This window comes from Bacillus sp. MT(2024) (assembly GCF_036362845.1).
Taxonomy (GTDB): domain Bacteria; phylum Bacillota; class Bacilli; order Bacillales; family Bacillaceae; genus Bacillus; species Bacillus velezensis.
Genome location: NZ_CP143632.1, coordinates 2,989,311 through 3,912,056, shown reverse-complemented (window position 1 = coordinate 3,912,056; position 922,746 = coordinate 2,989,311). Strand labels below are relative to the sequence as shown.

Sequence of the window (922,746 nt, the reverse complement as noted above, 5' to 3'; positions counted from 1 at the left end):
AAGTAGGCGGCTGTATAAAGAAGCGGAAACAGGATGACAGTCTTTTTCATATTTTTATATAACAAAGCACCGAAGACGAAATTCCCGGCTATCATAATCACCCCGAAACTCATCAGCATGAAGCTGACCCATGTGCCGTTCATATGGGACACCCGCCCGAGGTATTCCGCAAAATAGCTGTAGACAGAAAACATGGCCGCAAAGAGACAGGTGACGGCAGCGATATTGAGCCACAAAGCCGGTTTGCGAAGAATGCCGAGCTGGCTACTGAAAGACATTTTTTCTGTGACCGGCATGGATGGCAAAAAGAGAAGAATGCCCGTGAACGCGATGAGACTGATGATAGCGCCGAATAAGAAGGCGGCTTCAAGGGAGAGACGATCCGCCAGATAAGACGTGAAAGGCACGCCGAACGCAAAGCCGGCGGTGATGCCTGAAAAGACTTTCGTTACGGCTTTTCCGGATTGGCCGGCGGGGACAAGCCGGGCCGCGGCCGCAAGCGCTACAGAAAAGAACACCGGGTGGCATAAAGCCGGAATGATCCGAAACGCCAGCATGACACTGAAATGCGCCGTATACGCGTAGACCGCATTTGAAACGGCAAACATCAGCACCGCTAAAAGCAGAATGTATTTCCGGTTTATACCTGAAGCAAGCAAGGTCAAAAACGGTCCCGACACAGCGACGATGAACGCGAAAATACTGACAAGCCATCCCGCTTTTGAAGCAGAAATATGAAATCTGTCCGCCACTTGCGGAAGAACCCCGATGATGCCCATCTCGGTCGTAATAATTCCGAAAACCCCTAATGCCAAAAATAGAATGAAGATGGAACTGCTTTTTTTCATTGTTATGTATGCCTCCTTTTATAACTACATATATAGAAAAATAGATATGTTAGAACAAAAAAAGCCCTCCTTTCATGGTTATAGCTGGTGCTGGACATAGTCAGCAAAGGCTTTAATTTGTTTTTCATTTCTTCTGTAATAGGTCCACTTTCCGATTCGTTCGGATTCCAGCAGGCCGGCTTTTTGCATGGTCAGCAGGTAGCTGGAGATGACGGACTGCGCAAGCCCTGACTTTGCCTGAATATCACCGACGCAAATTCCGGTGCGGAAACTGAGTCCCTGATCAAGATAAGGCCTTTCATCAAAATGGTCTTCCGGGTGTTTAAGCCACGTCATAATATCACTTCGTGTTTTGTTAGATAACGCTTTATGAATCAATATCGGTTCCATAACGTTTATTATATCTATTTTTCTGGATTTGTAAATTCATTTTTAACAAAACATTCTCAAAATAACTAAATATCGTGCTAAAATATAACATATTATCAGATTACCGGTAAAAAAGCCGGGTTATTGTCAGGAGGATATTCACATGAATCAAAAGAAAAAAGGTGCGGTTGCAGTGACCTTGCTTTCCGCTCTGATGTTTTGTTTATTGCCGGTCCTCGTCTCGCTTTCTCCGCTTGCAGAAACGGGGCCGAACGCGAATCGTTTTAATTCCGCGGGCATGTGGGCCGCCGTCGGCCAGATCCTTGTTATATATGCGGTCCCGCTCATTTTGTATATTCTCGGTGTTCGTGGCATGAAAATCATCATGGCCGTTTTTTGCGGAATCGGGCTTATCATTTGCGCGGCTGTCTTGTTGGTGGCGTTATTGACCGCAATTTCCTTAGGGCAGGAGCTGTCTCTTTATTACGGCCTTTTCGTTTGGTCAGGCGCGGCTTTCATCGTCAATGTGGTGTGGTATATTGCCGCGTTTCGATCCTCCCCGAAGCATCAGCAGGCTATGTGACATTTGTTCTATAAATCTACCGAAAATACAAATATTTCATAGGATGATTATGGTATGATGAAAGCGGTATAGCAGTTTTTAATAGAAACGGGAGGAACTGACATTGAAAAAAAAGACAGCTTCATTGCGAATGAAAACATTGGCGGCCGGCGCTGCGGTTGCTGCGGCTTTATCTGTGGGGGCGGTTTCTGATCTGCCGGGGGCAAAATGGCTGCATCCGGCGGCTGCTCAAGCTGCGGAAACGGTATTTAAACAAAATCATGCGGCATCCGGTTTCTTGGCGGGACGGTATGACGCGCAGGCGATGTCTCCGACGATGTTCAACTGGTCAAGAGAAAGCCGGTTTACAAGCACTGCCGATGGCGCGTTAAAATGGGAAAAGAATGTTCCGGCCACCCCTCAAAACGGTGCGGGAGCCGCGGTTGACGGGGACGGCACCGTATTTATTCAATCAAAGGACGGGAAGCTGACGGCGTATCATCCGGACGGTACTGTGAAATGGGTGACGGAAAACCTCGGGACGACCTATACGCTGACTCCGGTGCTCGGAACAAACGGTGTCATTTATCTTCCTTCTCACGATAAAAAACTGTATTTCATCGACAAAGAAACCGGAAACATTTTAACATCGGTTCCGCTGAGCGGAGCGCCGAGTTCCGATGCGGCTATCGGCTCTGACGGCACGCTGTATGTGTCGACGCTGGATAACTATATCTATGCGATTAAACCGACGTCGCCTTCGACATGGACGCAGAAGTGGAAGTTTAAAACAAACGGCGTGGTCGGTTCCGCTCCCGTGTTAGCATCAAACGGCACTCTGTATACGGCAACGTATAATAATATCTTTTACGCGATCAATTCCGGAACGGGCCAAGTGAAATGGTCAAAAACGACGTCCAACGGGTTTAAAGGTTATCCGGTTATTGATAGAGATGGCACCGTTTACGCCGGAAACCAGGACGGCAACTTATACGCCTATACATCAACGGGTGCTGTAAAGTGGACGTTCCCGTTAAACGGTTTCTCCAGCTCTTCATTAGCGATCGACCATAACGGCAATGTGTATATCGGTTCCGGAAGCGGCGAGCTGTTTTCCATCAGCAAAACCGGCAATATGAACTGGTCTTTCTATACGGACGGGCCTGTGAGAACAGCGCCGCTGATTGATGCGGACGGCAATGTGTACTTCGGTTCTGACGATAAAAACGTCTATGCGGTTGACGCTGACGGTAATGAAAAATGGCGCTATCAAACAGACAGTAATGTCATTTCCTCCCCGGTTCTGGCTGAAGACGGCACGCTTTATGTCGGCACTTATACGAAACTGCTCGCATTCGGGGCAAAAAAATAATAAAAAAGAATCCGCGCACGCGGATTCTTTTTTATTTAGAGGCTTGAATGAATACGCCTTTTTCATGAGAGAATTCTTTAAAGCCGTACACACCGTGATATGAACCGATCCCGCTCGTATTGACACCGCCGAACGGAAGGTTGACGTCAGTGAAATGAACGACGACATCATTGACAGAAGCATTGCCGGACGTCGTATGCTGCAGAACATAATCGATCAGCTCCTGATTATGGCTGAATACATACAAGGCAAGCGGCTTGTCCCGTTCAGTGATGTAATCAATGGCTTCACTGATATCTTCGTAATTCATAATCGGCAGAATCGGTGCGAAGATTTCTTCCTGCATGATCTTCATATCAGGCGTGACGTTTGTCAGCACGGTCGGAGAAATCGTGCGGTCATGCGCATCAAATACACCGCCGAACGCCGTTTTCGCCCCTTTTTCAATGGCATCATCATACAGAGCTTTGACACGGTTAAAGTTGCGGACGTTGACAATCTGCGTGAATTTGTTGCGGTCAACCGTATGATCATCCTCCATAAAACCTGCATTGACAATGGTCTGGAGAAGATCTGTAAAGGTGTCCTGTACATCTTCCTTCATAAGAAGATAGTCAGGAGCGATACATGTTTGCCCTGCATTGACAAATTTGCCGACGGCGATTTTTTTCGCCGCGTCCATCAAATCATAGCCGCTGTCGATGATCGTCGGGCTCTTTCCGCCAAGCTCAAGCGTGACGGACGACAAATGCTTCGCCGCTGCCGTCATGACGATTTTACCGACATTCGTGCTTCCGGTGAAGAAAATGTGGTCAAACGGCTGGTCGAGCAGTTCTGTCGCGACATCGACCTCACCTTCAAAAATGGCGACTTCTTCTTCGTGAAATGCCTCGCGAATAACTGTCGCGGCGATATGGCTCGTCTCCATCGTAAAATCGGACAGCTTCACAATCGCGCTGTTGCCGGCCGCAATGGCAGCCGCAAGCGGAGCCATCGTCAGCATAAACGGATAATTCCATGGGCCGAGAATTAAGGTAAGGCCTTTTGGCTCGTACATTAATACGCCGTCAGCGCCGGGGCTGACGGATGAGCCGACGCGTTTCGGCGCCATCCAGGTGTCGAGATTGTTCATATTATCTTTAATCGCCTTGATCGTTCCCTGCGTTTCCGCTCTTTTCACCTCATGATAAGGCTTGCGGACGTCCCGTCTGATCGCCTCGATGATTTCTTCTTCATGTGCGGTGACGGCATCTAAAAAGCGCTGAAGCTTTTCTCTGCGCTGCCCGGCTGTTGAAGCACGCAGCGTTTTTTGATTTTTTTTCTGAAGCGCAAAGACGCGTTTGATGTCTGCTTTTATATGCTGATCCATCGGTCTTCCTCCTCTGGTTGCTTTTTTGTTTCTTCAGGGCCTATTATAATGTGATGTGATTTTGCGGCAAAGACAGCGTAAACGCATCTATACGTTACAGTACAAATTGCCGTGATCTGTCTAATGAAAGGAGTGTCTCTTATGCCGGATTCTGTGACAAATGACATCAAACAAGCGCTTTTGGCCATGCTTGGAGAGCGGGATATCCGACGTGTGACCATGAAGGACATCGCCGAACGGGCGCGTGTGAGCCGGGGGACACTGTACCTTTATTACGAAGATAAATATGCGATTTTAGAGGATATAGAGGAAGAAATGAAAGACGGGCTGAGCGAAGCGCTGTATGATTCGCTGAAGAATAAAGATGTGCTTCATTTACAGGGCGGATGGCAAAAAGTGCATCCGACACTGTCTTTTGTTGACCGGCATCGGGTGTTTTTTCAAACGATGATGGACCGTCATAAAATGCCGTATTTTCACTTTCATGCTTTTTTAAAAGATGTGTTCCGGCATGATGTGCTGCTGTCACCGGTCAATGCGGATTTCTCGCCGACTGAACAGGATATGTACATTCATTACCGCGCTTTATACACGTATGCCATTGTGTGGTACTGGCTGAATGAGGAGCCCGGGGCATCCCCGGAAGAAATCAGCGGACAGGTGTGGGATTTGATTTCTCAAAAACGGTTTTACTGGCTGTTTGGCCGCCGGGTGCCGGAACAAGAAGAAAAAAAGCCCGCCGACCGCCGGGTGATCCGAACGAGGCAGGCCTTGCAAGAAGCCATGATCGGCTTAATGGCGGAAAAAAAAGAGTACGCGGCGATTACGATTTCCGATATTGCCCGTCAAAGCAACCTCCGCCGTGCCACTTTTTATGACCATTACGCCAACAAAGAAGCATTGCTGAAAACGATCATCCATCAATCATGCCGGGATCTGATCGGATTATTGACGGTAAAAGGAGATCCTGCCGACTGCTCCGTGGAAGAAGCGGAAGCCGCGCTCGTCCGTCTCTTTTCGGCACTGTCGGACGGCCTTCCGCTCGTTCATTTTCTGAGAGAGGGTTCCGAAGTGCCTGACGTCATCCCGGAAATGTTCAGAGCGCTGCAATCGTTTTATCTTCATCAGCCTCTGCACATTCAGGCGGGCAAAAAGCTCTATGCATACTATGTCGCGTCCATGCTCGTCGGCCTGATTCAATATCGTCTTCATGAAGGAAAAGACCACGCGCCGGATATGCTGGCCCGGGAGTTTCTGCAGTTTTTGGATGTGAAGAAGTATCGGGTGATTTTGCTGTGAGGATGATGAAAAAGAACTCGGCCGGAAAACAGGCCGGGTTCTTTTTTGCTGTTTTCTTTGAGAAGTGCCGATATGAAAGATACCTTCCATATGGCGCCTGATCAGCATTCTGCCGCCAAACATGACAAATGTCATATTCGGGGCATGATGGCTGCTACTACAACCGCGTCGGGCGCCCCGTTATACTTGAGATCATAATGAAAAAGAAGGGACATGACATTCATGATCAATCACGCCGCAACTCAAAAACAAGCGTCTTTAAAAAAGCAGGTTGCCGCATTTTCCGGCGCCGATACAAAGCATAGTATCATTCAGCTTTTCAACACGTTTGTGCCGTTTTTTGCCCTTTGGTTTCTTGCTTACTTCAGCCTCAATATCTCCTATCTTCTGACCCTCGCCTGTACTGTTATAGCAGCGGGATTTTTGACAAGAATCTTTATTATTTTCCACGACTGCTGCCATCAATCCTTTTTCAAACAAAAGAAGCTGAACCGGCTGTTCGGGTTTATTTCAGGTGTTCTGACACTGTTTCCGTTCCTTCAATGGCAGCGAAGCCACTCCATTCATCATGCGACAAGCAGCAACTTAGATAAACGGGGCACCGGCGATATTTGGATGATGACCGTCAAGGAATACAATGAAGCGTCAGCCTGGACAAAAATACGCTACAGACTTTATCGCAATCCGTTTATTATGTTTATTCTCGGTCCGATTTACGTATTTCTGATTAAAAACCGTTTCAATGTAAAAGGCGCCCGCCGCAAGGAGCGCTGGAACACCTATTTCACGAACGCGGCGATTGTCTTATTGGCTGCTGCGACGTGCCTGCTTGTCGGCTGGGAAAACTTTTTGCTTGTTCAGGGTCCGATTTTCCTTATTTCGGGGTCAATCGGCGTCTGGCTCTTTTATGTTCAGCACACGTTTGAGGATTCTTATTTTGAAGCCGATGAGCATTGGGATTATGTGCAGGCCGCGGTAGAAGGAAGCTCCTTTTACAAGCTGCCGAAGCTTTTGCAATGGCTGACGGGCAATATCGGCTACCATCATGTCCACCACTTAAGCCCGAAAGTGCCGAACTACAAGCTGGAAGCGGCTCATGAGGGACACGAGCCTTTAAAAAACGTACCGACCATTACGCTTAAAACAAGTCTTGAATCCATGAAATTCCGTCTGTGGGATGAGGACGAAAAGCAATTTGTCACCTTTCGGGAGGCGCGGAAAACACCGGCGCCCCATCCGGTGCCGAAAGAACCTTTAAAGAAAAATGCCTGATACGGCGCACGGCTCTTTCTCTTATCAGAAAGAGCCTTCTCTTCATGCGTGAGGGTGCAATGAAGGCGGTGTTTTGATAAAGTGATGGTAGACACAAGCAGCAGAAGGTGGAACAAAGATGAAGAAGTATTTTAAATTTCAAAAACTGAACGGGATTTCTCCTTATATATGGACGATTTTTTTCATCCTGCCTTTTTATTTTATTTTTAAAAGCTCTTCTACCTTCGTCATCGTGGCCGGCATCATTTTCACGCTCGTTTTCTTTGGCGCATACCGCTTTGCATTTGTTGCAAAAGGCTGGCCGCTTTACTTATGGGCGCTTCTTCTGATCGGCATATCGACCGGCTCAGCCATGCTGTTCAGTTATATTTATTTCGCCTTCTTTATCGCCTACTTCATCGGCCATATCCGAGACAAAGTTCCATTTTACATCTTATATTACATTCATATCATCAGTGCGGCGGTTGCCGTCAACTTCAGCCTTGTTCTGAAAAAAGAATGGTTTTTGACACAAATTCCGTTTATCGTCATTACATTGATCAGTGCCATCCTGCTTCCGCTCAGCATTCGAAGCAGAAAGGCACGGGAGCGCCTTGAGGAGAAATTAGAATATGCAAATGAGCGAATTGCCGATCTTGTGAAGCTGGAAGAAAGGCAGCGTATCGCCCGGGACCTTCACGATACACTTGGACAAAAGCTCTCCTTAATCGGACTGAAAAGCGACCTCGCCCGAAAGCTGATATATAAGGACCCTGAACAGGCCCGCGCTGAGCTGAAAAGCGTGCAGCAGACGGCCCGCACCTCTTTAAATGAGGTCAGACAAATCGTCTCATCGATGAAAGGCATCCGATTGAAGGATGAGCTCGGCAATGTTCGGCAAATTCTTGAAGCGGCAGGAATTGAATTTGTGTATGAAGAAAAAGAAGCGCCCAAACATATCTCTTTGCTGAACGAAAACATCGTCAGCATGTGCATTAAAGAAGCCGTCACCAATGTCGTGAAACACAGCGGCGCCAAAGTATGCCGCATCACCATTCAGCAGCTTTGGAAAGAGGTCGTCATTACGGTAGAAGACGACGGCAGCTTTCAATGCAGAGAAGACCGCTTTTTTTCAAAGGGGCACGGCCTGCTTGGAATGAGGGAACGTCTTGAATTCGCAAACGGCAGTTTAGCCATCGATACAGCCGCCGGAACAAAGCTGACCATGAGAATCCCGAATGATTCAAAATCAAAAGAAAAGGATGGTAGCAGATGATCAACATCTTCATTGCCGAGGATCAGCAAATGCTGCTCGGCGCACTCGGTTCGCTGTTGAATTTAGAAGAGGATATGACGGTTGTCGGCAAAGGCACAAGCGGCCAGGATGCCATCGATTTCGTGGAAAAACATGCGCCCGACATCTGTCTGATGGATATCGAAATGCCCGGGAAATCAGGTCTTGAAGCGGCAGAAGAACTCAAGGACAGCGGTGTGAAAATCATCATTTTGACGACCTTTGCCCGCTCCGGCTATTTTCAGCGGGCGCTAAAAGCAGGCGTCAGCGGGTACATGCTCAAGGACAGCCCGAGCGATGAGCTCGTCAGCGCCATCCGCAGCGTCATGAAAGGGAGACGCGTCTATGCACCTGAATTAATGGAGGACATTTATAGTGAAGAAAACCCGCTGACCGAACGGGAAAAAGAGGTGCTCGAGCTTGTCGCAGACGGAAAAAACACGAAAGAAATCGCAAACGCCCTCAGCATCAAAAGCGGCACAGTCCGCAATTACGTTTCGATGATTCTGGATAAACTAGAAGTGAAAAATCGAATTGAAGCCATTACCCGATCAAAGGAAAAGGGCTGGTTTAAGTAACCCGCCCTCAGCTTGTTCAGCCAGTGTTTTTGCACTGGCTTTTTTTATTATCTATCGTCACTCCGTCTCTTCCTTCCACTTCTTATCAATCAGCATTTTCCCCGGCCAAGTGTATGCCATGATGCCGCCGTCTGCGGTGATGTCTTCTCCCGTGACGTAAGAGCTGTCGTCTGAAGCGAGGAAGAGCGCGACAGCCGCCATTTCTTCCGGTTTTCCGAGCCGGCCGAGCGGCGTGATCCATTTGTTGGCTTCACGGAACGCCTCGCCCATTTCGTCTTCTTTCGTGCCTGCCAATTTATCAATGAGCGGCGTTTCAATTGTGCCCGGCGATAAGGAATTGACGCGGATTCCGCTTCTGGCGTAATCAATGGCCATCGCTCTCGTCAGGTTCGTGATTCCGCCTTTTGCGGCGTTATAACCGGAGCGGTCAAGGTCTGCGGCCCGGCCGGACATGGAGGAGGTGTTGATGATGGAGCCTCCTTTTTCGAGCATGAGCGGAATCAGGTATTTGCTGCACAGAAATGTGCCGCGCAGATCGACGGCGATGATCCGGTCAAACAGGTCGACCGGGTATTCATGGACTTTGCCGCCCTCTTGGTCAACACCGGCATTGTTAAACAGAATATCAATTGTTCCGTACTTTTGCTGAATGCCGTCTGCAAAAGACTTTACGCTTTCTTCATCTGATACATCAAGGTGAAAGGCTTCTGCTTCTCCGCCGTTTTTTCTGATGGCGCTGACGGTTTCATTCAGTTCGCTTTCATTGATGTCACCGCAGATCACGCGGGCGCCTTCATCGGCGAAAACCCGTGCCGTCGCTTGTCCGATGCCTGTCGCGGCCCCTGTGATGATTGCGGTTTTGTCTGTTAATCTTCCCATATTGCGATTCCTCCTTTTTCTATACCTGTTCCCGCTGAATAGGGGGATAAACATATGGAGGTTTGTTTCTAAATACCTATTAAATATGTTAATATTATGTATATACATCATTGGGAGGTTTACATATTTTGAAGATACAGCATAAGAAGGAGATAGCGTTTTATTGTTATGCCATTGTTCCTATGGGATTTGTGATTTACACCGTTATCTCTATTCTGTTTCAGGACATCACGTTTCCTCTCACTGTAAGAAATGTTCTGCATGAGTCTTTGCGAAACTTGGGATCTCTTATCTTATTTAGTTTGTTTTTCTACCCGTCATACATATGGATGAAGAAGGAATTCGGCCGCCGGAAAGAAGCAGAGAGGAGAGGATGATCAACATTCTCTCTTTTTTATTGATAAAATGGGTGAAATGAATCCATTAACATGTTAAATTTACAATATATGCATCTGCTAATCCTAGTTGACAATTGTCACTGTATATGATAAATAGATGCTGAAAAGATTTTACATAACATCAAAGCATAATTAAAGGAGAGATCTGAAGTGCGGAAAAAAAAGTTTAAAGCGGAATCCAAGCGATTGCTGGACATGATGATTAACTCCATTTACACGCAGAAGGAAATTTTTCTCCGCGAGTTAATTTCCAACGCGAGCGATGCGATTGACAAAATCTATTACAAGGCGTTAACCGATGATTCATTAACGTTTGATCAAGACAATTACTATATAAAAGTGACGGCGGACAAAGAAGCGAGAACGCTCACCGTCACAGATACCGGTATCGGGATGACAAAAGACGAGCTTGAACAGAATCTCGGCACGATTGCGAAAAGCGGTTCACTCGCTTTCAAGCAAGAAAATGACTCGAAAGACGGCCATGACATTATCGGCCAGTTCGGCGTCGGATTTTATGCGGCGTTTATGGTGGCTGATAAAGTCACGGTGAAAAGTAAGGCGCTCGGCAGTGACGAGGCGTATGTATGGGAGTCGGAAGGGGCCGCCGGCTACACGATCGCGCCGTGTGACAAGGAAACCGTCGGTACGGAAATCACCCTGAAAATAAAAGAAAACACAGAAGATGAAAGCTATGATGAGTTTTTAGAAAACTACCGCATCAAAGCGATCGTGAAAAAGTACTCTGATTTTATCCGCTACCCGATCAAAATGGAAGAGACGGTCAACAAGCCGAAAGAGGGCAGCGAGAACGAATTTGAAGAAGTTCAGGAAGAACAGACGGTCAACAGCATGGTGCCGATCTGGAGAAAAAACAAAAGCGAGCTGACGGATGAGGATTACGAGGCTTTTTACGCTGAAAAGCATTATGGCTTCGATAAACCGCTGACCCACGTGCACATCAGCGTCGATGGAGCGGTGCGCTACAATTCGATTTTGTTTATTCCGGAAAACATGCCGTTTGACTATTATACGAAGGAATTCGAAAAAGGATTGGAGCTGTATTCCAACGGCGTGCTGATCATGAACAAATGCGCCGACCTGCTTCCGGATCATTTCAGCTTTGTAAAAGGCATGGTGGACTCTGAGGATCTGTCGCTGAACATTTCCAGAGAGATGCTGCAGCACGACCGCCAGCTGAAGCTGATTGCGAAAAACATCAATAAAAAAATCAAAGCCGAGCTGAAGAGCCTGCTGAAGAACAAAAGAGAAAAATACGAATCTTTCTATGAATCTTTCGGCAGACAGCTGAAATTCGGCGTCTATAATGATTTCGGCGCGAATAAAGACGTCTTAAAAGATCTGCTTCTCTTCTATTCATCTAAGGAGAAAAAGCTCGTCACTCTGGACGAATATGTGTCCAGAATGCCTGAGGATCAAAAATATATCTATTACGCGTCCGGCGATTCATATGAGCGGATTGAAAAGCTGCCGCAAACTGAAATGGTGGCGGACAAAGGCTACGAGATTTTATATTTCACGGAAGATATTGATGAATTCGCGATCAAAATGCTGACAAGCTACGAGGAAAAAGAGTTCAAATCCGTCTCAAGCGCCGACTTAGGCATCGACAGTGACGAAGATGAAAAGCAGACTGAAGCCGAAGAAAACGAATATAAAGACCTGTTCGAAAGCATGAAAGAGATTCTTGCGGATAAAGTCAAGAACGTCAGAGCATCGAAACGCTTAAAATCCCATCCGGTCTGCTTTGCGACAGACGGCGAAGTGACGATCGAAATGGAGAAAGTATTAAACGCCATGCCTGACAGCCAGCAGGTCAAAGCGGAAAAAGTGCTGGAAATCAACCCGAACCACGAAGTGTTTGAGACGTTAAAGAACGCGCACGGGCAAGATCGGGAAAAGCTTGCTTTATACACAAACCTGCTGTACAATCAGGCGCTTCTGATTGAAGGACTGCCGATCCATGATCCAGTCGAGTTTACGAATGACATCTGCAAAGTTATGGTATGACGCCAAAAAGGAATCGCCCAGCGGGGGCGATTCCTTTTTTGATTACAGTGTGCGCTGTTTAAGAATTTGATTTTGTTTGCTGCGCTTCTTTAAGGAGAACCGTTTTTTCAAGTGCGTTTCGATTTCTTCTAAACTTTTGCCCTTCGTTTCAGGAACGATGTAAGCGGCGAAGAAGAAGGATGTGAGGCAGATGACTGAGAATATTCCGAATACCCAGCCGATGCCCATGGCGCTCAGCATAAGCGGGAATACCAGTGAAACGACCAGGTTTGTTGCCGACAGAATCAATGTCGTAAATCCGGTTGCGGCTCCGCGTGCGTTTGACGGGAACAGCTCCGGCATCAGGACCCATACGACGGGACCCCATGTCGCCTGATAAAAGACGATATAGATTCCGAGAAACAGCACGGTCAGCCAAGCTGTTGAAGCTGACAGGCCGGCCAGAAGGAGAATGGCTGATAGTGACGCCAGGCTCAAGGTAATGCCGACACTTCCCCACATCAGCAGTTTTTTCCGGCCGATCCGGTCAATTAAGATCATGGCGGTGATACACATGATGACGTTTAAGACACCGATGCCCATCGTGCCGAGAACGGACGCCGAAGTGCCGAGTCCGGCCTTTGTAAAGATGGTCGGCGCATAGTAAATTACCGTGTTGATCCCGACCGCCTGCTGGAAGATGGCGAGGCCGATCCCGATCAGCAGCATAGGGCGGATCCATTTTGCTTTCAGCAAGCCGAGTGTAGATTCTTTTTTCTCAGCTTCTCCTTGTTTCATTTCCGCCAATTCAACGGCGATATCCTCTTTGTCGTGAGTCATTTCCATGACTTGTCTGGCTTCCTGCTCACGGCCGCGTTTGACGAGCCATCTCGGAGATTCCGGCATAAACGCGATTCCGATTAATAAAAGCGCCGCCGGTACTGCCGCGAGACCGACCATCCAGCGCCAAGCTTCAAACGGGGTGAATATGTAATTCACAATATATGCGAGTAAAATTCCGGTCACAATCATTAAGTTATTCAATGTGCCGAGCGTTCCGCGTATTTTTGTCGGCGCCATCTCAGATAGATAAACGGGAACCAGCGCCGTTGAGCCTCCGACGGCTAACCCGAGAATGACACGGGAGATAATCAGCATAGTGACGGTTTGCGAAGCCGCACAGGCAAGCGCGCCGATAATAAAAATGAGTGAAAGGACGAAAACCACTTTTCTCCGGCCCCATCGGTCAGAGCATGTCCCGCTTAAGGCGGACCCGAAAATCGCACCGAGCAGCAGCATGCTGACGACCAATCCCTCGGTCAGCGTGTTTAAAGGAATATCATTGTTAATAAATAACAAAGCCCCTGAAATCACACCGGTGTCATAGCCGTAAAGCAGCCCGCCCAATGCTCCGAAAAAGTAAATCAGGTATTTTTTGGTGTTTTTCTTCACAGATGATCCTCCTCATCTTTTGGAACGCATAATAGTTTATTTAGATAACTATTTCATTCCCCGAAGAGAAAAATATAAACATAAAAAACACGCCCTTTCAAAAAGGCGTGTTTTTTTCTTATGAAAACAGCTTATCAATAAACGCGATTTCTTCAGCAGATAGCGTAATGGAGGCTGCTTTCACGTTGTCTTTTAATTGATCCGCGCGTTTGGCGCCCGGAATCAGGATATCGATTTCAGGTCTCGCCAAGTACCAGGCAAGCACGATATGCGCCGTATCGGCATTGTGCTTTTCGGCAATCGGTTTGAGCTGGTTGACTTTTTTGATGTTTTCTTTAAACTGCTCCCCTTGGAAATGCGCCTGATCATTGCGCAGGTCGCCTTCCGGGAAGGTTGTGTTCTCGTCGTATTTGCCGGCCAGCAGTCCGGATACGAGCGGGAAGTACGGAATGAATGAGATGCCGTGTTCTGTCGTATAAGGGAAGAAAGTCTTTTCCGCCTCACGGTTCAGCAGGTTGTATTCTCCTTGAACCACGTCGACTAAGCCGTCTTTATTGGCTTCTTTCAGCTGCTCCAAAGAGAAATTGGATACGCCGATGGAACGGATTTTTCCTTCTTTTTTCAGCTCATTCAATGCTTGAACGGCTTCGTCCTTCGGCGTGTGCTCATCCGGGAAATGGATGTAGAATAAATCGATGTAATCAGTCTGCAGGCGTTTCAGGCTGTCTTCGACTGATTGTTTCAAAAAGGCCGGTGAGTTGTCGAAAACAAAGTCATTGCCTTCTTTTCTGTGAGCGGCTTTTGTGGCGATGAAGACATCCTCGCGGTTATATTCTTTCAGCACCTCGCCGATCAATTCTTCAGAACGGCCCACACCGTAAATATAGGCAGTATCTAACATGGTAACGCCGCTTTTAATCGCTTCCCGGACCAATTCTTTTCCCGTCTCTTCATTCAGATTCGGATAGAGATTGTGCCCGCCGACCGCATTTGTTCCCAAACCGATCGGAAATACCTTTAGGTCAGTTTTGCCGATTGTTACTTTGCTCATGTTTTCGCCCCCTGAAAAAATTGGATATCATAGCGCCTGCCGGAAAAATACGGCAGCGTTCTCTATTAACTATAACGCTATGCCAAGTGAATGTCGATTTGGTGCTCTTGGCAATACTTCGTATATTCCTCATCGAGCTGCTGAGAAGTGACAATGCTGTGAAGCCGGTCGAAAGGCGCGTATGTCAAAAGCGTGGATTTGCCGAATTTGGAATGATCCGCGAGCAGATACACTTCGTTCGCCTTTTCGGAAATTTTCTTTTTCACCTCGTATTCCAGTAAATCGGAATTCGTCAGGCCGTGGGTGATCGTTGTCCCTGTAGCGGACATGAACGCCTTGTTAATGTTGTATTTATTGAGGGTGCTCGGATCATCAATGCCGACAAACGACCTTGTCTTCCGCTTGTAGTTATTGCCGATGATGATCAGGTCGATATTTTTCATGGATGAAGCGGCGTTAATAATATCAAGGCTGTTCGTCAACACCGTTACATTCTTATCCGGATCAAGCGTCTCCAGCATCGATTTGGTCGTCGTGCCGGAATCAATAAATACAAGATCGTGATCCTCGATAAACCGCGACGCATAGCGGGCGATTTTGATTTTTTCATCCTGATGTTGAATGGTGCGGTTCTCAAAAGGGACGAGCACAGATTTTTCTGCTGACGTCACGCCGCCGTACACCTTTTTGATCACCCCTTTTTCCGCAAGCTTATTAATATCGCGTCTGACCGTGTTTTTAGAGACGTTGAATACCTCGCACAGCTCATCCAGCGAAGTGGCTCCGTGTTTGAGAATGTATTCTTCCATCTCCTGAATCCGCATCAGTTTCATAAAAAAACTCCTTCTAGAATTCTTAAAGTAATTAAAATATATAATAAACACCAAGAGTTAATCAATAGTTACTTAACAAATGATAAAAAAGAGGGTTCCCACCGTACGATTCGACACGGTTCTCCAAGTTCCTGTTTTCCCGCTCAAAAAAAGTACGATAAAAATAATGAAAAAATTTTGATTTTTTAGATTGACTTGAAGGTGTGTTGGGCTTACAATGTAACCAAGAAATGACCAAAATATAACCTGTAAAATCAAAAGTGAAAGATGTAACCGTTTGCTTTATCCGGCACATGACCAACTTTTACATGAAAAGATTGGGAGTCACCATCATTTTAGCATTTGTAAGCGTTTAATTCATGTCTTTTATATGAAAAAGATGAATATATTCATCCGTTATTATCCAGCTGACAGGATGTTTACTATTTAAGGAGGCAATGAGAATGGCAGAGATCAGAAAACTGAAAAACTACATCAATGGTGAATGGGTTGAAAGTAAGACAGATCAATATGAAGACGTTGTCAATCCGGCGACAAAAGAAGTGATGTGCCAGGTTCCGATTTCTACACGGGAGGATGTGGAATACGCCGTCCGCTCAGCGTCAGAAGCGTTTAAAACATGGTCGAAGACGGCGGTGCCGCGCCGTGCGAGAATTCTATTTAACTATCAGCAGCTTCTCCAGCAGAACAAAGAAGAGCTTGCCCGTCTGATCACTTTGGAAAACGGTAAAAACACGACAGAAGCACTCGGTGAAGTGGGACGCGGAATTGAAAACGTCGAATTCGCAGCGGGAGCGCCGTCACTCATGATGGGCGATTCACTTGCCTCTATCGCGACGGATGTAGAGGCGGCGAATTACCGCTATCCGATCGGGGTGGTCGGCGGTATCGCACCGTTCAACTTCCCGATGATGGTCCCGTGCTGGATGTTTCCGATGGCGATTTCGTTAGGAAACACTTTCATTCTGAAGCCTTCTGAGCGCACGCCGCTGTTAACGGAAAAACTGGCAGAGCTGTTTGAACAGGCCGGTCTGCCGAAGGGTGTCTTCAATGTCGTGCACGGCGCGCATGACGTCGTAAACGGCATTCTTGAGCATCCGGAGATTAAAGCCATCTCATTCGTCGGTTCAAAACCTGTCGGCGAGTATGTTTTCAAAAAAGGCAGCGAACATTTGAAACGCGTGCAGGCGTTAACGGGCGCAAAAAACCATACGATCGTGTTAAATGACGCCCACCTTGAAGATACGGTCACAAACATTATCGGCGCGGCATTCGGTTCGGCAGGAGAGCGCTGCATGGCATGCGCGGTCGTGACGGTTGAAGAGGGAATCGCCGATGAGTTTATGGCGAAATTACAGGAAAAAGCAGCGGACATCAAGATCGGAAACGGACTGGATGACGGCGTATTTTTGGGACCGGTCATCCGCGAGGACAACAAAAACCGCACGCACAGCTATATTGAAAAAGGCATCGAAGAAGGAGCGAAACTGCTTTGTGACGGCCGTGAACATGTAACGGAAGACGGCTATTTCGTCGGACCGACGATTTTTGACAACGTGACGACGGATATGACGATCTGGAAAGATGAGATCTTTGCGCCCGTTCTGTCGGTCATGCGTGTGAAAAATTTAAAAGAAGCGGTTGACATCGCCAACCAGTCTGAATTTGCGAACGGCGCCTGCCTGTTCACGTCAAATGCGAACGCGATCCGCTACTTCCGTGAGAATATTGACGCGGGAATGCTCGGCATCAACCTTGGCGTCCCGGCGCCGATGGCATTCTTCCCGTTCTCGGGCTGGAAGTCTTCTTTCTTCGGCACATTGCACGCAAACGGAAAAGACAGCGTCGACTTCTATACACGTAAAAAAGTCGTGACGGCACGATACCCGTCTCCTGACTTCAATTGATCAGACAGCCGGCCCGGACGGCTTTGTGATTCCGTCCGGGTTTTCTTTTACCATCCATTAAGGAGGAATAAACATGAGTCATTTGCTGCGCAAACCGCAGGCCGATGAGATTTCTCAAGGTGTGACCATCATACATGACGTCACTTCAGCCAATTCAGACCTCAAATATGTCGGATTTAAAGTCGTTGATCTCGCTCCCGGCTCAACATATACAGAAGATTTGAAAAAGACGGAGTGCTGCATCGTTGCGGTAACGGGAAAAGTTACCGTCACTGATTATGATCAGACATTTGAAAGCATCGGCACCCGTGAAAGCGTATTTGATAGAAAACCGACGGACAGCGTTTATGTGTCCAATGACCGCTCTTTTGGAATCACAGCCGTCAGCGGGGCGAGGGTCGCGCTGTGCTACTCTCCGTCCGAACACCAGCTTCCGACAAAGCTGATTAAAGCGGAAGACAACGGTGTGGAACATCGCGGCAAGCTGGCAAACAAACGAACCGTTCATAACATTCTCCCCGATTCAGATCCATCGGCAAACAGCCTTCTCGTTGTTGAAGTTTACACGGACAGCGGCAACTGGTCGAGCTACCCGCCTCATAAACATGACCAAGACAATCTGCCGGCTGAATCCTTTTTAGAAGAAACCTATTACCATGAAACGGACCCGCCGCAGGGATTTGTCTTCCAGCGTGTGTACACGGACGACCGCTCGATTGACGAGACGATGACCGCAGAAAATGAAAACGTTGTCATCGTGCCGGCGGGCTATCACCCGGTTGGTGTTCCGGACGGGTATACCTCTTACTACCTGAATGTAATGGCGGGACCGACACGAAAATGGAAGTTTCATAATGATCCGGCCCATGAATGGATTCTGGAACGCTGACAAGTGAGGAGTGGCAGATAACGATGAAATATACGTTTAATGAAGAAAAAGAGTTTGATATTGTCGCGATCGGACGCGCGTGTATTGATTTGAACGCGGCGGAATACAACCGGCCGATGGAAGAAACGATGACGTTTTCTAAATATGTCGGCGGCTCCCCGGCAAATATTGCGATCGGCAGCGCCAAGCTCGGATTAAAAGCCGGTTTTATCGGCAAAATCCCGGATGACCAGCACGGCAGATTTATCGTTTCTTATATGCAGGAAAAGGGCGTTGATACGTCACAAATGACCGTTGACAGAGAAGGGCGCAAAGCGGGGCTCGCTTTTACGGAAATTCTCAGTCCCGAAGAGTGCAGCATTCTGATGTACCGGGATGACGTGGCGGATTTGTATCTAGAGCCGTCCGAAGTCAATGAAGGCTACATCGCAAACGCGAAAATGCTGCTCGTATCAGGTACGGCGCTTGCGAAAAGTCCGTCGCGCGAAGCCATCTTAAAAGCGGTGCAAATCGCAAAAAAACATGGCGTAAAAGTCGTGTTTGAGCTCGACTACCGTCCGTATACATGGCAATCGGCAGAAGAAACAGCCGTGTACTACACGCTGGTGGCGGAACAATCCGATATCGTCATCGGTACGCGTGACGAATTTGACGTAATGGAAAACCGCAGCGGCGGAAATAACGATGAAACCGTCCGCCATTTGTTTGCGCACTCCGCCGACCTTGTCGTCATTAAGCACGGCGTTGACGGATCATACGCATACAGCAGATCGGGGGAAGTTTTCCGGGCGCACGCCTATAAAACAAAGGTGCTGAAGACCTTCGGAGCGGGTGATTCCTATGCGTCAGCCTTCATCTACGGACTGGTCAGCGGCCGGGATATTGAAACGGCTTTAAAATACGGGAGCGCTTCCGCTTCCATCGTCGTCAGCAAACACAGCTCCTCAGAAGCAATGCCGGCTGCCGGTGAAATCATCGAACTGATTGAAGCGCAGCACAGTCTTAACGGTAAATAGAACGTATAAAAGGTGGGATCGTTTGTGGGTAAGACCATTCGCTTAACGACAGCACAAGCGCTGATTCAATTCTTGAACCGGCAGTACATTCATGTTGACGGAAAAGAAGAGCCGTTCGTTGAGGGCATCTTCACGATTTTCGGCCATGGAAATGTGTTGGGGATCGGGCAGGCGCTCGAGCAGGACGCCGGGCACCTGAAAGTCTATCAAGGCAAAAACGAACAAGGCATGGCGCATGCCGCGATGGCATACAGCAAGCAGATGCTGAGAAGAAAAATTTACGCGGTATCGACATCGGTCGGTCCGGGTGCCGCTAACTTGACAGCTGCCGCGGGTACGGCGCTGGCCAATCATATTCCGGTGCTGCTGCTTCCGGCCGATACCTTTGCAACGAGGCAGCCTGACCCGGTGCTTCAGCAGGTGGAGCAGGAATACAGCGCCGCCGTCACAACAAACGATGCGTTAAAGCCCGTGTCCCGCTATTGGGACCGCATCACCCGACCTGAGCAGCTGATGAGCAGCTTAATCCGGGCATTTGAAGTGATGACAGATCCGGCAAAAGCGGGCCCGGCCACCATCTGTATTTCTCAGGATGTAGAGGGAGAAGCATTTGATTTTGATGAAAGCTTCTTTGAAAAACGCGTTCATTACATTGACCGGATGCAGCCTAGCGAGCGTGAGCTGAAAGGCGCCGCGGAGAGAATTAAGGAGAGCAGCCGTCCCGTCATTTTAGTGGGCGGCGGCGCGAAGTACTCCGGCGCGCGTGAGGAATTAATCGCGCTTTCTGAAACATACGGCATTCCGCTTGTCGAAACGCAGGCCGGCAAGTCAACGGTTGAAGCCGATTTCGCCAACAATCTGGGCGGCATAGGCATCACGGGCACACTCGCCGCAAACAAAGCCGCCCGCCAGGCTGATCTGATCATCGGTGTCGGCACACGGTACACGGACTTTGCGACATCCTCGAAAACAGCGTTTGATTTTGACAAAGCAAAATTTTTGAATATCAACGTCAGCCGCATGCAGGCATACAAGCTTGACGCGTTTCAGGTCGTAGCCGATGCGAAAGTGACGCTCGGCAGGCTGCACGGCTTATTAGACGGATATAAAAGTGCATTCGGCACGGCGATTAAAGATTGGAAAGATGAATGGCTGGCTGAACGGGACCGGCTCGGCAAGATCACTTTTACACGTGACGCGTTCAAGCCGGAAATTAAAAACCATTTCTCACAGGACGTGTTAAACGAGTATGCCGACGCGCTCGAGACTGAGCTGCCGCAAACAACGGCGCTGTTGACCATCAATGACACGATTCCTGAAGACAGCGTCGTCATCAGTTCGGCGGGATCTCTTCCGGGGGATCTGCAGCGGCTGTGGCATTCCAATGTCCCGAATACGTACCATCTGGAGTACGGCTATTCCTGCATGGGATATGAAGTATCGGGCACGCTCGGCCTCAAGCTGGCTCATCCCGACAAAGAAGTCTATTCACTCGTCGGCGACGGAAGCTTTCTGATGCTGCACTCAGAGCTGATTACCGCGCTTCAATATAACAAAAAAATCAATGTCCTGCTCTTTGACAACTCCGGGTTCGGCTGTATCAACAACCTGCAGATGGATCACGGGAGCGGCAGCTATTTCTGCGAGTTCCGCACAGAGGACAATCAGATTTTAAACGTTGATTACGCGAAGGTGGCAGAGGGCTACGGCGCTAAAACATACAGAGCCAATACGGTTGAAGAACTGAAAGCGGCGCTTGAAGATGCGAAAACGCAAGAGGTATCCACTTTAATTGAAATGAAGGTTCTGCCGAAAACGATGACGGACGGCTATGACAGCTGGTGGCATGTCGGCGTGGCGGAAGTGTCGGAGCAGGAAAGCGTTCAGCGGGCATACGAAGCGAAAGAGATGAAGCTGAAGTCTGCGAAGCAGTATTAGAGGGGAGGCATCACGATGGGCAAACAAAATATTTTGTGGGGCATCGCTCCCATTGGGTGGCGAAATGACGATATGCCGGAAATCGGAGCCGGGAATACGCTGCAGCATTTGTTAAGCGATATTGTTGTCGCCGGTTTTCAAGGTACGGAAGTGGGAGGGTTTTTCCCTGAACCCTCCGTCCTCAATAAGGAGCTGGCTCTCCGGAACTTGCGGATTGCGGGGAAATGGTTCAGCAGCTTTATCATTCAAGACGGTATTGAAAAAACGGCTGAACAATTTACAGAACACTGTGATTATTTGCAGAAAGTCGGAGCGGATGCCGCCATCGTTTCTGAACAGACGTACAGTGTCCAAGGCTTGGACATTGATGTATTTAAGAAAAAACCGCACTTCTCAGATGAAGAATGGGATACACTGTGCCAAGGCTTGAACCGTCTCGGGAAAATCGCTGACGAATACGGGCTGGATCTCACGTTTCATCATCATCTCGGCACAGGCGTCCAGACGGCGGAAGAAGTTGACCGGCTGATGGATGGAACGGACCCGCGGTATGTCCATTTACTTTATGATACCGGCCATGCCTATATCTCGGACGGAGACTATATGACGATTCTCAACAAGCATATGGATCGGATCAGACACGTTCATTTCAAGGACGCGCGGTTTGACATTATGGAGCGGTGCAGACAGGAAGGAAAGTCATTCAGGCAGTCATTTTTACAGGGCATTTTTACGGTTCCCGGAGACGGATGCATCGATTTTACAGAAGTGTACCAAACGCTCGTCCGTCATGATTATTCAGGCTGGATCGTCATTGAAGCCGAACAAGACCCGGCAGTCGCCAATCCGCTTGAGTACGCGCTGATTGCGAGAAAGTACATCGACAGTGAACTGCTTGATCCTGCAAATTAGAGGGGGACTTATATGAATCGTGCCAAGGCGGAATCAGCTTTCAGCAAACGGACCATCGCCGCAGCATTAGCAAATTACATTGATGCAGGTTCCATCGTGGCAGGATCAGCGGGTTTATCTATGTGGGTCAGCTATTTGAAGCTGTCCGACAGTCAGATCGGATTGCTCGGCGCCTTCAGCGCAAACGCGATATCAGCGGCCATCGGAGCGCTGCTCGGCGGGTATTTGGCTGATAAGGTCGGCCGAAAAGCTGTATATACAAACAGTATGCTCGTCTACGCTTTAGGAATTTGTTTGGTTTTGTTTGGATTCAACTTTCCCATGCTGTTATGCGGATACATGATTATCGGGATTTCTGTAGGCGCGGATATTACGGCTTCATGGACCATTATCGCGGAAAACGCCCCCGAAAAAAACCGGGCGAGGCATTGCGGAGTGGCGCAGGTGGCGTGGGCCGCAGGAGCCGTTGTGGTCCTGCTGTTATCCGTTTTGGTCGGTGACCTCGGGCTTTTAGGAAATAAAATTGTCTTTGCGCATCTATTGGTGATCGCCCTGATCACATATGTGATAAGAAAGCGTTTACCTGAGTCGGATGCCTGGAAAAACAGTGAAGAGCGCCCTGCCGCCGTGAAAAAAACATCTTATTTTGACTTGCTTCAGCCGAAATTTTTCAAGAACATTTTGTTTTTAATGGGTGTGTTTCTCGTATGGAATCTCGCCGCGGGCGTCATGGGATTCTTTATGCCGTACATCTACCAGCAGGTCGGCGGCGTATCCGCAAATACGGCCAACATTCTGCAGATGGCCCTGTTTATCTTCACCGGTCTCGGCGTCGCCTGTATCTTCATGCCTTTTGCAGATCAATATCGGAAAACGGTGTTCGGAATCTGCGCCTTTATGGCTGTTGTCGGCTGGTCGCTGTTTTTGCTGCCGTTTCAGGGGCTCCCGATGCTGCTTTTGTTTGTTTTAGCGATCGGCATCAATAACGGAGCCGGCCAGCAGGCGAACTACCAGCTGTGGGCAAGCGAGCTGTTCCCGACAGAACACAGAGCGTCAGCACAAGGGCTCATGTTCTTTCTCGTCCGTATTTCAATCGGCATTTGGAGTTTATTTGTGCCGGTCATCATGTCACAATTCGGCATCGGTTTTATGGCCGGTATTCTGCTCATATGTGTGACGGCCAGTATGATCATCGGGCTTGTTTTCGCACCGAATACGTCCGGCAAGTCGCTTGAACAGATACAGGAGGAACTGTACGGTGCTCCTCAGGACGGCAGCGGGAAAAAAAAGACGAGAACCATTATTTGATTATCAGAAGGAGTGGCGATCAATGAATTTACGTATAGGTGTTATCGGAACCGGTGCTATCGGAAAAGAGCACATCAACCGCATCACAAATAAGCTGTCCGGAGCGGAAATTACCGCTGTCACAGATGTGAATGAGGAGGCCGCGCAGCAGACCGTTCAGCATTTCAATTTGAATGCCTCCGTTTATCCTGATGACGACAGCCTCCTCGCTGCTGAAAATGTGGATGCCGTCTTAGTGACAAGCTGGGGCCCGGCTCACGAATCCAGCGTGTTGAAAGCGATTCAGCACGGCAAGCACGTGTTTTGTGAAAAGCCGCTTGCGACAACGGCAGAAGGCTGTATGCGCATTGTCGAGGAAGAAATGAAGACGGGAAAACGATTGGTGCAGGTAGGTTTCATGCGCAGATATGACAGCGGTTACGTTCAGCTGAAAGAAGCGATCGACAACCGTGCGGTCGGCGAGCCGCTGATGATTCACTGTGCGCACCGCAACCCGACAGTCGCATCGAATTATTCAACGGACATGGCCGTCGTCGATACGCTCGTTCATGAAATTGATGTCCTCCACTGGCTTGTCAATGACGACTATGAATTCGTACAGGTCATCTATCCGAAGAAATCAAAAAATGCGCTGCCACATCTGAAAGATCCGCAGATGGTCATCATCGAAACAAAAGGCGGCATCGTCATCAATGCAGAAATCTACGTGAACTGTAAATACGGCTATGACATTCAATGTGAAATCGTCGGGGAAGACGGCGTTATCAAGCTTCCGGAACCGTCAAGCATCAGCTTGAGAAAAGAAGGGAAATTCAGCACCGATATTCTGATGGACTGGCAGCGCCGATTTGTGGCTGCGTATGATGTGGAAATTCAGGACTTCATTGATTCGATCCGGAAAAAAGGCGAAGTCAGCGGTCCGACGGCATGGGACGGTTATATTGCCGCGGTGACAACAGACGCGTGCGTAAAAGCTCAGGAATCCGGACAGAAAGAGCCAGTGGTGTTGCAAGAGAAACCGGCATTCTATCAATCATTTACGACTGTGAACAAATAATAGATTTGGAGTGAAAGCAATGAGACTGGCCTTAGATCCATCCATGTACCGCGATGATTTAACGTTAGAGGAAATGGTCTATAAAACGGCGGAACTCGGATACGAATATATCGAACTGTCCCCGCGTGAGGATTTTTGTCCTTTCTACAAATATCCGAAAGTCGATTCAGCAAAAATCAAACAATTGAAGCGCCTTTTAAAGGATACAGGTGTGAAGCTGTCCTCTCTTCTTCCGCTTTACCACTGGGCGGGTCCTGATGAAGACCGCCGCCAGGCCGCCGTGCGCAACTGGAAACGGGCGATCGAAATTGCGGTTGAACTTGAAGTGGATTTGATGAACAGTGAATTCAGCGGTTCAAAGTATGATCCGTTGACAAGTGAAGAAAAATTCATCAAATCCATGGATGAGCTGCTGCCCGTCTTTGAAAAAGAAGGCGTTAAACTCAACCTTCAAGCCCATCCATACGATTTTATCGAAACGCACAAAGGTGCGATGGATATGATCCGCGCGCTCGATAAGGATTGGATCAACCTTGTCTACTCGACTGCGCATACGTTCTTCTATGATGACGGCAAAGGCGATATCGAAACCATGTTTGATGAAGCCGGCGACCGCCTCACGCATGTTTTATTTGCAGATACTTTTAATCATAAAGCGGCGCACGGCCTGCGTTACATCGTCAATCCGCCTGACGCGAAAGTAACGGTGCACCAGCATTTGGATATCGGGCAAGGCGAGGTCGATTTTGAGACGATTTTCAGAAAGATGAGAGAGATGAAATTCGACGGAATTGCAACGAACGCCGTGTTTGCTTGGGTCGGCGAAAGAGCGGATGAATCAAGCCGGATCATGCTTAAGAAATTAAAAGAAGAACTGGGTATGGCATAAGCTGAGTATGGAGTTCGGCGGATCGGAGTAAAAATGCCCTCCAGCCGGACTCCCTTCATATCGAAAATGCGGATGGGAGAGGCTGACATGAAACTTTGCTTTAATGAAGCGACTACGCTGGAGAATTCAAACCTGAAACAGGATTTAGAACTGTGCGAAAAGCACGGCTATGATTATATTGAAATCCGCACAATGGATAAGCTGCCGGAATACTTAAAAGACCATTCACTGGCCGATCTGGCGGAATATTTTCGAACCCATCACATTAAACCGCTTGCCCTGAACGCACTGGTTTTCTTCAACAACCGTGATGAGAAGGGCTATAGGGAGATCATTTCGGAATTCAAAAGCATGATGGAAACCTGCAGGACGCTCGGCGTGAAATATGTGGTGGCCGTGCCGCTTGTGACAGAGCGGAAAATCTTGAAAGAAGAGATCAAAAAGAGCAGCATAGAGGTGCTGACTGAGCTTTCGGACATCGCGGAGCCGTACGGCGTAAACATTGCCCTTGAATTTGTCGGCCACCCGCAATGCACGGTCAATACATTTGAACAGGCGTATGACATCGTGAACGCTGTCGGCCGCGATAATGTCGGACTGGTGTTTGACAGCTTCCATTTCCACGCGATGGGCTCCAATATTGAGAGCTTGAAGCAGGCGGACGGAAAGAAAATTTTCATCTATCATATCGACGATACAGAAGACTTTCCGATCGGCTTTTTAACGGATGAAGACCGCGTCTGGCCTGGGCAGGGTGCGATTGACTTAGACGCCCATCTGTCAGCGTTAAAAGAAATCGGATTCAATGATGTTGTCTCCGTAGAGCTGTTCAGACCTGAATATTATAAGCTGACTGCGGAGGAAACGATCAAAACGGCAAAGGAAACAACGGAAGCCGTCGTATCAAAATACTTCATGAAGGAGGCGTGAACATGGCTTTTGTCACCATGAAACATCTTCTTGCAGAAGCGAAACGGGAGCATTATGCAGTCGGTCAGTTTAATATCAACGGCCTCCAATGGACGAAGGCGATTCTGCAAGCGGCGCAAAAAGAGCAATCGCCGGTCATCGCCGCGGCTTCCGATCGTCTGGTCGACTATTTAGGCGGGTTTAAAACAATTGCCGCCATGGTCGGCGCGTTAATGGAAGAAATGGCGATTACCGTTCCCATCGTGCTCCATCTTGATCACGGAAGCAGTGCGGAACGCTGCAGACAGGCCATTGACGCCGGATTCAGCTCAGTGATGATTGACGGCTCCCATCATCCGATTGATGAGAACATCGCGATGACAAAAGAAGTCACCGATTATGCCGCAAAGCACGGCGTCTCAGTAGAAGCAGAAGTCGGCACGGTCGGCGGCATGGAAGACGGGCTGGTCGGCGGGGTCCGCTATGCCGATATCGCCGAATGTAAACGGATCGTGAAAGAAACCAATATCGACGCTCTGGCCGCCGCCCTCGGCTCCGTCCACGGCAAATATCAGGGCGAGCCCAATCTCGGATTTAAAGAAATGGCGGCTATCTCCCGCATGACTGATATTCCCCTCGTTCTCCACGGAGCATCCGGGATTCCGCAGGATCAGATCAAAAAAGCCATCACGCTCGGCCACGCGAAAATCAATATCAACACGGAATGTATGGTAGCCTGGACAGACGAAACACGACGCATGTTTCAGGAAAACGGCGATCTGTACGAACCGCGCGGCTACATGACACCCGGCATTGAAGCCGTGGAAGAGACGGTGCGAAGCAAAATGAGAGAGTTCGGATCAGCCGGTAAAGCCGTAAAACAGCAGGTCGGCTGATGAAAACGGAAACCGCCAAGATGGCGGTTTTTTTGTGCGGTGTTGCGTCCGTACGCCCGAAACGATTATGATGATGGCAGCAGCGTAAGAAACGGGAGTGGTTCAGTTTGAATAAAATCATGATTGTGGAAGATAGTGAAGACATTCGCGGACTATTGCAGAATTACCTTGAAAAATACGGATATCAAACCGTGGCCGCTGCGGATTTCACGGCTGTTCTTGATGTCTTTTTGCGGGAAAAGCCTGATGTGGTGCTGCTTGATATCAACCTGCCGTCTTATGACGGCTATTATTGGTGCCGCCAGATCCGCCAGCACTCCACAAGCCCGATCATTTTCATCTCAGCCAGAAGCGGGGAAATGGATCAGGTGATGGCGATTGAAAACGGCGGAGATGATTATATCGAAAAACCGTTTTCCTACGATATTGTGCTGGCGAAAATCAAAAGCCAGATCCGCAGGGCATACGGAGAGTACGCCGCCAAGCAGGGTGAGAAAGTGGTTGAATATGCCGGTGTGCAGCTCTTTGTGGAACGGTTTGAACTGCGCTTTCAGGACGAAAAAAGCTTGCTTTCTAAAAAAGAAAGCAAGCTTTTGGAAGTGCTGCTGGAGCGGGGAGAAAAGGTGACGGGTCGGGACCGGCTCATGGAAAAAACGTGGGACACCGACATTTTCGTCGATGATAATACGCTTAACGTGTATATCACGCGGCTCAGAAAAAAACTGCGGGAGCTGAACGCGCCTGTTTCCATTGAATCGGTGCGGGGCGAAGGCTACCAGCTGAGGGCGCTGTCATGAAGCTGTTTCTCCGGTCTCAAGCCGTGCTGATTCTGCTTTTTCTCCTTCAAGGGCTGTTTGTCTTCTTTTATTACTGGTTTGCGGGTCTCCATTCTTTTTCCCACCTGTTTTACATATTGGGCGTGCAGCTTCTTATTTTGGCGGGGTATCTTGCCTATCGCTGGTACAAAGACCGCGGTGTGTATCATTGGCTCAGCTCGGAGCAGGAAGGGACGGACATCCCGTATCTCGGTTCTTCAGTGTTCTGTTCAGAGCTGTATGAAAAGCAGATGGAGCTGACCCGGCTACAGCACCAGAAGCTCCATGAAACCGAAGCCAAACTCGACGCGCGGGTGACGTATATGAATCAATGGGTGCACCAAGTAAAAACGCCGCTGTCGGTCATTAATTTAATCATTCAGGAAGAGGATGAGCCCGTCTTTGAACAAATCAAAAAAGAGGTCCGGCAGATTGAATTCGGGCTGGAGACGCTCCTTTATTCATCAAGGCTTGACCTGTTTGAGCGGGATTTTAAAGTCGAAGCGGTTTCCTTATCAGAGCTTCTCCAATCGGTCATTCAAAGCTATAAACGATTTTTTATTCAGTACCGCGTCTATCCGAAAATGGATATTCGCGATGATCATCAGATTTACACCGATGCCAAATGGCTCAAATTTGCGATCGGCCAAGTCGTCACAAATGCGGTCAAATATTCGGCAGGCAAGAGTGACAGACTGGAGCTGAATGTCTTCCGCGATGAAGACAGGACGGTGCTTGATGTCAAAGATTACGGTGTCGGCATTCCCTCGCAAGATATCAAGCGGGTGTTTGACCCTTATTACACCGGCGAAAACGGGCGGCGTTTCCAAGAATCTACGGGAATCGGCCTCCATCTCGTCAAAGAAATTACGGGCAAGCTCAATCATACGGTGGACATCAGCTCGTCCCCCGGTGAAGGGACTTCGGTCCGATTTTCATTTCTTACAAAAATGTAAGACTGCGTTAAGAAAACAACATAGCTCATTCTGTTTCCCCTTGATAACATGGATTTACGTCAAGGGGATTTTTTATGCTGAATGCCCCGGCACTACATGAAAGCAGCCCAGATCAACAAGAATAAAACCATAAGGAGGATTCTCATGGCGAATATGCTTGAAGTCAAACATATAAATAAAACCTATAAAGGACAAGTATCCTATCAAGCTTTAAAACAAATTTCATTTTCAATAGAAGAAGGCGGGTTCACGGCGGTGATGGGACCGTCCGGCTCCGGAAAAACAACACTTTTGAATATCATTTCAACGATCGACCGGCCGGATTCAGGCGATATCCTGATTCACGGAGAAAACCCGCACCGGCTGAAGCGGACAAAGCTCGCTCATTTCCGCCGAAAGCAGCTCGGGTTTGTGTTTCAGGATTTCAACCTCCTGGACACGCTGACAATCGGTGAAAATATCATGCTGCCGTTAACGCTTGAAAAAGAAGCGCCATCTGTCATGGAAGAAAAACTGCACGGCATCGCGGCAAAGCTCGGAATCGAAGACCTGCTCAGCAAACGGACGTTTGAAGTATCCGGCGGACAGCGCCAGCGGGCCGCCATCGCAAGAGCGGTCATTCATAAGCCGTCACTTATTCTGGCTGATGAACCGACGGGAAACCTTGATTCCAAAGCGTCAAAAGATGTCATGGAAACGATGCAGAGCCTGAATCAGGATGATCATGTCACGGCTTTGATGGTGACCCACGATCCGGTTGCGGCAAGCTACTGCCGCCGCGTCATCTTTATAAAAGACGGCGAACTGTTTAATGAGATTTACCGCGGGGAAAACCGCCAAGTCTTTTATGAGCAGATTCTTGATGTGCTGTCTATGCTGGGGGGAAACGCAAATGACCTTTCTTCAGTTCGCTTATAAAAACGTCACGAGAAACAAAAGGGCCTATCTTGCATTCTTCTTGAGCAGCGCCTTTTCCGTTTTGATTTTCTTTACCTTTGCGATGTTCCTGTTTCATCCGGCACTAAAGGAAGGCTACCTGAATAACATCGCCAAAAAAGGCTTAACCGCCGCGGAATGGATGATCTTTGTTTTTTCTTTCTTATTTGTTCTGTATTCGGTTAACGCATTTTTGAAATCGAGAAATAAAGAATTCGGTATTCTGCTGATGCAGGGTATTACGCCGGTGCAGCTGAGAAAGCTCATTACGGCGGAAAACATGATCATCGGCGTCATGTCGATCGCAGCGGGGATTATCGGAGGCTTCATTTTTTCGAAAACGTTCTTTACGGTCGGCGCTTATATTTTAGAAATGGACGCGCTGCCTCTGTACATGCCTTGGAAAGCGCTCGGCATTACGGCCGGCGGATTTCTGCTCTTATTTTTCCTTTTATCGCAGTTCACGATCCTTTTTGTCAGATCAAATACGGTGATCAAATTAATAAAGGGCACTGACAAGATCAAGCCGGAGCCGAAGCCGTCCGTGCTTCTGTCCTTATTCGGCATCGCCTGCCTGTGCGGCGGGTACGGCATGGTTCTGAAAGGCAATGTCCACGGGACCGAGCCGTTCATCATTTTACTGCTTACCGTCATCGGCACGTATTTCTTTTTCAGCCAAAGCAGCATCTGGATTCTGCGCGCGCTGAAGAAGTGGAAAACCTTTTATCTGCGCGGGAAAAACGTCATTTGGGTTTCTGATCTTGTTTATCGTTTAAAAGACAACGCCCGCCTGTTCTTTATCGTCAGCATTATTTCCGCGGTTGCCTTTACGGCGACGGGCGTGCTCGCGATGTACAAATCGACCGTCGGGGCGGAAGAGTCCGCCTATGAGATGGAGTATTTATCTTTCAGCAATAACCCGAAAGAACAGACTCATTTGAAAGATATTGATCATGAACTGAAAACACACGGCTTTACGTATAAGAAAGACAAAATAAATGTTTCCTATGTCCGCTATCAGGAAGGAGGTACTGTTCCGCCTGTTTACATGATCAGCGAATCGGATGTGTCAACATACTTCCATGTCAAGCTGAACGGGCTGAAACATAATGAGGCTGTCTATTTCCCGGGCACGTATGACCGCAATTTCAAAAACGACGCGCCGGATCAGCTGAAGCTGCTGAACCAAAAAGGCAAGCCGTCTGACCAAAAACTGACGGTAAAAGAAGTCAAAAAACCGCTGATTTCACTGAATGCCATCATCGCGGTGAACGATCAAACCTTTGATCAGCTGAAATCACTCGGTGAGAAAGCGTCATTATACGGCTACAGCTATGATCATTGGAAAGACAGTCTTGGGATCAGCCAATCCTTGAAAAATGAGATTTACGGCAACTATATCGACGTGCATTCTGATTTTATGGCAAAAGCCGGGACGTACTATGATACGGTGCAGCTGCCGAGCCTGAGTTTATTCATCGGCCTGTTTATCGCGATCGTCTTCTTTGTCGCGGCAGCGAGTTTCTTATATTTCAGGCTGTTCACCGATTTAGATGAGGACCGGGAGCGCTACCGTTCATTGGCCAAAATCGGTCTGAGTGAGCGTGAAATGGCACAAAGCGTGACGATACAATTGGCGATTCTCTTTTTCTTTCCTTTCGTCATTGCCGTCATGCATACGCTGTTTGCTTTGAGAACATTGGCGATGGAAGGCTATTCCGATGTAGCGGGGCCGCTCAGTCTGACCATCGGAGGGTTTTTCATCTTTCAGCTTCTGTTCTTCCTCGCGGTGCGGACAAGCTATTTGAAAAAAATGAACAAGTAAGGGGAGTGCACAGATGAAAAAAGCATTGGCAATCCTGGCCGTCTTGGCGGCCGCTGCCGTCATATACGGACTTCTCTTTTTTCATAATGATGTTACAGACAGATTTAATCCGTTTATTCACCAGCAAGATGTTTATGTACAGATTGATCGAGATGGCAAACATCTTAGCCCGGGCGGTACTGAGTATACATTAGACGGATATAACGCATCCGGGAAAAAAGAAGAAGTGACCTTTTTCGCCGGGAAAGACCTTCGGAAGAACGCGTATTTGAAGGTGAAGGCGAAAGGAAAGTATGTCGAGACCTGGGAAGAAGTCAGATTTGAAGATATGCCAGGCTCCGTACAGTCAAAATTAAAGTGAACATGAAAAACGGCACAGTGTCATGACTGTGCCGCTTTTTTTATTTTTTATTTTCTTCAGCCCGTTTGATCAGCATGTCGGTGATGATATCCATCTGTTTGCTGACGGCAATCGGGTCATACGGATAGAAGGTGTTGAAATCGTTGATAAAGACACGATTGTTCTTTACGGCATCGAGATTTTTCCAAACGGATGAATCTTTCAGACGCTCAAATGTTTTGCTTTCTCCATTCGGATTGTAATCGGTAATGAACATATAATCAGCCGCATATTGGGGAATGACCTCTTGGGAAACCTGTTTCATGGCGCCCGTTTTCATGATGTCTTTTTCGATTTTGGCCGGCGCTTTCAATCCGAGCGCGTTATAAACGGCTTGGCCGCCGCGGCCGGAATTGTCATTGAAAATCCAGATTTCGCCTTTATCCGTCGTTTCATAAAGGCCGACTGTCTCGTCTTTGCCGATCACGTTTTTGAGGCGCTTTTGATCGGCTTCGGCCTTTTTGTTGAAGTCTGCCATAAAGCTTTTGGCTTTATCCTTCGCCCCGGCAATGTCACCGAATAGGCTGACCGTATCTTTCGTATTCTTTGCGGTGTTAAAAGGAATGACAATCGTCGGTGCGATTTTCGATAGTTTCTCGTATTGGTCATCCTTCATCAGCACGATTAAATCAGGCTTCAGCTGCATCACTTTCTCCACATTGACGGGATTGCCGATGTCCGTGGTGTTTTTCAGCTGTTTTTTGATAAACGGATTTTTGAAAGCCCATGAGCCCGCCCCGACGACATTTGCGTCAACGGACAGCAGCTCACCCGCATAAAAGTCAGTGACGATCCGTTTCGGATGTGCGGGTATGTCAATATTTCCTTTTGTTGATTCATATGTACGCATGTCTGTCTTTCCTTTGCCTGATGCCGATCCGTTGTTTTCCTTCGCGCCGCTGCAAGCGCTTAATGCGAAAACAAGCAGAAGTGCCAGGCCGATCAGCCATGATTGTTTCTTCATAATGATCCCCCTATTTCGGTGATAATGATTATCATTATTAATATAGCAGGAAGACGTCATTCCGTCTATGTTTTTTATAGAAAACCTTCCTTGATTATCCATGTTATAGTAGTAAAGGAGGAGGAATGAATGTTGATTACGAAAAGAGGGACTTGGTGGGAAGTGCTGCACAGCTGGTGGCTGCTGCTGACTTTCGCGCCGTTTGGGCTGACCGCTTTCTTGGCCTTTTTCTATATCGGCTACCGGGCCAAGAACAAAAAATGGCTGAAATACGGACTTATCTATTTTATTATTTTAGCAATTGCTTTTGTGCTGCCGAGCACGCCGGGCGTGTATATCGTGCTGCCTTTATGGGTCATCTCCATCATCCACGGGCTGAAAGTGCGGGCGGCTTACTTAATACAGCTTGATGTGTTTAAACAAAACGTCGAAGCAAGAGCGTTTGAAGCGGTAAGGCATGAGGCGGAGGAAAAATTCGGCGGAAAACCCGCTCAACGCATTGATCTGACAAAACAGAGATAAAAACAAATGACAAAGCCGGTATCTCGCGCTTTGTCATTTGCATGACCGGCCTATTGCTGGTATGAATGCTGCTGAAACGGTGTGTGATGCTGTGTTTGCGGGAATGAAGAAACATTAGCGTTTGCCATCGGTGCAGGCATGTGTCCGCTTACTTCCTGCTGAAGCTGATTGCACACATTCACGATTTGCTGGCATTTCTGAATGGCCAGTTCATGCCCCTGCAGCGCTTGCTGAATGGTATGAACGGCATGCTGTTCATGGTTAAGCATCTGCTGAAGCATTTGAATGTTTTGCTGTTCCTGCTGGAGCATTTGCTTGTACTGCTGACTGCTTTGCTGTGTCTGCTGAATAAGCTGCTGTGCTGTTTGGCGGCATTGCTGCAGCTGATTTCCGCTGTATTGGTTTTGATACATCATGAAGACCTCCTGAAGTGATTGATTTTACACATTTATCATGTGAAAGAATAGGAGAGGCATTCATGCAAGAAGGGGATTCAAATATTTACCTGTTATGTACAGAGCGGAATACAAGGCTCGGGATGGCCTGTCGAGCTTTGTATTCCGGCCCTTTTTCTCAGAAGCCGCCTTCTGTAGCGTGAAAAGGAATATTGAGTCTGTTTTCGACTGCGCGCAGGCGCTGATTCAAACGGTTTAAGCGGCGGGTATGGATTTCAATGGACTGGCTCAGACGTCTGATCTGCTCATTCATACGCGTGATTTCCCGGTTTTGGCGCTGGTCTTCTTGTGAGAGGCGGGTGAGCTCTCTCGTTTGCTGGGCGTTTTGTCTTTCAAGCTGGGCGACTCTCCGTTCTAAAGCCGTAGGCTGCCGCTCTTCAGACTGAGGGGGCGCATAATAATAGCTTTCCTGCTGCTGATACGGCTCATACTCAACGGGGCTCACTTCGTATTCCTGCTGCTGAGGGAAATAGGCAGATGGGGTGTAGTACTGATATGGGTTCATTCATCATTCTCCTTATCTAGTGAAGTCTTTATACACTATGTAGTCAATTGCACAGTGCCACGGCATCCGCCTAACTTACAGGCGTAAAAAAAGCTTCAAAAGAAGGTGATCATGTTGCGGAACATACGGATTTTCATCATGACGGTTCTTGTTATCGGATGCGTCATGATAACAGGCTGCTCGCAAAAGAAAGCAGACGAACCCCCTTTTTATTACGGGACATGGGATGCGGGGCTGAAACCGGGCCCGATGGACGGGGTCAGATCTGAAACCGTTACGTTTACGAAAGACAGCGTGCTGACAAAGCAGGTCATTAAAGGCCGCGGCGAGGTTCCCATGCCCTCAGATGTTTACAAGGTGATCTCACAAAACACGGACGGAACGATCGAGATTGAATACCTCGGACATCCGCACCCCGTCAAAAGCACGTTGAAAAGAGGAAAAAACGATACGCTCATTTGGAAGATATACGGAGAAACAAAAACAATGACAAGAATAAAAACCGGCGGGGAGGATGCACATGAGAAATAAGGCTGCCGACAGACTCGTTTTGACGGGTGTCATCGTACATATCATTCAATGGTTTTCACTGTTATGGTTATTTTTTATGCTTTTTGATCAGTTCGGGCGTTTTACCATTTATAATCCCAATGTCGTCAACGGCAGCATGCAGTCTTTTTCATTCTTTGATATGATGCGCGCTCTTCTGTTTTCCGGCACGCTGCGGAATACGCTCCTGCTGTTTCTGTTTGCGGCGATGCTCATTTACTTATGGGTGAACGCTCTGTTTATCCTGCTGGAAATCGTTTCTTATATCATGATCAGGCGGAACAGCCGTTCATTATGGGCATACTTTCCCGCAGCGATGGGAATAAAGCTTGCCCTTCTGGACATAGCGGCCGTCCCTTTCTTTGCGGCGGGGCTGATGCTCTTGAAGCAGAAAACAGATGACAGCGGCGAACAAGCTGACAAGGGGAAAAGACGGCCCCGCATCCGGAGGCAGGCCCGGTATAGGAAGAGAAGGCGGAGAAACTTGTCCGTTTGATTTTTCATTGAAACGAAAAAACGATATGATGAAAGCATAAGCAGAAAAGGATACAAAGGAGATGCAGGATGTACAAGTTAATCGCAATAGATATGGACGGAACACTATTAAACGATCATCATGAAGTGACGGCTGAAGTCCGCGGGGCGCTTGATGCCGCCAAAGCGGAAGGGGTCAATATCGTCCTGTGCACGGGCCGGCCGATCGGCGGCGTGCGTCGGTATTTGGAAGAGCTGAACTTACAGGAAGAAGGAGACTTTGTGATTGCCTATAACGGCGCACTCGTCCAAAATACGTATACAAACGGTGTCGTGGCCGAGCAGTCATTAGGCTTTGAAGATTTGGAGTCGCTTTACGAGCTGAGCTTACAGCTGGATACCCCGATGCATTACTTTGACACAGCCAATCTGTACACGCCGAACCGGGATATCAGTGAATACACGGTTTACGAATCATATATCACGAAAGTGCCGCTTCATTTCCGCACGATCGATGAAGTGCCGAAGGATATTCTGATTCCGAAAGTCATGTTCATTGACGATCCGGACAAGCTGGAGAAAGCGATCGCTTCCATTCCGGAATCATTCAGGGAAACATACACAATGGTCAAAAGCGCGCCATTCTTCCATGAGATTCTTCATCCGAAAGTCAGTAAAGGAAACGCGGTCAAGCTGCTGGCCGAAAAACTCGGCATTGAACAGAAAGACGTCATGGCAATCGGCGATAACGGCAACGACATGTCCATGATTCAGTGGGCCGGCTGCGGTGTGGCAATGGCCAATGCCATCCCGGAAGTAAGGGAGATTGCTGATTTTGAAACGAAATCAAATAACGAACACGGCGTGGCGCATGCGATTCAGGAGCTTGTGCTGAAAAAATAGGCACCCCATCAGAGGGTGCTTTTTTACCGCGTGTTTTGGTGATATGATAAGCGGAGAGGGGAGGCGCGACATGGATCGTGAAAAACAGCAGCTCAGCATAGAAGCGGCAAAACTATATTATCAATCAGATTACAGCCAGCAGCAGATCGCCGAACGGCTTAATCTGTCACGCCCCACCGTTTCAAGGCTGCTTCAGTACGCAAAGGAAAAAGGGTATGTTCAAATTCGCGTCATGGACCCGTTTGAGGATCTGGACGAACTCGGCGCAAAGCTGGAAGAAGAATACGGGCTTCTTGAGGCGCACGTCGTCTTTTCTCCAAGCGACGATTACCAGGCCATTACACATTACTTAAGCCGCTATGGCGCAGACTATATGCATAAAACCGTAAAGGACGGCGATATACTCGGCGTAAGCTGGGGGACGACGATGTACCAGATCGCAAGCCGCATGGAGCCGAAGCAGGTAAAGAGCGTTGAAGTCGTGCAGCTGAAAGGCGGCATCAGTCATTCCAATGTCAATACGTATTCGTCAGAAACGATTCAGCTGTTCGCCGAAGCATTTCAGACCATGCCGAGGTATTTGCCGCTGCCGGTTATATTTGACAGCGCTGATGTGAAACAGATGGTCGAGCGGGACAGGCATATTAAGCGGATCATTGAAATGGGCAGACAAGCCAATATCGCCCTGTTTACGGTCGGAACCGTCCGGGATGAGGCGCTGCTTTTCAGACTCGGCTATTTCCGGGAAGAAGAGAAACAATTGCTGAAAGCACGCGGAGTCGGCGATATTTGTTCGCGCTTTTTTGACGAGGAAGGCAGGATTTGCAGCAGCAGCATTAACGGCAGGACGATCGGAGTTGAGCTCAGCGACTTGAAAATGAAAGAGCGTTCGATTCTGGTGGCGGGCGGCAGCAGAAAATGCAAAGCCATTCACGGTGCCCTGAAAGGAAAGTACGCCAACGTTTTGATTACCGATCAGCATACGGCCAAAAAACTCATTCAAGAATTGTGACAATTCATGAACAGAATTTCAATTACCAATTTACATATGTTCAAAATTCGGTTATTCTAAACGTATCCTAGGAAAAAGGAAGTGCATACAATGTCAATTGCAAGTCAAATAGACCATACTGCTTTGAAACCGCATACACAAAAAGCGGATATTTTACAACTGATAAAAGAAGCAAAAGAATATAAATTCGCTTCCGTTTGTGTGAACCCGACTTGGGTCAAACTCGCAGCGGAGGAACTGAAGGGCACGGGAGTTGACGTTTGCACCGTTATCGGATTTCCTCTCGGCGCAACGACATCGGAAACAAAAGCATTTGAAACGAAGGATGCCATCTCAAAAGGAGCCACTGAGGTTGACATGGTCATCAATATCGGCGCATTAAAAGACGGCGATGATGAAGCGGTTGAAGCTGATATCCGCGCGGTAGTTGAAGCAGCTGATAAAAAAGCGCTCGTCAAAGTGATCATCGAAACATGCCTTTTGACAGATGAAGAAAAAGAGCGCGCGTGCCGCTTGGCGGTATCCGCAGGCGCCGATTTCGTCAAAACGTCTACCGGTTTTTCTACAGGCGGGGCAACGGCTGAAGATATCGCTCTCATGAGAAAAACAGTCGGACCGGACATCGGGGTCAAAGCATCAGGCGGCATCAGAACAAAAGCGGATGTTGACAGCATGATGGCTGCGGGCGCGAGCCGGATCGGCGCAAGTGCGGGCGTCTCTATCGTGAGCGGCGGAGACAGCGGCAGCAGCGACTATTAATCAGCAGTGCGGAAGCCGAAAGCTTCCGCCATCCTCTTTCTTTGTTGATGCATAAAAAATTGTAAGCGAATACAAATAAAAGGAGAACACATATGAAGTATCTCATCGGAATTATCGGAATCATTGTGTTTTTAGGTCTTGCCTGGCTTGCCAGCAACGGCAAAAAAAGAATCAGAATCCGGCCGATCGCCGTCATGCTCGTGCTGCAGCTGATTCTCGGTTATATTCTCCTCAACACCGGTATCGGGAATTTTCTTGTCGGCGGTTTTGCAAAAGGATTTAACTACTTGCTGGAATATGCATCAGAAGGGATTAACTTTGTATTCGGCGGGCTTGTGAATGCGAAACAGACGACGTTCTTCATGAGCGTGCTTCTGCCGATCGTCTTTATATCCGCTTTAATCGGAATTCTGCAGCATTGGAAGGTCCTCCCCTTCATCACGAAGTATATCGGTCTTGCGTTAAGCAAGGTGAACGGAATGGGGAAAATCGAATCTTACAACGCTGTCGCATCCGCGATTTTAGGGCAATCAGAAGTCTTTATCAGTTTGAAAAAACAGCTCGGCTATCTTACTGAACAGCGCTTATACACGCTTTGCGCGTCCGCAATGTCGACGGTCTCGATGTCGATCGTCGGTTCTTACATGATGATGCTGAAGCCTGAATACGTCGTGACGGCGCTTGTGCTGAACTTATTCGGCGGATTTATCATCGCTTCTATCATCAACCCGTACACCGTCAGCAAAGAAGAGGATTTGATCGTCGTTCCTGAAGAAGAAAAGCAATCCTTTTTTGAAGTGCTCGGTGAGTATATAATGGATGGATTCAGAGTCGCCGTTGTCGTAGCGGCGATGCTGATCGGATTTGTCGCACTCATTGCCCTGGTCAACGGCGTTTTTAACGCGGTCTTCGGCATTACATTCCAGGCGCTGCTCGGATATGTATTCGCGCCGTTTGCGTTTTTAACCGGTATTCCGTGGAATGAAGCGGTGAGCGCCGGAAGCATTATGGCGACGAAAATGGTATCGAATGAATTTGTGGCGATGCAGACGCTCTCATCCGGCGATTTCCATTTCAGTGCGCATACACAGGCAGTGGTATCTGTATTCCTTGTCTCATTCGCGAATTTCTCCTCTATCGGGATCATTACCGGTGCGGTGAAAGGGCTGCATGAAAAACAAGGAAACGTCGTCGCGCGGTTCGGGCTGAAGCTGCTGTACGGCGCAACGCTCGTCAGCTTCCTGACAGCGGCGATCGTCGGATTGATTCACTGAACATAAATGAAGGACAGGTGATAGATCATGAGAATGGTAGATCTTATTGTGAAAAAACAAAATGGAAAAGAACTGACAACAGAAGAAATTCAATTTTTCGTAAAAGGATATACGGACGGAAGCATCCCTGATTACCAGGCAAGCGCCCTTGCTATGGCGATTTACTTTCAGGATATGACGGATCAGGAGCGCGCCGATCTGACAATGGCGATGGTCAATTCAGGGGAAACGATTGATCTCTCCGCCATTGAAGGCATTAAGGTCGACAAGCACTCTACGGGCGGGGTCGGCGACACGACAACTCTCGTACTCGCTCCGCTCGTCGCGGCGCTCGGCGTTCCCGTCGCTAAAATGTCCGGCCGGGGCCTTGGCCATACGGGGGGAACCATTGATAAGCTGGAAGCGATCGAAGGCTTCCACGTGGAATTGTCAAAAGATGAATTCATCAAGCTTGTGAACCGCGACAAGGTAGCCGTCATCGGACAAAGCGGGAACTTGACGCCTGCTGATAAAAAGCTGTATGCGTTGCGTGATGTAACGGGTACGGTGAATTCCATCCCGCTGATCGCAAGCTCAATTATGAGTAAAAAAATCGCCGCCGGAGCAGATGCCATCGTGCTTGACGTCAAAACGGGAGCCGGCGCGTTTATGAAAACGGATGAAGACGCCGTGAACCTCGCCAAAGCAATGGTCCGCATCGGAAACAACGTCGGCCGCCAGACGATGGCCGTGATTTCTGACATGTCGCAGCCGCTCGGTTTTGCGATCGGGAATGCCCTGGAAGTACAAGAAGCCATTGATACATTAAGAGGGGAAGGCCCTGAAGACTTAAACGAACTCGTCCTCACGCTCGGCAGCCAAATGGTCGTATTGGCGAAAAAAGCTGAGACATTGGAAGAAGCGAGAACGAAGCTTCAGGAAGTCATGAAAAACGGCAAAGCGCTTGAAAAGTTCAAAGAGTTCCTGAGCAATCAGGGAGGAGACGCTTCCGTCGTTGACGAACCGTCCAAACTTCCGCAGGCGGCGTACAAAATTGACGTTCCGGCAAAAGAAGCGGGTGTCGTTTCAGAAATCGTCGCTGACGAAATCGGCGTCGCAGCGATGCTGTTAGGCGCGGGACGTGCGACAAAAGAGGACGAAATCGATCTTGCCGTCGGCATTATGCTCCGCAAAAAAGTCGGTGACAACGTCGAAAAAGGCGAGCCGCTCGTCACCCTTTACGCCAACCGCGAAAACGTTGACGACGTGACTGCCAAAGTCTATGACAACATCCGCATCTCAGAAAAAGCGGAAGCGCCGAAACTGATTCATACGCTGATTACGGAATAAGACAAAAAAGGCACATACCTCATCAGTATGTGCCTTTTTTTATGGCATGGTTTTATCCAAATGAATGTCACGGACGGATTGTTTCGGCTGTTTCTTTCTCAAAAAACGAATGAGATAGCACAGGATCATACAAGGAATTCCGCAGAAGAGGGCGATTCTTTGATTGGGATCAAATGCAAGGCCTACGCATGAAGCGAAACATAAGATCACAGCGGCGATCGGAACGAGAGGGTATAACGGTGTGCGGAAGGTCAGATCCGCGACGCGTCCGCCGTTTTTCACATAATGTTTTCGAAATAACAGCTGAGACAGGGCGATGCTCATCCACACCACGACGCCGGCAAATCCGGCTATTGCCACGAGCACTACGTAGACCGTGCCCGGGGCGGCGATGCTTGAGATCAAGGATATGCAGGAAACGGCCATGCTGGCGAGCAGGGCATTCAGCGGAATGCCTTTCGGCGTGACTTTTTTGAACCGGGCGCTGATCATGTTTTCATTCGCAAGAGACCACAGCATCCGGGTGGAAGCATACAGTCCGGAGTTGGCGACCGAAAGCAAAGCGGTTAAAATCACGAAGTTCATGATATCTGCGGCGTATGGAATTCCGATTTGGGAAAAGACCGCGACAAACGGACTTTCAATCACACCGGCTTCCTTCCAGGAGATCAGTCCGGACAGCACAAAAATGGCGCCGATAAAAAAGATGACCGTTCTCCAGGCGACATTTCGGATCGAACGCGGAATATCTTTTGCCGGATTGGCGGTTTCACCCGCTGTAATTCCGATCAGCTCCGTCCCTGAAAAGGCGAAGCTTACGGAAATCATTGCGATGAAAACCGCAAGAAAGCCGTTCGGAAACAGTCCGCCGTGTGAGGTGAAATTCGACAGCATCGGAGCTTCACCCGAACCGTGCAATGAAATCAAACCGAACATTGCGGCGCCGCCTAAGATGATAAATAAAAGGATGGTAACGATTTTGACGCTGGAAAACCAAAACTCCGTTTCTGCAAACAATTTAACGGAGAATGCATTGGCGGCAAAAAGGAGAGCCGCGAAAATCGCGCTCCACATCCAGACGCTGCTGTGGGGAAACCAGCGCTGCATGAGGATACCGGAAGCTGTAAACTCCGATCCTACCGTCACCACCCAATTCACCCAATACATGATACCGACCATAAAACCCGTGGACGGCCCGATAAACGTTGTCGCATACGTTTGAAATGAACCGGTCACAGGCATGGCTACTGACAATTCTCCGAGACACTGCATGACAAGATACATCATCAAGCCGCCGATCAGGTAAGCGGCGATCGTCCCGCCCGGCCCGGCCTGGCTCAATGTATACCCTGTGCTCAAAAACAGCCCCGTGCCGATGACCCCTCCCAATGAAATCATAAATAAGTGCCTGCTTTTCATCGTACGCTTTAGTTGATTGCCGCCTTGATCAACATCCATCGTGATCTCCCCCTTTTTGCGTGGCATGAGAATCTTCCGGCAGCCGAGAGCACGCGTGCCGGATTTGACTTTAACGTGACAATTTAAATCCCTTCAATGCATGTAAAATGACGTGTGCGGCTGCCCTGCTTGTCATATCGCGAAAATCAAGTGTCGGATCAACCTCAACGATCTCAATACCCGAGATGTCAGCCTCCTGGGCTAAATACCTGACAGCCTGAAGCAGTTCCTCGGTATACAGGCCTCCGGGGCCGATCGCAGGACAGCCGGGCGCATGAGCTTGATCCAGCACATCCATATCAACCGAAATAAAAATGGCGTCGGCTCTTTTTTGAACGGCCGGCAAAGTGTCTTGTATCGTTCGGAGAAGCCCTTTCTCCCGGATCATCTCCATTGTATGCACGTCTGCCTGACGTTCTTTTACATATTGTTCGTATGCCAAGCTGTTGCTGAACTCCCTGATTCCAAGCTGAATCAGGTTTTGTCCGCTTATGATGTTTTCATCTAACAGACGGCGGAACGGCGTGCCGTTTGTCGGCCCTCCGTCTTCTGTGTTGCGGACGTCGTGGTGGGCGTCGAATTGAAAGACGGCTGTTGTTCCTTTCGTTTCCGCAATGGCTTTAATGGCGGAATAACTGATGGAGTTGTCGCCGCCGAGAATGACGGGCACCCAGTCAGGCTGGTCCGTCAGAATATCATAAATGGTCCGATAAATGTGTTCATGAGATTTGACGACATCCGTGACGTGAATCTGAATATCGCCGATATCGTACAGATGGTCAATGACATGCTCCCGCAGCTCCGCGGAATATGCGGAAATGCCGCCGAGCGCCCGGCGGATCGCACCGGGTGCAAAGCAGGCGCCGGAATGGCTGATTGACGACTTAGAAAGCGGAACGCCGATCAAAGCCGGCCCTTTGATCGTTTGTCCCGCCCACGCTTCCGTCACATCGCCGATCCTTGTCACATGGCGGTCGTTGAAGAGGGAGCCGGCTTTTTGCAGAAACGGATACTTAGCCAAGAGCGGCTCCCTCCCTTGAAACGACCGTCTTTCCGTTCTTGATGACACAGCGGACATGATTGACGCCGTAATGATACGGGATATACATGTAATTCGGCGCTTCCCAAATAACAATGTCAGCCGCCCGTCCGGCTTTAATTTGTCCGGCCTCTTCGCCTTTTCCGATCGCATACGCGGCATTAACGGTGACAGCGTGCCAGATTTCTTCTGCGGTCATTTTTAAATGAAGCGCGGCAATTGACATGATGAGCTGGAGATTTTCCGTCGGTGAGCTGCCCGGGTTGAAGTCAGTCGCCAAACTGACCCGTACGCCCGCATCAATCATCTTCCGGGCTCTCGCATAAGTGTGTTTGCCGAGATAGAAAGTCGTGCCCGGCAGCAGGACGGCGATTGTTCCGGACTCCGCTAGCTTTTCGATGCCTGCGTCAGACGCCCCCACCAAATGATCGGCAGAAACAGCATGCAGCTCTGCCGCCAATTCCGCGCCGCCGAGCGGGTCAATCTCATCAGCATGAATTTTCAAGCCGAAACCAGCTTCAGCCGCCTTTTTCAGGTAGTCCCGTGACTGGCTGACGGTAAAGACGCCTGTTTCTGTGAAAATATCGGCAAATTGCGCAAGGCCTTTTTCTTTTATGTCAGGCAAAAGCTGCAGCATGCGATTCAGAAATTCGTCAGGGCTGTTCCGGTACTCAGGCGGAATGGCGTGTGCTCCCATAAAGGTCGTGACAAGGTCGACCGGCTGGCGCTCACCCAGTTTTTTCGCCGCGATCAGCTGTTTCAGCTCCGTGTCTTTGTCGAGTCCGTACCCGCTTTTTACTTCCGCGGTCGTGATGCCGTATGACAGCATGCGTCCGAGGTGAAAAAGCCCTTTTTCAATCAGTTCTTCTTCGGAGGCGGCTTTCGTGTCTCTGACCGTTGACAAAATACCGCCGCCTTGCGCCAGAATATCCAAATAAGACATGCCCTGAATTTTTAAATTCAGTTCTTTTTCGCGGGACCCTCCGAATACAAGATGGGTATGGGGATCGACGAGGCCGGGGGTGACGAGCCGTCCCCCGCAGTCGATAATGTCTCTTGCCTCGTATCCTTTCTCCGCTCCTTGATGTCCGGCAAAAACAATGCGCCCGTCGTGAACGCCGATGACGGCATTTTCCGTGACATGAAGATCCTGCATGCTCCCGCCGAATCGGGGGCCGCCGGATTCCATCGTCAGCAGCTGGCCGATGTTGGTGAGTATGGTATCTATTTGTTTCGGCATGTTACCGCTCCTTTTTCATCGGTATTATAATGTCTTGTTCCTCGGCGACTTGAACCGCTTTTTCATAACCTGCGTCCGCATGGCGGATGATGCCCATACCCGGATCGCTTGTCAGAACGCGGGAAAGCCGTTGTTCCGCAAGGATGCTGCCGTCAGCGACCGCGACCATTCCCGCGTGAAGGGAATACCCCATGCCGACGCCCCCGCCGTGGTGAAAAGAAACCCAGCTTGCGCCTGAGGCCGTGTTGATCAGCGCGTTCAGCACCGCCCAATCGCCGACCGCGTCGCTTCCGTCTTTCATCGCTTCTGTTTCCCGATTCGGAGAGGCGACAGATCCGCAGTCTAAATGGTCTCTTCCGATGACGATCGGGGCTTTCAGCTCGCCGTTTCTGACCAATTCATTGATGGCGAGCCCCATCTTTTCCCGTTCACCGTAGCCGAGCCAGCAAATACGGGACGGCAGGCCTTGGAACGTGACTTTTTTCTGCGCCATGTCAATCCAGCGGTGGAGGGCTTGATTTTCTGGAAACAGCTCTTTTAATAAAGCGTCCGTGCGGTATATATCTTCAGGGTCACCGGACAGCGCAGCCCAGCGGAACGGCCCTTTTCCTTCACAAAATAAAGGCCGGATGTAGGCCGGAACAAATCCCGGAAAATCAAAAGCATCGGCGAGACCCTCATCTTTGGCAGCCTGGCGGATGTTGTTGCCGTAATCAAAGACGATAGCCCCTTTTTTCTTGAAGGCGAGCATGGCTTCCACATGCTTTTTCATACTCTGCTTGGAAAGCCTTACGTATAATTCAGGCTGATCCCGGCGCAGGCGGTCGGCCTCTTCAAGTGAGTATCCTGCCGGAATATAGCCGATCAGCGGGTCGTGAGCGGAAGTCTGATCGGTCACGATGTCAATATGGACGCCGCGGTTCAAAAGCTCATGATGCACCTCTGCCGCATTGCCGAGAAGGCCGATCGATAAAGGTTCTCCGGCTTGTCTGGCTGTTTCGGCCCAGCGCAGCGCTTCGTCAATTGATGCGGTTTTCCGGTCGCAATAGTTTGTTTCTATCCGTTTATCAATCCGTGTTTCATCCGCTTCAACGGCGATGACGACGCCATCATTCATCGTGACGGACAGCGGCTGGGCGCCTCCCATTCCGCCAAGTCCGGCCGTCAGCGTAAGGGTTCCTTTCAGACTGCCGCCGAAATGCTGTCTCGCAAGCTCCGCAAAGGTTTCATAGGTGCCTTGCAAAATACCTTGTGAACCGATATAAATCCAGCTGCCGGCGGTCATTTGCCCGTACATCATCAGTCCTTTTTTCTCAAGGTCATGGAAATGCTCCCAATCCGCCCATTTCGGCACGAGGACCGAATTAGCCAGCAGGACGCGGGGCGCGCGGCTGTGCGTGCGGAACAGTCCGACCGGTTTTCCGGATTGGATCAGCAGTGTTTCATCATCTTTTAATGTTTTGAGGGAGCGCTCAATCGCGTGAAAAGCATCCCAGTTTCGCGCGGCCTTGCCTATGCCGCCGTATACGATCAGATCCTCCGGCTTTTCGGCAACCTCCGGGTCAAGGTTGTTTCGGAGCATGCGGAGCACGGCTTCCTGCTCCCATCCTAAGCATTCAAGTTCGGTGCCGCGGCCGGCGCGGATTGATTTCTTTACATCAGTCATCTTGTAAGTCCCCCTTCATTGGTCATCAGTTTTTGGTGATGCTCATTCGGCAGAAAAGACTCCTTCTTTAGCCAGTCACTCAGATGTTCGATGTCATAAGAAAACACGCGGTCTTCTTGTATGGACGGCACGATGTTTCTCATTTCGAGATAGAGCTGTTTTGTGTACGAGGCGCAATGTTCCGCACCCCGGTATTCCACGGCCTGCAGCGCGCAAATGGCTTCAACGGCAAGCACCCGTCTCGTATTCGCGATGATCTGGTAGGCGTGCCTTGAGGCGATGGTTCCCATGCTGACGTGATCCTCCTGGTTTGCCGATGAAGGAATGGAATCGACACTGGCGGGATGGGCCAGGGTTTTATTTTCTGACACGAGGGAGGCCGCCGCATATTGCATGATCATCGCTCCGGATTGTAAGCCGGGCTGAGGGCTCAGAAAGGGCGGCAGGTCATTCAGCTGCGGATTCACAAGCCGTTCAATACGGCGTTCAGAAATATTCGCAAGCTCGGCCGCCGCTACTTTGAGAAAATCCATGGCAAAGGCGATCGGCTGTCCGTGAAAGTTTCCGCCTGAGATGATTTTGGCGCCGTCTTCGAAAATGAGCGGGTTATCTGTCGCGGCATTCATCTCAATTTCTAATTTTTCTTTTACATACGCTAATGTCTGCCATGATGCGCCGTGGACCTGAGGGATACAGCGGATCGAATAGGCGTCCTGGACACGCAGCTCCCCTTGGACGGTCGTCAGCTTGCTGTCTGACAAGTAATAGCGGATTCGCTCTGCGACATCCATCTGTTCCTGATATCCGCGGGCGGCATGAATGTCCTCGTCAAACGCATCGATAATGCCCTGAAGGCCTTCGATCGTTAAGCTCGCGATCCGTTCCGACTGATAGGCCAGCTTTTCGGCCTCGAGATAAGCGATCAGCCCCATCGCGGTCATGGCCTGCGTTCCGTTGATCAGCGCGAGCCCTTCTTTAGAGGTCAGGACGGCCGGCTGAAGGTTTGTCTTTTCCAAAGCATGAGCTGCCGGCATCCGGGCCCCTTCGTAAAAGACTTCGCCTTGCCCGATAAGCGCCAGTGCGAGATGAGAAAGCGGCGCCAAATCTCCGCTCGCCCCCAGTGACCCTTGCTGCGGGATGACCGGGTGAATGCGATGATTGAGATACGCGAGCAGTTGATCAATCAGCTCAGTCCGCACGCCGGAAAAGCCTTTCAGCAGGGCATTGGCGCGCAAAAGCAGCATGGCCCGCGATACAGATTCCGGAAACGGATCACCGACGCCGCACGCGTGAGAAAGAATCAGATTCAGCTGCAGATCCGCGGCGTCTTCTTTTTGAATCAGCACATCGCTGAACTTGCCGAACCCCGTCGTAATCCCGTAAATGGTCTTCTCTTCTTGAACGATCCGTTCAACCGCCGCCCTGCTTTTTTTCACACGTTCCATGCTTTCGGCAGATGCCTGAACCTCTTCAAAATCAAACAGCACACGCTGGGCATCTGCGGTTGTCAGTGAGGAACCGTCTAACGTTACCATCATTTCAACCCCTTTTTCTTTACTTTGGTAAAGCGCCCATACAAAAAGGAGCTATGCCATGAAAATGATGTTTCATGCATAGCCCCCTATCATCTGAAATCTATGGGCTGATTCATATGTGATTAATTCCGACTCCGAATGTTTCGTGCTCAAGCCCCTTAATCGGAGCTCCGATCGTACCGTAAAGGGAAACGGCGATCCAATCGCCTTCCGCCTCGCTTTCATACGGATTTCCCCGCAAGACGGCAAACTTCAGGCCCACGGTACGAAGCAGCGAGCCAAGCAGCATTTCGCCCCGCGTCACTCCGTGCAAAGCTTCCATTGTGGCATGATACAGCGCATGTGATTCGCGATAACCCTCAGATTGAATGACGCCGCTCTTTTTGGAAGCGGTTTCAATTGCAGCTACCACCTTATGCGCATCCATTGAACCCACCCTGCCGAGACAGACTTTCCAGCCGTCCCGTTCCAGCCGGCTGATCTGCTGGTTTTCTTCAGTCTCATGAAGCAGAAGAAGGACGGACAATCGCCCGATGCGGCGGTCTTTGTGTAAGGTCATATATGCTTCACTCAATTCTTAAATATTCTGATAACTAGTAACTGTTTTTTATATTAAGTGTTTGCGAATCAGAAGTCAAAACTTTTTTTCCAGTCTTTCACAAATCAGATTGCTATTGTATTAAAGCGGTACATCGGGAAGCCAGCGCTGTTGATCACATATTTCCGCCATCCGCGTCATAAAATGGAGCGTTGTCTTGAAAGCGTTTTAAGAAAAGAAGAGAGCGAGGAGATTTCAGAAAATGAAAACCAGTTTCTTTCGTGTGTGCCTGGTCTCAGCAGCGGTTATCGGGTTCACTCTGCCGCAGGCAAAAGCCCAGCATCCCGTTTTTTCAGAGGTCAGCGTGCATGATCCGTCCGTCATCAAAACAGGCGATACATACTATGTATTCGGCTCGCATTTGGCTTCCGCCAAGTCGAAAAACCTGATGCAGTGGCAGCAACTGTCTTCAAGCGTCAATCCCAATAATCCCCTGATCCCGAACGTCTACTCCGAATTAAAAGAGACATTCGACTGGGCCCAGTCTGATACGCTGTGGGCGCCGGATGTGGCTCAGCTGGCTGACGGGAAATATTACCTGTACTATAACGCCTGTAAAGGAGACTCGCCGCGATCCGCTCTCGGTGTCGCCGTGAGTGACAAAATTGAAGGACCCTACAAAAACAAAGGCATCTTTTTGAAATCAGGCATGGAAGGAAAAAGCGAAGACGGCACGACGTATCATGCAAACGTTCACCCGAACGTCGTAGATCCGCAAACGTTTTTTGACCATAAAGGCAAGCTCTGGATGGTGTACGGCTCTTACTCCGGGGGGATTTTTATACTGGAAATGAATCCGAAAACCGGTTTCCCGCTCCCGAACCAAGGCTACGGAAAAAAACTGCTCGGCGGAAATCACAGCAGAATCGAAGGCCCGTACATCAGCTACAATCCGGAAACGAAATATTACTATCTGTATCTGTCATTCGGCGGACTTGATACAGCCGGCGGCTACAATATGCGTGTGGCGCGTTCCCAAAATCCGGACGGTCCGTACTATGACGCCGCAGGCCATAACATGCTTGACGCCAAAGGAAAAGACGGCAGTTTCTTCGACGACAAAGCAATTGAACCGTACGGGGTCAAACTCATGGGCGGCTACAGCTTCGCCTCACAATCTGAAAAAGGCACGGGCTACGTCTCTCCGGGACACAACTCCGTGTTTTACGACGGGAAAACGAAACGATCATACCTCATTTTCCACACCCGTTTCCCGAACAGAGGAGAAGAGCACGAAGTCAGAGTGCATCGGCTGTACATGAACAAAGACGGATGGCCCGTTGCAGCGCCGTACCGCTACGCGGGAGAACCGGATACACACATATCGGCAGCCGCCGCATCCGGAGCCTACAAACTCATCCAGCACGGAAAAGACATTACAGCTACGATCAAAACCCCAAAAACCATCCGGTTTAACAACGACGGCACCATTTCCGGGGAAATGACCGGAACCTGGACAATAACCGACAGCAGCAAAGCCCGAATCAACCTGAACGGCACAAATTATGACGGCGTCTTCCTGAAAGAATGGGACTCAGCGAGGGAGAAGGAAGTTGTGACGTTTAGTGTGCTGAGCGGTGATGGGGAGGCTGTTTGGGGAGTGGAGTAGTTTAATCAGAGACGTTATTTAGAATAAAAAAAACTCTTTTTCGTTGATATCTTCCTCATACGTAAAAGAGTTTTTTAAATTGTTATCTATCTTAGATATTGTAATGTGGACTTATGTTCCTTTTTGAATTCATCCCAACAGGCTTCTTGTTTAGCCCATTGTGTAACATTACGTTCTCCAGCAGAATCCCTTAAATAATTTAAAGTAACATTCGCGATAGTTGCAATGATGGGGTTCCAAACATCTGATAATTTTTGGTTTTCCCAAACTTTAATTAGGTTTATTTGATCATCATATATTTCTTTCAGGATTGCTACAGAATAATAAACAACGTTAGCTCTGTACCCTTTAAGTTTTTGTTCAGATACAATTTCATGTACTCGCATGTTAATAATAACTCGCGCTATTAATTTTTTATAATCATCAAGGCTTAAACTTTTTCTATCTTCTTCATTTTTTTCAGTTTTCCAATAAGGCGAATTGTGTTCCATGAATTCCTTAAAAGCTGCTTCCCCTCCTTTACTTGAAATGTGAGGAAAACCTTCCCAAGACATAAAATACTTTGCTAGGTCTACTTTGGAAAGCACTTTATCTGAAGGATTTTGTTTTTTGAAGTTATTAGATCCTTTATCTTTCTTGAATCTGTTAACATCAACCATATATTGGCCTCTAGTACGTTCAAAATACCATTTTTCACCCGCTTTACGTCCATCATGTACAGGTATCCACGTGCTTCTGGAGAACATTTCAATCTCTGACATAAATCGAGTATTAGCTAGAAGGTCCGACTTATTAATTTTGTTTTGAGTGTTGGCAAATTCCGATATTTTAGCAACCATTTTATCTTCTAATTTAATTCGCTCGTCTTCATTTTTACTGCTTACCTTTAATATTGTTAATTTAGTTTGTATGTAGACTTCACTTAGATCGATACCTTCCAAATAAGCTCGGTGAATAGAAGCCGTAGTCTGTCCGCCGTTTACAATCTGCCATCCGTCAAGCCCTTTAATAGTAAAGAGGTTGATGCCTTCAGCAGATTTTTCAATGTCCCCGCTTCTGGCCACGGAAGATATCCCATTGTTGTAGGCTACAAACATCTTGCGCTCCTCAGGGTTTTTGAGTGTATCTCTAATTCCTCTATTTGTCTGTGCACGTGCCTGCAGGAAGGAACGAACGTTTCTTTCAACCAATTTTGGCCCCCAAAAATTATAGATTTTGGCTAAAAGTTCTGCAGGGATAAAACCAATATAACATTCAAAATTATTAGCTGTATTGTCCGGTACATACATCATTTCAAAAGTTTCGTCAAACTGATTTTTAAAATCAATAAAAGTTAGCTGATCCCCATTGTCGGCGGAGTATAGTTGATAGGCTCTTTCAACGTCCCATACATGAACATGGACCTCATTAATACCCGGTATGTTTAACTGGACCATTTTATTTGATCTGTAAAACCTGTTTGTTACAACTATAATATCAATAATATTTATATCATTCTCTATAATTGTTCTTGCGAGAGAATGGGATTCTTGAGACGAATCTATGTTGTTAAAAAGCAATTTTGCATTTGTGTAGAAACGTTTTGCTTTTTCAGCTATAGAATTTATTTCAGACATAGTTATAGTCAGCATCTCATCTTCACTTTGTTCATTATCATAATCTACTACATATAACTGAAGTCTGCTTTCCTCCTTAATGTTGGAATAAGCATTTACTAAAATTTTTTTATGTGTATTTTTATAGGGAGGATATAAAATATTAGGGTCATTTTCGCAATCAATATACTTAAGCATTTCATTTAGAAAAACATTCTGAAACATTCCTTCTTTTGTGGCTTTATCTAGTACTACATTTAATAGATTACCTAAAAAATTTCTTTCTAGCTGTCGTTCCAACATATTAATATTCAGCTCCATTTTATATTGTATGCATGGTTTTCTCGTAATAAAAACTCTTCACAAGCTTTTAAATCTATAGAATAACTAACATGAGATACAGCAGAGTGAAGAGATTCAGGCAAAATACGGGGAAACTTCTCATTTGCATCATAGACTTCAACGCTGTTAATTGCAAAGAGATTCTCAGCATACTCCCCATCACGATAACCGGCCTTTATCAACAGTTCATTAAATACCAGTAATATTTCTTGAGACATGCTTTCAATTAAGTCTCTAATAATATTAACCATTGAATCAAGCGATGTACCATGGGTCCGGCTATTCTCAATAAAGCAAACATACAAGTATATAGATTGTACGGCCTCTGTTAAGTTTAGTTGCTTCTCATTGGAAATCTTCACTTTCTTACCTATTTTTTCTGTTACTGTTTTTATTTCAATACAATGGTGTAACATATTAAAATCCAAACGACCTGTTAAGGGGCCTTCCCAGCAATTTATTAAAGTTGGAGGAATTCCAGGGTTTTTTTCAATCCATTTTTTTATATAGTAAAGTTCGCCGAAAAGTCCTTTTTGTTGTTCCTCTGTTAATTTTTTAAACCCACCTTTAGAAAAGAAAGCTTTCCACTTATCTAAAGTTCGATATAATAAAGGATATAATTCTTCTGTTTCAGCCTTTAAAGTGATTGTTTCTAGGACATTTTGCAAAACAGATACAAATACATCTGTGTCATACCCTTTTTCTTGGCTGATAGCTACAACATATTCGTTTTCAAAAGGTCCAATCTTAGAGTGGAAATCAAAGCTAATAGTCATGCCTTTCCACTTAGGTAATGATATAATTTGTTCTTTTTTCCATGATTTTTTTCCAGCAGTAATAAATAAAATCCTTTGTTCTGAACTTGGATTGATGCCTGCAAAAACAGCAACGGGATCGACCAAAACAAGCCTTAGTTTGAATGGAGAAGGCTGAACAGGATGAATTGATTCATTAAACATTTCTGTAAAATCATTTTTTATTGAAACCATTATGTTCTCCTTGAACCTGCTGTACTGTGCTGTTTATTTGATAGACTTTATCATTTTCAATATTAGTCCCGGGAAAAGAAAGGGCAACTCCTATCGGTACGAGTTCTTCGCTGAAGTTTATTTCTAAATCACTAAATATTTTTACGTTTGGATTTAAAGGATAAATCATAAGAAAGCCTTGAGTTTTGTCTCTTTCTTCACGCATTTTCCTCTTTGATTTCGAGGTAAAAGGTTTTCTTTTATCCGAATCTAGAAATTCTTGGTTATCCGCTACAATTGCCCGTATATCTACTAGCTCTCTGGATTTATTGTATTCATGTGCTTTCTCTCCACGCATAACGGTATTTGATAGATATAAACTTCCTAATTTAACCGGATGGCTAGGTACAATATGATCTGACATTTGACCTTCAAATACTGCTACTGTCCAATTTTCCAGCTCATTATTTTCTTTATTAGCTAGGGCTATATAATTTGATAGTAAATTTGATTTAACTATTGTTGCATGATCACTAGTTTGGTAATCTTGAAAGAATTTCAATATAGTATTTACATTTACATTTTTGGCTAAGTGATATAAAGATTTTTTTCTCTTAATTGAAGAAAAAGTAAGATTAGACACAAGATCTGACACAGCTTCCATGTTCTTGCGAAAGAAAGTTTCAGAAGCATTAAAAACTCTTGTCTGCTGCAGACTTGCATCAAAACGAGCATTATAATTAGTCGCCATTTTCATTTTTAATACACTTGTTAATCTCATTGTTTCATGACTTAACATGCGTACTGCATATTGCATTGGTGTTTTGTTTTTTTCTGCCATATAATCAAGTTCCTCACGCAACTTTTGCATAGCAATGGCCAAATGTTCAAAATGGTTTGCTATTGTCTCTGAAGTATAAATCCGGCAAAGGTCTATATAACCTTCTCGATAACCAAACCAACGGCCCATTTGCATTAATGTATCATACATAAGAGTATTGCGTGTATAGTATGTAATGCTTAATCCTTCAAGGGTAAGGCCCCTTGAAAGCTTGTCTCCTCCAATTGCAATAACATTTAGTCCGTCTTCTTTATAGCTATGATAATCTAAAGCATCGCTACTGTCGCCATTAATTGCAAATAATTGTACCGTTATAATGCTTTTTTTTATTTCTTTCAATACAGTGTTCCATTCAAAGGTCTTGATACTGTTATCCCATTCTTCCGTTGTTTTAGTTATTTCATGATCATAAATAAATTTAAGTTCATCTATTATAGGGCTGTTTTGGTCATAAAGTATAGAATCTGTATAAGCCGCGAATTCTTCAGCGATTACAGCTTTAATATAGGTTTGAACACCCTTTAATCTGGAGATATGGATGAGCATTGAATTATGCTTTTTTTTCTGGCCTCTTAGATTTCTTACCGCAATAGTGATTAAAAAGGATAAAATCGCTTTTTTCATTTGTTTTGGAACGGAATCAAATATTTCTATATCGTCCACTTTTTTTATTGACCCAATGAGTTTCTCTTCATCACTATCTAAATACTTAATTAAACTAGGTTTACTATAATTGGAAATTTCTTCGGTGTTAAAAAACTCTTCAGGCCCACAATATCCTGCTGGTTTTGGCAGACCAATTAGAAAATCTTTAGGATAAAGATCCTTGCCTTCAGCCTCTGTTTCAGAAGTTACATCGATTAACAAGTTTGCAAAAGGAGTAGCAGTGTAACCGACATAATTTCTGCGTGGAAAAATATCTAATAGCTGTCTAATTAATTTATTAATTGTTTTTGGTTCTTCTTCTTTTATCTTGTCCGCCGTATCAATTGAGGCTTGATCTGCTTCATCATCAATTATTATGACCGGTATATCTAATTGATAAAGTCTTCTATGATTGATTAATTGTTCAATAAGTGTTTCCAATACTGACTTGTTTTTCTTAACGACCATTAAAGTTGGCTTATTCAGATGGGACACTTGAGGGGTTGTGCGAGCAGATATATCATGCTTTTCGGTAGTCCATGTTCCAATAATATGATCATCATTATTAGGGCTGATTTCAGCTACGCCAACTGGGCACCCGCTCTTATCTGTACGATTACCAACAACTTCTTCTTCCAATCTTATTTGGGTCTGAGTCCGCAGATCGTTATGAATTCCTGCGAGGACAATGATTAATTTATAACCGACATCAAATGCTTTATTTATGAGACCTGTAAAATTTGCAGTTTTTCCTGATTGAACATATCCTAAAACCAGCCCTCTTTTGTCAAAAGGACTCAGGTTCTCAGGATTACCGAGGAATTCTAGTATCTTATCAGTTGATTTATCAATAGAATCAACAGTTTCAAAATCCCATTGTTTTTTATCGAGCAAATATCTTCTATATCGATTCCAAAAGTAAAAAGTTGCTTTCTTTGATGGTGAATACCAGTTATCTCTGTTCTTTCCGTCTAACACACTAATTTTATTTGGTAACTCCATCCCAATTTTGTATTTGAAAAAGATTTTTGCTTTTGCTTTCTCTTTCTCAGTTTGAGAAATTTCTTTTATATTGAGAATGTTTAAGGCATAATCAAAAGCTTCTTCCGCAGCTTGATCTCGATTATGGCCGTGTGCTTCCATACTGGAGTGAATTGTCTGGAAATGAAAATCCAATAAGTTGAAATTTATATTCATTCTTTGCTCTCCTTTTCTAGAATATATTTCAGTGTGCTTTTATTAAACATCTCAAAACCAGGTTGAGCCATTAGTGCTTCAATAATTTCTTTTTTTGTATTCAAAAGGCCAAGTTGTGTCATTGTTTCAGTAAAGCGATGAACCATTTCTAACTGTTGGCCTGTAAAATTTTGAATTTCGTTTTCTGATTGTGGTACTGCTATAATATTTACAGGTGAACCTACTTCAATTAATTTCAAAAAAAAGTTCAGCATTCGCGCTTGTTCTTCATTCAACTGCTTTAATAACTCTAAATAAATTGGATGACTTTTATTTAAAACAAAAGGGGATTGTGAATCTTTTCCAGACTGTTCCCAAGTATTTAAGCTGCCTTTAATTTTGCCTCCAGCTATTGAAGACTGTGTCCTGAAGTAATATATCTCTCTAGAGATATCTCTTGCTTCTTTGGCAATTGGACGTAAGATTTTTATGGCTTGTTCGGGTATTGTAACCATTGACTTCTTAACATCAACTTGCCAATCAGAATCCGCTGCATTAGTGATGTCAATTCGTACTCTGGCTAATTGAGATTGAGTATCCTTTGGGAAAAGGTTTCTCCAATCTCCATAGTGTAATAAGCGATTTTCCCTATATATGTATAAACCTTGATGATCTCTCCATCCTCTTTCTCCGCCTGCTTTTTTAAATTCAGTGCGATTAAGTTTGGAGGCATGGGGAAGAATTGTATACTTGACTTTCATCTTATGTCCATCTAATTTCCATAGTGTTTCTTCTCCTTCAATTATTGAGGGATGTTCAGTCATAAAAGGGTCCCAAGGAGTTAATTCCACCCCGTTTATAGAAATAATAATCTTGTTATTGTCTATAAGATCATGAAAAACAAATTCAAGATGTTTTTGAATTTGAGCGGTTTTGGCAAAAAAAGTTTTTCTTTGTATTTTTTTATTGCGCATATAACGATCAAGTTTATCAATTATTATGACAGTACCACTAGATCCATTAATTTCTCCCGCCACTTCTTTAACCGGAGTAGGTATAGAAGTTAACAGGTTCCATTCGTTGCATTCAGATACGTAATCGAGATCCCAGCATCTCTCATGGTATACTCCGTCTTTCTTTGTTATAACGCTTAAGCGTTTTCCTAATGAAAATGAGGCAGTTTTTAACCCCATTCCAAAACGACCTAATTCATTTGGTGATCTTTTAGTTCTAGGATCTTTTGCTCCTATATTCATTGCAGTCTGTATTTCTTCTTCGCTCATACCGTTCCCATTATCTTCAATTTTAATATAGCCATTAAGTTTATCATATTCAAAGTGTAATGTGATTTTTGAGGCCTGGGCATCAATTGCATTATCAACTATATCTGCAATTGCAGTTTTTGCTTTATAACCTATTGATCTTAGTGCATGAAGTACTGGTGCAGCTGATGGCCGTGTTAGTATAATGTTCATAAATCCTCCTGTTTTTCAATTTTTAATATAATTATAATAAAATAAGTTATTTCAAACGTATATCTTTCTAAAAAGATTTAACAAGGATTATCAAAAAAGCTTGACGATATACTGATTTTATCGTCAAGCTTTTTACTATTTTAAATCTAATAATTCATTTTTAAGTGAGGTAGTGGGTTCAACACCCATAGCATTTAATAATGCCTCGGCTGCTGCACGTGCAAGTAAAGGGGGAACTGCATTCCCTACTTGTTGATATTGCTGATCTTTTGTCCCTCTAAATTTAAAATTGTCTGGAAATGACTGCAGACGGGCTGCCTCGCGAATACTTATTGCTCTAGCTTTTTCTGGATGACTCCACATTGATTTTCTTACGTTAACGACTGTAGGAGATGGACTGTCATAATCTAGTCTTAAATAGATTGTATTCTGTGTTCTAGACACATCAGAGTAGGTTGTTTTTAACTCATCATTAAGACTGTGAAAATTTTTACCTTTCGATTGAAGTATTGCTTCAAAACGAGTTTTACTTAGCTGACGGCTTTCAGTATTTATATGATTATCAATCAACCCTTTATCAGCATCTTTTCTGAAATATCGAAGCATAGGCGATGCCTGCTCATCTGATTCTATATAATCTAATGGTTTAGCTTTTTCCATATCTGTAAGGGGCGTTATACCAGCTAAATCTTGTATTGCATCTCTTACTGTAAAAGGCGTTGAGTCTACCAACGCATCGGGAAGTTTCGGACTATTCTCAAATAAATCATTTCTAACACCAAGGATGATAAACCTTCTTCTTATTTGTGGTACGCCAAAGTCTGTAGCTGTTAAGACCCCGAAATCAGTATTATATCCAATTTGGTGGAATGCCATTTCAAGATATTTTACAATATTATAAGACCAAACCTTTGCAATGATTTTAATATTATCCTTAAGTGTATCATCTATATAAAGCTCATATTTAATTTTTTCATCATTTAGTTCTTTTATTCTTAACAGTAACAGATTGACACTTATAAAGTTAGTGATATCTTTTTTAGCGCATTTATCAAATTCCTCAGTATCCTCAAGCAACAATTGTAGTGCTGATTTTCCACGAGAAACTATATCTTTAGTGCTTAAGCGATCTCCATCTGTTTGGAAAGTTTTCAGTTGGTGATTAATCAACTCAATAATTCGAATAATATCTTTTTTTTCCTTTAGTGACAAACTAGGATTACCTGCTGTCTTAATAATTTTTTTTGATATACTTCTCAAGCGGGATAAGTAGTTATGATCCCTAATTATTGGTTTAGGGGGAGTTGACCCATCGATAATTTTTCTCCAAATATGACTTAGTGATATTTCAACTGACTCCATTAGAATTATCTTATCATCCATTAAAAACTTATTTTCAATCAAGTTTTCTTTTGATGTATTAAATAAGCAAGTTAAATGTTCTAAAGAGCTATATGCAAAGCGCGAATTATCCAAATGTTTTGTGATGAAAAATTTATGTTTATCTGAATTCATCGATGGCACATTCTCCATAAGAAATGCAGCTGGCCGAATCTCATCAATAGCACGGAAAAACTCTATAACAAGCTGATTATTTCCTGATATCAGATAATTTTTCTGCCTATTAGCATTGGAAAATCCTTGACAAGGAGGCCCACCAATAATTGTTAATAAATTAGGATCAATGTTTTTGCTCTTTTTCCATTTACGGAAGTCGATTTTACTAATGTCACTGGTATCACTATCGTCCGGTCTAATAATAATGTCTCTGTTTCCGCCGTGGTTATAAACATAAGTTTCAATAGCTGCTTGATTTATTTCTACCGCTCCAATTGTTTCAAAGCAGCCAGTTTGCTCAAATCCTTTGCTTAGACCTCCAGCACCAGCAAATAAATCAACTAGTTTAAATCTCTTATTATTGCTGTTCATTTCTTTCAACTCTTTCTGCTTATAGGAAATATATTCTCTGTTTTTCGGTGTTTCTTTCTATAGCAGCATACCCTTTTTTATGCTTACGTTGCAAGTTTATTTTTTAAAAAAATTGACGGTTATTGCTCTTAATATAGGGAAGAAATATATTAATTATTAAAAGAGAGGTTAAAGCCAATGGGTGATACTCATACAAGAGAGCAAAGAAGAAAAAACATGCAAGCAATTAAATCTAAGTCTAAATTAGAGGATAAGGTTTCTTCAGAATTATGGAGAAGGGGTTTAAGGTTTAGAAGGAATGTAAAATCTCTTTTTGGTAAACCAGATATAGCGATAAAAAAATACAAAATTGTGATTTTTATTGATTCTTGTTTCTGGCATGGCTGCAGTATTCATGGGAATAAACCAAAGAGCAATTCAGCTTATTGGGAGAAAAAGCTACAGAGAAATAAAGAAAGAGATAAAGAAGTAAATTCCTATTATCAAGTAATCGGCTGGCATGTATTAAGAATATGGGAACATGAATTAAAAGAGAATTTTACGGAAACAATTAATCATATTGAAGCCTTTATCAGAGAGAAAAAAGGCAAAAATGAGTTATAGGGCCAGAGCATAGCTATCTATCTCAATCTGAATTTTATAATAACGGGTTTTTGATTTCTGGAAGCTGAAACGAACCAGATATGAAATACACATTTGACCCTTGAGTTTTCAGATATTAACTATTTGAGCAGATAGCCTCATTGTTGCCGTATACGTGGAAGAGAAGGCTTAGTTTTGCGTATAACTTAGACTTTAATTTGTTTCAAGTAACAATAATGTTTCAAGAATATCAAAATGTAAGCGTTGACACCCCATAAATCCAGTGCTAAAGTATACATATCAACCCAATATCATTCACCTAGGATTGTTACTGCAAACCGCAGGCAAAACCTAAATTGCGTCAGACAGGGGAAGACCCCCGTGTGCTGTGCAGTTTAGGTTTTTTTTATACCCTTTTTTGGAGGTGATGCTGATTTCATAACAAAAAAGCCGGAGAAAGGCGGCCACCTTTCGTCCGGCAGTTCCCCCATTTTTAAGGAGGTATACTCATGGACTATCATAAAATATCAAAAGAGATTTTACAACTTGTCGGCGGGGAGGAGAATGTTCAGAGTGTCATCCATTGCATGACGCGGCTTCGTTTTAATCTGTATGACAATGCGAAAGCAGATCGGAGCGGGCTGGAACAGACGGAAGGCGTGATGGGGACAAATATCAGCGGCGGGCAGTTTCAGATCATTGTCGGCAATCATGTGCCGAAGGTGTATCAGGCTTTGATGGAGAGCAGCGGGCTCAGTGATGAAAGCGCAAACAAAACATCAAAACAGAAGAAAAATGTGCTGAGTGCTGTATTTGATGTGATTTCCGGCGTGTTTACGCCGATTCTGCCGGCCATTGCCGGAGCCGGCATGATAAAAGGGCTTGTCGCGCTAGCGGTGACATTCGGCTGGATGTCGGAGAAGAGCCAGACTCACAGCGTTCTCACGGCTGTCGGTGACGGTGCGTTTTATTTTCTGCCGCTTTTGCTTGCGGTAAGCGCGGCGAGAAAATTCAGATGTAATCCGTACGTGGCGGCCGCTGTGGCGGGTGCGATCCTGCATCCGGATTTAACGGCCCTGCTTGGAGCAGGGAAAAGCATCTCCTTTATCGGTCTTCCTGTAACCGCTGCCACGTATTCATCGACAGTTATCTCGATTTTGCTGGCGATCTGGCTGATGTCCTATGTGGAGAAGGGAATCGACCGAATCACTCCTTCATCTTTGAAATTGATTGCCGTTCCGATGCTTACGCTTGTGATCGTCGTGCCTGTCACCCTGATCACAGTCGGTCCGCTCGGCGCGATTCTCGGAAATTATCTGTCTGTCGGCGTCAATGATTTGTTCAATCATGCGGGCATTGCCGCGATGATTCTGCTTGCCGGCACGTTTTCGCTCATCATTATGACGGGGATGCATTATGCGCTTGTGCCGATCATGATCAATAACATTGCCCAAAACGGACATGATTACATTCTGCCTGCGATGTTTTTGGCGAACATGGGGCAGGCCGGCGCGTCATTTGCGGTTTTCTTGAAATCAAAAAACAAAACCTTCAAATCACTCGCGTTTACGACGAGCATTACGGCATTGATGGGCATAACCGAACCTGCCATGTACGGCGTCAACATGAGATTGAAAAAACCGTTCGCGGCTGCATTAATCGGCGGCGCGGCAGGCGGCGCTTTTTACGGTGTAACGGGTGTCGCTTCTTACATTGTGGGCGGAAACGCCGGTCTGCCGAGCATTCCGGTCTTTATCGGGCCGACGTTTCTTTACGCGCTGATCGGGCTTTTTATCTCGTTTGCGGCGGGTATGGCGGCGGCACTTCTGATCGGGTTTGAGGATGTACAGTCTGAACGGGACAAAGCATCTGAAACGCCGGGTGTGACGGCAGGCGGAGAAATCATTCACAGCCCGATTAAAGGCGAAGTGAAAGCATTAAGCGAAGTGAACGACAGCGTCTTTTCCGGTGGAATGATGGGAAAAGGTTTTGCGATTCTTCCTGAAGAGGGTGCAGCGGTTTCTCCCGTAGAAGGCAGGGTGACAGCCGTATTTAAAACAAAGCACGCCATAGGCATTACGAGCGCCCGGGGAGCCGAAATTCTCATTCATATCGGGCTTGATACGGTACGGCTGGATGGCAGGCATTTTGAAATGCACGTTAAAGAAGGCGATGCCGTCGCGCCGGGAGATCTGCTGATTACTTTTGATATCGAAGAGATAAAGGCTGCCGGTTTTGACGTGATCACGCCGGTCATCATTACGAATACGGATCAATATTCATTTACAGACGTGAAAAAAAGCGGAATGGTCAAACCGAACGAAGCGCTTCTGGCGTTATCCTGAAAAAGAGGTGGAGAAAACATGAAGAGATTTCCGGAAGGTTTTTTATGGGGCGGCGCAACGGCTGCCAATCAGATTGAAGGAGCTTATAAAGAAGGGGGCAAAGGACTTTCTACGGCGGATGTCTCCCCGGACGGCATTATGTCTCCGTTTCATGAGACGGATGATGCGCTGAATCTGTATCACGACGCGATTGATTTTTATCACCGCTATCAAGAGGATATCGCCCTGTTTGCAGAGATGGGCTTTAAAGCGTTCCGCACCTCCATTGCGTGGACGAGAATTTTTCCGAACGGCGATGAAACAGAACCGAACGAAGAAGGGCTGCAATTTTACGACCGTTTGTTTGACGAATTGAGAAAACATCAGATCGAACCGGTCGTCACGATTTCTCACTATGAGATGCCGCTCGGTCTTGTGAAAAACTACGGCGGGTGGAGAAACCGCCGGACGGTCGATTTCTATGAGCGGTATGCCCGGACGGTTTTCACCCGTTATAAAGACAAGGTGAAATATTGGATGACCTTCAATGAAATCAACGTTGTTCTTCATGCTCCGTTTACAGGCGGCGGTCTTATATTCCGGGAAGGAGAAAATAAACAAAACACGATGTACCAAGCGGCCCATCATCAATTTGTGGCGAGCGCGCTGGCGGTAAAAGCCGGCCACGAGATCATCCCGGATTCCCAGATCGGCTGCATGATCGCCGCGACGACGACGTATCCGATGACGCCAAAGCCGGAGGATGTATATGCGGCTTTGCAAAAAGAGCGGAGCACGCTGTTCTTTTCTGATGTGCAGGCGAGGGGCAGCTATCCGGGCTACATGAAGCGCTTCTTTAAAGAAAACGGAATTACGATCGAGATGAAGGAAGGAGACGAGGCGCTCCTGAAAGAACATACGGTGGATTACATCGGCTTCAGCTACTACATGTCGATGACGGCCAGCACGGCGCCTGAGGATCTGGCGCAATCTAAGGGAAATCTCCTCGGCGGCGTGAAAAACCCGTACCTGAAATCTTCCGAATGGGGCTGGCAGATTGATCCGAAGGGCTTGCGCATCACCTTAAACACGCTGTACGACCGTTATCAGAAACCGCTCTTCATCGTCGAAAACGGGCTCGGCGCGGTTGATCAGCCGGAGGAGGACGGAACCATTCAGGATGATTATCGAATCAATTATCTGCTTGATCATTTAATAGAGGCAAGAGAGGCGATTGAAGACGGCGTCGACCTGATCGGCTACACGTCGTGGGGGCCGATTGACCTCGTCAGCGCCTCAACGGCAGAAATGAAAAAACGCTACGGCTATATCTATGTCGACCGCGGCAATGACGGAAAAGGCACGTTTGAAAGAAAGAAAAAGAAAAGTTTTTATTGGTATAAAGACGTCATCGCCACAAACGGAGAAAGTCTGTAAGCGCAATGTTCCGGAGAAAGCCGGCAAAATTGACATTCAGCAAAGAGAGGAGGACAATAAAAGCAGAAAGGCGGGATTCATATGTTTAAAAAAATTCTTGCAGCAGTAGACGGTTCTGACATGAGCAGCAAAGCTTTGGACGCAGCGATCCATCTGGCGAAAGAACAGCAGGCTGAACTCACCATTCTCTATGCGGGACGTGAAGCCGTTGTCTCCACATCAGCCTTAACAGGGATTGTCTATGTTCCGGAAAACTTCATTGAAGACATCAAACATGAAGTCGAGCAAAAAGGAGCGGCCATTCTGGAAGAGGCCAAGCAGAAAGCGGCTGAAAGCGGGGTAAATGCGGAAAGCCTGTACGTCCAAGGCGAACCTGCGCATCAAATTTTAAACATAGCGAAAGAACAGCATTTCAATCTGATTGTCGTTGGAAGCCGCGGAATCAGCGGATTTAAAGAAATGATGCTCGGAAGCGTGAGCCATAAGGTCTCACAATTGTCTCCTTGTCCTGTACTGATCGTTCATTAAACAGAAAGCCCTGCTGACGCGGGGCTTTTTTTAATGAGAAAAGACCGCCGTCTTTCGAAAAACAGGATGAAATCTTCCTCTGAATCAAGTAAAATGGCTGTTAGTATTTGTCTGAATAAACAGTCAATGATATGGGGGAAGCGAATCAATGCAAGCTGAACAAACATCAAATGCCGTCATCAAAATGGTCATTTCCATGGTCATTTTCGGATCAATCGGCTTTTTCTCGGAACATACGAATGTGCCTTCAATTGAACTGGTCTTTGTGAGATGTCTGTGCGCCTCATTGTTTCTGGGCGTTTGCTGGTTTGGTTCCGGACGGTACCGCACCGAACAATGGAACCGGCGTGAGGTGCTGCAGACACTGGCCTGCGGATTTTTTCTCGTGCTGAACTGGGTGTTTTTATTTAAATCATTTGAGGAGACATCAGTGACGATAGCGATTTCCGTTTATCATCTGGCTCCGGTTCTCGTCCTTCTTCTAGGGAGCCTTATATACCGGGAGAAACTGCATATTGTGTCCGTCACTTCCATCGTGATTTGTTTTCTGGGCACCGCCCTGATTTCCGGCATCAACGGAAGTACATCATTTTCTCAGCTGATGGGATCGGGTATTATTTGGGCCGTGCTGGCCGCCCTTTTTTACGCCTTTACGACACTGGCCGGGAAAGGCATCAACAGTCTCAGTCCATATGCGGTCACCTGTTTGCAGACCGGGTTGGGCGTTATCATTCTTCTCCCGTTCGTCCGTTTCGGCGCTTTTTCTGATTTGTCGCATGTGAACTGGATCATGATTGTGTCAACCGGTATCATTCATACGGGAATTGTGTATTTGCTCTTTTTTGACAGCTTGCGGTTTTTATCCACCCGGTTTATTTCAATCATCGTATTTCTTGATCCGGCGGTGGCGATTGTGCTTGACACCGTATTTACGGGATTTCGCCCCGACCTTTATCAATCTTTGGGGATTGTGATGATTTTTGCGGGGATGGCGATGTCCTTGATTCGAAAGCAAAAAGCCGTGCCGGCGGAAACTCATGCAGACAGCACCCGTATATAGGCGGCCGTATCGGCTGCTTTTTTTGTTTTGGGGCTTTTCAGCCATAACGAAAAAGCAGACAAACAGATCATGGAAAAAGAGGATAGTAATTGTATAATACTTCATGTGTTTACAATTTAAGAGATTAAAGGAGTGAAGGGCATGAAAAAGAAGACGCGTCATCTCGCTTTCTTGGCTGCACTCGGCTTTGCGCTTTGTCTGGCCATCGTATGTTCCGCATCCAAGCAGGCAGAAGCGGCAGCGGCTTATCCGGATGTGATGCAGGGACTTACCGGATTCGCTGGCAATGCGAAGGATCATAACGGAAAAGCAAAATCCGCCGTATCGGGAGGCCAGGGCGGCCCCGTCGTCTACGTCAGCAATCTCAATGATCTGAAAAACAATGCGGGCGGAACGGACCGCAAAACCATCGTCATCACAAGTGATATTTCTTCCCCGGGTAAAGCCGTTGTGACAGTCGGCGCCAATAAAACCATCGTCGGCTCTTATACCAGCCACAGGCTGACCAACATCTATCTGACCACCGGCTCCGGCTCAAACAATGTGATTTTCAAAAATCTCATTATCAGCCATAATGCCGCCATTACAGGCAACAACGACATTCCGATGTACATAGCGAACGGACAGAATTACTGGATTGACCACGTGTGGTTTGAAGGACACAGCTACAATCCGACCAGCCACAGCGATTTGGGAAAGCTTCTGTATGTCGGCGCCAAAGCGGATTTTGTGACACTGTCTAACTCTAAATTCACAGACCATCTGTACGGCCTGATTCTCGGTTATCCGAATGATGATAACGAAGGACGCAATTATATCGGCTATCCGCATATGACGATCACCAACAACTATTTTAATAACGTCTATGTGCGTTCACCGGGCCTGATGAGATACGGCTATTTTCACGCAAAAAACAACTATGTGACCAATTTTAATTTAGGATTCACCATTCATACAAACGCGACTGTCTTCTCAGAAGCCAACTATTTCGGTAACGGAAATGAAAAAGGCGGAATGATAGACGACTACGGGACGGCCCAATTCACCGACATCGGTTCATTCCCGTCGCTCAAAGCCCCGAAATCACCGCGCACCGGCTGGAATCCGAGATCAAATTACAGCTACGGCACGCTTTCAGCCCAGGACGCCAAAAACTTCGCCCAATCCTACGCGGGAGCGCAAAATACAAATCTCCGCTATCCATAATACGAAAAACCGCCGGCAGCCGGCGGTTTTTTTATATGAATAAAAGGTTCAAAATTCCTATAATCCTTAAAATAACCTTAAATACCTAGGAAAATATTGATAAACAATTTCAATAATATTACTATTGTTAAGCCTATATTACAAAAGAAGGAGGAGAACCTATGAAAATAGGAAAAAAGAACAAGTGGAAAAAATGGCTGGCCGGCACTCTTGCGGCAACGCTGATGATTTCCATTGCGCCTGCCGATGTGTTTGCGGCAGAAACGCGTGAAAAACAAGATCAAGCGAAAACCGCCGCCATTCCGGCCGCAGACCCGGAAAAAGATCTTCCGGCGGAAAAAGCATCTGAGCAGATGCCTTTTGATCAAAAAGATATCAATCAAGACGGTGAGATCACGTCTGAAAGAACTGAGAATTCAAAGCTTTACTATGAAGGCGAGGGTGTGTACAAACAGGAAATCTACACAGACCCCATTCATACGAAAGAAACCGCCAATGCGGACTGGGAAGACATTTCTCCTGAATTGAAAACCGGCTCAAAGGATGTCGGGACGGAAAATACAGTGCTGAACTCCGATTTTCTGAAGCAAATGAAAAACGGATTATACGCTACATTTGAACACGGTGATCATAAGCTCACATACTCATTAACCGGCGCAAAAGGCCCCGATCAGGCTGCAATCACTCCGACAGATGCCTCAGCAAAAGTGAAGGAAGACAGCAACGAGCTTACGTATCAGCAAGTGTTTCCTGCTATTGATTTACAAACCTACACATTTAACGAAAACATAAAAGAAGACCTTGTGCTTCACAAATATGAAGGCTACAATTCCTTCACCTTTCAAATCAAAACCGACCTTCAGGCTAAAGAACAGGAAGACGGCTCGATCGCGTTTTCTGATGACAAAGACAATGTCGTCTACACCGTGCCGAAGCCTTTTATGACCGACTCAGATCTCGATGAAAAGTCAGGTGAAGTCAGCAGGTCAGAAGATGTCAGCTTCAAGCTTGAAAAAAACAGCGAAGGCTGCTTGCTGCATGTAACGGCCGATGAAAAATGGCTGAAAGATCCAAAGCGGGTTTATCCGGTATCTATTGATCCTTCCACATCAGTATCCGTGTCATCCGATACCTTTGTCATGAGTGCGTACCCGACGACAAACTACTCTGCCGCGTCGCAGAAATGGGACGCCGGATTGAAAGCGTACGTGCTGAAAACAGGTTATTATGACGGCACAACTGGAACGAACTACGCATTTATGAAGTTTGATAATCTAAAGCCGATCAAAAACATGACGGTGACAAAAGCGACGCTTAAAGCATACACAGCCCACTCCTATTACGGATCAAAGGCGACGGGGCTTTGGCTCGACACCGTAAACAGCAATTACGACAATGCCAAGATCACGTGGAAAAACAAGCCGGTCTCCAAAAACATCGGCAAAGCCGAGGTCTATAAAGGCCAATGGGCAAGCTTCGATGTCACATCCGCAGTCAAGTCGTGGAACAGCGGCGGCGCCAATTACGGCTTTAAGCTTCACACAAACGGAAACGGAAAAGAATATTGGAAGAAGCTGATGTCATCAGCAAACTCTGCTAAAAAACCATACATTGAAGTGACATACACGATTCCGAAGGCGGACACGCCGTCTGTCAAAGCGTATCATAACGGAGATTCGACAGGGTTTTTCAATATCAGCTGGAAAAAAGCTGAAGGCGCCAAAAGCTATAAAGTGTGGCTTTATAACGGGAAAGAATATCAGGCCATTTCTGTCGGCAATGCAACCTCTTGGAGCACAAAAGGAAAAAACATCTGGCCGACAAAAGCGGAAATCGACTCCGGCAAATATAAGCTGCATACAGACGGAAAAGGCGGAACTGAATTAGCGCTTAATCCTTCGCCGGTCTATAAAAACGCCGGCGGCAGCTATCCGGCAAGTAAAAATTACTGGGTCGCGGTCAGCGCAGTGTTTGACCAGGGAGAGGGCGCCATGTCTGCGGCCGCCAAGCCCGTCATTCCGAATATCGGAAGAGTTCAGAAACCAAGCACGAAAGGCTTTAATAACAACAACGCCACAGGCTGGTTTGATCTTTCCTGGAAAGCCGTATCAGGCGCAGCCGGGTATAAAATGCAAGTCTTTAACGGCAAAGGCTTTGAAACGCTTGACCTCGGAAATAAAACATCCTGGTCCACAAAAGATCAAAACATCTGGCCGACAAAGGCGGAAATCAGCGCCGGAAAATATGCGCTTCACCTGAAAGACAAAAAAGGCGCGGAATTGCCGATCAACCCGGGCCCCGTTTATAAAAACGCCGGCGGAGATGCGAACCGGAAAACCTACGGATTTAAAGTCATTGCTTATAACAAAGACGGAGAAGCGATCGCCTCACCGGAAGCGAGTCCGGCGCTGCCTGATATCGCAAAGCCGAAAAACCTGACAGGCTATGTCTATACGAACACGAAATCGAGCCAAACGGGTTATGTCAATCTCATATGGGATAAGGTCAAAAACGCCAAAGGCTACAAAATCAACATTTACAACGGAAAAGACTATCAATCATTCGATGTCGGGGATACCGATCATTGGACGACCCAAAACAAACACATCTGGCCGTCAGCCGATGAAGTGAAAGCGGGAAAATTCCAGCTTCACACGGACGGAAAGGGCGGCGAACTGGCGCTTGACCCTTCACCTGTTTACGAAAACGCAAACGGCAATTACAAAGGGAAGAAGAACTATTCCTTTACGCTGACCGCCTATGACGCAAATGGTGACAGTATACCGACGGCACCTTTTAACCCTGTTTTCCATGAAGGTGCGGAATTCCTCGGAACGGAAGAATTCTGGTCTATTATCGACATTCCGGACGGACAGCTGAACGGCGCGACGGGAAATGTCATCGTCAATGAAGAAGATATGTCAATCGACGGACGCGGGCCGGGGCTCGGACTCTCCCGGACCTTTAACAGCCTTGACAGCTCTGACCATATGTTCGGCCAAGGCTGGTATGCCGATGCGGAAACGTCGATCCTTTCTGAAGACGGCAGAGCCGTTTATATTGATGAGGACGCGACAACACATGTCTTCACGAAAAAATCTGACGGCACGTATCAGCCGCCGACGGGTGTTTATCTCGAACTGACAGAAACAAGCGACCAATTTGTATTAAAAACAAAGGATCAGACGAACGCTTATTTCAGCAAAAAAGGCGGCAAGCTTCAAAAAGTCGTTGACGGACACAACAACACAACCGTATACGAATATAACGACAGCAATCAGCTGACCGCCATAACAGACGCATCAGGGCGCAAGCTGACATTTACCTATGATGAAAACGGCCATGTCACATCTCTTACAGGGCCGAAAAACAAAAAGATTTCGTATTCATATGACAAAGACCTTCTCAAAAAGGTGACGGATACTGACGGCAGCGTCACAAGCTACGACTATGATGCCGAAGGGCGCCTCGTCAAGCAGTATTCCGCAAACAGCACGGGTGACAAACCGCTGTTCACTGAATACCAATACAGCGGCCACCGTCTGACCAAAGCCGTCAATGCGAAAAAAGAAACGTATGACTACAGCTATGACGCGGACAAAAAAACGCTGCTCATGACGCAGCCGAACGGCCGCAAAGTGCAGTACGGCTATAATGAGGCGGGCAACCCGATTCAGCTGATCGATGATGCCGAAGGGCTGAAAATCACGACCAACACTGTATACGAAGGCAACAACGTCATTCAGGACACCGATCCGAACGACGCGGATGCGGGCAAAGCGACAGAAAGCTATCAATATGATAAAGACGGAAACGTCACAGCCGTAAAAGACAACTACGGCACCGAAACGTATCAGTACAACAAAAACAATGACGTGACGAAAATGAAGGATACCGAGGGGAACGTCACTGATATTGCGTACGACGGACTTGATGCTGTTTCTGAGACGGATCAAAGCGGAAAATCCTCATCCGCCGCCGTGTATGACAAGTATGGAAATCTCATTCAATCAAGCAAAGAGCTGGCAGCTTCGGCAAGCCTGCTGAAAGACGGCAGCTTTGAAGGAACAAAGCTGGGCTGGAATCTCACCGCTACGAGAGACAGCGGAAGTATTGCATCTGTAAAAGCAAGAAGCGGCGCGCTGTCCGGACAAAAAGCACTGGAGATCACCTCACAATCCGCTTCAGCCGGAACAGAGCACGGCCATGCGTCCGCAACGCAGGAAGTGCAGCTTGAGCCGAATACGACGTATACACTCAGCGGCCAGATCAAAACGGATCTGACAAAGGCGAGAGCGTATTTCAACATTGATCTGCGTGACAAAGACCAAAAACGCATTCAATGGATTCACAATGAATCAGGCGCATTAGCCGGAAAGAATGACTGGACGAAACGGCAGATTACCTTTACAACACCGGCCAATGCAGGAAAAGCCATCGTCTATATGGAAGTGGATCATAAAGACAAGGACGGCAAAGGAAAAGCGTGGTTTGATCAGGTTCAGCTGGAAAAAGGCGAAGTCTCTTCAAGCTATAACCCGGTTCAAAACAGCAGTTTCACGGCTAAAGCAGATGGCTGGAGCACAAGCGGAGCCGCCGCTGACCTTGATGAAGGCTTCGATGATGACAGCTCATTAAAAGCGTCCCGCACAAATGCATCACAAGCCAATGCGGCCGCAAAACAAACCATTACATTAGGCCAAAGCGCGGACGATAAGCCGGTATATATTACGCTGACAGGGATGTCCAAGGCAGACGGCGTAAAATTAACGAACGACAATGATTACGCGCTTCAGGCCGGCGTCACTTATGCGGACGGCACGACAGGCATCTACACCGCCAAATTCCCGCAGGGGACACAGGAATGGAACCGGGCAGCGGCAGTCATTCCGAAAACAAAGCCGATCAATAAAATCGAAATCAGCATTCTGTTCCAAAAAAGCGCCACGGGAACGGCGTGGTTTGATGACATCCGATTAATCGAAGGAAGCATCCTGACGAAAAACACCTATGACGAAAAAGGAAACTACGTCACAAAAGAAGAAGACGAACTAGGTTATGCAAGCACTGCTTCATATGACGAGACTGGCAAGAAAATGTCTGAAACCGACGCGAAAGGCGAAACAACCGCCTACGAATACGATCAGGCCGACCAGCTGACAAAGCTGACCCTGTCAAACGGCACATCCATCCTTCACAGCTATGACAAGGAAGGAAATGAGCTGACAAAAACGATTCGGGCCGGCGCAGACCAGACCTATCAATATGAATATGACGTCATGGGCAAGCTCGTCAAAACAACCGACCCGCTCGGCAATGTACTGAAGAGTGAATATGACGCCAACAGCAACCTGACGAAAACCGTTTCCGCCAACGGCAATGAAGTGTCGCTGACCTATGACGGCACCGACCGGGTTAAGTCAAAAGCGTATAACGGCACTGAAAAATACAACTTTACCTATGACAAAAACGGCAATGAAACGTCAGTCACAAACAAAGAACAAAATACAACGAAGAAACGCACCTTTGACAACAAAAACCGCCTGACCGAATTAACCGACCGCGGCGGCAGCCAAAGCTGGACGTATCCGGCTGATTCAGATAAGCTGAAAACTTTCTCATGGAGCCACGGCGGCCAAAAAGGAACAAACAGCTTTACGTACAACAAACTTGATCAAATGATTGAAATGAAAGACGGCACTTCAGCCTATACATTTGATTATGATGAAAACGGCAATGTCCAGACATTCATCAGCGGAAATGAAGTCGGCACGAGCTTCTCATATGATGAGCGGAATCTTGTCAGCTCTCTTCATATCGGAGCGAAAAACGGCGGCAGCATCTTCCGGGAAAGCTATGAATACGACGCCAACGGCAACCGCACGGTCATCGACAGCTCAGCGGGCGGAAAGGTGCAGTACGAATACGGCAAGCTCAACCAGCTCGTCAAAGAAACCCATGAAGACGGCACCGTCATTCAATATACGTACGACGGCTTCGGCAACCGGACAAACGTCACCACCACAAAGGACGGCGCAAGCAAATCAGTCAACGCATCCTTCAACATCATGAACCAGCTGACGAAGGTGAATGACGAAGACCTGTCCTACGATAAAAACGGCAACCGCACATCTGACGGTAAATACACATATACGTGGGACGCGGAAGACAACCTGACCGCCGTCACGAAAAAAGGCGAAGACAAGCCGTTCGCAACATACAAATACGATGAAAAAGGAAACAGAATCCAAAAAACCGTCAACGGAAAAGTTACGAACTACTTCTACGACGGAGACAGCTTGAACGTTCTGTATGAAACAGACGCCGACAACAACGTCACAAAATCATACACGTACGGTGACAGCGGCCAGCTGTTATCCTATACAGAGAACGGCAAGAAATATTTCTATCACTACAACGCACACGGTGACGTCATCGCGATCTCAGACAGCACCGGAAAAGCCGTTGCCAAATATCAGTACGATGCGTGGGGAAATCCGACAAAAACCGAAGCAAGCGAAGAAGTAAAAGACAACCGCTACCGCTACGCAGGCTACCAATACGACGAAGAAACCGGCTTGTACTATCTCATGGCCCGCTACTACGAACCAAGAAACGGCGTATTCTTATCACTCGACCCAGACCCGGGCAGCGATGGGGATTCCTTAGATCAGAATGGATATGCATACGGAAACAACAACCCAGTCATGAACGTCGATCCGGATGGGCATTGGGTGTGGCTTGTGGTAAATGCCGGATTTGCAGCCTATGATGGATATAAGGCATATAAATCAGGTAAAGGATGGAGAGGTGCAGCCTGGGCAGCGGCTTCGAACTTTGGTCCTGGGAAGTTATTTAAGGGTGCTAAAAGGGTTTATAGGTTTGCAAAAACAGCAGGCAGACAAGGAAAACAAGCTAAGTTAAAATCTTTATTAAAGGATCATAAACAGCCTAGGCATGTTAGAGGGTGGATAAAAAATGAAATTAGACATAAGAAATACAAAAACAGAAAATCGATACGTGTTCCAAAAGGGTATGAACTAGCTCACAAACGTGGTTACGAGGCAAGAAAAGGTGCGAGCTACAAGCATTCTGATTTACAAGTAATAAGAAATCATAGGTTACAGCATTTTCATGATGGTTATGGTAAAGGAAGAAAAAATAAAAATACCCGATGGAAATATAGAGGATAATAAGGAGAATAAAAAAATGAACGAAAAAGAACTTGAAATGACATTAAAGTTGGATCCCAATAAAAGGTATCGTTATTTTATTAAGAAAGTTGCTGACTATGAAGAAGTCTGGTCATTGAGTAATGATAGAGGGTGGGTTACATCTGAAGACGACAATGGGAAAATACAACTTCATTTTTGGCCAACAAAAGAGCATGCAAAGTATTGTGCAATTGAGAAGTGGAAGGATACAAATCCGGAATCAATTAGTTTAGAGGATTTTGTAGAGAATTGGCTTCCTGGTATGCTTGAGGATAATGTCGGTATATCCATTTTTTATAATAATACTGATTCAATTTCAATACCGATTCCTCAGGTTTTTTCTGATATCGAGGATGAATTAGAAAACTATTAATAACTAAAAACTTATTAAGAGAGACAATTTTCTGTCTCTCTTAATTTAAATTCCCTGTGAAAGAGTTTTTCTTTTGATAACAAAAAGAGAAATTTTGATTGTTTTTGAATAGCTGAATCTAATGTAAAGAATATTGGTTACTGGCTATTCAATGCTTTCAAATAGAAGCTAAAGGACCTTTTCTAGATCTTCATCTCTACAGTAACTGTTTAACAGATAAATACAAATCGATAATAATTGATGACTTCGCCCTGAAGACTGAAGCAGGTGAGAAAATAACATATCGTGAAAGTGAATTTCAACAATTAAGCGAAGTAGTGGAAATTGAAATTAAAGAGTCTCGTTATTGCGTAACTATTCACCAAAGAAATGAATTCCAAAAGAGTACAAAAGAAAGGGCTTGGAAAACTTATTTCAGGAATTTGTTTGAGGATGCTTCTTTTAGAGAGGCGCTTTGGATAAAGCCAAAAAAACTATTAAATATACTGGATCTAAAAAGCGAAGCAGAAGGAGTATTCGAAACAGAGAATTGGGAATATCCTGATTATCTAACAGATCCAAGCCAATTAATTTCATTTGCACTATATCTTGAAAAAGGCACAGGTTCAGTTGATTTAGGTGAAGTAAATAACAACTGGAGGGAGTGGGAGGATTACGATATTGAGTGAGTTATGAAGGAAACCTTTTTTAACCTCTGCGCGTACAGAATTCAAACACGCTATTATTCAGGGTATGAGCGGTATGAAATAGAAAAGAAAGAAGGCCGTTCTATTGGGATATTGGGAAGAAGAATATAAAAACAAGAAAGTTTTACTTAGTGATGAAGGCTTAGATATATGTTTTGATGCTGTAGAAAAATTTTGTGAACGATATAAGAGAGATCTGGGCAGAGAACCGATATTAGAAGAATTCTTAGCAAATTTAGTTACCGTAATGAATACAAATGGAGATTCTTCTTTCACGGAGTTAGTTGATAAGCGAATAGTAGAAATAAAGGCAACAACCAGGAAAGCGAAATCAATAGCTAAAGTAGTACCGGGAGCGGTTATTCAAATACCTTTGGATAAGATCGGGAAGTATACTTATGCTTGGGTCATTGAAGGTGATCTATCAAAAAACAAAGACGATGACATTCTTATTCAGTATTATAATATTTTCACTGAAAATACACTTAGCAGAGAAGAAGTCATTCGTCTAATGAAAGAAGAAAATAAGAAAATATTTGCGGCTAATACTGGGCACACAGGTTTTCTGCAAGGAGATTGGAAAGTAATATCCAAGATGCCTCAAGAGATGATAGAGAAAAACAGTCATTCTCAATTAAAATTTGTTTTATATGAAGACGGTAAATATCTCGTGAGTGAAGGCGATTCATTTGCATCAGAAGATGAATTAGCAGAGGCAGATGAGAAAACAGGCAAGGACATCCCAAACCCATTAGGTATATTTGGAATTCATCTGTAGAATCTATTCTATGTAAATATTTTGAAGGGATGACAATGGAGGAAATCATAAAGAATGAATTGTAAAAGACTGATTCCTTACATTCTTGCAATCAATGTTAGAGGATACTTACTATACAGATACTGACAGTAGTAAGTGTGTTTTGAATTCTAAACGAGGTGTAATATGAAAAAAATCAACCTGAGTTCTATTACACAAAAAGAGATCTTGCAAATAGAAAAACAATTTGAACGAATCGCATTAAACAAAATAAGAAACAATCAAGAAAAGTTTAGAAAAATGGAATTGAAAATTGAAGCTGCTTTTGGGAGAGTCGGAGACGAAAAAGTAATAGGAAACGAAGTACAGCCTTCAGATTGTTTTGAGAATAGTTATAACTCATTAATATTTTTTTCTGTAGCTTATTTGGATGGTACCGACTTTCATGATAATGAAGATGGCTATTGTATAGACCATTTAGATATATGGATTTGTGAAAGAAGGTTGTTTTCGGGGAAAGTGGGATATTTAACAGATTTAGAAAGTGAAGAGGAAATAGCAAAAGAAATCCAAGGTAAGATAAATCAATTGTTTTTAGAAGCTACAGATATAATAAAAAAATTAAAAGAATGATTTATAGCTTCTTTTAGTTATTTTTAGAGAAGAGATTTAGAGAGGTTACCAGCCTCTCTTATCTTATATGATAAAAACCAAACTACACACGGAACATGTGGGAATAACATACTGCTGAGACGAAGTAAAAGACAAGCGCTACCGCTAACAGGCTATCAATACGACGAAGAAACTTATTCTATCTCATGCCGTTTACAGTGTATAAAAGATAGAAGGAGAGAATTAAATGTACTATTTTTATGAAATATCAACTCTCAATGACTATGATTCGGTTGAAAAAGAGTATAAAACAATAGAGGATTTAATATTTGTTATATTAAAAAATATGGAAAATAAACAATATGCAATGTATTCTTACTCTGTTTCAAATAAAGATAGTGATACTTGTATATTCTCAGCGAGCTTAAAAACAAATACTTTGTTTAATAAAAAAATCTCATTTATAAAAACCTCAGCAGAAGAGTACAAAAATACAATAATTGCGCATGAAAATATAATCTTATTGGAAAAAGATGTTGAGTTAAAAGATATATTAAATGGAGCTTCTTTAGCAGAGAAAACAATTATTAAAGATTTACTGGATTATGTTCTTTATCATATAGAAATAACAGATTCCGAGACAATCAGAATAGGATCTAGACATAGAGAAAATATTACAAACATTATTAAATAAGGGCATTAAATAAAAAATAGATGAGCCTGTTGATCATCTTTTGGTCAACAGGCTTTTTTAAAAAAAATTATAGATAATAAGTGGGTAGGTGATTAGAACTGAGACAGTAAAAGGTGAACAATCGATTGAAACTTAGCTTGAATTCCAGAGCGTCATTCAAATCATTTACTAATAAATTAAAGCTATTAAGTAGAGAACGAGGAGACAGCATGGCCAAAATCGGAGACGGTTGTCTGGAACTTGAAATAACACCGAGAAGGTATCAAGAAGCAGAGGATGATCCTTTTATCTCAACAATGTTTGAACTGTTGGAACATAATAAAGCAATCGTTCGCGATTACTCTGCCGTTTTATTAGAAAGTGAATATAAAATGCTGATATCAGATATTGAAGCATTATCAGCAGGCAATCAAGACAGGATACGTTTAGAAACAATTGAACCATTTTTTATACTAAGTATTGATAAAGAAAACGAACATTACAGATTTATCATTAGATTTATGGAAAATCATTCAAATACAACCTTCTATAAATTGAACTGTAATGAAGAAAAGCTAGAAATTTTCGTGAAGACTTTAAAATCAGATCTCAAAGACTCCAAAACTTTATTAGGGAGATAAACGATGTACAAAACAATAAATGAATGGGTAGATTACATAGATGGGGGGTGCGCTGTCCTTCATTTTGATTTTCAAGTGTTTAAAAAAGAACTTTCACTTAAGATTCAGGTCGTTGAAAATAAAGCCGAATATACGCATAACATTCTTTTTCAAAATGTAGCATCTGTTTATTTTAGTGCAGATATTGGTGATATGAGATTAGAAAAAATAGATCCTGAAGAATACAATTGGCAAGTATTTGAGATGAGTTACCACCCGGAAGGAATCGGTAATCTATCAAATGCTGTAATTCCGGAGTATCAATCAAATGCTAATTTTCTCATTGACATGAACAGAATGCTGATTGCTGTAGAAGCTGAAACAGTTCGCTTTGACGACCAATCATTTTATGCGTATCATTCAAAATCATAAATAAACAAATAAGAGAGGTTCCCAGCCTCTCTTTTCTTACATAACGAAATCGTTCGCGGAGGCAAACATGAACACTCCTTTAAATTTACAAAAAGAATCATTGAGGGCTATAGGGAATCTGGATGTGATTAATCCGCTTAAATACAATTCGATTTATTCATGTGATCTAGTGAGTAAAGATACTTTTTCTCAATTAATGAATGACTTAGAATTCGAAACAGTTCTGATAGAAGTAATGGCATCACCTTCTTTTATTGAAGAATGGAAGAAGAAGGTTGAAAAGAAAATGATAAATATGAATACTGTATCGAAAAAGTTCATTCATATTGAATGTGCCCTAACCAAAGAAGAATTGATGGCAGATCACTTATTAGATGAATTATATTTTTTAGCATCGATCAATGACTTTGTTGTTATAATAGCAAATACTTCCAAAAATAAGTCCTATATGAACCTGAACACTCAAAAGGTTGATGTAACTACTGAAAATAATGAAAAAATCATTTGGTTTGAATTTGATGCAGCAGATTTATATATCATTGATTAATTTGATATAAATTCCAGATTCTTAATCTATGGAGTGTTGCTGATGTTGAAACTTACCGCGGAGCGGGTTGGTTCATATGAAAGGGAAAATATTATTTATTTCAATGCGGGCAGGGATGATCAAGTGTTTATTGTGTCCGTGCACGATCACAAAGTAATATTGGAGGTTATGAAAGGCAGCTCTCTTTTAATCCAAAAAGAGTTATGCGGATTTTCTGAAGATGCCCATTTCTATCTGGTTGATTCGTATGATAACACAATCGTTATCGTTTACCTGGAAAATCATACGTGTCAATTGGCCGCATACTGCATAATCAGTAATAAAATCAATCCGATTTGTTCTTTTCTATTAAGCGCCAATGTATTTCATCTGGGTGAGGATGGTTTATTATGGATCGGATTAACGGACGAGGGTATGTATGATGAGAGAAATCCTCAAGGAAAAGCGATATTTGCTTTTCATACAGAAGACAGAACGTTTTATTTTGAAGACGATTTTAAAGAAATGATGCATGAATGCTATGCCGTACAATCGATCAAATCTGATTTGTATGTATGTTTCGAGGGAGAGGATTGCTGTGTCATCGGTCATTATCAGATTGGACGGGACAGAATTCGTACTGTTGCAGAATATGTGCTGGACGGCGATCAATACTCCTATTGTGATCAGCTATCCGTTTCGAAAAAAAGGGTGCTGCTGATTCAGAGCCACGAGGATACCCTATTTGCATTTCATGAAGAGCACAAAGAGACTGACGTCATGATACACGGTATTGATAGAAAAGGAGAAACAACGTACAGAGCCGTACAGGATCGCATGTTTATCTTTAGTGATAACGATTTATATCTGGTGAAGTATTGATTACTTCTATGCAGCATACATGCCGGCAGAATGAAAATATCCTGTAAGGAAGTGTTCAGTGATGAGAGAAAAGTTAATTGACAAGCTTGAGGAAAACAAGAGGCATTTTTTAATGAAACAGGTGTGTGCCTCGCTAAGATCTTGTGAAGAATCAGGGTTTGTTTATCAATTAGCTGAGGCAGAACAAAGCAGGCAGATATTTGAGACTATATTATCGAATTCTTTCCCAAGTGCAGTGCGTGAAGTTGATATAAGCGACAAGGAGACAGCCATATCGCTTATTTTAGAAAACATTGCGGATACGGGGGTTGAACGGATGAATGATATTGTTTATCTGTTTCATCCGTATAGTAATGAAGTCGGTGCTATCAAATGTGCGCTGAAGGATTGTGCAAGTCATCTGCACTGTCTCATGGATTTTATAGATTTTGAAGGCCGGCTGCTTTCTAACAGCTTTATTTTAGTGGAGCCGTCCTTCTCATTTTCTCTCTGTTTATTTCACACAGAATACGGCTGTGAGCTTGTGTGTAAACCGCCGAAAAGAGGTACAAGATGCATCCCTTTTTTATAAAGAACACAAAGGAATCGGCAGTCTTTCAATTTCAAATATATTCTTTATTTCATGAAGACAAAGCGTTGCCCGAACAAGTTTTTAAACAACGAAAACATTATTATCTATTCGAAGAATTCCACTGGGTCTTGTCTGAAGAAGGCTGGGAAATGCTCAAAAGTTTGGCGCATCATCATCACGATGAATTTATCTTAATGGCTGTTCTGACACAACCGGATGATATGAATCGGTTTTAATAGGAATTCGGATATTTTAACTGGTTAAAGATTCCTTTAAATATAACCGAAGATGAATATCTTTCAATCTTAACTGATTATCCAAAGCACAGTAAAAATGACAGCATAATGAATATTGCATCCCGCGTCGTATGGGCTTCACCGACTTTAAAGTGGGCGATTTACGGAGAGAGAGATTTTGAAATCTGTATTCTAGGTATTGATCAGGAGATTGCGGGAAAAACGTTAGGATCATGGAGGCCCTTAGACGACCGTGTTTTAGACTGGGTATCTGTTGTATTCCCGGATCAGACTGTTCCGGATGAATTTCAAAAAAAGCTCACCGCGCATTATAAATACAAGGGGCAATGACATGAAAATAAAAATGAACAAGATACATGACGAATCAATAAAAGGGCGTTTCTTCCATTTTGATAACTGCGGGCGTCTGTATCTCGGACGGCATCAGAATGGCGGGCTTTCGATTACGATCATCGATGAATCAGGTGATATTCGAGTGATTCTGAGATGTTAAAATCCAACAGATATTCTTTAAATGATGACGTCATCCGAAACCTGAAATTATACAAAAAAGAATTAGAGGGGCCGCTGCCTTCAGATGCAGGGAGATTCGAAGAAGACTTTGAGGGTGCTGCCTGCGCTGGGGATTTTTATGAATACTTCGCACTTGTCTGCGGCAGCTTAGATTTTGTGTTGGCGAATAAACAAATCCCTGCGCGGCAGCGTAAAGCCTTATATAAATCCTTTTTTGAGCTGTATCCGCAATATGCGCAGCTGAAAAACGCTTTAACGGATTATCCGGAGCTCAGCCGGGAAATCGGGCGGCATGAACGGGCCAGGAGGCTGTTAGTCAGCATTTTAAACAAAAAATGAAAGGCAGGCTTCTGACGTGAAAGAACCAACAATAGCAGAATGTCTGAAGAAGGCTGGTCTGATCCTGAACGGTCAAGCGGCGAGGGAAGAAGTGTCGGATTGGGCGTGCGAGTACGTGGCTGCAGATGATCCGGCGGTTGAGGACGAAACCGTTTGGGAGATGCTCGTATATTTGAGCGGGCTTGATCTGAAAGATTCGCCTGATGCGTATCTGCATACGTTAGAAGAATTAAGAGATTGGGTGCAGGAATATAAAAAAGTTCATGGGGGTTTGTAAGAAAAATTCATTTGAGTCAGACATGTCAATTCAGGTGAAAAAAAGGAGGCGCAAAATGGAGTAGCACAAACATGAGAAAGCAGTTCTGCTGGGGCCGGATTCGCCGGGTTGTTTTGAATTGACGGAGTTTACGTTCTATACCGGGTATAACGAGTATTATGATAAAATCCCGGTGTTTGAGCTGAAGCTGACTGACGGACAGTATGATGCCGTGCTGCGGTTTGAGGATGTGAGGTCTGCCCGGCTGGATGATCTTGAAAGCATCACCGACATCCATCTGGATATCAGCCCGGTCGACGGCGGCTGGGAATCGATCCGCTACTATGTCGATGACGGGGAAGGAAGCATGAGCTTTTATCTCGCCAAATGGGTCGTGCTCGACATGAGGAAAAAGCAGTCATCCGAACGGCCCGGCAAAACGTCAGGGTAAAGCGGCGGCATTTCGCGTATAATGAGGGGAGCCGGACAGAGAAGGAGTTTAGTCATGAATGAGTTTAATGAATATGCGATCAGCCCCGAGATCCGACGGGCGCTGAATGGCTTGCAATACACCGAGCCGACTGAAGTGCAACGGCGCGTCATCCCCGCCGCGCTGCAAAAAAAAGACCTCGTCGTCAAATCGCAGACGGGCAGCGGCAAAACCGCGGCTTTCGGCATTCCGATCTGCGAGCTTGCGGAGTGGGAGGAAAACAAACCGCAGGCCCTGATTTTAACGCCGACCCGCGAGCTTGCGGCGCAGATTAAAGAAGATATCACGAATATCGGCCGTTTCAAACGGATAAAAGCCACGGCGGTTTTCGGAAAAGCTTCTTTTGACAAACAGAAAACCGAACTGAAGCAAAAAAGCCACGTCGTTGCCGGAACACCGGGACGTGTGCTTGATCACATAGAAAAAGGGACGCTGCCGCTTGAGCGGCTGGCGTATGTGGTGATTGACGAAGCGGATGAAATGCTGAATATGGGATTTATTGAACAGGTGGAAGCCATCATTCAGCATCTGCCGAAAAACAGAGTCACCATGCTGTTTTCAGCGACGCTGCCGGATGACGTCGAGAAGCTGAGCCGCACATATATGAAAGACCCTGAATTGATTGAAGTAAAAGCGGAAGGCCTGACGACAAAAGACATCGAGCATTTTGTCACCAGAATAGAAGAAGAGGACAAAACATCTTTGCTGCGTGATGTTCTGATCACCGAAAACCCGGACAGCTGCATCATATTCTGCCGGACAAAAGAAAGGGTCATCCAGTTAACCGATGAGCTGGACAGGCTGGGCTACCCTTGTGATAAAATTCACGGCGGCATGGTGCAGGAAGACCGCTTTGACGTCATGAATGAATTCAAGCGCGGCGAGTTCCGCTATCTCATTGCGACCGACGTTGCCGCCAGAGGAATTGATATCGAAAACATCAGCCTCGTCATCAATTATGATATTCCGCTTGAAAAAGAAAGCTATGTGCACCGCACAGGCAGAACGGGCCGCGCCGGACACCGCGGACTGGCCGTTACGTTTGTGACGCCGTCTGAATCGCGGTTTCTGAATGACATTGAGACATATATCGGTTTCCGCATCCAAAAGCGGGAAGCGCCGTCGGAAAAAGAAACAGCGGAACGGAAAGCGGCATTTGCGGAAAAATTGAACGCCCGCCCCGATGTCAAAACAGACAAAAGCGAACAGTTAAACAAAGACATCATGAAACTGTATTTTAACGGCGGGAAAAAGAAAAAACTCAGAGCGGTCGATTTTGTCGGGACGATCGCGAAAATCGACGGCGTTTCAGCCGATGATATCGGGATTATCACGATTCTGGACAACGCATCGTACGTCGAAATTCTGAACGGCAAAGGCCCGCACGTTCTTGACATCATGAAAAATACGACGGTCAAAGGCAAAAAACTGAAAGTCCATAAAGCCAAGAAATAAAAAAAGAAAACCTGCTGCGTGCAGGCTTTTTTTACGCCGTTTCCTCAGGCACAAATGCAAGGATGGCAATGCCGATCACAAATAACAAAATCAGGCTGAACACGGCGGCTGACGAATTTCCGGTCAGCTGGGCGGTGACGGCAATCAAAAGCGGGCCGATAATTGAAGCGAACTTGCCGAAAATATTATAAAAGCCGAAAAACTCATTGGCGTTCTGTTTGGGGACAAGCTTGGCAAAGTAAGAGCGGCTCAGCGCCTGAATACCGCCTTGGGAAGTGGCGACAAGCATAGCCAAAACCCAGAAATCAAAAGCGGAATCCATAAAATAAGCATACGTGCAGACAATCATATACACGCCGATGCCGGCATAAAGCATTGTTTTTCCCTTAAACCGTTCGGCCAGACGCCCGTACAAAATCGAAAAAGGCGCGGCGACGACCTGTGTGACAAATAAAACAATCAGCAGATTTGCCGCGCTGATGCCGAGGTCAGCCCCGTATGACGTGGACATCGTAATGATGGTGCCGACCCCGTCGATGTAGAAGAAATAGGCGAGCAGAAACAAAAACAGCGCCCGGTGCTTCCTGATCTGCTTCAGCGTGCCGGCCAGCCGTATAAAACTGCTGATCACAAGCCGCGGCTCCCTCTCGATATAATAGCGCTGGCGGACGCGGAGAAGGAGCGGAATCGAAAACAGCCCCCACCATGCCGCCGTAATCAAAAAGGCAATGCGGCTCGCAGTCTGGGCGGACAGCGGAATCACCTCCGCTTGTGCTGACAGAATCACGGCAATGCTGAGGAGAAAAGGGATTGTACTGCCGATATAGCCCAGCCCAAATCCCCTGGCGGACACCATATTCATCCGCTCCTTTGCGGCCACATCAACGAGAAACGCATCATAAAACACATTAGATCCGGCAAAGCCGATCGTGGAGATCGTATAACAAATTAATAACAGCATCCAAGATTCGCCGGGAATCAAAGCCAGCGCGGCGGTGCCCGCCACACCGATCAGAAAAAAGAAGGCAAAAAACCGTTTCTTGCATCCTTTGTAGTCGGCAATCGTTCCTAAGACGGGGCTGAGCATCGCCAAAATAAAAGTCGCGGCGGCAATCGTATAGCCCAAATAAGCGGTGGAATCAGCCGCGCTGACGCCGTTTTCCGCCGCCGCCGCTTTAAAAAACAAGGGGAACACCGCCGTCATAATAATGACCGAATAAGCTGAATTGGCCCAATCATACAGCATCCAGCTGCTTTCTTCTTTCGAAAACCGTTTCATCACACACGCTCCTTCCCAAAAACCGGTTCTCTGCATTATATGCGCCGCTGCCTCATCGTTGGACAATGATTTCTGAACGGCGTTTTCTGATTGACCTGGAGATATTGACCTAGTACAAAAAGGATGTACAATCAAGGTGTAGCAGGTAAATGGTCAGGCGGGAGGGAGACGGAATTGAAGATTGCGAAAGTCATTAATAATAATGTCGTCAGTGTGCTCAAAGAAGGCAATCAGGAATTGGTCATCATGGGTCGGGGCATTGCTTTTCAAAAGAAAACGGGAGATCCGGTAGATGAAGCCCGCATTGAGAAAGTGTTCACCCTCGATAACAAAGATGTATCAGAAAAGTTCAAAACCCTTTTGTATGATATTCCGATCGAGTGTATGGAAGTATCTGAGGAGATTATCAGCTATGCGAAATTACAGCTCGGCAAAAAGCTCAACGACAGCATCTATGTGTCGCTGACCGATCATATTAACTTTGCGATCCAGCGCAATAAGAAAGGGCTGGATATCAAAAACGCCTTGCTGTGGGAAACGAAACGGCTGTACAAAGACGAATTTGCAATCGGCAAACAAGCGTTGGCCATGGTGAAAAACAAGACTGGCGTGTCTCTGCCGGAGGATGAAGCAGGCTTTATTGCGCTGCATATTGTAAATGCCGAGCTGAATGAAGAGATGCCCAATATCATCAACATTACAAAAGTCATGCAAGAGATTTTGAGGATCGTAAAATACCATTTTAAGATTGAATTCAACGAAGAATCGCTTCACTATTATCGATTTGTCACCCACTTAAAGTTTTTCGCGCAGCGTCTTTTTAACGGCACACATATGGAAAGCCAGGACGACTTTTTGCTGGAGACAGTGAAAGAAAAATACCATCGGGCGTATGAATGCACGAAGAAAATCCAAACATGCATTGAGAGGGCGTATGAGCACAAGCTCACCAGTGACGAGCTGCTGTATTTAACGATTCACATAGAAAGGGTAGTCAAACAAGCATAATGAAAGCGTTGGCATTTTTGTTCTTGTATTCATTTTTTCTTACATTCACATATGATCTTGTTAGGATTGTTACTCATAAGCAGGCAAAACCTAAATTACAATGAGTGCGGATCATCTCTTACTGTGCTGATGGTAATTTAGGTTTTTTTAAGATTCGTTATTATCATTATTCTGACCGATGTTCCCTTTTAACAGAATCATGTATCATCGATAAAGAAATCGCTTTCAAAGAAAGGGGAATGCCGACATGTTTTATCGTATGAAACGAGTGCTGCTCATTCTTGTCACTGGATTGTTTTTGAGTTTGTGTGCGATCACTTCTGCTGCATCAGCTCAAACAGGCGGATCGTTTTTTGAACCTTTTAACAGCTATAACTCCGGTTTCTGGCAAAAAGCAAATGGTTACTCCAATGGAGATATGTTCAACTGCACTTGGCGTGCAAATAATGTATCCGTGACGTCATCAGGTGAAATGCGTTTGGCGCTGACAAGCCCGTCTTATAACAAGTTTGACTGCGGGGAGAACCGCTCCGCTCAAACCTATGGCTATGGACTTTATGAAGTCAGAATGAAACCGGCTAAAAACACGGGGATCGTTTCATCGTTCTTCACTTATACAGGTCCAACGGATGGTACCCCTTGGGATGAGATTGATATCGAATTTTTAGGAAAAGATACGACAAAGGTTCAATTTAATTATTATACAAATGGCGCGGGAAACCATGAGAAGGTTGCGGATCTCGGATTTGACGCGGCCAATGCCTATCATACGTATGCGTTCGATTGGCAGCCGAACTCTATTAAATGGTATGTCGATGGGCAATTAAAACATACTGCGACAAGCCAAATCCCGACAACACCGGGAAAGATCATGATGAACTTGTGGAATGGGATAGGTGTCGATGACTGGCTCGGTTCCTACAATGGTGTAAATCCGCTATACGCTCATTATGACTGGGTGCGCTATACAAAAAAATAATGTACAGAAAAGGATTTCCGCCAGCGGAAATCCTTTTTTAATTAAAACGAAATAATCCCAATCAAAAGCGCCGCAATCGTCATCACAATCGTTGTTCCCACGGCCCATTTAATAGTGAATTTTTGATGGTCGCCAAAGCTGACGCCTGCCATTCCGACCAATAGATAGGTGGATGGCACAAGCGGGCTGAGCAGATGCACCGGCTGTCCCAGCAAGGAGGCTCTTCCGATTTCAGCGGCGTCTATTCCGTAAGCGGAAGCGGCTTCGGCGATGATGGGAAGAACACCGAAGTAAAAGGCGTCATTCGACATGAAAAAGGTGAAAGGCATGCTGGCAATCGCCGTGATCAACGGCAGATGCGGGCCCATGGCATCAGGGATGAGGGAAACGAGAGAATGCGCCATCGCATCGACCATTTTTGTGCCTGAGAGAATGCCTGTAAATATGCCTGCCGCAAATACCATTGAGACAACGTTTAACGCATTACCCGCATGCGCCGAAATCCGTTTCTGCTGCTCTTTGACATTTGGGTAGTTGACCATCAAGGCGATGGCGAACGCGATCATAAAAAGAACAGGGATGGGAAGCAGGCTGGTGATCAGCGCGGCCATCAGAGCGACAGTCAGCAGCAGGTTAAACCACTGGAGAGCGGGACGCTTCAGCGGCGCCGCCTCCGGATCAGAAGACGGCGCGTGTTCAATCGAAATGATGCCGAGCCGCTTCCGTTCTTTTTTTCCGAGGAGATAAGCAACGGCGATCACCCAGAGAACGCCGGCGATCATAGCGGGAATCAGAGGCGTAAAAACTTCTGACGTGTCCAATTTCAAGGAAGCCAAAACCCTCGCCGTCGGCCCGCCCCACGGAATAATATTCATGACGCCCGAACCGAGCATCGCAATCCCCGCCAGCACCAAACGGTTCATGCCGAGCCGTTTGTAAAGGGGCAGCATTGCCGCAATCGTAATCATATACGTTGTTGTCCCATCTCCGTCCAGCGAAATGGTCATCGTCAGAACCGCTGTGCCGATGGCGATTTTTAACGGATCCCCTTTGACAAGCGATAGGATTTTGGCAATGAGGGGATCAAACAGACCTGAGTCAATCATAATGCCGAAATAAAGGATGGCGAATAACAGCATGATCCCGGTAGGAGCGAGGTCTGTAACGCCCTGAATCATCATCCCGCCGAGATCTTTGCCAAATCCGCTGATCAGGGCAAACACAACAGGAACGACAATCAAAGCAATAAGAGCGGAAAGCCGGTTAGACATAATAAGATACATAAAGACAATCATCATCACAAAACCGAGTATGGCAAGCACGATATGACCTCCCCTGTTCAACAGCTGTTTTGGTAAGCGTTTTCACATTTTGTTTCTGTGAAAAGGGCTTATTTCAAAATGTGTATGACCGCATATGTAAATACAGACCTAAAATCCTAATGAGCGGATCAGCAGTTTATTTGAAGAACGCCGCGGGTAAATGTGCTGTAGAATGTTTCGTTTTAGAAGGGGGAACTGACATGAGTGATGATCAAAACAAACGAGTAAATGAACACTCAAAGGACGAACAGCTGGAGCAGTACCGATCTGATAACAGCGGCAAAAAAATGACGACCAATCAGGGGCTTCGCGTGTCTGAGGATGAGCATTCTTTAAAAGCGGGCGTCCGCGGCCCCACGCTGATGGAGGATTTTCATTTTCGTGAAAAAATGACGCACTTTGACCACGAGCGGATTCCGGAACGGGTTGTTCATGCACGCGGGTACGGCGTTCATGGGCATTTTCAGGTGTACGAACCGATGACGGAATATACACGGGCGAAATTTTTGCAGGACCCGTCTGTCAAAACACCTGTTTTCGTCCGTTTCTCAACAGTGGCGGGCTCCAAGGGGTCAGCTGACACCGTCCGTGACGCCAGGGGATTTGCGACGAAGTTTTATACTGAAGAAGGGAACTATGACCTCGTCGGAAACAATATTCCGGTGTTCTTCATTCAGGACGCGATCAAATTCCCGGATCTCGTTCACGCCATAAAACCGGAACCGCACAATGAAATGCCGCAGGCTGCGACGGCTCATGATACGTTCTGGGATTTTGTCGCAAACAATCCTGAATCCGCGCACATGGTCATGTGGACGATGTCTGACCGCGGCATCCCGCGAAGCTATCGGATGATGGAGGGCTTCGGCGTGCATACGTTCCGTTTCGTCAACGAGAAAGGGAAAGCGCGCTTTGTCAAATTCCACTGGAAACCCGTGCTCGGCGTTCATTCCCTCGTATGGGATGAAGCGCAGAAAATTGCCGGGAAAGATCCCGATTTCAACCGCCGCGACCTGTGGGAAACGATTGAAAACGGCGGCAAAGTCGAGTATGAGCTCGGTGTTCAGATGATTGACGAAGAAGATGAATTTAAATTTGATTTCGATATCCTTGATCCGACGAAGCTGTGGCCGGAGGAGTTGGTTCCCGTCAAGCTGATCGGAAAAATGACCCTCGACCGCAATCAGGACAATGTCTTTGCGGAAACGGAACAGGTCGCCTTTCACCCGGGAAATGTCGTGCCGGGCATTGATTTCACCAATGATCCGCTTCTTCAAGGCCGGCTTTTCTCTTATACAGATACACAGCTCATCCGTCTTGGCGGGCCGAATTTTCACGAGATTCCGATCAACCGGCCGGTCTGCCCGTTCCATAACAACCAATACGACGGCTACCACCGGATGACGATTAATAAGGGACCTGTCGCCTATCATAAAAATTCCCTGCAGAACAATGATCCGTCGCCGGCCTCAGAAGAAGAAGGCGGATACGTTCATTACCAGGAAAAAGTAGAAGGCAGAAAAATCCGCCAGCGCAGTGAGAGCTTCAATGACTATTTTTCTCAGGCGAAGATGTTCTGGAACAGCATGTCTCCCGCTGAAAAAGAACATATCATCTCCGCGTTCTGTTTTGAGGTCGGAAAAGTGAACAGCAAGGATGTGCAGCAGCAGGTGGTTGACGTCTTCAGTCACGTCGACGCCGGGCTTGCTGAGCGTGTTGCGAAAGGAATCGGCGTGAACCCGCCGCCGAAGGACCGTGAATCTGATGAAACGTTCACTTCCCCGGCCTTAAGCCAGGAAAACACGGTGAAGACGGCAGCGACAAGGCAGGTTGCGGTTTTAACCGACCACGGGTTTTCTGATGAGAAAGTCAAACAAGTGCTTGACGCATGCAAACAGGCGGGAGTCAGAGCCGATATCATCAGTCCTGTGCTTGGAACCATCAAGGGAGAAAACGGTACGGAGCTGAAAGCGTCAGCCACTTTCCTGACAGCGGATTCTGTCCTGTACGACGCTGTTTTCATTCCGGGCGGAAAACAAAGCACAGACAGCCTCAAAGCCCAAAAATCGGCCAGAGACTTCGTCAACGAAGCTTTCAGCCATTACAAAGCGATCGGCGCCTCCGGTGAAGGAAAAGAACTTCTCGCCCTCGCCGCCGGAACCGAAAGCGGCCCCGGTCTTGTTCCGGACGGAAACCATGAACAATTTCTGAAAGCCGTGGCTGAGCATCGGCATTGGGACAGACACATATAAGAATGAAAAAGCGCCTTTGATGAGAGGGGCGCTTTTTTCTTGTGAAAGAATATTGGGAGAAAACGAAATTGTCCGTGCGAATCCGTACCTTCCGCTGTCCTGGACATTCAGACAACAGTTTTAGAGAGTCAGGGCATGCGCTATTTAAAGCAGGCGGGTTGATGAAATAATATGTTTCACCCTCTTTGGTTTACTTCCGCCCTGTGTTTGTGTATCTTAGGGGTAGATTTTCTGGAGGAGCGATTGATAGTGAAGCCGTTTACCGAAAAACAACTTGAAGAATATTACCGGCGTGACGAAAACATGATGATTTTGGTGTTCGCCCAATGGTGTGTCAATCATGACCTTGATCCGATGGCCATTTACAGCAAGGCTTACCCCGGACAGCCTTTAAACGAAGAGCTGCGAAAAACGGCTGAAGAGCTTGTCGTGCCGAAGGAGGAATCAGAACCGATTCCTGATCAAACCGTCATCGGCGTTTTGGAGATGTTCGGCAACTCCGATTTGGCGGAAGCCGTTTATGAAGCCATTGCACAAAGACCTTCACGGTAAAAGAGGCGTGGATTATCCATGTCTCTTTTTTTCATGGAGAAAATGTGAAAGAAGGCCCAGAAACAATTTGCTGATCTGCGCTGTCTATAGAGTGTAAACCGTTTTCAAAAAGGGAACGGTAATGAAAAGGAGGAGTTGTGATGAAAAAGGCATTCAAAATGATGGCGGCCGTGCTCTTAACAGTGCTGACAGCCGCGCCGTTCGGAGGTTTCGCGCCTTCAGCCGAGGCCGCGCAAACCGCAAAGCCCGTCGTCAAAAGCCAGACGTATAAGCATGTAAAGCAGCTGACCTACCCCGAGGTCACAAATACGGGAAACGCATCTTTTGAAAAGAAAATCAATCAGGACTTCAAACGCTATATTGAAAACTCGTACAAAGAATATGTAAAAAACAAAAAAGACGGTGAAAAACAAGGCTACAAAGCGGAATACCAGGCAGATTTCAAGGTGAAGTATAATCAAGGCGGCAAGCTCAGCATTCAGACGGAAAACTACAGTTACACAGGCGGCGCACACGGGCTGACAGCCGTTCAGACCTTTAATTACGACCTGGCCGCAAAAAAACGGGTCACACTCAATGATGTGCTGAATACAAAAACGAAAGCCAACAAAACGAGAGACTATCTTTACGGCTACATTAAGAAACATAACGATCTGTTTGACCAGGACGTCAAAAAACAAGAGATCATCCTCAATAACGAAAGACCTTTCTTCTTTACGAAAAACGGCATTGCCGTTGTGTTCGGACAATATGATCTCGGACCGTACGCGGCAGGAATCCGGGACGTTTTCGTGCCTGCATCCGTCTATCAATAAAAAAAAGCGATATCACTCCAAAACGGAGCGGTATCGCTTTTTTTCTTTTACCAGACAAACAATCCGACAATCGCCGCGCTCAATAAGGAAACGGCAATTCCGCTGACAAGCAGCTTCCAGACGTTTTTCCCGATGATGGCTGATTTTTCACCATCAAGCAGAGATTGATAAGATCCGTAGATCATACCGATGGTGCTGAAGTTTGCAAATGATGTCAGGAATGTCGTAGCCACGGCAATCGTGTGCGGCGGAAGTGATTTCAGCTGCCCTTTCAGATCGGCCATTGCCACAAATTCATTCGTCGCGAGCTTGATGCCCATCAGCTGTGCGACATACATCGCGTCATGTACGCCTAATCCGAGAAGGAAGGCAAACGGACTGAAGATGTATGAGAAAATCTTTTGAATGGTCAAACCGTGCATGAACAGTCCGAGTACGCCGTTTAACGCAGCCGTTAACGCCACATATCCGATTACCATCGCTAAAATAACAATGACCATGTTCATGCCGACAAGCATACTGTTAGAAATCGTGGAGAAGAAGTCTTTTTTCTCCGCTTTTGAAGGAACGTAAATAATATCATCCTCTTTAGAAACGTCCACGGGATTCAGCATATTGGCGATTAAAAGCGCGTTTAAGCAATTCAGCGGGATGGCTGTAAACACATAAGTGGACGGAACCATCGTCAAGTACGATCCGATGATCGAACCGCTGATGCTGCTCATGCTCATCAGCCCGAATGTCAGAAGCCGATTGTTGCTGACGGCGGCAAGCTGCTGGCGGATGACGGCTAAAGCTTCCGTATTTCCTAAAAACATCATCTGGATGGAGAAAAAGCTCTCCAGCTTCGGCAGACGGGATATTTTAGAAATCAGCCAGCCGATTTTATCAATGAGCCACGGCAGAATACCGAAATACGACAGCATATCAAAGAAGGTCACGACGAAGATAATCGGCAGCAATGCGCTGAAGAAAAAATCAACCGTCGGGTTCGCCATGACAGACGGAAAGGCGAACGCAATCCCTTGACTGGCGCAGGAAATCAGCCATGTAAAGAACGCGCCGATCTTCCCGATGACAAAGCCGCCGACTTTTGTCCCTAACATAAACCAAGTAATCAGAAACTCAAAGACGAGGAGCATGACAATCGGACGCCATTTAATCTTCTTCTTGTTGGGAGAGCATAAGAAAACAACAGCCATGACAACAATGAGACCGACAATGTTCAATAAAAAGTACATGTGAGCAACTCCTATAAGGGTATTATGGAAATAAAAAAAGCTCTTATTCGTCACAAATTCCTGAAAGCCAGAAAGTGTGATAAATAAGAGCCAAAAGAAAAGAATAGACTGACAGCATCATATGCTTTTCACTCGTTCAAATTTATGCAAACTTTCTTGTAGTCTAGTCTTTTACGGCACTAGGTAGAAACAATCAGACCATATTACTGATCATATACAAGAATAACGATATTACATGAGATAGCAGTATTTTATCGTTTCAATTTTTGAAAATCAACCTTTTTAGATATTTTCAAAATAATAAATTTATATTATAAATAAAGAAAATAAAGGATGTTCACAAGTAATTGGATTAAAAAGGTATAAAAAGCCCCCGAAAAACAGTTCCGGTTCATTGTAAAGACGGGATGCAGCTGATAAAATGGATCTGAGGGCACCGCCTTCAAAAGACGGCAGAGAAGGGGTCATTTTCATGATCATTCAGTTCATTCGTTACAGATAATGAGAGGTATAGATAAATAGGTTAAACTTCCAATTTTGCGAGGTTTATTTGTCTATGCCTTTTTCATTTCATCGGAATAACGAATGAATGAGGTGTTTTTATTGACGTCTATAAAAAGAAAACGCGCGGAATTACTGCAATCATGCCAGTCCGTATTCAGGTGTCCGCTATGCAATTCGGCCATGGCGGTCTCACAATACAAAAGCTTGATGTGCGGGCACGGGCATACATTTGATATATCAAAGCAAGGATATGTGAATTTCCTCAATAAATCGGTCAAAACCCGCTATGACAGGCAGCTGTTCGAAGCGAGACGCGCTCTTTTTGACAGCCGGGAATTTTTTGGGCCGGTTCAAAAGGAGATCGCCGCCATCATCAGCCGCATTCAATCTCCGCAAACAACGGCGGCGATATTGGATGCGGGATGCGGAGAAGGCACTCATTTAGCCGCCGTATGCAAATTGCTTCAGCCCGCTTTTTCCGTGACGGGAATCGGCATTGATCTCTCGAAAGAAGGTGTGCTGCATGCCGCAAAGGCCTTCGGGGATCATTTTGTTTTTGCCGTCGCTGATGTGGCGGATGCGCCGTTTGCCGACAGCTGTTTTGATGTCGTGATGTCTGTTTTATCACCTTGGAATTACAAGGAGTGCAGCAGGCTTTTACGAAAGGGCGGCACAGTCATTAAAGCGGTGCCGCGGCGTGATTATTTGAAGGAAGTAAGGGAATTCTTCTTCGGAGACAGTCCTCGGCGGAATGACACCGCCGATTCTGCGGCCGGACGATTCCAAGCGGGCTTTCAAACCTTTGAGCGCAAACGGCTGTGTTACACGAAGACCTTATCGCAGCCTGACCTTGAGCGGCTTGTGAAAATGACGCCCTTAACATGGAAATGTACTGATGAAAGCATCCGGCGGTTTATCAGCCGGAAAGCGGCGGATATTACGATAGATATCGATATTTTAATCGGAACCGGTCCTCTGTAAACAGAAAAGACACGCTGATCGCGTGTCTTTTTTTTATTTCCAGACTTCACCGGCAATGTTGACGACATGGCGCAGTTTCGCCCATTGCTGTTCTTCTGTGATCAGGTTTCCTTCCTCAGTGGAGGCGAATCCGCATTGCGGGCTGAGGCAAAGCTGATCCAGGCTGACATATTGTGAAGCTTCTTCAATCCGGCGTTTAATCGCGTCCTTGTGTTCAAGTTCGCCATGTTTTGATGTAATCAATCCAAGCACAAGCTGAAGATCAGAGCGTTTGACATAGCGGAGCGGTTCAAAGCCGCCGGAGCGGGAATCATCATATTCCAGGAACAATCCGTCAAGGTCAAGCCCGTCAAAAATCGTTTCAGCCGCTGCATCATAGCCGCCTTCAGCCGTCCATGTGGATTGGAAGTTGCCGCGGCAGATATGCATCGTAACCTTCAGATCGTCAGGGCGGTCCTTGATCGCGTCATTAATGGAAGCGGCAAACAGCCTGCGCAGCTCATCCGGCGTTGTGCCGAAATCTTCAATCTGACGAAGCCCCGCTTCCGATAAGAAAACGGCCCATGCGGTGTCATCAAGCTGAAGGTAGCGGCACCCGGCGTCATAGAAAGCTTGAATCGCTTTTTTATACGCCTTTGACACATCGTGCTGAAATTGTTTGTAATCATTCTGGTAGGCCGCTTTTTCCAATTTTCCGCGGAAAAACAGCATATTCGGACTTGGGATGGTCATTTTCGGAACAGCATCGCCGGCAATGCTGTGCAGGAATTTATAATCTTCGAGCATCGGATGCTGAGAAAAATCAATATCTCCCGTTACTTTAATGCCGCGCGCTTTCGTCTGTACGTTGTGAAACTGAATGCCGCTTTCAGGCGTAAATGCCTCAACCCCGTCTAAATTTTCGAGAAAATCAAAATGCCACCAGGCACGGCGGAATTCGCCGTCAGTCACGACATTGAGGCCGGTTTCTTTCTGCTTTTCCACGCTGCGGATGATTTCTCTGTTTTCGATTTCGCGCAGCTGTTCTGCTGAAATCTCACCTGCCGCTCTTTGCAGGCGGGCTTGCTTCACAGCCGCCGGCCGCAGCAGGCTTCCGACCTGATCCGCGCGAAACGGCGGGTTTTTTCTTAGAAGAGTATGCAATGGTTGTTCTGTGTTTTGCTGTGACATGAATGATTCCTTCTTTCCTGATGAAATATAAAAAAACTCTTCCCTCGGATAGGGAAGAGCTTGCGTCCGCAAATCTCAACCTTATCTTCAGGATTTAGCACCATTCTGCTGAACAGCGGTTGCCGGGTATCATAGGGCCAGTCCCTCCACCTCTCTTGATAAGGAAATATGCTATTTTTCAGAATAAACTGTAATACTCTTAATCTTAGTATGTTTTCTCATATTGTCAATATATTTCGATAAATATTTTTATTTGTCACCCTCAAATAGAATCATATCTATCACGATGGCGATCGCAAGACAAAGAGCAATATCCTCTTCCTTTTCAATCTGCAAATGATAGGAATCGCCCCAGCTCATCCATGATTTGGTGACGGTCATCCGGTTTGATTTTCCGTCTGTCACTTGAAAATTCCGGCCCCACACATCGCCGGTAAGATCCCAGCCGAGTCCGGAAATTTCAAATTTCGGTTTGAAAAACGTGACTTTCTTGATGACTTGGCAGACGGGTTTGCCGCTGACGGAAATCTCGTAACGGGGAACGAGCGACATCAGTTTCTGATTGACGCTGGCGAGCGTGCGGCCGTCCAAATCAGTCAGCTTCAGTTCATCACCGAATGAAAACAGCTTTCCTTCAACATTGTAGACTTCTTTTCCGCTTTCAAGAAACACTTGAAAACGATTCTTAAACGTAAACATTCGCTCTTTGATGTAAAAATGGTACATAAAAAAACTCCTTTTTTATGTTGTACGAAAAAAGGAGGCGGAAGGTTTCATATCGGCCGGGTGCATAAAAAAAGGCTGCCGATTTTGCGGCAGCTGTCGTTTTTATGATAGCGGCATCCGGCGTTTTTGACGGATCGCATTTAAGTCAATGATGTTATTCGTGTCGGCAGCTGTCACCAGCGGGCTTGTCTTTGGCGTTTTCCGGCGGTTGTCCTTACTGAAAGAGAAAACAAGATACCCTGTCAAAGCAGCGAAAATAAGTAGCATCATTTTACATACCTCCCAAAAAAAGTTTTGGTATTATTATTGTACGAAAAAACAAACGAAAAGTATTCAAACAATTGTCACTTTTTTAAAAAATAACGTCATTTTCCGTAAAAATGACTATGGGTTGAAGAAATTTTTCTCTTGTTGTGATTCTATAGATTGTATCGGATGATGAATGATGAACGTTTATATAACTTTTTCACTATTTTTTGTAAGTGTCTAATTAACTACTTCAGTGTTTTCGTTTGCCTTGTGTTATTCAGTACCCTAAAAAACCGTATGATATGCAAAATAACTGCTTCTAACAGATGGCTGCGAGTTGACAGCGCTTTCTTTATTTTTTTAACGAAAACGAGATGTTATCTTAAAAAAATCGTTTGAACATTTTCCGCAGTTTTTTAAAAGGATTTGATTTCGTCTCCAGAACACGCGGGTCTTTTAAGGTTTTTTTCAATTCTTTCGCTACAGTCCCTCTTGCCATAGTCTTCACTCCTTCTTTCCATTTCATACCTTATATACGGAAAGAAAGAAGGAAAGGTTTCATGTGAAAGAAAAAAACCAAAGCAGGGGGCTTTGGTTTTAAGCGCGCTCTTCAAAGAGCCTGGCGATTTCAACAATGACGTTTACCGCCTTTTCCATATGATCGACGGAAATGTATTCATATTTTCCGTGGAAGTTTTGGCCGCCCGTGAAAATGTTCGGTGTCGGCAGTCCCATGTAAGAGAGCTGTGAGCCGTCGGTTCCGCCCCGGATCGGTTCGATAATCGGTTCGATGTCGAGGTTTTTCATGGCTTGATACGCGACATCGACTATCTCTTTGACCGGTTCGATTTTTTCTCTCATGTTGTAATATTGATCACGCAGTTCAAGCTTGATGCTTTCCTTGCCGTATTTGGCCGCTAGCGCATCGGCGGTTTTCTGCATATATTCTTTTCGTTCTGCAAAGCGGTCTCTGTCAAAGTCTCTGATGATGTACGACAGGGCGGCTTCAGAAACGTCTCCGTCCATGGAAAGTAAATGATAGAAGCCTTCATACCCTTCCGTATATTCCGGCGCTTCTTCTTTCGGCAGCGCGTGATGAAATTCCATCGCGATTTTTGAAGCGTTGACCATTTTGTTTTTCGCCGTCCCCGGGTGGACGCTTTTTCCGTAACAAGTAAGCTTTGCGGCGGCTGCGTTAAAGCTTTCATATTGCAGTTCGCCGAGGGGGCCTCCGTCTATCGTGTAGGCGAACGCGGCGTTGAAGCGGCCGACATCGAATTTGTGAGGGCCTCTGCCGATTTCTTCATCAGGCGTGAACGCGACCCGGATCGTTCCGTGCTTGATGTCCGGATGTTTGATCAAGTACGCCATTGCCGTCATGATTTCGGCAATGCCCGCTTTGTTGTCGGCTCCGAGCAGCGTCGTGCCGTCTGTTGTAATCAGCGTCTGGCCTTTATAGCGGGAAAGCTCCGGGAATTGCTCAGGCGACAGGACGACATTGAGTTTGTCATTCAGAACGATATCATGACCGTCGTAGCTTTCAATAATCTGAGGATTCACATTTTTTCCGGTAAAATCGGTCGCGGTGTCCACGTGAGCCAGAAAACCGACAGTCGGCACGTCTTTATCCGTATTCGCCGGCAGAGTCGCCATGACGTACCCGTTGTCATCGACTGTGATTTCTGTCATGCCGATCGACTTTAATTCATCTGCCAGCATGTTGGCCAATGTCAGCTGGCCGGGGGTTGAAGGGCAGTTTTCATTGTTTTCGTCAGACTGTGTATCGACTTTTACGTAAGAGGTAAAGCGTTCAATGATTTCATTTTTCATACCGTCATCTCCTTTGTCTTATCTTACCATGCGCGGGGGAGGGATTTCTATTTCACAACCCGTTTGAATCGAGGGCTCTGTTTTTTACGCGAATGAAAATAAATTATGAAGAAACGATGACTAAACGATTAAACTTTTTGGAAATGGATGATTGAGGAAGAAAAAACCGATATAATATGGTCAATTCATTCAATAGGGGAGGCTTTCTTCATGGCGATTTTAGTGACAGGCGGAGCGGGTTATATCGGCAGCCACACATGTGTCGAGCTGTTAAACGGCGGCTATGACATCGTGGTTCTGGATAATCTGTCAAACAGTTCACCGGAAGCATTGGAGCGTGTGAAAGACATTACCGGAAAAGGGCTTGTGTTTTATGAAGCGGATCTCCTTGACCGTGACGCCGTTCACCGTGTGTTTGTTGAAAATGAGATTGAAGCCGTCATTCATTTTGCGGGATTAAAAGCCGTCGGTGAGTCTGTGGCTGTTCCGCTCCGTTATTATCATAATAATCTGACGGGAACGTTTATTTTATGTGAAGCCATGCAGGCACACGGTGTGAAAAAAATCGTCTTCAGTTCTTCAGCGACGGTTTACGGCGTTCCGGAAACAACGCCGATCACTGAGGATTTTCCTTTAAGCGCCACCAATCCTTACGGGCAGACAAAGCTGATGCTGGAACAGATTTTACGCGATCTGCATAATGCGGACTCTGAATGGAGCATTGCGCTGCTCCGCTACTTTAATCCGTTCGGCGCGCACCCGAGCGGCCGGATCGGAGAAGACCCGAACGGCATCCCGAATAATTTAATGCCGTACGTCGCACAAGTCGCTGTCGGCAAGCTTGAGCGATTGCAGGTGTTCGGCAATGATTATCCGACAAAGGACGGCACCGGCGTGCGGGATTACATCCATGTCGTTGACCTTGCCGAGGGCCATGTCAGAGCGCTCGAAAAGGTGCTGAACACAACGGGCGCCGACGCCTATAATCTCGGCACGGGAAGAGGCTACAGCGTTCTGGAGATGGTCAAGGCGTTTGAAAAAGTATCGGGAAAAGAAGTGCCGTACCGTTTTGCAGACCGGCGCCCGGGAGACATCGCCGCATGCTTCGCAGACCCGGCAAAAGCGAAGGCTGAATTAGGCTGGGAAGCAAAGCGCGGGCTTGAAGAAATGTGCGCCGACTCTTGGAAGTGGCAGTCCTCCAATGTGAACGGGTACCAAAAGGCGTAAAAAGAAAGAGACCTTCAAATGATGAAGGTCTCTTTTGTTATGATGATTATTTAATTTTCACTTCAACATCGTTGCTGAACTTTAATTTCCAAGTGCCTTTAGAGTATGCGTCTTTATCAACTTCAAAAGCTTTTACGTCAGTCACTTTAATGTTCGGGTTCAAGTCACTTAAAATTTTACTGTTGTCTACTTTTGTTTCTGTTGCATAGCTTGAAGAAGCATCAATATCTGAATCATAAGATGTTCCTTTAGAATCTACTAATTTCGCTCTTGGAATGGAGAAAGAGCTTAACGGCTTGTTTGAAACATTTTTAACCGTGTATTGAACAGCTACGATAACGCCGCCGTCAGACGCTTTTTTCTCGACAAATTGAGAGCCTACTGAATCCCTTTTTTCCACTTTGGTAACAGTAACTTCAGTTTTCTCAGTCTTAACAGTGTCACCGATGTTATACAGTTTTTCTTTAGATTCCGCAGCTTTTGAAGACGCAGTTTTAGATGATGAAGAATCGCCTCCGCCGCCGATGTTTACGAGAATGATAATAACCACCACTGCCAGAAGCAATGTGATGATTTTATGTCTCATGAAAAAGTTTCTCTGATCTTTACCGCAGTTTGGGCATTTTTTAACGCCTTTAGCGATTTCTTTGCCGCATGCCTTACAAGACACCAGGTTGCCTGCCATAATATTTCCTCCTATGTAAACTATTTCTTAAAAACTACATACTATAATGCCTGTAAAATAACCTATAGTCAATAATATTTTGAAAAAAAAGTATTTTAATGATTTTTTAGTCATGTATTTTAAGGTCCTTTTTAGTATCGGCAGATCGTTCGCATTTTCCATAGGTTTATTGAAAAAAGAGTGGTTGAACATGTTCGTGATTTCCCGTATAATCTTGAAAGATAATATAAAAACTGAACATAAAAAACAGTGGTTTTCTAGGGTTCCGCAATCTGAATTGGTCTGGACCGAGAGAAAACACACAGCAGGTTCCTGCTGTGACACGTTGGGATAAAAGCCCGGGAGTTTCTGCTCTTTTAATGAAGAGTGCTCTCCCGGGCTTTTTTGATTTTATAAAAAAGGGAGTGTCTGGGATGAAAAAGAGATTGCTGGATGTGCTGATGCTGATTATTGGAGCTTTTATCTTTGCTTTGGCCGTTAATTTATTCGCCATTCCGAATGATCTTGGAGAGGGCGGGGTAACGGGAATCACCCTGATCTTGTACTATGTGTTTGAATGGTCGCCCGGGGTGACGAATATCATTTTGAATGGGATCTTATTGATAATCGGATATAAATTTTTAGACGGAAAAACAACGCTTTATACGATCATTACCGTTGTCGCCAACTCACTGTTTCTGCATCTGACGCATGATTGGCACTCGCCTTCACATGAACTCATTATTAATACTATTTTTGCGGGTGTGTTTGCCGGTGTCGGAATCGGGATCATTATTCGAGTCGGAGGCACGACTGCGGGTTCTGCCATTTTGGCGAGGATTGCGAACAAATATCTCGATTGGAATATCAGCTATGCGCTTTTGTTCTTTGATCTGATTGTCGTCTTCAGTTCTTATTTCATCATCGGTGCGGAAAAAATGATGTTTACCATTGTTATGCTGTACATCGGAACGAAGGTGATGGACTTTATCATTGAAGGCCTGAATACGAAAAAAGCGGTGACGATTATATCTGAGCATAAGCACGAAATCGCCGAACAGGTCAACACGCTGATGGACAGAGGGGTTACGCTGCTGTCGGGTAAAGGAAATTACACGGGGCAGTCGAAGGAAATTTTATATATCGTCATCCAGAAACAAGAGCTTTCCATGCTCAAAAAAATCATTAAAAGCTGTGATACAAAAGCGTTTGTCATTGTTCATGATGTGCGTGATGTCTTTGGTGAAGGCTTCGTCGATATCTCTAAATAAAAAGGATCCCTCTGCCGGCGCGGAGGGTTTTTTCTTATGCCGGCAGAAGCGGTTATGATTCGTTTCCCGGGAAATAGCCTGAAAGCTGTTTCTTAAAACGAAGTGGATACAATCGGCTGGACGTTTTATACTGAAAATATGATAGAGCGATAGAAAGGAGCGCATATGAACCCGTTATTGGCAATTTACCCGAGGGCTGTGTTGTCTGATACGTGCTGTACGGCGGAGGATGTCTTTTGCTTTTATGATGAGAAAAGGCGGGTCTATGTCGCCATTCCGAAGGAGGATATTGCCCCGAAGGAGAAACTGCTTCTGGAATCATTTTTGACGCCCGCTGAAGAAAAAGGCGTTTTTTTTCCGGAGACGGCGGCAGCAAAGAGGTGGCGGCGTTTTCTGCTGGAAGAAGGTCCGGTGCCTGATGTCAAGGAGCCGCGTGTCCGTTTTATCCATTATGACTTATTGGGAGAACGGGACTGGGGGGCATTTACGGAAGCGCTGCGCCATTTCTGGCCGGTTTCATATACAGTTGTCCGGACGGGGAGGGATCATGGCGTAATTGTGGAGGAAGAAAAGCTGGAAGCGCCAGATTCGGATGACATCGCATCTTTTGTGAAGATTCTCGAAGGCGATTTTTATTTCAGTGCCCGTTTTTTCGTCGGAAGGTATTACTGCAAGGGGGAACGTCTGCGCCTTCATTATCAGAGAGAACAGCAATATTGTCAGATCGGCCGGCGTCATCTCCCGCAGCTGAGCACGCTGACCGCGGAAAGGGTATTTCCGGCCATGCTCACGGAGGAAAGCAGAGAAAAGCTCTCAGCCTTGCTTCACGAAGAAGCGGCGCTGCTGTTTCAGAAAGAACCGGAGCTGAAGCATACGATTCAGACTTTTATTGAACATAACTCGAACATGTCGCTCACATCGAAAAAACTGCATTTGCACCGCAACAGTCTTCAATATCGGATTGATAAATTTGCGGAACGCTCAGGTATTGATATTAAGACATATCGGGGCGCCCTGCTGGCTTATTTCATTTGTCTGCAATATGAAAAATCACATTAAATGGGAAATGTGCACGAAGGCAGCGGACTTTTTTTATGAACATTGCCTATATCCGCCGCCGTCTGACGCTGTTACAATCCTATTTAAGAAAGCGTTTACAAATAAAGGGGGATATACATGGCGGAACTTCGGCTCGAGCATATTTATAAGTATTACGATCAAAAAGAAGCGGCTGTCGATGATTTTAACCTTCATATTAAAGATAAAGAGTTTATCGTGTTTGTCGGTCCGTCGGGGTGCGGCAAGTCGACAACTTTGCGGATGGTAGCCGGGCTGGAAGACATTACGAAGGGCGATTTCTATATCGGTGACACGAGAGTGAATGACATCGCTCCTAAAGACAGGGATATCGCCATGGTGTTTCAAAACTATGCGTTATATCCGCACATGACGGTCTATGATAATATCGCTTTCGGTCTGAAGCTGAGGAAAATGCCGAAACCGGAGATTAAAAAACGGGTCGAAGAAGCGGCGAAAATGCTGGGGCTCACAGAGTATCTGCACCGCAAACCGAAGGCGCTCTCCGGCGGGCAGCGGCAGCGGGTTGCATTAGGCCGGGCGATTGTCAGGGACGCCAAAGTGTTTTTAATGGATGAGCCGCTGTCAAATCTGGACGCAAAGCTTCGGGTGCAGATGCGGGCAGAAATTATTAAGCTCCATCAAAGGCTGCAAACAACCACAATCTATGTGACGCACGACCAAACAGAAGCACTGACGATGGCGACACGCATCGTAGTCATGAAGGACGGAAAAATTCAGCAGATCGGCACCCCGAAAGAAGTGTATGAACATCCCGAAAACGTATTTGTCGGCGGGTTTATCGGCTCTCCGGCGATGAACTTTTTCAAAGGAAAGCTGACGGACGGCGCCATTCAGATCGGTTCAGCCGCTCTCAGCGTGCCGGAAGGGAAAATGAAAATGCTCCGGGAAAAAGGGTATGCCGGCAAAGATATCATCTTCGGCATCCGCCCGGAAGACATACATGACGAGCTGATTGTAGTAGAATCCTATAAGAATTCATCCATCACAGCTAAAATCAATGTCGCGGAATTGCTCGGGTCAGAAATTATGGTTTATTCCCGGATCGGGGATCAGGATTTTATCGCCCGGATTGACGCCCGCCATGACATTCGTGCCGGTGAGGAATTGACCGTCGCTTTCGACATGAATAAGGCTCACTTTTTTGACAGTGAAACAGAAATCAGAATCCGCTCATAATGCAAAGCCGGACAGCTGGATGTCCGGCTTTTTTGATGTAACAATTTATGACGCATAACCGATATAAAAAGTAAATAGAAGACAGAAAGCAGGAAAACGATGAAACGCATGATCATGTGCATGTGCCTTTTGGCTGCCGTGTTTACGCTTGCCGCCTGCTCGGGCCATGAGGCAAGCGCCGAACAAAGCATTCCGAAGGCAGAAGCGCACAGCGAAAAAAAGTCCGTAAAGCGGCAAATCAAAAAAGAGCCGGATACGTCCGCCTGGGTTCAAACGAAAGGAACGGCAAGACTGCCGATTCTGATGTATCACAGCATTTCAGAGGGAAACAGCCTGCGTGTGCCGAAGGAAGAATTCCGGCAGCATATGAAGTGGCTTCATGATCACGGTTATTATACGATGACTCCTGAAGAAGCCTATCTGATGCTGACGGAGGATAAGGAGCCGCGTGAAAAATGTGTTCTGATCACATTTGATGACGGCTATACCGACAATGTGAAAGCGGCCTATCCCATTTTAAAGAAATACAAGATGAAAGCGACAATCTTTATGATCGGAAACTTTATCGGGCATAAGAATCATCTGACTGAGAAGCAGATGAAGGAGATGGCCGCCCACGGCATTTCCATTCAGAGCCATACGATGAACCATCTCGAATTGAACGGGCTCACACCGCAGCAGCAGCGACGTGAAATGAAGGACTCTAAGCGTTTATTTGATCAAATGTTCGGGCAGCGGACGTCTATGATCAGCTACCCTGTCGGACGATATAATAAGGAAACATTAAAAGCCGCCTCCTCGTCAGGCTACCGTATGGCGGTCACGACGGAGCCGGGAGCGGCGTCAAGAGATCAGGGGCTTTACGGGCTTCACCGCGTCCGTGTGTCGCCGGGCATGTCCGGCGCGGCATTCGGCTCTTATATTCAAAATGTGATGAAATAACAGAGCCTCCGCATATGCGGAGGCTTTTTTCAGTTTAATAGAATTGATGAAGCAGCAGAAGAGTGACGCTCACGGTAATCGCTCCGCCGATTCTGGTCGACACTTGGGCGAACGGCATAAGCTCAAGCCGTTCAGCGGCGCTCAAGATCGCGACGTCGCCGGTGCCGCCCTGGCCGGAATGGCAGGCATTAATAACCGCCGTCTCAATCGGGTACAGATTCAGCCATTTTCCGGTCAGAAAACCGACGGCCATCATCGTGACGACGATTGATAAAATGGTAATGATGTTGCTGATCGTAAACGCCGCAATCAGCTTGTCCCACGGTGTCATTGAAACGCCGATCGCAAATAAGAGCGGATAGGTCACGGCTGTCGAGAAAAAGCGCGAGACGCCGAAGGCTCCGTTTTCAATCGAAGCCGGCGCCAGCCTGAACAGCTTAATGAGAACGGCAAGGACGAGCATCACGACAGGAGCCGGAAGCTGAAAGAAATCATGCGCCAGCATGCCGACCAAATAGAGGGAAACCGCTAAAATACCGCCCGAAGCGAAAAAGGACAAATCAAACGTTTTATCATCGGCCGGCTGTTCCAATGCGGGAGCGGAATGATCAGACTTATCAACCTTCCCGTTGCCCGTCCATTCCGGTTTGCGTTTCCCGATGACATTCAGCAAACCCGATAACATAATAGCGCACAGGCTGCCGAGCATGATGGACGGCAGCACAAGCGCAAAGGCGTCTCCCTGGGACATCGGCATAATATCGGAGTAGCCGATGGATAAAGGAATCGCGCCTTCACCGACACCCCCCGCCATAATCGGAACGACGATATAAAGCAGCGTGTGCTGAAAGCCGAGCCCGAGCAGCGTCCCGACGCATAAGCCGACGGTGGCGGCCGCGATCGAGCCGGCGATCAGCGGAATAAAAATCTTAACGAAAGCTTTGACGAGCGTCTCTCTTTTCATCCCGAGAATACTGCCGACGACGATACCGGCAATAAATAGATAGAGAAAGTTGGAGCTTTCCGTGAATTCTGTTGTTGAAGTAATAATGTCTTTCGGAAGCAGGTGGTAGTAGACGACAGCGGATGGAATAAAGGTTGCGAGAATCGCAGGGCCGCCGATGGACCGCACGATCGGAATGGATTTTCCGATCTGGCCGAAGGTAAATCCGAAAAAACTCATGACGGCAATTGATGTCAGAATGTCGCTTTTTACATCACGGCTCATGACAAACACCGTAATAAGCAAGAAAAGCAGGATATAGATAGGAAGAGGAATAATGCCGATTCTTATATTCATTGCTCTGGCAAACCAGTTATCAGTCCGTTCCTGTTTTTGGATTGAATCCGTTTGCAATTTTGGTTGAAGTTCTCCCATGCTTGTTCCCCCAGTCGTTATGTAGTGAAAAAATATCCCCATTTAAAGTATACTAAAAAATTTAAATTGTTCATATATTATGAATTTACTAGAGGACATGCTTTCTTCACATTTTCTTTCTCAAAATGGCGATTTGGCGGGCTTTTTCGACGAGAAAAGCATTTTGTTCGCCACACGAATAAAAAAGAGGTACGATATCAAAGGGACAAATATCCTAGGTGCTGACATAAAATCTCTACAAATCCGACAATAATCAGTCACAATTTCAGCCTGATTTTAGGTATATTGATCTTTTTTTTTAGGCTGAATCGTTGTAAAGTAATGATATTGAATCATTTCTATGACAGCCGCTGACCCCCAGGGTGTACAGGCTGATATTTCAATAGTTTTGACGAATTTGTGAAACATTGAGCAAATATATCATTTTTTGTGAAATACCGAGCAATGATTCCGCTATGTTTGTGAAATGTTGAGCAATTTACCAGATTGGAGGAAAAACATCATGAGTGAGTTGGTATTAGCCCGCATTCAATTTGCATCTACAACATTGTTTCACTTCTTGTTTGTGCCTATGTCTATCGGGCTTGTGTTTATGGTTGCTTTGATGGAGACGCTTTACGTTGTCAAAAAACAAGAGACCTATCTCAAAATGGCTAAATTTTGGGGGCATCTCTTTTTAATTAACTTTGCTGTCGGCGTCGTCACAGGGATTCTTCAGGAATTCCAGTTCGGATTGAACTGGTCTGATTATTCCCGTTTTGTCGGGGACGTATTTGGGGCTCCGCTTGCGATTGAAGCGCTTTTGGCGTTTTTTATGGAGTCTATTTTTATCGGATTATGGATTTTCGGCTGGGACCGTTTATCTAAAAAAGTGCATTTGCTTTGCATTTGGCTTGTATCCTTCGGAACGATTATGTCATCTTTCTGGATTTTGACGGCAAACTCATTCATGCAGGAGCCGGTCGGCTTTACGATTAAAAACGGCCGCGCGGAAATGAATGACTTCGGAGCGCTTTTGACAAACCCTCAGCTTTGGGTTGAATTCCCTCACGTCATTTTCGGAGCGCTTGCGACGGGTGCTTTCTTTATCGCCGGTGTCAGCGCATTTAAATTATTGAAGAAAAAAGAAGTGCCTTTCTTCCATAAATCTTTCAAGCTTTCGATGATTGTCGGTCTGATCGCCGGTATCGGCGTTGCGTTCAGCGGACACATGCAGGCTGAACATTTAATGGAATCGCAGCCGATGAAAATGGCCGCCAGTGAAGCGCTTTGGGATGACAGCGGTGATCCTGCCGCGTGGACGGCTTTTGCGAATATTGATACGAATAAAGAAAAAAACACATCAGAAATTTCAATTCCTTACGCACTCAGCTACTTGGCTTACCAGAAGTTCAGCGGCAGTGTGAAAGGGATGAAAACACTTCAAAAAGAATATGAAAAAACGTACGGAAAAGGCGACTATATCCCGCCTGTCAAAACGACGTTCTGGAGTTTCCGCATTATGGCGGGCGCGGGCGCGCTTATGATTTTTGCCGCGATTGCAGGCTTTATTCTGAACCGCCGCAAAAAGCTCCATACGAGCAAGTGGTATTTACGGGGCATGATCGCACTGATCGCATTCCCGTTCATTGCGAACTCTGCCGGTTGGATTATGACTGAAATCGGCCGCCAGCCGTGGACGGTTATGGGGCAAATGACAACCGCACAATCCGTTTCGCCTAACGTAACGACGGGATCTCTGCTGTTTTCAATTATCGGTTTCGGCGTCATGTACTTGATTTTAGGCGCGCTGCTTGTCTTCCTATTCGTTCGTGAAATTAAAAAAGGTGCGGACCATGATGATCACAAGGATGTTCCTGTATCAACGGATCCGTTCAGTCAGGAGGTCTACCATGGGGTCACTTCATGATCTTTGGTTTGTACTCGTTTCAGTTTTGTTTGTCGGATTTTTCTTTTTAGAAGGTTTTGATTTCGGTGTCGGCATTTCGACCCGATTTCTTGGCCATAATGAATTAGAACGCAGAGTGCTGATTAACACCATCGGCCCGTTCTGGGATGCGAATGAGGTATGGCTGCTGACAGGTACGGGAGCGATCTTCGCGGCATTCCCGAACTGGTATGCGACGATGCTGAGCGGATATTATATTCCGTTTATCATCATCCTTCTTGCTTTAATGGGCCGCGGGGTGGCGTTTGAATTCCGCGGAAAAGTGAATCATTTAAAATGGGTCAAAACATGGGACTGGGTGATTTTCTTCGGCAGCCTTATCCCGCCGTTTGTATTCGGCCTTATCTTCACAAGCTTGTTCCGCGGCATGCCGATTGACGGCCATATGAATATGCATGCGGGTTTCTCAGATATTGTGAACGTGTATTCCGTCCTTGGCGGAGCAGCCGTCACCCTTCTTTCATTCCTGCACGGTTTAATGTTTGTCACACTGCGCACGATCGGTGATTTACAAGAGCGTGCGAGAAAAATGGCAAAACGCGTAATCGGTGTTATCTTTCTTGTTGTACTTGCTTTCTTTGCGATGTCTGCATACGATACGGATATGTTTACACGCCGGGCAAACATCACGATTCCGGTATTCGTGCTGATTGTCATCTGCAACGTTCTTGCTGTTGTGTTCATGAGCAAGAAAAAAGACGGCTGGGCATTCGGTATGACCGGCGGGGGTCTTGCTTTGACAGTTGCGATGATTTTTATCTCTCTGTTCCCGCGCGTCATGGTCAGCTCGCTGAAAAGCGCGTATGACTTAACAGTAGCTAACGCGTCATCCGGTGATTATTCACTTAAAGTCATGACAATTGCCGCACTGACTCTGCTGCCGTTTGTCATCGGCAGTCAGATCTGGAGCTATTATGTCTTCCGGAAACGCGTCAGCCATAAGGAGCCTATGACTTATTAATGGGAAAAGACCTGTTTCTTTATAAAGGAATGAAGCGGATTCTTGCGATCATTACGGGATTAACGATTATACAAACGGCCGCCATCATCTTGCAGGCGGAATGGCTGAGCCAGGCGGTAACCGGATTATTTAACGGGAAGCGGATTGCTTCTCTTTATCCGGTTATCGGCTTTTTCCTGCTTGCGTTTTTGGTCCGGCATGCGGTGACAGCGGTCCGGCAGAAAATCGTATACCAATATGCCGCGCAAACCGGCGCAGACTTAAGAAAAAGATTTCTTGAGCAATTGTTCCGTCTCGGCCCCCGCTTTGCGAAAAAAGAGGGGACAGGCCGGATGGTGACGCTGGCGATGGAAGGCATCAGCCAGTTCCGCCGTTATTTAGAGCTGTTTCTGCCGAAAATGGTCAGCATGGCGATTGTGCCGGCGGCTGTTGTTATTTACGTGTTTTTTCAGGATAAAACATCGGCTTTGATTCTGATTCTTGCGCTTCCGATTTTGATTGTATTTATGATTCTGCTCGGACTTGTCGCACAGAAAAAAGCCGATCGCCAATGGAAGTCCTATCAGACGCTTTCCAATCATTTCGTGGATTCGCTCCGCGGACTGGAGACATTGCGGTTTTTAGGATTAAGCAAATCACACAGTAAAAACATCTTTCATGTCAGTGAGAGATACCGCAAGGCGACGATGAGCACGCTCCGGGTCGCGTTTTTATCATCATTCGCCCTGGATTTCTTTACGATGCTGTCGGTGGCGACAGTGGCGGTGTTTCTCGGCCTGCGGCTGATAGACGGACAAATTCTGCTCGGTCCGGCATTGACCGCGCTGATTCTCGCGCCTGAATATTTTCTCCCGGTCCGCGAAGTGGGAAATGATTACCACGCGACGTTAAACGGGCAGGAGGCGGGGAAAACCATTCAAGCGATTTTGGCGCAGCCCGGTTTTAAAGAAGAAAAGCCGCTCGAACTTGATACGTGGACTGACGGGGATGAATTACAGCTTACGCGTTTGTCCGTCCGAGAATCGATGTCTGAATTTCATCTGTCCTTTAAAGGGAAGAAGAAAATCGGAATTATCGGGGAAAGCGGTGCGGGAAAATCGACACTCATTGATGTGCTGGGCGGCTTTTTAGAGCCTGCGTCCGGTGAGATCAAGGTAAACGGTGAATCCCGCTCGCATCTTCAGTCGGACGGCTGGCAGAAGCAGCTGCTCTATATTCCGCAGCATCCGTACATTTTTGATGACACGCTTTTGAATAATATCCGGTTTTATCATCCTGATGCTTCCCGTGAGGAAACGGCGCGCGCCGCTGATTCAGCGGGTCTTTCCGGACTGATCCGCGATCTGCCCGGCGGTCTTGACGGCCGGATCGGCGAGGGCGGACGGACGCTCAGCGGAGGGCAGGCTCAGCGTGTCGCGCTGGCCAGAGCCTTTTTAGGAAACCGGCCGATTCTCCTTTTGGATGAGCCGACCGCTCACCTTGATATTGAAACAGAATATGAAATAAAAGAAACGATGGAAGACCTGTTTGAAAACAAACTTGTCTTTCTGGCCACTCACCGTCTTCACTGGATGCTTGAGATGGACGAAATTATCGTGCTTGATGACGGCGCGGTGGCGGAAATCGGCACCCACGACGAATTGATGGCGAAACAAGGCGTATATGCCAAACTTGTAAAGGCGCAACTGGGGGAAAGAACATGAGAAAAGAAGAATGGATTCTGCCGTATATAAAGCAAAATGCCCGTTTGTTTGTTCTTGTGATTTTTTTAGGCGCGGTGACGATTTTTTCGGCGGCCTTTCTCATGTTCACTTCCGGTTTTTTGATCTCTAAGTCGGCGACAAGGCCTGAGAATATCCTGCTGGTGTACGTTCCGATTGTGGCCGTGCGCACCTTCGGGATTGCCCGTTCAGTCTCACGGTACGCCGAGCGCCTGACGGGGCACCATATCATTTTGAAAATCGTGTCCGATATGAGGGTGCGGCTTTACAATATGCTGGAGCCGGCCTCGCTCATGCTTTCATCCCGTTTTCGGACGGGCGACATGCTCGGCATTTTGGCTGAGGATATTGAGCATTTGCAGGATGCGTTTTTAAAAACGATTTTCCCGGCGGTTTCCGCTTTGCTGCTGTATGCGGCATCCGTTATCGGACTCGGCTTTTTTTCCTGGCCGTTTGCCGCTTTTGCGGCGATTTACCTGTTTATATTGGTTGTATTGTTTCCGGTTGTGTCGCTTCTTGTGACGAGAGCGAAAAACATGAGGCTGAAAAGCGGCCGGAATACGCTCTACAGCCGGCTGACAGATGCCGTGCTCGGCGTGAGCGACTGGATGTTCTCGGGACGCCAGGCGGCCTTTATTTCCTCTTATGAAGAGAAAGAGAAGGCATGGTTTATCCTTGAAAGCAAACGTCAGCGGTTTACGAGATGGCGTGATCTCGCCGCGCAATGCCTCGTCGGCGGCTTCATATTGATCATGCTGTTCTGGACGGCGGGTCAGTATGCGGACGGCAGCATCGCCAACACGATGATCGCGGCCTTTGTGCTTGTCGTATTTCCATTGACGGAGGCGTTTCTGCCCCTTTCGGATGCGCTGACGGAAGTGCCTTCTTATCAGGATTCCATCAAAAGAATGAGTAAGGCGGCTCCGGAGTTGCGAAGTCATGAGGTGAAGCAGACCGATGAGAAACTGGATGTATCTGATGTGACACTTACATTTGATAACGTGACGTTTTCTTATGATCAGCACAGTCATGTGCTTGACCGTTTTTCCTTCACTCTCCGCCAGGGGGAAAAAATGGCGCTGCTCGGCAGGAGCGGCTCCGGTAAGTCGACCTCTCTCGCTTTAATTGAAGGCGCCTTAGTTCCCGATTCGGGCAAGGTGATGCTGAACGGGCTGGAAACTGCGGCCGTGCAGGAGCAGATTTCCTCAGCGGTGGCCGTTTTGAATCAGAAACCTCATCTCTTTAACACGAGCATTATGAACAATATCCGGCTCGGAAACGGCAAGGCGAGTGATGAAGATGTTAAGCGTGCGGCTCGGCAAGTGAAGCTGCATGATTATATTGAATCACTGCCTGACGGATATGAAACGTCCGTGCAGGAGACGGGGATTCGTTTTTCAGGCGGGGAACGGCAGCGGATCGCGCTTGCCCGTATTCTGCTCCAAGACACGCCGGTCATTATCCTTGATGAACCGACGGTCGGCCTTGATGCGGTCACTGAACGTGAATTGCTTGATACGATTTTTGATGTTTTTAAAGAGAAAACGATCCTCTGGATTACACACCATTTAGCGGGTGTGGAAACAGCTGATAAAATCGTCTTTTTAGAAAATGGAAAAGCAGAAATGGAAGGAACCCATCAAGAGCTGCTTGCAGAAAACGAACGGTACCGGAAGCTTTACCGTCTTGATGTTCCGATCAGAACATAAACAGCCGCAAACGAGCGGCTGTTTTTTTTGGGCGGTTTAAAATCTCTTCTTGTTTGGAATATAAATAGGAGACAGAAGAGGAGGTACAGAGATGAATATAATGGATTGGACGGAACAGGATGTGAAAGATACGCTGCCGAAACGGGAGGCGGACAGCCATAAAGGAACGTTCGGGACGGCGTTATTGCTGGCCGGGAGCGATGACATGCCGGGAGCCGCCCTTCTGGCCGGATTGGGTGCGATGAGAAGCGGTGTCGGCAAGCTCGTCATCGGTACATCGGCAGGCGTCATTCCGCTTATCGTCCCGGTGCTGCCGGAAGCCACGTACTGGCGGGACGGCTGGAAAAAAGCCGCGGCGGGCCAGCCCGGGGAAACCGTCCGGGCCGCTGCCATCGGGCCGGGCCTTCCCCAAACAGACGAAGTGCAGCAGGCGGCTGATCAGCTGCTTTCTGGCGATTATCCCGTCATACTGGACGCGGGCGCCATTACGAAAAGAACCTATTCAAAGAGGAAAGCTCCCGTGATCTTGACGCCTCATCCCGGCGAATTTTCCAGAATGACAGGCCTTCCGATTCAAGAGATTCAGCAGAACAGAGCGGAATATGCCGCGGAATGGGCGGAGCGGCTTCATGTCACGATTGTCCTGAAAGGAAACGAAACCATTATCGCTTTTCCCGACGGGGAATGCCGCAGGAATACAACCGGAAACGGCGCGCTTGCAAAAGGCGGGACCGGCGACACGCTGACGGGAATGATTCTCGGCATGCTGTGCTGTCATCAAGACCCGAAGCATGCCGTATTGAACGCCGTCCGCCTTCACGGCGAATGTGCGGAAGTATGGACGAAAGAGCGCTCCGCCCATACCTTATTGGCGCACGAACTTTCTGAACTGCTGCCGCGTGTATGGAAGGAATATGAATAAAGAAAAGGCGTCTTCATAGGGAAGGCGCCTCTTTTTGTTTTACCCTTGATTTCATCAGGACATAATACAGCAGCGACGGAACGGCCAGGCCGATGACCCAGGCAATGTCGCCTCCGCCGAATATTTCAGCGAGCGGCCCGATGTAAAAGGAGGTATTGATGAACGGGATTTCTAATATAATCGACAAAACGAAGGCGGCCGCTGTAATCCAATTGACCCTGCCGTATTGCCCGTTGACGTCAAACATCGATTTGACGTGGTATTTTCCGCGGCGGATAAAATAGTAATCCACGAGGTTGATCGCCGTCCATGGAATTAAGAAATAACTGATGAAAAAGATGAAATTTAAAAACAGTTCCATGAAATTGCTTTGGCCCAAGAGACTTAATACAGTACCCGCTGCCGTCACACAAAGGATCATTACCACTCTCGTTTTCGGCGTCACCTTCAGTTTTAAAAACGGCTCCAAGGTAGTCGTGGTTGACATAAAGGCTCCGTATAAATTAAAGACGTTGATCGCCATTTGCCCGAACAGGACGATGATCAGCATAATAAAGGAAAACGGACCGAACAATCGGACAATCTCATTTCCCGCATTAGCGGTAAATTCCGGGAGCGCCGTCGTCAAAATGGCGCCGAGAAGCATCATCCAGATGGAACTGACTGACGTACCTGCATAGCTGTACCAAAAAGTATGCGATGCCGGTGTTTTGACCGGCAGATAACGGGAATAATCTGCGACATATGGCGCGTATGCCAGCTGCCATGTGGCCACCGCGCTGACCGCCACTAGAAAAACAGGCAGATCTAATGAGCCGGGCACCCAGCTTCCTGAAGGAATCGGCAGTTGAAAAATAAGAATCGTTGCAGCAAAAAAAACGGCAAAGGAGGTCCAAGAGAGGATTTTCTGCATTTTGTGAATCAGATCATGACCGTAGATCGTGAGTAAAAAACAGATGGCGCTTAAGCCGATAATACACCATGAAGCCGGAATCGGGACAAAGCTGCTCAGTGTACCGGCTGCGAGAATCGTACTGCTCGCAAAGAAGCCCAGGTAGATAAACATGACCAAAAAGAGGGGCAGAATCGCTCCGATCACGCCGAATTGCGCGCGGCTTTGAATCATTTGCGGAATTCCGAGCTGAGGTCCTTGTGCGGAATGAGACGCCATAAAGATTGCGCCGATAAAGGTTCCGATCACAATGGCGGCGATACTCCAAAAGAGATCGAGTCCCATTGTAACAGGCAGTGTGCCTGTGACTAACGTCGTAATATGCATATTCGCCCCGAACCAGACGGGGAATAAATCTTTGGCCTTTCCGTGTCTTTCGTCATGCGGAATATGTTCAATCGTTCGCCTTTCTACTTTCAATAGATAATCTCCTCCGTATGTTCTTCTTTAACATAAAGACATAGCTTAACAGATTGACCTGCCGTTTACAAATTCCAGCATACAGGAAAAACATTGTAAAGCCCCGCTGACAGCCGTTCAAAGTTTTTTTGAAAAACGGTACAAACACTGCCGCCAAAACGATTTGCCAGAGTTTAAAAGGCATGGATATGATTACGGACTAATATGTATGAAGGAGAAATGTGTCAATCTTTTGACGAATGGAGCCATTATTCGTTAAGCTGAAAGAATAGTTTACTTTGTGTAAATTTCATTAATGAAAAGGGGATTGATGATATGTGTACAAGTCTTACATTGAAAACGACAGACGGTAATCACCTATTGGCGCGAACGATGGATTTTGCATTTCAGCTCGGTACGGACGTCGTGCTTTACCCTCGTCAGTACAGCTGGAAAAGCGAAGCTGACGGCAGGATGCATAAGACGAAATACGCATTTATCGGCATGGGGAGAAATCTCGGCAATGTTCTGTTTGCCGACGGTGTAAATGAAAAAGGGCTGTCGTGTGCGACGCTGTATTTTCCGGGCTTTGCGGGATACGAGAAAGCGGAACGGGAGGGAACCTGTCACATCGCTCCTCATGAGTTTGTCACCTGGGCCTTATCAAACTGTGAATCTCTTGAAGACATAAAGGAAAAGCTCTCAATGCTGACGATTGTAGAGAAGAAGTTAATGTTATTGGATACGGTGCTGCCTCTTCATTGGATTTTATCAGACCGCACGGGCGGCTGCATTGTCATCGAGCCGACACCGGAGGGAATGAAAGTATATGACAACAAACCCGGAGTGATGACCAACAGTCCGGAATTCCCTTGGCATGTGACCAATCTGCGCCATTATATCGGAATCAGGCCGCAGCAGTCAGAAAGCAAAACATTGGGCGGAATGACATTAACCGCTTTCGGCCAAGGATCTGGAACGATCGGCCTTCCCGGTGATTACACGCCGCCATCCCGGTTCATCAGAGCCGCTTATCTGAAAGAGCATTTAGAGCCTGCCGCCCATGAAACGGATGGCGTTACGGCCGCTTTTCACGTGCTGTCCAATGTGAATATTCCAAAAGGCGCGGTGATCACAGAGGAGAATGAAATTGATTATACGCAGTATACGTCGGTCATGTGCTGTGACACCGGAAACTACTACTTTCATCTGTACGACAACCGGCAGATTCACAAAGTAAGTTTATTCCATGAAGATCTTGACCGTCCGGAGCCGAAAGTATTTGCGGCCGCGGCGGAGCAGAATATACAGGAGCTGAATTAGCTCAAAAAAAACAGGACGCGATTGTCCTGTTTTTTTATTTAATACGGATCAGACGGATGGCTTTCCTGTTCAGCCTGTTTTGCGGCTTGTGCCGTATCAGTAGTGCCGATCGGCCCGCCGCTGCTGCTTTCGGAGGCTTTTTTCAGCCCTTCCGCAACACGTTTTCCGTAGTCCGGATCTGCTTTTGTGAAATTCTCAATCATTTGATCCTGAATGTCTTTCCGGCAGGAAGAAAGCGTATTGACCAGGTTTGTGATCAATTCGTGCCGTTCAAATTCCGAAAATCTGCGGTATGTTTCTCCGGCCTGGCCGAAATTATTCGGCCGGTCGATCGCTTCCCGCTTCACATCGCCTACGACATGAGGTGTATGGTCTTTCCCATCCTGCTTTGCTTCGGTGAGTCCTCCCATAATGGACGGCTCATAGTTGACGTGCGGGTTTTGTCCTTCTGCCCGATCGACACGATACTGCATTTGCCCGCCTTCCTGGTTGGTGGCGACATGCTTTTTCGGCGAGTTGATCGGAAGCTGCAGGTAATTTGCGCCGACGCGGTACCGCTGGGTATCTGAATAGGCGAATGTCCGCCCCTGAAGTAATTTGTCATCTGAAAAATCAAGGCCGTCCACAAGCACGCCCGTTCCGAATGATGCTTGTTCCACCTCGGCATGGTAGTTTTCCGGGTTTTTGTTCAGAACCAATTTACCGATCGGCTTCCAAGTGAAATCGTCTTTATACCACAGCTTGGTCGGATCAAGCGGATCAAAATCCAGCTCGGGGTGCTCGTCATCAGTCATGATTTGCGCATACACTTCCCATTCAGGATAATCGCCTTTTTCAATCGCTTCATACAAATCCTGTGTCGCATGGTTAAAGTTTTTCCCCTGAATCTCTTCCGCTTCCTTCTGTGTCAGGTTGCGGATGCCCTGTTTCGGTTCAAAGTGATATTTGACGAGCACGGCTTTTCCTTCTTCATTGACCCATTTGTAGGCATGGACGCCTGAGCCCTGCATCTGCCGGTAGTTGGCCGGGATGCCCCACGGCGAAAACAAGAAAGTGATCATATGAGTCGCTTCCGGTGATTGGGAAATGAAGTCGAAAATACGCTCGCCGTCCTGAATGTTCGTAACGGGATCAGGCTGAAATGCGTGCACAAGATCCGGGAACTTCAGCGGATCACGGATAAAAAAGATTTTCAGGTTGTTGCCGACCAGATCCCAGTTGCCGTCTTCGGTATAAAGCTTAACGGCAAAACCCCGGGGATCACGCAATGTTTCCGGGGAATGCTTCCCGTGGTTGACGGTAGAAAACCGCACAAACGCCGGAGTTTTCGTTCCTTTCTTTTGAAACACTTTCGCTCTTGTATATTTAGAAATCTCCTCGTCTCCAAAACTTCCGTACGCCTCAAAGTATCCGTGTGCGCCGGCGCCGCGCGCGTGAACGACGCGCTCGGGAATCCGTTCGCGGTCAAAGTGGCTGATTTTCTCCAAAAAATCATAATTCTCCAATGTCGTCGGTCCTCTATTGCCGACTGTCCTGACATTCTGGTTGTCAGTGACCGGATGGCCCTGCCGGTTTGTCAGCGTGTCTTCTGACTCGCCTTTACCGGTCGTCTTACTGGAAAGCGTTTCTTCGCTGTTTTTGTTATTTTCCATTGTTGAACCCTCCTTTTTGAACGGTAACAATATGCCCAGCAGAGCCGTTTTTTAAAACCGATTTTCAAAAGAAGCGGTTATTCCGCGATCGGCGTCAAGGACCCGCCGTTCCATATTTCGCCCTTGTTCAGCGTCCAGCTGTTTTGATAAAGGCTTTGCGCGCCTTGATTGGCCGCCGGACTTAATTGTTCATCCCATGTCAAAAAGTACGTGGTCTGAGGGTATTTTTGCCTGATCGCATTAATAAAAGCAGCATAATCAAAGCTTCCGATATTGCCGGACGGACCGGTTTCGGCAAAGGCAAACGGTTTTTTCAGAGACAGCATTTCATCATAGCCTGATATCGCATACGGATCAGTGAAGTAAGCGTCCAGACCGGTAATATCCACATAAGATGAGCCTGGGTAGAAGTCTGTTTTAAAGTCTCTGTTGGCATCCGGCGAATACACCCACAAAAGGTTATCCAATCCTCTTGTTTCTGTCATATAGCGGTATATCTTCTTGTAAAGCTCTTTGTACAGCGAGATTCTCTCCGTGTCTTTTTGGTTGTAGCCTGTCAGCCCCCACCAGAACCACTCGCCGTTCATTTCATGCAGCGGTCTGAACAGAACGGTGACGCCTTGATTTTTCAGCTGAGTAAGGCCGTCGGCGATTTTGCTGAGCAGCGCCTCAAGCCGTTTTCCTTCCACAGTTGAAGGGTCCAGGATGTTTTTGTACTGGCTGTTTGAGATGGCCGTTTTATAGTTTCCGGATGGAAAGGCCGGATTTGCGAGATGCAGGCTGACCTGAGGGAGGCCGCCGCTTTTCCAGTATGAGATTAAGCTGCTGTTGCAGCTGTAATCGATAGTATCGGTGATATCCGCTGTTTCCAGCCACCCTCTCCCATAGTCACAGCCGTAGATGGCGGGAGACTGTCCCGTCGCGTTTTTCAAGCGGTTTTCCTCTGTCATTGAAAAAGTGACATCGCTGTAGCCGCCGAACGCTCCGGACATGACCCTGTTTTCTGAACGGTTGGGCAGGTGCGCCAGCCAGTTCATGATATCTTTTGTCGTCTGCTGGGCATTTGGGTTGACGGGATAAACGGTGTGAGCCGATATCGGACTGGCGGCTCCTAAGAGTAATAAAACGATAGACAGGCAGACTGCTAACTTTTTAAGCATATAAAAGACCTCCTGATTTTTAAGATGATGAAGGATGTGAAACGATAACCTCACAATCTCCTTCTATAACAAAATCTCCGGAATCCGCCGGCATGATAAAGTGATCGCCTTTGTGAACGGGGCATCCATCCAGTTCTCCGCGTCCTTTAATGACGCTTGCGAGTAAATACCGGCCGGGTGCGGGGAATGATGCTTTCCCGCTCACATCCCATTGATAAACTGAAAAGAAAGGTGTTTCGGCGAGTATCGTAATAAGAGCATCTCCGATCCGATGCTTTGTGCTTTTTACATTTTCATCGGTATGGGGAATGTCTGTTACGTCAATTGCTTTCTCAAGATGAAGCTCGCGTTTATTCCCGTTCCCATCCGTCCGGTCATAGTCGTAAAGCCGGTAGGTGGCATCAGAGCTTTGCTGGATTTCAAGAACGAGCGAACCTTCACATAAAGCATGCAGTGTGCCGCTCGGGACATAGAAAAAGTCGCCGGGCTTAATGGGGATGCGGCGGAGCAGGTGATCCCACTCGTTTCGTTCAATGAGCCGAACGAAATCTTCTTTTGTTTGGGCGCGGTGCCCTAAAATGAGCTCTGCGTCTTTTTTGCAGTCCAACACGTACCAGCATTCCGTTTTTCCGAGTTCTCCGTTTTCATGCCGATGTGCATATGCGTCATCCGGATGAACCTGCACGGATAAGTCCATATTTGCGTCAAGAATTTTTGTGAGCAGGGGAAAAGCGTCTTCTTTCGGATGTCCGAACAGGTCAGGGTGTTCATTCCAGAGACGGTGTAATGATGTTCCGGAAAAAGGCCCGTTCCGCACGATGGATGTACCGTGCGGATGAGCTGAAATCGCCCAGCACTCTCCCGTCCGCTCAGAAGGAATCTCATACCCGAATGTATCGCGCAGCTTCGTCCCGCCCCATAATCTTTCTTTAAAAACCGGTTCCAAAAATAAGAGTTTCGTCATTTTCCCGCCTCCCGGTTTGCCGTCTCTAATGCGCGCTCCGCCAATACGAGCGAACCGGCCGCGCCGGAGTGAATCCCTAATTGAGGGGGAACGATGAAGTGTTCAATGTCGGGCAGGTCAATATATTGATTCAGCCGCTTTTTCACGTGCTGACGGATATAAGAGAACAGCTGATGCTGCTTCATGACGCCCCCGCCGAGAATGATCTTTTCAGGCGAAAGTATGAGAATATACTGCACAAGCGCTTCAGCAATATAAAAGCCCTCAAGCTCCCACACTTCCTGCTGATCCGCCAGCAGATATGCTTTTTTCCCCCAGCGTTTCTCAATGGCGGGGCCTGCCGCGAGGCCTTCCAGGCAATCTGTATGGTAAGGACAATTGCCTTTGTAGCCGTCGTCCGGGTGTCTTCTGACATAAATGTGGCCCATTTCAGGATGAGACAGCCCTTGAACAAATCTGCCGTTCATGATGGCGCCCGCTCCGATGCCAGTGCCGACCGTCAAATAGAGGCAGCTGTCCGCGTTTTTGGCCGCGCCGAAAGAAGCTTCTCCGAGCGCCGCCGCATTAACGTCGGTGGTGAAGCCTGCGGGAATATCCAGAGCGCTTTTGATCGTTTGAAGAATAGGGCAGTTCCGCCAGGCTGTCTTCGGCGTCGCGGTGATGCACCCGTATGTTTGACTGTCGGGACGGATGTCAATCGGTCCGAACGACCCGATGCCGATGGCTTCTATCGGGAAATCTTTAAAGTAACGGATGACCTGTCTGAGTGTGTCATCCGGTTCTCCCGTCGGAAACTCCGCTCTGTCCAGAATGGTTCCGTCTTTTTGTCCGGCGGCACAGACAAATTTCGTGCCGCCGGCTTCAATACCTCCAAGCATGGCCGTACCTCCTCATCTGTTAAAATCCGTTTTGATCGGAAACGGCTTTGAACCAGCGGCCGCTTTTTTTGACGGTCCGTTCGCCCCCGTTTTCCAGATTGACAGATACAAAGCCATAGCGGTTTTTATAAGCATTTGTCCAAGACCAGTTGTCCATGAAAGTCCAAAGATGATAGCCTTTAACATTTGAACCTTCTCCGATGGCCCGATGCACCCATTTGAGATGTTCCTGGATAAATTCAATCCTGTAATCATCCTGAATGATGCCGTTTTCATCGCGGAAGCGTTCCTCGCCTTCAACTCCCATGCCGTTCTCGGAAATAAAACATTCGATATTTCCGTAATGTTCTCTGAGATTGGTGAGAATGTCATAGATTCCTTTTTCGTAAATTTCCCACCCGCGGTGAGGGTTCATTTTCCGTCCGGGCATGACGTACGGATCGAAGAAACGCTCAGGCAGGAAAGGGGCATGCGGATTCGGAACATGTTCTTTTGCCTTGACGCGTCTCGGCTGGTAGTAGTTCACGCCTAACAGGTCAACCGTATGCTCCTGAATGAGGCGGAGATCTTCTTTCTCATAACGCGGCAGAAAGCCTTCCGCCTTGAGAATCTCGACAAGCTCCTCAGGAAATTCGCCCTTTACGGCGGGATCTAAAAATGAGCGGTTGAAAAAGGCATCGGCAATCCGGGATGCTTTCAGATCTTCAGGATGTGAGCTTCTCGGATAAGAAGGGGTGAGATTCAGAATGATTCCGATTTGTCCGTCCTGTTTCAATTCTCTGTAGGCTTTGACAGCCCTTGCATTCGACAGCAGGGTATGGAAGCCGGCCTGCACCGCTTCTTGAAAATTAACGTGATTCGGGTAGTGAAAGTCGTATAAGTAGCCGCCTTCAATCGGCACAATCGGCTCGTTGTGAGTGAACCATTTTTTCACTTTGTCACCGAATAGCGAAAAGCAGGTTTTGGCGTAATGTTCAAACGCGTAAACGGTGTCCCGGCTGACCCAGCCTCCCTTACGCTGAAGGGCAAGCGGCATGTCGAAGTGGAACAAATTGACAAACGGCTCAATGCGATGGGCAAGCATTTCATCGATGACGTCCTGATAAAACGCGACCGCTTTCTGATTGACCTCGTCAGTTCCGTCCGGAATCAATCTTGACCAGGAAATAGACAGCCGGAAGGAGTTGTGGCCGATTTCTTTCATCAGCCGGATATCCTCCTTGTATTGATCATAAAAACGTGACGTGTCGCCGGGGCCGACGCCGTTAAAAAAACGGCTCGGCTCTTTTTCATACCAGTAATCCCATATGTTTTGGCTTTTTCCGTCTCTGTCAGCGGCGCCTTCTGTTTGGGTGGCGGAGGCGGAAGACCCCCACCAGAATCCTTCCGGAAAACGATATTGAATATTTGATTCAGTCAATTGATTTCTCTCCCTTACTGCGATTTTGATTACATACTCATGCTGTCATCCCGGGCATGCTGCTCGGTCTCGGCTTCTTTTTCCTTTGCCATATTTAATTTGTCCAGCGCTTTAAGAAACGGGAACCAGATGACAAAGACAATACAGAGGTTGACCAGCTGCATAATGCCGCCCATGACGGAATTGGTCGCCATAATCCCGTTAATGAAAAGGGGGACGGTCCAGGGCACGGTCACGCCGGTAGGAGGGGGCACGATCCCCGCCGACATGGCCAGATAGGTGACGAGCGTGACAACCATCGGCGCGATCACCCACGGAATGATAATGATCGGGTTCATCACGATCGGCAAACCGAAAATAACCGGCTCATTGACGTTGAAAATACCTGGCGCGAGACCGAGTTTGGATATCTGTTTCATCTGTTTGCTTTTCATAAAAAGCAAGATGGTGATCACTATGGCCAATGTCATTCCGGTTCCGCCCATTCCGACGGTGTAAATCTCCATAAACGGCTTAGAAATAATATGGGGAATCTCTTTTCCCGCTGTATACGCAGCCAAATTTTCGACCTGTAATGTATTCCAGATCGGGTCCATCACGGAATTGATAATGATCTGTCCGTGAAGTCCGAAAAACCATAAAATCTGAATAAAGAAAACAGCGATTAATGTAGGAATGATGCCGCTTCCAAGTCCGACAAGCGGGGCTTGAACCGTATGATAAATGACATCATGCAGATTGGTGTGAAAGATCTGGGTGACAGCCGCATTGATCAAGAGGAAGACGGTAAGCGTGATAAAAGCCGGAATCAATGCGGCGAACGATTTAGCAACAGCCGGAGGAACACCGGCAGGCATCTTAATCGTTAAGTTTCTCTGGACGATTCTTCTGTAGATTTCACCTGACAAAAACGCGGTCATCATGCCGAGAAACATTCCTTTTGCACCAAGCCGGTCAACCGGAATGACGCCTGCGACCGCTTTGCCCGTTTCCGGCTCTAAGACGAAAGGGGTGAGCAGCAGAAAAGAAACCAATGCGATCGCTCCGCCGAATACGGCCTCCACTTCGTAGCTTTTGGAAAGGTAATAGCCGATCCCGAAGACGACAAAAATAGACATAATCCCCATCGTCGCCGTTGAAGCGCCGCCAAATCCGGATTGAAAGACAGACAGGGCGGAGCTGCTCATGATTTTGTTTAAAAACGGCAGGTTCGTCAGCACGACGAACACCGAACCGAAAATGGTCAGCGGAAACGCCAGCATAAAAGCATCCCGTAAAACTTGCAAATAGCGGTTATTGTTTAATTTGCCCGCGATCGGAACAAGGAATTGGCTGATTTTCTCAAACACGTCTTCACCCCCGGCTTTTTATAAATTTTTTGATTGAAATAAGTCGAGCATTTCTTTGACGAGCTCTTTCATTGAAAGCGCTGACATTAAGTGATCTTCAGCATGCATAAAAAGCAGAGAGACATCCGTTTTGGCGCCGCCGGCTTCTTTTTGAATCATCTGAAAATGGATGTCGTGCGCTTTTCCCAGTTCTTCTTCAGCCTTTGTCAGAAAGGTGTCTGACTCATCTGGCCGGCCGTCTTTATAAGCGCGTATCGATTGAATAATACAGCTGCGGGCATTGCCGCTGTGAAGAATCAGCTGAAAACTGATCTGTTCATCCGTGTACGTTTCCATGCTTATCGCCTCCTTTATTTGTTCTCTATCAAGGCAACGGCCTGTTCGTATGCTTTTTTGCCGTCTCCCATGCCGTATGCCATCATATCAATCACATCAACGGTGATGTGAAGCGGGTCCGCCTCTTTTTGAAGCTCGCCTTTTAAAAAACTCATCTGCGGGCCGATCAGTACGACATCTGCGTCTTTCATCGCTTCTTTTGCTTTATCCTGTCCGACTGCCCAAATCTCGGCCTCCTCACCGATGGAGCTGGCGTAATTCTGCATTTTCGTGACAAGAAGGCTGGTGGACATGCCTGAGCTGCAGGCTAATAAAATTCTTTTCATGAGGAATCCCTTCTTTCATAAAGTTAAAACGTTTTCATGAATATTATAATCTTTTGAAATTAAATGTCTATGCTTTTAAAATATAAAAGTTTAACTTTTCGGATTTTTGACACAAAAAAACCTTTTAAGATTCAACTTAAAAGGTTTTTCATCTCAAGCGAGCCATAACAGCCATAAATAAAGTCCGATCAGGGTGATGAATAACGTCGGAATGGTTAATATCAGACCTGTTTTGAAATACATTCCCCAGGAAATTTTCACGTTTTTCCGGCTCAGCACGTGGAGCCATAACAATGTCGCCAGCGACCCGATCGGCGTGATTTTCGGCCCGAGGTCAGAACCGATAACATTCGCGTAAATCAGTGCTTCTCTCATCAGCCCGTGAGTGTCCGTTCCGCTGATGGCTATGGCGTCAATCATCACCGTCGGCAGGTTATTCATAACGGAGGAGAGGATCGCAGCGATAAAACCCATTCCGAGTGTGCCCGCAAACAACCCGTGATCCGCCGCTTTCTGAATAAGCTGAGAAAGAAGATCCGTCAGTCCGGCATTCCGCAAGCCGTACACGACAACATACATGCCGACAGAAAAAAACACGATGGCCCACGGGGCGTCCTTGATGACTTGTTTCGCAGGGACGGCGGGGCTTCGCTGCGCCAGAATGAGAAAAATGACCGCGATGGAACCGGCAACGAAGGAAACGGGTATCGACAGCAGCGCGCTGACGAAATACCCGATCAATAAAACGGCCAGCACAGCCCATGATAACCGGAAAAGGCGCTCATCCTTAATGGCGGATGCAGGATGTTTCACAAGGCTGGTGTCAAACCGTTTCGGAATGTTTTTTCTGAAATAGAGATACAGCACCAAAATGCTTGCCGCCAAAGAAAAGAGGTTGGGCACCAGCATGCGTGATGCATATTCAATGTATCCGATATGAAAGTAATCGGCGGATACGATATTGACCAAATTGCTTACAACGAGCGGGAGCGAGGTGGTGTCGGCGATGAATCCTCCGGCGATAATAAACGGAAAAACCAGTTTTTCAGGTAAATTCAAAGCCCGCACCATCGCCAGTACGATCGGCGTCAAAATGAGCGCCGCTCCGTCATTGGCAAACAGGGCGGAGACAACAGCCCCTAAGACCGACACATAGAGAAACATCCGCAGCCCGCTGCCTTTGGCCGCCATGGCCATATGCAGCGCGGCCCACTCAAAAAAACCGATACTGTCAAGAATTAATGAAATGATAATAATGGCGATAAAGGCGAGTGTCGCATTCCAGACGATCCCCGTCACTTCCGCGATATCGTGCAGGCTGACTGCTCCGGCGATCAAAGCGAGGACCGCTCCGCCGCAGGCAGACCAGCCGATTGATATATGTTTCGGCTGCCATATGACAAACACAAGTGTCAGCACAAAAATCAGCGCTGATAAAACCGCAACTCCCAAGAATATATCCCCCTTACCGGCATGTAACAGTGACTTCTTTTTGCCGCAATGTCTGTAAAACTTCGTCCTTTTCATCTATCTGCTGCAGAATCGAGCAAACCAGCGCGTATTTCGGTCCGGACGGATGAATGGCATAGTACCGCCATTGGCCCTCGCGTCTTTCCCGCACAAGGCCGGCGTTCTTTAATTTCCGCAAGTGCTGGCTGATGCCGGGCTGACTTATATGAAAAATAGCCGTCAGCTCGCAGACACAATATTCCTTATCCTCCAGAAGCTTCAGCATCAAAAGCCTCGTCGGGTCGCTTAGAAGTTTGAGGCACTGGCTGATCCCTTCGGAACTTAAAGCATTATGCCGCCGTTCCATGCGCTCACTCCTTTTTTACACTATTATATAAGCAGATATTTATATAAGTAAACGGCAATATAAAAAAAGCCGGTCTTGCACTTTTCGCAAAACCGGCTCATGTTTATTTTTGGAACAGTTTTTTCGCTTCATCCATTGCTAATTTATTTCCCAGTGCCGAATAATCAAGCCAAGGCTGATCGGCAATTTTATAGACATGGTTTGCTTTCACGGCCTTAAGCCCTTTCCATACAGCGCTTTTTTGCAATTCTTTATAGGCTTGCTGTGACTTGTCGTCTCTGTTAACGACCACGAAAATCGCATCCGCGTTGTAATCAGGCAGCACTTCTTGAGAAATGACTTCATAAGGGCGGGAGGTGTTCATTTCTTTAATGCCGTCAGCCGGTTTCAGCTTCAGATCGTCAAACAGAATCGGTCCCATCGGGCGGCGTGTGCTGAAGACGCGAAGCTCTTTTGCGTTCACGCGGATCGCCATGACTTTGGCGTTTTTCCCTAATTCCTTATTCATCATGGATCTGACTTGTTTTGTTTCATCTTCGTAATCTTGAATAAATGTTTTCGCTTCTTTTTCACGGTTGACGATTTTTCCGATGTCTTTTAAATGATCGCGCCATGTGCCTTTATCAAGGTCGAAAACGTGTGTGTTTCCGATTTTCTTGTATTTTGACACATCTTTTCCCGCAAATTCTTTATCAAGATAAATGTTGTCTGGATTCAGCTCAAGTAAAGCTTCCATATCCGGGTCTGATGCAGGTCCGAGTTTTTTCGTGTCTTTCAGCTGATTTTTCACATGAGGGAGAAAATCTTTTAATTCTCCGCCCACGACGGAACCGGCAGGTGTAACGCCGAGAGCCAGCAGATCATTTGTCAGGTGAATGGACATCGAAGCGATTTTATGATCGCCGGATTTCTTTTTTGACTCCGGCTGTGATGAATCGGATTGGCAGGCAGCCAGTAAGAAAATACACATGAAACTGATGAGCGCAATTGTTTTTTTCATGGGAATACTCCTTGTTTTATGATTTGATTTTCATGACGAGATAGAGAAAATACGGCGCGCCGATGGCTGCCGCAACCACGCCGGCCGGAATGGCGTTCGGCTGAAACAAAGACCGGCCGATGGTGTCTGCCGCGACAAGAATGACAAGGCCGATTAATCCCGCAATCGGAATAATATGCTGATGCATGGTGCCGACGAGCCGTCTTGCCAAGTGAGGGGCGGCAAAGCCGATAAAGCCGATTCCGCCGGCCATCGCGACGCTCGCGCAGGACAAGCCGACCGCTATGGCGATCAGCATGATCCTTTTTCTCTGCACGTGTGCGCCGAGCCCCGCGGCTGCCTGGTCACCGAGCATTAAAATATTCAAAGACCGGGCGTTCAGCCATGCAAGCGGTGCGAGAATGCCGATCCAGGGCAATAGCGACCACACGTGAATCCAATCTCTGCCCCAGACGTTTCCCACCAGCCAGCGGGAAGCGAATGTATAAGTTTCTTCATTCAGGCGCAGCGACATAAACAATGTAACGGCGCTGAAGCCCGCGGAAACGGCGATCCCGACCAACAGCATGCGGATCGTTAAAAAACCGTTCAGCCTGTCGTACGTAAGCACTACGATCAGCAGGGCGGCGAGTGTTCCGCCCGCAAACGTAAACAGCGGGATGAACATCGACGCCTGCGCCTCCAGGGAATGAAAGAATGTGATATACATCATCAAACCGAAGGAAGCGCCGGCATGCAGTCCGAGAATGCCCGGATCGGCAAGCGGATTTCGGGATACACCCTGCAAAATAGCGCCCGACACGCCTAAGCCGATACCGGCCAGCATCGTCACCAGAATCCGGGGGAGCCGGTAATCGAATAAAACGGTCGTGCTTTGAAACGTGCCGTATCCGAACAGCGTTTTTCCCACGGTGAGGGGAGAAAGCCGGAATGAGCCCGTATGCAGCCCGATCAGAATAATGCAAACGGCGATGACCAGCAGAACGAGACCTGCCGCCGCCGCTTTTTTTGTTTCTTTCTGCACTTTCATTTATAAGTCTCTCCCTTCCTTGCGGGCAATATAAAGAAAGAAAGGGACACCGACAAGTGCGACCATGATGCCTATCGCCAATTCTCTCGGGGGACTGACCGTGCGTGAGGCCAAGTCGGCCAAAATCAAAAGAATCGCCCCAAGCAACGCGGACATCGGAATAATCAGCCTGTACGTAACGCCGACGATCTTTCGCGCGATATGAGGAATGACCAGCCCGACAAAGCCGATCGCGCCGGCAGCGGAAACAGACACACCGGCAAGAACGACGGCGATCATTAATCCGGCGGCACGCGTCAGAGCCGTGTTCACCCCTAAATTCGCCGCCACGTCATTTCCCATTGAGAGAAGGGTGACGGACCGGCCCATGAATGTCGCGAGAATGATGAAGACCGCAATCACGGGAACAAGGACTTGTAAATGAGCCCACTTGATCCCTGACACCCCGCCGGCGTACCAGAAGGCCAAATCCTGGCTTAAATCGTAATAAATCGCCACACCGGTACTGAGTGAATGTAAGAGCGCGGCCACGACCGCCCCGGCAAGCGTCACCTTTAAAGGTGTCATGCTGCTTTTTCCCGCCGCACTGATAAAGAAAATCAAGCCGGTGCTTGCCAGTGCTCCCAAAAATGACATCACCATCAGCAGGGCATATGACAAATGAGGGAAAAAAGCAAAGCTGAGCGCAACAACAAACATGGCGCCCGCGTTTACGCCTAAGACACCCGAATCGGCAAGCGGATTTCTCGTGACACCCTGCATGAGGGCGCCGGCTGCGGCAAAAGCGGCTCCTGTAACGGCCGCGCCGAGCACTCTCGGAAGACGCAATTCATGAATGATCTGCTGGCCCGTTATGTTCGGATTGTAATCAGCAACAGCCGACCAAACCGTATGTAAAGTAATGTCTTTCGCGCCGAATGAGACGGCGAAAAAAATAGAAACAAGCAGCCCGACCACCGCGATCAGGAAGAAAACCCCGTTTTTTAAGATGCTGATCAGACGGCTTGCGGACGTGACAGAATCGCTCAAAAATCAATTCACCTACTTTTATGATCATTGTCCGGCATTTATTGAATATGAGAATCATTTTCATTTGAACCATCATATTATACCGGGCCGATTTTCAAAACGCAATAGAGTGTTCAACAATGATGCCCTTTTTTCTTTCATGTTTATATTGTAAAAAAGAAGTGAAAAACGTGAAAGAGGAAATCGCTATATTCAGAAAGGAGGGAGGCAAATGGCGGGAGAACGAAAGCCTTTGCCGATTGAATTTTACCAAAGGCCGTCAGTAGAGCTTGCCCCTTTATTGCTCGGCTGTCTCTTAGTAAAAGAGACGGATGAGGGAACGGCTTCAGGTTTTATCGTGGAAACGGAAGCTTATATGGGAGCGGATGACCGGGCGGCGCACAGCTTCGGCAACCGGCGCACGAAACGGACGGAAATTATGTTCCATGAGGCGGGCCGCATTTATACATACGTCATGCACACTCATACATTAATGAACGTCGTCGCCGCGGACATCGGCATTCCGCAGGCCGTGTTAATCAGGGCGGCGGAGCCTCATGAAGGACAGTTCCTGATGGAGAGCAGGAGACCGGGCAGACCCCCGAGAGAGTGGACAAACGGCCCGGGAAAACTGACGAAGGCGATGGGCATTTCAATGAACGACTACGGCGGCATGATCACGGAACCGCCGCTGTATATTACGGAGGGCTTTACGCCTGAACATATATCAACAGGCCCGAGAATCGGGATTGACAACAGCGGAGAAGCCCGGGATTATCCGTGGCGCTATTGGGTGACGGGGAACCGGTATGTCTCACGCTGACCATGTTTATAAACGCTGATAACAGGGGAAAGACAAGGTAAAAGAAAGGGGATTCAGACATTGAAAAAATTTTTCAAAACGATTATCAAATGGGCGCCCGTCATCTATCCGATCATCAGAAAAATCATAAAAGAACGGAAGGCATCTAAGCGGAACCGCATGTCCGCATCCCGAACAGCCGGCTGATCCGGCTGTTTTTTTTACGGGCTTGGCATCGGATTGCCGCATTGACTTGAAATCCTCCCCAGTATAGAATTTACATACATTTACCCCTTCCTCATTCTTTTTGCCCATTTTTCACGTCTGCATCTGATCTGATAGGAGGTTTTTCTCATGCTTCATGGGCGGCTTCGTGAACTTCTGCGCTTGCTTTTAGCTGCTGAAACACCGGTTACAAGCTCAGTCATCGCTGCAAATGTAAAGGTAACGACGCGGACGGTCCGCAATGACATAAAGGAACTGCAAACCATTGTAGAAAAACACGGCGCATCCATTCAATCTGTCAGAGGGAGCGGCTATAAGCTGCTGATCCGGAATGAGCAGCCGTTTAAAAACTGGCTTCAGGACAATTTCCAGCAGAACAGCACCGTGCCGATTTTTCCCGATGAACGGATAGATTACCTGATGAAAAGAATGCTTCTGGCCGACGGCTACCTCAAGCTGGATGACTTAGCGGAAGAACTGTTCATCAGTAAATCCACACTTCAATCTGATTTAAAAGAAGTCAAAAAACGGCTCCGCCCCTATGACATCATTTTGGAAACAAGGCCGAACTACGGCTTTAAGCTGCGCGGCGAAGAGCTCCGCCTCCGTTATTGTATGGCGGAATACTTAGTGGACGACCGCGAGCCCGAGCCTGATCTCCTGAGTGAAAAGGCCGGTATTCTGCCGAAAGACGACATTCATGTGATCCGCACAGCCATTATGAAGCAGGTTCGAAACCATAAGATCCCGCTTTCTTTCTTCGGCCTGAACAATCTCATCATCCATATCGCCATTGCCTGCAAACGAATCCGGACAGAAAACTATGTATCTCTCATTCCGGAAGATCTTCATGATATTAAGCTCGAAACAGAATATCAGTCAGCGGAAGCCATCGTAAAAGAGCTTGAATCGGCACTTTCGGTCACCTTTCCTGAACAGGAAACAGCCTATATCGCCATTCACCTGCTCGGGACAAAGCGCATGACCCAGTCACAAATGGAAGGAAAAGAGCTTACAAGGCTGATAGACGGGGAAACCAGCCGTTTGACGGAGGCCATGATTGAAGCCATTGAGCGGGAGCTGAAGCTCGGAATCACGGACGACAATGAGCTGAAAGCGGGTCTTGCGCTCCATATCAAGCCGGCGATTAACCGAAACCGGTACGGAATGAACCTGAGAAACCCGATGCTCTCCGCCATAAAGGAGAATTATCCGCTCGCATTTGAAGCGGGAGTGATTGCGGGAATCGTAATCAAGGAGCAAACCGGCATTGATATTCATGAAAATGAGATCGGATATTTGGCGCTTCATTTCGGAGCCGCCATTGAAAGGAGAAAGACGGAACGGCCGCCTAAACGCTGTCTGATTGTCTGTGCGTCCGGCGCCGGCAGCGCGCAGCTTTTAAGAGAAAAGCTCCGTTCCCGGTTCGCAAAGCGTATTGAAATCGTCGGAACGGCTGATTACTGCAGCCTTGACCAGCTTTCCTTTGAGTCGATTGATTTTGTGGTCAGCACCGTGCCGATCAAAAAAGACCTGCCTGTTCCCGTATTGAAGGTTCATACGCTGTTGGGCGGCGGGGATTTTACAAAAATCGACGCCATGCTGGAAGAAAAGCGGGAACAATTGAACTTTCTGAAACCGGAGCTGGTATTTTTGCAGCAGGATCTGGAGACGAAGGAGGACGTCATCCGTTTTCTCGGACAGCAGGTTGCAGAAGCCGGCCTCGCTTCTGATTCTCTGACCGATTCTATTTTTGAAAGGGAAGCGATTTCTCCTACGAGTTTCGGCAATCTTACGGCGATTCCGCACCCGCTCGTTCCGCAGACAGACACGACGTTTTGGGCGGTATGCACGCTGAAGAAGCCGATTGACTGGGCGGATAAGCGTGTCCAATTTGTCTGCCTGCTCTGCGTCGAGAAAGAAAGCAAAGCCGACCTCCAGCATATGTACAAATGGCTCGGCGGGATGTTGGATGATCCGGCCGCGGTAAGCCGTCTCTTAAAATGCACAACCTATCAGGAGGTTTTACGAGTATTCAGAGACAAACGATCAGCACCTTTTTTCCGTTAGCAGCGGAAAAAGCCTGAGTAGTTATGAAAGCGATTTCATAATATGATGGTACTAACATCGAGACATACAAAATATCAAACTTTCAGGAGGTCTTTTACATGAATATATTACTCGTTTGTGCAGCAGGGATGTCAACAAGCTTACTCGTCACCAAGATGGAAAAAAGCGCGCAGGAACAAGGAAAAGAATATAAAATCTGGGCGGTGTCAGGCGATTCAGTCAACCAGCATATTGATAAAGCGGACGTATTGCTGCTTGGGCCTCAAGTCCGTTATTTGCTTCCGCAGCTGAAAAAATTGGGTGAATCAAAAGGAGTGCCGGTTGAAGTCATCAATACCGTCCATTACGGCACTTGCAACGGAGCGGAGGTTCTGAAATCAGCGGAACAGCTCGGAAACGCATCGTAGAAAGGGGCGGGCCGTGTGAATAAGGTGAACCAGTTTTTAGAAGAGAAAGTCATGCCCATTGCCGGAAAAATTGCCTCCCAGCGGCATCTGCAAGCATTGCGTGACGGAATCATCCTCACCATGCCGCTTATCATCATCGGTTCGTTTTTTCTGATCATCGGCAACCTGCCGATTCCGGGATATGCGGATTTCATGGCAAAGACGTTCGGAAGCGCCTGGTCTCAAAAACTGCAATATCCGGTTGATGCGACCTTTGAAATCATGGGCCTTGTCGCCGCTTTCGGAATCGCCTACCGCCTGGCCGAAAAATACGGGGTGGACGCATTATCGGCCGGTGCGATATCTTTGGCGGCGTTTCTCTTGGCAACGCCGTACAAAGTTCCGTTTCTGCCTTCCGGCGCCAAAGAGGAAATCATGGTGGGCGGCGGCATCCCGCTGTCTCTCATGGGAAGCAAAGGGCTGTTTGTCGCGATGATCATCGCCATGCTGTCGACGGAAATTTACCGCCTGATCATCCAGCGGAATTTCGTCTTCAAAATGCCGGACGGCGTGCCTCCCGCGGTCAGCAAATCATTTGTCGCTTTAATTCCCGGCTTTGCCGTCATCTTTCTGATCTGGGGTGCGCGTTTAATTGTCGAAGCGACGCCGTTTGAAAGCCTTCATAACATTGTAAGCGTTGTACTGGGGACGCCGCTCTCGATTCTTGGGGGAAGTCTCGGCGGAAGCCTGGTAGCCGAAGCGGTTCAAATGCTCTTGTGGGCGTGCGGATTACACGGGGCGAACATTGTCGGCGGCGTCATGGCGCCGATCTGGTTCGGAGCGATGGATGCCAACCGGATTGCGTTTCAGGCGGGCGATGCGCTGCCGAATATTTTCACCCAGCAGTTCTTTGAAATCTGGATCAACATCGGCGGAAGCGGCGCGACACTGGCGCTCGTGGTCACCATGTTTCTCCGTTCGCGAAGCAAGCAGATGAAGCAGCTTGGGAAACTCGCCATCGGGCCGGCTGTCTTTAATATTAATGAGCCGATTATTTTCGGAATGCCGATCGTCATGAACCCGATGCTTCTCATTCCGTTCATTATCACACCGCTTGTCACACTGGTCTTTACCTATATCGGCATGAGCACTGGCCTCGTCGCCAAACCTGCCGGCATTGCCGTCCCATGGACGATGCCGCCGATTTTCTCCGGCTATCTTGCCACGGGCGGAAAAATATCAGGGGCTGTCATGCAGGCGATTAATATCATCACAGCCTTTATCGTGTACTATCCGTTCTTCAGAATGTGGGATTCGCAAAAGCTGAAAGAAGAAAACGAACTTGAACAATCGCAGGCGCCAGCCGTACAGGGAGACGAAAAAGCCGTGCTGTAGAGAAAGGGAGTGAAACACATGAATGAAAAAATGGAACAGACCATTTTTCAGATCATCCTGCATGGCGGCAACGGAAGAAGCGCATCAATGGAAGCCATTGCCGCCGCAAAGCGGGGGGACAGAGCCATGGCCGAGGAAAAGCTTCAGGAAGCCGCAAGGGAACTGACAGAAGCCCATCATTACCAGACAGAATTGATCCAAAATGAAGCCGGCGGAGAAAAAACAGACATGACGCTTTTAATGGTGCATGCGCAAGATCATTTAATGAATGCCATGACCGTGAAAGACTTGGCCGTTGAGTTAGTCGAAATTTACGAAAAAGTGAGTCTGCAAGGGGGAGCAAAAATATGACAAAAGGAATTAAAATTGTAACAATCGGCGGAGGTTCAAGCTATACACCGGAGCTTGTGGAAGGCATCATTAAGCGCTATGAGGAACTGCCTGTCAGAGAATTATGGCTCGTCGACATTCCCGAAGGCGAGAAAAAACTCAATATCGTCGGCACGCTTGCAAAACGCATGGTCGAAAAAGCGGGCGTTCCGATAGAGATTCACCTGACGCTTGACCGGAGAGAAGCTTTGAAGGATGCTGATTTCGTAACGACTCAATTCCGCGTCGGTCTCCTTGAGGCCCGCGCCAAAGACGAACGGATTCCGTTAAAATACGGCGTAATCGGCCAGGAGACAAACGGTCCGGGCGGTTTATTCAAAGGGCTGCGCACCATCCCGGTTATTCTGGAAATCGCGAAAGACATCGAAGAGTTTTGCCCGAATGCATGGCTTGTGAATTTCACAAACCCTGCCGGCATGGTTACCGAGGCCTTGCTCCGCTACTCGAATCTCACAAAAGTCGTCGGCCTCTGCAATGTGCCGATCGGCATTAAAATGGGCGTCGCAAAAGCATTGGATGTGGATGTCAGCCGGATCGAAGTGCAGTTTGCCGGACTGAATCACATGGTCTTCGGATTAGATGTTTTCTTAGACGGCGTCAGTGTGAAAGATCAAGTCATCGAAGCGATGGGAGACCCGGAAAACGCCATGACGATGAAAAATATTTCCGGAGCGGAATGGGAGCCTGAATTCCTGAAGGCGCTCGATCTGATTCCTTGCGGCTACCACCGCTATTATTTCAAAACGAAAGAAATGCTCGAGCATGAAATAGAAGCGTCACAGACGGAGGGCACACGCGCCGAGGTCGTGCAGAAGGTTGAGAAAGAACTGTTCGAACTGTACAAAGATCCGAATCTCGCCATCAAACCGCCGCAGCTGGAAAAACGGGGCGGAGCGTACTACAGTGACGCGGCCTGCAACCTGATCAGCTCCATCTATAACGACAAACATGATATCCAGCCCGTCAATACGATAAACAACGGCGCGATCGCCAGCATTCCGAATGACTCAGCGGTCGAAGTGAACTGCGTCATGACGAAAGACGGTCCGAAACCGATCGCCGTCGGTGATCTGCCGGTGTCTGTCCGCGGACTCGTCCAGCAAATCAAATCATTTGAGCGCGTCGCCGCTGAAGCAGCCGTCACGGGAGATTATCAAACGGCGCTTCTTGCGATGACGATCAACCCTCTTGTCCCGTCAGACTCCGTGGCAAAGGCCATTCTGGATGAAATGCTTGAGGCCCACAAAGAACATCTGCCCCATTTCTTTAAGTCGATTGAAGCATAAGAGCAGTAAAAAAACCCGGATTCGCTTCCGGGTTTTTTGCTTATTTTGATTCGCTTAGTGAGGCGACTTTCGTCGTCCAGCCGAACACGTCGGCTTCCGCGCCTTTTTGAATGCCTGTAATGGTATCGTACAATTTCTTCGAGATCTCTCCGGTTTCACCGCTGCCGATGACAAGACTTTCATCATTCCAGATCAGTTCGCCGACCGGAGAAATGACCGCCGCCGTACCGGTTCCGAATGTTTCTTCCAATCGGCCGTCACGATGCGCCTGGATGATTTCATCGATCGAAATCTTCCGCTCAGACACAGTCAGTCCCCAATGTTTGAGAAGGGTGATGACGGAATTTCTCGTAATTCCTTCAAGAATGCTTCCGTTCAGCTCCGGCGTCACGATCTCGCCGCTGATTTTGAAGAAGATGTTCATGCTGCCGACTTCTTCGATGTATTTTTTCTCAATGCCGTCAAGCCATAGAACCTGGGAAAATCCCTTCTCTTCCGCAACCTGCTGCGCTTTCAGGCTTGATGCGTAGTTGCCGGCGGTTTTCGCGTTTCCGGTGCCGCCTTTGACGGCGCGCACGAATTCGTTTTCCACGGCGATTTTTACCGGTTTAATGCCTTCTTTGTAATAAGAGCCGACCGGGGAAAGAATGATAAACAGCTTGTACGTGTGGGATGCCGCTACACCGAGGAAAGGCTCAGTCGCAATAATAAACGGACGGATATAAAGGGAAGTGCCTTCCGCTTTCGGAATCCAGTCTTGGTCGATGGCTACGAGCTGTTTCAGGCCTTCAAGAACAAGCTCTTCATCAATGAGCGGGATGCAAAGGCGGTCATTTGACTGGTTCAGGCGCTCCATATTTTTCTCCGGTCTGAACAGAAGCACTTCCTGATCCTTCGTTACATACGCTTTAAGCCCTTCAAAAACGGTTTGGCCGTAATGATAAACCATGGCCGCAGGATCCATTGAGATGGACTGATAAGGGATAATTCTCGGATCATACCATCCTTGACCGGCGTCGTAATCCATAACAAACATATGGTCGGTGAAAATTCTGCCGAACGCAAGGTTATGGGGGTCCGGTTTCGGTTTTTTGGCTGAAGTCAATTCAACACGAATGTCTTGTTTCATAATGTTCTGTCTCCCTATTGGTGTTATTGTCAAACTTATTTGAAAATAATTTATATTCTATTGTATACCTTCAACAAATATTCGCAATAGTTTTCCTCAAATTTGTGAAAAAATCAAATCACATAAAAAGCAGGGGAGAGAATGCCCCCTGCGTGTTCGTTTTTACGTATTCTGTCATCACCGTGCTCAGTGAACCGTCACCTTGCCGGTTTTGTAAAACTGCTCCATTGCTTTATCGACGTACACCCAGCCCTTCCAGGCGATATGGATGGTGTCTTTCATAAAGTACGGATCATATTCGTGCCCGGATAAGTCGGCAACCTGAAAGCCCTTCGCTTTAATTTGCTTAGTGACTTTTTTGTAGTAATCAGTCCGGCCTTTTTTCGGGAAGCCGGTGTAGTCATACCATTTTCCGTTGACCGGAATAACCACGAACATCGGTTCAGCGCCGGCATCTTTCAGAATGTCCAGCATATCCTCAAAGTCGTGATATTCGACTGATTTGGCGTACGTTCTTCCTTTGTTGATTCCTTTCACTCTCTTTACTTTCTTCTTAATCTTTTTATAAGAAGCGTCATCGATATAGAAAGGATTGGACTTGGAGCTCCGTTCTCCTAATTGAGCGGCGGCTGTTTTTAACTCTGACCACGATTTCCCTTTCAGGTTTTCAGAGATCGTCCGTTCAGGGCCCTTGGTTTCTCCCATTGAATAATAAAGATCTTTTTTCTCAAGCAGAGAATAATAAGCTTTGGCAGCCGGCATGACCGCTTTCACTTTCCATGATTGTCCGTTGACCATTCCCTTGTATAATTCAGAAAGGACGGCATCATGCTGAACGACTTTAAAACGGAGCATGCGCTTCATCATGTTCTTTTTGACCGCGGGATCAATCTGGTTATTAAATGCTAAATCCAATGCCTGAAGTGATGAAAAATTCGGCGCAAAGTGCTGTTCATCAGAACCTTTTTTGATAAACCATTGCGGAGAAACAATGAATACCAGCTTTTTGCCCTTCAGCTGCTGATAATGCGCCGCAAAGTTCACGGCGTGTATCAAGGATTGGTCCCCGCCTTTTCCGACAAGATAAGGCGTAAAGCCTTGGTTGTTCACTTGGAAATAGTTGGACGGGTGAAACTCATCCAGTCTTGAAAGCTCGGAAGAACCGAAAATCGGCATATACTTCGAGTCTTCGAACATTTTGTTTTGCAGATAGAGCCCCTGGAACATATTCGGATTTAAGGCCGCCGCCGACTCTTCGACACGTTTTTCAGGAATGAAGCGCGTAAGCCATGAAGCCGGAACTGCGATAGCTCCGACAAACAGGACAAACGCTAAAATAATTGGTCCAAAGAAACGCTTTTTCATTTACTTCAACTCAGTCAGTTTGTTTACAATGTTGTTTGGCGTATTCCACTCGTCACGGTCAAATTCAGTGATCGGCACTGTAATGCCGAAGCGGTTTTCGATGGCGACCAGCAGTTCTACTGTTCCGAAAGAATCAAGCAGTCCTTCTTCAAAGATTTCAATATCAGGATTTTCTTTCACAGCGTCCTCCTGACAAACTTCAGCTAATACGTCTAATACTTCCTGTTTAAATTCCATGTGTTTTCAATCTCCTTTAGTGATGAAATGGTTTTCCTGAGAAAATATAAAATCCGAAACATACGAAATGGAATGTGATGACGATGGCTAAAAAGGCCGTAAAACGATTGGCAGGCAGCCACTTGTATTTCTTATTCCATTTCTCAAAAAAGTTATACCCGGTCATTAATACGGCGTGGTACAGGCCGTATACAATATATTGCAGGGCGAGTCCGTGCCAGACGCCCATCAGCATGAACAGCAGGAAATACCCGATGTTCGAGACGGCCATCCGGTTCTTTATCCATTTTTTCTTTGTCATCCAGAATACAAAGCGCATAAATACGTAGTCTCTGAACCAGAAGGATAAGGACATGTGCCAGCGGTTCCAGAAGTCTTTAATGTTTTTGCTGATAAACGGCTTATTAAAGTTTTCCGGAGATTTGATACCCATGATATAGCTTACACCGACGGCAAACATCGTGTAACCCGCAAAATCAAAAAACAGGTACAAGCTGTATCCGTACATGTACAGCACATTACCCCACAGTTTGCTGTGGGTGATATGAGACAGATTCATAATGAAATACGTGTTAATCGCATATCCGATAATGAATTTGTACAAGAAACCGATAAAAATTTTATGAATGCCAGTATACAGTAAATCAGCGTATTCTCCCTTTGTCCATACTTTCTGTTCGTCCTTGGCAAATCTGCGGTATCTGTCGATCGGACCGGAAGAAATGGTCGGGAAAAACATAATAAAGTACAAAAGGCGGTGAAGCGGCATTTTTTCTTTAATCAGTCCGTCTCTCGTTTCCATGATCAGCTGGACGCCTTTAAATGTCAAATAAGAAATTCCTAAGAAACTGATCAGGTTATGAACCGGATGATGAGGCGCCGGCGGGAAGAAAAACGGCCATAATTTAGATAAAAACAGGGGTAAAATGGACGCGATCACGGCCATACTGAAGACAAAGCCGCTGTTGGCTTTCAGTCTGTAAGCGAGATAACCCCTGATTAAAAGCACCTGCCACAGCGTAAAGATACATAGTGCGATCACGCCGTGCAGATCATGCGCGAAAATCAAAGCCAATACGATGATGGATATAAACATGTTGTATCCTTGGAATCTCTTGCCGTTCAGCCCTAAAATAATCGTCGGCAAAAGAAGGATTCCAAGTAAGATAAAGAAGAAAAACGAGCTGTAAGGCGTCATACAAGAACCTCTTCGCCAATGCGTTTACGGTCGATTTTTCCGTTCGCAGTCATTTGAATGTGATCCTGATAAATGAATTTTCTCGGGATCATGTAGGCCGGAAGCGAAGCGGCCAGTTCTTTCTTAATGGCGCTTGTCAGCTGGAATTCTTTTTCAAAATCATGTTTTTCAGGCACGATGGCGGCAATTAAATATTCGACTGGTCCGTTAGGCTGATACGGGATGACAACCGCCGTGCGCACATATTGAGACTGCCTTACATGTACTTCGATTTCCTCCAGCTCCATGCGGTAGCCGTGAAGCTTAATCTGGAAATCAAGGCGTCCTTGGCAGAAAATCTGACCATCCTGAACATAACCGGCATCACCCGTGTGATATGCCCACTGGCCGTCAATTGAGAAAAACGCTTTTTCAGTCAGAGACGGTTCACCGAGATAGCCTTTGCTCACGCTCGGGCCGGCGATGATGATTTCCCCTTTTTCTCCGTCCGGAAGCTTATTCCCGTTTTCATCCATGATGAAGATATTCATATCGGGTTTTGCAAAACCGACGGGCAGGGATTCATTTTCATCGATGATCTGCTGCGTGATTTCAACGGAGGTGACGGCAACCGTTGTTTCAGTCGGGCCGTATGTATTGAATACGCGGGCCTTCGGAAAACGGTTTAACAGTTCCTGTGCCACGGCAGCCGGAAGCGCTTCTCCGCAAAACATAAATACTTCTGCCTCAGGCAGGAGCTCCTGCGTAAAGCCGGGGTCCATCAGACACATTTGGACGAAAGACGGCGTCGATGTCCAGACGTTCAGTTTGGATTTCTCCAGCTCTTCAAATAGTACTTTCGGTTTATTGATTTTGTCTTTCGTTACGCAGTGCAGCGTACCTCCCGTTTGAAGCGACGGGAAAATGTCCATGACAGATAAATCAAAAGAAAACGGAGCTTGGTTTAAGAATGTCTTCCCCCCGCCCGCAGGAAAATCCCTGCAGATCCAGTCAGTGAAGCTTTGCAGGTTATCAGCCGATATCTGTACGCCCTTCGGATTTCCCGTGCTGCCGGACGTGTAAATAATATAAAACGTATCCAGCTCTTTTACCCAGTTCTCACGGCTGAGGTCTGCATCTCCGTCAGCTGCAAGCTCTTCGGGCGTAACGGTTTTAATCAGATTGCTTCCCGTATCGACTGCATCGCCCGATACGCTGATAAGCAGCTCTGCGCCTGAGCTTTCAATGATTTTGACGATCCGCTCCGCCGGAATGGAAACATCGACAGGGATGTAAGGGCGGCCCGCTTTGACGCTTCCCAAGAAAGAAACGATCATATTCGGCTCCATATGTCCGTAAACCAGGACAGGCGCTTTCGAACCGTCAGCTGTATGTTTTTGAATGCCGGACGCAACCCGCTCCGACAAATCCCATAATTCCCCGTAAGTGAGGGAATGATCTAAGGAACGAAACGCTATGGCCTGCGGCTTGGCGTCTGCGTATGTTTTTATAGCATCAAGTAGTTTCATAGTTATCCTCCCCGATTAGAAATCGTTGTAAATATAAGTGCCGGTATTCGCTGTATGAAATCCATACATCCAAAAGAGCAATACTAATATCAGAAAATAAAAGCCCGTATGAAACGTCCATTTGATCAATGTATTTTCATAAGCACGTTTTAATTTTTGCATCATATTCAAAATTCCTTCCCCGCGTATTCAATAATTACACCAGTATATGACGATTAGATTAACAAAAAGTTTCAAAATATGTCTAATATCCTAAGCTTAAAATTTCCTTAAAAATGAATGAGAAACAAAAGGATGGAAAACACGCATGTATAAATTGGAAAATGATCATACTAAAAAAGCACTGTTCAGGCGGGATTTTTAACTTATCGTAAATATAAACGAGGTAAAAAAATTTTGGCGGCTTTTTCTTAAGCAGGCTTGTGCCGAACCCCAATGGAGAAGGGCGAAAAGCCGTTTCCGGCAGGATAGCTGATAAAGCGCCGCATCTTGTGAAATGAGGAAGAAATTATTATGATAGATAAGGTAGCAGAAAACGTGAAAACCCCAATTCAACACTACTGTTATCGGCTGACTGTGAAAGCCTTTTAATAGAAAGGAAGAGGAAAATGAATCAAAACAATATGGGGGGCAGCCAAAAGACGCCCGAGAAAGAAAGCATGGGCCGCATTTTGTGGCAGCTAACCCGCCCTCATACATTGACGGCATCGTTTGTGCCCGTGCTTCTCGGCACCGTATTGGCGATGTTTTACGTAAAGGTTGATTTCCTGCTGTTTTTGGCCATGCTGTTTTCCTGCCTTTGGATCCAGATCGCCACGAACTTATTCAATGAATATTACGATTTTAAACGCGGTTTAGATACGGAGGATTCCGTCGGTATCGGCGGAGCGATCGTCCGCCACGGCATGAAGCCGAAAACAATTCTGCAGCTGGCGCTCGGCTCTTATGCGATTGCCCTCGTGCTCGGTGTTTATATCTGCATGAGCAGCAGCTGGTGGCTTGCGGCTATCGGCCTTGCCGGCATGCTGATCGGCTATCTGTATACGGGCGGCCCGCTGCCGATTGCGTATACACCGTTCGGGGAACTGTTCTCCGGCATTTGCATGGGCTCTGTATTTGTCCTTATTTCTTTCTTCATTCAGACAGGCAGAATTAATGAGCAGAGCATTTTGATTTCCATCCCGATCGCCATCCTGGTCGGAGCGATTAACCTGTCCAACAATATTCGTGATATTGAGGAAGATAAAAAAGGCGGACGTAAAACGCTGGCCATTTTGATGGGGCATAGAGGGGCCGTCATGATACTGGCCGCATCTTTTGCCATCGCTTACATCTGGATCGTCGGTCTTGTCATCATGGGTTACACAAGCCCGTGGCTGTTCCTGGTCTTTTTGAGCGTGCCGAAACCCGTTCAGGCCGTGAAAGGCTTTGTGAAAAACGAAATGCCGATGAACATGATTATTGCGATGAAATCAACGGCGCAAACCAATACATTCTTCGGATTCCTGCTTTCAATCGGACTCCTGATCAGTTATTTCCGCTGATCAAATGAAAGGGCAAATGCCATAACCGGCATTTGCTTTTTTTTATGACATAATCTTCACGATATTGTAAAGAACCTGACCGCGGACTGACCCGTCTCATATATGGACAGCAAAGCAAGGAGATGAAAAAAATGGACTTGTCAACAGCCCATATGGATGATTTAAAAACGGTCATGGAAGATTGGAAAAATGAATTATTAGTTTATAAATTCGCTTTAGATGAGCTGGATACGAAGTTTTCTATCATCAGCCAGGAATATAATCTGATTCACGGGCATAACCCGATCGAGCATACAAAATCACGCGTGAAGAGTTTTGAAAGCATCGTCAATAAACTGATGCGCAAAGGCTGCGATGTGACGACGCAGGAAATGAAAGAGCATATTCATGATATCGCAGGTGTCAGGATTATCTGTTCCTTTATTTCCGATATTTATAATGTCGCTGAGGTTCTGAAGCAGCATAAGGACCTGAAGATCGTAAAGGTGAAGGATTATATCAAACATCCGAAGCCGAACGGCTACCGCAGTCTGCATTTGATTATTGAAATTCCCGTTTATTTGACGAATCGTGTGGAATATGTGAAGGCGGAAATTCAAATCCGCACCATCGCCATGGATTTTTGGGCGAGCCTTGAACATAAAATTTATTACAAATTAAATAACGAAGTCCCAAAGCATCTGACCGACGAGCTGAAGGAAGCGGCGGACATCGCCCATTATTTAGACGAAAAGATGCTTGGGATTAAGAAAGAAGTCGATTAAACGATTGACCCGTCACAACCAGCCGGACCGCTTTTATACGCAGTCCGGCTGGTTGTTTTTATGTTTACGCGTTTTTGCTTTCCCGCACGATGTATTCTGACGATGATTCAGGCTGAAATTCTGATTGAATTTGAACAGAGAATGCAATAGATATCAAATCGCAAACAGCACATTCCCGCAGAAAAAATGTGTAAGATCGAGGTTTACTTTTTTAAAAAAGGGAAAGACATTTGTACAACAAAAAGGGAGATGAATATCAGTGGGAAAGAATGAAACAATGCATATCGTATCATGTGCCGATGATAATTATGCTCGTCATTTGGGTGGGATGTTCGCTTCTTTATTGATGAATATGGATAAAACAAGGAATGCCAAATTATATGTGATCGACGGCGGAATTACTGCCGAAAACAAGGACAAGCTTGAACAGACCGCGATGTCATTCGGGACGCCGCTTGAATTTTTAGAAGTGGATGCTGATCAATACAAGCATGCAGTCGAAAGCAGCCACATTACAAAAGCGGCTTATTACCGCATTTCTATCCCTGATTTAATTAAGGATGAGTCCGTAAAGCGGATGATTTACATCGATTGCGATGCAATTGTGATGGAAGATATTTCGGTTTTATGGGACTTGGATATTTCCCCGGCAATAGTTGCGGCGGTAGAAGATGCCGGACAGCATGAAAGACTGAAAAAAATGAATATCAGCGACACTGCCAAGTATTTTAATTCCGGTATTATGATTATAGATTTCGAACCTTGGAGAAAACAGAATATTTCTAAAAAAGTGATTGATTTTATCAATGATAACAGCTCGGAGGATTTTCTCGTGTTTCATGATCAGGACGCGCTTAACGCGATTTTATATGATCAATGGCATGAACTGCATCCGCGCTGGAACGCGCAGACGCATATTATCATGAATGAGAAAACGCCTCCTGAACTGATCGACCGTATACGTTACAGAGAAACACGTGCCGAACCGGCCATCGTCCATTTCTGCGGCGGGGACAAGCCTTGGAATACAGGCACTTCGCACCCGTATCGTGATCATTATTTCCGATATATGTCCTTTACGAAATGGAACACGATTGACCGCCCGGCCATGAACCAATAGGCAGGTGTGATGAAAACGCTTGTGAAGCCGTTGACCGGCTCACAAGCGTTTTTTTATTATTTCACCCGAATCGCACGCACGCGTTTTTGCAGGCTGGTCTTTTCGGCAGACGGCTTCAATCGGCTGACTGCCGTTTGCGCCGCTGATTTTGCTTTTTTCGTCTTGGTTTTTTCCGCCGTTTTTACTTTGTCCCTTGCCTGCTGCCGGTTGAGTTTATCTTTTATCCGGCCAAGCCGTTTTTCCAGAGCGGTTTTTTCTTTTCCCGGCTGGATTTCGCTGACTGCTTTTTGGGCTTTTGCGGTGTTGGCTTCAGAGGTCTTTTTTTCCGCCTGCTTGACGCTGGCCTCAGCTGTTCTCAAAAGGCTTGAGTTGACAGCGTTCAGCCGCTTTTGCAGCCCTTTTTTCTCTGAACCGGCCGGTAATTTGCGGATGGCGCTTTGTGCGGCGTGGACGGCGGTTTTTTTCTTTTGTTTTTCGGCAGTCCGGACTTTGTCTCTTGCGTCCGTTACATTTCTTTCCGTCTGAACTTTATTGATCCGCGCCTCGAGAGCGGTTTTTCCTTTTGACTTGGACAGTTTGCTGACTGCCGTTTTTGCTTCATTGATATCTGCTTGCTTTTTCGTTTTTTCCGCTTTTATTACGGCCCGTTCGGCAAAGCTCTTTTGCTTTGTGTGATATTGCGCCAGTCCGTACCCGAATCGGCTGTCACGTCCGGGAGCGCCCAGATCTTTGACGTTTTGCTGCATCTGCTGCCGGAGCTGTGTATTTGTTTCCTCCGGATATTTCTGCCTGAGCAGCGCGAACATGCCGGTGACGTGCGGCGCGGCTTGAGATGTGCCGTCAGCCGTGGCGTACATTTGATTCAGATATGTGCTCGTAATATTTGTGCCGGGTGCGGCAAATTCAATTTGTTTTCCGGTCGTGGAAAAAGACGCGAGCCCGTTTTTTTCAGTTGACGCTGAGACTGCCGTTACGCTGCTGTAGGCGCCCGGATAATTGACGGGTTTTTTGTTGCCGTCGTTTCCTGCGGCGGCTACGATCACGATTCCTTTTTTGTAAGCTTTGTCAACGGCGTCGTGAAGACTTTTGCTGTCTGCGTTTGTCCCGAGGCTCATATTGATGATGTCCATTTTATTGGCGATCGACCAGTCGATCGCTTTAAGAAGGCTTTTAAGATCTCCCGCACCTTTTCTGTCTAATGCTTTAACCGCGTATAACCGGACATCCGGCGCGATGCCGTCAATGCCGTATCCGTCATGTTTGGCCGCAATGATTCCGGCGACATGCGTCCCGTGTCCGTTGTCATCTTTGTATGAGGAAGTATAACTGACTGCGGAATAGCCTCCGGCAATGGAAAGGTCATCATGAGGGTAAATGCCGCTGTCAATGACAGCCACTTTCACCTTTTTCCCCGTCAAGCCTTCTTTCCACGCCTGCTTGACCTGAGTCGGTTCTATATCCCATTGCGGCAGCGCATAACTGCTGCTTTGGGCCGCTGATAACGGGCGGATATCAGAACCGCCTGCTGCCTGAAAGGATACATTGTCTTCTACATATAAGATGTCACGGTCCTGCTTCAGGTCTTTCACCGTTTGTGAATCGGCTGATACGGCGACTGCCGGGAGATGCTGATAGGTCTGTTCCACATCCGCTCCGCTGTCTATGGCGGATTCCTTGCCGTTTTGATTTTTGTACACCACGATAACGTCCCGGTCGTGCGTCTCGGCGTGCGCGGGCGCCGCGGCGGAGAACAGGCTGACGCACAAGGCCGCGGCCATTATCGGTTTCAGGGTGTGATACATTGCGATTCCCCCTTTTTCTTTATATATCGGCAGTGCGGAATTCTTTTTTTCCTGAGGGATAAGGAAAATTTCTGTATGCAAATGTAAGCGTTTCCAAAATATGATGGAGAAAATGCTTTAAGACATCTGCGCAATGAACTCAAAAAGGGGGTTTTTGATAAATGAGTACGTTCAATCGGGTCATGGAAGAAAAAATCATGCCAGTCGCCGGAAAAGTCGCCGGCCAAAGGCACTTAAGAGCTTTGCGGGACGGCATTATTTTGACTATGCCGCTTATCATTATCGGATCGGTTTTTCTGATTCTGACGAGTCTTCCGATTCCCGGTTATGCCGATTTTATGGCTGGTCTTTTCGGTGAAAATTGGGTTGAAAAGCTCGGGTATCCCGTGAATGCGTCCTTTGACATTATGGCGCTTGTCGCCGCCTTTGGGATTGCTTACCGGCTTGCGGAAAGCTATGAGGTGGATGCCCTGTCGTCGGGAGCCATTGCCCTTGCCGCCTTTTTATTGGCGACGCCGTATCAGATTCCGTTTATCCCTGACGGCTCGTCAACAGAGATTATGGTGGGAGGCGGCATTCCGATTTCGCTGCTCGGAAGCAAAGGTCTGTTTGTCGCGATGATCATTGCAATGCTGTCTACGGAAGTGTACCGGTTTATTATACAAAGAAATATCGTCATTAAGATGCCTGACGGAGTGCCGCCTGCGGTCAGCAAATCGTTCGTTGCGCTCATCCCCGGTTTCATTATTATTACGCTTGTATGGCTGGCCCGTCTGTTTATTGAAATGACTCCTTTTAAAAGCCTCCACAATGTCGTAGGCGATTTGCTGGGCACCCCGCTGTCTATTTTGGGCGGGAGTCTCGGCGGAAGTCTTATCGCCGAATTCGTGCAAATGCTGCTTTGGTCGTGCGGCATACACGGCGCGTCCATAATCGGCGGCGTCATGTCGCCGATCTGGTACGGGGCGATGGACGCCAACCGTTTGGCTTTTCAGGCGGGAGAAGCGCTGCCGAGCATTTTTACGACACAGTTCTTTCAAATATGGATTAATGTCGGCGGAAGCGGAGCGACGCTTGCCCTTGTGCTGACCATGCTTGTGCGATCCAGAAGCAAACAGATGAAACAGCTCGGCCGTCTCGGCATCGGGCCCGCGATTTTTAACATTAACGAACCGATTATTTTCGGGATGCCGCTCGTCATGAATCCGCTGTTAATCGTGCCTTTTATTGTTGCGCCGCTCTTGACCATTACGGCGACGTACATCGGGATGAGCACGGGGATGGTGGCAAAACCGGCGGGAATCGCCGTGCCGTGGACGATGCCGCCGCTGATTTCCGGTTATTTGGCGACGGGCGGGAAAATCTCCGGTTCGGTCATGCAGCTGATCAATCTCCTGATTACATTTATCATTTATTATCCGTTTTTCCGAATTTGGGATCTTCAAAAATGGAGAGAGGAACGGGCGGCGGAACAAAACGTCACAGAAGAAACATAAAAAAAACGGGCGCTTTCGCCCGTTTTTTTAACGCTGGAAAAATTCGATCCATTCGCCGTCAGGTCCTTCAATGTAAAAGTAGCGGTACCCGTTCGGAAGTGTCGTGATTTCTTCATCAATAAATACGGCGCCCTGACGCTTCGCATGCGTGAACTCCGCTGCGATATCTTCAGTCAATAAAGCGACATGGTGCACTTTTCCTTCTGCGGGAAGCTCGCTGCTGTAGCCCTGGATCAGCTCAATTTCTGTCTCCGGCCCTTCTTGAAAACCGAGAAAGGCAAGTTCAATAATGCCGTTCGTATGAGTGATACGATCCTTTAACTGCATACCGAGAACGTCTTGGTAAAAGGCGATGGATGTTTCAATATCTTTGACCATAATGCCTGTATGGTCGATTCTTTTGGCTGTCATGGTTTTCCCCCTGTTTTGAATTTTTCGGGACAATGCGGTGTTGATCATGTTTTATGGTACGATAAGAGAAAGCAAAACGAAAGAGGAATGCACAATGAAGCTACTTACAGTGAAAGATACATTTGCCGGAAAGCTGAAAAAAGGATTCCCCCTGATTGAAAAAGACGCTCTGTCCGGAAGCTCGGCTCATTTAACAGAGGGCGATCTTTTTGATGTGACATCCGAGAAGGGTGAGTTTATCGGAAAAGGCTATTACGGTTTGCAGAATAAAGGAGTCGGCTGGGTGCTGTCCCGCGCGAAAGATGAACGGATCGACGGACGTTTCTTTCTGGACAAGCTGAAAAAAGCGGCTGAAGCAAGAGCTCATCTGTTTAAGGCGCCCGATACGACGGCGTTCCGGCTTTTCAACGGTGAGGGCGACGGCATCGGCGGCGTCACGATTGACTTTTATGACGGTTATCTGCTGATTCAATGGTACAGTAAAGGCATTTACGCTTATAAGGACAGCATGATTGAGGCGATTGACGGACTGGAGCTTTCTTATAAAGCGATCTATGAAAAGAAACGATTCGATACTGCCGGGCAATACGTGGAAGACGACGATTTTGTCAAAGGCGAAAGAGGAGATTTTCCGGTCATTGTTCAAGAAAACGGCATACGGTATGCGGTGGATTTAAACGATGGGGCGATGACGGGCATTTTCTTAGACCAGCGTCATGTACGCAAAGCGATTCGGGACAAGTATGCAAACGGCAGACGGGTGCTGAATACGTTCTCTTATACGGGGGCATTTTCCGTCGCGGCGGCGCTTGGCGGAGCTGAGAAAACGACCAGCGTCGATGTCGCCAACCGCAGTCTCGCAAAAACGATTGAACAGTTCAGCGCCAACGGAATTGATTATGAGGCGCATGACATTAAAGTCATGGATGTTTTCAAATACTTCGGCTATGCGGAGAAAAAAGGGCTGGCGTTTGACCTCATCATCCTTGATCCGCCTTCTTTCGCCCGCACAAAAAAACGGACGTTCAGCGCGGCGAAAGATTATAAAAACCTGCTGAAGGAAACGATCGCCATCACCGCAAAAAACGGCATCATCGTCGCTTCGACAAACAGCAGCGCCTTCAATATGAAGAAATTTAAAGGTTTTATAGAGACCGCCTTTAAAGAAACAAATGAGCGTTACGACATTTTGGAAGAATACACGCTTCCGGAAGATTTCAAAACGTTTCCCGCGTTTAAAGAAGGGAACTATTTGAAGGTTGTTTTCTTGCGGAAAAAATAGGATGATCATTTATAGCGTGGAAAGAGGGGAAAAGAAAACCCTCTTCCATCGCTCTAATCCGGGATAAATAATCTTTATATCTTACTGTTTAAAGAAAAAACCCGCTATTACTTAGTATCTCATCTGTGCCGAGTAAAGTGGCCTCACTAATCCCTCCGCCCAATTGTATCCTCGATAATGATTTTAATGGGTGCCACCCTTTTTTTGATGATCTATATAAATTGTAATGGCCTCACTCATGAGCTTCGCCAACCCTTCACCATACCGGTCGATGTTCTTAGTGAAGCGTTCATCTTCAATATAGAGTTGACCTAATCCGTAAAAGGCATCAAAAGAATATTCACCAAAATTTTCATTGAGAAAATCAAACCACTCTTTGATAGCGGTTTGTACGTCTGGGGACTCGGGAGATTGGTTAATAAGGAGTGCAAATTTATTGAACATTGCAGTCCACTTATCAGATAAATCTTTTTGTTCACCATCAGTCATGTTTTTCAATCTAATATTTACCTTATCGACAGGTTGATCACCCCACCGTTTGCGGGCTTCTTGCTCATAAAAATTATGATTGAAGTTCATTCCCTCAAACCGCTCTTTGTTCGTCATGCAAATCTCTCCCATCATATGTTTGATTGATTTATCGATGGTTTCAATCATCTTATCGACTCTATTCCGTTTCTCAATCAACATTTTCTTTTGTAAAATGAATGCTTCCCTTCGGTTAAATGAAGGATTAGTAATGATTTCTTTAATCTCTTTTAAGGAGAAATCGAGCTCCTTGAAAAATAGTATCTGCTGCAGCTGTTCAAGATTCTCTTCAGAATAAAGCCGATAACCGGAATCGGTCGTTTCTTGAGGAGTCAATAATCCGATTTGATCGTAATGATGGAGAGTGCGTATGCTTACTCCAATCAGTTCAGCTACTTCTTTTACTTTCATACCCATCACGTTTGCCGCCTCCTTAATGGCTACTCTAAAGTATTACGCAACGTAAGAGTCAATAGTTGGTTAAAAATTTTTTGTATATAAAGGGAGAACATATGAGGATTTCATTGCTGAAATTAAAGAAAAAAAGCCGGGCGTGAAGCTCCGGCTTTTTTCTATTCAATAATGTGCTGCACCCGGCCGATTCGCCCGTCTTCAAGGCGGACCTTAATGCCGCGCGGGTGGAAGCTTGAGTTCGTCAAAATATCCTTGACGATTCCTCTTGTCAGCTTTCCTGAACGCTGATCGGCTTTCAGGACGATATCGACTTCAAGTCCTTTTCTGATGCTGCTTCGCTGCTGGCCGTTCATATGACACATCCGTTCTTCAGTCTTTTCACTTCATGTCTTATCATATCGTGTTTTCGTATTTTTATGAAGGACAGACAAATCAATTCTTCATGGCAACTAAAAAAAGACCGCTCTGTAAGGAGCAGTCTTTTATGACATAAACGAAAGCAAAATCGGGGCCGCGCACAGTGTCATAATCGCGGCGAGGATCATCGACACGCTTGAGATCGTTCCTGATACGGAGCTGAGCTCAAATGCTTTAGATGTTCCCGCTCCGTGCGCGCTAGTTCCGAGCAGCACGCCCCGGGCAATTTCGTTATCAATGCGGAAATAGCGGATGACCATCGGCCCGATGATCGTTCCCAATAAAGCCGTTAAAATGACGAAAACCGCTGTAACGGCCGGCATCCCGCCGATCATTTCTGAAACGTTCATGGCAATCGGCGTCGTCACGGATCGCGGCACGAGACTGTCGACTAAGCTGCTGCCGAGATGGAACCATTTTGCGATAAAGGCTGTTGACAGAATGGCGATACATGAACCGACCGCTACGTTCAAAATAATTTCCACGGCGTATTTCTTTAAAATCGGGAAATATTTATAAAGCGGGATGGCGAACGCCACTGTTGCCGGCTGAAGCATATCGGTCAGCAGTCCGCCGCCGAGATTGTATGTCTGATACGGGACATTGACAAGAAGCAGCAGGACGACCAAAACAGCGGGCGTAATCAGAAGCGGCGACGTATACACCCGCGGAAAACGAATGTAGAGTTTTTTCGCGCCCAAATACACTAAGACAGTTAAGAATAAACTTATGATTCCGATGAACACGTTTGTTTTTTCTCCTTTCTTTTTGCTATCAGCTGTGTAAGCGTACCTGTTGAAACCATCACGACAAATGTGCTGATGACGACGACAAGTAAAATGCTTACGCCGAATTTAGACATAATATCTCCGTATTCAATCACTCCGACGGCAGACGGGATGAAAAACAGCAGCAGCTCACCGAGGAGCCATGCTGCGCCAAGCTCAATCCATTCAAGTTTGATAATCTTGAAGTGCAATAATGTGAAAAGAATCACAATCCCGATTATACTGCCGGGAATATTTATATGAAGAGCCGCCGTGACCCAATTGATCAGACGCGCAAATATAAACAGCAGAGCGATTTGAATAACGGTAAGCAGCAATTTTTTCATAATGATGCCTCCCTTATATTTATATTGTACAGAAGGTTTTGCTATAGGTAAAATACATATAAAGAATAATATGTATTCCTTTTGTCTATAGAAAGGATGAAATGTAATGGATATACGGCACTTAACGTATTTCTTGGAAGTGGCCCGTTTGAAAAGCTTTACGAAGGCTTCGCAGTCGCTGTATGTTTCACAGCCGACAATCTCAAAAATGATTAAAAACCTGGAGACGGAGCTCGGCATTAAGCTGTTTTATCGCAATGGCCGGCAAGTTGAACTGACTGACGCCGGGCAGAGCATGTATGTGCAGGCGCAGGAAATCACAAAGTCATTCCAAAACCTGACGTCAGAGCTGAACGATATTATGGAAGTGAAGAAAGGGCACGTCCGCATCGGTCTTCCGCCGATGATCGGGTCCGGCTTTTTCCCGAGAGTGCTCGGTGACTTCCGCGTCACATACCCCGATGTGACGTTTCAGCTTGTTGAGGACGGCTCTATTAAAGTGCAGCAAGGGGTGGAGGACGGCTCGCTTGATATCGGGGTCGTCGTCCTTCCCGCGAATGAAGAGATTTTTCATACCTTCACAATCGTCAAGGAAACCCTTATGCTCGTCGTGCATCCGTCACATCGGCTCGCTGACGAGAAAGAATGCAGTCTTCATGAATTGAAAGAAGAGCCGTTCATATTTTTCAGGGAGGATTTTGTCCTTCATAATCGAATTATGACGGAATGCGTGAAAGCCGGATTCAGGCCGCACGTCATTTATGAAACGTCACAGTGGGACTTTATCAGCGAAATGGTATCCGCCAATCTCGGTATCGGCCTGCTGCCGGAAAGAATCTGCCGCGGTCTTGATCCTGACAAAGTCAGAACCATTCCGCTCGTTCATCCGGTCATTCCGTGGCATTTAGCCATCATTTGGCGGAAAGACCGCTATATGTCCTTTGCCGCCAGAGCCTGGCTGGAGCATACGAAATCGTATTTATGGAATCCGAAAAAGAGAAAAAAGGATGATTAAGCATGGACGCACAAACCGCAGCTCAACACTTGAGTAAAGTGCGGGATCAAAACCCGCTCGTTCACAGTATCACCAATAATGTCGTCACGAACTTCACCGCTAACGGACTGCTCGCGCTCGGCGCATCGCCCGTTATGGCTTATGCAATTGAGGAGGCCGCCGACATGGCGAAAATCGCCGGAGCGCTCGTCCTGAATATAGGCACCCTCAGCTCGGCGTCGGTTGAAGCTATGATCGCAGCCGGAAAATCGGCCAATGAAAACGGTGTTCCGGTCATTTTTGATCCGGTAGGCGCCGGCGCCACGCCGTTTCGGACGGCATCAGCCCGCAAGATCATACAGGAGGTCCGCTTGTCCGTCATTCGCGGAAATGCCGCGGAAATCGCCAATATTGCCGGCGCCCCTGATTGGAAGATAAAAGGCGTGGATGCGGGGGAAGCCGGAGGAGATGCGGTTCAGCTCGCTAAGACGGCTGCAAGCAGGCTGAAGACGGTCATTGCGATTACCGGAAAAACCGACGTCATCTCCGACGGCACCGACACATACGCCGTACATAACGGTGATAAACTGCTGACGAAGGTGACGGGGGCGGGATGCCTGCTGACGTCTGTAATCGGGGCCTTCTGCGCAGCGGGGCAGGACGTTCTGCAAGCGGCCGTTTCAGCCGTTTCTGTATACGGAAGCGCCGCTCAGCTTGCCGCTTTGGACACCTCCCATAAGGGGCCGGGCAGCTTCCAGATTGAGCTTTTAAACAAGCTGGCAAGCATCTCAGAACAAGAAGCGGCCGAGCTTGCCGCAATTGAAAGGGTGATAGAAAAATGACGCGTATTTCTCGGGAAATGATGAAGGATATGTTATCGGTTTATTTTATTATGGGATCAAACAATACAAGCGCAGACCCGGTTTCCGTGGTGAAAAAAGCAATTGAGGGCGGCGCTACGCTTTTTCAATTTCGGGAAAAGGGGAGCGGTTCTTTAACAGGGGATGAACGTGTCCTGTTCGCGAAGCGGGTGCAGGATGTCTGCAGGCAGGCCGGGATTCCTTTCATCATTAATGATGATGTCGAATTGGCCTTGCGCCTTGAGGCGGACGGAGTGCATATCGGACAGGATGACGCAGACGCCGAAGAAACGAGAGCGGCAATCGGCGATATGATTCTCGGTGTGTCAGCACATAACGTCTCCGAGGTGAAGCGGGCGGAAGAAGCCGGAGCCGATTACGTCGGAATGGGCCCGGTCTATCCGACCGAAACAAAAAAAGATGCTGAAGCCGTGCAGGGCGTTACATTGATTGAAGAGGTACGGCGTCAGGGCATCACCATTCCGATTGTAGGAATCGGCGGCATTACGGCTGACAACGCGGCGCCCGTCATTGAAGCGGGTGCAGACGGCGTCAGCATGATCAGCGCCATCAGCCAAGCCGAAGATCCAAAAGCGGCGGCGCGGAAGTTTTCAGAGGAAATTCGGCGCTCCAAAGCAGGGCTGTCCCGATAGGGCGGCCCTTTTTCTGTGTGTGCAAAAAGGCAGTGACGGACTTGGAGAATATAAGCCGTATGTCAAGAACAGAGCAATCAGCTTGCAATATCGACCGAAGCGTTTGACGGCTCTATCGCTTCTCTCAAAGTGACGCCTGAACCAATCACCGCCGGCGCCGAAGGCTCAAAAGCCCTCTATAAAACAGTGAATAGCGCGCAGTGAGAGATCATTTCGAGGTCACGGAAAAACTTAATGCGGAATTCAGCGAATTTGAAGTTTTGATGTCGAAATACAAAACGTGCGATCAATGTTTACGTCTTGTGATACATTAAGTACAGATCAAATCAGAGAGATAAGCACGAAGCTGACGGCCCTTTCTGAAACCATGTCGAAGATTGCCGATGTGCTTTAAAAGGAGTTAAGACACAGCATGAGCGATGAACATAACAAGGAAAAACAGATCCACAGACGGGATGTCCTGAAGTGGGGCGCCGTCGCGGGCGCAGCCGTCGCTGTCGGAGCGAGCGGCCTCGGAGGACTCGCGCCGCTCTTCAAACCGGCGGCCACCGCTTCAAAGAAGAATGATGAAAAACATGATCGTGATCAAATCGTTCCTTTTTACGGAAAGCACCAAGCAGGAATCACAACAATGCATCAGACGTATGTGTATTTTGCAGCGCTTGATGTCATGTCAAGCGACAAAGCCGATGTCATCTCCCTTTTCAAACAATGGACAAGCTTGACGCAGCTGCTGACTTCAGGCGCCGTCCCGTCAGGCGAACAGAAAAATAAATATATGCCTCCGCAGGATACCGGGGAGTCGCAGGATCTGGCACCGGCGAATTTGACCGTTACCTTCGGCTTTGGCCCCGGGTTTTTCGAGAAAGACGGGAAGGACCGCTTCGGACTGAAAGATAAAAAACCGAAGCACCTCGCCGATATTCCCCCGATGCCTAACGACAAGCTCGATAAGAAACAAGGCGGCGGTGATATCGTCATACAGGTCTGCGCGGATAATGAACAAACGGCGTTTCACGCGGTGCGCAACCTGATGAAACAGGCATCGGGTGTGTGTGAAGTCCGCTTTCTCAATAAAGGTTTCTTAAGCGGCGGAAAAAACGGAGAAACACCGCGCAACCTCTTCGGATTCAAAGACGGCACCGGCAACCAAAGCACGAAGGATGAAAACCTGATGAATTCGATCGTTTGGGTTCAATCAGGAGAGCCGGACTGGATGACGGGCGGCACGTACATGGCGTTTAGGAAAATTAAGATGTTTTTAGATATATGGGACCGTTCATCCTTGAAGGAACAAGAGGACACGTTCGGGCGGGTGAAAAGCTCGGGCGCGCCTTTCGGACAAAAAAAGGAAACCGATCCCGTGAAGCTGAATCAAATTCCCGCCGACTCGCATGTCAGCATGGCAAAATCAACCGGCAGACAGATTCTGCGCCGGGCATTTTCCTATACGGACGGAATTGATCCGAAGACGGGCTATGTTGACGCAGGCCTGCTGTTTATCTGCTTTCAAAAAGACCCGGACCGCCAATTTGTCCCGATGCTGAAGGCTTTGGCGGCAAAGGATGCGCTGAATGAATACACACAAACGATCGGCTCTTCCTTATTCGCCTGTCCCGGGGGCTGTAAAAAAGGAGAATATATCGCCCAAAGGCTGCTGGAATCGTGACACCTTCCATATGGAAGGTGTTTTTTAAAAAAACACTTGTAACTATAAAAGTTACAACTTAAAATGATAAGGAAAGGAGACTTACAATGACACTGCAGATTAAAGTATATTCGGATTATGTATGTCCGTTTTGCTATGTCGGCAAAACGGCGTTTGAAGAAGCTATCAAAGACAAGGACGTACAGGTGGAATGGATGCCGTTTGAATTGCGTCCGAGCCCCTCGCCGAAACTTGATCCGGTGAATGATCCCGCCAAGCGGCAGATGTGGAAAAACTCCATTGAGCCGATGGCGCAGTCGTTAGGCGTTGAAATCACGTTCCCCCGCGTGTCACCGCATCCTTACACGGATTTGGCATTTGAAGGCTTTCATTTCGCAAAGGAACATGGGAAAGGAAGCGAATACCATACACGCGTTTTTCAGGCGTTCTTTCAGGAAGAACAAAATATCGGTGACGTTGGCGTGCTGACAAAGCTTGCGGAAGAAGCCGGACTTGACGGTGCTGCCTTCAAAGAGGCGCTTGAGACAAGAGCGTACAAGGACGTACAGCGGGAAGCGCTCCGCCATGCTTATGAGGAAGCCGGCATTACGGCAGTGCCGACGTTTATCATCGGCGATGAGAGAATCCCTGGCGCGGCGGGAAAGGAAACCTTTGAACAAATCATTGAGCGGGAACTGAATAAACGTTAGTAAAAAGCCCTCTTTGCATCAGCGAGAGGGCTTTGCCATATAGTGTTTGACAAATGTTTGTCTGTCCGCTTCATATGCCGCGGCGTCAAAGGAGTCGCCGCAAAAATGAAGGCACCAAGGGTCTTTCTGGCAGGCGACGCCGACTTGATAGCCGTGTTTTTGAAATTCGAGCGACTGTGATGTGTCGTAAAAATGAAAGCCGCGAAACAAATCCTCCCGCCACTCCACGTCATATTGAGCCGCCATTAACAAGCCGTCAATGGCGTCAGCGGGCGTAAACAGGCCGTCTTCATCACCGTGCTCAAAATCCAGCGGGTGATAAGCATTCCCCCGGTATTCAATCACTTTTCCCATCCGCTGTCCGCTTTCCCACCAAATGCCGTTCGGCGGCAGGGTTTTGCAGCCGGCGACACCAAGAAGGCCGAGCTCCTGATGAGATTGAAAGATATGAAGCATGTCATGAAGGAAATGCTGATGAATGATAAAAGTATCCTGATGCAGATAAATTTTATATTTGGAGGGGTGTTTCAGCGCTTTGTTGTAGGACGAGGCCATGCTTGCTGAATCGTATATCGGCATGATATCAACGGAGTATGAAGGGGGGACGGTAAGCTGCATGATATGGCTCTTGCACCGGGAGTACAGCGACTCATCATTCACACAGACGACAAACAGAAATGAATGTGAATCCATTACATGCTCCTCTCGGCCTCAATCACATATTGATAGGCCGATGCTTCTGTCATAAAGTCATGCCTTATGCCAAGCTGTACGCATACTTCGTGCAATGATGCGATGGCTTTGTGGTAAGAAGGGTGATCAACGCGGATCGCCTCAATGCGTTTCACCTCATAGCCGGCGGCTTTAAATAATGAAAGAGTCTCTTCCCGGGTAAAAAAACGCAGGTGGGTCTGATCCATTAATCCGGCGTCACTGTAAGTCCATTTGCCGGCTAAAAGCTCCAGCACCACTGAGATGTGGCCGACATTCGGTATGCATGCAAGCACAGTGCCGTCTTTTTTTACATAAGGACGAAGCTTTTTCAGCACTGTCCACGGGTCGATAAGATGCTCAAGAACGTCTCCGAACAGCATGCAGTCGAATTGCTCTGATTCGTACGGAAGAATGGCGGATTCAATGTCGCCGCAAAGCACATGGCTCAATTTGCTTTCCGCCTTTTTTGCGGCTTCGGGATACGCTTCAATGCCGTAAACCGTTATTCCGCGGTCTTCGATCGCCGCTCCTAAATTGCCCGTTCCGCAGCCGACATCAAGCACTGTCCGCCAGTTTTCGTCTATTTTGTTCAATAAATAAGGATTCAGGCCTTCGTAGTAGTTCTGTTGTTTTTCATCATAATAGGGATTCGTATCCATCTGTGTATCACCTCATAAATGGGCATAATACACAAGATATGCAGCGGGGGGATCTCATATCACCATGTTTGGCTGTTCAATTGCGGAATACGGACGGGAATGGTTGTCCGGTATACGGTTTGTTCTCTGATTCCCCTCTTATTGCGGGTGTTCCTTTGAAAACTCGGGTGCGGGCGGACTGTGGCAGGTCATATAGTAAAAGGATCCGCCTGTAATCTTACCGCTGGCGGATGGTGTTTTTCATTGGTGTTTTTTTCTTCACCGCTTTTTCAGTATTTAAGAAGCGCCTCACATCGTCAATGTTCAAACCCATGATTCTAGCCTCTTGAATTAACAATTGCCAATCTTGATCTATATCTTTCATTACATGAGTTTTCATAAGAACCTCCAATTGAAAAATTGATTTGCCCAGCTACAGCAGCCAATGTATAACAAATATCACACATAGTTGGCCGGTAATCCCAAATTGAAGATGAATTCACCTACCTATTCCCTAAGAAAATGACTGAAATAACCAAAATCCTTCAAGAATTCTTACATATAATAATAAACAAATAAATACTGACTGGATAGTATGCAAATAAAAATAAACCATATGACCTATTAATATTTACCCTCAAAACGTCGAATAGCATATTGTTTTTGCATAAAAAATACCGCAAAAGAATGATTCGGTGTAAGATAAAGTGAATGATCAAACAGCTGGGGTAAAAAATGAAAAAAAACAAATTTCAAATTAAGAGAGAAGAAACATTTGAAAGTTTTATTGACGCAGGCCTTCATCTCCTGATTGAAAGAGCTTACGATTCAGTCTCAATCGATGACATCAGTAAAGCGGCGGGTTTCAGCAAAGGGGCGTTTTACGTTCATTTTGAAAGCAAGGAAGATTTTCTGAAGCATTTGTTAGAGAGGCGTCAGATTAAAAAAAGGATCATCACTGGCTATCTCGACGAACTAGAAAAGCAAACAGAGCGGCCGTTGACGCTTTGTGAAGCCGCGGCCAGCGCGGCCAGCCTGTTGATGCGGTTTGTAAACAGCAAGCCTGCCTGGAATGTTGTGTCTTTTGCCGTTCATATGCCTACTTACAAAGTCGTCAGTGAATATGAAGCTTATATCCGTCTGTATAAGTTATGGATAGAAGAAAGCACCATGTACATAAATTGGCTCAAATCGAGAAATTTAATAGAAGACCATATAGATACCGAGCATACCGCTAATATGATGTGCGCGCTCATCGACGGGATGATTAAGCAATCCAATGTGCTGGGAAGGCCGGTTACTTTCCGCAGCATGTTTGACGCGCTCTATGTTTTTGTCAGCGGCAGAAAATCAGGGTAACGTTCTTCTTGATTTGACAAAAGGTTTAGAAAAGTCTTTCAGAAAGCGAGGAACTGCCATGCGCTACAGAGAAATTATGATGTATATCATTATGGGGATATTCACGACCATCGTGAATATCGTCAGTTTTTACATTCTGACGTCGGCATTCGAGATGGATTACAAGGCGGCGACTGTCGCCGCTTGGATTCTGTCCGTTCTATTTGCTTATGTTACGAATAAACGGTATGTCTTTCAGCAAAAGACCGCGGGGATGCGGAGTCTGATGAAAGAATTAACGGCCTTTTTCAGCGTGCGGGTGCTGTCTCTCGCCATCGATCTCGCCATGATGATTCTTCTGGTCAGTCAATTTCATATGAACGAAACATTGGCGAAAATCGCCGATAACGTCATTATCGTAGTCGTCAACTATGCGGCCAGCAAATGGATTGTCTTCAGAAAAGCGAAAGAAGAGGGCGTGTCATAACGGTTTTTTTCTGCGCCCTGGGGGGAAAGTGTAATGGTGGAAGAGGATGCGTATGAAGCACAAAATAAAGAAAGCGTTTGCTGATGTATTCGGGGAATCGGAGGACCTGCGCGTTTTCTTTGCGCCCGGCAGAGAGAATCTCATCGGAGAGCTAACGGGGCCCGCTATGAGGAGAAGACAGGGAGAAAAGCTGACTTTTACACGGCGGATATCGGAGCCGGAGCGAGAGAACTAAAGGGGGATGACGATGGCAATTGAGCGGCACGTGGAACGTTTAATCCGGTACGGATTGCAAAAAGAGCTGATTTTATTTCTTGATATTGAATATACAAGAAACCGTTTATATGAAACTTTGCATATTACCCATCCGGAGGCTTCAGAACAGAAAGAAAATGAATCGGCGGCATCATTGCCGGACATATTGGCCCCGATTTATGAATGGGCGGCAGAAACGGGCCGGATGGCAGCCGATACAGACACCTATCGCGACCTGCTGAGCGCGAAGATCATGGGCTGCTTTGCCCCGCAGCCGTCCGAGATTGTGCGTCGTTTTGAAGAAACAAAGGCGGTGCACGGGCCGGAGCAGGCGACAAAGGCGTTTTACCGATTTTCAGAGGATGTGTATTATATCCGTTCGGACAGAATACAGCGGAATGTCGGGTGGACGGCTGAGACGGCTTACGGAAAGCTGGACATCACGATCAACCTTTCAAAACCGGAAAAAGATCCGAAAGCAATTGCCGCTGCCAAAGAGCAGCCTCAATCCGATTATCCGAGATGTGTTCTTTGTAAAGAAAATGTCGGGTACGAGGGGAGACCGGATCACCCGGCGCGTCAAAACCTTCGTGTCATTCCGGTCATTCTCGGCGATGAGCAGTGGTTTCTGCAATTTTCTCCGTATGTGTATTACCGGGAGCATTGCATCGTTTTGAAAGACCGGCACGAACCGATGAAGATCAGCAAAAAAACGTTTGACCGGCTGCTGTCGTTCGTCAGCCAGTATCCTCATTATTTTCTCGGTTCCAATGCTGATCTGCCGATTGTCGGCGGCAGTATTTTAAGCCACGACCATTTTCAGGGGGGCCATTATGAATTCCCGATGGCGCGGGCGGAGACAGAAAGCCGGTACAGGCTGCCTGACTATCCGAAAACGGTGCTGGGAATTGTGAAGTGGCCGATGTCGGTCATCCGCCTGCAGAGCGAGAGCGCGTCTGAGCTTTCCGGCGCGGCGGATGCCATCCTGCGGGCATGGCGCGGTTATTCCGATGAGGCGGCTGATCTCCTCGCCTGTTCAGGAGAAACACCGCACAATACAATTACGCCGATTGCCCGGCGGAGAAACGGTTTATTCGAATTAGATCTCGTCCTCAGAAATAACCGCACCTCTGATGAGCATCCGCTGGGAATTTTTCATCCCCATCAGGAAGTTCATCACCTGAAAAAAGAAAATATCGGACTGATTGAGGTAATGGGGCTTGCGATTCTGCCGGGCCGCCTTGAACAAGAAATGAAATACACGGCTGAAGCGCTGTGCTCCCCGGACCCGGAAGCGGTCTTAACGGCAGACCCTTCTGCGGCAAAGCATAAAGATTGGGCGCTCAGTGTGCTGCATAAGCGGAAGGTAACGAAAGAAAACGCGGAACAGATTCTGAAAGAGGAAATCGGCCATGCCTTTGCGCGGATACTGGAGCATGCCGGCGTCTTTAAACAGACAGAAGAAGGCAGAGCGGCTTTCCGGCGGTTTATCCGCCATTTGGGCGCTCTACCGGAAAAAAGCCCCATCCCATAAGGGACGAGGCTTTTTTTTATCCTCTGCTTCTGGCGATCAGGCTGAATAAGAATACCACGATCGCAGCTCCGATGATTGCCGGAATGATGGCAAAGCCGGCAAGGTGAGGACCCCATGTGCCGAGCAGTCCGTGCCCGATCCATGCGCCGATCAGACCGGCGATCATTGACCCGATGATTCCCCCGGGCATACTGCCTTTTACAAATAAACTTCCGATCCAGCCGATAATAATAGCGACAATCAGAGATACGATAAAACCCATAAATATCACTTCCTATTTTTTATTATTTATGCCTATATGTTTCCTTCGTTTTGTCCATATTAAACATATGAATGCGTTTTTTATAATGAACATATCAAGGCGCGTTCCGGTCTTTTTTTTCACAATGCGTTGCGTTAAAATGGAAACCGTGTGAAAAGGTGTGAGCAAAGGAAAAAATATTTCTTTTGTAGAATGTTTAACAAAATGAAACTTTTTGTTGACCAGCGATTTTTATTATGGTAAACCTTTATTTGGTATTATTCGTTCTCGCTATCTTTTTTCTCTATATATGCTAAATGATCTAAAACTTTTTATGTTTGATTTACGCAAGTGGAAAAAGTTCATGCATTTTTTGACGATTTTGTGACATTAGGTCGAAAAAAAGATGAACTTTAGAAAAAAATAAAGCTAATAAGTGCAGATTTTGATAGCATAACAAGGTAGATAGAGAAAAGATTTTGAGAAAGTACATTTCAGATTCACTACATCAATAGGAAGGATGGTGATCTTCTTGTTCAGAGCATTTAAACCGTTACTTTTATTAGCGATGTTGGCTGTTGTTTTCGTACTGGGCGGATGCAGCGACATTTCCGTTTTAGATCCGAAAGGACCTGTAGCAGACCAGCAGAAAGATCTGATTCTCTTGTCAATCGGATTTATGCTGTTCATTGTCGGCGTCGTATTCGTACTATTTACAATCATTTTAGTGAAATACCGCGACCGCAAAGGCAAAGACAGCGGAAATTACAAGCCCGAGATGCACGGCAACACGTTCTTAGAAGTAGTCTGGACAGTGATCCCAATTTTAATTGTTATTGCACTTTCTGTGCCTACCGTACAGACGATATATTCGTTAGAAAAAGCGCCTGAAGCGACAAAGGATAAAGAGCCTCTTGTTGTTTATGCTACTTCGGTAGACTGGAAATGGGTATTCAGCTACCCTGAGCAGGATATTGAGACGGTTAACTACCTGAACATTCCTGTAGACCGTCCGGTTTTATTTAAAATTTCTTCAGCAGATTCAATGGCATCGCTATGGATTCCTCAGCTTGGGGGACAAAAATACGCGATGGCGGGAATGCTGATGGATCAATACTTACAAGCTGACAAAGTGGGAACATATGAAGGCCGCAACGCGAACTTCACCGGCGAACACTTTGCCGACCAGAAATTCAACGTAAAAGCTGTTACGCAAAAAGACTTTAACAGCTGGGTGAAAAAAGCCCAAAGCGATTCTCCAAAGCTGACGAAAGAGAAGTATGACGAACTGATGCTTCCGGAGAATGTCGGAAAATTAACGTTCTCTTCTACACACTTAAAATACGTTGACCACGGCCAAGATGCCGAATATGCGATGGAGGCGCGCAAACGCCTTGGCTACAAAGCCGTATCACCGCACTCTAAAACAGACCCGTGGGAAGATGTAAAGAAAAACGAATTTAAAGTATCCGACGATAAACAAGATTGAAATTGAACAAGAAAGGAGGAAGCCCGAATGAAATTGAGATGGGATGAATTTTTTGTAACAGGTGACCCATTAATTCTGGGCGCACAAGTTTCCATTGCGCTTTCCACTATCGCTATCATCGTTGTACTCACATACTTCAAAAAGTGGAAATGGCTCTGGTCTGAATGGCTGACGTCTGTAGACCATAAGAAACTTGGAATCATGTACATTATCTCTGCTGTTATCATGCTGTTCCGCGGCGGGGTCGACGGCTTGATGATGCGCGCCCAGTTAGCGCTTCCTAATAACAGTTTTTTAGACTCAAACCACTATAATGAGATCTTTACGACTCACGGTACGATCATGATTATCTTCATGGCGATGCCGTTTTTAATCGGTCTGATCAACGTTGTCGTACCTTTGCAGATCGGTGCGCGCGACGTAGCATTCCCTTACTTGAACAACCTGAGTTTCTGGACGTTCTTTGTAGGTGCGATGCTTTTCAATATTTCTTTCGTTATCGGAGGTTCTCCGAACGCAGGCTGGACGAGTTACATGCCGCTGGCAAGCAACGATATGAGTCCCGGGCCTGGTGAGAACTTCTACCTGCTCGGTCTTCAGATTGCCGGTATCGGTACGCTGATGACGGGTATCAACTTTATGGTGACGATCCTGAAAATGCGTACAAAAGGCATGACGCTGATGCGTATGCCGATGTTCACATGGACGACGCTGATTACAATGGTTATTATCGTATTCGCCTTCCCTGTTTTGACAGTGGCATTGGCGCTGTTATCATTTGACCGTTTGTTCGGCGCTCACTTTTTCACGCTGGAAGCCGGCGGTATGCCGATGCTTTGGGCTAACTTGTTCTGGATTTGGGGACACCCTGAAGTATATATCGTTATCTTACCGGCATTCGGTATTTTCTCTGAAATTATTTCAGCGTTTGCAAGAAAGCAGTTATTCGGTTACAAAGCGATGGTCGGCTCAATTATCGCCATTTCCGTCCTGAGTTTCCTAGTATGGACCCATCACTTCTTCACAATGGGGAACAGTGCGTCTGTTAACTCTTTCTTCTCGATTACAACGATGGCGATTTCGGTTCCGACCGGGGTTAAAATCTTTAACTGGCTCTTTACGATGTATAAAGGCCGGATCAGTTTTACAACACCGATGCTGTGGGCGCTCGCGTTCATCCCGAACTTCGTTGTCGGCGGGGTAACAGGGGTTATGCTTGCGATGGCTGCAGCGGATTATCAATACCATAATACGTACTTCCTCGTATCTCACTTCCACTATGTGCTGATCGCGGGTACGGTATTTGCATGTTTCGCAGGATTTATTTTCTGGTATCCGAAAATGTTCGGCCACAAGCTGAACGAAAGAATCGGAAAATGGTTCTTCTGGATCTTTATGATCGGATTTAATGTATGTTTCTTCCCTCAATACTTCTTGGGGCTGCAAGGTATGCCTCGCCGTATTTACACTTACGGACCGAATGACGGATGGACTGCATTAAACTTTATTTCAACTGTCGGAGCCTTCATGATGGGTGTCGGATTCTTAATCCTTTGCTACAACATCTACTACAGCTTCCGCTATTCTACTCGCGAGATCAGCGGAGATTCATGGGGCGTGGGACGTACGCTTGAGTGGGCGACTTCATCTGCGATTCCGCCGCATTACAACTTTGCGGTGCTTCCAGAAGTGAAATCTCAAGATGCGTACCTGCAATTGAAAGAAGACAAAACGGATATTCATCCGGAAAGCAAGTTCAAGAAAATCCATATGCCGCATAACTCCGGAAGACCGCTTATTATGTCAGTGGCATTCGGTATTGCTGGCTTCGGACTTGTGTTTGAATGGTTCTGGATGGGCATTGTCGGCTTGATCGGCATTCTGCTTTGCATGGTGCTTCGTTCATTTGAATATGACAATGGCTACTATATACCTGTTGAAGAAATAAAAGAGACGGAAAGAAAGATTTCCGAATAAAGGAGGCGTGATTTATGGAACATGCAGAACACGGCAATTCTAACGCGCCTATGGAATATCAATCTGAAACCGGCAGACTCAATATTCTCGGGTTTTGGATCTTTTTAGGGGCAGAGATTGTGTTGTTCTCAACACTATTTGCAACCTTCTTCGTTCTTCAAAGAAGAACAGCAGGAGGAGTCTTACCGGCTGAATTATTTGAAGTGAAGCTTGTCATGATCATGACATTCCTGCTTCTGATCAGCAGTTTCACCTGCGGGATCGCTGTTCATGAAATGCGTCGCGGAAGTTTAAAAGGCGTCGTCATTTGGACGATCATTACGCTTCTTCTCGGTGCGGGCTTCGTCGGATGTGAGCTTAACGAGTTCATCCACTATGTACATGAAGGAGCATCTCTCGGTACAAGTGCTTTCTGGTCTGGATTCTTCGTCCTTCTGGGAACGCACGGAACACACGTAACGATCGGTATCTTCTGGATTGCCGGCATCTTACTGCAATTGAAGAAACGCGGATTAACGCCGCAGACGTCTTCAAAAATCTTTATCTCAAGTTTATACTGGCACTTCTTAGACGTTGTTTGGATCTTCATCTTTACAGGCGTCTATCTCATCGGATTGGGGGGACTATAATATGGCAAACAAATCTGCTGAACACAGCCACTTTCCGTGGAAGCATATCGTAGGTTTTGCGTTGTCTATTATTCTGACCCTGCTGGCCCTTTGGGTTGCGGTATATACGGATTTAAGCTCATCAGCAAAACTGTGGATCATTTTCGGATTCGCATTTATCCAAGCCGGCCTTCAGCTTCTCATGTTCATGCACATGACAGAAAGCGAAAACGGCGGAATTCAAGTCGGAAACACGCTCTTCGGATTTTTCGGAGCGATTGTTATCATCCTTGGTTCCATCTGGATCTTTGCGGCGCACTACCATCACGGTGACCATATGGATGGAAACCCTCCGGGCGGTGCGAAGCATCATTCCGAACATCAGGAATAAAAAGAAACCCTCTTCGTTCAGGCGAAGAGGGTTTTTTGTGCCTTTATTGGCTTCTTCTCCGGCGCAGGCGCGGAAGGCCGTAAATGATAAAGGCGGCGATATGGGCAACGATGACGTTGACGGCAAACAGGATGATCATGAGTGTGTGGCCGAGAGGGGACAGGCTGCTGGTTGCGTAAAAGTAGAAGAAAACCCACATGAGAATAATTGGCGGTATGGCCGAAAGAGCGACTTTTTTGTTATCCAGCCAGATAAAGAGGGGTGTTGCGCTTGCGACCAGTAAATAAGCAAAAAACATGTCCATCTTACATGTCTCCTTTCATTTTATGGCAGCGTTTCCAAAATGAAATGCAGAGAATAAAATGTGTCTGTTTTGTGGTCGTTTTTTGAACATTTTGTTACAATTATTATACCATGTTTTCCAATTTTTGATACCGCTTTTTCGAGAAATGTATTGCAACTATTGCCTCATTTTTGGATAGGTACAAGAAACCGGAAAGGTCAAATACCCTGTTACATTTCCGTACAAGGGAATGGCACAGGCTGTGAACCTTTGCTATGTTCAAAGAAAACATGCACAGCAAGGGTGGTTTTGAAGTGGACATAACAAAAGACGATGTCACAGCGCCGGACGTCATTGCGCTTTTGCAGGAGCATCTGAAGAGCATGACCATGCATTCTCCCCCGGAAAGTATACACGCGCTCAATGCGGCCCGGCTGCGTCAGCCTGACGTTACGTTTTGGAGTGCGAGGGAAAACGGCGTCCTGCTCGGCTGCGGCGCCTTAAAGGAGCTAAACAGCCGGCACGGTGAGATCAAATCAATGAAAACCTCTCCGAATCATATCAGAAAAGGCGCAGCCAACCGGATCCTCCGCCATATGCTTGAAGAAGCAAGGCGGCGGGGCTATGAGCGGATCAGCTTAGAAACCAGTTCTATGGAGGCTTTTCTCCCCGCCAGACGCCTGTATGAAAAAGCAGGGTTTCAATATTGTGATCCGTTTGCACATTATAAAGAGGACCCGAACAGCTTGTTTATGACGTTAAACATAAGCTGAAACCCCTTTTCTGACGAGAAGGGGTTTTTTATCGGAAAAGTTTTATCATGACCGAAACATTTCCTTTTCTGACACGTCATATGTCGTGTAGTCCCCAAACCGTAAAAAATAAAAAGGAAGCAACCTCATCATGTTTTCTTGAACGGTGTTCATGTATAATAAACAATAGTGACTTCCGATGAAAATGTAAGGCGGGATAGAATGAGTCGATATAAGAAACAGCAAAATCCCTATTATCAGGGGGATTTGATTTTTATATTTGGTGTGTTTTTAATAATTAGTGTTGCGGCGATTTATGCGGCCGGACAGTTCGGGCAGTACGGAGGCAGTGCCTGGATGAAACAGATTGTCTTCTATGTTATAGGTGCGGGATTCATCGGATTATTGCTGTACTTTGATTTAGAGCAGCTTGAGAAACTGAGTCTGTATGTATTGATTGCCGGCGTGCTGTCGCTGCTCCTTCTGCGTGTGGCGCCGGAATCCATCGCGCCGATTAAAAACGGAGCGAAGAGCTGGTTTCAAATCGGAAACTTTACCCTCCAGCCCTCTGAGTTTACGAAAATAGGAATTATGATGATGGTCGCGTCCATTATATCGAAGGCGGGCCCGAAGGATCAAAGATCACTTCGGGAAGATGTGAATCTGCTTTTGAAAATTGCGGCATGGACGGTTATTCCGATCGGGATGATCGTTTTGCAGGATGCCGGAACGGGTGCGATCTGTCTGTTTATCGTTATGGTGATGGTGTTTATGTCAGGTGTAAACTGGAAGCTGATCACCATCATCGGCGGTTCGGCCGCGCTTGTGCTTGGCCTATTCTTAGTGCTTGTAATTGAATTTCCCCATGTGGCGAATTCGATCGGTATTGCGGATTATCAAATTAACCGGATTACATCGTGGATGTCTGACTCCAGTGCGGCAACGACTCAGGCCGAGAGCGATAAAAGCTGGCAGGTGGATCAGGCCGTTATGGCGATCGGATCGGGCGGCATTACCGGAAACGGCGTTCATAATCTGAAAGTGTACGTACCTGAGGGACAGACTGACTTTATCTTTGCGATTTTGGGTGAAAGTTTTGGGTTTTTAGGTTGCGCCATTGCGGTTGTCATGTTTTTCTTTTTAATTTACAGGCTTGTGGTGCTGATTGACCGCTTGCATGCGTTTAACCGATTTGGCGCGTTTTTTTGCGTCGGATTTACTGCACTTATCGTGATTCACACCTTCCAGAACATCGGGATGAATATCGGCATTATGCCGGTTACAGGTATTCCGCTGCTGTTTGTCAGCTATGGAGGGAGCTCGGTGCTTTCTACATTAATCAGCTTCGGGATCGTATATAACGCAAGTGTGCAGCTGACGAAATATAAAAGCTACTTGTTCAATTCTTAATGTGAGACGGCTCGTTTTTCGGGCTGTCTTTTTTTGTTTAGAGCATTTCACTTTTGGCATGATACTCTTTCGGATATGATATATAGAGAAGGAGGCTTTATATATGAACAATACCATCGAAACCATACTTAATCATCGGTCGATCCGATCATTTACTGACGAGCTTCTGACAGCAGAAGAGATAGATACATTAGTGAAAAGCGCCCAGGCGGCGTCAACGTCCAGTTACGTGCAGGCTTACTCCATCATCGGCGTAACCGATAAGGAGAAAAAGCGGAAGCTGGCGGCACTGGCCGGAAACCAGCCTTACGTCGAAAATAACGGGCACTTGTTTGTGTTTTGCGCTGATTTGTACCGCCATAAAAAACTTGCTGAGGAAAAAGGCGAAAACATTACCGAGCTTCTTGAGAATACGGAAATGTTTATGGTCAGCGTTATTGATGCCGCACTTGCCGCACAAAACGTAAGTGTTGCCGCGGAATCAATGGGACTCGGCATTTGTTATATCGGAGGCATTCGAAATGAACTTGATCAGGTGACGGAAGTGCTTGGTACACCTGACCATGTGCTGCCGCTGTTCGGTTTGGTAGTCGGTCATCCCGCTCATCCGTCCGGTCAAAAGCCGCGCCTGCCGAAACAAGCCGTATATCATGAAAACACGTACGATACGAATGAAGAAAACTTCCGCAGTTATATGAAGGAATATGATGAAACCATTTCCGATTATTATGATAAACGGACAAACGGCAAGCGGGTTGAAACGTGGTCTGATCAAATCCTGCAGTTCATGAAACAAAAACCGAGAACCTATTTAAATCAATATGTAAAAGATAAAGGTTTTCAAAAGAATTAAGAAAAAACCTCTCCTGACCGGGAGAGGTTTTTTTATGTTTCACGTGTAACATATTTCGACAAAATGGAACAAGGTATATAAATGTTTATCATCAGGGATGCTTATAAGCATACAGAAAGAAAAAACGGCTTAGCAGTGGTACGATGTTGATGAGGTGACAGTGATGATTTCATTAAGTATATTGGATCAATCTCCTGTATCAGAAGGGTGTTCTGCGGAAAGTGCACTGCGGAATACAGTAAGACTGGCGCAGGAGGCGGAAAAGCTCGGATATAAGAGGTTTTGGGTGTCAGAGCATCATTTTTCAGAGCGGTTGGCGGGTTCAAGCCCTGAAGTGCTGATCAGCCATATTGCGGCGAAAACGAATGACATTCGGGTAGGATCAGGCGGTGTGATGCTTCCGCATTACAGCGCATATAAAGTGGCGGAGAATTTCCGAGTGCTCGAAGGGTTGACGCCGGGCAGAATCGATCTCGGATTAGGGAGAGCGCCGGGCGGAATGCCGATCGCATCATGGGCGCTGAATGACGGCGGGAAGCGTAACGCTGATCAATATCCGCAGCAGCTTCGTGAGCTGGCGATGTATTTGCATGATGCAGCTGATGACAATCACCGTTTTCCGAATCTGACCGCATCACCCCTTATTAAGACGGCGCCGGAAGTCTGGCTTCTCGGTTCTTCGGGGGAAAGCGCGCTTCTGAGCGCAGAAATGGGAGCAGGCTATATGTTTGCCCATTTTATTAATGGAGAAGGCGGAGAAAGCACGACAGCACAATATAAGCGCAGATTTAAACCTTCTGTATTAGGAAAAGAACCAAAAACAGCCGTGGCGGTGTTTGTACTGTGCGCGGATACGGAGGAGAAAGCGGAGGAACTCGCGGCTGTCATGGATTATACGCTGCTTGCAGGTGAACAGGGGATTCCGCTTCACGGCGTACCGTCTTACGAAACCGTCCGCGGCAATACGTATACACCGTATGAACAAAGACGAATTGCCGATAATCGGAATCGGATGATCATCGGAACGAAGCAGCAAGTGAAGGAACAGATTCTGGCTCTCAGTAAAGCATACGGAACAGAAGAAGTAATGGCTGTGACCATTACTCATCATTTTGAAGATAAACTTCAGTCATACCGTCTGCTTCGAGAAGCTTTTGCCGAATAGTCAGAAAGAAACCCTGCTGATGCTCCAGCAGGGTTGTTCGGTTATTCAATGATAAAAGGTTTTTCAGTCAGCACCTGGCTTGATTTCCCTTTGTTCGCGGCATAGGCCAGCATATAATATTCTCCTGCCGGCAGTGCGGTGTCACCATTGACTTTGCCGTTCCAGTCGAAATATTGATAGCCTTTATCCTGCTTTTTGTAGATGCCGGCTTGGCCGACAAAGTCAAGATTACTGTCATATACAAGGAAGGCAAGCTCTTCGGCTCCCGCCGGAAGATAGGTTTCAATTTGGTAGGTTCCCTGCGTTGTGCCGTCCTGTACGTCGATTGACGTCACGCGCGGATAGTCCGGCTCTTTTACAATCAGCAGCGTCGGCACTTTTGCGACTGTTTTTCCGCCTTCACGCACTGTGACGGTTCCCTCATAGGTGCCCGCCTTTACTTTTTTGGCATTGACCTTTACTTTCGCATTGACCTTTCCGGTTTGATGAGCGGGGATCACGACCCGGTCTGTGCCCGAAACGGTAATGCCCGTGCCGTTGAAAGAATACTCGAGCTGATATGATTTTCTGATGGACGATTGGTTTTCAATCGTAAAGGTTTCTTTTTTCGTTTCATTGCCTTTGTCTTTCATAAACGTTCCGTAAGAATAACTTCCCGGGGCGACAAGGGAGTCTGCTTTGATCGCCTTCATGATTCTGATGCTTCCGGCGCCTTGCGCATTATGCGGGTATACGTCACCGTCCGCGTCCGTTAAGGTTTCCGCCGTGTTCATGAGAGCGGCTTTTATTTGTTCCGGGCTCCATTTCGGTTTGGCCTGCTTGATGACGGCAGCTGCGCCGGCTACATGCGGGGAAGCCATGCTCGTTCCCTGCTTCGATCCGTAGCCGTACGGGTCGGCCGGATCATGGGTCGGAATGGTGCTCACGATGTTTACGCCGGGAGCGGAGACGTCAGGTTTAATCATCCACGTGTCCATAACCGGGCCGCGTGACGAAAAGTCTGCCATTTGTTCAGTGAGCGATTTAGCGACGGATAAATGGAATGTCGCTTTTGTGCCGCCCGCTTTTAATTGGCTGACGAGTTTTTCGCCGTCTTCTGATGAAAGCTTAACCGTCGGCACGGACATGCCCGGTACATTGGCTTCAATTTCTCCCGGAGCATTGTTATACACAACCATACCGATCGCGCCCGCTTTTTTGGCGTTGTCTGCTTTATCCACAAAGGCGATGCTGCCCCGTTTGACGACCGCGACTTTTCCTTTCAGATCTTTGCCTTCAAAATCCTTTTGCTCGCCGATACCCGCCTCTATGAGCTCTGTTTCTTTTTTATTCAGTGCTTTTATGTCATCTTCTTTGTTGTACCCCATTACTTTCGCTGAGGAATAGGAACCGAAGGAGACGGCGTACTCGTTCAGCGGCAGCTGTGTCGCTCCGACGGAGATAGCTTCTCTGGACGTTCCCGGAGAGCCGACGGTCCAATTGTTCGGCCCGCTGTTTCCGTTTGATGTAACGGCCGTGACGCCTTCTGACATCGCCCAGTCAAGCGCCGTGCTTGTCGCCCAGTCTGGGTTATTCACAGAATTGCCGAGAGAAAGGTTCATGACATCCGCTCCGTCCTGTACGGCGCGTTCAATGCCGGCGATGACGTTCTCCGTTGTTCCGCTTCCGCCCGGACCGAGCACACGGTAGGCAAGGAGTGTAGCATCCGGCGCTACGCCTTTAATCGTTCCGTTTGCCGCTACCGTGCCCGCGACATGGGTTCCGTGGTCAGTCGACGCGCCTCTCGGATCACCGGACGGCGTTTCTTCAGGATCGTAATCGTTATCCACAAAATCGTATCCTTTATATTGTCCGAAATTTTTCTTTAAGTCAGGGTGTTTATATTCGACACCGGTGTCAATAATGGCCACCTTGACGCCTTTCCCCGTATAGCCGAGCTTCCACGCGTCATTTGCCCCTATATAAGGGGCGCTGTCATCCATCTGCGGAGACACGGCATCCTTAGATAGGGTGATGTCTTTATCTTTCAGCTGATCGGTATGATAGGTGACGTTCGGATAAACCGCTTTGACATCCTGATCACTCAGCAGTTTCGGAATTTCATTTGCCGGGAGTTTCATGGAGAAGCCGGAAAACACTTGCTCATATTCCCTGTTGATTTTTCCGTGTTTAATGGTTTTGAGCGCTTTCTTTTTCACCTTTGAGCGTTCGCTTTTCAGCTTGCTTTTTGTCTGTGCTTTGCCGAGTTCCTTTGCTTCCGCCAGTGACTTTTCCTTCAGCTCGACGATGACTGTCGTTTGTTTGCCGGTGGTCATATCAATGTCACCAAATACCTCAGCCTTCTCAAGATCAGGAGTTTGCGGTTTTGAAGCCGGCGCAGCCTGTGAACTTGTGGATAAGGTAAAGGATAAGACAAAAGCCGGAAGCAGATAACGGATGATTCCTTTTTTCAATCGTGTTTCCCCCTTTTTCTTTATCTAAATTAGAAATCTAGTATATATTTCTTGAAAATTCAAAATAATCCTTGTGACATATGACTCATTTATGGAAATTGGTCTGTGAATAAGGAGGGAGTTATACACAGAATCCTGTGTATAACTGAATAAAAATGTGTATATATATTGTTGGGAACGAGTGTTCCTATACAAAATATAGATCGAGTTTGTGGATATGTGGATATACCCTGTGTTTAAGCTGTGCTTAACCAAGGGATAAGGTGTGTATAACTTTTTTTATCGGCTTTTCCATTTTTCAGGTCATTTCCATCAGCTTTCAACAAAACTTCTGAAAACTAGTTTGTTTTTTCACTCATATTGTGACAAACAATTCGCCCGGCCGCGTCTATCATAGAGTCATAGGGTTGCTAGACCCGCTAGTTTTTAGCGGAGAAGGATCGGCCGCCTTTTCCGTTAAAGCGGAGAGAAAAACAGGCCTGCGAACAAGCTGTCTGTCAAAAAGAAGCGGAGGGATGATTTGCAATGAAACGTTTGCTAGTATCTTTACGGGTATGGATGGTCTTTCTGATGAACTGGATGGCGCCGGGTAACGGAAGATATCCATTAGCCGCCGTGTACGGAAACCAAGCGGCTTATCATAAGAAAGCGAAGCGGACGGCTGGGGCTTTTTCGTTTGTGAGCCGTGTCCGATCGGCGGATTTGACCGATGAAACGAAATCGGCCCGCGGCAGGCTGGATAAAAATCGATGGATGCCTGTCCGCAAAGAATTGCCGAAACGGGAGCGCGCGGGTCCGGCACCTTTACATCATATGAAAAAGAGGGTACAATCCCACTAAACATATGAACGGGAGCGAACCTCTTGAGAATAGACAAAGTATTAAATAACAATGCGGCGTTAATAAAAGAAGACGGACGGGAAAAGATCGTAATGGGTCCCGGAATCGCTTTTCAAAAGAGAAAAAATGATGTGATTCAAAAACATAAAATTGAAAAAATATTTGTCGTGCACGACGAAAATGAAAAGTTCAAACAAGTGTTAGAAACGCTTCCCGAAGAGCATATAGAGGCGGCTGAAGATATCATCAGCCATGCGGAGGGAGAGCTTGCGGCACCTTTGAACGATCACATCCACATTGCGCTGGCGGACCATTTATCCTTTGCGATCGAAAGGATTCAAAACGGCCTTCAGGTGCATAACCGATTGCTTCATGAAATTAAGGCGCTTTATAAAAAAGAATATGAAATCGGCCGCTGGGCGGTTGAACACGTGAAACAAACCCTCGGTATATCATTGCCTGATGATGAGGCGGGGTATATCGCGCTTCATATCCACACTGCCAAGGCGGATGCCAAAAGCATGTATTCGGCGATGAAGCATACAACCATGATCAAAGAAATGATCGAAAAGATCGAATCCTTTTTCGAACAGAAGGTGGATGAAGACAGTATTTCCTATCAGCGCCTCGTCACGCACTTGCGGTATGCGGTCAGCCGGTTGGACTCAAATGAAGCACTCCATTCCATGGACGAGGAGATGCTTTATTTCATCCAAAAAAAGTATCCGTTTGCTTATCGGTGTGCGCTTGAACTGGCGGCGTTTTTAAAAAATGAATATGATTTGGAACTGCCGGAATCCGAGGCCGGCTATATTACGCTGCATGTCCAGCGTCTGCAAAAAAACCCGGAATAACGCGTCTGTTTCGAGAAACAGACTTTTTTTTTGAAAACATATTGACGAAAGCGCTATCATGAAATAAAATGAAAGCGCATTAAAAAACTGAATCGGCGGGATTGTGACTGGTAATGCAGGCAAGACCTAAAATTTGCGTACATGAAAAAGGGATCATGCTGACCTTTTTCGTTGGCGAATTTTAGGTCTTTTTTGATTTTAGAAAGGGGGATACATCATGAATTATCAAGAAACGGCAAAACAGCTTATCAAACACATCGGAGGGAAATCAAATATCATCAGCGCGACACATTGCGCCACACGGCTCAGGCTCGTCATTCAAGATGAACAGAAGATCAGCCAGGCCGATATTGAAGAGACAGAAGGAGTAAAAGGGGCTTTCAGCAGCTCGGGGCAATATCAGATTATATTCGGCACCGGCCTTGTGAATAAAGTGTATGACGCTTTTTCAAAAGAAGCCGATTTGGAGCGGGAGGATCGTGAGACACATCAGGACGCAGCGAAAAAAAAGCTGAATCCGGCCGCAAGATTTGCGAAAACACTGTCTAACATATTCGTTCCCATCATTCCGGCTATCGTGGCAAGCGGACTTTTAATGGGGCTGCTCGGCATGATGAAGGCTTTTCACTGGGTGTCTGAACAATCATCGCTGTTTAAGCTTTTAGACATGTTTTCAAGCGCGGCGTTTATCTTCCTGCCCGTATTCATCGGGTTCAGCGCGGCGAAGGAATTTGGCGGTAATGCCTATCTCGGTGCCGTGCTCGGGGGGATTATGATCCATCCGGCGCTATTGAATCCGTGGGGGCTTGCGGATGCATCGCCTGATTTTATGCAGCTCTTCGGCTTCGACATTGCGCTGCTCGGCTACCAAGGGACGGTCATCCCCGTACTGTTAGCCGTTTACATTATGAGCAAAGTGGAAAAGGGCACGAGAAAAATTGTGCCTCACGCATTCGACTTATTGGTCACCCCGTTTGTCACGGTGATTGTCACAGGATTTATCACCTTTATCGCAATAGGTCCTCTTGGCAGGGCAATCGGATCAGGCATTACCGTCTCGCTGACATATGTGTATGATCATGCGGGCATTGTTGCCGGACTTCTTTTCGGCGGTCTTTATCCGCTTATTGTGCTTACCGGTGTGCATCACAGCTTTCATGCGATTGAGGCCGGCCTCATCGCTGATTTGGGCAGAAACTATATCCTTCCTATCTGGTCGATGGCGAATGTCGCTCAGGGCGCGGCGGGACTGGCTGTATTTTTCCTGACGAAAAAAGCGAAAATGAAAGAAATCGCCCTGCCTGCCGCATTTTCCGCTTTTCTCGGCGTAACCGAACCAGTCATTTTCGGTGTGAACCTAAGGTACCGTAAGCCGTTTATCGCGGGAATGATCGGCGGAGCGCTGGGAGGGGCCTATGTCGTGGTGACCGGTGTCGCAGCCAATGCTTACGGTCTGACCGGAATTCCGATGATTGCCATCACGGCTCCGCTCGGTTTAGGAAATCTTATAAACTATCTGATCGGAATGGGCATCGCCTCTGTTTCGGCGTTTATTGCCGCTTACATTATGGGAGCTAAAGAAAAGGAGGCCGTCAAATGAGGACACCGGATCAAGAGCTGCGCCTGCAGGCTGAGGAAGCGAAAAAGAAGCGGCAAGAAACAGCCGCGTCAGATCCATACCGCCAGAACTATCATGTTATGCCGCCGGTCGGGCTTTTAAATGATCCGAACGGCGTGATCCAATGGAACGGCGTATATCACTTGTTTTTTCAATGGCAGCCATTTCATACGGGGCACGGCGCGAAATTTTGGGCGCATGTGACGACGAAGGATTTCGTTGAGTGGAAAGAGGAAGAAATCGCGCTTGCGCCGGGTGAGTGGTATGACAAAAACGGCTGTTATTCCGGAAGCGCCATCGAAAAAGACGGGCGGCTCTGCCTGATGTACACAGGCAATGTCCGTGACGGAGAAGGAAATCGGGAAACGTATCAATGCCTCGCCGTATCCGAAGACGGGATCGTATTTGATAAAAAAGGAGTCGTCGCGCGTCTCCCAAAAGGCTATACCGCTCATTTCCGTGATCCGAAGGTGTGGGAGAAGGACGGGGCGTATTACATGGTGCTCGGCGCGCAGACAGAAAAGCTCACCGGAAGCGCTGTATTGTTCACATCAGAGAACTTGACGGATTGGACGTTTCTCGGTTCGATTGCGGGGGCGGACTCGGGCGGTCTCGGGTCATTCGGCTATATGTGGGAATGTCCCGACCTGTTTTCCCTTGACGGAACCGACGTGCTGCTCGTATGTCCGCAGGGGCTTGAAGCCGACGGGATAAAATATCATAACAGCCACCAGGCGGGCTATTTCCTCGGCAGGCTGCATACAGAGCCGCCAGAGTTTAAGCACGGTGAATTTACGGAGCTTGACAGAGGATTTGATTTTTATGCGGCGCAGACGCTGGAAGATGATAAGGGACGGAGGATTCTCTTCGCGTGGATGGGCGTTCCGGATCAGCATGAGGACAAACATCCGACACATGCGTATCACTGGATTCACTGCTTAACGATGCCGAGACAGCTGTCACTGTCCAACGGCAGAATCATACAGCGCCCGCTCCCGGAAATGAAATCCCGCCGCAGGGATGAACAAAAGCGCCGTCTTCAATTGAATTGCTCGTCTGTAAGCCTCCCGGTGAAAGATGCGTCCCGGGCTGAAGTGCTGCTGGAAGACATCACTTGCGAATCCTCCGGTTTTGAAATCTCAATTCGGGGCGCGGCCCGGTTTATATTTCATCAGGAAGAGGGGCTGGCTGTGCTGGAGCGCACTGCTTTCAGCGGAGAAGAAAAAGAAAAGAGAAGCTGCGCCATCAGCGAGGTGCATTCCGTGCAGCTCTTTCTGGATGCATCCTCCATTGAATTGTTTTTGAATGATGGAGAAGAGGTATTCAGCGCCAGATATTTTCCTTTCCCGGGAAATGATGACGTAACCGTCACTTCGGTTGGAAAAACGGAAATAAATGCCTCAATTTGGACACTTTTGTAGAAAATCGTTCTTTTTTCTTATGTGAAACCTATGCCATCTGTGCTATTCTTCAAACGAAAGCCTATGATTCCAGGAATAAAAGGAGTTGTTTTCTCAGTTTTGAAAAATCAGAAGATGACGCCGAAATGTTTACTTGTCAAAGCCGCAGAGCAAGTGGAAGATAAGCGGGAAGAATATAAAGAAGTATTGCTTCAGCTGAATCGCATGCTCAAGAGGGCTGAGCCGCACAATGAATGGAGTGATCGGCTGAGGCATACATATGAACAGATGAAGGAATATGCGCTGTTTGTGCAATCGATTGAGATGTTTTTGCGGTCATCCGCGAAAAAAATGAAATAATCCCCCTCGATCATGAGGGGGATATTTATTTTATTTTCCGCTAAGACGCATCGCCGAATGTTTAGTCGGTCCGATGTATTGGTTCAGCGGGAAAGATTCTTTGATTGCCGCAGTGATAAATTCTTTTGCCGCATAGATGGCTTCCTTCACTTCAGCGCCTTTGGCCAGTTCGGCCGTCACGGCGGCGGAGAATGTGCATCCGGCTCCGTGCGTGTAAGGCGTATCAATCATTTCGCTTTCTAATACTTCAGCGGTTTCTCCGTCATACAGCACGTCGATCGCTTTTTCATGTTTCAATTTGTCTCCGCCTGTAATCAATACATATTTCGCGCCGAGTTCGTGAATTTTCTTGGCCGCTTCTTTCATGTCTTCCACTGTTTTTAATTCATCCATACCGCTCAGCTGGCTTGCTTCAAACAGGTTTGGCGTGATGACGGTGGCCAGCGGCGCCAATTGGGTGCGAAGCGCTTCGGCATGCTCCGGATACAGCACTTCGTTCGCTCCTTTGCAGACCATGACAGGATCGATAACGACATTCTTCAGCTGTTTTTCTTTAATCGTTTTCGCCGCAAGCTCTATGATCTCCACGGTAGGGAGCATTCCCGTTTTCATGGCGTCTACGCCGATTCCGTCAACAATCGTCGCCAGCTGTGCGCGAATCGTATCGGCATCAACCGGAAATACTTGATGATCCCAGCTGTTCTCCGGGTCCATCGCTACGATCACGGTCAAAGCCGTCATTCCGTATACGTTTTTTTCTTGAAATGTTTTTAAATCGGCCTGAATTCCCGCGCCGCCGCTGGAATCAGAACCGGCAATAGTAAGTGCTTTGTGCATTGACATATCAATGGCCTCCATCAGTGTTTTATATCTCATTATAGTTAGATTTTCTCCCGATCACAATACGGAAGGCTTGGAGGAATGATTTGACAGCCGCGGGGGATGTGCGTACAATACCTACATAAGATTACTAGGTAAGGGTGAGAAAATAAATGCTCAACAGGGAGCTTGTAAAGGGAAGCACGGTCATTCTGGTGCTGACGCTGCTGAATGAACGGCCCATGTACGGGTATGAACTTGTGAAAGAAATGGAGAAAAGAAGCGGGAATGAACTGCAAATGAAGGAAGGCACGCTGTACCCATCGCTTCATAAGCTTGAACGCCAAAGCTATATTTCTTCTTACTGGGAAAAGCAGACCAAAGGGCCCGACCGAAAATATTACCGGATCACCGATGAAGGAAAAAACATTCTAGCCGAACGGACGAAGGAATGGAATCTGTTCTCCGCTCTGATGGACCGGATGCTGAAGCGGGGCGGGCAGAATGGATAAGGACCTTTATGTGCAGGAAATCAGAAAAGGGCTGGAAGGCAAGGCCGGAAGCCGTGAATTATTAAAGGAAATCGAAAGCCATATTCATCATGCCATTTGTGATCATCTGGAAAAAGGCAAAACCGAAAGCGAAGCGATGGAGCTTATTCTGCGGGAAGTGGGGACTCCGTCTGAGATTATCTCTGCTTTTCAAAAAGCTTCGGCGGTGCCCGCGCGGACTTTTATGCTCTTTTATCTGTTCTGCAACTGCGGTCTTTTTGTGATGGGGGCGATGATTACGATGATGCACGCGTGGAGGGTTCATCCCGCAGTTGACGCGCTGTGGAAAGGGATTTCCGTGTCAGTATGGCTGATTATGATCGGTTATGTATTGTATTGGTTCCAAATCGGCTATCAAGCTGGCAAAGAGTTCGGGGCAGGCGGCAAAAAGCTTGCTGAGCGGACGGTATGGGCTTCAATGGTGCCGAATCTATGTTTTATGTTTGTCTTTTTGTTCAATCTGGTTCCGGCTAGGCTGTTTCCTTCGGCGGTCACACCGAGTTTTGCGGCAGTATGCGCCGTTGTGACGGTATGTTTTCCGTTTTGCGGCAAAATGGGTTTTTACGCAGGCAGGCAGAGACTTGCCTGATCTTTTTCACTATATACATAGGGAATCTATATAGGGGTGTTAAAATGAGATTAGGTTCGTGGATGTACGGTGCGTGCGCCCAAATAGCCGTTACCGTATTTACCGTCTGCGGCTTGGTTCTTGCATTGCCCGTTGTGAGTCTTTTTATTATGTTTCTGAATGGGATGCAAGACGCTATTTTTGTTGTTTTCAGTATTTTGCTTCTTCTATTGTTTTATGCGCTGGGATGGATTTGGGCCGTTTCGTTTGCGCGTGAGTGGAAGGTGAAGCTTTTCGAGCTGCAGATCAGCTCGCTCATTCCGCTGGCGGGTATATTATACTTGTACATTGACAGCGGGGTGAGTATACCGGAACTGATTCATGATTGGCATGAGGATGGATGTGCGCTTGTCCCGCCGGCTTTTGTCTGCTTGTGCACATGCTATGCGATGGTGCTGGTGCCTGTTTATCAATCAAAACTTTGGAATGCCATGGATGCGGGCAGACTTAATGCCAAGGCGGTATGCACTGTTTGGGGAGACCTTCTGATCATTCTGGTTTTGCTGGCGGGGATGACCTGGATTTGTTTCTGAATGGGCCGAAATCAAAAATCCCCCCTGATCTCTCCGCCGCTTTATGTTTTAATAGAACATGAGAAAAAGCAGAAGGAGCGGGTCATGAATATATCAATTGTCATAGTCACGTATAATCGGATTCCGGCTTTGTGTGAACTGCTGGAGTCGATTTCCAGGCAGACCATTAAGCCTTATGAAGTCATCATCGTAAATGATGCCGGGGAATCGGTCGAACAAGCGAAGCAGCTGTACAGCGATCTGCCGATTCAGATTATTGATTTAGAACAGAATGCCGGACATGTGGAAGCGCGGAACGCAGGTGTGAAAAAAGCGTCGGGTGATTATATCATGCTGTGCGATGATGATGATTTCATTACGCCGGGCCATTTGGAAAGAATGGCGGCTACACTTGCTGATGCGGATTTTGTCCATTCTGACGCGGAAATTGTGTCATTTGAAGAACGGGGCGGCACGAGATACCCGGTGTCACGAAAGCCGTTCGCCTATACGGCGGATTATGCGGATATGCGGGTATTTTCCACGTACGTTCCGTCAGGCAGCATGTACAGACGTTCTCTGCATGACACGTTAGGGTATTTTGATCCGGATGTCCATAATTATTGGGATTGGGACTTTTATTTGCGCGCCGCGAAACAGCACTGTGTGAAGCGTGTTCCTTGCGCAAGCGTCATATATGCGTTTTTTGAGGGAGGCGGCAATCAGTCCGCGGATCTCGGCGGCAAACGGAAGCGGTACTTAGACCGGTTAAGCGAAAAGCACGGTCTTGGGGAGCTCCCGACGAAAAACTTCGCGGTTCTTCTTGGAGAGCCGGACATGAAGAGGCGGGAGGCGCCGACTGACATTGTGTGGGACGGAAAGCCCGTCCATTCAAGACTGCACAGTTCATAAGGGGGACGGACAGTTTGAAACAGCTTTTAAAAGACAGCTGGTGGAATCAGCTGAAAGATGAATTTGACAAACCGTATTATCAAGAGCTGAGAGAGATGCTGAAACAAGAATACAGCAGCCAAACGATTTATCCTGACAGCCATGATATTTTTAACGCCTTGCATTATACGCCCTATGAGGATGTAAAAGCGGTCATTCTCGGACAGGACCCGTATCACGGGCCAGGACAGGCGCATGGGCTTAGTTTTTCCGTTCAGCCCGGGGTCAGACAGCCGCCGTCTTTGAAAAATATTTTCATAGAGCTTCAGGACGATATCGGCTGCTCCGTACCGAACCACGGATCGCTCGTCAGCTGGGCGAAGCAGGGAGTGCTTTTGTTAAACACAGTGCTTACGGTTCGCCGCGGGCAGGCCAATTCCCACAAGGGCAAAGGGTGGGAGCGGCTCACTGACCGCATCATTGATGTAGTGAATGAAAGAGAGAAGCCGATTGTCTTTATCCTGTGGGGGCGTCACGCGCAGATGAAAAAAGAGCGCATTGACACATCGAAACACATTATTATTGAATCGACTCATCCGAGCCCGTTTTCGGCAAGGAACGGTTTTTTCGGGAGCAGACCGTTTTCCCGTACAAACGCCGCCCTTGAAAAAATGGGGGAGCAGCCGATCGATTGGTGCATCCCCGACCTGCCGCAATAAACGGTTTTTTGAGGCGCTTCCGCCCGGCGGGAGCGTCTTTTTTGACGTTCCGGGCGGTATGCTGTCAGAAAAAATAACAAACTCCATTCTGCGATTCGCTCAGAAATTTGATAAAATGCAGGAAGAAGACAAATTACTGCTGGAGGATTTACTCATGAACATACATATTTCTGCTTTGATTCAGAAGATGGAAGAAGAACTGAGGCAGGCGAAAACGGCGACCCGCACCGAGGAGGTCAAAATGCACGCGGCCGCCATCCGCTCTCTGTGTGATGTCGTGCTCGGCACTCAGACGCACACCGCTCCGGCGCCTGTGCAGAATCCGATTCCGAAAGCGGCGCCGAAACCTTCCGCGTCTCCTTCGACAGACCCGCTGCTGCTTGAAAAAATGATGGGCAGCGCCGGGCTGAACCAATATCAGAAAAAAGCGAAAGACGAACGTGAGGAAGACGGAAACGGGGATTCCATTTTCGATTTTTAACAGGAGAGGTTGATTGACTTGAAACTGATACTCGGGGGTTTGCAATGGACGGCATTTATGATTGCGGCTGCGATTGTAGTTCCTGTCGCCATCGCACAATCATTTCACTTGAACCATGCCGATTCTGCCGCATTGATTCAGAGCACATTTTTTGTGCTTGGCGTCGCTGCGGTCATCCAATGTCTCCAGGGACATCGTCTGCCGATTAATGAAAGCCCGGCAGGCTTATGGTGGGGCGTATACACGATTTACGGCGGACTGACGGGCACGGTGTTTGCGACATTCGGCGAGACGCTGCGGGCGCTGCAGGGGGCGCTGTTATTAAGCGCTGTCTTTTTCTTTTTGTTCAGCCTTTTTAAAGTGATTGAACGGCTGGCCGTGCTGTTTACGCCGGTTGTGACCGGTGTGTATCTGCTGCTGTTGGTCATGCAGCTGAGTCAGCCGATTGTGAAAGGCCTTTTGGGCATCGGCTATTTAAAAAACAGCGTCGACGGCCTTGTATTCGGGCTCGCCATGGTTGTGACGGCGGCGATGTTCATCATGTCCCGATCGAATGTTACGTTCTTAAGACAGTATGCGATTCTCCTTTCGCTTGCCGGCGGATGGATCTTATTCGCCGTCTTCGGCGCTGCCAAACCGATTCAGATACCGGATCGCGTGATTCAGCTGCCGGTTCTTTTTCCGTTTGGAAAACCCGTGTTTGACAGCGGCTTGATCATTACGTCACTCTTCATTACCGTGCTTTTGATTGTCAACATGCTCGCGAGCATCCGGGTTGTAGAAGCGGCGGTGAAAAAATTCGGCGGCACCGTTGGGAAACGGCGTGAGCGTCCGGCAGGGTTTGCGGCTTCGATCAGCCACCTTTTGAGCGGGCTGTCAGGGGGCATTGCGCCTGTGCCGATTTCAGGGGCGGCCGGTTTTATTGAGACGACGAAGCTTCCTTCGAAAAAGCCGTTTCTTTTGGGAAGTGTATTTGTCATGATCATCAGTATGATCCCGCTATTTATGAATGCGTTTGCGAGTCTGCCCTCACCGGTCGGCTTTGCGGTAAACTTCGTCGTTTTCTCCACGATGGCGGGTCTTGCCTTTACAGAGTTTGACTCTTATGAGAAAGCGGAGCAAAAACGAATCCGCTCCATTATCGGTCTGGCGCTCCTCACGGGGGTCGGCGTAATGTTTGTGCCGGAGAGCGCGTTATCAGGGATGCATCCGATCCTGATTTCGCTCTTAAGCAACGGCCTTGTGCTCGGGACGCTGCTGGCGATAGCGATTGACCGAATCCAGCTTATCAAAAAGAAAAAATCCGACAATCTCGTGTCATCGGATGACGGACGTTGAATTTTGCCGATGTTGGGTTATGATTGAATTGGAAACTTTAACGAAAAGGCGGGAGAAAAATAGATGAAAGTGTTTATTATTCTTGGTGCGATTAACGCTTTATTGGCCGTGGCGCTGGGCGCTTTCGGCGCGCATGGGCTTGAAGGGAAAATCCCCGATAAATATTTGCAGGTGTGGCACACAGGCGTGCAATATCATATGTATCACGCGCTCGGTCTTCTGGCTGTCGCGTTTTTGGCCGAAAAGCTTTCTGGCGCAGGCAGTGTTTCTGTCGCGGGCTGGCTGATGTTTGCGGGCATCGTTCTGTTTTCAGGAAGCCTGTACGTATTGAGCGTGACGCAGATTTCCATTCTCGGCGCGATTACACCGCTCGGCGGCGTGGCGTTTATCATCTCTTGGATTATGATTATCGTCGCGGCCGTCAAATATTTATAAAGAAAAAAAGCCAATCCTCTGTCAAGTGAGCGATTGGCTTTTTGATTTATCTCGGAGAATAAGAAGACATGGAGTACGGATAAGTATAAGCGATTTCCTCATCAAACGTGATGTAATCAAGGTAAATGGTCAGAAGCAGATAGCGGGTGCCCGTTTTCGGATCGCTGATGATGATATGGTCACGTCCCGCCGCCTCAATCACACCGCGGAAAATCTTTGAATTCCATTCTTTGCTGTTTTCAAATGTCATATAAATCGTCGCCGTTTTGCCCCGGTTCAACCGCAGAATATTTTCAATGTATGACTCTTCAATCGGCAGCATGCCGGGAACGTTTTGTGACGATGATGGACCTGACGGGATTTGAAAGCTGCCGCCGCCCTGCTGCTGCGGCTGGCCGGGGAACCCCCCGCCGAAGCCCTGCTGGCCTTGCTGCATCGGCATTGTCATTTGCTGCTGCATCGGCATCATTTGTGATCCTTGGCCCTGAGGCTGCGGATAAGGATTAGGCCCGAGCTGCGGCTGGAATCCTTGCATATCCATTCCCATCCCCATCCCCTGCATTTGCTGATATTGATTCTTTTTCGGTTTCATATTGTTCCTCCTTTGATGAAAACCTCTTGATGCTGAAACCTCCTGACAAGTATCAGACAGCCGACAGAGCGGCTGCTGTTTTTATCTATTCCACCATATGAGCCCAAAGAAAGATTTATGCGAAAAAAGAAAATACGATCCAATGTTTCCGGACATCAGAGCCGGCTTTTTTTGTGCGCGCAATGCTGACTTTTCACATAATAGTCTGTATTCCTAGCGCATCTTCCGCATAAGGAACATATGATAGCGGTAGTTTCAGGTGCGAAAAGGGGGTGACGAGTTGCCTAAAGTGTCAGTGATCATGACGAGCTATAACAAAAGTGACTATGTGGCCCGCTCTATTAAAAGTATTCTGTCTCAGACGTTTACAGACTTTGAACTGTTCATTATGGATGACAACTCAAATGAAGAGACATTGGCGGAAATACGTCCTTTTCTCACGGATGACCGCGTCCGGTTTTATCAAAGCGATGTATCGGGCGTCAAAGAAAGAACGGAAAAAACACGCTACGCCGCTTTGATTAATCAGGCAATAGAAATGGCGGAGGGCGAGTACGTGACGTATGCGACCGACGACAACACGTATGTGCCGGAACGGCTTGAGAAAATGGTGAAAGAGCTTGATGAAGACCCGGAAAAAGCCGTCGTGTATTCAAGTTCCAAAACCTATCATCTGAATCAGCGGAAAGAGACGGTGAAGGAGACGGCCAGGCCCGCCGAACGGATCGTGTGGAACGCGCCGTGCGCCATTGACCATTGTTCGGTCATGCACCGGTTTTCCGTGCTGGAACAGGTCAAATCGGCATTCGGTTCCTATTGGGATGAAAGCCCCGCGTTTTACCGTATCGGTGACGCCCGTTTTTTCTGGAGAGTGAATCATTTTTATCCGTTTTACCCGATTTCTGAGGAGCTTGATATCAATTATATTACCGATCAATCCATCCATTATCAGCTTTTCGCGGCGGAGAAAAACGAGTTTGTGAACAGCCTTCCGCAGCAGACCACGTGCCGGGAGCTGAGGGAATCATTAAAAAAGCTTGGAAAGGGGTGAGGGCTTGTCGGCATACTTAGCGAATTATTGGGTGCTGTACCGGCAGTATATTGACCTTTTTCAGTCACTTCGCTACAAAGACATCCCGCTCGCATTGATCAGTAATTTTTATCAATATATCAGTCCGGCGCTTCGGGAGAGCATGGAGCAGAACCCAGAGCTTTTCGGTCCGGCGGATCAGCATATTCCTGAAGCCGGTATTCAGCCTTATTATGATCAAAAAAGGCAAAACATTAAGAAAACAGATGAGAAACCGGTAAACGGAAAAGTCATTCTGCATTTCGATCATCTTCGGTTCACCGAGGGAAATTACCGGCAGTTTGATCCGGCAAAAACAGCGGTACTGGCCAGATGGAGTCTGCCTGACCATCATGGGCTGCCCGTTATCTGCAAATTGGAGCTGACGGTAATGGGGCAAAAAGGGAACCCCGTCCCTTATATTGAAAAAGCCCATTCCATTTTGAAAGAGCTTCACAGCCATCCCGCTTTCGGAAACAGAGAATTTCAGGAACGTTTGTATAAAGACATCCCGTTATTTATTGAAGCGATTGACGCCGTTGATATTTTGTTTACGGCCGAGAAGATTTCCGCCGTTGTAGTCGGCACGACGGAGGATATTTACAGCCGTGTGCTGGCGCTGATGTCCGCCAAAAAAAACGCCGTCAGCATCTGTCTGCAGCACGGAGCGCTCATGGGAGATGAAGCGTTTCTGCCCGTATTTACGGACTATCAGGCCGTATTCGGGGCTTATGAAGCGGAGTGGTATAAAGCAAAAGGCTGCAGGGAGGAACAAATCATCATCACGGGGCATCCCCGTTTCGACGAGATTTTCTCAAGAGAGCCGATAGATCGGGACACGTTTTACCGCAAACTTTCTTTTCTCCCGTCACAGCGGACGGTGCTGATCGCCACGCAGCCGTTTTCTGATGAATTTTATACGGGAGTGCTTGAAGAGCTTGCCGGCCAAAAGAACATGCAGCTCATTATTAAACCTCATCCGTGGGAAATCGGCAAAAACAAGCTGGATGCTTACAATCAGGTGCTGCGGAAATATAAAGCAGGCAAAATCATCAAAAAAGAGATGGAGCTGTATGATATTCTCCCGTATGTTGACGCTGCGGTGACACAGACATCAACGGTCGGTCTTGAAGCGATGCTGTTTCAAAAGCCCGTGCTGATCGGAAAATCAGCGGGAACCCGCCGATACCCTTATTATCATTCACTTGGAGAATTTGTCTTTGAGGACCCGCAGGCACTCGCTCAGGAATTAATCCGGATATGCGAAAGCCCCGCAGCATATCAAAAAGCGGAACAGGCGCGCCGTGCTTTTGTCGCCGCGAACTACCCGGTTCAGGATTCGCTTGCCGCTTTATGTCAAGTGCTTCAGGAAAAAACCGGAGTCAGCTTCAGACGGGTTGACCCTTCATAAAAAAGATAGGAGCGCAAAAAAAATGGTGCAAAAAAGATCAGCTTTTCTTCCCTATTCATTGCCCATGATCGGGAAGGACGAAATTCAGGAGGTTATTGATACACTTGAATCGGGCTGGCTTTCAAAGGGACCGAAAGTAGAGGCGTTTGAAAAAGCCTTTGCCGCCTGGACGGGGGCAAAGCATGCGATCGCGCTGAACTCATGTACCGCCGCTTTGTTTTTGGCCCTGAAAGCGAAAGGGATCGGTCCCGGTGACGAGGTCATCACGTCTGCCGTGACGTTCAGTTCAACAGCCAATACAATCGTGCACACAGGCGCCGTTCCGGTGTTTGTTGACATCGATCCGCTTACGCTGAATGCAGACCCTGAAAAAATTGAGGCGGCCGTCACCCCGAGGACAAAGGCGATTGTGCCCGTTCATTTCGCCGGCCAGTCGTGTGATATGGATCGGATTCTGGACATCGCCGAAAAGCATCAGCTGTTTGTCTTAGAGGATGCCGCACATGCCGTGTATACCACTTATAAACAGAAAATGATCGGATCAATCGGTGATGCGACGGCATTCAGCTTCTACGCGACAAAAAATCTGGCAACCGGTGAAGGCGGCATGCTGACGACGGACGATGACGGGCTTGCCGATCAGATCAGGGTGCTCAGCCTTCACGGCATGAGCAAAGGCGCGTGGAACCGCTATTCTTCAAACGGAAGCTGGTACTACGAGGTCGAAACGCCCGGCTATAAAATGAATATGTTTGATCTTCAGGCAGCGCTTGGGCTTCATCAGCTGAAACGGATTGACAGCATGCAGCAAAGAAGGGCTGACATTGCAAGCCGCTACCAGGACGCCTTCAGACACATGAAAGGGCTGACCATCCCGCATGTCAGTAATGACGGGCGGCATGCATGGCATCTGTATGTTCTTCAAATAGAGGAGCAGGAGGCCGGGATCAGCCGGAACGATCTGATTTCCGCTTTGAAAGACCAATATAATATCGGCACAAGTGTTCATTTTATTCCGGTTCCGTTCCATCCGTATTATCAAAAAACGTACGGATATAAGGAAACTGATTTTCCGGCCGCGGCCGCGTATTATCACCGCACCGTATCACTCCCTCTTTATCCGTCAATGACAGATGATGACGTTGAATACGTCATTGCAGCCGTTACGGATATCGTCAAAGGGGCTGATTAGGTGTACAGACTGAGGGAAAATCTTGCGCAGGACATGATTCATGCCTTCCTGCATCAGAAGGGCATTCAGCCGGAAGCCTATGAATCGTCGCTCTGTTTATTGGAAGAAAACAGCCTTCAAGGCGTGATTTTATATGAAAACTCTTCGTGGGAAAGTCAATTGTTCCGAAAAAATATCATCAATGTGAAGCTTGCAGCCGCAAACAGCACCGGACAGCTCAAAAGGCTGTTTCAGGAATTTTACGCGGCAAGGCGGGCGGACGGCACTGATTTTATATTTATTAAAATACCGGCTGAAGATATCGGCGCGATGCAGGTCGTGCAGCAGCTTCCGAACGCTTATTTTGTAGGGAGTCTTCTCAAGCTCGTCAGTCCGGTGCGTGTATATAACAGCACGCCGCCGTTTGAGATTACAGAAGCCGGACCCGGTGACACGGAAGCGATCAGCCGGCTGGCCCGCGACGCCTTTACAAAAAGCAGGTATTATCAAGACCCCCATCTCAGTTATAAAAGTGCAAACCGCCTGTTTGAAGAGTGGGCGCGGAATAACGCGGAAGGAAGAGCTTCGTTACAATTCCTCGCCAAATATAAGGGAGAGACCGCGGGCTTTGTTCAGGGGCTGTCTAAAGGCGATGAATTCGTCCTTGATCTGATGGCGGTAAAGCCGGGCTTTGAAGGAAAAGGAGCGGGATACCATTTAGCTGCGCACGTGATTGAACAATCATTGCGTTTTCAGCATAAGACTGTATCAGCGGGAACGCAGCTCCACAATGTAAGAGCCGTCCGCCTGTATGAAAGAATGGGATTTAAAGCGGATGCGTCCTATTACTACTATCATGTGTGGCCCGGGAAGGAGGCGGACTGATGGCATCATGCAAAATCGGAACGAAGTCAATCGGCGAAGGTTCGCCCGTATTCATCATCGCCGAAGCCGGAATTAATCATGACGGAAAACTGAGCCAGGCGTTTGAATTGATAGATGCGGCCAGTGAGGCCGGCGCGGACGCGGTCAAGTTCCAAATGTTTCAGGCTGACAAAATGTATCAGAAAGACCCCGGCTTATACAAAACAGCTGCGGGAAAAAACGTCTCTATTTTTTCTTTGGTGCAATCAATGGAAATGCCCGCTGAGTGGATCGAACCGCTGCTTGAATATTGTAAGAAAAAAGGCGTGCTGTTTTTAAGCACGGTATGTGACGAAGGCTCTGCCGACTTACTGTATGCGACTTCCCCTTCAGCTTTTAAAATCGCCTCCTACGAGCTGAACCATCTGCCGTTATTGAAATATGTCGCGGGGCTGAAGACCCCGATTATCTTCTCCACCGCGGGCGCTGATATTTCAGATATTCAGGAGGCTTATCAAACCATTACCGGCGAGGGGAACAAAGAAATTGCGATCATGCATTGTGTGGCGAAATATCCCGCGCCGCCTGAATACAGCAATCTGAGCGTCATTCCCATGCTTGCCGCCGCATTCCCGGATGCAGTGATCGGTTTCTCCGATCACAGCGCCCATCCGTATGATGTGCCGTGCGCGGCTGTCAGGCTCGGAGCGAAACTGATTGAAAAGCATTTTACGATCGATAAAAACCTGCCCGGTGCTGATCACTCCTTCGCCCTCAATCCGGATGAATTAAAAGAAATGGCTGCGGCGATCCGCTCAGTTGAAGCGGAGCTGCGGCAGGGGCATCACGCTCCGGTGCCGGAAGTGCTGTCGGGAAGTTCCCATAAAACGACGACACCGATTGAAGGGGATATCAGAAGGTTCGCTTACAGAGGCATTTTTTCAACAGCGCCGATTCAAAAAGGCGAATGTTTTACGGCGGAAAACCTTGCCGTCCTTCGTCCCGGCCAAAAACCGCAGGGGCTTCACCCGAGATATTTTGAGCTTTTAACTGACGGCGCGCGTGCGGTCAGGGATATCCCCGCCGACACGGGCATCACTTGGGATGACCTTTTGACGAAAGGCAGCCCATATGATGACTGACATTTTGTTTATCATTCAGGCGCGGATGGGAAGCGGGCGTCTTCCCGGCAAAGTGCTGAAACCGATCGGCGGGTATACGATCCTCGATATGATTGTCAAAAGGGTTCGGCAAAGCGCGTATTATGATCAATCACGGGATAATCTGATCGTCGCCGCGTCTGACAGCAAGACCGACGACATTCTGTCTGCGCACTGCCTCAGCAACCGCTACCGTGTGCACCGCGGCAGCGAACAGCGTGTGCTTGACCGGTTTGCACAAGTCATCGAACAAGTAAAACCGGACATCGCAGTCAGGCTGACGGGGGATAACCCGTTTGTCGACCCTTCGCTGCTTGATTTTCTGATTCAATCGCATTTAGATCAGCACGCAGACTACACGTATATCTGCGGTACACCGCTCGGGATTGGCGGCGAAGCGGTAAACGCGCGCCTTTTAACGGACATCAATGCCGACAAAACGCTGGCGGACAAATATCAGGAGCATGTCACCCTTTTAATAAGAGAATCTCCTGAGAGGTACCGGCTTCTCTTTCCTGAGCCCCCGCAGGAACTCCGGGCTCCTCACTTGCGGATGACCGTCGATACAGAAGAGGACTACAGGCTGGCTCGCGAGCTGTACGTAAAAGCGGGCTCGCGTCCTGATATTCCGGCAAAAGAATTGATCCATCTGCTGAATCGTGATCCGGAGCTCAGGGCCATTAATCAAATGATCCGGCAAAAAGAGGCTGATTAGCATGCGGGTTTTGATTTTCGCGGACGGGGGCCGTGACATCGGCATGGGGCACGCGGTCCGGATGAAGCTGCTTGCCGGTGCCATTAAGAACAATTGCTCAATAACGTTCTACACAAATAAAGAGGCTTCTTCTTATCTGTCATCTGATCAATGGGAAGTGATCATCAAGCCTGACAAGGGACAGAAGGAATTTATTGTCCGGGAAATAAACAGGCGGGCTCCCGACCTTCTCATATTCGATCTGCTCGATATGCCGTGTGACTGGCTGGAGGAAATCAAAAAGCATTCATCGGCTCGTATCGTCTTATTTGAAGAAAAACGGGAACATGTCATTCATTTATGCGATGCCGTTATAAACGGCATTTACGGCGGGCTGAAAAGCCGGACGGTTCAAATAGGCAGCGCCGCGGTATATGAAGGCCCAGATTATATGATTCTTCATCCGGGTTTTGAAAAAGCAAAACAGCTTTATCAGCTGAATAAAGAATGCCGGACCATATTGGTCTCATTAGGAGGAAGCGACCCGAAGAAGCTTGTCTTTAAAGTGATGGAAGCATGCCGCCGCATCCCCGGCATTCAGCGGAAACGAGTGATCATCGTCATGGGCGGCGCCGCGCCTCATGCTGATGACGTGCGCGCGTTGATCACACAAATGCCTTATGCCGAGATGGTAAGGCAGACAAATGACATGGCCGCGCTTCTCACGAGAGCTGATATGGCCGTCGTGTCCGGCGGGATCACTTTATATGAGACCATTTGTACAGGTGTGCCCTGCATCGTACTTTCTCAAGTGGAGCATCAAACTGAGACGGCTGAAAAATTCGCCGCACGGGGCGCCGCCGTTCATCTCGGCCTGGGAGAACACACCGCGGCGGACGTGCTCGCTCGGCATATGTCTGAGCTGGCCGCTGATTATCCGATGCGGACCGGACTTCATCAAAACGGAAAGCCGCTGGTTGACGGCAGGGGCATTAAACGGGCGGCGGCGATTCTTTATGATTTGTGATAAAACCACACGTAAGGAAGTGTTCATGTGAAAGGTGTTATCTTAGCCGGAGGCACCGGCTCACGCCTTATGCCGCTGACAAAAGCGGTCAATAAGCATTTACTCCCTGTCGGTCCATATCCGATGATTTACTGGTCGATCATGAAGCTGGAAGAAGCGGGGATTACGGATATCTTGCTGATTACGCAAAAAGAATATATTCCGCAATTTCATAAACTTCTCGAAACCGGAGAAGAGCTCGGCGTCTCAATCACATATCAGGTTCAGCCAGCCGCATCCGGCATTTCCGACGGTTTATCATACGCAAAGCGGTTTACCGGGCGCGATCCGTTCGTTCTGCTTTTGGGAGATAATATTTTTGAAGATTCATTAAAACCTTATACGGAGCGTTTCGCAAAGCAGGGAAAAGGAGCGAAAGTGCTGCTGAAAGAAGTTGACGATCCGGAGCGCTTCGGCATCGCCGAGATTGATGAGGAAAACAAACGGATCAAGTCGATCATTGAAAAGCCGGTGCAGCCGCCGACCAGACTATGCGTCACGGGGATCTACATGTACGACGCAGAAGTGTTTTCTTATATTGAACAAATTTCTCCTTCAAAACGCGGCGAACTGGAAATTACGGATGTCAATAATTTATACATTGAACACAGTGAGCTGACGTATGATGTGTTAACGGGCTGGTGGGTGGATGCGGGCACGCATGAATCGCTCTATCTCGCCGGAAGCCTGGCGCATCAGGCATTACAGAAAGGACAGGAGCATTAATCATGCCAAAATCATATTTAATTACAGGGGGCGCCGGATTTATCGGCCTTACCTTCACAAAGATGATGCTGAAAGAAACAGATGCGCAGATTACCGTCCTGGATAATCTCACGTATGCAAGCAGGCCGCTTGAAATAGAAGCCTTAAAAAAGAACGGCCGTTTCCGTTTTATCAAAGGTGACATTTCTGAAAAAGAGGACATTGACAAAGTCTTTTCCCAAATGTATGACGCTGTCATTCATTTTGCGGCTGAATCCCATGTGGACAGAAGCATAAATCAGGCAGAGCCGTTCATCACAACAAATGTAATGGGCACATACCGACTGGCGGACGCGGTGTTACAGGGAAAAGCCGGCAGGCTGATTCACATTTCCACAGATGAGGTGTACGGAGATTTGGCGCCGGATGATCCCGCTTTTACAGAGACGACGCCGCTTTCTCCGAACAATCCGTATTCCGCCAGCAAGGCAAGCTCAGACCTGCTTGTCATGTCTTATGTGAAAACCCATAAGCTTCCTGCCATCATTACGAGATGCAGCAACAATTACGGGCCGTACCAGCACCATGAGAAAATGATTCCGACCATTATCAGGCATGCTGTAAACGGCACGCCGGTTCCGCTGTACGGCGACGGGATGCAGATCAGAGACTGGCTGTTTGCCGAAGATCATTGCCGCGCCATTAAGCTCGTGCTGGAAAAAGGAACACTCGGCGAAATTTACAATATCGGCGGAGGAAATGAACGGACGAATAAAGAGCTTGCGTCATTTATCATGAAGGAGCTCGGTGTCGAGGAACAGTTTGCTCATGTCGAAGACAGAAAAGGGCATGACCGCCGTTACGCCATCAATGCTTCAAAGCTGAAAAATGAGCTGGGATGGCGGCAGGACGTCACATTTGAAGAAGGAATGAGAAGAACCATTCGCTGGTATACAGACAGCCAAGACTAATCGGAAAGAAGGGGATCCGATTGACGAAGGTATTAGTAACCGGAGCGGCCGGTCAGCTGGGGCGGGAGTTATGCCGCCAGCTGAAGCGGGAAGGGTATGAAGTGATCGCCTTGACAAAAGCGATGATGAACATATCCGACCAGCGTTCGGTGCGGCACTCGTTCAGCCATTACAAGCCGGATATCGTCGTCAATACGGCGGCATACACCTCCGTTGACAAATCTGAAACGGAGCTCGACAAAGCGTATTTAATAAACGGAATCGGCGCTTATTATGCCGCGCTTGAGGCTGAAAACACCGGCGCGAAATTCATTCACATCAGCACCGATTATGTCTTCAGCGGCAAAGGAACACGGCCATACCAGACCGATGATCCCGCAGATCCGGGCACGATTTACGGAAAAAGCAAAAAACTCGGCGAAGAACTGATCCGGTTAACGGGAAAAAACCACACCATTATCAGAACGTCGTGGGTGTACGGCAGCGGCGGGCACAACTTTGTCAATACGATGCTGAAACTTGCGGATACACATGATCAGGTTCGTGTCGTTAACGATCAAGTCGGCGCACCGACGTACACAAAGGATTTAGCCGAAACGGTGATCGGTCTGTTTGACAGGCCGCCGGGCTTGTACCATGCCGCAAACAGCGGAGTGTGCAGCTGGTATGAATTTGCCAAGGCTATTTTTGAAGAAAGCGGCAGAACCGCCGCCGTGCTGCCCGTCACGACGGAGGAATACGGAAATGAGACGCCGCGCCCCGCTTACTCGGTGTTGAGCCTTGAGTCGATTGAACGGCAGGGGCTCGGCATGAGGCATTGGCGGGAAGCGCTGCAGGATTATTTACAAAGGGAGGGACAGTGCAAGTGATCGAAGGCGTAAAAATTAAAAAGCTGATCAAACACAGCGATGACCGGGGTTTTTTCTCAGAACTCGTCCGTGACGATGAACATCTCTTAGAGCGTTTCGGGCAGGCTTCCTGGTCCAAAAGCTATCCCGGCGTCATTAAAGCGTTTCACTATCATGAGAAACAGGATGACCTGTGGTTTTTCCCGACAGGCCACGCCCAGGTCGTGCTGCATGACCTTCGCGAAGAGTCGGCAACCAAGGGAGAAACGGATGTCTACTACATGGGAGAAGACAATCCGATGCTCCTTCTCATTCCCAAAGGCGTCGCACACGGGTACAGAGTGCTGGGCGAAACCCCGCTGACCATTATTTATTTCACGACAATGTCCTACAATCCGGATCAGCCTGACGAAAAAAGAATTCCGTGGAATGATGACACCATCGGATTTGACTGGCAGACGGCTCACCGGTAGCGCACAAGACGAAGACAGCGGATGTCTTCGTTTTTTTGTGCTGATTCATCTCGCGAAAAATAAATGATTGAATATTCTAAAAAATAATTTACTTCCATGGATAAAGGTGGTAGATTATTCTCAGGAAAAGAGAAACCCAATTCGCGAATGGAATCATCAGACACGCTTTTCCGGCAGAGGACGCTCTGAATCCTATATGATCTGGAGGAATTCATGATGTTAAAAAGAAAATCATTTTCTGCCTTTCTCATCAGTGCTGCGGTATTTTCAGCTGTGTTCTTGCCATCTTTTCATGCGAACGCCCAATCTGCCGTTATTGAAGCGAAAACCGTCAATAGTACGAAAGAATACGCGACGTCTGATATTGAAGTCACATACAAGCCGAATGCGCTGCTTGCCGTCGGTGCCGTTGAATTTCAATTTCCTGACGGGTTCAACGCCACTGTGAGGGACTCTGTAAACGGAAGAACACTGAAAGAAACGCAAATTCTCAACTACGGAAAAACGGTCAGACTTCCGCTTACCCTTGACTTATTGGGCGCGTCTGAATACAATCTCGTCCTGGTGCGTAAAAACCTTCCGCGCGCGGGCACGTATACAATTAAAGGCGATTACGTAAACGGTTTGGGGGCCGGCAGTCTCTATGCCGAAACAAAGCTGGTTATTGACCCGCGTTAATCCGGGATGAAAGAGGCTGACAACAGCCTCTTTTTTATGCGCAAAATCCTGGCATGAATCTTGCATATAAAAAGGGGTGTAACGACAATGTGAAAGGGATTGATGGGTTTTGGTGTAAAAGCGCTTACATTTCGTTCTGCCGGTAATTGAAGCTTACACGTAAAATACGATGAGGTGATAAAACATGTCAGCCAACCCGCTTTCTAAAAGCACTCAGAAAGATGAAGAAAAAGAAGTTCTTAATTTGTTCTTGTCCACACAATCGATCATAAAAGAGGCCCTGCGCAAACTGGGCTATCCTGACAATATGTATGAACTGATGAAAGAGCCGATGCGGCTATTGACCGTACGCATCCCCGTCAAAATGGACAGTGGTTCAGTACAGGTTTTCACGGGCTACCGCTCACAGCATAATGACGCAGTCGGCCCGACAAAAGGGGGCGTGCGGTTTCATCCGGAAGTCAGTGAAGAAGAGGTTAAGGCGCTTTCCATCTGGATGACTTTAAAATGCGGCATCACAAATCTTCCTTACGGGGGCGGAAAAGGCGGCATCATCTGTGATCCGCGGACGATGTCATTCGGAGAGCTGGAACGGCTGAGCCGCGGATATGTGCGCGCGATCAGCCAGATCGTCGGTCCGACAAAGGATATCCCGGCTCCCGACGTATATACCAACTCGCAGATTATGGCATGGATGATGGACGAATACAGCCGCCTGAGAGAATTTGATTCACCGGGATTCATTACGGGCAAACCGATTGTTCTCGGCGGTTCACAGGGGCGGGAGACGGCGACCGCGCAAGGCGTCACGATTTGTATTGAGGAAGCCGTTAAGAAAAAAGGGATTCCATTGGAAAATGCGCGGATCATCATTCAGGGGTTCGGAAATGCGGGGAGCTTTCTCGCTAAATTTATGCATGACGCCGGCGCCAAGGTGATCGGCATCTCAGACGCCCACGGGGCTTTGTATGACCCTGACGGCCTTGACATTGATTACCTGCTGGATAAGCGGGACAGCTTCGGCACGGTGACGAATCTCTTTTCTGATGTCATAACGAACCGGGAGCTGCTGGAAAAGGACTGTGATATTCTCGTGCCTGCCGCAATCTCCAATCAGATAACGGCTGAAAACGCACATCACATTAAAGCCTCAATCATTGTGGAGGCGGCGAACGGCCCGACAACGATAGACGCCACGAAAATCCTGAATGAAAGAGGCGTGCTTCTCGTGCCGGATATTTTGGCAAGCGCCGGCGGCGTGACGGTGTCTTATTTTGAATGGGTGCAAAATAATCAAGGCTTTTACTGGTCTGAAGAGGAAGTCGCCGGAAAACTGCGCAGCGTCATGGTGAATTCGTTTGAATCCATTTATCAGACAGCGCATACCCACAAAGCCGATATGCGTTTGGCCGCCTATATGACAGGCATCAGAAAGTCGGCTGAAGCGGCCCGGTTCCGCGGCTGGGTATAAGTGTTATCCGCAAAGAGATTTTGCATCAGTTATATAGCGGATTGCAAAATTTCTTTGCGTTTTCAGATTGCAGCTGACAGATTCGGACAAGCTTTCGGCAAAGATTTTCTTTTTTTATCACAAATTGCTATGCTGGTATGCTTCTTGCATCTTTATTAAGCGTGAGCACACATTACAAAATACGGGGAGGAATTCTAATGACAGTTTCATACGCACACGAACCATTTACAAATTTTCAGGAAGAGACAAATAAACAATCGTTTCAGGAAGCGCTGGCTTATGTGAATTCACAGCTCGGCAAGCATTATCCGCTTATCATTAACGGTGAAGCGATTGAAACGGATAAAAAGATCATTTCCGTCAATCCGGCAGATAAAAAAGAAGTGATCGGTTCTGTATCGGCAGCCGGAAAAGAACTTGCGGAAAAGGCCATGCAGGCTGCGCTGCAGGCATTTCAAACATGGAAAAAAGTACGGCCGGAACACCGCGCGAATGTGCTGTTTAAAGCGGCGGCGATCATCCGCAGAAGAAAGCACGAATTCTCCGCGTATCTAGTGAAAGAAGCGGGAAAACCGTGGAAGGAAGCGGATGCGGATACGGCGGAAGCGATCGACTTTTTAGAGTATTACGCCCGTCAGATGCTGAAACTGAAAGACGGTTCTCCTGTAAAGAGCCGTGACGGAGAATATAATCAGTATCACTATGAGCCGCTTGGGGTGGGAATCGTCATTTCTCCATTCAACTTCCCGCTTGCGATCATGGCGGGAACGGCGGCGGCAGCCATCGTAACAGGCAACACGATACTTCTGAAACCGGCGGATGCGGCGCCTGTCGTGGCGGCGAAATTCGTTGAAGTAATGAAAGAAGCGGGCCTGCCGGACGGCGTGCTCCAATTCATACCGGGCGACGGAGGAGAAATCGGCGACTATCTGGTTGAGCATCCGAAGACGAGATTTGTGTCGTTTACAGGCTCCCGCGCGGTCGGATGCCGCATCTATGAACGCGCCGCAAAAGTACAGCCGGGCCAAAAGTGGCTGAAACGGGTCATTGCCGAAATGGGAGGGAAAGATACGGTGCTTGTAGACAGAGATGCTGATCTTGATCTTGCCGCTTCCTCAATCGTGTATTCCGCCTTCGGATTCTCAGGCCAAAAATGTTCAGCCGGTTCGCGTGCGGTCATTCATCAGGACGTCTATGATGAAGTTGTTGAAAAAGCCGTCGCTTTAACAAAATCACTCACCGTCGGAAGTCCGGAAGATTTTGATACATACATGGGGCCAGTCATCCACGAAGCATCTTATAATAAAGTCATGAGTTATATCGAAATCGGCAAAACAGAAGGAAAACTCCTGACGGGAGGCGAAGGTGATGATTCAAAAGGATACTTTATTCAGCCGACCATTTTTGCGGATGTTGATGAAAACGCCCGCCTGATGCAGGAGGAAATTTTCGGCCCGGTCGTCGCGATCTCAAAAGCCCGTGATTTCGACCATATGCTTGAGATTGCCAATAATACCGATTATGGACTGACGGGCGCTCTGTTATCGAAAACCCGCGCGCACATTGAACGCGCCCGCGAAGATTTTCACGTCGGAAATCTATACTTCAACCGCGGCTGTACGGGAGCGATTGTCGGATACCAGCCGTTCGGCGGCTTCAATATGTCAGGAACCGATTCGAAAGCCGGAGGACCTGACTATCTGATTCTTCATATGCAGGCAAAAACAACGTCTGAAGCCTATTAATCTTTCGGAAATAGCGCGATGAAAAAAGAGTCGCGCTATTTTCTCTATATGAGGGTAAGGAGGATGGAATATGTATCAGCAGCTCAGCAAAATGCTTCCGGAGGAGAAAATAGAAGCCATTACGAAATCACTGGTGGCCTTAAACAGCATCAACGGCACATTGGGAGAAGGAAAAAAAGCCGACTATATCAAAGATATGATCAAGAGCTTTCCCTACTTTCAGGAGAATCCGTCACATGTGTGGGAGCAGGCGATTCCTGAGGACCCTTACGGCCGCAAAAATATTTTCGCATTTATTGAGGGAAACGGCGAAAGCCTGAATACGGTCATTTATCACGCTCATCTTGATACGGTCGGCATCGAGGATTTCGGCCCTTTAAAAGATATCGCTTTTGATTCCGACCGTCTCGCGGAATATTTCTCAAACTATGAATTTGATCGGGATGTGCAGCGGGACGCCCGCTCAGGCGAGTGGATGTTCGGAAGGGGTTCGGTTGATATGCAGAGCGGTATTGCCGTTCATCTCGCCAATCTGCTTCACTTTTCTGAACGGCGCGATCAGCTGCCGGGCCATATTCTGTTCATGGCAAACCCGGATGAAGAAAGCCAGCATTCCGGCATTTTAACCAGCATTTCTGAATTAAAACGGCTGAAACAAGAAATGCAGCTTCGTTATTTAGCAGCGATTAATAACGATTTTATCACGCCGCTGTATGAGGGTGACACGACAAGGTACATATACACGGGCGCGGCAGGGAAGCTTTTGCCTTGCTTTGCGATTTACGGGCGGGAGGTGCATGTCGGAGATACGCTGTCCGGCATCGACCCGAATTTGATCGCGTCAGAAATCACCAGAAGAATTCACAACAATATTCATATGGCGGAAAACATTGAAGGGGAGCTTGTGCTTCCGCCGACCTGCCTCTACCAGCGTGACAATAAGGAAGCGTATAACGTGCAGACCGCCGTCAGCAGCTATGTCTATTTTAATTATTTTATTTACGAGAAAACCGCCAAAGAAGTCATGGATCAGCTGACCGCCGTGGCTGACGAAGCCTGCAAAGAGACAGAACAAAAATTATCTGATTATTACGACGAATACTGTGAGAGAACGAGCCTGCCGAAAAAAGAGATGTCATGGAACGTTCAAGTGTACAGTCTGGAAGATTACCTGAAAAGGCTGAGAAGCCGCGGGATAGACCCTGCACAGTGTATCGGGCAGGCATTTAAAACATATGAACATCTTGAACTGCGGATGAGATGTTTTAAAGCCGTCGAAGAACTGCAAAAACTCGATCCTGAGCAGGGAGCTAAAGTCATTATTTTCTATGCGCCGCCTTATCTTCCGCACAATTATCTGAAGGAAGAAAGCACACGGGACCGGCTTTTACAGCATGTCATTCAAGAAGCGGTCGATAAAACAGCGGCATCAACCGGAGAAACATTCGTCTTTAAAAAGTTTTTCCCTTATTTAGCGGACGGAAGCTTTTTATCGCTGCATGAAACAGACGAGGAGGTCTCCGCCTTTACCGATAATTTTCCGGGCTGGGATGTCATCGGGACGATTCCTTTTAAAGAAATCAGGGAATTGAATATTCCGTCGGTCAATATAGGGGTATACGGAAAGGACGGCCATAAATGGACGGAACGCGTGTACAAACCGTACACATTCCATGTGCTGCCGGAACTCATTCAGCAGACGACAATGCATCTTTTGCACAGCTACCGATTAGACATACGCACAAATGGCTGACATAACGGAATAAGGGGGATGTATATGCAGGGAGATACCAATCAAAATGAATTGCAGCGCACGATGAAGGGCCGGCATTTGTTTATGATCGCCCTCGGCGGCGTGATCGGGACAGGGCTTTTTCTGGGCTCCGGTTTTACGATCAGTGAAGCGGGACCGATCGGCGCGATATTGGCTTATGTGATCGGCGGATTTTTAATGTATCTGGTGATGCTTTGTTTGGGGGAGCTCGCGGTTGCCATGCCGGTCGCAGGATCATTTCAGGCGTATGCCGCAAAGTTTCTCGGGCCGTCGACGGGATTTACGATCGGATGGATGTACGCATTCAGCTGGGCCAATACAGTGGGGCTTGAGCTGACGTCGGCGGGGATTTTAATGCAGCGATGGTTTCCGGCCGTTCCGATTTGGGTGTGGTGCCTGGTATTCGGCGTCGTCATTTTTTCCATTAACGCGCTGTCTGCACGGAGTTTTGCGGAAATGGAATTTTGGTTTTCCAGCATTAAGGTCATGGCCATTGTATTGTTTATTATTCTCGGCTGCGCTGCGGTATTCGGCTTTGTCGGTTTTAACGGCGGGCAGACGGCTCCGTATCTGTCAAACTTTACGACGGACCAAGGGCTTTTCCCGAACGGTGCCCAAGCCGTGCTGTTTACCCTTGTCATGGTGAATTTTTCATTCCAGGGTACCGAACTGGTCGGAATCGCCTCGGGAGAAAGCGAAAATCCGGAAAAGACGCTTCCCCGCTCGATCCGAAACGTCATATGGCGGACGCTGTTTTTCTTCGTGCTGGCGATGTTTGTTCTCGTGTCCATTTTGCCGTATCAAACGGCAGGCGTCATCGAAAGCCCGTTTGTGGCTGTGCTGGATAAAATCGGCGTTCCTTATGCGGCTGATATCATGAACTTTGTCATTCTGACCGCCATGCTGTCGGTGGCGAATTCCGGGCTGTACGCTTCGTCCAGAATGATGTGGTCCCTATCAAAAACTAAGATGGGCCCCGCTTCCTTAACGAAACTGACGAAAAAAGGCGTGCCTCTGAAAGCTCTTTCCATCACCATCGCCATCTCCGGTTTATCCCTGCTGACAAGTGTAGTCGCGGCTGAAACGGTGTATGTGTGGCTCATTTCCATCTCCGGTATGATTACCGTCGTCGCGTGGATGTCAATCTGCGCTTCACAATTCGTTTTCCGGAGACGCTTTCTTGCTGAAGGAGGAAATCTGAAAGACCTGGCATTTAAAACGCCTCTTTATCCGATTGTGCCGATTCTCGGATTTTCGGTTTACGGTCTTATCTTAATCAGTCTCATCTTTATCCCCGACCAGCGTATCGGTCTGTACTGCGGCGTCCCGCTGATGATCATCTGTTACGCGTATTATCACTTCGGTATCAAAAAACGCCTGAAGCGTGAGCCGGCTTCTTCGGGAAAAGGCGCTGCCGGATAAGAAAAAAAGCCCTTCGCTTAAAGCGGCGGGCTTTACTTTGTGTTTCGTTTGGCCGACAGAACATAGGATAGAACGGCACAGAACTGAAAACCGAAAATGCTGACGGCCATCGGCCAGGCATTTTCTTCTCCGGCAATACCGACAAGGGGAGCGGCAGCCGCACCGCCGATAAAGGGCAGGAGTCCGAGAAGAGCCGCAGCGCTTCCCGCGCCTTTCTCCTGTTTCTGCATAGCCAAAGAAAATCCCGTCGTCGTGACGATCCCCACAGAAGAAACAATGATGAATAAAGAAATGCAGACTGCCGCCAGGCCTAAACCAAACGCAAGTGATAAAAGCAAAGCGATGCTCCCGATGACGGCAATCATCAGACCGGAGACAAACAGCTTCCGTTCATCATGTGTTTTGGCCATCCGTCCGGTGATTTGGGTGGCGCATATGATTCCCGCACCGTTTACGGCGAACAGCAGGCTGAACATTTGGGCCGATACGCCGTAGATGTTTTGCAGTACAAACGGCGACCCGGCAATATATGCGAACATGCCGGTCATCACAAATGCCTGGCTGAGCGCAAATCCCATAAACATCCGGTCGCCAAGCAGGCCGCGAAACGTCATCAGCGTCTCCCGGAGTCCGCCGCTTGTCCGCTTTTCCGGCGGGAGTGATTCAGGCAACGCCGTAAGCACGGCGGCAGAAATGATACAGCCGATTACCGCCAGCACGATAAATACGATTTTCCAGCCGGCGAACTGAAGGATAAATCCCCCTGTAATCGGCGCTAAAATCGGCGCCGCCCCATTGACGAGCATCAGTAATGAGAAAAAAGCCGTCAATTCTTTTCCGGAATACATATCGCGTGCGGAAGCCCGTGCGATGACGATTCCGGCCGCCCCGGTGAATCCTTGAATAAACCTCATGACAATTAAAAACGAAACAGAAGGGCTGAAGGCGCATAATAAAGAAGACAGCGTATAAAGCAGCAATGACAGAATCAGCGGCTTCCGGCGCCCGATCATATCACTGAGCGGCCCGACAACGATCTGCCCGACCGCCAGCCCCAAAAGACAAAACGTCAGGCTCAGCTGCGCAAGTGACGCTGTCGTATGAAGATCGGCCGCCACTTCAGGCAAAGCGGGCAGATACATATCGAGCGAAAGCGGCCCGAATGAAGCGAGCGTCCCGAGAATCAGTACCATGCCGAGGCCTGCGCGGGCGGCCTTTGAATCAGCGTTATTCATTTCATAACCCCCCACCTTAACAAATGATTCTATCACTATAGCATAACCAGACGGTGTATTTTATATCATTTATTGAATATAAACTAAATATTTTATTTAAAATCTGAATGTAAATAAAAAATCAGAATTAGTTTTCATGTGAAATGTAAAATGAAATATAAGGATGCTAAACTATAAAACAACAAAAGGTAGAAAAGTTTTACGGAAGAGGTGTTCAAAGAGCATGAACAGCAAACAAACCGATCACATCGAAACGAAACGCCGATTTCCGGTCTGTCTCGCGCTTGCTTTGACATTAGGGGTATTTGCCGCGGGTTCTGAAGAGCTGGTGATTTCTCCGCTGCTTCCGGATTTAGCGCGGGCTTTCAGCTCGGATGTCAGTGTGCTGGCGCTTTCCATCAGTATTTACGGAGTGATGATTTTTATCGGGGCGCCGCTTCTCGTTCCGCTGGGAGATAAATATTCCCGGGAACTCAGTCTGCTGGCGGGACTGCTTATATTTACGGCCGGCACGGTGATCTGCGCGCTGGCGCACAATCTCTTTTTCTTCTTTCTGGGCAGGGCGCTTTCCGGGCTTGCGGCGGGTGCGTTTGTGCCGACAGCATACGCGGTGGTCGGCGACCGTGTGCCTTATGCGTACCGCGGCAAGGTGATGGGTCTGATCGTGTCAAGCTGGTCGCTCGCTTTGATTTTCGGCGTTCCGATCGGCTCTTTTATCGGCGGCGTTTTGAATTGGCGGTGGACGTTTTGGATTTTCGCCCTCATGTCTGTCCTCGTTGCTTCGCTCATTTTCATTGAGGCGCGCCGCAGCACGGCGGATGGGAATAAAACAGAAGAGGAAAACGGACGGCAGGCAGGCACTTTCCGGGATGCGCTGAAGGTGCCCCGTGTCCCTGTATACCTCACGATCACTTTTTGCAACATGATCGGTTTTTACGGCATGTATTCCTTTCTCGGCACATATCTTCACCGCGTGCTGCCGGGGGGGAATACAGCTTCAGGGCTGCTGATCATGGTGTACGGAATCGGTTTTTCCATGAGCGTGTTCACCGGAAAAATCGCAGATAAGGCGGGGAAAATGCGCTCTTTGATCGCGGCATTGGCCGTGATCAGCATATGGCTTTCCTGTCTCGCCTATGCGCCGTCATCAATGCCGTTTTTGGTCATCGGGTTATTCGTCTGGGGGTTGATGCAAAGCCTGACGGTGACCTTGCTCAGCACTATTTTAAGTGATTGCTCACAGAGCCGCCGGGGCAAAATCATGGCATTTTACAGTCTGGCGTCCAATTTGGCCGTCACCTTGGGTTCTGCTGTCATGGGTCCGGTCTATGTCGGATACGGATATGCAGCTGTCGGATTTATCTGTGCGGCCGTCACCCTCATCGGCTTTGTCCTCAGCGTTTTCGCATACAGAAGGTATGGAAAATATGAGCATAAGACCGACCAATCATTGTATCGGTAAAATAAAGTTTCTATAATTTTGTAAATGTTAATTTTTAACACCTTATATCATAAGGTGTTTTCTAATATATAGGAATAATTATCAATATTTTCAAATAATATTGACAGCTTGAACGTCTATGGATAATATTTACTTAAAATTTAACAGATTGGTTGGTGCTCATGATTATATTGGATAATAGCATTCAAACAAAAAGCAAGGCTTATTCAATATCTAAACTGATTACGATCAACACGCTCGGTCCTGAAGGGACAAGCAGTGAGTACGCAGCAAAAAACTTCATCACCAATTTCACCCTTCTCCAAGGGGTGAACAGCAAATTATCACTGCATGATACATTTGAATCGTGCATTGAAAAAACGCTTCAAAGTCCGCTGGAATACACAATTGTGCCTCACGCGTATGACGGCATTAAGCACTTCTACATGAGACCGGATCTGCAGCTTCTGCAAATTTTCAGGTGCGACACCCCGATGTACGGCCTGGCTGTCCGGCCCGGTTTTGAATATACGGATGACATGCTTGATAAGACTGTCATCGTATCCCACCCGTCTCCTATCAATTTGATTAAGTATTTTACCCGTAAAGATGTCACGTTTGATCTGGTGAACTCAACGAGCGCAGCCGCGAAAAGAGTGAAGGACGGTTTGTCCGACATCGCGCTGACAAATGAGCTGGCCAGACAAAAGTACGGCCTTCACTTTGTCAAAACATTTAAAAGCATTCCCATGAGCTGGTCATTATTCGGAAAAGGAGAGATTCATGATGAAAACTGAACAAGATTTGCAGGAACTTTATTTCCCGACGCCTAAATTAATAGAATGGGATAACGGAGTAAGACAATATTCGTCCGTCAGAGGCGATACGGAAGTTCTGCTTTCTTACGTTCCGCCGCATACAAACGTGGAACCGCATCAGCATAAGGAAGTCCAAATCGGCCTTGTCGTTTCCGGCGAGCTGTCCATGACTGTCGGAGATGTCACAAGAAAGATGACAGCGCTGGAATCAGCCTATATCGCGCCTCCTAACGTGCCTCACGGCGCAAGAAATGAGACGGATCAAGAAGTGATCGCCATTGATATTAAACGCCTGAAAGCCGGTGAAACCTATACAAGCCCTGAGGATTATTTTTTGAATATTTTTAAAACAAGAGACTTATTGCCTGGGATGGAAGTCACGTTCTTCGTGGAAGACTGGGTGGAAATCATGCTTGCCAACATTCCGGGCAACGGAGGAGAAATGCCGTTCCATAAACACCGCAATGAACAGATCGGCATCTGCATCGGCGGCGGCTATGATATGACCATTGAAGGCTGCAAAGTGGATATGACATTCGGCACAGCTTATTTCTGCGATCCGAGAGAAGATCACGGCGCCATCAACAGATTTGAAAAAGATTCAAAATCAGTCAATATCTTTTTCCCTCCGCGCTATAACAGAGCAAAAGCGAAAAAATTAGAGGCGAAAGAGTCATGAACCTGACGGATAAAACCGTCCTCATCACAGGGGGCGCATCAGGCATCGGTTATGCCGCGGTTCAGGCGTTTCTGAATCAAGAGGCGAATGTGGTCGTCGCGGATATTGATGAGGCGCAGGGAGAAGCGATGATCCGGAAAGAAAACAATGACAGGCTGCATTTTGTGCAGACGGATATTACAGATGAACCGGCATGTCAAAATGCCATCCGGTCAGCGGTTGACAAGTTCGGCGGATTGGATGTGTTAATCAATAACGCCGGCATCGAAATTGTCGCCCCGATTCATGAGATGGAGCTGAGCGATTGGGACAAAGTGCTCAACGTCAATCTGACGGGCATGTTTCTTATGAGCAAGCACGCGCTCAAGTATATGCTCAAAAGCGGCAAGGGCAATATCATTAACACGTGCTCCGTCGGAGGAGTAGTCGCATGGCCCGACATTCCCGCATATAACGCTTCTAAAGGCGGCGTATTGCAGCTGACGCGTTCGATGGCCGTCGATTACGCCAAACACAACATCCGCGTCAATTGCGTGTGCCCGGGAATCATTGACACACCTTTGAATGAAAAGTCGTTCCTTGAAAACAACGAAGGCACGCTTGAAGAAATCAAAAAAGAAAAAGCGAAAGTCAATCCGCTGCTGAGACTCGGCAAGCCTGAAGAAATAGCGAACGTCATGCTGTTTCTCGCTTCGGATTTATCAAGCTATATGACCGGAAGCGCGATCACCGCAGACGGTGGATACACCGCACAATAGAGAAGGAGTGTTTACATATGGAGAGAAAAACAGTATTGGTTATCGCTGACCTTGGGGGATGCCCGCCGCATATGTTTTACAAAAGCGCAGCCGAAAAATACAACCTCGTCAGCTTTATTCCGAGACCTTTTGCAATTACAGCCTCTCATGCGGCATTAATTGAAAAATACTCGATTGCGGTCATTAAAGATAAAGACTATTTTAAGAGTCTGGCTGATTTTGAGCATCCCGATTCGATTTACTGGGCTCATGAAGATCATGACAAACCTGAGGAAGAAGTCGTCGAAGAAATCGTCAAGGTGGCTGACATGTTCGGGGTTGACGCCATTACGACCAACAATGAACTGTTTATCGCTCCGATGGCAAAAGCGTGTGAACGTCTCGGCCTGCGGGGAGCGGGCGTACAGGCCGCTGAAAATGCCAGAGATAAAAACAAAATGAGAGCCGCCTTCAACCGGGCCGGCGTCAAGTCCATCAAAAACAAACGGGTGACGACGCTGGAAGATTTCCGCGCCGCGCTTCAGGAAATCGGAACGCCGCTCATTCTGAAGCCTACATATCTGGCGAGCTCCATCGGCGTGACGCTCATCAAAGAGAGGGAAACGGCAGAAGCAGAATTTAACAGAGTCAATGAATACCTGAAGTCGATTAACGTACCGAAAGCGGTCACGTTTGAAGCGCCTTTTATCGCGGAAGAATTTTTGCAGGGCGAGTATGACGACTGGTACGAAACAAGCGGTTATTCCGACTATATCAGCATAGAAGGCATCATGGCCGATGGGGAATACTTCCCTGTGGCGATTCATGATAAAACACCGCAAATCGGATTCACGGAGACATCCCATATTACGCCGTCCATCCTGGATGATGACGCAAAGCGGAAAATCGTCGAAGCTGCCAAAAAGGCGAATGAAGGACTCGGCCTCGAAAACTGCGCGACACATACAGAAATAAAATTAATGAAAAACCGGGAAGCCGGATTGATTGAATCAGCGGCACGATTTGCGGGATGGAACATGATTCCGAATATTAAAAAGGTCTTCGGCGTCGATATGGCGCAGCTGTTATTGGATGTTCTCTGTTTCGGAAAAGAAGCCGATCTGCCGAAAGGATTATTGGAGCAGGAGCCGTGCTATGTCGCCGACTGCCACTTGTATCCTCAGCATTTCAAAGAGAACGGCCAGCTGCCTGAGACGGCTGTCGATTTCGTCATTGAAAGCATTGACATTCCCGACGGCGTCTTAAAGGGAGATACCGAAATCGTTTCTTTCTCGGCGGCCGAGGCGGGTACGTCCGTGGATCTGCGGCTGTTCGAAGCGTTCAACAGCATTGCGGCGTTCGAGCTGAAAGGAAGCAATTCGGGTGACGTGGCCGAATCAATCAAACAAATTCAGCAGCAGGCGAAGCTGACTGCAAAGTATGCGTTACCGGTATGAAACAGCTGAAACCGAACTCTAAGTATTTGCTTTTCGGGCAGGCGCTTTCGTTTATGGGAGACTATTGCGTTCTCCCGGCCCTGCTCATTTTGTCTACATACTATCACGACTACTGGGTGACGTCCGGCGTCATCGCGGTCCGCAGTATTCCGATGGTGTTTCAGCCGTTTTTAGGCGTGCTCGTGGACCGGCTCGACAGGGTGAAAATCATGCTGTGGACGGATGTGATCAGAGGTGTCATCTTTTTGGGGCTGACATTTCTCCCGAAAGGCGAATATCCGCTGCTTTTTCTGGCGCTGCTGTTTATTTCTTACGGAAGCGGCGTGTTCTTTAACCCGGCACGTCTCGCGGTCATGTCGTCTTTAGAAGCGGATATTAAAAATATCAACACTTTGTTTGCAAAAGCCACGACGATTTCGATTATTGTCGGCGCTGCAGCCGGCGGACTTTTTCTGTTAGGCGGTTCTGTGGAGCTTGCCGTCGCGTTTAACGGGGTGACCTATCTTGTCTCCGCGTTTTTCATCAGACGCATTAAGCTTCAATACGTGCCGATTCAGTCAGAAAACGTAAGAGAAGCTTTTCAGTCGTTTAAAGAAGGCCTGAAGGAAATCAAAACAAATGCTTTTGTGTTAAACGCCATGTTCACGATGATTACGATGGCGCTTTTGTGGGGTGTCGTCTACAGCTATTTCCCGATTGTCAGCCGCTTTTTAGGCGACGGGGAAATCGGCAATTTCATCCTGACGTTCTGTATCGGCTTCGGCGGCTTTATCGGCGCCGCTCTTGTCAGCAAATGGGGCTTTAACAACAATAAAGGGCTGATGTATTTTACAGTGTTATCGATCGTCTCGCTTGCGCTGTTTTTGTTTACCCCGATTTTCGCCGTGTCAGTCATTGCCGCCATTCTTTTCTTTATCGCAATGGAATACGGTGAGGTGCTGGCGAAGGTCAAAGTTCAGGAGAACGCGGCGAACCAGATTCAGGGCCGGATCTTTTCGGTGGCGGAGGCGTCCATCGGATTGTGCATCGCCGTCGGTTCCATGCTGATCAACATTATAGACGCGGCAGTCATCATGGCATTTATCGTCCTTTTGGTCAGCGGGCTGTTTCTGCATACAAAACTGGTCAATAAATCCTTTTCAGAACGGAATAACGAATCAGAGCAAATTCATTTATAAGGAGCCTTTCAGATGGAAATCATACCGTCCGACGTCATCAAGACACTTCCGAAACAGGAATTTTCGCTCGTTTTTCAAAAGGTAAAAGAGATGGAGAAAACAGGAGCCCAGATCATTAATCTCGGGCAGGGGAATCCCGATCTCCCCACTCCGCCGCATATCGTTGAAACATTGCGGGAGGCTGCGCTGAATCCTTCGTATCACGGATACGGCCCGTTCAGAGGCTATCCGTTTCTGAAAGAAGCCATCGCGGAATTTTATGAGAGAGAGTACGGGGTATCGGTCAATCCGGAGACAGAAGTCGCGCTGTTCGGCGGAGGGAAAGCTGGTTTGTACGTTTTGACGCAATGCCTGCTGAACCCCGGCGATATCGCCTTAGTCCCGAACCCCGGCTACCCTGAGTATTTATCGGGAATCACAATGGCCAGAGCGGAGCTGCATGAGATGCCGCTTCATCCGGAAAACGGCTATCTGCCGGATTTTGAGGAGATTGATCCCGCCGTCCTGAAAAAAGCCAAGCTGATGTTTTTGAATTACCCGAATAACCCGACGGGCGCGACTGCGGATCAGGCGTTTTATGAAAAAGCGGCTGCGTTTGCAAAAAAACATGACATCCATCTTATTCACGATTTTGCATACGGCGCGTTCGAATTTGATCAGAACCCGGCCAGCTTTCTTCAGGCGAAGGAAGCAAAAACAGTCGGCGCGGAGCTTTATTCATTTTCGAAAACCTTCAATATGGCAGGCTGGAGAATGGCATTTGCCGTGGGGAATGAGAAAATTATTCAGGCGGTCAATGAGTTTCAGGATCACGTCTTCGTCGGCATGTTCGGCGGCCTTCAGCAGGCGGCAGCGGCGGCGCTGTCAGGAAATCCTGAGCATACGGAGCGTCTGAAGCGCACATATAAAGAACGGATTGATTTTTTCACGGCGTTATGTGAAAAGGAATTAGGCTGGAGCATTGAAAAACCGAAAGGGACTTTTTATGTCTGGGCTGAAATTCCGAATGAATTCGAGTCTTCACACCAGTTTTCGGACTATCTGCTGGAGCATGCCCATGTTGTCGTGACGCCCGGCGAGATTTTCGGCAGCGGCGGAAAGCGTTATGTCAGAATATCAATGGTGGCAAAACAGGGCGATTTAAGGGAAGTCGTGCTGCGGATTCAAAAGCTAGGTTTGTCCTTTCCTTCATTACAAGAAACATCCCGCTGAGAGCGGGATGTTTTTATTATATGCTTTTCATGCTACCGCCGTCGGCTGACACTTGCTGTCCGGTAATATAGGAGGCTTCTTCAGAGGCAAGAAAGGCAGCCAGCGCCGCGGTTTCTTCCGCAGTTCCGACACGCTTCATCGGGACGCCTGAGGCAATCCGTTCCTCCGCTTCCGCTTTAGAAATGCCGTTTTGCTTCATGACATTCTTCACGAATTGGTGATAACGGTCTGTGGCGATAAATCCGGGATTCAGACAGTTGACAGTAATGTGAAAAGGCGCAAGCTGAATGGCGATGTTTTTGCTGGCATTAATTAAAGCGGCGTTCATCATGCTGTTGGTAAACATATTGGCGCCGGGTTCTTTCCATAGGTTTCCGACGATATTAATGATTCTGCCGAATTCGTGCTGTTTCATGATCGCTGCGGCCGTTTTCATAGAGTCGATATAGGCGATCGTTTTATTCGTAAAGGTATTTGTCATATCCTCTATATCGCAGTTTTCAAAGGTATCCGGCGAGCCGCCCGGAATGTTGTTGATCAATACATCAAGCCGTCCGCATTGTGATCTGATTTCTTCAAAAATGCCGGCTCTCGCCTTCTGGTCCGACATATCGCCGGCCAGAACGGTGACGCCCGCATCCGGATGTTTGGCGAGGATCTCTTCTTTTACCGATTCGATATTTTCGGGAACTCGTGAATTAATGACGGTATGAAAGCCATTGTCAGCCAGTTTCAGAGCGATCGCTCTGCCGATCCCCTGACTGGCTCCCATAATAAATGCGGTTCGTTTTGACAACTGTCTGCACCCCTTTACCAAAATGGAATCTCCTTTACATCGTAAAAAAAAATGATAAAAATAGCAAATTTTATTTAAATTCTGACAAAGAAAAAATAATAAGCGAACTTAACCTTAGTTGAAATAAAAGTTTCATTAATCAGCATAGCATCAATTTTGAAATAATTTATTAAATGTTAAAAAATACCCTTTTATTAAAAGAGTCCTTACGTTAGCATATAAAATATTCAAAAAACAAACCGGGAAAGAGAATAAAGAATTAAAAAGGAGGTTAGTTTTAATGAAAAAAAGGAGCGCATAATTATTGTAATATCAATCCTCATAATATTTTGTTCATTGATAGCAGTTGCATCAAATATCTATCAAAAAAATGATAATTTATATGCTGGACAGGCTACTACAAATGAAGTGAGAAATGCAATAAAAGATCAAAATCACGTATTTGTATACTATTATCAAATAAATTGTCTTCATTGTAAAAGGGTTTCACCATATCTTATTCCGATGGGAGAGAAAATGAACGGAAAATTCCTTATATTAAACATCGAAGGTGATCAAAAATCTTGGGAAAGTTATAAGATAAATCAAACACCGACATTAGTCGTTTATAAAAATGGAAGGGAAACTAATAGAATTGAAGGGGAACAGACTAAGAATAAATATAAAAACTTTTTTAATTCGGAAAGTTGAGCATGTATCCATAGCAATCATATCAATAATAATGCTGTATTCTGGTTTTATGAAATTATTTGACGTATATAGTTTTATATTTTCACTACAATATTATCAATACATACCCGAGTCAATGTATCTAATAGTAGGGTTTGCAGTCCCCATTATTGAAATAGTGATTGCGTTTTTGATCTGGGTGAAACGATTTCGATATTTTTTCGTAATATTTTATAAACTGTTAATCACAATATTTCTTATTCTGTTAATGGCTAATTTCGGTAGATATTTTCCGTATGGTTGTGGTTGTTTTGGTAATGGAAACGCAGAAACTATTGGTTATTCAACGATTTTCAGAGAGGTTTTGTTTTTAATTCCAAGTTCTTTGTACTTAATCTTAAGGAAATATTGAATATATAAATATTTTCGGTTAACCGCAATTTTTTTATATTATGATTACAAAAAAAGGAAATGGAGAGATCATATGATTAAAAAAATTTGGGATGCAAAGCACTACCTACTGTTGACTTTATCAATTTTATTGGCAATTTCGTGTATATTACCTAATTTTGCATCAGCGGATTATGAGCCAGGAGATGAAAAATTAAGTAGAGCATCCAGATCTGAAACATTAAAAATTGATGACTGGATTAAAGATTGGGGAAAAAAAGATGAAAAACTGGCGTTGATGAAGAAGTACAGCAAAAACATAGAGTTTGATAACAACAAAAGACATATGATGAAAGTTGAGAATTATGGAACTAAAACGCTTTATTATGCTTATTATCCTTTAAAAGGAGAAAACGTCGAAAAAGATAGCAATTTTATCGTTATACTAGATGAAAATGGTAAAATTATAGAGGACTACTCTTTATTTGGTGTAAGGGAGAAATCAGGGAAAGTTGCTTCAAAGGTGATTAAAAATAAAAAACTCATTTATAATGCTGAAATTAATAAATCTGGAGAAGTTGAATCAGGTTTTGTTATTAAAGACAATGGTGAAAAAGTTGATTTAACAAAAAGCATGTCTTCTCAGGGGTTTAAGCAATGGTGGAACTGCTTTAATTCTTGTTTATCGGGACAAGGAGTTGCTTCGTGGGCAATCGCTGCATTAGCCACACTATGTGGTGTTGCTTGTGCTAGCACTGCTGGTGCTGGTTGCTATGCTTGTCTGTTGGCAGCTGATGTTGCAACTGGTTCTGTAATAGGAGTTTGTTATGGACGATGTAAAAGTAAATTTTAAATTTATAAAATTAGCAGGGCAATCCCCTGCTAATTTTTTATAAAGATCAAGTAAATATTGGGCTCAGTCAATCGTTTTTAAATTATAAATATAAGGAGCCTAATGTATGGTAGTGTGGTTCCAAAGATTTTGTTTTAAAGGGGTTTTCAAAGGTGAACAATATAACGAAAACAGAGAGTGAAATCATTGATCTAATAGCTAAAGAAAAATCCAATATAGAAATAGCTGAACAATTAGGTTATTCTCAAAGAGCTATTGAATATCATATAGCAAAAATACGTAAAAAGTTAAATGTACGTTCTCGAGTTGGAATAATAGTAAAAGCTTTCAAAAAAGAATTAATTTAACTAACTTTCAGTATTAATTGTTAGTATTTCTTATTTAGAATGAGGATCGATATAAATGCTGTACTTATAACTAACGAGGAAAATAAGAGTAAAATCTGTTCTTTGTCTAGGTTGATTAAATTAAAATAAAATATTGTCAAGAAAATGAAAAGATAAATTAAGGTCAGCATAAAAGTATAGGCTAAGCTCTTCTGTATTATAAACTTTCCTCGTTCATCTCTTTTTAATGGTAATGATGGGAAGGTAGCCCATAGAACAAAGCTTATTATTGAAAGAGTTAAGATGGGAAAAGTTATTGAAGGTAATTTTGTTTGCGTAAATATTGATAGTGCTATAAAAGCTCCTGAGACGATAATGAAAAAAACAAAAGATATTAAAAAAAAGTTCTTCTTCATTTTTATTCCTCCTCTAACAAAAATATATTCTCTACACTTTCCTTGAAAATCTTTGCTATTTTCAAAGCTAAGGGCAGAGAGGGATTATATTTCCCATTCTCAATTGAAATGATGGTTTGTCTGGACACTTTTAATTTCAAGGCTAGCGTTTCCTGTGAATAAGAATGCCTCTGTCTAATTTCTTTTAACCGATTTTTCACTCATATTTCACCTCATTTCGATACAACAATTGCTCGGTGAGTAAAGTGTACTTTACGTAAAGTAAACTTTACATCAAGTTCAATATTTTGTCAATAGTTTTTTGGAAAAAGCCTGATTTTTAAAATCAGGCTTTAACAACTTATTACACATGCAAAAACTTCGGAAGCGTGTCGAGAGACAAGCGGTTTCCGACAAAAAATGAACCGAATTCGCCGTAGCGCGCGCTGACTTCATCAAAGCGCATTTCATAAACAAGTTTTTTGAACTGAAGCACATCATCGCTGAAGAGCGTGACGCCCCATTCGTAATCGTCAAAACCGACAGATCCCGTGATAATCTGTTTGACTTTGCCGGCATAGCTCCGTCCGATCAAGCCGTGGCTTCTCATCAGGTTTCTGCGTTCATCCATAGAAAGCATGTACCAGTTGTCATTGCCGCTTCTTCTTTTATCCATCGGATAGAAGCAGACGTATTTCGCTTCAGGCAGCTCAGGATACAGGCGGGCGCGGACATGCGGATTTTCATACGGATCGCCTTCTCCGCTTGCCAGGTAGTTGCTCAGCTCAACCACGGAAACATAAGAATAAGCCGGGATTGTAAATTCAGCAAGCTTTGATTTGTTAAATTCAAGCTCGATTTCGTTCAGCTCTTCCATTGTCGGGCGAAGAATCATCAGCATAAAATCAGCTTTCTGTCCGACGATGCTGTAGATGGTTTGCGAGCCTTTGCCTTCTTTTTGGGCGACGCCCCATTTTTCAAGCAGTCCCGTAAATTCGTGAATAATCGACAGGCGCTCATCGCTGGATAACATCTTCCATGACGTCCAGTCCATTGTGCGGAAATCGTGAAGCGCGTACCAACCGTCAAGCGTTTGGGCGGCTTCGTTCGTTTTTTGCTGCTCACTCATGTATCTTCACTCCTATATCTTTTCATTACATTGATGCCTTCACTATACCACAGTTTAACCGTTTCGGCTGTGGAGAAACCTTGAATAATCCGAAGCCTTGTGTCAGAAACTAAGCCGTGAAACAAACCGTCAATTAAATTAGTTAGAAAAATAAGATTTCTTTTTGAAAGCGCTATAATAGAAGTTGGTTATTTGAATTTAGCTGGAAGAAGAGTATGCTGTAAAAGTAAGCGTTTTTTGTCAACATAGAGGAGGGAATATCGTGGCAGATTTATTTACAAAAGTACAAGAAAAAGTCGCAGGAAAAGATGTGAAAATCGTATTTCCTGAAGGGTTGGACGAACGTATCCTGGTTGCGGTCAACAACTTGGCGGGCAACAAGGTATTAAAGCCGATTGTGGTCGGCAATAAAGAAGACATTCAGGCAAAAGCGAAAGAATTAAATCTTACGCTTGACGGCGTGGACATTTTTGACCCGCATACATATGAAGGCATGGAAGAACTCGTTCAGGCTTTCGTAGAACGCCGCAAAGGCAAAGCGACGGAAGAACAGGCCCGCAAAGCTTTGCTGGACGAAAACTATTTCGGCACGATGCTTGTGTACAAAGGTCTCGCAGACGGACTTGTCAGCGGAGCTGCACATTCTACAGCCGATACGGTGCGCCCTGCACTGCAAATCATTAAAACAAAAGAAGGCGTGAAAAAAACATCAGGCGTCTTCATCATGGCCCGCGGTGACGAGCAGTATGTGTTCGCTGATTGCGCGATCAACATTGCTCCTGACAGCCAGGACCTTGCCGAAATCGCCATTGAAAGCGCCAATACGGCTCAAATGTTTGACATTGACCCGCGCGTTGCCATGCTCAGTTTCTCTACAAAAGGATCGGCGAAATCAGACGAGACGGACAAAGTGGCTGAAGCCGTGAAAATTGCGAAGGAAAAAGCGCCTGAGCTTACGCTTGACGGCGAATTCCAATTCGACGCTGCATTTGTGCCGTCTGTCGCGGAGAAAAAAGCGCCGGACTCCGACATTAAAGGAGACGCGAATGTATTTGTATTCCCAAGCCTTGAAGCAGGAAACATCGGCTACAAAATCGCTCAGCGCTTAGGCGGCTTTGAAGCGGTCGGACCGATTCTGCAAGGATTGAATATGCCTGTAAACGATCTTTCCAGAGGATGTAATGCGGAAGACGTCTACAATCTTGCGTTAATTACGGCTGTTCAAGCGCTGTAATCCGCAAAAGCCGGCCTTTACGAGGTCCGGCTTTTTTTATAGAAAGAACGTCACTGCGGCCCAGCCGAACAGGGACAAACAGAGAGAACCGATCAAGCCTGCTGCGAGCGCCCGCCAGCCGCTATGACGAAACGCCGATATATGGACTTTCAAACCGAGACCCGCCATCGCCATACCGATTAAAACATAAGACACTTGAACAAGAAACGCGGAAAACGAAGCTGAAATAACGCCTGATGTATGGATGGCGCTCATTCCGAGAAATCCGAAGATAAACCAAGGGATGGGGAGCGAAGCGGCAGAAGCCGTCTTTGACTTTCCGCTGCGGCGCGCCCGCATTCCGAGCATGAATGCGGCCGGGACGAGCAGCGCGACCCGGGTCAGTTTGACGATCACCGCCATCTCGACGGCTGCTTTTCCTCCGGCGCTGCCGGCCGCCGCCGCATGCGCCACTTCGTGAAGCGTTGCCCCGCAAAAGGCCCCGTAAGCCGCAGGAGAAAACCCCAATCCATGATAAGCAAGAGAATATACAACAGTAAAAACGGTTCCTAATAACGAAACGGCGGCCGCGCTGATGGCGGCTGCATTTTCATTTGATCTGATCTGCGGCGCGATCGCGGCAATGGCTGCCGCCCCGCAGATCGCTGTGCCGCAGGCTGTCAGCGTGCTGAGTGTCTGATCTATACGGAACAGCCGGGACAGTCCGTATACAACGGCACCCGCAAACATCATACAGCAGACGGCAATTGCAAATACGTGCCAGCCCGCATGATAGATATCCGCCAGATTCAGTCTCATGCCAAGCAGGATGATGCCTGCTTTCAGCAAGTATTTGCTTGAGAACGCGATCCCCGGCTCTAATGCCTCCCGCTGTCCGAATACGGCGCGCCAGAGCATGCCGATCAGCATGGCAAGGACAAGCATTCCGAGCATATGCAAAAACGGCAGGCGGCTGACATAGAAAGCCGCAAACGCAATTCCTGCGGTAACTGAAATACCTTTTACCATCATCATCTCAGTCACTTCCCATTATCTTGATAACTCCACTTTACTGCGGTCTTAATCATTAGTAAAATATATTTATATGATATAAACGATTAGGAAAAATAATGATTAGGGGCGATGCTTTTTGTATTATGGGGAACTGAAAACATTCATTGCCGTCGTGGAAGAAAAAAACTTTACAAAGGCGGCGCAGAAGCTGATGATTTCTCAGCCGAGCGTGAGCCTTCACATTAAAAACCTGGAGAAAGAATTTCAAACTGCCTTGCTGAACCGCTCTCCGAAGCATTTTACGACGACGCCGACGGGGGACATTCTCTATCAGCGCGCCAAGCAGATGGTCTTTTTGTACGAACAGGCGAAATCCGAAATTTACGCCCACCATCATTATGTCAAAGGGAAGCTCAAAATCGCCGCGAGCTTTACCATCGGCGAATATATTCTGCCGCCGCTTCTCGCAAAGCTTCATAACGAGTATCCCGAACTGAACCTGGACGTCATGATCGGAAACACGGAGGAGGTCAGCGAAGCGGTTCGGATGCTTCAAGCCGATATCGGATTAATTGAAGGGCATACGGGGAAAAACGAGCTCGACATTCAGCCGTTTATGGAGGATGAATTGTGCATTGCCGCACCGAACGGACACCCGCTCGCCGGCAGAAAAAACATCCCGGCTGCCGAATTGCAAAATCAAGCGTGGGTGACAAGGGAGAAGGGTTCGGGAACGAGGGAATATTTAGACCATGTCCTTCAATCAAACGGACTGCGGCCGAAATCCATGATGACGATCAGCAGCAACCAGGGCGTCAAGGAAGCCGTGATCAGCGGAATGGGTCTTTCCGTTCTGTCAAAAAGCGTGCTGCAAAAGGATCTGCTTCACGGCAGCATTTCCGTGCTTGAGATAAAAGGATTCTCCTTAAAACGGAAACTGTCTATCATCCAATCTTCCATTATGGAGAACACAAAAAACAAAGAAATCTTCATCGCTCTTTTGAAAAGCCAATTTCAATCATCTCAAGCGGAGTGATATAATAAACGCATGGAAAGCCTATGACGAAAGGGATTTAATATAGATGGGAAAGCAACCGATTGATTTACTGATGCAGCCGAGCTGGAGAATCATTGACCAATCCAGCCTCGGCCCTTATTTTGATGCGAAGCAGTCATTCGCAATGGATGATACGCTGTGCGCCTCCGTAGGCAAAGGGGAATCGCCTGCGACGGCACGCTCTTGGGTGCACCACCGGACGATCGTGCTCGGTATTCAGGACACACGCCTGCCGTTTTTAGGGGACGGCGTGAAATTGCTGGAGGACGAAGGCTACCGTGTCATTGTCCGCAATTCAGGAGGCCTAGCGGTCGTTCTCGATGAAGGCGTATTGAATATCTCGCTTATTTTTGAAGATGAGAAAAAAGGCATCGACATTGACAGAGGCTACGAGGCGATGACAGAGCTGGTGCGGCGGATGCTGCGTCCGCACAATGCCGAAATTGAAGCACATGAAATTAAAGGATCGTACTGTCCGGGCAGCTATGATCTCAGCATCGGCGGCCGAAAATTCGCGGGAATCTCACAAAGACGCCTGCGGGGCGGAACCGCGGTTCAGATTTACCTCTGTGCCGATAAAAGCGGAAGCGAACGCGCCGATCTGATCAGACGTTTCTATCAAGCCGCTTTAAAAGACAAAAGCAACGATACAAAAGGCGTATATCCCGATATCCGGCCCGAAACGATGGCCTCATTAAGCGAATTGCTGCAAACAGACATTACCGTGCAGGACTTAATGCTGGCGCTTTTGACTGAACTGAAGGAACTCAGCGGACGCCTGTATGCAGCCGGATTATCGCCGGAAGAGGAAATGGTATTTGAAAAAAATCTGACCCGAATGCTGGAACGGAATGAGAAGGTGTTCGGCACGCAGGAAAGCTTGGACTGAGTCCGGGCTTTTTTTGTTTTTGGTAATTATATACTATTTAGTTATAGTGAAAAAGAATCTTTATATCAAAACTAGTTTACATTATATACCTTATTTGATTAATATATTTATGTAGGTTCCAAATAATTCTATAAACTGAAGGAGATGGAGATATGAACTTTAAAAAAATAAAAGAAGAAAAAAGAATCACGATCCCGACACATTTGTTAGCCGGAGATGCGGAACAATCAGGCAATTCTTTCGCTTGGAGCGGCTGGGTGCTTGTAGTGCCGAGCCAAGAAGACAATCAAAACCCGAATTTGAATTTCTCTGATTTAGCCGCTCAAAAGTAAGATAATCACTGTTTGGAGCCTACGCATCTGAGACGAGGCGGTGAGAGTGTGACACAAGAGTATATAAGAGAAATTAAGCGGGGAGCACTGTCATGGATTGTTGAAAATATCCATTATTTTGATATGAATCATAAAGTAGCGAATGATTTCAGATGGCGTCTTAAAACATTTATAGAACTCATTTTTCTTACCAATTACCTGATCAGAAATCAGGCAGATGATAAGGAGGTTGCTGTTTTAACGGAGTTTATTACAGAAAGGCTCCGTAATGATCAGCTTGAAGAATTTATTCATTTTGATCCGGACGGTCTCGCCGGATTGGCTATTGCGGGTGAATTTCTTACCTTGACTGATCATCCGTCACAGGCTTCAGTGATATGGGAGCTGGAAAAATTCACGGCAGCGCGTTTTGATTGCAGCCTTGCTAAAATTCCCTTTCGAAAAATGGATTTGAAGTACAGTCTGCAAAGAGCGGGCGTAACCTCGGAAATAATGGACTTTTCTGACTTATATCACTACACAGCAGCTGGCCAGGATATCCCAAATACATATATGACGGATCATGATGCGTACAGCATCACTCATACGATTTTTTATATAACAGACATGGGATGTTCTTCGCTTACGGATAAAGAATATCATCTGCCGTCCTTAAAAGAAAAGGTCCTGAAATTTCTCGGGATCTATATCTGTCTTGAGAATTTAGATATTACCAGTGAATTATTGATGTGCAGCTCTTTTTTACATATCGACATGGATAAGGACAACCATAAACCGCTCTATGAAGCAGCCTGGAATAAAATCTATCGGGGCCGAATGAAAGAGGGGAATGTCCCGAGCATCACCTATCAACATAAACCCGGTTTGAAAGGTGAACAGCGAAGAGAAGATGTGTTCAAACATTGCTATCATACAACACTTGTCGCCGCGGGTGCCGCGCATGCCTGTCTTAGAACAGAAAGGAACGATTAACTTGAACAGATTAGCTGAAGAGACGGATCAATTTTTATTATCTTTTGCTGAACAATCGCTTCCGGATCAAAAGAGCATTCAGCTGTTTGCCGGCTTCTGCAAATATTACAGAAAGACGAGCCATTCTTCCGCTGTAAAAGAACATACTGAAAGGATTGCCTCCGCTTTCGTTGATAAGTCATGCTGGGAAGATCTGTTTCACTGTAACACGGCCATTGTCAATGAGTTGATTCATATCTATTTAACGGCAAAAGCTTATAAAAAGAAGCAGGGAATGGAAGCGGATGATCAGATCATACGTCACGGATTGCAAAACGGCTATCTTATAAAAAAAGAATGGCCTTATTTTAAATATGCCGAATTCGTCGGTTTACTGAATGAGCTGGGAATGTCAACTGACCATGAAAAAGTGCGCTTTTACAAGAATTCGATGTTTCAGCCTTTGCTCCATGACGCATGGAAAAGAACAGCTGAAAACGAGCTGGAGTTTGTCGAGTACTGTCTTCTTCATTTAGACCAGGGAGAGCATCTGCTTCATCCCGGCTTGAAGGCCTCCATTCAAAAACGGCTTGTGTTTTGTCTCGGCAGCCGAAAAATGAAACAGCTGTGCGATATGTTATTTATCCAATCGTGTATCGATCCATTTTTTTATGGCTGTCAAGCGGCTCTTCATCATATAAATAACGAGAATCCATCCATTCATTGTGCTCCGGCTCTTCTGCCGGCGATTGAGATTCTGAATCTGGAGTGTGGAACATGCGGATAGTCAAGGAACATTTTAATATAAAAAAAACAGAAGAATGGCTGCTGGGTTTTTGGAAGAACATTCAGCTGCAGCCGGAAGAAATGGAAGCAGATGATCTCATGCACCTGTTTTGCGGTTTAGCGGCATGTCATCCTTTTGAAAAAAGGAAGGATACAGAAGAAGTTATTCTATTCTTAGACCGTTATTTTTGGGAAAAAACGCACGAATGCCATCCGGTTCTGTTCGCGTATGCGTATCATGTGTACCGCAGGATGGATGCCGAAAAAAGCATCTTTTTTCATAACGGACTTGAACAAATGGTCCGCGGTTTACAAGAGGAACTGAAATCAGAGCCTTCCTCTATGATCCTCATGGTGTTAGCAGCTTATTTTGGAGCGGTGACCCCGGAAGAACTGATCGTTTTCTTAGAAACCGCAATGAAACGTGAGGCCGATTTGCTCATGGCACCGGGCGGCATCCAGGAAGAACAGGCGGATGCCCTTTATGCCGTCTCTTATTTGCAAATGAAAGAATTACAGCCTTTTCTCGCAAAATGGTACAAAACATCAGATTTTGCTTTTTCAGGTTTAATGTTAGCCGAGTGCAGAAAGTATCACATTGCCGCCGTTGCAAAATACACAGCCATTATGAAATTTCTCCGATTCGATGAGGCGCTTTTTATACGGGAAGGGCGGGAATTTCTACGCTTTCAGCAGCGAAGCAGCGGGAGCTTCGGTTATTTGAATCCATTAGCGATGGACCAAGGGGCGGTCAGCGGCAAATTGCTGGACCGTCAGTATTTCCTGCCGTCCGCTCATTATGCCGCCGCCTCTCTGTCTATGCTGTAATGTCTCTCTTTTGAAAGACGGAAAAAGAAATCAATAAACAAATAAGAAAGTAGATCGCTATAACTGTCACGGAATAGGGGATGTTTAACGTTGAAATCGCATCACCCGCACTTTTATTTACATAAGCAACGAGGTTTAAATGCGGAAAGAGCGTAAATTTATACCACGTAAATTGGGCAAGCAAATCAGTTCCGCCCAATATACTGCCGGCAAACAGCAGTAAAATGGATAAGCAAAGGGAGAGCGCCTGGCTTTTGCACAATACTGACAAAGTGAACGCAATGGTGACAATACTTATAATTGATATGAAACGCAAAAGCAGAATGATTCCGGATGCTTTGATTGAACTGATGGTATACAGACTGTCATTTAAATGAGTATAGACGAGCGGATATGAAGCATTGGAAAAACCGAATAACACGCCGCCGATCAGCAAACAGCTCACACAGTAAAATAAGTAAATCATACCGGTAAACAGAAGAGAGGCCAGAAATTTCGATGTTAAAATCCGCCATCTTCGGTTCGGGCTTGTAGCGATAAACTTAATCGTCCCAAGGGCAAATTCTTTAGAAACAACCCCGCTGACGGTTAAAATCGCGGTCAAGCTTACGAAAATCTCAAGCCCGTTTGAAGTAACGGTGCCGAAAAACCTCCAGCCGTTCCATTCATAGGGGTTGATGTTATGCTCCAAATAATAGTCTTTATTCTTAACATCAGCAGAATAATAAACGCCTGCCGTTTCAGCCGGTTTATTAATTTCTTCCTGTTTTTCTTCGGCGAGAAGCCGTTCTTTCCAATTGTTATCCGAGGAAGCATCTAACTCATGATTCATAATAAGGCCGGCCAGCAAAACGATGAGAAACAGGAAAAAAAGAGATAAAAGTGTGCCTTTTTTTCGGGTTATTTTTATGAATTCGTTCTGCGCCAGATGAAATATGCTCATACCGCGTCCTCCTGATCTGTAATCATCATGTATTTCTCTTCCAATGACAAAGTCCTTGCAGAAACGCGGGAAATCAGAATCTCTTTCTCTGCCAAAGTTTTAATGATATACGGGATGGTATCTTCCTCCGCTTCCAATTCAATGATGCGGCTGTCTTTTTGCTGTACTTGAAGAATACCGTCCTGCTCTAATATTTCTTTCGCCCTTGCCGGATGATCGACCGTGACGGTAAACAGCTTTTTCTGACCAAGGTCATTTCTGCTCTTCATGTCTTCAATTCCTAAAATCCGTCCCTTTTTAATGTAGGCAACCCTGTCGCAAATCTCCTCCATTTCCGACAATAAATGGCTTGATAATAAAATGGAAACCCCTTGCTTCGCTAAATCGGAAAGAATGATGCGCAATTCTTTCATCCCTTTAGGATCGAGGCCGTTCATCGGTTCATCCAGAATTAATAACCCGGGATTGTGAAGAAGAGAATAAGCGAGCCCCAAGCGCTGTTTCATGCCTAATGAGAAATGTTTCACTTTTTTGCGGGCAGCCTGCTCCAGTCCGACTTTTGCAAGGGTATTCATAAGGTCATCCGTTCGCAGCGAGGTGCTGCGCAGTTTAGTAAAATAATTTAGGTTTTGCAAAGCGGTCATGTTCGGATACATATCTGGGCCTTCAATGATAACCCCGATATGTCTCATAAAATATTCAAAGTCGCTGTCCGGTCTGCCTCTGAATGAAATGGCTCCTTCTGTTTTTTTAATAAGCTGTACGATCATTCTGAAAATAGTGGTTTTACCTGAGCCGTTAGGCCCTAAAAGGCCGAATATCTCACCTTTTCTCACATCGAATGAAATTGACTGTACAATAGGGGTATGATTGATGGTTTTAGAGACATCTTTTAATATCAGGGCTGGTTCACTCATGCTACGTGCACACCTTCCTTATGATTTAGGATAAAAGCCGTCAAAACCGAAGAACATGCTTCCGATCAGGCCGGCAGCAATTAAAATGAAAGCAATGCTATACCACATTTTTCGATTCAATGGTTTCCCTCCTTACAACGCTGACATTCCATTTGAAATAGCGCAAAAAGATGCGGAATATCAGTTTCGAAAGATCAAATCCGGCCATAAACACCGCCATACCCGCTCCGAGGACCATACATCCGTTAAAAATGGCTGTTACAATCGGCACTTTTATGAGGAGAAAGAATGATCCGGTCATCAGCATCAGGCCGATTGCCATCAAACTTAACACCGCAACAGAGGCAAAAAGAAACGGTGTCAGCATAAACATGAAGTTGAACATGCCCATACCCAGCATCAGGCCGAACGCTTTGAAAAAGGAGCGCCATGTTTTCTGCTCCTCGGCATCACTGATGAAAATATCCGCTTTTAAGGCGCGCGCAAGTGTTTTGGGGTTTCCTAAATTGCCGGCGATTTGTTCATCGCTTTTTCCTTCAGCGCCGCCCATTTGGAATATTTCGCCGATATCGGCGAGTATCTCTTTTTGTTCAAGTTCCGGCAGATCTTTTATTTCCCGCCGGAGATGTTTTAAATATTGGTCTTTACACATTCATTTTCCCTCCTTAATGATGCTGTTCACTTTTTCGGACAGGTCAAGCCATTCCGATTTTAATGTGTGATGATAAAAGGCGCCTTCTTCTGTTACTTTGTAATATTTGCGTGACGGGCCTTGATCTGAAGCTGCTGTATACGTTTTTAAATAGTTATTTTTCGTAAGTCTTCGTAATATGGGGTAGATGGTGCCCTCCGATACAGGGAACGTTTCACTTATGATCTTGATTAATTCATAACCATATAAATCTTCATAAAGAAGCAGGGACAACACACAAAGTTCCAATGCTCCTTTTCGTAATTGGCTATTCACTTTACTATCATTCCCATCATATCTAATAATTGTATTATATATACAGTGTATTGCACAGTAGCTGATCGATCAATAGTTCTAAAGAATTATTATGGGGTGATTTATTGAAATTTTAGGCCTGCTTAAGGGCGGGGACCGAGATGCGCAGCCCTTGCGGGAAGAAGGCCTCCTGAACAATGTTTACATTAATATAGATCAGGATGCGCGTCATTGACAAATGGCAAAAACCCCTTTTTCCATGACAAGGAAAGGGGTTTTTTGCGTTATTCGGCCATTTTTTCTAAATTGCCGTTCCGGTCCATTTTAAAGGACGGAGAAGAGGCATGCTCGTCGTCTTCAAATAAAACTAGTTTTCTGGCTCTGTTCATGATTTTCACCAAGGTTTCGTAGTCTTCCTGAATGGTCTTTTGATCTTTTTCAAGCTTTTCGACGGCCGCTTCCAGCTGCTCGGTTTTAGACTGAAGTTCTTGATTTTCCCGTTTTAAACGGTCATTTTCCATCTGCAGGGCGGAAGTTTGCTTTCCGCTGCCTTCATAGCTCTGCAGAAATTGAATGACGTCTGCCATTGTGAGCTCCGCCTTTTGGCTCGGCTGCTGAGGCGCCAGCAAATGTGATAAACTAGCTAACTCTTCCTTGAAGCTTTCATCGACATAAGGCATGTGTTCGCCGGACATGACGGCTTGCCGATCCTCTTTTGGCGCTTCCGTTTGAACCGTCTCTTCGGCTGCGGTTTCTTGAATGATGTCCGCATCCGGTGCAGGCGGCTGGTATAATAGTTTCTTCTTGGCCGGCTGGCCGTTTCCGAGCGCGCGCATCCGCTGTTTCCGCTGTTTTTTTGCAAGCTGAAGCGCTTTTTCATATTGATGGCGCACGACGGCATTCCATCTGAATCCGCACGCTGCCGACGTCCTGTTTAATTTATCGCCTACCTCTTCAAAGGCGTTCAGCTGCGTGCTCCCTTCCCGGACGTGCCGGAGCACGGTTTCCGCAAGCAGCAGGTCATTTTCCTCCGACCAGGCGTCCTGTCTTTGCTTTGTCAATGTTCTCAACCCCCAATAATCTTTGATGGTATTAGAATGTCCAGATTGGAAAATATTTATACAAATTGGCTGAAAGAATGAGAGATACGCAGAGCCTTGCAGGATAAGATGAATCCTTGTACAATAAAACGTGATGTGATTTTTTTCGTTTTTAAAATTAAGATTTAACATAGAGGAACACATTGAATGAAGGGAAGCGTACATCATGGCTAATGAATTCCGAGTGTGTGATGATTGCCAGGCCACCAATATTAAGACTTTGCTGCCGCGTTTGAAAGAAGCTGACCCGGATGCAAAAGTGGAGGTCGGATGTCAGTCTTATTGCGGGCCCGGACGCAAAAAATCGTTTGCTTTCGTAAACAACCGCCCGCTGTCGGCGCCGACTGAGGACGAGCTGATTGAGAAAGTGAAAAAGAAGATCAAAAAGTAAATGTGCATTTTTACGACAGCCTCGCCCGATGGGTCAGGCTTTTTTGCTTCAAAAAATCAATGTCGGAAAACTGGAACAAAACGCCGGACAAATTCAAGGATGTTTTCAAATTACAGAGCCGATATAATAGAATCACGGCTAAAAAAAAGAGGGAATGACGATGGCGTATCCAAACGGAAAATTATCAGAAGAAAAAGTGTTTAAAGATCCCGTTCACCGCTATGTTCATGTGCGGGACAAGCTGATCTGGGATTTGATCGGCACCCGTGAATTTCAGCGGCTGCGCCGGATCAAACAGCTCGGTACGACGTATTTGACCTTTCACGGCGCGGAACACAGCCGTTTTAACCATTCTCTCGGCGTCTATGAGATTGTCAGACGAATGGTTGATGATGTTTTTAAAGGGCGTTCTGAATGGGATGACAATGAACGCGAACTCTGTCTCAGCGCCGCGCTTTTGCACGATTTGGGACATGGGCCGTTTTCGCATTCCTTTGAAAAGGTTTTTCATCTGGATCATGAAGACTATACGAGGGAAATCATTCTCGGCGACACCGAGGTGAATCAGGTTCTCAGAAAGGCGGGACCGGGATTTCCCCAGGATGTTGCCGAAGTCATTGCCAAAACATACAAAAACAAACAGGTGGTCAGCCTGATTTCGAGCCAGATTGATGCCGACAGGATGGATTACCTTCAGCGGGACGCATACTATACGGGCGTCAGCTACGGACATTTTGATATGGAACGGATTTTAAGGGTCATGCGTCCGCGAGAGGACCAGATCGTCATTAAGCAAAGCGGCATGCACGCCGTCGAAGACTATATTATGAGCCGCTATCAAATGTACTGGCAGGTGTATTTTCATCCCGTGACGAGAAGCGCAGAAGTCATTTTGACGAAAATTCTCCACCGTGCGAAGCAGCTCCATGAAGAAGGGTATATATTCACTCATGCTCCCGTTCATTTTTATTCCATTTTTGAAGGGAAGCTGACGCTTGCGGATTATCTGAAGCTTGATGAAGCCATCATTTTATATTATTTCCAGGCTTGGGAGGAAGAAGAGGACCCGATTCTGTCCGACTTGTGCCGCCGCTTCATTAACCGCCAGCTGTTTCAATATGCCGAATTTAACCCCAATGAGGAAATGTCGGCTTATTTTGAATTGACCGCTCTGTTTAAAGAGGCGGGAATTGATCCCAATTACTATTTAGTGGTCGATTCTTCATCGGATCTGCCGTATGATTTTTACCGGCCGGGTGAAGAGGAGGAGCGTCTGCCGATTCACCTGTTAACGCAGAACGGCCAGATCAAAGAGCTGTCCAGGCAGTCCGCTATTGTCGAATCCATTTCGGGCAAACGCCGGACGGATCATAAGCTGTACTATCCGATGGACCTCATTTTTGATGATTCAGAAAACCCTGAAGCAAAATTAAAAATCCGGCAGCTGCTGGGACTGACATAAAAGGATTTTGGTAAAGAAGGAAAAGGAGATGTCGGGAATTTGTTGAAAGAACATGCAAAACTGATGAAGGTGTTCTCGGATTCTGGAGAAATCATCGGGCGGAAAAAGCTGCAGAAAATCATTTATATCGCGAAGAAAATGCAGTATCCTTTCTACGAAAAATATGATTTTCATTTTTACGGCCCGTATTCCGAAGAACTGACGCTTCGAATTGAAGAGCTGTGCAATCTTGGGTTTCTGGATGAGGTGAAGGAAAAAAAGGGCGGCTACTTTCAATACCGGTACTCGCTGACGGAGACGGGAGCCGAGTTTTTACATCATGCGGAGCTTAAGATGCCGGATATGAAGAAGTATATCGACAGCGTCAACAGCCGCTCATCCCGGTTTCTGGAGCTGGTGTCTACGATTTTGTATTTTGACGGCCTTGAAGCTGAGGAAAAGAAAGAGAAAGTGTTTACGATAAAAAGCAAACAGAAATATACGGATGAAGAATATGATGAAGCGCTTCACTACATAGAAGAGCTGAAACACATTTGTTAAAGGCGATGGCTTTCGTCTTTTTTTATGAAAAAACCAGGCCGCGATGAAGCGGGCCTGGTTTTGTTTATTGTCTCAATTTGCTGTGCTTGTACGAATATAAAAAGTAAACGATGACGCCGATGATCAGCCAGACGGCAAAATAAAGCCACGTTTTCAGCGGCAGATTGACCATTAAAAACAAACAGCAGATAATGGCCAAAATCGGCAGTACGGGTACAAAAGGCACTTTAAATCCCCGTGGAAGATCTTTATGGGTGCGGCGCAGAATCAGCACGGACAGACTGACCATGGCAAATGTCAATAGCGCGCCGATGTTTGAGAGATCTGACAGCTCTTTCAGATCAACAAAACCCGCGATGCATGCGCTGATCAGTCCGATCAGCCACGTATTAAAGATCGGCGCTCCCGATTTCTTTCCGACAATGGTAAAGACTTTCGGCAGCATTCCGTCTCTTGCCATCGCAAAAGATATACGGGTCGCCGCATAGGTATGGGCGAGAACGACGGCCATCAGTCCGATCACCGCACCGGCAGCGATAATGCCCGCCACCGCGTTTTGTCCGACAGTCTGCAGCACATAAGACATGGCTTCCGGCACATTAAGCTGTGAATACGGAACCATACCCGTCATGACGAGACAGACGATGACGTATACCAATGTACAGATCACCAGTGAACCGATAATACCGATCGGCAGGTTGCGCTGCGGTTTTTTGACTTCTTCAGCCGAAGCCGAAATCGCGTCAAACCCGAGAAACGCAAAAAAGACGGCAGAAGCCCCCGTAATGACGCCTTTGATTCCAAAAGGCATAAAAGGATGCCAATTGCCCGGCTTTACAAAAAAGCTTCCTGTGATGATAAACAGCAAAACAATTCCGATTTTTACGAGAACCATTATATTATTAAAGGTTTTGCTCTCTTTAGAGCCGCGTGACAGAACGACGGCAATTAATAGAGTAATGATGATGGCAGGAAGGTTGACGATGCCCCCCTGGCTCGGCACGTGCAGCAGACTGTCCGGCAAAGGCGTGCCGATTTCGGCTAACAGATTATTAAAATAACTTGACCAGCCGCTTGCCACCGCCGACGCCGTCACCATATAAACGGATAAGAGCGTCCAGCCCATTAAATGGCCGACAATTTCTCCCATGGTGGTATAAGAGTAAATATAGGCGCTTCCGTAAACCGGGAGAACAGAAGCGATTTCGGCGTAACATAATGCTGCAAGGCTGCAGACAACGGCTGCAATGATAAAAGAAAAGATTACGGAAGGCCCGGCGTTTTTCGCGGCCGTAATGCCTGTAAGAACCATGACGCCCGTCCCGATGACGGCGCCGATGCCCAGTAATGTTAAATCAAATCCACCCATTGTTTTGGCAGTCTGCCTGTTTCTGCTTTGTTCAAGCAGCTGGGTGATGTCTTTTTTTTGTAGGATATTCCGCAACACGCATCCCTCCATCCAAAAGCAAAAGCCAAGAGGGACTCTTTGGCTTTTACCCGTGTCACATCTTCTGTGTAATCGACAATCCTGTGTTCTGTTTCCCCGTCTGTTCCGTTTCTTTTCTTTTCCAATCATATTGTCTGCCGCATCCGATCAGATTATCCTTTCCGTCAAACGCAGTCACCCTTAATGATTTTACCTGAATCGTGTCTATAAAACCAGCATTGCATAAAAGGATATGGTAAAAAAGAGGGAGACAAAAGTCTGTGCGGGGCAGGATAAAAGTTGCGGGCATTCCGGCCGGAATTTTGACTTTCTCCGTAAGGTATCAGTAAAATGTAATAAAAAACAAACAAATGATGATGGATGCATCTTGAAATGGGGAGTTTCTGCATGAAGCACGATAACTTGCAAGCAAATGTACTGGATTACGCGCTCACGAAATATTTAAAGAGCACGAAAAAGCTTGATGAGGCGACAATTCCGAAGAGTATAAACAATATCAGAGGATTTATTCTGAGGATTATTTACCGGCACGGCACGTGCACGATTAAAGATATATTGCAGGAGGTCACATTATCGCCTTCCGCCACGACAACCGCTCTCAATCATTTAGAAAAAGAAGGATTCGTGGAAAGGTCGAGAAACAACGAAGACCGCCGCACGGTATGGATGACGCTTTCCGAATCGGGAAAAATGGCGGCCATGCAAATGATTGAAAACCGGCAGCTGCTCATTGACGAACTGTTCGAAGCATTGACAGAGGAAGAAAAGAAAATCTTTTTCAGCCTGGTTGAAAAGGTTGTGAAATAAGCCGGCCTGACATAGCAGCGCCGGCCATTATCAAGGATTACTCCGTATCGCTGATCCGTTTGCCGGCGACGGCGTAATGATCCTTTCTCATTTCTTCAATCATGACAATGATCTTTTCTTCGGCTGCGCCTGTCGTTTCTTTTACGGCTTCGGTCACTTTTTCAACCAGATTCCGTTTTTGTTCATCTGTGCGGCCTTCAAGCATTTTAACGGTTACGAGCGGCATGGTGCTGATCCTCCTTTATCGTTTCCTCTCTTTGGAAGAGAGATCACTTATAGTATACTGAATGAAGGACAATCTTGCATTTTTTAAAAAAGGGGATTTTGACATTTGGACAGATTTTTATATTATCCGCTGGAGCTTATGCCCTATGTCGTGATTACGCTGATCGTGGCATTTACGATGCATGAACTGGCGCACGCGTATGTCGCGTATCGTTTCGGAGACGATACCGCGGCGAGACAGGGCAGATTAACGCTCAATCCGATTAAACATCTTGATGTTTTCGGAACGATTCTAATTTTGGTCGCGGGTTTCGGCTGGGCCCGTCCGGTGCCGGTGAACCGCCGCGCCTTTAAAAGACCGCGGCTGGCGGGAGTGCTGGTTTCCGTCGCCGGGCCCGTAAGCAACCTGCTTCTTGCCTTTATCGGTTTCTTTTTGCTAGTGTTGATGCATGCTTACGGAATGGAGCTGCTTTCTGCATTCAGCATGGGGCTTGACCGCTTTTTCTCTATTTGGATTCAGCTGAATCTCGCGCTGTGTTTATTCAACCTGCTGCCGCTTCCTCCGCTTGACGGCTACCGGATTATTGAGGATCTCGTGCCGCCGCGGGTGCGCGCCAAAATGACTCAGTTTGAGAGCTACGGGATTATCGTGTTTCTCGTGCTGTTTGTGACACCGGTCGGCTCCTATGTCGTGTGGCCGCTGTTAAGCGAGGGGAGAGACTGGATTCTCAAGGTATTTGCCATTATATTTCAACCGCTTTTGTAGGAGGGTATTTTCATGGAAGAAAAAAAGAAGAAAACAATCGGATTTAATATTATTAAAAGTGATCCGACCGACGGACATGGCGGTTTCGGCGCCGGGTCGCTGAGCCTTGACAATATTTCTCCGGTATTTGTCGATGTGGAAGAGAAGGAAGCTTTCGTTGACATCGGCGCAATGCATGCCCGCAGTGTCGTTGAAAAAGGCATCAAATTCCTGCCGAACAAAGATGAAGTGCCGAACGGAAAACCGTACTGGCTCGTGTGGGTCACCATCGACAGAAAAGAAGAAGGCCCTTATTACGCGGGTGTGACGGCTTGTGAAATGACCGTGGACAGAAGTATCCGCAGAGGCTATAAGTCATTGCCGGAGCATGTGAATTTAATGGATAAATCAATGAAGCGCCGCATTATCGTGGACAAAATGGACGCCAGCTCAAAGCAGGTGCTTGCTGAATTTCTGCAGAAGCATGACCAAGGGCTCTGGGAACGTTCATCCGATGAATTGAAAACGGGTCTGCTTCCGGGCGAAAAATAATTTGTGAACTTTTTGTGAACTTTATAAATATTTGCACTATTTCGCAATTGTACTGAGTAAACTGTTGATACAGAATCAGGACATGGAAAGTCCCGAGCCGAACCAAGACTCGGGGTTTTTCATGTTTACGCGGAGGTTTCATCATGTTCACCGTCTTTGACATCGGGCCTTGGGTCATTGAAGCAGATACGGCGGAAACGAGAAAACAATATGAAAAATCATGGGCTGATCCCTGCGATTGCGGGAGCTGCCGGAACTTTTCCGAGGCGGTGAATCTCCTTCCCGCCGAGAAAACAAGATTGTTTAGGCAGTTTGGGATTCGTCCGGCTGTCTGTCACGATTTGGGGGAGCATGGAAAGGAAAACGGCCTGCATCATTATGCGGGCAGCTATCCGATTGTCGGCAGGCTTAGGGAAGGCTGGCCAAAGTTTCATATTGAGAGAGCGGGAGATATCCGCTTTTCGTTTTCATTGGCGAGTACAACATTTTTTATACCGAAGGGTTTTCCTGACCCTATTATCCATCTCGACTTTTCACTCTTGCTCCCATGGGTGCTTGAGGAAGACGCGGAGTAAAGCCCGGCGCGCAATGCACCGGGCTCAGTCTTTTTTGCCGAGCCACTTATCCCACCACTTTTTGCGCGGAGCTTCTTTGCGGGCGGGAGCGTGTTCCTTTTCTTTTTTAGACGGTTCCGGCCCGTAGCACACATCGGCGGGCTCTGTGCCTGCGATAAAATACGTATAATGCTTTGCGGCGCATCCGGGTCCGGAAGTGTAGCCGGATGCGGGATCGATATAGACGCCCGTGACGCCCTTCGGCGGTTTAAGCGCTATTTCCGGTTCTCCTTCGAGCGCCTTCTCCATAAAGTCCGCCCAAATCGTCTTCGCATAGCTTTTTTCTTCTACTGAATCAATCGTGCTGCTTTTGTCATAGCCTGTCCACACACCGGCGGCAAGAGCCGGATTAAAGCCGATCATCCAGCTGTCTGCGCTGGTCGTGCCTGATTTCCCGCCGTACGTCCGGGTCAGCCTGTCAGAAATGGTGCGTCCCGTGACGGAAGTATAGCCGTTTAAATCCTGATCAAACATGCCCGTCATCATGCTCGCCGTCACAAAAGCGGCTTTTTTATCAAGCGTCTGCTGATGTCCGCGCGGCTGTTCATACAAGATGTTGCCGGCGGTATCCGTCACTTTTGTGATAAAGGAAGGGGTGATTTGTTTTCCCCCGTTTGCGAGCATCGCGTAGGCATTAACCATCTCAATCGGGCGCACGGGTTCAGTTCCGAGCGCCAGAGACGGAAGGGGCTTTAAATGTTCGCTGATGCCGAATTCCTTTGCCGCCGACACGAGCTTATTCATGCCGAGAAAGAGATGGGTCTTCACGGCATAAATGTTGTCTGATAACGCAAGCGCCTGAAGCAGCGTAATCGGTTTATTGGCGTAGTAGCCGTTGTAATTGCTTGGAGAATAGGTATCTCCGTTGTCGTCAATCTGGAACTCTGTGGCTTCGCTTTTCATCAGCGTGACCGGTGTAAAGCCGCTTTGAATCGCTTTGTAGTACAAAAGCGGCTTGATCGTGGAAGCCGGCTGCCGTTTCGCCTGTGTCGCCCGGTCAAACGGGCTTTTTTCGTAGTCACGTCCGCCGAGAAGCGCAAGCACGCGCCCTGTTGCCGGATCAATCGCGGAAAAGCCGACCTGAATGTCAGAGCCGGTACGGATCGTATGTGCCACAGTGTTTTCCGCGATCCGCTGCATGCGCTTATCAAGCGTTGTATAAACACGCAATCCGCTCGTTGCGAGCTGTTCGCGCGTCATGCCGAGCTTTTTCTCGAGTTCTTTCATCGCATCATCGTAAAAATAAGGCGCAGTTTTCGCCGCGGTTCTGCTTTTCAGCGGCTGATAGGCAAGCGGCGTTTTCTTAATCCTTTCCGCCTTTTCTTTTGAGATCATTTTTTGTCCGGCCATCAGACGGAGAATGGTTTCCTGGCGCTGTTTGGCCTTCTTTTCGCTGACATATGGCGAATAGCCGGACGGGCCTTTCGGTATGCCCGCCAGAAGCACGGCTTCCGCATCGTTCAGATCTTTGGCGTGTTTGCCGAAATACAGGCGGGAGGCGGCTTCAATTCCGTATGCGCCGTGGCCGTAATATATCGTATTTACATAACCTTCTAAAATCTCGTTTTTAGAATAGTTCTGTTCAAGGCGGATCGTGTAAAATGCTTCGTTCCATTTTCGTTTCCATGTTTTATCATGCTCAAGGTAGAGATTTCTCGCGTATTGCTGGGTGATGGTGCTGGCGCCCTGAACCTTGGCCATTGCCTTTATGTCAGCCAGCGCGGCGGCGGCCATCCGCCGGTAATCAAAACCGTGGTGATTGTAAAAGTTTTGATCCTCCACCGCAATCGCGGCCTGCACCGCTGTCGGATTGATATCTTTTAACCGGACCCAGTAGCGCTTTTCCCCGAAATCGGTCTCACCTAGCTTTGAGCCGTCATTTGCATAAAGAATCGTAGACTGAGGAACCCGGACGGAGGGGGCGCCCTGCCATTTCGCTGCAAGAAGAACGGATGTGAAGCAGACGCCGGCCAGCATTCCGCCGATCAGTGTCAGAAAGATGCAGGCGCGGATGATTTTGAACGTGATTCTGAGCTGTTTTCCAGATACTTTATCCACTTTTGGGAACCCCCTTTTTCATGATTCTATTATTATGTGAAAAAAGGGGGTTTTTTAAACATATCAAACCGGACACTTCTTTACTTTTTCCCCTCCATCCTCTATACTTTTTCCTTAGGTGAAAATGAGATTTTAACCGGAATAAAAGCGATACAGACGCTTACAATAAATGAAATAAGCCTTGAAAGGGAGATGACAATTGAGCGAGCTTTGGTATACGGAGAAGCAGACGAAGAATTTCGGCATTACATTAAAGGTGAAACAAACATTACATACGGAACAGACGGAATTTCAGCATCTGGAAATGGTGGAGACAGAAGAATTCGGCAACATGCTGTTCTTAGACGGAATGGTCATGACTTCTGAAAAAGACGAATTCGTCTATCATGAAATGGTTGCGCACGTCCCGTTATTTACGCACCCGAATCCGGAAAACGTTCTCGTTGTCGGCGGCGGAGACGGCGGTGTCATCAGAGAGATTCTGAAGCACCCAAGCGTAAAAAAAGCGACGCTTGTCGACATTGACGGCAAGGTTATTGAATACTCTAAAAAATTCCTTCCGTCCATTGCGGGCAAGCTTGATGATCCGCGCGTCGACGTGAGAGTCGATGACGGTTTCATGCACATCGCGAAATCAGAAAATGAGTATGACGTTATCATGGTTGATTCAACAGAACCGGTCGGACCGGCCGTCAATCTGTTCTCAAAAGGCTTCTATGCCGGAATTTCCAAGGCGTTAAAAGAAGACGGCATCTTCGTCGCGCAGACGGACAACCCGTGGTTTACACCGGAGCTGATTACAAACGTACAGCGTGACGTGAAAGAAATCTTCCCGATCACCCGTCTGTATACGGCTAATATCCCGACGTACCCGAGCGGCCTGTGGACATTTACGATCGGTTCTAAAAAGTACGATCCGCTTGAAGTGGAGGACAGCCGTTTCTTCGACATCGACACGAAGTATTACACGAAAGAGCTTCACAAAGCGGCATTTGTTCTTCCGAAATTTGTGAGCGACTTAATCAAATAAAAACGTACGGCGCAGGAGCGAATCTTGCGCTTTTTTACAGGAAAGCGAGGGTATTATTGATGAGATTTGATGAAGCTTATTCAGGAAAAGTATTTATCGCAAGCCGCCCCGACTGGAAAGAGGCGGACGCCATCCTCTACGGCATGCCGATGGATTGGACGGTCAGCTACCGTCCGGGTTCACGGTTCGGCCCGGGGAGAATCCGCGAGGTGTCTATCGGTCTTGAAGAATACAGCCCGTACCTCGACCGTGACTTGGCTGATTTGAATTTCTTTGACGCCGGAGACATTCCGCTTCCGTTCGGCAATCCGCAAAGAAGCCTTGATATGATTGAAGAATACGTGGACGGCATCTTAGAAAAAGGCAAGTTCCCGCTCGGCATGGGAGGGGAGCACCTTGTCTCATGGCCTGTCATAAAAGCCATGTATAAGAAGTTTCCGGACCTTGCCATCATTCATTTTGACGCGCACACCGACCTGCGCACGGATTATGAAGGCGAACCGCTTTCCCACTCTACTCCGATCCGCAAAGCGGCCGAGCTCATCGGGCCGCAAAACGTATTTTCATTCGGCATCCGCTCCGGAATGAAGGAAGAATTTGAATGGGCGAAAGAAAACGGCATGCACATTTCTAAGTTTGAAGTGCTTGAGCCGCTGAAAAAAGTGCTGCCGCAGCTTGCGGGACGCCCTGTTTATGTCACGATCGATATCGACGTTCTTGACCCCGCTCATGCGCCGGGAACGGGCACGGTTGACGCGGGAGGCATCACGTCTAAAGAATTGCTCGCGTCCATCCATGAAATCGCGCGCTCAGAGGTCAGCGTAAAAGGCGCCGACCTCGTAGAAGTGGCACCGGTCTATGACCACTCAGAACAAACCGCAAACACGGCAAGCAAGATGATCCGTGAAATGCTGCTTGGGTTTGTGAAATAGAAAGAATTTCCCCCGCTTGAAACATGGCGGGGGATTTTTATATTGTATATAAACTCCTTAGAAGTTAGTAAAAGCAATATATTATTTTACTATTAATAATTGATGTTATTGATAAAAATTATATAATAGGGTATTATTTAGTAAATACATCTTTAGAAAGGAAGTTAGAATGAAAACAGCAGTAGAAAATGAATTGGAATTAAAAAAGATTGAAATTTCAGTAATTAAACTGATAATTGCTGAAAAGCCTAATAAAGAGATCGCTAAGTCATTAAACTACTCGCAGCGTAATGTCGAATATATCATAGCCGGTCTTTGTAAAAAGTGGAATGTGAGTACTAGAGTCGGTATTGTTTCGGAAGCATATAAAAGGAATTGTATACAGTGAACGAAATGAAAGAAAAACCCCTATTGAGGGGGTTTATTTATATATGCTAAAAAAACATTCTATACAGGAATGCCGTAAAAATAAAAACTGAGATTGTCAGGTAGTTCAAATTTGTTCTCCATTTCAGAAGAATAAACAAAAGAAATAAATATGCAATATTGAACAAATCAAAGATAGAAAAAAACAAATGATTACTTGTGAAAAATAAACTAGTGTTTGGATGTTCTGCGAAAATATTTTTGAATGATATAAGAAAAAACTTAATTGCGACCGGGATGTTAGAAAACATAAATAGGGAATAAAAAGTTTTGATCTTAATTTGAGCGCCAAGAAAATTTATAATGAGAAATAATACGAATCCTTCAAAAATGACCCCGAACATTAAAAGAAACAGTGCGGCTATTGCAATGATGTAATCTAAATGTTTTACTTGCTCAACAACTTGTATAGGGATGTTTTTGGGAATTAAACTTTTCATAAAAGGTAAAAGGGAACTTAAATAAAAAGCTAACCCGATAATATAAAACAAAAACGAGGACAAAAAATTAATGTTTCGTTCCTTAAATGAAGATAATTCAATTTGCATAATCCTAAGAGGCTCCTTTTATAAAGATAGGTGTAATATATGTTTCTAACATAGCTGCTATCATTAAACCGAGAAATATAATACCAATATATTTAAAAGTGAATTTCAAATTTATTTTGAGGAGTAATAAATCTAAAGTTAATTTCATTCCTACAGAGGCTGCAAGAAGCAATACCGGCACTTCAATTATTCCATGGGGTATAACAAGCAGTAAAAGGTTTAAATTGTCTTTAATGTTTCCTATCGCATTTCCTAAAATTAATCCATTAATAATTAAAACAGCAACCGTGCCAAGCGACAGCGTCAACGGGCCTAAAAAAACAAGCAGACTCGCTACTTTAATATTATTAAAGAAAATCTGAAAAAAATCCGGACGGATATTTCGATTTAGATTATTTACATTTGAAGCGGAATCTGTATAAAAATATGCTGTAAATAAAGCAATTAAAAATAAGATCAGACAGAGTATGTACAATTTGACTAAAACATTCTTTTTAAACAATGTATTTTCATCCATTCGTTAAAGGGACTGCCAGGGATATTGAATTTAATGTTTTATATTATGCTGCTGCTGTACTTGCTGCAGCCAATTGTTCTAAAACGGCCAATGGTAAGCCCGCACCAAGAGATCCTAAAACAGTAATGATAGCCAGAACTGAACCCGTTGCGGTGATAGCACTGACAATCCAACTAGGAGCGATAATTCCAGCTCTGTTTAAAATATCGATAACATCCATGCTTAAATGATTATGTTTCATACTGAAAAGAGCGAGAACAATGATTCCTGATGCTACTAATGTAAAAATCGCTTTACTATTTTGTGTTTTTAAAAGTAGATTCATTTTTTCCTCCAATTTTTTCAATATCCCCAGCAAGTTAAATAATAAAATATATTGGAATCTATTTGAATTGCGGATTTCCGAAAAAATAATAGTTAAGAGGTGAAATCCGTAAAAGTATCTGCTGGCTTATTTCGTACAAAGAAAGCCGGACCATATGTATGATCCGGCTTTCTTTGGTACTGAAACATTATACTTTTTTTCAAAAATAATATCAAAATAATCGGCTGCCCCATAGCCTGAAATAGCAGGAGCAAATATTTGAACCAGCTTTCACCCTTGCTGCGAATACTTTTCAATAATTTATTTATAGTCTTCTTTAGGTTTTCCTTTCCATCGGTTTACTTCTGCTTTTATGAACTTGTATTCGTACATTGCTGTATAATCCTCCGGAAGTGTATTGGAATCGTTACCTTGTTTTTCGATTTTGATAAACTTGAATCCATAAATAGAGCGCGCAGCCTATTAAAAGAATTGGAAATTGCCATCCTGTATTTCCGTTTTTAAAATAATTTATTAATGACCATATCAGTAAAGCGACAGTATAAAAACTAAATGCTATTCTGGCGGCTGTACCCGATTGGTGTTTTTGCATCTCATCCATTTTCTTCATAAGAACCGCTCCCTTAATTTTTTTTGGCGTTATAGTTGAATACTTTATCTATTCCCGTATTTAAAGCGTGAGCTATCGAAAAAGCCAGACTTAAAGTCGGGTCATATTTATTATTTTCAATTGCATTGATGGTTTGCCTGGTCACGTTGCAGAGCTTAGCCAGATCATTTTGTGAAATATCAGCTGCTGTTCTAAGTTTTTTTATATTGTTATCCACTAAAACCCTCCTTAACTTATTTTGTTTTTTATTTTAAATTTTCAAATTTATATATATTTATTTTAAATAATATATGTATAAGTGTCAAATACTTTTTACACATTTGAGTTCTAAGGTATGTTTTTTGTTTTTGTAAATTAGTTGTTTATATAAAAAACGGCTTGCAGTTTAACCTGCAAGCCTAAAAGTAATTATCATTTAAATCATTCCGCGCTGAGCAATTTCAAATTGATGTTCCGGTGCACTTGCGATGTCGGCTGAAACAAAAACAGTGCTTACTGCCAAGCAAGTAAGTGCTAATTTATACTTCAATTTCATACAACTTCACACCTCCTTGAATCTGCTGTCTTGTTTCTTCCACCTTTAAAAAATATGCAGCAGCCTTCTCGAAATTCTCTCTTTCATGATAATATTTTGCCACATCTAAGGCAAAATCTTCAAGATCAGCATACATCATTTTATCTCTGAGAAAGTCAAAACATTCCATGATTGCTTCTTCATCAGGCTCACCGACATACAAAGATTCTAAAAATTCATATTCGACTATATATAGGGAATCTTCTGCCTCCTCTGCATAAGATACCCCTTTGTCATGATATTGTCTGGCTATGGCCATATTTCCGATTTTATAATGTATTTGTGTGATTAAGAAATAGGCTTGCGGGAGAGAAGTGATGATGTTCCCATCTTCAAAAACAGCTATTGCCCGTTTTATGTAATCAATGGCTGGTTTGTAATTTCCTTGGCTGTTAAAACAAAGTCCGATATTATATAGAGTCCGGCCCATTAATTGAGGCTGCTGTTCTGCCTCTGCCATGGCATAAGCTTTTTTAAAATGCTGAATTGCTTCATCATATTGCTTTAAGTCAAGAAAGTTGGTAGCGAACAATGAATGGCACTGAAGCACCCTTATATTATATGCCTCCTGCTTATGATAAATTTTATAAGCCTGCCGGGCATAATCCATAGAAAAATAAGTCTGCTTCATATAATAGTAGGACTCTGACATCTTAAAATAAAATTCAGCTTTCTCGATACAATCTTTGACAAAATCCAGCTTATATTCAGCTTTCTTAAAAAACTGAATCGCTGAAAGATATTCACGGCATTCCAGCTCATACATCCCCCGGAAAAAATTAAAATAATAATCAAGCCGTCCGGTCAGCCGGGCCTGCTTTTTATCAATATCCGCGAGCAGATCCGATAGTCTCGGCTGTTCTTCTATCCGCTGCGATTCCAGCGGTTCGAGGTATTCGAGCATCAGATTGTGGCGGAATTCCATGAGAGAATAGTACAGATGAAGATCCTGGTCATCTTCCAGGCCTGCAAGTTCTTCTTTGATTTCTCTCCGCAAATACTCGGCGTCCGGGATGCTGAACCTTCGAATGTACATATACCATTCGTTGATTTTTTCTCCAATCGCTGAAGACGATAAAACACTCGCCACTATTCCGAATCCCTCCCTTCCACGTTATGTATATGACATATTTTATCATTTTCATTCGGAAGGATAGCGCAAAAATACCGCAAACTTATCCCCTTTGACAAAGCCGTCCGCCGAAGGAACCGCATTTATCCCGCAGCCTAGGATTTCCGGTTTTTTCATTTTCCTTAAAAATCATGTTTATCTTCAAAACCAATCAGCAAAGATGGTAAGATAGGAGGAAGCGGTTGAACTTTTTCCCTTGAAAACTTATACTATTCAGGTTAAGCGGGATGATGAAAAGGAAGTGTCAGCATGAGACAGGAGACACCAGTAGCCATTCATGTGCAATCATTCATTCATAACGGCTCTGAAGAAGAGTCGGTTGAATTTACATCGAGTGGATTCTATTACGTGAGAAACGGCAAAACGTATCTTTCCTATCACGAAGAGCATGATTTGGGCAAGATTAAAACGGTCGTCAAGATCACAGAAAAAGAGATTCTCGTAATGAGATCGGGCGCCATCCAAATGAAACAGCGGTTCATTCCGGGGGCATCGACACTCACTCAATATAAACTGCCGTTCGGACAAATGGAGCTCCGTACGGAAACGAAAAACATTCAATCTGATGTCGGCGGTTCGGAAGGCTCCGTCAAACTGACATATAACATGACTGTAGGCGAAAACCAAGAACATGTACATAACATGACGATCCAATATAAGGAGGAAACAAAGGCATGAATATTGCGGAACAAATGAAGGACGTGCTGAAGGAAGAGATCAAAGCGGCCGTTCTGAAAGCGGGCCTGGCGGACGAAAGCCAGATTCCAAGCGTACTGTTAGAAACGCCGAAAGACAAAACACACGGTGATTATTCCACAAACATGGCGATGCAGCTGGCGAGAATCGCAAAAAAAGCGCCGCGCCAAATCGCTGAGGAGATCGTGGCGTCATTTGATAAAGGCAAAGCTTCCATTGAAAAGATGGATATTGCGGGACCCGGCTTTATCAACTTTTACATGAACAACAGCTACTTAACAAAACTGATTCCGTCCGTGCTTGAAGCGGGTGAACATTATGGAGAGACAAACATCGGACAAGGCGAAAAGATTCAGGTCGAATTCGTATCGGCCAACCCGACGGGAGATCTTCACTTAGGCCATGCGCGCGGCGCAGCGGTAGGTGACGCGCTGTGCAGCGTGCTTTCTAAAGCGGGCTATGATGTGAGCCGTGAATACTATATTAATGATGCGGGCAACCAGATTAACAACCTGGCGCTTTCCGTTGAAGTCCGTTATTTTGAAGCGCTCGGCCTCGAGAAACCGATGCCGGAAGACGGTTACCGCGGCGAGGATATTATCGCCATCGGGAAAAAACTTGCCGAAGATTTCGGTGACCGTTTCGTACATGAAGAGGAGAGCGAACGTCAGGCGTTTTTCCGTGAATACGGCTTAAAGTACGAGCTTGATAAACTTCGCTCCGACCTGGAAAATTTCCGCGTGCCGTTTGACGTATGGTATTCTGAAACGTCACTGTACGAAAACGGAAAAATTGATCAGGCGCTCGAGGCGCTTCGCGAAAAGGGCCATGTATACGAAGAGGACGGCGCGACATGGTTCCGCTCCACAACGTTCGGCGACGATAAAGACCGTGTGCTGATCAAAAAAGACGGCTCATACACTTATCTGCTGCCGGATATCGCATACCATAAAGACAAACTTGACCGCGGATTCGACAAGCTCATCAATGTATGGGGCGCGGATCATCACGGGTATATTCCGCGTATGAAAGCGGCGATTGAAGCGCTCGGTTACAAGAAAGGCACATTGGAAGTTGAGATCATTCAGCTCGTTCATTTATACAAAAACGGCGAAAAAATGAAGATGAGCAAACGTACGGGGAAAGCCGTAACGATGCGCGACCTGATTGAAGAGGTCGGCCTTGACGCGGTCCGTTATTTCTTCGCGATGCGCAGCGCTGATACGCATATGGATTTTGACTTGGATCTTGCCGTATCAACATCTAATGAAAACCCTGTGTATTATGCGCAATACGCACACGCACGTATTTGCAGCATGCTTCGCCAAGGGGAGGAGCAGGGACTTAAACCGGCGGCAGATCTTGATTTCAGCCATATTCAATCAGAAAAAGAATATGACCTGCTGAAAACAATCGGCGGCTTCCCTGAAGCAGTGGCAGAAGCGGCGGAAAAACGCATTCCTCACCGTGTCACAAACTATATTTATGATCTGGCTTCCGCTCTGCACAGCTTCTACAATGCGGAGAAAGTCATCGATCCGGAAAATAAAGAGAAGAGCCGCGCGCGTCTCGCTTTAATGAAGGCGACGCAAATTACGCTGAACAATGCGCTTCAGCTGATCGGCGTATCCGCTCCGGAAAAAATGTAATGATGATCAAAGGACAAAGTCTTCGGGCTTTGTTCTTTTTTTTGCATATAAAGCGTGTGATGTAATTCACAATCCCGCACACTGAGTTTTTGTATGATAAGACTGATATTGAATCAGTGAAAGGGGCAAGCCGAATGATCAATCGTCAACATATTCAATTATCGCTGCAGTCATTAAGCTTAGTGGCAGGGTTTATGGTGTGGGTGCTGATTTCATCGCTCATTTCTCAAATGACATCAGATATTCATTTAAGCAAAGGCGAGATTTCATTGGTGACGGCGATTCCCGTTATTCTCGGATCGCTTCTCCGTATTCCTTTAGGATATTTAACGAACAGGTATGGCGCGCGGCTGATGTTTATGATCAGCTTCATCCTGCTTTTGTTTCCCGTATTTTGGATCAGTATCGCGGATTCTTTATTTGATTTAATCGCGGGCGGCTTTTTCTTAGGGATCGGGGGAGCGGTATTCTCCATCGGAGTGACGTCCCTCCCGAAATATTATCCGAAAGAAAAGCACGGTGTCGTCAACGGGATTTACGGTGCCGGAAACATCGGGACCGCCGTTACTACCTTTGCCGCGCCGGTTATCGCTCAAGCCGCGGGATGGAAAGCAACCGTGCAGATGTATCTTGTTTTGCTGGCTGTTTTCGCATTACTGCACGTTTTGTTCGGCGACCGGCATGAGAAGAAAGTCAAAGTTTCCATAAAGACACAAATGAAAGCCGTTTACCGAAATCATGTGCTGTGGATGTTGAGCCTGTTTTATTTTATTACGTTCGGCGTCTTTGTGGCCTTTACCATCTATCTTCCGAATTTTTTGGTTGAGCATTTTGGGCTGAGCTCTGCGGACGCCGGCCTGCGGACGGCCGGCTTTATTGCGGTCTCTACGCTGCTCAGGCCTGTGGGAGGGTTTCTTGCAGATAAACTGAGCCCGCTCCGCATTCTGATGTTCGTTTTCGCAGGGCTTACGCTGTCAGGCGTCATGCTGTCATTCTCCCCGGCGATCGGCCTTTATGCGTTCGGATCGCTGACGGTGGCAGTCTGCTCAGGGATTGGAAACGGGACGGTATTTAAACTGGTGCCTTTCTATTTTTCGAAGCAAGCGGGGATTGCCAACGGTATTGTGTCTGCCATGGGCGGACTGGGCGGTTTTTTCCCTCCGCTGATTCTGGCAAGTGTATTTCAGGCAACAGGCCAATACGCGATCGGGTTTATGGCGCTTTCAGAGGTTGCGTTAGCCAGCTTTGTCCTTGTGATCTGGATGTATTGGCAGGAAAGAATGAAAACACATACGGAGAAAAACAGTCATAGCCTTGATTCATAATGATCCATTCACAAGATTGTTAATTTTTTCTGGGCGAGTGCAAATCAAGTCACGTTACAATATACATACGCAACGTGACTTTCTTCGAGGTGAGCTCATGAATATTCTCTCTGTCCGAAAATCTGATAAAGAACTTCTTTCCCGCGAACTGCATGAATTGCTGGAATCGATCAGTACGAAAAGGAAAATGAAAAAACACACGTATTTGTTTCAAGAAGGAATGGATGCAGAAGAGCTTTATCTGATTCAATCAGGACTCATTGAAATCGGCAAGCTGACATCTGACGGAAAAGACCTGACACTTAGAATCTGCCAAAAACACGATATTGTCGGAGAATTGACGCTATTCACAGATGAGCCGAGATATATGCTCAGTGCGAAAGTGTTAGAGGACGGGGAGGTGCTCGTCATTAATAAAAACAGGCTGGAAAAGGAATTGATCCAAAACGGTGTTTTGACGTTTGAATTTATGAAATGGATGAGCACCCATCTGCGAAAAATCCAGTCTAAGATCAGGGATCTGCTTCTTCACGGCAAAAAAGGGGCGCTCTATTCCACCCTTATCCGCTTATCAAACAGCTACGGGGTGGAACGAAGTGACGGGATTCTGATTAACATTGTGCTGACAAATCAGGATTTGGCTAAGTTTTGCGCGGCGGCAAGGGAGAGCGTCAACCGCATGCTGGGAGACCTCCGCAAACAAGGGGTTATTTCGATAGACGAAACCGGAAAAATTATTTTGCACAAGCGGGACTATTTACGATGCGAGATCGAGTGTGAAAATTGTCCGCTTGAGATCTGCAATATTGACTGAAAAAACAAGGGCAGCCGATGTCCTTGTTTTTCAGCTTGTGATACATATACACATGACGGCGAAAAAGAAGCCGGCATTTAGGATTTCCAGAATGCCGATCGTTTTCACCGGCCAGTCTCTTCCGTGAAAAAACCAGGCCCGCAGACTGCTTGGGATAAAAGCGAGAAACGCCCAGCCTGCCCCGAGAAGAGCCGATAAAAAGGGGAGCAAGAGGTGATATCCCCACGACCAGTAAGCAAACCTTCTGTTTTTTCTCTCCCGTATGACCGATTTCACATAAAAAGAACTCCCGACAAAAAATAAAGCGGATTGCAAGAATAGAAACCAAGCCCAGCCGTCAAGGATTCCCGTTCCCAGCCAGCAGCTCGCAAGCCCGCCTGAACAAAAGAACAAGACTCCCGCAATATCATTCGTGAGCGCCCGTTCGTTTTTTCGGCGGGCATAATGCGTATGTATGAGAAACAGCGGCAATAAAAAAACGCCGATCCAGACGAGCTGCGGCTTATGAAAGACAGAAATGATCAAAAAGCAGCAGGCCGGAAAACCGTAATACCATATCCACTTTTGATAAGGCTGAAGCTGTTTCTTTTTCAAAGCGAGCGAAACGGGATAAACCGTCAAGTAAAGGAACAGCCAGCCCAGAAAGAGCGGAATATGCCAGAAAACCGGGCCTCCCTTGACCATGCCGAGTAAAAATGGAATCAGCAGCATCGCCCATGCGCCGTGCTGCTTCGGAATCATCGCTTTCATCGAAACCCTCCTTTTTATTTCATTATAAGTGCAGTCATCCTTCCGATAAGTGACATTCATCATACAAGCTGTGAAATACATCACTGCCGAGCGGGCTCAATCGGGCTACACTAAAGCTATCAATAGCACAGGAGGCTTTCCTATGAATCAGTGTGACTATTTATTATTTCTGAAACAACTTCCTATGTTTAATGAAGTGCCTCTGTCCATTGTCGAAACCTTGCTGAAAAACGGGACGTTTATCCGCGGCTCATCTGACCAATCTCCATCCTTTCTTCATTCACAATCCGTTTATATTGTATTAAAAGGCAATATCCGTTTTACGGACAGCAGGCTCCCTGAAGGGTCGCAAACCGTTGCGCTGTGGGAAAAAGGCGATGTGTTTCCGATTGATGAAAAAGGCGGGCTCTCTTTATCGCCTTTTATCTCAGTCAATGCCTCACCGGATATTCTGGTACTCCATATTCCATATTCTATATTTAAGCAAATGATGTCTTACCATCCGCGGCTGCAAATGAACTTTTTGGCGATGCTTCAGCAAAATGTCTTCTGTTCCTATCAGTTGTTTTTGCGGTATCTGCATACATCACTGGATGAAAACGCCGAACCCGGTTCTTAAACAGAACCGGTTTTTTTGATGACGCGGGCGTCCTCATATCGTTTGAAAATCCTTCCTGCTGATCTGTGTGAACGTTTTGTGAAAAAAGCAGAGTGTGTGACTTAGTTCACAAGGTGATGCGCCGTCTCTGTTTATAGTGTACATAGCATCACCTGACTCGGAAGGAGTGAACGATCATGAAGAAAAAGAAAATGAGTCCGTTGCTCAGGAGATTAAACTATTTTTCTCCTATCGAACATCATTCAAATAAACATAGCCAAACGACAAGCGAAGATCGTGATTGGGAGAATGTATACAGAAACAGATGGCAGTACGACAAAGTCGTTCGCTCCACCCACGGCGTCAACTGCACGGGTTCTTGCAGCTGGAATATTTATGTGAAAAACGGAATTGTCACGTGGGAAGGACAAAACTTGAATTATCCATCAACAGGACCGGATATGCCTGATTTCGAACCGAGAGGCTGTCCGCGGGGGGCCAGTTTTTCATGGTACATCTACAGCCCGCTCCGTGTGAAATATCCATATGTGCGAGGTGTGCTGATCAATTTGTGGCGGGAAGCACTGCAGACGCATCAAAATCCGCTGGATGCCTGGAAATCGATCGTTGAAAACCCTGAAAAAGCGAAGTCCTATAAACAGGCAAGAGGGAAAGGCGGATTTGTCCGCGCGGAATGGCCGGAAGTGCTGAAGCTGATTTCAGCCTCTCTGCTGTATACAGTGATGAAATACGGGCCTGACCGGAATGTCGGTTTTTCTCCGATCCCGGCGATGTCCATGATCAGCCACGCATCAGGTTCGCGATTCATGTCTTTAATCGGCGGCCCAATGCTCAGTTTTTATGACTGGTATGCGGATCTCCCGCCGGCATCCCCGCAAATTTGGGGTGACCAGACGGACGTTCCGGAAAGCAGTGATTGGTACAATTCAGGCTATATCATCACATGGGGCTCCAACGTTCCGTTAACGAGAACGCCTGATGCGCATTTTCTGGCGGAAGCCCGCTATAAAGGCGCCAAGGTCATTTCAATCAGTCCCGATTTTGCGGAGTCCTCAAAGTTCGCAGATGACTGGCTGAGCATCCGCCAGGGGACTGACGGGGCGCTTGCGATGGCGATGGGGCACGTCATTATGCAGGAATTTTACGTGAACCAAGAAACTGAACGTTTTATTGAGTACGCGAAGCAATACACCGATTTTCCATTCTTCGTCACTCTGTCAAAGGAAAATGGCGTATACACTGCGGGGCGGTTTTTGCATGCGAAAGACATCGGGCGGCAGACAAAGCATGATCAGTGGAAGCCGGCTGTCTGGAATGAACAGACAGGTGCGTTTGCCATACCGCAAGGAACAATGGGCTCCCGCTGGGACGGGCAGCAGAAATGGAATCTGCATATGATCGATGAAGACACTGGGGAACCGATTGAACCCCGTCTCTCTGTGCTCGGAATAGAGGATGAAATCAGTACAGTGCGCATTCCGTATTTTTCAAATGACGGAAACAAAGTGCTTGAGCGGAATCTTCCTATTAAAAAATTGGATCTGAATGGTGAAGAGACGTACGTCACGACCGTGTTTGACTTGATATTGGCAAACTACGGCGTGAACCGGGGCATCGGCGGACAATCAGCCGCATCTTATGATGATCCCCGTCCGTTTACACCTGCCTGGCAGGAACAGATCACGGGAATTAAAAGAGAAGCCGTTATACAGATTGCCAGGGAGTTTGCTCAAAATGCGATCGATACAGACGGCAGATCGATGATTATCGTAGGGGCGGGAATCAACCACTGGTTCAACTCCGACACGATTTACCGCGCGGTGTTAAATCTTGTTTTATTGGTAGGCGCCCAAGGCGTAAACGGCGGAGGCTGGGCTCATTATGTCGGTCAGGAAAAGCTCCGTCCTGCTGAAGGGTGGCAGACGATCGCAACCGCAAAGGACTGGGAAGGCGTGCCTAAACTGCAAAACGGCACCTCATTTTTCTACTTTGCGACAGACCAGTGGCGTTATGAAGACCAGCCGATCAGTGACTTGGCTTCACCGATCGCCGCGTCATCCCGCTACAAGCATCACGCCGATTACAATGTGCTGGCAGCGCGATTAGGGTGGCTGCCGTCCTATCCGACATTCAATCAAAACGGCATCAATCTGTATCAAGAAGCTGAGAAGGCGGGGGCGGCGACACCTGAAGACGTAGGTGCGTACGTGGCCTCACGGCTTCAAGAGAAAAAATTGAAATTCGCGATTGAAGACCCGGACAATGAAGTGAATTTCCCAAGGAATCTCTTCGTATGGCGGGCTAATCTGATCTCAAGCTCAGGAAAAGGGCATGAATATTTTCTCAAGCATCTGCTGGGGACTACGAACGGTCTGATGAATGACGACAGCGACAGCATCCGCCCTGAAGAAATCAAATGGCGGGAACAGGCGCCGGAAGGCAAGCTTGACTTGTTAATCAATCTCGACTTTCGAATGGCCGGTACGGCGCTGTATTCCGATATCGTGCTGCCGGCGGCGACATGGTATGAAAAACACGATCTCAGCAGCACGGATATGCACCCGTTTATTCATCCTTTTGCTCCGGCGATCTCGGCGCCGTGGGAATCGAGGTCAGACTGGGATATTTTCAAAGCACTGTCAAAAGCCGTTTCCGACCTGGCGGAAGAAGTCGAGATGGAGCCGGTGAAAGAGGTAGTCGCGACGCCGCTCCTCCACGACACGATGCAGGAATTGGCCCAGCCGTTCGGAAAAATCAATGACTGGAGCAAGGGCGAATGTGAAGCCATTCCGGGAAAAACGATGCCGAACATCCATGTCGCTGAACGGGATTACAAACACATTTTTCATAAAATGACCGCGCTCGGCCCTCATACGGCTTTAAAACCGAGCGGAACAAAAGGGATGAGCTGGTCGATCGCCGATGAATATGAATCGCTCAAAAAGAGACTGGGAGAAACCGATTCAGACGGCGTTGCCAAAGGATGCCCGAATATAAGTGAAGCAAAGCAGGCGGCAGAAGCGATTTTAACCCTGTCGTCCACCTCAAATGGAAAGGTCGCCGTAAAAGCATGGGAATCGCTTGAAAACATCACAAACCTGAAGCTGAAAGACCTGGCGGAAGAACGCGAGGAAGAATGCTTTACGTTCGAGCAAATTACAGCCCAGCCGAAAACGGTCATCACGTCTCCGGCTTTTACCGGCTCAGAAAAAGGAGGGCGCAGATACTCGCCGTTTACGACGAATGTGGAAAAATTAATCCCGTGGCGGACGCTGACAGGCAGACAATCCTATTATGTCGATCATGAACTGATGATGGAATTCGGTGAAACGATGGCGACATTTAAACCGATCCTCCAGCACCGTCCGTTCCTAAGCAAGCGGCCTGATCAAGAGGGCAAAGAGATCGTTCTTAATTATTTGACGCCGCATAATAAATGGTCCGTTCACAGCATGTATTTTGATTCCCTGCCGATGCTGACGCTGTTCCGGGGCGGGCCGACCGTGTGGATGAATAAAGATGACGCAGAGGACACGGATATCAAAGACAACGATTGGATTGAATGCTTCAACCGAAACGGCGTTGTCGTGGCGAGAGCGGTTTTGTCTCACCGGATTCCTAAAGGAATGGCGTTTATGCACCATGCCCAGGACCGCCACATCAACGTGCCCGGCACAAAACTGACGAATAACCGCGGAGGCACCCATAACAGCCCGACAAGGATTCACGTCAAGCCGACCCAGATGATCGGGGGCTACGCACAGCTCAGTTACGGCTTTAACTATTACGGTCCGACAGGGAATCAGCGCGATCTGAATGTCGTCATCCGCAAGCTGAAGGAGGTCGATTGGCTTGAAGATTAAAGCGCAGATCGGGATGGTCATGAACTTGGATAAATGCATCGGCTGCCATACGTGCAGTGTCACCTGCAAAAACACGTGGACAAATCGTTCCGGTGCGGAATATATGTATTTTAATAATGTAGAAACAAAGCCCGGCATCGGCTACCCGAAGCAATGGGAGGACCAGGACAAATATAAAGGCGGCTGGACGTTGAAAAAAGGAAAGCTTGAACTGAAATCAGGCCCGAAAACAAACCGGCTTGCAGGCCTTTTCTATAATCCGAATCAGCCGACGATTGATGATTACTATGAACCTTGGAACTATGATTATGAAACATTAACAAACAGTCCGCAGAAAAAGCACCAGCCGGTGGCGCGGCCGAAATCGTCCTTGACGGGTGATTTTATGAATATCGAATGGGGCCCGAACTGGGAGGATGATCTCGCGGGCGGCCATATTACAGGGCTTGAAGATCCAAACGTTCAAAAAATGGAGGAATCGATCAAAACAGAATTCGATGAGGTCTTTATGATGTATCTGCCCCGTATTTGTGAGCACTGCATCAATCCGGCATGCGTGTCATCCTGCCCGTCCGGCGCCATGTACAAACGTGAGGAAGACGGCATCGTACTCGTTGATCAAAACGCGTGCCGTTCATGGAGATATTGCGTCTCATCCTGTCCTTATAAAAAAGTCTATTTTAACTGGCAGACGAACAAAGCGGAAAAATGCACACTCTGCTTTCCGCGCTTGGAGGCGGGGCTGCCGACCATCTGCTCCGAAACGTGTGTGGGCAGAATCCGCTATCTCGGCGTCATGCTGTACGACGCGGATAAAGTGGAGGAAGCGGCCTCCGTTGAAAATGAAAAGGATCTCTACCATTCCCAACTGGACATTTTTCTTGATCCGAATGATCCTGAGATTGCCAAATTGGCAAAAGAACAAGGCATCCCGGCTGAATGGATAGAGGCCGCGCAGCAATCGCCGATCTATAAAATGATCATCGATTGGAAGATTGCGCTTCCGCTTCACCCTGAGTACCGTACGCTGCCGATGGTTTGGTACATTCCGCCGCTCAGCCCGATTATGAATCTCTTTGAAGGAAAAGGCAGCCGGCAAACGGCGGAAGATATTTTCCCGGCTATCGACCAAATGAGAATTCCGATTGACTATTTGGCCCAGTTATTAACGGCCGGTGATACGGATCATATTCGGTCAACGTTAAAGAAAATGTCCGTCATGCGTCAGTATATGAGGGCGGTCCAGACGAATAAATCCATCGACGCGGCACTGACCTCCGGTGTCGGTTTAACAGAACAGCAAATTGAAGACATGTATCGGCTGCTTGCGATCGCCAAATATGATGACCGCTTTGTGATCCCGAGCAGCCATCGAGAAGAAGTGTCTGATTTATACGCTGAACAAGGAAGCTGCGGCTTGTCATTTTCAGGCGGCCCCGGCTCTTGTTTCTAACTTTTGATAAATGAGGTGGAACAAGATGAACACCACAGACCGGCAAATCACATTCTCCGCTCTTTCCTGTCTCCTGTCTTATCCGGATGAAGAGTGGAGAGCCGGGCTTCCCGATTGGAAGGCTCTTATCCATGACATCACCAATCAGCAAATCCGTGAGAAACTGCTGCAATTTTTCGAGGCGGCAGCCAGGTTTTCTCGAAAAGCGCTGATTGAACACTATGTGTATACGTTCGATTTCGGAAAAAAAACGAATATGTACGTCACCTACTTTAACTCAGGCGAACAAAGGGAACGCGGCATCGAATTGCTGCATTTAAAAAACACCTACCAGCAATCCGGTTTCCTGCCGACAGAGAAAGAACTGCCTGATTACCTGCCGCTGATGCTGGAATTCGCCGCAGTTGCGGAGATTGAAGCGGTGAGAAGCGTGTTTGAGAAATACCTGTCCAATGTGAGGGAGCTGGCTTCCCGCCTCGAAAAAAATGACAGCCTCTATGCTGAGCTGCTGCACGTGCTGCAGGCCGCGCTGGAAAGCATCGGTGTACGTGAAAGCACTGAAGAAGGGGCTGTTCAGGCATGAGCGGGCAGATCCTGTGGGGGATTATGCCGTACATTGTATTGACGATCTTTATCGGCGGGCATATTTACCGCTATCAGCATGACCAATTCGGCTGGACGGCGAAATCAAGCGAGCTGTTAGAAAAGAAAAAACTCGCGGCGGGCAGCACACTTTTTCACTGGGGACTGCTGTGCGTTGTCGGGGGACATGTCATGGGAATTCTGATCCCGGAAGGCGTGTATACTGCACTTGGCATTTCAGAGCATACGTATCACAAAATGGCGATCGGCGCAGGCCTGCCGGCGGGGATTGCGGCTTGTGCCGGACTAGTGATCCTGACGTACAGAAGGCTGTTTGACAAAAGAATCCGCAAAACCAGCTCGCCATCGGATATCCTGACGCTCATCCTGCTGCTGTTCATGATGCTGTCAGGCGTTGCGGCCACGTTTCTCAACATTGATTCGAAAGGATTTGATTACAGGGCAACAGTCGGGCCGTGGTTCAGGGAAATTGTTTTGTTCCGGCCTGACGCTTCTTTGATGGAAAGTGTCCCGCTATGGTTTAAGTTTCATATCATCATAGGGTACGTCGTTTTTACCCTCTGGCCGTTTACAAGATTGGTTCACGTATTCAGCCTGCCCCTCAAGTATTTGACCCGCAGCTATGTTGTCTATCGGAAACGCACGTAAAAATCCCCCTGCAAGAGGGGGATTTTTTATGGTGAGAAAATAAAAACATAAGATATTTTCTGCCAAGGTAATGGCTGGGCGGCGGGGATTCCTGTTATGTTTTATGTGGAAATAACATCAACAAAAGGAGAGTGAAGAATGAAGCGGATTTTCCTCATTTTAGCCGCCTGTCTGATGACAAGCGCCGGCGTCCTGACACTCAGACATTCTCATGTATTAACCGGCGGCACAGCGGGACTGTCACTAAGCCTGTCATACTTGTTTCATTCCTCATTTGCGATTATCTTCTTTCTGATCAATATCCCGTTTTATATATTTTCTCTCATCAGAATGGGAATCAAATTCACTCTATCCACTGTTTTTGCAGTCACAGTGCTGACTCTGTTTACCGGCGCGGATCACTGGCTGCCGCCGGTCTCTGTCTCACCGCTTGCCGGGGCGATTTGCGGCGGGGCGCTGATCGGGTTCGGCCTGTCGCTCATGTTTTATCATCAGGCATCGCTCGGCGGCGCCAATATCCTCGCTTTATTTCTGCAAAAGCGCTGCGGATGGAACCCGGGTGCCGTTAATTTCCTCTTCGATTTTGGCGTCGTGCTGGCCGGCATTTTCTCCGTCGGATTGCTGAAAGGGCTCTTCTCCTTAGTGTCGATTGCGGTCACCGGTCTGATCATCGGCATCTTCAAAAATAAAATCAAAGGCAGCTGCTCGCTCAATCCGGCATTGCTTCAGAACATCACACCCGGCCAATCACAGGAAGTGTCATCATAATCCTTTCCGCTCGTGCGGAGAGGATTTTTCATATGTTTACAGGCTGGAAAACAGAGGGTATACAGAGATATCGGATCAGATGGGAGAGAGTCGGGATGCTGAAAAGGAGACTGGAATTTTGCTTTTTATATATGATGCTTATCGGAGCATATGTCATATGGTTTTTTCCGGTTTCCAGGCTTGAGTTTTACGGAGGGTTGCTTTGCTACGCAAGCATTATTTTGTTCAGCATCTATTCGTTAATTCTTGAAAACCGCACCTCGCAGCACACGCTGTTATGGATTCATATTCTTGTGTTTTTTCCGATCGCCGGGTACTTATTTTACCTTTTTTCCGGCCAGCTTTATGAAAAAGGCAAGCTGTTCAGGTCGAAACGGACATACAACCGGGAAAAGCTGAGAACGATATTTGATATGGAACAGACGCCCGATCTGTCCGGGCTGAAAGGAAATCAGAAGCGTTTCTTTCAATATTCAATCAAGGCATCCCATATGAATATCAATACAAAAAGCAGGCTGAAGGTGCTCAAAAACGGGGATGAAACATTTCCGGAGCTGTTTGAAGCGCTCAGGTCGGCAGCATCATTTATACATATTGAGTATTACATGTTCAAATCAGACATGCTTGGGCACAAGATGATGGACATTATGATGGAAAAAGCGCGTCAAGGCGTGGAAGTGCGGTTTTTGTTCGACGCGGCCGGCAGCCTGAAGCTGGCCGGAAAAGACATTAAAAAACTGAAACGCGCGGGCGTGAACATCGTCCCGTTTCTACCGCTGAAATACGGTTTTTTCAACCAAAAATTCAATTTCAGAAATCACCGCAAGATCGTCATCGTTGACGGGAAAACCGGTTTTGTCGGCGGGCTGAATGTCGGCAAGGAGTATATCGGCAAAGACCAAAGTGTCGGTTTTTGGCGGGACACCCATATGAAAGTCGAAGGAGAAATCGTTCAGACGCTCCACAGCATTTTTATGCTTGATTGGGAATACGTTTCGGATGAGGTGCTGATTGATCAGAAAGCATACAGCCGCCCGGTCCCTGCAGAAAGCGGCGGCGTCTATCAAGTCGTTCCGACGGGCCCCGATATGAAGGAACGGATGAGCGATCTGTATTATGCCATGATAGCGGCAGCCGAATCATCTGTATGGATCGCGACGCCTTATTTCGTGCCGAATGAGCCGATCCGCACAGCGCTAAAGGAGGCTGCTGCCAGAGGCGTCCGGGTGCGAGTCATGGTGCCGGAAACCAATGACGGATTTTTAACCCAGTATGCGACGAGATCGTATTTCCCCGAGCTTCTTCGCGAAGGAATCGAAGTCTATTCCTATCAAAAAGGCTTTATGCATCAAAAGGTGCTCATCACTGACGGAAACCTCGCCTCTGTCGGGACGGCGAACATGGACATGAGAAGCTTTCAGCTGAACTTTGAGGTCAATGTCTTTTTTACAGATCAAAAGGCGATCAAAGATCTTGAAGCGCATTATCTGGAGGATATGAGAGAGTCTGAGAAAATCAGCCCCGTCCGTTTCTATAAGCGCACATTATGGGAAAGAACGAAGGAATCCTTCGCGCGGTTATTTTCCGGCGTTTTATAAAAAACGCTTTTAAAACTCCTTGTGTATAGTATAATTGAGAAATATTATCATTAGGAACGAGGCACAAGGAGGACGGAATCGTGCTGCGACAATTTTTTTCTTATTATAAACCGTACAAAAAGCTGTTTTTTCTCGACTTCTTTTCTGCCATCGCCGGCGGATTGATGGAGCTGAGTTTTCCTCTGATTGTTAATTACTTTATCGATACATTGCTCCCGGGGCGGGATTGGCGTCTGATTATTTTGACTTCCGCTGCTTTATTCGGAGTCTACGCCCTCAGCTCGGCGCTTCAGTATGTTGTGACGTATTGGGGCCATATGCTCGGCATTAACATTGAAACCGATATGCGGAAAAAGCTTTTTGACCATCTGCAAAAGCTTTCGTTCAAATTTTACGATAACAACAAAACGGGCAGTTTAATGTCCAAGCTCACCAATGATTTGATGTATATCGGAGAAACCGCCCACCACGGGCCTGAAGACCTGTTTATCGCGGTCATGACGATTTTGGGCGCGTTCGGTGTGATGCTGTTCATTAACTGGCAGCTCGCGCTGTTGACCTTTATCATTATGCCGGTCGTCATTTGGCTTGCTTTGTATTTTAATAAAAAAATGACCTCTGCGTTTACAAAACTGAACAAAGACGTCGGAGACTTCAGCGCGAGGGTCGAAAACAATATCGGCGGCATCCGTCTTGTTCAGGCTTTCAGCAATGAAGCGTTTGAAACGCAGCGGTTTGACGTGAACAATCAGCGTTTCCGCAAAACTAAGCTGACGTCATATAAAATCATGGCGAAAAACGGCTCGATCAGTTACATGCTGACAAGATTCGTCACGCTGTTCGTCCTGTTGTGCGGGACATGGTTCGTGATCCGCGGATCGTTATCTTACGGAGAATTCGTCGCTTTTGTGCTGCTGACGAACGTTCTGTTCCGTCCGATTGATAAAATCAACGCGATTATTGAGCTGTATCCGAGAGGCATTGCCGGTTTTAAAAGCTTTATAGAAATAATGGAAACGGAGCCTGATATCAAGGACGCCCCGAACGCGAGACATGTGTCCGGTTTAAAAGGGAATATCCGTTATGATGGTGTGTCATTCGGTTACGAAGAAAACAGCCCGGTTCTGTCGGGAATCAATTTGTCCATTCATGCCGGGGAGACAGTCGCATTCGTCGGGCCTTCGGGAGCGGGAAAATCAACGCTGACAAGTCTGCTGCCGCGCTTTTATGAGCCGTCTGAAGGCGTGATTTCCATCGACGGAATCGATATTAAGGACATGACGCTGTCATCTCTGCGCGGACAAATCGGCGTCGTCCAGCAGGATGTCTTTCTGTTTTCCGGCACATTGCGGGAAAACATTGCGTACGGGCGGCTCGATGCGTCTGAGGAAGAAATCCGGCAGGCCGTCCGCCAGGCACATTTAGAGGATTTGGTAAACGGGTATCCCGACGGTTTAAACACGGTGATCGGCGAGCGCGGCGTGAAGCTGTCAGGCGGGCAGAAGCAACGGCTTTCCATCGCCAGAATGTTTTTGAAAAACCCGTCGATCTTAATTTTAGACGAGGCTACATCAGCCCTCGATACAGAAACGGAAGCCGCCATTCAAAAATCGCTGCAAGAGCTGTCTGAAGGACGCACAACGCTTGTGATCGCCCATCGGCTGGCTACGATTAAGGATGCGGACAGGATCGTCGTCGTCACGAAAGAAGGCATCGCTGAACAAGGTCATCATAAGGAACTGCTGGCATCCGGCGGCATGTACCAGAGACTCCATCAGGCCCAATTCGGCGAGCTGATACATGAATAATGGAAAAAGGATAGACGAGCGGGGGCCGGGCAGCCTCCTGTCTATCCTTTTTTATGTAGTCCGTATTTAATGGGCTTCTTTTTGCGCAGGTTCGATGATATGTTTGAAACGGTCAACAAGCTGCACCGCTTTCTTTCCTTCCACTACAATTAAATATTCTTGTTCTTTATGAGCCATTCTGAACGTTTCCAGCTCAATGATATCTTTGATTTTGCACATTGTTTTTTTAGAGTAGATATACAGCTCGTGGCCTCCCGTGTGGCAAAGCTGATAAAGCTGAAGCATGTTTCTTAAAGTGAACTTCTTAGCGGCTATTTTCAAAGATGTAATGTTTTTCATGTGTTTTCTCCTCCGTCTGATGGTCTGTTATTTCGGAAATTCCCCATATGAACGGGTGATAAACCTGGTTATACCTTCCACCTCAGCACTCCGCCCGCCAGGCGTTTAACTCCGCGGATGGCGCTTAATTCTTCGACGAGCCGGAGCAGCGCCCGGTCTTTCTCTTTCGCCTCAATCATAAAATCGATGTCCGCATCCCATTGTCTGAACCGCTCCAGCACCGGCAGAATAAAATTCGCATCCACATAGTCCGCATGACTGCGTACGGCTGATTCTGATTTTGGCGAGGAGAGATGGACCTTCGGCTTTAAGCCGATCCGCTGCCATGTTTTGATCATCCGCGGAAGAATGTCATCTAAATCAGCGTCATCGGTCGGATTGGCGTAAAAATGGTGATAATCAAACACAAACGGAATGCCTTCTTGCTCACATACACTGAGTGTTTCCTCGGACGTATATGTTTTATCATCGTTTTCTAAAGTCATCCGCTGTTTGATGACATCGGGAAGTTCTTTCAGATTCACGCGGAAACGGCCAAGCGCGCTTTGTTTGTCACCGTAAGCGCCTCCGACATGGATGTTGATGACGGAACGGTCCGCGATGCCCATTGCGTCCAGCATGTCATAATGATAGGCCATATCCTTGACCGCATTTGCGGTAATCTCCCGTTTCGGGCTTGTAAAAAGCGTGAATTGGTTCGGATGAAAGCTCGTTCTGAGGTCATATTTTCTGACCAGCCCGCCGATCTCACGAAACTCCTGGCGAAACGGCGTGATAAAATCCCACATTACATCCGGGTGCGTGGCGAGCGGCACAATTGAGCTTGAGAACCTGTACAAAGGGATGCCGTGGCCGACCGCATAGTGGAGGGTGCGCAGCGTATTGGTAAGATTTGCTTTCGTCACAGAAAGCAGGGCGTCTTTCCGCTCACTGCGGGAAAGCTTGGTATAGCGCGCATATGTTAAGGTTTTGGCGGGGGACGCGTCCCAAAGGCACATGGCGTTTGCGACGAATCCGAATCTGAACAGCATATGGTTTCTCCTTTATAAAAAGTAAGATATGGCCTTTCCCAGCCATTCTGCAGGAAGCTGTCTGACGGAGCGCTGTTTCACTTTTTCTAATGTGAGAAGCTCGGATTTTTCGATGTCCTGCTTTATGGTTGAAAGCACTTCCTTTGTAAAGGCTTCATCATGAATGATGACATTCACCTCTTCATTCCAGAACAGGCTCCGTTTATCAAAATTCGGCGTGCCGATAATGCTGATGCGGTCATCTATAATGAAGGCTTTAACATGATAAAAGCCTTGATAATACCGATAGATGAGGCAGCCGGCCTTCAGAAGCTCGGGATAATAGGCAAAAGCTGTTTCCCGAACGAGCGGGTGATCTGATTTCATCGGAACGATCAAGATGACTTTGACGCCTTTTCGGCAGGCTGAAATAAGCGCTTCCTGAAGCTTTTTGCTCGGTACATAATAAGGCGTGCCGATGATGATTTTTTTCTCCGCCTTACGGATGCAGTTTTCATAATGCGATTCAAGCGAAAAACCGTCAGATGCATATGTCCTATGAGAGATATTCCCTTCGGATAATGCCGGATAAACCCCGGGTGATTCGGGTGTTTTTCCGGTATTTCGTTTCAGGTCGCTTACAAAAAGAGTCTGAAGATCCGCCGTGCCTTCGCCGGTCATCCTCAGGTGATAATCCTCCCAGTTTCCGAACTTCGCTTTTTTGCCGAGGTACTCTTCAGCGATATTAAAGCCGCCGACATAGCCGATTTTGCCGTCAATGACGGTCACTTTCCGGTGATTCCGTTTTTGCAGCCTGAAAAAAAGAAACGGAAATGCCGGTTTATTTAGAAAATGAACGTGAACGCCGGCTTTTTTCATCGTTTGAATGGAAGGCTTTTTCACTTGGCGGCTGCCCGCCCAATCGAGCAGCAGATATACGGAGACGCCGGCCCGGGCCTTTTCTTTCAATAAATCAAACATCTCATGGCTGACTTGGTCGTTCTTCATAATAAAAAACATCATATGAATAGAAGAGACGGCTTGGCGGATATCAGCCGTCATCTGCTGCACAAGCTCGCTTCCGCAGTGAATGAGTGTGATATTACTCTTTTTCGGGTCAAAAACGGGCTCATACGCCTGTTTTTTGTACGCCGCCCGGCCAAGCAGCATATCAAACAGCATAAGTGCGATCAATATGATAAAAATGACAAGCAACACAAAAATGACCTTCATAGCGACGCTCCTTTCCGAAGTATCCGTAGTGTGCCCTGAGAATGTGAATTTAATTATTGACTGAACACTCATTCATTATTTATGATAAAGTAAAGATATGACAATGAAGAGGGGAATCAGAACAAAGGGGGAGACAAGATGAACGCATTTCTCATGGTAAACGCGCTGCTGTTTTCAGCTGTAACCGCTTACGCCGTTTATTTATTCGTTTACCTGATCAGAACGAGGATCGCTTATATTAAGCTCGGCCAAAGGGAAGAATTTGATAAACGCCTGAAAGAACGTCTTCAGAAGATATGGGTGAATGTGTTCGGACAGAAAAAATTGCTGAAAGATAAAAAGAGCGGAATCATCCACGTTCTGTTTTTTTACGGTTTTATACTCGTTCAGTTCGGCGCAATTGATTTTATTCTGAAAGGGCTGCTTCCTGACCGGCATCTGCCGTTCGGCCCGCTTTATCCGGCGTTTACCTTTTTTCAGGAAATCGTCACGTTTCTGATTTTAATCGCCGTAGTCTGGGCGTTTTACCGGCGCTACATTGAAAAGCTCGTCAGACTGAAACGCGGGTTTAAAGCGGGGCTTGTCCTGCTGTTTATCGGCGGACTGATGGTGACGGTGCTTCTCGGGAACGCCATGAACCTTTTATGGCACGATCATTCTCTGTCTTGGACGGAACCGATCGCTTCCTCCATTGCGTTTGTGCTCGGGGGTCTTTCAGCGCCGGCGGCCGCCGCCGTATTTTATGTTTCATGGTGGCTTCATCTGTTGTTTTTGCTCAGCTTTTTAGTATACGTGCCGCAATCAAAGCATGCGCACTTAATTGCGGGCCCGGCGAATGTGTTCCTCAGCAGGCTGGATTCAAAAGGAAAGCTGGAAAAAATTGATTTTACCGATGAGACGAAAGAAAGCTACGGCGTCGGAAAGATTGAAGACTTCCGCCGCTCTCAGCTTGTCGACCTTTACGCCTGCGTCGAATGCGGCCGCTGTACAAATATGTGTCCGGCCTCCGGTACGGGCAAAATGCTCTCGCCGATGGACCTCATTTTAAAGCTCAGAGACCATTTGACGGAAAAAGGCGCTGCCGTGACGTCAAAATCTCCGTGGGTGCCCGCGCCCGTTTTTCAGCACACGAAGGCGAATCAGCTCGCCGCGGCTTCCTCAGGGGGAGGATCGCGTGAAGCGGCGGCAGCCATTGATTACAACCCGAGCTTAATCGGCGAGGTCATCACGGAAGAGGAGATTTGGGCGTGCACCACTTGCCGCAACTGTGAAGATCAATGTCCGGTCATGAATGAACACGTTGATAAAATTATCGATCTGCGCCGCTATCTTGTGCTTACGGAAGGGAAGATGGACAGCGACGCGCAGCGGGCCATGACAAGCATTGAAAGACAGGGAAACCCGTGGGGCCTAAACCGGAAAGAGCGGGAGAACTGGCGGGAGCAGGCTGATACAGAGATTCCGACAGTGAAAGAAATGAAAAAACAAGACAAAGAGTTCGACTATTTGTTTTGGGTCGGCTCAATGGGTTCCTACGACAACAGGAGCCAAAAGATTGCCGTCTCATTTGCAAAGCTGCTCAATGAAGCGGGCGTATCCTTTGCGATTCTCGGCAATAAGGAAAAAAACTCAGGCGATACGCCGCGCCGTTTGGGCAACGAGTTTCTGTTCCAAGAGCTGGCGGAACACAACATCGGCGAATTTGAAAAACACGGAATCAAAAAAATCGTCACAATTGATCCGCACGCCTATAATATGTTCAAAAATGAATATCCTGATTTCGGATTCCGGGCCGAAGTCTATCATCATACTGAATTATTAGCCGAGCTTGTGTCACAGGGGAAACTAAAACCGCTTCACCCGGTCAATGAAACGATTACCTTCCATGACTCGTGCTATTTAGGAAGATACAATGAAGTGTATGAGCCGCCGAGAGCGATCTTAAAAGCCATTCCGGGCGTTCAATTGAAGGAAATGGAGCGCAGCCGCGAAAACGGGATGTGCTGCGGCGCCGGGGGAGGGCTCATGTGGATGGAAGAAGAAACGGGAGCGAGGATCAACACGGCCCGGACTGAGCAGGCGCTTTCTGTCAGTCCGACGGTCATCAGCTCCGGATGTCCTTACTGTCTGACCATGCTCGGTGACGGGACGAAAGCGAAAGAAGCCGAAGACGCGATCGGCACTTATGATGTCAGTGAATTGCTCGCCATGTCTGTATTCGGCGCCGAAAAACAAGAGTCTTTATAGAAAGAAGCGGGCCGCCGGCGCATATGCCGGCGGCTTTGTTTTCGCACATCAGCCGATTTATGAAGGGAAGGCTCTAAAATTTCTTAAATTACGCTGTTTAGGGTAGCATATTCTGTTTTAATTTGTTTATAATGAGAGGTATGGTTTATGAACAAAACAATACAAATTCGTTCTTATTATAGGATAGAAACAGATACATATAAGTAATAGAAAGGGAGTGTCCGACCTTGGGTATCAAACAATATTCTCAGGAACAGCTGAAGCAGATGGCTTTAGTTGAAATCGCTCACGAAATTTTCTCAGAACATAAAAAACCGGTTCCGTTCCAGGAGCTGCTGAATGAAATGATCTCCTTGCTCGGTGTTACGAAAGAGGAACTGGGCGACCGTATCGCCCAATTTTATACAGACCTCAACATTGACGGCCGCTTTATTGCTCTGTCAGATCAGACATGGGGGCTCCGCAGCTGGTATCCGTACGATCAGCTGGACGAAGAAACACAGCCGACTGTAAAAGCGAAAAAGAAAAAAGCGAAAAAAGCCGTTGAGGAAGATCTCGATCTTGATGAATTCGAGGAAGTTGATGAAGATGACATCGATCTCGATGAAATGGAAGAAGATATTGACCTTGACGCAGACAGCTTTGAAGACGAAGATATCGATGAAGAAGATGACGACGAGCTTGAGATTGAAGATGAGATGATTGAAGAAGATGAGGAAGATTATGATGATGAGGAAGAGGATCGCAAAGACTGATTTTATATCAGCAAAACGATCTTGACTTTCATTGTCGAACTATGTAGTATGTATTTTGGGCTCTTCAAAAAGAAGAGAATTCATAAGAGTGCTACGCTCCCTTTCAAGAAATTGAAAGGGAGCTTTCTTATTTTCATCTCCCAAATTCTTTTACACATCATTTGTTTTTAGTGAAATGATTTTCTATAAAACGGCACATTTTAAGGAATGTAGCGCAGACCGAAGAGAGGAGCAAACGAAATGACGAAATATATTTTTGTAACCGGGGGAGTTGTATCATCACTCGGAAAAGGAATTGTGGCAGCATCACTCGGCCGCCTTTTGAAAAACAGAGGCATGAGCGTCACCATCCAAAAATTTGACCCTTATATCAACGTTGACCCGGGAACGATGAGCCCGTACCAGCACGGTGAGGTATTCGTTACCGATGACGGCGCTGAGACTGACCTTGATTTAGGGCATTATGAGCGGTTCATTGACATTAATCTGAACAGATTCAGCAACGTGACGACCGGTAAAATCTATTCTGCCGTATTGAAAAAAGAGCGCCGCGGGGACTACCTCGGCGGAACGGTTCAGGTCATTCCGCACATCACAAATGAACTGAAAGACCGTGTGTACCGTGCAGGCAAAGAAACAAACGCAGATGTAGTCATTACTGAGATCGGCGGAACAGTGGGAGACATCGAATCCCTTCCGTTCCTTGAAGCCATCCGTCAAATGAAAAGCGACATCGGCCATGAAAACGTGATGTACATTCACTGTACGCTTGTTCCGTACATCAAAGCGGCGGGCGAGCTGAAAACAAAACCGACGCAGCACAGCGTAAAAGAGCTGAGAAGCCTCGGTATTCAGCCTAATATCATCGTCGTGCGCACGGAAATGCCGATTTCTCAAGATATGAAAGATAAAATCGCGCTCTTCTGCGATATTGACACGAAAGCGGTCATCGAGTGTGAAGATGCGGACAACCTTTACTCCATCCCGCTTAACCTTCAGGAGCAGGGACTCGATAAGCTTGTCTGCGATCATATGAAATTAGAATGCAAAGACCCGGATATGACGGAATGGAAAGACCTTGTCACGAAAGTGAAAAACTTGTCTAAAACCATTACAATCAGCCTTGTCGGTAAATACGTCGAGCTTCAGGATGCTTACATTTCAGTCGTTGAATCACTGCGCCACGCGGGCTATGCGTTTGACGCTGATGTGAAGATCAAATGGATTAACGCCGAAGAAGTGACAGAAAGCAATATTCAAGAGCTGACTGGCGGCACAGACGGAATCATCGTGCCCGGCGGTTTCGGGGACCGCGGCGTAGAAGGGAAAATCATCGCCGCCAAGTATGCGCGTGAGAATAAAATTCCGTTCTTCGGCATCTGCCTCGGTATGCAGATTGCATCCATTGAATATGCGCGAAACGTATTAGGTCTGGAAGGGGCTCACTCTGCGGAGATCGATCCGTCCACCCCTTATCCGATCATCGACCTTCTGCCAGAACAAAAAGATGTCGAGGATCTTGGAGGAACGCTTCGTCTCGGACTGTACCCTTGTAAGCTTCAGGAAGACACGAAAGCCTTCGAAGCGTATGCGGATGAAGTGGTATACGAACGCCACCGCCACCGTTATGAATTCAACAACGAATACAGACAGCAAATGGAAGAGAACGGTTTTGTGTTCTCAGGAACAAGCCCTGACGGCCGTCTTGTGGAAATCATCGAGCTGAAAGACCATCCTTGGTATGTCGCTTGCCAGTTCCACCCTGAGTTCAAATCAAGACCGACAAGACCTCAGCCTTTATTCAAAGACTTTATCGGCGCTTCCGTACAAGCTGCAGAACAGAAGTAATAAAAAAAGACTTGCCTCCTTTAAAAGCGGCAAGTCTTTTTTCTGCATCAGGCATATTCCTGCATCATTTCCTTTAACGTAAAGGATAGCGCGTGATAGACATACAGGCCTGTCATTAATGAAGGAAAGCCGTATCTTGTCCCGTCTTCATCGGGCAGAAGCGGCATTTTTAATTTGCTGTCAATATGAACATCACAAAATTCCTCAATCCCGGTTTGATCTTTGATGACAGGAGATACGCAAACGAGGCCGACCCCTTTTTCATAAAGCTTTTGAGCCAGCGTCTGTTCTTCAGCTGTGCCCGGACCTGAACAAAACATCAGCACCCTGTCGCTTTCTGTAATCGAATCAGCTGTATCCGGAAACGCTTTGACGGAAGGCATCGGTTCTGAGCCGAGTTCCGCCTCGCACAAAATGCCCTGCATCTCATTTGCGCCGTATAAATAAATGGTATGACCGCTGACGGCTGCCTGCGCCAGCAGGCGCGCGCCGTCTTCTATTGCTTCGGATTCCTTATCCTGAATGCGGGAAAAAATGCCTGCAAGCTGTGTCGTAAATATCTTTAACATGAGTGAAACCTCCTTTACACATACAAGAACAGTATACAACAAAAGAGAAAATGCTCAGAAAATGTCGGAAAGTAGACTATTATAATTAAAGGAAATGTGAAAATCAAACAGAATACATAAACAACTGCTTCCTTTTGACGAAAATGATAATATTGGGGTGTAAAATGATGAATGAAAAGATTTTAATCGTAGATGACCAATACGGTATACGCATATTGCTCAATGAAGTGTTTCATAAAGAAGGGTACCAGACGTTTCAGGCCGCCAACGGCATACAGGCGCTGGACATCGTAACGAAAGAACGGCCCGATCTCGTGCTTTTAGATATGAAAATCCCCGGCATGGACGGTATCGAAATTCTCAAGCGCATGAAGATGATCGACGAATCCATCCGCGTCATTATCATGACCGCTTACGGAGAACTCGATATGATTAAGGAATCAAAAGAGCTCGGAGCGCTGACTCATTTTGCGAAACCTTTTGACATTGATGAGATCAGAGACGCGGTGAAAAAATATTTACCTCTAAAATCGAATTAATAAAATTAGAAACAATTATGTCATTGTGTTGCCGATTTGTCGAAAAGTTGGTATCCTAGAGATGGAGAAAAAGCGATCTGTTGTTTTACATATGACAGGTTTTTATGGTCATGCTATAGGTGGAAAGCTTTTTTCGAGAAGAAGCAAATCAGGCTACATAAGGAGGACTTTCGACATGCCTTTAGTTTCAATGACGGAAATGTTGAATACAGCTAAAGAAAAAGGATATGCTGTTGGACAATTTAACTTAAATAACCTTGAGTTCACTCAAGCTATTTTACAAGCAGCAGAAGAGGAAAAATCCCCGGTTATTCTTGGTGTTTCAGAAGGCGCGGGACGCTACATGGGCGGCTTCAAAACAGTGGTTGCCATGGTTAAAGCTCTTATGGAAGAATACAAAGTGACAGTTCCTGTCGCGATTCACTTAGACCACGGTTCAAGCTTTGAATCTTGTGCGAAAGCGATTCATGCAGGTTTCACTTCTGTAATGATCGACGCATCTCACCATCCGTTTGAGGAAAACGTAGCAACTACAGCTAAAGTGGTTGAGCTTGCTCATTTCCACGGCGTTTCAGTTGAAGCTGAGCTTGGAACTGTAGGCGGACAGGAAGATGACGTGATCGCTGAAGGCGTAATCTATGCTGACCCTAAAGAGTGTCAAGAACTTGTAGAGCGCACTGGCATCGACTGCCTTGCACCTGCACTGGGTTCTGTTCACGGTCCTTACAAAGGCGAACCGAACCTCGGTTTCAAAGAAATGGAAGATATCGGAAAATCAACCGGCCTTCCGTTAGTACTTCACGGCGGTACAGGAATTCCGACTGCCGACATTAAAAAATCAATCTCACTTGGTACGGCTAAAATCAACGTAAACACTGAAAACCAAATTTCTTCTGCAAAAGCTGTCCGCGAAACATTGGCAGCTAAGCCGAACGAATACGATCCTCGTAAATATCTTGGACCTGCTCGTGAAGCGATCAAAGAAACGGTTATCGGCAAAATGCGTGAGTTCGGTTCTTCAAACCAAGCTTAATCCGATGTAACATCCATAAACCGCCTGACAGCATTGACAGGCGGTTTTATGTCTTACCTTTAGAAAGCGCAATCATGTTTTACAGTTCTGAAAATTTATTACTGGGGAGGCTTTCCTTATGTTATTTTTCATTGATACAGCAAACATTGACGAGATTAAAGAAGCTTATGAACTTGGCGTTCTTGCCGGAGTTACGACAAACCCTAGTTTAGTGGCGAAAGAAGCTGACGTGTCTTTCCATGACAGACTTCGTGAGATTACGGAAGTCGTGAGCGGATCAGTAAGCGCGGAAGTCATTTCCCTGAATGCTGAAGAAATGATTGAAGAAGGTAAAGAACTTGCGAAAATCGCGCCGAATATTACGGTGAAAATCCCGATGACGTCTGAAGGGTTAAAAGCTGTAAAAGCGCTGAGCGACCTGAACATCAAAACAAACGTAACGCTCATTTTCAGCGCCAACCAAGCGCTTTTGGCGGCAAGAGCCGGGGCGACTTATGTATCTCCGTTCTTAGGCCGTCTGGATGACATCGGCCATAACGGTCTTGAACTGATTTCAGAAATAAGACAGATTTTTGACATTCATGACATTGATACACAAATCATCGCAGCTTCCATCCGTCATGCACAGCACGTGACTGAAGCCGCTTTACGCGGTGCGCATATCGGTACGATGCCGCTGAAAGTCATTCACCAGCTGACGAAACATCCGTTAACGGATAAAGGCATCGAGCAATTCTTGGCTGACTGGAATAAATAAGGGGGAAAAGGGCGGCAAACCGGTTGCATCCGTTTGCCGCACCCTTATGTTTTCCTGTTTGGCAGCGGGCCTTCAGTATCAAAGTGAAGAGTGTGTTTCCCCGGAATATGAACCCGGCGGGCCTCTGTGCATCCTGTGTTAAAAATGCCCCGCAAAGCTTCGCTATTTTCTTCCTGTTATTTTATAATGTCCTTGTATTCTTTCTCTTCGAATTGGCTACATTTTGGACAAGAGCTTTATTTGCAGAGACAGAATAAAATGCCATTTTATTTACGCTCCGCAGCTATCTTCTTATGGAAGGAGACTATCATGGAAAAGTTGAATATTGCCGGCGGCGATCCGTTAAACGGAACCGTACATATCAGCGGCGCGAAAAACAGCGCCGTCGCATTGATACCCGCAACCATTCTGGCAAATTCCGAAGTAACGATCGAAGGGCTTCCGGAGATCTCAGATATTGAAACGCTGCGTGACCTGCTGAAAGAAATCGGCGGAAACGTCCATTTTGAAAAAGGAGAAATGGTCGTCGACCCTTCCCCGATGATCAGCATGCCGCTTCCCAACGGCAAAGTGAAAAAACTCCGCGCTTCCTATTACTTAATGGGCGCGATGCTCGGCCGCTTCAAACAGGCGGTCATCGGACTGCCGGGCGGATGCCATCTCGGGCCGCGGCCGATTGACCAGCATATCAAAGGGTTTGAGGCGCTTGGGGCGGAAGTCACCAATGAACAAGGCGCGATTTATCTGCGCGCCGAAAGGCTGAGAGGCGCACGGATTTATTTAGATGTCGTCAGCGTCGGAGCGACGATCAATATCATGCTTGCCGCTGTACTGGCTGAAGGTAAAACCGTGATAGAAAACGCCGCCAAGGAACCTGAGATTATTGATGTTGCCACATTGCTCACCAGCATGGGCGCAAAGATCAAAGGCGCGGGAACCAATGTAATCAGAATCGACGGCGTAAAAGAGCTGCACGGATGCAGGCATACGATCATTCCGGACAGAATTGAGGCGGGCACCTTTATGATCGCCGGCGCCGCGATGGGGAAAGAAGTCATTATTGATAATGTCATACCGACTCACCTGGAGTCTTTAACGGCGAAGCTCAGGGAAATGGGTTTTTACATCGAGACGAGTGACGATCAGCTTCTTATGCTCGGCGGGCAGAAGCAGATAAAACCGGTCGACGTAAAAACGCTTGTTTACCCGGGATTCCCGACTGATCTTCAGCAGCCGATGACATCTCTGTTAACGAGAGCCAGCGGCACGAGCGTCGTAACCGACACCATCTACTCGGCCCGATTTAAACATATAGATGAGCTGAGACGGATGGGGGCCAATATGAAAGTGGAAGGCAGGTCGGCCATTATCACCGGTCCGGCCGAGCTTCAGGGCGCAAAAGTAAAGGCGAGCGATCTGCGTGCAGGCGCTTGTCTGGTCGTCGCCGGGCTCATGGCTGACGGCGTAACCGAAATTACCGGTCTTGAGCATTTAGACCGCGGCTACAGCAATCTTGAGAAAAAACTCGAAGGTCTGGGCGCCACAATCTGGCGGCAAAGGCTGACGGACGAAGAGATAGAACAGCTCCAAAATTCATAGAAATGCGGACTTTTGAGAGGAGATCGTGTTGAAATGGAAAGAAGCTTATCGATGGAATTGGTTCGAGTCACTGAAGCGGCGGCTTTAGCATCTGCCAGATGGATGGGCCGCGGGAAAAAAGATGAAGCTGATGATGCGGCGACAAGCGCAATGCGTGACGTGTTTGACACGGTGCCGATGAAAGGCACGGTCGTGATCGGGGAAGGCGAGATGGATGAAGCGCCGATGCTTTACATCGGCGAAAAGCTCGGAAACGGATACGGCCCGCGCGTCGATGTCGCCGTCGATCCTCTTGAAGGCACAAACATCGTAGCGAGCGGCGGCTGGAATGCGCTGACGGTGATCGCGGTCGCCGACCATGGAACATTGCTGAACGCCCCGGATATGTATATGGAAAAAATCGCGGTCGGTCCCGAAGCGGTAGGCTGCATCGATATCGAAGCGCCTGTCATTGATAACTTAAAAGCCGTTGCGAAAGCGAAAAATAAAGACATTGAAGATGTCGTGGCAACCATTTTAAATCGTGACAGACACGAAAAAATTATCTCTGAATTGCGTGAGGCGGGCGCCAGAATCAAACTGATCAACGACGGCGATGTCGCGGGCGCCATCAATACGGCCTTTGACCATACGGGAGTAGATATTCTCTTCGGTTCAGGCGGGGCTCCTGAAGGCGTGCTGTCTGCCGTTGCGTTAAAAGCGCTAGGCGGCGAAATCATCGGCAGGCTTCTGCCGCAAAGTGCGGAAGAGCAGGCGCGCTGTGAGCGAATGGGCCTTGATGTATCCAAAGTGCTCCGGATGGAGGACCTTGTGAGAGGGGATGACGCCATTTTTGCCGCAACGGGCGTCACGGACGGAGAGCTGCTGAAAGGCGTTCAGTTCAAAGGCTCCGTCGGCACGACTGAAAGCCTGGTCATCCGGGCGAAATCAGGAACGGTCCGATTCGTTGACGGAAGACACAGCCTGAAGAAAAAACCAAATCTTGTGATCCGGCCATAAATAGAGAAAAGCGGGACGGAAAGTCCCGCTTTTCTTTTGCAAAAAAGAGTCAACCCTATCATTTATATGTCAAAGCATTATTTAAGTTGAATAATTTTTTGAAATGAGGTAAAAATAAAGAGTGCTGCGATTTTTCTGTGTCATTCCTTCTTTTGAGTACTGGGAAATTTTCAAATTCTACCGCATACAGACGATATAAATATTGATCTTCTCAAGTTTTTGTCCTCGCTTCCTTCAAAACTCATTAAGACATTCCTTTTTTAAAAAAGCGCCGATCATGGGTGGAAGTGTTACCGATAGAAGTTCCTGAACGTTTTATAAAAGAATGTGCTTTGGCGGAATCATGCGAAGCAGCCGATTTGAATGAAAACAGCAATACATTGACTATGAAAAGCGTGGTGTTTTTATGAAAGACGTATCTATTTCCTCTTTGGAAAATATGAAATTAAAAGAACTATATGAACTGGCCAGACATTATAAAATCTCCTACTACAGCAAACTGACTAAAAAAGAATTAATCTTTGCCATCCTGAAAGCCAACGCCGAGCAGGAGGATCTTCTGTTTATGGAAGGCGTGCTCGAAATCATCCAATCGGAAGGATTCGGCTTCCTCAGACCGATTAATTACTCGCCAAGCTCAGAAGACATCTATATTTCTGCTTCCCAGATCCGCCGCTTTGATTTAAGAAACGGTGACAAAGTATCCGGCAAGGTGCGTCCGCCGAAAGAAAACGAACGCTATTACGGACTTTTGCACGTTGAAGCGGTAAATGGAGACGATCCGGAATCTGCGAAAGAGCGCGTTCATTTTCCCGCGCTGACACCGCTTTATCCGGACCGCCAAATGGTGCTTGAGACGAAACCGAATTATCTCTCAACAAGAATTCTCGATATGATGGCTCCCGTCGGTTTCGGCCAGCGCGGTCTGATCGTGGCGCCGCCGAAAGCCGGTAAAACCATGCTGTTAAAAGAAATCGCTAACAGCATTACGACAAATCAGCCTGACGCTGAATTGATCGTTCTCTTAATTGATGAAAGACCGGAAGAAGTAACGGATATTGAACGTTCCGTAGCGGGCGATGTCGTCAGCTCGACGTTCGATGAAGTGCCGGAAAATCACATTAAGGTAGCGGAGCTTGTGCTTGAACGGGCGATGCGTCTCGTTGAACACAAAAAAGACGTTATCATTCTGATGGACAGCATTACCCGCCTGGCACGGGCCTACAACCTCGTTATCCCGCCAAGCGGACGTACGCTTTCCGGCGGGATTGACCCGGCTGCGTTCCATCGTCCGAAGCGCTTTTTCGGTGCCGCGAGAAACATTGAAGAGGGCGGCAGCCTGACCATTTTGGCGACGGCGCTCGTTGACACGGGCTCCCGGATGGATGACGTCATCTACGAAGAGTTTAAAGGAACGGGCAACATGGAGCTTCACCTTGACCGTTCTCTTGCGGAAAGACGGATTTTCCCGGCGATCGATATCCGCCGCTCCGGCACGCGGAAGGAAGAGCTGCTCGTGCCGAAAGAGCATCTTGACCGTCTATGGGCGATCCGCAAATCGATGTCTGATTCTCCGGACTTCGCAGAGAAGTTTATGAGAAAAATGAAAAAAACAAAAACGAATCAGGAATTCTTCGATCTGATCAACCAAGAATGGAAGCAGGCAAACCTTTCATCATCAGCCCGCCGCTGATAAAAAATGTATTTGCAAATGCAGTAAATGACTGATATAATTCTCTCATATGCGTTCCGGATTCGCTCCGGAATAATAACTCTGTTTCCACACGGGATTCAGGGCGGAAGGAGATGGATACAATGAAAGCAGGAATTCATCCTAATTTCAAAAAAGCAACAGTTAAATGCGCTTGCGGAAATGAATTTGAAACAGGCTCAGTAAAAGAAGAGGTACGCGTTGAGATTTGCTCTGAATGCCACCCATTCTACACTGGACGTCAAAAATTCGCTTCTGCTGATGGTCGTGTTGATCGCTTTAACAAAAAATACGGTCTTAAGTAATAATAGATTTTACAGGCAGGCAAGAATTGCTTCTTGCCTGTTTTTTATGTCCATAAACAGGAAAAAAAGGGGAGCGGATAGCCTATGTACATAATGAAGCAAAGCGGATGGCTTGAGCTGATATGCGGCAGCATGTTCTCTGGGAAATCAGAAGAGCTGATCCGCAGAGTGAAAAGAGCGACTTATGCGAAGCAGGAGGTCAAGGTGTTCAAACCTGCCATTGATAATCGCTACAGTGAGGAGGCTGTCGTTTCTCACAACGGCACATCCATGACAAGCCACGTCATCTCGTCTTCGGCTGAAATATGGGATCATATCAGTGAAAGCACGGACGTCATCGCGGTAGATGAAGTGCAGTTTTTCGGCGAATCGATCATCGGCGACTTATCCTCGCTTGCGGATAAAGGCTATCGTGTCATCGCGGCCGGACTTGATATGGATTTCCGGGGAGAGCCGTTCGGCGTGGTGCCGAATCTGATGGCGGTTGCCGAATCAGTGACGAAGCTGCAGGCGGTCTGCTCCGTTTGCGGGTCGCCGGCAAGCCGTACGCAGCGTTTGATTGACGGGAAGCCCGCTTCCTATGATGATCCGGTCATTTTAGTCGGCGCGTCGGAGTCATACGAAGCGAGATGCAGACATCATCACGAAGTGCCGAAAAAACAGACTGATAAATAACCCTTTTCATGAAAACATCGGTAAAAAATCCGGTGTTTTTTTGACGGTTTTTCAAAAATTGTAGTTAATTAACTTAAAAAAGAGTATGAAAAAATTAAGTAATTTTCATCTCTTGAATTTTCATTTTTACAGGCATAAAATGACTAAGTAATGTAAATAGTTATGAGACATTGTTCGAATAATTGTCAAAAAAAGATATAGCAGATCGCGATCACACTAGCCAAAATGGGTAATTACTTAACTTTGTTAACTATTTGAAGAAAGAAGGAGATTTTCTTGAATAATATTAAAGTAACGAAGGAAGGCAACTTAGAAACTACTTTAAGAGGAAAAGAAGTTCTATCTATCCCTACTTTAAATAAAGGTGTTGCGTTTTCAGCAGAAGAAAGAAAAAGCCTTGGATTAGACGGGCTGCTTCCTCCGACCATTCTGTCTCTTGATGAGCAGGCAAAACGCGCATACGAGCAGTTTCAAGCTCAGCCGGACCGCCTTCGCCAAAACGTGTATTTGAATGATTTGCAAAACCGTAACGAAGTTCTTTTCTTTAAATTGCTTCAAAACCATCTTCGTGAAATGCTGCCGGTTGTTTACACACCGACTGTCGGTGAAGCGATTCAAGAATACAGCCATGAGTACAGAAGACCTCAAGGGATTTACCTTTCTATCGACAACGTGGAAGGAATTGAAGAGGCATTTGAAAACCTTCATGCCACTGCCGGAGATATTGATCTGATCGTTGCGACAGACTCAGAAAGCATCCTCGGAATCGGTGACTGGGGTGTAGGCGGTATCAACATCGCCATCGGTAAATTAGCCGTATACACAGCGGCTGCCGGTATTGACCCAAGCCGTGTTATTCCTGTCGTTCTTGACGTCGGTACGAACAATGAAAAACTTCTGAACGATCCTTTATACATCGGTAACCGCCATGAACGTATCCAAGGCGAACGTTATGAAGCTTTCATTGACGCTTATGTAAAAGCTGCGCTTAAATATTTCCCTAAAGCTCTTCTTCACTGGGAAGACCTTGGAAACAAAAACGCGCGCAATATCATGAAGAAATACAACCATGAAATTCTTACCTTCAACGATGACATTCAAGGAACAGGCGCGATTACGCTTGCAGGTGTGCTTGCGGCTATGAAGAAAACAGGCGCGTCTATTAAAGACCAGCGTGTGGTTGTCTTCGGTGCGGGATCTGCCGGAATCGGAATCGCTGACCAAATCCGCGACACTATGGTGCTCGCCGGTCTTTCTGAAGAAGAAGCCAACAAAGCGTTCTACACAATGGACTACAGAGGCTTGTTAATTGAAGGTATGGAAAACATTCTTGATTTCCAAGAGCCGTACCTGCGCACAGCTGAAGAAATTAAAGATTGGAAACGCGATGAAAACGGACAAATTCCTTTCATTGAAGTGATCCGTCAAGCGAAACCGACAATCTTAATCGGTACATCAGGCCAAAGCGGCGCGTTCAGTGAAGAAATCGTCAAAGAAATGGCAAAACACGTTGAGCGTCCGGTCATCATGCCGATGTCTAACCCGACACCGCTTGCTGAAGCCGTTCCTAGCGATCTATTCAAATGGACTGACGGCAAAGTGCTTGTGGCGACAGGAAGCCCGTTTGACAATGTAGAGTACAATGGGGTTTCTCATGAAATCGGACAATCTAACAACGCATTCGCGTTCCCTGGACTTGGTCTCGGTTCAATCGTTGTAGAAGCGAAAGTGATTACTCCTGCAATGTTTGCGGCAACTGCTGACGCAATCGCAGAAAGCGTTGATTTTGAAACACCGGGTGCAGGCCTTCTGCCGAGCATGAGCGACTTACAAGAAGTTTCAATTAAAGTTGCGATCGCCGTAGCGGAAACTGCCATTAAAGAAGGCGTGGCAAACCGCATTCCTGAAAATGTAGAACAAGCCGTTCTTGATGCAATGTGGAAACCGCAATATAAACAAGTTATCGCTAAATAATTTTACGATTAATTTTACAGTCCGAGGGAAAGCTTTTATGTAAAGGCTAAAGTATACGGACATTAAGGATTTGGAGGAGAATATTTTGAGCTTCTTAGATATTTTAATCCTCCTGGCGCCGATCTTTTTCGTGATCGTGCTGGGATGGTTCGCAGGTCGCTTCGGAAGTTATGACGCGAAGTCAGCAAAAGGGGTAAGCACCTTAGTTACGAAGTACGCGCTTCCGGCGCATTTTATCGCAAGTATTTTAACCACTTCAAGAAGTGCGTTTTTATCACAGGTTCCTTTGATGATCGCTTTGATCATTGGGATTGTCGGATTCTTTATCGTCATTCTGTTAGTTTGCAAATTTATCTTCAAGTATGATTTAACGAATTCATCTGTATTTTCTTTAAACTCTGCACAGCCGACATTTGCATTTATGGGTATTCCGGTACTCGGAAGCTTATTCGGAGCAAACGAAGTAGCGATTCCTATCGCCGTTACGGGTATCGTGGTTAACGCCATCCTTGACCCGCTTGCGATCATTATCGCTACAGTCGGTGAGTCATCTAAGAAACAAGACAGCGAAAACGAGAACTTCTGGAAAATGACTGGTAAGTCTATTCTTCACGGTCTTTCCGAACCGCTTGCGGCTGCACCGCTTATCAGTATCATCCTGGTACTCTGCGGTGTAACACTCCCTGGCTTGGGTGAAAAAATGCTTGATCAGCTCGGAAGCACAACATCAGGTGTTGCACTCTTTGCCGTCGGTGTAACTGTCGGTATCCGCAACATCAAGCTCAGTCTGCCGGCTTTCGGTATCGCTTTGTTAAAAGTTGCCGTTCAGCCTGCGCTGATGTACTTGATCGCTCTTGCAGTCGGACTTCCGGCTGACCAGATCACGAAAGCGGTATTGCTCGTTGCATTCCCTGGATCTGCGGTAGCGGCGATGATTGCCACACGTTTCGAAAAACAAGAGGAAGAAACTGCGTCCGCGTTCGTGATCAGTGCGATTTTATCTCTGATCTCACTGCCGATCATCATTGCGCTGACTGCATAATGAAAAGCTCCCTGTTTCAGGGAGCTTTTTTGATTAGAATTGAAATTTAAAAGGCGAAAATCTCGTTTTTTTTCTGGGTTTCTTATGTTCTGAAGAAGCGGCTGTTTCTGAGAGGGGAGCTGTCTGGGCAAGTTCCTGGATGCGGGAGGCCAATGTCTGCAATTCGGTATTGAGGTCGTCAATTTCCCGTCTGTGCTGAAGAAGCTGATAAGACACCCCTTCATCCGCCTTTTGTTTCAGCTGGCGTTCCAGCTCCTCTATCCTTGAAAGCAGATGGTTCTCACCTTGTTTCTCTTTCGTGAGAATGTCCAGTTTGCGCTCCAGCTCTGCCAACCTTTGTTCAGCGCCGCCAGTGATTTTCGGACGCTGCAAAATGAAGCCCGTCCGTTTTTTCGGCTGCCGGGGCACTTGAACGTCCAGAAGGGCAGTGCCTTCAGAAATTTGCCGTTTGACCGATTTCAGCACATCAAGATCCTCAGGTGTAAAGGAATAATGTCCGAGCTCATTCCGTTCAGCCGGAAGATTCAGCTGCTTGACCCACCTTTGCACCGTTTTTGCGGAGACACCGAGCTCTTTCGCGGCCATGTTTGTATTCATGATCACATACCTCCTTTTTGCTAGGTATTCGACCATGAGGCGGCGTTCCCTTCACGTTAGACAAAACAAGAAGGAATTCGCCAAAGAAAGCGGCATTTCTTCAAAAAACGTTACGCTTCATACAATTCAAGCGGAAGCTTGTCGGGATCGAAGAAAAAGGTAAACCGTTTCCCCGTCAGCGGATCGGTTCTGATCGGTTCTGTGCCGACGCCCTTTTCCTTTAACTCCCTGACGGCTGCTTCAAGATCGTTTACGGTGAAGGCGAGATGCCGGAGACCCGCGGCTTCCGGTCTGGTCGGCCGTTCGGGCGGATCGGGAAAGGAAAACAATTCAATCGCATATGCGCCGTCCAGCGCCAGATCGAGTTTATAAGATTCCCGTTCCTTTCGGTATGTTTCTTTTATAATGCCGAAACCGAGTATCTCGGTGTAAAAAGCTTTCGACTTTTCATAATCAGAGCATATGATTGCTATATGGTGGATGGATTTCAGCATATCCGCCCCTCCTTTTTTGCTTCAGTATAACAGAGGCGAATTGCTTTTGACTGGCGATAAGCCCTATACTATAATGAGAATGTTACGCACAGGAAAACAGAGGTGAAGACCGTGTTAGACCGTTTACAGTCAATTGAACAACGATACGAAAAATTAAATGAGCTTTTAAGTGATCCGGAAGTGGTCAACGATCCGAAAAAGCTTAGAGAATATTCGAAAGAGCAATCTGATATACAAGAAACCGTTGAAGTCTATAGACAATACAGAGACGCATCAGAACAGCTTGCCGATGCGAAAGCGATGCTTGAGGAAAAGCTTGATGCCGATATGAGAGAAATGGTGAAGGAAGAAATCTCCGAACTGCAGGGAGAGACGGAAACCTTATCAGAGCGTTTGAAAGTGCTCCTCATCCCGAAAGACCCGAACGATGACAAAAACGTAATTATGGAGATCCGGGGAGCAGCGGGAGGAGAAGAAGCCGCGCTGTTTGCGGGAAATCTCTACAGAATGTACTCCCGTTACGCCGAGATCCAAGGCTGGAAGACTGAAGTCATGGAAGCAAACGTGACTGGAACGGGCGGTTACAAAGAAATCATCTTTATGATTACGGGAAAAGGCGCATACTCCAAGCTGAAGTATGAAAATGGCGCGCACCGCGTACAGCGTGTTCCGGAAACGGAATCAGGCGGCCGTATTCATACATCCACGGCGACGGTGGCGTGTCTTCCTGAAGCGGAAGAAGTAGAAGTGGACATCCACGAAAAAGACATCCGCGTCGATACATTCGCATCAAGCGGACCGGGCGGACAAAGCGTAAACACGACGATGTCGGCCGTACGCCTGACGCATTTACCGACCGGTGTCGTCGTATCCTGTCAGGATGAAAAATCTCAGATTAAAAACAAAGAAAAAGCGATGAAGGTGCTCCGCGCCAGAATCTATGACAAATTCCAGCAGGAAGCTCAGGCTGAATATGATCAGACCCGTAAATCAGCCGTCGGATCAGGCGACCGTTCCGAGCGTATCCGCACATACAATTTCCCGCAAAACCGTGTGACGGATCACCGCATCGGCCTGACGATTCAAAAGCTGGATCAAATCCTGGAAGGCAAGCTTGATGAAGTGGTTGAAGCGTTAATCGTAGAAGACCAGTCAAGCAAGCTCCAGCAGGCGGAAAATTAAGATGAAGACCGTTTTTGAAGCCCTAAGCTGGGCTTCTTCTTATTTAACCGAAGCGGGAAGAGAAAAAAACGCGGCCGAGCTGCTGCTGTTAAATGATATCGGAATGGATCGGAGCAAGCTTCTCGCAAGTCTGCAGGAGCCCGTCGGCGAGGACGAGCTTTACCGATTCAGACGGCATGTGGAAATGCATAAAGAAGGCGTTCCGATTCAATATATTATCGGGAAAGAACAGTTTTACGGCAGGGAATTTTTTGTGAATGACGATGTTCTCATTCCGCGTCCGGAAACGGAAGAAGTTGTGTTTCATCTGCTGGACAGACAGAAGCGGATATTTTCCGGGGCGGAACGACTGAACGTCATTGATATCGGTACGGGGAGCGGAGCTATTGCGGTGACGCTTGCGCTTGAATGCGGACATTTTTCAGTATCGGCTTCGGATATTTCAAAAGAAGCGCTGCAGGTGGCGGAAAGAAATGCGCAAAACCTCGGAGTGGACGTGTGCTTTTTGCAGGGAGATCTGTTAACTCCTTTTATTTCATCAGGAAAAAAAGCGGATATTATTGTTTCCAATCCGCCGTATATTTCTGAAGAAGAAATGGCGGATTTGTCGGATATCGTCCGTTTCCATGAGCCGCTTCATGCTCTTACGGACGGCGGTGACGGTTTGAAATTCTACAAGCGGTTTATGGAGGAGCTGCCTCTTGTCATGAAAGATAAAGCGCTTGTCGTCTTTGAAATCGGATATAATCAGGGAAAAGCCGTGAAAGACCTGTTCCGTCATTCCTTTCCGAATGCGGAAGTGGAAGTCGTACAGGACATCAACGGAAAAGACAGAACCGTATCCGCGGTCATCACATCATGAAAAAAGCCCGCCGGTGACGCACACGGCGGGCTTTTGTTACAATGGAAAGAAAATGAAAGGGGCATCCGCCTTGAAAAAAGCGTTCGCCTTCGGATGTATACTCGCCGCCGCAGCTTATGCGGCTGGATTTGTCCTGCCGTTTGGCTTTGACATCATTTTCGGCGCCGTTACGGCTGTTCTTATCGTCGCAGCGGTCATCGTTTCCGGGCTGGCCGTAAGCGGAGCGGAGCAGCGGGCCAATTATCATTCTGAAACAGAAGAAGGACGGCACGCCCGTTTAAAGATGGCCGCCGTTTTCTTTTGCGCCGCTCTCCCTTCAGCCGGCTGTCTGCTGATTACGCTTCTGTAGCCGGATTTTGTCTTTGCAGCAATACGGAATCCCATACCCAATAGACGACGGCTGTTAAAACCGCAAAGATATAAAAGGCTGAATTAGAAAACAGAGATTGGCCTGACGGCTGCAAAAGACCGAAGATGATCCCGTTTGCAATGAACGACACCCCCAAATAATAAAGAAAATACAGCGGATGAAATCTCTTCGGCTTTTTATTCAGAAAGTATTGAAGCGGCAGCGCAAAAATCAAATAAGGAAACAAAAAATAAAACGCCATCGAAATGAAAGCCGCGATAATGAATTGATGAACATACAAAATAGAATAAATGACAGACATACATGCCGCCGACAGCAGCACGGTGTAATTATATTTCATCTGAAAACCTCCTATCAAAATAATATCGTACCATATTTTGAATCTGTCAATGCAGATTATCAGCTTGCTAGATTTTTTTCTTCCCGCCGGTTTAAACCTTTTCCGTCATGTCCATAATGGGACTAGATAAAAAAGCACGGAGAGGAACGGTGGGGACCGATGAAACAGACAATGATGATCTGCATATATATTTTTCTTTTATTATCAGGAGCGCTTGCGGGTTTGACAAAAGAAGAAACGGCGCGGGCATCAGCCGATGAGCCCGTCGTCATACCGGATGAAGCGATCCGGCTCAGGATTTTGGCCAACAGTGATAACGATGAGGATCAAAAGCTCAAGCGCCAGATCAGAGATGCTGTAAACAAGCAAATCACGGACTGGGTGAAAGATATCACTTCCATTGAAGAAGCGCGGCGGCTCATTCGTTCGAAGCTTCCTGAAATTAAAGAAATCGCCAAACAAACGATGAAAGAAAAGGGTGCGCATCAATCCGTTTCAGTTCAATTCAATAAAATTTCGTTTCCGACAAAGCTGTACGGCAATATGGTCTATCCGGCCGGAAAATATGAAGCCATTTTAATTACACTCGGCAATGGCGAGGGCGCCAACTGGTGGTGCGTCTTGTTTCCGCCGCTGTGCTTCCTTGATTTCTCAAACGGCGAAGCGGTGAAAGATCAGGAAGACGGCGGACAGAAGCAGGAAGAAACGCAGAAACAGACAGAAAAAGTGCTGGATGACGTAAAAGCAAAGGCTGATAAAGCGAAGAAAGAAAATAAAGATGACGATGATACCGAAGTGAAGTTTTTCCTCGTCGATTGGATTTCAGATCTATTTTCCTGAAGCAAAAGGCATAAATCCGGATTCGATTCATAGATTGGAAGAAAGCGTTGATCGAAACGGAGGGAAATATATGTTTTATCAGCTGAGAGTGGCAAGAGATCAAGATACGGAGGCGCTGGAGGCCTTTTTGAAAAAGTCTGATACGGCACATGCGGAAATCGATCAGCAGATCAGCCGGTTTATCGTGCTGGAAGACAGCGAAAAAAAGATTGCCGCCTGTCTCGGGATCGAAAAATTCAGCGGCGGAAAAGGGCTTCTCCGTTCACTCGTCATGTCGGACAGGCTGAATCAAAGCCATATCGTTACGCTGTTTCAAAGTATGGATGTGCTGTGCAAAAAACATGAGATTCAAGATGTCTACTTAGTCGCCAATCAGCCCTCATCTGCTGAGTTTCTGAATGTGATGGGATTTGAAGCGTGCGCCGATGCGCCTGATGAACTGTATACGTCCGAACATTTCCGCAACTCGTTATGCACAGAAGGTTCGTTTTTAATGATGAAAACCTCTGCCTGATCTAACTTATACACAAGGTTATCCACTTATTAAAAAGTGTTGTCCACAGTTTGTGGATAACACTTGTTTTATTAAAGGACATCTTTTATACTTTCAAAAGGAATACACGAGAGAAAATAAAGTTTTACCGCTTTAAAATAAGGAGTTTGGTTATACATGAAAACAAGAAGATGGTTTGTGGATTGTTCCGCAGAATTATCCACAACCGATCCCCAGATTACACAAGCCGCGGAATTGCTCCGGCAGAATGAGGTTGTGGCTTTTCCGACAGAAACCGTTTACGGACTGGGCGCTAACGCTGAAAATACGGAAGCCGTAACGAAAATATATGAGGCGAAAGGAAGGCCGAGCGATAACCCGCTGATTGTGCATATATCCCATATCAGCCAGCTTGATCGTTTTATCAGCCATATTCCTGAGACGGCGAAAAAGCTTATGGAGCTATTCTGGCCGGGGGCGCTGACCCTTGTCCTGCCGTGTAAGCCCGGTGCGCTGTCACCCCGTGTCACCGCGGGACTTGAGACGGTAGCGGTCAGAATGCCTGATCATCCGGCAGCATTAGCCCTCATCAGCTCGGCCGGACTGCCGATCGCCGCGCCGAGCGCCAATTTATCAGGAAAACCGAGCCCGACAAAGGCCGAGCATGTAGCTCATGATTTAAACGGCCGTATTGCCGGTATTGTGGACGGCGGCGCGACGGGAATCGGAGTGGAATCAACCGTTCTGTCCTGTACGGGGAAACAGCCCGTGCTGCTTCGTCCGGGAGGCGTGACAAAAGAGCAGATTGAATCCGCCGCCGGTCCGGTTCTTGTGGATAAAGGGCTGACCGAAGAAGATGAGGTTCCTATTTCTCCCGGTATGAAATATACACATTACGCGCCTTCTGCGCCGATGGCTATTGCCGACGGCGGCGCCCGGAGAATTCAAGAACTGGCAGACGCATATAAAAGCCGGGGAAAACGAATCGGCATTTTGACAACAGAAGAGAACGCCGGTAGTTACCAGGCTGATTATATCAAGGTCTGCGGCAGACGCGCCGACCTTGAAACAGTGGCGTCCGCCTTATACGATGCGCTCCGCAGCTTTGATGAAGCGGAAGTGGATATGATTATTTCTGAGTCCTTTCCGGATACCGGAGTGGGGCTCGCCGTTATGAACAGGCTGATGAAAGCCGCAGGCGGCACCGTTATCCATTAACTTGTTCTACCCCTTATCGGACATGCATAAGCTAAACAAGCGGGCACGTCCAAGGGGGTTTTTATTCATGTCGAATCTATTCATCGGGGAACTTGTCTCCTTAAGCATCATGGCATTTGCTTTGGGGACGGATGCCTTTTCCGTCGGGCTCGGAATGGGGATGATTCAGCTGAAGAAAAAACAGATTTTTCATATAGGGGTTGTCATCGGGCTGTTTCATGTCATGATGCCGCTGGCGGGAATGGCGGCCGGGCATCTGCTGTCCGGTTTTCTGGGGATGCTCGCCGTTTACATCGGCGGATCTCTTCTTTTCATTTTAGGGGTGCAGATGATGATCGCCGCGTTTAAACAATCGGACGGGCCGCTCATATCTCCGGCAGGCTCGGGACTGTTGCTGTTTGCGGTCGGTGTCAGTCTGGACAGCTTTTCTGTCGGGCTCAGTCTCGGGATGAACGGCTCCAATCCGTTTCTGGCCGTTACGCTGTTCGGGGTCTTCAGCACCGTTTTAACATGGGCGGGCCTTTTGGCGGGAAGAAAGGTGCAGTCGTGGCTCGGCTCCTACAGCGAAGCGCTTGGCGGAGCCATTTTGATCGGATTCGGGCTGAAACTGCTTTTACCGATATAAGATACGTAAAAAAAGAAACGAAGATGCCGTTTCTTTTTTCTTCATTTATAATAGGCAGTAAGAGGTGACGGACATGAAAATAATCTTTGTTTGTACAGGCAATACGTGCCGCAGTCCCATGGCTGAGGCTCTTTTTAAATCCATAGCAGAAACGAAAGGGCTGGATGTCAGCGTAAGCTCGGCCGGCGTATTCGCGTCTCCGCACGGAAAAGCGTCGGCTCATGCCGTAGAAGCGCTGTTTGAAAAACGGATCGCCCTCAATCACAGTTCATCTCCCTTATCGGAAGAACATATCGAGACGGCCGATCTGGTGCTGGCGATGACCGAACAGCATAAACAGCTGATTGAAGGCCGATATCAAAACAGTCAGGGCAAAGTCTTTACCATTAAAGAATACGTAACGGGGGAAAACGGCGATATCTCTGACCCGTTCGGCGGTCCGCTTGATGTTTATAAACAGACGCGGGACGAACTGGAGGAGCTGCTGACTCTTTTGGCTGATCAATTGCTTGACGGGAAAAGCAAGTAATCTGTCAGAAAATCTGCAAACAGGTCATTTGCAAAACGAATGTGAAAGAGTAGAATGAAATCAACGGATTTCGTAATAAAAAGGACAAGCACACTGGGCTGTCTTCGCCCAGCCACACCTAGGAGGTAAATGAATGAAAGTAGCTATTGCGTCAGATCACGGCGGCGTCCATATCCGCGAAGAAATAAAAAGTCTTTTGGATGAATTGCAGATTGAATACATTGATATGGGCTGTGAATGCGGCGCCGGCTCTGTCGATTATTCAGACTACGCTTTTCCGGTAGCGGAAAAAGTGGTGAACGGCGAAGCTGACAGGGGAATTTTAATTTGCGGCACAGGCATCGGCATGAGCATCTCCGCAAATAAGGTAAAGGGCATACGCTGTGCGCTTGCCCATGACACCTTCAGCGCAAAAGCGACGCGTGAACACAATGACACGAATGTTCTTGCGATGGGCGAACGCGTCATCGGCCCGGGGCTGGCGCGCGAAATCGCAAAAGTCTGGCTGACGACTGAATTTACGGGCGGCCGCCACGAACGGCGGATCGGCAAAATCGCAGATTACGAAGAAAAAAATCTGTAAGAGGTGCTGGACAATGGAAGAGATGAAGCAAAAATGGACGGACATGCTGACTGAGTTTCAAGAGCAGGCAGGACTGACGGACGGCAGTCTGCTGGTGATCGGGTGCAGTACAAGTGAAGCCGCCGGAAGCCGGATCGGCACCGCCGGGAGCGGGGATTGGGCTGAATTGATATACAGCGGACTTAACCGGTTTAAGGAAAAAACGGGTGTGCATCTTGCTTTTCAATGCTGCGAGCATTTAAACAGGGCGCTTGTCATTGAAGCGGAAACGGCCGAGCGGTTCAGGCTCCCCATTGTTTCAGCCGTCCCCGTCCCGAAAGCGGGCGGAGCGATGGCCTCTTATGCATACCGGCAGATGCGTTCTCCAGTGCTCGCTGAATCGATTCAGGCTGACGCCGGGATTGACATCGGTGATACGTTCATCGGCATGCATCTGAAACCCGTTGCCGTCCCTGTCCGGATATCGAGCCGTGAGCTTGGAGAAGCACATGTGACGATGGCCCGGACAAGACCGAAGCTGATAGGCGGAATTCGCGCCGTTTATGAATGCGAATGATGAAAATGCTTTTCCTGTATAATGTTCGTGTTTTCTAATTAAATTTTGTGATTTTTTTAAATAAGCTGTTACATTCACCTGAAAAACCATGTACAATAAGGGTGGTAAAAATAAAGAACAGGAAACGGATAGGAGAGGATCTCGCTGATGAAACATTTACCTGTACAAGATAAACAAGTGTTTAACGCCATCAAAGATGAGCGTAAGCGTCAACAGACTAAGATCGAATTAATTGCTTCTGAAAACTTCGTGACGGAAGCGGTAATGGAAGCGCAAGGCTCTGTTTTAACAAACAAATATGCTGAAGGCTACCCCGGCAAACGCTACTACGGCGGCTGTGAGCATGTTGATGTCGTTGAGGACATCGCCCGCGACCGCGCGAAAGAGATTTTCGGAGCTGAGCATGTAAACGTTCAGCCGCACTCAGGCGCTCAGGCGAACATGGCTGTTTACTTCACGATTTTAGAGCACGGCGACACGGTGCTCGGGATGAACCTCTCCCACGGCGGCCACTTAACACACGGAAGCCCGGTTAATTTCAGCGGCGTTCAATACAACTTTGTAGAATACGGTGTCGATAAAGACACGCAATATATAGATTATGAAGATGTGCGTGAAAAAGCGCTGGCGCATAAGCCGAAACTCATCGTAGCCGGAGCGAGCGCATACCCCCGCACGATCGACTTTAAAAAATTCCGCGAAATCGCTGATGAAGTCGGCGCTTACTTCATGGTAGACATGGCGCATATCGCGGGTCTTGTCGCAGCCGGTCTTCATCCGAATCCGGTTCCTTACGCTGACTTTGTAACGACAACGACTCACAAAACACTTCGCGGCCCCCGCGGAGGAATGATCCTTTGCCGTGAAGAGTTCGGCAAAAAGATTGATAAATCCATTTTCCCGGGAATCCAAGGCGGACCGCTTATGCATGTCATCGCGGCCAAAGCCGTATCTTTCGGAGAAGTGCTTGAAGATGATTTCAAAACATATGCGCAAAACGTCATCTCGAACGCGAAGCGCCTGGCTGAGTCTCTGAACAAAGAGGGCATTCAGCTCGTATCAGGCGGAACGGATAACCACCTTGTGCTTGTCGACCTCCGTTCTCTCGGACTGACCGGAAAAGTCGCTGAACACGTTCTTGATGAAATCGGCATTACATCTAATAAAAACGCGATCCCTTACGATCCGGAAAAACCGTTCGTCACAAGCGGAATCCGTCTCGGTACGGCAGCTGTGACAAGCCGCGGCTTTGACGGTGACGCGCTTGAAGAAGTCGGCGCCATCATCGGCCTCGCGCTGAAAAATCATGAAGACGAAGCAAAACTTGAAGAAGCGAGACAGCGCGTATCTGCCTTGACTGAAAAGTTTCCTTTATATAAAGAACTGGACTATTAATAAGGAAGAAACCCGCCGGAACCTTAATCCGGCGGGTTTTTTTATGATTTTCTTGAAACTGTTTGTCTTTTTCTGTAGAATCAATAGAAGTGTGAAAAAGTCACTCGGACAACAAAAAAGGAGCTGAACACAGTATGGGAAAGGTTTACGTATTTGATCATCCTTTAATCCAGCATAAGCTGACATATATTCGGAATGAAAATACAGGCACAAAGGATTTCAGAGACCTTGTGGACGAAGTCGCATCACTGATGGCGTTTGAAATTACACGTGATCTTCCTCTTAAAGAAGTGGAAGTGAAAACACCTGTTCAAACAGCGACATCCAAAGTGATTTCAGGGAAGAAACTCGGTATCGTGCCGATCCTGAGAGCGGGTCTCGGAATGGTTGACGGCATGCTGAAATTAATCCCGGCCGCTAAAGTGGGACATGTCGGATTATACCGTGATCCGGAAACCTTAAAACCGGTGGAATACTATGTCAAGCTTCCTTCTGATGTAGAAGAACGCGAATTTATTGTCGTGGATCCGATGCTTGCTACGGGAGGCTCTGCGGTGGAAGCGATCAACAGCCTGAAAAAGCGCGGCGCGAGAAACATTCGTTTTATGTGTCTTGTAGCGGCTCCGGAAGGCGTGGAAGAGCTGCAGAAACATCATTCTGACGTTGATATTTATATCGCCGCCCTTGATGAAAAACTGAATGAAAAAGGCTATATCGTTCCGGGCCTCGGTGACGCGGGTGACAGACTGTACGGAACCAAATAAATCGGAAAACCTCATTCAGGGGGTTTTCTTTTTTTATCCAGATATTTGCTGAATGAGCAGAGTTCATACATTTATAGGTGAATTTGTGAACATTCTGTGTATGCTTCCGGTATAAAAAGTTTTTTAACTTTAAACAGATTGACACATGTTAGGGGCTATTGTATGCTAAACGAGGGTATTATGAGAAGGTTTTCATTCCTTTCATTTCTAGTATCCATCCTCATTTTAAATCCTCCAAAAAAACCCGTTATATGAGGATTTATCTAAGCGAATGAAACAGCATCCCGTGGCATCAGGAGGATGAGTGGTTTTTTCGAACAGGCCGTTTTGCGGACAAAAAAGGCCTTCTGCAAGGGTTAACCGCATGTTTTGCCGTATCCAGGAATTATATTACATTTTCATCAGGAGACAGATAGTTGATGGACGATCCCAATCTTACATTCAGCAGACAACGGAGATATGTATTTGTAATCTTAGCAATCTATTTGCTGGGATATGGTCTTACGGCGTATAAAACTGTTTTTTTAGGCCTCTTTTTGGGAACTGTTTTCAGTTTGTTTAATTTGTGGCTCTTGACCAGAAGAATGAATGCTTTTGACAAGGCCGTGGCGAAAGGAAAGTCCATACGATCACTCGGGAGCGCAGCGCGTTGGTGCAATGCGATACTTGCGATGGCTGTCGCCTTTAAATATCCCGATAAAGTCAGTGTGGCAAGTGTGATTATTGGATTAATGACAATTTATCCCGTCATTATGATAGATTCCATTATTCAGCTCAAACGTTCATCAATGGAAGAGAGGTGAAAACCCATTGAATCACGATTACAGAACTATTGATTTGTTTGGTCTTACTTTTAATCTGACAAACATTCTGATGATTACTGTGGCAAGTGTGATTGTGCTGCTGATTGCGATTCTTACTACAAGAACGCTGTCCATCCGTCCGGGAAAAGCCCAGAACTTCATGGAATGGATTGTTGATTTTGTCCGCAATATTATAGGCAGTACAATGGATTTAAAAACAGGGGCTAACTTCTTGGCGCTTGGTGTAACCTTGCTGATGTACATATTTGTATCAAATATGCTAGGGCTGCCGTTTTCTGTAACGGTCGGACACGAGCTTTGGTGGAAATCACCGACGGCCGATCCGGCTATTACTCTGACTCTAGCCGTTATGGTTGTGTCGTTAACGCACTATTACGGCGTGAAGATGAAAGGTTTGAAGGAATACTCTAAGGATTACCTCAGACCGGTTCCGCTTATGTTCCCGATGAAGATCATTGAGGAGTTTGCGAATACGCTGACACTCGGACTTCGTCTTTACGGTAACATTTTCGCCGGGGAAATTCTTCTTGGCCTGCTTGCGAATCTGGCGACGAATTTCTACTCAAACAGTTTCTTTCTCGGTTTGGTCGGCACAGTCGGAGCCATTATTCCGATGCTTGCATGGCAGGCATTCAGCTTGTTCATCGGTACCATCCAGGCATTTATCTTTACGATGCTGACGATGGTGTACATGTCACACAAAATCAGTCATGATCATTAAAATCATATATCCATTCGGATAACATTTTAAAGGAGGAACTTTTTCATGAATTTAATAGCAGCTGCAATTGCAATCGGTTTAGGCGCACTTGGTGCAGGTATTGGTAACGGTCTGATCGTTTCACGTACGGTAGAGGGAATCGCCCGTCAGCCGGAAGCAGGAAAAGAACTTAGAACTCTTATGTTCATGGGTATCGCATTGGTTGAGGCCCTTCCGATTATCGCTGTCGTTATCGCGTTCTTAGCGTTCTTTGGCTAAGCAAAAAAGCCTTATATGAACTAAAAATGGCGAAGATCACTCTAAGAGAACCTTCGCCATTGCTTTATGTCTGATAAGCAGGCCGTCCCGAAACGGCTTTTTATCAGCAGAGAAAACCTGCAGAAGGGAGTTGCCGTAGTAGATGTCTCAATTACCTCTTGAATTAGGACTGTCGTTTAACGGCGGAGATATCCTATTCCAATTGTTAGCTATGTTAGTTTTATTAGCGCTTCTCAAGAAATTCGCTCTGGGACCGCTATTAAATATAATGAAACAGCGTGAAGATCATATCGCCGGCGAAATTACGTCCGCTGAAGAAAGAAATAAAGAAGCGCAGAAGCTGATTGAAGAGCAGCGCGTTCTTTTAAAAGAAGCGAAACAGGAATCACAATCACTCATTGAAAATGCGAAAAAACTGGGTGAAAAGCAGAAGGAAGACATTATCCAGGCTGCACGCGCCGAGTCTGAAAGATTGAAAGAAGCGGCGAGAACCGAAATTGTCAAAGAAAAAGAACAAGCGGTTTCCGCACTTCGCGAGCAAGTCGCATCACTTTCTGTCTTAATCGCATCGAAAGTGATTGAAAAAGAGCTTGATGAACAAGCCCAGGAACAACTGATTCAGGACTATCTTAAAGAGGTAGGAGAAAGCCGATGAGTGGATCTGCTGTCTCTAAACGATACGCGTCAGCGCTTTTCGACATTGCCGTTGAGACTTCTCAAATCAATGAAATCGAAGAAGAGCTTACCGTACTAAAAGAAGTGTTCCGGAACGAAGCCGGATTACAGGAAGTGTTAAGCCATCCGAAGGTATCGGCCGCTAAGAAAAAAGAGCTGATTCAGCAATCGTTCGGCGCACTGTCTGAGTCTGTGCTGCATACGATTTTTCTTCTGATTGACCGCCGCCGGTCTTCGATTGTGCCTGATCTCACAGACGAGTTTATCAAACTTGCCAATCAGGCCCGTCAGACAGAGGACGCGGTTGTTTATTCAGTAAAACCGCTGTCAGAAGCGGAAATGTTATCATTGTCTCAAGTGTTTGCAAAAAAAGCCGGAATCGCTTCGCTCAGAATCAGAAATGAAGTGCAGACGGATTTAATAGGCGGCATTAAAGTCCGCATTGGAAACCGGATTTATGACGGAAGCGTAAGCGGAAAGCTTGAGCGCATGGAACGTCAACTTGCCGGAGGAAATCGATAGAAGGGGTGAAACCTAAGTGAGCATCAAAGCTGAAGAGATTAGCACGCTGATAAAGCAGCAAATTCAAAATTACCAATCTGAAATTGAAGTTCATGACGTAGGTACAGTCATCCAAGTCGGAGACGGTATTGCGCGTGTACACGGCCTTGACAATTGTATGGCCGGTGAACTTGTTGAGTTTTCAAACGGCGTTTTGGGTATGGCTCAAAACCTTGAAGAATCCAACGTAGGTATCGTTATCTTAGGACCTTACAGAGATATCCGCGAAGGTGATGAGGTCAAAAGAACGGGCCGCATCATGGAAGTTCCTGTAGGTGAAGAATTAATCGGACGTATCGTCAACCCGCTCGGACAGCCGGTAGACGGACTGGGTCCGATTCTGACAAGCAAAACACGTCCGATCGAAAGCCAGGCTCCAGGCGTAATGGACCGTAAATCGGTACATGAGCCGCTGCAAACGGGTATCAAAGCGATCGACGCGTTAATTCCGATCGGCCGCGGACAGCGTGAGCTGATTATCGGGGACCGTCAGACAGGTAAAACATCTGTTGCGATTGATACAATCTTAAACCAAAAAGATCAAGACATGATCTGTGTGTACGTAGCGATCGGCCAAAAAGAATCTACAGTGCGCGGCGTGGTGGAAACACTTCGTAAGCATGGCGCGCTTGATTACACGATTGTCGTGACGGCGTCCGCTTCACAGCCGGCTCCGCTTCTTTACCTTGCACCGTATGCAGGGGTGACAATGGGTGAAGAATTCATGTACAACGGCAAGCACGTTCTCGTCGTATATGATGATTTATCCAAACAAGCAGCCGCTTACCGTGAGCTGTCATTGCTTCTTCGCCGTCCGCCGGGCCGTGAAGCATTCCCTGGGGATGTATTCTATCTTCACTCCCGTCTGCTTGAGCGCGCAGCCAAGCTGAGTGACGCTAAAGGCGCAGGATCAATTACGGCGCTGCCGTTCGTCGAAACACAAGCAGGAGATATCTCCGCTTATATTCCGACAAACGTCATTTCCATTACTGACGGACAGATTTTCCTTCAATCCGACCTATTCTTCTCAGGCGTGCGTCCTGCGATCAATGCCGGATTATCCGTATCCCGTGTCGGCGGGTCAGCCCAAATCAAAGCGATGAAAAAGGTAGCGGGAACATTGCGTCTTGACCTTGCTTCATACCGTGAACTTGAAGCATTCGCCCAATTCGGATCTGATCTTGACCAGGCGACTCAGGCGAAACTGAACCGCGGTGCGCGTACAGTTGAAGTGCTGAAACAAGACTTGAATAAGCCGCTTCCGGTTGAAAAACAGGTAGCCATTCTTTATGCGCTGACAAAAGGATATCTTGATGATATTCCGGTTGCGGATATCAGACGTTTTGAAGAAGAGTACTACATGTACCTTGATCAAAACCATAAAGATCTGCTTGACGGCATTGCGAAAACAGGAAACCTTCCTGCTGATGAAGACTTCAAAGCTGCAATCGAAGGCTTCAAACGCACATTTGCACCAAGCAACTAACCCTTAGAAGATGAGAGAAAAAGGTTCTCTTTTTCTCTCTTTTTACGCAAATGAAGAATAAAGGTGGTGAAATCTTTGGCCTCATTACGCGATATTAAGTCAAGGATCACGTCAACGAAAAAAACAAGCCAGATTACAAAAGCCATGCAGATGGTATCCGCTGCGAAGCTGAACCGTGCGGAAACCAACGCGAAGTCATTTGCTCCGTATATGGATAAGATCCAGGAGGTTGTGTTTAACGTCGGAAAAGGCGCGAAAAACGCGAAACACCCGATGCTTGTCTCAAGAGAAGTGAAAAAGACGGCGTATCTCGTCATTACGTCTGACCGCGGGCTTGCGGGTGCGTTTAACAGTTCGGTTTTGCGAAACGCTTACCGCACCATTCAAGAACGCCATCAGTCTAAAGATGAATACACGGTGATTGCAATCGGCAGAGTCGGCCGCGATTTCTTCAAAAAACGGGAGATGCCGATTTTGTCTGAGTTAGTGGGGCTTGGCGACGAGGTCACTTTTGCTCAGATTAAAGATTTGACCCGTCAGACGGTTCAAATGTTTATCGACGGCGCATTTGATGAACTGCATTTGGTGTATAACCATTTCGTCAGTGCGATTTCACAGGAAGTGACGGAGAAAAAAGTGCTGCCTTTAACGGATTTCGGAACGAGCGGCGGGAAGCGCACGGCTTCTTACGAGTTCGAACCGGATGAAGAAGAGGTGCTCGAAGTGCTGCTTCCTCAATATGCGGAAAGCTTAATTTACGGCGCGCTTCTTGACAGTAAAGCAAGTGAACACGCTGCGAGAATGACAGCAATGAAAAATGCGACTGATAATGCGAAAGAACTCATTGATTCACTTTCGCTTTCATATAACCGCGCGCGTCAAGCGGCGATTACACAAGAAATTACCGAAATTGTCGGCGGTGCAGCCGCTTTAGAATAGAAAGATTTTGTCAGGAGGGATAGCGATGAAGAAAGGACGCGTAAGTCAGGTGCTTGGACCGGTTGTCGACGTACGTTTCGAGGACGGCCACTTGCCTGCGATTTATAATGCGATTAAAGTTTCACAGCCAGCTACAGGCGAAAATGAAGTAGGCATCGACCTAACGCTAGAGGTTGCTCTTCATTTAGGCGATGATACAGTCCGTACAATTGCCATGGCATCTACGGACGGAATTCAGCGCGGAATGGAAGCCGTTGATACAGGTGCGCCGATTTCCGTTCCTGTCGGTGATGTGACTCTCGGACGCGTATTTAACGTACTGGGAGATAAAATTGATTTAAATGAACCGCTGCCTGCGGATGCTCAAAAGGACCCGATCCACAGATCAGCTCCTTCATTCGATGAGCTTTCAACTGAAGTTGAAATTCTTGAAACTGGAATTAAGGTTGTTGACCTGCTCGCTCCTTACATCAAGGGCGGTAAAATCGGATTGTTCGGCGGCGCCGGCGTAGGTAAAACCGTATTAATCCAGGAATTAATCAACAACATCGCGCAAGAGCACGGCGGTATTTCCGTATTCGCCGGTGTAGGAGAGCGTACTCGTGAAGGGAACGACCTTTTCTACGAAATGAGCGATTCAGGCGTTATCAAGAAAACAGCCATGGTCTTCGGACAAATGAACGAGCCGCCGGGCGCACGTATGCGTGTAGCACTGACGGGTCTTACAATGGCTGAGCATTTCCGTGATAAACAAGGACAGGACGTACTGTTCTTTATCGATAACATTTTCCGTTTCACACAAGCGGGTTCAGAGGTTTCCGCGCTTCTCGGCCGTATGCCTTCTGCGGTTGGTTATCAGCCGACGCTTGCGACAGAAATGGGTCAGCTTCAAGAGCGTATTACGTCTACAAACGTTGGTTCAGTTACATCTATCCAGGCGATCTACGTGCCTGCCGATGACTACACTGACCCGGCGCCGGCGACAACGTTCGCTCACTTGGATGCAACGACTAACCTTGAGCGTAAATTAACTGAAATGGGTATCTACCCTGCGGTTGATCCGCTGGCTTCCACTTCCCGCGCGCTTGCTCCGGAAATTGTCGGAGAAGAGCATTATGCGGTGGCGCGTGAAGTCCAGTCAACGCTTCAGCGTTACAAAGAACTTCAGGATATTATCGCGATTCTTGGTATGGACGAATTAGGTGAAGAAGACAAGCTTGTCGTTCACCGCGCACGCCGTATCCAGTTCTTCCTTTCTCAAAACTTCCACGTAGCTGAGCAGTTTACGGGACAAAAGGGTTCTTACGTGCCTGTTAAAGAAACGGTACGAGGCTTTAAAGAAATCCTTTCCGGTAAATATGACCATCTTCCGGAAGATGCATTCCGTCTTGTGGGACGCATTGAAGAAGTCATTGAGAATGCAAAAGAGATGGGTGTAGAAGTTTAATCTGGTCCTAGGAGGGTAAAAGCATGAAGACCGTTAAAGTCAATATCGTTACTCCCGACGGCCCAGTATATGATGCTGATATTGAAATGGTGAGTGTAAGAGCCGAGAGCGGTGATCTCGGTATCCTGCCTGGCCATATTCCGACCGTGGCTCCGCTTAAAATCGGCGCTGTCCGCCTTAAAAAAGACGGGCAGACCGAATTGGCGGCTGTCAGCGGCGGATTTTTAGAAGTCCGTCCTGATCAGGTCACTATCCTTGCACAAGCTGCTGAAACAGCGGAAAGCATTGATAAAGAGCGCGCCCTTGCTGCGAAAAAGCGGGCGGAAGACCGTTTGAACAAACGATCAGATGATACTGACATTCGTCGGGCTGAGCTTGCGTTACAGCGGGCTGTAAACAGATTGGATGTTGCAGGAAACTAAAAAAGAATCCTTCTCGGCTGTCTGAGAAGGATTCTTTTTCTATATTAACGCATAAGAGATTCATAGACGCCGATAAGCGGATGATCCTCTTCTTTTTGCAGATATAAATGTTCGCAGCAGTTGTCGGTGTGCCACGTTTTGTTTCCTCTCCGCACACCCGTCGTATAAGCGCCGTCCGTATACGGATAAGGTTTGACGACCCATTCGGCATCGTCATGATGTCTGATGGCGCAATCGATGACATACACACTGAGCATTTTCTCAAATTCGTCAATCGGCAGGTTCCAATCCGCCAAAAGCAGCTCTTTTATGCTGCGGAAGTAAAGAGCTTCCACTGCCAGCAGGCTGCCGGGTGAATAATCAAGAGAAATGTTGAAAAACTGACATAATTCTTTCAGTTCCTCTGTTTGAGACTGTCTATAATCATAGTAGAATGCTATCGCTTCCCACTCGTGGTCAAATACGGGAAGTGTTTCTCCATACTGCTTTTCCGGATGAAAAAAGGAATGATTCATATTCCCATCTCCTTTCCAAAAAAGTATATCATGCCGGAGAACGGACATTTAAGCGGGGATTGCCCCTAATTTTGGATAAAAATTCTGATGTAAAAATGATCATCTTTCTCTCTTCTTCTTATATAATAAGAGAGGATATGAGGGGCGGAAAAAATGAAAGGAGATGGAATTTGTGAATGTATTGGGGCAGCAGGCCGCAATCAGCATCCTGGTTCACCTGGTATGCATTGCGGTGACATGGTGGGCGCTTCAGGCCGTCAACTTTGATCCGCTGATCCGAAAAGGAAAAATAGTGCAGGCGAGGCTGCTGATCATTCTTCTTACCATTGCGATCGGTACGGCAGTCGCCAACTTCTTTTTAGATTATCTTACCTATTCGAAACAGCTTCCATACTTATTTTAAGATGTTTCGTCTGTTGAAATGAAGGGAATCGCTGGGTGAGAAACCAATTTTTCTTCACCCGCTTGGCGAGTTTTGACGAAGTTTTCCATGTATTGCTTTCCCCGGCTCCGGCAAAAATGGGAGTAAGGGGGAGAGATCGATATGAAGAAAAAAAGAGCAGGCCGCATCATCTTGTTTTTTGTTTTTTTAAGCGCCTTAATAGCGGTATTTCATTCCATTCATGCAAGTGAGCTGTCTCCGCTTGCCCAGATTGCCGAAGGAATGGAGCGGCAGCAGGTCACTGTGGATGAATGGACGCTTCATGCGAAAAAAAATCTGAACCTGTCACTGAGTGAATTTGATGACAAGGTAAAAGAACTGAAGACGCAGTATCCGCAATATCATTGGGAATCCGCGCGGGAAGATAAAATCGTAAAGGCCGTCGGCACGTATTCTGACAAAAAAAATCACACAACTTTTAAACTGCAGCTCGTCACTACCCTCAAAAACCAGAACCCAACTTCGTATTTATTATATGAGCAAATGAGCCCGGAGCAACCGGAAAACTGGAATGATACATATGAACAGTTTGAACGGCAGGCACATGACATATTTCAAAATAAAGTATTTATTTTTACTTGTCTAAAGGGTCATTTAAATGATAATATGAGTATTGTTTTGCAAAAAAAAGCAGAACAGCTCATGAAAGAATTTGAAGCAAGTCCAGTTGAACATGTAGTTGAGCCTCATTTCGTTTCTGTTTCTGCATTTACATATAAGTGGACAGATTACATCATGACATCGAAACATAAGATGAATGTGCAAGTTGCGCTTAGAAGTGCGGGAATGGGCGGAAAACATACCGTTACGGTTGGCACACCAATCGTGACGACTGAATATTAATATAGAGAATATAGGGACGCGGAGGGGAATACCTTGGAAAAAATCATCGTCCGCGGCGGTCAGAAGTTAAACGGCACAGTGAAAGTTGAAGGAGCAAAAAATGCCGTTTTACCAGTTATCGCTGCATCTTTATTAGCAAGTGAAGAAAAAAGCGTAATATGTGATGTACCTACGCTCTCCGATGTATATACAATTAATGAAGTGTTGCGTCATTTAGGAGCAGATGTGCATTTTGAGAATAATGAAGTTACCGTAAACGCTTCTTACGCTTTAGAAACAGAAGCACCTTTTGAATATGTGCGCAAAATGCGCGCGTCAGTGCTTGTTATGGGCCCTCTGTTAGCCCGTACGGGTCATTCAAGAGTAGCGCTTCCGGGCGGCTGCGCAATCGGCTCAAGACCGATTGATCAGCATTTAAAAGGCTTTGAAGCAATGGGTGCAAAAATCAAAGTAGGCAACGGCTTTATTGAAGCAGAAGTGGAAGGCCGTCTACAGGGCGCAAAAATCTATTTAGATTTCCCAAGTGTGGGTGCGACAGAAAACTTGATTATGGCAGCTGCTTTAGCTGAAGGAACAACAACGCTTGAAAACGTGGCAAAAGAGCCTGAAATCGTTGACTTAGCGAACTATATCAATGCGATGGGCGGAAAAATCCGCGGAGCCGGCACAGGCACCATTAAAATTGAAGGTGTCGAGAAGCTTCACGGCGTAAGACACAACATCATTCCTGACCGTATTGAGGCGGGTACTTTCATGGTGGCTGCGGCTATCACGGAAGGAAATGTATTAGTAAAAGGTGCGGTTCCTGAGCATCTTACGTCTTTAATTGCGAAAATGGAAGAAATGGGAGTCAAAATTACGGATGAAGGAGAAGGCCTTCGTGTCATCGGTCCTGCCCAGCTGAAGCCGATCGACATTAAAACGATGCCTCACCCAGGATTCCCGACTGATATGCAGTCGCAAATGATGGCGCTGCTTCTCCGTGCGAGCGGAACAAGCATGATTACTGAAACTGTGTTTGAAAACCGTTTTATGCATGCTGAAGAATTCCGCCGGATGAATGGCGACATTAAAATTGAAGGACGTTCTGTGATCATTAACGGTCCTGTACAGCTGCAAGGCGCAGAAGTTGCCGCTACGGACCTGCGTGCGGGCGCGGCGCTGATTCTTGCGGGATTAGTGGCTGAAGGTCATACACGCGTCACGGAACTGAAGCACTTGGATCGCGGTTATGTGAATTTCCATAAAAAACTTGCGGCTCTCGGCGCTGACATCGAGCGTGTCGTTGATGAAACGGCCGCTGAACAAGAAAGCAAAGAAGTCGTAACTGACCTAAACGCATAATGGCTGTAAAAACAGTATGTCAATCTGGCATACTGTTTTTTTATGGTTTATCATCATTATTATGCTCTGATTTTCAAAAAAGAATACGTTTTTCGCGTGAAAAATGGAATAAGATTCTGTCCAAAAGGAAGTCATATTAGCTTGTCCCTGCCCATAAGATGAAGTAGAGTCGAATCCCAAGCAGGAGGCAGCTGATATATGAAACCGATTGTATTTCTACTATCCGGGCTGTGTATACTTATTCTTCTTGTTCCCACCATTCTCGTTCTTCCGTTTCAGGCGGAAAAAGGAGCAGCCGTAAACAGAGAGCCCGGACACAAAACAGCACACACCATACGAGAAACAAAAGGAGCAGAAACATTGAAAGAATCACCTGTATCCATTCCGGTTTATCGGACATCCAAACATTCTGTAGAGAACATTCCGCTTGAAGAGTACGTGATCGGTGTCGTGGCTTCCGAAATGCCCGCAACCTTTAAACCGGAAGCCTTAAAAGCCCAGGCGCTCGCCGCCCGGACTTTCATCGTCAGACTGATGGTCGCTGACTCAGCCGTTCAGGCGCCGAAAGGATCACTGGTGGATGATACGCAAATGTTCCAAGTCTATCAAAGCAAAAGCCAGCTGAAAAAAGAATGGGGTTCTAAGTACGCACACAACCTCAAGAAAATCACAAACGCGGTCGCCGGCACGCAAGGAAAGATTTTAACGTACGACAACAAGCCGATTGAGGCATCTTTCTTCTCTACGAGCAACGGGTATACGGAAAATGCGGAAGCCTATTGGACAAGCGCCATTCCTTATTTAAAGAGCGTGAAAAGTCCGTGGGATAAGCAATCGCCGAAATATCTCGCCACCCAGACCTTCAGTGTGCCGGAGTTTCAGCAAAAGCTCGGCGTGCAGCTCTCGGGGCAAAACACGGTAGGGCAGATTACAGCCAGAACGCCGGGCCATCAAGTGGCGACGGCCGTCATAAACGGCAAAAAGCTGAAGGGAAGAGACATCCGGGAAAAACTCGGACTCCGTTCTGCCGACTTTGAATGGAAACGGAACGGCGGCAGCATCACCATTACGACAAAAGGATTCGGCCACGGCGTCGGCATGAGCCAGTACGGGGCCAATTACATGGCGGAGCAGGGGAAATCCGTGGCGGACATCGTCAAGCATTATTATCAGGGAGTGGACATATCCGAAGCAGATTCATTTTTAAACAAATATATGGCGAAAAAATAGACGCTTTCATGAGCGTCTGTTTTTTTTGAAAACTATTCCATAAACGGTAAAGCAACCAACAGACTCATATAACGAAAGCCTAAAGGCTGACAAATGCCGTCTGAAGGCTGAGCGCCGGGTGAAAATCACTGATAAAAATGCCGCATCTATGTGAATATACGCAAAAATAATGAGGAACGCCGTCCTATTTATTTCCCTTTTCATCTCATTTACGATAAATATTGTTCGGCGTTGAACGTAAATCTATTGAAAAGGGGAAGAAGCAATGAAAAAAACACTTTCACTCATAATCATGCTCGGATTGATGCTGACTGCTGCATCTCCTGCTTTTGCTGCCGAGAATGCAAACGAGAAGACATTTTTATTTAAAAACAATATCGCCATTTTGCTTGATGCGAGCGGCAGTATGGCGAAACGGATTGACGGCGTTTCTAAATACAATATGGCAAAAGATGAAATCGTCCGTTTTGCAGATCGAATTAAGTCTACATCACAGGTCAGAATGACGGTTTTCGGTTCGGAAGGCAATAATAAAAACTCCGGAAAAGTTCAATCTTGTGAATCCATTCGCGGTGTATACGGATTCCAAAAGTTTGACAGACAGAGCTTCCTCAACTCTCTGAACGGAATCGGGCCTACGGGCTGGACACCGATTGCAAAAGCATTAGAAGACGCGAAGGCTTCTTTTAACGGCGTCCATAAATTCGGCTTTAAATCCGTTTACCTGTTGACAGACGGTGAGGAGACATGCGGCGGAGATCCTATTAAGACAGCGAAAGAACTTCGCAAACATCATATTAAAGTCAACGTGATCGGCTTTGACTTTAAAGAAGGCTTCAACGGACAGCTTCACGCAATTGCCGGTGCGGGCGGAGGAAAATATTACGAAGCTCACAGCCAAAAGGATATGAACCGCATCTTTACGATGGAAGCGAGTTCATTAGCGGAATAAGAAAAGGTGCCGTTTAGCGGCCCTTTTTTTTATGTTCCATTTAACAAAAGTTTCAAGAAAAGATGAAGAGAAAACTGTAAAAAGAATCAGATTCCGGACTTATATTACAAAAAGGGCGAAAAAGGCATTAAATCTGTCATCATTTATCCAATCTTTTTAGGATGATGCGCATAATTCTGTTCATTTTTAACGGCGTACAGCCGCTTATACAAAAGGAATCCCGCCCTATATCTTTTTGCATACTCCTCATCTAGCATAGAGAAGAGCCGGGGGCCCATCGGCCAAAAACAAACGGAGAGGAATGAAGGAAATGAAAAAAATGTTCACTGCGGGGATTGTCGGACTTTTGACGCTTTCACTCGGATCGCCTGTTTTTGCAGCTGAGAAAAAGCACGAAGAAACAAATGTCGCCGTGCTGTTTGACGCAAGCGGAAGCATGATACAAAAAACAGGGGGAGAGCGTAAAATAGATGTTGCGAAAGAGTCTGTCACTTCTTTTGCGGAAGTTCTTCCTGAAGACACGAATCTGATGCTTCGGGTATTCGGGCACAAGGGCAATAATAAAAACTCAGGCAAAGCCGTATCATGTAACGCGACAGAAACGTTATACGGCCTTCAGCCGTACGCCGTGACTCCATTTGAGCAATCACTCAGCAAGATTAAACCGACTGGCTGGACACCGATAGCGAAAGCGCTTTCTGATACACGGGAAGAATTTGAGCGGGCCGGCGCTAAAGGGAAAAACGTCGTATATCTGATCACAGACGGTGAAGAAACATGCGGCGGGAATCCTCAGGCCGAAATTCAAAAGCTCCGTAAAGCGAATGTCAACACGGTCGTCAATATCATCGGTTTCAACTTCGGCATGAAAGGAAGCGAAAGCCTTGAAAAAGCGGCGGAAGCGGGAGGCGGCACATACGTCTCAGCTGACAGCGCGGACGAGTTCAAACAGGCTTGGGAAGACGCTGCAAAGGATTTAGCAAAAGAATAGGTTAAAAAAGGGCGCCCGCGCGGCGTCTTTTTTTGTTTAGAAAACGGAACCGCGGGAATGATACGGATAAAAGGAGATGAACGCTGTTGTTAAAAGGAGCAGGCATTATATTAGTGCTGGCGGCAGTCGTTTTTGTTCTGATGGGGATTTTTCTGAAGCTTGCCGCCTTCATATTCGTCAGTATATTGGCCATTATCGCCGCAGTTATTTTATTCACCATTTTGAGCAGACATCATCGCAACGAAACATAGAGTCCGAAGAGGGCTCTTTTTTTAAACCGCAAATTCGACAAAATACAGGGATTGTGGAAGAATAAAAGAGAAGGATACTGCGGAGGGGAAAAAAAGTGGATGAAAAAACAACAGCGGTAAGAGACATATACCGCTATGAAAAAGGGGTATTAACAAAGACGGCAGATCGGATGGTTTCAGAGTATCCGCTGACCGTCATGGTGAACGGGCAGGAATTTGTTACGCTCGTCTGCACGCCTGACCATTTAGAGGAACTCGTCATCGGATTTCTCGCATCAGAAGGCGTCATTCGTTTTGAAAAAGAGATCAAAAGCTTTACTATAGATGAAAGTCTCGGGTTTGCATATGTTGAACTGACGAATCCCGGAGTGCTTGAGCAAAAGGACTATACGAAGAGGGTCATCGGTTCATGCTGCGGGAAAGGCCGCCATTTTTACTTTCAGCAGGATGTGAAAACGGCCAAAACCGCCGTCAGCCGGATTACCATAACTCCTGAGACGTGCCTTCGCCTGATGAAGGAGATGCAAAGCGGAAGCGGCACATTCCGGGAAACGGGCGGCGTCCATAATGCAGCGCTGTGCGATACGGAAAAGCTGCTCTTGATGAGGACGGATATCGGGCGCCACAACGCGCTGGATAAGCTGTACGGCTGCTGTTTGAAAAACGGAATGCCCGTCCGTGACAAGCTGATCGTCTTCAGCGGCCGGATTTCCTCAGAGGTTTTATTAAAAGCCGCAAAAATCGGCGTGTCGATTGTCATTTCAAAATCGGCGCCGACGGAGCTCGCGCTGCAAATGGCGGAAGAGCTGAACATCACCGCGATCGGTTTTGTCAGAAACGGATCATTTAACGTATACACACATCCTGAACGGGTTGAACAATAGAAAGGGGTCTTGGGCTTATGAATACAGAAACGCGCCGGGTGACAGACAAAAGGGAAAGGCCGCTCAGGGATCTTCGTATCTCTGTAACCGACCGCTGCAACTTCAGATGCACGTACTGTATGCCAGCCGAATTATTCGGACCGGATTATCCATTTTTACAAAAGACGGAATTGCTCTCCTTCGAGGAGCTTGAGCGGCTTGCGAAGCTGTTTGTCGGCCGCTTCGGCGTTGAAAAAATCAGGCTGACGGGCGGAGAGCCGCTCATGAGAAAAGATATGCCTGAATTGATCAAAAAACTTGCGCGCATCCCCGGACTTAAAGATATCGCGATGACGACAAACGGCTCTCTGCTTCCCGTGTATGTGGAAAAACTGAAGCAGGCGGGGCTGCATCGAGTGACAGTCAGCCTCGATTCTTTAGAGGATGAGCGGTTTAAGGCCATTAACGGCCGCGGCGTTTCGGTGAACAAGGTGCTTGAGGGCATTGAGGCGGCAAAAGCGGCCGGACTCGGTGTGAAAATCAATATGGTTGTTCAAAAGGGCGTCAATGAAAAAGATATCCTGCCGATGGCCCGCTATTTTAAAGAAAAGGGTCATATTCTCCGGTTTATTGAATTTATGGATGTAGGCAATACGAATCAATGGAATAAAAAAGACGTGATCACGAAGGCCGAAATTATTGATCTGATCAACCAGCACATGCCGACGGAGCCGATAGAAGCGAATTATAAAGGGGAGGTCGCTTCCAGGTTCCGCTATCTTGACGGTTCCGGCGAAATCGGCGTGATTTCCTCCGTCTCGGATGCGTTCTGCGCCTCCTGCAACAGAGCACGCCTGTCGGCGAGAGGCGAGCTGTTTACGTGCCTGTTTGCGTCAAGCGGCTATGATGTTCGGAAACTCGTGCGCGGCGGTCTGACCGATGATGAATTGACGGAATCCATCGCTTCTGTCTGGAGAAATCGCACGGATCAGTATTCAATTGACCGCGCGCTTTCTAAAACGGATGGGAAAAAGAAAGTGGAAATGTCTTATATAGGCGGATGAAGAAAAGCTTGCCCGGACAAGGGCAGGCTTTTTTATTCACATTATGAGAGCGGTCTGTTCAAAAAATACCGGTGACAGCCGAAATATATGATAGGAATTTTGATGCAGGACAATCAAGTTATGCAATTCCAAAGCCATACAATATGTTAAAATATAACCAATAGAAATTAGAAAAGGTTGTGAAAGGGGCATGACCGCATACGAGATTCCGTCATCTCAAGTTGGAGTCAAGATCAACAAATGGTACAAGCACATTTTAGCGTTTCAAGCGGCTGATGCCATAAAGCTGAAAGAGGAAATTGATGAGGATATACAACGTATGGAGGAAGACCAGCTGCTGCTGTTATATTATCAGCTGATCAGCTACCGCCATCATATTATGCTTGATTACGTCAAGCCGGAATGCACCGAACAATCACAGATTCAGTACAGCGAGCTGCAAAAGACGATCGAAAGCACGGACAGTATATCAGGACTGTCTGAGTATTATTTCCATTTGTTCAGAGGAATGTATGAATTCGATCACAATAACTATGTTGCGGCTATTTCTTTTTACCGGAAAGCGGAAAAACTCCTTTCATTTGTCGAGGATGATATAGAGAGGGCGGAATTCCATTTCAAGATGTCTGAAGTGTTTTACGTCATGAAGCAGACTCATTTTTCCATGAATCACGGGATTCAGGCGCTGGATACGTATATGAAACACGATTTTTACAGAGTGCGGAGAATTCAATGCCATTTCGTCATCTCAGGAAACTACATCGACTGCAAAAACTACGACAAAGCGCTTGAGCATTTAGACGAAGCCCTCCGCCTTTCTTTGCTTGAAGGACAGCCCCGCCTGATCGGGTCTTCGCTTTACAATCTGGGGAATTGTTATTCTGAAAAGCGGGATCTGGATGAAGCGGCCCGGTACTTTAGAAAAGCGGTTCCCGTTTTTGAAGAGCATCAGCTTGAACAGCTTCCGAAGGCGCTGTTCAGCTTAACGCACACCCTTTTCAGGCTGCATGATGACCAAGCGGCCCTTACCTATTATGAAAGAGGGATCATGATCGCGAAAGAACGCGGCGACCGATTCAGTTTAGAGAAGTATAAGTTTTTACAAGCGCTTTATTTGGAGTCTCTCAATATGGATTTAATCCATGAAGTGTTTGACTATATGAATGAAAAATCGCTGTATGTGTATATTGAAGATTTCGCCTTGGAGGCCGCCGTTTACACAAGCGCACATGAGCAATATAAAGAAGCGGCGTATTTTTATGAAAAAGCGATTCGCATGAGAGAAAACATTCAAAAAGAACAGTGTTTATACGATATATAATTTTCTTAACCATCTGATCAGCAGATGGTTATTTTTTTATGCACATCAAGACGTTTGATCATAGAAAAAATCGGAAAAATCGCAAAAGAGGGAAAAAAGTACGATGGGAAGGAGGGATTTGTTGTTCGGATTTAATGATATGATAAAGTTTTTCGTTTCATTTCTCATCATTCTCCCGATGGTGTCTGTCATCCATGTGTCGGGACACAGCTTTATGGCCATGCTGTTCGGAGGCAAGGCGTCATTGGATATCGGAATGGGGAAACGTCTTTTAAAAGTAGGGCCGATTCAGGTTCGGCGTATCTACTTCATAGATTCTTTCTGCAAGTTCGGCGAATTGCGGATAGATAACCGCCTGACGAGCGCGCTCGTCTATTCCGGAGGCTGTCTGTTTAATCTCGCTTCTATCTTTTTAATAAATCTGCTGATCATAAAAGATGTCCTTGAGCCAAACTTATTTTTTTACCAATTTGTCTATTTTTCAACTTATTATGTTTTCTTTGCTCTTCTGCCCGTGCAATACGGGGATAATAAGCTGTCAGACGGATTGGCCGTTTACAAAGTGATCCGCTACGGGGAACGCTGTGAAATCAATAATTGAGAGTTTACATGTTTGTGTTCGGGCTGAAAGGGAAGAAAACAAGTACACAAAAACAAAAGGAGCTGAAGAGATCATGAGTGAAGATAACGGTTTAAAAGACAAAGTAAAAGGCGGCATGAACAAAATGAAAGGGGAAGCAAAGGACAAAGCAGGCGACATGGCAAACAAGTCCGACTTAAAAGCGGAAGGGAAAAAAGACAAAGCGAAAGGCAGCCTGCAAAAGGGTGTCGGTAAAACGAAAGATAAACTCAGTGATGATTAATTTGATCGTGAAACACAGCAAAAGCCCAAAATATTTTGGGCTTTTTGTTATGAGAAATGACAAAAATTCCAGTTCATTTGGTTAATATTCACTAAATTTTTAAATATTCTATAAATTCTCCGGCGATTTCTTTATAATATTCACAAAGAATGTAACCTTTCTTCACATTTAATTAAACGTTTGTTGAAGAAAAAAATGAGAAATCGGTCATTTCTGCAAAAGGAATCGGGCCGTTCACCGTCGAATAACTTTTATCACTTAACATTTCATGAGGTGAAGGGGGTAACGGCCGCCTGCATCGTTTCGGTATGACCATGCGGATTGCGTTTGACTATCACTAAGGGGGAATACAGATGAAACTGACACCGGTTGAACAAGAAAAATTGCTTATTTTTACGGCGGGAGAGCTCGCTAAGCAACGGAAGGCGCGCGGCGTCCTGCTGAATTATCCCGAAGCCGCCGCATATTTGACCTGTTATCTGATGGAAGGCGCGAGAGACGGAAAAAGCGTTGCGGAGCTGATGGAATCCGGCCGCAATGTATTGACGGAAAAAGACGTTATGGAAGGTGTTGCGGAAATGCTGGACAGCATTCAGGTGGAAGCGACGTTCCCGGACGGGGTTAAGCTTGTCACCGTTCATCAGCCGATCAAAGCGGAGGTGAAGTCATGAAGCCGGGAGCGATTCAAGTCGCAAAGGGGACCATCACCATTAACGAAGGCCGGAAGACGCTGGAGGTGTCAGTCACCAATAACGGAACACGGTCAGTGCAGGTAGGATCGCATTTTCATTTTGCCGAAGCCAACGGCTCCCTTTCCTTCAATCGGGACAAAGCAATCGGCATGCGCCTTGATATCCCGTCAGGCACATCTGTCCGTTTTGAACCGGGAGAAGAGAAAACCGTCACGCTCGTGGAAATCGGAGGGCGAAAAACGGTCAGAGGCCTCAACGGCATGGCCGATACGTATATGGATGAGCGGGGAAAAGAGAAGACGCTGTCAAATCTTAAAAAAGCCGGATGGATGGAGGAGGCGATCCGATGAAAATGTCACGTGAGCAATACGCAGAACTGTTCGGACCGACAACGGGAGACAAAGTCAGACTCGGAGATACGGATTTATGGATTGAAGTCGAAAAAGATTTCACGAATTACGGGGAAGAAATGATTTTCGGCGGAGGGAAAACAATCCGGGACGGCATGGGGCAGAACGGGCGTATCACCGGGAAAGACGGAGCGCTTGATCTGGTCATTACAAACGCCGTCATCCTGGATTATACCGGAATCGTCAAGGCGGATATCGGGGTGAAGGACGGCCGGATTGTCGGCGTCGGGAAAAGCGGCAACCCTGATATGATGGATGGGGTGGACCCGCACATGATTATCGGTGCCGGAACAGAAGTCATTTCCGGCGAAGGGAAAATCGTAACGGCCGGCGGGGTGGATACGCATATCCACTTTATCTGCCCGCAGCAGATGGAAGTCGCGCTTTCTTCAGGTGTGACCACGCTTCTCGGCGGCGGAACAGGTCCTGCGACGGGAAGTAAAGCGACGACTTGTACATCCGGTGCATGGTACATGTCGAGAATGCTGGAAGCGGCTGAGGAGTTTCCGATCAATGTCGGTTTCTTAGGAAAAGGAAATGCATCCGATAAAGCGCCGCTGATCGAGCAGGTGGAAGCAGGCGCGATCGGCCTGAAGCTGCATGAAGATTGGGGATCAACGCCAAGCGCCATTAAAGCTTGCATGGAAGTAGCGGATGAGGCGGACATTCAGGTGGCGATCCACACAGACACGATAAATGAAGCGGGCTTTTTAGAAAATACGCTTGATGCGATCGGCGACCGGGTTATCCATACATATCACATAGAGGGAGCCGGCGGAGGCCACGCACCGGATATTATGAAACTCGCATCTTACGCCAATATCCTGCCGTCCTCTACGACGCCGACGATTCCATATACCGTCAACACGATGGACGAGCATCTTGATATGATGATGGTATGCCATCATTTAGATTCAAAAGTGCCTGAAGACGTGGCGTTCAGTCATTCACGCATCAGAGCGGCCACCATTGCGGCGGAGGATATTCTGCACGATATCGGCGCGATCAGCATGACGTCATCTGACTCGCAGGCGATGGGCAGGGTGGGAGAAGTGATTATCCGGACATGGCAGGTCGCCGATAAAATGAAAAAACAGCGCGGCGCTCTATCAGGAGAAAACGGCAATGACAATGTGCGCGCCAAACGCTATATCGCCAAATACACGATCAACCCGGCTGTCACTCACGGCCTGAGCCATGAAGTCGGTTCCGTTGAAAAAGGAAAGCTTGCAGACCTTGTACTATGGGACCCGGCTTTCTTCGGTGTCAAACCTGAACTTGTGCTCAAAGGCGGCATGATCGCCCGCGCCCAGATGGGAGATCCGAATGCTTCCATTCCGACGCCTGAGCCCGTGTTTATGCGGCAGATGTACGCATCCTACGGTAAAGCAAACCGAAATACCTCTATTACATTTATGTCCCAGGCCGGTATCGCAAACGGTGTGCCGGAAAAGCTCGGCCTTGAAAAAATGATTTCTCCCGTACGGAATATCCGTAAGCTGAGTAAGCTCGACATGAAGCTGAATGACGCGATGCCGAATATACATGTCGATCCGAAAACCTATCAGGTGTTCGCCGACGGAGAAGAGCTGGCATGCCAGCCCGTCAGTTATGTTCCGCTAGGACAGCGTTATTTCTTATTTTAATCCCTCTCCGGCCGGTTTCCCGCCGGCCTGTTTACCCTCTATTGCCAACTTGATTTCATCCTGCCGCCCGTTTTAGTGTATATTAGTAGTTGACAAACAAATGAAATGTAACCATTGTGGTTACAACGGTGGTGAAAAACATGATTAACAGCCGTCTTGCTGTGGCCATTCACATTTTATCGCTGATCTCAACGGATGAACGGGCGTCATCGGACATGATTGCGGGCAGCGTAAACACCAATCCCGTCGTAGTGCGGAGAACGATCAGCCAGCTGAAAAAAGCGGGTATTCTGACATCCCGGGCGGGTGTTCCGGGAGCCAGCCTGAAAAAAGATCCGTCGGAGATCACCCTCTTAGAGGTTTACAGGGCGGTGCAGAATAAGGAAGAGCTTTTTGCGGTTCACGACAATCCGAACCCCGACTGTCCGGTCGGCAAAAATATTCAGCGCGCGCTCGATGAGACGTTCGGAAGCGTACAGCGGGCAATGGAGAATGAACTTGCGAGCAAGTCCCTTTATGATGTAATGAATCATCTCTTTTGTTAAAAAGAGATGGGTTCATGCCGCTATAGGTGTAACGGAAATGGTTACAATGGATAATGAGGAAATCACGGTTTTGGCTCTATTTTCAGACAAGCCTGGATGCGGGATTGCGATCTGTTTAATGAAGAAATCCTCCGAAACTAAAGGAGGTGGTAACCGGGATATTTTTATTTTGCTTAAGGCTTATGTGAAGGTGTCTGTTGTAAGCGGGTTACCAAAAAAAGACGGAACTCTTATTTTAATACGCGCTAAAAAAACTGATGGAGAATATCCTGCCTCCGGTAATGCCAAAACCGTTCGCCTCTTCACAATCATTATAAAATTTCTCAAGGAACGATCAGCAGCCCGTTAGCTGCCCCTCATTAAAGATGAGCTGTTACCACACTGTTACATTAGAACTTCCGCTGCTTTTATATCCTTCTGTTGCTAAGACTTGATAAGCCCAATTACTGCCCAGATTCATTCCATGGCTCTTCCATGCGTTAACATGATTGCTGAAAGTGATTGCAGCGTTGCTTCCTGTCGGTCTCTTCGACTGGCGGACACTCCAGTACTGCGTAAAAGTAGTGTTATCGCCATCAATGGAAGGTGCATTATAACGTGTCGTTGTATATATGTCATATGTACCTCCATCACTCTTTACAGTACCTTTATACGTTCCGGTAGGTCTGTAAGTACCCCATGAATCCACCACATAATATTCGATGAGAGGTGCTCTCGTCCAGCCATATAAAGTCAAATATCCATTGCCATTCGGCGCCCAAACACCGGCATTATAGTTTATTGTTCTAAATGGCGAGCCTGTAGTCCAGCCTTTACCAACAACGAAATTCCCGGTATTAGACCAATTAACACTGTAATTCCCGCCAGAGCCATTGACTGCGTTTACTGTTCCGCCCCCGTCAGTCCAATTTTGCCAGTAATCTGTGCCAGCTGCAGAGGCGGTTGCCGAAAACATGCTGATACTCATGAAAGCTGCCGTTAATCCCACTAAGAATTTCTTTTTAAACTTAAACATATGTTACCTCCTATACTATTTTTTCTGACTTTGACATGAGGCAGCACTCGTAAATATTTAACAAACGCCAACGCTTTTGATCGTTCCTTTCAATATAATAGCATGAATACATGAGTGAATATTAAGAACAATTGTAATTTAATTACAAAGACCCAAAAAACTGTATGATGAGTGGTCTTGTACCGCCATAGCCTTATTTCGCAGAACTGAGTGATTTCAGTTGAAACTCTGAGGAAAAGTTTTATTTGAAAAAACTTTTTTGCCGAAAGAATATCTGCATACAGCGCTTCAGCAGGCGAGAATTTACAAGACCTTGAGAGCACGGAGTCCATGACCCGAACGGAAAGCGCGCTGGAGCATACAGCATCAATGCTGTTCGCCGTATTGGCAAATCCAAAGCAGAAAAACTTTACCGTTGTCGAAGAAGCGGAATAAGAAAAAATCCCGGGCGGATGCGCCGGGATTTTCCTTTTTAATATGTATTGGCATCAATATTATTAAACGCGTCGTCCACGATGCCGAGCGTCATGAGGACAATGAAAAGAACGATACCGAGAACGGACAAGCCGACCGTCACGATCAGATAGATCCCCTGCATTTTCACGAACTTTGCATAATTCTCCAGCATATGTTCCTCTGTCAGTTCATTGAACTGCGCCGCCATCTGTCCCGCTTCATTTGCCGAGCGCATCAGAAAAATGCCGGCAATGATCTGCAAAACGCCGGGAATGGCTCCGATTAAAAAGAAAAACGCGCCCGACAGCGCCGCAAACGCGCCTATAATAATAAATAAAATACCTGTCGCTTTTCCCCATTTCGAAATAGAAATAAGCGAACGATTCACTGATTCAGGTTTCAAACTATGGCACTCCTTTACAAAAAAATACTCACTTTTCATTTATACACTATTCGGTCATTCTTTTGAATATAAAATGTGTTTTTTCATGCCGTGTCCGTTTTTATATCAGAAAATTCCCGAGAAACACCCCGGGAATTACAAAATCGGCGACAGAAGTCTTGAAATCGATTCTTTAATGCGGATCCGCAGCGAACGCTCCTGATATTCTTCATACGTATATTTTCTGGAGACGAGCAGATCTTCTTTAAATGAGGAAATGAGTTTTTTCGCGATGGTGACGTCATAAATAAAGGCGTTGACTTCAAAATTAAGTCTGAAGCTTCTGACGTCGATATTCGCCGTACCGACTGAAGCCGTCTCATCATCAACGACAATCGTTTTTGCATGAATAAAGCCGTTATCGTAAATGTAGACTGAGGCTCCGGCTTTCAAAAGATCGCCGATGTAAGATAAAGTCGCCCAGTAAACGAAAGCGTGATCCGGTTTGTTCGGGATCATGATTTTGACGTCGATGCCTGACAGACAGGCGATCCTGAGGGCGTCCAAAAGACTTGAGTCTGGAATAAAGTAAGGCGTCTGAATCAGGATCGATCGTTTGGCCGTTGAGATCATCTTGATATAGCCGTTTTTAATTTGTTCCCATTCTGAATCAGGTCCGCTCGTGACAATCTGCATCCCGACATTGCCCTTCGGCTCGCATTCCGGAAAATGATTCGGAACGTAAGTGAGCGTATGGTGATGGGAGGCTTGGTTCCAATCGAGAATAAACCGTGTCTGAATGGCGTGTACCGCCGTGCCTTGAAGTCTGAGGTGCGTATCGCGCCAGTAGCCGAATTTCGGATTCAGGCCGAGATATTCATCTCCGACGTTAAAGCCGCCGACATAGCCGGTTTCGCCGTCAATGATGACGAGCTTGCGGTGATTCCGATAATTGAGCCGCAAATTAATCGGACGAAGCCTGGAAGGAAAAAAGACTTCCACATGGCCGCCGGCGTCCCGCAGCGGTTTGAAGAATTTTTTTCTGAGTGATCTTGAACCGAGTTCATCATATAACACTCTGACTTTTACGCCTTCCCGTGCTTTTTTCACTAAGGCATCGCGCAATTTTTTTCCCAGTTCATCACCTTTATAAATATAGTATTGAAGGTGAATGTGATCTTTTGCGTTGGAAATGTCCTTCATTAAGCGTTTGAACTTATCGCGCCCGTCCGTTAAAATCTCCACCGAATTATCCTCTGTAAAGACTGCGTGGTTGTTCATGACAAGCATATAGATGAGGTCTTTATTATCCACAGTCGCCCTGTTGTTAAATTGGAATTGCCTCGACTTCAGATCTTTCAGCTGAAACTTCAGCAGCTTTTCTATTCCGATTTTTTTACGGTCTTCCCATTGAAACAGATGCTTGCGTCTCAGGTTATGGCCGAATAACAGGTATAAAATAAACCCTAAAATGGGAATAAAAAAAAGAACCAAGAGCCAAGCCCATGAAGCGCTGGCATCGCGTCTTTCTTTGAAAATCATGATGATGGCCAAAAGTATATTTAAAACGAAAAAAAATCCGAATAAAATAAATGAAATGCTCACTTTGCAACCCCGCTATATCATATTTATCAAGACTGTGCCCATTAGTATTCCGACAAGTGCAGCAATCTGATTCCCATTTCAAATTATAACATTGACATTTTGAAAGAATAAAGAGCCGGAATCAAAGATGAATGCAGTTTTCTTTCAAAGAAAGTTCCGGGTGCGGTAAAATATGCATATATGAAAAAGAATACAAAAATGACAGCAAAGGGGAGAGGGCATGAAGCTGGAGCATGCGGAACAATTGCCGGGATTCATAAAAAAAGAAATTCAGAAAATACAAATCGCCATCGCGCCGCTGATGAAAAAAAGCATCATTTACCGTTTTCTTGCTTTCCCGCTCGCCGCTTTTAGTCTGTTTCATCTGGCATCGCTTTTGATTCAGGCCCCTTCCGGGAGGGGAGCTCTCGTATCGGCCGGCATTTTTGCCCTCCTTGCGGCTCTGGGTCTTGCGTTTTTTAAGGAAGCCGGCTATCAGCGGAAACAGGTGCAAAAAACGATCCGCCTTTATATGCTGAACAGGATCAGAAAAAGCGATATTCTGTCTGAGGAACGGAAAAGCGCCTATACCCGGCTGATTGCCGAGGAGCCGTCTGCGATGAAGAGCTTTATTGAATTTTTAACGGAAGAAGACCGGAAAAAAGAAATGCTTTATTAAAAAAGAGCTGACGCGCGATCAGCTCTTTTTGTCATTCAAACACAGGGTCGTTCTCATAGTAATATGAATCAGGCGTGTCATACGTATCAGTGCTGTAATAAGCCATAATTCCGATGACAGCGAAGATGACGACTAAAATAAAAGCGAGAATGCCCAATACCACACTGGATGCCGCGTAAAAAAACTGCATTTTGATAAATGACGCGTAATGTGCAAGCATATTTTCTTCCGCGTTTTCTTCTAGCCCTTCCTGAAGGGCGGCAGCCGCTTTTGCCGAGCGCATCAGCATGACGCCGGAAATGATGAGCAGAACACCCGGAATGGCTCCGAGCAGCGTCACAATGGCTGACAGAGCGGAAAGAGAGCCCGTGATGATCAGAAATACAGCGGTGATCTTTCCCCATTTGGCGATGTCGGCAAGGGAACGGGCTTTTTTATTGAGCGGCTGGTTTTCGTCTTTGTCTTTATCGATGGTGATCATGACAGTTCTCTCCCTAAAATGTTCAAGTCATATCGTTTTCCGTCCATTTCGGCGATACCCGGGAATACGCCCCATTCGGTAAAACCGAATTTTTCAAACAGCTTAATGCTCGGCACGTTATGTCCGAAGATAAAAGCCATCAGGCTGCGGATGCCGATTGTCGGAGCGAGTGCCAGGGCTTCTTTCAGCAGAAAGCTTCCTGCTCCTTTGCCGCGGCAATCCTGATGCAGATAGATGCTGATCTCCGCCGTTTTGTCATAGGCCGGACGGCCGTAAAACGTTTCAAAGCTGATCCAGGCCGCCACTTTGCCGGTCTCATCTTCCGCGACCATCAGCGGGCGCCGGTCCGTGTGCCGCAAAAACCAATCCATCCGGTCTGCGGGCGTCACTTCTTCCGTATCAGCCGTTACCATGCGTGAGGCAATCGTCGAGTTGTATATGGCCACCACCGCATCTAAATCCTCCAATACGGCTTTGCGCAGGGTCAAATTCATATTCCGGGATCTCCCTTCACATTTCATTACATAATCAAGTGCAATCTGCACATACTACTTCCAAAAAAGTTTTTTATGGATGTGTATATATTTTCAGAAAAGTGTTCAGAATGTTGCTGAGGTGATGAACAAATGAGAGAGGAAGAAAAGAAAACTTCTCAAGTCAAAAAACTTCAGCGGTTTTTTCGCAAACGCTGGATATTCCCTGCAATCTACTTAGTCAGTGCGGCCGTCATTTTAACAGCTGTCCTTTGGTATCAATCCGTTTCGAATGATGTGAAGGACAATCTGACGAACAACGGCGGAAACTCCGCGTATGACAGCGGCAAAGACGATGCCGTCGAAGTAGGCAAGTCAATGGAAAACGTCGCAATGCCGGCTGCTCATTCTGAAAATGTTTCTGTTGTGAAAAAGTTTTACGAATCTGATGCCGCAAAAAAAGAGAAAGAAGCAGCACTTGTTAACTATAATAACACGTACAGCCTCAGTAAAGGAATTGACTTAGCTGAGAAAGACGGAAAATCATTTGATGTTTCTGCTTCTCTGAGCGGTACGGTTGTTAAAGCTGCTAAAGACCCGGTACTGGGGTATGTGGTTGAAATTGAACACTCAGACGGCCTGTCTACTGTCTATCAGTCTTTATCTGAAGTCAGCGTCGATCAGGGCGACAAAGTAAAGCAGAACCAGGTCATCGGCAAATCCGGAAAAAACCTTTACAGTGAAGAAAGCGGAAATCACGTGCACTTTGAAATCCGCAAGGACGGCGTAGCGATGAACCCGCTCAATTTTATGGACAAGCCGGTAACATCAATTGAAAAAGCGGCGGCTGAAGAGAAAAACGCTGTAACAGAAGAAACGGAAGGGTCAATTCAGCAGTCTTCCGAGAAAAAAGATGTGACGCCTAAAAAAGAAACCGAAGAAAAACCAGGTGACAAAGAAGACGGCACAAAAGACAAGACAGATGGTAAAGATGACGGCTCAATGAAAGATTCGGGCAAGTAATCTTGATCCCTAAGCGCCTATCAGCTCTGATAGGCGCTTTTCATATTGCTGCATGTGCCTTTATACTAATAGAAAACGAAGGAGATGCTGAATGAATAAATGTCTGGCGGCCGGGTGGCTCGTCTTTGTTTTCGTTTCTGCTTTGACTGAAAGCTTTCACGACATGATTGTGTCGCAGACGGTGTCCTTCCGTTTCACGTCCCATCCGGATGTGTCCGGTTTCTTTGTGTTCGATATGGCGGAGCTCGCCATACCGGAAGCGGCGATTCAAAAGCTCGGGCACGCGTTTTCATTTTTTGTGCTCGCCTATTTGTTTTTCAGGGGGCGCAGGCGCATGAAGAGGGCGGTGCTGTATGCATTGGCCGCCGCTTTCCTGACAGAAATCGTCCAGCTCTTTTTCGGCAGAAACGGATGCCTCCGCGATGTGCTGATTGACAGTCTCGGCATTGCTGTATTCTGTGTTTTACAAAGGAAAAAAGTGAGAATGCTCCATTTTTACGAAGCAATCAGAAGTACACCACTACTACAGCTTCCGCAAGTCATTATTTTAGTTTCTCTAATTCTTCTATAGTGTATGTAGTAACAGGAGCCGCTTGATCATCATCTTTTTCCCTCCATCCTTTCCACACTCGTTGATTGTACTTATCTTTTCTTTTTTGTTCCCATTTTTTTTGTTCCTTACTAGTACCTGTTGTATACTTTCCTTTTTGTGCGAATCTTTTTCTTGTTTTTTCGCTACTCTTGCTAAGTGTTTGTCGTACATTATTCATCGAATACAGTTCTTCCTGTTTCAATCTCTTCTTTTTCTCTATAGCTTCAGGAGACTTCTCTCTGGCTCGTTGTTTTTCTCTAATCTCTCTCCTTTTTCTTTGACCTAAGGTTTCATTTTTAAATTGATTTTCTTCTCTCATTTTAAACTAGCCCCTTCTACTAGAATATTTATGCAAAACTTAATCCCTTTTATTATAAACAAATGATGTTTTTCTCTCACTTATATCTTGCTGTTATTCCTGATATGATGCCGGGTTTTTCGTGGCCAAGGCAGACAACGGAACGCGCCTTGGCTGCAGCTGAAGGAGTTGTGCGGCAGGGCGCCCGTACAAACATACAAAAACCGGCAGTCTGTGACAGACGCCGGCTTTTTTTATATATTATGGTTTGTCGATTTGCTTTTATGAACGATACTTTCATAGATTCGCACGATCAGATCGACAATCGGACGAAGCACATTTGAAAATCTGAACAGCAGGAATCCGACAATGAGGGAAACGATAATGCTTCCGAGCACATCGATCGGATAATGGTGGCCGACCCAAATTCTTGAGAAGCCGGTCAAAAGGCCGAAAATCACAAGCGGCCAGCCGAGTTTTTTGTTGCGGAACAGAATCGCAATTGAAATCGCCAAAGCGCCTGTCGTATGGTCACTCGGAAATGAAGCATCCGCGGCATGAGGGATCAGCGTATGAACCGTATGCTCGACAAAGGGGCGCGGCTCGACATAGACTTTCGTGATGAGGTAGTTGATGATAAGCGCCGCAACACCCGTGAAGCCCGCGTACAGGGCGTTTTGTCTGCCTTTTGTGCTTCCGAACAGCCACATGGCAAGCAGGAAAAGGGCGTAGGCGTAAATGGCGTATTCCGTTATAAATACCATGATAGAGTCGAGAATGGCACTATGGTGCGACAAACCATTGATCGCTTTAAATAGTTCGTAATTCACAAATATCACCTTTTATCTTTATTTTATATGAACAGTGTAATGCTTTTTTCTATGAGACACAATTGGTATTAAAAATAATCATAAAAAAGTAAACAGAATGAAACGTGACTGTATTACTGTGCGTCAAGTATGCGGGATAAGAATAGCCGAAGGAGTTTTGTCCGTTGCTGAAACGTTTGAAAAACGCCGATCTGCCGCTTGTGTTTGTCATTATGCTGCTTTGCGGATTCGGCTTGTTAATGGTGTACAGCGCCAGTGATGTGATGGGGTCTCAGCGGTACGGAGATCCATCCTATTTCTTCCATAAACAAAGTGCCTCTTTACTGATCGGATTATGCTTATTTCTATTTGCCGCCTGTCTGCCGTATAAGCGGTATGCCCGGCTTGTACCGCTGTTTGTGGTCGGTTCGCTGGTATTGCTGCTGCTCGTATTGATACCGGGAATCGGGCTGGAGCGGAATTTTTCCCGCAGGTGGCTGGGAGCGGGCCCGCTTGTCGTACAGCCGTCTGAATTGGCGAAGATCGCCATGATTTTGTATTTCGCTTCGATTTATACGAAAAAGCAGCCGTACATTCATCAATTTGTGAAAGGGGTTCTGCCGCCTTTAGTGATTTTGGGGACCGCTTTTCTGCTGACATTGGCGGAGCCTGATTTAGGGACGGCTTCCTTAATCCTGGCGGCGTGCGGGTCGATTTTATTATGTGCCGGCTTGAAAAAGCGCCATCTGTTCGTGCTCGGCGCGACGGCGGTGTCGGGGGTTGTTTATCTCGCCTTTTCTGCTTCCTATCGTGTGAAGCGCCTCGTTTCCTTTACCAATCCGTTTGGTGACGCGAACGGGGACGGCTATCAGCTGATTCAATCCTATTTTGCTATTTCCGGAGGCGGGTTTTTCGGAAGAGGGCTTGGAAACAGTGTTGAAAAAATGAACTATCTGCCTGAGGCGCATACCGATTTCATTATGGCCGTGATCAGTGAAGAGCTGGGGATATTCGGTGTTCTGATCGTTTTGGGATTATATTTTGCGTTAATGCTTCTCGGCGTAAAAACGGCCGTGCGGGCTGGTGACCCGTTCGGGAAGCTTCTTGCCATCGGAATTACGTTTCAATTAATGTTTCAGGTTGTCTTGAATTTGGGAGCGATGAGCGGACTCCTCCCGGTTACGGGTGTGCCGCTTCCGTTTATCAGCTATGGCGGTTCTTCATTGATTATGACGCTGTTTTTGTGCGGCATACTGGTCAATATCAGTACATATGCGAAAAAACAAACCGTACGGCATAAGCGTCCTGCCCCGCATGAAAAAAAGGCTTCTTCTTTTTAATGAAGCCAGAAAAAACGCCCGGGATATTTCTGTCTCCGGGCGTTCTGTCTGTTTATAAAGCTCCCGGTCCTTCTTCTCCGGTGCGGATATTAATCGTGTTTCCGATTTCATAGACGAATATTTTGCCGTCTCCGGGCTCTCCCGTTTTCAGCACTTTTTTCGCCGTTTCCACGACTTGATCAACGGGGACTTTGCTGACAACGATTTCCACTTTCAGCCGTTCATACACATTGCTTTCAATTTTGACTCCGCGGTACAGTTCGGTGTGAGCTTTTTGAAGGCCGCAGCCGTGTACGTTGGAGAAGGTCAGCGATGTGACTCCGATTTTACCGAGTTCCTGTTTTAATGTTTCAAACTTAGCCGGACGCGTAACGATTTCTACCTTGAACATTTGACCGCTCATCTAAGCCACTCCTCACTTTATAAGTCCTGATATGCTTTTTCCCCGTGCATCGTTAAATCAAGCCCAAGTGACTCTTCTTCTTCGCTGGCGCGGAGGGGAATGAACAGACCTACAATTTTAATGATAACGAAAGTGACAATAAATACAAATACATAGGTTGCCGCAATGGCTGCAATCTGCTTCCAGAGCAGTCCCGGATCGCCGTAAAACAGCCCGTTTGCCCCGCCGTCATTGACGGAAGTGGTGGCGAATAAACCGGTCGCGATGCCGCCCCATGTCCCGCCGATTCCATGCAGGCCGAAAGCGTCAAGCGCATCATCGTATCCGAAAGTCTTTTTGAGCCAATACACGCCCCAGAAGCAGACAAGCCCGCCGATGAAACCAATTACGATGGAAGAGAACGGCGTAACGAATCCGGCAGCCGGCGTAATGGCGACAAGCCCGGCAATAGCGCCTGATACAGCACCCAGCATGGTCGGTTTTTTGTTCAGCATCCATTCGATTAAAATCCAGCCGATAATTCCGGCCGCAGCCGCGGTGTTTGTGTTAATGAAGGCAAACATCGCGATACTGTCAAGCGTGAGGGCGCTGCCGACATTGAAGCCGAACCATCCGAACCAAATGAGCGCTCCGCCCAAGAACGTATAAATTAAGTTGTGAGGCGAAGCCGCCGTGCCGTCCTTGCGTTTCCCGAGCACAATCGCCAGCACGAGCCCGGCGGCCCCGGAAGAAATGTGGACGACGTTTCCGCCTGCGAAGTCAAGAGCGCCCATTTGGCCGATCCAGCCGCCGCCCCATACCCAGTGCGCAACGGGCGTATATACGAGGGAAGCCCACAAAAAGGAAAATACAAGAAAAGCACTGAATCTCATGCGTTCAGCAAATGCTCCGGAAATAATGGCCGTCGTCAGTACGGCAAACGTCATTTGGAACATCATGAATAATGAATGCGGGATCGTATCACTATAACTTCCGGGTTCAAAGCCGACCCCCTTCAGTCCGGCCCATTCAATCCCGCCAAGCCATGTATTCCCAGGAGCAAAAGCAAGTGAATATCCGTACAAAACCCAAACGACGGATACGATGGCGAGGGAAGAAAAACTGTGCATTGCCGTGCTGAGCACGTTTTTGCTTTTTACCATTCCGCCGTAAAACAAAGCCAGCCCGGGGGTCATCAGCCACACGAGTAAAGCGCAAAAGAACATAAATACTGTATCGCCCATCTGCATGTTGTATTCCTCCGTCTCATTCAAAATGTAATCGTGATTAATTCATTATTATAGAGAAAAAAGAACGATAAAACATTTTCGTGTAAGGTTATCTGACATGGTTTTTTGCGTTCATAATGTCGCTTTTTCAAAGGGGTGTCATGCGACTTTATATCCATAAAAAGAGCGCCAGAGCATGGCGGAAGAAATCCTGTCCGGGAAAGAGTAAAATAAACGGGGTGAGAAACACTAACTGCATCAGGAGGAATCATTATGACAACATCATTGAATCTGCAATTTGAAAAAACGGCTTTGGTCATTATTGATTTACAAAAAGGCATTGTGCCGATGGATAAAAGCGGTACCGTTGTGCCGAACGCGAAAAAATTAATTGATGTGTTCCGGGAAAAAGGCGGATTTATCAGCTTTGTGAACGTGGATTTTCATGACGGAGCGGATGCGCTGAAGCCGCTGACGGATGAAGAGGCGGCGGGCCATTCGGCTCCGCCGGCGGATTGGGCTGAATTTGTGCCTGAAATCGGAGTGAAAGAAAATGATTATACGGTAACAAAACGGCAGTGGGGCGCGTTTTTCGGCACGGACCTGGACCTTCAGCTCAGAAGACGGGGAATCGACACGATTGTGTTATGCGGGATTGCGACAAACATCGGTGTGGAAAGCACGGCGCGGGAAGCTTTTCAGCTCGGGTATCAGCAAGTTTTCGTAACTGACGCGATGGCGACATTCAGCGATGAACAGCACGAAGCGACACTCAAGTTTATCTTCCCGAAAATCGGCAGAAGCCGGACGACGGAAGAATTTATCGCACAGACAAAATGACAATCTCCAAAAAAAGCCGCGTTCTGTTTTTGACGGCCGTGGCTTCGGGGACGATGCTGAACCCATTGAACTCGTCGATGATTTCTCTTGCGCTTCACAGTATTCAGCATGAATTTCACCTGTCGTTTACAACGGTGTCCTGGCTGATATCGTCCTTTTATCTGGCCAGCGCGGTGGCGCAGCCTGTTACCGGGAAACTCGGTGATATGCTCGGCAGGAAGAAGCTGTTTTTGATCGGGCTTCTGCTTGTTGCCGTCTCGGCGGTCGGCGCGCCGTTTGCGCCGACTTTTATGACATTGCTGATCATGCGGCTTTTTCAATCGATCGGAAGCAGCGCGATATATCCGTCCGGCGTCGGATTGATCCGTTCAAATATACAGGAGAAGCAGGCTTCGGCGCTGGCCGTCCTGTCAATCTTTGCATCAGCCATGACGGCGCTCGGTCCGACTCTCGGCGGTTTTCTGATCGTTTGGGGAGGGTGGCCGGCGATCTTTTTCGTCAATCTGCCGTTTATCATTCTCAGCTTTTTTCTCGGAATGTATATGTTTCCGAAAGATGAAAAACGCGAGATCGGCGGCTTGAAAGGCGTGCTCCGCCAGCTTGATACGATCGGGATACTTCTGTTTGCCGGAGCGATTATCCTTCTCCTGTCGTTTTTATTGTCCTTCAGTACGAAGCCTCACTATACAGAAGGCGTATTCGGGCTTTTGTTTATCGGGCTGTTTATCTGGCGCGAGCTGAAAACGGAGAAGCCGTTTATAGATGTCAGGCTGTTTAAAACGCATCGGAAACTATCGTCGGTGTATATTCAATTTATTTTGCTGAATATATTCTTTTACTGCATCTTTTTCGGGCTTCCGAGCTATTTTCAGGATGAAATGCATTTGTCCGTTCAGACAAGCGGATTGATTATGCTGTTTATGTCGGGCATGAGTATTCTGGTGTCGCCTCTGACCGGAAAATGGATAGATAAGAAAGGGCTTCTTCAGCCGATTGTTGCCGGAACCTGTCTGACCGCGATCGGAGCGGTGCTGTTAACGTTTTTCTTCCTTCAGGCGCCCATGATAGGAAAAGGGCTGATCCTGTCCGTGCTGGGTGTCGGCTACGGCTTCGGAAATGTCACGTTTCAGGCGGCCATGCTGAAAACGAGCCCCGCCGACATGGTCGGAACAACGTCCGGCCTGTTTCAGACCTGCCGGTATCTCGGTTCGATTTTGTCTTCTGTCATTTTGGGCATTCTTTTCGGGAAAGAAATTACCGCCGGCCATTTTCATATGCTTGGGACGATTCTTATCGTTGTCGGCGCCGTAAGCCTTTTGATGGCGTTCCGGTTTTCGGTTCTCCTCAAAAAAGCCTCTTAACAGGCGCAAAAAAAAGAGACGGGCTCTCCCCGTCTCTTTTTTTGTGTAATGTGCTCAAAAAACAAAACGATTATTGTCGACAGCAACCAATGTTATTTACGGAATTTTCAGTTATATTTTTTCACATGTGATGTAAGGAAAACGTACATGCGGGAGGGAGAAAATGAAAAAAACAATGAGTGATCGGCTGAGCAACAAAGATTTACTGCCTTTAGAAGACGGCGAACGGACATGGAAAGCAATGAATTTTGCATCCATCTGGATGGGGTGTATTCATAATATCCCGACCTACGCGACTGTGGGCGGGCTCATTGCGATCGGCCTTTCTCCGTGGCAGGTGCTCGCCATTATCGTGACGGCGTCACTGATTTTGTTCGCCGCTTTGGCCTTGAACGGCCATGCCGGAACGAAATACGGCCTGCCTTTTCCGGTCATTATCAGGGCCTCTTACGGAATATACGGCGCTAACATTCCGGCGCTTCTCAGGGCGTTTACAGCCATCATGTGGCTCGGAATTCAAACATTTGCCGGGAGCACGGCTTTACACATTCTGCTTTTGAACATATGGCCTGGCTGGGGGAGTCTCGGCGGAGATTGGAATATATTCGGGCTTCATCTGCCGGGCTTTCTGTCGTTCATTTTCTTTTGGGGCATTCATCTGCTTGTGCTGCGGCACGGCATGGAATCAATCAAAAAATTTGAAGTGTGGGCGGGCCCGCTTGTTTATCTCGTCTTCGGCGGCATGGTCTGGTGGGCGATAGATATTGCCGGCGGGCTCGGTCCGATTTACTCACAGCCGGGAAAGTTCCATACCTTTTCTGAAACGTTTTGGCCGTTCGCCGCCGGAGTGACGGGAATTATCGGAATATGGGCGACGCTGATCCTGAATATCCCTGACTTCACCCGGTTCGCCGCGTCGCAAAAAGAACAGATTCGCGGCCAGTTTTACGGGCTGCCGGGAACGTTTGCGCTGTTTGCGTTTGCAAGCATCACGGTGACATCCGGATCACAGGTAGCATTCGGAGAACCGATTTGGGATGTGGTGGAGATTTTGGCCCGGTTTGATAATCCTTTCGTCATCGCTCTTTCGGTCATCACACTTTGCATCGCCGCCGTCTCGGTTAACGTGGCGGCAAACATCGTGTCACCGGCCTATGACTTGGCGAATGTCCTGCCGAAGTATGTTACATTCAGAAGGGGAGGGTATTTGACCGCCGTTTTGGCTCTGTTCACAATACCATGGAAGCTGATGGAGAGCGCCACGAATGTATATGCGTTTCTCGGACTCATCGGCGGGATGCTCGGACCGGTGGCCGGGGTGATGATGGCTGATTATTTTATCATCAGAAAAAGGCAGCTCTCAGTTGAAGACCTTTATTCGGAAACCGGACAGTACACTTATTACAAAGGCTATAATTACCGGGCCTTTGCCGCGACCTTTCTCGGCGCGTTTATTTCTTTAATCGGGATGTACGTCCCGGCGTTCGCCGGCATCTATGATATTTCCTGGTTTGCGGGTGTCATTTTATCATGTCTCGGTTATACGGCGCTTATGTACATTCATCCTCCTTATGCAAAAGCGGAGGGGCGAATCGTGCGGGAAAGAGCGGCCGAATAAAAAAAGCCGGGGGCTGCCCCCCGGCTTTTTGTCATATCAGTCTGCGATTGAAACGTTTCCGTCCGCTTCAAGCGGCGTTCTTTTTTTCTGGCTCCAGCCATACAGGAGCAAAGCAATCAGGACGAACAGCCCCGCTGCCAGATAAATCGAATGGAATCCGGCCGAAGCGACGAAGAGGCCGAATACATATGACCCGCCGGCAATCCCGCTGTCAAAGAAAGTGAAGAAGGTCGCCGTCGCAAAGCCTGAACGGTGTCCGGGCGAATTCTGAATCGCCAGCGTCTGCATACACGGTACGATAGAGCCGTATCCGAGACCGATTACGGCACCGGACAAGAGAAGCATGAAGGCGCTGTTTGTCATCGCCAGCATGCAAAGCCCCGCGGAGAACACGATAATCGACGGATAGATGACGATTCCCGGCCCCACTCTGTCAAACAGCTTTCCTGTGAAAGGACGGGCGGCCATCATCGTCACGGCGAAACAGACGAAGAAATAGCCGCTGACATCCAACAGGTGGATCGTCTTTGCATACACGGATAAATATGAAGTCACACTTGAATAACAGAAAGAAATGGACAACCCGACAATCGCGATTTTAAGCGCGCCTTTTTCAAACATGTCGGAGAAAGAAAAACGGAAGACAGTCGTTCCGCTGTTGTTTTGATCCGGCACACGAATCATAAAAGCAATCAGCAAGCCTAAAGAAACAAATACAGCAAAAAGCGTAAAGAACACCGGGAACGATATGACTTTCACAAGGCTCAGTCCGAGAAACGGACCGATCGCCATGGCAAGGTTCATAGACATCGCGAAATAACCGAGCCCCTCGCCGCGCCGCTTGGCGGGAATAAGGTCAGCGGCAATTGCGCCCGTGACCGTCGTTAAAATGCTGAACCAGATGCCTTGGAAAAAACGCAGTCCGAGCAGCAGATAGAAATTGTGTATCGGCAAATACAGATAAGAAGACAGGGCGAACAGCGCCAGAGATACAATCGTCATTCTTTTCTTGCCGAACCGTTCAATAATCGCCCCTGAAAAAGGACGGGTGATAATAGCAGATAACAGGAACAGGCTGATCAAAAGCCCTCCTTGCGATTCACTGCCGCCAAGCTCCTGAATCATATAGATAGGCAGCACGGCCAAAAATGTATAAAAGAACACAAAGACAAATAAATTCACGAGTACGACCATAATAAAATCTTTGGTCCAGATCGAGTCAGATTTACTCAAAAGTACAGCACTTCCCTTTCTTTTTTATTTCGTTAAAAACACATTCAGAAACTCAGAAAAAGCTTCCTTATCTCCATCTTGGAAATCCGCAAGCATGTCTTCCTCGAACTTCAGCATCTCTTGATTGATGCTGTTGTATTTCAATTCAGCTTCCTTCGTCAGGACGACGAGCTTTTCCCGCTTGTCTTCTCCCTGTTCCCGCTGAATCCAGCCGTTTTCTTCAAGGCGTTTGATCGTTCTGGTAACGGTCGGCGCCTCTACGTTCAGATAGGACCAGATTTCTTTTTGGGTCATCGGTCCGATCGTTTTTAAGCAATATAGGATTGACCATTGAGAGGAGTACAGGCCGAATGGTTCCAGCCGTTCATTGGCTTTCTTCGTAATCAGGCGGGCGCATTGATTGATTTGATGAATGAGGCGTCTGTTGACGTGGATCATTTCCGTTCTCCTTTTCAAAAAACTTACCTAAGTAACTAATTGTGCTGTTTCATTCTACAGCAGGATCGCGCGGATGTAAACCCCCCGTTCAAAAAGCAGAAAATTATGACCCGCCCCTTGTCCTTATTGAGTTTTTAGCATATTCCCAATTCATTGCTAATACACTGTTACAAACCTATCAAAGAGAGTGTTTGAGGTGAGGGATCGTGGGCATATTTCTAAAACCTTCTTATATAATCGGACAACGAAGAAGCTGCATCATCAGTGAATCTGTTACAGAATACGGATCTCATTTCACACTTCTCACATCCAACTGGGGAGGTCGAGTGGTGTGCACGATTACATCAAAGAGCGAACAATCAAGATTGGTAAGTATATCGTGGAGACGAAAAAAACCGTTCGTGTCATTGCGAAAGAGTTTGGTGTTTCCAAAAGTACCGTACACAAAGATCTGACAGAACGCCTGCCTGAAATCAATCCTGACTTGGCGAATGAAGTAAAAGAAATACTCGATTATCATAAATCCATCAGACATTTAAGGGGGGGCGAGGCGACGAAATTAAAGTACAAGAAGGATGAAATTCTTGAAGGGGAGCCCGTTCAGCAGCCGTAGCGCCTGACGTCTGCCGGGCCCTTTTTTCTCCTCCGGGCGGTTTCGCGAATATCCGCAAAATTTTGTCAAGAACTTATATCGTTCAGCAGCTTTTTTTTGATAAATTATGATAATATATATAATTAGGGCACAATGTGGATATTTTACTGTGAAACAGATATCAAGGAGGATATAAATAGATGTTTGCAAGGGATATTGGAATTGACCTCGGTACTGCAAATGTACTGATCCATGTAAAAGGAAAAGGAATTGTTCTGAATGAGCCTTCCGTTGTGGCACTTGATAAAAACAGCGGCAAAGTGCTGGCTGTCGGTGAAGAAGCCAGACGAATGGTTGGACGTACACCTGGGAATATTGTTGCGATCCGTCCGCTGAAAGACGGCGTAATCGCAGACTTCGAAGTAACTGAAGCCATGCTGAAACATTTCATTAATAAGCTGAATGTAAAAGGACTTTTCTCAAAACCGCGCATGCTGATCTGCTGCCCGACGAATATTACGTCCGTTGAGCAAAAAGCGATTAAAGAAGCAGCTGAAAAAAGCGGCGGAAAGCATGTGTACCTTGAAGAAGAACCGAAAGTTGCCGCTATCGGCGCGGGTATGGAAATCTTCCAGCCGAGCGGTAACATGGTTGTTGACATCGGAGGCGGTACGACAGATATCGCAGTTATTTCTATGGGCGATATTGTCACCTCCTCTTCTATTAAGATGGCTGGGGACAAGTTTGACATGGAAATCTTAAATTATATCAAACGCGAGTATAAGCTGCTGATCGGTGAACGTACCGCTGAAGATATTAAGGTGAAGGTCGCAACGGTTTTCCCAGACGCACGTCATGAAGAAATCACCATCCGCGGCCGTGACATGGTTTCAGGTCTGCCGAGAACGATTACAGTAAACAGCAAAGAAGTGGAAGAAGCCCTTCGTGAATCAGTTGCCGTCATTGTGCAGGCCGCCAAGCAGGTTCTTGAAAGAACACCGCCTGAATTGTCCGCTGACATCATCGACCGCGGCGTTATCATTACCGGCGGGGGAGCGCTGTTAAACGGGCTTGATCAGCTTCTTGCCGAAGAGCTGAGGGTGCCGGTTCTTGTCGCTGAGAACCCGATGGATTGTGTTGCGGTCGGAACCGGCGTCATGCTGGATAACATGGACAAGCTTCCAAAACGCAAACTGAGCTGATGATAAAACCTCATTCTGAAAAAGAATGGGGTTTTTTTCTGTCAAACCCTTCACGAACGGGAATGTAAATCCGATAATAAGAAAAAATGCTGATTTTCATTATAGAACAAATGTTCCGGTGAGGCAACTGGAAATAATGCTATTTCAGAGGTGGAAGACTTGTTAAAAGGATTATATACCGCAACGTCCGCAATGATTACACAGCAGAGAAGAACGGAAATGCTGTCAAATAACATCGCAAACGCGAATACGTCAGGATACAAAGAGGATCAAGGTTCAATCCGCGCCTTTCCCGAGATGCTTCTGAGCCGAATAGAAGGCGACAAAAAAACGAAAATCGGTTCCGTCAACACAGGCGTATACATGCAGGAGCTGAAACCGTTGTTTACGCAGGGAAGCCTGAAAACGACCGATCAGCCGACCGATATCGCGCTTATGGAGAATCAGGTTCCCAAGAATGCCGAAACGAATGAAAACGCCGAGCTGTTTTATCCCGTGCAGACCGCGGGCGGCGTCCGCTATTCAAAAAGCAGCACTTTCTCATTAAATGAAAACAATCAGCTTACGATAAACGGAAACCTTGTTTTATCAACAAACGGACAGCCGATTACAGTCGACAATGAAAAATTCACGGTATCAGAAAACGGAACGGTCACGACAAACGGCCGGCCGGCGGGGCAGATTGACATTAGAATGGAAGAAGACGTGCGCAATCTGAAACGGGACGGCAATGACCTATACAGCACGGCCGACGGCTCTGAACTGCCGAGCGCGGCGGCGAATCCCCAGGTCTCGTATTCATTAAAGCAAGGCGTCTCGGAGCTTTCGAATGTGGACGTGACGAGCACGTATACAGAAATGACGGAAGCATACAGATCATTTGAAGCCAATCAGAAAGTCATTCAGGCTTACGATAAAAGCATGGATAAAGCCGCAAATGAAATCGGCAAAGTGTAACAAAATGGGGGACGTTCAATTATGATGCTCAGATCAATGCTGACGGCTTCAACAGCCTTAAATCAGCTTCAGCAGCAGATGGATACAGTCAGCAGCAACCTTTCAAACAGTGATACGACAGGCTATAAAGCGAGGGACTCCCGCTTTTCCGAGCTGATCAGACAGCAGTATGACCATATAGATGACAAAAAGGAAAATTCGCCGAACATGCGGAAAACGCCGCCCGGCCTGCGTCTCGGCGCCGGAACGGTCATGACTCCGCAGCTGGACTCAGGGCAGGGAAGCATCAAAAAAACCGACCGTGACCTTGATATCGCGTTCACATCACCTTATCAATATCTTCAGGCAGAAGCGGACGGACGGCGGGTGTATACAAGGGACGGCTCACTTTCCCTCAAGCCGGCCGGCGGAAATGACCGGCTGCTTCAGCTGATGACAGCGGGAGGCAATCCCATTCTCGATGAGAACGGCCAGCCCATACAAATTGACAGTTCGCTGAATCAGCTGAAAATCAGCAAAACCGGAACGCTGACTGCTTCAGACCAGGCGGGAACCCGTTCGCAGACGTTTAACCTCGGCATCGTCAATGTCAATAATCCTCAGGCGCTTCATGCGGAAGGGGATAATCTGTTTTCCGTAAACGGAGCGGGGGCTTCAGCGATTGAAGAGCTTACCGGCGCAAACCGGCAGGCAATCGGCATGGAGCAGGGCGCGCTTGAAAGTTCAAATGTCGATATGTCAAAAGAAATGACCGACTTAATCGTGTCTCAGCGTTCCTATCAGCTGAACAGCCGCACGATTACATTGGGAGACCAAATGCTGGGCTTAATCAACTCAGTCAGATAAAAGAAGGGGCGTTTTGATCAGCCGCGCATGATAAAAAATGCGGCTTTCTCAAAATCGCCCTTTTTTTTGTAGTAATCAGTAATATCCTGAAGCAGCACTTCCAAATCCACCCACGCTTCAATTTTCTGCAGCTCCAGCACGAGCTTCTGCAATCGGTCGTACGGGTCCTCCTGAGCGGTGTACAGTATGTTGAGTGCGGTCAGCTTCAATTTCATAATCTTGTTCTGCACTTTTTCAGATATGTATAAACCTTTCTGCAGCACGGTTTGTCCTTCGGCGGCATATCCGGTTTTAAAAAGTGCTCTGACCGCTTCGTATACACAATGCAGGTAGGAAACGGGAGACTCTTTCTCGAAACGCTGATTGCCCAATACCTTTTTGTAAAAAGGGAGGGCCTCTTTATCTTTTTTCTGGGCGGTCTTTAAAAAACCAAAATTATAATAGGCGTGGCACAGCAGGTTATTGTCATTGATCCGGTCCGTTATCTTTATGGATTCATTAAAGAGCTGTTCTGCGTCTTCATAGCGTGCCTCGTCTATGTAATTCACGGCGAGAAGCAGCCGGCAGCTGAGTGTTTTTTTGATGTAGCCGAATTCACCTTGATAGATTTCCAGCGCTTTGTTGACATATTGAATGGAGAGCGCAGGCGACTTCATCATGTAATATGCACCCGCTGTTTTATAATAAAATTCAGCGGCTTCGAAACGGTCCTGAATGGCCGGCAGGTACTGTTCAGCTTCTTTAAAGCGGCAGACAGCACGGTTCGGAGCGCCATTCACCATATGGAATAACCCTTTGAAAAAATAGAAATAATAAGTTAATTCATGATCCATCTCATCTTTGCGCCGCTTCAGCTCGCAGAACAATTTAGTCAGACCGTCTTTTTTCTCAAACAGCAGCTGAAACCGTGCGAAAAACAGCTGATATCTGAGTTTGAGCTTTGCATTCTTTTGTAATTTGGGGAGATGCTGATTGATTTGTTCGTGAAGGGAACGGGCTAGATCGAATTGGCGTTTTCCCATGGCGTCATACCACTCATTCAGCATCACCAGCGTGCGTTTTTCAGTAAACTTAGCAATCATCTTCCAACCTCTTTGCATAGGGTAAAAATCTTTATTTATCATAACACATTAATGGACGAGGCTCATTGCCAGCTGGTTACAGTTTACAGCGCGGTTGAAAAAGAAATTGATTCATAATATACTTCCAAATGTACAGATTGGTTACCACTTATACCTTCTATACATACTATTGTCGATGAAGGAGATGTCAAGAGAATGCTTGATACTCAGCAAATTAAAGAAATTATTCCCCATCGCTATCCGTTTCTTCTGGTAGACAGAATTACGGAAGTCGAAGAAGGAAAACGGGCGGCGGGATATAAAAATGTGACGGCGAATGAAGATTTTTTCAACGGCCATTTTCCTGAATACCCTGTTATGCCGGGCGTATTAATCGTAGAGGCTTTGGCGCAGGTCGGAGCTGTGGCGATGCTGATTAAAGAAGAAAACCGGGGCAGACTCGCGTTTTTTGCGGGGATTGATAACTGCCGTTTCAAAAAGCAGGTAAAACCGGGTGACAAGCTGGAGCTTGAAGTGGACATTACACGTGCACGCGGTACGATCGGACGCGGAAAAGGCGTTGCCAAAGTTGACGGCGAGCTCGTGTGTGAAGCTGAATTAACCTTTGCGCTCGGAGAATAAAAACAAACAGATGGGCTTATAAAAAAGCCCATTTTGTATAGAAAGGGGTGAATGTAATGTGGTCAGAATTTAAAAGCTTTGCGATGCGGGGCAATATCATGGATCTGGCAATCGGTGTCGTCATCGGCGGCGCTTTCGGCAAAATTGTGACGTCGCTCGTTGAAGACATCATCATGCCGCTTGTCGGCCTGCTTCTTGGCGGTCTTGATTTTTCAGGGCTGGCGGTGACATTCGGCGATGCCCATATCAAGTACGGAAGCTTCATTCAAACGATTGTGAACTTCTTCATTATTTCATTTTCTATCTTTATCGTGATCCGCACAATAGGCAAGCTGAGACGTAAAAAAGAAGCAGAAGAAGAGGCTGAAGAAGCAGAAGACACAGATCAGCAGACAGAACTGCTGACTGAAATCAGAGATCTGCTGAAACAGCGGGCTCCTCACAATGACTAGGGCACAAAAAAGGCTGGATGATTAACGTCCGGCCTTTTTTATGATTATAATTTTTGTTTAAACGCTTCAATCAGCCGGCTGCCCGAGTAGCCTTCTTTTACGAGCGACTCCAGAATGCTTTCTGATCCGGGGTGGTTTCTTGACACCATTTGACCGTAAATTAAAACTTGTATACTCTTTTCCAGCTCCACGATATTTTTGATGCTTCCCGTCAGCTGGGCGGGGCGGTTGCTTTTTTTCGTAATCGTTACAAACACCTTCGCTTCTTTCTGGCTTTTCATCAGCATGTCAAAAAAAGAAAAGTGTTCGGCCGGGACCAGTGCTTCAATTAACCAGTGATTTTCTCCGTCCTCTTTGTTGATAATCAATCCGTCTAAAAGGGGAAACTGTTCAATCGGCTGATCGTCTTGATCTAAACGTTCCACATTCAGATCAACCAGTTTAAAGGTTTTCATCTCTTATTTTCACCCCTGTTGTCCATGTTTTTCGTTCATTTATTATAACACATATCATTTTTCCCGGGAAAATGCTGTAAGACATGCTTCATCATTTTTGTAGGCGGTCAACATTTAATCATTTCTATTTTTTCATTATAATGTAAAAGAATATGGTCATGGAGAGATGCTTATGAATCAATTGCGCCTGAAGGAAATCTATATAGAAGACGGTTCAAGGCGAAAAGACGATCATTCCTACTTGGTATGCAAAAAGGAAGATTGTGAGGTGCATCTTAACAGAAGGGGAAATGTCGTCTTTTTATATGAAACAAAAGACCGCATGGAACAGTATAAAATTCAGCTTTCACTGACTGATAAAAAGCTGAGTTTTTACTGGTTCGCATGGGACGGCGGAAAGTTTGTCCGCATGTTTGAGAAAGACTGGCTCAAAACGAAACTTTTCTCGCGGCTGCTCAAAAATACATATTACATAAGCGGTCAAAAACAAAAGTTTTTTTTATCAGAAAGAAAAACAAAAACATAAAAGCAGCCTAAACGGATAACGGCTTTTTCCGCTTTTTGCTTTCATGAGCCCTTGTACTACAATGAAGCCAGCCTCGAAAAAGAGAGGAGGATACGGCTTGTTTAACCACGTTATGCTTGTCGGCCGGCTGACGAAAGATCCGGAGCTCCGTTTTACATCAGCGGGCATTCCCGTCGCGCATATTACGTTGGCGGTAAACCGCAATTTTAAAAGCGCGTCGGGTGAAACCGGAACCGACTTCGTCAACTGCACCATCTGGAGAAAAAACGCTGAAAACACGGCATTGTACTGCCAAAAAGGGTCAATGGTCGGTGTAAGCGGCAGAATCCAGACGAGAAGCTATGAAAAGACAGACGGCGTAAAAGTTTATGTGACCGAGGTCATGGCTGATACCGTTCGGTTTATGGATCAGAAACGGAAAGAGCCGCTGGCTGAATAGCATGCTTTTTTCCTCAATTTCCCGCCTTTCAGCGGGCCCCGCAATACCTCCTTCCCACTCGCCAGTCGAAAGACTGGTTTTTTTGTGCGGGTGCTGAAAAATGGTTAAAAAGAAGTGATTTTGCTTATAAATACTTAAAAACATTGAATATATTGGGATAAAAACTTATAATTACTTACAGATAAGTGACGAAAAAAGGGAATGAGGACGTGTATCAAGAAGAAAGACTGATTGCGATAATGGAATATTTGAAACAGCATCGGCGGATCACCGCTGAACAGATATGTTCGCTGCTTCATATTTCAAGAGATACCGCAAGAAGGGACCTTGTAAAGCTGAAAGAGCGAGGGGCCATTATCAGAACACGGGGCGGCGCGATTCTGCCGTCGGTGAATCAGGAAGTTCCGGGCTATTCGGGCCGGCTGAAAACCGTTTCTGAAGAGAAAAACAAAATCGGCAAGCTGGCCGCATCCCTGATCCATAAAGGAGACCGGATCATCCTGGACACCTCGACAACCGTTCAGGCCTGCGCGGAGCATATAAATGTCACCGGCTGCACTGTTATTACAAATTCGATCAATCAGGCCGATATCCTTTCCGCAAAAGAGGGAATTGATATTCACCTGCTCGGCGGAAAGCTCCAGAAGGAACACCGGTTTTTATACGGGGCTTCCGTCGTAGAAAAACTTGGGGATTATCACGCTGATAAGGTGCTGATCGGCGTTGTCGGCATCTCGGAAAACGGCCTGACGATTCCGCATGAAGAAGACGGCATGGTAAAGCGTAAAATGATCCGACAGGCTGAACAGGTGATTGCGCTGAGCGATCACTCCAAGCTTGGCCGTACGAGTTTTTATCAGTATGCAGACCTGCACGAGGTTGACCTGCTGATTACCGATCGGCTGCCTGATCAGGATTTTTGCGATCTGCTCGACCGGCACGGCGTAGAATTGCTTGTAACTGAATCTGAAGAAGAGGATGAGGACATGTGAAACTGATTGCCATAGATCTGGACGGCACACTGCTGAACAGCAGTCATCAAGTAAGCGATGAAAACAAGCGGGCTTTAAGGGAAGCCCAGCAAGCGGGAATTGAAATCGTGGTTTCCACTGGACGCGCGCATTTTGATGTGCACTCCATATTCGAACCGCTCGGCATAAAAACTTGGATTATCAGCGCAAACGGAGCCGCCATTCATGCTCCTGACGGCAGCCTGTACCACTGTGAAGCGATTGAAGAATCAAGAGCCCGCGGCATTTTGTCATGGCTTGAAGAGAATCAATATTATTATGAGGTGTTTACAAACAAAGCCATCTATACGCCTGAAACCGGCAGGCAGCTGCTTGATATCGAAATGGACCGGGTGAAAAGCGCCAATCCGGAAACCGATCTTTCTGTTTTGGAACAGGCGGCTTCAGTGCAATACAGCCAGTCCGGCTTTGCTTACATTCATTCATACCGTGAGCTCTTTGAGAAAGAAGAGCATCTGGATTTTTATAATATTCTCGGATTTTCGTTTGATGAGCGGAAGCTGAAAGCGGGCTGGGACCGATTCAGCGGTCAGAAAGATCTCACCCTTGTCAGCTCTGCCGATCACAACTTCGAACTGGCGTCTCGAAACGCCTCTAAAGGGCAGGCGCTCAAACGGCTGGCGCAAAAGCTCGGCATTCCGATGGCTGAAACCGCTGCGGTCGGTGACAGCTTAAATGACTATTCAATGCTTCAGGCGGCCGGAAAAGGCATAGCGATGGGGAATGCGAGAGAAGATATTAAAGAGATCGCTGATGCCGTTACATTGACAAATGATCAAAACGGCGTTGCGTATATGATCAGGAATTTACTGTGAAAGGTATGGCGATACTGTTCATGACTGGCGTGACGCATTCATGGCAAATGCGGCGTAACAGTAAGGACGACATAAAAGACCGGCTCTTCCCGAGAGAGCCGGTCTTTTTGCGTTTAATGTGATTGCGCCGATGCGCTGAGGGTGAATAATTCTTCAAGCTCATCGGATGACAGCTCGGTAATCCAATTTTCACTTTGGATAATCTGATCGTTCAGCGTTTGTTTCGTTTCGAGCATGGCATCAATTTTTTCTTCAATCGTTCCCGTCGTAATGAGTTTGTGAACGTGGACGAACCGTTCCTGGCCGATTCGGTAGGCGCGGTCGGTCGCCTGGTTTTCCACCGCCGGATTCCACCACCTGTCATAGTGAATGACATGATTGGCAGCCGTCAGATTCAGACCGATTCCGCCCGCTTTCAGTGACAAAATCAGCGTCGGGTATTCTTTCTTCTGGAACCGTTCGACGAGAGAATCGCGTTCCTGCTTGGACAGGCTTCCGTTTAAAAACTGAACCGGTTCTCCGAATGTTTTTTCCAGGAGGCGCTTCATCATGTTGCCCATCTGAATGTATTGGGTGAAAATGAGGCAGCTTTCCCCTTGTCCGCGGATCACCGCCATTAAGTCAAGCAGCTTTTCCAGTTTGACGGATCTCCCGTTTAACAGCTCTGTCTGTTCTTCCTTCAAATAGAGCGCAGGATGGTCGCATATTTGCTTCAAGCGGCCGAGCATGCTCAGAATCAGCGCTTTCCGCTGCATCCCGGTCAGAGAAGCCATATGTTCAAATGTATCTTTGACAAGCTGTTCATAAAGGGATGCCTGTTCGGCTGAGAGCGGGATAAACTCTTTTTGTTCCAGCTTGTCAGGAAGATTAAGCGCCACTTCTTCATCCCGTTTTGTCCGGCGCAGTAAAAACGGCCGGATTAACTGCTGAAGCTGGTTGATTCTTTTTTCGTCACGGTCTTTTTCAATCGGCAGCACATAGCGTTTATGAAAGCCGGTCAGACTGCCGAGATAGCCTTTGTTCATAAAATCAAAGATCGACCAAAGCTCTGTCAGGCGGTTTTCCATCGGTGTTCCGCTCAGCGCGATATGATGGACGCCTTTCAGCTTTCTGATTGCGCGGGACTGCTTCGTATGCGCGTTTTTAATATTTTGCGCTTCATCAAGGCAGATGGTGCTCCATGTCACGGAAGAAAGCTCTTCCTGATCGGCGTGCGAGAGGCCGTAAGAAGTAAGAACGACATCCGCGTCCTGATATGCCGGGACAAATGCTTCGCCCTTCGGCCTGCGGGGGCCGTAATGAAGCACGGCCTTCAGCTGCGGCGCGAAGGTCTGGAGCTCACGCTGCCAGTTGCCGAGCACCGATGTCGGCGCAATGATTAAGGCAGGCGCTTTTTGCCGGCCGCTTTCCTTCACATGGAGAAAATAAGCGATCATCTGAATCGTCTTTCCAAGTCCCATGTCATCTGCGAGACAGGCGCCGAAGCCGTTTTCCCGTAAAAACAGAAGCCAGTTCATGCCGTACATCTGATAAGGGCGGAGCTGGCCCTGAAACGCGGCGCTGACTTCATGCTCCGGCAGATCCCCGGCATCCGTCAGTTTGCGGATCAGGCTTCTGAGATGCTTTGATAATTCGATCTTGATCCCGGCAAATGCCGATGAGTCAATGATGTCCGTGTCCTCGGCTCCGTTTTCCCCGTGATCCATCAGTTCGCGCGCCAGCACGTCGGACATGTGGAGGCCCTCAGATTCCGCTTTTTCCATCAGTATTTTCATCTGTTTAATAAATTGCGGATCAATTTTCACCCATTGGCCGCGGATGTTGACGAGACGTCTGTTGTTTGCGACAAGCTCATTGAATTCATCCTCTGTCAGCTCAATTCCGTTTGTGGCGAATCTCCAGTTGAAATCAAGCAGAGCGTTCATGCCGACGAAGGACTCGCCCCGCGGGGAGGATGACACTTTCGCCTTGAGCATCATATTGCTGTCCCGGACAATCTGCCACCATGATGGGAGAAGAATCTCCACACCCATATCGACAAGCGTCTCACTCGCTTCCGATAAGAAGATCCAAGCCTCTTCTTCAGAGATCAGCGTCGTTCCTGAATCAAACGAAAGCCAGGGAACCGTTCTGCGGAAGCGGTCCTGTTCGCGCGCGATTTTTCCGCTGTATGCCTGCCACGCTTTTTTCAGACCCTTCAATCCGTCGAAAAAGGTGATGGAGCCGGTTTTTTTCTCACGTAAAAACATCTCGATTTTCCAGTCGTCACCGTCGAAATCAGGCTCGTTTAATCGGAGCCCGACGGTAAACGGCGTCAGATCGTCATGCCAGCCGATTCCCTCGAGAAAATCATCTTCATCCAAAAAGGAGCCTTTAAACGTATGAACGGCCGGCGAACGGGTTTCGATCCGCCGCCATTTTTCCAGCAGGTCATCATTGTACTGAATGTAGTCCTGTACCGCGGCTGAGAACCAGTCTGCCGTAAAGCCTTCCAGCAAAAGCTCGCGGTCTTTGAAGCGCAGGACGCCATTTTGCCATGCGTCATAATCCGGAAGAAAATCGCCGTCGGCAATAAATTCGTATATCGTCGAAGCCGCTTCGATTAACGGTTCCGTTTCCTTTGTCAGCTGCACGGTGCTGAATGAATTGAACGAGTTTTTTCCAAGCAGCTCGACGGTCATCCACGGGCTGAGCAGAACGGCCGGAGTGCCGATGAAGCTGACGTCTTCAAGAAACGTTCCGTAAAAGGTGGACTCATGCCATTGGAACAGATGAGTCTTCATCTGACTGAGAGTAAGCGGCTGCTCCTTCTCATCATGGCTTGACAGCGTAAATGTCCAATCTTCCATTTGTTCTACATGAATGAAAATTTCCTTAAGACTCGCCATCAATCAACTTTCCTTTCTGCAATTCTTCTTGAAGGGCGCGCAGCCTCTTGTAGCTTGCGCTCAGCCGGCTGATATAACGCTCCCATACCTGCTGTTTTTTTGCCTTTTTATAAAGCGTCCGCAGTTTTTTCAGATGGCGCGCAGCCTCTTTATAGGCGCTGCGGTTTTTTTGGTCGATAAAAAAGGCCGCCGCCCGGTGATAGGAGGGGATGAGCGCTTCCGGATCACTGGCGGCAATTTCCTTCAGGATGTCCTTTTCAATTTCCCAGACGGAAAAACCGACGAGGCTGTGAATCTCCACCCATTCCGCGTACCGCCGTTTTTCGTACAGGTACTGGCTGTATTCGGTAAAGGTATAGGGAAGGCAGCCGGAAGCAAACCGTTCAAACAGCTGATCATCCCGTGAGTGCCGCGCATAATCCGCCAACAGCGCAAACAGCTCTCCGATGATGTCGCGCATTTCTTTAAACGGCTTATCAAGCTTCGTATAGTTCACGGCAAGCGGTTCGATCCGGCCATACCATGTTTTCAGCCGTTTCCAGTCTTTTTTCGCGGTGAGTTCACCGAGCCATTGAAAGGTGTACGGCAGCGCTTCAGGAGGGAAGCGGGACATATCTTCAAAGACCGCTTCATCATCTTTTTGCAAAAAGGCCAGATGAAGCCGTCCGAACCGCACTTCCGGCGAAAAACGGCGCCCGCTTTCCTGTTCGAGAATCTCCTGTTCACGCGCGACCCATTTCGGCCGGTTCAAAAGCGCGCTCCACATTTCACCGAATACCCGGAGGCGTTCGTATTGAAAAAGCTCTTCTTTCACAAGCAGTCTGCGGAGCACCGGGGGCGTCCGGTCTAAAAAAGGATCGAGTGAAAAAGACAAGGCGTACGTTTTCAGTCTGTCAATGGAGGAATAAATCGTATCCATCAGCTGTTCCACGTATGGATTAATGCTGTAATAATCTTTTTCGGCATCCAATCTGCCTGACTCAATCAAAGTGAACATGTGAAGCCAGACGGCAAGCGCCGAATGAATCTGATATAAGCTTTTAAGCTCGGGTTTTTTCGGGGCGTGTTTTTTGAGCGCTGACAGATAGCCGTAATAAAGGCCCTGCATCGTCTGGCTTCCGGCCGGCGTCCGCGCCTCCCACAGCGAGAATTCCGAATCAAAAAAAGCGAGCCAGCTTGACAGCGACTCTTCATTCGGCAGCACTTTTTCCTGAAACTGCCGGCGGACAAGCTCCCTGCTTTCCTCAAGCTTTTCTCTTTCCAGCCAATGTTCGGTAAAGGTACCGACCCGCTCGAATTGGGCATATACGTAAAGAAAAACGGCGAGCACGTGGCGGCAGATCGCCTCAGACGGGCATGCGCAGCCGCTTTTCACCATGAAAAATAAGTTCAGCGTGACCCTTACAGGCACAACATCCTGCACATATGCGGAAATCTCTGTCGGGGTTTGAACCTGTATACGATAGACGGAATCCTGCCGATATAAAATGAGTGCTTTCTTCATCAGCTGAACATTGTCTTCATTGTAAGGAAGAAGTTCTTTAAGCTGTTCAGCCGCTGCGAGCACATCTTCTTTAGCAATCATATCCTGAAGCATGATTATCGCTCCTAACGAGTCACAAAATAAAAAGATTCCAATTCCTCTATTATATCGCAACACATGGCCCGGAAAAAGTTTTTCCTAAAAAAGGACATAAAAACCCGAATGTGTCGAATGATGTATTAGAGATTGCAAAACAGCACCCGACAGCATATAATAATCTTGTTTTCAATTTAATGGAAGCCGAAAGGAAACGAATGATGAAGAAAACGAAGTTAGATCAAGAGGAGTTTCTGAAGATTTTAATGCATGCGCACGACATCGGTGAGCAGTCCTCTGAGATGACCACAAAAGAAATGCTTGAGAATTTGATTTCTTATATTAAAAATGGATATGCAACATAAAATCCCGCAGGCTCTTGGCCGCGGGATTTTTTAATCTTCCTGTGACACCAGCATTTAAAGCGCTTACAAATATAAATCAGATTGAAGTGATTGTCTATTTTTGTCGAATTTTGTCATTTGAAAAGGTTAGAAATGACAGTTCAAAGCTGTATAATCGTAATTGGAAAAGATCATTGGAGGGAATGGGAATACACGGAAAGTGATATGGAGGTTATATGGGAGAATCTGCAAGCATAAAGGAAATATTCGCAATACTGAGAAAGCGTCTGCTGTTTATACTTATTATTACCGCGGCGGCATCTTCCGCAGGCGGTCTCATCAGTTTCTTCGCTCTTACGCCGGTCTATGAAAACTCAACTCAAATTTTGGTCAGCCAATCCAAAAACAATCAAAAAGAAGTCCAATTCAATGACGTTCAAACCAACCTCCAATTAATCAACACGTATAATGTCATCATCAAAAGCCCGGTCATCCTCGATGAGGTGATTAAACAGCTGCATCTGTCCATGACTTCGAAAGAGCTGGAATCGAAAATCACGGTATCCAGCGAGCAGGATTCACAAGTCGTGACGATTGCCGTTCGGGATACGGATGCTAAGCGGGCGGCCGTTATGGCAAATGCGGTTGCATCCGTTTTTCAGGACAAGATCACCGCCATCATGAACGTGGATAATGTCAGCATCCTTTCAAAGGCCGAAGTGTCGGACAGCCAGTCACCGGCAGAGCCTAACCGTAAGCTGAACATCGCGATTGCGTTTGCCGCCGGACTTTTGGGCGGAATCGGTCTCGCCTTTTTGCTGGAACATCTGGATAATACGATCAAATCGGAAGAACAGCTGGAAGCGCTGCTCGGCATCCCGATCCTGGGAACGGTTACTTCAATCAGTACAAAAGACAGCGTTGCCAAAAACGTGAGGATGGCGGAAACCAAACAAGCGGGAGGCGGACATGTTGACGCGTAAAAAAGACAAACCCGGAAAACGAAGCGTGATTGCGATGTCTGAGCCGAAATCCATCAACTCAGAACAATATCGCACGATCCGCACAAACATTGAATTTTCTTCCGTTGATACGGAGGTGAAGTCCCTTTTGATCACATCCGCCGGTCCGGAAGAAGGAAAATCGACAACCGCGGCCAACCTTGCCGTCGTATTTGCACAGCAGGGGAAAAAAGTGCTTTTAATTGATGCGGATCTGCGCAAACCGACGGTTCATTTCACCTTCAAATTGGATAACGGAACCGGATTAACGTCGCTGCTGTTAAAACAGCTGCCGTTTCAGAAAGCCGTCCTGCCGGCTGATGAAGCAAACTTGGATATTTTAACGAGCGGGCCGATCCCGCCCAATCCGGCGGAGCTTTTATCGACGGGTGCCATGAAAGATCTTCTGTCAGAAGCAGCCGCAGTTTATGATAAGGTGATTTTGGATACGCCTCCCGTTTTGGCCGTAGCCGATACGAAAATATTAGGCAGCTACACTGACGGGGCCATTATGGTGATCTCAAGCGGGAAAACGGACAAAGAAAAAGCGGCCAAGGCGAAAGAAGCGCTCGATTACTGCCCGTGCAAGCTCCTTGGGGCCGTTATGAACGGGAAGAAACAAACGAAACATTCGGACTACGCCTATTACGGACAATAATGTCACAATGGGCGCGGTCCATTCTTTTTAAGGAGGGATTGAAATATGATAGATATCCATTGTCACATCCTTCCTTCCATAGACGACGGCGCGGCGGATGATACAGAAAGCCTGAAGATGGCGAGAGAAGCGGTCAGACAGGGGATTGATACGATCATCGCGACGCCGCATCATGTGAAATACCGCTATGACACGGATCGGCATACGGTCAACGAAGCGGTCAGCCTGTTAAACAAACGTTTGAATAAGGAAGGCATTCCGCTGACTGTTCTGCCCGGCCAGGAAATCAGAATAGACGGAGATCTGCTGGCAGGTCTTCAAAGCGGCTCGCTTGTCCCGCTCCATAATACAAAGTATGTGCTGGCGGAATTTCCGGCGGATCATGTCCCGGCCTACGCTGAAAGGCTGTTTTATGAACTGCAGCTGAACGGATATGTCCCCGTCATCGCCCATCCGGAGCGGAACAGGGAAATTCGCGAAAACCCTTCCGTCCTTTACAGTCTTGTGAAGAAAGGGGCGGCCGCCCAAGTGACGGCCGGCTGCATTGCCGGAGCATTCGGGCGGAAAGCGAAATCCTTTTCGCTGCAGCTGATGGAAGCGAATTTGATCCACTTTCTCGCATCTGACGCCCATAATCTCGGACCGAGAAATTTTTATTATCAGGAGGCGGTCAGCGTTCTGAAAAAAGAAGCAGGGGCGGAGCTGATTTACATGCTCACGGAAAATGCGGCGCTTCTCGCTGAAAACAAAGCCGTTTATAAGGAACCTCCGCTGCCTGTGGCCCGCCGTAAGCGCTGGGGTCTTTTTTAATCGTCGTCTCCATCCCGTTTAAATGAAGCGTAAGCGGCTGTTTTGCAAGATGATTCGTTTATGCTTATGCTATTATCAGCGGCCGGCGCCGTTTTTTCCTATCATGGCCTCAGGCTTCCGGCATTCCGCCGGCGCCGGGATCATATGATAATAACGGTAAGCTGCCCAGCAGCAATTTCTAAACGGTTGGGGGAACACGATGAAAATAACAGTGATCGGAACAGGCTACGTCGGTCTTGTGACAGGAGTGTCTCTTTCAGAAATCGGCCATGACGTAACATGCATAGATATTGACGAACGTAAGGTTGAGCAGATGAGAAAGGGATTGTCCCCTATCTTTGAACCGGGCCTTGAAGATATGATGAAACGAAATATCGGCCGGCATCGGCTGGCATTTGAAACGAGCTACGAAAAAGGGCTTGCGGAAGCGGACGTTATTTTTATAGCGGTCGGAACGCCGCAAAAAGAAGACGGGCACGCAAACCTTACTTATATTGAAAATGTCGCCGAACGGATTGCCGAACATATTTCTAAAGATGCGATCGTCGTGACAAAAAGCACGGTTCCCGTGGGAACGAATGACAGAATCAGCGAAGTTATTCATTCACGGCTGAGAGCGGACGTGAACATTTCAATCGCTTCGAATCCGGAATTTCTCCGTGAAGGTTCGGCGATTCACGATACCTTTCACGGAGACCGCATCGTGATCGGGGCTGAAGACCGGCAGACGCGGGAAACGCTTGACCGGGTTTTCGCGCCGCTTGCAATTCCGGTATATCATACGGACATCAGAAGCGCTGAGATGATCAAATATGCGTCAAACGCATTTTTAGCGGCAAAAATCAGTTTTATTAATGAAATTTCTCATATATGTGAAAAAGTCGGTGCGGATGTGGAATCAGTCGCACACGGAATGGGATTGGATAAACGGATCGGCAATCAATTCTTAAGAGCCGGCATCGGTTACGGCGGTTCCTGTTTTCCGAAGGATACAAACGCCCTCGTGCAGATCGCGGGACATGTGGAGCATGATTTTGAATTGCTGAAGTCCGTCATTAAAGTCAACAATAACCAGCAGTCCATGCTGGTTGATAAAGTGCTGAACAGGCTGGGCGGTGTGACGGGGAAAACCATCGCGTTATTAGGGCTGTCTTTTAAGCCGAATACAGATGATATGCGGGATGCCCCGTCCATTGTCATTGCGGATCGTCTGGCGGCTCTTGACGCCCGGATGACAGCGTACGATCCGATCGCTTCATTCCGGGCTTCCGGGCTGCTTCCAGCTGCGGTTTCCTATCGGGAGTCCATAGAAGAAGCCGTCAGGGGAGCGGATGCCGTCCTGATTCTGACAGATTGGGAACAAATTAAACACTTCCCGCTTGAAGCGTACAAAGAGCTGATGGAAACCCCGGTTATTTTCGACGGGAGAAACTGCCACTCGCTTGAGGAAGCGGAACAGGCGGGCGTGGAATATATCTCAATCGGAAGAAGAGCCGTCGTGCCTCAGACTGATTCTGTCACTTAAAAGGCCGGCGGTCCGCGCCGGCCTTTTATCATACAATCATTAGAGACGAAGGGGACATTAATCGTGGAAAACACATGGAAATTGCCGAAGCAAATGGAATCATCCCGCGGTCTGCTGGAAACGTCAGCACGGCCCTTTATCAAACTGCACGTCAAAAAAGCTGAAACGGGACGGTATGACAGTAAAATCGCCGGAGACCCCTATTTTCCGAAACATGAACCATACCCTGAAGATGAAAGCGGCAGGCCGATGAAACTTCTCGCCCAAATCAATTTTGCGGATATGCCCCGACTACCTGATTTTCCGGACACCGGCATTCTTCAGTTTTACATATCGGTCAGTGATGACGTATACGGTTTGAATTTTGACGACGGGTGCGCGCAAACGGGTTTCTCCGTCAAATATTTTGAGCATGTGACAGATCGGGAAGAGGAGCTCATGGATGATTTTTCTTTCGTTCAGGTTGAAGAGGAGTACGATTTTCCGAGTCCGTCTGGCTGACCTTGAAACGCATGTTTTGCGAACGTTTTATCGGAAAAATCACGTGTAACACTTGGGGCTTTAAGCCACCAAGTGTTTTTTTTGTATGCCTGGTGTCCGCTTTATTAAAAACTTTGTCGTCCTTGCAGCAGGTTTTTATTTAAATGTTTTTCGCGTCAAATCGATAAATGCCTTTAATGGTGCAGACATCCACTTGTCCTTATGCCATGCTAGTTGAGTAAAAACGGGGCATTCATTCTGCCAGTTGAGTTCTTTCATCCGTCCTTCGGCAATATCGTCTTTTACTGTCATTTCAGGCAATAGTCCAATTCCGAGTCCAGCCATCACGCATTGTTTGATGGCTTCTATGCTGACGAATTCTAATTTATTAGGGTAGACTCCGGCGTCATGTAAAGTGTTCTCAAAGAGCGTGCGATATGAACAGCCGTCCTCTGTCAGCAGAAGGGTTTCGTTTTGAAGATCCTTCAATGTTGCTGGTGAGTCTGCTGGAAAAGGATGGTCATTGGTGGCTACCATTTTGATTTCATCCTGAATCAGAGATTCAACGTGCAGTGCGTCTTCCGTTCGGTTCACATCCAAAATGAAAGTGATATCAAGCTGGCCCTGCAAGAGCTGTTCTTTCGCTTGTTCGTTGGAAATATACGGTTTGAATATAAGCTTTACTTGAGGAAAAGCCTGTTTGAATTCTTTTATGATAGGCGGAAGGCGGTATGTGCACTGGCTTTCCGTCGCACCGATTTTCAAGGTTCCGGTTGTTTCTCTTGCTTGATTTGCGGCCATTTTTGCTTCTTCTGTTAACGCAATGATCTTCTCCGCATAGGATTTGAACGTTTTGCCGGCTTCTGTCAGGAAAAGCCGCTTGCCGAGCCGTTCAAATAAAGGAGTCCCGATTTCTTCTTCCAGTGATTTGATCTGAGAGGTAACGCTTGATTGTGCATAGTTAAGCATCTTGGCCGTTAGGGTGAAGTTTACGTGTTCTGCTGCGGTAATAAAGGTGATCAGCTGCTTCAATTCCATTTGATCTCGCCCTTTCTAAATCGGTTTTATCGATTGAAACAATCGAAATAATCATCTGTATTGATTGATGAATCCATTATATGATGAAGAAAATCATTCGTAAACAAAGGAGCAGATGCATCATGAAAATTGCGGTTATTAATGGCGGAACTCGTTCTGGCGGAAATACGGATATTCTTGCGGAGAAGGCTGTTCAAGGATTCGATGCGGAGCACATTCATTTGCAGAAATATCGGATCCGGCCAGTTGAAGATCTGCGTCACGCCCAAGGCGGCTTTCGCCCTGTTCAAGATGACTGCGATTCTATTATTGAGCGGATTTTGCCGTGCGATATTCTTGTATTCGCCACCCCAATTTATTGGTTTGGCATGTCAGGGACATTAAAGCTGTTTATTGATCGCTGGTCACAGACGCTGAGAGATCCGAGGTTTCCTGATTTTAAACAGCAAATGTCAGCGAAGCAGGCATATGTAACAGCAGTGGGAGGGGACAATCCTAAACTAAAAGGGCTGCCGCTGATTCAGCAATTTGAACATATTTTTCATTTTATGGAGATGTCCTTTAAAGGCTATGTGCTGGGAGAAGGCAATCGTCCCGGTGATATTCTTCATGATCATCAGGCTCTGTCCGCTGCGAGCCGTTTATTGAAAAGAAGTGATGCGATATGAAGCTGCTGCTGGTTATCTCTGGTATATTGATTCTTGCACTCTTTCTAGCTTGGAAAGCGCCGACTTCTGTTTGGGTACAGGCTGAAACCAATTCGCCTCAGGTTCAGCAATCTGTGAGAATGGCAGGCGCAACGCTGCAAGTCAAGCAAATCATCAAGAGTGATGCAGGCGAAGAAACAGTTGTCATATCAAACGGCATTGCGGGGCCAAAATAAAAAAGCACCTGTCCAGGTGCTTTTCTTTATAAATGAGGAATCACAAGCCCTCCATACAAAAATGCCGCGATAATCAGGAAGGCCGGATGCAGTTTGAATTTTGTCAAGGCAAGGAGGGAGATCCCCGCAATCACTATCGCTTGAACCCAGCCGATCGCTTTGATGCCGTCTGCGCCGATTTGCCAGGTAAGAATGAGCATCATGACGGCGATGACAGGCTGGACGGACAGCGTCATACCTTTGATGACGGGGGATTGGCGGAAGCGCTGAATGATGCGCAAGAGGACGATCAATGCGAGCGCCGACGGTACGACGGTGGCGATCAGCGCAATCAGGAACCCGGGCCATCCGCCTGCGCTGTAGCCGACATACGCCGCGATCTTGGTTGCGATCGGGCCCGGCAATGCGTTCGCAAGTGCGAGCATATTTGAGAATTGATCGTTTGAGAGCCAGCTGTATCTGTTGACGACTTCTTCAAACATCAGCGGGATCGACGCCGGTCCGCCTCCATATCCGAGTACGTTTGCGACAAAAAACGCCATAAATACATAAATCAAGATCATGAGGCAGACATTCCTTTATCTTTTGAACGTTTATTTGTGATTTTGTCCTTTAATTTAAAATGAAACGCGCCGTACGCCAAGAAAATGATAATGACAAAGCCGGGATTGATCTGTAACGTTTGCAGGCCGATAAAAGCGATGATAAAAAACAGGATGCCCGTGACCCAGCCGAAACCTTTAAGCGCTTTTTGGCCAAACTCGTACGCCATGATGCCGAGCATGACGGCGATCACCGGTGTTACGGCGCCAATCATGCCGGCAACGATTGCTGAGCGGCTTAAGACATTGACAGCCGCAAACAAGCCCGCCATAGCGAGACATGTAGGCAGAATATGTGCGAGGGTTGCCGCGATTGCGCCTAACGTGCCTTTCAGCTTGAAGCCCAGATACGCCGCCATTTTTGTGGCAATCGGTCCGGGAAGCGCATTAGCGATCGCTAATATTTCTCCGAATGCATCATCATCTATCCATTTGTATTTATTGACGGCTTCATGGCGGATGAGCGGGATCACCGACGGGCCGCCTCCGAATCCGAGAATGCCCGTTCGGACCATCGCCGCCGTAATGTCCCAATAGGGATGTTTCATGGCTATGTCCTCCTTACAGCTTCATGCCCGTTCTGCTTTTATACCGTTTAATCAGCATTTGGCAGTCGACGCTGACGACGCCTTTTTGCGTATAGAGCCGTTTTGTCAAAAACTCTTCCATTTCCTGATCATCTGCGAAAATGCCGTGCATATGCAGCTTGCTCGGTCCGGTCATATGATAAAGGCTTGTCACGGCCGGCTCCTTTTCAAGCTTTAATGCGGTTTCCTCCAAATACTGCGGCTCCACCTCTACATTAAAAAACACGGACACATGACGGCCGATTTTCACCGGGTTGATGACAGCGGTGAATTTTTCAATCACACCGGCATCCAGTAAATGCTGAATGCGGTGCTGAACCGCCACTCGCGACAGGTTAACCCGCTTTCCTAAGTCTGTATAGGAAACCCTCCCTTCCTCGTGCAAAATCGAGAGAATCTGTTTATCCGTTTCATCAAGGACAAGATTCGGAATACTGTACTCATGTTCCAACCGGCTTCACCTTCCTTCATTTGGTGGATATTATTGTATCATGAAATGTTACGGTATGAAGGAGAAATTTTTTTAATGTTTTCGTTACGTAATGATTGAGGATTATTTCTTATCGGAAAGTAAATAGTGTGTGAGCTTTTCTTTCAGGAAAGTGGATGCCGGCGATGCCGCTTTTTATACTTGAGAAAATTTGTAAAGGGGCTTGCCATGAATACTTCAACCATCGGAACGAAACAAATGGTCGTCAGTCCGCATTATCTTGCTTCTCAGGCGGGGGCCGGCATTCTGGAAAAGGGCGGAAACGCGTTTGACGCGGCAGTGGCGGTCAGCGCCTGCCTGGCAGTCGTGTATCCGCACATGACGGGTCTTGGCGGGGATTCATTTTGGCTCACTTACCATAAAGAAACGGGCCGAATCAAAGCTTATAACGGGAGCGGCCGTTCAGGGAAGCATGTGACGAGAGACTTGTATCGGGGCAGAGAAGCGATCCCTCTGCGCGGGACAGAAAGCGCCATTACCGTTCCGGGAATGGCGGACAGCTGGGATGCCGTGCTTTCGGCGTACGGGCGTCTTTCGCTCGCTGAGGTGCTGAAGCCTGCTCTTGATTATGCGGCAAACGGATTTCCGGTGTCCGCCGACCAGTGCGCCCACACAGAACGCAATCTCGCTCTTTTAGCCTCGACGCCTTACACCTCGGCCATTTTTACGAGAAACAAAAAAGCGCCCATGCCCGGTGAACGGTTTGTCCAGAAGGATCTGGCGGCCAGCTTGGAACAGCTTGCCGAGAAAGGCAGAGGCGCTTTTTATGAAGGAGATCTCGCTCAAAGCATCACATCCTTTCTGCAAAACAACGGCAGCCGTCTGACACTTGATGACTTTAAAGCCCACAGCGGCGAGTGGACGAACCCGGTATCCTCTGATTACCGCGGGTACCGCATCTATCAGGCTCCGCCGAATTCACAGGGCTTTACAGGCTTAATGACGCTCAATATATTGGAAAACTATGATTTTTCTCAGATTGAACACGGCTCCTTTGAATATTATCATCTGCTGATCGAGGCGCTGAAGAAGAGTTTTCAGCACCGGAATGAAGTGCTGACTGATCCGGCATTTTCTCATATTCCGCTGGACCGGCTGCTTGATAAACGGTATGCAAAGCAGCTGGCGGAAGAAATCGGTTACACGGCTGCGCCGGCGGTAAGCCGTCCGGTCGGAAGCGACACTGCTTATGCCGCCGTCAGAGATGCGGAAGGAAATGCCGTTTCCTTTATACAGAGCCTCTATTTCGAGTTCGGATCTGCCGTTACGGCGGGGGAGACGGGTATTTTACTGCAAAACCGCGGGTCATTTTTTTCGCTGGATGAATTCCATGTCAATACGCTCGAACCCGGCAAGCGGACGTTCCACACCCTCATGCCGGCGATGGCCTGTAAAGAAGGAAAGCCGCACATCCTGTACGGAACCCAGGGAGGAGAAGGCCAGCCGCAAACTCAGACAGCGATGATTACGCGCATCATTGATTACAAAATGGACCCGCAGCAGGCGATCAATGAGCCTCGCTGGGTCTGGGGACGGACATGGGGAGAGGAGTATGAAGGGCTGAGGGTTGAAAGCAGAATCAGCCCTGAAACGAGAGAAGCCCTAAGGCAGAGCGGCCACCGCGTCGAGACCGTTGGTGATTTTGACGGGCTTATGGGCCATGCGGCAGCGATCGTCATTGATGAAGAAGGCTTTCTCCAAGGCGGGGCCGACCCGCGCGGCGACGGAGCGGCCGCAGGAGTATAGAGCATGATACGCTAGCTGATGAAAAAAATAAGCACGCCAAGAGCGGCAGAAAGACCCGCGTAAAACGAATCGTACACATATTGCTTTTCCTCCCGCCGGTGCCGCCATTCCATTAAGCCGCTGCAGCAAAATAGCATGGAAACAGCTCCGGCAAATACGTACATTTCATTGAAAAAAGTCACCGCTGCGATGCCCGTAATAAGCAGTGTGATTTCGATTAATCGATATGTGCTGTTTATCGGCTTCTGCTTTTTAGCAGGATTTGGAAAATGGAGAACTTTGACGGTAAATACTTGAAACATAAGGCTGAGCAAAATAAATACGGGTGAAAAAATCAGTAACTGAATGAAATCCATCGTCTGCCTCCTAAAAATGTGTCACTTGTTTCATACGGGTGAGGGCCTTGCAAGTTTCAGCATTCTATAAGACATTAGGCGGATTTTAATGGTAAAAGACTCAAAAAGACCCCTTTTGAAAGGGGTCTTTTTGACTAGTTTCTTCTATTATAATGGTTCCTGCTTCAGGTCGGGCGGACGAGCGTATATGTCTTCCCGAGTCTGGCGTATTCATTCCCCGCGAGCCTTGCCGCAGGCTTCAGCTCATCTGTCCGTATGTAGCCTTTATCGGCGTCATATACTTGGTCATTCAAATGAAAACAAACGACTCTGCCGATGATGAGGTCTGTCGTCGTTTCTCCGCTGTCATTTTGAAACGGAAGATGGCGTTCGAGTATACATTCAAACCTGACTTTTGCTTCTTTTATACCGGGAACGCTGATGCAGGCGCTGTCTGTCACAGAAAGGTCTGTCATGCCAAGTTCACTGACATCAGGATCAAGCCTTGCCGCCGTTTTGTTAATATCTTCAATAATGGACTCATCACTGACGTGCACCACGAATTCCCGATGAGCGATTGCGTTTCTCGCGGTGTCTTTCTGCCGTCCGTCCGCGCGGCTGACAGAGATGGCCAGAAGCGGCGGTTCTGCGGAGACAACGTTATAGAAACTGAAGGGCGCCGCGTTTACGGCGCCGTTGATGGATGACCGCGTCGTGACAAATGCGATCGGCCGGGGAACGACTGTGCCCGAAAGCAATTTGTAAGTGTCTTTTGCGTTCAGTTCGTCTGCTCGTAAGATATGCATGATTTCGGCCGCCTTTCTTTATCGTATGACCTGATTATACAGAAAGAAAATTCGGAAACACAACAAAAGAAAACCGGCTGCATATCTTATCACGTGGCATATATCTGATTGAGGAAAAAGGCTTCCGTTTAGCCGGCAGCCTATTTACAAATGGCGTTACTTGTAGTTTTTCTTTACAACCCAGATGTTCCCGTCTTTCCAGTACTCTGTTTTGCTGCAGTAATCGTCTTTTTTGCAAGGGTCTTTTTTATGAGGACGATAAGGTTTTTTCTGCGTGCGTTTTTTCTTGCGGCGGCATGATTTTTTGTGGCTGCGAGATTTTTTGTGAGAGCGGCACGATTTTTTACGGCTGCGAGATTTTTTGTGAGAACGGGATTTTTTATGGCTGCGAGATTTTTTGTGAGAACGGGACTTTTTATGGCTGCGAGATTTTTTGTGAGAACGGGATTTTTTATGGCTGCGAGATTTTTTGTGAGAACGGGATTTTTTATGGCTGCGAGATTTTTTGTGAGAACGGGATTTTTTATGGCTGCGAGATTTTTTGTGAGAGCGGCACGATTTTTTATGGCTGCGAGATTTTTTGTGAGAGCGGCACGATTTTTTATGACTGCGAGATTTTCTCTTCTTACTGCTTTTTGGTTCTTGGTACAAATAATCTTCCAATCCCTCGGTGCTTGCGGACTTTACTGCTTCTTCGATATCAGAATGGGAATAGTGGCCCATTTTGAAACCTCCTCATGATATATGTTTTAAGGATGCGATCCTTACTACCACATAGTACGCATGAATGAAAAAAGTGTATGTGTGATTCGCTGAGTTTTATATAAAAAGCACAGCCTAAATTAATACAGGGAGGGTTACTGATGAAAGACCAATCAACATTGCCTCTGTACCAGCTGTTTATTCACCCGAAAGACTTAATGGAGCTGAAAAAAGACATTTGGGATGATGATCCGGTGCCCGCGGTGCTGAGAGTGAATCAAAAACGGCTTGACATTGATCTGGCGTACCGCGGCTCTCATATAAGAGATTTCAAGAAAAAATCGTATCACATCGCTTTTTATTCGCCGAAAACATTTCGCAGGGCGAAAGAGATACATTTAAACGCTGAATACAAAGATCCGTCGATGATGCGGAATAAGCTGTCTCTCGATTTCTTCGCGGAGCTTGGGACGCTGTCACCAAAGGCGAATTTCGTAACCCTGCAAATCAATGGCAGGCATGAGGGGGTGTATCTTGAGCTGGAGTCAGTGGATGAATATTTTCTGGCGAAACGGAATTTGGCGGAAGGGGCTGTTTTTTACGCGGTTGATGACGACGCCAATTTCTCCCTTGTCAGTGATCTGGAGCGGGATACGAAAACATCGCTCGAACTTGGTTATGAAAAGAAAACGGGAACGAAAGAAGACGATTTATACTTGCAGGACATGATCTATAAAATTAATACCGTGCCGAAGTCAGAGTTCAAGGGGGAGATCGTCAAACACTTGGACGCCGATAAGTATTTGCGGTGGCTTGCGGGCATCGTGTTTACCTCAAACTACGATGGGTTTGTTCATAATTACGCTTTGTACCGGAATCATGAAACGGGACTTTTTGAAGTCATTCCGTGGGATTACGATGCGACGTGGGGAAGAGACATTCACGGTGATCGGATGGACGCCGATTATGTCAGAATACAAGGGTTTAATACCTTGACTGCAAGGCTTCTGGATGAACCGTATTTCCGCAAAGCGTACAAACAGCTTTTGGAAGAAACGCTTCAGACCCGGTTTACCATTGAACATATGAAGCCGAAGGTCATGTCACTGTATGAGCAGATCAGGCCGCATGTCGCAAAGGATCCTTATAAGAAAGAGGAGATTGATTGCTTTGACCGGGAGCCTGATGTGATTTGCGAATACATTAAGGAGCGGTCCGCCTTCATCAGCAGTGAGTTAGAGCGGTGGAATATCTGATTTGGAAATGAAGAAAGATTTTTTACAAATAGGCTGGTGAATCAGTTCCCGAAAATAATCGTGATACGTATATATGCATTATGCTTTTTACATTATGAGAAAAATGACTAGGAGGACAATAGATGAAACGCAATACGAAGCGGCATCGGTCTGATGACAACTTTTTGCATGCAATGGAAGGAAAAGTAATTACTGTCTACCGGGGAGGCCCGGAGTCCAAGACAGGGAGATTAGCAGACATTCAATCGGATTATATCGCTCTTCAGGTTGATAATAAAATCGTTTATTATCAATGGAAACACGTGAAAAGTGTGACGGAAAATACGAGTGAAACCGTATCGCCGGCCGAAGCGGCAGAATGTGAAAAAGCTGATGATTTTCAAGACCTGATCAGCCGGATGACCAATCGCACGGTGCAATTGAATCAGGGAGGTCCCGAATCGAAAAGAGGAAAGCTTCACGAAACAGGGGAGGATTTTCTCGTGTTGGAAACGGAAGATGACGGAATCGTATATTTTAACGCCGACCATGTCAAAAGCATCAGCGCGGAACAAGAAGAGGACGGCCAAGAGGAGGAGCGCCCGGAATTTGAAATGGCTGATGATTTTCACGGCATATTTAAACGCCTGATCCACAAATGGGTATCCATCAACCGCGGAGGTCCTGAAGCCGTTGAAGGTATACTTGTGGATAATTCCGACGGCCACTACACTCTTGTGAAAGATAAAGAAGTGCTGCGGATCTATCCTTTTCATATCAAGAGCATCAGCGAAGGGGCAAAAGGAGCAGCTAAAAAAGAGGAGAATAAAGACGACGAGAATAAAGGTGAGAAAGAGAGCGCCGAAGAAGAAAAGTCACATGAAGAAGAATCACGCGAAGAGCAGCGTACTTCCTCTAAAAAGTCGAAAAGATCATCAAGATCCGTTCGATCCTCAAAACGGGAGGAAGAGAACTCTTATAGCTACGCCACTGTATTAAGGACAATAGATTATCGGTGGAAACACGGCCGTAAATGATTGGAAAGATTGTCCGTAAACGCGGGAGAGGGGGGAATGAAATGGCTGGATTAAGCAGATTTCTGGATAAACAAGTCGATATTGAGATATCGGGGAATACGACATTTTCAGGAACTCTTTTGGATATCGGTCAGGATATCATTGTGATTCATGACGGCCGGACGTTTCTTTATATTCCGCTGCTGCATCTTCAGAGGATGACATTGACGCTCCCGGACGAAGAGAATAAAGAGCCGTACGCAAGAAAAAAAAGTCCGCATCCCGAAAAACAGGAACATTCATTTTCTTACCGGAATACCCTCCAGCATATAAAAGGCAGATTTACAGAAATATTTGTTACGGGAGACCGTTCCATCCATGGGTATGTGACAAGTGTTTTAAATGATTATTTTGTTTTCTTCTCTCCGGTTTATAAGACTCTTTTCATCTCGATGCATCATTTGAAATGGCTGACACCCTATTCCGATGAGCAGACGCCGTATACATTAAACAGTTCAGAGCTGCCGGTTGTTCCCGCTAATGTGCCCCTTGTCCGGAATTTTGAGGAGCAATTAAAAAGATATATCGGGAAGCTGATTATTCTGGATTTAGGAGATATACCGAATAAAGTGGGGCTGTTACAGGATGTCTCAGATAATATTCTTGAATTGACCAATGCAGACGGCGATACTGTTTTTTGGAAATTGAATCATTTAAAAACCATGCACCTGCCATAAATGATAAAACTGCCTCTCTTATACAGCAGGCAGTTTTTTTTCATCGGAGCTAAAGGTAAATCCAACTGATCCAAACATATAAAACGGTAATGGTAAACACGACGGTGAGAGGGACAACGACAATGGTCGTTTTGATATATTCTGACCAAGAAACTTTTTCGCCGTGCTGTCTGATGATATGCATCCAGATCAGCGTGGCTAATGTCCCGATCGGCAGAAGCAATGATCCGATATCACTGCCGATAATATTAGCCAGATAAATGATTTTTACGGTTAATGGGTCGATGGACATTTCAGTTAATGTCAAAGTGCTGATCATTAAGGCGGGATGGTTATTGAACAAATTAGAGAGGACGGATGTAGCAATGCCCATAATAGTTGCGGCGTGGGCAATGCTTTGTGAGACATAAGGCTCAATAGACTGAACAAGCAGCGCCGTCAGTCCGATATTATGCAGTCCGTAGATGATAATGTACATCGTGAAGGCAAAAATAAAGATATGCCAAGGCGCTTTTCTTAATAAGTCTGCCGGTCCGATTTTTAAATAAAACCATCTCCAGCAAAGCAGGATGACTGAACTGATGACAGCCACGAGCGAAACGGATATGCCGTTGTAAGAAGCTGCAAACAGACTGATCCGGACGAACAATACAAATACCAAAACACAAAACATGATGTTCGTACGGCTGTTTTGGCTCAAGTCCGGCGGAGGCTGAAGCGGATGATATCGTTTGTGTTCCAGCGAATCAAAATGAACCGGAATATCGGGGAGCTGTTTCGGCAAACGGCGGTAAAAAACGGCAAACAGCAGAAAGGCCATAAACACCAGTCCCAGCGTGCCGGGGATAAACATCATATTGGTGTACAAATAAAGGTCCATGCCTATCATTTTGAGAGAAATTAAATTGACGATATTACTGACGCCGATCGGGGTGCTTGCCGCCGTCGCAATTAATACGCCGCTTATTAAATACGGTGTTTTCTGATGTCTTTTAAGTCCGAGATATTGTAAGACCAATAGTAAAATAGGAGTGGTGATTAAGACGCTGCCGTCATTATTCAGAAAGAGCGTCATTGAAAAACAGAGCAGGTTGGTCAGCCAAAAAAGCCGGATGCCCGATCCCTTGGCGCGGTGAAGCAGTTTGGCCGCCGCCCAGTTAAAAAAACCGAAGCTTTCCAGCGCGATCGCCATAATCATTGTGGAGATAATGGTTATTGATGCTCCGGTGACTTTTGACCCTATATCCCCCAAATCATGAAAGGAAACGGTTCCGCATAACAAAACGAGAATGGCGCCCAGCGACGCCGGAACGGCTTCATTTAATCCCCCGGGTCTCCAAAATATAAAAATAATGGTCACAAAGAAAGAAATCAGGGTCAAAATGACGGTAATATGTGTAATGTGTTCTGCCTCCTTTTAGATGGGTCATTGCCGCCCCGTTATTTTTATCCCTCCTGATCAGTTGTACTGTATGTATACGGGTACAGGTCGTAAGGTGTACTGAGCGTTTCTACCAATTTAGTAAAAATCCATAAAAGCACAAAAAAAGAGGCTGCTTTCGGCGGCCCTCTTTTTTATGCATTTTCCTTATCCGCCTGCAATAAAGCCTGGCGTTTATTCATAATATCCAGAAAATGTTTCAGGATCGGATTTTGATTATCCTTGCGGTAGGCAATGACCCATTCGGCAGTGAGCTGCGCCTGATTAATGCCGCGGTAGGCGACTTCGAGATTAAACAGCTTTTTAGCAGAAGAAGGCACGAAGGTTACACCGATACCGGCACTAACCAATCCGATCACCATTTGATACTCCGTCGCTTCCTGAACGATTTTCGGTTTGAAGCCCGCCTGCTCGCAGTAGTTTACAAACTCCAGGTATAAAGTCGGCCATGTTTCTTTCGACAGTGTGATAATCGGTTCATTTTTTAAATCCTGAATGTCGATTGTCTGTTTAGCGGTAAGCGGGTGCTGCTTCGGCAAAGCCAGAATGCACGGACTGCTCTGCACCTTTTCCATATGTAACGCGGAATGCTGTAAAGGCGGATGAAGGATGCCGATATCAATGTTCCCCTTCAGAAGTTCTTCCTGCTGTCTGAAAGAAGAAATTTCACGCAGATCAAGCTTGACGGAGGGGAATTTTTCGCGGAATTCCCGAATGATCGGCGGCAGAAATTCATATGTGGCCGAGCCGACAAAACCGACGACAAGGCGGCCGAGCTCTCCCCGCGCCGTTCTCTGCGCCATTTCAATCGCTTTGTCTATTTCTTCGATCGCGTTTCTGCTGTGTTTTAAAAAACTTTCTCCGGCAGCTGAAAGCTCTACAACCCGTTTCGTGCGCTTTAATAAGGTCACGCCGACTTCCTTCTCAAGCTGTTTGATCTGCTGGCTGAGAGGCGGCTGTGTCATATTTAACCGAAGCGCAGCTTTGCCGAAATGAAGTTCTTCGGCAACGGCAATAAAGTATTGAAGATGGCGAAGCTCCATCCTTATCCATTCCTTTCTCTTTGTTAATTATTCGTGAAACATATTAATCATACGGCGAATTGATATTGGAGGTCAATTTCCAAAGAGTGTATAGTGAATAATATCACAAATTACTTAAAATTTTATATTTAATATGCATAATAAGGAGTGAGGGTGTTGGCAAAAGCAACAAATGAACTAAAAACCTCTGAAAAAAATCGGGGGGCGGAGCTTGTTGTTGATTGCTTAGTGGAGCAAGGTGTCACACATGTTTTTGGCATTCCGGGTGCAAAAATTGATGCAGTATTTGATGCGTTAAAAGATAAAGGACCTGAACTGGTTTTATGCCGTCACGAACAGAACGCTGCATTTATGGCTGCGGCTGTCGGAAGACTGACTGGAAAACCAGGCGTTTGTCTCGTTACTTCAGGCCCGGGGGCATCCAACTTGGCGACCGGCTTGTTAACGGCTAATACAGAAGGTGATCCGGTAGTGGCGCTGGCGGGTAACGTAATTCGCGCAGACCGGTTAAAACGGACACACCAATCATTGGACAATGCGGCGCTATTTCAGCCGATTACAAAATACAGTGTAGAAGTACAGGAAACAGGGAATATACCAGAAGCGGTAACAAACGCCTTCAGGGCAGCGTCAGCAGGTCAGGCAGGCGCGGCTTTTGTGAGCTTTCCGCAGGATGTTGTGAATGAAATCACAAATGTGAAAAACGTACGCAGCGTGCCGGCGCCGAAACAAGGCCCTGCACCGGAAGAAGCGGTCAGCGCGGCTATCGCGAAAATCCAGACGGCGAAACTTCCCGTTCTGTTAGTCGGCATGAAAGGCGGAAGACCGGAAGCGGTAAAACAAATCCGCAAACTGCTTGCCAAAACAAAACTGCCTTTCGTAGAAACGTACCAAGGGGCCGGCACATTGTCCAGAGAGCTGGAAGACCAATATTTCGGCCGGATCGGACTGTTCCGCAACCAGCCGGGCGATCTTCTGCTTGAACAGGCGGATGTCGTATTAACGATCGGTTATGATCCGATTGAATACGATCCGAAGTTCTGGAACGTAAACGGTGACCGTGCTATTATCCATCTTGACGAAATTCAGGCCGATATCGATCATGCCTATCAGCCGGAATTAGAATTATTAGGCGATATCCCCGCTACGGTTAAACAAATTGAACACGACGCTGTGACATTTGATATGGGCAGCCGTGAAAAAGAAGTGCTGAGCGAATTAAAACAGATGCTCTCAGACAGCGAGAAGGCGCCAAGCGACCATAAATCCGACAGAGTGCATCCTCTGCAAATCGTCCAAGAACTGCGCAATGCAATTGATGACGACGTAACCGTCACTTGCGATATCGGTTCTCACGCGATCTGGATGTCCCGCTACTTCCGCGCTTATGAGCCGCTGAAGCTGTTGATCAGCAACGGCATGCAGACATTGGGCGTAGCGCTTCCTTGGGCGATTGCCGCCACATTGGTGAATCCGGGTGAAAAAGTCGTATCCGTTTCAGGAGACGGAGGATTCTTGTTCTCTGCAATGGAATTGGAAACGGCAGTCCGCTTAAAAGCGCCGATCGTTCACCTTGTATGGAATGACAGCACATATGATATGGTCGCATTCCAGCAGATGAAAAAATATAACCGTACATCATGCGTAGATTTCGGAAACATTGATATCGTAAAATATGCAGAAAGCTTCGGCGCCACCGGCTTGCGCGTTGAGTCACCGGAACAGCTGGCAAACGTGCTGCAAAAAGGCTTGAACACAGAAGGCCCTGTTATCATTGACATTCCTGTCGATTACAGTGACAATGTCCATTTATCAAGCGACATGCTTCCGAAGCAATTCAAAGAAAAAATGAAAGCAAAAGCTCTCTAGCACTCTGCGCACCATGACCTGTTTTCTAAAACAGCCCAATTTAAAAGGAGTGAAGGGAATATGAAAAACGCAAGCGACATCCATATGATGAGCCGCGGAGAAAAAGGCTCACCTGAGGATCAGATCTATCAAGTATCCACAATGACATCTCTGCTGGACGGAGTATATGACGGAGATTTTGATATGGCTGACATTCCGAAGTTCGGTGATTTCGGAATCGGCACGTTCAACAAACTGGACGGCGAATTAATCGGATTTGACGGCGAATTTTACCGTCTGCGCGGCGACGGAACGGCTACGCCTGTTAAAGGCGGAGACCTGTCACCATTCTGCTCATTCACATTTTTCACGCCGGACATGACGCATACGATCGACGGCGAAATGACCCGTGAAGAATTCGAGCAGGAAATCGCCAGCCTTCTGCCTAGTAAAAACTTATTTTATGCGATCCGTTTAGACGGCGTATTTAAAAAGGTGCAGACAAGAACGGTAGAACGCCAGGAGAAACCGTACGTTCCGATGATCGAAGCGGTGAAAACACAGCCTGTGTTCAACTTTGACGACATTCAGGGTACAATCGCCGGCTTCTGGACGCCGGGTTACGCAAACGGCATCGCTGTTTCCGGATATCACCTGCACTTCATTGATGAAGGACGCAATTCCGGGGGACACGTGTTTGACTATGTCATTAAAGATTGTAAAGTGACCATTTCTCAAAAAATGAATATGAACCTCAAGCTTCCGAATACGGCGGACTTTTTCAACGCAAATTTAGATAATCCGAATTTTGCGAAGGATATCGAAACAACCGAAGGAAGCCCGGAATAAAATAAAAAAGAAAGCCTCATTTTTCTCGGGGGCTTTCTTTTTATTTGGCTGAACCGGCAAAGATTAGGTAAAATACAGTCAAAAGGGAAAGGTGTGGTAGCTGTGAAAGTATTGGTATTAGCGGTTCATCCTGACATGGACAACTCAGCGGTCAATAAGGCGTGGACAGAAGAATTAAAAAATCATGATGACATCACGGTCCGTGAGCTTTATAAAGAATATCCGGACGGGAAAATAGATGGGGAAAAGGAACGGCAGCTGTGTGAACAGTATGACCGGATCGTATTTCAATTCCCGCTGTACTGGTACAGTGCGCCTCCGCTTTTAAAAACATGGATGGATCATGTGCTGGCGTATGGCTGGGCTTACGGCTCCAAAGGAAAGGCGCTGCACGGCAAAGAATTGCTGCTGGCTGTTTCTGTAGGTGCCGGAGAGGATGCATATCAGGCAGGCGGGTCTAACCATTTTTCACTGAGCGAGCTCTTAAGGCCGTTTCAGGCAATGGCTAATTTTACGGGAATGACCTATTTGCCGGCTTTCGCGATGTACGGGGTTAGCAGCGCCGATGCTGCGGCTATCCGTGACAACGCCAAACGCCTGGCGGATTACATAAAGAAGCCATTTTAGAGTCGTATGCATTCATCTTCATCCGACAATATTTCCTGAGAAATATTTCGAACCTTAGACGTTTCTGACTGCTCAAGAAAGAAAAAACGGATTTCGCGCTGAATTTGCGAAATCCGTTTTGATATTATGTCAGTTTTTGCAGATCTTTTGTGCTGATATATCCCGTTGCGCCCCCGTAATCGACAAGCGCCCAGCCGAAATCAATGCCGCCGCCGGCTGTCTTATTCCATCCGAGGAAAGAAACGCTCGTGTTTTTGGCAAGGGAAGCTTTGACCGCTTGTTTGTCTGTATATACTTTTGTTTTTGCCGTCGTTTTTACGGTTGTTGCTTCTTTAACAATATAATGAGTAGATACAAATCCTGTTTTTCCGTTTTTATAATGTACTTTTGCCCAGTCAGCGTTCTGGAATGAAACGATCTTTAAGCTGTCGCCTAAATGAAGGGTATCAGCTCTCGGACTGGCTGCTGATGCTTTTGTTCTGACGTTCAATGCTTCCGCGGAAACGAGATAAGAGTCAAGCGGGTAGCTGTACAGATCGTCAATTTTGACCGCTTCTTGCGCGTGTGTCTCCGGAAGAGGCGTTATTCCGGCAGCTGAAGCCGCTGATATTCCCGCTGCAAGGGTCAGAATGGATGCCGCTTTGGCTGTTTTCTTCATCTGTATCTCTCCTTTTACTTCATCCTTTCACGTTTTACCGGAAGTCTAAACATCGGCCTTTGTGTTTGAAGTTTCAATGGAGCGGCAATGGTTTTTTTGACTTTTTCTCCTTTGAGCACCTGCTCCGCCGCTTCGGCCGCCAGTTTTCCGATCAGCTCCGGCTGCTGGGCGACCGTGGCTGTCAGCTTCCCATTATTAATGGAAGAAATCGCATCTTTATTTCCGTCGAAACCGACGACCAAAATGTGTTTGCCTGAGCTGTTAATCGCTTCGAGTGCCCCGAGTGCCATTTCATCATTATGGGCGAACACGGCTTTGATATCCGGATGTCCCTGCAGCAGGTTTTCCATGACGGTCAATCCTTTTGTGCGGTCAAAATCTGCCGCTTGCTTCGTTACGACATCCAGCTTTTTGTCGGCAATATGATGAAAGCCCGTTCCGCGTTCCCGTGTCGCGGATGCGCCCGGCACCCCTTGCAATTCAGCCACTTTGGCGCCTTTTCCGAGCTGATCGGCGAGGTAGTCAGCCGCCATTTCTCCTCCTTTGACATTGTCAGAGGCGACAAGCGTTTCGACTTTGCCGTGTTCGGCTGAACGATCCAGCGCAATGACGGGAATGCCGAGGGAATTTGCCGATTCGACGGCTGTTGAAATCGCTGATGAATCGGTCGGATTGATCAGCAGCGCATCGACTCCCTGCTGGATCAAATCTTCTACGTCATTTGACTGTTTAGATGAATCATTTTGGGCATCGACAATAATGACCTTCATGCCCCGTTTTTTGGCTTCCTTTACAACGCCTTCTTTTAATGAAACGAAGAACGGATTGTTTAATGTGGAGACGGAGAGCCCGATAGTGAATTCTGTTTTATGTTTTGTGTTTGACGGTTTTGCCCATTGCGGCGGTTCAAGTGAACAGGCGGACAGCAAAAACAGTGATAATGCCGCGATCGTGATGATGGCTTTCTTCATAATGGTCCTCCTACTATGCCGATTTTTTGCGGTCCAGCAGCACCGCGATTAAAATGACGATTCCTTTGACGACGAGCTGATAAAAAGATGATACGCCGAGAAGGTTCAAGCCGTTGTTCAGTGTACCGATAATCAAAACCCCGATCAGCGTACCGATGATGCGCCCTCGACCGCCGGACAGGCTCGTTCCGCCGAGAACGACCGCTGCGATGGCGTCCAGCTCGTATGATTCCCCGGCCGTCGGCTGTGCGGAATTTAAGCGTGATGTCAGAATCGCTCCCGCCAGCGCCGATAATAAACCTGTCAGAGAATAGATCATGATCTTGATGCGGGGCACTTTGATTCCCGATATCAGCGCCGCTTTCTCATTGCCGCCGATGGCGTATGTCCGGCGGCCGAACGGTGTTTTGTGCAGAAGAACCCACAGGGCCGCAAATGCAATCAGCATCGTAATGGCAGGTACGGGTATGCCGAGAAAATAACCGCGCCCGAATAATTGAAATGCGTAATTTGTACCGAGCCCCGTAATCGGATTTCCGTCCGTATAGACGAGGGTCAGTCCGCGAAAGACGGTCATTGTCGCCAAAGTGGCGATGAACGGTGCCATTTTTCCTTTTGTGATTAATAATCCGTTTATCATGCCGAGTACGGCGCCGATCACGCAGCCGATGATGACGGCTAAGATCGGGTCGATGCCTGATACCATCATACCTGCGACCAATGCGCTCGATAAGGCGAGGATGGCTCCGACAGAGAGATCAATGCCTCCCGTTAAAATGACAAACGTCATTCCGAATGCAATCAGAGCGTTAATCGCAACCTGCCGAAGAAGATTGAGAATATTGAGGGGTTCAAGAAAACTCGGGTTTAAAACGGAAACGATCAGCACAAGAATCAGTAAGCCGAGAAACGGACCGAGTTTTTGCGTGAAGGTGTGAATGGAAAATCGCTTTTGTTCAGTTGATGTCATTGGTTCAGTTTTCATACTGCTGCCCTCCCGTGGCAAGTGTCATGATGTGTTCTTGTGTTGCGTCTGCCGTATTGATTTCTCCGCTGATGCGCCCTTCGTGGACGACGATGATTCTGTCACTCATACCGAGAATTTCCGGCAGCTCGGAAGACACCATGATGATGGCGACTCCGCGATCGGTCAGTTCATTCATTAATGAATAGATTTCCCTTTTCGCGCCTACGTCGACGCCTCTTGTCGGTTCATCAAGGATGAGGACTTTCGGGCCGATTCCGATCCATTTGGCGATGACGACTTTTTGCTGATTTCCTCCTGATAAATGCCGGGCGGCGGTTTCCGGAGATGCAGTCTTAATGGTCAGACGCTTGATGAGCAGCTCAACGAACTCCGCCTCGCGTTTTCGGTCAATGATGCCTTTCGGAGAGAAGCTGGTCAGGTTCGGCAATGAGATATTTTCACGAATGGACGTATCCAGCAGCAGCCCTTCATCTTTGCGGTTCTCCGTAATCAGGCCGAGTCCCTTGCGGATGGCATCGTACGGACCCCGAATGCCGGTTTTTCGGCCGGAAATCCAGATCTCTCCGGAATCGAGCCGGTCAATTCCGAACAGCGCTCTCATGATTTCTGTCCGTCCGGCACCCATTAAGCCGGAAACGCCGAGGATTTCTCCGGCGCTCACATGGAAACTGATCTGTGAAAAGCTTCCTTTTTTTGAGGCGTTTTTCACTTCGAGAACCTTATCGCCGAGTGACGGCGTGCGGGTCGGATACCGATCGGTCAGCTCCCGCCCGACCATTTTTTTGACCACTTCATCAAAATGAGTATCTTTCATATGCGCCGTATCGACAGTGAGGCCGTCCCGCATAATGGTGATCCGGTCGCAAATCGAAAATATCTCTTCCATTCGGTGCGAAATATAGACGATTGATACGCCGTCCCGCTTTAACGCCGTCATCACGTCAAACAGTTTGCTGATTTCCCGTTCGGTCAGCGCCGCGGTCGGTTCGTCCATAATAATGACTTCGGCGTTTGTCATCAGCGCTTTGGCAATCTCAATCATCTGCTGCTGGCCGACGGAACATTGTCCGGCTTCCCGGTCAAGAGGAAGAGAGACTCCCAGTTTTTCAAGCTGTGATTTTGCTAGCGCTTTCATTTTCTTCGTTTCCAAAACGCCGAACGCCGTCGTCAGCTCTTTGCCGATAAAAAGGTTTTCAAGCACCGTCATGTCCGGCCATATATTCAGTTCCTGATGGATAAAGGCGATTCCGTGCTTTTCGGCTTCCTTTGGATTGGAGAAGCTCATATTTGTTCCGTTTATCGTAATGTTTCCCTTGTCGAGCCGGTAGAGCCCGGTGAGCAGATTCATTAACGTCGATTTGCCCGCTCCGTTTTCTCCCATTAAAGCGTGGATTTCTCCCGGCAGAAGCTCAAATGAGACGCCGGAGAGCACTTGGTTTTTGCCGAATGCTTTATGAATGTCTGTCATGCCGATGTGCATGCTGGATCCCTTCTTTCTAGAAAATCACACCCGCCTGCAGGATGCAGTTGGCGTATGGTGTCATTTCACCCGTTCGGATGACGGCTTTTGCTTTCTGTGTGAGCCGTTTGAATTCCGTGTGGGGCATGTACTCGATCGTCTGCGCTGAGAAATGGCTTTCTATGAAACTTGCATTCTCAGGATTTTCGTCTTTGATCTCGGAAGCGGCTATCACCTTTTCGACTGCCATCTCCCCAGCTACCAGGCTGGTCACATCCCGAAAGGCGGGAACGCCCGCCGTTAAAGACAAATCAATTTTAGGGACGCCGTCAGGGACGGGGAGACCCGCATCGGCGATTGCGATGAGGTCTGTATGCCCGAGATCGGCTAATACTTTGGCAATGTGGCTGTTTAACATTCCGTGTTTTTTCATGACAGCAGCTCCTCAACTTCTTTTCTGGCCGGCATCCCGCCTTGGGCGCCGAAGTGCTGCACGGACAGGGAGGCGGCGCGGTTGGCAAACAGGAGCGCTTGCTCGATGTCCCGTCCTTCCGCGAGTGCGACGGCAAGTGCCGCATTAAAGGTATCGCCGGCTCCCGTCGTGTCGACCGCTTCTGCAGGGAAGCCGGGAACAAGCCGTTCCGCGGTGCCGTCTGAGTAGCGTACGCCTTGTTTTCCTTCGGTAATGAACAGTTTGCCGGGATAGCCGGCGAGCGCTTCTTCTTTCGTCCGGTCAGGAAATAAAATGGATGCTTCATGTTCGTTCGGCGTAAGATATGCGGCATTCTCAATTGTCGATTGTTTCAGCGGCCGGGCCGGCGCGGGATTCAGGATAACCGGAATTTGCTGCGCGCGGCAGTAGCTGCACACTTCTTCAACGGTTTCTTCAGGAATCTCCTGCTGGATCAGCACGATATCAATGCCGGGAAGTTTTGCCAGCGCACTTTTGGCATAATCGGGGGAGATGTCATCGTTTGCGCCTTTTACGACGACGATGCTGTTGTCTCCTTCTGCGAGCACAATATGAGCCGTTCCGCTTTTTTTGTGTGTAACCGTTTCCATATAGTCCGTATTGACACCGTTTGCCTTCAGGTTTTCAATAATCGCTTTTCCGTAGCTGTCACTTCCAGCTTTTCCTACCATATATACGTTCGCGCCAAGGCGGGAAGCGGCTACGGCCTGGTTTGCGCCTTTTCCCCCGGGCACGGTTTGAAAGTCTGTGCCCAGTACGGTTTCCCCGGCTTTCGGACGCCGTTCGGATGTGACGACCAGATCCATAGAACAGCTTCCGATAACACAAATTTCACTCATGGTGATCATCCTTTCTCGTCGTTTGTCTTCTTATATAAGTCACGGGCATTTGAATGGCCGTCTCTTTCGGCGGCTCTTTCTTTATCAATTGCAGCAGCAGGTTTGCCGCTTGTTTTCCCATCTCATATGCAGGCTGGCGGATGGTTGAAAGCGGCGGAAACAAAAGCCTGCTCTGCGGAATATCGTCGTATCCGATGATCTGAATCTCCTCCGGAACTTTTTTGCCGAGCCGCAGCGCCTCATGGAGGACGGCAGCCGCCGCAATATCGTTGCTGGCAATGACTCCGTCGGTTTCCGGGTATACTGCAAACAATTCTTCTGCTAAAACGGCGGCATCCTTGATGGAAAATGAAGCAGCGGAGATGACATTGAACTGCGCGCCCGCTTTTTGCAGCACATCAAGTGCGCCGTTAAAACGTTCCTGAGCGGTCGGAAGGTGGCCTGGGCCTTTAACAAGCGTGATGCTTGTGCTTTTGCCGCAAAGCATTTCCTCAGCCGCCCGTTTTCCGCCTGCCCGCCCGTCACTGAATACGGATGGGGCGCCTTCTTTTGTCCGGTCCAGAAATACGACCGGGTAAAGGCTGCCGCTGTATTCGGGAAGGTCGGGGTAATGGGTGGCCGCCAAAATACCGGCAACTTGATTTTGTTTAAATGTTTGCAGGTAGTCGAGTTCTTTTTCCAATTCTTCATCGCTGTTGCCGATGATCAGCCGGTATCCTTCCCGCTGCAGCTCGTCTTCAGCGCCGCGGGCAAGCTGCGGGAAAAAGGGGTTCGTAATATCCGGAAGCAAAAGCCCGACCAGTCTGGATTCTCTTTTATAAAGAGAGCGGGCAACTTCATTCGGATAATAATTCAGCTTCTCCATGGCAAGCATGACCTTCGTTCGTGTATCTTCATGCACGTAGCCGTTGTCATTGAGGACACGCGAGACCGTGGCAACAGAGACGCCGGCAGCGGCTGCGACATCTTTAATCGTTGCCAACAAACACTCCTCCTTCATTTATGTAACCGTTTACACAAAAAGAGTACCACGAATCATTTCGGTTGGCAACAAAAAAAGAGACCGGGGTCTCTTTTAGTTCACGATGCCGATTTGCGAGATATTCACTTTGATATCAGGGACGATTTCGATGGAAGGGTAGACCTCACGCCAATTGAGCCGCTTGCCCCGCTCATAATAATGGGTTTGATATTTCCGGCCGATGCCGAGGATATCCGAGTTGTGCTCCTGAATATGGCTGATCACCGATCTGGCCTGGCTGTTCAAATTTGCTGATGCTTGTTTGTTCATTTGGTTGATTGCCGTATAAGAATTCAGCTTGTCCTTCGGATATTCCAAGACGCGTGCGTTCAGCTTTAAACGGATTTTCACTTTTATATGCTGCGGATCTGTATCTATAAATACAATCTTTCGCGTGGCATCCGTGATGCCGAGAGAAAGATAATTTTCAATATCCATTTTGTATTTGTCCCACAGCTTCAGATTAATATTAGCCGATTTATTAAATTGCCCGCTTAAAAGGGTCAGGAGGGTCGAATCCTGACCGAGCACCTCAGTCACTTTCCGCTGGCCGCTGAACAGGGCAGAACCCTCTACCTTTATCGTCTGTCCGTTAATCGATAAATAAGGAAGGGCGAAATCCTTATCAGCCGTCAGCATGCTTGAACGGATGGATTGCAAATTTTCCATGCTGATATTTGATTCCGCATTAGCGCTTGTTAATAAATTCGTTAAATACTTGCTGACGATCAATTTCTGCCGGACGATCAGCTTCAGCACTTCAATCGCCTCGCCGTCTTTTACAACCGCCGGATGAGCGAGAAGCGGACTTTTCGGATCTCTGTAAAAGACATCGAGATAAGGAAAAAGCGGTTTTTCCGCCATTTTCTCACCTATTAATAAGACTCTTTGCTTGGACGTGTCAATGCGCTGGTCGACAAGCTTATCCAATTGAAACCGCGCTTCACGGATGGTGTGCCCGGAAGCGCTGAGCACCGTCGTAATGAATGAGCCGCCCGTTTCCTGTTCCGCCTGGGAGGACTGAACCTTCCGATAGGTGATGGCGATTTTATTTTTACCGTCCTGATCAACATCAAGGCTTGCGGTCAGCACGAGAGAAATATCTTTCAGCAAATTTTGATCCCAGCAGCCCGCAAGTGTCAGGCTTGCGCACATGAGACTGATAAGAACCGCTTTTTTAATGCGCATGGCGGACACCCTTTTTGCGTACAAGGACAATCAATACCATAAACAACGGAAACAAATACACAAACACAATATCGGAAATGCGGAAAAACTGATCCAGCTGCTGTATCGTTTTATCTGTGCTTGTGGCCCAAATAGACAGAAGGAAGACGAGCAGGGCCGGCGGATAAACAAACCGGCTGTGATCTTTTTGATTGAACAGCTTGGCGATGCCGGTGCTTGCCAAGTAAAACACGTTGGCCAGCGTTGAAAAGACGGTCACGAACCAAAACGTCAAAAAGAGCAGATCCGTCCGTTCGATAATTCTGAATGAAACGGTTTTTAACAGGTACAGCACAGGTTCCGGGATCATTTTTATTTCTTCGGGGCTGATGGTGACAAAGCAAGTAAGGGTGATATACAGGTAATAAAGGATAATCAAGCCGTTTGAAATCGTCAGTATTTTGTAGCGCTGGCTGACGGTGCAGTTGATTAGGGGCCCGATCACAAGCGCCGCCTGAAAGCCGGTAATGCTGACAAGTGTTTGCTGCACCCCGGTCAGCATGTCTTTTGCGGTTCCGTGAAAAATCGGCATAATGTATGTGATATCGGCTTTTCCCAGCGTGTATAAAAGCGGCAGAGAGATCAGCAGCAAAAACGGCGTTAAAATAAAGCTGAACCTCGCGATCGCATTCAGCGGAGCTTGGGCGATATAGACAGAACCGAGGATCAGCATTAAGCTGATCACCCAATTCGGAGTCTGAGGGAGCACCCAGATATCCAATATCCGTGTAAATACAGAAAGAATGAGCGTGCAGAGAAACGCGAAATATAAAATATACAGCACCTGCACCCCTTTGCCGGCAAGTGTTCCGAACACCTCCTCCAGCATTTCATACAGGTTCAGCTTCGGAAACCGGTGGAATAATATCATATACAGGCTGAATGTAAGCTGGACGAGCAATCCGGTAAGCAGAATGGAAATCCACCCGCTGCTTCCCGATTTCATCATCAGTAAATGGGGCAGCGCCAAAATGCCGATGCTGATCTGCGTCTGATTAATGAAAAACACGCCTTGAAGCCGGCTGATTTTTTTAGGCTTCATCTTTTCTCCACCCCCGAACATGTTTCATCTGCTTTGAGTCTTGCGGTCTCAAATAAAAAGGCCTTCTTTTAATAAACCAAGCCGGCAGCCGGATAAATGCATCCTTCAAGTCGCTGAAATGAAACGGCGTCAGAGATGATAAATACGGAACGCCGAGGGATTCAAGCTTGCACAGGTTCATCAGAATAAGTCCGAAGCCGAGTCCGATGCCGATAAAACCGAACGAGGATGCCAGAAACATAAGCGGAAATCTGAGCGTTCGAATGGACGTGCTCATTTCATATGAAGGAAGCACAAAAGAAGAAACAGCCGTAACGGCTACGACGATAATCATCATATTAGAAATGAGTCCCGCCTGAACGACCGCGTCACCGATCACGAGACCGCCGACAATGCCGATCGTCTGACTGATCGGTTTCGGCAGCCTGATACCGGCTTCGCGGATCAGCTCAATCGTAATCTCCATAATCATGGCCTCTATCAGCGGAGGGAAGGGAATATCAACTATCGAATTTTTCATGGTGATAATCAAATCGTTGGGAATGACTTCAAAATGAAACGCAATCAGCGCGATATAAAAAGCGGGCAGCGTAATCGCGATCATAAAAGCGGAAAATCTCAGCACTCTCAAAAAACTGGCGGAAATCCACCTCGTGCTGTAGTCATCCGGCGATTGAAAAAAAGAAAAGAACGTGATCGGGGCAATCAGGGCCGACGGGCTCCCATCCATCATGATCAGCACACAGCCTTCCATCACGCATGCTTTTGCTTTATCCGGCCGTTCCGTATGAACGATCTGCGGAAAAATGGAAAACGAATTATCTTCTATTGATTCCTCGATAATCCCGGGCGCAAGCACGCTGTCTATACGCAGGTATGACAGGCGCCGCTTCACTTCCTCCACAATCTCCGGATTGGCGATATTCTCAACGAAGATAACCGCAACCTTTGATTTGGCTCTTTCCCCGATATCCATATAATGAACGGAGAGATGGCGGTCCTGTATGTGAAACCGCAGCTGATGAATGTTCGTTTCCAAACTTTCCACAAACCCGTCATGGGCGCCGCGGACGATACTTTCAGATTCGGGTTCCATAATGGAACGCAGCGGATTCTGCCCGACGGAAAACAGCTTCGCTTTCCTTGACGCATCGCTGAGAAAAACAACCTGGCCTGCCAAAATCCCGTCAATGAGTTTTCTGGTTTCATCCGTTTCCGCACTGCTGACGGCATTCATCGTTTCCTCAAGCGGACCGTTCTGCAGGGTGTCGCTTAACAGAAACTCATTCAGCTTCTGTTCTTCTATCATTTGTTCAATATAAAAGAAAGCGGTATGACGGTCCTGCAGTTTGATCCTTCGTATTTTAAAATCGCCGCAAACACACATCAGCTCCTGCATTTCCCGTACAGCCGATTCAAAATCGCCGGGAATCCGTTTGTTTTGTTTATCCGCAGACATCAGACCGCCTCCTTTCCCGGTTATCTGTAGTTTTCAGCGGGTATTCCTTTTTTATGCATTTTATAAATTAAAGGAATTTCTTGATACTGCTTGCTTTTTTCCATGAACTTCACAATTATGGATGAACTTTTCTTGAACGAATATAAAGATTTATTAAAATTATTTCAAAAGAGTGATAAATGTCCTGTAAATGCTTTAAAAGGAGATAGGCTTTCCGCATATAAAATGTGTATTTCTTGTAAACACTCCGGACCCGTCTTTTTCTGTCACGTACCAGTCATTCCGCTAGTTATTTTGGAATGGGACTGAAAGCAGGATACGGGGGAAAAATGAATGACTTTAAGACCTTATCCTTAACAAAACAGGCAGTCTGCATACAGCGGACATAGAGTCCCGAAACGTATGCGCAGTGCGGAAAACGCTGATATAACAGGCTGTAAAAGATGGATTATCGTTACATCTTTTTCTTCCGGAACGCGTATAGTCCCATTGGTCCAAATGAATTTCTGTGTGGAAATGTAAACGCATTCATTTTCCTTTTGAAAAATTGAAGTAAGGTTGAAGTCCTGCCTATTCCCAAAAAAAGCAATTCGATCATAGGAAGAATAGCGTCACTAATAGAGAAGTTTGGCTCAGTGAAAGCGGGAAGATTATGTTACATAATGCCGATTGAGAATTCATAGTGAAGCTATATACTGATGAATGAATTTATCAATACAGAAGGAGATGTCAAAAATCAATGTGGTTACTCATTATAGCCTGTGCTGCCGTACTAATCATCGGAATCATTGAAAAAAGGCGGCATCAGAAGAATATCGATGCTCTGCCAGTACGCGTCAATATTAATGGTATCCGCGGAAAGTCAACCGTAACGAGGCTGACGACCGGAATACTGATGGAGGCGGGCTACAAAACAGTCGGAAAAACGACGGGAACAGATGCAAGGATGATCTATTGGGATACACCTGAGGAGAAACCGATCAAACGGAAACCGCAGGGCCCGAATATCGGCGAGCAAAAAGAAGTAATGAAGGAAACCGTAGAACGGGGCGCCAATGCCATTGTCAGTGAATGTATGGCGGTAAACCCGGATTATCAGATTATCTTTCAGGAAGAACTCCTTCAAGCCAACATCGGCGTCATCGTGAATGTGCTTGAAGACCATATGGATGTCATGGGGCCGACGCTTGATGAAATAGCTGAAGCTTTTACCGCGACGATACCGTATAACGGTCACCTTGTCATTACAGACAGTGAATACACAGACTTCTTTAAAGAAAAAGCCGCAGAGCGGAATACCGAGGTCATTATTGCGGATAACTCTAAAATTACAGATGAATACCTTCGAAAATTTGAATATATGGTCTTTCCTGATAACGCTTCCCTGGCGCTCGGCGTTGCCCAGGCTCTTGGGATAGATGAAGAAACGGCGTTTAAAGGAATGCTGAATGCGCCGCCTGATCCTGGCGCCATGAGAATCCTGCCGCTGCTCAGCACGAAGGAGCCCGGTCATTTCGTAAACGGCTTTGCCGCAAATGATGCATCTTCTACTTTAAATATATGGAAACGTGTAAAGGAAATCGGCTACCCGACAGATGAACCGATCGTCATCATGAACTGCCGCGCCGACCGTGTGGACAGAACGATTCAGTTCGCAAACGACGTGCTTCCGTACATTAAAACGAAGGAACTCATACTCATCGGCGAAACGACAGAACCGATCGTCAGAGCTTATGAAGAAGGCAAGATTCCTGCCGATACACTGCACGATCTGGAATATAAATCAACAGACGAAATCATGGACGTGCTGAAAACAAGAATGCAAAACCGTGTCATATATGGCGTCGGCAATATCCACGGTTCAGCGGAACCATTAATTGAAAAAATCCAAGAGTATAAGGTGAAACAGCTCGTTAGCTAGGAGGAAAAGGATAAATGTTCGGATCAGATTTATACATTTCACTTATTTTAGGCGTGTTAATCAGTTTAATTTTCGCGGAAAAAACAGGTATCGTACCTGCCGGTTTAGTCGTGCCGGGTTATTTAGGGCTCGTTTTTAACCAGCCGGTCTTTATTTTACTCGTATTGTTAGTGAGTCTTCTTACATACGTGATCGTCAAATACGGTTTATCCAGATTTATGATTTTGTACGGACGCAGAAAATTCGCAGCTATGCTGATAACGGGAATCTGCTTAAAAATCGCCCTTGATTTTCTTTACCCGATCGTACCGTTTGAGATATCAGAATTCCGCGGAATCGGTATCATCGTACCGGGTCTGATCGCCAATACCATTCAGAAACAGGGATTAACGATTACATTCGCCAGCACGCTGTTCTTAAGCGGCGCAACTTTTGCCATTATGTTTGCTTACTACTTAATCTAATGTAAGGTGTGTCAAACGATGAAAAAACAATTAAGCTTTCAAGAAAAACTGCTGAAGCTGACCAAACAGCAGAAAAAGAAGACCAATCTTCACGTTTTTATCGCGCTGCCGATCGTCTTTTGCCTGATGTTCGTCTGCATCCTGACAGGGAAGGCGGAAACGCCGAGTGTGAAAAGAAATGCCGATGACCTTGTATCAGCTTCATTCGTCGGAGATATTATGATGGGCCGGAATGTCGAGAAAGTGACAAAGCATAAAGGCACGGAGAGTGTCTTCCGTTACGCAAAGCCATTCTTCGAAGCATCCGACTATGTGTCGGGGAACTTTGAAAACCCGGTTACATATAAAAAGAACTACAAAGAAGCAGAAAAAAATATCCACCTTCAGTCAAACAAAGATGCCGTAAAAGTATTGAAGGACATGAATTTCACCGTTCTCACGGCAGCCAACAACCATGCGATGGATTACGGCCCTCAAGGAATGCGGGATACGGTTGAAGAGTTTTCAAAGCAAAATCTTGAACTTGTCGGAGCGGGCCTCACGCTGAAGGAAGCCGAGCAGAACATTTCTTATCAAGATGTAAACGGAATCAAAATCGCAACACTGGGTTTCACTGATGTTTCCGGAAAAGGTTTTGCAGCTAAACGAAATGCGCCGGGTGTGCTTCCGGCCGATCCAGAGCTGTTTATTCCGATGATTTCTAAAGCCAAAAAGAAAGCCGATCTTGTCATTGTTCAAACACACTGGGGACAGGAATACGATAATGATCCGAATGACAGACAGCGCCAATTGGCAAGAGCAATGTCAGATGCCGGAGCGGATATTATCGTCGGACACCATCCGCACGTGCTGGAACCGATCGAAATGTACCACGGCACCGTTATTTTCTACAGCCTGGGCAACTTCGTATTCGACCAGGGGTGGACAAGAACGAGAGACACGGCGCTTGTTCAATATCATCTGCAGAAAAACGGCACGGGACGCTTTGAAGTCACGCCGATGAACATTCATGAAGCAACGCCTGCACCGGTTAAAAAAGGCAGCATCAATCATAAAACGATCGTACGTGAACTGACGAAAGAATCGAATTTCAAGTGGAGCGTCAAGGATGGAAAATTAACGTTTGATGTGGATCACAGCGATATCTTAAAAAAGAAAGCGGAGTGAAAAACAAATGAAAATCATTAAAGCAGGATGGCCGTTTGCCGCGATCATTATGGTATTTATGTTTATGTCTGCGTTTAAATACAATGATCAGCTCACAGATCAGGAAAAACAAAAAATTGACACGGAAATGCAAAAAATTCAGCAAGAGGACACAGCGGGCGCAAAATAAGCTCATGATTCCGCTTGCCGGCATATTGTTTGTTCCGAATCCAGTAAAGAATGCCCATATCGGGCATTCTTTTTTTTGTGCTCTCCTAAACATTTGTTAAAAGTTACCGATGTAAAAACTACTAAAAATGAGGAGAGTGAATAGAAAACATGCTCACAAGCTGGAGGAAGTACATCCTTGCCGGCCTTATGATTTGTCTTGTGGCACCTGCAGTAACGAGAACGGAAATTGCCGAAGCGGATTCTCAAGTTTCTGTCCTGATCGTTTCAGACGCGCAAAAACTTGTCGGAAATAAATATGTTTACGGAGGCGAAGAGCCTGAGGACGGTTTTGACCCGTCCGGATTGATGCATTATCTTTTCAGCAGGCAGAACATCCATCTGCCGAGAACGGTCAGTGATCAATGGAAAGTCGGAGCCGCCGTCAAAGAAAATGACCTTTTACCGGGAGATCTTGTGTTTTTCAAAAAGTCAGATTCAACACAAAACGCGCCCGTACATGACGGTCTGTATATCGGAAACGGAGAGATGATACACAGTTCTCCGTCAGAAGGCGTAACCGTCACACGCTTTCAAAAAAGCAGTTATTGGATGAATTTATATCTTGGCGCAAAGCGGATGACAAAAGATCCGGAACTGGCTGATGATCCGATCGTTCAGGAGGCAGCCCGTTACCTCGACATTCCGTATGTATTCGGCGGAAGCACGCCCGAGGCGGGATTCGACTGTTCGGGTCTGGTCCAATATGTTTTTGAAAACAAGCTTCACATTTACCTGCCGAGATCTGCGGAACAGCAGTGGCTGGTCGGTGAGAAAATCAAGCTGAGCGACATAAAGCCCGGGGACGTGATTTATTTCAGCGATACGTATAAAAAAGGAATTTCCCATGCGGGCATTTATGCGGGAGAGGGAAGGTTCATCCAAGCAAGCCGCTCCGAAAAAGTCACCATTTCTTACTTGGCGGAAGATTATTGGAAAAAACATTTCACAGGGGTGCGCCGATTCAGCAATTTAGCCATTTCTAAAGACAATCCCGTTGTGTCCACAGCGGCCGATCATATCGGAATTTCTTATCTGAAAGGCGGCGCTTCACCGGAAACCGGCTTTGATACGGCGGGATTTGTTCAATACATCTATCAAAAAGCGAAAGGAATCAGCCTGCCGCGTTATGCCGACAAGCAGATGCAGGCGGGCGTTCCGGTCGATAAACAAGATCTGAAGCCCGGCGATCTGGTCTTCTTTAAAGCGGAAAGCCTGAATCCGGCCATTTATATCGGGAACGGACAAGTGATTCATGTCACCGTGTCCGCAGGCGTTACCATAACAAATATGAACACAAGCGCTTATTGGAAGGACAAATATGCGGGCGGCATCCGGCTTCCGTAAAAAAAGACGTCAGAGAGTGTCTCTGACGTCTTTTTCTTTTACCGTTTCGGCGCTCTGTATCCGGCCGCTACCGCATCCTCTACAGAACAGAACATTTCCGCGGGATCTGTCGTCCGGTCGTAGTATGTACTTCCCGGTGTGTGATAAATGCCGTTCCGGCTGCCTTTAATGTCGCATCCCTGTGAGGTGCCGGCTGCTTTCGTTTCGGCATGTCCGCCGGAGGAAGGGGCGTTGTTTTGCGCCGTTTCCGCATTTTCGGATATTTTTGTTTCTGCTTTCTGCCGCTTTAAAGTTTTATTTTCTGACTGAAGCGTTTCAGCGGTCTTTTCGAGCTTCTTTTGTGAATTTTTTAATTTCTCATTGTCTTGTTTGAGTGATTTGTTTGTTTTTTTCAGCTTGCTTATCTCTTGGCTGAGTTTGCTGAGTTTTTCTTCGTTGCCAGCTTCAGCTTCGGATTTCTCCTTTTCGGCCGCGGCACTGATGCTTTCATATTTTTTCTCAAGCGCCTGGTGTTCCTTCGTCAATTTTTGATAAGCGGTATCAAGGGTGCTGTATTTCTCCTCTGCCTTCACGGCCGAGGCGTCCGGCTCTGCGAGGGATGCACCGGTCAGAAGCAGGATAAATCCGCCGATGAGAAGAGGCCAAAACAGCTTTTTTGAAAAATGTTTTTCTTTTTTTGCCGCTTTGCATATGAGATGAAACATTCCGTATCCGACTGCGCAGAGAAAAGCTAAAAATCCTATAATAGCGATTGCATTCGACATCATGAAACTCCTTTTTTCTTTATCTTACAATTTATTTTCAATTTTGGAAATTTCTTTTTTAGGAAACGTGAAAAGCCAGGCCGTGAAAGACCTGGCTTTTACCTTTTATTGCCCGTTGTCGAGAAGCCGGTTGATGAAATATGCGACGCCGTTTTCATCGTTGCTTTTTGTAATATACGTGCTTTTTTCCTTCAGTTCATCAATCGCATTGCCCATGGCGATGCGGTTTCCCGCCGCTTCAAACATGGAGAAATCATTCGGGCTGTCGCCGATGGCGTAAATATCCTGTTTTTCAATTCCGTACAGTGAGGCAAGCTCCGTCAGAGCACGTCCCTTTCCGGAACCGGCAGGGAGGATTTCGATAATGTGTTTTCCGGAAGATGTCTGGGATAATTTCGGATGATGTGTAATTTCTTCTTTGGCGTTTCTCAGTTTTTCCATATCAAAAGAGAAACAAAGAAGCTTGTAAACATGTTCGTCTCCGTTAAAAATCGCCTGTATATCCTGTACGGGTTTAATGCCGAATTGTTTGAACTGCGTCTTTGCGCCCTCCCATAATGTCTGAATATCTTCCTTAGGATTGGCGCTTTTCAGAATGTCCAGTTCTGCCTGCAGTTTGGACTCGCCGTCAAACGGGGACAGCAGATGATCATCCGTATAGACCTCAAAGTAAATGTCTTTGTCCGTTAAATAAGCGGCGATATCCTTCCCGGCCTGCTGATCCATTAAGAGCCGGCTGACGAGGCGGTATCCTTTGTCATGGACTGTCCCGCCGTTTGCCGCAATAATCGGAATATCCAAATCCTTCAAGAGCGCTTTTACATCAAACGTGGCTCTGCCCGTGCAGATGGCCACGAGAATGCCCGCTTCATCCGCTCTTTGTAAAGCCGCTCTGTTTTCCGGAGAAATCACACTGTCCGAATTCAGTAATGTGCCGTCTAAGTCAATGGCTATCAATTTCATATGTATGGATGCCCTCCTTAAAAATAAAGCTGCTTCATGTAGTATGTTCAGCTTTGTGCGAAATCAGCAGAAAGCCGTCAGTTAAAAGGCTATACCTTCATGTCCTTTTTTTCAACAGAAAAACGGCGGGATTTGCTAATCCCACCGTGACATCTTACGCGTCTAAATCATTTTTTAATTTCGTTTTTACTTCTTGAAGGTTTTCCTCATTCAGCTTGAAGTAATAAATATTTTTGCCGTACTGAGGAGTGTAAATGTAGCTGTCTGAACCTGTCAGCTGCAAAGAATTCACCGATTTCAGGGATGTGATAAACGGGAACAGACCGATGGCGTCATTAAGAGATAAGTTCATTTTCAAGTTTTTCCCTAAGCTGTCGACGATATCGTCATACGATGGGATCGAGCTTAACGATTTAGATTTTTTAATAATGGCGCTCAGCACTTCCATCTGTCTTTGTCCGCGCATCAGATCGGTGTCCGCTTTGCGTGTTCTTACATAAGCCAGTGCCTGCTCACCGTCAAGCGTCTGGACGCCCGGCTTCAGCACGACTTTTCCTTTTGTATCGACTTTAATACGATCGGCAATTTTCTGGCTTTTCACATTTACCGTAACGCCGTTCAACTCATTGACGACATCGCGGAACGCGTCGAAGTTGCTCTCAACCACATAATCTACCGGAATATCAAACATGTTTTCTACTGTTTTATAAGTTAAATTATAACCGCCGTAAGCATGTGCGTGCGCGAATTTGTCATAGCCGTGACCCGGAATGTTGACATAGGAATCCCGCGGAATGCTGAGCATCGTCGCTGTTTTCTTTTTCCGGTTGAAGGTGACGAGCACATTGGCGTCACTTCTTGCGTCATCTACTGATTCGCCCTTATTGTCACGGGCGTCTATTCCTAAAAGCAATACGGTGAAAGAATCCTTCTTCGGGTCAAATTCTTTGATCCGTTTTACGGACTGGTCGCCGCGGTCAAGGCTGACGTGCGCTTCTTTGGTCGCATTATTCAATTTCACAAATGCGTAGGTGCCGACGGAACCGGCGATCACCAATAAGAAAGCGGCGAATACCAGTACAAATTTCACCCATTTTCTGAGGCGTCTTTTCTTTTTTCTGCGTTGAGATCGTTCTTCCATATCATTACCTCTCGTTTCTATTCTTTGTGAAGCGTACCATAATTGTTGACTTGGAGCAACTCTGCAAATGAGAAAATTCTAAATCTTTCTCTCTATTTCGACAACATCTACTGTTATTTTTGCATCAGGTTCACATTATATTGGACGGCAGGAAGCGGGAAATGTTTCGGCGCTTTGTAAAAAATAATCAGTAAAATAATGGATATTAACGGTGCGGAAGGTTTGAAACGATCGGAAACAGGCAAAAGAAGCAGTAGAACAATTCCGCGCGGATACAGCGTTGGATGAAGGGAGTCTATATAACATGAAAAGCATACACTCGAATAAATGGCTCTATTTTTTCGGCGCACTCGGCGGCGCGTTATACGGATATGATACCGGAGTCATTTCCGGAGCTATTTTGTTTATGAAAAAAGAACTGGGACTGAACGCCTTTACAGAAGGCCTCGTCGTCAGTTCGTTATTGGCGGGGGCGATTCTCGGATCGGGATTCGCCGGCAAACTGACCGACCGGTTCGGCAGACGGAAGGCCATCATGGGAGCGGCGCTGCTGTTTTGTATAGGCGGATTAGGAGTCGCTTTTGCCCCGAATACAGGGGTGATGGTTCTTTTCCGGATTATTCTCGGACTGGCTGTCGGAACATCTACAACGATCGTCCCGCTCTATTTATCGGAGCTGGCTCCGAAGCATAAACGGGGGGCGCTTTCTTCGCTGAATCAGCTGATGATTACGGTCGGAATCCTCGTTTCTTATATCGTGAACTATATATTTGCCGATGCAGGCGCTTGGCGCTGGATGCTTGGACTTGCGGTTGTCCCGTCAGTCATTCTGCTGATCGGAATCTTATTTATGCCGGAAAGCCCGCGCTGGCTGTTTACGATCGGCAAAGAAGAGAAAGCAAGAGAAATCCTTTCATCATTGCGGGGAACGAAGAATATTGATGATGAGATTGATCAGATGAAAGAAGCGGAAAAGGAAAACGAAGGCGGCTTGAAAGAATTGTTTGAGCCGTGGGTGAGACCCGCGCTGATTGCCGGCCTCGGACTTGCCTTTTTGCAGCAATTCATCGGGACAAATACAATTATTTATTACGCACCGAAAACATTTACCAGTGTCGGGTTCGGCAATTCCGCGTCTATATTGGGAACGGTCGGAATCGGCGCCGTCAATGTCATCATGACGCTTGCGGCTATTAAAGTCATTGATAAGATCGGCCGGAAGCCGCTGCTGCTGGCCGGAAATGCGGGCATGGTCATCAGTCTGCTCGTATTGGCCGCGGTCAATCTTTTCTTTGAACATTCAGCAGCCGCATCATGGACAACGGTGATTTGTTTAGGCCTGTTTATCATTGTGTTTGCGGTCAGCTGGGGGCCTGCCGTGTGGGTCATGCTTCCTGAATTATTCCCGCTGCATGTCCGGGGTATCGGGACGGGTGTCTCCACTTTGATGCTGCATGCCGGAACATTGATTGTCTCATTAACCTATCCGATGTTAATGGAAGCAGTCGGCATCAGCTATTTATTTCTCATTTATGCCGCGATCGGGATACTGGCATTCCTGTTCGTCCGGTTTAAAGTGACCGAGACGAAGGGGAAAAGCCTTGAAGAAATTGAGCAGGATCTGAAAAGCCGTAACGGAGGCTCGGGATCAGAATCAAATCGGCGGACAGTTCATCCGTAATATTCAGTTTTAGGGGGGCGGTTATTCACCGGCCCCTCAAAACGGATGCCGAGCGGGCGCCCGGTCACATAAATGACGGGGATATGTCATACGTTGTATAAAGTCACGATAAAGGCGGGGATGCCGGTGAAAACGAGTATTATTATCCTTACATATAATGAACTTGAGCTGACGAAAAAATGTCTGGCCAGCATTGAACGATACACCGACAAAGATAAGATTGAACTGATTATAGTTGACAACGGTTCCTCAGACGGAACGAGAGAATACATATCAAATCTGCCTGACGTCAAAGTTATCCTTAATGAAAAAAACCTCGGGTTCGCCAAGGGGTGCAACCAGGGAATCGAAGCGGCAGGGGGAGAAAATCTGCTGTTTCTGAACAACGATACGATGGTCACGAAAAATTGGCTCACCTCCATGCTGAGGGTGCTGTATCAATCTGAAAAAACCGGTATGGTCGGGCCCGTCAGCAACTATGTCAGCGGCGCGCAAATGATCCATGACGCGTATCAATCGCTTGATGAGCTGGAGTCATTCGCGGAGGCATATTGCGCACGGGAAAAGCATCATACAAAGCGGGTGCTGCGCCTTGTCGGCTTCTGTCTTCTGGTGAAAAGAAGCGTCATTGAAGACATCGGCCCGTTCGATGAGCAATTCGGATACGGTTCTTTTGAAGATGATGACCTATGTCTGCGCGCCCTGCAAAAAGGCTACAGCCTGCACATCGCTCTCGATGCCTTTGTGCATCACCACGGGCATGCGACGTTTACGGCTAATCAGGATATCAATATCAATCAGTTATATTCGGAGAACCGCCAGCGTTTTACGGAAAAATGGGGCACTGATTTTACGTACTTTACTCATCCGAGACCGGAAATTGCGGAGCTCGTTCCCCGGGAGGCGAAACGGATACTTGATGTCGGCTGCGGTGCGGGAGCTACGGGGCTGGAACTTCAAAACAGACAGCCTTGCGAACTGTACGGAATAGAACTGCACCCGCTGGCGGCGCAAGCGGCAAAAGGTCATTATGAAGCGGTGCTGCAGGAAGATGTCGAAAAAGTGAAGCTGCCTTATCCGGAAGGCTTTTTTGATTGCATCATTTTCGCGGACATCCTTGAGCACTTAAAAGACCCGTGGCGCGTCATTGAAACGTACTCATCCTATTTGTCGCCTGCCGGATCAATCGTTTGCAGCATTCCGAATATTTCCCACGCCGAAGCGCTGTTCCCGCTTCTGCTCGGTGACTGGACATACAGAGACGCCGGTATTCTCGACCGCACCCACTTGCGGTTTTTTACGCCGCAGACGGTGCACACGCTCTTTCCGGAAGAGACATTTGACGTGAAAAAGCAGTCCTATACGTATGTTCACGTGGATGAGCGGGTGCAGCTGTTTTTACAGGAAATCACACGAATGGCGCAATCGATGCAATTTCCGGTGACACAGCTGCCCGAACAAAGCCGGATTTATCAGATTCTCCTCCGTGTCGAAAAAACACGCTGAAGGCTACCGTCCCATCGTTCCGAAGTTGGTAATCTGAATGGAAACATCATAGTCAAAGGCCGCTTCGGAGAAGGTCTCATCCCAGCGGTGCTTCACTTTCTTCCAATAGTCGGGATATTGAATGCGGACTCTGTCAGAAAAGAAGACAGGGTCCGTTTCATATTGATTCTGCAGCTTATCGATGACTTCTTTCATATCGCTTTTCAGTTTTTTTTCGAAAATCTTTTCCAGCCCGTTTAAATAGTGCTGATCGAATGAATCTTCTCCGGCATATTGATCCTCTGACAAAAGGCCTTTTGTTTTCACCGCTACATGAAATGACAGCTTCCCGTTTTTCAGCAGGGGGGTGATGGAGGATGTTGATTTTTTGATCTCGAAGGTAATCGGGTGCCCCCCTTTATCCAAAGCGGGCAGCACGCCGCCCCGTATCGTCCCCGTCAGCCAATTCAGGCTCTGTACTTCGTATGATGACAGAAAGCCCGCCAATCTGTTTTGTTTTGCGTTTTTGATAATGGCCGCTCCGTCATACACCGTTTTTCCTTTTTGATTGCTGACGGCCTGAATGAGAAAACTGAGTTTATTATGGCAGTAAATCGAAGCTCTCCCGATTCGGAGCGGTTTTAAAATCTTCCCGTTGTAGCCGCCGTTGTTCGTAAGGTCGATCAGCTTTTCCGCGGGCATGGGCTGCTGCTGATTCGGCGTAGGCTCCGTCAGAATATCGGACGCTTTGCCTCTTGCCGCGAAGAGATAGCTGCTCCGCCTTAATTCATCATCGCGGATAAAATGATTCATCATCTGCAGTATATTTTGGTCGGCCAGCAATTTGTCGCTGAATATCAGCACTTTTAAATGATCGCTGTAAACGGGCGGATCTTTTAAAGCGACTTCACTGACGGCTTCAAGAATGGTATCCCCCCGCGACGTCACATTGACAAACACGGGCCGGCCGGAAGCCTGGCTGTTTTCACTTTGGGGCAGCAGGTTTTGATAGGTTAATTTATATCGGCGGTCACTCGTCTCGTCTATCGCCAGCCCCCGGGCGAAAGACAGCTTTTCGACTTCCTTCGCGTCCCAGCACCCTGAAAGCGTCATCAGTATGAAAAGCGCCGCCGCCCATTTTACGAAATGTGTCATGACGTCTGTTTCCTCCCGGCTATTTTTTTCATCCAGCTGACAAACCAGATGAGAAAAGGAATCATAATGACGGCAAAAAACGCATATCCGAGAATATTCGCAAATGCAAACACACTGTTGATATCATCGGGGTACATTGAAAGGCCGAATGTCACTGCCAATAAGCCCCCCAGCAGCCAGGCATTGTTTTTGTTTTTCAGTTTGAAAATGGTGTTTAATCCGAGATGCGCTCCTTTAAAAGAACCGAGCATACAGGTGAACTGCTGGCATGTCCACGTAATTAAAAGAAAGATATCAAACCTTTCGATGAAAATACCGCGGATTTCCAAGGCGTGAATCAGGGAAATGGTCGGATATGTCACCGTTTTGGCTTCAGCGATCGACATACAGCCGATTACGACAAGCAGCGTAAAGCTGTAAAATAAGCCTGCGCATGCGATGCCGAAGACGGCAGCCTTTTTCGCCTGCTTCGGATTTTTCATAAACGGCACCAGATAAAGAATCACCTCAAGTCCTGAAAAGTACAGAAGGGTCCGCGGAAACAGCTCAAAAAAGCTTTTGTAGCCCCCATCCAAGACCGGGCGGACGAAATCCAGCTTAAACAGTCTCAGGCTGAATATGAGCAGCACAATCAGAATGACGATCGCAATCGGAAAGAGATAAGCATAGAGTTTTGAAATGGGATACACCCCGCCGGTCACATGGTAGATGCCGACCGCCAGAAAGATGAATATAACGACACCCATCGGCGTATTTTTCAGTAAAAAGTAATTGATGACCTCACCGAGAAAACGGGCTTGAAAACAGACGGTGACGACAAAATAACAGCTGATGAATAAATTCAGAAGAGAACCGATGGCGCGTCCCATGATGCTTTGATTCAGCTCATAAATGGTTTCCTCGCTGTTTTTCTGCAAAAACGGCATAAAGAGCAGGACGATGCCGATAAACACGAGACTCTGCACAAGAATAATGATCCATCCGCTCGGACTGTCCGCTGCTGCGGCGGAGCGCGGCAGTGTTAACACGCCCGCTCCGATCATTGTTCCGCTTACCATGAGAAGTGTCTGCATAAACGACAGCTTGTCTTCCGGTTTTTTCATGGTGATCACCTTTGCTTGATTTTATCTTTCGTCTCTTTTCTGGTCGGCCGTTTTTTCAAAAGAGGCGTCGGCAGTCTGACAATCGTATCTTTTAAGTCCTGTCCCGGCTGCGCCATGATCGGAATAAGATAGTCCTGGCCGAAGCTTTTCAGGCGCATCAGATGGCCGACGACAAGCAGATAACACATGATCAGTCCGTATAAACCTAATATCGCCGACAAAATCATCGAAAAAATACGGATGAGTCTCAGCGGAAAATTGAACGCATAGGAGGGCGCCGTAAAAGAAGCCAATGCCGTAACGGATACGATAATGACCATCATCGCGCTGACGATGTTCGCCTGAACGGCGGCCTGCCCGATCACCACGCCCCCGATCAGGCCGATCGTCTGTCCGATCGGCTTCGGCAGCCTGAGTCCGGCTTCTCTGATCATCTCAATCGTAAAAATCATAATAAACGCTTCAACAAAAGGGGGAAACGGAACATTCAATCTGCTTCCGGCAATCGTCACCGCCATTCTCGTCGGTAAAAGCCCCGTGTGAAACGTAACGAGCGATATGTAAAGGCCGGGTAAATAAATCGTGATTAAAATGCATGTATACCGAAGCAGTCTGAGAAAGTTAACCGGAACCCACCGCTGATTATAATCGTCAGGTGAGTGGATAAATTCATCAATGGTAGCCGGCACCAAAAGGGTAAAAGGCGTTCCGTCTACAAGAATGGAGACCCTTCCTTCCAAAAGAGCGCCCATAACCCGGTCGGGCCGTTCGGTCGTCAAGACGGTCGGGAAAATGGAATACGTGTTATCTTCAATAAGCTGCTCGATCGTTCCTGATTCCGGAATGTCATCAATGGTGATCGAATCCAGTCTTTTCATCACTTCTTTTACAACCTCATCAGGCGCAATATCCCGAATGTAGGCAACGGCGATCCGCTTTTTTGTCCGTTCGCCGAGTGTGATCTCTTTGATCTGGAGGTTGGGATCACCGGACTGCTCGCGCAAAAGCGCCGTGTTCGTTCGGAGCTTTTCGACAAAACCTATCCTAGGCCCCCGTTCAAGCACTTCTGAAGCCGGTTCTTCAATATCACGCATTTTAAATGTTTCCGTTTCAAACGAAAGGGCTTCCTCCCATCCCTCCACCAGCAAAACCGATTTGCCGGAAAAAATGTCTGCCTCCGCGTCCTTAAGTGAAGAAAGCCGGGTGTGACGATAGCCGAAAGAGATGGATGACGGCGGTATTTCAGCCGGTTCCTCTTGATGCAGGGCGGCCGCCTGCACGGGCGAAATAATATATTCCGCAAGCAATTGATTCTCGGTCAGTCCGTCTATATATATAAGACAGGCGTCACATTTGCCGTTTCCGTACGTAAACGAATAAAACATCATGTCATCGCTTTGGCCGATCCGTTTTTTCAGCGCTTCAAGGTTTTTGCCGAGCTCCGCATGTATCGTCATAATGTTCCCCCCCTTTCCATCAGTTATTTTAATTTGCGACAAACAAGGCATTTTATTCTGGAATAGGAAATGACTGAGCATTCCGCCCCATCCGAATGGTATAATGAGCAGGTCAGCCATTTTATACATATTGTTTTTAACCGCGGCTCCCTCCGTGTTTTAAAAAAGACACAGGGGGAATGGGATATGAGCCGCTTTTTAAGGGGAGGGGAACGAACATGACGCAAGAGCCGATTTTTCTACAGCCTGTATGCAAAGAAAAAATATGGGGCGGCACGTTATTACGCGAACGATTCGGATATGACATACCTTCAGAAACAACCGGCGAATGCTGGGCGATATCAGCCCATCCGCACGGAATGAGCACGGTCAAAAGCGGTCCGTATCAAGGGAAAACCTTGATGGAACTGTGGGATCAGCATAGAGAGTTATTCGGCGGAACGGAAGGGGACCGGTTTCCGCTGCTGACGAAAATACTGGACGTCAAACATCATCTGTCCGTTAAAGTCCATCCTGACGATTATGACGCCGAGGAGCATGGACAGGGCGAAACGGGGAAATCTGAGTGCTGGTACATTATTGACTGTAAAGAAAATGCGGAAATCATATACGGTCATACGGCCCGTTCGAAAGCGGAACTTGTCACCATGATTAACAGCGGTGACTGGGAAGGCCTGCTGCGCCGCGTGAAGATCAAACCCGGCGATTTTTATTATGTGCCGAGCGGAACCATCCATGCCATTTGCGCTGGGGCGCTCGTGCTGGAAATACAGCAGAATTCAGACGCCGCCTACCGGATATATGATTACGGGCGTACAGATCAAAACGGCGGGGCGCGTGAGCTGCATATCCGCGATGCCGTCAACGCCGCCACTGTTCCTCATGTGGACGGATTTTTGGATGAATCAACTGAAACGAGAAAAGGCGTCACCATTAAAACCTTTGTGCAGGGAGAATATTTTTCTGTATACAAATGGGATATCAGCGGGACGGCGGAAATGACCCAGGACGCTCCGTTTATGCTGTGCAGCGTCACAGAAGGAAGCGGCTCCATCATCTTTGAAGGCAAGTCCGCCAAGCTTGAAAAAGGCGCGCATTTCATACTGCCGGATCAGATGCCTGACTTTACGATAAACGGAGATTGCACGATCATCGTTTCTCATATATAAAACCAAACTTAATCCCAGCTCTGGGATTAAGTTTTTTTTATTTGGATAATTGGATGATTTCTCTCTGTAAAAATGAAGAAAGCGGGCCGATAAATAAACTAGTTTGATAGAAACCAATTGAATCAGAAAGAGGAGAAGGAATGAAAAAGAGATTCGTTGCACCTATGTTATTGTCCGCCGTTTTCCTTGTCTTTAGCACCGTTACACAGCCCGCCGAGGCCGCATACAGCGACTACTCCGTTTACGAGCTGGAAACGAAGCAGCAATTTGCTTCTGAGAACGAGGCGCTTCAAGCGGCAGCGAAATTGAAAAAGGATACGGGGTGGCAGGCTGACGCAAAGAAAGCCGGAAATGCGCCGCTCACTTATCAAATCTCAGCTTCAGGCTTACACGATGAAACGGATGCGAAAACCGTGCTGAAAGATTTTACGAAGCAGACGGGCGTGGCCGGCACTTACAGCGCAAGCGGAAGCAAACAGCCTTACGTGACCGTCACATCAGGCGTTCTGTCAGACGAGCGGCAGACGAAAAATCTTCTTGCCGAACTGACGAAAAAAACGGGCGTGACCGGCGCCGTCAAGCCGGCGGGGACAAAACAGCCGTATATGCAGGTCGTGACTTCTGAGATGGCGGCCGATGCAGATGCAAAAGCGCTCTCGCAAGGGTTGACGAAGCAGACGGGCGTGAAAGCGTCATACCGTCAGATCAAACGGGAAGCAGCCCGGTTTCAGATCCAATCGGGAACAATCTCCGGCGATCAAAAAGCCGCTCAGATTCAAACTGATTTTCAAAAGGAAACAGGATTGCAGTCGTCGCTGAAAGTCACGGCAAAGGCCAGTCCGAATATCACCGTGACAGCCTCTGACATTTCAAATGCAACTGATGCGGCAGGTTTAGCGAAACAGCTGCAGCAGAAGACGGGCGTCAAAGGGAACGTTCAAAAGTATGCCCAAAGCAAAACAGCAACCGTGTATAATGTGCAGTCAGGATATTTTAACGGAGTAAGCGCCGTACAAAATGCTATCACCCAAATCAAGAAGAATACGGGTGTCAGCGGAAGCTATCAAAAAGCCGGCAAGAAAAATAATTACACGGTCGTGATGAGCGGACTGACGGCTAAGCAGCTGCAAAGCGTGCAAGCTTTCTTTAAAAAGAAAAAATGGCATTGCGACGCATCGCCTGTCAAAAAGACAGCATCAGTGTCCGTTTACCGGATCACGGCAGGGCAGCTTACCGCTGCAAAGGCAGATCAAACGGAGGCTTTTTTCCGCCAGCAGCATGTAAAGACGGCAAGAACAGCGGCGGGAAAAACAGCAGAAAACGAATATCAGCTGCTTTCTCAGCAGACGGCAGACCAGTCGAAGATAAAAAAAGGATTGAATCTGCTGGCGGGATATAAACTGACTGCCATTTCAAAAACGATATCCAAGCAGACGGACACAACGTACCAAGTCACAACCGAATCACTGCTTGATACGGCAAAGATCAATCAATCGCTGGATTTTTTCAAAGGGAAAAAAGTATCCGCCTCCGCACAGAAAACAGGTGAAGCGGCGTATACACAATTCAGAATTGAAACGGCACCGCTGCTTAAGAAGGAAGACATTGACCGCGTGACTGCTTTTTTCAAGCAAAACAAAGCGGCCGGCACTGTGAAGGAGACGGGGAAAACCGGCTCTGCACAGTACGTCATCAAAACCGAAAAATTCAGCAGTAAAACCGTTTTAAATAAAAGCATGAGCTTTTTCAGCGCCAAACAATTACAGGCCGGCTATACGAGTGAAAGCCATCCGGTTTATGAACTCCGCATTCGCGATCAATTCACGGGAGCGCAGTCAGCGGACGCCGCCTCCCAAAAGCTGAAAAAGCTGTACGGATGGACGATGGCTATTCTGAAAATAAAAAACGGACCGCAAATCATGAATACCAATTACAACATCTCGCTGGCAGATATGGTCAAAAAACAAATGACAGTCAGCCCGCAGACTGATGCCGCGGCTTATGCATCGCTTACGTACATCAATACGGCCTCCGGGACGGTCACAGCCGACGTCCTGAACGTCCGGTCAACCCCGGAAGTCAGCTCCGGCAATATTATCGGGCAGTTGAAAAAAGGCGATAAAGTCAGCATCACAGGCCAGACAAACGGCTGGGCCAAACTCAGCATGGGCTGGAGAAACGCCAGCAGTGACGAAGTCGGGCAGTACGTCAATCCGGCTCACTTCGCACAAGACAGCAAGTATTACTTTCAATTTCTGAAGCTCTCTCAGACAGCCGGACTGAACGCATCGGAACTGAATCAAAAAGTGCTGGTCAATAAAGGAATACTGACAGGAAAAGGCCAGGCCTTTATTACAGCCGCCGGCAAATACAGCATCAATGAAGTGTATTTGATTTCGCATGCTTTGCTTGAAACGGGCAATGGCACGTCAGAGCTTGCGAACGGCATTATGTATAATGGTAAAAAGGTTTACAATATGTACGGCATCGGGGCTTATGACAGCAACCCGAATTACTACGGCGCACAATACGCATATAAGCAAGGCTGGTTTACTCCGGAAGCCGCGATTATCGGCGGAGCCCAATTTATCGGTGCGTCTTATATTCACAATCCTTCATACGAGCAGGATACGCTGTATAAAATGAGATGGTCTCCAGCCGCGGCTCATCAGTATGCGACAGACATCGGCTGGGCGTATAAGCAGGTAAACCGCATGTACAGCTTATACTCACTGCTGGATGACTATACGCTTTACTATGATGTTCCCGTGTATATGAAAGTATAAAAAAAGGGCTGAAGTGTATGCTTCAGCCCTTTCTTCATGCAAAAAACACCCGCCTCAGATTCAGACAGGTGCTTCAGCACAATTTTTCATTTTTGTTTCCGCAAATTTCAATAACGCTTCACTCGAATTCCCATCTGAATACATATTCCATTTGTCCGAGAACCGCTTCATTTCTTCTGCATCAAATGGCTTTTTCGTCATTTCCTCCAGAAGAGCTTCGCTGTCATGACAAGCCTTTCCGGGAATGACGGAAGTATAATTGTCGATTAAACCGCGTTTTCGATCATATTCCTCCAGATCATACGTGAAAAAGAAAATCGGTTTATTTAAGAGCGCGAATTCAAAAGGCACGGAAGAGTAATCCGTAATTAAAATATCAGCCGCTTTCAAGAGATCATGAAGACGCATGTCAGACACGTTCTTGATCAATTGGCTTTCAAACGAAGCCGAAATATGATGCAAAACGGCAGGATGAAGCTTTACAAGCAGCATATACTCTCCGTTTAACGCGTTTGTGAGCTGTTCTTCGGTGAATGGCAGCCGAAAGGACTGCATATCATAATCCCTGAATGTCGGTGCGTACAGGATGATTTTTTTCGGCCATTTGTGCTTCAGTTCGGTCTTGTGTTCTTCATAATACACGTCAGTCAGGGGGACACCCGTTTTTAACAGTTGGCCGTCCCGTATGCCGAACGACTTTTTAAAAACGTCAGCCATCGCGTCTGAACCGACGGTGACAAAGTCAAACGAGCGGTACACTTTTTTAAAACGGCTGATGTCTGATGCCGGACGGTTTTGATTCGTCACATCCTCAAGGCCGAACTTTTTCAAAGAGCCGTTCGCATGCCACACCTGAATGCATGTCGTTTGCGGCCGGCGGTTTAAGACGCTTGTCATGAGGAAATAGTTATCCGTTATCACCGCTTTGCTCTTAAAAAGGATCAAAACTGCCTTCAAAAGATGCAGCGGATGTTTTTCGTTCAGATAAAAAGAGCCGAGACCTTCCAGCTCTTTTTTCAGACTGACGGCGTGTCTCGTATACAAAACCGTCATTTCATAAGAAAGCGATTCAGCGTGCGCTTTGTAAGAGCGGATGAGAGCCTGTGCATTCTCTTCAAAAGATACCAGCAGGGTCAGATGGTTCTTGGGCTTTACAGGCTTGAACAAAACGCCGAGAACAGACAGATATATAGAATAAAAAGCGGCGAATAAAGATCGCAAGTTCATAGATTACCAATCTCTTTTGCTGTTTTATTTGTTTAAAGCTGTTTCGTTTGATCTTCTGCCTGCTTGGAATACAGGCTTTTATTTGATTTATTATTTCTCAAAACGGTAAAAGCATACTTCGGAATGTTCAGCATCCTTTTCCATCTCCACGGATTCGTCACCAGTCTGTACAGCCATTCCAGATTCGTTTTGATCATCCATTCAGGGGCGCGTTTCACCGTTCCGCTGAACACATCAAAGCTTCCGCCCAAACCGATCGATACAGCCTGAGGGAAAAGATGTTTGTATTCATAAATAAATTGTTCCTGATGGGGATATCCTAAGGCGACAAACACGAGATCGGGTTTCGCCCGGGAAATCTGTTTGGCGACGAAGCGTTTATCCGCTTCATAACCGTTGCTGGCTCCGACAACCTCAATATTCGGATACTCTTTGCCGATCCGGTCCAAAACGGCGTCAAGCACGTCTTGCTTAGCTCCGTATAAAAATATTTTTTTAGACTGCCGGTTTGCGAGACCGAGCAGCGACAGAAACACATCGAATCCCGCAATTCTTGATTTCAGCGGGTGCTGCGTCAAACGTGACATTAACACGACGCCGATACCATCCGGCAGGACGAAATCCGCGGAAGAAATGACTTGATGATAACCTTTGTCTTTCGCCGCAGCATATCCGATCTCAGGGTTGACCGTCGCAATGACGGCTCCTTGCTTTTGTGCGATATAATAAGTGTCTAAATATGAAATAAACTCCTGTAAATTTCCATTAACATAAGAAAGGTTGTGCACCATTTCAGTCTGCATCTGCCGTCCTCCTTTTTGTACGGGATTTTCTTTCATTTTTTCGTGACTTAGGCTAAGCTTTATTTTAACATAATACCTTCAGATAAACTTAACAATAGTTTTACAAAAATATAAATAAGATAACAATTTCTTTAATCAACCGCGCAAAAACCCTGCTAAACTCCTATTGTAATAACATTTGTTAATAAGTGGAATTTAACTTCGTTTTACATTGGCTTAACCTTTTCAGGGCTATGTGATATAATGAGGTTCCATGAGTACGAAATTGGCACTTTAGTGATTAAGGATACAGCTGCGCAGCATTTCAGGGCAGTTGCTTGTTATACGTATGATGATAGAAAGGAGCTTTTGTTTCATGAAGAAGGTCATTACTTACGGAACGTTTGATTTACTGCATTGGGGTCATATTAAACTGCTTGAGCGCGCAAAGCAGCTTGGAGATTACCTAGTTGTTGCCATCTCAACAGACGAGTTCAACCTGCAAAAACAAAAAAAGGCCTACCACAGCTATGAACACAGAAAGCTGATTCTGGAAACGATCCGTTATGTCGACGAAGTCATTCCGGAAAACAGCTGGGATCAAAAAGTACGTGACGTAGCGGATCACAACATCGACGTGTTCGTGATGGGAGACGATTGGGAAGGCAAATTCGATTTCCTTAAAGATCAATGCGAAGTCATCTATCTCCCTAGAACCGAAGGCATTTCCACCACACAGATTAAAAAAGAAATTGCCGGGGTGTAATTGAAACATTCGGATATACAGATGATAAAGAAGTACTCCCTCCGGATAGGGAGTACTTCTTGTAATATAAGGTTATTTTCGCTATATTTGTTATGCGCTTTTGAAAAAAAGCTAGACAATAAGAGGAGAATTTAAAGATGAATCTTAGTAACTTTTTTAAGTTGAATAAAAAAGAGTCCAAGCCGTCCATAGAAGAACGCGAATATACCATTTTAAACAAAGAAGCATTGGCGGAAGAGAAGAAGGTAGCGGTAGTCGTTCCTGTTTATAATGCAGAAGAATATGTAAGGAAAACAGTTGATTCTGTGATCCTTCAAAACATCGGCTTTCAGCATATTTCTTTAATTCTGGTCGATGATTGCTCTACCGATGATTCCAGAAACATCCTGACTGAGTACGCCGAATTGTATGAAAATATTACAGTCGTCTTTTTGAAAGACAACACGGGAACTCCGGCTTATCCGAGAAACTTGGGAATTGAGCTGGCAAATGCGAAGTACATTACATTTTTGGATGCGGATGATTGGTTTGCGCCGAACGGAGTTAAAATCTTATTCGACATGCTTGAAAGAGATCATGTAAATTATGCGGTCGGAAAAACGATCGAAATGCAGGTGAACGGTCAAAAAACGATCGGGAAACATGAGTCTTCGCTGAACAGAGCGAAGGTATCGCCTTTTTCAATCCGGCATATTTTCTATCATCTGGGACCGCGGGCAAGAATGATGAACTTACAATTTCTAAAAGATAATGATATCAGATATCCGGAAATGAAATTTGCTGAAGATAAGCAATTTTTTATGGATGTTCTTTTGGCGTGCGGAGATATTTCAACGTCAACCGAACCGGTCTATTATCTGAACAGAATGGACAATAATGAGTCGCTGACAAAGCAGACCAATATAATGGAAAAAACCGACACGAACATAGCCGTAATGAAGTATATTCTGAACAAAAAATTAGATACTGAAAAAGAGAAGATGGCGATGAACCGCCTGATCGAATTCGATTCCATTACGCGGCTTTTCGATCGGATGCACTTCCTGAAAAGCGAAAACAAAGAAGCCTACTACAATAAATTCAATGAAATTCTGAATGTGTTAAAGAAGACGAAATACGATATTTCCGAGACATTTTTTCATCCGATTCATAAAACAGCCTACCGTCTGCTGACTCAAAAACGGTATGATGAGGTCGAAAAGCTGTTCCGCTGGTCCAAAAAAGAGCCCGATAAAAACATTGTGACGAAAGACGGACTGGCTTATTTAGAAAGCCCGCTGACGGATGAAGAAAATAAACTGGTCGAACTTCGCATGCACGGAGAAACGGAAAGCGCGGTGTTCGCCGATCATAAATTCACCGTTACGTTCCGCTTGTTCGGACAGGACAGAAATAATGCCCAATATATTCAGTTTCAGCACAGAGATAACATGAAAGTACACCACCAGTTTCCGGTTCAGTCACTGGGAGACGGGCGGTACGTCCTTGAAATCCCGTTAAGTGACATTGAAAAAGTCGGACTTGGCGGTTATATTATGTATGTCATTTATAACGATTATGAACGTGTCATGTTAAACAGAGAAGACGGTGAAAAGGTGACGGCAGAAGCGAACGGACTGCAATATCAATTCTACCGGACGGTGAAGGAGAACCTTTCACTGAAAGTAACAAAATGATGATTGTGATTGGATATGTTTAATTGAAACAGAGGAGTAGACTTATTTTATGGGTATAGAAAATCCTGTCAGATACAAGTTAAAACATCTTAACATAAAGGAAGAGACATTCAGCATTACGATATCCTGTGAAAATGTCACTGCAGGGGAAGAGCCTTCTCTTCAGATTATAAATCGTAAAACAAAAGCGGAACTTTCCGTCCCTCTGAAACGGTTGGCCGGAGAGGGCGGAGAGTACCATGCTGTCATGAGCACGGATCTGCTTTCTGACCATACGGACGGCAAAGGATGTCTGGATTTCTATGTCTCCTTTATCAATGATGACAGTGATATCAGTAAAAAACGGTTAAAATCCAGCCTTGAACCTATTGAACTGTCTTCTTATAAAGATGAGGCTCATCATATGTACTTTTTCCCTTACACGACGAAGAAAGGGAATTTCTCCTTAAAGCTGCTGCAGAAAAAGTTCGTCACGCGGATTGATGAAATGGAGCTCGAATCTGACGGCAGCTTACATCTGAAAGGTTTTGCATTCCGGCTGAATGCGGCAGAAACCTTAAAGATAAAAGAAAAAAACCTGATTCTGAAAATGAAAAAAGGAAAAGAAGAGGAGCCTCTCATTCTGAAGTATCCGCTTCACGACGTGCCGAGACACGACCTTGATGAATATGTTCAGGACACAACGATGCTTGACACGATAGGCTTTGATACAAAAATTGATTTGAATGCCGTTTATAAAGAATTGAATCAGCAGCTCATCTTTCAATTCCATATTCAATTCATTTTTGAAGATGCCGGGACAGGTGAAGAGATTATCACCAACAGCAAACCGTTAAAGGTTCTGAAATCTGAACATGTAAACCCTAACCAATTCACGGTTCTGAAAACGGAAAAAGGGCCTGCCAGATTTCACGTTTTCACGAAAAAGAAAACGAAAAATCTCCACCTGAGAATGAACGATTACAGCTTCAGCACCCGCGTGGAGTATTTTGTGAAAGGAAAGCTGAAACGAGGCGCTTCCTTTGTACGCAGGAGAAAGAATAAGCTGAAAAAGTTCATTGAGAAAAGAATACAGAACACTTACAAAGCAGGATTCAGATTTGCAGGAAAACTGCCTGTCAAACAGAAACTTGTCATGTTTGAAAGCTTTGCCGGAAAACAGTACAGCTGCAACCCGCGGGCGATTTATGAATACATGAGCAAAGAGATGCCGGAATACCGTCTCTGCTGGAGTGTAAACCCCGCTTACTCACAGACATTTAAAGATAAAGGAATTCCTTATATCGAACGCTTTACGTTCAAATGGCTGTTTGCCATGGCAAGAGCCGAGTACTGGGTTGTCAACAGCCGTATGCCGCTGTGGATTCCGAAACCTGAGCATACGACATATGTCCAGACATGGCACGGCACGCCTTTAAAGCGCCTTGCCGTAGATATGGATGAAGTGCATATGCCCGGAACAAACACTGAAAAATATAAGCGCAACTTTACGACAGAGGCTTCAAAGTGGGATTACCTGATTTCACCGAACGCATATTCAACCGAAATATTCGCCCGGGCGTTTCAGTTTAATAAAACCATGATTGAATCGGGATATCCGCGGAATGACTTCCTTCAAACGGATAACAGCCCTTCTGTCATTAAAGCGCTGAAAGAAAAAATGAATCTTCCGCAAGATAAAAAAGTGATTATCTACGCACCGACATGGCGGGATGACCAATTTTATAAGAAGGGAAAATACAAGTTTGACCTTGATTTAGACCTTCACCAATTGAGAGAAGCGATCGGCGATCGTTATGTCATTATTTTACGGATGCATTATCTCGTGGCGGAAAACTTTGATCTCGGACCGTATGAAGGATTTGCGTATGATTTCTCCAGCTACGAAGATATCCGTGAGCTGTATATGGTCTCTGATTTACTCATAACGGACTATTCCTCTGTCTTTTTTGACTATGCGAATCTGAAAAGACCGATGCTGTTTTATGTGCCTGATATCGAAACGTACCGGGATAAACTCAGAGGGTTTTACTTTGACTTTGAAAAAGAAGCGCCCGGCCCGCTTGTCAAAGAAACAGGTGACGTTATCAAATGGGTCAATGAAACGGAATCAGATGATTATAAGCTTCCGGATTCGTTCGGACCTTTTTACGAGAAGTTCTGTTATTTAGAAACCGGAGAATCGTCTGAAAAAGCCGTAAAAGTGATTTTCGGGGACAAGTAAATAAGTGTAAAAAAGCATAATTTAACCACGTTAATTATGCTTTTTTGCTTAAGTGACGGCATGTTGCGCTCATGGGACTCAGGCTTGTTATGAAGTGAAAAATACATCGTAATCTGTTACAATTATGAGCGGTGCTTTTGTAAGTCAAAGCTATTACCTAAAACTTACGACTAAGGAAGATTAGAATGAATGCATTGGTAAAAATTCTGAAAGAGCAATTCAACTCATTTCCGCTGATTATGCGGCTTGCAGTGTACGAAACGAAATCAAAGTATCAAGTGAACTATTTGGGTATATTGTGGCAGTTTCTCAACCCTATGATTCAAATGCTGGCTTACTGGTTCGTATTTGGTCTCGGGATTCGCGGCGGACATGATATGGTGCTTGGAAATGGAGACAGCGTACCGTTCATCGTCTGGATGCTGGCCGGCTTAATTCCTTGGTTCTTTATCAGTCCGACGATACTGGATGCATCTAACAGCGTTTTTAAACGGATAAATTTAGTGTCGAAAATGAACTTTCCGATCAGTTCACTGCCTTCTGTAGTGATAGCATCGAATTTATTCAGTTACTTTGTGATGATGGCGATTTATATTATTGTGCTGCTGAGCAACGGACTGTTTCCGACGCTTCACTGGCTGCAATATATTTATTACTTGTTTTGCATGATCAGTTTTATGTTTGCTTTCGGCCTGTTTAATTCAACCATCAGCGTATTAATCAGGGACTATCAGTTTTTGCTTCAAGCCGTCACAAGGCTTCTCTTTTTTCTTCTGCCGATTTTCTGGGACATTGCGGAGAAATTTGGAAACAGACCTGAAGTTTTGACCATCTTGAAGTTAAACCCTCTATTCTATATTATCGAGGGCTTCAGAGACAGCTTTATGGAAGGGCAGTGGTTTTTCCATGATGTGAAATACACGCTGTATTTCTGGTTCGTCACACTGCTGCTGTTAACAGTCGGTTCACTTCTTCATATGAAATTCAGAGATAAGTTTGTTGACTTTCTTTAATATAGTAAGGAGATTATACGATGAAACTAAAAGTTTCGTTCAGAAATGTTTCAAAACAGTATTTTCTATATAAAAAACAGTCTGACAAAATTAAAGGATTGTTTTTCCCAAACAGAAATCAAAAAGGTTTTTTCGCTGTCCGAAATGTTTCTTTTGACGTCTATGAAGGGGAAACGATCGGATTCGTAGGTATCAACGGCTCGGGAAAATCAACGATGTCCAATCTGCTTGCAAAGATCATTCCGCCGACAAGCGGTGAGATTGATATGAACGGGCAGCCGTCTTTAATCGCGATTTCTGCCGGATTAAACAATCAATTAAGCGGCAAGGACAACATCCGTTTAAAATGCTTGATGATGGGTCTCAACAATCGGCAGATAGACGAGCTTTATGAAAAAATCGTTGAATTCGCGGATATCGGCGACTTTATAGATCAGCCTGTTAAAAGCTATTCAAGCGGTATGAAATCCCGTCTCGGTTTTGCCATATCGGCGCATATGGACCCTGACATCCTTATTATTGATGAGGCGCTCTCAGTAGGGGACCAGACTTTCTATCAGAAATGTGTGGACCGCATTACGGAATTTAAAGAACGCGGCAAAACGATCTTTTTCGTCAGTCATTCCATCGGACAGATTGAGAAAATGTGTGATCGGGTGGCTTGGATGCATTACGGTGAAATGCGTATGTTCGACGAAACGAAAGCCGTTGTAAAAGAATATAAAGCTTTTGTGGATTGGTTCAACAAGCTTTCAAAGAAAGAAAAAAAGAAATATCAAAACGAGCAGATTGAAGGCAGAACGCGTGCAGCCGAGGAACAGAAAATCACTCAGGCGCAGCAAAAGAAAGCGAAGCCTAAATTCATTGCCAATACGATACAGATTACGCTGCTTGCATTGCTGGCTGTCGGCGCAGGCGCTTCGATGTTTTCAGACAAGCCTCTGCGTGCGATCACATCTTTCGGTGACGTCAAACAGAGCGATGCCGGCCTTTATGAGTCTGTGAATAAACCTGCTTGGGTAAAAGCTGAAAAGGCGGACCTTTACACTGAAAAAGATATAAAAGGAAAAGCCTCCGCAAGTGTAAGTTTCGGCACGAAGGTGCAGATAGAAGCCGAGAATAACCAGGCGGCTAAAGTGAAATTAAACGATAAAGAGTACTTTATGAAAAAGACTGATCTGTATAAAGTGAACGCTTTAAAAAAGACGGATGTTCAGCTTAATGATTTCAGCGGCAGTTTATCAAGCCAAACAGCAGAAGAGTTTCTCTCATATCTCAATAAAAGCCGGGACGATGTGCAGCGTAAATTGAAAAATCCAGCTGCGGGACAAACGGCTGACGGACGGAACGTATTAAAAGCATCCGATGCAAAAACGGATGTAGTGATTGACAATGATACAGTCTCCGAAGTGGTTTTTCATTTATCGCGTCCTGCAGACATCTCAGCTTTAAGTGAAAAAGGCGGCAGCAAAATCAATCAGAATTTGCTCATGCTTAAAAATCAGGAATATACTTTTTCTGTGAACAATGCTGATAAAACACTGACGGTAACGTCTAAAAAGTAAAGATCACATAAAAAAAGCTGCCGGATTCGGCAGCTTTTTCTATTCGTCAGCTTCTTCTTTTTCAAGAAGATCCTTCATGAACGGAATTAATTTATGGCGGATATCCTGATCCTGTAAGGCAAATTCAAGCGTCGTCTCGATAAATCCTAGTTTTTCACCGACATCGTAACGTTTTCCTTCGAAATCATAAGCGAAGACACGCTGAATGTCATTGAGCTTTTGGATGGCGTCCGTTAATTGAATTTCTCCTCCTGCACCGACTTCCTGCTGTTCAAGGTACATGAAAATTTCAGGAGTGAAAACGTATCTTCCTAAAATAGCCAAGTTGGAAGGAGCTGTGCCCGGTTCAGGCTTCTCTACAAAATTTTTGACCTGGTAACGGCGGCCTTCATTTGTTAACGGATCGATAATCCCGTAGCGGTGTGTGTCGCTTTCAGGAACTTGCTGAACACCGATGATGGAAGACAATGTTTTTTCGTATTCATCCATCAGCTGACGAAGTCCCGGTTTTTCAGCCTGAACAATATCATCGCCGAGAAGAACGGCGAAAGGTTCATCGCCGATGAAGTTGCGTGCGCACCAAACGGCATGACCGAGTCCTTTTGGCTCTTTTTGGCGAATATAGTGGATATCCGCAATATTTGACGATTTTTTCACTTTTTGAAGCAGTTCGATTTTCCCTTTTTCTTCTAAATTGCGTTCCAGTTCAGGGGCATTGTCGAAATGGTCTTCTATTGCTCTTTTTCCTTTTCCGGTTACGATAATAATATCTTCGATTCCGGATTCGACAGCTTCTTCGATAATATACTGAATTGTCGGCTTATCAACGATTGGAAGCATTTCTTTAGGCATTGCTTTTGTGGCCGGCAAAAAACGAGTGCCTAAACCTGCTGCCGGAATAATGGCTTTGCGTACTTTCTTCACTGAATAACACCATCCTTGTTTCTGCAAAATCTTTTTTTCAGAACTATAACCTAGTCTTTTTCCACTTTACCACAATTGATTAAAATTCACACCTTTTAATCCGCTTTCAAAGAGTCTTATAAGGGTTTTTGCTTTGTTTGCCATTAAGCTTTACAATATCTAAGAAACGGCATAAATATGTTAACATGAAGGGATATCCGACATATAAAACGAGGTGCAGACAAACCATTGAAAAAACTAAAAGTAATGACCGTATTCGGTACAAGACCTGAAGCAATTAAAATGGCTCCGCTCGTATTAGAGCTTGAAAAATATCAGGAAATTGATTCGCTGGTGACTGTAACCGCACAGCACAGACAGATGCTGGATCAAGTGCTTGAAGCATTCAGCATTACGCCTGATTTTGATTTGAATATTATGAAAGAGCGTCAAACGCTTTCAGAAATTACATCTCATGCTTTGCTGAAACTGGACAAGCTGTTTCAAGAAGTAAAACCAGATATCGTTTTGGTCCACGGAGATACGACGACAACGTTCGCCGGAAGCCTTGCCGCCTTTTATCATCAAATCGCCGTCGGCCATGTGGAAGCCGGTCTGCGTACGCAAAATAAATACTCTCCTTTCCCTGAAGAAATCAACCGGCAGATGACGGGCGTGATCGCTGATGTAAATTTTGCGCCGACAAGCCAGGCTGAACAGAATCTGCTTGCTGAAAATAAAAAGCCGGATTCTATATTTATCACGGGAAATACGGCGATAGACGCGCTTCAAACGACAGTGCGGGAAGACTATTCTCATCCGATTTTTGACAAGCTGGAAGGAAGCAGGATGATTCTTTTGACAGCGCACAGACGTGAAAATTTAGGCAGGCCGATGGAACAGATGTTTAAGGCCGTCAGAAGAATCGTTGAAGAGTTTGAGGACGTACAAGTCGTTTATCCCGTTCATTTGAATCCCGCAGTTCGTGAGGCCGCAGAAGCCCATTTTGCTGATTCGGACAGGGTGCATTTAATAGAACCTCTGGAGGTCGTGGATTTCCATAACTTCGCTGCGAAAGCAAATTTCATTTTGACCGACTCAGGCGGGGTTCAGGAGGAAGCGCCTTCTCTCGGAAAGCCGGTCTTGGTGCTTCGGGACACAACCGAGCGCCCCGAAGGAGTGAAAGCCGGGACATTGAAGCTGGCGGGTACAGATGAAGAAACGGTGTATCAGCTGACAAAACAGCTCTTAACCGATCAGGCCGAGTATGAACGGATGTCAAAGGCGTCAAACCCTTATGGTGACGGATCGGCCTCAAAACGGATTGCGGAAGAACTGCTTTATCGGTACGGCTATAGAAAAACCCGTCCGCAGCCTTTTACAGAATAAAAAAAACTCTGCATCATATGCAGAGTTTTTTTATTATTTCAGGCTTTCTTTTAATTCTTTTTTGACTGAAGCGAGGCTTGCTTCATCTAATTTGTAATAATAGATATTGTTGATTCTCGTCCCCGTTCCCTTCAGTTCATGCTGAGTGACTTTGCTGCGGGCGTTTTTATAGTCAGTCATAACCGTCCACATATCATCGAATGACATGTTTGTTTTCATATTGTTTTCAATGACCTTAAACATATCTCCGAATTTCGTGACAGACGAGATGTTTGCCCCCTTAGAAATAATCCCTTCAATCACTTGGCGCTGCCGCTGCTGTCTGCCGAAATCCCCCCGGGGGTCTTCTTTTCTCATGCGGGTGTAGGCAAGTGCTTCTTCGCCGTTCAGGCTGATGTTTCCCTTTCCGAAAGAATGCCCGTCGTAGCTGAAGGCGAACGTGCTGTTCACCGTAATTCCGCCGAGTGTATCCACGGTATCTTTAAAGCTCTCCATGTTTACCTTCACAAAGTAATCTACCGGCACGTCAAGCAGATCCTCGACGGTATCCGCGGCCATCTGCGTCCCGCCGAAGGCATAGGAGTGGTTGATTTTATCCATCGTACCTTTGCCGGAGATTTTCGTATACGTATCGCGTGGGATGCTGACCATTTCCGTTGTATTCGTTTTAGGATTGACGGTCATATAAATCATCGTATCCGCGCGTCCTTTGTCATTTTTCCGCTCATCGACGCCCATGATTAAAACAGAAATCGGATCCTTCTTTCCGAGATCTATATCCGTGTCACGTTTGTCCGATTTTTTTAAGTCTTCCTGAATGCTTGCCACCGTTGAAGCCGCTTTGTGCCACAAGTAGTAGACGTAGCCTCCTGATGATAAAACTAACAGCCCGATGATTGTTACGATTGTCAGAAGAACCTTTTTCTTCTTTCTTTTTCGTTCAGCTCTCATTTGTCATCACCTTTTCTATTAACTTTCATGATGCAATTTACTAATCTTTATAAACCCAGTCATATTTTTACTTATAACCATGTAATAGACGAAATTCTTAAAAAAAAGGTTACAAAAAGACCTTAAAATTACCTTAAAAAAAAGTTAGTATAAGACGATACATAAAGATGAGGTGAAAAAAATGAAAAAAACTATTGCAGCTTCGTTCTTAATACTGCTTTTTTCTGTTGTATTGGCAGCGTGCGGAACGGCGGAACAATCAAAGAAGGGAAGCGGTTCTTCGGAGAACCAGGCTCAAAAAGAAACAGCATATTATGTCGGTATGGCGGATACGCACACAATTGAAGTAAAAGTGGATGATCAGCCCGTCAGCTTTGAATTTTCTGATGACTTCTCTGATGTTCTGAATAAATTCAGCGAAAATGACAAAGTCAGCATTACTTATTTCACAAATGATAAAGGCCAAAAAGAGATCAAGGAAATCGAGAAAGCAAAATAATACACCATGATCAGCAAAAGGCGGGATAAAAATTGAAGAAAACAATATGGGCTGTCTGTTTTTCTATGATATTCAGCCTGGCTTTATTACCGGAAAGCACTTTTGCGGCCAGTTCTGATATCTCAGTAAAACTGACGAATTATATTGGTAATAAATCGACTCTGAATATCGAACCTTCAGGAACTTATAAACTGACGGGAAGCGATGTGTCCTCCGTTGTCAGATTGGGAGGCGCGTCCAAATATGATACGGCTAACGCCGCGACATCTAAGTATTGGAAAAACCCGTCCAACGTAGTCGTCGTGAATACGGACGCTTATTTTGCGGACACGCTTTCCGTCATTCCTTTAGCGAATAAACTGAAAGCGCCTGTTCTGCTGACTGAAGCGAAAAAACTGAGCAGCAGCACAGAAGCGCAAATCAAGAAATTCAATCCGGATAATATTTTAATCATCGGCGGGACGAACAGTATTTCGTCAGCCGCGGAAAAGACATTGAAGAAATACGGCCGTACGAAACGGATCAGCGGAAAAAACAGATATGATCTGTCCAAAAATATTGCGGCCGAAATGGGCAGCTATGACCAGGCGGTCGTAGTAACGGGGGATGTATATACGGATGCGCTGGCAATCGCGCCATATGCCGCGCAAAACGGCTATCCGATTCTTCTGACGAAAAAAGACTCCCTTCCGAGCTACAATCTGCCTAAAAAAGTGATCATCATGGGAGGCACTTCAAGCGTCAGCAAAGATGTGGAGAATCAAATTAAAAAGAAGGCCTCGGTCACCAAACGAATTACCGGATCAAACAGATATCAAATATCAGCAAACGCAGTCACTTCGCTTGGCATGGATGCAAGCAAAACGGTGGCTGCCAACGGGACTAAATTAGCGGACATCGTTGTCGGATCAAATATTGCCGCCGCAAATCACATGCCGCTTGTATACATCAAAAAAAGCGAAACACCCGCCGACGAGGCCAGCCTTTTTAAAACGAAAGGCACCTATTCTTATACATTAATAGGCAGCGCGAATTCAATTGCCGATTCAGTTAAGGCTGCTTACGCAAAAGAGTTTTATCTCGTAAACGGAAAGACGTACCGTATTGAAACGTCCGGCGGCAAATTAGGCGTTGCAGGCATTAACAGCGGAAAAACGTCTTTCAAGGCGGTTCCTGAAAAATATTCAACAGCAAACACAATCAGCATTGACGGGAAGCCATATCTGGGGAATATGAGTTTCACTGCGGAATCCGGCAAATATGTAAGACCTGTTAATGAAAACATCCCTTTTGAGGATTATCTGAAAGGTGTCCTGCCGAATGAAATGCCGGGAAGCTGGCCGACAGAAGCGCTGAAAGCCCAGGCTGTTGCCGCCCGCACCTACTCTATCGGCAAGATGGGACAAACAGTCGCGGATACAACGGCCTTTCAGGTTTACGGGGGATACAGCTGGTATCCAAACGCCACCGCAGCCGTTAACGGAACAAAAGGGAAAGTGCTCACTTATTCCGGCAGATTGATAGATGCCACTTACTCATCAAGCAATGGCGGTTACATGGAAGCCGGCGATGAAGTGTGGGGATCGAAAGTGCCGTATTTAGTAGCCAAAAAGGACACAAAAGATCCGGAAATCAGCTGGTCTTTAACATTGCAGAAGCAGCAGCTGCCAGCGGGTCTGGATATGAAAAATCCCGCATCCTGGTGGTCTAAAACAAACGAAGCAAATGCTGCGCAGCTCAGCGGAATAAAAAATTGGCTGATGAAAAATAAAGAAACCAATGCAAGTTCCATAAAAATTGCAAGCATCTCTGATCTCTCGCTCACCGGAAAAACAAAAGGCCAGCGCGCGGAAGACGCCGCGGTGAAGGTCACGTACCATGTGAATGACAAGTCGAAGGGCTATGTCATGAACAAGACTGCATCTGTTGAGGTGAAAGCGTCTGAACTCAGGACGATGATCGGAGCTTCATCTTTTAAAAGCACATACGCCAGTGCGTCCGGTAATTCTTCGCAAATCACGATATCAGGAAAGGGATACGGTCACGGCGTAGGAATGAGTCAATACGGAGCAAAAGAAAGAGCGGAGGCCGGAGAGCCGTATACTTCTATTCTTGCGTTCTATTATCCTAATACAGCACTTACAAACTACTAAACTTCTGTGGAGGAGATCGGATTGAAATTCATCATAAAATGTCTCCCCGTCTTTATTCTCGGGGTCATTCTATTTGTCCCTTCCGCTTTGGCTGACAACACGGTTAAAAGAATCGGCGGAAGCACCCGGTATGATACGGCTGTACTGGCGGCAAAACAATCATGGGGTGAAGCGAAAACGGTAATTATCACCGGCGGAACTTCATATGCCGATGCAATTGCCGCTGCGCCGCTTGCATATCAAAAAAATGCGCCGCTGCTGTTTACAAATAAAGATCAGCTGTCTGCCGGCACAAAAAAGGGATTAATTGATTTAAAAACGAAAAATGTGATTATCGTAGGCGGCACACCTGCCGTTTCTAAAAATACCGCAAATCAAATTGCTAAATTAGGCATCAGTGTCAAACGATTATCAGGGAGTACGAGATATGCCACAGCCGCAAAAGTGGCGGGTGAAATGACAAGATCTTCTACAGCCCTTGTGGTCAACGGGTTTGTTGATGCAGATGGAATGGCTGCGATTTCTTATGCGTCCGCTAAAAAATATCCGATTTTATTCACTAATGATTCAACGTTAAATGGTTCTACGTCCAATGCGATCAAAAGCTTAGGGATTAAAAACACGATTGTCATCGGCGGGACAAGCAGCATCAGCAGCTCACTTTATAATAAGCTGCCGAACCCTTCAAGAATCAGCGGCAAAAACCGCTATAACCTGTCTGTGAATCTTGCAAAAAAGACAGGCTTAAGCACAGGCTATACGTTTGTTACCAATGGCTTTAAAGAGGCGGATACCATCGTCGGAGGCGTGCTGAGCGCCAAACAGGGAAGAGTTCACCTGCTGACGAATGGAGACAGTCTGTCAAAAGACGTCCGGACGTATATCGGAAGTAAAAACATCACCAGCTTCACCGTCATAGGAAGTGCTTCATCTTTAAGCAACAATGCCGCGTCGCAGCTTAAAAATCCCGTTGTCGGCAAAACGGTCTTTATTGATCCGGGGCACGGCTATCAGGATTCAGGTGCAACCGGAAACGGCTTGCTTGAGAAAAATGTAAACCTTGATATCGCTACGCGTCTTAACAATCAATTATACGGCGCGGGCGCGCTTACTGTAATGTCGAGAAAGGGCGACACCTTTGATTCGCTTGAGGAGAGAGTGAACAAAGGGGCGAAGGCGAACGCCGATATTTTCATCAGCGTCCATGCAAATGCGAATGATAACAGCAGTGCAAACGGTACGGAGACGTATTATGATAAAACCTACCAATCGGCAAACAGTCTGAGGCTTGCCCAAAATATTCAGCCGAGAATGGTTTCTGCTCTCGGCACGCGTGACCGCGGTGTGAAAACCGCCGGATTTTACGTCATTAAGTATTCTAAAATGCCGAGTGTCTTGTTAGAAACCGGTTTTGTCACAAGCCCGATTGATGCCAATATTTTAAAACAATCAACGAAAAAGGACAGACTCGCGGCGGGGATCACCCAAGGCGTTTCCTCCTATTTCAGATAATTTTTTTCATGGAAACAGACCGGTTCATACCGGTCTGTTTTTTTATTTTTTCATTATGCTTTGTCTCAAATATGGATATGAATAGATTTACAATAAAAAAACAATAATCGAAACATTCTAATAAACATTAACGTTTCCTTTACTTCCAATTAACATCCATCTGCTAAACTCACGGCATAGGTCATCAAACATCCCAACAAATCGTGAGGTGTGTGTCAGTGGGAGCAGAGAAAAGCATGAATGTAAATAATAACTATGCAGTGCGGCAGGGGACTTCCGCTGCCGTTACGGAAAGAACGGCCCGTTATTTGGCTTTTAAGCGATTCATGGACATTGTGTTTGCGCTTGCGGGGCTTTTGGCGGCGCTCCCGGTGATGGGCCTGTTCTCCATACTGATTCGTTTGGAGTCGCCCGGCCCGGCTTTTTACAAGCAGGAGCGGGTAGGCAAAGACGGGAAGCCGTTTTATTTGTATAAGCTCCGCTCTATGAAAATAGATGCTGAAAAATCGGGGGCGGTCTGGGCGCTGAAAAAGGATCCCCGCGTGACAAAGGTCGGCGCTTTTATCAGAAGGACCCGTATTGATGAGCTGCCGCAGCTGGTAAATGTGCTTCGGGGAGAAATGAGCCTGATCGGCCCGCGTCCCGAGCGTCCCGTGTTTACGGAACAGTTTCAGGCTGAGATTCCGGGGTTTACAGAGCGGCTGGCCGTTAAGCCGGGATTAAGCGGCTGGGCGCAGGTCAACGGGGGATATGACATGACACCGAGGGAAAAACTGATGTTTGACTTATATTATATCCGCAACCTGACCTTTTCATTGGAACTGAAGATTATGCTCAAAACGTGCAAAGTGATCTGGACCGGTGACGGGGCGCGATAAAAATTCTGGTCAGCAGACAAAAAAGTAGGGAAAACGATGCCTAGTATTACAAATCAAATTTTGAGCGGCGCCAAATGGACAAGTATTTCGACAGCGTGTATTACGGTCATTCAAATCGTCCAATTCGCCCTGCTCGGGCGGGTCATGTCACTGGCTGAATTCGGCCTTGTCGGCATGATCACAACGGTAGTGGTGTTTGCCCAAATTGCGCTTGATATGGGTTTTGGAGCCGCGCTCATTCAAAAAGATCATGTGACTGAAAAACAGATGTCTTCCTTGTACTGGCTGAATATCATAACGGGGCTTGCGCTGTTTGCGCTGCTGTTTTTCAGCAGTCCGCTCATTGCCGATTTTTATCGGCGGGAGGAGCTTGTCTATTTAATCCGCGTGCTGGCCGTCATGTTTTTAATCGCGCCGATCGGTCAGCAATATCAGTATATGCTGCAAAAAGCGCTGGCATTTAACACGCTAAGCAAGATTGAAATCTTTTCAAATGTGCTGTCCTTCGTTTACTTGGCGGCTGCGGTTTTTTATACGGACCCGATTCTCGCGTATGTGATTTCCCAGGTGCTGCTGCAATCGTCAAAAGGCATTCTGTACTGGGTGTCCTGCAGAAAAACATGGAGACCGGCGTTCGTTTTTGATCTGAAGGGAATGAAAGGCTTCTTTTCTTTCGGGGCCTTTCAGCTGTCTTCCCGGCTTGTGAACCGGCTCGGGGCGAATATTGATATGATTCTGATCGGCAGTTTTATCGGCGCCGAGGCGCTCGGCATTTACAATCTGGCCTACCAGATTGTCACGCTTCCGGTATTAAAAATCAATCCGATCATTACGAGAGTCGCGTTTCCCGTCTTTGCGAAAAACAAGCATGAAAACAGCGTGATCAGAGAAGGGTTTCTCAATATGACCAAAATACTCGCGCTGATATCCTTTCCGCTCTTGCTCGGTTTGGTTTCAGTATCGGATGCATTCGTGGCTTCGGTTTTCGGAGAAAAATGGCTGGCGGCTGTCCCGGTTTTAAACGTTCTCGCCATCGTCGGGATTTTAAGGGTTCTGATGAATCCGAACGGATCTGTGCTGCTGGCAAAAGGGCGGGCCGATCTGGCATTTTATTGGGACGCCGGGGTGATGCTGCTGTATAGCGCATCTTTGTACGCCGCCGTGCTGTCCGGAAATCTCTTGACGGTAGCCTGGACGTACGCTTTCATCAGCATCCTGAATTTCCTGATCGGGCGCTGGCTGCTGGCATATGTCATTAAGCTGCGGCTGTCGGCTTACTTCAAAGCCGTGGCCAAACCGTTTCTGCTTACGGCGGCAATGGGTGTCATCGCCTTTACAGCCAGCTTCGGAACGGAGCGGATCAGCCTTGATGTCAAGCTGCGGCTGGCGATCTCCGTAGCCTGCGGCGCGTTGTGTTATTTATTCCTGTTAGGAAAAGCTTATCCGCATATGAAAAGTAAATTAAGAAAAGGACGTTTGCTATGAAGGTATTGTGGATGACAAGTGTATATCCGAGCAGTGAGAAGCCGGGAGAAGGCGTTTTTCATGAGACGCAGGCCCAAGAACTGAGAAAGCTTGGCGCGGAGATGACTGTCATTTGTCCGCGGCCGAAACTCGCCGCGCCATTCCGGGTGCTGAAAAAGACGTATCGGCAAAAGGATATAAGGCCGGCGCATGAATGGCGGAGAGGCGTGTCCGTCCACCGGCCGTTTTATCAGGCGGTTCCCGGACAGCTGAAATGGGCGCAGCCGCATAAAAGAATGGCGTTATCGGTTCTTTCCGAAATTAAAAATCATGGCCTGAAGCCCGATCTGATTCACGCGCATTTCGCCATGCCGTCAGGCGGAGCGGCGGCCATTGTGTCAAAGGCTTTAGGCATCCCGTATGTGCTGACCTTGCATGGCAGTGATGTCAATGTCTATCCGCATTACAGCAAAAGCGCTCATCGCGCATTTACATTTGCGGTGCGGGAAGCAGCCGATATTTACGCTGTGAGCGGCAGTCTGCGGGAACAAATGAAAAAGCTCATCGAAGCGGAGTGCAGCGTGCTTCCGATCGGCATCACGCTTGACGCCTTCCGAAAAAGGAACGAGACGAAAGAAGCCGTCAGAAAACGGCTCGGCCTTCCTCCGGATAGAAAACTGATCGTGTTCATCGGCAGGCTTGTCAAAGAGAAAGGTGTTTTCGACTTATCAAAAGCCGTTCAGTCATTGGATGAAAGATATGAAGCTGTCTTTGTCGGTGACGGTCCCGCCGAATCTTCATTGCGTGAAGCCGCTCATATCGTCACGGGGCAAGTGCCGAACGACAAGGTACAGGACTATCTGCTGGCCTCAGATGTAATGGCGCTGCCGTCCTACAGCGAAGGCATGCCGACTGTGGTCATTGAGGCGCTCGCTCTGAAGGTGCCGGTAATCTGTACCGATGTCGGAGGATTGGCTTCTTTATTCGGGAAACACCGGGGGTTGCTGATCAAGCCGGGTTCACCTGACACGCTGGCAGAATCCATTTTGCAATATGACGAAGGAGAGGCTTGGACGCCGCAAACAGCCGAGGAACTTTCTCAAACCGTCCGCACGTATTTTGACGCAAGCCACAATGCGAAAGCGCTGAAAGAGAAATACCGGTCCGTCATGAACCGGGCCGGGCAAGAGGAGAACCTTTCGAAAGAGGGATGAAGCTGTGAAAAAAATCGCTGTATTAGGAACAGGGTATGTAGGTCTTGTATCTGGAACTTGTTTTGCGGAAATCGGCCATCATGTGACTTGCTGTGACATCAATGAAGCGAAAATCAGAAGCTTGCAAAACGGAGTCATCCCGATATATGAACCGGGGCTTGAGGAATTAGCCGAAAAAAATGTCAGTGCCGGGCGGTTATCCTTTACGGCCGATATTGAGCCGGCTGTGAAAGCCGCTGATATCATCTATATCGCCGTCGGTACGCCGATGTCAAAGACGGGTGAAGCCGATCTGACCTACATTAAGGCAGCGGCGCAAACAATCGGAGAACAGCTGAACGGATACAAAATCATTGTCACCAAAAGCACTGTTCCGGTCGGGACGGGAAAGCTCGTTTACCAAATCGTCAGCGAAGCGTCAAAGGGAAAATATCCGTTTGATGTCGCGTCAAATCCTGAATTCCTCCGCGAAGGTTCGGCGGTGCGGGATACGATGCAGATGGAGCGGGCGGTTATCGGCGCCACAAGCGAACATGCCGCTTCGGTCATTGAAGAGCTTCATAAGCCGTTCCGTACGAAGATCGTAAAGACCAATCTTGAAAGCGCGGAAATGATTAAGTATGCCGCAAATGCTTTTTTAGCCGCCAAAATATCTTTTATTAACGATATCGCCAATATTTGCGAACGTGTCGGGGCGGACATTTCTCACGTGTCAGAAGGCGTCGGCCTTGACAGCCGGATCGGGAATAAATTTCTGCAGGCCGGCATCGGATTCGGCGGATCCTGCTTTCCGAAGGATACAACGGCTTTATTGCATATCGCAAACGCCGCCGGCTATCCGTTTGAAATGATGGAAGCCGTCATTGAAACCAATCAGAAGCAGCGGGTCCGTATTACGGAAAAATTGAACCGCGCCATCGGTCCCTTAAAAGGGAAAACCGTGGCCGTACTGGGGCTGGCCTTTAAACCGCATACAAATGACGTCCGCTCCGCCCCGGCTCTTGATATCATCACAAGTCTTAAAGAGCAGGGTGCTCACGTGAAAGCGTATGATCCGATCGCGATTCCCGAAGCGTCAGCGATATTAGGAGAAGGCGGCATTGAATATCACACAGAGATGTACAGTGCCATCAAAAACGCAGACGCATGCCTGATTACAACAGATTGGCCGGAAGTCAAGGAGATGGATCTTCAGAGAGTGAAGCAGCTGCTCAAACAGCCGGTCATCATTGACGGCAGAAATATGTTTCCGTTGGAGTATATGAGGGTTTCAGGATTCACTTATCATTCCGTCGGACGTCCGGCGGTTCATGCCGATCGGCAAATAAAAGAACTGGCAAGATAGAAAAAGATTTGTTTTCAGGCTCTCGGCAGTCCGGCTCGGCTGCCGGTTTTGGAAAGGGGTTTGCCATGTGAGTATCAAACGTTCAGCGGCACATGTTCTTGTGCTGCTTGCCGCTGTCATTACAGGAGGATGCATCATGCTGGAGGCGGTCAGGGCGGATGCCGGCTTCGGAAAAATCACCGTGCTGCTGCTTGCCGCCATGATTGGCATTGCCGGACTTGCTTTGCTATCCGCCTTTACAACAAACGGTCAGATGTTTATGGCGCTCATTTATATACTGATCGCGTGTACATTTTTAAACCAGGCCTTCTTTGCGGTTCATCTCGGATTTTTCAGCTTATTTATATACCGGCTGTTATTAATCGGGGCGGGCGCCCTTCACATCGCCGGCATCCTGACAAACCGTCATCATATTGACAGATGGAATCGGGTGAATGTAAAAGGGATTCTGATGTTTTTCGCCTTATGGTTTACATACGGTCTCCTATCGTTATTGTGGGCAAAATCCGTGACGTACGGGATTAAATATTTAGCTTTAATGGGAATGGGCATGTTTTTGATTTATCTTATTGTCATGTTCATTCAGCGCTTTGATCAGCTGATGGTTTTTTACGGCATATGGCTTGTGATGACCATTTTTGTGATGGCGATCGGCTTTTACAACCATTTTACACACAACCATCTGCCGAGCTCCACGCTTTATAACGGCCCGCAGTACAAACAGCATTATCCGACGTCCGTTTTCTTTAATCAAAATGATTTCGCGACGTTTTTGTGCATCAGTTTCTTTCTGTATGCGGCGGCGGTGAAAAATATGAAAAACGGCTATGTGAAGGCCGTCAGCCTGCTCTTTGCGATCTGCGCTTTGTATTTAATCATTTTGACCGGTTCGCGCGCGAGTCTGCTGGGCATATGCGCGGGGGCGGCTGTATACGTCTTCATCCTGCTGCCTTCCGTGTTGAAAAAATTCGCGCTGTACGCTGCGGGAGCGGGTGCTGCGCTGTTTGCGGTTTTATTTGCGGGCCGTATCACCAATGCCGTCTTGAATCTGTTTTCAGCTCCGCAGGCGATGCCGGGACAGCAGCCGCTTCCTTCCAACCTTGCGAGGGCGAATCTTTTAAAGAACGCCTTTCACTATGTGATTGATTCCTGGGGGTTCGGAGTGGGTGCCGGAAATGTCTCTTACTATTTAAAAGCGGAGCCCGTTTATGATACGGGCGGCGTAGTTGAGGTGCACAACTGGCTCGTCGAGATTATGGCGAACTTCGGCGTGCTTACGATGCTCGGTTACCTGATAGTCTATTTGTTCCTTTTTTGGACACTTTATAAATGTCATGAAAGAAAATCGGAAAATCAGTCAAGACTGATCACAGAAGGACTTATCACGGCAATGGCCGGTTTTTTGGTAAGCAGCATCAGCCCAAGCTCCGTATCAAATTTATTTTTCCACTGGGTATTTCTCTCGCTCGTGATCGCGGCGGTCAATATATTGAGGCGTTTACAAAAGGAGTCTGCCGTCACGGCGTACTATGAAAAACAGGGAGATGCGAGATGAAGGATATGTTGACAAGAATAACCCGGCGTATCAAAAAAAATATCATTTGGATCATTGCGCTGCCCGTTGTGTTAGGGGCGGCGGGATATGTATTGCCGTCAAAAATAAGCGGAAACAGCAGTTTTACATCAGAAGCCGCGATCGCCGCGGGAAATTATGATCATCCGCTTTATAACAATACAAAAGAAATCCCGCTCCTTTTGACGAGCGATGCCTTTTTAAAGCAGGCTCTGCCTGATAAAACAGACGAAGAAAGAGCGGCCGTGAAAAGTAAACTGACTGTCGAAACACAATCAGATTCATTGATCACGGTCAGCTACAGCGGCCAAAACAAACAGGAGACCGAATCGGTGTTTCAAGCCGTCATAACAACTTTTCTGAAGAATGATCAGGACCTGTTTGAAAAACGGGCAAAAGTAGTGCGGCAGAGTATTGCTGCGCTTGAAGGAGAAACCGTCAGCGCGGACGCCAAAGTGGATAAGGAACGATTTTTATACGAATTGAAAAATATGCAGCTGAACCTGAAAGCGGCCGGCGTCATCAATTCAGAGCCGATGAATGAAACGGCGGGACAAGGCATGCCGCCGAAAAAGAAAGCGGTTCTGGGCGTTTTAATCGGCATTGCAGTTGCCTTTATGTTCATTGTCATTCCGGAGTTTTTTAGAGAGTCCTTGTAAAAATCTGCGATGGAGATGTGACCATGACAAACTGGAAACCTTTCGTATCTGTCATTACACCGTCTTATAACGCAAGTGAATATATCGAAGACACGATTCAGTCCGTTTTACATCAAAGCCACCCGCATTGGGAAATGATTATCGCGGATGATTGTTCAACGGACGGAACGAGAGATATTTTACGGCAATATGAACAAAAAGATGAGCGGATCCGCGTCGTTTATTTAGATAAAAACGGGGGAGCCGCGGCTGCCAGAAATACAGCCCTTAAACATGCCAAGGGCCGTTATGTCGCATTTCTGGACAGCGATGACAGATGGAAAAAGGAAAAGCTTCAAAAACAGCTTGCGTTTATGGCAGAGCGGTCCTGCGCTTTTTCATTTACGGGCTACAGCGTCATGGAGCAGGACGGAACGCCGACGGACAAAACGATTCAAGCCCCTGAAAGCCTGTCATATGATGAAGCTTTAAAAAACACGATTATCGGATGTTTAACGGTCATGATTGACAGAGAGCAGACGGGGCAGATTCAAATGCCTGATATCAGAACGCGGCAGGATTTAGCGACATGGCTTTCCCTGCTGAAAAGGGGATTTACGGCTTACGGCCTGAATGAGTGCCTTTCAGAATACAGGCTTGTGCAGAATTCGATTTCAAGCAACAAGTGGAAAGCCGCAAAAAAAACGTGGTTTGTTTATAGAGAAATTGAGCGCCTGCATTTTATCAAGGCTTCGTGGTGTTTTATGCAATATGCGAAAAACGCGGTCTTGAAAAGACTGTAGGCGTCAGAGGAGCTGGGTGATGAAGGTGGAACCGATTATTCACGTAATCGTCGGAGCGGCGGAATGGGGGCATGACCGGCTGAGATACAGACGGCACCGGCTGGCTGAATTTCTTGCCCGGCAAAAAGAAACGAAAAGCGTCATTTGGGTATGCCCGTCCCCGCGAGCCAATGATGGTCAGACGGCCGGGATCGCCGAGGGAATCCGGCAGTTCACTGTAAAGGATCTCATGCAGCAAAAAGCATTCCGTTTCGGCAGGTATACAGACATGTGTTACAGGCATAAACTTTCACCATTGTTGCACATGCTGAAGGAAGAAGGAGAAGGGGCCCGCTGCTGCTTATGGTACACCTTCCCCGGTTTTCCGCTTCTGGCAGATCTGTTTCCTTGGGATGAAGTGATTTACGATTGCAGTGATCTGTGGGCCGCTCCGATCAGCGGCCGGGCCGGTGTGCTGTCAAATGTAAGAAGAAACATCATTAAACAGGCGGAAATGAGAATCATTCAGCGTGCCGATTCCATCACCTGCACATCTGACTGTCTGCACCGGGAGGTCGGAAAAAAGCTGGAGAACCCGCACCAGAAAGTGTTCACCATTGAAAACGGAGTGGAATATGACCTGTTTTCACGGGAAAATAAACAGCCGGATGAAGACATTTTACGGGGAAGAAACGGAACGGTTCTCGGTTTTATCGGCGGAATCAAACCGAAGCTCGATTTTGCGCTTATGGCGGAAACGGCAGATGTGCGGCCTGACTGGACGATTTTATTGGTGGGCCCGAACACGGCTCAGGACGATCCGGATTTCGAGTCGCTTCTGGAACGCCCGAATGTCATCTGGACGGGACCTGCCGCGCCGAATGAAGTGCCGTCCTATATGCAGCTTGTCGACATCGGCATCATGCCGTATAAAAATTCACCTTATAATGACGCGGTATTTCCGCTTAAGCTTTTTGAATTTTTAGCTGCCGGGAAACCGGTTGTCGGCTGCAACCTTTCTTCTACGTCAAAAATCAAAAGGCCTTACGTTTATGAATACGTTGAAGGGAGCGACCCCGCAGATTTCATCGCGGCCTGCGAAGCGCTTCTGGCAGCGGACCGCCGCGGATCATACGAGGCTTTGCGCCGTGAATTGGCCCGGAGACGAGATTGGAATGTTTTATTCGGCCGAATGCTCGAATGCACGGGTATATTGAAAAATGCGCAATCCCATTAAAAGGGAAAGCGCATTTTTTGATTTGCGTGTTTCTTTTTGATGATGCTTGTTATAATAACTAGTAAGAATTATAATGGAAGGAACGGTTCAATATCAGAAAAGACTTCATATAATTCCAAAGGAGACTTCTTTATGCTTGACGAACGCATGTTTCGCATAGTTGTTGCGTTTTTTGTCTCTCTGCTAACGGTTTTAATCCTAACTCCTATCGTAAAAAAAATTGCGATCAAAATAGGTGCAGTTGACCAGCCCAGCAACCGAAAAGTACATGATAAAATAATGCCCCGTATGGGCGGCTTGGCCATCTTTATCGGCGTAGCGGCGGGTGTGCTCGCGGCCGGCATATATAATGAAACAAAAATGACCGCCATTACGGTGGGTGCGTTTATTATTGTTATTTTAGGAATCCTTGATGATAAATACCAATTAAGCGCAAAGGTAAAGTTTTTCGTCCAGCTGGCCGTGGCCATTATGATTGTGAGCACGGGACTGAAAATGGACTTTTTCTCCGTACCGTTTTTAACGGAACGTTTAGAATTGGGATGGGTCGCTTACCCGCTGACTGTGTTATGGATCGTCGGTATTACGAATGCGATGAACCTGATTGACGGTTTGGACGGACTCGCTGCCGGCCTGTCGGTCATCGGACTCTCCACTATCGCCGTTATGGCGTTATCCGGAGGGAAAATCCTTATTCTGTCACTTTCACTTGTCGTGATAGGAAGCACACTCGGATTTTTATTTTATAATTTTCACCCGGCAAAGATATTTATGGGAGATACCGGATCGCTCTTTCTCGGATACGTCATCTCAGTACTCTCATTATTAGGTCTTTATAAAAGTGTTACTTTATTCAGTATCATCATTCCGATCATCATTTTGGGCGTGCCGATTTTTGATACGACATTCGCCGTCATCAGGCGGATTTTAAACAAACAGCCGATCTCAGCGCCTGATAAGTCACATATACACCACCGGCTGATGGCCTTCGGGCTGTCACACCGCACGGCTGTCATTATCATTTATTTAATCGGCTTTATTTTCAGCGTCAGTGCCATCCTGCTGAAAAGTGCGACCATATGGCTTTCGCTGTTTATTATTTTTGTATTGATTGTATTTATGCAAATCATAGCAGAGGTCACAGGGTTAGTAAATGAACAATTTAAACCATTTACCAAGTTTTACAAAAGATTGGTAAAGAAAAATTAAAAAGAGCAGATCATGCGAATGGTCTGCTTTTTTGCTATTCTCTTATTATATAGAAAAACCCGATCCTGCTCAAAGGATCGGGTTTACTCTTAATAGCCTGTTGTGTCGCCGGACTGTGTGCTGTCCGTACCGTTTGCACCTGCAGTACCGTTGGTTGAATCGGTTGTGCCGCTTGTTCCTGTGCTGCCGGAAGTCGAATCAGTCGTACTGTCCGTTCCGGTGCTGTCAGAAGCGGGATCGGACGCCGTGCTGCTTCCGGACGGGTAATCCAGGTGCTTCTGCAATTCCTGCCGTACTTTTTCGAGATTGGCTGGATCCGGCTGGAAATAATATGTTCCGCGCGTAGTTGCGGTTCCGCCTAAATATAAATCTGATCCTGTTATGGTCAGTGTATCAATCTTTTTGCTGGTAAAGCCGCTGTAAATCTGCTGAAGAGCGAGTCCTTCAGTGATTCGGATATTTGTTTGGACGTTATTGCTCGCTGTTTCAGCGATTTTATCGATTTTAGCAATATTTCCAGCTCTTGACATTTGGTCGATCAGTGCGTTTAAGATTTGCTTTTGGCGGTCATTCCGGCCGAAGTCTCCGCGCTTATCCTGCTTTCTCATCCGCGCGTAAGCCAAAGCCTGCTCACCGTTCAAATGCATGTTTCCTTTCTTGAAATAGATCCGTTTCTTTTTACTGACGTCACTCATCTCGTCGAAGTCAAACGGCACTTTTACATCGACCCCGCCTACCTCATCAATAACATCCTTAAAGCCATTGAAGTCGACAGTGACATACTTATCAATCGGTATGCCTAATAAGTCTTCGACGGTTGAGACGGTTTCATCCGCTCCGCCCTTAGCAAAAGCCGCATTGATTTTTGTTTTGTTACCGGTTGTGTCACCGGCAAGCGTCACCCGCGTATCACGCGGAATACTCAGCATTTTCATTGTTTTATTTCTCGGATCAAGGGTAACGACAATAAGAGAATCTGATCGTCCGCCTTTTCCGCTGGTGGCATAATTTTCGATCCCCATAAACAAAATGGAGAACGGTTTTTTCTTCATATTGATGACTTTATCCCGCAATTTTGATTTGTCTCCGCGGGAAAGGGCATCATATGCATTATCTGCCGCATTAATCGTTTTGTATACTTTGTATCCGCCAAATCCGGCAGCGACTAACAAAACGAGGGTAAGCAGCAGCAAAATCCGTTTGAATATGATCTTTCGTTTGCTTTTCTTTTTCTTTCGAACACGCACTCTTACACGTTCAGCCATTACATTAGTCTCCTTTAGGGCTGACGTCTGTTTCTAAATACGTCAGTTCTCCCTCTGTATTCTTACTCTTGCCGTTCGTCAGTTCTGTCATCCATTTTAGAAACGCTTCTTTGTCTTTTTCTTCAACGTACGTTTCAAATTCGACATGATCCGCATAATGGATATCTTTCAGTAAAAAAACTGATTCTCTCAGTTCGTTCTCTATCTTGCCGAGCCACGTATAATCCGCTGATGTATGCATAATCCGCATCAGCTTCCGCTCCGTAACTCCTATATGATTTAAGCCTTCAGACACTGACTTCCCATATGCACGAATCAATCCGCCTGCACCGAGCTTTATTCCGCCGAAATACCGGGTAACCACCGCGCAGGTATCTTTCAGACCTCGTTTTTTCAGCACTTCCAGCATGGGGACGCCGGCTGTTCCGCTTGGTTCTCCGTCATCATTGGCCTTTTGTATATGGTCGGTTTCGCCGATCAGATAAGCTGAGCAGTTATGAGTCGCATTCCAGTGCTGTTTTTTTATCTTTTGTATAAATTCCTGCGCTTCCTCTTCAGAAGCAGCACGGCTCAGGTGACAGATAAAACGTGATTTTTCAATCACAATCTCATGTTCACCCGCTTCTTTAACAGTTAAATAGCTGTGCAGCATGATTGCTGGACCCTCCTGACAAGCATTAAAAGACTTGTTTCTACAAATTCGAACAGACTTTAGAATTTTTGCGCATATTTTGGTATCATGAAAGAGTAAGATACTATATAAAAATGTTTTTTTCTAGAATATACGCATTCTTTCATTATAATTCGACATAAATTGCAGTTCAATTACATTTATAATAAAAATACATAACAACACCGTTACGGAGGGAGACAGATGAATAAATCGAAGATGGACTCCAAAGTTTTGGATTCTATACTTATGAAAATGCTGAAAACCGTGGACGGGAGCAAGGACGAGGTTTTTCAAATCGGAGAGCAGTCGCGCCAGCAATATGAGCAGCTGGTTGAAGAACTCAAACAGATCAAACAGCAGGTGTACGAAGTCATTGAGCTGGGCGACAAACTTGAAGTTCATACGCGGCACGCACGAAACCGCTTGTCTGAAGTAAGCAGAAATTTCCATAAGTTCAGCGAAGAAGAAATTCGCAACGCCTATGAAAAGGCGCACAAACTTCAAGTGGAACTGACGATGATCCAGCAGCGTGAAAAGCAGCTGCTGGAGCGCAGAGATGATTTAGAACGCCGGCTTTTGGGGCTTCAGGAAATCATTGAACGGTCAGAATCATTGGTCAGCCAAATAACCGTCGTTCTGAATTACCTGAATCAAGACCTTCGCCAAGTAGGGCTTCTTCTTGCCGATGCGCAGGCTAAACAAGATTTCGGCTTAAGAATCATCGAAGCCCAAGAGGAAGAAAGAAAAAGAGTTTCCAGAGAAATTCATGACGGTCCCGCGCAGATGCTGGCAAATGTCATGATGAGATCGGAATTAATTGAACGGATCTTCCGCGACCGCGGCACGGAGGACGGATTTCAGGAAATCAGAAATCTTCGGCAGAATGTGCGGAATGCCCTTTACGAAGTCAGAAGGATTATATATGATTTAAGACCGATGGCATTGGACGATCTCGGGCTGATTCCGACACTGAGAAAATATCTTTATACAACTGAAGAATACAACGGAAAGGTGAAAATACATTTTCAGTGTATCGGAGACACGGAGAACAAAAGGCTTGCCCCGCAATTTGAAGTGGCGCTTTTCCGTCTCGCTCAGGAAGCCGTCACAAATGCACTCAAGCATTCAGAATCAGAGGAAATAACAGTAAAAGTGGAAGTAACCGCTGATTTTGTCGTTCTTATCATTAAGGACAACGGAAAAGGCTTTGATATTAAGGATGCTAAACAAAAGAAAAACAAGTCATTCGGCTTGCTGGGAATGAAAGAAAGAGTAGATCTGCTTGAAGGAACGATAACGATAGACTCTAAAATAGGTCTTGGGACATTTATCATGATTAAGGTTCCGTTATCTCTCGGCCTATAATTTGTTAAATAGAGCCAAAAGACATATTGACCGAACAGCGGCGTATATAGAACAATAGGATAAGGAGGCGTAGCGTGTGACTAAAGTAAATATTGTTATTATCGACGACCATCAACTATTCCGTGAGGGTGTAAAAAGAATATTGGATTTTGAACCTACCTTTGAAGTGGTAGCAGAAGGTGACGATGGAGATGAGGCGGCTCGAATCGTCGAGCATTATCATCCCGATGTTGTCATAATGGACATCAATATGCCGAATGTAAATGGAGTAGAGGCTACTAAACAGCTTGTTGAGCTGTACCCTGAATCTAAGGTGATTATCCTCTCCATCCATGATGATGAAAACTATGTGACTCATGCTTTAAAAACAGGTGCAAGAGGCTATCTCCTGAAAGAGATGGACGCAGATACTTTAATCGAAGCAGTGAAAGTGGTAGCCGAGGGCGGTTCTTACCTTCACCCGAAAGTAACCCACAATCTTGTCAACGAATTCCGCCGTCTTGCGACAAGCGGAGTTTCTGCTCATCCTCAGCATGAGGTTTATCCGGAAATCCGGAGACCATTACATATATTAACGAGACGGGAATGTGAAGTGCTGCAAATGCTTGCAGACGGAAAAAGCAACCGCGGAATCGGTGAATCATTGTTTATCAGTGAGAAAACAGTGAAAAATCACGTGAGTAATATTTTGCAGAAAATGAACGTTAATGACCGGACACAAGCCGTTGTCGTAGCCATTAAAAACGGCTGGGTAGAGATGCGTTAGTCATGTGTGAGAAGACTTGCCATAATAGGCAAGTCTTTTTTTACAGCTTCATATCTATTAAAATACTTATTAAGTACTTAATAAGGCAGGTAAAGTGATGAAGATTGCAGTTGTAACAGACAGTACAGCATATATTCCGAAAGAGATGAGAGAAGAACATCATATTCATATGATCCCTCTTCAAGTGGTTTTCGGTGAAAAAACATTTCGCGAAGAAACAGAACTCGACTGGAGAAGTTTTTATAAAGAAGTAAAAAATCATGATGAGCTGCCGACTACGTCCCAGCCTTCTTTCGGTGAATTAATCGCATTGTACGAAGAACTGGGCAAAACATATGACGCAGTCATAAGCATACATTTGTCCAGCGGAATCAGCGGAACTTATAACAGCGCCGCCTCGGCAAACACTATGGTTGATCATATTAAAGTTTATCCCTTTGATTCAGAGATCAGCTGTTTGGCGCAAGGTTTTTATGCATTAAAGGCAGCACAGCTCATTAAAGACGGTGTTGACTCACCGGAAGAGATTATAAAAGAGCTGGAAGAAATGAAAAAAACAGTCCGTGCGTATTTTATGGTGGACGATTTATCACACCTCCAGCGGGGCGGGCGTCTAAGCAGTGCTCAGGCTTTTATCGGCGGTCTGTTAAAGGTAAAGCCTATTCTTCATTTTGACAATAAGGTAATTGTTCCTTTTGAGAAGATTCGGACACGCAAAAAAGCGATTTCGAGAATTTTTGAGCTGTTTGGGGAGGATGCAAGTAAAGGAATCCCGATGCGGGCCGCTGTCATCCATGCAAACAGGGAAGAAGAAGCGGCGGATATTATACAGGAGTTAAGCGGTAAATATCCTCATGTCGAATTCTATAACAGCTATTTCGGTGCCGTGATCGGAACCCATCTGGGCGAAGGCGCCATCGGAATCGGCTGGTGTTTTAAAAACTAAGTGAAAATCTCCGTTTTCAAGGGCGGAGATTTTTTTATTATTAAATTTTCGTGATTCGACAAAAAAATTCCCGGCAGGCATACTTTGAGCAGAAAGGAGGCAGGGAGATGGCCGAAGGTGCTTCAGAATTTTCAGAGGTGCGGGATTTCTTTTACGGCCGACATTTATTGAGAGCTGAGATACCGTTTTCAGATCAGCGCATCAACCGTTTTATAGAAAAAGAGTATATAACGGCCGAGCCGTCAATCATCCGCCGGAAAAACCGTTACATCTGCCAACGATGCGGTCAGTCTGATCAAGCCTGCTTTGCGGCATTTTGGGCGCCCTCTGCCAAAAGGCAGATCACCTATTGCCGTGCCTGTGTCATGATGGGAAGGGCTGATGAACTGACATCGTTATATTCTTGGAATCAAGCCCCTGAAAACAGCTGGAAGCCTGTAAAGCTTTCTTGGGAAGGAACACTGACAGACGGACAGAAGCAGGCCGCCGCCGCGCTTACAGATGCGATAAAAGAGAGACAAGAGCTGTTAGTATGGGCGGTTTGCGGATCGGGGAAAACAGAGATGCTGTTTCCGGGTATCGAGTTTGCGCTGAATCACGGTTTGCGCGTCTGTGTCGCGACTCCGCGTACAGATGTCGTACTTGAACTGCTGCCGAGACTGAAAAAAGCATTTGAGAAAGTCGACGTTTCTGCTTTGTACGGCGGCAGCGAGGACAAAGGCCGCTTGACTCCGTTGATGATTTCAACCGCTCACCAGCTGATGCGCTACCGAGACATTTTTGATGTCATGATAATAGATGAAGTAGATGCGTTTCCTTTTTCAGCCGATGAGACATTAAGGTTCGCTGTTGATAAAGCGAGGAAGAAAAACAGCGCCCTTGTTTATGTAACGGCAACTCCTTCAGACACATTAAAAAAGAATGCTGAAGCCGGTTTGCTGAAAAGCGTTCGCATACCGGCCAGATATCATCGGAAACCTCTCCCGGAGCCGCGTTTTTTGTGGTGCGGCAATTGGAAGAAGAAGCTTCAGAAGGGAAAACTGCCGCGCTCTGTAACGGATTGGGTCCGCCAAAAACTTCAATCACAGCTGCCGGTTTTCTTATTCGTTCCGTCTGTACACGTATTGAAAAAGACAACGGATTATTTTCAGAAATTAAACGTAAGGGCAGAGGGCGTGCATGCGGAAGACACATTCAGAAAGGATAAAGTGAAACGGTTCAGAGACGGCCGGCTAGATCTGCTGGTAACAACTACGATTTTAGAAAGAGGAGTTACCGTACCCAAAGTTCAGACATGTGTCCTCGGCGCAGAAGCACCTATCTTTACTGAGAGCGCGCTCGTACAGATCGCGGGCAGAACGGGAAGGCATTATAAACATTTCAGCGGTGATGTCGTCATGTTTCATTTCGGAATGACAAACGGAATGAAAAAAGCAAAAAAACATATAGAACATATGAACAAATTGGCACAAAAAAGTAAATTGTTGGACTAGTTAATTTCAGAAAACGTGATACAGTATACTCATACTTTCCTATGAGGAGCTGTCAGCATGCTTGTCAATTCTAAAGAAATCATATTAAAGGAACTTCTCGACCGCCATATGCCTCAGCTTCATATGAAATGCACATGCCGGGTATGCAAAAATGATGTACTGGCACTTTCATTAAACCGGGCTGAGCCGGCATATGTTACAGATAAAAAGAAAGTTGCTTATGCAAAAGCAGAGATAGTTGATAAACAGAAAAATACGGCGCTGCTTGTCATTCTGGCTGAATCAGCGGCGATTGTTTCGGTTAATCCAAGCGAGTTCTGTGAAACTCGGGAAGGAGCGTAATATCTCTGAATTGTTTATTGTGTGACTCACCAATTTCAAGTTCATTGACTTGGAGATCTCTGTTTTCTCTGGCGCCCGAGCAAGAGGTATGCACCATATGCAGCAGCCGATTCGAAAAAATTGAAGGCCCCGTATGCACTATATGCGGGAGGCCTCAGGAGTCAAATGAAAAATGCGCTGATTGTGCGGCCCGGGAATCAAAAACGGAAAAGCGCTTTTTGCTGCGGCAAAACCGTTCGGTATATTTGTATAATGATGCGATGAAGGACTCATTAGCCCGGTTTAAATTCAGGGGTGATGCGAAAATCATTCAAGCATTTGGACGTGACTTTGCTGCCGGCTTTAAAGCGGCATATCCATCAAATACACATACTCTCATCCCTATTCCGCTGAGCGGCGAACGGCTGGCGGAACGCGGATTCAATCAATCCGAGCTGCTGGCCTCTCTGCTCGGAATGCCCGTCATTTTCCCCCTCATCCGACTGAACAATGAAAAACAATCCAAAAAGAGCAAAACAGAAAGGCTGTCCGCAGAAAAAAAGTTTTCAGCAGCCGAAAACTCGGCCGAAGGTATGAACGTCATCTTAATAGACGATATTTATACGACGGGCGCCACACTGCATCAAGCCGCCGAAGTCCTGCTGACAGCGGGTAAAGCGTCATCGGTCTCCTCTTTTACTTTAATCAGGAGCTAAATCATTCTTTTTTTCTGCCGATATAATTGATAGAAATATAAGGCAGATTAAAGAAGGAATAGGAGTTAATACGATGGGTGAATTGGCGAATTGTCCAAAATGCAATGCTTTATTTTTTAAAACGAACCTGCAGACCGTGTGCCAGGCATGTATTAAAGAAGAAGAAAAAGCATTTGAAACCGTCTATAAATTTTTGAGAAAGCAGATCAACAGACAGTCGACGATGCAGCAGATCACTGAGGAAACAGGTGTGGATGAAGAGCTGATCCTCAAGTTTATCAAACAAAAAAGGATTCAGATCAGCCAGCTTCCAAATTTGGCATATCCTTGCGGAAGGTGCGGAAATCCGATCAGGACGGGGAAATTCTGCAAGTCCTGTCAGACAGATATTGAGTCGCAATTAGACCATATGAACCAAAAAACAGCCGCTGAATCCAAAGAAAAAAACAGTACAAAAGACACATACTATGCCTATAATACCAAAAACACCTGATTCCCTAAACTAACTGATAACGCAGTCGATAAAAGAATTAGACTGCGAACAGAAAGCGAGAGGAATCCTATGAAAATCAATCAGTACGGAACACAATCCGTTAATCCATACCAAAAAAATTACGAAAAGCAAGCCGTACAAAAAGAGGCTGCAAGGCCGAAGGACAAAGTGGAAATTTCTTCTCATGCAAAAGAGCTTCAAAATGCGTCAGATGCGGTCACTAAAACACGTCAGGAAAAAATCGCTCAGCTTAAAGCGGATATAGAGAGCGGAACATATAAAATAGATTCAAACAGCATCGCTGAAAACATAGTGAATTTTTATAAAAAGCAATAAAAAGGAGAAAGCCAATGTCAGCAAAGCCAATTATTGATCAACTGAAGCGACTTTGCGCACTGCATGAACATCTGCTCACGCTGTCTGAGGAGAAAACGGAAGCGCTGAAAGCAGGTAAAACAAAAGAGCTCTCCAACATATTGACTAAAGAGCAAAAGTATATTCAGGCAATCGGGCAGACTGAGGAAGAACGAATCAGGTTAACTTCTCAGTTTCTCAGCCGTGGTGAGGACAATACAATTGCTGCATGCATCTCCAGAACTTCAGGCAGTGAAAAACAGGAGCTTGAAGGGTTATTTCACTCTTTGTCTGCGCTTCTTGACCGTCTGAAAGAAGTGAATGAGATGAACAAACAGCTCACGATTCAGGCTTTACAATTCATCTCAGGGGCATTCGATATGATCATGCCGGGTGAAAAAGAGAATATGAATTATAAAGAGCCGCAAGCGGCGCGCAAGCCTGTCAGCCGTTTGACATTATTCGATTCAAAAGCTTAGAACGGAGGATTTTCAATGCCATCGACTTTTATGGGGCTCGAAACAGCAAGGCGTGCATTGAGTGCGCAGCAGACTGCATTGAGCACAGTTTCAAATAACGTTGCAAATGCAAATACAGAAGGATATACGAGGCAGCGCGTCACATTACAATCGACGAGTCCTTATCCCGCAGTATCAAAAAACAGTGATCTGACGGCCGGCCAAATCGGAACAGGAGTAAAAGCCGGTTCAGTTGAGCGCGTCAGAGACAGTTTTTTAGACTATCAGTACAGAACTGAAAATACAAAATTAGGGTACTATACAGCCCGTTCCAATTCATTGTCGCAAATGGAAGGCGTCATGAAAGAGCTTGACAATAACGGATTAAACGGATCGCTCAGTTCGTTTTGGAATGCCCTTCAGGATCTGGCGACGAATCCGGAAAATACGGGAGCGCGCTCAGTTTTGCAGGAGCAGGGGAAATCTCTTGCCGAAAGTTTTAACTATATATCTACCTCTTTGACTAACATTCAGGGTGATATTAAAAAGAACCTGGATAACACAGCTGATCAGGTCAATTCCATTCTCAATCAGCTGAATGACCTTAACAATCAAATAGCGGCAGTTGAGCCGAGCGGTATGCTCCCTAATGATTTGTATGACCAAAGAGACAGATTGATTGATCAATTATCTTCTATGGCAAATATAAAAGTTTCATATAATAAGTCGGGCGGACATGCCTTGGCGACTGCTGAGGGCACGGTTAACGTCGAATTGCTGAATGGAAACAACAATTCTCTCGGTACGCTGCTCGACGGTAACACAAAAACAGTTTCAGAAATGAAAATCAACTACGACAAGGACAGCGGACTCGTGTCGAGTGTGTCAGTCGGCAGCAGTACGGTCAATGCGGATGCATTTACCGGAAAAGGCTCACTTTTAGGTCTTATTGAATCATACGGCTATATGTCAAATGGAGAAGAAAAAGGGCTTTATCCTGAAATGCTGACGGCTCTTGACAATATGGCGCTATCCTTTGCTGACGCGTTTAATGCAGTTCATGAAAAAGGGAAGACCTATACAGGCGAACAGGGTGCAGCATTTTTTGATTTCAGCGGCGGTGAAGCGGTGCCGGCAAAAGGTGCGGCAGCGAAAATAAAAGTCAGTGACAAAATCCTTGCGTCTACTGATAATATCGCAGCGTCGTTAAACGGAGAAAAAAGTGACGGCACAAACGCGACAAATCTTGCAGCCGTACAGAACAGCAAGCTGACTATTAACGGTGAAACCACTACAATTAATGACTTTTATGAATCCCTTATCGGAAAGCTGGGCGTTAATTCACAAAAAGCGGCCAATCTTATGAACAACTCTGAAAGCAACACCCTTTCAGCCGATGAACGGAGACAATCAGTCAGTGCAGTGTCTTTAGATGAAGAAATGACAAATATGATTCAGTTTCAGCACGCTTATAATGCGGCTGCGCGGATCATAACGATGCAGGATGAAATATTCGATAAAATTATTAACGGTATGGGCACCGGAGGAAGATAGGAGATAAGTAAATGAGAGTAACTCAAGGGATGATCGCAAAAAATTCTCTTCGATTTATCGGCTCAAGTTATGACAAGCTCGATCGGCTTCAGCAGCAAGTGTCTACGGGGAAAAAAATCACGAAAGCTTCTGATGATCCGGTCGTCGCAATGAAGGGAATGCAGTACCGTACTCAGCTTGCGCAGGTAAACCAGTATCAGCGGAATGTTTCGCAAGGTTTTACATGGCTGGAAAACTCGGAATCAAGCGTAAACTCGGAAACGGATATTATGGGGAAAATCCGGGATTTGATGGTTCAGGCGAAAAGTGATTCGAACGGTGAAACAGAATTGAAAGCAATCGGTACAGAAATCGGCCAGCTGAAAAAGCAGCTCGTTTCTGTCGCGAATACTCAGGTAAACGGACGTTATCTGTTTAACGGAACAAATTCAGACGTCCCGCCGATCACTGAAAATGCCGACGGCACATATACGTACAACTATGAGAATTATACCGGTGCTTCGGATGTTAACATCAACATCTCAAACGGAGCAGTGCTGAAAGTGAATTCTGATCCAAACTCAGCTTTCGGAGGCGTCGCACAAAATGGAGATAATGTATTTGAATTTCTCAACTCCTTAGAAGCTTCTTTAAGCAAAGGCACGCTGTCCGAAGCAGATTCAAATCAAATTCTGTCAGATATCGACGGTTTTACTGACAAAATGAATGCTGAAAAATCCAATATCGGCGCACGCACAAACCGGTTGGAACTCATTCAGACAAGATTGGAATCACAAGCGGCAACCGCTGAAAAAGTATTGTCGGATAATGAGGATGTAGAAATGGAAGATGTAATTGTTGATTATTTATCTCAACAGACGGTTCATAGAGCAGCGCTGTCAGTGAATGCGAATATCATTCAGCCGTCACTGATCGACTTCCTGAAATAATATAACTATCGTCTTCAATATATAAAAAAAGCGACTCACAACAGGGAGATCGCTTTTTTTACTAAAATACTATAAATAGGAGGGATCTCTGTGCAGATGCCGAGATTGATTATTGACAGTGTGCCTGCTAAAATCGGTATAACCTTTCAAAAGGAAGAAATCGAGATGGAACAGCCGCCCGCTGACCTGGAAATCGAGCAGCCGCCGGCAGAGCTGAACATTGAAAGCACGCCGGCCAAACTGACGATTGACCAGACGAGGGCGTGGGAGAACTTGAATCTCAAATCATTTGAAAAGCTGAACGCTGAAGCCGCTCAAAAAGGTGCGGAAGCCTGCAGCGAGTTTATCGCAAAAACAGTCAGGGAAGGGAAGGAAATGGCGGCTATCGAAAAGAAAACGGGCAATGTGATGGCCCGGCAGGCAGCAGATGTCAGTCCGCCCGATCCATTCGGCGAATTCAGCGACTTTCTGCCTGCGCAGTTTCTCGTCGACATTGACTGCATTCCTTCAAAGCTTACGATTGATATTGAAGCCCGCAAACCTTCAATTGAAGCAGCCGTCAATAAACCTGTATGGAATTATACGCCGGGGAAAGTTCAGATTGATATGATGCAAGACCCTAAGGTGACGATTTCGGTTGATGATGGCAACGCAGAATAAAAGATGAAAGTGGTAAAGGATTGTGAAGCATGATAATTAAAACAAAATATCACGGAGAAATCAGAATAGATGAAGGGCAGATTATCTCATTTGAAAACGGCCTGCCGGGATTTAATGAAGAGACTCAATTTGTTGTTCTTCCTTTGTCGGAAGATTCACCGTTTTTGGCGCTGCAGTCTGTGAAACAGGAGCACATCGCCTTTATTGTCGCCAGTCCGTTTATTTTCTTTAAAGGGTACGAATTTGACATTGACCAAGCGACGCTTGAGCTTTTGCACATTGAAGATATAGAGGACGTCGAAGTGATGGCGATTTTAACACTGGAAGAGCCTTTTGAAAACACGACCGCCAATTTAAAAGCGCCGATTATCGTCAATAAAAAGGAAATGAAGGCGAAACAAATCATTTTACATGATGCTTCCTATGAAACAAAACATCTGATAGGAGGAGGATCATGCTAGTTCTCTCAAGAAAAGTGAATGAGTCCATTCAGATCGGGCCGGATATTGAAATAAAGGTGATCGCCATCGAAGGAGAACAAGTGAAGCTGGGTATTGAAGCGCCTCAGCACGTAGATATTCACCGGAAAGAAATCTACTTGTCGATCCTGGAAGAGAACAACAGAGCCGTATCTTTTAATACTGATTTATTACTTAACTTATCCTCACAAAAAAAGTGAGGATTTTTTTATTTTCAATATAAACAATAGAAGCGGCCATCCGATATATATATTGTAGCCAATGAGAGGAAAATTTTTCTTCAGAAATGATGCTGCGCAAATGCACAAGGACGTGCGAAAAACAATTCAGGGAGGAAATACAAAATGAGAATCAACCACAATATCGCGGCTCTTAACACAAGCCGTCAGCTGAATGCAGGTTCAAACGCTGCTTCTAAAAACATGGAAAAATTATCTTCAGGTCTTCGCATCAACCGCGCCGGTGATGACGCTGCGGGTCTTGCGATCTCTGAAAAAATGCGTTCTCAAATCCGCGGTTTAGACATGGCGTCTAAAAACGCTCAAGACGGAATCTCTCTTATCCAAACATCTGAGGGTGCATTGAACGAAACTCACAGCATTCTTCAGCGTATGAGCGAGCTTGCTACACAAGCGGCTAACGATACAAACACAGATTCTGACCGTTCTGAGCTTCAAAAAGAGATGGACCAATTAGCGTCTGAAGTAACAAGAATCTCTACTGACACTGAGTTCAACACGAAGAAACTTCTTGACGGAACTGCGCAAAACCTGACGTTCCAAATCGGAGCTAACGAAGGCCAAACAATGAGCCTGTCTATCAATAAAATGGACTCTGAAAGCCTGAAAGTTGGTACGACTTACACAGCAAATGATGACGGTTCTAAGCTTGTAACTGCAGATGGAAAAGAAGCAACACTTGTCACTGACGGTTCTAAAGGGCCGAATGGCTACTATGACGATGCTGATAAATTAGTTTATCAAGCTGACAGTGCATTAGCTAAAGATACAAAAGTAACAAAAGGTATCGACATCTCTTCTTCAGCTAAAGCTGCGTCTTCAGCTCTTACAACAATCAAAACAGCTATCGACACAGTATCTAGCGAGCGCGCTAAACTTGGTGCGGTTCAAAACCGTTTAGAGCACACAATCAACAACCTTGGTACTTCTTCTGAGAACCTGACTTCTGCTGAATCACGTATCCGTGACGTAGACATGGCTTCTGAGATGATGGAGTACACGAAAAACAACATCCTTACTCAGGCTTCCCAAGCTATGCTTGCGCAAGCTAACCAACAGCCTCAGCAAGTTCTTCAATTGCTTAAAGGTTAATGACGGAAAGATCCTGGTTCTCCAGGGTCTTTTTTTTATTTCTTCAGCTATCTCCCCCTTCAGCAAGCCAAAGAGCCCTATTGACAAAATGAAACATTATATTTTGCAGTTAAATTATTGAAAACCTTTTAATATGACCGATATAAGAATAAGATCATACATTTATGGAGCTGTGATATGATAAACAGTCGGAAACTCACTGTTGTCATAGAGCCGTCTACGACTAAACGCCGAAAAGGAGAGGGTACATATGGTCACAAGAATCACAGGCCTTAATTCCGGTCTTGATGTAGATTCTCTGGTGAAAAAAATGATGGATGCCGAAAAGCAGCCGCTTAATAAATTAAACCAGCAAAAGCAGACGCTTGAATGGAAGCGCGATGCTTATCGGGAAATGAATACCCAGATTGCCGACATGTATTCTACTACATTTAATAATATGCTGATGTCCACAAACTGGAATAAAAAAACAGTAACAAGTTCGGATTCCAGTGTCAGCGCGGTGGCTGTCAGTGCTGAACAGAATATTTCAACGAGCATGTCTGTACAGCAGCTGGCTACGCCGACGACATATAAATCATCGGGCGCTATCAATTTCACTTCGGGTCAGAGCCAAACATTGAAATTCAATGTCACAAATCCGGGTGAAACGAAGCCGACTGAGGTAAACGTCACGATCGCCGCAACCGATACGATTGATGATGTGGTCACCAAACTGAACAGCTCGGGTCTCGGAGTGACGGCTTTAAAAGAGAAAATCTCCAACGGCTCGAATTATGTGGACACGATTGCGTTCACTTCCAATAAAACGGGCGAAGGGTTTATCCTTTCAGCAGGTGATGACGCGACCAAAAGCTTTCTGAAAGATCAGCTCGGTTTTGCCGTTGATGATGCAACAAATGAACTGACGGCCAATGCCGAAGGGAAAAACGCGAAGTTTACGTTCAACGGGCTTGAAATGACAAAAACGTCAAATAACTTTACGATCAACGGCATCAAATACACGCTGAACAGCGTGACGGACAGCAATAAAACGGTTACGATTAACAGCACGACTGATACGGACGGCATTTTTAACAACATTAAAGATTTCGTTGATAAATACAATACGTTAATTAAAAGCGCAAACGAGAAGGTGACAGAATCAAAATACCGCGATTATAAGCCGCTAACCGATGAACAAAGAGAAGCAATGACCGATAAGCAGATTGAGCAGTGGGAGGCAAAAGCCAAAAGCGGTTTATTACGGAGCGACAGCACGCTGCAGAACGGTTTGGCGGAGATGCGGCTTGATCTGTACTCAACGGTTACGATTGACGGGAAAAAATATCAGCTTGCCGATTTCGGAATTGAGACGTCTGATAGTTATACGGATCAAGGAAAGCTTGTCATTAAAGACGAAGCGAAACTGAAACAGAAAATTACCGAGAATCCTGCTCTCGTGGCTAAACTGTTTAATGCAGACAGCCCTGATACAGCGAAAACCAAAAACCCGGAGGAACAGGGGATTGCCCGGAGATTAAAAGACACATTAAATAAAATGCAGATTCAAATTTCAAAACAGGCGGGTACGGAAAGCTCGGTATCAACCAGCTTTGCCATTGGAAAAAGCCTGGATGAAATAGAAACAAATATTTCCAATATGAAAACGAAGCTGGATGACATCGAGACGAGATATTATAAAAAGTTCAGCGCACTGGATACGGCATTGGAGAAATTGAACAGCCAATCTTCATATCTCACGTCAATGTTAGGATCTTCAACATCATAACCTTGGAGGTTTTATAAAAATGGCAATAAATAATCCTTTTGCTGCTTATCAGCAGACATCCGTCTTTACAGCCGCTCCGGAAGAGCTGACCCTTATGCTTTATAACGGCTGCCTGCGATTCATTAAGCTGGCAAGGCAGGCGATGAAGCAAAACAACCTTGAAGCCAAAAATGAAAATATCGTAAAGGCGCAAAACATCATTCAAGAGCTCAGCATCACGTTAAACCGGGAGATTGAGATTTCTGAGCAGATGTCATCAATCTATGATTACATCCGCCGCCGGCTGATCGATGCGAACGTGCAGAATAACGGAGAGTTTTTAGATGAAGCGGAAAAGCTCGTTACTGAATTTCGCGACACGTGGAAGCAGGCCATGCAGAGTGAACGGAAAAACAGCCATGGCGCGGGCGGCCTTGCCTGATGAACAGCAATGTCTTTTCTTTGTATAACGAAACGAAGAACATGTACGCTGCACTGAAGGACGCCCCGGAAAGCGACGGTCTCATCAGCAGCGTTACGGCATTTACGGAGAAAAGGGAGGAGATGCTTGCGGGCATAAAGCCGCCTTTTTCCGAAGAAGAAAAAACGCTGCTTCAGCAGGTGGCCGCGATGGACCGTCTGATTACCGGCGAAGTGAAACGGATTCAGGATGGCATCCGAAATGAAATAAAAACGCTTAAGAAAAAACGAATCTACCATAATACGTATTTCAATCCGTATCAGCAAACGACAAGTGACGGCCGTTATTACGACAAACGCAAATAGGTGAGTGTTTTGAGAAGTTTGAACGATTACCATTTGGTGTCAGCCTATTACCAGCTTCTTTTTACGATTGATGAGGGGCTTTGCTACCTGTTGGACACGCAGGATGATTTTTTTAAGACGGAGGGCGAGCGGATTTACAACGATTTGATTCATGCTTTTTTTCATCTCGATTCCTCTCATGCACTTCTGCTGTCTATCATTGAGTGCCGATGCGTGGAGACGGCGATCCGCTCATTTGACGAGATCTTTCAGGATTTCAGCATGTTAAATGATTATGATTTCCCGTCCGCCCCTTTTCAGGAGTTTTTAAAAACCATCTTTCTGCCGCATTATAAGCTATGGATGGAGCAGACGCACGACTGCATCAAACCGTATGTTCTTCACTAGACCTGCTGCAAGCGGCAGGTCTTTTGCCTGCGTCCTTTGCATATACTTATAATCCTGCCGGACGCTGCCGGATAAAACCGACACCATTCGTCATCGTTCACCGAATTTACACATTATTTTAACGTTTCAGCAGGGATCAGAAGGGGTAAAAGAGAAATAGTTACATATCCTTAGATAAAGGGAGGCGTTCTTTGATGAACTACAATATCAGAGGAGAAAACATTGAGGTTACACCTGCGTTAAAGGATCATGTGGAGAGAAAAATCGGCAAGCTGGAACGATATTTCGAGCAGAGCGTCAATGCCGATGTGAACGTCAACTTAAAATTCTATAACGATAAGGAATCCAAAGTTGAAGTCACCATTCCGATGACTGATCTGGCGCTTCGTTCTGAAGTGCATAACGAGGATATGTACAATGCAATTGATCTCGCAACAAACAAGCTGGAACGTCAAATCCGAAAGCATAAAACAAAAGTCAACCGAAAATTCCGCGAGCAGGGTCTTCCGAAACATTATTTCGAGAACGGCAGCGCTGCTGATACGGGCATAGCGGTTCAGGACGAAATTGAAGATGACAGCCCGGAAATTGTCCGTCAAAAGCGTTTTAATTTAAAACCGATGGATAATGAAGAAGCGATTCTCCAAATGAATATGCTCGGACATAATTTCTTCGTATTCACCAACGCGGAGACGAATCTCACAAATGTCGTTTACCGCAGAAATGACGGCAAATACGGATTAATTGAACCGACTGAATAAACCCATCCAGCCTTCCGTGAACGCGCGGAAGGTTTTTCTCTATCTTTATCTGCAAATTCTTTGGAAATAGCAAAAGGTATGTTATGATAATGAGAGGTATACATGGACAGAAAATTATCATTTATTCCATGCAAAATCTGCATGTGAACATAGAGGAGCGTTATAGATGCTTGGGATTTTAAATAAAATGTTTGATCCGACCAAACGTGCGCTGAACAAATACGAAAAAATAGCAAATGACATTGATGCCGTAAGAGGAGATTATGAAAATCTCTCTGACGAGGCGCTTAAAAATAAAACAGCAGAATTTAAAGAGCGGCTTGAAAAAGGAGAAACGACGGATGACCTTCTTGTCGAAGCGTTTGCCGTCGTTCGTGAAGCTTCCCGCCGCGTAACCGGCATGTTCCCGTTTAAAGTGCAGCTCATGGGGGGCATCGCCCTTCATGAGGGGAACATTTCCGAAATGAAAACAGGGGAAGGGAAAACGCTGACGTCTACGCTTCCCGTGTATTTAAATGCCTTGACGGGAAAAGGCGTTCACGTCGTAACGGTCAACGAATATCTGGCGAGCCGTGATGCCCAGCAAATGGGAGAAATCTTTGCGTTTCTCGGGCTTACAGTCGGCCTGAACCTGAATTCGATGTCAAAAGACGAAAAACGCGAAGCTTACGCAGCCGATATCACGTATTCAACGAACAATGAACTCGGCTTTGATTATTTGCGTGACAACATGGTGCTCTATAAAGAACAAATGGTGCAGCGCCCGCTTCATTTTGCCGTTATTGATGAAGTTGATTCAATTTTAGTCGATGAAGCGAGAACGCCATTGATTATTTCCGGACAAGCTCAGAAGTCCACAAAACTGTACGTGCAGGCAAATGCGTTTGTCCGCACACTCAAGAAAGATCAGGATTATACGTATGACGTCAAAACGAAAGGCGTTCAGCTGACGGAAGAAGGAATGACGAAGGCTGAAAAAACGTTCGGCATCGACAACCTGTTTGATGTCAAAAACGTGGCCTTGAACCACCATATCAACCAGGCTTTAAAAGCCCATGCGGCGATGCAGAAAGACGTGGATTATGTTGTTGAGGACGGCCAGGTCGTCATCGTTGATTCCTTCACCGGCCGTCTGATGAAAGGACGCCGCTACAGCGAAGGTCTTCACCAGGCGATTGAGGCGAAAGAAGGCCTGGAGATTCAAAATGAAAGCATGACATTGGCGACGATTACGTTCCAAAACTATTTCCGTATGTACGAGAAGCTGGCCGGTATGACCGGTACCGCAAAAACGGAAGAGGAAGAATTCCGCAATATTTATAACATGCAGGTTGTATCCATCCCGACCAACCAGCCGGTCATCCGTGACGACCGTCCGGACTTGATCTACCGCTCAATGGAAGGGAAATTCAAGGCGGTGGCGGAGGATGTCGCCCAGCGCTACATGACCGGACAGCCGGTTCTTGTCGGTACGGTTGCCGTTGAAACGTCTGAATTGATTTCTAAACTTCTGAAAAACAAAGGGATTCCGCATCAGGTGCTGAATGCCAAAAACCATGAGCGTGAAGCTCAGATTATTGAAGAAGCGGGACAAAAAGGCGCTGTCACGATTGCGACCAACATGGCGGGACGCGGAACCGACATTAAACTCGGCGAAGGTGTAAAAGAGCTTGGCGGCCTTGCAGTCGTCGGGACGGAACGTCACGAATCCCGCCGGATTGACAATCAGCTCCGCGGACGTTCAGGACGTCAGGGAGACCCGGGCATCACACAATTTTATCTTTCAATGGAGGATGAATTGATGCGCCGTTTCGGAGCTGAACGGACGATGGCGATGCTTGATCGGTTCGGTATGGATGACTCCACGCCGATTCAGAGCAAAATGGTGTCACGCGCCGTGGAATCATCTCAAAAACGTGTCGAAGGAAACAACTTCGATTCACGTAAGCAGCTTCTTCAATATGACGACGTGCTCCGTCAGCAGCGCGAAGTCATTTACAAGCAGCGTTTTGAAGTCATTGACTCTGAAAACCTGCGCGACATTGTGGAAGGCATGATCAAGTCTTCTCTGGAGCGTGCGATTGCCGCTTATACGCCGAAAGAGGAGCTTCCGGAAGAATGGAATCTTGACGGCCTCGTGGAGCTGGTGAATTCAACGTATCTTGATGAAGGCGCGCTTGAAAAGAGCGATATCTTCGGAAAAGAACCGGATGAAATGCATGAGATGATCATGGACCGCATCATGACAAAATATAATGAAAAAGAAGAGAATTTCGGTACAGAGCAGATGCGTGAATTTGAAAAAGTCATCGTATTGCGTGCCGTTGATTCAAAATGGATGGATCATATTGATGCGATGGATCAGCTGCGTCAAGGGATTCACCTTCGCGCTTATGCGCAGACAAATCCGCTGCGTGAATATCAAATGGAAGGTTTCGCAATGTTTGAGCACATGATTGAGTCCATTGAGGACGAAGTTGCGAAATTCGTCATGAAGGCCGAGATTGAAAGCAATTTGGAACGCGAAGAAGTTGTTCAGGGCCAAACGACGGCTCATCAGCCGCAGGACGGCGATGAGGCCAAACAAGCGAAAAAAGCGCCGGTCCGCAAAGTTGTGGATATCGGACGCAACGCGCCTTGCCATTGCGGAAGCGGAAAAAAATATAAAAATTGCTGCGGCCGGACAGAATAGTCTGGACTGTATGAAGCGAACATGACCGGGTCTGCGTCTTATGGCGCCCCGGATCTTTTAATGAGGTGAATGGAATGGAATTATCAGAAATCAGGGCAGAGCTCGAAAATATGGCTTCTCGTTTAGCGGACTTCAGGGGGTCTCTTTGACCTCGAATCAAAGGAAGCCCGCATTGCAGAATTAGATGAAAAGATGGCGGAACCGGAATTCTGGAATGACCAGCAGAAGGCCCAAACCGTCATCAACGAAGCGAACGGTCTGAAGGAATACGTGAACTCCTATCATCAGCTGAGCGAGTCTCACGAAGAGCTGCAAATGACGCATGATCTTTTAAAAGAAGAACCTGACCAGGACCTTCAGCAAGAGCTTGAGAAAGAGCTGAAGTCATTAACGAAGGAATTGAATGAATTTGAGCTTCAGCTGCTGCTCAGTGAACCATATGACAAAAATAATGCGATTTTAGAACTGCACCCGGGCGCCGGCGGTACGGAATCCCAGGACTGGGGTTCCATGCTGCTCAGAATGTATACCCGCTGGGCGGAAAGACGCGGCTTCAAAGTTGAAACGCTTGATTATCTCCCGGGAGATGAAGCAGGAATTAAGTCTGTCACACTGCTTATTAAAGGCCACAATGCATACGGCTATTTAAAAGCGGAAAAAGGCGTACACCGTCTCGTGCGGATTTCTCCATTTGATTCATCAGGCCGCCGTCACACGTCATTCGTGTCATGTGAAGTCATGCCTGAATTCAATGAAGAAATCGACATTGATATTCGTACCGAAGATATTAAAGTTGATACGTACCGGGCGAGCGGTGCCGGCGGACAGCACGTCAATACGACTGATTCAGCCGTTCGGATCACCCACCTGCCGACAAATGTAGTCGTCACGTGCCAGACGGAACGCTCACAAATCAAAAACCGCGACCGGGCGATGAAAATGCTCAAAGCGAAGCTGTATCAGCGCAGAATTGAAGAACAGCAGGCGGAGCTTGACGAAATCCGCGGCGAACAGAAAGAAATCGGCTGGGGCAGCCAAATCCGCTCGTACGTCTTCCATCCGTACTCCATGGTGAAAGACCACCGCACCAATACGGAAATGGGGAACGTGCAGGCGGTTATGGACGGAGATATCGATATCTTCATTGACGCCTATTTACGTTCTAAACTGTCGTAATCCGGGAACACACCTGCCTTTGGCAAGGTGTGTTTTTTTATCCGTTCTCTTTTTCCATTTTTCACAACAGCGCTTTAGCAAATTAATACGGTATTTGGCTGTTATTTACTTCTAAGCCGGGAAGACTTAAAATGCTATCGAGAGAAAATCGGAGAACGGAGGATTTTGCATGGATGTGAATCACAATAAGCCGCTCCGTCTGATCAAAGATTACATATATATCATGGTCGGTGCGGCGATTACAGGGGTCGTGTTTAACGTATTTTTGCTGCCGAACCGTATAGCAGCGGGGGGAGTAAGCGGGATCAGCACCATTTTAGAAACGTTTGGTTTTGAACCGGCTTACGTGCAGTGGATTATTAACATCCCTTTGTTTATCGCCGGAGTGATCATTCTCGGCGGGAAGTTCGGAATGAAGACACTGGTCGGTTCCATCGTTCTGCCGCTCGCCGTCTTTTTAACAAGAGATCTGCCTGCCGCGACGACCCATGAACTGCTGGCGGCGATTTTCGGAGGCGTCGGGATCGGAACGGGAATCGGCATCGTGTATCTCGGCAAAGGCTCAACAGGGGGAACGGCTCTGGCGGCGCAGATCATTCACAAATACACGGGGCTGTCGCTGGGAACGTGCCTTGCCATCATGGACGGATTAATTGTGCTGAGCGCGATGCTCGTTTTCGGAGTGGAGCAGGGACTGTATGCGATGCTCGGGGTATTTATTTCGAGCAAAACGATTGATGTCGTGCAGGTCGGGTTCAACCGCTCCAAAATGGCTTTAATCATTACGCAGCATGAAGAAGCCGTCAGATCGGCTGTGTTTAAAGAAATCGACAGGGGTGTGACGAAGATTTCCGCAGTCGGCGGGTATACGGAACATGACCGGCCGATCTTAATGTGTGTCGTCGGTCAGACCGAATTCACAAAACTGAAACAAATCGTCAAACAAATTGATGAGTCAGCCTTTGTCATTGTCGCAGACGCAAGCGAGGTGCTCGGCGAGGGTTTCAAACGCGCGTAAACGAGGTTATAATAGCGGAGGGGTGCATCTTACATATGAAATCAAAATGGGCGCTGCTGGCGCTGGTTCTGACCATGTCCGTCCTGCTGGCGGCATGCGGCGGATCCAATGAATCGAAAAAAGAAAGCTCTGACAGCTCAGGCGGATCAAAAGCATCTGCGTCAGCGGGCGAAGAGCTTTATCAGCAAAGCTGTATCGGCTGTCACGGTAAAGACTTAGAAGGCGGCGGAGGTCCGAATTTACAGGAAGTCGGCGGGAAGTATGATGAAGCTAAAATTGAAAGCATCATTAAAAACGGACGCGGCAATATGCCGAGCCATCTTGTAAATGATGAGGAAGCCGCGAAGATCGCAAAATGGCTGTCACAGAAAAAATAACAGAAAAACCTTGCCTGTTATAGGGGCAAGGTTTTTTCTCGGTCTGGGAATGAAAAGAAACTGTAATAGTAATATGTCTAAATTTGACGTATAATGAAGTGTACTGAGGAAAAGGAACTTTCAGATTTTTCATCTGTTTCCTGACGAATCGGCCATAAACCGCTGTACGTTTGCGAACTCTATGGCTGCAAGACATAAATAAAAGATTAGGTGATTTCATGATAGAGATGAAAGAAGTATATAAATCCTATCCGAACGGTGTAAAAGCGATTAACGGGCTGTCAGTCATGATTCATCCCGGAGAATTTGTATATGTCGTAGGACCGAGCGGAGCCGGTAAATCTACTTTTATTAAAATGATTTACAGAGAAGAAAAACCGACAAAAGGGCAAATATTGATTAATCATAAAGATCTCGCGGCTGTGAAAGAAAAAGAGATTCCTTTCGTGCGGCGTAAAATAGGTGTTGTTTTCCAGGATTTCAAACTTCTTCCGAAATTGACGGTATTTGAAAACGTAGCGTTTGCGCTTGAGGTTATCGGAGAGCAGCAGTCAGTCATTAAAAAACGCGTGCTCGAAGTGCTCGATCTTGTGCAGCTGAAGCATAAAGCGCGGCAGTTTCCCGACCAGCTTTCCGGAGGAGAACAGCAGCGTGTTTCCATCGCAAGATCCATCGTCAACAATCCTGACGTCGTGATAGCTGACGAACCGACGGGCAACCTTGATCCGGTAACATCATGGGAAGTGATGAAGACACTGGAAGAGATTAATAACCGCGGAACGACCGTCGTGATGGCGACACACAATAAAGAAATAGTAAACACCATGAAGAAACGGGTCATCGCGATCGAAGACGGAATTATTGTGCGTGATGAGTCAAGAGGGGAGTATGGTTCTTATGATTAAAATTCTCGGGCGCCATTTGCGTGAGAGTTTTAAGTCTCTCGGAAGAAATACGTGGATGACATTTGCATCCATCAGTGCCGTTACCGTTACATTGATTTTGGTCGGCGTGTTTTTAGTCATTATGCTGAACTTAAACAACATGGCTAAAAATGCTGAAAAAGAAGTGGAAATTAAAGTATTAATCGATCTGACGTCAAATAAGAAAACGCAGGATACGCTGCAGAATGAGATTAAAGACATCTCGGGTATCCAAAGCGTAGAGTTTTCATCTAAAGATAAAGAGCTTGATCAATTGGTCAAAAGCTTCGGCGACAGCGGAAAGGCCATGAAAATGCAAGATCAGGAAAACCCGCTGAACAACGCGTTTATCGTCAAAACGACAGATCCGCATGATACGCCGAAAGTCGCGAAAAAAATTGAGAAGCTTGATCATGTGTATAAAGTGACATACGGGAAAGAAGAAGTCAGCCGTCTGTTTAAGATCGTCGGGGTGTCACGCAACATCGGGATTGCGTTAATCATCGGCCTTCTGTTCACGGCGATGTTCTTAATTTCGAATACGATTAAAATCACGATTTTCGCCAGAAGAAAAGAGATTGAAATCATGAAGCTTGTCGGCGCGACAAACTGGTTTATCCGCTGGCCGTTCTTCCTGGAAGGACTGCTGCTGGGGGTATTCGGTTCTGTCATACCGATCGCTCTCGTGCTGAGTACGTACCAGTCGATGGTCGCTTGGGTGGCCCCGAAAGTTCAGGGATCATTTGTTTCACTTCTGCCGTACAGTCCGTTTGTGTTCCAAGTATCACTTGTGCTCATTCTGATCGGCGCGGTGATCGGGGTATGGGGAAGTCTGACTTCCATCCGGAAATTCCTTCGTGTATAAATACAAAAGCCAGTCTGATATAGACTGGCTTTTTTTAATGGTCTCGTTACTGAATGACGGGCAGGGCCGGTGATCCGGGCTTTAATGTAAAGTCATAAGACGATTCGTCTCGGTACATCGGGTCCGCATAAATGGAATCCGAATCGTTTGCCGTTCCTTTTCGGTACGCTGTGAATGAATCATATTCTCTGTTCTTCCAATTCCAGATACCGTCTTTTCCCTCTTCTTTGTGATAGACGTTATGATTAACGGTATTTTCTTCGTTTTTCGTAAAATCATTTGCGATAAAAATCCGTGAATCGCTTGCCGTCATGATGTTTTTTTCGATCGTGTTCCCTTTTGTGCCGTACTGCAGGAGCAGCTGGCCGCCGTCAAGGTCCTTCGTGTCATTTCGGTACATGATGTTGTGAGCGATCACCGAATTGATGGTGCCGCCGCGTTTCGTGTCATAGCCTCCGATTGAAATACCGGTGTAAGCATTGCCGTACACCTTGTTATCCGTGATCCGGATATCTCGTGCGTATTTCCCTTTATGCTCAGAGGTGGCTTCAATCCCAAGGTCATTGTTGTAAACGGTGTTTTTCTTAATGTCCACATGTTCTGCGCCGTCAACGTAAATACCGCCCGCTGAATATTCATCTCCGTAAGCGGGATTTCCGTAAGAAGAGTTATGGCTCACCGTATTGTTTTCAATGATGCCGTTTCGCGCATAGTCGTTTTGCTTGGATGTTCCTTCGTATCCGATCACGTCAATCCCGATATTGTTATTGTCCCGGATGGTATTGCCGGCAATCTTAAATCCGTCAACATTTCCGTTCAGCACGACCGCTTCGCTTGCGCCGAGCGTCAGTTTTTCAACCGTATTATTTGTGATGCTGACATCCTTCATGGCGCCTGTGCCGTAAAATGCGATGCCGTGTGCGTTTCCTTCATCAGCCGTGGTTTTAATGTTCCGGATATGGTTGCCGTCAATGTTGATATGACTGCTTGATCCGGTGACGCAGATCCCCATGGCCGTCGCATCTTCTGATGATACGGAGAGATTCTCAAGCGTAACGCCGTGAATGGTAATGTACTGTTTATTGCGGATTTGAATTAACGGAGTTTCAGAATCGCTTTTTGGCGCAGATTTGCCGCTGATGGCGACATGCTCATTCTGATAGTTCCGAAATGTAATCGGCTTTTCGGCCGTGCCGCTGTGCTTTACTTCAAACGTTTCATCATATGTCCCTTCCCGAATCAATACGGTTGTTCCGGCCTCTGCCTTTTCAGCCGCATGTTTTAATGTGCGGAACGGCTTTTCTTTCGTTCCTTCATTTTGGTCGCTGCCTGCGGGAGAAACATACAGGGCGTCCGTCTGCGTTTTCTCATTGGCCTCTGTTTTTGGCCAGACAAAGGCGGTAATGCCTGCGGCCAGAACCGCCGCGGATAAAATCGATAATTTTATTTTCATATCGCATTCTCCTGTATATATAATGAATTGCATACAAAATATTATACGTTACCCATATATATGAAACAATCTCGCATTTTCATTTTTTTGTTGCCGTTACATGAATTCTTTGCAATTTACACATACTATCTCCAGGTTTTCGTAAAAGGACTAAGAGGAGGTAAACGATGAAGCAGAAAATGATCGCAGTGATAGCGGCCGTCAGCATGATGTGCGGCGGAGCCCATATTGCCGGGGCGGCACAGCCGAATTCATCAGACGCAGAAAGAAGCCGGGCAATGGAAAAAATCGAAAAAGCATATGAGCTGATCTCGAACGAATACGTGGAAAATGTAGATAAAGAAAAGCTTCTTGAAGGAGCGATTCAGGGGATGCTGTCTACATTAAACGACCCTTATTCCGTTTATATGGACAAGCAGACCGCTAAGCAGTTTTCTGATTCTCTTGATTCTTCTTTCGAAGGGATCGGCGCTGAAGTCGGTATGAAAGACAATAAAATCATTATCGTATCACCGTTTAAGCAATCTCCGGCAGAAAAAGCGGGCCTCAAGCCGAATGATGAAATCATCAGTATAAATGGCGTGTCAATGAACGGGAAAGATTTAAACGAAGCCGTGCTGAAAATCAGAGGAAAAAAAGGATCGAAGGTTTCTATTAAAATACAGCGTCCGGGTACTGAAAAACAGCTGTCATTCCGGATTAAAAGAGCGGAAATCCCGCTTGAAACCGTATTTGCTTCCCGCAAAGAATCAGGCGGTCATCATGTCGGCTACATCGGCATATCGACATTTTCCGAGCATACCGCCGAAGACTTCGCCGCGGCGCTGAAAAAGCTTGAAAAACAAGGGATTGACGGTCTCGTCCTTGATGTAAGGGGGAATCCCGGCGGCTACCTTCAAAGCGTCGAACAAATTTTAAAGCATTTCATCACAAAAGACATGCCGTATATCCAAATTGCGGAGCGTAACGGCGATAAAAAACAATATTTCTCAACCTTAAAACATAAGAAGCCGTATCCCGTCAATATTATAACAGATAAAGGAAGCGCCTCCGCTTCAGAAATTCTTGCGGGCGCGTTAAAAGAAGCGGGACATTATGACGTTGTCGGTGACACTTCTTTCGGTAAAGGAACGGTTCAGCAGGCCGTGCCTATGGGAGACGGGAGCAACATTAAATTGACGCTTTACAAATGGCTGACACCGAAAGGCAATTGGATTCACAAAAAAGGCATTGCTCCGACAATCGCCGTGAGCCAGCCGGATTATTTTGCGGCGGGACCGCTTCAGCTGAAACAGCCGCTTCAGCCTGATATGAACAGCGCGGATGTCAAACACGCCCAAATCCTGCTGAAAGGCCTAGGCTTCGACCCGGGCAGAGCGGACGGCTATTTCAGCAAACCAATGAAAAAAGCCGTTCTGGCGTTTCAAGACCGGTACAAGCTTGATAAAACAGCAGTCATTGATAAAAAGACAGCGGAAAAAATGAATCAGCTGATGAATGAGAAGAAATCTGACGAAAAAAATGATTTGCAGCTGCAAATGGCGTTAAAATCATTATTTGTAAAATAAATGAAAAGGAGGCGTTTTTTGCGTCTCCTGTTTCTTTTGTCATTCATAAAAAATGAACCAAAAGGCATATAATTATGACGGTTTTGACAAGATATTAAAAAAATTTTCACATTTAAACATTTATAAAGGACAAACATTACCCGATATTTATAGAGAAGAGAGACTTTATGCCGAGTTAATATGTATTCAAAATGAAACTTTTGAAAGTTGCCTCAGTCAGTTTTAGTTCTTACAATAAAAGAAGGTTCTAATAGAGAACAGTTTTAGTTTGGCAGCTGCATTTCAGTATCGAAAGCAGAAGTGTTTGCGGCGCTTCAGCACGGCAGCTGTAATCACCCGTGCTTATCTGGATAAAAAAATGGGGGTTCACAATTGAAGAGGGCAAGTATTGTGCGTGAAAAAAAATATTATGAATTAGTGGAACAACTAAAAGACAGAACAAAAGACGTCACATTTTCATCAACAAAAGCACTAAGTCTTCTTATGCTGTTCAGCAGATACCTGGTCAATTACACAAATGTTGAATGCGTTCACGAAATCAATGAAGAGTGTGCGAAGCATTATTTCACTTACTTAATGAAAAACCATAAACGTTTAGGAATCAATCTGACGGATATTAAACGGTCCATGCTTCTGATCAGCGGCGTGATCGAGGTGGAGGTTGACCACTATCTGAAAGATTTCTCTCTCTCAAATGTAACGCTGTGGATGACGGAAGAGAGATAGACGTTTGAGATATTCAAGCCAATGATTATTTGGTAGAATAGAATTAAAATGTTTGGCTTGAGGCGGTGAAAGCAGTGTCTGTTCAATGGGGAATTGAACTTCTGAAAAGTATCGGTCTGTTTTTTTTGCACCCGATGTTCTGGTTTTTTATCATCATAAGTCTCGCATGCGGATATTTGCGGATCAAACGTGAACGCCATACGTTTCATACAAAAATCGCGGATATGTATGACGAGCTTATCTTTACATACATAAAAGGACTTATACCGGGTATTCTTCTCTCCATATTATTTTTTGGACTGGGAATTTCGATTCCATTCGGTCTTCTCGGCATAATCGCGGCCGTGACGGCTTTGGCTTCGCTGACGTTCCGTATGAATTGGCTGTCATCAGCTTATATTGTCAGCGCCGGCATGTTCATTGCGTTTCTCCTTCAGTATACCCACACAGTGCCGTTTGCGGATCGGTTTCCGCAGGCATTCGGCGTGAATTGGGCATCGGCGGCCGTGTTTATGGGCCTTTTGATTATCACGGAGGGAGCGGCTGCCTGCCGTTCAGCGCATCTGAAAACATCTCCGGCGCTTGTCGTCAGCAGCAGAGGCCTGCCCATCGGCCGACAATTGGCGAATCGCGCATGGCTGCTTCCGCTTTTCTTATTGGTGCCGGGCAGCGGGCTTGAGTCACATCTTTCTTGGTGGCCTGTCTTTACCGTGCCGGGCGGCTCTTTCCATTTGATCTGGATTCCTTATATCGCCGGCTTCGGACAGCGTGTGCAGGGGTCACTTCCGGAAGTCAGCATAAGGATAACGGCGAAACGTGTCATGATTCTCGGGGTTATCGTGACCGCATTCGGGGCAGCTGCCCTTTGGTGGACTCCGCTTGCCGGAGCTGCCGCTTGTATTGCGGTGCTCGGACGCCTGTTTTTATCATTGAGACAGCGGCTGAACGATAACGCGGCTCCGTTTTATTTCTCTAAGCGGGATCAGGGCTTAATGGTGCTCGGCATCATTCCGAATACACCCGCGGACGATCTTGAGCTGAAGATCGGTGAGATTATTACGAAAGTAAACGGCATCCCCGTGAAGCATGTATCGGATTTTTATGAAGCACTTCAAAAAAACCGCGCATTTGTAAAAATGGAGATCATCGGCCTGAATGGTGAAATCCGGTTTGATCAGCGCGCGTCCTATGAAGGCGAACATCATGAATTAGGTATTTTATTCGTGCAGGATGAACACGAGCACGAAGAAATGACAGCATTATAATGTGATTTTTCATAATTATTCGGAATAGTTTCAAGAACTCCTAAACTAGATTTCAAAATCAGCTAGAAAGTAAAACAGCTAAGAAAATTATATTTTCTTAGCTGTTTTATTTTGAAATAATAAAAAAATAAATGAAGGAGAGGTATGGCTTATTGGAAAGGTTATTGCTAACTCCAAAACCTTTAGAAGATGAATCTTTAGCAGGATATATATTAAGAATAACTGATTATAATGGTTATGAAAATTCTAGTTGGATATATACTATGGCTCAGATAAAAAAAAGAAAATTGTTAGAGGTGATGCGGGTAAGATAAGTTTAGAGTTACTGAGTAACATTACTGGTATTACTGAAAGAGAATTATGGAGTATGAAAATGATAAAATTATGGATACCACTAATCTTGGATTTATAAGGACGGGCTTTAAGTTAGGTATTAATTTATATGCTGATAAAATTTGCCCAGCTTGTTTTAATGAGAATTTTTATCAGAAGAAAATTTGGAACTATACAGTTAATGTTATTTGTCCCATACATAATTTGTATTTGGTTAATGAATGCCCAAGATGTAACAGTAAGATATCTCCGATAAGAAAAACATTAAAAAAATGTAACTGTGGATTTGAACTGAAATTGTTAGATCATGTAAAGGTAGAAGAGGATTGTATTAGTTTTGTTCATTTTTTTTAAATAATTCATAAGATCCGCGCTAGTATAGTATTCATTTTTAATCACTATCCCTTTATTAGTAATAGTACGTTTTTCTAATCCTCCCATTAAAATAAATTTAAGCTTTTACTGATGATGTAGGAGTTCCTGTTTTAATTTGTGGCATGCCAGAGTCACAGAAAATTTTCCAGCATAATGCACAGTTAGATCGGCGCTTTTGCACAAGATTAGATTTGAAATCATTTGAGTATGAAAGTAAAGAAGAACAAATAGTATTTAGAGCATTTTTAAATAACCTGGATCATCAACTTCCGTTTGTGTGCAAATCATATTTAGCTAATCCTAATTTATCTGAGAAATTATATTACGCTTCTAAAGGGATTCCTTTTTATGTTAAGAAAATATTAGAAGAAGCGACAGTACATGCAGTGAGGCAAGGGAGAGACTGTTTAGAGGAAAATGATTTGTTTTTGGCATATCAGCTAATAAGTATATCTCATCGACCATATGCAATTAATCCTTTTGGGAAACCGAATTTTAATTTGATCGAAGAAATAAAAAAAGAAAAATATTAAAAAAAGTAATTATTTAAACCTTTAGCATAAAAGAATAAGATGGAACGCCCAATGCGGTGAAAGTCGCACGTTGGGTGTGGAGCAGGGGAAAAGATGGCGATTACATCAAAGTCTTACCTATTGCTATCACATGCATCCGTAAAATAACTATTAAAAAAATCTGGGAGGATTATGGTGGATATATTAATTACTGGGGCAAATAGGGGCTTAGGGCTTGGATTTGTCGAAGTTGGATTAGAAAAAGGGTACCGATTGTTGCTGGAGTCAGAGATGCGAATGAACAAAAAAGGACTCAATTAACCAAATTAAAAGAGAAAAATAGCAACCAGTTAGAAATTCTTCATTTAGATGTCACAGACGAGGAATCTGTTCGTGAAGCAGCTCGTAATGTAGGTGAAAGTCTTGATGTGATTATCAATAATGCTGCCATTCTTAATGGAAGGGGTACGTCTATTGAGGATATTGATATAGAGGCTATCAAACTAGCATTTGATGTCAACACGTTAGGACCAGCCCGTGTGATTAAACATTTTCTACCTTTGCTGAAAAAGGGTGAGAATCAATCCATTATCAACATCTCGTCAGAAGGTGGTAGTCTAACAAATGCATATAGTGGTGATTATCCTTATGGGTTGTCGAAAGCTGCCTTAAATATGTTGTCCGAGAAGCTCCATGTAGCATTAAAGAATGAAGGCATTCAAGTCCTTTCCGTCCATCCAGGGTGGGTAAGGACGGATATGGGAGGAATGATAGACCCGACACATCCAAAAGAAACAGCAGAAGATATTTATAATCTCATTAATCGACAAGTTCGTATCGATAGTGAATTTGTTTTCGTTGACTATCAAGGGAAACCGATGAGAGCATTTGATGTGGCACCGTCTGGATGATCAAGAAAATGACTGCTGTATGATATAAGATATAAGTTGAGATTTAAGATTTATACACAAGCGTGCAGAGGCTGTTTGCCTTTCTGCACGCTATTAAATTGGAAAATGTAAAAAAATGATATATTGAGAACAGATCGCATCCTGAAATGCTACATGACATGATAAGAAGGACATAACTTTTTCCTCAAAAAATCGTGTCTTGACAACGGGGGCATTATTGAGTGTTTTTTTAAGTGATTCTGATTATTACTATCCAGGCTAAGGGCGGTGGGTTTAAACCACGCCCTTTGAGCTGGAAAAATTTTTAAGAATTTTGTTGATATAATCCTTAAATATAATATAATAGAATTATAGAAGCCAATATACATAAATAATTCTCAACATAAATTTTAATATTAAAGAGGCAAGATCAAGACGTTTGTAACAAAGATAATATCGCAGCATAAAAACAATAACTTTTTAAGAGGTGCAATATGAAACCCTATACAAAATCAGTATTAGAGGATGGAGTTAATATAACACTAGATCAATTACTTGGAATTTATGCTAACGAGAAATCAAGGGGAGTTTACTTTACTCAATCCGATGGCTCTGAATTGTTTGAGTCTTATGAAAGTCTTTATTTTAATGCCAAATCCATCTTAGGGGCACTACAAAAGCAGGGATTTCAGAAGGGCTCTTATATTATCTTTCAGACAAACAATAATTTATTCTTTATAAGGTTGTTTTGGGGTTGTATTTTAGGAGGCATGATCCCCGTTCCTCTGTCTGTACCGCTAATTGCATCGCCTGACACTGAAGCTTTCAAGAAGTTAGTGAAAGTAAGTGAGCAGTTGCCGAATGCGTGGATAATTACTGATGAAAGAAATTTAAATACGTTTAGAGAAAGTTATGAAGCCAATAATTTGAAATACTTAGAGTATGAAACCTTAGCATGTAATATGGAAGAGGGGCAATGCGTTACAGTAGATTGTCAGGACTTAGCGTATATACAATATTCGTCTGGCAGCACAGGTAACCCTAAAGGAGTAAAATTAACCCATGAAAATCTAGTTTATAATTTGGCACAGATAGTAGATCGTTTGAAACTAGACACAAATGATGTCATGGCTAGTTGGTTACCATTGACACATGATATGGGCTTGATCGGTTATCATTTAACTCCGATATTTGCGGGTATATCTCATTCCCTTCTAAATTCGGGTACATTTTTAAAGAAATCTTGGCTATATCTTCAAAAATGTGCGCAATTAAAAGCAACGGTGCTTGTAAGTCCGAATTTTGGATTAGACTGGATGATAAAGACTGTAAAGGATTCACATTTAGAAAATATTGATTTATCTAGTGTGCGAAACATAATGTGTGGTGCAGAACCAATATCAATGGATACCATTAGACGATTTTATGAAAAATTCTCGTCTTCTGGCTTGCGTGAAAATACGATCCATCAAGTCTATGGTATGGCAGAAGCTAGTCTGGCTGTTACTATTCCTGAAGAAGGACATAATAGAAGTATATGTATTAACCGTCATAAAGCTCGTATTGGTCAAGAAGTGGAGTATATAGAAACGAAGGAGCCAAATGCAGCAGAGTTTGCCATAGTAGGAGAACCATTATATGAATTAGAAATATTGATTGTAGATGATGAAGACCACATCTTAGGGGAAAATTACATAGGCAATATAGTGATCAAGGGGAAAAATGTATTTGAGGGATATATGAATCATGATAGTTCCCCTTTTAATGAACAGGGCTTCTTCTGTACAGGAGATTTAGGACTTTTACGCAATGGAGAACTCATTGTAATGGGCAGAAAGAAGGATATTCTGTTTGTAAATGGTCAGAATTATTATGCTAGCGATATAGAAAATATGTTAACATTGGCGATCCCAGAGTTGTCTCAAGTCGTTGTGTGTGGTGTTCGCAATCCGTCATCGATCAGGGATGAAATTATAGTATTTGTACATAATCGAAAAGGTGCCAAGGCATTTTTGCCACTTGCCCATCAAGTGCAGGATATGGTATTAGAACGGGTTGGAATAGCTGCAGATTATGTAATTCCAATAAAAACGATACCGAAAACAACAAGTGGAAAGGTGCAACGTTTTCTTTTAATAGAGCGATTTGAGAATCATGAGTTTGATGAAGTTATCGCAATAGCTCCATATTCTTATCAGAGTATCAAGGAATCTGCAAAGAAGTCAGCATGGAACAAAACGGAGATTGAAAATCAAATCGTTGAAATTGCAAAAGAAGTATTCTCTATCCCTTCTTTGAAAGTAGACGATACGATTTCTCGGATGGGAGTTAGTTCGTTAACGTTGATTCGTTTCCAGGATGAAATAAATCAACGATTTCAAGTCGAAATCCCTATTGTAAGCCTTTTCAAAATGTCTAGCCTGGAACAAATAATTAAGATGGTTGAGGAACAACTAAAGGCAGAGGATGTCAATGCATCCGAATTAACAGGGAATAAAGACATGTGGTATGAGCCGTTCCAGGTAACAGAAATACAAGGAGCCTATTTAGTTGGAAGACAAAATATTATGGAAATGGGTAATGTCTCCACACATGCCTATTATGAGTTTGAAACAGAATTAGATATTAAACGTTTAAACGATGCATTGAATCATGTTTTAGAGCGTCAGCTTATGCTGCGTACTATTTTTGATGATACAGGAATGCAAAAAGTTCGGCGTTCTAATTCTTCTTATGAGATTTGTATTGAAGATTTACAAGACTTGTCTTTAGAGGATCAACAAAAACGTATATTGGAAAAAAGAAATAGCAGGTCACATTTTGTTTTCCAACAAGATCATTGGCCATTATTTGAGTTGACTGCATTTATTCTTGGTGAGAAGAAAAATTATCTCTTCCTGGATATTGACTTATTAATTGCTGATGGAGGCAGTTTATTAATTTTAATACAAGAGATAATGGATTATTATGAGAAACCGAATATGGAGATTAAACCTTTAACATTCCAATTCTCAGATTATGTAAGGGCATTGGAGAGCTTTCGTGAATCTTCCGCCTATCAAAAAGCTCAAGACTATTGGCAAGCCAAAATAGAGGATTTTCCCTATGCACCTCAGCTACCATTAGTTTGTGAGCCAGAATTCATAGAGAAACCAATATTTCAGCGAATGGAGAAAAGTCTGACAACAGATCAATGGAATATTGTGAAGGGCCTGGCAACTCAGTACGGTGTAACACCATCTGTATTCTTATGTACAATTTATGCGGAAGTTTTGTGCAAATGGAGCAATCAATCCAGAATGGCACTTAATTTAACATTATTTAATCGACAGTCCTTTCATCCAGACGTAATGAAGTTGATTGGAGATTTTACATCAGTTTTATTGTTAGATATTGATTTATCTGTTCATCGTGCTTTTTGGGAGAAAGCATCTATGGTTCAAGATATATTATTTGAAGCAGTAGACCATCGTTTTTATAGTGGTGTTGATGTTATACGGAATATTGCAAGTAAGAGAGAAATGACTAGTAAAGCGATTATGCCAATTGTATTTACTAGTATGTTATTCGATAAATCGGAATTTGCAGATACGTTGACGAAATTAGGGAAAATTAAATACGGAATAAGCCAGACCCCTCAAGTATTTTTAGATTTCCAAGTCACGGAAAGAGACGGACAATTAATTATGACTTGGGATTATGCAAAAGATTTGTTTGATGAAGACATGATCAGTGCCATGTTTGAAACGTATCAACTTCGATTACAGCAAGTTATAGAAAATAATCTTTCATCTATGCCGCTACCTTTGACACATTCTAAACTACTGCTTGATTACAATCATACACAAGGAGATTATGAAGGAGATTTACTGCAAAGATTAATAGACCGGCAATGCCAGAAGACTCCCGATGCTATTGCAGTCAAATTAGGACAGGATACACTGACCTATGGCGAGTTGGCGAGAAAATCCAATCAGGTCGCTCGCTATTTAGCAGAACAAAACTATGCGCTCAATTCTTATATTGGAGTTTGGGCAGAGAGACGAATTGAGACCATTGTAAATATGGTAGCTATTTTAAAAGCCGGCCATGCTTATATTCCTGTTAATCCGGAACATCCTGAGGAAAGAATAAAATATATCGTGGAACATAGTGATATCAAGCTCATGATTCATCCGGATTTATATGAAACAGAGAACCTTTCCACCTATAACGATGGCGCCTTCGAACTGTTAGAAGGCTGCCAGCAGGATAGAGCCTATGCTATCTATACGTCAGGAAGCACTGGACATCCTAAGGGTGTTGTGATCACCCATGAAGCAGTAGTGAATACATTATTAGATATTAATGAGAAATTCCAAATAAATAGCGAAGATAAAATCATTGCCCTATCATCGATGAGCTTTGATTTATCCGTCTATGATATTTTTGGAGCACTCATTAGCGGAGCTCAGTTAGTATTAATTCCAGATCTTTTAGATATGGCCAGTATTCATCAGATCATGATCGAAGAAGAAATCACGATATGGAATTCGGTTCCGGCAATTATGGATATGTATCTAGAAAGCACAAAGCAAGACAAGGTGCATAGCACTTCAGCAGAGCGCTTACGTATGGTGATGATAAGTGGAGACTGGATTTCTCTTGGTTTGCCAGCGAAAATCAAAACAAGAATGCCAAAAGCACAAGTCATCGGGTTAGGTGGAGCAACGGAAGGCTCTATATGGTCCATATATTTCCCAATCACAGAAGTGAAGCCAGAGTGGAAAAGTATCCCTTACGGCTATCCGCTGAAAAATCAACAAATTTACGTACTGGATGAATGTGGGGAAGAATGCCCAGTAGGCGTACCAGGAGAACTGCATATTGGTGGAAAAGGAGTCGCCGTAGGTTATCTCAATGAAGAAGAGAAGACGAAGGCCGCCTTTATCAACCATAGATTAGGTTATCTGTACAAAACAGGTGATTATGGTGTCATGCGTCCGGAAGGATATGTAGACTTCCTGGGAAGAAAAGATAGTCAAGTTAAGATACGTGGACATCGTGTCGAACTAGGAGAAATAGAACACTGTATCAATCATTTGCCACATATTCACCAGTCCGTCGTCGCTGATTACAGTGATTCACATGGAGAGAAGCAATTGTGTGGGTATATTGTTGCAGATGAGACCGTAGAATTGGCAGAAATAAAAAGAGAGTTAGCCAAACATCTGCCTGATTATATGATCCCGGCACAATTCATACAGGTAGATGAGATTCCACTATCTGCAAATGGTAAAGTAAATCGTAAATTATTGCCGAACCCGGAACAGTTTATTGAAGAAACTAAGATGATAAGGGGTTATGAGGCACCAAAGACCCAGACGGAAAAATTGGTAGTAGAGGCATTTGAACATGTACTTGATATGGAAAGAGTAAGTGTAAATGACAATTTCTTTGATTTGGGTGGAGATTCGATTAAGGCTATCCATATTCTAAACAAGATAAGAGAAGCTGGATACGATAGCTCCATGCGAAATCTTTTGATGGAGAGAACACCAAAGCTAATAGCCATGAATTTATCCACAAAAAAAGAAATTATGCCTGCGGAGCAAGGAGAAATAACTGGTGAAATTTCACTGATACCAATTCAAAACTACTTCTTCGCACAAAATATGATAGATCCTGAACATTTTAATGTATGCCAAGTGTTTAAGGTTCGTGAAAAACTAAATGATCTGGCACTACAAAAAGCTTTATCTGCGTTAGTGCAGCATCATGATATGTTGAGAGCTACGTACAAAGATAAGAAACAGGTTATAGGGAAAGTAGAAGATAAGAAATGGTACGGCTTTACAAAAATAGCATGTGAATCTGAAGAGATTCAGGAAAAAATTAAGACAACGAAAGTAAAGATGGATTTGGCGGAAGGACCATTATTGCAGGCTGTTTTATTTAGTACGCCGGAGCAAGATTATATGATGTTGCTAGCTCATCATATGATAATGGATGTGATTTCCTGGCGGATTTTAACTGAGGATTTGGAGAAGGGCTACTCTCAAGCTTTGAATCAAAAAGAGATAACATTACCAGCTAAAACCGTTTCCTTTAAAGTATGGAGCGAAGGATTAGCTTATTACAGCCAGAGTGAAAAGTTAAAGAGAAGGTTAGCTTACTGGTCAGAAATAGAAAATAAATTGGTTGATGGTAAGTTAAAAGAAGATGGAATTGATGACAAATTCGAACCAAAGACAGCCGTGGCATGTCTTAATGCCGCTATCACAGAAAAGTTATTAAAAGAGAGTGCACATGCTTATAATACAGAGATTAATGACTTGCTTGTAACAGCACTAGGGCGTGCGGTAAACAAAGTAACAGGTCAGAGAACGCTTGCTATACAGATGGAAGGACATGGTCGTGAAGAAACAGTAGGGTCTTTTGATATAGGCAGGACAATAGGATGGTTCACTAGTATATATCCCGTAGTTTTAGAAGAGTTAGGCACTAATATTGCTCAGGATATTCGAAATACGAAAGAGAACCTACGACGCGTGCCAGCACATGGAATTGATTATGGCCTCATAAAGTATGCAGACATGGTTAATTCAGAAGAAATGAATGTGGAAGTGGCACCAGATATATCATTTAATTATCTTGGAGAACTAGAAACAAAGAAAGAATCTGGCGATCCATATTTTGAGTTTTCACAACTGGGTTATGGACAGGATACGGATCCTCGCAATCAATTTGGACCATCCATTAACGTCATAGGTCATGTGCAAAAAGGTAGTTTATCTATGACAGTAACCTGCAACAGCAGTCGTTATTTAGCTGAGAGAATTGAGCAAATAGGAAAAGCATATGAAGAAGAACTGATAGCGGTCGCAGAACATTGCTCCCATGCACAGAAGAGTGAGTCAACCGCAAGTGATTTTGGTGAGAGGGTATGGAAAGATAGCGAATTCTGTTATGTACAGGAAGCTGCCAAAATCCGCGGCGAAGAAATTCAACGTATCTATCCATTGGCTCCTGTGCAAGAGGGAATGCTCTATGAGAAGCTTTTGGATGAATCCTCTACGAAGTATGTTGTTCAGCAGACGTTGCGATTGACGGAAGTAGATGTAGAGAAGATGCACAAAGCTTTTGAATATCTAGCAACACAGCATGATATTTTACGTACGAAGATCTGTTATCGGGGAGTAAGTGTACCAAGACAAGTTGTATTGAAAGAAAGAATGCCGGAATTTAATTATATGGAAGTAGATAATGAATCGGATTATCTTGATTTAAAGGAACAAGATGTAAAACGAGGATTTGATTTAGAAGAAGATACACTAGTTCGTATGAATCTGATAAAAATAAACAACAGTGGTTATCGGTTGATCATGACAAACCATCATATTATTTTAGATGGTTGGTGTTTGCCAATTTTGCGTAAAGAATTATTTAGTGCGTATATGGCAACAGATGAAGAACAATTAAAAACACCTAATCAGGCTGCTTCTAATAAAATGGGTAGCTATGAAAAGTTTGTCCATTATATAAATGAAAAAGATAAAGAGACGAGCCTTAAATATTGGGAAGACCTTCTTCAAGGATATGAGACAAGGGCTGATATTCTACCTTTAGGTCGTCCAGATGAAACAGAAGAAGAGAGTCAGAGCCAAGAGTTTAAGTTAAGCATAGAGGTAACTGAACAAGCAGAAGCGATATGTGCCCAATATGATGTAACATTGAACACGCTAGTAGAAGCTTGTTGGGGCGTTTTATTGGAAAAATACAACTCAACAAATGATGTTGTATTTGGAAAAGTTGTATCTGGTAGAAATGCAGAGATTGAAGGTATTGAAGAAATCGTTGGTTTATTTATCAATACAATACCCGTACGTATATCGACAACAAACGAAGACACCTTTGCCGATTTGTTGAAATCATTACAGAGCCAGGCAATTATTGCAAATGAACACGATTTTCTTCCCTTAGCAGAAATACAGAATCATACTTTATTAGGAAGAGATCTAATTGGAACATTATTCTTCTTTGAAGGCTATCAAGGAACAAGTATAAATATTGATGGCAAATTAAATGTGGAATCCGAATATTACCGCGAACAAATTGGGTATGACTTGGGAATGACAGCATTTAAGAGTGATCGTATCCATTTTAGAATTCTTTTCAGTACAAAGCTATATAACAAGGAACAAATAAACATTATTGGTTCCCATCTGCAAAGGCTTATGGAACAAGCAATTGCATCACCACAGACGAAATTAACCGAATTAGGCATGACAAATGAAGCGGAAGAAATGAAAGAATTAGTACAGTTTAACGCAACGGATCATGACTATCCAAGAGACAAGACGATTGTCCAATTATTTGAGGAACAAGTAGCAAGAACCCCCCATAATACAGCAGTTGTATTCGGGAATGAGAAATTGAGTTACGCCGAGCTAAATGCTCGTGCTAATAAACTTGCATTAAGGTTACGCCGAGAATACCATATCCAGCCTGATGATTTTGTTGCCATCATAGCAGAAAGAAGTTTAGAGATGGTGGTCGGATTATATGCCATCCTGAAGTCGGGTGCAGCATATGTACCCATTGACCCATTTTATCCAGAAGAACGCATCGAGTATATATTGGAAGATAGCCAGCCGAAAGCGGTTTTAATTGGTCATGGAAAGTATAATATTTCCCCTGAAAAGGTTGTCGACTTATATAGTGCAAGCAATTATGAAGAAGGTGCAGAGAATCCTGAACATGTAAATACTCCTCATGATCTTATTTATCTGGTTTATACATCGGGTACAACAGGAAAACCAAAAGGAGTTATGGTAGAGCATCAGAATATAGTCAATCAGCAGATGTGGACACAAAGAGAATATCCATTACACGAGGGAGAATCTCTTTTAATGAAGACCACTTGTGCCTTTGATGTTTTTGCCTGGGAAGTATTTTGGTGGATGTTAGCAGGTGGTAAACTTGTTATTTTGCAACAAGGAGAAGAAAGACAAAGTGATAAGATCATCAAGGTAATTCAGGATTATAAAGTTAATGCAATCCAGTTCGTTCCTTCAATGTTCAATATGTTCTTAGATGAATTAGATATGAGCAAAGAGAAAATCAATACTCTACGTTATATCATTAATATTGGTGAGAAACTGAATGCAGAAAGTGTGAGACATTATAATCAATTAAGGGAAAAAGGACAGGTAAGTGCAGAACTACTGAATCTCTATGGTCCAGCAGAAACTACAGTTAATTCCAGTGGATATCATTGTCCAGCAGACTTAAATGTAGATAAAGTATGGATTGGTAAGCCTATTAGTAATACACAAATTTATATATTATCTAATGAAATAATAGCTGGAATAGGAGTACCAGGGGAATTATGTATTGCAGGAGAAAGTGTGTCACGTGGATACTTAAATCGTGAAGAATTGACAGCACAGAAATTTATTAAAAATCCTTTTGGTTCAGGAATGATGTATAAAACAGGCGATCTGGCACGGTGGATGCCGGATGGAATGATCGAGTACCTTGGTCGTATAGATGATCAGGTTAAAATAAGAGGTTCCAGAATCGAACCAGGAGAAATTGAAAGTACTTTGATGGAACTCGAAGGAGTTAGTGGAGCAGCCGTTATAGTACGACAAGACAAGCAAGGAGAACAATATCTGTGTGCTTATGTAGTTGTTCATACAGAAGTGGAAAAATTAGACGAAGATAAGATCAAGAGTGAGTTACGCAAGAAGTTACCAGACTATATGGTTCCTTTATATATTATTCGTATTGACCAAATTCCGTTAAGCCATAATGGAAAGCTGAACAAAGCGGCACTACCAGAACCAGAATACAAGGTGAAGGAATATGTAGCCCCAACAAATAGTGAAGAGAAGTTAGTAGTTGAAGCATTTGAGAAAATCCTTGGAATAACAGGAATTAGTGTCAATGATAGCTTTTTTGACTTGGGTGGTCATTCACTGAAAGTTACATTATTGTGTAATGAATTAGAAAAGACAATCGGTATAAAACTGCAGCTTAGTGAAATATTTGCTTTATCTACACCCAAACGTATTGGAGAAAGAATTGGAAGTTTACAATATGATCGTTTCTCGGAAATACCGAAAATAGCTAAAGCAGAGTTCTATCCTATGAGTTCTGTTCAAAAGCGACTTTATCTTCTCAATGAGATAGTTGGTCCTAGTATTTCCTATAACATTTCGAATGTCATTAAATATGATAAAACTCTGGATAAAGAGCAGTTACAGGGAGCATTAGATAAACTCTTAGAAAGAGAAGAAATATTGAGAACGAGCTTCCATCTTATTGATGGAGAGCCAGTTCAAGTAATTCAACCAGATGCGAGAGTAGTATTAGAATACAAAGAAGCAGATTCACTAGATATTCAAGCTGAATATGATAATTTTGTGCGCCCATTTGATTTATCGAAAGCACCTTTGATGCGGGTTAAGTTATTACAGACGCCACAAGCTTCATACTTGATGCTGGATATTCATCATATTGTTTCTGATGGAGAAAGTCTGCCTATTATGATGAACTGGATAAGTGAGTTATATGAAGGATATACTCTACCAATGCCAAGGGTTCATTATAAAGATTTCTCTGCTTGGCAAATGACTCAGGATATTACGGAACAGGCAGCATATTGGAAGAACGAGTTCTTAGGCGAAATTCCAATACTAAATTTGAATACAGATTTCCAACGTCCTAAGAAAAAGAGCTTCAATGGCGCCGACATAAAAACCAAAATTGAAGCCCCAGTTTGTATGGAAATAAAAGAATTAGCGAAGAAGCATGGTGCTACAGAATTCATGATTATGTTATCAACCTTTATGCTTCTAATGAGCAAATACAGTCAACAGGAAGAAATTGTAGTTGGAACTCCTGTATCAGGCAGAACCCACGTTGATACACAAGAAATGCTGGGGATGTTTGTAAACTCCTTGGCTATCAAAGGAAAAGTGAAACAAGAGGAGAGTTTTGAACAAGTATTGCTAGGGGTAAAAGAAAAATGTCTTCGTGCGTACGATAATCAGGACTTTCAATATGAAGAATTGGTTGAGGCAGTAGATGTAAAGAGAGATTTATCAAGAAATCCATTATTTGATGTAATGTTTATGATGCCAGAGAGTGAAATTATGTCTGGTTCAAAGAGCATTATGAGTGGAACATGGGTACCAATGGAAGGAAAAGTAGCTAAGTTTGATCTGAATTTAATGGTAATACAAACATCAGAGGGTTATATGGTCAACTTAGAGTATTCTACAGATTTATTTAAACAAGAAACGATAAAGCAAATGGTGGATGATTATGTTTTATTGCTTTCGGAAGTTATAAAGCATCCAAAAGATCGTTTGCAAACTCTACTTAAGAAAGAAGATGTTAAGAAAGAGGAAAAAGATTCGACCCAAGCAGAGCTTGATCATCGTGCCAATCATTTGGCGCAGCAAGTTTCAGATTTGATGCAAGCATTGCATCAAAGAGATCAAGCTTATTGGAAGAGCAAAGTTGAGAATTTCCCACATGCGCCACAGTTACCGCTTCTTTTTAACGGGAATGCTGTAAACAACGCGACAGTAAAACGTTTAGAAACGAAAATTTCTGCGACAGACTGGGCGGTTGTGAGAAACAAAGCTTTGGATAACAGAATTGCACCATCTGCGTTATTGTGCACAATATATGCGGAAGTTCTATATAGATGGAGCAATCAATCCAATATGGCACTTAGCTTAAATCTCTTTAGTAATCAGCCTTTTCATCAAGATGGAATGTCTCTGATGGGGGATTTTGTATCAAAATTGTTGTTAGATATCGATTTATCATCTCACAGACAATTTTGGGAAAGAACTGCTGCGATTCAGAAGCGGTTATTTGAAGCGTTAGACCACAGATTTTACAGTGGGGCTGATTTCCTGCGTGATCTGGCTGAAAACCGCGGTCAAGAAGATCAAGCTATAATGCCAATTATATTTACGAGTATGCTGCGTGACGAAGTGAATTCTTTCAATGCCAATATAGGCAGTAGGGGAGAATTGAAATACGGAATAAGCCAGACCCCTGAAGTATTTTTGGACTTCCAAGTCACGGAAAGAGACGGACAATTAATTATGACTTGGGATTATGCAAAAGATTTGTTTGATGAAGACATGATCAGTGCCATGTTTGAAACGTATCAACTTCGATTACAGCAAGTTATAGAAAATAATCTTTCATCTATGCCGCTACCTTTGACACATTCTAAACTACTGCTTGATTACAATCATACACAAGGAGATTATGAAGGAGATTTACTGCAAAGATTAATAGACCGGCAATGCCAGAAGACTCCCGATGCTATTGCAGTCAAATTAGGACAGGATACACTGACCTATGGCGAGTTGGCGAGAAAATCCAATCAGGTCGCTCGCTATTTAGCAGAACAAAACTATGCGCTCAATTCTTATATTGGAGTTTGGGCAGAGAGACGAATTGAGACCATTGTAAATATGGTAGCTATTTTAAAAGCCGGCCATGCTTATATTCCTGTTAATCCGGAACATCCTGAGGAAAGAATAAAATATATCGTGGAACATAGTGATATCAAGCTCATGATTCATCCGGATTTATATGAAACAGAGAACCTTTCCACCTATAACGATGGCGCCTTCGAACTGTTAGAAGGCTGCCAGCAGGATAGAGCCTATGCTATCTATACGTCAGGAAGCACTGGACATCCTAAGGGTGTTGTGATCACTCATGAGGCAGTAGTGAATACACTATTAGATATTAATGAGAGATTCCAAGTAAATAGCGAAGATAAAATCATTGCCCTATCATCGATGAGCTTTGATTTATCCGTCTATGATATTTTTGGAGCACTCATTAGCGGAGCTCAGTTAGTATTAATTCCAGATCTTTTAGATATGGCCAGTATTCATCAGATCATGATCGAAGAAGAAATCACGATATGGAATTCGGTTCCGGCAATTATGGATATGTATCTAGAAAGCACAAAGCAAGACAAGGTGCATAGCACTTCAGCAGAGCGCTTACGTATGGTGATGCTAAGTGGAGACTGGATTTCTCTTGGTTTGCCAGCGAAAATCAAAACAAGAATGCCAAAAGCACAAGTCATCGGGTTAGGTGGAGCAACGGAAGGCTCTATATGGTCCATATATTTCCCAATCACAGAAGTGAAGCCAGAGTGGAAAAGTATCCCTTACGGCTATCCGCTGAAAAATCAACAAATTTACGTACTGGATGAATGTGGGGAAGAATGCCCAGTAGGCGTACCAGGAGAACTGCATATTGGTGGAAAAGGAGTCGCCGTAGGTTATCTCAATGAAGAAGAGAAGACGAAGGCCGCCTTTATCAACCATAGATTAGGTTATCTGTACAAAACAGGTGATTATGGTGTCATGCGTCCGGAAGGATATGTAGACTTCCTGGGAAGAAAAGATAGTCAAGTTAAGATACGTGGACATCGTGTCGAACTAGGAGAAATAGAACACTGTATCAATCATTTGCCACATATTCACCAGTCCGTCGTCGCTGATTACAGTGATTCACATGGAGAGAAGCAATTGTGTGGGTATATTGTTGCAGATGAGACCGTAGAATTGGCAGAAATAAAAAGAGAGTTAGCCAAACATCTGCCTGATTATATGATCCCGGCACAATTCATACAGGTAGATGAGATTCCACTATCTGCAAATGGTAAAGTAAATCGTAAATTATTGCCGAACCCGGAAAAGCATATGGAAGAAAGTAAGATGATAAGGGGTTATGAGGCACCACAGACCCAGACGGAGAAATTGGTAGTAGAGGCATTTGAATATGTGCTTGGTATGGAAAGAGTAAGCGTAAATGACAATTTCTTTGATTTAGGTGGATACTCGCTTAATGTAATCCGGCTGTGTAATGAATTAGAGAAGAGTACAGGGGTAAGGCTGCAACTTAGAGAAATTTTTGATTTAGTTACACCGAAGAATATTGCAGAAACAATTAAAAACTCAAAGGTAAATACGTATGAAGAAATACCAGAAATAGCAGAAGCAGAAAGCTATTCTATAAGCTCAGCTCAAAAGAGACTTTATCTTTTGGATCAACTAACAGGTCCTGGTACAACTTATAATATTCCTTTAGTAATCAAGCTTAAAGTTAAACCAGACAATGAGCGACTTCAGAGGGCATTGGATCAATTAGTAGAGCATGAGGAAATTTTAAGGACAAGTTTCCATATCGTGAATGGTGAACCAATTCAAAAAATTTCTTCAGATGCAAGAATTGTGCTGGAGCACAGTGAAGTAAAGACAGCAGATTCACAGTATATCCAAGATGAATATAATACTTTCGTCCAACCATTTGACCTGTCAAAATCACCACTGATGCGTGCAAAAATACTGAATACTCCAAGTGATTCATATTTATTCCTGGATATTCACCATATTTTATGTGATGCAGGAAGCATGCCAGTTATGCTTTACAAAATACAAGAGTTATATGAAGGAAGAGAATTGTTAACACCACGAGTACAGTATAAAGACTTTTCTGCTTGGCAAAATGCTAGAGATATCACAGAACAGGCAGCGTACTGGAAGAAAGAATTCTCCGGTGATATACCAGTCCTGGATTTAATCATGGATTATCCACGCCCTCATAAACAAAGCTTTAGAGGTGCTAATTTCCGAACACAGGTAGAAGAAAAAACGAGTATTAAAGTAAAAGAGTTAGCGAAGAAGTATGGTGCAACGGAGTTTATGGTGTTGTTATCCACCTTTTTCTCTATGTTAGGAAAATACAGTCGACAGGAAGAAATTATAGTAGGAACGCCAATATCGGGCCGAAACCATACGGATACCCAAAATATGTTGGGCATGTTTGTAAACACTCTGGCAATCAAAGGGAATGTGTGCGCTGATGATACATTTGAGGATGTATTATTACGTACAAAAGAGAAATGTTTACAGGCATACGATAACAAGGATTATCAGTTCGAGGATTTAGTTGAAGCAGTGGGAGTAAAGAGAGATTTCTCAAGAAACCCAGTATTTGATGTGATGTTTGTATTGCAGGACGATGAGAGAGAGAGTTATTCGGATCGTATTCATATTGGAACAAGGGAATCCGTTGAAGGTAGTATTTCTAAATTTGATCTTACCTTAACCATGATAAGTGATTCAGAAGGCTATAAGATTGATTTTGAATATTCTACAGACTTATTCAAACCAGAAACGATCGAGTACATGGCAAAACACTTCTTAACATTAATTGAAGGAGTTTTAATGTCTCCGGAAAAGAAGCTGCAGGAGATTGCCATGGTAGATCTGTACGAAGAAGCAAAAATATTGGATGAGTTCAATATGACGGATGCAGAATTCCCTCAAAATATGACGATTGTGCAGTTACTTGAAGAGCAGGCCGCCAGAATACCTAATAGTATAGCCATCACATTTAATGGACAACAGATGACCTATGCACAATTAAATGAACGGGCGAATGCTCTGGCAAGAAAGCTTCGTGAGGACTATAACATTCAACCCAATGACTTTGTGGTGATCTCAACAGAGAAGTGTTTGGAGATGGTGGTGGGTATATACGCTATTTTAAAGGCTGGAGCAGCTTACGTACCGGTTGATCCATCTTATCCAGAGGAAAGAATTAATTATATCATTAATGACTGTAAACCAAAGGTCGTATTATGCAGTACAAAAGAACCTGAAGTTGACATTCCTGTCATGCATCTTCATGATGAGGCAAATTATCAAATGGAATGCAGTAACCTTGTTCATGTAAATCACTCAAGTGATTTGATGTATGTTATTTATACCTCAGGTACGAAGGGCCGGCCAAAAGGTGTTATGGTTCAGCATGTAAATGTAGTGCGATTACTCAAGAATGACAAGTTTAAGCTTGATTTATATGAAAATGATATTTGGGTTCAATTCCATTCTTATTGTTTTGATGTTTCGGTTTGGGAAATATTCGGAAGTCTATTGAATGGAGCAAAGCTTGTAATACCTTCTGAGGATACAGTAAAAGATGGATATGCCTTCGGAGAGCTGCTCCAAAAAGAAGCGGTAACCATCTTATGCCAGGTACCTTCACCATTCTATGCGTTGATCGATGCAACGACAGGACAAACCATAAATAGTTTACGATATGTTATTTTTGCAGGGGAGGCACTTTATCCAGCACATTTGAAGAAATGGCATGAGAACAATAGACATTGTCGTCTGGTTAATATGTACGGGCCAACAGAAACCACGATATACGCTACTTATCGCGATATTGATGCTGAAGCCATCGAGAGAGGAATTAGCGACATAGGAATGCCACTTCCAACATTAAAGATTTATATATTAAATGGAAATGAACTTTGTGGAATTGGAGTTCCGGGTGAGGTATGTATAACAGGTGAGGGTGTATCTCAAGGATATTTAAATCGACAAGACCTGACAGACGAGAAGTTTGTACACAACCCATTTGGATCCGGAAAGATGTATCGGACAGGTGATTTGGCACGTTGGTTACCTAACGGAAACATTGAATATATTGGACGGATGGATGACCAAGCAAAAATTAGAGGATATCGTATTGAACCACGAGAAGTAGAAAGCCGTTTATTGGAGCTTGAAGGCATAAATGAAGCTGTAGTCATAGTGCGAGAAGACAAAAGGAATGAGAAATTCCTGTGTGCCTATGTAATAACTGAGACAGAAATAGAAGAAAAGGACGTTAAGATCAAGTTAAGTAAAGTATTACCAGATTACATGGTGCCTGCACATATTATTTCGGTTGATGCGATTCCGCTTACAAGTAATGGGAAACTTGACAAAGCCTCATTACCACAGCCGGAGTATAAGTCAAAGGAATATATTGCACCACGAAATGAATATGAAACTCTGATCGTGCAGGCATTTGAGAACATTCTAGATATTGAAAAAGTCAGTGTAACTGATAGCTTCTTTGATCTAGGGGGATCGTCACTGAAAGCAGTGCTCTTGTGCAATGAATTGGAGAAGGCCATAGGAGTAAGATTGTCAATTAGAGATGTTTTTACTTTTGGTACGCCCGAGCAGATAGCGGGAAATATCGAGTCGATTGAGAGCGAGATGTTTGTGGCAATAGAACAAGCTTCAGCAGCTGAATACTACCCTACAAGTTCAGCTCAGAAACGACTCTATCTTCTAGACGAGATGACCGGACCTAACATTAACTACAACGTATCGGACGTTTATGCTTATGAAGAACCGCTAGATAAAGAAAGATTACAGAAGGCTTTGGATAAGCTGTTAAAGCAAGAAGAAATCTTGCGAACTAGTTTCCATGTTGTGGACGGTGAGCCTATTCAAACGATTTCTCCAGACGCAAGGGTTTTAATAGACTACAGCGAAGTGGACGAAATAGATATACAAACAGAATACGATAAATTTATACAACCGTTTGTTTTATCCGAAGCACCGTTGATGCGTGTGAAATTAATGAAGACAACAACGGCCTCCTATCTATTTGTTGATATTCATCACATTATATGTGATGGAGAAAGCCTGCCAGTTATACTGCAACAAGTGAACGAATTTTATGAAAATGATGGAACTGATTATGAATAAGAGGAGAACTTATGAATAAAAATTCTAACCGTGTTCAGTATAAAGATTTCAGTGTATGGCAGAATTTTTATGATATCACAAAACAGGAAGAATATTGGAAGAGGGAATTCGCTGGTGAAATTGCTAGGGTAGATTTGAGGACGGATTTCCTCCGTCCTCAAATCCAGTCTTTCAGGGGAGCCAATGTTGTAGCAAAGGTAAAAGAGCCAATAAGCTTAGGGGTTAAAAATTTAGCCCTAAAATATGGTGCTACTGAATTTATGGTTACCCTATCTGTGTTCATTTTATTATTAGGCAAATATAGTCGCCAGAAAGATATTATTGTAGGAACATCCGTGTCAGGCCGAGTGCATGCAGATACTAAAGGCATGGTGGGGATGTTTGTCAATACTCTAGTAATAAAGGGAGAAGTTTGTCCTGATGATACTTTTGAGCATTTGATTTTAGCTGTGAAGGAGAAGTGTCTGCAAGCTTATGATAACCAAGAATACCAATTTGAAGATTTAGTTGAAGCCGTAGAGAAAAAGAGAGATCTCTCAAGAAATCCGATATTTGATTTTATGTTCGGATTAAAAGAAAAGAAAAAACCGTCGGAAATGCAAGGCCTATTGGGCGGAAAAAGTGCATTCATTAAAAGAAATGTTTCAAAGTTCGACTTATCCGTTCTGGTTGAATGTATGTCAGAAGGGTATGAAATTAATTTTGAGTATTGCACAGATTTATTCAAACAAGAAACGATTGAATATATGGCGAAGCATTATGTAACGCTGCTTGAGGAAGCCATAACACATCCAGGCAAAAAGCTTAAAGATCTGCATATGCTTGATCTCAGAGAACAAGAGAAGATCTTGGTTGATTTCAATGCAACGAATGTAGAATACTCTCGGGACCAAACAGTTGTTGGCTTATTTGAGAATCAGGTAGAGAAAACAGCAGAACATATTGCACTTAAATTTGATGATAAACAGATGACATATGCCGAGCTGAATGAGAGAGCAAATCAGTTGGCGCGTACTCTTCGGGATTTAGGAGTGGTTCCAAACGATTTGGTGGCTCTAGTTACAGAGCGTAGCATGGAAATGATTGTGGGAATATTAGCAATCATCAAGGCAGGGGGAGCTTATGTACCCATCAATCCGGAATATCCATATAGTAGAATTCACTATATGCTGGAGGACAGTAGTCCAAAGATTGTATTGACGTATAAGAATAAGTTGCCAGGGAAGGTAGAGATTCCGGTATTAGATTTAGAAGATGAGAATAATTATGCTAATGAAACGGACAATCTTTTGCAAGTTAACAGAGCTAATGATTTAGTGTATTGTATCTACACTTCGGGTACAACTGGAAACCCTAAAGGAGTTTTAATTGAACATCGAAATGTGGTCAATATGTGGGTCACCTATAAGGAAACATTTGCACTGAACGATAAGGATACGGTGCTGCAATTTGCAAATGTATCTTTTGACCAAGCGGTTGGTGATATCTTCCCTGCACTTTGCAATGGTGCGGCATTATGTATTGTACCGAAAAATTTAACATATGATATGGAGCAACTCCAAAAATATATAGATCGAAATAATGTAACAACAGCATCATTGACACCTAAGGTAATAGAAGGGTTGTGTGTTGAAGCAATACCGACACTTCGTTTGCTGGAATCAGGTGGCGAGGCAGGTAATCTAGAAAGCTTAAAAGAATGGGCGAAAAGAGTAGAAGTGTTAAACACTTATGGGCCTACGGAGTCTACTGTAAATGCAACTAGTTTCAGAGTGAGTACAGACTCTACTTCAATTTCCATTGGACGTCCGATTGCAAATACAAAAGTATATCTTCTAAATGGAATGGAGTTATGCGGTATTGGAATACCTGGCGAGTTGTGTATTGCAGGAGATGGTTTAGCAAGAGGTTATTTGAATCAGCCAGAATTGACAGATGAAAAGTTTATTGAAAACCCCTTCGGTGAGGGAAAACTGTACCGTACAGGAGATTTAGCACGTTGGCAGCCAGATGGAAATATAGAGTATTTAGGTCGAATAGATGAACAAGTGAAAGTCCGTGGTTACAGGATAGAGTTAGGGGAAATTGAAAGTGTGTTAAGAAAACAGAGTAAAATCGCAGATGCTGTCGTTGTTGTAAAAGAAGTTGGAAACGATAAAGTTCTCTGTGCATATCTGATTGCAGAGAAGGGTCAAGAACTAATTATACCCGAAATTAGAGAAGCGATAAGAGAAGAAGTAACGGAGTATATGATTCCTGCCTTTATGATACAGATCGATGAATTTCCACTAACCATAAATGGGAAGCTGGATAAAACCAGGTTGCCAGAGCCAGATATGTTAGAAAGCTTGAAATACGTACCACCAAGTAATAAGACAGAACAAGCAATCGTAGATGTATTTGAGGAAATTCTAGGAGTATCTCCAGTCGGAATAGAGGACAGTTTCTTTGAATTGGGTGGACATTCGTTAAAAGCAACGGCAGCCATTAATGCCATCGAGAAGAAGACAGGGATTCGTTTGCCAGTCAAAGAGATATTTAGTTCACCAACTCCTGTCATGTTGGCGAAAAAGATTGAGGCCGCGGGAGAGGGCGAATATAGTCCAATACCACAGGCAGAGCAGAGAGAAGCTTATCCAGCATCCTCTACACAGAAACGATTGTTTATTCTGGATCAGATGGAAGGCAACAGTACTGCATATAACATGGCGTCAGCGCTAGAAGTAACGGGTAACCTTGATTTAGAAAAAATACAACAAGCCATAGATCGTCTGATTAAGCGTCATGAGTCGCTGCGAACAAGTTTTGTCATGACAGAAGGAGAAACCCTTCAAGTCATTGCAGACGAGGTATTCTACCCAGTGGAATATGAAGAAACTGACAGCTACAGTGAAGCCGATATGGAGCAATTCATACGCCCGTTTGACATCGGAACAGCACCACTCATGCGTTTTAAAGTAGTGAAAGAAAGAAATCGGAACAAATATATTTTACTATTTGATATGCACCATATTATTTCCGATCATAAGACGCTCAATCTATTAATCGAAGATTTCTCACGATTGTATAACGGTGAAGAGTTACAACCACTTGAACTCCAATACAAAGATTATAGTGAATGGATGCGTGCTAGAAACCTGGAGAGTCAGAGGGATTATTGGAAAGAAGTATTTAAAGAAGAGGCACCGGTTTTGGATTTGGTGACGGACTATCCACGTCCGAAAACCCAAAGTTACAAAGGAGCACAAGTGTCTGTTCAACTTAGTAAAGAACAAAAAGTTGGAATTGAAAATATAAATAAACAAAATGGAACGACAGATTACATGACCTTACTGGCTGTATTTATGATAGAACTGCATAAATACAGCAGGCAACAAGATATCGTGGTAGGAACACCCATCTCCGGCCGAGTGCATCAGGACACCGAGACGATCGCAGGCATGTTTGTCAATACGCTGGCAATGAGAGGATATCCAAGGGGCGAGAAAACGTTCCTGGAGTTTTTAAGCGAGATAAAAGAGCTGGCCTTAAACGCGTATGAGAATCAGGAATACCCATTTGAAGAATTGGTAGAGGAAGTGGAAGTACGCCGTGATCTGTCACGCAATCCGCTGTTTGACGTGATGTTTACCATGCAGAATGACGAAGATATCCATCTTGCGATGGGCGAAGCCCAGGTAGAGATGCTGGGCATTCATTTTATTGATGCCAAATTCGATTTGGATTTGCAAGCGACAGCGCATGAAGAGGGGTACGCTTTAGATCTGGTCTATTGCAGTGATTTATTTACCGAGACTTCAGCACAGGTCATACTGGAGCATTTTAAGGTATTGCTGGATAGAGTGATTGCTAACCCTGATATGAAATTGTCTGAACTACACATGGTCAGTGAGGTAGAACAACAACGAATACTAACGGTTTTCAATGATACCCATACGGAGTATGCACAGAATAATACGGCAGTGGAACGATTCGAGAAACATGCGGAACAGACACCCGAGAAGACGGTAATCGAATACGAAACGGGAGTACTTCGTTATGGAGAAGTCAACCGAAAGGCCAATGCATTGGCATGGGAACTGATTTCGTTAGGTGTCCAGCCCAATGATCGAGTGGCCATCATGGCTTCACTGGGAGCGGAAACGATCATTGGCATTTTAGGCGTGCTAAAGAGTGGAGCTTCCTATGTCCCGATTGATCCAGCGACTCCGAAGGAACGAATAGAGCATATCCTGAACGATGCAGCACCCAAAGTTATATTAACAAGAGAGAAGAAGCTGGAAACAGAAATTCCATTCCTCTCTATGAATCTGGAAGACCTGGGCGAGAAGGCGGAAAATCCAGCGTGTGCCATTGAAACAGACGACATCGCCTATGTGATTTACACATCAGGAACGACAGGAAAGCCCAAAGGTGTGGCGGTTACACGAGGTAACTTGGATCATTACTTGTCGTATGCAGATAAAGAGTACCAGAAGGAAGCTTGTACGACGGTATTAATGACAAGCTTAAGTTTCGACCTTTCCGTAACGTCCTTGTTCTTACCGCTGATTAGTGGTGGATCTCTTCTATTAAAGGGAGGAGATACGGAGGAAAGGTTACGTGCAGCTTTAAAAGATAACAGGGTAACCTTCCTGAAGCTTACCCCGTCACATTTAAAAATGCTGGAAACCTATGCAGACGGCGTAGATGTGCCGAATTTAGAAACGCTGATTGTCGGTGGAGAGGAGTTCACCACAGCTACGGCGTGGAAAACGCAGAAGCTATTTGGTGAAAGCGTCAAGATCCATAACGAATATGGCCCTACAGAGACTACTGTAGGGTGCTGTGACTATGTCTATTCCAGCGAAAAAGATAAGGGTTTAAGTGTAGGAATCGGACATCCCATTGCCAATATGCAGCTCTATATACTGAATGAGATGGAGTTATGTGGTGTAGGCGTTCCTGGTGAGCTATGCATCGCAGGAGACGGAGTAGCCAAAGGCTATCTAAACCAGCCTGAATTAACAGCGGAGAAGTTTATCGACAATCCATATGGCGAAGGGAAGTTATACCGCTCTGGAGATTTGGCGAGATGGCTGCCTAACGGAGAGATGGAATACCTGGGAAGAATAGATGAACAGGTTAAAATCCGAGGATATCGGATCGAGTTGTACGAGATCGAGAGCGTTCTAAGGAATCAGCCGGGTATATCTGATGTAGCCGTTGTTGCATTGGAAGTAGGCGGTGACAAGAGTATATGTGCCTACCTGATCCCGACAAATCAAGAGCAGCAACTGGATATGTCTGAAATCAAAAATGATTTGAGAGACAAACTGCCTGAGTATATGTTACCTGGCTTTATGATGCAGATTGATGCCTTGCCACTGACTCCAAATGGGAAGCTGGATGCAAAAGCACTGCCAGAACCAAATGCATTAGCAGGACAGGAATATATGCCACCAAGAACTAAAACAGAGAAAGTCATTACGGACATATTTGAAGAAATCTTAGGAATATCTCCAGTCGGCATAGAGGATAGTTTCTTTGAACTGGGAGGACATTCGTTAAAAGCGACGGCAGCCATTAATGCCATCGAGAAGAAGACAGGGATTCGTTTGCCAGTCAAAGAGATATTTAGTTCACCAACTCCTGTCATGTTGTCGAGAAAGATTGAGGCCGCGGGAGAAGGCGAATATAGTCCAATACCACAAGCAGAACAGAGAGAAGCTTATCCAGCATCCTCTACACAGAAACGATTGTTTATTCTGGATCAGATGGAAGGCAACAGTACTGCATATAACATGGCGTCAGCGCTAGAAGTAACGGGTAACCTTGATTTAGAAAAAATACAACAAGCCATAGATCGCCTGATCCAGCGTCATGAGTCGCTGCGAACAAGTTTTGTCATGACAGAAGGAGAAACCCTTCAAGTCATTGCAGACGAGGTATTCTACCAAGTGGAATATGAAGAGACCGACAGCTACAGTGACGCTGACATGGAACAATTTGTACGCCCGTTTGACATCGGAACAGCACCGCTCATGCGTTTTAAAGTAGTCAAAGAAAGAAATCAGAACAACTATATTTTACTATTTGATATGCACCATATTATTTCCGATCATCAGACGCTAAATTTATTAATCGAAGATTTCTCACGATTGTATAACGGTGAAGAATTACAATCACTTGAAATCCAATACAAGGATTATAGTGAATGGATGCGTGGCAGAAACCTGGAGAGTCAGAGAAACTATTGGAAAGAAGTATTCAAAGAAGAGGCACCGGTTTTGGATTTGGTGACGGACTATCCACGTCCCAAAATCCAAAGCTACAAAGGAGCCCAAGTGTCTGTTCAGCTTAGCCAAGAGCAGAAAGCTGGCATTCAAAATATAAATAAACAAAATGGAACGACAGATTACATGACCTTACTGGCTGTATTTATGATAGAACTGCATAAATATAGCAGGCAACAAGATATCGTGGTAGGAACACCCATCTCCGGCCGAGTGCATCAGGACACCGAGACAATAGCCGGCATGTTTGTCAATACGCTGGCAATGAGAGGGTATCCAAGGGCTGAAAAAACGTTCTTAGAATTTTTAAGCGAGATCAAAGAGTTGGCATTGAATGCATATGAGAATCAAGAATACCCGTTTGAAGAATTGGTAGAGGAAGTAGAAGTACGCCGTGATCTGTCACGCAATCCGCTGTTTGACGTGATGTTTACCATGCAGAATAACGAGGAAATCCATCTTGCGATGGGCGAAGCACAGGTAGAGATGCTGGGCATTCCTTTCATTGATTCCAAATTTGATTTGGATTTACAAGCTACAGCGTATGAAGAGGGGTACGCTTTAAATCTGGTATATTGCAGTGATTTATTTACCGAGACTTCGGCACAGGTCATCCTGGAACATTTTAAGGTATTGCTGGACAGGGTGATTGCTAACCCTGAAATGAAATTGTCTGAACTCCACATGGTCAGTGAGGTAGAGCAACAAAGAATACTAACGGTTTTCAATAATACCCATACGGAATGTGCACAGCATCATACGGCAGTGGAACGATTCGAGAAACATGCGGAACAGACACCCGAGAAGACGGTAATCGAATACGAAACGGGCGTACTTCGTTATGGAGAAGTCAACCGCAAGGCCAATGCATTGGCATGGGAACTGATTTCGTTAGGTGTTCAGCCCAATGATCGAGTGGCCATCATGACTACCCTGGAAGCGGAAACGATCATTGGCATTTTGGGCGTGCTAAAGAGTGGAGCCGCCTATGTCCCGATTGATCCAGCAACACCGAAGGAACGAATAGAGCATATCTTAAACGATGCAGCACCCAAGGTCATTTTAACAAGAGAGAAGACTATGGAAACGGAAGTCCCATTCATCTCGATGAATCTTGAAGATCTGGGTGAGAAGGAGACAAATCCAGCGTGTGCTGTTGAAAAAAGTGACATAGCCTATGTGATTTACACATCAGGAACGACAGGAAAGCCCAAAGGTGTGGCGGTGACACGAGGCAATCTGGATCATTACTTGTCGTATGCAGATCAAGAATACCAGAAGGAAGCTTGTACGACGGTATTAATGACAAGCTTAAGTTTCGACCTTTCCGTAACGTCCTTGTTCTTACCGCTGATTAGTGGTGGATCTCTTCTATTAAAGGGAGGAGACGCGGAGGAAAGGCTGCGTGCAGCATTCAAAGATAACAGGGTAACCTTCCTTAAACTTACCCCTTCCCATCTGAAAATGCTGGAAACCTATGCAGACGGCGTAGATGTCCCAAATTTAGAAGCGCTAATTGTCGGTGGAGAGGAGTTCACCACAGATACGGCGTGGAAAACGCAGAAGCTATTAGGAGACAGGGTCAAGATTCATAACGAATATGGCCCTACAGAGACTACCGTAGGATGCTGTGACTATGTCTATTCCAGCGAAAAGGATAAGGGTTTAAGTGTAGGAATCGGGCGTCCCATTGCCAATATGCAGCTCTATATACTGAATGAGATGGAGTTATGTGGTGTAGGCATTCCGGGTGAGCTATGCATCGCCGGAGACGGAGTAGCCAAAGGCTATCTAAACCAGCCTGAATTAACAGCGCAGAAGTTTATCGACAATCCCTATGGAGAAGGGAAGTTATACCGCTCTGGAGATTTGGCGAGATGGCTGCCTAACGGGGAGATCGAATATCTGGGAAGAATAGATGAACAGGTTAAAATCCGAGGATATCGGATCGAGTTGTACGAGATCGAGAGCGTTCTAAGGAATCAGCCGGGTATATCTGATGTAGCCGTTGTTGCATTGGAAGTAGGCGGTGATAAAAGTATATGTGCCTACCTGATCCCGACAAATCAAGAGCAGAAACTGGATATGCCTGAAATTAAAAATGATTTGAGAGAAAAACTGCCCGAGTATATGTTACCTGGCTTTATGATGCAGATTGATGCATTGCCGCTGACTCCAAATGGGAAGCTGGATGTAAAAGCACTGCCAGAACCCCATGCATTAGCGGGACAGGAATATATGCCACCAAGAACTAAAACAGAGAAAGTCATTACGGACATATTTGAAGAAATCTTAGGAATATCTCCAGTCGGAATAGAAGACAGTTTCTTTGAACTTGGCGGAGATTCTATTAAAGCGATTAAGGCCGTTTCGAAGTTACGGGAAAAAGGTTATAAGCTTTCTTTCGCCGCATTAATGTATCAGCAGACCCCAAGAAAGATTGGGGAAAATATTCAAATGGGAGAAGTAAATCAAGTATACGAACAGGGAGAAATCAATGGGGAAAGTCCATTAACCCCTATACAACTAGAATTTTTCAATAAGAATCACGTCGTACCTAATCATTATAATCAAGCCTTAATGTTAAGAAGTGATGAGCCATTTGACATACCTAGTTTAAAGACAGCAATTACTGAAATCATTAAACATCATGACGCTTTAAGAAATGTATATGACGGACAACGTCAAATCACGCTGTCTACAGAGGAAAGCAAGCTATATGATTGGTATGAAAAAGATTATACAAAAGTGCAAGATGTATCGAAAGAGATAGAGTATGCCAGCGATAAATTACAGGCAAGCATAGACCTAGCCACCGGGCCTTTAGTAAAAGTAGGGCTGTTCCATTCAGACAGTGGAGATCATTTACTAATTTGTGTACATCATCTGGTCATAGACGGTGTATCATGGAGAATTCTGCTGGAGGATTTATTTAGTGGATATCGACAAATACAAGAGACAGGTAAAATCACGCTGCCAATGAAAACGGCTTCGTACAAGGAATGGGCGAATGCTTTAACACAATATGCTAAGAGTGAAGTGCTTTCAGATGAAATAACATACTGGAAAAATATATCGGATAAATCAAATAGTACTGAGACATTCAAGAGTACACAAACAGCAAGTGGTCAATATAAAAATAAAGTAGTGAAAGTGGACTCTGAAACGACGAAAAAGCTGTTGCTCGAAGCTGGAAAGACATATAAAACAGAAATAAACGACTTGTTACTGGCATCGCTGACCATTGCAGTAAAACAATGGAGAAAATCTAAGTACCTAACCATAGAAATGGAGGGTCACGGGAGAGAGACAATAGATAGAGAGATCGCCATCGATCGTACAGTTGGTTGGTTTACAAGTGTATATCCTATTATTTTGGAGACAAAAGATACTGTTGAAGAAAGCATTTTGGAGACAAAACAAACATTGAAACAGGTCCCTAATCATGGAATTGGATATGGAGTTTTGAGATATCTTGGTGAGCATAGCGGACTTGAGATGAGCGCAGCAATAACATTCAATTATCTTGGAGAATTGGATAACGAGATAGACAGAATTGAAGGAATATCCATGTCGGGAATGCCATTAGGAAGAAGTATGTCAGAAAAAAATTCATCAGGAATGGGATTGTCTCTAAATGGGGCTGTTTTAAATGGGCAACTTGAATTTGACATCATATATGATACTGGATTGTATACTGACGAGGATGCTCAAACATTGGTATTGGCATATGAAAGAGCAATTAAGGATGTTGTCGAAACGTGTTTAACCAGAAAAGGAACAGTAAAAATGCCATTAGATGAAACATTAATTGGTGATAACCGTGATGGCGATCTAAAGTGCATGATACAAAAACAGTTGAATTATTATGGAGATAACTATATTAAAACACGTTCTACTTTAGAATGTCCTGTATTGACAGGACATGAGGATTTCTTGCGACCGGATACAGAAATTATTACTGAAATCATAACAATAGAAGGAACGGCAGAGAACGCTTCTTTATCACTCAGAGGAATAATTTCCAGGCATGGGGCATTAAGAACGAAATTAAATCAAAAAATGACCTATTTAGAAGAATACGATTATTCAGATGAGTGGGAAATTCCAGTTGTGAAAGGAACCTTAGAATTATCTGCAGAACAATTTAAAGAAATTGTGAATGAAATGAGTTTTCTAACTGATGATAAGCTGTTATCTAGATTTTTAATCGTAGAAATAGATGCAGATCATTGCTTAGTACTTAGTGCAATTCATCATTTAATATGGGATGGAGTCTCACAAGATTTGTTTAAGGTTATGCTTCATGAAACTTTGAACAACAGACTTACCACTCCCTATAACTATTCTTTCATAGAATATTGCAAAATGATTAAAAAGAAAGTTGACGAACTGGAAATTCCTGATGCTCAAGAGTCTAACATGGAAGAGTATATTGAAGCTGCTAAACAATCAGCTGATTTGGTCTCTCGACGAGACACTAAGAGGTCTACAGAAATTCATGTAAAACTAAATGAGTTACAATATCAGAAATTTAGCGAACAACCCATTAATACAGCAGTAGAATTTATATCAAGGCTTATGTATATTGACTTACCTGAAGAATTAAATAACATCCCTGTTTCTGTTTTGACACATAACAGAGATGAATTCAATAAGGAAATGTTGGGGCTAACTTTAAATTTAGATTATTCAATTTATGATAGGAAAAGTAAAACGCAAAAACAGCTTTTATCAACATCAGAAAAATCGAGTATTAATAAATCTGCAATTACAGAAAAGTTGTTTCTTGTAGCACAAAAGTACGGTTTTAATGAAATGTCCCATCGCATTCCAATCATTAATTATCAGGGAGTCCTTGATAAGTTTGCAAGTAGAGATGACATATCACTTGAGAAGATGTTTTTACAAACACAGATTATAGAGTCTGAAGATTTTGGAGTTAGCATGCACTTTTACATTCAAAATAGTACTCTAATTGCTCGCATTACAGGCATTACAATTGAAGAAGAGCTCCTTAATGATGTCATGAAGAATATTTAATGTTGTATCTTACCCGTAAAACCACCCGCTATGCGGGTGGAGGGGTCATAAAAAGACATATGATGCCAGATCATGTGCATATGATCGCGGTCCCACCCAACATATCTGAAATATGCACATGATCTAGCAATAAACAATTGGAGTGTAAATTAGACATGCTCTAAATGAAATAGAAACAAGAAGGGGGCTTATAGTATGAATGAAAAAATTTCAAAAAGCATATACAAAAAGAATATAGGCTTATTTATTTTGTCCTGCTTACTTGGTATCATGACATCTATTCTGTTTATTGCATTGGCAATTATACTACAAAAGTTTATTGATTATTCTATTAATAAAGATATTGACAATATCTTTAAGGTGACTACTGTTTCCGTTATTTTATTGCCTTTAGGTGCAGTGGGAATGTATGTGGGGTATGCTGTTAAAAATTTATATACAAAAAGGGCAACGTTAAACCTGAAAAATACCCTTGTTGAAAATATTTTGCGGTTAGATATGAGAAGTTTCAACAAGGAGAGTAATGGAACCTACATATCACGATTGTCAAATGATATAACGATAATTCAAAACGATTATATAAAAGGGACCGTGGAAATATTTGTTCAGCTAGCTATGCTTGTAGGTGGAGTGCTTGCGATGTTTATCATTAATTCATTCCTTGCATTGAGTATATTACTCACTTGTATCATTCCATTTGCAGTTTCGAGTATATTTAATAATCGTATGCAAAAAGCACAGGGTGAAGTGGCTGAGCAAAATAAAAATTATGTATCTTTCATTAAAGATATATTGTCTGGAAATCAGGTTGTTAAGAGCTTTAACATCGAAAAGGAGATTTTTGAAAGGGCAAAGGCAAAGGCGAACAAGCAGGAAAAAGCAAAAATGGTATACGAAAATCTGTTGTCACTCATTATGTCACTTACTGATATTTCAACTTTTCTTGTTGCTGTAGTCATATTTATTGTGGGTACTCAGCAGCTAATGAAAGGAGAAATTACAGTAGGAGAGATTATGGCTTTTATTCAATTGTTAAATTGCGTAACAGTTCCCATTAATAGACTCATAACCGGTTTTACCAAAAGGCAGGCCAGTCGGGCTTTATTAATGAATTTCAATAAAATTGGAGAGGCAAAAACGGATCAAACTCAAAGAATTGATATCCCTAAATTCAGTAATAAAATTTCTCTAAATGGGCTTTCGTTAAGCGTAGATGGGAAAAAAATTTTAGATGATATTAATTTTGAATTTGAATATGGAAAGTCTTATGCCATTGTAGGAACAAGTGGGAGTGGAAAGACAACCTTATTAAAGATGTTGACTGGGTTTTATGATGGGTATGAAGGAAATATCAGGTATGACGGGGTTGATCTTGAGAAAATAAGTGATCAGTCCATTTTCCAAAATGTTAGTTTTATTCATCAGGACTGTTTTATCTTTGATGATACGATTAAACAAAATATTAAATTGTTTCGTGAATGTGACACAGATGAGTTTGAGCAAGTAATAAAGAAGAGTATGTTACAGAAATTGATTCATGACAGAGGTGGCTTTGATGTATTATGTGGAGAAAATGGAATCCATTTTTCAGGTGGGGAAAAACAGAGAATTTCTATAGCAAGAGCACTCCTGAGAAAATCGCCTATATTACTTATGGACGAGGCGACTTCAGCGTTGGACAATCAAACAGCTAGTGACCTTGAGTGTATGTTAAGTGAAATGCAGGGCATTACGAGAATTTCCATTACTCATAGGCTGGATGAATCAATTCTTAGTGGATATGATGAAATTGTCTTATTGAATAATGGGAAAATTGAAGAACACGGCACGTATCATAAATTAATGGAAGCCAAACAAAGATTTTATGCATTGAGTATGTTGAGTAGACATAATAATGATCTTTTAATAGAGAAAGGTATAACTAGTCTTGTATTTTAAATCTTGTATAAGATGAAAGGGGTGTCGTACGGATGGAGCAAATCGCAGTTGTTGGGTGTGGCGGAATGATCGGTGAAGTCATCTGTAAGAACTTATGTAAAGACTTTATTGTTAAGGGCGGACAGCGGCGTGAACCTACAGCATTAATGAACCTTAATAATTTTAACTACCAATTCCTGGATGTTTCTGACTGGGAGAACTTGATTGCGTTCTGTACTGATTGTACGGTTGTCATTAATTGTGCAGGGCCTGAATTTATAATTAAAGATAGAGTTGCTCAGGCAGCTATGGAAGTAGGAGCAAAATATGTCGACGCTTCCAATGCTTTATTATTGAGTCAGGAGCAAATAGAGCTTAAAGCTAACGGTGTAAATTACATAGGAGCTGGTTTTTGTCCTGGAATTACAGGTCTGCTATTAAAACGAGTAATAAATCATTTATTAGACGAAACGAAGTATGTGAATTGTTATATTGGTGGTGCGGAACATTATACGAAAACTTCTATCTCAGATATATTAATGAGTGGCCATAGTGTAATTGGAAAAACAGATTCTTATTGGAGTGATCATTGTGTTAAAACGGAAAATATAAATATGATGAAGAAAGAATTTGTACCTGAAGTGGATGTCCCTGTCTATAAGAAACCGTATTTAAGTCAAGAGATCATTGATATTCTGGAAGTTAGTTCGGTACAAGAACTCCACTGGTACAATATAGCAGCAAATGATAATATTTTTCGTTTAGCAATGCAATTTTATCAAATGCAACTTGAGTCTTCGGTTGAAGAAGCCCTGAAAAAACTAGACATTAGTTTAGAGGAGCAACCTAAAGAGGAATGGATAGCTTTAGTCATTGATGCTACAGGAGTGAAAAATGGAAAGGATGTTAGGTGCAGATTGAATTTACAAATGGAAACGAGTTCAGAGTTAACGGGTACAGTGGCTGCTGAAATCGCCCGACAAGTTATTTCAAGTAATAGACCTAATGGTACCTACTGGGCTTATGAAGTACTTCCTATAGATTTTATGAATCAATATGTTTTTTCTAATAAGCATGATTTTTATGAGGAAAAGTATGTTGAAATAAAGAAATGATATGACTAGGTTACATGGCGTACATCTGATATTTATTGGATAGGGGGAGTACATTATAAAAAAGCTTTTACTTAAGAGATTACCGTTGATTTCACTTGGAGTTATAGCTTACATACTGACAAAATACGCGCAGAACCATCAGGATTGGGCGGAAAAATACAGTAGGTCTGTATATCCGTTATTGTCAAAAATAGTAGGATTTGTACCTTCTTGGGTCAAGTTTTCTGTTAGTGAATGGCTCGTCGTGTTGGTTGTGTTACTTTTTCTATTTTATATCGTTTATTATGTGCGCAAGGTTATCATGAGTAAAGGTGTACGTAGGATGGTAGTTTATCGTGGTGCTCTAGGAATAGTTACGATCTGTAGCGTGATATATTTTTGTTATACTATTTTAGGTGGAATAAACTATTACAGATATTCTTTTTTGTCTTATACCGAATATAAAGAAGAGAACTACAGCAAGGAGGAACTGGTCAAATTGAGTAAGTCGCTTGCCGTTGAAATGGAATTGGCAAGGGAAAAGTTAGCGGACACTGATCTTTTGGCTCAAGTACCAGAGGTTTTTGATTATTATGCACAACACGCAGTGTTCTCGATGCAAATGTTATCAAAGGAATATCCTATTTTGGAGCATTCTTTATACTCAACACCAAAACCAGTTGTGATGTCAAAGCTAATGTCGCATGCAAGGATAAATGGTATCTTTGTCCCTTTTACTTATGAATCCAATATCAATGTTAATGTGCCCGTTTTCTTGGTGCCTGCTACTATGGCACATGAATTGGCACATCAGAGTGGTTTCATGCATGAGGATGAGGCAAATTTTATAGCATATCTGGCATGTAAGCAGCAGGATGATCCAATGATACTTTACAGTGGTTTTTTTCTAGCATTTGATTATTCTATATCTGAGCTAAAGAAAGTGGATCCAGATCAGGCGTCTGATATAATGTCCAGTCTGTCCAAGGCGGTGCAGCATGATATAGAACAAAATGAGCAGTACCGGGATAAGTATGAGGGTGTTATTTCAAGTATTTCAAGAAATGTAAATGATGTATATCTGAAGGCAAATAATCAGACAGACGGTTTGAATAGCTATAGTGATATGGTGAATTTGTTGCTGGCAGAGCAGCGAGAGATAGAGAAGTACAATTAAATGTATCTTGAATACTTATAGGTTTATATAGTAATGATAGTGGGCTCAAGTTGAACATAGGAGTGAGTGAAATAAATAAAATAAAAGTATTTCCTATTCCATATGCTGGAGCGTCGGTAAATGCATATTATGAATGGAAAAAACTACTGCCGGATAGATATGAATTGTGTATATGTGAATTGGCTGGAAGAGGAACTCGATTCACAGAGCCTTGTTACCAGTCTGTTGGTGAAGCAAGTGAAGATATCGCCAAAAGAATAAGTGAACAATTAGAATATGACGATGAATATGTTATATTTGGACACAGCATGGGAGCCTTATTGACTTATGAGATATATTATAAACTTAAGCAAATGGGAACTAAGGAACCAAGGCATCTGTTTTTTTCTGGGCGAGATGCTCCACATATTTTTGAAAAGAGAGAAGACATTGAAAATATGACTAATGAAACTTTCTTGACAAAGGTGGAACAATATGGGGGAATACCAGAGGAGTTTTATACAAAAGAGATTATGGATATGTTTCTTCCGATTTTGCGAGCAGATTTTATAATTTTGGACAATTATAAGTTTCAGCCCAAAGCAGAAAAAATAAGTTGTGGAGTAAGCGTTTTTTATGCGGATAGCGATTTTTCGACTCATATCAATGAAATGCATAAATGGAGTGAAGTTGTTGAAGGAAACGTGAAATTTCATAAGTTTAAAGGAGAACATTTTTTTTTGAATCGGTATCCTAATGATATTGTAAATACTATTGTTAAAGATACAGAGACTCAAAATATTTACCAGGCCACCCACCTGGATCGCCTGGAAATACGGGGTAATCTCCCCCATTAATTCTATTTTGAATTAATTCAAATGAGAGAAACGTTAAAGTCTCAAGTAGTGGTGTAAAAAAGAACTGTGCCTTTTGACAAGGGAAGCCACGGTATGATTCTACTAAAGTGACGCGACTCAACTTTAGTAGAATCATACCGTGGCTTCTATAGATAGAATCTCACTTTTGGAGCTGTTACGCAAGAGCGGAAATGAAGGCAATGTCGATTTTTTAAGAGAAGCAATGCAAGTGCTGGTGCAACCCCAGATGAAGGCGGAAGTAGTCCAAGACATTGGGGCAGAACGCTATGAGCGGAATACAGAACGTGTGAATCAGCGTAATGCATACCGCGAACGCCGGTGGGATACACGGGTGGGGACACTGGATTTGAAAATTCCTAAGCTTTGTAAAGGCAGTTACTTCCCATCCTTGTTGGAACCCCGTAAACGAGCAGAGAAGGCATTGTTGGCTGTGGTCCAGGAAGCGTATGAGCATGGTGTTAGCACACGCAAAGTGGATGATTTGGCCGAGGCACTGGGGATGAAAGGGATTAGCAAAAGCAAGGTCTCCCGGATCTGCAAGGAGCTAGATGAGACTGTATTGGCATTCAAAAATCGCCCTTTGGAGGGTGGTACCCGTATGTTTGGTTTGACGCTACGTTTCCCAAAGTACGGGAAGGTGGCAGAGTATACGGCATGGCATGGGTTGTAGCCATTGGCATTCGGGAAACGGGTGAGCGTGAAGAAGCCGTGAGTCTGCCATTCGCCTATTAGGAGCAATCCTGATGGAACAACAGATGAGTGGACGGTTTCACGCCGCTATTTCAGCCTGTAATCTGTGGCGAAGGTTACCGGGAAGGAATGGATTGTCAACATTAAATTAGACAGCTTTTTTAAGGGCTGCTTGGCGATACTGAACAGGCGTCATGTATCCCAGAGATCCATGAATTCGATGCTTGTTAAACCAGTTGACGTAGTCGTATAATTCCAACTGCAGGTGATCAAGGTTCTGGAACTCCATCTGATGGATAAACTCCGTTTTCATGACCTTGTACGTAGCCTCCGCCACAGCGTTGTCATAAGGACACCCCTTCGCGCTTAACGACCTACCGATCTCAAAGGTTTCCAGAAGCTCGTCCATCTTCTGGTTTTTAAACTCACTACCACGATCCGTATGAAACCACTTGATTTGGCTCAGGTCGCCTTCTACCGTAGCAAAGGCGCGTGAAACCAGAGCAGCGTCCTTATGTGGACCTGCACTATGGCCAATGATCTCTCGATTGAATAGATCAATGAGGACGCAAACGTAGTGCCTACGGTGCCCAACCTTCACATACGTCAGATCGCTAACGACGAAGCGCTTAGCTTCAGCCTGATCAAACTCACGATCTAACACATTCGCCGTTTCCGCCTCATTACAGGCCGTTTTGTGCGGCTTAAAATGGGCAATGGTGTGTAGGTTGAAACAAGGCCCTGCTCGCGCATGATTCGGCCAATACGTCGTCTGGACACGATGAATCCTTGTTCCTGGAGCTTGGTTTTGATCTTTCGTGTACCGTTGGCCTTTCGATTCTTATGGAAGATATCCACAATCATATTTGTTAACACATCTTCATTCGGTCTTTCTTTGGCATCATAATAGTACGTACTTCTTGCGATTTGTTTTCCCCTTTTCTCTTTTAAATAAAAAGAATCTCATAGAGCAAAACCGCATTGCGATACTCTATGCATCGGAGGAGTGCGGTGACACTTTGAGAGAGAAAATGAAGAAGGAAAACTAGAAAAGGTTCCGGAAAGCAGATGCTTACGGAACCTTTTTCGTTATGCCGAATGGCTTTTTTTCGTCTGAACGGTTTCCCCGGACTTAATTCCAAGCGATACGAACAAGCCGATCACAGAAACTCCGATCAATATGATAAACAGAATATGAAACCCGGAGATTAAACCGATCAGTGCTGAAGAAATAATGCTTCCGAAATAACGGAAGGTGGAAAAAATCCCGGATGCGATGCCGGACATGCCCGGTTCTACCGTTGCAAGAGAAGATACCTGCATGCTCGTCAGCCCCGCACCTGACGCGATGCCTCCTACAATAAGCGATGCCATAAGAAACGGAACGGAATGGGAATAAACCAAAAGCAGAAATAAGAGATTGGCTACGGCCATCAGCCCGAAGGACAGAAAAATCATTCTTCGCGCGCCCCATTTCTGATGCAGCTGAGCTCCGCCCCAGTTGCTGGCGGACATGAAAACAGAAAAGACTGACAGCGCCATGCCGCTGTGCGACGTGTTCATGCTGAAGTGGCCGGTCATAAAGAGCGGCATAATCAATAACACGGCGTACATCATTAAATTGCTTAACAGAACCGACAGATTGGCGCTCGTAAAGGTCGTGTTTTTAAATAGATCAAAATCAATAATCGGATGTTTCGTGCGCAGTTCCCGCCTGAAAAATAGCGGAACCAATACGAGAATGAGCAGCGCGTACACCCAATAGCCCAAAGAGCTTTCATTTTTCGTCAGAAGAATAATAGATACAATGCTTCCGGCAAGCAAAACGGACCCGATGATATCAAGCGGAGCGTCAGACGTTTCTTCTTTATATTTAGGAAACATCATTAATGCCGTCACGAGTGCGATCGCAAGAAACGGAATGTTGACCCAAAAGATCGAATGCCAGCTGAAGCTCTCAATTAATAGAGAGCCGATAAACGGACCGAGAGCCGCGCCCAGCCCGGCGCCGAGGCCGAAAAAGCCGAATACTTTCGGAAGCCGTTTTTCAGACACGACATGGCGGATGATGGCGATGCTGTTTGGCGTAAGCAAAGCGCCGCCGGCAGCCTGAAGCGCCCGGAAGAAAATCAATAAGAAAAGACTTGGCGAGAGGGCGCACCCCAATGATGCGATGAGAAAAAGGCCGACGCCCCATAAATACATTTTTTTGTTACCGTACATATCACCGAGTTTGCCGGCAATGGGCTGTGTCACGGCCATCACGATTAAGTACACGGTCACTACCCATGTGATGCTGGCAATTGATTCGCTGAATGAGCGGGAAATGGATGAAAGGGCGACTGCGATCATCGTAGAATTGATGGGAACGAGTATGGCTCCCAGCAAAAGCGAAACGATCAGCGCCCATTCTTTCTTTGAACCCATCCTTCATCCTCCTTGGAGCCGGAAAATGACCGGCCGGTAATGCCTTTCATGAAAATCTCAGTGCTGTGTTTCAGCATCGTTTCCTCAGAGAGAGTAATGACTCTTTTCCCCAGCTGCAGCCGGTGTATAAAATAACCGAAAACCATCGTCATAAAGACGTCTGCATTAGCTTCTTCGCTGCCGGGGCTTATCATATTTTTCTTTGTCAGCTCCTTAAAGTAAACGATTAAATGCTTTTTCACGGATTGCGGATATACGACAATATCCTGCAGGACGTCTTCGAATAGTTCCGGTTCGCGCAGGCAGATGCGGAACACTTCTTTTTTTTGTTCCAATTGCTGCAGAAGGGTCGTGGCGAAATGAAGAAGATCCTCATACAGATCGCCTTCCGCCTTGGTGATCATGCTTTCCGGAACCGGCGCCTGCTGTTCAATCATGGCTTTCATTAATCCTTGCTTGTTTTTAAAATTACGGAAAATCGTTGCTTCGCTTACTTTTGCTTTTTCTGCGATTTCCTTTGTTGTCGCTGCGCGGTATCCTTTTTGGATGATCAGATTCATCGCGGCGTCAATAATTCTCTTGTTCGTCGTTCTCAACATGTTTCACCTCGCGTAAATACTGGCAGGACAAGTATACACCCGCCCTGCCCGTCAATAAAGAGGGAAACCTAGCATGAAGCGCGTTTGACAATCGTAATCTTGCCGTTTGTCCCGTCTACCGTGACGATATCTCCGTCGTTGAGCCTGTCAGTCGCGGCACGTGTGCCGAGAACGGCCGGGAGCCCGTATTCTCTCGCGATGATCGCCGCATGTGACAGGATGCCGCCCGTGTCCGTAATGATGGCCTTTGCATCTTGGAACAGACTGGTCCACAGCGGTGTCGTCATTTTGCAGACAAGCACGTCTCCTGTTGAAAAACGGGAAAATTCACTTGCGTCACGAATGACTTTCACCGGTCCGCTTGCGATTCCGCTTGACGCTGCAAGTCCGTAAATTTGATGTTCAGTGTTTTTTTCATCTTCTGTGATGGAGCCGGTAATCTGTTCAGCCGTTTTCAGCTGTTCCGAAGTCGGAGTCCCGAGATAAGCGGGGGCTTCAAGCAATTGATATTGCTGGAAGAGCTGTTTTCGTTCAGCGGCTTTTTCCTGCATCGGAACCGGCGACGCCAGCGCTTTCTCGACTTCATCGCTGTATAAGTACCACATATCCTCCCGATCATCGATTACGCCTTGTTTTTGAAGCAGCTCGCCGATTTTCAGAAGGCAAAGGCGCGCTTTGGCGTCCAGCATCGCATCAATATAAAAATGGTGATCATCTTTGATGACGGATGAAGACAATGTCCACTGATAATAGCGGTCAAACGTCTCCCGGAAGCCGTCATCTTCAATTCTATCCATAAAGTCGGCGTAGAGCTGTTTTCGTTTTTCTATCGTTTTATGAAACTCACTGTCAAAATCGTATCCGTTCCGGACATAGTTCTGAATGTTGGCCAAAGCGAAATAAGGGTTTTCCGCCCAAGTTTGTTCAATGAGATCATGACTTTTCACGGATCTCCAGCCGTATTCCTGTAAAAATTCGCCGACTTGTTCGAGAAAGCGTTTTCCCTCATTTGATTGCAGAAGCGTCTGATGCAGCTCATCGGCATGAGAAACCGTAAAGACGCGCCGCAGTTCAGGGCTGTCTTTTACTTGTCCGGAAAGCAGCCAGAGCTGTCTGTCGGTCTCCAATGACTTATTCATGACGCCGGCCAGCATTTCATACAGAAGGGAGGTGTTTTCTTTCTCAACCTGTCCGTACATAGATTCCAGTATCATGTTTAACGCAACCTGCGGAAAGACAATATTGAAATGTTCTGCGTATCCTTTTAAATAGAAGTCTTGCAGGTTTCGGAACGCATCAATGGCAGTCTCCGGCGTATGGTCTGTATGCGCCAGTTCGTCCAGCTTTTGATAAAAAGGCAGAAAGGTTTCCTGAATAATATCGTACATGCGGTCAGCCAAGACGGGGAAAAGCGCTTCTAACTGTTCTGCGGGCAGCTTGTCGTCCGTCTTATGCTGTCTGGAAAAAACATGGCCTTGATGAAGTTTGACACGCTCAATCTCGATGCCCATCACAGGGAAGGTCTTCGTGCTCTCTTTGAGGCCGTATTCCAAAGCCGGCACAATGAGTGAAGCGAATAACGGGCTGACGGGACCTTCTATATTGGCCTCCATATTGAGCCAAAAATCTTTCTGATCCCGGGGTGTCATGATAAATTCCCGTTCTTCGTCTGCCGCTTTCTGATCCTGCGCGATCGTTGTAATCGGCCTGGCCTGAAGCAGATACAGCTTATTTTCGGCAAATCCGAATTCGAGATCCACGGGATAACCGTACAGTTCTTCCGTCTTTATTGTCAGCATGGCAAGCTCTTTGATGCTCTCGTCATCAAGGCAGAAGCGGCTTCTCATGTCAGCGGACGTCTCTTTTTCCGTCACGCCTTCGTCTTTAGAAACGATATACATTTCTTTTAAGCCGATTTCTTTTTCAATCTGAAATGTGTCTTTATTGACGATAAATGTGTCGGGCGTCACGCTGCCGGAGACGATTGCTTCTCCGAGGCCGTAGCTTGCGCTGATCATCAGTTCTCCGTCATCGTGTGTGACGGGGTTACGGCTGAAAATGACCCCTGAAACCTCGGAATTGATCAGACCTTGCACGACAACGCCCATTAACGGTTCTGCGGTGTCATTGTTCATTTTCTCTTTATAACCGCTGACCCGCGCCGAGAAGAAGGAAGCCCAGCACTCTTTCACTTTTCCGAGAAACTCTTCTTCTGTTTTGATATTTAAATAGGTTTCGTACTGGCCCGCGAAAGAAGCGCCTTCAAGATCTTCGGACGCGGAGGAGGAACGTACGGCGACAGAGGCGTATGATTCTCTCAATTCATAAAACGACGCGGTCAGTTCCTCCCGAAGCTCTTTTGAAAACGTGCCGTTCATAATGGCGCGCTCCATCTGTTCCTGATCTGCTTGAAGCCCGTTGTCTTCCATAAAACGTGTCAGGGCATTCGTCTGAATGATAAAACCGCCGGGAACGGGCAGCCCGTTTTTCGTCAGTTTAATCAGGTTCATTCCTTTTGCTCCTGCAGAGCGGCTCGATTCTTCCGCTTTTTGAAATCGCACTGAATACATGCGGTATGACCCCCTTTTTTTTCTTCATCCAAGAAAATGATAGTAAACACTATCATTACATTGTAAAGAGGGAGGAAGAAACTGTCAAAGATACAAAGACCTAAACCTTCTCATCCTTTCGGCTGAAGAAAGGTAGTTCGATTCATCCGGTTAATGGTTCAATGGATTTATATTCACATTTTTTTTGACAGATGATTGAAGACTGCCGAAAAAGGGTATTGTGATAGCAGGGGAACGATTGTCCGATTCTTCATTTTTTACTATAATCAGATGAGATGAAGAATTCCCGAGGAGGGTTTTTGTGATTACAAAAGCCGTTTTTGCATTATGTTTCCCTTTTATGCTGGTCGTCCTTTTTACGCGCGTCACGTTTAACCACTATGTGGCGATCGCTCTCACAGCCGCACTGCTTTTCGCATCCTATTTAAAGGGTTACACCGAAACGTATTTTATCGTTGGATTGGATGTCGTATCGCTGGTGGCCGGAGGGCTGTACATGGCCAAAAAAGAAGCAGACAAAAAGAAAGACAATGCCTGACATGGTGAATATGAAATAGAATGCCTGCTTTTACGCCATAAAAGCAGGTTTTTTATACAAAAATTAACTTGGTAAAAATAAACCATCGAACTTTAGTTCGTATTTTTAGTGATTTTGCCCGTCATTGTGTTACTATATCAATAGGAAGATTTCGTAAAGAAACGGAGGCTTTTTTGTGAAAGATCGTTTTGAGTTAGTCTCGAAATATCAGCCCCAGGGAGATCAGCCGCAAGCGATTGAGAAGCTTGTCAAAGGCATACAGGAAGGCAGAAAACACCAGACTCTCCTGGGTGCGACAGGGACGGGCAAAACCTTTACCGTGTCCAATCTGATTAAAGAAGTGAATAAACCGACACTGGTCATTGCCCATAACAAAACCCTTGCCGGACAGCTGTACAGCGAGTTCAAGGAATTTTTTCCGAACAACGCTGTCGAGTATTTTGTCAGCTACTATGATTATTATCAGCCGGAGGCGTATGTGCCTCAAACGGATACATTTATAGAGAAAGACGCTAGTATTAATGATGAAATTGATAAATTGAGGCACTCCGCGACATCCTCTCTGTTTGAACGGAGAGATGTCATTATTATCGCGAGTGTGTCATGCATATACGGTCTCGGTTCGCCTGAAGAATACCGGGAAATGGTCGTGTCGCTCAGACCGGAAATGGAGATTGAGCGGAACGAGCTTCTGAGAAAGCTTGTGGATATCCAGTATGCCCGCAATGATATCGACTTTCAGCGCGGGACGTTCCGCGTGCGCGGAGACGTTGTGGAAATCTTCCCGGCTTCCCGTGACGAACATTGTATCAGAGTGGAATTTTTCGGAGACGAAATTGAGCGGATCAGGGAGGTCGACGCTTTGACCGGAGAAATTCTCGGCGACCGTGACCATGTCGCGATTTTCCCGGCTTCCCACTTCGTCACCCGGGCGGAAAAGATGGAAAAAGCGATTCTGAATATTGAACAGGAGCTTGAGGAGCGCTTGAAAGTGATGCACGAAAACGGCAAGCTCCTTGAAGCGCAGCGGCTTGAGCAGCGGACGAGGTATGATCTTGAAATGATGCGGGAAATGGGTTTTTGCTCAGGGATCGAGAACTATTCAAGACATTTGACGCTCCGTCCTCCTGGTTCTACGCCGTATACGCTGCTTGATTATTTTCCGGACGATTTTATGATCGTCGTTGATGAATCACATGTGACGATTCCGCAGGTGCGCGGCATGTTCAACGGTGACCAGGCGAGAAAACAGGTGCTTGTCGATCACGGGTTCCGCCTGCCGTCAGCGCTTGACAACCGTCCGCTCCGATTCGAGGAATTTGAAAAGCATATGCACAATATCGTGTACGTGTCGGCGACTCCGGGACCGTATGAAATTGAGCATACGCCGGAAATGATCGAGCAGATCATCAGACCGACGGGACTCCTCGATCCTCTCATTGACGTCCGTCCGATCGAAGGACAGATTGATGATCTGATCGGCGAGATTCAGGCGAGGATTGAACGGAATGAACGCGTTCTCGTGACGACTTTAACGAAAAAAATGTCAGAGGATCTGACCGATTACCTCAAGGAAATCGGCATCAAGGTCAATTATCTGCATTCCGAGATTAAGACGCTTGAACGGATTGAAATCATCCGTGACCTCCGCCTCGGAAAACATGATGTGTTAATCGGCATCAACCTGCTGAGGGAAGGGCTTGATATTCCGGAAGTGTCACTTGTCGCCATTCTCGATGCGGATAAAGAAGGCTTCCTCCGTTCTGAACGTTCGCTGATTCAGACGATCGGACGGGCGGCCAGAAACGCGGAAGGCCGCGTCATCATGTATGCCGATAAAATCACGAATTCGATGGAAATCGCGATTAATGAAACGAAGCGCCGCCGGGAACAGCAGGAGCGCTTTAACGAAATTCACGGCATTACGCCGCAAACGATCAATAAGGAAATCCGCGATGTGATCCGCGCGACGCAGGCCGCTGAGGATAAAGAAGAATATAAAACAAAAGCCGCGCCTAAACTGGCGAAGATGACGAAGAAAGAACGCCAGAAAGTCGTTGAGCAAATGGAGCACGAAATGAAAGAGGCGGCCAGAGCGCTTGATTTCGAGCGGGCGGCAGAGCTTCGTGATTTACTGTTAGAGCTTAAAGCGGAAGGATGATGAACACATGGCAATTGACCGGATCGAGGTGAAAGGCGCAAGGGCGCACAATTTAAAAAACATTGATGTAACGATTCCCCGGGATCAGCTCGTCGTCGTGACGGGCCTGTCCGGATCGGGAAAATCATCCCTTGCCTTTGACACCATTTACGCGGAAGGACAGAGGCGGTATGTTGAATCGCTTTCTGCCTATGCGCGCCAATTTTTAGGGCAGATGGATAAGCCGGACGTTGATGCGATCGAAGGGCTTTCTCCGGCGATCAGCATTGATCAGAAAACGACAAGCCGCAATCCGCGGTCAACCGTCGGAACGGTAACGGAGATTTATGATTATCTCCGGCTGCTGTACGCGAGGGTCGGGAAGCCGCATTGCCCGGAGCATGGCATTGAAATTACGTCGCAAACGATCGAACAGATGGTTGACCGGATTCTTGAATATCCGGAGCGGACGAAGCTTCAAGTGCTTGCGCCGATCATCTCAGGCAGAAAAGGCGCCCATGTCAAAGTGCTTGACCAAATCAGAAAGCAAGGTTACGTAAGGGTGCGGATTGACGGAGAAATGGCCGAGCTTTCCGACGATATTGAACTTGAAAAAAACAAAAAGCATTCCATTGAAGTAGTCATTGACCGGATTGTCGTCAAGGAAGGGGTTGCCGCCCGGCTTTCCGACTCACTGGAAACCGCGCTCCGCTTAGGGGAAGGCCGTGTCATGATAGATGTCATCGGTCAGGAAGAGCTGATGTTCAGCGAGCATCACGCCTGTCCGCTGTGCGGTTTTTCTATCGGGGAGCTTGAACCCCGGCTGTTTTCGTTTAACAGCCCGTTCGGCGCCTGCCCGACTTGCGACGGTCTCGGCTTGAAGCTGGAAGTGGACCCTGAGCTCGTCATTCCCAATCCTGAACTGTCGTTAAAGGAACACGCCATCGCGCCGTGGACGCCGATCAGTTCACAATATTATCCGCAGCTTCTTCAGGCGGTCTGCCGCCATTACGGCATTGATATGGAGACTCCGGTCAAAGACCTGCCGAAGCATCAGCTTGATAAAGTGCTGTACGGCAGCGGCAATGAACGGATCTACTTTAAATACGAGAATGATTTCGGACAAGTGCGCGAAAATGAAATTGAATTTGAAGGTGTGCTGCGCAATATTGAGAGACGGTATAAAGAGACAAGCTCCGATTATATCCGTGAACAGATGGAGCAGTACATGTCACAGAAGCCGTGCCCGACGTGCAAAGGCTACCGGCTGAAGAAAGAAGCGCTTGCCGTTTTGGTCAACGGGCGCCACATCGGCACCATTACCGAGCTTTCCGTCGGCGATGCGCTGGAATTTTTCAAAAACCTGACGCTGTCTGAGAAAGATATGCAGATTGCCGATTTAATCTTAAGAGAGATTGTGGAGCGGCTCAGCTTTTTAGATAAAGTCGGTCTTGATTACCTGACGCTGAGCAGGGCGGCGGGAACGCTGTCAGGCGGAGAAGCCCAGCGTATCAGGCTTGCGACGCAGATCGGCTCCCGTTTGTCAGGCGTCCTGTACATTCTTGATGAGCCGTCCATCGGCCTTCACCAGCGTGACAATGACCGTCTGATCAGCGCGCTGAAAAACATGAGGGATCTCGGCAACACACTGATTGTCGTGGAGCATGATGAAGATACGATGATGGCTGCCGATTATTTGATAGATATCGGTCCGGGCGCCGGCATTCACGGCGGCCGCGTCATATCGGCGGGGACGCCTGAAGAAGTGATGAATGATGCGGATTCTCTGACCGGACGTTATTTGTCAGGGGCTCAATTCATCCCGATGCCTCCGGAGAGAAGAAAGCCTGACGGCCGGTACATTGAAATCAAAGGCGCTTCAGAAAACAACCTGAAAAAAGCGAACGCCAAATTCCCGCTCGGCACTTTTACGGCGGTGACAGGTGTGTCCGGTTCCGGAAAAAGCACGCTTGTGAATGAAATTCTGCATAAGGCGCTTGCGCAAAAGCTTCATAAAGCCAAAGCGAAACCGGGAAGCCATAAAGAAATCAAAGGCCTTGACCATCTTGATAAGGTGATCGACATCGACCAGGCGCCGATCGGCAGGACACCGAGATCAAATCCGGCAACTTACACGGGTGTGTTTGATGATATCCGCGATGTATTCGCGCAGACAAATGAAGCAAAGGTGCGCGGCTATAAAAAAGGCCGGTTCAGTTTTAATGTAAAAGGCGGGCGCTGTGAGGCCTGCCGCGGCGACGGCATCATCAAAATTGAGATGCACTTCCTTCCTGACGTGTACGTTCCGTGTGAAGTATGCCACGGCAAACGTTACAACCGGGAGACGCTGGAGGTCACATACAAAGGAAAAAGCATTTCCGACGTTCTGGATATGACGGTGGAAGATGCTCTGTCTTTCTTTGAAAATATCCCGAAAATCAAACGCAAGCTTCAAACGCTTGCTGATGTCGGACTCGGGTATGTGACGCTCGGCCAGCCGGCGACGACGCTGTCAGGGGGAGAAGCGCAGCGCGTCAAGCTCGCTTCCGAGCTGCATAAGCGTTCCACCGGCCGGACGCTGTATATTCTGGACGAACCGACGACAGGCCTCCACGTTGATGATATCGCAAGGCTTTTAGTTGTGCTTCAAAGACTCGTCGATAACGGTGATACCGTTTTGGTCATTGAACACAATCTCGATATCATTAAAACGGCGGACTACATCGTCGATCTGGGACCTGAAGGCGGAGCGGGCGGCGGCATGATCGTAGCCTCCGGGACGCCCGAAGAAGTTGTCGAAGTGAAAGAATCATATACGGGCCGCTATCTGAAACCGGTAATGGAACGCGATAAAAAACGGATGAAAACATTGCTGGCCGAAAAAGAAACGGCAGCCACGTAATAGATCAATAACAACAGCCCAAAACTCATCGGTTTTGGGCTGTTGTTGTTACAGGCTTTTTTTCTGTTGGGGAAGCTGTCTGCTTAAATGCATTAAGTCCTGCAGAATATGGGTGCTGCTGCTGTCCAGCAGCACTTTTATATATTGGATATCATGGGAAATGGGAAGAGGGGCTGCTTTGATCTGTTCCAATTCAGCCAGCATTTCGCTGTTCATTCTTTTCTGTTCGCGAATTAAATTTCGAAGACTCTCTTCCGTTACTTGGGCGTTTTCGGGATCTTTCTCCATTTGTATGTCCTCCTTGCATACGGTCAGGCTTTGTTACATATTGTAATCGGTTCGGGGAAAAGATTCTATAGTGAAATCTCTGAAACCAAAAATTACGTATAACGAAGCATGTCCTTAGCATGAAAATGAAACCCGCTCATTCGTCATACGTATGTATAAGGAAGGGTTTTTTACATCACGGCACAGGGAGTGTTTTTATTGAACCGAAATCAAGCGATTATCGCATCAATCTGTTATTTCAGCGTGTTTCTCGCGCCGCTCATTCTTCCGATTGTGGCTTATTTTGTCGTCGATGAAAAAGAGACGAAGCGGCATGCCATGCGCGCTCTGATTTCCCATATCATTCCGTTTGCGGGCTTGCTGATTGTGACCGCGGGTGTTGTCGGCGGATTGATTACGGCCCAGGGGGAGAGTATGGTGCCCGTTTTTGTTATGATAACAGGAGCAGCTGTTTATTTTCTGATCCTCATCGGAATGGTCATTTGGAATATCGTGCAGGGAATTAAGGTGTTACGCCAGGTGTAAGAAAAGTCGGAGGAGGAGTTTTGTATGAAACAGGAGAAAGAACGGATTTTAAAGCTTGTGGAAGACGGGATGCTGACGGCGCAGGAAGCACTGACGCTCATTGAAAAACTGGATCATGAATATAAAGAAAAAGAAGAGCAGATCACCGCATTATCTGCGGAGGTTCAGGAACCTGCGGAAGATTTCGAAAGCGGGGCAAAAGAAAGCCAAAAGCCGTCGCTCGGGGCGAAGCTGTTCGACTGGATTGATTCTGCCGTCAAAAAAGTGAAGGAAGCGGATCTTGATCTGAATTTCGGCCACGCACACGAAGTGCAGCATATTTTTCAATTTAAAGACAGTGAATTCTCGGCCATTGATATGCAGATCGCAAACGGCAGCGTCAATATCGTGCCGTGGGCGGATGAAGATATCAGAGCGGAGTGCCAGGCCAAAGTGTACCGGGCGGACAGTCAGGAGGCGGCGCGCACCGCATTTCTTCAGCATATTGAGTGTGAAGTGAAGGGCAATAAGTTTTTTGTCCGCACGGAAAAGAAAACGATGAAAACCAATGTTACGCTTTATGTTCCCCAGAAAGAGTACGATAAGATAAGAGTGAAGCTGTTTAACGGACCGATCAGAGGGGAACATTTACATGTAAAAGAATTCTCGGCGAAAACGACAAACGGCGTTCTGTCATTCTCTCATTTGACGGCTGAGAAAGCGTCGGCGGAAACGGCTAACGGACAAATCAAGCTGGCCGGACATCAATGCGGCGCGATTGAAGCGGAAACGATCAACGGCTTGATTGATTTGCGCGGATCGAGTGAATCCATTGACGTTCAAAGCTTTAACGGCAATATCATGCTTACCGTGACAGCGCCGCACTGCCGCTCCATCTACACGAAAACGACGACCGGAAACGTGGAGATCGCTCTGCCTGATGATTCGGCGGTGAAAGCGGAGCTCAAAAGCAATCTCGGCTCTCTCAGCCATGAGCTGATTGATGCGGAAATTTTAAAGGAAAAGAATGATACCATTCAAAAAGAACTGATGCTGGCATCAAATCAAGGCCATGATCAGCATCTCTCGATTTTCTCAGAATCGTTAACAGGAGCCATTAAGCTCAAGCATACTCAGAGGTGATTGGATGAAAAGACTTTACCGTTCAGAAAAAAACCGTAAAATCGCCGGCGTCGTCGGCGGTTTGGCGGAGTACATCAATATGGATGCGTCGCTTTTGCGCATTATAACCGTTGTATTAGCGCTTGTCACGAGCGGAATCGTGCCGATTGTATATATTATCTGGTGTTTTGTTGTACCATTAGAAGGAGATTTGAAATAAATGATCAAATGGGCAGTCAGCATTTTAGTAAATGCTTTATTATTAATCGTTATCGCGGGATATTTTGATTCCGTCCATATCAGCAGTATCGGAGCGGCTGTCATCGCCAGTGTGATTCTTTCTGTGTTAAATGTGCTGATCAAACCGATCATCGTCATATTGACATTGCCTGTCACGGTTGTGACCCTCGGCCTCTTTCTGTTTGTCATCAACGCCATTACGTTAATGATGACCGCAGCCTTGATGGGAGACAGCTTTCAGATTGACGGGTTCGGCACCGCCATTTGGGCATCCGTCGTGCTGTCCGTTTTCCACTTGCTGATCCAAAAAGGCATATTGGAGCCGCTTAGAAAAGGATAAAAAACAAGCTGTCCCGAGAGGGCAGCTTTTTTATGTGCGGTTTACATAAGCGGCAGCCTCCTGACGCAACATAATGCATAGGGAGGTAATGAGATGAAACTTGTGATGACGCTCTTTTTTCTGATTGGTTTGCTTTGTGTGAGTCCTTCTGCGGATGCGGCGCGCAAAGAATCGGCAATCCCCGTGAATCAGCAGGAATTCGGACAGCCGCCTCATTACATACCGCTTCTGGAGAATCCTCCCCAAATCGAAGTAAAGGCGGAAATGAAAAGAAACCTGTTCATACAGGCTCATGTACGGAATGCTGACTATCAAGCGTTTTCGGCGTTTCTTTTTTATAAACAAAGCAATGAGCTGGGGTTTAAGATGGTGCCGATGGAGCCCGCGCCAGGCGCAATCCGGCTGTTTACGGCCCAGGTTTCAAAACGGGATATCTGGAATGGAGAATTGGAATATTACCTCGTTTTCACTAACGGCAGACAGCGGGCGGAATCGGAGAAAAAGCGGCTGAAGCTGGACGGCTATCAAGCCGATTTGAATCATATTCCCGAGCTGATGATTACGGAGCTTGCGGTTGATACGAAAAATGAAGACGGCGCTGATGCCTATGAATTTATCGAGGTGTATAACACGACGGACAGGCCCATTCATTTTAAAGACTATCATATCCGCTACCGCTATCCGAAGGAAGGGCCGGAATCAGATATGATATGGAGGCCGAAAGAAGATACCGTCATTCCGTCAGGCGGGACTTACGTGTTTTGGCTGAGACGGGCCGCATCAGAACTGACGATAGATGATTTCAACCGCTATTACGGGACACATCTGAAGGAAGGAGAACATCTCGCCGTCATCGAAGGGACGGACGGAATGTCCAACGGCCGCCCGCGTACGGTCGTGCTGTCGGCAAATACCGGCAAGGATATCGCCTCAGCGCAATACCGGAAACACGCTTTCCGCCGGCTGACTTCTTTGCTGTACAAATATCCGCTGAACGGAACGGGAGAATTGCTGAAGATCTCCACGAGCGAGCATAAGCCGTCACCGGGCTCCGTTTTTCAGGCGCAGATTCCGCAGCAGAAAAGGGTGATCAAACCCGACAAGGAAAAACCGGTCATCGAAGACCTTACAGACAGAAAGCCCGTCCGGCCCGCTGAAAGCATTGAATTAAAGGCTGACATAAAAGACAAAAACCTTGTCAAAACAGCCGCGTTTTATTACCGGACCAATGAGAAAAAACCATTCAAACGAATTCTGGCCGAAAAAGACCGCAACGACAGCTTATACCATCACATTCTTTATTCCCCGGAACTGCTCGGCCAGGATCAGCTTGAGTATTATATCGCAGCCAGTGATGGAGAAAATGAAGCAAAAACGCCCGTCAAGATGATTGACATTGAACAGACGAGCAAATCACACGGACTCAGAATGAATGTTGAACCAGAAGATACGATATCCGGCACCTATCTGCTCAAAGCGACTTCCGACGTCAGCGCCGATAAGATCAAGCTGTGGATTGACGGCAAGCGGCAGGAGACCCGTCCGGCGCTGGAAAAAGAGGTCTATTTCGCCTTCGATGCCCGGAAAACGAATCTTTATTTTCAAAACACCGTCATGATGGAAAACGAGGTGCTGCACATTTTTGACGATCCGTCTCACCGCTACAGAACGCACTCGGTTCTGCTTCCGGAACGTCTGCTGCAAAAAGGCGGCAAAACACAGAAAGTATCCATCCGTTCGGGCTCAAAGGTTTCTCCGTATGACACGGGAGAGAATCGGGATGATTTTGTCGTGAAACATGCCCGTCTGGTGCTTTCGGACGGAACGGTGATCAAAGACGGGAAGACCGATCCGTCCGAGCAGCTGTTTATCGGTGACGGCAGGCGGGCGAATCAGCAGAAGACCTTCTCATTCAGCCTGCCGGATCATTTGTTTACGTCACGGCTGCTGCCGTGGAACACGGCGAAGCTTTCGGAAGGCTATCACCATATTTTTGTCAGCGACGGTGAGGAGCAGCTGAGCCAATCTGTGCGGGTGGACAATTCGGGGCCGAAGATTGTCCCGAGTATCAAAGAAGGCGCGGCGCTGAAAGGTAATGTTGAGCTGAATGCGGACATCCGTGACAAATGGAGCAAAGTGGAAGAGGTGAAAGCGTTTTTGGACGGAGAAAGCATTACGCTCCCGCATCACACGTCATCAGCCGATCTCAAGCCCGGAAAGCATACCCTTACCATCATTGCGGCAGACCTTGCCGGAAATGAAACAACGTCCGTCCGCACCTTCCATATCAAACGGGAGGAGCCGAACCAGCCGGAGCTTGCCGGTCAAAAAATCGGCGCCCGCAAAGCAAAGCTGTCCGTCCGGGTAAAAGACCCGACGAAGGATGACATGAATGTATCATTTTATCGCGGCTTCCGTTATACCGCGCGGAATCCGGGCAGCGTGAAAGTGTATAAACACGCCTCATTAACGGAACCGCCGAGGGGCATAAAAGAAAATGAAATGCCGTTTACCCTGCCGGAAATGAACCGTATCTCGGCAAATGACGGAAAAACTGTTTCGGCGGAAAGTGTGGAGCGTTTTCCTTATCACCGGTTCGAAGTCTCCGTTGACCCGTCTATTGACGAAACGGATCTGGCCGAGGCGGTCTGGAAAGGAAGCTCTCTGCCCGGCCGAAAGGTAACCATGTATATTTGGAATTACCGGACGAGCCGCTGGCAGGAGGCGGACAGCGTCCTTGCCAAAGATAAAAAGCCGTTTACATTAAAAGCCGCCGTTTCCGCAGCGGATGTGGTGAAGAACTCAAAAATGAATGTCATCGTGCAGGATCAAATACCGGCGAAAGGCAATTACACGTTTGTCTGGATGTCGGATACACAGTATTACGCACAAGGGCACCCGCACATTTTTGACAAAATGACGGAGTGGATCAAAGAAAATAAGGAAAAGCACAATATTAAATATGTCTTTCATACCGGTGATATTGTCGATGATTCAATGGTGATGAAACAGTGGAAAAACGCCGATCACTCCATGCGGACGCTTGACAAGGCGGGAATTCCGTACGGAGTGCTTGCCGGCAATCACGACGTCGGCCATAAAGACGGCACATACCGAACCTTCGGGGATTTCTTCGGGAGCCGCCGGTTTGAACAGAACATGCATTACGGCGGATCATACAAAAATAACCGCGGGCATTATGATCTGCTGTCGGCAAGCGGGAACGATTTTATTATGATTTATATGGGCTGGGGCATTACGGAACAAGAGATTGACTGGATCAATCAAGTGCTGAAGAGGTATCCGGACCGAACCGCCATCTTATGCTTTCATGAGTACTTGCTTGTGAGCGGAAATCGAAGCCCGATCGGGGAAACGATCTATCGAAAAGTCGTCAAGCCGAATCGCAATGTGGCGATGGTATTAAGCGGCCATTACCATAATGCCATGAAAAAAACCGATGCGCTTGACGATGACGGGGATGGAAAACCGGACCGCCTCGTCCACCAAATTCTGACCGACTACCAGGACGGTCCGGAAGGGGGGCAGGGCTTTATGCGCATTATGCAATTTGATCAGGCCGCCAATCAGGTTCACATGTTCTCCTACTCGCCGTACACGGATGACATCAATTACTATGACACCGATCTGTTCGCTGATAAAGACGAATTCTCAGCAGAAATGGATTTACAGCCGAAGAGGAAAAGGGTAGCGACCGATTATTTTGAATGCAACGTCTATACGAACGAACTGCTCGGTCATAAAAAACACGTAAAAAGCGGAAAAACCGCAAATTGGGTCTGGGACGGCCTGCAGCCTGATTCCGTTTATTACTGGTATACCGTCGTGAAGGATCCGTACAACGGCAAAAAAATATCACCGCTGTGGATGTTCAAAACGGGAAATACGCCGTATCACCCGGCTCCGGATCAGTTTGATTTCAGGCATGCCTCAAACCCATAACGAAAACATACAGCCTGCTGATCGCTCAGAAGAAAATCTGACGGTCAGCAGGTTTTTTTCTGTAACATGAATGGCGGTACTAAGTGTTTTTGACTTTTTTATGTCCCTTTTCTATACTAAAATCGATTGGTTTTCGTAATATGCAGGAGGAAACATAATGAACAGTAAAACCGGGACAAAAGAAAGAATTATTCAAACCTCTGCATATCTTTTTCAGATTCAGGGATACCATGCGACTGGTTTGAATCAAATTATAAAAGAGAGCGGAGCACCCAGAGGGTCAGTGTACCATCACTTTCCAAACGGAAAAGAAGAACTCGCCATTGCGGCGATCAAATATACGGGAAGATGCGTTGAAAAGCAGATACAGAATAGTATGTCTCAATTCGCGGACCCTGTAGAAGCGATTCAGCACTTTATTCATGTAACGGCTGAACAGTTTAATGACCCTCAGAATATTGAGGGCGTGCCGGTTGGATTGCTGGCGGGTGAGACCGCTCTGATCAATGAAACGTTAAGATGCACATGTGTTGAGGTGTTCAAGAAGTGGACGGATGTGTTTGCGGCAAAATTTCTTGAACATGGGTTTGAACAAGAGGAAGCGGAGAAGCTTGGGATGACAATCAACTCGATGATTGAAGGCGCAATCATGTTTTCATTGGCTCATAAAAACAAAGAACCGCTGGTGCTGATTTCAAAGCAGGTTCCGTATATTGTCCAAAACAGAGGATAGCATTTTATTACTCTTTTCTTTATAAAAATAGATACCGGAACCCCAGCCTCTTCGTTTTGACAGAGTCATAGAGAACATTCACCGGCTTGGTTTGAAAATGGCAGATCAAAAAAACATCTCCAACCCGTAACGGTTGGAGATGTTTCATTTCACCCTGTCCATATAATGCACGAATGTGTAGCGGTCGCCTCTGTAGGCGGATTTGACGTGCTCAAAGGCAGTGCCGTCCTGCAGATAAGTGGTCCGCTTGATATAGAGGACGGGGGCACCGGGCTGGATACCGAGCAGCTCAGCTTCTTCCTCGGAAGCGGCTCCCGGTTCAAGCTCTTGTTTTGCCCGTGAGATCGGCATCTGATTGTACGCTTCAATATGCTCATACATGGATGATTGAAAATGGGAGGCATCCAATTTTCCCGCCTTGTCAAACGGGATGTACGATGCCTCAATCGCCATCGGGATATCATTTGCCAGCCGGACGCGGATGATTTTATGAAGCGTTGCCGGATAGCCGCACCCCAGGATAGAAGATAATTCTTCCGTCGCCTGAATCAGCTGGTATTCGGCAAGTCTGCTCCCCGGCTTCATGCCCCGGCTTCTCATATCTTCGGTGAAGCTTGTCAGCCCTTGAAGCGGCTGTTCCATCTTCAGTTTGCTGACGAACGTTCCCCGGCCTTTCTGTCTGTATAAAAATCCTTCATTCACCAAATTGGAAAGCGCCTGACGCACCGTCATTCGGCTGATGCCGAATTGTTCGGCGTATTCCCGCTCCGACGGAAGCAGCGCATCCGCTTTCAGCTCGCCGTTTTTGATTTGTGTTTTCAATTGTTCCATAATCTGAAAGTAAATCGGAATCGGAGATTGTTTATCAATCTGCATAGGTCAAATCCTTTCAATCGCCGCCCGCAGCCTTTTCATCAATCAAGACCGTCACATCCGGATGCGCGTGCAGGGCGGAGGCGGGGAATGCTTCGCTGACGCGCCCGTCCAGAAGCTGCTTCACCGCTTGGGCCTTGCTTTTTCCGGATGCCATGATCAGAATCCGTTTGCCGGACAAAATCGTCCCGATCCCCATTGTCAGGGCTTTTTCAGGGACTTGATCAATTGACGGAAAGTACCGCGCATTCGCCTGTCTTGTCTCTTCATTCAGCTCAACGACATGGGTTCGGGATTCAAATGGCGTCCCGGGTTCATTAAAGCCGATATGGCCGTTGTGTCCGATGCCTAAAAGCTGTATATCCGCTCCGCCGAGTGTTTGAATCAATCGGTCATAGCGCCCGCATTCGGCATCAAGATCGTCTGCCCGTCCGTCAGGGAGAAAGTGGCGGTCCTTTCGGCTGTCGATATGTGCAAAAAAATGTGTATTCATATAATAATGATAGCTGTTTTTGTCCTCGGGAGAAAGCCCGGCGTATTCATCAAGGTTGATCGTCGTGACATTCCGGAACGACAAGCCTTCTGAGCGGTGCATCCGCACAAGTTCTTTGTATACGCCTTCAGGAGTGCCTCCCGTCGCAAGGCCGAGAACGGCATCCGGCTTTTGTTTCACTGTTTCAGCGATAATCGCTGCGGCTTTTTCACTTAATTCTTCATAATGTCTGCATGTGATAACATTCATGTCCAATCAGCCTCCCTTGAGATATATGCGGTGTTTCCGCGGCAAATCGTGGCCAGCACGCCGCACTGTCCGTCCGTCAGAACAACGTCGGCGTCTTTTCCTTCGGCGATGCTTCCTTTACGGTCGAATATGCCGAGGCGGCGGGCCGCATTTGCCGATGTCATATTTGCTATATCCGGCCATGAGCAGTTTGTAAACCTGCGCATGAGCGCCGCGCCTTCATTCATTTTTAAAATGGAACCGGCCAGCGTTCCGTCAGAGAGGAGCGCCGTGTCCCCGCGAACGGTGACTTTTTGCCCGCCGAATTCGTATTCTCCGTCCTTAAGCCCTTTTGCCCGCATGGAGTCTGTAATCATGATCAGGTTTTGGCTTCCTTTCGCCAAATAAGCAAGCTTTACAGCCAGAGGATGAGAATGAATGCCGTCAGTGATCAGCTCCGCCGTGATGCGGCCGCAGGCGAGAGCCGTGCCGATGCCCCCCGGCTCACGGTGATGAAAGGAGCTCATGGCGTTAAAGAGGTGCGTCATATGCACCGCCCCGGCATCAGCCGCTTTTTGTAAAAGCTCGGCTCCTGCGTCTGTGTGTCCCATTGACGGGATGATGTTTTGGTCTTTTAAATAACGGATCAGGCTGAAATCAGGATCTTCTTCGGGCGCGAGCGTCACGATTTTGATCAGCCCTCCCGAGAGCCGCTCCCATTTCTGAAAGAGCCCGGCATCGGCCGGCGTAATCCATTGTTTCGGCTGTGCTCCCGCCTTTTTCGGAGAGACAAACGGTCCTTCTAAATGAATGCCGATCAACTCAGCGCCTTTTTGGGTCTGCGGTGAGGAAGACGCCCATTTTTTGGCGTTGATGAGCGCTTTTTCAATGTTTTCGTGCTGCTGTGTGATCGTTGTCGCTAAAAAAGCGGTTGTTCCTTCTTCGGGCAGCCGGGCGGACAGTATATCAAGAGCCGCAACATCGGCATCCATCGTATCCGCACCGTATCCGCCGTGAATATGGATATCAATCATTCCGGGAAGCGCATACGAGCCCTCGGGCGCCTTCCATTCCTTCTCATACGTTTCTTGCGGCCTTGTTTTTCCCGCGTAAGAAATGATGCCGTCCTTTATACCGAGAAAACCGTTTCGGATGATTTCTTTTTCTGTTACGATGTCCGCACCGCTGATTAACAAGCTTTCAGCCACTTTAAAACACGCCTTTCTGGTTAGTTGTTAGTTTTATTTTACTCCTTTTCAGACTAGTTATCTAGACCAGTCATGCCGGAATTGTATAAATCTGTTTTGGTTCAGACGGTAAAGTGATAAAATATAACTGTTCAAAGCACGGAACATCCCAGAACAGGAGGAACATATCTTGGCAAAGGTTCGGACCAAAGACGTAATGGAACAGTTCCATTTAGAATTGATCAGCGGAGAAGAAGGGATTAACCGCCCGATTACGATGAGTGATTTATCACGGCCCGGTATTGAAATCGCCGGTTATTTTACATATTACCCGAGAGAACGGGTGCAGCTTTTAGGAAAAACGGAGCTGTCATTTTTCGATCAGCTTCCCGAGGAAGATAAGAAACAGCGGATGAAATCGCTGTGCACCGATGTGACGCCGGCTATCATACTTTCCAGAGATATGCCGATCCCGCCGGAGCTTGTAGAAGCTTCCGAGCAAAACGGCGTGCCTGTGCTCAGATCCCCTCTGAAAACAACCAGGCTGTCAAGCAGGCTGACGAATTTTCTTGAAAGCCGTCTCGCGCCGACAACGGCCATTCACGGCGTGCTTGTGGATATATACGGCGTCGGCGTGCTCATTACGGGAAAAAGCGGCGTCGGTAAAAGTGAAACGGCGCTGGAGCTTGTCAAACGAGGTCATCGTCTTGTCGCGGATGACTGCGTTGAAATCCGGCAGGAGGATCAGGATACCCTTGTCGGGAACGCGCCTGATCTGATTGAGCATCTGCTCGAAATCAGGGGGCTCGGCATTATAAATGTCATGACGTTGTTCGGGGCGGGCGCCGTCAGAAGCAATAAAAGAATTACAATCGTCATGGACCTTGAGCTTTGGGAGCAAGGGAAACAATACGACCGTCTCGGACTTGAAGAAGAAAAAATGAAAATCATTGATACGGAAATTACAAAACTGACCATTCCCGTCCGCCCGGGGCGGAATCTCGCCGTTATTATCGAAGTTGCGGCGATGAACTTCAGATTGAAGCGGATGGGCTTGAATGCTGCCGAGCAATTCACGAATAAGCTGGCGGATGTCATTGAGGACGGCGAACAAGACGAATAGGAGTTGGCAATAATATGAATGAAGCAGGAACACCGATCAATCCGATTGCCTTGCAGCTCGGGCCTTTATCCGTGCACTGGTACGGAATCCTTATCGGCGCGGGCGCGTTATTAGGGCTTTGGATGGCCATGAGGGAGAGTGAAAAGCGGGGGCTGAAAAAGGACATTTTTATTGATCTTGTTCTTTTCGCCATCCCGATCGCAATCATTTGCGCAAGGGCATATTATGTGCTTTTCGAGTGGAGCTATTACTCGGAACACCCCGGGGTAATCATTAAAACTTGGAAAGGCGGCATTGCGATTCACGGCGGATTAATCGGCGCGATCGCAACGGGAATTGTCTTTTCAAAAGTAAGAGGCATCTCATTCTGGAAGCTGGCGGATATTGCCGCGCCGAGTATTCTGCTCGGCCAGGCCATCGGACGCTGGGGGAACTTTATCAACCAGGAGGCTCACGGTGGAGCGGTCAGCCGGTCATTTTTGGAAAGTCTGCATCTTCCGGATTTCATCATTAATCAGATGTACATAGACGGACAATATTATCACCCGACGTTTTTGTATGAATCGCTGTGGAGTTTTGCGGGCGTCGTGATTCTGCTTCTGCTCCGCCGCGTGAACCTGCGCAGGGGCAATCTGTTTTTGACGTATGTGATCTGGTATTCAATCGGCAGATACTTTATTGAGGGAATGCGGACGGACAGCCTGATGCTTACGAGCCAGCTTCGGATCGCGCAGGTCATTTCCATTGTGCTGATTGTACTTGCGATTATTTTAATGATTTTCAGACGCATGAAGGGGTATGCCGATAAGCGGTATGCTGACACGGACTGACGACTGAAATCGGAAAGGACATAAGATGACTGATAAACGTGTAACCGCCATTTTATTCGATCTCGACGGCACGCTGATTGACACGAATGAACTGATTATCGCTTCTTACCTTCATACGCTTGATCATTATTGCCCGGGGCAGTTCAAAAGGGAAGATGTGCTCCCGTTTATCGGCCCGCCTCTGTACGAAACGTTTTCAGGCATTAATGCCGAAAAGTGCGATGACATGATCAGCATGTACAGAGCATTCAACCATGAAAAGCACGATGAGCTCGTCACGGAGTACGAAACGGTTTATGAAACGCTTGATGAATTGAAAAAAGCGGGCTATCAGCTCGGTATTGTCACCACAAAGCTGAGGGATACAGTCAATATGGGATTGAAGCTGACAGGCATCGGGGCGTTTTTCGATACTGTCGTCACGCTTGATGATGTAAAGCACCCGAAGCCTGACCCCGAGCCTGTGCGGCTTGCGCTCAGCCGGGTTGGGTGCGATCCGTCGGAAGCCATAATGGTCGGTGACAATTATCACGATGTCATGGCGGGAAAAAACGCCGGCACGAAAACAGCCGGCGTCGCGTGGACGATTAAAGGCGCACAGGCGCTTTCCGCCTATGAACCCGATTATATGCTCGAGAAAATGAGTGATTTATTGCACATCACCGGAGTGAAGTAACCCGTGAGAAAAACAGACCGCCATCCGGTTTCAGGTGCAAATTCATTGTGGCATGTTTATCAGACGGTTCCCTTTCTGAAGGTGATGAAAAATTTCATCATCATTCAGATCGCAAGGTATACGCCGTTTTTAAGCGTGAAAAACTGGCTGTACCGAACCTTTTTGAAAATGAATGTCGGAAAACAGACGTCATTCGCGCTGATGGTGATGCCGGATATCATGTTTCCCGAAAAAATCACTGTCGGAAAAAACAGCATTATCGGCTACAATACGACGATTTTGGCTCATGAATATTTAATACATGAGTACCGGACCGGTTTTGTCACAATCGGTGACGAGGTGATGATCGGGGCAAACACAACGATTCTGCCCGGCGTCACCATCGGGAGCGGAGCCGTTGTATCAGCCGGCACGCTGGTGCACAAAGATGTCCCCGCCGGGGCGTTTGTCGGAGGAAACCCGATGAAGCTGATCTATACGCACGAAGAAATGAAAAAACGAATGGAAAACCCCGCAGATTAACGTCAGCGGGGTTTTTTTTATGACTTGATCACAATGGCCTGGCTGCCCATCTGCTTCCAGGCTTTTTCAAAGTCAGACCGGTCTGTTTTTCTGTTTTTATAGCCGTAAGGATCATTAACGTATACATAATCGTGATCATAACCGGTTACGGCTACGCTATGCATGCTGAACGTAATGTCGATCTTTCCGTTCGGCGTATCCCAAGTCTGCATATGATCAACCGGCTTAAAGGATGTGGTGGTAATCACCCAGACCGGCCGCCCTTTTTCAAGCTGGCGGTACACTGAAGAAATGTCTTTTCCCGTAAGATCGTATACTTTGTTTCCCGCATATTCTTTGGCAAGTTTATCAATCGGCTCATGATAAACGCCTAAACCCGGGCCGTTTTCCATATCTCCGGCAAATCCTTCATTCGGATCTCCCTTCAGCCCGCTGCTGTATGTGAGCGGAACTTTATTGATTTTATCCGCCAATGTATTTTTTGACACATGATGTCCGGCATTGTTCAAAATCATGGCAAGGCTGGTCACCTCACAGCCATTGTACAGTCTGGGAGAATCCATCTGCCTGTACAGAACGACATTCAGCGGTGACGCGCTCCCTTTTAACGGTGTTTTCTCATCAGGCTCGTCGGACTGCTGATTGAAAAAATTTAAATGAATATCGTTTGTATAGATGTTATATCCCAGATAGACAAGGACGGCTGTCAGAATCAGCACACATAATGTTCCAAGCGTCTTCATTATCAATTATTCTCCCTTGTTTCTGATGAAGCTGTTCTATGTATTATAGCACTTCTGCTCAATATGATTCGATTGTTCCGATATGTTTACAGGTTTGTTCATTCTTTAGCCATGTTTATGGAAAAGAATAGGCGGACATTGGGCGTTGCAATCCATTCTTTTATCTGCTAACATATTATCATATTAGCGAACTAAAGGATTCGGAATTTTCCTTCAGACAAAGCGGAGGTGTAAAAGGCAAATGTTTATGTTTGAGAAACCGCATGGCATGAGAGATACGCTGCCCGGTTTATACGAAGCAAAGAAAAAAGTCCGTTCCACACTGACGGATTTAATTGATAAATGGGGTTATCAGTTTATGGAGACGCCGACCCTTGAATTTTATGAAACAGTAGGCGTCCAGTCAGCCATTGAAGAACAGCAGTTGTTTAAGCTTCTCGATCAGGACGGAAAAACGCTTGTGCTTCGGCCTGACATGACCGGACCGATTGCCAGGGTGGCGGCATCTAAGCTGCACAAACACAATCATCCGCTCAGAGCGGGGTACGCGGCAAGCGTCTATCGCGCTCAGGAGCGGGAAGGCGGACGTCCGGCCGAATTCGAACAGGTCGGCGCGGAGCTGATCGGCGACGGATCAACAAGCGCGGACGCCGAGGTGATTGCGCTGGCGGCCGGCGCTTTGAAAAACGCGGGATTGCACCGGTTTAAAATCGCGATCGGCCATGCCGGACTCGCTGATGAGCTGTTTGTCGAGGTTTTGGGCAATGCCGAGCGGGCGGATGTTCTGCGGCGCTTTCTCTTTGAAAAGAATTACGTGGGATACAGGGAACATGTCAAATCGCTTCCGCTTTCTTCAATAGACAAAAGCCGGCTGCTCGCACTTTTGGAATTGCGAGGCGGGAAAGAGATTTGCGCGAAGGCGGAGGAGATCATCGGAATCTCCGGACAAAGCTTAATTCAGGAGCTGGAAGACCTGTGGGACATTCTTGAGGATTACGGGTGTGCCGAGCATATTCGCCTTGATCTGAATATGGTAAGCCATATGAGTTATTACACGGGAATTTTATTCGAAGTGTACGCGGCAAATGTCGGTTTCGTCATCGGAAGCGGCGGACGCTATAACAATCTCCTCGGCCATTTCGGCAGTCCCGCTCCCGCCACGGGCTTCGGGCTCCGTATCGACAGGCTGATTGAAGCGCTCGGCATTCAGGAAGAAACAAGTGAAGCGGACGCCGTGATTTTCAGCAAGGAGCAGCGGGCCCAGGCGATTTTATTCGCGGAGGAAGAAAGGGCGAGAGGCAGAAAAGTCGTCCTGCAGGATCTGGCGGGCATTGAAAATATCGATCATATGACAAAATCATTCGCAAACGTCACATACTTTATCGGTGCCAGAAAGGAAGAGAGGAATGGGTAAGGTACTCACAATGGCAATGCCAAAAGGACGAATATTCGAAGAAGCGGCCGGGTTGCTGCGGCAGGCCGGATACAGGCTGCCCGAGGAGTTTGAAGAATCGAGAAAACTGATCATTGACGTTCCTGAAGAAAATCTCCGCTTTATTCTGGCAAAGCCGATGGATGTTACGACTTATGTCGAGCATGGCGTCGCTGATGCCGGTATTGCCGGAAAGGATGTCATGCTTGAGGAAGAGCGTGACGTGTATGAGGTGCTCGATCTGAAAATCAGCAAATGCCATCTCGCCGTTGCGGGGCTTCCCGGGGCGGATTGGAACGGAGTCGCACCGAGGATTGCGACGAAATATCCGAATGTTGCGTCGAGTTATTTCAGAGAGCAGGGCGAGCAGGTGGAAATCATTAAGCTGAACGGCTCCATTGAGCTGGCGCCTTTAATCGGGCTTGCTGACAGAATCGTAGATATCGTATCAACCGGGCGGACATTAAAGGAAAACGGTCTCGTTGAATCAGAACATATTTGTGACATCACATCGCGTTTTATCGTCAATCCGGTCAGCTACCGCATGAAGGATGATGTAATCGACGAAATGGCGGCCAGGCTGGCACGGGTTGTGGAAGGAGAAACGGCAAAATGAAAATAACCGCAGTAAAAAGTAGCGAGCGGTTCTCACTGAAGCGTTCCATCGACAGCGGAACCGAAGAGCAGCGGAAAACCGTCAGGGGGATTATTGAAGACGTCAGACAAAACGGTGACAAAGCCGTTTTGGCCTATACAAAAACATTTGACGGCATCAGCCTGAACCGGATGGCCGTGAGCGCAGAGGAAATCACCGAGGCGTACCGTCTGCTTGATGATCAGCTGCTGGAAGTGATCAGGCAGGCGATTGCCAATATTAAAGAATATCACGAGCGCCAGCTGCAATCCTCTTGGTTTTACCATCGCAAAGACGGCTCGATGCTCGGACAGAAAATAACGGCGCTCGATTCCGCGGGCGTATACGTGCCGGGCGGGACGGCCGCTTATCCGTCTTCCGTTTTAATGAATGTCATCCCCGCTCTCGCTGCGGGAGTGGAACGGATCGTTCTCGTCAGTCCTCCGGGAAAAGACGGCCGCCTTTCGCCGGGCGTTCTGGCGGCGGCCTCTGAGCTCGGCATAAAAGAAATTTACAAAGCGGGAGGCGCGCAGGCGATTGCCGCGCTCGCTTACGGAACGGAAACGATACAGCCTGTTGATAAGATCACGGGCCCCGGAAATATATTTGTAGCACTCGCGAAGCGCGAAGTCTTCGGCGTTGTGGATATTGACATGATTGCCGGGCCAAGTGAAATCGTGGTCCTGGCAGACGATACGGCGGTGCCCGAAGAAGTCGCCGCTGACCTGCTTTCACAGGCCGAACACGATATGCTCAGTTCAAGCGTGCTTGTCACCGATTCACAGAAGCTTGCCGAAGCCGTATCAGATGAGGTGAATAAACAGCTTCAGACCCTGCCGCGCAAAGAAATCGCCGAAGCGTCGATCAGGGATCACGGCCGCATTTATATCGCGGAATCGATGGAAGATGCGGTGGACACGGTGAATGCGCTGGCGCCCGAGCATTTAGAAATCATGACGCATTCGCCGGAGGCTTTGCTTGGAAGCATCAGACACGCGGGGGCGATTTTCTTAGGACGATACAGCGCTGAACCGGTCGGCGATTATTTTGCCGGACCGAATCACGTTTTGCCGACAAACGGAACGGCGCGGTTTTCAAGCCCGCTGAATGTAACAGACTTTCAAAAGAAATCGAGCATCATCTCTTACAGCCGGAAGGCATTTGAAACGCACGCGGACAGCATTGCCGCCTTTGCGAGACTGGAAGGGCTTGAAGCGCACGCAAGATCGATTGAAGCGAGAAACGGAGGAATGACCGATGAGAAAAGCGGAACGCGCCAGAACAACAAATGAGACGGATATTAAGCTGGCTTTCGAAATAGACGGAGAAGGAAAAGCCGACATCAGCACGGATGTGCCGTTTATGACTCATATGCTTGATTTGTTCACAAAGCACGGGCAATTCAATTTAACGGTTGACGCAAAAGGCGATACGGAGATAGATGATCACCATACGACTGAAGATATCGGCATCTGTTTAGGGCAGGCTTTTTTGGAGGCGCTCGGTGATAAAAAAGGGATCAAACGGTACGGATCAGCGCTTGTGCCGATGGACGAAGCGCTCGCCCAAGTCGCCGTAGACCTGAGCAACCGGCCGCACCTTGAGATGCGCGCTGCATTTCCGCAAGCGAAAGTCGGAACGTTTGATACCGAGCTGGTACATGAATTCCTATGGAAACTGGCGCTCGAAGCGAGAATGAATCTGCACGTCATCGTTCATTACGGCACGAATACCCATCATATGATAGAAGCCGTGTTTAAGGCGCTTGGCAGAGCGCTTGATGAAGCGTCATCCATTGATCCGCGCGTCAAGGGTGTGCCGTCTACGAAAGGAATGCTGTAAATGATCGGTGTAATTGATTACGGTATGGGCAATTTATTCAGCGTGTCGAAAGCGCTGGAACGCGTCCGGGTCCCGTATGTCGTATCAGACCGGCCGGAAGAGCTTGAAAAAGCGGATGCTTTTATTCTTCCAGGTGTCGGATCATTCAGTGACGCCATGGACAATTTACGCAGCACGAAGCTTGATCAATTCATACACCGTATGGTTGACGAGGGTAAGCTGCTCCTCGGCATCTGCCTCGGCATGCAGCTCATTTTCGAAGAAAGCACCGAAAACGGCTCTGCAAAAGGACTTGGTTTATTAGCCGGAAAAGCTGTGAGACTCAAAGACAGAGATGCCGAAGGAAACAAGCTGAAGGTGCCGCATATGGGCTGGAACCGGCTGACGTTTCACCAAACGTCTCCTTTGCTTTCGGAAGCGGAAGAAGGATTCGTTTACTTTGTCCATTCCTATTATATAGACGGGCTGGAAGACGGCGATCTTCTGGCAAGCGCTGAGTACGGCGTTCGTGTTCCGGCAGTCGTCGGGAAACGCAATGTCTTCGGTGCACAGTTTCACCCGGAAAAAAGCGGTACGGCCGGAATGGCGATCTTAACGCAATTTACAAAAATGGCAGCGGAACAGAAGGTGAAGAAATGAACGCTTTTACATTATATCCGGCAATCGATATGAGAAACGGCAAATGCGTCCGCCTCATCCAAGGCGATTACGGCAAGGAAACGATATACGGTGACTCTCCTTTAGACATGGCGGCGCAATTTGCACAAGAAGGCGCTGAATGGATTCATCTCGTGGATCTTGACGGCGCGAAAGCAGGCAGGAAAGTAAACGACAGGCATGTTCTTGACATTGCGCGGCAGCTTGATGTCAAAGTCGAGATCGGCGGCGGGATCCGTTCTGAAGCGGATGTGTACGGTTATTTATCACAAGGCGTTGATCGCGTCATTCTCGGCAGCTCGGCCGTATCCGATCCGGCATTTGTGAAGAGCATGCTGAAACAATACGGCGGCAAAATCGCGATCGGCCTTGATGCAAGAAACGGATATGTCTCGACGGAAGGCTGGCTGGAAACATCTTCGGTAAGGGCGGCCGATCTGGGCCGTGAATTGGCGGCCGAAGGAGCGGAAACCTTCATTTTCACGGATATTGCAACTGACGGCATGCTGTCAGGCCCGAACATCGAAAGCACCGTTCAGCTCGCAAAAGCAACGGGAAAAGACGTCATCGCTTCGGGCGGAGTCAGCTCAGTCGCCGACCTCAAAGCACTGGCCCGCTTCAAAGACGCAGGCGTATCGGGAGCGATTATCGGAAAAGCGCTGTATACCAAACATTTTTCATTGGCTGAAGCGCTCAGCGGGGTGAAGGACGCATGATCACGAAACGAATCATTCCGTGTCTCGATGTGAAAGAAGGACGCGTCGTCAAGGGCATACAATTTCTCGGGCTGAAAGATGCGGGCGATCCTGTCGAGCTGGCCGAAGCCTACGACAGGGAGGGCGCTGACGAACTTGTTTTTCTCGACATTTCCGCCTCTCACGAAGGCCGCAAGACGATGACAGACGTCGTAGAACAAGTTGCGGCAAAACTGGCGATTCCGTTTACGGTCGGCGGCGGAATCAATCAATTAAGCGATATGAAACGAATGCTTCGCGCCGGCGCTGATAAAGTATCCGTTAATACAGCGGCCGTTCTCCGACCCGAGCTGATTACGGAAGGAGCTGAGTTTTTCGGCTCGCAATGCATCGTAGCGGCGATTGACGCAAAGTATGACGAAGATTCGGATTGCTATAAAGTGTACACACACGGCGGCAGAAAGAAAACCGAGTGGGAAGTCACGGCCTGGGCAAAAGAAGCCGTCAGCCGGGGAGCGGGTGAAATCCTGCTGACAAGCATGGACGCAGACGGTGAGAAAACAGGCTTTAATCATACGCTCACACAGCTTGTCTCACGTGCCGTCCCGGTGCCCGTCATTGCGTCAGGGGGAGCCGGCAGCGCGCGCCATATGCTTGAAGCCTTCACAGTCGGTGAAGCGGACGCCGCGCTTGCAGCTTCCATTTTCCATTACAAAGAGACATCTATAAAAGAAGTGAAAGATTATATGAAGAAACACGGGGTGAATGTGAGATGAAACAGGCAGATGAACTGCGGTTTGACGAGGCCGGACTGATACCCGCCATCGTACAGGATGCGGCAAGCAAAGAAGTGCTGACACTGGCTTATATGAACCGAGAATCCTACGAAAAAACGATAGAAACGAAAGAAACCTGGTTTTACAGCCGTTCACGCAGAGAGCTGTGGCATAAAGGAGCGACATCGGGGAATACCCAAAAGGTGATAGCCATCCGTTATGATTGCGATCAAGATGCCCTCGTCGTGCTTGCGGAGCCCTCAGGACCCGCATGCCATAAGGGAAGCTACAGCTGCTTTTCCACGGAAAAAGCAGACGCGCAGGATCGTTTCGGCATCTTGAATGAACTGGAAAGCGTAATCGCCAAACGGCAGGCGGAGATGCCTGACGGAGCCTACACAACGTATCTGTTTCGGGAAGGCGTCGATAAAATCCTCAAAAAAGTCGGAGAGGAAGCCGCAGAGGTTATTATCGCCGCGAAAAACCGCGACCATGAAGAATTAAAATGGGAAGCGGCAGATTTGCTGTATCATTTGCTCGTTCTTCTGCGTGAGCAGTCGCTTCCTTTGGATGACGTGCTTGATGTCCTTGCGAAACGCCATTCAGCATCTGGGTAAAACAAACCTCACGGAGAGATCCGTGAGGTTTTTATTCTGTCAAACTTAAACATTCAATAAAATATTCCTTATTTCCGCAACCGGAGGCAGATGAATTTGATAATATTGACTAATAGAGTTTATTTTGGTTTTTATCAAAAATATACGTTTTGTTCATATTCCGTTCATGCACATCCGTTATAGTATAAACAGTGATATAGGAGGAAAACATATGCCGAATAAACAACCAAAACCTAAAGGGAAATTCAGCTCATTCTTTTCATTAGTCAAAAAAACAAAACCATCATACGGTATGCTGGCATTCGCGCTGTCTCTCAGTATTGTGACAACGCTCGTCAGCCTGCTGATTCCGCTGTTGACAAAGCAGCTCGTTGACGGCTTTTCCATGTCGTCGCTGTCAGGCGTGCAAATCGGAATCATCGCAGCCGTGTTTATCGTACAGGCCGCATTAAGCGCCTACGCCACCTACGCCCTGAACTACAGCGGCCAGAAAATCATCTCGGGACTGCGTGATTTGTTGTGGCAGAAATTAATTAAACTGCCCGTCTCTTATTTTGACAAAAACGCCACGGGAGAAACGATCAGCCGTGTCACCAATGACACAATGGTGGTAAAAGAGCTGATCACAAACAATATCAGCGGATTTATTACCGGAATCATTTCCGTTATCGGGTCACTGACGATCTTATTTTTCATGAACTGGAAGCTCACATTGCTCGTGCTGATCGTCGTGCCGCTGGCTGCGGTGATTTTAGTGCCGATCGGCCGGAAAATGTTTAAAATTTCTCGGGAAACACAGGATGAAACGGCGAGATTCACCGGATTATTAAACCACATCCTCCCGGAAATCAGGCTTGTAAAAGCGTCAAACGCTGAAGAAGCGGAATACGGACGCGGAAAAGCAGGCATCATGGCGCTCTTTAAACTCGGGCTGCGTGAAGCGAAGGTGCAGTCGCTCGTAGGCCCGCTTATTACACTTGTATTAATGGCGGCGCTGGTCGCTGTCATCGGGTACGGCGGGATGCAGGTGTCATCCGGTGAATTGACAGCCGGCGCACTCGTTGCCTTTATCCTGTATTTGTTTCAAATCATTATGCCGATGGGCCAGATCACTTCATTTTTCACACAGCTTCAAAAATCCGTCGGCGCAACGGAACGGATGATTCATATTCTTGCAGAAAAAGAAGAAGATATCCAAACCGGAAAAGCCATTGAAAACGCAGATCAGCCGATTAAGCTCGAACAAGTCTCATTCGGCTACAAAACAGATCAAACCATCTTAAAAGACATTACGGCTACGATTGAGGCCGGCAAAGTCACCGCGATCGTCGGACCGAGCGGCGGCGGAAAAACAACGTTATTTAAGCTGCTTGAACGATTCTACAATCCGACTGCGGGCAGCATCCTGCTCGGAAATGAACCGATTGATGCATATTCCCTTGAGTCATGGCGGGAGCATATCGGCTACGTGTCGCAAGAAAGCCCGTTAATGTCAGGCACCATCCGCGACAATATCTGCTACGGATTAAAACGCGAGGTGACTGATGAGGAACTGAGGCAAGCGGCTGACATGGCCTACGCCCTGCAATTTATTGAAGACTTACCGAAGAAATTTGAAACAGAGGTCGGTGAGCGGGGAATTATGCTGTCAGGCGGACAGCGGCAGCGCATCGCCATTGCCAGAGCGCTCCTTCGCAACCCGAGCATTCTGATGCTTGATGAAGCGACATCAAGTCTGGACAGCCAATCTGAAAAATGGGTGCAGCAGGCGCTGGAAGTTCTAATGGAAGGCCGCACCACGATTGTGATCGCCCATCGTTTATCCACGGTTGTGGATGCAGATCAGCTTCTCTTTGTCGAACAGGGTGAAATCACCGGACGGGGCACACACCATGAATTAATGGCATCCCATTCGCTATACCGCGATTTTGCGGAGCAGCAGCTGAAGCTGAATGCCGACTTAGAAAACAAAGCTGTGTAAAGCAAGACTTTATGAATAGAAAGCAGCTGAAAAAGCTGCTTTTTATTTTGCAGCCGGAATCCTATTCATTGGAAGCGGGGGTGAATTATGAAAAAACGCACAAAGATTTTTTATTGTCACGCGGCCTTACTGCTCGTATTCATGACTGCCGGGTGTACGGACGGTAACGATGAAGAGCCGAGCCATTCTTCAAGTCCGGCCGGAGAAAGCAGCGGCATCAACAAGGCTGAAACAGCATCAGCGGCAGAAAAAAAAGAACCCGTAATCAAAGATTCACATCACATCTCTGCGGACAAAAGCGAACCGAACAACATGTCGGCAAATTATTCTCCTCTGCAAATTGAATATGCCCGCATCTGGCTGCAGCTTGGGGAAAATCAGCAGATAGATGAATTGAACGTTCGCCGCATTCCGGCCGGAGCACTCGTCAATCCTGACGATCATACGAGCGCCCGCTATCCGGAAGATGTTACGCAGTTAGCAGGCTCCCGGTTAGTCGATGGGTCAGTCACTTACAGCAGCAATGGTGACGGCACCATTCAGGTATACAATGTTCCTTTGCGCTGGGAGTCTCGTGAAGATACTGATCAAGGCGAAATGAAAGAAGTGACGGAGGAAATGATCCGCCATACAAAAAAAGTGTCTGTCGATACAGGAGACAATGAAAAAATAAGACGGTTAATAGACATCATGTCGATTCATTAAAAGAAGACAGGCAAAAAAGCAGAAGGAGGGATTTTCATGGCTGTCATATTGGTTGCGGATGACGACCGCCATATCCGTGAGCTTGTCCGCCTCATGATGGAGCAGAGCGGCTTTGACGTCGCAGAAGCGGAAGACGGGGAAGCGGCGGTGCGGCTGATCGAATCAGCACCTATTGACCTCATCATACTGGATGTGATGATGCCGAAAATGGACGGGTTTGAAGTCAGTGAAGCCGTCCGCAGCTTTACGGACATTCCGATTTTGATGCTGACGGCAAAAGGCGAAACGCTGGACAAAGTGCAAGGTTTTACTTCCGGAGCGGATGATTATCTCGTCAAACCGTTTGAGCCGCTTGAGCTGGAAGCAAGGGTCAAAGCATTGCTGAAACGGTACCGGATCACCGCTGAAAAACTGCTGACCATCGGAAATGTCACATTAGATAAGCAATCCCGCACCGTAACGCGCGGCGGCGGAGCGGGATTGACGCTGCCCCGGCGTGAATTTGAGCTTTTATTTAAGCTCGCCGGTTATCCGAATAAGACGTTTTCAAGAGAACAATTAATAGAAGATATTTGGGGCTTTGATTATGAAGGTGACGAGCGGACGGTTGATGTGCATGTTAAAAGGCTGAGGGAACGGTTTCCGGAAAAGGACTATCCGTTTGCCATCCATACGGTGCGGGGGCTCGGGTATCGGTTTGTGGTGACAGAATGAAACGGATCTTCAGAACGGCTGGAAAAATCATCATCCTTCTCACCGTCACCGCATTCTTATGGCTGGCGGCTCACCTGATCGTTCAGGGATTCGGTCTCATATGGCCGGTTTTGCTTGTGCCGTACGCCGAGCAGATTCTGACGCTCTGGCTTGTTTTCGGCCTGCTGTTTGTAACGATGTTTATTTTTTCGAAGTCAGCACGTGAAAGACATCATGCGATCTGGGATTCGCTGACCGCCACGATCAAGCAAATGTCCAGCGGCAACTTCACCGCGGCCGCCTCCAGGAAAATGGAGAAGATTGAACGGGACCACCCCGTGACGAAATTGGCTGATGAACTGTCGACACTCGCCGCGGAACTGAGTGAAATGGAAAAGCTGAAACAAGAATTTATTTCGAACGTTTCCCATGAAATCCAAACTCCGCTTACTTCATTAAAGGGCTACGCGCATCTTCTGAAAAAACCGGATTTATCATATGAGGAGCGGGGGCGCTACTTACACATCATCGAGACAGAAACAGAACGATTATCAAAAATCAGTGAAAATCTGCTGAAGCTCACTGCGCTTGAACGCCAAACCGAACCGATACAAAAAAAACCGTTCCGCATTGACAAACAGCTGCGGCGCACCATATTGACCTGTGAGCCTGAATGGTCCGCCAAACAGATTGAGTTTCTCATTGATTTACAGGAGTCGTATGTGTACGGAGATGAAGCGCTGCTCAGCCAAGTATGGATGAATCTGATTCACAATGCCGTAAAATTTACCGGTGAAGGCGGCCGCATTTCCGTTAAAATTGTTGATCTGCCGGGAGCGGCGGCTGTCGAAATCGCCGACGACGGAATCGGAATGGAGCCTGAACAGGCGGAGCGTGTATTTGAACGGTTTTATAAAGCGGACAAGGCGAGAAACGCAGGGGGAAGCGGGCTCGGCCTGTCCATCGCCCAAAAAATCGCAGAGCTGCACGGCGGTTCGATAGAGGTTGAGAGCAAGCGCGGCGAAGGAGCCCTTTTCCGCGTCATTCTTCCAGCCGAGCCTCGTGAAAAAAACAGCTAAAATCTGGTCGAACCAGCCAGTAAAAAACGAAGCCGATCCTGTCTTTTGAACTATTGAGGCGAAACCGTTTTATGGTATACTACTGACGGTAATACGTATAAAACGGAGGATATTTGTGGGAAAACACACTTCTGAACAGAAAAAGCACGCGCAAATTGTCCAGCTGCTTCAGGATGGACAATATTTTTTTCATAAAGGCTTAAAAGCATATAAAGAGCGGAATTTAAAACGGGCCAGCAAACTGATTCAGCGGGCCGTCCACCTCGAGCCGAATGATTCCGAAATGCTGTCCCGGCTGGCCGTCATTTATTCTGAAATGGGCCACTACCAGCAGTCAAATGAGCTGTTCGACTTTATTTTGGTGAACCTGAAAGAAGAAATGCCCGAGTGTCATTATTTTAAAGCGAATAATTTCGCGCATTTGGGGCTCTTTCAGGAAGCATACAAAGAAGCGGCGGCTTATTCAGATGCCGATCCGGACGGGGAATTCAGCGAAGAGATTGAAAATCTGATGGAGCTTTTGGATTTCGGCGAAGCGGGTGAAAACGAATCGCTCTATGACCAGGATGAGCTGCTGATCAGGCAGGACCGGGCAAAAATGCTTCTTGAGAGCGGCCAGCTTCATGAAGCGGTTGTCATGCTTGAAGAGATTACGGCCGATTACCCCGAGCTTTGGTCTGCATACAACAACCTGGCGCTCGCTTACTTTTACTCAGGCAATGTTACAAAAGCGAAACAGACGGTATTCGAAGTGCTTGAGAAAAATGAAGGCAATCTCCATGCCCTGTGCAACCTCCTTGTATTTTGCTATTACGAGAGGGAAGATGTAAAAGTCGGAGAACTGAGCGGAAAACTCGCCAACGTGTATCCGATTTTATTCGAACAGCGCTATAAGCTGGGGGCGACGCTTGCGCTTGTCGGCAGACATGATCTCGGTTATAAATGGCTCCGTTCTCTTTACAAAAGCGGGTTCGAAGGCGACGAAACGTTTTATTACTGGCTTGCCGCCTCAGCTTACGGGACAGGCCGCACAGAATTTGCAGAAACCATTTGGAAAAAGGCCGAAGCCGAATTTCCCGAATCAGACCGGCCCGCGCCTTGGGCGGAGCGGCAGGAACCGCTGCCTGCTTCACTTGAACAGCGGCTTGCCGCCTATTATATCAGCAGCGCTGAAGGAGAGCGGAACCAGCTTGAAAAAGTTCTGACGGTAAAACGCGCCGTTTCACCGTTTGAACAAGATTTCGTCAGACTGCTGCTTTCCGGTGAAAAAGGCGCTTCAGACGTCTCCGGTGACGCGCTGTTCACGTATCGGACGGTCAAGCTTCTGGAGAAAGCGGAAGCCGACAGTTTAAAAACTGACGTCATGAGCTGCTGGGTTTTTCACGTCATTCAGCACATCCGCGCCGCCGCTGCCGTACAGAATGAGCGGGCATGGGCCGCAGCCATCGCATACGTATGGAAAGAAGCAAACGGCGAAAAAACGACGAAAAAAGAAACGGCCGCCGTTTACGGTATAACCCCGGCAACCCTTTCGAAATACATCAGACAAATAGATGATATATTAGAATAAAACCGATTCTTTCTATATAAAGAGTCGGTTCTTTTTTTATCATAAAGGGGCAAAACAGAACTTTACCGCCGAAAAAAGAGGTATTCATACGTATTTTTTTGCTTTTTGAATCGAAATCAGGCCGTAATCACCGTTTATTTTGCGAAATATGAGATTTGCAATCACATTGAAATATAACTGTAATAAAAATTGTCGAAACATGATGGTATAATGAGTCTCGTACATAAGAGATTAGTTTATTTTACATGTGCTGTATAATCTATACCAATTAACCAGATTCAAAGAATCGTACATAAAAATCATCAGCCTCACGGGTATGTGAGGGAGCGTAACTTTGATGTTCATAATAGAATTCCAAATGAGAACAGGTTTAAAGTAAAAGGGAGGAAAGAAAAAGTGAAAAAGAGTTTATTAACACTTGGTTTGGCTTCCGTCATCGGGACAAGCAGTTTTTTAATCCCGTTTACAAAAACTGCATCGGCGGAAACATTAGACAGCAAAAAAGCGAAAATTGAAAGCAAACAATCTGAGGTGGCTTCAAGCCTTGAAGCAAAAGAAAGAGAATTGTCCAAGCTTCAGGACAAGCAGGCTAAGATTGAAAAAGAACTGAAAGACATTAACGCTAAAGCGTTGGATACAAGCAATAAAATCGAAGATAAAAAAGCTGAAAACGAAAAAACGAAAAAGCAGATCGCTGATTTGAAAAAAGAAATCAAAGAAACAGAAGCGCGTATTGAAAAACGCAATGAAATCCTGAAAAAACGCGTTCGTTCTTTACAGGAAAACGGCGGTTCTCAAGGATACATAGATGTACTTTTAGGAGCGACAAGCTTCGGAGACTTCATTTCCCGTGCGACTGCAGTATCTTCTATCGTTGATGCGGATAAAGACCTGATCAAACAGCAGGAGCAGGATAAAGCGAAACTCGAAGACGCAGAGGCTGAACTTAACGTGAAGCTGAAAAAAGTTCAAGATGATCTTGCGAAACTCGAGTCTATGCAAAAAGACCTGAACAAACAGCTTGATCAGAAAGACAAGCTTTTCGACGAAGCGAAAAACGGTCAGAAAAAAGCGGCTTCCGCTATCTCTGATCTGAAAAAAGAAGCGTCACAGCTTGCAAACCAAAAAGCTGACACTGAAAAAGAACAGAAGCGCATTAAAGCTGAGCAGGCTGCAGCGGCTGCCCTGATCAAAAAACAGGAAGAAGCGCAAAAAGCTTCTGAAGACCAAAACCAAAAAGATGACAGCCAGCCGGCACCGGCGGTTAAAACTGTGAAAAAAGCGGCTGTTTCAACATCATCTGATTCATCTGACAGCTCAAGCAAACCGAAGAGCACTTCAGGCGGATCATCTCATAACAGCGGCGGTTCAGATGATTCTGACGGCGGATCTGTTATTTCAAATTCAGGCGGTATTGAAGGCGCGATCAGCGTAGGATCAAGCCTTGTGGGTCAATCTCCGTATAAATTCGGCGGCGGACGCACTCAATCCGATATTGACAACCGTATTTTTGACTGCTCTTCATTCGTACGCTGGGCTTATGCTAACGCAGGCGTTAATCTCGGACCTGCAAGCGGCACAAACACAGATACATTAATCGGAAGAGGTAAAGCAGTAAGCGCGTCTGACATGAAACGCGGAGACTTAGTTTTCTTCAACACGTATAAAACAAACGGCCACGTCGGCATCTACTTAGGTAACGGAACGTTCCTGAACGATAATACATCACACGGTGTATCCATTGATTCTATGAGCAACCCTTACTGGAAGAAAGCATTCAACGGCAATGTAAGACGTGTCGTGCAATAATGAATAAGACAAGGGCCTTCTATCCCGGAAGGCTCTTTCTTTATTTGTATACCCGCTCAGGAGCTGCTTAATCACGGTTTCTCAGAAAAATGAGCAAAAAAATAGCGAATTGCCCTCAGATTTAATAGGATATGGGTAAGGAATACGATTGATGGGGATTCTTAGTCATATAGGGTGCGCCCCATTTCGAAAAGGAGTGAATCATGGTGTCAGAAGAAAAAATTTATGATGTGATCATTATCGGCGCGGGTCCGGCGGGGATGACCGCTGCTGTTTACACATCACGAGCGAACTTATCCACATTAATGATCGAAAGAGGAATTCCGGGCGGCCAGATGGCCAACACGGAGGATGTTGAAAACTATCCGGGTTTTGAAAGCATTCTCGGCCCTGAACTTTCTAATAAAATGTTTGAACATGCGAAAAAATTCGGTGCGGAATATGCGTACGGTGATATTAAAGAAATTGTTGACGGTAAAGAATATAAAACGGTCAAAGCCGGTTCAAAAGAATATAAAGCGCGCGCCATCGTCATTTCTGCCGGAGCGGAATACAAAAAGATCGGTGTCCCCGGCGAAAAAGAACTGGGCGGCCGCGGCGTATCGTACTGCGCGGTTTGTGACGGCGCGTTCTTTAAAAATAAAGAGCTTGTCGTTGTCGGCGGCGGAGACTCCGCCGTTGAAGAAGGCGTCTATCTGACACGCTTCGCTTCAAAAGTCACCATCGTTCACAGACGTGACAAATTGCGTGCGCAAAGCATTCTTCAGGCGCGTGCCTTTGACAATGAGAAAATTGACTTCAAATGGAACAAAACCGTAAAAGAAATCCATGAGGAAAACGGAAAAGTCGGCAGACTTACTCTTGTGGATACCGTGACGGGAGAAGAGGAAGAATTCAAAGCTGACGGCGTCTTTATTTATATCGGTATGCTTCCGCTTTCTAAACCGTTCGAAAACCTGGGCATCACAAATGAAGAAGGCTACATTGAAACAAATGCCCAAATGGAGACAAAAGTTCCAGGCATTTTCGCCGCGGGAGACATCCGTGAAAAAACGCTCCGCCAGATCGTAACGGCGACAGGCGACGGAAGTATTGCGGCTCAAAGCGTTCAGCATTATGTGGAAGAGCTTGAGGAAACGCTCAAAACCGTTAAATAATCACTGTAATGTTCAGTTTTTGAATCGTTACTGTGTTTTAATTACGCTGTAACACGGGTGAAATACTGATGTTTTAAGATGAATGTAGTAATTGACCCCCTTTTTAATGAATACACTTTGGCACGGATTCCAGTATCCGTGCCCTTTTTTTGCGATTTTTTGTTTTCTGTCAAATAAAAGAAAAGGATGTCGGTGTCTCTGCATTGTGAGAGACATGCCGAAACGGTATAATGAAGAGACGATGATTTGTTGAGAAGGTTAGGTGACGTACTTGTGCAAAGAGTGACAAATTGTGTGCTGCAGACAGATGATCAGGTTCTCCTTCTCCAAAAGCCGAGACGGGGCTGGTGGGTCGCGCCCGGCGGGAAGATGGAAAGCGGCGAATCCGTCAGAGATTCCGTCATCAGAGAGTACAGAGAAGAGACGGGCATTTATATACTAAATCCGCAGTTAAAAGGCGTGTTTACCTTTATTATTAAGGAACAGGAACAAATCGTGTCAGAGTGGATGATGTTTACTTTCGTCGCCGACTCCTACACGGGGCGGAATGTCGCTGAATCAGAGGAAGGCGTTCTGAAGTGGCATGACGTAAAAGATATCCACAGCCTTCCGATGGCCCCCGGAGACGGGCATATCCTTGATTTTATGATCAAGGGCCAAGGGCTTTTGCACGGCACCTTTACGTATACGCCGGACTTCGAGCTGCTCAGCTATCGTTTAGATCCGCAGCTTATCAAATAAAAGAAAGACCGCAGGGGGGAGAAAGATGAGTATGAATGAAAACCATGATATTCAGCTCGTCATCATTACGGGAATGTCTGGAGCGGGGAAAACCGTCGCCATTCAAAGCTTTGAGGATCTCGGCTATTTTTGCGTCGACAATCTGCCGCCTTCCTTGCTGCCGAAATTTTTGGAGCTGATGAAAGAATCAAGTTCAAAAATGAGCAAGGTCGCGCTTGTCATGGATCTGCGTGGACGTGAATTTTTTGACAGGCTGATTGAGGCGCTGGATGAAATGGCGGAAAATCCGTGGATTACACCGCGCATTCTCTTTTTAGACGCTAAGGATTCCATCCTTGTGACGAGATACAAAGAAACGAGGCGTTCTCACCCGCTGGCCGCTACCGGGCTTCCTCTCGAAGGAATCGCGCTGGAACGCCAGCTGCTTGAAGAATTGAAAGGGCGCTCTCAGCTGATCTATGACACATCGGATATGAAACCGCGTGATCTGCGTGAAAAAATCGTGGCGCATTTCGCCACGAACCAAGGTGAAACATTTACAGTGAACGTGATGTCATTCGGTTTCAAATACGGGCTTCCGATAGATGCCGACCTCGTGTTTGATGTAAGGTTTCTGCCGAATCCGTTCTACATTGAAAGCATGAGGCCGCTTACGGGGAAAGATGAGGAAGTGTCATCCTATGTGATGAAGTGGAACGAAACACAAAAGTTTATTGAAAAGCTTGTTGATCTGCTCGGCTTTATGCTTCCGTCTTATAAGCGGGAAGGGAAAAGCCAGCTTGTCATCGCGATCGGCTGTACGGGCGGCCAGCACCGCTCCGTCACGCTCGCTGAGTATTTGGCTGACTATTTTAAAAAAGATTTCTATACTCATGTCACTCACCGGGACATTGAAAAGAGAAGCCGGAAATGAATAAGAAGCCGAAAATCGCAATCTTCGGCGGCGGAACGGGTCTGTCCGTGCTGCTTCGGGGGTTAAAGCATAAGCCCGTTGATATTACGGCGATTGTGACAGTTGCTGATGACGGCGGAAGTTCAGGCCGTCTGCGGGATGAACTTCAAATTCCGCCGCCGGGTGACATCCGTAACGTACTGGCCGCTTTGTCAGATGTTGAGCCGCTCGTTGAAAATCTGTTTCAGCACCGTTTTAATAAGGGAGGCGACTTAACCGGACATTCGCTCGGCAATTTGATTTTGGCAGCGATGACAAATATAACCGGTGATTTCTTTCACGCTGTCACCGAAATGAGCAAGGTGCTGAATGTCCGCGGCAGAGTGCTGCCTGCTGCCAACACCAGTGTCGTTCTTCATGCTGAAATGGAGGACGGGCAGGTCGTCTCCGGAGAATCGACAATCCCTTCTTACGGCCAGCGGATTAAACGGGTGTTTCTTACGCCTGAAAAAATTGATCCGCTGCCGGAAACGATTGACGTCATCCGTCAGGCCGATTTAATCATTATCGGTCCGGGAAGCCTGTACACAAGCATTCTTCCGAATCTGCTCGTGCCGAAAATCGGAGAGGAAGTCGTCAAGGCCGCGGCCAAAAAAGTATATATATGCAACGTCATGACACAGCCCGGCGAGACGCTTCAATACAGCGCGGCCGACCATGTCAAGGCGCTGAACGATCATATGGAGCAGCCGTTTATCGACACGATCTTAATCAACAATGAGGAGATCCCTGACGAAATCAAAAGCAAATATGCGAAAGAGCTGGCCCGGCCCGTCGACTTCAATGTTGAAAAGCTGAAATCCATGGGGCTTGAGGTCATCAGGGATCAGATTATCACGTATAAAAATGGCGTAATCCGTCACGATACACATAAAGTGGCTTCTCTTCTTGTCGATTTATTAAGGGACTAGAGGCCTTTTGAAATGAGGTGGCTAATATGTCATTTGCATCGGAAACAAAAAAAGAACTGACGAATCTGGAAGTGAAGGACTGCTGCGCCAAGGCGGAGCTGTCCGCGCTGATTCGGATGAACGGTTCCCTGTCATTTTCAAACCGCCATCTCGTGCTTGACGTTCAAACCGAAAATGCGGCGATTGCCCGCCGCATTTATACATTGCTGAAGAAACAATATGATGTATCGGTCGAACTGTTAGTCAGAAAAAAAATGCGGCTGAAAAAAAACAATGTTTATATTGTGCGCTTTTCTGAAAATGCAAAGCTGATTTTAGAGGAATTGAAAATCCTCGGGGAGAACTTTATATTTGAACGGAATATTTCTGAGGAACTGGTGGCGAAACGGTGCTGCAAACGTTCTTATATGAGAGGGGCGTTTTTGGCGGGGGGATCTGTGAATAACCCGGAAACATCGTCGTACCACTTGGAAATCTTCTCGCTTTATAAGGAACATAACGATTCATTATGCGCGCTGCTGAATGAATTTCATCTGAACAGCAAAACGCTTGAACGGAAAAAAGGCTATATTACGTATTTAAAAGAGGCGGAAAAAATCACTGAATTTCTGAATGTCATCGGCGCTCACAATTCACTGCTGCGCTTTGAAGATGTGCGGATTGTCAGAGATATGAGAAACTCAGTGAACCGCCTCGTCAATTGTGAAACAGCAAACTTAAACAAAACCATCGGGGCTTCTCTCAGACAGGTGGAAAATATTAAATACATTGATGAACGGATCGGTCTTGAAGCGCTGCCGGAAAAGCTTCGCGAAATTGCGCAGCTGCGGATTGATTATCAGGAGGTCACGCTGAAAGAACTGGGGGAAATGGTTGCAAGCGGGAAAATCAGCAAATCCGGCATCAATCACAGGCTGAGAAAGCTCGATGAAATCGCAGAACAGCTGCGTACAGGACAAAGCATCACTTTGAAATAACCGTACAGAAAAGGGGAGATCTTATGGTTCAGGGGAAAGTGGAAGTGCGTTTAAAGACGGGATTGCAGGCGCGCCCCGCTGCATTGTTTGTACAGGAGGCAAATCGTTTTGCATCAGATGTGTTTCTTGAGAAAAACGGCAAGAAAGTGAATGCCAAAAGCATTATGGGATTAATGAGTCTGGCGGTCAGCTCGGGGACGGAAGTCACTCTGATCGCTGAAGGCGACGATGAAAAGGAAGCGCTGGAAAAGTTGTCCGCTTATGTGCAGGAAGAAGTGTAAACACTTTGTAAGGGGGACGGAACGATGAATGAGTTTCTGAAAGATTGTTATCAAACGATAGGCTGGGAAAAGGATTCCCTCGATTTCAGCAACCTGCCGGAGTTTTTAAAGGCGCTCGCGTATCGGTTTCCGTTTGAAAATCGCGCGGTTTTGTCCAAAAAAGAATATGACGTCACGAAAGAAGGACTGTGGCGGCACATGGTGAAGGAACCTCATGGCGGCCTTTGTTATGACTTGAACGGACTGCTTTATTTCATCCTGAAAGATGCCGGATTGGATGTCAAATTGATCCGCGGAACGGTCTGGAAAAACGGCTGGGCGCTGCCCGGCACACATGCGGCCGTACTTCTTTCCGCCGGAGGGAATGAGTACATCGCTGATGCAGGCTTCGGCCTCAATCTCGCCATGCAGCCTGTGCCGATGTCGGGAGACGAGACGGTATCAGCGGCCGGAGCGTTCCGCGTGAGGATAGAAGATACGGAATTCGGGGCATACGTGCTTGAAATGAACAAAGGGGACGGCTGGCAGACAGGTTACGCATTTTCGCTTGAAGAAATCGATGAAAAGGACCTCAAGTCTATGAAACAAACAATCTTTGAACATGAACGTTCTCCTTTCAACAAACGCCTGCTTGCTTCTAAGCGGACACCGGAAGGGCACATGGTTCTGTCTGAACGCAATATAACAATAAAAAAACACGATGGCACGGCGGAAAACAGCAGAATAGACCGATCAGAGTTCGAAGAAAAATTTACTGCTCATTTTATATGAAGCTCGCAGGTTCTCTGTAAAAAAACGGCCTCCGCAGGGAAGCCGTTTTTTGTATGTGTTTATCTCATTTTTGTAAAGGTTTGATAGTGGTCTGTCGTCTTATAAATCAGCCAGTCGCTTGAGTAAAGAATCCGGTCTGAATTTCTGAAGCCTGATGTATAGTTAATATCCGCTTCACGCCACGTCCGTCCGCTTTTTGCAGGGAGTTTGCCTTCCCTGTTTGAGAAGATGTCTCCGCCGATGCTTTTCCCCGGGGCGACCTCCGCCAGATTCCCCTTTGATGCCACCCAGCCGAGGGCCTGTGCTTCTGATTTTGTAATGTAATTATCAGGAAGCTTATGATAGGTCTGAAGATAATCCGCAACCCCGTCAAACGTGTTGATAACCTGTGCTTCAGTGTGCGCCTTGTGAGAAGATGTATCCGTCTTGGCAGCCGTTGAAAACAGCATCCCCGCCGCGGAGAACAGCACCAGCAAACAAACGGAAATCCACGATAATCGTTTTTTCAAAGCAATACCTCCCATTTTTATCATGTGAAGCTGATTCCTTTTCATTGTATCAGCATCAAGAGAAAGGAATAGAAAGAATTTTAAAATAGTACTTTTGATCTAGTGAAAAATAAACCCCGGCTGAAACGGCCGGGATTTTTCATCTCATTGAAATTCCTTCGTGAGGTTTTTCGGTGTTTTTCCGTATACGGCGTCAATCATGTTTTGTGCGGCTTGCTTGAACATATTCAAGCGGATTTTTGCCGTTGCTGACCCGATATGAGGAAGCAATGTGACGTTTTCCAGCTGCAGGAGCGGATTGTCTTCGGCGATCGGCTCTTTTTCAAACACATCTAAACCGGCGCCTTTTATCCAGCCCTCCTGCAATGCGCGGATGAGCGCTTTCTCATCAACCGTCTTTCCCCGGGAAATATTGACGAAACATGCCGTATCTTTCATCAATTTAAATTCCCGCTCTCCCATCATATGATACGTTTCGTCAGTAAGCGGCGTAATTAAAAGCACAAAGTCTGATGTTTTCAGCAGTGTATCTAAGTCGGCATATGTAACCCCGAGTTCCTTCTCAGCATCCGGTTTTCTGCTGCGGTTATAATACAGCACGTCCATATCGAAGCCGAATTTTGCCCGTTTGGCAGCTTGTTCACCGATTCTGCCCATGCCGATAATTCCTAATGTCTGATGGTGGACATCCATACCGAAAAGAGATTCCTCCTCAACGGTTCCCCATTTGCCGGCGCGGACGAATCGATCCAATTCGGCAACCCGTCTGGCGGAAGACAGAATTAATGAAAAAGCCAGATCAGCGACAGTGTCATCTAAGGTGTACGGTGTATGCGTGCCGACAACCCCGCGTCTTTTCATTTCTTCAATATTAAAATTATCATAGCCGACTGAATTATTGCTGACGACCTTCAGCTTCGGCGCGTGATCCAGCAAATCACTGTCAATCGCCGTTCCGGATGTCAGCAGCCCTTCAGCATCTTTCATTTTTTCGTACAGTTTCTCTTTTGGAATGGTATCTTCTTTCCAGATGTCATAGCGGCAATGCTCGCCTATCATTTGTTCGACTTCGGGCGGTATCGGTTTCGCGATGAATACATAGGGTTTCAACGGGCTTCTCCTCCTTTGTCTTTCTTCTCTATTTTATTATATAAGAGAAGCGGTAACGTGAGAAATTTTCAAACGCATTACGATAAATTTCTGGTTCTTTTGAACTTAAAATGAAAGAAAAAGAAATGTACATGCTTGATTTCTCCAAACAGTAACAGAATCCGCCTATATTTCTGAAGGCAAAATGAGCGGAACCGCTGTTTTCAAAAGCTTTATAGGTTGGTGTAAAGATAAATTTTATTATTTTTGAAAGATATAAATGAATATAATCTGAATTTACAGTTAAATTATCGTGTCTTTTTTTGAAAGCGCTTTTGAGGCCTTTTTCTGTGCTATAATTCCTTACTGTAAGCTGGGTAAGAAGGCTTGCAATACAATCGGATGGGAGATGAATAGAAAAATGGTTTCTTTATCAAGCATTTTGGAGCACAACCAGCAGTTTGTCCAAGAAAGGAAATATGAACCTTACCAAACGACAAAATTCCCGAAAAAAAAGCTTGTCATCGTATCCTGTATGGATACAAGGCTGACGGAGCTTCTGCCGCAGGCGATGGGACTCAGAAACGGCGATGCCAAAATCATAAAAAACGCGGGAGCCATTGTTTCTCACCCATTTGGAAGTGTTATGCGGAGCATTTTGGTTGCCGTTTATGAACTGCAGGCAGAGGAAGTCTGCATCATAGGTCACCGCGAGTGCGGAATGTCGGGATTAAATGCGGCTTCCATATTAAATAAAGCAAAAGAGCGCGGCGTGGAGGACAAATGTCTCAGCCTTCTGCAGCATGCGGGAGTCGATTTGGAAACATGGCTGACCGGTTTTCACAGCGTCGAAGAAAGCGTGGCCCACAGCGTGAATATGGTCAGGCATCATCCGCTCTTGCCTGAAGAGGTGCCGGTGCACGGGCTGGTGATCGATCCGGGAACGGGGACGCTGGATGTAGTCGTTGACGGTTATGAAACAGTCAAAGGAGGATGCAGCTGACGATGCAATTTACCGGCAGATACCAGGGGTACAATTTGCAGAAATTTCAGAAAGACCTAATCGCGGGAATTGTAGTCGGAATTGTAGCGATTCCACTGGGAATGGCCTTTGCCATCGCCTCGGGGGTCGGTCCGGAATACGGGCTTTACACCGTTATTGTGGCCGGAATTCTGATTTCGCTGTTGGGCGGGTCTAAATATCAGATCGGCGGGCCTACAGGGGCGTTTGTTCCCATTTTATTTGCCATTGTGATGCAGTATGGTTTTGAGAATTTACTTGTAGCCGGTTTTATGGCAGGCGTCATGCTCGTCCTGTTTGGCGTATTTAAGCTCGGAAAGATTATGAAATTCGTGCCGAAGCCGGTGATCGTCGGATTTACGGCCGGGATCGCGGTGCTGATTTTCTCGGAGCAGATTGCCCATTTTCTCGGTCTGCGCGATATCCAAAAGCATGAAAGCTTTATCCTCAACATTGCGGAAATAGGCAAGAAGATCGGAACCTTTAATTTGTACAGTATCCTCATCGCGGGAATTGCTTTGGCCATTTTGCTGTTATCAGCCAGGCTGATGCCGAAGATTCCCGGCGCGCTTGTGGCGCTGCTTGTCTCTACAGCCGCGGCGGTCGTGTTTTTTCCTGACAAAATGGCGACAATCGGTTCTGCTTACGGGGAAATTCCGCGGCAGCTTCCGGCTTTCCAGCTTCCGGATTTCTCAATTGATAACATGGTGATGATGTTTCCGTCGGCTCTGATCATTGCGCTTCTCGGCGGACTTGAATCCATATTATCGGCGATGGTCGCGGACAATATGAAAGGATCACGGCATGACAGCAATAGGGAGCTTGTCGGGCAGGGCATCGCCAATATGGCAGCGCCGCTTTTCGGCGGCATACCGGCAACGGGAGCGATTGCGCGGACCGCAACAAATATTAAAAACGGCGCAGTTTCTCCGATTTCCGGTGTTGTCCACGGAGTCACCGTCCTCCTCGTCCTGCTCGTCTTCGCCCCGCTTGCCGTTCACGTACCGCTGGCAAGCATGGCGCCGGTATTGATGGTTGTGGCTTGGAACATGAGTGAGCGGAGGGAAGTCGCCAATATGATGCGGCTGAAAAACACTGATTCATTCGTACTGGCGGCAACCTTTTTGCTGACGGTTCTGTTTGATTTAATTATCGGCGTTTCTGCCGGTCTTGTGCTCGCTTTTGTTTTCTTTATCAGAAAAATGAGCGAATCAACAAGCATTAAAACACCGCATGCCGCGGTCAAATCGGTTAAAAATGATTCGTCCGTCAGCACATATTCCATTGAAGGGCCGCTGTTTTTCGGTTCAATTGATTCACTGGAATCATCGCTGCTGGAGAGGCTTCAGGAAAAGCCGAAGACGCTTATTCTGCTGATGAATAATGTACATTACATGGATACCTCCGCAGAAGCGGTGCTGGGGAATGTGATGAACCGGATCAAACGGCATAACGGGAGATTGATGATCGTCGGATTGCAATCACAGCCGAGAGAGCTGATCCGGAAGACGGGGCTGTTTCATAAAATCGGGAAACAGCATTTCTTTGAGCATCAGGACGAGATAACGGGATAAATTCAGATACGGCCTGTCCATGAAAAAGCGGACAGGCCGTGTTTTTATTCGGTTTCAAAGCGCTTGATCAGTTTTTCCTGATGGGCTTTCATCACATCTTCTAACGTGATTCCGTACTTATCGGCAAGGATAGCCAGATTTCCGAGGACGTCACCCATTTCTTCAATCAGCTCCTGTCTGCGTTCAGCCTGGGTTGCGTCCTTTTCATCCGGCCGGTCTCTGCCGATTTCATATGCTCTTACCGCCCGGGCGAGCTCACCCGCCTCTTCCATTAAAAAGCCGATTCTGATAAATGGCCCGTACGCCGTCCATCCTCGTTTTTCGTAAAAATCTATCGTCCATTGTTCTGCTTCAGCCATCTGCATGTGAAACACTCCTTATGTCCTGTATGATTCTTATTGATATTATCATATAGAGATGGGACAATATATAGTGTATTTTGATTTATTGATGTACATATATAGATGCGGAGATGAAAAGATGAAAACCATTTGTGTATTTGCGGGGTCAAACCCGGGGGTAAATGAAGAGTACAAACGCAAAGCGGCCGAACTGGGTGAATATATGGCGGAGCAGGGAATCGGCCTTGTTTACGGCGGTTCACGGGTCGGTCTGATGGGAACCGTCGCTGATGCGTTAATGGCAGGCGGCGGAAAAGCTGTCGGCGTCATGCCGAGCGGGCTTTTCAGCGGAGAGATTGTTCATCAGAATCTGACGGAGCTGATTGAAGTCAGCGGCATGCATGAGCGGAAAGCGAAAATGAGTGAACTTGCCGACGGGTACATTGCCATGCCCGGCGGTTTCGGAACATATGAAGAGTTATTTGAAGTGCTGTGCTGGGCGCAAATCGGCATTCATCAAAAACCGATCGGACTGTACAATGTGAACGGGTATTTTGAGCCGATGATGAAGATGGTCAAGTACAGCATCCAGGAAGGATTTTCGAATGAGTCTCATTTAAAGCTGATACACAGTTCCTCCCGGCCGGATGAGCTGATTGAGCAGATGAATCGGTATACATACCCGATTTTAGATAAGAAATGGCGTGAATTGTAAGGCAGCGGTCGGAAATATGTTTCGGCATCTGAAGGAAAATTGTTCGGCGGCTGCATCTGATTCATTCTGACGGAAAGTTCTTTTCTCTTTCTCGTGCGTACCACGCCTTTCTTCGTAATAAGAGATATGGCTGAGAATAAGATGCGAATGAGAATGCTGTTGGGGTTGAAAGAAGAACATCCATTTCCTCAGAGGAGATGGATGTTTTGCGGTTTGCAGACTGTATGCGTTTACAACTTTTGTTGTACGAATGTTTCTTCCGATATGAAATCATCCTGCTGCATCTTTTGTTTTTTTGAACCGATTCCAAATATACCGACTGTCAGTGCACAAAGAAACCAGCAGCCTGTAAAGAATAAGAAAACACTTAAAAATCCGTAGCCTGAATACAGGAAACTGACGACAAAGGGACCGGCTACATTTGCAAGACGTCCTACGCCGTAAGTGAGGCCATTTCCAGATGCCCTGGCTTCAACCGGATATAATTCCGGCGTATAAGCATATGCGATCGAACTGAAAGTACGCTCAAACATATGCATGAGAAATCCGCATACGATAATGACCATCGGCAAAGGATTGATGCCGTAAAAGAATCCAAGCGCCATAATAATTAACGATAAAACAGAAATGGCCCACTTTCGATCCACACGGTCAGAGATTTGCGACGCAATGAGAGCGCCCAGCGGGGCACCGATCGTTCCCAGAGTGACGTATACGATAGACTCATCCATTGATACGCCTTCTTTCACCAGAAGGGTGGGAACCCACGTGCCAAAGCCTTGAATGGCAATCGTGGAAGCTGCCCACATCGTCATTAAAACAAAAGTTCTTCCTGCCAAAGGCTTTTGAAACAGCGTCCGATATGGAACGGATTTTACAGCGGTTTGTCTGCTTTGCAGAGCCGGAGCTGGTTCAGGCAGTTCACCCTTTTCTTTTTCTGCTTTTGCCTCCAGTTCAAGCAGAATGCGGTGTGCTTGTTCGCTTTTTCCTTTCGTGTCCAGCCATTTCGGTGATTCTTCCAGTTTTCTGGCGATCAGCGGGAAAAAAATACCGACAGCGCCGAATAGAAAGATAAACCGCCAGCCGTAAGAGGCGGACGGCACGACCAATTTAGCCACCCAGCCGGCCGCAGGAATTCCGCATATGCCGATTGTAATACAGATTGCCTGGTATTTTCCCTTAGTTGCGGATGGGAAAAATTCGCTGATATACGTACTTGCCACAATCGTTGTGGCGCCGATACCTAAACTCGTAAGAAATCTAAAAACACCGAGTATTTCTGGGTTCCAAGCCAGAGAAGAGAGGAGGGAGAAGGAAGAGAAAAAGGTGACAACCAGAATTAAACCTTTTTTCCTTCCGAAACGGTCTGAAAACCATCCTCCGGCAGAGGCGCCGATAAACATCCCGAAATAGGAGACAGACGTAATAAAAGCGATGGTATGAGTGGATATGTTCCATTCCTTTAAAAGTGAAGGCGCCGCATATGAAAACGTATTTAAATCGATAAAATCAAAAAAGTAAGCGAATGAAAGGATAACGAGCACTGCTTGATGGGCCCTTGAAAAAGGCAGTCTGTTTAATCGATTAGACGCATTTACATTGATCATCTCGTATTCCTCCGTTTATCTTTGACTTGTCTGAAGACGGTATTAACCAATGTGATTCAGCGTATTCATGTTGTAACTTTGTTTAGTAAACACATAGCCTTCAGAGATTTTTCTTGCTGTGCGTACTACTTTAATCGTTGTTCCATCCGGATCAACATCTGCCTCGGTTTTTAAAATACCGCTTGGATGCCCCAATCGAATCGTTCTGCCGGAGAATGAAAATTCAGATAATATTGTATCTTGCAATAGCATGCCGGCAGTCGTACATACCGCCCCTGTAATGGCTAAAGCTTGATGCGGTTTTTGCATGGACATCATACGAATGACAAGATCCATCTCTTCTGCGTGTCTCTTTATCCCTTTTGTATCGATATAATCCGCTGGAGATGAGATTAATGTCAGTTTTGGTACGGCCGGTGATTTTGCAGCAGCCTCATGTCTCGGAGCGAATCTGCATTTCTCGGCTGCAATTGATCGGATTATTTCGAGCTTTTCCAATATATCCGGAGTATATTCGTCCGGAAGTTCTATGCCGGTAAGCCCCATGTCCTTTGCTTTTACAAAGACAAGCGGATTGGCGTAATCAATAATCGATACGGAGATATTCCCATACGGTGTATCGAGAACATCAATAGGCTGACCGGTCGGAAACAGCTTACCGGTCACCGCCCCTTCAGCCTGGTGAAATGAAAGATAAATAGGAGAAGCTGTACCTGGAACCCCCGGAATAGAGCAGTCCCCCTGGTAATGAAATGTTCCATTTCTGACTTCGACTTCTGCTACGATCACTTTTTGAGTGTTTGTATTTAAAATTCTGACTGTTGTCACCGGCTCTTCAGCTTGAACGAGCCCTTTCTCAATAGCATAAGGGCCTACGGCAGAAGAGATATTTCCGCAATTGCCTTTGAAGTCGGTAAAATTGTCAGTCAAACTGACCTGAGCAAACGTATACTCAACATCTGCGTCCTTTCTGGCGGATTTCTTAATAATGGCTGCCTTGCTTGTGAGAGAATGGCCGCCGCCGAGACCGTCAATTTGTCTCTCGTCAGGGCTCCCCATAATGTCTAAAAGAAAATCGCTCCATAGGTTTGTATCGTCTGGCATGTCTTTTTGAAGAATAAAAACGCCTTTGCTGGTGCCGCCTCTCATAACGGTTACAGGAACTTTTTCCATGCTGTCTCATCCTTACATCATTTTGTGTGGATAAAAAGGTACCGGTCCCTTTGGAAGATATCGTATGATAAATAAGGATTATAAGTAAAACATATAATTTTTATAAAGTTGAATAAAAAACTTTTATAATATGAGAAAATTTTATAGCAGAAAAATATTTTGGGGGATTTCATATGGATGAAAAGGATTGGATTGTGCTCATTACATTATTCGAAGAAAAAAATATGACGAAGGCGGCAGAGCGATTATATATGACACAGCCGGCGTTAAGTTATCGGCTCAAAAACCTGGAAGCACAATTCGGAGTGCGCCTTTTTTATAAAAGAAAAAAAGGGATGGAGTTCACTTCAGAAGGTGAACATCTGGTTGATTATTCGAAAGAGATGCTGCAGGAATTCAGAAGAGTGAAGGATGATATGCTCAATATGAGCCATGAAGTCAGCGGGGTTCTCAGATTAGGAGTCTCAAGCAATTTTGCTCAGTATAAGCTCCCGGCGATTCTAAAACGGTTTTCTGATCAGTATCCGTCTGTTCAATTCCACGTCAATACGGGATGGAGTGCAAAAGTGATGGATCTGCTTCATCATTCGGGGGTACACCTTGGGATTATGAGGGGGAATTATGATTGGCAAGGGGAAAAACAACTGTTAAATGAAGAGAGACTGTACCTTATTTCAAAAACTGAAATCAACAGTGAGGACCTTCCCAAATTGCCGATGATTTATTATCAAACTGATGCTTCTTTGAAAAGTTTGATTCAAAAATGGTGGAATAACCAATTTACTGAACCGCCTTTCATTGCAATGGAGGTAGACAGGCAGGAAACCTGTAAAGAGATGGTGAAAAATGGCCTCGGTTATTCTGTTGTGCCGGAAATCTGTCTTCAGCCTTCTGATGAATTATACACATTGGCGCTATCCTATAAAAATAACGAGCCTGTGATACGCGATACTTGGCTCATGTATGATTCTTCAGCGTTAGAATTATCTGTCGTCAAAGCATTCATTACTTTTTTGAATGGGAATAAAGCATAAAAAAACCTGCAAGAGACATCATCTCTTGCAGGTTTCTGAGGCATTACTTCTGGTCTTCCGTATTGCGTGTCAGCACTTTATCGATTAAGCCGTATTCTAAGGCTTCATCAGCTGATTTGAAGTTGTCGCGGTCTGTATCGCGCTCAATGACTTCAAGCGGCTGGCCGGTACGTTCAGCAAGCACTTTGTTTAATTTGTCGCGAAGCAAGAGAATGCGTTTTGCCGCGATTTCAATTTCTGTCGCCTGTCCTTGCGCTCCGCCAAGCGGCTGGTGAATCATAACTTCACTGTTAGGAAGCGCGTAACGTTTGCCTTTTTCTCCGGCTGCAAGTAAAAATGCTCCCATAGAAGCGGCCATACCGATGCAGATCGTGGATACTTTCGGTTTAATGAACTGCATTGTATCATAGATTGCCATACCGGCAGTGATTGATCCGCCAGGGCTGTTAATGTAAATGGAAATATCTTTTTCAGGGTCTTCCGCTTCAAGGAATAAAAGCTGTGACACGATGGAGTTCGCAACGTTGTCATCAATCGCAGATCCAAGCATGATAATACGGTCCTTCAAAAGACGGGAGTAAATGTCATAAGCTCTTTCTCCGCGGTTCGTTTGTTCAATGACTGTAGGTATTAAATTCATAATGCTCCTCCTTCACCTTTTAGGTAAGTATGTATTTACATGATACATTTTTGGTCAATAAAGGTCAAACAAAACGCTGACCAAAATGCCAACCTTTTCTTCTAACACCATTTTTCCCATAAAACAAAAAGTTCAAACAGCAAAGTGGAAATGAGGATGATCAGCGCCGGAGCCTTGAGAAAATGATATGGCCGGAGCGCTCAAAATAGACCGCAGTTCCGTCGGTACATACGGCTGAACGGTCTGACTACGTTGTCCGTCCTTCCAAAAGCCGTACCGGCAAACACGTTTCCAGCGGCAAATCATCAAATTCGCCTTCAATTTCTTTTGCTAAAATCTCGATGGCTGTTTTGGAAATCAATTCGATCGGCTGCTGGATGGTTGTCAAGTCCGGCAGAACCGATTGAACGGTTTCAGTGCCGTCATAACCGATCACTTTTAATTGATTCGGGATGTCTTTCCCCCGTTTTTTAGCCTCGTTCATCACGGCAGCCGCCATGATATCATCGCTGGCAAAAATTCCGTCGGTGTCAGGCTGTTCATCGAATAATGTTGAAATAATATCATGGTAATGCTGATAAAAGGGTACTTCATATGTAATAGGCTTCCGTCCGTGTTCATGCATGACGTCTTCGTATGCTTTTCTTCTGAGGTTTGCCGGTGTTTCGAGTTCAATCGGGCCGTTGAGATGGACGATGTGCCGGCACCCTTTTTCAATCAGCAGTTCAGCCGCCTTTTTTCCGCCGTCATAGTTGTCTGAGCCGACGACGGGAATCGTGTCCGATAAGTAATGATCAATGGCGACAATCGGCAGATTCTGCTTGTGATAATTGAGAATTCCCCGGTTATAAGTCACGGCGATCACGCCGTCCACTTGGTTTCTTATCAGCATCTCCAAATATTTTTCTTCCTTATCCTTTCGATGTAAACTGTTGCAAAGCAGCAGTTTGTAGCCCATGGACGTACAAATGCTTTCAATATGAAAGGCGAGTTCGCCGAAAAACGGGTTGCTGGAGTTTGGGATGATAAGTCCTATTAAATTGGTTCGTTTTCGGAATAAAGAGCGGGCCAGATCGTTTGGAAAGTAATTGATTTCTTCCATCGCCTTGTACACTTTTTCTTTTGTTTTTTCGCTGATATAGCCGCGGTTATTTAATACCCGCGAAACGGTTGTAGAGGAAACTCCCGCTATTTTCGCAACATCATGAATGTTAGGCTTCATTCCCGTGCCCTCCTGCATACTGAAATGGCTTACAATTTCCGTCACGCACTTATTTTAGAGAATCAGGCTGACATGTGCAAGGACATTCCATGTTTCTGTTTTCATATAAAGAGGGTGCGTTTTGTTTGATTGGAATAATCAGAAAATCATATGTCAACCGATTGACATATGAAACCGGTTGACATACAATTCTTTTTGAAAGCGCTTTATTTATGGAGTGAAGGGAAGTGACGGGTATGGAGAGATGGCTGGCGGCAATAAAGTGAAGGAATCAAGCAGCGGCGGAAAGTAAGCGCTTACTCGGAGCTCGCATGTATGTGATGAATATGAAGAAGGAAGTATGCGGCTCTAAAACGGCTATTAAAAGGTCCTATTAAAGGAGCGGTGCAAATGAAAAGCTCAAAAAGTCTGTATTGGAAACTGAGTGCTTATTTCTTCTTTTTCTTTTTTACTTGGTCTTCCAGCTATTCTTTATTTGCGATTTGGTTAGGGCAGGAAATCAATTTAAACGGATCAGCGACAGGCATTATCTTTTCTGTAAACGCCGTATTTGCCCTATGCATGCAGCCTCTTTACGGTTTTATCTCTGACAAATTGGGGCTGAAGAAAAAGATATTGTTTATGATCAGCTGTCTTCTCATATTCACGGGTCCGTTTTATATCTTCGTCTATGGGCCGCTTTTACAATACAACGTCTTTCTTGGCGCCGTTGTCGGAGGCTTATATTTGGGAGCCGCTTTTTTGGCGGGAATAGGCGCGATTGAAACGTACATTGAAAAGGTCAGCCGTAAGTATGATTTCGAGTATGGAAAATCAAGAATGTGGGGCTCGCTGGGCTGGGCGGCGGCTGCATTTTTTGCGGGGCAGCTTTTCAATATCAATCCCAATATCAACTTCTGGATCGCCTCTGTTTCAGCCGTCATATTAACGGCCATTATCATGTCTGTGAAAATAGAAATGACCGATCATGAGAAAAACAGAGCGGAATCGGTCCGGTTAAAAGATGTGGGGCGGCTCTTTTTATTAAAAGATTTCTGGTTTTTTATGATGTACATTATCGGGGTGACTTGCATTTACGGCGTATATGATCAGCAGTTCCCGATCTACTATGCGTCTTTGTTTCCTTCAGTGTCAATGGGTAACCAAGTATTCGGCTATCTGAATTCATTCCAGGTGTTTTTGGAGGCCGGCATGATGTTTCTTGCGCCTTTTATCGTCAATAAGTTCGGAGCGAAAAACAGTTTGATTTTAGCGGGGTTTTTAATGGCTTTCCGCATCGTCGGGTCCGGAATTGCAGTTGAGCCTGTAGGCATTTCATCAATGAAACTCATCCACGCACTGGAATTGCCGATTATGCTGATCGCCGTTTTTAAATATTTGGCTGCCAATTTTGATACGCGTCTGTCGTCCGTCCTTTATCTCGTCGGTTTTCAATTCGCATCTCAGGCAGGCGCGTCGATTCTGTCGCCGCTTGCGGGAGGATTATATGACAGTGCGGGGTTCCGTCAAACCTATCTCATCATGGGAATCATCGTCTTTGGTTTTACCGTCATTTCCATATTTACTTTATTGGGCCCGAAACAAAACAGCAGGCGTGTCCAGCGTCTGCAAAAAATCGGATAGAGAGGATGTTACAAATGGACAGAATTCAGCAGGCGGAAGAAGCTTTGAAGGAAGCCGAGGGTAAAGTGAAACAAAGGTATCGATTGGGGTATCATATTATGCCCCGGGCGAATTGGATCAATGATCCGAACGGGCTTATTCAGTTTAAAGGAGAATACCACGTCTTTTTTCAGCATCATCCGTATGATGAGCATTGGGGGCCGATGCATTGGGGACATGTAAAAAGTAAAGATCTCATTCATTGGGAGCACCTGCCGGTTGCCTTAGCTCCGGGCGACGCATTCGATCAAAGCGGCTGTTTTTCGGGAAGCGCGGTCGATGATCATGGAAGATTAGCCCTTATCTATACAGGACATAATATAATTGATCAAGAGAAAGACCTATTCTATCAAACTCAAAATATCGCTGTCAGCCAAGATGGAACCGTGTTTGAAAAGCTTCAGGAAAACCCCGTTATTGCGGAACCGCCGGAAGACAGCGCCCGTCATTTCCGCGATCCGAAAGTATGGAAGCATCGCGATGTTTGGTATATGGTCATCGGCAACTCTTCAAAAGAAAATGTCGGACGGGTCGTTTTATACCGTTCACCTGATTTGCGTGATTGGGAATACGCGGGGGTTCTCGCCCAAAGTGACGGTAATCTCGGCTATATGTGGGAATGTCCTGATTTCTTTGAACTAGGCGGCAAACATGTCCTGCTGATTTCGCCACAGGGTATTGAAGCGGACGGTGATTCCTATCAAAATTTACATCAAACCGGCTATTTAATCGGTGACTATAATAATGAAACAAACAAATTTACACACGGCGCTTTTAAAGAACTGGATCACGGCCATGACTTTTACGCCGTGCAAACATTATTAGATGATAAAGGACGCAGAATTGCTATCGGCTGGATGGATATGTGGGAATCTGAGATGCCGACAAAAGCAGACGGATGGTGCGGTGCACTGACTTTGCCGCGAGAACTGACTTTGCGTGATGATCATAAACTTTTGATGAATCCCGTGGAAGAAACCAAGCAGCTGCGGAAAATGGAATATCGGGAATGTGCCGGACGATCGATTTCAGGGAGTTACTTGGCAAAGACGTCCGAAGACCTGCTTGAAGTCCGAGCCGTGTTTGATGTAAACGATTCTGATGCCGAAGCGGCAGGTTTTAAAATTCGCGGCCTTGACGAAGAAGAACTTGTGCTGACATACAATCTAACGGATAAAAAGCTGACACTTGATTGCACTAAGATGGGGAAAGCGAAAGACGGTGTGAGAAGGGTGCGGCTGGATGCAAACGGCAAGCTGGCGCTGCGTATCTTTATTGACAGATCCTCGGTTGAAGTATTCGCCAATCATGGAGAAACAACGATGACAAGCCGTATCTATCCGAATGAGGGCAGATTGGGGATTGAGCTGTTTTCTGAGAAAGGCGCCGTAAAGGTTGAGGAATTCACCTATTGGACGTTAAAAGACATTTGGAAAAAAAGCTGAAACGGGTGATTGCCGCTTTTTCTGCAGCGGCTGGAAATGTACCGAGCCGGGGGCGGCCGCCTGAAATAAGTTTTTTGTGAAAATCAATGCCGTTAAATGATGCAGGATTATGCTGCATGAGGACGCTGCATAATCCTGTTGTGTGTAATCAAAAAAGAGTTGCTTTCTGTGCGTTTCTTTATTATAATATAAAGGTATCTGATTGAAAAAACGTGCGCTCGTAGCTCAGTTGGATAGAGCGGTGGTTTCCGGTACCACGTCTGTCGGGGGTTCGAATCCCTCCGAGCGCGTCTCAGTTAAGACGATAGGAAAAACCTCGCAGATGATAAATCTGCGAGGTTTTTTTATTTTATCTTGTTTTGAAACTGCTAACGAATGTGTCTCTGTTATGTTCGGTTCCGGCAATCAGCCGCGCACTTTCACTGATCCGCTGTGCGAGAGCTTTTTGCGCCTTGCCTTCGAAGCTGTTTAATAGTGCTGAATACACTTCATATAATTCATCTTTCAACGTATCCATTTCGAATGTCGGTTTCAGCGTTTGGCGCACTGTTTCCAGTTTTGTCCCCGCTGCCTGCGTCATGGCGGTTTTCAGCATCTGCCGCTGCAGCCTTTTCTTCATCGGGTCGTCCTTGTGTTCTAAAAGTTCGTCTAATGTCGGCATTATGTATCCACCTCTATCATCTTAACCAGTTTGCGAGCATCTGGTCTTTTTCCTGAAATTCGTCCGCTATTTTATGTAAGAATCCGCCGATCTCTTCAAGGTCCGTGATCGCCGCCTGCAAAGAATCAATAAACGCCTGCTCAGCCTGTGTGTCGTAAAAAATCGGGCCTTTATCGTAGGATTGCGCAATATCTTCAATTGTATTGGTCACGTCCTGTGCTTGAAGCTGATCAAACAAGCCATGCCCAACTTGGCCGTAAAATTCCGTTTTCAGCTCGGCGATTTTTTCATCGTGCTCTTGATAGGCGTTCTGCGCTTCTTTTTTCATCGTCCGCAAATCCTCAGTCATGGCCTGCACCTTTTCAGCCAGCTTCTTTGCGTTTTTCGGCGTTACTTTTATCGCGTCTCCGCTTCCGATCGCACCGGCCGGCAGAAGAGCGCCGAGATTTTTATCGAAAACTAATTCATCACCATTCGGATTTGTGATGTTTCCGTTTCGGTCAAATATGAAATTCGCTTCGTTTAAGCCGTGTGTATCCGGATTTCTCAGAATGACCGTAGTGAAGAAATAAGCGAGATTCTTGCTGATCTGCTCGTTTAAGTTCCCGCCAAGCCGCTGCTTCCGGCTGAACTGTGAGAGCGAGGGGTTTTTCGTATAAATTGTTGTCCCGTTGTGGCGGTCATATTCGTTCCAATAACCTGCCCCGACCATGTCGTCCGGATTGATAATGGACCGGATGTATGGATCGTATATGCCGCTGTTGATGTCTTTCTGTGTTTCTTCATCGTGCAGTTTTACGACGGAGGGGCTGTTAAACGCGACGGCGTACACATCATTATTCACTGCGCTGTATTCGGCCTCAGCGCCGCCGAGTGAATGGCCGGTTGTTGAAATAATCGTTGACGTTCCGGCATACTTTTTCTTTACGCTGCGTACCAGCTGATCGGCTTGATCGATTTGCGATGTTTTCGTTATCAGCTTATACTTTCCGGTTGTGAGCATGGCGTCTTGAGAGGGCGTTCCATTGTATTTTCCGAGTGTTTTCGAGGTATCCTCCGCGCCTTTTTTTACAATATAATACACTTCTTTTTGCGGATCATTTCCGAAAACAATATTCCCGCCGTCCGCTTTTACGCCGTCATTGATCGGGTCTTTTCCGATATCGGTTCCCGCAAAGGCGACGACCACGTTTTCGGGGTTTTTTGATTTTACCCATTTTCCGTTTTTTGTCTTGATGCCTTTTGAGAATACAAAGGCATCAAGACCCGTATCAGAATCCTGCTTCACTTTCTCAACGTACCAATATGACGTCTTACTTATTTTATAAGGAGTTTTATATTTCATATGCAGGGCTAACATTTTATAATTATAAGCTGCTTGACTCAAACGGTAATATTCTTTATCTGTGACATTAGAGACGGTTATTTCTTTTCCTTTTGGCATATATACATCACCTTTCTTATATTGTAAAATAGTTCCGAAAGGATGATACGCATGAGAAAATACATTATTATCCTAATTGTTATAATTATAGCAGTGGGAGGTTTTTTCGTGAAGCGTCAATATGATAAACATAAAAACGAAGAAAAACTTGTGATTGAGGCGCAAGAGCACATGAAGATTTACTTAAAAAAAGACTATAAAAATGTACAGGAAGTTCATTTTTCAAAAGACTACAATATCGATCCGACAGGCGGAGTTGAAGTTTCAGGCTACATAAATAATAATAAAGAAAAAGAATTTTCCGGTATATATGATCCAACGAACAAGGAGATAGGTATTTCAGTGGTCAATGCCGAAGAAAGATAAAATACCCACCTCAGGATGAGTGGGTATTTATTTTGTTTAATTATCTTACAAGATTCGAGATATGTTTCTCATACAGTTCAAACCTATTCCTGAGATCAATCGCCTCTACCGTCTCATTTGTCGAGGTATCCCCGATATTAACGATAACCGCGTACAAATATCATGACAACTCAACGTTAGGAAAAACGTCAGATCAGCATTTTACTCGCTTTAAGTTCCAATCTTAACTTGTCAGTAACAATCGCGATGAATTCTGAATTGGTTAGCTTTGCTTTTGACATGCTGAAAGTATATTCATATCAAGTTTTCAGTAGTTACGTTTACTTAATCCATGAGGGGAAGTCCAAGAAGCACTGCAATATTAAGCTATCAAATATTTAGGTGGGCAAATTACTATTGTAGGTTCCGACCGTTCGATGTATCCTCCGTATCTTCTTTTACAAAATAATACACTTCTGTTTTCGGATTATTTCCGAAAACAATATTCCCGCCGTCAAAGATCGGGCCTTTTGCGATTTCGGTTCCTGCAAAGGGGACGACCACGTTTTCGGGGTTTTTGATTTCACAGTTTACCATTTTTCTTCACTGCTTGTACTAATACAACCGCATCGAGCCCTGTATCATCGTCTGATTTTATTTGATCGACGTACCAATAAGTAGGTTTTGAAATGGAAGAATTAGTACGTATATACTCATTGTTCACTAATTTCCTTTTAAGATAGTCATAGTTATAAGCACGTTTATATAGCACCTTTCTTGTCATGTAAAATAGGGTAGGGAAAGGAATGATTTTTTTTGAAAAAATACCTTATTATTGTATCGGTGTTAATTATAACTGTTGGAGGGTTGATTATGAAGCATCAATATGATGTGAAAAAGGAAGAAAAGGCTCTTTTTGAAAAAGCCAAAAGTAAAATGACCGAATACTTGCATCACGAGTACAAGGGAATAGAGAAAATTTCTTATGATGATTATTTTATTGATCCAACTGGCGGAATTACAGTTGAGGGGTATCTAAACGGCGATAAAACTAAAGAATTTGACGGTTTATATGATCCTGTAGGTGACAAAATAGGGAGCTCCTCTGTGGATGCGGAAGAAAAATCTTAAGACCCTAAATGCATCGGATGTCACCACCATTTTCTAGTCCGCGAGCTTCATCATAACTGATGGGACGGATGATTCTGTGAAAAAATATATTATTATCTTCATTATCTTAATAGCAGCCGGAGGTTTTATAATGAAGAGTATGAATGATAAAAATGTTCAGGCTGAAGAGATAAAGATTGCGCAAGAACGAATGGAGAAATTTATCAAAGCGAATTATGAAGGTATACATAACGTTACATTTAAAGATAAATACGAGATAGATCCAATGGGCGGGATAGAGGTATTTGGCTATTACAACGGTGATACATCGAATAAATTTGATGGTATTTATGATAAAGCAAATGACAAGATCATGGGGCACTCAATAGACGCTGTAAGTAAGAAAGGATGCAGAGATAAAGATTGTGATTACTAAGAAGACGCTCGTCTGCGTTTTTTATAGATGAGCTTAATGAAAAAGACAAGGGTTTCGGCGTGGGCCGCCCTTGTCTTTTTTATTGAACACCTCTTTTTCCGGGTAAAATATAACCGGAAAAAGCTCATTATTTGACAGTCCATTTTAACAGCGTTACAATTAAATGTGTAAATAGTTACATGTTTAAATAAACATAATGTCTCGGGAGGTGATACGTCCTTGAATGAACTTTCTTTAAAAAAGTCATTTATGAGTCAGTGAACCGCATCATTGATCCCGAGCACGTGTATTTCCGCACTGTGCCTGTGTTTGAAACAAGCAATGAGGCATATCAGCATCTGCAGGACCGGCTGTTTATCGGGGCTGCGGTCAGATTGCCGGATGACATTCGGTTAGATATTTATGAAATTCAATAATAAGATGGAGAGTGAGTCAACATGGAAAACTTTATCGGAAGCCATATGATTTACACGTATGAAAACGGCTGGGAGTATGAAATCTATATTAAAAATGATCATACGATCGACTATCGGATTCATAGCGGAATGGTAGGCGGCCGTTGGGTGCGCGACCAGGAAGTGAATATCGTCAAGCTGACAGAAGGCGTATACAAAGTGTCATGGACTGAACCGACAGGCACAGACGTTTCCTTAAACTTTATGCCGCATGAAAAACGGATGCACGGAATTATTTTCTTCCCGAAATGGGTGCATGAGCATCCGGAAATCACGGTGTGCTACCAAAATGATTACATTGACGTGATGAAAGAGTCACGTGAGAAATATGAAACGTACCCGAAATATGTCGTTCCCGAGTTTGCGGATATTACGTATCTCAACAATGCGGGAATCAATAACGAAACATTGATTTCAGAAGCGCCGTACGAAGGAATGACCGATGATATCCGTGCGGGAAAATTAAAATAAGAGAAAAACCCGGCAGCTTGGCCGGGTTTTTTGTATCCTTTTACGACAGGGTTTTGGTCATGATAAAGTCGACTTGTTTATCATCCCCCATATAAAAAGAGTGTTCTCCGGTTTGGACAAACCCCATTTTTTGATAAAAGGCGATTGCATTTTCGTTTTTTTCCCATACGCCCAGCCAGATGTTCTTTTTGTTGTGTGCTGTTGCGATTTTCACAGCTTGATTCAGCAGATATTTGCCAAGCCCGTGTTTCTGATGGCTTTTTCTTATATAAATTCTCTCAATCTCAAGAGAATCTTCCCCCATTTTTTCTGACTGTGCTTCGTTCATGTTGACTTTTACATACCCCGCAAGGTCATGATGATAATAAACAAAATAGAATTGAGAAGACGGATTGGATAATTCCTTTTTCAGCTGTTCAGAGCGGAATGCATTTTCCAAATAAGCTTTCATATTTTCAGGTGAATTTTGATCTTTAAATGTATCATTGAATGTTTCAATGCTTATCTCCCGGAGCTCTGTTATATCGTTAAGGCTGCACTTTTTTAATTGAATACTCATGGTCATACAGCTCCTTTCTTCATTTATCATATCAGCTGGATTTTGTTGTATTTGCAATGAAAATACCGTATAGTAAACATAACGTAATTTTGTTGTATTTGCAACATAAAATAAGAAGATGAGGACGATAAAGTGAAATATGTTTTTTATGTTTTAGGAATCATGATCTTGACCTTTGGTATTTCTGTCACGATTCAATCAGATCTTGGAACATCGCCTTTTGATGCGCTTATTGTGGGATTGTCCGTCCATGCAGGGCTTACCGTGGGAAGCTGGGAAATCATCATCGCTTTCCTGTTAATTTGCTGTAATTCAATGTTAAAAAGGCAAAGACCGGAATTTTCAGGGATGATTACGGCGTTCATAACGGGAATCGGGATTGATATGTGGCTTTTTTTTCTGCATCGAGTCATAACGCCTCAACTATGGTACGGAAAGGCGGGCTGTTTTGCAATCGGTTTAGTTGTGATAGGGATAGGAACCGCAACCTATCTGCACACAAATTTCGCACCGATCCCGGTTGATCGGTTAACGCTAATTGTCCGTGATTTAACCGGGAGAAGCATCTTTTTTTCAAGAACGGTCATTTACTTCATATTTTTCATACTGGCCGTGATGCTAAAAGGTCCGGTAGGCATCGGAACGTTATTAACCGTTTGTTTAGGAGGGATCATCCTTCATTTCTTTATGCCGATTACCGGAAGATGGATAGACGGCATATTAACAGCATCTCCAAAGCAGGAAGAAACGAAAACCCGGTAACGGCGGTTTTTATCCGATTCTATCATTTTTCATTTCACCCGCATGTTTAAGGTATAATAAAAAAGGGGGAGGGATTTTATGAGCGGTCAAAGAAAGCTCGTTTTTTACGGAGCTGTCAGCGCAGATGGCTATCTTGCGCGGGAAAATCATTCTTTAGATTGGTTAATCGGAACTGAAGGTGAAGACAGCACCGATTATGAAGCTTTCTATGAATCTGTCGATACGATCATTATGGGCAGAAAAACATACGAGGAAATATTGGTTTTATTGCCTGAGGAATTTCCGTACAAAGGTAAAGAATGCTATGTGTTTTCGCGGACATTGACCGGGCGTACTGAACATGTGCGGTTTATTCATGAAGAGCCTGCCGATTTTATAAATGCATTGAAACGCCAAGAAGGCAAGCGGATTTGGATTGTCGGCGGGAGTGATCTGCTGCACCCGGTTTTGGAGGAAAAACTTGTCGATGAGTTTATCATTCAGATCGCCCCCGTTCTGCTCGGCCGCGGAATTTCTTTGTTTAAACCCGGAGACCGGGAGACAGGACTGAAGCTGACTGATGTCAGGCGTTACAAACAATTTGCGGAGTTGCATTATGAAGTGAGATAAAATGAAAGGTATGAACGAAACCCAGTAAAGGTTACCGGGTTTCTTTTTCATGTTTGTTTTTATGTTTTGAAATAGTGTGGGCCGGACCGAATGAAAACCCTGCAACCATGATAACAACCCCTATCCACCTCACGGCATAGAAATCAGTGTCGCGCAGGAAGATAAATGAAACTAAGATAATAAGCGCCCCGATTATAACGGCAGCTGTACCGATAATACTTGATTTCTCCATATAAAAACTCCTTTATGAATGTTTGGTTAACGTATTGGGTTGGAATATAACATATCAGGGGTAATGCGGAAATGGATATGCTGCGAAGCTGACTGATGTCTGTAAGATGAAAATGAAACGCCAAGGGAGCCGGCTCCCTTGGCGTTTTTTAGGCTTGAAACAGGATGCGGCGTTTTGCTGAATCGGGATCACTTTCGACAGCGGTATCCGTGTTGAAAAGCAAAGTTTCGCGTGAATCGGTTTCATATTCAGGCCAATTGAAGTGAGAGGTGTTCGGGTTTCCGGTTTTTGCAAAAGCGAGCCATGCGGATTGGATTTGTTTGGAAAGCTGTTCTGCGTCATCACCGAGCGGCTCTTGCAGCGTCTTTCTCAAAGAATCAAAGTTTCCGAACACAAACGGCAATTCCAGAGCGTGAACGGCTTTATGAAACGGCGGTGTTTCGCCATGCCAATCAAAGCGGTACATCCAGACCGGTGCGTGTTGCGACTGTCCTTGTGCGAAAGCGACAGCCGGCCGCCAGAAAATCAGATCCGTCATCATATTGATTTGTCCCGTTAATGAATGCGGATATAAATCTGCCGCTTGTTCGGTGCAGTTCTCTCCGAGGTGATAATGCAAATAATCTTGCTGCTTTTTCTCGGAGTGAATGTCTGTATCAGGGGTGAAAAACAAATATGCTTCATCACGATTGGTTCCGATGATCATAGGTATGCCTTCTGCGGCCCCGTCTGCTATGGCTTTCACCGGTTCCGCAGGCAATGTGGCCGGATCGATGGCGGGCTGAAACAAAAGCTGAAAAATGTTTTGATCCAGTGAGCGCCGCACTTTATCCGCAGTCTTAAGCAGGTCATTAACGGAAAGCTCCTGCAATTGATCAGTGCCGGCTTCATGAATAAATGCCGCCGCGATGTCTTTTGCCATGTCCGCCGGGATCGTATGAGAGGCGCCGCTTTCTAAAATGGCTTTATGAAACAGACCTTTTGCGTCAGGCATTGCCATAAGTGAGGCGATGCTCATGCCGCCTGCCGATTCACCAAATATCGTGACGTTATCCGGGTCTCCTCCAAATTCGGAGATATTGTCCCTCACCCAGCGCAGCGCGGCGATCTGATCGAGCAGCCCGATATTGGCGGAATATGCGTCATGAATAGAAGACAAATGTAAAAAGCCTAACGGTCCGAGCCTGTAATTGAGTGTCACGACAATGACATCTCCCTCAGCGGCAAGGGCAGATCCGTCGTAAAGCGGTTCGCTTCCGGCACCTAAATAAAATGCCCCGCCGTGTATCCATACCATGACAGGCTTTTTTTCGCCCTCTGAATCGGGGGCGAAAACGTTGAGGTAAAGGCAATCTTCAGATTGAGGCGGTATATCCCCGGAAAACGATATGGACAGCATATCATCCGGCTGCGGACAAACCGGTCCGAACGAATCGGCATGTTTTACGCCGTCCCAAAGTGCGGGCGGCTCCGGCGCTTTAAATCTCAGCTCTCCGACGGGCGGCTTCGCGTACGGTATGCCCTTCCATGTGCGGGCACCGCGGCCGGCAGTTCCTTTCAGTGCGCCGCAGCGGGTTTGAACGGTAAGTTTTGTCATGATTTCATCCCCTTTTTTCTTTTCATTATAAACAGAGATGAAGACATGAAGCGAATAAAAGCCCTTTCATCAGCATATCCTCAGTAACGCTTCCGTTCTAAAAATGATCTGACTTCCTGAACGGACAAGCCGAGTTCTTTTGCTTCCTGCATCAGCGCTTTCCATTCTTCAATGTTGGATTCAGTCAGTTTTCTGTTGCGGTAGGGTGCGGGCTCCGGCCGTTTTTCAGTCAGTTTGTTCGTAAAGGTGAACAGTTCTTCTTTCGGCATGCCCGACTGCACGGCCTGCACAAGGTGGATGCGCCACTCATCTTCCGTGTCTCCCATCTGATGCAGCATCGTTTCGGCATCAAAAAGCTCCGTCAGATCGACCTGCAGGGTGGCGGATACTTTTTTCAGAAATTGGATGGACGGATTTGAGTGAACCCCCCGTTCTATCTTGCTTAAATAAGATTTAGAGACACCTGCTTCAACTGCTAGCTGATTAATAGAGTAGCCTTTTCTTCTGCGGTATAAACGAATTATTCTTCCAATCATTGTGCTGAATTCTCCCCTGTATACTGGCATTTTTTTGTTCATTATAAGAAATTTTTCGTTCTTTATAAAATTTAAAATTATAAGGTAAGTGCAGTAAATAAGAGGAAAATCATGATAATGTTCTCTAAAAAGAACCAAATGGCTTAATTTGAAATTTTCAAATTTCGACCTTTTCTTTTATAATCCAATCATTAACAGAAGGGGGCGTTTAAGCCTGATGCAATAAGGATGAGGCTGTAATTACATGAATGAGAATATGAGTTTTAAAGAATTATTTGACATTATTAAACACAGACTTTTACTGATTTTTATCATGACAGCAGTTGTAACGCTGGTGACGGGATACATCCAATTCCGGGTGGTTTCGCCCGTTTATCAGGCATCGACCCAAGTGCTCATTCATGAAACAAGCGGTGAAAAAAATTCGAATCTCAGCGACGTTCAGCTGAATCTTCATTACAACAATACGTTTCAAACGATCATGAAAAGCCCGGTTGTGCTTGAGAAAGTGAAACAGAAGCTGCATCTTTCTGAGACGGCATCCGCTTTAAAAGCAAAGATCACGACAAGCAGCGAAACCGATTCAGAGATCATTACCGTAGCGGTGCAGGACGAGAATCCGAAACAGGCCGCCGCTATAGCGAACACGCTGATGAAGACATTTAAAAAAGAAGTCCGTGACAGGATGAATATAAAAGGCGTCATTGTTTTGTCCGAGGCAAAAGCATCGGAAAGTCCGATGGTCAAGCCTTCGCGCATCAGGAATATCATGATGGCGTTCGGTGCGGCTCTCATGGCGGGTGTGACGCTTGCGTTTTTTCTCCACTTTCTTGATGAAACCGTTAAAAGCGAGCGGCAGCTCAGCGAAAAAACAGACTTGCCTGTTTTAGGGGTTGTGTATGACATCAAAAATCAGCAGACACGGTCTGATGAAAAACATTTCGGGGAGTGAGGCGTTTGGGATTCAGAAAAAAGAAATCAAGAAGGGGACTGGCTCAAATATCCGTTTTACATCACAAATCATTGGTGGCTGAACAATACCGCACCATTCGGACAAATATTGAGTTCTCCTCTGTTCAGACCCATTTGCGCTCCATTCTCGTCACTTCCTCCGTTCCGGGAGAAGGAAAGTCATTCAGCGCCGCCAACCTTGCCGCGGTATTTGCGCAGCAGGAAAAAAAGGTGCTGCTCGTCGATGCGGATTTACGAAAACCGACGATACACGAGACCTATCAGCTTGAAAATGTACAAGGCCTTACGAATGTGTTAGTCGGAAACGCTTCCCTCGGCGAAACGGTGCAAAAAACGCTGATTGATAACCTTTACGTCTTAACGAGCGGGCCGACGCCGCCGAATCCGGCTGAGCTTTTATCTTCAAAGGCGATGGGAGAGCTGATTCAGGAGATGTACAGCCGGTACAGTCTGGTTATTTTCGATTCACCTCCGCTTTTGGCGGTGGCGGACGGACAGATTTTAGCGAACCAGACAGATGGAAGCGTTCTCGTCGTCTTGAGCGGAAAAACGAAAATGGATACCGTCCAAAAGGCGAAAGACGCGCTTCAGCAGTCTAAGGCAAAGCTTTTGGGGGCGCTGCTGAATAAAAAGAAAATCAAAAAAACAGAGCACTACTCGTATTGAGCGGTGCAGGTGATGTCTCCTTACCTTTATCAACGGAGGCACTCGGCTCTGCTGTGGGCGGCGTTTTCCGCTGCCTTAGATGCTGGTCGTCGGTGGCGGGGTGTGAGGACGGGTTAAATGCCCAATTTATCTTAAGATGATGCATTGTTATCGGCTTAGCTGTTATGTCTGTTTTTACGAAAACCGTATCAGCTAAACCGATAAATGAGGAGGGGAAAGATTGACTTACCGGAGAAGACTTTCAATGATTTTTGCATTGGATACGTATCTCGTTTTACTTTCCGTTGTTATAGGATATCAATTTTTTGAGGATTCTTATCACTTTTATGACTCCGGAGCGTTGCTGCTGACTGCCGTAAGCATGCTGATCAGCCATCATGTATGCGCTTTTATGTTTCACCAGTATAAGCAGGTATGGACGTATACGGGAATAGGCGAGCTGCTTGATCTGCTGAAGGGGATCACGCTGTCCGCAGCTGTGACAGCCGCCGTCCAATACGGGGTGTTCCACACGATTTTATTCCGGCTGTTAGCCGTCAGCTGGATGATTCAGCTATTGTTCATCGGAGGAAGCCGGATGATTTCGCGCGTACTGAAAGAAACGATCGGCAGGAAGCAAAATGACTCTTCCCGGGCGCTGATCATCGGCGCGGGCGCAGGAGGAACGCTGCTCGTCCGTCAGCTTACCCAGAAAAACGATCTTGGAATCATGCCTGTGGCTTTTATTGATGATGATCAGACGAAGCATAAGCTCAAAATTATGGGCCTGCCCGTCATCGGCGGAAAAGAAAGCATTATGCCGGCGGTGCAGAGGCTGAGAATTCACCACATTATCATCGCCATTCCGTCTCTTTGCACCCATGAGCTTCAGACGCTGTACAAAGAATGTGTACAGACGGGCGCCCATATTAAAATCATGCCGCAATTTGATGAGATCCTGCTCGGAACGCAGGCTGCCGGACACATCAGGGATGTGAAAGCCGAAGATCTCCTCGGCAGAAAGCCGGTCACCCTTGATACGAGCAAAATTTCTGACAGCATCAAAGGGAAAACGATTCTGGTCACGGGCGCCGGCGGCTCTATCGGTTCTGAAATCTGCCGCCAGATCAGCTCGTTTCTTCCGCATGAAATCGTCCTTCTCGGCCACGGGGAGAACAGCATTTATTCGGTGCATAACGAACTGTCCGCACGCTTCGGCAAAGAGGTGCTTTTTCATGCGGAGATCGCCGATATTCAGGACAGAGATAAAATCTTTACCTTGATGAAAAAATACGAGCCGCACGTCGTCTATCATGCGGCCGCCCATAAACATGTGCCGTTAATGGAACATAATCCGGAAGAAGCCGTCAAAAACAATATTATCGGCACGAAAAATGTCGCCGAAGCCGCCGATATGTGCGGAACGGAAACATTCGTGCTGATTTCTTCTGACAAAGCGGTCAATCCGGCCAATGTCATGGGCGCGACGAAGCGGTTTGCGGAAATGGTCATCATGAACCTCGGAAAGGTCAGCAACACCAAATTCGCCGCCGTCCGTTTCGGGAATGTGCTCGGAAGCCGCGGCAGCGTCATTCCGATTTTCAAGAAGCAGATTGAAAAAGGCGGACCCGTCACCGTCACGCATCCGGCGATGACAAGATATTTTATGACGATCCCCGAAGCGTCAAGACTCGTCATTCAGGCGGGGGCGCTTGCAAAGGGGCGGCAGATTTTCGTTCTGGATATGGGAGAACCCGTCAAAATCGTCGACTTGGCAAAAAACCTGATTCATTTATCAGGCTATACGACAGAACAGATTCCCATTGAATTCTCCGGTATCCGCCCGGGAGAAAAGATGTATGAAGAACTGCTGAATCATAATGAAGTACATACGGAACAGATTTTTCCGAAAATCCATATCGGGAAAGCGATCGACGGGGATTGGGCCGTGCTCATCCGTTTTATGGAGGAATTCAGCCGTCTGCCTGAAGATGAGCTGAGAAAACGGCTGTTTGAGGCGATCGAATCAGTACATGAAGAAGCGGCCGCAGGTGTGTGATGGGAGGACAGAAAGATGACGAAAAAAGTATTATTCTGCGCCACTGTCGATTATCATTTTAAAGCCTTTCATCTTCCGTATTTTCAATGGTTTCAGGATATGGGGTGGGAAGTGCACGTCGCGGCAGGCGGCAATATGAATCTTCCGTTCGTTGATGAAAAGTTTTCCATTCCGATCCGGCGCTCGCCGTTTCATCCCGAAAATCTTTCTGTTTACAGGCGGCTGAAACGGCTCATTCAGGACAACGGCTACGACATGATTCACTGTCATACGCCGGTCGGCGGCGTGCTTGCACGCCTTGCGGCGAGACAAGCGCGCCAAAAAGGGACAAAGGTGCTGTACACCGCGCACGGCTTTCACTTCTGCGACGGAGCGCCCCTGAAAAACTGGCTTCTTTATTACCCGATCGAAAAATTTCTCTCTTCTTACACGGATTGTTTGATTACGATTAATGAAGAGGATTACGAACGGGCCAAGCAAATGAAAAAAACAGCTTGCGGCGCGAAGAAAATACACGGCATCGGCGTGAATACAGACAGGTTTCGCCCTGTGAGCCGGGCAGAGAGTGAACGTCTGAGAGAAAAACACGGCTTCGGCGCCGGGGAATTTATCCTCATATACCCCGCTGAATTAAACGGCAATAAAAACCAGGGACTTCTCATTGAGGCTGCGGCACTGCTGAAGAACCGCATTCCGGAGCTGAAACTCGTATTTGCCGGAGAAGGCGCGATGGAAGAGCCGTACAGAAAAAAGGCTGAATCACTCGGGGTATCCGACATTGTGCGGTTTTACGGTTTTTGCCGTGACATTCATGAGCTGATTCAGCTTGCCGATCTGTCTGTCGCCTCAAGCATCCGCGAAGGGCTCGGCATGAATCTGCTTGAAGGAATGGCTGCCGAAAAGCCCGTCGTTGCCGCGGACAACAGGGGGCACCGTGAGATCATCGAAGACGGTGTGAACGGTTTTCTCGTGCCGGCAGGGGACAGCGCGGCATTTGCCGATCGGATTGAAAAGCTGTACCGATCCCCGGGTCTGCGAAAAGCAATGGGACAAGAAGGGCGCAGGACGGCGGAATGTTTTTCAGAAACACGTACGGTAAAGGAAATGGCGCACATTTACGCCGGTTATATGGATAAAAAGGAGAAAAGCGTATGAATGCAGGAGCACAACCGAAAATTTCCGTCATCATGGGAATTTATAATTGCGAAGAGACTTTAGCGGAGAGTATTGAATCCATCCTGAGCCAATCGTATAAGAATTGGGAACTGATTATGTGTGATGACGCGTCAACTGACGGAACGTATCAGATTGCGCGCCGTTACGCGGACCATTACAGCGACCGGATTACGCTGATTCAAAATAAGACGAATCAACGGCTTGCCGCTTCGCTGAACCGCTGTCTGACATACGCAACGGGGGATTATATCGCCAGGCAGGACGGTGATGACATCTCCAACCCGAGGAGACTGGAAAAACAGGCCGCTTTCTTAAACAAGCAGGCCCACTATCAAGTCGTAGGCACGGGGATGCTCGTATTTGACGAATTCGGCGTCAGGGGCGCCCGGCTTTTGCCGCCCGTGCCGAAACCGGGAATTATGGCGAAAGGCACACCGTTCTGCCACGGCACCATTATGATGCGGGCTGAAGCGTACAAAGCGCTTGGCGGCTACCGGTCAGTCAGGCGGACGCGGCGGATGGAGGATATCGATTTGTGGCTGCGCTTTTTTGAAGCGGGTTTCCGAGGGTACAACCTTCAGGAAACGCTGTATAAAGTCAGAGAGGACAGTGATGCGTTTAAAAGGAGATCGTTTACGTATTCCATTGATAATGCGGTGCTCGTTTTTCAGGCATGCAGACGGCTGAAGCTGCCGATTTCCCATTACGCGTATATCGCAAAACCGCTCATCCGCGCCATTACGCCGCCCGCGGTCATGAACCGTTATCATAAAAACAGGGACATCCGCCAAAAAGAAGGGCTTGCCGAACATGATTGACAAACCGATGCGGGTGCTGCACATCTTCAGCGGGATGAACAGGGGCGGCGCAGAAACGATGATGATGAATTTGTACCGGAAGATGGACAGAACGAAGGTGCAGTTTGATTTTTTAACCCATAGGAACGATCCGTGCGCTTATGACGAGGAAATTCTCGCTCTCGGCGGACGGCTTTTTTATGTGCCGAGCATCGGCAGCACAAACCCGATTACATTTGTAAAACAGGTCAAGCGGGTGATTCAGGAAAAAGGCCCGTTTGCCGCCGTGCACGCCCATACCGATTTTCAGTCGGGATTTATCGCGCTTGCCGCTCGTTTAGCCGGCGTCCCGGTGCGGATCTGCCATTCGCACAGTACGTCGTGGCGGGGGCGGGCGTCGCGGCTTGCCGGGATGCAGCTGTTTGTGTTCAGACGGCTGATCACGGCAAACGCCACGGCACTGTGCGCCTGCGGAAAAGAGGCGGGCCGTTTCTTATTCGGGAAAGAAAAAGACGTGCATCTTTTGCCGAACGGCATTGATCTCGACTTATTTGCCGGCAGGTGCGCGGATACAGAAGCTGAAAAAAGGAAGCGGGGCATTGCAGACGGCCGTTTGGTGATCGGCCATATCGGCCGCTTTACAGAAGAAAAAAACCACGAATTTCTGCTCCGGCTGGCCGCTGATATGAAAGAGCGGGGCATCGGCTTACAGCTGATTCTCGCCGGAGACGGTCCGCTTCGCACCGATATGGAAAATCTGGCGGCGAAGCTGGGGCTTGATGATGATGTGCGTTTTATCGGTATAGAAGACCGCGTTCATGATCTGCTGAAAACGCTGGATGTATTTGTCATGCCGTCTCTTTATGAAGGGCTGCCCGTCACGCTCGTTGAAGCGCAGGCCTCCGGGGTGCCGTGCGTGATATCAGACGGCATAACGGAAGAAGCCGATGCCGGGCTCGGGCTGGTCAAAAGGCTCAGCCTCAAAGAACCGCCAGGACAATGGGCATCCGCGGTTTTACGGGCAGCAGAGGCGGCAAAGCCTGACGGGACGCGTATTAAAGAAACCCTCAGGCGGCTGGGATATGACGCGGGAGAAAATGCGGGGGCTGTTATGAAGCTTTACAATATGAATTGGAAAAAGGAACAGTAACGAATGATTGTATATGTAGTCAATATGGGAATTGTTTATATTTGGTCATGGTTCGCGAAAATGTGCGGCGGGCGTGATCAATCGCTTTCGACCGGATACCGGCCGAATCAGCTCGTCATGCTCGTTCCGCTGCTATCGCTGGTATTGGTCTCCGGTTTGCGCTACAGAGTCGGGACGGATTTTCAGACCTACGCGCTGATGTACAAGCTGGCGGGAAATTACGGCAGCATTTGGGAGATCTTCGGGTTCGGAGCGAAAAAAGCAGCCGTTGATCCGGGGTTTACGGCTCTCATCTGGCTCATGAATTTTATCACGAAAGATCCGCAAATCATGTATTTCACCGTGGCGGTCGTGACGTGCAGCTTTATTTTAAAGGGGCTCGTTGAGTTCGGCCGTCCGTTTGAGCTGAGTGTATTTTTGTTTTTGGGCACGTATCACTATTACGCTTCCTTTAACGGGATCAGGCAGTATATGGTGGCGGCCGTTTTGTTTTGGGCCGTCCGCTACGTGATCAGCGGAAGCTGGAAGCGTTATATGTCAATCGTGCTGCTGTGTTCGCTTTTTCATTCCTCAGCGCTGATTATGATTCCGGTTTATTTTCTCGTCAGAAAAAGAGCATGGTCGCCCGCGATTTTCGGACTGTCGGCATTGTTTCTTCTTATGACGTTTCTGTATCAGAAGTTCATTTCGCTGTTTGTCGTCGTGCTGGAAAACAGCTCGTACGGCCATTATGAGAAATGGCTGATGACCAATACGAACGGGATGAACGTCGTAAAAATCGTGGTGCTGCTTCTGCCGCTGTTTTTGGCTTTCTGCTATCGGGAGCGGCTGCGGAAGCTCTGGCCTGACATTGATGTCATCGTGAATTTCTGTCTGCTCGGCCTGCTCTTCGGTCTTTTGGCGACAAAGGATGTTATTTTTGCCCGGTTTAATATATATTTCGGCCTGTACCAAATGATCCTGATCCCTTATTTTGTGAGGATTTTTGATGAAAAATCAAATGCGCTGATTTATATCGCCATTATTGTCTGTTATTTTCTTTACAGTTACTTGCTTATGCCGGTCGATTCGTCTGTGCTTCCGTACAGAACGATTTTTTCCCGGTAATGGACACTGGAGGTTTATATGGAAACACCCGCGGTCAGTTTATTAATTGCTGTGTATAATACGGAAACTTATTTAGAAAGATGCTTAGATTCATTGCTCAATCAGTCGCTCGCCAATATCGAAATCGTGGCCGTTAATGACGGATCAACGGATCAAAGCCCGGCCATTCTTGAAACCTATCAGAAGCGGGATGAGAGAATCAGGGTCGTTCATCAGCAAAACCGGGGGCTCGGCGCGGTCCGCAACAGGGGAATCGAGGCGGCGCGCGGCGAATTTATCGCTTTTATTGATGCGGACGACTGGGTTGAACCTGATTATTGCCTCAGCATGTATGAAAAAGCGAAGGCTGATCAGTCTGATCTCGTGATTTGCGAATATGCGGCTGAATTTGCGGATACGGGGAAAACCGCCGTTTCAACGATCGCTTCAGCGTACGAGGGCCGCCCGAAACAACGGTACCTGAAAGATTTATTTGAAGGAAGAGTCAGCGGCTTTTCATGGAACAAGCTGTACAAAAGATCCATGATCGAGCATCATCAGCTGCGCTTTCCGCTTCGTGATGAGCTGGAGCACGTGGAGGATCAGTACTTCAGCCTCCGGGCGCATATTTTCGCAGGTGCCGTCTCATACGTGGATCAGCCGCTCTATCATTATCGGATTCACTTGACTTCCATTGTGCAAAGCTATCAGAAAAAGCTGTTTGACTCAGGTCTCGTTCTCTATCGGCTGAACGAGGCTTTTTTGCGTGAAAACGGCTGCTTACAGGAATACCGGCAGGAGCTGGATTTTTTCATCGTTCAGCACGGAACGGTCTGCCTGCTGAATGAATGGAAGCGGAATAACGGAGGCCGGTTTTCTGAGAAGTGGAAGAATATCAGCCGGATATGCGCTGATCCCGTATTCCGCCTGAGCCTTTCCAAAACGGGAACGGCGCCGTTTGACGCCAAACGCTCATGCCTTCTGCTTTTGGCGAAGCTGAAGCTGATTCCGTTCGTGTCGCTGGCATCAGCCGCGTATCAGCGGGCAATCGAGTACAAAATGAAAATCAGAGGGTGAAGACATGTCGATACAATCTTTAAAAATCAATCTCGCGGAATGGCTGTTGCTTAAAGTCAAATACCCGTCCCAATTTCATTTCGGAACGGCAGCGGATGGGACGGGGCTTACAGCGGCAAGAAAAAAGATCATTCTGACGCTGCTCCCGTCCCATGATAATCTCGGCGATCACGCCATCGCCTACGCAAGCAAAACGTTTCTTGAACGGGAGTATCCCGATTTTGACATTGTCGAGGTGGATATGAAGGATATATACAGATCCGCAAAAGCGCTGATCAAAAAGCGCCACCCCGATGATATGGTATTCATCATCGGCGGCGGGAACATGGGGGATTTGTACCGGTATGAGGAATGGACGCGCCGCTTTATCATAAAAACATTCCGGCAATATCGGATCGTTCAGCTTCCGGCGACGGCTCACTTTTCTGAATCAAAAAAGGGACGGAAGGAACTGAAGCGCGCCCGAAAAGTGTACAATGCGCATCCCGACCTTTTGTTAATGGCGAGAGATGAGACGACGTATCAATGGATGAAGCGTCATTTTCCCGGAAAAACAGTGCTCAAACAGCCTGACATGGTCTTATATTTGGATAAAAGCGAGCGGGGCATCCCGCGGGAAGGGATCTACCTCTGTTTACGGGAGGATAAGGAGAGTGCGCTGACGGCTGAGGACAGAACGATGGTAAAAGAAGCTTTGGCCAAAGAGTACGGCGAGCTGTATTCCTTTACCACGACGGTCGGCCGGAGGGTCAGCCGCCATACACGTGAAAAGGAGCTGGAAGCGCTTTGGAATACGCTGAAAGGCGCGGAAGCCGTCGTCACTGACAGGCTTCACGGGATGATTTTTTGCGCGCTGACGAAAACGCCTTGTGTCGTCATTCGTTCGTTTGATCATAAGGTGATGGAAGGCTATCAATGGCTGAAAAACATACCGAACATGATATTGCTTGAACGTCCCGACCCTGAAGCCGTAACGTCCGCCGTAAACCGGCTGCTCAGCGGCAAGCATGAGGAAGGCGGTTCTTTGCGAAGTGTTTATTTTGCCGGGCTGCGCTCGAAAATCAGCGGTGATGCCCAATGACCGCGCCGCTTGTGAGCGTGATCGTGCCGATGTATAAGACAGAGCCTTTTATTAAAGAATGCGCGGTTTCTTTAACAAAACAGACGCTGAGAGACATCGAAATCATTTTCGTCGATGACGGTTCACCGGATCAGTCAGGCCGGATGGCTGAACAATTCGCCGCAGAAGATGCGAGAATCCGGGTGATTCATAAAGAAAACGGCGGCCTCAGCTCGGCCCGCAATGCCGGAATAAAAGCCGCCCGCGGCCGTTATATCGGTTTTGCGGACGGCGATGATTATGTGACGGAAACAATGTTCGAGCGGCTTTATGAAGAAGCGGAGAAGAACCGGCTGGATATCGCCGGCTGCGGTTATTACAAAGAAACGCCGTCTAAAGAAAGAACGTATATGCCGCCGTCCCTTCCGCCGGGCCGCGTCTTCACAGCGGATGAAATGACCGCATTGCTGACCCGCGCGCACGAACATCGGTTTATTTGGTATGTGTGGCGCTATATATACCGGCGAGAAGCATTGCAAGGGCTGTTGTTCCATGAAGATATCCGGTTTGCCGAGGACTCTCCGTTTAACTTGGCAGCGTTCCGCCAAGCCGCGCGTGTCAAAGTGATAGACGAAGGGCTGTATATCTACCGGGAAAATCCGCAAAGTCTTACAGAAACACCGTTTAAGCCCCGCTTAGATCACGAACTGCAAAAGCAATATGCAGCGAAAATGGCTTTTTATGAGGCAAACGGGCTGACGGACGCCTGCCGGAGCGATATTGATACATATTTGTGCAAGCATCAGATTCCGATGCTGATCGCCAACGCATGCGCCGCCCCGCAGCCGTCACACCAGATTACGGCGCATATCGGCAGAATCTTAACGTATGACATGGTAAAAACGGCCGTGCGCAGGACGCCGTGCCGCCATAAACAGCTGCTGGCCGGGGAGCGCGTGGTGCTCGGTCTGTGCAAAATGCGCCTTCCTCTTCTTCTGCATGCGTTTTTCGAACGGAAATCGAAAGAGAAAGGCAGTGCGGAAGGAGCATGAAATTTGCCATTAATTTCGGCGCCAATGTGACGGCGTTTTTACTATCGGTGTTTTTATCAGTGTGGATGACGCCCTTTATTGTGAAAACATTAGGTGTTGAGGCTTTTGGGTTTGTCCATCTGACACAGAATATCATTAACTATTTCTCTATTATTACCGTTGCGCTGAGCTCAGTCGTTGTGAGGTTTTTCTCCGTCGCCGCCCACAGGGGGAACAGGGACGAGGCCAATGCGTATGTAAGCAACTATTTAGCCGCGTCTGTCGTGATATCTCTATTACTCGCTGTGCCGCTCGCCGGGACTGCTTTTTTTATTGACAAGATTATGAATGTACCGGCCGGGCTCTTAACGGATGTGAGGCTGTCTATCGTAATCGGCAGCGTGCTGTTTATGCTGACGTTTTTTATGGCGGGGTTCGCGACGGGGCCGTTTTTTGCCAACAAGCTTTATATCACAAGTTCCATTCAGGCCGTGCAAATGCTGGTCAGGGTGCTGTGTGTGCTCGCTCTGTTTACGTGCCTGCCGCCGAAGATCTGGCAGATCCAGCTTTCGGCATTAGCGGGAGCCGTCTGTGCGGCTGTGCTGACTTTTTTCTTCTTTAAGAAATTGATTCCATGGTTTTCTTTCAGCCGTAAAACCTTGTCATTACAGACGAGCAAAGTGCTGTTTTCGGCTGGTGCCTGGAGTTCTGTCAACCAGATCGGCGTGCTGCTGTTTCTGCAGATTGACCTCATGACGGCCAACCTCGTGCTGGGGCCGTCTGAAGCGGGTGTCTATGCGGCGATTATTCAATTCCCGCTTCTGCTCAGAAGTCTTGCCGGGACGCTTGCTTCACTGTTTGCGCCGGTTTTGACTTCCTATTATTCAAAAGGCGATATGGAAGGTCTCCTGTCTTACGCCAATAAGGCCGTGCGGATGAACGGGCTTCTCCTCGCGCTTCCCGCCGCGTTATTAGGAGGGCTTGCCGAACCGTTTCTGGCGATTTGGCTGGGCCCGTCGTTTGTGCAGACGGCGCCGCTTTTATATATTCACGCCGCGTATTTGGCGGTCAGTCTCTCTGTCATGCCGCTTTTTTACGTATGGACGGCTTTTAATAAACAAAAAACGCCCGCCGTCGTTACTTTATGTTTAGGCGGACTGAATGTCATATTGGCCGTGGTTCTCAGCGGACCGGCACATCTCGGGCTGTACGGCATCACCATTGCCGGGGCTGTCTCCCTCATTTTGAAAAATGCCGTCTTCACGCCGCTGTATGTTTCGCATATTACCGGCTTTCAGAAAACCGCGTTTTACAAAGGCATGTTCGGACCGTTGGCGGCGGCCGTATTTGCCTGGGCCGTCTGCCGGGGTATCCGGCTGTTTTCACCGCTTGACAGCTGGGCCGGTCTGATCGCCGCGGGGCTTGCCGTATGCATAAGCTATGCCGCATTCGCTTTTTTCTTCATTTGTACGAAAGAAGAAAGGCGGCTTGCTTTACAGAAATGCCGAAAAGTGAAAGGAGCTGTTCAGATTTGAAGGTGAAACGTGTATTTGATATAGCGGCCGCGACGCTGTTATTGTGCGGCGCGAGTGTCATTCTTCTCTTCGCCATGGCAGCCGTCAGATGCGCCATCGGGTCTCCGGTATTGTTCAAACAGACGAGACCGGGGCATAATGGGCGTCCGTTTACGTTGTATAAACTCAGAACGATGACGGATGCGCGTGATGAAAACGGTGTGCTGCTTCCGGATCATCTGCGCCTGACCAAAACGGGAAGGCTGATCAGAAAACTGAGCATCGATGAGCTTCCCCAGCTTTTTAATGTGCTCAAAGGCGATATCAGTCTGGTCGGCCCCCGCCCTTTGCTGATGGATTATCTGCCGCTTTACACGGCGGAGCAGGCGCGGCGGCACGAGGTGAAGCCGGGAATTACGGGCTGGGCGCAGATTAACGGGAGAAACGCGATTTCATGGGAGGAGAAATTCAAGCTCGACGTGTGGTACGTCGACAACCGCACCTTTCTTCTCGACTTAAAGATTCTGCTTTTAACAGTGAAAAAAGTTCTCGTGTCAGAAGGCATACACCAAGCCGGCCATGTGACGGCAAAGCGCTTCACAGGCAGCGGAGATATGTCATCGTGAAAAAGGTCGTGCTGATCGGAAACGGCGGACACGGAAAAGTCGTGAAGGAAATCGTGCGGGCCCGTTCCGATATGGAGCTTGCGGGCATATTGGACGACGGATTCAGCGGTTTTGCCGTTCGGAACGGTTTATATACGGGCCGGACGGAAGACGTGCACATGCTTCGGAAACTCGTCCCCGAGGCCGTGTTCACGATATGCATCGGACGCAACGGCGTCAGAAAGCAGTTCGCTGAAACGCTTGGGATTGAAGATGCCGATTATGCCGCACTCATTCACCCCGGGGCGATCGTCAGTGAAACGGCTTCCGTCGGACACGGAACGGTTGTGATGGCGGGCGCCGTCATTCAGGCGGGCGCTGACATCGGCGCCCATTGCATCATCAATACGGGGGCGGTTGCCGATCATGACAATGCAATCGGAGATTACGTCCATCTTTCACCGCGCGCGGCGCTTGCCGGCGGAGTGAAAGTCGGGGAAGGAACGCACATCGGAATCGGCGCGTCCGTCATACCGCAGATGGACATCGGCCCTTGGTCCGTTATCGGCGCGGGGGCTGCGGTCATCAGCAGAATTCCCGGCCATGTGACGGCGGTCGGCGTTCCGGCCCGCGTCATCCCCCCTATCCATAATGAAAAAGGATGATTTCATGCAAACAAACAAACGGATTTATTTGTCTCCGCCTCATATGAGCGGAAAAGAACAGGAATACATCGCAGAAGCCTTCCGCTCCAATTGGATTGCCCCGCTCGGTCCGCTCGTCAATTCGTTTGAAGCGCGGCTCGCGGAATATGCGGGAGTGAAAAGCGCGGCGGCCGTAAGCTCGGGAACGGCCGCCATCCAACTTGCCCTGCGGCTTGCGGGTGTGAAAAAAGGAGACGTTGTATTTTGTCCTTCCTTTACGTTTGTCGCCACGGCGAATCCGATTGTGTATGAGCAGGCTGAGCCCGTTTTTATTGATTCGGAATGGGAGACGTGGAATATGTCGCCCGCTGCGCTTGAGCGGGCGCTCCGGGATGCAAAGCGGCGCGGCAGACTCCCGAAAGCGGTGATCGCCGTCAATCTTTACGGCCAAAGCGCGAAAATGGATGAATTAATGAGCCTTTGTGACGCATACGGCGTCTGTCTGATTGAAGACGCTGCCGAGTCCTTAGGATCAACATATAAAGGCAGGCAGAGCGGCACCTTCGGCCGTTTCGGCATTTATTCCTTTAACGGCAACAAAATCATTACAACATCGGGAGGCGGCATGCTCGTGTCTGACGATGAAGCCGCGATTGAAAAAGCGAGGTTTCTTGCGTCACAGGCGAGAGATGCCGCCGTTCATTACCAGCACAGCGAGCTCGGTTACAACTACAGGCTCAGCAACATTCTCGCGGGCGTGGGTATATCGCAGCTGGAAGTGCTTGAAGATCGCGTCCGGGCGAGGAGAGAAATCTTTCACCGGTATCGGGAAGCGCTGGAAACATATCCGGGCATCCGCATGATGCCGGAGCTTGAAGGAACGGTTTCAAACCGCTGGCTGACGGCTCTGACGCTTGATAACGGCGTGACGCCGGAAGAAGCCGTCGCCTGTCTTGCGGAACAGAACATTGAGGCCCGGCCGCTGTGGAAACCGCTGCATACGCAGCCGCTTTTCACATCTTCGGTCTTTTATCCTCACAGCGAACATGAGCGTGTCTCTGAGAACCTTTTCAGCCGGGGCATCTGTCTTCCGTCCGGGTCTGACTTGTCTTCTGAGGAGCAGCAGCGTGTCATTGACGCACTTGCGCAACTGTTTGAAACGAAAGGGGAGAAAACATGGACAGCCGCCATGTTATGAGCCGATTAAAAGAGACGCTGACGGGTCTGCTCAGCGTTATACCGCCGCAATCCGACATCATATATGCCGACTATCCCCTCTACGGAAATGTAGGGGATTTATTGATTATGAAAGGGACGGAGGCGTTTTTTAAAGCGCACGGCATCCGCGTGAAACAGCGCTGGAATCCCGACAATTTTCCATTCGGGCGCCGGGCGGACAAAAAGACGATCATCGTCTGTCAGGGTGGCGGAAATTTCGGGGATCTCTATCCGTACTATCAGACGTTCAGGGAAAAAATCGTCAAATCCTTTCCGGAAAACAGGATCGTCATCCTGCCGCAATCGATTTATTATCAGGATGAGACACGGCTGCAAAAGACATCGGCGCTTTTTGCGGAGCACAAGGATCTCCACCTGTTTACGAGAGATCATGTGTCATACGAGACTGCGAAACGCTTTTTTTCGGCGAATCATATCGGGCTTATGCCTGATATGGCCCATCAGCTGTATCCGATCGCGGCGTCAGCGGCTCCGTCACGCGGCAGGCTTCATTTTATCCGCACGGATGGGGAAATCAACCCGAAGCTGCAAAACAATTCTTCCGTTAAAAACTGTGACTGGCAGGATGTTCTGTCAGCAAGCGGCCGCAGGGGAATCGCTTTTTTCCAAACGCTGAATGTTTTGAATAAAAAAGCGGGAAACCCGCTGCCGATTGCGCGGTTTTGGAAACGCTATTCCGATTTCTTAACGAAAAAAGCGGTCCTGTTTTTCAGCAGGTACGAATCGGTGGAAACGTCAAGGCTCCACGGCCACATCTTGTCCTCGCTTCTCGGGAAACCGAATACCGTCATTGATAATTCATACGGGAAAAATGCCAACTATTATTACACCTGGACGCACGAAGCGCCGGACGTCCGGCTGATCGGTGAAACCGCCGGCACGAAGGAAAACCTTCCGCTTTGAATGAGCGGAAGGTTTATTTTGTTTCTCCGCGTTTTACTTTGTTGTACGCCTCATCCAAATGCTGAATTCTTTTGAGCACAACCGAGTTTTTCGTCAGCTGATCCTGTACAAGGGTTGAGACGACGGAGCGGTAATAGCTGTTCATCGCATGAATTCGGTCTTCATTCGGATTCATTTCAATGTGCTGTGTAAAGTTTTCAATAAAATAGGGAACAGAAAAAAGTTCTGACATCTATAAAGCAACTCCTTTTAATAAGTATATACGGTATGAAACCAATCATGTACAATGAAAAAAGGGGAGTGAGCATGATGGATATCAAACTTCAGCAAACACAAATGTTAAAGCCTCAATTAACGCAAGAGCTTAAACAGGCCATCACATTACTCGGATACAATTCCGCGGAACTGGCCGGATATATTGATGAGCTCTCACTGGAAAACCCTCTGATTGAACGAAAGGAAACAGACACGCCGCCACTATCTTACCATAAAACAAATAAAAACAGGATGAAAGAACGGGACGGAAGCCAGCAGATCAGACTTACCCGTAAAACGCTGCAGGATTCGCTCAAACAGCAAGCCTTAGACATGAAGCTGTCCGATGATGAGAAAAAAATTTTCAATTATCTGATACATTCATTGGATTCAAACGGATATTTAAAAGAGGACATATCAGCCGCCGCCGACCATGTATCCGCTTCACAAGAGGAGACGGAAGCGGTTTTGAAAAAGCTTCAATCCCTTGAGCCCGCGGGAATCGGCGCCCGGTCTTTGCAGGAATGCATCCTTCTTCAGCTCCGCCGTCTTCCCGAGCGGAACGAACAGGCGGAATGGATTGCCGAAGCCTATTTTGAGCTATTTGCAAGAAAGAACTGGAAAGCGCTTACGCTGAAAACGGGCATTCCGCTTAAAGACATTCAGGACATCGCTGACATGATCAGCGCGCTTGATCCGAGGCCGGGGCTCCGTTATGCGCATGAGGAGCCGGGTTTTTACGTAGAACCGGATATTTTCATCACGGTGAAAAACGGCATCATTCAAGCGCGGCTCAACAGCCGTTCGTTTCCTGACATCCAGCTTCATGCCCATTATCAGCCGCTCCTGTCAGCCGCCGGGTGCCGTGACACGAAAAATTATCTGTCGGCAAAATATCAGGAATGGCGCTGGCTGAACCGGGCTTTGTCGCAAAGAAAACAAACGATCACGAGAATTATCGGCGTCCTGACTGAACGGCAGGAATCCTTTTTTCTCACAGGAAAAAGCGGAATGCAGCCGCTGACCTTAAGAGAGGTGGCGGAAACGCTGGAGCTCCACGAATCAACGATCAGCCGGGCCATCAAAGGGAAGTACGTTCAGACGCCGTACGGACTGTATGAAATGAAAACATTTTTCTCGGCGAAAGCTGAATCATCGGGGGACGGCGGCGCCTCCAATTATGCCGTAAAAGCGCATCTGGAAGCATTGGTCCGTAAAGAAGATAAAAAGAAACCTTTTTCAGACCAAAAGCTTGCCGATCTGCTTCATGAACAATATGACATCCGAATCTCAAGGCGCACCGTCGCCAAATACCGTGATCAATTAAATATTCCGCCGTCATCGGCGAGAAAACGGTACAGCTGAAACCTCCCCGAGCCAAACCCCGGGGAGGTTCTCCGTGTTACGGGATCATCCATGAAAACAGATGATGCTGTAAAAATGTAATGAGACAGACGAGCAGAAGCAAAAACAGACTGTGCTTAATCGTAAAGCGGAAAAGGTCGGCTTCCTTGCCCGCCAGACCGACAGCGGCACAGGCAACCGCAATGGATTGCGGAGAAATCATTTTTCCGGTGACACCGCCTGATGAATTGGCGGCAACGGAGAGAACCGGGTCCATCCCGACAGAGAGCGCCGTCACTTTTTGCAATCCGCCGAACAATAGGTTGGCCGATGTATCAGAGCCGGTAATAAATACGCCGAGCCAGCCGAGCACCGGCGAAAAAAAGGTAAACATCGCGCCCGTCATGGCAAGCGAAAGACCGAGTGTCGTGCTCATGCCGGAAGCATTCGTCACATAAGCAAAGCCGACAACAGAAACAATGGTCACAACCGGAAGCGTTAACTCTTTCACCGTTTCAATAAACGCTTCGCCCCACGTCTTCCACGACATGCCGAGGGCGAACTTGGAGATGACGGCGGCAATCAGAATCGCCGTGCCCGCTGAACCGAGAAGCTCAAGCTTGTACACGGCTTCAATCGGCGTGCCGTCCGCCTGAAGAATCTGCTGATTTACAAATGGGACGGGAGGCGTGAAGGTCAATGCGCGCCCGGCTGCATTCAGCCAGGAAAGCCACATTGACGTTCCTTCATAATGACCGGTTAAGGCAGCCTTCACGCCGGGAATCCCCCAAACGGATATCATGGCCGTCAGAAGAAGGAAAGGAGACCACGCTTTAAACACCGCGGCGCCCCCGTACTTGATCGGCGCCCGGTCAGCGGCCGCTGCTGATTCCCGTTCTGCCGCGAAACGAAAGGCCGTTTTCGGTTTCCAAAATTTCAAAAACAGAGCGAGCGCGGCCATGGAAACAAGCGCCGACAGCACATCCGGAAGCTCGGGCCCTAAAAAATTCGAGCTTGCGTACTGCACGGCCGCAAAGGAGACGCCGGAAACAAGAATGGCCGGCCATACTTCAAAAGCCTTTTTAAACCCGCTCATCAAAATGATTAAGTAAAGCGGAATAAACACGGATAAAAACGGAAGCTGCCGGCCGACCATTTGAGAAATTTCCATTGCCGGTATCCCGGTCGGACCTTCGACGGCGGTAATCGGAATGCCGATCGCACCGAAGGCAACGGGCGCCGTATTGGCAATCAGGCAAATTCCCGCCGCATACAGCGGCTGAAAACCAAGTCCGACGAGCAAAGCGGCCGAGATCGCGACGGGAGCGCCGAAACCGGCGGCGCCTTCTAAAAATGCCCCGAATGAAAAGGCGATGAGCAGCGCCTGCAAACGCCGGTCATCTGTAATTGAGAGCACCGAACTCCGGATAATCTCGAACTGTCCCGTTTTCACGGTGATTTTATACAGAAAGACCGATGTGACGATAATCCAGCCGATCGGAAGCAGCCCGTACACCGCTCCCTGAGAAGCGGACATCACCGCTTTTTCCGCCGGCATGCCGTAAACAAATACAGCGATTAAAAGTGAAACGGCTAACGTTAAAAGCCCCGCTATGTACCCCTTCATCCGTTTCACCGCAAGCGCCCAAAAAAAGAAGATAATCGGCACGAGCGCGCAAACTGCCGATAAAAGCAAATTTCCCCCTAAAGGAGCGTACCCCTGTGTCCATTGCATCCCTAAAAAACCCCTCCTTATGTCATGTAAGCGATTACTTTTTATGATAAGGTCATCTGATGACCGGGTTAATTAGCATTATATTTTGAAAGTTTTGAAAGTACAATACTTTTCTTGAACAAATTGTCTGAACCTGTCGGCAACACAAAAAAAGAAGTATAATAGACGATAAACATCAAGATTCACAAGTGACGGGGTGATCGCGTTGAAATATAAACAAATTAAAACGAAAAAAATCTACGAAGAAGTCGCTGACGCATTGCTGGAGAAGATAAAAGCGGGCGAGCTTAAGCCGGGTGAAAAGCTTGATTCCGTTCAGGCGCTTTCTGAGAGTTTTCAGGTCAGCCGCTCGGCGGTCAGAGAAGCGCTGTCGGCTTTGAAAGCGATGGGGCTCGTCGACATGAAGCAGGGAGAAGGCACATACATAAGAGAATTTGAGCCGTCTCATGTTTCCCAGCCGCTTTCTTCCGCCCTCTTGATGAAAAAAGAGGACGTCAAACAGCTGCTCGAAGTCAGAAAGCTGCTTGAACTCGGCGTCGCCGCCATGGCCGCTGAAAAACGCACCGAAGACGATTTGCAAAAAATCCGCCAAGCTCTCTTGGAGATGAAAGCCATCGACGGAGACGAAGAATTGGGCGAAAAAGCAGATTTCTCCTTTCACATGGCGCTGGCGGAAGCATCACAAAACGGGCTGCTCAAGCATCTCATGAATCATGTCTCCGCGCTCCTTTTGGAAACAATGAGAGAAACGAGAAAAATTTGGCTGTTTTCTAAACGAACGAGCGTGCAGCGATTGTATGAAGAGCATGAACGCATTTACAGCGCCGTCGCCGCCGGAGACGCGGATGAAGCGGAAGCCGCGATGACGGCGCACCTGACGAATGTGGAAGAAGTGCTGGGGGCTTATTTTGAAGAAAATGTATAGAAGCTGACTTGTGAAAGGGGATAACATCACATGCAGGCCGAATCTTTTTTTTCTGACCATGTAAAGAAAGCTCTGACAAACGATCCTCCCGGGGAATGGATGCCGGCAGTTCCGAAAGCGTGCATCCCTCTGCACTCCGGCTATCCCGATCCCGCACTCGTTCCTGATAAGGAGCTGAAAGAAGCCGCCTCCCGCCTTCTGGATGAGGAGCGCGATCTGCCGCTGCATTATATGGGAAGCCCGAGGACGGCCGTTTTAAAAAAGCAGATTCAAGAACGGTTAGCCATCCGCGGCATTCACTGCCGGGACGATGAGCTGATCGTGACATCAGGCGCCTGTCAGGCGATAGATCTGGCTGCGCGGGTTTTCCTCGATGAACAAACCGCCGCTGCCGTTGAAGCTCCGGTCTATATGGAAGCGCTCGAGATTTTTAAAAATTATACACCGCATATCATGAGCATTCCGACAGATCAAGAGGGCCTGCAAATAGAAACATTAGCCTTCATGCTTGAGGAAAGAAAACGAAAAGGGCTTGTGCTTCCCCGTCTTCTCTACACGATACCCGCTTTTCAGAATCCTGCGGGAACCGTAATGTCAGCGAAGCGGAGAACCCGCCTGCTTCAGCTTGCCGAAACGTATGATTTTCTCATCTTGGAGGATGATGCATACGGCGAGCTCGGATTCACCGATATTCCGCCGCCCTTGAAAGCCATGGATCAAAACGGCCGGGTGCTGTACGCCGGTTCATTATCAAAAGTCATCGCCCCGGGTATGAGGATCGGCTGGATTGCAGGGGACGCCGCATTCATCACGGCATTGTCATGGTTAAAAAAAGACTTAGGCCACCCGTTTTCTCAAGCGGTGACCGCCGTCTATCTGGAACAAACGAATGTTGAAGAACGGCTCGCCGCCTTGCGTAAAGCATACCGGAGCAAACGTGACGTATTGATCGCCGCATTAAAGCAATATCTGCCGGAGGCCGCATCCTGGCACGTGCCGGACGGCGGTTATTTTGTCTGGGTGAAAGTGCCGGGGGCGGATACGTCTGCACTTCTGGAGCGGGCTCTTTCTCACGGTGTTTCCTATGTACCCGGTAAATATTTTTTTCTGCATCAGGAAGACGGCGCAGAATATCTCCGTCTGTCGTTCAGTTACGCAGGAAAAGCCGCGCTAAAAGAGGGGGTCCAACGGCTGGGACGCCTGCTGAAAAACGGGATGTAGAGCAGCATGGGAAGCTTTCAGGCTTCTCTTTTTTTGCACCCTTCAGCGCATCGGGCGAAAGGATTTTTCAGAAAAACCTTCCAATCCATATTCAGAATAGTGTAGGATATTCATAGAGCTTTCCAAAAACAGGTCATCAGATGACCAGATCACATACTGAGGATGAAAGAGGGGTTCATCATGAAAGTCTCATTATTTGTCACGTGCCTTGTGGATATGTTTCAGACCAATGTCGGAAAGGCGACGGTTGAGGTGCTGGAACGGCTCGGGTGTGAGGTGGATTTTCCCGAGGGGCAGATTTGCTGCGGGCAGCCCGCATACAACAGCGGGTATGTGACGGATGCGAAAAAAGCAATGAAGCGGATGATTGCCGCGTTTGAAGAAGCGGAGTATGTCGTCAGTCCGTCAGGTTCCTGTACGACGATGTTCCGTGAATATCCGCATCTGTTTCAGGACGATCCGAAGTGGGCCGCAAAAGCGCAGCAGCTTGCGGACAAAACATATGAGTTAACAGATTTTATCGTCAACGTTCTCGGGGTGGAGGATGTCGGGGCGGTGCTGCATAAAAAAGCGACAGTCCATACATCATGCCACATGACGAGGCTGCTCGGCGTGTCGGAGGAGCCGATGAAGCTTTTGCGCCATGTCAAGGGGCTCGAGCTGACCGCGCTTCCCGGAAAGCACCAATGCTGCGGATTCGGAGGAACATTTTCTGTGAAAATGGCGCAAATCTCTGAACAAATGGTGGATGAGAAGGTCGCCTGCGTGGAAGACACGGAGGCCGAGGTGCTGATCGGGGCGGATTGCGGATGTCTGATGAATATCGGCGGGCGTCTTGACCGTAAGGATAAAAACGTCAGAGTCATGCACATCGCAGAAGTGCTGAACAGCAGATAAGACGAGAAACAACAAGGGGGTAAATCATGGCGATGAAAATCGGTACCGCCGCTTTTAAAGAGCGGGTATCAGAAGGAATAGATAATGAGTTTATGAGAGGAGCCGTCTCCGGAGCGCAGGAACGGCTCAGGACAAGAAGGCTTCAGGCGGCCGAGGAATTGGGAAACTGGGAGGATTGGCGTTCCCATGCGGAAGAAATCAGACAGCATGTGCTGGACAATCTTGATTTCTATTTGGAACAGCTCGCCGAAAACGTCGCCAACAGAGGCGGGCATGTCTTTTTCGCCGAAACGGCGGAAGAAGCGTCCTCCTATATCCGCGATGTCATCCGTCAGAAAAACGCCAAAAAAATCGTAAAATCCAAATCCATGGTGACAGAAGAAATCAATATGAACGAAGTGCTTGAGGAAGAGGGCTGTGAAGTCACAGAAACGGATCTCGGCGAATACATTCTCCAGATTGACGATCACGATCCGCCGTCACATATCGTTGCTCCCGCTCTTCACAAAAACAAAGAGCAGATCCGTGACGTGTTTAAAGAGAGACTCGAATACAAACAGACGGAAAAACCGGAAGAGCTCGTCATGCACGCGCGCAGCGTCCTCCGGAAAAAATTTCTCGAAGCGGATGTCGGCATCACGGGCTGCAACTTTGCAATCGCGGATACCGGATCGGTCAGTCTCGTGACAAACGAAGGAAACGGCCGCCTTGTGTCCGCGCTGCCGAAGACGCAGATCACCGTGATGGGAATGGAGCGGATCGTTCCTTCATTTTCTGAGTTTGAAGTGCTTGTCAGCATGCTGACGAGAAGCGCGGTCGGCCAGCGGCTTACAAGTTACATTACGGCGCTGACGGGCCCCCGGCAGCAAGGAGAAGCTGACGGGCCTGAGGAATTCCACCTCGTGGTTGTGGATAACGGGCGTTCCCGCATACTCGGCACGGAATTCCAATCGGTGCTGCAATGTATCCGCTGCGCCGCCTGCATCAACGTCTGTCCCGTGTACCGGCATGTCGGCGGACACTCGTACGGGTCCATCTATTCGGGTCCGATCGGCGCCGTCTTATCGCCTCTTCTCGGCGGATATGACGAATACAAGGAGCTCCCGTACGCATCTTCCTTATGCGCGGCCTGTACGGAAGCGTGTCCGGTTAAAATTCCGCTGCACGAGCTGCTGCTCAAGCATCGGCAGAACATTGTGGAAAAAGAGGGCAAAGCGCCGATCAGCGAAAAACTGGCGATGAAAGCCTTCGGGCTCGGCTCGTCATCCCCGTCCCTTTATAAAATGGGATCGAAATGGGCGCCTGCCGCCATGACGCCGTTTACGGAGGATGACAAAATATCAAAAGGGCCGGGGCCGTTAAAAGAATGGACGGCAATACGGGACTTCCCTGCGCCGCATAAATCGAGATTCAGAGATTGGTTTAAAGACCGGGAAAAACAAAAGGGGGAAGAATGATGATGAAAGGGACGGTTACACATCAGGAATCCTTTCTAAACCGGATCGCCGGAAGTCTGGGCAGAGAGCGCAGGAAATCAGGCGTGTCCCTGCCTGAATGGAAGTATCAGCCTCAATATCAAACGCATGCGGACTGTACGGAAGACGATCTTGTCACGATGCTGAAAGACCACTGCGTCAACATTCATACCGAACTGATCGAAACGGATGCAGCCGGGCTTTACGACGCTTTGCGCGCGCAGGTGAACCGCTTTGAAGGAGGGCCTGTCATCATTCCGAAGGACAGCCGGTTTGAAATGTACGGCTTGCAGACCCTTATGACAGAAGAGTGGCCGGACGAAGGGATTTCCGTTTGGGAATGGGACGCGGAACAAGGAGCGAAAAATATTGAAAAAGCGGAACAAGCGAATGTGGGCATCACATTCAGCGAGATCACGCTTGCGGAATCAGCCACCGTCGTTTTGTATGCGTCAGAGCATGCCGGCCGTTCCGTCAGCCTGCTTCCGACCACCTATATCGCAATCATCCCGAAATCTTCCATTGTGCCGAGAATGACACAGGCCAGCGATATACTGAAACAGCAGATCAGAGACGGCGTCACCGTTCCTTCCTGTATCAACTATATTACCGGACCGAGCAACTCGGCCGATATCGAAATGGATTTGGTTGTCGGCGTCCACGGACCCGTTAAAGCCGCTTATATCCTCGTGAGTGATCGATAAAAAAACAAACCCCGGTTTGCGGCCGGGGTTTGTTTTTATATAAACGCGTTAATGATCATGATAAAACAGATCGCACTGACAGAAATAATCGTTTCCATCGCCGTCCATGTCAGGAACGTTTCTTTTACCGTCATTCCGAAATACTCTTTAATGAGCCAGAAACCGGAGTCATTGACATGTGACAGAATCAAAGAGCCCGCTCCCGTTGCCAAAACGAGAAGCTCGCTGCTGACGCCCGGCATGACAGATGCAATCGGAGCAACAATGCCGGCCGCCGTCATCATGGCGACAGTCGCTGAACCCGTGGCAACACGGATGACCGCCGCGATCGTCCAGCTTAAAAGAACGGGAGAGAAGCTTGAGTGTTTCGCCATGTCAGCGATATACGTGCCGACGCCTGAATCAATCAGGACGTTGTTAAAAGCGCCGCCGGCTCCGATCACAAGCAGAATGGAAGCAATCGGTCCCAGACAGTCATTGCTGAATTTTAAAATGCTTTCTCTGTCAAAGCCCTGATAAAAACCAAGGCTGAAAAAGGAGTAAACCGTGGCGATCAAAAGCGCCGTGACAGGGTCGCCGATAAATTTAAAAGTTTCATAGAGCGTGCTTTTTTCCGGAAGCGCAATTTCGGCAAGCGTGGCCATAAGCATCAGGATCACCGGTACCAATATCGTAAACAATGTATTTGCGAATCCCGGAAGCTTGCGTTTTTCATTCCGTTCAATAAATTGTTTTTTCAACAGTTCGGGAACGGGTTTATGAATGCGCTTACCAATCCATTTTCCGTAAAGCGGCCCCGCGATGATGGCAGTCGGGATGCCGACGATTAAAGAAAACAAAATCGTTTTTCCGACATTGGCGTGATAAATGCCGACAGCCGCCATCGCCGCCGGGTGGGGCGGAACCAATCCGTGCACGACGGAAAGTCCCGCAAGGAGCGGAATCCCGATCGTCACTAATGAAACCCCGGTTTCAATCGCAATCGTAAACAAAAGCGGCACGAGCAGGACGAAGCCGACCTGGAAAAAGACCGGGATGCCGACGATAAAAGCGACGGCCATCATCGCCCAATGCACTTTCTTTTTGCCGAAGCGGCCGATCAGGGTGTGGGCGATCCGCTCCGCACCGCCTGATTCAGCCATCATTTTGCCGAGCATCGTACCGAGGGCCAGCACGATCGCAAGCAGCGACAGCGTATTGCCGAGCCCGGTTTTCATCGAAGTGATAATGTCCGGCAGATTCATGCCCGTTGCGAAACCGACAAGGATGGATGTAATCAAAAGACTGATAAAAGGATTTAACTTAGCGACCGTAATCAATAAGAGTAAAACGATAATAGCGGCAATGACAATAAACAGTAACATGACCTTTTCACCCTTTCAAAGAAGAATTAACGGCTTTGTTTGAGCTGAAATTCACTGATGACGTCAAATTCATCTTTGAGCTTGTCATACAGCCGCTCGTATAAGTAAAACAGCTCAATATATGTTTCGCTGTTTTTGACGTTCGGTTCATGGCGGTGCGAAATTCTGATCCAGTCCTGAACATCCTCGATCCGTTCCATTTCGCCAAGGCTGTGCAAAGCGAGAACGGCCGCTCCGAGCGCAGAGGCTTCGTAACTTTCCGGAACGAGGACTTCCCGTCCCATCGTATCGGACAAAATCTGCCTCCACAGCGGCGATCTCGCAAATCCTCCCGAAGCCCGCACGTCTTTTGCGGGGCCCGCCAAATCTCTCAGTGCGACACCGATTGAAAAGACGCTCATGATGACGCCTTCCAGCACCGCTCTGATAAAATGCTCCCGTTTATGGCGGAGGCTGATGCCGAAAAACGTTCCGCGGGCATTCGGGTTCCAAAACGGCGCGCGCTCCCCTGATAAAAACGGCAGAAACAGCAATCCCTCAGAGCCTGCGGGCACTTTATCAGCAATATCAATCATTAAATCGTACGGATCAATGCCGAGCCGCTTCGCCGTTTCAACTTCCGGAGAAGCGAATTCGTCTCGAAGCCAGCGCAGCATAATGCCTCCGTTATTCGTCGGGCCTCCGATGACCCAATGCTTGTCAGTCAGCGCGTAACAGAATGTCCGCGCTTTTTCATCCGTAATCGGCGCATCCGTCACCGAACGCACGGCTCCGCTTGTTCCGATCGTAACGGCCACTTCGCCTTTGCCGATCGCGCCGACTCCAAGGTTGGCGAGCACGCCGTCATTTGCGCCGATAATAAACGGTGTATCCGCATGAATGCCCATCCGTGCAGCGATTTCCGGCGCAAGGCCGCGCAGCTGATAAGTGGTCGGCACGATGTCCGACAGCTGATCTTCCCGGATTCCGGCAATCCGGAGCGCTTCTTCATCCCAGGAAAGCGTATCTAATCGGAACAGCCCCGTTGCCGAAGCGATCGAATAATCGACGACATAAGTTCCGAAAAACTCGTGCAGAATATATTCTTTAATACTGATGAATTTGGCGGTTTTCGCGAATGTCTCCTTGTCCTGTTCTTTCATCCACACAATTTTGGAAAGCGGAGACATCGGATGAATCGGCGTACCCGTTCTTTTATAAATATCAAAACCGTTCATCTCTTTTATAATCCGTTTTGATTGCTCGGCGCTGCGGTTGTCCGCCCAAATGATGCTTTTGGTCAGCAGGCCGCCGTTTTGATCGACAGCTATCAATGAGTGCATGGCGGTGCTGATGCCGATTGCAAGCAGATTGTCAGGACTCAGTCCGGCCTTTGTGACGGCGCCCCTGATGCTTCCGATCACCGCTTCCAAAATGTGCTCAGGATCCTGCTCGGCCCATGCCGGCTTTGGCTGTATTAAATCATAGTGAACCGAATGCTTGGCTAACACTTTGCCTCTTGGTCCGAACAGAACGGCTTTCGTACTGGTCGTGCCGATATCCAGACCGATAACAGCTTGGGTTTCCTTCATAATATATCCCGCCTAATCTGATTGAATAATAAGATAGATTTATAATGTATGCCCTTACAAAGTCAATTATAGGAATAATTTTTTTATAAATCAACGATGAAGAAGAAAATTTTTTTCATAAAATTGCCTCAATTCCCGCTGTATCGGCATTCTCTCTTTTGAAAAATAAATATTACAAACGTTTGTGCGCGATCATTTTTCTGATTTGCTGCAAGTTGGCGAGCGTTTTCTCCTGCCGCAGCCGGGCCGTGGCGAAATACAGTGTATCAATGACCGACAGCTGGGCAAGCCTTGCGGACATCGCTTCCGTTCTGAAAGCCGTCTCCCTTGTTGACGTATACAGCACAACGTCGGAAATCTGGGTGAGCGGCGACTTTTGGTAGCTTGTAATGCCGATCGTGCCGGCGCCGAGCGATTTGGCCGTTTTCACCGCGTCGAGCACGTCCTTGTTGCTCCCCGAATGAGAAATGCCGATGACTGCGCTTTCGGGACCGAGGAGACCCGCTGACATCGCCTGAAAGTGAGAATCCGTGTGCGCGATGCAATTTATACCCGTACGCATAAATTTATGATACGCGTCAGTGGCGATCAGCCCGGAACCGCCGTTTCCGTAAAATTCGATTCTGTCTGCGCGGTGGATCATTTCTACCGCTTTTTCAACGTCGGCCGGATCTAATAATTGAAAGGTATCGGTCAGACCGGAAATGTTTGTGCGGAAAACTTTCCGGATGATGACTTCGATATCGTCGTCGGGGCTCATTTCTTCATGAATGTGCTGCACCGGCTCCTGAACGATCTCTTGAGCAAGCGCGATTTTTAAATCCTGATAGCCGGAAAAACCGAGCCGCTTGCACAGCCTGAAAATCGTCGCTTCAGAGCTTTTCGTTTTTTCCGCCAGCTGAATGATGGAAAGGTGAACCACGTCTTTCGGTTCCTTCACGATATGGTCTGCAATCGCTCTCAATTTTGGCGACAAACCTTTGCTGGCCGCCTGAATTTTCCCGATGCTGCTTGAATTCACAGGGGTCATGCTATAACCTCCCTACTCGAATGTAAACGCATACTTTTATGATAAAGCAAGTTCTGTCATAAGGGAATCAGGTTTTGCTTTCTTTACCGCAAATGAAAGAAGAAAAGTATATCGGGGACACCGCCTCAATGACACTTCATATATCCGATTTTCACAAAAAGTGATCGTTCTCTGAAAAGTGCCGGTGCCCAAGTCGCCGGCGCTTGAAGTTCCAGATGAATTTCTTCAAATTAGTGTTCCGTCATTAGCAGTCAGTTCTTTGATTAACTGGATTGATCAAAAGAGAAGGATTATTAAGCAGGAGAACACTTGAGAAGCACAGTATAATCAGCTTCTCAGAAAAACTTCAAATTAATATAATAATCTAATTGCTCTGAAACGCGTACCATACATTATACTTTCAATGATTTTTAAACTCTGAGGAGGAAATTTACATGAAAGTAATTGCAATTGACTTAGATGGCACGCTGTTATCAGAGAACTTAACTATCCAAGAACAAGATGTAAGAGCTTTAAAGCTCGGACAAAAACAAGGTCATCTTGTAACAATCGCTACAGGGAGAGCTTTATTTGATGCAAAACACATCATCAATAAATATGATTTGGATTTTCCGATCATTGCTTCAAACGGCGCTCAAATTGATGTGGGAAATCAGGTCATATTCGAACATTTTATGGATTCAGATGTAATCCAACCTATCATCACATGGTTAAATAAAGAAGAAATGTATTATCAGCTTTACTTATCTGACAAAATTGCCGTATCAAATCAAGGAATTCAGCAGCTTGAAAAAGAACTTTACAATACAGTAATGGAAGAACCTCATTTTAATCAAGAAGTATTTTGGAATTCTATTAAAGCTCAGATACATCAATACGGGTTAGAGGAAATACCGGGTACAATTGACCCTATCGATTATCGGTATGTCATAAAATGTATGATCGTTTCGCCAAACCAAAGAAAATTAAAAAAAGCAAAAGAATATTTTGGACAACTGAAGGAGTGTGCCGTAACGAGTTCAGGAGCATTCAATCTCGAGATCACAAGTTCAGGAGTAGATAAAGGAGCGTCATTAAATAAACTTTGTGAACATTATGGAACGGATGCGCGGAATGCAATTGCAATAGGTGATAATCTAAATGATCTGCCTATGTTTCGTGCAGCAGGAATAGGGATAGCCATGGGAAATGCAGATAAGAAGCTTATTCAATTGGCTGCTTTTAAAACGTTAACGAATGATGAGTGTGGTGTATCTTATGCTTTTGATCACTACATTCTGACGAAAGAAGAAGACCCTAAACCGCGGAGTATACAGCCATGATCCATTTTGTGAAAAGATGTTTAATCTATATTGTCGGATTGTTTATTTTATCCGTAGGGGTTGTATGTATGATTAAATCTAATACCGGGATTGCCCCCTGGGATGCTCTGAACGTGGCTTTATCAGAACTCATTGGCCTTACAATCGGGTCATGGGTTTTCATTGTCGGAGGAATTCTTATCTTTATAAACAGCCTCATAAAAATGCGGTTTCCTAATCTAGCCGGTTTTATTCCGATTGTTATTATTGGAAGTTTTGTTGACCTTTTAAACTTAAAGGTTCTTTCGTTCTTAAAAACAGATGCTGTAATTCTTCAATGGAGTTTATTTTTGATAGGGTTGTGTATATTGGCTATGGGAATCGCTATTTATTTAAGAGCATCTTTTCCTTCGATACCGAATGATGAATTAATGCTGGCTATTACTGAACGTACAGGTTGGGGTATTAATATTACAAAGACGATAGGGGAAGCTTTAGCTTTTGTGCTTGCAATCATTCTTCAGGGGCCGATTGGGATAGGAACCATCATTGTGCTGCTGTGTCTGGGGATATTAGTAGGTTTATTTGACAAACTATTACACAAGATGGGGAAGCCCCGTTCTATCTATAGTGTGGGACAGGAAGGCGCATATATTCATGCAGGCCATGATAAAACAATGAATTAAATGCTTTTTTCCCCTTGTGTTGTTCAGTGTGAAATGCTGATAACGCTGTCTAAAAAGGAGTAGCAGTAATGACAAACATTACAGAGATAGCAAAGAAAGCGAACGTTTCTCGGACAACAGTTTCTAGAGTTCTCAATAATCATCCTTATGTAAAACCTGAGAAGCGGGACGCTGTGTTAAAAGCTATGAAGGAATTAAATTATGTACCGAATTTCAACGCGATTAACTTATCCAGGGGGAAGACAAATGTTTTCGGAGTCATTGTTCCCAAAATCAACCATCCGTTTTTCAGTAAACTGATTGCCGGAATAGGCGAAGAGTGTAATAAACATAATTACAGTTTACTTGTGCACCAATCAAATAACGATCCTGAACAAGAAATGGAGTTTTTTAACAGATTGAAATACAAACTTATTGACGGTCTTATTTTGGGATCCTGTGTAAGCCCCCATCACGTACTCGACGAGATATCTGGGTATGGTAATATTGTTTCCTGTGAAGCTTCTGCAAGCAAACAGGTTGCACATATATTTATTAATCATGAGTCAGGAATCAAAATGGCAATTGATCATCTGCGAAATCAAGGACATCAATCCATTGGTCTGTGTATAGGAAATCCTAAGAGCGGTGTTGGCATAAGCAGAAAAAAATCATTTTTTCACTTTCAAAATGAATACGGATTGAAATGGTGTGATAATTGGTACTTTGAGGAACAGTACACTATTGAGAATGGTATAGAAATAGCAAAATTATTACTAAATAAGTCACCTCGTCCTGCGGCAATGGTTGTAGGAAGTGATTACGTTGCGGCGGGGATCATTTATGAAGCAAAAAGACAGGGAATACGAATACCTGAAGAACTGGCGGTTATAGGATTTGATAATCAGCCGATATCTAAGGTAATAGAACTTTCAACGATACATCAACCTATTAAAGAGTTGGGACAAACAGCAGCAAATTTATTATATAACTTAATGAATAACAAAGATGTCCCCAATATAAATAAATTGAACCTAAAACTTATTAAAAGAAAGTCAACTTAAAAAGACCACTTTATGATGGTCTTTTTTGCTTAGCGCAGAATCAGCTCTGGGGCAGGCGCTTTGAAATGAGCTCTTTTTTTCGTTTCATCTATAAAACTGAAGGGCTTCATGGATAGGTTTTCAAGTTCATTTAGGAAATGACAAGCTTTTAATGGCACAAATGATGTCATATTCCATACAACTTTCTCATTAAAACCTATAGCACGAATATTATGCATAAGCCGATCAATTGTGTAAGACCCTGCCGCTACATACCCTTTTCCTTGATACCACAGATTATTCCCTTCAATTTTCTCCAGTGATTGGCCGCACATGGAATCTGTGTCAATGCGATCTGTCATTGCTATAATACCCTCAGAGCCAACAAGTTCTACAACCCGCCGTGCAACTTCTAAGTCTACATGTTCACTATCAAAGTTCATACAAATGGTTAATAAACCTTCTTTCGCGGCTCTCATCAAAGTACCGGGAACTTCTCCGACAAGTGTGTTTATATTATCTATGTTCCATTTATCTAACCGAGCATCTTTTAACCCCTCTAATCTATGCACTCTTTCTTGGGGTGTTCTCCAGGTGTGTTTAAAATTGTTTGGCATATCATTAAACAAATGATCTGTTAAAACGGCATCTGATCCAGTGTAATTGCTGCGTTTTTGCGCTGTATCTATAACTTTCATTATAAGTTCAGAGGTTTCCTCCGGGTATGCTTTTTGGAAGTGACCCAGCGCCGGTTTTACTCCAGCCTCCACAAGTGTATCTACAATCCATTCTAAACTTGGATGTTTTTCGGTGATATATTTCTTTAGATAGGAGTTTTCAGTCATAGCATCTGGAGACAGTACAGTATAAATAAGACCGTATTCTCCACATGAAGCGATCTTTTCCCATTCTTCTTTTAAGGGTGCCCAATTCCCTTTTTCCGGTGTGCCTGCAAAGCTGGCCAATAATGGTCCTTCTAGTGAAATACCTAAAATATTACGGTAACGTCCCTTTCTCTTTTGTGTATGGAACTCTTTCATAAAGGATGCAAATTGATCTAATTGATTATGAGGAAGAAAGATAGAGGGTACACAGAAAATCCCTTCTATTTCAGCTAGTGTATTGATCTTTTCAATATCTAATTGGTCTAAATTGCTAAAATCATAGTCACCGATTCCATGACAATGAAATTCTACTGGAAGAGATGGAACTAAATAAGAACCTGATTTCTTAAAAATCCCTTCTCCTCCAATGTCAAAGTTCAGCCATTCATTATTACTATAGGTTATATCAGCGATTTTCATTACTCCGTTTGTTTCAAGGTAAGCCGGGCTGTTAAATGATGTGCTGGACTGCATAGGAAACGCCTCCTGGAAATGTTTATTTAGTATTCAGTGAAGACACATCATCATCTTAAAGTATGAAACCCGTACCATATCAACCTTTTATTATCATTTTTTGTAAAAAAGTAGGTGTTTTATTCAACTTTCTACACCCGATTTTCTCGTTATTGTCATTTATATCCTGTAAATTCCTTTTAAAAACTCAAAAACACTAGCTGTAACGCCACTAATGCATCTATACTGTTTCGTGTTACGCCAACTAGTGTTCTCCACGAGTTTAATTTGTGGAATTGGTTTCATGTCAATAGCTTTAATAAATGGAATATGACTTCCGGGTATAGAACCTTGTGGGGTCATTGGAGTTGAACTATTAGAAAGAAATGTGTACAGTTACTAAGCTGAGGTACCGGAATAAGAGTAACCTTTCATATTTCTGCCAACTTTTTGCCGCTCAGTCCATATATGCCGATTACGCCATATTAGGAGCCGTCTCAATCCTCATATGAAGATAAACATGTTCAGTCAAAATGTCTTATATAGGTGATAAGAAAACCAGCGGCAAAAATTAGTATTGACTTTGAAAATAGAAGACTGTATATTATGTTACTATATTCAGAAAATAAAAACTCAAGAGATTCATTTAACATAAAACACTGTGAACGGGAGCAGTAAAAGAATCCAGTCAGAAAAAGAGAGCTGCGGGTTGGTGAAACGCGGACTGATTGTTCTTTGAACTCGCCCGGAAGTGGCAGGGCGGAACGGAATTGTCGGAATATTCCCTATGTCCTAACGGCTGACCTTCGTTAAAAGGTTTTTAAGCTGGATTCCGGATATTCGGGATCAACAAGAGTGGTACCGCGGCTGCCTGAGGCACGCCGTCTCTTTTCCTAAAGAGGCGGCGTGCTTTTTTATGTGATGAACACTTTTTGCGAGAGGGCGTGTGATAAATGGAAAAGGACAAGCAAACGTTAAAACGGACGATGTCGTCCAGACACATTATGATGATGGCGCTTGGAGGCGCAATCGGGGCCGGGCTCTTTAAAGGCAGCAGCACGGCGATTGATGAAGCGGGGCCGTCCGTGTTACTGGCCTACCTCCTCGGCGGAATCATTCTGCTGTTTATTATGCAGGGGCTGGCCGAAATGGCCGTCAGAAACAAACATGCAAGGACGTTCCGTGATTTGGTTCAGCAGTCTCTCGGTTCGTACGCTGCATACTTTTTAGACTGGATCTATTGGAAAATGTGGGTGCTCAATATTGCCGCGGAGGCGGTCGTAGCCGCCATTTTCATTCAATATTGGCTGCCGGAATGTCCGATATGGATACTGGCTTTGATCATTTCCATCGTGGTGACGGTCGTAAACATGCTTTCTGTGAAACTGTTTGCCGAGACGGAGTACTGGCTCGCGCTCATTAAAATTACGGTGATTGTCATCTTTATATTATGCGGAATTCTGCTATTATTTTTCTCATTCGGCAATCACACGGCGCCGGGGCTGTCTCATTTAACGGATCACGGAGGGTTTTTCCCGCATGGAGCGGGGGGCGTCATTACGGCGATGCTCGTCGTGATCTACTCATACGGCGGAACGGAAATCATCGGCGTCACGCTGGCGGAGACAAAAAACCCCGAAAAGGTGATTCCGAAAGCTGTCCGAAGCACGTTAACGCGGATTGTCGCTTTTTACTTGCTGCCGTTTTTCATCATCGTCAGCCTGATTCCTTGGAATCAAGTCAACAGCGTTCCCGAAAGCCCGTTTGTCATAGTATTTAAGATGGTCGGAATTCCGGGTGCCGACCATATTATGAATGCCGTCATTCTTCTTGCGATTATCTCGTCTATGAACTCGGGACTGTACGGATCATCCCGCGTCTTATTTACGCAGGCTTCTGACGGCCGGGTGCCGAAAATCTTTTCAAAACTATCGAAGAAAAAGGTTCCCGTCTATGCGATTCTGACTTGTACGTCATTTTTATATGTAGGCGTCCTGATTTCTTTATTTGCGGGAAGCCGGACGTTTAATTATTTGATGGGTTCCCTCGGCTATACCGTGCTGTTCATCTGGCTGATTATCGGATTCGCCCATTTGAAATCAAGAAAACATTCAACAGAACAGCCGGCTTATTACGTCAAATGGTTCCCGTACACGACATGGTTCGCGGTGCTTGCGCTTTTGGCCATCCTGATCGGCGTAATTGCGACGACGTCCATCGTCATCACATGTATCACTGCGGCCATCTATCTCCTCATTACGGCTGCGTATCTCGTGAAAGGGAGACGTCAATAAATAAAAAAACTCTTGCCCCGCGGCAAGAGTTTTTTTAATGAACGGCCTTTTTATCTGCGGCCAGAGCAGGTGTTTTCAGTTTCTTCGGTGTTATATTCACAAAACAAATGCTTGTGACGATCAGAAGCAGTCCGGCTAAAAGGCTGACGGTCAGCGGCTCATGCAGAAATATCGAGCTGACGACAATGGATATGAGCGGGATCAGGAAGGTGTAAGAGGCAACCTTGCTTGCTTCCCCTGAACCGACAAGCGTAAAAAAGGCGAGCCAGCCGAGCGCGATGACAAATACCGAAATGAACAGAAGGCTGAGAATGAACGGAGCTTTCCATTGAATCGCTGAAAAGCTTTCTGAAAAATGGCCGGAGCTGACAAGCAGCACGCCGCCGATCAGAAGCTGAAGAGCGACCATCCAGATAGAGTCCGCGCGTCCGCCCGTTCTTTTCACATATACCGTGCCGAGCGCCCAGCTGACCGCGGAGCCTAAGGCCAAAAGAATGCCGGCGATGGAAATATGGCCACCGAAACCGGCTGCGCTGATGACGGCGACACCGGCAAAGCCCAGAATAAGACCGGCTATTTTCAAAGGATACATCGATTCCCCGAGCCACAGCCAAGAAAAAACGCCCATTAACACCGGCTGGAAAAACACGATGGCTGAAAATAAGCCGGCAGGCAGGTAATTCAAGCCGACCGTTTGCAGGCCGTAAAATAAAGTAATATTTAAAATGGCAGAAATAAGATAGATCGGCCACGTTTCTTTAAAACGCAGCTTTTTAAAACGGGGCAGCGCCACCATTAATAATAGAAGTCCGCCGATCAGCGTGCGGATTCCGGCAAACAGAAGGGGCGGCGAATAGGCGAGCGCGGCCTTTGTCAGCGGCCAGTTAATTCCCCATACCGTGACTAGAAACGCCAGCATAAGAGCCGTCTGTATTTTCGAAAGCTGTTTCACGTCGTTCACTCCTTGTAGAACAATTCCATCATATGATACGGTAATCAGTAAGATAAATAAAATGAATCTTTTTTATGAGGAGCATAAGTAAAATGTTATGACGATTACACAACTGCGGGTTTTTGTTCAAATCGCTGAAACGGGAAGCTTTACAAAAGCGGGGCAGGCGCTGAATATGACGCAGCCCGCCGTCAGCCATGCCATCTCGGCGCTTGAGTCAGAGCTCGGCATCAAGCTGATCATCCGCGAGCGCCGCAACGGCGTAAGGCTCACGGACACGGGCGGAAAAATTCTCGTTCATATCAGAGAGGTGCTCAAAGGCATAGAAAAAGCCGAGCAGCTGGCGGCCGCGGAAAGAGGGCTTGAACAGGGAACGATTCACATCGGCACATTTCCGGCCGCTTCCGCTTATTTCATTCCAAAACTGATCAGCGTGTTTAAAAAACGGTATCCGAAGCTTGAGTTGGTACTTCATGAAGGAACGGTTAACGAAGTAAAGGAATGGCTCCGCTCCCGGGTAATAGATGTAGGGATCACTCTTTTTCCTACGGAAGACATGGAATATCTGCCGCTGAAAAAAGATAAAATGGCCGTCGTGCTTAGAAATGATCATCCGCTTTGCAGCTGTGAGTCAATCACTCTGAAAGATCTTGACCGCCAGCCGATGATCATCTGTGACGGAGGATACGAATCACCGTTTATTGATATGTTTAAGGAGGCAGGATCTGTGCTGACTGCCGCATTCACTGTTTACAACGTCAATACGTCCATCAGCATGATCAAAGAGGGGCTGGGAATTGCGATATTATCACAAATGTCTATGTCCGGAATATCGCTGCCGGAAAATGTCGTGACAAGGGAACTCAATCAGGCGGTGTACCGTGATGTTCTGCTTGCCGTTCCGTCTGTAAAAGAGGCTTCATTAGCTGCAAAACTTTTTATTCAAATCGCGCAGGAGCTCACAAAGAATGAATAAAAAGACCCTAAAAATCTTAGGGTCCTGAATCTTATCGGTTAATTTTAAAAGAGTTTGTCGTATTGACAAGTTTTGAACCGCTGAACGTAGCTTTGACACGATAATAACCTGTCTTGCATCCTTTTAAAGAGAATGACTTAGTCACCCTTACTGAGAAAGAAAAGGTTGTTTTTTTGCAAGTCGTCCATTTCTTTCCTGACTTTCGCTGTAAGTATAGGTTTCCTTTAAAAGTTCGATCTGACGGATACGCTGTACTGAGAGTAAAATCGACACTTTTCGCTTTTTTCGTGTAGTAGGAGGCATCGGTAAATCCGCTTACATTTAAATGCTGCTGAGTGCCGGAATAAAAGTCTGCGGCATATGCCTTATCGGTGTTTCCGGTAAAGAAGATTGCTGCCAGTAAAGCTGTGGTGAGTGCCATTAAGATTTTTTTACGCATATAGACTATGACTTCCTTCCTATTCAATATCATACATATCTTAACATTATTGGATATGTTTTTTCAACGAGAGATTTTCACTTTTATAGGATGAAAAGCTCTTCATATCTGAATGTAATAGATTCATTCATACAGAGTTCACTAGTGACGACCGCTGACTGATTGTTCGAAGATCATCGAATCAAATTGTTTAACTCACGGGAAAAGCTGTGGTAAGGTGTGTGGTAGAGACCTTGTTTAAGATCTGCTTACACTAAACCATAAAGGAGAAAACGATGGCTGAACATACATTGAAAGATACTGCGTTTTCCGTATTGAATTTATCGCCGGTCGTACAGGGGGGAACGGTTGCTGAATCGTTCCGCAACAGCATGGATTTAGCGCGCCGCGCCGAGGAGTGGGGCTATAACCGCTATTGGCTTGCGGAGCATCATAATATAGAAGGAGTCGCCAGCTCGGCAACGGCGGTGCTGATCGGCCACATCGCCGGCGGCACGAAAAAAATCCGCGTCGGTTCAGGGGGCATTATGCTGCCGAATCATTCGTCACTTATAATCGCGGAGCAATTCGGAACCCTTGAAACGTTATATCCGGGGAGGATTGACCTGGGGCTCGGACGCGCGCCGGGAACCGATCAATTAACGGCGAGGGCCTTAAGAAGAAACATAAACAGCGGGGAAGATTTCCCGGAGCAGCTTGAAGAATTGAGAAATTACTTCAAACCGACAGGCAATGTGCGCAATCAAGTCCGCGCCATTCCGGGCGAAGGGCTGGACGTGCCGATCTGGCTTCTGGGATCGAGCGGCTTCAGCGCGCGTCTTGCGGGAGAACTCGGGCTTCCGTTCGCCTTTGCGGCTCACTTCTCACCGAAAAACACCTTGCCCGCCCTTGAGCTGTACCGAAGCTCCTTCCGTCCGTCAGACGTACTGGATCAACCGTACGCGATGGTCGGCGTCACCGTCATTGCCGCCGATACGGATGAAAAGGCGGAGCATCTGGCGACATCGCATTATCAAAGATTTTTAGACCTCGTCCGCGGCACGCCGAACCAGCTGAAGCCTCCTGTTGAAGACATGGATCAAATCTGGTCGCCGTATGAAAAAGCGATGGTCAATGAACAGCTCAGTTCAACGATCGTCGGCGGACCGGAGCGTGTGAAGGAAAAGCTGGAAAGCTTCATCCGGACCACACAGGCGGATGAAATCATGGTCAATTCAGAAAGCTTTGAGCATGCCGACAGAATGAGATCATTTGAGATCATCGCCGAATTAAAAAGATGAAAAACAGGCAGCACATAATATATAGTGTGCTGCCTGTTTTTATGTAATAATATGAAATTTCATACTATTATGATATTATTTATTAGAAAAATTTTCTTGAAATATAGGGAGGGAATAAAAATTTGGATGTTTCTTTGAAAGATGTTTTTGGTATATCGCGGAATGTTTTAAAAAGTTATGTTGATAGACAACAAATTGATGAGGATTACCAAGATAAAATTGAACTTACGGATCATCACATCGTAATATATGGCGAAACAAAAGTCGGAAAAACACTATTAAGAAAAAAATATGTAACCAAAGCTGAAAACACTATAGTGATAGACTGTACGAAGGGAGTTGATTTAGCTGATATTTACACACAGATTTTATACAAATCTGGTGTGGAGATATCTGATAACTTCTCCAAAAGTATTGAAAAGTGCTCAAAAATTGATAGTCAAGTAGAGGCAAATCTATTTCAATTTTTAAAAGCGAAAGTGACCGGAGATTCATCTGAAAAAGAGTTATTAAGTGAATCAGGGAAAATGGATCTTCCCAAAACCGTAAGTGTCAGAGTGGCTGAATCACTGAAGGAAAAAGGTATTCAGTTTATCGTACTGGATGACTTTCATTATTTAAATTTAGTCGATCAATATCTGTTGGCTTTTGATCTGAAAATGTTTTATCAAAGCGGCTTAAGATTCATTATAATCGGGACAAAAATTATAAATGGCTATTTTGAAAAATTCAATGGAGAATTATCTCAAAGGATTGATTATATTGATGCTACTAAATGGTCTACTACAGATTTAATGAATATAAAGAGTAGAGGCTGTAAAGAGCTGAACATAGACATAAGTGAAAATGTAACAAATTATTTTATGGAGGCATCCAGCCAAATAGTTGCGGTATATCAACAACTTCTTTTTGACTATTGTCGTGAAAGTGGAATAAGAAAGAGAAGTCAGAATTACATTGTTCTTGACAGTCTTGAATTAGCTAAGGAATGTAATGCTTTGTATTATAAAAGAGTAAGTGAGGAATATCTGAGAAATATTCAAGACATTGCAGATGGAGAAAGAAAAGCGAAGCTGAAGTTATACTATTATATAATGAAAATTGTGTTAACATCTGATCCAGATATAGCGAGGAGAGGTTTTTCTTTCCAGTACTTGTATGAGAATATTCACCGAATCCATGAGAAAAAGTCAATAAATCATGGTGCGCTGACCTCTGTACTTAATCACTTCGATGAATTGCAATCCAAAAAGGATATCTTTCCAAAGGTTTTTACATACTATGATAAAAGACTATATATTTCAGATTCGTCATTTTATTATATTTTAAAGCATTTTAATAAAGAAAATATAGATGATGTTCTTCCGCCTCATGATTTTCAGCTTAGTTTTCAATTTAATGACTGAAGGGCAGATACTGTTGTATCTGCCCTTTTTCATTCGCCGATCCGCCTGACGGAATTCCGGATGACGAGTTCCGGTTCATACACGACGTCATCCTTCTTCGGTTTTTTATGCTCTAAGCAGTCGATGACGTATTTTGCCGCCGCTTTCCCCATAATGGATTTCGGATGCTTGACAGAGGTGAGCTTCACCTCGGAAATCTGGGCGAAATGTGAATCGTCATAGCCCATGACCGATACGTCATCAGGCACCTTTAAGCCGAATTCTCTGAGAAGATTAATCGTCTTCAGCGCAATTTCATCATTATAACAAAGAATGGCCGTCGGGTATGATCCGCTGTTTTGCTCAAGGGTATGCTTAATTTTTTGAAGAAGCACGGTTTCTTTTTCCTCAGTCGTATAAGTCACGATCATGTCCGGAGACGGGAAAATCCCGCGCTCCCGGTGCGCCTGAAGATAGCCGTTCATCCGTTTGACGCCCTGCGTGTCATCCGCTTTAAAGATACCCATAATGTGCGTGTGGCCGAGGGACATGACGTATTCGCAAGCCATCATGCCGCCTTTGACATCATTGACGGAAAAGCTCGGTGCGGCCAGCTCCGCATAAGAGGCGTTAATCATGGCAAACGGAATGCCGTTTTTCTCCAGGTTGAGATAGTAGCCGATGTTGGGCGTCTGCAGCGCGCTTTTCGTAGGCTCGACAATCAGCCCGTCTATATTTTTGGACAGCAGGTTTTCAAGGCCGCGCCGCTCACTTTCTGTATTGTTGTTGGTGCTCGTCAGCAGCATGGAATAGCCCTGTTCGCTTAAATAAGATTCAATTCCCCTGATGATGCTCGGGAAAATATAGTCTGATATGTACGTTGTAATGACACCGATCGTTTTGTTTGAATGCATGGCTGATTTCGCCGTGCGTGAAGCGACAAAGGTGCCTCCGCCCTGAACGCTGTACAGCAGCCCCTGCGAGACCAAATCTCCGATCGCCTTTCTGATGGTATGGCGGCTGACCCCGAACTGCTGCATCAGCTCATTTTCCGTAGGCAGCTTTTCGTCCGGCTGTACTTTTCCTTGATTCAGCCATGAACAAATTTCTTCTTTTACTTGAGCATATTTCGGTAGCATATCAATTCCTCCAAAATGTATACGGACAAATTCCAGTATAACATAGTAAGCCCTTTCATCAAGCTGTAAAAATAATTGACAGATTATGAAAAACTGCTTATTCTTTATTTGTACGTACTAATTTTCCTTATTTTTAGATAAAATTCTTTATAAGTACGTACAAATGTGGCGGTTCTGAAGAAAACAAAGTAACATCAAGCGCCGCACTCTGTTTTGTAAGCGTTTTTATTCTATTATTCGCGGGAGGGTAAAATTCATGAAGAATCACCCGGCACCAATTGGCTCAAATGTACCTGTCACTCGGCAGCATTCCAAGTGGTTTGTCATTCTCATCTCATGCGCGGCCGGACTGGGAGGGCTTTTGTACGGTTATGACACGGCGGTGATTTCCGGCGCCATCGGTTTCCTGAAAGATTTGTACCGCTTAAGTCCTTTTATGGAAGGGCTCGTGATTTCAAGCATTATGATCGGCGGTGTTTTCGGCGTCGGAATTTCCGGATTTTTGAGTGACCGTTTCGGACGGAGAAAGATTTTGATGGCAGCGGCTCTGTTGTTTGCGGTGTCAGCGGTTGTCTCTGCGCTTTCTCAAAGTGTGTCTTCCTTAGTGATCGCCAGAGTCATCGGCGGTCTCGGAATCGGCATGGGCTCCTCGCTTTCTGTCACGTATATTACCGAAGCGGCTCCGCCGGCCATACGCGGCAGTCTGTCTTCACTGTATCAGCTGTTTACGATATTAGGGATATCCGGCACTTATTTTATTAACCTCGCCGTCCAGCAGTCCGGCTCGTATGAATGGGGGGTGCACACCGGCTGGCGGTGGATGCTCGCTTACGGCATGATTCCGTCCGTCATCTTTTTTATCGTGCTGCTTATCGTGCCGGAAAGTCCGCGCTGGCTTGCGAAAGCGGGGCGCCGGAATGAAGCCCTCGCCGTGCTGACGCGCATTAACGGCGAGCAGACCGCGAAAGAAGAAATCAAACAAATCGAAACGTCTTTACAATTAGAAAAAATGGGTTCATTGTCTCAGCTGTTTAAACCGGGGCTGAGAAAAGCGCTTGTGATCGGGATTCTGCTGGCTTTATTCAATCAGGTCATCGGCATGAACGCAATTACGTATTACGGGCCGGAAATTTTCAAAATGATGGGCTTCGGACAGAATGCGGGGTTTATCACGACATGCATCGTCGGTGTCGTTGAAGTGATTTTCACCATTATCGCGGTTCTTTTAGTCGATAAGGTAGGCCGGAAAAAGCTGATGGGGGTCGGATCTGCCTTTATGGCGCTGTTCATGATCTTAATCGGGGCATCCTTTTATTTTCAGCTGGCGAGCGGTCCGGCTTTAGTCGTCATCATATTGGGATTCGTCGCCGCTTTCTGCGTATCAGTCGGGCCGATTACGTGGATCATGATTTCGGAAATCTTTCCGAACCACCTCCGCGCACGCGCCGCCGGTATTGCGACGATATTCTTATGGGGGGCCAACTGGGCGATCGGCCAGTTCGTGCCGATGATGATCAGCGGGTTAGGGCTCGCGTACACCTTCTGGATATTCGCCGTCATTAATATTCTCTGTTTCTTGTTTGTCGTGACGATCTGCCCTGAGACGAAAAATAAATCATTAGAAGAAATAGAAAAACTCTGGATAAAATGAAAGCGTTTTACGACAAAAGTCCGCTCCGGCGGGCTTTTGTCTGTCACCTTCATTCCGTTTCTGTATATAATGACTGTATCAAGGAGATACTGGTAAATCCTGCGAAGAATGTCGAGGAATTGACCTTTAACAGTTGAATTAACAATGTCATCCTGTTAAAATAATTAAAGAAAGCAGACATAATTTTTTTTGGCTATGATGGGACGTTTTTTGTCATAGCGGGACATTTTCTGTCCAGTATGAATAGGAAGGAACGTTTGAGTCATGAACCAGTTAATACAAGCTCAAAAAAAATTATTGCCTGATCTTTTGCTTGTGATGCAGAAAAGATTTGAAATCTTGCAGTATATCAGGCTTACAGAACCGATCGGCCGCAGAAGTCTTGCAGCCAGTCTCGGATTGACCGAGCGTGTTCTCAGAAGCGAGGTTCAGTTCTTGAAAGAACAGAATCTCATCGATATTAAAACAAACGGCATGACAATGACGGAAGAGGGCTATTCACTGCTTTCGATTCTGGAAGATACGATGAAGGATGTTTTAGGATTGACGCTTTTGGAAAAGACATTAAAAGAGCGGCTCAATCTGAAAGACGCCATTATCGTTTCCGGAGACAGCGACCAATCTCCTTGGGTCAAAAAAGAATTAGGGAGAGCGGCCGTTGCATGTATGAAAAAGAGATTTTCAGGCAAAAATATCGTCGCTGTAACCGGCGGTACGACAATTGAAGCCGTCGCCGATATGATGACGCCGGATTCAAAAAACCGCGAGCTCCTGTTTGTGCCCGCAAGAGGCGGTTTAGGCGAAGATGTGAAAAACCAGGCGAACACCATATGCGCGCATATGGCGGAAAAGGCTTCAGGCACTTACCGGCTTTTGTTCGTTCCCGGCCAGCTGTCACAAGGCGCCTACTCATCTATTATTGAAGAACCTTCCGTAAAAGAGGTGCTTCACACGATTAAATCAGCGAGTATGCTCGTTCACGGAATCGGCGAAGCTAGAACAATGGCGGAGCGAAGAAACACGCCTTTGGAAGATTTGAAGAAAATAGATGACAATCATGCGGTGACAGAGGCATTCGGCTACTACTTTAATGCGGACGGAGAAGTCGTTCACAAGGTGCATTCAGTCGGAATGCAGCTCGATGACCTCGATGCCATTCCCGACATTATCGCGGTAGCGGGCGGATCATCAAAAGCGGAAGCAATCGAAGCTTATTTTAAAAAGCAGCGAAACACGGTTCTCGTCACGGACGAAGGAGCCGCAAAGAAGTTATTAAGGGATAACAGTCCCTCAATATAAATATCTCTCACTTATTTAAAGGAGGAAATAATCATGGCAGTAAAAGTCGGTATTAACGGTTTTGGTCGTATTGGACGTAACGTATTCCGCGCAGCATTAAACAATCCTGAAGTTGAGGTAGTAGCAGTTAACGATTTAACAGACGCTAACATGCTTGCTCATCTTTTACAATATGATTCCGTACACGGAAAATTAGATGCAGAAGTTAAAGTTGACGGCAGCAACCTTGTTGTTAACGGCAAAACAATCGAAGTTTCTGCTGAGCGCGATCCTGCGAAACTCAGCTGGGGCAAACAAGGCGTTGAAATCGTAGTTGAATCTACTGGTTTCTTCACAAAACGCGCAGACGCTGCGAAACACTTAGAAGCAGGCGCGAAAAAAGTTATCATCTCTGCACCTGCTAACGAAGAAGATATCACAATCGTTATGGGTGTTAACGAAGACAAATACGATGCGGCTAACCACCATGTTATCTCTAACGCATCTTGCACAACAAACTGCCTTGCGCCGTTTGCAAAAGTACTTAACGACAAATTCGGCATCAAACGCGGTATGATGACAACTGTTCACTCTTACACAAACGATCAGCAAATTCTTGATCTTCCGCACAAAGACTACCGTCGTGCGCGTGCAGCAGCTGAAAACATCATTCCTACATCAACTGGTGCTGCTAAAGCAGTTTCCCTTGTTCTTCCTGAACTGAAAGGCAAACTGAACGGCGGAGCTATGCGTGTGCCGACTCCAAACGTTTCTCTTGTTGACCTAGTTGCTGAACTTAACAAAGACGTAACGGCTGAAGACGTAAACGCAGCTCTTAAAGAAGCGGCTGAAGGCGATCTTAAAGGAATCCTTGGATACAGCGAAGAGCCATTAGTATCCGGAGACTACAACGGCAATGCTAACTCTTCTACAATCGATGCTCTTTCTACAATGGTTATGGAAGGCAGCATGGTAAAAGTAATCTCTTGGTACGATAACGAAAGCGGCTACTCTAACCGCGTTGTTGACCTTGCAGCTTACATCGCAAAACAAGGTCTTTAATTCATAGCTCCCGGAAAGGGCCGGACTTGGTTCTTTCGGACAGAAACGCTATAATGAAAGCGGACAAGGGAAGGGGACGGACTCCCTTTCCCTTTTTCCATGAGAACCGGCTTTCAGAAAGCGCCGGATTGCTGCAGAACGTCCGCGTTTTGAAGTTTCCGCGGCACTTTCGTTTTCTGAGCCGCCTGCCCTGGCTCAGAAGACGATCTGCCCCGTGCCCGGAAGCTGCAATCTGCCCCGCGGCGGAAGCATCATGAGGCGGTTTCACGTTTCACGTTTTTCGTGCTATGCAAACCATTTTGAAGGAGGATCTCCTAAGGCATGAATAAAAAAACAGTAAAAGACATCGACGTAAAAGGCAAAGTCGTATTCTGCCGCGTTGACTTTAACGTTCCAATGAAAGACGGGGAAGTAACAGACGATACTCGTATCCGCGCTGCGCTTCCAACAATCAAACACCTTGCAGACCAAGGCGCGAAAGTCCTTCTTGCGAGCCACTTAGGCCGCCCGAAAGGCGAAGTGGTTGAGGAGCTTCGTTTAACTCCTGTCGCTGCACGCTTAGGCGAACTGCTCGGTAAAGAAGTGAAAAAAGCGGATGAAGCTTACGGCGATGCTGTAAAAGCACAAATTTCTGATATGAAGGACGGAGACGTTCTTGTATTGGAAAACGTACGTTTCTACCCTGGTGAAGAGAAAAACGATCCTGAGCTTGCTAAAGCATTTGCTGAGCTTGCGGATGTATATGTCAATGACGCATTCGGTGCTGCCCACCGTGCTCACGCATCTACAGCCGGAATTGCCGAGCATCTGCCGGCGGTTGCAGGATTCCTGATGGAAAAAGAGCTTGACGTTCTCGGCAAAGCCGTGACAAATCCTGAGCGCCCGTTTACGGCAATCATCGGCGGCGCGAAAGTAAAAGACAAAATCGGCGTAATCGAAAGTCTGCTTGATAAAGTGGACAACCTGATCATCGGCGGAGGTCTTGCTTACACATTCGTAAAAGCGCTTGGCTATGAAGTCGGTAAATCTCTTCTTGAAGAAGATAAAATCGAACTTGCAAAATCATTCATGGACCGCGCGAAAGAAAAAGGCGTTAAATTCTATATGCCGGAAGACGTTCTCGTTGCTGATGATTTCTCTAACGATGCAAACGTTCAAATCGTGCCGATCTCTGAAATTCCAAGTGATTTAGAAGCGATCGACATCGGTACGAAAACCCGCGAAACGTACGCTGAAGTTATCAAAAACAGCAAACTTGTCGTATGGAACGGACCGATGGGCGTATTCGAAATCGACTTGTTCGCTCAAGGCACAAAAGCAGTGGCTGAAGCATTGGCAGAGGCAAACGATACATACTCTGTCATCGGCGGAGGAGACTCTGCGGCAGCCGTTGAAAAATTCGGCCTTGCTGACAAAATGAGCCATATCTCAACAGGCGGCGGCGCATCCCTTGAATTCATGGAAGGCAAAGAGCTTCCGGGTGTAGCTGCGCTGAACGATAAATAAAAACTGCTATAAGGAAGTGGAACAGATGAGAAAACCAATTATAGCCGGTAACTGGAAAATGAACAAAACACTCGGCGAGGCTGTCAGCTTCGTTGAAGAAGTGAAATCTTCCATTCCAGCAGCAGACAAAGCGGAAGCCGTTGTTTGCGCACCAGCTCTTTTCTTAGAAAAGCTGACTTCTGCTGTTAAAGGAACTGACCTGAAAGTCGGCGCCCAAAACATGCATTTTGAAGAAAACGGTGCGTTCACAGGTGAAATCAGCCCGGTCGCTCTGAAAGACCTTGGCGTGGATTACTGCGTCATCGGACACTCTGAGCGCCGTGAAATGTTCGCTGAAACTGATGAAACAGTTAACAAAAAAGCGCATGCCGCTTTCAAACACGGCATTGTGCCGATCATTTGCGTAGGTGAAACGCTTGAAGAGCGCGAAGCCGGAAAAACAAATGATCTTGTTGCCGATCAAGTGAAAAAAGGTCTTGCGGGTCTTTCTGAAGAGCAAGTTGCCGCTTCCGTTATTGCGTACGAGCCAATCTGGGCAATCGGAACAGGCAAATCTTCTACAGCGAAAGATGCAAACGACGTCTGCGCGCATATCCGTAAAGTCGTTGCTGAAAGCTTCAGCCAGGAAACTGCTGACAAGCTCCGCATTCAATACGGCGGCAGCGTAAAACCTGCAAATATTAAAGAATATATGGCAGAGTCCGATATTGACGGTGCTTTGGTCGGCGGCGCAAGCCTTGAACCGCAGTCATTCGTTCAATTATTGGAGGAAGGTCAATATGAGTAAAAAACCAGCTGCACTCATCATTCTTGATGGGTTCGGATTACGCAATGAAACAGTCGGAAACGCAGTCGCACAAGCGAAAAAACCGAATTTCGACCGTTATTGGAACCAATACCCTCATCAGACGCTGACGGCATCAGGCGAAGCAGTCGGACTGCCTGAAGGACAGATGGGGAACTCTGAGGTCGGTCATTTGAATATCGGCGCAGGACGTATTGTGTACCAAAGCTTAACACGCGTGAACGTTGCCATCCGCGAAGGCGAATTCGAACGCAATCAAACGTTCCTTGACGCCATCAAAAACGCGAAAGACAACGACAAAGCGCTGCACCTGTTCGGCCTTCTTTCTGACGGAGGCGTACACAGTCACATCAATCATTTATTCGCGCTGCTGAAACTTGCGAAAAGTGAAGGACTGACGAAGGTGTATATTCACGGTTTCCTCGACGGCCGCGATGTAGGTCCGCAAACGGCGAAAACTTACATTCAGCAGCTGAATGAGCAGATCGAAGAAATCGGTGTCGGCGAAATCGCCAGCATTTCCGGACGCTACTACTCCATGGACCGCGACAAACGCTGGGACCGTGTGGAAAAAGCGTACCGCGCAATGGCTTACGGCGAAGGCCCGTCTTACCGCAGCGCGATGGATGTAGTCGACGATTCTTATGCGAACGGCATTCATGATGAATTCGTCATTCCGTCCGTCATCACAAAAGAAAACGGTGAACCCGTTGCGAAAATTCATGACGGCGATTCTGTGATTTTCTATAATTTCAGACCAGACCGCGCCATCCAGATTTCAAACACGTTTACCAACAAAGATTTCCGCGATTTCGACCGCGGTGAAAATCATCCGAAAAACCTGTATTTCGTCTGCCTGACTCACTTCAGTGAATCTGTTGACGGATATGTGGCTTTTAAACCGGTAAACCTTGACAATACGGTCGGTGAAGTATTAGCACAGCACGGGTTAAAACAGCTTCGCATTGCAGAAACTGAAAAGTATCCGCACGTTACGTTCTTTATGAGCGGCGGCCGTGAAGAAGAATTCCCGGGCGAAGAGCGCATCCTCATTAACTCGCCGAAGGTCGCGACATATGACCTGAAGCCTGAAATGAGCGCGTATGAAGTGAAGGATGCTCTTGTAAAAGAAATCGCGGCTGACAAGCACGACGCGATCATCCTGAACTTTGCAAACCCTGACATGGTCGGCCACTCCGGAATGGTCGAACCGACGATTAAAGCAATTGAAGCAGTGGACGAGTGCTTAGGCGAAGTGGTTGACGCCATTATCGCTAAAGGCGGACATGCCATCATTACCGCTGATCACGGTAATGCGGACATTCTGATTACAGAAACAGGCGAACCGCACACTGCCCATACGACAAACCCAGTCCCTGTCATTGTGACGAAAGAAGGCGTGACGCTGCGCGAAGGCGGAATCCTAGGCGACCTCGCACCAACGTTATTAGACCTTCTCGGTGTTGAAAAACCGAAAGAAATGACCGGAACATCTTTAATTCAAAAATAAGCGTAAATCAAAAGGAGAGACAAACTCATGCCATACATTGTTGATGTTTATGCACGCGAAGTCCTTGACTCCCGCGGCAACCCGACAGTTGAAGTTGAAGTATATACAGAAACAGGAGCTTTCGGCCGCGCATTAGTGCCAAGCGGAGCTTCTACAGGTGAATACGAAGCGGTTGAGCTTCGTGACGGCGACAAAGACCGTTACCTTGGAAAAGGCGTGTTAACTGCTGTTAACAACGTAAACGAAATCATTTCTCCAGAGCTTCTCGGCTTTGACGTAACTGAACAAAACGCAATCGATCAGCTTTTAATCGAGCTTGACGGAACTGAAAACAAAGGCAAACTCGGTGCGAACGCAATCCTTGGCGTATCTATGGCTTGTGCGCGCGCAGCTGCTGATTTCTTACAGATTCCTCTTTACCAATACCTTGGAGGATTCAACTCAAAAACGCTTCCTGTACCGATGATGAACATCGTAAACGGCGGAGAGCATGCTGACAACAACGTAGACATTCAAGAATTCATGATTATGCCTGTAGGCGCGCCTAACTTCCGTGAAGCGCTTCGCATGGGCGCTCAAATCTTCCACAGCCTGAAATCAGTTCTTTCTGCTAAAGGAATGAACACAGCTGTAGGTGACGAAGGCGGATTCGCTCCGAACCTTGGTTCTAACGAAGAAGCGCTTCAAACAATCGTTGAAGCAATCGAAAAAGCCGGCTTCAAACCTGGCGAAGAAGTGAAACTTGCTATGGATGCTGCATCTTCTGAGTTCTACAACAAAGAAGACGGCAAATACCATCTGTCTGGCGAAGGCGTTGTGAAAACATCTGCTGAAATGGTTGACTGGTACGAAGAAATGGTTTCTAAATACCCAATCATCTCTATCGAAGACGGACTTGACGAGAACGACTGGGAAGGCCACAAACTTCTTACAGAGCGTCTTGGCAAAAAAGTTCAGCTTGTCGGTGACGACCTTTTCGTTACAAACACGAAAAAGCTTGCTGAAGGTATCAAAAACGGCGTAGGCAACTCTATCCTGATCAAAGTAAACCAAATCGGTACATTGACTGAAACATTCGATGCGATCGAAATGGCGAAACGCGCGGGCTACACTGCCGTTATCTCTCACCGTTCAGGTGAAACTGAAGACAGCACAATCGCTGACATCGCTGTGGCAACTAATGCAGGACAAATCAAAACAGGTGCTCCGTCCCGTACGGACCGTGTTGCGAAATACAACCAGCTTCTTCGCATCGAAGATCAGTTGGCTGAAACTGCTCAATACCATGGTATCAACTCTTTCTATAACTTGAATAAGTAATGGAATGGACGCCGGGAGATATTCTCCCGGCGTTTTTTTATGGTCCCGGGCTTTTCCCTCCTTTTTCTTCATCTTCATTTGGTCAATAATATTCATTTTTTCCCCTTTTTAAAGGAATCAGTGTTCTTCAATCGAAAGGGAAGAGGTGTTAATAAGAGGAGGGATTATGATGAAATTTTCATTTATGTCAGCCGCGGTGGCAGCAAGCGTCATATGGGGTGCGGCTGCCGGGCCGCTGGCCGAAACCCATGCTTATTCAGCTGTGACCGCCCCGGTTTTTGATGCCGATGAGGCATTGGACACTATGCGTGATCTGAGTGAAATCATCGGACCGCGGGAAACCGGAACTGCGAAAGAAAAGGGAGCGGCTGAATACATATCGAATCGTCTGCGGGCTCAGGGCGCCAGTGTCAAAGTACAGTCATTTCCATTGAAAAAGTACTTTTCAGGTTCAGTCACAGCGGGAGATCATGAATTCCCGCTCCGCTCCGCTGATCAATCCGCTGTTGAAAAAGAGCTCAAAATAGAAGGCGGGATTTTTGACGGCGGCTGCGGATCACGCAATGACGTAACAGGAGCCAAAGGAAAGATTGCAGTGATACGCGAAGGAAAGATCCCCGTTTCTCAAAAGATCAAACATGCCGAACAAGCGGGAGCCAAAGCAGTCATTATTTATAATCAGACAACAAAACCGCTCGCCGTCCGTCCGCAGACCGATAAAGGAATCACGATACCGGCGGCGGGTATGAAAAAAGAAGACGGTGAAGCATTGCTGCAGGAAAAGCAGGCAGTCATTCAATTTAAAAACTATAAAAACCGCACCTCACAAAATATCATAGGAACGCGCAAAGCGGCACAGGCCAACTCTTCTGATGCTGATATTATTTATGTCACAGCGCATTATGACAGCGTAAAAGGCGCGCCCGGAGCGGATGATAACGCCTCAGGCACATCTGCCGTTCTGGAAATCAGCAAGCAATTGACACACATACCGAAAGACAAAGAGATCCGCTTTATCCTGTTCGGTGCAGAAGAATTATGGTCTGCGGGTTCATCTTATTACGTCAGTACACTCACGAACAATGAAAGAAAGCACAGCCAGGCCAATTTTAATGCCGATATGATTGCGACTGACTGGGAAGAAGCGAGTCAAATGTGTGTCACGACTCCTGACGGCAGGGAAAACCCGAGTGTCCGGTACGCTGAAAAAGCCGCTGAAAAATCCCGGTTGGTCAAGCCAAACCTGATTCAGCTCGGTTACTCAGACCATGTCTCTTTTTATGAAGCGGGGATTCCGTCGGCTAACTGGATTTGGCTCAGCCCCGATACACAGGAGCCGGGGCCCTGGTACCACACCGAAAATGATAATATGAAACACATCAGCAAAGAACGGCTAGAGAAAGCTGGGGCACTCGTTTCCGCAGCAGTAACTGAGGCAATGAAGGAATAAAAAACAGGCTTCGGCCTGTTTTTTATATTATTTTCTGTATATTCTCTCAATTAAGGGAGATTTTCTCACTCGTTACCAGATATATACCATTTAACAGGATTTTATTTTACAAATAAAAGAAAAATAAATAGATAATACCTAATCCACAAAAGGATGTAAAACTCATTTATCAAATTTTAACTTTTGTTATAATTGCGATATCGATCGATATTTGTTTTAAATTGTAAAAAACAATACTCTTTTCTATCTATTAGGGGGCGAAAAATGAATACTGTCACAAAAGAAGCCAGCAACCTTGGTCAAAAACGGCTGTTACATCTGATTGAAACGAAGCAGGCGATAGTAGGCGTGTTAGGCATGGGATATGTGGGATTTCCTCTTGCGCTGGAATGTGTCGATAAAGGATACAATGTGATCGGATTCGACAAAAACAGTGAAAAGGTTTCCTTGTTAGCCGCCGGAAGCAGCCATATTCAAGATATAGAGGACGGCAGACTGAACTCGGCTTTACAAACAAAACGCTTTCAAATCAGCGCCGACATGTCGCTCATCCAAAAATGCGACATCATTGTGATATGTGTGCCGACACCCCTGAACAAAAAAGACAAGATCCCCGATTTAACCTACATCGACAGTGCAGTTGACAGCATGATCGCTTATGGAAGGCAGCATCAGCTTTTAATTTTAGAAAGCACCACCTATCCCGGAACAACGAAAAAAAAGATTGCCGACAGAATGGCATCAAGCCGCGGCATGAAAATAGGAACAGACTTTTTTACGGCTTATTCTCCGGAAAGAATCGATCCGGGCAACAGGCAATATGAAGTTTCAGATATTCCTAAAGTAGTCGGCGGAACCACACAGACTTGCACAGAACTTGCCTCAGCGTTTTACAACACCATTGTTACAAGCATTCACCCGGTCACCTCACCCGAAGTAGCTGAAACAGCTAAACTCCTAGAGAATACTTATCGTTATGTCAATATAGCTCTTATCAATGAAATGGCGCTTAATTGCCGTGAACTCGATATTGATATATGGGAAGTCATCTGCGCGGCGGACACGAAGCCGTTCGGCTTTCAAAAATTTATCCCTGGCCCCGGAGTCGGAGGCCATTGTATCCCGATTGATCCTTTTTACTTCAAATGGATCGCGAATGAAAAAGGACTGCAGACAAAATTAATTGATCTGGCGGACGAAATCAATTCTAACATGCCGATTTCTGTCTCTGACTATGCTTTGAAACTGGCGGGCAAAGACAAATGCAGCATCTTAATAATAGGGGCCGCTTATAAAAAAAATACAAATGACCCGCGTGAATCCTCAGTGTTTACGATAATGGAAGAATTGATGGACAAGGGATGCGCGATTGATTATCATGATCCGTTTATCAGCGAGATCCGCTTGAATGACGGAAGCCGCAAACAATCTGTCCCTTTCACAAGAGAACAAATCAATCAGTACGACGTCATCATCATTCATACAGATCACGATGTAATCGACTACAGTATTTTGAAGGATGCCTCACCGATTATCTTTGACACAAGAAATGTATGCAGGGAAAAATCAGCCGACAATTGCAGAGTTGTCACTTTATAGGAGGGAACGGTCATTAGTAATCGATTTATCTCTTTTCACAGACCTGATATGACAAACGAAGAAATCGCAAGCGTAACCGAAACGATTCAGTCGGGCTGGATTTCGAAAGGCCCGAAGGTAATCGATTTTGAAAAAAAGCTGGGAGAATGTATAGGAGCCGAACACGTCATCAGCTGTAATTCAGGCACTGCTGCCTTACATATGGCTTTATTGGCGCTCGGTGTGGGAGAAGGCGATGAAGTCATCGTGCCGAGCTTCACGTTCTGTTCCAGCGTCAATGTCATCCTGCACGCCGGAGCCGTTCCTGTGTTTGCGGATATATGCGAGAAAAGTCTATGTGCCGATCCTGAAGATGTCAGGAAGAAAATAACGCCGCGTACAAAAGCGGTAATTGCGGTTCATTTTGCCGGCTATCCGGCTGATCTGGAAAACTTGCAGTCCATTTGTAAAGAAAACGGATTGTATCTGATTGAAGACGCCGCTCATGCGCTCGGTACAAAATATAACGGAAGCATGATCGGCACTCACGGAGATGCCGTGTGCTTCAGCTTTTATGCCACCAAAAATATTACAACGGGGGAAGGCGGAGCCCTCGTCATGAAAGACGAACAGGCCGCAGAAAGAGCGAGGCTGTACGGCTGGCACGGCATCACAAAAAATGCCTGGAACCGGTACGGTGAAAAAGGCAGCTGGAGATACGACGTGTTACTGCCGGGCTTTAAATATAATATGACGGATATTCAGGCCGCGCTCGGTCTGGTTCAATTGAAGCGCGCAAACGAAATTCAAGAAAAACGGGCACAGATCGCTCAATTTTATGTGCGTGAACTGTCGGGCCAATCTGACAAAGCAGCGCTTCCGCTTTCTGACATTCCGAACGGCATAACGCACTCATGGCATTTATTTATTTTGCGGATCCGAGAGAACGGCGGCATGGACAGAGATCTGTTTATTGAGAAAATGAAAGAAAAACAGATCGGGCTGAGCGTGCACTTTATTCCCGTGCATATGCATCCTTACTATCAAAAACATTTTCCTGCCGAGCTTCCGGTTACTGAATGTGTTTTCCGGGAGATCGTGTCACTGCCTCTTTACAGCCAGTTATCAGATGAGGATTGCAGCTATATTGTCAAGTCAATAAAAGAAGTTTTGACTATCAGCCAGGAGGTAGGATCATGAAACATATTGCGATTATCGGAGGAGCCGGTTTTATCGGAAGCGAATTGGCGGCATTATTACAGGCTAAAGGTTATCACACCATTATTGCAGACCAAAAGAAGCCCGATTTTGACACTGAATACCGCCAAACGGATATCCTTGACCGGACGTCCCTCCGCGAGTCACTGCGGGGAGCGGATGCGGTTGTCCATTTGGCGGCAATGGTCGGTGTAGACAGCTGCCGAAGCAATGAAGAAGACGTCATACGGGTCAATTTTGAAGGAACGAAAAATGTCACCGAGGTATGCGGTGAATTGGGAATCAGAACACTTCTTTTCTCATCGAGCTCAGAAGTATTCGGCGATTCACCGGATTTTCCTTATACCGAGACAAGCCGAAAGCTTCCGAAATCGGCTTACGGAAAAGCCAAACTGCAATCAGAGGAATATTTGAGAGAACAGGCTTCCGACGAACTTCATATTCGGGTCGTCCGGTACTTTAATGTATACGGGCCGAAACAGCGCGAGGATTTTGTCATCAACAAGTTTTTCAGCCTGGCCGAGAATGGCTCTGAGCTGCCTCTTTACGGAGACGGCGGACAAATACGCTGCTTCAGCTACATCAGTGATATCGTCACCGGAACTTATCTCGCGCTCATTCATGAAGGAGCCGTCTTTGAAGACTTTAATATCGGGAACGACCAGCCGATCACGATAAAAGAACTGGCTGAAAAAGTCAATGTGCTCTCTGGCAGAGAGAAGGATAACTATCTGTTTAAAAAGCTGGGCGAAGACGGCGTGAGGGGAAAAGACATCGAGATTTTTAAACGGGCGCCGTCAATCGAGAAGGCGAAACGTTTACTCGGTTACGCTCCGAAAGTAAGTCTGCATGAAGGCCTGGAGATCATAAAAGATGAAAGACAAAAGCACAAACTTTCACTTTCCTAAAAACCCGGAAGTAGTCAAATATCCCGTTTATCCCGGACAGCTTTCCGTCAGGGGCCGTCTGCGCGCGGTGAAGCACTTGCTTACTGCCGGACAAAGCGGACTGACTGAAAAGCTGGAAAAACGGTACGGAAAAGGGGTTGTACTGACCTCCAGCGGCAGTGCGGCACTGGTGCTCGCCTTAACTTATTCGGGAGCCGGGCCGGGGAAAGAAGTGATTTTCTCATCCTTCAGCTGCCCGAATGTCATTGATGCCGTAGTGCAATCCGGTGCAACGCCTGTTTTTGCGCAGCTGGATGAGCATCTTTCTTTATCGTTTGAGGATGTCAAAAAAAAAGCGACGCGGCAGACGTGTGCGGTTATCCTCACGCATGTATACGGCCGGAGAGAAAATACCGCCATCATTGACTGGGCGAAGGAACACGGTATTTTTGTCATTGATGATGCCGCTCAAGCTATGTTTACAAAACAAGCGGATACATATGCCGGCGGTCTGGGCGATTTCGGCATTTTAAGCTTTGGCCCGTCAAAACCGCTTGCGAGTATCGGAGGCGGCGCGTTAATCGCGCCGAAAGAATTGCTGAAGCAAAATGCAGCTCCCCCGATGGAACGGCGCGGCCGAGTAGCAAATGACTATCGATCCTATATCAGAAATCAAAGAATACAGGCTGTTATGAAACGGAAACGGCATCATCCCCTTTCATATATTTATAGAAAAGCGGGCGTCATGCCTTCCATGAAAGCCACTAAGCTCGAAGCTCTGCCGGATAAACCGGCTGTTGTACCGGTGCTTCGCATGCATCCGGCAAGGGAAGCCATTATTGAAGATCAGCTTTCACGTATGGATCAGCTTGTAACAGCTTCCATTCGAAACTTAGAGACGGCGGGAGAAATCTTTATAAAGGCGGAAGAGACGTACGGCATAAAGATGATCCAGCCTCAGGAAGGAGAACATCTGAATTATTTAACGATTGTATTCCCCCGGGATGAAGAGCGGTACGGGTGTTCCGTTTATTTAGCCGAAAGAGGCATCCAAACATGCTGGAACTATCTTCCCCTCGAACGTATTCCGATTTATGAAACATATGCGGCGGAAGAAGGGGAAGATCCGCTTTGGAAAAGAGTTCTTTCTCTGCCGTTTAAACCTCCTCTTCAAAAGGAGCAAGTCAGATATGTAGCCGAATCCGTTTTATCATATTGTGAGCAACAGAATAAGACTGAATAGTGGTGATAACAATGCAAAAAACAGCAGTATGCACGAGCCGCCAGGTATGGGATCGGGCCGCTGACATGTATCAGGCGGGGTTGTTTCAAAGCTATGATTGGGGAATTCTCATGGAAGAGCTTCCCGGCACGTCATTTCACCCTGTCAGACTGACAACGGACGGAGGACAGGTCATCTATCTTCCGCTTTTTGAACAGAAGGGCGTATTATCCGGCAATATGATCGGATACGGCGGCGTTATTTCAGATCGCCCCATCTCATTTGAATGGCTTCAAAGTGAAATCGAGGCCATATTCGGCCGGAACATATCCCGGATGCTGCTGCCGTACGGTCAGACTTCTTTTACAGAAGAAATCGGGGAAGGGTGGACGGAAAAGGCGACACGGATTCTTACGCTTCCGGACACGTTTGACGAACTTTGGACGGGCATCTCCGGAAAAGCCCGGACGGCAGTCAGATACGCTGAAAAAGAGAATATTGTCACCAGGCTGATCGGGCGACAAGAACTTGAATCATTTTACGACCTCTACAAGGAGCATACGGCGGCAATCGGCGCGGCTTATGTGCTGAGCCAGGGATTTTTCCAAAAACTGCTTGACACGTTTGGGGACCGGATGTTTTGGGTCGGAGCATATCAGGATGAGACGCTGATCAGCAGCAGTATTTTTCTCTATGACCGCTCTCACTTCTATTATTGGCAGAATGTAAACAGCCTGGCGGGAAAAAAAGCGCAGGCCTCTTACTTGTTGATGCGTGACGCTTTGCAATTCGCCATCAGCCGCAAGCTTCAATGGGCTGATTTTGGCTATTCACACAGTAAAGAAATCGCAAGACCGAAACGATATTGGGGAGCTGAAGAAAAACAATGCCGACTTTTTACGAAACCGGAATGAAAACAATAAGCGGCCATCAATCCAGTTATCTGCCGTGGTACGGTTTTTTTGAAAAAATGTATAAGTCGGATCTGTTTGCCATTCATGACACGGCTCAATTTGAGAAAAAAGGATTTCTGAACCGCAACAGAATCAAAACGCCGCAGGGTCCCAGATGGCTGACGGTGCCTTTGCAGATGAAACAATATAAAGACATAGAGCTTCGGCATATGAAAATCGACCAGACACAGGATTGGCGGAAAAAACATTGGATGGCGATTAAAATGAACTATGCGAAAGCTCCCTATTTTGAGCGATACCAGCAATTTTTTCAAGATGTCTATCAGAGGGAGTGGGAATATCTCCATGATTTGAATATGCACATCATTGAATTTTTCCGAAAAGAGCTCCGAATTGAAACGCCGCTCTGTTATGTCTCTGAGCTTGAATGCCGGAAGGAGAAAAAAAGCGATTTTGTTTTAGCGCTTTGTCGGGAGCTGGGGGCGGATCGTTATTATTCAGGCAGTCAGGGTTCCGACTATTTAATAGAAAGCGATTTTGAAAGAAACGGAATTGTCATTGAGTATCAGCAGATCCGGCATTTTGACTATCCTCAATTATTCGGGGAGCATATCCCTCACCTCTCCATGCTTGATATGCTGATGAACTGCGGAGCGGATACAGCTGAAATGTTAGTTAAAGGAGGGCAATATGATGAAAGTAATGGTATTTGCAGCGCATCCCGACGATGAAATTATCGGCGTCGGCGGCACGCTCGCCAAACATGTCCGCCAAGGTGACAGCGTGTCGGCAGTCATTATGGCGGAAGGCAAGTCATCAAGAAAAACGGATTATGAGAAGCCTGAAGAGTCCGTTATGCAGCATTCTGCTCAAGAAACGGAACAAGCGCTCAGCACTTTGGGCATCCATGATTTTGTCAGGCTGAACCTTCCTGATAACAGAATGGATTCAATGGATTTGTTGGATGTCGTGAAGGAAGCGGAGAAACAAATCAATCGTTTTCAGCCTGACATTGTGTATACCCAGTACGGCGGTGACATTAATATTGACCACTCCGTCGTATTCAGAGCGGTCATGACCGCAACCCGTCCGCTTCCCGGCCATACGGTAAAACGGGTTTTTGCCTATGAAACATTGTCTTCGACGGAATGGAATTACTGTCAGAAGGATCAGTTTCATGCCAACTTCTTCGTTAATATTGAAGCTGAACTTGAAATGAAATTGAAATCGATGGCGTGTTACGGCTCCGAGCTCAGGGACTTCCCTCATCCCCGCTCTTTGCAGGCAATCGAACATAATGCCCGTGTATGGGGAGCAAAATCGGGTTTTTCCGCTGCGGAAGCGTTTATGCTTGTGAGAGGAACATGGTGACTGTCCTATGATTGCTCAAATTCCGTTTTTCGGACTTGATCCGAAGCAAATCGATGAGAAATGGGTGGAAGCGGGATACGGTCTGGAAGCGAATATTTTTGACGGCCGCTCCTTTAGTGAAGCGGATTATCTCAAAACATTCAATCAGACGCTGGAATATGCAAAACAGCTTGATCCTTCATTATTAACGCTGCATTTCCCGACAGATCATGCCGATTATGTGCATGAAGATCACATCAAAAAACAGCTTTATCACTTTGCGGAGCTCGCTGTGAAATACGGCGCCAAAGGCATAACCGTTCATGCGAATCAATTTATGACGGTTGAGGAATTTCAAGTCTATGACCTGGAAGGAAACCGTAAAAAAATCATTGAATTTTTCGCGGAGTTTGATGAGCAGCTGAAAGGGACGGACATTTGGATAGGTGTGGAAAACCTTCCGATCATCGGGAATCTGGGAGAGGATTTTGATCCGATTTTCATTTATCCTGAGGATTTTACAGAGCTGGTTCAGCTGGATCTGAAGCATGTCGGTATTACGTGGGATCTGTGCCATTGGGCGATTACCTATCAGACTCACTTGTCTTCCGCGCTTATGTTCAGAAATGACCAGCTGAGATACCCGGATTTCTTTCAGTTTCTCTCGATAAAAGAGAGCATTAAACATTATCACTTCAGCTCATTTCGCCAGCTTGCGTTCCCGCATGGCGGCGTCCGCTGTTTTGAGGGCCGCCATCCGAGTGAAGGGACGATCGCTGAGGAGGTGCTGAGACGGGCTGCAGATACTTTGCAGGAGCTTTATCGGAATCAAGATACCGGCATTGTATTTGAGGTGATGGAAGAGGATTATACGGAAAGACGGGAATCATGGAGAACGCTGGAATGGTTCGGCGGTGTTTCTGATGCCGAGGATCAAAAAAGGGCCTGATATGACATATCGAACACCGAACTATGCAAAGCTTTGGTGTGCGCAGGTGTTTTCTTCAGCGGCGGACGGGATCTGGCTTATTGCACTGCCGCTGTTAGTGCTGGAATTGACCGGCAGCAAAATTCTTGTCGGCGTTATTTCTTTTATCGAACTCGTGCCGTTGACATTTGGCGTGCTGGCGGGACCGCTGATTGATTTATTCCGAAAAAAGTCGATCTTGTATTTGTGCAATACGGGCCGGGCCGTCATCATGATCCTCTTGGCGGTGCTCAGCGCGAACGATTTATTAACCGTGTGGATAGCCGGGGTGTGCGCCTTTTGTCTATCTCTGCAATCGATGCTGTTTGCGCCGGCGAAAGTCGCGATCATTCCGCTGCTCGTCCGCAAACAGCATCTTGATCAGGCGACATCTTTGATCAATACGAGTGACTTGATCGGACTCATCGTCGGAAAATTGATCAGCGGGATCATGATTGCGGCTATTCCGTTCGGGCTGCTGTTTGCCATAAACGGAACTGCTTTTTTTATCTCCGCGGCATTTATCGCGTTCATTCGTATTTCAGAACAGCCCAATGAAAAAAGCAACGGGGCTGAAGGTGTAAAAGCCGGTTACAGAATGCTGAAAGGAAATGCGGCATGGCTGACATCGGTCGGATACTTTTTCGTCGTAAATCTCGTCATTGCCGGTCTTATTTCAGTAATGGGGCCGATTCTTGCTGTGGAGCGTTTTCAGCAGAACTATTCTGTATGGTTTGCCGTCATGTATTCAATGTTTCAGGCGGGGATGCTTTTGGGCAATCTGGCCGTATTTTTCAAATGGAATACAAAACGCTTGAACCGGCTGTACCCGCGGACGTTAACGGCAGCGGGACTGCTCATTTTGGTGCTGTTTTTTCCGCTTCACGGGTTTGAGTGCATCATCTTCCTGGTGCTCGGCATCATCATCTCGTATATTGATGTGCAAACGGTGCTGTATTTCCAAAAGACGGTTCCGGCCGCATATTTCGGAAGGGTCTTTGCACTGATTTTTTCCATTGTCAAAATGGGTGAACCGCTGTCGGCCGCTGTCTACACAGGGCTTCTGCTGTTGATGAATGCGGATTATATTTTTGCGGCGGTCGGACTGACCCTTACGATCGTTTTTGCTGTTTTTTCAGTCAGACAAGGGAGTCAAAGAAATACAGAGAAACAAGCGGATCAATCCGTCTGAATGTTAAACGAAGGGGCGCCGATGTCAGCCGGCGCCCTTTTATCATAAATCCAAATAAAGCCGTATCATATCCCGGCATTGAATGCCGTTTTCAAAAATGTCTTCATCATAATGTCTGATAAAAAAATCATGGTCGACAGCCTGAATGCGGAATCCGCATTTTTGATAGAGTGACAGCTGATGAATACTGGAATTTCCGGTGCCGATTTCAATCGTGTCAGCTCCCGTTTCTCTCGCTTTTTCAATGGCATCCCGCACCAGCTGTTTTCCGAATCCCCTGTTCTGCAGCGATTCTTTTACCGCGATGTTTACGATTTCTATCGTTTTAGGCCTTGTTTGCAATAAGACGTAAACCCCTGCAAGCTCGTCTGACGTCCAAGCCGTATAGCATTCTCCTCTTACAAGATAATCATCGACAATCTCTTTCGACGGATCGGCCAGCAGCAATAGTTCATACAGCGCTTCATCCGGCTCCGCGGCTTTTCGGATGCTCAGTTTTTGCATGTCTGTTTCTCCTCCTCCGTTATGATCGACAGCTATTTTTCAAAATAACTCCAAAATCATTCTACTTTATTATAAAATATGAAACATAGGAAAAGTTATACAAGTTTTGCAGATTGAATAGGAGGAAAGTCATGTTTTTTTGTAAGTATTGCGGCCGACAGAACAACGAAGAGGCGCATTTCTGTAAAGAATGCGGAAAACCGATCGGGAAAGGAAGCCGGCTTGAACGGCAGGCGGCTGTAAGAGCGGCTGAACCTGCTTCACAAATGAGAAAGCCGATCCCTAAAAAAACGCTCTTCATATGGGGCGGCATTGCCGCAGCGCTGATCTTATTGATTGCCGCATATAAAACCGGAGCCTGGCTGACATCTGAAAAAAGGCTCACAGATCAATTCGAACAGGCAGTTCATGACGGGGACACGAAAAAGCTCGCAGCCCTGCTCACTCCTTCAGACAAAAAACTGAAGCTGAATGAGACCAATGTCAAACCGCTCCTTGCATACGCAAAGAAACACGATGAACTGCTGGCAACGCTTCGCGGCAATTCATCAGAAAAAGATGCGGTATACGTCAAAAAAGAGGGTAAAACCCTTCTTTTGTTTGACCATTACGAACTGAAAGTCGATCCGGTTTATTTCCGCGTCACCAGCAATTATAAAGGCGCCGATCTTTATATCAACAGCGAGAAAACAGGTACGGTCAAAAAAGCCGATGAAACCCAAATCTTCGGCCCGTATGCACCCGGTGTCTACACGGCGGAAGCCAAGCTTAAAAATGACACGGTTGACGTTGTCAAAAAGCAAGAGGCAGAGGCGGCCGGCAGCCGGAATGTTGAGTTTGATCTGCCGTTAGACGCCGAGGATGTGACGTTCACTCCGGCAGACAGCTTCAAAAACGCGAAAGGCGATCTGCTGATAAACGGCAAGTCCGTCCATAAAGATCCGTTTAAATCCGTTACATACGGTCCGCTCTTAACTGACGGTTCCATGACAGCCGCCGTGGAGGCTGATTTTCCTTGGGGAAAAATGAAAACTGCCGATGTTCCGATCAACAGTACTGATGTGGACTTAACGCTTATCCCGGATCAAGATACACAACAAACAATCATGGACACGATTGTCAAAACAACGAAGCAGTATACAAAAGCGATGGCAGACGGAAATACCGATCAGATGACCGAGGCTGGTTCCGCCTGGAAAGAGCAGACGAAAGAAGTGGTATCCGGCATGAAGAGTTCCGGCACCTTTTTGAAAGATCAGTATAAAGAGACAAGCTTTGATCTGGATTCATTTGCGATTTCTCAAGAGAACGGCCGCTGGCAAGCAACTGTTACGGGTAAAGAGCTTCATGATTCTGCTTATTTCGACGGGAATACGAAGCCTGATATGGAAGAGGCTGAGCCGAGCTTTCATTATGTACTCTCATATGATACAAAACATAAAAAATGGGTTTTCGAAAAAGCTGACCCTGCCTCAGATTCTTCTGGGACCAATGTAAAAAAAATAAAAAACGACCAGCCGAAAACCTATACATCCGCATGGGCATCTTCCAAAGGAAATACAGCTTCAGGCAGCGTGACAAACGAGCAAGTCACATCGTTTATGACTGATTACCTGACAAATCAATCAAGCGCCGTCAGCCTTAACAATTTTGCCATCATGGCGGGCAATTTAGAAGAGGGAAGCCCTTTGTATGCTGATCAGCAGAAACTGGTCAAAAAACTGCACAGCGAGGGGACGACCGAAGTATTTAATGAAGTGAATGTCAAAAGCTTTTCACAGAAAGGCTCTCATCTGACGATTCATACGTACGAGGAGTTTTATATTACGAAAGCCGGCGGCAGTCCGAAGCTCAGAACATACAATTGGACGTATGGCGGCGTTGTCAAAGACGGAAGAATTTATTTAACATCCATTCAATAAAAAAACCCCGCGCCAATCAGGCGGCGGGGTTTCCGTTTTTAAAAGAAGAAATAATTCATGAGTTCTTTTATATAATGCTTGATCGTGAATTGAAACGTTACGCAAATGATCAAATAGATGACGATAACAGAATAAATGATATCCGCTTTAGCCGTGAGCTGATGCTGATAGCTTGCCAGCATGAGCGGAGGCACGGCAAACGCCGCTCCTAAAAGACCGACAGCCAGAATGGTAAAGCAAACGGTTGTATGAAGCAGCATAAAAATGAGGGCAAGAAGCAAAATAGCTGTAAACGGAATCAAAAATGCTCCGAATCTGGACAGCGAATCTTTAAATGACACCTGCGCGCCGCCGGCCTTCAAAGCGATAAAAATCAAGAGATACAGGCAGAATACGCATAATGCAAAGGTAAGCGCCGGTTTGATCACAACCGCGGTAAAACTGACATCACGAAAGCCGTCTGATAAGAGAATATAAAACATAATCGGCGTCACCAGGCAGAAAAGCACCATGTTGATGATGCTGCTGACAAGCTGTTCGCCGCCTGTCGTTTTACATGTTTGATACGGTCTCTTTAACACATCAAGCACGAATAAGGCAAATTGCTTTGAAGCCTGCTTAGCCGCGGCGCCGGCCTGAGCGGCCTGACCCTGTGTTTGGCCTGCGCCTCCCTGCCCGGGCTGGGGCGCACCGCACTTTTCACAAAATTTTCCGCCATCAGTATGATGGCCGCATTGAGAACAATACATTCTAAAACTCCTTTTACAAGTAATATAGGGATTTTGTTCAATATTTACATTATAAAAGAAAATAGGACGGATGTAACGGAGTTTTCTAAAGATATATAAATCACCTTCTCTATGAAATGATAATAGAGAAAAAGTACCCAATATGGTAGAATTTTATTGGAGCTGACAGATATCATGTCTCTCGGCGCATTGATTCAGAGTGAAAAAGGAAATTAACGCATGCTAAAAAAATTGAAAATGCTTTATCGGCTGTTGAAATTCGGAAAAGGCTTATGGAGATAGCAAACAGAAAAAAACCGTCCTTACAAGGACGGTTTTTTCTGTTTTCCGGATCGTCCGGCTGAGGTTATAAAAAGCAGACCCCGGGGTAAAAATCATGCATAAGAAACAGCGGAGAACAAAACATAACTCAATAATGGCAAGTCATAAGGAGGTACGCATGTTTTCATTCATCATTCATGTCTTCATTTCACTGTTTGCAGTCTCCAATCCCATCGGAAACGTGCCGATTTTTCTTTCACTGACGGAAGGATACCCGGAGAAAGAACGGACAGCGATCGCACGCAAGGCTTCCGTGCTGTCGTTTATCATCTTGGCGGCTTTTTTAATCTTCGGCCATCTGATCTTTAAACTGTTCGGCATTAACATTCATGCCTTGCGTATCGCGGGCGGCATTTTTATTTTCGGCATCGCTTATAATCTTCTGAACGCGAAGAAATCTCATGTACAGTCTCTCCATCATGAAGAGAAAGGGGAGAGCAAGGAGAAAGCCGATATATCCGTGACGCCTTTGTCGATTCCGATTATCGCCGGTCCGGGTACAATCGCGACGGTGATGAGTCTGTCAGCCGGCCATGGCGGCATCATCCATTACATCAGCGTGCTTATCGGCATTGCGGCCGTCATCGCGATGACGTTCATCTTCTTTCACTATTCATCTTTCATCAGCAATAAGCTCGGGAAAACCGAAATGAACGTCATTACCCGACTGATGGGGCTGATCTTGGCGGTGGTGGCGATCGGCATGATCGGCGCCGGTCTGAAAGGCATGTTCCCGATATTGGTTTCCTGACTTAAAAAAGCAGCGCCTGGTTATCTTCGGGTGCTGCTTTTTTCTATTTTCGGCACATGCTGAAACACTTCTTCACTCTCAAAAAATTCTATCAAACGGCTCAGCCAGTCATAATAATGGAGCCAATCCGTCAGTTCATCCAAAAGCTGACGGGCTTTTTCTTCAATATCGGGACTGAGGTTTTCCGATTCCAGAAGCTCAGTCAGCTCGCGGTTCAGCTTTTTATAGAGCATTTTGTTTTTGCTGACCGCCTTTGTCCAATTTGCCGTAAACAGGGAGATAAACGTCTGGTAATAATCACGCTCCACGTCGTAAAGGTCTTTGCGAACGCCTTTTTCAAACACTTTTTCCGCCAGATTGGCATCAGTCATTTCACGGACCACCTGGCTCATCCTCGTTTTGCTCATCCCGGTCGCCTCTGACAGCTCATTTAACGTCATCGGCTTGCGGTTCATATAAATAATACCGAGCACACGACCAAGTGTGGCCGGCATTCCGAATGTATGCATATTCTCGGCGATTCTCTCAATGAGATGCTCTTCAGCATGCCCGATGATATCAAGAGCGTTTTTTTCCACGGCTGATCATCCCTTCACTGGCTTTTCATGCTGACAATATATCATATTTTTTACAGTTGATGAAAAAGATGATGCGGCAGGATATGCGAGCTATCGGGAGCGATTGTAAGAACATCCGCATTGTCAGCGGGATAACATGAAAAAATACGTATATTGTATATAATTTCAACACATTGTAAACTTTTTATTTTACAAATTTCATCTTATAATAAAGATTATACTTTTCAGAAAAATAACGGAACCCTTCGGAGGTGCACGGATTGCTGAGATTAGAAAATGTATCGAAAGTCTATAAAGGCGGAAAAAAAGCTGTCAGCAGCATTGATTTAAATATCGAAAAAGGCGAGTTTATTTGTTTTATCGGGCCGAGCGGCTGCGGAAAAACGACGACGATGAAAATGATTAACAGACTGATTGAGCCGTCATCCGGAAAGATTTTTATCGATGGCGAAAACATTATGGAGCAGGACCCGGTGGAGCTGAGACGGAAAATCGGCTACGTCATTCAGCAGATCGGACTTTTCCCTCATATGACCATTCAGCAGAACATTTCCCTCGTGCCGAAACTGCTGAAATGGCCGGAACAAAAGCGGAAGGAACGGGCGCGGGAGCTTTTGAAGCTCGTCGATATGGGCCCGGAATATTTAGACCGCTATCCTCACGAGCTGAGCGGCGGACAGCAGCAGAGAATCGGCGTGCTGCGCGCCCTTGCAGCGGAACCGCCTCTTATTCTTATGGATGAACCGTTCGGAGCGCTTGACCCGATTACACGGGATTCCCTTCAGGAAGAATTCAAAAAACTGCAAAGAACATTGAATAAAACAATTGTGTTTGTAACCCACGATATGGATGAAGCAATAAAGCTGGCTGACCGGATCGTCATTTTAAAAGCGGGAGAGATCGTTCAGGCCGGCACTCCTGATGACATTCTCCGGAATCCGGCTAATGAGTTTGTCGAAGAATTTATCGGCAAAGAACGGTTATTGCAATCAAGACCGGACATTGAGCGCGTCGAGCAGATGATGAACAAAAAGCCTGTCACCGTTACGGCGGACAAAACGCTTTCGCAGGCGATCCAAGTGATGCGGGAGCACCGTGTCGATTCCCTGCTTGTCGTTGATGACCTGAATGTGCTGCAAGGGTATGTCGATGTCGAGATCATTGATCAGAACCGGAAAAAAGCGAGCCTCGTCGGCGACGTGCTACGCTCTGATCTGTATACGGTCGAGCAGGGTACACTGCTGCGTGATACCGTACGCAAAATTTTAAAGCGCGGAATGAAATATGTACCCGTCGTTGATGAACAAAGGCATTTAGTCGGAATCGTCACGCGAGCGAGCCTTGTCGACATCGTTTACGATTCAATCTGGGGCGAGGAAGACCAGCTGGTGACAGGCTGACAAGGGGGAGGAACGCTTACAATGAATGAAATGATCAAGTTTTTGCAGACGAACGGCGGAGAACTGTTATATAAAACGTGGGAGCATTTATACATTTCGATCATCGCCGTCATATTAGGCATTGTCGTCGCCGTTCCGCTCGGAGTGGCGCTGACGAGAATGAAAAAGGGCGCAGGCGCCGTCATCGGCGCCGTCAATATTGTGCAGACCTTGCCGAGTCTCGCGATACTGGCGTTTTTTATCCCGCTGTTAGGCGTGGGAAAGGTGCCCGCGATCGTCGCGCTGTTTTTCTATTCGGTGCTGCCGATTCTCCGAAACACGTATACCGGCATTCAAGGCGTAAACAAAAATCTGCTGGAATCGGGAAAAGGCATCGGCATGACGGTCTGGGAGCAGATCAGGCTTGTGGAACTGCCGCTTGCGGTTCCGGTGATCATGGCGGGCATCCGCACATCCACCATTTATCTGATCGGCTGGGCGACGCTTGCTTCCTTTATCGGGGGCGGCGGGCTCGGAGACTATATTTTTATCGGCCTGAATCTCTATCAGCCTGAATATATTATCGGCGGCGCCGTGCCCGTCACCATTTTAGCCATTATCATTGATTATCTGCTGGCGGCGACGGAACGGAAGGTGACGCCGAAAGGGCTGAAAGGACTGAAGGAAGTATCATAAGGAGTTGGCTGTTTTGAAAAGAAACCAAAAGAGATGGATGTGCGCACTGGCGCTGTCAGCTGCTCTGCTTCTGGGCGGCTGTTCCCTTCCCGGCCTGAGCGGGGCTTCCGATGATACGATTAAAATCGGGGCGCAAAGCATGACGGAATCAGAAATTATCGCCAATATGATTGCACAGATGATTGAGCACAATACAGACTTGAATACGGCATTAATTAAAAACCTCGGATCGAACTATGTCCAGCAGCAGGCGATGCTCGGCGGTGAAATCGATATCGCCGCGACGCGCTACTCGGGAACGGATTTAACGAGCACCCTCGGCATGGAAGCGGAAAAAGACCCGAAAAAAGCATTATCTATCGTCCAGAAGGAATTTGAGAAACGCTTCCATTACAAATGGTTTGATTCTTACGGATTTGAGAACACATACGCTTTTACCGTCACGAAAGAGCTTGCGGAAAAAGACCATTTAGACAAAGTATCCGATATTAAGAAGTATGCGGATCAATTTAAGCTCGGTGTAGACAATGCGTGGCTGAAAAGAAAAGGCGACGGCTATAAGGGCTTCACCGACACGTACGGCTATGAATTCGGCACAACCTATCCGATGCAGATCGGACTTGTATACGATGCCGTGAAAAACGGGAAAATGGACGCCGTCCTCGCCTATTCAACGGACGGACGGATTAAAGCGTACGATCTGAAAATTTTAAAAGACGACAAGCAGTTTTTCCCGCCGTATGACTGTTCGCCGGTCATTCCCGACAGCGTGCTGAAGCAGCATCCTGAACTGAAGGGCATTGTGAATAAACTGATCGGCAAAATCGATACGGAAACGATGCAGGAATTGAATTACGAGGTGGACGGCAAGCTGAAAGAACCGTCCGTCGTCGCTAAAGAATTTCTGGAGAAACATCATTATTTTGAATAAGAAATGAGGTGGGGCAAATGGAAGTGCTGCAGCAGCTCGGCACTTATTATTCTCAAAACGGCGTCTATGTGCTTCAGGAGTTTTACCGCCATTTTCTCATGTCGGTATACGGCGTTTTATTTGCGGCGATCGTTGGGATTCCGCTCGGCATCTTCATTGCCAGATACAGAACATTAAGCGGCTGGATATTCGCGGTGACAAACGTGATTCAGACCGTGCCGGCGCTTGCGATGCTTGCGGTGCTGATGCTCGTCATGGGGCTCGGCGCCAATACGGTGATTTTGTCGCTGTTTTTATATTCGCTTCTTCCGATCATCCGGAATACGTACACCGGAATCGCCAGCATTGAACATGCTTATCTTGAATCGGGAAAAGCGATGGGCATGACCAAATTTCAGGTGCTCCGCATGGTGGAGCTGCCGCTTGCGCTTTCCGTCATCATGGCGGGGCTGCGGACGGCCCTTGTCATCGCGATCGGCATTACGGCAATCGGTACGTTTGTCGGCGCGGGCGGGCTCGGTGACATCATTGTCAGGGGCTCAAACGCCACGAACGGAACCGCGATTATTTTGGCCGGCGCCATTCCGACAGCGCTGATGGCCGTTATCGCAGATCTTGTGATGGCATGGCTGGAGCGGGCGCTGAGTCCGGTGAGAAAGAAAAAACGAACCAAAGCGCCGAATGCGGCATGAAAAAAAACGCCTTGCGGGTCAGGGCGTTTTTTTCTTATGGCTTCGGAACATGCTTGAAAATTTCTTCGCTTTCAAAAAACTCGATCAGACGGCTGATCCAGTTGTAGTAATCAAGCCAATCCTTTAATTCTTTCAGCAGTTCGTTGATTTTTTCCTCAGCTTCTTCCGGCACGCCGTTTTCAAGGACGGCCGTCAGTTCGCGGTTCAGCTTTTTATGCATCATTTTATTTTTGCTGACGACCTTGCTCCATGTGGCCGTAAACAGCGTAATAAAGGTTTGGTAATAATCCTGCTCGACGTCGTATAAATCTTTGCGGACGCCTTTTTCAAACACTTTTTCCGCCAGATTGACGTCAAGCATTTCACGGACCGCCTGGCTCATTCTCGTTTTGCTCATGCCGGTCGCTTCTGATAATTCAGTTAAGGTCATCGGCTTGCGGTTCATATAAATAATGCCTAAAATGCGCCCCACCGTCGCCGGCATTCCGAATGTATGCATATTTTCAGCGATTCGTTCTATCAAATGATCTTCAGCTTGTTCGATTACGTGTAACGGATCTTTCTCCAACAGTTTCAATCCTTTCAGTCAGCAATTCCGATGTCAATATACCACATTTTTAAACCGGCGGAAATGCTCTTCCGAGAGAATTTGGCAGTAATTCGGAGCAATAAGAAGAACTTTGCCGGTCAATACGGGTAAATCAGTGCTTACACAACCTTTATATATAATATGGACAAATTGTAAACTTTTTAATTTACAAAGTTTAATTTATAATGGGAAACGTTCAATTGTCTGAAAAGTTAAATTTGAATTTAACGATTTGAACAAATTTAATATCGGAGGTGTGAGTGTTTGCTGACATTAGAAAATGTCTCGAAAACGTATAAAGGCGGGAAAAAAGCCGTCAACAGCATCAACCTGAATATCGCCAAAGGCGAATTTATTTGTTTTATCGGACCGAGCGGCTGCGGCAAAACGACGACGATGAAAATGATCAACCGCTTAATTGAACCGACAGAAGGCAGAATCCTGATAGAGGGCCGAAACATTATGGAACAAGACCCGGTGGAACTCAGAAGAAGCATCGGCTATGTCATCCAGCAGATCGGGCTGTTTCCGCATATGACCATTCAGCAGAACATTACGCTCGTTCCGAAGCTTTTAAAGCATCCTGCCGAAAAACGGAAGGAACGGGCGCGAGAGCTTTTAAAGCTCGTTGATATGGGGCCTGAATATTTAGACCGTTACCCTCATGAACTGAGCGGAGGACAGCAGCAGCGAATAGGTGTATTACGGGCACTTGCCGCAGAGCCGCCGCTTATCTTAATGGATGAACCGTTCGGGGCGCTTGACCCGATTACGAGAGATTCCCTTCAGGAAGAATTTAAAAAACTGCAAAAAACCTTACATAAAACCATCGTATTTGTTACCCATGATATGGACGAAGCCATCAAGCTTGCGGACAGAATCGTCATTCTGAAAGCGGGAGAAATCGTCCAGGCCGGAACGCCTGATGAGATTCTCAGATTTCCGGCGAATGAATTTGTTGAGGAGTTTATCGGCAAGGAACGGCTGATTCAATCATCCAGCCCTGATATTGAACGGGTGGAGCAGATCATGAATCCCGATCCCGTGACGGTAACACCTGAGAAAACACTGTCAGCCGCCATTCAGCTGATGCGTGCCGAGCGGGTGGATTCGCTGCTCGTCATTGATGAAAAGAACGTTCTCCAAGGTTATGTCGATGTGGAGATGATTGACCGCAAACGAAGACAAGCGGTAACCGTCGCGGAAGTGCTTGAACGGAATCTGTACACGGTCAGAAGCGGCACTCTGCTTCGCGACGCCGTCCATAAAATTTTAAAAAGAGGCATGAAATTTGTGCCGGTCCTTGATGAGGACGGCCGGCTAACGGGAATCGTGACAAGGGCAAGCCTCGTTGACATCGTCTATGACTCCATCTGGGGAGAAGAGAATCAGCTCGCGGTGATGTCATGAGGAGGCTTCCATTGATATGAATCAGACCGTGCAATTTTTACAGGCAAATGGCGGAGAGATGCTTTATAAAACATGGGAGCATCTGTACATCTCATTAATCGCCGTCATGGCGGGCATTCTCGCCGCCGTTCCGCTCGGCGTCCTGCTGACGAGAATGAAAAGAGGAGCCGGCGCCGTCATCGGCATCGTCAACATCATTCAAACCTTGCCGAGCCTTGCCATTCTTGCGTTTTTTATTCCGCTTTTAGGCGTAGGAAAGGTCCCGGCCGTTGCGGCGCTGTTTTTCTATTCCATGCTGCCGATTCTCAGAAACACGTATACGGGGATTCTCGGCGTCAATCGGCATCTTCTGGAATCGGGAAAAGGAATCGGCATGACGGCATGGGAGCAGATCAGGCTTGTAGAGCTCCCGCTTGCCGCTCCGGTCATCATGGCGGGCATCAGAACGTCTTCGATTTATTTAATCGGCTGGGCGACGCTCGCCTCCTTTATCGGCGGAGGCGGGCTGGGAGATTACATTTTTATCGGCTTGAACCTTTATCAGCCGGAGTATATTATCGCAGGCGCCGTTCCGGTCACGATGCTGGCGGCCGCCGTCGATTACATGCTGGGGATGACAGAACGGAAAGTCACGCCTGACGGGCTGAAAAGCATAAAGGACGCTTCATAAGGAGGAGGTCTCACATGGGGAATAGATGCAAAAAACGGCTGCTCGCAATCACCTGTCTCGGCATGCTGCTCCTTGGCGGATGCTCGCTCCCGGGATTGAGCGCCGCATCGGAGGACACCATTAAAATCGGCGCGCAAAGCATGACCGAATCGGAAATCATCGCAAGCATGCTCGGACAGATGATCGAACATCACAGCGGGTTGAAAACATCCGTTATTAAAAATCTCGGCTCCAACGCCGTACAGCAGCAATCCTTGATCAACGGTGATATTGATATCGCCGCGACGCGCTATACAGGAGACGCGCTGACCGGGACGCTTCGCATGGAGCCGGAAAAAGACCCGGACAAAGCGCTGCGGCTCGTTCAGCGTGAATTTCAAAACAGATATGACATGAAATGGTTTGATTCTTACGGTTTTGATAATACATACGTCTTTACCGTTTCCGGACAGCTTGCCCGAAAGTATCATTTAGAAACGGTATCCGATGTCAAAAAAGAAGCATCCCATCTGAAATTCGGCGTAGATAACTATTGGATGAAGCTGAGAGGCAACGGATATCAGGATTTTATGAAAACATACGGAATGTCATTTGAAGGCACGTATCCAATGCAGATCGGCCTCGTATACGACGCGCTGAAAAGCAGAAAGATGGATATCGCGCTCGCTTATTCCACCGACGGAAGAATCATCGCTTACGGACTGAAAACGCTGAAGGATGATAAGCGGTTCTTTCCTCCGTATGACTGTTCACCCGTCGTTCCGGATCATGTATTAAAAGAGCATCCCGAACTGGAGGGCGTGATCAATCAAATGATCGGCGCGATTGATACAAAGATGATGCAGAAAATGAATTACGAAGTTGACGGCCGATTAAAAGAGCCGTCCGTCGTGGCCAAGGAATATTTAGAAAAACATCATTACTTTGAATAACGGAAAGGAGATGTGCGGATGGACACGATGAAAGAGCTGTTTACGTATTACGCTCAAAACGGCAGCTATGTTCTGTATGAGTGCTGGCGGCACTTTCTCATGTCGGCGTACGGCGTCATTTTCGCCGCCGCTTTCGCCATTCCGGCCGGAATTGTGACAGCCAGGCACGGGCGTCTCGCCGGCTGGGTGTTTGCTGTGGCGAACGTGATTCAAACCGTTCCGGCGCTTGCGATGCTCGCCGTCCTGATGCTTGTCATGGGGCTCGGCGCCAATACGGTCATCACGGCTTTGTTTTTGTATTCACTGCTGCCGATTCTCAGAAATACGCACACGGGCATTATTAATATTGAGCACGCTTATCTCGAGTCGGGAAAAGCGATGGGCATGACGAAATACCAAATCCTTCGTATGGTGGAGCTGCCGCTTGCGCTTTCCGTCATTATGGCGGGTCTCCGAACGGCGCTCGTCATTGCCATCGGCATCACGGCGATCGGCACCTTCGTCGGGGCGGGCGGCCTCGGCGATATGATCGTCAGAGGCTCGAACGCGACAAACGGAACCGCCATTATTCTGGCGGGCGCCATTCCGACCGCGCTGATGGCGGTGGCCGCAGACCTGCTGATGGCGTGGCTGGAGCGAGCCCTAAGCCCGGTGAAAAAACAAAAAAGAAAGCTGATCGTACGCTCAGCCTCATGAAAAAAAGCATTCTTCCGCGTGAAGGATGCTTTTTTTGATTTCTTGATTAAATTTTGATAACTGCGCTGTAAAGTCTTACATATCAAATAACAAAGCAGAGGGGTAATCATATGAGCAACATCTTAGAAACGAGACGGCTGCAAAAATCATTCGGCAGACAACAGGCAGTGGCTGATGTGTCTCTATCGGTTAAACGCAACAGTATATACGGCCTGCTCGGTCCGAACGGCGCGGGAAAATCGACGACTCTCAAAATATTGACCGGCATGCTGCAGCAAACATCCGGCGAGGTTCTGTTCGACGGACATACATGGAAGCGCGAAGATTTGAAAAGCATCGGTTCCCTGATTGAAGCGCCGCCGCTTTACAGCAACCTGACAGCCGCTGAAAATCTGAAAGTCCGCTGCGTGATGCTCGGACTGCCTGATTCAAGAATTGCGGAAGTGCTGGAAATCACGGGATTAACGGGAACCGGAAAAAAGCGCGCCGGACAATTTTCCATGGGAATGAAACAGCGTCTCGGCATTGCGTTAGCATTATTAAACCGTCCGTCGCTCTTAATTCTTGATGAGCCGACAAACGGATTGGACCCGATGGGGATTCAGGATTTGCGGGAATTTATCCGCTCCCTGCCCGGACAGGGAATGACGGTTATTTTATCAAGCCACCTGTTATCAGAAGTCGAGCAGATCGCAGACCATATCGGAATCATCAGTGACGGCGTTTTAGGATATCAGGGAGAAATCAGCCGGGAAGACGATCTGGAGCGGCTGTTTCTGGAGGTTGTCAAATCAACACGGGAGAAAGCGGGGACTGGGAAATGATTCAGTACATGCAGGCGGAACATCTTACATCTAAAAGAACATTTATCAGAAAGCTGATCATTCTGATCCCGCTTCTGAACACGGCTTTTTCTTTTCTGCTGAATACGGCTTATTTTATGACGGGCACGTTCAATTGGTGGGCGGTTATTTTCATGCCGCTCATGATTGCTCTAATGTGCGGTTTATCTGTTAAAAAAGAGAAAAAATCTGCGAATGACCGCGCGGTGTACTCATTGCCGGCAGATTTAAAAAGCATATGGCTCTCAAAAATAAGCTTGATCGCGCTGTATTCACTCCTGTCGCAAATCGTCTTTTTCATCATCATGTTTTTACTTGGCCTTGTATTTCCGGCAATTGCTGCGCTGCAGCTGAAAGGCGTTGAAGCAGGCTTCCTTTTATGGCTGACGACGCTTTGGGAAATTCCATTGTGCTTATGGATTGCCAGGCAGTTCGGATTTACGGCAGTCATTCTCGTGAATATGATCGCCGCCTTTGTTTTGGGTATTGTGCCGGCGTCCGGCTCATTGTGGTGGCTGAGCCCATGGAGCTGGTCAGTCCGGGTGATGTCACCGATTCTCGGGATCCATCCGAACGGAATTCCGCTTCCCGCAGACAGCGGCTTATTAAACGGAAACGTGATCTTTCCGGCTATTATTCTTTCTATCCTTTCTTTTATCGCAATAAGTTTGATTTCCGCAGTGTCTTTTTCAAAAGGGGGAAACCGGTCATGACCGTGCTTTTACGATATATGTGGGCCGATGTATTAAAAATGAAGCGCACGCCGCTCATATGGATGCATGCTGCGGCCCCGGTTTTATGCGCGGGATTTTTCCTGTTGTATATGTATGGAAGGGTTCAGGAGCCTTATATGCTGTACAGTGTGTTTTTCAGCGCGATTGCTGTTTTATACCCTCTAATCATCAGTATTGTCTGCGGCATGTCTGCCTCCGTCGAGGAACAGGCGGGCCATTTTCAGATGATGCTGGCGGTTCCGCATTCGAAAATCGTCAGTTTTGCGGGCAAGCTGCTTCTGCTGCTCCTATTGAATGTGTTATCGATAGGTCTTGCCATCTGTCTTTATTTGGCGGGGATGAAATTTGTTCTTCACATCAATGACCTCCCGTATCTTCTCTTTTTAAAAGGAGGGGCGTGGCTGATTGCCGGCAGTATTCCGCTCTATATGATGTCTTTTTTTGTCGGCATAAAGTACGGCATGGGACCGTCCGGGCTTTTAGGGGGGGCGGGATTATTAATGGCGGCGCTCATGAATACGGGACTTGGCGATATCATCTGGCGTTTTTTCCCGTGGGCATGGAGCGTGCGGCTTTCAGGCCTTGCAGGACTGCTGCATTTTGACAAAGTCAAAAAAGAGTTCCTCCCTTATGTAAGATACGATATGAGATTCGGAGAAATAATGTTATATTTTTCTATAGTGATATTATGTCTGGCCGGCCTCTATTGGTGCAGAAGATGGGAAGGGCGGCGTTCATATGAATAAAGGCAAGGAGCGATTCGGCCGGTGGCAAACATTTTAGCAATTGATGATGAAAAAGATATTCTCGTTCTGATCAGAAACATTTTACAGCGTGATCAGCATACAGTAACGATTCTCGAAAAAGCGGAAGATCAGTCATTGGATTTTTTTCAAGGCTACGATTTGATTCTTCTTGATGTCATGATGCCCGGAACGGACGGGATTGAACTCTGCCGGCGGATTCGGCCGCTGGTGGACAGCCCGATCCTGTTTTTAACGGCAAAGTCTGACGAAGAATCCATTGTGAAAGGCCTCATGACAGGCGCTGATGATTACATCACAAAGCCGTTCGGCGTACAGGAATTGATGGCAAGGGTAAACGCGCATGTCAGAAGGGAACGGCGGGAAAAGCATCAGACGAAACGGCTGATATCAGGCTTCATGTTTGATTTTGACAATAAAGAAGTATGGATGGATGACCGGAAACTGCCTCTTACGAAAAACGAATATAAAATCGTTGAATTTCTGGCACAGCATAAAAACAGAACATTCTCACGGGAGCAGATTTACGAGGAAGTGTACGGCTTGGACGGCGATGCGCTCTATTCAACCATTACGGAGTTTATCAGAACCATCCGGAAAAAATGTAAAGAACACGGGGCTGATCCGATCAAAACGGTGTGGGGTGTCGGATACAAATGGGAATAGCAAAAGGAAAATCCAGCATCCGCAAAGAGCTTGTCAAATTTACCATCACTTTGTGTCTGAGCACGATGGGCGTGGCGGCATTATGCGTCGCCTTAAATGCCATTGCCATGAATGCCGGAGCGATCCTGCCCGCAAACTACAGCGAACATGAGGCGGAACAGATCAAACCCCGCCTGAAATCAGCGGAAAAGATAACAGAAGACATGATCCCCGCAGGTATGACATACGCCGTTTTTGATAAAAAAACAAAGCGGATGACAAAAGGAACGATGACGGAACAAGATGCGGCCAACGCCAGAAAAAAGATTCAGCATCAGCCGTATTTTAATTATGCTCAAAAAGGATTCATGGTGATAAATCGGAAAGATGAATACGGCGTTCTCCAATATTCACTCAGGTCGGAATTTCAGTCGCCGCTGTTAAGGCGCTATCTGCCGAATTATGAATGGACGGGTCTTACGATTCTGATCTCTTTGCTTCTTTTAACTGTGTTTATCGTGACGACGCGTTTCGCCAATCAGCTGAGACGGCATTTCAGCACACTCAGCTCCATTACGGCAAGCATTCAAAAACAGAATTTAAATATCAATCCAAAAAGGTCGCGTATAAAGGAATTTGACGATGTCATTGACTCTCTGCTGAAAATGAAAGACGCGCTTCAGGCATCTCTGGCGGCGCAATGGGAGGCGGAGCGGATAAAGAAGGAACAGATCGGCGCGCTTGCGCATGATATTAAAATTCCGGCAACGATCATTAAAGGAAATGCCGAGCTGCTTCAGTTAACAGAACCTGATGAAGAGCAGACGGAATACACGCAGTATATCCTTGATGCCGGAAACAAAATCGAGCAATATGTCGGGCAGCTGATTCAGCTTTCTAAAGCGGAGGAGGCAGTTGCCGTTCATCTGGAATATACCGATCTCAAAGAGTGGGCTCAAAACATATATCGTGACGCAGCGGCGCTTGCGGGGCCGAAACAGATTGATCTCGTCCTCAGTGAGCGGGGCATTGACCGAAAAGAAGCGCCGATCGATCATGAGCTGCTCCACAGGGCGGTCATGAATATCGCGGCAAATGCCGTCGACTATACGCCGGAAGGAGGGGAAATCCGCGTGGACGTCCTGTGCACCGATTCCGCCCTCCAGCTTGCCGTATCCGACAGCGGAAGCGGGTTCTCGCCGGAAGCGCTGAAAAGAGCGACACAGCTTTTTTACACGGAGGATAAAAGCAGACATTCGGCGGGGCATCACGGCATGGGGCTTACATTCGCCCATCACGTCGTACATCTTCATCACGGCGAATTAATACTTGAAAATCAGGAGTCTGGAGGAGCCCGGGCGGAGATTCGAATTCCGCTGGAAGGCGTCAGACAAAAACAAGCCCTGCACGCCTGAGGGCTTGTTTTTCTGTTTAAGAAAAAGCAAAAATAAAAACGGCTGTCCGTTTGAGAGATCAGCCGCTTATGCGGAAAAGAGTTTATCAGGAAGGATCAATCCATGTTGAAGACCACTTGGAAATTTCCTCTAAAATAGGGGCTAATGCGCAGCCTTTTTCCGTTAAAGAATACTCAATGCGGACAGGCGTTTCGGGGATAACATCCCGTTTGATGACACCTTCTGTTTCAAGTTCTTTCAGACGTTCTGACAAGACTCTTCCGCTTAAATTCGGAAGCGCCGCTTCAATTTCGCTAAATCGCTGCTGTCCGTTCAATAACTGAAAGACGATTAGAGCCACCCAGCGTTTACTTAGGATGTCGACCGCTTTTTCGAATCTGGGGCACATTTCTGATTGGTTCATGCTTTTTCACCTCGTCTTCTGCTATTATACCGCAAAATCGGAGGGAACGTACGTCTGGCGCTTGTTAAGTTGAGGAGAGGATCAAAAAGAGGAAGAGGAATCCGGGGAGCGTTTTTTCGCTTCAGCCGCAATAAAATCAAAGTACTTGCTGACGCTTTCAATATCTTCTTTTGTGAAGTGCTGCCACTTTTTGCTGTCAAACAGCGGCAGATGCTCCGCGCCTCTGTCAACGGCGGTCTGATAGATGGCGCAGATGGATTGATAGCTTTCGGAGGTTTCACGGATTTCCTCCTGAAATGCCTTGATGTGTCCGGCCCGCGCCATTAACTCCTCGTACGGAATTTTTAATGTGTCCGCCAATTTTCTGATGGTCGCGGGTTTAGGAATGCCGCGGTGCCCGTTTTCAATTCTGGAAATGGTCGCCGAGCTGACGCCGGAATAGACGGCAAGCTGATTGACGGTAAGCTTCCGGGCGCGGCGCAGCTCTCTTAATTGCTTTCCGAATGTGTTCAATAAGATCGCCTCACATGTGCAAAGTCATGAGTCTTCATTTGTTCTTTTTTTGGCTTCCGCCGCTAAGAACGCAAAGTATTTATCAAGCAGAACCAAGTCTTCTTTCGACAGGTGCCGCCAGTTCTCCCGCTCCAAAAGGGATAAATCATGCAGCTCATACGTTTCGGCTTTTTCCAGCAAGGTGCAGCCCGTGTCGTACGGGGCTCTCGTTTCCTGGACGGTCTCTATGTATCCCGCCGTCTGCATCAGTTCCTCATACGGGATTTTTAACGCATCTGCGAGCTTTTTAATGGTTGCAGGTTTCGGCACCCCGCGTTTGCCGTTTTCAATCCGCGAGATTCCCGCGGCGCTGACGCCTGAATACGTTGCCAGCTGATTCACTGTCAGATGCCTTTTTTCCCGTAATGTCCGCAATTGTTTCCCGAAGCTTTCCACAGTCTCTCCCCCTCCCGCAGTCTATTTATATTCTAGTATGTTTATTGACTAAAGGGAATAGCCAGGCTGGAAAAGTATTGACAAAAGTTAACAAAAGCCGTACTCTATGTATAAGAAAGAAAGTATTTGACAGAACGGAAGGTGAAGAAAGTGGTCGAAAAGATACAGATCAGAAGAGATTATGTGCTGCAGTATATGGTCAATAATGACTACTCGTTAAACCAGCTCGCCCTGGAGATCGGAATATCTCCCGCCACACTGAGCCGTGTACTGAATGGAGAGCGGAGGCCGGGCCAGCTGGTCATCGGAAAAATGCTCTATTACTTTGACATGAAATTTGAAGATCTTTTTTACTACGACTTTGTTGACAAAAGTCAATGATAATGGAAGATTCAAACGCATTTCCGTTTTTCTGACATGATGTGCACCGATACGGCGTGACATGCCTTTGCTTTTCATGTAAAATAGAAGCAATGTAGGCCAGTCAGTCTGGAGGTGTATGGGATGCACACATTATTGATTACCTTATTGGTTATCGTCAGTATTGCACTTATTATTGTCGTATTGCTTCAAACCAGCAAAAGCGCCGGTTTATCGGGTGCAATTTCAGGCGGGGCGGAGCAGCTTTTCGGAAAACAGAAAGCAAGGGGCCTTGATCTGATTCTTCACCGCACAACCGTTGTGCTGGCAGTCTTGTTTTTCGTGTTGACGATTTCGCTAGCGTATATCGTATAAGGCAATGTTTGTATAAGGTCTGATTTAATATCAGGCCTTTTTCTTGTTGAGAGACGGCGTTTGTTTCTCGCAAAACTGTGGAAAACTAAATTGAATGTGCAAAAAAGGGGTTATGAGCATGAAAATTGTGACACCAAAACCATTTACATTTAAAGGCGGAGACAAAGCGGTGCTTCTGCTGCACGGATTTACGGGAAATACGGCAGACGTCAGAATGCTCGGCCGCTACTTGAATGAGCGCGGCTACACTTGTCACGCGCCTCAATATAAAGGGCACGGCGTTCCGCCGGAAGAGCTGGTATATACGGGACCTGAAGATTGGTGGAAAGACGTCATGGACGGTTATGAGTATTTACGGTCTGAAGGCTATGAAAACATTGCGGCGTGCGGACTGTCGCTTGGCGGGGTTTTTTCATTGAAATTGGGTTACACTGTACCCATAAAGGGAATTGTTCCTATGTGTGCGCCGATGCACATTAAAAGTGAAGAGGTTATGTACGAAGGAGTTCTCTCCTACGCGCGCAATTATAAAAAATTCGAAGGAAAACAGCCGGAGCAGATTGAAAAGGAAATGAAGGAGTTTGAAAAAACGCCGATGAATACGCTCAAATCGCTCCAGGAGCTGATTGCCGATGTGCGCAAAAACGTCGACATGATCTATTCCCCGACATTTGTGGTTCAGGCACGGCATGACCATATGATTAATACAGAAAGTGCGAACATCATTTTCAACGAGGTGGAAACGGACGACAAACAGCTGAAATGGTATGAAGAATCAGGCCATGTCATTACGCTCGATAAAGAACGGGACCTCGTTCATCAGGATGTGTACGAATTTTTAGAGAAACTCGATTGGTAACAAACAGGAGGTCGAATAATGGAAAAAGAAGCGTTTATGGACCGTCTTCTCGCGTTTATGAAGGAAGAGGCGTACAAGCCCCTTACCATTCAGGAACTCGAGGAGATGCTGAACATCAAGGAAGCCGATGAATTTAAAGAGCTGGTAAAAGCGCTGGTGGCGCTCGAGGAGACGGGACAGATCGTCCGCACCAGAAGCAACCGCTACGGGCTTCCGGAAAAAATGAATTTAGTAAAAGGAAAAATTTCCGCGCATGCGAAGGGCTTCGCGTTTCTATTGCCGGAGGATACCTCTTTAAGCGATGTGTTTATTCCGCCGAATGAGCTGAATACAGCTATGAACGGCGATATCGTCATGGTGCGGCTCAATTCCCAGTCAAGCGGATCGAGACAGGAAGGCACGGTCATCCGCATCCTGGAAAGAAGCATCGACCGCGTCGTGGGCACATACACAGAAACAAAAAGCTTCGGCTTTGTCATCCCGGATGATAAGAAAATCACGAGTGATATTTTTATTCCGAAACATGCCAATAACGGCGCTGCGGAAGGCCATAAAGTCGTCGTCAAACTGACAAGCTACCCTGAAGGAAGAATGAACGCCGAAGGAGAAATCGTTGAAATACTCGGCCATAAAAATGATCCGGGCATCGATATTTTATCCATCATCCATAAGCACGGCCTGCCGGGAGATTTTCCGGCTGAAGCGATGGAGCAGGCAACAAGCACGCCCGATACCATCGATGAAAAAGACATCAAAGACCGCCGTGATCTCCGCGATCAGGTCATTGTCACCATTGACGGCGCGGATGCGAAGGATCTGGATGACGCCGTCACTGTAACAAAGCTTGATAACGGCAGCTACAAGCTCGGCGTCCATATTGCCGATGTCAGCCATTACGTCACGGAGAATTCTCCGATTGATAAAGAAGCGCTGGAAAGAGGGACAAGCGTGTATCTGGTTGACCGGGTCATTCCGATGATCCCGCACAGACTGTCTAACGGAATCTGTTCGTTAAATCCGAAGGTCGACCGCCTGACGCTTTCCTGCGAAATGACAATCAACCAGCAGGGACAGGTGACAGAGCACGAGATCTTCCAAAGCGTCATCAAAACGACGGAAAGAATGACCTATTCAGATGTCAACCGGATCCTCACAGAAGACGACGCCGAGCTGAAAGAAAGATATGAGCCGCTCGTCCCGATGTTTAAAGACATGGAACGTCTGGCGGAAATTCTCCGGGCGAAACGGATGGACCGCGGCGCCGTGGATTTTGATTTTAAAGAGGCGAAGGTGCTCGTCGATGAGGAAGGCGCCGTAAAAGACGTCGTCATCAGAGAGCGCTCAGTAGCGGAAAAGCTGATTGAAGAATTCATGCTTGTGGCAAACGAAACGGTGGCCGAGCACTTCCATTGGATGAACGTGCCGTTTATTTACCGGATTCACGAAGAGCCGAACGCCGAAAAACTGCAAAAGTTTCTGGAGTTCGTGACGACATTCGGTTATATCGTCAAAGGGAAAGCCGGAGACATTCATCCGCGCGCGCTGCAGAGCATTCTTGATGAAGTGCGGGACCGTCCGGAAGAAACGGTGATTTCAACGGTTATGCTCCGTTCCATGAAGCAGGCGAAATACGACCCGCAAAGCCTGGGCCATTTCGGGCTGGCGACTGAATTTTATACGCACTTCACATCGCCGATCCGCCGTTATCCTGACTTAATCGTTCACAGGCTGATCAGAACGTATTTGATCAACGGACAATCGGACGAAGCGACTCAGGAAAAGTGGGCCGAACGCCTTCCGGAAATCGCTGATCATACGTCAACGATGGAACGGCGCGCCGTTGACGCCGAGCGGGAAACGGACGATCTGAAAAAAGCGGAATATATGCTTGATAAAATCGGCGAGGAATTTGACGGCATGATCAGTTCCGTCACGAATTTCGGAATGTTCGTCGAGCTGCCGAATACGATTGAAGGGCTTGTGCACGTCAGCTTTATGACGGATGATTATTACCGTTTTGACGAGCAGCATTTCGCCATGATCGGTGAACGCACGGGCAACGTTTACCGCATCGGAGACGAAATCACGGTCAAAGTCGTCGACGTCAATAAAGATGAGAGAAACATCGACTTTGAAATTGTCGGCATGAAAGGCACCCGCCGTCCGAGAGAAACAACAGGCGACCGCAGAAAACGAGGCAGACCGGCGCGGAAACGCGTGTTAAACAGCAATACCCCGGCTTCACCGCCGAAATCGGAGGAAAAAGGGGAATGGTTTACAAAACCGAAGAAGAAAAAGAAAAAACGCGGTTTCCAAAACGCGCCGAAACAAAAACGCAAAAAGAAGAAGTAAATGCGAAAAGCAAATGGGGCATAATGCTCTGTTTGCTTTCTTTCGCAAGCCGCATTTTCATTGTCGCGGAACGATCCATTTGCTAAAATAAAGCGTATCGCACACATGAACGGTTTTTGCGGAGAGAGGAGGATAAGGCATGCCAAAAGGATCAGGCAAAGTATTATCGCAAAACAAAAAAGCAAATCATGACTACTTTATAGAAGAAACCTATGAAACAGGCATCGTGCTGCAGGGAACGGAGATTAAGTCCATCCGCGCCGGCCGCGTAAACATGAAGGATTCCTTTGCGAAAATCGAGCGCGGCGAAGTGTTCCTCCACAACATGCACATCAGCCCGTACGAGCAGGGAAACCGCTATAACCACGACCCGCTCCGGACGAGAAAGCTTTTGATGCACCGGAAAGAAATCAATAAGCTGATCGGCCTGACGAAAGAGAAAGGCTATTCCCTCGTGCCGCTGAAGCTGTACTTGAAAAACGGCTTCGCCAAAGTATTAATCGGCCTCGGAAAAGGGAAGAAAACATACGATAAACGTGAAGATTTAAAACGAAAAGACGCCAAAAGAGAAATCGAAAGAGCGTTCAGAGACAGACAAAAAGGCTTCTGATGCCTGAGCCTTGATGTGATGATATGCCCTGTGCTATACTGTTCACACATCAGATTCACAGGCTGTTTATTGAAGATATTCCCAATTGAATTTGCCTGTGATCATGGTATAATAACAGTACAGCCAGTTGAGCAAGAGCTTGATAGATCTCCCGTATACCCTTAACAAGGGGACGTTACGGATTCGACAGGGATGGATCGAGCTTGAGCTGCGAGCCGAGAGGCGATCTCGTTAACACGCACCTAAATATAACTGGCAAAACTAAAAGTTTTAACCAAAACTTAGCACTAGCTGCCTAATAAACGCAGCGAGCTCTTCCTGACATTGCCTATGTGTCCGTGAAGAGCACATCCAAGTAGGCTACGCTTGCGTTCCCGTCTGAGAACGTAAGAAGAGACTGACAGACTAGCTCTCGGAAGGCCCGCCCGCAGGCATGAAGACGAGTGAAACACGAAATATGCAGGCTACGCTCGTAGACGCTTAAGTAATCGATGTTTCTGGACGTGGGTTCGACTCCCACCGTCTCCATACATAACGCCGAAACCGCAGTGTTATCAAGGCTTTCAAAGCTTTCGATGGCACTGCGGTAACATTTTGGTAACACTTTTTAAAATTCTTCGTTTTCTCCCTTTGTGCTGAAAGGAAGATGGCTTTCGTGTTAATGCCATACCTCCTCCTATCTAAATTCCTGCCTGTTCATTTTAATTTCTCTTACTACTCATTCAATACTTAAAAAGGATAATCTAAAAGATGTGCTGCTTTTGCTTTATCCTATTATTTTGTATTATCCGTTTGTATAATTTTGGCAAAAAAGCTGTCCAGGAAATACAGTAAAGAATAGAGATAAAGCCAACAGAATTACTATGCTCTTTGTTTTAATTGTTTTCAGAATGAAATGAAAGATAGGGATCGAATTGCGGAGTATTTTCTTCAGTCTCGTACATGGACTTCTGTTTAGATTTTAAATGAAATTGTTTAAATTTTTCGGTTTATACTTGAAGTTAGTGAAGAGTATTAGCTATTTCGGGAATTACATACAATATAAACTAGAATTAATTCATGTTATCATTGTTTTATGGGAGGTGACGACATGAGTAAAATGAAGAAGGCTCAATGTACCAACCTAAACGAAAGATTAAGCACTTAACCACCAATAAGTATTTTTGATGAGCATTGAAAAATTTTATAGTAAGGATTGAAAAGATTCAAGAATAGGGAGGGCAGATCATTGTTTTTTAAAACTAGTAGAAATACGGATGAAAAGAGCACTAATATAGCTTTCTATTCTTTATTCATCTATTGGTCAGGTTTTTTATTGATAAATAGTATCCTTGATTTTTTTAACAAGGGTTTAAAGATAAATTCACTTTTGTTATTAATATCAGGCTTAATAGTTTTTTTTGTTAGTGAATTTATATCAAAATGTATCAGAAAAATAAAAAATAAAAAAGTGTGAGCGAAAGCTCACACTTTTTTATTGAGACCTGCAACTATATGTATTCGTTGCTCCTGAACCCATTTTTGTAATAATAATGCCTTTACCTTTAGAATTGCAGGCATTTATAGTACCCATACCTAAAAGCGGTACCGCACCTAACATTAATGTAAGTGCAGTTGGGCTTTTAGCAAAAATTTTAGCTATAGCTGTAGCTGTACCCCAAAATCCACTATTAATTCCAACAGCAGCACTCAATTGTTTTATTTGTGAGTTGCTAATTTTATATTCTTTATAGTTTATAACTCCCATTGTTGTTACAATGTGTTCAACAGGTTTAATAACTTCACTTCTATTTAACTCGTCAATATACTCTTTGAATATGATCAACGCGTCAGTGCCTGTCAAAGAAGCAGATGTTTGATTTTCATAATTTACAATAGTATCATACAGCGTTTTTGCTGCTAAACTCAGTTGACTTATATCTTCTGGAGAATTAGATGATAGATTTTTCATATCCAATTTTTCATCTAATTCATTGATAGCATCAACTAATACTGCAGTGTTTTTTACATCTTTTCCAGGTACAGTTATCGTGTCATCTTCTGACGTTTTCACGGTGGCTAAAGTGCTAATAGGAAAAATGCTAAATAAAAGCACTAGCGATAATAGAAAAACAAAAGATTTTTTCATCTATAACCCTCCTCATAAGATTCAATTAAATTCTACCAATAATAAATAATACAGTAAATAACTAGAATATTAATTTCTCCTTAACAAGTGTGAGGTGAGTTATAATAACGGGTCGAAGGTAATGGATCAAGGTGTATCCTGCTAAATATAATTCGAAGAAAAAAGGAGTCCATGTGAATGATAGTCGTCATCATAGACGGAAAAGATGTTACAAGCACAGAAGCATTACACCGAATCTTAAAAGATCAATTAGATTTCCCGGACTTTTATGGTGAAAATCTGAATGCCTTATGGGATTGTCTGACAGGCTGGATAGAATATCCGCTGACTTTGGTGTGGAAGAATTTTGAGATCAGTCAGAAGGAATTGGGTTCGGATGCTGATGATGTATTAAGGATATTAAAAAAGGCTCAGGCAGAATTAGATGGTGAGTTTTTCATTCAAATTGATCAGCCGTCAGCCGGGACAACGGACAGGCACTAAAAAGTGCGTACTTCCCCTCATCCATTTTTCTACCCGATAATAGGGACGGAAGGTTTCAGGCTTTCGATTTCTGTCCATATATAAGAAGAGACTTGCGATAGGGAGGAATGGATGATGGACTTGCAGTTAAAAGGGAAGACGGCGCTTGTGACGGGATCTACGTCAGGCATCGGGAAGGCGATTGCGGCTTCGCTGATTGCAGAAGGTGCGGCCGTGATCATTAACGGCCGCCGTGAAGAAAAGGTGAACGAAACGATCCGGGAACTAGAGAAACAGACGCCGGATGCCCGTCTCTATCCGGCCGCATTTGATTTAGGCACGGCGGAAGGATGCGGCGCGATTTTTCAGCAGTATCCGGATGTGGATATTCTCGTCAACAATTTAGGAATCTTTGAACCTGCGGAATACTTTGATATTCCTGACGAAGAGTGGCTCCGGTTTTTCGAGGTGAATATCATGAGCGGCGTGCGGCTGACACGCCGGTATGCAAAGCGGATGATTGAGCGGAAGGAAGGACGGGTGATCTTTATCGCGAGTGAAGCGGCCGTCATGCCTTCTCAGGAAATGGCTCATTACAGCGCTACGAAAACGACGCAGCTGTCGCTGTCACGCAGTCTGGCCGAGCTCACGGAAGGGACGAATGTGACGGTGAATACGGTCATGCCGGGCTCCACGAAAACAGAGGGCGTCGAAACGATGCTGGAGTCGCTTTATCCCGGTGAAAACCTGACAGTGGCTGAAGCGGAGAGACGATTTATGAAGGAAAATCGTCCGACGTCGATCATTCAGCGATTGATCCGTCCGGAAGAGATCGCCCACTTTGTCGCCTTTTTAAGCAGCCCGCTGTCGTCAGCCATTAACGGATCTGCTTTGCGGATCGACGGCGGCTTGGTGCGGAGCATTATATAAGATGAATATACAAAAACCCCCGTAAAGCGGGGGTTTTTTTAATGCGGATCACGCTGAAACCGGCTGATGATCCTGCTGATTAAATCTTTTGTGGCACAGTCAAAATGCTCTTCTTTTTGGTTTGTCAAAAGCCCGACCGGCGGTGAAATTGTTAAGTTATGGATCGGAATGACCTTCGTGCCCTCGATCGGCTCTGAATGCGCCGTCGCCGTAAAGATTGAGACGCCGATATTTTCCCTGACATAGTATTGGTGAGCCATGCTGCTGGTCAGCTCCATTTTTCGATAGCGGCTGCCGATGGCCCGCTGCAGGTGCTGTTCAATTTGAATCCGGATCGGGCAATTGGCGGGCGTAAAAATCAGGCATTCATTTTCTAAATCTTCGAGATTAACGCTTGCTTTGGCGGCAAGGGGATGTCTGTTGGACACGATGACATTGAGCGAGTCGTGGAAAAACGGATCAAAGTAATTTTCCAGAATCAGCTCCGGCTCGCCGCATACCGCAAAATCAATGGCGCCCTCCAGCAGTTTGCGGCTGCATGTATTGGCATCATCCACGCTGACATTGACCGACATGTCCGGATAATCATTTAAGAAACCCCGCAGCACGGCAGGGAAGATCAGGCTTGCCGTCGGTTCGGATATGCCGATCTGAATAAGGCCGGCCTGGCCCTGTCTGATATCGGCCAGAGTATGGTCAAGCACCTCGTATTGCGCGAGAAGCTGCCCGGCCCGCTCATGAAACAGCCGCCCCGCCCTTGTCAGCTTCAGCTTCTTTCCCCGTTCAAACAGCTGCGCGCCTACATCCTGTTCCAGCTGTTTAATCCGCATTGAAATCGTCGGCTGTGAGTAGTTCAGAATTTCGGCGGCCTTATAAAAGCTGCCTGACTGTACGATGGTATGAAACGTTTTAATGGTGCGTAATTCCAACGAAATCCCCTCCCGGCTGTTCATTAATTTTCTTGAACCTTTCCTTTACTTTTTTTGATTAGTCAAACAAATCAGTTTGCTTTATAGTATAAACAATCAAAGCTTAGTAAACAAATTGGAATTATATATTTTTTGCGGGGAGAGTGACCGGAATGAGTGAAGACATATTTCGATTGGCTGAGAAAAAGGATGCGCCGGAGTTTTTAGAGCTGCTGTACAGCGCGTTTCAGCCGATCCGCAATTTGGAGATTGACTGGCCGTCGGCGCGGGCCGACATCGATATGGTAACGGAAAATATTGAAAATCATTCAGCCGTCGTGCTCGAACGGGACGGACGGCTTCTTTCAACAATTACGATCCGTTTTCCGTGGGAGAGTGACACGCCTCCGTCAAAATATCCGTTTGTCTGGTGGTTTGCGACGCTTCCTGAGCTGAAGGGGCAGGGCATCGGCAGCAAACTTTTGACTTATGTGGAGGAACATGTGCTGCGGGATACGCTGAAGGCCCCGGCCATCACGCTCGGCACTTCGGCGCGCAAGCATCCCTGGCTTGTAGATATGTACAGACGGAGGGGATATGAAGTGTATTTTGAGCAGGAGAAAGACGGAGACATCGGAGTCATGATGAGAAAGGTGCTCATACCGGAGCGGTTTGACGCGTCGCTGTTAGGCACACCGAGCTGGGCGCAATGATAAAAAAACGGATCAGAGCCGGCTGTCTGCTTCTGCTGCTCGGCGTGCTGGCCGGGTGCGGGCAAGGAGAAAGCACGAAAGCGGGGAGCGGCGTGCAGACCGTTATCGTCGGCACGGGAACTGATTTTCCGAACATTGCTTTTATGGATGAAAAAGGCGAGCTGACCGGCTATGACATTGAAGTGATGAAAGCCATTGATGAACAGCTGCCGCAATACAAATTTGTCTTTAAGACGATGGATTTTTCGAATCTGCTTACAAGTCTCGGAAACCGGAAAATTGACGTGATTGCGCACAATATGGCGAAAAACAAGGAACGGGAGAAACGCTTTTTGTATCACAAAATCCCGTATAACTACTCGCCGATGTACATTACGGTGAAGGCGGATAATGACGCGATACACACGCTCCGGGATTTAAAAGGGAAAACCGTCATCGTCGGCGCGACGTCAAATGCGGCGGATTATATGACGGCATACAACAAGTCCCACGGCAGCCCGATACACTTGAAATACGCCGGGCAGGGCGGCAATGATACAGCGAACCAAATGGAGACAGGACGTGCTGACGCCACCGTATCCACGCCGTTTGCCGTCGATTTTCAAAATAAGACGCACGCGTTCAAACAAAAGACGGTCGGTGATGTGCTGCTCGATACCGAGGTGTATTTTATGTTCAATAAAAACAGCCAAACCCTGGCGGACGATACGGATCGGGCGATTCAAAAGCTTGAGAAGGACGGCACATTGAAAAGGCTGAGTGAAAAATGGCTCGGCGCGGATTATTCAAAATCAAGTTTCACGAAATAATTGAAGCAGAAAACGGGGCGATCACATGAAAATAAGACTGGCGGTCATGTCATTAACAATTGCGGCAACGGCGGCGTTATCAGCCTGCGGCGCGGGCGGGGAGGCGGCATCAGGCAATCAGAAAAACGTGAAGAACATTACGGTCGGCACCGGCACTCAATTTCCGAATATTTGCTTTATTGATGATAAAGGCAAATTGACGGGCTATGACGTTGAGCTGGTGAAAGAGCTTGACAGGCGCCTGCCGGACTATCGATTCACCTTTAAAACGATGGATTTCTCCAACCTGCTTGTCAGCCTTGGCCAGCATAAAGTCGATATCGTGGCTCATCAAATGGAGAAAAGCGCCGAACGGGAGAAAAAATTTCTGTTCAATCAAGTCGCGTATAACAACTTCCCGCTGAAAATCACGGTGCTCCAAGATAACGGGGACATTCACGGCATTGATGACTTGAAAGGAAAGCGGGTCATTACAAGTCCGACGTCAAACGGCGCGCTTGTGCTGAAAAAATGGAATGAAAAACACGGCAGTCCGTTTGAAATCGCCTATGCCGGCCAAGGTTCAAACGATGCGGCCAATCAGCTGAAATCCGGCCGCGCCGATGCAACGATTTCAACGCCGTTTGCTGTCGATTTTCAAAACAAAACAAGCGCAATCAAAGAAAAAACGGTCGGCGGGGTGCTGTCAAATGCCAAAGTGTTCTTTATGTTTAACAAAAATGAACAAACGCTGAGCGATGACATTGATAAAGCGCTCAAGGAAATCATTGATGACGGCACGCTTAAAAAGCTGAGTGAAAAGTGGCTCGGCGCGGATTATTCAAAGGAGCAATATTAAGTGAAAAAGAGAGGGACCGGCAATGGAAAAAGCGTTTGATATCAGTATGATCGCCTCCTTTGTGCCGACATTGCTCGGGTATTTGCCCGTCACGCTGTATATATTGGCGGTGTCTTTGCTGTTCGGCTTTCTTTTGGGGCTGCTTTTGGCGCTGCCCCGCATCTATCGCATTCCCGTTTTGAATCAGTATGCGAAGCTGTATATCTCTTTTTTCAGAGGAACGCCCATCATGGTGCAGCTGTTCATTGTATTTTACGGCATTCCGGCGCTCACGGCGCTCGCCGGAATTGATACCTCTAAAATGGACCCTTTGTATGCGGCCATCGCCACGTACGCGCTGAGCAGCGCGGCAAGAGCGGCCGAAATCATCAGGGGAGGTGTGAACAGCGTCGGCCGCGGGCAGGCGGAGGCGGCGTTCAGCATCGGGCTGAACGGGGGGCAGACATTCCGGCGCATCATTCTGCCGCAGGCGCTTGTGCAGGCCTTTCCCAACATCGGGAATATGGTGATCGGTTTCTTAAAAGATACATCACTCGCTTTTTCGATCGGGGTGATGGATATGTCGGGCAGAGGACAGACCTTGATTACATCGAGCAATCATTCTCTTGAAGTGTATATCTCGCTGTCTGTTCTGTATTACGCGGCCGCCCTTTTATTTGAATGTGTCTTCAGATGGGCCGAAAAACGAATCAAGAAAGATGAGACGCGCCTTGTGACGGTTTTTGACATGAGTGCGCACGGCTGAAAAGGAGGGAGAACAGTGGAGCTGGACATTCCATTTATCGGCACTGCGATAAAACAAATGTTGAAAACCGTTCCGCTTACATTGGCGATGACGGTCATTCCGATTATTGCCGGATTTTTCATAGCTCTCGGCAATATCACGGTGCGTATATTCCGCATCAAATGGCTGCTGGCCTGCTCAGCGTTTTACGTGTCTTTTTTCCGCAGCACCCCGGCGATTCTCCATATCATGCTGATTTATTTAGGGGTTCCGCTGATTGCCGAACAATTCAGCCGCGCGTTTCATCTCGGCTGGTCGGCCAATCAGATTCCGGTCGCCGTGTTTGTCATCATGGCACTGTCATTAACGGCAGGCGCTTATATGACGGAAATTCTCCGATCCGGGATCATGGCCGTCGATACGGGGCAGGCGGAGGCGGCATATTCAATCGGTCTGACGCGGGGCCAGATGATTCGGCGCGTAATTCTGCCGCAGGCGTTCATGATATCGCTGCCGAACTTCACCAATATAGGCATCGGCTTTTTGCATACCACTTCCATCGCGGCAATTGTTGCAGTGCCTGAAATTACAGGAACGGCGACGATTGCGGCATCCGATAACTATGCGTTTCTGGAAGCATTTATCGGGGCGGCCGTGATTTATTGGGGATTAACGCTGATTCTCGAAGCAGTAAACAGTCTGGCGGAAAAAAGAGCGGCCAGATATCAAGGAGGCGCATTATGATCGAAATCCGAAACATTCAGAAACATTTTGGCAGTCATCACGTGTTAAAGGGGATCAATTTAAGTGTCCGGAAAGGAGAAGTCGTGACGATCATCGGCCCGAGCGGTTCCGGGAAAACCACTTTTCTGCGCTGCCTTAATTTACTTGAGCGGCCGGATGAGGGCGCCATTTCGCTGCACGGTGAAGTCATTAACTGCAAAAAGCCTGCCAAAAAAGACATTCTCAGACTGAGGAAACAGACGGCGATGGTTTTTCAGCAATATCATTTGTTTTCGCATAAAACGGCGATTCAAAATGTCATGGAAGGCCTGACGGTCGCAAGGAAAATGAAAAAATCAGATGCGTACGCCATTGCCGAGCGGGAACTGGCCAAGGTGGGGCTTCAGGATAAATTGCATGCCTATCCGAATCAGCTGTCGGGAGGACAAAAGCAGCGGGTCGGGATTGCCCGGGCGCTTGCCATTCATCCTGATGTGATGCTGTTTGATGAACCGACCGCAGCCCTTGATCCGGAGCTTGTCGGCGAGGTGCTTGAGGTGATGCTTAACATTGTGCGGACCGGCGCCACCATGATCATTGTCACACATGAGATGGAATTCGCCAGAAGAGTGTCCGACCAAATTGTGTTTATGGATGAAGGAGCAATCGTGGAACAAGGAACGCCTGAGGAAGTTTTTCACAAGACGAAAAAAGAAAGAACGAAGAAGTTCCTCCGCCGCGTGCTGCCTGATTACGGTTATGACATAAAAGAGCGCATAAAGGAGCCTGTCGTATGATTCGTTTAAGCATTTTAGACCAAAGTGTCACCGCGGAAAACCAAACCGCAGAAGAAGCCTTGCGGCAAACGGTGAAATTGGCTCAGGAGGCCGAACAATACGGATATGACCGTTTCTGGGCGGCGGAGCATCATAACAATGAAGAGATAGCGGGATCAGCGCCGGAAATTGTTCTGGGGTATCTTGCCGCAAGCACGAAAAAAATCCGTCTCGCATCCGGCGGGGTGATGCTGCAGCATTACAGTCCTTATAAAGTGGCGGAGCAGTTCCGGGTTCTGTCCGCCCTTGCTCCCGGCCGTGTGGCGCTCGGTGTCGGCAAAGCGCCCGGCGGATTTCAGCTGTCAACCGATGCGCTGCAGCGGGAGCTTATCCAGCCCGCCCGTTTGTTTGAAGAAAAGCTTGAGGAGCTGACTCATTTCATCCGAAATGATTTTCCGGACTCGCACCGCTACGCGTCATTGCGGCCGACGCCGCATACTGAGTATGCGCCTGACATCTTTTTACTCGGCGGCAGCGCGGAAAGCGCGATATCCGCGGCCAAACTCGGCATTTCCTTCGTTTTCGCCTATTTCATAAACGGTGAAGAGGCTGCGTTAGAAAAAGCGCGCCACGCCTTTGACGAGCATCTGCCGAAAGGATCGAAGGCGGAATTTCACCTTGCGCCGATGGTATTTACCGCGCATACAAAAGCAGAAGCGGAAAAACACGTCGTATCGCGTGAGTCGGTCAAAATCATTCTCGAAGACGGCAAAAAGGTGAATGTCGGTTCCCGGGAACAAGCGGAAGGGTTTCTTGAACAAGTCACGCAGCCATATAAGCTGATCACACAAAAGACGGGTGTGATTGCCGGGACAAAAGAAGAGACCGCCGCCGAGCTGCGACGATTATCCGTTCAATACAGCATTACCGATTTTGTGATTTTGTCGCCTATCAAAAACGCTGAGGAAAAACGATTGTCTTACCGGCTGTTAAGCGAAGCGGTGCAGCCGGCCCCACAATTACAGGAGGGATGAACATGAGTCATGAAGTAAACGTAGTGGTCTGGAGCAAACAGGGCTGCTCCTATTGTGATGAAGTGAAAGGATATTTGCGGGAAAAAGCCGTGGCATACGAAACAATTGATGTGACAGAGCGGGACGAATTGCGTGACGTGCTGCAGACGAAGTACGGCATCCGTCATGTTCCCGTCGTTGAAATCGGCAGCGGTGACAGCCGTGTGTATCAGGCCGTTACTCAAGTCGGCATTGAGCATGTAGAACGGGCGCTTGCCGATTACGAGGGGAAAAAGGGGGAGAGAAAATGAGCCGGACGGATCTAATTCAATTCGGAGCCATGATTCACGGTGTCGGCGGCACAACGGACGGCTGGCGTCATCCCGACGTCGATCCGACAGCAAGCACGAATGCGGCGTTTTACAGGCAAAAAGCGCAGACCGCTGAAAGAGGGCTGTTCAGCTTTGCTTTTATTGCGGACGGCTTGTTCATTTCTGAAAAGTCCATCCCGCATTTCTTAAATCGGTTTGAGCCGATCACTATTTTATCGGCGCTTGCCGCCTCTACAACCCATCTTGGTTTAATCGGCACATTTTCCACCTCGTTCACTGAGCCGTTTACCATCGCAAGACAGCTGATGTCTCTTGACCATATCAGCGGCGGCAGGGCGGGCTGGAATCTCGTCACCTCTCCGCAGGCGGGAGCCGCGCGCAATCACAGCAAAGAAAGCCTTCCCGACCACAGCCGGCGCTACGACATCGCCCAGGAACATGTGGACGTGGTGCGCGGTCTGTGGAATTCCTGGGAAGAAGATGCCTTCGTCCGCAACAAAGAAACCGGGCAGTTTTTTGACCCTGACAAACTGCATCGCCTGTATCACAAAGGCGAGTATTTTCAAGTGGAGGGCCCGCTGAATATCGGCCGGTCCAAACAGGGAGAGCCGGTCGTTTTCCAAGCGGGGTCTTCAGAAACCGGCCGGTCGTTTGCCGCGAGGAATGCAGATGCAGTCTTTACGCACTCCAATTCACTTGAGGAAACGAAAGCTTTTTATGATGATGTGAAGAAGCGGGCGGCGGATTACGGCCGGGACGCTTCCAAGCTGCGGATCTTTCCGGGAATCAGTCCGATTATAGCCGGCTCACAAGAAGAAGCGGAAGCGAAATATCAGGAATTCGCCGAGCTGATACCGATAGAGAACGCCGTTAAATATGTGGCCAGATTTTTTGACGATTATGATCTGAGCCGTTTTCCGCTGGATGAGCCGTTTCCTGATTTGGGCGACGTCGGGAAAAACGCGTTTCAAAGTACGACAGACCGTATCAAAAGAGAGGCGAAAGCCAGGAATCTTACGCTGCGTCAAGTGGCGCGCGAAGCCGCGTTTCCGCGAACCAACTTTATCGGGACACCGGAACGTGTGGCATCATTAATTGAAACATGGTTTCAGCGGGAAGCGGCGGACGGGTTTATCATTCACTCTGACATCCCGGGCATGCTTGAAGCCTTTGTAGATCAAGTCATACCGATCCTTCAGGAAAAGGGGCTGTACCGAAAAAGCTATCCGGCGGATACACTGCGGGGGAATCTCGGGTTGGATATTCCGGTCTGCAAACCAAATCCGATTTTGAGCAGAAACTAAATGTTTCTGCTTTTTCTGCTGCTTGCCATTCCCGTCATTACAGCCTTTTTTAAAAAATATACTGATTTCGAGATATTATTGTTGCGAAAAGAATTTTTTGTAACTATAATTATTACAGAACTGATCAGTATAAAAAAACATTCATATTTCATAATAAATGTGTGTGTAATTTGAAAACGAAAGGGCTGTTAACAATGGCAAAAGTACTTTATATCACTGCTCATCCTCATGATGAAAAGACATCTTACAGCATGGCGACAGGAAAAGCGTTTATCGATTCTTATAAAGAATCAAACCCGAATGATGAGGTTGTACATATCGACCTTTACAAAGAGAACATTCCTCATATCGACGCGGATGTATTCAGCGGCTGGGGAAAACTTCAATCCGGCACAGGTTTTGAAGAGCTTTCTGAAAACGAAAAAGCGAAAGTCGGCCGTCTGAATGAGCTGAGCGATCAATTCGCGTCAGCTGACAAATACGTATTCGTCACACCGCTTTGGAACTTCTCATTCCCGCCTGTTATGAAAGCGTACCTTGATTCTGTGGCTGTAGCCGGAAAATCATTCAAATATACAGAGCAAGGCCCGATCGGCCTGTTGACTGACAAAAAAGCGCTCCACATTCAGGCGCGCGGAGGCTATTACTCTGAAGGCCCGGCGGCTGACATGGAAATGGGCCACCGTTACATCGGCATCATGATGAACTTCTTCGGCGTTCCTTCTTTTGACGGTTTAATCGTTGAAGGCCATAATGCTGAACCGAATAAAGCACAGCAAATTAAAGAAGATGCGATTGCCCGCGCGAAAGAAGCCGGAAAATCATTCTGATCTTAAAAAAACCTCCCCGCCGTCGGCAGGGAGGTTTTTTTATATTAAAGGGCAATCGTCCGTTTTTGCTCGCTGCTTTTCATCGCCGCTTCAATGACACGGATGACATCGATGCCTTCTTTTGCCGTAACGGGAAGCTGTTTTCCGTTTAAGATGCTGTCCGCCAGCAGTTTGTAGTACGTAAGGTAAGAGCCGTTCTCAGAGGGGATTGTTTCTGTATGCCTTTTTTCATCCGCTGCGATTGTCAGCTCTCCGAAGTTGTCAGGGTCATCGGCGCCCCAGCTGTCGTCAATCGGCTTTTGGCCGGCTGAAAGCGCCTCTTCCTGTCCGTCCTTTCCGTATTTGATAAAGCTTGCATTCCGTCCGTGAATCTGATAGCGCGGGCCGTTTGCCGCATTCATGGAGCCGGATTGAAGAATGACCTGAAGTTTGCCGTAATGGAGCGCGGCCAGAAAATAATCGACGGTTTCACTGTTGTCCCGCTGTTTCATCACATGTGCCGTGACGGATTCCGGCATTCCGAAAAGCAGGAGTGTCTGGTCAATAATATGTGAACCGAGATCATACAGCGTTCCCGTGGCGGGTCCGCTTTTTTCGCGCCATCTTTCTTGGACAACCGGATTGTACAGATCGTAGTTGACTTGATATGTATGAATGTCTTGAAGCGCCCCGTCCCGAATCAGCTTTTGTATCGTTAAAAAGTCATTGTCCCACCGCCGGTTGTGGTACACGCTCAGTAAGACGCCTTTATTTTCAGCCGTTCTTCTCAGCTCCTCCGCTTCTGCTGAAGTCGCCGTCATCGGTTTTTCCACGACGGTGTGTTTTCCCGCCAGGAGACATTTCATCGCTGATTCATAATGCATTCCGCTCGGTGTCGTAACGATGACGAGATCAATGTCAGGATCACCGGTAATGTCTTCAATCGCGCGCACGGCTTCAGCCCCCGGCAGATCACGTCTGACCTCCTCCGTTCTGGAGGTCATGACTTTTTTGATCTGATAATCATCAAGGACGTCCAAAAGCGGCGCATGAAAGACTTTCCCGGACAAACCATATCCCAATATGCCAACCTGTATCGTTTTCAATGAACTTCCCCCTCATGATATGTGATAACAATATATACCCCGCGGGTGTACTGGTAAAACTTGTGTGTTGAAAATTTTTTACACCGGATTTTCAAGTCTGTATAATGAAGGTAACGAAGAACAAAACCGAGGTGGAAAATGGACAAACATACCGAGCATCAATCGTTAAATCATAAAAGCGCCAAGGAAAAAGACCAGATTCTGAACCGGCTGAAACGGATTGAAGGCCAAGTCAGGGGCATTCAGAATATGGTGGAAAACGAACGATACTGCGTGGATATTCTCGTGCAGATTTCAGCCGTACAGGCGGCCATGCAGAAAGTCGCGTTTCATCTGCTGGAAGATCACGCCCATCACTGCGTAGCCGGCGCCATTGAGAGCGGAAACGGGGAGCAGGCGATTGCCGAGCTGCTTGATGTTGTGAAAAAAATCGCAAAATCGTAAAATAAAATGTTTTGAAATACCCTACAGGGGTATGGTAACATAAAAAAGAAAAAACAAGACGTGGAGGGAATCATCATGGAACAAAAAACACTGCAAGTCGAAGGCATGTCCTGTCAGCACTGCGTAAAAGCAGTAGAGACCGGAGTGGGAGAACTGAACGGAGTGACGGCGGTTCAGGTGAAATTGGAAGCCGGACAGGTGGATGTGACGTTTGATGAGAACAAAGTCTCCGTATCAGATATAAAGGACGCGATTGAAGATCAAGGGTATGACGTCGTATAAGGTTTATCGCGCTTCGGGAACGGGCGCGGTTTTCTTTTATTATAATTATACCCCCGTGGGGTTTATGAAGAGAGATGAGGACATTGAGTGAACCGAAAGAGATGACCATTCAGGTGGGAGGCATGACATGCGCCGCCTGCGCTTCAAGAATTGAAAAAGGGCTGAAACGGATGGACGGCGTCAATGACGCTTCCGTCAATCTTGCGCTTGAGACCTCAAATATTTCTTATCAGCCTGACAAAATCGAAGCTGGCGCCATAAAGGATAAAATTGAAAAACTCGGCTATCACGTCGTGACGGAAAAAACCGATTTTCAGATTGAAGGCATGACGTGCGCCGCTTGCGCCAACCGGATTGAAAAGCGCCTGAACAAAACAGAGGGCGTTGTGAGCGCACCGGTGAATTTCGCCCTGGAAACAGTCACCGTTGAATACAATCCGAAAGAGGTGACACCGAAAGAGCTGAAAGAGACCGTGGCAAAACTCGGCTACCGATTAGACGGGAAGAAAGCGGTTGATGGAGACAGCGGATTATCCCAAAAGGAGAAAGAGCAGCGAAAGCAGCTGATCAGGCTCATATTTTCTGCCGTTCTCTCCTTTCCGCTTTTATGGTCGATGGTCAGCCATTTTTCTTTTACTTCTTTTATCTGGATGCCGGATATCCTGATGAATCCGTGGCTGCAATTCGCGCTTGCCACCCCGGTGCAGCTTGTCATCGGCTGGCCTTTTTATATGGGAGCGTACAAGGCGCTGAGAAACAAAAGCGCCAATATGGATGTTCTCGTTGCGCTCGGAACGACGGCCGCTTACGCATACAGCCTGTACATGACGATTGCGTCTCTCGGACGAGACGGACATGCTGAGGGGCTTTATTATGAAACGAGCGCCATTTTGCTGACTTTGATTTTGCTTGGAAAGCTTTTAGAGATGAAAGCAAAAGGCCGCTCATCAGAAGCGATTAAAAAGTTAATGAAGCTTCAGGCGAAGACGGCGGCGGTTGAGCGGGACGGCAAAGTACAGGTGATTCCGATTGACGAGGTCCGGGCGGGGGATATCGTATACGTGAAACCTGGAGAACGCGTTCCTGTCGATGGCGAAGTGATTGAAGGCCATTCCGCGATTGATGAATCGATGATTACGGGAGAGAGCATGCCTGTCGATAAGTCTCCCGGAAGCACCGTCACCGGGGCGACGATCAATGCAAACGGCTTTCTCAAAATCAAAGCGGTGAATGTCGGGAAAGATACCGCGCTTGCACACATTATTAAAATCGTGGAAGAAGCCCAAGGATCAAAAGCCCCCATTCAGCGGCTCGCGGATCACATTTCAGGCATTTTCGTCCCGATTGTGCTGGGGCTGGCCGTGCTGACTTTTCTCATTTGGTATGTATGGGCGGCGCCGGGACAGTTTTCTGAAGCGATCGGCAAATTCATCGCCGTGCTTGTCATTGCCTGTCCGTGCGCACTGGGCCTCGCCACTCCGACGAGCATTATGGCGGGCTCCGGCCGCGCAGCTGAATTCGGCATTCTCTTTAAAGGCGGGGAGCATCTAGAAAAGACCCAGCGTCTGACGACCATCGTACTGGATAAAACCGGAACGGTGACAAACGGCAGACCGGTGCTGACAGACGCCGTACCGGCAGCGGGAATGAACGAAGAGGAACTCCTGCGGCTGGCGGCGACCGCCGAAACGGGATCAGAGCACCCGCTTGGAGAAGCCATCGTGTCAGGAGCCGAAAACCGGGGGATTTCCATCCCGAAAATCACCCGGTTTCAAGCCCGGATCGGTTCCGGAATCTATGCAGAGGCTGACGGCAGAACGATTCTAGCCGGATCAAGACGGCTGATGGAATCAGAACACATTGAACATGAGGCGCTGCTTCCGCACATGGCCCGCTTGGAGGCGGAAGGAAAAACGGTGATGCTTATTGCGGCAGACGGCAAAGCGGCGGGGCTTATCGCAGTCGCCGATACCATCAAAGAAACATCTCCGGCCGCGGTGAAACGCCTGAATGATATGGGGCTTGACGTCATCATGATGACCGGTGACAACAAAAAGACCGCGGAAGCCATTGCAAAAGCCGCGGGCATCGGCAGCGTGATCGCCGAAGTGCTTCCCGAACAAAAGGCGGCGGAAATTTCCCGGCTGCAAAAAGAAGGCCGGCGCGTGGCGATGGTCGGTGACGGCATCAATGATGCTCCGGCGCTGGCTGTGGCCGATATCGGGATGGCCATCGGCACCGGCACCGATATCGCAATGGAAGCAGCGGACATTACGCTGATCCGCGGAGACCTGAACGGCATTGCCGACGCCATCGGCATGAGCAGGCTGACCATGAGAAACATCAAGCAGAATTTAGGATGGGCATTGGGCTACAACAGCATCGGCATTCCGATTGCGGCAGCCGGCTTTCTGGCTCCGTGGGTGGCAGGCGCCGCCATGGCATTCAGCTCGGTATCGGTCGTGCTTAATGCCTTGCGTTTACAGAAGGTGAAAAAAGACAAAATCGGCTGATGCCGGTTTTGTCTTTTTTATTGACACTTTATTCAAAGCCTGCATATAATAGAGAAAACACATATATGAGTATATGTTCATATATATAAATTCGTTTAGCTGTATTGATGTTATGGGAATCCTATTACGGAAAGTAGGGTGAGTCGAAAATGAAAGCAGCCAAAGGTGAATTTGTATTAGACGGACTTGATTGCAGCAACTGTGCAAAAAAAATAGAAAACGGCGTAAAAGCCATTGACGGCATAGACGGCTGTGCTGTCAATTTTGCGGCAAGCACCATCACGGTCTCAGCCGGCGGGAAAAACGAGCAATGGATGAAAGACGAAGTCGCGAAAAAAGTAAAGTCCATTGATCCTCATGTGACCGTTCGTTCGAAGCACGAAGACAAACCCGGTGAGGATGAATACCGCAAAAAGCTGCAGCTGATGTTAGTGAGATTGGCGGCGGGCGCCGTTTTGGCCGTCATCGCTTACTTCGCGCACACGGGCGCCGTCCTTGAGTTTCTGCTCTTTTTTGCTTCATATTTGATCATCGGCGGCGATATCGTAGCCAGAGCGGGAAAAAATATTGTCCGCGGCCAGGTATTTGATGAGCATTTTCTGATGGCGCTTGCCACAATCGGCGCATTTATCATTCATCAATATCCGGAAGGCGTCGCGGTCATGCTGTTCTACCAGATCGGTGAATTGTTTCAGGGAGCGGCCGTCAGCCGATCCAGAAAATCGATCAGCGCGTTATTGGACATCCGTCCTGAGTACGCCAATGTGAAAACGGAAAACGGCATGGCTGCCGTTCCTCCGCAGGACGTCAAAGTCGGACAGGTCATCGTCGTGAATCCCGGAGAACGGATTCCGCTGGACGGAAAGGTGCTGAGCGGTTCCTCGATGGTGGATACATCCGCTTTAACGGGCGAATCCGTGCCGAGAAAAGCGGAGCCGGGGCAAGAGGTGATGGCCGGATTTATGAATCAGAACGGCGTGCTTCATATTGAAACCTCTAAAGGGTATGAAGACTCTGCCGTGTCAAAAATATTGAATCTGGTCGAAAATGCGGCCGGACGCAAAGCGAAAACGGAAAACTTTATTACGAAGTTTGCCAAGTACTATACACCGGCCGTTGTCATTGTTGCGGTGCTTCTCGCCTTTTTACCGCCGCTTCTCGTGCCTTCAGCCGCGCTATCCGACTGGGTGTACCGCGCGCTGATTTTCCTTGTGATTTCTTGTCCGTGCGCACTCGTCGTCTCCATTCCGCTCGGGTTTTTCGGCGGTATCGGGGCTGCGTCTAAAGCAGGGGTGCTCGTGAAAGGCAGCAACTATTTAGAAGCGCTCAATCAGGTGGCATACGCCGTGTTTGATAAAACGGGAACCTTAACGAAAGGCAATTTCGCCGTGACTGATATCAAACCGGCGGCAGGATTTACGAATGACAGCCTGCTTCATGCAGCCGCGCTTGCAGAAGTCCATTCCAATCATCCGATTGCTTCTTCCATCCGTGAAGCTTACAATCAACCGTTAGCGGCTGAGGAGATTGAAGAATATGAAGAAATACCCGGACACGGCATTCGGGTGAAAACCGGCGGATCAACGATTTTGGCCGGAAATCAAAAACTGATGGCAAAAGAACAAATCGCTTCCGGCACAGCTGAAAATAACGGAACCGTCGTTTATGTCGCCGTTGATCAGCAGTATGCGGGGGCGATCGTGATCGCAGATGAAATCAAAGAGGACGCCAAACAGGCCATTGCCAATTTAAAAGCGCTCGGCGTGAAGCGGACAGTGATGCTGACGGGTGATTCAAAGCAGACCGGAGAAGCTGTCGGCCGAGAGCTCGGTATTGATGACGTGTACACAGAGCTTTTGCCGGGTGACAAGGTAGACCGCGTCGAAGAACTTGAAGCGGCGCTTTCACCGAATGAAAAACTGATGTTTGTCGGCGACGGGATTAATGATACGCCTGTGCTTGCCAGAGCTGACATCGGAGCTGCCATGGGGGCTCTCGGTTCTGATGCCGCCGTCGAAGCGGCCGATGTCGTCCTGATGACAGACCAGCCGTCAAAAGCAGCCGAAGCCATCCGGATTGCACGCCGCACACGCCGGATCGTCTGGCAGAACATCGGATTTGCTTTAGGTGTAAAAATCATTTTTCTCCTGCTTGGCGCATTCGGATTCGCCACCATGTGGGAAGCGGTCTTTTCAGATGTAGGCGTCACGCTGATCGCCGTTGCCAACGCGATGCGCGTCATGAGAGTGAAAGCGGAATAATTGTCAAAGATAATTCATTTTTCAGGGTTTTCTTAAACAAGGTTGTCTTGGTAAAATAGAGAAGCGGGCCATCCGGCATCCGCTTCTTTTTTATTTTAAAAACAATGAGGTGTCTGAGTGAAAAAGAAACAATCGTCTGCGAAATTTGCGGTGATTCTGACGTTAATCGTTGTCGTTTTATTTGCGGCCATCGTAATTATTAACAACCAAACGGAAAAAGCGGGCGAAACAGTCGCCGAACAGCCTTCCATTAAAGGACAGCCCGTGCTCGGCAAAGACAGCGCGCCTGTTACGGTAGTTGAATTCGGAGATTACAAATGTCCGTCATGCAAAGTATTTAACAGCGATATCATTCCGAAAATCAAAAAAGATTTTATCGATAAAGGCGACGTGAAATTTTCATTTGTGAACGTCATGTACCACGGAAGCGGCTCGCGTCTGGCGGCACTTGCTTCAGAAGAGGTGTGGAAGGAAGACCCGGCATCATTCTGGGCTTTCCATGAAAAGCTGTTTGAAGAGCAGCCGTCAAGCGAACAGGAATGGGTCACGCCTGCATTGCTTGAAAAAACGGTCAAAAGCACCGCGAAAAAGGTTGATCCTGACAAGCTGAAGGAAAACCTTGATAAAGAAACCTTCGCAAAAGAGCTGAAAGCTGACACTGACCTGAATGATAAATTAAACATTACGGCGACACCGACGATTTACGTAAATGACAAAGTGATTAAAGAATTCTCTGATTATGAGGAGATTTCAAAAACGATTAAGAAAGAGCTGAAAAATGAAAAATAGAATCGTATTTTTATATGCTTCTTGGGTGATAGCTCTTGCTGCCATGCTCGTCAGCCTTTATTTCAGCGAGATCAGAAAATTCATACCGTGCGAGCTGTGCTGGTATCAAAGAATTCTCATGTACCCGCTTGTCCTGATTTTAGGAATCGCCACCTTCCAGGGTGACACGCGCGTGAAAAAATATGTGCTGCCGATGGCCGTCATCGGCGCGTTTATATCGACCATGCATTACCTTGAGCAGAAGGTGCCCGGTTTCAGCGGCATCAAGCCGTGTGTGTACGGCGTGCCTTGCTCATCTGAATATATTAACTGGTTCGGTTTCATTACCATTCCTTTCTTGGCATTGACGGCATTTATTCTCATTATTATCTGCATGTGTTTTGTCAAAACGGAACGCACGGCAAAATAAAGAGCCTGCTCCATGGGGAGCGGCTCTTTTTCTATTATCTGTACCAAGCTTTGTTTGTCGCAATCTGTCTGTTATGGGAGCTGTCCCAAATATCCACGGAATAGGCATAATCATAATTCATGACGCAGCGGATGCCGCTGCCTTGGGCGTCATGCTGAAGTCCGAAGTTATGGGAAAACTCGTGCTGTGCCGCTTTCGCCGTGTTGGCCGTTCCTTGATCAAGGTTCACGCTGAAAGCCGGGCCGCTCGGTTTGCCGTTATATACATACGCGATACCGCCGGCGTCAAAACTTGATTTTGCGGTAAAACCGACGACAAAATGATAATTTTGATTTCTGAAGCTGCTTTGGAGATTCGATAAAATCTGAGAACTGTTTGAGCCGGAGGAATTCCAAGCCTGAACGGCCTGTACGACGAAATCAATGTTGTGATCACGGTTAAAAGCGACATCCGCCTGCTCCACGATCTGGACGATTCGCGTTTGCCAGTCGCTGTATTTGGCGCGGTATTCAGCGTCCGCCACCGCCAGCACTCTGACCTTCTGGGAGCCCGTGCTGGCTTTAGTTGAGGCTTTATCCTGACTGACATTGGCATTGAATCGTTTCGTGCCGACCTGCTTGCCGTTCTCATCCAGAATTTTTGTGTCAACCGTCTGTTCAACTTGGACCGGGCCCTTCAGATCTTTAAAATGATCGGCTTTCGGAAGCGGGTCCGTATATACCGTTTTCGCCGGCTCCGCATGAGTGTGCGAATGCGTATGGCTTTCGGCTGACGGCAGGCCGGGAATTAATCCGGCGGCCAATAAAACAGGAAAAACAAGTGAACTGATTTTCATCTCATAACCCCCTTTTTGTTAGAGAAAGTATTCAATGAAACTTCCAATAAACCTTCCATTAAAGTATAAAATAGGAAAATATTCTCGCTCTCAGCGGTTGCGGGTGAGGTTGTCCCGGATTAGGAATCAGAATCTTTCAAAAATAAGGTTGATTTTAAGAGAAAGCGATTATAAAATCTAATGGTCGTCAGAAAATTTAACAAATAAAAAGGAGCATATGGAATGGCCTGGGAGCTGCTTAGTGTAATCGGCATCATTGCGTTTGCGGTCAGCGGAGCGATTGTTGCGATGGAAGAGGAGTATGATATTTTAGGCGTGTATATCTTGGGGATTGTAACGGCGTTCGGCGGAGGAGCCATCCGAAATCTGCTGATCGGTGTTCCGGTCTCCGCCTTGTGGGAGCAAGGCGCGTTTTTTCAAATCGCTCTCGCATCAGTTACGATTGTCTTTTTGTTTCCGAAGCTGCTGTTAAGACATTGGAGTAAATGGGGCAACCTATCCGATGCCATCGGGCTATCGGCGTTTGCCATCCAAGGCGCTTTATATGCCGTGAAAATGGGCCATCCGCTCAGTGCGGTGATTGCGGCAGCGGTCCTGACCGGAAGCGGGGGCGGCATCATACGGGATCTGCTCGCGGGCAGAAAGCCGCTTGTGCTCAAGGCGGAAATTTATGCAGTCTGGGCCGCGCTCGGAGGGTTAATCGTGGGCCTCGGCTGGGCCGGGGATGCCGCCGGTTTGTATGTGCTGTTTCTTGTGCTTGTGGCATGCCGCATCTGCAGTTATGTGTTCAGGTGGCGCCTGCCGAATCGTTCCTATCATATAGATCAGTAAAAAAACCGATTTCACAAACGAAATCGGTTTTTTTTGCATAACGGCTTCTGATAAAAAAAGACGCCCGATATGATAAGAAAAAGGGTATTTGACCATAATGCTGAATAATATGTTGCATATATGTTTGTATGATGAAAGCCGGACTTGTCAGCTTGATGTCGGAGGTGCCGCTGATGGCAAAACGTGATAAAGAGTGGAAAGAAGAGCAGGAAAGAATCAATTTTGTCATGAAGGAACTGGAACAGAAACAAACTCATCTTGAAGCCTCATCGGGCGGATTGAAGCAGGATATTGTCGGCCTGAGAAAAACGTTTTGGGATGATGTCACCGTGAATATGGATGACGCCCATGAAGCGGCTGAGACATTTTCAAGCATTAAACAGCAGGCGGAAATGCTTTCAGAACGTGAACGGACGCATCGGCTTCAATACCGGCAGCTTCAAAAAATCCAAAAGCTGAAAACCTCTCCTTACTTCGGCCGTGTCGATTTTACGGAAGAAGGGGAGTCCTCTTCCGAGCGGATTTATATCGGGCTGACTTCTTTGATGGATGAAAACAACGAGCAATTTCTCATTTATGATTGGCGCGCGCCCATCTCATCTCTTTACTATCAATATTCCCCGGGAAAAGCCCGCTATGAAGTTCCGGAAGAAACGATAGAGGGAGACATCACACTGAAGCGGCAGTTCATCATTAAAAACGGGACGCTTAAAGCGATGTTTAACACGGATATGACGATTGGTGACGAAATGCTGCAAGAGGTGCTGAGCGGTCATTCCGGACAGCATATGAAAAACATCGTGTCAACCATCCAAAAAGAACAGAACGAAATCATCCGTGATGAAAAAAGCAAATATCTCATCGTTCAGGGAGCCGCCGGGAGCGGGAAAACATCCGCGGCGCTTCAGCGGGCCGCTTACTTGCTGTACCGCGGGCGCGGGGTGCTTGATGCCCGTCAGATTGTATTGTTTTCCCCGAACATTTTGTTTAACAGTTATGTTTCCGCCGTATTGCCGGAACTGGGAGAAGAGAATATGGAGCAGGCCACCTTTCAGGAATATATCATCCGCCGTCTCGGACGAAAGTTTGATTGTGAAAGCCCGTACGAGCAGCTTGAATATTGCCTGACTGAACAAAATCAGGACGCACTTTCCGTAAGGCTCGCAGCCATTGCTTACAAAGCGTCACCAGCTTTCCAGGCCCTGATTGACCGCTATGCCGGGTCGCTTTCGGTCTCCGGCCTGATATGTAAACAGATCAGCTTTCGGGGAGACATCCTGATTTCAAAAGAGCGGATTGAAGCCTATTTTTATTCGCTTGATCAGCAGCTGCCGATTCCGAACAGAGCGGAGCTGACGGCGGAATGGCTTCTCGCGGAAATCAGAGCTCTCGAAAAAAAGGAGCGTAAGAAGGAATGGGTCTTGCAGGAGAGCGAGCTGCTTGATAAGGAAGACTATGCTGAGGTTTATCAAACACTCAAGAAGCAGGCGGCAGATGATGAACCTGCATTTGACGACCATCAGCGCGAACAGCGCCTGCTTGCAGCCATTATTGTCGGGAAAGCCTTTAAACCGATTAAGCAGGCCGTCAGACGGCTCGGCTTTCTCGATATAAAACGGATGTATCTCCGGCTGTTTTCAGACTGGGGAGCTGATGAAAAGCCCGATCATTGGGAGAGCATCGGCGCTTTGACCAGAAACGCATTTGCAGAACGGTCGCTTCTGTATGAAGATGCCGCTCCGTATCTGTATTTGCAGGATCTGCTAGAAGGAAAAAGAAAAAACACACAAATGAAGCACGTCTTCATTGATGAAGCGCAGGATTATTCCTCATTTCAGCTCACGTATATTCAAAGCATCTTCCCGGCGGCAAAGATGACGGTGCTCGGTGATGTCAGCCAGTCGATTTATGCCCACACCATTACGGGCCCTTCTTCCCTCGCCGGCTGCTTTCGCAATGGTGCAGAAAAGTATGTCAGCCTGAAGCGGACTTACAGATCGACGCGGCAGATTGTTGAATTTACGAAAGCGCTGCTGGCTGACGGCGATGACATTGAGCCTTTTAACCGGAACGGGGAAAAACCGCGTGTTTTGCGGACGGATACAGAAAATGCGCGGCAGGAACAATTGACGGATACAATCCGGGAGCTCAGACAAAAAGGCTGGGAGACGGTCGCCGTCATCTGCAAAACGGCCGCGGAAGCCAAAAAAGTGTTTCAGGCAGTCAGCGCCGAGAGCGGTGTCCGCTTGATCAATAAAGAAAACCAGCCTTTTCAAAAAGGGGTATGCGTCATTCCCGTTTATTTGGCAAAAGGCATTGAGTTTGACGCCGTCATTGCCGCTGACGCCTCTGCTGCCCAGTACAAAAGCGAACATGACCGTAAGCTGTTATATACGGCCTGTACGCGGGCGATGCATCATTTGACCGTATTGTCTCCGGGAGAACACTCTCCTTTTATAAAAGAAGTGCCCGCCGGCTTATTCGTATAAGCCCTTTGCCGAGTGCAAAGGGCTTTTTATCATTAGTAATCTTAATCGTTGTCATCATGATTATATATTTTACTTACATACAAACTTTCGGTAAAGTTTCAATTAGAATATTATTTTGACAATTCCTATAGAAATAACGTACGTTACGTTTAATTCCTTGTGAGGTGGATATCGTTGCAACTTCAGGTCATGAACAGTCCGTTTAATCAGGAGCAGGCAGAGCTCCTTAACCGCCTTCTGCCGACCTTGACAGAATCACAGAAAATCTGGCTGAGCGGTTATTTGGCTGCGTCCCGGTCCGAATCCGGTGAAACAGCCGCGCCCGCTGCTCCGGCTCCTGCTGAAAGCCCGGCAGTCTCGAAAGAAGTGACCGTATTATACGGATCGCAAACGGGAAATGCGGAAGGTCTTGCGAAACAGACGGTAAAGACGCTTGAGGAACGGGGATTCCAGGTCACCGTCGCGTCGATGAACGATTTTAAGCCGAATAATCTGAAAAAAGTAAACAATTTACTGATCGTGGTGAGCACGCACGGAGAAGGCGATCCGCCGGATAACGCGCTGGCCTTTCATGAATTTCTTCACGGCAGACGCGCGCCGAAGCTTGAAGCGCTCCGTTACTCCGTTTTGGCGCTCGGGGACAGCTCGTATGAATTTTTCTGCCAGACCGGCAAAGAGTTTGACGAGCGTCTTCAAGAGCTCGGCGGCACCCAGCTTGCGCCGCGGGTTGATTGCGATCTTGATTATGATGAGCCGTTTTCGGAATGGCTTGACGCGGTTATCGGCGGTTTGAACGAAGGAGCGGGAAATCAAACAGCCGAAGCGCCTGCCGAGACGCCCGCTCTCGGTGAATCCGTATATTCCAGAACGAACCCGTTTCGGGCGGAGGTTCTTGAGAACATCAATCTGAACGGACGCGGTTCGAATAAAGAAACACGTCATCTTGAGCTTTCGCTTGAAGGATCGGGCCTCGCGTATCAGCCCGGAGACAGCCTCGGCATCTATCCGGAAAATGATCCGGCGCTCGTTGATGAGCTGATCAATGAGCTGAAATGGGACCCGAAACAGGAAGTGGCGGTGAATAAACAAGGAGAGCGCCGTCCGCTGAAAGACGCGCTTACTTCTCATTTTGAAATTACCGTCTTAACAAAGCCGCTTTTGCAAAAGGCCGCACAGTTTACGGCTGATCAAAAGCTGAGTGAACTTCTGGCCGAAGGAAACGAAGAGCAGCTGAAAGCATACACCAACGGCCGTGATCTGCTTGATCTCGTCCGGGATTTCGGTCCGTGGGAAGCTTCCGCGGAAGACTTTCTTTCTATCCTGCGTAAAATGCCGGCCCGGCTCTATTCGATCGCAAGCAGTTTAGAAGCGAATCCGGAAGAGGTGCATCTGACAATCGGAGCGGTCAGATATGACGCGCACGGCAGAGAACGCAAAGGCGTGTGCAGCATTTTGTGTGCGGAAAGACTCCAGCCGGGAGATACGCTTCCGATTTACATTCAGCACAACCAAAACTTCAAGCTGCCGGAAAATCCGGATACACCGATCATTATGGTCGGGCCGGGGACAGGCATCGCACCGTTCCGTTCCTTTATGCAGGAGCGTGAAGAAACCGGAGCTGAAGGGAAAACATGGCTGTTTTTCGGGGATCAGCACTTTGTCACTGATTTTCTGTACCAGACGGAATGGCAAAAATGGCTGCAAAACGGTGTTCTCACAAAAATGGACGTCGCTTTTTCCCGGGATTCGGAGGAAAAAGTATATGTGCAGCACCGCATGAAAGAACAAAGCAAAGAGCTGTATGAATGGCTGCAGCAGGGAGCCGCCGTATACATCTGCGGTGATGAACAGCATATGGCGCATGACGTGCACCAGGCGCTTCTCGATATCATTCAGGAAGAAGGCGGCATGAGCCGTGAAAAAGCGGAAAGCTTCCTGGCAGACATGCAGCAGAAAAAACGCTATCAGCGTGACGTATATTGATTTTGGTTTGAAAGGAGCTTATTCAGCATGGTGAACAACATTTTAAAAGCGCCGGAAGGCCCTCCAAGTGATGTTGAGGAAATTAAAGAAAAAAGTGATTATTTGCGCGGCACATTGAAAGAAGTCATGCTCGACCGGATTTCAGCCGGCATCCCGGACGATGACAACCGGCTGATGAAGCATCACGGAAGCTACTTGCAGGATGACCGCGATCTCCGTAATGAACGTCAAAAACAAAAGCTTGAACCGGCTTATCAGTTCATGCTGCGCGTCCGGATGCCAGGCGGCGTGTCAACTCCGGAACAATGGCTTGTCATGGATGAACTGGCGCAAAAATACGGAAACAATACATTGAAGCTGACAACGCGTGAAACGTTCCAAATGCACGGAATTTTAAAATGGAACATGAAAAAAACGATTCAGAAAATCAATGCGGCGCTGCTTGATACCATTGCGGCCTGCGGAGATGTCAACCGAAACGTCATGTGCGCTTCAAATCCGCATCAGTCTGAAATTCATGCGGAAGTATACGAATGGTCGAAGAAATTGAGCGATGACCTTCTTCCGCGCACGAGAGCCTATCATGAAATCTGGCTTGATGAAGAACGTGTGGCGGGAACTCCTGACACGGAAACGGAACCGATGTACGGGCCGCTGTATTTGCCGCGGAAATTCAAAATCGGAATCGCCGTGCCTCCGTCCAATGATATCGATGTCTTTTCTCAAGATCTCGGCTTCATTGCCATCGTGGAGGAAGGCCGTCTTATCGGATTCAACGTGGCAATCGGCGGCGGTATGGGAATGACGCACGGCGATACGGCCACTTATCCGCAGCTTTCAAAAGTCATCGGCTTCTGCAAACCGGAGCAGCTGTATGATGTAGCGGAAAAAACCATTACAATTCAGCGCGATTACGGAAACCGTTCCGTCAGAAAGAATGCCCGATTCAAGTACACCGTTGACCGTCTCGGGCTGGAAAACGTAAAAGCCGAGCTGGAAAACCGCCTCGGCTGGCAGCTGGATGAAGCGAAACCTTATCATTTTGACCATAACGGCGACCGTTACGGATGGGTGAAGGGCGTAAAAGGGAAATGGCACTTTACGATGTTTATCGAAGGCGGCCGCGTCACGGACTATGAGAATTATAAGCTGATGACGGGATTGCGTGAAATCGCCAAAGTCCATACAGGGGATTTCCGTCTCACTTCTAATCAAAACCTGATTATCGGCAATGTCTCGAGCCAGAAAAAGAAACAAATCAGCGCATTAATCGAACAATACGGTCTGACAGACGGCCGGCAGCATTCCGCCCTCCGCCGCAGTTCAATGGCTTGCGTCGCGCTTCCGACATGCGGGCTCGCCATGGCCGAAGCCGAGCGGTATCTGCCGAAATTGATTGATAAGATTGAAGACATTGTTGACGAAAACGGGCTGCGGGATGAAGAAATCACCATCCGTATGACCGGGTGCCCGAATGGCTGCGCCCGCCATGCACTCGGCGAAATCGGATTTATCGGAAAGGCGCCCGGAAAATATAATATGTATTTAGGAGCGGCGTTTGACGGCAGCCGTTTGAGCAAAATGTACCGGGAAAATATCGGTGAAGAGGAAATTCTGAGTGAGCTTCGCACTATTCTCCCGCGCTACGCGAAAGAGCGTGAGGAAGGCGAACACTTCGGCGATTTCGTCATCCGCGCCGGCATCATTAAAGCGACGACAGACGGCACGAATTTTCACGAATAAGATGAGCTCTTAAAACCAAGGATAGAGACACACTGGCGGTGGTTCTCTATCCTTTGCTAAGCAGCATAAACGCTGCCCCGCGTCATGAAACAGATGACGCAGCTTGCGAAAAAGCCTGTTTTCAGAGAAAACAGGCTTTTTCTTTTTCCGGAAAAAATGTAGCTGAAGGCAAAAAAAGTTCGCCGTGAGCGCGTTATGAGAAATTTTAAATAAAAACGGGTAAAATAAAAGAAGAATGGTTGCGTGCGGAAAATATATTGAATCTGCCCGATCATCGGCTCCGGCCTTTGACAAGGGCAGAGAACAGGCAATAATGATATGATGCAGCAGATGAAGGAGGTCAGCTTTGGACATATTTTTAGTCGTACTCGTACTTTTAACCATTATCGCGATCTCAAATATCGTAAATCGGTTTGTCCCCTTTATCCCGGTGCCTCTGATTCAGGTGGCGCTCGGTATCATTGCGGCGTCATTTCCGCAGGGGCTTCATTTTGAACTGAATACTGAATTGTTTTTTGTTTTGTTTATCGCGCCGCTGCTTTTTAACGATGGAAAACGGACGCCGCGTGCGGAACTTTGGAATTTAAGAGCGCCGATTCTGCTGCTTGCGCTCGGGCTCGTGTTTGCCACGGTGATTGTCGGCGGTTACACGATTCATTGGATGATTCCGAGCATTCCGCTGGCCGCCGCGTTCGGGCTGGCGGCGATCCTGTCACCGACTGACGTCGTCGCGGTCAGCGCGCTGTCAGGGCGTGTGAAGATGCCAAAAGGCATTCTGCGTCTCCTTGAAGGAGAAGGACTGATGAATGACGCATCCGGCCTGGTCGCTTTTAAATTTGCGATTGCGGCGGCCGTGACGGGCGCATTTTCGCTGGCGCAGGCCGCCTTCAGTTTCGTTCTGATTTCAGCCGGCGGTTTACTCAGCGGTGTCGTCATTTCTTTTTTGATTATCCGTTTCCGGCTGTTTATGCGGCGCCTCGGCATGCAGGATGTCACGATGCATATGCTGATTCAAATTCTGACGCCGTTCGTCATCTATCTCGCGGCTGAAGAAATCGGCGTTTCCGGCATTTTAGCGGTTGTGGCCGGCGGCATCACGCATGCGGTGGAGCAGGACCGTCTTGAATCAACAATGGTCAAACTGCAAATCGTCTCTTCAAGTACGTGGAATATTATTTTGTTCATTCTGAACGGTCTTGTTTTCGTTATTTTAGGTGCGCAAATACCGGACGTGGTTTCCGTCATCTTTAATGATACCGCGTTTAACAATATGATGGTCATCGGGTATATTATCGTCATTACGCTGACGTTAATGATTCTCAGGTTTTTGTGGGTGCTGTTTTTTTGGAACGGCAAGTGGTTTTTTAACAAGGATCAGAGCATTTATAAACCCGGCCTGCGCTCGACCCTGCTGATTTCGGTTTCAGGCGTCAGGGGAGCGGTCACGCTTGCGGGTTCCTTTTCCATTCCTTACGTGCTCTCTGACGGCTCACCGTTTCCTGAACGGAATTTGATTCTCTTTTTAGCCGCGGGCGTTATTTTGTGCACATTGGTGCTGGCGACAATCGTACTGCCGATTTTGACAGATAAGCCGGAAGACAATGTGAAAGAGAAGAAAGTCAAATTGCTGACAGCGAGACGGAAGCTGATAAAAGCTGCCTTAACCGCCATTAAAGAAAATATGAATGAGACAAACAAAACGGCTTCTTTTGCGGTCATTGCCGAATACAATGAGAAAATGAAAAATCTCAGGTTTCAGCAGTTCACCGTCAAAAACCGCACGAAAAAAGATGAGCGGAAAGTCCGCGCCCAAGGGATACAGGCAGAACAGGAAGAATTGCTGCGGCTGATTGAGCGGGGCGACATACCGGAAGAAACGGCTGACAGCCTTCAGGAACGGTTTGATGAACTGGAAGTGCTGTATACGAACCCGTTTAAAGTCGGCTTATCTAAGAAAAAGCTGAAACGCCTGATGTACTGGATCTTTTTCGGCGAACATAAAAAGCCGGAAATGTCGATTTTAAATGAAGAAGGCCTCATTCGCTCCACAAGGGTTAAAACGGCAAAAGCGGCCATTGAAAGCCTGAAAAAACACATGACTGAAGAAAATAAAGATGTGACGCTTGCCGTCATTTCTTTTTACAATCACTTGATTTTCAGGCTGGGGCACTCGTATCACGAACAGAGTCCGAGCCGCCGTTTTGAAAATCAAAAACTCGAAATCAAACTGCGGGCCGTACAGGCCATCCGCAACGAAATCCAAACATTATTCGAAGAGCGGGAAATTTCCCGCGACATGTCGCATGAGCTTCGCCAATACATCAATGATGTGGAAGCGGCCATGCTTGACGGAGATGAATAAAAAAAGTCCGGCATCTGTTCGCCGGACTTTTTTAGATTACGGACGATGGAATTCGACGTGATCGCCGTCGCGGTCAAACCAGCCTCTGAAGGCCCAGTTGATCCAGCCGCCATCTCCTTTGTTGGTGAAGCTTCCGTCTTCAAACACCCAAATGCCGTACGTGATGCCGTCATAAACGGCGGAACCGTAAAACTGAACGCCGTTAAAATGATCTTCATATTCCTGGCTTAAATTAAACACCATGACATTATATTTTTGTCCGGAAGCGTAGAATGAAGATTCCATTAAGTTTTTGACGAAGCCGTCACGGTTTTGCGCCGACTTAATCGCGTCAGCAATCGAATTGCCGATGCCGAGCAGGTCAACGTCAATGTTTAATCCGACATCTTTTGCTGAGACATCTGATGATTGCTGTGCCATGTTTTGAGGGACCGGGTTTTCTTTTGCGGATACAAAGGACAGAGGAGTCAGAGACAAAGCGGCGCCAAGGGCAACGGACATCGGGATACGCATACGTTTCATATGATTTCCTCCTTCAATTGTGTGGTGGCTACAGTAGCGATTTACCCGGACAGTTACACGATTAACCGTAAATTTTGAAAAATAGGAAAATAATAACGTTGGTGGTACTTGGGCACTAAAGATGGTTTTTGTGATAACGATGAGCGTATAATTGGTTTCTTACGGCGGAAATGTGAGATAATAATAACCGTTTACATAATGACTAGAAAGGATGGTTCAACGTGGCAAAAAGCTTAAAAGATACTGTAAAGCTTCATAATGGCGTTGAAATGCCGTGGTTCGGCCTTGGCGTCTTCAAGGTGGAAAACGGAAGCGTAGCGGCGGACTCCGTCGAAGCGGCAATCAGAAACGGCTACCGCAGCATTGATACGGCGGCTATTTATAAAAATGAAGAGGGTGTCGGCGAAGGCATCAGAGCTGCGGGCGTTGCCAGAGAAGAGCTGTTCATCACGTCAAAAGTGTGGAATGAAGATCAAGGATACGAAACGACACTTGACGCGTTTGAGAAAAGCCTTGAGCGCCTCGGCCTCGATTACCTCGACCTTTACCTGATTCACTGGCCGGGCAAGGATAAATATAAAGACACATGGCGCGCTCTTGAAAAGCTGTACAAAGACGGAAAAATCCGCGCCATCGGCGTCAGCAACTTCCAAGTGCATCATTTAGAAGAACTGCTGAAAGATGCTGAAATCAAGCCGATGGTCAACCAGATTGAATTCCACCCGCGCCTGACTCAAAAAGAAGTAAGAGATTTCTGCAAAGCGCAGGGCATTCAAGTGGAAGCGTGGTCTCCATTGATGCAGGGACAGCTCCTTGATAACGAAGTGCTGTCACAAATTGCGGAAAAACATAACAAATCGGTTGCTCAAGTGATTTTGCGCTGGGATCTTCAGAACGAAGTCGTTACCATTCCGAAATCGATTAAAGAGCACCGCATCATAGAAAATGCCGATATTTTTGATTTCGAACTGTCACAGGAAGAAATGGAAAAGATCAGCGCATTGAACAAAGACGAGCGTGTCGGACCGAATCCGGACGAGCTTCTGTTCTAAGAAAAAACAGCCCTTTACGGGGCTGTTTTTCTTTACATAAATGTCTGTGTCTGACGTTTTACGCTGAACCTGTATGCGGCTATTAATAACAGGGCGGCGGCGAAGGCTCCCAAAATGATGATGTTCAGCGTCAGGCTTTGGAGCGTGCGGCCGTGCTGCAATTGATCGACCGTATCAAGCACCCAGCGCTGAGGCAGAAATTCGGCGATTGTCTGCACTGTTTTCGGCATAATATTGCCCGGAAAAAAGCAGCCGGCGAGCAAGCTTGTCGGCACGACGATCAAGTTCAAAAGCGCCGATGCCGAAGAGCTGCTGTTGGAAAAACCGACGGCAATAAAGGCGATCCCGATTGCGCTTAATGCAAACAGCATCATCAGGACGAACAGCTGCCACAGCGGGAATGACGGATGAATATGAAAAGCGGCGCCCATAAAGAGAACGGCGAATAGAATTTGGACGGCCATGATGATCATATTCACCGCCGCGTTCGCCAATACATACTGCTTTGACGTGATCGGCGTTGACAGAAGCCTGTAGTACGTCCTGTTTTCTCTTTCTTTAATCATCAGTTCCGTCAGGTTGCCGGCGGAATAGAGCATAATGATAATGAGATACCCGATGACTGAGTAAGTCATTTCTTTATGGTTCGATGTATCTTGTAAAACAGCGGACTCCGTTTGAATCGGAGAATGCTTGAAATCGGCGTACATCGCCTGAAAGGCCTTCGCGTCTCCGCCGGAAGATTTGCCGATTGAGGCGGCGCTGTTCATATAATTGTACAAATAAGAGCTGACATATCCGGTGACCTGGGCGCCTTTCAGCGAGGTCATGCCGATGTGAGACGGTTTCCCGTCTTTTACGCTTTGGGAGAAGCCTTTTTCAAACGTAATGAGCGCCTCCATTTTTCCTGAAGCGATCTTTGATGAGGCGGACGCAGCCGTTTCCTCCGAAATCTTCACATGATCCAGTCCTTTTAAAAACGTGACCGTATCCTGTGCCACTTCTCCGCCGTCTTGATTGAGAATGCCGATATTGAGCGTTTCGGCTCCGCCGTTGGCATTGGTCATGAAGGAGAGGAAGACGCCGATCAGCGGAGCCCCGATATAAAGAATGAGCTGTTTTTTGCTTTTTGTAATTCCTTTGAGAGTGTGTGCAAACAGCCACCAGAAGTTTTTCATATTACAGTCCCTCCCGTCTTTGAAACGTAAATGCGGCGATCAGCAAAAAGAGTGCCGCCAATGCTGTATTTAAACCGAGTGCAGGCCATGCCGCTGATACATCATTTGCGTAAATGATGTTGTTAATCGCCTTATTGATCCAGGATAAGGGCGACAGGGCGGAAATTCCTCCGCCTTCATATTTGTAATAGGCGCCGCCGATAATGGACATTACCTGAACGATGATGACGGTGATTAATCTGGCGCTTTCGGGTTTTCTGGTCAAATAGCTCAGGCTGAGCCCGAAGCTGACGGCCAAAAGAATTTCAGAAACGAGAATCAACAGCACAAGTCCTATGTGGCTGCCCCAGTTCGCTTTCAAGATAAATTTGCTGAAGGCGACAACGGCAAGAATCGTCAGAACATTCACAGCCAAAATGCCGAGCATCTTTCCGAGAAAGATATCGCTTTTCCGGAGCGGGGCGGCGATCAGGCGATCCGCGGTGTGCCGTACTCTTTCCCCGCGGAATAAGGAGCTGGCAAAAATCGAGGCGTACAGCCCGATCATCGTCGTCATGGATATCGCGTAAAAATCTTTCGCCTTCGGTTCTTTCGCTTTGTGTAAAGACGTCTGCTTTATATAATCGCTTTTGATTTGTCCGGCGGAAGGTGCCTTATGCGCCTTGTAAGCGGCGGCGCCTGCTTTGTATTGATTGGTAAAAGCGGTCAGCATGCCTTGGACGATCGTGCCGTTGATGCCGCTCCGGTCATTTGTACAGACTTGGAACCCGGTGTTTTTTACAGTGACGAAAGCATCCGCCTGATTTTCTCGAACCTCGTTTTTGCCTTTTGCCTCCGTGTCCGCTTTTTGAAAATAGACATGCTCTTTTTTGGCGGCTTTCATAAACTCAGTAAAATCATGAGAAAGAGGGCCGTTTGACTGGTCCGTATATACCACCTTGATGTTTCCGACCGTCACCTCTGAATCAAAGGCGTTAGATAATGCCGCGGTGAAAATCAGCATGAAGACAATCGGAAAAGCAAGCATGAAAATAAAAGTCCGTCTGTCGCGGAAACTGATTTTGATTTCTTTCCCGGCGATGTGCAGAATATTCATTTGCAATCCTCCTTTCAGTTGGGTCAGTCGCGCAGGCTTCTGCCTGTCAGCGTGAGAAATACCGTTTCTAAGTCAGGGGCCTGTTCCTGCAAGGAGCGGATTTCAATGCCTTTGTCCATGAAGTACCGGATCAGGCGGTTTAAATTGTTGACCCCTGTGTCAGAGCTGATTTTCACGCTGTTTTCTTCCAGTGCGGCGGCTCTGACGCCGGGCAGCTCCTGAATATCGCCGAGGCTGATGCCGTTTCCGGATGACAGCTCAATCACGACGTCCTTCGTGTCGGTAATGATGGAGGTCAGCTGTTCTTTTGTGCCTTCGGCGATGACTTTTCCGTGGTCGATGATGGCGATGCGCGTGCATATTTCTTCCACTTCCTCCATGTAGTGGCTCGTGTAGATGATCGTGCATCCCATTTCATTGAGCTTTTTCACTGATTGCAGAATATAATTTCTTGATTGCGGGTCAATGCCGACCGTCGGTTCATCCATGATGATCAATTTCGGCCGGTGGGCAAGGGCGCAGGCGATATTAAGCCTGCGTTTCATTCCGCCGGAAAAATGCTTCGGCAAATATTTGTGTTTATCGCTCAAGCCGACGAATGTCAGGGCTTCCTCGACCCGTTCTTTCAGAGCCGCTCCTCTCAGGCCGTACAGACCTGCGAAGAACTTCACATTTTCATAGGCGTTTAATTCTTCGTAAATCGCGAGGTCCTGAGGGACGATGCCGATATTCATTTTCGTTGCTTTGCTATATTTGAAAATATCTTTTCCGAGAAACAGAATGTCTCCGCCTGAAGGTTTTAAAAGACCTGAGATCATATTGATCGTCGTGCTTTTTCCGGCTCCGTTTGCGCCGAGAAACCCGAAAATCTCACCTTCTTTTACGGCAAGCGACATCTGGTCAACGGCGGCATAATCACCGAATTTCTTACTCAGCTGTTTGAGCTCCAAAATGTTCATGTTTCCACCTCTATGTCTTATGATGCTCTTATTATAAAAAAAAGAATGAACGGCCGTTAGTGCAGCTGTTCATTCCTTTGACATGAGAATCTTCATATTTTTCACATGAAAACATTCACTTATTCAACCGGAAGCAATGTCGTGACGGAAAAACCGGCCGTGCCGTCAAAAATAACGGTTCCGTGCAGGACGGCCGCCCGTTCTTCCATACCGAGCATGCCGAGGCCTTTTTTAAAGCGGACGGCGCCGTTTCCGTTATCTTTCACTTCCGCTTTCACGGCTTTATTCAGTACATGGATATCAATGAAAATCTGCGTGGCATCGGCGTATTTCATCGCATTGGTCAAAGCTTCGGTTACGTTTTCCTGAATGACTCTCCAATGCATTTGCGTCAGCCTGTCCAAATCGCCTTGATGCGTAAACGGAACCGGCATCCCGTTTTTGGCCGAAAATTCATCAATAAACGTTCTTAATCTGTGAATGCCCATTTGTTCAGCGGGCGGTTTCATATTTTTCAGCGTTATGCGGATATCCTCTATGCCCTCTTTGGAAATGGTAATGGCGTTTTGGAGCAGTTCAGCCGCTTTGTCCGGATGGGAGCCGAGCATCCGCTTCGCCGCTTCCATCTGAATGAGCGCGCCGGTCATGGAATGGCCGATTTTATCATGGATGGCTTGGGATAATCTGTTTCTTTCCTCGAGTTTGCCGGTGTACTCCGATTGTTTGATATATTCCGTGCTGCTGTGCAGCTGTTTCGTCAGTTTTTCAATGCTTGAGCGCATGATGTCCGACTGTTCTTCATATTTCTTCAGCCGATTGCCGGACCGGGCGGCCAAAACGAATATCGCCAGACAGAACAAGGTCATGACGATATAAGTCGGAAGGTCGCCGTACGGGATAAATAAAAACGGCAAAAACACGAGCAGGCAGAACACATAGCGGTGAACCGGATATTCGGCAAGAACCGCAAAAATGGCGGGCGGCAAAAGAAACAGAAACGCCGGATGGCCTAAGGCGGAAAGCCAAGCGGTCAATGCCAGCGCCATGAGGGTGATCCCGCGCCTCCAAACGGGCGGCCTGATCATGCAGACCGCGATGCCCAAAGACAGATAAAGCAGCAGAAACAAGACGGCGTACGGCGTGTAAGGGCGGTCAGCCGATACGAACAAAAAAGCCGTATAAAAAATAGCGATCAGTCTGCTCATCAGCATCCAAAAATCCATACCGTTCAACGCCCGTTATCCACCTTCCCGGTGATATAAAAAATGGCGATCTGCGTTCTGTGCTCAAGCCCCGTTTTCCCTAAAATAGATGAAATATAATTGGCCGTCGTCCCTTCAGAAATGAAAAGCTGTTTTGAAATTTCCCTGTTCGACAGTCCTTTCGCAATAAGCGACATGATGCTGAGCTCTCTTTCAGTAAACTGGCTTTCATTAATCTGATGCGCGGCTTCCGCCGGCCGGAAAAGGCTGTCTTTTATTTTGTCCAGCACGGTGTCCTGGAGAATGCTGTGCCCGTTGAAAACGCTTTTGATCGCATCGCGGATCCGTTCCGGTTCGGTGTTTTTTAATAAATATCCTTTCGCGCCGTTTTTAATCGCTTCTAAAATATACTCATCGTCGTCAAATGTCGTCAGGATCATCGGCTTCGTATCCGTTTCCTCAGCGATTCGTTTTGCGGCTTCGACGCCGTTCATCACCGGCATGCGGACGTCCAGCAAGGCGATATCGACGGGGTTGTGCTTACAATACTCTGCCGCCTCGAGTCCGTTTTCCAACGTTGCCGATACAGTAAATTCCTCATATGTATGCAAAATGATTTTCATTCCTTCTCTGATGAAAGAATTATCATCCGCGATAATGACATTAATCTTCATAGCCGCACCCTTTGTGTGTTTTTGTTTCATTATATACCATCCGATTTTAAATCAAAAAGCCTCCCGGTGAAAGGTGCGCGGAAGGCGGATCGGTCAAGCGGGTTTTTTCAATTGGATGAAAAACAGCATCAGAAAAGAAATGATCACAATACAGATCACCCACACCCAGGCGAGTGTTTCATTGCCGGAGTCCATCGCGACGTAAATCGCTGTCGGCAGCGTTTGGGTGACGCCGGGAATATTTCCCGCAAACATTAAAGTCGCTCCGAATTCACCTAGCGCCCTTGCAATACTGAGAATGCTTCCGGTCAAGAGGGAGGGAAAGGCAAGCGGGACGGAAATACGGGTGAACACCTGCCACCTGCCGGCTCCGTCTACTTTCGCCGCTCCCTCGATGTCAGCATCAACCGCGGCGAAGCCGGTTTTAGCGGACTGATACATAAGCGGGAAGGCGACAATGGCCGAAGCGATCACCGCGGCCGACCACGTGAAAATGACGGGCTGGTGAAAAATCCGCTCAATCGCCCGGCCGATAAAGCTGTGCTTCCCGAAAATGATAATGAGAATGAAGCCGACAACGGTAGGCGGAAGAACGAGCGGGAGCATAAACAGGGTCTCCACAGCCGTTTTTCCGGGAAATCGCGCTTTCGCCATCCAGGCGCCGGCAAGCGTTCCGAGAATGATGACGGCGAAGCCCGACGCCAAAGCCACCTCAAACGACAGTACGACGGGAGTGAAAAACTCCGAAGCCGTAATGTTACTTGGCAGTAAATCCATATTTCTTAAACACTTTCATCGCTTCATCTGACTGCAGATACTGATAAAACGCTTCTGCTTCTTTACGGTGCTTTGTATCCTTGACGATGCCGACAGGATACACGATCGGATCGTGCGTTTTCGCCGGTGCTTCATCGGTGATTTTCACCTTTTTCGAAATCAGTGCGTCTGTTTTATAGACAAGCCCAGCATCGACATTTCCGGTTTCAACATAAGAAAGCACCTGGCGGACGTCTTTTGCATAGACGACTTTATCTTTTACCTTGTCCCACAGGGATAATGCCGTCAGTGACTGTTTGGCGTATTGTCCGGCCGGAACGGATTCAGGCGTGCCGAGCGCGATTTTTTCCGTCCTGTCTTTTTTCAGGTCATTCAGATGTGTCAGGTGTGCGCTGTTTTTCTCAGGCACGATCATGACGAGATCATTTTTCAAAAGATCCGTGCTGTCCTTTTTGTCGATATCTCCGTCATGAACGAGCTTTTCGAATTTATCTTCGGCTGCCGAGAAGAATAAATCAGCTCCCGCGCCTTGTGAAATTTGTTTTTGCAATGTGCCTGATGATCCGAAGTTGTCTTGAATGGTTACGTTTGAATGTGATTTTTCGTAGTTGGTCTGGATTTCTTCAAGTGCATCCTGAGCGCTGGCTGCCGCAGAAACGGTCAGCGTGACTTTTTCGTTTTGTCCGCCTTTGGACGATTGTCCGGATGAGCAGCCCGCAGTTGCGAGGAAAACGGCCATAGCCGCAGTTGTGAGTAGTGTCGCTTTCTTTTTCAACATTGTGCACCCCTTATAGCTAAATATCATTAGATCAAACTAATTATAACGCAATTGTACGTGATGGTGCGGTTTTTTTTCAATATCTGAACAGTTATAATAAAAACGGAGCGTGATAATATGACAGAAGCCACTTCCTATACAATAGAAGAAGTTGCGGGCCTTTTGAAGGTCTCCAAACTGACAGTATATGATTTGATAAAAAAAGGACTCATTCCGGCGTACAGGGTCGGAAGACAGATGAGGGTCGATGAAGAGGACTTAAAACAATATAAAGCAAACATGAGAATGTCAAAAAAGCCATCCGCAGCAGAAGCGCCTGGCCCGTCACGCGGGCGGGAGCCGGAAAAAAGGCAGTCCGTTATCATCAGCGGGCAGGATGTGTCGATGGACCTCCTCAGCAAACAGCTGGAACAAACAATACAGGCGGCTCCGCTCCGCAAGTACAGCGGCAGTTTGAACAGCCTGATCGAGATGTACCGCGGGGCCTGTGACATCGTCAGTCTGCATTTATACGATGGGGAGACGGGGCAGTATAACATCCCGTATGTGAAGCGCATTCTTTCAGGTGAGCCGTTTGCGCTTTTTCATGTCGTGCTTCGTCAGGCCGGATTATATGTGAAAAAGGGCAATCCGCTGAACATTCAGGGCTTTCAGGACATGAGCAAAAAGGATGTCCGCATCGTCAATCGTGAAAAAGGATCAGGCGCGAGGGTGCTGCTGGATGAACAGCTCAGATCATTCGGCATCACGCCGTCTGATGTCGCCGGATATCATGACATTGTCACGGATCATCTGTCAGCGGCTTCACAAGTATCAAGCGGAAAGGCGGATATCGGAGTCGGGTCGCAGCATGCGGCGCATATGGCAGGCACGGACTTTATCCCGGTGATCAGTGAGCAGTACGATGTGGTTGTGTTAAAACAAAACCGGGAGCTTGTTCAAAGCGTGCGGGACATTCTTAATTCTGAGGAATTCAAGTCTCAGCTTTCTCAATTATCCGGATATGATACGAAAATGACAGGACGGCTCATATATGAAACATGAAAAATCCCTCCATATAACGGAGGGATTTTTTTATTGCTTATAAAACCGCAGCAGGTCGCCGTTTAATATTTTATCGGAAAGCATCAGCTCTTGTTCCGCTTTTTCTTTCTCATCGCTGCACGCGCTCATGTCAGAAAGCGGTTCACCGGTTTTGCGGCTGTAACACGTATTTTTCGTATAAATATGGTCATCCGTGATAAAGCTGCCGTTTCTCAGCACCGCAAACGGTGTCCGCTCTCCGGAAAACAGATCATTGCCGAACTGAATGCTGCCTTTCGTTTCAATGCCGAGCAGGTGAAGCAGCGTCGGCCTTACATCAACCTGTCCCGCGGCCGAAGCAATCGTTTCCGGCGCACGGTCGGTCACCCCGGGAATATGAATGATAAACGGCACGCGCTGAAGCTGAACCGTATCAAACGGAGTGATTTCCTCTTTCCCTAAGAATTCGGCAAGTCCTTGATTATGGGCTTCGGATATACCGTAATGATCTCCCATCAGGACGATCATCGCGTTGTCATACAGCCCTTCTTTTTTCAGCTTCTTGAAAAAGTGTTTCAGAGCCTCATCTTCATAGCGGACCGTCGTCACATAGCGGTTTAATAACTCGCTGCTTGTGTCCGGTTCCTCAATGAGCTGATCCTGTTGATCAATTTCAAAAGGAAAATGGTTGGTCAAAGTCAGCAGGCTTGCGTAAAACGGCTGCGGAAGCTTCTTTAATTTTTCCGCTGACTGTTCGAGAAACTCCTTATCTTTCAGGCCCCAGCCTGTTGAATTTTCCTGTGTCACCTTAAATTCATCCGCGTCGAAAAAACGGTCGATTCCGAATGCCCCGTACATCTCATCCCGGTTCCAAAAGGCTTTATGATTGGCATGCAGAACGGCTGAATAGTATTGATGATCTTTTAACATATGGTACATCGTATTGAACCGGTGGCCGCTTTTTGTAAAAAAAACGGCGCCGCTTGAAGACGGATACAGCGAATTCGCAGTAATGAATTCTGAATCTGAGGTTTTTCCCTGTTCAGTCTGCTGATAAAAATGAGTGAAGTCATAACTTTTTTTTCGCAGTTTGTTTAAAAACGGGGTAATCTCCCGTCCGTTGACCCGCTCATCCATTACAAAACGCTGTGTTGATTCGAGCGTAACAAAAATCACATTGCGCCCCTTTGCAAGCCCGAATTTTGAATCAGACGGCCTGCTGTAGCCGGCTTGAGTGTAATTCGCGACCGCCGCAAGGCTGTCTTCATCGGCAAACGCTTTAGCCCCTGCATTCAGCGTCTGCGAAATGGTGTCATACAAATGAAAGTGGAACAGGCCGATTCCTTTTACGAGCGCTTCACGATCAAAAGGGTGCTTGAACAGCTTCGGCTGCTCGGCCTCAGACAGCGCAAGGTTGCACAGCATGAGGCCGGCTGATGCCCACGCATACGCTTTAACGGTACGGGCGCCCGCTTTTCCTTGATCGGCTTTATGCCTTTTACCAAGATAAAACAAAACCGCAATATCCAAAAATAAAGCGATATAAAGCGGGTGAAACAGCTCTTGGACGCTGCTTCCCATATCACCCATATTGCTTGCCTGAAACAAAACCGGTATGGTGATAAAATCAATATAAAACCCGTAAAACACCGTATTCGCGATTAAAATTCCCGTCAGCATCACATTTGCCGAAAGCAGAAAGATTCGCTGTTTTTTTTCCGTCAGCAAGAGGGCGATGCCGAACAGCGGCACAATGAAGCTCAGCGGATTAATGAGAAGCAGACATTCCTCAAGAACCGAATTGTTCTGCAGACCGAAACCGAGCTTATACACGGCATAGGTTTTCATCCACATGAACAGGATGGACAGGCATAAAAACCACTGATTGCTGAAAAAGGTTTTCTTCATATGTATGACTCCTCACCCTAAAAGCGAAAAGACGCTTTTTGTTTAAGAGATGCGGCCGTGAACCAGTTCGTATAAATAATAGCAGGATACAATCGTTAAGCCGGCCAGCACAAGCTGCTCCGAAAAGCTCCCCGTTCTCATATAAAGGGGAAGACGGAAGCGGATGGCGGACGGAAACAGCAGTTTAATGCCGTTGACGGTCCATGCGTCAAGCACAAGGTGGCTTGCCATTCCGATCATCAGTCCGGCGGAAATGCTCGGATTCGGAATATAGGTTGCCGTAATGAAAAACATAATAAGCATAAACAGCAGGCTGTGTGTAAACGTTCTGTGGCCGAACACCGTGCTTACGATCTTGGACAGAACGGGCAGCGTTCTGCCGATTTTGCTTTTCGTATGGCATATGTCGGGAATCAGCGCCCCGAGGGCACCCGCTGAGGTCATAAGGACCGGATCATACCCATAATAATACGCAATTGCGGAACAAGAAGCGATGCCTCCCATGATGTGTGTTTTTCCTGTCATTTTTCGCTTCTCCTTTTTATTTTTGCCAAAATCCCCTGAATTACAAATATATCAAGAGAATGCATGTTTGATCAACAAACTTTACCTGTTCCGCCAAAAGGAAGGAGACGCGGATTCCGCATATTCTGCCGCGGAAAAAGACACATTATAGGTGTACCTATATTTGATAAAGAGGTGATACAGATGGCTTTCTTTAACAAAGAAAAAGGAAAAAACAGCGATAAAAACAAAAACGTCATTCAAGGCGCGCTTGACGACGCCAGTGCAGCGCTGAAAGACGATCCGCTTCAAGAAGCTGTTCAAAAGAAAAAAAACAACCGCTGACCATATAAGACGGGTAGGGCGAACGCTCTATCCGTTTTCCGTCTAATATTTCCCTTTGACAGATCTTTTTATCTCTGATAACCTCTGAGTAGAATTGAATGATAAAAATCCTCACTCTTTCTCGGTGAGGTAGAGGTTGCGCTTGATGATGAGTCGCACATGCCAGGCTGATAAGGGGCCGCAAAACATGTGTTAAAGGCATCAGCGCCGAAGTGTAAAGAAAGCCGATCCTTCTTTATGCTGGGACTGTATCTGAATAAGTGCAGGACTGCCGCGTGCTTTTTCGCGGAGGGCTATCCGGAGATCAAGGGTGTGTGTGTTTCTTTAAGCATGGACTTTTGTTCAGGCTTTTTTTGCGTGTAAATATGGTCTCGGGGTCTGGTCCGTACGAATGAACAACCAGGAGGTACAAGAATGGAACAGACGAAAAAATGGGGTTTTTGGTTATTAACGGCGTTTGTCGTAGGAAATATGGTAGGCTCGGGCATCTTTTCGCTTCCGAGTACGCTCGCAAAAATCGCGAGCCCGTTCGGCGCCACATCGGCATGGCTTTTAACGGGAGCCGGTGTGTTAATGATCGCGATGGTCTTCGGCCACTTATCCATCCGCAAGCCTGAGCTGACGGCGGGGCCGCAAAGCTATGCGCGTGCGCTGTTCAGCGATCGGAAAAAAGGGAATGCAGCGGGCTTCACGATGGTGTGGGGCTACTGGGTGGCGAGCTGGATCAGCAACGTGGCGATCATCACGAGCCTTGCCGGATATTTAACATCATTTTTCCCGATTTTAACGGATAAGCGTGAAATGTTTTCGATCGGCGGTCAGGCGGTTACGCTCGGCCAGCTGCTGACGTTTGCCGTATGTACAGTTTTATTATGGGGCACTCACACGATCCTCGTCACCAGCATTAACGGTGCGAGTAAATTAAATTTCGTCACGACGTTTTCAAAAGTATTAGGATTTATCTTCTTTATCATTGCAGGTTTGTTTGTATTTCAAACGTCGTTTTTCGATCATTTTTATTTTCCAGTTCAAACAGGTCCTCACACGGTTGAGGGAATCGGCGGACAGATCCACAATGCGGCGATTTCAACATTATGGGCGTTCGTCGGAATTGAATCGGCAGTCATTTTATCCGGGCGCGCCCGTTCGCAGCGCGACGTGAAACGCGCCACCATTACCGGATTATTGATCGCGCTCAGCATCTATATCATCGTGACATTGATTACGATGGGCGTGCTTCCGCATGGTAAGCTTGTCGGCTCGGAAAAACCGTTTGTTGACGTATTGTACGCGATCGTCGGCAGCGCGGGAAGCGTCATTATGGCGATTCTGGCGATTTTGTGTCTGTTCGGAACGATGCTCGGCTGGATTCTTCTCGGTTCTGAAGTTCCGTATCAAGCGGCGAAATCAGGAGACTTTCCCGCTGCTTTTGCAAAAACGAATAAACAGGGAAGCCCGGTTGTGTCGTTAATCGTAACGAACGTAATGTCACAGATCTTTATCTTTTCGGTTATTTCCCGGACGATCAGTGACGCGTTTACGTTTTTAACAACGGCGGCGACGCTCGCTTATCTGATTCCGTATCTCGTGTCAGCGTTTTACAGCCTGAAGCTCATTTTTACGGGTGAAACGTATGACGAGATAAAGGGCTCAAGAGTAAGAGACGGTATCATCGCCATCCTTGCCTGCATTTATTCTTTTTACGTCATTATTACCGGAACGGCCGATTTAACGACCTTTATTCTCGGTATCGGGCTGTTTTTCGTCGGTTTGCTGTTATATCCTTTCGTCTCAAAGAAATTTGCAAACAACAGACAATCGGTATGACAAAAAAAAGACATCTCACGTCTGTGAGATGTCTTTTTTTGTTGGCGGCAGCGGATTACTTTTTGACGGCGTGTATATAATGAATGGTCTCAAATGCGGTTAAATGGTCAGTGCGTCCGCTGAAAAAACGGTCATTGACGTCCGCCGGAGATACATGTTCAAAAATAAGCAGACCTGATGATTCTAATATTTTTTCGATTTCTTTATAACTGAAACACGATAACATCGGTTCTCCGCCTGCTGCAGCCATTTTCACCATGTTTTCCACTCTGTTTGACAGTCCTCTTTCTTCAAAAAGCGACTCATCTGCATAATCAAACACGATAGAGCTTCCCGGCGGGACTTCGGCAAATAATTGTGTGAGCAGGCGGGCGAGATGCTCTTTCGTAAGATAGTATGACACTCCGAGCAGGCTGAAAAAGGTTTTTTGGCGTGAAAAACCTTCCTGATACAGACGGCTGAAAGAAAGCGAAGCGGCGAAGTCCATCGGTACAAAATGAAGATGATGGGAAATGTCGAGATTCAGATGTTTCAATCTGTTTATTTTGTCTTCCTGTGAAGCGGGATGATCGATTTCAAATATGTCTAAGGCGTTTGTCACTTCAGGATGTCTGAAACAGAAAGTATCCAGTCCTGCGCCAAGGATGACATACTGTTTGGCCCCGAGCTTCACTTCATTCAAAAGCATTTCTTCACAATATGCGGCACGGGCTAACGGTGTAGGAGACAGCTGTACTTGAGTCACCCATTTTAAGATGACATCCGGTTGGCCTTGAAGCCTCTGTGCCATGTCTTTACTGAAAAATGATATACCTTGAATGAGATGATCGCGGATGTCCGAATGCTCTTTTTCAGAAATCAGATCTTGTGCCAAAAAATCATCAAATATCACCGGGGTGTCGTATTTACTGTGGTACGCCCTTCCGAAAGCGGACAGCAGGGAAGTCATACTCGCCTTGTTTTCTTTCATATAAAGATCCTCCGTTATTTACATCAATCTCCGGCCGGGAGAATCTTATTATACATGTTAATCCAAAAATGTAAATTATAGCATAAATAAATTTTCTTGTCAAGTTTTAGGCGTAATAAAAAGCCGCTGTGACAGCGGCTTCGGGGTTACTTCGTTAAGCTTTTTGTGATGTAGTCGAGCTGGCCTTCAAGTGAGATCGGGTCTGAGAAATAGAAGCCGATCGGATCAATGCGGTAGACATGGTTTTGTTTGACGGCATCGAGGTTCTTCCAGATTGAGCTGTCAAGCACGCCTTTGTCGTCACCGCCGGCCTGCCATGGCCCCATAAAGATGTAGTCTCCCGCGAAGTCAGGCAGTTTCTCGAGTGAAATGCTGGCGTAGCCCGGCCCTTGATTAATGGCTTTTTCCTGCGTCAGTTTTGTGGCCTTCAGCCCGAGTTTGTCATAAATAATGCTTCCGCCGCGGCCGAAGTCTTTACCGAATACATAGATGTCTTTTCCGTTTGTCTGCATGATGGAGATGGTTTTTGAGCCGACCGCTTTTTGAACCTTTGTTTTAGCGGCAGCGGTTTTTTTATCCCATTCAGCCAGCCATTTGTCTGCTTTATCTTCAGTGCCTGTCATTTTCGCAAACTCTTTGAATTGATCAATGTTGCTGAGCTTGTCATATTTAATGGCGATTGTCGGCGCGATTTTTTCCAGTTTTTCAATGTCGGCGCCTTGTGTCGTCCAGACAACGATTAAATCCGGCTTTAAGTCAATGATTTTTTCAACGGACGTGCCGTCGCCGATGTTTGTGACACCTTTTGTTTTCCCTTTGTAATAAGGGTTTTTAAATACGTTTTGCGGCGCGCCGACAACATTGATGCCGAGCTGTTTGAAGTCGCCGTAGTAGCCGTCAGCCATGACGACGACCCGTTTCGGGTGCTTCGGAATTTTAATATTGCCGTTTTCGGCTTTATACGTGATGGTTTCTTCTTTTTCAGAAGAACCTTTCGTGTCTGAAGAATTGCCGCATGCGGCCAAAGCGGCGATGAGCAGCATGGCAATCAGCGCTGCGCCGATTTTCTTGTATGTATGGAACATCTGACATTCCTTCTTTCATAAAAATTAGTGATAAAGAGAATCATTATCAGTGTGATTATATCACTGCTTTCATAGAGAAGCACGCTCTTTTTTAAGAAAAACTTTCTTTTTTTATATGAAATTAGGTCTATTAAAAGAGAAGATAAAAGTGCTATACTGAAACAAGTCATTGATAATCATTATCATTACCATTCTTGTTTTGAGAAAGGAAGAACGAGTGTTGGGTCTATTGAAAAAGAAACAGACAATGACGGCTCAAGGGGCATCAGGGAGTGAAATCCAGTGGACGGCGCGTTCATTCAGAGCGGCTGTGCTGCTGTGTGCCGGTATTGCGGTTTTATTGATCGGCGCGGCTCTGTCTGTTTCCATCGGAGCTGCCGATATTCATCTGCGGACGGTGTGGGATGCTCTCTTTCACTTTCAGCCGCAAAATACATCTCATCAAATCATACGCGATCTGAGGCTGCCGAGAACCGCCGCCGCCGCGCTCGTCGGGGCTTTTTTAGCTGTGTCCGGAGCGATTATGCAGGGGCTGACGCGGAACCCGCTTGCTGAGCCTTCCATTATGGGCGTGACGTCGGGGTCAGGATTTGCGATCGCATTGGCATTTGCTTTTTTTCCGGGTCTGTCTGCGGCGGGACTTGTTTTGTGGTCCTTTGCGGGAGCGGGAATCGGAGCGCTTATTGTGTTTGGCATCGGCCTGTTTTCAAAAGGCGGGCTGACACCGGTGAAGCTCGCGCTGGCCGGTACGGCAGTCGGCTATTTCTTAACGGGGCTTTCAAGCGCGATTGCGATCCGTTTTGATGTCGCCCAGGATGTGAAGTTCTGGTATGCCGGAGGAGTGGCTTCCGTGAAATGGGAAGGCGTGCAGCTGCTGTTGGCGGCCGGTGTTATCGGACTATTGCTGGCATTTCTGATTGCGCGCTCAGTGACGGTGCTGAGCTTGGGTGAGGAACTGGCCAAAGGGCTCGGGCAGTACACATCGCTTGTGAAAGTAATCGGAATGTTTGTCGTTGTCCTCTTGACGGGGGCTTCAGTCTCAGTCGCCGGAGCCATTTCTTTTATCGGCTTGGTGATTCCGCATATCACCCGATTTTTAGTCGGGGTAGATTACAGGTGGATCATTCCTTGTTCGGCGGTATTCGGCGCCGTTCTGTTAGTCTTCAGTGATATTGCCGCAAGACTCGTCAATGCGCCGTTTGAAACACCGGTCGGCGCTTTAACCGCCCTTATCGGCGTTCCCTTTTTCTTTTATTTGGCGCGCAGGGAAAGGAGAGGGCTGTAATGAATGTAAAATCGAAAAAACCGCTGGCGGTCATGGCCGTTACGTTTGTGCTCATATGCATCGTCTTTTTTATCAGCTTAAACATGGGTGTGATCCGGATTGCGCCACTTGATACGATGCGTGTCTTTTTCGGACAGGGGGATGCCCGGGATCAGCTCGTTTTATTTGAATTCAGACTGCCGCGCATGGTGCTTTCATTGCTTGTCGGCGCAGGAATCGCGGTTTCAGGCGCGATTTTTCAAAGCGTGTCTCAAAATGACTTGGCGGAGCCGGGCATTCTCGGTATTAACGCCGGGGCGTCTTTGGCGGTCGTTCTGTTTATCTTCTTTTTCCAAGGGTCAGCTGTTGATCTAAGCATGGCCAGTACATGGCTGCTTCCGGTGAGCGCTTTGGCGGGAGCTTTTCTGGCTGCGCTGCTCATCTATGTGCTGGCTTGGAAAAAAGGCGTTTCACCTGTCCGGCTCGTTTTGGTCGGGATCGGCGTCAATGCGGGGTTTAATGCGCTTCTCTTGATTTTTCAGCTGAAAATGGACCCGCGGGATTTCATGCAGGCGCTTGTATGGATTTCCGGTTCGATTTGGAACGCCAATTGGAAAATGGTGCTGTCCATTTTGCCGTGGCTGCTGGTTCTTTTACCGTTCAGCCTCTATAAAGCCAGGTATTTAAATGTGCTCCAGCTCGGTGATCAGCTGGCGGCGGGGCTTGGCACCAGGGTTGAAAAGGAGCGGCGCGTTCTGCTGATGTCCGCCGTTGCCCTGACCGCGTCATGTGTTGCGGCAGCCGGCGGAATCGCTTTTCTCGGACTCATTGCGCCGCATTTGGCCAGAAGGCTTACCGGGCCGCGCCACCAGACGCTTATTCCGGTTTCAGCTTTGATCGGAGCATTTTTATTTCTGCTTGCCGATACGCTGGCGAGAAATGTGCTTGCACCGTCCGAAGTTCCCGTCGGCCTGGTGATTTCCGTACTCGGAGCGCCGTATTTTGTATATTTGCTGATGAAAACGAAATAGAGGAAGGAGACTGCCGCGATGAACTCATTATCGGCGGAACAGCTTACTGTCGGTTATGGCGACCGTTTGATAGCGAAAGAATTGGATATCGCCATCCCGAAAGGAAAAATCACAACGCTGATCGGTCCGAACGGCTGCGGAAAATCGACGGTTCTCAAAACGATGTCAAGAATCATGAAACCGAAATCCGGCGCCGTCTATTTAAACGGACAGGCGATCATGCAAAAATCCACGAAGGACATCGCCAAGGAAATGGCCATCCTTCCGCAGACGCCTGAAGCGCCGAGCGGGCTGACGGTGTACGAACTTGTTTCTTACGGCAGGTTTCCGCATCAGTCCGGAATGGGCCGCTTGAGTGATAAAGACCGTGACATGATCAAATGGGCGCTTGAAGAGACGGGAATGACCGAATTTTACGACCGGCCGATCGAAGCGCTTTCCGGGGGACAGCGGCAGCGTGTGTGGATCGCCATGGCGCTCGCTCAAGAAACGGAGCTGCTGCTTCTTGATGAACCGACCACTTATTTAGATCTCGCCCATCAGCTTGAAATTTTGCAGCTGCTGGACAAATTAAACAAGGAGCAGGGCCGCACCATTTTAATGGTCATTCACGATCTGAACCATGCCGCCCGTTTTTCCCATTACATGATCGCCCTGAAAAAAGGGCGCGTCATCAAGGAAGGAACGGCGGAGGAAGTCATGACTCCCGGCATATTGGAAGACGTGTTTCAAATTGACGCACAGATTGTAAAAGATCCGCGCACGAACAAACCGGTCTGCTTAACCTACGATTTAATCCGGCATGAAAACGCAACGGTAAGATGAAAAAAAAACGCAGAGCCATTCCGGCCTGCGTTTTTTAGTGCGCCCGGGGCTGCTTTTGTCCGGAGACGCATTTATCCAAAACGAAAAAAACCCCCGCCACAATCAGCTCCTCCGTCGTTGACAGCCAAATCTTTTCAATCAGTTTATCCGTCGTATACGCAGTCATCCAGAGGAACAGCAGCTGAACGGTGCCGGCTAAAAGGAGAAAAGGCAGCCTGCCCGTCCCAAAAAAGGTAAAGCTATGTATCATCAGCCGTTCAAGCGGTTCAAAACATAAACCGAGAAGAATAAAAAGCACGGAAAAAAGCAGGACGTACGCCATCGATCCGTAGCTCGTCCCGGCTAATGAAAATACGGCCATCATCACGATGAAATACCCGAATAATACAGCAGCGGCTGCCAGGGCATACCGGAGCACCTGAAGAAAAAACATTTTCGTCCCGTTTTGATTGATCATCTGTTCAGCTCCTTTTCACACAGAGGAGACTTGCAGAGACGGAACTCTGCAAGTCGGGTGTGTATCATCAGCATTTCTTTTTGACGACAGGGTGTTTCTCTTTCGAAAGAATATCCGTAAAGTCTTTGCCCAGATCCAGATGCTGCTGGACGAATTTCTCAGGAAGCATGGCAAGCCATTGGTTCAGGGACACATCGGCATAGTGGTCATCCTTGAAGATTTCCAGGAAGACGAGCGGCTCATCCCCCAAATTCTCCACATAGTGGCCCATTGCGAACGGAACGTAACCGACATCCCCGGCCTGATAGTTAAATGTTCTTGCATGGCCGTCCGATGCAAAAACCGTCATCCGCCCTTTACCGGAAATATAATACTGCCATTCATGCGTATTCGGATGCCAGTGCAGCTCTCTCATTGCGCCCGGTTCGACTACGACAAGCGCTGAAGCGATCGTTTTGGACACTTTGAAGTTTGTGGAATCCGCGATATATACTTTGCCGCCGTCCGTCTCAGCAGTCGGACCTTCATCCAGCAGGCGGTAAGTGAACGGATAAGGCACTTCGCCGTTCGGGCCTTCCACAATGTCATCTTTCAGCTTCCCGGGAACCGGCTCTTCAAAGATATATTTTTCTTTCCCGGGCAGGCCGGCGAGGTCTTTTTCTGAAACCCCGAAGTTGTTGGCGATGACATCAAGCGGCGTGTGGGCAAGCCAGTCAGTCACTTGGAATGTGCTGTTTTCTGAGAAGGAACCGTCATCAAACACCAAGAGGAATTCACAGCCTTCTTTCAGCGCCTGAATGGAGTGCGGCAGGCCTGACGGGAAGTACCACAGATCTCCTTCCTTCACGTCATCGATAAAACTGCGTCCCTGTTCATCAACGATCGTGACCCGCGCTTTGCCCGTCAGCATATATGCCCATTCGGCTTCTTTATGCCAGTGCAGTTCACGGATGGCGCCCGGTTTTAAACGCATGTTGACAGATGCCAGATTTTCAGAAATCGGCAGCTCGCGAACGGTCACCTCACGCGCGTATCCGCCCTTTTCCAGCCGGTTGTGCACATCTGAGAAAGAGAATTTCATATTATCCACTGTGCCGTGATCCGTTTCCGGCGGCGTCAGCATATCCGGATTTTGGCGGTCTCTTTCAAGATTGCGCGGAATCGTGACGGTCGCCCCTTTGTCTCCTCTGATCGGCTGCGGGATATTGCAGTTGTTTTCTTTTGACATGTAAATCGTCTCCTCTCAAGCTTTGTTTTTTCAGAAAGAGAATGTGAAAGGCCTTTCGTTTTCCCTTCTGCTTTGTTAAGTGATGCGTTCCGATGAAAAGTCAACTTCGTGTGAAAATTAATTTTTCATTTTCTGCTCTTTCAGTTCCGTCATCAGTTCGATCAGGGCGTCAAACTTCTTCTCAAACCGTGTGAGAAGATACATGGCAATCAGAGCCGGAAAGCCGAGATTGCCGATCTGTCTGACCGCTTCTTCTATAAAAACCTGATCCATTGTCAGCCACCTCCTGACTTGACCTGCAGTCATGTATATAAGTGAAAGAAAGAGCGGCTCCTGTAAACCTGATATCCCGGTTGAGGGTCTTTTTTTGTTCCGGCAAATCCGGGACATAAGGAGTGCGGAATCTTAGTCGGAAAGGAGTAGTTTACTTTTTTTTGCTTTCTTTCATTTAATTTAAATAGGGGGCGGTTTTATGGACTATCAAGTTCTTTTACGGTCAAAATGCAAGGAAATTATGAAACATCCGATCGTTAAACATTTTTTAAGTGACCCAAAGCATTACGAGAAATTTAAAAATGTGCTGGAACATTCAGACGAGAAGGATGCAAAATCACTGGACGATCATTTTAAACAGTTTTATAAGGAAATCCGGATCATCAAATATATGAACTCTATGATCCGGATTTTCTCCATCGATTTTGACAAGCGCATCCGTAAAAATCAGAAGCGCTATCCGCTGACGGTGGATCAGCCGGAGGGAGGTGAAGCGTTTCCCTATGAAATGGGAAAAGACGCGTATGAAGAGTTTCTGCGGAAGCAAGGGGATTTGAGCCAGCATGTCCAAAACCGTGATTTATACGAAGCGCTTCAGACGTTAACCGATAAACAAAAAAGCGTGCTGACGAATATTTATCTTCACGGAGCGACGATGAAAGAGATTGCCGAGTCGCTGGGTGAATCACGGCAGAACATTTCCAATATTCATAAAAAAGGGCTCGACAATCTCAGAAAGCAGCTGGACAAGCAAAAAAAGGGGGAAAATAAGCAGTGAACGGGCCATTTGACTTCAACAAAGAGAACACAGATACCGACGAAATGGAACTTTTGATTTCGCGTTTTTCGCCAATGATAAAAAAAAAACTGAGCAATACATCATACCAGGAAAGAGAAGACCTTGAACAAGAATTGAAGATTAAAATAGTTGAAAAAGCGGACATGCTGTTATGCCAGGAAGTGCCGGGTTTTTGGGAATTTATTCTTCATCTTATAAATGAAAGCTCCTGACAAAAGCGGCGGAATGATGGATATTCTGCTCTGACAACGTGAGAAAAACGAGAAGAGATGTCCGGTCTCGTTTTTCTTTTCTGTTTCCCCGCAAGACCTCCGCACTAAAAAAGTACCAAATCTTATCCATATAATGATATGATGAAAAAAACAAAGAGAAAGGAACGTCCAAGGTGGAAAATGCGTCAATTTTAATTGTAGACGATGAGAAGGCGATCGTTGATATGGTCAAACGCGTTCTCGTCAAAGAAGGCTATCACAACATTAAGACAGCCGGAAGCGCTGAGGAAGCGATTGAGTTTGTTAAACATGAATCCGCGGATCTGCTCGTGCTGGATGTGATGATGGAAGGCATGTCCGGTTTTGAAGCATGCACCGAAATCCGGAACTATACCGACGCTCCGATCTTTTTTCTGACTGCCCGTTCGTCTGATGCGGATAAGCTGTCAGGATTTGCATTGGGAGCTGACGATTATATAACAAAGCCGTTTAATCCGCTCGAATTGGCGGCGCGGATCAGAGCGACGTTAAAGAGAACCTATAAGCGCGAAGAGAAAACGGCAGTAAAAACGTATTCATACAGCCATTTTTCCTATTCGCCGCAAAACGCCGAGCTGATCGTCGGGGGCGAGCCCGTCAGCTGCTCCGCACAGCTTCTGCAATTGCTTCAATATTTCTGTGAACATCCTGATGTGGTGCTCTCTAAAGATCAGATCTATGAAAAAGTGTGGGGATATCCGTCTTACGGCGACAACAACACCGTCATGGTTCACATCCGCAAGCTCAGAGAAAAGATTGAAAAAGACCCCAGCAATCCGTCCTATATTGTAACGGTGCGCGGCCTCGGTTATCGGTTTATTCCCGATCAAGGAGAAAAAGGAACCCGCTCATGAGAATGCGCGGAAAATTTCTGCTCCACTTTTTCGGACAGCTTCTGCTTGTCATCCTGCTGATGTCCGTTTTGGCCGTCGCTTCTTTCTTCTATTTGGATTGGCGTTTCAGCGAAGCGGAAGCCAATGCGGGACTGACCAAAGCGACGGCAGACTCGTTTGAAGCGTGGCTTGATAAAAACGAAGACGGCACATGGGATGTCGATGAATTTTTAAAGATGTCGGTCAGAAAGCAGAAGGGCTGGCTGCAGATCATTAATGACAAAGAAAAAACGGACTACGCGTACAGAGTGCCGAAAGACGTCCCGAGCCATTACAGCAGAAAAGACCTCTTATCCATTTACCAGTACCGGAATTTTGACAACTACAAGCTGAATTACTGGACGGTCACGATAAATGATGAGACCTATTTGATTCTGTTCGGCTGGAAATCCGCCAGTGAGCAGCTTCTCACTTACATCGAATCACAGGAACCATCCCTCGCTTCCCTTTCTCAATATAAAAAAAGCACGGTTGATTATATTAAACGGGAAAAAGGGGCGGTCTACCTTCTCGAAGACAGCGGCAGACTGCTCGGGGATATCAACAGCATGAAAAAAGAACGGAACACCGTCAATGAGCTTGAATTGCTGAAATACAGTTCCAAGCCGTGGAATTACAAACGGGAAATTTCTTTTAAAAGACTCGATAAAACGAAATGGATGGTCGCGTCGGTGCCGAACCCCGTGTACATCCCCGATCACGAGTTTAACAAATCATTTTTGAGAAATGTGATGAAAACCCTCTTCCTCTTGATCGGAATCCTGGTATTTATGATCTGCATCCTGACCATTTGGTACTCTTTCCGTTTCGGCTGGCCGCTGTTTCATACCATCAAATGGCTTGTCAATTTATCAAAGGGCCGGCTTGAAGAGCCGAAGAACCGCAAAGGACAGCCGGTCAGCAAAAACAAAAAAGGCAAAACAAAACAGCCGTTCCGCTTTTTCGCCGAGATTTTCGAATCGATGGATCAGCTGACCGACACGCTGAAGCGGGATAAGAAAAACAGAGAAAAAATCCAGGCGACAAGGGAAGAATGGATCGCCGGGCTGAGCCATGACTTAAAAACCCCGCTGAGCACGATTTACGGCTACAGCATGATGCTTGAATCGAAGCAATACGACTGGACACCGGAAGAAGTCAAAGAAATGGGGCAGATCGTCCGGGAAAAATCAGAATATATGTCGAAGCTGATTGAGGACTTAAACTTAACATACCGCCTCAAAAACGCGGCCCTCCCGATCGAACGGCGGCTGATCAACGTCGTGCCGTTTATCAGAAACGTCACGAACGATTTTACGAAAAACACGTTCTCGGAAGGCTATGACATCGCCTTTGAAACCAAAAAGGAAGACATTCTTTTCGCCATTGATGAAGCGTGGTTCCGCCGTATTCTGGAGAATCTGCTGGCAAACGCGGTTAAGCATAATAAGAAAGGGACAGCCATTCGGGTCGTGCTTGAGGAATCTGCCGAACAGCTCATTCTGAAGGTGAAAGATAACGGAAGAGGAATGGACGATGAAACGATTCACCAGCTGTTTAACCGTTATTACCGGGGAACGAATACGAAGGGGCCGTCAGAAGGAACTGGACTCGGGCTCACCATTGCCAAAGAGCTGGTTCACCTTCATAACGGAACCATCCATGTCAACAGCAGAATCAGCGCCGGAACGGTGATTACGATTCTTTTTAAAAAAGATTGAGTTTGGACGCCGCTTTGTCGGGAATAACAATAGAAGACTGACAAGCAAAAGAGGTGTTCACACATGGAAGCAGCATTACGAGCAGATACGAGAGCAGTTATCGGAGAAGGCCCTTTATGGGACAAGGATAAGGAATGCCTGTACTGGGTGGATATACTGGGCAGCCAGCTCCATATCTTCACTCCGGCTGACGGAATCAACCGTTCCGTTAAATTCAAATCATTTGTCACGGCTCTGGCCTTGTATTCAAAAGAAGAGCTGGTGATGACGATGAAAGACGGGTTTTACCTGTACAATCTGCGGGAAGACACATTGACGAAGATGAAGCAGCCGAAAGACATGCGGGAAGATATCCGTTTCAATGACGCAAAATGCGACCCGTCCGGCAGATTATGGGCGGGAACGACGAGCATGGAAGGCAAAGAAGAGGAGGCTTCGCTGTACCGTCTGAATACGGACGGCAGCCTTGCCAAAATAAAAGACCAGGTCTCCACCTCGAACGGTTTGGATTGGGATCGGGACCGAAACCTGATGTACTATATTGATACTCCGACGCAGGAAATCGTCTGTTATGCATACGATCCTGAAACCGGAGCCGTATCAGATCCGAAAACGGTCTACCGCTTTCCGGAGTCGCAAGGATCTCCCGACGGAATGACCATTGACCGTGACGGAATGCTGTGGGTGGCTCTGTTCGGAGGCGGCCGTGCCGTCCGGATTGACCCGTTTTTGCATAAGGAAATTGCATCTATCGAAGTTCCGGCGAAATACGTCACCTGCTGCGCGTTCGGAGGCAGAGAATTGAACACGTTATACATTACGACCGCGACGGAAAAATTGACGGAAGCCGAAAGACTTGAGCAGCCGCATGCGGGCGGCCTGTTTTCAGCAGAGCTTGAGACGGGCGGCTGGGAGCCGGTTCCGTTTGCAGGCATGATGTAAAAAAAGCCCTGGCATATGGGGAAGTTCCCCTTGTGCCGGGCTTTTTTGTGTTAAATGGAGCGGATGATGCCGCCTTCAACCCGCTGTGCGGTGCCGTTAATGGCAGAAGCAGCTGATGAAGCGAGAAATACAATCGTATTGGCGACTTCTTCCGGGGTTGCATAGCGCTGAATTAAAGATGTCGGTTCATTCACTTTAAAATAATCCCGGACGAAGCTGTCCGTGTCTTCTCCGGCAGCCTTTGCGGCTCCTTCCATGTAAGAAGCGACGCCTTCGGTCCATGTCGGTCCCGGCAGCACGGAGTTGACCGTGACATTTGTGCCTTTCGTCATTTCCGCCATTCCCCGGGACAAGCTGATTAACGCCGTTTTCGTCATTGAATACGGAATCATTTGCGCAAGCGGTTTGACACCGGCTTCACTGGAGATGTTCAAAATCCGTCCGCTGTTTCTTTCAAGCATTTGCGGCAGAAAACGCCGGCACAGGCGCACGGCGCTCATAACATTCACTTCAAAATACCGAGTCCATTCATCATCAGACACCTCAGCGAAGTCCTTTACTTCAAAAAAACCGAGATTATTGACGAGAACATCGACTTCCCCGATTCCGCCGGCGCGCTTGATCAAGTCATCCGCCTCATCCTGACGCGATAAATCCGCAGCGATGCCGTGAACCGTTCCGTAAGCGGAAAGCTCCTCAACCGTCCGTTCCACAGTTTCTTTTTTTCTTCCGTTTACAATCACCTCGGCGCCTTCGGCTAAAAAGCTTTTTGCCGCGGCTTTTCCGATCCCTGAAGTTGATCCTGTAATCAACACGAGCTTTCGTTCAAGCTGTAATTCCATGATAATCCTCCTTTTTACACCATTGTGTAACAGTATACATGATGAATTTTAGTGTGTACGAACAATTTGCTTTCATGCAAAAAGGGCGGATATACAAGCCTTAAAGACTTATAGTATAATTACTGCGAAAAAAGGATACGAATGTCAAAGAGACAATCGTTTACCATAATCAGGGGGAGTTAAAAGAATGAAGAAGATCACTGCCGTCTGGGCGGCGCTCTTGGTCACCGCCTTTGTGATCGCCGGCTGTTCCGGCGCACAGGGAGAAGGAAGCGCGGCCAAACAAAAAGCCGTCTCAACCGAAGCATTCCCGGTAACCATTAAGGATGCCGCGAACGAAAAAGTAACCATAAAGCAGGCACCGGAAAAAATCGTTTCCCTCATGCCGAGTAATACGGAAATTACATACGCGCTCGGACTGGGAGATAAGGTCGCAGGCGTCACGACAAATGATACATATCCGAAAGAAGCCGTAAAAAAACCGAAAGTCGGAGATATGAATGTGAACGCTGAAAAAGTCATCGCGCTGAAGCCGGATCTCGTGCTTGCCCACGCGTCCTCTATGTCCGCTTCCGCCGATGCGATGAAGCAGCTGAAAGATGCGGGCATCACCGTCTTAACGGTCAATGATGCGCAATCGTTCCAAGATGTGTACAAATCAATCAGCATGATCGGAAAAGCGGCCGGCAAAGAAAAGCAGGCGGATCAGCTGATCCAATCGATGAAATCCGACCTTACCGGCATAGAAAAGAAAGCGGCGGCCATTTCTGAAAAAGACGAAAAGAAAGTATTCGTCGAAGTGTCTCCTGACGGCTACACGACGGGGAAAGGCACGTTTATGAACGAAATGCTTGAAGATATACATGCGAAAAACGCCGCCGGCAGCCAGACCGGCTGGGTGCAGCTGACGGATGAAGCGATTGTCAAAATGAATCCGGACGTCATCATTACGACAGACGGCGTAAAGGCCGCTGAAGTGGAAAAACGCGCCGGCTGGGGTGCCGTCAATGCGGTCAAACACCACAATGTCTATTCTGTTGATCCTGACCTTGTCACACGCTCAGGCCCGCGCCTTGTCAAAGGGGTCGAGAAGCTTGCAGAAAGCGTTTATCCTGAAACGTTTAAAAAGTAACCGCCCGCTGGCCTACACGGTCAGCCTGCTGTTTTTAGCCGTTTGTACGGCACTCGGCATTTCAATCGGCAGTCTGCATATTCCTTTATCCGACGTTTTTTGGATCGGGATCGGCCGGACATCCTCTGTTGATCCCATGAATGTAAATATTATGATCAATATCCGCCTGCCGAGAGTCGTTCTGGCCGCTCTTGTCGGAGCCGCGCTATCCATTGCGGGGGCGGCGTTTCAGGGACTTCTGAAAAATCCGCTCGCCGACCCTTATACACTCGGGGTATCTTCGGGAGCCTCGGCGGGAGCCGTTATCACCTTGTTTTTCGGCATTCAGATTCCCGTCATCGGCCGGTTCACACTTCCGGTTGTCAGCATCGCCGCTGCCATTGCGGTTATGGCGGCGGTTCTGTTTTTCAGCCGCCTCGTTCATACGTCGATGTCGGTTTCGACGCTCATTTTGACAGGCATCATTATGAATTCTTTTCTCGGGGCTCTCATTTCGCTTGTGATTGCTTTAACGGGAAATGATCTGCTCCCGATTGTCCGCTGGCTGTTGGGAAGCGTGTCAATGAGGGGCTGGGGCTATGTCGCGCTGTTTCTGCCTTTTTTTCTGGCCGGGACGGCGCTTCTGCTTATCAATGGCAGAGAATTAAACATTATGACTTATGGAGAAGAAAAGGCAAGGCTGTTAGGCGTCAGTACGGGAAAAAGAAAACTGCTGATGATCGCCGCCGGATCTCTGCTGACGGGAGGCGCGGTTGCCGTCTCGGGGACGATCGGGTTTGTCGGCCTTGTCATTCCCCATGTGACTCGGCTTTTGTGGGGGACGGATCATCGCCATTTACTGCCGCTGTCAGCATTGACGGGCGCCGGATTTCTCATTTTGGCGGATTTGTTTTCCCGCACCGTCATTGAGCCTGTCGAATTGCCGATCGGCATTATGACGGCCTTGGCGGGAGCGCCTGTTTTTGCCTTGATTCTGCTTCGCCAGCATCATGGAGGGAACCGCTTATGATCAGAGTGAGCAGCCTGTCCGGCGGGTACGGAGGCCGGATGATTGTAGAAGATGTCAGTTTTACCGCCGGAAAAGGTGAATTTGTCGGCATACTCGGTCCGAACGGCTCGGGAAAAACAACGCTGATGAAATTGCTGATGGGAATGCTCTCTCCCTCAAAGGGCGAGGTGCTCGTCGCAGGCAGGCCCGCGGGCAGATACAAGCCGCGTGAGCTTGCGAAAATTATGGCCGTTTTGCCGCAGCATACGGAGCAAGCTTTTACATTTACCGTTAAGGAAACAGTGTCCTTCGGCAGATACCCGTATCAAAAAGGACTCTTCAGACAGATGGATCAACATGACGAAGACATTGTCCGGGAAGCAATGGAAATGACGGGCATCGACCGATATGCGCAGCAATCCGTCCGCAATCTGAGCGGAGGGGAGCGGCAGCGCGTCTATCTGGCGCAGGCGCTGGCTCAGCAGCCTGAGGTGCTCTGTCTGGATGAGCCGACGACTTTTCTTGATCTCAAATATCAAAAAGACCTGCTTGATACGGTGAAGCGGCTGACGAGAGAAAGAGGCCTGACGGTCATCAGTATTTTTCACGACCTCAACGCCGCAAGCCAATATTGTGATCAGCTCCTGATGATGAAAGACGGACGCGCTTTTCCGAAGCAGACGCCGGATCGGGCTTTAAAAAAAGAGACGATTGAAGACATTTACGGCATCACCGTCAGCGCTGTTGCCCGGCAATCGTCGCCGAAACCGCTGATCTCTTTTATGCCGGAAGCGCGGGAGGAAGGAGAGCCCGCCGGCGTTCCGTTCGCCTCTCTGATAAACAAAAGCGGAAATACCGTAACGCTTCATACAGAACGGCCGTTCAGAATGCTGTCAACCGCATCTGACGGCCCGGGCTTTTCGTGGAGCCGCCGGCTTTCCGGCTCAGCGGCAGCTGGTTTGATCTGCCGTACGTTTGATTCGGTTACGATAGCCGTGACTGCGCAGTATACCGTTTGGGTGCTGATCAGCGGACGTTTATCGGAACAGGGATTTGTTCGGCTGTTAACGGCAGCGGCTGAAGCGAGAATGCAGGCCCTTTCCGGCAGACAGGCAAAAGGCGACATTGTCATTTGTGCCTTGCAGACAGGAGAGGCAATGGACGTCCCTCACGCGGAAAGAGCCGTCAGAAGAGGAACCGCGGCATGTGTAAAAGCGGCGGAAGAAGGAGGAATACAACGATGAAGCTGTATACGAAAACCGGCGATCAAGGACAGACAAGCCTGATCGGCGGCAGAACGGATAAAGACAGTCTGCGGGTTGAAAGCTACGGGACGATCGATGAGCTGAACAGCTTTATCGGGCTTGCGCTTGCGGAGCTAGATGATTGTGAGAATTGCGGTGATGTGAAAGCCGAACTCCGAAACATTCAGCATGAGCTGTTTGACTGCGGCGGCGACTTGGCGACGGTCACTGAACATAGAAACTATACATTAAGAGAGACATCTATTTCCGTATTGGAAGACTGCATAGACCGTTACACGGCTGAAGCGCCCCCGCTTGAGAAATTTATTCTTCCGGGCGGGCATAAGGCGGCTGCTCAGCTTCATATCGCGCGGACCGTCACAAGACGGGCTGAGCGTCTCGTCGTGAAACTGGGCAAAACAGAAGAGATAAACGATACGGTGATGCGTTACTTGAACCGCCTGTCTGATTATTTTTTCGCGGCGGCAAGAGCAGTTAACGCAAGACAGGGCGTTCAGGATATAGAGTATGAAAGAAGCGCCGCGGTATTCCGTGATGATGAATGACGTTTTGTTCAGCCGGCAGCAGCAAGCCGGCTGTTTTTTTATAGAGATATCCATCAATTGAACCTTTATTGACAGAAGGAAAATGTATCTTATGCATTATTGACTGAAAAATTAAAAAATGAGATATTATAAGAAACATTGTAAAATAATGGGGGATTTGATAGATGGATACATATAATAAGAGCGAGAGCATCTGGAATAAAAATTTCACCCTTCTGTTTATCTCGAGGCTTGTTAAATTGTCGGGCGACGGTTTTGCCTTTAATTCCATTCTGTGGTTTTTGATTTTTGACGGGGAAGGCGCGATCGGCACGTCCCTGCTCATTGCGGTCACGTTCCTTCCGGAGGCGATGCTGGCGCCGATTACCGGACCTTTTATGAAGCAGCATACGCTGAAATTCTGGATGTATTTCTCCGATCTCACGCGCGCGGCGGTCGTGTTGATCATTCCGGTCTGTTACTTTAACGGTTTTTCTCCTTTATGGTTTGTCATGCTTCTCATGATTTTGCATTCAGCCACGGGAGCCGCTTATAATCCTGCATCTATCTCATTAATCCCCAATATTGTCGGAGAAAACAGCCTGCAGAAAGCGAATGCGGTCATCCAGTCATCAGGGCAGATCGTCAGGCTTGCCGCCATTACGCTGAGCGGGGTGTTCTTAACATTTATCAGTCCCGCTTATTCTTTGTTTATCGCTCTTATATTCTATCTTCTATCAGGTTTTCTCGTACTCTTTATGTCATACCAAGTCCAGCATGCCAAACAGGATACCGTCGCCGTCAGACAGCGCGGGACGTATTTCGGAAGGCTCAAACGGGGGTTCGTTCTTGTCAGGAAACACCAGATTTTATACCCGCTCGCCATCTATTGTATCTTCATGAATTTTGCGGCCGCTCCGTGGGAGGCGCTCTCTGCCGTTTATGTCGCCGAAGATTTAAACATGCCGCCGATCATCTACTCGCTTTTGAAAGCGACAGGCACGGGAGGAGCCTTTTTAATGGGTTTTATTTTGGCTAAGGTGAAGGTGAACAAATACGGTCTCCTGTTTGTGTCAGCGGGAATCATAGAAGGGGCGGCATTTTTCATCACCGGCCTCAACACTTTTCTGCCGCTCGTCTTCCTCGCCGCGTTTGCGTTCGGATCTGCCGTCAGCGCGATTAATGTGCCGGAATATACGATTATTCAGACGTCTGTGGACCATGATGACCAGCCGCAAGTCTATGCCGTCATCCACATGATCTCAAACATATCCATTCCGCTCGGCGCGGTTCTTTGCGGATACGCGGCTAACGCCTTCGGTCCCGGAAAAGTCATTGCCGCCGGCGGTCTCGTTGAAGTCCTGTCCGGTCTCGGAATATTGATCTTTACGAAGCTGGCCAAAGCTGAACGCTCAGATCTCATCAGGGAAAAAGAAGCGAGCATCAGAATATAGATTTTTCGTGAAACGCCCTGCGCCGTCCGGTGCAGCGGCGTTTTTTTATGCGAAGGTCCGGGGGGTTATACGACTCCGGTCTGATATGAAAATCAATCTCTGACTCGTTTTGCCGGCCGCGGGATTTGTTTATAGTAAAGACAAGGAAAACGAAAGGAGGATCTGCATGAATATAAATGTAAAAACGGCAGGCGGCTTTCTGCTGATTGTGTTCGGACTTTCTGTCTTTTTCGGAGGAGGCCATTTCGCATTTATCATCCCGCTGGCGATCGGAGGCCTGATGCTTTACTGGGGAATCAAACGTTTTTCAAAAGGCCGGGCGGTATCGGGTATCATCGCGGGCTTCATCGGAGCTATGATTCTCGTCGGTTCTCTTCCATTTATCGTTGCCATCGGACTGGCCGGCGCCATGGTGTATTTCGGGTGGAAGATGATGAAGCAGGGCGGCTCAGACACCGCTTCCCGCCAGTATGAACCGGAAGCGGCATCACCGGGCTATCAATCCGGATTTGACACTGAATGGGAAGAATTTCTGAAGAAAAAATAAGGAGGAAGACAAAATGGTCTTAAAAAGAATAAGAAATATGTTCGTCGCATCTGTTAACGAAGGGCTTGATAAATTAGAAAATCCGAAAGTCATGCTGAATCAATATGTGCGTGATATGGAAAGTGACATCGCTAAGGCGAAACAAACGATTGTCAAACAGCACACGATCGTCCATCAGTTTAAGAAAAAACAGGAAGACGCCTCCGAAACGGCGGCAAAACGGAAAAACCAGGCTCAGCTTGCTTTTGACGCCGGGGAAGAGGAGCTTGCGAAAAAGGCGCTGACTGAAATGAAATACCTTGAGGGAAAAGCGGCCGAACATGAAAAAGCGTATGAACAGGCGAAAACACAGCTGGCAGAGCTGAAAGAGCAGCTGGAAACTTTAGAAACGCGCCTCCGCGACGTAAAGGATAAAAAACAGGCGCTCATCGCCCGCGCCAACGCGGCAAAAGCGAAGGAACATATGAACGCTTCTTTCGACAAAATTGACAGCGAAAGCGCCTACAGGGAGTTTCTTCGGATGGAAAGCCGCATTGAAGAAATGGAAGTCCGCGTCAAATACGGCACTTCAGCTGAGGCGAACACAGAATACAGCCGCTCCCAATATTCAGATGAGGTGGAAGCTGAGATTGAAAAAATGCGCTCGCTTTCTCTGGAGAAAACAGAGCATCAAAAAGCGGCTCATGAATAATGTGCACAAGGGAAGATCGGCGCTTTTACGCCTCTTCCCTATACGCACGTATCAATTCTCCGGCTTTTCCTTTATAATAAAATGAATGAAAAAGGATGGAACGTAATGAAGCGTAAGATTGCCAAAGGACTGATGGCGGCGTCCGTTCTGATCTGCTGTCTGTTTTTGGTGAAAGAAGTGTTTGCCGGGCGTTTTTTTCCGCTGTACGAAACAGAAGCGGAATCGGCAAGCATACCGCCGCGTGCCGTCAACAGCCTGTCGGTTTCATCGGAACAGACGGATGTAAAAATCATCGCGGAAGCGCGGAATGATATCGCGGCAAACATGGCGGGACCGGCGGGGAAAATGTTTGTCCAAAGCAGGGGAAAGACCCTCAATCTCAAAGCGCAGGAGAAAGGGTTTCAATTTCTGAATCTCTTTCAGCGTCCCCTGCTGATTGTCCGCATTCCGTATGATTATCATCGGGACATCACCGTCCATACGTCAAGCGGCACCATTGCCGTTGACGGAAACAAGGGGCTGTCTCTTGCGTACCTCGGCGTCCGTTCTGTAAGCGGGAATATGTCGCTGAAGCACGTGAAGACGGATGTGTTTGAAGCGAAGGGGCTGTCGGGCAACCTCACAGCAGCAGGCCTTGCGTCAAAAACGGGGGATATCCGCTTATCCTCCGGACATGTCGGGCTTCAACATGCGGCGGGCGCCCTTGACGTGCGGGTCGCTTCCGGCAGTGTCGACGCCTCGCTTGAGACGGCGGATGCTCCCGTATCCGTCAGGCTTGCGAGCGGCAGTGCAGCGATCAGCCTGCCGAAAGACGGAAGTTTTACGGTGAACGCCGAGACGGCAAGCGGAAGGATTCAGCCGTCTTATTCCTTTGAGAAAACGAGTAAGGACGGCGGGGCATTCACCGGTATGAAGGGAAGCGGCGCCAGGCCGATTGATATAAAAGTGACGAGCGGCAATATTGCACTGCAATAGTCAAGGAAAGGAGGGGCAGGCAGCTGATGGCAAAAAAACAGATTCTCGGACTTATCATCGCCTTATTAGGCGTCAGCATGTTTTTGCGTATTATCGGCATCGGCGACTTCTTGTTTTGGCCGCTCTTTTTTCTGATCACAGGCTATATTTTTAATAAATATTCCCGCGGTTGGCTCGGCTCCGTCCTGTATATCTTCGCCGCTTTTTTATTTTTGAGGAACCTGTTCAGCGCCACCTTTAACCTGTTCGGCTATGCCTTCGCCGCCTTTCTCATATACGCGGGCTACAGGCTCCTGAAAGGAAAGCGCGTGTATGAACATAAAGAGAAGAAAATCAATCTTGAAAAAGAAGAGCAGCCAAAGCCTTCCGCCCAGACGGAAAGCAGACAGCCGGATCTCCGCAGCTTTTTTATCGGCGAGCTGCGGATGATGAAGGACCCATTTGAGCTGAATGATTTAAATGTTTCCGGATTCATCGGCGATGTGAAAATTGATTTGTCAAAAGCGATGATTCCCGAAGGAGAAAGCACGATGACCATCAGCGGTGTCATCGGCAATGTCGATGTGTACGTCCCGCCGGATATCGAAGTGTCCGTCAGTTCATCGGCTTTTATCGGCGATATGAACCTGCTCGGCTCTAAGAAAAGCGGCATGAGCCCGAATCTTTATAAAGTATCGTCTGAGTACGGCGACTCGCCGCGGCGGATTAAAATTTCAATTTCGTTATTCATCGGCGATGTGGATGTGAAGTATTTATGAGGAAAAAATTACTCGCCAATATTCAGTGGCGCGCCATGCGGATGACCGCGGGGCTCAGTCTGCTCCTTTGCGCGGTGTTTATTACGCTGATGCTGCTGTATTACGGGCTTGACCCGATGCTGCTGTTTTCTTCCGGCTGGTTCGGTATTCCGTTTGTGGTCATCCTGCTTCTGGCGTCACTTTCGGCCGGATTGATTTCCGGTTATGTATACGGAGGCCGCCTGAAAACAAGAATGGATACACTGATTGAAGCGGTTTTGAAATTTGAAAACGGCAATTTCGCTTATCGGGTGCCGCCGCTCGGCGATGATGAAATCGGTCTGGCGGCAGATCAGCTCAACGAAATGGCCAAGCGGGTCGAGCTCCAAGTCACATCGCTGCAAAAGCTCTCCAACGAGCGGGCGGAATGGCAGGATCAAATGAAAAAATCGGTCATCACTGAAGAACGCCAGCGGCTGGCGCGCGATCTGCACGATGCCGTCAGCCAGCAGCTCTTTGCCATTTCTATGATGACATCCGCCGTCTTAGAGCAGGTGAAAGATGCGGATGACAAAATCGTCAAACGGATTCGCATGGTTGAACATATGGCGGGGGAAGCGCAAAACGAGATGAGAGCGCTGCTATTGCATCTGCGGCCCGTCACTTTAGAAGGAAAAGGCTTAAAAGAAGGGCTGATTGAGCTGTTAAAAGAGTTCAAAGCGAAGCAGCCGCTGGATATTGAGTGGGACATCAGCGATACGGGTGTGTCAAAAGGCGTTGAAGACCATCTGTTCCGCATCGTGCAGGAGGCGCTTTCCAACGTTTTCAGACATTCAAAGGCGACCAAGGTCACCGTCAGACTCGGCGCGAAACATCAAAAGCTGCAGCTTAAAGTCATTGATAACGGGGCGGGTTTTACGATGGATCAAGTGAAAGCATCCTCATACGGCCTGCATTCCATCAAGGAAAGAGCGAGTGAAATCGGCGGCATAGCGGAAATTATCTCCGTAAAGGGAAAAGGCACGCAGATCGACGTGAAAGTCCCGATTTATCAGAAAACAAAAGGAGAGAACGACAGTGATTCGAGTGTTACTGATTGATGATCATGAGATGGTCAGGATGGGTCTGGCCGCATTTTTAGAAGCACAGCCGGACATTGAAGTCGCCGGTGAAGCATCAGACGGGCAGCAGGGCGTCGATCTGGCCGCAGAGCTTTTGCCGGATGTGATTTTAATGGACCTTGTCATGGACGGCATGGACGGCATCGAAGCGACAAAACAGATCTGCGCGAAACTCAATGACCCGAAAATCATCGTGCTGACGAGCTTTATTGATGACGACAAAGTGTATCCGGTGATCGAAGCGGGAGCGCTCAGCTATTTGCTGAAAACGTCCAAGGCGGCAGAAATAGCCGAAGCCATCAGAGCGGCTGCCAAGGGTGAACCGAAGCTTGAATCGAAAGTGGCGGGAAAAGTGCTGTCAAGGCTGCGCCATTCAGAGAATCAGCTTCCGCATGAAACGCTGACGAAAAGAGAACTGGAAATCCTCTGTCTCGTCGCGGAAGGCAAGACGAATAAAGAGATTGGTGAAGAGCTCTTCATTACGATTAAAACGGTGAAAACCCACATTACGAATATATTGTCAAAGCTTGATGTCAGTGACCGCACGCAGGCAGCCGTATATGCCCACCGCAATCATCTCGTGACATAAGAAAAGGAGAGCGGCGCCGGCACACTCTCCCGAGGGACGGGGTCATTGGGACATTCCCTTTGTTCCGAAATCCCTGATGGCGACTTTGACTTTATATTCGATATCCGATTCACTGAAATGATGATCCCAGTCAGAGGATATCTTTTTCCATTTATCGGGATAATGTATCCGGACTTGATCGCCTAACCCGGTAATATCCACTTTCAACTCATGCTGCATGTAATCAATGAATGCCATGACATCTGAATGAATGCTGCGTTTTACCGCGTTTTTGATTTCATTTATATAGGACTCCTTGAAAGAATCTTCTTTCGGATTCCAATCCTCAGACAGACGGCCTTCAACAAACCGGGTGACGATAAACTTGAATTTTCCATTTTTATATTGTGTTTTTACATCATATTTGCTGGAAAATACCTCGAAGGATAAATAATAATTGTCATGCTTTGCAAACGTGACGCCTCCCTTTACCGTGCCTGTGAACAGGTTCATATTCTGGACTTGTAAAGGCGTTAAATTCGCATACCAGAATTTATTTTTAATAATGGTAGCGCCCCAGATTTCCAGTCTGCTGCCCACTTTGCGCACTTGAGGAAGGGCAAAGGTCTCGCCTTTGGCGATTTTCTCTGATATTTCCCCCAATGTCACGGGCTCCATCATCCGGATGGTGACCGCATTGTTCTCCGTTAAGTCATAGATCGTATTTGACGCAGGCTCTCCCTGGTCACTGATATTGAAAATATCTTTCGTTTTATCCGGCACCGTCATCACATTGCAGCTTCTTCTCGTACCGTTGTCCCTGATAAATTGGTTCATCAATGCGTCAAGCGGGATGTGATCCTTTAACAGCGCTTCGGAAAACAGCATGATACGCAAGTGCTGGGAGAAGGCGGGGTGATTTTTTAACGATGCCGTTCGTAATGCTTGATGGACGGTTTCCCCTGGAGTGGAAGTCACCTTTGTCGTGTCACCTGACGATGACTGCTGGGCACTTGCTTTTTGCGGAACCAGAATCTGCTGTGTCACTTCCACATTTTCTTCCGCAGGTTTATCGAGCCCGACTCCGATAACGAGGCTCAAGTCTTCTAAATTGCGGCTGTCCCAGCACCCGGCCAAAAGCAATGTGCAAAATATGATTACGATGTATTTCTTCATTGCGCTTTTTTCACCTTCCTTTTCACAGCGACGACTGCAAATATCAGTAAAGGCAGCAAAAAGAAAACCAAGAAGATATAGCCGAGAATATCACTGAACAGCATCAGCTTGTTCGCATCCTTTGGCATCAATGACCCCAAGAATGTCGCAATCCCGACGAAGATGACGCCCTTTTTCTGCTTCAGCCCGAAAATTTTATGAAGGCCTGATGTCGCGAAATATCCGTATGATACATAGGTGGCGAAAAATTGGATAATCCAGACAACAAGCAAAAAGGACTCGAACCTTTCAATAAAAAGCCCTTTGATTTCAAATGATTGAAAGAGCGCGATCGTAGGCCAAATCATTGTTTTGACATCCTGGGTGGTTAAGGCGCCGACGACGAGCACGTAGGTAATAATGTATAAAATAATCGGGATGCCAAAGCCCATGGCCGACATGCCGAACGTGTGCTTTTTATTTTTGAGGTACTCGGGGAGAAACAGCATAATCTCAATCCCCAAAAAGGAAACAGAAACGACGGTCAAGGAGGCCATAACGGGAGAAAACCCCTGTCCGAGCACCGGCCGCAGGTTGTCGATATCAAATATTTTAAAGCTGAAGGAAAACACCACCAGCAAAATAATAATCGTAATCGTTAAATAGAAAGGAAAGAGCCTGCCGATATCGCTCATGCCGCCGATAATTAAATAAACGGAACAGGCAATAAAGATAAACAGCGTGACCGGCACGGGCGTTCTTTCCAATAAAAAGAACTTGACCATTTCCGCCATCGCCCGGGCTTCGAAGCTGGCGACTCCTATAAAATAGAGACAGATCATCAGATTGACGATATTTCCCGCCCATTTGCCGAGTCCTTCATTCATATAATCAAATAATGATCCGTACTGATGCTTTTTCATAATGAGCGTATTGAGATAAATCAAAAAGATAAAGATGACGCCTTCCAGACATAACGCGATCCAGCCGTCCGGCGAATTTGCCCTGGATGACAGCGCCCGCGGCATGGTGAGAAGCCCCGCGCCGAGCATCGTGTTTGCAATCAATGCTGTCCCTTGATAGCTTGTAAGCTTATTGTGAGTTGTTTTCTGGCTCATTTATGTTTTTCGCCTCTTTTGGTTGATTTTTAATAGGGAGACGGAGAATAGAGTCGTTTGCGTTTTTTAAGCTGAAAAATCCATTCGGCGAGAAATACGGAGAACCGAAGCTTCGCTGTCTCGATAAATGAGTGTAGATCGCCAGCATAAATAAAATCATGCCGTACAGCCCGAAAGCTGCCGCGGTAAACATCGAAATGAAACGGAGCACACGGAACGACAGACCCATCCCGTACTGCGGCACCGTAAATGAAGCGAGCGCGACAATGCTGACCACGATGACCATGATGGAGCTGACAATATTCGCTTCAACGGCCGCCTGGCCGATGACGACTCCGCCCACCAATCCGATCGTCTGGCCGAGCGGGCTGGGAAGCCTCAAGCCCGCTTCCCTCAGCAGCTCGATCGTAATTTCCATCACCATCGCTTCAATAATAGGCGGGAAGGGAACGTTTTCTCTGTTCGCCGCGATGGTGACTGCAAGCGACGTCGGCAGCAGCCCTTGGTGAAACGAAACGAGGGCGATATAAATGGACGAAAAAAACAGCGTAATAAAAATAGACGTAAACCTGAGCGCCCGGATGAGCGAGGCGGAAATCCACCGTTCATAATAATCATCGGGAGACTGCATTAAAATTCCTAAAGAAGCCGGAACCACCAGCGCAAACGGCGAGTTGTCGACAAGGATGGCGACGCGGCCGTTGAACAAGGCGGAAGAGACTTTATCAGGCCGTTCCGTATTTTGTATTTGCGGAAAGGGCGAATACTTATTATCCTCAATAAGCTCCTCAAGCGTTCCGGAATCCTGGATGTCGTCCATCTTCACTTCGCTGAGGCGCTTTACAACATCGCTGACGACAGACGGGTCCGCCTTATCATCTATGTACATGACCGTGGCGTATTTTAACTTGTTTTCTCCGATCGGAACCTTTTTCGTTTTCAGCTTCGGATGGTTCGTGCGCTGCCTGATCATGGCGATGTTTGTATCAGAATCTTCTATGAAGGCGATTTTCGGACCTCTTACGACCTTTTCGGATGTGGGTTCATTCACGCTTCTTTTTTCTCTTTTTCCCGTGGACAAAATGTATACGCTGTCAAGTCCGTTAATAAACACGGCGCATTTTCCCCGCAGAATGGAGATGACGGCTTCCTTCGACGTAAAGACGGGACGGGCGTCGATCTTATCAAGACGTTTCGTCACCGTATCCAGCGTCAGAGTGTCTTCCTCACGAAGCAGCGTTTCAATCGCTTCTTTTATTTTGTCTTCGTCGTTCATTTCACTCAGATACATATAATAAAAAACAAGCCCGTTCGGAAGCATCTTTTTATTTTGAACCAGGTCATCATTCTGCTCTACGTGGGGAAGCACCAGTGCCAGATTAACGTGTATGTATTCCTTGAATTCCGATTGCGCCATGGACAGTCACCCGCCTTCCAATCCTTAATTGAGGTTATCTTTTCCTGTTAAAAAAATGATATACTATGATAAAGTATTTAATGGTACAAGTTTTTTTATGAAAGCGGAGGAGAGATGTGGCACAAGTCAGACTGGCAGGGAATGCCGAAGAAATTGAACAGCTCATCAAATCATTTGAAGCGCATTACGAAGTGGCTTACACGTCGAAAGAATACCGTAAAACAAATCCGAAGTATAAATACTCTAAGGATTCGCGCGTCTATCTTGAGCTGAAATTAAAAACGGCCAAGGCCGAAAAATAAAAAGGGTTTCATCTGTTACTGGCGAATAATACTCAGGGTGAAGCAACTGTTATGGAGGGATACATAAATGGACTACAGAATTGAAAAAGACACCATGGGAGAAGTTAAAGTTCCGGCAGATAAATTTTGGGGCGCTCAGACACAGCGCAGCAAGGAGAACTTCAAAATCGGTTCAGAAAAAATGCCTCAGCGTGTTGTGAAGGCGTTTGCAATATTGAAAAGAAGCACAGCGATCGCCAACGAACGCCTCGGCAACTTAGAGTCTGAAAAAGCACAAGCGATTGCCGCTGTATGTGACGATGTTTTAAACGGCAAATACGACGATAACTTTCCGCTCGTTGTCTGGCAGACGGGAAGCGGCACGCAAAGCAACATGAACATGAATGAAGTGGTGGCCAACCGCGCGACTGCTTTATTGAAAGAAAAAAATTCCGAGCTGAAGATTCATCCGAATGATGACGTCAACCGCAGCCAAAGCTCAAATGATACATTCCCGACGGCGATGCACGTTGCGGCGGTTCTTGCCGTATATGAGCAGCTCGTTCCGGCGCTTGATCAGCTGCGCGCGACGCTTGATGAAAAAGCGAAAGCTTATCAGGATATTGTGAAAATCGGACGCACGCATTTGCAGGACGCCACTCCGCTGACGCTCGGACAGGAAATCAGCGGCTGGGTATACATGCTTGACCGTTCGAAAGAAATGATTCTTGAGTCAACGGAAAAAATCCGCGCGCTTGCCATCGGAGGCACGGCAGTCGGCACGGGAATCAACGCCCATCCGCAGTTCGGTGAATACGTCGCGGAAGAAATCACAAAAGTAACGGGGCAGACATTCAAAAGTTCGCCTAACAAATTCCACGCGCTCACAAGCCATGATGAAATCACTCACGTTCACGGCGCGTTAAAAGCATTGGCTGCCGACCTGATGAAGATTGCCAACGATGTCAGATGGCTGGCTAGCGGCCCGCGCTGCGGAATCGGCGAAATCGTCATTCCTGAAAATGAGCCGGGAAGCTCTATCATGCCGGGCAAAGTCAACCCGACGCAAAGTGAGGCGCTGACAATGATCGCCGCGCAAGTGATGGGAAATGACGCGACAATCGGATTTGCGGCCAGCCAAGGAAACTTCGAGCTGAATGTCTTCAAACCGGTTATTATTTATAACTTCCTGCAGACCGTGCAGCTGCTCAGTGACGGAATGAATTCCTTCCATGACAAATGCGCTGTCGGTATTGAGCCGAACCAAGAGACGATTCAGGAAAATCTCTCTAACTCATTAATGCTTGTTACGGCGCTTAACCCGCACATCGGTTATGAAAACGCCGCGAAAATCGCCAAGCTTGCCCACAAAGAAGGCCTGACACTGAAAGAAGCGGCATTACAGCTGAACCTTCTGACAGAAGAACAATTTAATGAAATGGTGCGTCCGGAAGATATGGTGCACCCGAAAGCATAAAAAGAAAGAACGGCTGCAGTCATTGCGGCCGTTCTTCTAAATAAACTGCTGTTTCAGTAAAAATCTGAGCTGTTCTGCATCTTCAGCCAGCAGATCGGATTCCTTCAAATTCAAAATCATTCCTTTGATGATTGCCGGTTTCGGTGACTTTTTCTTCATTTCCGCTTCCAGAATATCCAAGCTCTCGGTGAATTCAGATGCTTGCGCCTTGTCCATCGTGCCGATGCGCGTGCGGAGGGTCTGCAAGATCGATTGACTTAAAGGATCGGGCTGCCCGTTATGAAGGGGCCCAAACAGTGAGCTTGCCTCATCAAGAGAAATAAACGCTTCATCATGTCTGTCCGCCATTCCGTTTACGATGTCATCAATTCTGTGAATCACGGTATTTGCCAGAAGCGAAGGCTGTACGGACCGGCCGGTCAGAATCAGATACTCAAGATACATCTGACTGATTCCTTCTATTAAAAAACAAAGCTCGGCTGTGTATGGTTCAGCTTTTTCTCCGTAAATAGCAAGAAGACTGTCGATATGAAACTGCAGGATCGACCGGCGGATTCTCTTTCCGCACTGCGCCGCTTCTTCGGTATAAGGAAGTGAACCGTCTTTCATCTGCATGGTAATAAAATCCTGATGGGCGAGAATCGATTCGTAAAACACCGCAAGCTGTTTTTGGTAAGCGGCTCTCGGACTGTCACCCTCCGTTTGGATCGTCGTGATTCGGGTAAACGTTTTATCATAGTAGTAATTCAGCATGGATAGGAGCAGTGCTTCTTTGGAAGGAAAGTAAAGATAAAAGGCGCCTTTTGAGATTTTGCATTCATCGGCGATTTCCTGAACCGATGTGGATTTGTACCCTTTTCGGGCAAACAGTTTGATTGCTGCTTCAATGATCAGCTTTTCTTTTTCCTTCAATGGTTCCACCCTTTCGGAGCCAGGAGGCTGGCTTGTGCTTCTCATGTATGACTATATGGTCATATTGATATTCCGTAAATTTAACCTGATTGTAACTTGTTTTTTTGTTTTGTTTTATTTATATTATAAAGTGAGCTGACCGAATGGTCAAAGTTCTGGCGAAAGGGTGAATCTGAAAATGAAAGAATTAGATGAAATGATCAGCCGCTTGCGAAACAGAGGAATTAAAGTCGAAAAGGTGAAATATCCGAAAAAGACAATTTGTGAAAAGAAATGGGTTCATCAATGCCAAAAACCGCTGAAAGCAAACTACAGAGATTTTAACGGCTATTCCTTCACATAAAAAAAGACTGCAATGAAACACTACAGTCTACTTTGGTATGATAATTCGGTAGATTACACCCGATTGGTCATTTTCAATTGAAATTGATGCTTTATGCAGGGTTATAATCCGTTTTACGATGCTGAGTCCTATGCCGAACTCGCCTTTCTTCCCTTTATTAAAAGGCTCGTACAAGCTGGATAGCATCTCATCCTCAATCGGAGGCCCGTCATTTTTAACCGTCATGACAATCTGCTGCTGATTTTGGCTGATCCGAATGTGAATCGCCGTTTCTGCATAGCGGATTTGATTTTCGAGAATGTTTTCAAGAAGTTTGCTCCATTGTTCCGGATCACCGGGCATCATTAACGCATCTTCTGTATCAACGCTCCACGATAATTCCTTCCGGGCCCATTTGAGCCGTTCAATGACTTCTTCCGTGACCTTCACAATGTCAAATGTCTCATGGTGCACCCGCTGCTTCATTAAATAATCAAGCTTCGTTAAATATAATAAATCCTTAATTTTCTTCTCAAGTTTTTCTGCTTCGCCTTCAATGACATCAATTGTGGTTTCCAGATCCCCCTTAGGAAAAATCCCGTCCTTTATTGATTGAGTATAGCCCCTTATCACCATGACAGGCGTTTTTAAATCATGAGAGATATTTTGCAGGAGCGTTCTTTCCGTTTCATCTTTTTGCACCAGCTTGCTCCGCATGTCTTCAATGGTATGGCCTAATTTTCCGATTTCGTCTTTTCTGTCGACGATGACCGGATCATCCCAGTCCTGTTCGGAAATCCGTTTGACATGCTTCTCTAAGGAAACGAGCGGGCGCGAGAGATATTTGGCAAGCCAAATCGCCGGAATCCAGCTTAACAAAATCACGCCGGCAATGATAAAGAGAAGCTGCTTGAACAGGGTGAATGCCAGATCATCACGATAAGAATCAAGGGCGTAAGACAGCATCATCGCATCCTGACCGTTAATGGTGAGGCCTTTTTTAATGACGAAAAATACTTTTTCACCGCTGATGTCCGCGCTGTATCGTTTCGTGACGCTGTGCTGGCGGCCCGCGAGCTTGTACACCTTATGGATAAAGGAAGAAGAAAAGTAGTTCAAGTCTTTGTCACTGGCCGATTCCTCCCGTTCCGGCAGAAGAACGTGCTGAACGGATCGGAAAGTCGTCGGAGCGGTCGCATCCTCGCTGTAATATCCCCGCTCGATCGATCCGGGCAGCCGGTACTCCGTCAGTACATGCTGTTCATTTTCAATGGTCGTATACGTTTCATCCGTGAAAAAATGACGCAGCGTATTTGAGAACAGCACGAGAAGCAGAATCGAAATGGCTAAGAGGATGCCTGAGATGACCACCCATATTTGAAAAGCAAGCGGCTTATTTTTCATGACGTCATCATCCTGTAGCCGAATCCGTAAATGGTCTCAACCTTTAACCCGGGCATTTTTTTTCTCAGCCTCCGCACAAGGTCATCGACCACCCGGTCAGTGCCGAAATAATCATGGCCCCATATTTTCAGCAGGATATCTTCTCTGGAAAAGGGGTGTCCTTTATGGTGAAGAAATAAAAGCAGCAGATCAAATTCCTTAGACGTCAAATTGACCAGGCTGCCGGTTTCATCATAAACCTCACGGGCATCTTCGATCACATTGTAGGAAGAAACGGTGATGCCGGTTTTCTTTGCGGCGGGCTGTTCTTTATACACGAGCTCGAGCAGTTTCTGGACCCGTATAATAAGCTCTCTCGGCAAAAAAGGCTTGGCGATATAATCATTGCTTCCAAGCTCTAACCCGAGGACTCTGTCAATATCGGCATCCCGCGCGGAAATGAAAATGACCGGCACATCGGGATCTTTTTCTTTTATTTCTTTTATCAATGTATAGCCGTCCGTATCGGGAAGCATGATGTCAAGAATCCACAAGTGGGGAGACGGCTGCATCTGCTTTCTGGCATCTTCGCCTTTTGTGAAAGATGTAATGTTCCAGCCTTCATTCTCTAAATATTTTGTGAGCAGTTCATTCAGGTTATCCTCATCTTCAACTAGATAAATGGTGTATGACAAGGCATTTCACATCCTTTCAACGTCATTATACTAGTTTTAACATACTCAAGCCGCATTTTCATAATTTCACATATTCTTTTCATTTTTATCCCACAATGTTTGTTTATGATGTGTATAAGGGAAGAAAGGAAGAAAAAAAGCGGGGAAGATAACATGTTCAAACACATTTTGTTTTGGAGCTTTGCTTTTCTCCTTATTATTGGGACAATAGAACTTGTACATGCGATGAATATGTAATCGATAGAATGAAAACATGCTGAAGGAGTGTGCGCGAATATGAACGATCATCGAGATGACGGCAGAAGCCGCGATCAGTCAGATCTTTCACATACGGAACAAAACAGAAATGAACAGCAGCAGATCAGCCATCAGGAGCCCGAGCTGCTTGAAGGGACCGTCTCGAAAGAACCGGAAAACGAGACGGCTGCCGGTACGGAATTTGAAAAAACGGCTGCCGTGAAAAAAGAAAAAAAACGGAGAGCCGCTTGGCTGAGCCCGATTTTAGGCGGCATTATCGGCGGAGGCCTCGTGCTTGGCATTGTGCCGAACCTGCCGGGTGAGCAGCATAAGACAGAAGCCGTTTCTGATACGAAACAAGTTCAGTCTTCGAATTTTACGTCAACGCCGTTGAAAAATACCTCAAGCGTAGCGGATATGGTAGAAGAGTTGGAGCCTGCGATTGTCGGAGTGTCCAACTACCAAGCTTCGCAAGGCAGCCAGTTCGGACTTGACGGCGGTTCAAGCTCTGAAACGGAAAGTGGCACGGGGTCAGGCGTCATCTTCAAAAAAGACGGCGAAAAAGCGTACATCATTACAAACAATCATGTCGTAGAAGGGGCGAACAAACTGTCGGTCACTCTTTACAATGGGAAAACCGAAACGGCAAAGCTTGTCGGAAAGGATGCCATCAGTGACTTGGCTGTATTGGAAATCAGCTCGTCCAATGTCAAAAAAGCCGCTAGCTTCGGGGATTCCTCCAAGCTCCGCATTGCCGATAAAGTGATTGCCATCGGCAACCCGCTCGGCCAGCAGTTTTCCGGCACCGTCACACAAGGTGTCATCAGCGGGCTGAACAGAACGGTGGACGCCGATACATCCCAAGGCACGGTGGAAATGAACGTGATTCAGACGGATGCGGCGATTAACCCCGGAAACAGCGGCGGCCCGTTAATCAACTCAAGCGGCCAGGTCATCGGGATCAACAGCATGAAAGTCAGTGAAAACGGCGTGGAGTCACTGGGCTTTGCCATTCCGAGCAATGATGTAGAACCGATAGTCGACCAGCTGCTTGCAAAAGGAAAAGTGGAGCGCCCATTTTTAGGTGTGCAGATGATTGACATGGCGCAAGTGCCGGAAACCTATCAGGAAAACACGCTCGGACTGTTCGGCGACCAGCTGTCTAAGGGTGTTTATGTAAAAGAAGTGCAATCCGGCTCACCGGCTGCGAAAGCGGGCATCAAATCAAATGACGTCATTGTACAATTGAACGGCAAAGATGTCGACAGCAGCGCCGATATCAGACAGATCTTATATAACCAGTTGAAAATCGGCGATAAAACGACTGTTCAAGTGCTCAGAAGCGGAAGCAAAAAGACGCTGAACGTCACATTAACGAAACAAACTGAAAGCGCAAGCTGAACGCATAAAAAAAGCTGAACCTTCAACTGAGGTTCAGCTTTTTTCGTCATTCTCCCAAGTAGGCTGACAGCATCCACACATGCTTGTCCGCTTCTTCAACTAATCCGACAAACAGGTCGGCAGTTGACGGGTCATTTTGTTCCTCGGCGATGCCGATGACAAATTTTGATTCGCGGCTGATTTGTTTATAGTCTTGAACCAGTGATTCCACCATTTCAGACGCCGTTTTTTCCTGACCTTCATCCGTAATGGAAGCTTGTTCAAGGTAAGTGTGCAAAGTCGCCGCAGGCTGTCCGCCGATGGCCAGAAGGCGCTCTGCGATGGCGTCCGCCGTTTCCGCCGCTTCGTTATACAGTTCTTCAAATTTTTCATGAAGCGTAAAGAAGTGAGGGCCTTTTACATACCAATGGAAGCGGTGCAGCTTAGAGTAAAGGATAAACCAGTTTGATAATTGTGTGTTCATTGATTTCTCAACAAGAGTTTCAGTTTTTTTCGCGTTTTGTGTATTCATATTCATCGTCCTCCCTGTGATCTGTTAATTTAATTATATCACGTATCAAATAAAAATCAATACTAAATTATAATTATTATAATTTAGTTTAAGTGAACAGCTTTTTCTTTATAATCGATTCCCAAGCGGACCACGGAAAGAGTGAGCGGAAAGCCAATGTCAGCTTAACGCCTCTGCCGATCGGATACCGCAGTTTCTTCAGCCGTTTCCTTTGTGCCAATTGATAAATCAGTTCCGCTACGTCATCAGGATCGCCGCTTTTGGATGCGTTGGCTTTGAAGTAAGCTTCAAGGGGCTGATAAAAGCGATAATAAGGCGAGTCTTTGCCGGGCGCCGTAATATGGCTGGAGAGAGACGTCTCCCAAATAGACGTTTTATAGGAGCCCGGTTCTATTAAAGCGGCATCAATTCCTAAAGGCAGAAGCTCGAGGCGCAGACACTCTGTAAACCCTTCAACCGCGAATTTGGAAGAGACATACGGAGATAGAGCCGGGAAACCGGTCAGTCCGCTGATACTGCTGATATTGAAGATTTTCGCCCCGCCATGTTTCCGCATATAAGGCAGCACGGTTTTTGTGACATGAATCAGACCGAATACATTTGTTTCATACTGCTGTCTGTAATGTTCCATCAGCACATCTTCAATAAACCCTCCGTACGCAGTGCCGGCGTTATTGACAAGCAGGTCAATCGGTCCGAAACCGCTGATGGTGTTCCCGAAGTCAGACACCGACTGCTCATTTGTCACATCTAAAGAAACGACCGTAATATGTTCGGATGCACCCGCTTGAGCGGCGGCCTCTTTCAGTATTACAGCTTTCTCAGGCTGTCTGGCTGTTGCGATGACGTGATAAGACCGGGTGAGCTTCAGCGCTGTCAGCATCCCGAATCCGCTCGTTGCGCCGGTTACAATGGCAACTTTTCTGTTCATCTTATAATCCTCCCCGTTTGTTCTTATCTCATAGTGTATAACATCTCGCGGAAAGAAGGAGAAATCGTTCGGAAATATGTCAGAATTGTTTTATAATGGAGTCAGCTTCGGGTAGAAAGGGGTAAAGAAAAGATGGCATTAGAGGGATTGAAGGAAACATGGGATTTAAACTCTATTTTTGAGGGCGGGAGCCGGTCGGAAGAGTTTCAGCAATACATACAAGAGCTCAAAAAGCATCTAAGCGCTTTTCAACATGCGGTTGAAGCATTTACAGTTCCGACGCACGCGGATGAAAGCCGGGAGCTGATCAATCTGATTGATAGGTTTGAACGGTCAGCGATCATGATCAGGCAGGCGGGAGCGTTCGTCGGCTGTCTTCAGGCTCAGAACACTCATGATCAGAAAGCGAATGAATGGAGAGCGCGGATCAATCAGCTGAGCAGTGATTTTAAATCCGCTCTGGTCACCCTTGACGATACACTTGCCCGGATTGACGAGCGGGTCTGGGAGGAGCTCCTGCAAAAACCGGAACTTCAGGATCTCACATATGTCTTAAATGAGAGAAGAGACCGGGTCAGAGAGAAGCTCAGCGCTTCAGAAGAAAGGCTGATTGAAGGCCTGGCCGTTGACGGCTACCATGCATGGGGCGACCTGTATAATGCGGCTGTCGGCAGAATGAAGATTCCGTTTGAGGATAAAGAGCTGTCGGTCGGCCAAGCGGAAAATATGATGGCGCACCCGGATCGCCGCATCAGACGTCAAGTGTTCAAAGAGCTTAATGAAGCCTGGAAAGGAGAAGAGGAGCTTTTCAGCAGCACGCTGAACCATCTGGCCGGCTTCCGCACGGAAATCTATAAAGCGCGGGGCTGGAAAAGCGCTTTGGAAGAGCCGCTTGCGATCAATCGGATGAAAAAAGAAACGCTGGATGTCATGTGGCAGGTCATTACCGATCATAAAAAGCCTTTTGCCGAATACCTGAATCGAAAGGCGTCTCTTTTAGGGCTTGAGCGCCTGAATTGGTATGATGTGAATGCGCCGATCGGCGAGGCGCCGAAAAAATACACATATGATGAAGCGGCTAATCTGATCGTCAGCCAATTTTCGACGTTTGGCAAAAAGCTGTCCGCATTCACGGAAAAAGCGTTCCGCGATCGGTGGATAGAAGCGGAAGACCGCAGCGGCAAACGGGTCGGCGGTTTCTGCACCAGCTTTCCCGACAGCGGAGAATCCCGGATTTTTATGACGTTTTCCGGAAGCGCTTCGAATGTATCGACGCTGGCGCATGAGCTCGGTCACGCGTTCCATCAGGAGGCCATGCTCCAAGTGCGGCAGCTGAACAGAGCCTACGCCATGAATGTGGCTGAAACAGCCTCGACCTTTGCGGAAATGATCGTCGCCGACGCCGCTTTGAAACAAGCGGAGACAAAGGATGAAAAGCTGTTCTTGCTTGAAGATAAAATTCAAAGAAGCGTAGCCATGTTTATGAATATTCATGCGAGATTTTTATTTGAAACGCGTTTTTATGAAGAGCGGAAGCAGGGCGTCGTTCCGGCTGATAAATTGAATGAATTGATGGAAGCGGCGCAGAAAGAAGCATTTTGCGATTCATTAGGGGAATACCACCCTCATTTCTGGGCGTCAAAACTGCATTTTCATATTACGGGAGTGCCGTTCTACAATTTTCCGTACACGTTCGGTTATTTATTTTCGCTTGGAATATACGCAAGAGCTCTTCGGGAAAAAGCGGATTTTGAAGAAAAATATATCGCGCTTTTGTGTGACACGGCTTCGATGACCGTTGAGGATTTGGCGATGAAGCACCTTGGAGCGGATCTCACGGAACGGTCGTTTTGGGAAGACGCGGTCCGCCTTGCCGTACAGGATGTGCAGGAATTTTTAGAGCTGACTGAATGATAATCTGGAGATGAACCGGCCGGAGCTGTTACCGCTCCGGTTCTTTTTTGTTCCGTGAATGACTGCCGCCTCCCTTGGAAATACCTAAAAACGATCGGAATGGAATGGGAGTGAATCGCATGAAATGGATCAGAACGGCGGGCGTTTTATGTCTTACGCTGATGCTGATTGCCGGCTGCCGATTGAATGAAGAAAAACGGGAAGCGGAACAAGACAGCACACCCGTGTCATCCGCGAAGCCGGTTCCTTACAGCAGCTTTTCCCTTCGCGTCAGCTACGGAGCCGGAGAGCATAACCGCTATGAAGGTTTGTATGAAAGAAAAAGCGGTCATGAAAAGGCGGACATCCGGGACAAGCTCTCAGGGGTTCACAGAGAGGGCGAGGAAGCGCTTGATGAAATGAAGATGATCCTCGGAGAACTTGCCGTAAACGGCCGGATGCAGGAAAGCGAGGTCGTCCGGCAGGTGCTCTCGGCTTTTAATTTAGACAGCCGCTATGACCATTTTTATCTGAAACTGAAAAAGAACGACGGAGAAATGACGGAAATAAAAAAATAACCGCCGTCCGCTGCTTTTTTGCCCAAAACTAATTGATAATGATATTCAGAGTCATTAATTTCTGTTACAATATAATCATGATCTCACGTTGAATGTTTAGGCAATTTGTTTATATACATAGTGTTGGGAAACTCAAAAAAGGAGCGGTTAGCGGTATGAGTGCAATTTCTACAGAGACGCTGAGCTTAGGGTACGGAGAGACTGTTATCATTGACGAATTGGATGTCGCGATTCCAAAAGGCGAAATCACTGTATTGATCGGAAGCAACGGCTGCGGAAAATCGACGCTTTTACGTTCATTGGCCCGGCTGATGAAACCGAGGGGCGGTTCTGTGCTGTTAGAAGGAAAAGCCATCGCTAAGCTTCCGACGAAGGAAGTGGCAAGAGAGCTCGCTATTTTGCCGCAGAGTCCGTCAGCTCCCGAAGGCCTGACGGTGCATCAGCTTGTGAAGCAGGGAAGATACCCTTATCAAAGCTGGCTGAAGCAATGGTCCAAAGAGGACGAAGACGCAGTCACAAAAGCGCTAAAAGCGACGAAGCTTGAGGAAATGGCCGACCGTCCTGTGGATTCCTTGTCAGGCGGACAGCGCCAGCGTGCATGGATTGCGATGACACTCGCTCAGGATACGGATATCATTCTGCTTGACGAGCCGACAACTTATCTCGACATGACGCATCAAATTGAAATTCTTGATTTGCTGTTTGAATTAAATGAAAAAGAAAAACGCACAATCGTCATGGTGCTGCACGACCTCAATCTGGCATGCCGTTATGCCCATTATCTGGTCGCCATTAAGGATAAACAGATTTACGCAGAGGGCCGTCCCGAAGAAGTCATCACTTGCGAGCTTGTACAGCAGGTCTTTGCGATGAACTGCCAGGTAACGCAAGATCCGCTGTTCGGCACGCCGCTTTGCATTCCGCACGGACGCGGCAGATGTATCGTGCAGGAAGCGGCCCTCACCGCCCGATTGTCATAATCATGAAAAAGGGAAGGAAACGGTATGGAAGAGAAACTGCAGCAGCAGCTGGACGGCCTGCTTGAGAAATACACGGAACTATTGCTTGGCGAAACAAACCCGGATGTAAAGGAAGAAGTCAGGCAGTGGATTTTGTATACACATATCGCAAAAAGCATGCCGCCGCTCGTCAAACATTGGAATCAATCCTACCCGGACGCCAAAGAGGGCATCAAAGCTGCGATACAGCACATTAAACAGCTCAATGAAGCTCACAGAAAAAAACAATAAAAAGCTTTCGGCATCAAAGAGAGGTGCCGGAAGCTTTTTTTGCTGAAAAGGAATCAATAAAGGCGCCGTTCAATTCATAACGAAGAACTTTAATGTAACTAACACACCCGTTTGTTTACTTGCTGAACCAAGAAAAAAGGACCGCCGCAGCAATCCCTTACTCTTTCCTATATATCACATTTCCTTTCGGATACGTAATAACTCTTCAAATGCTTTTATATTTGTATCAAAATTGGGCACTGTTTGAGATTCCTCGGCACATTTGACTTGTGCTACAACCAAATCATTAAAAGGTGTTGAAATTCCAGTACCTTCTGCCATTTTGGGAATAACTCCATTAATATAATCAATTTCAGTTTTACGTTTTTTCTCAAGATCCTGAAGCATACTTGCTCTTAAAAGCCTGGATGGTTCCATGGCTGCCCTAAATGTTTGGATCCGTTCAGGAATCTCATTTTCACTTTTTAATTCCAAAGATTCTAAATCAAGGCCGCCCATTTTCGCAAATTTGACACCATTGGCGTGTCCAACCTTAATCGTCTCATCTGCGATATGAACTGCGCTGACAATGCCGATTTCATGGTCAAGAATATCACCGTATTCTCCGTTTAATGCTGCCGATAAACCACTGAATGCATTATTGATAAGTAATTTTGACCACTTCGTTCCAACTAAATTATCGGAAATATGTGTTCCGCCGATAAGGTCTAAAACCGATTTAATACGCTGGATTCTTTCTGTTGTTTCACCATTTAATTCTCCAATTTGAAAAGCGTACTCTTTAAATTGAGTATACTCAGTTGTAAGTCTGGATACGCCTGGTTCAATAAACGTAGCACCAAATTCAACAGAACCCGCAATAACACGTTCATCACCAACGATCGAAGCAACTTTCTGTTCAGGTATACCGTTTTGCAAGGAACATACTACACTGTCATCCTTTAAAAAAGGCAGTAACTCTTTAAGAATGGAGTCATTATATAATTGTTTCGTCAGAAGTAATATGAAATCATACTTGCCTGACTTGTTTTCAGGGGTAATGGCTTTTACCTTTGCCTGAAATGCCGTTGTACCAACTACTTTAGCACCTATTTGATTTAAAGTATCTACATGTTCTTTGTATGAATCAATCAATTCGACATCCATTCCGCCAGCAGACAGATATGCTCCAACTATGGTTCCTAAAGAACCTGCTCCTAAAATTGCAATTCTCATTGTAAACGTCTCCTTATTTTTCCTCTAAGTAGTTATAAACCGGCTGTGCTGCATTTAAGGTTAAATCCGTAATAATATGAGATGCTGAAACGACTTCTAATACAGGCAAATCTGCAAGAGGCGCCAGAGCATGTTCAAATAATTGAAGCCGCGCCGGTCCAGACCAGGCACCTTTAACTTCTATATTGGTTATTTGCGTCCGCACCAAATCACAAACCCTTAAATCACCGTTGTAATCAGTAGCCATCTTAACCATAAAATTAGGTCGGCAAATTTCCCTTTTCGCTTTTTCCTTGTCCATTTCGAAATGTTTATATCCCATAGTCGCAGCTGCCACACGAAGACTGCCATAATCTAATGTGCCAACGAGAGTATCAGAGTCTATATACAGCTTAGGGGCACCCAATTTCTTTGGATATGCAGTAAGTTCCCGTCCGCTTGCAATAGCCGGGAAATTGTCTACATACATAGAATGTACATAATCTCCTTCTTCACCATTAAAGCTGACAGGGATGACTTGTCCCGCCTCTGTATAGGCACCAAGTCCGGAAACATCAGGCATCCGCATCACTTCGAATTTCACTAAAGGTTCAGTAATTTCAAGAGGTTCTGGCACTGCCGCACGCAAAGCTTTTTCATCCGTTCGGTAAATAATATTTAAATATTCACGGTTAACAAATTTATAATTTGGGATAGGATAAGCAGGAGCCGTTAGTGGCGTATTTAAATTTTTTGCTATATCTTTCACATCAATTTTCATTGCATGACACCCTTTCCTTTTCTTTAACTATGCTATTATCTTACATCCGCATTTACATTTAATCTAATACATAATAAGTTATATATATATTTATTGAAATAAATGAGGAGGATGCAGACAGATGGAATTGCTGCAGCTAAAATACTTTCAGACAGTTGCCTATACTGAGCATATTTCTAAAGCAGCAGAACAATTAAAGATTGCCCAGCCTTCTTTAAGTCTCACTATAAAAAGACTTGAGAATGAACTGGGAACAGCTTTGTTTGAGAGAAAAGGCAGAAATATTAAGCTGAGTTCATCAGGGAAGATTCTTTTAAAACATGTAAACAGGATTTTTACTGAGATTGAAAATGCACAAACGGAGATTCAATTGGAGGAACATCAAATGTCTGACACCATCAGAATATCTATTTCTAATCCAAGATTCCTTGCAGGACTGATGAGTGAATATATCAACCGCTCCCCTCAATCAAAAATTCTCCAAGCCATCGGAGTTAAAAGCGGGATCCTAACAAGTTTAAAGAAAGGGGACATTGATTTAGGAATAACAGGTCATCCGATTCAAGATGAAGAAATAGAGAGTTGTGTGCTGGTAAATGAAGATATTGTTCTGGCTTTGCCCTCAAACCACCGATTTACGGGTAAAACCGAAATTTCTTTACGTCTTGTCGCCGATGAACCATTTATTACCCTTGCTAATAATGAGGAGTATAGCGGTTTTACAGCCTCGCTTTGTGAAAAAGCCGGTTTCACCTCAAATATTGCATTTGAGGCGGATTCTCATTTACTTGTCGAGATTATAAAGCTGGATCGAGGTGTTGCGTTGCTTCCTATTTCAGTTTGCAGAACATTGGGGCTGAATTTTATAAAAGTGACTGATCACTCTGCTTCATATCCAGTCGGCTTATCTTGGATGAGACATAGGCTGTTGTCTTCTTCGGTAAGAAATTTTCGTGACTTTATTATGTCGTACTATAAAGATAACGATGAAATGTTTAAGGTTTATTAAATAATTTTCACCCCCCGATTTCCAATGAGGCGGAAGACTGGTCATTTGGAAACGGAGAGGCCCAGATGATATAAAAAAATCCCGCGGCATCCGCGGGATTTTTCTTTGTTAAACGGCTTTCGCCTTTTCTTCTTGTTTGCCTGTCTTTTTGTTTGTCAGCTTAATTGATTTAACAAACAGCGTGAGGATCAATCCGGCAGCGATAAAGGCCAGGCCTGTGAAAAACACGCTGTGAAGCGAATCCATCAGTGACGTTTTCAAAACCGGCACGATATGGGAAGAAAATGCGGCCGGAATCTGCTTAATCGATTCCTGACTGAACAAGGATTGAAGCAGCCCTTCAGGATTCTTGTCAATCATACCTTTAAACTGGGCGGCAAAGGCACTTGCCTGTTTCGGGAGTGAATCTAAGTAAGGCACCAGTCTGTCGGTTAAAAGGCTTCCTGATCTGGCATTCATGACAGCGCCGAGCACCGTAATGCCGAACGTTCCCCCGATCATCCGGAAAAATTGGCTTGATGAAGTCACAACGCCCAGCTCTTCTTTTGAAAACGTTTCTTGCAGAGCGAGTGTGAGAAGCGGCATGACAAGCCCCATTCCCAGACCGATCACGGCCATATAGCATGTAGCCGCGAGCTTGCTTGTATCCAGCTGCAAGGTCGTTAATAAGAAGAAGCCGACGGCCATGATCAGCATGCCGATCATGATTTGCGGTTTAATACCGATCTTATAAACCAGCTGGCCTCCGATAATACTTGTGATAATCATAGATACCATCATCGGCGTCATAATTGTGCCGGACGCGGTGGCGCTGACTCCGATAATTCCCTGCATAAAGAAAGGAACGAACGTAACGGCGCCGAACATGCCGATACTCATGAAAAACCCGATCAGATTCAGTACGGTAAACGTTCTGTTTTTAAACAGGTACATCGGCAGAATCGGTTCTTTTGCTTTGATTTCAGCGAAAATGAATCCGACAATCCCGGCAAGCGCAAGCGCAAAGAGACCGAGAATCTGCCAAGAGCCCCATGCGTAATCCTTTCCTCCGAAGCTGAGCGCGAGAAGGAGGCTGACGATTCCGACAATCATTGTGAAAATGCCGGCGATGTCAAAGTTAATCGGCCCAGTCTGTTTTCTGCCTTGAAGTCCTCTTGCGATAAAGATCACGGCTAAGATTCCGACTGGCAGGTTGATATAGAAAACCCATTTCCAATTTAAAGAGTCAACAATCCAGCCCCCGATTTGCGGGCCGATAACGGAAGCAAGGCCGTAAATCGCTCCGAAAAGCCCTTGGAACTTAGCACGCTGTTTCCCTGTGAACAAATCCCCGATGACGATCATGGCCATCGGCATCATGACACCGCCGCCGATTCCCTGAAGTCCGCGGAAAATGATCAATTCCGTCATGTTGCTGGCCATTCCGCACAGGGCGGAAGCTCCCATAAAAATCAATAAACCTGACACATAGACGACGCGGCGCCCCAATAAATCTGCAAGTTTCCCCGCAATCGGAACGATCGTCGTCGAAGTTAAAAGATATGCCGTGGTCAGCCACGTCATCATGCTTAATCCCCCGAGGTCACCCACGATTTTAGGAATCGCCGTTCCTACGATGGTGCCGTCAAGGGCTGAGAAAAACATGGCGATGATTAAGCCCGTTATTAATAATGTGCGTTTTGGATCTTTCTTTTCAATGCTCATGTTTCGGCAGCTCCTCTTTCTATTCGTTTTCTTTTTGATCAGCCGCGTATTTCTCGGCGGCTTCCGCTACTTTGCGGATGATGTTCACGGACTGAATCAGTTCGTCGTCAGTCAGAACGGACAGGTTTCGCGCCAGTATCGCTTTCCGTCCTTCCACAACATCTTCGAATTTTGTTTCGCCTTTTTTGGTGAGGCTGATGTCGATGACGCGTCTGTCCTGCTGGTTATGTTTGCGGACGATAAGTCCTTTTTGTTCGAGGCGGTCGGCCATCAGCGTCACTGCGCTCGGCTTTACCTCCATGCGTTCCGCAATTTCGGAAACTTTGCAGCTCCCGTGTTTTTTCAGGCTGGCTAAAACAAATAATTGGGCAGGCGTCACCTCGTGTTTTGCCATGCTTTCCACCATTTCAGGCTGTATGTTTTGCAGCAGCGTCTGAAGGGATTTCTGAATGTCAGACACATATTGATCCGCGTTTTTCATAACTCCTCCTCATCTTGTTCCTTGAGAAAATAATTAACATTAGTTAAATATAAATAAGGATTAATGATAAGTCAATCTTTTTGTGCAAAAATAAAAAAGGATTGATGCTTGGCGAAAACATCAAATCCTTCTTCGTTTTACTGCTGGTAAGGAGACTGCTGCTGAATGGTCTGCCGGAACTTCTGATACGATTGCTGAAGCTTTTGGGTATCGGCGGCTTCAATGGAATACCAGCCATTTTGAAACATCACATCGTATAATCTTCTTTGCGCTTTTTGTGACTCATCGAAAATCGCCTGAATATCTTGATAAAGAGACTCGTGGCTGAACTCGTGCAGGGCTGTGCAATATGAAGCCGTGATGTATTTTTCCGTCGTCAGCAGCTCATTGACCAAGTCTCTGTCATTCATTTGCGCCGTATTGGGCACGGGCGTTTGCGGATTCGTGATTTTTTGATTTTGCTGTTCCATGTATTGTCCTCCTATTGCATGTAGCCTGTTGTTGTCTGTCCGCCTTGATCGGGGTTCAAGCGGCCTAATATGTGCTGATAATGCTTCTCATGCATCCGGCCGATCTGATCAAGCTCTTGTTTTAACGTCTGATTCTGGCAGTGTTCCGCCATAAAATGCGCTTTTTTCATGGCAAGCAGATTCCAGTTCAGCATGTCCTCAAGATACAAATGGTCTTTCGTTGAGATGACGGCAGGCGGCAAGTTTCCGTGCTGCTCTTGGTTGTTCATATAAACGCCTCCTTCAATTCTGTTCTTTTTAGCTTTCTCTGCGACCGGAAATTCATACACGAATAAAAGAAAAAGGAGGGAGTTCATCCTTGCTGCGGAGCATATGTTTATTTTTGCGGAAGAATGTAAAAAAGCAATCAGGGCGATTGCCGAGAATCAACTGGATTGTGAGCTGTCGCTGAAATTAACATCCATCGGTCTGGATATTTCCGAGGAACTCGCGGAACAGCATGTCAGAGACATATTGACGGAGGCAAAAGAACGCGGCGTGCCTGTAACGATTGATATGGAGGACTATTCAAGATGCGGCCGTACGCTTGAGCTGTATAAGCGGTGCAAGCCGGATTTTCCGATGCTCGGCACCGTCATTCAGGCTTATTTGTACCGGGCAGCTGAAGACATCAGCGGTCTGATGCCATATAAGCCGCGGCTCAGGCTTGTAAAAGGCGCTTATAAAGAATCGGCGGCCGTTGCGTTCCCTGATAAAAAAGCAACCGATCTTCATTTTCAGCAGCTGATTAAGCTGCTGCTTTTGAGCGGCCATGAAACGGCGGTGGCAACACATGATGATGACATCATTTCTTATACGAAAACACTCATCAGCGAGCATCAGATTCCCCGGGAGCAGTTTGAATTCCAAATGCTGTACGGCATCAGAACGGAGCGCCAGAAGGAGCTTGCCGAAGAAGGATACAGGATGAGGGTGTATGTCCCGTACGGCACCGATTGGTACGGGTACTTGATGAGAAGAATTGCCGAGCGCCCGGCAAATGCGGCGTTTGTGCTGAAAGGGATCTTCAAAAAATAACGGCTGCTCCAAAAAGCAGCCGCAGTATGTTATTCCATGTTGTCTTTTTTATATTGCTGATTTTGGCTCGTCCGTTTGCCGCCGCCGTATTTTTGCTTCGGTCCCGCATTTCCTTTCATGCTGGCCGCGCTCACTGCGGCAGAAGACGGATCTTTTCTCCCTCGCACCATTCCCTTCACCTCCGGGTTTAAGTTTCCCGCCCGCGCCATGGAACATGCGGAAGCCGAAAAATTAAAAAAAATTCCATATTTGCTATTGAAGTCATCCTGAAAATCTTTTAAGATGAAAGAAGAAAAGGGTTTCATTTTTTTTGCCGAAAAAATGAATGACTATTCATTCAAAGTTCAAGGGGGATGACTCATGCACAAGTTTATAAAGAAAGCAGCCGTTCTCGGATCAGGCGTCATGGGATCCGGAATTGCCGCGCACTTGGCTAACATCGGAATTCCCGTCCTGCTGCTTGATATTGTGCCAAACGAGCTGACAAAGGATGAGATGAAAAAAGGGCTGACATTAGAAAGCCCGGAGGTCCGCAGCAGACTGAGCCGATCGGCCATGCAAAAGCTGCTGAAGCAAAAACCGGCGCCGCTGACTTCGGCTGCCAATCTCGACTATATAACGGCGGGGAATTTGGAAGATGACGCAGCTCAATTGAAGGATGCTGATTGGATTATTGAAGTCGTCGTCGAAAATCTTGACGTAAAAAAACAGATTTTCTCACTCGTTGATGAATACCGGAAACCGGGAAGCATCGTGTCGAGCAATACGTCCGGTATCTCCGTCACAAAAATGGCGGAAGGCCGATCTGCCGATTTTAAAGCTCATTTCTTAGGAACCCATTTCTTTAATCCGGCCCGCTACTTGAAGCTTCTGGAAATCATTCCGATTCAGGAAACAGATCCTGACGTGCTGGAGTTTATGACTTCATTTGCAGAAAACACGCTTGGGAAAGGTGTCGTCATCGCAAAAGACACGCCTAACTTTATCGCCAACCGCATCGGTACGTACGGCCTGCTGGTCACGGTAAGAGAAATGCTTTCTTCCGGCTGCCGCATCGGCGAGGTGGACACGGTGACCGGGCCTTTGATCGGCAGACCGAAAAGCGCGACCTTCAGAACCCTTGACGTTGTGGGGCTTGATACTTTCGCTCATGTGGCAAAAAATGTGTATGATAAAGCCGACGGCGCTGAAAAAGACATGTTTAAGCTTCCTGAATTTATGAATGACATGCTGAAAAACAATTGGCTGGGCAGCAAATCAGGCCAAGGATTTTACAAAAAAGAAGGTAAAACAATATATGAACTCGATCCGCTGACCATGACATACGGTGAGCGCTCGAAAATGAAGACGCCCGCTTTAGAAGCCGCCAAACAGGCAAAGGGTGCCAAAGGCAAAATGAAAGCGCTTGTATATTCCGATGACCGCGCCGGACGCCTGCTTTGGAATATCACATCGCAAACACTCTTATACTCAGCCCGGCTTTTAGGTGAGATCGCTGATGATATTAAAGCAATTGATGACGCCATGAAATGGGGCTTCGGATGGGAGCTCGGACCGTTTGAGATGTGGGATGCCATCGGCGTCAGAAAATCAGCGGAGCGGCTCGAAGAAGAAGGCGCAGCACTCCCCGGCTGGGTGAAAGAAATGCTTGATCAGGGCCATGAAACATTTTATATGAAGGAAAACGGAACACAATTTTATTATTCAGACGGCCAATACAGGGCTGTGAAAGAAAATCCGAAACGGATCAGCCTGCAAACGTTAAAAGAAACAAAAGGCGTTATCACTAAAAACAGCGGCGCAAGTCTGATTGATCTCGGCGATGATGTCGCGCTGCTGGAATTTCATACGAAAAGCAACGCGATCGGCTTAGACATTATTCAGATGATTGACAATGCGCTTGAGGAAACGGAGCGGAATTATAAAGGTCTTGTCATCGGAAACCAAGGCAGACATTTCTGCGCGGGAGCAAACCTTGCGATGATTTTAATGGAAGCCCAGGATGATAACTTCATGGAAGTCGATTTTGTCATCCGCCGTTTTCAGCAGACGATGCTGAACATCAAATACAGCGCTAAACCCGTTGTAGCGGCGCCATTCGGGATGACACTCGGCGGCGGTACGGAAGTCTGTCTCCCGGCGGCACGCGTTCAGGCGGCGAGCGAATCGTATATGGGTCTCGTTGAAACCGGCGTCGGCCTTATTCCGGGCGGCGGAGGAAACAAAGAGCTGTACATCAATTATTTGGACGGCGGAAGTGAACTGATGGACGCAGCGATTAAAACCTTCGAAACAATCGCGCTTGCCAAGGTGTCCGGTTCGGCACACGAAGCCCGTGACATGAAGATTTTGTCCGCGGCAGACCGTATCAGCATGAATCAGGATCACCTGCTGCACGATGCGAAACAGCTGGCTGCTTCCTTATATGACAGCGGATACCGTCCGCCTGCCCGCAAAAAAGTGAAAGTCACCGGAGAAACCGGCTGTGCGGCATTACTGCTCGGAGCAGACCAAATGAGACGGTCGGGTTATTTATCCGATCACGATATGAAGATTGCGAAGAAGCTGGCCCATGTCATTGCCGGCGGAAGAGTCCCGTTCGGCACGGAGGTTTCAGAAGAATATTTACTCGAGATTGAAAGAGAAGCCTTTTTAAGCCTCGCTGGCGAGGCGAAATCTCAAGCGAGAATGCAGCATATGCTCGTCAAAGGCAAACCTTTACGGAACTAGGAGGGTGTTTATGAGAGAAGCAGTCATTGTGGCCGGTGCGAGAACCCCGGTCGGTAAAGCGAAAAAAGGCTCGCTTGCAGCCGTTCGTCCTGATGATTTAGGCGCGCTTTGTGTAAAAGAAACGCTGAAACGGGCAGGCGGCTATGAAGGAAATATCGATGACTTAATTATCGGATGTGCAACACCTGAAGCCGAACAAGGATTAAATATGGCGCGGAATATCGGTGCGCTGGCGGGGCTTCCTCATACAGTGCCGGCCATTACGGTGAACCGCTACTGCTCTTCCGGACTCCAGTCCATCGCTTACGGTGCGGAAAAAATCATGATCGGCGCGGGCGACACCGTAATCGCCGGCGGTGCGGAATCCATGTCGCAAGTTCCGATGATGGGGCATGTGACACGGCCGAATATCGCTTTGGCGGAGCATGCGCCTGAGTATTACATGAGCATGGGGCATACGGCGGAGCAAGTCGCCGAAACGTACGGGGTATCCAGAGAAGATCAGGATGCATTTGCAGTCCGCAGCCATCAGAATGCCGCAAAAGCCCTTAAGGAAGGGAAATTCAATGACGAAATCGTGCCGGTTGAAGTATCGCTGACAGAAGTCGGGGATGACCATAAGCCGCGGAAAAAACAATTTACCTTTTCTCAGGATGAAGGCGTGCGCCCCGGCACATCGGCTGACGTCTTGGCGAAGCTCCGCCCGGCTTTTTCTAAAACGGGAACCGTGACGGCCGGGAACTCTTCACAAACAAGTGACGGCGCGGCGGCTGTCATGCTGATGGATCGCGAAAAAGCTTCTTCGCTCGGATTGGCGCCGCTAGTCAAATTCCGTTCCTTTGCCGTAGGCGGCGTTCCCCCTGAGGTAATGGGAATCGGTCCGATTGAAGCCATTCCGCGGGCGCTCAAGCTTGCCGGACTCGAATTACAGGATATCGGGCTTTTTGAATTGAATGAGGCCTTTGCTTCACAGGCCATTCAAGTCATCAGATCGCTCGGGATTGATGAAGAAAAGGTGAACGTCAACGGAGGCGCCATCGCGCTCGGACATCCGCTCGGATGCACGGGGACGAAGCTGACCCTGTCACTCATTCATGAAATGAAACGGAGAAACGAGCAATTCGGCGTGGTGACGATGTGCATCGGAGGCGGCATGGGCGCTGCCGGCGTATTTGAGCTCATTTAAAACAAGGGGGAAACGAAGCATGAAACAGGAAACGGTCAACGTCAAAAAAGGCGGCAGCTTTCTGATTGAAGAGACGGGATATGATCAAATATTCACTCCGGAGGACTTTACAGACGAACATAAAATGATCGGCAAAACGACAGAAGACTATGTCGTAAACGATGTGCTTCCTTATATAGATGAAATTGAAAACCATCAGTTCGAGCATTCGGTCAGACTGCTGAAAAAAGCCGGAGATCTCGGCCTCCTCGGAGCAGACGTGCCTGAAGAGTACGGCGGAATCGGCCTGGATAAAATCAGTTCAGCCTTCATTACGGAAAAGTTTTCACGTGCCGGCAGCTTTTCGCTATCTTACGGCGCTCACGTCGGTATCGGTTCATTGCCGATTGTGTTCTTCGGAACGGAAGAACAGAAAAAAACCTATTTGCCGGACTTGGCTTCAGGACAAAGAATCGCGGCATACGCCTTAACTGAGCCCGGTTCAGGTTCAGATGCCCTTGGCGCGAAAACGACGGCTGTTTTGAATGAAGCGGGCACACACTATATTCTTAACGGGGAAAAGCAATGGATTACAAACTCCGCCTTTGCAGATGTCTTTGTCGTCTACGCTAAAGTGGACGGAGATAAATTTTCCGCATTTATCGTAGAAAAGAACTATCCGGGCGTATCAACGGGACCGGAAGAGAAAAAAATGGGGATTAAGGGTTCATCGACAAGAACGCTGATTTTAGATCAGGCGGAAGTCCCGAAAGAAAATCTTCTCGGCGAAATCGGAAAAGGCCATGTCATCGCCTTTAATATTCTGAATATCGGGCGCTACAAGCTTGCCGTCGGCACAATCGGCGCTTCAAAACGGGTGATTGAGCTGTCTGCCGCTTATGCAAACCAGCGCCGGCAATTTAAAACGCCGATCGCAAGCTTCACGCTCACTCAGGAAAAGCTTGCGACGATGTCAGCCCGGCTTTACGCCATGGAGAGCTCTGTATACAGAACAGTAGGCTTATTCGAAGATAATATGAGCAGACTGACGGAAGAGGAGCAAAAAGACGGACGCGAAGTCGCGAAGTCCATCGCCGAGTACGCGATTGAATGCTCGCTCAACAAAATGTGCGGTTCTGAAACGCTTGATTACATTGCCGACGAAGGCGTTCAAATTCACGGCGGTTACGGATTTATGCAGGAATATGAAGTGGAGCGCGCCTATCGCGACTCAAGAATCAACAGGATTTTTGAAGGCACAAATGAAATCAACCGCCTGATCGTAACGAGCACGTTTCTGAAAAAAGCCGTAAAAGGTCAGCTGCCGCTCTTTGAAAAAGCAAAAGCGCTCCAAGAAGAACTCATGATGCTGATGCCTGAAGAGCCGGGCTCAGAACCTCTTGAACAGGAAAAATACATTGTCAGACAGGCGAAAAAGATCGCCCTCTTGACAGCGGGTCTCGCGGCGCAGAAATACGGCAAAGAGATCGAAGGCGAGCAGGAAATCATGGTGAACATTGCCGATATTGTCAGCGCGCTGTACGCTTTGGAATCTGCCGTCCTCAGAACGGAAAAAGCAATTGCGGCGGACGGTGCCGAAAAAGCCGCGCAGAAGCTGTTATATACGGAAATCTTTGCCCAGGAAGCCCTTCAGAACATTGAAGCGCACGCCAAAGAATCACTGATCGCCATGGAGGAAGGAGATTCCCTCCGCATGATGCTTTCCGTGCTGCGCAAACTGACGCGCCTGACGCCGAAAAACCTCATTCAGAAAAAACGTGAAGCGGCAGCAGCCGTCTTCCGTGAAGAAAAATATACGGTCTGATCACATGCTGAAAGCGCTCCTTCATCAGGGGCGCTTTTTCATGAAGCAACGTTATAGGTTTTTACAAGTGATTGTGTTAAAATAACGACGATCATTTACAAGGGGTGAAGAAGATGTCGTTAAATTTTTACTGGTACCCTAAATGCGGAACGTGCCGTAATGCGAAAAAATGGCTGGAAGACCGCGGTAAGGAAATAAACGAAATACATATCGCGGAGGAAACTCCGTCGAAAGAAGAAATTAAAGACCTCTATGAAAAGAGCGGTCTTGAGCTGAAAAAGTTTTTCAACACGAGCGGAATGAAATACCGCGAGCTGAACTTAAAGGAAAAACTGTATCATATGTCAGAGGATGAACAGCTCGAACTTCTGGCATCAGACGGTATGCTCCTGAAACGCCCGATTACGACAGACGGCGAAAAAGTCACTGTCGGCTTTAAAGAAGACCAATTCGAAAAATATTGGATGTAATGCCAGGTTCAAAGAATTATGGTATCTTCTTATTATAAGAAAAAAATGGAGGGATTTAGATGAGCACACCGAAAGATATGCGTTATTCCAAAGAGCACGAATGGGTCAAAGTTGAGGGCGGAAAAGCCCGTATCGGGATTACACATTTCGCGCAAGCCGAACTTGGCGACATCGTATTTGTCGAGCTTCCGGAAGTCGGCGCCGAAATTAAAGCGGACGAGCCATTCGGCAGCGTGGAATCCGTCAAAACCGTATCCGAACTGTACGCACCGATTAACGGAACGGTGACGGAAGTGAACGAAGACCTTGATGACAGTCCTGAATTCGTAAACGAGTCTCCGTATGAAAAAGCGTGGATGATCGTCGTGGAACCGGCTGATGCTGAAGAAATCGAAAACCTCATGACTTCTGAGCAATATGACGAAATGACACAGGAAGACTGATCGGATAGCAAAGGGGCCATTTGGACACTCTATCTGTAACGGGAGGTGTCTAAAATGGCTTTTGATAAACAAAAGGTCGATGTGACGGAGAACGTCACGGGCCGCTTTCAAAACGGCCGGTTTTCCTTGTTTCATGAAAATGAAGCCATCGGCGAGATGACAGGCATGGACCAGTACGAGCTCAAACAGGGCTTTTCATTTGAAAATCAAAAATTTTATAAAACAGCCGATGTCATAAACGGCAGCGATCCGAAATATGTCGATTGCGATTATGAGAATGGCTGGTGTTAACAGTTGGCGGTGAATTTCACTGCCTTCTTTTTCAATCTGACGCTAAAACAATCGGCAGGTGACGCGCTTATGTACAACGGAGATGAAAAGGTCATTATCGTAGAAGGGAAATCTGATAAAATCAAAGTCAGGGAAGTGCTCATCGAACCCGCGGAAATCGTCTGTACAAACGGGACGATCGGCCAAACCGAACTGGAAGATTTGGCGGACCGCCTGTTTGACAGAGACGTCTATATTTTAACGGACGCAGATGACTCCGGAGATAAACTAAGAAAACAGCTGAAACGGGAGCTTCCCGAAGCGCGCCATATTTATATAGACAGAACATACAGGCAAGTCGAGTCGTGCCCGGGCCATCATCTCGCATCTGTGCTGATCAGAGCCGGCTTTGATGCTGACACTGTATTTTTGAAAAAGAACGACCTGAGGTGGTAATCATGAAAGAACTCCAAGAAAATGAACTCGAATCGATTCAGGATGACGTTTATCTCCTGTATTTGTACACCCCGTTTTGCGGCACATGCCAGCTGGCGTCCAAAATGCTTACTGTCGTCGAAGAAATGCTGCCCGGCGCCGCCTTCTATAAAAACAACGTGAATTATTCCCCCGCATTCGCCAAAGCCTATCAGATTGAAAGCGTTCCGTGCTTTTTGCTGTTTAAAGGCGGAGAGCTTGTTGAGAAAGGATACGCCTTCCGCTCCGTTTCCTATTTATATGAGCTGATTAAACAAAAAACATCGCAAACGTTCCCGATGTGACAATATTTACAGGAAAATGTCGTGCGGTTTATAAAGGGTTCTGTCCGTTAAAAAGAGAAAGTGTATGTATGGCCATTAAAACGGGAGGTTATACGAGTGGAGAAAATAGAAGTTTCAGAGAATGACGGACAGCATCTGTTTTTGAAACCGCTATTAAATGCCTCAACGCTGCTGATTACATTCCAAGGAGAAACAGAAGCCTTAACGGTCTCAATTAACGGACAGGGAGAAATGAGAAAAACGTCGGCTTCAAAGGAGAAATCTAATTTGACCTTTTACGGAAACCAGACGGAAATCATCCATCTCCTGCATGGTGATGTCTCTTTGCAAAAGCTTATCCAAAGCGGAAAACTCAAAGTGAAAGGATCATTCAGAGCCCTGCTGAAGCTGGAGGCCATCCTCTGGCTGACAAACGGATTTTTTCAGGCGATCAGTAAACGGCCGTAACTGCCAATCTACTATGTGACAATAGCTTCCAATATTTATTTTATTGACTTTTTATCATTCGCCGTGCTATTCTACAGTAAGAATTTCCGGACGAAAATACGATATGTTTTCTCTTATCAAGAGAGGTGGAGGGAAGTGCCCTATGAAGCCCGGCAACCATCAACAATGTTGAAATGGTGCCAATTCACTCGAAGCGGTCTGCTTTGAAAGATGAGAGAAAGGCCTTTTTCAATAAGCCTTTCTGCTCATTTTTGCAGAAAGGCTTTTCTTTTGCGGAGAAACCCGGAAGATTTCTTAGAATAGTGTAAGGCGGGTGATTGCTTTGATCCATCTTCAAAATGTTTCAAAAATTTACAAAGCGAAGCATGGGGATGTCAATGCTGTCCAAGATGTCACTCTTGATATCAAAAAGGGCGAAATATTTGGAATTATAGGATATAGCGGAGCTGGTAAAAGTTCCTTAATCCGTCTCCTGAACGGCCTTGAAAAGCCGACGTCGGGAACCGTGGAAGTCGCGGGGACGGAATTAAATAAAGTAAGCAGCCGCGGGCTGAGAAAAGCGCGCCAGGAAATCAGCATGATCTTCCAGCATTTTAACCTTTTGTGGTCGCGCACCGTCCGGGAGAACATTATGTTCCCGCTGGAAATCGCCGGCGTGAAAAAAAGCGAACGGGTCCGCCGCGCTGATGAATTGATTAAACTGGTCGGATTAGAGGGGAAAGAAAAATCTTATCCGTCGCAGCTGAGCGGCGGTCAAAAGCAGCGTGTCGGCATCGCCCGGGCGCTCGCCAATAATCCGAAAGTCCTTCTGTGCGATGAAGCGACATCAGCGCTCGATCCGCAGACGACCGATTCAATTTTGGATCTTTTATCCGATATAAATGACAGACTCGGTCTGACGATCGTGCTCATTACCCATGAAATGCACGTCATCCGAAAAATCTGCAACAGAGTCGCCGTCATGGAAAACGGGAAAGTCGTTGAAGAAGGCGAAGTACTCCAAGTTTTCAGAAACCCGCGCGAACCGATGACCAAGCGTTTCGTTCAGCAGGTGACAGAACCGGAGGAGACGAAAGAAACCATCCAGCATTTTCTGCAGGAAACAGCGACAGGAAAAACGATTCAGCTTTCATTTGTCGGGCAGGCCGCCGAGCAGCCCCTCATTACGGAAATGATCCGAAACTTTGATGTGGACGTCAATATTCTGCAGGGGAAAATTTCACAGACGAAGGACGGAGCCTACGGTTCATTATTCATTCATATTGACGGTCAGGAAAAAGAAGTAGAAAACGTGATCCGGTTCATCAAAGACAAACAGGTAGAAGCAGAGGTGATCACAAATGTTTGAAAAATGGTTCCCGAACGTTGATATAACCGAGCTGTGGACGGCCACATACGAGACCCTTTATATGACGGTTATCGCTTTAGTTTTTTCATTTATCATCGGAGCGATTCTCGGTCTTCTGCTCTTTTTAACGGGCAAGGGAAGCTTATGGGAAAATAAAATCATTAACACCGTGATTGCGGCGGTCGTTAATATTTTCAGGTCTATTCCGTTTCTTATTTTAATTATTCTGCTTCTCGGCTTTACTAAGATTTTGGTCGGATCGATTTTAGGACCGAACGCCGCATTGCCGGCGCTGATTATCGGCTCCGCGCCGTTTTACGCCCGTCTTGCGGAAATTGCGCTCCGGGAAGTCGATAAAGGAGTCATCGAAGCTGCCAGATCAATGGGAGCAAAGACATCGACGATTATCTTCAAAGTGCTGATTCCTGAATCAATGCCTGCGTTAATTTCAGGCATCACCGTTACGGCCATCGCCCTGATCGGATCTACCGCCATTGCCGGCGCTATCGGTTCAGGCGGACTCGGAAACCTTGCATATGTAGAAGGCTACCAGTCCAATAATACGGATGTAACGTTTGTAGCGACAGTATTTATACTCATCATCGTCTTTATCATTCAGATTATCGGTGATGTAATTACAAATATAATAGACAAAAGATAAGGGAGGATTTACATTGAAAAAGATTGTATTAAGTGCGCTGCTGCTTGTGTTCGCGGGAGTTTTAGCCGCCTGCGGATCAAACGGCTCGAATAAAAAGGAAATCGTCGTCGCCGCGACAAAAACACCGCATGCTGAAATCTTAAAAGAAGCGGAACCGCTCTTGAAGGAAAAAGGCTACACATTAAAAGTAAAAGTGCTGAACGATTACAAAATGTACAACAAAGCGTTAGCTGATAATGAAGTGGATGCGAACTACTTCCAGCACGTTCCTTACCTTGAACAGGAAATGAAAGAAAATAAAGATTACAAACTCGTGAATGCCGGAGCCGTTCACCTTGAGCCATTCGGAATTTACACGAAAAAATACAAATCACTGAAAGACCTGCCTAAAGGCGCGACCATCATCATGACTAACAATGTCGCTGAACAAGGCCGTATGCTGGCGATGCTTGAAAAAGCCGGACTGATCACACTTGATCCGAAGGTAAAAACGATTGAAGCGACGACGAAAAACATTACGAAAAACCCGAAAAACCTGACATTCAAAAAAATCGCCCCTGAATTAACGGCGAAAGCATATAATGAAGAAGAAGGCGATGCAGTCTTCATTAACGTCAATTATGCGATTCAAAACAAACTGAATCCGTTAAAAGATGCGATTCAAGTGGAATCAACGAAAAACAACCCGTACGCAAACATCATCGCCGTACGCAAAGGTGACGAAAAATCAGAGAAAATCAAAGCGCTTATGGAAGTGCTTCATTCTAAGAAAATCAAAGACTTTATTGAGAAAAAATACGACGGAGCCGTGCTTCCCGTATCTGAATAAAGCGAAAACCCCGGATGAATCATCCGGGGTTTTTTTCGGGTATTAATCGGAGAACTGTCCATAATAAAAAGGAAGGTTAACGATTGGAGGGAATGGCAGTGGCTCAATACCAGGATAACGGAAAAAGCGTGCATGACGCATTGAAACAATATAAAGAAGGTTTAGGCATATTCGAGCAAAAAATGCCGATGATGGGGCGGAAGTTTAATGAATTTACTGAGCAGTGTTTCTCAGCGGATTCATTAACTGAAAAAGAGAAACAATTAATCGCTCTGGGCATCAGCATCAGCGCTCAAGATGAATTTTGCATGATTTATCATACGAAGGGCTGCCTTGACCAAGGGGCCACAGAAGAAAACATCCTTGAGGTCATCAGCGTCGCGGCGGCATTCGGGGGCGGCGCGGCTCTCAGTCAGGGAGTGACCCTCGTGCAGCAGTGTATTCAGGAATTCGGACATACGACGCATTAGAATGAGCAATCGTGTGAATACCGTTTTTCAGATAAAGCGAGCGCCGGTTTCCGGCACATTCGAAAGGATTCAGGGGCACACACTCTTTGGCCGGAGCAGCGGATCATTGTTACAATAGAAACAAATATATGAAGGGATTGATTCATTATCTGCACCAGCCACGAGAGACTGGACCTTGACTATACGCCTGAAATGGAAAAAGCGATGCAGAAGTCACACGGCATCGGCTACGAGGAATACGGACGGCGTCTTTCAAAAAGGATGGAAGTCGAACGGCAGAGGGAGCTTGAATATCAAAAAAGCAAGTTCCTCGCAGCGCAGCTTAATGAGAAAATCGGTCAGTAAAAAAGGGTGGATTTCCGCCCTTTTTCTGTTTCAAACAGCTTTAATTACGCCTTGATCTTTGATAAACTTTAGGAATGTTCCGGGTAATATAAAAAGTTGTATTTACTTTTCATTTGTTATAAAATTAGAATGAGAATAAATTGAGAATAATGATTATATATTTTGGAGGTATAGATATGGCTGCTTCAACATTAACGATCAAGGATCTTCACGTTGAAATCGAAGGAAAAGAGATCTTAAAAGGTGTAAACCTTGAAATAAAAGGCGGCGAATTCCACGCTGTCATGGGGCCGAACGGTACCGGTAAATCCACGCTCTCAGCAGCGATTATGGGACACCCGAAATACGAAGTTACAAAAGGCAGCATCACGCTTGACGGCAAAGATGTACTGGAAATGGAAGTGGACGAGCGCGCTCAGGCGGGTCTTTTCCTTGCGATGCAGTATCCAAGCGAAATCAGCGGTGTGACAAATGCCGATTTCCTTCGCTCTGCGATTAACGCACGCCGTGAAGAAGGCGATGAAATTTCTCTTATGAAATTCATCCGCAAAATGGACGAAAACATGGAGTTCCTTGAAATGGACCCTGAAATGGCGCAGCGTTACCTGAACGAAGGTTTCTCAGGCGGGGAGAAAAAACGCAACGAAATCCTTCAGCTTATGATGATCGAGCCGAAAATCGCCATTCTTGACGAGATCGATTCAGGTCTTGATATCGATGCGCTTAAAGTCGTTTCTAAAGGAATCAACAAAATGCGCAGCGAAAACTTCGGCTGCTTAATGATCACTCACTACCAGCGCCTTCTGAACTACATCACGCCTGATGTCGTTCACGTTATGATGCAGGGACGCGTAGTGAAATCCGGCGGCGCGGAGCTTGCACAGCGCCTTGAAGCGGAAGGTTATGACTGGATTAAACAAGAACTAGGCATTGAAGACGAAACTGTAGGCCAAGAAGCGTAAGCGTTAGGGGGATAATCATGACATTGGAAACGAAACTATCCGTAGATCAGGAATATGTCAAAGGCTTTTCCGAAAAGCATCAAGAACCTGCCTGGCTGAAAAACCTGCGCTTACAGGCTCTTGAAAAAGCTGAAGATCTGCCGCTGCCTAAGCCTGATAAAACAAAAATCACAAATTGGAACTTTACAAAGTTCAACAAGCATACAGTAGAAAACGCGCCGCTTGCTTCTTTAGAAGATTTAGCTGATGAAGCAAAAGCGCTGATCGATATCGAAAACGAAGACAAAACATTATATGTGCAGCGTGACCAAACGCCAGCTTTCCTTTCTCTTTCCAAAGAACTGAAAGACAAAGGCGTCATTTTCACGGACATCTTAACGGCTGCCCGTGAGCACAGCGACCTCGTTGAGAAGTATTTCATGAAAGACGGCGTTAAGGTCGACGAACATAAACTGACTGCGCTTCATGCGGCATTAATGAACGGCGGGGCATTCCTTTATGTTCCTAAAAACGTTCAGGTGGAGACGCCTGTTCAGGCCGTTTACGTTCATGAAAGCAATGACACGGCATTGTTCAACCACGTGCTGATCGTCGCTGAAGACCACAGCTCCGTCACTTACGTTGAGAACTACATCAGCACGGTGAATCCGAAAGAAGCGGTATTCAACATTATCAGTGAAGTGGTCACAGGTGATAATGCCAGCGTGACGTACGGCGCCGTTGACAACCTGTCAGCAGGTGTCACAACATACGTCAACCGCCGCGGAGCCGCGCGCGGACGCGACAGCAAAATCGAGTGGGCGCTCGGACTGATGAACGACGGCGACACGATTTCTGAAAATACGACAAACCTCTACGGAGACGGCACATACGGCGATACGAAAACCGTAGTTGTCGGAAGAGGAGAACAGACGGAAAACTTTACGACGCAGATCATCCACTTCGGTAAGGCTTCTGAAGGTTATATCCTGAAGCACGGAGTCATGAAAGATGCCGCATCTTCCATCTTTAACGGAATCGGCAAAATCGAGCACGGCGCGTCTAAAGCAAACGCTGAACAGGAATCCCGCGTCCTGATGCTGAGTGAAAAAGCACGCGGAGATGCAAACCCGATTCTCTTAATTGATGAAGACGATGTAACTGCAGGACATGCGGCATCTGTCGGCCGTGTGGACCCGATCCAGCTTTACTACTTAATGAGCCGCGGAATTCCGAAAGAAGAAGCGGAGCGCTTAGTCATTTACGGATTCCTTGCTCCGGTGGTAAAAGAGCTTCCGATTGAAGGAGTTAAGAAACAGCTCGTCTCCGTCATCGAAAGGAAAGTAAAATAATGAATATCACCGATATTCGTGAACAGTTCCCGATCCTTCATCAGCAAGTGAACGGACATGACCTCGTGTACCTTGACAGCGCGGCGACTTCCCAGAAGCCGCGGGCTGTCATTGAAGCAGTGGATCAGTATTACAGCAAATACAATTCCAATGTCCACAGAGGCGTTCATACTCTTGGCACGAGAGCGACAGACGGCTATGAAGGTGCGCGTGAAAAAGTCCGTAAGTTTATCAATGCGAAGTCAATGGCTGAGGTCATTTTCACAAAAGGTACGACAACTTCACTGAATATAGTGGCGCTGAGCTATGCCCGCGCCAGCTTAAAACCTGGTGATGAAGTGGTCATCACCCAAATGGAGCATCATGCGAATATCATTCCGTGGCAGCAGGCAGTAAAAGCAACCGGCGCGACTTTAAAATATATCCCGATGCAGGAAGACGGCACGCTTTCGCTGGACGACGTCCGGCAGACTGTCACAAGCCATACGAAGATCGTGGCAGTCGCTCATGTGTCAAACGTGCTCGGCACGATCAACCCGATAAAAGAGATCGCCAAAATCGCTCATGACAATGGCGCGGTCATCGTGGTGGACGGGGCGCAGAGCACACCGCACATGAAAATCGACGTTCAGGACCTGGATTGCGACTTCTTCGCGCTTTCTTCCCATAAAATGTGCGGCCCGACGGGAATCGGCGTGCTGTACGGCAAGAAAGAACTGCTTGAGAATATGGAGCCGGCCGAATTTGGCGGCGAAATGATCGACTTTGTAGGGCTTTATGAATCAACTTGGAAAGAGCTTCCGTGGAAATTTGAAGCAGGCACGCCGATTATCGCAGGCGCGATCGGATTGGGAGCCGCGATTGATTTTCTTGAAGAGCTCGGACTCGACGAGATTTCCCGGCATGAGCATAAGCTTGCAGCCTATGCGCTTGACCGTTTCGAGCAGCTGGACGGCGTGACGGTATACGGTCCGAAAGAGCGGGCGGGACTTGTGACATTTAATCTTGATGAGGTTCACCCTCATGATGTCGCGACTGTCCTCGATGCTGAGGGCATTGCGGTCAGAGCCGGCCATCACTGCGCCCAGCCGCTCATGAAATGGCTGGATGTATCTGCTACTGCGAGAGCGAGTTTTTATCTGTATAATACAGAGGAAGAGATCGATAAGCTCGCGGAAGCCCTCCAAAAGACAAAGGAGTACTTTACAAATGTCTTTTAATGCAAATTTAGATACATTATACAGACAAGTGATCATGGATCATTACAAAAATCCGCGCAACAAAGGGGTTTTGGATGACAGCATCGTCGTCGATATGAACAACCCGACTTGCGGCGACCGGATCAGACTGACAATGAAGCTTGACGGCGATACCGTTCAGGAAGCGAAGTTTGAAGGGGAAGGCTGTTCCATCTCCATGGCTTCAGCTTCCATGATGACGCAGGCGATTAAAGGAAAAGATATTGATACCGCCCTTTCCATGTCTAAGATTTTCTCAGACATGATGCAAGGGAAAGAGTATGACGACTCAATAGATCTCGGGGATATTGAAGCCCTTCAAGGCGTTTCGAAATTCCCGGCCCGGATTAAATGTGCCACCCTTTCATGGAAAGCACTTGAAAAAGGAGTCGCTGGCGAAAAAGGCGGCAATTAAAAGATTGGAGTGAAAATGGATGGCTAAAAAAATGCCTGAAATTGGTGAATACAAGTACGGTTTTCACGATAAGGACGTTTCCATTTTCCGTTCAGAGCGCGGATTGACAAAAGAAATCGTAGAAGAAATTTCACGCATGAAAGAAGAGCCTCAATGGATGCTTGATTTCCGCCTGAAATCTCTTGAGCATTTCTACAACATGCCGATGCCGCAGTGGGGCGGGGATTTAAACTCTTTAAACTTTGACGAAATTACGTACTACGTAAAACCGTCTGAGCGTTCAGAGCGTTCTTGGGATGAAGTGCCTGAGGAAATTAAACAGACATTCGACAAACTCGGTATTCCTGAAGCTGAGCAAAAATACCTTGCCGGTGTTTCTGCACAGTATGAATCCGAAGTTGTTTACCACAATATGAAAGAAGATCTTGAAGAGCAAGGCATCGTCTTCAAAGACACAGACAGCGCGCTGAAAGAAAATGAAGACATTTTCCGCGAGCACTGGGCGAAAGTCATTCCGCCGACTGATAACAAGTTTGCGGCGCTGAACTCAGCTGTTTGGTCCGGCGGATCTTTCATCTACGTGCCTAAAGGCGTGAAGGTTGAAACACCGCTTCAAGCTTACTTCCGCATCAACTCTGAAAACATGGGTCAGTTCGAACGTACGCTGATCATCGTTGACGAAGAAGCAAGCGTTCATTACGTAGAGGGCTGTACGGCTCCTGTGTACACAACAAACTCGCTTCACAGCGCGGTTGTTGAAATCATCGTCAAAAAAGGCGGCTACTGCCGTTATACAACAATTCAAAACTGGGCGAACAACGTTTACAACTTAGTAACGAAACGTACGGTTTGTGAAGAAAACGCGACAATGGAATGGGTTGACGGAAACATCGGTTCTAAATTGACGATGAAATATCCGGCTGTCATTCTGAAAGGTGAGGGCGCGCGCGGCATGACGCTCTCTATCGCTCTTGCGGGCAAAGGACAGCATCAGGACGCAGGTGCGAAAATGATTCACCTTGCACCGAATACGTCATCCACAATCGTATCAAAATCGATTTCGAAACAGGGCGGAAAAGTAACATACCGCGGTATCGTCCACTTCGGACGGAAAGCGGACGGCGCCCGTTCAAACATCGAGTGTGATACGCTCATTATGGATAACAAATCAACTTCTGATACAATCCCTTACAATGAAATCCTGAACGACAACATTTCATTGGAGCACGAAGCGAAAGTATCAAAAGTTTCTGAAGAACAGCTTTTCTACTTGATGAGCCGCGGTATTTCTGAAGAAGAAGCAACAGAAATGATCGTTATGGGCTTCATCGAGCCATTCACAAAAGAACTTCCGATGGAATACGCAGTTGAAATGAACCGTTTGATTAAGTTCGAAATGGAAGGCTCCATCGGTTAATAGTAAAACCCCGCCATATGGCGGGGTTTTTTTATTTATTGAATAGTGAAATTTCCGTATTCGCTTGACCGGACATGAATCGGCCCGTTTAAATTGTAGTTCTTCTCTTTGACAATATCGCGGAAAACGTCGACTCGGGCAACCGATTCTCTCCATTCATCCTGGGTGTCCTCATCTGACGGATTCATCAGATCGTCATAGCGCACATCCAAGAATTTATTGAGCCATTTCTTCTCGTCCGTTCCGTCTTTCGGTGACCCGCCCATTTTTTTGTTCGTGCGTTTAATCAGGGCATAAAAGGAGTCTGGATCATCACCGTCACCATGCTGAATCACCGTATCGTACATCACCGCTTTGGCCAAGGCCGTTTTCAGTCCGGCATTTTCTGAACGTTTCATCGCCGGCTGATAATACAAGCTGTCATTTACCTTATCCTGGGCAGCGCGGAAGGCTTTATCATTGCCAAGTGAGCGCCAGGCAGAAGCGAATCCTTTCAGATTGCTGATGTCATCGCTTTCGTCCTTCGCAAGACGGCGCAATTCAGGCAAATACTTTTTCAATTTGTTATTCGGCACCGCTTTCGTGTATACTTCGACTACTTCCAGCGCATCTCCGGTAGCCGTCGTAAAGCCGGCCCGCCCGCAGGTGTAACCTCTTCCGTCATCCAATGCTTCAACATAGCCGTATTGGATTTCCGTCTTTCCGTTTTCAAAGATGCTGGTCAGCTGTTCCGCCCGGCGCTTCTGATCCTTATTCAGCCCGGCCGCAAAAACCGTACCGCTCATCATCAGGGTAAAAAACAGGGTGAAAATAAGAGATGAAACCGCCGTCTTCTTCCAAAAACCTGCTTTTTTCTTCAAACTGATTTTCATTGCCATACCCCTTTCATATGTAAGTTACACACTCAGTATACATGAGGGGTTGTTTTTTTGTTGAAAACACATGAATTTGTCAATATTTTGAATCCTAAGCCCTATCAGGCGCTTCATAAAAAGAACGCACCTTCATCAGACAGACAATCCCGTTCTCGCGTCATTCTCATCTGTAACATAGTCAACGCGGTGAAACCCGCATTGTACAGCCTGCTGAAAAAGGGCTTCGAGCATGTCCGGATCTTTGCAATATAACGTTACATACGAGCAATCTGCGATGAGAAGCACAAGTTCACAGGAACTATCCAAATATTCCTCATACGTATTGATTTCCGTTACCATCCCGCTCGGGAAAGCTTTCAATTCAGCAAAAATCATATAATAAGGGTCTCCTTCCAGACGCTGACGGAGTTCTTGACCCTGAATGATGCGCTGATTTTGCGGAAACAGGTCTGTATCGGTGTCTTCATTGAATTCAGTATACGCCTCTCCGTCACCGATAAACCATGTATAGGAAGAGATGGGGAACGGTTTTAATATGTCTGCCGCAAACCGTCCGATTTCATTTGGGATGTCAAAAGTAATGCCGCGTTTCATATGGTCGTATCTCCTTTCGGCTTTTGCTGGAATAATATGGTATACCATTTGGATAAATATTGAAAGGGGTGAGTGTTATGACAACACGATACGGAATTGATGCGCCTTATGGAGCGTTTGGATTTATCTTTCTTGCGCTCCTTTATGCCGCAGGCACGTTATGCGGTATGATTCCTCCTTACTGGGGCTGGCTGACGGGCACCTTGTTTTTATTGCTCGGTCTTTGGATGCTCTTGTATTCAACGGCCATTAAACTTTCACACCGCCATCGCATTCTTGCGCTTTCCGGGTTAAAGCCGGACATGAAAGTGCTTGATATTGGGACGGGACGGGGGCTGCTAGCCATCGCCGCGGCACAAAAAGGCGCTGACGTCTCAGCGATTGACAAATGGTCAAGCTGGGATCTGGGCGGAAACGGAAGAGACGCATTTGAAAAGAACAGACAGGCAGAAGGAGCGCCGGAAATTGATTTGTATGACGGACTCGCGCAAGCCATGCCGTTTCCTGATAAAACGTTTGACCTTGTCATTTCGCATTTTACCGTACACAACATTTCAGGCAGAAAAGAGAGGGAACGGGCGATCATGGAAATGGTGAGGGTGCTGAAGCCTGGCGGCACATTGGCCGTGTCAGATATAAAAAATACATCACAATACAGAGCAATTCTTGAGGAAAACGGCTTTCACACAAGAACGTATTCCTTTTATTATACGTTTCCGTTTTCAAAACTCATTGTCGCCGTCAGGACTCCGGTAGGAACCGGGCGCTCCATTTGTTAAAATAAATAAGACAAAACAGATAGAAAAGGTGTTACACATGAAGTCTTATATAATTATCGGAGCCGGCATTCTCGGTGCGTCCGCGGCTTATCATCTCGCAAAGGCCGGTGCGGATGTAACGGTCTTTGACAGGAAACACCCGGGGCAGGCGACTGACGCCGCGGCAGGGATCGTCTGCCCATGGCTGTCGCAGCGCCGCAATCAGGCATGGTATGCGATCGCAAAAGGCGGAGCCCGCTATTATAACCAATTGATACAGCAGCTTGTAGCTGACGGAGAAACGGACACCGGTTATCAAAAGGTCGGTGCCGTCAGTCTCCATACGGATGAAAAAAAGCTCAGCCAAATGGAGGAAAGAGCTTATAAAAGAAGAGAGGACGCTCCTGAAATCGGTGACATTACAAGACTGACTCCGGAAGAAACGAAGGCGCTGTTCCCCGCGCTGTCGGAGGAATACGGGGCGGTTCATGTCAGCGGCGCGGCCCGGGTGAACGGGAGGGCGCTTCGTAAGGCGCTGTTAAACGCGGCCGTTAAGCACGGCGCGGCTGTTTACAATGAAGAAGCGTCAATATTGACAGAGGACGGTGCCGTTATCGGTGTGAAAACCGCAGAACGCACGCTTACTGCCGGCCAGGTTCTCGTAACGGCCGGCGCTTGGGCGAGAGAGCTGCTTGAACCGCTCGGCATCCGTTTTTCAGTATCATACCAAAAGGCACAGATCGTTCATTTAGAGCTTCAGGGAGAGGATACGGGCGGCTGGCCCGTCGTCATGCCCCCAAACGATCAATACATTCTCGCGTTTGCAAACGGTCGGATTGTAGCGGGCGCGACTCATGAAAACGATACCGGCATGGATTTGCGGGTGACGGCCGGCGGCCTCCGTGAGATTTTTGACAAAGCATTAACCGTGGCGCCGGGCCTTTCAGACAGTACTGTGATAGAGACAAGAGTCGGTTTCAGGCCGTTTACTCCCGGTTTTCTTCCCGTCATCGGCAAAGTGCCGAATATCAGCGGACTCCTCGTTGCCAACGGGCTGGGCGCCTCAGGGCTGACGAGCGGGCCGTATCTGGGGGCGGAACTGGCAAAACTCGCACTCGGCCAGCAGACGGAAATTGATTTGAGCCTTTATGATCCGGCCGGGGCGCTTGAATAAAAAATAGCTTTTGGCGCATTCTTATGATAGGATGGAGCTTTAATGAATAAGAGGACGTGACCCATTTTGATAAAAATAAACCTTCCTGCTCCTGATGTAACCATTACGGAACGGCAGCAGTCACCGTCGGAAAATGAACCGGCGATTAAAGCGATTTACGGTTTCATTGATTTTCACCAAATTCCGAGAGACAAAGGCGGCATCTTTATGTTTTATAACATTCATGATGAGCTGCTGTTTGTTGGAAAAGCCCGTAAATTAAGACAAAGAATCAAAAAGCATTTTGAAGACAATGTGTCGCCTGTTAAACATCACAGGGACGAAGTGTATAAAATTGAAGTATGTGTCGTCAATGATCCGATGGAAAGGGAGATTTACGAAACGTACGCGATCAATACCCTTCAGTCGAAATACAACATTGAGAAAGTATTTTATAAATAAGGAAAACCGGAGCTTAAGGGCTCCGGTTTTCTTTATGTTTACAGTGCCAGCCACATCACTGCAATATGCACGATCAGCAGACAGTAAACGACGAGGAACAGCTGGACGACCTTTTTTCTGAATAACATGCAGATCATCATGAGCACAGGAAAAATCAGGACGCCGGCCGTTTTATTGATTGATGTATTCGGACGGTTCGACACGTCATAGTGAATGGCCATATCAGCAGGAAGAAACGGATAAAACACAATCGACAGAATAAAGGCGAGAACCACAGCTCCCCACAGCACCTTATCATTCATCAAAAACATATGAACACTCCCTTTTTACATATAATAGTATATTAGTCCGAAAAATCTAATTTATCAATATTTTACCTGTTGAATGGTGTATAATCATGTCAATGAAATTTCCATACGCTAGGAGGGTTTCAATTGACTGACAAGAAGCAAACCAGCATGTTTTCATTCTTTCTTTTTATCATGGCCGCCTGGATCATCGTTTTGTTTTTTACCATCATCGCGGCACTGCCAAGCTCCGCCATCCAATTAACCAAGCACCAATCCAAAACCGTTTCCATGATTTATCCGCAAAGCTGGGGATTTTTCAGTAAAGATCCGAGAGAAGACAGCTTGAACATCTATCTTCTTGATGCCGATGAGGAGCTCAGATGGCCGAATAATTCTCTGAAAAATGTGATCGGCTTAAACCGTTACGGCCGGACGCAAGGGATAGAGCTCGGCCTTATGCTGGAAAAGCTGCCTTCCAAAGAGAAGTGGAACGACTTCACGACTGGCCAAGACATTAAGGATACCACATTTTTGAAAATGAAAAATGAGTCTCCCTCCCCAAGGCTGAAAGGGAAAATGATCATTACATATGAACGCATTACCCCATGGGCATGGAGCCAGCATACCGAAACGAAAAGAACCATCAAAAAATACATCGGAGTGGATGTCAATTGATTCAGGATGCAAAAAAGCAGCTCACCTTATGGATGATGAAGAATCCGCCTTGGACAAATGTGTACGGGCTTGCCAGAAGCTTAATCGCGCTCGGCACGCTGCTGACATTGCTGTTCAATCCGGCGTCTGTCTTCTTCAAAACGCAAAATCAAATGCTCAGCTTTTCCGACACGTTCAGCCTGTTTCTGCTGTTTCCCGATTTCCGTTACATTGAGATCGTCAAAGCCGTCTGTATCTGTATGTTAATCCTTGTCGTCATTGGCTGGCGGCCCCGCCTCACCGGTTTTTTTCACTGGTGGATTTCGTACAGCTTCCAAAACTCCGCCGTTACCCTTGACGGGGGAGATCAAGTGGCTGCCGTTTTTACGCTGCTGCTGCTCCCGCTGACATCAACCGATCCGCGGAAATGGCACTGGTCTCCGTACGAGGCGTCTTTTGAGAAAAGGCCGCTTGAGCCTTATTACCGCTCCTTATGCTGGGCCACACTGACAATCATCAGAATACAGGTCGCGATGCTGTACTTTAACTCTGTCATTGCCAAACTGATGGAAGAAGAGTGGCAGAACGGGACCGCCGTTTATTACTATTTGAATGATCCGATGCTGGGTCTGCCGGATGCGCTTCACAGTCTGTTTGACTTTATCCTGCAGTCCAAGCTTGTCATCATCCCGACTTGGGGCACGCTCATTGTGCAAACCATTATGTTCTGCGCTTTGTTCGCTCCGAAAACATATTGGCGTCCGATATTGTTTATATCCATTTTTATGCACGAAATCTTTGCCGTTATGCTGGGGCTGACCTCGTTTTCCATTACGGTGGCTGGTATTTTGGTCCTGTTTTTGGTGCCGGCAGAGAAAACAGTAGCTTTGAACCATTACAATCCCCTTTTTATCAGATACAATTTTTTCAATAAAAGGAAAAGGAGGAAATTATATGGTTAAAAGCAAGAAGTCCGCAGCTGCCATGATGCTGGTGTTTGTTTTAATGGTCGCATTAGTCGGCCCGCATGCCGCGGCAAAAACTGAGCCGTCCGTCTCTTATTCGGGTGAAGACATTTTTTCCGGCATCTTTTTCGGACAAGGTGAGGTCGCAAAGCTCCTTCCTGAAGTATGGGATACCAAGGCTGTTAAAAAGATTGATCAGGATGAATTAAAGCAAGTTTCCGATCAGGTGATTGCTGATATTAAAAAGTCATCGCCGGATTATTTTAAAGAGTTAAAAGCGGCGGTCTACAGCGGCGATTATGAGAAAGTGAACAGCGTCATTGATCAAGGTTCGCAGATTATGGCGAAAGTGCTGAAAGAAGAGTTTGACAAAAAGAGCATGGACAAAGGAAAATCAACGGCCATCGGCCAATGCGCAACGGCTGTATGGGTATTCTTAAACGCGGCGGCCGCCATTGAGACGATCGCTCTTGCGGTAGCGGCTATCATTTTGACAGTAGCAAGCGTTGACGAAGATTCCGATTTAGGAAAAGAGCAGCTTATCGCTAATGTCGTTGACCGCATTAACGCGCAGCACTGAGGCTGAAGAAAGAAAACGCTAAGGAGACGAACCTTAGCGTTTTTTTGATTGAAGCATCTGTTTTAAATATGCTTCTGAATCAAAGCCGAGTTCCTCGTCGGCTTCTTTTTTCAGTTCAAGCTGAAGTCGCACATACGTGTCATATTTCGGGCTAAGCTTTTGAAGTAGATTGCTGAAAGGCGATCCTTCCTTCAGCGCGGGCAGATCAGAAGCGGATTCTCCGACCTTGATCAGGCTTTCTCTGTATTCTTCATCTGTCTGCACTCTTTTCACAAGCTGAATGATGATGTTTTTATGAGTGTCCCAAGTGGCGGGGTCTCTCTCCAAAATCCGCTCGATAAATTGGTCATGCTGGACTTTGTGCTGCTGGAGCTGAGCCGGATCCTCCCTGCCGACCAGCTGCATCATCGGGTGTGCAGCCGGAACTTCTTCCATATCATCCAATACTTTAATAAGCTTTGCCCATATCGTTTTTTTCTCATCTGTATCAATAGAAAAGTCGAGGAACGGTTCAAACAGCGCGGCGATAAATTCTCCGAAATCTCCCGGGAACAGTTTTTTCAGCTGAAGTCCCATATACTTCGGTTCATCTATTTTGACATCGCCGATATCATGCAGAATTGAATCGACATTTTCCGCATCTTCCACGCGCTTAATCAGCATTTCAGTCAGTTTCCGTTCCTGCTCAAGCTCTTCAATCTGCCGGCTGAGCTTTTGATGCTGCTGGCGCAGTATATCATGCAGACTGCTGCCCTCTAAGAGGAACGCTTTAATATCGCTTACAGACAGTGCCAGCATGCGGAGGGCGGCAATCATTTTCAGCGTATTCACGTTCTGAGCGGAATACTCACGGTATCCGTTATCAGGGTTTTTGCTGACGGTGATTAAACCTTCCTGCTCATAATATTTGATGGCTTTTTTCGTGAGACCCGTCTGCCTGGCGGCTTCTTTTATATTCATTCTGAATCACTCCCTGCTTTTCATTCTAAACGTGTCTCTAAGGGTCAGGTCAAGAGAGGGCGGGAAATAAGACGGTTTTATTTTATATTTTAGAAATTTCAGAAAATATGATTGACAACGCACCTTTGTTGCGATTAATATAACGTTATATAATGTTATATAACGTTATATAATAAAACACTGAGGAGTGAAGGATTTGAGTCAAACTGCCGCACAAGTGAATCACAAGGTTCAGGCTTTCTTGGATGATCTGAAAGGAAAAACGATTGACCACGTCTTTTTCGTCGCTTGCGGGGGTTCTTCAGCCATTATGTATCCGAGCAAGTACGTGTTTGACAGAGAGGCGAAAGCCATCAGCTCTGATCTCTACAGTTCAAATGAATTTATTCAGCGCAATCCCATTCAGCTCGGAGAGAACTCTCTCGTGATTTTATGTTCTCAGTCAGGCAATACGCCGGAAACGGTGAAAGCCGCCGGTTTCGCCAGAAAAAAAGGCGCGCTTACGATTGCGATGACCTTTGAGCCTGATTCGCCGTTAGCGAAAGAAGCCGAATATGTCGCGGTGTATGACTGGGGTGAGAACGCACAGGCGATAAATACGAATTACGGGGTTCTGTATCAAATCGTGTTCGGCGCTTTACACGTGCTGGAAAACCATCCCGCGTTTGAGCAGGCGATCGACGGACTCAATAAGCTCCAGACCGTATATGACAAAGCGCTTAAACAAGAAGCGGATCACGCAAAGGCATTCGCGAAAGCCCACGAAAAAGAAGATATCATTTACACGATGGCAAGCGGTGCGAACTACGGCGTCGCTTACTCCTACAGCATCTGCATTCTCATGGAAATGCAATGGATTCATTCCCACGCCATTCATGCCGGAGAATATTTTCACGGACCGTTCGAAATCATTGATGAATCCGTTCCATTTATTATCCTGCTCGGCTTAGACGAAACAAGACCCCTTGAAGAGCGGGCGCTTTCCTTCTCAAAAAGATACGGCAAAAAACTGACTGTGCTTGATGCGGCAGCATATGATTTTTCCGGAATTGACGATTCTGTAAAAGGCTACCTGGCTCCTCTCGTATTAAACCGGGTGCTCAGAAGCTATGCGGATGCGCTGGCGGAAGCAAGGAACCATCCGTTAAGCCAGCGGCGTTACATGTGGAAAGTCGAATATTAAGAACGCGCATTATATTTCACCGGACTATAATGATATATAACGTTATAGTCCGGTGCAAAGGAGGAAAAGCATCTGAAAAAGCTCATCTGCCTGTTCGTTCTGTTAGCTGTATGTCTGTCAGCCGCCGCCTGTTCAAGCCAAAGCAGTTCCTCTGACGGAAAAGTGACCCTGAAGTTTTTTCACAGGTGGCCGAAGGAGCCGGAAAAAAGCTATTTTGAAGAAGCGGTCAAAGAATTTGAAGCCGCTCATCCGGATATTCATATCCAAACGGAAGCGGTCTTGAACGATTCTTATAAAGACAAGGTGAAAGTCATGCTCGGAACAACGAGCCCCCCTGATATTTTCTTTTCATGGAGCGACCGGTTTGCTTATAAATTCATCAAAGGAGATAAAGCCCTCGATCTGTCGTCTTACTATCAGCAGGATAAAGATTGGTCCTCACAGCTTGTGCAGTCACAAATCAAACCCTTTACGCATAACGGAAAACAGTACGGTGTTCCGTGGCAAATGGACGCTAAATCATTCTTTTATAATAAGGACATTTTTAATACATTACATTTGAAGCCCCCGGCGACATGGGATGAACTGATCACAGTCTGTGAGAAATTGAAAGAGAACGGATATATTCCGATCAGTTTCGGCACAAAAGCGCCTTGGACCATTTCTCATTATATCGGGACGCTGAACCAGCGTATGGTGGATGAGAAAACGCGGGCTAAGGATTACAGCCCGGAAACCGGGGAGTTTACGGACGAAGGCTATGTCAAAGCGCTTGAAAAGCTTCAGGAACTTCTGCCGTACTTTACAAAGCACGTGAACTCCGTTGATCACGAATACGTGCGCCAGCAGTTTACGAGCGGCAAAGCGGCGATGATTTATGCGGAAACGGCAGAAATTAAGCTCGTCGAACCGGTCAATCTGGGCTTGTTTCCTTTCCCGAAAATCAGCGGCGAAAAGGGATCTCCCCGTGCACTGACCGGATCTCCGGAAGGATTTATGATTTCCTCAAAAACGAAGCACCCGAAAGAAGCTATGGAATTTCTTCAGTTTTTAACCTCGAAAAAAATGGGAGAGAAGCTGATAAAAGACGTTGGTAAATACAGCGCGGTTCAGGGAACGGCGACAGAAAACAATTCCACCCCGATCCAGCGCGAAGCCGTGCAGGATATCGTCCGCGCCGAAACAATGGTGCCGTGGTTTGATATGGATGTTGACGTTGAAATCGCCGATGTGTATGCGGCAGGCGTTCAGCAGATGCTCGGCGGCACAATGACACCGCGCGAGGTGATGAATTCCGTGCAGAAAGCGGCGCGTCAGGTCAAAGCGTCATCTGAATAGAACAGATTTCTTTGGAGAAAGGAGATGAGGATTTCCTTGGTCAGCCGAAAACGTTTCATTCCGTATCTGTTTCTCGCGCCCGCGCTGATTTTTCTGCTGTTCGTTTACATTCCGATTATTGAAAATGTGTTTTTCAGTCTGTTTGAATGGAGCTCATTTCAACCCGAAAAGACGTTTATCGGTTTGAAAAATTATATTGACCTGTTTCACGATCCCGTGTTTTTTACAGCACTCCGCAACAATGTGCTGTATGCGGTCATATCGCTGATTTGCCAGGTTGGCGGCGGTTTAATTCTGGCGGCCGTGCTGGAAGACAGATTGGTAAGAAAATGGTCGCCGTTTTTCCGTACGGTATTTTTTCTTCCGGTCGTCATTTCCATGACCGTCATTGCGCTGTTGTTTGATTTTATTTATAACCCGGAAATCGGGCTTTTGAATCAGCTGCTGGAAGCCGTCGGACTTGATGAACTGACCCGGGCGTGGCTGGGCGATGAAAACACCGCTATGCTGTCTGTCATTTTTGTGTCTCAATGGCAGTCTGTCGGTTACATCGCCATGCTGTACATTGTCTCGATTCAGAGCATTCCCGCTGAATTATATGAATCGGCGCAGCTGGACGGAGCCGGAAAAATCCAGCAGTTTTTTCACATTACGGTGCCGCAGACGAAAGAAATGTCGTTTGTTGCCGTGGTGATGACGCTGACCGGCGCATTTACCGTATTTAATGAACCGTATATTCTGACCGGCGGAGGGCCGGGCAATGCTTCAGAAGTGCTGAGCACATTTTTGTATAAGAGCGCTTTTACAAAGGATATGATGGGCTACGCTTCTGCGATCGCCACGGTGGTGCTTTTGCTGACGCTTGCTCTGTCGCTTATTCAGATGAAATTCTTTAAGACCGGAAAGGAGGAGTAGCCGATGCTTCCTGAAAAGACGGACTTGCGTCATGCCCGTCAGGCCGTCAGAACAGGCGGAAAACCGAGAAAATGGTATGTCGGAGAAACGTCTGTGTGGCTGTTTCTCTTTATCTACCTCATTGCCGTTGCTTATCCGCTGTTATGGATGGCGGTCAGCGCCTTTAAAAGCTCGGATGAGATTTTTGAGCACAGCTGGTCGCTGCCCTCTGTCTGGCATCCCGAAAACTTCGTATCCGCATGGAACCAAGGGATTTCCGCTTATTTTATGAACAGCGTCATTGTGACCGTGCTGACTTGTCTCATCACCGTATTTGTGAGCGCCTGGGCGGCATACGGGCTGGCCCGTTTTCAATTTAAAGGAAAAGGGTTTGTGCTGATCATTTGTCTTGGCGGCTTGATGCTGACGCCGCAGGTCAGTCTTGTGCCGCTGTACTCCATTATCCAGTCATTGGGACTGTACAATACGTATTGGGCATTGATTCTTCCGTACGCAGCCTACCGTATTCCGTTTACCGTGATTCTGATCCGTTCCTATTTTTTGTCGATTTCCAAAGAGCTTGAGGAAGCGGCCTATCTGGATGGATGTACAAGTTTCGGAATATTTTTCAGAATATTCTTACCTATGAGCGTGCCGATTCTGGTGACATCAGGCATTTTGACGGCTTACCATACATGGAATGAGTTTATGTTTGCGATTATTTTTATCGATGATGAAAATTTACGGACGATTCCGGCCGGGCTGATGCAGTTCAGAGATGCGCTGCAGACGGATTGGGGCGTGCTGCTGGCCGGGCTGACGATTTCTGCTGCTCCGATCATCGCGCTGTTTTTATTGATGCAGAGATATTTTATCCGCGGTATTGCAGCGGGAAGCGTGAAAGGATAAGGGGGATGAAAAGATGAAACTGATAGCGGCCGGAGATAATGTAGTAGATTATTATCAGGATCAGGAGACGTTTTACCCGGGCGGAAATGCGTTAAATGTAGCCGTGCTTGCCCGGCGCTTAGGCCACGAAACTTCTTATATCGGGATTCTCGGCAGTGATGAAGCGGCGGATCACGTATTGAATGTGCTGAAACTGGAAAAGGTGAATGCCGATCTGATCCGCCGGGCATACGGAGAAAATGGGATGGCGGTCGTCACGCTTGATGAAAAAGGGGACAGGATATTTGCCGGATCAAATAAAGGCGGCGTGCAATCGCGTCTGACGCTCGCTTTTCAGGAGAATGACATCTCATTTATCTCCGGACATGATCTGCTGCATACGAGCGTATACAGCAGGATAGAACGTGACCTTCCGATGCTGAGCGGCCATGTGCCGATTTCCTTTGACTTCTCTGTAAAACGTGACGAAGCCTATTTAGAAGCGGTCTGTCCGTACGTAACGTATGCATTTTTTTCCGGGAGTGATTTGAGTGAAAGTGAATGTGTGCGGGTTGCCGAAAAAGCCCGCGGTTTCGGAGCGAAAATCGTCTGTCTGACAAGGGGAGAACATGGCGCGGTGTTATCGGATGGGGAACGCGTCTATCATCAGCCGGTGGTAAGAGCTGATATAATAGATACATTGGGCGCGGGTGATTCTTTTATTGCCGGGTTTCTTACCGATTTCTTCGAGCATCAGGATATTCGGCGAGCGCTTACTGCGGCCGCCGGGACGGCTGCCAAAACATGCGGAGGGTTCGGAGCGTTCGGTTACGGGCATCCCTACAGGCCGGACGGCGGGAAAAGCAGTGAAAAAACGAGAATACGATAAGCATTGTCTCGTTTTTTATACTTGTTACGCATAGGGGCTGTTAATGGTAAACGTAACGCGGTCGGTATGCATTAAAAACAGCGAGCTGTATATCGGCTGGTCTTTTGACATAAAAGCGGTTTTGTCAATTTCAAAAAGCGCATCCCCGATATCACAAGCCAGATAGCGGCTTTCTTCCTGCTTGGCGTATACCACATTTAACAGCTTCGTATTATGGGTGGGCACCACCTGATAGTGCTGTTTCAAAATGTCATGCATCGACACGCCGCCTTTAATATGCTTGCCGATGTCGGGAAATAAACTGAGCGGATAGTGGGCGATTTCGAATGAGAGCGGCTGGTCGTCGTGAAATAAAATGCGTTTTAATTCAAGAACGGGACTTTCGGAAGCGACGCGAAGTTTTTGAGCGATGGATTTAGGCGCTTCAATGATTTCATGGGAAAGGATCTGGTGTTTCGGTTTTTTTCCCGTTGATTCCATAAATTCAGAGTAGCCGTTGACCGCGATGAGCTCCCGCTTCAGTTTAGGGCTTTTAACGAACGTTCCCTTTCCCTGCTGCCGGACGAGCCAGCCTTCTTCCACAAGATCAAGGATGGCCTTCCTGACCGTTATGCGGCTGACGTTGTACGTTTCGCACAGCTCATTTTCAGTCGGCAGTTTTACGGACGCCGAATAAACGCCCTTCTTGATATCGTCCGCGATAATTTGTTTCAGCTGAATATATAAAGGTTTCGAGCTCCCGTTATTTAACAATGGGACGGACCTCCTTTGTCAAGTAGTAGTACTATTATATGTATTATGACGTTATAATACAAATTTGCTTTTCATTTATGAATCTGTCAGAAACCCCGAACATTTTTAACATAACAGAAAGATGTGGCGGTTTCCAGTATTGGAGGAGGTTTCGAATGGCATCATTAACATTTGACCATATCAAAAAAACATACGGCGCCCAATCGGCGGCAGTGAAGAATTTTCACTTAGATGTAAAGGATGAGGAGCTGCTGGTGCTTGTCGGTCCCTCCGGCTGCGGCAAATCTACGACACTCAGAATGATTGCCGGACTGGAGAGCATTTCTGAAGGGAAGCTTTATATCGATGGAGACGCGGTGAACGATCTGCCCCCGAAGGATCGTGATATCGCAATGGTTTTTCAGAATTATGCGCTGTATCCCCACATGACGGTGTTTGACAATATGGCGTTCGGTTTGAAGCTCAGAAAGCTGCCGAAAAAAGAAATCGCAGAGCGAGTCCGGACGGCCGCTGATATTTTGGAAATCGGGCATCTGCTCAAGCGGAAACCGAAGGCTCTTTCAGGCGGGCAGCGGCAGCGGGTTGCGCTCGGCCGGTCGATCGTGCGGGAGCCGAAAGTGTTTCTGATGGACGAGCCGCTTTCCAACTTAGACGCGAAATTGCGTGTGACGATGCGCGCCGAAATCAGCAAGCTCCATCAGCGTTTGAAAGCGACCATCGTTTATGTGACGCATGATCAGACGGAAGCGATGACAATGGGCGACCGGATTGTCGTGATGAATGAAGGAGATATTCAGCAGGCCGCAAGCCCCCATGAGATTTATCATTATCCGGCGAATATGTTTGTGGCGGGTTTTATCGGTTCTCCGAGTATGAATTTTATAAAAGGCGTCATAGAAGAAAGTCACGGGCAATGGTATTTTGCCGGTTCGTCCGTTCGTCTGCCCATTCCGAAAGAAAAAGCGGCCGTTCTTGTCCAGAAAGGATACAGCGGTAAGGAGATGACTGCGGGGCTGCGTCCGGAGCATTTGACGCTTGCCGGACAATCAGAGAACCCGCCCGAAGCGGTGTGCCGCGCTGTGGCGGAAGTATGTGAGAACTTAGGCGCGGAGATGTACGTTCATGCGGTGAGCGGAGATGACCGCATGACGATCCGTCTTGACGGCGCTTCAGAGGTGAAACCCGGCGATGCCATTCTGCTTGCGGTCAATATGAACCGGGCCGTCTTTTTTGATGCCGACACTGAAAACGCCGTATATTGAAAAAGGGAGCCTGATGATGGGGCTCCCTTATCACTTCTTATGATACGATTACCAGATTTCGTCCGCCCATTCCGGGTGGTCGATAAACGGATTGCGGTTATGCTGATAGTCTTCGTAAATGATTTCGTTCCGCCGTTTTTCCTTACTGTCGACGGGGTCTTGTTTATTCCATTTGAGCAAAACGGACAGTTTTCCCATGTAAGGAGCTGAGCCGTTTCCGGTTTTATCATTCAGCTCAAGGTCGGGATACCCGTCGCCGCCTTCATAACGCACCGCCATGTAAAACAGCATGCGGGCGACGTCTCCTTTGACCTCATCGCGCGGCTCCCAGGAATCACCGTCATAATAATTGCCCGGCGCTTTCGGGTATTCTGAGCCTCCGTTATCAAAATCCATGTTTCCTCTGGCGCTGTTCACCTGGACGTCTGCAGGGCGCAGATGATGAATGTCCGTCCCGGGGCCGGCAGCTGTTCCGAAGTTTCCGTGTGACTTTGCCCACACGTGTTCACGGTTCCAGTCCCCGACGCTGCCGCCGTTTTTACTTTTGGCCCGTGATTCCTGGGTGTAGAGCAAGATGACATTGTTCGGATTTGCCGGATCTTCGTCAGTTTCCTTCAATGCATTCCATACTTGGCTGTAAGACAGCTTAGTATGTCCGCTGATGATGCGGTGCAGGGCGCTCTTTAAGGCTGTTCCGCTTTTTCCGGAAGCTTCTTTGTAATATGTGTCCGTATCCGCAGACGGAGTGATGACAGCTGAGGCAGTTTGCGGAAAAAGAGTTGTGCCGCCGGAAGTTGAAACCGCGAGCCGGCTGTACAGATTTGTGTCAGCCGGCGCGCCCGCAGAGGCTGACGGCGCAGCCCATCCAAAAATGAAAAACAGGCAGACAATCGGCAGAAACCAAAGTTTTTTTGTCATGACTTGCCCTCCTTTACCTCTATTATCCAAAAAATAAATCTAATATTCTATCTTTTTTGAAAAATGGTTCCTTCGGCTTATGGGACAGAGGGGCGGTTTCTTGGTCAAAGTATCCGGAAAATCATTGATTTTTTAGAGGATATGATAATGAACTCATAATGCGCTCCTTCTATAATGAAGATCATCTTGTCAGTTTTTCAGTTTAAAAGGAGGGCGTGTATGGAACATCAGCAGCTTTCGGCGGCGAATATCGGGATTTCCGACGACATACAATGGCTGTCTCAATTCGGCGCTTCCGCTTCCGGCGGAGTGACGAGGCTTTTATATACGAAAGAATGGATGGACGCCCAGCTTGCCGTCAAAAAGAAAATGGAGGCGTTCGGGCTGGAAACGGCATTTGACGATGTCGGTAACGTATTCGGCCGTCTGAACGGCACAGAATCGCCTGATCAGGTGATTCTGACCGGGTCGCATATTGACACCGTTATTGACGGCGGCAAATATGACGGTGCGTTCGGCGTGCTGGCGGGCATGCTGGCGATCCGGCATTTGCATGAGACGTGCGGGCGTCCGAAAAAAACGCTGGAGGCTGTGTCACTCTGTGAAGAGGAAGGGAGCCGTTTTCCCATCACCTATTGGGGCTCAGGCAATATCACCGGTGCTTTCTCGCTTTCAGATGCGGAAACGCCGAAAGACGCGTCCGGCATTTCTCTGAAAGAAGCCATGCGGCAGAACGGCTTCGGTGCAGGCCGTTATCCGGCGCCGCTACGCACTGATATTAGTGCCTTTCTGGAAATTCATATAGAACAGGGGCAAACGCTTGAACGATCGGGAAAGGATATCGGGATTGTCACCGGGATTGCCGGACAGAGACGCTATACCGTTACGCTTGACGGTGAATGCAACCATGCGGGGACCACTTCAATGAAATGGCGGAAAGATCCGCTCGCGGCGGGAAGCAGCATCATCCACGAACTCATGCTCTCAGCGGAAAGACAGCCGGAAGAGCTCCGCCTGACGTGCGGGAAAATGACGGTTGAGCCGAATATGGCGAATGTCATTCCGGGCCGTATCCAGTTTTCCGTTGATATTCGCCACCAGCAGGAAGACGTGCTGGCAGCCTTCCGTCAGAAACTGGTGTCGATTATTGAAAACATCAGCCGCAGCAAAGGAGTCAGACCTGTTATTGATGAATATATGAGGATAGAGCCGGTTCAAATGGATCAGACACTGACACGAACCGCAGCAGAGGCTGCAAAAGAGCAGGGGGCGGACCCGGAGAAGATCGTAAGCGGAGCGGGACATGACGCCCAGATGCTCGGCAGAACCTTTCCGGCCTGCATGCTGTTTGTGCCGAGCCGTGGCGGGATCAGCCACTCGCCGCTTGAATTCACACCCGCACATCAGCTTGAAACCGGCGTCCTTACGCTGGCGAATGTATTACATAAACTTGCCTATTAACGTAAAGGGGGAATCGGCGTGCCGACCAGAAAAGAATTGTGCATTCCGCAAAGAACGATTATGACACCGGGACCGACAGAAGCTGAACCGAGAGTGCTGAGGGCGATGGGCGCTCCGATCCTCGGCCAGTTTGACCCGGCATTTACCGGCATCATGAATGAAACGATGCAAATGCTCCGTGAATTGTTTCAAACTGAGAACCGCTGGGCCTATCCGATTGACGGCACATCAAGAGCGGGGATTGAGGCTGTTCTCGCAAGTGTGATAGAACCGGGCGACAGCGTGCTCGTTCCGATATACGGACGCTTCGGACACCTGCTGACTGAAATCGCCGAGCGGTACGGAGCGGACGTTCATACGATCGAGTGTGAATGGGGAACGGTCTTCCGGCCTGAAGAGATTATCAGCGAGATGAAAAAGATTTCCCCGAAAATCGTCGCTATGGTGCACGGAGAAACATCAACGGGGCGGATTCACCCGCTGAAAGAAATCGGGGAAGCGTGCCGCGCCCAAGACGCACTCTTTATCGTGGATGCCGTGGCCACGATCGGAGGCTGCGCCGTAAAAACGGATGAATGGAAGATTGACGCAGTTATCGGGGGAACGCAAAAATGCCTATCGGTCCCTTCCGGAATGGCGCCGATTACTTATAATGACCGGACGGCAGCTGTCATTGCCGCGCGTAAAAAGGTAGAACGTGGCATTGCGACGGCAGCTGACGGTAAAATGCTGTCCGGTCATCGGCCGGTTACGAGCAACTATTTTGATCTGAGCCAGCTCGAAGATTATTGGAGTGAAAGAAGGCTGAATCACCATACAGAAGCGACAGCAATGCTTTATGCGCTGCGGGAGGGTGTGCGCCTTGTCCTGGAAGAAGGACTTGAAGAACGGTTCCGCAGGCATCAGCGTCATGAAAAAGCGCTTACGGCGGGACTTGCAGCGATGGGCCTTGATTTATTCGGCGATCCGGAGGCGAAGCTGCCTGTCGTCACATGTGTGAAGATTCCGCCGGAAGCAGACGGCGAATCGATCAGGAGTATGCTTTTGTCTCAATTCGGAATTGAAATCGCCAGCTCGTTCGGTCCGCTGCAGGGGAAAATTTGGAGAATCGGAACGATGGGCTACAGCTGCAGAAAGGAAAATGTGCTGTTTGTGCTGGCCGGACTTGAGGCGGTTCTGATCAGACACGGAGTTGCAGTTAAAGCCGGGGAAGCGCTGCAGGCGGCCCTTAACATATATGATCTGCCGGCTGAAACCGGTGTGCTGTCATGAGACATGAAAACGAGATTGAAATCATCTGGACTTTTTTCCCTTTTCCCCGTTATACTGAATGGTATAAAAAATGACAAATATGGAATGATCATCTGTTTGTCTGGGGAGAAGGTAAGAAATCATGGCGTACATAGGCCGATTGTCAATTTTAATGCTGAATATGTTTATTGCGATGCTTGGAATCGGATTGATTATTCCGATTATGCCCGCATATATTACCGAATTCGGAGCGACGGGGAGCACGATGGGTCTGCTTGTTGCGGCGGCGGGGCTTACACAGCTTTTATTTGCGCCTATTGCCGGGGAAATAACCGACAAATACGGACGGCGGAAACTGATTATTTTCGGCATTGCCGCCTTTGCCGTGTCACAATTGATCTTCGCCTTTGCCGGAAGCCTGTGGCAATTGTTCGCATCCCGGCTTTTGGGCGGGATGGGCGCGGCGTTTTTAATGCCGTCAATGTTCGCTTACATAGCGGATATTACGACCGAGGAAGAACGCGGGAAAGGAATGGGGCTGTTCAGCGCGGCGATGACGCTCGGTGTCGTCATCGGGCCCGGTGTCGGAGGCTATTTGGTTCATTACGGCATGTCTGTGCCGTTCATCGTGTCCGCAAGTCTCGCCTGCTTTTCAACGGTGCTTTCATTTTTCTTTCTGCCCGAAACGCTTGGACGTGAAAAGCAGCTGGAAGCCCGGGCGAAAACGGAAAAACGTGAGCATCTGTTTAAGCAAATGTCACGCGCGCTCAAATCGCCGTTCGCGTTTATGCTGATTCTGGTTTTTGTGCTGAACTTCGGAATTATGAACTTTGAATCCGTTTTCGGCCTTTACGTTGACCATAAACACGGATTTAAAGCCTCTGATATTGCCTTTATTATTACGGCTGCGGGTCTCATCGGCGTGTTTGTGCAGGCGGTCGGCGTCAGTTATCTCGTCCGCAGGTTCGGGGAAAAGCGCGTCATTAACGTGACGTTGATCGGGGCTGCTGCAGGACTTGTGTGGTGCCGGTTTGCGGGTTCATATTGGGCCGTTTTTGCCGCGGCAATCTTTTTCCTGACGCTGACATCGCTGCTCCGGCCGGCCGTTAATACGATGCTGTCGAAGCTCGCCGGTGACCAGCAGGGGTTTGCCGGCGGGATGAACACCTCATTCATCAGCTTAGCGAATATCGCCGGACCGTCAGCCGCCGGTTTTCTCTTTGATGTAAATATGGAATTTCCGTATATGCTGGGAGCGGCCATTCTCGCCATCAGTTTTCTGGCCGCGCTTGGCTGGGGCAAAAAGACACAGACCCGGCCGTTCACGCAGCAAGGATAAGAATCAAAAGCCTCCGGGTATCCGGAGGCTTTTTGCTGATTGTCGTTTATTCTTTGGCGGTCTGCATCTCTGAAATTGCAGGGATGCGCATAGAGGGAAAATCATATCGAACCAGTTGTTCCGTATGCTCAAGCATGGCGCGAATGGAAACCGGAACAGGTGTAGATAAAGTAAAACCAGCTTTATTGCTTGACGAGTCTGACGAATTTGATCTGCCGGAAGTTGATCAAAAAAGAAAGCAGTCAGGCAGGGACAATATTGAGCGGCGTAAATGCTGAGGAAGAAAAAGCAGTGTTTTGGAACTTGCTGTTTCGTATGCAGGGGGGAGAGCATTCTGATAAAACGGGTCATTGAAATAATACGAACTGTTCAGAAGGGGGCGATTGGTGACAACAAGGAGAGGTTATCTTATAACCTCTCACGGAAGATGTTGTGATGGTTCTCCTGCACGAATTTTGCAGATTAAAACCCGCAATTAGGCCAACACACAATTATGCAAGAGACAATCATCTAAAAAGGGTGTCGGTAAGTACAATATGGTGTACGGAAAAGGAGTTGAAAATGTTGTATTATTACCCGTCATTCCATTTGTATCAGCGGCAAGAATTTAATTATTATCCATGGGCCCATCAATTGACTCATTCAGGGAGCTCCCCCTATGTTTCCGCGCGCCCTCCTTTTTATAATTCTCCATGTTACAGAGAGTGCATAAGAAGCGGAGCGGATAGTTATTTCTGCTGCTATATCTGCGGTTTCTGTTAAAAAGAAAGACTTATAGAAGTAAGTGATCTTTCCAAGATGACAGTGAGACCATTATCCAGACAGCCATTAGTCAACACACGAAGCTTTATTACGGTTCACGGAGGGGAAGCGCCCCTCCTTTTTTGGAGAGATTTTTTCCGCTGTGAACGGAGAATGTATCAGCGTAGCCAAAACTCCGCGTGAAAAAGGAAAAGAGCATTTCCTCTTTCCTTTAGGAGGAAGTCATTTCTGCGTATCAAAATTTAAACAATGAAAGTGCCTTCTCGGGAGGGCGACTGAAGTATGCAGTATTGTGCGCGGATAGTCACGGGGAACACAAGCAGTGAAATCTCATTGCAAGGAAAGTCTTTTTAAACCGGCTCTTCATTTTCTTTGCTTACCTTCTGAGGAATAAAGCGGCGGGCCGCAAATAAATAAAAGCGAATAGCGTAAGGCGGTGCTTATTCGGCAAGGAGAAATGAAAGAAAGATGAAGATGAGAGACGTTTTATCTGCTGACACGAAACAGCAGCTTAAAAAAGTGTTAAGTCCTTCTACAAAGGCAGATGAACAGGAATTGGGAAGAAATCATGGGAACGAGACGTGACACCTCAGACGTATAGGCGGCTGTATACGTAGGAAATGAGCCTTTTGTTCCACACACGAATTTTCAATATATGGAATATACAATTATTGTAAGGTGAATTCATTATATAGGAAAGAGGTAAATGTTCAATGTATCCAAATTATTATTACCCATATTTTGGGGAAAGTCGTGCTTTTGAAGGTTTAATTGGTCAATTTCACACTCTCCTTTTTAATCTAACTTTGCCAAATGGACGGTTGCTTACTGCTGGTACACGTGTGTTTATACACAGGTCTGAGTATACACCAGCAGGTCAAGAATTTGTTACTATAGTATTTCCTTTGTCTATTGGCGGAAACTGTATAGCTGGTTCAGCTGTAGTTTCGGCTAGTCAACTCACTCCTGGAGGAATCCAAACAGTTAGATAAAATACTAATTTAAGTATCATCGTTTGAGATGATACTTATTTATTTTGAGGAAGAGAGGTAAGTGAAGATCCTTGCGAAAGAAGCAGACGCACAAAAACTTGTTTACGGTATCGTTTATGAGCCGGACACCGTGGATGCTCACGAGGATTTCATGACAGCTGCAGAAATTGAGAAGGCCGCTCACGGCTTCCTGAAAGGATACTCGTCAGGGTTTTGATGGCAACATTTTTTGAGGATTTAGCTGAATGATTCACCTTAAATAGGATGCGGGAGAACACCCCGCATCCCTGTCTCTAACGATTCCTTAACCGATCAGCCGCTGCATTCTCAGCGCGAGCCGCAGGCGCATCGTCGTCTCCGGATCTTTTAAGCTTTTGCCGAGCAGTTCCTCGCATTTTTCTAAACGATAGATCACCGTATTTCGATGGACGTACAGGCGCTTAGCCGTTTCTGAAATCTGGCAGTGGGTCTCCAGGTAAACAGACAGCGTATGAAGCAGGCTCTGATCTTCCTTTTGCCGGTCGGCCAGGCTTTGGAGGGTGGCTTCGTAAAACTTCTTCACATCTTCCGCCGGAAGCAGGCGGAGCAGCTCCGGCACGTCTTTGGCATGATAGATTTGAATAAACTCCGCGCTTCTGGACAAATGCCCGGATGAAATGGCGTCTGAAGCTTCAGTAAAAGCGTCAGGGACGTCGATCAGCTTTTGGCATATGTTTGAGATGCCGAAGGAGACAGTCCGTTTAAACTGCGTCCGGACCTGCTTTTGAAACTGCTCCAAAAAGCTGATGACAGACGCGTGCATTTCATTCCAGCTGTCTGTCGCTTCAATTAAAAGAATACCGACATTTCCTTTAATAAAGAGATGAGGGGGAAACGGAAAGGATGACAGCTCCCCTTCAAGCAGATCAAATACATGATCGGAAACGAGCTGATTTTCGGTAAAGCTGATCGTTTTCTCATTTCGGTCGAGTTTTCCGCAAATGCACATGTATTTCTGATCCCAGCGGAGCCGGAATTCTTTGGCACGGCTTTTGATTTCTTCATGGCCTGTAAACGAGCGGTCGATGAAATTGCTGAAAAATTCATTGCGCGCCCGTCTGCCGAATTGTTTGACGGCATTTTCTTTCAGCAGTTCAAAGGAAATGACGTTGGCCGCCTGTTCAATTGTCAAAATCATGCCTTTATCAGCGGTCTGCACCAGCTCCGGAATCACCAGATAACCGCAGTTTTTTTCAACATTCAGAATCGGCAGGACAGAATACGCCTTTCTGTCGGAGAGCATGGAAAAGCAGGTGAAATAAGGACCGGAAAGGGAATAACAGATGTTTTTCAATAAAGACGTGTCAATGGGTATGCTGTGGGACGATGATAAGAGTTTTGTATGCTGATCCAAAAGCAGCACGGGAAGCCGGAGAATGTCTGAGAGCTTCTTAAGCAGGGATTGCAGCCCTTTGCCGCTCATGATGTGGTTTGTGAATTTTTTATGGGTGTAAATGGCCTGCTGCAGCTCATTTGAACGCATATCAAGAATATGGCTCAGTGTGGCGTTGACGATATCTCCCAGCCTGATGTCTTCCGGCAGCTCAATAATCGGAAATTCATACCGGTCGGCAAGCTCCGCGGCATCTTTCGGAATGACATTAAGATAGCGCTTCGTTTTGATCCCCAGTCCCGCGCAGCCCCGTTTTGCCATGAGGCGGATCAAATCTTTCAACAGCTGCGGGCGATCCTTCAAGTGGTAAGCCGTCGTGACGAGCAATTCATTTTTATGTAAAAAATCAGCGATGTCCGGCGCATCCATCATGTTGACGTGCTGCACCTCCCTCCAGCCGCCGGATCTGCCTGCGATTAATGCCGCCCGCTCATAAGCGGGAATCTTCATCACATCATAAATGTTCATCAGTCAATCTCCTTTCAGGTTCTAAAGACAACCATTAGTTAATATGAATAAAAATCATCAAAAATTATAGCGGTTTTGCTGATGTATTACGATCATAGTAGCAGTAAACTGGCAATCATAGACGCATGTTGTGATAAAAACTGACAGAAAATCGTCATCCTTACAGGGAGGAAGATAAAATGGCCTATGACGTAATTGTAAAGGGTGCGAAAGCTGTGCGAAAAGGCGGGACAGAGCGGGCCGATATCGCCGTCAAGGACGGGAAAATCGCATTGATCGAGCCCGGCATCGACGAAAACGCGGACCAAGTGGTGCAGGCAGACGGCATGTATGTGTTTCCGGGCGCGGTCGATTGTCACGTGCATTTCAATGAACCCGGACGCGAAGAATGGGAAGGCATTGAAACCGGCTCAAACATGCTTGCTGCCGGCGGCTGTACGGCATATTTTGACATGCCGCTTAACTGCATTCCTTCGACGGTAACTGCTGAAAACCTGCTGGCAAAGGCGGAAATCGCCGAACGGAAGTCAGCGGTTGATTTTGCGCTTTGGGGCGGTTTGATGCCCGGGTATACCGAACATATCCAGCCGATGGCAGAAGCGGGGGCAATCGGGTTTAAAGCGTTTCTGTCTAAATCGGGAACGGATGAATTTCAATCAGCCGATGAACGGACTCTTTTAAAGGGAATGAAGGAAATCGCGGCGTGCGGCAAGATTTTGGCCCTGCACGCAGAAAGCGACGCTCTCACCCGATTCCTTGAAGCCGAGTACGCGCTCCAAGGGAAAATTGATGCCCGCGCTTACGCTTCCTCTCGTCCGGAAGAAGCCGAATGCGAGGCTGTGCAGCGGGCAATTGAATATGCAAGAGCGACGGGATGCGCGCTTCATTTTGTACATATCAGCACGAAACGGGCCGTGCTCTCCATTCAGCAGGCGAAAAAAGACGGGTTGGATGTCACCGTTGAAACGTGTCCGCACTACTTATTATTCAGCTTTGAAGACTTCCTCAAAAAAGGGGCGGCCGCCAAATGCGCTCCGCCGCTCCGCTCAGAGGCTGATAAAGAGGAATTGATCGGGGTTTTGGCTGAGGGCCTGATTGATATGGTGTCTTCGGATCATTCTCCCTGTCATCCGTCTTTGAAACGCGAGGATAATATGTTCCTGTCGTGGGGCGGGATCAGCGGAGGCCAATTTACGCTTCTCGGCATGATTCAATTAGCGATCGATCATGGGATTCCGTTTGAACATGTGGCCCGATGGACGGCCGAAGCACCTGCCAAGCGCTTCGGTTTAACGAATAAAGGCCGGCTTGAAGAAGGATTTGACGCTGATTTTGCCATTGTCCGGCCGGAACCTTTTACCGTCACAAAAGAAACGATGTTTTCCAAACATAAGCAAAGCTTGTATGAAGGCCGCACCTTTCCATACCGAATTGCTGCGACCTACAGCAAGGGACGCTGTGTGTACCAAGATGGTCGTAAGCAGAGCGGGGCTTTCGGAACATTTCTGAAGCCTTCTGAAATAAAAGAGCCGATTCTCTGAGGAGAATCGGCTTTTTTTGTCGTTTGGAAAGCGGGTCTCGTGGTATCTTTTTATAAAAAGGAGTAAAACACATTGTATGATCAAATCTTGAACATATTAACGGCATCCTGGTCGCGCAAGACCAGTACAAAATGGACGGAAGATTGCCCGGCCAAAGGCCAGTGCGGCGTGACGGCTTTAGTCATCCAAGATGTTTACGGCGGTGACATTCTCAAAACAAAAACCGGCACAAGCTGGCATTTTTATAATCGAATAGACGGGGAGATATATGATTTCACGAGCAGTCAGTTTTCAGAGCCGATCGTCTATCAGCACATTCTTTCTTCCAGAGATGAGGCATTTTCGGACACCAATGAACATCAGTACCGGTTCCTGAAAAGTGCATTCAGAAAAAACATGGAAACGGAAAGAGAAAAACACCTGTGATAAACTAGAATGAGAGGTGAAGGATTGTGATTTATATCGGACTGACGGGGTGGGGGGATCATGACAGCATCTATCCGCCTAAAACAGCGGGCCCGCAAAAATTGCAGGCGTATTCCTCCCATTTTCCCATCGTTGAGCTGGACGCGAGCTTTTACGCGATACAGCCCGCCCGCAATAACGAAAGATGGGTCAAAGAGACGCCGGAATCTTTTCAATTTGTCATTAAGGCATATCAAGGAATGACGGGTCATCAGCGCGGCGATATTCCCTTTGAATCGAAGGAAGAAATGTTTGAGGCGTTTAAGCTGTCATTATCGCCGTATATAGAGCATGGAAAGCTTGCCATGGTGCTGTTCCAATTCCCGCCGTGGTTTGACTGCAAGAAAGAAAACGTCGCATATTTAAGATGGTGCAGGCAGCAGATGGGGGATATCCCGTGCGCGCTTGAATTCCGCAACCGGTCTTGGTTTTCCCCGCCATTTTACGAGCAGACCCTTTCCTTTATGAAGGAGGAAGGCTGGATTCACAGCATATGTGACGAGCCGCAAATCGGCGAGGGCAGCATTCCGACCGTCCTAAAAGCAACGGATGAAGAAAAAACGCTTGTCCGTTTTCACGGACGGAACAAGCAGGGCTGGATCAAACCTGACGGCGGACAAAACTGGCGTGAGGTCAGATATTTATACCGCTATAACAAACAGGAACTCAAAGATTGGAAAAACAATCTTCAGGAGCTGAAAAAGCAGTCGCGCAATCTGTATGTGCTCTTCAACAATAACTCAGGCGGAGACGCCGCCGATAACGGGCTTGAGATGCTTGAAATGTTAGATATCTCATATACCGGGCTTGCTCCGAAGCAGCTCGACCTATTCAGCTAGAAAAGAGGTTTCAAGACACATGTCTTATCTTATTTTGATCATATTGGGATTTATCGCAGGAACGGTCGGCAGCCTGATCGGGCTTGGGGGAGGAATTATCATCGTGCCGGCGATGCTCTATTTAAGCACGATGACTCCGTTTTTCCATGACGTAACACCGCAGACTGCCATCGGCACGTCCCTTTTGGTGATTATTTTTACGGGCCTGTCATCAACTCTGGCCTATATGAAATATAAAACTGTTGACTACAAAAGCGGACTGATCTTTTTTATCGGTTCCGGCCCGGGAAGCATCATCGGCTCGTATTTGTCTAAACTTTTTAATGCGCATACGTTTTCCGTCTGGTTCGGACTTTTTATGATTTTGATTTCTATTACATTAATGCTGAAGGCGAAAGCAAAACCGGTCAATAAAGCGCATAAAGGCATGATCCGGACTTATGAGGATGAATCGGGTGAGCTTTATACATATTCGTACCGTATTTTTACCGGTATCGCCATTGCCTTTTTCGTCGGTTTATTGGGCGGTCTTTTCGGCATCGGCGGCGGCTCTCTTATGGTTCCGGCCATGATGCTGTTATTTTTGTTCCCGCCGAAAGTGGCTGTGGCGACGTCAATGCTCATTATTTTCTTATCCTCCGTGACGGGTTCCGTGTCACATATCGCAGAAGGCCATGTCAATTGGCTGTATGCGCTGTGCCTCGTTCCGGGCGCGTGGTTCGGCGGCAAAATGGGCGCGTGGGTCAATAAGCGGGTGCAGACGAAAACGATCGTGCTTTTCATGCGGGTCGTCTTGATTTTGATCGGCTGTGAATTGATTTATCAAGGGATATTCAGCTAAAAGGTAGGAGAGATGGTATGTTAGAGAAGCTCCGTTTATATCATACGAATGATTTGCACAGCCATTTCGAAAATTGGCCGAAAATCGTACATTATATTGAGCAGAAGAGAAGTGAGCATGAAAAAAACGGGGAGGAAACACTCGTATTCGACATCGGCGATCATATGGACCGATTCCAAATGATAACGGAAGCGACCTTCGGCAAAGCGAATGTCGACTTGTTAAACCGTCTTGAGATTGATGCGGCTGCCGTCGGGAATAATGAAGGAATTACGCTGCCTCACGATGAGCTGGCGGGTTTATATACTCATGCCGCGTTTCCCGTCATTGTGTCCAACCTGTTTGACGCGGACGGACATCGGCCGGAATGGGCCAAGCCCTACGTGATCAAAACGCTGAAAAACGGGATGACCGCCGGCATACTCGGCGTCACGGTGCCGTATTATCCCGTCTATCAAAAACTCGGCTGGACGGTGACGGATGCGGAAAAAAGCATTCAAGAATCACTTGACGATATCAAGGACAAAGCGGACATCATCATTCTGCTTTCTCATTTAGGCCTGATCGATGACCGGGCCGCAGCGGAAAAATTTCCCGATATCGATGTCATTCTTGAATCACATACGCACCATCTTCTTGAGGACGGACAGGACATAAACGGCGTATTGCTTGCATGTGCGGAGAAATACGGGAACTATGTCGGCTGTGTCGAGCTCACGATAGAAAGTGAATCACGAACCATTGTCAGCAAACAGGCATCTGTACAGAAAATGGCTGATTGGCACGGAGAATCTGAAGATACGGCGGCTTTTCTGAAAGAGAAAGAACGGGAAGCGGAAAACCTGCTCTCCGTACAAGTCGCCAATCTGAATGAAGAAGCCGGCGTGAAGTGGTTTGAGGAATCGCCGCTGCCGCTTCTATTAGCCGAAGCGCTGAAAAGCTGGTGCGGCTGTGAAGTCAGCATGGTGAATTCAGGCGTCATTTTGGGGCCTTTACAGAAGGGGCCTGTCACAAAGCTTGACCTGCACCGCATCTGCCCTCATCCGATCAATCCGGTCGCCGTTCGTCTTTCAGGCAGGGAACTCCAGGAAACAATCAGCCAGGCCGCCTCGGAACAAATGGAGCAGCTGCGGATTAAAGGCCTCGGCTTCCGCGGGGAAGTGATGGGCAGGATGGTATATGCCGGAGCGGAGGCAGAGGCCGGCATTCTTGAAGACGGTGTGACGCATCTCCTCAATGTGAAAGTGAACGGAGAAGAGGTGGATCCGGAGCGGATATACTCGGTTGCCGTTCTCGACATGTTTACACTCGGAAAGCTGTTCCCTTACATCCGCGATTCAAAAGAAAAACAATACTTTATGCCGGAGTTTTTAAGAGATCTGCTCGCCTGGGAGCTCGCGCGGCAAGCATAATGTCAGATATCCGCCGGCCGTTCCATCTCATTCGAGTGAAGGTAAGCTTGACTTTTTAAGAGTAAAAATAAAATACTATGTCCCCCCTTACAAGCATACATTGTGATATGTAAGGGGGGATTTTTCTTGCCTAGATACCGGAGCGCTCTTCGCAAGAGAGGGCCTTTGCCTTTTCGATATGTGCTTCTTCTGTCGTTTGCTTTTTTTATCATATCGACGGTCATCAGCCTCTGGATGATCAACTCCTCAATCAAACCGGTGCTGATGAACATAGGAGAAATGGAAACCAAACGGGTGGCGACAGAGGTCATTACGGAATCCATTGAAGAATACATGTCTCACAGCGACAATGTGAAAGATATGATCGATATGAAAACGGATGAAAACGGAAAAGTCACAACGATGGATTTTAATACACAAATGGTCAACAGTATGAAGGCGAAAGTGACAAAGCAGCTTCAGGCTCATTTGAAGGAAGCGGAGTCGAACAATAAGCAGCATGAAACGGAAAAAGGCGCGAAAACGGCCGATGAAATTATGATTAACATCCCTTTAGGGCAGGTCACGGGAAACAGCATTCTCGGAAATCTGGGGCCGAAAATCCCCGTGCGCTTTAACCTGATCGGTGATGCGTTAACTGATGTGAAAACAAAAATAAAGCCGTACGGCATTAACAATGCCCTGATCGATATCAGTATTTTTGTGGAAATTAAGGTAAAGGTTATTATCCCGTTTGCCAGTAAAACATCAGTCGTGACAAATAATATTCCGGTCTCCATTAAAGCGATTCAAGGAGAGGTGCCGCAGTTTTATAACGGAAGCGGCGGATCAGGTGTGACGCCTTCCATTCAGCTGCCGAATGAAAAACAGAAGAAAGATAAATAAAAACACACAGCCGCAATCTTTCCTGGCGGCTGTGTGTTTACTTTTTCCTGCGGATTTCTTTTCGCTCCCATGCCCTTAAATGGGGATACGGGTCAAAAGACCATTCCGATCTGCCGTTATCTTTATACATCCCGTAGTGAAGATGCGGCGGAAATTTTCCCGCGGTGCCCGGCGGTCCGTATCCGGAACTGCCGACAGAGCCGATCACTTCTCCGGGTTTGACGATCTGGCCTTTATGCACACCTTTTGCAAAGCCGTTCAGGTGAGCGAAGTAGTGATACGTGTTATTGATATCCCTGATGCCGATTCTCCAGCCGCCGAAACGGTTCCAGCCCTTCATTTCAACAATACCGTAGCAGGTCGATCTGACGGGGAGCCCGTAATGGGCGAACAGATCCGTTCCTTCGTGAATCCGGCGACCGCCGAAACCCCGCGCGGCACCCCATGTGCTGCGGTAGCTGTAATCCGTCTTCACGGGAAGCGGAAAAGCGTGCTCTCCGAGATCAAGGCGGCCGAACGTTTTAAACAGTGTCATGAATTCGGTGATAATGCCGACCGTCTGATCACGGCGGTAATAATTCCAGAGGCCGATGCGGATATGGTCAAGATCCGTTCCGAATCCCGCTAAATACTGTGCAAATGTATAAAGAATATCCTCATCATTGCTGACCTCGGCTTTTCCGTCGCCGTCGCCGTCCAGGCCGATCCCGTCAAATACTTTAATGCTGAGGGGCGCCTCGTCCTTAGGATTTGGATTTTCAGGCCCGCTCCACAAATGATCCGGAATATAAATGCTGATGATTCCCGCTTTTTCCGGCAGATCCTTTCGGTTCGAGCGGACATTTTCTTCATATTGATCAACCGCCGCAAGCACATACCAAGGAATCTGCGTGACTGCTTCGGCTTTGCGGTACAACTGCATCCGTTCGCCGTAAACAGGAGCCGATTGTTCTTTCCCGCTTGCAGCCGGACAGAAAAATGATAAAAGGAGAAGAGCAGATAACAGAACTTTCACAACATGATCTCCTTTCAGGATTAATACAAATAGTTTGCGGCAACAATCCGAGAAAATGTAAGTAATTCTCTTCCCTTGTCGAGAAATTTTTCCTATGTTAAAGTGACTATTGAATAGAAATCTGCAAGTTTTATATCCATCGTGAAATAGAAATTTTTCGCACACGAACATGAATAAAGGGATAATGGAGATGATGGGGAAATGGCAAAGAAAGACGAGCATCTGAGAAAGCCGGAATGGCTCAAAATAAAGCTGAACACGAATGAAAACTATACGGGTCTGAAAAAATTAATGCGTGAAAATAATCTGCATACCGTATGTGAAGAAGCAAAATGCCCGAACATCCATGAATGCTGGGCTGTCAGACGTACGGCGACGTTCATGATTCTCGGTTCCGTCTGTACGAGAGCATGCCGCTTCTGCGCTGTCAAAACGGGTCTGCCGACTGAGCTGGATCTGCAGGAACCGGAACGCGTAGCTGATTCGGTTGCACTGATGAACTTAAAACACGCCGTCATCACGGCCGTGGCGCGTGATGATCAGAAAGACGGCGGAGCAGGCGTCTTTGCGGAAACTGTCCGGGCGATCCGCAGAAAAAGCCCGTTCACGACAATTGAAGTGCTGCCATCCGATATGGGCGGAAATTACGACAACCTGAAAACATTAATGGATACCCGTCCTGATATTCTGAACCACAACATTGAAACCGTGCGCCGCCTGACACCGAGAGTCCGCGCCCGTGCAACATATGACCGTTCTTTGGAATTCTTGCGCCGTGCGAAAGAAATGCAGCCTGACATCCCGACGAAATCAAGCATTATGATCGGTCTCGGCGAAACGAAGGAAGAAATTATTGAAGTGATGGACGACCTGCTTGCGAACAATGTCGACATCATGGCGATCGGCCAATACCTGCAGCCGTCGAAAAAACATTTAAAAGTCCAAAAATATTATCATCCGGACGAATTTGCCGAACTGAAAGAAATCGCGATGCAAAAAGGCTTCAGCCACTGTGAAGCAGGCCCGCTTGTCCGTTCTTCCTACCATGCGGATGAACAAGTGAACGAAGCGTCTAAAAAACGCCAGGCCCAAGCATAAGATAAGCCGAAAAAACCCAAAACGCCGCAGGTTTTGGGTTTTTTGTGATGGAGCCGTCTGTGCAGGGAAAAAGTCATTCTTGAATAAGGATCGTCAGAACCGCTACACTGGATATAAAAGGGGAAAATTTTTCCGTCCGTCAGAACCGTCTCATTTTGCAATTGATGGACAGAAGTCAATGAATTATGATAGTAAAGAGTGATAAAAGAGGTGAAGACATGATTCTTATTCAAAATGCCGAGTTTGAACTCGTACACGATTTTAAAAACGGCTTTAATGAAGAAGCGTTCAAAGCCCGCTATTCGGACATATTAAATAAATATGATTACATTGTGGGAGACTGGGGATACAGTCAGCTGCGGCTCAAAGGCTTCTTTGATGACCAGAATCAAAAAGCAACCTTTGAAACGAAAATCAGCACATTGGACGAATACATTTACGAATACTGCAATTTCGGCTGCGCGTATTTTGTTTTAAAACGAATCAGAAAATAATTGATGCAGAAGGGGATGCTGTCACGTGTATTTTGTTGACAGAAATAATATCGAACATACACTCCGTTTTTTTGAGACCCAGCTGGCGCTGTTTGACAGCACGCCTGCATGGCAGAGCGAAATCGAAAAAAGGGCGCTTGAGCGGATCAGCCATCTTATGATCGAATGCATTCTCGATGTCGGAAATGATATGATTGACGGCTTTATCATGCGCGATCCGGGGAGTTATGACGACATCATGGATATTCTGACGGATGAAAAGGTGGTAGCTGAGGATGAAGCGAATAAGCTCAAGCAGCTGATCTCTTCCAGAAAGCGGCTGGTTCAGGAATATCAGCAAGCCGATCACCAGGAATTGTTTACGCTGATCACGTCAAACAGGGATGTGCTGAAAGCCTTTCCGGCCCGTGTAAGAACCTACCTGGAAACAGAATTAGGGCCTGTTTCCGCATTTAAATAACAACGAGTTAGAAAATCCACAGGAGTGTTGAGTATGAAGGATTATAAAGGATATTTGATAGATTTGGACGGCACAATGTACAACGGGACGGAAAAAATCGAAGAAGCGTGTGAATTCGTGAGAACGCTTAAAGCGCGCGGCATTCCGTATTTATTCGTGACGAACAATTCTTCCCGGACGCCGAAGCAGGTGGCGGACAAGCTGATGAGCTTTGACATTCCGGCATCTGAAGAGCAGGTCTTCACGACGAGCATGGCGACTGCGCAGCATATCGCCCAGCAGAAAAAAGACGCGTCGGTGTATGTGATCGGCGAAGAAGGCATCCGCCAGGCCATTGAAGAAAACGGGCTGAACTTCGGAGAAGAGAACGCGGACTTTGTCGTTGTGGGAATCGACCGCGGCATTACATATGAAAAGTTGGCAACGGGATGCCTTGCGATCAGAAACGGCGCCCGGTTCATTTCAACAAACGGCGACGTCGCCATTCCGACTGAAAGAGGGCTTTTACCAGGGAACGGTTCGCTCACATCCGTTTTGACGGTGTCAACGGGCGTTGAGCCTGTCTTTATCGGCAAGCCTGAATCGATTATTATGGAACAGGCGATGCGTGTGCTCGGAACGGATATTTCCGAAACACTCATGGTCGGCGATAACTATGCAACGGATATTATGGCCGGCATCAATGCGGGCATGGATACGCTGCTGGTTCATACCGGAGTGACAAAGCGTGAGCATATGGCAGATTACGATCGGAAGCCGACATATGCGATTGACTCTTTAACCGAATGGATTGAATATCTATAAAAAAGGGACGGCCATGACGGCCGTCCTTATTCTGTATTTCTGGCGCTGTGGGCAAGCCGGCTTGAAGCCGCTGCTGCGATTGCGCCGACGATATCATCAAGAAACGTATGGCATTCGCCCGTAGATTTATCATTTAAACGCCCGAGAATGCCGGGTTTTTCTTTGTCAATGTAGCCGTAATTCGTAAAGCCGATTGAGCCGTATATATTCACGATAGAGAAGGCGAGCACCTCGTCAACCCCATACAGGCTTTCATCAATCGCCAGAATGGTCTGAAGCGGTTCAGACAGCTTTTTTTGTTCGGCGAGCACATCTAATTCTATTCCCGTTAAAATGGCGTTTTGCACCTCGCGTTTTGCGATGACACGGTCCACATTGAGCCTGCATACTTCCATCGTCAAATCAGGATGATATTTTTTCTGAAGGAAATACACCAGCTCGGCAATATCGTCCGTCTCAACCCCCCGTTCTTTTAAACGCGTTCTGGCGACAGCTTCCACGTGATTCAGTTGTTCCTTTTCTGACATTTGCTTCACCCAATCTTTTTTTACTAGTTTATACAACACCCTTCCGATGTGTACGATGTTTCTCCACTTGATTCAAAGGATTACAATATGTATTCATAATTCCGCCGGCGTATGACTACGATGTGAATAGCTCTAATTTTTCAGGCAGGTGATTATGATGAAAAGCATCATTAAAGAAAAGTACGGCATCCACGTCAGACAGCTTTCCGTTTATCAGAAATACCAATGCTTCCAGACGCCTAATTCCTTCTTTCTTATTATTCCCGTTTCCGGGTTTTCGCAATCAGAGCTGACGGAGCTTTACTACATGAGTCAGTATTTACAAGAACAAAGTGACCCATACGTTTCAGTGTTTATCTTTACGAAGGAAGGAGAACTGACCTTTGAGGACGAAGGCAAAACGTATGCGCTCTTAAAAGCGCCGATCCCCGTCGCAAACCGGTCGTTTTCTGTCGGAGGGGAGCTTGCCGAATTTCACAGAAAAGGGCGGGGTTTTCCGTACGAAGTGAAAGAAGCGGGCAGGATCGGCCAATGGAAGGACTTATGGGGAAAACGGGTGGATCAGCTGGAATCATTCTGGATGCAGAAAATTCATATGTCTCCGCTCGAACCGTTCGAAAAGAAAATGATCGAAGCATTTCCTTATTATTCAGGCTTAGCGGAAAATGCGATTCAATATTTAGTGGATACGGAGCTGGATGACAATCCCGGCGCAGAAGACTCGGGGACAATCTGCCATCAGCGGATGGAACGGGATACCTGGTCGGAGGAATCATTGATCCGCATTCCGGGCGATTGGGTATTCGACCATGCCGCCCGTGATATTGCGGAATATATGCGCAGCACATATTTGTATCATCGTGACGACTTGCTTAACGAAGGGTTTTCGTTTTTGCAGGAATATGAGCAAGTTACGCCGTTATCCTCCTTTTCCAAGCGCCTGTTTTACAGCCGCCTGCTGTTTCCGCTTCATTTCTTTGAGACGGTGGAGAGCTATTACATTTCTCATGATTCTGAAAAACAGTTTTACGAAGAGCAGCTTGACTACATTCTTGCAGACTGCACCCGCTATGAACAGTTTTTGCAGACATGTCACGACATGCTGAATGTCAGAGCGGCGCAGGTTTTTGTCCCGCCTGTGGCGTGGCTCGGAAAAGGAATCAGTTCGTAAGAAAATATGACGTAAAAATATTTAGAAAATAGGGAATCTTGTCATATCAGTGTGTTAAGCGTTTTCATAGCCGCAGAAACAATATTCAGCCGCTTGTCAAAACAAATGCGGGCTTATATAATATTTGTAACTTAAATGTCTGTGAAGGGTTAACAATTGTCCTTTTCTAGTGGACAAAAGGAAGAAAGGTGGAGTTTCTCTTTGGAAGCAATTCGTATTGGACTGTTAGGACTGGGAACCGTGGGAAGCGGTGTCGTCAAAATTATACAAGATCATCAGGATAAGCTTATGCACCAGGTCGGCTGTCCGGTGACGATCAAAAAAGTGCTGGTTAAAGATATTGATAAAAAACGAGACGCAGACCTGCCGAAAGAAGTGCTGACGACAGAAGTCTATGATGTGATCGATGACCCTGAGGTCGACGTGATTATTGAAGTCATCGGCGGTGTCGAACAGACGAAGCAATATCTTCTTGATGCCTTGAAAGCGAAAAAACATGTTGTGACCGCAAATAAAGATCTGATCGCCGTATACGGGTCAGAGCTTTTAGCCGCCGCAAAGGAAAATGGCTGTGACTTGTATTATGAAGCGAGTGTCGCCGGCGGAATCCCGATTTTACGCACGCTCGAAGAAGGCCTTTCCTCTGACCGGATCACAAAAATGATGGGTATCGTCAACGGAACGACGAACTTCATCTTAACGAAAATGATTAAAGAAAAAAGCCCGTATGAAGAAGTGCTGAAGGAAGCGCAGGATCTCGGATTCGCGGAAGCGGACCCGACCGCCGATGTAGAAGGACTCGATGCCGCACGCAAGATGGCGATTTTAGCCCGTCTCGGCTTCTCTATGAACGTCGATCTGGACGATGTCAAAGTAAAAGGAATTTCCCGGATTACGGATGAAGACATCAGCTTCAGCAAACGGCTCGGCTATACGATGAAGCTGATCGGCATCGCCCAGCGTGATGACAATAAAATCGAAGTCAGCGTTCAGCCGACACTCCTCCCGGATCATCATCCGCTCTCTGCCGTGCATAACGAGTTTAATGCCGTTTACGTGTACGGAGAAGCCGTAGGCGAAACGATGTTTTACGGCCCCGGAGCCGGAAGCATGCCGACTGCGACATCAGTCGTTTCCGATCTGGTCGCGGTCATGAAAAACATGCGTCTCGGCGTAAACGGAAACAGCTTTGTCGCCCCGCAGTTTGAAAGAAATCTGAAGCAGCCGTCTGATATCTACGCCCAGCAGTTTTTAAGAATTCATGTCAAAGACCAGGTCGGCTCTTTTTCAAAAATCACATCAGCCTTCTCAGAGCGCGGCGTCAGCTTTGAAAAAATTCTGCAGCTGCCGATCAAAGGCCATGACGATCTCGCGGAAATCGTTATCGTCACGCATCATACATCGGAAGAAGATTTCAGTGACATTCTGCAAAACTTAAATGACCTCGAAGTGGTACAAGAAGTAAAAAGCACATATCGTGTAGAAGGGAACGGTTGGAGCTAATGTGGAAAGGACTCATCCATCAATATAAAGAATTTCTGCCGGTGACGGATCGGACGCCGGCCCTGACATTGCATGAAGGCAACACGCCGCTGATTCACCTCCCGAAGCTTTCTGAAAAGCTCGGAATTGAACTGCATGTGAAAACAGAGGGCGTTAATCCGACGGGATCCTTTAAAGACCGCGGCATGGTCATGGCGGTCGCCAAAGCGAAAGAAGAAGGCAATGATACCATCATGTGCGCCTCAACAGGCAACACATCCGCGGCGGCTGCCGCATACGCGGCGAGAGCCGGCATGAAATGCATCGTCATCATCCCGGACGGGAAAATCGCCTTCGGAAAGCTTGCGCAGGCCGTCATGTACGGTGCGGAAATCATCGCGATTGACGGAAACTTTGACGACGCGCTGGCCATCGTCCGGTCGATTTGTGAAAAATCACCGATTGCATTAGTGAATTCAGTAAACCCTTACCGGATTGAAGGGCAAAAAACAGCGGCCTTTGAAGTATGCGAACAGCTCGGCGAAGCGCCGGACATTCTGGCGATCCCGGTAGGAAATGCCGGGAATATCACGGCCTACTGGAAAGGGTTCAAAGAATATCATGAGAAAAACGGCACCGGACTTCCGAAGATGCGCGGTTTTGAAGCGGAAGGTTCTGCGGCCATCGTTCGCGGCGAGGTCATTAAAAATCCCGAAACCGTTGCGACAGCAATCCGGATCGGGAACCCTGCCAGCTGGGACAAAGCTGTGCTTGCAGCGGAAGAGTCAGCCGGAAAAATTGATGAAGTCACAGATGGAGAAATCCTTCACGCTTATCAGCTGATTGCCCGTGAAGAAGGCGTATTTGCCGAGCCGGGCTCCTGTGCATCCATCGCCGGTATTTTAAAACAGGTGAAATCCGGTGAAATTCCAAAAGGAAGCAAGGTTGTCGCAGTCTTGACCGGAAACGGCCTGAAAGATCCGAACACGGCTGTGGACGTATCTGACATAAAACCGATCACGCTGCCGACAGATGAGGACAGTATTCTGGAATACTTAAATGGAGCGGCGCGTGTATGAATGAGGCGGAGATGCTGTTTTCCATTACGGTTCCGGGAAGCACTGCCAACTTAGGGCCTGGGTTTGATTCCATTGGGATGGCGCTCAGCAGATATTTGAAGCTTTCCGTTTTCCGAAACGATGAATGGCAGTTCTCGGCGGAAACCGAAACTGTCGCGGGCATCCCTCAAGGAACGGACAACCTCATCTACCAAGTCGCCAAACGGACGGCTGACCGCTATCAGAAAGAGCTGCCGCCCGCCCATGTCAAAGTTTGGAGTGATATCCCCCTTGCGCGGGGTCTCGGAAGCAGCGCGGCCGCTATCGTCGCTGCCATTGAGCTTGCGGATGAGTTATGCGGCCTGCAGCTGTCGGAAAGCGACAAGCTGCACTTAGCCAGTCTTGAAGAGGGACACCCTGATAATGCCGCTGCTTCCCTTGCAGGAGGGCTTGTAATCGGCCTTCACGAAGAAGATGAAACACATATCGTGCGTGTTGCCGAAGCGGATATCGACGTTGTGGCAGTGATTCCGTTTTACGAAGTTCTGACCAGGGACGCAAGAGACGTGCTCCCGAAAGAGCTGCCGTACCGACGCGCCGTTAAAGCAAGCGCCGTCAGCAACCTTCTCGTTGCTGCGATCATGTCAAATGACTGGGCGCTCGCCGGGAAAATGATGAGAAAAGACATCCTCCATCAGCCGTACCGTGCCATGCTTGTTCCTGAGCTTTCAAAGGTGGAACATGCGGCCGAAATGAAAGGCGCTTACGGAACGGCGCTGAGCGGAGCGGGACCGACGATTCTTGTCCTGATTGAAAAAGGAAAGGGAGAAGAGCTGAGAAAGCAGCTTTCTGAGCATTTCCCTCACTGTGAGATTGCGGCGCTTACTGTCCCGTCAGAAGGAAGCGTAATTGAACGGAATCCTTTAGAACAGGTGAAAAGTGTATAATGATAAAAAAGCGTTCTTCCCATCAGAGAAGGACGCTTTCTTTTTCTGGAGAAGGATTTTTATTTAGGGAAGCGAAATAAAAAAGAAAAGGAGGAGAAACGATTTGAAAAAACTCATAACCGAGGAGGACATTGCGTCTCTCGTATCCGTGACAGACCCGCAATATGCCCCTGACGGCAGAAGAGCCGCTTACGTCCGGACAACAGTCAATCATAAGCGGGATTCCTATTCCTCAGCCATTATGGTATATGACACAGAATCCGGCATCTCAAACCCGTGGACTTTCGGGGACGATAAAAATACAAGTCCGCGGTGGTCGCCTGACGGACGGCGCCTCGCCTTTGTTTCTGACAGGGAGGACGGCATCCCTCAGCTGTACATCATCGACGCTGCCGGCGGAGAGGCGGAACAGGCGGCCGATATTCCTTGGGGCGTATCAGATCCGATATGGGCGCCCGACGGCAGATCCGTGCTTGTGTCCGTCAGTCTGACATCAGCGGAGCGCGCCGAGGAGAAAGAAAAAAAGAAGCATGACGAGTATGAGCCGGTTGAGATTCAGTCATTAACATATAAACGTGACGGGAAAGGCCTGCTGAACGGAAGCTGGGCCCAGCTTGTGCTGATTCATCTTGAAACGGGTGAGATTCAGCAGCTGACGGATCATGAAGCGGATCATTATGGCGCGGCCTTTTCACCGGATGGCAGGCAGCTTGCGTTTACCGCCAATTTATGCGAACCGGGTGACGCCGGAAAGCCGAGCGATGTCTATCTGATGAATCTGGCGGACGGAAGCCTGAAGCAGATTACGCCGCACCGCGGTTCTTTCGGTTCCTGCGTGTTTTCACCGGACGGTTCTTATATCGCGATGCTGGGCCATGAGAATGAATTTCGCAATGCGACTTTAGAGAAAGCGTGGCTGTACGACGTGAAAACTGAGCGGCTGTCCTGCCTGACCGATATGCTGGATGTTCATTTGAGCGATGCGCTGATTGCGGATTCAATCATAGGAGGAGTGACGCCCCGGCCGGTATGGGCAAACGACGGGCAGGGTTTTTACGTTCTCGGGAGCGAGCAGGGAAGCACCGGTATTTATTATATCTCGATTGACGGCCTCGTATATCCGATCCGATTAGAAGAAGAGTACGTGAACGGTTTTGCTTTTCATCCCGATCAGAAAAGCTGTATCGCCGCAATTGCCAAACCCGCACAGCCTTCCGAGCTTTACAGCATTTCACTTGAAAATGGGGAAGAAAAGCAATTGACATTTGACAATGATCGGTTTATAGAGGAGCGTATCATATCCGTGCCGGAAAAGCTGCAATATGAAACAAAGGACGGGCTGACGGTAAACGGCTGGTTTTTAAAGCCCGCCGTTTTTGAAGAGGGTCAAACATATCCCCTCATTCTATACATACACGGCGGGCCTCACATGATGTACGGCCATACGTATTTTCACGAATTCCAAGTGCTGGCCGCACAAGGATATGCTGTCGTGTATGTCAACCCGAGAGGAAGCCACGGCTACGGGCAGGATTTTGTCAATCGTGTCAGGGGTGATTACGGAGGCGGAGATTACCGTGATGTCATGCAGGCGGTGGATGAAGCCGTTCAGGCGTATCCGTTTATTGACAGCGGCCGTCTCGGTGTGACAGGCGGAAGCTACGGAGGGTTTATGACGAATTGGATTGTCGGACAGACAGGCCGTTTTAAAGCAGCCGTCACGCAGCGTTCCATTTCAAATTGGTTCAGCTTCCACGGTGTCAGCGATATCGGCTTCTTTTTTACCGACTGGCAGCTCGGACATGATTTGTTTGAGGAAGCGGATAAGCTTTGGGATCGTTCTCCTGTAAAATATGCATCCCGCGTTTCGACGCCGCTTTTGATCCTGCACGGTGAGCGCGATGACCGCTGTCCGATAGAGCAGGCGGAGCAGCTCTTTACCGCGTTGAAGAAACTGAACAAAACGACGTCGTTCATCCGATTTCCGAAAGCTACGCATGAGCTGTCGAGAAGCGGCCATCCCGAACAGCGGATGAAACGCATCCGTTATATTTGTTCATGGTTTGATGACTATTTGTAAAAATAAAAAAACCAGGCTGTCATGCAGCCTGGTTTTATGATTAAAATACTTGTTCTACTTCAACGACACCCGGTACTTCTTCAAGAAGGGCGCGTTCAATTCCGGCTTTCAGCGTAATCGTTGAACTTGGGCAGCTGCCGCATGCGCCAAGGAGGCGAAGCTTTACAATGCCTTCGTCTACATCAACAAGCTCACAGTCACCGCCGTCACGAAGCAGAAACGGACGTAATTTATCCAATACTTCCTGTACTTGCTCTTTCATTTCAACCTCAGTCATGAGATTCGCTCCTTTCATATACATAAAACCATTATATTCACAGTAACGGTAAAAATCTAATGTTTGGTTTGCAAAGCTGCTTTCTCCATTATAGCATATTTAAACTTGAACATAAAAACCGTTTTTTATACAAAAGCTGCCCCGTCCTTTGTATACTGGTGTAAAGGGGATGATATACATGACAAAGCCGGTTACGCTCAGTGTTTACGGCGCTGAAACGCTTTGCGCAAGCTGCGTGAATATGCCGAGCGCCAAAGATACGTTTGAATGGCTGGAGGCGGCGCTGAAACGGAAATACCCGGAGCAGCCTTTTAACATGCAGTATATTGATATTGACGCACCGCCTCAGCAAAAGGAGACAGAAGAGCTTGCGGAGCGCATCAAGAACGATGAATTTTTCTATCCGCTCGTGCTGGTGGAGGATGTCATTGTGGGGGAAGGGAATCCGCATTTAAAAGATATATATGAAGAAATGGAAAAGCGCGGCTATGTGGGAGGCTCTTAAAAATGGCCGCTGATCGCAATCAGCGGCTTTTTTCTTATCAGCCGTTATGATGCTTGTACATCCATAAAAGGCCTGATTTTAATAAACGGGGCACACGCCCGATGAGCGGACGGTCGTTGACAAGACCGAAGCCCGCTTTTTTTCCGAGTGAACCGAGGACGCCTTTCAGCTTAAATTGAGGCATTGTTTCCGGCAGGTCTTCATTGTTCCAGCGTTTCAGGAGGATCTGCACAATTTGTTCCGCCTGTGCCTCAGCCAGCTGGGCGCTCGGCGCATGCGGCAGGCTCGCGCAATCACCGACGACGTAAACATGCTCATCGCCCGGAAGGTTGTGATGCGGTGTTAAAACGATGCGGCCTTGCGGGTCTTTTTCAGCGTCCAGTTCTCTGACGGCTTTATTCGGCTGAATTCCCGCCGTCCACACGATGGCATCGGCCGGTATTCCTTCATCATGATTATAAACGATGCCGTCTTCCACTTTTGTAATATTCGCATTATTGATAATGGTGACGCCGTGTTCTTCAAACCATTTCTGAACGTACTTGCTGAGTCTTTTCGGAAAGCTTGATAAAATCAGGTCGCCCCGGTCAAATAACATAATCTTCAGGTCGTCACGGCTCTCTCTTAATTCACTGGCAAGCTCCACGCCGCTTAATCCCGCTCCGACGATAGCGACAGATGCATTGGCGCCGAGGTTGTTCAGCTTTTGATAGGCTTCGCGTGACTGATCAATGGTCTGAATGCTGTAAGTATGTTCCGGCGCGCCGGGCACGTTATGATACTTATCCTCGCAGCCCAGTCCGATCACCGCGTCATCGTAAGAAATCGGTTCGCGGTCATGAAACAGAACCTGTTTGTTTTTCGTGTCGACGGAAGCCACCTCACCGTATTGAACATCCAGATTCGGATGCTCAGGAAAAGACACCCTGATATGATGATCAGAAATCGTGCCGGCTGCGAGCGCATAATATTCTGTTTTTAAGCAGTGATACGGGTTTCTGTCAATCAGCGTGATGGATATATCTGACGGAAGCTGGTTCGGCAGTAAGCGGTGCAGCACCCTCATGTTTCCGTAACCCCCGCCGATCAAGACCAATTTTTTCATAATGATTCCCCTTTTGCCCGAAAAATATGGTAGTCAATGTTGTTACAAAATAACGAACTATGTAAAATAACATCTAGAATTATATCGAATTTGATCTAAAACCACAATAATAGTTTTAAAATAACCTACAAATTGACCAGAAAACACGTAATAGTAAAACCTTTAACCTGAATTAATATGTTACGATAACATTGAGCGTGAAACTGGATCTTTGACGAATAGAGGAAATTCCGTTAGGATAAGGTACATATGTGAGGTGAAACCGCATGAATCCGATGATTGAATTCTGTGTCAGCAATTTAGCGCGCGGTTCCCAGGAAGCACTTGAGATCTTAGAGAAGGATCCGAACTTGGACGTGCTTGAGTACGGCTGTTTAAGCTACTGCGGAAAATGCATGGAGTCCCTGTTCGCCTTGGTTAACGGCGAAGTGGTCACAGGGGGCACGCCTGCTGAATTGGTTGACAACATATATACATTCATAGAAGAAAATCCGATGTTTTAATCAGAGGCTCCGAACGGGGTCTCTTTTTTATTGCGCCCCGGGTTTTGGCAAAATAAAAAATTTGTAGACAGCAAAAATAAATATTGTTATCTTAATAAAGACTTTTTTTAAATAAAATTTTAGAGGTGGATTCATTGAATATCGTTTGGGGGCTGCTCGGGGCAGTTGCTATATTAGCCATTGCTTTTTTGTTATCAGAGAAGAAAAGCAAAATTAACCTGCGAACCGTCATTGTCGGTTTATGTTTACAAATGGCCTTCGGATTCATCGTATTAAAGTGGGACGCCGGCCGGGCCGTATTTTTATGGTTCTCAAGCCGTGTGCAGCTTCTCATTGATTATGCGAACGAAGGCATCAGCTTTATTTTTGGCCCGCTGTTAAAAGTGGGCAGCAGCCCGGCTTTCGCGCTGAGCGTTCTGCCGGTCATTATCTTTTTCTCAGCGCTGATTGCCGTTTTGTATCACTTGAAAATCATGCAGCTCATCTTTCGCGTTATCGGAGGCGGACTGTCAAAACTTCTTGGGACAAGCAGAACGGAATCGCTTGCGGCGGCTGCGAATATTTTTGTCGGACAGTCTGAATCACCGCTTGCCATTAAACCGCTGATTGCGGGATTGACCCGTTCCGAGCTGTTTACGATTATGACGAGCGGCCTTTCGGCTGTAGCGGGTTCGACGCTTTTCGGTTACGCCCTGTTAGGCATTCCGATCGAATACTTGCTGGCGGCCAGCTTTATGGCGGCTCCCGCCGGTCTCGTGTTCGGAAAAATGTTAATACCTGAAACAGAAAAAACGCAGACGATAAAAGGCGATTTTAATATGGACGAAGAAGGCGAAGGCGCCGCTAATGTGATTGATGCAGCGGCAAAAGGCGCGTCCACGGGCCTTCAGATTGCTCTGAATGTCGGCGCCATGCTTCTTGCGTTTGTCGCGCTCATCGCCGTAGTGAACGGAATTCTCGGCGGAATCGGCGGCTGGTTCGGTTTCAAACATATTACATTAGAATCCATTCTCGGTTACGTGTTTTCACCGATCGCATTTGTAATCGGCGTTCCTTGGCATGAAGCGCTTGGAGCGGGAAGCTATATCGGACAGAAACTTGTGCTGAATGAGTTTGTCGCTTATTCAAACTTCGGTCCGCATATTGCGGACTTTTCTAAAAAAACGTCTACGATTATCAGCTTTGCGCTGTGCGGATTTGCCAACTTCTCTTCGATTGCGATTATGCTCGGCACACTGGGCGGTTTGGCCCCAAGCCGCCGTTCGGACATTGCGCGCCTCGGATTAAGAGCGGTTATTGCGGGAACACTCGCAAACCTTCTCAGCGCGGCGATTGCCGGCATGTTTATTTAGTAAACGATAAAAGCTCCCTGCATATGCAGGGAGCTTTTATGTATGAAAAACGGGGGATATTTGTATTGTGTCCGAGGGGAAGAGCTTTTATACTAAGTAAAAGAAAAAAAGTTGGAGGCCGATATGAATTCATTCCGTTTTACCAAGATGCACGGTCTTGGAAACAGTTATATATATGTAAATCAATTTGAAGAACAGCTGCCGGAAGAACGGCTGGCTGAGATTGCCGTTAAAGTGTCCAGCATTCACACGGGCATCGGTTCTGACGGAATGATCCTCATCTGTCCGTCAGAAAAAGCGCCGGTCAAAATGCGGATTTTTAATAATGACGGCTCAGAAGGGAAAAATTGCGGCAACGGCCTTCGCTGTGTGGCAAAGTACGCATACGAACATAAGCTGACAGAAGAAACGTCCTTTTTCATTGAGACGCTTTCAGGCCTTGTGAAAGCAGATATTACGGAAGACAACGGGATTGTGCGTGAAGTCGCTGTCGATATGGGCGAACCGCGCCTCACCAAAAAAGAGCTGCCGATGCTCGGCAATGAAGATGAACGGACGATCGATGAAACCTTTGTTTTTGGAGAAACGGAGCTTTCCGGAACAGCCGTATCAATGGGAAATCCCCATATTGTTTTTCCGGTTGCGGATATCAATCAAGCGCCTCTTACAACGCTCGGTCCCGTCATTGAAAAAGACCCGAGATTTCCGGAAGGCGTCAATGTCGAATTTGTGGAAACCGTCAGCGCCGATGAACTTCATTTCCGCGTATGGGAACGCGGCTCCGGCATTACACAGGCTTGCGGAACGGGCGCCTGTGCGGCGGCTGTCGCATCCATATTGAACGGTGTTTCCGAACGAAACCGGGATATCACCGTTCATTTAGCGGGAGGCGATCTTGTGATTAATTGGCAGGACAACGGGCATGTGCTGATGACGGGACCCGCCGAAACCGTATGCAGCGGCGTCTATTATTTGTAAACAGCTCGTTTGAGAAATACGCTCCTCAAGGTTTATAATAGATATCAGCATCCGTTTTTAAAAAAGGAGGTCTACTTATGAGTGTTCCAGTAACCATCACTGAAGCAGCGGCTTTGCATATAAAAGATATGATGAAAGAGCATGAAGAAGAAAACGCGTTTCTCCGTGTGGGCGTAAAAGGCGGCGGCTGCAGCGGCCTGTCTTACGGAATGGGATTTGAGCACGAAAAAGGCGAAAAAGACAGCATGTTTGAACAGCACGGAATCACCGTTTTGGTCGACAGCGAAAGCCTTGATATTATGACCGGCACGATCATTGACTTCAAACAGTCCATGATGGGCGGCGGTTTCACCATTGACAACCCGAATGCCATCGCTTCCTGCGGCTGCGGATCTTCTTTCCGCACGGCCAAAAACGCCGGTACGCCGGAAGAGTGCTAAGGATCAGCCCGCCATTCTCAGGATGAAAAAATATGACGTCTTTCTTTTCGATGGCGCTTGCACCATTGTTAAGAAAGGCGTTTATCTGTTTAATAAAAGCCAAAACCCGCTCAATAGAAGCGGGTTTTGCTTTTTCAAAGATGTTATTCAATTGTATGTTTCATCGCATTGTACATATTTGCCGTATGTTCATCGGCTTTATCCCGTGACATGCGCAGCCGTTCCGCTGAAGAACCGTATCCGATTTCTAGTTTGCCCTCTTTCAGTCCTTTAAAAATCCCATCCGCGAATTCATCCAGCGGTTCTCCTTGAGTATGCAGCCCTGCTCCGCCTAAATCTGTATTCACAGCCGGAGGCGTAACTTCAATCACTTCTACAGATGAATCAGAAAGCTGATGTCTCAGACTCATTGTAAATGAATGAAGCGCCGCTTTCGTTGCTGAATAGATCGGTGCAATGGCAAGCGGTGTAAAAGCCAATCCCGAAGAGACGTTAATGACAGCCGCATCTCCTTTTCCGGCAAAAAACGGAGCGAACAGCATAGACAGGTGGAAGGGAGCTTCAATGTTCGTTGTGATTTCTTTATTAAAATAGTCCCAATTGTCCTTCGCATCCGCTTTCAGCACATGAAAACGTTGTTGAATCCCCGCGTTGTTTACTAACACATTCACTTCCGGATAATTTTCTTTCACCCAATCAAACAGTGATATACGTTCAGATGGAATGCTCAAATCACTGACATAGGTAATAAGATCCGGGAATATTTCCTTTGCTTTTTGAAGAGCGTGCTCACGCCGTCCGGTCACGATGACTTTATTTTCCGCTTTTAAAAAACGTTCTGCGAAAGCCAATCCTATTCCGGCATTTCCGCCTGTAATCAGTATTGTATTTCCCGTCAGTTTCATATTAACTCCTCTTTTCCGATTGTTTTTACTTCAACAAACTTACGTCTCTTGAACAGAGCTTTTGATATAAGCCTTTGTCATTGACGACATTTCATCCAGTACTGACCGCTTGTGTCTCCTCATCATGTCAAGCCGGAGTTTAATAGGACTCTCTCCTTCAATTACCCAATCAATATATTGCTTAAAGCCTTTGATGGTCATGCGGGTATTTTTTAAACAAATCACGATTTCAAGGAGCGGCATTTGATCTGCTGAAAATAACCGCCGGCTGGCTTCATCACGTTAAATCAGCGGCAGCAGTCCCTTTTTTTCATAATAACGTAACGTTGATTCTGTCATATTACACTTTGCTGCTGCTTCACGAATTGAACAATATGTCTTCGAAAGACCTCCAACAGTATTCTTTCCTTGTCACTGGGTGATGATACGACTTAAACCATGTTTTAAGTCAATAAAAAAAATGTGATGAATTCAGACATATGTCACAAAAGGAAATGGGCAGATTTTCAATAGGTTTAGGAGTGACGGCCTTCACAAAAATCCTCAAATCAACGGTTCAAATCATACTATTTGCAAATTCGGAAAAAAATAAAGGGTATATAGCATCAAAAAATATGAAAGATTTGCTCTTAGTCAACACGTTCTAAAGTCATATTTTTCGAAAGGATATTGATTTTTTGATAGGAATAAACTAAATTGTAAAAGTATAGAATAGTTAATTTATTTTGTAAGAAAAGGATGATAATATGATAGGTCAATTGAGCAATAAAAAAATATTTTTAAGTTCTTTTTTCATCATTTTGATCTGTTCATTACTCTTCCAATTCAGTATTTCAGATAAAGTTTTGCAGTCATATTATTCTTCCGTCGGAGAAAGTACCTACGATATCGGGGAGAAAAGTGTTCGTACGATTGTCATATTTCTGCAAGGGTTTATGATCTTCACAACTTTTGTGGAAATTCTGATAGGCGGATTTCTATTATTCGTTGCTGCTTTTATTCTCGGTACAAAAAAACCGAAAAAAATATATTTGCTTCTATATACGCTGACTTCTTTAATCTCGGCATTTAAAATGTTGATTCTTTCAGTTGTTAACTACTTAACGGCTGATTCCTCGCTTATATATTCTGCCGGCGGCACCAGCTTGAGTCTGCAGCTGCTGGATCCATTTCTGCTCATATCAATTGCGGCTCTTTATGCTGCCGCAGGAAAACTGACCGATCTCAGTAAAGGCAAGAGAATCATTTTGACTGGATGTTTTGTTTTATTAAAACTCTTTACTATTTTCTTTAATTATTTTATGGCGGATAAAATTTAGCTCGGGAGAGAGTCAATTAAGCTGAATTTTATTATAAATTAAAAAAACAGAGTAGGGAGATGTTATGATGAACTTAGTAAAATCTAATAAAAAGTCTTTCATTTTGTTTGGCGCGGCTCTTGCTGCAGCAACATTGGTTTATGCACTATTATTAACGGGAACTGAATTAAACGTGGCGGCGGCTCATGCATTCTCAGCCAATGCTGAATTAGCTTCGACTCTGGGCATCTCTACAGCAGCAGCTAAAAAAGCAATTGATATTATTGATGCGGCATCAACAATTGCTTCTATCATTTCTCTCATCGGTATCGTTACAGGCGCAGGCGCGATTTCTTATGCAATCGTTGCAACAGCAAAAACAATGATTAAGAAATACGGCAAAAAATACGCAGCTGCTTGGTAAAATCGACCAATAAATAATTGCTCTTTTTGTACAAGCTGCAAAAAGAGCCTCTCTCCCAAATACATATGTAAGGATTGAAAGTATGATAGTCAAACAAATTGCGGCTCTTATCAAATATAATACCCTGTCATCGTTTCGAAAAAGAAAGGAAGATTGGGGCATTCCTCAACTCAACAGCAAACTGCTGTCTGCCATTATTATTTCTCTGTTATGTTTATATCTCGTTTTCCTGGGATGCGGTGTTGTATTCGGGACAAAACTGATTCAGCTGCCCCTCAGCGCATGGGGGCAATTTGTTTTAATCGCCGTTTCACTTGAGCAGCTTTTTTGGGCTGCCGGCTTCTTTAAAGAACATCACAATGCCTTTCTGCTGGATACGCGCAAGGTCATTCATCAATTAAAAAAGGTGCGTTTTTTACAGCTGTTTTCTGTTTTTGCCGGCCAGGCGATCAAAAAAACCATTTTCGTATGGTATCTTTTTGTTTTTCCGGTCTTTTTGTTTTTATCAAGCGCAGGCATGACCGGGTCTGCGGCGATCATCGTATTTTTCTTGGGCTTCGTTTATTTTCTTCTCAATTTATTTTTATCTATGCTGTTTTCTTATGTTGTTTATCTTCTTACAAATATATGGAGCAAATTGTTTTACTTGAAAATCCTGAAAGGCATTTTATTCAGCGTCAGCCTGCTGGTTCCGCTTGCAGTCGGGTATGCCGTTTATCTTCTCGTGTTTGGGGAGTATACCGCAAAGGATATTTCAAGCTTTACGGAGTCACCGGCTTTCCGGAACATCCTCATGAATACGCCGTATGTATGGTTAGCATTCCGCTCACATTCCGTGCTCGTTTTCGCTGCGGTGTTTGCGGCCGCCGTCCTTTTAACGGCGGGGATGTTTAAACTGTGGTCGGCCACGCTGAAGAAAATGGACCTTATTCCTTATATGTTTTTGACAAACGCTGATTTTGCGCCAAAGCTGAAATTATATAGAAATAACAAAATATTTCATGCCGTTTTTCAAAAGGATCTGCTGTTTTTATCGAGAATTGACGGGTTTTTTATCAGGAACTTCGGCAGTATGCTGTATTTGTTCATGCTGTTTTTAGGTTTTTGTATTCCGCTTCTATCGCATCACTTTATCGGGTATTCGGCAGCCGCCATCGTGTCTGCGGCGGTTATCATTGCGAACTTTTCGTATCAGCTCGTCGGAGATGCGCTCAAAACAGTATTATCAGTTGACGGGGAAATAAAAAATCAGCATCTGTTTCACCGGAATATCAAACATGCGTGGCAGCTGGTGTTTCCGAAAGTATGTATTTATAATCTCGCCGCTCTTATCTATTCGTTCATCATCACCATTTTGATTACGGTGTTTTTTCCGTCTTCCGCGGCGCTGACGATTTACTTGTTTATTGTGTTTTTATGTTCGGGTTTTTTATACAGTCTTGTCCAGATTTCAAGCACCGCCCTGTATCCTAAGAAAAACTGGGAGCATCTGTACGAAATTGGAGAAGCGGGGAAAGCAAAGACGTATAACAACTTATACAGTTCTTTCATTTTCATTGTGTCGCTTCAAATCGCTGCGATCACGTCCTATTTTATCTATAAAAAGCCGGAACTTGAAACGATGCTTATTCATTCTGCATCAGGTATTTTTGTCCTGTTCACACTATTAAACTATGGAGTCATGTTTCTGTTTCTTCGCAGAATCAATATGGCGGAAAGGTTTGCGAACAATGATTAAATTAGTGAATATACAAAAAAACTATAGTGAAAAACAGGTATTGAAAGATATTTCGTTTGAGGTGAAAAAAGGCTCAATCTATGCTTTGCTGGGGACTAATGGAGTCGGGAAAACAACGACTTTGAAAATCATTACGGGCCTGCTTAAACCGACTTCAGGCCGCGTCATGATTGACGGCAAGGAACTGGATTCAGAAGAGGGGGGGCAAATATCGGCTGATATCGGTTTTGTGCCCGACCATGCCTTTTTGTATGATTATTTAACGGGAGTCGAATACTTGCGCTTTACAGCGGAGATGTTTCAAGTGCCGTCTCAGCGGACAAATGATTATATAAAGAATATGTTGGAGACGCTGAAGCTTTCTCAAGACGGAAATCAGCTGATTAAAACATATTCACATGGAATGAAACAAAAATTATCAATTGCGGCAGCGCTCATTCATCAGCCAAAGATATTAATTCTTGACGAGCCGCTGACGGGCATTGATTTAATCAGCGGTAAAACGATACGGACGTTATTAAAGGAGTACGTCAAGCAGGGAAATACGGTCCTGTTATCGACTCACCTGCTGGAGCTGGCGCATTCGCTGTGCGATACGATCGGTATTATACATGAAGGCGTTTTTGCGGCGGAGTATCAGTCATCCGAGCATTCATTAGAAGAGATTGAAGAATTGGCTGAGCGTATCTATACATGATGAACCGCATGTTGCCGGCAATCAGAACGTCCGCCATTCCGTTAATCGCGTCAGTGCTGTTTTTTTCAGGCGGTGTGGTCGCTGCGTTTTTTTCCGATCACTTTGTTTCATCAGCGGCTTACAACGGCTCGTCAGGCGCGGTTGAACTGCTGAAAAACAATGCAATCGCTTGTCTGTTTTTAGCCGCGGGTTTTTTTACCTTTGGGTTGACCTCAATCTTTTATTTATTCACCAACGGGTTTATTTTAAGCGGCTCTATTATAGAAAATCTGCATAGCGGGGTTCCTTTTTATCAGATTTTTTTACTGCTAATTCCTCATGGTATATTTGAAGTTCCTGCGTTATTATTAAGTGGCGCCATTGGTTTTAAGGGCGTTGAATTGGTCATCAGGCTGTGTTTTTCTAAGGAAAAAAAGATAATGGCTTCAATGTTCAGGCATATTGGAATATTGGTGCTGCTTATTATTTGTCTGCTGATCGCCGCTGCCGTTATTGAAGCTTACATCACACCAATTTTTAAGTAAAAGGGGCAGAAATCATATGAGAAGTAAATTATCATTAATCGGTGTGCCGATTGTTATGATTATCGGTTATATCATTTCTTTATCCTTTGAGTGGCTGTTTCCTGTTCTTACTTTTGGGGTGGCAGGACTATATCTCTTTATATTTGCTCCGGTGCAAAATAAATTCATTCGTTACATCTTTTTGTTTATTTTTATGATTAATCTGTTAGCCAGTGCGGCTCTTTATTTCGGTATTTAATAAAAAAATGACATTCAATATGAATGTCATTTTTTTTATCTTCGAGCGGCTCTGCTGCGTGTTAAAATCTGTCGCCGTTGAAAATAGAGTTTTTTACGATTACATAGTCGACATTACGGATGGCTTCGAGTGTATTGCCGCCGGCGTAAGAGATGGAAGATTGCAGATCCTGCTCCATTTCAACCAGCGTGTCCTGCAAAGACCCTTTATGTTCGACATGCATTTTTTTGCCCTCGACGTTTTTCTTTTCGCCTTTTTGAAATTCAGAAGCGGAGCCGAAATATTCTTTGTACAGCTTTCCGTCGATTTCGATCGTTTGTCCCGGTGATTCTTCGTGGCCGGCGAATAATGATCCGATCATGACCATAGACGCGCCGAATCGGATGGATTTCGCGATATCGCCGTGCGTGCGGATGCCGCCGTCAGCAATGATCGGTTTGCTCGCCGCTTTTGCGCACCAGCGAAGCGCGGCTAATTGCCACCCGCCGGTTCCGAAGCCGGTTTTAATTTTTGTGATGCAGACTTTTCCGGGGCCGATTCCCACTTTTGTCGCGTCAGCGCCCGCGCGTTCCAGCTCCCTTACGGCTTCAGGCGTCCCGACATTCCCTGCGATGACAAAGCTTTCCGGGACATGTTCTTTAATAAATTGAATCATGCTGATCACGGCATTGGAATGGCCGTGCGCGATATCAATGGTAATATAATCCGGCACCAGCTCCTGTTCTTTCAGCTCCCGGATAAATTCATAGTCATTTTCCTTCACGCCGACACTGATGGAAGAAATCAGTCCGCGCGCTTTCATATCCCGGACAAAAGCCAGGCGTTTTTCCGGCTCGAAGCGGTGCATGATATAAAAATACCCGTTTTCCGCGAGCCAGGCCGCGATGTTTTCATCTATAATCGTCTGCATGTTGGCCGGTACGACCGGAAGTTTAAACGTGTGTCCTCCCAACGTAACTGATGTATCACATTCAGATCGGCTTTCAACAATGCATTTTGCAGGAATCAGCTGAATATCTTCGTAATCAAATACATTTTCCATATATAACACCCCTAAAAGCGAATAATATAATTAAATAAAATTAAAATGTTCGTCTTTTTATAATGTACTTTGTTTTGTCAGGAATGTCAAATGATTTCATGCTGCCTCATATGCGGTCAGCTTGTCATCCATTTGCAGTTTGGTTATCATAGTAGTATTGGTTGTTGTAAGACATTTGTTACGATAGATAGATTTGCAGAAGAAGGGAGGGGCCGGTATGGAACAAAAACAGCCCGGGCACAGCCCGAAAGCCCAGAAAATTCAGGACCGGATTATTTTAGGCACGATTTGGGTCGTGTCAGCGCTTGTCATTGCGCTCGTTGTCGGAACCGTCATGAATTATATTTGGATGTTTAAATAAAAAAGAGTCTGTGCCGGTATGACACAGACTCTTTTTTATATTATTTTTCAAACATGCTTGTAGAATGCAGTGGCTGGACGCGCGCTTTCGGGTCCATGTAAGCCTTCGCGTTGTTCACGGCTGTCGGAGCTTCGCCGAAACCGCTGGCGATCAGCTTGACTTTGCCTTCATATGTGCAGATATCTCCGGCGGCAAAGAAGCCTTCAATATTCGTTTCCATCGTGCTTTTGACGACGATGGAATTTTTCTCGATGTCAAGGCCCCAGTTTTTAATCGGGCCGAGAGAAGAAACAAAGCCGTAGTTTACGATCAGGTCATCAATTTCAATGATTTCTTTACGGTCGCCTTTCACTTCTTCGAGAACGAGCTGTTCGATCCGGTCTTCACCGACAAGTTCAGCGGGAACAAACGGTGTCAGCACGTTGACTTTAGAATTATGCAGGTTTTCGACACTGTGCTCATGCGCGCGGAATTTATCACGGCGGTGGATGATGCTGACTTCTTTAGCAATCGGCTCAAGCATGAGCGCCCAGTCAACAGCGGAATCGCCGCCGCCCAGAACGGCAACGCGTCTGCCTGCGAATTGATTGAGGTCGTCAATGAAGTAGTGCAGGTTTTTGCTTTCATATTGTTCCGCTGATTCCAGCTCAAGCTTTCTCGGCTTAAATGCGCCGTTTCCCGCGGTGATAATGACCGTTTTTGAATAATGCGTTTCTGAATTCGTGACAAGCTTAAACACACCGTCCGCCTGTTTTTCAACAGATTCGACGGCCTGCTCTAAGCAGATGGTCTGATCGAACTTTGCCATTTGCTCTTTTAAGTTGTTCACAAGTTCCTGGGCGCGGATTTTCGGGAATCCGGCTACATCATAAATATATTTTTCAGGGTACAGCGCGCTGAGCTGGCCGCCAAGCTGAGGCAGGCTCTCGATGATTTTGACGCTCGCCTGTCTCATTCCCCCGTAAAAAGCGGTAAACAGGCCGACCGGGCCGCCGCCGATGACCGTAATATCATAAACCTTTGAATCCTCTTGCATACCAAATTGCCTCCTAATTGAAAATTGTTATTAATTATAACATAGAATTTGAAAGGATGACGAGTGCCGAAAACCGCCCGGCCGCTTCATTCTTGAAAAAAATTGCGGCCGCCGCTAAGATGGGGACAAATTCCAATCTGTTTTTTCCTGAATGTTTTCCGATTCTTCCGGATAGTATGGTGATATGCAGACATGTGCGGTTTTCTAAAAAATTTTATATTTCATTTCATAAAATCCCGCCAATAAGCTGAAGCTAATACAAATGTTGATTTGATTATGCGTCTAACAGCAAAAAAAAGAAGGTGGATGTGATGGCATTGAATAAACCCAAAATCGTGGTTTTAGGTGCAGGTTATGGTGGATTAATGACAGTAACAAGGCTTCCGAAGCATATCGGGGCAAATGACGCCGACATTACTTTGGTCAATAAACACAATTATCATTATGAAACGACATGGATGCATGAAGCGAGCGCAGGAACGCTGCATCATGACCGCTGCAGATATCAAATAAAAGATGTAATCAATGAATCACGGGTCAAATTTGTGCAGGATACCGTAAAAGCGATAGATGTGCAAAATAAAAAGGTGACGCTTTCACAAGGGGACATCCCTTATGATTATCTCGTCATCGGGCTTGGCGCCGTCCCTGAAACATTCGGGATTAAAGGCTTAAAAGAATTCGCTTTTCCGATCGCGAATATTAATACGTCGCGCCAGCTGAAAGACCATATTGAGCTCCAATTTGCGACATACAATACGGAGGCCGAAAAACGCCCTGACCGCTTAACCATCGTTGTCGGCGGAGCGGGCTTTACGGGAATTGAATTTCTCGGTGAACTTGCGAACCGCAAGCCGGAGTTATGCAGATATTATGATATAGATGAAAGTCTCGTCCGGATCGTCTGTGTCGAGGCCGCCCCGACGGTTTTGCCGGGATTTGATCCGGAGCTTGTCGATTACGCCGTTCAATACCTTGAGAGCAAAGGCGTTGAATTTAAAATCGGCACCGCGGTTCAAGAATGCCGTGCAGACGGTGTCACAGTTGGCAAGAAAGATGAAGAGCCGGAAGAAATCAAATCGCAGACCGTTGTCTGGGCCGCGGGCGTGCGCGGACATCCGATCGTGGAGGAAGCGGGTTTTGAAAATATGCGCGGCCGTGTCAAGGTCAACCCTGATCTTCGGGCGCCGGGACATGATGACGTTTTTATTCTCGGCGACAGCTCGCTCTTTATCAATGAAGAGACGGAACGGCCGTACCCGCCGACTGCTCAGATCGCGATGCAGCAAGGAGAAACGGTCGCCAAAAATCTGGGCGGTTTGATTAAAGGAGGCCAGCTTGAAGAGTTCAAGCCTGACATTAAAGGAACCGTCGCCTCCCTCGGTGAGCATAACGCTGTCGGAGTCGTATACGGCAGGAAGCTCAAAGGCATGCCGGCGTCCTTTATGAAAAAGGTCATTGATAACCGCTCGCTCTTTATGATCGGCGGGCTGGGCCTGACGCTGAAAAAAGGGAAGTTTAAATTCTTCTGAAAACCCGCAGCCGCGGGTTTTCTCTTCTTTTAAAAAAGAGCGCTATAAAAAGCATGTAAAAGAAAAAAATGAATGTTTCCGCTTACATGAGTTGTTATGTTACATATTCTGACTTGTTGCTTGACAAGTAAATATGATATATTATCAGAAAATTAAGAAAAAGGGTGGTCCGCATGAAAACGACAGCAAAAAGCACGGCGGCGTGTCCGTTCTGCTCAGGTAAAGGGTATTTTCAATTGCTTCTTGGCGGCTCCGAAACATGTCCCTCCTGCCAGGGAAGCGGCAAAGAGAGACGCTGATTTTTCCAGACGTTGACTTTTTTACCGCCCCCGAGGTACACTGAAAGTGCTGTAGGGGGTGGATGTTTGTGATTAGTTTGCCGGTTGTCCTGATCTCAATCGTACTATTTTTTGTACTGTTTTTCGGCATAGGCTTTCTGTTGAACATGCTGCTTAGAATGTCGTGGATTATGGCTGTTGTCTATCCGATTGTATGCCTTTTCATTATCAGCAATAAAAAGATGATCAGTTACGTGCAGGCGCCGGGGGAATCCTTTCAAAGCCTGTTTCAGCGCATCATGTCATTAGCGGTTGCGGATGTCGTGATTTTGGCGGGCGGACTGGCGGGAGCCATCATGTCAGGCATTGCCATAAAGGCGCTCAGAAAAAGAGGATATCAAATGTTTTAAGCCGCTTTCTTATTCAAGAAAGCTTTTTTGTGTCGCGGCGCTTTTTGTATAGCACCTCACCGAGTTGGGAACAATGACTCGGAGGAGAGTGATTTCAGATTGACGATAATCAGACGCGTATTCATGATCGTGCTCTTTTTGGGCGCATGCCATGCGACATACTTTTCCATAACCGGTGTTGAAGCAAAGGATCTGACAAATTGGATGACGGAACATCGCGGCGCCGTTTTGAAAAACATCGGCACTCCGTTTCAATCCTTACAGAATCAGCCGGAAAAGAAGGCATCAGGCAGGGTAAAGCCGCTGGAAGAAGCTTTTGACTGGGAGCGCTATCCGTCACAAAAGGTGACGGCCACCGGTTATACCGCCGGAGCGGAATCTACCGGAAAATCTCCGGGTCATCCGCAGTACGGAATTACATATTCGGGCGTGAAGGTCAAACGCGATTTATATTCAACTGTTGCGGCCGATCCGTCTGTTTTCCCGATCGGGACGATTCTGTTTATACCGAATTACGGTTACGGGGTTGTCGCCGATACCGGCTCAAAAATTAAAGGCAGCCGCCTTGACCTCTACTTTGACACCGTCAAGGACGTCTATAACAATTGGGGCAAAAAAACACTTGAAGTCTACATTATTAAAAAAGGGAACGGCACAGTGACTGAGGACGAACTTGTAAAGCTGAACGAAACAAAGTCGCTGCAAGTGTTCAGAAATCAATACAAAACGGTAAAAGAATAAAAACGCTTCAGCATCCGCTGAAGCGTTTTTACATAAAGAAATAATCTAAAATCAATGTCAGCACAATACCGGTGACGCCGCCGAAGAACACTTCAATCGGCTGATGGCCGAGCAGTTCTTTCAGTTTCTTTTGTTTTTCTTTCTCTTCCGCTTTCTGAAAGTCCTTCGCTTCGCTGACAAACCGATTAAAGTCGATGACCAGTTTATTAATGACTGTCGCCTGTTCACCCGCATGCCGCCTGACACCTGTAGCATCGAACATCGTAATGACGGCGAAAATCGCGGCGACTGCAAACAGGGGCGAGTCCAGTCCCTGTTCCAAAGCGATTCCGGTTGACAGCGCGGTGACGGCGGCGGAATGGGAGCTCGGCATGCCGCCGGTGCTCGTCACAAGAGACCAGTCAAGTTTTTTGGATACGATAAATTGAATAGGCACTTTTACAACTTGGGCAAAAATAATGGCGGCAAAACTCGCCAGTAAAGGAAAATTCATAAGTACATCCATATGCGACATCCTTTCTGTATCTGCTGATTCCGATCGTATCGAAAAACTGCAGAAAACGCCCTTAGTTTGGTAAAATAAAATCAATGAAAAATGTTTTTTCATTATACCACTTTACATAACAAATACCCACATAAGGAGTGTGTACTCATGTTTTATGCATCTGATCAACTGCGGCATCCCGAAACACTGGTCATCGGTCTTTTTCAAAAAAGCACGCTGAACGGATTTACGAAGGAATTGGATGATAAATTGGACGGTCATCTGACCCAGCTGTTAAAGGATGGTGATGTGTCCGCCAAACGCAATCGTGTATCAAAAGTATACCCTCCGGCTGCGACCGGTATGAAACGTATTTATTTTATCGGCCTGGGAAGAGAAGCGGATTATTCGTTTGAAGATACGAAAGAATGCTTTGCACGAGTATTTCAGCAGATTCATCAAGATAAAAAACAGGAAGTATCCGTGTTGCTCGATACATTCGTCTCCGGGGAAGTGCCTGCCGCCGATGCAGCTCATGCGCTTTCGGAAAGCTGTCTGCTTGCGGTTTACGAAGTGCAGGATTATAAACATAAATCGAATGAGCCGGATCAGGAACTGAAATCAGTCTGCGCCGTGACCGAAGAAGACCTGAGGGAAGTGCAGGCCGGCCTGAACGTCGGCGCGGCATACGGCCAAGGGACGAATTCAGCCCGCACGCTTGTGAATATGCCGGGTAATATGCTGACGGCCACTGATTTGGCGTCATATGCCGCTGAGCTTGCGGCAAAATACGATTTCGAGTGTGAAATTTTAGAAAAAGATGAAATGGAAGAGCTCGGCATGGGCGGGCTGCTTGCTGTTAACAAAGGCTCATCCGAACCGCCGAAAATGATCGTTCTGAAGTATCAGGGCAAAGATCAGTGGGAAGACGTCATCGGCCTGGTCGGTAAAGGAATTACCTTTGATACGGGCGGATATTCAATTAAGCCGAAAACCGGCATCGTCGGCATGAAAAGCGATATGGGAGGGGCCGCCTCGGTATTGGGCGCAATGGAAATTATCGGCGAACTCCGGCCTGAACAAAACGTGCTCGCCGTCATACCGTCTACGGACAACATGATTTCGTCCGATGCTATGAAGCCTGATGACGTCATCGTCTCGCTCAGCGGAAAAACCATTGAGATCCTGAACACCGATGCGGAAGGGCGTCTCGTGCTTGCCGACGGCATCACATACGCCAAGCAGCACGGAGCCTCTGTCCTTGTAGACGTCGCAACGTTAACGGGCGGTGTCATTGTCGCCTTAGGGAACGAAATGACGGGCGCCATGACCAATCACGCCGCGTTTTATGAACAAGTGGCGGAATCGGCGAAAGAATCCGGCGAGCCGATCTGGCAGCTTCCGATTACAGAAAAGGATAAAAAACGGGTGAGAAACAGTCAGATGGCTGATTTGAACAATTCCCCGGGAAGAGAAGGCCACGCGATTATGGCGGGGACATTCCTTGGTGAATTCGCGGAAAACACGCCGTGGGTTCATCTCGATATTGCGGGAACCGCGACGGCGAATAAAGCGACATGCTTCGGCCCTGCCGGCGCAACAGGCGTCATGGCAAGGATGTTGGCTGTTTTGACTGAGCGGTTTACGCCCGAAAGATAACAGCATCCCGCTGCCTTGATGCAGCGGGTTTTTTGATTTCCAAAATCTTTAGTTGACTAAAGCGCAGAATGTATGTTAACTTTAATTATCTACTACATTAGCAAACTAAAGGATTTTTGGAGGGACTCATCAATGAATGCTGTTGTTGTCGCAGTATTGCTTATGCTCGTCTTAAGCCTGCTGCGTGTCAATATTATTATAGCTTTAATGATCGGCGCGCTTGCCGGCGGGCTGACCGGCGGCTTAGGCCTCGGAGAGACGGTGAAGGCTTTTACGGACGGTCTCGGCGGAAATGCCACCGTCGCGGTCAGCTACGCGCTGCTCGGAGCATTTGCCGCGGCGCTGACGAAGACGGGGCTTCCCGATGCAATGGTGGAAGCGTCTGTCAAACTAATCGGAAAAAAGGAAGATTCGCGGAAAAAAGCACTGTCAAAAGTGTTAATCGTACTGGTTATTTTAATCATATCCTGTTTCTCGCAAAACGTGGTGCCCGTTCACATTGCGTTTATTCCTGTATTGATTCCGCCGCTTTTAAAAATATTTAACGAACTTGAAATAGACCGCAGACTGATCGCGTGTGTGATGACATTCGGACTGACTGCGCCGTATATCGTTCTGCCTGTCGGATTCGGACAGATTTTCCAAGGGATGCTGAGAGATAATATGGCGTCAGCCGGTTTAAAGGTGCCGCTCAGTGATATCCCGTATGCTTTAATCATCCCGACGGCCGGGATGGTAGTCGGATTAATTTTATCCGTCATCGTCTTCCGGAAACCGAAGAAATATGAGACGAAGGAGATTGCCGGACTGTCGTCTTCTCCTTATACGAAAAAAAGCATTGCCATCGCCCTGATCTCCATTGCCGTGTCGCTTGCCGTTCAGCTCTATCTGTCACAAGTGCTCGGAGTGGAAGGTATGATCATGGGCGCGCTTGCCGGTTTGTTTACGCTGTTTATCAGCGGAGTCATGAAGCGCAATGAAGCGGATAAGCTGATCACGGACGGCATGATTCTGATGGCTTTTATCGGGTTTGTCATGCTTGTTGCGGCCGGTTTTTCAAATGTATTGAACAAAACGGGCGATGTGGCTTCCTTGGTCAAAGCATCAACAGGCTTTATCGGTCACAGTCAATCATTAGGCGCGCTCCTGATGCTGGTGGTCGGTTTATTAATCACGATGGGAATCGGATCATCATTTGCAACCGTACCCGTCATTACGACCATATTTGTCCCGCTGTGCGCTCAGCTCGGATTCAGCCCGATGGCGACGATCGCCGTAATCGGAGCGGCCGCCGCGGTCGGTGATGCGGGTTCTCCTGCAAGTGACAGTACGCTCGGGCCGACGTCAGGCCTCAGCGCTGACGGACAGCACCACCACATTTGGGATACGTGCGTACCGACATTTATTTTCTATAACATTCCGCTTGTGATATTCGGGTGGATTGCCGCGCTTGTTCTGTAAAAAAGGCTCCCGGAAAGGGGAGCCTTTTTGTATGCTGAGAACATCTTACGCCGGATTTCTGCTGAACCCCGTCGCTTTATGAATAGACCTGTATACGGCAGGCGCGATAGATGCCAATAACAGTGCTAAAATGATATCTTTTATGAAAAACCATATCATGTAAAACCAGGCCATTCCGTAGCTGATCGGAGCATGAAGCCATAATTTCAGCGCAATATACGTATAGGACGTGCCAATGATATAAATGACGGCGGTACCGATCAAAGAGGCCCATGCATAATGCAGGCGGCCGGGTTTTTTTGTTTTTTCCAGCAGCCATCCGGCTGCAAATGCCGCCGGAATGTAAGCGAGAATAAATCCGCCGCTCTTTCCGATAAACGGCGCAAAGCCTGCTGAGAATTGAGCGAAAACAGGCGCCCCCGCGAGTCCGGCCAATGCGTATACCGTCATTGCAATGGCTGCCCGTCTGGCGCCGAGAAGCATCGCGGCTAACAGACAAAAGAAAGGCTGCAGCGATAACGGAATTCCCGCAACTTGCAAAAAAGGAGCCATTGATGTAATGTTGGCGCCGACGGCCATCAGGGCGGCAAACATGCCGATAAGCGCCATATCGCCCGCGCGAAGGTTGCGTTGTTTCATTTGTTTTTCCCCCTTACACTTGTACCAGATTAGCGTAATCGAAGGGTGATTGATTGTCAACAAAGATTTAATACAGGTTTACTAAATGGAGGGAGCCATATGTTTTTCGGGAAAACGAAACAAACAAAACAGTCGGAACGGATTCCGCCAAATCAAAATGTCACAACGAAGTTTCCCGTGCTTCACGCCGGAAATGTTCCTTATTATGAAGATATGTCAAAATGGAATCTGCAAGTGTACGGGCTTGTTGACCGTCCTATGCTGTTAAGCTTTGAAGATATCAAAGCCTTTCCGGAAGCCGAAGTGAAAAATGATATTCATTGCGTCACGGGCTGGTCCCGTCTTGATAATATCTGGCAGGGAATACGCGCCAAAGACATCGCTGAGAAAGCGGGTGTGCACAAAGAAGCGGGATTCGTCATTCTGCACGCTGAAGAGGGCTGGACGGCCAACCTGCCGCTTTCTGATTTTACGCGGGAAACATCCCTGCTGGCATATGCGCATAACGGCGAGCCGTTAACGCCAGAGCACGGCTATCCGCTCAGAGGCGTTTTCCCCCATCTTTATTTCTGGAAAAGCGCAAAATGGCTGCGCGGCATTCAGTTCACAAAGGAAAACCACCCCGGCTTTTGGGAGAAAAACGGCTACCATATGAGGGGAGATCCATGGAAGAATGAGCGCTTTACATGGGATTAAGCCCCTATCCCTACATAGTTCTTAGGTACCTTATTGAAATAAGGTGCTTTTTTCATATCAAAAATCCATTGACTTTGTTTGGCAAAAAACCTATTATTTGAGGTGTCTTTTGATATTGAAAATCATTATCAATAAGGATAGATAAAGCAATTGCCACAAAGGGGTTGAACACATAATGGACGGAAAACAACAAATAAACCGGGGGTTCGCGCCGGCCGGCCGATACGCGGTTCCGGGCACAGAAGTAAGAGAAATGCGCTCAAAAGGAGGCCGTGAGTATCGTATCTTTGTCTCTTTTCCTCAGGAAGAACCGCCTGCATCCGGCTTCCCCGTCATATACCTGCTCGATGCGAATTCCGTGTTCGGCACAATGGCCGAAGCTTTGCGGGTACAAAGCCGACGGCCTGAAAAAACAGGCGTTGTTCCGGCGGTGATTGTCGGAATCGGCTACCCGACAGATCAGCCGTTTTCCGCCGAACGGCACAGTGATTTTACGATGCCGCTTTCTGAATCAGAATTGCCGGTGCATCCGCGCGGCGCGGCATGGCCCGAACAGGGAGGGGCGGAAGCGTTTCTGGAGTTTATAGAAGAAGAAGTAAAGCCCGCGATGGAGCGGGATTATCCGATCGACAGAGACAGGCAGACGATTTTCGGCCATTCGCTGGGCGGTCTTTTTGTGCTGCAAGTGCTTTTGACGAGGCCGGACATGTTCCAGACCTATGTTGCGGGAAGTCCGTCAATTCATTGGAACAAGCGTTTTATTCAGGAAAATGCGGAACGTTTGTCAGACCGGCTCTCTGCGGAAAATCTTCAAGTCAGCGTATTGCTGGCTGCGGGAGAAATTGAAAAAACACATAAAAGCAGAATCCCGGAGCACGCAGAGGCGCTGTACGCTTTATTATCCGGATTTGAAGATGATGGAGTCCGCGCTGAATACAGCGAGTTTGAAGGAGAGGGCCATATTTCTGTCCTGCCCGTTTTAATCAGCAGAGCCCTGCGTTTCTGCCTGAATCCGGGAGGGCCGCATACCCCGTATTCTCCCGCATGAGAAAAAACAGGCCCTTCGAACTAAATGCGGCTGATTCTAATTTTCTAATTGACTGCGTGTTTTGATTTGGATATGATTGTCTTGAATCATAATTGATAATGATAATCATTATCAATATAGAAAGGGAATGATAATATGGACGCATTGGGAATGAAAGGGAAAACAGCCGTTGTCACCGGCGCCGCTCAAGGCATCGGGGAAGCAACAGCGCTTGCCCTTGCTGAACAAGGCGTAAATGTGGCAGCTATAGATACAAATGAAGACCTGCTTCCCGGGCTTACTGACAGACTCCGGCAAAAAGGCGTGCAGGCGCAGGGGTTTGCCGCAGATGTATCTGACAGTGCGGCTGTCAATGATATCATCGCTGCCGTTGAACGTGACATGGGGCCTATTGAAATATTGGCGAACGTTGCGGGCGTGCTGCGGCCGGGTCCGGTGCAATCCCTCAGTGATGAAGATTGGGATCAAACATTTTCTGTTAATACGACCGGCGTATTTCATGTATCGCGGGCTGTCAGCCGGTACATGATGGAGCGTCAAAAAGGCGCCATCGTTACGGTCGGTTCGAATGCAGCCGGCGTTCCGCGTGCTTCCATGGCGGCTTATGCGGCGTCAAAAGCGGCTGCCGCCATGTTTACGAAATGCCTCGGACTGGAGCTTGCGGCCTATCATATCCGCTGCAACATCGTATCTCCCGGTTCAACGGAAACCGACATGCAGCGTGCGCTGTGGCGGGATGAAAACGGAGCACAGGACGTTATCAGAGGTTCGCTTGATACATATAAAACGGGAATTCCGCTTCAAAAGCTGGCAAAGCCTTCTGATATTGCAAATGCCGTTTTGTTTCTGGCCTCTGAACAGGCAAGCCATATCACGATGCATGATTTATGCGTGGATGGCGGCGCTACTTTAGGCGTTTGATGTAACGAGAAGGAGGGATAATCATGACAAATCAACATGTATTGACGGAAGTGTCTGCAAAAGAGGTGCTGGACGCTTACAAGCCCGGGGCGTTCTTTTTAGCTTCCCCGAAAAGTACGCTCCTTGCAGAAGGTGTGTTTGCAAAAGTGCCGGATGCAGACGCGGAGAATCAGCTGGACTCACTGCCTGAACGTGTGAGACAGACGCTTCTTGAGGCAAAGCAAGCCGGCATCAAACATCCGATTGCGGCCGGCGCCATTCCTTTTGACGGCAGAAAAGCTTCCCGGCTTTTTGTACCGAAGAATGTCCATACGGCAGGCCCGCTTTCGTTTGCGGAATCTTCCGCAGAAAAGCCGCAATCCAATACATATGACATCCGCCCTGTTCCGGAGCCTGAGGGCTTTATGAGCGGTGTGGAACAAGGCGTATTCAACATTACGGACGGCCCGCTCAGCAAAATCGTGCTGTCAAGGACACTTCATCTGACCGCTGAAAAGGATATCGACATTCCTCAGGCCGTCAAGCATTTGGCGCAGCACAACCCGCGCGGCTATACATTCGCTGCCGATGTGACGGGAACGTCAGAAACAAGAAAAACGCTTTTCGGCGCAAGTCCTGAACTGCTGCTGTCCAAAAACGGAACATCGATTCTGTCCAATCCGCTGGCAGGTTCCAGACCTCGCAGCACAGATCCCGCCGAGGATCAGAGAAGAGCGGAAGAACTGCTGCAATCAGCAAAAGATCTGCATGAACATGCCGTAGTCGTGGCCGCCGTGGCCGCCGCCCTTAAACCGTTCTGCCGTGTGCTTGATGTGCCGGAAAAACCGTCACTCATTAAAACTGAGGCGATGTGGCACCTGTCCACTGAGGTAAAGGGAGAGCTGCGTGATCCGTCAACGACATCACTTGAGCTGGCCATCGCCCTGCATCCGACGCCCGCGGTATGCGGAACACCGACGGATGCGGCGAGAGAAGCGATTCAGGATATTGAACCGTTTGACCGCAATTTCTATACGGGAATGGCGGGCTGGTGTGATGCTGAAGGCGACGGAGAATGGATTATCGCACTCCGCTGCGCCGAAGCGGAAACAAGGTCTCTCCGGCTCTTTGCGGGTGCCGGGATTGTCGCCGGATCAAAGCCGCAGGATGAATTGGACGAGACATCGGCGAAATTCCGCACTATGCTCCGGGCGATGGGGCTTTACCAAGATGAGTTGTAAAAAAGGAGGGAACGGATCGTGCTGACTGGATTTACGCCATGGCCGGAAGAATGGGCTGACAAATACCGAAAAGACGGCTGCTGGAAGGGTGAGACGTTCGGAGGAATGCTGAAAGAGCGTGCGGCTTTATACGGAAATCAAACTGCCGTGACGTGTAAAGATGTACATTGGACCTACAAAGAATTAGATGAAAGGGCCGATCGTTTAGCGGCGGGGCTGCATAAGCTCGGAATTCAAAAGGAAGACCGCGTTGTCGTGCAGCTGCCGAATATCGCTGAGTTTTTTGAAGTGATTTTCGCGCTGTTCCGCCTCGGAGCACTGCCCGTTTTCGCGCTGCCTTCTCATAGAAGCAGTGAGATTACGTATTTCTGCGAGTTTGCAGAGGCGAAAGCATACATCATTCCTGATACGCATTCAGGTTTTGATTACAGGGCGCTGGCCAGACAGGTGAAAGACAAACTTCCGGATTTGGCGCATGTCATTGTGGCCGGCGAAGCTGAAGAGTTTCAGGAACTGAGCAGCCTGCATAGAGAGCCTGTTCAGCTGGAAGAGGTAAGCCCGGCGGAAGTCGCCTTTTTACAGCTTTCAGGAGGCAGTACGGGGCTGTCCAAGCTTATTCCGCGAACACACGACGATTACATATACAGTTTGCGCCTCAGCGCGGAAATATGCGGCTTGGATCATCACAGCGTTTATTTGGCCGCTCTGCCGACAGCGCATAATTATCCGCTCAGCTCGCCGGGTGTGCTGGGAACTTTATATGCCGGAGGCCGGGTTGTTCTGTCACCGACGCCGAGTCCGGATGACTGCTTCCCGTTAATTGAAAAAGAACGTGTCACGATTACAGCGCTCGTCCCGCCGCTTGCGATGGTGTGGATGGACGCATCCGGTTCGCGAAGTGATGATTTATCAAGCCTTCAAGTGCTGCAGGTGGGAGGCGCCAAATTCAGTGCTGAGGCGGCCCGCCGCGTAAAGAGCGCTTTCGGATGCACCCTTCAGCAGGTTTTCGGAATGGCGGAAGGATTGGTGAATTATACGAGACTGGATGATCCTGAAGAGATCATTGTCAATACGCAAGGCAGACCGATGTCACCTTTTGATGAGGTCAGGGTTTTAGACGATGACGGGCGGGATGTCGCCCCCGGTGAAGCGGGACATTTGTTTACACGCGGCCCTTACACGATTCGCGGATATTATAAAGCGCCTGAACATAATGAAAGATCATTCACAGCCGACGGATTTTATCAGACCGGCGATATCGTCAAACTGACGGCGGACGGCTATATCATCGTCGAAGGACGTGCGAAAGATCAAATCAATCGGGGCGGTGAAAAAATAGCCGCTGAGGAGGTGGAAAATCACCTTCTTGCGCACCCTGCCGTTCATGATGCGGCCATGGTTTCAATGCCGGATGATTTCCTTGGAGAGCGATCCTGTGTGTTCGTCATCCCGAAAGGAGAAGCGCCGAAACCGGGAGAGCTGAAAGCGTTTTTACGGGAGCGCGGGCTGGCGGCATATAAAATCCCCGACCGGATTGAATTTATCGCTTCTTTCCCGAAAACCGGCGTCGGCAAGGTCAGTAAAAAGGATCTTCGCGAAACGATCGCCCAAAAAGTAAAGCCGGCTGAAATCAAACAATCTTAAAAAAAGGAAGTGTTTACATTGGCTATACCGTCTATTCCCGCATATGCGCTGCCGACAGCGTCAGATATGCCTGAAAATAAAGTATCATGGACGCTGAATCCGAAACGCGCGGTGCTTCTGATCCATGACATGCAGAATTACTTCGTCGATGCTTTTGCGAAAGGTGAGGCTCCGATCACGGAGGCGGCTCAGAATATCAAGAAAATAAAAGAGCAATGCAAAGCGCTCGGCATTCCGGTGGTGTATACCGCGCAGCCGGGCAGCCAAGACCCGGCGGACCGCGCGCTGCTGACGGATTTTTGGGGGCCGGGGCTGAAAAGCGGGCCTTATGAAGAAAAGGTCATTCCGGAGCTTGCCCCGGATGATCAGGACATTGTCCTCACAAAGTGGAGATACAGCGCGTTTAAACGGACGAATCTCCTTGACATCATGCGTGAAAGCGGCAGAGACCAGCTCATGATTACGGGAATTTATGCACACATCGGCTGTCTCGTCACAGCCTGTGAAGCATTTATGGATGATATCCAAAGCTTCTTTATCGGAGACGCCGTTGCTGATTTTTCTTCAGAAAAACATAAGATGGCCATCGAATATGCGTCTCAGCGCTGCGCTTACACGGCTTTGACAAACGAAGTGCTGGAGCTGCTGGGCGGCGCGCCGGTTTCTGAAGGAGAAGGGAAGACTTCCGCCGTATTGACAAAAGACCGGGTGCGGGAACAAATTGCGGCGATTCTTCAAGAATCACCGTCTGATATTCCGGATCATGAAGACCTGCTGGACAGAGGCCTTGATTCCGTCAGAATCATGAGCCTTGTCGAACAATGGCGCCGTGACGGAGCTGAAGTGACGTTTGTTGAACTGGCGGAGAACCCGACGCTTGAAGAGTGGTGGAGACTTCTTTCTTCCCGATCTCAAAAAGTCTTGCCGAACGCAGATTATTTATAAAGGGAGAGAATAGAATGCATGATACACAACAGCTGCCTCTGACAGGCGCACAGGCCGGTATCTGGTTTGCTCAGCAGCTTGATCCTGATAATCCGATTTACAATACAGGCGAGTACGTTGAGATAAACGGCGCGATCAATGTGAACATATTTAAAACCGCTCTCGAACGCGTGCTGACGGAAGCTGCGTCATTACACGCCCGCTTCGAAGAGGGAGCAGACGGGCCGAAGCAGATCATCAATCCTCCATTTGAGGCTGCGATCGATGTCATAGATGTGAGTTCAGAAGCTGATCCGAAGCAGGCCGCACTCAGACTCATGCAGACAGATTTGGCTGAGCCCGTTGATATGGCGGCCGGGCCTTTGTTCCGCGACATTTTATTTCAGGCGGGACCGGAACGCTTTTTCTGGTATCAGCGCATTCACCACATTGCGATAGACGGCTACGGTTTTTCACTGCTGGCACGGCGTACGGCGCAAATGTACACCGCAATACGGGAAGGACGTCCGGATAACGGGCGCTCCTTCGGCTCTTTGGAGGAGCTGGTAAAAGAAGATCAAGAATACCGCGCCTCTGATCAATTCCTGAAAGATCGGGAATTTTGGATGGAGAAATTTGCGGATGAACCTGATGTCGTCAGTTTGGCAGAAAGAGCGCCGAGAACGTCAACAAGCTTTCGGAGAAGCACGGCTTATCTTTCTGAAACGGCTTTACAGCATGTAAAAGCGATTCCGAACTGGCATGAAGCCGTCACAGCCGCAGCGGCGGTATATGTCCACCGGATGACAAACGCAGGGGATATCGTGCTCGGTTTACCGATGATGGGGCGGATCGGCTCGATTTCACTGAATATTCCGAGTATGGTCATGAATCTTCTGCCTTTGCGGCTTTCTCTCCGACCGGATATGAATTTTCATGAGGCCGTCAGCCAAGTGGCAAAAGAAATCCGAAACATTCGGCGCCATCAGAAATACCGCCATGAAGACATGCGCCGCGACCTTAAATTGCTCGGAGAAAATCGCAGGCTGTTCGGCCCGCAAGTCAATGTGATGCCGTTTGACTACGCGCTTGATTTCGCCGGAGCGCCAGGTACCGTTCATAACTTATCAGCCGGGCCCGTTGATGATTTGTCAATTAACGTTTACGACAGAGCGGACGGAAGCGGAATGCGTGTGGACTTTGATGCGAATCCGGAAGTGTACAGCGCCGAAGATATTGAAAACCATCAAAAACGATTCCTGCTTCTGCTGGAATCCGCTGTGAAAGACCAGACACAAAAAATCGGCACACTCAACCTTCTGCCTGAAAGTGAACGTCTCTGCGTACTGGAAAGCTGGAATGACACGCGCAAGGCCGGGAAGCAGAAAAGTCTGCCGGAGCTGTTTTACGAACAGGCCGTAAAAACACCGGATCGGCCGGCAATCATCACCGAAAACGAAGAGCTCAGCTATGCCGAATTAAACAAGCGCGCGAACCAGCTTGCCGGCATGCTAAAGGAAAAGGGGCTCGGACCGGAACAATTTGCCGCTTTGCTGCTTCCGCGGTCACAGGAGTTGGCCGTGAGCATGCTGGCCGTTTTGAAAACGGGAGCCGCATACCTGCCGCTTGATCCTGATTTTCCTTCTGAGCGGATCACATACATGCTCAAAGATGCACACCCTGCATGCCTGATTACAACGATGGAATTATCCGGCCGCATGCCGGAAGACAGTGATGCAAAAAGGATCATTCTCGATGACCCCGATACGGTAAAAACCGTTGCCGCTCAAAATGCTGACTGTCCCGCTCAGGCGGAATGTTCGCCTTTGCACCCTGCTTATATCATCTATACATCGGGTTCAACGGGCAAACCGAAAGGCGTAGTCGTGACATTAAAAAGCGTAAGCAATTTCCTCTTATCCATGAGGGAAATGTTCCCGCTCGGCGCACAAGACCGCCTGCTTGCCGTTACGACTGCGGCGTTTGATATTTCCGGACTTGAGCTCTTCCTTCCGCTCATCAGCGGGGCGGGGTGCGTCATCGCACGTAAAGAGACGATTCAGGAACCGCGGGCGCTTGCGAACATGATTCACTCATACGGTATTTCAATCATGCAGGCAACGCCGACATTGTGGCGTTCATTAGTCACCAATGAACCGGATTCACTCCGGGCGCTGCAGGTGCTTGTCGGAGGTGAGGCGCTTCCGAACGCGCTTATGCATGCTCTGCTTGAATCAGGCTGTACGGTGACGAATCTGTACGGGCCGACTGAAACAACAATCTGGTCGGCCGCACAGCCGCTTGCAAAAGACCATACAGGGGCCCCTCCGATCGGAAAGCCGATTTGGAACACGCGGGTATACGTGCTGGACGCCGCATTGCAGCCAGTCCCGCCGGGAATTGCGGGCGAGCTTTATATAGCGGGCGAGGGGCTTGCCAGAGGTTATTATAACCGTCCTGATTTAACAGCTGAAAGATTTATTGCCGATCCGTACGGGCCCGCGGGCGCGAGGATGTACCGGACGGGAGATCTCGTGCGCTGGCGTGAGGACGGCTCGCTTGATTATATCAGCAGAGCCGATCACCAAATTAAAATCCGCGGGTTCCGGATAGAATTAGGCGAAATTGAGTCAGTGCTGTCGAAATACCCGGGTATTTCGCAGGCCGCCGTCATTGTCCGTGAAGACCAGCCGGGAGATAAGCGGCTGGCGGCTTATGCTGTCGCGGATCAGCCCCTTGATATCGGCGGACTTCGTGAATATATAGGCGAAAGTCTGCCGGATTATATGGTGCCGGGCGCGTTTGTACAGCTGAAAGAATTGCCGCTGACGCCGAATAAGAAGCTCGATCGCAGCGCTCTGCCTGCACCTGATTTTTCCGCTGTCCTGTCTGACAGAGGGCCGCGGACGCCGCAGGAAGAAATATTATGCGATCTGTTTGCCGAAGTTCTCGGTCTCGCACGGGTCGGAATTGATGACGGGTTCTTTGAATTGGGCGGACATTCGCTCTTAGCCGGACGCCTGATGAGCCGGGTCCGGGAGACGATGGGCGCAGAGCTTGGCATCGGCCGTCTGTTTGATACGCCGACCGTTGCCGGGCTCGCCGCACAGCTTGACACCGCAAAGAGTGCGCGGCCTAAGCTCAAGCCGTTTGACCGGCCGGAGCACATCCCGCTGTCATTTGCGCAGCTGCGTCTTTGGTTTCTCTACTGTCTTGAAGGGCCGAGCCCAACTTACAACATTCCGGTGATTGTCCGCATGTCAGGCAAGCTTGACCAATCAGCGCTGAAACACGCCTTTTACGATGTTGTCAGCCGTCATGAAAGCCTGCGCACCGTTTTTCCGGAAAATAAGGGATCATCCCATCAGCTCATTTTACCTGCTGAAGAAGCCCGCCCTGTGTTTACAGTGACACAAGCAGACAAAAACGAGCTCCAAGACATGCTTGCCGCTGCGGCACGATACCGGTTTGATCTCGCTAAAGAGCCGGCCGTCCGGGCTGAACTGTTTGATCTTGGTGACGGCGAATATACGCTGATGGTTCTCCTGCATCACATCGCAGGCGACGGCTGGTCCTTGAATCCGCTCATGCGTGACTTATCCATAGCCTATATCGCCCGGCAAACAGGTGAAAAAGCAGAATGGGCGCCGCTGGCGGTTCAATATGCTGATTATGCGCTTTGGCAGCAGCAGCTTTTAGGCAGCGCGTCTGATTCTGAGAGCTTAATTGCGCGCCAGCTGGATTTCTGGAAGAAAACGCTTGAAAATGTACCGGATCAGCTGGAGCTGCCGTCTGATTTTCCGCGTCCCGCTGAATCAAGCTACAGGGGCGGCGTCATTCCGGTCAACATCGGCCAAGAGCTTCATGCCCGTCTTCTCTCACTTGCCAGAAATCAGCGCGTAAGCCTGTTTATGGTGCTTCAATCAGGGCTTTCCGCACTGCTGACCCGGCTCGGGGCGGGAACCGATATTCCGATCGGCAGTCCGATAGCCGGCCGCAGTGATGACGCATTAGGAGACCTTGTGGGTATGTTCATTAATACACTCGTACTGAGAACCGATACCTCTGGCGATCCGAGCTTTTGTGAGCTTCTTGAAAGGGTCAGGGAAATGAATCTCGCAGCATATGAACATCAGGACGTGCCGTTTGAACGTCTCGTGGAAGAATTGAATCCGGTTCGCTCCCGGTCAAGACATCCGCTGTTCCAAGTGATGCTCGCATTCCAAAATACGCCTGACCCTGTACTCAGTCTTCCTGATATGGAAACAAGCCTGCAAATCAGCAGTGTCGGATCGTCCAAATTTGATTTGACGCTGGAATTGGCTGAACAGCGCCATGACGACGGCACGCCTGCCGGTATTGAAGGCCTGCTGGAATTCAGTACGGACTTATTCAGAAAAGAAACGGCTGAAGCACTTGCCGGACGCCTGCTTCTTTTGCTCGAAGATGCCGCATCACATCCGGATAAACCGATCGGAAGCTTAACCATTCTTTCTGATGAAGAGCGCCGGAAGCTTTTGCCGGCTAAACAGGCAAAACAGCATATTCAGCCTCGGCAGACACTGCCTGAACTGTTTGAAATACAGGCCGCCGCAAAATCGGATGAAACGGCGGCAGTATTTGAAGAGAGCGGACTCACTTATCAAGAGCTGAATGAAAGAGCCAATCAGCTCGCGCACATGATGATTGCCCGCGGCGTCGGCCCGGAGCAGTTTGTCGCACTGGCGCTGCCGCGTTCTTTAGATATGATTGTCGGGCTGTTAGCCGTCCTGAAGACGGGGGCAGCGTATTTGCCGCTTGATCCTGATTATCCCGCGGACCGCATCGCTTTTATGTTACATGATGCCAAGCCTGTATTTATGCTCACCAATCGTGAAGGCGCAAGTAAGCTCTCTGGCGAAAACGGCATGCCGGCCTTCATCCTGGATGATCCGCAGAATAAGGAAACACTTCGGCAATATGCCGTCACGAACCCTGAGAATGCCGACCGGATTCGTCCGCTGTCACCGCTTCACCCGGCCTATGTCATTTACACGTCGGGATCAACAGGTGTGCCGAAAGGTGTCATCATTCCGCACAGCAATGTTATCCGGCTGTTTGAGTCGACGCGGCATTGGTATCACTTTAATTCTGATGATGTGTGGACGATGTTTCACTCCTACGCTTTCGATTTCTCTGTCTGGGAAATATGGGGGCCGCTGCTTCACGGCGGACGTCTCGTCGTCGTGCCGCATGACATCAGCAGATCGCCGGAAGCGTTTCTGCATCTCCTCGTGAAAGAGCGAGTGACCGTACTTAACCAAACGCCGTCAGCGTTTTACCAGCTGATGCATGCGGAAAAAGAACACAAAGAGCTGGGGCGTCAGCTCGCACTCAGATATATCATCTTCGGCGGCGAGGCGCTTGAGCTGAGCCGGCTTGAGGATTGGTACAGCCGCCACGCGGACAATCAGCCGGTGCTTGTGAACATGTACGGCATTACGGAAACGACGGTGCACGTCAGTTACCTTGAATTAGACAAAAACATTGCCGAACTGAGAGCAAACAGCCTCATCGGCTGCGGCATTCCTGATCTGAACGTATATGTGCTTGATGACCGGCTGGAGCCTGTGCCTCCGGGCATCACGGGCGAAATGTATGTTGCCGGAGGGGGCGTGGCACGAGGCTACTTAGGGCGGCAAAGTCTGACCGCCGAACGCTTTGTGGCTGATCCGTACGGCCCGCCGGGAACGAGAATGTACCGGACGGGGGATTTAGCCCGTCTGCGGACGGACGGTTCTCTTGATTATATGGGCAGGGCGGACCACCAGATTAAAATCCGCGGCTTCCGGATTGAATTGGGGGAAATCGAAGCGGTTCTCGTCAAACATCCGGATGTCGAGGATGCCGCCGCAGTCGTCCGTGAAGACCGGCCGGGAGATAAACGGCTGGCCGCCTACCTTGTCCGATCTGCCGGCAGCACCTTGGACACTGGGGACGTGCGCCGGTTTGCCGAAGAAAGCCTGCCGGATTACATGATTCCGTCAGCTTTTGTCCAAATGAATGAACTGCCGCTGACACCGAATGGAAAGCTTGACCGAAAAGCGCTCCCTGCGCCTGACTTCCAAACGGAGGTCACCGGCCGGGGACCGAGAACGCCGCAGGAAGAAATGCTGTGTGAGCTGTTCGCAGAGGTGCTTCATCTGCCGCGTGTCGGTATTGATGACAGATTTTTTGATTTAGGCGGCCATTCTTTGCTTGCGGTTCATTTAATGAGCCGTATTCGGGAAGCGATGGGAGCCGAGCTCAGTATCGGAACATTATTTGAAGCTCCTACGGTGGCAAGCCTTGCTGAAAGACTTGAGTCAGGAACGGGCACAAGCGCGCTTGATGTTCTTCTTCCGCTCAGAACGGCAGGAGAAGAAACACCGTTGTTCTGTGTCCATCCGGCCGGCGGTCTCAGCTGGTGTTATGCCGGGCTGATGTCTTCTTTAGAGGCTGATTATCCGATATACGGCTTACAGGCGAGAGGCATCGGAAAAAAAGAACCGCTTCCGCAAAGCTTAGATGACATGGCGGCGGATTATATTGAAAAAATCCGCACCGTGCAGCCGAAAGGGCCGTACCGTCTGCTCGGCTGGTCTCTCGGAGGGAATGTCATTCAGGCCATGGCGACACAATTACAGAGCCGGGGCGAAGAGGTTTCGCTTTTGGTGATGCTTGACGCGTATCCGAATCATTTTCTGCCGATAAAAAATGCGCCTGATGACGAGGAAGCCGTCATTGCGCTGCTTGCCCTGGGAGGGTACGACCCGGACAGCCTCGGGGATCAGCCGCTTGATTTTGACACCGCGCTGACCATTCTCCGCCGTGAGGGGAGCGCATTAGCCAGCCTGGACGAGTCAGTGATGATGAATCTGAAAGACACGTACGTTAATTCTGTCGGGCTGTTAGGAACATACAAACCGAAGCCGTTCCACGGAGATGTGCTGTTCTTCAGATCCACGATTATTCCGGAGTGGTTTGACCCGATTGAGCCGGATACTTGGAAACCGTATATTACGGGGAAAATCGAGCGGTATGACCTAGACTGCCGCCATAAAGATATGTGCCAGCCGGGCCCGCTTGCCGACATCGGCGCGATTCTGGCAGAGAAATTAAACGGACGGCGTACAGTCCGGTAAAGAAAGGAAAGAGATGATATGACAAATCCATTTGAACGGGAAGACGGTTCATACCATGTGCTCGTCAATGCTGAAGGCCAGTACTCACTGTGGCCGGCCTATCTGGATGTGCCGGACGGCTGGGAAACCCGCCTGACGAATGAAACCCGCCCCGTTTGTCTCGAATATATTGAAACAAACTGGCGTGATATGAGGCCGGAAAGCCTGAAGCGGGCCGAAGCCGCTAAAATGTAATAAGAAAAGCCTGCCGTTATTTCGGCAGGCTTTTTATGCGGACATCAGCCGTTAAGCTGTGTATGATCACAAAATGTATAAGGGTGGCCTTCTTCATCCGTGCACCATGACTGAGACAGAAAAGCCAAAAAGACCGCGGCCCACTGGTCTGCAAACTGGATTAAAATACCGCCGTCGTGCCACGTTCCGTTATCCTTCTTCCAGCGTGTATCAATTGGGTTTCCCTGATTCATATGAATATTATGCATGCCGTTTGTCGGCTTGAACCCGAAAATCTTATCAGCGCCCGGCTCCGGCCCGAATTTAGAGCCGTAAATATAGACGGTGGCTTTTTCTGATTTGGCTTTTTGCATGTACGTCTCAATAAAGTCATTTAAGTCATTATCCGGACCGGTGACTTCATGCGGAAGGGGCACCATGTTCCGGGGATCAAACAATCCGCCGCGGACATAATCCAGCGCCAGCTCACGTCTGGTTTCATCAATTGGGGTATATCCGTACGGAATGTTCGGCAGCAGGGTGATCGCGCTTGCGTCAAAATGATCGCGTGCCGCATACAGCACCTCTGATTCTTTTGAACTTGACATGACATTGATCGCACAGCGATAGCGCGTATCAGGCTCGCCTAGCACCTCGACTTGAAAATGCGGAGAATCATCATCTGTTTCCCTTTTCATATCTAACACAGTGCCTTTTAATACACCATAGTACTGAACAGCCATATGAATCCTCCTTTTTCTTCCGGGATATGAATTGATATTCGAGACAGGGGGCCGTTTTTCCTTTTGTGAGAAAGAAAAAAGGACAGCCCGCTGATCAGGCTGTCCTCTTCATCTCTATTAAGCTTTTGCAGCCGAACCTTGCATTGCTTTTTCAGCAGGCACGTAGTCATAGCCTAAGTCTTTGGCTACCGCTTCATACGTGACATGTCCGTTAGCCGTATTTAAGCCCGCTTTAAGCGCAGGGCTGTCTGCAATGGCTTGTGCCGCGCCTTTATTGGCGATTTGAAGCGCGTAAGGAACGGTTACATTCGTTAATGCGAGCGTAGACGTACGCGGTACGGCGCCCGGCATATTGGCGACAGCGTAGTGAACGACGCCGTGTTTTTCGTAAGTCGGATTATCGTGGGTTGTAATATGATCAACGGTTTCCACAATGCCGCCCTGATCGATGGCAACATCAACAATGACGGAACCCGGTTTCATTTGTTTAACCATTTCTTCCGTAACGAGAGTCGGCGCTTTGGCTCCCGGGATGAGCACGGCGCAGATCAGAAGATCCGCTTCCGCGACGGAATCTGCAATATTTACAGGATTTGACATCAATGTTTTAATCTGATGCCCGAAAATATCATCAAGCTGACGCAGGCGGTCTGCGTTCAAATCGATCATTGTCACATCGGCACCGAGTCCGACAGCCATTTTCGCGGCATTTGTTCCGACACCGCCCCCTCCGATGATCGTGACTTTTCCGCGGGATACACCCGGTACGCCGGCTAATAAAATTCCTTTTCCGCCCTTTGGTTTTTCAAGAAACTGTGCTCCGATCTGCGCGGCCATTCTGCCGGCCACTTCGGACATCGGCGTAAGCAGCGGAAGGGAACGTCCGTCCGTTACCGTTTCGTACGCGATAGCTGTCACGCCTTTTTCTGTAAGCGCTTTAGCTAATTCCGGCTCTGCGGCTAAATGAAGGTAAGTGAACAAGACCAGACCTTGACGGAAATACGCATACTCTTCAGCCAGCGGTTCTTTTACCTTCATGACCATTTCCGCATCCCATACTTGCTTTCTGTCCTCCAGAATTTCCGCCCCTGCTGATACATAATCTTCATTTGTAAAGCCGCTTCCGAGTCCGGCTCCGGATTCCACAAGAACCCGATGGCCGTTTCCGATAAGCTGTGAAACGCCTCCAGGTGTTAATGCCACTCGATTTTCATTGTTTTTGATTTCTTTTGGAACCCCGATAATCATGTCTGTTTCCCCCAATGTTTGTGTGATGCTTCAAGTGTAGCGCGATTTTTGCGAAAATTCTTTGTTTGAAACAGAAAATAAAAAAACACGGATTTGTGAAATTTCACGAACCCATGCTGCGAAGTTTGATATCCAGGTAAATCGTAAACTTCTCATTCACATTTTTTAAGTCGATTTCTGCGATCTGGCTGATTCTTTTCAGCCTGTAATTCAATGTATTGACATGGATGTTAAGCGCTTTGGCGGCGGTGTTGACGTTGCTGTCGGCATCAATAAAATGTTCGAGCGTTTTTACCATATCGGCTTGGTGCTCCCTGTCATACTGCTCAAGCTTTGACAGGGAATAGTTCATATAGCCGCTGTGCTTGCGTTTTTCATCCAACACATCAAGGTACTGATAAATGCCGAGTTCAGAAAAGCTGAAAAGGTGTTTGGTTTCTCTCACAAACCGCTCTTTCGCTTTTAATACGGAAAGCGCTTCCTGATAGGATCGGTAAACGTAAGAAATCGATTCGTAAATACCGCCGATCGCAATCGACGCATCCTCAATTTTATATCGTTCCTTCAGCTGTTTTTGAATATGAAGAGCGAAGTGCTTTAAATCTTTAAAAGGCTGATCGGTTTTCGGCGCGGCTAATAAGATTAATTCATTTGAATCAACAGTCGCCAGCATGACATGAATCTGCTGTGTCGTTTCCTGCAAATATTGCAGCTGCTGTTCCGTCTTTTCAGTCAGCTCATCATGTAAACGGATGATCATGACGCTGAACACGGACGGCAGCGCCATTCCGAGCTTATGAAACCCTTCGGCCATCTCGGCTTCCTGATAGATATGGCCGGTCAGCATTTTCCAAAAAAACTCCTGGCCCCGTTCTTCGATTTTCGTTTTGCGGATCTGCAGGTGCAAAAGCTTGTTCCGCACCGCTTTGGCGGCCAGCTGAAGTGTCTTCAGATCTTCGTCATTGAGCTTTTTTTTGATCTCAAGCGCCCAAATAAATCCGAGAACCTGGCTGTTTTTCCAGATGGAAATCGCCACGCGGTTGCTTAGGCCCACCTCGTCAATTTCTTTCACTTTAATCGGCTGGTCCGTTTTTAAAAGGGCCGGAATGGTTCCGTCTTTCCACAGTTTGTTGATGACTTTTTCCGGCACCCTCCGCCCGATAATCGTCGACGTCCGGGCCGGATCTGTACAATCGCTGTGCGTGCTGTATGCAAGCAGTTTATGATTAACGTCTTCTATTGTAATGGGGCATTGAAGAACTTCACTGATATGGTCGGCAACATCTTCAAGCCTGTCGAAACTGTACTTAAATGGATCCTTTGGATTGGTCATCTGTATCCCTACTTTTTCATAGCTTCATATCTTGATCTTACCATCTTGCTTTTCAGACTGAAAGATAATGATTTACCGGTAACACTCTATAGCAGATATGGAAACGGAAGAGAAAAAGACTTCTTATCTGCTTCCTGTTATTTATGCCGTCTTGATCCTCCTCGGGATTGCGGCGATGATCTATCTGATCCCGAAAGTCACGGCGCAGGAAAAGGCAAGGCGGTAAACGGATCGCTTGTGTTTGCGGGAAGACAGCCCGTAAAATAAGAAAAAAAGGAGGAGTTTCATGCAGTTTTTTCTTATAACAGGCGCGTCAAAAGGCTTGGGCCGGGCGCTTACGGAACAGGCGCTTCAAGAAGGAGCCGAAGTCGCCGCGCTTTCAAGAACGATAAGCGGGGAAAAGCGAGAGGGGCTGACAGAATACAGTGTTGATTTAACCGATCTCGCAGATACCGGGCGGCAGATGAAGGCGATTCTTGATCAAGCAGAGGAGAAGGGGTACTCCGCCGTCACACTGATCAACAATGCCGGAATGGTGGAACCGATCAAGCGGGCGAAAGAGGCTTCCGCCGAAGAATTGAACCGCCATTACACCCTTAACCTGACGGCGCCCGTTTTGCTCAGCCAAATGTTCACAAAGCGTTTCGAAGCGTTCAGCGGCAGCAAAACAATTGTCAACATCACATCGGGCGCGGCGAAAAATCCTTATAAAGGCTGGAGCGCATATTGCAGCTCAAAAGCGGGGCTTGATATGTTTACGAGAACATTCGGGTTTGAACAGGAAGATGAAGAGCTGCCGGTCCGCATGATCTCATTCTCGCCGGGAGTGATGGATACAGACATGCAGGCTGTCATCCGTTCTTCGTCAAAAGAAGATTTCCATGACATCGAACGGTTCCGCAATCTGAAAGAAACGAAAAACCTCAGAAGTCCTGAATACATCGCCGGCGTCATTCACTCACTGATCGCGGGCGAGCCGGAAAACGGACGGATATACGATATCAAAGAATTTTTGTAGAGCAGCTTTCACGCTGCTCTTTTTTTGTTTGTACAATCACTTAGGGGTCCGGCGGCATATGATGAATGAAACAACATATAAGGGGTATAAGAAATGTATCAGATGAATTGAGTTTCTTCTCGATTTATGTTAGGATTCTAAAAATATATGAAGGAGGGGTTTCCATGAGAAATGTAACGTTAATGGATGTCTTCACCCATCCAATCGCACAAAAGTATTTACAGCGTTCCGGTGTCGCCCATGCGATCGCCTGCGCGTTTCATGCATACCGTCTTGCCGTAAAAGCAGGTGTCAGCCCGGATCTGGCGGCGAAAGCGGCATTACTGCATGACGTCGGCCATTATGAATGGTACACAGACGGCAAATGGGATTATGAAAAGTACAGAAGAAACGATATCCATGCCATTAAAGGCGCGGAACGGGCGCATAAGCTGCTCATCCGGCTCGGTGAAGAACCGAAAGCGGCGAAGGACATTGCGCTGGCGATTCTGCTTCACACCGATTCCTATCTGCCTGAAGGCGAACTGGACAAGAATACGCTCCAGCAAATCGTGAAACAAGCGGATGAACTCGATGAAGAACCCGGCGGACATCACCATTACCGCCAAATGGATCACACGGCCGCGCTCAAACAAATCCAAAAGCTTGATCAGTTAATTGACCGAGCCCAATATCCCATAAGAAGCTCAGTCTAGGCCACTCATGCGGCCTTTTCCGCTTACATAACTCCGCATGCTCACTAACACCTTTTCCGCTCCGATAGACGTACTGTGTCAAAGCCTTTGTCCGCTGCATATGCTGAAGGAAAACATAGTAAAGGGGATCAGCGAAAATGGCCCATCAAGGAAGCCCGCAAATCGTCTCGTTAGTGGATCCTTACGTTTATCAGACCATCCATAAGCTTATCGGCTCAAGGTTTATCATTCAAACCGTCAGACGCATTGTCAGAGGACGGCTGATTGATGCCACTCCGGATCACATCGCCATTGAAGAGACGCATGACCGTGTATTTTATATCAGAAACCGCCATGTGGTTTCCGTCATGCCTGATTATACCGAACGCGTGTAAAAGCCCGAAAAGGCGCAAACCGGAGGCGGCACTATAGAACCCCGGTGCGTCTTCTTTTTTGAGATACATAGATGCACGGCGGCTTTTTTTGGTACAATCACAGTACAAGTTCACACGACAATAGGAGGAAACCGCTTGTTGAAATCAAAGGTCCATTTTTGGACGCTGCAAATTTTGCTCGTTTTGCTCATTATTTACGTATCAACGAAAGTCTCGTTTATATTTCAGCCGTTTTTCGGTTTTATCACCACTCTGTTTTTTCCGATTTTGATCTCGGGTATTTTGTTTTTCATTTTTAATCCGATCGTGCGCCTGCTTGAGAAAAAAATCCCCCGGACATTGGCGATCCTGCTCATTTATCTCGTTTTCATCGGTCTGATTGCCTTTATGTTCACCGCCATCGGGCCGATTGTGGCTTCCCAGGTCACGGGGCTGATTAACAATTTCCCTGATTACATTCATCAGATTCAAGTCTTGACGGCGCAATTATCCCATTCCAAATGGTTTACGTGGATGATGACGCAGGATTATGTGTCGATAGAAAAAATCCAGCAGTCTCTGACGGGATTTTTACAAAGCCTTCCGCAAAATATTACGGCAAGCCTGTCGGCCGTGTTCGGCGTCGTTACGAATATCACGCTTGTCGTGATCACCGTTCCGTTCATTTTGTTTTATATGCTGAAGGACGGCCGGCGGTTTCCGCTCTTGGCAGTCAAAATCCTGCCTTCTTCCTACCGGGCGGAAGGTCGGAAAATATTTAACGACTTATATGTCACATTGGCCGCCTATTTCCAAGGCCAGCTGCTGATTTGTCTCTTTGTCGGAACGGCATGCTTTATCGGATATTGGATCATCGGCCTGCAGTATGCGTTAATTCTCGGGATGGTGATCGCCGTCACCAATATCATTCCGTACCTGGGGCCGTTTCTCGGGGCGGCGCCCGCGGTGATTATCGCGTTTATGGATTCGCCGGCTAAGGCGCTCTTTGCCGTTATTGTTGTCGTTGTCGTCCAGCAGCTTGACGGGAACCTGCTTTCTCCGCTTGTGATTGGGAAACGGCTGAATACCCACCCGCTCACCATTATTCTTCTGCTTATCGGAGCGGGCAGTTTCGGCGGCATTCTCGCAATGATTCTGGCCGTGCCGGTTTACGCAGTTTTAAAAGCTTTCGTCTTAAATATCGTCCGGCTTATCAAACTTCGTCAGCGGTCAAAGCTCGAAGACAGCCGCAAGCCGAAATAAAAACGGGCACAACTCCCGGTGCAGCGCATAAAATGCTGTAAAGAAAAGCGGAGGTGTGGGTATGCCTGCAATTGTAGGACCGATTTATATTATGAGTTTAGCCGGAGACGCTGCGGCGAGCTTCGGTGACGTGTTTGCCATTTCTCCCAAAGCCATTGACCACTCAGGCGCGGGGGCAGGGGCGTTTCATTCCGGAGATTTTGTCAAAATTACTAATAAATTCAGCAAAACGCGCTTTGAAGACATCGATGTGTTTGACGAACCTGATTGGTTTAACGCGTGACAGCCTCCTTTTAGGAGGCTGTCGCTTTTTTGTAGTATAATAGAATCAGTCTTTATAAAAGGGGAATGTTTTATGAAAATCAGAAAAGCGAATATTACCGTGCAGTCCGGAATGATCGGTGATGTATATCTGCATGAAAATAAAAAAGAACAGCATACCCTTGTAGCCGTTCCGGAACTTGAGTGGAGCACGATCATTTCCTATGAGGAAGAGAAAAAGGCGCTGGCGCAGCGGCTTTTACAATCATTCAGCAAGCTGATTGAAGAAGAACCCGCCGGAGAGCTCGCCGGAAAGATCTGCCATTGGGTGGCTGAAATGTAACGAAAACGGTTTACCGCGTCCCGTCCGGGGCGATAATTGTAAAACAAGCTGGGGAGGGACAGGCCGATGAGCGACAAAACGGTTGACCTTTATTTACAGCAGGGGATGTACGGCCCTCTGCAGACGAAACCGGATGAACGCCATTTATTTTTAGGCTCGCTGCGTGAAAGAGTCATCATTGCCCTGACGAAGGGGCAGGTGCTGCAAAAGCAGCCGTATGAAGAAGTGAAACAGGCGCTGAAAAGCCGAAAAGACGCGGTGCTCTATATAAACGGAAGGCTCCCGTATCATGCTTATTCACCATATATGAAGCTTGCCGCACTTGCCGGTGTCCGAAGCTCCGTCATCTCGGACCTTCAATTCGAAACGCCGCTCGGCCTGGTTTTTGCCGCCGATTATGCCGTGAACCTTGACGGCATTTACGTGCAGGATGACATTTTTCAGCGCTCACTCCTGAAATCTTAAAAGGGCAAAACACCGTTTGTCATTTTACAATGCCAATTCACTTACAAGTGGAGATAGGATATAATGGTTTTCATATGAATGGCGGGGAGGCCGGCTATGAAAAAAGCATTTATATGCATTGATTATACGAATGATTTTGCAGCTGAGAACGGGGCATTAACTTGCGGAGAACCCGCGAGACAGATTGAAGATACGATTGTCAGTTTGACGCAAGCATTTATAGAAAACGGTGATTACGTTGTCTTTGCGGTAGATTCGCATGATGCAGACGATGACTTTCATCCCGAGGCACGCCTGTTTCCTCCGCATAATATTAACGGCACGGAGGGCAAAGAGCTGTACGGAAGGCTATCGCCTCTTTATGAGAAACATAAACACGCAAAAAACGTAAATTATATGGAAAAAACGAGATATTCTGCTTTTGCGGGAACGGATTTAGAGCTGAAACTGCGGGAACGGCAGATCACTGAGCTGCATCTTGCGGGCCTGTGCACCGACATCTGCGTTCTTCACACGGCGGTTGACGCCTACAACAAGGGCTTTCAGATCGTCATTCATCAAAACGCTGTGGCCAGCTTTAATCCGGAAGGGCATGAATGGGCCCTGTCCCATTTTAAGAACAGCATCGGGGCGCAAGTGGCAGAGTAAGGAAGGGGAAAACAATTTTGGTGGAGCATGGTTTTAAAGACGACAGTTTGTCTTTACATACAGATCTTTATCAAATTAATATGGCCGAAACGTACTGGAGAGACGGCATTCATGAGAAAAAAGCGATTTTTGAGCTTTTTTTCAGAAAGCTTCCCTTTGAAAACGGCTATGCGGTATTTGCGGGCTTAGAAAAAGCAATCGAATACTTGGAGAACTTCAAATTTACCGACAGCGATCTGAATTATTTAAAAACGGAATTGCACTATGCTGATGATTTCATTGATTATTTACGGGATCTTTCTTTTACCGGATCTCTTTACAGCATGAAAGAAGGCGAGCTCGTTTTTAACAACGAACCGATTATGCGGGTCGAAGCGCCCCTGATTGAAGCGCAGCTGATTGAGACGGCTCTGCTTAACATTGTGAATTACCAAACATTAATCGCCACGAAAGCGGCCCGCATTAAAGGCGTTGTCGGTGATGAAGACGCCCTCGAATTCGGAACGCGGCGCGCCCATGAAATGGATGCGGCCATGTGGGGAGCGAGAGCGGCTTTGATCGGCGGCTTCAGCGCGACGAGTAATGTAAGAGCCGGAAAGCGTTTTAATATACCAGTATCCGGCACGCACGCTCATGCGCTCGTACAAGCGTACCGCGATGAATATACGGCATTTAAGAAATATGCGGAGACCCACAAAGACTGCGTATTTCTCGTAGATACGTACGATACGATCCGTTCGGGCATGCCGAATGCGATTAAAGTCGCAAAGGAATTCGGCGACCGGATCAACTTCATCGGCATCCGCCTGGACAGCGGGGACTTGGCGTACCTGTCAAAAAAAGCGCGTGAAATGCTTGATGAAGCGGGTTTCACAGACGCAAAGGTCATTGCTTCAAGCGATCTTGATGAGCACACGATATTAAATCTGAAATCCCAAGGAGCGAAAATCGATACGTGGGGCATCGGCACGAAGCTGATTACCGCATACGATCAGCCGGCCCTCGGCGCGGTTTATAAGCTTGTCGCCATTGAAGAGGACGGCAAACTGACCGACACCATTAAAATTTCGTCAAACCCTGAAAAAGTGACAACGCCGGGAAGAAAGAGAGTATACCGAATTATCAACAAGCTGAATCACCACTCGGAAGGTGATTATATCGCGCTTTATGACGAGCGGGTAAATGATCAGAAACGCTTAAAAATGTTCCATCCCGTCCACACGTTCGTCAGCAAATTCGTCACTGATTTCTATGCGAAAGACTTGCATGAGCCGATCTTTGAAAACGGCGTTTTATGCTATGATAATCCCGAAATTACCGACATCCAGCAATACGTGCAGGATAACCTCAAACTTCTGTGGGAGGAATACAAACGGATCAGCAAGCCGGAAGAATATCCGGTCGATTTAAGCGAAGACTGCTGGAGCAACAAGATGCAGCGGATTCATGAAATCAAAAGCAAGCTGAAACGGGAACTTGAATAGAAAACAAAGCGGCCTTTCCTATCTCTGGAAAGGCTTTTTTGTTGTGATAATATTTTTCACATTTAGACAAATTTCGTCAAGTTATTTGATATACTTATGTTCGAAGGCCGCATCTAAGGGGGTAAATGAATGAAGGTGTTTGTTGCGAGACAGCCTATCTTCAACAGAAACGAACAGGTTGTTGCTTATGAACTTCTTTACCGGGAGAGCGAAGAGAACCGTTATTCGGCCGCGGACGGAGATAAAGCTACGACGGATCTCATTATTAACAGCTTTATCAACATCGGAATCGAAAAGCTGACTGAGGGGAAACGCTGCTTTGTGAATTTTACAGAAAGCCTGATGTTTTCAGATCTCCCTACCTCCTTTGATCCTGACCAGCTTATTATCGAAATTCTTGAGGACATACCGATCACTCCGGCACTCATCTCAAGATGCAGACAGCTGAAGAAATTAGGATATACATTAGCACTTGATGATTTTTACGCCATCAATCCGGAAAATGAAGAGTTAGTGGAACAGCTGATGAAATATATTGATATTTTAAAAATCGACTTTTTGCAATCCTCGCGTCTGGAGCGCAAAAAAATCATTCAGACGTACAGCTGTAAAAGTCTGATTTATTTAGCGGAGAAAGTGGAGACGAGAAAAGATTATAAACAGGCGGCCATAGACGGCTTTCACCTGTTTCAAGGATATTTTTTCAGTGAACCGCGTGTCATCAGCGGAAATGATCTGACGTTTCATTTTCATTCTTACTACCAGCTTTTAAGCGAATTAAACAATGACCAGCCTAATATACAGCGCGTGACGGAATACATAGAGCGGGACGTCAGCTTATCGTATCAGATTCTGCGTTTTTTAAACGGATCGCAAACAAGGCTGAAAAAAAAGATAGACAGCATCCAGCAGGCCATCATGATGCTCGGGCTGAATGAGATTAAGCGCTTGATTTACATTCTTTCATTCAGAGATTTAACGGCGAAAAGCCACTCAAGCCAAAAAGAAATCATTAAGATTTCCTTAATCAGGGCCAAACTGTGCGAACTGCTGGCGAAAAGAACCGGAAGGCCCCAGCCCTCTTCTTACATGCTGATCGGCATGTTTTCGCTCATTGATACGCTTCTCCACAGGGAACTGGAGGATATCATCAAAGAACTGCCTTTAATCGATGAAGTCGGACAGGCGCTGCTCGGTTATGAAAACGATTATTATAAGATGCTCGCGCTCGTCAAAGCCATTGAATGCAACAACTGGGACTGTGACGAGTGGGGAAAAGAACTGAACAAAGAAGAAGCGTATGAATGTTACTTACAGGCGATCGAATGGTGCCGGCAGCTGATCGATTGAGCCGCTTTAAGCCGACCACCTGAGGGCGATGATAAACCGGCTTTGCTCTCTGATCAGACTGACACGGATGCCGTCGGGATTATACGTTACGTCAAAGTCATTTTTGATGCCGGTCTGCTTAATGAGCCGCTTGACCGCTGCGGTGTCAGATGATTGCGCTGCGGTGAGGATGCTGCGCGCAAGCTCTTTTGACGCCGACAGCCGCGCAAGGAGCAGGCGCGCATCCTCCAGCATGCCCGCAGCTTCTTTTGCGGACGCTGTCAAAATATCTGCGTGAACCGGGGCACTGGGCGCTGGATGCCGGTATGGCGCGGCGAAAACAGGGCAGCATGGATACACATAATGCATACGGCGGCCTCCTTCCTGAGGAAACATTCGTTATACATGAGTATAGGCGGCGTGATAACGAGTTATGACATGCAAAAAGACCACAATGCGGGGTTGCGGTCTTTTCGGTGTTTGTCGGTGGTTATGCGACGCTGTTCGCCCATTCTGTTTTGAAATTGCGACGGCAGGGACTATAGTCCCTGCCGGTTTGTCGGAAAACCGTTGAAAAAACAGCAGAACCGCCAGATTGGTCTGCTTTATCCTAAACGTCTGCCTTTATGGTAGTTATATAGTCCTGTTCGCTAAATGCCTTGTTCGGGACTATGGGATTACCATGGTTTGCGGTGTCACGCAGATACTTTTACACATACTTTTCGGTGAAAAATCCCGCAAAAACGTTTACACTATTAGTAACAGATCAAATACCTAGGACTCGTTCACCATACACAATTCATTGATCTTTCAAAAAAAGGAGTGTGGAAACGGTGGAAAACAAATTAGAAGAAGTAAAGCAATTATTATTCCGACTTGAAAATGATATCAGAGAAACAACCGACTCATTACGAAACATTAACAAAAGCATTGATCAGCTCGATAAATTCTCATATGCAATGAAAATTTCTTAAAAAGACTTGGAAACAAGTCTTTTTTTTGTGCATTTTTTATCCATTTCATGGATAAAGTATTATACGATTGTTAAAAAACGAAAAACCTGCTGTCTTTCATCACCTGCATTTAGTAAAATAGAATGGGAGGGTGAAGACAATTATTGAGCAAATGTGTTTAGATGCCGAAACGATTAAAGAGAAGATGAAGGAAATTGTTGGGGAGAAAATAAATAATCCACATTTAAAAGACACCCTTCAGACTTTTATAAATGAAAAAAATCATTTTGCTTTTGGTGTTCTTGCATTTAAGCATTATGTGGCTTTCGATGGTGAGCATTATTCGGATATTACGTTATTGGCTTCAGGAATTGAATTGTTAATTTTAGCTTTTGATATTTTTGACGATATAGAGGATGAAGATAACTTGGATAAGGAATGGATGAAGATAGATCAATCTATCTCTTTAAATGCAGCCACTTCTCTTTATTCAATAAGTCTTCAAGTGATTTGTGAGCTTAAAACGAACTCCGATTTTCCCCGGCTTGCTATGAAATATGCTTTAAATGCAATGCAAGGTCAGCATAATGACCTCGAAAATTTCCCCGAAACTGAAGACGAATGTCTTCAAATGATTAAACAAAAATCAGGCTCGCTTACTGCAATGTCAGCTGTATTAGGAACAATGCTTGCAAATGGGGAGTTTAACGAAGAAATTGAGAATTATTCTTATAAAATTGGAATTGTTAAACAGATTGAAAATGATTATTATGGTCTTTTTAATAAAAATCGTAGTGATATCAGAAAGGGAAGAAAAACATTAATTCTGTTGTATCTAAAGCGAAGATTTAATGCTGCTTCAGAAAAAATCTTGGATTTAATGAATGCAGAAGCAAGTTACCATTCATTCCTCATTGATAATAAAAAAAGCCTTGAAGACCTGCTATTTGATGCAGGAGTTAGCCAGTATGTTTCAATGTTAATTAAAATGTACGAGGAAGAAATTACGACAAGTATAAAAGATTTAAATATAATGTTAGAACTTTAATGGAGGAAATTACAGTGAAGCAAGATATCGTACATTATCTTATGGAAAATCCACTTGTACTTACAAAGTTAGCGTGTGGGGAAGCTAGTTTAATAGGAGTTCCGGATAAACTGTTACCTGCCATTGTTGAGATTTTTGAAAGAGACTTAAGTCAATCAAAAAAATGCAGGGGAATTTTTTGGGAACAATGATTGAGAGAGTGAGATCTATTGAAAAAATTCATTAGAAATTTTTCGATTGTATTGTTATTCGTCAGTCTCTTTTACGTCGCTCATATTATATATTTTACTCAAAACGGAATTTTGGTAGGAACCTATGTGGTTGAAAACAATAACCATGAATTGCAGGTTGTAAAACTCTCCAAGTCTACGTATGGTAAATATATGGGCTTAAAAGAGGGAGACAGGATAATTGAAATAAGCGGAAAAACACCGACAGAAGAGAATATAAGAGGTCAATATCTAGCGAAAGCTGAACATATGAAAATAATAAGGGGTAATAGTAAAATAGACTTACATAATACTGAGTTTATTTCCTTAAATAGCTCTTATAGTTTTTTTATCTATATTATCCCATGCATATTATTTGCTTTAAGCATGTTATGCATTTTTTATATTTATAAAGTTAACAGAGTAAAAGATACTTATTCAGCCTATATTTTGATTATTTTTTTATTGTGTACATCCATTGCATATTTAAGCGCAGGTGGAGTAACTAGAGGATATGAAATAAACAGATATATTAACCTTTTTACATTTTTGAACGTACCTGTATTATACTTTCACTTTTTGTATCAATACTTTAAAGAATTAAAATTGAAATTTTCAGCTGGTTATGTTGTGTCTACTCTCTATATATTGCCGGTTATTAATATAATAATCGAGATATTCCAGAAGCATTTTGCCTTCCAACTTGTTACGAATATTAATTTAGTAACATTTTTTTTGGAAATGATGGTCGTCTATACATCCATTATTTTTTATGGACTAGTCTACCGAAAAAAGGATCACTTTTATTTGCTGAAAGTGTTACTTATATCTAATACCATAGCCTTTTTTCCGTTTACAGTATTTTATATTATACCTGAGGTGTTGTTCGGACAGTATATTTATTCTGCTATAGTTACGGCACCATTTTTAATAATTATTCCATTAGCTTTAGTCTATCAATTCGTGGTCAATAAAATCTACGATATAGACTTCTTGTTGGGCAGAATCAGGTACTATGGTTTCCTTTCCATTATTCCGACTATTGGAGTTGTATGGCTGAATATATTATTCGACAGCAAGGGGAATAACTTTAACATTATTCAAATCACTGTATATGTATTTTTGATTTTTTTAGCGGTATTTTATATTAAGGAGTTATTAGACTACAAATTTCGCCTGAAACGTTTTTCAGAAAAATATAATTATCAAGACAGCATTTATAAATATACACAGCTTCTTAAAAGCGTATCAGCTTTAAATCAAGTGTTTATGAATTTGAAAAAGACTATTTTGGACGTCTTGCCTGTTAGTAAAGCTTATATATTTGAAATCAATTCTGACGGAGACATTCTGTATTTTGATAAACAGAACAGTGAACCGAACTGGCAGCCGTATAAAAAAGAATTTGATAAAGTCACATCAGAGATTGGCAAGATTTTTGAAGTAAATCAAGGTTTTCTGATGAAGATTGGAGAAAGAGGGGCAAACTCATACGTTCTGCTTTGTTTGTCGAGCATTAATACTCCGAGACTGACAAGAGATGAGATATCTTGGTTAAAGACATTGTCTTTTTATACAAGTGTTTCGATGGAAAACATATTGCAGATCGAAGAACTCATGAACCATTTACAAGACCTGAAACAACAAGGCTCAAACCCGGTCTGGCTCAAAAAGCTGATGTTTACAATCGAGGAAAAGCAGCGTTCGGATTTGGCCCGTGATCTGCATGATTCGGTGCTGCAGGATTTGATTTCTTTGAAGCGCCAGTGTGAGCTGTTTCTGGCCGATTTTAAGAAAGAAGAGCCTTGCCACATAGAGGTGCAGGACAAGCTTCATCAGATGAATGAGCAGATGTCGGATGTCATTTTGATGACCCGGGAGACGTGCCATGAGCTTCGGCCTCAGCTGCTGTATGATTTGGGTCTGGTCAAGGCGGTATCCAAGCTTGCCGCGCAGCAGCAGGAGCGTGCGCCGTTTCATATCCGTCTGAATACGGGCCGGTTTACGGCGGCGCTGGATTTGGATACCCAGCTGAATTTGTACCGCATTATTCAGGAATTTCTTTCGAACGCCATGAAGCATTCACAGGCGAATGAGGTGCTGATTATGCTGATCAGCATTCAAAATAAAGTGATTCTGCATTATGAAGACGACGGTGTCGGCTGCAATCAGGAAGAAGGCGGCGGACAGTCGATGAGCATGGGTCTTTCGGGTATTAAGGAACGCGTCCGTGCACTTGACGGACGGATGAAAATCGACACAAGTGAAGGAAACGGTTTTAAAGCGGATATTGAAATGGAATTGTAACCAATTTATCACCAAATCGACTTGGCAGAAGCCAAGTCTTTTTAATAAAATGGAAATGAGTGAGTAAAAGGGAGGAAACCATGAAAAAGATACTAGTGATTGATGATCATCCGGCTGTCATGGAGGGCACCAAGACGATTCTGGAAACGGACACGAATCTTTCTGTCGATTGCCTTAGTCCTGATGCCAGTGAACAATTCGTTCTCCGGCATGATTTTTCAGCTTACGATCTCATATTAATGGATTTAAATCTGGGTGATGACATCAGCGGCATAGAGCTTTCCAAGAAAATCTTAAAAGAGAATCCTCTCTGCAAAATCATTGTCTACACAGGCTATGAGGTTGAAGATTATTTTGAAGAATCCATCCGCGCGGGCCTGCATGGCGCCATCAGCAAAACCGAATCTAAAGAGAAAATCATGCAATACATATATCATGTGCTGAACGGACAGATTTTAGTTGATTTCTCCTATTTCAAACAGCTGATGACCCAGCAAAAAACAAAAACGTCTTCTTCCCCTCAAAGTGAGCAGGATCGCTTAACCCCGAGAGAGCGCCATATTCTCCAAGAGGTCGAAAAAGGTTTGACCAATCAGGAAATCGCAGATGCGCTTCACTTAAGCAAGCGGTCGATTGAATACAGCCTGACATCCATTTTTAATAAGCTGAATGTCGGCTCCCGAACTGAAGCGGTGCTGATCGCCAAGTCAGATAACGTACTATAAATCTTGAAGGGAGAATGACCTATGAATCTGAACAATACATTGCTCGGCGCACTCGGTATTGAAATCACTGAAAACACGCCGGAGAGATGCGTGGCGGTGATGCCGGTGGATAAGAGGACGGTGCAGCCTTTCGGATATCTGCATGGGGGCGCGTCAGCAGCGCTGGCGGAGACTGTTGCAAGTGTCGGGGCCCAGCATTTTATCGACCGGTCGAAACAGGCGTGTGTCGGGCTTGAGATTAATGCCAATCATTTAAAGTCCGTGAAAGAGGGCGGAACGGTCACGGCGATAGCGGAACCCGTTCACACAGGCAGGGCAACCATTGTGTACGGGATTAACATTTTCGATGAACGAGAAAGGCTGATCTGTGTTTCCCGCTGCACGCTGGCTGTTATAACAAAATAAACAAACAGCCGGAACCCTGAATCGTCCGGCTGTTTGTTTTTACAAATATGAATCTTCTTTTCGTTTGATCACAAAGTTTCTGATCCCTTTGTAATCATCCTGAACGCTTCTTTTATCAAGCGCCGCTCCTGAATTGTACGCGGCCCTGCATATGAGGTGCGCTCCGACCGGCGCCGTCAGCAGGATAAAAATGATGCCGAGCAGTATTTTTACAGAAATTTCTCCGGTCAGCATCCACAAGTAGCCTAACACCCCGAGCAATACCAAATTAACGCCGAGTGTCGAGCCTTTTGAAGAGGCGTGGGCGCGCGTATACACATCAGGAAGCCTGAGTGTGCCGAAAGACGCGACCAGGCAGATCAGCGATCCCATCAGAATACAAACGGCGACGGCCCATTTAACGATTTCGATCATTTTCGATAATCTCTCCTTTCTCCAAAAACTTAGCAAAGGCAATCGTGCCGATAAACGATAAAATGCCAAGCAGCAGAATGATGTCCAAAAAGGCCGATGTGTTTAAGAGAATGGATACAAGTGCGGTCATGGCAATCAGATTAATGCCGATCCCATCAAGCGCGACGACCCGGTCCGGTATCGTTGGCCCTTTTATGACGCGAATGACGTACAGAAGAGTCGAAACCGCCATAATGCCGAGTGATAATTGCAGAATAAACGTAAACATCAGCGGCTCACCTCCTGAATGGCTTTCTCAAAAGAGACGCGGATGTCATGGATCGCTTTCTCCGCATCTTCAATGTCCATGGCGTGTATATAGAGAATCGACCGGTCATCGGAGATATCCATCACGAGCGTACCCGGTGTTAAAGTAATTAACAGCGAGAGCAGTGTGATCTCCCAATCCTCCGTCAATTCCGTCTTAAACGCGAAAATGCCCGGGCGGATGTTCAGTTTCGGCGCTATAACGGTTTTCAGCACGCTGACATTGGCCAAATATAATTCCTTTATAAAGATCAGCATCAGTTTGATGACTGACCATATTTTCCAAATGTAAAACGGCCGCGAGAAGAAGCGCCGGAAAAAAAACAGCGCCGCCAAGCCCGCGATAAATCCGGTTATAAAACCCGCCGTGCTGAGGCTGTTTGTGAGAAACATCCAGCAAACAGCGAGAAGAACATTTAATAATAGTTGAAAAGCCATGCCATCTACTCCTTCAAAACAGCTTCAATGTATTTTTCCGGATTCAGCAGATTCTCAGCCGTCTGATTGACATACGGTGAAACCCATTCGGTTCCGAGCCCGAACAGAAGCGACAAAAGGAGAAAAGCGGCTGCCGGATAAAGAAGTCCTTTTGCGGACCGTCCGCCTGCGCCGGGGATTTCTTTTTCTTCCCCCCAAAAAGCCGTCGTAAAAACCTTCAGCACGGAATAGAGCACAAGCAGGCTTGATAAGAGAATCAATATGGAAAACAATGTTTCCCCCTTATCGAACCCGCCTTCCGCGATCTTCAGCTTGCCCACAAATCCGCTGAACGGCGGGATGCCGGCCAAAGATATGGCTGAAATAAAGAACATCCATCCTAAAACGGGATAACGGGTGATCAGTCCGCCCATTTTATGCAGGCTGGCAGTGCCTGTCAATGCGATAAGCGTGCCGGCAAGCATAAACAGCGCTCCTTTAATCAGCATATCGTGAATCAAGTAATAAACCGCTCCTTGAATGGAGGCCGGCGTGTTCATGGCAATGCCGAACAAAATCACGCCGACGGCTGTAATAATATTGTAGATGACGATTTTCATGACATCCGAAAAGGCGATAGATCCGATTACGCCGAATAGCACCGTCAGCATCGCAAGCCACATCATCAATTGGTGGGTAAAGCCCGTATCGTGAATAAAGATCAGGGTGAATACCCTTAAAATGGCATACAGGCCGACTTTCGTCAAAAGAGACCCGAATAAAGCCGAAATTGCAGCCGGCGGGGCGTAATAAGAGCCCGGCATCCAGAAATACAGCGGGAATATCCCGCCCTTTAAACCGAAAACGACGAGAAGAAGGACGCCGATCACGGTTATCAGCCCGGTCTGGCCCGATTCGCTTATTTTTACGCTTAGATCAGCCATATTCAGCGTGCCCGTCACCGCATATAAGTAACCGACGCCGATGACAAAAAACGCGGATGACACAATGTTAAACACGATATACTTCAATGATTCTCTTAATTGAATTTTCGTTCCGCCAAGCACGATCAGCATGTAGGACGCGATAAGCAGAAGCTCAAAAAAGACGTACATGTTGAACAGGTCACCCGTCAAAAACGCTCCGCTTACGCCGGCCAGAAGAAACTGCACCCCTGAATAATAGAAAGCGCGCTCCCTTTTTTTCCCGATGGAGCGGAAGGAGTACAGGATGACGAGCAGCCCGATTATGGCGGTTGTCAAAACAAGCAGTGCGGCGAGCTGATCCGCGGCGAGCACAATGCCGTACGGCGCTTTCCAGCCGCCGAGTGTCAGCGTCTGAATCCCGTGTGTGAAAACCGTCTGAACGAGAGCGGCGCTGATGACGATGGAGACACAGGAAGCGGCAGTGCTGAATATCCGCATCAGCATCACGTGCCTGTTCATAAAAATCAGCAGCACTGCGGCAAGCAGCGGCACCAGAATAGGCAATATCACAAAGTTATTCATGTTGATCATTTCCCCTCATTCGATCCATATCATCCGTTTTCAGTTCCTGATAGGCGCGAAACGCCATCACAAGCAGGAAGGACGTGACGCCGAACGAAATAACGATCGCCGTCAGTATGAGTGCCTGCGGCAGCGGATCGACAAACGATGTGCTTTTTCCGCCCAGTATGGGAGGAGCGCCTTTTTTCAGTCCGCCCATGGTCAGGAGCAGCAAATGGACGCCGTGGCTCAAAAGCGCGGTGCCGATAATCACGCGCAGCAGACTTTTAGAAAGCAGCAGGTAGGTTGCCGCCATAAACAAAATACCGGCAATGACAGACATTAAGATTTCCACTATTCTTCCTCTCCAATCGTTTGAATAATGGTCATCGTCACGCCGACAACAACGAGATACACACCTAAATCAAACAAAGTGGCCGTCGCAAGCTCCGTATTCCCGAGCACCGGGAGATGAAAATGGCCGAATGTATGGGTGAGAAAGGGCGCTCCGAATAAGAACGAACCTGCACCCGTTGCAATCGCGATAAGCAGACCCGCGCCCGCCACATAAATAAAATTGACGGGCAAAATCGATTTGACGGTTTTTAAATCAAAGGCCAAAAGCAGCAGCACGATGGCCGAAGACGTAATCAGTCCGCCGACAAATCCTCCGCCGGGAGCGTTATGCCCCGATAAAAATAAATAGAAAGAGAAAAGCAGAATGATAAAAGATACAAGCTTCGTTGCCGTCTGAAGGATGATGTCGTTTGTTTTTTGCTGTCTCAACGCTCTTCTCCCTCCTCTTTTACTTTTGTTCTGATCATGCCGTAAATCCCGAGTGCGGCGATCGACAGCACCGTGATTTCAAACATCGTGTCAAATCCCCTGAAATCAACGAGGATGACGTTGACGATATTGTTTCCTCCCCCGAGCTTATGGCTGTAAGCGGTGAAAAAGGAGGAGATGCTGTCTTTTGTTTTTTCGCTGGAAGACGCGATTCCGAGCATTGTCACGATGACGCCGACACCGAGAGAAATGATAAAATTCGTCATCCGGAATGTTCTTGTCTTCTTTTTCCGCCGCATTTTCGGCAGATGGTAAAAACAAAGAAGAAACAAGGCGACGGATATCGTCTCAATGACAAGCTGCGTGAGCGCCAGATCGGGCGCTCTGAAAATCACGAAAAACAGCGCGAGTGTGTACCCGACAACACCGAGTGAGATAATGGCCGTCAGCCGCGATTTGGCGAACACAGTCGCAATCGTTGCGCTCACCATAACGAGGGACAGCACGATTTCATACAGGCCGATCTCAGCCATTCCTTTCGCTGTCATGGAAAAGCCGCCTTTCATGACGAACGCCGCTCCGATGAGAATGATAAACGCCGCAAAAATATACAGCAGATAATCCCGCAAAAATCCGGTCATATAAGATGACGTCAGCTGGTAAGATCTTTTTTCCATACTGCCCGTCACCGCATCGTAAAGCTTGTTCAGCGTCAGTTTTTTCGGAAACAGACCGTACAGACGCTCCCATTTAGACAGCGTTACGTAACCGATCGTGCCGACAATGATGATGCCGAGGGTCATCATTACCTCAGCCGTCACCCCGTGCCACTGGGAAATATGGACATGGAATGTATCTCCGCCGGTTAACAGAGCCGGATAAATGGAGTTCATCGCCGGTTCAATCAGGCTGTAAGACAAAACGTTCGGGGCAAAAAACAGACTGACGGCGCAAGCGGCAAGAATCACCGGCGAAATCAGCATGCCGAGCGGAGCTTCATGCGGCGTCTTTTCAAGCTGAGCAGATTTACGCGCGCCGCTGAACGTTCTGAAAAACAGCTTCATGCTGTAGATGAAAGTGAAGACGCTCCCGATCCATGCGAGAACGGGGAACAGCACGCCCCACGTATCCAGGCTGAAAATATCTGCATGAGCAATCCGCAGCATACTTGTAAAGAACATTTCTTTACTTAAAAAGCCGTTAAACGGAGGGAGGCCGGCCATGGAAAACGTTCCGATCAGTGAAACGGTAAACGTTACCGGCATAAGCGCCATCAGGCCGCCGAGCCTGCGGATATCCCGCGTTCCCGTTTCATGGTCGATAATGCCGACCGCCATGAATAAACTTCCTTTAAAAGTAGCATGGTTAATTAAGTGAAACACAGCCGCGGTGACAGCCGCCGTAAAATACTCTGAATGCTGATAATGAAGCGCGGCGGCTCCTGCGCCGAGCATCGATACAATCATACCGAGCTGGCTGACTGTGGAAAATGCCAGAATCGCTTTTAAATCGGTTTGTTTAATCGCATTAAAGGAAGCCCATACCATCGTGATCAGACCGACTGAGGCAACCGTCCAAAACCAGACGGGTGAAAAAGCAAAAACCGGACTGAATCTGGCAATCAGATAAATACCCGCTTTCACCATTGTAGCCGAGTGCAGATAGGCGCTGACAGGAGTCGGCGCCTCCATGGCATCAGGCAGCCAGATATAAAACGGAAACTGCGCTGATTTCGTAAAGGCCCCCAATAACAGGAGAACCATCGCCGGAATAAAGAACGGATGGCCTGCGATAATATGCACCTGGTTGACCATTTCCCTGATACTGAAAGAATCCGTCATCAGATACAGCAGGATAAAGCCGCCGAGCATGCACAGCCCGCCGCCGACGGTAATCAGCAGTGATTTTTCCGCCCCGTAGCGTGATTTCTTCCGCTTATGCCAATACCCGATTAATAAGAAGGATGACAGGCTTGTCAGCTCCCAGAACATATAAAGCACGATGACGTTATCGACGAGCACAATGCCGAGCATCGCGCCCATAAACATCAGCAGGTACACATAAAAGGGGCCGAGCTTTTCTTTGTCCTTCGATAAGTAAAAAATACTGTAAAGCGTCACCAAAGAGCCGATGCCCGTAATCAATAAAGCGAATAACAGCCCGAGTCCGTCAATATAAACGGTATAGTTAATACCGAGGGACGGAATCCATTCGGCCGCATACCGGACGGTTTCCCCAGCCATTGTGACAGGGAGCTTGCTGATAAAGTAAACAAACAGCATAACGGGCACAATCAGCACAAACCAGCCTGTATGGACTTGTTTTACCCGTTTATAAAGAAAGGGAACGATAAATGCAAATAAAAAAGGCGCCAAAATCGCGAAATGTAACAGCTGCAACAGAAGACCTCCTTTGCTTGTTTTTTCATCAAGCAACTGCTTTATGTAAGAATGAATCAATCAATTCACGGTCATAGGACCCAGTACAAATTATATCGCACTTTTTTTTACCCTGCTACGGCATAATGTATTCCTCTTTGTGTTTTTGTGGTCTTTTGAACCCAAAATAAATTTATCAAATATCCGGATCTTTGTATATACATTTCTATTTCAGATCAAGCTTTACAAAAGGAGCTGGTCAGATGAAGAGAAAGGCGGCGGCCTGTATTGGAATATTTTGTTCTATTATTGCAGGAACATTCATAGCGGATGATTTCTGCAAAACGTTGCAGCAGACGGAGGCAGATGATTGGGAGCGTTTTTTTCTCGGTGCGGAATACGCAGAAGACAAGCTGAGTGCGGCTGAATCAATGCAAACGCCGTTTCAGCCGCGTGAGTATATCAGAATCGTATATAGATGAAAAGAGTTCCGGCACCAGGGTGCGGAACTCTTTTTGTGTGGCAATCAGCGTTTTCCTTTAATATAAGGGATGCCGTTGGCTTTAGGCGCATCCGCTCGGCCGATGAAGCCGGCAAGCGCGAGAATGGTCAGAATGTAAGGAGCCATCAGCATGTATACATTCGGAATGTCTTTGAACAGGGGCAAAAGCGAGCCGATAATGCTCAAACTCTGCGCAAACCCGAAGAACAGCGCAGCCCCGAGCGCGCCGATCGGATGCCATTTGCCGAAAACAAGCGCGGCGAGAGCGATAAAGCCTTGCCCGGAAATGGTGGAGTGCGTGAAATCAAGCGCGATCGTGGAAGCATATACACCGCCGCCGAGCCCGCCGAACAGCCCGCTGATCATGACGCCGATATAGCGCATGCCGAACACGTTGATTCCCATCGTATCGGCCGCCATCGGATGTTCCCCGACAGAACGGATGCGAAGGCCGAACGGCGTTTTGAATAAAATAAACCAGGAAACAAAGGCCAGTACGATGGCTAAAATCGACGTATAATATACGTCAGAAAAGAAAATCTTTCCTAAAACCGGAATATCGCTTAACCCGGGAATGTTCGTTTTGTAAAAGGGCTCCGGGATTTTATCAGTCTGCGCCTTTCCGTAAATCAGCTTGACGATAAACAGTGTTGCTCCTAACGCGAGCATATTGATCGCCACACCGGTTACCGTCTGATCGGCGCGGAAAGAAACCGCGGCAGCCGCGTGGATCAGTGAGAACAGTCCGCCGGCAATCATAGCCGCAGCCAAGGCGAGCCACGGAGCGGCGGCGCCAAGCTCGCGTCCGAAAAATAAGTTGAACATGACGCTTGTAAAGGCGCCGATAATCATCAGTCCTTCAAGACCGATGTTGACAACCCCCGATCTTTCAGAAAACACGCCGCCGAGAGCGGTTAAAATAAGCGGAGCCGCATATACGAGTGTTGCCGGGACAATAATGGATAAAATCTGCAGGAAGTCCACTTACTTCGCCCCCTTTTTCTTCAATTTATCAAGGATGAGACGGATGGCGTAGCTTGATGCCACAAACAAAATAATAATGGCGATGACGATGTCAACGACTTCAGAAGGCACCCCGGATTCAATCGGCATATTTAATGCCCCGACTTTAAGGCCGCCGAGAAGACATGCCGCCAGAACAACGCCGATTGCCGTGCTGCCGCCGAGAAGCGCAACCGCAATGCCGTCGAAGCCGACGCCGGTAAAGGCGCCCTTAACCGCCGCATATTGAAAGGTTCCGAGTCCTTCCATCGCGCCGGCAAGCCCTGCGAAGGCGCCGGAAATCATCATGGCGTACATCATATTTTTTCTGACGCTCATTCCGGCGTATTGTGCGGCGTGCTGGTTAAAGCCGACAGCCCGGAATTCAAATCCGCTTTTTGTTTTATGAATGATAAACCACATGAGGACTGCCGCAAACAGAGCGATCAGAATGCCCCAATGAAGGCGGGAGTAATCTGTCAGCTGCTCTAAAAACGGGGAGCGGAGCGACGCGCTTTCATGAATTTTGTCTGTTTTGTCCCGGTGGTCCGTCATGACATCGGAAATGAGATAATTGGTTAAATGAAGAGCGATATAATTCATCATGATCGTGACAATCACTTCGTGGACAAAAAAACGGGCTTTTAAAAATCCGGGAATCAGGCCCCAAATGCCGCCCGCAGCCGCAGCCGCCAATAATGAAAGCGGAAGGTGGATGTAAGCGGGGGCGTCAAAGGAAGCGCCGACCCACACCGCGGCGGTCCAGCCGACAAGGAGCTGTCCTTCAACCCCGATATTAAAAAGGCCGGTCCGAAATGCGAATGCCACGGCCAATCCGGACAAAATATATGGCGTAATCTGCCGGATCGATTCCCCGATGTAATACACTTCACCGAAAATGCCGCTCCAAAGAGCCGAATACCCGCTTACGACATTGTAGCCGCTGGCGAGCATGATGACCGCACCCGCAGCTAATCCAAGGATGATCGCAATCAGCGGCACAGCCAGATGAGAAAGTCGATTAATCATGTGTTTTCCCCGCCTCCATTTGCTTACTACCCGCCATTAAAAGTCCGAGCTCCTGCTCGTTTGTTTCAAGCGGATTGACGTTTGCGATGATGCTGCCTTCAAAGATGACGGCGATGCGATCGCTGAGATTCATTATTTCATCAAGTTCAAAAGATAACAGAAGCACCGCTTTACCGGCATCACGCTGCTCAATGAGCTTTTTATGGACGAATTCAATCGCGCCGACATCGAGTCCCCGCGTCGGCTGGGCCGCAATTAAAAGATCCGGATTTCTGTCCACTTCCCGGCCGATAATGGCCTTTTGCTGATTCCCCCCGGAGAGAGCGCGCGCAGGCGTATATTCATCAGGTGTTCTGACATCGTATTCTTCAATCAGGCTTCGCGCTTTGTCATAAATCGTGTGTTTATTTAATATGCCAAAAGAAGAGTAAGGCTTTTGGTAATAACTTTGCAGTACGATATTTTCTCCGATCGGAAAATCAAGGACGAGCCCGTGTTTATGCCTGTCCTGCGGAATATGCCCGATTCCTGCTTCAGTGACTTTCCTGGGCGGCATGTTTTGGAGCTGTTTGCCGTTTAACATGATCGTGCCGGCATTTGTTTTTCTGAGACCTGTAATGGCTTCAATTAATTCAGACTGGCCGTTTCCGTCAACGCCCGCAATGCCGACGATTTCACCGGCTCTGACAGAGAGGGAGAGCTGTTTGACCGCCTCAACGCCGCGCGCGTCTTTCACCGTTACATCAGAAAGCGAAAGCACTTCCTGTTTTGGTTCGGCCGGCTGTTTATCCGTCTTGAATGACACTTCGCGTCCGACCATAAGGCTTGCCAGTTCATCTTGATCCGTATGTGCGACATCAAGTGTTGTAATGCCTTTTCCTTTCCGGATGATGGTGACACGGTCGCAGACTTCCATAATCTCTTTTAATTTGTGGGTGATGAGGATAATTGATTTTCCTTCATTGACAAGATTTTTCATAATCTGAATCAGTTCTTGAATTTCGTGCGGAGTCAGCACCGCGGTCGGCTCGTCAAAAATGAGAATGTCGGCGCCCCGGTAGAGGGTCTTTAATATTTCCGCCCGCTGCTGCATACCGACGGAGATATCGGCAACTTTGGCTTCCGGATCAATGTGCAGGCCGTAACGGTCGGAAATATCGCGCACGTCCCGGTCGGCGCGCTGTCTGTCAATTCGGCCGAAAGTTTTCGGCTCTTTTCCGAGAATGATATTTTCTGAGACGGTGAAGGTATCCACAAGCATAAAATGCTGGTGCACCATCCCGATGCCGAGATCGTTGGCTTTGTTCGGACTGTTGATGTGAACGCGTTCGCCACGCACCCGGATCTCGCCTTTTTCCGGCTGATACAGGCCGAATAAAACGTTCATGAGTGTCGATTTTCCGGCGCCGTTTTCACCGAGAAGGGCGTGTATTTCGCCTTTTTTCACTTGAAGCGTGACGTCATCATTGGCGACGATTCCGGGAAATTCCTTGCGTATATTAAGCATTTCAATGATATAATCCACCGATTTGTCGCTCCTTTTCAGAGATACTTTGATGAGAAAGAGCTTGGCAAAAGAAAAGCTGCAAGAGATGCAGCTTTTCCTTCACCGCTCTTTTCAAAAAAGAGAGGGGATAAGCACGGAAGTCTCCTTATCCCCTGGTTCTTACTCAGCCTTGAAGGATTTCAATTCTTTTTCAGTTGAAGGGATCACGAGTCCGTCCGCGATTTTCTTCTTCCAATCGTCTGTTGCTTTGATGACATCGTCAGAAAGGTTCTCCTTATGATCCGAGATGCCGACTGCATCTTGCGCCAAACCGTATGTTAATGTTTTGCCGCCCGGGAATTTACCGTCACTCGCTTTTTTCGTTAAGTCCTCCACGGCAGTATCCACTTTTTTGACCATTGATGTGAGAGTGACATTGTCTTTTGTGCCTTTGACTTGGCCTTCCGCGTACTGGTCTTTATCAACACCGATAACCCATACGTTCCGCTTCGGATCTTCTTTTTTCAGATTTTTCGCTTCTGTGAAGACGCCCGTTCCCGTTGCGCCGGCCGCGTGATAAATGACGTCAACGCCTGATTTGTACATGCTTTCAGCCGTCGCCTTGCCGACATCGGCTTTGTCAAACCCGCCCGCATATTTCACTTCGACGGTCGCTTTCGGATTTGCGGCTTGTACACCCGCGCGGAAGCCGATTTCGAATTTTTTGATCAATTCAGACTCCATTCCGCCCACGAATCCGACTTTTCCCGTTTTGCTCGATAGCGCAGCGGCCGCTCCCACGAGGAATGAGCCTTCCTGCTCTTTAAATGTAAGGCTCGCCACGTTGTCTTTGTTGACAACGGCGTCAATGATCGCAAAATGTGTGTCTTTGCGCTGATCGGCGATTTCGCTGATGGAATCCTGCATCAGATACCCGACGCCGTAAATCAGGTCAAAGTGTTCCCGCGCTAATTTATTTAAGTTCGTTGTATAATCTGCATCTGATTTTGATTGAAGATAGTCAAAACCGCTTTTGCCTTTTTTAAGCCCGTTGTCTTTTCCGAATGCCTGGATGCCCTCCCAGGCGGACTGGTTAAATGATTTGTCATCAACACCGCCGATATCCGTTACCATGCCGACGGTAAAGTTTTTGCTGCCGGAGCCGTTTGCTTTGTCACTTGAACCGCATGCGCTTAATATGGTTCCGGCCGCTGCGATGAGCGCCATCGCCATTCCGATTTTGCGTTTTTTCAAAGATATAACCCCCCTGTAAAATATGGCTGTGCCGTTCAATTCAGATTTGAGTCCCCGTGCCGGATGCAGAATCGAAAAAACTTTCTGATAATAATGATGAGACGTCTCTCTTTTTCCCGCCTTGAGCGGCTGTCTCTTCCGGGTTCGGGACTTATGACTTATCTGAAAAGATCTGCTAACCAATCATAATTTATCATTTTACCCGCCATAAATAAATAGAAATTTGCTTATTTTTTAAAAAATATCAATTTTATGAATCGGCTTCCTCATCTGGTTAAAACAGAGGAGGATCAGCCGGGTCATTATCCTTATATAGCATATCAAAAAGGAATCTCAAGCCTTTTGTCACGGGATATGACAGTAAAAAAGCACCGTTCACAGCGAAACGGCGCTTTTTGACATTATAAATATTGTTTGATGCTGCTGACATTGCCGGTGTTGATATGATATTGAAAGACGGGTCTGCCGATCGTGCCGTACGCCATCTCTACATTCAGCACTTGTATGTCTTCCAGAAATTTAAGGTATTTCCGGATGGAGACTTGCGAGATTTCAGTATGCTTGGCGAGATCTTCCGTGGTAAAAGAGCCGTCGCCGAAAGACTCAATACTCGCCCAGATGAGTTTAAGCGTGCTCTTTGTCAATCCCTTCGGAAGGTGAACCTTTTCCGCCGCTTCTTTCTTTTGAAAAAGCTCGGCATCCAATTCTTTCTGTGTCATGCTTCTGTGTGATTGATAAACTTTCTGCTTGCGTCTGTAGTCGGAAAGAGCGGTTTGAAAGCGGTCAAATTCAAATGGTTTGATTAAATAATCGACGGCGCCGTACCGAAGCGTTTTTTTGATGACGTCCAGCTCGCTTGCGGCCGAAATGACGATGACATCAACCGATTCATTCTGCTTGCGGATTTCCGTTAAAAGCTCAAGCCCGTTTTTTCCCGGCATGTAAATGTCAAGAAGGATGAGATCGATATGATGCTCGCTCAGCACGTGCAGCGCGCTTTGAAAGGATGATGCGATCCCTTTCAGCTGAAATCCTTCAATCTGGCTGAGATAGCGCTTATTTAATTCACCCACCATGGGGTCGTCTTCAACTATGAGTACATTAATCATCATTTTCCTCCTTCGGTTCATACGGAATGCGAAGACTGAAAGTCGTTCCTTCATTCTTTTCACTTGTCACAATCATATGGCCTTTTAAATTTTCTGTTGCCTGCTGGGTGAAATAGAGGCCGAACCCCCGGTTTGTCCCTTTTGTGGAATAACCTTGTTCAAAAATACGGGCTTGGTCTGCCGCAGACATTCCGGCTCCCGTGTCCGTAATCTCTATATCAAGCTGGCGATCCTGAAACCGCATCGAGCACGTAATGTTTTTTTTCGGCATCTGCGCCACTGCGTCGAGCGCGTTGTTTAACAGGTTTCCGATAATCGTAATGAGCTCATGGATGACGGCCGGATCCGCCGCATTCGGAATCAGGCTGCCGAGCTGAATGTCCAGATCAGCGCCCTGCTCGCGTATGTAGCTTTGTTTTCCCAGAAGAAACCCTGCGAGAACCGGACTTTTGACATCACTTATAATCTCGCTTGTTTCCGTCTTCTGCTGAATGGCAATGTCTTTAATGTAAGTGCCGAGATCATCGTATTCTTTTAACTGGACAAGCCCTAAAATGACATGAAGCTTATTCATGAATTCATGAGACTGGGCTCTTAATGCGTTTGCATACATTTTAACACCGGACAGCTGTTCTGCTAAATGTTTGACCTCCGTTTTGTCTCTGAACGTGGCGATCGCTCCGACGGTTTGTCCTTTCAGATGAATCGGAACTTCATTAAAGACCAGCTCAAGTCCGTTAATGCGGATATCTCTGTCCTGAAGCGGTTTTTTCGTTTCAATCACCTGTTTCAGCCGGCTTTTCGGGAGAATATCGTTCACATCTTGATCGACCGGATTAGTCGGAATACCCATTTTAATAAAAAGCCGTTTCGCTTCCGCATTGGCGAGCTTAATTTTTCCCCGCGCGTCAACCGCCAGGATGCCTTCCTTCGTTGATTCGAGCATGGCGCTCCGCTCTTCCAGGAGGGTGGCGATTTCATAAGGCTCAAGACCGTACATAATGTTTTTAACGGTGCGGGCGACAATCACGGCTCCGATGACGCCGACAAAAATACTTACGCAGATGATGAAATAAAGCGGTCTCAAACTGTGGCTGACGACATCCTGTATTTTGTTAAGCGAAATTCCGACCGAAACGACGCCCACTTGTTTTTTATCTTTTCCATAGATCGGTACGAAGGCTCTCATGGATTTTCCGAGAGTGCCCGCTGATGTGCTCGTTTTGATATGGCCGTGCATTGCCGGCTGTTCGTCTCCGCCGGTGAATTTCTTCCCGATTTTATTTGCGTCGGGGTGGGTGAGGCGGATGCTGTTCATATCCATCACCACGACAAATTCGGTTCCTGTCGTATGCTGGACATCCAGTGTATAATTCCGGAGCTCTTTCAGCCCTTTTCTTGTTTGCAATGCCTGCGCGACACTCGGTGTTTCCGCGACCAGCTTTGCGGTGCGCAGCGCGGTTGTCCGTTCTTCTTCTTTCACGCGGTCTGCGGTCTGGACGCTGATCGTGAAAAAGGTGATACAAAGTGCGATAAGGACGACAATACAGACGAATATCGTTAATCGGGTTTGCAATTTTAATGTTTTTTTCATAACAGCCTTCCTTACGTTTATCATTCCCGCGTTCTACTTTACTCCGAAAAAGCCTGTTTGTGAAGATCAGGCCCTTATTTCGTAAAAGTGAGGAAAAATGGAATTTTTTATCTTGTCAATGTGTTTTAAGTCCTCCATAATAAGTGAGGTAGATTACAGAAAGGGACTTTTTATATGAAAAATACTTATTGGACGGGTTATTTTCCGCTCGTTGCGATTCTGCTTTTTAGTTCGTCATTATCCATTTCTACCTCGCTTTATGTCATGAAGATACTTCAGACGCTCGGCATGTATCAGGGGATGCTGGATTATTTCTCTGAGAAAGGGATCAGACTGGCGCTTTTTGCAGCGTTCGCCCTTGTGTATTTTATGCTTTTTTCGGCTTTGAAGCTGATTGCAAACACAGTGACAGAGCTGTCTCTTTTGTTTTTCACAAATGACCCTGAAGGGGACAATCTGAAAAAAATCAGATTAGGCTCTTTAATTTATGTAGGCGGAGGAATTCTTTCCTTTGCGCTCGTGCAGAATGGTTTTTGGATTGCGGCGTTATTTGCCGTTGTTACGCTCGTTTATTTGATTTTCATGGTGTACAGAATCTATTCGACACTCTCGATTGTTTCGCTGATCGGTTTTATATTGCTTGAGATTCTGTTTTGGTTTACTTTTGTTATCGGTATTTTGTACATCTTTATCAAGCTTTATAATAGCATAATGGCTAGCTTACCTGTGTAAGCTAGCCATTTTTGTTAAGACAGAAATCTGTTTTTGATCTCAGGGGAGGGGAGCATGCATGCTTCCCTTTTTCCGAACCATTTGTAACGGCGCCGGGCGATGAAAGAATAGGCTCTGTCCCTGAGGGGGCGGGGCACTGCGAAAAAAATCGCTGACAGCCGCCAGGCTCCGCGGAGATGACGGGAAACCTTTAACACGGCTGCGGATTTTTTGTATATCCGCCCGTTTTCGATGAAAATCATGCTGTCAAATTGTTCTGTCGGAAGTCCTTCTGATGCCAAAAGCTCCCGGGCGGTATCTGATTGCAATGAAGCAAATGAGATTTTGCCGGCCGGATCGCGTTTAATGATGAATTGAACGGCGCCGCTGCATAAGTTGCAGACGCCGTCAAACAAAAGCACGCGGTCCGGAAGCTGAGCTGGTTTCAAAGCGGATCCCCTCCGTTATCTTTAATAAGCTGCCTGCAGCGTGTTTTTCCAGATCGAAAGCTGAGGGCTTGCGTCATGAAGGTATTCGACGCTTGACGGTGTATCCTTGCCGACCCATACCCCCATCGTATAAGCATCCGTCAGGCCGACAAACCACATATCGTGATAGTCATTTGACGTTCCTGATTTTCCGCCGACGTACGGAGCTTTAAAGTTCGCTTTCTTTCCTGTTCCGCTTTTGACGACGGCTTTCATCATTTCTTTGATCTGCATGTTGGTCCGCACGCTGAATACCTGCGCCGGCTCATCTTTCCATTTTAATATCGTTTTTCCTTTTAAATCAGTCACTTTTGTAATCGCGTGACTCGGCGTATAAACACCGTTGTTGCCGAACGTGGTATACGCATTGGTCATTTCAAGCGGCGTCATGCCGTTTGTAAAACCGCCCAGCGCCGCAGGCAGACGGTAATCCGCGCTGACCAGCTTCGCGAAATGAAACGGTTCAAGGTAGCTGAACGCCTTATTGACGCCGACGCGGTCCATGATTCTGATGGCCGGTGTGTTGTACGAGTATTTAAACGCCGTTTCCAGGGTAACCGTGCCGTACGTGCGGTTATTATAGTTCTGCGGGCAGTAATCCGCACTGCAGAATTTGCTTGCGTCAATCTTGCTGTGTGGCGTTGCGCCGGTCTTTTCAATGTAAGGTCCGTAATCAAGCAGCGGCTTAATGGATGAACCGGGCTGTCTGTATGCTTGATAGGCACGGTTGAAATCATATTTATGATAATCTTTCCCGCCTGAAAGCGCGATAATCTGATGTGTCTGATGATTAATCACGGCCGCTCCGCCCTGGACGCCTGCATACGGCAGATTTTGATTCACTTGGGCGACGACCTGGTTTTGCATATACGGATTCAGCGCCGTATAAATCTTCACGCCGTCTTTTAACAATGTGCTGACTCTGTCGGAAAGCTCACTCTGTATTTTTTGTTTCGCCTTTCCGGAAGCTTTTTCAAGACGTTTGTCATAGCCTTCAGATGAGGAAACAAGCTGTGTGAATTCATCATTTACATAGGAAACATAGTCAGGATATTTATTTGTTTTTTCGTTTATATCAAGCTTGATCTTTTCCTTTTCGGCTTTTTTCAGCTGTTTCCCGGATATAACGCCTGCTTTTTTCAATCCGTTAAGCAATCTGACTTGTCGTTTTTTCGTATAATCAAAATGCTTGAGAGGATCATATAATGTAGGGTTATTAGGGATGGCGCAGATAAAGGCCATCTCTCCCAAAGTGAGAGATTTCAGCGGCTTGCTGAAATAAAATTGTGCCGCCGAACCGACACCGTATACACCGTTATTAAAATAAATCGTATTTAAGTAGCCTTCTAAAATCTCATCTTTGCTGTATTTTTTCTCAAGCTGATAGGAATAGGCCAGCTCCGTCAGTTTTCGGCTGAAGGTGCGTTCATGGCTTAAATACACATTCCTTGCCAGCTGCTGGGTGATGGTGCTGGCGCCCTGGTCAATTTTATGATCTTTGAAATTGGAGGCGGCCGCCCTGACCATCCCCATAAAGTCAAACCCTTTATGCTCATAAAAATGGCGGTCTTCAGAGGTTAAAAACAGCTGTTTTACCTCATTCGGTATTTTATTAAAGGGCACGATCACGCGGTTCTCATGATCGCTGACAATCTCAGAAACAAGGCTTCCGTCCCTGTCATACATGTAACTGTTTTGAACCAGGTTGATCGCTTTTAAGTCAATATGTTTATCGAGCACCTGATCAAAAGGCTTGATTTGTTTTACCTCTTTGCCGGAAGCAATAACTGTAAATGCACACAACGGGATAATGCCGAGCAGCAAAATCCATCCGATTATTTTACGTACCATGGTCACTCTCTTTTCTCCTGATTTCTAGCCATATCGTATCATTCTTTTAAGAATACGAGAAGGTTAAATTTAGAAGAAATCGTGATCGCTGCCGGTCAGCCCGCATTTGACGCTGTATCCTTTTGCAGATGTCCCGCCATCCATAAAAGCCCCGCGCCTATTAAAAAGAGAAAGGCGGTGACGTAGAAAGCAGCCGAAATAGAAAAACCGCTTGAGACCGCACCTCCGAGCAGAGGGCCGAGCACGTTTCCGAGAAAACGAAAGCTGACGTTATAGCCGAGCACCTCTCCCTGGATGCTGCCCGGCGCCCTGACGCGGATCGCGGCCGTAATGCAGGGGAGCGTGCCGCCCATGACCATGCCGAACAGAAATCTGAAGACTAACAGAATGGAGAGGGAGGAGGCGAGCGCCTGCGGAATAAAAAACACCGCTGAGGCAATCAAAAGCACGATTAAGATCCGGCTGTGGCCGAAGCGGTCGCCGAAGTCCCCCCATTTCCGGGCAAGCAATAAGCTTCCGAGTCCGGTCGCTGAAAACGCCATTCCGGAGAAAAAGGCTAAATTAACAGGTCCGTGCAGCTCATTGACATATAAAGCGAGCAGCGGCTGGATGCTGAAATTGCCGGTCTGCACGATCATGGTAAGCACCATCATCGCCCAAAGCGCGGGCTGGTGAAAAATATAGGAGAGCACCTGTTTTCTGGAATAGGTTTTCCGCTTGTTTTGTTTCTCGCCGAGCGGCTGCTCATTCACCTGAAATAAAACGAGAAGCACGGATACGAAAATAACAAAAGACGTAATAAAAAATGTGTACGTAAACCCGAAGCTGTCAGCGAGCAGCCCGCCCAGCATCGGTCCGAATAAAGTGCCTGACACCTGACCCATCTGCAGTGTGCCGAGCGTTTTCCCGGCAGTCTCTTTCGGCGTCTGCGCCGAAATCATGGCAAGCGATGTCGGAACAAAGCCTGTTACAAGGCCCATAAGCAGCCGCAGGACAAACAGCTGATAAACCGATGTCACAAACCCCATCAATAAAATGCTGACGGCAATGCCGGTGCCTGTGATCAAGAGAATTTTTTTGTAGCCGCGCTTATCGCCGAATCTGCCCCAAAACGGGGAAATCACAAACGCCATTAAAAACGTGACGCCGAACACATACCCGCTCCATCTCTGCACATACCCGCCCGAATGGGGGCTGATCGTTTCGATATATAACGAAAGAAACGGAACAATCATGGTCATGCTGGCGGAAATAAAGAAATTTGTAATCCAAATGACGACGAAGTTCTTCTTACGGACAGAAATAACATCACCTTCTTTAATTTTCGTGTGTCTAATCATTAGTATATAGGAATGAATCCGGTATTTGTATTTTCGATGCATATATAGGAAAATTCATTATTTTTAGAAAATGAAGAAAGTTTCAGAGGGGAAACTGATATACTATCATAAAATATCATTTTTGATCGGAGGAAAGGCAGGTGTAAAAAAAGTGGATCAGCGCAGTCTGCTCATTATTGATTTTGAATTTACGATGCCTGACGGAAAATACAGCCCGCAAAATTTCTTTCCCGAGATTATTGAAGCGGGGATTGTCAAGACGGTGAATGATGAAGTGACTGAAACGTTTTCGAGTTATATCAAACCGAAAAAATTTCCAAAGCTGACGAAACGATGCAAAACCTTTCTGAACATCACCCAAAAAGACGTGGACGGCGGAATCACGTTTAATGAATTCATCCGCAAATTAAATGAGCTTGATCCTGATAAAAACTGCACGATCGTCACCTGGGGCAATATGGATATGAAAGTGTTAAAGCAAAATTGCATGTTTAACCACATCCCTTTTCCGTTCAAAGGAGAACTTCGGGATCTGTCCCTTGAATACAAAAACTTCTTCGGCGACAGAACATTGACCGGCCTTTGGAAAGCGGCGGAAGAGTATGGCGATAAAGGAACGGGCACGCATCACAAAGCGCTGGATGATGCGCGGACGACATACAAATTATTCAAGCTTGTCGAGCGGGATAAACAATATCTTGAAAAACCGAAACCTCCGACGATCGGTGATCGCGTCGATCTGACTGAACTGTTTCGCCGGGCCACATAAAAAAACCCAATCATGCCGACTGGGTCAAGTTCTTTTAAAATAGTCACGCTCTAACGCGGCCAAGTTGGCGAGCGAACGTTCCGCCCATTCTGAGCCGTCCGCTGTAAGCTGATCTTTCAGCCGGGCAGACGCCGCTTGTAAGGAAGCCGTATAATCAGGAACTTCGCCATCAAACGGTTTGACCATCTGATGCGGTATGTTTGTCTGTTCCCCGAATGCAAGCGCTCTTCTTTCATGAAAGAACGGAACATCCGCCTGCTTCGGATGATGAAGATCTCCTTGAGCGGGATGCGTCAGAACGGCTTTAATTTTCACTAAATAGTGATTGGGCCTGACGTCTGTCACTTCCCCTATGTATGCTCCTGTTTTATAAAACCCTTTTACGATTGTGCCGATTTCAAACGAATTCATAGCGTTCACCTCTCTCTAGTTATTCTATAAAAGATCAACGCGATTGGCTAGTGAACAGCTGCCGGAAGCCTGACTGAAGCCGTTGTGCCCGAGTACTCGCCGCTGGTGAAATAGACGGAGCCTTCATGATGCTGAATAATCGAGAATGTCACGGTAAGCCCGAGCCCGGTGCCGTTCGTTTTCAGCGTATAATACGGTTTGCCGAGTTTCTGCAGTTCTTCATCGGACATGCCGATTCCGTTATCCGTAATCTGAATGAGAATCATCTCTTCCTGTTTTTGGACGGAGACCTCGATTCGGCCGTTTTCAGAGGGCACGGCTTCAATACTGTTTTTAATCAGATTAATGAAGGCCTGTTTCAGTTTTTTTACATCGCCGAACACATATAAATCAGGCTCGCTTTGAACAGTCACGGTCACCGATTTAAAATTGGCATAAGACTCCATTAAGGAACCTGTTTCCTTTACGAGCAGAGAAATATCAAACTTTTCTTTTTCATAGTCATCCTGCTTCGCCATATCAAGATAATTCGTAATGATCGTCTGAGCCCGGTCGAGTTCGGACAGCACAAGTTTCTGATATCCGGAGTGGGATTTGTCCTGAAGCTGCTCGCCGCTGAACAGCAGCTGCACAAAACCTCTGACGACCGTAAGCGGATTGCGGACTTCATGGGCGACGCTTGCCGCAAGCTCGCTGACGACGGCCATTTTTTCTGAGTGAATCAGCCTTGCCCGCATGGACGCATTCTCATCGATGATCTCAATCAAATAAATGCACAGCAAAAGGGCGCTGACTTGAAAAAAAACGGATACTGCCGCCTCATAATAAACGGAAGATAGATTTTGAAAATTGAAAATATTGGTCGCGGAATAGATGAAGACAGATGCGGTTAATAAGGCGGTTTCAGTGCAGCCGATGAGAAGAGCGAAAAGCAGTTTCTTCCGCTTTGAGAAAAAAGGCCATTTCGTTTGGAGCTGGATAGGGATGATGATTAAAAAAGGAATTAAGGATAAGAAAAAAAGAGCGGAAGGTTCAAACCATATGAGCTGAAAAAAAACGGATGCCGCCCCTGCGGCAAGTCCTGCTGCGGTACCGGAATAAAGCAGGCAGACGATAATGGGAATCAGCTGCAAACCGTAACGGACGGAATGAAGCTCCTGGATGGGAAAAGCCGTACATAATAATGAAGATGACGCTGCAAATACGGCGACCAGCAGGCGGTTCGCTCTCGGTACAAGCAAATCGGGCTTGCTGAGCCAGAAGACTTGATAAAGAAAAATAGGGAATAAAATAAAAGAGAAGTGAAGCAGGTAATCCTTTACAATCTCCATTTATGCGAAATCCTTTCCTATGTAAATATGAATCTATTATAACATCTTTACCGGCAAAAAAAGTATATATTTCTCTAAAGCGAACGCCCTTATCTCGTCTGATAAAGGCGTTCTTTCCGCTGCTAAGCGAGCGCTGCTTTCATTCTCTCAAGCCCTTCTTTTACGGCGGCGGCTGAACAGCCGACATTAAGTCTCATAAATCCTTCGCCGCCCGGTCCGTATTTCGTTCCCGGCTCTAATATGATTTTCCCTTTTTTGAGCATTCTTTCTTTGAGCTCGGCATCCGAAAATCCGTATCCGCTGAAATCCATCCAGATCAAATAGGAAGCGTCAGGTTTCATCATGCGGACTTTCGGCAATTCTTTTCTTAAAAAGTCCTCAGCCAATTTCATATTCCCTTCAATGTAAGGAATCAGCGCGTCAAGCCAAGGGCCTCCCTTTGTATAAGCCGCTTCGATTGCTGCAACCGCAAATGTGTTGAGGCTGGAAATCCCGTTCTGATGCAATGCGGCGGAGAATTTCGCCCGCTTATAACGATCGGGAATGATAATGGCGGATGCCTGAATGCCGGCAATATTAAACGTCTTGCTCGGCGCGACACAAGTAACGGAAATCCGCGCAAACTCCTCAGACAGAGAAGCAAAAGGCGTATGCGGCTTTCCGTACAGCATCAAGTCGGAATGTATCTCGTCAGAAACGACGGTGACGTTATGGGCGGCGCACAGCGATCCGAGCTTCATAAGCTCATCCCGGCTCCACGCTCTGCCGGACGGATTGTGGGGATTACAAAGAATCATCAGCTTGACCTCAGAATCGTTCAGCTTTTTCTCAAGATCCTCAAAATCAATGCAGTAGACGCCGTTTTCTTCCCGTAATGGGTTATGTAAAACCTGCCGTTTGTTTTCCTTGATCATCTGATAAAAAGGCGTATACACCGGTGATTGAATCAACACCGGATCGCCCGGTTCGGTAAAGGCTTGTACTGCCATGCTGATTGCCGTGACAACTCCGGGACTGAACGTGATGCTTGCGGGATCGGGCCGGTAGCCGTGCCGTGTCTCAAGCCATGAAGCGACAGCTTCTCTTGTGTTTTCGTCAGGAGACGTATAACCGAATATGCCGTGGTCAAGGCGGGCTTTTAAGGCGTCAGTGACCGCTTCGGGAGCGCGGAAATCCATATCGGCAACCCACATCGGAAGTGCATCCGATACGCCGAATAACGCTTCCGCCTTGTCCCATTTCACCGATTGTGTGCCAAGACGGTTTTCTCGAAGATCAAAGTTCATGTATGTCACTCCTGTAGTATCATTATTTTGCACAGCGTATCTATGATAAAATAGATTTGCAAACTTTATTATAAGCGGTGATGAAAATGGAAGAAAGCCAAGCGGTCATGGAAATGATGAAAATCATTGCCAAGTGGGACCCGTTTAAATATGGAGAAGATTTTTATGAGACAGAAGCCGCCGACATCGTTCAGGCCGTCTACAGTGAAGACCGTGCCGACAAGCTGGCAGCAGCCATTCAGGATATCTTTGAAGCTTCATTTGAGCAAAAGCTTCCGATCGAAGGCTGCCAAAAGGCCGCCGAGCAGCTTTTGTTCATAAAAGAAAGCAGCTCCTGCACCCCTTGAAAACCGGCGGTTCCGCCGGTTTTTTTATTGAATAAATTCAAAAATCCGCTCCGAAACAAACTCCGGGCGCTCTTCGGGTACGAGGTGTCCCGTATCCTTGAGTGAATACAGAATGGAATCCGGCAGGTCGTCATGAAGCCGTTTTCCGACTGAGACCGGAACGACCCGGTCTTCTTCTCCCCATATTAAAAGAGCGGGGTTTTGCACTTTCTTCAAATCCTCGGGCTCTAAATCGCCCTCCCTGTGTCTGATGAACCTTGTCATCGCTTTGAAAATCTGGCGGTCTGTAAATGGTTTTTCGTAACCGTCAATCATTTCCTGATCGATAAGCGTCCGGTCGTGAACGACATTTAACAGGTTTTTCAGCACACCGTCTTTTGAAAGCCAATACTTAAGATACAGGTCAAAACAAGGGAGGTGCGTCCCGAATATAATCGACGGGTGCGAGCGCTTTAAATACCCCGAGCTGCACAGCAGGACGATTTTTGAAAAAAGCTCGGGTCTGAGAAGAGACGCGGATAAGGAAATCTGGCCGCCCATCGAATGGCCGATGAGTGCGGCCCGGCTGATACCGAGCTTTTCCAGAAGTCCGATCAGAAGCTTGGCGAGGTTTGCGTAAGTATATACGAAAGTCCGTGACTTTTCCGATTGCCCGAAAGGAGGCAGGTCAACGGCGATAATATCATAATGGTTTCTGAGCAGCGGGATCAGTTTTCTGAAGCTGAATGCCGAAGATAAAAAACCGTGTACGCAGACGAGTGTCTGTCTGCCGGGATTTTCATAATGCTCGTAATACAGCTCAACTCCGTCTATCGCGGCCCGTTTAATCGGTGAAACAGCTTCCATGAGAGCCTTCGCCGTCCTTTCTTTGTTGTAATGTAAAGGCTTTTTTGATTGTCAGATTTTAGCTCTGGTTTCTTTCGGGTTTTTCTTAGCATTTGTCGAAAATCGTGATATAATGTCATGAAGATTTTTGATAATGCAAAGGTGTGAAATGTATGAAGCTGACGGAAAAAGAAACAGAAATATTAGAAATTTTAGACGAAAACAGCCGCGTTGATGCGGAAACGATCGCGAAAATGGCGAACATTCCCGCCGAAGAAGTCAAAAGCATCATTGAAAAGCTTGAAAAGGAAAAAGTCATCATTGATTATGCGGCGATGATCGACTGGCGCAAAGTCGACGGGCTGGAAGGCGTCACGGCGATGATTGACGTAAAAGTCACTCCGAAACGAAATGTCGGCTTTGATGAAGTCGCTGAACGGATATACAGATTCCAGGAAGTTGAATCAGTGTACCTGATGTCAGGGGTGTATGACTTATCTGTCGTCATCCGCGGCAACACGATGTCAGACGTGGCAAGCTTCGTGTCTGAAAAATTGTCCACCCTTGAGTCCGTCGTTTCCACGACAACGCACTTCATCCTGAAAAAATATAAGCATGACGGCAAAGTCTTTGAAAGCGGAGACGATGACAAAAGAATCGTGGTGTCTCCGTAAATGGAAACGAAGACTTCTTATTTATCTGACTACGTGCAGCAGATTAAACCGTCAGGCATCCGCAAATTCTTTGATCTGGCTGCTACGATGGAAGGCGTCATTTCACTGGGAGTGGGGGAGCCTGACTTTGTGACGGCCTGGAACGTGAGGGAAGCGAGTATTCTTTCTTTAGAACAGGGTTATACGGCTTATACGGCAAATGCGGGTCTTTATGAACTGAGAGAAGAAATCAGCCGCTATTTAGATCAGCGGTTCGGCCTGAGTTATTCGCCTGACAGTGAACTGATCGTTACGGTAGGGGCAAGCCAGGCGCTTGATCTCGCTGTCCGCGCCATTATGAATCCCGGAGAGGAAATGTTAATTCCCGAACCGTGTTTTGTCGCATATGAATCACTCGTGACGCTGACGGGGGCGAAGCCGGTGCCGATTCAGACTGTAGCTGCAAAAGGTTTCAAAGCAGCAGCAGCCGATTTTGAAGCGGCCCTGACGGACAAAACAAAAGCGCTGCTTCTATGCTCGCCGTCAAATCCGACAGGTTCCGTCTATTCGAAAGAAGAGCTTGAATCCATCGCTGCTTTCGCTGAAAAACACGACTTGATCGTGCTTGCCGATGAAATTTATGCCGAGCTGACGTATGATGAGCCATTCACGAGCATGGGGGCCATCCGCGGCATGAAGGAGCGGACGATTTTGATTTCAGGTTTCTCCAAAGCATTTGCCATGACGGGATGGAGACTCGGATTTACGGCGGCGCCTCCCGTGATCAGGGATGCCATGCTCAAAATTCATCAGCACGCGATGATGTGTGCGCCTTCCATGGCTCAGTACGCGGCGCTTGAAGGGCTGAAAAACGGTCAGGAAGACGTCGAAAGAATGAAAAAAAGCTATCGGAGACGCCGAAACCTGATTGTGGAAACATTGAACGAAATCGGACTCGGCTGCCACCACCCCGGCGGAGCGTTTTACGCCTTTCCTTCCATTCAATCGACCGGCATGAGTTCAGAAGAATTCGCGGAACAGCTGCTCATTGAAGAAAAAGTAGCCGTCGTTCCGGGGAATGTATTCGGCCCGAGCGGCGAAGGCTACATCAGATGTTCCTATGCGACATCCATTGAGCAGATTCAGGAAGCGCTCGTCAGAATCAAACGGTTTGTTGAAAAAAGGGCATAAAAAAAGATACGAACCCGGTTCGCATCCAAATAAAAGGGGGGAATACTAGAAAGCCTTCGTAATCATAGTATACCCCCTTTATCTGTGCTTAAACATGATCATGTAAAAAAGTTCTCTTTGCGAAAAACAAACTTGTATGATATAATTTTAAATTGCGTATAATCTGTATTTAATTTAACTTAGGAGTTGTTATGAATGGCAGCAAAATTTGAAGTGGGCAGTGTTTACACTGGTAAAGTAACAGGATTACAAGCGTATGGTGCGTTTGTTGCATTAGATGAAGAAACTCAAGGACTTGTTCACATTTCTGAAGTCACTCACGGTTTCGTAAAAGACATTAACGAACACCTTTCTATCGGTGACGAAGTACAAGTAAAAGTACTTGCAGTTGACGAAGAAAAAGGCAAAATCAGCCTTTCTATCCGTGCGACTCAAGCGGCGCCTGAAAGAAAAGAAAGCAAACCAAGAAAACCGAAAGCGGCACAAGTTTCTGAAGAAACATCTGCTCCGCAAGGTTTCAACACATTGAAAGATAAGCTTGAAGAGTGGATCGAACAGTCCAACCGCAAAGACCTTATCAAAAAATAACCATCAAAAAAAGCACCGGATATGTATGTTCGGTGCTTTTTTTATGTTTATCTGACTTCAGGATTTGCCGCTTCCTCGCGGGATGTTTCTTCGTTCGGCTTAAACAGCAGGCCGAGATTGATCAGACCGGCGATGCCGACAAGACCGTAAATAATCCGCGACAGAGCTGATCCTTGGCCGCCGAAGATGGCTGCTACTAAATCAAATTGGAAAAATCCGATCAGTCCCCAGTTAATAGCGCCGATAATCGTTAATACGAGACAGATACGCTGAATAACACTCATGTAAACAACCTCCTCTATGAATTCGTGAAACAGTTATAGATTGTGACAAAGCAAAGAATCTATGCATACTACATTCTCCGCCGTGTAAATCACACACTGTCTCAAGCTGTACAAGTGCCTTTCCCGGGAAGCCGCTGTCTGTAAACCGTGTGATGTGTGCCGTCAAAAAAGCGGATTGCTTTACATTGAACGTCAACTTTCTGCATAATATAAATCCAAAGGAGGAGATGTCATGCAAAACTTTACATATTGGAATCCGACCAAATTGATTTTCGGAAAGGGAGAGGTCGAAAAACTTCCTGAAGAAATCAAGCCGTACGGAAAGAACGTACTGCTCGTATACGGAGGCGGCAGCATTAAGCGCAGCGGTCTTTATGATCAAGTAACCGAACTGCTGAAAAAAGCCGGAGTTACCGTACATGAATTGGCAGGCGTAGAGCCGAATCCGCGTGTCTCAACGGTGAACAAAGGTGTTGCGCTCTGTAAAGAAAACAGCATCGATTTCTTATTGGCCGTCGGCGGCGGAAGTGTCATTGACTGCACGAAAGCCATCGCGGCGGGCGCTAAATATGACGGCGACGCGTGGGATATCGTCACGAAAAAACACCAGCCGAAAGAAGCGCTGCCGTTCGGAACAGTGCTGACACTTGCGGCGACCGGTTCAGAGATGAACTCCGGATCAGTCATCACAAACTGGGAGACACAAGAGAAATACGGATGGGGGAGCCCGCTCGTTTACCCTAAATTCTCTATTCTCGATCCGGTAAACACCTTTACCGTTCCGAAAGACCACACTATTTACGGCATGGTCGATATGATGAGCCATGTGTTTGAACAATATTTCCACCACACGTCAAACACGCCGTATCAGGACCGGATGTGTGAATCGCTTCTGCGCACGGTGATTGAAACAGCGCCGAAGCTGATCAATGACCTGGAGAACTACGAGCTTCGTGAGACGATTTTATATACAGGCACGATCGCATTAAACGGAATGCTGTCAATGGGCGCAAGAGGGGATTGGGCCACACACAACATCGAGCATGCGGTATCAGCGGTTTACGATATACCGCACGCCGGAGGTTTAGCGATTCTGTTCCCGAACTGGATGAGACATGTGCTCAAAGAAAATCCGGCCCGCTTTAAACAGCTTGCCGTCCGTGTTTTCGATATTGACGAGACAGGCAAATCAGATGAAGAGATCGCACTTGAAGGAATCAGCAGGCTGTCTGATTTCTGGACGAGTCTCGGCGCTCCGAACAGACTCGCTGATTATGATATTTCTGATGAGAAGCTGGATACGATTGCAGATAAAGCGATGGCAAACGGAGCATTCGGACAGTTCAAGTCACTGCAGAAAGAAGATGTGCTTGCGATACTGAAAGCATCATTGTAATAACATAAAGGGGGCGGCCGGATTGGCAGCTCCTTTTTTTCTGTGTTATAGTAATTCCCTTACGATTTTTTTGGAGGTCATGATAAATGGAGAACTTTACGTACTACAATCCGACGAAACTGATTTTCGGAAAAGGTCAAATCGACCAATTGAAAAAAGAGCTGAAGCAATACGGGAAAAACGTGCTGCTTGTTTACGGAGGCGGCAGCATTAAGCGAAACGGCCTGTATGACCAAGTAACAGGCATCTTAAAAGAAGAAGGCGCAACCGTTCATGAGCTTGCGGGCGTTGAACCGAACCCGCGTCTGGAAACGGTAAATAAAGGAATTGAGCTGTGCAGACAGCATGAGATTGATTTCCTTCTCGCAGTCGGCGGCGGAAGTGTCATCGACTGTACAAAAGCGATTGCGGCCGGTGCGAAATATGACGGCGACGCATGGGACATTTACAGCAAAAAAGTAACGGCGCAGGACGCGCTCCCGTTCGGCACGGTGCTGACGCTTGCGGCGACAGGCTCTGAAATGAACCCTGATTCCGTTATCACAAATTGGGAAACAAACGAAAAATTCGTATGGGGCAGCAATGTCACTCATCCGCGTTTCTCCATTTTAGATCCTGAGAATACTTTCAGCGTTCCGGAAAACCAAACCGTATACGGCATGGTGGATATGATGAGCCACGTATTTGAACAATACTTCCACAATGTTGAAAACACGCCGCTTCAGGACAGAATGTGTTTTGCGGTCCTTCAGACGGTAATTGAAACAGCGCCGAAACTTTTGGAAGACCTTGAGAACTATAAGCACCGCGAAACGATTTTATACGCGGGTACGATCGCATTAAACGGCACGCTGCAAATGGGCTATTTCGGCGATTGGGCTTCCCATACGATGGAGCACGCCGTATCAGCGGTTTATGACATCCCTCACGCGGGAGGACTTGCGATTCTGTTCCCGAACTGGATGAGATACACGCTTGATACAAATGTAGACCGTTTTAAAAACCTCATGCTTGATATGTTTGACATTGATACTGAAGGCAAAACGGATAAAGAAATTGCGCTTGAAGGGATCGATAAATTGTCCGCGTTCTGGACAAGCCTCGGCGCACCGTCCCGCCTTGCGGATTATGACATCGGCGAAGACAAGCTTGAGCTGATCGCAGACATCGCCGCAAAAGAAATGGAATACGGCGGATTCGGCAATTTCCAAAAACTGAACAAAGATGACGTACTTGCCATCTTAAAGGCGTCACTGTAAGATACATTCCCGGCCGGAGTGGTTTTCAAGCTGCAGATGTAACCGTTTTGGGAGTCCCTCTTTCCGGATTTTCTATTAGTTCATTAGGAGCAAGTGAAACACCCTTTTCCATGAGACAACTATGGAAATCGTTTCATCCGTAAAGGACCAATTAACTTTGCGATTGCCTGTCATCTATTTACACGCAATCTAAATCATGAAGATGAAGAGCCGCGAATTTAAAAAAGGGGCGCTGATTCAATCAGCGCTCCTTTTTATGCATTTTGTGTACTAAGGTCCCGCTGCGCCCCCATATAGCTTCCCATTAAGTTTTGATAACCGGGAAGATGACTGGAGATTAATGCGCCAAAACCTTCAACGTCGTTGCGCCAATCACGCTGTAACTCGCATGCTGCGCTGAACCAGTTCATAAGCTGCGCGCCGCCATGAGCCATACGGGTTAATGAAGCATCTGCTACTTGCTTATTAAACGTCCCCGAAGCATCTGTCACAACAAACACTTCGTAGCCTGCTTTAATGGCAGAAAGCGCAGGAAAAGCAACGCAGACGTCTGTTACCACCCCCGCGATAATCAGCTGTTTTTTGCCGGTCGCTTCAATGGCTTTAACAAAGTCTTCATTGTCCCATGCGTTAATTTGTCCGGGACGGGCTATTTTTGGCGCATCAGGAAAGAGATCAGCGAGTTCTTGCATGAGCGGTCCGTTGGGTCCATTTTCAAAGCTGGTTGTTAAAATAACCGGTAAATCAAAGAATTTAGCCGTATCACCGAGAGCCAATACATTGTTTTTAAATTCATCAACGCCATAGTCACGCACGAGACCGGAAATAAGGCCGGTTTGATGGTCAACTAAAAGCACGGCAGCATCATCTTTTGAAAGACGGGAATAAAGATCAGACATTTTATCATCCTCCTTGAATTAAGGCAAGTCAGTTGGTCAATGGAAAACGGTAAATCTATTCATATGCTGTATAGATAGAAAGTTATTTCTGAGGTGACTTTTCGTGAGGGTGATGATCCTTCAATTAATCCGGAACGGGAACCGGAGCATGATCAATCCAATGGATGAACTGTTGTAAATAGCGTTGAAGATAACGTTTTGTTTGTTCATCCGTAAGTATGTTTTGAGCGGAATCAATTTTCTCATGGACTTGCGAAATCAGCATTTTTTGAAAGGGCAGAACATTGACTTGCATAGCTTCGAGTACTTCTCTCATTTGCATTTGACCAAAAGAGGTGCCGAACCCTCCGGGGGTTGCTCCGATTAAGCCAACCGGTTTTCTGTTTAAAACAGAAGAGGTCCGCGGTCTCGATGCCCAGTCCAATGCATTTTTTAATACCCCCGGAATTCCTGAATTGTACTCTGGACTTACAATGATGACGCCGTCAACGTCTCGTATATCAGCTCTAAAGGATGTTACGGAGTCTGGTGCTCCGGCGATTTCTAAATCTTCGTTAAAAAAAGGAAGACTGTCTATTTCAACCCAGCGAAATTGAGCCGCATTATCGAAGTCAATCAATGATTGAGCAATCACTCGATTATACGAGTTTTTTCGTAAACTTCCACAAATAAGACCAATGGTTTTAGTCATAAAATCACCTCCCGGTTTAAAATTATTTTCATCTTAACATGATACCCCAAATATAGACACTCTTTTTAAAAATGGACATTTATTCCTTAATATACCTGCGCGGCAGCCTCTCAAGAGGAGTACTATATAAAAAGAACCGTCCCATCGGTATTGGCGATGGATGTCAACCTGCTCCAAAGTAAAGGTGATACGTTCCTGGATCACCAACATTTGATTCGTTACCTCTTTCACGATTATTACAAATATAACTATTTCGAATCCGGGATATTGTATAAAAAATGAACGCATCTTCAGCGCTAATCCCGTATTCATCATGCCTTCTTCATGACTTGATTTAGCGGGTGAGTTCATATAAAGTGAAAGAGAAAACAATTCACCGTGATGGAGGGACAAGCAAATGACGCATGTACGCTTTGATTACTCAAGAGCGTTACCTTTTTTCAATGAACATGAACTTACATACGCACGTGATTTCGTAAAAACGGCACACCATAATATCCATGAAAAAACAGGCGCCGGAAGCGACTTTTTAGGCTGGGTGGACCTCCCTGAAAACTATGATAAAGAAGAATTCGCGCGCATTAAAAAAAGCGCTGAAAAAATCAAATCAGATTCAGACGTGCTTCTCGTCGTGGGTATCGGCGGTTCATACTTAGGCGCCCGCGCGGCGATTGAAGCGCTCAATCATTCTTTCTATAATGTTCTGCCGAAAGATAAGCGCAAAAACCCTCAAGTTATCTTTATCGGCAACAATATCAGCTCAACTTATATGAAAGATGTTATGGACCTTTTGGAAGACGCTGATTTCTCTATCAATGTCATTTCTAAGTCAGGCACGACGACGGAACCTGCAATCGCTTTCCGGATTTTCCGCAAACTTCTTGAAGAAAAATACGGAAAAGAAGAAGCGAAAGCGCGGATTTATGCGACAACTGATAAAGAGCGCGGCGCTTTAAAAACGCTTTCTAATGAAGAAGGCTTCGAATCATTCGTTATTCCTGATGATGTCGGCGGACGTTTCTCCGTTCTGACTGCGGTAGGCCTTCTGCCGATTGCGGTAAGCGGGGCTGATATCGATGAAATGATGAAAGGCGCTCTTGATGCAAGCAAAGACTTTTCCAGCTCGGAATTAGAAGAAAACGCGGCTTACCAATACGCCGTCGTCCGCAACGTTCTGTATAATAAAGGAAGAACCATTGAAATGCTCATCAACTATGAGCCTGCGCTGCAATACTTTGCGGAATGGTGGAAGCAGCTCTTCGGCGAAAGTGAAGGAAAAGATGAAAAAGGCATCTATCCTTCTTCCGCAAACTTCTCAACAGACCTTCACTCTCTCGGTCAATACGTGCAGGAAGGCAGACGCGATCTGTTTGAAACCGTATTAAACGTTGAAAAACCGAAGCATGAGCTGACAATTGAAGAAGCGGAAAATGATCTCGACGGCTTAAATTACTTAGCCGGCAAAACGGTCGATTTCGTCAACAAAAAAGCGTTTGAAGGCACGATGCTTGCCCATACAGACGGAAAAGTGCCTAACTTAATTGTCAATATTCCGGAGCTTAACGCATATACATTTGGATATCTCGTCTATTTCTTTGAAAAAGCGGTGGCGATGAGCGGTTATCTGCTCGGAGTCAACCCGTTTGATCAGCCGGGTGTTGAAGCCTATAAGGTGAATATGTTCGCGCTTCTCGGCAAACCGGGCTTTGAAGAGAAAAAAGCAGAGCTTGAAAAACGCCTTGAAAAATAAAAAGAAGGGCTGGCCCTCAGCATGACGGGTCAGCCTTTTTTAAACCGTGAAAGGTGTGATGATGAATTGATGCGGCTTTTATGTAAGCATGTCTTCATTTCCGTCTGTTCCGCCGCTATCGTCTATTCGGCACTAAAACTGTCTCCTGAATCCCTCTTGCAAACCATCCTGTTTTTCGCTTTTCCTCTCGGCTTGTTTACGGACATGGTCCGGCTGAAACTGAAGGTTGGCCGGATGCATACGCTGATCACGAAGTGCTGTCTCTATGCCGCCGTTTTCTATATTTCAACGGAAGCCGTTCTCTCCGCAATTGTGACGTATGTTCTGATTGAATGCGCCGTTACCTCTTTTCAGCGTCTGTCTGCCGCTCCCGGTTCTTCCCGGACGCCGTATGAAGATACCGCAGAGCGGGGACGCTAAAGACAAAAAGGAGCATATGCACATGATCAGCATACCATCTTCACTTGAAGGGCAATCGTTTTTACTCCGCGAATTGGAACAGGTGATGAAACCAATCGGTTATACCATCGGAGGCGGCTGGGAGTATGACCGCGGGTTCTTTGATTACAAAATTTCCGATCAGGACGGCTATTTATTTCTCCGTATCCCTGTTGAAGCAAATAAGGGACACCTGGATGAACGGGGGGCCGCCGTTACAATCGGCACACCCTTTTTGCTGAGGCACGTTTATCAACAGGAAACGGATGATGCAGCAGGCGGCGGTGTTTTTGAGTCATTATTCAACCAATTCTCCGAGCCGAAACGGCGGGATGCGGCAATTGACCGCTCATATACAGATATCGGCATCTCGCTTGTGAAAGAGCTGGAAGACGTCCTGCTGCATTAAAGAGCCAAAAACAGATCAGTATCGAGCACCTGGTATGACAGGGGAGGGGTCAGCATCGGCCCCTCTTCTTTTTGTATGCCGATGATCGTGGTATTCCGTTTGAGATAATAGAGCGCACAGTCATGATAAGATGAGCCCTTCAGTTCCTCGGGGACGGGAATGATGCGAACCTTTTTCTCCAGCGTCAGATCTGACAGCGTTTGCGGTTTGGCAAGCTGCAGCTTGACCCGGTAATGCTCAAACATCACCCGGCTCGACAGGCGTGATGTGCACAGAATCTTATTGGCTCCTGCGCGCTCGGCGTTTTTGACATACCGTTCCGTTAAAATTTCTACGATACAATAAACAGACGGATGCAGCCCTTTGATGGCGAGAAGCGTTAATACCGACAGCATATCAGCTTCGGATTCATTTTTCTGCTGGTCCGCTGTCAGAATGACGGTATCAGCTTCCGTAATATTCGCCTTATTGAGCGTGCTGTCATCAGCGGCATGTCCGCGGATGAAATGGACGTTTTCAATAAGCGGCCCTTCCCTTAATGAATCATCAATCAGGACGACAGTTTTTGACGGTGCGATGTGCTGCAGTTCTTTCAGCAGCATATGCGATTTTTCATTCCATCCGATAAGAATGACGTGCCCCTTGCCTTTAAAGGCGACCTTCCCTTCGACATAGCGGTGCTGTTTGCTGAATACGGCTGAAGAAAGCGTGGCGAAATAGGCGGTCACAAAACTCGCTCCGCTTAATACAAGCACCATGCCGGCAATCTGCCCGAGCGGCGTCTGCGGAACGTAATCGCCGTAGCCGACTGTGGCCACCGTAATCACCGCCCACCAAACCCCTTCAAACACAGACGTGAACTGCTTCGGTTCGAGCATGTATATGAGTTGGCCGAACAATAAAATCAAGGCGATAATGATCAGCCCGATCCGAACATATAACGGCCATCTCAGCCAGGAAATAAATATACGGTTTGATTTCATTCGTCCGGCTCTTCTTTCGACAGAGAGATGGATAAAATCTGCTTAATAATGGTGTTTAGTTTTTCGTCCAGCTGTTCCTGGCCGTATGAGTCACGCGCATGTCTGATTAAATCGGCCGTCTCATCTTCAAACTGAATGAGAGGTTCGTCGTTTTCCGATTCATTATAGAGCTGGATGAAGGCGTCAAGCCCTTCGTTCATTCTGTCTATCGCATTGCTCAGCTGTTCTTTCTCGCCATTTGTCACTTTCATGTCGATCACACCTGTATCTTTTTTTATACAGTATGTCCCAGTTCGTTTGATGTCTTTCAAAAATCGCCGAAAACATATTCACCCTTATTTTTTCATATGATAAAGAAAGCGGACCGAAAAAGGGTGAGTCAAATGACGGTCATTCAAAAACTGTTGGCGGCGCTGGCCGGAGCGCAGCTGCTTGCTTCGGCGGCCGTATTGCTTATTTTCGATTTGAATGGATACAATCACATGTCCGGCGGATTTTCATGGCTTGTTTTTGCAAAAGAGACCGCAGGCACGTTTCCGTTTTACATCGGAATGGCCGGGTGTATCCTCATCATGCTCGGAGGATTGATTCCTGTCAGAAAAAAGAAGCGGATTTCTGTACAGGAAAGCGGGCAATCATTAAAATAATATATAAGCAGATCGTACGATATAAGAGAAAAAGGAAGAGGATAATATGCTGTTTATCTTTTTAACAATTGCTGCATTGGGATTGTCGTTTTGGGCACAATTTAAAGTGAAAAGCAATTTTCAGAAATACTCAGACGTGGAAGCCTCCAGTCAGCGGACGGGGGCGGAAACGGCAAGACGGATTCTTGATATTAACGGTTTATATGATGTGCCGGTAGAACCGGTAAGAGGCACTTTAACAGACCATTACGACCCGACGGAGCGGGTGGTGCGTTTATCTGAGCCGGTATATTACGGCCGCTCCATTTCCGCCATTTCCGTCGCTTCTCATGAAGTCGGACATGCTTTGCAGCATCAGGAATCATACGGCGCGCTTGTGCTGAGGCACAAAATTTTTCCGGTCGTCAATTTTGCCTCCGGGGTTGCCCCTCTGCTTTTCTTGGGCGGGATGCTCCTGGGCAGCTTGAACTTAATCGGACTCGGCATTATTTTGTTTTCGGCCGCTGTTTTTTTCCAGCTTGTCACACTGCCTGTCGAGTTTAATGCCAGCGCGAGGGCGAAGCGGATTATCGTGTCGGAAGGATTCATTCGCAACAGTGAAGAACACGGCGTGAATAAAGTGCTGAACGCCGCCGCGCTGACGTATGTGGCTGCGGCGCTCGTTTCATTATTCGAGCTGCTTCGTTTTGTGATGATTTTCTTAAATGGTCGTGATGAGAATTAACACGAAGGAGGTGGCCCCTTACCGTTTGCGGTAGGGGTTTTTTTGCTTATATTAAAACTGATTCTCATTATGCTGTTAATCGGATTAACGGCCATCTTTGTCGCTGCGGAATTTGCGATTGTCAAAATCCGCGGTTCAAAAATCGCGGAGCTGGTTGAAACCGGAGACAGCCGGGCGCTCGCGGCGCACAGGGTGATTTCAAATCTCGATGAATATTTATCAGCGTGCCAGCTCGGCATTACGATTACGGCGCTCGGACTCGGCTGGCTCGGTGAACCGACGATTCAGCGGCTTCTTCATCCTGTTTTCAGCCTGATCGGAATGCCGTCATCTATTACGCACGTCGTCACGTTTATTGCGGCGTTTATCGCCGTCACGTATCTGCACGTCGTCATCGGAGAGCTTGCGCCGAAAACGATATCCATTCAAAAAGCCGAAGCCGTCAGTCTGTGGACGGCGAAACCGCTCATTCTGTTTTATAAAGTGATGTATCCGTTTATTAAGCTGTTAAACGGCTCAGCCGGATTTTTGGTCAAGCTGTTCGGTTTTCATTCGGTGAAAGAACATGAGGTCGTGGTCAGTGAAGAAGAATTGCGGCTGATTTTGTCCGAAAGCTATAAAAAAGGTCAAATCAATCAATCTGAATTCCGTTACGTCAATAAAATATTTGAATTCGATAATCGGGTCGCCAGAGAAATCATGGTGCCGCGCACCGAAATCGCCGCCATCTCGCTTGAACAGTCAGTTGATGAAGCCATACATTTGATCATCAACGAACGGTATACGCGATATCCGGTTATTAAGGAAGACAAAGATCACATTCTCGGCATTATTAACAATAAGGATTTATTTAAAGCGTATTTTCTCGGCCGCTCCATTGAATTAAAAGAAATTATGCGTCCGGTCATCAGAGTCATTGAAAGCATCCCCGTTCAGGAGCTTTTGATCCGCATGCAGAAGGAGCGGATTCATATGGCGATTCTCGTTGACGAATACGGCGGCACGGCGGGACTTGTGACCGTCGAAGACATATTGGAGGAAATCGTCGGGGAAATCCGTGATGAATATGACCAGGATGAAATGCCCCACATCGTCAAAAAAGGCGAACACCATTATGTGATGGACGGCAAGGCGCTCATAGAAGAGGTGAATGATCTCCTTGATATCGCCATCGAAAATGAAGACATTGACACGATTGCCGGCTGGCTCTTAACACAAAAAATGGAGCTGAAAAATGGTGATGTGTTTCATGCCGAAGGGTGTGAATTTAAGGTGCTGGAAGCGGAAGACCATCATATCCGCTTCGTTGAAATTAAAAAAACTGATTTCTGAGCCTCCTGCTTTTGCAATGAGGCTTTTTTTATGGAAAAAATGCTTCTTCGTCCCGCTCCTTCATATGCTGTAAAGAAAGGAGTGTCGATATGAAAACGGATTGGTGGAAAACGGCGGCCGTCTATCAAATTTATCCCCGAAGCTTTATGGATTCGAACGGGGACGGAATCGGCGACATGAACGGCATCAGAGCAAAGCTTCATTACATAAAAGAGTTGGGGGCGGATGTGATCTGGCTTTGTCCCGTTTTTGACTCGCCGGGCGCGGACAACGGCTACGATATTCGGAATTATAAACAAATTGCCGGCGAATTCGGGACGATGGAGGATTTTGACCGGCTCCTTGCGGATGTCCATGCGCTCGGCATGAAGCTGATTATAGACCTCGTCATTAACCATACAAGCGATGAGCACCCTTGGTTTATCGAATCACGCTCAGCGAAAGATTCCGAAAAACGGGACTGGTACATCTGGAGAGACGGAAAAAACGGCAAAGAGCCGAACAATTGGGAAAGCATTTTCGGCGGATCGGCGTGGGAATATGATCAAGAGACCGGCCAGTATTACCTGCACCTGTTTGACAAAAAACAGCCTGATTTAAATTGGGAAAACGAAGCGATGAGGCAGTCCGTTTATGAGATGGTCCGCTGGTGGCTTGATAAAGGCATAGACGGCTTCCGGGTGGATGCCATTTCTCACATTAAGAAAAAAGAAGGGCTCCCTGACATGCCGAACCCGGACGGTCTCCCGTACGTCCCGTCTTTCCCGTATCATATGAATGGGGAAGGCATAATGGATCTCTTAAAAGAGCTGAAGCGGGAAACATTTTCTCGCTATCCGATCATGACGGTCGGCGAGGCGAACGGAGTGGCGGCTTGGGAGGCGGCTGATTGGGCCGGTGAAGAAAACGGCGTCTTTCAAATGATTTTTCAATTTGAACATCTCGGCCTCTGGGATACGGAAGATGATCAAAGCATCTCCATTCCGGCGCTTAAGCGCGTCTTGTCCGACTGGCAGAACAGCCTTGAAGGAAAGGGCTGGAATGCGTTATTTATGGAGAACCATGATCAGCCCCGTTCCGTTTCGGTATGGGGTGACGAACGGTTTTTGACAGAAAGCGCCAAGGCACTCGCCGCGATGTATATGCTGATGAAAGGCACGCCGTTTATTTACCAGGGGCAGGAGCTCGGAATGACCAATGTTTCGTTCCCATCCATTGAAGATTATGATGACGCCGCAATTAAATATCTGTATGAAAAAGAGACGTCCCGCGGCGTTCCGCATGAACAAGTGATGAAGATCATCTGGAAGAAGGGCCGGGATAATTCACGGACACCGATGCAATGGAGCAGTGAGGCGAACGGCGGGTTTTCTGATGCTTCTCCGTGGATCGGAGTGAATTCGAATCACACATGGCTGAACGCTGCATCACAATTGCAGGATGAAACATCCGTATACCATTTCTACAAACGGCTGCTCGCCCTCAGAAAAGAACACGGCGTATTGATCAGCGGCACATATGAATTGCTGCTTCCGAATGACCGGCAGATTTATGCCTATCTAAGAAAAAACGGAACAAAAACCGCCCTGATCATCACAAATCTGTCCCAAACCCCCGCTTTATACAGGCATCCCGGTTATCCGCTTGACTCCGATTCTCTCGTGCTTGCAAACGCGGAAACAGAAGCGCACCGCCATGTGACATCCTTTCTGTTAAAGCCTTATGAGGCCCGCGTATATATATGGTGAAAAACTTCAGTCCCGAGGCTGAAGTTTTTTGTGATCTGCGTTTATCATCGCGATCCGACAGGAAAAGACAAATACAGAAACGAATATGGGAAAGGAAGAGAAAAAGAAAGGAGGCATTCATATGCTGAAAAAATTGCAGATTCAAACAAAAAAAAGGGATGAAATGATCGACATCACACATGAAGCCGAATCTTTTCTCCGCGAAACAGGCGTAAAAAACGGTTTGGCGCTCATATACTGTCCCCATACCACCGCCGGCATTACCATCAATGAAAATGCCGACCCGGATGTGAAAAGGGATATGCTCCGCAGGTTTGACGAAGTGTATCCGTGGGAGCACGAACTGGACCGGCATATGGAGGGAAATACGGCGGCACATATGAAAGCGAGTACAACCGGCGCCTCTCAGCATGTCATCATAGAAGACGGGCGCCTGATACTCGGAACATGGCAGGGCGTTTATTTTTGCGAATTTGACGGTCCGCGAAACAGAACATGTTATATCAAAATACAGGCTGAAACGGAGGAAAACAAATGAGTGAGTGGATGGGTCCATTATCATTAACAAAGCCCGTCATTCAGGCGCCGATGGCCGGCGGACTGGTCACGCCGCGTCTGGCTTCGGCGGTATCAAATGAAGGGGCGCTCGGAAGCCTCGCTTCAGGATACGTCAGCCCGCAAGCGCTTGAAAAACAGCTTATCGAGATGAAAGAGCTGACGGACCGCTCCTTTCAAGTAAATCTTTTCGTCCCGGAAGAAAGACAGATGCCTGAGGCGGAACTCGTTGAAAAATGGAAAGCCCGCATCCCGAGGGCAAAAGACGCCAAGCCGTTCTCTGATCTGAAAGAAGAATGGAATGATTTCGAGGAAAAAGCGGAGCTTCTGATCCGTTACGGAATCAAAGCGTGTTCATTCACCTTCGGCCTGCCGCCGGAAGAAACGGCGGAAAAGCTGAAGAAAAGCGGTTGTTTCCTTTTCGGCACGGCGACAACGCCGGAGGAAGCGAAGGCTTTTGAAGAACGGGGAATGGACGCCGTTATCCTTCAGGGAATAGAAGCCGGCGGGCATCGCGGGTCGTTTCTGCCGGTTAAAGGAGAACCGGCTCTCGGCCTTATGGCGCTGATTCCGCAGGCTAAAGACGCGCTGGATATCCCGGTGATTGCGGCAGGCGGCATTTTTGACCGCCGCGGGGTGCAGGCGGCCCGATGTTTGGGTGCGGACGGCGTTCAAGTAGGAACACCGTTTCTCCTTTGTGAAGAAAGCAGCGCCTCACCGGCATACCAAAAAGCCATTGCCGAATCAAAAGGAGCCGATACGCGGCTGACCACCCTGTTTTCGGGAAAACAGGCGCGGGGAATCGTGAATCAGTTCATGAAAACATATGAAGCTGATGAGGGAAAAACGCTGCCTTATCCGCTGCATAATACGCTGACAAAGCCGATGCGCGGGCACGCGGCTCAATCAGGAGACGCGGAGTATATGTCTTTATGGGCCGGCCAGTCCGCCGCGAAACTTGAAGGGCCGACAGACGTGAAAACCGTTTTGGACGGATTGTGCGAATCATAATCCAGAAATCGTGAGGTGATGGATGATGAAGATTCTTCAAATGTCCTATAAAAAAAGAGGGATTATTGAGTTTGTCTTTGAAGATTTTCCACATTCCAAAGTCACCATGGCGCCGATTAAAGGGTATTATTTTGTCCGCGCCATTAAATGGAGCAGACGGGACAGAGCCGTCACCCGCCATGATTTAGAGAAGTTTGAATGGGCTGCAAATCAAGCGCTCGGCACGACGGCTTTTTACCGGAAAAGAAAAGCATTTCACATCCCATCGTCACAATGACAGACGATGGGATTGTTTTAATGCATGATCTGATAAAGCGCGGGTGCATCAAGCCTTGTTGCCTGGTTAAGCAGATAAGCCGGCTGCACGGCATTTTTTTTTCTTAAAGAATTCAATCTCTGGATGATTTGTTCAGCGGTCAGAATCCCGAGACCGTGGGCGAAATATTGATCATTCCCCATCACAATGACATTTTCTCCCCGCCACTGAGCCTTTGCAGGGTTAAAATCAGGATTTTTAAAATATAAACAATCTCCCCGTAAAAAGTGGCTGCCGGTTTCCGTGTAGATCGGCAGGTGCTCATAGTGCCAGTCATACAAAGTGATATTCCGGAAACGCAGGTTAAACCGTTCTTCACCGATTGTCTTTAAGACGGCCAGATAATAAATCACAACAATGGCGGTAGCGCATTCAAATGCGTAAAACGCCCCGTTTTCAATAATGTCCCGAATCGCTTTTGAAGCGGGAATCCTGTACTTCAGCTCCAGGGCTCCTTCCGGCGTCAGTCTCCAATAAGCCGTATTTCCGTATGTTTTGGCGAAAGTTGCAAATTTCACACCTGATCCGTGCAGTTCTCTTGCGGCTTCCACAATATGGCGGCGCAGCCGCACCTCGAACATCAGTTCAGCAATCGACCCGTAATCGAATTGTACGGGAGAATTGAGCAGGTCATTTATATACGGAACAAGGCTTTCTTCCGTCTGCCAGTTCGCGATGTCCTGAGGCCGAAGCACTTGGCCGGATATGATAATCATCTGCGCGCCCCCTATCTTTTTTTATAAGATATGCAGGAAGCTTGGGCAATGAAAATCAAGTCATAAAAAAGGAGGAAATGTTAACAAAATGTGAAGACTGAGCCGATATATAAGGTATCACACTTGAGGGAGCAGCTTAATATGAAAAAATTCATTAATTGGTGCACAAAGGCATCGATTTCACGTAAATTAATCATTTCATTTATCGTGATCTTAATCATACCGATTCTCGTGTTAGAATTCAGTTCATACCATACGGCGAGCAATTCGCTGGATGATCAGATTTCAGGCAACGCGAAAAATAACATCGAATCTTTTAACACAACCATTACAAATGATATCGGCGCAAAAGCAAAGGCGATTGAATTTTTCAGCGAAACGTTAAAAGGGTCATCCTTCTCAAAGAAAAACATGTCTGCTCTTGAAGAAAAGTTCGGGCAATACACGTCTATTCATAAGGACGTAGCCCGCATTTACGGAGGTACGGAAGACGGCAGCTACGCACAGGCGCCGAAGGAGAATACTCCGGCCGATTACGATCCGAGAACACGCACTTGGTATAAAGACGCTGTGAAGGCCGGCGGCACGCTCGTTGTCACCGACCCTTACACCGCGGCAAGCGACGGCAGCATGGTCGTTACCGTGGCAAAGCAGATGCAGGACGGAACAGGCGTAGTGGCCATGGATATTACGATTGACCAGCTGCTGAAGCAGATGCAGGGAATCAAAATCGGACAAAAAGGATTCGTGTTTATCACGTCCAAAAATAAAACCTATGTCGCGCATAAAGACCACAAACCGGGCGATAAAGTTTCAACCCCGTGGCTGAATGAGGTATACAGCAAAGACAGCGGCATTATTTCATACCAGCTCGATGATCAAAATAAAAAAATGGCGTTTACGACAAATAAACTGACCGGATGGAAAATAGAGGGGAGCATGGAGCTCAACGAAATTAAAGACGCCTCACAACCGGTGCTGACGATGGGGATGATTGTCCTTGCAGCATCCATTATCATCGGGGGAATTTTAATTCTGTTGATTGTCAGATCCATTACGTCACCGCTGAAACGGCTTGTCCGCTCTTCTAAACAAATCAGCGGCGGAGACTTGACCGAAACCATTGATATCCGCTCGAAAGATGAATTGGGCGAACTCGGAGCGAGCTTTAATGAAATGGGAGAATCTCTGCGCGGACTGATCAGCGCGATCCAAAACTCTGTCGACAACGTGGCCGCGTCATCGGAAGAGCTGACCGCATCAGCTTCGCAGACAAGCAAAGCGACGGAACATATTACAATGGCGATTGAGCAGTTTTCAAACGGAAACGAAGAGCAAAGCGAAAAAGTCGATTCAAGCTCAGCCAAGCTGAATCATATAAACGACGGACTCGCCGCCGTTTCCCGCACATCATCATCCATTACGGAAGCATCTAAACAATCGAAGGAAGCTGCCGGCACCGGGGAAGAATATGTGCAGCAAACCGTCGGGCAGATGAATCTCATCAATCAATCGGTCCAGCAGGCGGAAGCGGTTGTAAAAGGCCTTGAGGCCAAATCAAAAGACATCGCTCATATTTTAAGAGTCATCAACGGCATTGCCGATCAGACAAACCTGCTTGCATTAAATGCAGCCATTGAAGCGGCAAGAGCCGGTGAATACGGGCGGGGCTTCTCAGTAGTAGCCGAAGAAGTGAGAAAGCTTGCCGTCCAATCCGCCGGTTCTGCCAAAGAGATTGAAAAACTCATTCAGGAAATCACGGCTGAGATCAATACATCGCTTCACATGTTTACATCCGTCAATGAAGAAGTTCAATCAGGACTTGCCGTGACGGACCGCACGAAAGAAAGCTTCCAGAATATCTTCGGCATGACGAACGATATCGCCGAGAAGCTTCAATCGATGAACGGCACGGTTGAACAGCTGTCAGACAGCTCTCAGCACGTTTCAGCTGCAGTGACGGATATTGCGGACGTATCACGGGAAAGCGCAGCAAGCATTCAGGATATTGCCGCATCCGCAGAAGAACAGCTTGCATCAATGGAAGAAATCAGCACATCCGCCGATACGTTGGCGCAAATGGCCGAAGAACTGCGGGAATTAACGAAACAATTTAAAATCAACTAGTAAAAAAGGACGCTTTCCAGGTGGAAGGCGTCCTTTTTTATAGTGACAGCCGGATAATTAAATAAAAAGTCTTGCATACAAAGGGAGTACATAGAACTATTTTTCATTTATGACTTAATTTTCAATGTAATAAAAAGGGAGTCGGCCGATATAAACAGTAAATGATTGAAAGAGGTTTACAAAATTGAAAAAAACAGCAAAAAAAATCGCCAGAAAATCAATAGCCAAAAAACTTATTATTTCATTTTTACTGATCTTAATTATTCCGGTAGCAGTATTGGCTGCCGGCGCCTACCGTTCGGCCGCTTCATCCGTTGAAAAGCAAATGATGGAAAGCGCCGAAGGAAATGTGCAAATCTTAAACAATATGATTGATGACCGGATCGGAATGTTTACAAAAAGCTCAGCATATTTCAGCGAATGGGCGACAAGCGCTAAATTTAAAGAAAAAAAACAAACGGAAATGCAAGAAAGGTTCAAACAGTTTATTGAAAGCAATGATAAAGCGTCCGCCATATTTTCAAGCAGCAAGGAAGGAACGTTTACCCGTTATCCGCATGCCGATATGCCGGCCGATTTCAATCCGCTTGAAAGAAGCTGGTATCAGGAAGCCATGGAGAATAAAGGCCAAACCATCATCACGGACCCTTATGAGTCTATCTCAAACAAAAAGATGGTCGTCACCATGGCCCGCGCGGCGCAAGACGGATCAGGCGTCGTCGCCATTGATATAAAAATCGACGATCTCATCACGATGACAAAAGAAGTGAACATCGGAAAAGAAGGATACGCCTTTATCCTCAGCAAAAATAAAAAAGCCGTTGCCTACAGTGATGAAAAAGCCGGCGCGGCGGTATCGGGAAAATGGGTTGATACATTATACAGCGGACAAAAAGGCGACTATGAATATACGCTGAACGGGAAAGCGAAAAAAATGGCGTACGTGACCAATGAAGCGACGGGCTGGAAGATCAGCGGAACCATGTCCGTGGATGAAATCAAAGATGCGGCAAGACCGGTTCTGACTCTGGCCGTTATCATATTGGCGATAGCCATTGCCGCAGGGATGATTTTCATTTATTTTGTCATCCGCTCAATTACCAAACCGTTAAAACGTCTCGTAGCTTCAGCGGAAAAAATCAGCAGCGGAGATCTGACGGAAACCATTGATGTCGGCTCTCAAGATGAGCTCGGCGTGCTCGGTAAAAGTTTTAATCATATGACAGATTCACTCCGTTCGCTTATTCAAGGAATTCAGGACTCTGTTGAACATGTCGCTTCTTCCTCAGAGGAGCTGACGGCTTCGGCTGAGCAGACGAGCAAAGCAACGGAACATATCACCCTTGCGATTGAACAGTTTTCTAATGGAACGGAAGACCAAAGTGAGAGTATTGATAAAGCGACAGCACAAGTGAATGAGATGAAAGACGGGCTCAGCGATCTGGCGGAAGCGGCAGCCGTTGTGACGGAAACGTCAATTGAATCGGCGGAGATATCCGGCGCCGGTGAGCGGCTTGTCAAGAAAACAGCCGGCCAGATGGGCGCTATTGACCAATCCGTAAGTAAAGCGGAGCAAGTCGTACAAGGGCTTGAACTCAAATCGCAGGACATCACCAGCATTTTGCGCGTCATTAACGGCATTGCCGATCAAACGAATCTGCTTGCTTTAAATGCAGCCATTGAAGCGGCAAGAGCGGGAGAATACGGACGCGGTTTTTCAGTTGTTGCCGAAGAAGTGAGAAAGCTTGCCGTCCAATCCGCAGATTCAGCGAAAGAAATCGAATCCTTAATTCATGAAATCGTCAAAGAAATTCATACTTCGCTCGGAATGCTGGAATCCGTCAATCACGAGGTGAAAAGCGGACTTCAGTTAACGGACGAAACGGAAAAAAGCTTCCGGGACATTTCCGCTAAAACAAATCAGATTGCCGGTGAACTGCAAAATATGAATGCAACCGTGGAACAGCTTTCTGCCGGATCTCAGGAAGTATCAAACGCTTCAGAGGATATCGCGGCAGTCTCCAGACAAAGCGCGGCCGGCATTCAGGACATCGCGGCTTCAGCTGAAGAGCAGCTTGCGTCCATGGAGGAGATCAGTTCCTCAGCCGTCACGCTGGAAAAAATGGCGGAAGAATTACGCGAACTGACAAAGCGTTTTAAGATAAACTCTTAATTAAGTCTAAAAGACTAATTTTGTAATAGGTAAAAAGTATGTTTCGTTATATTTCTTCTTTTTGGATGTGTATATTTACCCATAATTGCCGATATGAAGGGTAAACACGCAAGAGGAGATATAGCAGATGAAAAAAATTGTGCAAATCATCAAGCAGAGATCGCTTACAAGAAAACTGCTCATTTCTTTTTTGGCCATTCTCATTCTTCCTATTTCAACGCTGGCTTTTATCGCCTATCAATCGGCGGTTAGCACGCTTGACAGGCAGATGATGGGAAGCGCACTAGATAATGTGCAGCAGATTAACGATATGATCAACACAAGCATCAGCCAAAAGGAAGACGGAACGGCATATTTCAGCGACTGGCTCACAAAGGATCGGTACAAGCCGAAAAACCAATCGCAAATTACCGATAAATTCACAGAGTACATGAAGATCAATAAAGACGTGGAATCCATCTATACGAGTGACACGGAAGGACATTTCACACGGTATCCGGATCTGCAGATGCCTAAAGGATATAATCCGCTTGAAAGAGACTGGTATAAAAAGGCCGTGGAAAATAAGGGGAAAGTTGTTGTAACAGATCCTTACCGCACGGCTTCCACCAATACGATGGTCGTGACGGTCGTTCAGCAGACGAAAGACGGCTCAGGGGTCGTCGCCATCAATATGAAAATTGATGAGCTTCTGAAAACGACAAAGAAAGTGAACATCGGAAAATCAGGCTACGCTTTTATCCTGACGAAAGACAAAAAAGTGGTCGCCCACCCGAACCGTGCGTCAGGCACAGTACTAAACGGGGAGTGGGCTGAACAGCTGTTCACCAGCAAAAAAGGTGATTTTCAATACAAATACGACGGCCAGGAAAAGAAAATGGCTTATGATACGAACGGGCTGACAGGCTGGAAGATTACCGGAACGATGTATCTGGACGAAATTCATGAAGCGGCTTTGCCGATCCTTCATCTGTCCCTGCTCGTTCTCGTATTAGCGATTGTCATCGGAACCATCGTCATGGTGCTGATTATCCGTTCAATCACAAAACCGCTCAAGCAGCTTGTGACATCATCGAAACAGATCAGTGAAGGCGACTTAACAGAAACGATCGAAATTCAGTCAAAAGATGAATTAGGCGAGCTGGGCAAAAGCTTTAACAATATGGCCGCTTCACTCAGGTCTCTCATCCATGCCATTCAGGATTCCGTGAATAACGTCGCATCTTCCTCAGAGGAGCTGACGGCTTCAGCGGAGCAGACAAGCAAGGCAACGGAACATATCACACTGGCGATCGAACAATTTTCTAACGGAAATGAAAGCCAAAGTGAAAATATCGAAAGCGCGGCGGAACATATTTATCAAATGAACAGCGGGCTTAAAGATATGGCGAAAGCATCTGCCGTCATTACCGAATCCTCCGTCACATCAGCGGAAGTCGCCAATTCAGGCGGAAAGCTCGTCCACCAGACGGTCGGCCAAATGAACGTCATTGACCGGTCAGTGAAAGAAGCTGAACAAGTGGTGCGCGGACTTGAGACAAAATCAAAAGACATTACAAACATTCTCGGTGTCATTAACGGAATCGCTGATCAGACAAACCTTCTTGCGCTGAACGCGGCAATTGAAGCCGCGCGTGCGGGTGAATACGGCCGGGGCTTCTCAGTCGTCGCCGAAGAGGTCAGAAAACTTGCGGTCCAGTCTGCCGATTCAGCGAAAGAAATCGAAAGCTTAATTATAGAAATCGTCAACGAAATCAATACATCTCTCGGCATGTTCCAATCGGTCAATAAAGAGGTGGAGAGCGGACTGGATATTACGAATCAGACCGAAACGAGCTTCAAACGGATTTCTGAAATGACGAACCAGATCGCCGGAGAAATTCAAAATATGAATGCGACGGTAGAACAGCTGACAGCAGGATCACAGCAGATTTCAGGAGCTTCTGAGCAAATCGCGTCCATCGCAAAAGAAAGCTCCGCCAGCATTCAGGATATCGCGGCCTCTGCCGAAGAACAGCTGGCTTCAATGGAAGAAATCAGTTCGTCTTCGGAAACGTTATCCCAGATGGCGGAAGAATTACGTGATATGACGAAACGATTTAAAATAGATTAATAGGTCATAGAACACCCAAATGTGCTGTTTGGGTGTTTTTTTTAGTTTTTTTAATAAATCTTTTGTCCTATCTGACGATATTAGATTTAGCTTTTCAAAGAAGGAGACTGAAAAAATGAAACAACTGATACATTGGATCAAACAGCCATCCATCAGCAAGCCGCTGATCGCGGCATTTTTAGCCGTATTGGTGCTTCCGGTCGGCATACTCGCCTACTTCAGCTACCAAACGGCGGGGAGTACATTAGAAAGAGAACTGACCCACAGCGCCCAGGGAAATGTCAGTGAACTGAACAGCGTGCTGGAAAACATGCTCGAAGGCAAGCTGAAAGCGATTGACTACTACAGCGAATCAATCACAAAGGAAAAACTGAACACGAAAAATAAATCGGCACTGCTCGACAATATGAAGCAGTATGTCACCGTAAATGGCGATGTCGCGTCAATTTACGCCGCGTCTCGCGACAAAGCGTTTGTGAAATATCCGTCCGCTGACATGCCGTCCGATTATAATCCGCTCACGCGCGAGTGGTATACAAAGGCGGTTGAAAAAAGCGGGCAGCCGGTGTTTACCGAGCCTTATAAAGACGCTGCAACCGGACAGACGGTCGTTACGATTGCCCAGCAGACAAAAGACGGATCAGGCGTTGTGGCGCTTGATATTAATCTGGGCGACCTGCTGAACGCTTCCGAACGCGTCCAGATCGGTCATAAAGGATTTGCCTTCATTACAACGGGGGATAAAAAATACATCGCCCATCCGACTATAAAAGCGGGAACGGAAGGCTCCGGAGAGTGGACGAAAGAGGTATTTTCCAAATCAAGCGGATCGTTTGAATACATGTTTGAAGGACAGCAGAAGAAAATGGCCTTCACGACAAACAAACTGACGGGCTGGAAAATCGCCGGCACATTTTTTGTCAGTGAGATCCATGACGCAGCCTCGCCTGTCATGAAAATGGCGCTGATCATCCTGGCGGTTTCTCTTATCGTCGGCGGTATTTTAATCTTTTTTATCATTCGCTCGATTGCAAAACCGCTCAAAAAACTTGTCTCGACATCAGCTAAAATCAGTGACGGCGATTTAACGGAAGTCATTGACATCAAGTCAAAAAATGAATTCGGGCAGCTCAGCCAAAGCTTCAATGAGATGTCGGCATCACTCCGGTCTGTCATCGGCGTCATCCAATCATCCGTCGAACATGTCGCTTCTTCATCTGAAGAGCTGACGGCATCCGCCGGACAGACAAGCAAGGCGACAGAGCATATTACTCTGGCGATTGAACAATTCTCAAACGGAAACGAATCACAAAGCGAGAAATTGGAAGAAAGTGCCGATCATCTTTCCAAAATGAATGCCGGCATTGCCGAGACGGCGAATGTATCGGCGGAAATCACTGAATCCGCCATTCAAACCTCTGAAACGGCCGGAAGCGGAGAAGAATTAGTGGCGAAAACGGTCGGCCAGATGAAAACAATTGATCGTTCCGTACAGCAGGCGGAAGCGGTCGTAAAAGGGCTGGAAACGAAGTCGCACGACATTAAGAGCATTCTGAACGTCATTAACGGCATTGCCGATCAAACAAATCTGCTTGCCTTAAACGCGGCCATTGAAGCGGCCAGAGCAGGCGAATACGGGCGGGGCTTCTCCGTCGTTGCGGAAGAAGTGAGAAAGCTTGCCGTACAATCCGCCGGCTCCGCGAAGGAAATCGAAACGCTGATTCAGGAAATCGTCAAAGAAATCGCCACATCGCTTTCCGTATTCCAAGCGGTGAATCAAGATGTGAAGGAAGGCCTCGATATTACGGATCAAACGGCCGAAAGCTTCAAAAAAATCTCAGAAATGACGACTCAGATTTCAGGCGCCTTGCAGCAGATGAACGGAACGCTTGAGCAGCTTGCAGCCGGGTCGCAAAATGTGACAAACGCAGTGGAGGACATTACCTCAGTCGCCAAAGAAGGGTCCGCCGGCATTCAAGACATCGCCGCCTCAGCTGAAGAGCAGCTGGCCTCCATGGAAGAAATCAGTTCATCCGCCGAAACGCTTGCGCATATGGCTGAAGAACTGCAGCAGGTCACACGGAAATTTACGATTCAGTCTGAAGACGAAGAACAGCTGTAACGAGCTGTTTCTTTTCCTCATCTGAAAAAAGCGATACACTAATATAAAAGAAGGGAGTGGCAGTGATGAGATTAGAAGGCAAAAAAGTCATAGCGCTTGTCAGTGACGATTTTGAAGACTTAGAGCTTTGGTATCCCGTCTACCGGCTGAGAGAGGAAGGCGCGATCGTTCATTTAATAGGAGAAGAAGCGGGCCGTTCATACAAAGGAAAATACGGCGTGCCCGCGACGGCGGATTACGATTTTAAGAGCCTGATTATTCAGGAGTATGATGCCGTGCTCGTGCCTGGCGGCTGGGCTCCTGACAAACTGCGAAGATATCCCGAAGTTTTGGACATCATCCGTACGATGAACGAGCAGAAAAAGCCGATCGGCCAGATCTGCCATGCGGGCTGGGTGCTTATACCTGCCGGAATTCTTGCAGGAAAAAAAGTAACGAGCACGCCCGGCATCAAAGACGACATGACAAATGCAGGGGCACAGTGGCTGGATGAAGCTGTCGTAACTGACGGCCACATTGTATCAAGCCGCCGCCCGCCCGACCTTCCGCAGTATGCAAAAGCGTTTGCTGACCTGTTAGCGTCCAAATAAAAAACATCCGCCCGAATCCGGGCGGATGTTTTTAGTTTTGATCGGCGGGAAAGACGATTCCGATTTGTTTTCTCGCTTCTTCCATAATGCTCGCCGTAATGAAAGAACGTTCAAATGTATTTTCGGAAGACTCCCGCTGTCCGTTTCGAAGAAGATTGATGAATTCAGCCGTTTCGTAGTACATCGAAGGTTTCAGATCAGGGACTGAAATGTCTTCCGTCCGGCCGTCACGATAGCGGATTTCCGCCCGTTCCGGTCCGTGAATGCTGTCCAGAACGATCGTGCCGTCTTCACCCTGAATTTCCGCCGGGGCAAACGAATTTGAGATTTTCGAATGCATCAGCACCGCTTCAAATCCGTCGTATGACAGAATGACCGTGCCTTCGCCGTCAACGCCGGATGCTAGTTTATGACCGGTCGCAATGACGTTTTTCGGTTTGCCGAACAGGACGACGGCCGGATAAATGCAGTACACGCCGATGTCCATTAACGAACCGTTCGATAATTCAGGCTTAAACGCGTTAAGCACCGTACCGTTTTTATATGCATCATATCGTGATGAATATTGGCAGTAGCTTGCCGTGAATCTCCTGACGGGTCCGATTTTATGTAAGTGGTGTTGAAGCATGCTGAAGTTCGGCAGGAACGTCGTTTTCATGGCTTCCATCAAGAGAACGCCGTTCGTTTTGGCTGCGTGAATCATTTCATCCGTTTCCCTTGCGTTAGACGCAAACGGTTTTTCGCACAGTACATGCTTGCCGTGTTCCATAAAAAGGACCGCCTGCTCTTTGTGAAATGCATTCGGGCTGGCGAGATACACCGCGTCATAGGCTTTGCTTTCCGCCATTTCTTTCAGGCTGGTGAAATAATGAGCAGCGCCGTGTTTGCCGGCGAATTCCGCCGCACGTTCCTCAGTTCTGGAATAAACCGCCGTTAATTGAAAATCATCAATAGCAGAAGCCGCTTCCAGAAATCGTTCTGTAATCCAATTCGTTCCGACTGTTGCAAATCGAATCATTGCTATCGCTCCTTCTATGTATTGGCTTACATTATAGCTTTTTTTCTGGGAAACATAAATGGAAAAAAGGCTGCCAGCTAAAGGGGTAGGAAAAATTCCCATAGAGACCGGTTATTATTTTTCATTACAGGAACGATAGTGTACAATTTAAGTAAAATACATATGATGGAGGAACAATAGTGGAAACATTGCAAACATGGGGCGGCAGATTTAAACAGTTTTTCTTAGACAATAAATTTGTCTTGTTTTTGCTTGTATTGCTGCTCATCGGTCTCAATATCCTTGTCTTTATGAAGACATCATTTATTTTCACACCCATTATCGTCCTGCTCAAAACGATTGCGCTCCCCGTCATTTTGACAGGAATTGTTTATTATCTGCTTAATCCGATCGTAGATATATTGGAAAAAATAAGAGTGAAAAGAGTCTATTCCATCCTGCTCCTTTACCTCATTATTATAGGGCTGATTTCGATTACGGTCGTTTCAATTATTCCGTTTTTAAAGGAACAGATCATGAGCCTGATCGACAACCTGCCGAAATATGTGGACATCGTTGAAGATCAGACGAAAAGCCTGATCGGAAGCGATTTTGTAAATCAGGCGCAAAAGACGATGAATATCAACATTTCCGATCTTGCTAATAAAGTATCGGCGCAGGCGGCGACAATTGCAAACAGCACATTTACCGGAGTCGGGAATTTTATCGGCGCGCTGACTGAAGTGATCATTTCAATTGTGACCGTGCCGTTTATTCTGTTCTATTTGCTGAAAGACGGCAAAAAACTGCCGATCTATATCTTAAAGTTTGTGCCCACCCGTCTGAAAGAACAAACGTATACGATGCTTAGTGAAATGAACCACAGATTAAGCTCCTATATCAGAGGACAGGTCATCGTCAGCTTCTGCATCGGGTTTTTATTATTTATCGGCTATCTGATTATCGGACTTGATTATGCTTCCCTGCTTGCGGTCATTGCCGCTTGTACGAGCGTTGTTCCGTATTTAGGGCCGACCATTGCCATCACGCCGGCGATTATTATCGCGTTGGTCACTTCGCCTCTTATGCTGCTGAAACTTGCGATTGTCTGGACCGTTGTCCAGCTCGTGGAAGGTAAATTAATTTCGCCGCAGATCATGGGGAAAAATCTTCACATTCACCCGATTACCATCATCTTTGTTCTTTTAACCGCCGGAAAGCTGTTCGGGGTTGTCGGCATTATTTTAGCCATCCCGGGGTATGCGGTCATCAAAGTGGTCACGACCCATCTGTTTGATTGGTTCAAAATGCGTTCGCATTTATATGAAGAAGAAAAAAATGATGCTGTATCGAAGTCATAAAATCGGAACGGACATGATATTTATTATAAGACAGGCTTTCCTTCAGAGGAGAGCTTCTCTTTTGTAAATGATGAATGAAGGGAAGAATGGGATGACACTATGGGAGATGTTCACAGCAGCCGTTTTGGGAATCGTGGAAGGGCTGACGGAATACGCGCCGGTTTCTTCCACGGGACATATGATCATAGCGGATGACATTTGGCTGAAATCCGGAAGCCTGATGAATCCGGAAGCCGCCAATTCCTTCAAAGTGGTGATTCAGCTCGGTTCGATTCTGGCGGTGGCCATTGTGTTTAAGGATCGGATATTACATTTACTCGGCCTCAAAAAAAACGTCACGCGCGATCAGCAGAAGGGATACAGGCTGACCATCGCGCAAATCGCCGTCGGTCTTGTTCCGGCAGCGGTGCTCGGCTTTTTATTTGAGGATTTCATTGACCGCTATTTATTCTCCGTCAGAACGGTCGCTTACGGATTAATTGCCGGAGCCGTGCTTATGCTTATAGCGGACTGGATCAATAAAAGGAAAGAAACGATCGATACGGTGGACAGAATCACCTACAAACAGGCTTTCTGTGTCGGATTATTCCAGTGTCTCGCCTTATGGCCCGGATTTTCCCGCTCAGGCTCAACGATTGCCGGAGGTGTCATTGTCGGCTTGAATCACCGGGCAGCCGCAGACTTCACATTTATTATGGCCATTCCGATTATGGCGGGCGCAAGCCTTCTGAAGCTGGTGAAATACTGGGGCAGTCTTTCTTATGACATGATTCCGTTTTTTCTTGTCGGCTTTATCTGCGCCTTTGTCGTCGCCCTCTTAGTCGTCAAATTTTTTCTTCGGCTCATTAACCGGATTAAGCTTGTCCCGTTCGCCATTTACCGTGTCATCCTCGGCATCATTTTAATCATGCTCGTGCGATAAACGAAGAGGCCCCCGGAGGGTCTTCTTTTTATGTTCGAAAAACGTCTCAGGAAAATATGAGCAAACTGAATTTTCTGCTTGAAATTCATAGAAGAGTCGTCTATAATAAAACATGACGTTACAGCACGGGGCCATAGCTCAGCTGGGAGAGCGCTACGCTGGCAGCGTAGAGGTCAGGGGTTCGAGCCCCCTTGGCTCCATACCCGAATGAAACCGCGGTATATCAACGTTGACTAAACGATGACTTACCCGGTGACTAAAACAGCGTAGCGCTTCCGATTCGGACAGCGTGGCGCACCGTTTTTTCAATCGTCTTCCATACGAAATGGGAGGCGATTTTTTATGCATTCAGAAAATCGAAAAGGTAAGCGTGTGAAGGCCGGAAGGGCCTCGGTAAAGACAACGCGAAAAGGTACGTACGATCTCGAATACATATTCGATAGACTATGCGATGCCAAACGCGCTGAGAATGTCGTTCAGGAAACGATCGATAAGTACATGCGGGCGTGTCGGTATCTAACGAAGTACGCGGAGGAGATCGGAGTGTCCGCAGACATACGTCATATTGACGTTGACTTTGCGCGCGGCTTTGTATCGTGGCTGATTAACGATAAAATAAAGTTCGACGGCCACAGTTTCAAATTGGACGAACATAAGACGCAAGGGTTATCTCCGCGGTCAGTTAACGATTATATTAAGACCATACGGACGTTCTTTCGTTTCGCGATTAAAGAGGCATATGCGGACGATAACCCATTCGAAGAGGTTACGTTAATCACGAACCCGGAGAGTCCGATAAATATCCTTTCACCTGACGAAATGCGGGCGATTCTTAATGCGATGGATCAGCGATCTTTCGTCGAATTTAGAGATTACGTTGCGCTGACATGCCTGATCGACTCCATGATGCGTGTAGGCGAAGTGTTGTCAATTAAAGAGTCGAGTATTGATTTCGGCTCCAAAACGTTGATACTCGAAGGGAAAGACGTAAAGAATCGAAGGGGAAGATTTGTACCGTTAGAGGATAAAACACTTCGACTGCTGCGCGAACTTATAAGAGAAAACGAAGAATTCGATAGTGAGTATGTTTTTTTGGCGAACTACGGCGAGAAGATGACAACTAATAACTTCAGGCAGCGTCTGAATAACTACGCGGATAGGGCAGGCATCAAAAAGCGCGTGCATCCTCATTTAATCCGTCATACGGGTGCGACGATGTTTTTAGAAGATGGTGGAGACATTCGGCACTTGCAGGTGATACTCGGACATAACGATCTCCGTATGGTACAGCGTTATACCCATCTATCCAAAAAAGCGTTGGCTAAAGAGCATAGTAAGCATTCGCCGTTACTTCAGATACAAGAAAATAAAAATAAGAAACGAAAAACTCGGAGACGATGACTCGGCCATACGGCCGGGTTATTTTTTTTGTCCGTTTTTGCGCGGTATTAATTTGGCGTGCATATTATCGGTTGTAAAAAGTTTTACTTCTGATGTCGCAAAATTGACGGTAGCCTACCCGTTATAGAAGTGAGAGGTGATAACGAATGACCGACGAACATCAGCGGCTCGTATCCGTCGAATCTCAATCGGAATACAACGTCACGTCCGGCAAGGCCGAAACGCGCATCTTCGTTAAGATGTACGTTGACGCCGTCAAGAAAGGCCTTATCGCGGACATCGGGGCGGAGCGTTGGCAGACTCTTTGCGTACTGTCTTCGTTCATGAACGCTAATGGCGAATGCTACCCGACACAGGATCAGATAGCCGGCGCGCTAAATCTCAGCCGAGCTGCAGCGAACAGGCGGATCAAAGCGCTGTGCGAATATCGATGGCAAGAGCGTCCGTTAGTCGTAAAGCAGAAGGCGCGGGACCCGAAGACGCAGCGATGGGATAACGCGAGATATACGATTATGCCGATCAGTCAGCTCGCGATATTCGATGGAGATACGGAGGAGCTTACGTAGCCATGTGACGCCGAGCCATACACGGCGGACCCATACACGGCTCGACTTTACACTAACTAGAACCATCTTTTAACTAGAGCCATTAATAACTAGATAAATAATAGCGCTCAATTAAAACCTTTTCGCGCAGATACTTATTAAATAATAATTCTATCGCGGTAAGGAACATCCGCAAGAGTGAGCGAAAGCGAACGATTGCTAGGTCTTATTAGTAAACGGAAGGATGTGCGATATGTTTAATGAACTGGAATTAATGCTTATACTTGACGGCTTAGATAAGCTAGACCCGAAAGAATCCCTTACTATCGAGGGTGAATACAGCGGAACTGTATACGATCTTAAAGAAAAAGTTTGGCGACTAATTAACGAAGGAGGCGACGCCAACAATGGCGATTGAAATCCCGATCTCACCCGATTACAAACTAACGTCCGACTCGCTTAACATTATCGTAAATGAACGCTATTTCACCGACCCAACGAAAGCTCCGAACTGGCCGAAGAAGCTTGCGGAAAATCCGAACGCTGATCCGACGCCGAAGGAAAAGTGGCGCGAAGTAGCGTACCACTCAACGGTCGAACGCGCGGTACTCGACGTAATGAATCGACGGTTGCGCGACTCGGATGCGACATCGCTGGCGGAATTAGCACGATTAATACGGGAGTTTCGCGAGGGAATAGCGGCTTTACTGGCGGTCGAGGGCGATTGGTAGGGTCAGCGATAAAACGGCGGAGAGGTGGCGAAAACGTGGCTGGAAATGACGTTAATTTTCAATCGCTAAAAGAGATCGCAGCTGTGTACGGTGTTAGTCTTCGCGACGAACCTAATCCGAAGGGTTTCATTATCGCATCTAAAGACGGAACCAAGCGCGAACTGACAACGGAAGAGTTCGTAAAATCAATATTTCCGGAATGGGAGGGTAAGCGATGACCGAAGAAGTTAAACGATTACGTTGTGCTGTGGCGGATTTGATTGGCGAGAACGATCGGTTAAAGGCGAAGAATGACCGGCTTGAACTGCGGAATAAGGAACTCCGGCGCTGTGTTCCTGCGCTTAGTACAATCGCGACCGTATCGAGTATTTCTAAGGGAGATATCGTTCTTAGGGAAATCAATAGAATCGCAAAGGAGGCGCTAAAATGAAGGGAACTATCCTGGTGAATGAGTTGAGCGCGGAAAAACAAGCAGAATTTGAAAAACTGACGGATGATTACAGTTATATTCTTCAATTGCTGAACTTATTTATTCAAACTAACAACTTAGATTACGACGAAGCTTGGGATATCGCAAACCAAAGGTACGATGAAGATATGACATACGCGCCAAATGAGTGACGTTGTATCTCAACTATATCGCAAAGGAGGCGCTAAAATGAAACCGACAATCACGAAGGAGCAGGCGGAGGCTATCGAATTTTTACGAAGCCTCGACGCAGTATCAGATGAGTGGTTTTTGTTCGAATATGCCGATGTATATTTCGGTGGGGAACCGGACTCTCCGGAATTTGGTCCGATCGCAGACATGAATATTATGACGCTTGCGGCCGCATTGATCAACGGATACGAAGTCGAAGCGACGCCGGAAGACCGGGTACGCGAGTATTTCGCCGAACTTCAGGAAAAGCAACGGACTGCGCAATCCCGGGGCGTTACGTTCAGTTTGGAATGCGAAAGGGAAGGCGTTATCAATACGCTCAATCTTCTCGGAATCAAAATCGAAGGAGTGAACGCGCGATGAAACGACCGACACCGTACGAATTAAACGAAGCAATATCAGCGCTACAGCTCGGCGTACCTGAACACCTTTATCACCACGTTTGGCGCCTTATCTACGAAATCGAAGCCTTACATGAGGAGGTCGGAAGATGACAACGTATGAAACGAAGCCGGTCGCCAAGTGGAATACGCGCGATTTCCAAGCGTATCTCAAAGCGGAGCACGAGCGGCTCTACGGCGTTCCTTATGTTCCGATGCCTACTCGTGAGCCGTGGAAGGCTGAAGCGGGCATGCTCGGACGTTGGGTCGGTACGAAACGAAAGCCGGGCGCATACGGGCCGGAGATAACGAAGCGATTCATCGATATGTGCTTCGCGGATTATAAGCCGTCCATAGAATGGCCGGGCGTCAGTTTCGGATGGATGCAGACGTATATGGGGCCGAACTTGCAGCGGGCGTCTAGCGCAGTCCAAGCTGAACAGAAACGGGCCGATCGCAGTGAAGGCGTGGATGATGCGTGGTTTTGACGGAAAATAACGAGGAGGGATTGCGGTGGATATGAGAGTCGTAATTAACGCGATAAACGATTCATATTATGACGAGGATCAGAAAACGATAGCGTTCGAAGTTGAAGACGATGTGATCCGAATTGGCGAAGGTTACGATCAGGTTTCTGTGCGGAAAGAGGACTTCGCAAAAGTAGCGGCTATTTTATGCGAGTAAATTACGAGGAGGCTGACGAAGTGAAAATCGATTTGAACGCAATGGGATACGACGAGTTAATCGCTCACGGCGAAGACGTTATGCGGGCGATCAGAATGCGGGCTTATGGCGAAGGCTATCGGCAAGGGAAGTTCGACGCGGAGATGGATACTACGTACGGTCAGGCTCCGGTTGTAAGCGCCCAAGCCCGCCGGGATGAAATCGTTGAGCAGGCGAAGGCGGACGCTGAGGAATTGGTCATGGACAACACGTCAGAATGGTGCGGGATTGATTTCATTGTTAATCGTAATAAACGTACCGTTGTTGCGTTAATTAAAGGCGAGTACACCAGTGAGGTCTTTGCGAGAGGAATCGCTAAAGCCGCCCCTGACGACTGCTTCAACGTTCATATCGGTAAAGCAGTCGCGCTAAGACGTGCGCTAGGCTTGGCGGTGCCTGACGAATACTTGAACGCTCCGCAGCCGACTGAGGTTCGTGTGGGCGACGTTGTTTACTACAGTCGTAAATACCCGCGTTTAACTGTATCTGAAGAGGTGGACCATCGGACAGCCTTCGTACCCATTCAATCAGTAAGACCGTTTTTAGGGAACGGCATAACAACTATCATCGACGACTCACGCGAAGAGGTGATCGGTGAATGACCAAGGCAAAAGCAAGTGTCGGAGATTTGATTAAATTGACTATTTACGGAGGCGAAAATTATCCGGAAGGAAGTGTTCTCCGCGTTCATAAAATTATCGATATGTCTCGGATTAGAGAAAAAATCGAGAACGGCGAGTATGATCGTGAATATGTAGAAATCAACTTTCCGGAAGGAACAGTTGAAGATAAAACTACAGCTTTTCCAACTTGGGTTCGCATGGGCGTAAATGTTAACGATGAGTGCTTCGGAACGATGTTTTTCCTTGAGAACGAAGATTACGAGGTCTTAACCGAAGAGGAGAAAGATGCGTATTTAGAAAACGAGAAAAAACAAAAGGATGAGTGCGAATGACTTTAAAATATACGATGAGTGAGGCGGAGATCGTCGAAGCTATGGTCCAGTGGCTTAAGCAGCGAGGATACGCGGCGACCAAAGGAAGGTTTGTGATCAATCAATGGAATCGGGAAGTAAAAGCGTAGTTTACTCTCCGTAAAAATTAACGAAAGGAGGTCCGCGAATATGACTAACGAAAACAATTGCGTACTTGCTAACGGATGCATGGGGGCAGGTACGGCGGCTTGTACGAAACACTGTACGGCTTTCATTCAGATGCACGGCGTAAGCGGAAACGGAGGGCGGTCGGCGGCGGCAGGGCTTCCGCGTGAGTACCAGCTCGTGACGCTACAGAATTCGCCAGCGCGCGGTGACCAACCGGAGGCTTATAAAGCGGCTTATGCTTACGCGTCTACATTTAATCGTCAATTCGATCAGCAATCCGGTTCGGTAGCGGCAGCGGATCGCATCAAGTCGCTATACCTCGTAAGCGAATCGCCCGGCACCGGCAAGACGACGACGGCCGCCGCACTTCTTAACGAATGGTTGCGCGTCCACTATAGCGGATCATTGCGGCGCGGCCTCGAACCGTTACAGCGGCCAGCGTACTTCCTCGACGTAAATGCGTGGCAGAACGACTATAACGAATTCAACCGTCCACGTGTTCCGGATTCCGTTGCAGAGCCGGCGGCCGCCCGGTATTATCGTGCGCTTGAGGCCGCAAAGAAGGCGCCATTTGCCGTGCTGGACGATATAGGGGTTCGCGATGCAACGGACGGCTTCCGCGGCGATTTGCATACCGTTATTAACGCAAGAGTAACGAATCAGCTACCGACGATCTACACGAGCAACATTGCGCTCGATCAGCTTTGGCAAGTATTCGGTGAGCGACGTCTGGCCGATCGGGTAGGCGACCTATGCCGCGAGATTGAATTCGTAGGCGAATCGAAAAGGGGGATGCGTAGATGAAAACGGAATTCACCTTCGGAGATATCGTCTCGGTTGCCGGGTACGAAAATCGGATATTCTACGTCGAGGCTTGGCGCGAAGTAAAGGAAACCGATGAGTGGGGCGTAAGTGAATACGTCGAGTTCGAGCTGACCGACGCCATAAACGGTGAACTCCTCGACGCGTTCGAAACGGATCTGCGGCTGGTCTGCCGGAAACAGTTCGCGGAAGATTACCTTTTAGAGTACGACGAGACGAATTACCCGGAGCCGTCGGGCGCGGCGTTTCACTTTACGGATGATTATTCTTTCGGAATAGGTTACGCGAAAAAGGAGGCGGTGGGGATGACGAAAGGGCCGAAGGAAACGCCGAAGACGGCGCGGGTATTAAGTGCGCAGGAAGTTGCGAAACGCAAACGGAAGACTGACGAGTTGCTGGACGAATACAACGATAACATGCGCCTATACGAGACGTTTGGGGATGCGGAGTATAAAGCGAAGGCTGACGGTGTAATGGCGAAATTGAGACGGGAGGCGGGCGAATGAATGCGAAGGAAGCTTCCGAGAAAGCGTCTGATGCGCGGGAGATAATCAACCGAGATACTCGGACCGCGATTTATAAAACAATAAATCGTTTATCCGCAATAGGGCGTTACCAATGTTATGAAAACACCTCGCATCTTTATAAAGATGAAGTAAAGACCCTCATAAAAGAATTGCGGGCTTTAGGCTATAAAGTACGCCGAGACTCTTTTAACACAATTTATATTCGATGGGAAAGGGCGGAGCGCGCATGAACTACGGAACTTTACTAATATCGAAAGCTATCGAAGCAAACGATCCGAACGCCCTTCTGCGTTTCAATGTTTCCGAAGCCGACTTCCAAACGCAGGGCGAACGCAAGGCCTTCCGGTACGTTATGGATTACGCGGAGAAATACCGAGGCCAAGCGCCGACGGCTGAAATGCTTGCGAATGAGGTGCCGGACTTCCAGCCGGATTTTAACATCGAAGCCAGCTACGATTACCTTGCGAAAAATCTCAAGGATCGGGCGGCCGAGCGCGAATTTATCGAGCTGATGAACGGCCGTATTGATCCGGAAACCGATCGCCAAGTTCAGGAGCCGCAGCTCGAAAAACGATTTATTGAAGCGCAAAAAAGCGGAGATATGGGAAAATTCTTCGAGTGGTTGACGGGGCAGGCCGAAAGTCTTAAAATGAGAACAAACGTTCGAAATTCGGTCGGGACGGATATCAAACGGGACATCGACAAGTTTAAAGCGGAATATGAAAACCGTAAGGCCGGCGAGTCCTTTCGGATCTGGCGCAGCAAATTCGACTTTGTTAATAAGGCGATGGGTGGCTACGTCTCGTCGAACGTGTACGTGATCTACGGAAAGTCGGGCCGGGGTAAATCGGCCGTATCGTTAGAGGAGGTCACTAACTGTGCGATGCAGGGGGCGAACGTTCTGATTTGGTCGATGGAAATGGGCTGGTACGAAGTGTTGGTGCGTCTGTACGTATCGATTTCCGGAACCATGGGCGTTACGACTGCGACTCTGGACGGCGTCGATATGGAAGCCGGATTCAATTCTCGCGATGTACGTCAGGGAAAACTATCCGACGAGTTCGAGGCGGGTTTTATGGAATTCCTTGATCGTCTTAACGAAATCATTCCGGGAAACATTACGGTGCGAGCTGTCGACGATGAAGACTTCGGCTCAAGAACCCTACGCGACCTAAAATCGGACATTATTGAAACGAAGGCCGACGTCGTGCTTGTAGATCCGTTTTATTACCTCGACTACGAAGCCAATACGTCAAAGACGGCGGGCGGGGATGCGGCTAATACTTCGCAAAAACTGCGCCGTCTGGCCGGGCATACGAAAACGACGATCTTTGCGCTCACACAGGCAGATGAGGATGACGAGAAAGAAACGGAAGACGGAGCGCGCGAGCTTAAGCTGCCGCAGCGTAAGGACGTCAAGAAAACGAAAGCCCTGCTCGAAGATGCTGCGTTATTGATCGCAGTTGATACGAACGCGAAAGAAGGCCGCGGCTTGATCGGATTGAACAAAGGGCGCGACGGCGGCGAAGGGGAAGTCGCAGAGATCATCTATTTGCCGCAAATCGGCGTAGTAAAACAGCCGGAAACGGGTGCCGGGGCTGCGGACGTGTTCGAGTTTTAGATCGTTTGGAATTTACCGGATGATATTGTCAACAATTACATCTAAATTTTTGAATATTTTCGACAAATTGCGACTGTAATTCTCGTAACAATGTCGTAATATAATTTACAAGTCTCGAAAGGAAGTGTCTCGAATTGCCGATATTAACTTTGAATGGACGTTTTGTGGACGTCGACATTCGGTATGAGCTCGAACAATTCGACTGGACCCGGCCGACGTGGGGCGATGAACGCCTGCTGGCCGCCAGTCCATTCAGATACGATCGGACTCCGAGCTTTTACGTATATCTCGAAGACACAGCGTCGGCAAAAGCCGGCTATTGGGGCGACTCGGGCGCCTATGACGAAGAATTTGCGCGGGGCGGGTTCGTTAAACTGCTCGCTTTCCTGCGCGGCGAAACCGAAGACGATGCAATCGATTACTTATTGGAAACGTATGCACCGGCGGCTGAAGGTGGACGTATGGCGTTGCGGCTCCCGAAATTAAAGGCCGTCACGAAGCCGGAACCTTTAGCGGAATCGGTCCTCGCTGACACAACGCCGGGGCCTAACGCTTATCTAACGGGCCGGGGCATTGCGGACGCGGCACAAGAAGAGGCCGGCGTATCACTTGCCGGAAATGCAGTCGCGATTCCCTGGCGGCTTCCTAACGGCCGGCTGGCAAACGTTAAGTATAGGGCAACGAAGGGGAAGGCGTTCTGGTACGTAAAAGGCGGCTTGCCTATCCGGTATTTAGTTTACGGAATGGATCTCGTATATGCGCAACGGATTAAAAGCGCAGTGATATGCGAGGCAGAGATCGACGCTATGGCGTGGCGGTCTGCGGGTGTACCGGCGATCGGAACAGGCGGCAGCACATTTAATTTACAGAAGGCGGACATAATTGCGCAGTCACCTATCGAATATTTAACGGTGGTTACAGATAACGACAAAGCTGGCGAAAAGTTACGGCGGGAGATTGAGCGTTATTTGAGCGGAAAGGTGCGGCTTGCGCACGGTTATATTACGGAGGTGAAAGACGCTGATGAACTACTTATAAAGCGCGGTACAGAAGCGTTGCAAGACGTGTATGATCGTGCGGAGGTCGTAAGAAATACTTTACGTTTAGGTTCGGGAATTCCCGTACTTTAGGTCGGCGGAGGTTGTATTAACCCTCCGTGTTGCTGTCGGATACCTCAATCCAATCGTACAGATCTTCGGGCGCGCAGCCGAGCATCATTGCGATATTGTAGGTTCGTTCGATGCTCGGAAGATTCCGAAGGCTGACGTAATCGGACATTTGCGTTTTTGATACTCCGACCATTGCTGCGAGTTGACTGAGACTGATTCCGCGTTTCTTGCATAGTTCGGGTATCCGACATTTGCCGACCTTAAACGTAATAAACACCTCCATTCGTAAAGGTGTCCAGTATATTTTATATTATCGCTTTAACAAAAACTACCGAAAATTATTATTGACATATCGATAATGCAATAATATAATTGAGTTAGTTAAAAGTTGCTGATCGAATTTAAATAGATAATCAAGGAGGTAGGCTCACTTGGAATACATCACAAAAATGGTGCATGATTTTATTGAAGACCACGATGACATAAAAAAGACGGATGTTATGGAGTTTGTTGGAATGAGTGAAAGTGCATATAGGGATTTTTTCAAGAAAGGCAAAATAAGTTTCAAGAAACTTATTAAATTCGCTCAACTGATTTCAAGAGAAACAGGAAAGGGAAGTCATGAAATTTTGTCAGAATGGTGTTTGCATATCACACGGACAGAAACAATAAAAAATGCATTTGAATACTCCGCAATTACTACAAACGCTCCCCTTTTAAAAAGATTATTACTACTTCACCAAAATACTGACGGAGTTCTTAAACAGACGGTGGAAGTGTACCGCATTGTTTATAACTATATGGTAGGAACGTTGAGCGGTTTTGAACTGAAGGATGCAATAGGAAGACTCCACAATATAACAAGTAAACCCCTTTTGATCTTAATGAATATCATTCGACAGTATAACAACTATTTTGAAGGTGACATACAAAAAATAATAAATGAAGTCTCGGAAATCCAGAAGGATATAACAAACCTAGGGCCGCGAGAAACCTTTTATAAAGAATGCTTAACGTTCAGGGTCTGTGAATTATTGGCGCCTATTAGTTTGCAACTTAATGATGTAAAATCTGCTCGGGATTTTGCTGAATCCATTATTAATGCAAATATATCCGCGAAAAAGAAATCTGATGCATATTATGTTATAGGGATGTCGTACTTACCGGATGATAAAAATGTCTGTTTGTATAACCTCCGGAAAAGCTACGAGTTAATGCGTGAAGTGGGCGATTTGCAGTATATCCAAGAGGCAAAATTCAATTTAGATTTCGCTAAAGTCTTTCACGGCGTTGAGCTTGATGAAGATTCTAACTTCAGGCTGAGAGCATATCAGAAAGCGAGAAACGGGAAAATTTCTTTAGCGAAGTTACATACGATATTAGAGAGGGGCGATAAAGACAATTTTATAATATTTTTCGAAAACACAGCGGAAAAGTCAATAGATGTAATGTATAATTGCCTAGAGTCTTTTTTCTGTCAAGAAAACTTCTTTTTTGCAAGGTTAGTAGCGAAAGAGCTTGAGAAAGCAGGAGCTGACTCACGAGCGCTTAGACCATTCCTAAAATTCAAAAAATTAATTAAAGGAGAGGTTTTAATTGAAAAAGATATTATTAGCCACTTTAATCGTAGTGATGGCGGCAGCAGGATTTGCATTTAAATATGATACACAGAATCAAGCTAGCACCGAAGGAGGATATAAGGTAGCCGACATTCGGGTTGGCGCTTAATTCTTTATTAACCCCACAACATTACGTTGTGGGGTTTTTTAATTTTCTAAAGCTTCTACGAAACACGATACTCAGGTCGTATCCGCGCTACTTATTTTTATATAAATAGGGTGTCGTTTTCAGATAATTGCAGAAAATACTTGGTATTATTTACACATAGAGAAAAAACAAACAAAAAAATGCGCGGTTGTGTAAGTAGGTGCATATAGTCGTATGTAAGCAAAAGGGAGGACGTAAAATTGAGAAAAGAACAATTGAATAGCGAAGTATTAAAGTACCAAGAAAGTAGAAGTGAATCTGCTTTTAGGATGGTTTACGATTACTTCATAACAAGAAATGACCGAAAGTTCAAAACAATCGGTAAATCAATTGGTGCAGATTATTATGAGGCAAGAGCGATTTATGAAGATACCTTACTTTCTTGCATTGAGTCGTACAACGGAGAGCATGATTTTGAAAGGTTATTTAATGCAAGTGTTCCGTTACAGAGGCGTTATTTTTTAAGGGGGCGGGTAAACAGAAACAAAAGAGAAATTATACCAAAAGGAGACCATAAGGATGCGGCAACATTCGAGGTCCCCTGCACGATAACCCCGGAAGAACTTTTGACAACAAAAAAAGAAGTTGACCAGCGGCAACTGATCAACTTCCTATTAGGTACTACATCTGACGCAACGACAATACAAATCGCCGAAGCATATCTTTCGAGTGAGAAGCCAACTCCGACGGCAATCGGGAAAAAGTTGGGTCTACATCACTCAACAGTCATACGCAAACTCGAAAAGCTCTCACGCAATTTCGATACCAAACAGTTCGGCGATTACCGAGACTACTTGATCGCGCAATAACTACGCAGCTAGGCCCGAAGGACTTTCGCTACGTCCTCATTGTATTGCATATTGTCAACGAATTCAAGAGAACAATTATGCGAACATGTCCTCGGCCTAGTGCGATTATCCTTAAAATAACGGAGGCTAACGTACTATGCATACATCGAATTTACCCACATTTAACGAATCTCAAACGCTTTTAGCGCTAGATGAGCGCAAACTCACCGATTTCATTTATCATGGCGCATGGTCGCACGATGAAGACCTGGCCGACTATCTACCGGCAACTCCGATTAAGGCGGTACGCGTCGGATGATTACCGCCGGTCAGGTCAAGTTTTCGCACCACGCACGCAAGCGCCTGAAGGAACGTTACAATATTACGAATTTACACGTAGCACGTAATTGGATTGCGCAAAAGCTTCAGCACGCAAAGTATCTCGGAATCACCGTAGATTCTAGCGGCAAGGAAGCGCGTATGTATGGCGGAAAAGGAGTCGTTATACTCTTCGCGCTGAATAGCGATTATGTACTGACCGTTCATCCTCCCGAAAAGAATACGGCCATCCGATTTATCAACGAAGCGTACGACACGATGAAACAAAGCGTAGAGGCTGCGGTTCAGAATAACGAAAATTATGCCGCGGAGCTTCACGAAGAAATAGCGCATCTGACGGCCGAGCTTAAACGAACGCGATCAAAAGCGAAGAAGATGGCGTACCAGGCGCGAATCAATGCGGTTCAGATGCGTATTGACGAATTGCCCGCCGAATCCTTCGAATTAAAACGCAGGCTTACAAAAGCGGCGAAAGGAGTTGCGGCGTATGTCTGATCTTTCGTGGGTGGGACCGATTGCCGCCGTCATCATCGGATTAATACTTTTCGGCATGTGGACGCAAAGTGGCGAAGACGACGCATCATAGGCGCGTCGCGTCCTCGGAGAATGTCGGGGCGGCCGTTAGGTAATCCGTGTCGCGTCGCTACGGCCAAGCGCTGGCGGCGTTTCGGGCGCAGACACCGGCATTTTGCGAGGGCGAAAAGCCTTAATAAAAACGTAGGGGGAAAACGAATGGGCTTAAGAGATACTTTGAAACAACGTGAGGCACAACGTGAAGCAGCGCAATCAGGGGGCGAATTTCCGGAAGGTGTAACGCGATATGTCCGCATGGGTAAGCACGGTGAGGTAAACGCAGAAGGTCGTACATTCGTTATCCTCGCAGATCCGGACGATTGGTTTGCGTATTATGTTCACGAACACAGCACTTACAACGGTCAGAGAAACATTTACCACTTCCGTAAGCACACTTGTCTGCACTCGCCGAAAGCAATCCGACCAGATCACGGTGCGTTTAAAAAGCCAAATCCGGAAGTTTGTCCGTCTTGCTTAGTCGGAGCTCCGCGTAAGCTTTACGCAATGATTCCTGTTTACGATCTCGAATACAAAACATATCGCGTAATTGATACGAAGGATTTCCATATCAACAACCTTGTATCCGACTATGATAAAGCCGAAAAGATGGGCCGCAAATTTAATCCGGATTATTCACTCGTAGGAGAAGCGATCCATATCAAGCAGGTAGACAAAACGTTCTCTATTGAGTCGGGAGACGCGACAGAAGAACAGTTGGCTGAAGCGAAAAAGTTTATCGGAATTGACTACGGATACGAAGAACTCGCTAACTTCCGTGAAGAAGCGGATATCATCGGGCTATTACACGAGGCTGACGACGAAGCGAAGATTGATCGCGCTAAGTTACCGCCAGTTCCGGCGACTAAAGAAGCGGCGGACTCTAACGAACCTACTTCCGAAGAATTACCGTTCTAATCACGCACCAACCAAACGAAAAGGAGGCGCTCACATGGCGCATAAAGCAGAAGATACCGGCAAGTATTCGGAACTGATCGCTCGTGCTGCGCTGCTGGCTAGCGGCTGGCAGGCGGTCAGTACGTCCGAAACGGAAGAGGCATTCGACATTAGCGCAAAAGATCCGTTGAGTGGCGAATGGAAAACGTTTCAGGTGAAGACGATTTATGACCGGAAGAAGCGCGGCAGCCTCATCGTTCAGGCACGGAAAAGCGACCGAACGCCGTATAAGCTCGATGAGGTCGATTACTTTATCGGCGTGCTTATCGGACGCGGTCCGGTGCCTACCGTGTGGATGTTCGAGAATCGCGAGCTCACCGAGTATTGGGGGCCGCAGTCGAAGGATGGCAAACGGTGGGTACGGATGGATTTGAACTTTCGGCGCGAAGACGTAGAGCTTACGAAAATTAACGAATCGGAGGCTGTATGATGGCGAAATATAAACTCTTCAAAGTCGGCCTAGACGGTTGTTACGACATTATTGCGGCAGAAACAGCGGAGCAAGCATTGGCGCATCAACTAAGTTTGATCGAGCCGAATCACTATTCGGTGGGTGAAGTGCCGGAAGTTTCCGAGATTGATACGGACACCGTGGAGAAATTCGAGACGGAAACGGGCAGATTTGAATACATGACATATGCGGAATACTTGGCGGATTTTAAATACGAGGAGCCAGCAATTGTTTGCTGGTTCGAATAAGGAGGACGAACGGATGGCGAAATTAGACGGCGTTAAGACACTCGATATGGTGAACGGTGAAATTACGAAGGTTGCGTATGGCGGTTCGGAATATGTGAAGGCGGAAGGTTTACCGAAGATGGGCGATTTGGTGCTGGCTCAGAAATGCGGTTACGACATTACCTACGGCGCTTTCTACAAAATTACGGAGGACGCCGACCATGAGGAAGACGTTAGATTCTTGGACGACGCAGATGATGGGCGGGTTAGAGATGTCGACGATTACGTACTCTTCCGCAAAGTATCCGCCAGTACCGATCCGTCCCTAGAAGAACGCGTCAGCTCTGCGGAAGACGAAATCGAATCGTTAAAATCCGACGTGGCTGCGTTGAAGGGTGAAGCGGAATATAAGCGAATTGACGCAGATGAGGCGGAGGTGGGCGATTTCGTTAAATTCGATGATCCGCCGGACTACTTAACCGATGAGGAATATTACGAAATTGATCGATTCGATAGTTCTAGAGATCCTTGGATCACTGACGATGATGGAGACGAGTATGACGCTAGTAACCGTGACTTCGTATTCTACCGCAAAGTAAGCGCCGTAACCGCAGAAGCTGAGCGTCTGAAGGTCGGTGATTATGCGAAGGTGGTCCGTGAGGAATGGGGTCATCTGTTCGATACTGATGACGTAATCGAGTTAATTGAGGAGGGGTACACCCCGAATTTTAAAGCGCGACGTCTCTTAGACGGAGAAGTTTGGTGCGTCGCTGCGTCGGAAGTTGTACGCGCCACTGACGAAGAAGTTGCCGAAGCTAAAGACGCAGCAGCACGCGCTAAATTTAAAAGAGGCGATAAGGTGCGGTTGCTTTCAGGCGGCGGAGACTACCCTCTTAGCGGATTTGAGAACGATAAGATTTACGAGGTTTTATATAATAACTTCAATCACCCTAAGGGTAAACGTATTCGAATCGCTGACAGTACCGAGAGGTTCGGCTACGCAACGCCAGATCAGCTCGAAATTTTATCCGAAGAGGAAGCCGCCGAAATCGAGCGCAAGCAAGCCGAAGAAGCGAAGTGGGCGAAGATTGGGCGCAAGGTTGGCGAGTATAAGAAAGGCGATATCGCAAAACTAACAATCAGAAATGGCGATATTTTCTTCGGTGAGATTACCGGACTTAGAGGAGGCAACTACTACGGTTTCAAGCATTTGCACGCTAAATACGGAACTACGTCTGAGAATACGCGAGATTTAACACTCATCACGCCAGTCGAGGCGCGCTTTGACCGATAAGCCGGCCGCCGTCTGCGCCGCATGTAACGCTAACCTTTACGAAGGGCGATCCGCAATTTACGATTCGCTCTTCGAGGTATATGCGTGCGGGCCGTCTTGCTGGTTGGGGTGGTATGCGGATAATGAAGCGGAGTATAAACGGAAATGGACGGAGGCGATCGATTTATGAAGAGATTACCGAGAGCAATCGCATTTCTATTCGGAATTATAGCCGCATTTGTTGCGGGCGTATTCGCGCTTTATTCGGCTGTAGCTCCGTTAATTTTATTGGTAGGCGTAATAATTTTCGGATACCTGAACGTAACGAGCGATTAAGCGGACTTTATTACGCGAGGAAGGAGGACGACGGATGGAAGGCTTACGGTTAAATATGAACGCGCTGAAGCCAGCGGCGCCGAAATCGGACGTAGTAGAGGCGACGGCCAAGCGGAAGGTAGAGGCGAAGAAGGCGGAAACGCTTGACGAGGCTTTCGAACGCATCGCTAGGACGTGCAAATTTAACGATAAAGAAAGACGCGAGTTTGATGCGGCATGGCGAGCGCAGAAGACTGGCGATTTAGTCCGTACAAAAAACAACAAACTGACGAAAACGGAAGCGTGTGCGCTCGGTAAACAGCAGCTCGCGAAAGAGAATGAGGTTCTGCGACAGAAGCGTATGGAAGAAACGGTTCGCACAAAGCCGGACAATTATTACGTTATTACGAGGGACGAAGATCTGGCACCAATGATCGAACGGTTGCGTCAAGAAGTAAAAGCGCAGCAACTCGACCCGTGGTTCCGTAAAGTATTCGATCTCTTTAACGACACGCACATTAGACGAAAGCTAGCGGAACGAGGCATTGAAATTCCACTCGCGATGTCATTTACCGAATGGGATACGGAGACATCCGGAACTGATACGTTTATCGATATGTCGGGCGGCTATTCGTTCTGGTTGCCTTGCTTAAACGAAGGCTACTACGTTGCATACGGTCATTTGACGGAAGACGAACAATGTACGCGATCGGCTGCGTTAGATATATGCCGGGCTTTCATTGTAGATGCGCGACATATCAAAGCGTTCCATAATACGCCCTTCGACTACGCGATGTTTCTGAACGACGGGCTTGAGCCGAAGGGTTTCCGATATGACTCGCTAGATGCGGCGCGATTAATGAATGAACATGAGCAATCGATTGGTTTGAAGGAGCTCGTCACGAAATACAAACAATACATCGGCGCAGATCATCTGGACGATTTCACATTCGAGGATCTATTCGGAAAGGGTTCACCGATGGTCTACTCGCCTGAAGTAGTCGGCATATACGCGATCAAGGATACCGAAAAAGGATGGCTTCTAACGCGTTGGCAAATCGATATGATGCTGAAGATTGACGACCTCTATTATCCGTACTTCGAAATCCGTCAGTATCTCTACGAAGTAAATACGACGATTGAGCGTACTGGTTTCGTGATTGACGACGAGGAACTTATGCGATTGAAGGCCGATTATGAGCCTCAATTACAGCAAGCAATCGATGATATACATGAAGCGTATCAGATCGATGACGATTTCCTTTATAAGATGTCGATGCACCTTAAGGGCGATAAAATTCGGTCTTGGCAGGAGAACCGTAAGAAGCAAATCGCTAAACAAGCGGAGATGCTTGCGAAATGTGAAGCGGAGTTTAAAAAGGCGAATCCAGCAACGAAAAAATACGCACAGCTTAAAGAGCGCATCCATAAATACAAGACGCAACCACTGGCGCCAGCTATTCCTCAGAACGCGCCTGATTATATTCACGAATTCAACCTCGATTCTGATCAGCACGTTCAGTACCTGATATACGATGTGCTTGGAATCGAAGACAAAACGAAGATCATCGATAAGAAGAAAGAGCGCGCGGTTAGTAAGGACGTACTTGCGCTCTACTTTAAAGATGAGCCGCGTCTTAAACCGATGGCAACATTCTCCGAACTGACAACGCTACTAGGGACGTTCATTAATAGGATTCCTTACGTTAAAGATGCGGATGGGCGCCTTCACACGCAGCTACAGACCGTATCGACAGGGCGTTATAGTTCGAAAAGCTATACAGGCAAAGATAACGAACTCTATAGCGAAAATATTTCCGATGAAGACTTTCTCGAACATATGAAACGCTTAGTCGACGCGCCAAAGAAAACGGAGAAGGGGAGGAACATCCAAAACATCCCGTCACGTACTGAGCGAGGTCAACGCGTGAGGATGGCGTTTAGGCCGCCGGAAGGATATACGTTCATTGGATCGGATTTATCATCGATAGAACCGAGGATTCAGGCACACCGGATGGCGACGGAGTTCGGAGACGAGATATTCGCGGATATGTACCGACAAGGGCTTGATCCATACGTTGAGTTTGCCGCAATTCTTTTCAATGTTCCGCAAGAGATATGTACGGAGGCTTATTATAAATCCGTAAAAGGGACGCCAGACGCAGTTCCAGCGTACCGAAAAGCGATGAAGCAGATGTTCCTCGCGATTGGTTACGGTCAGGCTTTCGATATGTTCTATAAAGGCGTTATTCCTTTCGGTATTAGCGAAGAACAAGCGAAAGTCGCCTACGGAAAGTTTGACGAAATCTTACCGGGCTTTAAGGGAATGGTCGAGGCTACATTCGCACATTTACGAAAGCATGGTTGGACTGCGACGATCTTCAAACAAAAACGTCGTTTTCCGGGATATGTCGAGAAGTACAAACGGCTCTGCCAGCTTATGCGTAAGTGCGGCATAGCGGACAAAAACGATCCGGACCTCGGCAAGAAAACGAATAAATTACGTTGGGAAGAACGGTCTGAATTCTGGGATCTGATGCGATTTACTGGCGGATGCGAGCGCGCTGCCTTTAACCATACGATTCAAGGATCGGGCGCAAATATTCTACAGATGTGCATGATCCGCGTTTATTACGAATGTGTATTAGGTCGCCGATGGGAATTCCCTCTGACGCTGCATGACGAATTGAAATGCGCTATTCCTAACGAACAATTGACGCGAGAAGCAACGGATTTATTTGACGACATTATGACGAATACGTTCAAGCTAGTTCTTCCATTAGATTGCGATACGGTAATCGAGCCGTGCTGGATGGAAGAATACGGTCCGGACGAATGGTTTAAAAACAAGGAGGCGGTTTGATGGGCGAAATGAAAAAGTATACGGATATCGTGCGGCTTGGTCATCGTACTACTGAGGGCGTTCTAACTGAGAATGATTACGTAGTTGTTTACGAAAAACTGGATGGAGCAAACGCATCGTTCACGCTCAATCATGACACATATGAACTAGAAGTTTTTTCGCGTAATAGGAAGCTAGACAACGAGAACAAATTACGTGGGTTCTATGAATATACGCAGAAAATCGACCCGGAGGACCTCAACAGCGAATACATCTACTTCGGAGAATGGCTCGTTAAGCACAAGGTTGATTACGGTGTTAATAAGAATGAATTTTACCTCTTCGATATTTACGACAAGAAAGAGGGCGTTTATCTCTCACACGCGGCCGTTGTTTCGGAGGCTTTCCGACTTGGCCTTACTTTGGCCCCTATTCTTTACGCAGGAAAATATCGCGGCTTCGATCATTTGCAAAACTTTGTTGGGCGTAGTGCACTAGCAAATGAATCGGCCGGGGGCGAGGGAGTTGTCGTAAAGAACGTAAGCTATCGCGATAATTTCGGCAAGCAACTTTTCGTAAAAGTCGTCAGTGATTCGTTCAGAGAGATGCAGCTGCAGAAAGCTCCGCGCGATCCTGCGAAATTAAACGCCGAGCAAACCTTCGTAAGAACGTTCGCAACGAAAGGACGCGTCGATAAACTCCTACGAAAGATGGTTGACGAAGGGGTCATCGAAGAGAAATTCGATCTATCGGACATGGGAGTAATCCTCTCGCATTTAGGCGGCCGAGTATACGACGACCTTATTAAAGAAGAATCCGACAGTTTGTCGCAGGATTTCGAAGAAAAAGCTGTACGTAAGGCAATTGGAAAATACGTTCCGGTGCTTGTGCGGGAGATTATCGAAGAAGAAACAAAACGGGAGGCGGTTTAATATGGCGAAAACTTACGTTGTACTCGACTTAGAAACGACAGGACTCGATTATCAGTCCGAACAAATTACGGAAATCGGTGCAATTAAGATTGACGAAAGCTTTAACGAAATTGATCGCTTCCATACGATGGTTGCGTTGGAAGAGGGGCGAGAGCTGCCGGAATTCATTACGAAACTGACCGGCATCACAGCGGCCGATCTCGAAGGCGCGCCGACTGAAGCCGAAGCGCTCGAAAAGCTGAACGAATTTATTGGTGACTCGATTGTAGTTGCGCAAAACGCTCCGTTCGATCTGTCGTTTATCAGTCGAGGAGGGATCGAGCCCGAACGGTTCTATTGTACGCGAGCTATGGCGCGTTTTGTTGAGCCGGAATTGTCTGCGAGCCTTAAGGACGTGGTTAACCGCCACGATATCTCGCTTGAAGGACATCATCGGGCGCTTAACGACGTAGAAGCGACGATTAAAGTTTTCCGGATCTATCTACCGCATGTAAGAGAGGAGTATAACGAGTTCGAAAACATCGTTCAAGACTCCGCAGATCGTCCACTGAAGTTTAAGCCTAAGAACGCAATTGTCCGCAAAGTTCACATGGTTGCGTTGGATCATACGGACTTAATTCGTTTGGTTCGAGCGTTTCCGGAGGATCACGATATGTTTGCCAAGCTGGGTAGTATTATCGGCCGTACGATGAATAAGGGAGGCGGTTTAGTTGGTTAAATTGACGATTGAACAACTGGAAGATATGGCGTTTGAGGGCGGAATTGATATCGACGATGTGACCTATACAGTCGTAGAGGAAAGCGAGTGGGAGCACGGGCACAAGCACCAAAGAAAAACCGTTATTTTCACCGACGGAAATAAACATTATCGCGGAGAAATTGGCAGATCCGGATCTGAATGGACTGACTGGACGTATGACAGCGCAATTTACGGAGCCGACGATCCGGCCGAAATTACCGAGGTAGAAAAACGAGAAGTCGTAGTAACGAAGTGGGTGGCAGTTTGACGAACGCAAACGCACGATCAGCCGCAAATTCACTGCGCGCCCATTTAGCGCCGCAACAAACCGAGGAACAAGAATTCGCTCAGTTTATCGCGCAAGAGTTTAACGATATGCTATACGAATTCCATAAACATCCACAGCCTTATGACGAGTTAATGGACGCTGAATTACACGAGCAATATGCGCGGATTTTACGCGAGCAGGCAGAGCCGGGTTATTTCAGTTGGAAGAAGGCACCGGACGGAACGCCGCGGCCTGCATTTTCGCCGAGCGGAGCGAGTAAATCGGAGCGTGAATTATACGAGAAAGCGCGTAAGGCAATGCGTGATCCACAAGCACCTACGCCAAACCAACGAAACTGGACGGCACTCGGCTCGCAGGTCGGCGATTATATTCAGCGTGAGGTATTACTTGCCGAACGTCATTATAAAAGGTTGACGGGTTTAAAGCCGAAGTTTCGTTTTGAACGGACAGCCCGAGGTGAGCCGAAGTTCGAGCATTTCGTTAAGGTAATGCACGAAGTTGAACACAACGGAGAAAAGTTTGCTCTAAACGGGTTACCAGACGGAATCTTAATCTACACCGCAGATGATGGCCGAGAGTATCGCGTAGGACTCGAGGTAAAGTCGTTTCAAAAAAGCTACTCGGAGTTTAAGAGGAAGGATAAACCGAAGTCGAGCCACGTAGATCAGACGATTTGTTACTCGGAAATGTACGACCTAGATTACTACATCGTCCTTTACCATCTGACGTACGGCGTAAAGTGGGACCAAGACCTTAACCGCAATAAAACGTTTGGAATCTTTATTACGCAAGAGGATCGTGAGAAGACGTTTGATAAGTTCGCCAACGTAGCTAAGGCGGTCAGACTTTCGCAAGTGCCTTCGTTGGATCTGTTCGAGTGGGATTATTACGAATACAAACGCTCGACTGCGCTAGCTTTGACTGATGAGGAACTTGCCGATTTATATTCGTTGAAGAGTCGGATGCTTAGATCGCGATTACCAGACTGGAAAAAACAGCGATTAGTAGATGCGCTAGAGTTTATCGAAAAAGTACGCAAAGGGGAGGCGGTTTGATGACCTTCTTAGCTTATCGCCAAATTATCTTGGACTACGAAATGCATGTCATCTATCGAACTAGGAGCGGGCTAATTGACAACGAAAAATCAACACGCCTTCTCGATAAATTAGACGAATGGAATAAAACCGGGTGTGAGGTTCTTTCGTATGACTAGCGCCAAGCCTATCCGCATTCTCGCGTTAGATATATCGACTAATCCCGGCTTTGCGGTCATCGAAGTCAAACGGCTGAAGTCAGGTCCGCGCGTGAATCTCGTACACGTAACGTCTGTCAGCACGACGAGCCAGTCGCCGGACAGCCACCGGTATTCCTATATCGAGGCAGCGGCAACGATGGTCCTGCACGAACACGGACCGTTCGACGTTGTTGTCCGGGAGCATTACACGAAAGGGCGCAATAGGCGATCGACCCAAACGGTGTTTGGTGCGTGGGCTGTCATCGACTTAGCGCTTGGTAAATACGGCTATAAGGCGGATGTGGAGATCACGCCGACAACGGTTAAAAAGGACGTAACCGGAAAAGGCAGCGCATCAAAAGACGAAGTAGAGGCGGGAGTAAGGCGGATGATTTCGCTCCCAGCCGACTTTACGTTTCGGACAGATGACGAATCGGATGCGGTGGCGATTGGGCTTTCGTATCTTGTGCGCGAGAAGATTATAAAACCTGGGGAGGCGGAATGATGGAGCGTTTAATTAAATGGGGAACGATCGCAGTGATTGCGCTGGCTGTGTTTGTTTTCGTGGTAGGGGCGCCGGCATATACGATTGCGTCTTACCATAACGAAAACACTTACGTAATAAAGGTAACGGATAAAGAAACGAAAACGTCTGACGATTCCTCGAAGTATCTGATTTTCGGAGATGACGAGAAAGGTAACGCGAAAGTGTTCGAAAATACCGACGCTTTGTTCGCGCGGAAGTTTAATTCCAGCGATCTGTACGCGGAGATCGAAATCGGTAAGACGTACGAATTCAAGACGATCGGCTTCCGTATTCCATTCATGTCGAACTACGAAAACATAATGACGGTGAAGGAGAAGTGATGCGAATGTTTAAGCGGAGATTAATCGAAACGCTTTCGTGGATACTCACAATCGCAACGTTCTTTCTGTTGGTTAGATTTCTGATATGGGCGATAGAATCTCCCGTAGCAAGGGCGATCTTTACGATTGCGGCTGTATTCGGACTGCTTCTCGTCGGGCTTTACGGAATCGTCCGTTTTATCTTATGGCTGATCGTCGAACCATATCGCGCACATAAACGCGAGAAGGAGGGGGCGGCCGAATGATGGGCTCAGCGACGGACGCGCAACTACAGCAGATGTTACGAATTCATCGCAAAGGACTTGCCGAAGATGATTACGCAATTAGTCGGCACGAACGGCAGCTTATCGAACTGCGGATCGAAAGAGATCGTCGGCTTGCGAATATAGTGGCGCTGGAAGAAGAAATCGAGAGACGGAAGGGGTAGATCGGATGCTAATCGCTTACTACTCGCTGACCGGCAATGTCCGCCGATTCGTCGCGAAGACCGGTCTGGCTGCCGTTGAAATTAAGCCGGGACTGATGATCGCCGAGCCGTTCGTATGCGTGACCGGTACGTACGGATTCGGTCAGGTCGCCGGCACGGTTTCGGACTTCCTTGCGGATAACAGCGACTATCTTGCGGCCGTGGCTGCGTCGGGTAATCGTATATGGGCGGATAATTACGCAAAGGCTGCGGATTTGATTAGTAAGGAATTCAGAGTCCCTATTCTGTGTAAGTTCGAATTAGCTGGAACGGACTCAGACGTACAGTTTTTTAAACAGGAGGTGAGGTCGTGTATAAGATCGGAGACAGTTTCGAGACAAGACATGGAACGCCCTATAGAATAGTAGGCTTTGGTCAGGATAAGAGGAATAAAACAGTTTACGTTATAGAGTTTCCTTGCGGAATTAGAAGGAGCGCGTACTCCCATAATATAAAGAATGGGAAGGTTAAGTATCCTTACGACAAAAATGTAGCTGGTGTTGGGTTTTTAGGATTAGCAAGTTACAAAGGGAACGAAAAGATCTACCATGTTTGGAGAGGAATCCTCCGAAGATGTTACGACCCTAGAAGAAAGGACTATCTTCGTTATGGAGGTGCGGGAGTCACAGTATGTAAAGAGTGGTTTTCCTTTGAGAAGTTTTTGAAAGATGTACCTAACTTACCTGGGTGGGACTTCGATAAATTTAAACGTGGTGAAATTCAACTTGATAAGGATCTCCTATCTGTTGAGGGGAAGATCTATTCTAAAGAAACTTGTTGCTTTTTATCGCCAAGAATGAACAACGTATTAAAATACAGAGGAGGCGCCGCATGACGAATAAACACGCAAGCTATATCGAACTTAATAACGAAATTATGATACAGAAGGACGGCCGGTTCCAATTCGAAAAGGATATCGAAGCCGTCCGCGCTTATTTTATTGACTACGTAAATCAAAACACCGTATTTTTCCACGACCTTCGCGAAAAGCTCGACTATCTGCGCGAGAACGATTACTACGAAACCGAATTCCTCGACGCCTATACGTTCGATGAAATCAAGGCGGTCTATCAGGCGGCCTATGCGCACAAGTTCCGATTCCCTTCGTTCATGAGCGCGTTCAAATTCTATAACGACTATGCGATGAAGACGAACGACGGCAAAAAGATCCTTGAACGATACGAAGACCGCGTTTCTGTTGTCGCGTTATTCTTCGCGGGAGGAGACGCAGCCAAGGCGATCGAGTACGTAGATTTGATGATGCGGCAAGAATACCAACCGTCAACGCCGACGTTCTTGAATGCGGGCCGGAAGCGTCGGGGCGAGCTCGTTTCCTGCTTCCTGCTCGAAGTGGGCGACTCGTTAAATGACATCGAAAGGGCCGTCGGGATCTCGATGCAGCTATCGAAAGTAGGCGGAGGCGTGTCGTTGAATCTATCGAAGATTCGCGCGAAAGGTGAAGCGATTAAAGGCATCGAGAATGTAACGAAAGGCGTCGTCGGAGTTATGAAGCTCCTCGATAATGCATTCCGATATGCAGATCAGCAAGGTCAAAGACAGGGGTCGGGCGCGGCGTACCTAAACGTATTCCATGCGGACATTAACGATTTCTTGGATACGAAGAAAATCAGCGCAGATGAAGACGTACGCGTTAAAACGTTATCGATCGGCGTGGTCATTCCGGATAAATTCATCGAACTGGCGCGAGAGAATCGGCCGGCTTACGTTTTCTATCCGCACACCGTTTACAAAGCGTATGGCCAACACTTAGACGAAATGGATATCGGAGAGATGTACGATCAGCTCGTCGATAATCCGGCTGTCCGTAAAGATAAGATCGACGCGCGGAAGTTGCTCGAAAAGCTCGCCGTGCTGCGTTCCGAATCGGGCTATCCGTATATCATGTTCGAAGGCAACGTAAACGCGGAGCATGCGAACAGCCACATATCGAAGGTGAAGTTTTCGAATTTGTGCTCGGAGGTCCTTCAGGCGTCGCAAGTATCGGAATACACCGACTATGGCGAACCGGACGAAATCGGCCTCGATATCTCGTGTAATCTCGGATCACTCAACGTTGCGAACGTTATGGCAAACGGAGACTTCGAATCTATCGTCAAGCTGTCCGTCGATGCTCTCACGCGAGTCTCGGAAACTTCGAATATTAAGAACGCGCCGGCTGTTGCGCGGGCTAACCGGGAGATGCGTTCGATCGGCCTCGGCGCAATGAATCTGCACGGATACTTGGCGCAGAACGGTATCGCTTATGAATCGGAAGAAGCGCGGGATTTTGCTAACGTATTCTTCGCGTTGGTGAATTATTGGTCGCTTGTGCGTTCGATGGAGCTCGCAAAAGAAACCGGCAGCACGTACGAGGGATTCGAAGGATCGACGTATGCGGACGGTAGCTATTTCGAAAAGTATACAAACCACCTGAAAAAATTCCTACCTAAGACTGCTAAAGTCGCGGCATTATTTGAAGGAGTGTTTATTCCTGATCATACGTATTGGACGGACCTTGCGAATGACGTCGAGGAGTACGGCCTCTATCACTCATACAGATTGTGTATCGCGCCGACCGGATCTATTTCGTATGTGCAGTCGGCTACGGCGTCAGTTATGCCGATTATGGAACGCATAGAGGAGCGTACGTACGGCAATTCGAAGACGTATTATCCAATGCCGGGGCTATCGCCGCAAAACTGGTTCTTCTACAAGGAAGCGTACGACATGGATATGTTTAAGGTCGTCGATATGATCGCAACGATTCAGCAACACGTCGATCAAGGCATCTCGTTTACGTTGTTCTTGAAGGATACGATGACGACACGCGATCTAAACCGGATTGACTTATACGCCCATCATAGAGGCATTAAGACGTTGTATTATGCGCGGACAAAGGATACCGGTCAGGAAGGCTGTTTATCATGCGTGGTTTAAACGAAGAGGAGGGACGATTATGCCATCAGTTGTGTATGCTGCGGACGGTCCATTATACAATGCTGAGGAACTTCTGAAACATATTAAGGCCGCTGATTTACTTGCAATACCATGGGAAATAAAAAAATTAGAGGACGGATATTCTTATTTGATTCTAGGAGTTTCGCGAGATAAGGAGGACGAATAATTGGTGCACCCATTGACGGACGAAGAAATCGCGGAATTACGGCGGTATGAGCGATGGTGCTACGATACTATGAATCACGCTACAATCGCGCCTAGAATACTAACGGCATTGCTAGACGGTTACAAGAAGGAGGACGATTAATTGACGAACGCAAACGCAATCCATACGGCGGCCGACTGGTCGCGCCACGAAGACGACTTCACGCAAATGTTCTACGCGCAGAACGTTAAGCAGTTCTGGCTTCCGGAAGAGATTTCGCTTAATGGCGATCTCCTTTCGTGGAAGGCGCTGAGCCCGGCCGAGCAGACGACGTACATGCGGGGCCTTGCCGGCCTAACGCTATTAGACACGGAGCAGGGAAATACCGGAATGCCTATCATCGCGCAGCACATCGTCGGCCACCAACGGAAAGCCGTCCTTAATTTCATGGCGATGATGGAGAACGCTGTCCACGCGAAGTCCTATTCGAATATATTCATGACGCTAGCGCCTACCGAAACTATTAACGAAGTATTCGAATGGGTTAAGACCAATCCGTATTTGCAGCGGAAGGCGGCGCTGATAACCGGCCTATATCGCGACATAAAAGAAGGCGATGTACTTTCGCTGTATAAGGCGCTTGTGGCTTCGGTTTACCTCGAAAGCTTCCTGTTTTATTCCGGCTTTTATTATCCGTTATATTTCGCGGGCCAAGGCAAGCTAACGAGCAGCGGCGAGATCATTAACCTTATCATTCGCGATGAGGCGATCCACGGCGTATACGTCGGCTTATTGGCGCAGGAGATCTACGGAAAGCAAGAGCCGGACGTCCAGCTAGAGATGCGCGACTTTGCCGTCGAGCTACTGACGGAACTGTACGATAATGAGGTCGCATATACCGAGGATCTATACGATGCGGTCGGCTTAACGCACGATGTAAAGCGATTCCTTCGTTACAACGCGAATAAGGCGCTACAAAACCTCGGCTTCGATCCGTATTTCGAAGAGGAAAGGCCGAATCCTATCGTCATGAACGGCCTGAATACGAAGACGAAATCGCACGACTTCTTCTCGCAAAAAGGAAACGGCTATAAGAAGGCGACGGTCGAGGCGCTAAAGGATTCGGATTTTTATTTCGAGGGATAATTGCGCGGTTTTTCTACTAGGTGCATATTATTTCACGTAGGATGTCGCAAAACGGGCGATTACTTACCCATTATATAAGTGAGGAGGTCATCGCCTATGAAACGATTTATCAGCGCTACGGCAACGATCATCGCCGGACTGCTTTTCGTACTGCCGTACATCCATACGATAGGGTTCCGGTGGTTTTCGATAGTGGCCGTGTTCGCCTTGATCGCGATATTAACGAAGGAGGAAACGAGATGAACGTAAATATAAAACGATTATCACCTGACGCACAGATTCCGGATTATGCGCACGCAACAGACGCCGGCTTCGATTTAGTCGCGGCAAAGGACGTTATTATCGAACCGGGCGAAACTGCGTGTGTGCCGACGGGCTTGGCGTTCGAGATTCCGGAGGGGTACGAAATGCAGATCCGACCGCGATCAGGCATTACGTTGAAGACGCCTTTACGCGTTCAGCTCGGTACAGTTGACGCAGGCTATCGAGGAGAGGTCGGAGTGATTGTCGATAATATCTCCGAAAGAACATCGTTAACTTCGATAAAGTACGAACATATTGATGGAACTGCTACGGAAACAGAAAAGCATGATCGGTACTGTAGTCGGTACGGTGATTACGTTGAACAAGATGAAGTTGCGTATAAGACTTATCTCATCCGCAAAGGTGATCGCATCGCACAAGCCGTAATCAAGCCGGTCGAACAAGCGGTGTTTACGGAGGTTGATACGCTCGGCGATAGCGATCGTGGTGCGGGCGGCTTCGGGAGTAGCGGGGTGTCGTCGTAATGGCGCAAATATATGCGTGCTTTATGAACGGCAAGCTGTACGGATGGGGTGACCTCGAATATATGAACGAGCTATTTCGCGATTACGTTGTTTATTGCGAGATGTATGGAAGAGACGACTGTACATTCCGGATAACTACGCAAGAGAAAGCTCGCCGTTTATTGATTAACGAAACTATTCGAGAAAACGGCGAAGCATTAAACCGATTGGAGGACGAATAAATGGCGGAAACCAAAATGAACGTACAGCTACTTGCACATACGCAACTAAGCGAGAAGTTTTATCGTTCTCTCAATTACGGAAATTATGACGTTATTCTCGGATGTTTTGACGGTAATCACGTTGAAGATCACGATGTAACTGACGGCCAAGCGGTCGCCCTAACCGCAATCAGAACGTGCTACAGCGCAAACAAACCGTCCGAAATCGTCACAAAGGAAGGCGCCAAGTATTTCGGTTCCAAAGCGTCAGATGGCGGCGCAGGCACGGACGCCGACCGATTGTTCCGACATATCTTCGCATCCAAACACACGTCGACGTTGGAGCATATCTCGTTCACCTTTGCGATCGAAGGCGTCAGCCGGGCGTTACTGGCGCAACTTACACGGCATCGCGTTGGTTTTAGCTTCAGCGTTCAGTCACAGCGGTATGTGCGGATGGGGAGCGACGATAGATCGGGAGGGTTCGATTACGTGATCCCGGATAAGGTTAAGACCTGCACGAAAGAATTAGATTTATACGGAGGAGGGGACGTTCCTTTTAGCGCGAGAGAGATATTCGTAGATGCTCTACGTGAGCTACAGGATGCTTACGATTACTTACGCGAAATGGGAGTGCCCGCCGAAGATGCGAGAGCTGTCCTACCGAACGCGGCCGCAACGAATCTCGTAATGACTGCGAATCTGACTGCGTTGCTTTCGTTCTATTCCAAACGTAAAAAGGGACGCGGCGCACAGGCGGAAATCACCGAATTAGCCGAAGCGCTGAGACGCGAAGTGGTCGCCGTGGAACCATGGACGGACCAGTTTTTCGAGGAGGTGTAAGCATCGGTATACTAACGAATCTAGCGATGTCAACGCAATTACTCACGAACCCGACCGCCAAGCCACCTGAGCCACCACCGCCTGAGCCACCTCGCATTACCGAGGAAGAATACGCGTTACAGAAGGCGGAAGCCGTTATCGAAGGCAAGGACGCTGAACTGGCGTCCAAGGATGCGAAGATAAAAGCGCTCGAATCCGAACTTGCTTCCGTAAAAGACGAAGTCAAGGCGCGGGCTAACGAAAAGCGCGAGAAGCCGCCTCATAAGCACGCACAAACATCCGGCTGGCAAACGTTCGAGGCGTCTGCGTATACGGCTTATTGCGCGGAAGGGTGTACCGGAACAACAGCGACCGGCTTCGACGTCAGCCATACGATCTATCACGCAGGCAAGCGCATCATAGCGGTCGATCCGTCAGTGATTGCGTTAGGCTCGGCGGTTGAGGTGCGGCAGGCGGACGGTACGACGTTTGAGGCCGTGGCGCAGGATACTGGGGGCGCGATTAAGGGCGCCAAGATTGACGTCTTAGTTGCGAATGAGGCTGACGCGGCTCAGTTCGGGCGGCAGTCGGTGCAGGCTCGCGTAATAAATTAACGGGAGGGCTATCGGATGGAATTAAAGCTAAGTCAGGCGGAGGTACAGAACGCGATAACCGATTATGTTCGTAAGAAAGGACTAAACGTGGGTGTGAAACGGGTTGAATACGTCGGTCCGTACGGAGACTTTCTTAATCATCTTGATTATGCGGTATTAGAATTCGAAAACGGGGAGGCGGAATAAATGACGGAAACTAACGCAAGCATCCACGTACTGGCTGACGAAACACTCGGCGGTATCAAGCGCGAATACGTAGAGGTCGATCGGAAGGCGGAGGTCGGCGAGAAGATCGTCATCGTAAACGCAGACGTTCAATGTGAAGAGCCGTATCATAACGGATATAGATTTGAGGTGGAAAGTTTACTCGGTTGCAGTAGGGGCATACAGACGGCATGTCATCGAGATATCTTCGATTTTGAATATCACGTACTCGAGCCGACCGACATCGTTCATATTGACGGCGAGCGCTACGAATTAACCGATCGCAAGGCGGAAGTGGGCGAGAAGATTATTCACCTATACGAAGGCGAATCGAGTGGAATCGCGAGAGAGGTCCGTAAGACTGATGACGAAGGAGTAGAAGTCGATCCGTATAAAGACGAAGAAGGAGTGTGGATCGGTTTAGATCACGGATATTATCGCGTACTCGTCCCGGTCGAAACCGCCGAAGACGAACCGAAGCCAGCCGACCCAATCGACGTTATCGCCAGTTTAGCGAAAGAGGTTGCGGCTTTAAAACGAACAGTCAATCGCCATAGAGACGAAATCGACACGCTGTATAAAGACAAACGGACGCTCGGCGAAGAGTTAGCGCGGTTGAAGGAGCCGACGAAGACTGCAGAGTGCGCTCCGATTGATGCGCCGCTAGTTTTTATTCAACGGAAAATTGGCGATGCGTTTGACGTGTATCAAGACGGTAAGAAATTGCGCGGAGTAAGGCATATTCGTATTGACGCCGCGGATGGTGAATTCACCACGCACGATATCGAATTTGTTTCCGGGGCAACTGAGGAGGAGCGCCCATGAAGCTCGCCCTAACCGCACCGTTACGCGCAGGCAAGTCGCAGGCCGCCGGCTATCTATCGACGTATTACGATTTCCAAACGTTCGCCTTCAGTGACGAATTAAAATCGGCTTTCCATCGCGCATTCCCTTCCGTACCTGAAAAGCCGAAGCCGCGGGCGTATTATCAAGAATTCGGTCAGGCGGTGCGGAAGATACTCGGCGAGAACGTCTGGATAGACGCATGCATGGCGAAAGTTGACGCATACACGGCGCTCTTTTCACGCAAATGTGATTGCGGCTTACCCCCGTCCCTGAAGAATCGCGTACTGATCGAAGACGTTCGGCAGCAGAACGAATATGACCGGCTGCGCGCCGAAGGATTTGCGATCGTCCGCATCACAGCGCCGGAGGAATTACGGATCGAACGCGCACAAAAGGCCGGCGACGATTTTGATTTAGCAGCGCTCGATCATCCGACTGAAAAAGCGCTGCAAACTTTCGAAGTTGATTACGAAATTGTTAACGATGGGACGTACGAGCAGCTTTATGCGAAGTTGGACGATTTAATGGCGGAGGTGGGCGTTAGATGACGGAGATTCCGAATCACGAACCGAAAACACTAAGCGAAAAAGCTTTGAGATATATGTACGCCAATCCAAAACGTAGATTTATTCATTCTACAGACAAAGCGGCGGCTACAATACCGGCGGTCATCTATAAGGGAGTGCCTTACGGTGTCTTCTATCCCGTACCACATAACGAAAGGAGCGAATACATGGGCGACTTTAATTTAACGCCACAACAGCCGGCGAACGGACTGACTGTGCTCGAATTATTCTGTGGAGGCGGACTGGGAGCAATCGGCTTTAAGGCGGCCGGCTTTGATATCGTAAAGGCGCTGGACTTCGATAAGAACGCCGTCAAAGCCTACCGCCACAACTTTGGTGATTACGTAGAACAGGCGGACATTAACGAAATTGGTATCGACAATTTGCCGGACACAGACGTTATATTCGGAGGGCCGCCATGCCAAGACTTCTCGGTTGCGGGTAAAGGTGCCGGGGCAGATGGAGAACGCGGTAAACTCGTATGGCGGTATCTCGAAATCATTGAACGAAAGCAACCGAAAGCCTTCGTATTTGAAAACGTAAAAGGGTTGATAACGAAGCGCCACCGCCCTACATTCGACGCACTTATCGAGAAGTTTAACGAAATAGGTTACGAGATTGAGTGGAAAGCGCTGAGCGCGTGGGACTACGGAGTAGCACAGAAGCGAGAGCGCGTGTTTATCGTCGGAATTCGAAAAGACCTCGGATTCACCTTCGAGTTTCCGAAGCCGTTAGAAGGCGATTTTCAGACGCGAGTCCTGCGGGATGTTATCGGGGATTTGCCTGAGCCTGAGCGCCAAGATTGCGGAAAGTATTGGACGCCAAAAAGCGAATACACATACGGCCAAGCTAACCGCGTGCAATCGCTAGACAAACCGTCTAATACAATTCCGGCGCACCATAACAGCGGACAGCCGATCCATCCGACCGAAGCACCACGACGATTCACCGTTCGCGAATGTCTCCGAATCCAATCTGCGCCAGACACTTACGTCCTGCCAGACGATATTTCTTTATCGGCGCAATACCGGATTGTCGGAAACGGAATTGCTTCGCGTGTAGCGTGGTATATCGGATGTGCATTGGCGGATCAGCTACGATTTAAATCGAAAGCATAAACGCCGGAAGGGTACGCCATATACGGCTGCTTTGCGGCTTCCTCTTCGCCAATCATCTGAAAACGTAGCGGAAGGTCCTCGTCTTTGAAGCCGGCCGCCTTAATTACTTTGCTTGCGGCTTTATTATACGAACGCTTATCGAATTTGAACGGAGTCGCATCGGCCTTTACGCTTTCAGGCTTCGCGCAAACAAGGCGATTCGCTTCGTCATCGTAGCCGATCGTCAGGTAAAACGGTGCTTTGTCGGGCAGGCCGATGATCTTACGTGCGCCGGACGAAACGTATATTCTTCGTTGTTTATCAAGCGTTATGTAAGCGTCATTACTTTGCGCTGAAATCCAATTAATAACCATACGGATACACCTCGATTATACATTATACGGAAATTATATTCGCTTTTGGGGCGAAAGTCAAACGAAAAGGGGCGAAGGGATGGGTACAGTCAAAATCGATCTACACCGCAAGGATCGCGAATTTAACGCTGCATATGCGTTATCTAACGCAGAGGGCGTCAAGTTGCTACTCGCCGATTACCAGAAGTTCGTCAGCCGGAAGCGGTGCGGCGACTATGCGGCCGTAGAAGTGCTAATCGACATTCATAAAGCGATTGAGCTCGCCGGCTTAACGGATCGGCAACGGCAGGCGATCGAGCTCGTTTACTTCGGGGAGTTAACGCAAGCCGAGGCGGGCGAACGGATGTACATTTCTAGGGAGGCGGTCAAACTGTACCTCTTAAAAGCCACCGAAAAGATCGCGGACATTTATTACTATTGGGCCGGTCACGGCGAAGGATACACGACAGGAGGACGGATTGATGGATAAAACGATTTTGCACGAAACGATTACGGAAATGTACAAACGCACTAAGGGCGGCAAGATGACGCGGCAGGAACGTATTGAGGAAATAACGGCCTTATCAGACGCTTATTACGACTCTACCGGAGAGCACCCGGAGCCGTCAGCGCTTGAGCGAATGGCTAATCTCGTACTCTACGAAGAGCTTTCCGATTCACATCCGGACAAGATGACGCGCGAAGAGTACCCGATCATGAGCGAAACCCAGTTCGAAGAGCGATATAAACGAGAGGCTTCGGATAAATTGGCGGAGGAATACGACCAAACCGGCTCCTATAAAGGTCGGCCGATCCGCAGACCACGATCTTCCTACGAAAATAAATTACTGGATAGGCGCGCCAAGGCACGGAATGAAGAGCGTAGGAAAAACTACAATTCTTTTACGAAAGGGTATCTAGTCGCCGTAGGCAAATCGCCGAAAGGGGAGGTGATTACGGAGAGAAGGTATACTCCCGGACAGTTCACCGTAAATATCGCAACCGGCGAAAAAGTTTATCACTAATACCCGTATTTTACTGCGTTAGTTGTCTATACGTTGTGAGGGCGCCCGTTCAGCGCTCTTTTATTTTTGTGAAAAGGAGACGGTATAATGAAGAGATTACGAGTTATTAATACGGAGACAGGCGAAGACTGGTCGGAAATGTACACGCTGCGGCACCGCAACCAAGACGCAGCCTTTCGTCAGAAGCAAGAAAAAACAGCCGATCGGCGCGATTTCTCAAACGCCAATATGTCTAATATTCACGAAGTCTATGACGCTCTTACGACGGCACAGTGCGGCTACCTGATGCTGCTTCAATGCTACGTCGATTACAACGGTGTCCTTATCAAGTCTAGCCGCAACAAAACGCCGATGACCACTGCGGACATGATGGACGTTTTGCAGCTCGGTAAAAAACCTCGGTCCTTTTACGACTTCCTCTCCGCCTGTACCGAGCACGACATTATCCGGGAAGAGGCCGGCTTATACAGCGTAAATGAGCGCTATCATTTCAAAGGGAATTTCGGTAGCCAGCAAGTCGTCAAGCTTTACAGCGCGAAGATTAAACGGGTGTACAGCGAAGTGAAGGCGACTGACATCGGTCTGATCTACCGTATGCTACCGTTTATTCACTACGAAACAAACGCTCTGTGCGCAAATCCTTTCGAAAAGAATCCGAAGCGAATTCGCTGGTTCAATAAGAAGGAGCTTGCGTCGGCGATCGGCGTTACTTCGGATACGCTCGGTCGGCGCCTGAAGCAGATGAAATTCGACGGCGAATACGTTGTTGCGCGAATTAAAGTCGGAAGCGAGCCGGAGCGCTACACGTTTAATCCTAACGTATTCTATCGACAATCAAAGACACCGGACAAAACGTTGATTGCGCTGTTTAACGTTAAGAAGGTATAATTTTACTATACCGGAGGTGAGGCGAATGGGAATGCCACGAGGAGCTAATTCGTTAGAAAGCATTATCAGAGGCGCAGGTCCAGCGGAAAGCGCATCACGCGGAGCATAAAACGAAAAAGGACGCCTTATACGGGCGTCTTTATTTTTTATATATTCTTTTTCATCCCACACCGCCGGCACTCCCGAAGAAACTTTCCGCTCTTCACCGAGCTTTTGAACAGCGTATAATCGCAATTGTCGCATCTCCCTGCGCGCTTGTCCGGAAATTCCTTGTATTCGTAAGTGATCGACGTATCAATGCCGTTAGTCTCGTATTTTTCCTCCATTTTCGTTGTACCTCCGTGTCCTACATCGTTGTATAGAACGATTATACCACGAAATTATAATGAGAGAGCCGCTTCAGACGCGTTCAGGTACGATAGGTATCCGAAAGCTCGAAACGGCTCATTTCGTTCATTATTTAACGTTGAATTTCGCTGACTCAAACGTACCGACGTATTTGCGCTTGCCTGAATCCGAATAGCAGTCGATCTGGATAACGTAGGTGCCTTTGCCGGTCTTGCTGCGGATCGACTTCACACTAAACGACTTCAGCGGCGTTGATGTCTTGAAGCTGCCCCGCTGTACTAAATTCGTATCAGTCAACCCGCCGCCGCTGCGCTTTTTATAAACGCCAGCCGTGTAGTACAGCGCTGAGCCGCCTTTCTTTTCGGCTTTCCAATCGACCGTGCTTGCGCTACTGCTGTACGTGGTTGCGTCCGTATATACCCGCGCCTTGTGTCCGAACTTCTCCGTCTGCCAGCCCGACCATGCCGCGTCAGCTTGCGGAGCCAGTGCAATAGTGCCGGTTAATAAGGTAGCGGTGATTACAAGCGATTTGACTAAACGTTTCATACGATTTCCTCCTCAACTTCCAGCCGCGTACCACACGTAGGGCAGCACGCGTCCGGCTTGATTTCGATATCTAACTTAGCGTAATTGCAATCATGGCAAGTGTATTCAATCATCGTTATGGCTCTCCGTTTCCTTTTCGATTAGATATCCGAAGTAGGTAAGCGCCGTGTTAAAACCGATCTGATACGCGCGTCCGCTGTCCTGAAATATGTTCTTTGGTCGTTCGTACAGGTCGATGATCTGCGCTTTCTGTTTCGTTGTTAATGGCGGATTGTCCGACCACAGGCATCTTATATCAAGCGTCATTTTCCACACCGCCTTTCCGCCGTAAGAGCAGAAGGACAAAAAACACGATCGCCGATCCGATTCCGATATAATCGAGCGCGGAAAGCTTGGCGAAATTCATGCTCGCGATCCATGAGACAAGGACGACAATTAGCAAAATTTCCGTGGTATTAATCCGTTTCATACGTGGTATAATTGATTGACAGGGGCTTTCGCCCCCGTTGGGTTATGTGCGGCGACGGTGTTTCTTGGTCGGAAGCCGTCGCTCTTTTGCTTTCGCCTCTTTGCGCATCTTGCGAAGTTCTAGCGAGAGTTTGAAAATCGCTAACCAAGTGCCAAGGAGCGCGGAAAGCTTTACGATGATGTCAATCAATTTACCGTTCACCTCCTTTCTATAACTCTATTATGCGCTAGCGCATAGAAAATGTCAAGTTAAATCGGAATATTTTGATATTCCTTGTCGGTCTCGTTGAGCGATAGGGTGCCGGATACCTTATTTCCGATGACTCGCGAATTCACAGACTCGGAAGTCTTAATCGGATTGTACAACGCGAATGAGTTGGCCGAATACACAACATTTTCCTTTACTAAGGCACCGTCGGTGTTTTTCGTTTGAATTCCGTAACCGCCAGAAGCCTTCCGATTAAACGTTATATCAT

Annotated in this window: 916 protein-coding genes, 2 tRNA genes, 1 other RNA gene, 15 pseudogenes, 5 riboswitches and 1 other annotated feature (2 of these 940 running past the window's edge); of the genes and pseudogenes, 665 read left to right on the top strand and 269 right to left on the bottom strand. The window is 46.8% G+C overall.

Annotated features, from left to right (window positions below):
• Both VP472_RS19455 and VP472_RS19450 read right to left on the bottom strand, forming a co-directional pair.
• Positions 1-848, bottom strand: partial view of an MFS transporter gene (locus VP472_RS19455; protein WP_146275912.1) — the 5' portion only. 319 nt of this gene lie to the left of the window's left edge; 848 of the gene's 1,167 nt are visible here — the first part of the coding sequence; its start codon is at positions 846-848; its stop codon lies beyond the left edge, outside the window.
• Positions 849-926: 78 nt separating this feature from the next.
• Complete coding sequence (locus VP472_RS19450) at positions 927-1,238, bottom strand: ArsR/SmtB family transcription factor (protein ID WP_007407855.1); 312 nt, start codon at positions 1,236-1,238, stop codon at positions 927-929.
• A gap of 142 nt (positions 1,239-1,380) precedes the next feature.
• On the opposite strand from VP472_RS19450, the gene VP472_RS19445 reads away from it, so the two are divergent.
• Complete coding sequence (locus VP472_RS19445; RefSeq protein WP_046560162.1) at positions 1,381-1,800, top strand: DUF5391 family protein; 420 nt, start codon at positions 1,381-1,383, stop codon at positions 1,798-1,800.
• Positions 1,801-1,930: 130 nt separating this feature from the next.
• Entirely contained in the window at positions 1,931-3,151 is a 1,221-nt protein-coding gene (locus tag VP472_RS19440) for an outer membrane protein assembly factor BamB family protein (protein ID WP_088005523.1), read from the top strand.
• 31 nt (positions 3,152-3,182) lie between these two features.
• Here VP472_RS19440 and VP472_RS19435 read toward each other — a convergent pair whose 3' ends face one another.
• On the bottom strand, positions 3,183-4,520 hold the full coding sequence (locus tag VP472_RS19435) for an aldehyde dehydrogenase family protein (RefSeq protein ID WP_146275910.1): 1,338 nt from the start codon (positions 4,518-4,520) through the stop codon (positions 3,183-3,185).
• Positions 4,521-4,661: 141 nt separating this feature from the next.
• On the opposite strand from VP472_RS19435, the gene VP472_RS19430 reads away from it, so the two are divergent.
• The 4 genes from VP472_RS19430 (at position 4,662) to VP472_RS19415 (ending at position 8,942) form a co-directional block, all read left to right on the top strand.
• Positions 4,662-5,819 (top strand): TetR/AcrR family transcriptional regulator, encoded by a 1,158-nt coding sequence (locus VP472_RS19430; protein ID WP_146275908.1) that lies wholly within the window; start codon positions 4,662-4,664, stop codon positions 5,817-5,819.
• Positions 5,820-6,041: 222 nt separating this feature from the next.
• Entirely contained in the window at positions 6,042-7,091 is a 1,050-nt protein-coding gene (locus VP472_RS19425; protein ID WP_015418577.1) for a Delta(5) desaturase DesA, read from the top strand.
• Positions 7,092-7,209: 118 nt separating this feature from the next.
• Positions 7,210-8,346 carry a sensor histidine kinase gene (locus tag VP472_RS19420; RefSeq protein WP_004393210.1) on the top strand — a complete coding sequence of 379 codons (1,137 nt, stop codon included), beginning with the start codon at positions 7,210-7,212 and terminating at the stop codon, positions 8,344-8,346.
• The gene (locus VP472_RS19415; protein ID WP_007407848.1) at positions 8,343-8,942 is read left to right on the top strand and encodes a response regulator transcription factor; all 600 of its coding nucleotides are present in this window, start codon (positions 8,343-8,345) and stop codon (positions 8,940-8,942) included. The genes VP472_RS19420 and VP472_RS19415 overlap by 4 nt, the downstream gene beginning before the upstream one ends.
• A 57-nt stretch (positions 8,943-8,999) precedes the next feature.
• On the opposite strand, the gene VP472_RS19410 is transcribed toward VP472_RS19415, so the two are convergent.
• On the bottom strand, positions 9,000-9,821 hold the full coding sequence (locus tag VP472_RS19410; protein ID WP_146275906.1) for an SDR family oxidoreductase: 822 nt from the start codon (positions 9,819-9,821) through the stop codon (positions 9,000-9,002).
• A gap of 128 nt (positions 9,822-9,949) precedes the next feature.
• Here VP472_RS19410 and VP472_RS19405 point away from each other — a divergent pair, with 128 nt between their 5' ends.
• Together VP472_RS19405 and htpG are read left to right on the top strand one after the other, a co-directional pair.
• Entirely contained in the window at positions 9,950-10,198 is a 249-nt protein-coding gene (locus tag VP472_RS19405; RefSeq protein ID WP_014306134.1) for a hypothetical protein, read from the top strand.
• Between the two features lie 171 nt (positions 10,199-10,369).
• Complete coding sequence (gene htpG, locus VP472_RS19400; protein WP_146275904.1) at positions 10,370-12,250, top strand: molecular chaperone HtpG; 1,881 nt, start codon at positions 10,370-10,372, stop codon at positions 12,248-12,250.
• A 42-nt stretch (positions 12,251-12,292) separates the two neighbouring features.
• On the opposite strand, the gene VP472_RS19395 is transcribed toward htpG, so the two are convergent.
• From VP472_RS19395 to VP472_RS19385, 3 genes are all read right to left on the bottom strand, one after another.
• Positions 12,293-13,681: a sugar porter family MFS transporter gene (locus VP472_RS19395; RefSeq protein ID WP_146275902.1), complete on the bottom strand. Its 1,389-nt coding sequence runs from the start codon at positions 13,679-13,681 to the stop codon at positions 12,293-12,295.
• 118 nt (positions 13,682-13,799) lie between these two features.
• Positions 13,800-14,732 carry an aldo/keto reductase gene (locus tag VP472_RS19390; RefSeq protein WP_070082618.1) on the bottom strand — a complete coding sequence of 311 codons (933 nt, stop codon included), beginning with the start codon at positions 14,730-14,732 and terminating at the stop codon, positions 13,800-13,802.
• Between the two features lie 77 nt (positions 14,733-14,809).
• Positions 14,810-15,565: a DeoR/GlpR family DNA-binding transcription regulator gene (locus VP472_RS19385; protein ID WP_004393223.1), complete on the bottom strand. Its 756-nt coding sequence runs from the start codon at positions 15,563-15,565 to the stop codon at positions 14,810-14,812.
• A gap of 443 nt (positions 15,566-16,008) precedes the next feature.
• On the opposite strand from VP472_RS19385, the gene iolA reads away from it, so the two are divergent.
• From iolA to VP472_RS19310, 15 genes are all read left to right on the top strand, one after another.
• The gene (gene iolA, locus VP472_RS19380) at positions 16,009-17,472 is read left to right on the top strand and encodes a methylmalonate-semialdehyde dehydrogenase (RefSeq protein ID WP_014306132.1); all 1,464 of its coding nucleotides are present in this window, start codon (positions 16,009-16,011) and stop codon (positions 17,470-17,472) included.
• A gap of 73 nt (positions 17,473-17,545) precedes the next feature.
• Positions 17,546-18,361, top strand: a complete 816-nt coding sequence (gene iolB / locus VP472_RS19375; protein WP_015387476.1) for a 5-deoxy-glucuronate isomerase — start codon at positions 17,546-17,548, stop codon at positions 18,359-18,361.
• 23 nt (positions 18,362-18,384) lie between these two features.
• Positions 18,385-19,377, top strand: coding sequence for a 5-dehydro-2-deoxygluconokinase (gene iolC / locus VP472_RS19370; RefSeq protein WP_070082615.1), 993 nt, complete (start codon positions 18,385-18,387; stop codon positions 19,375-19,377).
• Positions 19,378-19,401: 24 nt separating this feature from the next.
• On the top strand, positions 19,402-21,315 hold the full coding sequence (gene iolD / locus VP472_RS19365) for a 3D-(3,5/4)-trihydroxycyclohexane-1,2-dione acylhydrolase (decyclizing) (protein WP_076851320.1): 1,914 nt from the start codon (positions 19,402-19,404) through the stop codon (positions 21,313-21,315).
• A gap of 15 nt (positions 21,316-21,330) precedes the next feature.
• The gene (gene iolE, locus VP472_RS19360) at positions 21,331-22,227 is read left to right on the top strand and encodes a myo-inosose-2 dehydratase (protein WP_102422099.1); all 897 of its coding nucleotides are present in this window, start codon (positions 21,331-21,333) and stop codon (positions 22,225-22,227) included.
• A gap of 12 nt (positions 22,228-22,239) precedes the next feature.
• Positions 22,240-23,535, top strand: coding sequence for an MFS transporter (locus VP472_RS19355; protein WP_146275899.1), 1,296 nt, complete (start codon positions 22,240-22,242; stop codon positions 23,533-23,535).
• A gap of 22 nt (positions 23,536-23,557) precedes the next feature.
• Entirely contained in the window at positions 23,558-24,592 is a 1,035-nt protein-coding gene (locus tag VP472_RS19350; RefSeq protein ID WP_077723071.1) for a bifunctional inositol 2-dehydrogenase/D-chiro-inositol 1-dehydrogenase, read from the top strand.
• A gap of 19 nt (positions 24,593-24,611) precedes the next feature.
• Complete coding sequence (locus tag VP472_RS19345; RefSeq protein WP_146275897.1) at positions 24,612-25,481, top strand: sugar phosphate isomerase/epimerase family protein; 870 nt, start codon at positions 24,612-24,614, stop codon at positions 25,479-25,481.
• An 87-nt stretch (positions 25,482-25,568) separates the two neighbouring features.
• Positions 25,569-26,411, top strand: a complete 843-nt coding sequence (iolI, locus tag VP472_RS19340) for a 2-keto-myo-inositol isomerase (protein WP_007407832.1) — start codon at positions 25,569-25,571, stop codon at positions 26,409-26,411.
• A gap of 2 nt (positions 26,412-26,413) precedes the next feature.
• Entirely contained in the window at positions 26,414-27,286 is an 873-nt protein-coding gene (gene iolJ, locus VP472_RS19335) for a 6-phospho-5-dehydro-2-deoxy-D-gluconate aldolase (RefSeq protein WP_146275895.1), read from the top strand.
• Positions 27,287-27,393: 107 nt separating this feature from the next.
• Positions 27,394-28,083 (top strand): two-component system response regulator YxdJ, encoded by a 690-nt coding sequence (gene yxdJ, locus VP472_RS19330; protein WP_017418546.1) that lies wholly within the window; start codon positions 27,394-27,396, stop codon positions 28,081-28,083.
• Positions 28,080-29,057 carry a two-component system sensor histidine kinase YxdK gene (gene yxdK, locus VP472_RS19325; RefSeq protein WP_146275893.1) on the top strand — a complete coding sequence of 326 codons (978 nt, stop codon included), beginning with the start codon at positions 28,080-28,082 and terminating at the stop codon, positions 29,055-29,057. The genes yxdJ and yxdK overlap by 4 nt, the downstream gene beginning before the upstream one ends.
• Positions 29,058-29,201: 144 nt before the next feature.
• Positions 29,202-29,975 carry an ABC transporter ATP-binding protein YxdL gene (gene yxdL / locus VP472_RS19320; protein ID WP_146275891.1) on the top strand — a complete coding sequence of 258 codons (774 nt, stop codon included), beginning with the start codon at positions 29,202-29,204 and terminating at the stop codon, positions 29,973-29,975.
• Complete coding sequence (gene yxdM / locus VP472_RS19315) at positions 29,950-31,818, top strand: ABC transporter permease YxdM (RefSeq protein ID WP_146275889.1); 1,869 nt, start codon at positions 29,950-29,952, stop codon at positions 31,816-31,818. The genes yxdL and yxdM overlap by 26 nt, the downstream gene beginning before the upstream one ends.
• A 13-nt stretch (positions 31,819-31,831) precedes the next feature.
• A complete protein-coding gene (locus VP472_RS19310; protein WP_004393256.1) occupies positions 31,832-32,179 on the top strand; it encodes a YxeA family protein in 348 nt (115 codons plus the stop codon).
• A gap of 40 nt (positions 32,180-32,219) precedes the next feature.
• Here the strand turns inward: VP472_RS19310 and VP472_RS19305 are convergent, their stop codons facing one another.
• Positions 32,220-33,182 (bottom strand): iron-hydroxamate ABC transporter substrate-binding protein, encoded by a 963-nt coding sequence (locus tag VP472_RS19305; RefSeq protein WP_065180350.1) that lies wholly within the window; start codon positions 33,180-33,182, stop codon positions 32,220-32,222.
• Between the two features lie 129 nt (positions 33,183-33,311).
• Between VP472_RS19305 and VP472_RS19300 the strand changes: the two genes are divergently transcribed.
• Positions 33,312-33,704: a hypothetical protein gene (locus tag VP472_RS19300; RefSeq protein ID WP_004393261.1), complete on the top strand. Its 393-nt coding sequence runs from the start codon at positions 33,312-33,314 to the stop codon at positions 33,702-33,704.
• 50 nt (positions 33,705-33,754) lie between these two features.
• Here VP472_RS19300 and VP472_RS19295 read toward each other — a convergent pair whose 3' ends face one another.
• Positions 33,755-34,117 (bottom strand): hypothetical protein, encoded by a 363-nt coding sequence (locus VP472_RS19295; RefSeq protein ID WP_004393264.1) that lies wholly within the window; start codon positions 34,115-34,117, stop codon positions 33,755-33,757.
• A gap of 160 nt (positions 34,118-34,277) precedes the next feature.
• A complete protein-coding gene (locus tag VP472_RS19290) occupies positions 34,278-34,664 on the bottom strand; it encodes a hypothetical protein (RefSeq protein WP_004393267.1) in 387 nt (128 codons plus the stop codon).
• Positions 34,665-34,775: 111 nt separating this feature from the next.
• Here VP472_RS19290 and VP472_RS19285 point away from each other — a divergent pair, with 111 nt between their 5' ends.
• The 7 genes from VP472_RS19285 (at position 34,776) to VP472_RS19255 (ending at position 40,964) form a co-directional block, all read left to right on the top strand.
• On the top strand, positions 34,776-35,195 hold the full coding sequence (locus VP472_RS19285; protein ID WP_060673806.1) for a lipocalin family protein: 420 nt from the start codon (positions 34,776-34,778) through the stop codon (positions 35,193-35,195).
• Complete coding sequence (locus tag VP472_RS19280) at positions 35,185-35,709, top strand: hypothetical protein (protein ID WP_032858434.1); 525 nt, start codon at positions 35,185-35,187, stop codon at positions 35,707-35,709. The genes VP472_RS19285 and VP472_RS19280 overlap by 11 nt, the downstream gene beginning before the upstream one ends.
• Before the next feature lie 68 nt (positions 35,710-35,777).
• Positions 35,778-36,590, top strand: coding sequence for a sugar-phosphatase (yidA, locus tag VP472_RS19275; protein WP_071392479.1), 813 nt, complete (start codon positions 35,778-35,780; stop codon positions 36,588-36,590).
• A gap of 70 nt (positions 36,591-36,660) precedes the next feature.
• Positions 36,661-37,602 carry a DNA-binding transcriptional repressor DeoR gene (locus VP472_RS19270; protein WP_146275887.1) on the top strand — a complete coding sequence of 314 codons (942 nt, stop codon included), beginning with the start codon at positions 36,661-36,663 and terminating at the stop codon, positions 37,600-37,602.
• A 90-nt stretch (positions 37,603-37,692) separates the two neighbouring features.
• On the top strand, positions 37,693-38,361 hold the full coding sequence (gene deoC / locus VP472_RS19265) for a deoxyribose-phosphate aldolase (protein WP_146275885.1): 669 nt from the start codon (positions 37,693-37,695) through the stop codon (positions 38,359-38,361).
• 92 nt (positions 38,362-38,453) lie between these two features.
• Entirely contained in the window at positions 38,454-39,635 is a 1,182-nt protein-coding gene (locus VP472_RS19260) for a NupC/NupG family nucleoside CNT transporter (RefSeq protein ID WP_004393280.1), read from the top strand.
• Positions 39,636-39,662: 27 nt separating this feature from the next.
• Complete coding sequence (locus VP472_RS19255; protein WP_004393283.1) at positions 39,663-40,964, top strand: pyrimidine-nucleoside phosphorylase; 1,302 nt, start codon at positions 39,663-39,665, stop codon at positions 40,962-40,964.
• Positions 40,965-41,003: 39 nt separating this feature from the next.
• Here VP472_RS19255 and VP472_RS19250 read toward each other — a convergent pair whose 3' ends face one another.
• From VP472_RS19250 to hutP, 6 genes are all read right to left on the bottom strand, one after another.
• Positions 41,004-42,422, bottom strand: coding sequence for an amino acid permease (locus tag VP472_RS19250; protein ID WP_004393284.1), 1,419 nt, complete (start codon positions 42,420-42,422; stop codon positions 41,004-41,006).
• A 70-nt stretch (positions 42,423-42,492) separates the two neighbouring features.
• On the bottom strand, positions 42,493-43,443 hold the full coding sequence (gene hutG, locus VP472_RS19245) for a formimidoylglutamase (protein ID WP_146275880.1): 951 nt from the start codon (positions 43,441-43,443) through the stop codon (positions 42,493-42,495).
• Positions 43,436-44,701: an imidazolonepropionase gene (hutI, locus tag VP472_RS19240; RefSeq protein WP_146275878.1), complete on the bottom strand. Its 1,266-nt coding sequence runs from the start codon at positions 44,699-44,701 to the stop codon at positions 43,436-43,438. Before hutI ends, hutG begins: the two co-directional genes overlap by 8 nt.
• A 1-nt stretch (position 44,702) precedes the next feature.
• Entirely contained in the window at positions 44,703-46,367 is a 1,665-nt protein-coding gene (gene hutU, locus VP472_RS19235; RefSeq protein ID WP_146275877.1) for a urocanate hydratase, read from the bottom strand.
• Positions 46,364-47,902: a histidine ammonia-lyase gene (gene hutH / locus VP472_RS19230; protein ID WP_025853677.1), complete on the bottom strand. Its 1,539-nt coding sequence runs from the start codon at positions 47,900-47,902 to the stop codon at positions 46,364-46,366. Before hutH ends, hutU begins: the two co-directional genes overlap by 4 nt.
• Before the next feature lie 112 nt (positions 47,903-48,014).
• Positions 48,015-48,461, bottom strand: coding sequence for a histidine utilization transcription antiterminator HutP (gene hutP / locus VP472_RS19225; RefSeq protein WP_004393292.1), 447 nt, complete (start codon positions 48,459-48,461; stop codon positions 48,015-48,017).
• Between the two features lie 241 nt (positions 48,462-48,702).
• On the opposite strand from hutP, the gene VP472_RS19220 reads away from it, so the two are divergent.
• On the top strand, positions 48,703-50,109 hold the full coding sequence (locus VP472_RS19220; protein ID WP_146275873.1) for an arabinan endo-1,5-alpha-L-arabinosidase AbnB: 1,407 nt from the start codon (positions 48,703-48,705) through the stop codon (positions 50,107-50,109).
• An 86-nt stretch (positions 50,110-50,195) separates the two neighbouring features.
• Here the strand turns inward: VP472_RS19220 and VP472_RS19215 are convergent, their stop codons facing one another.
• The 5 genes from VP472_RS19215 to VP472_RS19195 form a co-directional block, all read right to left on the bottom strand.
• Positions 50,196-52,007, bottom strand: coding sequence for an AIPR family protein (locus VP472_RS19215; protein ID WP_146275871.1), 1,812 nt, complete (start codon positions 52,005-52,007; stop codon positions 50,196-50,198).
• Between the two features lie 8 nt (positions 52,008-52,015).
• Positions 52,016-53,035 carry a PD-(D/E)XK motif protein gene (locus VP472_RS19210; protein ID WP_146275869.1) on the bottom strand — a complete coding sequence of 340 codons (1,020 nt, stop codon included), beginning with the start codon at positions 53,033-53,035 and terminating at the stop codon, positions 52,016-52,018.
• Positions 53,016-55,697, bottom strand: a complete 2,682-nt coding sequence (locus VP472_RS19205) for a Z1 domain-containing protein (protein ID WP_146275867.1) — start codon at positions 55,695-55,697, stop codon at positions 53,016-53,018. The genes VP472_RS19210 and VP472_RS19205 overlap by 20 nt, the downstream gene beginning before the upstream one ends.
• Positions 55,694-57,151, bottom strand: coding sequence for an ATP-binding protein (locus VP472_RS19200; protein WP_146275865.1), 1,458 nt, complete (start codon positions 57,149-57,151; stop codon positions 55,694-55,696). The genes VP472_RS19205 and VP472_RS19200 overlap by 4 nt, the downstream gene beginning before the upstream one ends.
• A 135-nt stretch (positions 57,152-57,286) precedes the next feature.
• Positions 57,287-59,080: a DNA cytosine methyltransferase gene (locus tag VP472_RS19195; protein WP_146275863.1), complete on the bottom strand. Its 1,794-nt coding sequence runs from the start codon at positions 59,078-59,080 to the stop codon at positions 57,287-57,289.
• A gap of 177 nt (positions 59,081-59,257) precedes the next feature.
• On the opposite strand from VP472_RS19195, the gene VP472_RS19190 reads away from it, so the two are divergent.
• The 23 genes and pseudogenes from VP472_RS19190 (at position 59,258) to VP472_RS19080 (ending at position 82,873) form a co-directional block, all read left to right on the top strand.
• On the top strand, positions 59,258-59,683 hold the full coding sequence (locus VP472_RS19190) for a very short patch repair endonuclease (protein WP_045925557.1): 426 nt from the start codon (positions 59,258-59,260) through the stop codon (positions 59,681-59,683).
• Between the two features lie 488 nt (positions 59,684-60,171).
• A complete protein-coding gene (locus tag VP472_RS19185) occupies positions 60,172-62,007 on the top strand; it encodes a beta-glucoside-specific PTS transporter subunit IIABC (RefSeq protein ID WP_146275861.1) in 1,836 nt (611 codons plus the stop codon).
• Between the two features lie 18 nt (positions 62,008-62,025).
• On the top strand, positions 62,026-63,423 hold the full coding sequence (locus VP472_RS19180; protein WP_146275859.1) for an aryl-phospho-beta-d-glucosidase: 1,398 nt from the start codon (positions 62,026-62,028) through the stop codon (positions 63,421-63,423).
• Between the two features lie 81 nt (positions 63,424-63,504).
• Positions 63,505-63,951: a universal stress protein gene (locus tag VP472_RS19175; protein WP_039253283.1), complete on the top strand. Its 447-nt coding sequence runs from the start codon at positions 63,505-63,507 to the stop codon at positions 63,949-63,951.
• A gap of 148 nt (positions 63,952-64,099) precedes the next feature.
• Positions 64,100-65,011 (top strand): DMT family transporter, encoded by a 912-nt coding sequence (locus tag VP472_RS19170; protein WP_146275857.1) that lies wholly within the window; start codon positions 64,100-64,102, stop codon positions 65,009-65,011.
• A gap of 141 nt (positions 65,012-65,152) precedes the next feature.
• Complete coding sequence (locus VP472_RS19165; RefSeq protein ID WP_039253287.1) at positions 65,153-66,217, top strand: polysaccharide lyase family 1 protein; 1,065 nt, start codon at positions 65,153-65,155, stop codon at positions 66,215-66,217.
• A gap of 161 nt (positions 66,218-66,378) precedes the next feature.
• A complete protein-coding gene (locus VP472_RS19160) occupies positions 66,379-73,410 on the top strand; it encodes a DNRLRE domain-containing protein (protein ID WP_146275855.1) in 7,032 nt (2,343 codons plus the stop codon).
• Between the two features lie 16 nt (positions 73,411-73,426).
• Positions 73,427-73,804, top strand: a complete 378-nt coding sequence (locus tag VP472_RS19155) for a DUF2750 domain-containing protein (protein ID WP_043867560.1) — start codon at positions 73,427-73,429, stop codon at positions 73,802-73,804.
• Between the two features lie 140 nt (positions 73,805-73,944).
• Positions 73,945-74,472 (top strand): DUF7003 family protein, encoded by a 528-nt coding sequence (locus VP472_RS19150; RefSeq protein WP_404799125.1) that lies wholly within the window; start codon positions 73,945-73,947, stop codon positions 74,470-74,472.
• A 103-nt stretch (positions 74,473-74,575) separates the two neighbouring features.
• On the top strand, positions 74,576-75,268 hold the full coding sequence (locus VP472_RS19145; protein WP_225979769.1) for an Imm26 family immunity protein: 693 nt from the start codon (positions 74,576-74,578) through the stop codon (positions 75,266-75,268).
• Positions 75,269-75,433: 165 nt separating this feature from the next.
• A complete protein-coding gene (locus VP472_RS19140; RefSeq protein ID WP_146275851.1) occupies positions 75,434-75,880 on the top strand; it encodes a hypothetical protein in 447 nt (148 codons plus the stop codon).
• Between the two features lie 226 nt (positions 75,881-76,106).
• Positions 76,107-76,553 carry a hypothetical protein gene (locus VP472_RS19135; protein WP_053573912.1) on the top strand — a complete coding sequence of 149 codons (447 nt, stop codon included), beginning with the start codon at positions 76,107-76,109 and terminating at the stop codon, positions 76,551-76,553.
• A 209-nt stretch (positions 76,554-76,762) separates the two neighbouring features.
• On the top strand, positions 76,763-77,173 hold the full coding sequence (locus VP472_RS19130; protein ID WP_146275849.1) for a WapI family immunity protein: 411 nt from the start codon (positions 76,763-76,765) through the stop codon (positions 77,171-77,173).
• A gap of 3 nt (positions 77,174-77,176) precedes the next feature.
• Positions 77,177-77,584, top strand: a complete 408-nt coding sequence (locus tag VP472_RS19125; RefSeq protein ID WP_101670258.1) for a YxiG family protein — start codon at positions 77,177-77,179, stop codon at positions 77,582-77,584.
• A 67-nt stretch (positions 77,585-77,651) separates the two neighbouring features.
• Positions 77,652-78,131, top strand: coding sequence for a hypothetical protein (locus VP472_RS19120; protein WP_146275847.1), 480 nt, complete (start codon positions 77,652-77,654; stop codon positions 78,129-78,131).
• 42 nt (positions 78,132-78,173) lie between these two features.
• Positions 78,174-78,992, top strand: coding sequence for a hypothetical protein (locus VP472_RS19115; protein WP_146275845.1), 819 nt, complete (start codon positions 78,174-78,176; stop codon positions 78,990-78,992).
• Between the two features lie 61 nt (positions 78,993-79,053).
• Positions 79,054-79,563, top strand: a complete 510-nt coding sequence (locus VP472_RS19110) for a YxiF family protein (RefSeq protein ID WP_146275843.1) — start codon at positions 79,054-79,056, stop codon at positions 79,561-79,563.
• Positions 79,545-80,150 (top strand): annotated as a pseudogene (locus VP472_RS19105) (hypothetical protein). Before VP472_RS19110 ends, VP472_RS19105 begins: the two are co-directional and overlap by 19 nt.
• A gap of 1 nt (position 80,151) precedes the next feature.
• The gene (locus tag VP472_RS19100; RefSeq protein ID WP_165698147.1) at positions 80,152-80,313 is read left to right on the top strand and encodes a hypothetical protein; all 162 of its coding nucleotides are present in this window, start codon (positions 80,152-80,154) and stop codon (positions 80,311-80,313) included.
• Positions 80,307-80,672, top strand: a complete 366-nt coding sequence (locus VP472_RS19095) for a YxiJ family protein (protein WP_146275841.1) — start codon at positions 80,307-80,309, stop codon at positions 80,670-80,672. The genes VP472_RS19100 and VP472_RS19095 overlap by 7 nt, the downstream gene beginning before the upstream one ends.
• A 16-nt stretch (positions 80,673-80,688) precedes the next feature.
• Positions 80,689-80,949, top strand: a complete 261-nt coding sequence (locus VP472_RS19090) for a DNA-binding protein (protein WP_146275839.1) — start codon at positions 80,689-80,691, stop codon at positions 80,947-80,949.
• An 85-nt stretch (positions 80,950-81,034) separates the two neighbouring features.
• On the top strand, positions 81,035-81,379 hold the full coding sequence (locus VP472_RS19085) for a hypothetical protein (protein ID WP_225979786.1): 345 nt from the start codon (positions 81,035-81,037) through the stop codon (positions 81,377-81,379).
• Positions 81,380-81,433: 54 nt separating this feature from the next.
• Positions 81,434-82,873, top strand: a complete 1,440-nt coding sequence (locus VP472_RS19080) for a DEAD/DEAH box helicase (protein WP_146275837.1) — start codon at positions 81,434-81,436, stop codon at positions 82,871-82,873.
• Positions 82,874-82,904: 31 nt separating this feature from the next.
• On the opposite strand, the gene VP472_RS19075 is transcribed toward VP472_RS19080, so the two are convergent.
• A complete protein-coding gene (locus VP472_RS19075) occupies positions 82,905-84,155 on the bottom strand; it encodes an MFS transporter (RefSeq protein WP_146275835.1) in 1,251 nt (416 codons plus the stop codon).
• Positions 84,156-84,326: 171 nt separating this feature from the next.
• Here VP472_RS19075 and licT point away from each other — a divergent pair, with 171 nt between their 5' ends.
• Positions 84,327-85,160: a BglG family transcription antiterminator LicT gene (gene licT / locus VP472_RS19070; protein ID WP_070082586.1), complete on the top strand. Its 834-nt coding sequence runs from the start codon at positions 84,327-84,329 to the stop codon at positions 85,158-85,160.
• Between the two features lie 247 nt (positions 85,161-85,407).
• Positions 85,408-86,139: a beta-glucanase gene (gene bglS, locus VP472_RS19065; protein WP_003150769.1), complete on the top strand. Its 732-nt coding sequence runs from the start codon at positions 85,408-85,410 to the stop codon at positions 86,137-86,139.
• Between the two features lie 41 nt (positions 86,140-86,180).
• Here bglS and citH read toward each other — a convergent pair whose 3' ends face one another.
• Entirely contained in the window at positions 86,181-87,461 is a 1,281-nt protein-coding gene (citH, locus tag VP472_RS19060; protein WP_077723043.1) for a citrate transporter CitH, read from the bottom strand.
• A 200-nt stretch (positions 87,462-87,661) separates the two neighbouring features.
• Here citH and VP472_RS19055 point away from each other — a divergent pair, with 200 nt between their 5' ends.
• The 3 genes from VP472_RS19055 (at position 87,662) to VP472_RS19045 (ending at position 91,080) form a co-directional block, all read left to right on the top strand.
• Positions 87,662-89,713, top strand: coding sequence for a catalase (locus VP472_RS19055; RefSeq protein WP_146275833.1), 2,052 nt, complete (start codon positions 87,662-87,664; stop codon positions 89,711-89,713).
• A gap of 303 nt (positions 89,714-90,016) precedes the next feature.
• Positions 90,017-90,265 carry a hypothetical protein gene (locus tag VP472_RS19050; RefSeq protein ID WP_046341506.1) on the top strand — a complete coding sequence of 83 codons (249 nt, stop codon included), beginning with the start codon at positions 90,017-90,019 and terminating at the stop codon, positions 90,263-90,265.
• Positions 90,266-90,405: 140 nt separating this feature from the next.
• Positions 90,406-91,080 (top strand): DUF3298 and DUF4163 domain-containing protein, encoded by a 675-nt coding sequence (locus tag VP472_RS19045; RefSeq protein ID WP_003150773.1) that lies wholly within the window; start codon positions 90,406-90,408, stop codon positions 91,078-91,080.
• Between the two features lie 47 nt (positions 91,081-91,127).
• On the opposite strand, the gene VP472_RS19040 is transcribed toward VP472_RS19045, so the two are convergent.
• Entirely contained in the window at positions 91,128-92,321 is a 1,194-nt protein-coding gene (locus VP472_RS19040; protein ID WP_003150774.1) for a NupC/NupG family nucleoside CNT transporter, read from the bottom strand.
• 139 nt (positions 92,322-92,460) lie between these two features.
• Positions 92,461-92,561: riboswitch (purine riboswitch) on the bottom strand.
• 363 nt (positions 92,562-92,924) lie between these two features.
• Between VP472_RS19040 and VP472_RS19035 the strand changes: the two genes are divergently transcribed.
• Positions 92,925-93,806 (top strand): methyltransferase domain-containing protein, encoded by an 882-nt coding sequence (locus VP472_RS19035; protein WP_146275830.1) that lies wholly within the window; start codon positions 92,925-92,927, stop codon positions 93,804-93,806.
• Positions 93,807-93,839: 33 nt separating this feature from the next.
• Here the strand turns inward: VP472_RS19035 and VP472_RS19030 are convergent, their stop codons facing one another.
• The 4 genes from VP472_RS19030 to pepT form a co-directional block, all read right to left on the bottom strand.
• Positions 93,840-94,976: a 5-methyltetrahydropteroyltriglutamate--homocysteine S-methyltransferase gene (locus VP472_RS19030; RefSeq protein WP_146275828.1), complete on the bottom strand. Its 1,137-nt coding sequence runs from the start codon at positions 94,974-94,976 to the stop codon at positions 93,840-93,842.
• Between the two features lie 78 nt (positions 94,977-95,054).
• Positions 95,055-95,141, bottom strand: a riboswitch (SAM riboswitch).
• 84 nt (positions 95,142-95,225) lie between these two features.
• Positions 95,226-95,702: an LURP-one-related/scramblase family protein gene (locus VP472_RS19025; RefSeq protein ID WP_044052789.1), complete on the bottom strand. Its 477-nt coding sequence runs from the start codon at positions 95,700-95,702 to the stop codon at positions 95,226-95,228.
• A 102-nt stretch (positions 95,703-95,804) separates the two neighbouring features.
• Positions 95,805-95,972, bottom strand: a complete 168-nt coding sequence (locus tag VP472_RS19020; protein ID WP_003150808.1) for a hypothetical protein — start codon at positions 95,970-95,972, stop codon at positions 95,805-95,807.
• 576 nt (positions 95,973-96,548) lie between these two features.
• The gene (gene pepT, locus VP472_RS19015) at positions 96,549-97,781 is read right to left on the bottom strand and encodes a peptidase T (protein ID WP_003150810.1); all 1,233 of its coding nucleotides are present in this window, start codon (positions 97,779-97,781) and stop codon (positions 96,549-96,551) included.
• Between the two features lie 210 nt (positions 97,782-97,991).
• Here pepT and galE point away from each other — a divergent pair, with 210 nt between their 5' ends.
• Positions 97,992-99,008, top strand: coding sequence for a UDP-glucose 4-epimerase GalE (gene galE / locus VP472_RS19010; RefSeq protein ID WP_146275826.1), 1,017 nt, complete (start codon positions 97,992-97,994; stop codon positions 99,006-99,008).
• Between the two features lie 46 nt (positions 99,009-99,054).
• Here galE and VP472_RS19005 read toward each other — a convergent pair whose 3' ends face one another.
• Entirely contained in the window at positions 99,055-99,594 is a 540-nt protein-coding gene (locus tag VP472_RS19005) for a DUF4352 domain-containing protein (protein WP_146277428.1), read from the bottom strand.
• A gap of 345 nt (positions 99,595-99,939) precedes the next feature.
• Positions 99,940-100,040, top strand: a riboswitch (guanidine-I (ykkC/yxkD leader).
• 66 nt (positions 100,041-100,106) lie between these two features.
• Here VP472_RS19005 and VP472_RS19000 point away from each other — a divergent pair.
• From VP472_RS19000 to VP472_RS18985, 4 genes are all read left to right on the top strand, one after another.
• A complete protein-coding gene (locus VP472_RS19000) occupies positions 100,107-100,943 on the top strand; it encodes a YitT family protein (protein WP_003150818.1) in 837 nt (278 codons plus the stop codon).
• A 165-nt stretch (positions 100,944-101,108) separates the two neighbouring features.
• Positions 101,109-102,002 (top strand): PucR family transcriptional regulator, encoded by an 894-nt coding sequence (locus tag VP472_RS18995; protein WP_146275824.1) that lies wholly within the window; start codon positions 101,109-101,111, stop codon positions 102,000-102,002.
• 117 nt (positions 102,003-102,119) lie between these two features.
• Positions 102,120-103,220: an ABC transporter ATP-binding protein gene (locus VP472_RS18990; protein ID WP_014306096.1), complete on the top strand. Its 1,101-nt coding sequence runs from the start codon at positions 102,120-102,122 to the stop codon at positions 103,218-103,220.
• Between the two features lie 99 nt (positions 103,221-103,319).
• Positions 103,320-104,162 (top strand): polysaccharide deacetylase family protein, encoded by an 843-nt coding sequence (locus tag VP472_RS18985; protein ID WP_146275822.1) that lies wholly within the window; start codon positions 103,320-103,322, stop codon positions 104,160-104,162.
• A gap of 34 nt (positions 104,163-104,196) precedes the next feature.
• Here VP472_RS18985 and VP472_RS18980 read toward each other — a convergent pair whose 3' ends face one another.
• The gene (locus VP472_RS18980) at positions 104,197-105,540 is read right to left on the bottom strand and encodes a citrate/malate transporter CimH (RefSeq protein ID WP_109955207.1); all 1,344 of its coding nucleotides are present in this window, start codon (positions 105,538-105,540) and stop codon (positions 104,197-104,199) included.
• A gap of 502 nt (positions 105,541-106,042) precedes the next feature.
• On the opposite strand from VP472_RS18980, the gene VP472_RS18975 reads away from it, so the two are divergent.
• The 5 genes from VP472_RS18975 (at position 106,043) to VP472_RS18955 (ending at position 112,801) form a co-directional block, all read left to right on the top strand.
• Positions 106,043-107,449 (top strand): cytochrome ubiquinol oxidase subunit I, encoded by a 1,407-nt coding sequence (locus VP472_RS18975; RefSeq protein ID WP_014306093.1) that lies wholly within the window; start codon positions 106,043-106,045, stop codon positions 107,447-107,449.
• A complete protein-coding gene (cydB, locus tag VP472_RS18970) occupies positions 107,433-108,449 on the top strand; it encodes a cytochrome d ubiquinol oxidase subunit II (RefSeq protein WP_146275820.1) in 1,017 nt (338 codons plus the stop codon). The genes VP472_RS18975 and cydB overlap by 17 nt, the downstream gene beginning before the upstream one ends.
• Positions 108,449-110,152, top strand: a complete 1,704-nt coding sequence (cydD, locus tag VP472_RS18965) for a thiol reductant ABC exporter subunit CydD (RefSeq protein WP_039253325.1) — start codon at positions 108,449-108,451, stop codon at positions 110,150-110,152. The genes cydB and cydD overlap by 1 nt, the downstream gene beginning before the upstream one ends.
• Entirely contained in the window at positions 110,149-111,879 is a 1,731-nt protein-coding gene (cydC, locus tag VP472_RS18960) for a thiol reductant ABC exporter subunit CydC (protein ID WP_146275818.1), read from the top strand. The genes cydD and cydC overlap by 4 nt, the downstream gene beginning before the upstream one ends.
• A gap of 91 nt (positions 111,880-111,970) precedes the next feature.
• Positions 111,971-112,801, top strand: a complete 831-nt coding sequence (locus VP472_RS18955; protein ID WP_025650056.1) for an NAD(P)H-hydrate dehydratase — start codon at positions 111,971-111,973, stop codon at positions 112,799-112,801.
• A 13-nt stretch (positions 112,802-112,814) separates the two neighbouring features.
• On the opposite strand, the gene VP472_RS18950 is transcribed toward VP472_RS18955, so the two are convergent.
• Complete coding sequence (locus VP472_RS18950; protein WP_088056373.1) at positions 112,815-114,173, bottom strand: purine-cytosine permease family protein; 1,359 nt, start codon at positions 114,171-114,173, stop codon at positions 112,815-112,817.
• A gap of 315 nt (positions 114,174-114,488) precedes the next feature.
• On the opposite strand from VP472_RS18950, the gene VP472_RS18945 reads away from it, so the two are divergent.
• Complete coding sequence (locus tag VP472_RS18945) at positions 114,489-115,475, top strand: choloylglycine hydrolase family protein (RefSeq protein ID WP_003150840.1); 987 nt, start codon at positions 114,489-114,491, stop codon at positions 115,473-115,475.
• A 38-nt stretch (positions 115,476-115,513) separates the two neighbouring features.
• Here VP472_RS18945 and katX read toward each other — a convergent pair whose 3' ends face one another.
• From katX to VP472_RS18880, 13 genes are all read right to left on the bottom strand, one after another.
• Positions 115,514-117,127, bottom strand: coding sequence for a catalase KatX (gene katX, locus VP472_RS18940; protein WP_146275816.1), 1,614 nt, complete (start codon positions 117,125-117,127; stop codon positions 115,514-115,516).
• Positions 117,128-117,204: 77 nt separating this feature from the next.
• On the bottom strand, positions 117,205-118,287 hold the full coding sequence (locus VP472_RS18935) for a glycosyl hydrolase (RefSeq protein WP_077723033.1): 1,083 nt from the start codon (positions 118,285-118,287) through the stop codon (positions 117,205-117,207).
• Positions 118,288-118,306: 19 nt separating this feature from the next.
• Positions 118,307-119,251 (bottom strand): mannose-6-phosphate isomerase, class I, encoded by a 945-nt coding sequence (gene manA / locus VP472_RS18930; protein WP_146275814.1) that lies wholly within the window; start codon positions 119,249-119,251, stop codon positions 118,307-118,309.
• Positions 119,248-120,129: an ROK family protein gene (locus VP472_RS18925; RefSeq protein WP_102422071.1), complete on the bottom strand. Its 882-nt coding sequence runs from the start codon at positions 120,127-120,129 to the stop codon at positions 119,248-119,250. The genes manA (VP472_RS18930) and VP472_RS18925 overlap by 4 nt, the downstream gene beginning before the upstream one ends.
• Before the next feature lie 19 nt (positions 120,130-120,148).
• Positions 120,149-121,549 (bottom strand): glycoside hydrolase family 1 protein, encoded by a 1,401-nt coding sequence (locus VP472_RS18920; protein WP_146275813.1) that lies wholly within the window; start codon positions 121,547-121,549, stop codon positions 120,149-120,151.
• A gap of 29 nt (positions 121,550-121,578) precedes the next feature.
• On the bottom strand, positions 121,579-122,898 hold the full coding sequence (gene celB / locus VP472_RS18915; RefSeq protein ID WP_029972940.1) for a PTS cellobiose transporter subunit IIC: 1,320 nt from the start codon (positions 122,896-122,898) through the stop codon (positions 121,579-121,581).
• 18 nt (positions 122,899-122,916) lie between these two features.
• Complete coding sequence (locus VP472_RS18910) at positions 122,917-123,234, bottom strand: PTS lactose/cellobiose transporter subunit IIA (RefSeq protein ID WP_003150849.1); 318 nt, start codon at positions 123,232-123,234, stop codon at positions 122,917-122,919.
• A gap of 14 nt (positions 123,235-123,248) precedes the next feature.
• Positions 123,249-123,560: a PTS sugar transporter subunit IIB gene (locus VP472_RS18905; protein ID WP_003150851.1), complete on the bottom strand. Its 312-nt coding sequence runs from the start codon at positions 123,558-123,560 to the stop codon at positions 123,249-123,251.
• A 153-nt stretch (positions 123,561-123,713) separates the two neighbouring features.
• Positions 123,714-125,012 carry an arsenical efflux pump membrane protein ArsB gene (locus VP472_RS18900; RefSeq protein ID WP_017418621.1) on the bottom strand — a complete coding sequence of 433 codons (1,299 nt, stop codon included), beginning with the start codon at positions 125,010-125,012 and terminating at the stop codon, positions 123,714-123,716.
• 13 nt (positions 125,013-125,025) lie between these two features.
• Complete coding sequence (locus tag VP472_RS18895; RefSeq protein ID WP_146275811.1) at positions 125,026-125,376, bottom strand: ArsR/SmtB family transcription factor; 351 nt, start codon at positions 125,374-125,376, stop codon at positions 125,026-125,028.
• 103 nt (positions 125,377-125,479) lie between these two features.
• On the bottom strand, positions 125,480-126,376 hold the full coding sequence (locus VP472_RS18890; protein WP_032868637.1) for an ABC transporter substrate-binding protein: 897 nt from the start codon (positions 126,374-126,376) through the stop codon (positions 125,480-125,482).
• A gap of 16 nt (positions 126,377-126,392) precedes the next feature.
• The gene (locus VP472_RS18885) at positions 126,393-127,406 is read right to left on the bottom strand and encodes a FecCD family ABC transporter permease (protein ID WP_003150856.1); all 1,014 of its coding nucleotides are present in this window, start codon (positions 127,404-127,406) and stop codon (positions 126,393-126,395) included.
• Complete coding sequence (locus VP472_RS18880) at positions 127,407-128,405, bottom strand: FecCD family ABC transporter permease (protein WP_225979785.1); 999 nt, start codon at positions 128,403-128,405, stop codon at positions 127,407-127,409.
• A 241-nt stretch (positions 128,406-128,646) separates the two neighbouring features.
• Between VP472_RS18880 and VP472_RS18875 the strand changes: the two genes are divergently transcribed.
• The 7 genes from VP472_RS18875 (at position 128,647) to licH (ending at position 134,968) form a co-directional block, all read left to right on the top strand.
• Entirely contained in the window at positions 128,647-129,237 is a 591-nt protein-coding gene (locus VP472_RS18875) for a DNA-3-methyladenine glycosylase (protein ID WP_032875710.1), read from the top strand.
• A gap of 51 nt (positions 129,238-129,288) precedes the next feature.
• The gene (locus tag VP472_RS18870) at positions 129,289-129,423 is read left to right on the top strand and encodes a hypothetical protein (protein WP_369719122.1); all 135 of its coding nucleotides are present in this window, start codon (positions 129,289-129,291) and stop codon (positions 129,421-129,423) included.
• A gap of 147 nt (positions 129,424-129,570) precedes the next feature.
• Positions 129,571-131,511 carry a transcriptional regulator LicR gene (licR, locus tag VP472_RS18865; protein ID WP_146275807.1) on the top strand — a complete coding sequence of 647 codons (1,941 nt, stop codon included), beginning with the start codon at positions 129,571-129,573 and terminating at the stop codon, positions 131,509-131,511.
• Between the two features lie 98 nt (positions 131,512-131,609).
• The gene (licB, locus tag VP472_RS18860; RefSeq protein WP_003150863.1) at positions 131,610-131,918 is read left to right on the top strand and encodes a PTS lichenan transporter subunit IIB; all 309 of its coding nucleotides are present in this window, start codon (positions 131,610-131,612) and stop codon (positions 131,916-131,918) included.
• Positions 131,919-131,933: 15 nt separating this feature from the next.
• Positions 131,934-133,292, top strand: coding sequence for a PTS cellobiose transporter subunit IIC (gene celB / locus VP472_RS18855; RefSeq protein ID WP_039253354.1), 1,359 nt, complete (start codon positions 131,934-131,936; stop codon positions 133,290-133,292).
• 18 nt (positions 133,293-133,310) lie between these two features.
• Entirely contained in the window at positions 133,311-133,643 is a 333-nt protein-coding gene (licA, locus tag VP472_RS18850) for a PTS lichenan transporter subunit IIA (protein ID WP_146275805.1), read from the top strand.
• Entirely contained in the window at positions 133,640-134,968 is a 1,329-nt protein-coding gene (gene licH, locus VP472_RS18845; protein ID WP_146275803.1) for a 6-phospho-beta-glucosidase LicH, read from the top strand. Before licA ends, licH begins: the two co-directional genes overlap by 4 nt.
• A 40-nt stretch (positions 134,969-135,008) precedes the next feature.
• Here the strand turns inward: licH and VP472_RS18840 are convergent, their stop codons facing one another.
• The 6 genes from VP472_RS18840 to VP472_RS18815 all read right to left on the bottom strand — a co-directional run bounded on the left by VP472_RS18840 (position 135,009) and on the right by VP472_RS18815 (position 140,570).
• Positions 135,009-136,100, bottom strand: coding sequence for a branched-chain amino acid aminotransferase (locus VP472_RS18840; protein ID WP_025853645.1), 1,092 nt, complete (start codon positions 136,098-136,100; stop codon positions 135,009-135,011).
• Positions 136,101-136,283: 183 nt separating this feature from the next.
• The gene (gene dltD, locus VP472_RS18835) at positions 136,284-137,462 is read right to left on the bottom strand and encodes a D-alanyl-lipoteichoic acid biosynthesis protein DltD (RefSeq protein ID WP_015387523.1); all 1,179 of its coding nucleotides are present in this window, start codon (positions 137,460-137,462) and stop codon (positions 136,284-136,286) included.
• A complete protein-coding gene (gene dltC, locus VP472_RS18830; protein ID WP_003150875.1) occupies positions 137,463-137,699 on the bottom strand; it encodes a D-alanine--poly(phosphoribitol) ligase subunit 2 in 237 nt (78 codons plus the stop codon).
• Between the two features lie 16 nt (positions 137,700-137,715).
• Positions 137,716-138,897, bottom strand: a complete 1,182-nt coding sequence (gene dltB, locus VP472_RS18825; protein WP_012118762.1) for a D-alanyl-lipoteichoic acid biosynthesis protein DltB — start codon at positions 138,895-138,897, stop codon at positions 137,716-137,718.
• The gene (dltA, locus tag VP472_RS18820; RefSeq protein WP_146275801.1) at positions 138,894-140,405 is read right to left on the bottom strand and encodes a D-alanine--poly(phosphoribitol) ligase subunit DltA; all 1,512 of its coding nucleotides are present in this window, start codon (positions 140,403-140,405) and stop codon (positions 138,894-138,896) included. Before dltA ends, dltB begins: the two co-directional genes overlap by 4 nt.
• A 15-nt stretch (positions 140,406-140,420) precedes the next feature.
• Positions 140,421-140,570, bottom strand: a complete 150-nt coding sequence (locus VP472_RS18815) for a teichoic acid D-Ala incorporation-associated protein DltX (RefSeq protein WP_003150882.1) — start codon at positions 140,568-140,570, stop codon at positions 140,421-140,423.
• Positions 140,571-141,013: 443 nt separating this feature from the next.
• Here VP472_RS18815 and VP472_RS18810 point away from each other — a divergent pair, with 443 nt between their 5' ends.
• The 3 genes from VP472_RS18810 (at position 141,014) to VP472_RS18800 (ending at position 143,833) form a co-directional block, all read left to right on the top strand.
• Entirely contained in the window at positions 141,014-141,949 is a 936-nt protein-coding gene (locus VP472_RS18810) for a 1,4-dihydroxy-2-naphthoate polyprenyltransferase (protein WP_003150884.1), read from the top strand.
• Between the two features lie 131 nt (positions 141,950-142,080).
• Complete coding sequence (locus VP472_RS18805) at positions 142,081-142,713, top strand: GTP pyrophosphokinase YwaC (RefSeq protein WP_007407732.1); 633 nt, start codon at positions 142,081-142,083, stop codon at positions 142,711-142,713.
• Between the two features lie 259 nt (positions 142,714-142,972).
• Positions 142,973-143,833, top strand: a complete 861-nt coding sequence (locus tag VP472_RS18800) for a glycosyltransferase family 8 protein (protein WP_003150888.1) — start codon at positions 142,973-142,975, stop codon at positions 143,831-143,833.
• Between the two features lie 56 nt (positions 143,834-143,889).
• On the opposite strand, the gene VP472_RS18795 is transcribed toward VP472_RS18800, so the two are convergent.
• A complete protein-coding gene (locus tag VP472_RS18795; protein WP_146275797.1) occupies positions 143,890-145,635 on the bottom strand; it encodes a S8 family peptidase in 1,746 nt (581 codons plus the stop codon).
• Positions 145,636-145,796: 161 nt separating this feature from the next.
• On the opposite strand from VP472_RS18795, the gene celB (VP472_RS18790) reads away from it, so the two are divergent.
• Positions 145,797-147,131 carry a PTS cellobiose transporter subunit IIC gene (celB, locus tag VP472_RS18790; RefSeq protein ID WP_094247389.1) on the top strand — a complete coding sequence of 445 codons (1,335 nt, stop codon included), beginning with the start codon at positions 145,797-145,799 and terminating at the stop codon, positions 147,129-147,131.
• Positions 147,132-147,158: 27 nt separating this feature from the next.
• Here the strand turns inward: celB (VP472_RS18790) and VP472_RS18785 are convergent, their stop codons facing one another.
• Positions 147,159-147,542 carry a glyoxalase GlxA gene (locus VP472_RS18785; RefSeq protein ID WP_003150894.1) on the bottom strand — a complete coding sequence of 128 codons (384 nt, stop codon included), beginning with the start codon at positions 147,540-147,542 and terminating at the stop codon, positions 147,159-147,161.
• Between the two features lie 94 nt (positions 147,543-147,636).
• Here VP472_RS18785 and VP472_RS18780 point away from each other — a divergent pair, with 94 nt between their 5' ends.
• A complete protein-coding gene (locus tag VP472_RS18780; RefSeq protein ID WP_146275795.1) occupies positions 147,637-148,824 on the top strand; it encodes a class I SAM-dependent rRNA methyltransferase in 1,188 nt (395 codons plus the stop codon).
• A gap of 183 nt (positions 148,825-149,007) precedes the next feature.
• On the opposite strand, the gene VP472_RS18775 is transcribed toward VP472_RS18780, so the two are convergent.
• From VP472_RS18775 to VP472_RS18760, 4 genes are all read right to left on the bottom strand, one after another.
• Entirely contained in the window at positions 149,008-149,769 is a 762-nt protein-coding gene (locus tag VP472_RS18775) for a MerR family transcriptional regulator (RefSeq protein ID WP_146277426.1), read from the bottom strand.
• Between the two features lie 155 nt (positions 149,770-149,924).
• The gene (locus tag VP472_RS18770; protein ID WP_003150901.1) at positions 149,925-150,119 is read right to left on the bottom strand and encodes a YwbE family protein; all 195 of its coding nucleotides are present in this window, start codon (positions 150,117-150,119) and stop codon (positions 149,925-149,927) included.
• Between the two features lie 129 nt (positions 150,120-150,248).
• Positions 150,249-150,929 (bottom strand): CidB/LrgB family autolysis modulator, encoded by a 681-nt coding sequence (locus VP472_RS18765; protein ID WP_012118753.1) that lies wholly within the window; start codon positions 150,927-150,929, stop codon positions 150,249-150,251.
• Positions 150,911-151,297: a CidA/LrgA family holin-like protein gene (locus VP472_RS18760; RefSeq protein WP_007407725.1), complete on the bottom strand. Its 387-nt coding sequence runs from the start codon at positions 151,295-151,297 to the stop codon at positions 150,911-150,913. Before VP472_RS18760 ends, VP472_RS18765 begins: the two co-directional genes overlap by 19 nt.
• A 106-nt stretch (positions 151,298-151,403) precedes the next feature.
• On the opposite strand from VP472_RS18760, the gene cidR reads away from it, so the two are divergent.
• From cidR to VP472_RS18730, 6 genes and pseudogenes are all read left to right on the top strand, one after another.
• Entirely contained in the window at positions 151,404-152,312 is a 909-nt protein-coding gene (gene cidR, locus VP472_RS18755) for a cidABC operon transcriptional activator CidR (protein WP_003150908.1), read from the top strand.
• 2 nt (positions 152,313-152,314) lie between these two features.
• Positions 152,315-153,133, top strand: coding sequence for a hydroxyethylthiazole kinase (gene thiM / locus VP472_RS18750; RefSeq protein WP_063636530.1), 819 nt, complete (start codon positions 152,315-152,317; stop codon positions 153,131-153,133).
• The gene (thiE, locus tag VP472_RS18745) at positions 153,130-153,804 is read left to right on the top strand and encodes a thiamine phosphate synthase (RefSeq protein ID WP_003150910.1); all 675 of its coding nucleotides are present in this window, start codon (positions 153,130-153,132) and stop codon (positions 153,802-153,804) included. Before thiM ends, thiE begins: the two co-directional genes overlap by 4 nt.
• Positions 153,805-153,876: 72 nt before the next feature.
• A pseudogene (locus VP472_RS18740) lies at positions 153,877-154,198 on the top strand (Efem/EfeO family lipoprotein); the annotation flags it as partial.
• Positions 154,199-154,216: 18 nt separating this feature from the next.
• Entirely contained in the window at positions 154,217-155,473 is a 1,257-nt protein-coding gene (gene efeB / locus VP472_RS18735) for an iron uptake transporter deferrochelatase/peroxidase subunit (RefSeq protein WP_146275793.1), read from the top strand.
• Positions 155,474-155,559: 86 nt separating this feature from the next.
• On the top strand, positions 155,560-156,162 hold the full coding sequence (locus tag VP472_RS18730; protein WP_094247393.1) for a DsbA family oxidoreductase: 603 nt from the start codon (positions 155,560-155,562) through the stop codon (positions 156,160-156,162).
• An 18-nt stretch (positions 156,163-156,180) separates the two neighbouring features.
• Here VP472_RS18730 and VP472_RS18725 read toward each other — a convergent pair whose 3' ends face one another.
• From VP472_RS18725 to VP472_RS18715, 3 genes are all read right to left on the bottom strand, one after another.
• Positions 156,181-156,855, bottom strand: coding sequence for a glycosyltransferase family protein (locus VP472_RS18725; RefSeq protein WP_024085947.1), 675 nt, complete (start codon positions 156,853-156,855; stop codon positions 156,181-156,183).
• Complete coding sequence (locus tag VP472_RS18720) at positions 156,855-157,535, bottom strand: class I SAM-dependent methyltransferase (protein ID WP_003150915.1); 681 nt, start codon at positions 157,533-157,535, stop codon at positions 156,855-156,857. Before VP472_RS18720 ends, VP472_RS18725 begins: the two co-directional genes overlap by 1 nt.
• Positions 157,536-157,752: 217 nt before the next feature.
• The gene (locus tag VP472_RS18715) at positions 157,753-157,914 is read right to left on the bottom strand and encodes an anti-repressor SinI family protein (protein ID WP_029972917.1); all 162 of its coding nucleotides are present in this window, start codon (positions 157,912-157,914) and stop codon (positions 157,753-157,755) included.
• A 335-nt stretch (positions 157,915-158,249) separates the two neighbouring features.
• On the opposite strand from VP472_RS18715, the gene VP472_RS18710 reads away from it, so the two are divergent.
• From VP472_RS18710 to galT, 5 genes and pseudogenes are all read left to right on the top strand, one after another.
• A complete protein-coding gene (locus tag VP472_RS18710; protein ID WP_003150919.1) occupies positions 158,250-158,873 on the top strand; it encodes a TetR/AcrR family transcriptional regulator in 624 nt (207 codons plus the stop codon).
• Positions 158,874-158,952: 79 nt separating this feature from the next.
• Positions 158,953-159,339 carry a GtrA family protein gene (locus VP472_RS18705; protein WP_032857211.1) on the top strand — a complete coding sequence of 129 codons (387 nt, stop codon included), beginning with the start codon at positions 158,953-158,955 and terminating at the stop codon, positions 159,337-159,339.
• 46 nt (positions 159,340-159,385) lie between these two features.
• Positions 159,386-159,457 (top strand): annotated as a pseudogene (locus VP472_RS18700) (galactokinase family protein); the annotation flags it as partial.
• A 38-nt stretch (positions 159,458-159,495) separates the two neighbouring features.
• Positions 159,496-159,597 (top strand): annotated as a pseudogene (locus VP472_RS18695) (galactokinase family protein); the annotation flags it as partial.
• On the top strand, positions 159,587-161,128 hold the full coding sequence (gene galT / locus VP472_RS18690) for a UDP-glucose--hexose-1-phosphate uridylyltransferase (protein WP_146275789.1): 1,542 nt from the start codon (positions 159,587-159,589) through the stop codon (positions 161,126-161,128). The pseudogene VP472_RS18695 and the gene galT, both read left to right, overlap by 11 nt.
• Positions 161,129-161,144: 16 nt before the next feature.
• Here the strand turns inward: galT and VP472_RS18685 are convergent, their stop codons facing one another.
• A complete protein-coding gene (locus VP472_RS18685) occupies positions 161,145-161,390 on the bottom strand; it encodes a GlsB/YeaQ/YmgE family stress response membrane protein (RefSeq protein ID WP_003150926.1) in 246 nt (81 codons plus the stop codon).
• Positions 161,391-161,892: 502 nt separating this feature from the next.
• On the opposite strand from VP472_RS18685, the gene qoxA reads away from it, so the two are divergent.
• The 4 genes from qoxA to qoxD are packed head-to-tail and all read left to right on the top strand — an operon-like array spanning position 161,893 to position 165,834.
• The gene (qoxA, locus tag VP472_RS18680; protein ID WP_014306059.1) at positions 161,893-162,858 is read left to right on the top strand and encodes a cytochrome aa3 quinol oxidase subunit II; all 966 of its coding nucleotides are present in this window, start codon (positions 161,893-161,895) and stop codon (positions 162,856-162,858) included.
• A gap of 27 nt (positions 162,859-162,885) precedes the next feature.
• Positions 162,886-164,835 (top strand): cytochrome aa3 quinol oxidase subunit I, encoded by a 1,950-nt coding sequence (qoxB, locus tag VP472_RS18675; RefSeq protein ID WP_012118743.1) that lies wholly within the window; start codon positions 162,886-162,888, stop codon positions 164,833-164,835.
• Between the two features lie 14 nt (positions 164,836-164,849).
• Positions 164,850-165,464, top strand: coding sequence for a cytochrome aa3 quinol oxidase subunit III (qoxC, locus tag VP472_RS18670; protein WP_003150930.1), 615 nt, complete (start codon positions 164,850-164,852; stop codon positions 165,462-165,464).
• Between the two features lies 1 nt (position 165,465).
• The gene (qoxD, locus tag VP472_RS18665; protein WP_007614576.1) at positions 165,466-165,834 is read left to right on the top strand and encodes a cytochrome aa3 quinol oxidase subunit IV; all 369 of its coding nucleotides are present in this window, start codon (positions 165,466-165,468) and stop codon (positions 165,832-165,834) included.
• Positions 165,835-165,877: 43 nt separating this feature from the next.
• Here qoxD and ywcE read toward each other — a convergent pair whose 3' ends face one another.
• Entirely contained in the window at positions 165,878-166,138 is a 261-nt protein-coding gene (gene ywcE / locus VP472_RS18660) for a spore morphogenesis/germination protein YwcE (RefSeq protein WP_003150937.1), read from the bottom strand.
• Positions 166,139-166,392: 254 nt separating this feature from the next.
• On the opposite strand from ywcE, the gene VP472_RS18655 reads away from it, so the two are divergent.
• From VP472_RS18655 to VP472_RS18640, 4 genes are all read left to right on the top strand, one after another.
• Positions 166,393-166,890, top strand: a complete 498-nt coding sequence (locus VP472_RS18655) for a GNAT family N-acetyltransferase (protein ID WP_146275786.1) — start codon at positions 166,393-166,395, stop codon at positions 166,888-166,890.
• Positions 166,891-167,091: 201 nt separating this feature from the next.
• Positions 167,092-168,279, top strand: coding sequence for an FtsW/RodA/SpoVE family cell cycle protein (locus tag VP472_RS18650; RefSeq protein ID WP_007407709.1), 1,188 nt, complete (start codon positions 167,092-167,094; stop codon positions 168,277-168,279).
• A gap of 103 nt (positions 168,280-168,382) precedes the next feature.
• Complete coding sequence (gene nfsA, locus VP472_RS18645) at positions 168,383-169,132, top strand: oxygen-insensitive NADPH nitroreductase (protein WP_021494748.1); 750 nt, start codon at positions 168,383-168,385, stop codon at positions 169,130-169,132.
• Between the two features lie 163 nt (positions 169,133-169,295).
• Entirely contained in the window at positions 169,296-170,297 is a 1,002-nt protein-coding gene (locus tag VP472_RS18640) for an LLM class flavin-dependent oxidoreductase (protein ID WP_046560137.1), read from the top strand.
• A gap of 41 nt (positions 170,298-170,338) precedes the next feature.
• Here VP472_RS18640 and VP472_RS18635 read toward each other — a convergent pair whose 3' ends face one another.
• Positions 170,339-172,750, bottom strand: coding sequence for a S8 family peptidase (locus VP472_RS18635; protein WP_046560136.1), 2,412 nt, complete (start codon positions 172,748-172,750; stop codon positions 170,339-170,341).
• A gap of 525 nt (positions 172,751-173,275) precedes the next feature.
• On the opposite strand from VP472_RS18635, the gene VP472_RS18630 reads away from it, so the two are divergent.
• The 5 genes from VP472_RS18630 to VP472_RS18610 all read left to right on the top strand — a co-directional run bounded on the left by VP472_RS18630 (position 173,276) and on the right by VP472_RS18610 (position 177,822).
• A complete protein-coding gene (locus VP472_RS18630) occupies positions 173,276-173,590 on the top strand; it encodes a hypothetical protein (RefSeq protein ID WP_003150952.1) in 315 nt (104 codons plus the stop codon).
• Between the two features lie 23 nt (positions 173,591-173,613).
• On the top strand, positions 173,614-174,444 hold the full coding sequence (locus tag VP472_RS18625) for a PRD domain-containing protein (protein ID WP_003150954.1): 831 nt from the start codon (positions 173,614-173,616) through the stop codon (positions 174,442-174,444).
• A 217-nt stretch (positions 174,445-174,661) separates the two neighbouring features.
• The gene (locus VP472_RS18620; RefSeq protein ID WP_153986743.1) at positions 174,662-176,044 is read left to right on the top strand and encodes a sucrose-specific PTS transporter subunit IIBC; all 1,383 of its coding nucleotides are present in this window, start codon (positions 174,662-174,664) and stop codon (positions 176,042-176,044) included.
• Complete coding sequence (locus VP472_RS18615; protein WP_146275782.1) at positions 176,041-177,483, top strand: sucrose-6-phosphate hydrolase; 1,443 nt, start codon at positions 176,041-176,043, stop codon at positions 177,481-177,483. Before VP472_RS18620 ends, VP472_RS18615 begins: the two co-directional genes overlap by 4 nt.
• A gap of 63 nt (positions 177,484-177,546) precedes the next feature.
• On the top strand, positions 177,547-177,822 hold the full coding sequence (locus VP472_RS18610; protein WP_046341456.1) for an LOG family protein: 276 nt from the start codon (positions 177,547-177,549) through the stop codon (positions 177,820-177,822).
• A gap of 30 nt (positions 177,823-177,852) precedes the next feature.
• Here the strand turns inward: VP472_RS18610 and VP472_RS18605 are convergent, their stop codons facing one another.
• Positions 177,853-178,665, bottom strand: coding sequence for a bifunctional hydroxymethylpyrimidine kinase/phosphomethylpyrimidine kinase (locus VP472_RS18605; protein WP_146275780.1), 813 nt, complete (start codon positions 178,663-178,665; stop codon positions 177,853-177,855).
• A gap of 149 nt (positions 178,666-178,814) precedes the next feature.
• Between VP472_RS18605 and VP472_RS18600 the strand changes: the two genes are divergently transcribed.
• The 8 genes from VP472_RS18600 to VP472_RS18565 all read left to right on the top strand — a co-directional run bounded on the left by VP472_RS18600 (position 178,815) and on the right by VP472_RS18565 (position 184,196).
• A complete protein-coding gene (locus VP472_RS18600) occupies positions 178,815-179,153 on the top strand; it encodes a PadR family transcriptional regulator (RefSeq protein ID WP_003150960.1) in 339 nt (112 codons plus the stop codon).
• Positions 179,146-179,781 (top strand): permease prefix domain 1-containing protein, encoded by a 636-nt coding sequence (locus tag VP472_RS18595; RefSeq protein ID WP_146275778.1) that lies wholly within the window; start codon positions 179,146-179,148, stop codon positions 179,779-179,781. The genes VP472_RS18600 and VP472_RS18595 overlap by 8 nt, the downstream gene beginning before the upstream one ends.
• Before the next feature lie 44 nt (positions 179,782-179,825).
• A complete protein-coding gene (locus VP472_RS18590) occupies positions 179,826-180,353 on the top strand; it encodes a hypothetical protein (RefSeq protein WP_071392445.1) in 528 nt (175 codons plus the stop codon).
• Positions 180,354-180,437: 84 nt separating this feature from the next.
• Positions 180,438-181,244 carry a glycosyltransferase family 2 protein gene (locus VP472_RS18585; RefSeq protein ID WP_146275776.1) on the top strand — a complete coding sequence of 269 codons (807 nt, stop codon included), beginning with the start codon at positions 180,438-180,440 and terminating at the stop codon, positions 181,242-181,244.
• Positions 181,245-181,258: 14 nt separating this feature from the next.
• Positions 181,259-181,942, top strand: a complete 684-nt coding sequence (locus tag VP472_RS18580; RefSeq protein WP_012118732.1) for a uracil-DNA glycosylase — start codon at positions 181,259-181,261, stop codon at positions 181,940-181,942.
• A 58-nt stretch (positions 181,943-182,000) separates the two neighbouring features.
• A complete protein-coding gene (locus VP472_RS18575) occupies positions 182,001-182,423 on the top strand; it encodes a YwdI family protein (RefSeq protein ID WP_146275774.1) in 423 nt (140 codons plus the stop codon).
• An 18-nt stretch (positions 182,424-182,441) separates the two neighbouring features.
• Positions 182,442-183,761, top strand: a complete 1,320-nt coding sequence (locus VP472_RS18570; protein ID WP_003150968.1) for a purine/pyrimidine permease — start codon at positions 182,442-182,444, stop codon at positions 183,759-183,761.
• Positions 183,762-183,824: 63 nt separating this feature from the next.
• The gene (locus VP472_RS18565) at positions 183,825-184,196 is read left to right on the top strand and encodes a DUF423 domain-containing protein (protein WP_003150969.1); all 372 of its coding nucleotides are present in this window, start codon (positions 183,825-183,827) and stop codon (positions 184,194-184,196) included.
• A gap of 46 nt (positions 184,197-184,242) precedes the next feature.
• On the opposite strand, the gene gerQ is transcribed toward VP472_RS18565, so the two are convergent.
• Positions 184,243-184,788 carry a spore coat protein GerQ gene (gerQ, locus tag VP472_RS18560; protein WP_003150971.1) on the bottom strand — a complete coding sequence of 182 codons (546 nt, stop codon included), beginning with the start codon at positions 184,786-184,788 and terminating at the stop codon, positions 184,243-184,245.
• A 280-nt stretch (positions 184,789-185,068) separates the two neighbouring features.
• Here gerQ and VP472_RS18555 point away from each other — a divergent pair, with 280 nt between their 5' ends.
• From VP472_RS18555 to VP472_RS18480, 16 genes are all read left to right on the top strand, one after another.
• On the top strand, positions 185,069-185,839 hold the full coding sequence (locus VP472_RS18555; protein WP_024085938.1) for a glycosyltransferase family 2 protein: 771 nt from the start codon (positions 185,069-185,071) through the stop codon (positions 185,837-185,839).
• A 4-nt stretch (positions 185,840-185,843) separates the two neighbouring features.
• Positions 185,844-187,268 carry a capsular polysaccharide export protein, LipB/KpsS family gene (locus tag VP472_RS18550; protein ID WP_146275772.1) on the top strand — a complete coding sequence of 475 codons (1,425 nt, stop codon included), beginning with the start codon at positions 185,844-185,846 and terminating at the stop codon, positions 187,266-187,268.
• A 22-nt stretch (positions 187,269-187,290) separates the two neighbouring features.
• The gene (locus tag VP472_RS18545; protein ID WP_146275770.1) at positions 187,291-188,460 is read left to right on the top strand and encodes a DegT/DnrJ/EryC1/StrS family aminotransferase; all 1,170 of its coding nucleotides are present in this window, start codon (positions 187,291-187,293) and stop codon (positions 188,458-188,460) included.
• The gene (locus tag VP472_RS18540; RefSeq protein ID WP_102422054.1) at positions 188,461-189,324 is read left to right on the top strand and encodes a GNAT family N-acetyltransferase; all 864 of its coding nucleotides are present in this window, start codon (positions 188,461-188,463) and stop codon (positions 189,322-189,324) included.
• Positions 189,324-190,445 carry an N-acetylneuraminate synthase family protein gene (locus VP472_RS18535; protein WP_146275768.1) on the top strand — a complete coding sequence of 374 codons (1,122 nt, stop codon included), beginning with the start codon at positions 189,324-189,326 and terminating at the stop codon, positions 190,443-190,445. Before VP472_RS18540 ends, VP472_RS18535 begins: the two co-directional genes overlap by 1 nt.
• Positions 190,438-191,178, top strand: coding sequence for a cytidylyltransferase domain-containing protein (locus VP472_RS18530; protein WP_165698146.1), 741 nt, complete (start codon positions 190,438-190,440; stop codon positions 191,176-191,178). The genes VP472_RS18535 and VP472_RS18530 overlap by 8 nt, the downstream gene beginning before the upstream one ends.
• A 1-nt stretch (position 191,179) precedes the next feature.
• Complete coding sequence (locus VP472_RS18525) at positions 191,180-192,184, top strand: PseG/SpsG family protein (protein ID WP_146275765.1); 1,005 nt, start codon at positions 191,180-191,182, stop codon at positions 192,182-192,184.
• A gap of 27 nt (positions 192,185-192,211) precedes the next feature.
• Positions 192,212-192,949: a sugar phosphate nucleotidyltransferase gene (locus VP472_RS18520; RefSeq protein WP_017418672.1), complete on the top strand. Its 738-nt coding sequence runs from the start codon at positions 192,212-192,214 to the stop codon at positions 192,947-192,949.
• A 2-nt stretch (positions 192,950-192,951) separates the two neighbouring features.
• Positions 192,952-193,899: a dTDP-glucose 4,6-dehydratase gene (rfbB, locus tag VP472_RS18515; RefSeq protein ID WP_070082545.1), complete on the top strand. Its 948-nt coding sequence runs from the start codon at positions 192,952-192,954 to the stop codon at positions 193,897-193,899.
• A gap of 20 nt (positions 193,900-193,919) precedes the next feature.
• Positions 193,920-194,768, top strand: coding sequence for a dTDP-4-dehydrorhamnose reductase (gene rfbD, locus VP472_RS18510; protein ID WP_146275763.1), 849 nt, complete (start codon positions 193,920-193,922; stop codon positions 194,766-194,768).
• A complete protein-coding gene (locus tag VP472_RS18505; protein WP_003150986.1) occupies positions 194,765-195,220 on the top strand; it encodes a dTDP-4-dehydrorhamnose 3,5-epimerase family protein in 456 nt (151 codons plus the stop codon). Before rfbD ends, VP472_RS18505 begins: the two co-directional genes overlap by 4 nt.
• Positions 195,221-195,436: 216 nt before the next feature.
• Positions 195,437-195,898 carry a biofilm surface layer hydrophobin BslB gene (gene bslB, locus VP472_RS18500; protein ID WP_003150988.1) on the top strand — a complete coding sequence of 154 codons (462 nt, stop codon included), beginning with the start codon at positions 195,437-195,439 and terminating at the stop codon, positions 195,896-195,898.
• A 184-nt stretch (positions 195,899-196,082) separates the two neighbouring features.
• A complete protein-coding gene (locus VP472_RS18495; RefSeq protein ID WP_146275761.1) occupies positions 196,083-197,369 on the top strand; it encodes a Glu/Leu/Phe/Val family dehydrogenase in 1,287 nt (428 codons plus the stop codon).
• A 197-nt stretch (positions 197,370-197,566) separates the two neighbouring features.
• Positions 197,567-199,114 carry an L-glutamate gamma-semialdehyde dehydrogenase gene (gene pruA / locus VP472_RS18490; protein WP_003150992.1) on the top strand — a complete coding sequence of 516 codons (1,548 nt, stop codon included), beginning with the start codon at positions 197,567-197,569 and terminating at the stop codon, positions 199,112-199,114.
• A 70-nt stretch (positions 199,115-199,184) separates the two neighbouring features.
• Positions 199,185-200,867: a M20 family metallopeptidase gene (locus VP472_RS18485; protein WP_146275759.1), complete on the top strand. Its 1,683-nt coding sequence runs from the start codon at positions 199,185-199,187 to the stop codon at positions 200,865-200,867.
• A 24-nt stretch (positions 200,868-200,891) separates the two neighbouring features.
• Positions 200,892-202,310 (top strand): amino acid permease, encoded by a 1,419-nt coding sequence (locus VP472_RS18480; protein WP_146275757.1) that lies wholly within the window; start codon positions 200,892-200,894, stop codon positions 202,308-202,310.
• Positions 202,311-202,342: 32 nt separating this feature from the next.
• Here the strand turns inward: VP472_RS18480 and VP472_RS18475 are convergent, their stop codons facing one another.
• Positions 202,343-203,545, bottom strand: a complete 1,203-nt coding sequence (locus VP472_RS18475; protein ID WP_014306037.1) for a multidrug effflux MFS transporter — start codon at positions 203,543-203,545, stop codon at positions 202,343-202,345.
• Between the two features lie 223 nt (positions 203,546-203,768).
• Between VP472_RS18475 and VP472_RS18470 the strand changes: the two genes are divergently transcribed.
• The 7 genes from VP472_RS18470 (at position 203,769) to VP472_RS18440 (ending at position 211,067) form a co-directional block, all read left to right on the top strand.
• On the top strand, positions 203,769-205,007 hold the full coding sequence (locus tag VP472_RS18470) for an MFS transporter (RefSeq protein WP_014306036.1): 1,239 nt from the start codon (positions 203,769-203,771) through the stop codon (positions 205,005-205,007).
• A 161-nt stretch (positions 205,008-205,168) separates the two neighbouring features.
• Positions 205,169-205,783, top strand: a complete 615-nt coding sequence (locus tag VP472_RS18465; RefSeq protein ID WP_003150997.1) for a bacilysin biosynthesis protein BacA — start codon at positions 205,169-205,171, stop codon at positions 205,781-205,783.
• Positions 205,773-206,483: a 3-((4R)-4-hydroxycyclohexa-1,5-dien-1-yl)-2-oxopropanoate isomerase gene (locus tag VP472_RS18460; protein WP_003151000.1), complete on the top strand. Its 711-nt coding sequence runs from the start codon at positions 205,773-205,775 to the stop codon at positions 206,481-206,483. Before VP472_RS18465 ends, VP472_RS18460 begins: the two co-directional genes overlap by 11 nt.
• The gene (bacC, locus tag VP472_RS18455; protein ID WP_003151003.1) at positions 206,480-207,241 is read left to right on the top strand and encodes a dihydroanticapsin 7-dehydrogenase; all 762 of its coding nucleotides are present in this window, start codon (positions 206,480-206,482) and stop codon (positions 207,239-207,241) included. Before VP472_RS18460 ends, bacC begins: the two co-directional genes overlap by 4 nt.
• Positions 207,242-207,258: 17 nt before the next feature.
• Positions 207,259-208,677 (top strand): alanine--anticapsin ligase, encoded by a 1,419-nt coding sequence (locus VP472_RS18450; protein WP_146275754.1) that lies wholly within the window; start codon positions 207,259-207,261, stop codon positions 208,675-208,677.
• Positions 208,674-209,855: a bacilysin exporter BacE gene (locus VP472_RS18445; protein WP_146275752.1), complete on the top strand. Its 1,182-nt coding sequence runs from the start codon at positions 208,674-208,676 to the stop codon at positions 209,853-209,855. Before VP472_RS18450 ends, VP472_RS18445 begins: the two co-directional genes overlap by 4 nt.
• Positions 209,856-209,867: 12 nt before the next feature.
• Positions 209,868-211,067, top strand: coding sequence for a transaminase BacF (locus VP472_RS18440; RefSeq protein ID WP_017418687.1), 1,200 nt, complete (start codon positions 209,868-209,870; stop codon positions 211,065-211,067).
• 16 nt (positions 211,068-211,083) lie between these two features.
• Here VP472_RS18440 and VP472_RS18435 read toward each other — a convergent pair whose 3' ends face one another.
• Positions 211,084-211,863, bottom strand: a complete 780-nt coding sequence (locus tag VP472_RS18435) for an NADPH-dependent reductase BacG (protein ID WP_017418688.1) — start codon at positions 211,861-211,863, stop codon at positions 211,084-211,086.
• Positions 211,864-212,121: 258 nt separating this feature from the next.
• On the opposite strand from VP472_RS18435, the gene VP472_RS18430 reads away from it, so the two are divergent.
• The 4 genes from VP472_RS18430 (at position 212,122) to VP472_RS18420 (ending at position 214,122) form a co-directional block, all read left to right on the top strand.
• Complete coding sequence (locus tag VP472_RS18430; RefSeq protein ID WP_146277424.1) at positions 212,122-212,553, top strand: thioredoxin family protein; 432 nt, start codon at positions 212,122-212,124, stop codon at positions 212,551-212,553.
• Positions 212,477-212,944: a MauE/DoxX family redox-associated membrane protein gene (locus VP472_RS20170; protein WP_142385906.1), complete on the top strand. Its 468-nt coding sequence runs from the start codon at positions 212,477-212,479 to the stop codon at positions 212,942-212,944. Before VP472_RS18430 ends, VP472_RS20170 begins: the two co-directional genes overlap by 77 nt.
• A gap of 72 nt (positions 212,945-213,016) precedes the next feature.
• Positions 213,017-213,775, top strand: coding sequence for a hypothetical protein (locus VP472_RS18425; RefSeq protein ID WP_146275750.1), 759 nt, complete (start codon positions 213,017-213,019; stop codon positions 213,773-213,775).
• Positions 213,776-213,927: 152 nt separating this feature from the next.
• Entirely contained in the window at positions 213,928-214,122 is a 195-nt protein-coding gene (locus tag VP472_RS18420) for a response regulator transcription factor (protein WP_017418691.1), read from the top strand.
• Between the two features lie 397 nt (positions 214,123-214,519).
• Here the strand turns inward: VP472_RS18420 and VP472_RS18415 are convergent, their stop codons facing one another.
• Both VP472_RS18415 and hemQ read right to left on the bottom strand, forming a co-directional pair.
• Complete coding sequence (locus tag VP472_RS18415; protein WP_017418693.1) at positions 214,520-214,717, bottom strand: helix-turn-helix transcriptional regulator; 198 nt, start codon at positions 214,715-214,717, stop codon at positions 214,520-214,522.
• 143 nt (positions 214,718-214,860) lie between these two features.
• On the bottom strand, positions 214,861-215,625 hold the full coding sequence (hemQ, locus tag VP472_RS18410; protein WP_003151011.1) for a hydrogen peroxide-dependent heme synthase: 765 nt from the start codon (positions 215,623-215,625) through the stop codon (positions 214,861-214,863).
• A gap of 262 nt (positions 215,626-215,887) precedes the next feature.
• On the opposite strand from hemQ, the gene pta reads away from it, so the two are divergent.
• The gene (pta, locus tag VP472_RS18405) at positions 215,888-216,859 is read left to right on the top strand and encodes a phosphate acetyltransferase (protein WP_094247414.1); all 972 of its coding nucleotides are present in this window, start codon (positions 215,888-215,890) and stop codon (positions 216,857-216,859) included.
• Positions 216,860-216,895: 36 nt separating this feature from the next.
• On the opposite strand, the gene VP472_RS18400 is transcribed toward pta, so the two are convergent.
• Positions 216,896-217,873, bottom strand: coding sequence for a YeiH family protein (locus tag VP472_RS18400; protein WP_094247415.1), 978 nt, complete (start codon positions 217,871-217,873; stop codon positions 216,896-216,898).
• Positions 217,874-217,988: 115 nt separating this feature from the next.
• Between VP472_RS18400 and VP472_RS18395 the strand changes: the two genes are divergently transcribed.
• The 6 genes from VP472_RS18395 (at position 217,989) to VP472_RS18370 (ending at position 222,695) form a co-directional block, all read left to right on the top strand.
• Positions 217,989-218,888, top strand: coding sequence for a cysJI operon transcriptional regulator CysL (locus VP472_RS18395; protein ID WP_007407666.1), 900 nt, complete (start codon positions 217,989-217,991; stop codon positions 218,886-218,888).
• Between the two features lie 46 nt (positions 218,889-218,934).
• The gene (locus tag VP472_RS18390; protein ID WP_146275748.1) at positions 218,935-219,798 is read left to right on the top strand and encodes an octanoyl-[GcvH]:protein N-octanoyltransferase; all 864 of its coding nucleotides are present in this window, start codon (positions 218,935-218,937) and stop codon (positions 219,796-219,798) included.
• A 152-nt stretch (positions 219,799-219,950) separates the two neighbouring features.
• Positions 219,951-220,130 (top strand): hypothetical protein, encoded by a 180-nt coding sequence (locus VP472_RS18385; protein ID WP_003151018.1) that lies wholly within the window; start codon positions 219,951-219,953, stop codon positions 220,128-220,130.
• A gap of 48 nt (positions 220,131-220,178) precedes the next feature.
• Positions 220,179-221,102 carry a DUF6895 family protein gene (locus tag VP472_RS18380; protein ID WP_146275746.1) on the top strand — a complete coding sequence of 308 codons (924 nt, stop codon included), beginning with the start codon at positions 220,179-220,181 and terminating at the stop codon, positions 221,100-221,102.
• Positions 221,071-221,868: a hypothetical protein gene (locus VP472_RS18375; RefSeq protein WP_146275743.1), complete on the top strand. Its 798-nt coding sequence runs from the start codon at positions 221,071-221,073 to the stop codon at positions 221,866-221,868. The genes VP472_RS18380 and VP472_RS18375 overlap by 32 nt, the downstream gene beginning before the upstream one ends.
• On the top strand, positions 221,859-222,695 hold the full coding sequence (locus VP472_RS18370) for a hypothetical protein (RefSeq protein ID WP_065180306.1): 837 nt from the start codon (positions 221,859-221,861) through the stop codon (positions 222,693-222,695). Before VP472_RS18375 ends, VP472_RS18370 begins: the two co-directional genes overlap by 10 nt.
• Here the strand turns inward: VP472_RS18370 and VP472_RS18365 are convergent.
• The 5 genes from VP472_RS18365 to VP472_RS18345 all read right to left on the bottom strand — a co-directional run bounded on the left by VP472_RS18365 (position 222,685) and on the right by VP472_RS18345 (position 226,562).
• Positions 222,685-223,638 (bottom strand): ABC transporter permease, encoded by a 954-nt coding sequence (locus VP472_RS18365; protein WP_146275741.1) that lies wholly within the window; start codon positions 223,636-223,638, stop codon positions 222,685-222,687. The genes VP472_RS18370 and VP472_RS18365 overlap by 11 nt on opposite strands.
• On the bottom strand, positions 223,635-224,555 hold the full coding sequence (locus VP472_RS18360) for an ATP-binding cassette domain-containing protein (protein WP_146275739.1): 921 nt from the start codon (positions 224,553-224,555) through the stop codon (positions 223,635-223,637). The genes VP472_RS18365 and VP472_RS18360 overlap by 4 nt, the downstream gene beginning before the upstream one ends.
• A gap of 97 nt (positions 224,556-224,652) precedes the next feature.
• Complete coding sequence (locus VP472_RS18355) at positions 224,653-225,207, bottom strand: HAAS signaling domain-containing protein (RefSeq protein ID WP_070082528.1); 555 nt, start codon at positions 225,205-225,207, stop codon at positions 224,653-224,655.
• Positions 225,208-225,483: a PadR family transcriptional regulator gene (locus VP472_RS18350; protein ID WP_016937583.1), complete on the bottom strand. Its 276-nt coding sequence runs from the start codon at positions 225,481-225,483 to the stop codon at positions 225,208-225,210.
• A 302-nt stretch (positions 225,484-225,785) separates the two neighbouring features.
• Positions 225,786-226,562, bottom strand: coding sequence for an RsfA family transcriptional regulator (locus VP472_RS18345; RefSeq protein WP_025649388.1), 777 nt, complete (start codon positions 226,560-226,562; stop codon positions 225,786-225,788).
• A 205-nt stretch (positions 226,563-226,767) separates the two neighbouring features.
• On the opposite strand from VP472_RS18345, the gene VP472_RS18340 reads away from it, so the two are divergent.
• The 3 genes from VP472_RS18340 (at position 226,768) to VP472_RS18330 (ending at position 228,994) form a co-directional block, all read left to right on the top strand.
• The gene (locus tag VP472_RS18340; protein ID WP_003151034.1) at positions 226,768-226,992 is read left to right on the top strand and encodes a YuzB family protein; all 225 of its coding nucleotides are present in this window, start codon (positions 226,768-226,770) and stop codon (positions 226,990-226,992) included.
• Between the two features lie 160 nt (positions 226,993-227,152).
• The gene (locus VP472_RS18335; protein WP_146275737.1) at positions 227,153-228,454 is read left to right on the top strand and encodes an HD domain-containing protein; all 1,302 of its coding nucleotides are present in this window, start codon (positions 227,153-227,155) and stop codon (positions 228,452-228,454) included.
• Between the two features lie 39 nt (positions 228,455-228,493).
• The gene (locus tag VP472_RS18330; protein WP_003151036.1) at positions 228,494-228,994 is read left to right on the top strand and encodes a YwgA family protein; all 501 of its coding nucleotides are present in this window, start codon (positions 228,494-228,496) and stop codon (positions 228,992-228,994) included.
• Positions 228,995-229,058: 64 nt separating this feature from the next.
• Here the strand turns inward: VP472_RS18330 and VP472_RS18325 are convergent, their stop codons facing one another.
• Entirely contained in the window at positions 229,059-230,438 is a 1,380-nt protein-coding gene (locus VP472_RS18325; RefSeq protein ID WP_032862558.1) for an amino acid permease, read from the bottom strand.
• A 390-nt stretch (positions 230,439-230,828) separates the two neighbouring features.
• Between VP472_RS18325 and VP472_RS18320 the strand changes: the two genes are divergently transcribed.
• Positions 230,829-231,248 carry a MarR family transcriptional regulator gene (locus VP472_RS18320; RefSeq protein WP_003151040.1) on the top strand — a complete coding sequence of 140 codons (420 nt, stop codon included), beginning with the start codon at positions 230,829-230,831 and terminating at the stop codon, positions 231,246-231,248.
• A 37-nt stretch (positions 231,249-231,285) separates the two neighbouring features.
• Here the strand turns inward: VP472_RS18320 and VP472_RS18315 are convergent, their stop codons facing one another.
• Positions 231,286-231,474 (bottom strand): 2-hydroxymuconate tautomerase, encoded by a 189-nt coding sequence (locus tag VP472_RS18315; RefSeq protein ID WP_003151042.1) that lies wholly within the window; start codon positions 231,472-231,474, stop codon positions 231,286-231,288.
• Positions 231,475-231,579: 105 nt separating this feature from the next.
• Here VP472_RS18315 and VP472_RS18310 point away from each other — a divergent pair, with 105 nt between their 5' ends.
• The 3 genes from VP472_RS18310 (at position 231,580) to VP472_RS18300 (ending at position 233,345) form a co-directional block, all read left to right on the top strand.
• Positions 231,580-232,239: a site-2 protease family protein gene (locus VP472_RS18310; RefSeq protein WP_003151043.1), complete on the top strand. Its 660-nt coding sequence runs from the start codon at positions 231,580-231,582 to the stop codon at positions 232,237-232,239.
• A 12-nt stretch (positions 232,240-232,251) separates the two neighbouring features.
• Entirely contained in the window at positions 232,252-232,770 is a 519-nt protein-coding gene (locus tag VP472_RS18305) for a YwhD family protein (RefSeq protein ID WP_015387555.1), read from the top strand.
• Between the two features lie 143 nt (positions 232,771-232,913).
• A complete protein-coding gene (locus VP472_RS18300; RefSeq protein ID WP_017418704.1) occupies positions 232,914-233,345 on the top strand; it encodes a hypothetical protein in 432 nt (143 codons plus the stop codon).
• Between the two features lie 24 nt (positions 233,346-233,369).
• Here the strand turns inward: VP472_RS18300 and VP472_RS18295 are convergent, their stop codons facing one another.
• Positions 233,370-235,442, bottom strand: a complete 2,073-nt coding sequence (locus VP472_RS18295) for a transglycosylase domain-containing protein (RefSeq protein ID WP_146275733.1) — start codon at positions 235,440-235,442, stop codon at positions 233,370-233,372.
• Positions 235,443-235,641: 199 nt separating this feature from the next.
• On the opposite strand from VP472_RS18295, the gene speE reads away from it, so the two are divergent.
• The 3 genes from speE (at position 235,642) to VP472_RS18280 (ending at position 237,792) form a co-directional block, all read left to right on the top strand.
• On the top strand, positions 235,642-236,472 hold the full coding sequence (gene speE / locus VP472_RS18290) for a spermidine synthase (RefSeq protein ID WP_003151052.1): 831 nt from the start codon (positions 235,642-235,644) through the stop codon (positions 236,470-236,472).
• A 59-nt stretch (positions 236,473-236,531) separates the two neighbouring features.
• On the top strand, positions 236,532-237,404 hold the full coding sequence (gene speB, locus VP472_RS18285) for an agmatinase (protein WP_003151054.1): 873 nt from the start codon (positions 236,532-236,534) through the stop codon (positions 237,402-237,404).
• A gap of 169 nt (positions 237,405-237,573) precedes the next feature.
• Positions 237,574-237,792, top strand: a complete 219-nt coding sequence (locus VP472_RS18280; protein WP_003151056.1) for a helix-turn-helix transcriptional regulator — start codon at positions 237,574-237,576, stop codon at positions 237,790-237,792.
• Positions 237,793-238,382: 590 nt separating this feature from the next.
• Here the strand turns inward: VP472_RS18280 and VP472_RS18275 are convergent.
• The 6 genes from VP472_RS18275 to VP472_RS18245 form a co-directional block, all read right to left on the bottom strand.
• The gene (locus VP472_RS18275; RefSeq protein ID WP_070082524.1) at positions 238,383-238,895 is read right to left on the bottom strand and encodes a stage II sporulation protein M; all 513 of its coding nucleotides are present in this window, start codon (positions 238,893-238,895) and stop codon (positions 238,383-238,385) included.
• Between the two features lie 43 nt (positions 238,896-238,938).
• Positions 238,939-239,220: a hypothetical protein gene (locus tag VP472_RS18270; protein WP_014306021.1), complete on the bottom strand. Its 282-nt coding sequence runs from the start codon at positions 239,218-239,220 to the stop codon at positions 238,939-238,941.
• Positions 239,221-239,626: 406 nt separating this feature from the next.
• Positions 239,627-239,830 carry a hypothetical protein gene (locus tag VP472_RS18260; RefSeq protein ID WP_146275728.1) on the bottom strand — a complete coding sequence of 68 codons (204 nt, stop codon included), beginning with the start codon at positions 239,828-239,830 and terminating at the stop codon, positions 239,627-239,629.
• 13 nt (positions 239,831-239,843) lie between these two features.
• Positions 239,844-240,047: a helix-turn-helix transcriptional regulator gene (locus VP472_RS18255; RefSeq protein WP_003151064.1), complete on the bottom strand. Its 204-nt coding sequence runs from the start codon at positions 240,045-240,047 to the stop codon at positions 239,844-239,846.
• 198 nt (positions 240,048-240,245) lie between these two features.
• Positions 240,246-240,365 (bottom strand): PhrC/PhrF family phosphatase-inhibitory pheromone, encoded by a 120-nt coding sequence (locus tag VP472_RS18250; RefSeq protein ID WP_069473622.1) that lies wholly within the window; start codon positions 240,363-240,365, stop codon positions 240,246-240,248.
• A complete protein-coding gene (locus tag VP472_RS18245) occupies positions 240,349-241,494 on the bottom strand; it encodes a response regulator aspartate phosphatase (RefSeq protein WP_077722992.1) in 1,146 nt (381 codons plus the stop codon). Before VP472_RS18245 ends, VP472_RS18250 begins: the two co-directional genes overlap by 17 nt.
• A 291-nt stretch (positions 241,495-241,785) precedes the next feature.
• Here VP472_RS18245 and VP472_RS18240 point away from each other — a divergent pair, with 291 nt between their 5' ends.
• From VP472_RS18240 to VP472_RS18225, 4 genes are all read left to right on the top strand, one after another.
• Positions 241,786-242,214, top strand: a complete 429-nt coding sequence (locus tag VP472_RS18240; protein WP_003151069.1) for a YwiB family protein — start codon at positions 241,786-241,788, stop codon at positions 242,212-242,214.
• Positions 242,211-243,881, top strand: coding sequence for an arginine--tRNA ligase (argS, locus tag VP472_RS18235; RefSeq protein WP_043020956.1), 1,671 nt, complete (start codon positions 242,211-242,213; stop codon positions 243,879-243,881). Before VP472_RS18240 ends, argS begins: the two co-directional genes overlap by 4 nt.
• Before the next feature lie 134 nt (positions 243,882-244,015).
• Positions 244,016-245,206, top strand: coding sequence for a nitrate transporter NarK (gene narK / locus VP472_RS18230; RefSeq protein ID WP_146275724.1), 1,191 nt, complete (start codon positions 244,016-244,018; stop codon positions 245,204-245,206).
• Between the two features lie 97 nt (positions 245,207-245,303).
• On the top strand, positions 245,304-246,020 hold the full coding sequence (locus VP472_RS18225) for a fumarate/nitrate reduction transcriptional regulator Fnr (protein ID WP_014306017.1): 717 nt from the start codon (positions 245,304-245,306) through the stop codon (positions 246,018-246,020).
• Positions 246,021-246,050: 30 nt separating this feature from the next.
• Here the strand turns inward: VP472_RS18225 and VP472_RS18220 are convergent, their stop codons facing one another.
• Positions 246,051-246,770, bottom strand: a complete 720-nt coding sequence (locus tag VP472_RS18220) for a YwiC-like family protein (protein ID WP_146275722.1) — start codon at positions 246,768-246,770, stop codon at positions 246,051-246,053.
• Positions 246,771-246,912: 142 nt separating this feature from the next.
• On the opposite strand from VP472_RS18220, the gene VP472_RS18215 reads away from it, so the two are divergent.
• The 8 genes from VP472_RS18215 to VP472_RS18180 all read left to right on the top strand — a co-directional run bounded on the left by VP472_RS18215 (position 246,913) and on the right by VP472_RS18180 (position 258,130).
• Entirely contained in the window at positions 246,913-247,389 is a 477-nt protein-coding gene (locus VP472_RS18215) for a cyclic nucleotide-binding domain-containing protein (RefSeq protein WP_015387562.1), read from the top strand.
• A 176-nt stretch (positions 247,390-247,565) separates the two neighbouring features.
• Positions 247,566-251,252, top strand: a complete 3,687-nt coding sequence (locus VP472_RS18210; RefSeq protein ID WP_146275720.1) for a nitrate reductase subunit alpha — start codon at positions 247,566-247,568, stop codon at positions 251,250-251,252.
• Entirely contained in the window at positions 251,242-252,705 is a 1,464-nt protein-coding gene (narH, locus tag VP472_RS18205; protein WP_146275718.1) for a nitrate reductase subunit beta, read from the top strand. Before VP472_RS18210 ends, narH begins: the two co-directional genes overlap by 11 nt.
• Positions 252,706-252,730: 25 nt before the next feature.
• Positions 252,731-253,288, top strand: a complete 558-nt coding sequence (narJ, locus tag VP472_RS18200; RefSeq protein ID WP_146275716.1) for a nitrate reductase molybdenum cofactor assembly chaperone — start codon at positions 252,731-252,733, stop codon at positions 253,286-253,288.
• A complete protein-coding gene (gene narI / locus VP472_RS18195) occupies positions 253,285-253,956 on the top strand; it encodes a respiratory nitrate reductase subunit gamma (RefSeq protein WP_102422805.1) in 672 nt (223 codons plus the stop codon). Before narJ ends, narI begins: the two co-directional genes overlap by 4 nt.
• Positions 253,957-254,094: 138 nt before the next feature.
• Positions 254,095-254,724 carry a YitT family protein gene (locus VP472_RS18190; RefSeq protein ID WP_077722981.1) on the top strand — a complete coding sequence of 210 codons (630 nt, stop codon included), beginning with the start codon at positions 254,095-254,097 and terminating at the stop codon, positions 254,722-254,724.
• Positions 254,725-254,819: 95 nt separating this feature from the next.
• Positions 254,820-256,322, top strand: coding sequence for a cardiolipin synthase (cls, locus tag VP472_RS18185; protein ID WP_043867509.1), 1,503 nt, complete (start codon positions 254,820-254,822; stop codon positions 256,320-256,322).
• 80 nt (positions 256,323-256,402) lie between these two features.
• Positions 256,403-258,130, top strand: a complete 1,728-nt coding sequence (locus VP472_RS18180; RefSeq protein WP_017418722.1) for an ABC transporter ATP-binding protein — start codon at positions 256,403-256,405, stop codon at positions 258,128-258,130.
• A 66-nt stretch (positions 258,131-258,196) separates the two neighbouring features.
• Here the strand turns inward: VP472_RS18180 and VP472_RS18175 are convergent, their stop codons facing one another.
• The 3 genes from VP472_RS18175 to cls (VP472_RS18165) form a co-directional block, all read right to left on the bottom strand.
• Positions 258,197-258,469 carry a hypothetical protein gene (locus VP472_RS18175; protein ID WP_003151087.1) on the bottom strand — a complete coding sequence of 91 codons (273 nt, stop codon included), beginning with the start codon at positions 258,467-258,469 and terminating at the stop codon, positions 258,197-258,199.
• A 68-nt stretch (positions 258,470-258,537) separates the two neighbouring features.
• Positions 258,538-259,500, bottom strand: coding sequence for a UV DNA damage repair endonuclease UvsE (gene uvsE, locus VP472_RS18170; RefSeq protein ID WP_146275714.1), 963 nt, complete (start codon positions 259,498-259,500; stop codon positions 258,538-258,540).
• Positions 259,501-259,512: 12 nt separating this feature from the next.
• Complete coding sequence (gene cls, locus VP472_RS18165) at positions 259,513-260,712, bottom strand: cardiolipin synthase (RefSeq protein ID WP_146275712.1); 1,200 nt, start codon at positions 260,710-260,712, stop codon at positions 259,513-259,515.
• Positions 260,713-260,850: 138 nt separating this feature from the next.
• On the opposite strand from cls (VP472_RS18165), the gene VP472_RS18160 reads away from it, so the two are divergent.
• From VP472_RS18160 to pyrG, 3 genes are all read left to right on the top strand, one after another.
• Positions 260,851-262,959 (top strand): (Fe-S)-binding protein, encoded by a 2,109-nt coding sequence (locus tag VP472_RS18160; RefSeq protein ID WP_003151094.1) that lies wholly within the window; start codon positions 260,851-260,853, stop codon positions 262,957-262,959.
• Positions 262,960-263,186: 227 nt separating this feature from the next.
• Positions 263,187-263,714, top strand: a complete 528-nt coding sequence (gene rpoE / locus VP472_RS18155) for a DNA-directed RNA polymerase subunit delta (protein WP_146275710.1) — start codon at positions 263,187-263,189, stop codon at positions 263,712-263,714.
• 240 nt (positions 263,715-263,954) lie between these two features.
• Positions 263,955-265,562, top strand: a complete 1,608-nt coding sequence (pyrG, locus tag VP472_RS18150; protein ID WP_003151098.1) for a glutamine hydrolyzing CTP synthase — start codon at positions 263,955-263,957, stop codon at positions 265,560-265,562.
• A 47-nt stretch (positions 265,563-265,609) separates the two neighbouring features.
• Here the strand turns inward: pyrG and VP472_RS18145 are convergent, their stop codons facing one another.
• Positions 265,610-266,131: a DUF2529 domain-containing protein gene (locus tag VP472_RS18145; RefSeq protein WP_025853590.1), complete on the bottom strand. Its 522-nt coding sequence runs from the start codon at positions 266,129-266,131 to the stop codon at positions 265,610-265,612.
• A 164-nt stretch (positions 266,132-266,295) separates the two neighbouring features.
• On the opposite strand from VP472_RS18145, the gene spo0F reads away from it, so the two are divergent.
• From spo0F to VP472_RS18090, 11 genes and pseudogenes are all read left to right on the top strand, one after another.
• Entirely contained in the window at positions 266,296-266,670 is a 375-nt protein-coding gene (spo0F, locus tag VP472_RS18140; protein WP_012118670.1) for a sporulation initiation phosphotransferase Spo0F, read from the top strand.
• Between the two features lie 175 nt (positions 266,671-266,845).
• Complete coding sequence (locus VP472_RS18135) at positions 266,846-267,703, top strand: class II fructose-bisphosphate aldolase (protein ID WP_003151102.1); 858 nt, start codon at positions 266,846-266,848, stop codon at positions 267,701-267,703.
• Positions 267,704-267,821: 118 nt separating this feature from the next.
• Positions 267,822-268,460, top strand: a complete 639-nt coding sequence (gene fsa, locus VP472_RS18130) for a fructose-6-phosphate aldolase (RefSeq protein ID WP_003151103.1) — start codon at positions 267,822-267,824, stop codon at positions 268,458-268,460.
• A 309-nt stretch (positions 268,461-268,769) separates the two neighbouring features.
• Complete coding sequence (locus VP472_RS18125) at positions 268,770-270,059, top strand: UDP-N-acetylglucosamine 1-carboxyvinyltransferase (RefSeq protein ID WP_014306008.1); 1,290 nt, start codon at positions 268,770-268,772, stop codon at positions 270,057-270,059.
• 33 nt (positions 270,060-270,092) lie between these two features.
• Positions 270,093-271,058: a class II fructose-bisphosphatase gene (gene glpX, locus VP472_RS18120; protein WP_003151105.1), complete on the top strand. Its 966-nt coding sequence runs from the start codon at positions 270,093-270,095 to the stop codon at positions 271,056-271,058.
• Between the two features lie 201 nt (positions 271,059-271,259).
• Positions 271,260-271,468: pseudogene (locus VP472_RS20165) on the top strand (hypothetical protein).
• Positions 271,465-272,751 (top strand): transcription termination factor Rho, encoded by a 1,287-nt coding sequence (gene rho / locus VP472_RS18110; protein ID WP_003151107.1) that lies wholly within the window; start codon positions 271,465-271,467, stop codon positions 272,749-272,751. Before VP472_RS20165 ends, rho begins: the two are co-directional and overlap by 4 nt.
• A 122-nt stretch (positions 272,752-272,873) precedes the next feature.
• The gene (gene rpmE, locus VP472_RS18105; protein ID WP_003151132.1) at positions 272,874-273,074 is read left to right on the top strand and encodes a 50S ribosomal protein L31; all 201 of its coding nucleotides are present in this window, start codon (positions 272,874-272,876) and stop codon (positions 273,072-273,074) included.
• Positions 273,075-273,158: 84 nt separating this feature from the next.
• Positions 273,159-273,749, top strand: a complete 591-nt coding sequence (locus VP472_RS18100) for a thymidine kinase (RefSeq protein WP_038464350.1) — start codon at positions 273,159-273,161, stop codon at positions 273,747-273,749.
• A 276-nt stretch (positions 273,750-274,025) separates the two neighbouring features.
• Entirely contained in the window at positions 274,026-275,723 is a 1,698-nt protein-coding gene (malS, locus tag VP472_RS18095; RefSeq protein WP_003151135.1) for an oxaloacetate-decarboxylating malate dehydrogenase, read from the top strand.
• A gap of 85 nt (positions 275,724-275,808) precedes the next feature.
• Complete coding sequence (locus tag VP472_RS18090) at positions 275,809-276,765, top strand: AEC family transporter (RefSeq protein WP_003151136.1); 957 nt, start codon at positions 275,809-275,811, stop codon at positions 276,763-276,765.
• A 33-nt stretch (positions 276,766-276,798) separates the two neighbouring features.
• Here the strand turns inward: VP472_RS18090 and racA are convergent, their stop codons facing one another.
• Both racA and gloA2 read right to left on the bottom strand, forming a co-directional pair.
• The gene (racA, locus tag VP472_RS18085; RefSeq protein WP_017418731.1) at positions 276,799-277,362 is read right to left on the bottom strand and encodes a chromosome-anchoring protein RacA; all 564 of its coding nucleotides are present in this window, start codon (positions 277,360-277,362) and stop codon (positions 276,799-276,801) included.
• 110 nt (positions 277,363-277,472) lie between these two features.
• The gene (gloA2, locus tag VP472_RS18080; protein WP_003151138.1) at positions 277,473-277,856 is read right to left on the bottom strand and encodes an SMU1112c/YaeR family gloxylase I-like metalloprotein; all 384 of its coding nucleotides are present in this window, start codon (positions 277,854-277,856) and stop codon (positions 277,473-277,475) included.
• A gap of 111 nt (positions 277,857-277,967) precedes the next feature.
• On the opposite strand from gloA2, the gene prfA reads away from it, so the two are divergent.
• The 3 genes from prfA to VP472_RS18065 all read left to right on the top strand — a co-directional run bounded on the left by prfA (position 277,968) and on the right by VP472_RS18065 (position 280,249).
• Complete coding sequence (gene prfA, locus VP472_RS18075; RefSeq protein WP_003151139.1) at positions 277,968-279,038, top strand: peptide chain release factor 1; 1,071 nt, start codon at positions 277,968-277,970, stop codon at positions 279,036-279,038.
• 1 nt (position 279,039) lies between these two features.
• Positions 279,040-279,900 carry a peptide chain release factor N(5)-glutamine methyltransferase gene (gene prmC / locus VP472_RS18070; protein ID WP_146275708.1) on the top strand — a complete coding sequence of 287 codons (861 nt, stop codon included), beginning with the start codon at positions 279,040-279,042 and terminating at the stop codon, positions 279,898-279,900.
• A gap of 70 nt (positions 279,901-279,970) precedes the next feature.
• Positions 279,971-280,249, top strand: coding sequence for a DUF5316 family protein (locus VP472_RS18065; RefSeq protein ID WP_069449066.1), 279 nt, complete (start codon positions 279,971-279,973; stop codon positions 280,247-280,249).
• Here the strand turns inward: VP472_RS18065 and VP472_RS18060 are convergent.
• Complete coding sequence (locus VP472_RS18060; protein ID WP_003151143.1) at positions 280,236-280,610, bottom strand: UPF0715 family protein; 375 nt, start codon at positions 280,608-280,610, stop codon at positions 280,236-280,238. The two genes, VP472_RS18065 and VP472_RS18060, sit on opposite strands and share 14 nt — an antisense overlap.
• Positions 280,611-280,769: 159 nt before the next feature.
• Between VP472_RS18060 and spoIIR the strand changes: the two genes are divergently transcribed.
• The 18 genes from spoIIR to VP472_RS17970 all read left to right on the top strand — a co-directional run bounded on the left by spoIIR (position 280,770) and on the right by VP472_RS17970 (position 294,946).
• On the top strand, positions 280,770-281,450 hold the full coding sequence (gene spoIIR, locus VP472_RS18055; protein ID WP_003151144.1) for a stage II sporulation protein R: 681 nt from the start codon (positions 280,770-280,772) through the stop codon (positions 281,448-281,450).
• A gap of 70 nt (positions 281,451-281,520) precedes the next feature.
• Entirely contained in the window at positions 281,521-281,964 is a 444-nt protein-coding gene (locus tag VP472_RS18050) for a GNAT family N-acetyltransferase (protein WP_146275706.1), read from the top strand.
• Between the two features lie 156 nt (positions 281,965-282,120).
• Positions 282,121-283,161 (top strand): L-threonylcarbamoyladenylate synthase, encoded by a 1,041-nt coding sequence (locus VP472_RS18045; RefSeq protein ID WP_146275704.1) that lies wholly within the window; start codon positions 282,121-282,123, stop codon positions 283,159-283,161.
• A gap of 67 nt (positions 283,162-283,228) precedes the next feature.
• Entirely contained in the window at positions 283,229-283,786 is a 558-nt protein-coding gene (locus VP472_RS18040) for a manganese efflux pump MntP (RefSeq protein WP_039253506.1), read from the top strand.
• Between the two features lie 73 nt (positions 283,787-283,859).
• Complete coding sequence (locus VP472_RS18035) at positions 283,860-284,315, top strand: low molecular weight protein arginine phosphatase (RefSeq protein ID WP_003151148.1); 456 nt, start codon at positions 283,860-283,862, stop codon at positions 284,313-284,315.
• A gap of 133 nt (positions 284,316-284,448) precedes the next feature.
• On the top strand, positions 284,449-284,898 hold the full coding sequence (gene rpiB / locus VP472_RS18030; protein ID WP_003151149.1) for a ribose 5-phosphate isomerase B: 450 nt from the start codon (positions 284,449-284,451) through the stop codon (positions 284,896-284,898).
• 13 nt (positions 284,899-284,911) lie between these two features.
• A complete protein-coding gene (locus VP472_RS18025; protein ID WP_070082509.1) occupies positions 284,912-285,454 on the top strand; it encodes a TIGR01440 family protein in 543 nt (180 codons plus the stop codon).
• A gap of 147 nt (positions 285,455-285,601) precedes the next feature.
• Positions 285,602-286,849 carry a serine hydroxymethyltransferase gene (gene glyA / locus VP472_RS18020; RefSeq protein WP_007614376.1) on the top strand — a complete coding sequence of 416 codons (1,248 nt, stop codon included), beginning with the start codon at positions 285,602-285,604 and terminating at the stop codon, positions 286,847-286,849.
• Between the two features lie 134 nt (positions 286,850-286,983).
• The gene (gene upp / locus VP472_RS18015; RefSeq protein WP_003151154.1) at positions 286,984-287,613 is read left to right on the top strand and encodes a uracil phosphoribosyltransferase; all 630 of its coding nucleotides are present in this window, start codon (positions 286,984-286,986) and stop codon (positions 287,611-287,613) included.
• Positions 287,614-288,032: 419 nt separating this feature from the next.
• Positions 288,033-288,416, top strand: coding sequence for an ATP synthase subunit I (gene atpI, locus VP472_RS18010; protein WP_003151155.1), 384 nt, complete (start codon positions 288,033-288,035; stop codon positions 288,414-288,416).
• Between the two features lie 7 nt (positions 288,417-288,423).
• Positions 288,424-289,158, top strand: coding sequence for a F0F1 ATP synthase subunit A (atpB, locus tag VP472_RS18005; protein ID WP_003151158.1), 735 nt, complete (start codon positions 288,424-288,426; stop codon positions 289,156-289,158).
• Positions 289,159-289,203: 45 nt separating this feature from the next.
• Positions 289,204-289,416, top strand: coding sequence for a F0F1 ATP synthase subunit C (atpE, locus tag VP472_RS18000; RefSeq protein WP_003151167.1), 213 nt, complete (start codon positions 289,204-289,206; stop codon positions 289,414-289,416).
• Positions 289,417-289,558: 142 nt separating this feature from the next.
• Entirely contained in the window at positions 289,559-290,071 is a 513-nt protein-coding gene (gene atpF / locus VP472_RS17995; RefSeq protein ID WP_003151168.1) for a F0F1 ATP synthase subunit B, read from the top strand.
• The gene (locus VP472_RS17990; RefSeq protein ID WP_003151169.1) at positions 290,068-290,613 is read left to right on the top strand and encodes a F0F1 ATP synthase subunit delta; all 546 of its coding nucleotides are present in this window, start codon (positions 290,068-290,070) and stop codon (positions 290,611-290,613) included. The genes atpF and VP472_RS17990 overlap by 4 nt, the downstream gene beginning before the upstream one ends.
• A gap of 16 nt (positions 290,614-290,629) precedes the next feature.
• Positions 290,630-292,138, top strand: coding sequence for a F0F1 ATP synthase subunit alpha (gene atpA / locus VP472_RS17985; RefSeq protein ID WP_003151170.1), 1,509 nt, complete (start codon positions 290,630-290,632; stop codon positions 292,136-292,138).
• Positions 292,139-292,213: 75 nt separating this feature from the next.
• A complete protein-coding gene (gene atpG, locus VP472_RS17980; protein ID WP_003151172.1) occupies positions 292,214-293,077 on the top strand; it encodes an ATP synthase F1 subunit gamma in 864 nt (287 codons plus the stop codon).
• 25 nt (positions 293,078-293,102) lie between these two features.
• The gene (gene atpD / locus VP472_RS17975) at positions 293,103-294,524 is read left to right on the top strand and encodes a F0F1 ATP synthase subunit beta (RefSeq protein WP_003151173.1); all 1,422 of its coding nucleotides are present in this window, start codon (positions 293,103-293,105) and stop codon (positions 294,522-294,524) included.
• 23 nt (positions 294,525-294,547) lie between these two features.
• Positions 294,548-294,946: a F0F1 ATP synthase subunit epsilon gene (locus VP472_RS17970; protein WP_003151176.1), complete on the top strand. Its 399-nt coding sequence runs from the start codon at positions 294,548-294,550 to the stop codon at positions 294,944-294,946.
• A 44-nt stretch (positions 294,947-294,990) separates the two neighbouring features.
• Here the strand turns inward: VP472_RS17970 and VP472_RS17965 are convergent, their stop codons facing one another.
• Positions 294,991-295,461, bottom strand: coding sequence for a hypothetical protein (locus VP472_RS17965; protein ID WP_003151179.1), 471 nt, complete (start codon positions 295,459-295,461; stop codon positions 294,991-294,993).
• Positions 295,462-295,633: 172 nt separating this feature from the next.
• On the opposite strand from VP472_RS17965, the gene VP472_RS17960 reads away from it, so the two are divergent.
• From VP472_RS17960 to VP472_RS17880, 17 genes are all read left to right on the top strand, one after another.
• Entirely contained in the window at positions 295,634-295,864 is a 231-nt protein-coding gene (locus tag VP472_RS17960) for a DUF1146 family protein (protein ID WP_003151181.1), read from the top strand.
• Between the two features lie 141 nt (positions 295,865-296,005).
• On the top strand, positions 296,006-296,746 hold the full coding sequence (locus tag VP472_RS17955; protein ID WP_003151183.1) for a YwmB family TATA-box binding protein: 741 nt from the start codon (positions 296,006-296,008) through the stop codon (positions 296,744-296,746).
• Positions 296,747-296,779: 33 nt separating this feature from the next.
• A complete protein-coding gene (gene murA, locus VP472_RS17950; protein ID WP_007407592.1) occupies positions 296,780-298,090 on the top strand; it encodes a UDP-N-acetylglucosamine 1-carboxyvinyltransferase in 1,311 nt (436 codons plus the stop codon).
• A 198-nt stretch (positions 298,091-298,288) separates the two neighbouring features.
• Entirely contained in the window at positions 298,289-299,320 is a 1,032-nt protein-coding gene (spoIID, locus tag VP472_RS17945; protein ID WP_070082508.1) for a stage II sporulation protein D, read from the top strand.
• A 265-nt stretch (positions 299,321-299,585) separates the two neighbouring features.
• Positions 299,586-300,272 (top strand): VWA domain-containing protein, encoded by a 687-nt coding sequence (locus tag VP472_RS17940; RefSeq protein WP_070082507.1) that lies wholly within the window; start codon positions 299,586-299,588, stop codon positions 300,270-300,272.
• Positions 300,273-300,582: 310 nt separating this feature from the next.
• Positions 300,583-301,263 (top strand): VWA domain-containing protein, encoded by a 681-nt coding sequence (locus VP472_RS17935; protein ID WP_015387578.1) that lies wholly within the window; start codon positions 300,583-300,585, stop codon positions 301,261-301,263.
• 86 nt (positions 301,264-301,349) lie between these two features.
• Positions 301,350-301,514 carry a hypothetical protein gene (locus VP472_RS17930; protein ID WP_007407587.1) on the top strand — a complete coding sequence of 55 codons (165 nt, stop codon included), beginning with the start codon at positions 301,350-301,352 and terminating at the stop codon, positions 301,512-301,514.
• Positions 301,515-301,609: 95 nt separating this feature from the next.
• A complete protein-coding gene (gene fdhD / locus VP472_RS17925; protein WP_014306001.1) occupies positions 301,610-302,398 on the top strand; it encodes a formate dehydrogenase accessory sulfurtransferase FdhD in 789 nt (262 codons plus the stop codon).
• A gap of 17 nt (positions 302,399-302,415) precedes the next feature.
• Positions 302,416-303,441 carry a GTP 3',8-cyclase MoaA gene (moaA, locus tag VP472_RS17920; protein WP_146275702.1) on the top strand — a complete coding sequence of 342 codons (1,026 nt, stop codon included), beginning with the start codon at positions 302,416-302,418 and terminating at the stop codon, positions 303,439-303,441.
• Between the two features lie 190 nt (positions 303,442-303,631).
• A complete protein-coding gene (locus VP472_RS17915; RefSeq protein ID WP_053573977.1) occupies positions 303,632-304,762 on the top strand; it encodes a response regulator aspartate phosphatase in 1,131 nt (376 codons plus the stop codon).
• Between the two features lie 121 nt (positions 304,763-304,883).
• Complete coding sequence (locus VP472_RS17910) at positions 304,884-305,363, top strand: hypothetical protein (RefSeq protein WP_065982538.1); 480 nt, start codon at positions 304,884-304,886, stop codon at positions 305,361-305,363.
• Positions 305,364-305,436: 73 nt separating this feature from the next.
• Positions 305,437-305,625: a CsbD family protein gene (locus VP472_RS17905; protein WP_003151197.1), complete on the top strand. Its 189-nt coding sequence runs from the start codon at positions 305,437-305,439 to the stop codon at positions 305,623-305,625.
• 353 nt (positions 305,626-305,978) lie between these two features.
• Entirely contained in the window at positions 305,979-306,296 is a 318-nt protein-coding gene (gene ureA / locus VP472_RS17900) for an urease subunit gamma (protein ID WP_003151198.1), read from the top strand.
• Positions 306,293-306,667, top strand: coding sequence for an urease subunit beta (ureB, locus tag VP472_RS17895; RefSeq protein WP_070082506.1), 375 nt, complete (start codon positions 306,293-306,295; stop codon positions 306,665-306,667). Before ureA ends, ureB begins: the two co-directional genes overlap by 4 nt.
• Positions 306,664-308,373, top strand: coding sequence for an urease subunit alpha (ureC, locus tag VP472_RS17890; protein ID WP_146275700.1), 1,710 nt, complete (start codon positions 306,664-306,666; stop codon positions 308,371-308,373). The genes ureB and ureC overlap by 4 nt, the downstream gene beginning before the upstream one ends.
• 140 nt (positions 308,374-308,513) lie before the next feature.
• On the top strand, positions 308,514-308,918 hold the full coding sequence (locus VP472_RS17885) for an Rrf2 family transcriptional regulator (protein WP_003151203.1): 405 nt from the start codon (positions 308,514-308,516) through the stop codon (positions 308,916-308,918).
• Positions 308,919-308,955: 37 nt separating this feature from the next.
• A complete protein-coding gene (locus VP472_RS17880; RefSeq protein ID WP_225979767.1) occupies positions 308,956-309,267 on the top strand; it encodes a hypothetical protein in 312 nt (103 codons plus the stop codon).
• A 24-nt stretch (positions 309,268-309,291) separates the two neighbouring features.
• Here VP472_RS17880 and xynA read toward each other — a convergent pair whose 3' ends face one another.
• From xynA to cls (VP472_RS17865), 3 genes are all read right to left on the bottom strand, one after another.
• Positions 309,292-309,933: an endo-1,4-beta-xylanase XynA gene (xynA, locus tag VP472_RS17875; RefSeq protein WP_007407578.1), complete on the bottom strand. Its 642-nt coding sequence runs from the start codon at positions 309,931-309,933 to the stop codon at positions 309,292-309,294.
• A 472-nt stretch (positions 309,934-310,405) separates the two neighbouring features.
• Complete coding sequence (locus VP472_RS17870; protein WP_003151208.1) at positions 310,406-310,792, bottom strand: DUF5362 family protein; 387 nt, start codon at positions 310,790-310,792, stop codon at positions 310,406-310,408.
• A 135-nt stretch (positions 310,793-310,927) separates the two neighbouring features.
• On the bottom strand, positions 310,928-312,376 hold the full coding sequence (gene cls / locus VP472_RS17865; RefSeq protein WP_070082503.1) for a cardiolipin synthase: 1,449 nt from the start codon (positions 312,374-312,376) through the stop codon (positions 310,928-310,930).
• Between the two features lie 220 nt (positions 312,377-312,596).
• On the opposite strand from cls (VP472_RS17865), the gene VP472_RS17860 reads away from it, so the two are divergent.
• On the top strand, positions 312,597-313,034 hold the full coding sequence (locus VP472_RS17860) for a DUF5392 family protein (protein WP_007614328.1): 438 nt from the start codon (positions 312,597-312,599) through the stop codon (positions 313,032-313,034).
• Between the two features lie 31 nt (positions 313,035-313,065).
• Here the strand turns inward: VP472_RS17860 and VP472_RS17855 are convergent, their stop codons facing one another.
• Together VP472_RS17855 and VP472_RS17850 are read right to left on the bottom strand one after the other, a co-directional pair.
• A complete protein-coding gene (locus VP472_RS17855; protein ID WP_003151216.1) occupies positions 313,066-313,515 on the bottom strand; it encodes a DUF5362 family protein in 450 nt (149 codons plus the stop codon).
• Positions 313,512-314,003, bottom strand: coding sequence for a GNAT family N-acetyltransferase (locus VP472_RS17850; RefSeq protein WP_101563124.1), 492 nt, complete (start codon positions 314,001-314,003; stop codon positions 313,512-313,514). The genes VP472_RS17855 and VP472_RS17850 overlap by 4 nt, the downstream gene beginning before the upstream one ends.
• Before the next feature lie 138 nt (positions 314,004-314,141).
• Here VP472_RS17850 and VP472_RS17845 point away from each other — a divergent pair, with 138 nt between their 5' ends.
• Together VP472_RS17845 and VP472_RS17840 are read left to right on the top strand one after the other, a co-directional pair.
• Positions 314,142-315,011: a stage II sporulation protein SpoIIQ gene (locus VP472_RS17845; protein WP_017418752.1), complete on the top strand. Its 870-nt coding sequence runs from the start codon at positions 314,142-314,144 to the stop codon at positions 315,009-315,011.
• A 91-nt stretch (positions 315,012-315,102) separates the two neighbouring features.
• Complete coding sequence (locus VP472_RS17840; RefSeq protein ID WP_077722970.1) at positions 315,103-315,582, top strand: VanZ family protein; 480 nt, start codon at positions 315,103-315,105, stop codon at positions 315,580-315,582.
• Here the strand turns inward: VP472_RS17840 and VP472_RS17835 are convergent.
• Together VP472_RS17835 and VP472_RS17830 are read right to left on the bottom strand one after the other, a co-directional pair.
• The gene (locus tag VP472_RS17835) at positions 315,554-315,922 is read right to left on the bottom strand and encodes a hypothetical protein (protein ID WP_016937671.1); all 369 of its coding nucleotides are present in this window, start codon (positions 315,920-315,922) and stop codon (positions 315,554-315,556) included. The genes VP472_RS17840 and VP472_RS17835 overlap by 29 nt on opposite strands.
• Before the next feature lie 233 nt (positions 315,923-316,155).
• The gene (locus VP472_RS17830) at positions 316,156-316,731 is read right to left on the bottom strand and encodes an undecaprenyl-diphosphatase (protein ID WP_003151220.1); all 576 of its coding nucleotides are present in this window, start codon (positions 316,729-316,731) and stop codon (positions 316,156-316,158) included.
• 164 nt (positions 316,732-316,895) lie between these two features.
• Between VP472_RS17830 and ftsW the strand changes: the two genes are divergently transcribed.
• Positions 316,896-318,050 (top strand): putative lipid II flippase FtsW, encoded by a 1,155-nt coding sequence (gene ftsW / locus VP472_RS17825; protein ID WP_146275698.1) that lies wholly within the window; start codon positions 316,896-316,898, stop codon positions 318,048-318,050.
• Positions 318,051-318,102: 52 nt separating this feature from the next.
• Here the strand turns inward: ftsW and VP472_RS17820 are convergent, their stop codons facing one another.
• Together VP472_RS17820 and VP472_RS17815 are read right to left on the bottom strand one after the other, a co-directional pair.
• Positions 318,103-318,453 (bottom strand): P-II family nitrogen regulator, encoded by a 351-nt coding sequence (locus VP472_RS17820; RefSeq protein ID WP_003151222.1) that lies wholly within the window; start codon positions 318,451-318,453, stop codon positions 318,103-318,105.
• 17 nt (positions 318,454-318,470) lie between these two features.
• On the bottom strand, positions 318,471-319,682 hold the full coding sequence (locus VP472_RS17815; protein ID WP_060673906.1) for an ammonium transporter: 1,212 nt from the start codon (positions 319,680-319,682) through the stop codon (positions 318,471-318,473).
• Positions 319,683-319,934: 252 nt separating this feature from the next.
• Here VP472_RS17815 and VP472_RS17810 point away from each other — a divergent pair, with 252 nt between their 5' ends.
• The 3 genes from VP472_RS17810 to VP472_RS17800 all read left to right on the top strand — a co-directional run bounded on the left by VP472_RS17810 (position 319,935) and on the right by VP472_RS17800 (position 323,480).
• Positions 319,935-320,501 carry an isochorismatase family protein gene (locus tag VP472_RS17810; protein ID WP_007614320.1) on the top strand — a complete coding sequence of 189 codons (567 nt, stop codon included), beginning with the start codon at positions 319,935-319,937 and terminating at the stop codon, positions 320,499-320,501.
• Positions 320,498-321,862 (top strand): MFS transporter, encoded by a 1,365-nt coding sequence (locus VP472_RS17805; protein WP_146275696.1) that lies wholly within the window; start codon positions 320,498-320,500, stop codon positions 321,860-321,862. The genes VP472_RS17810 and VP472_RS17805 overlap by 4 nt, the downstream gene beginning before the upstream one ends.
• Positions 321,863-322,025: 163 nt before the next feature.
• Positions 322,026-323,480, top strand: a complete 1,455-nt coding sequence (locus VP472_RS17800) for an NCS1 family nucleobase:cation symporter-1 (protein WP_146275694.1) — start codon at positions 322,026-322,028, stop codon at positions 323,478-323,480.
• A 36-nt stretch (positions 323,481-323,516) separates the two neighbouring features.
• Here the strand turns inward: VP472_RS17800 and VP472_RS17795 are convergent, their stop codons facing one another.
• Together VP472_RS17795 and VP472_RS17790 are read right to left on the bottom strand one after the other, a co-directional pair.
• A complete protein-coding gene (locus VP472_RS17795) occupies positions 323,517-324,713 on the bottom strand; it encodes an MFS transporter (RefSeq protein ID WP_057080288.1) in 1,197 nt (398 codons plus the stop codon).
• Positions 324,714-324,737: 24 nt separating this feature from the next.
• The gene (locus VP472_RS17790; RefSeq protein WP_014305988.1) at positions 324,738-325,151 is read right to left on the bottom strand and encodes a MarR family winged helix-turn-helix transcriptional regulator; all 414 of its coding nucleotides are present in this window, start codon (positions 325,149-325,151) and stop codon (positions 324,738-324,740) included.
• Positions 325,152-325,482: 331 nt separating this feature from the next.
• Between VP472_RS17790 and spoIIID the strand changes: the two genes are divergently transcribed.
• The 4 genes from spoIIID (at position 325,483) to VP472_RS17770 (ending at position 328,748) form a co-directional block, all read left to right on the top strand.
• Positions 325,483-325,764 (top strand): sporulation transcriptional regulator SpoIIID, encoded by a 282-nt coding sequence (gene spoIIID, locus VP472_RS17785; RefSeq protein WP_003151236.1) that lies wholly within the window; start codon positions 325,483-325,485, stop codon positions 325,762-325,764.
• Positions 325,765-325,943: 179 nt separating this feature from the next.
• Positions 325,944-326,945, top strand: a complete 1,002-nt coding sequence (mbl, locus tag VP472_RS17780; RefSeq protein WP_003151237.1) for a cell shape-determining protein Mbl — start codon at positions 325,944-325,946, stop codon at positions 326,943-326,945.
• 159 nt (positions 326,946-327,104) lie between these two features.
• Positions 327,105-327,902 (top strand): flagellar hook-basal body complex protein FlhO, encoded by a 798-nt coding sequence (locus VP472_RS17775; protein ID WP_007614310.1) that lies wholly within the window; start codon positions 327,105-327,107, stop codon positions 327,900-327,902.
• A 24-nt stretch (positions 327,903-327,926) separates the two neighbouring features.
• Positions 327,927-328,748, top strand: coding sequence for a flagellar hook-basal body protein (locus VP472_RS17770; protein WP_031379247.1), 822 nt, complete (start codon positions 327,927-327,929; stop codon positions 328,746-328,748).
• Between the two features lie 17 nt (positions 328,749-328,765).
• On the opposite strand, the gene VP472_RS17765 is transcribed toward VP472_RS17770, so the two are convergent.
• Positions 328,766-329,830: a tetratricopeptide repeat protein gene (locus tag VP472_RS17765; RefSeq protein ID WP_003151240.1), complete on the bottom strand. Its 1,065-nt coding sequence runs from the start codon at positions 329,828-329,830 to the stop codon at positions 328,766-328,768.
• A 195-nt stretch (positions 329,831-330,025) separates the two neighbouring features.
• On the opposite strand from VP472_RS17765, the gene fabZ reads away from it, so the two are divergent.
• Together fabZ and mscL are read left to right on the top strand one after the other, a co-directional pair.
• Positions 330,026-330,451 carry a 3-hydroxyacyl-ACP dehydratase FabZ gene (gene fabZ, locus VP472_RS17760; RefSeq protein WP_003151242.1) on the top strand — a complete coding sequence of 142 codons (426 nt, stop codon included), beginning with the start codon at positions 330,026-330,028 and terminating at the stop codon, positions 330,449-330,451.
• A gap of 56 nt (positions 330,452-330,507) precedes the next feature.
• Positions 330,508-330,903 carry a large conductance mechanosensitive channel protein MscL gene (mscL, locus tag VP472_RS17755; RefSeq protein WP_015418395.1) on the top strand — a complete coding sequence of 132 codons (396 nt, stop codon included), beginning with the start codon at positions 330,508-330,510 and terminating at the stop codon, positions 330,901-330,903.
• A gap of 44 nt (positions 330,904-330,947) precedes the next feature.
• Here mscL and VP472_RS17750 read toward each other — a convergent pair whose 3' ends face one another.
• Complete coding sequence (locus VP472_RS17750; protein ID WP_146275692.1) at positions 330,948-331,358, bottom strand: YwpF-like family protein; 411 nt, start codon at positions 331,356-331,358, stop codon at positions 330,948-330,950.
• A gap of 172 nt (positions 331,359-331,530) precedes the next feature.
• On the opposite strand from VP472_RS17750, the gene VP472_RS17745 reads away from it, so the two are divergent.
• The 4 genes from VP472_RS17745 to VP472_RS17730 all read left to right on the top strand — a co-directional run bounded on the left by VP472_RS17745 (position 331,531) and on the right by VP472_RS17730 (position 334,169).
• Complete coding sequence (locus tag VP472_RS17745; protein WP_003151247.1) at positions 331,531-331,884, top strand: hypothetical protein; 354 nt, start codon at positions 331,531-331,533, stop codon at positions 331,882-331,884.
• A gap of 97 nt (positions 331,885-331,981) precedes the next feature.
• Positions 331,982-332,323, top strand: a complete 342-nt coding sequence (locus VP472_RS17740; RefSeq protein WP_003151249.1) for a single-stranded DNA-binding protein — start codon at positions 331,982-331,984, stop codon at positions 332,321-332,323.
• Between the two features lie 209 nt (positions 332,324-332,532).
• A complete protein-coding gene (locus VP472_RS17735; RefSeq protein WP_102422821.1) occupies positions 332,533-333,315 on the top strand; it encodes a transcriptional regulator GlcR in 783 nt (260 codons plus the stop codon).
• Positions 333,312-334,169, top strand: a complete 858-nt coding sequence (locus VP472_RS17730) for a Cof-type HAD-IIB family hydrolase (protein WP_146275690.1) — start codon at positions 333,312-333,314, stop codon at positions 334,167-334,169. The genes VP472_RS17735 and VP472_RS17730 overlap by 4 nt, the downstream gene beginning before the upstream one ends.
• A gap of 113 nt (positions 334,170-334,282) precedes the next feature.
• Here VP472_RS17730 and VP472_RS17725 read toward each other — a convergent pair whose 3' ends face one another.
• Together VP472_RS17725 and VP472_RS17720 are read right to left on the bottom strand one after the other, a co-directional pair.
• On the bottom strand, positions 334,283-337,057 hold the full coding sequence (locus VP472_RS17725) for a DEAD/DEAH box helicase (protein ID WP_146275688.1): 2,775 nt from the start codon (positions 337,055-337,057) through the stop codon (positions 334,283-334,285).
• Positions 337,044-338,654 (bottom strand): SWIM zinc finger family protein, encoded by a 1,611-nt coding sequence (locus tag VP472_RS17720; RefSeq protein WP_003151257.1) that lies wholly within the window; start codon positions 338,652-338,654, stop codon positions 337,044-337,046. Before VP472_RS17720 ends, VP472_RS17725 begins: the two co-directional genes overlap by 14 nt.
• Before the next feature lie 203 nt (positions 338,655-338,857).
• Here VP472_RS17720 and VP472_RS17715 point away from each other — a divergent pair, with 203 nt between their 5' ends.
• From VP472_RS17715 to VP472_RS17685, 7 genes and pseudogenes are all read left to right on the top strand, one after another.
• Positions 338,858-339,001 carry a YwzD family small protein gene (locus VP472_RS17715; RefSeq protein ID WP_003151259.1) on the top strand — a complete coding sequence of 48 codons (144 nt, stop codon included), beginning with the start codon at positions 338,858-338,860 and terminating at the stop codon, positions 338,999-339,001.
• Between the two features lie 215 nt (positions 339,002-339,216).
• Positions 339,217-339,963, top strand: coding sequence for a protein-tyrosine kinase activator TkmA (locus VP472_RS17710; protein WP_146275686.1), 747 nt, complete (start codon positions 339,217-339,219; stop codon positions 339,961-339,963).
• Positions 339,950-340,639, top strand: coding sequence for a CpsD/CapB family tyrosine-protein kinase (locus VP472_RS17705; RefSeq protein ID WP_014305982.1), 690 nt, complete (start codon positions 339,950-339,952; stop codon positions 340,637-340,639). Before VP472_RS17710 ends, VP472_RS17705 begins: the two co-directional genes overlap by 14 nt.
• A gap of 45 nt (positions 340,640-340,684) precedes the next feature.
• On the top strand, positions 340,685-341,449 hold the full coding sequence (locus tag VP472_RS17700) for a tyrosine-protein phosphatase (RefSeq protein ID WP_146275684.1): 765 nt from the start codon (positions 340,685-340,687) through the stop codon (positions 341,447-341,449).
• A 199-nt stretch (positions 341,450-341,648) separates the two neighbouring features.
• Positions 341,649-342,974 (top strand): UDP-glucose dehydrogenase family protein, encoded by a 1,326-nt coding sequence (locus VP472_RS17695; RefSeq protein ID WP_025649367.1) that lies wholly within the window; start codon positions 341,649-341,651, stop codon positions 342,972-342,974.
• A 63-nt stretch (positions 342,975-343,037) separates the two neighbouring features.
• Positions 343,038-343,469 (top strand): annotated as a pseudogene (locus VP472_RS17690) (DUF1963 domain-containing protein); the annotation flags it as partial.
• Positions 343,462-343,524, top strand: a pseudogene (locus VP472_RS17685) (endonuclease V); the annotation flags it as partial. The pseudogenes VP472_RS17690 and VP472_RS17685, both read left to right, overlap by 8 nt.
• Positions 343,525-343,610: 86 nt before the next feature.
• On the opposite strand, the gene VP472_RS17680 reads toward VP472_RS17685, so the two are convergent.
• Positions 343,611-344,492, bottom strand: a complete 882-nt coding sequence (locus tag VP472_RS17680; protein WP_146275682.1) for a LysR family transcriptional regulator — start codon at positions 344,490-344,492, stop codon at positions 343,611-343,613.
• A 122-nt stretch (positions 344,493-344,614) separates the two neighbouring features.
• Between VP472_RS17680 and VP472_RS17675 the strand changes: the two genes are divergently transcribed.
• A complete protein-coding gene (locus tag VP472_RS17675) occupies positions 344,615-345,160 on the top strand; it encodes a flavodoxin family protein (protein ID WP_146275680.1) in 546 nt (181 codons plus the stop codon).
• Positions 345,157-345,375: a hypothetical protein gene (locus tag VP472_RS17670; protein ID WP_070082491.1), complete on the top strand. Its 219-nt coding sequence runs from the start codon at positions 345,157-345,159 to the stop codon at positions 345,373-345,375. Before VP472_RS17675 ends, VP472_RS17670 begins: the two co-directional genes overlap by 4 nt.
• 26 nt (positions 345,376-345,401) lie before the next feature.
• On the opposite strand, the gene chrA is transcribed toward VP472_RS17670, so the two are convergent.
• The 3 genes from chrA to VP472_RS17655 are packed head-to-tail and all read right to left on the bottom strand — an operon-like array spanning position 345,402 to position 347,015.
• Positions 345,402-345,938, bottom strand: coding sequence for a chromate resistance efflux protein ChrA (chrA, locus tag VP472_RS17665; protein WP_077722957.1), 537 nt, complete (start codon positions 345,936-345,938; stop codon positions 345,402-345,404).
• Positions 345,935-346,525, bottom strand: coding sequence for a chromate efflux transporter subunit ChrB (chrB, locus tag VP472_RS17660; protein WP_146275678.1), 591 nt, complete (start codon positions 346,523-346,525; stop codon positions 345,935-345,937). Before chrB ends, chrA begins: the two co-directional genes overlap by 4 nt.
• Before the next feature lie 13 nt (positions 346,526-346,538).
• Entirely contained in the window at positions 346,539-347,015 is a 477-nt protein-coding gene (locus VP472_RS17655; RefSeq protein ID WP_146275676.1) for a chromate efflux transcriptional regulator ChrS, read from the bottom strand.
• A gap of 207 nt (positions 347,016-347,222) precedes the next feature.
• Between VP472_RS17655 and ggt the strand changes: the two genes are divergently transcribed.
• Positions 347,223-348,800, top strand: coding sequence for a gamma-glutamyltransferase (gene ggt, locus VP472_RS17650; protein WP_070082490.1), 1,578 nt, complete (start codon positions 347,223-347,225; stop codon positions 348,798-348,800).
• Positions 348,801-348,811: 11 nt separating this feature from the next.
• On the opposite strand, the gene VP472_RS17645 is transcribed toward ggt, so the two are convergent.
• The 3 genes from VP472_RS17645 to cotG form a co-directional block, all read right to left on the bottom strand.
• Positions 348,812-349,156, bottom strand: coding sequence for a DUF4181 domain-containing protein (locus VP472_RS17645; protein ID WP_146275674.1), 345 nt, complete (start codon positions 349,154-349,156; stop codon positions 348,812-348,814).
• Positions 349,157-349,320: 164 nt separating this feature from the next.
• The gene (locus VP472_RS17640) at positions 349,321-349,941 is read right to left on the bottom strand and encodes a flavin reductase family protein (RefSeq protein WP_014419051.1); all 621 of its coding nucleotides are present in this window, start codon (positions 349,939-349,941) and stop codon (positions 349,321-349,323) included.
• A gap of 156 nt (positions 349,942-350,097) precedes the next feature.
• The gene (gene cotG / locus VP472_RS17635; protein ID WP_096034907.1) at positions 350,098-350,664 is read right to left on the bottom strand and encodes a CotG/ExsB N-terminal domain-containing protein; all 567 of its coding nucleotides are present in this window, start codon (positions 350,662-350,664) and stop codon (positions 350,098-350,100) included.
• A 140-nt stretch (positions 350,665-350,804) separates the two neighbouring features.
• Here cotG and VP472_RS17630 point away from each other — a divergent pair, with 140 nt between their 5' ends.
• From VP472_RS17630 to VP472_RS17620, 3 genes are all read left to right on the top strand, one after another.
• Entirely contained in the window at positions 350,805-351,899 is a 1,095-nt protein-coding gene (locus tag VP472_RS17630) for a CotH kinase family protein (protein ID WP_015387604.1), read from the top strand.
• Between the two features lie 122 nt (positions 351,900-352,021).
• On the top strand, positions 352,022-352,915 hold the full coding sequence (locus VP472_RS17625; RefSeq protein ID WP_146275672.1) for a spore coat protein: 894 nt from the start codon (positions 352,022-352,024) through the stop codon (positions 352,913-352,915).
• Positions 352,916-352,956: 41 nt separating this feature from the next.
• On the top strand, positions 352,957-353,631 hold the full coding sequence (locus VP472_RS17620) for a hypothetical protein (RefSeq protein WP_007407530.1): 675 nt from the start codon (positions 352,957-352,959) through the stop codon (positions 353,629-353,631).
• Positions 353,632-353,680: 49 nt separating this feature from the next.
• Here the strand turns inward: VP472_RS17620 and VP472_RS17615 are convergent, their stop codons facing one another.
• Together VP472_RS17615 and alsR are read right to left on the bottom strand one after the other, a co-directional pair.
• Complete coding sequence (locus VP472_RS17615) at positions 353,681-355,012, bottom strand: arsenic transporter (protein WP_070082487.1); 1,332 nt, start codon at positions 355,010-355,012, stop codon at positions 353,681-353,683.
• Between the two features lie 194 nt (positions 355,013-355,206).
• Positions 355,207-356,115 carry an acetoin biosynthesis transcriptional regulator AlsR gene (alsR, locus tag VP472_RS17610; protein WP_003151316.1) on the bottom strand — a complete coding sequence of 303 codons (909 nt, stop codon included), beginning with the start codon at positions 356,113-356,115 and terminating at the stop codon, positions 355,207-355,209.
• Positions 356,116-356,271: 156 nt separating this feature from the next.
• Here alsR and alsS point away from each other — a divergent pair, with 156 nt between their 5' ends.
• The 3 genes from alsS (at position 356,272) to VP472_RS17595 (ending at position 359,439) form a co-directional block, all read left to right on the top strand.
• Complete coding sequence (alsS, locus tag VP472_RS17605; RefSeq protein WP_146275670.1) at positions 356,272-357,984, top strand: acetolactate synthase AlsS; 1,713 nt, start codon at positions 356,272-356,274, stop codon at positions 357,982-357,984.
• 60 nt (positions 357,985-358,044) lie between these two features.
• Entirely contained in the window at positions 358,045-358,812 is a 768-nt protein-coding gene (gene budA, locus VP472_RS17600) for an acetolactate decarboxylase (protein ID WP_003151318.1), read from the top strand.
• A 102-nt stretch (positions 358,813-358,914) separates the two neighbouring features.
• On the top strand, positions 358,915-359,439 hold the full coding sequence (locus VP472_RS17595; RefSeq protein ID WP_003151320.1) for an NAD(P)H-dependent oxidoreductase: 525 nt from the start codon (positions 358,915-358,917) through the stop codon (positions 359,437-359,439).
• 124 nt (positions 359,440-359,563) lie between these two features.
• Here the strand turns inward: VP472_RS17595 and VP472_RS17590 are convergent, their stop codons facing one another.
• From VP472_RS17590 to VP472_RS17545, 10 genes are all read right to left on the bottom strand, one after another.
• Complete coding sequence (locus VP472_RS17590; RefSeq protein WP_060673933.1) at positions 359,564-360,097, bottom strand: SH3 domain-containing protein; 534 nt, start codon at positions 360,095-360,097, stop codon at positions 359,564-359,566.
• Positions 360,098-360,111: 14 nt separating this feature from the next.
• Positions 360,112-361,068 (bottom strand): ribose ABC transporter substrate-binding protein RbsB, encoded by a 957-nt coding sequence (gene rbsB / locus VP472_RS17585; RefSeq protein WP_146275668.1) that lies wholly within the window; start codon positions 361,066-361,068, stop codon positions 360,112-360,114.
• 13 nt (positions 361,069-361,081) lie between these two features.
• Positions 361,082-362,053, bottom strand: coding sequence for a ribose ABC transporter permease RbsC (gene rbsC / locus VP472_RS17580; RefSeq protein WP_003151325.1), 972 nt, complete (start codon positions 362,051-362,053; stop codon positions 361,082-361,084).
• Positions 362,043-363,536, bottom strand: a complete 1,494-nt coding sequence (locus VP472_RS17575; RefSeq protein ID WP_146275666.1) for a sugar ABC transporter ATP-binding protein — start codon at positions 363,534-363,536, stop codon at positions 362,043-362,045. The genes rbsC and VP472_RS17575 overlap by 11 nt, the downstream gene beginning before the upstream one ends.
• Positions 363,537-363,552: 16 nt before the next feature.
• Positions 363,553-363,948 (bottom strand): D-ribose pyranase, encoded by a 396-nt coding sequence (gene rbsD / locus VP472_RS17570; RefSeq protein WP_003151329.1) that lies wholly within the window; start codon positions 363,946-363,948, stop codon positions 363,553-363,555.
• Entirely contained in the window at positions 363,945-364,826 is an 882-nt protein-coding gene (rbsK, locus tag VP472_RS17565) for a ribokinase (protein WP_060673941.1), read from the bottom strand. The genes rbsD and rbsK overlap by 4 nt, the downstream gene beginning before the upstream one ends.
• Positions 364,819-365,808: a LacI family DNA-binding transcriptional regulator gene (locus tag VP472_RS17560; RefSeq protein ID WP_146275664.1), complete on the bottom strand. Its 990-nt coding sequence runs from the start codon at positions 365,806-365,808 to the stop codon at positions 364,819-364,821. Before VP472_RS17560 ends, rbsK begins: the two co-directional genes overlap by 8 nt.
• Positions 365,809-365,901: 93 nt before the next feature.
• On the bottom strand, positions 365,902-367,035 hold the full coding sequence (locus VP472_RS17555; RefSeq protein WP_025853562.1) for a Ger(x)C family spore germination protein: 1,134 nt from the start codon (positions 367,033-367,035) through the stop codon (positions 365,902-365,904).
• Complete coding sequence (locus VP472_RS17550) at positions 367,025-368,116, bottom strand: GerAB/ArcD/ProY family transporter (protein WP_071392385.1); 1,092 nt, start codon at positions 368,114-368,116, stop codon at positions 367,025-367,027. Before VP472_RS17550 ends, VP472_RS17555 begins: the two co-directional genes overlap by 11 nt.
• Positions 368,106-369,575: a spore germination protein gene (locus VP472_RS17545; protein ID WP_146275662.1), complete on the bottom strand. Its 1,470-nt coding sequence runs from the start codon at positions 369,573-369,575 to the stop codon at positions 368,106-368,108. Before VP472_RS17545 ends, VP472_RS17550 begins: the two co-directional genes overlap by 11 nt.
• Before the next feature lie 739 nt (positions 369,576-370,314).
• On the opposite strand from VP472_RS17545, the gene pgsB reads away from it, so the two are divergent.
• The 5 genes from pgsB to VP472_RS17520 all read left to right on the top strand — a co-directional run bounded on the left by pgsB (position 370,315) and on the right by VP472_RS17520 (position 374,681).
• Entirely contained in the window at positions 370,315-371,496 is a 1,182-nt protein-coding gene (gene pgsB, locus VP472_RS17540; RefSeq protein ID WP_003151337.1) for a poly-gamma-glutamate synthase PgsB, read from the top strand.
• 14 nt (positions 371,497-371,510) lie between these two features.
• Entirely contained in the window at positions 371,511-371,960 is a 450-nt protein-coding gene (gene pgsC / locus VP472_RS17535; RefSeq protein WP_003151340.1) for a poly-gamma-glutamate biosynthesis protein PgsC, read from the top strand.
• 18 nt (positions 371,961-371,978) lie between these two features.
• Entirely contained in the window at positions 371,979-373,127 is a 1,149-nt protein-coding gene (locus tag VP472_RS17530; protein ID WP_017418784.1) for a CapA family protein, read from the top strand.
• A gap of 7 nt (positions 373,128-373,134) precedes the next feature.
• Positions 373,135-373,296, top strand: coding sequence for an extrachromosomal elements maintenance protein EdmS (locus tag VP472_RS17525; protein WP_003151344.1), 162 nt, complete (start codon positions 373,135-373,137; stop codon positions 373,294-373,296).
• A gap of 149 nt (positions 373,297-373,445) precedes the next feature.
• Complete coding sequence (locus VP472_RS17520) at positions 373,446-374,681, top strand: C40 family peptidase (protein ID WP_043867480.1); 1,236 nt, start codon at positions 373,446-373,448, stop codon at positions 374,679-374,681.
• A gap of 38 nt (positions 374,682-374,719) precedes the next feature.
• On the opposite strand, the gene VP472_RS17515 is transcribed toward VP472_RS17520, so the two are convergent.
• The 3 genes from VP472_RS17515 to VP472_RS17505 all read right to left on the bottom strand — a co-directional run bounded on the left by VP472_RS17515 (position 374,720) and on the right by VP472_RS17505 (position 377,549).
• Positions 374,720-375,445 carry a sunset domain-containing protein gene (locus VP472_RS17515; protein ID WP_060673948.1) on the bottom strand — a complete coding sequence of 242 codons (726 nt, stop codon included), beginning with the start codon at positions 375,443-375,445 and terminating at the stop codon, positions 374,720-374,722.
• 105 nt (positions 375,446-375,550) lie between these two features.
• Positions 375,551-376,408, bottom strand: coding sequence for a Cof-type HAD-IIB family hydrolase (locus tag VP472_RS17510; RefSeq protein ID WP_146275660.1), 858 nt, complete (start codon positions 376,406-376,408; stop codon positions 375,551-375,553).
• A 154-nt stretch (positions 376,409-376,562) separates the two neighbouring features.
• The gene (locus tag VP472_RS17505) at positions 376,563-377,549 is read right to left on the bottom strand and encodes an LCP family protein (protein WP_003151348.1); all 987 of its coding nucleotides are present in this window, start codon (positions 377,547-377,549) and stop codon (positions 376,563-376,565) included.
• A gap of 304 nt (positions 377,550-377,853) precedes the next feature.
• On the opposite strand from VP472_RS17505, the gene VP472_RS17500 reads away from it, so the two are divergent.
• Both VP472_RS17500 and VP472_RS17495 read left to right on the top strand, forming a co-directional pair.
• Positions 377,854-379,230, top strand: coding sequence for a sugar porter family MFS transporter (locus tag VP472_RS17500; RefSeq protein WP_025853557.1), 1,377 nt, complete (start codon positions 377,854-377,856; stop codon positions 379,228-379,230).
• Between the two features lie 93 nt (positions 379,231-379,323).
• Complete coding sequence (locus VP472_RS17495) at positions 379,324-380,736, top strand: bifunctional glycosyltransferase family 2 protein/class I SAM-dependent methyltransferase (RefSeq protein WP_079898229.1); 1,413 nt, start codon at positions 379,324-379,326, stop codon at positions 380,734-380,736.
• A 3-nt stretch (positions 380,737-380,739) separates the two neighbouring features.
• Here the strand turns inward: VP472_RS17495 and VP472_RS17490 are convergent, their stop codons facing one another.
• Genes VP472_RS17490 through VP472_RS17480 form a run of 3 tightly spaced genes read right to left on the bottom strand, consistent with a single transcriptional unit; the run spans position 380,740 to position 384,430 of the window.
• Entirely contained in the window at positions 380,740-381,870 is a 1,131-nt protein-coding gene (locus VP472_RS17490; RefSeq protein WP_025853555.1) for a Ger(x)C family spore germination protein, read from the bottom strand.
• Positions 381,867-382,973 carry a GerAB/ArcD/ProY family transporter gene (locus VP472_RS17485; protein WP_146275656.1) on the bottom strand — a complete coding sequence of 369 codons (1,107 nt, stop codon included), beginning with the start codon at positions 382,971-382,973 and terminating at the stop codon, positions 381,867-381,869. The genes VP472_RS17490 and VP472_RS17485 overlap by 4 nt, the downstream gene beginning before the upstream one ends.
• 5 nt (positions 382,974-382,978) lie before the next feature.
• Positions 382,979-384,430, bottom strand: coding sequence for a spore germination protein GerBA (locus VP472_RS17480; RefSeq protein ID WP_146275654.1), 1,452 nt, complete (start codon positions 384,428-384,430; stop codon positions 382,979-382,981).
• Between the two features lie 218 nt (positions 384,431-384,648).
• On the opposite strand from VP472_RS17480, the gene manA (VP472_RS17475) reads away from it, so the two are divergent.
• Positions 384,649-385,599, top strand: coding sequence for a mannose-6-phosphate isomerase, class I (manA, locus tag VP472_RS17475; protein ID WP_101563122.1), 951 nt, complete (start codon positions 384,649-384,651; stop codon positions 385,597-385,599).
• Between the two features lie 140 nt (positions 385,600-385,739).
• On the top strand, positions 385,740-388,385 hold the full coding sequence (locus VP472_RS17470; RefSeq protein WP_146275652.1) for an N-acetylglucosaminidase: 2,646 nt from the start codon (positions 385,740-385,742) through the stop codon (positions 388,383-388,385).
• A 60-nt stretch (positions 388,386-388,445) separates the two neighbouring features.
• On the opposite strand, the gene VP472_RS17465 is transcribed toward VP472_RS17470, so the two are convergent.
• Together VP472_RS17465 and VP472_RS17460 are read right to left on the bottom strand one after the other, a co-directional pair.
• The gene (locus VP472_RS17465; protein WP_146275650.1) at positions 388,446-389,612 is read right to left on the bottom strand and encodes a CDP-glycerol glycerophosphotransferase family protein; all 1,167 of its coding nucleotides are present in this window, start codon (positions 389,610-389,612) and stop codon (positions 388,446-388,448) included.
• Between the two features lie 32 nt (positions 389,613-389,644).
• Entirely contained in the window at positions 389,645-390,415 is a 771-nt protein-coding gene (locus VP472_RS17460) for a WecB/TagA/CpsF family glycosyltransferase (protein WP_146275648.1), read from the bottom strand.
• Between the two features lie 355 nt (positions 390,416-390,770).
• Between VP472_RS17460 and tagD the strand changes: the two genes are divergently transcribed.
• The 5 genes from tagD (at position 390,771) to tagH (ending at position 397,638) form a co-directional block, all read left to right on the top strand.
• Positions 390,771-391,160: a glycerol-3-phosphate cytidylyltransferase gene (tagD, locus tag VP472_RS17455; RefSeq protein ID WP_003151361.1), complete on the top strand. Its 390-nt coding sequence runs from the start codon at positions 390,771-390,773 to the stop codon at positions 391,158-391,160.
• A 137-nt stretch (positions 391,161-391,297) separates the two neighbouring features.
• On the top strand, positions 391,298-392,836 hold the full coding sequence (locus VP472_RS17450; RefSeq protein WP_014305939.1) for a glycosyltransferase family 2 protein: 1,539 nt from the start codon (positions 391,298-391,300) through the stop codon (positions 392,834-392,836).
• Positions 392,837-392,885: 49 nt separating this feature from the next.
• Positions 392,886-395,060 (top strand): CDP-glycerol glycerophosphotransferase family protein, encoded by a 2,175-nt coding sequence (locus tag VP472_RS17445; protein WP_025853547.1) that lies wholly within the window; start codon positions 392,886-392,888, stop codon positions 395,058-395,060.
• 185 nt (positions 395,061-395,245) lie between these two features.
• A complete protein-coding gene (locus VP472_RS17440; protein ID WP_003151365.1) occupies positions 395,246-396,073 on the top strand; it encodes an ABC transporter permease in 828 nt (275 codons plus the stop codon).
• Between the two features lie 20 nt (positions 396,074-396,093).
• Positions 396,094-397,638 (top strand): teichoic acids export ABC transporter ATP-binding subunit TagH, encoded by a 1,545-nt coding sequence (tagH, locus tag VP472_RS17435; RefSeq protein WP_146275646.1) that lies wholly within the window; start codon positions 396,094-396,096, stop codon positions 397,636-397,638.
• Between the two features lie 39 nt (positions 397,639-397,677).
• Here tagH and galU read toward each other — a convergent pair whose 3' ends face one another.
• A complete protein-coding gene (gene galU / locus VP472_RS17430; RefSeq protein WP_003151367.1) occupies positions 397,678-398,562 on the bottom strand; it encodes a UTP--glucose-1-phosphate uridylyltransferase GalU in 885 nt (294 codons plus the stop codon).
• Positions 398,563-398,790: 228 nt separating this feature from the next.
• Between galU and wecB the strand changes: the two genes are divergently transcribed.
• Complete coding sequence (gene wecB / locus VP472_RS17425; protein ID WP_003151368.1) at positions 398,791-399,930, top strand: non-hydrolyzing UDP-N-acetylglucosamine 2-epimerase; 1,140 nt, start codon at positions 398,791-398,793, stop codon at positions 399,928-399,930.
• 33 nt (positions 399,931-399,963) lie between these two features.
• Here wecB and tagU read toward each other — a convergent pair whose 3' ends face one another.
• Entirely contained in the window at positions 399,964-400,881 is a 918-nt protein-coding gene (gene tagU, locus VP472_RS17420; protein ID WP_071392375.1) for a polyisoprenyl-teichoic acid--peptidoglycan teichoic acid transferase TagU, read from the bottom strand.
• Positions 400,882-401,062: 181 nt separating this feature from the next.
• Here tagU and VP472_RS17415 point away from each other — a divergent pair, with 181 nt between their 5' ends.
• From VP472_RS17415 to VP472_RS17360, 12 genes are all read left to right on the top strand, one after another.
• Positions 401,063-401,380 carry a hypothetical protein gene (locus VP472_RS17415; protein WP_003151370.1) on the top strand — a complete coding sequence of 106 codons (318 nt, stop codon included), beginning with the start codon at positions 401,063-401,065 and terminating at the stop codon, positions 401,378-401,380.
• Between the two features lie 32 nt (positions 401,381-401,412).
• Positions 401,413-403,533 carry a SpoIID/LytB domain-containing protein gene (locus VP472_RS17410; protein ID WP_146275644.1) on the top strand — a complete coding sequence of 707 codons (2,121 nt, stop codon included), beginning with the start codon at positions 401,413-401,415 and terminating at the stop codon, positions 403,531-403,533.
• A 21-nt stretch (positions 403,534-403,554) separates the two neighbouring features.
• Entirely contained in the window at positions 403,555-405,045 is a 1,491-nt protein-coding gene (locus tag VP472_RS17405) for an N-acetylmuramoyl-L-alanine amidase (protein ID WP_070082466.1), read from the top strand.
• A gap of 218 nt (positions 405,046-405,263) precedes the next feature.
• Positions 405,264-405,923, top strand: coding sequence for an exopolysaccharide biosynthesis polyprenyl glycosylphosphotransferase (locus VP472_RS17400; RefSeq protein WP_003151373.1), 660 nt, complete (start codon positions 405,264-405,266; stop codon positions 405,921-405,923).
• A 36-nt stretch (positions 405,924-405,959) separates the two neighbouring features.
• Positions 405,960-407,408 (top strand): teichuronic acid biosynthesis protein TuaB, encoded by a 1,449-nt coding sequence (tuaB, locus tag VP472_RS17395; protein ID WP_146275640.1) that lies wholly within the window; start codon positions 405,960-405,962, stop codon positions 407,406-407,408.
• Positions 407,405-408,601 (top strand): teichuronic acid biosynthesis protein TuaC, encoded by a 1,197-nt coding sequence (gene tuaC, locus VP472_RS17390; RefSeq protein ID WP_102422844.1) that lies wholly within the window; start codon positions 407,405-407,407, stop codon positions 408,599-408,601. The genes tuaB and tuaC overlap by 4 nt, the downstream gene beginning before the upstream one ends.
• 4 nt (positions 408,602-408,605) lie before the next feature.
• A complete protein-coding gene (gene tuaD, locus VP472_RS17385) occupies positions 408,606-409,946 on the top strand; it encodes a UDP-glucose 6-dehydrogenase TuaD (RefSeq protein WP_070082463.1) in 1,341 nt (446 codons plus the stop codon).
• A gap of 67 nt (positions 409,947-410,013) precedes the next feature.
• Complete coding sequence (tuaE, locus tag VP472_RS17380; protein WP_146275638.1) at positions 410,014-411,501, top strand: teichuronic acid biosynthesis protein TuaE; 1,488 nt, start codon at positions 410,014-410,016, stop codon at positions 411,499-411,501.
• Positions 411,498-412,178 (top strand): teichuronic acid biosynthesis protein TuaF, encoded by a 681-nt coding sequence (tuaF, locus tag VP472_RS17375; protein ID WP_094247451.1) that lies wholly within the window; start codon positions 411,498-411,500, stop codon positions 412,176-412,178. The genes tuaE and tuaF overlap by 4 nt, the downstream gene beginning before the upstream one ends.
• A gap of 23 nt (positions 412,179-412,201) precedes the next feature.
• Complete coding sequence (tuaG, locus tag VP472_RS17370) at positions 412,202-412,960, top strand: teichuronic acid biosynthesis protein TuaG (protein WP_003151380.1); 759 nt, start codon at positions 412,202-412,204, stop codon at positions 412,958-412,960.
• A 19-nt stretch (positions 412,961-412,979) separates the two neighbouring features.
• Positions 412,980-414,176 carry a teichuronic acid biosynthesis protein TuaH gene (gene tuaH / locus VP472_RS17365; protein ID WP_070082461.1) on the top strand — a complete coding sequence of 399 codons (1,197 nt, stop codon included), beginning with the start codon at positions 412,980-412,982 and terminating at the stop codon, positions 414,174-414,176.
• A gap of 132 nt (positions 414,177-414,308) precedes the next feature.
• The gene (locus tag VP472_RS17360; RefSeq protein WP_003151382.1) at positions 414,309-415,385 is read left to right on the top strand and encodes a glycosyltransferase family 4 protein; all 1,077 of its coding nucleotides are present in this window, start codon (positions 414,309-414,311) and stop codon (positions 415,383-415,385) included.
• A gap of 89 nt (positions 415,386-415,474) precedes the next feature.
• On the opposite strand, the gene VP472_RS17355 is transcribed toward VP472_RS17360, so the two are convergent.
• Positions 415,475-416,650 (bottom strand): LCP family protein, encoded by a 1,176-nt coding sequence (locus tag VP472_RS17355; protein ID WP_146275636.1) that lies wholly within the window; start codon positions 416,648-416,650, stop codon positions 415,475-415,477.
• Between the two features lie 4 nt (positions 416,651-416,654).
• Positions 416,655-417,302 carry a YigZ family protein gene (locus VP472_RS17350; RefSeq protein WP_060657503.1) on the bottom strand — a complete coding sequence of 216 codons (648 nt, stop codon included), beginning with the start codon at positions 417,300-417,302 and terminating at the stop codon, positions 416,655-416,657.
• Positions 417,303-417,524: 222 nt separating this feature from the next.
• On the opposite strand from VP472_RS17350, the gene degS reads away from it, so the two are divergent.
• From degS to ftsX, 26 genes are all read left to right on the top strand, one after another.
• Positions 417,525-418,688 carry a two-component sensor histidine kinase DegS gene (gene degS, locus VP472_RS17345; RefSeq protein ID WP_015387626.1) on the top strand — a complete coding sequence of 388 codons (1,164 nt, stop codon included), beginning with the start codon at positions 417,525-417,527 and terminating at the stop codon, positions 418,686-418,688.
• A 76-nt stretch (positions 418,689-418,764) separates the two neighbouring features.
• Positions 418,765-419,454: a two-component system response regulator DegU gene (gene degU, locus VP472_RS17340; RefSeq protein ID WP_003219701.1), complete on the top strand. Its 690-nt coding sequence runs from the start codon at positions 418,765-418,767 to the stop codon at positions 419,452-419,454.
• A 97-nt stretch (positions 419,455-419,551) separates the two neighbouring features.
• Positions 419,552-420,400 carry a DegV family protein gene (locus VP472_RS17335; protein WP_003151387.1) on the top strand — a complete coding sequence of 283 codons (849 nt, stop codon included), beginning with the start codon at positions 419,552-419,554 and terminating at the stop codon, positions 420,398-420,400.
• Positions 420,401-420,507: 107 nt separating this feature from the next.
• The gene (locus VP472_RS17330; RefSeq protein ID WP_146275634.1) at positions 420,508-421,893 is read left to right on the top strand and encodes an ATP-dependent helicase ComFA; all 1,386 of its coding nucleotides are present in this window, start codon (positions 420,508-420,510) and stop codon (positions 421,891-421,893) included.
• 57 nt (positions 421,894-421,950) lie between these two features.
• On the top strand, positions 421,951-422,235 hold the full coding sequence (locus tag VP472_RS17325) for a late competence protein ComFB (RefSeq protein WP_017418816.1): 285 nt from the start codon (positions 421,951-421,953) through the stop codon (positions 422,233-422,235).
• A 5-nt stretch (positions 422,236-422,240) separates the two neighbouring features.
• A complete protein-coding gene (locus VP472_RS17320) occupies positions 422,241-422,930 on the top strand; it encodes a phosphoribosyltransferase family protein (RefSeq protein WP_202980098.1) in 690 nt (229 codons plus the stop codon).
• Between the two features lie 73 nt (positions 422,931-423,003).
• Positions 423,004-423,423 carry a TIGR03826 family flagellar region protein gene (locus VP472_RS17315; protein WP_146275632.1) on the top strand — a complete coding sequence of 140 codons (420 nt, stop codon included), beginning with the start codon at positions 423,004-423,006 and terminating at the stop codon, positions 423,421-423,423.
• Between the two features lie 69 nt (positions 423,424-423,492).
• Positions 423,493-423,759 (top strand): flagellar biosynthesis anti-sigma factor FlgM, encoded by a 267-nt coding sequence (flgM, locus tag VP472_RS17310; RefSeq protein WP_146275630.1) that lies wholly within the window; start codon positions 423,493-423,495, stop codon positions 423,757-423,759.
• 14 nt (positions 423,760-423,773) lie between these two features.
• Positions 423,774-424,256: a flagellar protein FlgN gene (locus tag VP472_RS17305; RefSeq protein WP_003151394.1), complete on the top strand. Its 483-nt coding sequence runs from the start codon at positions 423,774-423,776 to the stop codon at positions 424,254-424,256.
• Positions 424,257-424,271: 15 nt separating this feature from the next.
• Positions 424,272-425,789: a flagellar hook-associated protein FlgK gene (gene flgK, locus VP472_RS17300; RefSeq protein ID WP_015387629.1), complete on the top strand. Its 1,518-nt coding sequence runs from the start codon at positions 424,272-424,274 to the stop codon at positions 425,787-425,789.
• Positions 425,790-425,800: 11 nt separating this feature from the next.
• A complete protein-coding gene (flgL, locus tag VP472_RS17295; protein ID WP_003151396.1) occupies positions 425,801-426,718 on the top strand; it encodes a flagellar hook-associated protein FlgL in 918 nt (305 codons plus the stop codon).
• A 90-nt stretch (positions 426,719-426,808) separates the two neighbouring features.
• A complete protein-coding gene (locus VP472_RS17290; RefSeq protein ID WP_003151397.1) occupies positions 426,809-427,378 on the top strand; it encodes a DUF6470 family protein in 570 nt (189 codons plus the stop codon).
• Between the two features lie 29 nt (positions 427,379-427,407).
• Entirely contained in the window at positions 427,408-427,839 is a 432-nt protein-coding gene (gene fliW, locus VP472_RS17285; protein ID WP_060657507.1) for a flagellar assembly protein FliW, read from the top strand.
• The gene (csrA, locus tag VP472_RS17280; protein ID WP_003151402.1) at positions 427,833-428,057 is read left to right on the top strand and encodes a carbon storage regulator CsrA; all 225 of its coding nucleotides are present in this window, start codon (positions 427,833-427,835) and stop codon (positions 428,055-428,057) included. Before fliW ends, csrA begins: the two co-directional genes overlap by 7 nt.
• 144 nt (positions 428,058-428,201) lie before the next feature.
• Positions 428,202-429,188 carry a flagellin N-terminal helical domain-containing protein gene (locus VP472_RS17275; RefSeq protein ID WP_015387631.1) on the top strand — a complete coding sequence of 329 codons (987 nt, stop codon included), beginning with the start codon at positions 428,202-428,204 and terminating at the stop codon, positions 429,186-429,188.
• Positions 429,189-429,438: 250 nt separating this feature from the next.
• Positions 429,439-430,959: a flagellar hook-associated protein 2 gene (locus VP472_RS17270; RefSeq protein WP_146275628.1), complete on the top strand. Its 1,521-nt coding sequence runs from the start codon at positions 429,439-429,441 to the stop codon at positions 430,957-430,959.
• 19 nt (positions 430,960-430,978) lie between these two features.
• Positions 430,979-431,380, top strand: coding sequence for a flagellar export chaperone FliS (fliS, locus tag VP472_RS17265; RefSeq protein ID WP_003151407.1), 402 nt, complete (start codon positions 430,979-430,981; stop codon positions 431,378-431,380).
• On the top strand, positions 431,380-431,724 hold the full coding sequence (gene fliT / locus VP472_RS17260; protein WP_003151410.1) for a flagella biosynthesis regulatory protein FliT: 345 nt from the start codon (positions 431,380-431,382) through the stop codon (positions 431,722-431,724). Before fliS ends, fliT begins: the two co-directional genes overlap by 1 nt.
• A gap of 9 nt (positions 431,725-431,733) precedes the next feature.
• Complete coding sequence (locus VP472_RS17255; protein WP_146275626.1) at positions 431,734-432,111, top strand: DUF8042 domain-containing protein; 378 nt, start codon at positions 431,734-431,736, stop codon at positions 432,109-432,111.
• Between the two features lie 194 nt (positions 432,112-432,305).
• Positions 432,306-432,872 (top strand): ribosome hibernation-promoting factor, HPF/YfiA family, encoded by a 567-nt coding sequence (gene hpf, locus VP472_RS17250; RefSeq protein WP_146275624.1) that lies wholly within the window; start codon positions 432,306-432,308, stop codon positions 432,870-432,872.
• 166 nt (positions 432,873-433,038) lie between these two features.
• Positions 433,039-435,564, top strand: coding sequence for a preprotein translocase subunit SecA (gene secA / locus VP472_RS17245; protein WP_003151414.1), 2,526 nt, complete (start codon positions 433,039-433,041; stop codon positions 435,562-435,564).
• 74 nt (positions 435,565-435,638) lie between these two features.
• Positions 435,639-436,740, top strand: a protein-coding gene (prfB, locus tag VP472_RS17240) for a peptide chain release factor 2 (RefSeq protein WP_096034905.1) whose coding sequence is annotated in 2 segments (ribosomal slippage) — positions 435,639-435,710 and positions 435,712-436,740 — 1,101 coding nt in all. Because the reading frame shifts where the segments join, the coding sequence is not laid out codon by codon here.
• 169 nt (positions 436,741-436,909) lie between these two features.
• Positions 436,910-437,758, top strand: a complete 849-nt coding sequence (locus VP472_RS17235) for a YitT family protein (protein ID WP_146275622.1) — start codon at positions 436,910-436,912, stop codon at positions 437,756-437,758.
• Positions 437,759-437,793: 35 nt separating this feature from the next.
• Positions 437,794-438,135, top strand: a complete 342-nt coding sequence (gene cccB / locus VP472_RS17230) for a cytochrome c551 (RefSeq protein ID WP_003151417.1) — start codon at positions 437,794-437,796, stop codon at positions 438,133-438,135.
• Positions 438,136-438,353: 218 nt separating this feature from the next.
• Positions 438,354-439,040: a cell division ATP-binding protein FtsE gene (gene ftsE / locus VP472_RS17225; protein WP_003151418.1), complete on the top strand. Its 687-nt coding sequence runs from the start codon at positions 438,354-438,356 to the stop codon at positions 439,038-439,040.
• Positions 439,033-439,923 (top strand): permease-like cell division protein FtsX, encoded by an 891-nt coding sequence (ftsX, locus tag VP472_RS17220; protein WP_013353766.1) that lies wholly within the window; start codon positions 439,033-439,035, stop codon positions 439,921-439,923. Before ftsE ends, ftsX begins: the two co-directional genes overlap by 8 nt.
• 46 nt (positions 439,924-439,969) lie before the next feature.
• Here the strand turns inward: ftsX and VP472_RS17215 are convergent, their stop codons facing one another.
• Entirely contained in the window at positions 439,970-441,376 is a 1,407-nt protein-coding gene (locus tag VP472_RS17215) for a right-handed parallel beta-helix repeat-containing protein (RefSeq protein ID WP_102422850.1), read from the bottom strand.
• Between the two features lie 206 nt (positions 441,377-441,582).
• Between VP472_RS17215 and ctpB the strand changes: the two genes are divergently transcribed.
• The 12 genes and pseudogenes from ctpB to VP472_RS17155 form a co-directional block, all read left to right on the top strand.
• The gene (gene ctpB / locus VP472_RS17210; RefSeq protein ID WP_404977408.1) at positions 441,583-442,944 is read left to right on the top strand and encodes a carboxy-terminal processing protease CtpB; all 1,362 of its coding nucleotides are present in this window, start codon (positions 441,583-441,585) and stop codon (positions 442,942-442,944) included.
• Between the two features lie 372 nt (positions 442,945-443,316).
• Positions 443,317-443,670 (top strand): swarming motility protein SwrAA, encoded by a 354-nt coding sequence (gene swrA, locus VP472_RS17205; RefSeq protein WP_014305920.1) that lies wholly within the window; start codon positions 443,317-443,319, stop codon positions 443,668-443,670.
• A gap of 74 nt (positions 443,671-443,744) precedes the next feature.
• The gene (locus tag VP472_RS17200) at positions 443,745-444,935 is read left to right on the top strand and encodes a cell division topological determinant MinJ (RefSeq protein WP_007407459.1); all 1,191 of its coding nucleotides are present in this window, start codon (positions 443,745-443,747) and stop codon (positions 444,933-444,935) included.
• Positions 444,936-445,834: 899 nt separating this feature from the next.
• Positions 445,835-446,176 (top strand): hypothetical protein, encoded by a 342-nt coding sequence (locus tag VP472_RS17195; RefSeq protein ID WP_161596039.1) that lies wholly within the window; start codon positions 445,835-445,837, stop codon positions 446,174-446,176.
• Between the two features lie 218 nt (positions 446,177-446,394).
• Positions 446,395-447,066 carry an SDR family oxidoreductase gene (locus VP472_RS17190; protein WP_330731224.1) on the top strand — a complete coding sequence of 224 codons (672 nt, stop codon included), beginning with the start codon at positions 446,395-446,397 and terminating at the stop codon, positions 447,064-447,066.
• Positions 447,067-447,539: 473 nt separating this feature from the next.
• On the top strand, positions 447,540-464,639 hold the full coding sequence (locus VP472_RS17185; RefSeq protein WP_153986741.1) for a non-ribosomal peptide synthetase: 17,100 nt from the start codon (positions 447,540-447,542) through the stop codon (positions 464,637-464,639).
• 11 nt (positions 464,640-464,650) lie between these two features.
• The gene (locus tag VP472_RS17180) at positions 464,651-475,957 is read left to right on the top strand and encodes a non-ribosomal peptide synthetase (protein WP_146275616.1); all 11,307 of its coding nucleotides are present in this window, start codon (positions 464,651-464,653) and stop codon (positions 475,955-475,957) included.
• A gap of 195 nt (positions 475,958-476,152) precedes the next feature.
• Complete coding sequence (locus tag VP472_RS17175; protein WP_146275614.1) at positions 476,153-477,895, top strand: ABC transporter ATP-binding protein; 1,743 nt, start codon at positions 476,153-476,155, stop codon at positions 477,893-477,895.
• 32 nt (positions 477,896-477,927) lie between these two features.
• A complete protein-coding gene (locus VP472_RS17170) occupies positions 477,928-478,989 on the top strand; it encodes a saccharopine dehydrogenase NADP-binding domain-containing protein (RefSeq protein ID WP_000434926.1) in 1,062 nt (353 codons plus the stop codon).
• Positions 478,990-479,074: 85 nt separating this feature from the next.
• Entirely contained in the window at positions 479,075-480,145 is a 1,071-nt protein-coding gene (locus VP472_RS17165; RefSeq protein WP_101562478.1) for a DUF3810 domain-containing protein, read from the top strand.
• Positions 480,146-480,195: 50 nt separating this feature from the next.
• Positions 480,196-480,981, top strand: coding sequence for a thioesterase II family protein (locus VP472_RS17160; protein WP_225979766.1), 786 nt, complete (start codon positions 480,196-480,198; stop codon positions 480,979-480,981).
• Between the two features lie 139 nt (positions 480,982-481,120).
• Positions 481,121-481,704, top strand: a pseudogene (locus VP472_RS17155) (transposase); the annotation flags it as partial.
• Between the two features lie 136 nt (positions 481,705-481,840).
• Here the strand turns inward: VP472_RS17155 and VP472_RS17150 are convergent.
• The 4 genes and pseudogenes from VP472_RS17150 to VP472_RS17135 form a co-directional block, all read right to left on the bottom strand.
• Positions 481,841-482,622: pseudogene (locus tag VP472_RS17150) on the bottom strand (IS3 family transposase); the annotation flags it as partial.
• A gap of 159 nt (positions 482,623-482,781) precedes the next feature.
• The gene (locus VP472_RS17145; RefSeq protein WP_146275608.1) at positions 482,782-484,119 is read right to left on the bottom strand and encodes an MFS transporter; all 1,338 of its coding nucleotides are present in this window, start codon (positions 484,117-484,119) and stop codon (positions 482,782-482,784) included.
• On the bottom strand, positions 484,092-484,715 hold the full coding sequence (locus VP472_RS17140) for a TetR/AcrR family transcriptional regulator (RefSeq protein WP_192897769.1): 624 nt from the start codon (positions 484,713-484,715) through the stop codon (positions 484,092-484,094). Before VP472_RS17140 ends, VP472_RS17145 begins: the two co-directional genes overlap by 28 nt.
• Before the next feature lie 71 nt (positions 484,716-484,786).
• Positions 484,787-487,288, bottom strand: coding sequence for a PEP/pyruvate-binding domain-containing protein (locus VP472_RS17135; RefSeq protein WP_146275604.1), 2,502 nt, complete (start codon positions 487,286-487,288; stop codon positions 484,787-484,789).
• Positions 487,289-487,589: 301 nt separating this feature from the next.
• Here VP472_RS17135 and VP472_RS17130 point away from each other — a divergent pair, with 301 nt between their 5' ends.
• From VP472_RS17130 to uvrA, 3 genes are all read left to right on the top strand, one after another.
• The gene (locus VP472_RS17130; RefSeq protein WP_003151438.1) at positions 487,590-487,826 is read left to right on the top strand and encodes a CsbA family protein; all 237 of its coding nucleotides are present in this window, start codon (positions 487,590-487,592) and stop codon (positions 487,824-487,826) included.
• A gap of 175 nt (positions 487,827-488,001) precedes the next feature.
• A complete protein-coding gene (gene uvrB, locus VP472_RS17125) occupies positions 488,002-489,987 on the top strand; it encodes an excinuclease ABC subunit UvrB (protein WP_003151439.1) in 1,986 nt (661 codons plus the stop codon).
• Positions 489,988-489,994: 7 nt separating this feature from the next.
• The gene (uvrA, locus tag VP472_RS17120; RefSeq protein WP_146275602.1) at positions 489,995-492,868 is read left to right on the top strand and encodes an excinuclease ABC subunit UvrA; all 2,874 of its coding nucleotides are present in this window, start codon (positions 489,995-489,997) and stop codon (positions 492,866-492,868) included.
• Between the two features lie 48 nt (positions 492,869-492,916).
• Here uvrA and VP472_RS17115 read toward each other — a convergent pair whose 3' ends face one another.
• The gene (locus VP472_RS17115; RefSeq protein ID WP_003151443.1) at positions 492,917-493,156 is read right to left on the bottom strand and encodes a hypothetical protein; all 240 of its coding nucleotides are present in this window, start codon (positions 493,154-493,156) and stop codon (positions 492,917-492,919) included.
• A gap of 198 nt (positions 493,157-493,354) precedes the next feature.
• Here VP472_RS17115 and VP472_RS17110 point away from each other — a divergent pair, with 198 nt between their 5' ends.
• From VP472_RS17110 to VP472_RS17085, 6 genes are all read left to right on the top strand, one after another.
• Positions 493,355-493,681: a hypothetical protein gene (locus VP472_RS17110; RefSeq protein WP_003151444.1), complete on the top strand. Its 327-nt coding sequence runs from the start codon at positions 493,355-493,357 to the stop codon at positions 493,679-493,681.
• A gap of 24 nt (positions 493,682-493,705) precedes the next feature.
• Positions 493,706-494,803, top strand: a complete 1,098-nt coding sequence (locus VP472_RS17105; RefSeq protein ID WP_070082446.1) for a DUF4097 family beta strand repeat-containing protein — start codon at positions 493,706-493,708, stop codon at positions 494,801-494,803.
• Positions 494,804-494,807: 4 nt separating this feature from the next.
• Positions 494,808-495,002 carry a PspC domain-containing protein gene (locus VP472_RS17100; protein WP_003151448.1) on the top strand — a complete coding sequence of 65 codons (195 nt, stop codon included), beginning with the start codon at positions 494,808-494,810 and terminating at the stop codon, positions 495,000-495,002.
• Positions 495,003-495,362 (top strand): phage holin family protein, encoded by a 360-nt coding sequence (locus tag VP472_RS17095; RefSeq protein WP_014418984.1) that lies wholly within the window; start codon positions 495,003-495,005, stop codon positions 495,360-495,362. It begins immediately after the preceding gene.
• A gap of 93 nt (positions 495,363-495,455) precedes the next feature.
• Entirely contained in the window at positions 495,456-499,325 is a 3,870-nt protein-coding gene (locus tag VP472_RS17090; protein WP_153986740.1) for a metallophosphoesterase, read from the top strand.
• Positions 499,326-499,482: 157 nt separating this feature from the next.
• The gene (locus VP472_RS17085; RefSeq protein ID WP_146275596.1) at positions 499,483-500,058 is read left to right on the top strand and encodes a TetR/AcrR family transcriptional regulator; all 576 of its coding nucleotides are present in this window, start codon (positions 499,483-499,485) and stop codon (positions 500,056-500,058) included.
• A 144-nt stretch (positions 500,059-500,202) separates the two neighbouring features.
• Here VP472_RS17085 and VP472_RS17080 read toward each other — a convergent pair whose 3' ends face one another.
• The 3 genes from VP472_RS17080 to nagA are packed head-to-tail and all read right to left on the bottom strand — an operon-like array spanning position 500,203 to position 502,860.
• Entirely contained in the window at positions 500,203-500,934 is a 732-nt protein-coding gene (locus VP472_RS17080) for a GntR family transcriptional regulator (protein WP_012118554.1), read from the bottom strand.
• 13 nt (positions 500,935-500,947) lie between these two features.
• Positions 500,948-501,673, bottom strand: a complete 726-nt coding sequence (nagB, locus tag VP472_RS17075; protein ID WP_003151453.1) for a glucosamine-6-phosphate deaminase — start codon at positions 501,671-501,673, stop codon at positions 500,948-500,950.
• On the bottom strand, positions 501,670-502,860 hold the full coding sequence (gene nagA / locus VP472_RS17070; RefSeq protein ID WP_146275592.1) for an N-acetylglucosamine-6-phosphate deacetylase: 1,191 nt from the start codon (positions 502,858-502,860) through the stop codon (positions 501,670-501,672). The genes nagB and nagA overlap by 4 nt, the downstream gene beginning before the upstream one ends.
• Before the next feature lie 169 nt (positions 502,861-503,029).
• Between nagA and hprK the strand changes: the two genes are divergently transcribed.
• Genes hprK through VP472_RS17050 form a run of 4 tightly spaced genes read left to right on the top strand, consistent with a single transcriptional unit; the run spans position 503,030 to position 505,990 of the window.
• Positions 503,030-503,962 (top strand): HPr(Ser) kinase/phosphatase, encoded by a 933-nt coding sequence (hprK, locus tag VP472_RS17065; protein WP_003151456.1) that lies wholly within the window; start codon positions 503,030-503,032, stop codon positions 503,960-503,962.
• A 14-nt stretch (positions 503,963-503,976) separates the two neighbouring features.
• The gene (gene lgt, locus VP472_RS17060) at positions 503,977-504,792 is read left to right on the top strand and encodes a prolipoprotein diacylglyceryl transferase (RefSeq protein WP_101562471.1); all 816 of its coding nucleotides are present in this window, start codon (positions 503,977-503,979) and stop codon (positions 504,790-504,792) included.
• A 25-nt stretch (positions 504,793-504,817) separates the two neighbouring features.
• Positions 504,818-505,468 (top strand): pyrophosphatase PpaX, encoded by a 651-nt coding sequence (gene ppaX / locus VP472_RS17055; RefSeq protein ID WP_070082441.1) that lies wholly within the window; start codon positions 504,818-504,820, stop codon positions 505,466-505,468.
• A gap of 3 nt (positions 505,469-505,471) precedes the next feature.
• Complete coding sequence (locus VP472_RS17050) at positions 505,472-505,990, top strand: acyltransferase (RefSeq protein ID WP_077722911.1); 519 nt, start codon at positions 505,472-505,474, stop codon at positions 505,988-505,990.
• Between the two features lie 17 nt (positions 505,991-506,007).
• Here VP472_RS17050 and VP472_RS17045 read toward each other — a convergent pair whose 3' ends face one another.
• Positions 506,008-506,733: a C39 family peptidase gene (locus VP472_RS17045; protein WP_146275590.1), complete on the bottom strand. Its 726-nt coding sequence runs from the start codon at positions 506,731-506,733 to the stop codon at positions 506,008-506,010.
• Between the two features lie 241 nt (positions 506,734-506,974).
• Between VP472_RS17045 and VP472_RS17040 the strand changes: the two genes are divergently transcribed.
• The 21 genes from VP472_RS17040 to VP472_RS16940 all read left to right on the top strand — a co-directional run bounded on the left by VP472_RS17040 (position 506,975) and on the right by VP472_RS16940 (position 527,013).
• A complete protein-coding gene (locus VP472_RS17040; RefSeq protein ID WP_003151461.1) occupies positions 506,975-508,147 on the top strand; it encodes an ATP phosphoribosyltransferase regulatory subunit in 1,173 nt (390 codons plus the stop codon).
• Positions 508,140-508,781: an ATP phosphoribosyltransferase gene (hisG, locus tag VP472_RS17035; protein ID WP_015387648.1), complete on the top strand. Its 642-nt coding sequence runs from the start codon at positions 508,140-508,142 to the stop codon at positions 508,779-508,781. The genes VP472_RS17040 and hisG overlap by 8 nt, the downstream gene beginning before the upstream one ends.
• A complete protein-coding gene (gene hisD / locus VP472_RS17030; RefSeq protein WP_146275587.1) occupies positions 508,778-510,091 on the top strand; it encodes a histidinol dehydrogenase in 1,314 nt (437 codons plus the stop codon). Before hisG ends, hisD begins: the two co-directional genes overlap by 4 nt.
• On the top strand, positions 510,057-510,641 hold the full coding sequence (gene hisB / locus VP472_RS17025) for an imidazoleglycerol-phosphate dehydratase HisB (RefSeq protein ID WP_007614023.1): 585 nt from the start codon (positions 510,057-510,059) through the stop codon (positions 510,639-510,641). Before hisD ends, hisB begins: the two co-directional genes overlap by 35 nt.
• Positions 510,642-511,280, top strand: a complete 639-nt coding sequence (gene hisH, locus VP472_RS17020) for an imidazole glycerol phosphate synthase subunit HisH (protein ID WP_146275585.1) — start codon at positions 510,642-510,644, stop codon at positions 511,278-511,280.
• Entirely contained in the window at positions 511,277-512,014 is a 738-nt protein-coding gene (gene hisA / locus VP472_RS17015; protein WP_146275584.1) for a 1-(5-phosphoribosyl)-5-[(5-phosphoribosylamino)methylideneamino]imidazole-4-carboxamide isomerase, read from the top strand. The genes hisH and hisA overlap by 4 nt, the downstream gene beginning before the upstream one ends.
• Positions 512,011-512,769, top strand: coding sequence for an imidazole glycerol phosphate synthase subunit HisF (gene hisF / locus VP472_RS17010; RefSeq protein WP_070082436.1), 759 nt, complete (start codon positions 512,011-512,013; stop codon positions 512,767-512,769). The genes hisA and hisF overlap by 4 nt, the downstream gene beginning before the upstream one ends.
• Positions 512,766-513,386: a bifunctional phosphoribosyl-AMP cyclohydrolase/phosphoribosyl-ATP diphosphatase HisIE gene (hisIE, locus tag VP472_RS17005; RefSeq protein ID WP_102422864.1), complete on the top strand. Its 621-nt coding sequence runs from the start codon at positions 512,766-512,768 to the stop codon at positions 513,384-513,386. Before hisF ends, hisIE begins: the two co-directional genes overlap by 4 nt.
• Before the next feature lie 211 nt (positions 513,387-513,597).
• Positions 513,598-515,367 carry an ABC transporter ATP-binding protein gene (locus tag VP472_RS17000; RefSeq protein WP_007407428.1) on the top strand — a complete coding sequence of 590 codons (1,770 nt, stop codon included), beginning with the start codon at positions 513,598-513,600 and terminating at the stop codon, positions 515,365-515,367.
• A gap of 87 nt (positions 515,368-515,454) precedes the next feature.
• Positions 515,455-516,072, top strand: a complete 618-nt coding sequence (locus VP472_RS16995; RefSeq protein WP_146275582.1) for a hypothetical protein — start codon at positions 515,455-515,457, stop codon at positions 516,070-516,072.
• Positions 516,073-516,108: 36 nt separating this feature from the next.
• The gene (locus tag VP472_RS16990; protein WP_015387652.1) at positions 516,109-516,786 is read left to right on the top strand and encodes a response regulator transcription factor; all 678 of its coding nucleotides are present in this window, start codon (positions 516,109-516,111) and stop codon (positions 516,784-516,786) included.
• Positions 516,783-517,844: a sensor histidine kinase gene (locus VP472_RS16985; RefSeq protein ID WP_146275580.1), complete on the top strand. Its 1,062-nt coding sequence runs from the start codon at positions 516,783-516,785 to the stop codon at positions 517,842-517,844. The genes VP472_RS16990 and VP472_RS16985 overlap by 4 nt, the downstream gene beginning before the upstream one ends.
• Positions 517,845-517,959: 115 nt before the next feature.
• Positions 517,960-519,414 carry a tetratricopeptide repeat protein gene (locus VP472_RS16980; RefSeq protein ID WP_146275578.1) on the top strand — a complete coding sequence of 485 codons (1,455 nt, stop codon included), beginning with the start codon at positions 517,960-517,962 and terminating at the stop codon, positions 519,412-519,414.
• A gap of 396 nt (positions 519,415-519,810) precedes the next feature.
• Positions 519,811-521,223, top strand: coding sequence for a peptidoglycan DL-endopeptidase CwlO (locus VP472_RS16975; protein ID WP_003151485.1), 1,413 nt, complete (start codon positions 519,811-519,813; stop codon positions 521,221-521,223).
• Between the two features lie 206 nt (positions 521,224-521,429).
• On the top strand, positions 521,430-522,380 hold the full coding sequence (gene trxB / locus VP472_RS16970; protein ID WP_007407423.1) for a thioredoxin-disulfide reductase: 951 nt from the start codon (positions 521,430-521,432) through the stop codon (positions 522,378-522,380).
• Between the two features lie 273 nt (positions 522,381-522,653).
• Positions 522,654-523,121: an 8-oxo-dGTP diphosphatase gene (locus VP472_RS16965; RefSeq protein ID WP_003151491.1), complete on the top strand. Its 468-nt coding sequence runs from the start codon at positions 522,654-522,656 to the stop codon at positions 523,119-523,121.
• A gap of 25 nt (positions 523,122-523,146) precedes the next feature.
• Positions 523,147-524,034 (top strand): RNase adapter RapZ, encoded by an 888-nt coding sequence (gene rapZ, locus VP472_RS16960; protein WP_012118535.1) that lies wholly within the window; start codon positions 523,147-523,149, stop codon positions 524,032-524,034.
• Complete coding sequence (locus VP472_RS16955; protein ID WP_003151493.1) at positions 524,031-524,984, top strand: gluconeogenesis factor YvcK family protein; 954 nt, start codon at positions 524,031-524,033, stop codon at positions 524,982-524,984. The genes rapZ and VP472_RS16955 overlap by 4 nt, the downstream gene beginning before the upstream one ends.
• 26 nt (positions 524,985-525,010) lie before the next feature.
• Complete coding sequence (gene whiA / locus VP472_RS16950) at positions 525,011-525,961, top strand: DNA-binding protein WhiA (protein WP_017418846.1); 951 nt, start codon at positions 525,011-525,013, stop codon at positions 525,959-525,961.
• Between the two features lie 23 nt (positions 525,962-525,984).
• Complete coding sequence (locus VP472_RS16945) at positions 525,985-526,242, top strand: HPr family phosphocarrier protein (protein WP_025853523.1); 258 nt, start codon at positions 525,985-525,987, stop codon at positions 526,240-526,242.
• Between the two features lie 24 nt (positions 526,243-526,266).
• On the top strand, positions 526,267-527,013 hold the full coding sequence (locus tag VP472_RS16940) for an arylamine N-acetyltransferase family protein (protein ID WP_070082432.1): 747 nt from the start codon (positions 526,267-526,269) through the stop codon (positions 527,011-527,013).
• Positions 527,014-527,072: 59 nt separating this feature from the next.
• Here the strand turns inward: VP472_RS16940 and VP472_RS16935 are convergent, their stop codons facing one another.
• Complete coding sequence (locus tag VP472_RS16935) at positions 527,073-527,462, bottom strand: ribonuclease (RefSeq protein ID WP_223883540.1); 390 nt, start codon at positions 527,460-527,462, stop codon at positions 527,073-527,075.
• A gap of 204 nt (positions 527,463-527,666) precedes the next feature.
• Positions 527,667-528,632: a 2-hydroxyacid dehydrogenase gene (locus VP472_RS16930; protein ID WP_015387656.1), complete on the bottom strand. Its 966-nt coding sequence runs from the start codon at positions 528,630-528,632 to the stop codon at positions 527,667-527,669.
• Positions 528,633-529,032: 400 nt separating this feature from the next.
• Here VP472_RS16930 and VP472_RS16925 point away from each other — a divergent pair, with 400 nt between their 5' ends.
• Positions 529,033-529,614 (top strand): beta-class carbonic anhydrase, encoded by a 582-nt coding sequence (locus VP472_RS16925; RefSeq protein ID WP_003151503.1) that lies wholly within the window; start codon positions 529,033-529,035, stop codon positions 529,612-529,614.
• Between the two features lie 2 nt (positions 529,615-529,616).
• Complete coding sequence (locus VP472_RS16920; RefSeq protein WP_014305896.1) at positions 529,617-531,206, top strand: SulP family inorganic anion transporter; 1,590 nt, start codon at positions 529,617-529,619, stop codon at positions 531,204-531,206.
• 44 nt (positions 531,207-531,250) lie between these two features.
• On the opposite strand, the gene VP472_RS16915 is transcribed toward VP472_RS16920, so the two are convergent.
• Positions 531,251-531,571 (bottom strand): MazG nucleotide pyrophosphohydrolase domain-containing protein, encoded by a 321-nt coding sequence (locus tag VP472_RS16915; protein WP_060674014.1) that lies wholly within the window; start codon positions 531,569-531,571, stop codon positions 531,251-531,253.
• 115 nt (positions 531,572-531,686) lie between these two features.
• On the opposite strand from VP472_RS16915, the gene VP472_RS16910 reads away from it, so the two are divergent.
• The gene (locus VP472_RS16910; RefSeq protein ID WP_015387658.1) at positions 531,687-532,262 is read left to right on the top strand and encodes an LOG family protein; all 576 of its coding nucleotides are present in this window, start codon (positions 531,687-531,689) and stop codon (positions 532,260-532,262) included.
• Between the two features lie 230 nt (positions 532,263-532,492).
• On the opposite strand, the gene VP472_RS16905 is transcribed toward VP472_RS16910, so the two are convergent.
• Together VP472_RS16905 and VP472_RS16900 are read right to left on the bottom strand one after the other, a co-directional pair.
• Positions 532,493-533,869, bottom strand: coding sequence for an MFS transporter (locus tag VP472_RS16905; protein ID WP_060674016.1), 1,377 nt, complete (start codon positions 533,867-533,869; stop codon positions 532,493-532,495).
• 42 nt (positions 533,870-533,911) lie between these two features.
• A complete protein-coding gene (locus VP472_RS16900; protein WP_146275576.1) occupies positions 533,912-535,042 on the bottom strand; it encodes a 2-methylaconitate cis-trans isomerase PrpF family protein in 1,131 nt (376 codons plus the stop codon).
• Between the two features lie 173 nt (positions 535,043-535,215).
• On the opposite strand from VP472_RS16900, the gene VP472_RS16895 reads away from it, so the two are divergent.
• The gene (locus VP472_RS16895; RefSeq protein WP_003151510.1) at positions 535,216-536,076 is read left to right on the top strand and encodes a LysR family transcriptional regulator; all 861 of its coding nucleotides are present in this window, start codon (positions 535,216-535,218) and stop codon (positions 536,074-536,076) included.
• A 43-nt stretch (positions 536,077-536,119) separates the two neighbouring features.
• Here the strand turns inward: VP472_RS16895 and clpP are convergent, their stop codons facing one another.
• On the bottom strand, positions 536,120-536,716 hold the full coding sequence (gene clpP / locus VP472_RS16890; RefSeq protein ID WP_003151513.1) for an ATP-dependent Clp endopeptidase proteolytic subunit ClpP: 597 nt from the start codon (positions 536,714-536,716) through the stop codon (positions 536,120-536,122).
• 247 nt (positions 536,717-536,963) lie between these two features.
• Positions 536,964-537,938, bottom strand: coding sequence for a LacI family DNA-binding transcriptional regulator (locus tag VP472_RS16885; protein WP_003151514.1), 975 nt, complete (start codon positions 537,936-537,938; stop codon positions 536,964-536,966).
• 390 nt (positions 537,939-538,328) lie between these two features.
• Here VP472_RS16885 and VP472_RS16880 point away from each other — a divergent pair, with 390 nt between their 5' ends.
• The 3 genes from VP472_RS16880 to VP472_RS16870 all read left to right on the top strand — a co-directional run bounded on the left by VP472_RS16880 (position 538,329) and on the right by VP472_RS16870 (position 541,335).
• Complete coding sequence (locus VP472_RS16880; RefSeq protein WP_101563121.1) at positions 538,329-539,561, top strand: MFS transporter; 1,233 nt, start codon at positions 538,329-538,331, stop codon at positions 539,559-539,561.
• Between the two features lie 14 nt (positions 539,562-539,575).
• Positions 539,576-541,045: a glycoside hydrolase family 32 protein gene (locus VP472_RS16875; RefSeq protein WP_146275574.1), complete on the top strand. Its 1,470-nt coding sequence runs from the start codon at positions 539,576-539,578 to the stop codon at positions 541,043-541,045.
• A gap of 214 nt (positions 541,046-541,259) precedes the next feature.
• Positions 541,260-541,335, top strand: a tRNA-Arg gene (locus VP472_RS16870).
• Positions 541,336-541,394: 59 nt separating this feature from the next.
• Here VP472_RS16870 and VP472_RS16865 read toward each other — a convergent pair.
• Together VP472_RS16865 and VP472_RS16860 are read right to left on the bottom strand one after the other, a co-directional pair.
• Positions 541,395-541,706 (bottom strand): hypothetical protein, encoded by a 312-nt coding sequence (locus VP472_RS16865; RefSeq protein ID WP_102422877.1) that lies wholly within the window; start codon positions 541,704-541,706, stop codon positions 541,395-541,397.
• A gap of 16 nt (positions 541,707-541,722) precedes the next feature.
• On the bottom strand, positions 541,723-543,150 hold the full coding sequence (locus VP472_RS16860; protein ID WP_146275572.1) for a lipase: 1,428 nt from the start codon (positions 543,148-543,150) through the stop codon (positions 541,723-541,725).
• A gap of 51 nt (positions 543,151-543,201) precedes the next feature.
• Here VP472_RS16860 and VP472_RS16855 point away from each other — a divergent pair, with 51 nt between their 5' ends.
• Complete coding sequence (locus VP472_RS16855; RefSeq protein WP_165698143.1) at positions 543,202-543,516, top strand: DUF1433 domain-containing protein; 315 nt, start codon at positions 543,202-543,204, stop codon at positions 543,514-543,516.
• Positions 543,517-543,704: 188 nt separating this feature from the next.
• Here VP472_RS16855 and VP472_RS16850 read toward each other — a convergent pair.
• Positions 543,705-543,815 (bottom strand): annotated as a pseudogene (locus VP472_RS16850) (sporulation transcription factor Spo0A); the annotation flags it as partial.
• Between the two features lie 96 nt (positions 543,816-543,911).
• Positions 543,912-544,279, bottom strand: a pseudogene (locus VP472_RS20160) (lipase); the annotation flags it as partial.
• Positions 544,280-544,311: 32 nt separating this feature from the next.
• Here VP472_RS20160 and VP472_RS16840 point away from each other — a divergent pair.
• From VP472_RS16840 to VP472_RS16825, 4 genes are all read left to right on the top strand, one after another.
• A complete protein-coding gene (locus VP472_RS16840) occupies positions 544,312-544,626 on the top strand; it encodes a DUF1433 domain-containing protein (protein WP_044052874.1) in 315 nt (104 codons plus the stop codon).
• Between the two features lie 130 nt (positions 544,627-544,756).
• A complete protein-coding gene (locus VP472_RS16835) occupies positions 544,757-545,041 on the top strand; it encodes a DUF1433 domain-containing protein (protein WP_070082422.1) in 285 nt (94 codons plus the stop codon).
• Between the two features lie 257 nt (positions 545,042-545,298).
• Positions 545,299-545,457: a DUF3237 family protein gene (locus VP472_RS16830; protein WP_146275570.1), complete on the top strand. Its 159-nt coding sequence runs from the start codon at positions 545,299-545,301 to the stop codon at positions 545,455-545,457.
• Between the two features lie 21 nt (positions 545,458-545,478).
• Positions 545,479-545,967, top strand: coding sequence for a phenolic acid decarboxylase (locus tag VP472_RS16825; RefSeq protein WP_146275568.1), 489 nt, complete (start codon positions 545,479-545,481; stop codon positions 545,965-545,967).
• A 40-nt stretch (positions 545,968-546,007) separates the two neighbouring features.
• On the opposite strand, the gene VP472_RS16820 is transcribed toward VP472_RS16825, so the two are convergent.
• Complete coding sequence (locus VP472_RS16820; protein ID WP_146275566.1) at positions 546,008-546,526, bottom strand: spermidine/spermine N(1)-acetyltransferase; 519 nt, start codon at positions 546,524-546,526, stop codon at positions 546,008-546,010.
• Between the two features lie 132 nt (positions 546,527-546,658).
• On the opposite strand from VP472_RS16820, the gene VP472_RS16815 reads away from it, so the two are divergent.
• Both VP472_RS16815 and VP472_RS16810 read left to right on the top strand, forming a co-directional pair.
• On the top strand, positions 546,659-547,288 hold the full coding sequence (locus VP472_RS16815) for a YczE/YyaS/YitT family protein (RefSeq protein WP_146275564.1): 630 nt from the start codon (positions 546,659-546,661) through the stop codon (positions 547,286-547,288).
• A gap of 78 nt (positions 547,289-547,366) precedes the next feature.
• On the top strand, positions 547,367-547,897 hold the full coding sequence (locus VP472_RS16810) for a dihydrofolate reductase family protein (protein WP_003151538.1): 531 nt from the start codon (positions 547,367-547,369) through the stop codon (positions 547,895-547,897).
• A gap of 31 nt (positions 547,898-547,928) precedes the next feature.
• On the opposite strand, the gene VP472_RS16805 is transcribed toward VP472_RS16810, so the two are convergent.
• The 3 genes from VP472_RS16805 to slrR form a co-directional block, all read right to left on the bottom strand.
• Positions 547,929-548,129 carry a hypothetical protein gene (locus VP472_RS16805; RefSeq protein WP_003151539.1) on the bottom strand — a complete coding sequence of 67 codons (201 nt, stop codon included), beginning with the start codon at positions 548,127-548,129 and terminating at the stop codon, positions 547,929-547,931.
• Positions 548,130-548,277: 148 nt separating this feature from the next.
• A complete protein-coding gene (locus VP472_RS16800) occupies positions 548,278-549,726 on the bottom strand; it encodes a carboxylesterase/lipase family protein (RefSeq protein ID WP_146275562.1) in 1,449 nt (482 codons plus the stop codon).
• An 80-nt stretch (positions 549,727-549,806) separates the two neighbouring features.
• On the bottom strand, positions 549,807-550,262 hold the full coding sequence (gene slrR, locus VP472_RS16795) for an HTH-type transcriptional regulator SlrR (RefSeq protein ID WP_017418863.1): 456 nt from the start codon (positions 550,260-550,262) through the stop codon (positions 549,807-549,809).
• 244 nt (positions 550,263-550,506) lie between these two features.
• Between slrR and VP472_RS16790 the strand changes: the two genes are divergently transcribed.
• The 15 genes from VP472_RS16790 (at position 550,507) to VP472_RS16720 (ending at position 566,220) form a co-directional block, all read left to right on the top strand.
• Entirely contained in the window at positions 550,507-551,214 is a 708-nt protein-coding gene (locus VP472_RS16790) for a YveK family protein (RefSeq protein ID WP_017418864.1), read from the top strand.
• Positions 551,215-551,219: 5 nt separating this feature from the next.
• Positions 551,220-551,900: a protein tyrosine kinase EpsB gene (locus VP472_RS16785; RefSeq protein ID WP_003151543.1), complete on the top strand. Its 681-nt coding sequence runs from the start codon at positions 551,220-551,222 to the stop codon at positions 551,898-551,900.
• Between the two features lie 220 nt (positions 551,901-552,120).
• A complete protein-coding gene (locus VP472_RS16780) occupies positions 552,121-553,938 on the top strand; it encodes a polysaccharide biosynthesis protein (RefSeq protein WP_172614994.1) in 1,818 nt (605 codons plus the stop codon).
• A gap of 15 nt (positions 553,939-553,953) precedes the next feature.
• Positions 553,954-555,093 carry a glycosyltransferase family 4 protein gene (locus VP472_RS16775; RefSeq protein WP_146275560.1) on the top strand — a complete coding sequence of 380 codons (1,140 nt, stop codon included), beginning with the start codon at positions 553,954-553,956 and terminating at the stop codon, positions 555,091-555,093.
• Entirely contained in the window at positions 555,090-555,932 is an 843-nt protein-coding gene (locus VP472_RS16770) for a glycosyltransferase EpsE (RefSeq protein WP_146275558.1), read from the top strand. The genes VP472_RS16775 and VP472_RS16770 overlap by 4 nt, the downstream gene beginning before the upstream one ends.
• Entirely contained in the window at positions 555,925-557,061 is a 1,137-nt protein-coding gene (locus VP472_RS16765) for a glycosyltransferase family 1 protein (RefSeq protein WP_146275556.1), read from the top strand. The genes VP472_RS16770 and VP472_RS16765 overlap by 8 nt, the downstream gene beginning before the upstream one ends.
• 3 nt (positions 557,062-557,064) lie before the next feature.
• Positions 557,065-558,168: a biofilm exopolysaccharide biosynthesis protein EpsG gene (locus VP472_RS16760; RefSeq protein WP_146275554.1), complete on the top strand. Its 1,104-nt coding sequence runs from the start codon at positions 557,065-557,067 to the stop codon at positions 558,166-558,168.
• 18 nt (positions 558,169-558,186) lie between these two features.
• On the top strand, positions 558,187-559,224 hold the full coding sequence (locus VP472_RS16755) for a glycosyltransferase family 2 protein (protein ID WP_146275552.1): 1,038 nt from the start codon (positions 558,187-558,189) through the stop codon (positions 559,222-559,224).
• Positions 559,225-559,228: 4 nt separating this feature from the next.
• Positions 559,229-560,305 carry a polysaccharide pyruvyl transferase family protein gene (locus VP472_RS16750; RefSeq protein ID WP_146275550.1) on the top strand — a complete coding sequence of 359 codons (1,077 nt, stop codon included), beginning with the start codon at positions 559,229-559,231 and terminating at the stop codon, positions 560,303-560,305.
• Positions 560,302-561,336, top strand: coding sequence for a glycosyltransferase (locus VP472_RS16745; RefSeq protein ID WP_077722878.1), 1,035 nt, complete (start codon positions 560,302-560,304; stop codon positions 561,334-561,336). The genes VP472_RS16750 and VP472_RS16745 overlap by 4 nt, the downstream gene beginning before the upstream one ends.
• Positions 561,333-562,850 carry an MATE family efflux transporter gene (locus tag VP472_RS16740; RefSeq protein WP_007613919.1) on the top strand — a complete coding sequence of 506 codons (1,518 nt, stop codon included), beginning with the start codon at positions 561,333-561,335 and terminating at the stop codon, positions 562,848-562,850. The genes VP472_RS16745 and VP472_RS16740 overlap by 4 nt, the downstream gene beginning before the upstream one ends.
• Positions 562,847-563,455 (top strand): sugar transferase, encoded by a 609-nt coding sequence (locus tag VP472_RS16735; protein ID WP_032858368.1) that lies wholly within the window; start codon positions 562,847-562,849, stop codon positions 563,453-563,455. The genes VP472_RS16740 and VP472_RS16735 overlap by 4 nt, the downstream gene beginning before the upstream one ends.
• On the top strand, positions 563,452-564,099 hold the full coding sequence (locus VP472_RS16730) for an acetyltransferase (RefSeq protein WP_146275548.1): 648 nt from the start codon (positions 563,452-563,454) through the stop codon (positions 564,097-564,099). The genes VP472_RS16735 and VP472_RS16730 overlap by 4 nt, the downstream gene beginning before the upstream one ends.
• Positions 564,100-564,103: 4 nt before the next feature.
• Positions 564,104-565,276: a DegT/DnrJ/EryC1/StrS family aminotransferase gene (locus VP472_RS16725; RefSeq protein WP_146275545.1), complete on the top strand. Its 1,173-nt coding sequence runs from the start codon at positions 564,104-564,106 to the stop codon at positions 565,274-565,276.
• Entirely contained in the window at positions 565,255-566,220 is a 966-nt protein-coding gene (locus tag VP472_RS16720) for a polysaccharide pyruvyl transferase family protein (RefSeq protein ID WP_146275543.1), read from the top strand. The genes VP472_RS16725 and VP472_RS16720 overlap by 22 nt, the downstream gene beginning before the upstream one ends.
• Before the next feature lie 13 nt (positions 566,221-566,233).
• Here VP472_RS16720 and yvfG read toward each other — a convergent pair whose 3' ends face one another.
• On the bottom strand, positions 566,234-566,452 hold the full coding sequence (yvfG, locus tag VP472_RS16715) for a protein YvfG (protein ID WP_003151570.1): 219 nt from the start codon (positions 566,450-566,452) through the stop codon (positions 566,234-566,236).
• A 77-nt stretch (positions 566,453-566,529) separates the two neighbouring features.
• Between yvfG and rpoN the strand changes: the two genes are divergently transcribed.
• Positions 566,530-567,840, top strand: a complete 1,311-nt coding sequence (gene rpoN, locus VP472_RS16710) for an RNA polymerase factor sigma-54 (protein WP_225979764.1) — start codon at positions 566,530-566,532, stop codon at positions 567,838-567,840.
• A gap of 37 nt (positions 567,841-567,877) precedes the next feature.
• Here the strand turns inward: rpoN and lutP are convergent, their stop codons facing one another.
• Positions 567,878-569,554 carry an L-lactate permease LutP gene (gene lutP / locus VP472_RS16705; RefSeq protein WP_146275539.1) on the bottom strand — a complete coding sequence of 559 codons (1,677 nt, stop codon included), beginning with the start codon at positions 569,552-569,554 and terminating at the stop codon, positions 567,878-567,880.
• Positions 569,555-569,759: 205 nt separating this feature from the next.
• Here lutP and VP472_RS16700 point away from each other — a divergent pair, with 205 nt between their 5' ends.
• The 5 genes from VP472_RS16700 to VP472_RS16680 all read left to right on the top strand — a co-directional run bounded on the left by VP472_RS16700 (position 569,760) and on the right by VP472_RS16680 (position 574,776).
• The gene (locus VP472_RS16700; RefSeq protein ID WP_282599054.1) at positions 569,760-570,479 is read left to right on the top strand and encodes an L-lactate utilization/bacilysin biosynthesis transcriptional regulator LutR; all 720 of its coding nucleotides are present in this window, start codon (positions 569,760-569,762) and stop codon (positions 570,477-570,479) included.
• Between the two features lie 30 nt (positions 570,480-570,509).
• On the top strand, positions 570,510-571,700 hold the full coding sequence (locus VP472_RS16695) for an aminotransferase-like domain-containing protein (RefSeq protein WP_146275537.1): 1,191 nt from the start codon (positions 570,510-570,512) through the stop codon (positions 571,698-571,700).
• A 180-nt stretch (positions 571,701-571,880) separates the two neighbouring features.
• A complete protein-coding gene (locus VP472_RS16690) occupies positions 571,881-572,597 on the top strand; it encodes a (Fe-S)-binding protein (protein WP_007613889.1) in 717 nt (238 codons plus the stop codon).
• Positions 572,598-572,623: 26 nt separating this feature from the next.
• On the top strand, positions 572,624-574,054 hold the full coding sequence (locus VP472_RS16685; protein WP_007407375.1) for a LutB/LldF family L-lactate oxidation iron-sulfur protein: 1,431 nt from the start codon (positions 572,624-572,626) through the stop codon (positions 574,052-574,054).
• Positions 574,054-574,776, top strand: coding sequence for a LutC/YkgG family protein (locus VP472_RS16680; RefSeq protein ID WP_146275535.1), 723 nt, complete (start codon positions 574,054-574,056; stop codon positions 574,774-574,776). The genes VP472_RS16685 and VP472_RS16680 overlap by 1 nt, the downstream gene beginning before the upstream one ends.
• Before the next feature lie 35 nt (positions 574,777-574,811).
• Here the strand turns inward: VP472_RS16680 and VP472_RS16675 are convergent, their stop codons facing one another.
• From VP472_RS16675 to VP472_RS16665, 3 genes are all read right to left on the bottom strand, one after another.
• Positions 574,812-576,140, bottom strand: a complete 1,329-nt coding sequence (locus VP472_RS16675; RefSeq protein WP_015418256.1) for a GntP family permease — start codon at positions 576,138-576,140, stop codon at positions 574,812-574,814.
• 26 nt (positions 576,141-576,166) lie between these two features.
• The gene (gntK, locus tag VP472_RS16670) at positions 576,167-577,711 is read right to left on the bottom strand and encodes a gluconokinase (RefSeq protein ID WP_025853461.1); all 1,545 of its coding nucleotides are present in this window, start codon (positions 577,709-577,711) and stop codon (positions 576,167-576,169) included.
• 172 nt (positions 577,712-577,883) lie between these two features.
• Complete coding sequence (locus VP472_RS16665) at positions 577,884-578,741, bottom strand: MurR/RpiR family transcriptional regulator (RefSeq protein ID WP_003151588.1); 858 nt, start codon at positions 578,739-578,741, stop codon at positions 577,884-577,886.
• Between the two features lie 434 nt (positions 578,742-579,175).
• On the opposite strand from VP472_RS16665, the gene VP472_RS16660 reads away from it, so the two are divergent.
• The 3 genes from VP472_RS16660 (at position 579,176) to VP472_RS16650 (ending at position 581,771) form a co-directional block, all read left to right on the top strand.
• Positions 579,176-580,063 (top strand): Cof-type HAD-IIB family hydrolase, encoded by an 888-nt coding sequence (locus VP472_RS16660; RefSeq protein WP_146275533.1) that lies wholly within the window; start codon positions 579,176-579,178, stop codon positions 580,061-580,063.
• Positions 580,060-580,728, top strand: a complete 669-nt coding sequence (locus tag VP472_RS16655) for a YczE/YyaS/YitT family protein (RefSeq protein ID WP_146275531.1) — start codon at positions 580,060-580,062, stop codon at positions 580,726-580,728. The genes VP472_RS16660 and VP472_RS16655 overlap by 4 nt, the downstream gene beginning before the upstream one ends.
• A 68-nt stretch (positions 580,729-580,796) precedes the next feature.
• Positions 580,797-581,771, top strand: coding sequence for a LacI family DNA-binding transcriptional regulator (locus VP472_RS16650; protein ID WP_077722869.1), 975 nt, complete (start codon positions 580,797-580,799; stop codon positions 581,769-581,771).
• A 29-nt stretch (positions 581,772-581,800) separates the two neighbouring features.
• Here the strand turns inward: VP472_RS16650 and VP472_RS16645 are convergent, their stop codons facing one another.
• Positions 581,801-583,108, bottom strand: a complete 1,308-nt coding sequence (locus VP472_RS16645) for an amidohydrolase family protein (protein ID WP_146275529.1) — start codon at positions 583,106-583,108, stop codon at positions 581,801-581,803.
• A gap of 631 nt (positions 583,109-583,739) precedes the next feature.
• Positions 583,740-583,979, top strand: a binding site (T-box leader).
• 61 nt (positions 583,980-584,040) lie between these two features.
• Between VP472_RS16645 and VP472_RS16640 the strand changes: the two genes are divergently transcribed.
• Positions 584,041-585,381, top strand: a complete 1,341-nt coding sequence (locus VP472_RS16640; protein ID WP_146275527.1) for an amino acid permease — start codon at positions 584,041-584,043, stop codon at positions 585,379-585,381.
• A gap of 34 nt (positions 585,382-585,415) precedes the next feature.
• Here the strand turns inward: VP472_RS16640 and VP472_RS16635 are convergent, their stop codons facing one another.
• A complete protein-coding gene (locus VP472_RS16635; RefSeq protein ID WP_121984582.1) occupies positions 585,416-586,333 on the bottom strand; it encodes a DMT family transporter in 918 nt (305 codons plus the stop codon).
• 97 nt (positions 586,334-586,430) lie between these two features.
• On the opposite strand from VP472_RS16635, the gene VP472_RS16630 reads away from it, so the two are divergent.
• On the top strand, positions 586,431-587,309 hold the full coding sequence (locus VP472_RS16630) for a LysR family transcriptional regulator (protein ID WP_003151597.1): 879 nt from the start codon (positions 586,431-586,433) through the stop codon (positions 587,307-587,309).
• Positions 587,310-587,340: 31 nt separating this feature from the next.
• Here VP472_RS16630 and VP472_RS16625 read toward each other — a convergent pair whose 3' ends face one another.
• The gene (locus VP472_RS16625; RefSeq protein WP_003151600.1) at positions 587,341-587,748 is read right to left on the bottom strand and encodes a hypothetical protein; all 408 of its coding nucleotides are present in this window, start codon (positions 587,746-587,748) and stop codon (positions 587,341-587,343) included.
• A 275-nt stretch (positions 587,749-588,023) separates the two neighbouring features.
• Between VP472_RS16625 and VP472_RS16620 the strand changes: the two genes are divergently transcribed.
• Positions 588,024-589,028 carry an LLM class flavin-dependent oxidoreductase gene (locus VP472_RS16620; protein ID WP_146275525.1) on the top strand — a complete coding sequence of 335 codons (1,005 nt, stop codon included), beginning with the start codon at positions 588,024-588,026 and terminating at the stop codon, positions 589,026-589,028.
• Positions 589,029-589,150: 122 nt separating this feature from the next.
• On the top strand, positions 589,151-590,434 hold the full coding sequence (locus VP472_RS16615) for an ATP-binding protein (RefSeq protein WP_146275523.1): 1,284 nt from the start codon (positions 589,151-589,153) through the stop codon (positions 590,432-590,434).
• Positions 590,435-590,463: 29 nt separating this feature from the next.
• Here VP472_RS16615 and VP472_RS16610 read toward each other — a convergent pair whose 3' ends face one another.
• On the bottom strand, positions 590,464-591,552 hold the full coding sequence (locus VP472_RS16610; RefSeq protein ID WP_070082402.1) for an arabinose utilization transcriptional regulator AraR: 1,089 nt from the start codon (positions 591,550-591,552) through the stop codon (positions 590,464-590,466).
• A 256-nt stretch (positions 591,553-591,808) separates the two neighbouring features.
• Between VP472_RS16610 and VP472_RS16605 the strand changes: the two genes are divergently transcribed.
• The 17 genes from VP472_RS16605 to VP472_RS16525 all read left to right on the top strand — a co-directional run bounded on the left by VP472_RS16605 (position 591,809) and on the right by VP472_RS16525 (position 611,462).
• The gene (locus VP472_RS16605) at positions 591,809-593,203 is read left to right on the top strand and encodes an arabinose-proton symporter AraE (RefSeq protein WP_003151605.1); all 1,395 of its coding nucleotides are present in this window, start codon (positions 591,809-591,811) and stop codon (positions 593,201-593,203) included.
• Positions 593,204-593,467: 264 nt separating this feature from the next.
• Positions 593,468-594,502, top strand: coding sequence for a gapA transcriptional regulator CggR (gene cggR / locus VP472_RS16600; RefSeq protein WP_003151607.1), 1,035 nt, complete (start codon positions 593,468-593,470; stop codon positions 594,500-594,502).
• A 33-nt stretch (positions 594,503-594,535) separates the two neighbouring features.
• Positions 594,536-595,543: a type I glyceraldehyde-3-phosphate dehydrogenase gene (gene gap / locus VP472_RS16595; protein WP_003151611.1), complete on the top strand. Its 1,008-nt coding sequence runs from the start codon at positions 594,536-594,538 to the stop codon at positions 595,541-595,543.
• A 321-nt stretch (positions 595,544-595,864) separates the two neighbouring features.
• Entirely contained in the window at positions 595,865-597,049 is a 1,185-nt protein-coding gene (locus VP472_RS16590; protein ID WP_003151616.1) for a phosphoglycerate kinase, read from the top strand.
• 25 nt (positions 597,050-597,074) lie between these two features.
• Positions 597,075-597,836, top strand: a complete 762-nt coding sequence (tpiA, locus tag VP472_RS16585; protein ID WP_003151618.1) for a triose-phosphate isomerase — start codon at positions 597,075-597,077, stop codon at positions 597,834-597,836.
• Positions 597,829-599,364 (top strand): 2,3-bisphosphoglycerate-independent phosphoglycerate mutase, encoded by a 1,536-nt coding sequence (gpmI, locus tag VP472_RS16580; RefSeq protein ID WP_003151620.1) that lies wholly within the window; start codon positions 597,829-597,831, stop codon positions 599,362-599,364. The genes tpiA and gpmI overlap by 8 nt, the downstream gene beginning before the upstream one ends.
• A gap of 27 nt (positions 599,365-599,391) precedes the next feature.
• Positions 599,392-600,684 carry a phosphopyruvate hydratase gene (gene eno / locus VP472_RS16575; RefSeq protein ID WP_007409956.1) on the top strand — a complete coding sequence of 431 codons (1,293 nt, stop codon included), beginning with the start codon at positions 599,392-599,394 and terminating at the stop codon, positions 600,682-600,684.
• Between the two features lie 169 nt (positions 600,685-600,853).
• A complete protein-coding gene (locus tag VP472_RS16570) occupies positions 600,854-602,134 on the top strand; it encodes a M28 family peptidase (protein WP_146275521.1) in 1,281 nt (426 codons plus the stop codon).
• A gap of 264 nt (positions 602,135-602,398) precedes the next feature.
• The gene (locus tag VP472_RS16565; RefSeq protein ID WP_070082399.1) at positions 602,399-603,733 is read left to right on the top strand and encodes a nucleotide sugar dehydrogenase; all 1,335 of its coding nucleotides are present in this window, start codon (positions 602,399-602,401) and stop codon (positions 603,731-603,733) included.
• Positions 603,734-603,781: 48 nt separating this feature from the next.
• Positions 603,782-604,912, top strand: a complete 1,131-nt coding sequence (locus VP472_RS16560) for a DegT/DnrJ/EryC1/StrS family aminotransferase (protein ID WP_070082398.1) — start codon at positions 603,782-603,784, stop codon at positions 604,910-604,912.
• Positions 604,909-605,838 (top strand): NAD-dependent epimerase/dehydratase family protein, encoded by a 930-nt coding sequence (locus tag VP472_RS16555; RefSeq protein ID WP_070082397.1) that lies wholly within the window; start codon positions 604,909-604,911, stop codon positions 605,836-605,838. The genes VP472_RS16560 and VP472_RS16555 overlap by 4 nt, the downstream gene beginning before the upstream one ends.
• On the top strand, positions 605,804-607,060 hold the full coding sequence (locus VP472_RS16550) for an aminotransferase class V-fold PLP-dependent enzyme (protein ID WP_070082396.1): 1,257 nt from the start codon (positions 605,804-605,806) through the stop codon (positions 607,058-607,060). Before VP472_RS16555 ends, VP472_RS16550 begins: the two co-directional genes overlap by 35 nt.
• Before the next feature lie 11 nt (positions 607,061-607,071).
• On the top strand, positions 607,072-607,953 hold the full coding sequence (locus tag VP472_RS16545; protein ID WP_146275519.1) for a GNAT family N-acetyltransferase: 882 nt from the start codon (positions 607,072-607,074) through the stop codon (positions 607,951-607,953).
• Entirely contained in the window at positions 607,926-608,684 is a 759-nt protein-coding gene (locus VP472_RS16540; RefSeq protein ID WP_070082395.1) for a WbqC family protein, read from the top strand. Before VP472_RS16545 ends, VP472_RS16540 begins: the two co-directional genes overlap by 28 nt.
• On the top strand, positions 608,647-609,324 hold the full coding sequence (locus VP472_RS16535) for a PIG-L deacetylase family protein (RefSeq protein WP_077722860.1): 678 nt from the start codon (positions 608,647-608,649) through the stop codon (positions 609,322-609,324). The genes VP472_RS16540 and VP472_RS16535 overlap by 38 nt, the downstream gene beginning before the upstream one ends.
• Positions 609,325-609,331: 7 nt before the next feature.
• Positions 609,332-610,252, top strand: a complete 921-nt coding sequence (locus tag VP472_RS16530; protein WP_070082393.1) for a sugar phosphate isomerase/epimerase family protein — start codon at positions 609,332-609,334, stop codon at positions 610,250-610,252.
• Positions 610,227-611,462: an MFS transporter gene (locus tag VP472_RS16525; protein ID WP_070082392.1), complete on the top strand. Its 1,236-nt coding sequence runs from the start codon at positions 610,227-610,229 to the stop codon at positions 611,460-611,462. The genes VP472_RS16530 and VP472_RS16525 overlap by 26 nt, the downstream gene beginning before the upstream one ends.
• 42 nt (positions 611,463-611,504) lie before the next feature.
• Here VP472_RS16525 and VP472_RS16520 read toward each other — a convergent pair whose 3' ends face one another.
• On the bottom strand, positions 611,505-611,966 hold the full coding sequence (locus tag VP472_RS16520) for a GNAT family N-acetyltransferase (protein ID WP_070082391.1): 462 nt from the start codon (positions 611,964-611,966) through the stop codon (positions 611,505-611,507).
• A 131-nt stretch (positions 611,967-612,097) separates the two neighbouring features.
• Between VP472_RS16520 and VP472_RS16515 the strand changes: the two genes are divergently transcribed.
• Positions 612,098-613,888 carry a zinc ribbon domain-containing protein gene (locus VP472_RS16515; RefSeq protein ID WP_146275517.1) on the top strand — a complete coding sequence of 597 codons (1,791 nt, stop codon included), beginning with the start codon at positions 612,098-612,100 and terminating at the stop codon, positions 613,886-613,888.
• Positions 613,889-613,926: 38 nt separating this feature from the next.
• Here the strand turns inward: VP472_RS16515 and VP472_RS16510 are convergent, their stop codons facing one another.
• Positions 613,927-614,637: a hypothetical protein gene (locus VP472_RS16510; RefSeq protein WP_022553805.1), complete on the bottom strand. Its 711-nt coding sequence runs from the start codon at positions 614,635-614,637 to the stop codon at positions 613,927-613,929.
• A 439-nt stretch (positions 614,638-615,076) separates the two neighbouring features.
• Between VP472_RS16510 and VP472_RS16505 the strand changes: the two genes are divergently transcribed.
• Entirely contained in the window at positions 615,077-615,709 is a 633-nt protein-coding gene (locus tag VP472_RS16505; protein WP_070082389.1) for an NAAT family transporter, read from the top strand.
• A 20-nt stretch (positions 615,710-615,729) separates the two neighbouring features.
• Here the strand turns inward: VP472_RS16505 and VP472_RS16500 are convergent, their stop codons facing one another.
• Complete coding sequence (locus VP472_RS16500; RefSeq protein ID WP_014418904.1) at positions 615,730-616,287, bottom strand: GbsR/MarR family transcriptional regulator; 558 nt, start codon at positions 616,285-616,287, stop codon at positions 615,730-615,732.
• Positions 616,288-616,547: 260 nt separating this feature from the next.
• Between VP472_RS16500 and opuCA the strand changes: the two genes are divergently transcribed.
• The 4 genes from opuCA to opuCD are packed head-to-tail and all read left to right on the top strand — an operon-like array spanning position 616,548 to position 619,985.
• Entirely contained in the window at positions 616,548-617,687 is a 1,140-nt protein-coding gene (opuCA, locus tag VP472_RS16495) for an osmoprotectant ABC transporter ATP-binding protein OpuCA (protein WP_062623563.1), read from the top strand.
• A 21-nt stretch (positions 617,688-617,708) separates the two neighbouring features.
• Entirely contained in the window at positions 617,709-618,362 is a 654-nt protein-coding gene (locus tag VP472_RS16490; protein WP_003151654.1) for an ABC transporter permease, read from the top strand.
• 37 nt (positions 618,363-618,399) lie between these two features.
• Positions 618,400-619,293 (top strand): osmoprotectant ABC transporter substrate-binding lipoprotein OpuCC, encoded by an 894-nt coding sequence (gene opuCC, locus VP472_RS16485; protein ID WP_102422576.1) that lies wholly within the window; start codon positions 618,400-618,402, stop codon positions 619,291-619,293.
• A gap of 17 nt (positions 619,294-619,310) precedes the next feature.
• Positions 619,311-619,985 (top strand): glycine betaine/carnitine/choline/choline sulfate ABC transporter permease OpuCD, encoded by a 675-nt coding sequence (gene opuCD / locus VP472_RS16480; RefSeq protein WP_017418896.1) that lies wholly within the window; start codon positions 619,311-619,313, stop codon positions 619,983-619,985.
• A gap of 34 nt (positions 619,986-620,019) precedes the next feature.
• On the opposite strand, the gene VP472_RS16475 is transcribed toward opuCD, so the two are convergent.
• Entirely contained in the window at positions 620,020-620,553 is a 534-nt protein-coding gene (locus VP472_RS16475) for a GbsR/MarR family transcriptional regulator (protein WP_003151660.1), read from the bottom strand.
• A gap of 285 nt (positions 620,554-620,838) precedes the next feature.
• Between VP472_RS16475 and VP472_RS16470 the strand changes: the two genes are divergently transcribed.
• The 9 genes from VP472_RS16470 to VP472_RS16430 all read left to right on the top strand — a co-directional run bounded on the left by VP472_RS16470 (position 620,839) and on the right by VP472_RS16430 (position 628,682).
• Entirely contained in the window at positions 620,839-621,984 is a 1,146-nt protein-coding gene (locus tag VP472_RS16470; protein ID WP_146275515.1) for a betaine/proline/choline family ABC transporter ATP-binding protein, read from the top strand.
• Between the two features lie 16 nt (positions 621,985-622,000).
• Positions 622,001-622,654, top strand: coding sequence for an ABC transporter permease (locus tag VP472_RS16465; RefSeq protein WP_014305838.1), 654 nt, complete (start codon positions 622,001-622,003; stop codon positions 622,652-622,654).
• Positions 622,655-622,668: 14 nt separating this feature from the next.
• A complete protein-coding gene (locus VP472_RS16460; protein ID WP_146275513.1) occupies positions 622,669-623,586 on the top strand; it encodes an osmoprotectant ABC transporter substrate-binding protein in 918 nt (305 codons plus the stop codon).
• Positions 623,587-623,604: 18 nt separating this feature from the next.
• The gene (locus VP472_RS16455) at positions 623,605-624,282 is read left to right on the top strand and encodes an ABC transporter permease (RefSeq protein WP_146275511.1); all 678 of its coding nucleotides are present in this window, start codon (positions 623,605-623,607) and stop codon (positions 624,280-624,282) included.
• Between the two features lie 110 nt (positions 624,283-624,392).
• Positions 624,393-625,106 carry a lantibiotic protection ABC transporter ATP-binding protein gene (locus tag VP472_RS16450; protein WP_071392291.1) on the top strand — a complete coding sequence of 238 codons (714 nt, stop codon included), beginning with the start codon at positions 624,393-624,395 and terminating at the stop codon, positions 625,104-625,106.
• Entirely contained in the window at positions 625,103-625,837 is a 735-nt protein-coding gene (locus VP472_RS16445; RefSeq protein WP_070082383.1) for a lantibiotic immunity ABC transporter MutE/EpiE family permease subunit, read from the top strand. The genes VP472_RS16450 and VP472_RS16445 overlap by 4 nt, the downstream gene beginning before the upstream one ends.
• Entirely contained in the window at positions 625,834-626,604 is a 771-nt protein-coding gene (locus tag VP472_RS16440) for a lantibiotic immunity ABC transporter MutG family permease subunit (protein ID WP_146275509.1), read from the top strand. The genes VP472_RS16445 and VP472_RS16440 overlap by 4 nt, the downstream gene beginning before the upstream one ends.
• A gap of 21 nt (positions 626,605-626,625) precedes the next feature.
• Positions 626,626-627,288, top strand: coding sequence for a response regulator transcription factor (locus tag VP472_RS16435; RefSeq protein ID WP_003151668.1), 663 nt, complete (start codon positions 626,626-626,628; stop codon positions 627,286-627,288).
• A complete protein-coding gene (locus VP472_RS16430) occupies positions 627,279-628,682 on the top strand; it encodes a sensor histidine kinase (RefSeq protein ID WP_146275507.1) in 1,404 nt (467 codons plus the stop codon). Before VP472_RS16435 ends, VP472_RS16430 begins: the two co-directional genes overlap by 10 nt.
• An 85-nt stretch (positions 628,683-628,767) precedes the next feature.
• Here VP472_RS16430 and VP472_RS16425 read toward each other — a convergent pair whose 3' ends face one another.
• From VP472_RS16425 to VP472_RS16415, 3 genes are all read right to left on the bottom strand, one after another.
• The gene (locus tag VP472_RS16425) at positions 628,768-629,085 is read right to left on the bottom strand and encodes a catDE operon transcriptional regulator CatR (protein ID WP_003151672.1); all 318 of its coding nucleotides are present in this window, start codon (positions 629,083-629,085) and stop codon (positions 628,768-628,770) included.
• An 81-nt stretch (positions 629,086-629,166) separates the two neighbouring features.
• Complete coding sequence (locus VP472_RS16420) at positions 629,167-629,598, bottom strand: helix-turn-helix domain-containing protein (RefSeq protein WP_003151674.1); 432 nt, start codon at positions 629,596-629,598, stop codon at positions 629,167-629,169.
• A 24-nt stretch (positions 629,599-629,622) separates the two neighbouring features.
• Complete coding sequence (locus VP472_RS16415) at positions 629,623-630,033, bottom strand: transcriptional repressor RghR (RefSeq protein WP_014418895.1); 411 nt, start codon at positions 630,031-630,033, stop codon at positions 629,623-629,625.
• Positions 630,034-630,228: 195 nt separating this feature from the next.
• On the opposite strand from VP472_RS16415, the gene VP472_RS16410 reads away from it, so the two are divergent.
• The 6 genes from VP472_RS16410 (at position 630,229) to ssrA (ending at position 635,120) form a co-directional block, all read left to right on the top strand.
• On the top strand, positions 630,229-630,414 hold the full coding sequence (locus VP472_RS16410) for a helix-turn-helix domain-containing protein (RefSeq protein WP_087920807.1): 186 nt from the start codon (positions 630,229-630,231) through the stop codon (positions 630,412-630,414).
• A gap of 123 nt (positions 630,415-630,537) precedes the next feature.
• Positions 630,538-630,768, top strand: coding sequence for a preprotein translocase subunit SecG (gene secG, locus VP472_RS16405; RefSeq protein WP_003151681.1), 231 nt, complete (start codon positions 630,538-630,540; stop codon positions 630,766-630,768).
• 118 nt (positions 630,769-630,886) lie between these two features.
• Complete coding sequence (locus tag VP472_RS16400) at positions 630,887-631,627, top strand: alpha/beta hydrolase (RefSeq protein WP_146275505.1); 741 nt, start codon at positions 630,887-630,889, stop codon at positions 631,625-631,627.
• A gap of 18 nt (positions 631,628-631,645) precedes the next feature.
• Positions 631,646-633,979, top strand: coding sequence for a ribonuclease R (gene rnr / locus VP472_RS16395; RefSeq protein ID WP_003151684.1), 2,334 nt, complete (start codon positions 631,646-631,648; stop codon positions 633,977-633,979).
• A gap of 139 nt (positions 633,980-634,118) precedes the next feature.
• Positions 634,119-634,589 (top strand): SsrA-binding protein, encoded by a 471-nt coding sequence (gene smpB, locus VP472_RS16390; RefSeq protein ID WP_003151688.1) that lies wholly within the window; start codon positions 634,119-634,121, stop codon positions 634,587-634,589.
• Between the two features lie 168 nt (positions 634,590-634,757).
• Positions 634,758-635,120, top strand: a transfer-messenger RNA (tmRNA) gene (ssrA, locus tag VP472_RS16385).
• Between the two features lie 943 nt (positions 635,121-636,063).
• On the opposite strand, the gene VP472_RS16380 is transcribed toward ssrA, so the two are convergent.
• Entirely contained in the window at positions 636,064-636,717 is a 654-nt protein-coding gene (locus tag VP472_RS16380) for a hypothetical protein (RefSeq protein WP_101562435.1), read from the bottom strand.
• A gap of 177 nt (positions 636,718-636,894) precedes the next feature.
• Between VP472_RS16380 and VP472_RS16375 the strand changes: the two genes are divergently transcribed.
• Both VP472_RS16375 and VP472_RS16370 read left to right on the top strand, forming a co-directional pair.
• Positions 636,895-637,200 (top strand): barstar family protein, encoded by a 306-nt coding sequence (locus VP472_RS16375; RefSeq protein WP_146275503.1) that lies wholly within the window; start codon positions 636,895-636,897, stop codon positions 637,198-637,200.
• A 114-nt stretch (positions 637,201-637,314) separates the two neighbouring features.
• Positions 637,315-638,109, top strand: coding sequence for an SDR family NAD(P)-dependent oxidoreductase (locus VP472_RS16370; protein WP_003151697.1), 795 nt, complete (start codon positions 637,315-637,317; stop codon positions 638,107-638,109).
• Positions 638,110-638,147: 38 nt separating this feature from the next.
• Here the strand turns inward: VP472_RS16370 and VP472_RS16365 are convergent, their stop codons facing one another.
• Positions 638,148-639,038, bottom strand: coding sequence for a LysR family transcriptional regulator (locus VP472_RS16365; RefSeq protein WP_070082376.1), 891 nt, complete (start codon positions 639,036-639,038; stop codon positions 638,148-638,150).
• 152 nt (positions 639,039-639,190) lie between these two features.
• On the opposite strand from VP472_RS16365, the gene VP472_RS16360 reads away from it, so the two are divergent.
• The 10 genes from VP472_RS16360 (at position 639,191) to azoRB (ending at position 647,079) form a co-directional block, all read left to right on the top strand.
• A complete protein-coding gene (locus VP472_RS16360; protein WP_003151702.1) occupies positions 639,191-639,730 on the top strand; it encodes a GNAT family N-acetyltransferase in 540 nt (179 codons plus the stop codon).
• Positions 639,727-640,539 (top strand): amino acid ABC transporter substrate-binding protein, encoded by an 813-nt coding sequence (locus VP472_RS16355; protein WP_070082375.1) that lies wholly within the window; start codon positions 639,727-639,729, stop codon positions 640,537-640,539. Before VP472_RS16360 ends, VP472_RS16355 begins: the two co-directional genes overlap by 4 nt.
• 25 nt (positions 640,540-640,564) lie before the next feature.
• A complete protein-coding gene (locus VP472_RS16350; protein ID WP_015387707.1) occupies positions 640,565-641,377 on the top strand; it encodes an amino acid ABC transporter substrate-binding protein in 813 nt (270 codons plus the stop codon).
• A 22-nt stretch (positions 641,378-641,399) separates the two neighbouring features.
• Positions 641,400-642,122 carry an amino acid ABC transporter permease gene (locus VP472_RS16345; RefSeq protein WP_070082374.1) on the top strand — a complete coding sequence of 241 codons (723 nt, stop codon included), beginning with the start codon at positions 641,400-641,402 and terminating at the stop codon, positions 642,120-642,122.
• 15 nt (positions 642,123-642,137) lie between these two features.
• Positions 642,138-642,845 carry an amino acid ABC transporter permease gene (locus VP472_RS16340; RefSeq protein WP_070082373.1) on the top strand — a complete coding sequence of 236 codons (708 nt, stop codon included), beginning with the start codon at positions 642,138-642,140 and terminating at the stop codon, positions 642,843-642,845.
• A complete protein-coding gene (locus VP472_RS16335) occupies positions 642,842-643,621 on the top strand; it encodes an amino acid ABC transporter ATP-binding protein (protein ID WP_025853847.1) in 780 nt (259 codons plus the stop codon). The genes VP472_RS16340 and VP472_RS16335 overlap by 4 nt, the downstream gene beginning before the upstream one ends.
• A complete protein-coding gene (locus tag VP472_RS16330; protein ID WP_070082372.1) occupies positions 643,618-644,634 on the top strand; it encodes an LLM class flavin-dependent oxidoreductase in 1,017 nt (338 codons plus the stop codon). Before VP472_RS16335 ends, VP472_RS16330 begins: the two co-directional genes overlap by 4 nt.
• Before the next feature lie 2 nt (positions 644,635-644,636).
• Positions 644,637-644,924, top strand: a complete 288-nt coding sequence (locus tag VP472_RS16325) for a glutaredoxin family protein (protein ID WP_003151715.1) — start codon at positions 644,637-644,639, stop codon at positions 644,922-644,924.
• Positions 644,921-646,249 (top strand): LLM class flavin-dependent oxidoreductase, encoded by a 1,329-nt coding sequence (locus VP472_RS16320; protein WP_070082371.1) that lies wholly within the window; start codon positions 644,921-644,923, stop codon positions 646,247-646,249. The genes VP472_RS16325 and VP472_RS16320 overlap by 4 nt, the downstream gene beginning before the upstream one ends.
• Positions 646,250-646,443: 194 nt before the next feature.
• Positions 646,444-647,079, top strand: coding sequence for an FMN-dependent NADH-azoreductase AzoRB (azoRB, locus tag VP472_RS16315; protein WP_003151719.1), 636 nt, complete (start codon positions 646,444-646,446; stop codon positions 647,077-647,079).
• Positions 647,080-647,123: 44 nt separating this feature from the next.
• Here the strand turns inward: azoRB and VP472_RS16310 are convergent, their stop codons facing one another.
• The gene (locus VP472_RS16310; protein ID WP_146275501.1) at positions 647,124-648,164 is read right to left on the bottom strand and encodes an oxidoreductase; all 1,041 of its coding nucleotides are present in this window, start codon (positions 648,162-648,164) and stop codon (positions 647,124-647,126) included.
• Positions 648,165-648,302: 138 nt separating this feature from the next.
• Here VP472_RS16310 and csoR point away from each other — a divergent pair, with 138 nt between their 5' ends.
• From csoR to VP472_RS16280, 6 genes are all read left to right on the top strand, one after another.
• Positions 648,303-648,608, top strand: coding sequence for a copper-sensing transcriptional repressor CsoR (gene csoR / locus VP472_RS16305; protein WP_013353610.1), 306 nt, complete (start codon positions 648,303-648,305; stop codon positions 648,606-648,608).
• 75 nt (positions 648,609-648,683) lie between these two features.
• Positions 648,684-648,890, top strand: a complete 207-nt coding sequence (gene copZ, locus VP472_RS16300) for a copper chaperone CopZ (protein WP_015240581.1) — start codon at positions 648,684-648,686, stop codon at positions 648,888-648,890.
• An 83-nt stretch (positions 648,891-648,973) separates the two neighbouring features.
• The gene (locus VP472_RS16295) at positions 648,974-651,403 is read left to right on the top strand and encodes a heavy metal translocating P-type ATPase (protein WP_146275499.1); all 2,430 of its coding nucleotides are present in this window, start codon (positions 648,974-648,976) and stop codon (positions 651,401-651,403) included.
• 149 nt (positions 651,404-651,552) lie between these two features.
• The gene (locus VP472_RS16290; RefSeq protein WP_071543372.1) at positions 651,553-653,664 is read left to right on the top strand and encodes a heavy metal translocating P-type ATPase; all 2,112 of its coding nucleotides are present in this window, start codon (positions 651,553-651,555) and stop codon (positions 653,662-653,664) included.
• A 117-nt stretch (positions 653,665-653,781) separates the two neighbouring features.
• Positions 653,782-654,453, top strand: a complete 672-nt coding sequence (locus VP472_RS16285) for a disulfide bond formation protein BdbD (protein WP_025853852.1) — start codon at positions 653,782-653,784, stop codon at positions 654,451-654,453.
• Positions 654,443-654,862, top strand: a complete 420-nt coding sequence (locus tag VP472_RS16280) for a disulfide oxidoreductase (protein ID WP_014418879.1) — start codon at positions 654,443-654,445, stop codon at positions 654,860-654,862. The genes VP472_RS16285 and VP472_RS16280 overlap by 11 nt, the downstream gene beginning before the upstream one ends.
• A gap of 34 nt (positions 654,863-654,896) precedes the next feature.
• Here VP472_RS16280 and VP472_RS16275 read toward each other — a convergent pair whose 3' ends face one another.
• Positions 654,897-655,697: a zinc-dependent metalloprotease gene (locus VP472_RS16275; RefSeq protein WP_014305811.1), complete on the bottom strand. Its 801-nt coding sequence runs from the start codon at positions 655,695-655,697 to the stop codon at positions 654,897-654,899.
• Between the two features lie 222 nt (positions 655,698-655,919).
• On the opposite strand from VP472_RS16275, the gene VP472_RS16270 reads away from it, so the two are divergent.
• The 5 genes from VP472_RS16270 to VP472_RS16250 all read left to right on the top strand — a co-directional run bounded on the left by VP472_RS16270 (position 655,920) and on the right by VP472_RS16250 (position 665,105).
• Positions 655,920-656,528 (top strand): trimeric intracellular cation channel family protein, encoded by a 609-nt coding sequence (locus VP472_RS16270; RefSeq protein ID WP_007410017.1) that lies wholly within the window; start codon positions 655,920-655,922, stop codon positions 656,526-656,528.
• A gap of 173 nt (positions 656,529-656,701) precedes the next feature.
• Positions 656,702-659,017, top strand: a complete 2,316-nt coding sequence (gene helD / locus VP472_RS16265; RefSeq protein ID WP_146275497.1) for an RNA polymerase recycling motor HelD — start codon at positions 656,702-656,704, stop codon at positions 659,015-659,017.
• Positions 659,018-659,191: 174 nt separating this feature from the next.
• The gene (locus VP472_RS16260) at positions 659,192-661,000 is read left to right on the top strand and encodes an assimilatory sulfite reductase (NADPH) flavoprotein subunit (protein ID WP_146275495.1); all 1,809 of its coding nucleotides are present in this window, start codon (positions 659,192-659,194) and stop codon (positions 660,998-661,000) included.
• Positions 661,001-661,027: 27 nt separating this feature from the next.
• Positions 661,028-662,743, top strand: coding sequence for an assimilatory sulfite reductase (NADPH) hemoprotein subunit (cysI, locus tag VP472_RS16255; protein ID WP_052827842.1), 1,716 nt, complete (start codon positions 661,028-661,030; stop codon positions 662,741-662,743).
• Between the two features lie 346 nt (positions 662,744-663,089).
• Positions 663,090-665,105 carry a Na+/H+ antiporter gene (locus VP472_RS16250; protein WP_077722834.1) on the top strand — a complete coding sequence of 672 codons (2,016 nt, stop codon included), beginning with the start codon at positions 663,090-663,092 and terminating at the stop codon, positions 665,103-665,105.
• A gap of 36 nt (positions 665,106-665,141) precedes the next feature.
• Here the strand turns inward: VP472_RS16250 and VP472_RS16245 are convergent, their stop codons facing one another.
• Positions 665,142-665,627: a hypothetical protein gene (locus VP472_RS16245; protein ID WP_020954314.1), complete on the bottom strand. Its 486-nt coding sequence runs from the start codon at positions 665,625-665,627 to the stop codon at positions 665,142-665,144.
• A gap of 221 nt (positions 665,628-665,848) precedes the next feature.
• Here VP472_RS16245 and VP472_RS16240 point away from each other — a divergent pair, with 221 nt between their 5' ends.
• The gene (locus tag VP472_RS16240; RefSeq protein WP_007410023.1) at positions 665,849-666,679 is read left to right on the top strand and encodes an aldo/keto reductase; all 831 of its coding nucleotides are present in this window, start codon (positions 665,849-665,851) and stop codon (positions 666,677-666,679) included.
• 32 nt (positions 666,680-666,711) lie between these two features.
• Here VP472_RS16240 and VP472_RS16235 read toward each other — a convergent pair whose 3' ends face one another.
• The 7 genes from VP472_RS16235 to modA all read right to left on the bottom strand — a co-directional run bounded on the left by VP472_RS16235 (position 666,712) and on the right by modA (position 673,343).
• On the bottom strand, positions 666,712-667,857 hold the full coding sequence (locus tag VP472_RS16235) for an ABC transporter permease (protein WP_146275493.1): 1,146 nt from the start codon (positions 667,855-667,857) through the stop codon (positions 666,712-666,714).
• A 1-nt stretch (position 667,858) separates the two neighbouring features.
• Entirely contained in the window at positions 667,859-668,953 is a 1,095-nt protein-coding gene (locus VP472_RS16230) for an ABC transporter permease (RefSeq protein ID WP_146275491.1), read from the bottom strand.
• Between the two features lie 23 nt (positions 668,954-668,976).
• Entirely contained in the window at positions 668,977-669,912 is a 936-nt protein-coding gene (locus tag VP472_RS16225; protein ID WP_015240573.1) for an ABC transporter ATP-binding protein, read from the bottom strand.
• A gap of 119 nt (positions 669,913-670,031) precedes the next feature.
• Positions 670,032-671,135: a sensor histidine kinase gene (locus VP472_RS16220; RefSeq protein WP_025649276.1), complete on the bottom strand. Its 1,104-nt coding sequence runs from the start codon at positions 671,133-671,135 to the stop codon at positions 670,032-670,034.
• Positions 671,136-671,140: 5 nt separating this feature from the next.
• Positions 671,141-671,788, bottom strand: a complete 648-nt coding sequence (locus VP472_RS16215; protein ID WP_070082734.1) for a response regulator transcription factor — start codon at positions 671,786-671,788, stop codon at positions 671,141-671,143.
• Between the two features lie 93 nt (positions 671,789-671,881).
• Positions 671,882-672,565: a molybdate ABC transporter permease subunit gene (gene modB / locus VP472_RS16210; protein ID WP_070082360.1), complete on the bottom strand. Its 684-nt coding sequence runs from the start codon at positions 672,563-672,565 to the stop codon at positions 671,882-671,884.
• Positions 672,546-673,343: a molybdate ABC transporter substrate-binding protein gene (modA, locus tag VP472_RS16205; RefSeq protein WP_070082359.1), complete on the bottom strand. Its 798-nt coding sequence runs from the start codon at positions 673,341-673,343 to the stop codon at positions 672,546-672,548. Before modA ends, modB begins: the two co-directional genes overlap by 20 nt.
• A gap of 117 nt (positions 673,344-673,460) precedes the next feature.
• Here modA and VP472_RS16200 point away from each other — a divergent pair, with 117 nt between their 5' ends.
• Positions 673,461-674,387, top strand: coding sequence for a substrate-binding domain-containing protein (locus VP472_RS16200; protein WP_146275489.1), 927 nt, complete (start codon positions 673,461-673,463; stop codon positions 674,385-674,387).
• Between the two features lie 30 nt (positions 674,388-674,417).
• Here the strand turns inward: VP472_RS16200 and VP472_RS16195 are convergent, their stop codons facing one another.
• Both VP472_RS16195 and VP472_RS16190 read right to left on the bottom strand, forming a co-directional pair.
• Entirely contained in the window at positions 674,418-676,274 is a 1,857-nt protein-coding gene (locus tag VP472_RS16195) for an LTA synthase family protein (RefSeq protein ID WP_146275487.1), read from the bottom strand.
• 42 nt (positions 676,275-676,316) lie between these two features.
• Complete coding sequence (locus VP472_RS16190; RefSeq protein WP_003151759.1) at positions 676,317-676,799, bottom strand: metal-dependent hydrolase; 483 nt, start codon at positions 676,797-676,799, stop codon at positions 676,317-676,319.
• Between the two features lie 183 nt (positions 676,800-676,982).
• On the opposite strand from VP472_RS16190, the gene sspJ reads away from it, so the two are divergent.
• Positions 676,983-677,123: a small acid-soluble spore protein SspJ gene (gene sspJ, locus VP472_RS16185; protein WP_003151760.1), complete on the top strand. Its 141-nt coding sequence runs from the start codon at positions 676,983-676,985 to the stop codon at positions 677,121-677,123.
• A gap of 122 nt (positions 677,124-677,245) precedes the next feature.
• Positions 677,246-677,427, top strand: a riboswitch (Lysine riboswitch).
• Between the two features lie 110 nt (positions 677,428-677,537).
• Positions 677,538-678,950: an amino acid permease gene (locus VP472_RS16180; RefSeq protein WP_070082356.1), complete on the top strand. Its 1,413-nt coding sequence runs from the start codon at positions 677,538-677,540 to the stop codon at positions 678,948-678,950.
• A gap of 55 nt (positions 678,951-679,005) precedes the next feature.
• On the opposite strand, the gene VP472_RS16175 is transcribed toward VP472_RS16180, so the two are convergent.
• Positions 679,006-679,920 carry a class I SAM-dependent methyltransferase gene (locus tag VP472_RS16175; RefSeq protein ID WP_146275485.1) on the bottom strand — a complete coding sequence of 305 codons (915 nt, stop codon included), beginning with the start codon at positions 679,918-679,920 and terminating at the stop codon, positions 679,006-679,008.
• Between the two features lie 146 nt (positions 679,921-680,066).
• Positions 680,067-681,005: an iron-hydroxamate ABC transporter substrate-binding protein gene (locus VP472_RS16170; RefSeq protein ID WP_012118425.1), complete on the bottom strand. Its 939-nt coding sequence runs from the start codon at positions 681,003-681,005 to the stop codon at positions 680,067-680,069.
• A 247-nt stretch (positions 681,006-681,252) separates the two neighbouring features.
• Between VP472_RS16170 and VP472_RS16165 the strand changes: the two genes are divergently transcribed.
• The 3 genes from VP472_RS16165 to VP472_RS16155 are packed head-to-tail and all read left to right on the top strand — an operon-like array spanning position 681,253 to position 684,125.
• Positions 681,253-682,290, top strand: a complete 1,038-nt coding sequence (locus tag VP472_RS16165; protein WP_172401312.1) for a FecCD family ABC transporter permease — start codon at positions 681,253-681,255, stop codon at positions 682,288-682,290.
• On the top strand, positions 682,290-683,300 hold the full coding sequence (locus VP472_RS16160; protein WP_025853867.1) for a FecCD family ABC transporter permease: 1,011 nt from the start codon (positions 682,290-682,292) through the stop codon (positions 683,298-683,300). The genes VP472_RS16165 and VP472_RS16160 overlap by 1 nt, the downstream gene beginning before the upstream one ends.
• A gap of 18 nt (positions 683,301-683,318) precedes the next feature.
• On the top strand, positions 683,319-684,125 hold the full coding sequence (locus VP472_RS16155) for an ABC transporter ATP-binding protein (RefSeq protein WP_032858139.1): 807 nt from the start codon (positions 683,319-683,321) through the stop codon (positions 684,123-684,125).
• Positions 684,126-684,159: 34 nt separating this feature from the next.
• Here VP472_RS16155 and VP472_RS16150 read toward each other — a convergent pair whose 3' ends face one another.
• From VP472_RS16150 to VP472_RS16140, 3 genes are all read right to left on the bottom strand, one after another.
• The gene (locus VP472_RS16150; RefSeq protein ID WP_003151772.1) at positions 684,160-684,582 is read right to left on the bottom strand and encodes a regulatory YrvL family protein; all 423 of its coding nucleotides are present in this window, start codon (positions 684,580-684,582) and stop codon (positions 684,160-684,162) included.
• A gap of 67 nt (positions 684,583-684,649) precedes the next feature.
• Positions 684,650-685,810 (bottom strand): oxalate decarboxylase family bicupin, encoded by a 1,161-nt coding sequence (locus VP472_RS16145; RefSeq protein WP_007410043.1) that lies wholly within the window; start codon positions 685,808-685,810, stop codon positions 684,650-684,652.
• Positions 685,811-685,927: 117 nt separating this feature from the next.
• Positions 685,928-686,083: a YvrJ family protein gene (locus VP472_RS16140; RefSeq protein ID WP_003151774.1), complete on the bottom strand. Its 156-nt coding sequence runs from the start codon at positions 686,081-686,083 to the stop codon at positions 685,928-685,930.
• Positions 686,084-686,324: 241 nt separating this feature from the next.
• Here VP472_RS16140 and VP472_RS16135 point away from each other — a divergent pair, with 241 nt between their 5' ends.
• The 5 genes from VP472_RS16135 to VP472_RS16115 all read left to right on the top strand — a co-directional run bounded on the left by VP472_RS16135 (position 686,325) and on the right by VP472_RS16115 (position 690,668).
• Positions 686,325-686,861 (top strand): sigma-70 family RNA polymerase sigma factor, encoded by a 537-nt coding sequence (locus tag VP472_RS16135; protein ID WP_146277416.1) that lies wholly within the window; start codon positions 686,325-686,327, stop codon positions 686,859-686,861.
• Complete coding sequence (gene rsoA / locus VP472_RS16130; RefSeq protein ID WP_003151778.1) at positions 686,858-687,094, top strand: sigma-O factor regulator RsoA; 237 nt, start codon at positions 686,858-686,860, stop codon at positions 687,092-687,094. The genes VP472_RS16135 and rsoA overlap by 4 nt, the downstream gene beginning before the upstream one ends.
• A 173-nt stretch (positions 687,095-687,267) precedes the next feature.
• Positions 687,268-687,987: a response regulator transcription factor gene (locus tag VP472_RS16125; RefSeq protein WP_070082352.1), complete on the top strand. Its 720-nt coding sequence runs from the start codon at positions 687,268-687,270 to the stop codon at positions 687,985-687,987.
• Complete coding sequence (locus VP472_RS16120) at positions 687,984-689,726, top strand: HAMP domain-containing sensor histidine kinase (RefSeq protein WP_146275483.1); 1,743 nt, start codon at positions 687,984-687,986, stop codon at positions 689,724-689,726. The genes VP472_RS16125 and VP472_RS16120 overlap by 4 nt, the downstream gene beginning before the upstream one ends.
• A 63-nt stretch (positions 689,727-689,789) precedes the next feature.
• On the top strand, positions 689,790-690,668 hold the full coding sequence (locus VP472_RS16115) for an SMP-30/gluconolactonase/LRE family protein (protein WP_070082350.1): 879 nt from the start codon (positions 689,790-689,792) through the stop codon (positions 690,666-690,668).
• A 50-nt stretch (positions 690,669-690,718) separates the two neighbouring features.
• Here VP472_RS16115 and VP472_RS16110 read toward each other — a convergent pair whose 3' ends face one another.
• Positions 690,719-691,510 carry an SDR family NAD(P)-dependent oxidoreductase gene (locus VP472_RS16110; RefSeq protein ID WP_017418937.1) on the bottom strand — a complete coding sequence of 264 codons (792 nt, stop codon included), beginning with the start codon at positions 691,508-691,510 and terminating at the stop codon, positions 690,719-690,721.
• Positions 691,511-691,697: 187 nt separating this feature from the next.
• Here VP472_RS16110 and VP472_RS16105 point away from each other — a divergent pair, with 187 nt between their 5' ends.
• From VP472_RS16105 to VP472_RS16055, 11 genes are all read left to right on the top strand, one after another.
• Complete coding sequence (locus tag VP472_RS16105) at positions 691,698-692,642, top strand: ABC transporter substrate-binding protein (RefSeq protein ID WP_071181986.1); 945 nt, start codon at positions 691,698-691,700, stop codon at positions 692,640-692,642.
• The gene (locus VP472_RS16100) at positions 692,605-693,651 is read left to right on the top strand and encodes a FecCD family ABC transporter permease (protein WP_146275481.1); all 1,047 of its coding nucleotides are present in this window, start codon (positions 692,605-692,607) and stop codon (positions 693,649-693,651) included. The genes VP472_RS16105 and VP472_RS16100 overlap by 38 nt, the downstream gene beginning before the upstream one ends.
• Entirely contained in the window at positions 693,648-694,874 is a 1,227-nt protein-coding gene (locus VP472_RS16095; RefSeq protein WP_146275478.1) for an ABC transporter ATP-binding protein, read from the top strand. Before VP472_RS16100 ends, VP472_RS16095 begins: the two co-directional genes overlap by 4 nt.
• Positions 694,871-695,440: a cob(I)yrinic acid a,c-diamide adenosyltransferase gene (locus VP472_RS16090; RefSeq protein ID WP_077722819.1), complete on the top strand. Its 570-nt coding sequence runs from the start codon at positions 694,871-694,873 to the stop codon at positions 695,438-695,440. Before VP472_RS16095 ends, VP472_RS16090 begins: the two co-directional genes overlap by 4 nt.
• A 164-nt stretch (positions 695,441-695,604) precedes the next feature.
• Positions 695,605-696,873, top strand: a complete 1,269-nt coding sequence (locus VP472_RS16085) for an MFS transporter (RefSeq protein ID WP_070082346.1) — start codon at positions 695,605-695,607, stop codon at positions 696,871-696,873.
• Between the two features lie 166 nt (positions 696,874-697,039).
• On the top strand, positions 697,040-697,420 hold the full coding sequence (locus tag VP472_RS16080; RefSeq protein WP_003151789.1) for a protein liaI: 381 nt from the start codon (positions 697,040-697,042) through the stop codon (positions 697,418-697,420).
• Positions 697,421-697,433: 13 nt separating this feature from the next.
• Positions 697,434-698,111 carry a stress responsive protein LiaH gene (gene liaH / locus VP472_RS16075; RefSeq protein ID WP_003151791.1) on the top strand — a complete coding sequence of 226 codons (678 nt, stop codon included), beginning with the start codon at positions 697,434-697,436 and terminating at the stop codon, positions 698,109-698,111.
• 105 nt (positions 698,112-698,216) lie between these two features.
• Positions 698,217-699,086 carry a LiaG family protein gene (liaG, locus tag VP472_RS16070; protein ID WP_094247510.1) on the top strand — a complete coding sequence of 290 codons (870 nt, stop codon included), beginning with the start codon at positions 698,217-698,219 and terminating at the stop codon, positions 699,084-699,086.
• 26 nt (positions 699,087-699,112) lie between these two features.
• Complete coding sequence (gene liaF / locus VP472_RS16065) at positions 699,113-699,844, top strand: cell wall-active antibiotics response protein LiaF (protein WP_003151794.1); 732 nt, start codon at positions 699,113-699,115, stop codon at positions 699,842-699,844.
• Entirely contained in the window at positions 699,841-700,923 is a 1,083-nt protein-coding gene (liaS, locus tag VP472_RS16060; RefSeq protein WP_003151796.1) for a two-component system sensor histidine kinase LiaS, read from the top strand. Before liaF ends, liaS begins: the two co-directional genes overlap by 4 nt.
• Positions 700,901-701,533: a two-component system response regulator LiaR gene (locus VP472_RS16055; RefSeq protein ID WP_003151798.1), complete on the top strand. Its 633-nt coding sequence runs from the start codon at positions 700,901-700,903 to the stop codon at positions 701,531-701,533. Before liaS ends, VP472_RS16055 begins: the two co-directional genes overlap by 23 nt.
• 42 nt (positions 701,534-701,575) lie before the next feature.
• Here the strand turns inward: VP472_RS16055 and VP472_RS16050 are convergent, their stop codons facing one another.
• From VP472_RS16050 to VP472_RS16040, 3 genes are read right to left on the bottom strand one after another with little or no spacing between them, the layout of a single operon-like run.
• On the bottom strand, positions 701,576-702,688 hold the full coding sequence (locus VP472_RS16050; protein ID WP_146275476.1) for a Ger(x)C family spore germination protein: 1,113 nt from the start codon (positions 702,686-702,688) through the stop codon (positions 701,576-701,578).
• Complete coding sequence (locus VP472_RS16045) at positions 702,685-703,785, bottom strand: spore germination protein (protein WP_070082343.1); 1,101 nt, start codon at positions 703,783-703,785, stop codon at positions 702,685-702,687. Before VP472_RS16045 ends, VP472_RS16050 begins: the two co-directional genes overlap by 4 nt.
• Positions 703,760-705,202: a spore germination receptor protein GerAA gene (locus VP472_RS16040; protein ID WP_039253912.1), complete on the bottom strand. Its 1,443-nt coding sequence runs from the start codon at positions 705,200-705,202 to the stop codon at positions 703,760-703,762. The genes VP472_RS16045 and VP472_RS16040 overlap by 26 nt, the downstream gene beginning before the upstream one ends.
• A gap of 116 nt (positions 705,203-705,318) precedes the next feature.
• On the opposite strand from VP472_RS16040, the gene VP472_RS16035 reads away from it, so the two are divergent.
• Together VP472_RS16035 and fumC are read left to right on the top strand one after the other, a co-directional pair.
• Entirely contained in the window at positions 705,319-705,504 is a 186-nt protein-coding gene (locus tag VP472_RS16035) for a YvzF family protein (RefSeq protein WP_003151806.1), read from the top strand.
• A 67-nt stretch (positions 705,505-705,571) separates the two neighbouring features.
• On the top strand, positions 705,572-706,960 hold the full coding sequence (gene fumC, locus VP472_RS16030; RefSeq protein WP_003151808.1) for a class II fumarate hydratase: 1,389 nt from the start codon (positions 705,572-705,574) through the stop codon (positions 706,958-706,960).
• Between the two features lie 36 nt (positions 706,961-706,996).
• Here the strand turns inward: fumC and VP472_RS16025 are convergent, their stop codons facing one another.
• A complete protein-coding gene (locus tag VP472_RS16025) occupies positions 706,997-707,872 on the bottom strand; it encodes a TetR/AcrR family transcriptional regulator (protein ID WP_014305782.1) in 876 nt (291 codons plus the stop codon).
• 178 nt (positions 707,873-708,050) lie between these two features.
• Between VP472_RS16025 and spxO the strand changes: the two genes are divergently transcribed.
• On the top strand, positions 708,051-708,215 hold the full coding sequence (gene spxO / locus VP472_RS16020; protein ID WP_003151811.1) for an anti-adapter protein SpxO: 165 nt from the start codon (positions 708,051-708,053) through the stop codon (positions 708,213-708,215).
• Between the two features lie 27 nt (positions 708,216-708,242).
• Here the strand turns inward: spxO and VP472_RS16015 are convergent, their stop codons facing one another.
• Positions 708,243-709,598, bottom strand: coding sequence for a two-component system sensor histidine kinase CssS (locus tag VP472_RS16015; RefSeq protein ID WP_039253918.1), 1,356 nt, complete (start codon positions 709,596-709,598; stop codon positions 708,243-708,245).
• Positions 709,595-710,272: a two-component system response regulator CssR gene (locus VP472_RS16010; protein ID WP_007410069.1), complete on the bottom strand. Its 678-nt coding sequence runs from the start codon at positions 710,270-710,272 to the stop codon at positions 709,595-709,597. Before VP472_RS16010 ends, VP472_RS16015 begins: the two co-directional genes overlap by 4 nt.
• A 276-nt stretch (positions 710,273-710,548) precedes the next feature.
• Between VP472_RS16010 and VP472_RS16005 the strand changes: the two genes are divergently transcribed.
• Positions 710,549-711,910, top strand: coding sequence for a S1C family serine protease (locus VP472_RS16005; protein ID WP_146275472.1), 1,362 nt, complete (start codon positions 710,549-710,551; stop codon positions 711,908-711,910).
• Between the two features lie 46 nt (positions 711,911-711,956).
• Here the strand turns inward: VP472_RS16005 and VP472_RS16000 are convergent, their stop codons facing one another.
• Together VP472_RS16000 and VP472_RS15995 are read right to left on the bottom strand one after the other, a co-directional pair.
• Positions 711,957-712,421, bottom strand: coding sequence for a Dps family protein (locus tag VP472_RS16000; RefSeq protein ID WP_007410071.1), 465 nt, complete (start codon positions 712,419-712,421; stop codon positions 711,957-711,959).
• 88 nt (positions 712,422-712,509) lie between these two features.
• Positions 712,510-713,352 (bottom strand): oxidoreductase, encoded by an 843-nt coding sequence (locus tag VP472_RS15995; RefSeq protein WP_146275470.1) that lies wholly within the window; start codon positions 713,350-713,352, stop codon positions 712,510-712,512.
• A gap of 132 nt (positions 713,353-713,484) precedes the next feature.
• Between VP472_RS15995 and VP472_RS15990 the strand changes: the two genes are divergently transcribed.
• The 4 genes and pseudogenes from VP472_RS15990 to VP472_RS15975 all read left to right on the top strand — a co-directional run bounded on the left by VP472_RS15990 (position 713,485) and on the right by VP472_RS15975 (position 717,073).
• The gene (locus VP472_RS15990) at positions 713,485-715,266 is read left to right on the top strand and encodes a M3 family oligoendopeptidase (RefSeq protein ID WP_146275468.1); all 1,782 of its coding nucleotides are present in this window, start codon (positions 713,485-713,487) and stop codon (positions 715,264-715,266) included.
• 119 nt (positions 715,267-715,385) lie between these two features.
• Positions 715,386-715,823 carry a YusW family protein gene (locus tag VP472_RS15985; protein WP_070082336.1) on the top strand — a complete coding sequence of 146 codons (438 nt, stop codon included), beginning with the start codon at positions 715,386-715,388 and terminating at the stop codon, positions 715,821-715,823.
• 155 nt (positions 715,824-715,978) lie between these two features.
• Positions 715,979-716,803: an ABC transporter ATP-binding protein gene (locus tag VP472_RS15980; RefSeq protein ID WP_003151820.1), complete on the top strand. Its 825-nt coding sequence runs from the start codon at positions 715,979-715,981 to the stop codon at positions 716,801-716,803.
• Positions 716,804-716,805: 2 nt separating this feature from the next.
• Positions 716,806-717,073 (top strand): annotated as a pseudogene (locus tag VP472_RS15975) (YusU family protein).
• 174 nt (positions 717,074-717,247) lie between these two features.
• Here the strand turns inward: VP472_RS15975 and VP472_RS15970 are convergent.
• Both VP472_RS15970 and VP472_RS15965 read right to left on the bottom strand, forming a co-directional pair.
• Complete coding sequence (locus tag VP472_RS15970; protein WP_146275466.1) at positions 717,248-718,288, bottom strand: ketopantoate reductase family protein; 1,041 nt, start codon at positions 718,286-718,288, stop codon at positions 717,248-717,250.
• A 13-nt stretch (positions 718,289-718,301) separates the two neighbouring features.
• Positions 718,302-719,048: an acetoacetate decarboxylase gene (locus tag VP472_RS15965; protein ID WP_101562409.1), complete on the bottom strand. Its 747-nt coding sequence runs from the start codon at positions 719,046-719,048 to the stop codon at positions 718,302-718,304.
• 121 nt (positions 719,049-719,169) lie between these two features.
• Here VP472_RS15965 and VP472_RS15960 point away from each other — a divergent pair, with 121 nt between their 5' ends.
• Entirely contained in the window at positions 719,170-720,057 is an 888-nt protein-coding gene (locus VP472_RS15960; RefSeq protein WP_146275463.1) for a LysR family transcriptional regulator, read from the top strand.
• A gap of 108 nt (positions 720,058-720,165) precedes the next feature.
• On the opposite strand, the gene VP472_RS15955 is transcribed toward VP472_RS15960, so the two are convergent.
• From VP472_RS15955 to VP472_RS15940, 4 genes are all read right to left on the bottom strand, one after another.
• Positions 720,166-721,761, bottom strand: a complete 1,596-nt coding sequence (locus VP472_RS15955) for an MDR family MFS transporter (protein WP_007410079.1) — start codon at positions 721,759-721,761, stop codon at positions 720,166-720,168.
• Positions 721,762-721,780: 19 nt separating this feature from the next.
• Positions 721,781-722,242: a MarR family winged helix-turn-helix transcriptional regulator gene (locus tag VP472_RS15950; protein WP_003151828.1), complete on the bottom strand. Its 462-nt coding sequence runs from the start codon at positions 722,240-722,242 to the stop codon at positions 721,781-721,783.
• Positions 722,243-722,379: 137 nt separating this feature from the next.
• Positions 722,380-722,712, bottom strand: coding sequence for a spore coat protein (locus VP472_RS15945; RefSeq protein WP_003151830.1), 333 nt, complete (start codon positions 722,710-722,712; stop codon positions 722,380-722,382).
• Between the two features lie 11 nt (positions 722,713-722,723).
• The gene (locus VP472_RS15940) at positions 722,724-722,981 is read right to left on the bottom strand and encodes a hypothetical protein (protein ID WP_003151832.1); all 258 of its coding nucleotides are present in this window, start codon (positions 722,979-722,981) and stop codon (positions 722,724-722,726) included.
• Positions 722,982-723,096: 115 nt separating this feature from the next.
• On the opposite strand from VP472_RS15940, the pseudogene VP472_RS15935 reads away from it, so the two are divergent.
• Positions 723,097-723,789 (top strand): annotated as a pseudogene (locus tag VP472_RS15935) (proline dehydrogenase family protein); the annotation flags it as partial.
• 29 nt (positions 723,790-723,818) lie between these two features.
• Here VP472_RS15935 and VP472_RS15930 read toward each other — a convergent pair.
• Positions 723,819-723,959, bottom strand: a complete 141-nt coding sequence (locus VP472_RS15930) for a YuzL family protein (RefSeq protein WP_003151836.1) — start codon at positions 723,957-723,959, stop codon at positions 723,819-723,821.
• A 190-nt stretch (positions 723,960-724,149) separates the two neighbouring features.
• Between VP472_RS15930 and VP472_RS15925 the strand changes: the two genes are divergently transcribed.
• The 19 genes from VP472_RS15925 (at position 724,150) to sufB (ending at position 740,934) form a co-directional block, all read left to right on the top strand.
• On the top strand, positions 724,150-726,519 hold the full coding sequence (locus VP472_RS15925) for a 3-hydroxyacyl-CoA dehydrogenase/enoyl-CoA hydratase family protein (RefSeq protein ID WP_077722804.1): 2,370 nt from the start codon (positions 724,150-724,152) through the stop codon (positions 726,517-726,519).
• 10 nt (positions 726,520-726,529) lie between these two features.
• On the top strand, positions 726,530-727,705 hold the full coding sequence (locus VP472_RS15920; RefSeq protein WP_003151841.1) for an acetyl-CoA C-acetyltransferase: 1,176 nt from the start codon (positions 726,530-726,532) through the stop codon (positions 727,703-727,705).
• Between the two features lie 19 nt (positions 727,706-727,724).
• Positions 727,725-729,509, top strand: coding sequence for an acyl-CoA dehydrogenase family protein (locus VP472_RS15915; protein WP_077722803.1), 1,785 nt, complete (start codon positions 727,725-727,727; stop codon positions 729,507-729,509).
• 113 nt (positions 729,510-729,622) lie between these two features.
• Positions 729,623-729,979 carry an arsenate reductase family protein gene (locus VP472_RS15910; protein WP_003151843.1) on the top strand — a complete coding sequence of 119 codons (357 nt, stop codon included), beginning with the start codon at positions 729,623-729,625 and terminating at the stop codon, positions 729,977-729,979.
• A gap of 59 nt (positions 729,980-730,038) precedes the next feature.
• A complete protein-coding gene (gene gcvH, locus VP472_RS15905) occupies positions 730,039-730,422 on the top strand; it encodes a glycine cleavage system protein GcvH (protein WP_102422532.1) in 384 nt (127 codons plus the stop codon).
• Positions 730,423-730,476: 54 nt separating this feature from the next.
• On the top strand, positions 730,477-730,713 hold the full coding sequence (locus VP472_RS15900) for a YusG family protein (RefSeq protein WP_003151845.1): 237 nt from the start codon (positions 730,477-730,479) through the stop codon (positions 730,711-730,713).
• 69 nt (positions 730,714-730,782) lie between these two features.
• Positions 730,783-731,148, top strand: a complete 366-nt coding sequence (locus VP472_RS15895; RefSeq protein WP_017418962.1) for a toprim domain-containing protein — start codon at positions 730,783-730,785, stop codon at positions 731,146-731,148.
• Between the two features lie 2 nt (positions 731,149-731,150).
• On the top strand, positions 731,151-731,471 hold the full coding sequence (locus VP472_RS15890; RefSeq protein WP_003151847.1) for a thioredoxin family protein: 321 nt from the start codon (positions 731,151-731,153) through the stop codon (positions 731,469-731,471).
• 96 nt (positions 731,472-731,567) lie between these two features.
• On the top strand, positions 731,568-731,918 hold the full coding sequence (locus VP472_RS15885) for an SCP2 sterol-binding domain-containing protein (protein ID WP_003151848.1): 351 nt from the start codon (positions 731,568-731,570) through the stop codon (positions 731,916-731,918).
• A 110-nt stretch (positions 731,919-732,028) separates the two neighbouring features.
• Positions 732,029-732,135: riboswitch (SAM riboswitch) on the top strand.
• 105 nt (positions 732,136-732,240) lie between these two features.
• Positions 732,241-733,266 carry a methionine ABC transporter ATP-binding protein MetN gene (metN, locus tag VP472_RS15880; protein WP_003151850.1) on the top strand — a complete coding sequence of 342 codons (1,026 nt, stop codon included), beginning with the start codon at positions 732,241-732,243 and terminating at the stop codon, positions 733,264-733,266.
• Positions 733,259-733,927, top strand: coding sequence for a methionine ABC transporter permease (locus VP472_RS15875; RefSeq protein ID WP_003151851.1), 669 nt, complete (start codon positions 733,259-733,261; stop codon positions 733,925-733,927). Before metN ends, VP472_RS15875 begins: the two co-directional genes overlap by 8 nt.
• 13 nt (positions 733,928-733,940) lie before the next feature.
• A complete protein-coding gene (metQ, locus tag VP472_RS15870) occupies positions 733,941-734,756 on the top strand; it encodes a methionine ABC transporter substrate-binding lipoprotein MetQ (protein WP_012118382.1) in 816 nt (271 codons plus the stop codon).
• A 92-nt stretch (positions 734,757-734,848) separates the two neighbouring features.
• Positions 734,849-735,226 carry a carboxymuconolactone decarboxylase family protein gene (locus VP472_RS15865; protein ID WP_031306536.1) on the top strand — a complete coding sequence of 126 codons (378 nt, stop codon included), beginning with the start codon at positions 734,849-734,851 and terminating at the stop codon, positions 735,224-735,226.
• A gap of 192 nt (positions 735,227-735,418) precedes the next feature.
• Complete coding sequence (locus VP472_RS15860) at positions 735,419-735,571, top strand: YuzK family famiily protein (RefSeq protein ID WP_003151857.1); 153 nt, start codon at positions 735,419-735,421, stop codon at positions 735,569-735,571.
• Between the two features lie 176 nt (positions 735,572-735,747).
• On the top strand, positions 735,748-736,533 hold the full coding sequence (gene sufC / locus VP472_RS15855) for a Fe-S cluster assembly ATPase SufC (protein WP_003151872.1): 786 nt from the start codon (positions 735,748-735,750) through the stop codon (positions 736,531-736,533).
• Between the two features lie 17 nt (positions 736,534-736,550).
• Positions 736,551-737,864, top strand: a complete 1,314-nt coding sequence (gene sufD / locus VP472_RS15850) for a Fe-S cluster assembly protein SufD (protein WP_003151874.1) — start codon at positions 736,551-736,553, stop codon at positions 737,862-737,864.
• Positions 737,864-739,084 (top strand): cysteine desulfurase SufS, encoded by a 1,221-nt coding sequence (sufS, locus tag VP472_RS15845; RefSeq protein WP_146275461.1) that lies wholly within the window; start codon positions 737,864-737,866, stop codon positions 739,082-739,084. Before sufD ends, sufS begins: the two co-directional genes overlap by 1 nt.
• Positions 739,074-739,517, top strand: coding sequence for a Fe-S cluster assembly sulfur transfer protein SufU (sufU, locus tag VP472_RS15840; protein WP_003151877.1), 444 nt, complete (start codon positions 739,074-739,076; stop codon positions 739,515-739,517). The genes sufS and sufU overlap by 11 nt, the downstream gene beginning before the upstream one ends.
• Before the next feature lie 19 nt (positions 739,518-739,536).
• Complete coding sequence (sufB, locus tag VP472_RS15835; protein ID WP_007410090.1) at positions 739,537-740,934, top strand: Fe-S cluster assembly protein SufB; 1,398 nt, start codon at positions 739,537-739,539, stop codon at positions 740,932-740,934.
• A gap of 35 nt (positions 740,935-740,969) precedes the next feature.
• On the opposite strand, the gene csn is transcribed toward sufB, so the two are convergent.
• Together csn and VP472_RS15825 are read right to left on the bottom strand one after the other, a co-directional pair.
• Positions 740,970-741,806 carry a chitosanase gene (gene csn, locus VP472_RS15830; protein WP_058906335.1) on the bottom strand — a complete coding sequence of 279 codons (837 nt, stop codon included), beginning with the start codon at positions 741,804-741,806 and terminating at the stop codon, positions 740,970-740,972.
• 135 nt (positions 741,807-741,941) lie between these two features.
• Positions 741,942-742,403 carry a DUF2691 family protein gene (locus VP472_RS15825; protein ID WP_146275459.1) on the bottom strand — a complete coding sequence of 154 codons (462 nt, stop codon included), beginning with the start codon at positions 742,401-742,403 and terminating at the stop codon, positions 741,942-741,944.
• 77 nt (positions 742,404-742,480) lie between these two features.
• Here VP472_RS15825 and VP472_RS15820 point away from each other — a divergent pair, with 77 nt between their 5' ends.
• The 3 genes from VP472_RS15820 to VP472_RS15810 all read left to right on the top strand — a co-directional run bounded on the left by VP472_RS15820 (position 742,481) and on the right by VP472_RS15810 (position 744,776).
• Positions 742,481-743,182, top strand: a complete 702-nt coding sequence (locus VP472_RS15820; protein WP_146275457.1) for a class I SAM-dependent methyltransferase — start codon at positions 742,481-742,483, stop codon at positions 743,180-743,182.
• 37 nt (positions 743,183-743,219) lie between these two features.
• Positions 743,220-744,335: an NAD(P)/FAD-dependent oxidoreductase gene (locus tag VP472_RS15815; protein WP_146275455.1), complete on the top strand. Its 1,116-nt coding sequence runs from the start codon at positions 743,220-743,222 to the stop codon at positions 744,333-744,335.
• A 66-nt stretch (positions 744,336-744,401) separates the two neighbouring features.
• On the top strand, positions 744,402-744,776 hold the full coding sequence (locus tag VP472_RS15810) for a nucleotide excision repair endonuclease (protein WP_007410094.1): 375 nt from the start codon (positions 744,402-744,404) through the stop codon (positions 744,774-744,776).
• A 38-nt stretch (positions 744,777-744,814) separates the two neighbouring features.
• On the opposite strand, the gene VP472_RS15805 is transcribed toward VP472_RS15810, so the two are convergent.
• A complete protein-coding gene (locus tag VP472_RS15805) occupies positions 744,815-745,087 on the bottom strand; it encodes a DUF1648 domain-containing protein (RefSeq protein ID WP_007410095.1) in 273 nt (90 codons plus the stop codon).
• A gap of 123 nt (positions 745,088-745,210) precedes the next feature.
• Here VP472_RS15805 and VP472_RS15800 point away from each other — a divergent pair, with 123 nt between their 5' ends.
• The 3 genes from VP472_RS15800 to VP472_RS15790 are packed head-to-tail and all read left to right on the top strand — an operon-like array spanning position 745,211 to position 747,265.
• Complete coding sequence (locus VP472_RS15800) at positions 745,211-745,741, top strand: SdpA family antimicrobial peptide system protein (RefSeq protein WP_025285231.1); 531 nt, start codon at positions 745,211-745,213, stop codon at positions 745,739-745,741.
• Positions 745,738-746,682, top strand: a complete 945-nt coding sequence (locus tag VP472_RS15795; RefSeq protein ID WP_146275453.1) for a sporulation-delaying protein SdpB family protein — start codon at positions 745,738-745,740, stop codon at positions 746,680-746,682. The genes VP472_RS15800 and VP472_RS15795 overlap by 4 nt, the downstream gene beginning before the upstream one ends.
• Positions 746,675-747,265, top strand: a complete 591-nt coding sequence (locus VP472_RS15790) for a sporulation delaying protein family toxin (RefSeq protein WP_007410098.1) — start codon at positions 746,675-746,677, stop codon at positions 747,263-747,265. Before VP472_RS15795 ends, VP472_RS15790 begins: the two co-directional genes overlap by 8 nt.
• Before the next feature lie 33 nt (positions 747,266-747,298).
• Here the strand turns inward: VP472_RS15790 and VP472_RS15785 are convergent, their stop codons facing one another.
• A complete protein-coding gene (locus VP472_RS15785; protein ID WP_070082324.1) occupies positions 747,299-748,225 on the bottom strand; it encodes a MerR family transcriptional regulator in 927 nt (308 codons plus the stop codon).
• A 196-nt stretch (positions 748,226-748,421) separates the two neighbouring features.
• On the opposite strand from VP472_RS15785, the gene VP472_RS15780 reads away from it, so the two are divergent.
• The 5 genes from VP472_RS15780 (at position 748,422) to VP472_RS15760 (ending at position 753,417) form a co-directional block, all read left to right on the top strand.
• The gene (locus VP472_RS15780) at positions 748,422-749,408 is read left to right on the top strand and encodes an SIS domain-containing protein (RefSeq protein WP_003151892.1); all 987 of its coding nucleotides are present in this window, start codon (positions 748,422-748,424) and stop codon (positions 749,406-749,408) included.
• Between the two features lie 72 nt (positions 749,409-749,480).
• Positions 749,481-750,746 carry an ABC transporter substrate-binding protein gene (locus VP472_RS15775; RefSeq protein WP_146275451.1) on the top strand — a complete coding sequence of 422 codons (1,266 nt, stop codon included), beginning with the start codon at positions 749,481-749,483 and terminating at the stop codon, positions 750,744-750,746.
• Between the two features lie 24 nt (positions 750,747-750,770).
• Positions 750,771-751,661, top strand: coding sequence for a carbohydrate ABC transporter permease (locus VP472_RS15770; RefSeq protein WP_012118373.1), 891 nt, complete (start codon positions 750,771-750,773; stop codon positions 751,659-751,661).
• Between the two features lie 3 nt (positions 751,662-751,664).
• Positions 751,665-752,549, top strand: a complete 885-nt coding sequence (locus tag VP472_RS15765) for a carbohydrate ABC transporter permease (protein ID WP_003151895.1) — start codon at positions 751,665-751,667, stop codon at positions 752,547-752,549.
• Positions 752,550-752,562: 13 nt separating this feature from the next.
• Positions 752,563-753,417 (top strand): PfkB family carbohydrate kinase, encoded by an 855-nt coding sequence (locus VP472_RS15760; protein WP_003151896.1) that lies wholly within the window; start codon positions 752,563-752,565, stop codon positions 753,415-753,417.
• A 24-nt stretch (positions 753,418-753,441) separates the two neighbouring features.
• Here the strand turns inward: VP472_RS15760 and VP472_RS15755 are convergent, their stop codons facing one another.
• Positions 753,442-754,170 (bottom strand): transcriptional regulator FrlR, encoded by a 729-nt coding sequence (locus VP472_RS15755; protein WP_146275449.1) that lies wholly within the window; start codon positions 754,168-754,170, stop codon positions 753,442-753,444.
• Between the two features lie 155 nt (positions 754,171-754,325).
• Between VP472_RS15755 and VP472_RS15750 the strand changes: the two genes are divergently transcribed.
• The gene (locus VP472_RS15750; protein ID WP_146275447.1) at positions 754,326-755,432 is read left to right on the top strand and encodes an ABC transporter ATP-binding protein; all 1,107 of its coding nucleotides are present in this window, start codon (positions 754,326-754,328) and stop codon (positions 755,430-755,432) included.
• A 48-nt stretch (positions 755,433-755,480) separates the two neighbouring features.
• Here VP472_RS15750 and VP472_RS15745 read toward each other — a convergent pair whose 3' ends face one another.
• Positions 755,481-756,350 (bottom strand): endonuclease I family protein, encoded by an 870-nt coding sequence (locus tag VP472_RS15745; RefSeq protein ID WP_070082321.1) that lies wholly within the window; start codon positions 756,348-756,350, stop codon positions 755,481-755,483.
• Between the two features lie 219 nt (positions 756,351-756,569).
• Between VP472_RS15745 and allC the strand changes: the two genes are divergently transcribed.
• From allC to VP472_RS15715, 6 genes and pseudogenes are all read left to right on the top strand, one after another.
• Entirely contained in the window at positions 756,570-757,811 is a 1,242-nt protein-coding gene (gene allC, locus VP472_RS15740) for an allantoate deiminase (protein WP_146275445.1), read from the top strand.
• Between the two features lie 60 nt (positions 757,812-757,871).
• Positions 757,872-759,083 carry a pyridoxal-phosphate-dependent aminotransferase family protein gene (locus tag VP472_RS15735; RefSeq protein ID WP_217365457.1) on the top strand — a complete coding sequence of 404 codons (1,212 nt, stop codon included), beginning with the start codon at positions 757,872-757,874 and terminating at the stop codon, positions 759,081-759,083.
• A 121-nt stretch (positions 759,084-759,204) separates the two neighbouring features.
• Complete coding sequence (locus VP472_RS15730) at positions 759,205-760,401, top strand: MFS transporter (protein ID WP_077722788.1); 1,197 nt, start codon at positions 759,205-759,207, stop codon at positions 760,399-760,401.
• A 32-nt stretch (positions 760,402-760,433) separates the two neighbouring features.
• Positions 760,434-760,679: a hypothetical protein gene (locus tag VP472_RS15725; protein WP_039253979.1), complete on the top strand. Its 246-nt coding sequence runs from the start codon at positions 760,434-760,436 to the stop codon at positions 760,677-760,679.
• Between the two features lie 1,197 nt (positions 760,680-761,876).
• Complete coding sequence (locus tag VP472_RS15720; RefSeq protein WP_077722787.1) at positions 761,877-762,155, top strand: hypothetical protein; 279 nt, start codon at positions 761,877-761,879, stop codon at positions 762,153-762,155.
• A 61-nt stretch (positions 762,156-762,216) separates the two neighbouring features.
• Positions 762,217-762,351: pseudogene (locus VP472_RS15715) on the top strand (XkdF-like putative serine protease domain-containing protein); the annotation flags it as partial.
• 108 nt (positions 762,352-762,459) lie between these two features.
• Here VP472_RS15715 and VP472_RS15710 read toward each other — a convergent pair.
• Complete coding sequence (locus VP472_RS15710; RefSeq protein ID WP_039253981.1) at positions 762,460-764,055, bottom strand: PucR family transcriptional regulator; 1,596 nt, start codon at positions 764,053-764,055, stop codon at positions 762,460-762,462.
• A gap of 179 nt (positions 764,056-764,234) precedes the next feature.
• On the opposite strand from VP472_RS15710, the gene VP472_RS15705 reads away from it, so the two are divergent.
• From VP472_RS15705 to yunB, 6 genes are all read left to right on the top strand, one after another.
• Positions 764,235-765,596: an allantoinase gene (locus VP472_RS15705; protein WP_146275443.1), complete on the top strand. Its 1,362-nt coding sequence runs from the start codon at positions 764,235-764,237 to the stop codon at positions 765,594-765,596.
• Between the two features lie 72 nt (positions 765,597-765,668).
• Complete coding sequence (locus VP472_RS15700; RefSeq protein ID WP_138092886.1) at positions 765,669-766,022, top strand: YunG family protein; 354 nt, start codon at positions 765,669-765,671, stop codon at positions 766,020-766,022.
• A 26-nt stretch (positions 766,023-766,048) separates the two neighbouring features.
• Positions 766,049-766,900, top strand: a complete 852-nt coding sequence (locus VP472_RS15695) for a DUF72 domain-containing protein (protein WP_014418802.1) — start codon at positions 766,049-766,051, stop codon at positions 766,898-766,900.
• Between the two features lie 19 nt (positions 766,901-766,919).
• Positions 766,920-767,741, top strand: a complete 822-nt coding sequence (locus tag VP472_RS15690; RefSeq protein ID WP_146275441.1) for a sulfite exporter TauE/SafE family protein — start codon at positions 766,920-766,922, stop codon at positions 767,739-767,741.
• Positions 767,742-767,758: 17 nt separating this feature from the next.
• Positions 767,759-769,153, top strand: coding sequence for a bifunctional metallophosphatase/5'-nucleotidase (locus tag VP472_RS15685; RefSeq protein WP_146275439.1), 1,395 nt, complete (start codon positions 767,759-767,761; stop codon positions 769,151-769,153).
• Positions 769,154-769,279: 126 nt separating this feature from the next.
• Entirely contained in the window at positions 769,280-770,038 is a 759-nt protein-coding gene (yunB, locus tag VP472_RS15680) for a sporulation protein YunB (RefSeq protein ID WP_146275437.1), read from the top strand.
• Between the two features lie 37 nt (positions 770,039-770,075).
• Here yunB and lytH read toward each other — a convergent pair whose 3' ends face one another.
• Positions 770,076-771,053 (bottom strand): L-Ala--D-Glu endopeptidase, encoded by a 978-nt coding sequence (lytH, locus tag VP472_RS15675; protein WP_003151918.1) that lies wholly within the window; start codon positions 771,051-771,053, stop codon positions 770,076-770,078.
• A 201-nt stretch (positions 771,054-771,254) separates the two neighbouring features.
• On the opposite strand from lytH, the gene lipA reads away from it, so the two are divergent.
• The 4 genes from lipA (at position 771,255) to VP472_RS15655 (ending at position 773,909) form a co-directional block, all read left to right on the top strand.
• Entirely contained in the window at positions 771,255-772,151 is an 897-nt protein-coding gene (lipA, locus tag VP472_RS15670) for a lipoyl synthase (RefSeq protein WP_003151923.1), read from the top strand.
• 218 nt (positions 772,152-772,369) lie between these two features.
• Entirely contained in the window at positions 772,370-772,645 is a 276-nt protein-coding gene (locus tag VP472_RS15665) for a YutD family protein (RefSeq protein WP_003151928.1), read from the top strand.
• 25 nt (positions 772,646-772,670) lie between these two features.
• Positions 772,671-773,105: a DUF86 domain-containing protein gene (locus VP472_RS15660; RefSeq protein WP_146275434.1), complete on the top strand. Its 435-nt coding sequence runs from the start codon at positions 772,671-772,673 to the stop codon at positions 773,103-773,105.
• Positions 773,106-773,138: 33 nt separating this feature from the next.
• A complete protein-coding gene (locus VP472_RS15655; protein WP_146275432.1) occupies positions 773,139-773,909 on the top strand; it encodes a TIGR01457 family HAD-type hydrolase in 771 nt (256 codons plus the stop codon).
• Between the two features lie 26 nt (positions 773,910-773,935).
• On the opposite strand, the gene VP472_RS15650 is transcribed toward VP472_RS15655, so the two are convergent.
• A complete protein-coding gene (locus VP472_RS15650; protein WP_070082311.1) occupies positions 773,936-774,436 on the bottom strand; it encodes a phosphatidylglycerophosphatase A family protein in 501 nt (166 codons plus the stop codon).
• A gap of 154 nt (positions 774,437-774,590) precedes the next feature.
• Between VP472_RS15650 and yutH the strand changes: the two genes are divergently transcribed.
• The 5 genes from yutH (at position 774,591) to VP472_RS15625 (ending at position 781,174) form a co-directional block, all read left to right on the top strand.
• Positions 774,591-775,607, top strand: coding sequence for a spore coat-associated protein CotNH (gene yutH / locus VP472_RS15645; protein ID WP_162008369.1), 1,017 nt, complete (start codon positions 774,591-774,593; stop codon positions 775,605-775,607).
• Positions 775,608-775,808: 201 nt separating this feature from the next.
• On the top strand, positions 775,809-777,110 hold the full coding sequence (locus tag VP472_RS15640) for a homoserine dehydrogenase (protein WP_003151938.1): 1,302 nt from the start codon (positions 775,809-775,811) through the stop codon (positions 777,108-777,110).
• Positions 777,110-778,168 carry a threonine synthase gene (thrC, locus tag VP472_RS15635; protein WP_146277414.1) on the top strand — a complete coding sequence of 353 codons (1,059 nt, stop codon included), beginning with the start codon at positions 777,110-777,112 and terminating at the stop codon, positions 778,166-778,168. Before VP472_RS15640 ends, thrC begins: the two co-directional genes overlap by 1 nt.
• On the top strand, positions 778,165-779,094 hold the full coding sequence (thrB, locus tag VP472_RS15630; RefSeq protein WP_003151940.1) for a homoserine kinase: 930 nt from the start codon (positions 778,165-778,167) through the stop codon (positions 779,092-779,094). Before thrC ends, thrB begins: the two co-directional genes overlap by 4 nt.
• A 103-nt stretch (positions 779,095-779,197) precedes the next feature.
• Positions 779,198-781,174 carry a S9 family peptidase gene (locus tag VP472_RS15625; protein WP_128574660.1) on the top strand — a complete coding sequence of 659 codons (1,977 nt, stop codon included), beginning with the start codon at positions 779,198-779,200 and terminating at the stop codon, positions 781,172-781,174.
• A gap of 40 nt (positions 781,175-781,214) precedes the next feature.
• Here the strand turns inward: VP472_RS15625 and VP472_RS15620 are convergent, their stop codons facing one another.
• Entirely contained in the window at positions 781,215-781,550 is a 336-nt protein-coding gene (locus VP472_RS15620) for a NifU family protein (protein ID WP_169510385.1), read from the bottom strand.
• 79 nt (positions 781,551-781,629) lie between these two features.
• Between VP472_RS15620 and VP472_RS15615 the strand changes: the two genes are divergently transcribed.
• Positions 781,630-781,956, top strand: coding sequence for a YuzD family protein (locus tag VP472_RS15615; protein ID WP_070082309.1), 327 nt, complete (start codon positions 781,630-781,632; stop codon positions 781,954-781,956).
• Positions 781,957-781,993: 37 nt separating this feature from the next.
• Here the strand turns inward: VP472_RS15615 and VP472_RS15610 are convergent, their stop codons facing one another.
• Entirely contained in the window at positions 781,994-783,061 is a 1,068-nt protein-coding gene (locus tag VP472_RS15610) for an NAD(P)/FAD-dependent oxidoreductase (RefSeq protein ID WP_025650199.1), read from the bottom strand.
• Positions 783,062-783,327: 266 nt separating this feature from the next.
• Between VP472_RS15610 and VP472_RS15605 the strand changes: the two genes are divergently transcribed.
• From VP472_RS15605 to VP472_RS15590, 4 genes are all read left to right on the top strand, one after another.
• Positions 783,328-783,564, top strand: a complete 237-nt coding sequence (locus tag VP472_RS15605; RefSeq protein ID WP_007408721.1) for a YuzB family protein — start codon at positions 783,328-783,330, stop codon at positions 783,562-783,564.
• A gap of 134 nt (positions 783,565-783,698) precedes the next feature.
• Entirely contained in the window at positions 783,699-784,916 is a 1,218-nt protein-coding gene (locus tag VP472_RS15600; RefSeq protein WP_024085753.1) for a NupC/NupG family nucleoside CNT transporter, read from the top strand.
• 123 nt (positions 784,917-785,039) lie between these two features.
• Positions 785,040-785,894, top strand: coding sequence for a diaminopimelate epimerase (dapF, locus tag VP472_RS15595; protein ID WP_146275430.1), 855 nt, complete (start codon positions 785,040-785,042; stop codon positions 785,892-785,894).
• Positions 785,895-785,971: 77 nt separating this feature from the next.
• The gene (locus VP472_RS15590) at positions 785,972-786,334 is read left to right on the top strand and encodes a HesB/IscA family protein (RefSeq protein WP_003151967.1); all 363 of its coding nucleotides are present in this window, start codon (positions 785,972-785,974) and stop codon (positions 786,332-786,334) included.
• A 143-nt stretch (positions 786,335-786,477) separates the two neighbouring features.
• Here VP472_RS15590 and VP472_RS15585 read toward each other — a convergent pair whose 3' ends face one another.
• Both VP472_RS15585 and VP472_RS15580 read right to left on the bottom strand, forming a co-directional pair.
• Positions 786,478-787,239 carry an SDR family oxidoreductase gene (locus VP472_RS15585; protein ID WP_146275428.1) on the bottom strand — a complete coding sequence of 254 codons (762 nt, stop codon included), beginning with the start codon at positions 787,237-787,239 and terminating at the stop codon, positions 786,478-786,480.
• Positions 787,240-787,521: 282 nt separating this feature from the next.
• Entirely contained in the window at positions 787,522-787,605 is an 84-nt protein-coding gene (locus tag VP472_RS15580; RefSeq protein WP_146277412.1) for a MerR family DNA-binding transcriptional regulator, read from the bottom strand.
• Between the two features lie 380 nt (positions 787,606-787,985).
• Here VP472_RS15580 and VP472_RS15575 point away from each other — a divergent pair, with 380 nt between their 5' ends.
• From VP472_RS15575 to VP472_RS15550, 6 genes are all read left to right on the top strand, one after another.
• Positions 787,986-788,558, top strand: a complete 573-nt coding sequence (locus VP472_RS15575; protein ID WP_146275425.1) for a hypothetical protein — start codon at positions 787,986-787,988, stop codon at positions 788,556-788,558.
• 67 nt (positions 788,559-788,625) lie between these two features.
• Positions 788,626-788,961, top strand: coding sequence for an uberolysin/carnocyclin family circular bacteriocin (locus VP472_RS15570; RefSeq protein ID WP_003151973.1), 336 nt, complete (start codon positions 788,626-788,628; stop codon positions 788,959-788,961).
• Positions 788,962-789,043: 82 nt separating this feature from the next.
• Entirely contained in the window at positions 789,044-790,699 is a 1,656-nt protein-coding gene (locus VP472_RS15565; protein ID WP_003151974.1) for a hypothetical protein, read from the top strand.
• Positions 790,692-791,396, top strand: coding sequence for an ABC transporter ATP-binding protein (locus VP472_RS15560; protein WP_146275423.1), 705 nt, complete (start codon positions 790,692-790,694; stop codon positions 791,394-791,396). The genes VP472_RS15565 and VP472_RS15560 overlap by 8 nt, the downstream gene beginning before the upstream one ends.
• On the top strand, positions 791,393-791,920 hold the full coding sequence (locus tag VP472_RS15555; protein WP_146275421.1) for a stage II sporulation protein M: 528 nt from the start codon (positions 791,393-791,395) through the stop codon (positions 791,918-791,920). The genes VP472_RS15560 and VP472_RS15555 overlap by 4 nt, the downstream gene beginning before the upstream one ends.
• Before the next feature lie 16 nt (positions 791,921-791,936).
• On the top strand, positions 791,937-792,158 hold the full coding sequence (locus tag VP472_RS15550) for a DUF5970 family protein (RefSeq protein ID WP_146275419.1): 222 nt from the start codon (positions 791,937-791,939) through the stop codon (positions 792,156-792,158).
• A 61-nt stretch (positions 792,159-792,219) separates the two neighbouring features.
• On the opposite strand, the gene guaC is transcribed toward VP472_RS15550, so the two are convergent.
• Positions 792,220-793,200, bottom strand: a complete 981-nt coding sequence (gene guaC / locus VP472_RS15545; protein ID WP_031378398.1) for a GMP reductase — start codon at positions 793,198-793,200, stop codon at positions 792,220-792,222.
• A 217-nt stretch (positions 793,201-793,417) separates the two neighbouring features.
• Here guaC and VP472_RS15540 point away from each other — a divergent pair, with 217 nt between their 5' ends.
• Positions 793,418-793,561 (top strand): hypothetical protein, encoded by a 144-nt coding sequence (locus VP472_RS15540; protein WP_003151982.1) that lies wholly within the window; start codon positions 793,418-793,420, stop codon positions 793,559-793,561.
• A gap of 40 nt (positions 793,562-793,601) precedes the next feature.
• On the opposite strand, the gene yumC is transcribed toward VP472_RS15540, so the two are convergent.
• Positions 793,602-794,597: a ferredoxin--NADP reductase 2 gene (gene yumC, locus VP472_RS15535; protein WP_031378399.1), complete on the bottom strand. Its 996-nt coding sequence runs from the start codon at positions 794,595-794,597 to the stop codon at positions 793,602-793,604.
• Between the two features lie 311 nt (positions 794,598-794,908).
• Here yumC and VP472_RS15530 point away from each other — a divergent pair, with 311 nt between their 5' ends.
• From VP472_RS15530 to VP472_RS15515, 4 genes are all read left to right on the top strand, one after another.
• A complete protein-coding gene (locus tag VP472_RS15530) occupies positions 794,909-796,129 on the top strand; it encodes an NAD(P)/FAD-dependent oxidoreductase (RefSeq protein WP_007408709.1) in 1,221 nt (406 codons plus the stop codon).
• A gap of 173 nt (positions 796,130-796,302) precedes the next feature.
• Positions 796,303-796,428 carry a YuiA family protein gene (locus VP472_RS15525; protein WP_007408708.1) on the top strand — a complete coding sequence of 42 codons (126 nt, stop codon included), beginning with the start codon at positions 796,303-796,305 and terminating at the stop codon, positions 796,426-796,428.
• Positions 796,429-796,496: 68 nt separating this feature from the next.
• Positions 796,497-796,817, top strand: a complete 321-nt coding sequence (locus VP472_RS15520; protein ID WP_003151989.1) for a YuiB family protein — start codon at positions 796,497-796,499, stop codon at positions 796,815-796,817.
• Between the two features lie 99 nt (positions 796,818-796,916).
• Positions 796,917-797,558 (top strand): 3D domain-containing protein, encoded by a 642-nt coding sequence (locus VP472_RS15515; RefSeq protein WP_003151990.1) that lies wholly within the window; start codon positions 796,917-796,919, stop codon positions 797,556-797,558.
• A 28-nt stretch (positions 797,559-797,586) separates the two neighbouring features.
• Here VP472_RS15515 and VP472_RS15510 read toward each other — a convergent pair whose 3' ends face one another.
• Positions 797,587-798,063: a divergent PAP2 family protein gene (locus VP472_RS15510; RefSeq protein ID WP_003151991.1), complete on the bottom strand. Its 477-nt coding sequence runs from the start codon at positions 798,061-798,063 to the stop codon at positions 797,587-797,589.
• A gap of 147 nt (positions 798,064-798,210) precedes the next feature.
• Between VP472_RS15510 and VP472_RS15505 the strand changes: the two genes are divergently transcribed.
• Complete coding sequence (locus VP472_RS15505; RefSeq protein ID WP_146275417.1) at positions 798,211-799,701, top strand: leucyl aminopeptidase; 1,491 nt, start codon at positions 798,211-798,213, stop codon at positions 799,699-799,701.
• Between the two features lie 132 nt (positions 799,702-799,833).
• Positions 799,834-801,162 (top strand): Na+/H+ antiporter NhaC family protein, encoded by a 1,329-nt coding sequence (locus VP472_RS15500; protein WP_003151993.1) that lies wholly within the window; start codon positions 799,834-799,836, stop codon positions 801,160-801,162.
• Positions 801,163-801,207: 45 nt separating this feature from the next.
• On the opposite strand, the gene VP472_RS15495 is transcribed toward VP472_RS15500, so the two are convergent.
• Entirely contained in the window at positions 801,208-801,801 is a 594-nt protein-coding gene (locus VP472_RS15495; protein ID WP_017419438.1) for a biotin transporter BioY, read from the bottom strand.
• Positions 801,802-801,900: 99 nt separating this feature from the next.
• Here VP472_RS15495 and VP472_RS15490 point away from each other — a divergent pair, with 99 nt between their 5' ends.
• From VP472_RS15490 to VP472_RS15455, 8 genes are all read left to right on the top strand, one after another.
• On the top strand, positions 801,901-802,497 hold the full coding sequence (locus VP472_RS15490; RefSeq protein WP_012118333.1) for a sulfite oxidase-like oxidoreductase: 597 nt from the start codon (positions 801,901-801,903) through the stop codon (positions 802,495-802,497).
• A gap of 175 nt (positions 802,498-802,672) precedes the next feature.
• Entirely contained in the window at positions 802,673-803,545 is an 873-nt protein-coding gene (locus VP472_RS15485; protein WP_070082299.1) for an alpha/beta hydrolase, read from the top strand.
• Between the two features lie 135 nt (positions 803,546-803,680).
• Complete coding sequence (locus VP472_RS15480; RefSeq protein ID WP_077722775.1) at positions 803,681-804,466, top strand: 2,3-dihydro-2,3-dihydroxybenzoate dehydrogenase; 786 nt, start codon at positions 803,681-803,683, stop codon at positions 804,464-804,466.
• Positions 804,467-804,489: 23 nt separating this feature from the next.
• A complete protein-coding gene (gene dhbC / locus VP472_RS15475) occupies positions 804,490-805,686 on the top strand; it encodes an isochorismate synthase DhbC (protein ID WP_094247535.1) in 1,197 nt (398 codons plus the stop codon).
• A gap of 18 nt (positions 805,687-805,704) precedes the next feature.
• Positions 805,705-807,330, top strand: a complete 1,626-nt coding sequence (locus VP472_RS15470; RefSeq protein ID WP_031378404.1) for a (2,3-dihydroxybenzoyl)adenylate synthase — start codon at positions 805,705-805,707, stop codon at positions 807,328-807,330.
• Positions 807,331-807,348: 18 nt separating this feature from the next.
• Positions 807,349-808,275 carry an isochorismatase gene (locus tag VP472_RS15465; protein WP_031378405.1) on the top strand — a complete coding sequence of 309 codons (927 nt, stop codon included), beginning with the start codon at positions 807,349-807,351 and terminating at the stop codon, positions 808,273-808,275.
• Positions 808,276-808,289: 14 nt separating this feature from the next.
• Positions 808,290-815,417: an amino acid adenylation domain-containing protein gene (locus tag VP472_RS15460; RefSeq protein WP_146275416.1), complete on the top strand. Its 7,128-nt coding sequence runs from the start codon at positions 808,290-808,292 to the stop codon at positions 815,415-815,417.
• A gap of 18 nt (positions 815,418-815,435) precedes the next feature.
• Positions 815,436-815,651 (top strand): MbtH family protein, encoded by a 216-nt coding sequence (locus VP472_RS15455; RefSeq protein WP_109567161.1) that lies wholly within the window; start codon positions 815,436-815,438, stop codon positions 815,649-815,651.
• A gap of 44 nt (positions 815,652-815,695) precedes the next feature.
• Here VP472_RS15455 and VP472_RS15450 read toward each other — a convergent pair whose 3' ends face one another.
• From VP472_RS15450 to VP472_RS15440, 3 genes are all read right to left on the bottom strand, one after another.
• Positions 815,696-816,373, bottom strand: coding sequence for a YukJ family protein (locus VP472_RS15450; RefSeq protein WP_146275414.1), 678 nt, complete (start codon positions 816,371-816,373; stop codon positions 815,696-815,698).
• Between the two features lie 117 nt (positions 816,374-816,490).
• Positions 816,491-817,621 carry an alanine dehydrogenase gene (gene ald, locus VP472_RS15445; RefSeq protein WP_003152011.1) on the bottom strand — a complete coding sequence of 377 codons (1,131 nt, stop codon included), beginning with the start codon at positions 817,619-817,621 and terminating at the stop codon, positions 816,491-816,493.
• Positions 817,622-817,724: 103 nt separating this feature from the next.
• Entirely contained in the window at positions 817,725-818,954 is a 1,230-nt protein-coding gene (locus tag VP472_RS15440; protein WP_003152012.1) for a sporulation transcriptional activator AdeR, read from the bottom strand.
• A gap of 82 nt (positions 818,955-819,036) precedes the next feature.
• Here VP472_RS15440 and essA point away from each other — a divergent pair.
• From essA to VP472_RS15385, 11 genes and pseudogenes are all read left to right on the top strand, one after another.
• A pseudogene (gene essA / locus VP472_RS15435) lies at positions 819,037-819,180 on the top strand (type VII secretion protein EssA); the annotation flags it as partial.
• A gap of 60 nt (positions 819,181-819,240) precedes the next feature.
• Positions 819,241-819,972: a (S)-benzoin forming benzil reductase gene (locus tag VP472_RS15430; RefSeq protein WP_007408685.1), complete on the top strand. Its 732-nt coding sequence runs from the start codon at positions 819,241-819,243 to the stop codon at positions 819,970-819,972.
• A 164-nt stretch (positions 819,973-820,136) separates the two neighbouring features.
• On the top strand, positions 820,137-820,667 hold the full coding sequence (locus VP472_RS15425; RefSeq protein ID WP_003152022.1) for an HD domain-containing protein: 531 nt from the start codon (positions 820,137-820,139) through the stop codon (positions 820,665-820,667).
• A 137-nt stretch (positions 820,668-820,804) separates the two neighbouring features.
• Positions 820,805-821,041: a DUF2642 domain-containing protein gene (locus VP472_RS15420; protein ID WP_003152023.1), complete on the top strand. Its 237-nt coding sequence runs from the start codon at positions 820,805-820,807 to the stop codon at positions 821,039-821,041.
• Positions 821,042-821,176: 135 nt separating this feature from the next.
• Complete coding sequence (locus VP472_RS15415) at positions 821,177-822,283, top strand: AI-2E family transporter (protein ID WP_014418769.1); 1,107 nt, start codon at positions 821,177-821,179, stop codon at positions 822,281-822,283.
• Positions 822,284-822,344: 61 nt separating this feature from the next.
• Positions 822,345-822,566, top strand: a complete 222-nt coding sequence (locus VP472_RS15410) for a spore germination protein (protein ID WP_146275411.1) — start codon at positions 822,345-822,347, stop codon at positions 822,564-822,566.
• Between the two features lie 72 nt (positions 822,567-822,638).
• Positions 822,639-822,887, top strand: coding sequence for a YueH family protein (locus tag VP472_RS15405; RefSeq protein WP_146275409.1), 249 nt, complete (start codon positions 822,639-822,641; stop codon positions 822,885-822,887).
• A 66-nt stretch (positions 822,888-822,953) separates the two neighbouring features.
• Positions 822,954-823,352, top strand: coding sequence for a YueI family protein (locus VP472_RS15400; protein WP_003152031.1), 399 nt, complete (start codon positions 822,954-822,956; stop codon positions 823,350-823,352).
• 96 nt (positions 823,353-823,448) lie between these two features.
• A complete protein-coding gene (locus VP472_RS15395) occupies positions 823,449-824,000 on the top strand; it encodes a cysteine hydrolase family protein (RefSeq protein ID WP_146275407.1) in 552 nt (183 codons plus the stop codon).
• A 17-nt stretch (positions 824,001-824,017) separates the two neighbouring features.
• Positions 824,018-825,484: a nicotinate phosphoribosyltransferase gene (locus tag VP472_RS15390; RefSeq protein ID WP_014305722.1), complete on the top strand. Its 1,467-nt coding sequence runs from the start codon at positions 824,018-824,020 to the stop codon at positions 825,482-825,484.
• A gap of 129 nt (positions 825,485-825,613) precedes the next feature.
• The gene (locus VP472_RS15385; RefSeq protein ID WP_003152038.1) at positions 825,614-826,834 is read left to right on the top strand and encodes an EAL and HDOD domain-containing protein; all 1,221 of its coding nucleotides are present in this window, start codon (positions 825,614-825,616) and stop codon (positions 826,832-826,834) included.
• A 6-nt stretch (positions 826,835-826,840) separates the two neighbouring features.
• Here VP472_RS15385 and VP472_RS15380 read toward each other — a convergent pair whose 3' ends face one another.
• A complete protein-coding gene (locus VP472_RS15380; RefSeq protein WP_014305721.1) occupies positions 826,841-827,182 on the bottom strand; it encodes a YuzC family spore coat inner layer protein in 342 nt (113 codons plus the stop codon).
• A 464-nt stretch (positions 827,183-827,646) separates the two neighbouring features.
• Here VP472_RS15380 and degQ point away from each other — a divergent pair, with 464 nt between their 5' ends.
• The 6 genes from degQ (at position 827,647) to VP472_RS15350 (ending at position 832,460) form a co-directional block, all read left to right on the top strand.
• The gene (degQ, locus tag VP472_RS15375) at positions 827,647-827,787 is read left to right on the top strand and encodes a degradation enzyme regulation protein DegQ (RefSeq protein ID WP_003152043.1); all 141 of its coding nucleotides are present in this window, start codon (positions 827,647-827,649) and stop codon (positions 827,785-827,787) included.
• Between the two features lie 151 nt (positions 827,788-827,938).
• Positions 827,939-828,814 (top strand): polyprenyl synthetase family protein, encoded by an 876-nt coding sequence (locus tag VP472_RS15370; RefSeq protein ID WP_146277410.1) that lies wholly within the window; start codon positions 827,939-827,941, stop codon positions 828,812-828,814.
• A 14-nt stretch (positions 828,815-828,828) separates the two neighbouring features.
• Entirely contained in the window at positions 828,829-829,005 is a 177-nt protein-coding gene (gene comX, locus VP472_RS15365) for a competence pheromone ComX (RefSeq protein ID WP_044052947.1), read from the top strand.
• An 18-nt stretch (positions 829,006-829,023) separates the two neighbouring features.
• Positions 829,024-831,330, top strand: coding sequence for a sensor histidine kinase (locus VP472_RS15360; RefSeq protein ID WP_153986739.1), 2,307 nt, complete (start codon positions 829,024-829,026; stop codon positions 831,328-831,330).
• A gap of 80 nt (positions 831,331-831,410) precedes the next feature.
• Entirely contained in the window at positions 831,411-832,055 is a 645-nt protein-coding gene (locus tag VP472_RS15355; protein ID WP_003152052.1) for a two-component system response regulator ComA, read from the top strand.
• 21 nt (positions 832,056-832,076) lie between these two features.
• On the top strand, positions 832,077-832,460 hold the full coding sequence (locus VP472_RS15350; protein WP_007613430.1) for a hotdog fold thioesterase: 384 nt from the start codon (positions 832,077-832,079) through the stop codon (positions 832,458-832,460).
• Positions 832,461-832,499: 39 nt separating this feature from the next.
• Here VP472_RS15350 and mnhG read toward each other — a convergent pair whose 3' ends face one another.
• The 7 genes from mnhG to VP472_RS15315 are packed head-to-tail and all read right to left on the bottom strand — an operon-like array spanning position 832,500 to position 838,269.
• Entirely contained in the window at positions 832,500-832,874 is a 375-nt protein-coding gene (gene mnhG / locus VP472_RS15345) for a monovalent cation/H(+) antiporter subunit G (protein WP_003152056.1), read from the bottom strand.
• On the bottom strand, positions 832,858-833,142 hold the full coding sequence (locus tag VP472_RS15340; protein ID WP_012118311.1) for a Na(+)/H(+) antiporter subunit F1: 285 nt from the start codon (positions 833,140-833,142) through the stop codon (positions 832,858-832,860). Before VP472_RS15340 ends, mnhG begins: the two co-directional genes overlap by 17 nt.
• On the bottom strand, positions 833,142-833,618 hold the full coding sequence (locus tag VP472_RS15335; protein WP_070082285.1) for a Na+/H+ antiporter subunit E: 477 nt from the start codon (positions 833,616-833,618) through the stop codon (positions 833,142-833,144). The genes VP472_RS15340 and VP472_RS15335 overlap by 1 nt, the downstream gene beginning before the upstream one ends.
• Positions 833,619-833,623: 5 nt before the next feature.
• Positions 833,624-835,105 carry a Na+/H+ antiporter subunit D gene (locus tag VP472_RS15330; protein WP_146275403.1) on the bottom strand — a complete coding sequence of 494 codons (1,482 nt, stop codon included), beginning with the start codon at positions 835,103-835,105 and terminating at the stop codon, positions 833,624-833,626.
• On the bottom strand, positions 835,098-835,439 hold the full coding sequence (locus VP472_RS15325) for a Na(+)/H(+) antiporter subunit C (RefSeq protein ID WP_003152063.1): 342 nt from the start codon (positions 835,437-835,439) through the stop codon (positions 835,098-835,100). The genes VP472_RS15330 and VP472_RS15325 overlap by 8 nt, the downstream gene beginning before the upstream one ends.
• The gene (locus VP472_RS15320; RefSeq protein ID WP_007613424.1) at positions 835,439-835,870 is read right to left on the bottom strand and encodes a Na(+)/H(+) antiporter subunit B; all 432 of its coding nucleotides are present in this window, start codon (positions 835,868-835,870) and stop codon (positions 835,439-835,441) included. Before VP472_RS15320 ends, VP472_RS15325 begins: the two co-directional genes overlap by 1 nt.
• Positions 835,867-838,269 carry a Na+/H+ antiporter subunit A gene (locus VP472_RS15315; protein ID WP_146275401.1) on the bottom strand — a complete coding sequence of 801 codons (2,403 nt, stop codon included), beginning with the start codon at positions 838,267-838,269 and terminating at the stop codon, positions 835,867-835,869. Before VP472_RS15315 ends, VP472_RS15320 begins: the two co-directional genes overlap by 4 nt.
• A gap of 242 nt (positions 838,270-838,511) precedes the next feature.
• Between VP472_RS15315 and VP472_RS15310 the strand changes: the two genes are divergently transcribed.
• Positions 838,512-838,730: a hypothetical protein gene (locus tag VP472_RS15310; RefSeq protein WP_146275399.1), complete on the top strand. Its 219-nt coding sequence runs from the start codon at positions 838,512-838,514 to the stop codon at positions 838,728-838,730.
• A 44-nt stretch (positions 838,731-838,774) separates the two neighbouring features.
• Here VP472_RS15310 and nupQ read toward each other — a convergent pair whose 3' ends face one another.
• From nupQ to malK, 6 genes are all read right to left on the bottom strand, one after another.
• Positions 838,775-839,734 (bottom strand): guanosine ABC transporter permease NupQ, encoded by a 960-nt coding sequence (nupQ, locus tag VP472_RS15305; RefSeq protein WP_003152071.1) that lies wholly within the window; start codon positions 839,732-839,734, stop codon positions 838,775-838,777.
• Entirely contained in the window at positions 839,735-840,781 is a 1,047-nt protein-coding gene (locus VP472_RS15300; protein ID WP_012118308.1) for an ABC transporter permease, read from the bottom strand.
• Complete coding sequence (locus VP472_RS15295; RefSeq protein WP_070082281.1) at positions 840,774-842,306, bottom strand: ABC transporter ATP-binding protein; 1,533 nt, start codon at positions 842,304-842,306, stop codon at positions 840,774-840,776. Before VP472_RS15295 ends, VP472_RS15300 begins: the two co-directional genes overlap by 8 nt.
• Positions 842,307-842,447: 141 nt before the next feature.
• Entirely contained in the window at positions 842,448-843,521 is a 1,074-nt protein-coding gene (locus tag VP472_RS15290) for a BMP family lipoprotein (protein ID WP_070082280.1), read from the bottom strand.
• Positions 843,522-843,922: 401 nt separating this feature from the next.
• On the bottom strand, positions 843,923-844,630 hold the full coding sequence (locus VP472_RS15285; protein WP_003152077.1) for a response regulator: 708 nt from the start codon (positions 844,628-844,630) through the stop codon (positions 843,923-843,925).
• Positions 844,623-846,224 carry a malate sensor histidine kinase MalK gene (malK, locus tag VP472_RS15280; protein WP_003152078.1) on the bottom strand — a complete coding sequence of 534 codons (1,602 nt, stop codon included), beginning with the start codon at positions 846,222-846,224 and terminating at the stop codon, positions 844,623-844,625. The genes VP472_RS15285 and malK overlap by 8 nt, the downstream gene beginning before the upstream one ends.
• Before the next feature lie 174 nt (positions 846,225-846,398).
• On the opposite strand from malK, the gene VP472_RS15275 reads away from it, so the two are divergent.
• Entirely contained in the window at positions 846,399-846,956 is a 558-nt protein-coding gene (locus tag VP472_RS15275) for a YufK family protein (protein ID WP_007408662.1), read from the top strand.
• A gap of 14 nt (positions 846,957-846,970) precedes the next feature.
• On the opposite strand, the gene VP472_RS15270 is transcribed toward VP472_RS15275, so the two are convergent.
• The 3 genes from VP472_RS15270 to VP472_RS15260 all read right to left on the bottom strand — a co-directional run bounded on the left by VP472_RS15270 (position 846,971) and on the right by VP472_RS15260 (position 850,614).
• Positions 846,971-847,384 (bottom strand): thiol-disulfide oxidoreductase DCC family protein, encoded by a 414-nt coding sequence (locus tag VP472_RS15270; protein WP_003152080.1) that lies wholly within the window; start codon positions 847,382-847,384, stop codon positions 846,971-846,973.
• Positions 847,385-847,405: 21 nt separating this feature from the next.
• On the bottom strand, positions 847,406-849,280 hold the full coding sequence (locus VP472_RS15265; protein WP_014305709.1) for a transglycosylase domain-containing protein: 1,875 nt from the start codon (positions 849,278-849,280) through the stop codon (positions 847,406-847,408).
• 89 nt (positions 849,281-849,369) lie between these two features.
• Complete coding sequence (locus VP472_RS15260; RefSeq protein WP_032862488.1) at positions 849,370-850,614, bottom strand: multidrug efflux MFS transporter; 1,245 nt, start codon at positions 850,612-850,614, stop codon at positions 849,370-849,372.
• Between the two features lie 151 nt (positions 850,615-850,765).
• Here VP472_RS15260 and kapD point away from each other — a divergent pair, with 151 nt between their 5' ends.
• Positions 850,766-851,383 (top strand): 3'-5' exonuclease KapD, encoded by a 618-nt coding sequence (gene kapD, locus VP472_RS15255; RefSeq protein WP_003152084.1) that lies wholly within the window; start codon positions 850,766-850,768, stop codon positions 851,381-851,383.
• Positions 851,384-851,407: 24 nt separating this feature from the next.
• Here the strand turns inward: kapD and VP472_RS15250 are convergent, their stop codons facing one another.
• From VP472_RS15250 to VP472_RS15240, 3 genes are all read right to left on the bottom strand, one after another.
• Positions 851,408-851,794 carry a kinase-associated lipoprotein KapB gene (locus tag VP472_RS15250; RefSeq protein WP_003152087.1) on the bottom strand — a complete coding sequence of 129 codons (387 nt, stop codon included), beginning with the start codon at positions 851,792-851,794 and terminating at the stop codon, positions 851,408-851,410.
• 47 nt (positions 851,795-851,841) lie between these two features.
• Positions 851,842-853,125 carry a sensor histidine kinase gene (locus VP472_RS15245; RefSeq protein WP_077722759.1) on the bottom strand — a complete coding sequence of 428 codons (1,284 nt, stop codon included), beginning with the start codon at positions 853,123-853,125 and terminating at the stop codon, positions 851,842-851,844.
• A gap of 122 nt (positions 853,126-853,247) precedes the next feature.
• On the bottom strand, positions 853,248-854,411 hold the full coding sequence (locus VP472_RS15240) for a MalY/PatB family protein (RefSeq protein WP_146275397.1): 1,164 nt from the start codon (positions 854,409-854,411) through the stop codon (positions 853,248-853,250).
• An 86-nt stretch (positions 854,412-854,497) separates the two neighbouring features.
• On the opposite strand from VP472_RS15240, the gene VP472_RS15235 reads away from it, so the two are divergent.
• On the top strand, positions 854,498-854,758 hold the full coding sequence (locus VP472_RS15235; RefSeq protein WP_039254081.1) for a DUF1871 family protein: 261 nt from the start codon (positions 854,498-854,500) through the stop codon (positions 854,756-854,758).
• A 24-nt stretch (positions 854,759-854,782) separates the two neighbouring features.
• On the opposite strand, the gene VP472_RS15230 is transcribed toward VP472_RS15235, so the two are convergent.
• A complete protein-coding gene (locus VP472_RS15230; RefSeq protein ID WP_003152096.1) occupies positions 854,783-855,604 on the bottom strand; it encodes an alpha/beta fold hydrolase in 822 nt (273 codons plus the stop codon).
• 152 nt (positions 855,605-855,756) lie between these two features.
• Between VP472_RS15230 and VP472_RS15225 the strand changes: the two genes are divergently transcribed.
• From VP472_RS15225 to yugI, 3 genes are all read left to right on the top strand, one after another.
• Positions 855,757-856,257 carry an Lrp/AsnC family transcriptional regulator gene (locus VP472_RS15225; RefSeq protein ID WP_003152098.1) on the top strand — a complete coding sequence of 167 codons (501 nt, stop codon included), beginning with the start codon at positions 855,757-855,759 and terminating at the stop codon, positions 856,255-856,257.
• Positions 856,258-857,427, top strand: coding sequence for an aminotransferase (locus VP472_RS15220; protein WP_146275395.1), 1,170 nt, complete (start codon positions 856,258-856,260; stop codon positions 857,425-857,427).
• Between the two features lie 195 nt (positions 857,428-857,622).
• Positions 857,623-858,015 carry a S1 domain-containing post-transcriptional regulator GSP13 gene (yugI, locus tag VP472_RS15215; protein WP_003152102.1) on the top strand — a complete coding sequence of 131 codons (393 nt, stop codon included), beginning with the start codon at positions 857,623-857,625 and terminating at the stop codon, positions 858,013-858,015.
• Positions 858,016-858,062: 47 nt separating this feature from the next.
• Here the strand turns inward: yugI and VP472_RS15210 are convergent, their stop codons facing one another.
• The gene (locus VP472_RS15210; protein ID WP_003152104.1) at positions 858,063-858,299 is read right to left on the bottom strand and encodes a DUF378 domain-containing protein; all 237 of its coding nucleotides are present in this window, start codon (positions 858,297-858,299) and stop codon (positions 858,063-858,065) included.
• A 232-nt stretch (positions 858,300-858,531) separates the two neighbouring features.
• Between VP472_RS15210 and VP472_RS15205 the strand changes: the two genes are divergently transcribed.
• Positions 858,532-859,695 (top strand): iron-containing alcohol dehydrogenase, encoded by a 1,164-nt coding sequence (locus VP472_RS15205; protein ID WP_007408652.1) that lies wholly within the window; start codon positions 858,532-858,534, stop codon positions 859,693-859,695.
• Positions 859,696-859,781: 86 nt separating this feature from the next.
• On the top strand, positions 859,782-860,954 hold the full coding sequence (locus VP472_RS15200; RefSeq protein ID WP_146275393.1) for an iron-containing alcohol dehydrogenase: 1,173 nt from the start codon (positions 859,782-859,784) through the stop codon (positions 860,952-860,954).
• A 254-nt stretch (positions 860,955-861,208) separates the two neighbouring features.
• On the opposite strand, the gene ycaC is transcribed toward VP472_RS15200, so the two are convergent.
• Both ycaC and VP472_RS15190 read right to left on the bottom strand, forming a co-directional pair.
• Positions 861,209-861,853 (bottom strand): isochorismate family cysteine hydrolase YcaC, encoded by a 645-nt coding sequence (gene ycaC / locus VP472_RS15195; RefSeq protein WP_003152112.1) that lies wholly within the window; start codon positions 861,851-861,853, stop codon positions 861,209-861,211.
• A gap of 124 nt (positions 861,854-861,977) precedes the next feature.
• Positions 861,978-862,544 carry an NADPH-dependent FMN reductase gene (locus VP472_RS15190; protein ID WP_003152115.1) on the bottom strand — a complete coding sequence of 189 codons (567 nt, stop codon included), beginning with the start codon at positions 862,542-862,544 and terminating at the stop codon, positions 861,978-861,980.
• Between the two features lie 397 nt (positions 862,545-862,941).
• Here VP472_RS15190 and VP472_RS15185 point away from each other — a divergent pair, with 397 nt between their 5' ends.
• From VP472_RS15185 to VP472_RS15175, 3 genes are read left to right on the top strand one after another with little or no spacing between them, the layout of a single operon-like run.
• Complete coding sequence (locus VP472_RS15185) at positions 862,942-864,294, top strand: glucose-6-phosphate isomerase (RefSeq protein WP_007408647.1); 1,353 nt, start codon at positions 862,942-862,944, stop codon at positions 864,292-864,294.
• Between the two features lie 21 nt (positions 864,295-864,315).
• Positions 864,316-864,714 (top strand): transporter, encoded by a 399-nt coding sequence (locus tag VP472_RS15180; RefSeq protein WP_070082274.1) that lies wholly within the window; start codon positions 864,316-864,318, stop codon positions 864,712-864,714.
• Positions 864,715-864,736: 22 nt separating this feature from the next.
• Entirely contained in the window at positions 864,737-865,141 is a 405-nt protein-coding gene (locus tag VP472_RS15175) for a YugN-like family protein (protein ID WP_003152121.1), read from the top strand.
• Here VP472_RS15175 and VP472_RS15170 read toward each other — a convergent pair.
• Together VP472_RS15170 and VP472_RS15165 are read right to left on the bottom strand one after the other, a co-directional pair.
• Positions 865,138-866,124: a potassium channel family protein gene (locus VP472_RS15170; RefSeq protein WP_015240465.1), complete on the bottom strand. Its 987-nt coding sequence runs from the start codon at positions 866,122-866,124 to the stop codon at positions 865,138-865,140. The two genes, VP472_RS15175 and VP472_RS15170, sit on opposite strands and share 4 nt — an antisense overlap.
• Positions 866,121-866,375: a protein mistic gene (locus tag VP472_RS15165; protein WP_003152123.1), complete on the bottom strand. Its 255-nt coding sequence runs from the start codon at positions 866,373-866,375 to the stop codon at positions 866,121-866,123. The genes VP472_RS15170 and VP472_RS15165 overlap by 4 nt, the downstream gene beginning before the upstream one ends.
• A 132-nt stretch (positions 866,376-866,507) precedes the next feature.
• Here VP472_RS15165 and VP472_RS15160 point away from each other — a divergent pair, with 132 nt between their 5' ends.
• The 7 genes from VP472_RS15160 (at position 866,508) to VP472_RS15130 (ending at position 872,418) form a co-directional block, all read left to right on the top strand.
• Positions 866,508-866,771, top strand: a complete 264-nt coding sequence (locus VP472_RS15160; protein WP_014305698.1) for a YuzI family membrane protein — start codon at positions 866,508-866,510, stop codon at positions 866,769-866,771.
• A 46-nt stretch (positions 866,772-866,817) separates the two neighbouring features.
• Complete coding sequence (locus VP472_RS15155; RefSeq protein ID WP_003152125.1) at positions 866,818-867,495, top strand: zinc metallopeptidase; 678 nt, start codon at positions 866,818-866,820, stop codon at positions 867,493-867,495.
• A 42-nt stretch (positions 867,496-867,537) separates the two neighbouring features.
• A complete protein-coding gene (locus VP472_RS15150) occupies positions 867,538-868,827 on the top strand; it encodes a hemolysin family protein (protein ID WP_007408640.1) in 1,290 nt (429 codons plus the stop codon).
• 89 nt (positions 868,828-868,916) lie between these two features.
• Positions 868,917-870,575 (top strand): glycoside hydrolase family 13 protein, encoded by a 1,659-nt coding sequence (locus tag VP472_RS15145; protein WP_146275389.1) that lies wholly within the window; start codon positions 868,917-868,919, stop codon positions 870,573-870,575.
• 121 nt (positions 870,576-870,696) lie between these two features.
• Entirely contained in the window at positions 870,697-871,113 is a 417-nt protein-coding gene (locus VP472_RS15140; RefSeq protein ID WP_070082271.1) for a secondary thiamine-phosphate synthase enzyme YjbQ, read from the top strand.
• Positions 871,110-872,141, top strand: coding sequence for an NAD(P)H-dependent flavin oxidoreductase (locus tag VP472_RS15135; protein WP_070082270.1), 1,032 nt, complete (start codon positions 871,110-871,112; stop codon positions 872,139-872,141). Before VP472_RS15140 ends, VP472_RS15135 begins: the two co-directional genes overlap by 4 nt.
• 25 nt (positions 872,142-872,166) lie before the next feature.
• On the top strand, positions 872,167-872,418 hold the full coding sequence (locus tag VP472_RS15130) for a hypothetical protein (protein WP_070082269.1): 252 nt from the start codon (positions 872,167-872,169) through the stop codon (positions 872,416-872,418).
• A 17-nt stretch (positions 872,419-872,435) separates the two neighbouring features.
• On the opposite strand, the gene VP472_RS15125 is transcribed toward VP472_RS15130, so the two are convergent.
• Positions 872,436-873,173: a protein-glutamine gamma-glutamyltransferase gene (locus VP472_RS15125; protein ID WP_070082268.1), complete on the bottom strand. Its 738-nt coding sequence runs from the start codon at positions 873,171-873,173 to the stop codon at positions 872,436-872,438.
• Positions 873,174-873,314: 141 nt separating this feature from the next.
• On the opposite strand from VP472_RS15125, the gene tlpB (VP472_RS15120) reads away from it, so the two are divergent.
• From tlpB (VP472_RS15120) to VP472_RS15100, 5 genes are all read left to right on the top strand, one after another.
• On the top strand, positions 873,315-875,300 hold the full coding sequence (tlpB, locus tag VP472_RS15120) for a methyl-accepting chemotaxis protein (protein ID WP_146275387.1): 1,986 nt from the start codon (positions 873,315-873,317) through the stop codon (positions 875,298-875,300).
• Between the two features lie 184 nt (positions 875,301-875,484).
• On the top strand, positions 875,485-877,473 hold the full coding sequence (tlpB, locus tag VP472_RS15115) for a methyl-accepting chemotaxis protein (protein ID WP_070082267.1): 1,989 nt from the start codon (positions 875,485-875,487) through the stop codon (positions 877,471-877,473).
• A gap of 127 nt (positions 877,474-877,600) precedes the next feature.
• Positions 877,601-879,586 (top strand): methyl-accepting chemotaxis protein, encoded by a 1,986-nt coding sequence (tlpB, locus tag VP472_RS15110; RefSeq protein WP_094247551.1) that lies wholly within the window; start codon positions 877,601-877,603, stop codon positions 879,584-879,586.
• 19 nt (positions 879,587-879,605) lie between these two features.
• Positions 879,606-881,708, top strand: a complete 2,103-nt coding sequence (gene tlpB / locus VP472_RS15105; protein ID WP_442879405.1) for a methyl-accepting chemotaxis protein — start codon at positions 879,606-879,608, stop codon at positions 881,706-881,708.
• A gap of 65 nt (positions 881,709-881,773) precedes the next feature.
• The gene (locus tag VP472_RS15100) at positions 881,774-882,298 is read left to right on the top strand and encodes a type 1 glutamine amidotransferase domain-containing protein (RefSeq protein ID WP_146277408.1); all 525 of its coding nucleotides are present in this window, start codon (positions 881,774-881,776) and stop codon (positions 882,296-882,298) included.
• A 31-nt stretch (positions 882,299-882,329) separates the two neighbouring features.
• Here the strand turns inward: VP472_RS15100 and VP472_RS15095 are convergent, their stop codons facing one another.
• Positions 882,330-883,316 (bottom strand): Gfo/Idh/MocA family protein, encoded by a 987-nt coding sequence (locus tag VP472_RS15095; RefSeq protein ID WP_063637073.1) that lies wholly within the window; start codon positions 883,314-883,316, stop codon positions 882,330-882,332.
• A gap of 179 nt (positions 883,317-883,495) precedes the next feature.
• Here VP472_RS15095 and VP472_RS15090 point away from each other — a divergent pair, with 179 nt between their 5' ends.
• The 21 genes from VP472_RS15090 to VP472_RS14990 all read left to right on the top strand — a co-directional run bounded on the left by VP472_RS15090 (position 883,496) and on the right by VP472_RS14990 (position 895,221).
• Positions 883,496-884,656, top strand: coding sequence for an AI-2E family transporter (locus tag VP472_RS15090; protein WP_014305691.1), 1,161 nt, complete (start codon positions 883,496-883,498; stop codon positions 884,654-884,656).
• A gap of 91 nt (positions 884,657-884,747) precedes the next feature.
• Positions 884,748-885,578, top strand: coding sequence for an undecaprenyl-diphosphate phosphatase (locus VP472_RS15085; protein WP_044801954.1), 831 nt, complete (start codon positions 884,748-884,750; stop codon positions 885,576-885,578).
• A gap of 127 nt (positions 885,579-885,705) precedes the next feature.
• Positions 885,706-885,778: transfer RNA gene (locus VP472_RS15080), tRNA-Ala, on the top strand.
• 142 nt (positions 885,779-885,920) lie between these two features.
• Positions 885,921-886,979, top strand: coding sequence for a tyrosine-type recombinase/integrase (locus VP472_RS15075; RefSeq protein WP_153986738.1), 1,059 nt, complete (start codon positions 885,921-885,923; stop codon positions 886,977-886,979).
• A gap of 146 nt (positions 886,980-887,125) precedes the next feature.
• The gene (locus tag VP472_RS15070; protein ID WP_025851674.1) at positions 887,126-887,545 is read left to right on the top strand and encodes a helix-turn-helix domain-containing protein; all 420 of its coding nucleotides are present in this window, start codon (positions 887,126-887,128) and stop codon (positions 887,543-887,545) included.
• Positions 887,546-887,777: 232 nt separating this feature from the next.
• Entirely contained in the window at positions 887,778-887,942 is a 165-nt protein-coding gene (locus tag VP472_RS15065; RefSeq protein ID WP_153986737.1) for a hypothetical protein, read from the top strand.
• Positions 887,932-888,255 carry a hypothetical protein gene (locus tag VP472_RS15060; RefSeq protein ID WP_029974761.1) on the top strand — a complete coding sequence of 108 codons (324 nt, stop codon included), beginning with the start codon at positions 887,932-887,934 and terminating at the stop codon, positions 888,253-888,255. Before VP472_RS15065 ends, VP472_RS15060 begins: the two co-directional genes overlap by 11 nt.
• A gap of 35 nt (positions 888,256-888,290) precedes the next feature.
• Positions 888,291-888,473, top strand: a complete 183-nt coding sequence (locus VP472_RS15055) for a hypothetical protein (RefSeq protein WP_099320001.1) — start codon at positions 888,291-888,293, stop codon at positions 888,471-888,473.
• The gene (locus VP472_RS15050; protein WP_153986736.1) at positions 888,470-888,685 is read left to right on the top strand and encodes a hypothetical protein; all 216 of its coding nucleotides are present in this window, start codon (positions 888,470-888,472) and stop codon (positions 888,683-888,685) included. The genes VP472_RS15055 and VP472_RS15050 overlap by 4 nt, the downstream gene beginning before the upstream one ends.
• Positions 888,682-888,876 carry a hypothetical protein gene (locus VP472_RS15045; protein ID WP_025851666.1) on the top strand — a complete coding sequence of 65 codons (195 nt, stop codon included), beginning with the start codon at positions 888,682-888,684 and terminating at the stop codon, positions 888,874-888,876. Before VP472_RS15050 ends, VP472_RS15045 begins: the two co-directional genes overlap by 4 nt.
• A gap of 37 nt (positions 888,877-888,913) precedes the next feature.
• Positions 888,914-889,279: a hypothetical protein gene (locus VP472_RS15040; protein ID WP_153986735.1), complete on the top strand. Its 366-nt coding sequence runs from the start codon at positions 888,914-888,916 to the stop codon at positions 889,277-889,279.
• Entirely contained in the window at positions 889,276-889,410 is a 135-nt protein-coding gene (locus VP472_RS15035) for a hypothetical protein (RefSeq protein WP_264372513.1), read from the top strand. The genes VP472_RS15040 and VP472_RS15035 overlap by 4 nt, the downstream gene beginning before the upstream one ends.
• A complete protein-coding gene (locus VP472_RS15030) occupies positions 889,407-889,784 on the top strand; it encodes a hypothetical protein (RefSeq protein WP_153986734.1) in 378 nt (125 codons plus the stop codon). Before VP472_RS15035 ends, VP472_RS15030 begins: the two co-directional genes overlap by 4 nt.
• 25 nt (positions 889,785-889,809) lie before the next feature.
• Complete coding sequence (locus VP472_RS15025) at positions 889,810-889,980, top strand: hypothetical protein (RefSeq protein ID WP_153986733.1); 171 nt, start codon at positions 889,810-889,812, stop codon at positions 889,978-889,980.
• A 20-nt stretch (positions 889,981-890,000) separates the two neighbouring features.
• Positions 890,001-890,621 (top strand): hypothetical protein, encoded by a 621-nt coding sequence (locus VP472_RS15020; protein WP_153986732.1) that lies wholly within the window; start codon positions 890,001-890,003, stop codon positions 890,619-890,621.
• The gene (locus VP472_RS15015; protein WP_094247744.1) at positions 890,618-890,974 is read left to right on the top strand and encodes a hypothetical protein; all 357 of its coding nucleotides are present in this window, start codon (positions 890,618-890,620) and stop codon (positions 890,972-890,974) included. The genes VP472_RS15020 and VP472_RS15015 overlap by 4 nt, the downstream gene beginning before the upstream one ends.
• Positions 890,975-891,142: 168 nt before the next feature.
• Positions 891,143-891,925, top strand: a complete 783-nt coding sequence (locus tag VP472_RS15010; protein WP_153986731.1) for a P-loop NTPase family protein — start codon at positions 891,143-891,145, stop codon at positions 891,923-891,925.
• Entirely contained in the window at positions 891,922-892,449 is a 528-nt protein-coding gene (locus VP472_RS15005; protein ID WP_153986730.1) for a hypothetical protein, read from the top strand. Before VP472_RS15010 ends, VP472_RS15005 begins: the two co-directional genes overlap by 4 nt.
• Complete coding sequence (locus tag VP472_RS15000; RefSeq protein WP_153986729.1) at positions 892,446-892,700, top strand: hypothetical protein; 255 nt, start codon at positions 892,446-892,448, stop codon at positions 892,698-892,700. Before VP472_RS15005 ends, VP472_RS15000 begins: the two co-directional genes overlap by 4 nt.
• Complete coding sequence (locus tag VP472_RS14995) at positions 892,697-894,091, top strand: DnaB-like helicase C-terminal domain-containing protein (protein WP_153986728.1); 1,395 nt, start codon at positions 892,697-892,699, stop codon at positions 894,089-894,091. Before VP472_RS15000 ends, VP472_RS14995 begins: the two co-directional genes overlap by 4 nt.
• A gap of 134 nt (positions 894,092-894,225) precedes the next feature.
• Positions 894,226-895,221: a toprim domain-containing protein gene (locus VP472_RS14990; RefSeq protein ID WP_153986727.1), complete on the top strand. Its 996-nt coding sequence runs from the start codon at positions 894,226-894,228 to the stop codon at positions 895,219-895,221.
• Positions 895,222-895,237: 16 nt separating this feature from the next.
• Here VP472_RS14990 and VP472_RS14985 read toward each other — a convergent pair whose 3' ends face one another.
• Positions 895,238-895,483: a helix-turn-helix domain-containing protein gene (locus VP472_RS14985; protein ID WP_076982979.1), complete on the bottom strand. Its 246-nt coding sequence runs from the start codon at positions 895,481-895,483 to the stop codon at positions 895,238-895,240.
• A gap of 148 nt (positions 895,484-895,631) precedes the next feature.
• Here VP472_RS14985 and VP472_RS14980 point away from each other — a divergent pair, with 148 nt between their 5' ends.
• The 30 genes from VP472_RS14980 to VP472_RS14835 all read left to right on the top strand — a co-directional run bounded on the left by VP472_RS14980 (position 895,632) and on the right by VP472_RS14835 (position 918,663).
• Positions 895,632-896,858 (top strand): AimR family lysis-lysogeny pheromone receptor, encoded by a 1,227-nt coding sequence (locus VP472_RS14980; RefSeq protein WP_094247561.1) that lies wholly within the window; start codon positions 895,632-895,634, stop codon positions 896,856-896,858.
• Positions 896,859-897,167: 309 nt separating this feature from the next.
• Positions 897,168-897,776 (top strand): MarR family transcriptional regulator, encoded by a 609-nt coding sequence (locus tag VP472_RS14975; protein ID WP_088030631.1) that lies wholly within the window; start codon positions 897,168-897,170, stop codon positions 897,774-897,776.
• 294 nt (positions 897,777-898,070) lie between these two features.
• On the top strand, positions 898,071-898,589 hold the full coding sequence (locus tag VP472_RS14970; RefSeq protein ID WP_153986726.1) for a hypothetical protein: 519 nt from the start codon (positions 898,071-898,073) through the stop codon (positions 898,587-898,589).
• 237 nt (positions 898,590-898,826) lie between these two features.
• Positions 898,827-899,582: a single-stranded DNA-binding protein gene (locus tag VP472_RS14965; protein ID WP_153986725.1), complete on the top strand. Its 756-nt coding sequence runs from the start codon at positions 898,827-898,829 to the stop codon at positions 899,580-899,582.
• 34 nt (positions 899,583-899,616) lie between these two features.
• Complete coding sequence (locus tag VP472_RS14960; protein ID WP_094247563.1) at positions 899,617-900,051, top strand: hypothetical protein; 435 nt, start codon at positions 899,617-899,619, stop codon at positions 900,049-900,051.
• Entirely contained in the window at positions 900,048-900,320 is a 273-nt protein-coding gene (locus tag VP472_RS14955) for a hypothetical protein (protein ID WP_145956748.1), read from the top strand. Before VP472_RS14960 ends, VP472_RS14955 begins: the two co-directional genes overlap by 4 nt.
• A 13-nt stretch (positions 900,321-900,333) precedes the next feature.
• Positions 900,334-901,593, top strand: a complete 1,260-nt coding sequence (locus tag VP472_RS14950; protein WP_153986724.1) for a hypothetical protein — start codon at positions 900,334-900,336, stop codon at positions 901,591-901,593.
• Between the two features lie 165 nt (positions 901,594-901,758).
• The gene (locus tag VP472_RS14945; RefSeq protein ID WP_153986723.1) at positions 901,759-901,908 is read left to right on the top strand and encodes a hypothetical protein; all 150 of its coding nucleotides are present in this window, start codon (positions 901,759-901,761) and stop codon (positions 901,906-901,908) included.
• Positions 901,909-901,942: 34 nt separating this feature from the next.
• Entirely contained in the window at positions 901,943-904,750 is a 2,808-nt protein-coding gene (locus VP472_RS14940; protein WP_227005772.1) for a DNA polymerase, read from the top strand.
• On the top strand, positions 904,750-905,661 hold the full coding sequence (locus VP472_RS14935; protein ID WP_153986722.1) for an RNA ligase family protein: 912 nt from the start codon (positions 904,750-904,752) through the stop codon (positions 905,659-905,661). Before VP472_RS14940 ends, VP472_RS14935 begins: the two co-directional genes overlap by 1 nt.
• Before the next feature lies 1 nt (position 905,662).
• Entirely contained in the window at positions 905,663-906,379 is a 717-nt protein-coding gene (locus tag VP472_RS14930) for a 3'-5' exonuclease (RefSeq protein WP_153986721.1), read from the top strand.
• Entirely contained in the window at positions 906,372-906,668 is a 297-nt protein-coding gene (locus tag VP472_RS14925) for a hypothetical protein (RefSeq protein WP_153986720.1), read from the top strand. The genes VP472_RS14930 and VP472_RS14925 overlap by 8 nt, the downstream gene beginning before the upstream one ends.
• The gene (locus tag VP472_RS14920; RefSeq protein WP_153986719.1) at positions 906,665-907,744 is read left to right on the top strand and encodes a hypothetical protein; all 1,080 of its coding nucleotides are present in this window, start codon (positions 906,665-906,667) and stop codon (positions 907,742-907,744) included. The genes VP472_RS14925 and VP472_RS14920 overlap by 4 nt, the downstream gene beginning before the upstream one ends.
• A gap of 150 nt (positions 907,745-907,894) precedes the next feature.
• Positions 907,895-908,428 carry a crossover junction endodeoxyribonuclease RuvC gene (locus VP472_RS14915; RefSeq protein WP_153986718.1) on the top strand — a complete coding sequence of 178 codons (534 nt, stop codon included), beginning with the start codon at positions 907,895-907,897 and terminating at the stop codon, positions 908,426-908,428.
• Positions 908,425-908,790, top strand: a complete 366-nt coding sequence (locus VP472_RS14910; RefSeq protein WP_210552525.1) for a hypothetical protein — start codon at positions 908,425-908,427, stop codon at positions 908,788-908,790. The genes VP472_RS14915 and VP472_RS14910 overlap by 4 nt, the downstream gene beginning before the upstream one ends.
• 5 nt (positions 908,791-908,795) lie before the next feature.
• Positions 908,796-909,035, top strand: a complete 240-nt coding sequence (locus VP472_RS14905; protein WP_153986716.1) for a hypothetical protein — start codon at positions 908,796-908,798, stop codon at positions 909,033-909,035.
• A complete protein-coding gene (locus VP472_RS14900) occupies positions 909,032-909,217 on the top strand; it encodes a hypothetical protein (RefSeq protein ID WP_153986715.1) in 186 nt (61 codons plus the stop codon). Before VP472_RS14905 ends, VP472_RS14900 begins: the two co-directional genes overlap by 4 nt.
• 5 nt (positions 909,218-909,222) lie before the next feature.
• Complete coding sequence (gene nrdI / locus VP472_RS14895; protein ID WP_153986714.1) at positions 909,223-909,621, top strand: class Ib ribonucleoside-diphosphate reductase assembly flavoprotein NrdI; 399 nt, start codon at positions 909,223-909,225, stop codon at positions 909,619-909,621.
• On the top strand, positions 909,567-910,091 hold the full coding sequence (locus VP472_RS14890; RefSeq protein WP_094247768.1) for a hypothetical protein: 525 nt from the start codon (positions 909,567-909,569) through the stop codon (positions 910,089-910,091). Before nrdI ends, VP472_RS14890 begins: the two co-directional genes overlap by 55 nt.
• On the top strand, positions 910,088-912,193 hold the full coding sequence (nrdE, locus tag VP472_RS14885) for a class 1b ribonucleoside-diphosphate reductase subunit alpha (protein ID WP_153986713.1): 2,106 nt from the start codon (positions 910,088-910,090) through the stop codon (positions 912,191-912,193). Before VP472_RS14890 ends, nrdE begins: the two co-directional genes overlap by 4 nt.
• Positions 912,194-912,212: 19 nt before the next feature.
• On the top strand, positions 912,213-912,380 hold the full coding sequence (locus VP472_RS14880; RefSeq protein WP_153986712.1) for a hypothetical protein: 168 nt from the start codon (positions 912,213-912,215) through the stop codon (positions 912,378-912,380).
• Between the two features lie 159 nt (positions 912,381-912,539).
• Entirely contained in the window at positions 912,540-913,505 is a 966-nt protein-coding gene (gene nrdF, locus VP472_RS14875; RefSeq protein WP_153986750.1) for a class 1b ribonucleoside-diphosphate reductase subunit beta, read from the top strand.
• Between the two features lie 96 nt (positions 913,506-913,601).
• On the top strand, positions 913,602-913,748 hold the full coding sequence (locus tag VP472_RS14870; protein WP_153986711.1) for a hypothetical protein: 147 nt from the start codon (positions 913,602-913,604) through the stop codon (positions 913,746-913,748).
• Positions 913,745-914,293, top strand: a complete 549-nt coding sequence (locus VP472_RS14865; RefSeq protein ID WP_153986710.1) for a dUTP diphosphatase — start codon at positions 913,745-913,747, stop codon at positions 914,291-914,293. Before VP472_RS14870 ends, VP472_RS14865 begins: the two co-directional genes overlap by 4 nt.
• A gap of 221 nt (positions 914,294-914,514) precedes the next feature.
• Positions 914,515-915,336: an FAD-dependent thymidylate synthase gene (gene thyX, locus VP472_RS14860; protein ID WP_227005769.1), complete on the top strand. Its 822-nt coding sequence runs from the start codon at positions 914,515-914,517 to the stop codon at positions 915,334-915,336.
• A gap of 26 nt (positions 915,337-915,362) precedes the next feature.
• The gene (locus tag VP472_RS14855; RefSeq protein ID WP_227005768.1) at positions 915,363-915,929 is read left to right on the top strand and encodes a 3D domain-containing protein; all 567 of its coding nucleotides are present in this window, start codon (positions 915,363-915,365) and stop codon (positions 915,927-915,929) included.
• Positions 915,930-915,944: 15 nt separating this feature from the next.
• Positions 915,945-916,115: a hypothetical protein gene (locus VP472_RS14850; protein ID WP_153986708.1), complete on the top strand. Its 171-nt coding sequence runs from the start codon at positions 915,945-915,947 to the stop codon at positions 916,113-916,115.
• Positions 916,116-916,958, top strand: a complete 843-nt coding sequence (locus VP472_RS14845; RefSeq protein WP_153986707.1) for a hypothetical protein — start codon at positions 916,116-916,118, stop codon at positions 916,956-916,958.
• Positions 916,955-917,527, top strand: coding sequence for a nucleoside/nucleotide kinase family protein (locus VP472_RS14840; protein ID WP_153986706.1), 573 nt, complete (start codon positions 916,955-916,957; stop codon positions 917,525-917,527). The genes VP472_RS14845 and VP472_RS14840 overlap by 4 nt, the downstream gene beginning before the upstream one ends.
• Before the next feature lie 233 nt (positions 917,528-917,760).
• Positions 917,761-918,663, top strand: coding sequence for a DNA cytosine methyltransferase (locus tag VP472_RS14835; protein WP_162008368.1), 903 nt, complete (start codon positions 917,761-917,763; stop codon positions 918,661-918,663).
• Here VP472_RS14835 and VP472_RS14830 read toward each other — a convergent pair.
• Positions 918,636-919,016 carry a hypothetical protein gene (locus VP472_RS14830; RefSeq protein ID WP_153986704.1) on the bottom strand — a complete coding sequence of 127 codons (381 nt, stop codon included), beginning with the start codon at positions 919,014-919,016 and terminating at the stop codon, positions 918,636-918,638. The genes VP472_RS14835 and VP472_RS14830 overlap by 28 nt on opposite strands.
• A gap of 163 nt (positions 919,017-919,179) precedes the next feature.
• Between VP472_RS14830 and VP472_RS14825 the strand changes: the two genes are divergently transcribed.
• The 3 genes from VP472_RS14825 to VP472_RS14815 all read left to right on the top strand — a co-directional run bounded on the left by VP472_RS14825 (position 919,180) and on the right by VP472_RS14815 (position 920,908).
• A complete protein-coding gene (locus VP472_RS14825; RefSeq protein WP_227005767.1) occupies positions 919,180-919,485 on the top strand; it encodes a sigma factor-like helix-turn-helix DNA-binding protein in 306 nt (101 codons plus the stop codon).
• On the top strand, positions 919,478-920,020 hold the full coding sequence (locus VP472_RS14820; RefSeq protein ID WP_165698142.1) for a hypothetical protein: 543 nt from the start codon (positions 919,478-919,480) through the stop codon (positions 920,018-920,020). Before VP472_RS14825 ends, VP472_RS14820 begins: the two co-directional genes overlap by 8 nt.
• A gap of 87 nt (positions 920,021-920,107) precedes the next feature.
• Entirely contained in the window at positions 920,108-920,908 is an 801-nt protein-coding gene (locus VP472_RS14815) for a hypothetical protein (RefSeq protein WP_153986701.1), read from the top strand.
• 146 nt (positions 920,909-921,054) lie between these two features.
• Here the strand turns inward: VP472_RS14815 and VP472_RS14810 are convergent, their stop codons facing one another.
• From VP472_RS14810 to VP472_RS14790, 5 genes are all read right to left on the bottom strand, one after another.
• On the bottom strand, positions 921,055-921,234 hold the full coding sequence (locus tag VP472_RS14810; RefSeq protein ID WP_013351549.1) for a DUF8096 family protein: 180 nt from the start codon (positions 921,232-921,234) through the stop codon (positions 921,055-921,057).
• 130 nt (positions 921,235-921,364) lie between these two features.
• Complete coding sequence (locus VP472_RS14805) at positions 921,365-921,802, bottom strand: hypothetical protein (protein WP_153986700.1); 438 nt, start codon at positions 921,800-921,802, stop codon at positions 921,365-921,367.
• 105 nt (positions 921,803-921,907) lie between these two features.
• On the bottom strand, positions 921,908-922,108 hold the full coding sequence (locus VP472_RS14800; protein ID WP_153986699.1) for a hypothetical protein: 201 nt from the start codon (positions 922,106-922,108) through the stop codon (positions 921,908-921,910).
• A 205-nt stretch (positions 922,109-922,313) separates the two neighbouring features.
• The gene (locus VP472_RS14795) at positions 922,314-922,460 is read right to left on the bottom strand and encodes a hypothetical protein (protein WP_165698141.1); all 147 of its coding nucleotides are present in this window, start codon (positions 922,458-922,460) and stop codon (positions 922,314-922,316) included.
• A 59-nt stretch (positions 922,461-922,519) separates the two neighbouring features.
• Positions 922,520-922,746, bottom strand: the 3' portion of a protein-coding gene (locus VP472_RS14790) for a right-handed parallel beta-helix repeat-containing protein (RefSeq protein WP_153986698.1). It continues 1,540 nt past the right edge of the window; the window shows 227 of its 1,767 coding nt (coding positions 1,541-1,767); its start codon lies beyond the right edge, outside the window; it ends in the stop codon at positions 922,520-922,522.

What these genes read in the sequence shown, in the direction of transcription:
- VP472_RS19450 (WP_007407855.1), bottom strand. Translation starts at nt 1,238, where the DNA reads ATGGAACCGATATTGATTCATAAAGCGTTATCTAACAAAACACGAAGT.
- VP472_RS19445 (WP_046560162.1), top strand. Translation starts at nt 1,381, where the DNA reads ATGAATCAAAAGAAAAAAGGTGCGGTTGCAGTGACCTTGCTTTCCGCT.
- VP472_RS19440 (WP_088005523.1), top strand. Translation starts at nt 1,931, where the DNA reads ATGAAAACATTGGCGGCCGGCGCTGCGGTTGCTGCGGCTTTATCTGTG.
- VP472_RS19435 (WP_146275910.1), bottom strand. Translation starts at nt 4,520, where the DNA reads ATGGATCAGCATATAAAAGCAGACATCAAACGCGTCTTTGCGCTTCAG.
- VP472_RS19430 (WP_146275908.1), top strand. Translation starts at nt 4,662, where the DNA reads ATGCCGGATTCTGTGACAAATGACATCAAACAAGCGCTTTTGGCCATG.
- VP472_RS19425 (WP_015418577.1), top strand. Translation starts at nt 6,042, where the DNA reads ATGATCAATCACGCCGCAACTCAAAAACAAGCGTCTTTAAAAAAGCAG.
- VP472_RS19420 (WP_004393210.1), top strand. Translation starts at nt 7,210, where the DNA reads ATGAAGAAGTATTTTAAATTTCAAAAACTGAACGGGATTTCTCCTTAT.
- VP472_RS19415 (WP_007407848.1), top strand. Translation starts at nt 8,343, where the DNA reads ATGATCAACATCTTCATTGCCGAGGATCAGCAAATGCTGCTCGGCGCA.
- VP472_RS19410 (WP_146275906.1), bottom strand. Translation starts at nt 9,821, where the DNA reads ATGGGAAGATTAACAGACAAAACCGCAATCATCACAGGGGCCGCGACA.
- VP472_RS19390 (WP_070082618.1), bottom strand. Translation starts at nt 14,732, where the DNA reads ATGAGCAAAGTAACAATCGGCAAAACTGACCTAAAGGTATTTCCGATC.
- VP472_RS19385 (WP_004393223.1), bottom strand. Translation starts at nt 15,565, where the DNA reads ATGAAACTGATGCGGATTCAGGAGATGGAAGAATACATTCTCAAACAC.
- iolA (WP_014306132.1), top strand. Translation starts at nt 16,009, where the DNA reads ATGGCAGAGATCAGAAAACTGAAAAACTACATCAATGGTGAATGGGTT.
- iolB (WP_015387476.1), top strand. Translation starts at nt 17,546, where the DNA reads ATGAGTCATTTGCTGCGCAAACCGCAGGCCGATGAGATTTCTCAAGGT.
- iolC (WP_070082615.1), top strand. Translation starts at nt 18,385, where the DNA reads ATGAAATATACGTTTAATGAAGAAAAAGAGTTTGATATTGTCGCGATC.
- iolE (WP_102422099.1), top strand. Translation starts at nt 21,331, where the DNA reads ATGGGCAAACAAAATATTTTGTGGGGCATCGCTCCCATTGGGTGGCGA.
- VP472_RS19355 (WP_146275899.1), top strand. Translation starts at nt 22,240, where the DNA reads ATGAATCGTGCCAAGGCGGAATCAGCTTTCAGCAAACGGACCATCGCC.
- VP472_RS19350 (WP_077723071.1), top strand. Translation starts at nt 23,558, where the DNA reads ATGAATTTACGTATAGGTGTTATCGGAACCGGTGCTATCGGAAAAGAG.
- VP472_RS19345 (WP_146275897.1), top strand. Translation starts at nt 24,612, where the DNA reads ATGAGACTGGCCTTAGATCCATCCATGTACCGCGATGATTTAACGTTA.
- iolI (WP_007407832.1), top strand. Translation starts at nt 25,569, where the DNA reads ATGAAACTTTGCTTTAATGAAGCGACTACGCTGGAGAATTCAAACCTG.
- iolJ (WP_146275895.1), top strand. Translation starts at nt 26,414, where the DNA reads ATGGCTTTTGTCACCATGAAACATCTTCTTGCAGAAGCGAAACGGGAG.
- yxdK (WP_146275893.1), top strand. Translation starts at nt 28,080, where the DNA reads ATGAAGCTGTTTCTCCGGTCTCAAGCCGTGCTGATTCTGCTTTTTCTC.
- yxdL (WP_146275891.1), top strand. Translation starts at nt 29,202, where the DNA reads ATGGCGAATATGCTTGAAGTCAAACATATAAATAAAACCTATAAAGGA.
- yxdM (WP_146275889.1), top strand. Translation starts at nt 29,950, where the DNA reads ATGACCTTTCTTCAGTTCGCTTATAAAAACGTCACGAGAAACAAAAGG.
- VP472_RS19310 (WP_004393256.1), top strand. Translation starts at nt 31,832, where the DNA reads ATGAAAAAAGCATTGGCAATCCTGGCCGTCTTGGCGGCCGCTGCCGTC.
- VP472_RS19305 (WP_065180350.1), bottom strand. Translation starts at nt 33,182, where the DNA reads ATGAAGAAACAATCATGGCTGATCGGCCTGGCACTTCTGCTTGTTTTC.
- VP472_RS19300 (WP_004393261.1), top strand. Translation starts at nt 33,312, where the DNA reads ATGTTGATTACGAAAAGAGGGACTTGGTGGGAAGTGCTGCACAGCTGG.
- VP472_RS19295 (WP_004393264.1), bottom strand. Translation starts at nt 34,117, where the DNA reads ATGTATCAAAACCAATACAGCGGAAATCAGCTGCAGCAATGCCGCCAA.
- VP472_RS19290 (WP_004393267.1), bottom strand. Translation starts at nt 34,664, where the DNA reads ATGAACCCATATCAGTACTACACCCCATCTGCCTATTTCCCTCAGCAG.
- VP472_RS19285 (WP_060673806.1), top strand. Translation starts at nt 34,776, where the DNA reads ATGTTGCGGAACATACGGATTTTCATCATGACGGTTCTTGTTATCGGA.
- VP472_RS19280 (WP_032858434.1), top strand. Translation starts at nt 35,185, where the DNA reads ATGAGAAATAAGGCTGCCGACAGACTCGTTTTGACGGGTGTCATCGTA.
- yidA (WP_071392479.1), top strand. Translation starts at nt 35,778, where the DNA reads ATGTACAAGTTAATCGCAATAGATATGGACGGAACACTATTAAACGAT.
- VP472_RS19270 (WP_146275887.1), top strand. Translation starts at nt 36,661, where the DNA reads ATGGATCGTGAAAAACAGCAGCTCAGCATAGAAGCGGCAAAACTATAT.
- deoC (WP_146275885.1), top strand. Translation starts at nt 37,693, where the DNA reads ATGTCAATTGCAAGTCAAATAGACCATACTGCTTTGAAACCGCATACA.
- VP472_RS19260 (WP_004393280.1), top strand. Translation starts at nt 38,454, where the DNA reads ATGAAGTATCTCATCGGAATTATCGGAATCATTGTGTTTTTAGGTCTT.
- VP472_RS19255 (WP_004393283.1), top strand. Translation starts at nt 39,663, where the DNA reads ATGAGAATGGTAGATCTTATTGTGAAAAAACAAAATGGAAAAGAACTG.
- VP472_RS19250 (WP_004393284.1), bottom strand. Translation starts at nt 42,422, where the DNA reads ATGGATGTTGATCAAGGCGGCAATCAACTAAAGCGTACGATGAAAAGC.
- hutI (WP_146275878.1), bottom strand. Translation starts at nt 44,701, where the DNA reads ATGCCGAAACAAATAGATACCATACTCACCAACATCGGCCAGCTGCTG.
- hutU (WP_146275877.1), bottom strand. Translation starts at nt 46,367, where the DNA reads ATGACTGATGTAAAGAAATCAATCCGCGCCGGCCGCGGCACCGAACTT.
- hutH (WP_025853677.1), bottom strand. Translation starts at nt 47,902, where the DNA reads ATGGTAACGTTAGACGGTTCCTCACTGACAACCGCAGATGCCCAGCGT.
- hutP (WP_004393292.1), bottom strand. Translation starts at nt 48,461, where the DNA reads ATGACCTTACACAAAGACCGCCGCATCGGGCGATTGTCCGTCCTTCTT.
- VP472_RS19220 (WP_146275873.1), top strand. Translation starts at nt 48,703, where the DNA reads ATGAAAACCAGTTTCTTTCGTGTGTGCCTGGTCTCAGCAGCGGTTATC.
- VP472_RS19215 (WP_146275871.1), bottom strand. Translation starts at nt 52,007, where the DNA reads ATGTTGGAACGACAGCTAGAAAGAAATTTTTTAGGTAATCTATTAAAT.
- VP472_RS19210 (WP_146275869.1), bottom strand. Translation starts at nt 53,035, where the DNA reads ATGGTTTCAATAAAAAATGATTTTACAGAAATGTTTAATGAATCAATT.
- VP472_RS19205 (WP_146275867.1), bottom strand. Translation starts at nt 55,697, where the DNA reads ATGAATATAAATTTCAACTTATTGGATTTTCATTTCCAGACAATTCAC.
- VP472_RS19200 (WP_146275865.1), bottom strand. Translation starts at nt 57,151, where the DNA reads ATGAACATTATACTAACACGGCCATCAGCTGCACCAGTACTTCATGCA.
- VP472_RS19195 (WP_146275863.1), bottom strand. Translation starts at nt 59,080, where the DNA reads ATGAACAGCAATAATAAGAGATTTAAACTAGTTGATTTATTTGCTGGT.
- VP472_RS19190 (WP_045925557.1), top strand. Translation starts at nt 59,258, where the DNA reads ATGGGTGATACTCATACAAGAGAGCAAAGAAGAAAAAACATGCAAGCA.
- VP472_RS19185 (WP_146275861.1), top strand. Translation starts at nt 60,172, where the DNA reads ATGGACTATCATAAAATATCAAAAGAGATTTTACAACTTGTCGGCGGG.
- VP472_RS19180 (WP_146275859.1), top strand. Translation starts at nt 62,026, where the DNA reads ATGAAGAGATTTCCGGAAGGTTTTTTATGGGGCGGCGCAACGGCTGCC.
- VP472_RS19175 (WP_039253283.1), top strand. Translation starts at nt 63,505, where the DNA reads ATGTTTAAAAAAATTCTTGCAGCAGTAGACGGTTCTGACATGAGCAGC.
- VP472_RS19170 (WP_146275857.1), top strand. Translation starts at nt 64,100, where the DNA reads ATGCAAGCTGAACAAACATCAAATGCCGTCATCAAAATGGTCATTTCC.
- VP472_RS19165 (WP_039253287.1), top strand. Translation starts at nt 65,153, where the DNA reads ATGAAAAAGAAGACGCGTCATCTCGCTTTCTTGGCTGCACTCGGCTTT.
- VP472_RS19160 (WP_146275855.1), top strand. Translation starts at nt 66,379, where the DNA reads ATGAAAATAGGAAAAAAGAACAAGTGGAAAAAATGGCTGGCCGGCACT.
- VP472_RS19155 (WP_043867560.1), top strand. Translation starts at nt 73,427, where the DNA reads ATGAACGAAAAAGAACTTGAAATGACATTAAAGTTGGATCCCAATAAA.
- VP472_RS19140 (WP_146275851.1), top strand. Translation starts at nt 75,434, where the DNA reads ATGAAAAAAATCAACCTGAGTTCTATTACACAAAAAGAGATCTTGCAA.
- VP472_RS19135 (WP_053573912.1), top strand. Translation starts at nt 76,107, where the DNA reads ATGTACTATTTTTATGAAATATCAACTCTCAATGACTATGATTCGGTT.
- VP472_RS19130 (WP_146275849.1), top strand. Translation starts at nt 76,763, where the DNA reads ATGGCCAAAATCGGAGACGGTTGTCTGGAACTTGAAATAACACCGAGA.
- VP472_RS19125 (WP_101670258.1), top strand. Translation starts at nt 77,177, where the DNA reads ATGTACAAAACAATAAATGAATGGGTAGATTACATAGATGGGGGGTGC.
- VP472_RS19120 (WP_146275847.1), top strand. Translation starts at nt 77,652, where the DNA reads ATGAACACTCCTTTAAATTTACAAAAAGAATCATTGAGGGCTATAGGG.
- VP472_RS19115 (WP_146275845.1), top strand. Translation starts at nt 78,174, where the DNA reads ATGTTGAAACTTACCGCGGAGCGGGTTGGTTCATATGAAAGGGAAAAT.
- VP472_RS19110 (WP_146275843.1), top strand. Translation starts at nt 79,054, where the DNA reads ATGAGAGAAAAGTTAATTGACAAGCTTGAGGAAAACAAGAGGCATTTT.
- VP472_RS19100 (WP_165698147.1), top strand. Translation starts at nt 80,152, where the DNA reads ATGAAAATAAAAATGAACAAGATACATGACGAATCAATAAAAGGGCGT.
- VP472_RS19095 (WP_146275841.1), top strand. Translation starts at nt 80,307, where the DNA reads ATGTTAAAATCCAACAGATATTCTTTAAATGATGACGTCATCCGAAAC.
- VP472_RS19080 (WP_146275837.1), top strand. Translation starts at nt 81,434, where the DNA reads ATGAATGAGTTTAATGAATATGCGATCAGCCCCGAGATCCGACGGGCG.
- bglS (WP_003150769.1), top strand. Translation starts at nt 85,408, where the DNA reads ATGTTTTATCGTATGAAACGAGTGCTGCTCATTCTTGTCACTGGATTG.
- VP472_RS19055 (WP_146275833.1), top strand. Translation starts at nt 87,662, where the DNA reads ATGAGTGATGATCAAAACAAACGAGTAAATGAACACTCAAAGGACGAA.
- VP472_RS19050 (WP_046341506.1), top strand. Translation starts at nt 90,017, where the DNA reads ATGATGATTTTGGTGTTCGCCCAATGGTGTGTCAATCATGACCTTGAT.
- VP472_RS19045 (WP_003150773.1), top strand. Translation starts at nt 90,406, where the DNA reads ATGAAAAAGGCATTCAAAATGATGGCGGCCGTGCTCTTAACAGTGCTG.
- VP472_RS19040 (WP_003150774.1), bottom strand. Translation starts at nt 92,321, where the DNA reads ATGTACTTTTTATTGAACATTGTCGGTCTCATTGTTGTCATGGCTGTT.
- VP472_RS19030 (WP_146275828.1), bottom strand. Translation starts at nt 94,976, where the DNA reads ATGTCACAGCAAAACACAGAACAACCATTGCATACTCTTCTAAGAAAA.
- VP472_RS19025 (WP_044052789.1), bottom strand. Translation starts at nt 95,702, where the DNA reads ATGTACCATTTTTACATCAAAGAGCGAATGTTTACGTTTAAGAATCGT.
- VP472_RS19020 (WP_003150808.1), bottom strand. Translation starts at nt 95,972, where the DNA reads ATGATGCTACTTATTTTCGCTGCTTTGACAGGGTATCTTGTTTTCTCT.
- pepT (WP_003150810.1), bottom strand. Translation starts at nt 97,781, where the DNA reads ATGAAAAATGAAATCATTGAACGCTTTACCTCTTACGTAAAAGTCGAT.
- galE (WP_146275826.1), top strand. Translation starts at nt 97,992, where the DNA reads ATGGCGATTTTAGTGACAGGCGGAGCGGGTTATATCGGCAGCCACACA.
- VP472_RS19005 (WP_146277428.1), bottom strand. Translation starts at nt 99,594, where the DNA reads ATGAGACATAAAATCATCACATTGCTTCTGGCAGTGGTGGTTATTATC.
- VP472_RS19000 (WP_003150818.1), top strand. Translation starts at nt 100,107, where the DNA reads ATGAAAAAGAGATTGCTGGATGTGCTGATGCTGATTATTGGAGCTTTT.
- VP472_RS18995 (WP_146275824.1), top strand. Translation starts at nt 101,109, where the DNA reads ATGAACCCGTTATTGGCAATTTACCCGAGGGCTGTGTTGTCTGATACG.
- VP472_RS18990 (WP_014306096.1), top strand. Translation starts at nt 102,120, where the DNA reads ATGGCGGAACTTCGGCTCGAGCATATTTATAAGTATTACGATCAAAAA.
- VP472_RS18985 (WP_146275822.1), top strand. Translation starts at nt 103,320, where the DNA reads ATGAAACGCATGATCATGTGCATGTGCCTTTTGGCTGCCGTGTTTACG.
- VP472_RS18980 (WP_109955207.1), bottom strand. Translation starts at nt 105,540, where the DNA reads ATGGGAGAACTTCAACCAAAATTGCAAACGGATTCAATCCAAAAACAG.
- VP472_RS18975 (WP_014306093.1), top strand. Translation starts at nt 106,043, where the DNA reads ATGAGTGAGTTGGTATTAGCCCGCATTCAATTTGCATCTACAACATTG.
- cydB (WP_146275820.1), top strand. Translation starts at nt 107,433, where the DNA reads ATGGGGTCACTTCATGATCTTTGGTTTGTACTCGTTTCAGTTTTGTTT.
- cydD (WP_039253325.1), top strand. Translation starts at nt 108,449, where the DNA reads ATGGGAAAAGACCTGTTTCTTTATAAAGGAATGAAGCGGATTCTTGCG.
- cydC (WP_146275818.1), top strand. Translation starts at nt 110,149, where the DNA reads ATGAGAAAAGAAGAATGGATTCTGCCGTATATAAAGCAAAATGCCCGT.
- VP472_RS18955 (WP_025650056.1), top strand. Translation starts at nt 111,971, where the DNA reads ATGAATATAATGGATTGGACGGAACAGGATGTGAAAGATACGCTGCCG.
- VP472_RS18945 (WP_003150840.1), top strand. Translation starts at nt 114,489, where the DNA reads ATGTGTACAAGTCTTACATTGAAAACGACAGACGGTAATCACCTATTG.
- katX (WP_146275816.1), bottom strand. Translation starts at nt 117,127, where the DNA reads ATGGAAAATAACAAAAACAGCGAAGAAACGCTTTCCAGTAAGACGACC.
- VP472_RS18935 (WP_077723033.1), bottom strand. Translation starts at nt 118,287, where the DNA reads ATGCTTAAAAAGTTAGCAGTCTGCCTGTCTATCGTTTTATTACTCTTA.
- manA (WP_146275814.1), bottom strand. Translation starts at nt 119,251, where the DNA reads ATGACGAAACTCTTATTTTTGGAACCGGTTTTTAAAGAAAGATTATGG.
- VP472_RS18925 (WP_102422071.1), bottom strand. Translation starts at nt 120,129, where the DNA reads ATGCTTGGAGGTATTGAAGCCGGCGGCACGAAATTTGTCTGTGCCGCC.
- VP472_RS18910 (WP_003150849.1), bottom strand. Translation starts at nt 123,234, where the DNA reads ATGGAAACGTACACGGATGAACAGATCAGTTTTCAGCTGATTCTTCAC.
- VP472_RS18905 (WP_003150851.1), bottom strand. Translation starts at nt 123,560, where the DNA reads ATGAAAAGAATTTTATTAGCCTGCAGCTCAGGCATGTCCACCAGCCTT.
- VP472_RS18895 (WP_146275811.1), bottom strand. Translation starts at nt 125,376, where the DNA reads ATGGAACGGCGGCATAATGCTTTAAGTTCCGAAGGGATCAGCCAGTGC.
- VP472_RS18890 (WP_032868637.1), bottom strand. Translation starts at nt 126,376, where the DNA reads ATGAAAAAAACAATTGCGCTCATCAGTTTCATGTGTATTTTCTTACTG.
- VP472_RS18885 (WP_003150856.1), bottom strand. Translation starts at nt 127,406, where the DNA reads ATGAAAGTGCAGAAAGAAACAAAAAAAGCGGCGGCGGCAGGTCTCGTT.
- VP472_RS18875 (WP_032875710.1), top strand. Translation starts at nt 128,647, where the DNA reads ATGGCGGGAGAACGAAAGCCTTTGCCGATTGAATTTTACCAAAGGCCG.
- licR (WP_146275807.1), top strand. Translation starts at nt 129,571, where the DNA reads ATGCTTCATGGGCGGCTTCGTGAACTTCTGCGCTTGCTTTTAGCTGCT.
- licB (WP_003150863.1), top strand. Translation starts at nt 131,610, where the DNA reads ATGAATATATTACTCGTTTGTGCAGCAGGGATGTCAACAAGCTTACTC.
- licA (WP_146275805.1), top strand. Translation starts at nt 133,311, where the DNA reads ATGAATGAAAAAATGGAACAGACCATTTTTCAGATCATCCTGCATGGC.
- licH (WP_146275803.1), top strand. Translation starts at nt 133,640, where the DNA reads ATGACAAAAGGAATTAAAATTGTAACAATCGGCGGAGGTTCAAGCTAT.
- dltD (WP_015387523.1), bottom strand. Translation starts at nt 137,462, where the DNA reads ATGAAAAAGCGTTTCTTTGGACCAATTATTTTAGCGTTTGTCCTGTTT.
- dltC (WP_003150875.1), bottom strand. Translation starts at nt 137,699, where the DNA reads ATGGAATTTAAACAGGAAGTATTAGACGTATTAGCTGAAGTTTGTCAG.
- dltB (WP_012118762.1), bottom strand. Translation starts at nt 138,897, where the DNA reads ATGACGCCTTACAGCTCGTTTTTCTTCTTTATCTTACTTGGAATCCTT.
- dltA (WP_146275801.1), bottom strand. Translation starts at nt 140,405, where the DNA reads ATGAAACTACTTGATGCTATAAAAACATACGCAGACGCCAAGCCGCAG.
- VP472_RS18815 (WP_003150882.1), bottom strand. Translation starts at nt 140,570, where the DNA reads ATGATGCAAAAATTAAAACGTGCTTATGAAAATACATTGATCAAATGG.
- VP472_RS18810 (WP_003150884.1), top strand. Translation starts at nt 141,014, where the DNA reads ATGAATCAAAACAATATGGGGGGCAGCCAAAAGACGCCCGAGAAAGAA.
- VP472_RS18805 (WP_007407732.1), top strand. Translation starts at nt 142,081, where the DNA reads ATGGACTTGTCAACAGCCCATATGGATGATTTAAAAACGGTCATGGAA.
- VP472_RS18795 (WP_146275797.1), bottom strand. Translation starts at nt 145,635, where the DNA reads ATGTATCACACCCTGAAACCGATAATGGCCGCGGCCTTGTGCGTCAGC.
- celB (WP_094247389.1), top strand. Translation starts at nt 145,797, where the DNA reads ATGAGTACGTTCAATCGGGTCATGGAAGAAAAAATCATGCCAGTCGCC.
- VP472_RS18785 (WP_003150894.1), bottom strand. Translation starts at nt 147,542, where the DNA reads ATGACAGCCAAAAGAATCGACCATACAGGCATTATGGTCAAAGATATT.
- VP472_RS18780 (WP_146275795.1), top strand. Translation starts at nt 147,637, where the DNA reads ATGAAGCTACTTACAGTGAAAGATACATTTGCCGGAAAGCTGAAAAAA.
- VP472_RS18775 (WP_146277426.1), bottom strand. Translation starts at nt 149,769, where the DNA reads ATGGGTATGAAAGTAAAAGAAGTAGCTGAACTGATTGGAGTAAGCATA.
- VP472_RS18770 (WP_003150901.1), bottom strand. Translation starts at nt 150,119, where the DNA reads ATGAACGGCCAGCAGCGAAGCAGCATCAGAAAAGGACTTGAAGTCGAT.
- VP472_RS18760 (WP_007407725.1), bottom strand. Translation starts at nt 151,297, where the DNA reads ATGAAAAAATTGCTGCTTACCGTTATTCAAATCGCTCTGCTGTTTATA.
- cidR (WP_003150908.1), top strand. Translation starts at nt 151,404, where the DNA reads ATGGATATACGGCACTTAACGTATTTCTTGGAAGTGGCCCGTTTGAAA.
- thiM (WP_063636530.1), top strand. Translation starts at nt 152,315, where the DNA reads ATGGACGCACAAACCGCAGCTCAACACTTGAGTAAAGTGCGGGATCAA.
- thiE (WP_003150910.1), top strand. Translation starts at nt 153,130, where the DNA reads ATGACGCGTATTTCTCGGGAAATGATGAAGGATATGTTATCGGTTTAT.
- efeB (WP_146275793.1), top strand. Translation starts at nt 154,217, where the DNA reads ATGAGCGATGAACATAACAAGGAAAAACAGATCCACAGACGGGATGTC.
- VP472_RS18730 (WP_094247393.1), top strand. Translation starts at nt 155,560, where the DNA reads ATGACACTGCAGATTAAAGTATATTCGGATTATGTATGTCCGTTTTGC.
- VP472_RS18725 (WP_024085947.1), bottom strand. Translation starts at nt 156,855, where the DNA reads ATGGATTCACATTCATTTCTGTTTGTCGTCTGTGTGAATGATGAGTCG.
- VP472_RS18720 (WP_003150915.1), bottom strand. Translation starts at nt 157,535, where the DNA reads ATGGATACGAATCCCTATTATGATGAAAAACAACAGAACTACTACGAA.
- VP472_RS18715 (WP_029972917.1), bottom strand. Translation starts at nt 157,914, where the DNA reads ATGAAAACTCATGTAATGAAAGATATAGATCAAGATTGGCAATTGTTA.
- VP472_RS18710 (WP_003150919.1), top strand. Translation starts at nt 158,250, where the DNA reads ATGAAAAAAAACAAATTTCAAATTAAGAGAGAAGAAACATTTGAAAGT.
- VP472_RS18705 (WP_032857211.1), top strand. Translation starts at nt 158,953, where the DNA reads ATGTATATCATTATGGGGATATTCACGACCATCGTGAATATCGTCAGT.
- galT (WP_146275789.1), top strand. Translation starts at nt 159,587, where the DNA reads ATGGCAATTGAGCGGCACGTGGAACGTTTAATCCGGTACGGATTGCAA.
- VP472_RS18685 (WP_003150926.1), bottom strand. Translation starts at nt 161,390, where the DNA reads ATGGGTTTTATCGTATCTCTGATTGTCGCTATTATTATCGGCTGGATC.
- qoxB (WP_012118743.1), top strand. Translation starts at nt 162,886, where the DNA reads ATGAAATTGAGATGGGATGAATTTTTTGTAACAGGTGACCCATTAATT.
- qoxC (WP_003150930.1), top strand. Translation starts at nt 164,850, where the DNA reads ATGGAACATGCAGAACACGGCAATTCTAACGCGCCTATGGAATATCAA.
- qoxD (WP_007614576.1), top strand. Translation starts at nt 165,466, where the DNA reads ATGGCAAACAAATCTGCTGAACACAGCCACTTTCCGTGGAAGCATATC.
- ywcE (WP_003150937.1), bottom strand. Translation starts at nt 166,138, where the DNA reads ATGGACATGTTTTTTGCTTATTTACTGGTCGCAAGCGCAACACCCCTC.
- VP472_RS18655 (WP_146275786.1), top strand. Translation starts at nt 166,393, where the DNA reads ATGTTCAAAGAAAACATGCACAGCAAGGGTGGTTTTGAAGTGGACATA.
- VP472_RS18650 (WP_007407709.1), top strand. Translation starts at nt 167,092, where the DNA reads ATGAGTCGATATAAGAAACAGCAAAATCCCTATTATCAGGGGGATTTG.
- nfsA (WP_021494748.1), top strand. Translation starts at nt 168,383, where the DNA reads ATGAACAATACCATCGAAACCATACTTAATCATCGGTCGATCCGATCA.
- VP472_RS18640 (WP_046560137.1), top strand. Translation starts at nt 169,296, where the DNA reads ATGATTTCATTAAGTATATTGGATCAATCTCCTGTATCAGAAGGGTGT.
- VP472_RS18630 (WP_003150952.1), top strand. Translation starts at nt 173,276, where the DNA reads ATGAAACGTTTGCTAGTATCTTTACGGGTATGGATGGTCTTTCTGATG.
- VP472_RS18620 (WP_153986743.1), top strand. Translation starts at nt 174,662, where the DNA reads ATGAATTATCAAGAAACGGCAAAACAGCTTATCAAACACATCGGAGGG.
- VP472_RS18615 (WP_146275782.1), top strand. Translation starts at nt 176,041, where the DNA reads ATGAGGACACCGGATCAAGAGCTGCGCCTGCAGGCTGAGGAAGCGAAA.
- VP472_RS18610 (WP_046341456.1), top strand. Translation starts at nt 177,547, where the DNA reads ATGATTCCAGGAATAAAAGGAGTTGTTTTCTCAGTTTTGAAAAATCAG.
- VP472_RS18605 (WP_146275780.1), bottom strand. Translation starts at nt 178,665, where the DNA reads ATGTCAATGCACAAAGCACTTACTATTGCCGGTTCTGATTCCAGCGGC.
- VP472_RS18600 (WP_003150960.1), top strand. Translation starts at nt 178,815, where the DNA reads ATGCTCAACAGGGAGCTTGTAAAGGGAAGCACGGTCATTCTGGTGCTG.
- VP472_RS18595 (WP_146275778.1), top strand. Translation starts at nt 179,146, where the DNA reads ATGGATAAGGACCTTTATGTGCAGGAAATCAGAAAAGGGCTGGAAGGC.
- VP472_RS18590 (WP_071392445.1), top strand. Translation starts at nt 179,826, where the DNA reads ATGAGATTAGGTTCGTGGATGTACGGTGCGTGCGCCCAAATAGCCGTT.
- VP472_RS18585 (WP_146275776.1), top strand. Translation starts at nt 180,438, where the DNA reads ATGAATATATCAATTGTCATAGTCACGTATAATCGGATTCCGGCTTTG.
- VP472_RS18575 (WP_146275774.1), top strand. Translation starts at nt 182,001, where the DNA reads ATGCTGTCAGAAAAAATAACAAACTCCATTCTGCGATTCGCTCAGAAA.
- VP472_RS18565 (WP_003150969.1), top strand. Translation starts at nt 183,825, where the DNA reads ATGAAAGTGTTTATTATTCTTGGTGCGATTAACGCTTTATTGGCCGTG.
- gerQ (WP_003150971.1), bottom strand. Translation starts at nt 184,788, where the DNA reads ATGAAACCGAAAAAGAATCAATATCAGCAAATGCAGGGGATGGGGATG.
- VP472_RS18545 (WP_146275770.1), top strand. Translation starts at nt 187,291, where the DNA reads ATGGTGCAAAAAAGATCAGCTTTTCTTCCCTATTCATTGCCCATGATC.
- VP472_RS18535 (WP_146275768.1), top strand. Translation starts at nt 189,324, where the DNA reads ATGGCATCATGCAAAATCGGAACGAAGTCAATCGGCGAAGGTTCGCCC.
- VP472_RS18530 (WP_165698146.1), top strand. Translation starts at nt 190,438, where the DNA reads ATGACTGACATTTTGTTTATCATTCAGGCGCGGATGGGAAGCGGGCGT.
- VP472_RS18525 (WP_146275765.1), top strand. Translation starts at nt 191,180, where the DNA reads ATGCGGGTTTTGATTTTCGCGGACGGGGGCCGTGACATCGGCATGGGG.
- rfbB (WP_070082545.1), top strand. Translation starts at nt 192,952, where the DNA reads ATGCCAAAATCATATTTAATTACAGGGGGCGCCGGATTTATCGGCCTT.
- bslB (WP_003150988.1), top strand. Translation starts at nt 195,437, where the DNA reads ATGTTAAAAAGAAAATCATTTTCTGCCTTTCTCATCAGTGCTGCGGTA.
- VP472_RS18495 (WP_146275761.1), top strand. Translation starts at nt 196,083, where the DNA reads ATGTCAGCCAACCCGCTTTCTAAAAGCACTCAGAAAGATGAAGAAAAA.
- pruA (WP_003150992.1), top strand. Translation starts at nt 197,567, where the DNA reads ATGACAGTTTCATACGCACACGAACCATTTACAAATTTTCAGGAAGAG.
- VP472_RS18485 (WP_146275759.1), top strand. Translation starts at nt 199,185, where the DNA reads ATGTATCAGCAGCTCAGCAAAATGCTTCCGGAGGAGAAAATAGAAGCC.
- VP472_RS18480 (WP_146275757.1), top strand. Translation starts at nt 200,892, where the DNA reads ATGCAGGGAGATACCAATCAAAATGAATTGCAGCGCACGATGAAGGGC.
- VP472_RS18475 (WP_014306037.1), bottom strand. Translation starts at nt 203,545, where the DNA reads ATGAATAACGCTGATTCAAAGGCCGCCCGCGCAGGCCTCGGCATGGTA.
- VP472_RS18470 (WP_014306036.1), top strand. Translation starts at nt 203,769, where the DNA reads ATGAACAGCAAACAAACCGATCACATCGAAACGAAACGCCGATTTCCG.
- VP472_RS18465 (WP_003150997.1), top strand. Translation starts at nt 205,169, where the DNA reads ATGATTATATTGGATAATAGCATTCAAACAAAAAGCAAGGCTTATTCA.
- VP472_RS18460 (WP_003151000.1), top strand. Translation starts at nt 205,773, where the DNA reads ATGAAAACTGAACAAGATTTGCAGGAACTTTATTTCCCGACGCCTAAA.
- bacC (WP_003151003.1), top strand. Translation starts at nt 206,480, where the DNA reads ATGAACCTGACGGATAAAACCGTCCTCATCACAGGGGGCGCATCAGGC.
- VP472_RS18450 (WP_146275754.1), top strand. Translation starts at nt 207,259, where the DNA reads ATGGAGAGAAAAACAGTATTGGTTATCGCTGACCTTGGGGGATGCCCG.
- VP472_RS18445 (WP_146275752.1), top strand. Translation starts at nt 208,674, where the DNA reads ATGAAACAGCTGAAACCGAACTCTAAGTATTTGCTTTTCGGGCAGGCG.
- VP472_RS18440 (WP_017418687.1), top strand. Translation starts at nt 209,868, where the DNA reads ATGGAAATCATACCGTCCGACGTCATCAAGACACTTCCGAAACAGGAA.
- VP472_RS20170 (WP_142385906.1), top strand. Translation starts at nt 212,477, where the DNA reads ATGGAAGGGAAACTAATAGAATTGAAGGGGAACAGACTAAGAATAAAT.
- VP472_RS18425 (WP_146275750.1), top strand. Translation starts at nt 213,017, where the DNA reads ATGATTAAAAAAATTTGGGATGCAAAGCACTACCTACTGTTGACTTTA.
- hemQ (WP_003151011.1), bottom strand. Translation starts at nt 215,625, where the DNA reads ATGAGTGAGCAGCAAAAAACGAACGAAGCCGCCCAAACGCTTGACGGT.
- VP472_RS18400 (WP_094247415.1), bottom strand. Translation starts at nt 217,873, where the DNA reads ATGATGATGGTAAAAGGTATTTCAGTTACCGCAGGAATTGCGTTTGCG.
- VP472_RS18390 (WP_146275748.1), top strand. Translation starts at nt 218,935, where the DNA reads ATGGGAAAGCAACCGATTGATTTACTGATGCAGCCGAGCTGGAGAATC.
- VP472_RS18385 (WP_003151018.1), top strand. Translation starts at nt 219,951, where the DNA reads ATGAACTTTAAAAAAATAAAAGAAGAAAAAAGAATCACGATCCCGACA.
- VP472_RS18375 (WP_146275743.1), top strand. Translation starts at nt 221,071, where the DNA reads ATGCCTGTCTTAGAACAGAAAGGAACGATTAACTTGAACAGATTAGCT.
- VP472_RS18370 (WP_065180306.1), top strand. Translation starts at nt 221,859, where the DNA reads ATGCGGATAGTCAAGGAACATTTTAATATAAAAAAAACAGAAGAATGG.
- VP472_RS18365 (WP_146275741.1), bottom strand. Translation starts at nt 223,638, where the DNA reads ATGAGCATATTTCATCTGGCGCAGAACGAATTCATAAAAATAACCCGA.
- VP472_RS18360 (WP_146275739.1), bottom strand. Translation starts at nt 224,555, where the DNA reads ATGAGTGAACCAGCCCTGATATTAAAAGATGTCTCTAAAACCATCAAT.
- VP472_RS18355 (WP_070082528.1), bottom strand. Translation starts at nt 225,207, where the DNA reads ATGTGTAAAGACCAATATTTAAAACATCTCCGGCGGGAAATAAAAGAT.
- VP472_RS18340 (WP_003151034.1), top strand. Translation starts at nt 226,768, where the DNA reads ATGGCTAATGAATTCCGAGTGTGTGATGATTGCCAGGCCACCAATATT.
- VP472_RS18335 (WP_146275737.1), top strand. Translation starts at nt 227,153, where the DNA reads ATGGCGTATCCAAACGGAAAATTATCAGAAGAAAAAGTGTTTAAAGAT.
- VP472_RS18320 (WP_003151040.1), top strand. Translation starts at nt 230,829, where the DNA reads ATGAAGCACGATAACTTGCAAGCAAATGTACTGGATTACGCGCTCACG.
- VP472_RS18315 (WP_003151042.1), bottom strand. Translation starts at nt 231,474, where the DNA reads ATGCCGCTCGTAACCGTTAAAATGCTTGAAGGCCGCACAGATGAACAA.
- VP472_RS18305 (WP_015387555.1), top strand. Translation starts at nt 232,252, where the DNA reads ATGGAAGAAAAAAAGAAGAAAACAATCGGATTTAATATTATTAAAAGT.
- VP472_RS18300 (WP_017418704.1), top strand. Translation starts at nt 232,914, where the DNA reads ATGTTCACCGTCTTTGACATCGGGCCTTGGGTCATTGAAGCAGATACG.
- speB (WP_003151054.1), top strand. Translation starts at nt 236,532, where the DNA reads ATGAGATTTGATGAAGCTTATTCAGGAAAAGTATTTATCGCAAGCCGC.
- VP472_RS18280 (WP_003151056.1), top strand. Translation starts at nt 237,574, where the DNA reads ATGAAAACAGCAGTAGAAAATGAATTGGAATTAAAAAAGATTGAAATT.
- VP472_RS18275 (WP_070082524.1), bottom strand. Translation starts at nt 238,895, where the DNA reads ATGGATGAAAATACATTGTTTAAAAAGAATGTTTTAGTCAAATTGTAC.
- VP472_RS18270 (WP_014306021.1), bottom strand. Translation starts at nt 239,220, where the DNA reads ATGAATCTACTTTTAAAAACACAAAATAGTAAAGCGATTTTTACATTA.
- VP472_RS18260 (WP_146275728.1), bottom strand. Translation starts at nt 239,830, where the DNA reads ATGAAGAAAATGGATGAGATGCAAAAACACCAATCGGGTACAGCCGCC.
- VP472_RS18250 (WP_069473622.1), bottom strand. Translation starts at nt 240,365, where the DNA reads ATGAAATTGAAGTATAAATTAGCACTTACTTGCTTGGCAGTAAGCACT.
- VP472_RS18240 (WP_003151069.1), top strand. Translation starts at nt 241,786, where the DNA reads ATGAGACAGGAGACACCAGTAGCCATTCATGTGCAATCATTCATTCAT.
- argS (WP_043020956.1), top strand. Translation starts at nt 242,211, where the DNA reads ATGAATATTGCGGAACAAATGAAGGACGTGCTGAAGGAAGAGATCAAA.
- narK (WP_146275724.1), top strand. Translation starts at nt 244,016, where the DNA reads ATGATCAATCGTCAACATATTCAATTATCGCTGCAGTCATTAAGCTTA.
- VP472_RS18225 (WP_014306017.1), top strand. Translation starts at nt 245,304, where the DNA reads ATGAATATTCTCTCTGTCCGAAAATCTGATAAAGAACTTCTTTCCCGC.
- VP472_RS18220 (WP_146275722.1), bottom strand. Translation starts at nt 246,770, where the DNA reads ATGAAAGCGATGATTCCGAAGCAGCACGGCGCATGGGCGATGCTGCTG.
- VP472_RS18215 (WP_015387562.1), top strand. Translation starts at nt 246,913, where the DNA reads ATGAATCAGTGTGACTATTTATTATTTCTGAAACAACTTCCTATGTTT.
- VP472_RS18210 (WP_146275720.1), top strand. Translation starts at nt 247,566, where the DNA reads ATGAAGAAAAAGAAAATGAGTCCGTTGCTCAGGAGATTAAACTATTTT.
- narJ (WP_146275716.1), top strand. Translation starts at nt 252,731, where the DNA reads ATGAACACCACAGACCGGCAAATCACATTCTCCGCTCTTTCCTGTCTC.
- narI (WP_102422805.1), top strand. Translation starts at nt 253,285, where the DNA reads ATGAGCGGGCAGATCCTGTGGGGGATTATGCCGTACATTGTATTGACG.
- VP472_RS18190 (WP_077722981.1), top strand. Translation starts at nt 254,095, where the DNA reads ATGAAGCGGATTTTCCTCATTTTAGCCGCCTGTCTGATGACAAGCGCC.
- cls (WP_043867509.1), top strand. Translation starts at nt 254,820, where the DNA reads ATGCTGAAAAGGAGACTGGAATTTTGCTTTTTATATATGATGCTTATC.
- VP472_RS18175 (WP_003151087.1), bottom strand. Translation starts at nt 258,469, where the DNA reads ATGAAAAACATTACATCTTTGAAAATAGCCGCTAAGAAGTTCACTTTA.
- uvsE (WP_146275714.1), bottom strand. Translation starts at nt 259,500, where the DNA reads ATGCTGTTCAGATTCGGATTCGTCGCAAACGCCATGTGCCTTTGGGAC.
- cls (WP_146275712.1), bottom strand. Translation starts at nt 260,712, where the DNA reads ATGAAGGTCATTTTTGTGTTGCTTGTCATTTTTATCATATTGATCGCA.
- VP472_RS18160 (WP_003151094.1), top strand. Translation starts at nt 260,851, where the DNA reads ATGAACGCATTTCTCATGGTAAACGCGCTGCTGTTTTCAGCTGTAACC.
- pyrG (WP_003151098.1), top strand. Translation starts at nt 263,955, where the DNA reads ATGACGAAATATATTTTTGTAACCGGGGGAGTTGTATCATCACTCGGA.
- VP472_RS18145 (WP_025853590.1), bottom strand. Translation starts at nt 266,131, where the DNA reads ATGTTAAAGATATTTACGACACAGCTTGCAGGCATTTTTTCCCGCATT.
- spo0F (WP_012118670.1), top strand. Translation starts at nt 266,296, where the DNA reads ATGATGAATGAAAAGATTTTAATCGTAGATGACCAATACGGTATACGC.
- VP472_RS18135 (WP_003151102.1), top strand. Translation starts at nt 266,846, where the DNA reads ATGCCTTTAGTTTCAATGACGGAAATGTTGAATACAGCTAAAGAAAAA.
- fsa (WP_003151103.1), top strand. Translation starts at nt 267,822, where the DNA reads ATGTTATTTTTCATTGATACAGCAAACATTGACGAGATTAAAGAAGCT.
- VP472_RS18125 (WP_014306008.1), top strand. Translation starts at nt 268,770, where the DNA reads ATGGAAAAGTTGAATATTGCCGGCGGCGATCCGTTAAACGGAACCGTA.
- glpX (WP_003151105.1), top strand. Translation starts at nt 270,093, where the DNA reads ATGGAAAGAAGCTTATCGATGGAATTGGTTCGAGTCACTGAAGCGGCG.
- rho (WP_003151107.1), top strand. Translation starts at nt 271,465, where the DNA reads ATGAAAGACGTATCTATTTCCTCTTTGGAAAATATGAAATTAAAAGAA.
- rpmE (WP_003151132.1), top strand. Translation starts at nt 272,874, where the DNA reads ATGAAAGCAGGAATTCATCCTAATTTCAAAAAAGCAACAGTTAAATGC.
- VP472_RS18100 (WP_038464350.1), top strand. Translation starts at nt 273,159, where the DNA reads ATGTACATAATGAAGCAAAGCGGATGGCTTGAGCTGATATGCGGCAGC.
- racA (WP_017418731.1), bottom strand. Translation starts at nt 277,362, where the DNA reads ATGAATACAAACATGGCCGCGAAAGAGCTCGGTGTCTCCGCAAAAACG.
- gloA2 (WP_003151138.1), bottom strand. Translation starts at nt 277,856, where the DNA reads ATGCTGAAATCCATCCACCATATAGCAATCATATGCTCTGATTATGAA.
- prmC (WP_146275708.1), top strand. Translation starts at nt 279,040, where the DNA reads ATGAAGACCGTTTTTGAAGCCCTAAGCTGGGCTTCTTCTTATTTAACC.
- VP472_RS18060 (WP_003151143.1), bottom strand. Translation starts at nt 280,610, where the DNA reads ATGAAATATAATTACACCGTGCTGCTGTCGGCGGCATGTATGTCTGTC.
- spoIIR (WP_003151144.1), top strand. Translation starts at nt 280,770, where the DNA reads ATGAAACAGACAATGATGATCTGCATATATATTTTTCTTTTATTATCA.
- VP472_RS18050 (WP_146275706.1), top strand. Translation starts at nt 281,521, where the DNA reads ATGTTTTATCAGCTGAGAGTGGCAAGAGATCAAGATACGGAGGCGCTG.
- VP472_RS18045 (WP_146275704.1), top strand. Translation starts at nt 282,121, where the DNA reads ATGAAAACAAGAAGATGGTTTGTGGATTGTTCCGCAGAATTATCCACA.
- VP472_RS18040 (WP_039253506.1), top strand. Translation starts at nt 283,229, where the DNA reads ATGTCGAATCTATTCATCGGGGAACTTGTCTCCTTAAGCATCATGGCA.
- VP472_RS18035 (WP_003151148.1), top strand. Translation starts at nt 283,860, where the DNA reads ATGAAAATAATCTTTGTTTGTACAGGCAATACGTGCCGCAGTCCCATG.
- rpiB (WP_003151149.1), top strand. Translation starts at nt 284,449, where the DNA reads ATGAAAGTAGCTATTGCGTCAGATCACGGCGGCGTCCATATCCGCGAA.
- VP472_RS18025 (WP_070082509.1), top strand. Translation starts at nt 284,912, where the DNA reads ATGGAAGAGATGAAGCAAAAATGGACGGACATGCTGACTGAGTTTCAA.
- glyA (WP_007614376.1), top strand. Translation starts at nt 285,602, where the DNA reads ATGAAACATTTACCTGTACAAGATAAACAAGTGTTTAACGCCATCAAA.
- upp (WP_003151154.1), top strand. Translation starts at nt 286,984, where the DNA reads ATGGGAAAGGTTTACGTATTTGATCATCCTTTAATCCAGCATAAGCTG.
- atpI (WP_003151155.1), top strand. Translation starts at nt 288,033, where the DNA reads ATGGACGATCCCAATCTTACATTCAGCAGACAACGGAGATATGTATTT.
- atpE (WP_003151167.1), top strand. Translation starts at nt 289,204, where the DNA reads ATGAATTTAATAGCAGCTGCAATTGCAATCGGTTTAGGCGCACTTGGT.
- atpF (WP_003151168.1), top strand. Translation starts at nt 289,559, where the DNA reads ATGTCTCAATTACCTCTTGAATTAGGACTGTCGTTTAACGGCGGAGAT.
- VP472_RS17990 (WP_003151169.1), top strand. Translation starts at nt 290,068, where the DNA reads ATGAGTGGATCTGCTGTCTCTAAACGATACGCGTCAGCGCTTTTCGAC.
- atpD (WP_003151173.1), top strand. Translation starts at nt 293,103, where the DNA reads ATGAAGAAAGGACGCGTAAGTCAGGTGCTTGGACCGGTTGTCGACGTA.
- VP472_RS17970 (WP_003151176.1), top strand. Translation starts at nt 294,548, where the DNA reads ATGAAGACCGTTAAAGTCAATATCGTTACTCCCGACGGCCCAGTATAT.
- VP472_RS17965 (WP_003151179.1), bottom strand. Translation starts at nt 295,461, where the DNA reads ATGAATCATTCCTTTTTTCATCCGGAAAAGCAGTATGGAGAAACACTT.
- VP472_RS17955 (WP_003151183.1), top strand. Translation starts at nt 296,006, where the DNA reads ATGAAGAAAAAAAGAGCAGGCCGCATCATCTTGTTTTTTGTTTTTTTA.
- spoIID (WP_070082508.1), top strand. Translation starts at nt 298,289, where the DNA reads ATGAAACCGATTGTATTTCTACTATCCGGGCTGTGTATACTTATTCTT.
- VP472_RS17940 (WP_070082507.1), top strand. Translation starts at nt 299,586, where the DNA reads ATGAAAAAAACACTTTCACTCATAATCATGCTCGGATTGATGCTGACT.
- VP472_RS17935 (WP_015387578.1), top strand. Translation starts at nt 300,583, where the DNA reads ATGAAAAAAATGTTCACTGCGGGGATTGTCGGACTTTTGACGCTTTCA.
- moaA (WP_146275702.1), top strand. Translation starts at nt 302,416, where the DNA reads ATGAATACAGAAACGCGCCGGGTGACAGACAAAAGGGAAAGGCCGCTC.
- VP472_RS17915 (WP_053573977.1), top strand. Translation starts at nt 303,632, where the DNA reads ATGACCGCATACGAGATTCCGTCATCTCAAGTTGGAGTCAAGATCAAC.
- VP472_RS17905 (WP_003151197.1), top strand. Translation starts at nt 305,437, where the DNA reads ATGAGTGAAGATAACGGTTTAAAAGACAAAGTAAAAGGCGGCATGAAC.
- ureA (WP_003151198.1), top strand. Translation starts at nt 305,979, where the DNA reads ATGAAACTGACACCGGTTGAACAAGAAAAATTGCTTATTTTTACGGCG.
- ureB (WP_070082506.1), top strand. Translation starts at nt 306,293, where the DNA reads ATGAAGCCGGGAGCGATTCAAGTCGCAAAGGGGACCATCACCATTAAC.
- ureC (WP_146275700.1), top strand. Translation starts at nt 306,664, where the DNA reads ATGAAAATGTCACGTGAGCAATACGCAGAACTGTTCGGACCGACAACG.
- VP472_RS17885 (WP_003151203.1), top strand. Translation starts at nt 308,514, where the DNA reads ATGATTAACAGCCGTCTTGCTGTGGCCATTCACATTTTATCGCTGATC.
- VP472_RS17880 (WP_225979767.1), top strand. Translation starts at nt 308,956, where the DNA reads ATGGTTACAATGGATAATGAGGAAATCACGGTTTTGGCTCTATTTTCA.
- xynA (WP_007407578.1), bottom strand. Translation starts at nt 309,933, where the DNA reads ATGTTTAAGTTTAAAAAGAAATTCTTAGTGGGATTAACGGCAGCTTTC.
- VP472_RS17860 (WP_007614328.1), top strand. Translation starts at nt 312,597, where the DNA reads ATGAAGCTGGAGCATGCGGAACAATTGCCGGGATTCATAAAAAAAGAA.
- VP472_RS17855 (WP_003151216.1), bottom strand. Translation starts at nt 313,515, where the DNA reads ATGATCACCATCGATAAAGACAAAGACGAAAACCAGCCGCTCAATAAA.
- VP472_RS17845 (WP_017418752.1), top strand. Translation starts at nt 314,142, where the DNA reads ATGAGAGAGGAAGAAAAGAAAACTTCTCAAGTCAAAAAACTTCAGCGG.
- VP472_RS17840 (WP_077722970.1), top strand. Translation starts at nt 315,103, where the DNA reads ATGAATAAATGTCTGGCGGCCGGGTGGCTCGTCTTTGTTTTCGTTTCT.
- VP472_RS17835 (WP_016937671.1), bottom strand. Translation starts at nt 315,922, where the DNA reads ATGAGAGAAGAAAATCAATTTAAAAATGAAACCTTAGGTCAAAGAAAA.
- VP472_RS17820 (WP_003151222.1), bottom strand. Translation starts at nt 318,453, where the DNA reads ATGAGCGGTCAAATGTTCAAGGTAGAAATCGTTACGCGTCCGGCTAAG.
- VP472_RS17815 (WP_060673906.1), bottom strand. Translation starts at nt 319,682, where the DNA reads ATGCAGATGGGCGATACAGTATTTATGTTCTTTTGCGCTTTACTCGTG.
- VP472_RS17810 (WP_007614320.1), top strand. Translation starts at nt 319,935, where the DNA reads ATGACAACATCATTGAATCTGCAATTTGAAAAAACGGCTTTGGTCATT.
- VP472_RS17805 (WP_146275696.1), top strand. Translation starts at nt 320,498, where the DNA reads ATGACAATCTCCAAAAAAAGCCGCGTTCTGTTTTTGACGGCCGTGGCT.
- VP472_RS17800 (WP_146275694.1), top strand. Translation starts at nt 322,026, where the DNA reads ATGAAAAAAACAATGAGTGATCGGCTGAGCAACAAAGATTTACTGCCT.
- VP472_RS17790 (WP_014305988.1), bottom strand. Translation starts at nt 325,151, where the DNA reads ATGATCCACGTCAACAGACGCCTCATTCATCAAATCAATCAATGCGCC.
- mbl (WP_003151237.1), top strand. Translation starts at nt 325,944, where the DNA reads ATGTTTGCAAGGGATATTGGAATTGACCTCGGTACTGCAAATGTACTG.
- VP472_RS17770 (WP_031379247.1), top strand. Translation starts at nt 327,927, where the DNA reads ATGCTCAGATCAATGCTGACGGCTTCAACAGCCTTAAATCAGCTTCAG.
- VP472_RS17765 (WP_003151240.1), bottom strand. Translation starts at nt 329,830, where the DNA reads ATGATTGCTAAGTTTACTGAAAAACGCACGCTGGTGATGCTGAATGAG.
- fabZ (WP_003151242.1), top strand. Translation starts at nt 330,026, where the DNA reads ATGCTTGATACTCAGCAAATTAAAGAAATTATTCCCCATCGCTATCCG.
- mscL (WP_015418395.1), top strand. Translation starts at nt 330,508, where the DNA reads ATGTGGTCAGAATTTAAAAGCTTTGCGATGCGGGGCAATATCATGGAT.
- VP472_RS17750 (WP_146275692.1), bottom strand. Translation starts at nt 331,358, where the DNA reads ATGAAAACCTTTAAACTGGTTGATCTGAATGTGGAACGTTTAGATCAA.
- VP472_RS17745 (WP_003151247.1), top strand. Translation starts at nt 331,531, where the DNA reads ATGAATCAATTGCGCCTGAAGGAAATCTATATAGAAGACGGTTCAAGG.
- VP472_RS17725 (WP_146275688.1), bottom strand. Translation starts at nt 337,057, where the DNA reads ATGGCGAGTCTTAAGGAAATTTTCATTCATGTAGAACAAATGGAAGAT.
- VP472_RS17720 (WP_003151257.1), bottom strand. Translation starts at nt 338,654, where the DNA reads ATGCTTCAGGATATGATTGCTAAAGAAGATGTGCTCGCAGCGGCTGAA.
- VP472_RS17715 (WP_003151259.1), top strand. Translation starts at nt 338,858, where the DNA reads ATGAAGAAAACGAAGTTAGATCAAGAGGAGTTTCTGAAGATTTTAATG.
- VP472_RS17710 (WP_146275686.1), top strand. Translation starts at nt 339,217, where the DNA reads ATGGGAGAATCTGCAAGCATAAAGGAAATATTCGCAATACTGAGAAAG.
- VP472_RS17705 (WP_014305982.1), top strand. Translation starts at nt 339,950, where the DNA reads ATGTTGACGCGTAAAAAAGACAAACCCGGAAAACGAAGCGTGATTGCG.
- VP472_RS17700 (WP_146275684.1), top strand. Translation starts at nt 340,685, where the DNA reads ATGATAGATATCCATTGTCACATCCTTCCTTCCATAGACGACGGCGCG.
- VP472_RS17695 (WP_025649367.1), top strand. Translation starts at nt 341,649, where the DNA reads ATGAAAATAACAGTGATCGGAACAGGCTACGTCGGTCTTGTGACAGGA.
- VP472_RS17680 (WP_146275682.1), bottom strand. Translation starts at nt 344,492, where the DNA reads ATGGAATTGAAGCAGCTGATCACCTTTATTACCGCAGCAGAACACGTA.
- VP472_RS17675 (WP_146275680.1), top strand. Translation starts at nt 344,615, where the DNA reads ATGAAAATTGCGGTTATTAATGGCGGAACTCGTTCTGGCGGAAATACG.
- VP472_RS17670 (WP_070082491.1), top strand. Translation starts at nt 345,157, where the DNA reads ATGAAGCTGCTGCTGGTTATCTCTGGTATATTGATTCTTGCACTCTTT.
- chrA (WP_077722957.1), bottom strand. Translation starts at nt 345,938, where the DNA reads ATGATCTTGATTTATGTATTTATGGCGTTTTTTGTCGCAAACGTACTC.
- chrB (WP_146275678.1), bottom strand. Translation starts at nt 346,525, where the DNA reads ATGAAACATCCCTATTGGGACATTACGGCGGCGATGGTCCGAACGGGC.
- ggt (WP_070082490.1), top strand. Translation starts at nt 347,223, where the DNA reads ATGAATACTTCAACCATCGGAACGAAACAAATGGTCGTCAGTCCGCAT.
- VP472_RS17645 (WP_146275674.1), bottom strand. Translation starts at nt 349,156, where the DNA reads ATGGATTTCATTCAGTTACTGATTTTTTCACCCGTATTTATTTTGCTC.
- VP472_RS17640 (WP_014419051.1), bottom strand. Translation starts at nt 349,941, where the DNA reads ATGCATATCTTACGAGCAGACGAACTGAACGCAAAAGACACTTACAAA.
- cotG (WP_096034907.1), bottom strand. Translation starts at nt 350,664, where the DNA reads ATGGGCCACTATTCCCATTCTGATATCGAAGAAGCAGTAAAGTCCGCA.
- VP472_RS17630 (WP_015387604.1), top strand. Translation starts at nt 350,805, where the DNA reads ATGAAAGACCAATCAACATTGCCTCTGTACCAGCTGTTTATTCACCCG.
- VP472_RS17625 (WP_146275672.1), top strand. Translation starts at nt 352,022, where the DNA reads ATGAAACGCAATACGAAGCGGCATCGGTCTGATGACAACTTTTTGCAT.
- VP472_RS17620 (WP_007407530.1), top strand. Translation starts at nt 352,957, where the DNA reads ATGGCTGGATTAAGCAGATTTCTGGATAAACAAGTCGATATTGAGATA.
- alsR (WP_003151316.1), bottom strand. Translation starts at nt 356,115, where the DNA reads ATGGAGCTTCGCCATCTTCAATACTTTATTGCCGTTGCCGAAGAACTT.
- budA (WP_003151318.1), top strand. Translation starts at nt 358,045, where the DNA reads ATGAAAAACGCAAGCGACATCCATATGATGAGCCGCGGAGAAAAAGGC.
- VP472_RS17590 (WP_060673933.1), bottom strand. Translation starts at nt 360,097, where the DNA reads ATGAAGAAAACAGCCAAAGCGGCATCCATTCTGACCCTTGCAGCGGGA.
- rbsB (WP_146275668.1), bottom strand. Translation starts at nt 361,068, where the DNA reads ATGAAGAAAGCCATCATCACGATCGCGGCATTATCACTGTTTTTGCTG.
- rbsC (WP_003151325.1), bottom strand. Translation starts at nt 362,053, where the DNA reads ATGAAAACTGAACCAATGACATCAACTGAACAAAAGCGATTTTCCATT.
- VP472_RS17575 (WP_146275666.1), bottom strand. Translation starts at nt 363,536, where the DNA reads ATGCACATCGGCATGACAGACATTCATAAAGCATTCGGCAAAAACCAA.
- rbsD (WP_003151329.1), bottom strand. Translation starts at nt 363,948, where the DNA reads ATGAAAAAACACGGAATGTTAAACAGCCACATTGCCAAAGTATTAGCC.
- rbsK (WP_060673941.1), bottom strand. Translation starts at nt 364,826, where the DNA reads ATGAGTGAAATTTGTGTTATCGGAAGCTGTTCTATGGATCTGGTCGTC.
- VP472_RS17555 (WP_025853562.1), bottom strand. Translation starts at nt 367,035, where the DNA reads ATGCGCATTAAAAAAGCGGTTCTTATCAGTCTCATGTGCGCAAGCCTG.
- VP472_RS17550 (WP_071392385.1), bottom strand. Translation starts at nt 368,116, where the DNA reads ATGAAGCCTAAAAAAATCAGCCGGCTTCAAGGCGTGTTTTTCATTAAT.
- VP472_RS17545 (WP_146275662.1), bottom strand. Translation starts at nt 369,575, where the DNA reads ATGTCTGCGGATAAACAAAACAAACGGATTCCCGGCGATTTTGAATCG.
- pgsB (WP_003151337.1), top strand. Translation starts at nt 370,315, where the DNA reads ATGTGGTTACTCATTATAGCCTGTGCTGCCGTACTAATCATCGGAATC.
- pgsC (WP_003151340.1), top strand. Translation starts at nt 371,511, where the DNA reads ATGTTCGGATCAGATTTATACATTTCACTTATTTTAGGCGTGTTAATC.
- VP472_RS17530 (WP_017418784.1), top strand. Translation starts at nt 371,979, where the DNA reads ATGAAAAAACAATTAAGCTTTCAAGAAAAACTGCTGAAGCTGACCAAA.
- VP472_RS17525 (WP_003151344.1), top strand. Translation starts at nt 373,135, where the DNA reads ATGAAAATCATTAAAGCAGGATGGCCGTTTGCCGCGATCATTATGGTA.
- VP472_RS17520 (WP_043867480.1), top strand. Translation starts at nt 373,446, where the DNA reads ATGCTCACAAGCTGGAGGAAGTACATCCTTGCCGGCCTTATGATTTGT.
- VP472_RS17515 (WP_060673948.1), bottom strand. Translation starts at nt 375,445, where the DNA reads ATGTCGAATGCAATCGCTATTATAGGATTTTTAGCTTTTCTCTGCGCA.
- VP472_RS17510 (WP_146275660.1), bottom strand. Translation starts at nt 376,408, where the DNA reads ATGAAATTGATAGCCATTGACTTAGACGGCACATTACTGAATTCGGAC.
- VP472_RS17505 (WP_003151348.1), bottom strand. Translation starts at nt 377,549, where the DNA reads ATGGAAGAACGATCTCAACGCAGAAAAAAGAAAAGACGCCTCAGAAAA.
- VP472_RS17500 (WP_025853557.1), top strand. Translation starts at nt 377,854, where the DNA reads ATGAAAAGCATACACTCGAATAAATGGCTCTATTTTTTCGGCGCACTC.
- VP472_RS17490 (WP_025853555.1), bottom strand. Translation starts at nt 381,870, where the DNA reads ATGACACATTTCGTAAAATGGGCGGCGGCGCTTTTCATACTGATGACG.
- VP472_RS17485 (WP_146275656.1), bottom strand. Translation starts at nt 382,973, where the DNA reads ATGAAAAAACCGGAAGACAAGCTGTCGTTTATGCAGACACTTCTCATG.
- VP472_RS17480 (WP_146275654.1), bottom strand. Translation starts at nt 384,430, where the DNA reads ATGACGATACATGCGGAGCTCGGCAAAAACCTTGAAGCGCTGAAAAAA.
- manA (WP_101563122.1), top strand. Translation starts at nt 384,649, where the DNA reads ATGACGCAAGAGCCGATTTTTCTACAGCCTGTATGCAAAGAAAAAATA.
- VP472_RS17470 (WP_146275652.1), top strand. Translation starts at nt 385,740, where the DNA reads ATGAAAAAGAGATTCGTTGCACCTATGTTATTGTCCGCCGTTTTCCTT.
- VP472_RS17465 (WP_146275650.1), bottom strand. Translation starts at nt 389,612, where the DNA reads ATGAACTTGCGATCTTTATTCGCCGCTTTTTATTCTATATATCTGTCT.
- VP472_RS17460 (WP_146275648.1), bottom strand. Translation starts at nt 390,415, where the DNA reads ATGCAGACTGAAATGGTGCACAACCTTTCTTATGTTAATGGAAATTTA.
- tagD (WP_003151361.1), top strand. Translation starts at nt 390,771, where the DNA reads ATGAAGAAGGTCATTACTTACGGAACGTTTGATTTACTGCATTGGGGT.
- VP472_RS17450 (WP_014305939.1), top strand. Translation starts at nt 391,298, where the DNA reads ATGAATCTTAGTAACTTTTTTAAGTTGAATAAAAAAGAGTCCAAGCCG.
- VP472_RS17445 (WP_025853547.1), top strand. Translation starts at nt 392,886, where the DNA reads ATGGGTATAGAAAATCCTGTCAGATACAAGTTAAAACATCTTAACATA.
- VP472_RS17440 (WP_003151365.1), top strand. Translation starts at nt 395,246, where the DNA reads ATGAATGCATTGGTAAAAATTCTGAAAGAGCAATTCAACTCATTTCCG.
- tagH (WP_146275646.1), top strand. Translation starts at nt 396,094, where the DNA reads ATGAAACTAAAAGTTTCGTTCAGAAATGTTTCAAAACAGTATTTTCTA.
- tagU (WP_071392375.1), bottom strand. Translation starts at nt 400,881, where the DNA reads ATGAGAGCTGAACGAAAAAGAAAGAAGAAAAAGGTTCTTCTGACAATC.
- VP472_RS17415 (WP_003151370.1), top strand. Translation starts at nt 401,063, where the DNA reads ATGAAAAAAACTATTGCAGCTTCGTTCTTAATACTGCTTTTTTCTGTT.
- tuaB (WP_146275640.1), top strand. Translation starts at nt 405,960, where the DNA reads ATGCCTAGTATTACAAATCAAATTTTGAGCGGCGCCAAATGGACAAGT.
- tuaC (WP_102422844.1), top strand. Translation starts at nt 407,405, where the DNA reads ATGAAGGTATTGTGGATGACAAGTGTATATCCGAGCAGTGAGAAGCCG.
- tuaF (WP_094247451.1), top strand. Translation starts at nt 411,498, where the DNA reads ATGAAGGATATGTTGACAAGAATAACCCGGCGTATCAAAAAAAATATC.
- tuaG (WP_003151380.1), top strand. Translation starts at nt 412,202, where the DNA reads ATGACAAACTGGAAACCTTTCGTATCTGTCATTACACCGTCTTATAAC.
- tuaH (WP_070082461.1), top strand. Translation starts at nt 412,980, where the DNA reads ATGAAGGTGGAACCGATTATTCACGTAATCGTCGGAGCGGCGGAATGG.
- VP472_RS17360 (WP_003151382.1), top strand. Translation starts at nt 414,309, where the DNA reads ATGCTTGACGAACGCATGTTTCGCATAGTTGTTGCGTTTTTTGTCTCT.
- VP472_RS17355 (WP_146275636.1), bottom strand. Translation starts at nt 416,650, where the DNA reads ATGGCTGAACGTGTAAGAGTGCGTGTTCGAAAGAAAAAGAAAAGCAAA.
- VP472_RS17350 (WP_060657503.1), bottom strand. Translation starts at nt 417,302, where the DNA reads ATGCTGCACAGCTATTTAACTGTTAAAGAAGCGGGTGAACATGAGATT.
- degS (WP_015387626.1), top strand. Translation starts at nt 417,525, where the DNA reads ATGAATAAATCGAAGATGGACTCCAAAGTTTTGGATTCTATACTTATG.
- VP472_RS17335 (WP_003151387.1), top strand. Translation starts at nt 419,552, where the DNA reads ATGAAGATTGCAGTTGTAACAGACAGTACAGCATATATTCCGAAAGAG.
- VP472_RS17330 (WP_146275634.1), top strand. Translation starts at nt 420,508, where the DNA reads ATGGCCGAAGGTGCTTCAGAATTTTCAGAGGTGCGGGATTTCTTTTAC.
- VP472_RS17325 (WP_017418816.1), top strand. Translation starts at nt 421,951, where the DNA reads ATGCTTGTCAATTCTAAAGAAATCATATTAAAGGAACTTCTCGACCGC.
- VP472_RS17315 (WP_146275632.1), top strand. Translation starts at nt 423,004, where the DNA reads ATGGGTGAATTGGCGAATTGTCCAAAATGCAATGCTTTATTTTTTAAA.
- flgM (WP_146275630.1), top strand. Translation starts at nt 423,493, where the DNA reads ATGAAAATCAATCAGTACGGAACACAATCCGTTAATCCATACCAAAAA.
- VP472_RS17305 (WP_003151394.1), top strand. Translation starts at nt 423,774, where the DNA reads ATGTCAGCAAAGCCAATTATTGATCAACTGAAGCGACTTTGCGCACTG.
- flgK (WP_015387629.1), top strand. Translation starts at nt 424,272, where the DNA reads ATGCCATCGACTTTTATGGGGCTCGAAACAGCAAGGCGTGCATTGAGT.
- flgL (WP_003151396.1), top strand. Translation starts at nt 425,801, where the DNA reads ATGAGAGTAACTCAAGGGATGATCGCAAAAAATTCTCTTCGATTTATC.
- fliW (WP_060657507.1), top strand. Translation starts at nt 427,408, where the DNA reads ATGATAATTAAAACAAAATATCACGGAGAAATCAGAATAGATGAAGGG.
- csrA (WP_003151402.1), top strand. Translation starts at nt 427,833, where the DNA reads ATGCTAGTTCTCTCAAGAAAAGTGAATGAGTCCATTCAGATCGGGCCG.
- VP472_RS17275 (WP_015387631.1), top strand. Translation starts at nt 428,202, where the DNA reads ATGAGAATCAACCACAATATCGCGGCTCTTAACACAAGCCGTCAGCTG.
- VP472_RS17270 (WP_146275628.1), top strand. Translation starts at nt 429,439, where the DNA reads ATGGTCACAAGAATCACAGGCCTTAATTCCGGTCTTGATGTAGATTCT.
- fliS (WP_003151407.1), top strand. Translation starts at nt 430,979, where the DNA reads ATGGCAATAAATAATCCTTTTGCTGCTTATCAGCAGACATCCGTCTTT.
- fliT (WP_003151410.1), top strand. Translation starts at nt 431,380, where the DNA reads ATGAACAGCAATGTCTTTTCTTTGTATAACGAAACGAAGAACATGTAC.
- hpf (WP_146275624.1), top strand. Translation starts at nt 432,306, where the DNA reads ATGAACTACAATATCAGAGGAGAAAACATTGAGGTTACACCTGCGTTA.
- secA (WP_003151414.1), top strand. Translation starts at nt 433,039, where the DNA reads ATGCTTGGGATTTTAAATAAAATGTTTGATCCGACCAAACGTGCGCTG.
- VP472_RS17235 (WP_146275622.1), top strand. Translation starts at nt 436,910, where the DNA reads ATGGATGTGAATCACAATAAGCCGCTCCGTCTGATCAAAGATTACATA.
- cccB (WP_003151417.1), top strand. Translation starts at nt 437,794, where the DNA reads ATGAAATCAAAATGGGCGCTGCTGGCGCTGGTTCTGACCATGTCCGTC.
- ftsE (WP_003151418.1), top strand. Translation starts at nt 438,354, where the DNA reads ATGATAGAGATGAAAGAAGTATATAAATCCTATCCGAACGGTGTAAAA.
- ftsX (WP_013353766.1), top strand. Translation starts at nt 439,033, where the DNA reads ATGATTAAAATTCTCGGGCGCCATTTGCGTGAGAGTTTTAAGTCTCTC.
- VP472_RS17215 (WP_102422850.1), bottom strand. Translation starts at nt 441,376, where the DNA reads ATGAAAATAAAATTATCGATTTTATCCGCGGCGGTTCTGGCCGCAGGC.
- ctpB (WP_404977408.1), top strand. Translation starts at nt 441,583, where the DNA reads ATGATGTGCGGCGGAGCCCATATTGCCGGGGCGGCACAGCCGAATTCA.
- VP472_RS17185 (WP_153986741.1), top strand. Translation starts at nt 447,540, where the DNA reads ATGAAACCCTATACAAAATCAGTATTAGAGGATGGAGTTAATATAACA.
- VP472_RS17180 (WP_146275616.1), top strand. Translation starts at nt 464,651, where the DNA reads ATGAATAAAAATTCTAACCGTGTTCAGTATAAAGATTTCAGTGTATGG.
- VP472_RS17175 (WP_146275614.1), top strand. Translation starts at nt 476,153, where the DNA reads ATGAATGAAAAAATTTCAAAAAGCATATACAAAAAGAATATAGGCTTA.
- VP472_RS17170 (WP_000434926.1), top strand. Translation starts at nt 477,928, where the DNA reads ATGGAGCAAATCGCAGTTGTTGGGTGTGGCGGAATGATCGGTGAAGTC.
- VP472_RS17145 (WP_146275608.1), bottom strand. Translation starts at nt 484,119, where the DNA reads ATGGGTTCAAAGAAAGAATGGGCGCTGATCGTTTCGCTTTTGCTGGGA.
- VP472_RS17135 (WP_146275604.1), bottom strand. Translation starts at nt 487,288, where the DNA reads ATGTATTCAGTGCGATTTCAAAAAGCGGAAGAATCGAGCCGCTCTGCA.
- uvrA (WP_146275602.1), top strand. Translation starts at nt 489,995, where the DNA reads ATGGCAATTGACCGGATCGAGGTGAAAGGCGCAAGGGCGCACAATTTA.
- VP472_RS17115 (WP_003151443.1), bottom strand. Translation starts at nt 493,156, where the DNA reads ATGGAGAAAGATCCCGAAAACGCCCAAGTAACGGAAGAGAGTCTTCGA.
- VP472_RS17105 (WP_070082446.1), top strand. Translation starts at nt 493,706, where the DNA reads ATGAAACAGGAGAAAGAACGGATTTTAAAGCTTGTGGAAGACGGGATG.
- VP472_RS17100 (WP_003151448.1), top strand. Translation starts at nt 494,808, where the DNA reads ATGAAAAGACTTTACCGTTCAGAAAAAAACCGTAAAATCGCCGGCGTC.
- VP472_RS17095 (WP_014418984.1), top strand. Translation starts at nt 495,003, where the DNA reads ATGATCAAATGGGCAGTCAGCATTTTAGTAAATGCTTTATTATTAATC.
- VP472_RS17090 (WP_153986740.1), top strand. Translation starts at nt 495,456, where the DNA reads ATGAAACTTGTGATGACGCTCTTTTTTCTGATTGGTTTGCTTTGTGTG.
- VP472_RS17085 (WP_146275596.1), top strand. Translation starts at nt 499,483, where the DNA reads ATGAACAGTAAAACCGGGACAAAAGAAAGAATTATTCAAACCTCTGCA.
- VP472_RS17080 (WP_012118554.1), bottom strand. Translation starts at nt 500,934, where the DNA reads ATGCAGATTGATAAACAATCTCCGATTCCGATTTACTTTCAGATTATG.
- nagB (WP_003151453.1), bottom strand. Translation starts at nt 501,673, where the DNA reads ATGAATGTTATCACATGCAGACATTATGAAGAATTAAGTGAAAAAGCC.
- lgt (WP_101562471.1), top strand. Translation starts at nt 503,977, where the DNA reads ATGAATGAAGCAGGAACACCGATCAATCCGATTGCCTTGCAGCTCGGG.
- ppaX (WP_070082441.1), top strand. Translation starts at nt 504,818, where the DNA reads ATGACTGATAAACGTGTAACCGCCATTTTATTCGATCTCGACGGCACG.
- VP472_RS17045 (WP_146275590.1), bottom strand. Translation starts at nt 506,733, where the DNA reads ATGAAGACGCTTGGAACATTATGTGTGCTGATTCTGACAGCCGTCCTT.
- VP472_RS17040 (WP_003151461.1), top strand. Translation starts at nt 506,975, where the DNA reads ATGTTTATGTTTGAGAAACCGCATGGCATGAGAGATACGCTGCCCGGT.
- hisG (WP_015387648.1), top strand. Translation starts at nt 508,140, where the DNA reads ATGGGTAAGGTACTCACAATGGCAATGCCAAAAGGACGAATATTCGAA.
- hisD (WP_146275587.1), top strand. Translation starts at nt 508,778, where the DNA reads ATGAAAATAACCGCAGTAAAAAGTAGCGAGCGGTTCTCACTGAAGCGT.
- hisB (WP_007614023.1), top strand. Translation starts at nt 510,057, where the DNA reads ATGAGAAAAGCGGAACGCGCCAGAACAACAAATGAGACGGATATTAAG.
- hisH (WP_146275585.1), top strand. Translation starts at nt 510,642, where the DNA reads ATGATCGGTGTAATTGATTACGGTATGGGCAATTTATTCAGCGTGTCG.
- hisA (WP_146275584.1), top strand. Translation starts at nt 511,277, where the DNA reads ATGAACGCTTTTACATTATATCCGGCAATCGATATGAGAAACGGCAAA.
- hisF (WP_070082436.1), top strand. Translation starts at nt 512,011, where the DNA reads ATGATCACGAAACGAATCATTCCGTGTCTCGATGTGAAAGAAGGACGC.
- hisIE (WP_102422864.1), top strand. Translation starts at nt 512,766, where the DNA reads ATGAAACAGGCAGATGAACTGCGGTTTGACGAGGCCGGACTGATACCC.
- VP472_RS17000 (WP_007407428.1), top strand. Translation starts at nt 513,598, where the DNA reads ATGCCGAATAAACAACCAAAACCTAAAGGGAAATTCAGCTCATTCTTT.
- VP472_RS16995 (WP_146275582.1), top strand. Translation starts at nt 515,455, where the DNA reads ATGAAAAAACGCACAAAGATTTTTTATTGTCACGCGGCCTTACTGCTC.
- VP472_RS16990 (WP_015387652.1), top strand. Translation starts at nt 516,109, where the DNA reads ATGGCTGTCATATTGGTTGCGGATGACGACCGCCATATCCGTGAGCTT.
- VP472_RS16985 (WP_146275580.1), top strand. Translation starts at nt 516,783, where the DNA reads ATGAAACGGATCTTCAGAACGGCTGGAAAAATCATCATCCTTCTCACC.
- rapZ (WP_012118535.1), top strand. Translation starts at nt 523,147, where the DNA reads ATGAGTATGAATGAAAACCATGATATTCAGCTCGTCATCATTACGGGA.
- VP472_RS16955 (WP_003151493.1), top strand. Translation starts at nt 524,031, where the DNA reads ATGAATAAGAAGCCGAAAATCGCAATCTTCGGCGGCGGAACGGGTCTG.
- whiA (WP_017418846.1), top strand. Translation starts at nt 525,011, where the DNA reads ATGTCATTTGCATCGGAAACAAAAAAAGAACTGACGAATCTGGAAGTG.
- VP472_RS16945 (WP_025853523.1), top strand. Translation starts at nt 525,985, where the DNA reads ATGGTTCAGGGGAAAGTGGAAGTGCGTTTAAAGACGGGATTGCAGGCG.
- VP472_RS16940 (WP_070082432.1), top strand. Translation starts at nt 526,267, where the DNA reads ATGAATGAGTTTCTGAAAGATTGTTATCAAACGATAGGCTGGGAAAAG.
- VP472_RS16935 (WP_223883540.1), bottom strand. Translation starts at nt 527,462, where the DNA reads ATGCTGTTTTCAACGGCTGCCAAGACGGATACATCTTCTCACAAGGCG.
- VP472_RS16925 (WP_003151503.1), top strand. Translation starts at nt 529,033, where the DNA reads ATGGTTTCTTTATCAAGCATTTTGGAGCACAACCAGCAGTTTGTCCAA.
- VP472_RS16920 (WP_014305896.1), top strand. Translation starts at nt 529,617, where the DNA reads ATGCAATTTACCGGCAGATACCAGGGGTACAATTTGCAGAAATTTCAG.
- VP472_RS16915 (WP_060674014.1), bottom strand. Translation starts at nt 531,571, where the DNA reads ATGCAGATGGCTGAAGCAGAACAATGGACGATAGATTTTTACGAAAAA.
- VP472_RS16910 (WP_015387658.1), top strand. Translation starts at nt 531,687, where the DNA reads ATGAAAACCATTTGTGTATTTGCGGGGTCAAACCCGGGGGTAAATGAA.
- VP472_RS16905 (WP_060674016.1), bottom strand. Translation starts at nt 533,869, where the DNA reads ATGATCAATGTAAATGCGTCTAATCGATTAAACAGACTGCCTTTTTCA.
- VP472_RS16900 (WP_146275576.1), bottom strand. Translation starts at nt 535,042, where the DNA reads ATGGAAAAAGTTCCTGTAACCGTTATGAGAGGCGGCACCAGCAAAGGC.
- VP472_RS16895 (WP_003151510.1), top strand. Translation starts at nt 535,216, where the DNA reads ATGGATGAAAAGGATTGGATTGTGCTCATTACATTATTCGAAGAAAAA.
- clpP (WP_003151513.1), bottom strand. Translation starts at nt 536,716, where the DNA reads ATGAATTTAATACCTACAGTCATTGAACAAACGAACCGCGGAGAAAGA.
- VP472_RS16885 (WP_003151514.1), bottom strand. Translation starts at nt 537,938, where the DNA reads ATGAAGCCTAACATTCATGATGTTGCGAAAATAGCGGGAGTTTCCTCT.
- VP472_RS16880 (WP_101563121.1), top strand. Translation starts at nt 538,329, where the DNA reads ATGAAAAGCTCAAAAAGTCTGTATTGGAAACTGAGTGCTTATTTCTTC.
- VP472_RS16875 (WP_146275574.1), top strand. Translation starts at nt 539,576, where the DNA reads ATGGACAGAATTCAGCAGGCGGAAGAAGCTTTGAAGGAAGCCGAGGGT.
- VP472_RS16865 (WP_102422877.1), bottom strand. Translation starts at nt 541,706, where the DNA reads ATGCCGACATTAGACGAACTTTTAGAACACAAGGACGACCCGATGAAG.
- VP472_RS16860 (WP_146275572.1), bottom strand. Translation starts at nt 543,150, where the DNA reads ATGCCAAAAGGAAAAGAAATAACCGTCTCTAATGTCACAGATAAAGAA.
- VP472_RS16855 (WP_165698143.1), top strand. Translation starts at nt 543,202, where the DNA reads ATGAGAAAATACATTATTATCCTAATTGTTATAATTATAGCAGTGGGA.
- VP472_RS16835 (WP_070082422.1), top strand. Translation starts at nt 544,757, where the DNA reads ATGAAGAGTATGAATGATAAAAATGTTCAGGCTGAAGAGATAAAGATT.
- VP472_RS16825 (WP_146275568.1), top strand. Translation starts at nt 545,479, where the DNA reads ATGGAAAACTTTATCGGAAGCCATATGATTTACACGTATGAAAACGGC.
- VP472_RS16820 (WP_146275566.1), bottom strand. Translation starts at nt 546,526, where the DNA reads ATGAGTATTCAATTAAAAAAGTGCAGCCTTAACGATATAACAGAGCTC.
- VP472_RS16810 (WP_003151538.1), top strand. Translation starts at nt 547,367, where the DNA reads ATGAGCGGTCAAAGAAAGCTCGTTTTTTACGGAGCTGTCAGCGCAGAT.
- VP472_RS16805 (WP_003151539.1), bottom strand. Translation starts at nt 548,129, where the DNA reads ATGGAGAAATCAAGTATTATCGGTACAGCTGCCGTTATAATCGGGGCG.
- VP472_RS16800 (WP_146275562.1), bottom strand. Translation starts at nt 549,726, where the DNA reads ATGACAAAACTTACCGTTCAAACCCGCTGCGGCGCACTGAAAGGAACT.
- slrR (WP_017418863.1), bottom strand. Translation starts at nt 550,262, where the DNA reads ATGATTGGAAGAATAATTCGTTTATACCGCAGAAGAAAAGGCTACTCT.
- VP472_RS16790 (WP_017418864.1), top strand. Translation starts at nt 550,507, where the DNA reads ATGAATGAGAATATGAGTTTTAAAGAATTATTTGACATTATTAAACAC.
- VP472_RS16775 (WP_146275560.1), top strand. Translation starts at nt 553,954, where the DNA reads ATGACGAAAAAAGTATTATTCTGCGCCACTGTCGATTATCATTTTAAA.
- VP472_RS16770 (WP_146275558.1), top strand. Translation starts at nt 555,090, where the DNA reads ATGAATGCAGGAGCACAACCGAAAATTTCCGTCATCATGGGAATTTAT.
- VP472_RS16765 (WP_146275556.1), top strand. Translation starts at nt 555,925, where the DNA reads ATGATTGACAAACCGATGCGGGTGCTGCACATCTTCAGCGGGATGAAC.
- VP472_RS16760 (WP_146275554.1), top strand. Translation starts at nt 557,065, where the DNA reads ATGATTGTATATGTAGTCAATATGGGAATTGTTTATATTTGGTCATGG.
- VP472_RS16755 (WP_146275552.1), top strand. Translation starts at nt 558,187, where the DNA reads ATGGAAACACCCGCGGTCAGTTTATTAATTGCTGTGTATAATACGGAA.
- VP472_RS16750 (WP_146275550.1), top strand. Translation starts at nt 559,229, where the DNA reads ATGTCGATACAATCTTTAAAAATCAATCTCGCGGAATGGCTGTTGCTT.
- VP472_RS16745 (WP_077722878.1), top strand. Translation starts at nt 560,302, where the DNA reads ATGACCGCGCCGCTTGTGAGCGTGATCGTGCCGATGTATAAGACAGAG.
- VP472_RS16740 (WP_007613919.1), top strand. Translation starts at nt 561,333, where the DNA reads ATGAAATTTGCCATTAATTTCGGCGCCAATGTGACGGCGTTTTTACTA.
- VP472_RS16725 (WP_146275545.1), top strand. Translation starts at nt 564,104, where the DNA reads ATGCAAACAAACAAACGGATTTATTTGTCTCCGCCTCATATGAGCGGA.
- VP472_RS16720 (WP_146275543.1), top strand. Translation starts at nt 565,255, where the DNA reads ATGGACAGCCGCCATGTTATGAGCCGATTAAAAGAGACGCTGACGGGT.
- yvfG (WP_003151570.1), bottom strand. Translation starts at nt 566,452, where the DNA reads ATGTCAGAACTTTTTTCTGTTCCCTATTTTATTGAAAACTTTACACAG.
- rpoN (WP_225979764.1), top strand. Translation starts at nt 566,530, where the DNA reads ATGGATATCAAACTTCAGCAAACACAAATGTTAAAGCCTCAATTAACG.
- lutP (WP_146275539.1), bottom strand. Translation starts at nt 569,554, where the DNA reads ATGCAATGGACACAGGGGTACGCTCCTTTAGGGGGAAATTTGCTTTTA.
- VP472_RS16695 (WP_146275537.1), top strand. Translation starts at nt 570,510, where the DNA reads ATGCAGGCCGAATCTTTTTTTTCTGACCATGTAAAGAAAGCTCTGACA.
- VP472_RS16690 (WP_007613889.1), top strand. Translation starts at nt 571,881, where the DNA reads ATGAAAGTCTCATTATTTGTCACGTGCCTTGTGGATATGTTTCAGACC.
- VP472_RS16685 (WP_007407375.1), top strand. Translation starts at nt 572,624, where the DNA reads ATGGCGATGAAAATCGGTACCGCCGCTTTTAAAGAGCGGGTATCAGAA.
- VP472_RS16680 (WP_146275535.1), top strand. Translation starts at nt 574,054, where the DNA reads ATGATGAAAGGGACGGTTACACATCAGGAATCCTTTCTAAACCGGATC.
- VP472_RS16675 (WP_015418256.1), bottom strand. Translation starts at nt 576,140, where the DNA reads ATGTTACTGTTTATTGTCATTGCCGCTATTATCGTTTTACTCTTATTG.
- gntK (WP_025853461.1), bottom strand. Translation starts at nt 577,711, where the DNA reads ATGAAGGAAACCCAAGCTGTTATCGGTCTGGATATCGGCACGACCAGT.
- VP472_RS16665 (WP_003151588.1), bottom strand. Translation starts at nt 578,741, where the DNA reads ATGACCCCTGTGAATTCAAGCAGCATCGGGAAAATTCAGGCGGCCAGC.
- VP472_RS16660 (WP_146275533.1), top strand. Translation starts at nt 579,176, where the DNA reads ATGAAAGTAATTGCAATTGACTTAGATGGCACGCTGTTATCAGAGAAC.
- VP472_RS16655 (WP_146275531.1), top strand. Translation starts at nt 580,060, where the DNA reads ATGATCCATTTTGTGAAAAGATGTTTAATCTATATTGTCGGATTGTTT.
- VP472_RS16650 (WP_077722869.1), top strand. Translation starts at nt 580,797, where the DNA reads ATGACAAACATTACAGAGATAGCAAAGAAAGCGAACGTTTCTCGGACA.
- VP472_RS16645 (WP_146275529.1), bottom strand. Translation starts at nt 583,108, where the DNA reads ATGCAGTCCAGCACATCATTTAACAGCCCGGCTTACCTTGAAACAAAC.
- VP472_RS16640 (WP_146275527.1), top strand. Translation starts at nt 584,041, where the DNA reads ATGGAAAAGGACAAGCAAACGTTAAAACGGACGATGTCGTCCAGACAC.
- VP472_RS16630 (WP_003151597.1), top strand. Translation starts at nt 586,431, where the DNA reads ATGACGATTACACAACTGCGGGTTTTTGTTCAAATCGCTGAAACGGGA.
- VP472_RS16625 (WP_003151600.1), bottom strand. Translation starts at nt 587,748, where the DNA reads ATGCGTAAAAAAATCTTAATGGCACTCACCACAGCTTTACTGGCAGCA.
- VP472_RS16620 (WP_146275525.1), top strand. Translation starts at nt 588,024, where the DNA reads ATGGCTGAACATACATTGAAAGATACTGCGTTTTCCGTATTGAATTTA.
- VP472_RS16610 (WP_070082402.1), bottom strand. Translation starts at nt 591,552, where the DNA reads ATGCTACCGAAATATGCTCAAGTAAAAGAAGAAATTTGTTCATGGCTG.
- VP472_RS16605 (WP_003151605.1), top strand. Translation starts at nt 591,809, where the DNA reads ATGAAGAATCACCCGGCACCAATTGGCTCAAATGTACCTGTCACTCGG.
- cggR (WP_003151607.1), top strand. Translation starts at nt 593,468, where the DNA reads ATGAACCAGTTAATACAAGCTCAAAAAAAATTATTGCCTGATCTTTTG.
- gap (WP_003151611.1), top strand. Translation starts at nt 594,536, where the DNA reads ATGGCAGTAAAAGTCGGTATTAACGGTTTTGGTCGTATTGGACGTAAC.
- VP472_RS16590 (WP_003151616.1), top strand. Translation starts at nt 595,865, where the DNA reads ATGAATAAAAAAACAGTAAAAGACATCGACGTAAAAGGCAAAGTCGTA.
- tpiA (WP_003151618.1), top strand. Translation starts at nt 597,075, where the DNA reads ATGAGAAAACCAATTATAGCCGGTAACTGGAAAATGAACAAAACACTC.
- gpmI (WP_003151620.1), top strand. Translation starts at nt 597,829, where the DNA reads ATGAGTAAAAAACCAGCTGCACTCATCATTCTTGATGGGTTCGGATTA.
- eno (WP_007409956.1), top strand. Translation starts at nt 599,392, where the DNA reads ATGCCATACATTGTTGATGTTTATGCACGCGAAGTCCTTGACTCCCGC.
- VP472_RS16570 (WP_146275521.1), top strand. Translation starts at nt 600,854, where the DNA reads ATGAAATTTTCATTTATGTCAGCCGCGGTGGCAGCAAGCGTCATATGG.
- VP472_RS16565 (WP_070082399.1), top strand. Translation starts at nt 602,399, where the DNA reads ATGAATACTGTCACAAAAGAAGCCAGCAACCTTGGTCAAAAACGGCTG.
- VP472_RS16560 (WP_070082398.1), top strand. Translation starts at nt 603,782, where the DNA reads ATGACAAACGAAGAAATCGCAAGCGTAACCGAAACGATTCAGTCGGGC.
- VP472_RS16555 (WP_070082397.1), top strand. Translation starts at nt 604,909, where the DNA reads ATGAAACATATTGCGATTATCGGAGGAGCCGGTTTTATCGGAAGCGAA.
- VP472_RS16550 (WP_070082396.1), top strand. Translation starts at nt 605,804, where the DNA reads ATGAAAGACAAAAGCACAAACTTTCACTTTCCTAAAAACCCGGAAGTA.
- VP472_RS16545 (WP_146275519.1), top strand. Translation starts at nt 607,072, where the DNA reads ATGCAAAAAACAGCAGTATGCACGAGCCGCCAGGTATGGGATCGGGCC.
- VP472_RS16540 (WP_070082395.1), top strand. Translation starts at nt 607,926, where the DNA reads ATGCCGACTTTTTACGAAACCGGAATGAAAACAATAAGCGGCCATCAA.
- VP472_RS16535 (WP_077722860.1), top strand. Translation starts at nt 608,647, where the DNA reads ATGAAAGTAATGGTATTTGCAGCGCATCCCGACGATGAAATTATCGGC.
- VP472_RS16530 (WP_070082393.1), top strand. Translation starts at nt 609,332, where the DNA reads ATGATTGCTCAAATTCCGTTTTTCGGACTTGATCCGAAGCAAATCGAT.
- VP472_RS16525 (WP_070082392.1), top strand. Translation starts at nt 610,227, where the DNA reads ATGCCGAGGATCAAAAAAGGGCCTGATATGACATATCGAACACCGAAC.
- VP472_RS16520 (WP_070082391.1), bottom strand. Translation starts at nt 611,966, where the DNA reads ATGCAAAAACTGAGCATCCGAAAAGCCGCGGAGCCGGATGAAGCGCTG.
- VP472_RS16515 (WP_146275517.1), top strand. Translation starts at nt 612,098, where the DNA reads ATGTTTTTTTGTAAGTATTGCGGCCGACAGAACAACGAAGAGGCGCAT.
- VP472_RS16510 (WP_022553805.1), bottom strand. Translation starts at nt 614,637, where the DNA reads ATGTATTGTTCTCAATGCGGCCATCATACTGATGGCGGAAAATTTTGT.
- VP472_RS16505 (WP_070082389.1), top strand. Translation starts at nt 615,077, where the DNA reads ATGTTTTCATTCATCATTCATGTCTTCATTTCACTGTTTGCAGTCTCC.
- VP472_RS16490 (WP_003151654.1), top strand. Translation starts at nt 617,709, where the DNA reads ATGAATGAAATGATCAAGTTTTTGCAGACGAACGGCGGAGAACTGTTA.
- opuCC (WP_102422576.1), top strand. Translation starts at nt 618,400, where the DNA reads ATGTGCGCACTGGCGCTGTCAGCTGCTCTGCTTCTGGGCGGCTGTTCC.
- opuCD (WP_017418896.1), top strand. Translation starts at nt 619,311, where the DNA reads ATGGAAGTGCTGCAGCAGCTCGGCACTTATTATTCTCAAAACGGCGTC.
- VP472_RS16465 (WP_014305838.1), top strand. Translation starts at nt 622,001, where the DNA reads ATGAATCAGACCGTGCAATTTTTACAGGCAAATGGCGGAGAGATGCTT.
- VP472_RS16460 (WP_146275513.1), top strand. Translation starts at nt 622,669, where the DNA reads ATGGGGAATAGATGCAAAAAACGGCTGCTCGCAATCACCTGTCTCGGC.
- VP472_RS16455 (WP_146275511.1), top strand. Translation starts at nt 623,605, where the DNA reads ATGGACACGATGAAAGAGCTGTTTACGTATTACGCTCAAAACGGCAGC.
- VP472_RS16450 (WP_071392291.1), top strand. Translation starts at nt 624,393, where the DNA reads ATGAGCAACATCTTAGAAACGAGACGGCTGCAAAAATCATTCGGCAGA.
- VP472_RS16445 (WP_070082383.1), top strand. Translation starts at nt 625,103, where the DNA reads ATGATTCAGTACATGCAGGCGGAACATCTTACATCTAAAAGAACATTT.
- VP472_RS16440 (WP_146275509.1), top strand. Translation starts at nt 625,834, where the DNA reads ATGACCGTGCTTTTACGATATATGTGGGCCGATGTATTAAAAATGAAG.
- VP472_RS16430 (WP_146275507.1), top strand. Translation starts at nt 627,279, where the DNA reads ATGGGAATAGCAAAAGGAAAATCCAGCATCCGCAAAGAGCTTGTCAAA.
- VP472_RS16425 (WP_003151672.1), bottom strand. Translation starts at nt 629,085, where the DNA reads ATGAACCAATCAGAAATGTGCCCCAGATTCGAAAAAGCGGTCGACATC.
- VP472_RS16410 (WP_087920807.1), top strand. Translation starts at nt 630,229, where the DNA reads ATGGTCAATAATGACTACTCGTTAAACCAGCTCGCCCTGGAGATCGGA.
- secG (WP_003151681.1), top strand. Translation starts at nt 630,538, where the DNA reads ATGCACACATTATTGATTACCTTATTGGTTATCGTCAGTATTGCACTT.
- VP472_RS16400 (WP_146275505.1), top strand. Translation starts at nt 630,887, where the DNA reads ATGAAAATTGTGACACCAAAACCATTTACATTTAAAGGCGGAGACAAA.
- rnr (WP_003151684.1), top strand. Translation starts at nt 631,646, where the DNA reads ATGGAAAAAGAAGCGTTTATGGACCGTCTTCTCGCGTTTATGAAGGAA.
- smpB (WP_003151688.1), top strand. Translation starts at nt 634,119, where the DNA reads ATGCCAAAAGGATCAGGCAAAGTATTATCGCAAAACAAAAAAGCAAAT.
- VP472_RS16380 (WP_101562435.1), bottom strand. Translation starts at nt 636,717, where the DNA reads ATGAAAAAATCTTTTGTTTTTCTATTATCGCTAGTGCTTTTATTTAGC.
- VP472_RS16375 (WP_146275503.1), top strand. Translation starts at nt 636,895, where the DNA reads ATGATAGTCGTCATCATAGACGGAAAAGATGTTACAAGCACAGAAGCA.
- VP472_RS16370 (WP_003151697.1), top strand. Translation starts at nt 637,315, where the DNA reads ATGGACTTGCAGTTAAAAGGGAAGACGGCGCTTGTGACGGGATCTACG.
- VP472_RS16360 (WP_003151702.1), top strand. Translation starts at nt 639,191, where the DNA reads ATGAGTGAAGACATATTTCGATTGGCTGAGAAAAAGGATGCGCCGGAG.
- VP472_RS16355 (WP_070082375.1), top strand. Translation starts at nt 639,727, where the DNA reads ATGATAAAAAAACGGATCAGAGCCGGCTGTCTGCTTCTGCTGCTCGGC.
- VP472_RS16350 (WP_015387707.1), top strand. Translation starts at nt 640,565, where the DNA reads ATGAAAATAAGACTGGCGGTCATGTCATTAACAATTGCGGCAACGGCG.
- VP472_RS16345 (WP_070082374.1), top strand. Translation starts at nt 641,400, where the DNA reads ATGGAAAAAGCGTTTGATATCAGTATGATCGCCTCCTTTGTGCCGACA.
- VP472_RS16335 (WP_025853847.1), top strand. Translation starts at nt 642,842, where the DNA reads ATGATCGAAATCCGAAACATTCAGAAACATTTTGGCAGTCATCACGTG.
- VP472_RS16330 (WP_070082372.1), top strand. Translation starts at nt 643,618, where the DNA reads ATGATTCGTTTAAGCATTTTAGACCAAAGTGTCACCGCGGAAAACCAA.
- VP472_RS16325 (WP_003151715.1), top strand. Translation starts at nt 644,637, where the DNA reads ATGAGTCATGAAGTAAACGTAGTGGTCTGGAGCAAACAGGGCTGCTCC.
- VP472_RS16320 (WP_070082371.1), top strand. Translation starts at nt 644,921, where the DNA reads ATGAGCCGGACGGATCTAATTCAATTCGGAGCCATGATTCACGGTGTC.
- azoRB (WP_003151719.1), top strand. Translation starts at nt 646,444, where the DNA reads ATGGCAAAAGTACTTTATATCACTGCTCATCCTCATGATGAAAAGACA.
- csoR (WP_013353610.1), top strand. Translation starts at nt 648,303, where the DNA reads ATGGACAAACATACCGAGCATCAATCGTTAAATCATAAAAGCGCCAAG.
- copZ (WP_015240581.1), top strand. Translation starts at nt 648,684, where the DNA reads ATGGAACAAAAAACACTGCAAGTCGAAGGCATGTCCTGTCAGCACTGC.
- VP472_RS16290 (WP_071543372.1), top strand. Translation starts at nt 651,553, where the DNA reads ATGAAAGCAGCCAAAGGTGAATTTGTATTAGACGGACTTGATTGCAGC.
- VP472_RS16280 (WP_014418879.1), top strand. Translation starts at nt 654,443, where the DNA reads ATGAAAAATAGAATCGTATTTTTATATGCTTCTTGGGTGATAGCTCTT.
- VP472_RS16275 (WP_014305811.1), bottom strand. Translation starts at nt 655,697, where the DNA reads ATGAAAATCAGTTCACTTGTTTTTCCTGTTTTATTGGCCGCCGGATTA.
- VP472_RS16270 (WP_007410017.1), top strand. Translation starts at nt 655,920, where the DNA reads ATGGCCTGGGAGCTGCTTAGTGTAATCGGCATCATTGCGTTTGCGGTC.
- helD (WP_146275497.1), top strand. Translation starts at nt 656,702, where the DNA reads ATGGCAAAACGTGATAAAGAGTGGAAAGAAGAGCAGGAAAGAATCAAT.
- cysI (WP_052827842.1), top strand. Translation starts at nt 661,028, where the DNA reads ATGGTGAACAACATTTTAAAAGCGCCGGAAGGCCCTCCAAGTGATGTT.
- VP472_RS16245 (WP_020954314.1), bottom strand. Translation starts at nt 665,627, where the DNA reads ATGAAACGTATGCGTATCCCGATGTCCGTTGCCCTTGGCGCCGCTTTG.
- VP472_RS16235 (WP_146275493.1), bottom strand. Translation starts at nt 667,857, where the DNA reads ATGAAAAACTTCTGGTGGCTGTTTGCACACACTCTCAAAGGAATTACA.
- VP472_RS16230 (WP_146275491.1), bottom strand. Translation starts at nt 668,953, where the DNA reads ATGAATATTCTGCACATCGCCGGGAAAGAAATCAAAATCAGTTTCCGC.
- VP472_RS16225 (WP_015240573.1), bottom strand. Translation starts at nt 669,912, where the DNA reads ATGAACATTTTGGAGCTCAAACAGCTGAGTAAGAAATTCGGTGATTAT.
- VP472_RS16220 (WP_025649276.1), bottom strand. Translation starts at nt 671,135, where the DNA reads ATGGATTTTTGGATGCTGATGAGCAGACTGATCGCTATTTTTTATACG.
- VP472_RS16215 (WP_070082734.1), bottom strand. Translation starts at nt 671,788, where the DNA reads ATGAAGATTAATGTCATTATCGCGGATGATAATTCTTTCATCAGAGAA.
- modB (WP_070082360.1), bottom strand. Translation starts at nt 672,565, where the DNA reads ATGGATTTACTGCCAAGTAACATTACGGCTTCGGAGTTTTTCACTCCC.
- modA (WP_070082359.1), bottom strand. Translation starts at nt 673,343, where the DNA reads ATGTTGAAAAAGAAAGCGACACTACTCACAACTGCGGCTATGGCCGTT.
- VP472_RS16200 (WP_146275489.1), top strand. Translation starts at nt 673,461, where the DNA reads ATGACAGAAGCCACTTCCTATACAATAGAAGAAGTTGCGGGCCTTTTG.
- VP472_RS16195 (WP_146275487.1), bottom strand. Translation starts at nt 676,274, where the DNA reads ATGAAGAAAACCTTTTTCAGCAATCAGTGGTTTTTATGCCTGTCCATC.
- VP472_RS16190 (WP_003151759.1), bottom strand. Translation starts at nt 676,799, where the DNA reads ATGACAGGAAAAACACACATCATGGGAGGCATCGCTTCTTGTTCCGCA.
- sspJ (WP_003151760.1), top strand. Translation starts at nt 676,983, where the DNA reads ATGGCTTTCTTTAACAAAGAAAAAGGAAAAAACAGCGATAAAAACAAA.
- VP472_RS16180 (WP_070082356.1), top strand. Translation starts at nt 677,538, where the DNA reads ATGGAACAGACGAAAAAATGGGGTTTTTGGTTATTAACGGCGTTTGTC.
- VP472_RS16175 (WP_146275485.1), bottom strand. Translation starts at nt 679,920, where the DNA reads ATGAAAGAAAACAAGGCGAGTATGACTTCCCTGCTGTCCGCTTTCGGA.
- VP472_RS16170 (WP_012118425.1), bottom strand. Translation starts at nt 681,005, where the DNA reads ATGTTCCATACATACAAGAAAATCGGCGCAGCGCTGATTGCCATGCTG.
- VP472_RS16165 (WP_172401312.1), top strand. Translation starts at nt 681,253, where the DNA reads ATGACGGCTCAAGGGGCATCAGGGAGTGAAATCCAGTGGACGGCGCGT.
- VP472_RS16160 (WP_025853867.1), top strand. Translation starts at nt 682,290, where the DNA reads ATGAATGTAAAATCGAAAAAACCGCTGGCGGTCATGGCCGTTACGTTT.
- VP472_RS16155 (WP_032858139.1), top strand. Translation starts at nt 683,319, where the DNA reads ATGAACTCATTATCGGCGGAACAGCTTACTGTCGGTTATGGCGACCGT.
- VP472_RS16150 (WP_003151772.1), bottom strand. Translation starts at nt 684,582, where the DNA reads ATGATCAATCAAAACGGGACGAAAATGTTTTTTCTTCAGGTGCTCCGG.
- VP472_RS16145 (WP_007410043.1), bottom strand. Translation starts at nt 685,810, where the DNA reads ATGTCAAAAGAAAACAACTGCAATATCCCGCAGCCGATCAGAGGAGAC.
- VP472_RS16140 (WP_003151774.1), bottom strand. Translation starts at nt 686,083, where the DNA reads ATGGATCAGGTTTTTATAGAAGAAGCGGTCAGACAGATCGGCAATCTC.
- VP472_RS16135 (WP_146277416.1), top strand. Translation starts at nt 686,325, where the DNA reads ATGAAACATCCGATCGTTAAACATTTTTTAAGTGACCCAAAGCATTAC.
- VP472_RS16120 (WP_146275483.1), top strand. Translation starts at nt 687,984, where the DNA reads ATGAGAATGCGCGGAAAATTTCTGCTCCACTTTTTCGGACAGCTTCTG.
- VP472_RS16115 (WP_070082350.1), top strand. Translation starts at nt 689,790, where the DNA reads ATGGAAGCAGCATTACGAGCAGATACGAGAGCAGTTATCGGAGAAGGC.
- VP472_RS16110 (WP_017418937.1), bottom strand. Translation starts at nt 691,510, where the DNA reads ATGGAATTACAGCTTGAACGAAAGCTCGTGTTGATTACAGGATCAACT.
- VP472_RS16105 (WP_071181986.1), top strand. Translation starts at nt 691,698, where the DNA reads ATGAAGAAGATCACTGCCGTCTGGGCGGCGCTCTTGGTCACCGCCTTT.
- VP472_RS16095 (WP_146275478.1), top strand. Translation starts at nt 693,648, where the DNA reads ATGATCAGAGTGAGCAGCCTGTCCGGCGGGTACGGAGGCCGGATGATT.
- VP472_RS16090 (WP_077722819.1), top strand. Translation starts at nt 694,871, where the DNA reads ATGAAGCTGTATACGAAAACCGGCGATCAAGGACAGACAAGCCTGATC.
- VP472_RS16085 (WP_070082346.1), top strand. Translation starts at nt 695,605, where the DNA reads ATGGATACATATAATAAGAGCGAGAGCATCTGGAATAAAAATTTCACC.
- VP472_RS16080 (WP_003151789.1), top strand. Translation starts at nt 697,040, where the DNA reads ATGAATATAAATGTAAAAACGGCAGGCGGCTTTCTGCTGATTGTGTTC.
- liaH (WP_003151791.1), top strand. Translation starts at nt 697,434, where the DNA reads ATGGTCTTAAAAAGAATAAGAAATATGTTCGTCGCATCTGTTAACGAA.
- liaG (WP_094247510.1), top strand. Translation starts at nt 698,217, where the DNA reads ATGAAGCGTAAGATTGCCAAAGGACTGATGGCGGCGTCCGTTCTGATC.
- liaF (WP_003151794.1), top strand. Translation starts at nt 699,113, where the DNA reads ATGGCAAAAAAACAGATTCTCGGACTTATCATCGCCTTATTAGGCGTC.
- liaS (WP_003151796.1), top strand. Translation starts at nt 699,841, where the DNA reads ATGAGGAAAAAATTACTCGCCAATATTCAGTGGCGCGCCATGCGGATG.
- VP472_RS16050 (WP_146275476.1), bottom strand. Translation starts at nt 702,688, where the DNA reads ATGAAGAAATACATCGTAATCATATTTTGCACATTGCTTTTGGCCGGG.
- VP472_RS16045 (WP_070082343.1), bottom strand. Translation starts at nt 703,785, where the DNA reads ATGAGCCAGAAAACAACTCACAATAAGCTTACAAGCTATCAAGGGACA.
- VP472_RS16040 (WP_039253912.1), bottom strand. Translation starts at nt 705,202, where the DNA reads ATGGCGCAATCGGAATTCAAGGAATACATACACGTTAATCTGGCACTG.
- fumC (WP_003151808.1), top strand. Translation starts at nt 705,572, where the DNA reads ATGGACTACAGAATTGAAAAAGACACCATGGGAGAAGTTAAAGTTCCG.
- spxO (WP_003151811.1), top strand. Translation starts at nt 708,051, where the DNA reads ATGAAAGAATTAGATGAAATGATCAGCCGCTTGCGAAACAGAGGAATT.
- VP472_RS16015 (WP_039253918.1), bottom strand. Translation starts at nt 709,598, where the DNA reads ATGAAAAATAAGCCGCTTGCTTTTCAAATATGGGTGGTCATCTCAGGC.
- VP472_RS16005 (WP_146275472.1), top strand. Translation starts at nt 710,549, where the DNA reads ATGAACGATCATCGAGATGACGGCAGAAGCCGCGATCAGTCAGATCTT.
- VP472_RS16000 (WP_007410071.1), bottom strand. Translation starts at nt 712,421, where the DNA reads ATGAATACACAAAACGCGAAAAAAACTGAAACTCTTGTTGAGAAATCA.
- VP472_RS15995 (WP_146275470.1), bottom strand. Translation starts at nt 713,352, where the DNA reads ATGAACAGAAAAGTTGCCATTGTAACCGGCGCAACGAGCGGATTCGGG.
- VP472_RS15990 (WP_146275468.1), top strand. Translation starts at nt 713,485, where the DNA reads ATGGCATTAGAGGGATTGAAGGAAACATGGGATTTAAACTCTATTTTT.
- VP472_RS15985 (WP_070082336.1), top strand. Translation starts at nt 715,386, where the DNA reads ATGAAATGGATCAGAACGGCGGGCGTTTTATGTCTTACGCTGATGCTG.
- VP472_RS15980 (WP_003151820.1), top strand. Translation starts at nt 715,979, where the DNA reads ATGAGTGCAATTTCTACAGAGACGCTGAGCTTAGGGTACGGAGAGACT.
- VP472_RS15970 (WP_146275466.1), bottom strand. Translation starts at nt 718,288, where the DNA reads ATGAGAATTGCAATTTTAGGAGCAGGTTCTTTAGGAACCATAGTTGGA.
- VP472_RS15965 (WP_101562409.1), bottom strand. Translation starts at nt 719,048, where the DNA reads ATGAAAATTGATGTGAAAGATATAGCAAAAAATTTAAATACGCCACTA.
- VP472_RS15960 (WP_146275463.1), top strand. Translation starts at nt 719,170, where the DNA reads ATGGAATTGCTGCAGCTAAAATACTTTCAGACAGTTGCCTATACTGAG.
- VP472_RS15955 (WP_007410079.1), bottom strand. Translation starts at nt 721,761, where the DNA reads ATGAGCATTGAAAAGAAAGATCCAAAACGCACATTATTAATAACGGGC.
- VP472_RS15950 (WP_003151828.1), bottom strand. Translation starts at nt 722,242, where the DNA reads ATGAAAAACGCGGATCAATATGTGTCTGACATTCAGAAATCCCTTCAG.
- VP472_RS15945 (WP_003151830.1), bottom strand. Translation starts at nt 722,712, where the DNA reads ATGGAACAGCAAAATCAAAAAATCACGAATCCGCAAACGCCCGTGCCC.
- VP472_RS15940 (WP_003151832.1), bottom strand. Translation starts at nt 722,981, where the DNA reads ATGAACAACCAAGAGCAGCACGGAAACTTGCCGCCTGCCGTCATCTCA.
- VP472_RS15930 (WP_003151836.1), bottom strand. Translation starts at nt 723,959, where the DNA reads ATGGTGCGAGGGAGAAAAGATCCGTCTTCTGCCGCAGTGAGCGCGGCC.
- VP472_RS15925 (WP_077722804.1), top strand. Translation starts at nt 724,150, where the DNA reads ATGCACAAGTTTATAAAGAAAGCAGCCGTTCTCGGATCAGGCGTCATG.
- VP472_RS15920 (WP_003151841.1), top strand. Translation starts at nt 726,530, where the DNA reads ATGAGAGAAGCAGTCATTGTGGCCGGTGCGAGAACCCCGGTCGGTAAA.
- VP472_RS15915 (WP_077722803.1), top strand. Translation starts at nt 727,725, where the DNA reads ATGAAACAGGAAACGGTCAACGTCAAAAAAGGCGGCAGCTTTCTGATT.
- VP472_RS15910 (WP_003151843.1), top strand. Translation starts at nt 729,623, where the DNA reads ATGTCGTTAAATTTTTACTGGTACCCTAAATGCGGAACGTGCCGTAAT.
- gcvH (WP_102422532.1), top strand. Translation starts at nt 730,039, where the DNA reads ATGAGCACACCGAAAGATATGCGTTATTCCAAAGAGCACGAATGGGTC.
- VP472_RS15900 (WP_003151845.1), top strand. Translation starts at nt 730,477, where the DNA reads ATGGCTTTTGATAAACAAAAGGTCGATGTGACGGAGAACGTCACGGGC.
- VP472_RS15895 (WP_017418962.1), top strand. Translation starts at nt 730,783, where the DNA reads ATGTACAACGGAGATGAAAAGGTCATTATCGTAGAAGGGAAATCTGAT.
- VP472_RS15890 (WP_003151847.1), top strand. Translation starts at nt 731,151, where the DNA reads ATGAAAGAACTCCAAGAAAATGAACTCGAATCGATTCAGGATGACGTT.
- VP472_RS15875 (WP_003151851.1), top strand. Translation starts at nt 733,259, where the DNA reads ATGTTTGAAAAATGGTTCCCGAACGTTGATATAACCGAGCTGTGGACG.
- VP472_RS15865 (WP_031306536.1), top strand. Translation starts at nt 734,849, where the DNA reads ATGGCAGTGGCTCAATACCAGGATAACGGAAAAAGCGTGCATGACGCA.
- VP472_RS15860 (WP_003151857.1), top strand. Translation starts at nt 735,419, where the DNA reads ATGGAAAAAGCGATGCAGAAGTCACACGGCATCGGCTACGAGGAATAC.
- sufC (WP_003151872.1), top strand. Translation starts at nt 735,748, where the DNA reads ATGGCTGCTTCAACATTAACGATCAAGGATCTTCACGTTGAAATCGAA.
- sufD (WP_003151874.1), top strand. Translation starts at nt 736,551, where the DNA reads ATGACATTGGAAACGAAACTATCCGTAGATCAGGAATATGTCAAAGGC.
- sufS (WP_146275461.1), top strand. Translation starts at nt 737,864, where the DNA reads ATGAATATCACCGATATTCGTGAACAGTTCCCGATCCTTCATCAGCAA.
- sufU (WP_003151877.1), top strand. Translation starts at nt 739,074, where the DNA reads ATGTCTTTTAATGCAAATTTAGATACATTATACAGACAAGTGATCATG.
- sufB (WP_007410090.1), top strand. Translation starts at nt 739,537, where the DNA reads ATGGCTAAAAAAATGCCTGAAATTGGTGAATACAAGTACGGTTTTCAC.
- csn (WP_058906335.1), bottom strand. Translation starts at nt 741,806, where the DNA reads ATGAAAATCAGTTTGAAGAAAAAAGCAGGTTTTTGGAAGAAGACGGCG.
- VP472_RS15825 (WP_146275459.1), bottom strand. Translation starts at nt 742,403, where the DNA reads ATGAAACGCGGCATTACTTTTGACATCCCAAATGAAATCGGACGGTTT.
- VP472_RS15820 (WP_146275457.1), top strand. Translation starts at nt 742,481, where the DNA reads ATGACAACACGATACGGAATTGATGCGCCTTATGGAGCGTTTGGATTT.
- VP472_RS15815 (WP_146275455.1), top strand. Translation starts at nt 743,220, where the DNA reads ATGAAGTCTTATATAATTATCGGAGCCGGCATTCTCGGTGCGTCCGCG.
- VP472_RS15805 (WP_007410095.1), bottom strand. Translation starts at nt 745,087, where the DNA reads ATGTTTTTGATGAATGATAAGGTGCTGTGGGGAGCTGTGGTTCTCGCC.
- VP472_RS15790 (WP_007410098.1), top strand. Translation starts at nt 746,675, where the DNA reads ATGGTTAAAAGCAAGAAGTCCGCAGCTGCCATGATGCTGGTGTTTGTT.
- VP472_RS15785 (WP_070082324.1), bottom strand. Translation starts at nt 748,225, where the DNA reads ATGAATATAAAAGAAGCCGCCAGGCAGACGGGTCTCACGAAAAAAGCC.
- VP472_RS15770 (WP_012118373.1), top strand. Translation starts at nt 750,771, where the DNA reads ATGAGGATTTCCTTGGTCAGCCGAAAACGTTTCATTCCGTATCTGTTT.
- VP472_RS15765 (WP_003151895.1), top strand. Translation starts at nt 751,665, where the DNA reads ATGCTTCCTGAAAAGACGGACTTGCGTCATGCCCGTCAGGCCGTCAGA.
- VP472_RS15760 (WP_003151896.1), top strand. Translation starts at nt 752,563, where the DNA reads ATGAAACTGATAGCGGCCGGAGATAATGTAGTAGATTATTATCAGGAT.
- VP472_RS15750 (WP_146275447.1), top strand. Translation starts at nt 754,326, where the DNA reads ATGGCATCATTAACATTTGACCATATCAAAAAAACATACGGCGCCCAA.
- VP472_RS15745 (WP_070082321.1), bottom strand. Translation starts at nt 756,350, where the DNA reads ATGACAAAAAAACTTTGGTTTCTGCCGATTGTCTGCCTGTTTTTCATT.
- allC (WP_146275445.1), top strand. Translation starts at nt 756,570, where the DNA reads ATGGAACATCAGCAGCTTTCGGCGGCGAATATCGGGATTTCCGACGAC.
- VP472_RS15735 (WP_217365457.1), top strand. Translation starts at nt 757,872, where the DNA reads ATGACACCGGGACCGACAGAAGCTGAACCGAGAGTGCTGAGGGCGATG.
- VP472_RS15730 (WP_077722788.1), top strand. Translation starts at nt 759,205, where the DNA reads ATGGCGTACATAGGCCGATTGTCAATTTTAATGCTGAATATGTTTATT.
- VP472_RS15720 (WP_077722787.1), top strand. Translation starts at nt 761,877, where the DNA reads ATGTATCCAAATTATTATTACCCATATTTTGGGGAAAGTCGTGCTTTT.
- VP472_RS15710 (WP_039253981.1), bottom strand. Translation starts at nt 764,055, where the DNA reads ATGAACATTTATGATGTGATGAAGATTCCCGCTTATGAGCGGGCGGCA.
- VP472_RS15705 (WP_146275443.1), top strand. Translation starts at nt 764,235, where the DNA reads ATGGCCTATGACGTAATTGTAAAGGGTGCGAAAGCTGTGCGAAAAGGC.
- VP472_RS15690 (WP_146275441.1), top strand. Translation starts at nt 766,920, where the DNA reads ATGTCTTATCTTATTTTGATCATATTGGGATTTATCGCAGGAACGGTC.
- VP472_RS15685 (WP_146275439.1), top strand. Translation starts at nt 767,759, where the DNA reads ATGTTAGAGAAGCTCCGTTTATATCATACGAATGATTTGCACAGCCAT.
- lipA (WP_003151923.1), top strand. Translation starts at nt 771,255, where the DNA reads ATGGCAAAGAAAGACGAGCATCTGAGAAAGCCGGAATGGCTCAAAATA.
- VP472_RS15665 (WP_003151928.1), top strand. Translation starts at nt 772,370, where the DNA reads ATGATTCTTATTCAAAATGCCGAGTTTGAACTCGTACACGATTTTAAA.
- VP472_RS15655 (WP_146275432.1), top strand. Translation starts at nt 773,139, where the DNA reads ATGAAGGATTATAAAGGATATTTGATAGATTTGGACGGCACAATGTAC.
- VP472_RS15650 (WP_070082311.1), bottom strand. Translation starts at nt 774,436, where the DNA reads ATGTCAGAAAAGGAACAACTGAATCACGTGGAAGCTGTCGCCAGAACG.
- yutH (WP_162008369.1), top strand. Translation starts at nt 774,591, where the DNA reads ATGATGAAAAGCATCATTAAAGAAAAGTACGGCATCCACGTCAGACAG.
- thrC (WP_146277414.1), top strand. Translation starts at nt 777,110, where the DNA reads ATGTGGAAAGGACTCATCCATCAATATAAAGAATTTCTGCCGGTGACG.
- thrB (WP_003151940.1), top strand. Translation starts at nt 778,165, where the DNA reads ATGAATGAGGCGGAGATGCTGTTTTCCATTACGGTTCCGGGAAGCACT.
- VP472_RS15615 (WP_070082309.1), top strand. Translation starts at nt 781,630, where the DNA reads ATGACAAAGCCGGTTACGCTCAGTGTTTACGGCGCTGAAACGCTTTGC.
- VP472_RS15610 (WP_025650199.1), bottom strand. Translation starts at nt 783,061, where the DNA reads ATGAAAAAATTGGTCTTGATCGGCGGGGGTTACGGAAACATGAGGGTG.
- VP472_RS15605 (WP_007408721.1), top strand. Translation starts at nt 783,328, where the DNA reads ATGAATCCGATGATTGAATTCTGTGTCAGCAATTTAGCGCGCGGTTCC.
- dapF (WP_146275430.1), top strand. Translation starts at nt 785,040, where the DNA reads ATGAATTCATTCCGTTTTACCAAGATGCACGGTCTTGGAAACAGTTAT.
- VP472_RS15590 (WP_003151967.1), top strand. Translation starts at nt 785,972, where the DNA reads ATGAGTGTTCCAGTAACCATCACTGAAGCAGCGGCTTTGCATATAAAA.
- VP472_RS15585 (WP_146275428.1), bottom strand. Translation starts at nt 787,239, where the DNA reads ATGAAACTGACGGGAAATACAATACTGATTACAGGCGGAAATGCCGGA.
- VP472_RS15575 (WP_146275425.1), top strand. Translation starts at nt 787,986, where the DNA reads ATGATAGGTCAATTGAGCAATAAAAAAATATTTTTAAGTTCTTTTTTC.
- VP472_RS15570 (WP_003151973.1), top strand. Translation starts at nt 788,626, where the DNA reads ATGAACTTAGTAAAATCTAATAAAAAGTCTTTCATTTTGTTTGGCGCG.
- VP472_RS15565 (WP_003151974.1), top strand. Translation starts at nt 789,044, where the DNA reads ATGATAGTCAAACAAATTGCGGCTCTTATCAAATATAATACCCTGTCA.
- VP472_RS15560 (WP_146275423.1), top strand. Translation starts at nt 790,692, where the DNA reads ATGATTAAATTAGTGAATATACAAAAAAACTATAGTGAAAAACAGGTA.
- VP472_RS15555 (WP_146275421.1), top strand. Translation starts at nt 791,393, where the DNA reads ATGATGAACCGCATGTTGCCGGCAATCAGAACGTCCGCCATTCCGTTA.
- VP472_RS15550 (WP_146275419.1), top strand. Translation starts at nt 791,937, where the DNA reads ATGAGAAGTAAATTATCATTAATCGGTGTGCCGATTGTTATGATTATC.
- guaC (WP_031378398.1), bottom strand. Translation starts at nt 793,200, where the DNA reads ATGGAAAATGTATTTGATTACGAAGATATTCAGCTGATTCCTGCAAAA.
- VP472_RS15540 (WP_003151982.1), top strand. Translation starts at nt 793,418, where the DNA reads ATGGAACAAAAACAGCCCGGGCACAGCCCGAAAGCCCAGAAAATTCAG.
- yumC (WP_031378399.1), bottom strand. Translation starts at nt 794,597, where the DNA reads ATGCAAGAGGATTCAAAGGTTTATGATATTACGGTCATCGGCGGCGGC.
- VP472_RS15530 (WP_007408709.1), top strand. Translation starts at nt 794,909, where the DNA reads ATGGCATTGAATAAACCCAAAATCGTGGTTTTAGGTGCAGGTTATGGT.
- VP472_RS15525 (WP_007408708.1), top strand. Translation starts at nt 796,303, where the DNA reads ATGAAAACGACAGCAAAAAGCACGGCGGCGTGTCCGTTCTGCTCAGGT.
- VP472_RS15510 (WP_003151991.1), bottom strand. Translation starts at nt 798,063, where the DNA reads ATGGATGTACTTATGAATTTTCCTTTACTGGCGAGTTTTGCCGCCATT.
- VP472_RS15505 (WP_146275417.1), top strand. Translation starts at nt 798,211, where the DNA reads ATGTTTTATGCATCTGATCAACTGCGGCATCCCGAAACACTGGTCATC.
- VP472_RS15500 (WP_003151993.1), top strand. Translation starts at nt 799,834, where the DNA reads ATGAATGCTGTTGTTGTCGCAGTATTGCTTATGCTCGTCTTAAGCCTG.
- VP472_RS15495 (WP_017419438.1), bottom strand. Translation starts at nt 801,801, where the DNA reads ATGAAACAACGCAACCTTCGCGCGGGCGATATGGCGCTTATCGGCATG.
- VP472_RS15490 (WP_012118333.1), top strand. Translation starts at nt 801,901, where the DNA reads ATGTTTTTCGGGAAAACGAAACAAACAAAACAGTCGGAACGGATTCCG.
- VP472_RS15485 (WP_070082299.1), top strand. Translation starts at nt 802,673, where the DNA reads ATGGACGGAAAACAACAAATAAACCGGGGGTTCGCGCCGGCCGGCCGA.
- VP472_RS15480 (WP_077722775.1), top strand. Translation starts at nt 803,681, where the DNA reads ATGGACGCATTGGGAATGAAAGGGAAAACAGCCGTTGTCACCGGCGCC.
- dhbC (WP_094247535.1), top strand. Translation starts at nt 804,490, where the DNA reads ATGACAAATCAACATGTATTGACGGAAGTGTCTGCAAAAGAGGTGCTG.
- VP472_RS15460 (WP_146275416.1), top strand. Translation starts at nt 808,290, where the DNA reads ATGCATGATACACAACAGCTGCCTCTGACAGGCGCACAGGCCGGTATC.
- VP472_RS15455 (WP_109567161.1), top strand. Translation starts at nt 815,436, where the DNA reads ATGACAAATCCATTTGAACGGGAAGACGGTTCATACCATGTGCTCGTC.
- VP472_RS15450 (WP_146275414.1), bottom strand. Translation starts at nt 816,373, where the DNA reads ATGGCTGTTCAGTACTATGGTGTATTAAAAGGCACTGTGTTAGATATG.
- ald (WP_003152011.1), bottom strand. Translation starts at nt 817,621, where the DNA reads ATGATTATCGGGGTTCCAAAAGAAATCAAAAACAATGAAAATCGAGTG.
- VP472_RS15440 (WP_003152012.1), bottom strand. Translation starts at nt 818,954, where the DNA reads ATGACCAATCCAAAGGATCCATTTAAGTACAGTTTCGACAGGCTTGAA.
- VP472_RS15430 (WP_007408685.1), top strand. Translation starts at nt 819,241, where the DNA reads ATGCAGTTTTTTCTTATAACAGGCGCGTCAAAAGGCTTGGGCCGGGCG.
- VP472_RS15425 (WP_003152022.1), top strand. Translation starts at nt 820,137, where the DNA reads ATGAGAAATGTAACGTTAATGGATGTCTTCACCCATCCAATCGCACAA.
- VP472_RS15420 (WP_003152023.1), top strand. Translation starts at nt 820,805, where the DNA reads ATGGCCCATCAAGGAAGCCCGCAAATCGTCTCGTTAGTGGATCCTTAC.
- VP472_RS15410 (WP_146275411.1), top strand. Translation starts at nt 822,345, where the DNA reads ATGCCTGCAATTGTAGGACCGATTTATATTATGAGTTTAGCCGGAGAC.
- VP472_RS15405 (WP_146275409.1), top strand. Translation starts at nt 822,639, where the DNA reads ATGAAAATCAGAAAAGCGAATATTACCGTGCAGTCCGGAATGATCGGT.
- VP472_RS15400 (WP_003152031.1), top strand. Translation starts at nt 822,954, where the DNA reads ATGAGCGACAAAACGGTTGACCTTTATTTACAGCAGGGGATGTACGGC.
- VP472_RS15395 (WP_146275407.1), top strand. Translation starts at nt 823,449, where the DNA reads ATGAAAAAAGCATTTATATGCATTGATTATACGAATGATTTTGCAGCT.
- VP472_RS15385 (WP_003152038.1), top strand. Translation starts at nt 825,614, where the DNA reads ATGAAGGTGTTTGTTGCGAGACAGCCTATCTTCAACAGAAACGAACAG.
- VP472_RS15380 (WP_014305721.1), bottom strand. Translation starts at nt 827,182, where the DNA reads ATGCATTATGTGTATCCATGCTGCCCTGTTTTCGCCGCGCCATACCGG.
- VP472_RS15370 (WP_146277410.1), top strand. Translation starts at nt 827,939, where the DNA reads ATGTGTTTAGATGCCGAAACGATTAAAGAGAAGATGAAGGAAATTGTT.
- VP472_RS15355 (WP_003152052.1), top strand. Translation starts at nt 831,411, where the DNA reads ATGAAAAAGATACTAGTGATTGATGATCATCCGGCTGTCATGGAGGGC.
- VP472_RS15350 (WP_007613430.1), top strand. Translation starts at nt 832,077, where the DNA reads ATGAATCTGAACAATACATTGCTCGGCGCACTCGGTATTGAAATCACT.
- mnhG (WP_003152056.1), bottom strand. Translation starts at nt 832,874, where the DNA reads ATGATCGAAATCGTTAAATGGGCCGTCGCCGTTTGTATTCTGATGGGA.
- VP472_RS15340 (WP_012118311.1), bottom strand. Translation starts at nt 833,142, where the DNA reads ATGTTTACGTTTATTCTGCAATTATCACTCGGCATTATGGCGGTTTCG.
- VP472_RS15335 (WP_070082285.1), bottom strand. Translation starts at nt 833,618, where the DNA reads ATGGCTTTTCAACTATTATTAAATGTTCTTCTCGCTGTTTGCTGGATG.
- VP472_RS15330 (WP_146275403.1), bottom strand. Translation starts at nt 835,105, where the DNA reads ATGAATAACTTTGTGATATTGCCTATTCTGGTGCCGCTGCTTGCCGCA.
- VP472_RS15310 (WP_146275399.1), top strand. Translation starts at nt 838,512, where the DNA reads ATGAAGAGAAAGGCGGCGGCCTGTATTGGAATATTTTGTTCTATTATT.
- VP472_RS15300 (WP_012118308.1), bottom strand. Translation starts at nt 840,781, where the DNA reads ATGATTAATCGACTTTCTCATCTGGCTGTGCCGCTGATTGCGATCATC.
- VP472_RS15285 (WP_003152077.1), bottom strand. Translation starts at nt 844,630, where the DNA reads ATGATTAATGTACTCATAGTTGAAGACGACCCCATGGTGGGTGAATTA.
- malK (WP_003152078.1), bottom strand. Translation starts at nt 846,224, where the DNA reads ATGAAAAAAACATTAAAATTGCAAACCCGATTAACGATATTCGTCTGT.
- VP472_RS15275 (WP_007408662.1), top strand. Translation starts at nt 846,399, where the DNA reads ATGAAAAATACTTATTGGACGGGTTATTTTCCGCTCGTTGCGATTCTG.
- VP472_RS15260 (WP_032862488.1), bottom strand. Translation starts at nt 850,614, where the DNA reads ATGATTAGACACACGAAAATTAAAGAAGGTGATGTTATTTCTGTCCGT.
- VP472_RS15250 (WP_003152087.1), bottom strand. Translation starts at nt 851,794, where the DNA reads ATGAATTCGTTTGAAATCGGCACAATCGTAAAAGGGTTTTATAAAACA.
- VP472_RS15245 (WP_077722759.1), bottom strand. Translation starts at nt 853,125, where the DNA reads ATGGAGATTGTAAAGGATTACCTGCTTCACTTCTCTTTTATTTTATTC.
- VP472_RS15240 (WP_146275397.1), bottom strand. Translation starts at nt 854,411, where the DNA reads ATGAACTTTGATCTTCGAGAAAACCGTCTTGGCACACAATCGGTGAAA.
- VP472_RS15235 (WP_039254081.1), top strand. Translation starts at nt 854,498, where the DNA reads ATGGAAGAAAGCCAAGCGGTCATGGAAATGATGAAAATCATTGCCAAG.
- VP472_RS15230 (WP_003152096.1), bottom strand. Translation starts at nt 855,604, where the DNA reads ATGGAAGCTGTTTCACCGATTAAACGGGCCGCGATAGACGGAGTTGAG.
- VP472_RS15225 (WP_003152098.1), top strand. Translation starts at nt 855,757, where the DNA reads ATGAAGCTGACGGAAAAAGAAACAGAAATATTAGAAATTTTAGACGAA.
- VP472_RS15220 (WP_146275395.1), top strand. Translation starts at nt 856,258, where the DNA reads ATGGAAACGAAGACTTCTTATTTATCTGACTACGTGCAGCAGATTAAA.
- yugI (WP_003152102.1), top strand. Translation starts at nt 857,623, where the DNA reads ATGGCAGCAAAATTTGAAGTGGGCAGTGTTTACACTGGTAAAGTAACA.
- VP472_RS15210 (WP_003152104.1), bottom strand. Translation starts at nt 858,299, where the DNA reads ATGAGTGTTATTCAGCGTATCTGTCTCGTATTAACGATTATCGGCGCT.
- VP472_RS15205 (WP_007408652.1), top strand. Translation starts at nt 858,532, where the DNA reads ATGCAAAACTTTACATATTGGAATCCGACCAAATTGATTTTCGGAAAG.
- VP472_RS15200 (WP_146275393.1), top strand. Translation starts at nt 859,782, where the DNA reads ATGGAGAACTTTACGTACTACAATCCGACGAAACTGATTTTCGGAAAA.
- ycaC (WP_003152112.1), bottom strand. Translation starts at nt 861,853, where the DNA reads ATGTCTGATCTTTATTCCCGTCTTTCAAAAGATGATGCTGCCGTGCTT.
- VP472_RS15190 (WP_003152115.1), bottom strand. Translation starts at nt 862,544, where the DNA reads ATGACTAAAACCATTGGTCTTATTTGTGGAAGTTTACGAAAAAACTCG.
- VP472_RS15185 (WP_007408647.1), top strand. Translation starts at nt 862,942, where the DNA reads ATGACGCATGTACGCTTTGATTACTCAAGAGCGTTACCTTTTTTCAAT.
- VP472_RS15180 (WP_070082274.1), top strand. Translation starts at nt 864,316, where the DNA reads ATGACGGGTCAGCCTTTTTTAAACCGTGAAAGGTGTGATGATGAATTG.
- VP472_RS15175 (WP_003152121.1), top strand. Translation starts at nt 864,737, where the DNA reads ATGATCAGCATACCATCTTCACTTGAAGGGCAATCGTTTTTACTCCGC.
- VP472_RS15170 (WP_015240465.1), bottom strand. Translation starts at nt 866,124, where the DNA reads ATGAAATCAAACCGTATATTTATTTCCTGGCTGAGATGGCCGTTATAT.
- VP472_RS15165 (WP_003152123.1), bottom strand. Translation starts at nt 866,375, where the DNA reads ATGAAAGTGACAAATGGCGAGAAAGAACAGCTGAGCAATGCGATAGAC.
- VP472_RS15160 (WP_014305698.1), top strand. Translation starts at nt 866,508, where the DNA reads ATGACGGTCATTCAAAAACTGTTGGCGGCGCTGGCCGGAGCGCAGCTG.
- VP472_RS15155 (WP_003152125.1), top strand. Translation starts at nt 866,818, where the DNA reads ATGCTGTTTATCTTTTTAACAATTGCTGCATTGGGATTGTCGTTTTGG.
- VP472_RS15145 (WP_146275389.1), top strand. Translation starts at nt 868,917, where the DNA reads ATGAAAACGGATTGGTGGAAAACGGCGGCCGTCTATCAAATTTATCCC.
- VP472_RS15140 (WP_070082271.1), top strand. Translation starts at nt 870,697, where the DNA reads ATGCTGAAAAAATTGCAGATTCAAACAAAAAAAAGGGATGAAATGATC.
- VP472_RS15135 (WP_070082270.1), top strand. Translation starts at nt 871,110, where the DNA reads ATGAGTGAGTGGATGGGTCCATTATCATTAACAAAGCCCGTCATTCAG.
- VP472_RS15130 (WP_070082269.1), top strand. Translation starts at nt 872,167, where the DNA reads ATGAAGATTCTTCAAATGTCCTATAAAAAAAGAGGGATTATTGAGTTT.
- VP472_RS15125 (WP_070082268.1), bottom strand. Translation starts at nt 873,173, where the DNA reads ATGATTATCATATCCGGCCAAGTGCTTCGGCCTCAGGACATCGCGAAC.
- tlpB (WP_146275387.1), top strand. Translation starts at nt 873,315, where the DNA reads ATGAAAAAATTCATTAATTGGTGCACAAAGGCATCGATTTCACGTAAA.
- tlpB (WP_094247551.1), top strand. Translation starts at nt 877,601, where the DNA reads ATGAAAAAAATTGTGCAAATCATCAAGCAGAGATCGCTTACAAGAAAA.
- tlpB (WP_442879405.1), top strand. Translation starts at nt 879,606, where the DNA reads ATGTGCTGTTTGGGTGTTTTTTTTAGTTTTTTTAATAAATCTTTTGTC.
- VP472_RS15100 (WP_146277408.1), top strand. Translation starts at nt 881,774, where the DNA reads ATGAGATTAGAAGGCAAAAAAGTCATAGCGCTTGTCAGTGACGATTTT.
- VP472_RS15095 (WP_063637073.1), bottom strand. Translation starts at nt 883,316, where the DNA reads ATGATTCGATTTGCAACAGTCGGAACGAATTGGATTACAGAACGATTT.
- VP472_RS15085 (WP_044801954.1), top strand. Translation starts at nt 884,748, where the DNA reads ATGACACTATGGGAGATGTTCACAGCAGCCGTTTTGGGAATCGTGGAA.
- VP472_RS15075 (WP_153986738.1), top strand. Translation starts at nt 885,921, where the DNA reads ATGCATTCAGAAAATCGAAAAGGTAAGCGTGTGAAGGCCGGAAGGGCC.
- VP472_RS15070 (WP_025851674.1), top strand. Translation starts at nt 887,126, where the DNA reads ATGACCGACGAACATCAGCGGCTCGTATCCGTCGAATCTCAATCGGAA.
- VP472_RS15065 (WP_153986737.1), top strand. Translation starts at nt 887,778, where the DNA reads ATGTTTAATGAACTGGAATTAATGCTTATACTTGACGGCTTAGATAAG.
- VP472_RS15060 (WP_029974761.1), top strand. Translation starts at nt 887,932, where the DNA reads ATGGCGATTGAAATCCCGATCTCACCCGATTACAAACTAACGTCCGAC.
- VP472_RS15050 (WP_153986736.1), top strand. Translation starts at nt 888,470, where the DNA reads ATGACCGAAGAAGTTAAACGATTACGTTGTGCTGTGGCGGATTTGATT.
- VP472_RS15045 (WP_025851666.1), top strand. Translation starts at nt 888,682, where the DNA reads ATGAAGGGAACTATCCTGGTGAATGAGTTGAGCGCGGAAAAACAAGCA.
- VP472_RS15040 (WP_153986735.1), top strand. Translation starts at nt 888,914, where the DNA reads ATGAAACCGACAATCACGAAGGAGCAGGCGGAGGCTATCGAATTTTTA.
- VP472_RS15035 (WP_264372513.1), top strand. Translation starts at nt 889,276, where the DNA reads ATGAAACGACCGACACCGTACGAATTAAACGAAGCAATATCAGCGCTA.
- VP472_RS15030 (WP_153986734.1), top strand. Translation starts at nt 889,407, where the DNA reads ATGACAACGTATGAAACGAAGCCGGTCGCCAAGTGGAATACGCGCGAT.
- VP472_RS15015 (WP_094247744.1), top strand. Translation starts at nt 890,618, where the DNA reads ATGACCAAGGCAAAAGCAAGTGTCGGAGATTTGATTAAATTGACTATT.
- VP472_RS15010 (WP_153986731.1), top strand. Translation starts at nt 891,143, where the DNA reads ATGACTAACGAAAACAATTGCGTACTTGCTAACGGATGCATGGGGGCA.
- VP472_RS15005 (WP_153986730.1), top strand. Translation starts at nt 891,922, where the DNA reads ATGAAAACGGAATTCACCTTCGGAGATATCGTCTCGGTTGCCGGGTAC.
- VP472_RS15000 (WP_153986729.1), top strand. Translation starts at nt 892,446, where the DNA reads ATGAATGCGAAGGAAGCTTCCGAGAAAGCGTCTGATGCGCGGGAGATA.
- VP472_RS14995 (WP_153986728.1), top strand. Translation starts at nt 892,697, where the DNA reads ATGAACTACGGAACTTTACTAATATCGAAAGCTATCGAAGCAAACGAT.
- VP472_RS14985 (WP_076982979.1), bottom strand. Translation starts at nt 895,483, where the DNA reads ATGGAGGTGTTTATTACGTTTAAGGTCGGCAAATGTCGGATACCCGAA.
- VP472_RS14970 (WP_153986726.1), top strand. Translation starts at nt 898,071, where the DNA reads ATGATTACCGCCGGTCAGGTCAAGTTTTCGCACCACGCACGCAAGCGC.
- VP472_RS14965 (WP_153986725.1), top strand. Translation starts at nt 898,827, where the DNA reads ATGGGCTTAAGAGATACTTTGAAACAACGTGAGGCACAACGTGAAGCA.
- VP472_RS14960 (WP_094247563.1), top strand. Translation starts at nt 899,617, where the DNA reads ATGGCGCATAAAGCAGAAGATACCGGCAAGTATTCGGAACTGATCGCT.
- VP472_RS14955 (WP_145956748.1), top strand. Translation starts at nt 900,048, where the DNA reads ATGATGGCGAAATATAAACTCTTCAAAGTCGGCCTAGACGGTTGTTAC.
- VP472_RS14950 (WP_153986724.1), top strand. Translation starts at nt 900,334, where the DNA reads ATGGCGAAATTAGACGGCGTTAAGACACTCGATATGGTGAACGGTGAA.
- VP472_RS14945 (WP_153986723.1), top strand. Translation starts at nt 901,759, where the DNA reads ATGAAGAGATTACCGAGAGCAATCGCATTTCTATTCGGAATTATAGCC.
- VP472_RS14940 (WP_227005772.1), top strand. Translation starts at nt 901,943, where the DNA reads ATGGAAGGCTTACGGTTAAATATGAACGCGCTGAAGCCAGCGGCGCCG.
- VP472_RS14935 (WP_153986722.1), top strand. Translation starts at nt 904,750, where the DNA reads ATGGGCGAAATGAAAAAGTATACGGATATCGTGCGGCTTGGTCATCGT.
- VP472_RS14930 (WP_153986721.1), top strand. Translation starts at nt 905,663, where the DNA reads ATGGCGAAAACTTACGTTGTACTCGACTTAGAAACGACAGGACTCGAT.
- VP472_RS14915 (WP_153986718.1), top strand. Translation starts at nt 907,895, where the DNA reads ATGACTAGCGCCAAGCCTATCCGCATTCTCGCGTTAGATATATCGACT.
- VP472_RS14910 (WP_210552525.1), top strand. Translation starts at nt 908,425, where the DNA reads ATGATGGAGCGTTTAATTAAATGGGGAACGATCGCAGTGATTGCGCTG.
- VP472_RS14905 (WP_153986716.1), top strand. Translation starts at nt 908,796, where the DNA reads ATGTTTAAGCGGAGATTAATCGAAACGCTTTCGTGGATACTCACAATC.
- VP472_RS14900 (WP_153986715.1), top strand. Translation starts at nt 909,032, where the DNA reads ATGATGGGCTCAGCGACGGACGCGCAACTACAGCAGATGTTACGAATT.
- nrdI (WP_153986714.1), top strand. Translation starts at nt 909,223, where the DNA reads ATGCTAATCGCTTACTACTCGCTGACCGGCAATGTCCGCCGATTCGTC.
- nrdE (WP_153986713.1), top strand. Translation starts at nt 910,088, where the DNA reads ATGACGAATAAACACGCAAGCTATATCGAACTTAATAACGAAATTATG.
- VP472_RS14880 (WP_153986712.1), top strand. Translation starts at nt 912,213, where the DNA reads ATGCCATCAGTTGTGTATGCTGCGGACGGTCCATTATACAATGCTGAG.
- VP472_RS14870 (WP_153986711.1), top strand. Translation starts at nt 913,602, where the DNA reads ATGAAACGATTTATCAGCGCTACGGCAACGATCATCGCCGGACTGCTT.
- VP472_RS14865 (WP_153986710.1), top strand. Translation starts at nt 913,745, where the DNA reads ATGAACGTAAATATAAAACGATTATCACCTGACGCACAGATTCCGGAT.
- thyX (WP_227005769.1), top strand. Translation starts at nt 914,515, where the DNA reads ATGGCGGAAACCAAAATGAACGTACAGCTACTTGCACATACGCAACTA.
- VP472_RS14855 (WP_227005768.1), top strand. Translation starts at nt 915,363, where the DNA reads ATGTCAACGCAATTACTCACGAACCCGACCGCCAAGCCACCTGAGCCA.
- VP472_RS14850 (WP_153986708.1), top strand. Translation starts at nt 915,945, where the DNA reads ATGGAATTAAAGCTAAGTCAGGCGGAGGTACAGAACGCGATAACCGAT.
- VP472_RS14845 (WP_153986707.1), top strand. Translation starts at nt 916,116, where the DNA reads ATGACGGAAACTAACGCAAGCATCCACGTACTGGCTGACGAAACACTC.
- VP472_RS14840 (WP_153986706.1), top strand. Translation starts at nt 916,955, where the DNA reads ATGAAGCTCGCCCTAACCGCACCGTTACGCGCAGGCAAGTCGCAGGCC.
- VP472_RS14830 (WP_153986704.1), bottom strand. Translation starts at nt 919,016, where the DNA reads ATGGTTATTAATTGGATTTCAGCGCAAAGTAATGACGCTTACATAACG.
- VP472_RS14820 (WP_165698142.1), top strand. Translation starts at nt 919,478, where the DNA reads ATGGATAAAACGATTTTGCACGAAACGATTACGGAAATGTACAAACGC.
- VP472_RS14815 (WP_153986701.1), top strand. Translation starts at nt 920,108, where the DNA reads ATGAAGAGATTACGAGTTATTAATACGGAGACAGGCGAAGACTGGTCG.
- VP472_RS14810 (WP_013351549.1), bottom strand. Translation starts at nt 921,234, where the DNA reads ATGGAGGAAAAATACGAGACTAACGGCATTGATACGTCGATCACTTAC.
- VP472_RS14805 (WP_153986700.1), bottom strand. Translation starts at nt 921,802, where the DNA reads ATGAAACGTTTAGTCAAATCGCTTGTAATCACCGCTACCTTATTAACC.
- VP472_RS14800 (WP_153986699.1), bottom strand. Translation starts at nt 922,108, where the DNA reads ATGACGCTTGATATAAGATGCCTGTGGTCGGACAATCCGCCATTAACA.